This is a genomic window from Cronobacter condimenti 1330 (genome assembly GCF_001277255.1).
GTDB lineage: Bacteria > Pseudomonadota > Gammaproteobacteria > Enterobacterales > Enterobacteriaceae > Cronobacter > Cronobacter condimenti.
Genome location: NZ_CP012264.1, coordinates 3,620,388 through 4,347,991, shown reverse-complemented (window position 1 = coordinate 4,347,991; position 727,604 = coordinate 3,620,388). Strand labels below are relative to the sequence as shown.

The window sequence follows — 727,604 nt, the reverse complement described above, 5'->3', positions numbered from 1 at the left end:
GTTGTGCGAAAGAGGGTTAGCTAGCCCGGGGCGTGGATTCTACTCAACTTTAGCCTGGTGAGAAAGCGCCGGGATCGTTGGTATTAAAAAGAAGATCTTTTATTTAAAGGATCTGTTTTATTGTGATCTCTTATTAGGATCGCCATCTCTTGTGGATAACCAGGATCGCCCATTTGGGATCAAAAGGTTATCCTGGATCGCTTGCTGTGAATGATCGGTGATCCTGGCCAGTATAAGCTGGGGTCAGAAGTGAGGGTTATACACAACTCAAAAAGCGAGCAAGACTTATACCTTGGATAACTACGGGTTGATCCAAGCTTTTAAGCACTTTTATCCACAGTTGAATGGCGATCTTTTCGCCGATCAGAGTAAATTTTTCCAGGATCCGAGCCACACTTCTGCCGGATCCTCGGGAATATCATGATCGAGAATGTTGATCTTAAGCGGTTCACCGACGCGTTTTGCGCCACAGTCGATGAGCAGCGCGTCCATTTTTTCAATCGCACCGCAAAACGTATCGTATTCGCGGCTACCGATGCCGATAGCGCCATAACGAACCTGACTGAGATCGGGACGTTGCGCTGCCAGCGCGTCATATAAAGGCTGTAAGTTGTCCGGCAGATCGCCTGCGCCATGCGTAGAAGTGATCAAGAGCCATATACCAGCCGGCTTAAGATCCTCAAGAAGCGGGCCATGCAGCGTTTCGGTGCTAAAACCGGCGTCTTCCAGCTTTTCAGCCAGGTGTTCCGCCACGTATTCCGCGCCGCCAAGAGTGCTGCCACTGATCAGGGTAATGTCTGTCATGGATGTCCGCCTTGAGTAAACGACGCGTATTGTACGCTGTGCAGGGGCTGGGATCTACCTGTGGATAATACGGGTATTAAAAAATCCCGTTACGGCCGGATAGTACGCATGATCGGGTTTTGCAGGGAGATCAACGTCTCGGTGGATTGAATTTCATCAATTGTTTGGATCTTGTTGATAAGTACCTGTTGCAGCGCATCTATCGATCGGCACATCACCTTAATAAAGATGCTGTAATGCCCGGTGGTGTAATAGGCTTCCGTCACTTCATCCAGGCTTTCCAGTTTCTCCAGCGCGGCCGGGTAATCCTTAGCGCTTTTCAGGATTATCCCGATAAAACAGCACACGTCATAGCCAAGCTGTTTCGGGCTGATATCAATACGTGCGCCGGTAATGATCCCAGCCTGTTTCATTTTCTCTACGCGCACGTGAATGGTGCCCGGGCTCACGCCGAATTGTTTAGCGAGTTCGGCGTAAGCGGTACGCGCATTCGCCATCAGCGCCTCCAGAATGCCGCGGTCCAGATTATCGATCTGATAATTTTCCATACGTTTTCCTTATGAATATTCAGTAATCGTCATTTTTATGCTGCCTATATTATCGAATTAAAAAGCATCTGGCCTTTTTTATTGTTGATTATTGAATATGGTGCCTTTTTTATTGCTTAATCAAAAGCAACAGAGGTACAGGAGCCCTAATAATGAAAACCGCATACATCACACGCCAGCGTCAGATAAGTTTTGTGAAAGCCCATTTTTCCCGCCAGCTTGAGGAAAAACTCGGTCTGCTTGAAGTTCAGGCGCCGATCCTGAGCCGTGTCGGCGACGGGACGCAGGATAACCTTTCTGGCTGTGAGAAAGCGGTGCAGGTCAATGTCAAAACGCTGCCGCAGGCGCAGTTTGAAGTGGTTCATTCACTGGCGAAATGGAAGCGCAAAACGCTCGGTCAGCATGACTTTAGCGCCGGTGAAGGGCTTTATACCCATATGAAAGCGCTGCGCCCGGATGAAGACCGTTTGTCGCCGGTACACTCTGTATATGTCGATCAGTGGGACTGGGAGCGCGTGATGGGCGATGGCGAGCGCCATCTCGGCACGCTCAGACAGACGGTAGAAAGCATCTGGTCGGCGATTAAAGCCACCGAGCTTGCCGCCGCGGAGCGCTTCGGGCTAACGCCGTTCCTGCCGCAAACTATTCATTTCGTTCATAGCGAAACCTTGCAACACCGCTTCCCGTCGCTGGATGCGAAAGGACGCGAGCGTGCTATTGCAAAAGAGCTTGGCGCGGTCTTCCTGATAGGTATCGGTGGTAAGCTCGCCGATGGCAAACGCCACGACGTGCGCGCACCGGATTATGATGACTGGACAACGCCGACCGAGGGTGGTTTCGCCGGGCTCAACGGTGACATCCTGGTCTGGAACCCGCTGCTGGAAGACGCGTTTGAGATCTCCTCAATGGGGATCCGCGTGGATGCCGAGGCGCTTAAACGCCAGCTGGCGCTGACTGGCGATCAGGACAGACTTGCGCTGGAGTGGCACCAGGCGTTGCTTAGCGGAGAGATGCCGCAGACTATCGGCGGTGGGATTGGGCAGTCGCGCCTCACCATGCTACTGCTACAGCTGCCGCATATCGGGCAGGTGCAGTGCGGTGTCTGGCCGGAACAGGTGCAGTCTGCCGTGGCCGAACTGCTGTAAGTCATCGCCGTAAGCGCCGCACCAGTCGACTGCGCACCCCGGTATCAAAGCGCCAGATATGATCAAAAATGCGCATGATGCCGGGCTTGCCGTGAGCCGACATCGCCACCGCGTGAAAACGGTGCTGATGAATGCGCTGCAACTCCTTTACCTTGCCGATTACCTCATCCGGCAACCGCTGGGCGATAAAATCGGAGATAACTACCGCGTCGGCGTCGAACCACTCGCCGCCCTGTAGCTTTTCTGCGATCGCGCGAAAACAGCTCGCCAGATCGGTGCCGCCGCGAAAGCGCTGGCTCAGAAAGCGAATCGCCTGATCGATACCGTCATGCCCGCAAAGTTCGTAGCGCACCACTTCGCTGGAAAACAGCATAATGAAACAGCGCCGGTTATCGGCAAGCGCGATACGCATCAGCGCCAGACAAAATGCTTTGGCGCACTGTTCATTAAAGCCGCCCATCGAGCCAGACGTATCCACACAGACGATAAACGGCCCGCGGGGCTGCTCATCATAATCCTGGCGCGTCACCGGGCGCTGCATGACTTTTTCGCGCCAGGCGTCGCCCTGTAGCCGATAGGTCAGCAGTTGTTTTTCCACCAGCCGTCGGTAGAACTCATATTCCAGCTCGGTAATGCCAAGCGTCGCCAGTTCTGGCGGCAGCAGGCGTAAGATATCGTCACTACGTTGTAAGCCGTCGACCTGTTCGGGCACCGAGGCGGGTTCACGCACCAGGGTACGGAAGGTTTCGAGCGGCGCTTCTTTTTTGGGAACCGATTTTGCTTCCCGGGAACGCCCTAGCTGTTCGGCGAGCTGAAGCAATTCCGGCTGGTCTGCCAGAAAATCGCCGTATTTCACAATAAGCTGGTAGTCGCCGCGTCGGAGCTTGCCGTCGCTCATATCCCACAGCCGCCCCGCCGAGTCTTCATTCTCTACCAGTGTCTGCTCAAGCTGGCCGGACAGCGTCATGCGCTCTTGTACTTCGCTCAGTAATTGTTCGCGCTCTTCTTCCAGCAGTTGCTGGTTAAAGGAGGTCGCCTGTACGACAAGACTCAGCCGCCAGCGCTGCAAAAAAAGCGTGTGCAGGGCCGGTGTGAAATGGGGGTTATCAGCGATGAGTCGCTCGGCCTGATCGGCAAACGGCGAGCCGAGGCGGCGCAACAGCGCGCTGATTTGCGGCAGTTGCACAATAAACTGGCTGGTGGAGAGAAGCTGGCTTTTCTGATAGCCGATCACCTCTTCTTCCAGCTCTCGCGGCACGCGCGTATCTTTCAGACGGGCTTTGAGTTGTTCGCGCCAGCGGGGAATATCCTGCGTTAGTGCGTGCTTCAGTCTGGGAAACTTTTCGAAAAATACCGCCAGTTGCGGCGAAGCCAGCAGCGCAATCACGATCTCTTCTATCAACTCGCCTTCGCTGATAGCCAGAATGAGATTCAGTGAATCCGCTGTCAGCATTGGCGCGCCTGTTTGATCTGCTCGCCCACATCCTGAAGGCTGGCCTCAATGCGCCCTAACCAGTCGCTTTCGACAAACAGACACTTTTGTTGCTCGTTGAAGCGCGTGTGCTGTTGATGCCACGTATTATCTAAATCTTCCAGCTGTTGCTTGATCTCATCAGGCAGGCCGCTCGTCGATGCGGCACCCGGCAACGCCAGACGCGTACCCTGCAAACTGACGTCGCGCAACACCAGATGCTGACTGGCATCCACCTCCAGATTCAGCGCCTGGGCAAAGCCGATGCCATTGAGCTTTCCGCGGATCTCGCCGCCCTTTTGCAGCCACGTCTCCAGCGCCTCTCTGGCGAACGTCACATGAATGACCTCAATATCATGCAGCTTAAGCGGCTTTTGCAGCAGCAGCGTCAGGGTCGGCTCCGTCAGGCTGGCGGGCAGCTGATATTGCGGGCGACGGCTGAACATGCCGCTCTGCTTCTCAAGACGCAGCGCGGTTTTATCACTTTGCTGCTGTTCAAGCTGCATTCGCCGCTGGGTGATAGCGCCAAGACGGTTAAGCATCGCGTACTGGCCCCAGGCGTGAGAGGTCATCAGCAGTTCTAACTGCTGTTGCATCAGCGACATGGCGCTCGCGTCATGCCACAAACAATCTTTCAGCAGGATCAGATCGATGGGCGCCACCGCGTCGCGTCCACTGAAAAAAGCGCTCGCCTGAAGCAGGCGGATCGCTTTCTTCCAACGCCGGTCAGAAACATATGGCGCGTTCGCCAGGGCGTCGAGCTGCTGGCGCAGCGTGAAAATCAGCTCAAATACCGGGTCCGGCAGCTTCACATTGCCGATGCCCGTCTGCCACTGCCGATACTCTTCATCGCTGACCTGCAGTGCTGGCGGCACGGGGTTTTCATTTTCATCCTGCTGGCTCACAAGCATAGCGCGGAAGCTGTTTTTCTCCTGCACGCGGTCGAGCCACAGACGGATCAGCATACGGTCATAGAGTGCTTCAAGACTGCTGTCCGCTTCGGGCAATTCGTTCGACGCCGTAACCAGCAGACGCATAGGAATTTTTTCTTCATGTGCGCCGTTGCGAAAGCGCCGTTCATTAATGGCAGTCAGGAGGGTGTTGAGTATCGCCGGACCCGCTTTCCAGATCTCATCCAGAAACACGATTTCCGCTTCCGGGAGATAGCCTGCGGTCAGGCGCTCATAGCGGCCTTCATCTTTTAGCGCCTGAATGGAAAGCGGCCCAAACACCTCTTCCGGCGTGGAGAAGCGCGTCATCAGGTATTCAAAGGCCCGCGCATGCTGGAACGCAAATTTCAGCCGTCGTGCGATAAGGCTTTTGGCGATCCCCGGCGGGCCGAGCAAAAAGACACTCTCGCCGCTCAGCGCCGCCAGCAGACACATACGGATGGCGTGACTGCGTTCAAACAGCCCTTTTTCCAGCGCTGCGCTGAGCCGTGAAATTCTTTCCGCCAATAAATTGGGTTGAGCCATAATAGTTACTCTGCATTCTGACTACGCCGCCTGGTCTCTGGTGCGAGTATAGACGTTTCATATTCATGCTGATAATGGATTGATGCCATTATCTATTTGGCTTGATTTGGGTAAAGACTCGGTGATTGAGGGGTACGATTTTTAAATGAATCGTGCATACTGTGCGCTTTTTGTGGGCCAAGGGACTAAGCGCACACGGGATTTCAACGAAGACTAGTCTATGAGCACTGAGAATAAACAATCGTTGCCAGCCATTACGCTTGCAGCTATCGGGGTGGTGTATGGCGATATCGGCACCAGTCCGCTTTATACATTACGAGAGTGTCTTTCCGGGCAATTTGGTTTTGGCGTGGAGCGGGACGCCGTTTTCGGTTTCCTTTCTTTAATTTTTTGGCTGTTGGTTTTTGTTGTTTCTTTTAAATATCTGACTTTCGTTATGCGTGCAGATAACGCTGGCGAAGGCGGTATTCTGACGCTGATGTCGCTCGCGGGTCGCAATACCTCGGCGCGTATGACGTCAGTGCTGGTGATCCTGGGTCTCATTGGCGGTAGCTTCTTTTATGGCGAAGTCGTCATTACCCCGGCGATTTCGGTGATGTCGGCGATAGAGGGGCTTGAAATCGCCGCACCTTCGCTGGATCCGTATATTGTTCCGCTATCGATTATCGTCCTGACGCTGCTGTTTGTTATTCAGAAACACGGCACCGGCATGGTAGGGAAGCTCTTCGCGCCGATTATGTTGGTCTGGTTTTTGATTCTGGCGGTACTGGGCGCGCGCGGCATTATGAACAACCCGGAAGTGCTACAGGCGCTGAACCCGGTTTGGGCGGTACATTTCTTCCTTGAATATAAAGCCATCTCGTTTGCCGCGCTTGGGGCTGTTGTGCTCTCGATTACGGGTGTTGAAGCGCTGTATGCCGATATGGGGCACTTCGGGAAGTTGCCGATTCGTCTGGCGTGGTTCTCCGTGGTGCTGCCGTCGCTGGTGCTGAATTATTTCGGGCAGGGCGCGCTGCTGCTGAAAACGCCGGAGGCGATTAAAAACCCGTTCTTCCTGCTGGCACCGGACTGGGCGTTGATTCCCATGCTGATCCTGGCGACGCTCGCGACGGTCATCGCCTCGCAGGCAGTGATTTCGGGCGTTTTCTCCCTGACGCGTCAGGCCGTTCGTCTGGGGTATCTCTCGCCGATGCGCATCATTCATACCTCTGAAATGGAGTCGGGCCAGATCTACATTCCGGTGGTGAACTGGATGCTCTATTTCGCGGTGGTGATTGTCATCGTGAGCTTTGAGCATTCCAGTAATCTCGCAGCAGCTTACGGCATCGCGGTGACGGGGACGATGGTGTTGACCTCGATTCTCTTCAGCACTGCGGCGCGTAAAAACTGGCACTGGAATCGCATTCTGGTGGGCCTGATGGTCGTGGCGTTTCTGTGCGTCGATGTGCCGTTGTTCTCGGCGAACCTGGAGAAACTCTTCTCCGGCGGCTGGCTGCCGTTGAGCCTGGGCCTGGTGATGTTCATTATCATGACCACCTGGAAAAGCGAGCGTTTCCGTCTTTTGCGCCGGATGCACGAGCATGGCAATTCGCTGGATGCGATGATTACTTCTCTTGAGAAATCACCGCCGGTACGTGTGCCGGGCACAGCGGTATATATGTCCCGCGCGCTAAACGTTATTCCGTTTGCGTTGCTGCATAACCTCAAACACAACAAGGTGCTCCATGAGCGCGTTATTCTGCTGACGCTGCGTACCGAAGATGCGCCTTACGTCCATAACGTAAAACGCGTTCAGCTCGAACAGCTTTCGCCGACATTCTGGCGCGTAGTGGCAAGCTACGGCTGGCGCGAAACGCCAAACGTCGAAGAAGTGTTTCACCGCTGCGGGCTTGAAGGCTTAAGTTGTCGGATGATGGAAACCTCTTTCTTTATGTCCCATGAGTCGCTCATCATCGGCGATAAACGGCCCTGGTATTTACGCCTGCGCGGCAAGCTATTCCTGTTGTTGCAGCGCAACGCGCTCCGGGCGCCGGATCAGTTTGAGATCCCACCTAACCGCGTCATTGAGCTGGGCACACAGGTTGAGATTTAATCCTTAAGTGAAACGCCTTCCGACTACCGGAAGGCGTTTTTCATTGGTTCCGGGGCATGAGTTTTTGCCTTAAGCGAAACGTTTCGATGGCGATCACAGTTTCGCAACGTGATGTTTGTTTATTGTTCTTTCTCCTGGATACACTCTCCATCAGCGAAACGTTTCGCTGATGGAGCATAAAATGAAAAAAGGCACCGTTCTTCATTCCGGCATTTCCTCTGTCATCTCGCGTCTTGGCCATACCGACACGGTTGTGGTGTGCGACGCCGGGCTGCCAATCCCGTCAACCACTCAACGTATCGATCTTGCGCTCACCCAGGGTGTGCCGGGGTTCTTACAAATTGTGGATGTCGTGACACGTGAAATGCAGGTCGAAGCGGCGATCCTTGCAGAAGAGATTAAACAGCATAATCCGACGCTCCACGAAACGTTGCTCGGTCAGATCGAGCAGCTGCAGCAACACCAGGGAAATACCATCACTGTTCACTATGTGACACATGAACAGTTCAAACAAAAAACCGCAGACAGTCAGGCGGTCATTCGCAGCGGGGAATGTTCCCCGTATGCGAATATCATTCTCTGCGCTGGCGTCACATTCTGAGGCCAACATGGAACCCTTACTCCAGCTCAAAGGCATTGATAAATCCTTCCCCGGCGTCAAGGCGCTCTCGGGCGCGACGCTGAACGTTTATGCCGGACGCGTGATGGCGCTGGTGGGCGAAAACGGTGCCGGTAAATCCACGCTGATGAAAGTACTGACCGGCATTTATACCCGCGACGCCGGGTCACTGGTCTGGCTCGGTCAGGAGACCGCATTCAGCGGCCCGAAAGCCTCGCAGGAAGCCGGCATCGGTATCATTCATCAGGAACTGAACCTGATCCCCCAGCTTTCCATTGCGGAAAACATCTTTCTGGGCCGCGAGTTTGTCAGCCGTTTCGGCAAAATCGACTGGAAAAAGATGTACGCCGAGGCGGACAAACTGCTGGCGAAGCTTAATCTGCGCTTTAACAGCCGTCGGCTGGTGGGCGATCTGTCGATTGGCGATCAGCAAATGGTGGAGATAGCCAAAGTCCTGAGCTTTGAATCGCGGGTCATCATTATGGATGAACCGACCGACGCGCTGACGGATACCGAGACAGATTCTCTTTTCCGCGCCATTCGCGAACTGAAAGCGCAGGGGTGCGGCATCGTCTATATCTCTCATCGCATGAAAGAGATTTTTGAGATCTGCGATGACGTGACGGTGATGCGTGACGGCCAGTTTATCGCCGAGCGTGAGGTCAGCTCGCTGACGGAAGAGACGCTTATCGAAATGATGGTCGGCCGTAAGCTTGAAGATCAGTATCCGCATCTCGACAAAGCGTCAGGTGAAGTTCGCCTCAAGGTCGATAATCTTAGCGGGCCGGGCGTTGACGGCGTGAGCTTTACGCTGCGTCAGGGCGAAATTCTGGGTGTGTCCGGGCTAATGGGCGCCGGGCGTACCGAACTGATGAAAGTATTGTACGGCGCGCTGCCCCGTAGTGGCGGCAGCGTTACGCTGGATAACCGCGACGTGGTGACGCGCTCGCCGCAGGACGGCCTGGCGAATGGCATCGTCTATATCTCCGAAGACCGTAAACGTGACGGCCTGGTGCTCGGCATGTCGGTGAAAGAGAACATGTCGCTGACCGCGCTGCGTTATTTCAGTCGCGCCGGCGGCAGCCTGAAACATCACGATGAGCAGCAGGCAGTGGGCGATTTTATTCGTCTCTTCAATGTTAAAACGCCTTCTATGGATCAGGCTATTGGCCTGCTTTCCGGCGGTAACCAGCAGAAAGTGGCGATTGCCCGCGGATTAATGACTCGCCCTAAAGTGCTCATTCTTGATGAGCCAACCCGTGGCGTTGACGTTGGCGCGAAAAAAGAGATTTATCAGCTCATTAACCAGTTCAAAGCCGAAGGGCTGAGCATCATTCTGGTCTCGTCAGAGATGCCGGAAGTGCTGGGGATGAGCGATCGCATCATGGTGATGCATGAAGGGCATCTCGGCGGTGAATTCACACGCGAGCAGGCCACCCAGGAACTGCTGATGGCGGCGGCTGTCGGCAAGCTCAATCGCGTGACCCAGGAGTAAAAGACGTATGACTACCCAGACCGTTGCGACTCGTCGCTTTTTTACAAAAGCGTGGCTGATGGAGCAAAAGTCGCTGATAGCCCTGCTGGTGCTGATTGCGATTGTCTCCACTCTGAGCCCCAATTTCTTTACCGTTAATAACCTGCTTAATATTCTCCAGCAGACCTCGGTGAACGCCATTATGGCGGTGGGGATGACGCTGGTGATTTTAACCTCCGGGATCGATCTGTCCGTCGGTTCCTTGCTGGCGCTCACCGGGGCGGTCGCCGCCTCGCTCGTCGGTATTGAGGTCAACGCGCTGGTGGCGGTAGCGGCCGCCCTCGCGCTTGGTGCCGCTATCGGTGCGGTGACCGGCGCGATTGTCGCGAAAGGCCGCGTCCAGGCGTTTATCGCAACGCTGGTCATGATGCTGCTGCTGCGCGGTGTGACGCTTGAATACACCAACGGTAGTCCTGTCAGTACCGGTTTTAACGATAACGGCGATCTCTTTGGCTGGTTCGGCATTGGCCGACCGCTGGGCATCCCGACGCCTGTATGGATTATGGCGCTGGTGTTCCTGGTGACCTGGTATGTGCTGCACCACACGCGTCTGGGCCGCTATATTTATGCACTGGGCGGTAACGAAGCGGCGACACGCCTTTCAGGTATCAGCGTTAACAAAATCAAAATTATCGTTTATTCGCTGTCGGGCCTGCTGGCCTCACTGGCGGGTGTGATTGAAGTAGCGCGTCTTTCCTCCGCTCAGCCGCTGGCAGGCGTGGGTTATGAACTGGATGCTATCGCCGCGGTAGTGCTTGGCGGTACCAGTCTTGCAGGTGGTAAAGGTCGCATTGTTGGGACGCTGATCGGCGCGCTGATCCTCGGTTTCCTGAATAATAGTCTGAATCTTTTAGGTGTTTCTCCCTATTACCAGATGATCGTCAAAGCAGTGGTCATTTTGCTGGCGGTACTGGTGGATAACAAAAAGCAGTAACTCATTACTCAACAGGACATCTGATTATGAATATGAAAAAGCTGGCTACACTGGTTTCCGCCGTGGCGTTAAGCGCGACCGTCAGCGCGAACGCAATGGCGAAAGACACTATCGCTCTGGTCGTTTCAACGCTGAACAACCCGTTCTTTGTGTCGCTGAAAGATGGCGCGCAGAAAGAAGCGGAAAAACTGGGTTACGAGCTGGTTGTACTGGATTCCCAGAACAACCCGGCAAAAGAGCTGGCGAACGTGCAGGACCTGACCGTTCGCGGCGCCAAACTGGTGCTGATTAACCCAACCGATTCCGATGCGGTAGGTAACGCCGTGAAGATGGCAAACCAGGCGAAAATTCCGGTGATCACGCTGGACCGTATGGCAGCGAAGGGCGAGGTGGTCAGCCATATCGCTTCTGACAACATCGCAGGCGGCAAAATTGCCGGTGACTACATCGCTAAGAAAGCAGGCGATGGCGCGAAAGTTATTGAGCTGCAGGGTATCGCAGGGACTTCCGCAGCGCGTGAGCGTGGCGAAGGCTTTAAACAAGCGGTGGATTCTCACAAGCTGAACGTCCTGGCCAGCCAACCGGCAGATTTCGACCGCACCAAAGGTCTTAACGTCATGCAGAACCTGCTGACCGCACATCCTGATGTAAAAGCTGTTTTCGCACAGAACGACGAAATGGCGCTGGGCGCTCTGCGCGCGCTGCAAACAGCCGGTAAAACCGACGTTATGGTTGTGGGCTTCGACGGCACTGCGGACGGCGTTAAAGCCGTTCAGGATGGTAAAATGAGCGCGACCGTGGCGCAGCAGCCTGAGCAAATCGGCGTTATTGGCGTCCAGACTGCAGATAAAGTACTGAAAGGCGAGAAAGTTCGCGCCCGTATCCCGGTCGACCTGAAGCTGGTTATCGAATAAAAACCATACATAAAGAAAAGCAGGGCAATGCGCCACAGGATGTGGCGCCTTTATAGGGATCTCATCATGAAAAGCGCTGGCAATCTCGTCGTCCTCGGCAGCATCAATGCCGATCATATCCTTAACCTCGAAGCCTTCCCCGCACCGGGCGAGACCGTCACTGGCCGCCAGTATCAGGTCGCGTTTGGCGGAAAAGGCGCAAACCAGGCCGTCGCGGCCGGGCGCAGCGGCGCGGATATCGCGTTTATCGCCTGCGTGGGCGAGGATGATATCGGCGAGCGTATCCGCCAGCAGCTGTCCCGCGATAATATCGATGTTACGCCTGTCAGCGCAGTGGCTGGCGAATCGACCGGCGTGGCGCTTATCTTCGTCAATGGTGAAGGCGAGAACGTCATCGGCATTCATGCAGGTGCAAACGCGGCGCTAACGTCGGCGCGCGTTGAACAGCAGCGCGAGCGCATCGCGAATGCTCGCGCATTATTAATGCAGCTGGAGTCGCCCGTTGAAAGCGTGCTGACGGCGGCGCGTATCGCACGTGAGCATCAGACGACCGTTATTCTTAACCCGGCGCCTGCTCGTGCGCTCTCTGATGAGTTGCTGGCGCTGGTGGATATTATTACGCCGAATGAAACCGAGGCAGAAAAGCTGACCGGCGTGAAAGTCACGAGTGATGACAGCGCCGCGCAGGCGGCCGCCGTACTGCACCAGAAAGGCATTGAAACAGTCATCATTACGCTCGGCAGCCGTGGCGTCTGGTTGAGCGTTAAAGGCGAAGGGCAACGCGTGCCAGGCTTTAGCGTGAAGGCTGTCGACACTATCGCCGCAGGCGACACATTTAATGGCGCGCTGGTTACCGCGCTGCTGGAGGGCACGCCGATGCTCAAGGCTATCCGCTTCGCTCATGCCGCTGCTGCGATTGCAGTAACGCGCCCTGGTGCGCAACCTTCCGTCCCGTGGCGCGATGAGATCGACGCCTTTATACAACAGCAGGGGTAGGCCATCGTGGCGACAATGAAAGATGTCGCCCGCCTTGCGGGTGTCTCCACCTCAACTGTCTCGCACGTTATTAACAAAGACCGCTTTGTGAGCGAGGCGATCCGTGCGCGGGTGGAAGAGGCCATCAGAACACTGAATTATGCGCCGTCCGCGCTGGCGCGCAGCCTGAAACTGAATCAAACCCGCACAATCGGCATGCTGATCACCGCAAGCTCTAACCCTTTTTACTCTGAACTGGTGCGCGGCGTGGAGCGAAGCTGCTTCGAGCGCGGCTACAGCCTGGTGTTATGCAACACCGAAGGCGACGAACAGCGAATGAACCGCAATCTGGAGACGCTGCTGCAAAAACGCGTCGACGGGTTGCTGCTGCTCTGCACAGAGACACATCAGCCTTCCCCCGCCATTATGACGCGCTACCCGGCGATCCCGACTGTCATGATGGACTGGTCGCCCTTCGACGGCGACAGTGATGTGATTCAGGATAACTCGCTGCTGGGCGGCGATATTGCGACAACGCATCTGATCGACAAAGGCTATACGCGTATCGCCTGTGTGACCGGGCCACTGGACAAAACACCGGCACGCCAGCGTCTGGAAGGATATCGCACTGCGATGCGGCGTGCGGGTTTGCCAGTCCCGGAAGGCTACGAGGTGACCGGTGATTTTGAATTCGCAGGCGGCCTGCGTGCGATGCAGTCGCTACTGGATCTGCCCGAACCGCCGCAGGCGGTTTTTATGGGTAACGATGCGATGGCGGTCGGCGCTTATCAGGCGCTCTACCAGGCCGGGCTGCGCATCCCACAGGATATTGCGCTGGTGGGTTACGACGATATCGAGCTTGCCAGTTACATGACGCCGCCGCTGACGACCATTCATCAGCCCAAAGACGAACTGGGCGAACTGGCTATCGACGTGTTGATTCATCGCATGGCGCAGCCGGAACTCCAGCAACAACGTCTGCAGTTGACGCCAGTCCTTATGGCACGCGGCTCCGCTTAAGCCTGGTGACGCTCTTTAATAAGATTCCGCCCATCTTTAGGGCGCAGCAGCATAAAGACCAGCGACGACACCACGGTGATGACACCCATTGTGATAAAGGTGTAGTGGAACTGTTCCACGGTATTGGCGTTATCAAACCCTTCATAGAAGCGCAGCACCGCCGCACTGACCGCAACCCCGAGGCTTATCGATAATTGCTGTGTGACCGCCAGCATACTGTTGCCGCCGCTGGCGCTTTCGTCGGTGAGATCGGCAAGCGTGATGGTATTCATCGCGGTGAACTGTGTAGACATCGCGAGACCTAACACGAAAAGCGGCAAGATAAGCAACCATACCTGGTTATCTGCCGACTGCAGCGAGAATTGCGCAATCATCAGCCCGATAAACACGGTGACGCCGACCAGCGTCTTGCGATAACCAAACCAGCGCAACACCTGAGTGACGCCCGATTTCGCAATGATCGAACCTACCGCCGTTGGCGCCATCATGCAGCCGGCGATAAATGCAGGGTAGCCAAAACCAACCTGAAGCATCAGCGGCATCAGAAAAGGCACGCAGCCGGTACCAAGACGAGACGCAATATTCCCGGCGATGCCGACGGAAAAGGTGCGTGTATTAAAGAGAGAAAGTGAAATCAGCGGCGCGCTGTGTCGGCGGGCGTGCAGAATGTAGACCATCATCAGTAATAAGCCGCCGACAATAACGCTGAGTGCTATCCACGTTGCAACGATCCGTTCGCCGAAAAGCTCCATGCCGCTTGAAAAAAGCACCAGACTCAGACCAAACAGAAAGAAACCCGGCATATCGAAACGTCGACGCGGCGTGGTGAAGTTCGGCATGTATTTACGGGCATACAGCAGACCGGCGAGACCAATAGGAATGTTAATCAGGAAGATCCAGTGCCAACTCGCCCAGGTGACCAGCACGCCACCAAGCAGAGGGCCGAGAATCGGGCCGACCAGGCCTGGCATGGTGACGAAGTTCAACACCGGCAAAAGTTCGCTGCGCGGATAAGCGCGCAGAAGCGCAAGGCGCGCGACCGGCATCATCATGGCACCGCCGATACCCTGAATGATACGAAAGAGGACGAGCTCGCCAAGCGAACTGGATGCGGCACAGGCGAGTGAACCTAACGTAAAGAGGGTGACGGCAGTCATAAAGACGCGACGGGTACCGAAACGATCTGCCAGCCAGCCACTGACCGGTATTAACATCGCGACCGTCAGGGTGTAACTAATAATGGCGGATTGCATCGCCAGCGGTGAACGGTTGAGGCTTTGCGCGATGGCTGGCAACGCGGTGTTAAGAATGGTCGCATCCAGTGCCTGCATAAAAAAGGCCATGGCCGCTATCCACGGCAGGCCCGCCATACTGCGCGCTTTTTTAGTCATGCGGATCCTGTTGTTATTTTTCTTGCGATGCGGGTGCGTGTAATAGCGCCTGGCAGGCGCGGTACGCCTCTTCGCTCCTGGATGCCAGGATGGCGTCCGCAATCGCCTGATGAAAGTCGAGCTTGATAACCTGATTGTGTGTTATCGACGTGAAATAATTGTAATAGATGGAGCGGAACAGACTGGCGAAAGCGCTCATGAAAGGGTTTCCGCTCATTTCGTAAATCTGCTCGTGATAGGCCATATCGACGTCTATCCAGCGCTCGCGGTTAAAAGAAGCCTGCAACGCGTGCATTTCTTCCAGCGTGGTTTTCAGTTGCTGCTTCTGTACATCAGTGCCATTAAGCGCAGCCAGCGCGCACGCCTGAGGTTCAAGACTATGGCGCATGACAAGGAAATGGTTCACTACCGTCGGGAATGCCTCAATACCCATCCACCAGGTCAGCAATTCTTTATCAAGGAAGTTCCACTGGCTTTGCGGTAGTACTCGTGTACCGATGCGCGGGCGGGGCAGAACCAGCCCTTTCGCTGTAAGCGTTTTAACGGCTTCTCTTACTGCCGTGCGGCTGACGCCGAACTCTTCTCCCAGCTCCATTTCGCCTGGTAAAATCTCGCCTGGCTTCACGTCTCCTTTAAGGATGCGTTGTGCCAGTTTTTCGGCAAGCACATAAGAAAGGTTCTTTTGGGCGGCCTGTTGATGCGCCAGTAACGACATAATGGCATTTCCTTTAGCTATACATCGCGGGGTAGTATGCCACTGCAAGCCCTGATCTGATGCAAAAAACGGCAAATAACAGGCTATCTGGCGGTTTTATGCCATAAATGGTGAAAAAAAACGCGCTTGGAAACTTTTTTCAAATTTCCTCTTGTCAGATTCTGATTACTCCCTATAATGCGCCTCCACTGACACGGCACAACGGCAAACGAGCCGGCCCGTCAGGCAGACGAAAGCGAAAATAAACGCTTGACTCTGCAGGAGGAAAGCGTAATATACGCCACCTCGCGACAGCAGGCTGTAAGCCGCGTCGCACCGCTCTTTAACAATTTATCAGACAATCTGTGTGGGCACTCGGGGCACTGATATCTTAACGTCTTCGGACGATAAATGAATATCAAGTCTCAAGTGAACAACAGTTAATTCATTACGAACTAACAGTTTAATTGTTTGAGCATCAAACTTTAATTGAAGAGTTTGATCATGGCTCAGATTGAACGCTGGCGGCAGGCCTAACACATGCAAGTCGAGCGGTAACAGGGAGAAGCTTGCTTCTCTGCTGACGAGCGGCGGACGGGTGAGTAATGTCTGGGAAACTGCCTGATGGAGGGGGATAACTACTGGAAACGGTAGCTAATACCGCATAACGTCGCAAGACCAAAGTGGGGGACCTTCGGGCCTCATGCCATCAGATGTGCCCAGATGGGATTAGCTAGTAGGTGGGGTAAAGGCTCACCTAGGCGACGATCCCTAGCTGGTCTGAGAGGATGACCAGCCACACTGGAACTGAGACACGGTCCAGACTCCTACGGGAGGCAGCAGTGGGGAATATTGCACAATGGGCGCAAGCCTGATGCAGCCATGCCGCGTGTATGAAGAAGGCCTTCGGGTTGTAAAGTACTTTCAGCGAGGAGGAAGGGAGTGAGTTTAATACGCTCATTCATTGACGTTACTCGCAGAAGAAGCACCGGCTAACTCCGTGCCAGCAGCCGCGGTAATACGGAGGGTGCAAGCGTTAATCGGAATTACTGGGCGTAAAGCGCACGCAGGCGGTTTGTTAAGTCAGATGTGAAATCCCCGGGCTCAACCTGGGAACTGCATTTGAAACTGGCAAGCTTGAGTCTCGTAGAGGGGGGTAGAATTCCAGGTGTAGCGGTGAAATGCGTAGAGATCTGGAGGAATACCGGTGGCGAAGGCGGCCCCCTGGACGAAGACTGACGCTCAGGTGCGAAAGCGTGGGGAGCAAACAGGATTAGATACCCTGGTAGTCCACGCCGTAAACGATGTCGACTTGGAGGTTGTGCCCTTGAGGCGTGGCTTCCGGAGCTAACGCGTTAAGTCGACCGCCTGGGGAGTACGGCCGCAAGGTTAAAACTCAAATGAATTGACGGGGGCCCGCACAAGCGGTGGAGCATGTGGTTTAATTCGATGCAACGCGAAGAACCTTACCTGGTCTTGACATCCAGAGAATCCTGCAGAGATGCGGGAGTGCCTTCGGGAACTCTGAGACAGGTGCTGCATGGCTGTCGTCAGCTCGTGTTGTGAAATGTTGGGTTAAGTCCCGCAACGAGCGCAACCCTTATCCTTTGTTGCCAGCGGTTCGGCCGGGAACTCAAAGGAGACTGCCGGTGATAAACCGGAGGAAGGTGGGGATGACGTCAAGTCATCATGGCCCTTACGACCAGGGCTACACACGTGCTACAATGGCGCATACAAAGAGAAGCGACCTCGCGAGAGCAAGCGGACCTCATAAAGTGCGTCGTAGTCCGGATTGGAGTCTGCAACTCGACTCCATGAAGTCGGAATCGCTAGTAATCGTGGATCAGAATGCCACGGTGAATACGTTCCCGGGCCTTGTACACACCGCCCGTCACACCATGGGAGTGGGTTGCAAAAGAAGTAGGTAGCTTAACCTTCGGGAGGGCGCTTACCACTTTGTGATTCATGACTGGGGTGAAGTCGTAACAAGGTAACCGTAGGGGAACCTGCGGTTGGATCACCTCCTTACCTGTAAAGATACAACCTCGTAGTGCTCACACAGATTGTCTGATAGAAAGTAAAGAAGCAGGGTTGTCTGCGAAAGCGAAGTCCCTTTCGTCTAGAGGCCCAGGACACCGCCCTTTCACGGCGGTAACAGGGGTTCGAATCCCCTAAGGGACGCCACCTGCTGGTAATGAGTGAAAGGCGTTACCGATTAATATCTCAAAACTGACCTGCGGGTCATGTTTGAGATATTTGCTCTTTAACAATCCGGAACAAGCTGAAAATTGAAACAGACATGCTGTTGCATTCTTCCGTAATCAGGAATGCGCGGTGTGTCAGAGTCTCTCAAACTCGCAGCACGAAGACTTCTTCGGGTTGTGAGGTTAAGCGAACAAGCGTACACGGTGGATGCCCTGGCAGTCAGAGGCGATGAAGGACGTGCTAATCTGCGAAAAGCGCCGGTAAGGTGATATGAACCGTTATAGCCGGCGATGTCCGAATGGGGAAACCCAGTGCAATTCGTTGCACTATCTCAGCATGAATACATAGTGCTGTGAGGCGAACCGGGGGAACTGAAACATCTAAGTACCCCGAGGAAAAGAAATCAACCGAGATTCCCCCAGTAGCGGCGAGCGAACGGGGAACAGCCCAGAGCCTGAATCAGCTTGTGTGTCAGTGGAACGGTCTGGAAAGGCCGGCGATACAGGGTGACAGCCCCGTACACGAAGGCACACAGGTTGTGAGCTCGATGAGTAGGGCGGGACACGTGATATCCTGTCTGAAGATGGGGGGACCATCCTCCAAGGCTAAATACTCCTGACTGACCGATAGTGAACCAGTACCGTGAGGGAAAGGCGAAAAGAACCCCGGCGAGGGGAGTGAAACAGAACCTGAAACCGTGTACGTACAAGCAGTGGGAGCCTTCGTAAGAGGGTGACTGCGTACCTTTTGTATAATGGGTCAGCGACTTATATTCTGTAGCAAGGTTAACCGTATAGGGGAGCCGAAGGGAAACCGAGTCTTAACCGGGCGTTAAGTTGCAGGGTATAGACCCGAAACCCGGTGATCTAGCCATGGGCAGGTTGAAGGTTGGGTAACACTAACTGGAGGACCGAACCGACTAATGTTGAAAAATTAGCGGATGACCTGTGGCTGGGGGTGAAAGGCCAATCAAACCGGGAGATAGCTGGTTCTCCCCGAAAGCTATTTAGGTAGCGCCTCGTGAACTCATCTTCGGGGGTAGAGCACTGTTTCGGCTAGGGGGCCATCCCGGCTTACCAACCCGATGCAAACTGCGAATACCGAAGAATGTTATCACGGGAGACACACGGCGGGTGCTAACGTCCGTCGTGAAGAGGGAAACAACCCAGACCGCCAGCTAAGGTCCCAAAGTCATGGTTAAGTGGGAAACGATGTGGGAAGGCCCAGACAGCCAGGATGTTGGCTTAGAAGCAGCCATCATTTAAAGAAAGCGTAATAGCTCACTGGTCGAGTCGGCCTGCGCGGAAGATGTAACGGGGCTAAACCATGCACCGAAGCTGCGGCAGCGACACTTATGTGTTGTTGGGTAGGGGAGCGTTCTGTAAGCCTGCGAAGGTGTGCTGTGAGGCATGCTGGAGGTATCAGAAGTGCGAATGCTGACATAAGTAACGATAAAGCGGGTGAAAAGCCCGCTCGCCGGAAGACCAAGGGTTCCTGTCCAACGTTAATCGGGGCAGGGTGAGTCGACCCCTAAGGCGAGGCCGAAAGGCGTAGTCGATGGGAAACAGGTTAATATTCCTGTACTTGGTGTTACTGCGAAGGGGGGACGGAGAAGGCTATGTTGGCCGGGCGACGGTTGTCCCGGTTTAAGCGTGTAGGTGTGTGTTCCAGGTAAATCCGGTTCACTTTAACACTGAGGCGTGATGACGAGGCACTACGGTGCTGAAGTAACAAATGCCCTGCTTCCAGGAAAAGCCTCTAAGCATCAGGTAACACGAAATCGTACCCCAAACCGACACAGGTGGTCAGGTAGAGAATACCAAGGCGCTTGAGAGAACTCGGGTGAAGGAACTAGGCAAAATGGTGCCGTAACTTCGGGAGAAGGCACGCTGACATGTAGGTGAAGCCCCTGCGGGTGGAGCTGAAGTCAGTCGAAGATACCAGCTGGCTGCAACTGTTTATTAAAAACACAGCACTGTGCAAACACGAAAGTGGACGTATACGGTGTGACGCCTGCCCGGTGCCGGAAGGTTAATTGATGGGGTTATCGCAAGAGAAGCTCCTGATCGAAGCCCCGGTAAACGGCGGCCGTAACTATAACGGTCCTAAGGTAGCGAAATTCCTTGTCGGGTAAGTTCCGACCTGCACGAATGGCGTAATGATGGCCAGGCTGTCTCCACCCGAGACTCAGTGAAATTGAACTCGCTGTGAAGATGCAGTGTACCCGCGGCAAGACGGAAAGACCCCGTGAACCTTTACTACAGCTTGACACTGAACATTGAGCCTTGATGTGTAGGATAGGTGGGAGGCTTTGAAGCGTGGACGCCAGTCTGCGTGGAGCCAACCTTGAAATACCACCCTTTAATGTTTGATGTTCTAACCTGGCGCCGTGATCCGGCGTGGGGACAGTGTCTGGTGGGTAGTTTGACTGGGGCGGTCTCCTCCCAAAGTGTAACGGAGGAGCACGAAGGTCAGCTAATCCTGGTCGGACATCAGGAGGTTAGTGCAATGGCATAAGCTGGCTTGACTGCGAGAGTGACGGCTCGAGCAGGTGCGAAAGCAGGTCATAGTGATCCGGTGGTTCTGTATGGAAGGGCCATCGCTCAACGGATAAAAGGTACTCCGGGGATAACAGGCTGATACCGCCCAAGAGTTCATATCGACGGCGGTGTTTGGCACCTCGATGTCGGCTCATCACATCCTGGGGCTGAAGTAGGTCCCAAGGGTATGGCTGTTCGCCATTTAAAGTGGTACGCGAGCTGGGTTTAGAACGTCGTGAGACAGTTCGGTCCCTATCTGCCGTGGGCGCTGGAGAATTGAGGGGGGCTGCTCCCAGTACGAGAGGACCGGAGTGGACGCATCACTGGTGTTCGGGTTGTCATGCCAATGGCACTGCCCGGTAGCTAAATGCGGAAGAGATAAGTGCTGAAAGCATCTAAGCACGAAACTTGCCCCGAGATGAGTTCTCCCTGAGACTATAAGTCTCCTGAAGGAACGTTGAAGACGACGACGTTGATAGGCCGGGTGTGTAAGCGCAGCGATGCGTTGAGCTAACCGGTACTAATGAACCGTGAGGCTTAACCTTACAACGCCAAAGAAGTCTGGCGTGTTGAGAGACAATTCAGCTTGTGACGGATAAAATCCTGTGGCCGGAAGGCGGCAGGAAACAGAATTTGCCTGGCGGCTGTAGCGCGGTGGTCCCACCTGACCCCATGCCGAACTCAGAAGTGAAACGCCGTAGCGCCGATGGTAGTGTGGGGTCTCCCCATGCGAGAGTAGGGAACTGCCAGGCATCAAATAAAGAACCCCTCAGCACTGCTGAGGGGTTTTTGCTTTTTGCGCCCGGGGCACGCACGGCCCGCGGGGCGTCATTACCTTCCGGCTCCTGTCATCACAGCCGCTTCACACGGTTTCCGCTCACTTCCACCGTGCTTAGCGGGCCGAAAGCGTCACCGGTGGCTCGAGCTTTATTCCCGTGATGTTTGTCGCCCCGTAAACCACCGCCCAGCAGCCAACACCCTTACTTCTGCCAGAAAACAACCCTTGTCATTGCTGTCCGGCCAGCCAGCTTGCTATAAACGCGGCAATCTGCGACGGTGCGTTAATATTGAGTACCGGTACGCCGACAGACAGCAGCGGGACATCACTGGCAACGGCAATCACGTCCGCATCTGGTGCTAATTCAGCGACATCCCGTCCCGTGCCCTGCCGGAACAGCAGGATCTTCGTTATCGTCTCGTGCTTAAACCCTTCTACAAGGATCAAATCCAGCTGCGAGCTGTCCATCCGACTTGCCAGATAATGCAAATCAGGCTCTGCCTCTTCCGGGGTTTCGGTCATCAATGCCCAGCGTTTAGCACTGGCGACCAGGGTTTGCGCTGCCCCCGCTTTACGCAGCACATAGCTGTCTTTACCGGGCGTATCTACGTCCATATCGTGATGAGTATGTTTTATAAGCCCAGGCCGAATGCCTCTTTCAATCAGGAGCGGTATCAGCGCTTTCAGCAGCGTCGTTTTGCCCGTCCCGCTCCACGCGGCGATACCCAGTAACGGAACCATTATTTCTCCTGCCAGCGTTCAAGTTCGTCGAGTGTATTTACGTTCGCGAAAGCGGTTTTATCAGGAATGACCACCTCCTTCCCATTGACTTCACGCAGAAAAACCATCACACGACGTTCTCCGCGCGCCAGATAACCGGCGAGCGGCACTTGCGCCGAGCGATGCATCAGCGCAATAGCAGGGTGGTCTCGCTCGCCATCGTTAACCCACACGGCAGGCGCATTCCCTTTAGCGGTCCAGAGCTGTTGAGCGAGCTCTTCAGGAATATGCGGCGTGTCGCAAGGGCAAAAAAGATACCACTCACTCTCAAGATTTTGCATGACAGAAAGCATACCCGCGAGCGGCCCTGGAAAATCCGGCAACGTATCGGTGATAACCGGATAACTGCAGGCGCCATAAGCGTCCAGATCCCGGTTCGCACTGACGGCGACGCGCTCTACCTGTGTGGCAAGGCGATCCGCCACATGACGCCACAGCGCTTTGCCGTTGAGCAACATCAGCCCTTTGTTCTGCCCGCCCATTCGCGTTGCCCGACCGCCTGCCAGCACCACGCCGGTAATCGCGCTAAGCTTATCCACGAATATCACCTCTTTTCATACGGTTTTGTCCCTGCTAACGTGTCAGCCAGATAAAAGGAGCCCATGATGAAATGTAAACGCCTTAATGAAGTTATCGAGCTGCTTCAGCCCGCCTGGGAGAAAGAGCCGGATCTCAACTTGCTTGAATTTCTGCAAAAACTCGCCGCTGAATCTGGTTTTACCGGCGAACTGTCCGATCTTACCGATGATATCCTGATTTATCAGTTAAAAATGCGCGATGCCGATAAAGACGCGGTGATCCCGGGCATTCAGAAAGACTACGAAGATGATTTTAAAACGGCGCTTCTGCGCGCCCGAGGCGTGATTAAAGAGTAAAAGCTTGTAAGAGACGCCCTCGCTTTCGCTGCGAAATGATATCCTGAAGCATTGCTTGTGTTTGCGGATATCGGGATGACAGATAACGCTTTTACTTTCCAGACGCTACAGCCAGACGCCATCATGGATGCTTTGTTTGAACACGGCATTCGTGTGGATTCTGGCTTAACCGCGCTCAATAGTTTTGAAAACCGCGTTTATCTTTTTCAGGATGAAGATCGTAAGCGTTTTGTTGTGAAGTTTTACCGCCCGCACCGCTGGAGCGCCGATCAAATTCGCGAAGAGCATCATTTCGCGCTTGAGCTGGAAGCCGATGAAGTGCCGGTTGCAGCGCCGTTACGTCTGCATGGCGATACGCTGCTGACGCATAACGGCTTTATGTTTGCGGTCTTTCCTGGTCTTGGTGGTCGTCAGTATGAAACCGATAACCTCGATCAAATGGAATGGGTCGGACGTTATCTGGGCCGTATTCATCAGACCGGCAAACAGCATCTCTTCTCACATCGGCCAACGATCGGCATAAACGAATATCTGCTTGAGCCCCGTGCGGTATACGAAACCAGTACGCTTATCCCTGCCTCGCTCAAAGCTGCCTTTTTGCAGGCGACCGATGCCCTTACGCACGTCGTCACCGCTCGCTGGCAGCCTGGCTATGATGCGCTGCGCCTGCATGGCGACTGCCACCCTGGCAATATCCTCTGGCGCGATGGCCCGCTCTTTGTTGATCTCGACGATGCCCGCAATGGCCCGGCCATTCAGGATCTCTGGATGCTGTTAAATGGCGATATCGCTGAACAGCGCATGCAGCTCGAAACCATTCTTGAAGCCTACGAAGAATTCACTACGTTTAATCTCAAAGAACTTGAGCTGATAGAACCGCTTCGCGCAATGCGGCAGGTTTATTACCTCGCATGGCTTATTCGCCGCTGGGAAGACCCTGCGTTTCCTCGCAACTTCCCGTGGCTTGCCGAAGAAGATTTCTGGCGCCGTCAGACGGCGACTTTTAACGAGCAAATTCGGGCGCTCAACGAGCCCCCTTTACACTTAACGCCAATGTATTGATCAGTAATATTCAGGAGAGAGTAAATGATGAAGAAGATTTGGCTGGCGCTGGCCGGTATGGTGATGGCATTCAGCGTATCTGCTGCCGATTACGCTGACGGAAAGCAATATAACACGCTGGAAAAGCCGGTCGCTGGCGCGCCGCAGGTCATGGAGTTCTTCTCCTTTTACTGCCCGCACTGCTATCAGTTTGAAGAAGTGCTGCATGTTTCTGACAGCGTGAAGAAAAAGCTCCCAGCTGGCACCAAAATGACCAAATACCACGTTGAGTTTCTGGGCCCGTTGGGTAAAGACCTGACGCAGGCATGGGCAGTCGCGATGGCGATGGGGATTGAAGATAAAATTACGACCCCGATGTTTGAAGCAGTGCAGAAAACGCAGACCGTACAAACCCCGGCGGATATCCGTAAAGTTTTCATTGATGCTGGCGTGAAGCCGGAAGAATATGACGCCGCCTGGAACAGCTTTGTGGTGAAATCTCTGGTCGCCCAGCAAGAAAAAGCCGCAGCGGATGTGGGCCTTCAGGGTGTGCCTGCCATGTACGTCAACGGTAAATACCAGCTTAACCCACAAGGCATGGATACCAGCAATATGGACGCCTTTGTCCAGCAATATGCCGATACCGTAAACTACCTGCTTAGCAAAAAGTAATTGTCGCTTAAAATGAAAAAGCCGGTCACTGACCGGCTTTTTTATATGCTTGAAAAAGCGATTCAAGCTCATCGTCTTTCTCGTTCCATAATCCGTTCAGCCACTGCTGAAAGCGACGCTTAAAGTTTTTATCATTCACATAATCGCCGTGCAGTGATGCTTCCAGCGGCAATAAATGAATACGCACCACAATATGCGTTAACTTGCCGCTCAACATATCGTAAAACGGCGTGCGGTTATTTTCCGGGTAACAGAGCGTGACGTTTAACATTTTATCGAACTGTTTTCCCAAAACATTCAATGCCATTGCAATACCTGCCGCTTTCGGCGGAAGTAAGTGCCGGAACGGCGAGAGTAGCTGGCGCTGTTTCTCTTCGGTAAAACGCGATCCCTCAACGAAATTCACAATCGTGCTAGGGTGATAGCGGAATTTCTCGCAGGAGCGGCGTGTGGTTTCTACATCTTTACCGCGTCGTTCCGGGTGACGTAACAGATAACTGCGGGAATAACGGCGCATAAATGGCATATCCAGCGCCCAGCAGGCGAGCCCAATAAAGGGCACCCAGGCCAGCTGCTGTTTCAAAAAATATTTATTCATCGGAATATGCTTACGAAACAGCACGCACAGCACCACAATATCCGCCCAGCTATGGTGATTGCTGATAAGCAAATACCAGTGTCTTTTATTCAACCCTTCCAGCCCCTGAATATCCCATTTGAGATGCGGGTTCAGATGTAAAAGGTATGCCAGCCCTTCGCACCAGCAATACATCATAAAATTACAAAAGCTGGAAACCGACCGCCAGACAGCAGGAAAAGGCAGTACCAGTTTAATTATTCCGGCAAGGATAATCGGCACGGAGCATGCCACGGTTACCAGAATGGTCAGCACAATGCTCAGCAGCAGCGTTACCGCAGCGAGTAATCTCGACATATTGATTTCATGTGTTCATAAAAATGCCGGGTCGGCAGAGGGCGCAGATTCTAACAGAAAACGTTCTGGCGTGATGAGCCTAAACGTAACGTGCGGTGAATGACCGTCAGGTTTTACAGGTGTAATAAGCGAAACGGCAAAGGCCTTATTTTATATCCACAATAAAACTTTACCGACAAAAAATAATTAGCGGTGATAGAAATTCTATAACCTCCTGATTTCTTAGATTATTTATAGCGCTTCGTTAAATTTTTATCTTGCGTTATTAATAGCTTAGGTTTTTGTGCACAAACTTATCCACAGAGCGCAATGCGAGAGATCGCGCGGATCGGCAAAACTTTCTGACCGATCGGCCCTTTGCGTTTCATATTTTGCGCCAGGCTATGGCATCCTTTATCTATAACTTCATTATCAGGCACGGACATTATGGTTCAGATCCCAGAAAATCCCCTTATCCTCGTCGATGGCTCTTCTTACCTGTATCGCGCATATCACGCGTTTCCGCCGCTGACGAACAGCGCCGGCGAGCCGACAGGCGCGATGTATGGCGTGCTGAATATGTTGCGCAGCCTGATATTACAGTATCAGCCGACCCACGCCGCCGTGGTGTTTGACGCGAAAGGGAAAACCTTCCGTGATGAACTGTTTGAGCATTACAAATCCCACCGCCCGCCAATGCCTGACGATCTGCGTGCGCAGATCGAGCCACTACACGCGATGGTAAAAGCGATGGGGCTGCCCTTGCTGGCGGTTTCTGGTGTAGAGGCAGACGATGTTATCGGCACGCTGGCGAAAGAAGCGGCGGCGGCAGGGCGCGCGGTGCTTATCAGCACTGGCGATAAAGACATGGCGCAGCTCGTTACGCCAGATGTCACGCTTATCAATACGATGACCAACACGGTGCTTGGGCCGGAGGAAGTCTGCGCGAAATATGGCGTGCCGCCAGAGCTGATTATCGACTTCCTGGCGCTGATGGGTGACGCTTCCGATAACATCCCGGGTGTTCCCGGTGTGGGCGAAAAAACCGCGCAGGCGCTGTTGCAGGGCCTTGGCGGGCTGGATGCGCTCTATGCGAACCCAGAGAAAATTGCAGAGCTCTCCTTCCGTGGTGCCAAAACCATGGCAGCGAAGCTTGAGCAGAGCAAAGAGGTCGCTTATCTCTCCTACCAACTGGCAACGATTAAAACCGACGTTGAGCTGGAGCTGAGCCACGATCGTCTTGAAGTCCAGCAGCCACTGGCGGACGAACTGCTGGCGCTCTTCAGGCAGTATGAGTTCAAACGCTGGACGTCCGATCTGGAAGCCGGCAAATGGCTACAGTCACGCGGCAAACCGGCCGCTAAACCAACAGAAACCATTGTCGTTGAGGCGCAGCCGGAAGAAGAAGCCGTCGTGCTCTCGGCAGAGCGTTACGTCACTATCCTTGATGAAGAGACGTTGCAGGCGTGGATCGCGCGCATCAAAAGCGCTCCCGTGGTGGCGGTGGACACTGAAACTGACAGCCTCGACAACCTGACGGCCAACCTCGTCGGGATCTCTTTTGCCACCGAGCCGGGTCTGGCTGCGTATATTCCCGTCGCGCACGACTATCTGGACGCACCGGATCAGCTTTCCCGCGATCGCGTGCTGGAACTGCTCAAACCGCTGCTGGAAGACGAAACGCTGGTGAAAGTAGGGCAAAACCTGAAGTTCGACCGCGGCATTTTACAGAATTACGGCATTGAGCTGCGCGGCATCGTTTTCGATACCATGCTGGAGTCTTACATTCTGGACAGCGTCTCTGGCCGCCACGATATGGATAGCCTCTCCAGCCGCTGGCTGAAACACACTACCATCACGTTTGAGCAGATCGCTGGTAAGGGCAAAAACCAGCTCACGTTTAACCAAATCGATCTTGAGCAAGCCGGGCGGTATGCCGCGGAAGATGCAGACGTGACGCTTCAGTTGCATCTCAAAATGTGGCCAAAGCTGCAACAGCACAAAGGCCCGCTGAATATCTTTGAGCATATCGAAATGCCCCTGGTGCCGGTGCTGTCGCGCATTGAGCGCAACGGCGTGAAAATCGATCCGGCAGTGCTGCATACTCATTCGCAGGAGATTGCGCTGAAGCTTGCCGAGCTTGAGCAGAAGGCGCATGAGATTGCGGGCGAACCGTTTAATCTCTCGTCTACGAAACAGCTGCAAACGATCCTGTTTGAAAAGCAGGGCATTAAGCCGCTGAAGAAAACGCCGGGTGGCGCGCCGTCTACGTCAGAAGAGGTGCTGGAGGAGCTGGCGCTTGACTATCCGCTGCCGAAAGTCATTCTGCAATACCGCGGACTCGCGAAGCTGAAATCGACGTATACCGACAAACTGCCGCTGATGATCAACCCGAAAACGGGCCGTGTGCATACCTCTTATCATCAGGCGGTAACGGCGACAGGGCGTCTGTCCTCAACCGATCCGAACCTGCAAAACATTCCGGTACGTAACGATGAAGGGCGTCGTATTCGCCAGGCGTTTATCGCGCCGGAAGATTACGTGATTGTTTCGGCCGACTACTCGCAGATTGAACTGCGCATCATGGCGCATCTGTCACGCGATAAAGGGCTGCTCAGCGCCTTTGCCGAAGGGAAAGACATTCACCGCGCAACAGCCGCGGAAGTCTTTGGTCTGCCGCTGGAGAGCGTATCAACTGAACAGCGTCGCAGCGCTAAGGCGATAAACTTCGGGCTGATTTACGGCATGAGCGCCTTCGGCCTGTCACGTCAGCTCAATATCCCGCGTAAAGAGTCGCAAAAGTACATGGATCTTTACTTCGAGCGCTATCCTGGCGTGCTGGAATATATGGAGCGCACTCGCAAGCAGGCAAAAGAGCAGGGCTATGTGGAAACGCTGGATGGGCGTCGCCTTTACCTGCCGGATATCAACGCCAGCAATGCGGCGCGTCGCGCAGGTGCTGAACGAGCAGCGATCAACGCCCCGATGCAGGGTACTGCGGCGGATATCATCAAACGTGCCATGATTGCGGTCGACGCCTGGCTTGAGAAAGAGCAGCCGCGCGTGAAAATGATCATGCAGGTACACGATGAACTGGTGTTTGAGGTGCATAAAGATGACGTTGAAGCGGTGTCGCAGAAAATCCATGAATTGATGGAAAACAGCATGCAGCTGGATGTCCCGCTGCTGGTGGAAGTCGGTAGCGGCCCGAACTGGGATCAGGCCCACTAAACCCTGAAAAGGGAGAAAGTGCTTTTGTAACTTAGCAACATAACTAATAGATTTTTGTGATAATCATTAGAAATTGCTATGTAAAGAATGAAAAGAAATTACAAAAAGTGCTTTTTCCCGTCATAAAAAAAGGGTAGAGTTAACGACGTAGGGTACAGAGGTAAGATGTTCTATCTTTCAGACCTTTTACTTCACGTAATCGGATTTGGCTGAATATTTTAGCCGCCCCAGTCAGAAATGACTGGGGCGTTTTTTATTGGGGCTAAAAAAGAGTTTGCATGATGACGCGCGAGCCAGGCCCGCGCCGTGAAGGGTTATTCCTGGGCTGCGTCTTCTTCAGTGGCAGGCGGCAGATCGTTAAACCAGCTGTCCAGCTTAGCGCGCAGTTTGTCCACGCCCGATTTCTTCAGCGATGAAAACGCTTCGACCTGCACGTCGCCATTAAAGGCAATCGCTGCTTCACGCACCATATTCAGTTGCGCTTTGCGCGCACCGCTCGCGAGCTTATCGGATTTGGTCAGCAGTACCAGAACGGGAATAGCGCTGTCCACCGCCCACTCGATCATCTGCTGGTCGAGATCTTTAAGCGGATGACGGATATCCATCAGCACTACCAGGCCTTTCAGACACAGGCGTTTTTCGAGATATTCGCCCAGCGCGCGCTGCCATTTGCGCTTCATCTCTTCCGGCACTTCGGCGTAGCCATAGCCGGGCAGGTCCACCAGACGCTTGCCGTCCGTCACTTCAAACAGGTTAATAAGCTGGGTGCGTCCCGGCGTTTTACTGGTACGCGCCAGGCTCTTTTGGTTAGTGAGCGTATTCAGCGCGCTCGATTTCCCGGCGTTGGAGCGGCCTGCGAAAGCCACTTCGATGCCGGTATCGGCTGGAAGATGGCGAATATCCGGCGCACTGGTCACAAAGTGCGTCTGTTGATAGTTCAACTGAGTCAAAACGGTCGTCTCCGTCAGGATAAGCGTAAGCAATAACCGCGATTATACCTGAACAGGGCTAAAAGGCTGTTGTTCTCTCCGCTGGCTTACAAAACGGCTGCGAAATATGTAAGAGATCCGCCCGTTTAGCTTTGCGATTTCGCCAGGATAAAAACCAAACGATTAAGTTTTAATTAAGTAAAAACAGTAAGTTAACCTTGCAGAAATGTCCGAAAATAGACTTTTGAGGCGTAGAACGGCTTGAGCCCGCCGTTCAGACTGGTAAAGTAAGCCTCACGGACAACGGAGTGTCGCAACGGATAATAACTCAGGACGAGAGGTCAGGAGCGTCAGGGTGACGAAGCACACAGCATACCAGGACGGTAAACGTCGGAGACGTGTTAAAGGATAAGGGAACACGACACGGAGCGTTGTCGGCTGAAGGAAAAACAGGGCGGGTTGTAAGCGCACCAGGACGGTGAATACCGATGACCGGTTAAAAAGTCAGGAAAAAAGGCGACAGGTTTACCTGTCGCCTTTTTTCTTTACTTGCTTTCTGCTAGATTCCGCCGCAATTCTATACTGTTTAAAACGGCCCAAGACGATAAATTATGAAGCAACCCTCATCTTCTGTGCGTGGCAAAGGCCCCGCGAAAGCTCGCCGTAAAACGCGTGAAGAATTAAATCTGGAAGCCCGCGACCGTAAGCGCGATAAAAAGCACCGCGGCCATGCGGCGGGTAGCCGTGCGACGGGCGCGGGCGCGTCTGGAAAATCCTCCGGTCAGTCCAAACAGAAAGACCCGCGCATCGGCAGCAAAAAACCGATTCCGCTTGGCGTGAGCGACACGCAGGACGCCAAACCTCAGAAGCATCAACAACCCCCTAAAAGTGAGAAACCTATGTTGTCACCGCAGGAAGAGCTGGACATGCTGGAGAATGACGAGCGCCTGGACGCGCTGCTGGAGCGGCTGGAAGAAGGGGAAGCCCTGAGTACAGAAGACCAGGCGTGGGTGGATTCCCGTCTCGATCGTATTGATGAGCTAATGCAGCAACTGGGCCTCTCTTACGAGGATGACGAAGAAGAGGAAGAACAGCAGGAAGACATGATGCGCCTGCTCAAGGGCGGCAACTAACCCTTCCGATGGGCCCGACCGTCCTGCTTATACTCCTTCCGATAGTATGTTATCTGGTGTGGTTATTCGTTAAACTACACCGGCTGTCGCGGCGCCAGAAGTGGCTGCGCAGCCGGCTTGTCACCCGCCCGGCGGGTGGGCCAGTTCGCCGAACACGTCGGCGAAATCGTCGGAAGGAGTGAGCATGTCTGAGCAGGTAATCGACTGGGATCTGGCCCTTATCCAGAAATATAACTATTCCGGGCCGCGCTACACCTCGTATCCCACGGCACTTGAGTTTTCTGAGACGTTTGGCGAAGCCGATTTCGGGCGTGCTGTTGCGCGTTATCCTGACCGGCCGCTATCGCTTTACGTGCACATCCCGTTCTGCCATAAGCTGTGCTACTTCTGCGGCTGTAATAAAATCGTCACTCGCCAGCAGCATAAGGCTGACCAGTATCTCGACGTGCTGGAGCAGGAGATAATCCATCGCGCGCCGCTGTTCGCCGGGCGTCGCATCAGCCAGTTGCACTGGGGCGGCGGCACGCCGACCTACCTCAGCAAAGCGCAAATAAGCCGTCTGATGCACCTGCTGCGCACCCATTTTCATTTTAACGACGACGCTGAAATCTCTATCGAAGTCGACCCGCGCGAAATCAAACTCGACGTGCTGGATCATCTCTATGCGGAAGGCTTTCGCCGTCTCAGTATGGGCGTGCAGGATTTCAATAAAGAGGTTCAGCGGTTGGTGAACCGCGAGCAGGATGAAGACTTCATCTTTGCGCTCATCAAACGCGCGCGCGATGTCGGTTTCACCTCAGCCAATATCGATTTGATCTACGGCCTGCCGAAGCAGACACCGGAAAGCTTTGCTTTTACGCTGCAACGTGTGGCGGAACTCAACCCGGACCGCCTGAGCGTCTTTAACTACGCGCACCTGCCGACGCTGTTTGCCGCGCAGCGCAAAATCAAAGAAGCGGATCTGCCTTCCGCGCAGCAGAAACTCGATATCCTGCAACACACCATCCACTCGCTCACGCAGGCGGGGTATCAGTTTATCGGGATGGATCACTTCGCGAAGCCGGACGATGAGCTTGCGATCGCCCAGCGCGAAGGCGTGTTGCATCGCAATTTCCAGGGCTATACCACGCAGGGTGACACCGATTTGCTGGGGCTGGGCGTATCGGCCATCAGCATGATTGGCGATTGTTATGCGCAGAACCAGAAAGAACTTAAGCGTTATTACCAGGCCGTGGACGAGCAGGGCAACGCGCTGTGGCGAGGGCTTGCGCTCACCCGTGACGACTGCATCCGCCGGGACGTCATTAAAGCGCTTATTTGTAATTTCCGGCTCGATTTCGCGGATATTGAAAAGGCGTGGTCGCTCGATTTTGCTGATTATTTCGCAGAAGATCTCCGGCTGCTGGCGCCGCTTGCGAAAGACGGGCTGGTGGCGGTGAACGAGAGCGGCATTACCGTCACGGCGAAAGGGCGTTTGCTGATTCGTAACATCTGCATGTGCTTTGACGTCTACCTGCGCCAGAAGGCGCGGCTACAGCAGTTCTCACGCGTGATATAAAAAAGCGGGCATTCAGCCCGCTTTTTTTAACTAAAGAAGTTCACCAGCGCTGCGCACAGCAGGGCGGCAATGGCCGTCTGGGGCGTATGACCTGCGGCGGCGCCAGCCTGCGCGCTCTGCGTAGCGATATGGATTAATGATTCCAGCATAACAACTCTCCCCCATAACCGCGCCCGATCATACTCAAGCCTGGCGGACAGTAAAGTATAAAATTAGAGCAATTTGTACGCGACAATGCTTTTTTACACAGTCCTGTCTGTTACTCCATACCCAGCTCTTTCAGCTTACGCGTCAGGGTGTTTCTGCCCCAGCCCAACAGGCGCGCGGCTTCCTGTTTATGCCCCTGCGTGTGACGTAGGGCCGTGGTAAGTAACGTGCGCTCCATCTCTGGTTGCGCCTCGGAAAGCAGGTTTTGGTGACCGGAATGCAGCGCCCGGTCAGCCCACTGCGCAAGCTGCGTCGCCCAGCTTTCGGGAAGCGTCTGCGACGGCGCATCCGGCGTGCTGGTTTCAAACAGCTCGGCGGGCAAGTCCTGAATCAACACTTCCTGACCTGCGGCCATCACGGTAAGCCAGCGGCAGGTATTCTCTAGCTGGCGCACGTTGCCAGGCCAGGCCAGACGCGTCAATGCTGCTTCGGTTTCCGGGTGGAGTAGTTTGGCTTCAACACCCAGCTCGCGCGCCGCGACCTGTAAGAAATGGCGGGCGAGGCGTGGAATATCTTCACGGCGCTCACGCAGCGGCGGCAGATGTACGCGGATCACATTCAGGCGGTGGAATAAATCTTCACGAAATTTCCCTTCCTGCACGCGCAGTTCAAGGTTCTGGTGCGTCGCTGCGATAATGCGCACGTCGACTTTTACCGGCGCGTAGCCGCCGACGCGGTAAAACTGGCCATCCGCCAGCACACGCAGCAGGCGGGTCTGGACATCCAGCGGCATATCGCCGATTTCATCGAGAAACAGTGTGCCGCCGTCAGCCTGTTCGAAACGGCCCTGGCGAATCTGGTTAGCCCCGGTGAACGCGCCTTTTTCGTGGCCGAACAGCTCCGATTCGATAAGGTCTTTGGGAATGGCTGCCATATTGAGCGCGATAAAGGGCGCTTTGACACGCGGGCTGTGGCGGTGCAGCGCATGTGCGACGAGTTCTTTACCGGTACCGGATTCGCCGTTAATCAGCACGCTAATGGAAGAGCGTGAGAGGCGCCCGATAATACGAAAGACATCCTGCATCGCTGGCGCTTCGCCGATGATGTCGGTCGTCGGGCCAAAGACCTGCGCGCTGCGCGGCTGCTGCTGCTCCTGATAGTGGCTAATGGCGCGCTCGACCAGCGCCACCGCCTCGTCGATATCAAACGGTTTTGGCAGATAATCAAACGCGCCCTGCTGATAGGCGCTGACCGCAGCGTCGAGATCCGAATGCGCGGTCATAATGATGACCGGAAGCATCGGGTGGCGCTGTTTAATCTGTTTTAGCAGCGTCAGGCCGTCCATACCCGGCATTCGAATATCCGACAGCAGCACGTCCGGGGTTTTCGTGCTCAGCGCGTCCAGCACCTCGTTGCCGCTCTCAAAGGTGGTGCAGCTTAAGCCTGCTCCGGTGAGCGCGCGCTCAAGCACCCAGCGAATGGAGCTATCGTCATCGACGATCCAGACAATCCCTCGTTGCATAATCACCTCTATTTCCGAATAGGCAGGAAGACCGAGAATTCGGTATGGCCTGGCCAGCTGTTAAATTCGATTTTTCCCGAATGCTGATCGATAAGATTCCGGGCGATGGAAAGCCCAAGGCCGGTGCCGCCTTCGCGGCCACTGACCATCGGGTAAAACAGTGTGTCCTGCAGGTGCGCGGGAATACCCGGCCCGTTATCTTCCACATCGATGCGCGCCGCCAGGCGATAACGCACGCCGTGCAGCGTAAGCTGAAACGCGGTGCGGGTGCGCAGGGTAATCTCGCCGCCCTCGTCGCCAAGCGCCTGGAGGGCGTTACGCACGATATTCAGCAGCACTTGTTCTATCTGGTCCGGGTCGTGCGTGAATTCCGGCAGGCTGGGGTCGTAGTCACGCAAAAGCCGGACGTTGTCGGGAAGCTCCATCGACACCAGTTTCACCACGCGTTCCGCCACTTTATGAATACTTTCGGTGACGTGCATACCCGGCTGTTGCGGCCCTAACAGGCGGTCCACCAGGTTACGCAGGCGATCGGCCTGTTCAATGATGACTTTGGTGTACTCCGTCAGCGACGGATCGGGCAGCGCGCGGGTGAGCAGCTGCGCTGCGCCGCGAAGACCACCGAGCGGGTTTTTGATTTCATGCGCCAGGCCGCGCACCAGATCGCGCGCGGCGACTTGCTGGGCATGCTGGAGTTGTTCCTGGCTTAAACGTCGCTGATTATCCATCGGGGCCATTTCCAGCAGGATCAGGCCTTCCGGCAGACGTTGCGCCGTCAGGGAAAGAATATGCGAGCGACCGTCGATCACCAGCGTCACTTCGTTATCGGTAAATCCCTGGCCTGCGTTCAGGCTTTCCTGCATCAGGCTGATATTAAGGGAAAAATAACTCAGCAGCTCCGGTAAAGGCGTGCCGTAAAGCTTACGTGAACTTTGCGCGAGCAACTGCTGCGCCGCCGGGTTGGCGTAATGCACTGCCAGGTCATCGTCGACCAGCAAAATGCTATTGATTAATGCGTTAAGGATCTGCCCAGCATCGGGCAGCGTGCCTGTTGCCATCCAGCAGTCCCCCAGGTTTTGCACCATTTTAGTGCAGTATAGCGTTTTAACGACCAAAAAAGCGTTAAAACCAGTTACGGGTGGTGAAAAAAGCCCATCCGAAGATGGGCTAAAGTTTCCACGGCAACAAAAAAACAGTGACGGATTTCACGCAGTGGCGACAACCTGAAATCCGTGGGCTATCAACTTCAAAAAAAATTAAACGCTGTAGTACAGTTCGAACTCAACCGGGTGCGGCGTCATGCGAACGCGGTCGTTCTCTTCGATACGCAGCGCGATGTAAGCATCAATAGCATCGTCAGTGAACACGCCGCCTGCGGTCAGGAACTCACGGTCCTGATCCAGCGCCTGGAGGGCTTCTTCCAGAGAGCCGGCAACCTGCGGGATCTCTTTCGCTTCTTCCGGCGGCAGGTCATACAGGTTTTTGTCCATCGCTTCGCCCGGGTGGATCTTGTTCTTAATACCGTCAAGACCCGCCATCAGCAGAGCAGCGAAGCACAGGTACGGGTTAGCTGCCGGGTCCGGGAAGCGCACTTCGATACGACGCGCTTTCGGAGACGCAACCACCGGAATACGGATGGACGCGGAGCGGTTACGCGCGGAGTAGGCCAGCATTACCGGCGCTTCGTAGCCCGGCACCAGACGCTTGTAGGAGTTGGTGGTCGGGTTAGACAGGGCGTTGATGGCTTTCGCGTGTTTGATGACGCCGCCGATGTAGTACAGCGCCTGCTCAGACAGACCTGCGTACTTGTCACCAGAGAACAGGTTGGTACCGTTCTTGGACAGGGACATGTGGCAGTGCATACCGGAGCCGTTATCGCCGAACATCGGTTTTGGCATAAAGGTCGCAGTTTTACCGAAACGGTGTGCGACGTTATGCACGACATATTTGTAGATCTGAATTTCGTCCGCTTTTTTGGTCATGGTGTTGAAGCGGGTTGCCACTTCGTTCTGACCGGCGGTGGCGACTTCGTGGTGGTGCGCTTCAACGACCAGACCCATCTCTTCCATGGTCAGACACATGACAGAACGGATGTCCTGAGAAGAATCCACCGGCGGAACCGGGAAGTAACCGCCTTTCACGCCTGGACGGTGGCCTTTGTTGCCGCCTTCGTATTTGGTGGAGGAGTTCCACGCGCCTTCGATGTCGTCAATGGCGACATGAGAACCGGAGATGGAGCTGCCGAAGCGGATATCGTCAAACAGGAAGAATTCAGGTTCCGGCCCGAACAGAACGGTGTCAGCGATGCCGGTGGAGCGCAGGTACTCTTCTGCACGCTTGGCGATAGAACGCGGGTCGCGATCGTAGCCCTGCATGGTACCCGGCTCAAGGATGTCGCAACGAATAATCAGGGTCGGTTCTTCGTAGAACGGGTCAATGACAGCGGTGGAGGCGTCCGGCATCAGCACCATGTCAGATTCATTGATGCCTTTCCAGCCACCGATGGAGGAACCATCGAACATTTTACCTTCTTCGAAGAAGTCGGCGTTCACCTGGTGGGCTGGGATGGTGACGTGCTGTTCTTTACCTTTCGTGTCAGTGAAGCGCAGATCCACAAACTTCACTTCATGTTCATTCAGCATCGTCAGAACGTGTTCAGCGGACATACTTAACTCTCCCGGATTTGTCATTGTCGTCGTGGTAACGAGGTCTTCAGTACTTATTAAAATTGGCGTTGCCGCCCTGAATTCTTTAAAGCGAAATCTGTGCCAACTTTCAAATCCCCCCAAAAAGGCGCTATCATGCGCGTCATAGTGCAAAAGGGCTGCACCACGATGGACAGATTGCACCAATATAGTGCCTGTGTGTAAAAAACAAGCACTGTGTTGGTGCAATTTACGTTTAATAGCCCTTTTACCGCTGCGTGAAAACGATCACAAAGCCTGGCGACAAGACTTGTTTGCGTCAGATGATTGTGATCCTGTTTAGTCCTTCGATTAATACGTGTACAATAACGCGCTATTTCTAATGCCTGAGGCAAAGTTGTGATCGAAAAATTGCGTAACATCGCCATCATTGCGCACGTTGACCATGGTAAAACGACCCTGGTTGACAAGCTGCTGCAGCAATCCGGTACGTTCGACGAACGTGCTGAAACTCAAGAGCGCGTGATGGACTCCAACGATTTGGAGAAAGAGCGTGGGATTACCATCCTCGCGAAAAACACCGCGATCAAATGGAATGATTACCGTATCAACATCGTTGATACCCCTGGGCACGCCGACTTCGGTGGTGAAGTTGAACGTGTCATGTCCATGGTTGATTCCGTGCTGCTGGTGGTTGATGCTTTTGACGGCCCGATGCCGCAGACGCGCTTCGTGACCAAGAAAGCATTTGCCCATGGCCTGAAACCTATCGTGGTTATCAACAAAGTTGACCGTCCGGGCGCGCGTCCTGACTGGGTTGTGGATCAGGTGTTCGACCTGTTCGTGAACCTCGACGCGACCGACGAGCAGCTGGACTTCCCTATCGTTTACGCGTCTGCGCTGAACGGTATCGCGGGTCTGGATCACTCTGACATGGCGGAAGACATGACCCCGCTGTACCAGGCGATTGTTGACCATGTACCGGCACCGGACGTCGATCTCGACGGCCCGCTGCAGATGCAGATCTCCCAGCTCGACTACAACAACTATGTTGGCGTTATCGGCATCGGCCGCATCAAACGCGGTAAAGTGAAGCCGAACCAGCAGGTCACTATCATTGATAGCGAAGGCAAAACGCGTAACGGTAAAGTCGGTAAAGTACTGGGCCACCTCGGTCTGGAGCGTATCGAGACTGATCTGGCGGAAGCAGGCGATATCATTGCTATCACCGGTCTTGGCGAGCTGAACATCTCCGACACCATCTGCGACCCGCAGAACGTCGAAGCGCTGCCGGCGCTGTCTGTTGACGAACCGACCGTTTCTATGTACTTCAACGTCAACACCTCGCCGTTCTGCGGTAAAGAAGGTAAATACGTTACCTCTCGTCAGATCCTTGACCGTCTGAACAAAGAGCTGGTGCACAACGTGGCACTGCGCGTTGAAGAAACCGAAGATGCTGACGCGTTCCGCGTGTCTGGTCGTGGCGAACTGCACCTGTCTGTTCTTATCGAGAACATGCGTCGTGAAGGTTTCGAACTGGCGGTTTCCCGTCCGAAAGTTATCTTCCGTGAAATCGATGGCCGTAAACAAGAGCCGTTCGAAAACGTAACGCTGGACGTCGAAGAGCAGCATCAGGGTTCTGTCATGCAGGCACTGGGCGAGCGTAAAGGCGACCTGAAAAACATGAATCCGGACGGCAAAGGCCGCGTACGTCTCGACTACGTGATCCCAAGCCGTGGCCTGATTGGCTTCCGTTCTGAGTTCATGACCATGACTTCTGGTACGGGTCTGCTGTACTCCACCTTCAGCCACTACGACGATATCCGTCCGGGCGAAGTCGGCCAGCGTAACAACGGCGTGCTGATCTCCAACGGTCAGGGTAAAGCGGTTGCGTTCGCGCTGTTCGGTCTGCAGGATCGCGGCAAGCTGTTCCTGGGTCACGGTGCGGAAGTTTATGAAGGCCAGATCATCGGTATTCATAGCCGTTCTAACGACCTGACGGTGAACTGCCTGACTGGTAAGAAACTGACCAACATGCGTGCGTCCGGTACGGACGAAGCAACGGTTCTGGTTCCGCCTATCAAGATGACCCTGGAGCAGGCGCTCGAGTTCATCGATGACGACGAACTGGTCGAAGTAACCCCGCTGTCCGTACGTATCCGTAAACGTCACCTGACGGAAAACGATCGTAAACGTGCCATGCGCGGTGCGAAAGAAGAGTAATACGGGATATCCGTAAGCCGGGTCAGCGTTCGCGCCGCCCGGCATGACTTAAAAGCCGCTGAAGATTCAGCGGCTTTTTTATTAGAACGAATACCGTAGCCCTAAGCGAATACGGTACTGCTCGCGGTGATAATCATTCCAGCGGTCCAGCCACTGTAGCTCGACATAGGGCAGCCAGTGCTGATCAAGCTTATAGCGAAATCCATGCGTAATTTCCCAGTGGTGATCTTTCCCGTTTTTACTGTGGTAATCATTGACCCGCTGAAAGAAATGCGGCTCGAACGTATAAGCCAGCTTCTCTGTTACTTTAATATTCCAGTAATTAGCAAATTCGTGCGTGTCGTTTTTATCCATCCTGCCGTTAACGTCCGGCGTATCGTAATTATTATGGTTATAGCGATAGCGAACCGTCAGATTAAACCAGGGCGTAAATTTATAATTAGTATCTAAATACGCCGCGCCGCCTGAGCCGTCGATACTGTCATTAATCAGCCCGCCGGGCTGGAACGTCAGGTTTTCCGTTGGTTTAAACAGCGGATACCAGCCTTCGATTTCATTGTAACTGTGCTTGAGCTCATCCCATTTGCCGACGTTATAAGCGTTCGTCGCCATCAGCCCGGCACCGCCATCAAAGTTATAACCCGCGCGCAGGATCACCTCATGTAATTCGGACGCGGTGTTATATGCCTCGCGAGTTTCGACATAGGCACCGGCAAAAGCGCCGCCGGGAACCGATGAAAAAAGCAGTACGGTTGCGATTCTCTTCATAGTATTTCCCTATAACAGATACAGAAAGGCCGCCCCTTCGGCAAACCGAAGGGGAAGAGAGCCCGGGTTGCCGTTATAACGTGACGGCTGAGGCTTTATGGTCGGGGTCAGTATGCGTAACGCCGGCGGCATGTTTTTTCCGCCAGGCAATTTCCTCAATAATAAAAGCGAAACGCTGCTCATTGAGCTTATAAAAAAAGCCCATCGTCACGGCGGCAATGATCGCAAGCCCGCATGGCCAGAGAAAAATAAGCTGACGTAACCCGTCGAGCGTCGCCGGGGTTTGCAGCGCGTTCGGCACATAGCCAATTTCCGTGAGCATAATGCCTGGCAGAAACCCTGCCAGTGCCGCAGAAATCTTACGGGAGAAGGTGTAGCCGGTATAAACCGAGCCTTCAGCGCGAATGCCGGTTTTCCACTCGCCATAGTCGACGGTATCCGGTACCAGCGCCCAGTTGAGACTGTTGACGAACGCGGTGCCGAAAAACGCCATGCAGGAGAAGAGGACAAAACTCAGGGAGGTGGTTCCCCAGACGTAATTGAAAATATCGCCTGCGGCCCAGAGCGTAAGGCCGCCAAGGTAGACCTGTTTCTTGCCAAAGCGCTTCACCGCGCCCGGGACCATAAACACGCCAACCAGAATGCAGCCCATACTGAAAAAGCCCATCCACGACAGCAAATGCAGATCGTTAAGTACGTACTGTGTGTAATAGACCTGGATGGCGAGTTTGATATTAAACGCCGCCAGCGTGCAAAGATTAGCGATGCAGAGCACCAGCAGCGGCGGGTTCTGGAAAATCGCGCAAAACGACTTCAGCATCCCTGGCTTATGCCCGGCCGGGATGACTTCCACATAGCGCTCGCGCACGCCGCGGTAGCAGCACCACATACTGATAAGCCCGACGCAGGCGAAAATCAGCGCTGCCGTCAGATACCCGAGTGAGGGACGAGACGCAAACAGGGACTGAATCGGCATAAAGCCCACCGTACAGAGCAGCAGCCCGAGCGTAGCACCGCCCTGACGCCACGCCGCCAGATGTGCGCGCTCCTGCGGATTTTTGGTTATAGCCGGCACCATCGCGCCATAGGCGCAGTTCATCAGGCTATAAAACAGCCCAAAGAGCATAAACAGCACCGTGGCGAGCGCGGTTTTCAGCGTCAGCGGCAGATCGTTGGCGACAAACTGCGCCGTCGCTACCAGCGCCACCGGGAACGAGGCGAACAGAATAAAGGGGCGGAATTTGCCGCGCGGACCGGGCGCGCGTCGTGAATCCACCAGCACGCCGGTCAGCATATCGGTCAGCGCCGTGAAAAACTTCGCCACCAGAAAAATCACGCCGCCATAAAAGGCAGGCAGGTGCAACTCATCGGTATAAAACTTCAGAAGATACAGCGTCCCGATACACAGCATCAGGTTGGAGCCGAAATCGCCCATTCCATAGGACAACTTTTCCCGCAGGCTCAGCCGGAGCGTCAGCGGATCCTGAGTAGTGAATGCCGTCATAGCCGATCCTCAAAGCGAGGGCCCACGCCGGGCGGCGCGGGCACCCTCGTGGTTACGCGCCAGGCGAAAACGCCCGCTTCCGGTTTTCCAGTTCATCCACAATCCGCACGTACATCTTCTCGTTAAGGTTGTAGAAGCAGCCCATCGCGACGATCGTGACCACCGCCAGCACGCACGGCCAGATAAAGATAAGCTCGCGCAGGCCTTCTATCGTGGTGGCCGACTGCGCCACATTGGGCACATAACCAATCTGCGTCAGCATCAGGCCAGGGAAAAACCCGGCCAGCGCCTGGGAGACTTTACGAAAGAAGGTAAAGCCGGTGTAAACCGTGCCCTCTGAACGCACGCCGGTGCGCCATTCGCCATATTCCACGGTGTCGGACACCAGCGCCCAGTTAAGGCTATTCACAAATGCGGAGCCGAAAAACGCGAGGCAGGAGAACGCCACAAAGCTCACGGAACCGTTGCCGAACGCATAGTTGAGCACGTCGCCTACCGCCCAGATCAGCAGCCCGCCGATATAAACCTTCTTCTTGCCAAAACGGCGCACCGCGCCCGGCATCAGGAATACACCGATAAAAATGCAACCCATGCTGAAGAAGCCCATATACGAGAGCAAAATCGGATCGTTAAGCACGTACTGGGTGTAATAAACCTGAATGGCGAGCTTGACGTTGAACGCGCCGAGCGTACAGAGATTGGCGATGCACAGCACAAACAGCGGGCGGTTACCGGCGATAGCGCGAAACGACTGCAACAGACCCGGTTTTTGGGCCGGGCTGGCGGCGCCGGTCTCGACATAACGTTCACGCGTCCCCGCATAGCACCACCACATAAACAGCAGGCCAAAGAGCGAGAACAGCGTCGCGGCGAAAATGTAGCTAAGCTGCGGATTGTTATCGATAAGGTTCATTACCGGGACAAAGCCCACCGTACAGAGCAATAAGCCGAGCGTGGCACCGCCCTGGCGCCATGCGGCAAGCGAGGCGCGTTCGTCGGGGTTTTTGGTGATCGCAGGCACCATCGCGCCATACGAACAGTTCATCATGCTAAAGAACAGCCCGTAGAGCATGAACAGCACTGTTGCCATCACGGCCTTGCCGGTTATCTCAAACGGCGTTCCCACAAAGTTCGCGATAGCGAGCAGTGTTACCGGAAAGGCCGCGTACAGCACAAACGGCCTGAATTTGCCCTTAGGCCCGATCCGACGCCGCGAGTCGAGCATAATGCCGGTGCCCATATCGGTGAACGCGGTAAAAAACTTAGCGACAAGAAAGATAATGCCGCCGTAAGTGCCTGGCAGCCCCAGCACGTCGGTATAAAATTTCAGTAAATACAGCGTGCCGATATCCAGCAGGATATTGGAGCCTAAATCGCCCATGCCATAGGCGACTTTCTCTTTAAACGGCAAACGCAGGGTGGCCGGATCGCCGCCCGGCTGGGAAGTGGTGTGACTCATCACGGTTCTCCTTGCGCCCGCAGGAAACCCTGCGGGCGAGCCTCATCAGATATGACGCAGCGAGCTAAACAGCGACGCCCAGTCGCTGTGCGCCCGGTAGAACACCGGCGGTTTGCCGAGCGGCGCTTCAACGGTCACCTCACCGCCTGCGCACGTCTCGCCAGTCCAGACGTTCACCCAGTTATCTTCCGGTAGCCAGAGCGTCCAGTCGCGGCGCCCTTCTTCATAGACCGGGGCGACCAGCAGATCGCGGCCAAACAGATACTGGTATTTAAGGGTGTACGCCCGCGCTTCGTGTTCGTAATGCAGGAACAGCGGGCGCATGACCGGCAGGCCAGTCCTGGCGTTTTGTTCCACCGCCTGTTTGATGTAAGGCTTGAGCGTCGTGAATATCGTTGTCATGCGGGCAAAATGCGCGATCGTCTCGCGATCGGCATCGAACTGCCAGTTATCACCCGGACGATTGCCTTCATGGGTGCGCATCATCGGTGTAAAAGCGCTGAAATCGCACCAGCGCAGCAGCAGCTCTTTACTGCGCTTCATCTCAAAAAGGGTGGTATAGCCGCCGATATCGCTGTGGTGCAGCCCGTGGCCGGACATTGCAAGCGACAGCGCCGCCGGGATAACAGAAGCCAGGCCGTCGTCGAGACTCCAGTCGACGTTCTGATCGCCTGCCCACATCATCGTTGAGTATTTCTGGCTGCCGGTATAACCGGCGCGCATAAAGAAGAGGATCTCGCCGAGCTTGCCGGTCTCCTGGAGCGCCTCGTAGTTACATTTTGCCCACAGCGCAGGCCAGGCGTTATGCATAATTTCTGCACTGACGCCGTTATGCAGATGCGTGTCAGTCGGCAGGTATTCGCCAAAATCTGCCATCCAGCCGCCGCAGCCGAGTTCAATCAGGTTCTTTTTGATGACCTCTTTGTACCAGTCGTAAGCCTCCGGGTTTGTCAGGTCGATGACGCCGGCGTAGAACTCGCCGAATTCAACGTGATAATCCTGGCCCTGGGCGTCTTTAGTCAGATAGCCCCGCCGCGCCGCCGCCTCGCACAAATCACGATCGCTTGCGACATAGGGATTGATATAAGAAAGGAACTGCACGCCTTCGCGCTTCCATTGCGCAATACGTGTATCCAGTTGCGGATAACGCTCGCTGTTCCATTTCCAGTTCCACATCACGCGCTTGCCAAATGAGGTCATACGGATGCCGGACCAGTCCTGCGCCCAGATGCCGTTTACTTTGACGCCGCCCTGGCGCATCACGTCGAGCTTCTGCTGGCACACCTCTGTGCCGCCCTGAATACCCAGCGTTACGCCGTCATAGACCCAGTCCGGCAGCGCGGGCTGGCGGCCCAGTAGCGCGGTGAGTTTTTCCAGCAGAATGATATAAGTGGGCGCGCATTCGATGCGGAGCGTCGCGTTATCTTCCCAGAATGCCAGCTCGTGATAATCCGGCGCGCTGAAGTCGAAATTCATGTAGCAACTGTTATCGACGTGGCAGTAATACTTCTGGGTGCTGACAAAGGTCGGCTGCGGGAAGAACGTCCAGTAATAGTCGCCACCCGCGTTCTCTTTGCAGTCGGCAAGCCAGGTGACATGGCTCTGCTTGTTGCGGCCCACACCTTGTTCGCTGGTCCACAGCGGAAACGGCTTACCGCGCAGGTCGAAGTAAGAAAATTGCTCGCCGCAGCCGTAGATATGATCTTCCGGGTTTGCCGCCAGCCGCAGCCAGAGACGGTTATGCCGCGCAGCGTCGTTGCGAAGCGTCAGCGTCAGCCGCCCCTTATCGTCGGCACTGACATCAAGCGTGGCGCTGACCGCGTCGCCGCGCGTAAAGCGGATAGCCCAGCCGTCAGGCTGGTCGCTGACGGTCGCGTGCGTCAGGGCGATTTTTTCATCGAGCCGGTCTTTGATGCTGAAATTACCGCGGAACATCTCGATATCCGCCACGCCTGCGCCCGCCCACAGGCAGGGCGCGTCCGGAGTGTGACGCAGGATCAAACGGTTTTCATACGTCAGCGAGAAGCCGTGGTCGATGCGGGTGAGATGAATGTTTTGTAGGGTACGCATAAAGCCTCCATCACCGTGATTATTATTTGGCGTTGATGTCCAGCAGCCCGGCGGCGACCGCAGGCGCTAAGCCTGGCGCAAGCGGCAGGCGAGGAATGACCAGGCAGTGCAACAGGTGATAGATATCCTGTTTGCCGTCCCAGACTTTGGTGGTGACCTGATTGTTCTCATCCAGCTCCTGCCACCAGGAACCGTTTTCGTAATCCATCAGGTACTGGATGCAGTAGTCCCACCATTTTTGATACCAGGCTTCGTACTGCGCGTCGTGCGTCACGGTGTAGAGCGCATAGGCTGTACCCATCGCTTCCACAATCGGCCAGCGTACCCGCTCGCGAACGATAGGCGTGCCGTCCCAGCCCACCGAATAGACAAAGCCATCTGCGCCATCCGGCGCCCATGCATCGCGGATCGTGGCGTGGAACAGGCCTTTGGCGTCTTCAAGCAGCCATTCCGGGGCCGCCTCGCCACGTGCTTCCAGCGCGGCGCGCAGATGCAGCATCAGGCGCGCCCACTCAATCCAGTGGCCCGGCGTGCCGCCATAGGCGCGGAACCGGTGCGCGGGGTTTTCTTTGTTGTAATCGCGAATCGGGTTCCAGCGGGTATCGAAATGCTCGTTAACGCGATAATCGCCTTTGCGGGCGACATCATGAATGATGACCGAGGCGATGCGCAGCGCGCGCTCCAGCCATTTACGGTCCTGCGTTACGTCATAGACGATGAGAAATGCCTCAACAGCATGCATATTGGCGTTGCCGCCCCGGTAGTTTTCCGTCTCGGTGAAGGCTTCGTCCCATGACTCCAGGCACATCTGTTCCGCTTCGCTCCAGAAATACTTCTCGATAATGGCGATGGCGTCGTTAAGCAGCGGACGCGCGGCCGGGTGCCCGGTCGTCACGGCGCTGGCGGCGCCCAGTAGCACGAAGAAATGCTGATACCCTTGCTTGGAGGCATCCATGACGCCGTTATCGTTAACGCAGGCGTACCAGCCGCCATGCTGTTTATCGCGAAGCGGCCCGTTCAGGGCATTAATGCCGTGCTCCACCAGCGCATAGGCGCCCGGGCGCCCCATTGAGGCGGCGACGGCGTAAACGTGCAGCATGCGGGCAGTTATCCATAAATGCGTGCCCATCTCTTCTTTCACCTGACCGTTGTTGCCAAGCCAGCCAAACCCGGTGGGCACGGCCGCATGGCGGCCAAAGGCGAAAATGCGGTCGGTTTCCTGTTCAAGCCAGCGGTGATGGCTCAGCGTGTTAAACCATTTCATTGTCTGTTCTCCTTTCAGCGACGAGCCATCATGTCGTCAACCACTTCTCCTAAAAGACGCAGCTTCGGCAGCGCCACGTCGCGCAACATTAGTTCGTTATCTGGCAGCCCGATAACCGACGACCAGACGGCGCGGCCTGCGAGAAAACCACTGGCCCCCGCGCTCATCGCGATCCGCACAGCGCGCGGAAAGAGCTTTTCATCGACGCCCGAAGAGAGGATCACCCACGGCATATTGATCTGATCGTTGAGCCTCTGTGAGGCGCTCAGCAGCGCTTTTGCCTCCCCGCGACCGCACAGCGGCATTTCGACTTTGTAAAGATCGGCACCGCTGTCGCCCAGCTCTTTCGCGGCGTCGACAATCGCCTGTTCGCGGTCGAAGGTGTCGCCACGACGCGGCGGGCGCACCACCGGCTCGATAATGCTCAGCAGGCCCTGCGCGTGGCATTTCTCATTGAAGGCTTTCACCATCGCGAGACGCTGCATGGGATCTTCATCGCTGCGCCAGAGCACCAGCAGCTTGAGCGCTTTACCGCCGTGCTGGCGTACCGCCTTTGCATCGATAGCGTCATCCAGCGTCACGCTGTCGACGGGAATACCGTTGCCGGGAATAAACTGGTCGGCCGCGACGATCATCGCGCAGCTGTCGGCAATGGCATGCTGTTCAACCACTTGCGGGTAGCAAAACTGCCGGTCCACCAGAATGGCGGACGCGTAAGGAGAAAGTATGCGCGCCGCGTTGACCTTAAAATCGGTCAGCACGGAATCTGCCACAGGCGGCGTTGTACCCGCGGCAGCGAACATCAGGCGCATCGCTTCGCGCTGATCCACCGCCAGCATGGCGAATCCGCCCGACGGGCGGGCAATCTCTTTCAGGGAATACTGTTCCATAGACGTTTCCTTAAGGGTGAAGGTCAAAGCGTGGCCTGACGCGGGGTGAGCCCGGCGCTGACGCGAACCTGTTCTAAAATGGCGGACCAGTCCTGACGACCGCGTCCGCTGGCGCGCGCCTGGCTGTAAACCTCGCGCGATGCGGCGCCGAGCGGCATCGGCACGTGCAGCTGATTCGCCACATCCAGCGCGATGCCTAAATCTTTATGGGCAAGGTCAATCATGAAAGCGGGCGACAAATCGCCTTTGAGCACTTTGTTTGGCCATGAGGTGGTGAAATGGCCTTTGCCTGCTGGCGTGCCGCTCATCACCTGAAGCGCCACGTCAAATGAGAGGCCGAGCGCCTCGCACAGCACGGCGGCTTCGGCAGAGAGCGCATTGAGCGCGATGCTCATGTAGTTATTGATAAGCTTGACGCGAATACCCATGCCCGGCCCGCCCGCGCGGATAAGCTCTGAGCCCATCGCCATCAGTACCGGTTCGGCGCGTGTCACCTGTTCCGGCGTTCCGCCCGCCAGCAGTAAGAGCGTTCCCGATTTCGCGTGATCCGAGGTGCGGCCTACCGGCACATCCATCATGCTGAAGCCGTGTGCGGCGAGATCGTTAATCAGGCTGTCGGTCTGCAACGGGTGAATAGTGGACATATCTATCACCAGCGCCTCGCGGGTGAGCGTCTGGCACACGCCGTTTTCACCGAGCAGCACCTCACGCACCAGAGAGCCGTTCGGCAGCATGGTAATAACAAACTCTGCCTGTGCGGCAGCGGCCTGCGGCGTCGGGCAGGCCAGGGCGCCCTGGGCGGCGAGTGTGTCCACCGCCTGTTTATTCACATCGCAAACCTGCAATCGGTGCCCGTGGCGCAGCAGGTTCGCCGCCATCGGCGCGCCCATCTGCCCCAGTCCGATAAATGCAATTGTCGCCATAACATGCTCCTGTGAGAGTAAAATCGTGGTGTCAGTTTGGTCATATATGATGGATTGTTTCTGTCTGTTTATGAGCGTATTTGTAATTTAAAGTCAAAAAATTGACAGCTATCACTTTTTTACGATCCGGGAAAATTAAAATGCCGTTATGGTGAATGACGGGCGTTGGCCCGTTTTTAGCGCAAACAGAGAGGAAGCTATGGTTCGCATCGCGTGTGTGGGTATCGCCGTACAGGATCGTATTTATTCGCTGGAAGCCCTGCCGCACGAGGGTGGGAAATATGTGGCGCAGCAGTACCGGGAGGTAGGTGGCGGCCCGGCGGCCACGGCGGCGGTCGCTGCCGCGCGGCTTGGGGCGCAGGTGGATTTCATCGGGCGCACAGGCGATGACGCTACGGGCAGACAACTGCTGGCGGAACTGAACATGCTGGGCGTGAACACTGCCCTGTCTCGACAGGTGGCGGGCGGGCGCTCTTCGCAGTCGGCGATTCTGGTGGATGCCGCAGGCGAGCGGGTGATTGTGAACTATCCAAGCCCGGATCTCCCGGATAACGCCGACTGGCTGGAGACGATTGATTTTAGCCGCTACGACGCTGTACTGGCAGATGTTCGCTGGCACGATGGCGCGACGCGCGCCTTAACTCTGGCGCGCCAGGCGGGCGTGATGACGCTACTGGATGCTGATGTGACCCCGCAGGATATCCGATCGCTGGTGGCGTTAAGCGATCATGCGGCGTTTTCTGCGCCAGGCCTTACCCGTATCGCGCCCGGCAAAGGCCCGGAAGAAGGGCTGAAATGCGCAAAAATGCTCACAAATGGTCATGTCTATGTGACGGTAGGTAAAGCGGGCTGTCTGTGGCTTGAAGGCGAGACGCTGTGCCACCAGCCGGGCTTCACCGTGGAAGCCGTTGATACCACCGGCGCGGGCGATGTTTTTCACGGCGCGCTGGCGGTTATGCTGGCGCAGGGCCAGACGCCGCAAGAGGCAGTACGCTTCGCCAGCGCTGTTGCCGCGCTGAAATGTACTCGTCCCGGCGGACGTGCCGGCATCCCTGACTGTGATCAAACCCGCTCTTTTCTGTCACTTTTTGTATAAAATGCCCGGCGAGTAATGATTTTAAGGGGATCGTTCATGAGCCTTACCGGAATGACGGGCAATCCGCGTCACGATCAGCTGATTGGGCTTATCGCTGAGCGGGGGTATATGAATATCGATGAACTGTCGCAACTGCTGGAGGTTTCCACCCAGACGGTGCGGCGCGATATTCGCAAGCTAAGCGAACAGGGATTGATTACCCGACATCACGGCGGTGCCGGGCGCGCGTCGAGCGTGGTGAATACCGCCTTTGAACAGCGTGAAATCTCTATGACAGAAGAGAAACTCGCCATCGCGCAGGCCATTGCCGATTACGTGCCGGACGGCTCGACGCTGTTTATTACTATCGGTACAACGGTGGAGCAAATCGCCCGCGCGCTGCTCCATCACCAACATTTGCGGATCATCACCAACAGCCTGCGCGTGGCGCATATTCTCTACAAAAACAGCCGTTTTGAAGTTATGGTGCCCGGCGGCACGTTACGGGCGCACAATGGCGGCATTATCGGCCCGGGGGCGACGGCGTTTGTAGAAGGGTTTCGTGCGGATTATCTGATAACCAGTGTCGGTGCTATCGAGAGCGATGGCGAGTTGCTGGAGTTTGACGTGAACGAGGCGAACGTGGTGAAAGCCATGATGGCCCACTCGCGGCATATCTTACTGGCGGCCGATCATACGAAATACCACGCTTCGGCAGCAGTCAGTATTGGCAACCTTTCGCAGGCCACCGCGCTGTTTACCGACAAACAGCCAGGGGCGTCGCTGAACACCCTTTTAAAAGCCCACCAGGTTGAGCTGGTGCAGGCGGAATTGCCGAACGGCGACGACGAAAACGACCGTTAATTTTCAGTGCCCGCGCGCGGGGAATGCAAAACCCGCACGCTGGCGCATAGTCAAAGTTCCCCTTTCTCGCTACAGTTAACTTTCCATGGCCCGAAAGGAGAGTGAGTCATGCTCTATATCTTTGATTTAGGTAATGTCATTGTAGATATCGACTTTAACCGCGTGCTGGGCGTCTGGAGTGATTTCAGCCGCGTGCCACTGGCGAATCTGCGGCAGAATTTCTCCATGGGCGAGCCGTTTCATCAGCACGAGCGCGGCGAGCTAAGCGATGAGGATTTCGCGAAGGCGTTATGTGAAGAGATGGCCCTGCCGCTGAGCTACGAGCAATTCGCAGCGGGCTGGCAGGCCGTTTTTGTCGGGCTGCGCCCGGAAGTTATCACCATCATGCAGCAGTTGCGCGAGCAGGGGCATCGTGTGGTGGTGCTCTCCAATACCAACCGCCTCCATACGACGTACTGGCCGGAACAGTATCCGGAAGTAGGGGCCGCCGCCGATGCTATCTATCTTTCGCAGGAGATGGGCATGCGCAAGCCGGAGCCGGAAATCTACCAAAAAGTACTGGAACAGGAAGGCTTCAGCGCCCGCGACGCCGTCTTCTTCGACGATAATGAAGCGAATATCGATGGCGCGCGCAAAGCGGGCATTACCAGCGTGCTGGTCACCGATCGCAAAACCGTGCCTAACTATTTCTCGAACCCTGCATGTTAAGATCCGTTCATCAAAAAGCGGCCCGCCGAACCGGGCCGCTCATCGCCTGGCTCAAGCTGCTATGGGCCAGAATCGATGAAGACAATATGACGACGCTCGCCGGTAATCTGGCGTATGTGTCGCTGCTTTCTCTTGTGCCCTTTGTGGCCGTTATTTTCGCACTGTTCGCGGCATTCCCGATGTTTTCCGATGTCAGCCTTCAGCTGCGCCATTTCGTCTTCGCCAACTTTATGCCTGCCACGGGCGATATTATTCAGCGCTATATCGAACAGTTCGTGGCTAACTCCAGCAAGATGACGGCAGTAGGGGCGCTGGGGCTGATTGTTACCTCATTGCTGTTGATGTACGCCATCGACAGCGCGCTCAATGCCATCTGGCGCAGCACCCGTAAGCGCCCGAAAGTGTATTCTTTCGCGGTCTACTGGATGATCCTGACCCTCGGCCCGTTACTGGCGGGTGCCAGTCTGGTGATTAGTTCATATTTACTGTCGCTGCGCTGGGCGAGCGGCTTTACGACGATGATTGACGAGGTGCTGCGTATTTTTCCGCTGTTGTTGTCGTGGCTCTCCTTCTGGCTGCTTTACAGCGTGGTGCCGACAACGCGCGTGTCGGGCCGCGACGCGCTTATTGGCTCGCTGGTCGCCGCGCTCTTGTTTGAGCTTGGCAAAAAAGGCTTTGCGCTTTACATCACCATGTTCCCTTCTTATCAGCTTATTTACGGCGTACTGGCGGTGATCCCCATCTTGTTTGTCTGGGTCTACTGGACCTGGTGCATAGTCTTGCTTGGGGCGGAAATTACTGTCACTCTCGGGGATTACCGCCAATTACGACAAGCCGCCAGAGAAGAAGCTGAACCAGTATGATTGCATTAATTCAACGCGTGACCCACGCCAGCGTGCGCGTGGGCGAAGAAGTCACGGGTGAAATCGGACCGGGACTTTTAGTGCTGTTAGGTGTTGAAAAAGACGACGACGAGCAGAAAGCGAACCGACTGTGTGAACGCGTGTTGGGTTATCGCATCTTCAGCGACGAGCAGGGAAAAATGAACCTGAATGTCCAGCAGGCAGGCGGCAGCGTGCTTGTGGTATCGCAATTTACGCTGCCTGCGGATACTGAAAAAGGCCTGCGCCCGAGCTTTTCGCGCGGCGCGCCGCCGTCGCAGGCCGAAGCCCTTTACGACTATTTCGTCAGCCGTTGCCGTGAAACGGGCATAACCACCGAAACGGGACGTTTCGCCGCCGATATGCAGGTCTCGCTGACCAATGACGGCCCCGTGACTTTCTGGTTGCAGATATGAATCAGATGCCCTCATGGCCGCGGACAACTAGAGAGAGTACCGCTATGTATCACCTTCGTGTACCCGAAACAGAAGAAGAACTTGAGCGCTACTACCAGTTTCGCTGGGAGATGCTGCGTAAACCGCTGCATCAGCCGAAAGGCTCCGAGCGGGACGCTTATGATGCGATGGCCCACCATCAAATGGTGGTGGATGAAGAGGGCAACCCGGTTGCAATCGGGCGGCTGTATATCAATGCCGATAACGAAGGCTCGATCCGCTTTATGGCGGTCGACCCGGCGGTGCAGGAGAAAGGCCTCGGCACGCTGGTGGCGATGACGCTGGAGTCGGTCGCGCGCCAGGAAGGCGTCAAGCGCGTGGTCTGTAGTGCGCGTGAAGACGCGGTGGAATTTTTCGCTAAACTCGGTTTTGTGAACGAAGGCGAAATAACCACACCGCAAACCACGCCGCTGCGCCACTTTTTGATGATTAAACCGATAGCCTCGCTGGATGACATTCTGCACCGTGCCGACTGGTGTGCGCAGCTCCAGCAGGCGTGGTATCAGCATATTCCGCTCAGCGAAAAGATGGGCGTGCGCATTCTGCAATATACCGGGCAGAAATTTATCACCACGATGCCGGAGACCGGCAACCAGAACCCACACCATACGCTGTTCGCCGGCAGCCTGTTTTCACTGGCAACGCTGACGGGCTGGGGGCTTATCTGGCTGATGCTGCGTGAGCGTCACCTCGGTGGCACGATTATTCTGGCCGATGCGCATATCCGCTACAGCCGACCGATTACCGGCAAACCAGGCGCCGTCGCCGATTTAGGCTCGTTGAGTGGCGATCTGGACCGCCTGGCGCGGGGCCGTAAAGCGCGTGTGCAGCTTCAGGTGGAATTATCGGGTGACGAGACGCCTGGCGCGATATTTGAAGGGATTTATATTGTGCTGCCCGCAACGCCATTCGGACCGCTGGAAGCGGGCGGTAATGAAGAAGAATAGGGTGAGCGCGGGGTTGTGCCAGCACACGTGCGTGGTTTGAAGGGGCGCGCTTACTTGTTGCCCTGAAACGCCGCGTGGGACCCCGCCACATGTCTTACTCCCTCTCCCTTTGAGAGAGGGCTGGGGGGAGGGGAGTGGCGGGGGCGCGGCGCTTATCACTGAGCGTTACGCGCCCGGTACAACGCCGTTTTGCATGGTTTGCTGCACCTGCTGGCCGTTTGCACCGGTCACCTGAAACTGTCCGTTTACGCTCGGGCGCAGCGGCGCATCCGCCGCCAGGCTACCGCTCGCGGTGAGTTGAATATTTCCGTCACCTTCCATCGACACTTTTGGCCATCCCCACTGATGCAACACGTTGACCGGGACGGCCCGGCCATTCAGGCTCAGCGTGGTCATCCGCTGCGGCAACTGTGAAATGGTCGCGGTGGCCTGCAACATACCCTGTCCTGCAAACGCGCTCAGTTCGCTCACCGCGATAGTGGATGGATTCGCGTTCAGCGTCAGCGACGGGCGGCGTACGTCGACGCGGTTAAATGTCGCCGCGGCGGCATTCAGCGTGGCGTTGCCGTCCCAGATCCCCCATTCGCCGTTGCGCGCCAGCGCAAGGTTATTCCCCCACGCATCGAGCGCGGTAAGCTGGAACGGCCACTGTGGATCGATATCGATAATCAGATTGCGGCTGGCGGAAAACTTTTTCACCGTCACGCTTTGCAGCCAGGCGGGCAGTTTTTCCTGCCAGCGCTGTTTCCAGTCGGCGGGCAGGGTGTATTCCAGCCCCGCCAGCGCCAGTTCGTCCAGCGTCAGCGCACTACCGGCCCGTTGCCAGGTGCCGGATGTGCGTACCATACCGCCTTCCCAGCGTGAGCTGAACTGGCGTAGCGCCACGCCCTGCGCTGACAGATCGGCATTTACGATAGGGTCGAGGAAATGCAGCGAGCCATAAACCACCTCGCTGGCGTTCATGGATAATCGCCCGTCATCGCTCTGCCAGCTGCCGTTAGCGAGCGTCAGGTTACGCAGGCTGATATCCAGATCGGTTGCCGCCCAGCCCGGCCCTTCCAGGCGCGCGTCGGTCACCTCCACGCGCCCAAGCGCCAGCGATGGCAGCGTCGCGAGCGGCTTGAGCAGATCGCTCACCGATTTATCGGTTTGCAGGCGGATTTCACTTAAGCGCAGGTTATCAACTATCCAGCCACCGTTTGCGAGCCGCCGGGCGTTGCCAGTGAGCGCGCCGCGGGCGATATCGGCACCGAGATTGGTGATGGTCACCGCATCGTTATTAATGTCGCCCTGCACCAGCACATTGCTGGCGGGCATACCGTTTAAGGTCAGGGAGCCGGCGCTCAGCGCAATATCCGCCTTGCTGCCTAAGATTTTGCCGGCCTGCGGCCACCATGGGCTAATACCGCCGTTCACGCGCTGCGCGCTTAAATCCCAGCCTGTTTTCGGGCTGTTAAATGCCATGTCGCTCAGTTGAAGCCTGTCAGCGCGAAACGGCAGCGGCGCGGTGGAGGGCGATAAATTAAGGGTGCCTTTGTAGAGCAAAATGGTGTCGACGTGCATCGGGTCGGTAAGCTGGCGGCTGCTCAGCCCAATATCAACTTTTTGCGCTACCAGCGTGGCGGGCTGGCCGCGACGCCCGAACGTGACGTTTTTCAGCACCAGATGCGAAGGCGCGGAAAAGCTGTGGTCCATTTCATCAAAGATAATGTGATAGCCGCTGTGCTGGTTCACCCAGCCGGTTATCCAGCCTGCGCCCCAGCGCGTTTGCAGCAGGATATACAGGGCGGTAAGGATCAGCAGAACGGCAACGATCAGCGCAATGATGAGCTTTCCGAGAAATTTCATTGTCTTCCATCCTGTGTGCTTCCGATGAGGGATTTATGCACTATTCAGGCGAATTGCTCAAGGCGGGGATTGTCAACGGAGGTGTCAGCGATGGCGGCATGACGCCGCCATCGACAGGTGCGATCAGTCTTGAGCCTGTTTTTCCGGCGGGAAAATCAGATTCAGCACAATGGCGGTAATCCCCCCGGCGGCGATGCCAGAAGAGAGCAGGTTTTTCACCCAGTCCGGTGCGAACTGCAGGATGAGTGGCTGCTGCGAGACGCCCAGCCCGGCTGCCAGCGACAGCGCGATAATCATGATGGCGCGGCGGTTTAACGGCTCGCGGGAGACGATACGCACGCCGGAGGCCGCGATAGTGCCAAACATCACAATGGTCGCGCCGCCCAGTACCGGCTCAGGAATGTGCTGAACGAAGCCGCTGACTGCCGGGAAGAGGCCGAGCACAATCAGCATCAGCGCCACAACGAAACCTACATAGCGGCTGGCGACGCCGGTGAGCTGGATAACGCCGTTATTTTGCCCGAAGCAGGAGTTCGGGAAGGTGTTGAATACGGCGGAGACAAACGAGTTCAGGCCGTTTGCCAGAACGCCGCCCTTAAGGCGCTTCATATACAGCGGACCGGAAACCGGCTGTTCGGAGACGTCAGACGTCGCGGTGATATCGCCGATGGTTTCCAGCGAGGTGATCATGAAGACCAGCATCAGCGGCAGCAGCAGGTTCCAGTCGATGCCAAGCCCGTAATGCAGCGGCGTTGGGACCATAATCAGCGCGCTTTGTGCAGGCGCGGCGCTCTGCGGCAGCATATCCATTGCCCAGGCGAGCAGATAACCCACCGCCATGGCGATAACCAGCGAGGCGACGCGCAGGTAGGGGTTGCGCTGGCGATTGAGGAGAATAATCACCGCCAGCACCGCGCCCGCGAGCAGCAGGTTTTTCGGTGCGCCGAAGGTGTGGTCACTCATCGCCGCATAGCCGCCGCCGATAGACGTTAACCCCACCTGAATCAGCGACAAGCCGATAATCATCACCACGACGCCTGAGACCAGCGGCGTGATAATGCGGCGCGCCAGGTGCAGCACGCGGGAAATTACCATTTCGGTGCAGCTTGCCAGCATCAATGTGCCGAACAGCGCCGCCATCATCGTCGGCACATCCGCGCCGCCGTTTTTCAGCGCGGTACCGCCCATAATTAATGGCGCGACGAAGTTAAAGCTGGTGCCCTGAATCGATAAAAGCCCTGAGCCGACCGGCCCCCACGCTTTGATTTGAATAATCGATGCCACCCCAGAGGCGAACAGCGACATACTGATAATGTGCTGGGTATCCTGTGCCGGTAATCCGAGCGCCTGACAGATGAGCAGCGCGGGCGTGATCACCGCAACAAACATCGCCAGCAGATGCTGGCAGGCGGCAAACAGCGTTTGCGGCAGCGGCGGCCGGTCTTCGAGACGATAAATCAACTCACTGTTATGCGCGCGAGCAATCGGTTGCGCATTTTCAGACTCAACGGCGTTAACGGACATCGACGGCATTCCCCTGATGGAAAAGCGGAGATTTTATCGGACTGTTTGGTAAAAGCAAACGTTTGCCATTCATGGCGTGATTATTTTTATGGCAACGCAGGGCGGTGCCCGGCATCAAAAACAGAAAACGCGGCGGGAAGGACAACTAAGCAAGCGAAGCAGTGAAGTGCCCACTCCAGGTGGGCAGCGGGTTTAGATTTTATTCATCTCAATGGTGAGCGTTCCCTGCACAGCGCCAGCGCCAGGGGTGCCGTCCATCAATTTGACGATTTGCAGACCAATAGTTTGCGGCGGCTCCGTCGCGGGCAGCGTGCTCTGGTTGACCGTCATTAACGTGTCGTTGTTGTCATACAAACCAATGGCGACGCCTTGTGCGGCGCCTTCACCTTCTGCCGTGTTTCTTATGGCATTACCGCGGCTGGTATCCGCATCGCTGTAAAAGCGGAATTCGATCTTGCCGTCGTTTTTCGCTTTCTCGCAGTCGGCATCGCCATCGACACGCAGATGAATACGGTGTGGATTCGCTGCGGTTTGCGTCTCCTGGGTGTCCATGAGTGCCAGATCCGCATCAAGGCTAATCGTGTTTTCACTTAAATAGAGTTTGCACTGCCCTGCTGGCGCGTTGATTTGACCGGTGATATGGAGCGTCGCCGGCGTGTCTGCCGCCAGGACAGCCGTACCTGACAGGGTTGACAGCAGAACGGCCATAAGACTGGATTTGATAAACAGACGTTTCATTATCATTCCTTATCTAGTTGATATTAAGAATAAAATAACGTAAGGCCATCGCGAAAAGCCCATCCGGAGATGGGCGTGAGAAGTTACATATGAACGACTTCGATTGTGACGCTGCTCTGGATCTTGCCGGTCGTCGCGGTCTGGCCTTTTAGCTCAACGGGCTGGAGACCAATCGTAATAGAGGCGCTGTTTTCACCTGCATCCAGCGGTAACAACTCGGCCAGGCTAAGCGGTTTGCCCGTCTGATCGAAAATGCCGACGCCAACGCCAGTGGCTGCGTCTTCCCCCTGATACGTATTCGCCAGAACGGTACCATCGCTGCTATCCGGGGTACCGACGAATTTAATCGCCAGGCGGCCTTCATCCATTTGCTGCTCGCAGCTGTTGGCGTTGGCCTTGCCATCTACCGCAATCGTGACCGGTGCGGCGTTGGTGGCGCTATCTCCCTGATCGGCAAGACTTGAACCATCCGTATTCAAATTCACCGCGCTGGCGGTCGGCAGTGAAACTACGCAGCTGTTATAGACTTCCGGCGTCATTAGCTGGCCTGTAATAGACAGTGACGCGGAGGTGTCATTAGACGTTGCGGCATGAGCGGCGGAAGCAATCAAAAGCGCATAAGCGCCTACAGCAAAAAGCTGTTTTTTAAGCATATATTTTTACTCGAATAATCTATTTCGACGATGGCGAGTTAACGCAATTACAGCGTTACGAGTTCAAACGTCACGCTGCTTTGAATATCGCCGGGTGTGACGGTTTTGCCATTAAGCTTAACCATACCGACGCTAATCAATGTGTGGCCAGAAAAGCCCGCCTTTGACATATCAATAAAGCTATTAATTTTTTGCGTGGTGTCAGGGTCGGTAAATAAATTAATACCTACCCCCTGGGCGGCAGAATCACCGGCCATTGTATTCGCCAGCGTGTCATTTTCTGCGTCACCAGGAATACCGATGACTTTGATACCCAGATGCCCGTTGGCAATAAGTACACCACATGTATTATCGAAATTATAAATATTCCTGGATTTTACTGATATCAGTAACGGTGTTACATACCAGCTGTTGTATTCCCCCTGTTTAGGTAATGTGTTTGCCGTGTTGGTGAAAGCCATACTGTCCTTGCTCAGTTCAATATGGCAGATATCTTGTGGCACATTGACCAGTTGACCATGGATATTTAAATTGACCGGTGTGTCATTGGCGGTTGCGGCCCCTGCAAGGAAACTGCAAAATAAACCGCAACAGGCCATGATTGTCGTATTGCTTTTCATATTCCATCCTTATCAGATACAGCATTAAGCGTAATATCCTCAGAGGTAAGCGCGCCCCTGGAAGGGCGCGAAATATTACAAGCGAACAACCTCTACCGTCAGGTTACTTTGGATCTGTCCGCCTGCTGGGGATTGTCCATCGAGTTTCACCATTTGCAGATCGATTTCCATATTCCCCATGCTACCCGTATTCGTCAGTGGTAGCTGGCTGTTAACAGGAACCGATTTATTATCATGGAAAAGCTCTACGCCAATCCCCTGCGCAGCATTTTCATCAGACAGTGTATTACCCAGCGTCTGCCCGTTCGCGCTATCGGGAATACCTGTAAATTTCAGCGCGATTTGATGATTATTGATACGTTGCGTGCAGGTACTTTCAGGATTATCGCCCCTGACATAAATCAGAACCGGTGTAGCCTGAGCGCCATTATATACGCCCTCCGGCATCATCTTATCGAGCCGCGTATCCAGATTTATGCTGGTCATATTGCCAAAATCGATATGACAGTCGTCATTTTGCGAATCGGTGACCGCACCTGTAATTTGTAGAGTCGCAGCGGTATCGGTTGCTGCTGTGGCGTTGTGAGAAACTGCTGCCGCAAGCAGACCACACCAGAATATTGCCGAGAATTTAGTCTTCATATGCGTGTCTCTGCTACATATTTATAAAAGCTAAAATCAGAGATGAGCAACTTCAACCGTCAGGTTACTCTGGACATTCCCTACCGTGACGGTTTGTCCTTTTAACTTAACCATGGCCATGCCAATTATAGCGCTGCCACTATTAACGTTAGTTGTGGCATTAATCACGCTATTCAGCGGGATATATTTTCCCTGAATGTTAAAAATCCCGACACCGACGCCTGTTGCCGCATTGTCACCGGTTGATGTATTTGCAAGCGCGGTGCCTTCGCCATTATCAGCAGGTCCAGTCAATTTGAAGCCAACCTTACCCTCGATAATATCTCGTGAGCAATCGTCGACAGGGGATAATGATGGATTAATCGGATCAACGGATAATGTCACGCTGGAGATTATTTTGGCGTCTTCGCCCTGCAGGGGAATATCGTTAGCGACTTTAACGTCAGTTACACTGCTTCGTGAAAGTGAAACCGCACATCCTGAAGCCGCAGGATTTTCTTTTAAGCTCCCTTGTACGGTGAGTGAACGGCTGGTATCAGATAGCACAGATGCTGCATGTGCAGTACTCAGGAACATACATGTTGAAACTGCTATACCTGTAATAATATGCTTCATTTCAATGTCCTTTTTGTGAATATTAAAGCGCCCTGAACGAGCGCTTTAACGTTTTTGGTATTACAAACGAACAGCCTCGATAGTCAGCTGGCTTTGCACCATGCCGCCATTCGTAGACTTGTTTTTCAACTTCACTAATGCCAGACCAATTCCCGCGTTGCCAAGGGTGCCTTGATTTGATACCTGAACAGGAATCGTGCTGTTCAATGGGATCGGCTCCCCTTGCGGGGAATAAATACCGACACCAACGTTAACGGCACCAGTGGCTAATGTATTGGCAAGAACGGTATTTTCTACACTGTCGCCAATACCGGTTAACCGCAGAGCAAGCTGGTCCTGTGCGAGGCGTTGCGAGCATTGATCGCCTGGTTGTGCAGAGACAATCACACCAACCTGTTTAATTTGCTGCGTAGCGAGTTTATCGCCTTGCTGCGGGATATTTTTATCTGCCGTCAGGGCGACGCTATTTACAGAAAGTGAAATATTGCAATTCATTTTTACAGGTTGCAGATTAAGCATGCCGTGAACCTGCATTACTCCACTGATGTCTGTTGGCTGAATTTCAGCGCAGGCCATTCCTGAAACTAACGAGATAGCGGCAGCCAGGCTGCCAATGATTTTCTTCATTGTTTATTCCTTTTAATTTATTAAGCGTTGATACCTGTAACCGTGGTGCTTAATAACGCTGAGGATTTATTTTTAAATATGAGCGACTTCAATCGTGAGCGCGGCGGCGACCAGACCAGCGGTTGGTGTCTGATTTTTCAGCTTTACCAGACCTACGCTGATTTCGCCAATACCGGCTTCACCGCCCGAATCGAGAAGATTCACAACGCTATTTAACGGAACGGGTTCGCCTTCGGTATCGTAAATACCGACGCCTACGCCTTGTGCACCGCCGGTCGCTTGTGTGTTAGCGAGGACGGTATTTTCCACGCTGTCACCGACGCCTGTGACTTTAAACGCAATGTGACCGTCAGCAAGCTCCTGTGTGCAGGCATCATAAGGTGCTACCGTCGGTGCAAGCGATCTGATCACCAGATTAACGGATGATGCATTCACGGCTTTATCACCCTGCGACGGCATATCCGCCAGGTTGCTGTTTAAGGCGACGCTTCCTTTATCAAGCGTGACCGTACAACCAGCGATTTGCGGAGTCTCGTGAAGATTGCCTTTCACGGTCAGGTTCGCGCTAATATCGTTAGAGTCAGTGGAGGCGTGTGCCGCACCCAGCATTAAAAAGGTCGACGCTGCGACGCAAAATAACGCTTTTTTCATTGCATGTCCTTATGGATTATTTATCTCAATACCAGCAATAAATCCTGGTGTTGAATAACCGAATAACGATGCCTGCAATTGCAGCCACCGTTATCTCAATTCAATGAAGAAAAAGCCCATCCTGTGATGGGCTTTGGAATTACATACGTTCGATCTGTACGGTCAGTGAGCCGAGCAGGCTACCTGCGACAGGCGTTTGTCCGTCCAGTTTCACCATCTGCAGCTTGAATTTGTCTGCCTGGGAAGCCAGCAGCGTATCGCTATTGATTTTCACCGGTGCGTTAGCTTCATCAAAAATACCAATACCAACGCCAGTTGCCGCGCCAGCAGTTACATCGCTGTTCGCCAGGGAGGTGCCAGCAGCATTATCCGCAACACCGACAAATTTATAAGCGATGTGATTTTCTTCGACCAGATTCGCGCAGCCTTCGCCAGTGACGCTGACAGTGACTTCATTAGCATGGGTCGCGGTTTGGTTCTGACCAACCAGGTTGGTGATATCGTCTTCCAGATTTACCGTGGTAGAACCCAGTTGAACTGCGCAGGATGCCGACGGTGCAGTGACGGTACCGGTGATATTCAGCGTTGCAGACGTGTCGTTACCTGCGGCCTGTGCGGAGCCCATTGCGAAAAGTGCGGAAACGGCGAAGCCAATCAGTGTTTTTTTCATAATAAATATCCTTTTTTATTTCCATGAATGTATAAAATAAGCGAAGCATATTCACTCGATTGAGAAAATCCTGCTTCCGTATTTCTTTTTATAAATAATTAATTCGCATTGTTATTTGTGTTTTAACCTGGCCGCCAGAAATTTTGGCGTTAGTTTTTGCATAACGTAATGCAAGTGGCAAAGGAAACGTATTCTGTTGTGTAGGCAGGAGAATATTTAAAGGTTCATCAGGTGACATTACGCTACCGTTATAAAGCATTTCTATTCCGACGCCTTGTGCTGCATTCTCCTCCGCCACGTTTTTAAAGATGGTTTTGGTTGTTGCATCCGTTACACCTTCAACATTAATGCTCGCCTTTTGTGTATTAATACAATTTAAATTTACGCTAACCGGGTACGTCGCTTCTTTACCGCCTTGCGCCAGCTTACCGGCATCGATAGGAGGCAGCGTGATTTGCGGGCTGGTAATCTGGATCGCGCAATGGGCTTGTGCGGCAATAATTCTCATCGTCAGGCTGACAACCAGCGAATTGTCCGCCAGCGTCAGTAACGATGGAATACGGAAATCCATATTCCCTGAGGGCGTAACTGCGCCAGTCTTAATTACTTCCAGGCGCAGAGAAATGTCATCCGTACTGACAGTTTTATCGCTAAGGTCGATACCTGAGGCGGTAAAAGGGAATGCCCACTCTCTTTTTCCTGCACCTGGTTTAGCGTAAATGGCGGTGATCCTGACCCCCAGACCGTTGACGGTCGTGGCATAAATATTCTTTCCACTCTGGGCGCCTGGAATGCGGCCTGCCAGTTTTTTACGAATGGCATCAAGGCATTGCATATTAATATTTTTATGCACGCCCGAAAGCAAAGAGAGCGGCGCCTCTTTTTTATATAAAACGGTGCCGCTTGCCGCACTGCTGGTCGTCAACGGTAGCTGCACCGCAACCGGCACATTCAGATTCACATGGTCGCCTGCGGTATTCAGCTTGCACTCATCGGCTTTGGCGGTGTGCAACGTGCTTACCAACATGGCCGCGGCCATTACACCAGACAAAGAATAACGTGAGCTCCGTTTCATCAGTGACACTCCGTCGTCACCAGCACAATAGGTGCTTTGCCTTTTGGCGGTAGGTTAAAGGGGGCCTTACAATATTGATGGTCGCCCCATGAAACAGTAAGCACGCCACTATCTGGCGCGGCGTTCAGGTAAACCTGACCACCATCGCCCAGATAGAAGGCATCATCCTGACCTTCAATTTTGACGCGTGCGCCAAAGGGCGGATTTGTGCCGTTATAGGTTACCGTCGCCACCGCTTTACGTCCGGTGATGGGTTTAAATTCAGCCATCACCACGGCATCTTTTGTCGGCACGACTTCCGCTGATGTACTTACAAAATCGAGCGATTTGTCGGCGTTGCGCGTATCAATTTCCAGCTGGTTACGACGGTAAGCCTGAACATCAGGCATCAGTGCGTAACCACGACTGTCGGTAATAACATTCTGGCCACTGCTAAGCGGGAGATCGGCAGCACCTGGTGCTGCGATAAGCGCCATGCTGTTGCTGGTAAAACGTCCGGCAGTAATGCCATGACGATGTGCTATCACACTGCCGGAGGCATTCCATGACAGATAATTATTTCTGTCAGCGTTATAGGTAACGCTGGCATCGCCGTAACGGCCCTGATAATCCACGCCCACCGACGCAGTTTGCGTATCGCTCTGCTGATGCTGTGATGCTTCCGTAAGCTGAGCGTTCCAGTTGAGATCGCTGTTATCGCCAAAACGTCCCGACAGCCCGAGTTGGTTAGACATATCGCCCTGCAGGCTGCTGGTCGCCGTATAGTTAGCGGTCGGTTGCAACGTGGGATAAGCTTCGCTGAAGGGCACTGAGAGCGTCATTGAAAGCTGTTTATCCCACTCTGGCGCGTCGCTTTCGCGTGACATACTGAACGCCAGAGACAGGCTGAGAAGATGGAACGATCCGCTCCATCCCAGTTGCCAGGAGCGGGAGACGCTGCGATCACCATTTTCCGTTCGTGACAACGTTGCATATAAGCTATGTTCGTCGTTAATGTTTTGATTAAGCGATAAGTTATATTCCCGGCGTTTACGTTCACCTGGCATTATCGCTTCGTTGTCCGCCCAGTCCTGAAAGGAAGAGTAATCGTCATAGTAATAACGGTTATCCAGCCGGATTTGAGTATCTCCATCAGCCAGCGTGTTGCGATAGGTCAGGCGTACCATTTTTCCGTCCGCAATCTTTTGATTGCTGTGCTGGCCTTCACTTTTCGTCACATCAATCGCGATGCCGCCAAAACGCTTCATATCGAAACCGATCCCAGCATTAAAAGCTTTAAAACGCTCGTGATACTGAGCGCCTCCGTAAAGCGTGGTATTTAATGGGAGGCCCCAGGCCAGTGTGGCCTGTAGCAGCCGCGGATCGTGTTCTCCGTTAGTCGGGCCGGTCATTTTGTAACGCCCCATCACCAGGCTGTATTTCACTTGTTTGGCTCGCAGCAACTGCGGCACGCTTGAATACGCGACCGTCGTATGGGTTTCTGATCCATCCGCTTCTTTAACGGTCACGTCCAGCTTGCCGCCGTCGGAGACGGAAGACAGATCGTTAATGACGAAAGGCCCTGGCGGTACAGAGCGCTGGTAAACGATGCTGCCATGATCGCGTACGGTGACCTGCGCGTTGCTTTTGGCGATACCGCGAATCACGGGAGCGAAACCATCCATTTGATCGGGCAACATATCGGTGTCGGATGAAAGCTGTACGCCACGTAATACCAGGCTATCGAAAATATCGCCCGGCGTACTGGCGTCACCCAGGGTCAGTTCGCCTTTAAGCGCGCGCACGGCAGTCTCCAGATAATTGGAAACACTTTTCCAGCCTTCATCCTTACTGAGCGTTGAGTTATTACGATAACGCCAGCGCCCAATATTGATGCCATTGGTCAGATTGGCGAAAACCGAATCCTGTGTCCCTGCGCTTCGGGTAATATATTGCTGGCCTGATAATTGATAAGTGTTCACAAAGGCCGGAATACCATCATCCCATTCCTCTTCAGGCACACCCATAACTGTTTCATCAAGTAATACTGTCTGCGGAATATTTATGCTGAGCTTTAACTGAGAAAAATCGAAATCAACTTTCATTCCGGGCACTTGCTCTTCAGCAGACGCACAGGCTTTCGTGGCCTCGTTATCTTTCGCTTTAGCATCTATTTTGCTCATATCCACACCCAGCTTTTTATAGGCTTCGAACGAGAGGCACGGCATTAACCGTTTCTCTTTGTCTAATTCGAACCTTATGCTGCTGACCATGACCGCTTTGCCATTAACATCGATATGTACCCGATACGTCCCTGGAGGCTGATACCCCTGGCTTAACAGGGATGTGTCAGTAATAGCAGACTGACCATTTACTGCCTGAAGTAACCCTGGATCAAAATACTCGCCAGCAAATACACTGCGGCAAATAATCGCAGAACTCACAATAGAGGCGATGAGTTTAACTTTCGCGCCGCACATAACATCTCAACTCATTAGTCAAGATGCTGAGAATATGTTTTCGTCGTGCCACCAAAGTCATTAATTGCTTCCCACTGAACCTCAGCGCCGCTTTGCGGTGTATGTTTCAGGGTGTAGCTCTTTTTACCAAATGGAGGGATAACAGTATTATTGTCAATAACGGATACCTTAATTAACTCTTTATCGATATCAATTTTGCTCAATACCAGGTTAAAAGGTGAGTTATTATTTACAGTTATCGTATTACCTGCGCGTGTCCACTGGGCATTTTTAATCGCCTCGCCTGCATCGCCTTTCAGTCCTGCCGGGCGGAAGAAGAATTTAATACGGTTGTTAATGGCCAGCACCATACGATTCTGCACTTGCGATTCTTCATCGTTAAGCCCGGGTACGCCTTTAACATCCAGCCACAGTAATGTTTCTTTGTCCGTTGGTAAGCCATGACCGAGATACATGACACGAATAACGTTATCGCTCTTAGGTGCCAGGCGGAAAAGCGGCGGCGTAACAACAAAAGGCAAGTTTTGTTTTGCTGTACTATTTCCTGAATCCAGCCATGTTTGAATTAGATAGGCGCGGTCTTCATCACTATGCACCGTCACAGACGCATCGCCATCCGCCTCATTATAAACAACACGATCGGCATTCAACGTAAGGGCGCTGCTGGCAATGCCTGACCATAACGCGACAGGCAACAGCGCTGTCAGCAACAGTTTTTTCATTCGATTAATCCATTAATAGTGTTTTGAAAGTTAAGCCCGCCAAATCATTTGGGGGTGAGTTAAATCCTGGCGTTTTATAAACGAACCATTTCAACCGTCAGGTTGGCTTGCACATTCCCCGCCCGTGAATCTCGATCGGCACGTTTTGCCATCGCTAAATGGAAAGGAAAATGGCGATGATAAATATCTTCGTAAACCTGCTCTACGCCAGTATTTGGCGTAATAATCGATCCCTGCGCGTCGTAAATATTTACGGCTATGCCTTCTGCGGCACCTTCACCCGTGAAGCTATTCGCCAGCGCCTGGCCAGACTCATCCGTAGCGCCAATAAACTTCACGCCATAGTTATCCTGAGCACAGCCTTCGCCTGAAAAATTAACGAAATATGTGTCTTGTGTTTTCACCTCCTGGCTTGATGAACCGATATAAGGCAGCATGTTAAGAGCTGCCTGCCCTAACTCTGCTACAGTATGATCAAGTGCCAGTGTGCATGTCGCTGGCGTCCCGTTTAAGGCCCCGGTGATGTTAAGTGTTGCGGCGTTATCTTCAGCAAACGCACTTCCGCTAATTAATATGCAACTCATAAATGCAATTAATGTACTTTTGTTCATCATGTTATCTCACTTATGCTATTCATACTTATGGGTATTTATTCTTTATGCAGTAAACACCTGTGCTCGAGGAGCAATAAAATAACCATGATAGTGCTGACTTACCTTGAGCGGGGCGCTGATGTTAATGCGCTGACAATAAACTGACAACATCTAATAAAATAATTCGCTTATAATAGACATCAATTCCATTGCGCATTGTTATGCAAATTGTGCGGGTTGATATCGACTTCAATTGATTCCGGTTTAAACATTTATGAAATCTATGAAATGTTCAAATACTCTTTATACCATTCAATGCGTGAATGTATTTTGAGGTTTATTTTAAGATATTTGCGGGTTAAATGTTTTGCGAGGTTAAGGATGCGAAATTACTTTAATATAACTGGCATGGCTCATGGCGGGGTCTAAAATAATAAAACAGGTGAAAATTAAGAATTCATTTATAGTCTTTTTTACTGTTTTTGAATGATGCAGCGGGCGCATCTACGCTGCCTGCTAAGCATTAGAATATTTTTCTGTTTCCGGCATCCAGCGTTCAATCAATGCCGCGGCCTGCTCCGTATAGCGCTCATGGATATGTCGTGCAATGCGCTGCACCTCAGGAATTAACGCCTGGTCGCGTAACAGATCGGCTACCCGGAATTCAGCATTGCCGGTCTGGCGGGTACCCAGAAGTTCGCCAGGGCCACGGATTTCCAAATCTTTCTGGGCGATAACAAACCCGTCGTTGCTGTCGCGCAACACCTGTAGCCGCTTTTGTGCTGTAGCAGACAGAGGCGATTTGTAGAGCAGTACGCAATGCGATGCCACCGCGCCGCGGCCAACGCGACCACGCAACTGATGAAGCTGCGCCAGGCCCAGACGTTCCGGATTTTCAATAATCATCAAGCTGGCGTTCGGTACGTCAACACCGACTTCAATCACAGTCGTCGCCACGAGAAGATGAATTTCACCGCACTTAAACGCTTGCATCACTGCCTGTTTTTCAGTCGGTTTCATCCGTCCATGAACCAGCCCGACGTTAAGTTCCGTCAATGTGGCTTTTAGCTCTTCCCATGTCGCTTCCGCTGCCTGGGCTTCCAGCAGTTCAGACTCTTCTATCAGCGTACAAACCCAGTATGCCTGGCGTCCTTCTTCAAGACAGGCACTGCGCACGCGCTCAATAATATCGCTGCGACGGGTATCCGGAATAGCAACTGTCGTGACCGGCGTACGGCCAGGCGGCAGTTCGTCAATCACCGAAGTATCAAGATCAGCATAAGCTGTCATGGCGAGCGTTCGGGGAATCGGCGTGGCGGTCATAATCAATTGATGGGGATGAAAGCCTTGCTGCTGCCCCTTCTCCCAGAGCGCCAGACGCTGATGTACGCCAAAGCGATGCTGCTCATCAATAATGACCAGCGCGAGGCCGTTAAACTGCACCTGCTCCTGAAAAATGGCGTGCGTGCCGACGACCATCGAGACTTGTCCGCTGGCAATCGCTTCCTGCTGCGCCAGGCGCGCTTTGCCTTTTTGTTTGCCGGCGAGCCAGCCTACTTCGATACCCAGCGGAGCAAACCAGTTGCGGAAATTACTGGCGTGCTGCTCTGCCAGTAGTTCTGTTGGCGCCATGAGCGCTACCTGTTTCCCGTTTGCGATAGCACGCAGCGCGGCCAGGGCCGCCACCAGCGTTTTACCGGAGCCAACATCGCCCTGCACCAGACGCATCATAGGCACATCCAGCGCCATATCGTGCTCGATTTCCGCCACCACACGCGCCTGTGCACCAGTAGGTTTGAAGGGCAGGGCCGCAAGCAGCGCTTGTTTTAGCTCATCGCGCGCATCAAGCGACTGCGCATGATACCGCTGTGCGCCGGCACGCAGCGCCAGCATACTCAGGTTATGAGCCAGTAACTCTTCCAGGATCAAACGACGCTGTGCAGGATGTTGACCGCTTTCCAGGTCTTCCAGCTTCATATCCGGCGGTGGACGATGCAGCGTGCGTATCGCCTCCGGCAGGCTCATCAACCCTTGGGACAGCTCCGGAGGCAGCAGCTCGGCGATGGCGCAGGTATCCAGCAGTTCAAGCGCCTGGTCGGTCAGCTTGCGTAGCGTTGCCTGGCGAATGCCTTCGGTCGTAGGGTAAACGGGCGTGAGCGTGTCCTGCATTTCTGGCGTGCTTAAATCACCCTGAATACGGTACTCAGGATGGATCATTTCCGCGCCGTATTTACCGCGTTTCGCTTCGCCATATGCCAGCACACGTCGACCGGACGCCAGGCTGTTTTTCATCGCGGCGTTGAAGTTGAAAAAGCGCATCGTCAGGATGCCAGTGCCGTCGCTTATCTGACAGGTCATCATGCGACGCCCGCCAAAAGTAATATTGCAGTTCAGCACTTCACCTTCCACCGTGGCGTAAACGCCAGGCAGAAGATCGTTGATGGGATAAAGATGGGTGCGGTCTTCATAGCGCAGAGGAAAATGCAGCAGCAGATCCTGTACGGTGTGCAGACCGATTTTTGCGAGCTTCGCGCTCTGGCTGGCGCCCACGCCAGTGAGTGAGCTTAGCGGTACGGCATCCAGCAGACGGCCGCGCATCGCTTATCCCGCAGCCTGCATTGTGGCCCACCAGGACGGCGGCGCATCTATCTCACCGTGCTCATTCACGCGGGGATAGGGCAGGCCTTTTCGCTTCGCCACATTCGCGAGCACCGGGTAACCGCCTTCAAACAGCAGACGTTGCTGCTCCGTTTCCGGAAGAGTGCTGTCAGCGCGCTGATACATGCCCGCGTTTTGCCGCTGGCGCTGCGCTTCATACAGGATTAATGCAGAGGCGACTGACACGTTGAGCGACTGCACCATTCCGATCATCGGAACAATGATGTCCTGATCGGCAAGGTCTAACGCTTCTTGAGTGATACCGGTTTTTTCCTGGCCCATGAGAATGCAGGTCGGTCGCGTATAGTCTACTTCACGAAAATCGACCGCTTTCTCAGAAAGATGCGTCGCAAGGACTTGCATGCCGCGCGCTTTGAGATGGCTCACTGCATCGCTAATGGTGCGATGTGTTTTCACTTCCACCCAGCTGTTACTGCCCGCGGCGGAAGACGCCATCGTGCGCATGCGATTACCCGGCCAGACGGCATGAACTTCGTGGACGCCCACCGCGTCGGCAGTTCGAATAATCGCCGACACGTTATGAGGCTTATGAACCTGCTCCATGCAGACCGTCAGATCAGGCTGACGCCGGGCCAGCATCTCGCAGATACGCGCGTAACGCTGAGAATTCATAAAGTTAGTTTCTGTTACGAGTGACTTTAATCACGTCCGGCATCACGCGGATTTTACGCATGATATTCGCAAGATGAACGCGATCGCGCGCCGTGAGACGAATAAAGGCGCTGTAAACGCGACCATCTTTCTCTTCGGTATTCAGGCTCTGAATATTTGAACCGGCAGTATTGATTGCCGCAGTAAGGTTCGCCAGCGCGCCCTGGTGGTTAAACATATCCACTTTGATTTCGGTGATGAACTCTTGCTCGGTTTCTTTATCCCATTCTACCGCCATAAACTTCTCGGGTTCCTTCTGATAACCGCGAATGTTTCGGCAGGATTCGTGATGGATAACGAGACCTTTGCCAGGGCTGACGTGCGCGACGATAGGATCGCCGGGAATAGGACGGCAGCATTTGGCGAAAGTAATCAATACGCCATCGGCGCCCTTTATGGGCAGATGGCTGTGGCCAGTGGCTGGTACGCTCGGCTGATTGCTGGTTGCCGCTTCACCCTGCAACAGGTTTTTAGCGACCACAACACTCATGGCGTTGCCGAGGCCAATTTCTGCCAGTAAATCGTCAAGCGTGGCGAGCTTCATACGCTCCAGCTCACGCTGGATATGGTCCGGCGGGATTTCCGCAAGCTTGCGGCTGCCGCCCAGCGCATGATTCAACAGACGACGACCAAGGCTGACAGAGTCATCACGTTTGAGGTTTTTCAACATCTGACGAATTTTGGCGCGAGCCTTGGAGCTCACGACAAAGTTCAGCCAGGCCGCATTCGGACGCGCACCCGGCGCGGTAATGATTTCTACCGTCTGGCCGCTGGAGAGCGACTGTGACAACGGATAAGGCTGGCGGTCAACGCGTGCACCAACACAGGCGTGGCCGATATCCGTATGCACTGCATAAGCGAAATCGACTGGAGTCGCGCCTGCCGGCAATTCGACAATTCGGCCTTCCGGGGTGAAAACGTAAATCTCATCCGGGAAAAGATCGGATTTCACGCTCTCGATAAATTCAAACGAGCTTCCCGCGCTCTGCTGCAACTCCAGCAGGCTTTGCATCCAGCGCTGGGCGCGGATCTGGGCGGTAGTGCTACTTTCGCCGTGCTCTTTATAAGCCCAGTGCGCCGCGACACCCATTTCCGCCATCTGGTCCATATCTTCGGTGCGGATCTGCACTTCAACCGGCACGCCATGTGGGCCGATCATAGAGGTATGGAGCGACTGATAGCCGTTCGCCTTAGGAATGGCGATGTAATCCTTCATGCGGCCAGGACGCGGCTTGTATAGACTGTGCATCTGGCCCAGCACGCGATAACAGGTATCGACATCCCTCACGATCACACGAAAGGCGTAGATATCCATGATGGAGTGAAAACGCTGCTCTTTAAGCACCATCTTGCAATAGATAGAGTACAGATGTTTTTCGCGACCGCTGACGCGGCATGGAATGCCTGCTTCCTGCAAACGCCCGTCAATCTCAGAAAGAATCTTCTGAATCATCTCCTTACGGTTTCCTCGTGCCGCCTTAACGACCTCTTTAATGACACGGTAACGGTTAGGATAGAGCGCTTCGAAACCCAGCTCCTCAAGTTCGGTTTTCAGGTGATGAATACCGAGACGATGCGCCAGTGGGCTATAGATTTCGAGAGTTTCGCGGGCAATGCGACGGCGTTTATCCGGGCGAAGCGAGCCCAGCGTGCGCATATTGTGGGTGCGGTCGGCGAGTTTGATCAGAATGACGCGGATATCCTGCACCATCGCCATGATCATTTTGCGAAAGTTTTCGGCCTGCGCCTCTTTCTTATCGCGGAATTTCAGCTTATCAAGCTTAGAAACGCCTTCCACCAGCTCGGCAACGCTTTTGCCAAAAAGCTGTTCCATATCCTGGTAGGTGGCAGGAGTATCTTCAATCACATCATGCAGTAGCGCGGCCATCAACGTTTCATAGTCGAGCTTCATCTCGGCCAGAATACAGGCTACAGCTACTGGATGTGTGATATAGGGTTCGCCACTTGAACGTGTCTGTCCCTCGTGAGCATCACGTGCAACGAGATAAGCCTGCTGCAGACGCTTAATTTGGTCCGCAGGCAGGTATTGTTGAATCAGTTGATTCAGGCTTTCAAACAGATACAAGGGCTACCCGCACAAGTAATTAACGACGACCTTCAGCGATAGCGGTAACGGCCTGCAGTTCTGCGGCTTCCTGCTCCTGCTGCTCCTGGCGCTCACGCACGTCGAGGATCTGGTTGTTGATCAGACCTTCTTCGATTTCACGCAGCGCAATAACGGTGGTCTTATCGTTTTCTTCCGGTACCAGCGGATCTTTGCCGCCTACCTGCATCTGACGAGCGCGACGCGCGGCGACCAGTACCAGGTCAAAACGGTTACCAATTTTCTCTACAGCGTCCTGAACAGTTACGCGTGCCATATTTAAAAAGCTCCACAGGTGAAGAAATGACTGGGCATAATACTGAAACTACGCTCAGTCTGCCAATAGTTTGGTGATTAAAGCGTCATGTCGCTGCTTCTGGCGGCTCATACGCAGACGTTCGGCGCGCAGGATGATTTTTAAGTCGGCCAGCGCAGTATCAAAATCATCATTCACGATAAGGTAATCGTACTCGGCATAATGGCTCATTTCTGCCACAGCTTGCGCCATACGTTTTGCAATCACCTCTTCGCTATCCTGACCACGGCCTCGCAGGCGGCGATTCAGTTCTTCTTTAGACGGCGGCAGGATAAAAATACTGCGCGCTTGCGGCATCTTTTCACGGATCTGTCGTGCGCCCTGCCAGTCAATATCCAGGAAAATATCTACGCCCGTTGACAGTACTTGCTCAATCGCGGCGCGCGACGTGCCGTAATAGTTACCAAACACTTCCGCGTGCTCAAGAAACGCGTCTTCGGCAATCATCGCCCTAAATTGGTCATGATTAACAAAATAGTAGTGTTCGCCATGCACTTCGCCGGGACGCGGGTTCCGGGTGGTATGCGATACCGAAACCTGTGAATCATAGAGCGGTTGCGTCTTCAAAAAAGCTTGAATAAGACTGGATTTACCCGCGCCACTCGGAGCGGAAACAATATAAAGCGTGCCTTGAGCCATGGATTTTTACGTCTGTTGATATGCGAAAAGAGGTGCGTATACCGCCTTATTATACACGTCGCGCTACGCTGGCGCAGTCTTTGTCGCAGGGTTAACGGCCATTTGCGTTACTTTGCGAGACATTATCCAGAAAAGTTGTCTCTTTTATGTAATAGGGCGGAAAGCCTAGAAAACGCCTCGTAAAACGCAACATTCGGGTTCGCCTGTAAAAAATATGCGTATTACCGTCTCGCTGAGAATGCGAAGGAGATGAACGTGCGCATAACGATTTTACTATTACTGATCGGCTTAACGTGTGAAAGCGCAAGTGCGGCTTGCCCTGGCTGGACGCCCACACAGGCGCGACAAGAGGTCGCTGCGCTGCAAAATCAGCTGGCGCGCTGGGATGACGCTTATTGGTTGCATGGCGAGAACAAGGTGAGCGATGCGGTCTATGACGGCATGCGTCAAAGGCTAAAAACGTGGCAAGCCTGCTTTGCGCTACCCGCCGTGAGCGACGCCCCCTTATCCATAGCCGCGGGCCGAACGCCTCATCCGGTCGCCCACACTGGCGTACAAAAGTTTAAAGATGCCGCCGCGGTATCGCAGTGGATGCAAGGAAAAACCGATCTTTGGGTACAGCCAAAAGTCGATGGTATCGCGGTTTCTCTGGTTTATCGCAAGGGCGAGCTAAGCCAGGTCATTAGCCGGGGCGACGGGTTACGAGGCGAAGACTGGACTGCGCGCGCGCGTCATATTCCGGCCATTCCTCAGCAGGTGAACGGTGAGCTTGCTGACAGCGTATTGCAGGGCGAGCTTTTTTTACGCCGGGACGGGCATCGTCAGCAGCAGGACGGTGGGCTCAACGCGCGTGCTCGCGTCGCGGGGGCGATGATGCGCAATACCGAGTCTTCGGTGCTTAATAATCTGGATATTTTTATCTGGGCGTGGCCGGATGGGCCTAAGGCGATGAGTTTACGTTTGTCGGCGCTTGCGGAAAGCGGGTTTCCGTTAGCGCAAGCCTGGAGCAAGCCAGTGAGTTCTGTGGCGGACGTCGCGCGCTTACGTGAGCGGTGGTTCAGCGAGGCGCTTCCTTTTGGTACCGATGGTGTGGTCGTTCGCGAGGGCAATGAGCCGCCCGGGAGAAGCTGGCGTCCAGGCGAAGGTACGTGGGTGGCCGCCTGGAAATATCCACCCGCGAAGCAGGTCACCGAGGTCAAAGCATTGCGTTTCGCCGTCGGCCGTACCGGAAAAATCAGCGTAGTCGCGCTGCTGGAGCCCGTTACGCTGGATGACAAGCAGGTCGCGAAAGTTAGCGTAGGGTCATTAGCACGCTGGCAAAGGCTGGATCTTGCTGAAGGCGATCAGGTAGAAGTGAGTCTTGCAGGACAGGGCATTCCACGGCTTGATGCTATTGTCTGGCGGCCTGTGGAGCGTAACAAGCCCGAGCCACCTTCCGCGCATTTCGATGCGTTAAGTTGTCTCTATGTATCAAGCGGATGTGAGGCGCAATTTATTTCTCGTCTGGTCTGGTTGAGTGGAGAACCTGTATTAGATATCAAGGGTGTGGGCGAGGCGACATGGCGTCAGTTATCGCGCAGCCACCACTTTGAACATCTCTTTTCCTGGCTTTCGCTTAATGTCGATGCATTGAAGCAAACACCGGGGTTGAGTCCTCGACGCGCGATGCGGCTCTGGCACCAGTTCAATCTTACGCGTCAGCAATCTTTTAAGCGTTGGATTAAGGCGTTAGGGCTGTCCTTACCGGCTCGGGCGTGGCAAGCGCTGGCTGATGGCTCATGGCAGCAAATGCAGGCACGTGATGAACTGAGTTGGCAAACGCTGCCGGGGATAGGCGCAGAACGTGCACGCCAGCTGGTCAGTTACGTGCACCACCCTAAAATTGCTGCACTGGCGCGGTGGCTGGCGGAACAGAAAATAGAAGGGTTTACGCTGCCATGACCAGTCCGGTGAGGTAAGGGGAACTATGGTGGCGATGCTGGCCTGCCTCTGACAGCAGGCGTCATCATATAAAATTTTTAATACATCCCAGAACGGTAATGAAATACCGGTAGGCCGAGCCGAAAACGCAGCGCCAGCAGACGTGCCGTAAAACCGAACAGTAACGTTGCTATCACCACAATATCATGACTGAAGACATAATGTTCCAGCGCGATATAAAGCACAGCGGAGGCGAAAGAAATACCTGCGTAGAGTTCTTTCTGAAAGACAAGAGGAATGCGTTTGCAAAACATATCCCGCAGTACACCGCCAAAGACGCCGGTCACAACAGCGGCTATCGACGCGATAATCGGGCCTTCACCCATATCCAGTGCGATTTGCGCACCGATAATAGAAAAGACGACAAGTCCCAGCGCATCCAAAATCAGAAACAGTCGTCGCAAATGCGGCATAACGGGGGCGGCAAACGTCGTGATGACTGCGGCGACGGCAACGATGACAACATATTCCGGATGCTTGACCCAGCCTAACGGGTAATGGCCAAGCAGAATATCTCTTACGGAGCCGCCGCCCAGTGCTGTTGCCGTCGCGATAATAATGACTCCGAAGGTATCCATGCGACGGCGTCCGGCTGCCAGCGCGCCCGTCATCGCCTCGGCAGTAATACCAATTAAATAAAGTACATGAAGTAACATCGCTCCCCCTTAATCAAACCGCAAAGGGTAGCGATTCACTTGTAAGGTCACGATTGAGATTTTCTAAGGCGAGAGGTTTCGGATTAGTTTTTTTAAAGCGAAACAGAAGGGGGGAAATGATTACGCTCGGTGAAACGCCAATGCCGATCAGGATAGCTATAGAAAAGGGCCCAAACGGGCCCCGCAGAGATTATTCAATGTTCTGAATCTGCTCACGCATCTGCTCAATTAACACCTTAAGCTCAATGGCTGAGTTGGTCACTTCCGCATTAATTGACTTTGAGGCCAGAGTGTTCGATTCGCGGTTAAATTCTTGCATCATGAAGTCCAGTCGGCGGCCTACCGCTTCTTTTTTCTTCAGGATGTTATAGGTTTCTTTAACGTGCGCTTCCAGACGGTCGAGCTCTTCGGCGACATCAATGCGTTGCGCCATCATAACCAGTTCCTGTTCCAGCCGATTATTCTCAAGCTGAACCTGCGCTTCTTCGAGTTTGGATACCAGACGCTCGCGCTGCCACTGAAGAATTTCCGGCATATGCATCCGTACTTTGGTGACTTCTGCGCTAACACCTTCCAGACGTTGCTCGATAAGCGCTTTCAGCGCCTGACCTTCAGTTTCACGCGCGATAATAAAGTCGTCGAGCGCGCCATCCAGCGCAGCAAGGATCTCGGCGGTGATGGCGTCGAGATCTTGCTCTTGTGCGGCCATGACACCAGGCCAGCGCAATATATCGACGGGGTTAATTTCGCCTTCGTCGCTTTGCAGTTTTACCCAGTTAGCAGCGGAAACCAGCTGTTTCGCCAGTTTTTCGTTGAGGATAAGCTCACCCTGTGCACTGGCATCAGGTTCAAAACGCAGGCTACACTCGATTTTGCCGCGTGTAAGACGGGTACGGATGCGCTCGCGCACCACGGGTTCAAGGCTGCGGAACTGCTCCGGCAGACGGAAATAGGTTTCCAGGTAGCGCTGGTTTACTGAACGAAGCTCCCAGGTGGCGCTGCCCCAGTCACCCTTAATTTCTCGCCGGGCGTAGGCGGTCATACTGCGGATCATAGAAGTACCCGTTTTCTGATGTGAATGTGGGGATTATAGCTACCGCAGGTCTGACAGGATAGGAATAAGCGCTTTCAGCCCGTATAATGCGCAGCCACATTCGTTAACAAGCCGGAGATATGCCCATGCGTCCAGCAGGCCGTAGCGCATCAGAAGTGCGCCCAGTTACCCTGACTCGTCATTACACTAAACACGCAGAAGGCTCCGTGCTGGTTGAGTTCGGCGACACCAAAGTACTTTGTACGGCATCTATTGAAGAAGGCGTGCCGCGTTTCCTGAAAGGTCAGGGACAAGGCTGGATCACCGCCGAATATGGCATGTTGCCACGCTCCACACATACCCGTAACGCCCGTGAGGCCGCAAAAGGCAAGCAGGGCGGTCGTACGCTTGAGATTCAGCGTCTGATTGCCCGCTCGCTGCGTGCGGCAGTTGATCTCAAAGCGCTGGGCGAATTCACCATTACCCTGGATTGCGACGTCATTCAGGCCGACGGTGGTACCCGCACCGCGTCAATTACCGGCGCTTGCGTCGCGCTGGCTGATGCCCTGAACGCACTGGTCGCTGCAGGCAAACTGAAAACCAATCCAATGAAAGGCATGGTAGCTGCGGTCTCGGTTGGTATCGTTAATGGCGAAGCGGTATGCGATCTGGAATATGTTGAAGATTCCGCTGCTGAAACTGACATGAACGTTGTGATGACCGAAGACGGCCGCATGATTGAAGTTCAGGGTACAGCGGAAGGCGAGCCCTTCACCCACGAAGAGTTGCTCGACTTGCTGGCCCTGGCCCGCGGGGGGATCGAGTCGATCATCGCGTCGCAGAAGGCGGCGTTAGCAAACTGATTTTTAAGGCGACTGAAGAGTCGCCTTTTTTATGCCTGCAATATGCTATTTGAGGAGCAAAGCCATGAAACCGTATCAGCGCCAGTTTATTGAATTCGCCCTTAACAAACAGGTTCTTAAATTTGGTGAATTCACGCTGAAATCCGGGCGTCAGAGCCCTTACTTCTTTAACGCTGGTTTATTTAATACCGGGCGCGATCTGGCATTGCTGGGCCGGTTCTATGCCGAGGCGCTGATAGATTCCGGCATCGATTTCGATGTGCTGTTCGGCCCGGCTTATAAAGGCATCCCCATCGCCACCACAACAGCGGTCGCGCTGGCAGAACACCATGAACGCGATGTCCCGTACTGCTTTAACCGCAAAGAGGCTAAAGACCATGGCGAAGGCGGTAGCCTCGTCGGCAGCCCGCTTCAGGGCCGCGTCATGCTGGTGGACGATGTTATCACCGCAGGCACTGCGATTCGCGAATCTATGGAAATCATCCAGGCGAATGGTGCAACGCTTGCAGGCGTCATGATTTCGCTCGATCGACAGGAACGCGGACGCGGCGAGCTTTCCGCCATTCAGGAAGTGGAGCGTGATTACGGCTGTCAGGTGATTGCGATTATCTCGCTCAATGAACTGATCGCGTATCTGTCAGAGAAGCCGGAAATGGCAAACCATCTGGCCGCGGTAGAGGCTTATCGCCAGCAATACGGCGTCTGAGCTTATAAAAAAGGCCGGAGAGCCGGCCTTTATTTTTTCTGTTCACGAGCGTTACTGCAGCTGTGCGGCCAGTAAAGGCCAGCGGGCTTCGAAATCGGCCGTTGGGCTGTAGCGGAATTCACTGCGAACAAAGCGCGACAGCATCCCTTCGCAAAACGCCAGCAGCTGGCTTGCCAGTAACGCTTCGTCCGTCGCGTACCCTTCGCCTTCACGCATTTTCCTTTCGCGCAATACCTGGCGCAGCTGGGCTTCAATGCGTTCAAACAGCTGGTTAATACGTCCCTGCAAACGATCCTGCTCAAACATTAACGCGTGGCCGGTCAGGATACGCGTAAGCCCTGGGTTACGTTCACCGAAACCAAGAATCAGCTGCACGATCAGGCGCAGACGGTTCAGCGTCTCTTTTTCATCTTTCAAAATCAGATTAATGCGGGTGATTAGGCTGTCTTCAATAAATTCAATCAGGCTGTCGAACATGCGGGTTTTGCTGGGGAAGTGGCGATAAAGCGCCGCTTCGGAAACACCAACGGAGGCAGCGAGTTTCGCTGTCGTAATACGCTGGCTCCCATCGCTGGATTCAAGCATCTGCGCCAGAGACTGAAGTATTTCTTCGCGACGATTCCTTTTCGCGGTTTGTTTTTCTGCCATGTTCTAAAATACCCCTGAAAAATAAACACTTGCCAGGCGAGCATCCACAAAGCGTCCGCAGGCCCTCGCCTGCGGCAATTTTTTCGCTTTATTTTACTTAAGGAATGCGCGTGTACGCGGGCGGGTTTATTTACGCCCGGAATGACCGAAACCGCCTTCGCCGCGATCGGTAGCGGTAAACTCTTCCACCAGATTAAATTCAGCCTGTACCACCGGGACAAACACCATTTGCGCGATACGCTCGCCGGGTTCAATCGTGAAGCTCTGCTGGCCGCGGTTCCAGACGGAAACCATCAACTGGCCCTGATAGTCGGAATCAATCAGCCCAACAAGGTTGCCCAGCACAACGCCATGTTTATGTCCAAGCCCCGAGCGCGGCAGGATAACTGCGGCAAGCGACGGATCGGCGATATGAATCGCAAGGCCAGTTGGCAGGAGTGTGGTCGCACCCGGCGCCAGTTCAACGGACTCGTCCAGGCAGGCACGTAAATCAAGGCCTGCTGAGCCAGAGGTAGCATACGTCGGCAGCGGGAATTGCTCGCCCACGCGCGGGTCCAGAATCTTAACGTCGATTTTTTTCATCATAACGGGTAACAATCTCGTCCAGTAAACGTTGGCCAAGGAGCGCCTTCCGCTCGAGCGGTAAGACTTTATCTCCCTCCTGCCAGAAAAGATGCAAAGCGTTGGTATCACTATTAAAGCCGTGACCGGCTTGCGACACGTCGTTGGCGCAAATCAGATCAAGGTTTTTACGCAGGCGTTTTTGCCGCGCATATTCTTCCACATTATTTGTTTCGGCAGCAAACCCGACAACATAAGGGCGATTTTCCTGGAGTGCCGCGACGCCGGCGACAATATCCGGATTTTTCACCATTTTTAGTGTCAGCTCATCGCCCTGTTTTTTAATTTTTTCGCCAGAAATCGTCTCGGCCCGGTAATCGGCAACCGCCGCACAACCGATGAAAATCTGCTGTTGAGGCGCGCGCTGCTGAACAGCCGCTTCCATTTCCAGGGCGCTTTCGACGTCGATTCTTTCGACGCCTGCAGGCGTTGGTAAGGCGACTGGCCCTGCAATTAGGGTAACGCGAGCGCCGCGCGCGCTGGCGGCCGCTGCAATCGCAAACCCCATTTTGCCGGAGCTGTCATTAGTGATGTAACGCACCGGATCCAGACGCTCCCGGGTCGGGCCCGCGGTAATCATGATGTTGAGATGTTGCAGATCGTTGACAGGCGCGAAATGGTTAACGGCGAGTTCGACAATCTCAAGCGGATCGAGCATACGACCAGGGCCGACATCGCCGCACGCCTGGCTGCCGCTATCCGGTCCCCAGATAAGCAGGCCACGCGAGGCGAGCAATTCGATATTATGCTGTGTCGCACCGTTACGATACATCTGCTGGTTCATGGCGGGCACGACGGCGACGGGGGACGGCGTAGCAAGACAAATTGTCGTTACAAGATCGTTCGCCATCCCTGCCGCGACGCGCGCGATGAGATCCGCCGTGGCAGGCGCAAGAATGACCAAATCGGCCCATTTTCCCAGTTCAATATGGCCCATCGCGGCTTCGGCGGCTGGGTCGAGCAGGCTGTCTGACACGGGGTAGCCGGAAACGGCCTGCAGGCTCAGCGGCGTAATAAACGCTTTTGCCGCCTCGGTCATCGCGACGCGGACTTCCGCGCCGCGCTCGCGCAGACGACGCACCAGTTCTGGTGTTTTATACGCTGCTATCCCGCCGCTTACACCTAAAACAATTTTTTTGCCGGCAAGCCCCATTGTCTTCTCTTCCTGTCGCTTTCTGGAAAGCGGGGATTTTATCACAATCCAAAAAACTGCGTGGCGGTATGAATTTTAAACTTTGCGAGACGTCGCGCAGGGATAAAACCCCGTGGTCGCCAGCTGTTTACCGGAGACGGATAATATCAGGGCGATACAGGGCAGGGATAATTATGACGAAAATGGACAACGGGCCACGAGAAAAGCTGATGCGCTACGGTGCCGCAGATTTAAGTGATGAAGAGCTGCTGGCGATTTTTCTGCGCACCGGGGCGCCGGGCATTGACGTACTCACGCTGTCAAAACGGCTATTGCTGCATTTCGGCTCGCTTTATGGGCTGCTGTCGGCGGATATTACGCCGTTTCGGAAAATTGGCGGCGTGGGCGTTGCGAAATATGTGCAGCTTAAAGCTATCGGAGAACTGGCACGGCGCTACTATTGCTCGCGCCCAGGCGAAGAGACTGCGCTGTTAAGCCCGGCCGCCACGCGCGAATTTTTGCAAAGCCAGCTTGCCGGGCAAGAGCGAGAAGTATTTCTGGTGATTTTCATGGATAGTCAAAACCGTATTATCCGGCAAAATACCTTGTTCACTGGCACGCTAAGCCATGTCGAAGTGCACCCGCGTGAAATCGTGCGCGAGGCGGTGCGCCTAAACGCAGCCGGGATTATCCTTGCGCACAACCATCCTTCGGGGCGCGCCGAGCCAAGCCGGGCGGATAAAATGGTGACCGAGCGTATCGTGAAAAGTTGTCAGTTAGTCGATATCCGGGTACTTGACCATCTGGTCATTGGGCGTGGAGAATACGTTTCTTTCGCCGAACGTGGGTGGATATAAGCCAGACGTGGCGATCCTTAGCGATCTTTATCTGTTCGGGACTTGAGCAGACGGTCCCGGCAGCGTATACTACGCCACCTTTGAGAATCTCGGGTTTGGCATGTGGGCCTGGCAATGCGAGTTCCATTGAACCGCCAGACTGGGCCATCAGGCCTGACGAGGCTGCCAATACCCTATACGAAGCTCGAGCTAATTTGATTTTTGGAGAATAGACATGTCCCGAGTCTGCCAAGTTACTGGCAAGCGTCCGGTGACCGGTAACAACCGTTCCCACGCACTGAACGCGACTAAACGCCGTTTTCTGCCGAACCTGCACTCTCACCGTTTCTGGGTTGAGAGCGAAAAGCGTTTCGTTACTCTGCGCGTATCTGCTAAAGGTATGCGTGTAATTGATAAAAAAGGCATCGATGTAGTTCTTTCTGAACTGCGTGCCCGTGGCGAAAAGTACTAAGTACTTAGAGGAAATAAATCATGGCTAAAGGTATTCGCGAGAAAATCAAGCTGGTTTCTTCTGCTGGTACTGGTCACTTCTATACCACCACGAAGAACAAACGTACTAAGCCGGAAAAACTGGAACTTAAGAAATTCGATCCGGTTGTCCGTCAGCACGTTCTCTACAAAGAAGCTAAAATCAAATAAGATTTTCGTGAACTTTGTACAAAAACCCCGCTTCGGCGGGGTTTTTTGTTTTCTGCTTCGCCCCCATATCTTCATTGCTTTTCATTAACTCACGCGAGAGACGCCATGCCTGAATTACCTGAGGTAGAAACCAGCCGTCGCGGGATAGAACCGCATCTGGTTGGCGAAACCATACTGCACGCTGTTGTGCGCAATAGCCGACTGCGTTGGCCGGTTTCTGATGAAATCCATGCGTTAAGTGATAAACCCATTCTCAGCGTGCAGCGTCGCGCCAAATATCTGCTGCTGGAGCTACCGGACGGCTGGATAATCATCCATCTCGGTATGTCTGGCAGTTTGCGTATCCTGCCGGAAGAGCGCCCGGCCGAGAAGCATGACCATGTCGACCTGGTGATGAGCAATGGCAAAGTGTTGCGCTATACCGATCCGCGCCGCTTCGGCGCGTGGCTGTGGACGCGCGAGCTGGAAGGCCATAACGTGCTGGCGCATCTCGGGCCGGAGCCGCTTAGTGACGCGTTTAACGGCGATTATTTGCATGACAAATGCGTGAAGAAGAAAGTCGCTATCAAACCCTGGCTGATGGATAACAAGCTGGTGGTCGGAGTCGGCAACATATACGCCAGCGAGTCGCTTTTTGCTGCCGGGATCCACCCCGATCGGCTGGCGTCGTCGTTGTCGAAAAAAGAGTGTGAGTTACTGGCGCAGGCGATCAAGGCGGTACTGTTACGATCGATTGAGCAGGGCGGCACTACGCTGCGCGATTTTCTGCAAAGCGACGGGAAGCCCGGCTATTTTGCTCAACAGTTACAGGTATATGGTCGTGAAGGTGAGCCGTGTCGCGTCTGCGGCACGCCGATTCAGGCAGGGAAACATGCTCAGCGCCGCACCTACTGGTGTCGACGCTGCCAGAAGTGATTAGCGCAGCTTTTCCAGCAACGCCTGGTGGACGTGCGCAGGCAGGAAGTGGGAAACATCGCCCTGGTGGCGAGCCACTTCCTTTACCAGGCTTGACGAGATAAATGACCACTCTTTAGACGGCATCAAAAACACGCTTTCGAGCGTTGGCATCAGATGTCGATTCATATGCGCGAGCTGCATTTCATACTCGAAATCGCCCGCCGTACGCAGCCCACGAACCAGTACGTTCGCCTGCTGGGACTGCGCAAAATTCGCCATCAGATCGCTAAAACCGGTGATGCTCACATTTGGCAGATGCGCTGCCGCCTGCTGTGCCAGGGCCACGCGCTCTTCCAGCGAAAACATCGTTTTTTTATGTGGGCTGGCGGCTACCGCCAGAACCAGTTCGTCAAACATACGGGCCGCACGGGTAATGATATCGAGATGACCGTTAGTGATCGGGTCGAAAGTACCAGGGTAAATCGCGCGAGTGGTCATAGCGTTACTTTTCCGTATAGCCGCGGTTTAACGCCCACAGCTCGGTGTATTTGTTGAAGGTGTACTGCGCGTTAACGACCGCCAGCAGCCAGCCTTGTCGGCCATCCAGCACCCCTGCGCGCAGTATGAGCGTCTTACAGAACGCGGCGAGCGTATGCCCGAAAATCCCCGCCACCGACACCTTTTTGCCTTTCTGATGACGCTCCTGCGCCCAGGCGGTGGCGTAGCTTAACTGCTTGCGCTGAAAACCCGCGAAATCACGGCAGGTTAAATGCAGTAAATCGCCCTGCAGAGGGACTACACGAGCCCCCGGCGCGTCGAGAGATTCGTGCACCTGATTATCATTATAGCGATAGCGCTCGCGCGCATAGAGGCGGGTGACGCGATCCGGATACCAGCCGCTGTGACGCATAAAGCGGCCCAGAAACAGATTACGGCGGGCGATGCTGTAAACGGCCTGCGGATCGGGGCTTTCCAGCACCTGACGAATCGCCTGCGCCAGTTCTGGCGTGACACGCTCGTCGGTATCGATCATCAAAATATAATCGCCTGTCGCCTGTTGCTGCGCCCGCTGGCGCTGGATGCCGTAGCCTTGCCAGTGGCTGTCAGTGAACACTTTGGCGCCTGCGGCGGTCGCGATGGCGACGGTTTCATCGCTGCTGCCGGAATCCAGCAGTACGATTTCATCGGCCCACGTGACGGAGGCGAGGCAATCCGGTAACAGCGCCGCGGCGTTTTTAGCAATCATCACCACGGACAGACGCGCGCCCATCAGTGACTCCGCTGCGGAAGGTAAGGCTGCAACAGCTGCAAGAGGCGCTGCAGTGCGCCCTGGTTCTGGTGCAGCACTTCGACCGCATGGCGGCCATACCAGAGACGATAATCTTCGTCGGTCAGCAGCGTTGCTATCTCTTTGACCAGCGAATCGGCGTCGGTGACGGTGATAAGCCCGTCAGCTTCCTGCAATTTGGCGCAGATATCTTTGAAGTTAAATGTATGCGGTCCCATCAGCACCGGAATGGCGTGGGCGGCAGGCTCCAGCGGATTGTGGCCGCCGCGCTCGACAAGGCTTCCCCCGACAAACGCGAGATCGGCGATGCCGTACAGCAGCATCAGCTCGCCCATGGTGTCCCCAATGACTACCTGGGTGCTGCCGGACGGGATTTCGCCGGTGCTGCGCAGCGTAAAGCTAAAGCCTGCTTTCTGCACCATCTCGCGCGCGTCTTTAAAACGCTCAGGGTGGCGCGGCACCAGGATCAGCAATAAATCGGGGAACGTCTCCAGCAACTGACGGTGCGCCTGCAAAATAATGGTTTCTTCGCCGTCATGGGTGCTGGTCGCAATCCAGACCTGACGGCGCGGCGCCCACTGACGACGCAACGTAATAGCGCGGGCGGCAAGCTCTGGCGTCACAGAGATATCGAATTTCAGGCTGCCGGTCACAGCCAGCTGGTTGCGCTTAAGGCCAAGCGCGGTAAAGCGGCTGGCGTCTTCGTCATTTTGGGCCGCAATCAGCGTGATTTTTGCCAGCAGGCGGCGCATAAACCCGCCAAGTTTTTGATAACCTTTGGCTGAACGCTCCGAAAGGCGCGCGTTAGCAATGACCAGCGGAATTTTGCGCTGATGCAGCGCGGAAATCATGTTCGGCCATAGCTCGGTTTCCATCACAATAACCAGCTTCGGACGCACAGTTTCCAGAAAACGGTGCATGGCGCAGGGCAAATCGTAAGGCAGATAGACATGATGCACATCTTTGCCGAACGCTGACTGAACGCGCTCAGAGCCTGTCGGTGTCATCGTGGTGACGGTAATCGGCAGCGAAGGATAACGGTGACGCAGTGCGCGTACCAGCGGAATAGCAGCCAGGGTTTCGCCCACTGACACCGAGTGCAGGAGGATACCGTCCGGCAACACTTTGCCCTGACAAAAGCCATAGCGCTCCCCCCATCGTTTGCGATAGGCAGGGGCTTTACGGCTGCGGAGTAAAAGCCGCACCCAGACAAAAGGCTGTATCAGGTAGAGCAGAGCGGTATACAACGATTCCAAGCTAATATCCGTTATTTTCTTTATCGGCGGGCAAATTCTAAGCATTTCACCAGGGTAAAGCTATTGTTTTGGCGCCAACAGGAGAGTTTTGCCTGCCTGAAGTATACCGCTAAGCGAGAAGAGGAAGAAGCGGGCGGCGGCCATCGCCCGCGGCGTCAGGGTGTCCGGGTAAAATCCCTGTATGTGGGGTTACCTGTAACATTCAGATGCCGAGTCATACATTCCAAAAGTAGCGAACAGCGCAGGCGACATTATCGCGCCTGCAAACGCTTTCTTAGCCCATGATCTTTTTCAGGCGGAAATAGCGGCGACCCAGGCGCCAGCGCAAGCGCAATGTGCAAGCATTTTTCCAGATTGAGCGCCATATACCGCGATCAAAGAATTCTTTAACAATAATTCGTTTTTTCTCTTCATCTTTAATACGGTCGAAGGTGTGAATAATGCCCAAACCTTCTTTAGCTATTTGCCAGCGGCAGGCTGGGATCCCTTTCACTTTTTCTGCGTAACGCTGGTTGATAGCCTCCAGCATTTCAAGGATTTTCATGTAATGGCGAGCAGAGCGCATCAAAGTATCGTCGTTGTCAGGTTTATGCGAGACGGACTCTGAATGAATATAATAATCATAAAACTGCTCACTATTATATTGCACGCGTTCTGCAGCGAGCAGAATTTCAGTCGTCCAGGGGATATCCTGATGGCGAAGACCGGGTTCGAAATGAAAAGCGTGGTGCTGGATAAATTCCCGACGATAGATATTAAGCCAGGTAACATGGAGGAATTTTCGTGAATCTAACGCCTGCTTTAGCCAGACATGCCCAGGTAGTACGTCTGTTGAAGAGAGTCGGTCTGACGGGAAAATCGCATGCACATCTTTTCGGTTTTCGTATACGTAGCGGCCATTGCACGTGGCAACGTCTAAGTTTCCCTTCTCCGCCATATCCAGAAGTGTGCGGTACATGCCGGGATAAATTTTGTCATCAATATCCGGAAAGGCTAAATATTTTCCTTTCGCAATGGCCAGGCCGCTATTACGCGCTATGGATACACCTTGATTTGTTTGCTGGATGAGCTCAACTGACGGCAGTTTATCTTTCCAGCTATCAATTACCGCCATGCTGTTATCAGTCGAACCATCATTTACCAGAATCAGTTCATAACTTTCTAACTGCTGTTGCTCAATGCTTTCAAAAAATTGATCAAGGAATTTTTCACCGTTATACACGGCAACGACGATGCTAAGTAAAGGAGACTGACTCATAAATAATTCGCTTTCCTTTCTGGAGGATAAACGCGCACTACATGCTGCGTAACTGACGATACTGCTGGCAAATGGCTTTGACGCCGAATTTTTCCAACGCTTTTGCTTCAATCAACGGGGGATTATGATAAATAGTTTGCATGGTTTGAGCCAATGACTCACTGTTCAGGTCCGCCAGGCCTACAGCCAGCGTACCGGTCAGGATTTCGCTAACCCCACCTGGACAATGTGTACTTGCCACAGGGGTATTAAGCAATAAGGCTTCAACGACTACATTACCAAAGCCCTCGCTATCTGAACTAAGCACGAGCATTTTCGCCTGTTTGATCCAGGGGTAAGGGTTAGATTGAAAACCTTTGAAATAAACCCTATTCCCTACACCTTCAGAATGGGCGAGCTGACGCAACTTCTCTTCCTGAGTGGATGTCCCCTGACCGAGCAGGACCAGAGGCGCCTCAATGCCGCTTTGTGCATACGCCTTGATCAAGCGATCGTGACGCTTGGCTGGATGAAAGCGTCCGACGTGAATAATATAATTCTCGTCAGCCATTTCGCAGGGCGCGTCAGCCTCTTTTTTCAATTGGTTGATATCAAAAGGGTTATAGATCGTTTTGAGTTGCGCGGGCTTCAACGAAAATTGTTCTACAAGATCTTTGCCTACGGCCTTTGAGACAGTAACAACATTTCGCCCTTGATAGACCCTCTTAATTTTCTGCTGCTTGAGCCAGCGGTCGAACCCCGTCCGATGCCCCAGGTAAGAGGTTGAAAAAACGCCATGTAGGCAGAACCACACATTATGTTTTTTTAATGCCCGGCAGCGAGAAACAATCCGATCTGTTTTATGCAAATTAGAAAGCACGAGATCAAAACGGCCATCTCTTTCTGCCTTAATGACAGCCGCATCTAATTGTCGTGCCCGGCGGTTAAGCTCTGTTAATTTACGCCAGGGTTTACGGCAATGATCGGCTATAACCTGATAATCCAGACCTGGCGGAAGGGGGTATTCGCACACATTACGTAATGAAAAAAGCGATACCTCGTCTCCATCGTTTAAAAAATGCTCCGCCAAGGTTAATACAACCTTCTCGGCTCCGCCGCCGGGCAGGCCATCAATAACAAAGAGGATACGCATCGTTATTTCACCAACGTTTGATAAAGAGAAAGCAATTGCGCAGATAATGTTTTGTTAGTGAAAGGCATTATTTGAATGCGGGCATTAGCACTTTCGGAAGACCCCAGCGCCCGTGCTGGTAAAGCCATTATGGCGTCCTGAAGTGAAAGCACATCCAGCGCATCGCATACATAGCCATTCTTTCCTTGCTGAATAAATTCTGCGCCACCACACCCATGGGTGGTGATCACGGGAAGACCACAAGCCATGGCTTCCAAAACCACATTAGGAAAAGGGTCGTAAAGCGTGGGGAGGAGTAACCCGTCTGCCATTTGATAAAACGGCAACGTTTCTTGCTGCATACCAAAGAAGTGCACTCGATCGGCGCAATTAAGGCTTTGAGCCAGCAATTCATAACGTTTTTGATCTTTATCTTTACCGACAACCATAAGATGGCATGGCGTTGGCGCAATTGCTCTGATGGCTGCGTCCAGTCCTTTACGTTCAAAGCCCGAACCAATATAAACAAAGCATGTTTTTTCAACCGGTAATCGCCATTGTTCCCTTAACCGGATAAATAATTCAGCATCAGGCGGCGTAAAGTGCTGGTTATCAACGGCGTTATAGATGACATGGATTTTATCGGACGGAACACCAAAATCTTCTATGATCTCTTTTTTCACCATCTCTGCATTGCAAATTACAGCCCGTAGAGCTTCATGGTGATACATCTCTCTTTCCGCATGCATAACATAACGGTGGTAGCGATCGGCAAAAAGGAGCTGTTTTCTCCAGCCCGAAAGAAGGCGAGACCGTTGTAGTAGCCAGCGACGATGAACGCCATCGCCAGCGCGGTACACATCACAACCAGCGATGCGCTCATGGCTTTGTACCAAATCGAAGTGTTCACGTTGCCATATGTCGCGTGCTGCCAGAGCGAACCCATGCTCACGACTAATACGCCCCCATTTTCTGGGGTTACAAATATGGATACGCCAATCAGCTTTTATCGGCCCCAGCCATTCACGAGCAATTACATTGAGTTCAAGTTCGCTGCTATCTAGTGCTTCCAGCGCGCGGGAGATGAACCGTTCGGCACCACCATCAGGGCGATATTTTTGCCTTACTAACGCGAGTCGAAAAGTGCTCATGCCAGTAACCTTTTGGCTGCAGCTATTACATCATCTACCGGGATCATATCCAGGTAGCGTTTATCCGTTTTGGTATCAATATCATCCGGATCTGGCAGCGGGCCATAATCCCCAGCCCAGATAACCTCTCCTTTCGCCTGCCATGGACGCCAGAAAGTCAGTTTTGATGGCCCGAACAGCGCGACAAGCGGCGTACCGAGCGCGGCGGCCATATGCATCGGTACTGAGTCGACGCCAATAAAAAGCTGTGCATGATCGATGACCGCGGCGAGTTGCCGTAAGGTTAGTTTTCCTGCCAGCGACATTACCTGTGCGTCAGGGCATCCGCTCATGATGGTCTCGATCATTTTCTTCTCTTTAGCATCGGGACCGGCCGTTAGCACCACGTTATGCCCTTCAGCAGAAAGCGCATTGATTGCTTCGCTGAAATTTTCTTCCCGCCAGCATTTGTAAAACCAGCGCGATGTCGGCTGGATAACAATATAGTTTTCCTTATTCTGCGCTAACAGCGACTGCGCTATTTGCCAGTCTTGCTCCGTATAGCTCATTCGTGCGGCGACATTGTGCGGATAGTCGCCAAACGCACTCAGAATGGAGAGATTCTGCTCAACGGTGTGCTGCGTATTATGGCTCTGAGTGGAAACAAGATCAGTATGGCAATATTTCCACAAAGGATGCTGCCGCTTGGGGAAGGCAAAGCCAACTCGTCTTTTGGCCCCGGTAAGGCGCGTGCAAATGGAGCTTCGCCATTGATCCGCGAGGTTAAGCACCAGGTCATAATGCTGTTGGCGTAAGGTGCGAATCAAAGTCAGTTCTAGCTTAATGTGCTTAAGCGTTCCCTGTTTTTTCCACGTACGATCTATACCGAAAATCTGATGAACATCGGGATTAGCAGAAAGCATGTCTCGAGTTTCTTCATAAAGAAGCACATCGACCTGCGCGGCTGGGAACTCCTGTTTGAGAGCCTGAATCAATGGCGTGGTCAGTAACATATCACCATGGTGGCGCAGTTTGATAACCAGTATCCTCGCCGGAGTTGCGGGTTCAGAGACATGGGATTCAGGCTTCATAAGGTAGTCTTCATTAGATTACAAGTGGGTGATTCTAGGTTATTAGACTAATTGAGAGAAGCGTTGTATTGCTCTACCATGGCGCCACGCAACCAGTCTGAGGACATCATTATGCATAAACCTGCATTTCTTATCACCATCGATACCGAGGGAGATAACCTCTGGCAAAAGCATGACAGCATCACTACAGAGAATGCGAAATATCTTCCTCGCTTCCAGCAGCTGTGTGAAAAGTATGGCTTCAAACCGGTGTATCTGACCAATTATGAAATGGCTATAGACCCTTTCTATATTGAATTTGCGAAAGATGTGCTTATGCGTAATACCGCTGAGATCGGAATGCACCTTCACGCATGGAATAGTCCGCCTGCGGCACCCTTAACCGACGATGACTGGCGTTATAAGCCGTATCTTATTGAGTATTCAGACGAGGTAATGCGTGAAAAAATCGCTTATATGACTCGCATTCTTGAAGATACATTCCAGACTAAAATGGTCAGCCACCGTGCTGGACGTTGGGCATTTGATGAGCGTTACGCCCGCTTATTGCTAGAATACGGTTATCAAGTAGATTGTTCCGTCACGCCAAATGTGAACTGGAAAACGGCAAAAGGCGCTCCGCAAGGGGCAGGTGGTACGGACTACCGTAACTTTCCACAGCGCGCCTATTTTATTGATGAGAATGACATCCGCCGCGAAGGCACCTCATCTTTACTTGAAGTGCCGATGAGTATTCAGTTTAAACATTCTGCCTTAATGAATGGTATTAAGCAGGGTTATGATCGCTTGCGAGGGAAGGTTCGCAGCCCGTCAGTGCATTGGTTACGTCCTATGGGCGGGAATAACAAGGCAATGCAGAAGGTTGTTGAGCAGTCTCTGGCACAAGGCGCGGATTATGTCGAGTACATGCTTCATTCATCAGAATATATGCCCGCCGGAAGCCCCACCTTTAAAAACGAGCATGATATAGATCGTTTGTATGAAGACCTGGAGGCTTTTTTTGCCTGGCTGTCACCACAGGTAGAAGGTATGACGCTGGCTGAATATTATCAGCATAAGACCCAGGTAAAATAGGTTATTACCGATGAGCTATAAAGCATGAATCTTATTAAAAAATTCACGCGGAAAAAAAACGCGTTTTTCCGCTTAATCAAATTCAATTTGATCAATCTGCGCTACCGTAAAAAACCTCCACGTAAAGTTTTGGTGCCGGAAAGCATAAAAAAAATTTTACTACTGAGGCTGGATGATAAAATCGGCGATATGGTGGTTGCGACAGGGTGTGCTAAAGCACTCGCCAATCATGGTTATCAGGTTTCCATCCTCACAGGTCCATGCTGTAAACAGATCCTGACCGGGGCAGACTATCTACACAATATTTACCTCTACCGACCACGGATGCCGTTAGATGAAATAAAAAATGCCCAATTTGATGCTGTTATTGATTTCGACGATGTCGTGAGTTACGAACGTTTCAATTTACTTGCGAATCTGGGTACAAAGAATGTAATCGGTTTTAACAAAGACAGTTACAAATTATTTGACTATTCCATTCGTTTTTTTGATGCAAACAAGCATATTACCGAACGCTATAAGGCTGTCCTTTCACTCTTTAATATCAATCATGATAACTATGACTATCATATTCCGGTTGATCAACAGGAATATGATAAACTGCGATTAATACTATGTGATAAGCCTACCGATACTCGCTATGTCGCAATTAACCCGTTTACAGGTTCAGAGGACAAAGACTTTAGTCGCGCGCAGGTAATAGGTCTTATTTCGGCGTTGCATGAGCAAGCTTTTCCGGTAACGATTATCATGATCGGACAAAGCGAAAAGATTGCCAGCCTGGCTCTGGAAAATGTTATTTCCCTGGAAAATAGTACAATCAGTTCGGCGGTCGCGATTGTCCGTTATTGTGATTTAATTATTACGCCCGATACCTCGATTGTACATATTGCTCGCGCCTTAGATAAGCCACTGCTTGCGGTCTATAATAAACGGAAGCTCAAAGATACAGGTTTGCCAGGCTATAAAATTTGGGCTCCTCATTATGCTAAAGCGCAACAGATTATTTGTGATACGGATTATATATCTGATATGCCAATAGATGCCTTGTTGCCATTGATAAAAGGTCAACTTGGTCATTCATAAAAAAAGCCCTTACGGGCTTTTTTTATGTTATGCAGTTGCGGCTGACGGGCGACTAAGAATAAGGCCTAACGGAAGCCAGAATAGCATCCAGGATTCACGCGGATTGTTAATAATGAACATTCCTTGCGACGCCATGAAGATCAGTGCAAAAATAAAGATGGCGACATCATAACGATCATGTCGATGGAACTTTTTCAGGGCTAACCAGAGACCAGAGGCAATTACGGCCAGGAACAGCGCTAAACCAACAATACCACCTTTCAGAAGGGCACCGAAATAAATACTATGCGTTGTAGAGATATGCTGGCCATTGTAATTGGTGAAAGTAAGTTGGTATTCATAACCTCGCCCTAACCAGAAATGATTGGTCAGTTCACGAAGTGTTTCGTGCCAAATGCTAAGTCTCAGTCCGCTTTGTTCTCCAACCACTTCGAATCGTCCCAACAGCATTTCACCTACTGGCGTAAAAGAACAAACGGCAGCCAGGATTAAGACTACAATGCCACAAAGCATAACGTTTCGGCGTGTTAATATAGTCCGATGCAGCGTGAGGATAAAAGCAATAGCCAGCGCCATGATAGGGCCACGGCTTTGTGTGAATAACATCATAATCAACATGATGATGATGGGAATATAATAAATATGCTTTTTCGTCTCTTTTAGAAGCATGCAAGCGATTAATATTCCGATGCCGCAATAGCCTGCAAGATCGATAACATTTTGTGGACCGGGGTTATCTGGTGATACCAGACGACTCTTCATCACCAGCGAATAATCGGTAATTAATGTATAGATAGAAAGGAGAGTAATACCGGCTACCAGGCTTATAAGCACAAAGTGACGACTTTTCGCGTCTTCAAGAAGCGTGGTCAGAATCAGCAAATAGACAATAATATACGTTCCATGCGTTAACACAGAGCGTGCAGCCTCCAGTGTACCTCCCCATATATTAGCGATAGCATAATAGATGATCATTAATGCTGTCAGAAAAAGGGTGAGGTGCTTTTCTTTGCAGTGTTCTGCCATCTTTTGACGGTTTGCCGCGCTAAAAAGAGATAAAATAAACAGGCCAAATGAGATGTGGAAAAGGTTTGTCGCTCTGGTCGATACGCAAAAGATAGCGCTAAAAAACAGAAATAACGGGAACACGAAAGCATAGGCTTTTCGCGATTTTTCACTTAATGCCAAAATACTCATCAAACGCAACCTTTTTAAAAATTGTATCTGGAACAGCACTTTCCGAAGAGAGATTTACCACATCAACATTATTTTCTTTCATCACCTTTGCTGCATGCGCAAAAGAAGGCATCACAATGTTGTCTACCTTTTTTTCAAGATAGGACGGTAACTTACTGTCTGAAGTTTCGTAAAAACGGGGTTGGTTAAAATTATTCATATCGAGGCCAGCAATAAATAATTTTTTGAACCCAAGATAATAAAGGATTTGAATAGCCCAATAAGCTACCGTACCTGCATCAAATATACCATTACGGATATCTGCGCTAAAGCCGATATCCTGGCGATTATCACAGAAATATATCCCTGTAGTTTGCTGATACTGCTTTCTCTTTTCTGTATCTGCAATCCGTGGCTGATAGATTTTGTAACAGGCATCTTCAATTAAAGCTAAACGACACTGTAGATTTTCCTTATGTCTGTCAAGTATTTTAGCGATACCATGCATTGTGGTAAACAACAGAATATTCGAATCTGAAATTACAGACTGGATAATATCCTGCCGACGGTCGTAAAATTCCATATCGACTATGACATATAGCGAAAAATTTACTTTTCCCGACAGAAAATAGGCCCCATTCACACCCATTACAGGGATGTCTTTATTTAACTTATTGAAATCTATCGATTTTACAGAGGGTCCGGTTGCGGTAAGCAAAACAGAACCGCTGGCACTGTTTTGAAGGGCGCTAAGATCAACAAGAGGAACATCGTTCCCTTTGTAGCTTAACTGATTGATCTCTCCAGTTTTCGCACGGCTAATTCGCGTATAAGGCCATAAATTTTCGTTATGTCTGAATGTACGAGGATGTGTATATCGATAGATTTGTTTAAAAAGTGAGCCCATTAATCTGGCACCTGTGTCCTGAGCAAGCTGAAAACCCTTTCTGCGGAAATATTTTCGGTCGTGTTTCCGCTTTCGGGTAAAACCGTAAACTGGTTTTTCCCGTAGCCGCCAATAAGCCCCGGATCGGTCGGGCCATAGAGCGTGAAATTAGGGCGGTCGAGCGCGGCCGTCAAATGGCTAAGCCCGGTATCGACCGATACCACAAACCGCGCACCAGCCAGCTGATGGGCGACCTGTTCAAGCGTCAGACGCGGCAGCACCTGAACATAATCGACGCCTTCGGCCAGCCGTTTCGCGCGCGCTTCTTCATGGGGCGCGCCCCACGGCAGACGGATCTGCAAGCCGGTCTCGCCCATCAGCGCGATAAGCGCGCGCCAGTGGGTTTCCGGCCAGTGTTTATCATCGCGCGTGGTGGCGTGCAGAAACACGACATAACGCCCCGCATCGTCGGCGGGCTGATGCAAAAAATGCTGAGCGATAGCGTAATCACCCTGTCCGGCAGGTTTCGTATAACCCAGGCTTTTCGCAAACAGTTCACGGGTACGCTCGACGGCATGCTGCGCTTTTGCGATATGGTGACGGCGATGGTAGAAGAGGCTTGCGAGCGGTTCGCGCGCGGTCTGCCAGTCCATACCGTGCTTCATGCCACGCGCCAGACGCGTCACGAGCGCTGCACTTTTCAACAGCCCCTGCGCGTCGATCACTGCGTCGTAATGCACCGCCCGCAGCGCGTCGCGAAAGGCGTGGCGCTCGGCTTTCACCGGCGCGGAAAACCACGCCTTGCGCCAGCGACGCAGCGCGACAGGCAGTACGCGATCGACGCCCGGATGCCACGAAGGGATCTGGGCGAAGCCTTCTTCCACCACCCAGTCAAAGCGAATATCCGGCATCGCCTGCATGGCGTCGGTTAACGCTGGCAGGGTGTGGAGCACATCACCCATCGAGGAGGTTTTCACAACAAGCACCCGCATCCGTTACGCGTCCTCGTTCAGCAGTAGTTCGTTGAGCGTTTCCAGCACGCGCGCGGGCGTAATGTCGATAAGGCTCTGGTGATAACCTTCAGCGGCGTCGCCTTTACGCACTTTATGATAGCCGGTGATAAGACGAATCACTTTCGCCTTATGCGACAGCGGCGGTGTGAAATCCGGGCTGCTTGGGCCGTAAAGCGCCACCAGTGGGCGGTCAAGTGCGGCGGCCACGTGCATCAGGCCGGAATCATTTGTGACGACGGCTTTACAGGCGGCAAGCAATACCACTGCCTGTTCGAGCTGGGTTTCACCCGCGAGATTACGGCACCACGCCTGTTGTTCTACATTCAGCGACGCCAGAATCTCATTGCCCGCTTCGTGATCTTTCGCCGAGCCAAACAGCGCCACCTGATAGCCTTCGTCGATCAGCTGCTTCGCCAGCTCCGCGTAATGATAATGCGGCCAGCGTTTGGCGGGGCCAAACTCGGCGCCAGGGCAGAAGCCGATTATCGGACGCTCAGCAGAGAGTGCGAACTGGGCACAGGTGTGACTTTTTTCAGCATCGGTCACCAGCAACTGCGGCCAGAGCAACGGCTGCGGCAAATCTTTCGCCGACTGCATCACGCCGTTATCGTACGCCAGCGCGACATAGCGCTCGACCATCAGCGGCCAGGCTTGTTTATCCAGCACACGAATATCATTCAGCAAACCGTAGCGCATTTCGCCGCGCCAGCCGGTGCGGTGTGGAATATTGGCGAAAAACGGCACCAGCGCGGATTTAAAGGAGTTAGGCAGCACATAGGCGCGATCGTAGCGGCGCTCGCGCAGGCGATGCCCGAGGCGGCGACGTTCGCCAAGCCCCAGCGCGCCGTGGCCGAGCGGCATGGCAATCGCCTCGTTCACTTCCGGCATGCGGGACAACAACGGACGGCACCACGCAGGCGCCATCACGTCGATGACTGCCTGCGGATAACGGGCCCGGAGCGTGCGATAGAGACTTTGCGACATCATCATGTCGCCCACCCATGACGGGCCGATAATCAGGATTTTCATAGGATCGCTGCGGTTACGCGTCGCGGTTCAGCCAGGCCATATATTCCGTCACGCCTTCGGCAACGGTTTTAAACGGCTTGTCGTAGCCCGCCGCGCGCAGATTAGTGAGATCCGCCTGCGTGAACGCCTGATAACGGCCTTTGAGTTTTTCCGGGAACGGAATGTATTCAAGGCTGCCTTTTTTATGGAAGGCCAGCGCCGCATCCGCTACCGCCTGGAACGACTCCGCACGACCGGTGCCGCAGTTGAAAATACCGGAGACGCCGTTCTGCCAGAACCACAGGTTCACTGCGGCCACATCGCCCACGTAGATAAAATCGCGTTTGAAATTATCGCTGCCTTCGAACAGTTTCGGGCTTTCGCCGTTGTTCAACTGGGTGTTGAGGTGGAACGCGACGCTCGCCATGCTGCCTTTGTGACCTTCACGCGGCCCGTAGACGTTGAAATAGCGAAAGCCGGTGATTTGCGAATTTGCTTCCGGCAGGATCTGGCGGACATATTCGTCGAACAGGAACTTAGAGTAACCGTAGACGTTCAGCGGCTTCTCATATTCACGGGATTCAATGAAGTCAGAAGTGCGCCCGCCATAGGTGGCGGCAGAAGAGGCGTACAGGAACGGGATTTCACGCTCAAGACAATAGTGCAGCAGCTCTTTGGAGTACTGATAGTTGTTTTCCATCATGTACTTGCCGTCCCACTCGGTGGTGGAAGAGCAGGCGCCCTCATGGAACACCGCCTCAATCTCACCGAACTCTTCGCCGGACATGATCTGTACCTGGAAATCTTCTTTATCCATGTAATCAGCGATGTTCAGATCCACCAGGTTAACGAACTTGGTGCCGTCCTTGAGGTTATCCACCACCAGGATATCGGTATAGCCGATGTCGTTCAGAGCCTTAACAATGTTGCTGCCGATAAAACCCGCGCCGCCGGTAACGATAATCATAAGCCTGTCCTTCAGAATGTGAGCCGGGAAAAATCTCCGGCGTGAATAGTGTTAATCATACCATCACATTGGTTGACCTACAGCCATTGCCCATCTCAGCCGCGGCAAGTTTGCCCGTCTCGCGTGATTTATGCTGCAAAACACACAATCGATGCTTCGTCATCTCGTCTCAATCCATAGCTTTGGGTAATAATATGTGCCGAACTGGCTCATGTCTGGAGAATTGCAATGCGAGGGGATTTTTACCAACAGCTTTCCGCCGATTTAGATACCGCGCGCGCAGAAGGCTTGTTTAAGGAAGAACGGATCATCACCTCCGCCCAGCAGGCGGATATCCAGGTGGCAGACGGTAGCCACGTGATCAACTTCTGCGCCAACAACTATCTGGGGCTGGCGAACCACCCGGCGCTTATCGCGGCGGCGAAGGAGGGCATGGATACACACGGCTTCGGTATGGCTTCAGTGCGTTTTATCTGCGGCACCCAGGACAGCCACAAGCAGCTTGAAAACAAACTGGCGGCATTCCTCGGTATGGAAGACGCCATTCTTTACTCTTCCTGCTTCGACGCCAACGGCGGCCTGTTTGAGACGCTGCTCGGCGCTGAAGATGCGATTATCTCCGACGCGCTCAACCACGCTTCTATCATCGATGGCGTGCGTCTGTGTAAAGCAAAACGCTTCCGTTACGCCAATAACGATATGACGGAACTGGAGACGCGCCTGAAAGAAGCGCGTGAAGCCGGGGCGCGCCATATTCTTATCGCGACCGACGGCGTGTTCTCGATGGACGGCGTGATAGCCAACCTGAAAGGCGTGTGCGATCTGGCGGATAAATATGACGCGCTGGTCATGGTGGACGACTCCCACGCGGTGGGCTTTGTGGGTGAAAACGGGCGTGGCACGCATGAATACTGCGATGTCATGGGCCGCGTCGACATTATCACCGGGACACTCGGTAAAGCGCTCGGCGGCGCGTCCGGCGGTTATACCGCGGCGCGCAAAGAAGTCGTGGAATGGCTGCGTCAGCGCTCGCGTCCGTACCTGTTCTCCAACTCGCTGGCGCCCGCCATTGTCTCTGCGTCCATCAAAGTGCTGGAGATGCTGGAATCCGGCGCGGAACTGCGCGAGCGCCTGTGGTCCAACGCGCGCCTGTTCCGCGAGAAAATGACGGCGGCGGGCTTTACGCTGGCAGGCGCCGATCACGCCATTATCCCGGTCATGCTGGGTGAAGCGGTGGTGGCGCAGAACTTTGCGCGCGAACTGCAAAAAGAGGGCATTTACGTCACCGGTTTCTTCTACCCGGTGGTGCCAAAAGGCCAGGCGCGTATTCGCACCCAGATGTCGGCGGCGCATACCCCTGAACAAATTGAACGTGCAGTCGATGCATTTACCCGCATCGGTAAACAGTTAGGCGTGATTGCCTGAGGGCGTGGAATGAAAGCATTATCAAAACTGAAACCGGCAGAAGGCATCTGGATGACCGACGTGCCGGAACCGGAAGTCGGCCATAACGATCTGCTGATTAAAATTCGTAAAACCGCGATTTGCGGTACTGACGTGCATATCTATAACTGGGACGACTGGTCGCAAAAAACTATCCCTGTGCCGATGGTAGTCGGACATGAGTATGTCGGCGAAGTGGTTGGCATCGGTCAGGAAGTTAAAGGGTTTAAAATTGGCGATCGCGTAAGTGGTGAAGGCCATATCACGTGCGGCCACTGCCGTAACTGTCGCGGCGGGCGCACGCACCTGTGTCGCAACACCGTGGGCGTCGGCGTCAACCGTCCGGGCTGTTTTGCGGAATATCTGGTGATCCCGGCGTTTAACGCCTTCAAAATCCCGGATAACATTTCAGACGATCTGGCCTCGATTTTTGACCCGTTCGGCAATGCGGTACATACGGCGCTGTCGTTTGATTTGGTTGGCGAAGATGTGCTGGTGTCCGGCGCAGGTCCGATTGGCATCATGGCGGCGGCAGTAGCAAAACACGTTGGCGCGCGTAACGTGGTTATCACGGACGTCAACGAGTTCCGTCTTGAGCTCGCGCGCAAAATGGGCGTCACCCGCGCGGTCAACGTTGCGACCGAAAGTCTGCAGGACGTGATGAACGAACTGGGCATGACTGAAGGTTTCGACGTGGGGCTGGAAATGTCTGGCGCGCCGCCGGCGTTTCGCACCATGCTCGATACCATGAACCACGGCGGTCGTATCGCGATGCTCGGTATTCCGCCGTCGGATATGTCTATCGACTGGAACAAAGTCATTTTTAAAGGGCTTTTCATCAAAGGCATTTATGGCCGTGAGATGTTTGAAACCTGGTACAAGATGGCGGCGCTTATCCAGTCTGGTCTCGACCTGTCGCCCATTATTACCCACCGCTTCACCATTGATGACTTCCAGAAAGGCTTTGACGCGATGCGTTCTGGCCAGTCCGGCAAAGTGATTCTGAGCTGGGATTAACAGCGGATAGCGGCGCCTGTTCACACGGGCGTCGCTACTTCTTCAGGTGGTTTGACTTTATAAAACCGACTTGCTAACGTCTGCCCAAATTTTAATTCCGCCTCTTTTTTACGCCCAGTATCGTGCCGATAATTGGCTCCCTTTTATTAAAGGGAGTGAAAGAATGTTTTGTCTGGTGATAAGGGTGTCGTCAGGAAAGATTTAAAACACTGTCTGGGTTGTCATGTCTATTTTGCTGGAACAAAAGTCTACGAAATACGGCTTTCGTATTTCGAGCACTTTACCGTTGGTTATTTCACTGTTAATCATTATTTACGCTAATCTTTTGAATGATAAATATAGTACGGTAATAAATCGGGTAATTATTTTTTCTTTATTCCTCTTTGTGATCAAACTCATTGCAAACAAAGGGTTCAGGAACCTGCTGGCAGTGCTTTTTTTAGTGCCAGTCGCAGCGGATGTTACTTTACAGCTTTACGCATGGAACAATTTTAATTCAGCATTCAGTTATGGATTTGCCTTAAGTGTCCTGAATACCACGCCGGATGAAGCAAGGTCGATGCTGGGCCTTTACTGGCGCGATGGCCTTTTATTTTTGGCGCTTTCCGTCTTGTTTGTTTTTACAGTAAATACCGGCGCATGGCCGATACCGCCGCGATTCAGGCGCTGGCCTCTTATCCTGCTCGTACTCACGCTGGTGGGGTTATTTACCCAGGCCTGGCTGCATCAGATACGTAAAAGTAATGTAGAAAGCCTGACACAGCGTTTTATGCAATCAACACCGGTCAGTACCGCTAAAGTATTTATGCAGGCTGCGCAGGATAACGCGGTTATCGCAAGCGTTGGCAATACGATCCCTGATTATAAAATCGCCGTGGCAGATACGGGAATTGATAACTATGTGTTGATTGTGGGCGAATCGGCACGGGCGAAAAATATGGGCATTTACGGTTATAGCCGCGATACCACGCCAGCGCTGAATGCCCGTAAAAATGAACTACTGCTGTTTCGCAATGCGGTAGCGCCTGCACCGGTTACCATCATGGCGGTGCCGATGGCCCTGACAGCAGATACGGTCACCGCACGTGACCCCCGTAAATATGGCGATAACGTGATTAATATCGCGAACAAGGCGGGTTATGACACCGCCTGGTTCAGTCACCAGGGGAAAGGGGGCGCACATAACAATATCATTACCGCTATCGCGCTTAACGCGCACCAGAGCGTGTGGGTGCCGGATGGCTATGACGATGCGCTGCTACCATTACTGCATGAGGCTTTAAAAAAGCCCGGCAAGAAGCTTATCGTCTTACATCTTTATGGTAGCCACGAGCCAGCCTGTGGGCGCTTTCCGGCAGATCAAGCGCTGCTTCGTAGCGGTAACAGCGCTGACGATTGCTATGATAATTCCGTGCGCTTTACCGATACGGTAATGAATCAGATCTTTCACGCGCTCGACGGCAGCCGCTCTTCCATGCTTTATTTTTCCGATCATGCGCTGGTGCGCGACTCCTCACGTGCCGTGGTTTATTCACACGGTGGTGCAAAACCCCCACGAGAGGCGCTCCAGATACCGATGTTCATCTGGTATGCGCAACAAGTTGCGGCTAAGGATAAGTTAACAGGCAATTACGATCGGCTCTGGTCAACGGATGATGTGAATACGCTGGCTGAATTGTGGTTAGGTATTCACCGTGATGGTGAGGCGGTCAGGTCGGTATCCTCCTGGCTGGGGCAGTACGATAAGCCTGTCTCCATTATGGATACGACGGGGACCGTGTATGAATGGCACACTATTCAGTAGAGCGGTAACGGTGAGGAGCATTCCCACCTGAAGGCTCTTCACGTAAAAATAATGAGAAAGGCGATTGGTATTACATCTTATACAATCGCTTTTTTTATTATTTTGGGTAATTCATCAATACCTGCGCCACGACCATCTTATCGCTTTCATTAGCCCTGTTGTTGCTTAGTTACTAAGCAATTTTGCCGTTGCATTGTAGGCACCGTCATTCCCCGTCGCCTTCCACGAACCCCGCCGCCGCTTCAGGTTGTTACCCTCTTTGCCTGAATCCGTACATGGAGGTCTATAGACTTTCGCCACATTTGCGCACTTTTTCTTCAGCGTTTTTGTTAGCCTTGACTATATTGCTTGTTTAGGCTTGGTTTAATGTTGTGACTCATTATGCTTAAACTTACCGTTTGCGTTCTGACCTGCAACTCCGCGCGTCTGCTGCGCGAAGTTTTACCGCCATTAATTATTATCGCTGATGAAATGATCGTGCTGGATTCGGGCAGCCACGACGAGACGCTGGCAATTTGTCAGGAATATGGCATTACGCCGCATTTCCGCCCGTATTCCATGCACGGGCAGCAGATGAACCATGCAATAAGCCTCGCGTCGAATGACTGGGTGCTGTGTATGGACAGTGATGAAATTCTCGATTCCGAAACCGTAGATTTTATTCTGACGCTTAAGGCGGGCGAAACGCCGAATCCTAATCAGGCCTGGCGCATTTCTCGCTACTGGCATGTGCTCGGCGAGCCGGTACGCACCATTTATCCTGTTTCGTCACCTGATTTTCCTGTCCGGCTTTTTAACCGCCGCGCCGCACGATTTAACGATCGACCTGTGGATGACAAAGTGGAAGGTGAACTGACAACGGTGAAAATTCCCGGTTATGTTCGCCATGATACGTTTTTCTCGCTGCATGAGGTTTTCAGCAAGTTAAACAGTTACACCACAAGGCTCGTGAAATATAAAACTGTGCGACCTTCGCTGCTACGAGGCGTCATCAGCGCGATCGGTGCATTTTTCAAATGGTATCTGTTTAGCGGTGCCTGGCGGAAGGGACGGGTAGGTCTGGTGACGGGGCTTTATGCCACGTTTTACAGCTTCCTCAAATATTTTAAAGCCTGGTATGCGCACGGTGAGAAAAAAACGTTGCCGTTAAAAAAACATCGAACGCAACGCTCTCACGCTAAATAAAAAAACCAGCCTGGCGGCTGGTTTTTTCATTATGAACGTTTACTCCATCCCTGCCATTGATGGCGGAAATAGCTGACGACCGGGCTCGCGCTGACACTTTCGCTGATAACGGCAAAGAAGCGGTCGGCATAGACCGGCTCCGGCTGCTGCTTCGGTTTACACAGCTTCACGCCACGGAACGGATTGCGCGGCGCAGCAGGTTTTATCTGAGACGGCGCGTTATTCGGGGTAGAAGTATCGGTCTGCGGTTCGTTCAGAAGGTCGCTGGCGCGCACCAGCGTGATATCCGGCGGCAGATTATAGAGCGCCTGCTTAAGCACGCGTACAGTTGTCGGATGCGGGTGACCAATCGCGATTGCTGAGCCGTTGCGGCGCGCCAGTGCGACCGCACGGTTGAACTGAACGCGAATATCCGCCTCGTTCTGCGTGTCGTCCAGGAAAACCTTACGCTTAATCACTTTCACACCGGTACCGGCCGCTGCGCGCATCGCCTGGCTATTGCCGATAGTCATGCTGTCGAGAAAATAGAGATTGTAATGCGCGAGCGCGGCCATAACTTTTTGCATGCCGGGAAGGCTTGATGTCATGGCGCTGCCCATATGGTTATTCATACCAATAGCGTATGGAACGTTGTTAACGGCTTCGCGAATAATACGTGCGATTTCCTCGCTGCTCATGTCCGGGCGCAGCGTATCTTTCTCAAGCGGCTGTTTACTGAGCGGGGCCATGGGCAAATGAATAAGCACTTCATGCCCCAGGTTATGGGCTTTCGTCGCCATTTCATGAGCATGTGGCGCGTTAGGCAGAACGGCGACAGACACTTCAGCAGGCATTGCCAGCACCTGGTTTTCCGTCTGGGGGCGGTAGCCGAAATCATCAATGACGATAGCAAGTTTGCCGGCGAAGGCGGGAGCGGCGAGTGCCAGCGAACCGGCGAGAGCAAAAACAAGACGACGCAAACAAAGCAAAACTTATCTTCCCAACCACGGTTGTGGATTGACCGCCTGACCCTGGCGGCGAATTTCAAAATACAGTGAAGGTCGGCCTTGTCCGCCGCTATTACCTACCAGCGCAATGGCCTGACCGGCACGGACCTGCGCACCGACATTCACCAGCGCACTCTGGTTGTAACCGTAAAGGCTCATATCACCCTTACCATGTTCAACCACAACCACCAGGCCGTAACCCTGCAGCCAGTCGGCAAGGATTACACGCCCATCGGCAATGGCTTTCACTTCAGTGCCTTCGCTGGCACCGATAACGATGCCCTTCCAACGTAGTTCACCTTGTAGCTGTTCGCCATAACGATGCAGCAGCGGGCCACGAACTGGCCAGAACGCCTGACCGTTTGGCGACCCCAGACCGCCGGTGCGCGCCATTAGTGAGCGCTCACTTTCTGAAGGTTTATAAGTTGTGCCTTTGCGCGAGGCCTCTTTCTGGCGGGAACGTACTTGCTCGGCTTCACGCGCCTCGCGTTCGGCGCGGGCTTTTGCGGCGGCTTCCGCGCGGGCGATGCGATCGCGCAGGCGTGATTCATTAGCGCGCAGTTCACTTAACTGTTGCTGACCCTCCTGGATGGAGGACTCAAGCGAGCCGAGGGTCTTTTTCCGTTCGTTGCGGGCCTGTTCCAGTTTGACCTGCTGCGCCTGCTGCTCATAAAGCAGGGTTTGCTGCTGGGTCTGCTTCTCTTCAAGCTCAGCTTTTTGGGTAGCGACTTCTTCGCGCGTTTGCTTGAGTTGAGCAATAGTTTCCTGACGCGCTTCGTTGAGGTAACCGAAATAAGCCTGTAAGCGCTGACCGCGCTGGCTCTCTTCGCCACTCAGAATCAACTGTAGCCCGCTGTGCTGTCCCTGACGAAAAGCGGCATCCAGTTGGGCTGCCAGATTACGTTCCTGGGCGGCTTTCTGTTTCTCAAGCTTCGCGATGGAGTCGTTCATCTGGGCTATCTGGCGATTGAGATCCGCAAGCGTATTCTGGGTTTCGCGCAGCTTGCGGCTGGCGGCGGCGATCGCCTGTTCCTGCGTTTTTAACTGGGCGAGCAATTTTGCGCGCTGCTGCTGTTGCTGGCGCACAGCGCGCTCTTTAGCGGCAATATCATCCTGAATGGATTTGAGCTGGTCGCGGTCATCCGCGTGGGCGGAAAGCGGGCATAACAATACGCCAGCGCTGAGCGCGCTGGCGTAGAGCAGGGGCTTGAGTGAGAACCGAAACGGCCTGTTGCCCCATGTTATTGAAAAAATCGCCTTTCCCCTCATGGGGAGGGATTATTCCACGATGAACAGCGGCTTGCCAGTCATCTCTTGCGGGATTTCCATCCCCATCAGCGTCAGCAGGGTTGGGGCGATGTCAGAGAGCTTACCGCCATTCACTGCTTTAACCTTTTTATCGCCGACGTAAATCAGCGGTACGGGCAGGTTAGTGTGCGCGGTATGCGCCTGACCGGTCGCCGGATCGCGCATTTGCTCGGCGTTGCCATGGTCTGCGGTAATGAGCATCTGGCCGCCTGCGGCTTCCACCGCACGGGTTACCTGCGCGAGGCAGTGATCCAGCGCTTCCACGGCCGCAACAGCCGCGTCAAAGACGCCGGTATGGCCGACCATATCGCCATTCGGGTAGTTACAGATAATGGCGTCATATTTACCACTGTTGATAGCGCCGACGAGTTTCTCGGTCAGCTCGGCGGAACTCATTTCCGGCTGGAGATCATAGGTCGCGACTTTCGGTGAGTTAATCAGAATGCGGTCTTCACCGGGGAACGGCTCTTCCACGCCACCGTTAAAGAAGAAAGTCACATGCGCGTATTTTTCGGTTTCGGAGATGCGCAACTGGGTTTTGTCATGTTTCGCCATCCATTCACCAAACGTATTCACCAGCGAGGCTGGCGGATACGCGCAGGCCGTACGGATATCAGCAGCATATTCAGTGAGCATCACGAAATCGGCGAAGTTCACGATTTTTTTACGGTTAAAACCGTCAAAATCACGGTTTACGAAAGCGCGCGTAATTTGACGAGCGCGGTCAGCGCGGAAGTTCATGAAAATTAGCGCGTCGCCATCTTCCATGGCCGCTGGCGCTTCACCATCAGCACGAATAACGGTGGCTTTAACAAACTCGTCATTCTCATTGCGCGCATAGGCGGCTTCAAGACCTGCTACTGCGCTCGCGGCCTCATATTCGCCTTTCGCCAGCGTTAATAAATCGTAGGCCTGCTCGACACGATCCCAGCGATTATCGCGGTCCATGGCGAAATAACGCCCAATAATGGATGCCACCCGACCTTTGCCCAGTTCGGCGAATTTTGCGGCGAATTTTTCTAACGACGCTTTGGCGCTACGCGGCGGTGTATCGCGACCGTCCAGGAAAGCATGCAGGTAAATTTTCTCCGCGCCGCGGGCGGCTGCCAGCTCGACCATAGCGAGAATGTGATCTTCATGGCTGTGTACGCCGCCCGGCGACACCAGACCCATGATATGTACCGCTTTCCCGCCAGCCACGGCTTTATCTACCGCAGCGCTCAGTACAGGGTTTGCGAAGAAAGTGCGTTCTTTGATTTCTACATCCAGACGGGTGAGATCCTGATACACGATACGACCTGCGCCCAGGTTTACGTGGCCCACTTCGGAATTGCCCATCTGGCGGTCGGGCAGGCCGACTTCCAGTCCGGAAGCATCAATCAATGTGTGGGGCCGTTGGGCCCACAGGTTATCCATCACAGGCGTTTTGGCGGCGAAAATAGCGTTATCCTGGCGGTCTTCACGATAGCCGTAGCCATCCAGAATCACTAATACCACAGGTTTTTTAGTAAGCGACATTGCAGAACCTCATGCGTCAAAGACAGAAAATTGGCGTAACTTTACTACACCGCTTGAGCGCAAATAGCCGCAGAAGATCAAAGAACAGGCCGGGTGGTGTAAGCGCAACGGCGCATTTCATCCTTTTTTTCGTAACGTGCCGCAGAAAATGCACAACCTTCCTTGTACTGGCTGTAATTGACACAACGCGCAGGTATACTCCTCACCTGGTTTTTTTACTGAGTCGGGAGTTTGACCCCCCCATGCAAGAAATTATGCAATTCGTTGGCCGCCACCCCATACTTAGTATCGCGTGGATTGCGTTACTCGCGGCGGTGATTTACACCACTTTCAAGGGCCTGACCTCCAAAGTGAAGGTCATTACCCGTGGTGAAGCAACGCGTCTTATCAACAAAGAAGATGCCGTAGTTGTGGATATTCGCCAGCGTGACGACTTCCGTAAAGGGCATATCGCCAGCGCTATCAACGTGCTGCCTGCTGACATTAAAGCCAACAACGTCGGCGAGCTGGACAAGCATAAGGCGAAGCCAGTTATTGTTGTTGACGGCAATGGCCTGTCCGCGCAGGAATCAGCAACGCTGCTGGATAAAGCCGGTTTTGAGCAGGTGTATGTGCTTAAAGAAGGCGTCGCCGGCTGGAGTGGTGAGAACCTGCCGCTGGTACGTGGTAAATAATTTTCATAAAGAGGTAACGACATGGCTAATATCGAAATGTATACCAAAGCAACCTGCCCGTATTGCCATCGTGCGAAGGCCCTGCTGAACAGCAAAGGCGCCGCTTTCCTCGAACTGCCCATTGATGGCGATGCCGCCAAACGGGAAGAGATGATTCAGCGTAGTGGCCGCACCACGGTGCCGCAGATCTTTATTGACGGTCAGCACATTGGCGGCTGCGACGACCTGCATGCACTGGATGCGCGCGGCGGACTCGATCCTCTGCTGCGCTAGTGCGCTTAGCCGTGAAGGCATTTTTAAGGACATTTAATAAAAAGGGTTTTCGCTCATGTCAGAACAAAACAACACTGAAATGAATTTTCAGCTTCTGCGCATTTACACCAAAGATATTTCTTTCGAAGCACCGAATGCGCCGCATGTGTTTCAGAAAGATTGGCAGCCAGAAGTGAAGCTGGACCTGGATACGGCTTCCAGCCAGCTTGCTGACGATGTCTATGAAGTGGTATTGCGCGTGACGGTTACTGCGTCGCTGGGCGAAGAGACCGCTTTCCTTTGCGAAGTGCAGCAGGCAGGCATTTTCAATATTTCCGGTATTGAAGGCACCCAGATGGCGCACTGCCTCGGCGCTTACTGCCCGAACAGCCTGTTCCCGTATGCTCGCGAATGCATTACCAACCTGGTTTCCCGCGGCACTTTCCCGCAGTTGAACCTTGCGCCGGTTAACTTTGACGCGCTGTTCATGAACTATCTGCAACAGCAGACCGCTGAAGGTGCGCCAAACCATCAGGATGCCTGATGAACACCATTAATGCGTCAATGACAGTCATCGGTGCCGGCTCTTACGGCACCGCTCTTGCCATCACTCTGGCGAGAAACGGCCATCACGTCGTACTGTGGGGGCATGATCCCGCGCATATCGCGACGTTGCAGGCCGACCGCTGCAATGCGGCTTTTCTACCCGATGTTCCTTTCCCTGAAACGCTTCATCTTGAAAGTGATTTAGCTGCTGCGCTTGCCGCCAGCCGCAACATTTTGGTTGTGGTGCCAAGCCATGTGTTTGGTCAGGTATTGCGTCAGATTAAGCCGCTGATGCGCGCTGATGCGCGCGTTGTCTGGGCGACCAAAGGCCTGGAGGCAGAAACCGGCAGATTACTGCAGGATGTGGCGCGTGAAGCGTTAGGCGACGAAATACCGCTTGCGGTTATCTCTGGCCCGACGTTCGCCAAAGAACTGGCCGCCGGTTTGCCGACGGCGATTTCGCTTGCGGCAACGGACGAGGCGTTTGCCAACGATCTCCAGCAACTGTTGCACTGTGGCAAAAGTTTTCGCGTCTACAGCAACCCCGATTTTATCGGCGTCCAGCTCGGTGGTGCCGTGAAAAACGTCATTGCCATCGGTGCGGGGATGTCTGACGGCATCGGTTTCGGCGCGAATGCCCGTACTGCGCTCATTACGCGCGGCCTTGCAGAAATGTCTCGTCTTGGTGCGGCGCTTGGCGCAGATCCAACGACCTTCATGGGGATGGCGGGTCTTGGCGATCTGGTACTGACCTGTACCGATAACCAGTCGCGTAATCGCCGTTTTGGCATGATGCTTGGTCAGGACATGGACGTGCAGAGCGCGCAGGAGAAAATCGGTCAGGTGGTGGAAGGCTATCGCAACACCAAAGAGGTGCGCGAGCTGGCAGCACGTGTTGGCGTAGAAATGCCAATAACCGAGGAAATTTATCAGGTACTCTATTGCGGAAAAAATGCTCGCGAGGCAGCATTAACGCTGCTGGGTCGTACCCGCAAGGATGAGCGAAGCAGCCAGTAAGGAAGCGCGACCATAATGAGTAATGCGTGCCGACAAACCGTTTTGTCGGCCGCTATTTGTTAGTCTGGAGAAAGCAATGCCGTGTGAAGAACTGGATCTGGTGTGGAAGAATATTAAAGCCGAAGCCCGTCAGCTCGCTGATTGTGAGCCGATGCTGGCCAGTTTTTACCATGCGACATTGCTTAAGCACGAGAACCTGGGCAGCGCATTGAGCTATATGCTGGCCAACAAACTGGCATCTCCTATCATGCCTGCTATCGCCATTCGTGAAGTCGTCGAAGAGGCGTATAAAGCCGACCCGGAAATGATCGCTTCTGCCGCCTGCGACATTCAGGCTGTGCGCACGCGCGACCCGGCGGTGGATAAATACTCGACGCCACTGCTTTACCTTAAAGGCTTTCATGCGCTACAGGCCCACCGTATCGGGCACTGGCTATGGCAGCAGGGACGCCAGGCGCTGGCAATTTTTCTGCAAAATCAGGTATCTGTTTCTTTTCAGGTTGATATTCATCCGGCGGCAACCATTGGGCGCGGGATCATGCTCGATCATGCGACCGGCATTGTGATCGGTGAAACGGCGGTGGTGGAAGACGACGTCTCGATTCTGCAATCGGTCACGCTTGGCGGTACCGGTAAAACCAGCGGCGATCGCCACCCGAAAATCCGTGAGGGCGTATTGATTGGCGCGGGTGCGAAAATCCTCGGCAATATTGAAGTCGGGCGCGGTGCGAAAATCGGCGCAGGCTCCGTGGTGCTTCAACCTGTACCGCCTCATACGACAGCGGCAGGTGTACCGGCGCGTATCGTCGGCAAGCCGGAGAGTGATAAACCCTCAATGGATATGGATCAGCATTTCAACGGCATTAACCACGGGTTTGAATACGGCGATGGTATCTGAGCCTGACCGCTTCGCATTAAAAAGCCGCGCAGTGCGCGGCTTTGTTGTTTTTGACGCTTGCCGCTTAACTGCGCAGCACGGCACCAGGGTAGCCAAGCTGTCGCCAGGCTTCATACACCACGACGGAGACCGCGTTGGACAGATTCATGCTGCGGCTGTCCGGCATCATGGGGATGCGGATTTTCTGCTCTGGTGGCAGCGCATCCAGAATGGATGCCGGCAGCCCGCGTGTTTCGGGGCCGAACATTAAATAATCGCCATCCTGATAGCTGACTGCGCTGTGCGCGGGGGTCCCCTTCGTTGTTAGCGCGAATAAGCGCTGCGGGCTCACCGCCTCCAGGAACGCAGCATAGTCGTGGTAGCGCATCACGGCGGTGAATTCGTGGTAATCCAGCCCGGCGCGGCGCAGGCGCTTATCATCCCAGGTAAAACCCATCGGCTCAATAATATGCAACCGAAAGCCGGTATTGGCGCACAGGCGAATGATATTACCGGTGTTGGGCGGGATTTCAGGTTCAAACAGGACGATATTCAGCATACGGCTCCCCTTTTGCAGAGGCGCGCAGAATAGCAGAATTGCCAGGGGGTAAAAACTGCATGTGTCAGGCGAGGGTAAGAAAAATGACGTCCTCCCACGCGGGGAGGACTGATTCAGGAGCGATGATAAAGCGGCAGCCAGATAGTCAGACGCAGGCCGCCAAGCGGGCTATCGTCAGCCTTTACCCAGCCGCGATGCTGTTGTACGGCGGTTTCTACGATAGCGAGACCAAGCCCGGTCCCGCCGGATTCGCGGTCGCGCGCCTCGTCAGTGCGATAGAACGGCCGGAAGATCTGCTCACGGTCGGTCTGGCTGACGCCTGGACCGTCATCATCGACATTAATCGTGATCCCTTCTTTATCCACCGCGAAACTTACGGAAATTTTGCTGTGAGAGTAGCGCAGCGCGTTACGCACTATATTCTCAAGCGCGCTTTCCAGCGCATTCGGGTTGCCGTAAAGCAGCCACGGGCCCGGCGGATAAGCCACTTCAAAAGATTTACCCATCTGTTCGGCTTCGAACGCGGCGTTATCAAGCACCTCGCCCCAGAGCTGATTCGCCTTCATGGTTTCGCTCACCAGCGCGTTTTTCTGCTGATTGCGTGACATCACCAGAAGGTCGTTAATCATGCTGTCGAGACGGTGAGCTTCGGTTTCGATGCGCTCCAGCTCTTTGCTTTCACCGCTGCGGCGACGTAACAGGGCGGTGCCGAGCTGCAGACGTGTCAGCGGCGTGCGCAGTTCATGAGAGATGTCAGACAACAGCCGTTGCTGCGTCGTCATCATGCGCTCCAGCGCCGTTACCATCTGGTTAAAACTCGCGCCTGCGGCGATAAATTCCTGCGGTCCGGCTTCCAGTTCCGGGTGCTGGCGCAGGTTGCCCTGTGCCACTTCATCGGCGGCGTTTTTCAGCTTACGCGCTGGTCGCGCCAGGCTCCATGCGAGCCACAGCAGCAGCGGCGAACTCACCAGCATCGTCACGATCAGCAGTAATAAGGGGCGGTCAAAAAGAAGGTTAATAAAATCTGACTGTGAATTGCTTGCCGGGCGGATCAGGTAAAGCTGGTAATTATCTTCACCGTCACGCACGGAAAACGGCCCCACCAGCTCCACGCGACCATATTTTTTCTTTTGCGGATGATCAGAGTTATCGGACTGGCCGATAAAATTGCGGATGATCTGCATCTCGTTGCGTTCCGCGCCGATGACGCGACCTTCGCTCGTGACAATCACCAGCCGCTGTCCAGGTGGTGCCCATTTATCAATGGCGCGAAACAGCCGTCGCCACCACATCAAATCATTGGGCGGGTCGCTTGCCAGCTCAGCCTCGACATGCTGTTCGATCATAATGCCCTGACGCTGCTCGCTCTCCAGGAGTTCCGTCATTTGACGGCTGTCGAGCTTGGGCAGCATCAGTACCAGCATTAACACCAGCGCCAGCGTGAGCCAGAAAATGGCGAAGATGCGGGCGGTAAGGCTGCCTATCATGAAGCGGAAACCATCAGATAGCCGCGTCCGCGTAGGGTTTTAAACCACGGATGACCGTCTTTGCGCTCCGGTAATTTACGACGCAGGTTGGAAATATGCATATCGATCGCGCGATCGAACGGCGTGAGTCGTTTGCCGAGAACTTCCTGGCTTAAGTGCTCGCGCGACACCACCTGACCCAGATGTTGCGCCAGCAAATAAAGCAGGGTGAATTCGGTGCCGGTTAGCTCCAGGGTCTGACCGTCAAAGCTTGCTTCCTGGCGGCCGGGATTGAGGCTCAGTGCGTCCACTTCAAGCGTAGGAGAGCCGCTGTCGCTGTTCTGCTGCTGTTCGCTCCAGTGCGAGCGACGAAGAATCGCGCGAATACGGGCGACCAGTTCGCGGTCGTTAAAGGGTTTCGGCAGATAATCGTCCGCGCCCAGCTCAAGGCCGAGTACGCGATCCAGTTCGCTGCCGCGCGCGGTCAACATAATAACGGGTGTCTGGTGTGTCTGGCGAAGCTCTTTCAAAGTATCGATGCCGTTCTTCTTTGGCATCATCACGTCGAGCAAAAGCAGGTCGATGCTGTCGTCCAGGAGGTCAAGCGCCTGTTCGCCATCATGGGCAACGAGGACATTAAACCCTTCCATGTCGAGCAATTCCTTTAACAGGGAAGTCAGCTCGCGGTCATCATCAACTAACAGGATTTTATTCATTTTCAGTACCTCCGAGGCAGAAATTACGTCATCAAGGCGCGCTAATCCATGACTTTACGTTGTTTTACACCCCCTGACGCATGTTTGCAGCCCGAATCGTAGACTGGATTTCGTTGAACCGCAGCACATAAGTTTCCAGGAGTCAGTGATGCGCAAAGTTACCGCCGCCGTCATGGCCTCAACGCTGGCTGTCGGTGCGTTAACCAGCCAGGCGGCACAGGTCCCCACGGACGAAAGCTGGCATCCGGCGGAAATGCTGACGCAACGCAGCGGTGTGCAAAGCCATATGTTTGACGGCATCAACTTAACAGAGCATCAGCGCCAGCAAATGCGCGATTTGATGCAGCGAGCGCGGCATGAGCAGCCTCCTGTTAATGTTAGTGAAATGGAGACCATGCACAGGCTGGTCACCGCAGAAAATTTTGACGAAAACGCAGTGCGCGCTCAGGCAGAAAAAATGGCCCAGGAGCAAGTGGCCCGCCAGGTTGAAATGGCGAAAGTGCGAAATCAAATGTATCGCCTGTTAACGCCCGAGCAGCAAGCGGTTTTAAACGAGAAACATCAGCAACGCATGGAACAATTTCGTGAGGTTGCGCAAATGCAGCGCCAGTCTGCGCTGCCGCTCTTTAGTAGCAGTACCCGTAGTAACCAGTAACAACCCTGTTTTCCTTGCCATAGACACCATCCCTGTCTTCCCCCTCATGATGAGGGGGTTTTTTTTGGCTTTTTCACCGCGCCACGGCTTTTCAGGCCTGCATACGCCATGCGAATTTCATCAAAATCCTGCTGACGGTTGGTTATACTGGCAACATGTCTTTGCAGGAGTCGTTATGAATCATGACTATGCCCGTCTGGTGAACCGGGCGGCCCTCGCCGCGACGCTGGTTGCGACACTTTTGCTGATCATTAAGATATTCGCCTGGTGGTATACCGGGTCAGTCAGCATTCTTGCCGCCCTCGTCGACTCGCTGGTGGATATCGCCGCGTCCCTCACCAATTTATTGGTAGTACGTTATTCGCTTCAACCTGCCGATAAAGAACATACCTTTGGTCACGGGAAGGCCGAGTCGCTGGCGGCACTCGCGCAAAGCATGTTTATTTCCGGCTCAGCGCTGTTTCTTTTTCTTACCGGCATTCAGCATCTGGTTGAGCCAGAGCCGATGCGCGCGCCGCTGGTCGGGATTATCGTGACGATGGCGGCGCTGGTAACCACATTGATGCTGGTCACGTTTCAGCGCTGGGTGGTGCGTAAAACCCGCAGCCAGGCCGTGCGGGCAGATATGCTTCATTATCAGTCTGATGTTATGATGAACAGCGCTATTCTGGTGGCGCTGGCCCTCGCCTGGTATGGCCTGCATCGCGCCGACGCGCTATTCGCGCTCGGGATTGGCGTCTGGATTTTATACAGTGCGTTACGGATGGGCTATGAAGCGGTACAGGCGTTGCTTGACCGGGCCCTGCCCGATGAAGAGCGTCAGGCGATAGTCGATATTCTTGCCGCCTGGCCGGGCGTTCGGGGCGCGCACGACCTTCGCACGCGGCAGTCAGGGCCGACCCGCTTTATCCAGCTTCATCTCGAAATGGAAGACAATTTACCGCTCGTTCAGGCGCATATTATCGCTGAACAGGTGGAGCAGGCGATCTTGTCCCGCTTCCCGGGGTCGGACGTCATCATTCATCAGGATCCATGCTCAGTCGTCCCGCAGTTTCAGCAGGGGCAATTTGAGCGTTAGGCATTCGTTGTTAAGGCATGATCCGGGCAGGCATTTTTTGTACATATCACCCCCATGCGGGCTGACCTGAATCAATTCAGCAGGAAGCTGTTGATATACTATTTGCAGCAATAGTCGATCACCTGACGCAGTGGCGCAGGCGGTTTCCGGCGAAAGTATTCCTTTTGCATTCTACGTTCAGAGGTAGTCATGATTAAGAAAATCGGTGTGTTGACGAGTGGCGGTGATGCGCCTGGCATGAACGCCGCCATCCGTGGCGTGGTCCGCGCGGCGTTGACGGAAGGTCTGGAAGTGTTCGGTGTTTACGACGGCTATCTTGGCCTGTACGAAGACCGCATGATCCAGCTCGACCGTTACAGCGTTTCCGACATGATCAACCGTGGCGGCACCTTCCTCGGTTCCGCGCGCTTCCCGGAATTCCGTGAAGAACATGTCCGCGCCGTGGCTATCGAGAACATGAAAAAACGCGGCCTCGACGCGCTGGTGGTCATCGGCGGCGACGGCTCTTACATGGGTGCCAAACGCCTGACCGAAATGGGCTTCCCATGCATCGGTCTGCCGGGCACTATCGATAACGACGTGGCGGGCACCGATTACACGATCGGTTACTTTACTGCGCTGCATACCGTGGTCGAGGCAATTGACCGTCTGCGCGATACCTCCTCCTCACACCAGCGTATTTCTATCGTTGAAGTCATGGGCCGTTACTGCGGCGATCTGACGCTGGCTGCAGCCATTGCGGGCGGTTGCGAATTTATCGTTCTGCCGGAAGTTGAATTCAACCGCGAAGATCTGGTGTCGGAAATCAAAGCTGGCATCGCGAAAGGTAAAAAACACGCTATCGTTGCGATCACCGAACACATCTGCGACATCGACGAGCTGGCGAAATACATCGAAACCGAAACCAAGCGCGAAACCCGCGCGACTGTGCTCGGTCACATCCAGCGCGGCGGTTCGCCGGTGCCTTATGACCGTATTCTCGCCTCCCGTATGGGCGCTTACGCTATTGAACTGCTGCTGCAGGGCTACGGCGGTCGTTGTGTCGGCATTCAGAATGAAAAAATGGTGCATCACGACATCATTGACGCTATTGAAAACCTGAAGCGTCCGTTCAAAGGCGACTGGCTGGACTGCGCGAAAAAGCTCTACTAAGCCTCTCCTTCTGCGCCCGGTCTGCAAACGCGACCGGGCGTTTCTTTGGTTCTCTATATTCCCCACAGTTATAGCCAATTTTTTTTTATTCTTTAATCCCTGCCACGCTTTCTGGCACGCTGCTTTTATCAGAATTCATATCAGACCTTTTTGAGAGAGCATGCGATGAAAAAGTGGGGCGTGGGCATTACGTTACTGTTAGCTTCAGCAAGTGTACTGGCAAAGGACGTTCAGCTACTGAACGTGTCTTACGATCCAACACGCGAATTCTATGAGCAATACAACAAAGCTTTTAGCGCCCACTGGAAAAAAGAAACCGGCGACAATGTCGTTATTCGTCAGTCTCATGGTGGCTCTGGTAAACAGGCGACTTCCGTCATTAATGGCATTAAAGCGGATGTCGTAACGCTGGCGCTGGCCTACGATGTTGACGCGATAGCCGAGCGTGGCCGCATCGACAAAAACTGGATCAAACGCCTGCCGGACAACTCTGCACCTTATACTTCCACCATCGTGTTCCTGGTTCGCAAGGGCAACCCAAAGCAAATTAAAGACTGGAATGACCTGGTAAAACCGGGCGTGTCGGTTATTACTCCGAACCCGAAAAGCTCCGGCGGCGCGCGCTGGAACTATCTGGCGGCGTGGGGTTACGCGCTGCATCACAACAATGGCGATCAGGAGAAAGCGCAGGAATTCGTCAAGGCGCTCTATAAAAACGTGGAAGTGCTCGATTCCGGCGCACGCGGCGCGACCAACACCTTTGTTGAACGCGGTATCGGCGATGTGCTGATCGCCTGGGAAAACGAAGCGCTGCTGGCAGCTAACGAGCTTGGCAAAGACAAATTCGAAATCGTGACGCCGAGCGAATCCATTCTCGCGGAGCCAACGGTGTCTGTTGTCGATAAAGTCGCGCAGGAGAAAGGCACGCAGGCTGTCGCTGACGCCTACCTGAAGTATCTCTACTCGCCGGAAGGCCAGGAGATTGCGGCGAAAAACTTCTATCGCCCGCGCGATGCGCAGGTTGCGGCGAAATACCAGACGACCTTCCCGACACTGAAACTCTTCACCATTGACGACGAGTTCGGTGGCTGGACCAAAGCGCAGCAGACGCACTTTGCCAACGGCGGCACGTTTGATCAGATAAGCCAGCGTTAAATACCCTGGCCACAAGGATGTGGCCCACCTTTACCACGCAATATCTCCCCGTGACGGCCTGTTTTACGCTACGCTTTGCGTTCATACGATAAAAAGGGCGAAGCATGAAGCGAACGCTGTTCGTCATCGTTGCGCTTATCGCAGTGCTGGCGCTGGCTGCGCTGGTGGCGTGGCGTTATTTCACACCCGACGACCCTAATGTCCTAAGACGCCTTGTGACGCAGCAGTGTCTGCCCGGCGAGCGCGCCCGTAAAAACCCCGCGCCCTGCGCTCAGGTCAACCTTGCGGTGGGTTACGCCGTGCTAAAAGACATCAACGGTCCGCTGCAATACCTGCTGATGCCGCTCTGGAAAATCAACGGTATTGAAAGCCCGTTGCTGCTGGCCGACAAAACCCCCAATTTCTTCTGGCAAGGCTGGCAGGCGCGCCGCTGGATGAGTGAAAAACGCGGTTCGGCGGTGCCAGACAGCGCCGTGTCTCTCACCATCAACTCGACGCTTGGCCGCACGCAAAACCATTTACACATTCACATCTCCTGCCTGCGTCCGGATGTTCGCACGCAACTGGATGCAGCGATGAGCGCTATCGGCAGCCGCTGGCAGCCGTTTCCGGGCGGCTTGCGCGGTCATGACTATCTGGCGCGGCGCATGACGGGCGAAGAGCTGTCGCGTCGCTCGCCGTTTCTGATGCTCGCGCAGGAGGTGCCGGAGGCGCGAGACCATATGGGCCGCTATTCACTGGCGCTGGCCCAGCTTAAAGATGGCGCATTTGTTCTGCTCGCGACCCGCCGCAATCTGCTGCAACTGAACGTGGCGCACAGCGAAGAGCTTCAGGATCACGACTGCGCGATCCTTCACGACGGCACCCCATAACATTTACTAAACGCCAGGTGCGCCGTAGACTTGCTGAAAATTTCATCAGGAGACAGGTATGTCCGTGTGGCTTGCGCATCCGCTTTTCTTACCTTCCCTTATTATTCTGCTGACCATCGTGCTCTGGGCGACGTCGTTGCTGCCGGAATTTATCACTGCGCTGCTTTTTTTCGCCGTGGCGATGATAGCCAAAATCGCGCCGCCGGAAGTGTTATTCGGCGGCTTCGCGTCATCGGCCTTCTGGCTGGTGTTCAGCGGGTTCGTGCTGGGCGTGGCGATTCGTAAAACCGGGCTGGCAGACCGTGCGGGTCGGGCGCTGTCGGCACGGTTAACCGGCGCGTGGTGGCAGATGGTCGCAAGCGTCGTGCTGCTCAGCTACGCGCTGGCGTTCGTCATGCCGTCCAATATGGGGCGTATCGCGCTGCTGATGCCCGTTGTGGCGGCGATGGCCAAACGCGCAGGGATAGAAGAAAACACCCGCGGCTGGTACGGCCTGGCGCTGGCGGTGGGTTTTGGCACGTTCCAGCTTTCCGCCACCATTCTGCCCGCCAACGTGCCGAATCTGGTGATGAGCGGGGCGGCGGAAGGCTCTTTCGGCATTCATTTAAATTACCTGCCGTATCTGCTGTTACATACGCCGGTTTTGGGATTGCTTAAGGGCGCGGTGCTCATAGCGCTTATCTGCTGGCTGTTCCCGGGCCAATCCCAACGGCCGCGCGAGCTGCCCCCGACGGCCCCGATGAGCCGCCAGGAAAAGCGCCTCGGCTGGCTGCTGCTGGTCGTGCTGGTGCTGTGGGTGACAGAGAGCTGGCACGGCATCGGGCCTGCGTGGACAGGGCTTGCGGCAGCGGTCATCACCTTACTGCCGCGCGTCGGGTTCATCACCGGAGATGAGTTCGCAAGCGGCGTTAATATGCGCACCTGTATTTATGTGGCGGGTATTCTGGGGCTGGCTACCACCGTTACCCATACCGGTATTGGCGGTGCGGTGGGCGAGGCGCTAATGCAAGTCATGCCGCTCGATCCGGCGCGCCCTTTTACGAGCTTTGCTGCGCTCACCGGTATTACTACCGCCCTGAACTTTATTATGACCGCCAACGGCGTACCGGCGCTCTATACCACGCTTGCGGAAAGCTTTTCACGCAGCACCGGGTTTCCGCTGATCTCAACCATTATGATCCAGGTGCTGGGGTATTCCACGCCGCTCTTGCCGTATCAGGCCTCACCGATTGTGGTGGCGATGGCGCTCGGCAACGTGCCGGCGCGCGCGGGGATGAAGCTCTGTCTGGCGCTGGCGATAGTCACGTTTCTGGTGCTGTTGCCGCTGGATTACGGTTGGTTCAGGGTGCTGGGTAAACTCTGAGGCAACACGACGCGGAGAAGAGAATGGCGACAATGCATTTTGCGGTCTGGTATTCCACAGCCAGCAACGCGCAGGCGCTGCGCGAGGCGCTACCTGCGCCCGATTGCGGGCGTCACTTTTTACAGGATTTTGGGTTTGCGCCAGGCAGCGCCGAAGACGCCATCGCGCTCTGGTACGGGGCTGCGCCGGGCGAAATGGGGTCTATCTACCCGCATAACCCGGCGCTGGATCCGCAGTGTGCTTTTTTAACCCGTGCGGCGGCGGAACTGTTGTGCGAGCGCGGCGTCAGCGAAATCAGCTTTCTGTACGCGCTGCCCGATGTGGATTACTACGGCGAGAGGGAATCCTCGCCGCTGCTCGTTTTTCTCGGCAATATTCTGTGTTGCCCGCCGCCGGGGTTTCAGCTGCCGCGGTAGGTGGAATAACCGTACTGGCTCAGCAGCAGCGGTACATGGTAGTGCTCGTCGGTGTTATCGATGTGAAACACGACCGGCACTTCCGGGAAGAAGCTGGATTGCTTGTGAGCGGCGAAATAGTCACCGGTTTCAAAAATCACGCGGTAGTCGCCCACCGCCGCTGGCGCGTCCGGCCACAGCGCTTTAATACGGCCATCTTTATCCGTCGTTGCCTGGTTCAGCGGCTGCCACGCACTGCCCTGTTTTTTCTCAAGCTTCACCACCACGCCCGGCGCGGGTTTGCCCGTCTGCTCGTTAAGTACATGGACGCTCAGTACATTCGCCGGCGCGGCGAGCGCCAGCCCAGGCAGTGCGAAAAGGGTGGCGGCAGCCAGCGTTTGAAAACGGTTCATCGTCATTCCTCCTTAAGTGGTTGTGAGGCTATCCTGCCAGCCGCGCGGGCGAAAAAGCCTGACGCGAAGATGACAGTTTTGTCATCCTGCGTTTCGCCGCTGGGCAGCGCCCGCGTTCTTTGCGAGACTGTCGCCATGAAACTGCTGCTGATTGAAGACAACGACAAAACCCGCGCGTGGCTTGAAAAAGGGCTGCGAGAGGCGGGGCTGGTCGTCGATACCGTCGCCGACGGGCGTGACGGTCTGCATCTGGCGCTGGAGCACGACTACGCGCTGATCATTCTCGACATCATGTTGCCAGGCCTCGATGGCTGGCAGGTGCTGCGCGCGTTACGCACAGCAAAAGCCACGCCGGTGCTCTGCCTCACGGCAAGAGATGCGGTGAGCGATCGCGTCAAAGGCCTGGAGCTTGGCGCGGATGATTATCTGGTAAAGCCGTTCTCCTTCGCCGAACTGCTGGCGCGGGTGCGCGCGCAATTGCGTCGTCACGCGCCCGCCGCCGCGACGCTTCAGGTGGCCGATCTTACGCTCGACACCGCGCGGCACGCCGCAAGCCGGGGCGGCGAGCGCATCGCCTTAACCCGTCAGGAATTCACCTTACTCTGGCTGCTGGCGAGCCGCGCAGGGGAGATCCTGCCGCGCACACTGATTGCCAGCGAAGTCTGGGGTATTAATTTCGACAGTGAAACCAACGTCGTAGATGTCGCCATCCGTCGCCTGCGCAAGAAAATCGACGATCCGTTCCCGCTTAAACTGATTGAGACAGTGCGCGGCATGGGGTATCGCCTTAACGCGCCGGAGGAGGGCAATGCGTAGTCCGTCGTTAACGCTGCGCCTGACACTCATCTTTACGCTGCTGGTGGCGTTCGCCTGCGGCGTAACCGGCGTGTCGCTTTATCGTTCGCTTAGCGCAGAGCTTATCTGGCGTGACGATCAAACGTTACTCAACCGCGCCTCGCAGTTGCGACAACTGCTGATGGACGGTGCCGAGCCACGCCAGCTGCCGCTCTATTTCAACCGCATGCTGGATACCCGTCAGGATCTGCTGCGCATCCGGCGCGTCGATGGCGATACGCTGGTGAACATCAACCAGGCAGGCGTGACGCTACCTGCGCTTGCTCCCGTCGCGCAAGGCCAGCGCGTGAATGAACAGGCGCTGCATCGCTGGCAGCAACCGGATGGCGTGTTTGTCAGCGCGCTGGCCCTGACAGCAACTGATAAAAATGGCCCGCTGATTGTCACCGTGGCGCGCGTGGCGCAGGAGCGTGCGCAAATGCTGGCGACATATCGTCGGGAAAGCCTGATGGTCTGCCTGCTGGCGACCCTTGCCGCCGCCCTGTTAAGCCCGTGGCTTATCCGCCGTGGGCTGCGCGCGATTACTCGTCTTAGTGAGGACACGGCACGCACTGGCAGCGAGTCGCTGCAACAGCCGCTCAGCCTGGAAACCCTGCCGCGGGAACTGCTACCGCTCGGTGAGGCGTTAAACACCATGCGTCGTCGGCTGGCGGAGGATTTCGAGCGGCTGACACGCTTTGCCGACGATCTCGCCCATGAACTGCGCACGCCAGTGAACATTCTGCTGGGGCAAAATCAGGTTGCGCTGCAACGCCCGCGCAGCGTACAGGAGTATCAAAATCTGCTCGCCGGGAATATCGAAGAGCTGGAGCAGATGACGCGGCTCATTGAAAACATTCTGTTTCTCGCCCGCGCCGATCATCAAAACATCGCGGTGAACCGTGAGACGCTGTCGCTTGAGCCGTTTATCCATCAGTTGACCGATTTCCTGGAGCCGCTGGCGGAAGAGCGCGAAATCACCTTCAGCGTGCAGGCGAGCGGCGCCCTCGATGCCGACCGGCTGCTCCTCCAGCGCGCACTCACTAACCTTCTGACCAACGCGCTGCGCCACGCGCCCGCAGGCAGTGAGGTGCGGATTATTGCGGCTCAGGAGGCAGAGGACATGGTGCTAAGCGTGGCTAATCGGGGCGCGCCGATAGCCGAGGCGGAGAAACTCTTTCTACGGTTCTGGCGCGGCGACAATGCGCGCCATACGCCCGGTACCGGGCTTGGGCTGGCGCTCACGCAGGCTATCGTACGGCTGCATGGCGGCGAAACGGCGGTGGAGCATACGGCGGGCTGGAACCGCTTTATGCTGCGGTTCCCGGTGGCGTAAGGCGAATCAGGAGAGTTTCAGCGCGGCCATCATGCCGATAATATTGGTAACCGAGTGCAGCACGATCGGCGCCAGTAAACTGCCGGTGTGAATACGTACCTGGCAGAGAATGATCGAAAAGATAAACAGCCAGACGAAGGTAGTGGGCATCTGGTATTGCGCATGGCCTATCGCGAAAAACAGCGAAGTGGCGACCATCGCGATCGTCTGCCCCGTTTTCCCCCAGCCAATGCCTGCGTTAAGCAAAAAGCCACGGCAGATAACTTCTTCGACTACCGGTGCCAGCAGGCAAATACACATAGCCGTCAGCGCAAGACTAAAAGACGACATCTCGTTCAGCGTCGCGCTCCACGGTTCCTGCCTGCCGAACAAGCCGTGGATCATCGAGAGCGCCAGCAGCGCCACGCCGGGTAGCGCCAGCGACCGGACGCTCAGCTTCCCCGCAGGCAGCAGGCCATAGTGTTTTTGGTACGTGCGCCAGCAGAGCAGCGCGAATGGCAACCAGAAGATAAAATAGATCAGCGGCGTTGCGAACCCGGCGCGGTAAATGCTCCCATAGCCCGGCAAAAGAGAGACTACGACCGGCAGCGTAAACCATGCCACCCCGACGGAAATGCAGAGCAGGGTATGTTGAAACCGGTCGGCGGGTACGTTCATTGTTAACGTCCTTGTGGCAAAGGGAGTTGAGCGGGCCGTTCCCGCCGCAGCGGATTATACCTGGCCTTGCCACGCCGATAAGCTTTTTTGTGCAACCCGTTTTGTTCAGGCATTCCCGGTTTGGTGCCCGTGACGGCCACACTCAACCCATCAGAATCCGATAACTTTAGGATGCGCTCATCACGCGCGTGAATAAAAACATTCTCGCCAATCATCCAGGGCGCTTTAACGGCAAGGACGATGCCTGGCTCACCCCTGGTGAGGTTTTCAGCCAGCGTTTTCTTAACGCGCAGACATTATGGAAACACTATCGCGCCCGGCTTTGTGAAGCTGATGCCACGGGGATCAATGAGGGCGCCTGTGCGTCAGCGGGGTAGTTAGGTTTGTACCGCGCCAGTGTTTTTCATGCGGCGACATCGGCTTGCGTCGCGCTAACGCGTCAGCCGTTCAGGCGCGCCAGGCCGGCCTTCGCGGGCGCATAATCGCCGCATTGCTGATAACAGGCCGCGGCATCGGGCGTCATGCCGGAGATTTCCAGGATCACGCCGATGTTATACCAGGCCTTAAAGCTGGTGACGCCCGTTTTGCTGCTTTCGGGTTGTCGTGTGCAGTGTAAAAACGTATCTACCGCTGCCTGTAGCTGACCGTTATTCATTAAAATCAGCGCTTTGAGGAACATAAAATCGGCAGAAGAGTACCAGCGCTCATAGTCGATAATCGCCATTGCGGCGGCATAATCGCCCTGGTTAATGAGCGCGTAGCCCAGCGTTTCCACCAGTTCTTCCACATACTCCAGTGCCACGTTAGGTTCATAACCCAGCGCCGTGCGAAACGCGGCGATCGCGGCCGGGTAGTCGCGCCTGAGAAAGTGACTTTTGCCAAGCTGAAACCAGAGATAAGGGTCGTCCGGCTGCTTGCGGATCGCGTGCTCCAGAAGCCGGATATTGCGGGCAATTTTATCGGTTTCCTGTAAGACCGCTTTTTTATAACCGATGTGGTCGAGCGTCAGCGGCACCAGGAACCGCTCGCCCGCCGGCGCGCCTTCGCGCGGCGTGATTTGCTCATGGATAACGCCGTGGTAGTGATAACGCGCCTTCGGGAAGAGGCGCGATACCCGCTCGCGAAGGGTCGTGACGCTTTCGCCTTCGTCGATATAGTTAATTCGCTCGATCCGCCCGACGCCTTCCGGATGCGCTGCCACCAGCGCCTGCAACGCTGCCATATCCACGGACGCGATCGCTTCGTCCGCGTCAATTACCAGCACCCAGTCGTGGCGCGCGTACTGCAACGAGGCGTTGCGGGCCGCTGCGAAATCCTCCACCCAGGCAAAATCATGAACGTTGTCGGTAAAGCGGCGCGCGATGGCTTTGGTGTCATCCTGCGAGCCAGTATCGACGATGACGATATCGTCAAAGTGCGCCGCCACGGTGGCAAGCGTCGCGGCAAGATGCTTCGCCTCGTTTTTCACGATCATGCAGATGGAAATCATAGTGTCAGGCTCGGGCATTCTGGTCGGCTTAAGAGAAATTGACGATACCAGAGGTATCGGCGGGGGGCGGTAATTTTTTAGCGTTCGCTGCCGGCTTGCCAGCGCCGTCTATTATTAACTGTTCGTAATAAAAAAAGCCGCGCGACTCGTCGCGGCAACTCTCTTTCTGCTTTGACAATACTGGAGGCCTGGCATGAGCACCCACGGCGATGAAACGAATAACGGGCATCAACGCGATGCAGGCGGCCCACCGCCGCAATATGTAGCGCTGACGCTGTCAGTTAACGGTGAAGCCCGGCAGCTGGAGGTGGATACCCGCACCACGCTGCTGGACGCGCTACGTGAAAACCTGGCCCTGACCGGCACGAAAAAAGGTTGCGACCACGGGCAGTGCGGAGCCTGCACGGTGCTTGTCGACGGGCGGCGCGTTAACGCCTGCCTGACGCTTGCGGTGATGCATCAGAACGCAGAGATAACCACCATCGAGGGCCTGGGCACGCCGGAGAACCTGCACCCGATGCAGGCCGCGTTTGTGGCGCACGACGGCTTTCAGTGCGGCTACTGTACGCCGGGGCAAATCTGCTCTTCGGTGGCCATGCTCAAAGAGCTCGAAGAAGGCATTCCAAGTCACGTGACGCACGATCTGGTTTCGCCGCCAGAGATGACTGCGGATGAAATCCGCGAGCGGATGAGCGGCAATATCTGCCGTTGCGGGGCCTATTCCAACATCCTTGCCGCGATCGAAGATGTCGCCGGGAGGGATCCCTCATGAAGGCTTTCACTTACGAGCGCGCTGCGACGCCTGCAGACGCGGCGGCCAGCGCCCTGCGAACGCCAGGGGCGAAATTCATCGCAGGCGGCACCAACCTGCTTGATCTCATGAAACTGGAGATAGAAACGCCGGTGCATCTCATTGATGTGAACGGCCTGGCGCTGGATAACATTGTGCCGACCGACGAGGGCGGCCTGCGGATAGGGGCGCTGGTGCGTAATACCGATCTGGCGGCGGACCCGCATGTGCGGCGCGATTACGCGGTGCTCTCCCGCGCGTTGCTGGCCGGGGCTTCCGGGCAGTTGCGTAACCGGGCGACAACGGCCGGGAATCTGCTTCAGCGCACCCGCTGTCCTTACTTTTACGATACCAATCAGCCCTGCAATAAACGTAAACCGGGCAGCGGCTGCGCGGCCATGCAAGGCTACAGCCGCCAGCTCGCCGTCGTCGGCGCAAGCGATGCCTGCATCGCCACGCACCCGAGCGACATGGCCGTTGCCATGCGTCTGCTGGACGCCGTGGTAGAAACCGTTAGCCCGGACGGCAGCGAGCGGCGCATTCCGGTCGCCGGGTTTTACCGTGAGCCTGGCGACACGCCGCATCTGGAAACCGTGCTGGCACCCGGCGAATTGATTACCGCCGTGACCCTGCCGCCGCCTGTGGGGGGAACGCATATCTACCGCAAAGTGCGCGATCGTGCTTCTTACGCATTTGCGCTGGTGTCCGTGGCGGCGATTGTGCAGCCAGACGGCACCGGTCGCGTTGCGGTCGGCGGCGTGGCGCATAAACCGTGGCGGCTTGACGCAGCCGACGCGCAGGTGCCGCACGGCGCGCAGGCGGTCTGTGACGCGCTCTTCGCCAGCGCGAACCCGACCCCGGAAAATGCATTCAAGCTGGTACTGGCGAAGCGCACCATCGCCTCGGTACTGACGCAAGCGAGGGCAGGCTGATGAAATTCGACAAACCGGCAACCGATAACCCCATCGACAAAATGAACGTGGTGGGACGGCCGCGCGATCGTATCGACGGCCCGCTGAAAACCTCCGGCCAGGCGACCTACGCCTACGAATGGCATGATGAAGCGCCGAACGCGGCCTACGGGCACGTGGTAGGTTCCGCCATCGCTAAAGGGCGCATCACCGCGATGGATATTCAGGCGGCGCAACAGTCGCCTGGCGTGCTCGCCGTGGTCACCGCACAAAACGCCGGCCCGCTTGGCAAAGGCGACATGAACGCCGCTACGCTTCTGGGTGGCCCGGACATTGAGCACTATCACCAGGCTATCGCGCTGGTGGTGGCGGAGACTTTCGAGCAGGCGCGGGCCGCCGCCGGGCTGATTACGGTGACGTATGAAGAGGCACCGGGGAAATACGATCTCGCGAAAGAAAAACCGTCTGTGACGACGCCGCCTGAGGATACGCCGGATAAGGTCGTCGGCGATTTTAGCCAGGCGTTTAACACCGCCGACGTGCAGTTTGACGCCACGTATACCACGCCAGACCAGAGCCACATGGCGATGGAGCCGCACGCCTCAATGGCCGCCTGGGACGGCGATAAACTGACGCTCTGGACCTCCAGCCAGATGATTAACTGGTGGCATAACGATCTTGCGAAAACGCTCAACATACCGCCGGAAAACATCCGCGTGCGCTCGCCGTTTATCGGCGGCGGCTTTGGCAGCAAACTGTTTTTGCGAAGCGACGCTCTGCTGGCGGCGCTGGGTGCCCGCGCCGCGAAGCGGCCCGTCAAAGTGATGCTGCCGCGCCCGTTTATTCCTAATAACACCACGCACCGCCCCGCGACCATCCAGCGCGTGCGTTTTGGTGCGCGTAAAGACGGCACCCTTACCGCTATCGCGCATGAAAGCTGGTCCGGCAACCTGCCGGGCGGGCCGACGGAGACCGCGACCAACCAGACTGAGTTGCTGTACGCCGGTGCGAACCGTCATACCGGACTGCGGCTCGCAGAGCTGGATCTGCCCGAGGGCAACTCCATGCGCGCGCCTGGTGAAGCGCCAGGGATGATGGTGCTGGAAATCGCCGTTGATGAGATGGCGGAGAAACTCGGCATGGATCCGGTAGCGTTTCGCATTAAGAACGACACCCAGGTCGACCCGGCGCACCCGGAGCGCTTCTTCTCGCGCCGCCAGCTGGTGGCGTGCCTGCGCAGAGGGGCCGCCGAGTTCGGCTGGCAGCAGCGCAACCCCAAACCGGCGCAGGTGCGCGAGGGCGACTGGCTTATCGGGCTTGGCATGGCGGCAGGGTTTCGTAATAACCTGGTGACGCCGTCCGGCGCGCGCGTGCATCTGGATGCGCAGGGCCATGTCACCGTCGAAACGGACATGACCGACATCGGTACCGGCAGCTATACCATCATCGGGCAGACCGCCGCTGAAATGATGGGCGTGCTGCTGGAGAACGTGACCGTGCGCCTCGGGGATTCCGACTACCCGGTTTCGTCTGGCTCTGGCGGGCAGTGGGGCGCCAACAGCTCAACGGCGGGCGTTTATGCCGCCTGCGTAAAATTGCGTGAAGCCGTCGCAAACAAGCTGGGTTTTGACCCGGAAACCGCAGAATTTTTCGACGGTAAAGTTCAGGGCGGCGGGCGTGTCGTCGCCCTCTCTGATGCGGCCGCCGGTGGCACGCTTACCGTGGAAGACACCATGGAATATGGCGCGCTCGATAAGGAGTTTCAGCAGTCCACCTTCGCCGGGCATTTTGTTGAAGTGGCGGTAGAGGCGAACACCGGCGAAGTGCGCGTGCGCCGTATGCTGGCGGTCTGCGCGGCCGGGCGCATTCTCAACCCGAAAACGGCGCGCAGCCAGGTGATTGGTGCAATGACGATGGGGCTCGGCGGGGCGCTGATGGAAGAGCTGTTTGTCGATACGCGGCGCGGATTCTTCGTCAACCACGACATGGCACTTTATGAAGTGCCAGTCCACGCGGATATCCCGACACAGGACGTGATTTTCCTGGAAGATACCGACCCGGTGTCGTCGCCGATGAAAGCCAAAGGCGTAGGGGAGCTCGGCCTGTGCGGCGTCAGCGCCGCGATTGCGAATGCGATTTATAACGCCACTGGCGTACGGGTGCGGGAATACCCCATCACGCTCGATAAACTGCTTGAAGGGCTGCCTGAGCTTGCCTCGTAAGGAACGCGACGGCTGGCGGCCACGCGCTGCCAGCCGAACCGCAATGCAGTCTGAAAGAAGGATGAGAAAACGTGCTGCAACAATCTCTGCTCACCGAACAGACGCGGCCTGAAGCGGCGTTTTTAACTGACGACAACGCCACGATTTTGCGCTTTGCGGCACAGGCGCTCGGCGCAGGTATGGCGGCGGCGCTGGTCACGCTGGTAGCGATCCGCGGCGGGTCGTCACGCGCGCTCGGCGCGCATATGGCCGTGCGCGAGGATGGCGCATGGTGCGGCTTTGTCTCCGGCGGCTGCGTGGAATCCGCGGCGGCGTATGAGGCGCTGGAAGCAATCGCCTGCGGTGAAGACCGCCGCGTGGCCTACGGCGAAGGCTCGCCCTATTTCGATATTGTGTTGCCCTGCGGCGGCGGCATTACGCTCAGCATTCATCCGTTACGGTCGCGCACGCCGCTGCTGGCGGTACTGAATGCGCTGGCGCAGCGTAAACCCGCCGGGCTTCGTTATGAGCCGCACACCCAGATGTTGCAAAGCGTGTTGCCCGGCGGGGAAACCGGCTGGCGCGACGACGGGTTTGAGACGCGCTACCAGCCCTGCGCGCGGGTCATTATTTTTGGCCGCTCCGTTGAGGCCGAGGCGACGGCGAATGTGGCGCGCGCAGCGGGGTATGACGTGCATCTTTGTGACGGCGTTAACCCAGGCGGCGAGGCAGCGCTTATCGACGCTGATACCGCCGTCATTATGCTTTACCACGATCTCGATCGGGAACTGCCGGTCCTGCAGGCGGCGCTTGCCGCGGCGCCGTTTTATATCGGCGCGCTGGGCAGCCAGCGTACGCACGCCAGGCGTATGACGGCGCTGCGCGAACGCGGCTGGAGCGAGGGTGACATCGCCCGGATCAAAGCGCCGATCGGCATCTTCCCGAAAGCGCGCGATGCGCAGTCGCTCGCGCTCTCTATTCTTGCGGACGTCGCCGCGACCCGGCTGAACCCGGCTCGCGAGGGGGCGGAATAATGCCTGCGCCGAACCAGCCGGTCATCATTATTCTCGCTGCCGGAAAAGGCGAACGGTTTCGCGCGGGCGGCGGGGCAACCCATAAGCTTGATGCACCGCTGAACGGCAAATCTGTGCTTCAGCATGTGCTTGACGCGGCTGAGGCCTCCGGTCTGCGCTGGCATCTCGTACGGCCTGCGGGCGGTACTGGCGGTATGGGGGAGTCTATCGCGATGGGCGTAAGCGCGACGCCCGACGCCAATGGCTGGCTGATTCTGCCTGGTGATTTACCGTTTATTACGGCGCCGACGCTAAGACAGGTGGCGCAGGCGTTAAGCGCGAAACCGGTTGTGGTGCCGCACTACCACGAACGGCAGGGGCATCCGGTCGGGTTCTGTCGCGGATATTTCGAGGCGCTTGCGACACTGTCAGGCGACGAGGGAGCAAAAGCGATTGTGTACGCAGCACGGCAATGCGGGGCGGTAATTGACCTGCCGGTTGATGACATCGGCGTGGTGAAGGACGTGGATCACCCGGCGGATTTAACGACGGCCGAAGAAACCCGCCACCAGGGCAGACAGACGTACTGACCTGTTTACGGCATCAGTAACGTCTGCAGGCGTTTATTTGTCAGGCTGCCAGTGCATTTAAAGCCTCCAGCGTTTGCGGCGAAAGCGTTAATTCCGCCGCCTTGCTGTTTTCATGGAAATGCGCCACCGATGAAGTGCCCGGAATTAACAACATATTCTCCGAGCGATGTAATAACCAGGCGAGCGCGACCTGCATCGGCGTGGCGGATAATTGCGCCGCGATGGTTTCAAGTGTGGATGACTGGAGCGGTGAGAAACCGCCTAACGGGAAAAACGGGACATAAGCGATCCCGGCGTCTGCCAGTTCATCAATTAACGCCTCATCGCCCCGGTGAACAATGTTATACATATTCTGCACGCAGCTTATCGGAGTGATTTCCTGCGCCTGCGCGACCTGTTTTCGTGTCACATTGCTTAAGCCGATATGCTTAATCAGCCCTTGCTCTTTTAATTTCACCAGTGCGGTGAGCGGCGCTTCAATCGACCCTTCCGCCGGGCCATGCACATCAAACATCACGCGAAAATTCACGACATCCAGCACGTCGAGCTTCAGATTTCGCAAATTATCGTGTACCGCCTGAGTTAATTCCTCAGCCGAATACGCGGCGTTCCAGGCGCCGTCATTGCCGCGCATAGCGCCTACTTTTGTCACAATCGTCAGGTCGTCACGGTAAGGATATAGCGCTTCGCAAATCAGTTGATTCGTAATATGTGGCCCGTAAAAATCACTGGTATCAATATGGTTAACACCCGCGTCCACCGCGGCGCGTAATACGCTGAGTGCTGCGTTTTTATCTTTCGGTGGGCCAAATACGCCGGGGCCAGCCAGTTGCATTGCGCCGTAACCAAACCGTTTTACTTCACGGTTGCCGAGTTTATACGTACCGCTTTTTTCAATACTGTTCATAACGACCTGCTTGCTGTATAGGAGTGGAGGAAGTATTAGTATATGAAGCATCCTTCAGTTTAAGAATTCGCATTCTATGAAGACCACCACAGCACCGCTGAGCCCGCGTAAAACCCCGATCCAGAGCCGTTCTGTCGCGACGGTAGAGGCGCTCCATACGGCAACCATTCAGGTTTTAGTGGCTGAAGGGCTGAGCCGCTGCACGACGACGCGCGTCGCCAGCCGGGCGGGGATGTCAGTCGGCAGCCTCTATCAGTATTACCCTAACCGTGAGGCGCTTCTTATTGGTGTACTGGAATTACACTTAACCAAAATCGCCGACGCGCTCGAAGCCGCCTGTTTATCTGTGCGCGGCAAGCCTGTTGCGGAGATGGCCGCGGCCATGGTGCAGGCTTTTCTTAGCCTGAAATTAGCTAATCCTGACGAATCAAAAGCGCTTTATAGCTTTGCAGCGGAGCGCGACGGCGCGCGCCTGATGGGCGTAATTTATAAGCGGATGGTTAACGATATCGCGCAAACACTCGTAACCGCCCCGGATAACACGTTCCCTGACCCGGTATTTACCGCGCATCTTGCGCTCGGCGTAATTACCGGCCCAACGAAGTCCTTTCTTGAAGGGTTTATTCCGGCGGATTATACCGGGCAATTCCAGACGCATTTATCCCGACTGTTGGCGGGATATTTGAAGGGGGAGTAAAAGCATCAATGCCAAAGAAAACGCAGGCGGCTATTTTATCTGCGACTGACAAAAAGGTGTGATGTCACGACAGATGACTTATGAACGCAGGCTGCCTGATTCTTTTTAGTCACGCTTATTATTCTCACCGTCAGGATCTATAGCGGATTAATAAATCCTATGTTTTCTGCCGCTTTTTGTCTTTATTTACTCATTTATATGAGGATTTATTCACCGGCGACTAGCATTGCCATTCTGAAGATCAAACCGATACGTTATCCGCAGAGGTATAGCGGGAAGGCGGTGCAGGGAAGGAAGACATGCGGGTAAAAGCTTTAAAGAGGCATGCTTGTAAACCTGAAAGGCATTTTGGCGGAAGATCACAGGAGTCGAACCTGCCCGGGACCGCTGGCGGCCCCAACTGGATTTGAAGTCCAGCCGCCTCACCGGAGACGACGATCTTCCGCGCCTGCATTGCTACATGGAGGCCGGCGCATTATAGGCGCGTTTCAGACGCTTACCAATACCCCCATCACACTCTTTTTTCGCCCGTCTGACGCGCATTATCCGGTTTTGCTTAAGTATTTTTCGGCTGTTACCGGTCACAAAATTTATTCACTCGTTGCATCAGCAAGTTAACGCGATCACAGAAATTAAGAATCATAAAGAAATTACCAGAAAACAGAATTCCTGATGCTCCTGAACGGCGCTAAAACCCTAAGTGAAATTTCGCGTATCGCTATAAGGACGGCCCAATGAGTGAGCAAACGCTTTCCGTAAAGGAGAAGATAGGCTACGGCATGGGAGATGCCGCGAGCCATATCGTTTTTGATAACGTCATGCTTTATATGATGTTTTTCTACACTGATATTTTTGGCATTCCGGCCGGTTTCGTCGGCACGATGTTTCTGCTGGCCCGCGCGCTTGATGCTATCTCCGATCCCGCGATGGGGCTGATTGCCGACCGCACTCGCAGCCGCTGGGGCAAATTCCGCCCCTGGGTCTTGCTCGGCGCGCTGCCGTTCGGTGTGGTTTGCGTTTTTGCCTACAGCACACCTGACTTAAGCCTCACGGGCAAAATGATTTACGCCGCCGTGACCTACACGCTGTTAACGTTAATGTATACGGTCGTGAATATCCCTTACTGCGCGCTGGGCGGCGTGATAACGAACGATCCGCAGCAGCGTATCTCCCTGCAATCCTGGCGCTTCGTGCTGGCGACAGCGGGCGGCATGCTCTCTACCGTCCTGATGATGCCGCTGGTGAATTATTTTGGCGGCGAGAATAAAGCGTTCGGCTTTCAGGCAGGCATTGCAGTGCTCGCCGCCGTGGCGTTTTTAATGCTCGCCTTCTGCTTTTTTACCACTAAAGAGCGTGTCGAGGCCCCGCCAGGCACTTCCACCATGCGCGAAGATCTACGCGACATCCTGCAAAACGACCAGTGGCGCGTCGTGGGCGTGCTGACGCTTCTCAACATCCTCGCGGTCTGCGTGCGCGGCGGCGCGATGATGTACTACGTCACCTGGATAATGGGCGATGCGGCGCTGTTTTCCTGGTTCCTCGGGCTTTACTGCGTTGGCAACCTGTTCGGCAGCGCGCTCGCTAAACCGCTGACCGACTGGAAATGCAAAGTGAGTGTCTTCTGGTGGACCAACGCGGCGCTGGCAGTGCTGAGCGTTGCCATGTTCTTTGTGCCGATGAGCGCCACGGTGGTGATGTTTACGTTCATCTTTGTGATTGGCGTCCTGCACCAGCTCGTCACGCCGATCCAGTGGGTAATGATGTCTGACACCGTCGATTACGGCGAATGGCGCAACGGTAAACGCCTGACGGGCATCAGTTTCGCGGGTACGCTGTTTGTGCTGAAGCTTGGCCTGGCGCTCGGTGGCGCGCTGATAGGCTGGCTGTTAGCGGGCGGTGGTTATAACGCCGCGGCGCATGTCCAGAACAGTGCCACGCTCACTATCATCGTTGCGCTCTTCACACTGGCGCCGGGCCTCTGCTACATGCTGAGCGCCTTCATCGCGAAGCGTTACTACACGCTGAATACGCCGTTTTTGAAAAACATCCTGGCGGAGCTGGCGCAGGGTGCGCGCAATAACCAAAAGGAGTTTGACACCCTTACGGTCAGCAACGCATTCCACGAGTCAAAGGGGTAATGAATGAAAATCAGTGACGGAAACTGGCTGATCCAGCCCGGTTTAAGCCTGCTGCATCCCATCCAGGTGTTTGATGTTGAACAACGTGATGGCGAAATGATTGTCTACGCTGCCCCGCGCGATGTGCGCGAACGCGCCGGACAGCTTGATATCCCGCTCTTCACCCTGCGCTTTTTCTCACCGCAGGAGGGCATCGTCGGCGTTCGTATCGAACATTTTCAGGGCGTGCCGGACCACGGCCCGCATTACCCGCTCAACGTGCTGGAAAATGTACCGGTCGACACCACCAATACGGAAACCTATGCCGAGCTTAAAAGCGGTAGCCTCAGCGTGCGGGTGACTAAAGGCGAAAACTGGGCGCTCGATTTTCTGCGAGACGGCAAGCGCATTACCGGCAGCCAGGTGAAGAACAACGGCTATGTGCAGGATGGCGGCACGGGCAACAGCTACATGTTCGAGCGGCTGGATCTGGGCGTGGGTGAAACGGTATATGGCCTTGGCGAGCGTTTTACTGCGTTCGTGAAAAACGGCCAGTCGGTGGAAACCTGGAACCGCGACGGCGGGACCAGCACCGAACAGGCCTATAAAAATATTCCGTTTTATCTGACCAATCGTGGTTATGGCGTGCTGGTTAATCACCCCGAATGCGTCTCTTTTGAAGTGGGCTCTGAGAAAGTCTCGAAAGTGCAGTTCAGCGTGGCAGGTGAGTACCTGGAATATTTCGTCATCGACGGCCCGACGCCGAAAGCGGTGCTTGACCGCTATACCTGCTTCACGGGGCGGCCTGCGCTGCCGCCTGCGTGGTCATTCGGACTATGGCTCACCACGTCCTTTACGACAAACTATGACGAAGAGACGGTGAATCGGTTTATCGACGGCATGGCGGAGCGCGAATTGCCGCTGCACGTTTTTCACTTCGATTGCTTCTGGATGAAGGCTTTTCAGTGGTGTGATTTTGAATGGGACCCGGCCACCTTTCCGGACCCGGAAGGTATGCTCAACCGCCTGAAAGCGCGCGGCCTGAAAATCTGCGTCTGGATTAACCCCTATATTGGGCAGAAATCGCCGCTGTTCCGGGAGGGCATGGAAAAAGGCTACCTGCTGAAGCGTCCCAACGGCGCGGTATGGCAGTGGGATAAATGGCAGCCAGGGCAGGGCATTGTGGACTTCACAAACCCGGCGGCGAGCGAATGGTATGCAGGCCATCTGAAACGGCTGGTTGGGATGGGCGTCGACTGCTTCAAAACCGATTTCGGCGAACGTATCCCAACCGATGTCGTGTGGCATGACGGCGCCGACCCGCAAAAAATGCACAACCACTATGCCTTTATTTATAACGAGCTGGTCTGGAACGTGCTTAAAGAGACGGTGGGGGAAGAAGAGGCCGTCCTGTTTGCCCGCTCGGCCTCGGTGGGCGCGCAGCAGTTCCCGGTGCACTGGGGCGGCGATTGCTACGCGAATTATGAATCGATGGCGGAAAGCCTGCGTGGCGGGCTCTCTATCGGGCTTTCTGGCTTTGGGTTCTGGAGCCATGACATTGGCGGTTTTGAAAATACCGCGCCGGCGCATGTCTATAAACGCTGGTGCGCGTTTGGGCTGCTTTCCAGCCACAGCCGTCTGCACGGCAGTAAATCGTACCGCGTACCGTGGGCGTATGACGACGAAGCCTGTGACGTGGTGCGCCACTTTACACAACTGAAGTGCCGCCTGATGCCTTATCTCTACCGCCAGTCAGCACTGGCGCATGAGTGCGGCACGCCGGTGATGCGCGCCATGGTGCTGGAGTTTCCGGACGATCCAGCCTGCGATTATCTTGACCGTCAGTATATGCTCGGTGACGCAGTACTGGTCGCGCCGGTCTTTAGTGAGGCCGGCGACGTAGCGTTTTACTTGCCGGAAGGACGCTGGACGCACCTGTGGCACAACGATGAACTTCCCGGCAGTCGCTGGCATAAGCAGCGTCACGATTTTCTGAGCCTGCCGGTGTATGTGCGCGATAATACCTTGCTGGCGCTCGGCAACAACGATCAGAAACCTGATTATGCCTGGCATCAAGGCACTGCGTTCCAGCTGTTCCAGCTGGCAGATGGCAAAGCGGCGCGCTGCGAGGTGCCTGCGGCCGATGGCAACACGACGTTTACGCTGTGCGTGACGCGTGAGGGCAACCGGCTGACGGTTGAAGGGAACGGCAACGCCACGGACTGGACGCTGTGCCTGCGTAATATTCAGGAAATCTCAAGTGTTGAAGGCGGCAGTTGTGCGGGCAGTGAAGGAGGAATGGTCGTGACGCCTGAGAACGGCGCTCGTTCACTGCGCATTATGCTGTAGGCAATAAAAACGCCGCCCACGGGCGGCGTTTAGCCTGAGGTAACGCCTGGGCGTTACTGGCCCGCTTCCTGCCAGGCAAGTTCAATCTCTTCAGCCAGGATTTTCACGCCCGCTTCGATTTTATCCAGCGCCGGCACGTAGTTCATACGCATACACTGGTGCGTGTGCGGCCACGGCTTATCAAGCCCGGGGAAGAAGAAATCGCCAGGCACCATCAATACGCCGCGCTTTTTCAGGCGCTGATACAGCAGCTCAGTAGTGATTGGCAGGTCTTTAAACCACAGCCACAGGAAAATCGCGCCCTCGGGTTTATGAATCAGGCAGCGTTCAGGTGAAAGATAACGGCGGATGACGGCAATCGTCTCCTGCACGCGCTGCTGATAGAAAGGCTTGATCACGTCCTGCGACAGGCGCAGGAGGTCGTTGCGTTTGATCATCTCGCACGCCATTGCAGGCCCAATGCCGCCAGGCGCCAGGCTGATAATGCCGTTCATATTGCTGATGGCGGAGATAATCTTCTCATTGCCAATGATAATGCCGCAGCGGCTGCCCGGCAGCCCGAGCTTAGAAAGGCTCATGCACAGGATGATGTTCGGGTTCCACAGCGGGCGCGCCTCGCTGAAAATAATGCCCGGGAACGGCAGGCCGTAGGCGTTATCAATCACCAGTGGAATGTTGTGTTGGTTCGCCAGCGCATCGAGCTTAATCAGCTCTTCATCGGTAATCACGTTACCTGTTGGGTTGGTCGGGCGCGACACACAAATCATGCCGGTTTCCGGGCCGATATGCAGATGCTCGAAATCAACGTGATATTTAAACTGGCCTTCCGGCAGCAATTCGATATTCGGGCGCGCGGAGACGAAAAGATCTTCTTCCAGGCCGGAATCGGCATAGCCGATGTATTCCGGCGCGAGCGGGAACAGCACCTTTTTCGAGGTCCCGTCCGCCTGACGGCCCGCAAACAGGTTAAACAAGTAGAAAAACGCGCTCTGACTGCCATTTGTCAGTGCAATATTCTGTGGTTCAACATCCCAGCCAAACGCATCTCTTAACATCCCCGCCAGGGCCACCAGCAGCTCACTTTTCCCGCGCGGACCGTCATAATTACAAAGCGCATCAGTGACTTTGCCGCTTTCCAGCATTGAGGCCAGCAGCGCCTGAAAATATTCATTCATCGCCGGGATTTGCGCGGGGTTTCCGCCGCCCAGCATGATAGCGCCAGGGGTGCGTAAACCGTCGTTGAGATCCTCCATGAGGCGCGTAATGCCTGCATGGCGGGTAAATTTGTCGCCGAAAAGTGAAAACGTCATAGCGGTCAGTCTGTCGCATTCTTTTAAAAAGAGGCTAACCATAGCGCTACAACATGCATGGTGCAAATCGGCGGAGAGCGCCTTTTCTGATGCAAAATGTTTCGATGTTAATACACAGCAGGATTTAATGCTGAATAACGAGGCGGCGCGGGGAAAAGTCGCGCCGCCTGAAGATTACTGCTGGCCTGCCCAGACGATCATCACCACATCCTCGCCTTGCTCGCGAACAAAACCGTAGCCCTCTTTTAACGAGAGCGTCGTTTGTTTACCGCCGCCAATGGCTGGGTGACGCGCGCGGAACTGCCCGAGTTTCTGCCAGTGTGCTACTGTCGCAGCGCGTTTGCCGCCGAGATCCTGCCAGTTCATGTCGGATCGCGTGCCTTGCAGCGGATCGGAGCCGCCTGGCCCGGCAGGCCGCTCGCTCTCATCACCATAGAAAATCTGCACCGCGCCAGGGGCAAGTAATAACAGCTCTGCCGCACGCGGCCCGCCTTCACGGAATAACCGTGTGTCATGGGATGAGAGATAACTCAGCACGTTGAATCCCTGAAGTTTATCAGCCATTTGCTGCCAGGTGGGGCCGATATACGCCAGACAATCAGCAGCTTTAGCCGCTTGCTCCTGATAATCAAAGTTAATCATCGCGTCGAATCCGTGGCGATAATAGTCGCTCTGCATCACGCCATGTCCCCAGGATTCGCCGGTCATCCAGAACGGTGCGTCATCGATTTTCTTCGTGGGGTTTTTCGCTTTCCACTGTGCGAGGGCGGCACTGGCTTCGTTCTTTAGCTGCTGCCACGCTGCCTGCTCGACATGTTTAGCCGTATCGACGCGAAAACCGTCGATGCCGTAATCGCGCACCCACTGGCTGAGCCAGCGCGTCAGGTAATCACGCGGCGTGGCGCCATCAATAGCTTGAGCTGCGGTGTCGGGTTTGTGCTGATAAAAGTGCGGCAGGCCGGACGCCTGCGTGGATTCGGTTTTTAGATCCGGTAAAAAGGCGAGCGACATGGTCAGATCGTCAAAGCCCGGGCTGTCGTAATCACCGATATCCGTGCGTATCCAGGTTTTCCCCCACCACTTATCCCAGGCGGCTTTGTCGCTGAAATTGATGTAATCATTAAAACTGTGCCAGGTCTGACCGGGGCCGGGTCGCCAGTCAGTCCAGCGCTCGCCGAGCGTCTTTTTCAGCTCGTCGCCTTTCAGGTAGAGCGCGCCGAACTGAAACTCCTGCATATCGGCAAGTGTGGCGTAGCCTGCATGGTTCATGATGACATCGAATAATACGCGAATGCCGCGGCGATGCGCCTCATCCACTAACTGGCGTAAATCCTCCGGCGTGCCCATGTTGGCGTCGAGTTTTGTCCAGTCCTGCGGGTAGTAACCATGATAAGCATAATGCGGGAAGTCGCCTTTGGTGCCGCCGCCAACCCAGCCGTGAATTTGCTCCAGCGGCGAGCTTATCCATAACGCATTAACGCCAAGCGTTTGCAGGTAATCCAGTTTGCTGGTAAGCCCCTTGAGATCGCCGCCGTGGAAGGTACCTATCTCCTGCATGCCGTCTTTATGGCGGCCATAACTATTGTCGTTTGCCGGGTCGCCGTTTACGAAACGATCGGTCAGGACGAAATACACCGTGGCGTTGTGCCAGTTGAACGCGGCTTCAGAAGGCGCTTTTGCGCGCTCCAGCAGCAGAAGCCCGTTACTGCCAGGTGCAGGCGTCAGGGTGATTTGCCCCTGCGTCACGGTGGCGGTATTACCGCTGTAAAAATCGCGGACCTGGCTGCCTTCCGGGAAAGTCTCTTTCACATTAATGGTAAGCGGTTTGCCGTCCCACTTCGGACACTGACGTGCAACGTCCGCCACCGCTTTTTGTGTATCCTGTTCGACGCTCAGCATCAGGGTCGGCGTGCCGGAGCGGGTATCGATCTGCACCTGATAATTGCCGCTGCGAAACCGTCGCCACTGGGGAGCCGGGTCTGTACACGGTTTGAGGGAGAGCATCTGATTGAGTTTTACCGGCTCAGCGGGCTGCCAGCAGGCGTTATCGAGCATCAGGCGTAGCGGGTGCGCGCCTTTCTCAAGCGTCCCCTGGCTGACGAACACGCCGGGCGCCTGTTCTTTAAAATCGGGCAGGCCAGGGGAGGACCATTGCGCGAGTGCAAAACCCGGCAGGAGTACGAGGGCGAGAGGGGAGAGGTTCATTAACTGCATCCTGTGCGATTTTTGTTCAGTGTCGCACGAGAGAGTAGGTAAAGCCTCATCCTTAAGCGGCAGTGAAAGGGGAGGAAACGGGAGGATGAGCCGTGCCGTTTTACGGCGAGCATAAATTGCTAAAAATTCCACTTTTTAATATTGATTTTCAGTAAGTTATATTTCAGCGAAACGGCGTGAATTCAGAATAGACTTATTTCTTTTGATGATCCAAAACAGTATTTTTGATACGATTTAAGATTCCTTTCTTAAATTTAATTAAATAATAGGGTGTTGGAATGCTGAAATCCGACCAGGAGACCTGATGATATCGACTTCAATTCGACGATTAGGGGCGGCGCTGTGTATGTTAGCCACCCTGGCATTTTCGGGAGAAGTGCTGGCAACACAGCACACGACGAAAAAGAGCCACACAGTCCATCTTAATAAGACAAGCGGTAAAAAACTGGCAAGCAGTAAAAAAGAGTATTCTCGCAATAGTGTAATAAGTGGTTCACTGCCTGATTTGCGAAAATACCCTTCCGGAACACCAAGGAAAAAAGCGTTTCTCCGGACCGTCATGCCTTACATTACCAGCCAGAATGCGGCGATTTCGGCTGAGCGTAACTGGCTTATTTCAAAGCAGTACGACGCCAGATGGTCGCCGTCTGAGCGCGCGCGCCTGAAAGATATCGCGAAGCGTTATAAGGTGAAATGGAACGGCAATACACGCCGCGTACCGTGGAATACACTGCTTGAGCGCGTAGATATTATTCCGGCCAGCATGGTCGCGACGATGGCGGCGGCAGAAAGCGGTTGGGGCACGTCGAAACTGGCGCGCAATAATAACAACCTGTTTGGCATGAAATGCGCCAGCAGGCGTTGTAATAATGAGCCAGGTAAAGTGAAAGGGTATTCTCACTTTAATTCTGTTAAAGAGTCCGTTAATGCTTATGCGGTGAATCTGAATACGCATCCGGCTTATGCGTCTTTCCGTAAATCACGCCTGCAGCTGCGTAAAGCGGACCAGGAAGTGACCGCCAGCAATATGATCCATAAGCTGAAAGGGTATTCCACGCGAGGTAAAAGCTATAACAATTATTTGTTTGCCATGTATCAGGATAATCAGCACCTGCTGGCAACCAACTAATTAGCCGCACTCCTGGCTCAGAGGCAAAAAACGTCTTCTTCGGAAGACGTTTTTTATTGTGATGCCCTTTGGCATTATCGCCATCACACGGGCAATCTCGTCTTTCGTCATAAGCCGTGCTTAACCTTTAGCCTGCCCTTTACACAACCACTTCGCTGAACCGCTCGCGATAATCCTTCGGCGTGGTGTCGTACTCTTTTTTAAATACCGAGTAGAAATATTGCAGCGACGGATAGCCGCACATTTGCGAAATTTCGTTAATGCTCAGTGACGTTGAAATCAGCAGGCTGCGCGCTTTTTCCAGCTTCTCAGCATGGATCACCGCGTGTATGGTTTCGCCGACCTCTTCTTTAAAGCGTTTTTCCAGGTTGGAGCGAGAAATACCGACGGCATCCAGCACCTGCTCGACTTTAATGCCTTTACAGGCATGGTTGCGGATGTAGTGCATTGCCTGAATTACGGCAGGATCGTGCAGCGAACGGTAATCGGTCGAGCGTCGTTCGACGACCCGCGCAGGGGGGACCAGCACGCGCTGGAGCGGCAGATTTTCGTTATCCAGAAGGCGATGCAGCAATTTTGCGGCCTGATAACCCATTTGCCGCGTGCCCTGCGCCACGGAAGAGAGGGCGACGCGGGAGAGATAACGGGTCAGTTCTTCGTTATCAATGCCGATCACACACAGTTTCTCCGGTACCGGAATATGGAGGTGTTCGCATACCTGTAGAAGATGACGCGCCCGCGCATCGGTAACCGCAATAATGCCGGTCTGAGGCGGCAGCGTCTGAAGCCAGTCAGAAAGCCGGTTCTGCGCGTGCTGCCAGTTTTCCGGCGCGGTTTCCAGCCCCTGATAAATGACGCCGCGATATTTTTCGCGGGCTACCAGCTCGCTGAACGCATGTTCCCGTTCGGCGGCCCAGCGTTTGCCGGTTGAAGAGGGCAGGCCATAAAAGGCGAAACGGTGCACCCCTTTCTCTTTGAGGTGTAAAAATGCGCTTTCGACCAGCGCGTAGTTGTCGGTCGCGATATAGTGCACAGGCGGATAATGTTCCGGACGGTGATAAGAGCCGCCAACGCCGACAATCGGTACCTGGACATCTTTCAGAAGCTGCTCTATCTCCGGATCGTCAAAATCGGCAATAACCCCGTCGCCCAGCCATTCTTTGATGTTCTCAATGCGGGTGCGGAAATCCTCTTCCATGAAGATATCCCACTCCGACTGAGACGCCTGCAAATACTCGCCAACCCCTTCGACCACCTGGCGGTCATAAGCTTTATTGGCGTTAAACAGCAGCGTAATGCGATGACGCTTTTCAAACATAGTGTCGGTATCCGGCCTTGAACTTGTTGTTTGAATAACACATATCCCGCGAGGCAGGACAACCGCTAACCGGCAATGTGATCCATTGCAGGTTATGGTTATACGCGCCTGCGCGTCGCGGAATCCATCCAGACCGCCAGCAGCAAAATGGCGCCTTTGACGATGTATTGCCAGAAAGTGGGCACGTCCATCATGCTCATGCCGTTATCAAGCGACGCCATGATAAACGCCCCCATCACCGCGCCTGCTACGCTCCCGACGCCGCCTGCAAGGCTGGTACCGCCAATAACGCAAGCGGCGATGGCGTCCAGCTCGGCAATATTCCCTGCCGAGGGCGAGCCTGCGCCGAGACGTGAACTCAGAATGAGGCCTGCAATGGCCACCATAAGACCGTTTATTGCAAATACCGCCAGTTTGGTGCGCTCTACGTTAATTCCCGAAAGCCTTGCAGCGTCGAGATTCCCGCCGATGGCGTAAATGCGGCGGCCAAAAGCGGTATGCAGCGCCATAAACATGCCCGCCAGCAGCAGGAACGTCAGGATAAGCACTGGCGTAGGGACGCCGCGATAATCATTCAGCAGCCAGATAGCCCCAAGCACAATGATGGCGGTCAGCGCCTGTTTACTGATGATCGTGGTCGATGCGGTGGATGTGAGCCCAAGCGCCTGACGGCGCATACGTCCGCGCCATTGCCAGAAGATAAAGAGTGCAAGAGCCACGGCCCCGATACCAAAACCGACGCCGCCCGGCAGGTAACTCTGTCCAATTTGCGACATTGCCGGGCTGGTCGGTGAAACGGTTGTACCGTTCGTGATGCCTATCAACACGCCGCGAAAAGCCAGCATGCCCGCAAGCGTAACGATAAATGAGGGTACTTTCCGGTAGGCCACCCACCAGCCATTCCAGGCGCCCAACAGCAGGCCGAGCAGCAGCGTCACGACAATCGTCAGCGGCAGCGGCCAGCCCAGCCAGACGTCGAAAATGGCCGCTGCGCCGCCCAGCAATCCCATCATTGAGCCGACGGAGAGATCGATTTCTGCCGAAATAATCACGAAGACCATGCCAACCGCCAGGATGCCGGTAATGGCGGTCTGACGCAGCAGGTTAGAGATGTTGCGGGCGCTCAAGTACGCGCCGTCAGTCATCAGAGTGAAAAACAGCATGATGGCCACAATGGCGGCAATCATCACGAATACCTGAAAATTGATTTTATTCAGGGCGCTGAATGAGGCTGGCGAAGAGGCTGACGGCGCGGCCAGCTTGATTTCAGACGGGTTGCTTTTCGACATGGCGATCGCTCCTCAGGGCGGCTTCCATCACCTGTTCCTGCGTCAGGTTATGGTTTATCAGGTTGGCTTTCAGGCGGCCTTCATGCATTACCAGCACCCGGTCGCTCAGGCCGAGCACTTCCGGGAGTTCCGATGAAATAACGATGACGGCGATACCTTGCTGTACCAGTTGGTGAATGAGCTTGTAGATTTCATATTTCGCGCCGATATCAATGCCGCGAGTCGGCTCATCCAGAATGAGAATGCGGGGATTCAGCAACAGGCAGCGTGCAAGGATCGCTTTTTGTTGATTGCCACCACTGAGGCGGCCAATCGCCAGCATCGGTGAGGCGGTTTTCACTTTGAGGCGCTGGAGTGAATCGAGAATGCACTGCTGCTCAGCGGCCGCATCCAGCGCGCTGAGCGGCCCGCTGAACTGATCCAGCGCTGCAAGCGTGATGTTTTGCCCCACCGCCATCACGGGCACGATGCCATCTTTTTTCCGATCTTCCGGCACCATGGCAATGCCGTGGGCGATGGCCTGCTGGCAGTGACGAATGGTTACCGGCGCGCCGTCGATAAAGACATTGCCTTGCCAGCGCCCAGGCCAGACGCCAAACAAACATTGCATTGCCTCGGTGCGCCCAGCGCCCACTAACCCGGCGATACCGAGAATTTCACCCCGCCGCAGCGTAAAAGACAACGAGCTGACACGCTGGATATGCCGATTGACCGGGTGCCAGGCCGTCAGGTTCTCGACGCGCAGGATCTCTTCGCCGGGGCTATGAGGTTCGCTGGGATAGAGCGCTGTCAGTTCACGGCCAACCATCATGGCGATGATCTCTTCTTCGCTCATCTGCGCCGCAGGCCGCGTACTGATGGGCTTACCATCGCGAATGACGCAAATCGTGTCTGATATCGCTTTGACTTCATTGAGCTTGTGAGAAATATAAATGCAGGCGATGCCGTGCTGTTGCAGGTCACGAATGATATCCAGCAGCAGCGCGGTTTCCTGCTCGGTGAGTGACGCGGTAGGTTCATCCAGCACCAACAGGCGCACCTGTTTATTGAGCGCTTTGGCAATCTCCACCAGTTGCTGTTGCCCAAGCCCGAGATCGCCCGTGCGGGTATGCGGTGAAACGAACAGACTCACCTGCGCCAGCAATTTTTCGCACCGTAGCGTCATCGCGTCATAATCCAGCACGCCGTGACGCGTGATTTCTGCGCCTAAAAAGATGTTTTCCAGCACAGTCAGGTTTTTTACGAGCGCCAGCTCCTGGTGAATAATCGCGATGCCTTTGCGTTCAGTATCGCGAATATGCGTCGGTGTCAGCGGCTCGCCGGCAAACGTGATTTCACCCTCATAACTGCCCCAGGGATAGATTCCACACAGCACTTTCATTAGCGTTGATTTGCCAGAGCCGTTTTCACCGCACAGCGACATCACTTGGCCTGGCGCCAGCGCAAGCGACACGTTATCGACCGCTTTGACGGCGCCAAAGGCTTTAGTGATGTTTTTCATTTCGAGTAAATAAGGCATAAGGATTCCGCCTGCACTGGTCGAAAAGCAGCACTGGCGTTCGCGTTATCCCGCGAACGCCGCAAAATTACAGATCGCTCTTTTTATGGAAGCCGTCTTTTATGACGGTGGATTCAATGTTGGATTTATCCACTTTGATGGGGGTTAACAGGCGTGAGGGGACATCTTTAAGCCCGTTATTGAGGGTGGCATCGGATTTTGGCTGCTTGTCGTTGCCAAGCTCCACCGCAACTTCCGCTGCCGTATTCGCAAGTTGGGTAATAGGTTTATAGACCGTCATGGTTTGTGTGCCAGCCATGATGCGCTTAATACCGGCGAGGTCGGCGTCCTGACCCGAAATCGCTACCTTACTGGCAAGGCCTTGCGCGCTCAGCGCCTGAATAGCACCGCCTGCGGTCGCGTCGTTCGAGGCGACGACAGCATCGATTTTGTTATTATTAGCGGTCAGTGCGTTTTCCATAATTTTCAGCGCGTTTTCGGGTAGCCAACCATCGACCCACTGATCGCCCACAACTTTTATTTTTCCACTGTCGATAAAGGGCTTCAGCACTTTCATTTGCCCATCGCGAAACAGACGCGCATTATTATCAACGGGCGAGCCTCCCATCAGGAAATAATTTCCCTGTGGCACGTTGTCTACCAGGCTCTGTGCCTGAATTTCGCCGACCTTTTCATTGTCAAAAGAAATATAAAAATCGATATCAGCGTTATTAATCATACGGTCATACGCCAGTACTTTAATTCCTTCGCGTTTTGCCTCGGCAATAACATTACTTAATACCTGGCCGTTGTAGGGAATAATGACCAATACATCCACGCCGCGGTTGATCATGTTTTCAATTTGCGACATTTGCGTCTCTTCATTGCCATTAGCGGACTGGACAAAGACTTTAGCGCCCAGTGATTCTGCTTTGCTGACGAAGATGTCGCGATCTTTCTGCCAGCGCTCAAGACGCAGGTCGTCAATCGCCATGCCGATTTTCACGTCTTTTGCGATGCCGCTGAAGCTGGTTAACACCAGCGACGCGCACAGGGTAAGAATAAGCTGCTTTATTTTCATGATTTTTATACCTGTTCCAGTGTTACGAATGGGCTTAATTCATCGGGGACGAAACGGACATTCATACTTACGGACGCAGGAATTTTTAGCGCGGAAAGGCCAGGGATCAATTACAGATTTTAATCTTTGGGTTACGTTTTTTTGTTTATTTCTGATTTTATGACGTCGATCGGATTTCAAATGTTAAATCTAAATGTTTCACAAGCAAAATGGAATTTATCCCGCAATGCAATATTGTGTAGCGCTAAGCGCTTTTTTGCGAGCCAGCGCACATTTGTGCATTCTCTTAATCGCAGTGTGAAATAACGTAATTGAGCAACGGCAAAGGAAATTCCAGGATTAATTTATTCTCGCTGGAACAGCCCTGATTACGGAGTCAATTATGCCGACTTATTTCGACCAACTTGAACGTGTGCGTTATGAAGGCCCGAAAACCACCAATCCCCTGGCATTCCGCCATTACAATCCTGACGAGTTGGTTGCCGGCAAACGGATGGAAGATCATCTGCGTTTCGCCGCTTGCTACTGGCACACCTTCTGCTGGAACGGTTCGGATATGTTTGGCGTGGGCGCGTTTGAACGGCCGTGGCAGCAGGCGGGCGACGCGCTTAGCCTTGCGAAACGCAAAGCCGATGTAGCGTTTGAGTTTTTTCATAAGCTCAATGTGCCTTACTACTGCTTTCACGATGTTGACGTGTCGCCGGAAGGCGCGTCCCTGAAAGAGTACCTGAACAATTTCGCCCAGATGGTCGAGGTGCTGGCGCAAAAACAACAGGAGAGCGGGGTGAAGCTGCTATGGGGCACCGCCAACTGTTTCACCCATCCGCGCTACGGCGCAGGCGCTGCCACGAATCCTGACCCGGAAGTGTTCTCATGGGCGGCGACGCAGGTGGTCAACGCCATGAACGCGACACACCAGCTAGGCGGCGAAAACTACGTGCTGTGGGGCGGCCGTGAGGGTTACGAAACGCTGCTCAATACCGACCTGCGCCAGGAGCGGGAACAGCTGGGCCGCTTTATGCAAATGGTGGTCGAGCATAAGCATAAAACCGGCTTTCGCGGCACGCTGCTTATTGAGCCAAAGCCGCAGGAGCCAACTAAACACCAGTACGATTATGACGCCTCGACGGTGTATGGCTTTCTGAAACAGTTTGGGCTAGAAAAAGAGATTAAGCTCAATATTGAGGCTAACCACGCCACGCTTGCCGGGCACTCTTTCCACCACGAAATTGCCAGCGCAATCGCGCTCGGTATTTTTGGCTCGGTGGATGCGAACCGCGGCGATCCGCAGCTTGGCTGGGATACTGACCAGTTCCCGAACAGCGTCGAAGAGAATGCGCTGGTGATGTATGAAATCCTCAAAGCGGGCGGTTTTACTACCGGCGGCCTGAATTTCGACGCCAAAGTACGGCGCCAGAGCACCGATAAATATGATCTCTTTTATGGGCATATCGGGGCGATGGATACGATGGCGCTGTCGCTGAAAGTGGCGGCGAAAATGCTGGAAGAAGGCGAGCTGGATAAACGCGTCGCTCGCCGCTATGCGGGCTGGAACGGCGAACTGGGCCAGCAAATCCTGAAAGGCCAGATGACGCTTGCCGAGCTGGCGCAGTATGCAGAAGAGCATAATCTTGCGCCACAGCATCAGAGTGGGCATCAGGAAATGCTGGAAAATCTGGTCAATTATTATCTCTTTGATAAATAATCGAAACGCGTCGCGCCGCCCCAGAGCGGCGCGCTGGCTCAGGAGCGGCGGCTATGTATATAGGGATAGACCTCGGCACATCCGGGGTGAAAGTCATTCTGCTGGATGATCAGGGAATGCTGGTGACCTCGCAAAGCGAGGCGTTGCAGGTTTCTCGTCCACACCCGTTATGGTCAGAGCAAGATCCCGAAAGCTGGTGGCATGCGACGGACCGCGCAATACGAGCGCTGGGCCAGCAACATAGCCTGCGCGAGGTAAAAGCGATCGGCTTAAGCGGGCAAATGCACGGCGCGACATTGCTCGATAAACATCAGCAGGTGTTGCGTCCGGCCATTTTATGGAATGACGGGCGCAGCGCACAGGAGTGCGCGCTCCTTGAAGAGGCAGTTGCCGATTCTCGCGTTATTACGGGCAATCTGATGATGCCAGGCTTCACCGCGCCCAAATTGCTGTGGGTCGAGCGCCATGAGCCAGAAATATTCAACCGGCTCGATAAAGTGTTGCTGCCGAAGGATTACTTACGGCTGCGTATGACAGGCGATTTTGCGAGCGACATGTCTGACGCGGCAGGTACGATGTGGCTCGACGTGGCGCAACGTGACTGGAGCGAGACGATGCTTGCGGGCTGCCATCTGGAGCGCGCGCAGATGCCTGCGCTTTTTGAAGGTAGCGAGATAACCGGCCAGTTAAAAACGGAGGTTGCGCAGGCATGGGGTATGAATACGGTGCCGGTTGTCGCAGGCGGTGGGGATAACGCTGCGGGCGCGGTCGGCGTCGGGCTCGCGGATCCCGGCCAGGCGATGTTATCGCTTGGCACCTCCGGCGTGTACTTCGCAGTGAGTGACGGATTTCGTTCAAAGCCCGAACGCGCAGTTCATAGCTTTTGTCATGCCTTACCGGCGCGCTGGCATTTGATGTCGGTGATGCTGAGTGCGGCGTCATGTCTTGACTGGGCCGCCAGACTGACCGGTATGGAAAACGTGCCAGCGCTGCTGAACGCAGCACAGCACGCGCGTGCGGACGTAAGCCCCGTCTGGTTTTTGCCTTATCTTTCCGGCGAACGCACGCCACACAATAATCCGCTGGCGAAAGGCGTGTTCTTTGGCCTGACGCATGAGCACGGCCCCGCTGAGCTGGCGCGTGCGGTGCTTGAGGGCGTAGGTTATGCGCTGGCCGATGGCATGGATATAGTGCATGAATGTGGCATCACGCCGCAAAGCGTTACGCTCATCGGCGGTGGCGCGCGCAGTGCGTGGTGGCGGCAAATGCTGGCGGATATCAGCGGGATGCCGCTGGATTACCGTACCGGCGGCGATGTTGGTCCGGCGCTCGGCGCGGCGCGGCTTGCGCAAATCGCGCTCGCCCCTGAGCGTCCGTTGTGCGAGCTGCTCCCTCCCTTGCCACTGGAACAACAACATCAGCCGGATGCGGCGCGCTATCAACGCTACGGCGAACAGCGCGAAACTTTCCGCCAACTCTACCGTCAACTGTTGCCGCTGATGTCCTGAACAACGCCGGGCGGGCAGAAAAACGCGTCCTGATACGCCCGGTTTTTGTCCTTTTCTGGTCTGCCCGATAGCAGCCGCGCCTGTGAGAATAGGGGGCACTCTCCCGCACACAGGTGTCCTGAAATGACGCGTACCGCCCTGCTGAATATTGATACTCAACAATCCTTCTTTCATCGTCCCTACTGGCGTGAAGATGACTTTCCGGCTTTCAGTGACGCCATGAATAAACTTATCGACGGTTGTGAGGCGCGCAATGTGCCGGTGGTCGACATCTTGCACGTGGATGACGATGCGCTGTTTACGCTGGATTCCGGCTTTGTTACGCCGATGCCCTTTTTACGCCACCGCGCCGCTGCCACTTTCCACAAACATGTCCATAACGCCTTTACCGATACGGGGCTGGATTTATGGCTGCGCCAAAGAGATATTAACCACCTGATTATCTGCGGTATCCGTACCGAACAGTGCTGCGAAACCACAACGCGTGTCGCCTCTGACCTGGGCTATCGGGTGACGTTTGTCAGCGAAGCGACGCTCACCTTCCCAATGACGTGGAAAGGGATAACGCTGGATGTGGAGACGCTGCGTCACCGCACCGAAACGGTGCTGGCGGGGCGTTTTGCAACGATTAGCAGCGTGGTGCAATGTCTGGAGTCTTTGGAATGACCATTCCTGTCTGGTTTGTGGTGCTGCCTGGCGTCATGGCGCTCGATTTAACCGGCCCGGCGGAGACGCTGGCGCTGGCGGGTCAGGCATTCAGCCTCAATTATATCGGGCCTGATGAGCGCATCGTCATGTCGACGGGGCTTCAGGTCGCCGGTATCGCACCATTGCCAGAAACCCTGCCACCCCACAGTTTGCTCGTCCTGCCGGGCGTGTCAGATTCCAGCCGCTGGTTTGATACGCCGCAGGCGCTCGCCGCGCGTAACTGGCTGATGCGCCTGCAACCCCAAATCCATAGCCGACAGCTTACCCTGATTTGTGTCTGTTCCGGGGCGCTGCTGGCGGCGCGGGCCGGGCTGCTGCACGGGGTAGAATGCACCACGCATCACGATGTACTGGCCCGGCTGAAAACGGCCGCGCCAGGCGCACTGGTCCGCGATAACCGTATTTTTGTAGAAGATCGCGGTATCTGGACCAGCGCGGGCATCACTTCCGGTATCGATTTAAGTTTGCACCTGATCCATCGTCTCAGCGGGCCGCGTGCAGCGCTTGATGTGGCGCGCGAGATGGTCGTGTGGTTTCGCCGCTCCGGCGACGACCCGCAGCTGTCGCCCTGGCTGCGCTACCGTAATCATTTACATCCCGCCGTGCATCGTGCCCAGGATTTACTGGCTTCTCACCCGCAGGGCGCATGGAGCCTGGTGGAGATTGCCGGACGGGTGCATGTCAGCCCACGACATCTCTCGCGGCTGTTCAGGGAACATTTAGGCATTAGCGTGCGCGACTATCTGGAGCAACTGCGCGTGGCGTTTGCGAGCCAGTGTTTATTGCAGGGGCAGGGGACAGAACAGGCGGCGCTGGCCGCCGGGTTCTCGTCCGCCCGGCAGTTCCAGCGCGCCCGCGCGCGTGCCGTTAACTGACGAGCCGACGGCGGTCAACGCGCTGCAACAGCGCGGAAAGCAGCACACTGCCCGCCAGCGTGGCGCCAAAAATCCACACGATATCCAGCGCAGGCCACGTGGTGATGTCGAAATGGCGGGTGCGCAGAAAGTGAATGATCAATGCATGAAAGCCGTAAATTCCGAGCGAATAACGCGCAATAAACGCAAGCGGCGCCAGCGGGCGGTTGAGCGTATTTTTTGCGAGCACCAGCAGGCTTAATGCGGCGATTAACACCAGCGGGCCGCAGTAGAGATAAAATGTGTCGGCAAAGTTGCCGTGGCTTTCCAGCGCCTGATGCGTCCCGCTTGCGATAGATACGGTACTTACCGCAAGCAGCACAGCCGCCAGCAGGGTCACCGGACGCTGCTGCGTCTCCATCATGCCGATAGCCCGTCCCATCAGTCCATACAGCACGTAATAGAACGTGTCGCCATTGATATACAAATTTACCGGTAACCACTGCACGCCATCAAACTTTTGCGCCACCGTGTTTGGGTTGGCGATAACGCCAAGCAGTACAACCAGTGCCAGCGCCGTTCGGCCATCAATGCGTTTTACGCTAATCAGCGGCGAAAGCAGGTAAATGACCACGATCGCAAAGAAAAACCATAAATGGTAGAAGACAGGCTTTTGTAACAATAGCTTAAGCGAAAGGTTTGCATCGATAGGCGTCAGCAACGCGATATACGCGAGCGCTACTGCGCTATAAAACACGAGGCAGAGCGCGATACGCAGAAAATGCCGTTGCCCGGCGCTGCGTTCGCCGAAGAACAGATACCCTGAAATCATAAAAAACAGCGGCACGCTGACGCGTGAAGCGGCGTTCAGCAGGTTGGCGAAATCCCAGCTAAGCGCACTGACGACAGTAGGGTTAGTAATATACCAGGTGGTAGTGTGGATCATGATGACCATCAGGCAGGCAATTGCGCGCAGGTTATCTATCCAGTGAATTTTTTGCTGCATCAGTTCCTCTGTACCATCTTTAATTATCAGCAGTGTGACTGCCTGATTCTGGATTCTGCACCACGGAACAGTCTGAGTTTGACGGCTGACTATTGTCAGCCAGGGGGCGGTTTCGCAGAATGCACGCCCTTTGTCCGCTGCGGTAACTCGCGCTTTGGTTGTCATTTTAACATGGAGATAACACATCATGACGAGGCTGTTGCCCCGCACGCTTTGGCTGGTTCTTTTTACGGGGGCGCTTGCCGGTTGCAGTCATGAGGACGCGCATCCGCAGCATGCGCAAAAAGGCCGCGTCAGCGCGCCGCACTCGCTTGAGATGGAGCAACTTTGCAAAGATAAAGCGGCCCGCCGCTACAATACCGCCGCGCAGAAAATCACGGTGATGGGCTTTGAGGCGTTTCAGGGAAGCTATGAAATGCGGGGTTATACGGCGCGTGAAGAGGGCTTTACCTGTTCCTTCGACGCGGATGGTCAATTTTTACACCTTTCGATGCGTTAATGGCGCAACCACGCGTCAACAGCCTGGTTTTGGACGTGGATTGAGGCTGTATATCTGGCGGTCAACGGGTATACTGACCGCTTCCAAATAAACCCACTCGTATCGCGTGCGAAATCATATGCAAAAGTTTGATACCAGGACCTTTCAGGGCCTGATCCTGACCTTACAGGATTACTGGGCTCGTCAGGGCTGCACCATCGTTCAACCTCTGGACATGGAAGTCGGCGCTGGCACCTCCCACCCGATGACCTGCCTGCGGGCGCTGGGCCCGGAGCCTATCGCGGCCGCTTACGTTCAGCCTTCTCGCCGCCCGACCGATGGCCGCTACGGCGAAAACCCTAACCGTTTACAGCACTACTACCAGTTCCAGGTGATCATCAAGCCGTCACCGGACAATATTCAGGAGCTGTACCTGGGGTCGCTTAAAGAGCTGGGTATGGATCCGACCATTCATGATATTCGCTTCGTAGAAGATAACTGGGAAAACCCGACGCTTGGTGCCTGGGGTCTTGGCTGGGAAGTGTGGCTGAACGGTATGGAAGTGACGCAGTTCACTTACTTCCAGCAGGTCGGCGGCCTGGAGTGTAAACCGGTCACCGGCGAAATCACCTACGGTCTTGAGCGTCTCGCGATGTACATCCAGGGCGTAGACAGCGTTTACGACCTCGTGTGGAGTGACGGCCCGCTCGGCAAAACCACTTACGGCGACGTGTTCCATCAGAACGAAGTGGAGCAATCCACCTATAACTTCGAATACGCTGACGTCGATTTCCTCTTCACCTGCTTTGAGCAGTACGAGAAAGAAGCTCAACAGCTGCTGGCGCTGGAAAACCCGCTGCCGCTGCCTGCTTATGAACGTATTCTGAAAGCCGCCCACAGCTTCAACCTGCTGGACGCGCGTAAGGCCATCTCGGTGACCGAACGCCAGCGCTACATTCTGCGTATCCGCACGCTGACCAAAGCCGTGGCCGAAGCCTACTACGCCTCCCGTGAGGCGCTGGGCTTCCCGATGTGCAACAGAAATAAATAAGAGGCTGCCATGTCTGAGAAAACGTTCCTGGTGGAGATTGGCACTGAAGAGCTGCCACCAAAAGCCCTGCGCAGCCTGGCGGAATCCTTCGCTGCGAACTTTACCGCTGAACTGGACGCTGCGGGCCTGACCCACGGCGTGGTGAGCTGGTTTGCGGCGCCGCGCCGTCTGGCGCTGAAAGTGGCGAGCCTTGCGGCTTCCCAGCCAGATCGTGAAGTTGAAAAACGCGGCCCGGCGGTCTCTGCGGCGTTTGACGCGCAAGGCAACCCGAGCAAAGCGGCCGAAGGTTGGGCGCGCGGCTGCGGTATTACCGTCGATCAGGCTGAGCGTCTGGTGACGGATAAAGGCGAATGGCTGATGTATCGCGCCCATGTGAAAGGCGAAAGCGCACAAGCGCTGCTGCCGAACATGGTGAGCACCGCGCTTTCTAAACTGCCTATCCCGAAACTGATGCGTTGGGGCGCGTCCGAGGTGCAGTTTGTGCGCCCGGTGCACACCGTGACGCTGCTGCTGGGCGATGAAGTCATCCCGGCGACAATCCTCGGCATTCAGTCCGATCGCGTGATCCGCGGCCACCGCTTTATGGGCGAGCCGGAATTCACCATCGATAACGCCGATCAATATCCGCAAATTCTGCTGGAGCGTGGCAAAGTCATCGCGGATTACAACGCCCGTAAAGCCAAAATCCAGCAAGATGCCGAAGCGGCCGCAGCCAAAATCGGCGGCAATGCTGATCTTAGCGACAGCCTGCTGGAAGAAGTCACCGCGCTGGTGGAATGGCCTGTGGTACTGACCGCGAAATTCGAAGAGAAATTTCTGGCGGTGCCGGCGGAAGCGCTGGTCTACACCATGAAAGGCGACCAGAAATATTTCCCGGTCTACGGTGCTGACGGCAAGCTGCTGCCGAACTTTATTTTCGTGGCGAACATCGAGTCCAAAGATCCGTACCAGATTATCTCCGGTAACGAAAAAGTGGTGCGCCCGCGTCTGGCCGATGCTGAATTCTTCTTCAATACCGACCGTAAAAAGCGTCTTGAAGATAACCTGCCGCGTCTTGAAACCGTCCTGTTCCAGCAACAGCTTGGTACGCTTCGTGATAAAACCGACCGTATTCAGGCGCTCTCCGGCTGGATTGCCAGCCAGATTGGCGCGGACGTAAATCACGCGACGCGTGCGGGCCTGCTGTCCAAGTGCGACCTGATGACCAATATGGTGTTTGAATTCACCGACACCCAGGGCGTGATGGGGATGCACTACGCGCGTCACGACGGCGAAGCCGAAGACGTGGCCGTTGCGCTGAACGAGCAATACATGCCGCGCTTCGCGGGCGATGCGTTGCCTTCAAGCCTGGTGGCCTGCGCGGTGGCCATTGCCGATAAGATGGATACCCTGGCCGGGATTTTCGGCATCGGTCAGCATCCGAAAGGTGATAAAGACCCGTTCGCACTGCGCCGCGCCGCACTCGGTGCACTGCGTATCATAGTTGAGAAGCACCTGCCGCTGGATCTGCAGACGCTGACCGAAGAAGCCGTGCGCCTCTATGGCAGCAAGCTGACCAACGCGAAAGTGGTGGATGATGTTGTCGACTTCATGCTCGGCCGTTTCCGCGCCTGGTATCAGGACGAAGGCTACAGCGTCGACACCATCCAGGCCGTACTGGCGAACCGTCCGACCCGCCCGGCTGATTTTGATGCCCGCATGAAGGCGGTCTCGCACTTCCGCACCCTGGATGAAGCGGCGGCGCTGGCGGCAGCGAACAAGCGTGTTTCCAACATTCTTGCTAAAGCGACCGAGCCGCTGAACGACCAGGTTCAGGCATCGCTTTTGAAAGAAGATCCGGAAATCCGTCTCGCGCTTCAGGTTTCTGTGATGCGCGATAAGCTGCAACCGCTGTTTGCAGAAGGCCGCTATCAGGAGGCGCTGGTTGAGCTGGCGCAGCTGCGTGAGCCGGTGGATGAATTCTTTGAGAAAGTGATGGTTAACGCAGATGATGCGCAGGTGCGTATTAATCGCCTGACGCTGCTTGCTAAATTACGTGAGCTGTTCCTGCAGGTTGCGGATATTTCGCTGCTCCAGTAACGTGTTCCAGTAATAATAAAAAACCCGCCGCTGGCGGGTTTTTTATTTCGGTATTCGCCGCGATATATTCCTATTTTATGAACGGGAAATACGGGCAACCTTGTTTACGCACCTGAGAAGTAACCTTTGGACAGGGAAACGATCCCGCACCCAGGCCAGCAGGCCGGGCGTGTCTGCACGCGCCTGAATCGAATTAACCAAAAGCAACGCCCCCGCAGATGCGGGGGCGTTTTTGTTTGCGAAAAAAAGCGTGCCGACGACGGGTTATTCCATTAGCTGTTTACTGAGCATGGGATTTGCCTGGATAAGGCGCATCAGCTTCAGTTCGGCGCTGGAGGGTTTCACGCGTCGGGATTCCCACTCCTGCACCATTGAGACACTAACGCCCATTACGCGTGCCAGATCGTCCGTTTTCAGGCCCGTCCTTTTGCGTAATAGTTCAAATTCTGAAAACACATTCGATTTCTGTGCAGCCGTAACTGTCTCGCAGACATCTTTTTTAAATACAATTTGTTCGAGGCTGCTGAGCAACTCAAACATAGGGTCTTTAGATTCCATTTTGGACTCCTAAATCACACAGCGGGATCGTGAACATCTAAGAAGCTTCTTAATCATAGTTCGGAAAAAACAACGCGCGGGGAGGGAAGGGGCGGATTTTTCGCCAGCGGCTCCGTAAGCCCTGAAACACCCGGTTCGTTGGTGAAAAATAGCGCTATAACTGACTGATATTCAGATTGTTCTTAGCTGGCGTATAATTTTGTAAAGGCGCCTCCGGCGCTCCTTTGCTGCCAGCCGCGATCGCGCGTATGCCAGGCCTCCTTGCCCGGCATAAGCGGTTACGCTGCTTTTTCGATCAACATCAGCAACTGACCGGCCTGTACCTGGTGCCCCTGCTGACGCTGCAACGTACGGATAGTCCCCGTCACTGGCGAAGTCACCGGAATCTCCATTTTCATCGATTCCAGAATTCCGATGATTTGCCCTTCGCTGACTTGCTCGCCAGGCTGCACCAGCCACTGCCAGACGCTGCCTGCGACCTGGCTTTCCACGCCGCAGCAGTGCTCCGGTATCGCCTCAACGATATCCTCCTGCTCCGCCAGCGCGCTGTCGAACGTGAACTGACCGTCAGCGCGCCAGCGTGCAAGTTCTTCATCAAATGCCTGCTGGCGCTTGTGCTGGAACGCCCCGATGCTCGCTGACTCCTGCTCCAGCATGTGCTGATAATCGCGCAGGCTGAATTCACCCTCTTCGACACGAAGCGGGTAGTCGCCCCAGGGGAAGCGTTCACGGATCTCCGCCAGCGCTTCATGGGTTACAGGATAAAAGCGGATCTGATCGAAAAAGCGCAGCAGCCAGGGCTGCGTGAAATCGCGGGTTTTGCGGTCGCGGTTCCACATTTGCAGCGTGCGGCCCACAAACTGATAGCCGCCCGGCCCCTCCATTCCATACACGCACAAATATGCGCCGCCAATACCCACTGAGTTTTCGGCAGTCCATGTGCGCGCCGGATTATATTTGGTGGTTACCAGGCGATGGCGCGGGTCAAGCGGCGTGGCGACCGGCGCGCCGAGGTAGACATCGCCAAGCCCCATGACTAAGTAAGCGGCGTTAAACACGGTCTCTTTGACCTGTTCCACGCTCTCAAGCCCATTGATGCGGCGAATAAATTCAATATTGCTCGGGCACCACGGCGCGCCGGGGCGCACGGACTGGGTATAGCGGGAAATGGCCTCCCGGCACGCCGCGTCATCCCAGGAGAGCGGCAGCCAGACGGTGCGTGACGGCACACGAGCGTCACGCAGATCGCCAAGACCGAGATCGGCCTCGATCAGCGTTTTTAGCAGGATCGCACGCGGACAGATCGTCGGGTCGAAGTGGATCTGTAACGAGCGGATCCCGGGCGTCATTTCAAGCCGACCAGGCTGCGGCTGGCGCTCCAGCTGCTGCATTAATGCATGTACACGAAACCGCAGGGCAATATCGAGTTTTTGCTCGCCATATTCCACCAGTAAAAAGCGATCGCCTGCGGCGCGCACGGTCATCGCGGGCATTCCGTCGCGCGCCGCATCCTGCCAGAGAACAGGCGAAGGCAGCGTCTGCGCCTGTTCGGGCGCGAACGCGGTGGGGGCGGTGGTGTCGGCGTTCTCCAGCGTGACCGGCACAAACGTCAGCGTATCGCCCGCTTTTAGCTGGCCGAGCTTCCAGAGATCGGCGTCAATGACTGTCGCCGGGCAGACAAAACCGCCGAGGGACGGGCCGTCCGGACCGAGAATAACCGGCATATCGCCGGTGAAATCCACGGTGCCGAAGGCGTAAGCGTTATCGTGAATATTCGACGGGTGCATGCCCGCTTCGCCGCCATCCGGACGCGCCCAGGCGGGTTTCGGCCCGATGAGACGGATGCCGGTACGGCTGGAGTTGTAATGCACCTGCCAGCGCGCGGCGAAAAAGGCCTCTATATCCGCTGGCGTGAAAAATTCCGGCGCGCCATGAGGGCCGTAAATGACGCGCAGCTGCCAGTGCGAGCCGAGCGTTGGATAGGCGTCTTTTGCAAGCGTCGCAGGCGGGCAGCGGGCAGGTGCGGCCAGATGCAGGACGTCGCCGGTGCGCAGCGCGCGCCCCGCGTGCCCGCCGAATTTGCCGAGCGTAAAGGTGCTGCGACTGCCGAGATAGCGCGGGCAATCCAGTCCGCCTGCCAGCAGGAGATAGCTGCGGCATCCCGCGCCGTGAATATCACCAAGGCGCAGCGTTTGCCCGGCCTCAATGGCCACGACTTCGCCCATCGGGAGCGGCAGGCCATCAAGCTCCGCCTCGATCGCCGCGCCGGTCAGCACCACCGAACAGGCGCGGTTAACGCGAAGGGTCGGCCCGCGCAGCGTGATTTCTAGCCCTGCGGCGTCCTGCGGGTTGCCGAGCAGTTCATTGCCGAGCGCAAACGCGAGCCTGTCGCATGGACCGGATGGCGGCACGCCCACATGCCAGTAGCCGGTGCGGCCTGGCAGATCCTGAATGGTAGTCAGCGTGCCGCCCGCGAGCACGTCCAGCGTCGCGGGCTGCCAGCTGACCTGACCGAGTGTTGCGGTGACCACCTCGCCGTTTTGCACCTCCGGCAGCCGCAGCAAGTGGCGCAGCCAGCCGAGATTCGTTTCAATGCCGTAGAGTCGGCTCTCGTCGAGCGTCTGGCGCAGCGCTTTCAGCGCCTGGTCGCGTGTGTCGGCATGGACAATCACTTTCGCGAGCATCGGATCGTAAAACGCAGACACCTCACACCCTGCCGATATCCAGCTATCGACGCGCAGCGTTGCGCCCGCAACTTTCTCTGGAAATACCGCTTCGCTCAGCAGCCCGGCCACCGGCTGGAAATTTTTCGCCGGATCTTCGGCATAAAGGCGGACCTGAATCGCGTGGCCGTGCGGCGATGTGCGCAGCGTCTCCAGCGGCGGGAGCGCGCCTGCGCCAAGCGCTATCATCCAGCGCACAATGTCCACGCCGTACACCATCTCAGTGACGCCATGCTCTACCTGTAAACGCGTGTTCACTTCCAGAAACCAGAACTGCTGCGCCTGGTCGTCATAGACATACTCCACGGTGCCTGCGCTGCGGTAATTTACCGCCTGACACAGCCGCACAGCGGTCGCCTGGAGCGCGGCGCGCGTGGCATCTGAAAGACGCGGCGCGGGCGTTTCTTCAATGACCTTCTGGTTGCGGCGCTGGGCGGAGCAGTCACGCTCGCCAAGGGCTATCACCTGGCCTTCGCCATCGCCAAAAACCTGTACTTCGATATGACGCGCGCGCGCGATAAATTTCTCTAAAAAGACGCCATCGTCGGCGAAATTATTCCCTGCAAGACGTTTAACGCGGGTAAACGCCTCGCTGAGCGCCTGTGCGTCGTCGCAGCGCTGCATTCCGATGCCGCCGCCGCCCGCCGTGCTTTTCAGCATGACCGGATAGCCAATGTCGCGTGCGGCGTCGAGCGCTGCATCAAGCGAGTGCAACAGGCCGCTGCCGGGCAGCAACGGCACGTTATTTTGCTGCGCCAGCTCGCGGGCGCGGTGTTTCAGGCCAAAGGCCGCCATCTGTTCAGGCGTGGGGCCCAGAAATACCACACCTTCGCTGGCGCAGCGCGCCACGAAGCTCGCGTTTTCACTGAGAAAGCCATAGCCCGGGTGTACCGCGTCCGCGCCGCATTCGCGCATGATCGCAAACAGCTTGTCCTGGTTTAGGTAAGTGTCGCGCACGTTGCCGTCGCCGAGCGGGAAGGCGAGGTCTGCGAGGCGCACATGCTCGGCGTGTTTATCGGCTTCGGCATAGACCGCAACGGCGGTGATGCCCATCTGTTTCAGCGTACGGATGATGCGCACCGCGATGGCGCCGCGGTTGGCGATTAGAATTCGGGTAAACATAACCGGATCTCCGGCGGGCAGGTCGTCCTGCGTGGTTTTCGCGCTGTGGCGCGGGTCGTCCCGCAGCGCCAGAATTACCAGACGGCGACGTCAATCGGCGTTGGGTTATAGCCATTACAGGGGTTATTGAGCTGCGGGCAGTTGGAGATCAGCACCAGAATGTTCATTCTGGCGACCAGCTCCACATATTTGCCCGGCGCCGAAATGCCGTCGGCAAACGTCAGCCCGCCGTCGCGCGTTACCGGCACGTTCATGAAAAAGTTGACGTTATGGGTGATATCGCGACGCGTCAGGCCATATTCGGGGTGCTGCGCGACGGCCAGCATCCAGGAGTCGCGACAGGCGTGCATGTGGCGTTTTTCAAGGTCATAGCGCACGGTGTTGCTTTCGCATGAGCACGCGCCGCCGAGCGTGTCGTGGCGTCCGCAGGTATCGGCGACAATCTCAAGCATAGGGCGGTCGTCACTGGAGCGCAGCACGCTGCCGGTCGTCAGAAATACGTTACGCTGGCCACGGAGCGTATCGGTCACGCTGTAGCGTTCTGCGGTGTTGTCGGCGTTAAAGAACAGCGTGTCGGCGGCCTGGTTGCCTTCAAGATCGGTAATGCGCAGCGTTTCGCCCTCGCGCAGCCGCCAGATCCAGTAATCGCCGGCATCAATGGTGGCGCGATGGACCGCCGCCTGTGGGTTACGGGTGCTTTCAGTCAGCATCGTCACACTCCTTCGCTGAGATAGTAGAGGTGGTTATTGCGCAGGCCGCGCTGGTTCTCCGCGCGCGCAAGGCAGCTTGCCGGCAACGGCTGGCGTGTGCCGTCGACCGTCAGGCCGAGCGGCGCGGTGGGGTAGGTGGTGGACTCGCTGAGTGGGTGAGGGCAGGTGTGCAGCACGACAAGCGTATCCATCGCGAAACGCAGCCGGACGCTGGCTCCCGGCAATCCTTGCGCGGTGAGTGCAAGCGCGCCGTCATCGCCGGTTTCCACCCGGGCGAAAAAGTTAACGTTGGCAGCCATGTCACGCTTGCCGAGCCCATATTTAGCAAGCTCGGTTAAAAAGCTGTCGACCCCGTTCTGGTGGCGTTCGTTGTGAGCATGCTGGTAGCGGCGCACGCCGAATTGCTGCTCGGTAAGCGCGGCGTTGCCGCTGCCGCAGACCGTCTCATGCCAGCCGAAGGTGTCTTGCTCAATACCGCAGAAAATCCGCCCCATGTCGGAATAGAGGCAGTGGCCTTCCGTCAGGCGAAACGTATGCTGGCATTTCAGCGTATCTGGCGCGTTATAGCGCTCAAGAGGGTTTTCCGGGTTATAGAACAGCGCCGCCGCGTTAACGCCGCCCGCGATGTCGGTCAGCGTCAGAGCGGTGCCGCGGCGCATTACCAGCGACCAGTGGCTACCGGCGGGCAGCCGGGTTTCATATACAGTTTCCATAGCGTCTCCTTGGGTTAACCTTCGCTGATCAAAGCCAGCGGGCGTTGTGTAGGATCAGATCCGGGAAAGGGGCGCACGACCGAATGACGTGGCCTGACTTTGCCTGCGGGCGCTCTGTCCAGCGGAATGTCGTAGGTGATGCACGCGCCAAACGCGTCCGGTGCCTGTGGATCGTGGCGCACCTTGTCAAACACCCACAGGCGCGAGCCAAGCGAAAACCCTTCTTTAAGATCGTGCGTAATCATGAAAATGGTCAGGCGATGGCGCTCCCACAGCTCGCTGATAAGCAGATGCATTTCGCTGCGAATACCCGGGTCGAGCGCGCCGAACGGCTCGTCGAGCAGCAAAATGCGCGGCTGTTTCATCAGCGCCTGGGCCAGCGCCAGGCGCTGCTGCATCCCACCTGAAAGCTGATGGGGGTATTTATCCTGCGCCGCGAGCAGCCCCACCTGCTCCAGCATCGCGCGGGCGCGCTCACGGATAGCGGTGCGCTTGCGGCCCCAGACGCGCCCGAGCAGTCGCGCTTCATGAAATTCATCGGCCAGCATGACGTTGCCAATTACCGTCAGGTGCGGAAACACCGAGTAGCGCTGAAACACCACGCCGCGCTGAGCGTCTGGCTCCTGCGCCAGCGGCTGGCCATCCAGCAACAGTTGTCCTTTGCTGGGGGCTTCGGTGCCGAGCAGCATTTTCAGGAAGGTGGTTTTGCCGCAGCCGGACGCGCCGACGACCGAGACAAATTCGCCTTCTTCCACCGTGACGTTCAGCCGTTCCAGCACCACCTGATTGCCATAGTGTTTTTCAAGATTTTTCAGTTCGAGCAATGGCATAGCGGCTCCTTACCGGGCGTGATACCAGGGAAAACAACGGCGATTGAGCATGCGAAGGGCGAGGTCCAGCAAAAAGGCGAGCAGCGTTATCCAGGCGACATAAGGCAGGATGACGTCCATCGCCATATAGCGACGCATCAGGAAGATGCGGTAGCCCAGCCCTTCGGTGGCGGCGATGGCTTCCGCCGCGATAAGAAACAGCCAGGCGGCCCCGAGCGACAGACGTAGCGCGTCAAGCAGGCGCGGCAGCAACTGCGGCAGGATGACGCGCCAGAGGATCTGCGCGCTGTGTCCGCCAAGCGTCTGGGCTTTCACCAGTTGCTCCTGCGGTATCGTCATCGCCTGGAGTTGCAGGTCACGGGCGATAAACGGTGTGATGCCAATGACAATCAGCACTACTTTAGAGAGTTCGCCAAGCCCGAAGCAGATAAACAGAATCGGCAGAATGGCGAGCGGCGGGATCAGCGCCACAATCGTGAGCAGCGGCGAGACGACTGCCCTCACCGAGGGCAGTGCGCCGCAAAACAGGCCGAGCAGCAGCGCCAGCGTGCCGCTTATCAGGGTGCCGGTAAGCAGACGCGCCAGGCTTGCGGCGGTGTCGGCCCAGAGCAGGTATTCGCCGGTGCGCGGGCTTGGCGTAAACGCCATGCGGTCAATAGCGGCGAACATCGCGTCAAAGCCCGGCAGCAGTTTGTCGGCGCTGTTAGCAGCAAGACGCGCATCGGAGGCGATGAGATAAAAGAGGATCAGCGCCAGTAGCGGTAGCGCGCCCAGCATGACGCGGCTCATTGGCTGCGGCTGGAAGTTAATCATTTTGCGCATGGGCGCCTCCGTGATCAGAGCTTATTGTCGGCGGCGAGACGGACAAACTCGTCGCTGAAATGCAGCTTGAGATTGGTTTCATCACCCCAGTTGCCAGCAGGCGTAGTGACGCCGACCACATCCGCGGCGGGGGCCGCGTCGCCCAGCAGACCGTGCGCGAAGGAGAACTCCGCGACTTTCTGCATAGTGGCTTTAAGCTGCGGGCTGGTGGTGAACGCCAGCGCCTGCTGCGGCGTGACAAAAAGGTGCGTCGCCGCAAGCTGGGCGTCGAAACCGGCGAGTGTGGTGCCAGCCGCTTCGCCCATGTGTGTGCGGGCGGTTTTGGCGCTGGCGCTATCCCCCTGCATGGTGTTCAGCGTTTCAAACCAGGCGCCGACCAGCGCTTTGCCAAGTTCCGGGTGCGCTTTCAGCGTCGCGCTGTTAACCACCAGCAGATCAAGAATTTCGCCGGGAATTTGCGCCGAGGTGAAAAGGGTTTTCGAGCCGGGCTGCTTTTGCGCCTCCGCCAGCAGCGGGTTCCAGGTAACGATGGTTTTCACATCTGGCGTGCTGTAAGCGGCGACCAGATCGGCGTCGGCGGTATTGACGACCTTAATGTCTCTTTCGCTAAGCCCGGCGGTTTCGAGCGCGCGCGCCAGCAGATAATGGGACACAGAAAGCTCCACCAGATTCACCGACTGGCCTTTCAGCGCCGCGATGCTGGCTGCGGATTTAGAGAGGATGCCGTCGTTGCCGTTGGAGTAATCACCGACGATAAGCGCGGTGCTTTCCACGCCGCCCGCCGCCGGAATGGTGAGCGCGTCCATATTGGTCATGGTGCAGCCGTCAAAGCCGCCTGCGGTATATTGATTCACCGACTCGATATAGTCGTTTACCTGCACAAACTGGATATCAATGTTGTACTTGTCGGCCCATTTTTTGACGATGCCGTTTTGTTGGGCGTAGTCCCAGGGCATCCAGCCTGCGTAGACAGACCAGCAGAGCTTAAAGGCGGGTTTCGCCGCGCAGGCGGACACGCTAAAAAGCGCGAGCGCGGCGAGCAAAAGGGCTTTCTGGCAGGCGTTAAGCATGGTGGTTCCTCTGACGTTGCGTTGATAAATGGCAGGAGGACGGCGCGTGGTGTCGCTTATCCTCCCGGGCTTTTATCCCGCCGTGTAACCGCCAGAGGGCGGTCGATCACTCTCGGACCAGCGTCTTGCGACCGGAACCCTAGTGATCCATTGCAAATTGTCTGGCGACACCGATTGTCGGTGGTCACCCCTGCATCAGAGATATAGCAAGGCCCATGCCAGAACAGTGTTTTTCTTTAATGTTTTGTTTTTACGTTGATTTTTGATGGTGAGGTTTTTACCGGAATGCGCGATGCGCGAAAAAGGCGCCCCGCCAGGGCGCGCTGCACCGTCGTGGCGCATGGCGCGCAACCGTCGCGATAGGGTTTGTGAAAGCGGGTGTTCATGCCTTTTCTGAAAAGGATCGAATCACGTTCTGGTACGCAGGCGAGGCGCCGTAAAATGCATCCCGGCGGCCCTTTTTTACGTCAGGCGCGCGGCCTTCTGCATAATCGCTTATGTGGCGCAATAAAGGGTATCCTGCGCGGCGCGTCTGAACTATCCTTGTGGGCGTTGAAGCACACTGGCAGTGGTGTGCGCCTTGATGAGTGAAAGGAGCAAAAAAATGGCGACAGGTAAGTCCTGCTCTCGCTGGTTCGCGCCGCTGGCGGCGTTGTTAATGGTATTCAGCCTGAGCGGGTGTTTTGATAAAGAGGGCGACCAGCGTAAAGCGTTCGTCGATTTCCTGCAAAACACGGTAATGCGTAGCGGCGAACGTCTGCCGACGCTGACTGCCGATCAGAAAAAACAGTTCGGTCCGTTTGTGTCCGACTATGCCATCCTTTATAGCTACTCTTCGCAGGTGAACCAGGCGATGGACGCAGCCATCCGCCCGGTAGTGGATAGCGTAAACAGCATTCGCGTGCCGCAGGATTACATGAACCAGCGCGAAGCGCTGCGTCAGGCAAACGGCTCGCTCGGCGTGATGAGCCAGCAATTGCAGAACGCGAAAATGCAGGCCGACAGCTCTCGCTCTTCGCTGAAACAGGCCGATGACCTGAAACCGGTGTTTGATAAGGCTTATGAAAAGGTTGTAACCGGCCCGGCTAACGCCCTGCAACCGCTCATCCCGGCGGCGCAGACCTTCACACAGCAGCTGGTGCAGGTTGGCGATTTCATCGCTCAGCAAGGCACGCAGGTCGGTTTTACCGCAAACGGCATTCAGTTCCCGACCTCGCAGCAGGCCAGCCAGTATAACACGCTGATTGGACCGCTTGCCGGCCAGCATCAGGCCTTCATCGAAGCCTACACCGCCGCGACCAACGCGATGCAGTGAAAAAAAACGGCTCTTACGAGCCGTTTTTTTATTTCTTCACCACCTGCGGATTCACACAGTTCTGCGATACGTCGCCGTTAAGCGCGTTGATAAGGTTATCGACGGCGCAGGCGGCCATGTTGTAGCGCGTCTCATGCGTGGCGGAGCCGATATGCGGCAGCGCGACCACGTTTTTCAGCGAGAGCAGCGGCGAATCCTTAGGCAGCGGCTCCTGTTCAAACACATCCAGACCCGCGGCGTGGATCTCACCACTCTGCAGCGCGCTGATTAATGCGTTTTCGTCCACCACCGGCCCGCGGCCCGCGTTGATGAAAATGGCGGATTTTTTCATTTTGCGGAACTGTTCTGCGCCAATCATATGATGCGTCTCATCGGTGAGCGGCAGGATCACGCAGACAAAATCTGACTCTGCCAGCAGCGTATCGATATCGCAGTAGCGCGCGTTAAAACGTTCTTCGGCTTCGCTGTGGTGACGGCGCGCATTGTAGAGAATCGGCATGTTAAAGCCGAAATGCGCACGCTGCGCCAGCGCCAGGCCAATACGGCCCATGCCGATGATGCCAAGTGTTTTATGGTGCACGTCAATGCCGAACCAGTCCGGGCCAATGCTGCCCGTCCATTCGCCCGCTTTCACGCGATCGGCCACTTCCAGCGCGCGACGCGCGGTAGTGAGCACCAATGTCATGAGCGTATCGGCGACGGTTTCGGTGAGCACGGTGGGGGTGTGCATCAGCGCTATCTGTTTAGCGTTTAGCGCGTCGACGTCGAAATTGTCATACCCCACGGAAACCGTCGAGGTGGCGCGCAGCGCTGGCATTTTCTCAAGCAGCGCGGCGTCCACTTTTTCGCTGGAACCCAGCAGTCCCTGCGCCTGGCTAAACGCCTGCGCATGTGCCGCCACGGTCTGCGGGCTCAGGTCTGACACGCGAGTCACGCTGAAATGGCTCTCCAGGCGGGCAAGCAAATCATCGGGCAGGGATTTATAGAGAATGACGGACGGCTTCATGCAGGTCTCCAGCGTTGTACAAAAAAGAAAGAATAGACAAGCGGACGGCATTACGCCGCCCGCTGCGTGTTACGCGTGGCGCCCCACCGGCAGCGCCTGGCTGGCGGTCGGTTTGACAATTAAAGTGAGCCACACGGAGACGAAAAGCGCCACCCCCATAAAAATGTACGAGGCGGACGGGTTGCCGGTCGCGCCGTTGAGATAACCCACGACCCACGAGCCCACGAAGGAACCGAGCGCGCCCATGCTGTTGATAAGCGCCATTGCGCCGCCTGCCACATTCTTCGGCAGCATCTCCGGGATAATCGCGAAGAACGGGCCGTACGGGGCATACATCGCGGCACCCGCAATCACCAGGAGCGCATAAGAGGCCCAGAAGTGGTTTGCGCCAAGCGCCCAGGAGCCGATAAACGCCAGCCCGCCTATCAGCAGCAGCGGCCAGACGAAGAGTTTACGGTTCTGCATTTTATCGGAGGCCCAGGAGACGATAATCATCGCGATAGTCGCGGCCAGGTAAGGTACGGCAGAGAGCCAGCCCACTTCGACCATACCCATGTTTTCGCTGCCGCTGCGAATGATGGACGGTAGCCACAGCACGAAACCGTACACCCCGATGCTCCACGCAAAATATTGCGCGCACAGCAGAATGACATTGCGTGAGCGAAAGGCTTCGCCGTAGTTGCGCACCGCTTTAATGCCTTCCTGCTCTTTATCGAGTTGCGCCTGTAACGCCGCTTTCTCGTCATCCGCGAGCCATTTGACCTGGGTGGGTTTGTCTTTTACCAGCATCCACCAGCAGAAGGCCCAAATCACTGCCGGAACCCCTTCGATGATAAACATTTCACGCCAGCCGAAGGCCTGGATCAGATAGCCGGAGACGACCGACATCCACAGCACGGTGACCGGGTTACCAAGGATGAGGAACGTGTTGGCGCGCGAGCGTTCTGACTTCGTAAACCAGTTGCTGATGTAAATCAGCATGGCGGGCATGACGGCGGCCTCTACGACCCCAAGAATAAAGCGGATTGCCGCGAGCATGGGGATGTTGCTGACGATGCCGGTCAGCGACGCGCAGCCGCCCCACAGGATCAGGCAGATGAAAATGAGCTTACGCACGCTACGGCGCTCGGCATAGATGGCGCCAGGGATCTGGAAGAAGAAGTAGCCCAGAAAGAACAGGGCGCCGAGCAGCGACGAGATGCCTTTGGTGATGCCGAGATCGTCATTGATGCCCGCCGCCGAGGCAAAGCTAAAGTTTGCGCGGTCGAGGTACGCCAGGCTGTACGTGATAAACACGATTGGCATGATGTACAACCAGCGTTTTGGAGCGTTAGTCGGACTTTTCATCGTATGCCCTCTATGGTTGAGGTGGAGGCGTCTCGTCGGTGTAGGGGACGACGGAAGCTATTGATACTGTTTATTTTGTCGGGTGAGGCGTTTTTGCCCTCACTCCGGCCCTCTCCCAAAGAGGCGAGGGGGAAATCGTTTATTGCAAAAACCTATCTGCAACTACCGGGTGTTCTCCCTCTCCCTTTCAGGGAGAGGGCTTGAGTGAATTACTCACCAAGCTGCGCGCGGGTTGGTAACCCTTCGCTGTCACCCTGCACCTGAATGGCCAGTGCGCCAATCTTATTGCCGCGGGTTGCGGCCTGATGCAGCGTTTTGCCTTCCAGCAGCGCGCTGATTACGCCTACCGCAAAGCCGTCGCCCGCGCCCACCGTATCGACTACGTTGTCTACTTTTACAGCCTCGACGGTGCCCTGTTCGCCGCTGGCGGTTTGATACCAGGCGCCATCTGCGCCGGTTTTGATCACCACCGCTTTCACGCCGCGTGACAGATAGAAATCCGCGATACCTTCCGGGTGCTGCTGTCCGGTCAGAATGTGGCCCTCTTTGAGGCCCGGCAGTACCCAGTCGGCCAGCGTGGCGAGGTGATTCAGCTTCTCGACCATTTCCGCCTCGCTCTTCCACAGCACCGGGCGCAGATTCGGATCAAACGAGATAGTTTTGCCCTGCGTTTTCATGGCGCGCGCCGCATGATCCAGCAATTCATAAGATGAGCCGGAAAGCGCCGCTGCGACGCCGCTCAGGTGCAGATGACGCGCGCTGTAAAACAGCGGTGCGTTAAAATCTTCACCGCTCAGATGGCTGGCGGCAGAACCTTTGCGGAAATACTCCACGCTGGGATCGGTTCCATCTGTCACTTTCGATTTCAGCTGAAACCCGGTCGGGAACCGGTCATCGATCGTCACGCCGCGGGTGGAAATGCCTTCTTTTTCCAGCTGGCTTAATACAAAGCGGCCAAACGAATCATTACCGACGCGGCTGACCCAGCTCACGTTCAATCCCAGGCGTGCAAGGCCGGTGGCGACGTTTAGCTCCGCGCCCGCCACACGTTTGAAAAAGTGCTCAACCTGCGCAAGATCGCCAGGTTCTGTCGCGACGAACATTGCCATCGCTTCGCCAATCGTGATGACATCCAGCGGCTGTTCCATATTCACTCCTCTCGCAGCAGGTTGACGTAATGACGGGTCACGGCGGTTAAGTCGCGCCCTTCCAGCGGAAACTCAATCCCGCGCGGCGCGTCTGACGGCAGCATTTCCAGCAATGTGCGCCAGCGCGCGTCAGCGTCATCGAGCGCAATGGCGCGGTAATGGTAATGATGCGCCGTCGCGGCCTTCACATGGATATAGCTCACACCTGCGCGGAGCGCGCGGGCGGCGTCTTCTGGCACATCATCCACCCACAGCCAGTTGGCCATGTCGAATGTCAGACGGATCGGCAGATTGAGCGTTTTGCTGGCGGCGAGGAAACGGCGCATGGGTTCAAGGCGGCCGCACGCGGTTTGATCGTTTTCCACGACCAGCGCGACGTCAGAGAGCGCCAGCAACCCGGCGAGTGGTTCTGCCTGATGAGCATGACTAAAATGCCCGAGCGAGAGTTTGAGCCAGCGGGCATTGAGTTCATGGGCTTCCGCCAGCAGCGCAGGCAGGCGCGCGTTGATTTTGCCATCGTGCTCAAACAGCGGCTCCGGGGCTGAATAACAGGCGGTGAGCTGATGATGGGCAATCGCCTGCGCCAGCGCGGGCAGGGTGTCCAGTTCGGCGGGATCAAGCAGTTCACGGCGGATCTCCACGCCGTCAGCCCCCGCTTCGGCGATGATCGGCAGGACGGATCGCTGGCCGCCCAGCGCCTTGATTTTGTCGTTACCGTAAGCGGCGGTGACGACGATAATTTCTCTCTCCATTAACTTCTCCGGAGTGGTTACATCTACATAACATAGTTATTACGCTAGATGGAACCGGTTCCAAAGAGAAGTCCAGGAAGGTGAATTTATGATCGGGGTCACGAACCGTCGTTCAGCGCGCCGTGGAGCCGCGCACGATAAGTTCGCCTGAGAAAACCTGCTCGCGCACCGTCTGCGCTTGTCCCTCGATGCGCTTCACGACCTGCTCCAGCGCCGCGTAACCAATTTGCCAGGTCGGTTGTTTGAGCGTGGTGATCCCGACACCCGCAAGCTCCGCCCACTCCAGCTCGTCAAAGCCGAGCAGGCCAATATCTGCGCCCCAGTTAAGCCCAATGCGTTTGAGCGACCGCGCCACCTGTAGCGTCAGCGCGCCGTTGGCGGAAATCACGGCTTTACGCATCCCGCGGTAGCGCGTGTGGAAATGGCGCAGCGTGTTGTCGAGATGGTCAGCCTCATGCAGCGGCGTTTCGGCGTTTTCCGCGATAACGCCCGGATAACGGGCCGCGGCGGCGCGAAAGGCGGTGAGGCGCTCGCGGCGGGTGTTCACGGTACCCAGCGGCTCGCTTAAAAAGAGCAGCGCTTCAAAGCCTTGTTCTATCAGGTGCTCGGTGGCGGTGGTCGCCGCCTGGGTGTTATCAAGCCCCACGACATCGCATGCGAAATCGGAAATTTTACGGTCGATAAGCACCATCGGCAGCGCCGACTGCTGAAGCCGGTTTAGCCCCTCTTCGCGCATTCCCACCGCGTTGACGACAATGCCTTCCACCTGATAACTGCGCAGCAAATCCAGGTAATGCAGCTCCTGATCCAGTTCGTTATTCGTGTTACAGACCAGGGGCGTAAAGCCTTTTTCCCGGCAGGCGGCTTCGATGCCGCTCAGGACATTCACTGAGTAGGGGTTGGTGATGTCGGCGATGATAAGGCCGATAAGCCGGGTACGACCACGCTTCAGGCCGCGCGCCATCTGGTTTGGCCGGTAATCGAGTTGCGTGATGGCCTGCTCAATGCGTGCCAGCAGAGCCTCGGAAAGCAAATGCTTTTCGCCGTTCAGGTAGCGCGAGACGCTGGTTTTACCGGTTTTCGCGGCGCGGGCGACGTCACTAATGGTCGGGCGGGACGCTTTTGGGGTCATGAGACTTCCTTCTCGGGCTAAAACGCCGGTGGGGCAGGTAACGGTTTTTATTATTAGATGATTTGTATCGCCGCCGTAAAGCGGGCGTTGGTCTGGCGCGCATTATCCCTGCTCATGTCATGGTTGGCATCATGATTTTGTAGCGGTGTTTTTAATTATGTTATAACGTATCAATTAGTAACCAACGCCGACACAGGAGAGTGAATACAATGAAGAAGTTAGCCTTATTACTGGGAATGGGGCTTCTGCTTACGGGCACCCAAAGCTTCGCGCACGGCCATCACCACGGTAAGCCGTTGACAGAAACGGAACGTAAAGCCAGCGAAGGGGTGTTTGACGATAAAGACGTAAAAGACCGCGCGCTGAGCGACTGGGACGGCGTCTGGCAGTCGCTGAACCCGTATCTGCTGAACGGCGATTTAGATTCGGTGCTGGCGAAAAAAGCGCAAGCGGGCGACAAAACCGTCGAGGAATATCGGGCGTATTACAAAAAGGGATATGCCACGGATGTTGAAATGATCGGTATTGAAAATAACGTGATGGAGTTTCACGTGGGTGAGACCGTGAGCAGCTGCGAATATAAATATAACGGCTATAAGATCCTGCATTACACCTCGGGTAAGAAAGGCGTTCGTTATCTCTTTGAATGCACCGATAGCGCGTCAAAAGCGCCGAAATTCGTGCAATTTAGCGATCACACCATCGCGCCGCGCGCGTCTGCGCATTTTCATCTCTACATGGGCAATACGTCACAGGAGGCATTGTTAAAAGAGATGGATAACTGGCCGACGTATTATCCGTATCAGTTAAGCAAAGCGCAGATTGTCGATGAGATGCTGCACCACTAAATCCTGAAGTGGCCTCATCGGGCGCCACCCGATGAGGCACTGGCCCGTTACTGTAACGGGCTGAGGGTGATTTCCACGCGACGGTTCTGCGCTTTACCCTCTTCGGTGCTGTTGCTGGCAATCGGGTTTGCCGGGCCCATACCGCCGGTGCGGATGCGGTTGGCGGCGACGCCCTGGGTGATGAGCGCGCTGGCGACACTGTCTGCACGCTGTTGCGACAGTTTCATGTTCAGCGCCTGACCGCCGGTGCTGTCGGTGTAGCCCACCACATTCACTGCGGTTTTCGGATACTCTTTCAGTACCATCGCCACGCCTGTCAGGGTATTCGCGCCCGCCGGTTTCAGGTTCGCCTGATTACTGTCGAAGGTCACATTATTGGGCATATTCAGGATGATGTTATCGCCGCTGCGGGTCACGCTGACGCCGGTGCCCTGCGTTTTTTCGCGCAGTTTCGCTTCCTGTACGTCCATGTAGTAACCCACGCCGCCGCCAAGCGCGGCACCTGCCGCCGCGCCAATCAGTGCGCCTTTGCCGCGATCTTTTTTCGATGAAGAGAGCGCGCCGACGCCTGCGCCGACCAGCGATCCGAGACCTGCGCCGATACCGGATTTACCCGCCTCACGTTCGCCGGTGTAAGGGTTAGTGGTGCAGCCCGAAATAACCAGTGCGCCGCTGACAATCGCGGCCACTAACATGATGCGTTTTTTCATCGCATATCCTTATTCAATTTAATTCTGGTTCGCCTGGAGTGGCGGAGGTTGATTATGCCGGGGGAATATGATGAAAATTCCGGGAAGTGTTCCGATTTTCTCATGAATAACGAATCGAGCGGCGACAAAGTAACCATACTCACGCCGCCTCATCTGCAAACGCCAGTCAGGAGCCCGTTTTGGCTAACCCATCTGCTGTAAAACGCATCGTCACCGCCGCCCACTGGGGACCTATGGTTGTTGAGACCGACGGTGAAACTGTTTTCTCCTCCGGGGGCGCGCTGCCGACGCGTCACCCCAACTCCCTGCAAACTGCCGTGCCGGATCAGGTGCACAGCAAGGCGCGCGTGCGCTACCCGATGGCGCGTAAAGGATTTCTCGCCTCGCCGGACAGCCCGCAGGGCGTGCGCGGCCAGGATGAGTTTGTGCGTATCAGCTGGGACGAGGCACTGCGTCTGATTGACCAGCAGCACCGGCGCATCCGTGAAAGCTACGGCCCGTCGTCGATTTTCGCGGGCTCTTACGGCTGGCGCTCCAACGGCGTGCTGCATAAAGCCGCGACGCTGCTGCAACGCTACATGAGCCTTGCGGGCGGCTATACCGGCCATCTGGGGGATTACTCCACCGGCGCGGCACAGGTGATCATGCCTTACGTGGTTGGGGGCAACGAGGTCTATCAACAGCAAACCAGCTGGCCGCTGGTGCTGGAGCACAGCGATGTGGTGGTACTGTGGAGCGCCAACCCGCTTAACACGTTGAAAATCGCCTGGAACGCCTCTGACGAACAGGGCATCGGCTATTTTGAGCAATTAAAAGAGAGCGGTAAAACGCTCATCTGCATCAACCCGATGCGCCCGGAAACCGCCGATTTCTTTGGCGAACGGATGAGATGGATTGCTCCGCACATGGGCACCGACGTGGCGCTGATGCTCGGTATCGCCCATACGCTTGTGGAAAACGGCTGGCAGGATTCGGCGTTTCTTGACGCCTGCACGCATGGTTACGCGCAGTTTGCGGCATACCTGACGGGCGAGCGCGACGGCACGCCGAAAGACGCCGAGTGGGCGGCGGCGATTTGCGGCGTGGATGCGACGACTATCCGCGAGCTGGCAGCGCTTTTCAGCCAGCACCGCACCATGCTGATGGCGGGCTGGGGCATGCAGCGTCAGCAGTATGGCGAGCAGAAACACTGGATGCTGGTGACGCTCGCGGCCATGCTTGGCCAGATTGGCCTGCCGGGCGGCGGCTTTGGGCTATCGTATCACTTCGCCAACGGCGGTAATCCGACGCGCCGCGCTGCGGTGCTGGCCTCAATGCAGGGCTCGGTTGAAGGCGGCATTGACGCGGTGGATAAAATTCCGGTCGCACGCATTGTCGAGGCGCTGGAAAATCCCGGCTGCGAGTATCCGCACAACGGTCAGTCGCGCGTTTTCCCGGATATTCGCTTTATCTGGTGGGCGGGCGGCGCGAACTTTACGCACCATCAGGAGACGCATCGCCTGATTCAGGCGTGGCAGAAGCCGGAACTGGTGGTGATTTCCGAATGCTTCTGGACCGCGGCGGCGAAGCATGCCGATATCGTGCTGCCCGTGACCACCTCTTTTGAGCGCAACGACATGACCATGACCGGCGACTACAGCAACCAGCATATGGTGCCGATGAAGCAGGTGGTGGTGCCGCAATACGAAGCACGTAACGATTTTGATATTTTCGCCGAGCTTAGCGAGCGCTGGGAAACCGGCGGGCGGGCGCGCTTTACCGAAGGCAAAAGCGAGCTGGAATGGCTGGAAACTTTTTATAACATCGCCCGCGAGCGCGGTGCAGCGCAGCAGGTGACGCTGCCGGATTTCGCCGATTTCTGGGCGGCGAACGCTATTCTGGAGATGCCGGAAAACCCGAAAAATGCCGAATTTGTTCGCTTTGGCGCGTTTCGTGCCGATCCGGCGGCCAATCCGCTCAGTACGCCAAGCGGGAAAATTGAGATCTATTCCGAACGCATCGCACGCTTCGGGTACGCCGATTGCCCGCCGCACCCGACCTGGCTTGAACCAGACGAGTGGCATGGCAACGCGCAGCCCGATGAACTGCAACTGCTCTCGTCCCATCCGGCGCACCGTCTGCACAGTCAGCTTAACTATTCGGCGCTGCGTGAGCGTTACGCGGTTGCCGGACGCGAGCCGGTGACGCTGCATCCTGACGATGCGCGCGAGCGGGGCATCAATGATGGCGATCTGGTGCGTATATGGAACGACCGCGGCCAGGTGCTGGCGGGCGCAGTGGTGACTGATGGGATTAAGCCTGGCGTTATCTGTCTGCATCAGGGCGCGTGGCCTGATTTCGACTGGAGCCGCGAAGGGCTTTGCAAAAATGGCGCGGTCAACGTGCTGACGCGCGATATTCCAACCTCGCGGCTCGGCAACGGCTGCGCGGCTAACTCGTCGCTGGTTCGCCTTGAAAAATACGAAGGGCCTGCGCCAGACGTGACGGCGTTTAATCCGCCTGCCAGCGCATAATCCACGTCGGGTGGCGGGTCTCTGCCTGCCACGCGCTTTCCTCAATACGAAATCCCCGGGCGTGATAGAAATGCACCGCCCGGGTGTTTTTCTGATAGACCTCAAGACTCAGGGTGTCGTACTGCGACTGCACATGCGTAATCAGCGCCGTGCCGATGCCTTTTCCTGCACAGGCGGGCGCCACGAACAGCGCGCCGATAAATTTCTCCTCCATCACGCTGATAAACCCGCGCAGCGTGTGACCCTCTTCTTCCACCCACGTACAGGCGCCGGGCAGATAGACGTCGCGTACCACCGGCAGGCTGGCGCGCCAGTACTCAGGGCGGATGAACGGATGCCCGGCGGTGGTGCTGTTAAGCCACAGCGCCAGCACGCGTTCCCGATCGGCAGGCTGCTGCGCGCGGATCACGAGCGCTGCTCCGGGTGAAACGCGCAGCCGGCGAGATGATCGTTCACCAGCCCGCAGGCCTGCATGAAGGCGTAACAAATGGTTGGACCAACGAACTTAAAGCCACGCTTTTTCAGCGCCTTCGAGAGCGCCTGGGCTTCAGGCGTGGTGACCGGCACCCCGGCAAGCGTGGCGGGCGAGTTCACCCTCGGCGTGCCGCCGACGAACGACCAGACAAACGCCGAGAAGTCTTCTCCCTGGGCCTGCATCGCAAGGTACGCCCGCGCGTTGGCGATTATCGCCTCGATTTTTCCGCGGTGGCGGATAATGCCGGGGTCCAGAACCAGCGCATCGACCGTTTCCGGGCGCATTCGGGCGACGGCGTTTGGGTCAAAATGATGGAAACAGCGGCGGTAGTGCTCGCGTTTTTTCAGGACGGTTATCCATGACAACCCCGCCTGCTGGCCTTCAAGGCAGATCATCTCAAACAATTTTTGGTTATCTTTTTGAGGCTTGCCCCACTCTTCATCGTGGTAGGCGAGATAAAGCGGATCCTGAGTGACCCAACCGCAACGTTCCATCCTGCATTCCCTCATTGTAATAGACACCATAGCGATATTCCGAAGCGGCTTGACGTAGCGAATAAAGAGACAATAGTTAATGCAGGGTTACTCGCAAATCCGCTTATAACGCAAATAAAAACGGCCGGACCCGGCTCTCTTCTGGAGTCGCTTGATGATGATAATAATCTCTGGACGCCATGCGTTTCGACGCGCGGCGGTGTTTTTGTGGTCTCTGGTTTTTACGCAGTCGGCACACGCCTGGCAACAGGAATATATCGCTGTTGACCCGCAAAGCAACACGTCTGAACGCTATACGTGGGACAGCGATCGCACACCGAGTTATGAAGAAATTCTGGCCGAACGGGTGGCGCAAACGCAGCGAAACGATGCTGCCATGATTGCCATACCAGGAGGGCTGAACCTGTCATTGCCGCTGCCGGTCGTCGCGCGCCCGGTGGCAGGCTTGCGGCGCGAGGTCAATGGCCCCGCCTGGCAGGAGCCCCCGGTGAGCGGGGACGACGCCTACTGGCACGCGAGCGTCGGCTCGCTCGGCTGGCGGCTGGATTCCCGCATCGGCGCGTTTCGCCCGTGGGCGCAGGTGAGCTATAACCAGCAACACGGCGATCCGCTCTGGAATATGCAACCGCTGCTGCCAACCAGTCAGTATGGCTCATGGATGGACGTATCGTTTGGTGCCGATATGCCCATTAACAAACATGTCGCGGCCTGGGCGTCGTTCTCCCAGGCGGAAGGGCGGCTTAGCGAAAACGACGCGCAAATGTACAACCTCGGGCTGAGCGCGACGTTTTAGGGCGGGACTTTCCCGCCCGTTCAAGGCCATCCATGCCTTTTTTCATGCCGTTCATTCCGCGCCAGCGGCATCTCATGCCGTTTTCCCCCGGAAAAGTAGGGGTTTCGCTATCGTTGCTGGTAGTGAAGCTTTCTTCTTTTCTTTGGGATAACAACCATGATTACCTCCATTCAACAGCGTACCCGGTGGCTCACTCTGGTGGGCACCATTGTTACCCAGTTCGCGCTGGGATCGGTTTATACCTGGAGTCTGTTTAACGGCGCGCTCTCGCAGAAGCTCGACGAGCCGGTAAGCCAGGTGGCGTTCTCCTTCGGGCTATTGAGCCTGGGGCTGGCGCTATCGTCCTCAGTGGCCGGTAAGTTGCAGGAGCGTTTTGGCGTGAAACGCGTCACTATCGCCTCCGGCGTGCTGCTGGGACTGGGCCTGGTATTAACGGCGCACGCCAGTAACCTCATGATGCTCTGGCTGAGTGCCGGCGTGCTGGTGGGGCTTGCGGACGGCGCGGGTTATCTGTTGACGCTCTCTAACTGCGTGAAATGGTTCCCGGAACGCAAAGGGCTTATCTCCGCGTTTTCCATCGGCTCGTATGGCCTCGGCAGCCTGGGCTTTAAGTTCATCGACAGCCATCTGCTGACGTCTGTCGGGCTGGAACATACGTTTATTATCTGGGGCGCAGTGGTGATGGTGATGATAATCGGCGGTGCGCTGCTGATGAAAGACGCGCCGAATCAACCTGCGCGCACCGGCAACGATGCCCGTGAAGGCGACTACAGCCTCGCTGAGTCGATGCGTAAACCGCAATACTGGATGCTGGCGCTGATGTTCTTAACCGCCTGCATGAGCGGACTGTATGTGATTGGCGTGGCAAAAGATATCGCGCAGGGCATGGTACGCCTCGACGCCGCTACCGCCGCCAACGCCGTGACCGTGATTTCTGTAGCCAACCTGGCGGGGCGTCTGGTGCTCGGGATCCTCTCTGACAAAATGCCGCGTATTCGCGTGATTACACTGGGCCAGGTGGTCTCGCTGGTCGGTATGGCGGCGCTGCTTTTCGCCCCGCTTAACGAGGTCACGTTCTTTGCCGCCATCGCCTGTGTCGCGTTTAACTTCGGCGGCACGATCACGGTGTACCCGTCCCTGGTCAGTGACTTCTTCGGGCTGAACAATCTTGCGAAAAACTACGGTGTGATTTACCTCGGCTTTGGTATCGGCAGCATCTTTGGCTCGATTATCGCCTCGTTGTTCGGCGGCTTTTACGTCACCTTCTGCGTTATCTTCGCGCTGTTGATTGTGTCGCTTGCGATCTCCACCACGATTCGCCAGCCGCGCCGCGAAACGTGGGAACACGCCCGCGCCTGATCCTTCCTGCGCCGTTGCATTCTGCGGCGGCGCGGTTTCCCCGATTGTTCTCACTTTCTCCCCAGTTCGCCCAGACGTTCTATGCTTATTAGCTGTGATTGCCAACACAAAGGAGAATAAGATGTCCTTAGAGAAAGTGGTTTATCGCGCAAAAGCGAAAGCAACGGGCGGCCGTGATGGCCGGGCGACTTCTGATGACGGCGTGCTGGACGTAAAACTGGGCGTGCCGAAAGAAATGGGCGGCCAGGGCGGTGAAGTGACCAACCCGGAACAGCTCTTTGCGGCGGGCTACTCAGCCTGCTTCCTGGGCGCGCTGAAACATGTCGCGTCGCAGGAGAAAAAGAAAGTGCCGCAGGAGGCATTTATCGAAGGTCAGGTGGGGATTGGCCCATTGCCGACCGGCTTCGGGATTGAAGCGCAGCTGGATATTCATTTGCCGGGCATGGACCGTGCAGAAGCCGAAGAACTGGTGCAGAAAGCACATATCGTCTGCCCTTACTCTAACGCCACGCGCGGCAATATCGACGTGAAGCTGAACGTGATTACTGAGTAATCATTTCCTGCTGTAAAATGCGGTTCCGGCCTCAATTTTTTGTAAAGGCGGCCGGAACCGCTCTATTAGCCCGCACTTTTTTAAACTCCTGTGGTCTACTACTCCGCGTCTGAGTTAAGAATCTCCTGATTCCCTCGCGTCTATTACGTACATCTTCTTTTTCATTTTTTGGGTAAAGGGCTTTCGCAGCGTTTTGCCTGGGCGGCTTGCATGAAATACATCCTTTCGATGACGCAGCAGAAACTGAGTTTTCTGTTGGCGGTATACATCGGTCTGTTTTTTAACTGCGCGGTGCTATACCGCCGTTTTGACGGTTATGCGCAGGATCTTACCTGGGTTAATGCGGTATCGATGGTCGTCGAACTGGTTGCTACCGTGCTGGTAACCTTCTTCCTGTTGCGCGTGCTGTCGCTGTTAGGGCGACGCGTCTGGCGCGTGCTGACAACCCTGGTTGTGCTGTTCTCCGCAGCGGCCAGCTATTACATGACGTTTTTGAACGTCGTGATTGGCTACGGGATTATCGCCTCGGTCATGACGACCGATATCGACCTGTCTAAAGAAGTTGTCGGCTGGCAGTTTATCGTCTGGATGGTGCTGGTGTGCATCGTGCCGCTGACGCTTATCTGGGGCAACCGCTGCCGCGACACATTACTGCGCCAGTTGCGCACCCGCGATCAGCGTGTGAAAAGCGCGGCGGTAGTGATCGTAGCGGGCCTGCTGGTCTGGGCGCCGATTCGTCTGCTCGATTTGCAGCAGAAAAACGAAGAGCGCACGTCGGGCGTTGATATGCCGAGCTACGGCGGCGTGGTGGCGAACTCGTATTTGCCATCGAACTGGCTTTCCGCGCTGGGGTTGTACGCCTGGGCGCAGGTGGATGAATCAAGCGATAATAAATCGCTGCTCAACCCGGCTAAAAAGTTTACCTGGCAGGCACCGCAGGGCATTGATGATACCTATGTGGTGTTTATCATCGGCGAAACCACGCGCTGGGATCATATGGGCATGCTCGGCTATGACCGCGATACGACGCCGAAACTCGCGCAGGAGAAAAACCTGGCCGCATTCCGCGGCGAATCGTGCGATACCGCCACTAAACTTTCACTGCGCTGCATGTTTGTGCGTGAAGGCGGCGCGGAAGATAACCCGCAGCGGACTTTGAAAGAGCAGAACGTTTTTGCGGTGCTCAAGCAACTGGGCTTTAGCTCGGATCTGTATGCGATGCAGAGCGAGATGTGGTTCTACAGCAACACGATGGCGGACAACATCGCCTACCGTGAGCAAATTGGCGCCGAGCCGCGCAACCGCGGCAAGCAGGTGGATGATATGTTGCTGGTCGAGGAGATGAAAAACTCGCTGACCAACCACGAAAAGGGTAAGCACTTAATCATTCTGCACACGAAAGGCTCACACTATAACTATGTGCAGCGCTACCCTCGCAGCTTTGCGCGCTGGCAGCCGGAGTGCATGGGTGTCGATTCAAGCTGTAGCCGTCAGGAACTGATCAACGCGTATGACAACTCGGTGTTGTATGTCGACAGCTTTATCTCGGATGTGATTGACCAGGTGCGTAACAAGAAAGCGATTGTGTTTTACGCCGCCGATCACGGCGAGTCGATCAATGAGCGAGAGCATCTGCACGGCACGCCGCGCAATATTGCGCCGCCGGAGCAGTTCCGCGTACCGATGATGGTCTGGATGTCTGACGGCTATCTGGCAGACCCGCAGCACGCACAGGCGTTCGCACAGCTCAAGCTGGAGGCGCAGCAGAAGCGTCCGCATCGCCACGTGGAATTGTTCGACACCATTATGGGTTGCCTCGGTTATCAGTCGCCGGACGGCGGTATCAACCAGAACAACAACTGGTGCCATGTTCCTTCTGCCGCAAAATAGCCATATCGCTGGCTTTTCAGGCGATCGAGCGGCTTTTTTAACGTAAGGGATTGACGAGAATTAGGGTGCGCAGTAATATGCGCCCCGCATTCGGTGATTGGCGCAGCCTGGTAGCGCACTTCGTTCGGGACGAAGGGGTCGGAGGTTCGAATCCTCTATCACCGACCAAATTTAAAAAGCCTGCTCAATGAGCAGGCTTTTTGCTTTCCGTCGTTTGCCCTTAAGGCTGCACCTGCGCCATCAGTGCTTTCAGCTCGTCGATACGCGCCTTATTCATATTGATCTCGCACTGGGTGGATATGACCCAATAATTGGGTGTTTTTTCACTGATCTGGGAACTGGCTACCCTGCAAAACAGGGCCTTATGTTTTTCCCAGGTCATCTGATCGTTTTTCAGCGCATTGGCCGTATCTTCAACGATTTGTGAATCTTCATCCCCGTAATCCGCATTTGCCTCCAGCCAGTCTTCCGACTGCACCCGCTTCAGCGCCGCCTCCAGCGTTTGTTGCAGCGCCTGCTCCGTTTGCTGACGCTGCTTCTCAAGACATCGCGTTCCGGCGGCATAATCCGCACTCTTCGCACACATCTCTGCGGCCTCTCCATAAATGATGGACGAGGCAGCAACGCAGGTGATTGGCAGCAACAGAAATGGCAGAAAAAAACTCAGCTTATAACCCATTGATATATTGCAACCTTTTTAAGTTTCTTCCGTGTGAGTTCATCTGTGCGCGATCTGTTTTCAGATATAAACGCACCGATTTCAGATCGTCGAGTAAAATCAACCGGGCAAATTCACCTGCTGACTCACATCCCTGATATAGGCTATCGATGTATATATCTTTTAATCTGACACGTATCTTTTCCCAGCTTATGGCAGACATCATTCTCGCTTTGCGTCCATTAAAGATCCTTTTCGCCTCGGAAATATAAAACTGGATAGCAATTTCAAACAGTCTTATCTGTTGCTGGTGCGTAATCTCACCGAAAAGCGGCCATACACTTTCACGAAACTGACAGCATCTCGTCCTTTCAGAAAAGCGGCTTTGGAGGCAAGGATAGCTTTGTATTCTTCTATCCCTGCTTGTCTGAGCGTTGCAAAAATTTCACCTGAGCTTCGATTCCCCATATCGTAGCCACGCCCAAGCGTAACGCCAGAGGCAGCAGAATTCGGCCAGTGTAAGATGCGTGAGAACCAGGGATAAGGATGCGGGCGAAATGGGTCTGTGGCTGTAATATAATCCGCGCCTTCATTGTCAAAAGTAAATTGCCCTTCCCGCACCTGTAACGGCCCGGAACTTACCATTGGTTGCCATAGAGGTTGTCTGGCATTTTTTAATGCCTCAAGGAACCATTGATCCATGGGTTGTATCAGGCCTGACGGAGACAGCGTCAATAAACGCTGATACCAGATAATGGCTTCATGAGTTTCGTTGTTACATCGTCCATCTGCTTTTAGCGTTCGTCCTGTAGCAGCCTGATAGCCAGCCTCCATCATCATTACTTGTAGTGCTTTAACATCATCAGCGTAATTCACACCGCAGATGCCTACTGATGATTGCAACCGCAGCACCCGCGGTTCATGATAATTCCTTTTCATACATCCCTTTACCTTTAGTCAGTTCTTTGGCGCTTCTTTTTTGTGTCGGTCGCGGAAGGCGTTTTTTACGTGCTTCAGCCATGACGCATTCCAGAAACACGCGCTGAAAATCGTATAAAGGGATATCGTGTAAAACAGTTATGAGGCTGCGATTATTAGTTTTCACCCCCACATTCAGAATCGGCTCCAGGCAATATCTGTCGGACGCTAACGCGCCGCTTAATTCGCCCGTCTTATTTAGCTTCGATTTTCTCGTGGGAACGCAATTCTGTGACATATTTCATTGAAAATAGTTATGAAACGCGCCGCATACTTTCCCCTCTGCTTATATATTGGCTTAGCATTTTTTGCTGTATGCCTTACCAATTGCGCCATAAACCGTTCATAAGTTCGCCAGAAGACAAGAAATTTTTCATTAACGGGATAAAACATAAGCGCTGGATGTTACAAAATATCAAGAGGATTATTCTGCGGGTGGGGGCGTAGCATAAATTTCCGTGCTGAAAACATGCCCATGAGGTTTTTTTAATCTTTGTTTGCCGTTTCTCACCCCGGTTGTAAATCCCGGATAGCTGTATTGACGTTTTCCTATTCTGTTGACAGATTGTAGGGCGTGAGGGTCATTTTACGGACAATCTGTACTGCAACTCAGTCTCCCTTGCGAAAGGAATCCCCAGCCCCACACTTACCGATCGGACCGGGCAAAAAATAAAAAAGGTCTGACGGATAACACAACACCTATCACATTGGAGCAGAAGAATGAGTATTTCCTTGAAGAAGTCAGGGATGCTGAAGTTTGGTCTGAGCCTGGTGGCTATGACCGTCGCAGCAGGCGTACAGGCCAAAACCCTGGTTTACTGTTCAGAAGGCTCGCCTGAAGGCTTTAACCCGCAGTTGTTCACCTCTGGCACCACGTATGACGCAAGCTCTGTGCCTATCTATAACCGTCTGGTTGAATTTAAAATCGGCACCACTGAAATTATTCCAGGTCTCGCCGAAAAATGGGACGTCAGTGAAGATGGCAAAACGTATACCTTCCACCTGCGCAAAGGCGTGAAGTGGCAGGACAATAAAGAATTTAAACCGACGCGCGAATTTAACGCCGATGACGTCGTGTTCTCCTTTGACCGCCAGAAAAACGCGCAGAACCCGTACCATAAAGTTTCTGGCGGCAGCTATGAATATTTCGAAGGCATGGGCCTGCCGACGCTGATTAGCGAAGTGAAAAAAGTGGACGAGCATACCGTCCAGTTCGTGCTGACGCGTCCGGAAGCGCCATTCCTGGCGGATATGGCGATGGACTTCGCGTCTATTCTCTCTAAAGAGTACGCCGACAACATGCTCAAAGCGGGCACCCCGGAAAAAGTCGACCTGAACCCGATCGGCACCGGCCCGTTCCAGATGCTGCAATACCAGAAAGATTCCCGCATTCTGTACAAAGCGTTCCCGGGCTTCTGGGGCACCAAGCCGAAGATTGACCGTCTGGTCTTCTCCATCACGCCGGATGCCTCTGTGCGTTACGCCAAGCTTCAGAAAAACGAGTGCCAGGTGATGCCGTACCCGAACCCGGCAGACATCGCGCGCATGAAGCAGGATAAAAGCATCAACCTGATGGAGCAGGCAGGCCTGAACGTGGGCTACCTCTCTTTCAACACCGAGAAAAAGCCGTTTGACGACGTAAAAGTACGCCAGGCGCTGACCTACGCGGTGAACAAAGAGGCCATCATCAAAGCGGTTTACCAGGGCGCTGGCGTTGCCGCGAAAAACCTGATCCCGCCGACCATGTGGGGCTACAACGACGACGTTAAGGATTACACCTATGACGTTGAGAAAGCCAAAGCACTGCTGAAAGAAGCCGGTCAGGATAAAGGCTTTACCGTTGAGCTGTGGGCGATGCCGGTACAGCGTCCGTATAACCCGAACGCACGCCGTATGGCAGAGATGATCCAGTCTGACTGGGCGAAAATCGGTGTTCAGGCCAAAATCGTCACCTACGAGTGGGGCGAATACCTCAAGCGCGCCAAAGCGGGCGAACACCAGGCTGTAATGATGGGCTGGACCGGCGACAATGGGGATCCGGATAACTTCTTCGCGACCCTGTTCAGCTGCGACGCGGCGAAAGATGGCTCAAACTACTCTCGCTGGTGCTACAAGCCGTTTGAAGATCTGATTCAGCCGGCGCGCGCAACCGATGACCACAACAAACGTATCGAGCTGTACAAACAGGCTCAGGTCGTCATGCACGATCAGGCGCCTGCGCTTATTGTTGCGCACTCCACCGTGTATGAGCCGGTACGTAAAGAAGTCAAAGGCTACGTGGTTGATCCGCTTGGCAAACACCACTTCGAAAACGTCTCCGTTGAATAATAAGTAGGGTATCCTCCCTCTCCCTGTGGGAGAGGCCCGGGGTGAGGGCGGTGTATCGCTGCCTTCACCCTTACCCTCTCCCGCCAGGAGAGGGAATTTACATTTGTGAGCAATACAGACCACAGCCCCCTGGTTGTGCGTCACTACAGAGAATCCGGGTTATGTTGCAGTTCATCCTCCGACGTCTGGGGCTTGTTATCCCGACGTTTATCGGTATCACCCTTCTCACTTTTGCCTTCGTTCATATGATCCCCGGCGACCCGGTGATGATCATGGCGGGCGAACGTGGTATTTCCCCTGAGCGTCACGCGCAGCTACTGGCCGAACTCGGCCTCGATAAACCCCTGTGGGAGCAATATTTCCACTATGTCTGGGGCGTACTGCATGGCGATTTAGGGATGTCGCTGAAAAGCCGTCTCCCGGTCTGGGACGAGTTCGTGCCACGCTTCCAGGCGACGCTTGAACTGGGCGTCTGCGCGATGATTTTCGCCATTGCTGTCGGTATCCCGGTGGGCGTGCTGGCTGCCGTTAAGCGCGGTTCTATCTTCGATCACACCGCGGTGGGCCTGGCGCTGACTGGCTACTCCATGCCGATTTTCTGGTGGGGCATGATGCTCATCATGCTGGTCTCGGTGCAGTTAAACCTGACGCCCGTGTCGGGGCGCGTCAGCGACATGGTTTTCCTTGATGACACCAATCCGCTGACTGGCTTTATGCTGATAGACACCGCCATCTGGGGCGAAGAAGGCAACTTTATCGACGCGCTCGCGCATATGATCCTGCCTGCCGTGGTGCTTGGCACCATTCCGCTGGCGGTAATTGTGCGTATGACCCGTTCGGCAATGCTTGAAGTGCTCGGCGAGGATTACATCCGCACCGCGCGCGCCAAGGGCCTCACTCGCATGCGCGTTATTATCGTTCACGCGCTGCGTAACGCCATGCTGCCGGTCGTGACGGTGATTGGTCTCCAGGTCGGGACCATGCTTGCGGGCGCTATCCTGACGGAAACCATCTTCTCCTGGCCGGGCCTCGGTCGCTGGCTTATCGACGCGTTGCAACGCCGCGACTATCCGGTCGTACAGGGCGGCGTGCTGCTGGTGGCGACGATGATTATTCTCGTCAACCTGCTGGTCGATCTGCTCTACGGCGTGGTGAACCCGCGTATTCGTCATAAGAAATAAGGGGCCATCATGACGCAAATGACTGAAAACAAAGTGGTGGCCGCACCGGTGCCGATGACGCCGATGCAGGAATTCTGGCACTACTTCAAACGTAATAAAGGCGCAGTAGTCGGGCTGGTGTATGTCGTCATCATGATCCTGATTGCCGTCTTCGCTAACTTTATCGCGCCGCATAACCCGGCGGAGCAGTTCCGCGATGCGCTGCTGGCGCCGCCGGTCTGGCAGGATGGCGGCACCTGGGCGCATATGCTTGGTACCGATGACGTAGGCCGCGATGTGATGTCCCGCCTGATGTACGGCGCGCGCCTCTCACTGCTGGTCGGCTGTCTGGTGGTGGTGCTGTCGCTGGTGATGGGGATTGTGCTTGGCCTGGTGGCGGGCTATTTCGGCGGTGTCGTCGATTCCATCATCATGCGTATTGTCGACATCATGCTGGCGCTGCCAAGCCTGCTGCTGGCGCTGGTGCTGGTGGCGATTTTCGGCCCGTCTATCGTTAACGCGTCGCTGGCGCTCACCTTCGTGGCGTTGCCGCACTACGTGCGTTTAACCCGTGCGGCGGTGCTGGTAGAAGTGAACCGCGATTACGTGACCGCCTCTCGTGTGGCGGGCGCGGGTGCCATGCGCCAGATGTTCGTGAACATTTTCCCTAACTGCCTCGCGCCGCTGATTGTTCAGGCGTCGCTGGGTTTCTCGAATGCCATTCTCGATATGGCCGCACTGGGCTTTCTCGGCATGGGTGCGCAGCCGCCAACACCGGAGTGGGGCACCATGCTCTCTGACGTGTTGCAGTTCGCGCAAAGTGCCTGGTGGGTCGTGACCTTCCCGGGTCTCGCTATCCTGCTGACGGTGCTGGCATTTAACCTGATGGGTGACGGCCTGCGTGACGCGCTCGACCCCAAACTCAAGCAGTAAAGAGGCACGAGATGGCGTTACTGAATGTAGATAAATTATCGGTGCACTTCGGCGACGAAGGCACCCCGTTCCGCGCGGTAGACCGTGTGAGCTACAGCGTAAACCAGGGCGAAGTGGTTGGTATCGTGGGCGAATCAGGCTCCGGTAAATCGGTCAGCTCGCTCGCTATCATGGGCCTGATTGATTTCCCGGGCCGGGTCATGGCGGACAAACTGGAGTTCAACGGCCAGGATTTACAGCGTATTTCAGAAAAAGATCGCCGTAATCTGGTCGGCGCCGAAGTGGCGATGATTTTCCAGGATCCGATGACCAGTCTGAACCCCTGCTATACCGTGGGTTTCCAGATTATGGAAGCTATCAAAGTGCACCAGGGCGGCAATAAAAAGACCCGCCGCCAGCGCGCTATTGACCTGCTCAACCAGGTCGGTATTCCCGATCCGGCTTCACGTCTGGACGTTTACCCGCACCAGCTGTCGGGCGGGATGAGCCAGCGCGTCATGATTGCGATGGCGATAGCCTGTCGTCCGAAGCTGCTTATCGCCGATGAACCGACGACCGCGCTGGATGTGACTATCCAGGCGCAGATCATCGAACTGCTGCTGGAGCTTCAGCAAAAAGAGAACATGGCGCTGATCCTCATCACCCATGATCTCGCGCTGGTGGCTGAAGCGGCGCACAAAATCATCGTGATGTACGCAGGCCAGGTGGTGGAAACCGGCGAAGCGCGGGATATCTTCCGTGCGCCGCGCCACCCGTATACCCAGGCGCTGCTGCGCGCCCTGCCGGAGTTTGCGCAGGATAAAGCGCGTCTGGCGTCGCTGCCGGGCGTGGTGCCAGGCAAATATGACCGTCCGTTGGGCTGCCTGCTTAACCCGCGCTGCCCGTACGCGACTGAACGCTGCCGCGCAGAAGAACCGGCATTAAATCTGGTGGACAACGGTCGCCAGTCGAAATGCCACTATCCCCTCGATGATGCCGGGAGGCCAACCAATTATGAGCACGCATGAGGCCACCACGCAGCAACCGCTGTTGCAGGCTATCGACCTGAAAAAACACTACCCGGTGAAGAAGGGGCTTTTCGCCCCGGAACGCCTGGTAAAAGCGCTCGACGGCGTCTCGTTTACGCTTGAGCGTGGCAAAACGCTCGCCGTCGTGGGCGAATCCGGCTGTGGTAAATCCACACTGGGCCGCCTGCTCACCATGATAGAAACGCCTACCGGCGGTGAGCTTTACTACCAGGGCCAGGATCTGCTCAAGCACGATCCGCAGGCGCAAAAACTGCGCCGCCAGAAAATCCAGATAGTCTTCCAGAACCCGTATGGTTCACTGAACCCGCGTAAAAAAGTGGGGCAGATTCTGGAAGAGCCACTGCTGATTAACAGCTCGCTTAGCAAAGAAGCACGCCGTGAGAAAGCGCTGGCGATGATGGCGAAAGTGGGGCTTAAGACCGAGCATTACGACCGTTATCCGCATATGTTCTCCGGCGGTCAGCGTCAGCGTATTGCCATCGCGCGCGGGCTGATGCTTGATCCGGACGTGGTTATCGCCGACGAACCGGTCTCGGCGCTCGACGTGTCCGTGCGTGCGCAGGTGCTGAACCTGATGATGGATTTGCAGCAGGATCTGGGTCTCTCCTACGTGTTTATCTCGCACGATTTGTCGGTAGTGGAGCATATCGCCGATGAAGTGATGGTGATGTATCTGGGCCGCTGCGTGGAGAAGGGTACGAAAGACCAGATTTTCTCAAACCCGCGTCATCCGTACACGCAGGCGCTGCTCTCAGCAACGCCGCGCCTGAACCCGGACGACCGCCGCGAGCGTATTAAGCTCACCGGCGAGCTGCCAAGCCCGCTGAACCCGCCGCCGGGGTGCGCGTTCAGCGCCCGCTGCCGTCGCCGTTTCGGACCGTGTACGCAGATCCAGCCGCAGTTAAAAGAATATAACGGCCAGCTGGTCGCCTGTTTCGCGGTCGATCAGGACGAAACCGGCGAGCCGCGTATCCCTTAACCGGTGCGTGAAACGAAAACCAAAGCCGACGCTGCGCGTCGGCTTTTTTTATGGGCGCTGTTATGGCGTAAGGGAGAGGCGCTGCGCGGCTTTCCCCTACGGCGTCAGGTGAACATTCATACAGGGCGGGCAGTCTGTTCACCCGCCAATAAAAAAGCCGACGGTTTACGTCGGCTTTTTAGCGAATGGCGTTACGGTTATTGCGGGTAAGGCACCCAGTCGCCGCCGCTTAACCGCACCCACGGTTTGCCCTGGTACTGCACCACTACGGCGTTGGCGTTCTCAGATACCGGCGCGCTCTGTGGCAGATTGCTGGTCAGCCCCTGCCAGTCCACGCTGTCGGCGACAAAATTCTTCCCGTCCAGCATTCGCACAACCAGTTCCGAAATGGCGAGGAAACTGCTCGGCTGGTCGATATCGATAGCCGGGCCCTGATGCGGCGCCTTCATGCCGATAAACTTAATGCCGACCGGCACATGGGTAATCGACGGGCTTGGGATATCACGAAGGCCGGAGACCTGCATTTTATCGCCCTGCAACGCAGCACCGTGTTCCGGTACCACCACGACCATGACTTTACGGTTCTCTTTTTCAAGCTGTGTCAGGAACGCGTCCAGCTCGTCAAACAGCTTCTGCGCGCGCGCTTTGTAATCGGCGGTTTTGCTGTTGCCCGGATAGTGGTTACCGTCGTGCAGCGGCAGCAGGTTAAAGAACGTGGCGCTGCGATCGCCGCTGCCCTCGCTCTTCACGGTCTGCTGCCAGCGGTTCAACACGGCCGTGTCGTCAAACACCGGCGAGCCGTCAAACGACAGCAGATTCACCGGCAACCCTGACTGATCCATCAGCGGCTCCTGCATATTGCCGTTCTCACGCACTTCTTTCAGGAAGTTACCGAACACGCCGTTATGGTCCAGCATCAGGTGGCGTTTAAAGCCGAGCTTCGCCAGGTTATCGAACAGATAGCACTGCTCACCGGCGGGCTGATACAGATTTTTATGCGACGGCTGACCGCAGCTTGCACGCAGCAGGCGGATTGCCGCCGGGCCGCTGTACGAGGTGCCGGAGTTAAAATTCTTAAACACAATGTCGAAATGCGACCACAGTGGGTGCGACATCAGGCCTGTGGCCTCGACATCTGGCCACGCGAGTGAACAGATATTAATAACCAGCAGATCAAACGGCTGCGCATCGGCGGGCAGGCTTGCCGGGAACGTGGTCTGCCGTTTGGACTCGCTGGTATAGAAGCTGTTCAGCCAGTCGTTAACGCTCTGCGTGCTGGCAGGCGCGGTTTGCAGCGGAATATCGCCCGCCACCACGGTACCTGCAGCATTCGCGACCGTCGGTGCGGCACCGCCGCCGGTTGTCGTGACTGTGGCAGGTGCGCTGTTCCCCGCAGGCCACAGCGAAACGACCGGGCCGGTTACGGTCAGTACGTTAAGCCAGACCATTATCGCCACTACAAATACGGTTACGCGCACCCACTGGGAGAGGAACATCCAGGCGACCAGCAGCACAAAAGCGGCGCCGATCATCTGCCAGTTAATAAAGCGCGTCACCAGGTCCAGCACGTAGTCGGTACTAAAGCCCGCGACCTGCGAGCCCTGGCTCATAATGCTTTGCGGGCCCGGCAGCCACGTATCGTGCCAGAACAGACCGATACCGACAGGGATAGCCACCCAGTGGCGCAGCCGGTGCAGGCGCAGGTTCGGTATCGGGAACAACAGGAAGGCCATAAACACCAGGTTGGCGAGCGGATGGAAATTCAAATAGCCCGTCCAGAGCAGGCCGAATTTCAGCAAAAAATAGTAGTTCCAGCCGGAAAGGCCGCGCCAGTTTTGCCAGCCCGAGCGGGCAAGGGGAGCGGAGTGAACGTGATTAGTCATGTTTTAAGTTTGCCTTGACGGTAGAGCGGCGGCGCAACGTACCAGCGGGTTTAACAAATCGGGGGCGAAACAGCAGCGGACGCAGCGTTTTCATCATACGGCGTTTTCCCACGCAAAGCGCATACCCCAGAGGGATAAAGACCAGCGCGCAAATCACGATGAGCTGAAGAATATCGGTAATCGACATCATACGGCGCGCTCCTCGTTTAGCAGCGTAACGGGCGTCGGTGTGTGGCGCGTGGGCGTTTTCGGTGCGTCGGCAAGCAGGGCGGCGGTCTGGCTCGCCTGCTGGCGGGTCATCTCCAGCGGCGCGGCCCACTGTTCCGGGCGCAGGGTATTCATCTGCACAATTTCAGCGGCAATCTGGTTATCCTCATGCCAGACCATACGGTTAGAGAACAACTCGCTTATTGGCAGCGGAAAAATATGGCTCAGTGCGGTATCAAGATCGGTGATGCGGCAGAACGAGAGAAACAGCACCAGCCGGTTCTCGCCAAGCGTCACAATATCGCCCATACGGCCCGGGCGGCAGAGCGTCAGCGCCTGCTCCACGCGAATACCCGGCACCGGGCGCAGCGCGATCAGAATGCCTTTGTTGTCCTGCGGAATAAGCACATTGCTCATCAGCGCGCCGACGGCATTGCAGAACACATCCCACGGCTGATAGCCGCGCATTTTCAGCGGCTGCATCGCCTCCAGCAGCGTATTCACATCTTCCGGCACAAAGCGGGTGAATTCCTGATTCTGCACGCTTTCAATTAATGTCAGGCAACGCGACAGCGGGGCGTTCCACGGAATAACCATGTTCGCGCCGCAGCCCAGCAGAAGCCGCTCGTCGGTGGCGCGCACGCTGGCTTTGTTTTCGCGCACAATAATTTTCAGCGCACTCCCGCGCTGACGGCGCAGCGCGTGTACGTGGCGCGCCAGCCCTTCAATCTGACCATTTTGCGTTAGCGAGAAAATAATGGTCGCGGCCTGCGCCTGACGCGCCTCGTTAAACAGCGTGTCGTTGCTCTCAAAGAGCGTCCAGTTCTCGGAAAGCGGCGGTGCGCCTTCGAGTACCGCGATATGGCTCAGCACGCGGCGCTCGTCGCTGCGCGCCTGTAACGACACTTCCTGGCGCGGCACCAGCGCCAGACGGTTGTTCATGGTCGTCACCCGAAGTTGCTGACGGGCACTGACGCCTTTATCGTTAAACCAGAAGGCCACATCGTATAGCCAGGCGTCGCCCTGATAGCGCAGCGTCGCGAGACCGGAAAGCTGCTGGTATTCGCTCATTAGCATTGAGGTTTGCTGATCGGCCTGCGCGCCAGAATTAATTATAAGAAAAGTACAATGCTGTTCTTGCGCCCAGCTTTGGCTTTTTCTTATCCAGGCTTTAATATGTGCGGGCGAAACACCTTGCCAGGCGTTTTCCGCACATAGCAGCACAATAAAATAGTTTTCAGGTTCAAGACTACAAAGCAGATCGCGGTGCAGGTGATGTAAAGCGTCCTGACGGTTCGGCAGGGTAAACAAGCGTACTTCATCCGGCCCTTCCGGTGTGGAAGGTAATGGCGCAATAATCGTTTCTGGTGCGGCGTCCATCGTAATGATGGCGACTTTCGCCTGTGGCGTTTGCGCCAGAAGGGTTTGATTCACGAGCGTAATGGCATCGCTATAGCGGTCGCAGTTTATCCATCCCGTTCCGCCAGCCGATATATGACGCAGCTCATCCCATAGCGAATCAATGCCAATTGAAAAAACAAGAGCCATGGCGCCCTCAATATATAAAGAGTATGACTGTCAGTTTACTAGCGAAAGCCAAGAAATAAACCTAACATTGAAATTAAAGAACATGATCATTAGCATGCAAACCGGGATTGCGCGGGTTCTCTGTTATCGTTTGCTGGCTTTAGTGAAATTGCTCTAAGGAAAAATAGAATATATGCCTGAGAATGATGCTAAGGCCGCACGCCAGCCCGATCGTGGCTATACCTTCCAGAATGATTTTGAAGCACTCAGCCGGGTGTTTTCACTTCCAGACCTCGACTACACCGATATTTCTCAACGCGAAAAACTCGCGACCGCGATTGCGCGCTGGCCGTTATTAGCGGAATTAGCGCGTCGTGATTCAGGAGCGCACAAAGGATGACCGTTCTGGCATTACAGGGCGTGCGGGGCGGCGTGGGCACCACGTCATTAACGGCGGCGCTCGGTTGGGCGCTGCATCAGCTGGGCGAGTCGGTGCTGGTGATTGACGCCTCGCCGGATAACCTGCTGCGCCTTGCGTTTAATATCGATTTCGACCACGCCGACGGCTGGGCGCGCGCGCTGCTGGACGATAAACCCTGGCAGTCTACCGCCTGGCGTTACGCGCCGGGGCTCGACGTACTGCCGTATGGCGCGCTGCGCCAGGCCGAGTGGGAAAACGCGGGCGCACTGGCCGCCCCGCTCAGCGCGTTTGCCCGGCATCTTGAGGCGCTCAAGGCGAGCGGTCACTGGCGCTGGGTGCTTATCGATCTGCCGTGCGGTTTTGATGACGTCACCCGCCGCCTGTTGCAGGCTGCCGATCGTACGCTTTGCGTGGTGCAGCCCGACGCGAACTGTCATGCGCGTCTGCACCAGCAAGCGCTGCCGAACGGTTGCGATGTGCTGGCGAATTTCCGCCTGATTTCAAGCCAGGTACAAAACGACATCTGGCAGCTCTGGCTACAGACGCAGCATAATCTGGTACCGCTTGCCATTCATCGCGACGAGGCGATGATGGAAAGTTTCGCCGCCAAACAGCCGGTGGGCGAATATCGCCCTGACTCGCTGGTGGCGGAAGAGATAATTACGCTGGCGAACTGGTGTCTGCTGCATTACGGGAGTGAAGGGGCATGATAAGCATCTCCGCCCTGCTGCTCGCGCCACCGGTTCGCGCGCGGCTGCGCGAGCGTTATTACACCTATCGTCGCAACGGCGCGCCGCCTTTCAGCGCGGCACTCGGTTGCGCGTGGCTGACGCTCGCCTGGCTGCTGCTGCCGCTGGAAAACCCGCGCTGGCAGGCGATTCGCGCCCAGCACGCGCTGCTCTTCCCGCATATCAATCCTGATCGTTCGCGTCCGCTGGATGTCGTGCGCTATCTGTTACAAGGGCTGTGGCTGTTGACGCTGCGGCCCTGGCGTGCCGTTAACGCGCCGCGCTGGCGACCCGTCTCAAAGCTTCAGGTCTGGCGCGAGCGGTTTAATGTCTGGCTTGAAACGCTCCCGCAGCGCTTTAGCGATGAAACTGACCACCTTAACGAGCAAAAAGAGCTGGGACATATCAACGCACGCCTGCGGCGCGTTGTGCTGGGTGTGGTGGTGTTCTTCTCACTGGTGCTGGCTATCCTGTGCGTGACGCAGCCGTTTAACCCGCTGTCGCAGTTCATTTTCCTGATCTTGCTGTGGGGCGTGGCGCTGCTGGTGCGGCGTCTGCCGGGCCGTTTCTCGGCGCTGATGCTGATTGTGCTGTCGCTGACCGTCTCCTGTCGCTACATCTGGTGGCGCTACACCTCCACACTTAACTGGAACGATCCGGTGAGTCTGGTGTGTGGCCTGGTTTTGCTGGTGGCGGAAACCTACGCGTGGGTGGTGCTGGTACTCGGCTACTTCCAGGTTATCTGGCCGCTGAACCGCCAGCCGGTGCCGCTGCCCAAAGATCTCAACACCTGGCCTTCTGTAGATATTTTCGTGCCGACCTATAACGAAGATCTCCACGTGGTGAAGAACACGATTTACGCCTCGCTCGGCATTGACTGGCCGAAAGACAAGCTCACCATCTGGATACTGGATGACGGCGGTCGCGAGGAGTTCCGCCTTTTTGCGGAGTCGGTCGGCGTGCAGTATGTCGCCCGAACGACCCATGAACACGCCAAAGCGGGCAACATCAACAACGCGCTGAAGCTCGCGAAAGGCGATTTTGTCTCGATTTTTGACTGCGACCACGTACCGACGCGCTCGTTCCTGCAATTAACGCTGGGCTGGTTCCTGAAAGACAAAAAGCTCGCGATGATGCAGACGCCGCACCACTTCTTCTCACCGGACCCGTTTGAGCGCAACCTGGGACGTTTTCGTAAAACGCCGAACGAAGGGACGCTGTTCTACGGGCTGGTGCAGGACGGTAACGACATGTGGGACGCCACCTTTTTCTGCGGCTCGTGTGCGGTGATCCGCCGCGGCCCGCTGGATGAAATCGGCGGTATTGCGGTAGAAACCGTCACCGAAGACGCCCATACCTCGCTGCGCCTGCACCGGCGCGGTTACACCTCCGCCTATATGCGTATTCCGCAGGCGGCGGGGCTTGCGACGGAAAGTCTCTCGGCCCATATCGGCCAGCGTATTCGCTGGGCGCGTGGGATGGTGCAGATCTTCCGTCTTGATAACCCGCTGTTTGGCAAAGGGCTGAAGCTCGGACAACGGCTCTGTTACGTCAACGCGATGCTGCACTTCCTCTCCGGCGTGCCGCGGCTTATCTTCCTGACCGCGCCGCTGGCATTCCTGCTGCTGCATGCCTATATCATCTACGCCCCGGCGTTGATGATTGCGCTGTTTGTTTTGCCGCATATGGCGCACGCAAGCCTGACTAACTCCAAAATCCAGGGCAAGTATCGCCATTCGTTCTGGAGTGAAATCTACGAAACGGTGCTCGCCTGGTATATTACGCGGCCTACGATGGTGGCGCTCTTCAACCCCCACAAGGGCAAGTTTAACGTCACCGCGAAAGGTGGCCTGGTGGAAGAAGAGTATGTCGACTGGGTTATTTCGCGTCCGTACCTGATGCTGGTGCTGATTAACCTCTTTGGCGTGCTGGTCGGCATCTGGCGCTATTTCTACGGCCCGGCCAACGAGATGCTCACTGTGATAGTCAGTATCGTGTGGGTTTTCTATAACCTGATTATCCTCGGCGGCGCGGTGGCAGTGTCGGTGGAAAGCAAACAGGTGCGCCGCGCGCATCGCGTGGAAATGGTGATGCCGGCGGCGATCGCCCGCGAAGACGGCCATCTTTTCTCGTGTACGGTGCAGGATTACTCCGACGGCGGCCTGGGCATTAAAATCCACGGCGGCGCGCAGTTGTTGCAAGGGCAGAAGGTGAATCTGCTGATGAAACGCGGCGCGCAGGAATATGTCTTCCCGGCGAAAGTCGTGCGCGTCTTTGGTGATGAAGTGGGCCTGAACCTCGACGGGCTGACCACGCGTCAGCATATCGATTTTGTACAATGTACCTTCGCGCGCGCCGATACCTGGGCGCTCTGGCAGGACAGCTTCCCGGAAGACAAACCGCTGGAAAGCATGCTCGATATCCTCAAGCTCGGCTTCCGGGGATATCGCCACCTGGCGGAATTCGCGCCAGCGTCATTAAAAATTGTCTTTCGCACCCTTACCACGCTGGTTTCCTGGATAGTGTCGTTTATCCCCCGTCGTCCGGAGCGGACGTCGCTGGGGGAGCGTGCGCTCCCGGTTATGGCTCAACAATGATGAATATGCGATGAAAAGAAAACTCTCCTGGATGTGCGCGGCAGCAGTAGGAATGAGCCTGTTGCCTGTAGCGTACGGCGCGCCTGAAGCCACCACCAATCCAAACGCCACCGCCGCGCCGACGGTGCCGGTGGTCGCTCCCGCCACGCAAGGCGTCATGACCGCGACGCCTGCGCGTAGCGAAGCGTTAACGCCAGCCACACCGCCGGTTGCCGGCAACGAGCCTGCGCCCGCCACAGAAGGGGCGGTACTGGGCCAGGTGATGCCAGGCGTTCAGGGGGCCGGAGCGCCGGTCGTTCAGGATGGCGCGCCTGCGCGCGACGTCACGCTCAGTTTCGCCACCATCGCGCCGCCGCCGGGCAGTATGGTGCTTAAAGGCACCAGTCCGGACGGTTTTGTTGAGTTCGGTATGCGCAGCGACGAAGTTATCTCCAAAGCGACCCTGAACCTGACTTACACCCCGTCGCCATCACTGCTGCCGGTGCAGTCGCAGCTGAAGGTTTATCTTAACGATGAGTTGATGGACGTGCTGCCGGTCACCAAAGAACAGCTCGGCAAGAAAACCACCGCACAGGTGCCTATCGACCCGCTCTACGTCAGCGATTTCAACCGAGTGCGTCTGGAGTTTGTCGGCCATTATCGCGACGTGTGTGAAAACCAGGCCAGCAACACGCTATGGATGGATATCGGGCGCAGCAGTGCGCTGAACCTCACCTTCCAGACGCTGCAACTGCAAAATGACCTGTCGCACTTCCCGGTGCCGTTCTTTGACCCACGTGATAACCGTCCGCTGGAGCTGCCGATGGTCTTTGCCGCGTCGCCGGATCTCGTCACCCAGCAGGCGGCGAGCATTGTGTCGTCCTGGTTTGGCTCACGCTCCGGCTGGCGCGGTCAGCACTTCCCCGTGATGTATAACACCTTGCCGACGCGCCATGCGGTGGTGTTCGCCACCAACGATAAACGCCCGGACTTCCTGCGCGACCTGCCGCCTGCCAAAGGCCCGATGGTGCGCATGATGAGCCATCCGCAAAACCCGTGGGTGAAACTGCTGGTGATTGAAGGGCGCGACGATAACGATCTGTTGCAGGCCGCTAAAGGCATCGCCCAGGGCAGTCTGCTGTTCCGCGGCGACAGCGTCGAGGTGGGCGAGGTGAAACCGCTGCTGGCGCGCCAGCCTTACGACGCGCCAAACTGGGTACGCACCGACCGCGCGGTAACGTTCGGTGAGCTGAAAAACTATGAAGAACAGCTACAGGCGACTGGCCTTGAACCGAACCCGATTAACCTGACGCTCAACCTGCCGCCGGATCTCTATCTGCTGCGCAGCAACGGCATCGATATGCGCCTGAATTATCGTTATACGGCGCCTGCCACGCGCGATAACTCGCGTATGGATATCAGCCTGAACAACCAGTTCCTGCAATCCTTCAACCTGGTGCCGAAAGATGAAACCAACCGCCTGCTGCTGCGCCTGCCGCTGCTGCAAGGGCTGCTGGATGGCAAGAGCGAAGTGACCTTGCCGACGCTGCGTCTGGGTGCGGCGAACCAGCTGCGTTTCGACTTCGAATACATGAACCCGCTGCCGGGCGGCTCGCTGGAAAACTGCGTCACCTTCCAGACGGTGCCGAACCGCGTGGTGGTCGGCGATGACTCCACCCTGGATTTCTCGAATTACCATCACTTTATCGCGATGCCGGACCTGCGCTCTTTCGCCAATGCCGGTTTCCCGTACAGCCGCATGGCGGATCTCTCCGACACGCTTATCGTGATGCCGAAACAGCCTAATCCGGCGCAGCTCACCGCGCTGCTGAGCACCACCGGCACCATCGGCGCGCAGACCGGTTTCCCGGCGGTGAATCTGACTATCACCGACGATGGCAGCAAGATGAAGGATAAAGACGCTGACATTCTGGTGATCGGCGCGCTGCCGGACTCGCTGAAAGACGAAAAACGTGTCGACATGCTGGTTCAGGCCACCGAAAGCTGGGTGAAAACGCCGACGCGTGAGGTGACACTCACTGATACCGACGCCCGCGACCGCCAGCCGCAGGCACAAACCGCAGTGCGCTCTTCCGGGCCGGTGGCCGCGATTGTGGGCTTCCAGTCGCCGTATCACGATCAGCGCAGTGTGGTGGCGCTGCTTGCAGACAGCCCGCGCGGCTATGAATTGCTGAATGACGCGCTGAACGACAGCGGCAAACGCGCCGCGATGTATGGCTCGGTCGTTATCGTGCGTGAATCGGGCGTCAATAGCCTGCGCGTGGGCGATGTCTATTACGTCGGGCATCTGCCGTGGTTTGAGCGTATCTGGTATGCGCTGGCCAACCACCCGATCCTGCTTGCGATATTCGCTGCCATTAGCGTGGTGTTGCTGGCGTGGGTGCTGTGGCGTCTGCTGCGGATCCTGAGCCGTCGCCGTCTTGATCCGGGTAAACATGAGTAACGCGTTATGAAAAATCTGTGCAGGTGGCTGGCGGCGGGGGTGTTGCTGGTCACGGTTTCAGCGCATGCCGCCTGTAGCTGGCCCGACTGGGATCGTTTCAAAGGCGGCTACATCAGTGAAGAAGGGCGCGTGATTGACCCAAGCGATCCGCGCAAAATCACCACGTCTGAAGGGCAGAGCTACGCGCTGTTCTTCGCCCTCGCGGCTAACGACCGCGAGGCGTTCGACAAAATCCTGCTTTGGACGGAGAACAATCTCGCCAACGGATCGCTGAAAACCATGCTGCCTGCCTGGCTGTGGGGCATGAAAGGGCCGGACGACTGGACGGCGCTTGATACCAACTCCGCCTCGGATGCCGATTTATGGATAACCTGGAGTCTGCTGGAAGCAGGGCGGCTGTGGAAAGAGCCGCGCTACACCGAAACCGGCAAAGCGCTGCTCGATCGTATCGCTAAAGAAGAAGTGGTGAACGTGCCGTCCCTGGGCGACATGCTGCTGCCGGGGAAAGTCGGCTTTGCCGAACCGACGCTCTGGCGCTTTAACCCAAGTTATCTGCCACCGCAACTGGCGCGCTATTTTACGCGCTACGGCAAACCGTGGACGACGATTCGCGACACTAACCTGCGTCTGTTATTAGAAACCGCGCCGCGCGGCTTCTCGCCGGACTGGGTGAGCTATGACGCCAAAAAAGGCTGGCTGCTTAATCCCCCGAAGCCGCAAAAACCGCTTATCAGTAGCTACGATGCGATTCGCGTTTATTTGTGGGTCGGCATGATGAACCCGGCAGATGAGCAGCAGGCACCGCTGCTTAAGCAGCTTAACGCAATGGAAACCGCAACCCAGAAAACGGGCCTGCCGCCGGAAAAAGTGCGCGTGATCGACGGCAAAACGCAGGGCAACGGGCCAGTCGGTTTCTCTGCCGCACTTCTGCCGTTCCTGCAAAACCGTGACACGCAGGCCTTGCAGCGTCAGCGCGTAGCGGATAACTACCCGCAGCAGGACGCTTATTACAGCTATGTATTAACCCTGTTTGGCCAGGGATGGGATGAACACCGTTTTCGCTTCACCGTCGACGGTGAGCTGCAACCCGCCTGGGGAGAGTCATGCACAAGTTCGCGTTAAGTATCACCGCACTGGCGCTCGGCGTCGCCCTTTCCGGGCAGGTGCAGGCACAACCGGACATCAGGCAGCAGTTGCTTGAACAGGTGCGGCTTGGCGAATCCGCGAAGCGTGACGATCTGGTGCGCCAGTCGCTCTACCGTCTGGAGCTGATGAGTCCGGACGACCCGGAGGTTATCGCCGCGCGGATGCGCTATCTGCTGCGCCAGGGGGATAACGCAGGCGCACAGCAGCAGTTTGCTCGTCTTGGCAAACTTGCGCCGCAGTCGGGCGCGTATCAGCAGGCGCGCATTACGCTTGCGCTCTCCTCGCCAGAAGGACGCCAGCAACTCCAGCAGGCGCGTTTGCTCGGCACCACCGGGCATACTCAGGACGCGCTCGCGGCGTACCAGAAACTTTTTAACGGCGCGCCGCCCGATGGCGATCTGGCCGTTGAATACTGGGCGCTGGTGGCAAAAGATCCGGCGCGTCGCGATGAGGCGATTCGCCAGATGCAGGCGCTGAACGACCGCGCGCCGGGCAATGACCAGCTGCGCACTCAGCTTGCGCTGCAACTCTTTTCGGCGAATCGTCAGCAGGAAGGCTTCAGCGTGCTGGAGCAGATGGCGAAATCGGGCGGCGGACGCGAAACGGCGGCAGATCTCTGGTATCAACAAATTCAGGGAATGCCCGCAAGCGACGCAAGCGTCGCCGCGCTGGAGCGTTTCTTACAGGTCTTTAGCAGCGGCGAGACGGCCGATAAAGCCAAAAGTCTGCTTGCCGATCAGCAAACGAAACTCGCCGACCCGGCGTACCGCGCCAGAATGCAGGGCATTGCCAGTGTTGAAGAGGGCAAGGGCGCGAACGCGGTGGCGGATCTGAGCCGCGCGTTAACCGCGAACCCGAACGACAGCGAGGCGCTGGGCGCACTGGCGCAGGCGTATTCCCAGCAGGGGAATCGCGCGCGCGCCGTACCGCTGCTGGAACAGGCGCTGAAACAGGATCCGAACAGCCCCAACAGCGGGCGCTGGCAAAGCCTGTTGCAGGTCAACCGCTACTGGTTGTTGATAGAGCAGGGCGACGCGGCGCTGAAAGCCAACAATCTGGCGCAGGCGCAGCAGAAATACCAGCAGGCCGCGGCGGTAGACAATACCGACAGCTACGCGGTGCTCGGGCTTGGTGATGTCGCGGTGGCGCGTAAAGACGATGCCCAGGCCGCGCGTTACTATCGTCAGGCGCTGCGAATGGACAACACCAACAGCAACGCCATTCGCGGGCTGGCGAATCTTTACCGCCGCCAGTCAACCGCACAGGCGGAGGCCTTTATCGCCACGCTCACGGCGAGCCAGCGGCGCAGTATTGAAGATATCGAACGCAGTCTCGCCAGCGAGCGGCTGGAACAACAGGCGGGCGCGCTGGAAAGCCAGGGGCGCTTCGCTGAGGCAGCCGCCGTACAGCGCCAGCGACTGGCGCTTGATCCGGAAAGCGTCTGGATAACCTACCGGCTGGCAAGCGATCTGGTCTCTGCCGGACAGCGCCGTGACGCCGATATCGTGATGGGACAACTGGCGCTGCGTAAACCCGGCGATCCGGAGCAGGCATATGCCTACGGGCTCTATCTTTCCGGCACCGATCGCGATCGCGCCGCGCTGACGCACCTCAACACGGTGCCACGCGACAAATGGACGCCGAATATTCTTGAGCTGGCGCAGCGGCTGCAAACCAATGAACTGATGGAAACCGCTAACCGTCTGCGTGACAGCGGTCAGGAGGCGCAGGCGGTGGCGCTGTTGCGCCAGCAGCCGGCCTCAGACCGTATCGATTTAACGCTGGCGGACTGGGCGCAGCAGCGTGGCGATAACGCCGCGGCGCGTGCGCAGTACCAGACGGTGCTGGCCCGCACGCCAGGCAGTGAAGACGCGCGGCTTGGGCTGACCGAAGTGCTGATTGCCGACGGTAATCAGGCGGCGGCGCGCGAGCAGCTCGCCGCGCTGGAGACCCCGGCGGCAGGCGCGGCACCGCGCTCGCCGGGTACGCAGCGGCGCATCGCGAATGCGCAGGCCGCGCTTGGCGACACGGCACGCGCGCAGCAGACATTCGCCACGCTGGCCGCCCAGGCGAAAACACAGCCGCCTTCGCAGGAAAACGCGCTGGTGCTGCGCGACGCGGCGCGCCTTCAGCGCCAGAACGGTCAGCCGCAGCAGGCGCTTGCAACGTACCGCGATGCGATGGTTGCTGCCGCCATCACACCGACTACGCCCCGTGAGAACGACGCGTTCACACGGTTAACCCGCAATAACGCGGGCGACGACTGGCTTAAGCGCAGCGTACGCGGCGACGCGGCGGATCTGTATCGCCAGCAGGATTTGAACGTCACCCTCCAGCACAATAACTGGGGCTCCAGCGGGACGCCTGGATACTCTGATCTGAAAGCAAACACCACGATGTTGCAGGTGGATACGCCGCTGAGCGATGGCCGCCTGCTCCTGCGCACCGACGTGGTGAATATGAATCCGGGCAGCTTTAGCGACAGTCTTTATAAAGAAACGTTTGGCACCTGTGCTACAACCTTCTGCTCCGGTAATACGAAACAGCGCGCCTCCGGCGTGAGCCTTGCGGCGGGCTGGCGAAACGACACCTGGGATATGGATATCGGCACCACGCCGATGGGCTTTGACGTCGTCGATGTGGTCGGTAGCCTGAGCTACAGCAGCGATCTTGGGCCGGTTGGCTACACGGTAAACGCCCATCGTCGGCCTATTTCCAGCTCCGTGCTGGCGTTTGCCGGACAGCGCGACGCGCCGTCCAACACCGGCATTACCTGGGGCGGCGTTCGTGCCACCGGCGGCGGGGCGAGCGTCAGTTACGATCGTGGCGAGGCGCACGGCGTCTGGGCAAGCCTGAACGCCGATCAGCTCACCGGTAAAAACGTCGCCGATAACTGGCGCGTACGCTGGATGAGCGGCTACTACTACAAGCTGATTAACGAAAATAATCAGCGCCTCACCATTGGGCTCAACAATATGGTGTGGCACTATGACAAGGATTTAAGTGGTTATTCTTTAGGCCAGGGCGGCTACTACAGCCCGCAGGAGTATGTCTCTTTCGCGGTGCCGGTCGCCTGGCGGATGCGCACGGAAAACTGGTCCTGGGAGCTTGGCGCGTCCGGCTCCTGGTCACATACCCGCACGCAGGCGCAGCGCCGTTATCCGCTACGGGGGCTTATCCCGGCGCCGGTGGAAAACCCTGCGAATCCGGCGTTGAGCCGTTACACGGATAAGGACGAACCGGGAGACGGCGACAGCAGCGCAGGCTGGGGGTATACGGCCAACGCGCTGATTGAACGGCGCATTACCTCCAACTGGTCGGTGGGGGCAGCAATCGATATTCAGCAGGCGAAGGATTACACGCCGAGCAATTTCGCGCTGTTTATCCGCTACTCACAGGCTGGCTGGCAGGGTGACATGGATATACCGCCGCGCACACTTACGCCTTACGCCGACTGGTAATAAGATTACTGCGCGTTCGGCCCGGCCACGCGGTTAAATTCCACAACAATGCAGTATACTTCCGCCCGCAATGATAATTATGAGTGATTATCATGCGGGCAGTGGCATCAGTGGAGAATCAAGTTGCGAGTCAGTCGTTCCCTAACGATTAAACAGATGGCAATGGTTTCGGCCGTTTCCGTCTTTTTTCTTTTTATATTCAGCGTCGTTTTGCTGTTTCATTTTGTGCAGTCTCACCGCTACCACACCGCCATGCAGATGGAGAGCATCGCTCGTTCGGTGCGCCAGCCGCTTTCCGCCGCTATCCTGAAAGCCAATATTCCGGAGGCGGAGGCTATCCTTCGCGATATCAAACCTGCAGGCGTGATTAGCCGCGCCGACGTGGTGTTGCCTAATCAGTTCCAGGCGTTGCGCATGCGCTTTATGCCTGAACGGCCCATTCCGGTGACGCTGGCGCGCGTGTTTGAACTGCCGGTGCAAATTACGTTGCCGCTCTATTCGCTGGAGCGGCCCGCCAACCCGCAGCCGCTCGCTTATCTGGTGCTCCAGGCGGATTCGTGGCGCATGTACCGCTTTATCATTAATGCTATTTCGACGCTGCTGACCACGTTTTTGCTGTTGGCGCTTATCCTCTCTGTGGCGATTACCTGGTGTATTAACCGGCTGATCCTCCATCCGCTGCGGGACATTACCCGCACGCTGAATAATCTCGACCCGCATGAGCTGGCGCATCATCAGCTCGCTATTCCGCGTCTGCATCAGGATGATGAAATCGGCATGCTGGTGCGCACTTATAACCGCAACCAGCAGGCGCTGGCGCGGCAGTTCGACGAGGCGCGGACCAGCGCTACGCGTTTCCCGCTGACCGGCCTGCCGAATCAGGCGTTGCTGACGGCGCTGCTTGAACAGACTGTCGCCAGCGGCGGGGCAACTGCGCTGCTGTATGTCGCCTGTGAACCGCTGCGCGACGTTGAGGCGTCGCAGCGCGACACGCTTGCGCTGGCGCGCGTGGATAAACTGCGCTCTGTGCTTACGCCGCGCATGATGCTGGCGCAAATCAGTCAGGACGATTTCGCGATAATCGCCCACGGCGTGAAAACGCCGGAACATGCGGTCACGCTGACGCAACAGTTACTGGCCGCGCTCGACGAGCCGCTTGAGCCGCGTTCCGGCGCGCCAACCGCCGCCGCCAGCATCGGAGTTGCGATGTTCGATGGCCGCCAGAATGCCTCGACGCTTTACCAGAGCGCGATTTCTGCCGCGCTTGAAGCGCGCCGTAAAGGCATTAATCAGGTGGCGTTCTTCGGCGAAAATGCGCCTTCGTCACCGGAAAACGCGATGCATCATGCGCTTGCGCGTCGGCAGTATGCCGTCTGGCTGCAACCGCAGGTGGATATGCGCAGTGGGCAGATCGTTGGCGCCGAAGCGCTGCTGCGCGAGCGACAGCCTGACGGCGACTGGACGCTGCCTGACGGGTTTATCGATAACATCGAATCCAGCGGGCTTATCGTCACGGTGGGCGACTGGGTGCTGGAAGAGGCGTGTCAAATCCTGGCGCGCTGGCAGGCGCACGGCATTACGCTGCCGCTTTCCGTGAATGTGTCGTCCTTGCAGCTGTTAAACCACGATCTGGTGCAGACCATGCTGCAACGACTGGAGCGTTACGCCATTTCACCCGGCACGCTGGTTCTGGAGATGACCGAAAGCCAGCGCATTGACGACACGGCGGCGGCTATTGCCATTCTGCGTCCGCTGCGCGAGGCGGGTGTCCGCATCGCGCTGGACGATTTCGGTATGGGCTATTCCAGCCTGAGCCAGTTGCAGAAGATGAAAGCGCTACCGGTAGACGGCCTGAAAATCGACAAGAGCTTTATCGATCATCTGCCGGACGATGACAGCGTGGTCTCGGCGATTATCGCAATGGCGAATAATCTGCGCCTGACGCTGGTGGCGGAAGGCGTGCAGAATGAGGCGCAGCGCGACTGGCTGTTAGGCGCGGGCGTCACGACCGGGCAGGGCTATCTTTTCGGCAAGGCGGCCACACCAGCCGCTTTTGAAGACCAGTGGCTCGCCACACTGTAAGGCCGCTGCAAACGGTGTAAAGGGGTGAGAGCTGACGCGTTTCAGCTCATAAAATTTAACATTTATGTTTCTTATTTGATGCTCTGATATTTCTGGCATGTTTTACGGGTGTTACTTTTAGCGCTACAGGCGGGCATTTCACACACCAATCCTGTGGTTATTACCTTCAAGGACACCCCTATGAAACTCTCTCTTTTCAAAAGCCTTTATTTTCAGGTGCTGACCGCGATAGCTATCGGGATATTGCTCGGTCACTTCTACCCGGAGCTGGGCGCGCAGATGAAGCCGCTCGGCGACGCCTTTGTGAAGCTGATTAAAATGATTATCGCGCCGGTGATTTTCTGTACCGTTGTGACAGGCATCGCGGGTATGGAAAGCATGAAGGCGGTGGGGCGCACGGGCGCGGTCGCGCTACTCTATTTTGAAATCGTCAGTACTATCGCTTTGCTTATCGGCCTGGTTATCGTCAACGTCGTACAGCCCGGCGCCGGGATGAATGTTGACCCGGCAACGCTCGATGCCAAAGCCGTTGCCGTTTACGCCGAACAGGCGCAGCAGCAGGGCATTGTCGCCTTCCTGATGGATGTCATTCCTTCAAGCGTTATCGGCGCGTTCGCCAGCGGTAATATTTTGCAGGTGCTGCTGTTCGCCGTACTGTTCGGCTTCGCGCTGCACCGTCTGGGCCGCAACGGCCAGCTGATTTTCAACGTCATTGAAAGTTTCTCGCAGGTCATCTTCGGCATCATCAACATGATCATGCGTCTTGCGCCCATCGGCGCGTTCGGTGCTATGGCGTTTACCATCGGTAAATATGGCGTCGGCACGCTGGTACAGCTCGGCCAGCTGATTATCTGTTTCTATATCACCTGTATTCTGTTTGTGGTGGTGGTGCTTGGCAGTATTGCGCGTGCGACCGGTTTCAATATCTTTAAATTTATCCGCTACATCCGTGAAGAGCTGTTGATCGTGCTCGGCACCTCGTCCTCGGAATCCGCGCTGCCGCGTATGCTCGATAAAATGGAAAAACTGGGCTGCCGCAAATCGGTGGTGGGGCTGGTTATCCCGACGGGCTATTCGTTTAACCTTGATGGCACCTCGATCTACCTGACGATGGCGGCGGTGTTTATCGCCCAGGCGACCAATAGCCATATGGATATTTTCCATCAGATAACGCTGCTGGTTGTGCTATTGCTTTCATCGAAAGGTGCTGCTGGCGTAACGGGCAGCGGATTTATCGTGCTGGCGGCGACCATTTCCGCAGTGGGCCATCTGCCAGTGGCGGGGCTGGCGCTGATCCTCGGTATCGACCGTTTTATGTCAGAAGCGCGCGCGTTAACCAATCTGGTGGGCAACGGCGTGGCGACGATTGTCGTGGCGAAATGGGTTAAAGAACTCGATGAAAAACAGCTGCGTGATACCCTGAATAACAAGAATTCTTCTGCAAAAACGCCGCAAATCTCCTCCTAATCTCACTGTTTAGCCCGTCGCTGCTTGCTCTGGCGACGGGTGCCTGCGCATAATTAGCTTTTATTTCACTCTATTGCGCGACATTTCCGCATTTTTGCGGTCTAACGAAAAGTTTAAGCGCTATCTTTGGCGGCGGGCCACAGCAGCTCTTGTCGCCATTTGACTGTTTTTAACCAGGAATGTTGATCAGGGGTATACATGCAGGGCACAAGAATTCGACTTATCGCTGGCGGCTTATTAATGGCGGCCGCCAGCCTCGTGCAGGCAGAACCGCTCCAGCCCGACCCGGCCTGGCAACAGGGCACGCTGAGCAATGGCTTTCAGTGGCAAATTCTCTCCACACCGCAGCGCCCAAGCGATCGCATCGAAGTTCGCCTGACCGTGAATACGGGCGCGCTTGCTGAAAATACCCAACAAAGCGGATATACCCGTTTTCTGCCACGTCTGGCGCTGACCCAGAGCGGCAGCCTCCAGGCGGTGCAGGCGCGCTCGCTCTGGCAGCAGAGCATCGATCCAAAGCGACCGATGCCGCCTGTGATGGTCTCTTACGATTACACGCTATTTAATTTAAGCCTGCCGAATAACCGAAGCGATCTGCTGAAAGAAGCGCTGACCTATCTTTCCGATACCGCGGGCCGCGTCGCGATTACGCCTGAAAGCATCACTAAAGCGCTGCAAACCCAGGATATGGTCGCTACCTGGCCGGACACGCAGGACAGCTGGTGGCGCTATCGCCTGAAAGGCTCCACGTTACTGGGGCACGATCCCTCCGTTGACCTCAAACAACCGGTCGATGCGGCGCAACTGAAAGCCTATTACGAGAAATGGTACACGCCGGACGCGATGACGCTTATCGTGGTGGGTAATATTGACAGCCGCGCGGTGGCCGAACAAATCAACAAGGCTTTCGGCGATCTGAAAGGCAAACGCGAGACGCCAGCGCCGGTGCCTACGTTATCGCCGCTGCGCCGCGACCCGGTCGCCCTTATGACTGACGGCGTGCGCCAGGATCGTCTTTCAATTATGTGGGATAACCCGTGGCAGCCGATCCGCGAATCTGCGGCGCTCCAGCGCTACTGGCGCGCCGATCTGGCGCGCGAGGCGCTGTTCTGGCATGTGCAGCAAAACCTCAGCAAAAACAACATCAAGGATATCGGCATTGGCTTTGACTGCCGCGTGCTGTTCCAGCGTGCCCAGTGCGCGATTAACCTTGAATCACCGAACGATAAGCTCGACAACAACCTGGCGCTGATCGCTCGTGAGCTGTCGAACGTGCGCGCAAATGGCCTGTCAGTAGATGAATTCAACGCCCTGATCGCCCAGAAAAAACTGGAGTTGCAGAAGCTGTTCGCGACCTATGCACGCACCGACACGGATGTGCTCATCAACCAGCGGATGCGCTCGCTGCAAAATCAGGTGGTGGATATCGCGCCGGAGCAGTACCAGAATCTGCGCCAGAGCTTCCTCAATAACCTGACGGCCGCGGAGCTGAATCAGGATTTACGCCAGCAGTTGTCGCAAGAAATGGCGTTGATCCTGCTGCAACCGAAGGGCGAAGAAGAGTACAGCATGAAGGCGCTCAAAGAGACATGGGACCGCATCATGACGCCCGTGACGGCACCGCCGGCCCAGGAGGACGCGCGTTCGGATGTGACAGACATTCCGCCAGCCCGTTAATTCGCGCTAAGCCTGAAAAACCCGATGCGCGGCCGTCGGGTTTTTTTATGGGTGCCTATAAAAAAGCCCGGCACGCGGGCCGGGCTGATTTATTGTGCGTCCGTTACTGCGGCATCGCCTCGCGCGGGATGATAGCGCCGCGGTACTGAATGACGGTGCTTGCAGTCAGATGGCCGCGTTTCGCCGCGTCTTCAGCACTGCCGCCGGTCAGGCGCACCGCCAGATAACCAGCGCTGAAGGAATCACCCGCCGCTGTGGTGTCGACGACTTTTTCTTTCGGCAGTTTCACCGCCGGGACGTCGCACAGCGGCTCGCCCTGTACGGCGACCAGGCAGGAATCAGCGCCGCGCTTAATCACCACTTCACGCACGCCTGCCGCCTGGGTCCGCGCGATCACCTCATCGACCGGTTTCTCGCCCCACAGCGCGTCTTCATCATCCAGCGTCAGGAAGGCGATATCGGTGCAGGCAAGCATCTGCTGATAGACCTGCTGCGTCTCTTCACGGCTCGCCCACAGACGCGGACGGTAGTTATTATCGAAAATCACCTTGCCGCCGTTGGCGCGACAGGTTTTCAACAGACCCAGCAATTTTTCGCGGCTCTGCGGACTTAAGATGGCGAGGCTGATACCGCTCAGGTAGAGATAATCGAACTGCGCCAGCTGGGCGCAAATAGCGTCGGCCTCGTCGCTTTCCAGCCAGAAGCGGGCTGCGGCCTCGTTGCGCCAGTACCAGAAGGTGCGCTCACCGCGTTCGTCGGTTTCGATGTAATACAGCCCCGGCAGGCGGTTATCCATGCGCTGGGTAAGAGCGGTGTTCACGTTTTCGGCCTGCCAGGCGTCGAGCATCTGCTGGCTGAAGCTGTCTTTACCAAGCGCGGTGACGTAGTGCACCGAGAGCGCCTGCGGGTTCACCTGCCGGGCGATATAGACCGAGGTATTAAGCGTGTCGCCGCCAAAGCCGCGGTTAACCTGCGAGCCTTTTTCCGACAGTTCAATCATGCATTCGCCAATCACGGCAATCTTTTGCTCTGACATTGTGATTCACCTGAAAACGAGAAGATGGGCGTTAGTGTGTGCCGCCGCGATCGCGCAGTCAAACGTTTTAAAACGGTGTTCCAGTATTTTTTGAGCTGAACCAATATTCCTGAAGAAAAGCGTTATGACTTATTAACGTACGGGTCGGACAACTGTGCATAAAGTTCTCAACCGTACCGCCGATAATTCCTGGACGAGTCCCGGTAAGCCATCTCATAACAGGACCATTTACCATGAATTTAAAACAGGTCACTCACCGACTGGCGCTGCCGTCAGCGAGTGTCGAAAGCCTGCACGAGCGGCGCTACTGGCTGCAGTGTGAGCGAACCTATACCTATCAGCCGATTTACAGAACCGACGGCCGGTTGCTGGCGGTGGAGCTGTTGACGATTGTCACGCACCCGAGCGAACCGACGCGCCGCATCGCGCCGGACCGCTATTTCGCCGGGCTGCCGGTACGCTATCGGGTAGAGGTGATTGAAGAACAGCTCCAGGTGCTGTCATCGCGTGCACCGTTTTTCACGGAAAATAACGTGCTGGCATCGGTCAATGTCGACGGCCCGACGCTGATGGCGATGCGCGACATGCCGCAAATTCTGGCGATGACGGAAAAACTGCCGTGGGTACGTTTTGAGCTGGTTGAGCATATCAGTCTGCCGCAAAACTCGACGTTTGCGAGCTTCTGCGAGTTCGGCCCGCTGTGGCTTGACGACTTCGGTACAGGGATGGCGAATTTCTCGGCGCTGAGCGAAGTGCGTTATGACTACATTAAAGTGGCGCGCGATCTGTTCATCATGCTGCGTCAGAGTGATGAAGGCCGCAACCTGTTCACGATGTTGCTGCAACTGATGAACCGCTACTGCGAAGGCGTGATTGTCGAAGGCGTGGAAACGCTGGAAGAGTGGCAAGATGTACAACAGTCGCCTGCCCTGGCCGCGCAAGGGTATTTTCTCTCGCGCCCTGTGCCATTCGAAACGCTGGAAAAGGTAATACTCAGACTTGCCTGATGAGCTTTGCGCTGTCGTCAACTATCTTTAGTGGAGACAGACATCATCAGGACGAGGTGTGAGGATGACGAAAACAACCAAAATAATCAGCGTGGTAGCAGGGGTTTTCTTGTTGCTGGTCGTGATCGCAATCATCGTTATTGCGACGTTTGACTGGAATCGGCTTAAGCCGACCATCAACCAGAAGGTCTCCACGGAGCTAAACCGCCCCTTCGCCATACGCGGCGATCTGGGGGTGGTATGGGAGCGAAACAGAAACGAGCCTGGCTGGCGAAGCTTCGTGCCGTGGCCGCACGTGCACGCTGAGGACGTCGTGCTCGGCAACCCACCTGATATCCCGCAGGTCACCATGATTCACCTGCCGCGCGTAGAGGCGACGCTTGCCCCGCTGGCGCTGCTGACCAAAACCGTTTATCTCCCGTGGATCAAATTTCAGAAGCCGGACGCGCAGCTGATCCGTCTGTCGGAAAAAACCAATAACTGGACGTTCGACATGAAGCAGAGCGAGGGCGATGAGGCACAGCAGCCCTCCGCCTGGTCGTTCCGGCTCGATAATATTCTCTTCGATCAGGGCCGCCTGCGGGTGGACGATAAAGTGAGCCGCGCCGATGTGGAAATCCTCATCGATCCGCTCGGCAAGCCGTTGCCCTTTAATGAAGTGACCGGAGAGAAAAACAAAAAGGATGGCGACCAGGTTGGCGATTATGTTTTCGGCCTGAAGGCGCGCGGCACGTATAACGACCAGCCGCTGCGCGGCAGCGGAAAAATCGGCGGCATGTTGGCGCTGAAAAGCGAAGGCACGCCGTTCCCGGTGCAGGCCGATCTGCGCTCGGGCGACACCCGCGTGGCGTTTGTTGGCACCGTGAACGATCCCATGAACATGGGCGGCGTCGATCTACAGCTCAAATTCGCGGGCAACTCGCTGGGCGATCTTTATGAACTGACAGGCGTGTTGCTGCCTGATACGCCGCCGTTTGAGACTGACGGGCGTCTTGTTGCGAAAATTAACAGTGAAAAAGGCTCGGTGTATGACTACCGCGGCTTTAACGGGCGGATTGGCGAGAGCGATATTCACGGCTCGCTGACCTACAGCCAGCGCAAACCGCGTCCGAAGCTGGAGGGCGATTTGGAATCCCGCCAGCTGCGCCTCGCCGATCTCGGCCCGCTGATCGGCGTTGATTCGGGCGCCGGGGCTGAGAAAAGCAAAAAATCTGAGCAGCGTAAAGGCGAAAAACCCGCACAGCCGGGCGATAAAGTGCTGCCGCACGATACCTTCGAAACCGATAAATGGAACGTGATGGATGCCGATGTGCGCTTTAAAGGCCGCCGCATTGAGCACAGCACGCGCCTGCCGATTAGCAATCTCACCACGCACATTGTGCTCGCCAATGGCGATTTACACCTGAAGCCGCTCAAGTTTGGCATGGCGGGCGGAACGATTGACGCCAATATTCATCTCGATGGCGATAAACAGCCGATGCAGGGCGCAGCGGAGATTCAGGCGCGTCGGTTGAAGCTTAAAGAGTTGATGCCGAACGTGGAGCTGATGCAGCGCACGCTTGGTGAGCTTAACGGTGATGCGAAACTGCGCGGGACGGGGAATTCGGTCGCTTCGCTGCTCGGTACCAGCGACGGCAACCTGAAAATTCTGATGAATGACGGGCTTATCAGCCGCAACCTGATGGAGATCCTGGGGCTGAACGTGGGGAACTTTATTGTTGGGCAGATATTCGGTGATGACGAAGTGCGGGTGAACTGCGCGGCGGCGAACCTGAACCTCACCGATGGTGTGGCGCGCCCGGAAATCTTCGCGTTTGATACCGAAAACGCGCTCATCAATATTACCGGCACCACGAATTTCGCCAACGAGCGGCTGGATTTAACCATTAACCCGGAAAGCAAAGGGGTGCGTATCGTGACGCTGCGTTCGCCGCTTTACGTGCGCGGCACCTTTAACGAGCCGGATTACGGCGTGAAGCCGGGGCCGCTTATCGCCCGCGGTGCGGTTGCGGCAGCGCTCGCAACGCTCGTAACGCCTGCCGCCGCACTGCTGGCGCTCATTTCGCCGTCCGAAGGCAGCGAAAACCAGTGCAGCGCGATTCTGGGGCAGATGAAAAAATGATGCATCTCAACGTATTCGTACCCTGCGGCTGCGTTTAGCATGGCATTCAATCATAAACCGTCAGGCTTATTCTTCTTTCACCCGCGTTACCGACGCGGGATCACGAAGGTGGGATGAACGTAACAAACAAAAAAGGCTGCCCGCAGGCAGCCTTTTTCTTTACGTGCAGCCCATCACAGCGACTGGTGGCGCGTCTCGTTAGTGGCGATAAGCGCGATTAATGTTAACGCCGCCATCGCCGCCAGATATATTCCCACGTAAAGCAGCCCGTAATTCGCCTGCAACCAGGTCGCGATATAAGGTGCAACCGATGCACCAAGGATCGATGACACGTTATAGGAGAACGATGCGCCGGTGTAGCGCACTTCAGTCGGGAACAGCTCCGGCAGCAACGCGCCCATCGGGCCAAACGTCAGGCCCATCAGGCTCAGACCAATCAGCAGATACGCCATTACCATCGTCTGGCTGCCGGACCCCAGCAGCGGCGGGAACACAAACAGTGCGAACAACAGAATCAGCGTCGTTATTGTGATCATGCTCTTACGACGCCCGAAGCGGTCCGCCAGCAGGCCCGCGACCGGCACCATCACGCCAAAGCCAATCACCGCCATCATCAGCATCCACAGCACGTCGTTACGCGGAAAGCCAAGCCCGCCCTGCGCCGTTGGCGTGGTGCTGAAGGTCATGGAATAGACCGTCATGATATAAAACAGCGTATAGGTGGCGAGCATAATGAACGTGCCGAGAATGGTCACGCGCATATGTTTCGTCAGCAGCGTGCCGAGCGGCACTTTCACCTGTTTCTTCGCTTTGGCGATTTTGGCGAACACCGGCGTTTCGTGCAGCGATACGCGCACATACAGGCCAATCAGCACCAGGACCGCAGAGAAGATAAACGGCACGCGCCAGCCCCAGCTCATAAACTGCTCGTCGGTCAGAAGCCAGGAGAGCAGCAGGAAGGTGCCATTGGCGAAGAAGAAGCCGATGGGCGCGCCGAGTTGCGGGAAGGAGCCATACAGCGCACGTTTATGCGCAGGCGCATTCTCGGTCGCGAGCAGCGCCGCCCCGCCCCATTCACCGCCAAGGCCCAGCCCTTGCCCGAAGCGTGCCAGCGCCAGCAGCAGCGGCGCCATAATGCCGATGGACGCATAGCCTGGCAGCAGGCCTATCAGAACCGTCGAAATGCCCATCGTCAGCAGCGACGCGACGAGTGTCACCTTGCGGCCCACGCGATCGCCGAAATGGCCAAATACCGCAGAGCCGATAGGGCGCGCCACGAAGGCGATAGCAAATGTCGCGAGCGACTGTAGCGTGGCAGCCGTCGGATCGCCCTGCGGGAAGAAAATGTGCGGAAACACAATGACCGCCGCGGTGGCGTAAATATAGAAATCAAAAAACTCAATGGCGGTGCCAATGAGCGAGGCGATGACGACCTTACTGCGCGAGTTAACGGGCGCGGCGTCATGTTCATTGTCGATGCTGGTGGCGATAGATGCTTGCATAGAATTTTCTTATTTTATTACCGTCGAAACCCCATATTAGCCACAGCAAAAACGACATTTCAATTCAGCGCAGCCCGCAGAGCTGCGCAAAAAACAGGCAAAAAGCGGATAGTTTTAGCACCAGCAAATTCTCTTCTATGAAATGCTTCACAGAATTTAATATTCAGTCGATAAAACTGGTTTTAGGTTAAATAAAAGTTACACCCTGGATTTTTATGCTAAAAGCGCGGCGGCGGGCTGAAAAACGTCCATTTTCCAGCCCGCAAAGGCGGGGTTAAGCGGGGTTTATGCCGGGCATTTCCGGGTCGTCTTTGTATTGCGCAGTGGCAATCCAGGCGGAGCAGAACAGCGTCAGGCGTGCGAAGAAATAGAAGAACGCCATCAGCCCCAGTACGGAGCCGAACGCCGCGCCGGAGGGCGATTTCACCAGTGCCGGCAGGGTATACGTCATAATGATTTTAATGACCTCAAAACCAATGGCCGCAATCACCGTGCCGCGCAGCAGCGCTTTCCTGCGCGGACGATGACGCGGCAGGCGCCAGAAGATCCAGAAGAAAAGCAGATAGTTGGCGCAGAACGAGACCGCAAGCCCAATGGTGTGCCACACCGGTTTCAGCCAGCCGATGGCGTCCAGATGCAGGAGGCGAATAATCGTCTCCTGCGCGGAGCCTGCCACCGACGTAATCGACATGGTTATCGCAAGCGCCACCAGCAGGCCAATCAGCGAGATGAAATCGCGAAAATACTTGAGCCAGAACTTCTCTTTCTCATCACTCGCGCCACGTTCCCAGTCGTCACGAAACTGGGCGCGTATCGCTTCACGCAGATATCCCATCCAGTTCACACCTGAATAGAGCGCTACGGCGAAACCGACAATCCCGACCGTGGTGCGCTGCTCCACGGCGGCGTTAATACTGCTGCTCAGCGTTTTCGCAAGCGTCGGATCGCTCACGCTTTGCAGGATTTTATTGAAGATATCCTGTAGCAGCGTGGGGTGCGAGGCCAGTACAAACCCCGCCACAGCGAACGACAACATCAGCACCGGGATCATCGATAAAAATGAAAAATAGGTGATGGCGGCCCCAAACTGATTGCCCATGCGTTCGTTAAAGCGCTCAAAAGCGCGAATGAGGTGGGCGACCGCCGGGCGGCGTTCCACCTGTTTCACTTTCTGTTTTACCGTACCAATGACACCTTCGGCGGGTTTGTCATCGGTTTTTTTCTCTTCCGGGCGGGTATCCAGCTGCGGGACGGGCTGGTACTTCAGATCTTCGGTCGGGCGTTTTGCAGGCTGCTCCGGCGTGGTCATCAGCGTTGATTCCTTTTATTTTTTACAACTTGCTTCCAAGTATAGCCCGCTGCTAGTCAACGTAACTTTTCATCACCGACGCCAGCCATTCCATAAACAGGTGTACGCGGCGAGAGAGATGTCGGCGGTGCGGATAGATGAGCGATACCGGCATCGGCAACGCGCGATATTGCGGCAGGACTTCCACCAGCTTGCCGCTGCGCAGCGCCTCGCGTACGCCGATACGCGGCACCTGAATAATGCCGAGCCCGGCAAAGCAGGCGGCCTGATAGGTTTCAGTGCTGTTTACCGTCAGGACGCCGCCGGTTTGTATCCACTCACTTACGCCATCACGCCCGACTTCAAAGCCCGCAGGCCGCGTGCCAAGCGTGTGCGTGTAATGCACCAGCGCGTGAGAGGCGAGATCTTCAAGCGTCTGCGGGCAGCCGAAGCGTGCCAGATAATCCGGGCTTGCGCAGTTGACCTGGCTGAGCTTACCGAGCGGACGCGCCACCAGGCCGGACTCTTTAAGCTGACCGACGCGCACGACGCAGTCAAAGCCTTCGCGTACCACGTCTACCAGCCGGTCACAGCTGCTCAGCTCAAGCGCAATACCGGGGTAATGATGGAGAAACTCGGGCAGGCGGGGGATCACCACGTTTTGCGCCACCTCGACCGGCATATCGACCCGCAGACGCCCGCTGACGCTTGCCGGATCGTGCAGAAACAGGCCGTCAAGCTCGTCGAGATTGGCGAGCAGATCGCGGGCGCGTTCGTAGTAGATTTGGCCGTCCTGCGTCAGATGTACCCGCCGCGTGGTGCGGTGCAGCAGTCGGGTGCCGAGCGCGTTCTCCAGCGCCTGTACCTGCCGCGACACGCTGCCTTTCGGCAGGCTCAGGGTTTCGGCGGCGCGCGTAAAACTCTCCAGCTCCGCCACGCGTACGAATAATCGCATTGCGTGAATTTTATCCATCGGTTGTGCTCATTGTTGTTATGAATGGGACAGTAAAGCGTATTTTTCACTATTTATCATTTTTGTAGCAGCTAATAAGCTCTTTCTCAACAACCACCCTGACCCTGACGAGGTATTTATGACGCAACGTATCGCAATCATCACCGGCGGCAGCCGTGGACTCGGTAAAAATGCAGCGCTGAAGCTTGCAGAGCGTGGAATTGGTGTTTTGCTGACGTATCAAAGCCGGCGCGAAGACGCCGAAGCCGTGGTGCGTGAAATTGAACAAAAAGGCGTGAAAGCTGCGGCACTGGCGCTAAACGTCGCCGATAGTTCAACATTCGGAGATTTTGTCGCGCAGGTAAAAGTGCAGCTACAACAAACCTGGCAGCGCGATAGTTTTGATTATTTAATCAACAATGCCGGTATCGGGATTTACGCCCCGTTTGCTGAGTTCAGCGAAGCGCAGTTTGATGAGTTAGTGAACATTCACTTCAAGGGACCGTTTTTCCTGACCCAGCAGCTGCTGGCGCTGATAAATGACGGCGGACGCATCCTGAATGTCTCCAGCGGGCTGACACGTTTTGCACTGCCGGGCTACTCCGCGTATGCCTCCATGAAAGGCGCGATGGAGGTATTAACCCGCTATCAGGCAAAAGAGTTGGGTCGTCGGAATATTGCAGTGAACATCATTGCGCCGGGCGCCATCGAAACCGATTTTGGCGGCGGGCAGGTGCGTGATAACGATGAGTTAAACCGCTTCATCGCGTCGCAGACGGCGTTAGGGCGTGTGGGCCTGCCGGATGATATTGGCGCAGCAATCGCGGCGATTATCAGCGACGAGCTGGGCTGGATGAACGCGCAGCGGATTGAGGTCTCTGGCGGGATGTTTCTGTAAGCCACAGCGTGCCCGACGCCACAGACATCGGGCACGTTTGCAGGGAATTACTCTTTCTGGAAGTGCGTCACGCGAACGCGGTATGGCTTCTGTTTCTTGTCGAGCGTACCGCTGATCCCCACCAGTTCATCCGGGCTGACATCTTTACCCTGAAAAACGGCATGAGGGATCATGACGTCCATATCTCCGCCTTTATCGCGGAACTGGTAAACATCATTGCCTTTTTTCTTAATCAGATAGCCACGCAACGTCACGGAAGCGCCGTCGTGCATCTCTTTTGCCTGTTTTACGTCTATCGAACGGGCATCGGTGATGCCGCGATAGCCCTCTTTTAGCTGATGCGGCGGCGGCGGCGCTTCATCATTTTTAAAACCGCCTTTCTCTTCGGCCATGGCAGGCAGAGCTAACAACGCGGACAGCGTTGCAATAATCACTGTTTTTTTCATACGTCTCCCTGTGTTGTTTCAGGTGAATGTCCTTTAAGCCTGGCACATGGAAGCAAAAACGTCTTTGCGTGAGCGCCGTCAGTGAGCCGGCAAACGAGGGCGCGCTATGCTGCCCCGTCCTGGGTATAGTCACGCGCCATCAGGCCGAACAGCCAGTCGTCATGCCAGCGTCCGCCAAGAAAATAGCTTTCACGAAGCGTGCCCTCCTGGATAAAACCTGCTTTCTCCAGCGTTTTCTTTGACGCGATATTGCCGCCGGTGACAGTCGCGACAAGGCGGCGCAGCCCGCAACCCGTAAAGGCGAGATCGCAGATGGCGCGTAGTGACTCATACCCGTAACCACGGCCCTGAAAGGCGCGGCTCAGCAGAAAGCCGACTTCCGCAATGTCATCGCCGTGCATAACAAACCCGGTCACGCCAACGGGCTGGCCGCTGTGCTTTTCCTGAATAAGCAGGCAGAGCCAGTGGGCGTTTGCGGGCGTCCAGGGCGGCAGACGTGAGGCAAAATCCTGCATTCGCTGCGCGTCGGGGCGTGGATCCGTCACAAAACGCATCACTTCGTCGTCACGTTGCAGGCTTAAAAAGAAAGGCCAGTCGTCCGGCGTGACAGGCCGGTAAGTCAGCCTGGCGGAAGCGAACGTCAAGAGGGCCGGGTTAAAGGGCGTGTCGGGTGGCATAGCGTCTCCATCAATAGCGTGTGGCCCCTCAGTCTTGCCAGAAATGCGCGTGGCTGTCATTCGGCGCGTCCATTTCTTGCTAATTCAGGCAGGGAATGGCGATTTTTCACGCAAAAGCCGTGTTATCACTTTTTTTCCGGCCATTTTCAGATATGTTGTTTCACTGCCTGTTAGCGCAGACAAAAAGTTCAGAAATAACAATATACTTAAGTTAAATTTTCCCCGCTTTACCCGCGTGTAGTCCAGGGTGTTAAGCGTGAAAAGGATGCAAAATGGCCCGCTCCACACAGCCTTTGGTAAGAGAAACATTTGAAACTGCGCTTACGGTAATTCGCCAGGCGTCAGTCGAAATTCTAATTTTGCTTGGCGTTAAGGTTTCAGAAGGCAAAGATCCCCAGTGGTTTTTGCACCAGCTCGATCAGGCGCGTCTGAATCTCGGCAACTGGGCGACCGTCGCCCGACGGCTGAACCTGAATGACGCCGACATGTCTCAGTTCACGTTGCAGCTGCGTCATTTACAGCAACTGGTGCCGCAATATGAAAGCGGGCAGGACGTCACGGAGAACCAGCTTCTCGCCGCGCTGCGTTTCGTCACCTGTCTTGAAAAAGTACGTCATCAGCAGCCGAAACTCGGCTATTCCACCGAGATGGATGTGAATAAAGCGCAGATGCAGCCCGATGCACTGCGCCAGCTGCGCGCGCTCGATCTGACGCTACGCGGCATGGTGCGTGAGGCGTGGCCCGATGAACAGCAACGCGTCAATCAGCTCAAAGAGCTGTGCGGCGGCGATAAAGTGCGCCGCTGGCTGAAAATGGGGGATAAGGGCGATGTCCTGAGCGGCATGTTATTCAGCGAGCTGGCGATGCTGGTGGTTGATAAAAAGCTCTTTGCCCGCCATTACGACAAACTCTTCCAGGGCGCGACATCGCTGACGCTGTTTGTGGAACCGCGTAAAACCCTGCAAACGCTGCTGGACGACATTCGTGAAATTCGCAACGTCGCCGCGCTCGGTAAGCCGCTTACCGGCGCCCAGGAAGTGATGCTGGACAACTACTTCAATGCCATCAGCGCACCGCTGCACAAAGCCTGCGGCGAAGGGCGTACGCGGGTGAATCCGGCTTCGCTGATGAAAGCGGATGACACGCAACTGAACGCGTTTATCGACCACGCGGCGAAGAAAAACAGCGTCGTGGGCGGCGATATTTTCGAAGTGCGCGACGCGATTGAAAGCCCGAGCCGGCGTCAGGATGGCAAAAAACAGGAGACGCGTCAGCTGGTGATGGGCGCAGTCTGGGGCGCGGTGGGCCTGGGCGTTATCGCGCTGGTGGTCGGCGCGCTGTTTATCGCGAACGATTCGCTGCATCCACCTGCTGCTGAACGTGAGGCCACGGCTCCCGTTGCCACGGCGGTGGCTGCTGAACCCGAAAACAGCGACGACAGCCCGCGTCATCGGCTCAGCAACATGGGCATTACGTGGGACCCGGAAAACCTGCGTGCGGCGATCGACCGCAATGATGCGCTGGTGACGCGGCTTTTCCTTCAGGCCGGGATGAACTGGAAAGTCGCCTGGACGGAGCAGGCGCTTGCTCAGGACCATGAAGAGACGCTCGATGTCCTGCTGCGCTATCGCCTCCAGATGGAGGAGAAAAAGCCGTGCCGACGCATGATAACGACGTTAAGTCATGCCATGGCGCAGGGCGAAAAGATGACCTCTATGCGTAAGCAATATTTACAGGCGTTTTGTACCGTACCGGTGGTCGTGCAGCGCCAGAAATATGAGCTGGAGCAGGCGCAGTTGCGCGAGCAGGCAAATCCTGGCGAAGAGACGAAAAAATGGGTGAAGATCCGCGAGGCGATTTACCAGGCGATTCGCTAACAGTGTTGCCAGCGGCGAGACAGTAAAAAGGGGAAGCGTAGGCTTCCCCTTCTTTTTGCGCGAAAAGTCGACCCGCGATTAACGCATGGTGACAAACTCTTCTGCGGCGGTCGGGTGGATAGCGACCGTGTTGTCGAAGTCTTTTTTGGTCGCGCCCATCTTCAGCGCCACCGCGAAGCCCTGCAACATTTCGTCCATGCCGAAACCGATGCCGTGGATGCCGACGATTTTCTCCTCCGGCCCGACGCACACCAGCTTCATGCGGCACGGCTGACGGTGTGAAGTGACGGCGGTGTACATCGCGGTAAAGGACGATTTATACACTTTCACCTGCGCATCGCCATATTGCTCGCGCGCCTGCGGCTCGGTGAGCCCGACGGTGCCGATAGGCGGGTGGCTGAACACCACGGTCGGAATGTTGCTGTAGTCCAGATGCTCTTCCGGCTTGTTGTTAAACAGGCGCTCGGAAAGACGACGGCCTGCCGCAACCGCAACTGGCGTCAGTTCGACCGCGCCGGTGTTATCACCCACGGCATAAATGCCAGGTACGCTGGTATTCTGGTATTTATCGACGATGATATAGCCTTTTTCATTAGTCTTTACGCCCGTTGCCGTCAGGTTGAAATTGTCGGTTTCCGGCTCACGGCCAATCGCCCAAATCAGCGCATCGACCATTTCTGAACGGCCATCTTCCAGCGTCAGCGTCAGGCTGCCGTCGCTGTTTTTCACCACGGCGGTCGGCGTCGCATGGGTATGCAACTGCGGGCCTTCGGCCTGCATCACTTCTAGCAGCGTTTCAGACAGCATTGGGTCAAAGGTGCGCAGTGGCGCGTGTTTACGCACAAACAGATGCGTTTGTGCGCCCAGCGCATTAATGACGCCTGCCAGTTCTACCGCGATATAACCCGCGCCTACTACCGCCACGCGTTTCGGCAGCGCGGGCAGTGCGAAGAAGCCGTCGGAGTCGATACCATATTCCGCGCCAGGAATAGCCGGATGGCCTGGACGACCGCCGGTCGCGATCAGAATGTGATCGGCGGTGATCCGCTCGCCGTTCACTTCCACGGTATGTGCATCAACAAAACGCGCGAAGCCGTGAATGACATCCACATTGTTTTTGCCAAGTACGTTGTCGTAAGAGGTGTGGATACGGTCGATATAGGCGGTGCGGCTCGCCACCAGCTTCTGCCAGTCGAAATGGTTGACGGTGGTGTCAAAGCCGTAGTCCGGGCCGTAGAGATGGATAGCTTCAGCGATTTGCGCGGCGTGCCACATGACTTTTTTCGGTACGCAGCCAACGTTGACGCAGGTGCCGCCCAGCGCTTTGGCTTCAATCAGGGCGCATTTCTGGCCGTACATAGCGGCGCGGTTGACAGAAGCGATACCGCCACTGCCGCCGCCGATGGCGAGGTAGTCGTAGTGTCTGGTCATGGCTGTTACCTTTTAATGATTCGAATTAACGCGATTGTAGTCCTGACGGAAAAGGGTTCCACCTATGGCTGCAATTACTCCGGCACAACCCACTTCAGCGTCGTGTGGCCGGTGCCTGCGGGCACCAGCGCCTGATGTAGCCACGGCAGTAGATTCGCCATTTGCTGTTCGAGCTTCCACGGCGGGTTGATAACAATCATGCCCGAGGCGGTCATGCCGCGCTGATCGCTGTCCGGACGTACTGCCAGTTCGATTTGCAGAATACGTCGAATGCCAGTGGATTCGAGGTCATTCATCATACGCTTGATTTGGTTACGTAAAACCACCGGGTACCAGAGCGCGTAAACGCCGGTCGCAAAACGCTTATAGCCTTCATTAATGCCCTGAACCACCGCCTGGTAGTCCGTTTTGATTTCGTAAGGCGGGTCTATCAGGATAAGGCCGCGACGCGACGCTGGCGGCAGTTTGGATTTCAGTTGCTGATAACCGTCAGCACGCTCAACGCGGGCGCGTTCATCTTTCTGAAATTCACCGCGCAGCAGCGGGAAATCGCTCGGGTGCAGCTCGGTGAGTTGCAGGCTGTCCTGCGGGCGCAGCAGCTGACGGGCAATCAGCGGCGAGCCGGGGTAATAACGTAACTGACCGCTGCGGTTGAAATGCGAGATTGCGTTGATGTACGGCTCAAGCTCCGTCGGCAGGTCGTCGCGCTGCCAGATACGCGCGATCCCTTCGAGATATTCACCCGTGCGCTCGGCATGTTCGCCGCTCAGCTGATAGCGACCGGCGCCCGCGTGGGTATCCAGATACAGGAACGGTTTTTCCTTCTCTTTGAGCGACTCAATGATCAGGCTCTGGACGGTATGTTTGAGGACGTCGGCGTGGTTGCCGGCGTGGAAGCTGTGGCGGTAACTGAGCATGCGGGATGGGTTTCCAAAAGGCGTAAATGAACATCGATTTTGAACAGTATACCGGAAAGTGACCGCTTACGGGATGTGCTGTCGCTGCGGGTAAAGCCCAGCGCCAGGCATTGAAATTAACTACACTAAACCCCATGCTACAAGACATTGTCGCTGCAAGATGCGCTTAAACCAACACTAATCAGGACGCGCTTATGACCAATCCATTATTGACGCCTTTTGAACTACCGCCCTTTTCCTCCATTAAACCCGAGCACGTGGTGCCAGCGGTGACGAAAGCGCTGGAAGATTGCCGCGCGCAGGTGGAGGCGGTAGTCAGCCGCGGCGCGCCTTACAGCTGGGAATCACTTTGCCAGCCGCTTGCGGAGACCGACGACAAACTGGGCCGCATTTTCTCCCCGGTAAGCCACCTGAACTCTGTGAAAAACAGCCCGGAGCTTCGCGAAGCCTATGAGCAGACGCTGCCGCTGCTCTCTGAATACAGCACCTGGGTGGGCCAGAACGAAGGACTTTACCAGGCGTATCGCGATTTACGCGACGGCGACAACTACGCCAAACTCGACACCGCCCAGAAAAAAGCGGTCGATAACGCGCTGCGCGATTTTGAGCTTTCTGGCATCGGTTTGCCGAAAGACAAACAGAAACGTTACGGCGAAATCGCGGCGCGTCTTTCCGAACTCGGCTCGCTTTACAGCAACAACGTGCTGGACGCGACGCAGGGCTGGACGAAGCTCGTGACCGATGAATCTGAGCTTTCGGGCATGCCGGAAAGCGCGCTGGCGGCGGCCAAAGCCATGGCCGAAGCCAAAGAGCAGCAGGGTTTTCTGCTGACGCTGGATATTCCAAGCTATCTGCCGGTGATGACTTACTGCGATAACCAGGCGCTTCGCGAAGAGATGTATCGCGCCTACAGCACCCGCGCCTCTGACCAGGGGCCGAACGCCGGCAAATGGGACAACACGCCGGTGATGGAAGAGATCCTGGCGCTGCGTCATGAGCTTGCGCAACTGTTGGGCTTTGACAGCTACGCCGAAAAATCCCTCGCCACTAAAATGGCCGAAAACCCGCAGCAGGTGCTGGATTTCTTAACCGATCTGGCCAAACGCGCTCGCCCGCAGGGTGAAAAAGAGCTCGCCCAGCTGCGCGCCTTTGCCAAAGAACATTTCAGCGTCGACGAGCTGCAACCGTGGGATATCGCGTATTACAGCGAAAAACAGAAGCAGCATCTCTACAGCATCAGCGATGAGCAGCTGCGCCCCTATTTCCCGGAAAACAAAGCCGTTAACGGCCTGTTTGAAGTGGTTAAGCGCATTTACGGCATCAGCGCCAAAGAGCGTAAAGATATCGACGTCTGGCATCCGGACGTGCGCTTCTTTGAGCTGTATGACGAGAGCGGCGAACTGCGTGGCAGCTTCTACCTTGACCTCTACGCGCGCGAAAACAAGCGTGGCGGGGCGTGGATGGATGACTGCGTCGGCCAGATGCGTAAAGCAGACGGCGAGCTGCAAAAACCGGTGGCGTACCTCACCTGTAACTTTAACCGCCCGGTAAGCGGCAAACCGGCGCTGTTCACGCATGACGAAGTGATCACGCTGTTCCATGAATTTGGTCACGGTCTGCACCACATGCTGACCCGCATCGAAACCCCAGGGGTCGCGGGCATCAGCGGTGTGCCGTGGGATGCCGTCGAGCTGCCGAGCCAGTTCATGGAAAACTGGTGCTGGGAGCCGGAGGCGCTGGCGTTTATCTCCGGTCATTTCGAAACCGGCGAGCCGCTGCCGCAGGCGCTGCTCGACAAAATGCTGGCGGCGAAAAACTACCAGGCGGCGATGTTTATCCTGCGCCAGCTGGAGTTCGGCCTGTTCGATTTCCGTCTGCATGCGCAGTTCAGCCCGGAGCAGGGCGCGAAGGTGCTGGAAACGCTGGCGGAGATTAAAAAACAGGTGGCTGTGGTGCCCGGCCCGGCCTGGGGCCGCTTCCCGCATGCCTTCAGCCATATTTTCGCTGGCGGCTACGCGGCGGGCTACTACAGCTATTTGTGGGCTGACGTGCTGGCCGCAGACGCGTATTCCCGCTTTGAAGAAGAAGGTATTTTCAACCGCGACACCGGTCAGGCGTTCCTCGATAACATTCTGACGCGCGGCGGTTCTGAAGAGCCGATGGAGCTGTTTAAACGCTTCCGCGGCCGTGAACCGCAGCTCGACGCGATGCTGGAACATTACGGCATCCAGGGCTGACTTTACGCGTGAACATTTGTCTGATTGATGAAACAGGCGCCGGAGACGGCGCCTTATCTGTTCTGGCGGCCCGCTGGGGGCTGGCGCACGACCCGGATAACCTGATGGCGCTGGTGATGACGTCGCACCATCTTGAGCTGCGCAAGCGCGACGAGCCAAAACTTGGCGGGATATTCGTCGATTTTGTCGAGGGCGCCATGGCGCACCGCCGTAAATTCGGCGGCGGACGCGGCGAAGCGGTAGCGAAAGCGGTGGGCGTTAAGGGCAGTTATCTGCCGCAGGTGGTCGACGCGACGGCGGGGCTTGGGCGCGATGCGTTCGTGCTGGCATCGGTAGGTTGCCATGTGCGGATGCTGGAGCGTAACCCGGTTGTCGCGGCGCTTTTGGATGACGGCCTGGCGCGCGGTTATCAGGATGCGGAGATAGGTCCGTGGCTGCGTGACCGGTTACAGCTGATCCATGCCTCCAGCCTCACAGCACTGGATGAGATTACGCCGCGCCCGGAGGTGGTGTACCTCGACCCGATGTTTCCGCACAAGCAGAAGAGCGCGCTGGTGAAAAAGGAGATGCGGGTGTTTCAGTCGCTGGTGGGGCCGGATCTTGATGCTGACGGACTGCTGGCGCCCGCCCGTAGACTCGCGACAAAGCGTGTGGTGGTGAAACGCCCCGATTACGCGCCGCCGCTCGGCGATGTCGCCACGCCAAACGCCGTCATTACCAAAGGCCACCGCTTCGATATTTACGCCGGTACGCCGGAATAACCCGCTAACCCGATTAAAATGCCCGGCGGCGCTGGCGCCTGCCGGGCCTACAACGATAATGCTTTAACGAACTTCTCCGGCGGGCGCGCGTCGCGCACCCACCGCGACGATTACGCTTCTTCGTCGTCGCGCAGCGGGACGATCAACATATCGATATGAACGGTGTTGATAAGCTGGCGAGCGGAAGACATCAGCTTGCTCCAGAAATCCTGGTGATGGCCGCACACCACTAAATCCACATCATATTTTTTAATCGCATCGACCAGCACCTGGCCCAGATCGCCGCTACCGCTCAGGGTTTCGGTAATCGGATAGCCCGCATTGGTGGAAAGCTCGGTCAGCGCATGGTGAGTCTCTTCGGAGATGCGCTTTTGCATGTCGCCCAGGTTAACGTCAATTAACCCGGTGTAGAGGTCGGAATAATTCACATCGACATGAATCAGAGAAATTTTCGCGTTGTAGGGACGCGCCATGGATACCGCTTTATCTACCAGTACCTTGCTTTCAGGGGACAGATCGACCGCGATGAGAATATGTTTATAAGCCATAGTGTTACTCCTTCCATAAGATGTCGATGACCAGTGGACTGGATGACGCGTTGCTACCTGCGGCGCCATCCCCGTGCCCGCGTCCTGCGTACCACAATCGCGGGAACTCATTCCAGCGTAAAGACTTAGCGCTAAAGCTAATTTTACCTTATAGCGCCCTGGTACATCCGTCAATGCGCCGGGGTCGCATACATTCAAGCGAAAAATAGGTCCGCAAGCGTTGATAAGGATTAACGATGTGGTAAAAAAATTAGCGGATCTCCTACACTATTAAAAAAGCCGTTCGGGTGAATAAATGTGAACCCGGTCGACTTTCACGCATGCACGCTTTCACAGAACAGTCTTTCAGGTATTGGAGAGCCATTGCTTTCCAGGCGAGTCGTCGGGGGGAAGGTATGATCAGCACCGTCGCGCTGTTTTGGTCCTTATTCTTGGTTTGCGTTATTAATATGGCGCGTTATTTCTCATCGTTACGCGCGCTTTTAGTGGTGCTCAGAGGATGCGATCCACTGCTTTATCAATATGTGGATGGCGGCGGCTTTTTTACGGCACATGGTCAACCCAGCAAACAGATTCGCCTTGTCTGGTATATTTACTGGCAACGTTATCTCGATCATCATGACGACGAATTTATTCGCCGCTGCGAACGCGTGCGCCGCCAGTTTATTCTCACCAGTTCATTATGCGGGTTAGTCATTATTAGCCTGATAGGGCTGATGATTTGGCATTAAAAAAGCGGGTCAGTTACCTGACCCGCTTTTTTTACGCTCGTGCAAACGCGTTTACACGAAACGTAACGCTATCCAGTACAACACACCTGACAGCACGATTGACGCAGGCAGGGTGAAAACCCACGCCATCAGAATGCTGGTAACGGTTTTACGTTGCAAACCGCCGCCATCGACGAGCATCGTGCCCGCGACGGAAGAGGAGAGCACGTGCGTCGTGGAAACCGGCATACCGGTGTAGCTTGCAATACCGATAGAGACCGCCGCGGTCATCTGCGCTGACATGCCCTGCGCATAGGTCATGCCTTTCTTGCCGATTTTCTCGCCGATGGTGGTCGCCACGCGACGCCAGCCGATCATGGTGCCGACGCCCAGCGCCAGTGCTACCGCCATGATTATCCAGACTGGAGCATACTCAATAGTGCTGAGCATATCCGCCTTCAGGTTTTTCAGCAGACGCTGGTCGTCAGCGCTGGTCTCTTTCAGCTTCGCCACTTTATCGGTGGTGTCAGAGATGCAGAGCATAATGCGGCGCAGATGGCTGCGCTGATCAACGCTCAGCTTGTCGTAGCTGTCGATGTTATTAAGCATCGTTTTCGCGCGATCCAGCGCAAGAATGGCGCGGCTCGCGTCACAGTGAAACTCCTTCGGATTGCCCGTCGGGTTCACCTGATCCGGCGTCGGGATAACCGGGTCAACGCCCGCGACCTGACGCAGTGCGGCCGGATGCTGCTGGAAGTACGTTTCGACGTTATTGATAGCGTCGCGGGTGCGGGTGATGTCGTAGCCGGAGGCATTCATATTCACCACAAAACCGGCGGGCGCTACGCCAATCAGCACCAGCATGATAAGGCCGATGCCTTTCTGGCCGTCGTTCGCGCCGTGAGAGAAACTCACGCCAATGGCGGAGAGGATCAGCGCAATGCGGGTCCAGAAAGGCGGCTTTTTCTTGCCATCTTTCTTTTCACGCTCCGCAGGTGTCAGATGAATACGGGCGCGTTTTTTGGTGCTGCTCCAGTAGCGACGCAGCAAAAACACTAGCCCGCCTGCGAACACCAGACCGACTATCGGCGACACAATGAGGGAGCCGAAAATGTTCAGCACTTTCGGGATATTCAGCGCATCTACTACCGATGTGCCCGTCATCAGGGCGTTGGTCAGGCCAATCCCGATGATAGCGCCAATCAGCGTATGGGAGCTGGATGCTGGCAGACCGAGATACCAGGTGCCGAGGTTCCAGATGATAGCGGCCAGCAGCATGGAGAAAACCATCGCCAGGCCATGTGCGGAGCCTACGTTGAGCAACAGATCAGTCGGCAGCATATGCACAATCGCATAAGCCACGCTTAAGCCGCCAAGCAGAACACCGAGGAAGTTAAAGAGAGCCGCCATGGCCACCGCAAGTTGCGATCGCATAGCGCGTGTGTAGATAACGGTTGCGACTGCGTTTGCCGTATCATGGAAACCATTAATGGCTTCATAAAACAGTACAAATCCCAGAGCAAGCAATAGTAACAGGCCAGTGTGTAAATCCAGCCCGGCAAACAAATGTAGCATAGGACGTTACGCCATTTTGAGGACATGAACGCGGCGCATTATCTAAGACAACGGCGGCATGGGCAAAGTGAAATATAGACTTTTTTTAATTGTTGTCACCGAAGTGTCAATTTCACCTAAGAGATTATCTTTTAAATTCAATTTATTAGAATTTGTAACAGGGTTTTGTCTGGTGCGACCAGAGAGGAAACTTTACAATTCGCGGCCTTAACGGCAATGAGGAAGGGTTGTGGAACAGTTTGATGCCATCATCGTAGGGGCGGGCGCGGCAGGTTTATTCTGCGCAGCGCTGGCAGGACAGGCAGGGCGCCGGGTGTTAGTGCTGGATAACGGCAAAAAACCGGGGCGTAAAATCCTGATGTCCGGCGGCGGACGCTGCAATTTCACCAACCTTTACGTTGAGCCTGCCGCTTACCTCAGTGCCAACCCGCACTTTTGTAAATCGGCGCTGGCGCGCTACACCCAGTGGGATTTTATCGATCTGGTGGGCAAGCACGGCATCGCCTGGCATGAGAAAACCCTCGGGCAGCTTTTCTGCGATGAGTCAGCCGAGCAGATAGTCACGATGCTGATGGCGGAGTGTGAAAAAGGCGGCGTCACTGTGCGGCTACGCAGCGAAGTGCTGGCGATCGCGCGTGACGAGCATGGCTATACCCTGACGCTGAACGGCGCGGCGGTACAGACGCCAAAGCTCGTCATTGCCAGCGGCGGTCTGTCGATGCCAGGCCTTGGCGCGACGCCGTTCGGTTATAAAGTGGCGGAACAGTTCGGGCTGAACGTCTTGCCGACCCGCGCCGGGCTGGTGCCGTTTACGCTGCACAAACCGCTCCTTGAGCAGATCCAGACGCTTTCCGGCGTCGCGGTGCCTGCCGTTGTCACCGCTGATAACGGTACGGTCTTTCGCGAAAGCATTCTTTTTACCCACCGCGGGCTTTCCGGCCCGGCCATTTTGCAGATTTCCAGCTACTGGCAGCCCGGCGAATGGGTGACGGTCAACCTTCTGCCGGATATCGACGCGGGCGCGTTCATTGACGAGCAGCGCGCCGCGCATCCGAACCAAAGCCTGAAAAACACGCTGGCTATGCAACTGCCGAAACGGCTGGTGGAGTGCCTGCAAAGCCTGGGGCAAATCCCGGATGTCACGCTCAAACAGCTCAACAGCCGCCAGCAACAGGAATTGCTGGAGACGTTGCATGGCTGGCGCGTTCAGCCTAACGGCACCGAAGGCTACCGCACCGCGGAAGTCACGCTCGGCGGCGTGGATACGCACGAGCTCTCCTCCCGTACGATGGAGGCGCGTAAAGTGCCGGGGCTCTATTTTATTGGCGAAGTGGTGGACGTGACCGGCTGGCTTGGCGGCTACAACTTCCAGTGGGCATGGAGCTCTGCCTGGGCCTGCGCCCAGGCGCTCGCCGAATAACGCGTTTCAGTACAGGTTCTGTGGCGTAAAAATCCCGTACTGGCGCGGAAAGCGCAGCGTCGTGGAGGCGTAAGATTCGCCCCCCAGTGCATCAAGAAACGTGCTGGCCCACCACTGATTATCATACTGACGCACCTGCGTGAGCAGCGCCGCGTGGCGCTGTTTGCGCTCCGCAAGCGGCATCGCAAGTGCCGAGTGCAACGCCTCGCTCAGCTCATACGCGTCATAGGGATTCACGACCATTGCGCCTTTTAGCTGCTCTGCTGTGCCGGTGCAGTGCGACAAAATGAGCACGCCCGGATCGGCGGCATTCTGCGCCAGCACATACGCTTTGGCACTCAGGCTGACGCCTTCCGACAGCGGTGTAAAAAGGCCCACGCTGGCGCTGGCGTAAATCTCGCCGATGGCGCGCCGGTTTAGCGCGTCGTTATGCAGATAATTCACCGGAAACCAGCAGAGATCGCCAAACGCGCCGTTCACCTCGCTGCAAAAGCGCGCCAGCTGCTGCTCGAGCCGCGGCGAAAAATGCGGGTACTCTTTGGCCGGGTCGCTTATCTGTAGCAGCGTCACGTCGCGCAGGTACTGTGGATGGTTATTCAATAGCGTACGCATGGCGTCGATGCGGTAATGGATGCCGCTGATGTCGTTTATCACATCATCGCTGACGATAAGCTTGCGCGGGTAGCGTTCGCCGTGCGTGCCGGGCAGCGTTGCGCGGCGCGGCGTCGCCACACCGCAGGGAAATACGCCAACGTTAATAATGTGTCCGTTAACCCGAAGCGTGGTCGCGGAAAGCCGCTCCGTGCGGTAATGGCGCATCACGCAGAGCAGAAAATGATTCACGTCGCTGCCGGACTGAAACCCAATCAGATCGTAGAAAAAGAGCGAGCGCATCAGCCAGTCGTGCTCCGGCAGCGTGCGGAACACGTCGCCTGGCGGAAACGGCTGATGTAAAAAGAAACCACATGGATTCAGTAACCCCGCTTCCTTCAGGCAGCGCCCGAGCGGGATCAGGTGATAATCCTGCACCCACACCACGTCATCCGGGCAGATCCCATCAGTTGCTATTTCCGCCACGGCCTCGTTCCAGGCTTTATAGGCACAGAACGCGGTTTTCGGGTGCGTCGCGAGATCGGGCCGGTTATGAAATACCGGCCACAGCGCCTGATGCACATAGCCGTGATAGTAATCGGCGTGTTCCGCAGGCGACATGTTCCAGCGCTGGCGCGTGTAGCCGGCGGTCTCCCGCACCGTGATACGGCGTGGCTCACCGTCAGGGCCGACCGCGCCGCTCCACCCCATCCACAGGCCGCCACGCCTGCGCATAATATCGTGCAGGGCTTCGGCCTGGGCATCGGCGCCGTGTGGTACGCCGCAGCGGCTGGAGATCATAACTAAGCGAGACATGGCTCACCTCTTTTAACGTGATTAATGGTGATGCACGCGTTTTTCCGCGTCAGTGACTTCGCTTTCAAACCGGGCCAGCTCCTGGTGTTTGCAGGCAAGCCACGCGTCGCTGAACGGCGTACCCAGTTGCGCCCGTAGCCAGTCGGCCTCCTGAAAACATGCCAGCGCATCCGGCCAGAAGAGCGGCAGCGCGGGTAACTCTTTCTTCGCCCCGGCCTGCGGCAGCGGCAGCGGGTGATCAAGCCCGTACAGAATGCCTGCCAGCATGACCGCCGCCACGAGATACGGGTTGGCGTCGGCGCTCGCGAGCCGGTATTCGATCCGCTGACCCGCAGCATCGGCGCAGGGCAGACGCAGCGCCGCTGAACGGTCGTTATAGCCCCAGGAGGAAAACAGCGGCTCGTTCAGGTTTTTGCGAAGCCGCCGGAACGCGTTCGCGCCGGGCGCAACCAGCGCGACACTTGCGGGCATCAGCGCCAGCAGGCCGCTCAGACTGCGGCGCATCATGACGTTCGGGCACCCCGCCTCGCTTGCGAAAAGATTGCTGCCCTGCGGGTCGTTCAGGCTTACGTGAAAATGCAGGCCGCTGCCTGCGAGCGAAGCGCGCGGTTTCGCCATAAAGCTGGCGTGGTAGCCCTGTTTTTCCGCCACCTGATGAACCAGCCGCCGGGCCGCCAGTACCTGATCGCACATCGCCACCACGCGCCCGGTATGGCGGAAATTCAGTTCGAACTGGCCGGCGTCGGCCTCGGCCACGATGCCGCACAGCGGCAGGCCCTGCCGGCGCGCCTCGGCATCCATTGCCTCCAGCAGCGCGTTGTCACGATCGGGCATGTCGATATCAAAACAGCGTGATGTCGGCGGCGCGCCGTCTACGGCCTGCAGATAAAATTCCACTTCCGGCGCCATCACCGGGTACAACCCACGGGCGTGAAACCGTGCCAGCAGCCGCTCCAGCACCACGCGCGGCTCAAGCGTGCAGCCTGTGCCGTCGGGGTTTTGCATCGAGAGCAGCACCTGCGCATGATGCTGCGGATCGCTGGCACATGGGCGCAGCGTGCCGCTTATCGGCAGGCAGAGGCGGTCAGGCTCGCTGTGCGCCACCGCCGCGGGCGTCACCTGGCCTTCTGCATCCATGTGGTAAACCGAGAGCGGGAAGTAACAGCCATCGGCGAGCGAAAGCAGGGTTTCTACGCTCAAGCGTTTACCCCGACGGCAGCCGTTCAGATCGTACAGGCAGATGTCGACATACCGGGTGTGCGGGTACTCCCGCAGATAGGCTTGCGCCTCCTGGCGAAAGCGCGACTGAACAGGCTGCGGCGTGCCCGCCAGCATCCAGGTATTGAGCAACGTGGAGAACATAATCGGTTCCTGACCGGAGGAGACAGCATCTGATGCTGCTGTCGGGTTGCGGTGTTTAAACCAGGGAGTCAGTGCAAAGGAAAACATACGTTACGCTTCTTCAGAGCCGCGTGGGCGATGGTCAAAGGCTAGCGTTTTACGTGGCGGGCTGGCGTAAAAATCCCGTAAAAAGAAAGGCCTGGCGCGTAAAAATCGCGTTTATTCCTTGCGGGATGAACGGGTTACGCCAGCGTGCGAAAGTCAAATGAAAGCGGAGTAAAAAACGAATGTAGCGAGAGTTGATACCCTGGTTTATCGCCAGTCGTTAACGTGTCGCCCCGTACGATGAAGCCTCGATGGAACACACTTCAGGCCAGGTAAGGCGTGGCTACACCCAACGATAGTGATTGTGATGCGTTTTTTACTGATGATGTTTTATTTGACCTTTTTGCTCTCCACGCAGGCGTTTAGCGCGGCACTGCCGCCGCTTCGGCATTCCCCGGATGCCAGTGCGCCGGTTGCACACCGCCTCATCCACCCGTCGCGGCGGCCATGGATAAAACGCACGCTGCTGAACCGCTACGCGGGCTGGAAAGGTACCCGCTACCATCTGGGCGGTACGACGCATCGCGGCGTCGATTGTTCAGCGTTAATGCAGCATTTGTTTGCCGAATCGGCGAGCGTCGCGCTGCCGCGCACGACTGGCGAGCAGCTACAGGAAGGCAAAGCGGTACGAAAAGCGGCGCTGCAGCCGGGCGACTTAGTCTTTTTCAACACCGGCCCGCGTCAGCGCCATGTGGGCGTTTACATCGGTGACGACCAGTTTATCCACGCCTCGAAAGAAAAAGGCGTGACCATTTCCAGCCTGAGCAACCGCTACTGGCGCGCCCGTTATCTCGCCGCGCGCCGTGTGGTGTAAGAGCGCTACCCAGGCAACCGGGTTTTTGGACGGCCGGGGCCGAGCAGGACAGCGATTTTGCTGCCGCCGTGGGTGGTTTCCATCCAGATCTTACAGACGCTGGTCAGCGGCACCGAGAGCAACATGCCCACCGGCCCCAGCAGCCATCCCCAGAACAGCAGCGAGAGGAAGACCACCATAGTGGACATGCCGAGGCGATGGCCCATCATGCGCGGTTCGACAATATTCCCGAGGATCATGTGCACGAGCAGGAACAACAGGCCCACCATGCACACCTCATAAACCCCGTTGAACAGTAGCGCCTGAATCATGGGCGGAATGGCGGAAAGCACCGCGCCGATATTGGGAATGTAATTCAACAGGAAACCAAGCACGCCCCACATGAGCGCAAACTGGATGTCGAGCAGCGTCAGGCCGAGCCAGATAATCACGCCCGTCCAGAGACTGATGAGCGTTTTGAGCGCCAGATAGTGGCTGACGCCTTTTAACGCGCGGTGCAGCCCGGCGATATGCAACTGCGGATTTGAGAGCGCGAAACGCAGCTTATAGGGCACATGGCGCACTTCAAAAAGCATGAAAACAACCGTCATCACCAGCAGCACAATGCTCGCCATCGCGCCGGAAAGCTGCGTCATGAGCGTGGTGGCAAAGGTCATCATTTTGTCGGAGTCCATACGCTGCAACATGCGCTCCGGTGACAAATGCAGGTGCATAAACGGCACCATTTCTTGCAAATACAGCACCTTTCGCGTCAGTTCCTTATTGTATTTGGGCATTAACGCGATGAATTCATTAAACGACGCGGCCAGGACGCCAAGCAGTAGCGTCAGGCCAATCAGCATCACAAATACGACAATAGTGATGGCGAGCGGACGACGAAAACCCCGGCGCATAAACCAGGTGACCAGCGGATTGAGGACGATAGCGAAAAACAGCGCCAGCAGCAGCGGCACAATCATCTCAGCGGAGGCGTGGATCCCGGCGAGAATAATCACCAGCGCCGCCAGCTTTTGCAGCATGTGCAGGCCGACTTTTTCTTGTTGTTTAGGACGTTGTGGACCAATCATAGCCAATTCCTTTTATGAGGGCTTTCTTAGTGTAGTGCGCAACCGGCATTGCATTGCAGAGAGGTAGTCTGAAAGCCAGGGGTTTTCGTCGAAGGAAATTTCAGGTTTATACTGACGCTACCGCTGTTGCTGAAAAAGTGAAATGTCATGCCGGATGTCTGCGCCGAACCCGCATTAAGCGGCTTACGGCTGAATTTGAAAATCGTCTCCATCGTTATCTTTAACTTCGCCACCTTTCTGACCATTGGCCTGCCGCTGGCCGTGCTGCCAGGCTATGTCCATGATGTGATGGGGTTTAGCCCCTTCTGGGCAGGGTTGGTTATTAGCCTGCAATACATCGCCACACTGATAAGTCGTCCTCATGCCGGGCGTTACGCCGATGTGTGGGGCCCTAAAACGGTCGTTATTGTCGGGATGTTTGGCTGCCTGCTGAGCGGCGCGAGTTACTTTCTGGCGTGGTGGGGCGGCGGCTGGCCGCTGGTGTCGCTGGCGCTGTTGTGTCTGGGACGCGTGGTGCTGGGCTTTGGCCAGAGCTGCGCAGGCACCGGTTCGACGCTCTGGGGCGTTGGCGTGGTCGGTTCGGCGCATATCGGTAAAGTTATCTCCTGGAACGGCGTCGTCACTTACGGTGCGATGGCCGTTGGGGCGCCGCTCGGCGCGTTGTTCTACCGGCTGGGCGGGTTGCCGCTGGTGGCTGGCGTCATTATGGGCGTCGCGCTGCTTGGCATTGTGTTAGCGCTGCCGCGTCCGGCGGTGAAAGCCAGTAAAGGCAAGCCGCTGCCGTTTCGTGCGGTACTGGGTAAAGTCTGGCCGTTCGGGATGGCGCTGGCGCTCACCACCTCCGGTTTTGGTGTTATTGCCACGTTTATTACGCTCTTCTATCAGGCGAAAGGCTGGGACGGCGCAGCCTTCGCACTCACGCTTTTTAGCGGCGCGTTCGTCGGCACGCGGCTTTTGTTTCCGAATGCGATTAACCGGCTGGGCGGTATTAACGTGACGCTTATCTGCGGCGTGGTGGAAACGATTGGGCTGTTGATGGTTGGGCTGGCGGTCGATCCGTGGATGGCGAAAGCGGGGACGTTCCTCGCGGGCGCAGGCTTTTCGCTGGTGTTCCCGGCGCTTGGCGTGGTGGCCGTGAAAGCCGTACCGCAGAGTAATCAGGGCGCGGCGCTCGCCACCTATACCTTGTTTATGGATTTATCGCTCGGGATAACCGGACCGGCGGCGGGCGTGCTGATGGCCTGGGCGGGCGTGCCGGCGATTTACCTCGCGGCGGCGGGGCTGGTGATGCTTGCCATTTTGCTGAGCGTGCAGTTAAAAAAACGGCCCGCCCCGTAAAGGGGAGGCCGTAGCGGCGTCACGCTTTGCGCGCAGATTACTTCACAACAATCGTGTTAATGATGTTTTCTGCGGTGCTTTGCGCCTGCTGCTGGTTATCCGCCGGCAGCGTGATTTGCATTGTCAGCAGCTGATCATCAACATTGCCGAGCACCACAGAGGAGTAAGCCGTCTGGCCTTTCGCAGAGATGATGGTGTCGAGCTGTTGCATCTTCTGGCCTTTGATTTCAATAGTTTTGTTGGTAACAACCTGTAGCTGCGGGTCACGGGCGCGCTGCTGATCTTCAAGACGCTTCGCCAGTACGTCCAGCGACTCCTGGCTTTTCTGGCCAACAATCACGATAACCGCTTTCTGGCCAGTGGCGTCAGAATAGACGTGCATGTTGTTCGCTTGTGTTCCCACTTTGCCGCTCTGATCGGTCATATCGGCGGGCAGAGAGAAGCTCAGTTTACCGTCCAGCAGGCTGACCGGCTGACCGGCGGCTTCGCTCTGTGAGGCGCCGCCGCTGGCTGGCGCGTTGCTTTCTTTGTTGTCGCAGGCGGCAAGCCCCATTACCAGCAGGCCAATACCGACATATTTCACCAGATTGCGCATTCACTTCTTCCTTTACAAGAAACGGTCATCACGACCCATCCCTGCATCTTAACACAAGAAATTCGGTGTACCTTTACCCGCGCTGCAGCACGCGGAAATCGGATTTATCCGCCAGCTTTTTCAACAGCATATTCAGCAGCACGCCGTACATCGGCAGGAAGAAAATAAGGCTGATGAGCACCTTGAAGGCGTAGTCCACCATCGCGATTTCCATCCAGTGTTCAGCCATGAACGGATCCGGGCTACGCCAGAATGCGATAAAGAAAAATGACAGCGTATCGCTGACGTTACCGAGCAGCAGCGACGCGCCGGGCGCGAGCCACCAGCGCGGGCTCTGACGCAGACGATTAAACACATGCACGTCGAGAATTTGCCCCAGCGCATACGCCATAAAGCTCGCGGTCGCGATGCGCGCGACAAAGAGGTTGAAATGCGTCAGCGCGCCGGCCCCTTGCCAGCTGCCCATGTAAAACAGCGAGGAAATGACGTAGGAGACCAGCAGCGCAGGCACCATCACGGCGAAAATAATCCGTCGGGCCAGTGGCGCGCCGAAAATACGCACAGTCAGATCGGTGGCGAGGAAAATAAACGGAAAGCTAAACGCGCCCCACGTGGTGTGAAAACCAAAAATGGAGACCGGCAGCTGGACCAGATAGTTGCTGGAGGTGATCACCAGCAAATGAAACAACGAAAGCCAGACGAGCGCATGGCGGCGCTGACCAGAAGTAAAGGGCGTCATAATGTGACCTTTTTGTTAGTTGGGGTGAGGGAACCCAGTTCATCTTCATGCTAAGGCAGACGCAGCGCGTTTGCGCAAAAGCCGCCGCATGATACTGCTTTGTTTCGTCAATGCAATGGTTAATTTTAACGCAATCGTTCACATAAGTTGCGTCGTGCAAATCGGGGGGTAAACTAAGGCGGTTTTTTTACTACACCGAGAAAAGCATGACCGATCTGTTCGCCAACCCAGACCACACCCTTGACGCCCTCGGGCTGCGCTGCCCTGAGCCAGTGATGATGGTGCGTAAAACCGTGCGCCATATGCAGTCTGGCGAAACGCTTTTGATCGTGGCCGACGATCCGGCGACCACGCGCGATATTCCTGGCTTCTGCCGGTTTATGGAGCATGAACTTGTGGCCTCGCACACCGACACGGTGCCGTATCGCTACTTGCTGCGTAAGGGATAAAGGTATCGTACCTCAGACGACCACCGAATCCTGCCACCGCGTTTCGTCTTTGCCCTTTTCCTCGCCTCGTTTCGCATCTCATTTCAACGGTTTGTTAGCCTGAGCAGGCTGTGAGATGCGTTATCTTCTTCGCTCACCGCGTTGACATGCCAGAACAGCCAATCGTCGCTGTCATCGCTTAACGATTTATAAAAGTGGCATGGCGGCAGCGCGCCACAACGCAGCTTTCTGAACCTGCGTCACATTCTTTTTAAACCTTCGTTTCAGAGTTGTTGCTTTTGTGAGGCGCTTCACCCCGGCATGGCAAGGCGTCGGCTAATTTATAACCGTCAAATCAAAACACCGTTTTATAACTAGCCTGTCTATACCTTCTGGAGCGACCCGATGAAAAAGCGATTTATGCCGGCGCTTGCCGGTTTTTGCCTGTCCACCGCGTCACTGCTGTTTGCGCCCGCTCTTCACGCGCAAGTGATTAAAGCGGCTGATGTTCACCCCCAGGGATATCCGAACGTCGTCGCCGTGCAAAACATGGGTGAAAAGCTAAAACAACAAACCAATGGCGACCTGGAAATCAAAGTGTTTCCGGGCGGCGTGCTGGGCGATGAGAAGCAGATGATCGAGCAGGCGCAGATGGGCGCTATCGATATCATTCGCGTCTCAATGGCACCCGTCGCGGCCATTTTGCCGGAGATTGAGGTCTTTACGCTGCCGTATGTCTTTCGCGATGAAGACCATATGCACAAGGTCATTGATGGCGATATCGGTAAACAGATTGGCGATAACCTCACCAAAAACCCGAAATCACGGCTGGTCTTTTTAGGCTGGATGGATTCCGGCACCCGCAACTTAATCACTAAAAATCCCGTCATTAAGCCAGAAGATTTACAGGGTATGAAAATCCGCGTGCAGGGCAGTCCTGTCGCGATCGGGACGCTAAAAGCCATGGGCGCGAACGCGGTTGCGATGGGCGTGAGCGAGGTCTACAGCGGTCTGCAAACGGGTGTGATTGACGGCGCGGAAAACAACCCGCCGACCTATATCGCCCATAACTACATGCCGGTTGCGAAAAACTACACCCTGAGCGGCCACTTTATCATCCCCGAAATGCTCCTTTACTCGAAAGTGAAGTGGGACAAACTCAAACCTGAACAACAGCAGAAAATCCTGACGCTTGCCCACGAAGCGCAGATGGAACAACGCGAACTCTGGAACGCCTATAACAAGCAGGCGCTGGACAAAATGAAAGCCGGCGGCGTGCAGTTCCATGAGATTGATAAAGCCTATTTCGTCAAAGCCACGGAACCGGTGCGCGAGCAGTACGGCGCGAAACATCAGGAACTGATGAAAGCGATCGCTGACGTCAAATGATCCCTCGCGCCGGGCTTGTCCCGGCGCCTTATCCTCTGCGGAGTGTTTATGTCCCGATTCTTTGTGGTCTGGATGGATCGCCTGTACCTGCTCTCCATGATGGTGGCCGGGTTTGCGTTGCTGATTATGACGACCGTGATCCCCATTGGCATTTTCTCACGCTATGTGCTCAACCGTGGTGAATCCTGGCCTGAGCCGGTCGCGATTATCTGCATGGTGACGTTTACTTTCATCGGGGCGGCGGTGGGCTACCGCGCAGGCTCGCACATCGCGGTAAATATGCTTACCGATCGCCTGCCTGCCTTCGCACAACGCGTTTGCGCGCGCATTGTTGATCTGCTGATGCTGTTGATTTCGCTGGTGATGTTTTACTACAGCGCTCTGCTATGCATGGAGCTGTGGGAGCAGCCCGTCGCGGAATTCCCGGTAATGACCTCTGGAGAAACCTATCTGCCGCTGCCCATCGGCTCGGCGGTAATGATTCTGTTCGTGATTGAACGGCTGCTGTTTGGTTCTCAGGAGAACCGTCCGGTAGTGCTGATTGGCAACCATAGCTGACGGGGAACACCATGGACGCTTTTATTTTACTTGCCACGCTGGCGGTTTTGCTGGCGCTGGGGATGCCGGTCGCGTTTGCGGTGGGCCTGAGCGCCGTTGTCGGCGCGCTCTGGATTGACCTGCCGCTGGAGGCGTTAATGATCCAGATAACCAGCGGCGTGAATAAATTTACGCTGCTGGCGATCCCGTTTTTTATCCTGGCGGGCGCGATTATGGCCGAAGGCGGCATCGCCCGACGGCTGGTGAACTTCGCCTATCTGTTTGTGGGCTTTATTCGCGGCGGGCTGTCGCTGGTGAATATCGTCGCCTCGACGTTTTTCGGCGCGATTTCCGGCTCATCGGTGGCGGATACCGCCTCTATCGGCAGCGTGATGATCCCGGAGATGGAAAAGAAGGGCTACCCGCGCGAATACGCGGCGGCGGTGACGGCAAGCGGTTCGGTGCAGGCGATCCTTATCCCGCCCAGCCATAACTCGGTCATCTACTCGCTGGCGGCGGGGGGGACGGTGTCGATAGCCACGCTGTTTGTCGCAGGCGTCTTACCTGGGCTGCTGCTGGGGCTAAGCCTGATGACGCTTTGCATTGTTTTTGCGCGGCGTCGCGGCTATCCAAAGGGTGAGCGCATCCCGTTTAAGCAGGCGGTGAAGATTTTTGTCGATGCGCTGTGGGGGCTGATGACGGTAGTCATTATCCTGGGCGGTATTCTGACCGGCGTATTCACCGCCACGGAATCCGCTGCGGTGGCGTGCCTGTGGGCGTTCTTCGTGACGATGTTTATCTATCGTGATTACAAATGGAACGAGCTGCCGAAGCTGATGTTCCGCACCGTGAAAACGGTAACGATTGTGATGATCCTCATCGGCTTTGCGGCAGCATTCGGCGCGGTGATGACTTACATGCAGTTGCCGACGCGCATCACCGAGTTCTTCACGACGCTTTCGGATAACAAATACGTCATTCTGATTTATCTCAATATCATGCTGCTGATTATCGGCACGCTGATGGACATGGCGCCGATCATTTTGATCCTGACGCCGGTACTGCTGCCGGTGACCAACCAGCTTGGCATCGATCCCGTGCATTTCGGGATGATCATGATGGTGAACCTCGGGATCGGGCTGATTACGCCGCCGGTGGGTTCGGTGCTGTTTGTCGCAAGCGCAGTGAGCAAGCAGAATATCGAAAGCGTGGTGCGCGCCATGCTGCCGTTTTATAGCGTGCTGGTGATTGTGCTGTTGATAGTGACCTATATTCCGGCGATTTCGCTCTGGTTGCCGCGCGTGCTGGGGATGATGTAAGAGTGAGCGGGTAAGGCTGCCTTACCCGCTCAACGGATACTCTCGATGGGTTTAGTCCGGTGGGTAAGCGCAACGCCACCCACCGTGTTCCGCTGTCAGCCGCGTTGACGCAACAGCCTTAACGCATTGGCGGTCACCAGCACCGTGGCACCCGTGTCAGCCAGTACGGCCAGCCACAGGCCGGTCAGCCCAAGGAGCGTCGTCACAAGGAAAATCGCTTTCAACCCGAGCGCGATGGCAATGTTCTGGCGAATGTTGCGATGCGTGGCGCGGGCAAGTGCGATCATTCCGGGCAGCGCCATAAGACGGTTATGCGTCAGCGCTGCGTCGGCGGCTTCCAGCGCCACGTCGGTGCCGCTGCCCATCGCAATGCCTATCGTCGCGGCTTTCATTGCCGGGGCGTCATTGATGCCATCACCCACAATCGCCAGCGGCGCGCGCGCATTGAGCGCATTCACTGCCTCGACTTTATCGGCAGGTAGTAGCCCGGCGCGATAATCCATGCCAAGCTCTTTTGCGATAGCCGCTGCCGCGCGCGGGTTATCGCCGGTCAGCATGATGCTTTGAATGCCGAGGGCGCGTAATTTTTCCACCGCGTCGCGCGCGTCGGCACGCTGTGTATCGCGCAGCGCCAGGGTGCCGAGAAGCTGATCGCTTGCGGTCACCACAATGACCGTCTGCCCCTGTGCCTCTTGCTCGCGGATGCGCTGTTGCCACGTTTCCGGTAGGTCAATCGATACTTTATCCGGCGCGCTGATGCGCAGCAGCCGGCCCTGTACCTGCGCCTCGACACCTGCGCCTGCCAGCGTGCGTTGCGCCTCGGCCTTAAGACTCGCCACGCCGCGTTCACGCGCCTCCCGCATCACGGCCTGTGCCAGCGGATGCGTGCTGCCCTGCTCAACGGCCGCGGCGAATGCCAGCAGCGCCTCGGCTTCCAGCCCATCGACCGGGTCGACTGCCGTCACCTGCGGCGTACCGGCGGTCAGCGTCCCGGTTTTATCGAAGGCGATCTGTTCGACGCGCCCGAGCGCTTCCAGCGCCGCGCCGCCTTTGATAAGCGCGCCAAAACGCGTGGCGGCGGCAAGGCCTGAGGTAATCGCTGCGGGCGTCGAAATCACCAGCGCGCAAGGGCAGCCAATCAGCAGCAACGCCAGCGCTTTGTAAACCCACGGCAGCCAGGGTGCAGCAAACAGCAGCGGTGGGATAAGCGCGGTCAGGAGCGCTGCCGCCATAATGGCCGGGGTATACAGGCGGCTGAAGCGATCGATAAAGCGCTCAATTGGCGCGCGCTTCGCCTCAGCCTCTTCAATCAGATGCAGAATACGGTCAATGGCGCTTTCGCCGGGACGCGACGTCACTTCCAGCGAGACCAGACGATCAACGCTGGTGGCGCCCGCCGGGATTTTATCGCCAGGCTGATGTTCAACAGGCAGCGATTCGCCCGTCAGCGCGCTCTCATCAAAACTGGCGGTCGCGGCGAGCAGTTTACCGTCTGCCGGGAGCCGCCCGCCTGCGGCCACTTCAATCACATCACCGGGTTGCAGCGTGCTAATGGCGACAGTTTCCCGCGCGCCGCTACGCAGGCGCACCGCGGTTTCGGGGCGTAGCGCCACCAGCGCGCTCACGCCGCTGCGTGCGCGGTTCGCCGCCCAGCCTTCGAGACGCTCGCCGATTAAATAAAGCAACAGCACCATCGCGGCTTCTTCACTGGCCCCAATGATCAGCGCGCCGGTCGCGGCCACGCTCATTAGTGTTTCAATCGCGAACGGGTTGCCGCTGCGGGTCAGCCGCCATGCCTGACGGACGACCGGAAACAGCCCGACCAGCGTCGTGACGATAAACGCCACGCGGCCCGCAACCGGGTGCGCCTGCTCCAGCGCCCAGCTCAGCGCCATCAAAACCGCGATGACGATAATCGGCAGATTTTCACGCCAGCCTGACGTGGGCTCTGGCGCCGCGGCGTGAGCGTCGCGAAGCGTATAACCGGCACCGCGCACCGCGGCCTCAATGGCTTCGCGTTGCGAAACCGGCGCGTCGACGACCAGTTTTTCGGTCGCGAACAGCACCTGCACGTGGCGCACTTCTGGCACCTGACGCACCGCGTTTTCTACTTTTCGGGCGCAGGCGGCGCAGTCCATGCCCGCTACCTGCCAGCTCAGCGCGCCCTGGGTTTCTGTGACGGGCGGCGGTGTGGCGCAGGCGCCGTCGGTGCAGCAGGACGGTTCACTGGCAATGTCTTTTCGCGGGGCAGGCGTCAGCGTCATTCTGGCGAACTGCGGGGTCGCGCGGGGTTTTTCAGAAGGTTGGCTCATGGCGCCTCCGGCAATGATAATTTTCTCATTACCGGAGCTTACACTCTGGAGTCGACTCCAGAGTCAAGGGAATTATGGGCGGCATTTCACCGCCCCGGTTTTACAGGTACAGCGAGCGGACAATCATAAAGTGGCCCGCAAAATAGCAGGCGGCAGCAATAGCGCTGTCTGCAGTAAAGCGCTTACGGTAGTGGCTGCCGAGCCAGACGATGGCGTTCAACAGCAGCAGCACGGCACCCACGAAGCCTGAGAAACTGGTGTCGGTCGGGCGGAAGAAATAGAGCTCGCCTGCGAGCCAGACCATGACCAGCGTCATGCCGATATAGGTGCAGATGGGCCAGCGCAGGTCACCAAGACGGGTCCAGATAGTCGCGATAAGCGCCACGCCAATGACCAGCAGCACCAGCGGCAGCGGCCAGAAAAACGACAGTGTCATCTGGCTTGCAAACCAGACGGTGTAAAGCAGATGCGACAGGAAGAACGCGCCGAAAGCATAGAGCAACTGCTGGCGCGGCAGTAGCGTCAGCGCGTCGCCTGCGAGGGTCGCCACCAGGCCTGCCAGCACCAGGTAGCCCGTCGGGCTTGCGAGCGGGGCCTGCCAGCCCAGCAGCAGCAGCAACAGCAGCGTTAACGGTTTAAACACCCAGCGTTGCCAGGTCGCGCCGCGGTAAGACGCATCGACATACAGCCAACCGGATAAAAAGACAGCAATAAACGACCAAAGCATGATAAGTCCCTGATTCAGTTATTGTAACGTACGCATAAGGCGCACGGCCCTTCTGTTCAGTCTAGTGGTCAGAGGCGCGGGATGACAACGCCTGGCGCTGCGGGGTATTCTTAAAAAGACCTGAGCCGCCGGAATCCATCATGAGTAAGCCACCGCTTTTTTTCATCATTATCATCGCGTTAATCGTCGCGGCCGCCTCTTTTCGGTTTGTACAACAGCGGCGTGAGAAAACAGAAAATGACGCTGCCCCGGTTACGCAGAAAAGTGTGGTGGTAGCCAGCAAGCGGGAAAAACCGTTAAACGAGCGGCGTTCGCGTCAACAACAGGTAGCGCCGCCTGCGCAAACCGTGCGGTATGAGGCGACCTTTCGCCCACAGGAAGGTGGTGCGCCAATGCGGTTTCGGCTGGATGAGGCTCATTACCACCAGTTGACGGTTGGCGACGAGGGGCAACTGGTGTTTCAGGGCACGCGGTTTCTGGAATTTGTGCCTGCGCCTGTGCGGTAGCGCGGCAAGGCGGGCGCGCTTCGCTTACCCGCCCTGTGTTTGCGCTGGCGTTAGCGAGGCTTCTTCTGCTTTTTCTGCCAGGCAATCATTTCAAACACGCCGAAGATAAAAATGCGGGCCTGTTGAACACGGCTTAACGGTGGCGCTTCTTTCGGTTGCGTTGCGCGTAACAGTGATAATTGCAGAATATGCATGATTATCATGAAAAATAGCGCCACATTAACGAAAATATTCAGCGGGCGCGGAAACGGCTGGATCAGGTTTAACACCAGAAACCCCCACACGCCCAGCATCAGTAAACGGCCCAGATTAATCAGCATTTTGCTCTCCTTGTGATTCGCGCAGATAAAGGCGATACGCCACCTGACCTGCGACTTTTTCCCGGTGTAGCTGCCAGTGATCGGGTACTGGCGGCAGGCCGTTTTCAACTTCGCTTTCAACGTAAATCAACGCCTGCGGTGCCAGCCAGCCGCGCGTTTCCAGCAAGTGTAGTGTTTCTTCCAGCAGCCCTTTGCGAAACGGCGGGTCGACAAACACGATGTCGTGTGGTTCGCCGTTCTGGTTCAGGTAGTTGAGTGTGTTAGTGTTTACTACCTTTGCAGCGCTGGATTTGAGCGTAGCAAGGTTTTTCTGAAGCTGCTGCGCGACGCCGCGTTCCATCTCCAGTAACGTCGCGCCAGCGGCGTAGCGGGAGAGCGCCTCCAGGCCCAGCGCGCCGCTACCGGCAAAGCAATCCAGGCAACGTGCGCCGACCATATAAGGTGCCAGCCAGTTAAATAGGGTTTCGCGCACACGGTCGGTGGTGGGGCGCAGGCCGGGGCTGTCGGGCACCGGCAGCTTTCTGCCGCGCCACTGTCCGCCAATAATGCGGATCTGGCCGCTACCCGAGGAGGTTGGTTTCTTCATTATGCTCACACGCTTTTCAGTCTGGGCTGCTATTCTAGCGGCGCAAACGGGCGGGCGAAACCTCCGTGCGGCGGTATGCCGCCCCGGCGGGAAAGTGGTAGACTAACTTATTCATTCGCAATTTTTTTCAGTACCCTGAGCCAGACGACGGGACTGCGCCATGTATTAACCGCGAGGAGTGCATTCGCCAATGGCAAAAGAGAAGAAACGTGGCTTTTTTTCCTGGCTCGGTTTTGGCCAGAAAGAGCAGGCAGAAACTGAAGCCGAACAACAAAAAGTAACAGAACAACCCGCGGCGACAGAAGAACGCGTTGAGCCTGACTCGCAGACGCAGGCGGCGCAGCCACAGGCTGAAGAGACGACGCCCTCGCAAGAGGACTCTGAAAAGTTTGCCGACGACGTCGTGGCGGTGAGCGAAAGCATCGTTCATGAAGAAGAGGAAAAGGCGCAGCAGGCGACCATCGTTGAAACGCCCGCTCCTGCAATGCCGGAACGGCAGGAACTGCCGGACGCGGTAAAACCGCCTGTTGCTGAAGCCGAAGAATGGCTGCCGGAAGAGGACGCGTCCCGCACGCCGGTCTCTCTTACGCCTGACGTGGCGGTTGACGCACGCCCGGAAGCGCTGCCACATGAAACGATCGTCGAAGAAGACGTTATCGAGGCCGTTGCGGCGGAAGAGGTGGTCGTTCAGGAAGAAAACTCCGTCGAAGAAGCGCCGGTTATTGAAGATGAACCGGTTATTGAAGATGACATTGCGCAAGACGAGACGCTCAGCGAAGACGAACTGACGGCGCAGGCGCTGGCGGCCGATCCGGAAGCGGCGCTGGAAGCTGAGCCGGACGTCGTTCAAGATGACGCCCCGGTGGTAGAGCAGGAAAAGCCGACCAAAGAAGGTTTCTTCGCGCGCCTTAAACGCAGCCTACTGAAAACTAAAGAAAATCTCGGTTCCGGATTTATCAGTCTGTTCCGCGGCAAAAAAATCGACGAGGATCTCTTCGAGGAGCTGGAAGAACAGCTGCTGATTGCCGATGTGGGCGTGGACACCACGCGTAAGATTATCGCGAACCTGACTGAAGGCGCGAGCCGCAAGCAGTTGCGTGACGCGGAAGCGCTCTACGGCCTGTTGAAAGAAGAGATGGGCGAGATCCTCGCGAAAGTGGACGAGCCGCTCAACGTGGAAGGCAAAACGCCTTTCGTTATTCTGATGGTCGGCGTGAACGGTGTGGGTAAAACCACCACTATCGGTAAGCTGGCGCGTCAGTTCGAGCAGCAGGGCAAATCCGTCATGCTGGCGGCAGGCGATACCTTCCGCGCGGCGGCGGTGGAGCAGCTCCAGGTGTGGGGCCAGCGCAATAACATTCCGGTTATCGCGCAGCATACCGGCGCGGATTCCGCCTCTGTGATTTTTGACGCCATCCAGGCGGCGAAAGCGCGTGGCGTGGACGTGCTGATTGCCGATACCGCAGGGCGCTTGCAGAATAAATCGCATCTGATGGAAGAGCTGAAAAAAATCGTCCGTGTGATGAAAAAGCTTGATGAGAACGCGCCGCATGAAGTGATGCTGACCATCGACGCCAGCACCGGCCAGAACGCCGTAAGCCAGGCGAAGCTGTTCCACGAGGCGGTAGGGCTCACCGGGATCACGCTCACCAAGCTTGACGGCACCGCCAAAGGCGGGGTGATTTTCTCGGTAGCCGATCAGTTTGGCATTCCGATTCGCTACATTGGTGTCGGCGAACGTATTGAAGATTTGCGTCCGTTTAACGCGGGCGACTTTATTGAGGCACTTTTTGCCCGAGAGGATTAACCATGATTCGCTTTGAACATGTCAGCAAAGCCTATCTCGGTGGGAGACAAGCGCTGCAGGGGGTGACGTTCCACCTGCGGCCTGGCGAGATGTCATTTCTTACCGGCCACTCCGGCGCCGGTAAGAGTACGCTGCTGAAGCTGATTTGCGGTATCGAACGGCCGAGCGCCGGGAAAATCTGGTTTGGTGGTCATGATATAAGCCGACTGAAAAACCGCGAAGTGCCGTTTCTGCGTCGTCAGATCGGCATGATTTTCCAGGATCACCATCTGCTGATGGACAGAACCGTTTACGATAATGTGGCGATCCCGCTTATCATCGCGGGCGCCAGCGGCGAAGACATTCGCCGTCGCGTATCGGCGGCGCTGGATAAAGTCGGTCTGCTGGACAAAGCGAAAAACTTCCCGATTCAGCTCTCCGGCGGTGAACAGCAGCGCGTGGGCATTGCCCGTGCGGTGGTCAATAAACCTGCTGTGTTGCTGGCGGATGAACCGACGGGCAACCTGGATGACGCCCTCTCGGAAGGCATTCTGCGTCTCTTCGAAGAATTTAACCGCGTCGGGGTGACGGTCTTGATGGCGACGCACGACACTGGGCTTATCTCACGGCGCAGTTACCCGGTGCTCACCCTGAGCGAAGGGCATTTGCATGGAGGCCGTGTCAGTGAATAAACGTGATGCGCTGAATGAAATTCGGCGCTTTAGCAACAAGCTGGATAATTTCCGTAAACAGCGTTCCTCCGGTGAAACAGGACGGCCTGTGCAGAAGCGAAACAAAGGGTCTAACGTCAAAGGCAAATCGCGCCAGGGCGGCATCAACGAACAGGTGCGCTACGCCTGGCAGGGTGCGCTTGCCGATCTAAAAAGCAAACCGCTTGCCACGTTTTTAACCATCATGGTGATTGCTATCTCGCTAACGCTGCCAAGCGTCTGCTACATGGTTTACAAAAACGTCAGCGAGGCGGCGACGCAGTACTATCCGTCGCCGCAGATTACGGTCTATCTCGATAAAACGCTGGATGATAACGCCGCGCAGCAGGTGGTCGGGCAGTTGCAGGCCGAACCGGGTGTGGCGAAAGTGAATTATCTGTCGCGCGACGAGGCGCTGGGCGAGTTTCGCAACTGGTCAGGCTTTGGCGGCGCGCTGGATATGCTCGAAGAAAACCCGTTACCTGCGGTGGTGGTGGTCGAGCCGAAGCTCGATTTCCAGAGCAGCGAGGCGCTGACCACGCTGCGTGACCGTGTGGCGCGTCTCCAGGGCGTGGATGAAGTGCGCATGGATGACAGCTGGTTCGCGCGGCTTTCGGCGCTCACCGGGCTGGTAGGCCGTGTGGCGGCCATGATTGGCGTGTTGATGGTTGCGGCAGTGTTCCTGGTTATCGGCAACAGCGTGCGTCTGAGCATCTTCGCTCGCCGTGACACGATTAACGTGCAAAAACTCATTGGCGCGACGGATGGTTTCATTCTGCGCCCGTTCCTGTACGGCGGCGCGCTGCTCGGTTTTACCGGCGCATTTCTTTCACTGATTCTGTCAGAAATTTTGGTGATGCGCTTATCCGCAGCCGTCACGGACGTGGCGAAGGTGTTCGGAACCACGTTTGAAATCAGCGGGTTATCCTTCGATGAGTGTCTGTTGTTGTTGCTGGTTTGCTCGATGATCGGCTGGGCTGCTGCCTGGCTTGCGACCGTGCAACATTTACGTCACTTTACTCCTGAATAAAAAATATTTGTTATAATCATCCCCTGCTACGAGTTCCCGTCAGCAGGGGATGCGTGCCGATGATTTCCGCTTCTCCTGCCCACGCTTTTTCATAGCAATGTCACATTTTGTGCGTAATTTATTCACAAGCCTACAGGGAACTTGTGGATAAAATCACGGTCTGATAAAAGAGTGGCTGATATTCTCGTTGCTCAAACATACTGGCCCGTTTGTTGCCTGATGGGGACGAACGCCAGTCCGATGTCGATTGAGAGGATTTGAATGACCAAAGAAATGCAAACTTTAGCTTTAGCCCCGGTCGGTAACCTGGAGTCGTATATCCGGGCGGCCAACGCCTGGCCGATGTTATCGGCAGACGAAGAGCGGGCACTGGCTGAAAAGCTGCATTACCAGGGCGATCTGGAAGCAGCGAAAAAGCTGATCCTGTCTCACCTGCGTTTTGTTGTTCATATCGCTCGTAATTATGCGGGCTATGGCCTGCCGCAGGCGGACCTGATTCAGGAAGGCAATATCGGCCTGATGAAAGCGGTGCGTCGCTTTAACCCGGAAGTGGGCGTGCGTCTGGTTTCCTTCGCCGTTCACTGGATCAAAGCGGAAATTCACGAATATGTGCTGCGTAACTGGCGCATCGTGAAAGTCGCGACCACGAAAGCGCAGCGTAAGCTGTTCTTTAACCTGCGTAAAACCAAGCAGCGTCTGGGCTGGTTTAATCAGGACGAAGTCGAAATGGTCGCTCGCGAGCTGGGTGTTTCCAGCAAAGACGTGCGCGAGATGGAGTCGCGTATGGCCGCGCAGGACATGACTTTCGATATGTCTTCTGACGATGACGCAGGCGACAGCCAGCCGATGGCGCCAGTGCTGTACCTTCAGGATAAGTCTTCTAACTTTGCCGATGGCATTGAAGATGATAACTGGGAAGAGCACGCTGCCGACAAACTGACCGATGCCATGCAGGGTCTCGACGAGCGCAGCCAGCAGATCATTCGCGCGCGCTGGCTGGATGAAGACAACAAAAGCACGTTGCAGGAACTGGCCGATCGCTACGGCGTTTCCGCTGAGCGCGTGCGTCAGCTTGAAAAAAACGCGATGAAAAAACTGCGTGCCGCGATAGAAGCGTAAGCCACGTCAGTCTGAAAACACCCCGCCCTCAGCGGGGTGTTTTGCTTTATGCGCGGCGCAAAAGCGTCGGGTATACCGCCTCGATACACGCCAGCAGCGCTTTGAACGCGCCCTCCATTTTTTCTTCCGCCACGCAGGCGAACCCCATCAACAAGCCGCGACGCCGGTTTTCCGTCAGGTAATACCGCGACAGCGGGCGCACCAGAATGTCGCGCTCATTGGCAAGCCGGGCGATAGCGACATCGTCAGCGTCATCCGGCAGGTTCAGCACCAGGTGCAGCCCCGCGTTATCACTAAAATCCGACAGCGCCTGCGGGCCGAGATAACGCGTGATAAGGGTCGTGAGAAACGCCCGACGACGACCGTACAGCAACCGCATGCGCCGGATATGCGCGCTGTAATGTCCGGCTTCGATAAACTCCGCCAGCGCCGCCTGGATAATCGAATGACCGCCGCGATAAAGCTCGGCGTGCGCGGTTTTCATCGCCTGCGCGAGCGCCTGCGGCAACACCACATAACCGATACGCAGACCCGGATAGAGCGTCTTGCTGAAGGTGCCGATGTAGATCACTGGCGGGTCAGCCATCAGCCCTTGTAGCGCCGGAATGGGCTGACCGGAAAAACGAAACTCGCTGTCGTAATCGTCCTCCACAATCCAGCTGCCGGTCTGGCGCGCCAGCGTTAACAGGCGCTGGCGACGCTCCAGGCTCATCACTGCGCCGAGCGGATACTGGTGCGATGGCGTAACGAAAATTAGCCGCGGTGGCGTCTCCTGGCGCGTCGGCGGCACCATGCCTGCTTTATCGACCTGCACCGGCACGATAGAGACGTCGTTCATTTGCAGCACATGGCGGATGCCCCAGTATGACGGCTCCTCCACCCATGCGACATCACCCCGGTCGCACAACATGCGCGCGACCAGATCGATGGCCTGATGAATGCCTTCGGTGATCAACACCTGATCCGCGGTGCAGTGAACCGATCGCGACACCCGCAAATAATCCACCAGTGCGCGTTGTAGCTCGGGCGTGCCGCCCTGACAGCTATACGTGAGGCGCTGCGGCGTCGGACGACGGCTAAGCCGCGCCTGAATCTTACTGAATAACTGGTGCGGAAAGGCGTGAACATCCGGCACGCCGGGAATAAATGCGCCCCATTGTTTCGGGCTGGCGCTGACCTGGCCGAGCAGCGTTGTTCCCCGCGATGAGAAGCGCGCAGACGAGACGCGATCGTGCTCCCCCTGAGCCACCGGCGGCGCAGATAACAGGCTGTCTGGCAGCATTCCGGCGACAAATGTTCCGCTACCGGCGCGCGATGTCACATATCCTTCTGCCAGTAATTGTTCATAAACTGTTAATACAGTGTTACGTGAAAGGCCGAGTTGCTGAGCAAGATCCCGCGAGGCGGGCAGGCGGCTTTGCGCAGGCAGGCTGCCGTCGAGAATGGTCAGGCGCAGCGCGTTATAAAGCCGCTTATGCAGACGCTCGTCACGCTGTTCACCAAGACGAAGCAATAAGAGATCAGACACTAAAGAATGCAATTGGATCCCTCATTTATTCGAAACTGGTACTCGATTATAGGGCCATAGCCTGGGTAAATAAACGTCACTGTTTCAGGTTTGTTGCTAAAAAGTGACGTTTATCAGCAGGAGAATGAGGGTGAAAAATTCAGAATTGAATCAACGTCGTCAGAGCGCCACCCCACGTGGCGTTGGCGTGATGTGCGGCTTTTATGCCGAAAAAGCCGAAAACGCCACCCTGTGGGACGTGGAAGGCAACGAGATTATCGACTTTGCGGCAGGCATCGCGGTGCTAAACACCGGTCATCGTCATCCGCGTATCGTGGAGGCTATCGAAAATCAACTGCGCGCCTTTACCCACACGGCGTACCAGATTGTGCCGTACGAAAGCTATGTATCGCTTGCCGAGCGCATCAATGCGTGCGCGCCCATTAATGGCCCGGCGAAAACCGCGTTCTTCACAACCGGCGCAGAAGCCGTCGAAAACGCGGTGAAAATCGCCCGCGCGTATACCCGTCGCCCAGGGCTGATTACTTTTGGCGGCGGTTTCCATGGCCGCACATTTATGACGATGGCGCTCACCGGCAAGGTCGCGCCGTACAAAATCGGCTTCGGCCCGTTCCCGGGCTCGGTTTTCCATGCCCAGTACCCGAATGCGCTGCACGGCGTGTCGGTGGATGATGCGATGGCGAGCCTGGATCGCATTTTCAAAGCCGATATCGCACCGGATCAGGTGGCGGCGATTGTGCTGGAGCCGGTGCAGGGCGAAGGAGGCTTTAACGTGGCGCCGCCGGCGTTTATGCAGGCGCTGCGTGCGCTGTGTGACGAGCACGGCATTCTCCTGATTGCCGATGAGGTGCAAACCGGCTTTGCGCGCACCGGCAAGCTATTCGCAATGGAGCACTACAGCGTGAAGCCTGACCTGCTGACAATGGCGAAAAGCCTTGCAGGCGGAATGCCGCTCTCCGGCGTTGTTGGTCGCGCAGAGGTGATGGACGCGCCAGCCCCGGGTGGCCTTGGCGGGACGTATGCGGGCAACCCGCTGGCTGTCGCGGCCGCGCACGCGGTGCTGGATGTCATCGATGAAGAACACTTGTGCCAGCGCGCAAACGAGCTGGGCCAGCACCTGAAAGAGGTGCTCAACCAGGCGCGTACGCATTGCCCGGCCATCGCCGAGGTGCGCGGGCAAGGTTCAATGGTGGCGGTGGAGTTTAACGATCCGCACACCGGCAAACCGTCGCCGTCGTTTACCCAGGAAGTGCAGGCCCGCGCCCGCGAAGAGGGGCTGCTGCTGCTGAGCTGCGGCGTTTACGGCAACGTTATCCGCTTCCTTTACCCGTTAACCATCCCGGATGCGCAGTTCAGCAAAGCGCTGGAGATCCTCTCCCGCGCGCTGGGGCGGTAATCAGCCGAAGGGAACGGCGGGTGCAGTGCCACCCACCCGACAAGGCATTGAAGGTCACAGGATTGACCCTGAGGGCGCCCGCCTTATGGCCTGACCGCCGCGCAGCAGCGGGCCATAACGGCGCGTCTTTGGGGCCACCTGCGAAGGAACGCGCTTCGGGAGGCTGACAGACCCGAAGCTTAAATATCTCCCTTGCTAGCACAAGAAAACACCGTGAACACAACCGCTTCCGGTGGTGATAGCCGCCGGATATTTAAGGAAGAACTATGTCTGATAACACCACGCCCGCATCACTGTGGGCTGCCCGAGAGCGGGCCGCGTCATCCCCCAAATCCCTGAGCTTCGTCGAAGGCGTGGCGATGATCGTCGGCACCAATATTGGCGCAGGCGTGCTTTCTATCGCCTATGCCTCCAGCAAAGCGGGCTTCCTGCCGCTACTTTTCTGGCTCGCTGTCGTCGGCGTGCTGACCACCATCACCATGCTCTACGTTGCCGAAGCCACGCTGCGCACCCGCGCGCATTTACAGTTAAGCGGGCTGGCAGGGCGTTACGTCGGACGCCTCGGCGCCTGGCTAATGTTTGCCTCGGTGTGCGTGAACAGCGTCGGCGCGCTCACCGCCTACATGACCGGCAGCGGCAAACTGTTAAGCTCGCTTATCGGCGTGTCGCCAGCGGTAGGCAGCCTGATTTTCTTCATCCCGGCGGCGGGTATTCTCTGGCTTGGGTTAAAGGCCATCGGGCGCGGCGAGAAATTTATCAGTATCGGCATGGTGGTCATGATAGCGGTGCTGGTTGTCGCCACGTTGCTGCATGAATCGACCGAAATGCGCTGGCTGCTGGACGGCGACTGGCGCTATATGGTGCCGGTATTCAATGTCACCGCGTTCTGCTTTGCCGCGCAATATATCGTGCCCGAGATGGCGCGGGGCTTTGTCGACAAGCCGGAGAAATTGCCTAAAGCCATTATTGCCGGGATGGCCATCACGTTTACGCTGCTGGCGCTGGTGCCGCTTTCGGTCATCGCGTTAAGCGGGCTTGAGGGTATCTCTGAAGTCGCGACCATCTCCTGGGGTCGGGCGCTGGGCGAATGGGCTTTCTTCTCCGCCAACATTTTTGCGCTGTGCGCCATGCTCACCTCTTACTGGGGTCTCGGCGGCAGCTTTCTGACCAATATCTTCGACAAATTCCGCCTGGGGGACGACGCACAGCCGCTTAAACGCCTCGGCGTGCTGGCGGTTGTTGCGCTGCCGCCCTTCGCGCTGGCCTACAGTGGCATGGTCTCTTTTGTGAACGCGCTCTACTTTGCGGGCGTTTTCAGCGGCGTGATCCTCTCTGTTATGCCTATCCTTATTTTGCGCGGCGCGCGTCGTCGTGGCGAGATCACGCCCCGCTGGCAATGCAGCTGGAGTACCCATCCGCTGATTCAGACAGTGATCGTGTTGCTCTATGTCGCCAGCGCCATTTATGCGGTGTTGTCCGCCTTCGGTTATCTGCCCGCAGGCTGGTAAAACCCGATAACCCGCCGCGTGTGAGGCGCGGCGGACGTTTTTTCGCCACTCTTCGCCACTATTGACGTGAAAAATAGTGATTCCAAATTCATAAAAATGGGGTATGTTTTTAGCAGAGTATGCTGCTTTTAGCCGGGCGGCAGGGCTTAAAACCATTATTAAATGCTGCGCTAACAAGCGAAGCGGAAATAAAGTAGCGAAAAACAACAACACCACAACTGCAATGACCACAAGAATGGGGAACCTCAGGATGAAAATGAAGGGTAAAGCGTTACTGGCAGGCGCAATTGCGCTGGCGATGAGCAGCATGGCGATGGCGGAAGACATTAAAATTGCCGTGGTAGGCGCCATGTCTGGCCCGGTAGCGCAATACGGCGACCAGGAATTCACCGGTGCCGAGCAGGCGGTTGCTGATATCAACGCCAAAGGCGGTATCAAAGGCAACAAGCTGGTTATCACCAAATATGACGACGCCTGCGACCCGAAACAAGCGGTGGCGGTGGCGAACAAAGTGGTTAACGACGGCGTAAAATATGTCATCGGTCACCTGTGCTCCTCTTCCACGCAGCCGGCGTCTGATATCTATGAAGACGAAGGCATCCTGATGATTACACCTGCCGCAACGGCGCCGGAACTGACCGCGCGCGGTTATCAGCTGATCCTGCGCACCACGGGTCTGGATTCCGACCAGGGCCCGACTGCGGCAAAATACATCCTTGATAAGGTCAAACCGAAGAACATCGCCATCATTCATGACAAACAGCAATACGGTGAAGGTCTGGCGCGTGCGGTGCAGGACGGCCTGAAGAAAGGCGGCGCTAATGTGGTCTTCTTCGACGGTATTACCGCAGGCGAAAAAGATTTCTCCACGCTGGTGGCGCGTCTGAAGAAAGAAAACATCGATTTTGTTTACTACGGTGGTTATCACCCGGAGATGGGGCAGATCCTGCGCCAGGCGCGCGCGGCAGGCCTGAAAACCCAGTTTATGGGCCCGGAAGGCGTGGCGAACGTGTCGCTGTCTAACATCGCGGGCGATGCAGCCGAAGGCATGCTGGTGACCAAGCCGAAGAACTACGATCAGGTACCCGCGAACAAACCGATTGTGGACGCCATCAAAGCGAAGAAACAGGATCCGAGCGGCGCGTTTGTGTGGACCACTTACGCCGCGCTGCAGTCTCTGGCCGCTGGCCTGAACCAGAGCGACGACCCGGCGGCAATCGCCAAATACCTGAAAGCGAATTCGGTAGACACCGTGATGGGGCCGCTCTCCTGGGATTCGAAGGGCGATCTGAAAGGCTTTGAGTTTGGCGTGTTTACCTGGCATGCCAATGGTACGGCGACCGACGCCAAATAATTATTTCCCCGGCGTCTTTCGCACGACAGCAGCGTTGGCTGCACCCTTCAACCCCGGTCACTTACTGATGTAAGCTCCCGGGGATTTCAGGGCTTGCCGCCTTGCTGTAGCACGAAATACTTGGGTAAATAGGCTGTTGCGTCTTTCGCACGACAGCAGCGTTGGCTGCACCCTTCAACCCCGGTCACTTACTGATGTAAGCTCCCGGGGATTTCAGGGCTTGCCGCCTTGCTGTAGCACGAAATACGTGGGTAAAGAGGCTATTGCGTCTTTCGCGCGACAGCGGTGTATGCCGCTGTCGCGTAAGGTGGATAAGCGCAGCGCATCCACCCCTTTATTAACATCACGCCTCTAACCGCTTCACCCAGCCATCCTGCTGCGCGTTAAAGCCCAGCGTCTGCATAAACGCGTTCATCACGTTGTAGTCTTCCACACCGATATCCATCACCCACCAGTCGGTCATCGACGGGTTATCGCGGATCGTCTCTTCAATCAGGTAATGCCCAACGCCGCGACGACGCGTGACTTCCCGTACCCGCAGAGAATCCATGGCGCCTTCGGTGCCGCGCAGCGTCACGCGCACCGCGCCCAGCAGCCGCTCGTTAAAGCGCGCGGCATAAATCCGGTGGTTCTCATCAAGACGCAGCGATTCAGAAGGATATTCCGGCCAGATCTTCGCGAGGTCGATTTTGTCCTGTTCGCTCAGGGTATGCAGACGAAGGATAGTGAGTTTCATAAACAATCATTCCGCCATGGGTGAATAACTGAGTTTACCCGATTTTTTTCAGGTGCTGGGCGTCATGGCAAGATCTATTCAGTAGCTGATTAGTTTTTGTCTCATTAATTAACCAGCGGGAAAGCGCGAGGAATGAAATTTAACCAGCATATAACCCTGAAAGGCAGCGTTTTATCTGGCTTATAATGCCGATATTTTATGCTATTCGCTGCGCTTTTTTTTGTTTATCTCGGCCATATTTCAGAATATTATCTTTTCTTAATAGACTGAAAAATAGATGTTTTAATTATAGTTTCGCTAAAAACCACGCTAACCCTTTAAAGAGACAGGTAAAAATAGCGTTGTCTATTAAAACAGCAGAATATTTTTTAACCATAATAAAACTTATTAGCAACACACATCACGAACGGGGATTTTGAGGATGAACAGCAACGCGCAGGCGAACAACGTGGACGCTACAGGCGCCATGTCCGGGCCGATGGCGCAGTGGGGCGCTAAGGTGTTTCACGGCGGCGCAGTCGCTCTGGTGAAGAAAATAAAATCTCACGGTGTAACGACCGTGTCTGGGCCGCTGAACTGGGATGAAAAAAGCGATCTGAAGGGATTTGAAGTGAGTGGTTTTGAGTGGCATGCCGACGGTGCATCAACCGTTGCGAAAAACGGGCCGTTTGTCGCCTGAAATACAGCATACCCGATGTTCATCCCGCCCGTCGGACGCCGTCCGACAGGTTTTAATAAGGTTACGTTATGTCCGAGCAGTTTCTCTATTTTCTGCAGCAGATGTTTAACGGCGTCACGCTGGGCAGTACTTACGCGCTGATCGCCATCGGCTACACCATGGTCTACGGCATTATCGGCATGATTAACTTCGCCCACGGCGAGGTCTATATGATTGGCAGCTACGTGTCATTCATGATCATCGCCGCCCTCATGATGATGGGTATCGATACCAGCTGGCTGTTGGTCGGCGCGGCATTTATCGGCGCGATTGTTGTCTCCAGCGCCTACGGCTGGAGCATTGAGCGCGTGGCTTATCGTCCTGTACGCAGTTCCAAGCGCCTGATTGCGCTTATCTCCGCCATCGGGATGTCTATTTTCCTGCAAAACTACGTCAGCCTGACGCAGGGCTCGCGCGACGTCGCGCTCCCGAGCCTCTTTAACGGCCAGTGGACCATTGGCAGCAGCGAGAATTTCGCTGCCACCATCACGACAATGCAGTTGGTTATCTGGATTGTGACCTTTATCGCGATGCTCGCGCTGACGCTGTTCATCCGTTATTCCCGGATGGGGCGCGCCTGTCGTGCCTGCGCAGAAGATCTCAAAATGGCGAGCCTGCTTGGCATCAATACCGATCGCGTGATCGCGCTGACCTTTGTCATCGGCGCCGCGATGGCGGCGGTGGCAGGCGTTTTGCTCGGTCAGTTCTACGGCGTTATCAACCCCTACATCGGCTTTATGGCCGGGATGAAAGCGTTCACCGCCGCGGTGCTTGGCGGCATCGGCAGTATTCCGGGTGCAATGATTGGCGGCCTTATTCTGGGCGTCACCGAGGCGCTGACCTCGGCGTATCTCAGCACCGAATATAAAGATGTGGTGTCGTTTGCCCTGTTGATCGGCGTCCTGCTGGTGATGCCGACCGGTATTCTGGGTCGCCCGGAGGTAGAAAAAGTATGAAACCGATGCATGTGTTTGGGGCGCTGCTGGCCGCCGCGATGTTCTTCGTGCTGGCGGGCGTTTTTATGGGCGTTCAGCTTGAACTGAACGGCACCCGCCTGGTCGTCGACACCGCCGACAGCATCCGCTGGGAGTGGATTGCCGTCGGCACCGGCGTGGTCTTTTTATTCCAGCTGCTGCGCCCGTTGTTCCAGAAGGGCCTGAAAAATGTCTCCGGACCGAAGTTTATTCTGCCGGCGATTGATGGTTCGACTGCAAAACAGAAGCTGTTCCTGCTTGGCCTGCTGGTGGTCGCCGTGGCATGGCCGTTTGTGGTTTCACGCGGAACGGTGGATATCGCAACGCTCACCATGATCTACGTGATCCTCGGTCTCGGCCTGAATGTGGTCGTCGGGCTTTCCGGCCTGCTGGTACTCGGCTACGGCGGCTTTTACGCTATCGGCGCGTATACGTTCGCGCTGCTGAATCACTACTACGGGCTCGGCTTCTGGACCTGTCTGCCGCTCGCAGGCCTGGTCGCCGCCGCGGCCGGTTTTCTGCTCGGCTTCCCGGTATTGCGTCTGCGTGGCGACTACCTGGCGATTGTGACGCTCGGCTTTGGCGAAATCGTCCGTATTCTGCTGCTCAACAATACCGAAATCACTGGCGGCCCGAACGGCATCAGTCAGATCCCAAAACCGACTTTCTTTGGCCTGGAGTTCAGCCGTACCGCGCGCGAAGGCGGCTGGGACACCTTCAGTAATTTCTTCGGCATGAAATATGACCCGTCTGATCGCGTCATCTGGCTCTATCTGGTGGCGCTGCTGCTGGTGGTCTTCTCGCTGTTTGTGATTAACCGCCTGTTGCGTATGCCGCTTGGCCGCGCGTGGGAAGCGCTGCGTGAAGATGAAATCGCCTGCCGCTCGCTCGGTCTGAACCCGACGCGTATCAAGCTCACCGCGTTTACCATCAGCGCCGCCTTTGCGGGTTTCGCCGGGACGCTGTTTGCCGCGCGCCAGGGTTTTGTCAGCCCTGAATCGTTCACCTTCGCGGAATCCGCGTTCGTGCTGGCTATTGTGGTGCTGGGTGGGATGGGCTCGCAGTTTGCGGTGATCCTGGCGGCGATTCTGCTGGTGGTGTCGCGCGAACTGATGCGTGACCTGAATGAATACAGCATGCTGGTGCTCGGCGGCCTGATGGTGCTGATGATGATCTGGCGTCCGCAGGGTTTGCTGCCGATGACGCGCCCGCAACTGAAACTGAAAAATGGCGTTAGCAGTAAAGGAGAGCAGGCATGAGTCAGCCTTTATTATCCGTCAGCGGCCTGATGATGCGCTTTGGCGGCCTGCTTGCCGTCAATAATGTCTCTCTTGAGTTGCGCCCGCAGGAAATTGTCTCGCTGATTGGCCCGAACGGGGCCGGTAAAACCACGGTATTTAACTGCCTGACCGGCTTCTATAAGCCGACCGGCGGCACCATTATGCTGCGCGACCAGCATCTTGAAGGGCTGCCTGGCCAGCAGATTGCCCGCATGGGCGTGGTGCGCACGTTCCAGCACGTGCGTCTGTTCCGTGAAATGACGGTGATTGAAAACCTGCTGGTGGCGCAACACCAGCAACTGAAATCCGGGCTCTTTTCCGGCCTGCTGAAAACGCCCGCGTTTCGTCGTGCGCACAGCGAGGCGCTGGATCGCGCCGCTACCTGGCTTGAGCGCATCAACCTCTTACAGCACGCTAACCGCCAGGCGGGCAACCTCGCTTATGGCGATCAGCGTCGCCTGGAGATTGCCCGCTGCATGGTGACGCAGCCGGAGATCCTGATGCTCGATGAGCCTGCCGCGGGCCTTAACCCCAAAGAGACCAAAGAGCTGGATGAACTGATTGTCGAGCTGCGCAACCATCACAACACGACCATTCTGCTGATTGAGCACGACATGAAACTGGTGATGGGCATTTCAGATCGTATTTATGTGGTAAACCAGGGGACGCCGCTTGCCAACGGCACGCCGGAGCAGATCCGCAACAACCCTGATGTTATTCGCGCATACCTGGGTGAGGCATAAGATGGAAAACGTGATGTTGTCTTTTGACAAGGTGAGCGCGCACTACGGCAAAATCCAGGCGCTGCATGAGGTGAGCCTGCACATTAAGCAGGGCGAAATTGTCACCCTTATCGGCGCGAACGGCGCGGGAAAAACGACGCTGCTCGGTACACTGTGCGGCGATCCGCGTGCCTCCACGGGCCGTATCGTCTTTGACGGCAAAGACATTACCGACTGGCAGACGGCGAAAATCATGCGCGAGGCGGTGGCGATTGTGCCGGAAGGCCGTCGCGTGTTCTCCCGCATGACGGTGGAAGAGAATCTGGCGATGGGAGGGTTTTTCGCGGATCGCTCGCAGTTTCAGACACGTATTCAGCGTGTTTACGATCTCTTCCCGCGTCTGCATGAGCGCCGTATCCAGCGCGCCGGTACCATGTCTGGCGGTGAGCAGCAAATGCTGGCGATAGGCCGTGCGCTAATGAGCCAGCCGCGCCTGCTGCTGCTTGATGAACCGTCCCTCGGCCTTGCGCCCATCATCATCCAGCAGATTTTCGACACCATCGAACAGCTGCGCAGCGAAGGGATGACCATTTTCCTCGTGGAGCAAAACGCCAACCAGGCGCTGAAGCTCGCCGATCGTGGTTACGTGCTGGAAAACGGTCACGTGGTGCTATCCGATACCGGTGACGCGCTGCTCGCCAACGAGGCCGTGCGTAGCGCCTATCTGGGCGGCTAGGCACAAGCAGGCTAAAAGCAAAAAGGCAACGCACGTTGCCTTTTTTAGTGTCTGCTCCCTTTCACTGCGGGTGAAGGTACCCGCCATCAGGCTTTTTATTTCCGCCATATAACCGTCACCCTTCCATCATATCCCGACCGACTGACTGTCATTATTCTGTAAATAAAAGGTTATTTTTCTGTCATACGCGCATGTCATGTTAGCTCGCGAGCATAAAACGCGTGATTTCGCGCATCTCAAACGACGCATAATCAGAGAGATAACAGACATGACAGCTTCGTTACGACGTACAGCAATTTGTGTGGCTCTGGGATGGGCGCTGAGCAGCCAGGCGATGGCGGCCACCACCATTCCGTTCTGGCATTCTATGGAAGGCGAACTGGGTAAAGAGGTGAATTCGCTGGCGCAGCGGTTCAACCAGGCTCACCCGGAATACAAAATCGAACCGGTTTATAAAGGTAACTACGAGCAGAGCCTGGCGGCGGGTATTGCGGCTTTCCGCACCGGCAACGCCCCGGCGATTTTGCAGGTCTACGAAGTAGGTACCGCCACCATGATGGCCTCCAAAGCTATCAAACCGGTGTACGAAGTTTTTAACGATGCTGGCATTGAATTCGACGAATCCCGGTTCGTCCCGACGGTCGCTGGTTATTACACCGACGCGAAAAGCGGGCATCTGCTCTCCCAACCGTTTAACAGCTCCACCCCGGTGCTGTACTACAACAAAGATGCCTTCAAAAAAGCGGGCTTAGATCCTGAGCAGCCGCCGAAAACCTGGCAGGACCTCGCCGCGTACACCGCGAAGCTGAAAGCAGCCGGGATGAAATGCGGCTATGCCAGCGGCTGGCAGGGATGGATCCAGATTGAAAACTTCAGCGCCTGGCACGGCCTGCCGGTCGCCACCAAAAATAACGGCTTTGACGGTACCGACGCGGTACTGGAGTTCAACAAGCCGGAGCAGGTGAAGCATATCGCGCTGTTGCAGGATCTGAACAAGAAGGGCGATTTCAGCTACTTCGGGCGCAAGGATGAGTCGACCGAGAAGTTCTATAACGGCGACTGCGCGATCACGACCGCTTCGTCCGGTTCGCTCGCAGACATCCGTCACTACGCCAAATTCAACTACGGTGTGGGCATGATGCCTTACGACGCCGACGTAAAAGGCGCGCCGCAGAACGCCATCATCGGCGGGGCGAGCCTGTGGGTGATGCAGGGCAAGGACAAAGAGATGTACAAAGGCGTCGCGGAATTCCTGAGCTTCCTGGCGCAACCGGAAAACGCTGCCGAATGGCACCAGAAAACCGGCTATCTTCCTATCACCAAAGCCGCCTACGACCTGACCCGCGAGCAGGGTTTCTATGACAAAAACCCGGGCGCCGATATCGCAACGCGCCAGATGCTGAACAAGCCGCCGTTGCCGTTCACCAAAGGGCTGCGTCTGGGCAATATGCCGCAGATCCGCACCGTGGTTGACGAAGAGCTGGAAAGCGTCTGGACCGGCAAGAAAACCCCGCAACAGGCGCTGGATTCCGCCGTTGAGCGTGGAAACCAGCTGTTGCGTCGCTTCGAGCAGTCGACGAAATCGTAACCCCAAGGCCGGCAGGGATAGCCGGTTTGATGTGGCGGGTGCGCTTTGCCTTACCCGCCCTACAGGTAATAGTTCCCAGGCCGGGTAAGGCGAAGCCGCACCCGGCATTTTTCAGGAAAGTGTCCCTCTATGTCATCATCTCGTCCGGTGTTTCGCGCAAGCTGGCTGCCTTATGCGCTGCTGGCACCGCAGTTGATTATCACCGTTGTCTTTTTTATCTGGCCTGCGGGCGAGGCGCTCTGGTACTCGGTACAAAGCGTCGATCCGTTCGGGCTCTCCAGCCAGTTTGTCGGGCTTGCGAACTTCACGCAGCTCTTCCACGACAGCTATTATCTGGATTCCTTCTGGACGACGATCAAATTCAGCACGCTGGTGACGGTAAGCGGCCTTTTGATCTCGCTGTTCTTCGCGGCCCTGGTCGATTACGTGGTGCGCGGTAGCCGCTTTTATCAAACCTTGATGCTGCTGCCTTACGCCGTCGCACCGGCCATTGCCGCCGTACTGTGGATCTTCCTCTTCAACCCGGGGCGCGGGCTTATCACCCACGTGCTGGAGCAGATGGGCTACTACTGGAACCATTCGCAAAACAGCGGACAGGCGATGTTCCTGGTGGTGTTCGCCTCCGTCTGGAAGCAAATCAGCTATAACTTTCTGTTTTTCTTCGCGGCGTTGCAGTCGATTCCGCGCTCTCTGGTTGAGGCGGCCGCTATCGACGGCGCCGGGCCGGTACGTCGGTTCTTTAAGCTGTCGCTGCCGCTTATCGCGCCGGTGAGCTTTTTCCTGCTGGTGGTGAACCTGGTTTACGCCTTCTTCGACACCTTTCCGGTTATTGACGCCGCCACCGCAGGCGGGCCGGTGCAGGCCACCACGACGCTGATTTATAAGATTTACCGCGAAGGGTTCGCCGGGCTGGATCTCTCTACTTCTGCCGCGCAGTCGGTCGTGCTGATGGTGCTGGTTATCATCCTCACGGTGGTGCAGTTCCGCTATGTGGAAAGTAAGGTGCGTTACCAATGATTGAAAACCGCCGCGGGCTGACGATTTTCAGCCATACCATTTTGATCCTCGGCATTGCCGCTATTCTCTTTCCGCTTTACGTGGCGTTTGTGGCGGCGACGCTCGACAACGAGGCCGTGTTTGCCACGCCAATGACGCTGATTCCCGGCACGCACCTGTGGGAAAACCTGAAAAATATTTGGGTGAATGGCGTTGGCGCCAACAGCGCGCCGTTCTGGCTGATGTTGCTGAACAGCTTCATCATGGCGTTTAGCATCACCGTCGGGAAAATCGCGGTGTCGATGCTGTCGGCATTCGCCATTGTCTGGTTCCGCTTTCCGCTGCGTAACCTCTTCTTCTGGATGATTTTTATTACCCTGATGCTGCCGGTCGAAGTGCGCATATTCCCGACGGTAGACGTGATAGCCAACCTGAAGCTGATGGACAGCTACACCGGCCTGACGCTGCCGCTGATGGCCTCTGCTACGGCGACGTTCCTCTTCCGCCAGTTTTTTATGACGCTACCCGATGAGCTGATGGAAGCGGCGCGCATTGATGGCGCTTCGCCGATGCGGTTTTTCCGCGACATCGTGCTGCCGCTTTCTAAAACCAACCTGGCGGCGCTGTTTGTGATCACCTTTATCTACGGCTGGAACCAGTATCTCTGGCCGCTGCTTATCGTCAGTGACCCGGCGCTTGGCACGGCAGTCGCGGGTATCAAGGGCATGATTTCGGTAGGCGAAGGCAGCACGCAGTGGAATCAGGTGATGGCGGCGATGCTGCTGACGCTGATCCCGCCGGTGGTGATTGTTTTAGTAATGCAGCGCGCGTTTGTTCGCGGCTTAGTAGACAGCGAGAAATAAGATGGCAGGTTTAAAACTTCAGGCTGTGACCAAAAGCTGGGATAACGGCAAAACGCAGGTGATCCAGCCGCTGACCGTGGACGTCGCGGATGGCGAATTTATTGTGATGGTCGGCCCGTCGGGCTGCGGCAAATCGACGCTGCTGCGTATGGTGGCGGGGCTTGAGCGTGTGACCAGCGGCGATATCTGGATTGATCGCCAGCGTGTCACAGAGATGGAGCCGAAAGAGCGCGGCATCGCGATGGTATTCCAGAACTATGCGCTCTACCCGCACATGAACGTCGAAGAGAACATGGCCTGGGGCCTGAAAATTCGTGGCATGGGCAAGGCGCATATCGCCGAGCGTGTAAAAGAGGCGGCGCGCATTCTTGAGCTGGATGGCCTGCTACAGCGCCGCCCACGCGAGTTGTCAGGCGGTCAGCGCCAGCGTGTGGCGATGGGCCGCGCCATTGTGCGCGATCCGGCCGTCTTTCTCTTTGATGAACCGCTCTCTAACCTCGACGCCAAGCTGCGCGTGCAGATGCGCCTTGAACTGCAACAGTTGCACCGCCGCCTGCGCACCACCTCGCTGTATGTCACGCACGATCAGGTTGAGGCGATGACGCTTGCCCAGCGCGTAATGGTGATGAACAAAGGCGTAGCGGAGCAGATAGGCACGCCGGTAGAGGTTTACGAAAAACCCGCCAGTCGCTTTGTGGCGAGCTTTATCGGCAGCCCGGCGATGAACCTGCTGGAAGGGCGCGTTAACGGTGAGGGCACCCATTTTGACGTGGCCGACGGGCTTTCCCTGCCGCTGGGACGGCTGCATAAAACGCTCGCCGGGCGCAAGGTGACGCTGGGTATCCGCCCGGAACATATTGCGCTAAGCTCACAGGCCGCAGGCGGCGTGCCGTTGCCGCTCGATACGCTGGAGATGCTGGGCGCGGATAACCTTGCGCATGGCCGCTGGGGCAGCCAGAAAGTAGTGGCGCGCCTGGCGCATCAGGAGCGTCCGCAGCCGGGCAGCCAGCTGTGGCTGCATCTGCCGGAAAATCATCTGCACTTCTTCGATGGTGCAACAGGACAACGACTATGAGCAACTGGCCCTATCCTCCTATCGTCGCCCACCGCGGCGGCGGCAGACTGGCACCGGAAAACACGCTGGCGGCGATCGAGACGGGTGCGCGTCTGGGTCACGCCATGATTGAGTTTGACGTAAAGCTCTCAAAAGATGGTCAGATCTTCTTGCTGCATGACGATACGCTTGAGCGTACCAGCAACGGCTGGGGGGTGGCGGGCGATCTGAACTGGGATGAACTGCTGAAAGTAGACGCAGGCGGCTGGTACAGCGGCGCGTTTAAAGGCGAGAAGCTGGCGCTAATGAGCGAGGTGGCGGAGCGCTGCCGCACGCATCATATGATGGCGAATATCGAAATCAAACCGACGACGGGCGCTGACCGCGAAACCGGGCGCGTGGTGGCGCTGGCCGCGCGCGAACTGTGGCAAGGCATGACCGCGCCGCTCCTGTCGTCGTTTTCCATCGAGGCGCTGGAAGCGGCGCAACAGGCCGTGCCGGAACTGCCGCGCGGGCTGCTGCTGGATGAGTGGCGTGACGACTGGCAGGCGCTGACCACGCAGCTTGGCTGCGTCTCGATTCATCTCAATCATCAGCTTCTGGATCAGGCGCGCGTCGCGCAGCTTAAAGACGCGGGGCTGCACATTCTGGTGTATACGGTGAATTCGCCCCGGCGGGCGCTGGAACTGCTCGCCTGGGGCGTGGACTGCATCTGTACCGATGCGATTGATGAAATCGGGCCAGATTTTCGCGCTTAAGGTGTGACGGCGCCGTTTGCGTTCAGCGTGGCGCCGTTTTGCCGCAGCATATCGCCATTCTGGCGCGGCTGAATCATCTTTGTCTGCGGCTGGCGGTTCAGCGTCGCGCCGTTACTGTTGAGCATGCGCTGTGAACTGCCGCTTTGGCTGTTGAGCATCCCGCCATGCGTGTTTGGCAGTACCTGCTGGGTCTGTGCGTTGAGATTGCCCGTCTGGCCCTGCTGAATACGCTGCGTGTTGGTGTTCATCTGGGTTTGAAGATGTTGCTGTTGCAGGCGGCTTTGCGTCTGGACCTGCTGGTTGAGCATCCCCTTTTGCTGAAGCTGCTGGCCCTGCATTTGCGTCTGCAAACGCTGCTGGCTTGGATTCACGTAACCCGGCTGGTTGGGGTTGTTGATGACGTTAATAGGCTCGGCGAAGGCCGCCAGCGGCAGCGCGGCGGCAATCAGTAAATAGCGTTTCATGGTATTTCCCTCCCCGTATGGAAGATCCTTCAAGTTTACCCCCTTTGTGACACCACGATGATCTTTTAAGAGTTGTGAACCAGACTTATTCCGGGGAGTGTCCCAGACAAGAACCGGAGAAAAATAATGATGATGCAGTGGAAAACCGTACGTCAGACCGCGATAGCGGCGCTGGCGGCAGCGTTTTGCTTATCGGCGGGGGCCGCGCCTGCGCCTGTTGCGGCGCCTGCGCCAGTCTCTTATGGCGTTGAGGAGGATGTGTTTCATCCGGTGCGCGCCGAGCATGGCATGGTGGCCTCGGTGGATGCCGCCGCGACCCAGGTGGGCGTTGATGTGCTAAAGCAGGGCGGTAACGCGGTAGACGCGGCGGTCGCCGTGGGCTTTGCTCTGGCGGTTACGCACCCGCAGGCCGGTAACCTGGGCGGCGGCGGCTTTATGATGCTGCGCACCAAAGATGGCAAGGTCACTGCGATCGATTTCCGCGAAATGGCGCCGGAGAAAGCGACACGCGATATGTTCCTTGATGCGCAGGGCAACGCCGACAGCAAAAAGTCACTGACCTCGCATCTCGCCTCCGGCACGCCGGGGAGCGTCGCGGGCTTCGCGCTGGCGCTGCAAAAATATGGCACGATGCCGCTCGACACTGTTATTCAGCCCGCTATTACCCTTGCGCGCGACGGCTTTACCGTCAACGACGCGCTGGCGACCGATTTAAAAACCTACGGCGTGGAGACACTCCCGAACCACCCGACCAGTAAAGCGATTTTCTGGAAACAGGACGGCAATCCGTACCAGAAAGGCGACAAACTGGTGCAGACGAATCTTGCAAACAGTCTGGCACTTATCGCGAAAGACGGGCCAGATGCCTTCTATAAAGGCGCAATTGCCGACCAAATCGCCGAGGAAATGGCGAAAAACGGCGGGCTTATCACCAAAGCCGATCTGGCGAATTACCGCGCCGTGGAGCGTACGCCGGTAAGCGGCGACTATCGCGGTTATCAGGTGTATTCCATGCCGCCGCCGTCGTCAGGCGGCATCCACATCGTGCAGATCCTGAATATCCTTGAGAATTTCGACCTGCATAAATATGGCTTCGGCAGCGCCGACGCGATGCAAATCATGGCTGAAGCGGAAAAATACGCCTACGCCGACCGCTCGGAATATCTGGGTGACCCCGATTTTGTCAAAGTACCGTGGCAGGCCCTCACCAGCAAAGCTTATGCGAAATCGCTGGCACAGCAGATAGATGTGAATAAAGCGCGTCCGTCGAAAGAGATTAAGCCTGGCAACCTTGCGCCTTATGAGAGCAACCAGACGACGCATTTCTCCGTGGTGGACAAAGACGGCAACGCGGTGGCGGTGACGTACACGCTGAACACCACCTTTGGCACCGGCATTGTGGCGGGGAACACCGGGATCCTGATGAATAATCAGATGGATGATTTCTCTGCGAAGCCGGGAACGCCAAACGTTTATGGTCTGGTGGGCGGCGATGCGAACGCGGTGGGGCCGAAAAAACGGCCATTGTCGTCGATGTCGCCGACGATTGTCGTGAAAGACGGGAAAACCTGGCTTGTGACCGGCAGCCCGGGCGGAAGCCGTATCATCACGACCGTGTTGCAGATGGTGGTGAATTCTATCGATTTCGGGATGAACGTGGCGGAAGCGACCAATGCGCCCCGATTCCATCACCAGTGGTTGCCGGATCAACTAAGGGTGGAGAAGGGCTTTAGCCCGGATACGCTGAAACTGCTGCGTGAGAAAGGGCAAAACGTGGAGGTGAAAGAAGCGATGGGCAGTACACAGAGCATTATGATTGGCCCGGATGGCACGCTTTATGGGGCGTCCGACCCGCGCAGTGTGGATGATTTAACCGCCGGGTATTAACGGGCGTTCGACGTGGCGCCATGCGCAGGGTGGGGAAGGGCGTGAAAGGCCGGTGGCGCTTTGCCTTCCCACCCTGCGGGAGCCGTAGGGGGTAGCGTGCAGGGCGGGTAAGCGTAACGCCTCCGCCGCCCTGGTCAACACACCTGTCGCGGCGGGTTAAACCGGCCTCATCCGCGCCATAAAATACGCATCCACATAATCGCCGTCGCGCAGACCGTAACGCGCGCCGGTGCCTTCCGTCTCAAACCCGAATTTGCGGTACACCGCCAATGCGGGTGCGTTATCAACAAACACCGTCAGTTCAATGCGATCGATACGCAACCAGTTGTCACACAGGTTCACCATTTCACGTATCAACGCCGAGGCCACGCCGCGGTTACGCCACGCCGGATGGACGCTCATGCCAAAGGTCGCCACGTGACTGCGGCGCGGGTTTTGCTCCACCGTTAAAGCCAGGTGGCCTACAACCTTATCGTCAATGCACGCGACCAACTGACGCCGGCCCGGCAGCGGCGCGCCAAGCCGGTCGCGCCACATCGCGAGAGACGGATGCGGGATTTGCAGCGTGTTATGGATGATTTCCGGCAGCGTATGGATAGCGTGCAACGCCTGCGCGTCGTCAGCTTCTGCGTGTCTTATTACTATGTCATTCATGGCGCTCTCCCGCAGTGGTCAGAGATCAAGCAAGCGGACGTGCACGGCTTCCCGCTCCACGAGACCCCCGTTATCGTAATCCTTTCAACATCAATGGTTTTTTCTGGTTGGTCAATTCCCAAATTTTTTTCAAAAAAGGCTGGACACATGCGAATGATAATGATTATTATTGTCATGCGTTCAGGGAGAACCCCCAACGGAATCATCCTGAAAGCACGACATTGCTCACATTGCTTCCAGTATTTCTTAGCCAGCCGGGTGCTGGCTTTTTTTTTGCCTGATGATCTATGGTTAAACCAACGCTTTAACTCGCTATAAGGATCGGGCAATGACGATTAACTGCGCTTTTATTGGCTTTGGCAAAAGCACCACTCGCTACCATCTTCCCTATGTACTAAACCGCAAAGAGAACTTTCACGTCGCGCATATCTTCCGCCGTCATTCCAGACCGGAGCTGGAGAGCCACCCGCGTTATCAACACATCCATTTCACCAGCGATCTTGATGACATTTTTAACGATGATTCGGTAAAGATTGTGGTGATTTGTACCCATGCTGACAGCCATTTCGACTACGCGAAACGCGCGCTGGAGGCGGGCAAAAACGTGCTGGTGGAAAAACCCTTCACGACAAGCGTTGCAGACGCGCGCCTGCTGCTGGATCTTGCCAAAAGCAAAGGCCTGGTGGTCACGCCGTATCAGAACCGCCGCTTCGACTCCTGTTTTCTGACGACGCGTGAAGTGATTGAGAGCGGTAAGCTCGGCGAGATTGTCGAGATCGAAAGCCATTTCGATTATTACCGTCCGGAGGCGGAAACCAAGCCCGGCCTGCCGGAAGACGGCATGTTTTTCGGCCTCGGCGTACATACGATGGATCAGATTATTTCGTTATTTGGCCGCCCGGATCATGTGAGCTATGACATCCGCAGCCTGCGCAACAAAGCCAACCCGGATGATACGTTCGAGGCGCAGCTTTTCTATGGCGATCTGAAAGCCATCGTGAAGACCAGCCATTACGTCAAAATCGATTACCCGAAATTTATCGTCCACGGCAAAAAAGGCTCGTTTATCAAATACGGTATCGACCAGCAGGAGACCAGCCTGAAAGCGGGCGTTATGCCAGGCGAACCGGACTTTGCGGCGGATGAAAGTATCGGGCGGCTGGAGTATGTCAACGAGCGCGGCGAAACGGTGCATGAAGAGATAAAACCGGTGCCGGGCGACTATGGTCGCGTCTATGACGCGTTATATGACACGCTTGTTAACGGCGCGCCAAATTATGTCAGAGAATCTGATGTGCTCACCAATCTTGAGATCCTCGAACGCGGTTTCGAGCAGGCCTCACCTGCCACGGTAACCCTTGCTAAATAAGGGTTACAGACTCCTCTGGACTTGTTCACAAAATTTGAACAGAGGAGTCAATTTTCACCCTCTATGATCGCCGGCGTAACAGGTCCACACTTACCTCCATCAAATCGCTAAGGGGGTACAACATGATTTATTTACGCAAAGCAAACGAACGCGGTCACGCAAATCACGGCTGGCTGGATTCCTGGCATACCTTCTCTTTTGCCAACTATTACGACCCGAATTTCATGGGCTTTTCCGCCCTGCGAGTGATTAACGACGACGTTATCGACGCCGGTCAGGGCTTCGGTACTCACCCGCATAAAGATATGGAAATCCTGACCTATGTGCTGGAAGGCGCTGTGGAACATCAGGACAGCATGGGTAACAAAGAGCAGGTGCCTGCCGGTGAGTTTCAGATAATGAGCGCCGGTACCGGGGTGCGCCACTCGGAATACAACCCGAGCGCCACCGAGCGTTTGCGCCTGTACCAGATCTGGATCATTCCATCTGAAAACGGCATTGAGCCGCGCTACGAACAGCGTCGCTTTGACGCCGCGCAGGGCCGCCAGCTGGTGCTGTCCCCGGATGCTCGCGACGGTTCGCTGAAAGTGCATCAGGATATGGAACTGTCGCGCTGGGCGCTGCTCAATGGCGAAGACGGGCAGTATGCGCCCGCTGAAGGCCGCCGCGTCTGGATTCAGGTCGTGAAAGGCGAAGTGACCATTAACGGCACCCGCGCGACTACCAGTGACGGCCTGGCTATCTGGGACGAAGCAAACCTGGCCATCCACGCCGACAGTGACAGCGAAATCCTGCTGTTCGACCTGCCGCCGGTCTGATAAATCCTTAACCTTACTCGCAACCTTCCTCTAAACAGGGGAAGGTTGTTGCGCGTCCGTGATAAACTGGTTATTACCCATGACCTTATCCCCCCTTCAGGACGATGAAAAAGAGAAGACCGGTACTCCAGGATGTGGCCGATCGCGTCGGCGTAACCAAAATGACCATCAGCCGCTACCTGCGCAACCCCGAGCAGGTATCGCTGGCGCTGCGCAGTAAAATCGCGGCGGCGCTTGATGAGCTTGGCTACATTCCCAACCGCGCGCCGGATATTCTCTCCAACGCGACCAGCCGCGCCATCGGCGTGCTCCTGCCGTCGCTTACCAACCAGGTATTTGCGGAAGTCCTGCGCGGTATTGAAAGCGTCATCGACGCGCACGGTTATCAGACTATGCTCGCCCATTACGGCTATAAGCCGGAGCTGGAAGAAGAGCGTCTGGAGTCGATGCTCTCCTGGAATATCGACGGACTGATTTTAACCGAGCGCAACCATACGCCGCGCACGCTCAAGATGATTGAGGTGGCGGGCATTCCGGTTGTGGAGCTGATGGACAGCGTCTCGCCCTGCCTCGATATTGCCGTCGGGTTTGATAACTTTGATGCCGCCCGCCAGATGACGGCGGAAATTATCGCGCGCGGTCATCGCCACGTGGCGTATCTGGGCGCGCGTCTGGATGAGCGCACTATCATGAAACAGAAAGGCTATGAGCAGGCGATGCTGGACGCAGGCCTTACGCCTTACAGCGTGATGGTTGAGCACTCGTCGTCGTTTTCAACCGGCAGCGAACTGCTGCGCCAGGCGCGTCGGGAGTACCCGCAGCTCGACAGTATTTTCTGCACCAACGACGACCTTGCGATCGGCGCGGCGTTCGAATGTCAGCGCCTGGGCCTGCGCATTCCGGATGATATCGCGATTGCCGGTTTTCACGGGCATGACATCGGGCAGGTGATGGAGCCGCAACTGGCGAGCGTACTCACGCCGCGCGAGCGCATGGGGCGCATCGGCGCAGAGCGCCTGCTGGCGCGCATCCGCGGCGAAAATGTTACCCCTCAGATGCTCGATCTCGGTTTTACGCTCTCGCCCGGTGGCTCGATTTAATCCCACAAATTTGAGCTAGCTCACACTTATTCACACTGGGATCCTGCGGGAATTGCTAATTTTCAGTGTGAGCCAGACAATGTTACCGTTAACAGTTACCCGTAACATTATCCGTAATGCCTTTGCCAGGGGGAGTTCTGCAATGAGCACGACCAATCATGATCATCACATTTATATCCTGATGGGCGTTTCCGGCAGCGGGAAATCCGTTGTTGCCAGCGAAGTCGCGCATCGTCTGAAAGCCGCGTTTCTGGATGGCGATTTCCTGCATCCGCGCCGCAATATTATGAAAATGGCGGCCGGCGATCCGCTCAATGACGACGACCGTACGCCGTGGCTCCAGGCGCTCAACGACGCCGCGTTCGCCATGCAGCGCACCAACAAAGTGTCGCTTATCGTCTGTTCGGCGCTGAAAAAACGCTATCGCGACATTCTGCGCAGCGGCAATCCGAACCTTTCCTTCATCTGGCTGAAAGGCGATTTCGAGGTAATCGAAAACCGCCTGCGCGCGCGCAAAGGGCACTTCTTCAAGCCGCAAATGCTGGTCACCCAGTTCGAAGCGCTGGAGGCCCCGCAGGAAGATGAAAAAGACGTGCTGATTGTGGATATCAACCCGTCGCTCGACGACGTTATCGACAGCACGATTGCGCTTATCAACAAAGGCCAGTAAGTCGTGAATACACTAACCCTCGTTTTAACGGCAGTAGGGTCCGTTTTACTCCTGTTATTTTTAGTGATGAAGGCGCGTATGCACGCCTTTGTGGCGCTGATGGTGGTTTCGATCGGCGCCGGGCTTTTCTCCGGTATGCCGCTCGATAAAATTGCCGCCACGATGGAAAAAGGCATGGGCGGCACGCTCGGCTTTCTGGCGGTCGTCGTGGCGCTGGGGGCGATGTTCGGCAAAATATTGCATGAAACCGGCGCGGTCGATCAGATTGCGGTCAAGATGCTGAAATCGTTCGGCCACAGCCGCGCGCATTACGCCATTGGCCTGGCCGGGCTTATCTGCGCGCTGCCGCTCTTCTTTGAAGTGGCTATCGTGCTGTTGATTAGCGTTGCATTTTCCATGGCGCGCCACACCGGCACTAATCTGGTGAAGCTTGTGATCCCGCTTTTTGCAGGGGTTGCGGCGGCGGCGGCGTTTCTGCTGCCGGGGCCTGCGCCAATGCTGCTCGCCTCGCAGATGCACGCCGATTTTGGCTGGATGATTTTAATCGGTCTGTGCGCAGCCATTCCCGGCATGCTGGTGGCGGGGCCGCTTTTTGGCAACTTCATCAGCCGTCACGTCGAGTTGCAGATCCCTGATGATATCAGCGAGCCGCATCTGGGCGAGGGCAAACTGCCGTCCTTCGGCTTTAGCCTTGCGCTTATCCTGCTGCCGCTGGTGCTTGTCGGCCTGAAAACTATCGCCGCGCGCTTTACCGAGCAGGGCTCGACGCTCTACGAATGGCTGGAGTTTATCGGCCATCCGTTTACCGCCATTCTGGTCGCGTGCCTTGTGGCGATTTACGGGCTGGCGCGCCGTCAGGGGATGGAAAAAGAGAAAGTCATGGCAGTCTGCGGCCAGGCGCTGCAACCGGCGGGCATCATTCTGCTGGTCATTGGCGCAGGCGGCGTGTTTAAACAGGTGCTGGTGGATTCCGGCGTCGGCCCGGCGCTCGGCGAAGCGCTGACTGGCATGGGCCTGCCCATCGCAGTGACGTGCTTTGTGCTGGCGGCGGCGGTGCGCATTATTCAGGGCTCCGCGACGGTTGCCTGTCTTACCGCTGTAGGACTGGTAATGCCGGTTATCGACCAGCTTCACTTCTCCGGCGCGCAGCTCGCGGCGCTGTCCATTTGTATCGCGGGTGGCTCGATTGTGGTGAGCCACGTCAACGACGCCGGGTTCTGGCTGTTCGGTAAGTTTACCGGCGCCACCGAAGGGGAGACCCTGAAAACCTGGACGATGATGGAAACGCTGCTCGGCACCACCGGTGCCATTGTCGGGATGATCGCGTTTACGCTGCTTTCCTGATACGCGTTTTTCGATATTAACCGCCGGTATCTGACCGGCGGTTTTTTTATGGCGTCACAGACAGGTTGTCAGCGCGTGGTATTACCGTAACGCATAAATAAGAATAGCGAGCGTAACGCAGACAGCAGACAGAAATTTCCACGGTTTGCTTTTCTCAACAAAGTATAAAAACACCTGGGTGATCAGCGCGAAAACTAACGCAAGAAAGGCCGTCACGCCGCCATTGGCCGCCCCGGCATCCCGAATAATCATATCTGATGAAATCGCAGGGTCGATTTCGCTCATCCATGCGTATTTATCCACCGTGACAATCAATAACGCGGCGAGGGCTGAGACATAGAGTGCGAATAGCATGACCCGGTAAAACCACGCTCTCTTGTGCATATGCACTCCCTTTGACGTATCCAGTTATTCGCTCTGGTGTCACCGCTGATGCAACATCGATAAAGCGGATAAAAAAGACGCCTAACCCTTCATCCACGCTCGTATGCCGTCCAGGAACATCTGGGTGGCGAGCATGACCAGCACCAGGCCCATCAGGCGCTCCAGCGCATTCACGCCTTTTTCGCCAAGCAGGCGCAGGAACAGCGACGACTGCAACAGGATGACAAACGTGCCGCCCCAGGCGAGCAGCAACGCGATAACCAGATGCCCCATTTGATTCGGGTACTGGTGCGAAAGCAGCATCAGGGTGGCGAGCAGTGTCGGGCCCGCCACCAGCGGAATGGCCAGCGGCACGATAAACGGCTCTTCACCCGCGGGCAGGCCGGTACTGTTGCCTTCCTGACTGGGAAAAATCATTTTGATAGCAATAAGGAAGAGAATAATGCCGCCGGAAATCGAGACGGTTTCCGCGCGCAGGTTCAGGAACGCGAGGATGTTCTCGCCCGCAAATAAGAAGATAAGCATCAGCAGGAGCGCGATAAACAGCTCGCGCACCATAATCGCCCGGCGGCGTTTCGGCTCGGTATGCTTGAGCACCGACATGAAAATCGGCAGGTTGCCCAGCGGATCCATAATCAGGATCAGCAGGACGGCGGCGGAAAATATGTCATTCATGAAAAGAGTCCTGATAACGGTAAACGCGACGCCTGATTAGCTCTGTTTCTGATGTTCAGGCGATCATTGATTAATTTCACTTGCCACTTTAGCTGCATTTTGTATGGTGAAAGTATCTCCGGGGCTCTCCCGACACGCACACAAAGCACATCTCGCAGGAACACGGGTTATGAAAAATGTTGGTTTTATCGGCTGGCGCGGTATGGTCGGCTCTGTACTCATGCAGCGCATGGTGGAAGAGCGCGATTTCGACGCCATTCGTCCTGTCTTTTTCTCTACTTCCCAGCTCGGCCAGCCCGCCCCCGCCTTTGGCGCGCAGGGCGGCGGCACGCTTCAGGACGCTTACGATCTGGAGGCGCTGAAGGCGCTGGACATTATCGTGACCTGCCAGGGCGGCGATTATACCAACGAAATCTATCCAAAGCTCCGTGAAAGCGGCTGGCAGGGGTACTGGATTGATGCGGCCTCGTCGCTGCGCATGAAAGACGACGCCATTATTATCCTCGACCCGGTAAACCAGCATGTGATCACCGAGGGCCTGAACAACGGCGTGAAAACGTTTGTCGGCGGCAACTGTACCGTCAGCCTGATGCTGATGTCGCTTGGCGGCCTGTTTGCTGAAAATCTGGTGGAGTGGGCCTCGGTCGCGACCTACCAGGCGGCGTCCGGCGGCGGCGCGCGGCATATGCGCGAACTGCTGACCCAGATGGGCCTGTTGCAACAGCACGTGGCGACGGAACTGGCCGACCCGGCTTCCGCTATCCTCGATATCGAGCGTAAAGTCACGGCGCTTACCCGCAGCGGTGAATTGCCGGTCGATAATTTCGGCGTACCGCTGGCGGGCGGGCTTATCCCGTGGATCGATAAACAGCTCGATAACGGCCAGAGCCGCGAAGAGTGGAAAGGCCAGGCTGAGACCAACAAAATTCTCGGCACCGCGACCACCATTCCGGTAGACGGTCTGTGCGTGCGTATCGGCGCGCTGCGCTGCCACAGCCAGGCCTTCACGCTGAAGCTGAAAAAAGATGTGTCAGTGCAGACCATCGAATCGCTGCTGGCGGGCCATAACGACTGGGTCAAAGTGATCCCGAACGACCGCGACATTACCGTGCGCGAACTGACGCCTGCGGCCGTCACGGGCACGCTCAGTACGCCGGTCGGACGTCTGCGCAAACTCAACATGGGGCCGGAGTACCTTTCGGCGTTCACGGTTGGTGATCAGCTCCTCTGGGGGGCCGCCGAACCGCTGCGGCGTATGCTACGCCAGCTGGCATAACGATAAAAAAGAGCGCTTCGGCGCTCTTTTTTTTATGTCCGTCACTAAAGAAAAGCCGATTGTTTCATATTTTCTCAGGGATAACAGAATCCCCTGGCTATGCTTAGCATAAGGCGGGGGTCTTCTCGTCATACTTCCAGGTGGAACGGCGCAGCTACAGGAATCCTTCAGGCTCTGCCCGTTCAGGTCATTAAGAGTGTCGCTACCGGACGCGCAGGCGTAAGGCTGGAATGGGGCGGCACCAAATAAACAGGATGATAACCATGTCTGATCGTGTCTCAAGAGACGTGATTAATGCGCTGATTGCGGGCCATTTTTCGGATCCTTTCTCCGTTCTGGGCATGCACACCACCGACGCCGGAATTGAAGTCCGCGCGCTGCTTCCCGACGCCACTGATGTGTGGGTCATTGAACCTAAAACCGGGCGTAAAGTGGGTAAGCTTGAGTGTCTGGATTCTCGTGGTTTCTTCAGCGGCGTGGTGCCGCGTCGTAAAAACCCGTTTCGCTATCAGCTGGCCGTGAACTGGCACGGGCAGCAAAATCTGATTGATGACCCTTACCGCTTCGGGCCGCTTTTGCAGGAGCTGGATGTCTGGCTGCTGTCTGAAGGTACACACCTGCGTCCCTATGAAACGCTCGGCGCGCATCCCGATACGATGGACGGCGTTACCGGCACGCGTTTTTCCGTCTGGGCGCCGAATGCGCAGCGCGTTTCCGTGGTGGGTCAGTTTAACTACTGGGATGGACGCCGCCACCCGATGCGTCTGCGTAAAGAGAGCGGCATCTGGGAGCTGTTCATCCCTGGTGCGCACAACGGTCAGCTCTATAAATACGAGATGATCGACGCAAACGGCCACCTGCGCATGAAATCCGACCCGTATGCGTTTGAGGCGCAAATGCGCCCGGAAACCGCATCGCTTATCTGCGGCCTGCCCGAAAAAGTGGATCCGAACACGGCACGTCAGGACGCTAACCGTTTCGACGCGCCCATTTCTATTTATGAAGTGCATCTCGGCTCCTGGCGACGCCACACGGATAACAATTTCTGGCTGAGTTACCGGGAGCTGGCCGACCAGCTTATCCCTTACGTGAAGTGGATGGGCTTTACCCATATCGAACTCCTGCCGGTAAACGAGCATCCGTTTGACGGTAGCTGGGGTTATCAGCCCACCGGGCTGTATGCGCCGACCCGCCGTTTCGGCACGCGTGAAGAGTTCCGTTATTTCATCAACGCGGCCCATGCGGCTGGGCTGAACGTTATTCTCGACTGGGTGCCGGGGCATTTCCCGTCCGATGATTTCGCACTGGCGAATTTTGACGGCACGGCGCTTTACGAGCACGGCGACCCGCGCGAAGGGTATCACCAGGACTGGAACACGCTGATTTACAACTATGGCCGCCGTGAGGTGAGCAACTTCCTGGTAGGCAACGCACTGTACTGGACGGAGCGTTTTGGCATCGACGCCCTGCGCGTGGACGCCGTCGCCTCCATGATTTATCGCGACTACAGCCGCAAAGAGGGCGAGTGGATCCCGAACCAGTACGGCGGACGTGAAAACCTTGAGGCGATGGAGTTTCTGCGCAACACCAACCGCATCATCGGCGAGCAGGTGAACGGCGCGGTGACGATGGCAGAAGAGTCGACCGATTTTCCCGGCGTCTCCCGTCCATCATCCACGGGCGGGCTGGGCTTCTGGTACAAGTGGAACCTGGGCTGGATGCACGACACGCTCGACTACATGAAGCTTGATCCGGTCTTTCGCCAGTACCATCACCACAAAATGACCTTCGGGATGATTTACAACTACACCGAAAACTTCGTGCTGCCGCTGTCACACGATGAAGTGGTCCATGGCAAAAAATCGATTCTCGACCGCATGCCGGGCGACGCGTGGCAGAAATTTGCCAACCTGCGCGCCTACTACGGCTGGATGTGGGGCTTCCCGGGCAAAAAACTGCTGTTTATGGGCAACGAGTTTGCGCAGGGGCGCGAGTGGAACCACGACGCGAGCCTTGACTGGCATCTGCTGGAAGGCGACGACAACTGGCACCACGGCGTGCAAAGACTGGTGCGCGATCTCAATTCCACTTACCGGCAGCATAAAGCGCTGCACGAACTTGATTTCGATCCTTACGGCTTCGAATGGTTGGTGGTAGAGGATAACCAAAACTCCGTATTTATCTTTACTCGCCGCGATTCGCAGGGGAACGAAATTATCGTCGCCAGCAACTTTACGCCGGTGGTTCGCCACGACTATCGCTTTGGCATTAACCAGCCAGGTGAGTGGCGCGAAATCCTCAATACCGATTCGCAGCACTATCACGGCAGCAATAACGGCAACGGCGGCAAGGTACGCAGTGAGGCTATCCCAAGCCACGGGCGCGATAACTCGCTCGCCCTGACGCTGCCGCCGCTTGCCACTATCTGGCTGGTCAGAGAGGGAGACAATGCAGCTTAACGCAGGCCGTCCTACCCCATCCGGCGCCTGGTTTGATGGCGCAGGCGTGAATTTCACGCTGTTTTCCGCCCATGCGGATAGGGTGGAGCTGTGCGTGTTTGACGACAGCGGCAACGAATTGCGTTACGCACTGCCTGCGCGCAGCGGCGATATCTGGCACGGCTATCTGCCTGGCGCGCGGCCTGGCTTGCGCTACGGCTACCGGGTGCATGGCCCATGGGACCCGGCGCAGGGGCATCGCTTTAATCCGGCCAAACTGCTGCTAGACCCGTGTGCGCGCGGCGTGGAAGGGGATGTGGCGGACGATCCGCGCCTGTATGGCGGCATTGAGACGCCAGACCCTGCCGATAACCGCGACGTGATGCCCAAAGCGGTGGTGATGGACGACTATTACGACTGGGAAGACGACGCATCGCCCGCAACGGCATGGGGCGACACGGTGATTTACGAGGCGCACGTGCGCGGTTTAACGCGCCTGCACCCGGATATCCCGTCTGCGCTGCGTGGCACCTACGCCGCGCTTGGCCACCCGGCGATGATTGCGTATTTCCAGCGGCTCGGCATTACGGCGCTTGAGCTGCAACCCGTCGCGAAATTTTGCAGTGAACCGCGCCTGCAACGTCTGGGGCTTGCGAATTACTGGGGCTATAACCCGCTGGCACTCTGGGCAGTAGAGACGCGCTATGCCTCTACACCCGCGCCGCAGGCGGCGCTTAATGAATTTCGCGATGCGGTGAAAGCGCTGCACAAGGCGGGTATTGAGGTCATTCTCGATATCGTGCTCAACCACAGCGCCGAACTGGATCTGGAAGGACCGACCTTCTCCCTGCGCGGAATTGATAACCGTAGCTATTATTGGATACAGGACCACGGCGATTACCACAACTGGACCGGTTGCGGCAACACGCTGAACCTGAGCCATCCGTCGGTGGTGGAATATGCCATCGGCTGCCTGAAATTCTGGGTTGAGCAGTGTCATGTCGATGGTTTCCGGTTCGATCTGGCAACCGTGATGGGACGCACGCCGGAATTTCGTCAGGATGCGCCGCTCTTTGAGGCGATGCGCCGCGATCCGTCACTCTCGGCGGTAAAACTTATCGTCGAGCCGTGGGATATCGGCCCTGGCGGCTATCAGGTGGGCAACTACCCGCCGCAGTTGGCCGAGTGGAACGACCGATTTCGCGACGATATGCGCCGCTTCTGGCTACGCCGTGAATCGGGTGTCGGCGAGTTCGCCACCCGCTTTGCCGCATCGGCGGATGTGTACCGCCGCAGCGCGCGCGCACCATGGGCGAGCGTTAATCTGGTGACGGCGCACGATGGTTTTACGCTTCGCGATTGCCTGTCGTTTAACGGCAAGCATAACGAAGCCAACGGCGAAGATAACCGCGATGGCGCGTGGGAAAACCATAGCAATAATCATGGGCATGAGGGCCCCGGCGGTGGGGAGGCCATCCAGGCGGCGCGGCGCGCAAGCGTACACGCGTTATTAACGTCGCTGCTGCTCGCGCAGGGGACGCCGATGCTGCTGGCGGGCGATGAACATGGCCACAGCCAGCATGGCAATAACAATGCGTATTGCCAGGATAACGAACTGACCTGGTTTGACTGGTCGCACGCTGACGAGGGGCTTATCGCGTTTACCGCCGCCCTTATCCGCCTGCGCAAGCAAATTCCGGCCTTAACGGCTTCGCAGTGGTGGGAAGAGAACGACGGCAATGTTCGCTGGCTTAACGCCGCGGGCGCGCCGATGCGGCCTGAGGACTGGCACAGCGGCGCACGCCTACTGCAAATCCTCTTGTCCGATCGCTGGCTTGTTACCCTTAACGGCAGCGATGAAATGAACGAAATCGTTTTACCTGAAGGGGAGTGGCGCGCCGTTCCTCCGTTTGCCGGAGAGGATAATCCGGTTGTCATGGCTGTATGGCATAGCCCTGCGCACGGCGTGTGCGTATTCCAGAAGTCATAAACAGGAGTTCGTCATGGTCAGGCTTGAAAAGAAAGATCCGTTGATGCTGGCAAGGCAGTTGCCATTGAAATCCGTGGCGCTGATCCTGGCTGGCGGTCGCGGTACGCGGTTGAAAGATCTGACCGCGACCCGCGCCAAGCCCGCTGTTCATTTCGGCGGTAAGTTCCGCATTATCGACTTCGCACTGTCGAACTGCATTAACTCCGGCATTCGTCGTATCGGGGTTATCACGCAGTACCAGTCCCATACGCTGGTGCAGCATATCCAGCGCGGGTGGTCGTTCTTTAGTGAAGAGATGAACGAGTTTGTCGATCTCCTGCCGGCGCAGCAGCGCGTGCATGGCGAAACCTGGTATCGCGGCACCGCAGATGCCGTGACCCAGAACCTCGATATCATCCGACGCTATAAAGCGGAATATGTGGTCATCCTCGCAGGCGATCATATCTACAAGCAGGACTACTCGCGCATGCTTATCGACCACGTCGAAAAAGGCGCGCGTTGTACGGTGGCCTGCTTGCCGGTGCCGGTTGCCGAGGCCCGCGCGTTCGGTGTCATGGCGGTGGATGAAAACAGCAAAGTTATCGACTTCGTGGAAAAACCCGCGAACCCGCCGTCTATGCCCGGTGACGATACTAAGGCGCTCGCCAGCATGGGCATCTATATTTTTGATGCTGACTATCTTTATGAGTTGCTGGAAGAGGATGACAAAAACGAATCCTCAAGCCACGACTTCGGTAAAGACATTATCCCGAAAGTGACATACAGCGGTGAAGCCTATGCGCATCCGTTCCCGCTCTCGTGCGTACAGTCCGATCCGAACGCGGAGCCGTACTGGCGCGACGTAGGGACGCTGGAGGCGTACTGGAAGGCGAATCTTGATCTCGCCTCGGTGACGCCAGAGCTTGATATGTACGACCAGGACTGGCCTATCCGCACGCATATGGAGTCGCTGCCACCGGCTAAATTTGTGCAGGACCGCTCTGGCAGCCACGGCATGACGCTGAACTCGCTGGTGTCCGGCGGCTGCATTATTTCCGGATCGGTGGTGGTGCAGTCGGTGTTGTTCCCGCGCGTGCGCGTGAACTCGTTTTGCAATATTGATTCTGCAGTGCTGCTGCCTGATGTCTGGGTGGGCCGCTCCTGCCGCCTGCGTCGCTGCATTATCGACCGGGCCTGTGTTATCCCTGAAGGCATGGTGATTGGCGAAAACGCCGAAGAGGATGCTCGCCGTTTCTACCGTTCCGAAGAGGGAATTGTATTGGTGACCCGCGACATGCTGGCGCGTTTGTCAGCGTGAGTCGCACAAGGATTAAGTGCGCACGGATGATGGTTTCCGCGCGTGATGTTTCGCGTTCGGCGCGCCTGTTGCGCTGTGACATTCAACGGGAGAGATAATGCAGGTCTTACATGTATGTTCTGAACTTTTTCCGCTGCTGAAAACCGGTGGACTGGCGGATGTCCTCGGCGCGTTGCCTGCTGCGCAGATTGCCGAAGGTGTGGATACCCGCGTGTTACTGCCGGGCTTCCCCGATCTCCGTCGTGGAGTCGCGGATGCCAAAGTGATCACACGTCGCGACACTTTCGCTGGGCGTATCTCTTTGTTATACGGACATTTTAACGGCGTCGGTATCTATCTTATCGATGCGCCGCATCTCTATGACCGTCCGGGCAGCCCTTATCACGACACTAACCTCTATGCCTATGCCGATAACGTGATTCGCTTCGCCCTGCTGGGCTGGGTGGGCAGCGAAATGGCGGCAGGGCTGGATCCGTTCTGGCGTCCTGACATCGTACACGCGCATGACTGGCACGCGGGCCTGACGCCTGCGTATCTGGCGGCGCGCGGGCGGCCGGCGAAATCGGTGTTTACCGTGCATAACCTCGCCTACAAAGGCATGTTTTATGCCCACCACATGGATGACATCGGATTGCCATGGTCGATGTTTAACATGAATGGACTGGAGTTCAACGGCGAGATCTCGTTCCTTAAGGCCGGGCTTTACTATGCCGATCATATTACGGCCGTCAGCCCGACCTACGCGCGAGAGATAACCGAGCCGCAGTTCTCATACGGGCTGGAAGGGCTGCTCAAACAGCGCCACAGCGAAGGGCGGCTGTCGGGCATTCTGAACGGCGTGGATGAGAATATCTGGAACCCGGCGCACGACCTGCTTCTGGCGTCGCGTTATACCCGCGATACGCTTGAAGAGAAAGCGGAGAACAAACGGCAGCTGCAAATCGCGATGGGCCTGAAGGTGAACGATAAAGCGCCGCTGTTTGCCGTAGTCAGCCGACTGACCAGCCAGAAAGGGCTGGATCTGGTGCTGGAGGCGCTGCCGGGGCTGCTGGAGCAGGGCGGTCAGTTAGCGCTGCTCGGCGCGGGCGATCCGGTCTTGCAGGAGGGCTTCCTCGCTGCCGCCGCCGAACATCCAGGGCAGGTTGGCGTACAAATTGGTTATCACGAGGCGTTCTCGCACCGCATTATGGGTGGCGCGGATGTGATTCTGGTGCCGAGCCGCTTTGAGCCATGCGGGCTGACGCAGCTCTACGGCCTGAAATATGGCACGCTGCCGCTGGTGCGCCGAACGGGCGGGCTTGCCGATACGGTCTCCGACAGTTCGCTTGAAAACCTCGCGGACGGCATCGCCAGCGGTTTTGTGTTTGAAGACAGTAACGCTCTGGCGCTGTTACGGGCTATCCGGCGCGCGTTCGTATTGTGGTCCCGTCCGTCTCTCTGGCGTTTTGTTCAGCGCCAGGCCATGGGGATGGACTTTAGCTGGCAGGTCGCGGCGAAATCTTACCGCGAACTTTATCAACGCTTGTTGTAAAGGAACACGTCGATGAATGAACCCTTTAGCTATGCGTCGCCAACTCTCAGCGTGGAGGCGTTAAAACACTCTATCGCCTATAAGCTGATGTTCACCATCGGTAAAGATCCGGCCATTGCCAACAAACATGAGTGGCTGAACGCCACGCTGTTTGCGGTACGTGACCGCATGGTGGAACGCTGGCTGCGCTCTAACCGTGCGCAACTTTCGCAGGAAGTGCGCCAGGTCTACTATTTGTCGATGGAGTTTCTGATTGGCCGCACGTTGTCTAACGCGCTGCTGTCGCTCGGTATCTACGAAGATGTGCAGGACGCGCTGGAAGGAATGGGCCTGAGTCTGGAAGAGCTCATCGACGAAGAGAACGACCCCGGTCTCGGTAACGGCGGGCTCGGGCGTCTTGCGGCCTGCTTCCTGGATTCCCTGGCAACGCTTGGCCTGCCCGGGCGCGGCTACGGCATCCGCTACGACTACGGCATGTTTAAGCAGAATATTGTCGATGGCCGGCAGAAGGAATCTCCGGATTACTGGCTGGAATATGGCAACCCGTGGGAGTTCCAGCGCCATAACACGCGCTATAAAGTGCGTTTCGGCGGACGCATCCAGCAGGAGGGGAAAAAGACCCGCTGGGTGGAAACCGAAGAGATTATCGCGGTGGCCTCTGATCAAATCATCCCAGGCTATGACACTGATGCCACCAACACGCTGCGGCTCTGGAGCGCGCAGGCGAGTAGCGCAATCAACCTGGGTAAATTTAACCAGGGCGACTACTTCGCGGCAGTGGAAGATAAAAACCACTCCGAAAACGTGTCGCGCGTGCTCTACCCGGATGACTCCACCTATTCCGGGCGTGAACTGCGTCTGCGTCAGGAATACTTCCTGGTTTCTGCGACGGTGCAGGACATTTTAAGCCGCCACTTTATGTTGCATAAAACCTACGCCAATCTGGCGCAGAAGGTGGCGATTCACCTCAACGATACCCACCCGGTGCTGTCGATTCCGGAACTGATGCGTTTGCTTATTGATGAGCATAAGTTCAGTTGGGATGAGGCGTTTGAAGTGACCTGCCAGGTGTTCTCATATACCAACCACACGCTGATGAGCGAGGCGCTGGAAACCTGGCCTGTGGATATGCTTGGCAAGATCCTGCCGCGCCATCTGCAAATCATTTTTGAAATTAACGACTACTTCCTGCGTACCGTTCAGGAGCAGTACCCGAACGATACCGGGCTGTTAAGCCGCGTGTCGATTATCGACGAATCCAGCGGTCGCCGCGTGCGTATGGCGTGGCTTGCGGTCATTATCAGCCACAAGGTCAACGGGGTATCAGAGCTTCACTCCAACCTGATGGTTCAGTCGCTGTTCGCCGACTTCGCGAAGATCTTCCCGATGCGCTTCTTAAACGTCACCAACGGCGTGACGCCGCGCCGCTGGCTGGCGCTCGCGAACCCGGCGCTCTCGGACGTGCTTGATGACAATATCGGCCGGACCTGGCGCACCGATCTTAGCCAGTTGAGTGAGCTTGAGCAGCATATCGACTACCCGACGGTGAACCAGCAGGTGCGCGAGGCGAAGCTTGAGAACAAAAAACGGCTCGCGATTTACATCGCGCAGCACCTGAATGTGGTGGTAAACCCGAAAGCGCTGTTTGATGTGCAAATCAAACGTATCCACGAGTACAAACGTCAGTTGATGAATGTGCTGCATGTGATTACGCGCTACAACCGCATCAAGGCCGATCCAGAGGCCGCATGGGTGCCGAGGGTTAACATTTTCGCCGGTAAAGCCGCCTCGGCCTATTACATGGCGAAGCACATTATTCACCTGATCAACGATGTGGCGAAGGTCATCAACAACGATCCGCAGGTGAAGGATCGGCTGAAGGTGGTGTTTATCCCGAACTACAGCGTAAGTCTGGCGCAGCTCATCATTCCGGCGGCCGATCTCTCCGAGCAAATTTCGCTCGCGGGAACCGAAGCCTCCGGCACCAGTAACATGAAGTTTGCGCTGAACGGCGCGTTAACCATCGGTACGCTGGATGGCGCGAACGTAGAGATGCAGGAGCACGTCGGTGAAGAGAATATCTTTATCTTCGGCAACACGGCTGATGAGGTTGAGGAACTGCGCCGCGCGGGCTATAAACCGCGTGATTTCTACGAGAAAGATGAAGAGCTGCGTGAGGTGTTAACACAAATTGGCACTGGCGTCTTCAGCCCTGACGAGCCGGGACGCTACCGGGATCTGGTGGATTCGCTGATTAACTTCGGCGATCACTATCAGGTGCTGGCGGATTACCGCAGCTACGTGGATTGCCAGGATAAGGTCGATGAACTTTATCTGCAGCCGGAGGTATGGACCACGCGCGCGATGCACAATATCGCCAACATGGGGTACTTCTCGTCTGACCGTACCATTCAGGAGTATGCCGAAAATATCTGGCACATTTCGCCCGTTCGGCTGTAAGATCGCGGGGTTATCAACACAACCAGAGTGGGGACACTCTGGTTTTTTTATGGGTGCGAAGGCAAGGATGACCAGGAAAACGACATGGGTGGGCGCGCTGCTCGTCTCGCTGATAGGGGCGCCATTACTGGCGCAGGTATACAGTGTGGTGGCGGATATCGCGCTTTCCGGCGTGATGCGCACCTTCGCCTCAGCGAACGTCGGTATCGCCGTACTGTTGTTTCTGGAAGGGCTGTCGCTGGCGCTGCTTGGGAAACATCAGGCGACGCGGCGACCCAACGGCGCGCGTGCGTTCTGGGCTGTATTCGGCTGGTATCTGCTGTGTGCGGCGGTATTTAGTACGAAGATGGCGTTTTTGCCCGAGGCATCACGTGGCGCGCTGTTCTTTGTCGGCTGGCTCCCGAGTGCATACATGTGGCTGCTCGCGAAGGAGTATTTCTCTGTATGGCCACTGTGGATCCCTGCGCTGGGACAGGGTGCCTTGCTGGTGGGGTTTTATTACGGCCGGCGGCGCGGCGCGTAAGCGCGCATCAGGCCTGGGACGGCACATCCCGCAGAAGATGCGTGACGCCGGCCTCGCCGACTACGCAGTTACGCCCCGCGCGTTTCGCCTGATAGAGCGCCTCGTCTGCTTTATTTTTCAGGGTTTCTATGTCCGCATTTTCGCCGTCAACCGTGGCGGCACCTGCGCTTATCGTCAGGATCTTATCCGCCATCGGCGTGCCCGGATGCGACAGGCGAGCGTGGTGCACCGCCTCCAGCGCGCGCAGGGCCACCCGTTGTGCGGCGTGCGTGTCCGCGCCCGGCAGAATAATGGCGAACTCTTCGCCGCCGTAACGCGCTACCCGGTCAGTATTGCGTAGCGGCAGATAGCGCAGGATTTCCCCTACCGCCGTTAAACATTCATCCCCCGCCACATGGCCCAGCGTGTCGTTATAGCTTTTGAAATAGTCGACATCGCACATCACTAGCGATACCGGCACGCCGGTACGCCGGGCGCGCTCGATGCACTGCTCCAGGTAGATATCGAACTGACGGCGGTTGGCGAGGCCGGTCAGGCCATCCAGCAGCGCCAGATCCTGAAGAATATGGTTTGAGCGCGTCAGGTCGTCACGCAATACGATGAGTTCTTTCTGGTAGCGCAGGCTTGCGCGGATCTGGCGCAGCACCAGCACACCGAAAATAAGCACCACGCCTAAAAGAATGGCATTGAGCGCAACGGTGGGAATATTGTTGCGCCACCAGGCGTCGCGCAGTCGGGTAATGTCATAGCCTGCGGAAACCACCAGCGGATAGCGCGCAAGCGTTGCGTAACCGAAAATGCGCGGCACGCCGTCGATAGCCGATTTCCAGGCACCGCCACCGGTCGGCGCGATTTTCAGCATGCGCGTAAAAAGCGGGCTGGAAGAAAGCGTACGGTTAATATAGGAATCCGGGAACGGGCGCACGTAAAGCACAGTGCTGTCGATAAACGTGATGCCGAGCGTATCGCTCGGGCCCATTTCGTAATAGCCATAAAACTGGCGGAAATAATCAAGCTTCACGGTCGCCAGCAGCACGCCGCGAAAGCGGCCTTCGCGGTTATCCAGGCGCATCGATACCGGCACCACGAGATCGCCCGTAGAGCGGCTGCGCAGTACATGGCCGATATGAATGCCAGGATCGCTATGCTGGCTGTGCCAGATGAAATATTCGCGGTCAGCATTATTGGCGCGTGCCGGAATGTAACTGCCAGAGGTGGCGAGCCAGTCGCCGTGGGCATCGTACACAAACAGGCCGTGTAACTGCGGGAGCTGGCGCTGCTGTTGAGCGAGCTGGCCGCGCAGGCCGTTCCAGTCGGCGGGGTGCAGAAAAATTTCATCGGAGCGGCGTATCAGTTCATCAAGCGTTAGCTGCACCTGAAGGAACGTATCTTCCGCCTGGCGCGCCAGGGAGATCGACTGGTTACGCGCCTGCCGCTCTGTCTCTTCAACACTATGCTGCCAGGACTGCCACAGCGACCAGCCGCTGATGGCCGCAACCAGCAGCGAAATCAGCAGTAAAAAGGCCAGCATCACGGCATCCGGCGAACGGGACTTTGCCTTGCGCAAGCGGCGCTCTCCTGAAGGCATGGGGATATCCGATAGTAATATGATTGTGTTTATTGTAGCGACAGAAATGCGCGGTAATGCGGGGAACACATAGATAAAAAGACGCGACCGCGCAGAAGAGGGCGCGGTCGCGGAGCGTTAGCGGTCAGGAGGCCAGCGACAGGGTGACGTTCGCCTTTTTACCGACATTTTCGGAAAGCCACTGTGTTACCCGCGACTGTTCTTCAGCATTGAGCCACATGCCGAGTTTCGTACGACGCCAGATGGCATCATCCAGGCGGCGTACCCATTCATGTTCCACCAGGTAGCGAAGCTCTGCTTCGTAGAATTCATGACCGAAGTGTTCACCGAGTGCATTCAAATCGGCGGCATCACCGAGAATCAGTTCGCTGTTGCTGCCGTAGGTGCGGGCATAGTGACGCGCCAGCGTTTCGCTGATGAACGGATAGCGGCGACGCAGCTGCGCGGCGTAATCGTCGCGCTCGCCCTGGAATGCACCACCTGGCAGGACGGCGTTGCGGGTCCACGCCTGGCCGATAGTGGTGTAGTACGGCGTCAGTTTTTCCATCGCATGCTCGGCAAGCTTGCGGTAGGTGGTGAGCTTACCGCCGAAGACCGACAGCAGCGGCGCTTTGCCGTTGTCATCATGAATATCAAGCGTGTAATCGCGGGTGATAGCCTGCGGCGAATCGGATTCGTCATCGCACAGCGGGCGCACGCCGGAGTAAGTCCAGACCACATCTTCACGGCCGAGCTGTTTCTTAAAGTGCGCGTTGTAGACTTTCAGCAGGTAGCCGATCTCTGATTCGTCAATCGCCACTTCTTTCGGATCGCCTTTATATTCGACGTCCGTGGTGCCGATGATGGAGAACTCTTCCATCCACGGAATGACAAACACAATGCGTTTGTCTTCGTTTTGCAGGATGTACGCCTGTTTCTGGTTATGCACGCGCGGCACCACGATATGGCTGCCTTTAATAAGGCGAATACCATAAGGCGATTTCAGCTGCAGGCCGTCGTCGAAGAAGTTTTTTACCCACGGGCCGGTGGCGTTCACTAAACCGCGCGCCTGCCAGGTGTAGGTTTTACCAGTATCGATATCTTCCGCTTCCACAATCCACATGCCGTTTTCACGACGCGCAGAGGTGGCGCGAGTGCGGGTTAAGACTTCGCCGCCTTTCTTCACGACCATCTGGGCGTTAGCGAGCACCAGACGAGCGTCATCGACCCAACAGTCAGAATATTCGAAACCGCGCACGATTTCCGGCTTCAGGACGGAATCCGAACCAAAACGCAAACCGGTTGAGCCTGGCAGGCTGGTGCGTTTGCCTAAGTGATCGTACATAAACAGACCGGTGCGGATCATCCATGCCGGACGCAAATGCGGACGGTGCGGCAAGCGAAAACGCATCGGGAAAGCGATGTGCGGCGCCATTTTCAGCAGCACTTCACGCTCGGCCAGCGCTTCGCTGACCAGGCGGAACTCATAATGCTCCAGATAACGCAGCCCGCCGTGGATCAATTTGGAGCTGGCGGACGAGGTAGCGCATGCCAGATCCTGCGCTTCCAGCATCAGCACAGATAATCCACGCCCTGCGGCGTCTGCCGCGATACCGGCACCGTTGATGCCCCCACCTATCACAATCAGATCTTTGGTTTCCATGCTGCTGCCCTCACGCACTTTCGTTAAAGCTCATAAATGTTCGTTATCGCTCATAATAGCAAACAAACGCGCTTTTGATAACAACAAAAAAACAATTCAGTGTGATGTGAATAACATTATGGCGTTACAGCCGGAGGAAGCCTTACACTTACGTTATTATCGGCAGGACGCGCCGCACGCCGTTTTGTCAGGCTTACGCCCCCTTTTACTTAAGAAAGAGAGCACCATGGATCAGTTTGAATGCATTAATGTCGAAGAAGCGCACCAGAAACTGCAGCAGGGGAGCGCCGTGCTGGTGGATATTCGTGACCCGCAGAGCTATGCACTGGGCCACGCGCCGGGCGCGTTTCATTTAACGAACGCCACGCTGTCGGCCTTTGTGCAGCAAAACGATTTCGAGGTGCCGGTGCTGGTCATGTGTTACCACGGCAATAGCAGCAAGGGCGCGGCGCAGTATCTGATTCATCAGGGCTTCGAGCAGGTCTACAGCGTGGACGGCGGTTTTGACGCCTGGCACCGTCATTTCCCGGCCGAAGTCGCGCACGGCGAGAGTTAAGCATCGGTGTCCGCGTCGTTCGCAGGTATACTGCTTTCCTCGTGTGGGGATACCTTTCTGGACAGAACGACTTGCTATGTTGATGATTACCTCGTTTGACAACCCGCGCCTGGCGCAGGCGTTTGTTGACTATATGGCAACCCAGGGCGTGGTGCTGGAGATCCAGCGGCACGAGACCTGGGATATCTGGCTTGCTGATGAAGCGCAGGCCGAAAGCGTCAAAGCGGAGCTGAGTTATTTTCTCGCGCACCCGAGCGACCCGCGTTATCTCTCCGCCAGCTGGCAGACCGGGCAGCTTAACGCCGGGCTGCGCTACCGCTCGTACCCATTTATGGCGACCGTACGCGCCCACGCAGGCCCGCTCACGCTGGTCATGATGGTGTTGTGTGTCGCGGTCTATCTCGCGATGAGCATCATTGGTTATGCGCAGGTCGCCGTCTGGCTTGCATGGCCTTTCGATGCCTCTCTCAAATTTCAGCTCTGGCGCTATGTCAGTCCGTTGCTGCTACATTTTTCCCTGCTGAGCCTGATCTTCAATCTGCTATGGTGGTGGTATCTCGCCGGCCCGCTGGAGAAAATGACCGGCAGCGGCAAGCTGCTGACCCTGACGCTTGTGACCGCGCTGGTTGGCGGCGTTATCCAGTATCAGGTTGGCGGCCCATGGTTCGGTGGCCTCGGCGGGGTCGTCTACGCACTTGTCGGTTATGTCTGGCTGCGCGGTGAGCGTGAGCCGGAGTGCGGGCTGTACCTGCCGCGCGGCATTTTAGTGTTTATGCTGCTGTGGCTGGCCATTGGCGGGCTGGGGCTGTTTGGCAACAAGACGGCGAATGCCGATCTGGTGGCGGGGATGCTGATTGGCCTGGCAATGGCTATGACGGATACTCTGCATGCGCGAAAACGAAAATAATACGGCAATACGTCAGGAGAAGGGTGTGAAGCAAACACAACGTCACGACGCCATTATTGAACTGGTTAAAAAGCAGGGCTATGTGAGTACCGAGGAGCTGGTGGAGCAGTTCGCCGTCAGCCCGCAAACCATTCGCCGCGATCTCAACGATCTGGCGGAGCAGAACATGATCCTGCGCCACCACGGCGGCGCGGCGCTGCCATCAAGCTCGGTCAATACCTCCTGGCACGACCGTAAAGCGACCCAGACGGCGGAAAAAGAGCGTATCGCGTACAAAGTCGCAAGCCAGATCCCTAATGGCGCGACGCTGTTTATCGATATCGGCACTACGCCCGAGGCGGTGGCGCACGCGCTGTTGAACCATGAGAATCTGCGTATCGTCACCAATAATCTCAACGTCGCGAACACGCTGATGGTGAAAGACGATTTCCGCATTATCCTGGCGGGCGGTGAATTGCGCAGTCGCGATGGCGGCATTATCGGCGAGGCAACGCTCGATTTTATCTCTCAGTTTCGGCTCGATTTCGGGATTCTGGGCATCAGCGGCATCGACAGCGATGGCTCGCTGCTGGAGTTTGACTACCACGAGGTGCGCACCAAGCGTGCAATTATCGAGAATTCGCGGCATGTGATGCTGGTGGTGGATCACTCCAAATTCGGGCGTAACGCGATGGTGAACCTGGGCAGCATCAGCCTGGTTGACGCGGTTTATACCGACATCATGCCGCCCGTCGGCGTGATGCAGGTAATTAACGCCAATAAGGTGCAGTTAGAGTTGTGTTGATTCGCGTGTCCAGCAGGGCGGGTGGCGGGTGCGCTTACCCGCCGTGCATCACTGAATAGTGAATTAAGCGAAGCGTCAGCCACCCGAACCCCGTCAACGGCGGTTACACCCCGTATCCCATCATTTTCAACAACTGCTGAGCATGTTGCACTGCGGCCTGGCGGTGCGCCACGCCAAGCTTCTGATACAGATTACGGATATGCGTTTTAATGGTTGTCGCCGCCACATCAAGCTCGCCGGCTATCTGGTCATTGCTGTAACCAGAATAGATAAGGCCTAACACCTGCCACTCGCGCTGGGTCAGCGGGCTGGTACGGATAAGCTCCGGGACTTCCGGATGATTCAGTAACTTATTAACGAAATTCTCATCAAAATGCGCGAACTTGTGGCGATGATGCTGGTTAATGTCGCGCAAAATACGCTGCGCGCGGTGCTGTTCAATTTCCGGCAAGGTATTGAGTTGCAATAGCTGGCGCAACTGCTGCGCCATCGCCTCGCCTTCAATCACAAAATGGGTGATAAACCCGGTGCGGTTCGCAAGCGCCAGGGCTTCCATCAATACGCGCTGCGCGTCGCTCTTACGTCCGGCGTTCCAGTACAACTGGTTGAGCAACAGCAAATTACGGTTGATATCACTCATCAGGCGCAGGCTTCGGGCGTTTTCGTTCAGCTCTTCCAGCACCATTTCCGCCGGGCCGTAATCGCCAAGCAGGATCTGCGCGCGGGCTATATTACGCCACTGGCTTTGCAGGAAGTGGTTATTAGCGAAGGCCGGTTTCGGCGTCTGGCGCAGCCATGTGGCCGCCGCGGCTTTATCGCCAGTCATCTGCCAGTAAATCACCCGTACTTTATCGGCGTTGGATACCCAGTCGCTGTGGTAATGGCCGTTGCCCAGCAGATTTTCCAGACGGTTAAGATGACTGCGGGCATTGTCGAGATCGCCGCGCGCCAGCGAACACTGCACCAGCAGCGCCAGACACTGTAACTGCTGCTGCGGCTGGTAATTTGCCAGCACCGTCATCCCGGTACGGGCGCAGGTTTCCGCCTCATCAAGGCGTGCCCATGCCCACAGCAACTGCGCGCGAATGCGCAGCAAAAACTCATGCAACGGCAGTTGTTCGAGATGCTGCTCCTGGATCAGGACAAATGCTTTTTCTTGCGTCTCCCACGCGGCCTGTAAAAAGCCCTGCGCGAAGAGAATTTCACTCTGCTGAATCAGGCTCCAGAGCGCGTAATGCCAGACATCGTGACGGCGAGCCATCAGTTCGGTCTGCTGCATCACCGACAGCGACTTCGTTAAATCGCCTTTGCAATGCAGCACTTCGCCGTGGACTGACGTTGCCACAATGCGGCTGTAGAAGTTCGCGAGTGGCAGCGTGTCGAGCGCCACCATCGCCAGTCGTTCGGCTTCTTCCGGGTCACCGTCGTTAATCGCGACTTGCGCACGCAGGGCGTTAAATTCGCCATGCAGCGTCTCGTCCATTTCGCTTTTCATCTCTTGCTCGGCACGCGCCAGCAAGGTGTTCACTTCGCTGTAGCGATGCTGGCTCTGCATGAGCCACGCCTGCAACAACACAAGACGCGGGTTCGCCAGCAGACTCTCCCAGGGCAGCGCTTTTAAAGACTGTTCCAGCAAAGTGAGTTCACTGTGGTTGAACAGCCCCCAGGCGTGGTTGAGTAAAATATCGCGCAGCATATTGGCGTCGCCCGCGGCGAGGGCATGGTGAATCGCCTCGCTTGGAAAACCCTGCGCCATCCAGCTTTCCGCCGCTGCGCGGTGAATATCCGGCAGTTCGGTCGCCAGTTCCCACTGGCAGCGCTGGCGCAGGAAATTTCCAAACAGCGGGTGATAGCTAAACCATTCGCCGGAATCATCCATGCGCTGTAAAAACAGCCCCTGACGCTCGATCTCCTCAAGGCGCATCTGGCCGTTTTCTTCGCCGGTAACGCGCACGATTAATGCGTCGTTCATCGAGCGCAGCAGGGCGCTTTTCAGCAAGAACTGGCGCGTATTGCTATCAACGTTATTGAGCACCTCATCGACCAGATAATCGGAGAGATGGCTCGCGTTAATGCCCGCCAGACGGCGTGCCGACTGATGCACCGCGCCGGTATTTTGGCGGGCGGAGAGGGCGATGAGTTGCAGGGCGGTCGCCCAGCCTGCGACGTCATCGCACAGGCGGCTGCTCTGCGCAGGTTCGATAGGCTGGCTCAGGCGGCAGTCGAAGAACTGACGCGCCTCCTGATGGGTAAACGCCAGTTGCTGGCTGCCGATTTCAAGTAGCTGTTCACGTACGCGCAGGTTGGCGATACCCAGCTGCGGCAGGTTGCGCGAGAGCACGACCAGCGTCAGGTTATCGGGTTGATGGCGCAGGAAGAAACGCATCGCCTCGTGGATAACCGGGTTGGTAATGTGATGGTAATCGTCGATAACCAGATAAAGCGGGCGCGGCCACTCGGCCAGCTCGATAAAAAGCTGGGCGAACAACGACGAGAGGCTGGCGTACTGGCGTTTTTGCGCGATGACTTCGCTGCTGGCGCAGTGCCCGCCGGTTGCCTGTTGAACGGCGGCAATAAGATAACTGGCGAAGCGCTCCTGCTGGTTGTCACCTTCATCCAGTGAATACCATCCCAGTTCGGTTTTACCCGCTGCCCACTGGGAAATCAGCGTGGTTTTGCCATAGCCGGCGGGGCTGGTGATAAGCGCCAGACGGTAGTTGCTAGCGCCGGATAATTTAGCCAGAAGACGTTCACGAACCACTGTGTGTTCAAGACGAACCGGGCGACTTAACTTAGACGGTATCAACATAGGATCACTTCACTGTGCAGGAGGCAAAGAGATGACGATTTTTTTTGCGCTTCGTAATTAATACTAAATTAAGGTCGGACAGAATGGGCACGATTGCAAGTTATGTCCTTTTTCTGGCCGCTTAAAGTTGCACTCTGTCACATTTCCATTTTTTCTGTGAATAATTCCTGGACGTTTGTCTGCGAAGGCCGTTGGCTCTGGCCTGACGAATTTTTTGGATTGTTTTTTTCTTCACCAGCAAGACAGAAAACCTGGCGTAGAGGCTCACCTTTTATCCGGTTTTGTGCGCTAAATCACCCAATAAACCCGGCAAAAAGGAGTGTAAGCGTTATTTTTAGTGAGAAATCGTTTCTCTTGTAACACGGCAAATCGCAGAGGTTGTCCGATGAGCACAGCGCGTTTGTAAACCGGGCGTCTACAAAGCCGAAATCCACCGCATTTTCTTTCGTTTTGCCCGCCCTCCACTAAGGTTTAGTGGCGACGATCACAGTTTTCGCTACTCCCCATTTCTCCTCCCTCGCTAATCCCACGCAGGATGAGGAATTCGCTCTGGGGGCCGGGCAAACTAGCGAAAATTCTCCCTATTTTTGCTACAGGACCTTGATTCACTATGTCACAGCCCACCTTTAATCCGGCCGAGTTTGAGGCTGCCCTGACCCGTCAGTGGCAGCGTTTTGGTGTACAACGCGCGGAACAAATGACGCAGCGCCAGTGGTGGCAGGCGGTCAGTGGCGCGCTCTCGGAAATGCTGGTCGCCATCCCGGCGCAGCCGCCGAAAACGCAGCAGCGCCACGTTAACTACATCTCGATGGAGTTCCTGATTGGACGCCTGACCGGCAATAACCTGCTGAACCTCGGCTGGCATGACGAGGTCAGCCGCATTCTGCAGGGCCACAATATCCATCTGGGCGATCTGCTTGAGCAGGAAATCGACCCGGCGCTGGGTAACGGCGGCCTTGGACGTCTCGCGGCCTGTTTCCTGGATTCGATGGCGACCGTTGGCCAGGGCGCGACCGGCTATGGTCTGAACTACCAGTACGGGTTATTCCGCCAGTCCTTTAACGACGGCAAGCAGATGGAAGCGCCGGACGACTGGCATCGCCGCAACTACCCATGGTTCACGCATAACGAGGCGCTGAATGTGCAGGTAGGTATCGGCGGTAAAGTGGCGAAAGAGGGGCAAACAGCGCGCTGGGTGCCAGGTTTTGTGATTACCGGCGAAGCGTGGGATCTGCCTGTGGTTGGCTATCGTAACAGCGTGGCGCAGCCGCTGCGTCTGTGGCAGGCGACGCACGCACATCCCTTTGATCTGACTAAATTCAACGATGGTGATTTTCTGCGTGCCGAGCAGCAGGGGATCGATGCAGAGAAACTCACGAAAGTCCTCTACCCGAATGACAACCATCAGGCGGGCAAAAAGCTGCGTCTGATGCAGCAATATTTCCAGTGCGCCTGTTCCATTGCCGATATTCTGCGTCGTCATCATCTGGCGGGCCGCAAGCTGGCTGAGCTGCCAGCGTACGAGGTGATTCAGCTTAACGACACCCACCCGACTATCGCTATCCCGGAACTGCTGCGCGTGCTTATCGACGAGCATCAGTTGAGCTGGGACGAGGCCTGGGCTATCACCAGCAACACCTTTGCCTACACCAACCACACGCTGATGCCAGAGGCGCTGGAGTGCTGGGACGAGCGCCTTATCCGCGCGTTGTTGCCGCGTCATATGCAGATTATCAAAGAGATCAACACGCGCTTTAAAAAGCAGGTCGATAAAACCTGGCCTGGCGACGAGGCAGTCTGGGCGAAACTGGCGGTGATGTATAAGGGCCAGGTACGCATGGCGAACCTTTGCGTGGTCAGCGGTTTTGCGGTAAACGGCGTGGCGGCGCTGCATTCCGATTTAGTGGTCAAAGATCTGTTCCCTGAATATCACCAGTTGTGGCCGAACAAATTCCACAATGTGACCAACGGCATCACGCCGCGCCGCTGGATCAAGCAGTGCAACCCGGCGCTGGCCGCGCTTATCGACAACACGCTGAAAAAAGAGTGGGTCAACGATCTCGACGCGCTGGCCGGGCTTGAAAAATATGCTGACGACGCGGCGTTTCGTCAGGCTTACCGCACCATCAAGCAGGAGAATAAACAGCGCCTGGCGACGTATATCCACGCCCGCACCGGGATTGAGATCAACCCGAACGCGCTGTTTGACGTGCAGATCAAACGTCTTCACGAGTACAAACGACAGCACCTCAATCTGCTGCACATTCTGGCACTGTATAAAGAAATTCGTGAAAACCCACAGGCAGACCGCGTACCGCGCGTGTTCCTGTTCGGCGCTAAAGCCGCGCCGGGGTATTACCTCGCGAAAAATATCATCTACGCTATCAACAAAGTGGCGCAGACGGTGAATAACGATCCTACCGTCGGCGATAAGCTGAAAGTGGTCTTCCTGCCGGATTACAACGTCTCGGTTGCCGAGATGATGATCCCGGCGGCGGATATCTCTGAGCAGATTTCTACGGCCGGTAAAGAGGCCTCAGGCACCGGCAATATGAAGCTTGCACTGAACGGCGCGCTGACCGTCGGCACGCTGGATGGCGCGAACGTCGAGATTGCCGAGCAGGTGGGGGCAGAGAATATTTTCATCTTCGGCCACACCGTTGAAGAAGTGAAAGCGCTCAAAGCCAAAGGCTACGACCCGGTGAAATGGCGCAAGAAAGACAAACTGCTGGATGCGGTATTAAAAGAGCTGGAGAAAGGCGTTTATGCCGATGGCGACAAACACGCTTTCGACCAGATGCTGCACAGCATGGACAAGCAAGGTGGCGATCCGTACCTGGTGATGGCGGACTTTTCCGCCTATGTTGAAGCCCAGAAGCAGGTGGATGTGCTCTACCGCGACCAGGAGGCCTGGACCCGCGCGGCTATCCTTAACACCGCGCGCTGCGGCATGTTCAGCTCTGACCGCTCCATCCGGGATTATCAGCAACGTATCTGGCAGGCAAAACGCTAAAGGAGCCGCCATGGAAAGCAAACGCCTTGACTCCTCCGCCCTTGCGGCGGGGATTAGCCCTAACTACATCAATGCGCACGGTAAACCGCAGGCGATTGGCGCTGAGACCAAACGGCGTTTGCTGGAAGCGATGAATTCCGACGCTGCGCCGAAAACCGCTGCAACATCGCCGTTACCTCCGGTGCTGGTGATTGCAAAAAGCCGCCGTATGCAGATAACGCCGCACGGGCGCGGCAATTATCAGTGGTTGCTTACCAGCGAGAAGGGCGAGCAATTTTCCGGCGAGGCGCGCGGGGGCGACGCGCTGGCACTGCCGGCAAAGCTTACCGAGGGGTATCACACGCTGACGCTCACGCGTAACGACAACCGTTGGCAGTGCCGCCTTATTGTCGCGCCGAAGCGCTGTTATGAACCGCAGGCGCTGCGCGCTGGCAAAAAACTCTGGGGCGCGTGCGTGCAGCTTTATACGCTGCGCTCGGAAAATAACTGGGGCATCGGCGATTTTGGCGATCTGAAAGCGATGCTCAATGAGGTTGGCCCGCGCGGCGGCGCGTTTATTGGCTTAAACCCGATCCATGCGCTTTACCCGGCGAATCCGGACAGCGCAAGCCCGTACAGCCCGTCATCTCGCCGCTGGCTGAACGTGATTTATATCGACGTGAACGCGGTGGAGGATTTCCGCTTAAGCGACGAGGCGCAGGCCTGGTGGCAACGTGAGGCCACGCAGAAGAGCGTAAAGGCCGCGCGGGAATCTCAATGGGTGGATTACGCCGCCGTGACCGCGCTGAAACTCACCGCGCTGCGCATGGCCTGGACGCGTTTCTCAACCCGCGGGCCGGATGATGAGGGTGTCGTGGCGTTTCGCGATTTTGTGGCGCGATCGGGCGAAGGGCTTTACTGGCAGGCGGCGTTTGACGCTATTCACGCCTGGCAGGTCCAGGAAGATCCGATGCGCTGGGGCTGGCCGGCCTGGCCGAAGGCGTATCAAAACATTCACAGCCCGGAAGTGCAGGCGTTTTGCAAAAAACGTGCGGATGACGTCGATTTCTACCTCTGGCTGCAATGGCTGGCGTATGAGCAATTCGCCCGCTGCTGGGAAACCAGTCAGGCATACGATATGCCGATCGGGCTTTACCGCGATCTGGCGGTCGGCGTGGCGGAAGGCGGGGCGGAAACCTGGTGTGACCGCGAGCTTTACTGCCTGAAGGCATCCGTTGGTGCGCCGCCGGATATTCTGGGGCCGCTTGGTCAGAACTGGGGGCTGCCGCCGATGGACCCGCACGTGATGCAGGCGCGCGCCTATGAGCCGTTTATCGAACTGCTGCGCGCCAACATGACCCACTGCGGCGCGTTGCGTATCGATCATGTGATGTCGCTGCTGCGCTTGTGGTGGATCCCCTACGGGGAAACGGCGGATAAAGGGGCTTACGTGCAATATCCGGTCGACGATCTGCTGGCGATCCTGGCGCTCGAAAGCCAGCGCCATCGCTGCATGGTGATCGGTGAAGATCTCGGTACGGTACCGGCGGAGATCGTCGGCAAATTGCGCGACAGCGGCGTGTACTCCTATAAAGTGCTCTATTTTGAAAACGAAGGCGGCAGCCGTTTCCGCGCGCCGAAACGCTGGACGGCGCAGGCGATGGCCGTTGCGACCACCCATGACCTGCCGACGCTTCGCGGCTACTGGGAAAGCGGCGACCTGACGCTTGGTAAAACGCTGGGGCTGTATCCTGACGAAGACGTGCTGAAAGGGCTGTATGCCGATCGGGAACGCGCCAAACAGGGACTGCTGGAAAGCCTGCATCAACATGGTTGCCTGCCAAAACGCGCCGGACACCACGCTGCGCGGATGAAAATGGGCGCCACGCTAAACCGCGCATTGCAGCGCTATATCGCTGACAGCAATAGTGCGTTGCTTGGCCTGCAACCAGAAGACTGGCTGGATATGGCGCAGCCGGTCAACATTCCCGGTACCAGCGCGCAGTACAAAAACTGGCGGCGCAAACTCACCGCCGGGCTGGAAGCGATGTTTGCCGATGCATCGCTAAACCGGCTTATCAAAGATCTGGATAAACGTCGGCGCACCGCATCTGCGGTCAAGCGTAAGTAAAGTCTCGCCCCTGCGTTTCGCTTAGCGCGCGCAGGGGCGATTATTTTTTTAGCTACGGATAAAAAGCTTGCTTTGTAGGTGTGGGCGTGCGTTAATGCACTCCTCGGTTTGCGAGACAGACCCGTCGAAAAGCAGTTTAGTAAAGCAGTTCTCATTTCAAGTGTTATCCCGTGATATCCCTTCTTGAGTCTCCTCCATAAGCGCTAAGTAAATTCTGTTATGCAGGCCATGAATGCCGCAAGGCTCAATGATTTTTTTAAGGTGATAACATGTCTGACAAAATGACTGGTTTAGTAAAATGGTTTAACGCGGAAAAAGGTTTCGGCTTCATTACTCCGGACAACGGCAGCAAGGACGTTTTCGTTCACTTCTCCGCTATCCAGAACAACGGCTTCAAAACCCTGGAAGAAGGCCAGAAGGTCTCTTTCTCCGTTGAAAACGGCGCGAAAGGCCCGGCAGCTGCTAACGTAACTGCTATCTAATCGCCCCGCTTGCGCGGTTTCCGACAGCGATGACGGGATAGCCCTGAGCAGTGAAATCGACGCAAAAAAGAACCCGCCTTGTGCGGGTTTTTTTATTCCGAGCATACGCGAAAAAAAAGCCCGCTTAAAGCGGGCTTTTTGTTGGCTTGCGGCACACCGACTTAGTAGTAGGAGTGTTCGCCGCGCTGGTGTTCGGTCAGATCGCGCACGCCTTTGAGTTCCGGGAACTCGTTCAGCAGCTGCTTCTCGATACCCTCTTTCAGGGTCACGTCCACCATCGAACAACCGTTGCAGCCACCGCCAAATTGCAGAATGGCATAACCTTCGTCGGTGATTTCCATCAGCGACACGCGCCCGCCATGGCCTGCAAGCTGCGGGTTGATCTGCGATTGCAGTAAATATTCCACGCGCTCCATCAGCGGCGCGTCATCCGCCACTTTACGCATTTTCGCGTTAGGCGCTTTCAGCGTGAGCTGCGAGCCCAGCTGGTCGGTCACAAAATCGATTTCCGCATCTTCCAGATACGGGGCGCTCAGTTCGTCCACATAAGCGGTGAGCAGGTCGAATTTCAGCGCGGTATCCGTAGCTTCCACAGCATCGGGCGGGCAGTAGGAAACGCCGCATTCAGCATTCGGGGTGCCTGGATTGATAACGAATACGCGGATCTGCGTCCCTTCTTCCTGGCTTGCCAGTAGCTTGGCAAAGTGTGCCTGGGCGGCATCGGAAATACGGATCATAACAATGGCCTAATAGTTGACTATTTTACTTGGTTATAATACGCCCATCATCGAGGCTCTACAAGGTTCGACACAGGCACCATACCTGGACAGTCGCCGCGCCGTTGCGCTTGAGCTGGCGCGCGATCTGAGCAACGGTACTGCCCGTCGTGACGACATCATCCACAATAACGATATGGAGACCCGTCACGGGTAATTCAACCCGAAAGGCGTCTTTCAGGTTGCTGCGCCGCTGCCGGGCGCTGAGCTGCCGCTGAGGCGCAGCGGCTTTAATACGCGCCACTACGCCTGCCGCGTAGCGTATCCCAAGCCAGCGTGACAATGCCATGGCGAGGAGTGCGCTTTGGTTGTAGCCGCGTCGCCAGGCGCGCGCGCGATGCAGAGGGACGCTGATAATAATATCCGCCACGGGCAGCGCGCCCGCGCGTTTCGCGGCCAGCACTTTTAGCAATAACAGACGGGCCAGGGCGGGAGCGAGGGCGGTGCGACCATGGAATTTAAACTGATGCACGAGGCCGCTTACCGGCGGTGCGTAGTCGCTCGCGGCGATAAGCCGCTGCCAGACGGGCGGTTTTTGCAGGCAGCGACCGCAGGGGAGCGTGTCAAGCGCGGCGGGCAACCCGCACTGCGGGCACACCCGCAGCTGTCGCAGCCGCTGACAGCGCGAGCAAATTCCCCAGCCGGGCACCCGCAGTGGCATCCGGCATAGCCAACACATCCCTGGTATTGCTAGCATGACGACCTCCTTGTACATCAATCATGAGAAGAGTAACGGATGAATGACATCTGGTGGCAGACCACGGGCGAAGGAAATTGTCATCTTGTGCTGCTGCACGGGTGGGGGCTGAATGCTGAAGTGTGGCGTTGCATTTCAGAGGAATTAAGCTCGCACTTTACGCTGCATTTGGTCGATCTGCCGGGCTATGGACGTAGCCAGGGGTTTGGCGCGCTGACGCTTGATGAGATGGCGGGCCTGGTGGCGCAACGCGCGCCTGAACATGCCATCTGGCTGGGCTGGAGCCTCGGCGGACTGGTAGCAAGCCAGGTGGCGCTGAATGCACCCTCACGGGTCGACGCGCTGGTTACCGTCGCCTCGTCGCCCTGTTTTCAGGCGCATGATGACTGGCCGGGCATTAAGCCAGAGGTGCTAAGTGGCTTCCAGCGCCAGTTGAGTGAGGATTTTCAGCGTACGGTGGAGCGGTTCCTGGCGCTGCAAACGCTCGGAACCGAGACGGCGCGGCAGGACGCGCGCGTGCTGAAATCGATCGTGCTGGCGCAGCCGATGCCTGGCGCCGAGGTCCTAAACGGCGGGCTGGAGATCCTGAAAACCGCCGATCTGCGCGAGGCACTCGCCGTCTGGCAGGGGCCATTTTTACGCCTGTACGGGCGTCTCGACGGGTTGGTGCCGCGCAATGTCGCCGCGCTCCTCGATGCACGCTGGCCTGCCAGCGAATCACTCATTTTCGAGAAAGCGGCCCACGCGCCGTTCATCTCACATCCGCGTGAATTCTGCGATGCGCTGCTGGCGCTCAAGGCTCGCCTGGCAAATGGCTGAAAGCGCGCCATACTTTAGATGTCATTGTTATCGGGGCGTTTTTCTCTGCGCCCCTTCAAGTCATCTGAGTATGGAGCCAAAAACATGAAACTACGCACGGGTATGTTGTTATCTGTTGTTCTGGGTTCGCTGTCGTTTGGCGCGCTGGCGGCCGAAGAGCTGCAAAAAGATAAAGTGAAAGAGATGAATCTCACCAAAATTGGCACGATCGTCTCTGATCAAGGCACCGCGCCGATGGATGCGAGAGCCGAACTGGTTAAGAAAGCCGATGAAATGGGTGGCAAATATTATGTCATCACCAGCGGCGAGAAGACCGGCAAAGACATTCACGCGACGGCGGATGTTTACAAGTAAGAAAAAAGGCGGGCATAGCGCCCGCCCTCACTGCTAACGCAGCCGCCACACCTCTTTGCGGCAGGCTTTGCCCTGCGGGCAGGCGCGGCAACTGCCGCTCAGACAGCCCGATAATTCCTCTTCCTGACGTTCAGCTTTTCCCATGGCCTCCAGCCGGTTAAGCATCGCATTGACCAGCGGCAAGGGCGCGGCGAGCTGTTCGCTGATACGCTGCGCGTCCATACGCCCTGAGAGCGCCAGTAGATCCCGCACCTGAATCAGCGTCGCCATTAGTGGCATTCCCCGGCAGGGGTGTCGCAGCAGCGGGCCTCACGGCGCGGCGCCAGCAGGCTGACATCTACCCGGCTACGCGCACGGCGCAGCGCGGTGAGCAACACGACATTAAACAGCACCACCGTCAGCATCGCCGTCAGGCTGTAGAGCGGATGTGCCTGGAATGTCGCGGTCTGGTAGAACAGCGTCGCCAGTGAATAGGCGATGTTCAGCCCCCAGAGAATAGAAAAGCCCATCCAGCCGCGGCTCGACTCGCGGGCAATCGCACCCATCACGGAAATGCAGGGAATATAGAGCAGCACAAAGACCAGGTAGCTGTACGCCGCAGCGTTACTGCCAAATTTAGCACTCATGACGCCCATCGCGCCGGTCGCCATCTCGCCATCGCCTTTGCTGGCCTCAATGGGGTTTGCGAGTACGCTCAGGCTGAAGGTGTCTTTCAGGCTCTGCCAGGTCTCAGCCAGCGCGCTGGTCAGCTCGTCGGTGAGACTAAAACTGGCGGCGTCAAACGGCGCCTCGTGGATATCTTCGGCGGTGTAGAGCGTGTTGAGCGTCCCGACTACCACTTCTTTTGCCATCGCACCCGTGAATAAGCCGACAGTCGCCTGCCAGTTGTCCTCCTGCACGCCGATGGGCTTCAGCAGCGGCGTCAACACACGGCTCACGGAAGCCAGCGCGGAGTCGTTGATGTTGTCCACGGGTTTGCCGCTAAACGAGAAGCTATTGAGCGCACCAATGAAAATACTGACGATCACGATGACTTTCCCGGCGCGAAGCACAAACCCTTTCAGACGCTGCCAGGTTTGCAGCAGCAGGCTTTTCAGGTGCGGCACGTGGTACACCGGCAATTCCATTACAAACGGCGTGGCTTCGCCGCGCATGATCGTATATTTCAACATCAGGCCAGTCAGAATGGCCATCACGATACCGAGCAGATAGAGCGAAAAGACCACCAGTGCGCCCTCCTGACCAAAAAAGGCCGCAGCGAAGATCGCAAAAATGGCCAGGCGTGCGCCGCAGGACATAAACGGCGCCATCATGATGGTCATGAGACGTTCGCGCGGGGCGTCCAGCGTGCGTGCGCCCATCACCGCCGGGACATTGCAGCCAAAGCCGACAATCAACGGCACGAATGATTTACCTGGCAGCCCCAGCGCCTGCATCAGACGGTCCATCACAAACGCCGCGCGGGCCATATAGCCGGAATCTTCAAGAAACGACAGGAACAGATACATCATGCCGATTTGCGGCACCAGCGGCAAAACAGTGTTGATGCCACCACCGATCCCCTGCGCGAGGAAAAGCGTCAGCCAGGCCGGGAAATGCAGCGTATAGCCAACCCACTGGAGACCGTGAATGAAAATCGCCACCGAGCCCGCATCGAAGATCGGCTGCAACGCGCCGCCGATGTTAATGGCGAGCAGGAACATTAGGTACATCACGCCGAGAAAGACCGGCAGACCCAGAAACCGATTAAGGATAATGTTATCAATCGCCGCGGTAAGCCGGGCGGGCTCGGCGGTAAGGCTGTTGCTGACGGCGTCGCAAATGGCCGAGATGCTCTGATAGCGCGCGTCGACAATATAAAGCGCCGGGTCATCAAGTTCGGTTTCAAGCTGCGCCAGCGTCTGCGGGAGCCGCGCGGCCCCTGCGCCTGCGATGCTGCGGCTGTAGATATCGCCTTCCAGCATTTGCAGCCCCAGCCAGCGGCGCTGCTGCGCGGACAGGTCGTCCGGCATCGCGGCGGCCAGCGTGTCCGCCGCCGCGGAGAGCGGAGCGGGATAGTGGACGCGTTCCATATCCTGGTTGCGTTGATGGCGGTCCAGCGCCATTTTCAGGCTGTCAATACCGCGCGCCCGCGTGGAAACCAGCGGCACGACCGGGCAGCCGAGGCGGGCCGACAGCGCGTCGATATCAATGCGTATATGTTGCTTTTCGGCGATATCCAGCATGTTCAGCGCCACCACGCAGGGGATGCCAAGTTCCAGCAGTTGCAGCGTCAGGTAGAGGTTGCGCTCAAGGTTAGACGCATCCACCACGTTTATCAGCATGTCCGCCTCGCCGCTGAGAATGTAATGGCAGGCTATCTGCTCATCCAGCGAGGTCTGGGAGGAAATGGTAGTAAGAGAATACGTGCCCGGAAGGTCGACCAGCGTGACCTGATGGTCGGTGGTCGCGAAGCTGCCCTCTTTGCGCTCCACCGTCACGCCCGCCCAGTTGCCCACGCGCTGACGCGCGCCGGTGAGCTGATTAAACAGCGTGGTCTTGCCGGAGTTAGGATTGCCGATTAAGCCGATGGTTAATTTTTTCATTTGCATAAACTCAAGACAAAGAGAGGTCAGCGGGCCGCTTCAACCTGCAACAGCGCCAAATCTTTTTTTCGCAGCACCAGACTTACACGTCGGGTCTCGATATGTACCGGGTCGCCTAATGGCGCGACACGTTTTACCTCAAACGACGAACCCGGCAGCATGCCGAGCGACAATAATTTCTGGCGGTAGGCCGGGCTGATCTCCCGGGCGAAACCGGTTATTTTCCAGCTACTGTTAGGCGTGAATTGCATAAAACCTGCTTATTCCGGATGCGCTCAGCGGCGGAGAACCGTGGCTATACAACGGCCGGGGCCGATTATTGCGCGGGAAAGGATTGTTTATCTGCTTAAGATGGTAATGAGAATGGTTTTTATCTTCAATGCAATATTGACGCGCCGCGACAATTTTTGAGCTTTATTTGTTCTGGCGCAAAAAAACAGGGCAGTGTGCGTTTCGGTAAACGTTCTCCCTTTATTTAATCTTTATTATTCATTGAGTTAAATTTAATGATGGTCGTGTGTTTATTCATTTTCACGGGCGCAGTGTTATTTATTAAGTGGAATTGTTATTTAAATGAAAAATGTAACCGCGAACATATTTGTATTTATTTCCGGGTATGCCGTTTTAATGCGAGTCTTTCTGGGAAACCGCGCGTGAGGCGGTAGTAAAAAGGCGGATGCGCTGGCGCTTACTTACCGTAAAAAAGAAAAAACGGGGACATTACAGCGTAGGGAAGCGGAGCGCCACGCGCCGGTATAAGACAATAAAAAGGCCGGTGTCCCGGCCTTTTTATGTCGCAACGTTTAGCGTTTCTTGCCGAACGCGGCGGCGAGCGCATCACTCATGGCGCTGTTGCCGCTGCCTGCGCTCTCGCGCTGGGGTTTACGGTTCTGCGCCGGGCGGTTCTGCGGTTCGCGGTTATTGCCGCCACCGCGCCGCGCGTTGCCTTCGCCCGGCTGCTCGTCCAGACGCATCGTCAACGCAATGCGCTTACGCTGCAAATCCACTTCCAGCACTTTCACCTTCACGATATCGCCCGCTTTCACCACGGTGTGCGGATCTTCAACGAACTTATCGGACAGCGAGGAAATATGCACCAGGCCATCCTGATGTACGCCGATATCCACAAACGCACCGAAATTAGTCACGTTGGTCACCGCGCCTTCCAGCACCATACCGGGTTGCAGATCGTTCATTGTCTCCACGCCGTCAGCGAACTGAGCCGTTTTGAATTCGGGACGCGGGTCGCGGCCCGGTTTTTCCAGCTCTTTGATGATGTCGGTCACGGTCGGCACGCCGAAACGCTCGTCGGTAAAATCAACCGCCTTCACGTTGCGAAGCGCATTGCTGTTGCCCATGAGATCGCGCAGCGATTGTTCCGTCGCCGCCAGAATACGCTCCACGACCGGGTACGCTTCCGGGTGAACGGTCGAGGCGTCAAGCGGGTTGTCGCCATGGTTAATACGCAGAAAGCCCGCGCACTGCTCGAAGGCTTTCGGCCCCAGGCGGCTCACTTTCAGCAACTGCTGACGGTTACGGAACTGGCCGTTCTCATCGCGCCACGACACAATATTTTGCGCCATCATGCGCGTCAGGCCTGCCACGCGGGTCAGCAGCGGCACTGAGGCGGTGTTCAGGTCAACGCCCACTGCGTTCACGCAGTCTTCCACCACCGCATCCAGCTTACGCGCCAGCTGGCTTTGGCTTACATCATGCTGATACTGGCCCACGCCGATAGATTTCGGGTCGATTTTGACAAGTTCCGCCAGCGGGTCCTGCAAACGACGGGCGATAGAGACCGCACCGCGCAGCGAGACATCGAGATCCGGGAACTCCTGCGCCGCCAGTTCAGAGGCTGAATACACCGACGCGCCCGCCTCGCTGACAATGACCTTCTGTGCGGTCACTTTAGGGAATTGCTTTTGCACATCAAGGAAGAAACGTTCGGTTTCGCGTGATGCGGTGCCGTTGCCGATAGCGACCAGCTCCACGTTATGCTTTTCGCACAGTGCTGCGATAACCACCGCTGCTTTCGCCGCCTGTCCGGTGTGCGGGTAAACGGTATCGGTGGCGACCAGTTTGCCAGTGGCGTCCACCACCGCGACTTTCACGCCGGTACGCAGGCCCGGATCGAGGCCCATCGTGGCGCGCAGGCCCGCAGGTGCGGCCATCAGCAGATCATGCAGGTTGCGAGCAAACACATTGATGGCTTCGTCTTCGGCGCGTTCGCGCACGGTGCTCATCAGCTCGGTTTCCAGATGCATCAATACCTTAATACGCCAGGTCCAGCTCACCACACCTTTACGCCAGCTATCAGCGGGTGCGTTATTCAGGCGCAGCCCCAGATGCGTAGTAATGATCTGCTCGCAGTAGCTCTCACGCGGCGGCTCGTCGAACTGCGGATCGGCGTTGAGCGATAACTGCAATACGCCTTCGTTACGTCCGCGGAACATCGCCAGCGCACGGTGCGAGGGCACGGTGGAAATCGGTTCGTGGTGGGCGAAATAGTCGCGGAATTTCGCGCCTTCTTCCTCTTTGCCTGGCACGACGGCCGAAACCAGATGTGCGTTTTTCCACAGATAGTCACGCACTTTGGCGAGCAGCGCCGCGTCTTCGGCGAAGCGTTCCATCAGGATATAGCGCGCGCCATCAAGCGCCGCTTTGGTGTCAGCCACGCCTTTTTCAGCGTCGATAAATTTCGCTGCTTCCGCTTCTGGCTCGTGGGAGGGGTCATTCCACAGCAGTTCGGCGAGCGGCTCAAGGCCGGCTTCAATGGCTATCTGCCCGCGGGTGCGGCGCTTCGGTTTGTAAGGCAGATAGAGATCTTCAAGCTCGGTTTTGCTCTGGGTGCCAGTGATGGCCGCCTGAAGTTCATCAGTGAGTTTGCCCTGATCGGCAATCGATTTAAGGATAGCCGCGCGGCGCTCTTCCAGTTCGCGCAGGTAACCCAGACGCGTCTCCAGCTGACGCAACTGGGTGTCGTCCAGACCGCCGGTGACCTCCTTACGATAACGTGCAATAAACGGCACGGTGTTCCCTTCATCAAGCAGGCGAATGGCAGCGTCTACCTGTTCGGCTCTGGCCTGAAGCTCACTGGCGATAATACGACTGAGCGAATCATTCATCATGGCAATATCATCTGTTAAGTACAAAAAGTCAGGGCACAGTTATACGGACTGAAGGGTAAAAATGCCAGCCGTAGCCGCGCCCGTGGCGGGTTTCGGAGCTATCCGGTGGGGTTACTTCACATACTCGATAGCGTTGACATACCAGGTGGCCTCGCCGCCCGGCGTCTGTACGGTCGCCACGTCGCCTTCCTCTTTTTTGAGCAGCGCGCGGGCCATGGGGGAGTCTATGGAGATGTAATCTTTACGACCAAAAATCTCGTCATAACCGACGATACGAAAACGTTTTACGTCGCCGTCGTCGTTTTCGACTTCAACCCAGGCGCCGAAAAAGACTTTACCTTCCTGCTGCGGCGAGTAATCGACGATTTTTAAGTGCTCAAGGCATTTGGTGAGATAGCGCACGCGGCGATCGATTTCGCGCAGGCGTTTTTTGTTGTACTGGTAATCGGCGTTTTCGCTGCGATCGCCAAGGCTTGCCGCCCAGGTCACTTTTTTGGTGACTTCAGGCCGCTCCTCGCGCCACAGATAGTCGAGTTCTTTTTTGAGTTTTTCGTAACCTTCGCGGGTAATTAACGGCGTTTTCATCGACTGGCCTTCGCTGACAATTTTAACGTCCGTACCTTAGCGGGCGCGGTTGCGAATGTGAAGCGCCCGCGCCCTGAAAGATAACCGCGCTCACTGGCTGCGGGTAAAAATAGCGATGACCTGATCGAGATGCGCTTTCATTGCGCGGCGGGCTGTGCGCACGTCGCGGGCTTCAATGGCGTCCAGAATCGCGCGATGCTCTTGTTCTGAGCGGTGCGGCATATCGTCCGGCGTGTAGTGGCGTTGCAGCATACGGAACATGCTGCCGTAGCGGTGCCCGAGCAGGTGGCCGATGATAAAGGCGTACGCCGGGTTGCCGCTCGCCTGGGCGATGCGAATATGAAACAGCCGATCGCCGGGATGCGTGTCCGAGCCGGCGCGGTTGTCGCGGCAGTTTTGCTCAAAGGCGGCGCGAATCGCGGCGAGCTCGTCGGGACTTGCGTGGCGAGCCGCCAGCGCCGCCGTTTCCGGCTCGATCAACAGCCGCGTCTGCAACAACGAAAACGGCGGCAGTTCGGCGTTAAAATCGAGATCGATATCCAGTTCGTCGTCGATTTCCGTCCATTGGTTACGCCCGGCCTGCGCCATGACGGGCTCGCGCGGCGCGATGTCCGGCGTGCGGGCTTTAACGATAACCCCATTGCCGACTTTCACATCCACCAGGCCTATCACTTCCAGCGCGATCAGCGCCTCGCGCACCGACGCGCGGCTGACCTGCAACTGCTCCGCCAGGTCGCGCTCCGAAGGCAGACGACTGCCGGGCGGAAATTCATTGTTTTCGATAAGCCGCCGCAGCTGGTCAGCTATCTGCCTGTAAATACGCGGGTTTTCGAGACGAGTAATCGGCATGGTTCACCTTTGCTCACGTCATAGACAGTGATTAAGTGCACAAATATCAGTCAACGCGCTTGAGTATTAGTTATCGCGGTGTAAATAAATAGTTAATCAAAACGCATAAAGCCGAGCGTTTTTGCAACATTCTGGGTTCACGATAGCGGGTTACGCCTGATTTGTCATGCTAAAGGTCAGGCCTTTGACTCCTCTTAATGGCCTGACCATTAGTCCTTTAGACCAGAGGAAAACCATGGATCTTACCGGGAAACGCGTCCTTATCACCGCCGCAGGACAGGGCATTGGTTATAGCAGCGCGCGGCGCTTTGCCGCCGCTGGCGCAGAGGTTATCGCAAGCGATATTAACGTGACGGCGCTTAACGCACTTGAAGGCATAACGCCGCTACAGCTTGATGTCACCGATGCCGCCGCTATTACCGCCGCGGCGCAAACGCTGGGACCGCTTGACGTCCTGTTTAACTGCGCAGGCGTGGTGCACAGCGGCTCGATTCTGGAATGCAGCGAGCAGGAATGGCAGTTTGCGCTGGATCTTAACGTTACCGCCATGTTCCACACCATTCGCGCCTTTTTGCCGGGCATGCTTGAGAAGGGCGGCGGGTCAATCATCAATATGTCGTCCGTGGCCTCCAGCGTAAAAGGCGTGCCGAACCGCTTCGCTTATAGCACCAGCAAGGCCGCGGTGATTGGGCTTACGCGCTCGGTGGCGGCGGATTACGTCGCGCAGGGCGTGCGCTGTAACGCCATCTGCCCCGGCACGGTAGATTCCCCTTCGCTCCGTTCCCGCATCGCCGAGCAGGCGCGCGCGCAGGGACAGACCGAAGAGGCAGTATACGCGGCGTTTGTCGCCCGCCAGCCCGTCGGGCGCATCGGCAAGCCGGAAGAAATCGCCCAGCTTGCGCTCTATCTGGCCTCTGACGCCAGCGCCTATACCACCGGCACCGTGCAAATCATCGACGGCGGCTGGAGTAACTGATTGCCACTCGACCAAAAGCAGGAAACCGCATGAAATTATTACGTTATGGAGAGCCGGGCCGTGAACGTCCGGGTGTGCTGGACCGCGAAGGGCGTATCCGCTGTTTATCGCAACACATCGACGATCTCAGCGGCGCGGCGCTGCTGCCGGAAAGCCTGGCGCGGCTCGGCGAACTGGATCTGGGGAGCCTGCCGGTCGTTGACGGTATGCCGCGTCTCGGCGCGTGCGTGGGTAACATCGGCAAGTTTATCTGCATCGGCCTGAATTACGCCGACCATGCGGCGGAAACCGGCGCGGCGATTCCGGCGGAGCCTGTGGTCTTTGGTAAGTGGACCAGCGCGGTTGTCGGGCCAAATGATGACGTCATCATTCCGCGCGGTTCACAGAAAACAGACTGGGAAGTGGAGCTTGGCGTGGTGATTGGCAAAGGCGGACGCTATATCGATGAGCGTGACGCCCTGAGCCACGTGGCGGGGTACTGCGTCATTAATGATGTCTCCGAGCGTGAATACCAGATAGAACGTGGCGGCACCTGGGATAAAGGCAAAGGCTGCGACACGTTCGGCCCTACCGGCCCGTGGCTGGTCACGCCGGATGAAATTCCCGACCCGCATGCGCTGCGCCTGTGGCTTGAGGTAGACGGCAAGCGCTACCAGGACGGCAGCACCAGCACCATGATTTTTAAAATTCCCCACATTATTAGCTACCTGAGCCGTTTTATGAGCCTGCAACCAGGCGATGTGATCTCCACAGGCACACCGTCGGGCGTTGGCATGGGGCAGAAACCACAGCCGGTTTATCTGCGCGCCGGACAGACAATTCGTCTCGGCATTGAAGGGTTGGGTGAACAGCAGCAGCGCACCGTGGAGGAGACGCCATGACCCGGATCACTGCGTTGCAGGTGGAAGATATTCGCTTTCCGACCTCGCAGCAGCTCGACGGCTCCGACGCGATGAACCCCGACCCGGATTACTCCGCCGCGTACGTCATTCTGAAGACCGATAATCCGGCCCTCGCGGGCCATGGGCTGACGTTCACCATCGGTCGCGGCAATGAGATCTGCTGCGCGGCTATCCGCGCGCTGGAGCATCTCATCGTCGGTGAAACGCTGGAAACCATCGCTGCGGATATGGGCGCGTTCTGGCGACGTTTCACCAGCGACAGCCAGCTGCGCTGGATTGGGCCGGATAAAGGGGCTATTCATCTCGCTACCGGCGCGGTGGTCAACGCGGTGTGGGATCTGTGGGCTAAAGCGGAAGGCAAACCGGTATGGCGGCTGGTGGCGGAGATGACGCCTGAGGAGATTGTGCGCTGTATTGATTTTCGCTACATCACCGACTGTATTACACCCGAGGAAGCGCTGGCCTTGCTGAAAAGCCGCAGCGAGGGTAAAGCGCAGCGCCTTGAAACGCTGCTGGCGCAGGGCTACCCCTGTTACACCACATCGGCGGGCTGGCTTGGGTATGACGATGAAAAGCTGCGTCGTCTCTGTCAGCAGGCCGTGGACGCCGGGTTCTCGCACATCAAACTGAAAGTGGGACGTGATCTGGAGGATGACATCCGCCGCGTGCGCATCGCGCGCGAAACGCTCGGCCCGGACCGGCAACTGATGATCGACGCCAACCAGGTCTGGGATGTCGATGCGGCTATCCCCTGGGTGAAAGCGCTGGCCTTCGCGAAACCCTGGTTTATTGAAGAACCGACAAGCCCGGACGATGTGGAAGGCCATCGTCGTATCCGTGAGGGGGTTGCGCCCGTAAAAGTCGCCACTGGCGAAATGTGCCAGAACCGCATCCTGTTTAAACAGTTCATCATGCGTGGCGCTATCGATGTGGTGCAGATCGACGCCTGCCGTCTGGGGGGCGTTAACGAGGTATTGGCGGTCATGCTGATGGCGGCGAAATATCGCCTGCCGGTTTGTCCGCATGCGGGCGGCGTGGGCCTGTGCGAATACGTCCAACACCTTTCCATGATCGATTATCTCTGCATTGCCGGTACGCACGAAGGGCGCGTTATCGAATATGTCGATCATTTGCATGAGCATTTCCTTCATCCGTGCGACATCCGCAACGCCGCGTATATGCCGCCGCAGGCGCCAGGGTATTCCATTGAGATGCGCCCCACTTCTGTTGAGCAGTACCGGTATCGCGGAGGGGCGGATGGTTCGCATTGATGCCCATCAGCACTACTGGCGCTATCAACCGCAGGATTATCCGTGGATAGACGACGCCATGACGGCGCTTCGGCAGGATTTCGGCCCCGCGCAGTTGCAGCCTTCGCTGACGGCGCAGCGCTTTGATGGCGCAATAGCGGTGCAGGCGCGCCACTGCGAGGCGGAAACCGCATGGCTGCTGGCGCAGTGTGCGCAGGCGCCTGGCGTACGGGGCGTGGTGGGCTGGCTCGATATCACGGCCCCGGACATTGAAGAACAGCTCGCCCGCTGGCGGTTGTTGTTATGCGGGCTGCGCCATCAGGCGCAGGACGAGCCAGACCCGGCCGCCTGGCTTGCGCGCAACGACGTGGCGCAGGGCATGCGCCAGCTACAGCGTCAGGGCTATGCCTGGGATCTGCTGGTGACGCACCGTCATCTGGAGGCCGGCGCGCGCTTCGCCGCTCGCCATGACGAGCACTGGATAGTCCTCGACCATTTCGGCAAACCGGATATCGCACGTGGTGCGGCGCACTGGGCCGAACAGGTAAAACCGCTCGCTGCGCTGCCGCATGTGGTCTGTAAGCTCTCGGGACTGGTGACGGAGGCGCCGGGGTATGCGTGGCGTGATGAACAATTGTGGCCCTTTTTCGACGCGGCGCTGGCGCTTTTCGGCCCCGAACGGCTGATGTTCGGCTCTGACTGGCCGGTCTGTCTGCTGGCGGCGGAGTATGCGCAGGTGTATGCGCTTTGCGATACGGCGTTCGCTTCGCTGAGCAGTAGCGAACGTGCGGCTATCTGGGGTGAAACCGCGTGTCGGGTGTATGGCCTAACGGAGGCGCAGCGTGGATCTGTTTCTGAATAATAAAGTGGTTATCGTGACCGGCGGCGGCTCCGGTATCGGCGCGGCGGTGACGACGCTACTCGCGCAAGAAGGCGCGGTGCCGGTGATTATCACGAATGTGTCGCCCGAACCAGACTTTGTGGCGACGCTTCGCCAGCGTGCGCCGGAAAGCCGGGTCATCATCGCGGATCTGTGCCAGGAAGACGCGTGCCGCGCGGCGGTGGCGCAGGTACTGGATACGTTTGGCCGCCTCGACGGGCTGGTCAATAACGCCGGCGTGAATGACGGCGTCGGGCTGGAAGCGGGGCGCGAGGCGTTTGTCGGCTCGCTTGAGAAGAACCTGATTCATTACTATCTGATGGCGCATCTTTGCCGCGAAGCGCTGGAAACGGCCGCTGGCGCCATCGTCAATATCGCCTCGAAAACAGCGCTCAGCGGGCAGGGCGGCACCAGCGGTTATACCGCGGCGAAAGGGGCGGTGCTGGCGCTGACGCGCGAATGGGCGGTGTCGCTGCGCGAGCGCGGCGTGCGGGTTAACGCCGTGGTGCCTGCCGAAGTCATGACGCCGCAATACGAGCGCTGGATCAACACCTTTCCCGAACCGCAGCAGCAACTCGCCGCAATCGGCGCGCGGATCCCGCTTGGCAAGCGCATGACCACGCCGGAAGAGATAGCGAACACCGTGGTGTTTTTGCTCTCGTCGCGCGCTTCGCACACCACAGGGCAATGGCTCTCCGTGGATGGCGGTTATTTACATCTCGACAGGGCTCTCTCATGAGCGGCGGGCAGGTGCGGCGGATCTGTCAGGCGCTGGATCTGGTCGATTCGCCGGAGAAAATCGCCGAATACCAGCGGCTACACCAGAAAATATGGCCCGGCGTGGCGGCGCACCTGCGCGCCTGCGGCGTTCGGGGAATGGAAATTTACCGGCTTGGTGACCGGCTTTTTATGGTGATGGAGGTGGACGGTGATTTTGACGCTGACCACTTCAGCCAGCAGAGCCTGACTAACCCGGAAATTCAGCGCTGGGAAGCGCTGATGTGGCAGTACCAGAAGCCCACACCGTGGACGCCTGCGGGCGAAAAATGGGTGGTCATGGAGCGCATATTCTCTTTGCAGGAACAATAACACCACACTGTACTCTACCGAGGATATAACCATGCTAGTGAATAAAACGGCGACGCCGGCTCAGGCCCGCGTCGGGGCTGCGCCTGGCCTGCGTCTGGCGCTGATGCTGGTGACGAGCCTCTTTTTTATGTGGGGGTTGTCCTACGGATTACTGGACGTCCTCAATAAACATTTCCAGGAGACGCTGCACGTCTCGAAGGCGCAGTCCGGGCTGTTGCAGGCGGCCTATTTCGGCGCCTATTTTTTGGTGGCGTTACCGGCGGGCTATTTCATGGAAAAGCGCGGCTACAAAGCGGGGATCCTGGTGGGGCTTTGTTTATACGCTTTAGGCGCGCTGCTGTTTGTGCCTGCCGCGGGCGCCAACAGTTTCATGCTGTTCCTCTTTGCGTTGTTCGTTATCGCCTGCGGACTTGGCTGCCTTGAGACCGCCGCGAATCCCTATGCGACGGTGCTTGGCGATCCGCAAGGCGCGGAGCGTCGGCTGAACCTGGCGCAGTCGTTCAATGGCCTTGGGCAATTTATGGGGCCGCTTATCGGCGGCACACTCTTTTTCTCGGCCACCCATAACGCCGACGGCGGCCAGGGCATGGTGAAGATGACTTATGTCGGCATCGCGTTACTGGTGCTGGTTATCGCTTTCCTGTTCCGCCGCACGCCGATGCCGGATATTCGCGAAGCGGAAGAGACGGTCGCCGGACAACCGTCGAAGGGCTTATGGCAGCATCGCCACTTTACCGGCGGCGTGGTGGCGCAATTCTTTTATGTGGCTGCTCAGGTTGGCGTCGGTGCGTTCTTTATTAACTACGCGACCGAGCACTGGCAGGGCGTGACCAGCCAGCACGCGTCGTATTTGCTGTCGGTGGCGATGATTAGCTTTATGGTGGGGCGCTTTTTCAGTACCTGGCTGATGGGGCGCGTACGCGCCGCCACGCTGCTGGTGCTTTATTCACTGGTGAATATTGTGCTGTGCGGGCTGGTTATGATGAGTATCGACGGCGTGTCGGTCGTGGCGCTTATCGCGGTCTTCTTTTTTATGTCGATTATGTTCCCGACCATTTTCGCGCTGGGCGTAAAAAACATGGGGAGCCACACGAAACGCGCCAGTTCGTTTATGATTATGGCTATTGTCGGCGGCGCAATTATGCCGTACTTCATGGGTGCCGTGGCAGATAGCTACAGCACTGCCGTGGCGTACGGGCTGCCTCTGCTGTGCTTTATCGTGGTGTTCTTTTATGGGTTACGCCAGCGTCGCGCTTAAATAACAGTCTCTTAACGACGCGGGCGCAAAGCAATTTGCGCCCGTTTTGTTTTTCCGGCGTGCCGGTTTTGTGATGGAAAGTGAAGATAAGCTGCTGTTAAATATGCTTTGTAACAATTTCGACTAGAATATATACCAGATTTAACTCACCGGCTGACGCACACTTTTTTAGAATGGTGTTACAACTGTTTGAGCCTTTGGGAGTAAACACAATGCAGGAAAATTACAAAATTCTGGTGGTGGACGACGATATGCGCCTGCGCGCGCTGCTTGAGCGTTACCTCACCGAGCAAGGCTTCCAGGTGCGCAGCGTAGCAAACGCCGAACAGATGGACCGCCTGCTGACCCGCGAGTCCTTCCACCTGATGGTGCTTGATCTGATGCTCCCTGGCGAAGACGGGCTTTCTATCTGCCGCCGTCTGCGCAGCCAGAGTAACCCGATGCCCATTATTATGGTCACCGCGAAAGGCGAAGAAGTGGATCGTATTGTGGGGCTGGAAATTGGCGCCGACGATTACATCCCTAAACCGTTTAACCCGCGTGAACTGCTGGCCCGTATCCGCGCCGTTCTGCGCCGTCAGGCCAACGAACTGCCAGGCGCGCCGTCGCAGGAAGAAGCCGTCATCGCTTTTGGTAAATTCAAACTGAACCTCGGCACCCGCGAGATGTTCCGTGAAGATGAACCGATGCCGCTCACCAGCGGTGAATTCGCCGTGTTGAAAGCGCTGGTCAGCCATCCGCGTGAGCCGTTGTCGCGCGATAAGCTCATGAACCTGGCCCGTGGTCGTGAATACTCCGCGATGGAGCGTTCCATCGACGTGCAAATCTCCCGCCTGCGCCGCATGGTGGAAGAAGACCCGGCGCATCCTCGCTATATCCAGACCGTCTGGGGTCTTGGCTACGTTTTTGTGCCGGACGGCGCTAAAGCATGAGGAAGCTGCGCTTCTCGCCGCGTAGTTCTTTCGCCCGCACGCTGCTTCTTATCGTCACCTTGCTGTTCGCAAGCCTGGTGACGACCTACCTGGTGGTGCTTAACTTCGCCATCCTGCCGAGCCTCCAGCAGTTTAATAAAGTCCTGGCCTACGAAGTGCGTATGCTGATGACCGATAAACTCCTGCTGGAGGACGGGACGCAGCTGGTGGTGCCGCCAGCGTTTCGTCGTGAGATCTACCGTGAACTTGGGATTTCACTTTATACCAACGAGGCGGCGGAAGAGGCGGGTTTGCGTTGGGCGCAGCATTACGAATTTTTAAGCCAGCAGATGGCGCAGCAGCTTGGCGGCCCGACGGAAGTGCGTGTCGAGGTGAACAAAAGCTCGCCGGTGGTGTGGCTGAAGACCTGGCTGTCGCCCAATATCTGGGTGCGCGTGCCGCTGACTGAAATTCATCAGGGCGATTTCTCGCCGCTGTTCCGCTATACGCTTGCCATTATGTTGCTGGCAATTGGTGGCGCCTGGTTGTTTATCCGCATCCAGAACCGGCCGCTGGTGGAGCTTGAACACGCCGCATTGCAGGTCGGTAAAGGGATTATCCCGCCGCCGCTTCGTGAATATGGCGCTTCTGAAGTGCGCTCGGTAACACGCGCCTTTAACCATATGGCCGCCGGCGTCAAACAACTGGCCGACGATCGTACGCTACTGATGGCGGGAGTCAGCCACGATTTGCGCACACCGCTGACGCGCATTCGCCTGGCAACAGAAATGATGAGCGAAGGTGACGGCTATCTCGCCGAGTCGATCAATAAAGATATCGAAGAGTGCAACGCCATTATCGAGCAGTTTATCGACTATCTGCGCACCGGACAGGAGATGCCGCTCGAAACGGCAGATCTCAACGCGGTGCTCGGCGAAGTGATCGCCTCGGAAAGCGGCTATGAGCGCGAGATAGAAACGGCCCTGCAAAGCGGCGAGATCCCGCTGCGCATTCATCCGCTTTCTATCAAACGCGCCGTGGCGAATATGGTGGTCAACGCGGCGCGCTACGGCAACGGCTGGATCAAAGTGAGCAGCGGCACCGAGCTTAACCGCGCCTGGTTCCAGGTGGAGGATGATGGGCCGGGCATTGAACCATCTCAGCTAAAACATCTGCTGCAACCGTTCGTGCGCGGCGACAGCGCACGCAGCACGAGTGGCACCGGGCTTGGTCTCGCCATTGTGCAGCGCATCGTGGATAACCATCACGGTTTGCTGGATATCGGTAAGAGCGAGCGTGGCGGGTTACGTATTCGCGCCTGGTTGCCTGTGCCGGTAGGGACGGCGGTTGTGAAAAACAGCTAACGGCATCACACCATAAAAAAACGGCTCCCTGAGGGAGCCGTTTTTCTTAGCGAGTCTTTAGCGCTGCGGACCGGCGCTCACCAGCGCGGCACCAGCAGGAGTATCGGTGTATTTTTCGAAGTTGCTGATAAACAGCTTCGCCAGTTGCCCGGCTTTTTCCTGCCACTGTTCCGGCGAGGCGTAGGTATTGCGCGGGTCGAGAATGCGCTCATCGACGCCAGGCAGGCTGGTTGGGATCGCCAGGTTAAACATCGGCAGCGTGAAGGTTTCCGCGTCATCCAGCGAACCGTTCAGGATGGCGTCGATAATCGCACGCGTGTCCTTAATCGAGATGCGTTTGCCGGTGCCGTTCCAGCCGGTATTGACCAGATACGCTTGCGCGCCCGCCGCCTGCATGCGTTTTACCAGCACTTCGGAATATTGTGTCGGATGCAGCATCAGGAACGCTGCGCCGAAGCATGCCGAAAAGGTTGGCGTCGGCTCGGTCACGCCGCGCTCGGTCCCTGCCAGTTTTGCGGTAAAGCCTGACAGAAAATGGTACTGCGTCTGGCTGGCGGTCAGGCGTGAGACCGGCGGCAGTACGCCGAACGCGTCAGCGGTCAGGAAGATAACTTTCGTAGCGTGGCTCGCTTTCGACACCGGCTTCACGATGTTATCGATGTGATAAATAGGGTACGAAACGCGGGTGTTTTCCGTTTTCGACGCATCGTCGAAGTCGATACTGCCGTCGTCGCGCACGGTGACGTTTTCCAGCAGCGCGTCGCGGCGGATGGCGTGGTAGATATCCGGCTCAGCGTCTTCAGAAAGACGGATCGTTTTGGCGTAGCAGCCGCCTTCAAAGTTAAACACGCCGTCATCATCCCAGCCGTGTTCGTCATCGCCGATAAGACGGCGTTTCGGGTCGGTGGACAGTGTAGTTTTACCGGTGCCGGAGAGGCCGAAGAACACCGCCACATCGCCTTTTTCCCCGACGTTCGCCGAACAGTGCATCGACGCGATGCCTTTCAGCGGCAGCAAGTAGTTCATGATAGAGAACATGCCTTTTTTCATTTCGCCGCCGTACCAGGTGCCGCCAATCAGCTGCATCCGTTCAGTCAGGTTAAAGGCGACAAAGTTCTCGGAATTAAGCCCCTGCGTTTTCCAGTCCGGGTTGGTGCACTTCGCGCCATTCATCACGATGAAATCAGGCTCGAAGCCGTCGAGTTCGTCCTCAGAAGGACGGATGAACATGTTTTTAACGAAATGCGCCTGCCAGGCCACTTCGGTAATAAAACGCACCGACAGGCGGCTGTCCGGGTTGGCGCCACAAAACGCGTCGATGATGAAAAGGCGCTTGCCGGAAAGCTGCTGCGTGACCAGGCCTTTCAGGTGCTGCCAGGTTTCCGGTGTGAGAGGTTTATTATCATTTTTGCCTTTGCCGTTATCGGACCACCACAGCGTATCGCGAGTAGTGTCATCGCGAACGATGTATTTATCCTTCGGCGAACGGCCGGTAAAAATGCCCGTGTCGACGGCGACCGCACCCAGATTCGTTAGTACCCCACGCTCGTAGCCCTCAAGCGACGGATCAAGCTCTTCGCTATACAGCATTTCATAATCGGGGTTATAAACCACCTCCTGGACGTCGTTAATGCCGTAAGCCTTGAGATCCTGCGGGGTTATGCCTGTAACTCGCATTTCACTGCTCCTTAGCCAATTTATACTAACTGAAATTGTAGGGTTGTTCCGGGGACGTTAACCGCGACAGGCTTCATAGATTTACGTTACTGATGGGTCGCCAGGGGCGCCATAGTGGAAAGTTCTGTGAGTCCGGTCACGACGGGATTCAGAGTATGGCAACATTTTATCTGTGAACGCGTTAATTGTTCCGAATATGTTATAAAAGCCACTCGCTAAACCCGCACTTTGTGACTGTAAGCGCTTTCCTGAAGAAAATTATCTGTGCTGTGAAAACCAAAACCGGTGGGCGATCGCACCGGATAATCGTGTTTTTACGACCACGCGCCCGCCGCTGACAGAGAAAGGGACTTTCTTCATACTTCACGCTCACTTCACGAATGCCGAATATCTTCAGCGCGTGAATCGTTTTTTAAAGGATTAAGGTCATGTCTGAACTGCACCCGATGGCGCCTGTAACACGCTGGGGCATTATTGCTATCGCCGCGCTCTGCGGCTTTCTTCTCTTTTTAACCGGCCCGCACAGCCTGTGGAGGATGAGCCCTGGCTCGGCGCTGGTCGTCCATTCGCTTGCGATAGCCTTATGCGTGAGCGTGACGCTTGCGGCGACGCGCCTGCGCGCGCAGCGATTCTGGATAATGACAGGCGCAACCCTGTTGCTGGTGGGCGTGATGTCAGGCTGGATGCGCTGGTCGATAACGGGTGTAGATGAGCTGGATGCCGGCGAGATGATCGCCCAGTGGTATTTCCATCTGGGCGCGATGCTGTTTATGGTGATGCCCTGGCTGCAACATGGCCGCGCGAATGACGAGTCTGCGTCGCGCAAACTGGCGCTGTGGAATAACGGCGTGGCGCTGCTGCTGGCACTGGCGCTGGCGGGCGTGTTCTGGGGCGTACTACTGCTGTGGGCGAAGCTTTTCAGCGCAGTGAATATTCCCTTTTTCGACGTGCTGTTTTTCAGTACGCCACTGTTTGGCTACGTGATGGGGACGGTGTCAGGCGCGGTTTGCCTGCTGCTGTGCCGCAGCCAGACGCGCATTACCGATGCGCTAATCCGCTTTCTCACGCAGGTGGCCTCCGGCTTGCTGCCGCTGGCGGCGCTTATCGCGCTGCTGTTTTTAGTTACGCTGCCGTTCGTCGGGCTGGAAGGACTGGCGGCGCGCACCTCCTGTAATGCGCTGCTGAACACGCTGGCATTGATGCTGCTGATGCTCACGAGCCTGGCCTGCGCGCCCTGGCGCAGCGCGGCTGCGCCGCATAAGGCGTTGCGTCTGCTCAATACCGTTGGGCTTATCGTCACGCCGCTTTTTGCCGGCGTGGCCGCGTGGTCGCTGGGGCTTCGCGTGCAGCAATACGGCTGGACGCCGTCGCGCGTCTACGCCGCGCTGATTACGGCAACCGTATTGTGCTGGGCTATCAGCGCAACGGTGCATGCGGTGCGCCGGATCAAACATGGCGAAACCGCGCGGGACGCGGGCGGCCGGATAGTAATGCTGTTCTCACTCGCGTTACTGGTGTTAAGCCATTCCCCGGTTCTCGACCCATGGCGTATCAGCGTCGAAAGCCAGATGGCGCGCTATCTTAGCGGCGCGCAAGAGGCGGATTATATGAGTCTTTATATGCTTCAGCACGCCGGGCGACGCGGCCAGGCGGCGCTCGTTGAGCTTCGCAATAACGAGAAATTTATGGCGAATAAGGAAAACCGTCAGATGCTTTACAACATGCTGGCGCAGGATTCAGCGGCGCCGGTTGATGACGATGATCTGCGCCACGCCATTACGCTTGCTAAAGGTGCGGAAGCCCCGGACGCCAGCTGGTGGCAATGGGTGCGTAAAGAGAATTCGTATAGCGTGCGCGGTTGTCTATATGAAAAAGGCAGCTGTGTCGTGGCGGCTATTGACCTTAACCGTGACGGAAAAGACGAGGTTTTGCTGTGCAGCAGTGCGGATCGCAGTTGCAGCGTGGCGGCGCGCGACCAGGGCCAGTGGCGTCAGGTGGGCTGGAGTACGCAGGTGCCAGAAACGTTAAGCCGCGAGACGTTCGACAAGGCGCTACGTGATAATCAGATAAAGGGCAGGGCAAAAGCCTGGCAGGATGTGGAAATCGGCGGTGTTAAGATCCCGCTGAGTTATCAGGAATAGCACAACAGTAAAAAACGCCGCCTGGCAGGTGTCGGGCGGCGTCAGTGTTTTAGTGTAACTGCGGGTCTGCCGGTGAAACATTTTTGCGGAGCCCGGCGATATCCATCGCGTCGAAGACGTAGTGGGTGCCGCAATAATCGCAGTGCATATCCACTTCGCCGTCTTCTTCCAGGATCTGTGTGACTTCTTCATCCGGCAGCGTGCGCAACGCGTCGGCGCAGCGTTCGCGCGAGCAGGAGCATTTGAACTCCACCGCCTGCGGATCGTAAAGGGTCACTTCTTCTTCATGGTACAGACGCCACAGCACATCGTTGGCAGGCAGCGTGAACAGCTCTTCTGCCTTGATGGTTTCGGTCAGTGTCGCCAGATGGTTGAAATCTTCTGTCTGGGCATCCTGCGCGGGCAGTACCTGCAGGAGCATACCGCCTGCGGCGGGCTGACCTTCTGATTCGCCGGTACGGATGAACAGGCGAGTCGGCAGCTGTTCAGAACGCATGAAGTAATCTTCCAGGCACGCAGCCAGGGTATCGCCTTCAAGGCCGACGACACCCTGATAGCGCTCGCCTTCTTCCGGCGTAATGGTGATAACCAGATAGCCGTTACCGACCAGCGTTTTCAGGTCCGCGTCAGCCGGGACATCACCCTGCACACGCGCAACGCCGCGCATCTGCTGCTGATTGTTGCCGTTAATGACTGCAAGCGTCATCGGGCCGTCGCCCTGCAACTGAACGGTAATGTCGCCTGCGAATTTCAGCGTTGCGGTCAGCAGGCTGGTGGCGACCAGCAGTTCACCCAGCAGCGCCTTGACTGGCTGCGGGTAATCGTGGTTTTCGAGGATCTGTTTCCAGGTTTCTGAAACCGTCACCAGTTCGCCGCGTACGGCATAATTTTCAAAAAGATAGCGGTGTAATTGGTCGTGTTGAGCCATTATTCTCTCTCCTGGCGTGACGGTTATTCGCTGTCGCCAAATTTAAATTTGATCAGATCGCGGCGCTCTTTTTTATCCGGGCGGCGATCCGGATGCGGCATGGAAAGGGCGTTGAGTTTACGCGCGAGCGTAAGTTTTTCACGCTTTTCGATACTTTCTGCCGTCTCTTCGTACAGCAGTACCGCCTCGCTTGCCGGTCGTCGCTGATCGGTAATACCTTTCACCACCAGCGTGCGTTCATCGTTTCCCTGGCGCAGCGTTAATACTGCGTTCGGTTCGATAATTTTACTGGGTCTGGTCCGTTGCCCGTTGTAGTGCACCTTACCGCCCTCAATCATCTCGCGGGCCAGCGAGCGGGTTTTATAGAAGCGTGCCGCCCAGAGCCATTTGTCCAGACGGACGCCTTCGGTGGATTTCTCTTTCATCACGACTCCTCGGTTTGCAACGAGGGGATCAGCCGCCGGTAATCGCCAAGCGCCGGATGGCGCTCATAGCGCTTCTCCGCAACGCCTGAATCCGGATTGGTGACGCCAAGACAGTAGCGAATACCAAACCGCGCGGCGGCATCGAGAATCGGCTCGCTGTCATCAATAAACAACGTCCGCGACGCATCAAGGCCGGTATGCCGGGCAACGGCCTGCCATAACCGCTGATCCTCTTTTGGATAACCAAATGTGTGGGTGGAAAGTAATAAATCAAGGTGCTGAGCAAGCCCGGTATGCTCAAGCTTTACTGCCAGATTATGCGGGTGCGCGTTGGTCAGCAGGATACGTCGCTTGCCGCAGGCTTTTAGCGCGTCGAGAAACGGCACGGTGTCTTCGCGTATCAGCGCGCGCGGCCCCTGTTCGGTGGTCATGGCGCAAATATCCAGCCCCAGGCGCTCGCTCCAGTAATCCAGACAGTACCAGTTTAGCGTATGCTGCACGGCGTGATATTCGGCATGGATATGGCGATGGGCATCATCCAGCGAGATGCCGCGCTGCTGGCTTAGGGTTTCGGGCACCAGTTTCTGCCAGAAAAAGGAATCGAACGCCAGATCGAGCAGCGTGCCGTCCATGTCCAGCAGAACGGTATCAACCTCCTGCCAGGCGATATCAATAGTCATGGGAACTCCCGCCTGAGGAAAAAAGGGGCGACAGGTTACCATAAACCTGTCGCCGCCGGATTATCAGAACAGGGGGCGAATATCGGCGGAGGGAACCAGCTGCGGGTTAAAGCAATTTTCGTAATAGCGCTGGATTTCTTCGATACGGGTGCGGCTGCGCTGCCAGCGGCGCAGAGCCGCCAGACCGTTATAAAGCGCGCAAACCAGCATCACCAGCATGAGCAGCGATGTGCCGAAATAGCGCCAGAGGCCGGCGCTGTCAGGAATACTGCTGAGCGTGACGTGTTGTGTGCCGTTAGCGTCGGTGCGCAGGCTGGTGACGACGCCTTCGGCATGAAACGGCGTCTGCATCAGCATGCCAGCCAGACGCTGGAACTCTTTCCACTGCTCCTGCGGCGGGAAGTCATACAGCGAGGTCGGCGGTAGCGGCTGATTCACCATATCTTTGCCTTCATCGCTGATAATCATAAATCCGCCCGGCGGTGGGCTATTGAGCGACTGCGCCGCGCGGCTGGTTTCACGTACAAAGAACGGCGCGGTGGAGGCAATCACCAGATTATCGAGCGATTCGGCGCTAACCGGGCGCAACAGAACGTTAATACCGTCAAGCTTGCCTTCACCGGCGCGCTTGACGAGCGAAGGCCAGTCCTTGGTGTTACCCAGATTAACCAGCGCGTTTTTCAGCCTGACACACTCTTCTTCACCGGTGCAAAGCGCTTCGGTTTTCAGCACGATTTCTGCGAAATCATCCAGCAGCACCATGCCCGATTTCTGAATGGCCGACGCCAGTTGCGGGTTGATTTTTGTGTCGCCTTCCTGCGGGTGCAACTGCCGGTTCACCGCGTCAGCAAGCGCCGTGGCTTTAGCGACCGTATCAGATTCCGGCAGCGGCAGTGGACTGGCGTTATTCCAGAGAATTTGCGAGCAGTCGAACGGCATAAACGGGTAGTTCTGACGCGAGGTGTAACGGCCCGGCAGATGAATATTACACATGCCCGTACCGTCAATGCGCAGCGTATCACCAACGCGCAGGCCCGCTTCTTCGAGCTGCGCGACGCTTGTGGCTTCTACCGTCTGGGCGCCTTTAAGCCAGGACAACGTTAACTTAAAAGGCATGTCGAGCGGCACCCAGAGCGTCAGGAGCAGCAATACCAGCAGCGCGCCTGCGCCGATGACGGCGCTGCGTAACCAGTGCTGGAGCGGGAAGTGCTTCACTTCATCATGCAGCGAGAGGAAGCGTCCCTGACGTACTACATGACGATCCATGTAGATATCAATATCCGTTTTCTGGCCTAAATCGTGCGCGATAAAGGGCTGCCAGTGGGCCGGATAGATAAGATCGATAATGCCGAGCGAAATATTATTAAGCTGTTCCTGATTGGTTTCGCCAAACAAGCCCCAGCGCTTCGGTGTGCCACGCAGACAGTGGATCTCACGCAGCGCGGTTTTCGCCGGCGGCGCGTAAAGCCCCCACAGGCCAGCACCGAGCAGTAAAATCGCGCCGCCTGCAAGCCACGGCAGCATCATCAGCGGCGTAACGAGACAGAGAAAGAAGAGCACAAACGCGGCACAGATGAGCAGCGCTTCACGCAGGCCATCCGGGCGGCCGAGCGCATGTTCTTCCTGCGTCTCCTGACGAATATTCAGCAGCTCAATTTGTTCGCTCTCTTCGCCGCGAATGGATGCCAGACCAGATGCCGGGCCTTCCAGCACGTAGCCACGCGCCTCGTGCACATGCTCCTGAATGGAGTGCCCGTTAAGCGAAATGACGAGCGGTAACGTCGCGGTGCGGATGAGTTCAACGCTATTATCGTCCGTGATGTATTGTTCACAGAACGGCGGCAGATGTACTTCTACCGAATCCAGGTAGTAGCGCCATTTGTTCGGATCGTCAGACGACAGGCCATAGCGTGTAATGGCGCGACGAATGCTGAAGACGGTGCTGCTTTGCGGCGTGAGCGTGAGCTTAACCGGCGCTTTGATAGCACCCGTTGGCGTCGGCGAGTCCTGAAAACGCGAGAGCGTCTCCAGATAGCTTTCGATGGCGCTACGCTCTTCACTGCTGAGTTTACGGGTCGTGGCGCCAGCAAAAACCTGGGCGGGTAAACGGGGATGACGGGGGCGAATTTTGCGCTTTATCCACCAGCCTGCAATGACGATGCAGGCCAGCATAGCAGCGACTAAAATCAACAAGGTGCTCATGCTTTCCCCATCAAATCACGGTACTCAATGCAAATGTAAACAAGTATTGCCTATGCAACATTAAGGCAGAACAATGAACAAAAATCGACAGGTATGGGTTCAATTTGAGTGAAATTATTTGAGGCATACCATCGGTAAATCAATGTTAGCAAAGCGAGATACGCGGAAATATCAGCAAATTCTTATTTTAAATTCAACCTCTTGACATAAATGGGTATTTCGGTTTTGTGCGCGTGAGAGGTTGCGGGAATGTAAATAAAAAACGATTCACATTGCCCGAACCGTGCGGTGTGTCGCACAATGAACAGAGATATTGTCATCCGGTGGCCGGTTAACATGAATAAACCCCTACAAAAACCCACTATTTTAAATATCGAAACGGTCGCCCGCTCGCGACTTTTCAGTGTCGAACAGGTAAGTCTGGCCTTCAGTAACGGCGAAAAACGCATCTATGAGCGCATGCGCCCGTCCGAACGTGAAGCCGTCATGATTGTGCCGATTATCGACGACCATCTGGTATTGATTCGTGAATATGCCGTGGGCACGGAATCCTATGAACTGGGATTTTCCAAAGGGCTTATCGATCCGGGTGAAAATATTTACGAGGCCGCCAATCGGGAATTAAAAGAAGAAGTGGGCTTTGGCGCGAATGCGCTAACGTTCCTGCGAAAACTCACCATGGCGCCGTCTTATTTCTCCAGCAAAATGAATATTCTGGTGGCCGAAGATTTGTACCCGGAAACGTTGCAGGGTGATGAGCCTGAGCCGCTGGTTCAGGAGCGCTGGCCACTCGCCCATATGATGGACCTGCTGGAGGATCCGGACTTCAGCGAAGCCCGTAACGTCAGCGCGTTATTCCTGGTCAGAGAGTGGCTGAAGGGGCAGGGACGTTTATAGCGGCCTGATACAGTATTACTTTCATCGCCGTCGGGGCGGGAGAGTACTTATAAAAAAAACGGCAACCTTAGGTTGCCGTTTTGTCTTTTAGAACAGTTCGTGGGTTTCCCCGTTGTCGATAATCGTTGTACCGACTTCATGCACGGCCTGTTGGGTCGGCTGCGTGCCTTCGATGAAATACTCTTCACGACTGTTGCCGCCATTGGCCAGTTGGCCGGTGCTGCGGTCAATATTCACCGTCACGATACCCGGCGGCGGCGTTAACGGCTCTTCCGGCACGCCTTCGAGCGCCGCTTTCATATAAGCATCCCACGCCGGTTGTGCGCTTTTCGCGCCGCCCTCATAGCCAGAGATCTGGTTTTTGATTGCGCCGGAGGCCGTGGTGCGACCCAAATCGCGGCGGTGATCGTCAAAGCCTATCCAGACAGACGTCACCACGCCCGGCCCGTAGCCGGAGAACCAGGCGTCTTTCGAGCTGTTCGTCGTCCCGGTTTTACCGCCGATATCGCGACGCTGAAGATCGCGACCTGCGCGCCAGCCCGTACCTTGCCAGCCCGGCTCGCCGAAAATGTTGCTGTTCAGCGCGCTCTTAATCAAAAATGACAGCGGCGTACTGATGACGTGTGGTGCGTACTGCGGCGCCGGACTTTGCGCGACCAGTTCACGGTTTGCCTGCTCAAGCTGCGGCATCGGCACCGGAGCATTCTGCTGTTCGGCAGAGGTCGCGACGTTTTCCACATCTTTATTTTCCAGTACGTCCGACTTCGGCGTTTCGCCGTAAATCACCGGGATATCACAATCCGGACATGCGATTTTCGGTTTTGCCTCAAACAACGGATCGCCCTGGGCGTTGGTGATTTTGCTGATAAACCACGGATCTACCAGAAAACCGCCGTTCGCCATCACCGCATAGCCACGAACCACCTGCAACGGCGTGAAGGAGGCGGAACCAAGCGCCAGCGATTCTGTATGCACGATATTCTGTGCCGGGAAGCCGAAACGCTGTAAATATTCCGCGGCGTAGTCGACGCCCATCGCGCGCATCGCGCGGACCATCACCACGTTTTTCGACTGCCCCAGCCCCTGACGCAGGCGGATTGGCCCCGCATATTCCGGCGGAGAGTTTTTCGGTCGCCAGTCGGAACCGGCACCCGCATCCCAGCGGGAAATCGGCACGTCGTTCAGAATGCTTGCGAGCGTCAGCCCTTTGTCCATCGCCGCGGTGTACAGGAACGGCTTGATATTCGAGCCTACCTGGCGCAGCGCCTGGGTTGCGCGGTTAAACTTGCTCTGGTTGAAATCGAAACCGCCTACCAGCGCCAGCACCGACCCATCTTTCGGGTTAATGGAGACCAGTGCGGAGTTAACATCCGGCACCTGACCCAGCCACCAGCTGTTGTCATCCACTTTACGAACCCAAATCTGCTGTCCGGCCTGCAGCACGTCAGTGATGCGGCGCGGCGTCGGGCCTTGTGACGTATCTGAACGGTACGGGCGGGCCCAGCGTACACCGTCCATTTTTAACGAGACCGTAGAACTGTCCGCCAGCAGGGCCGTGGCTTCATCCGTGTTCGCTGAAGTGACGACCGCAGGCAGTAGCGGTCCATAGGTCGGCAAGTTTTTCAGCGAATCGGTGATTTTCTTGTCGTCCCACGCCATTTCACCGACACGCCACAGCACGTTAGACGGGCCGCGGTAGCCATGGCGCATATCGTAATCCATGACGTTATCGCGTACGGCTTTCTGCGCCGCCTGCTGAACACGGCGGGTGATCGTGGTGTAGACCTTATAACCGTCCTCATAGGCATTTTCGCCATAACGACTAATCATCTCCTGACGCACCATTTCGGTCAGGTACGGCGCGGAAAAGGCGATTTCCGGCGCGTGATAATTGGCGTTGATCTCTTCGCTGCGAGCGTCGTCATACTGCGACTGGCTGATATAGCCTTCGCTCATCATACGTGACAGCACCACATTACGGCGCGCTGTCGCGCGATCGAGTGAGTAAAGCGGGTTAAATGTCGACGGCGCTTTCGGCAGACCCGCAATGACCGCAATTTCGCTTAAGGAGAGCTGGTCGACCGTTTTGCCGAAATAGACCTGTGCGGCCGCACCCACGCCGTAAGCGCGGTAGCCGAGGTAAATCTTATTCAGGTAAAGCTCAAGGATTTCATCTTTCGTCAGCAGTTGCTCAATACGCACCGCGAGAAAGGCTTCCTTGATTTTACGCATCAGGGTGCGTTCCGGGCTTAAGAAGAAGTTACGCGCCAGCTGTTGCGTAATAGTACTCGCGCCCTGCGAGGCATGACCGGAGAACAGCGCCACGCTTGCGGCGCGGAAAATCCCGATGGGATCAACGCCGTGGTGGTCGTAAAAGCGGCTATCTTCCGTGGCGATAAATGCTTTCACCATTTCAGGCGGGATTTGGTTAAGCGTCAACGGAATACGGCGCTTTTCGCCGTACTGGGCGATCAATTCACCGTCGGCGCTATACACCTGCATAGGGATTTGGAGCCGCACATCTTTTAGCGTGGCGACATCGGGCAACTGCGGCTCAATAAATTTATACAGACCATAAATCGAGCCGGCTCCCAGCAGAATGCAAAAGACTGCAAGGAAGAATAAATACTTTACGAACTTCACCGAGGATTTCCCATTTAGTTTCTGTTGGGCAGTTTATAAACAACCGCGCGGTAGTATAAAGGCAAGCCTGAAGCATTGATATGGCATTTTCATTTTGCGGGACAGGGAGAACGTCACCAGTGATCGGCAAACAATGGCAAATAGGCTTACATATTCAAACAGATAGCGTCACCGCCGTGGCGCTGTCGCGTAAACGAGGCGGCTGGCGGCAGCAGCGCTGGTGGTCACTCCCGCTGGCCGTTCATCGTGACGAAGAACAGCGTCGGCAGGCGTTAATCGAAACGCTGACGCCCTGGCGCGCGCAACTACCGCGCTATCACTCCATTCGGCTTGGGTTTCCGGCGCAGCGGACGTTACAACGGGAGCTTCCCCGTCCGGTCACTGCGCTGTGCGAACCCGAGTGCGAAGCCTGGCTGGGTGCCGTGGCGGCACGTCAACTCTCGCTGCCGCCTGACGCACTTGCCTTTGACTATGCCGAAACGCAGGCTGGAGACGGATATGCCGTGACGGCGGCGCGCGCCACCGAGGTGGCAGAACTGATGACCTGTGCCCGCGCGCTGCGTTTCACGCCAGCCGCGTTAACGCCTGACGCCAGCGCGCTCGCCTGTTTCTTTCCGTTTATCGATGATGCATGCCGGGTCGTCGTGACGCAGGTAGGCGCGCAATGGCTATGGGCAACGCGCGAACGCTGGGGCGCGCTGCCCAATACAGGCGCGGAGGGGCTGGCAGCGCTCGGCGCGCAACTTAACGTACAGGCGCATGAAATCGCGCTCTGCGGTGCACCGCTGCCGGAGGCGGGCGGATGGCTAACATTCGATCCGTGGCAGGCTATCACGTGGCCCTGTCCGCCGACGCCGGATGAGACAGGGCGGTTTGCGGTCGCCATTGGTCTGGCGCTGGGAGCGGCGTAATGAGGCGGCACATTAATCTTCTGCCGTGGCGGCATGTGCGGCGGCGGACGCGGCTCATTCATTGGGGAAGCTTTTTTACTTTCGCCGCGCTCGCCGCCGTGCTTGCAACAGGTTTTGCCCACGGCATTCTTGCGCGCCAGTTACGTGCCTTTGAGCAACGGGCAGAAAAACAGGCGAACGCCATTACCGGCTATAAAACCACATTACGGGAAGCGCGGCGGGCGGCGCAGACATATGAGGCGCTGCGTCTGCGCTGGCAGCGTCGGGAAAGTCATCGCCAGTCGGTCGCCGCGTGGGAGCAACGCCTACAGACGCTCGCCGACACGCTGCCTGATTCGCTCTGGCTGACGGCGCTGCGTTTTCATGACGATCGGCTGGAGCTTACCGGCAACGCGTATGACGCGCAGGCACTGCCAGGTTTTGAAGAAACATTACAGCGGCTGACACCGTTTACCCGGCTCGCGCCTGGCGAGATGCGTCGCGAAAAAGAAGGCTACTGGCGGTTTCACCTTTCGCTGCATAAGGATCCTGGCGATGCGATTACTGATTGATCGCTGGCTCACGGGCCCTGTTTCGCTGCGTGCGGCCTGTGCGGCTGGCTGGGTGATGCTGCTTGCCGGCGTGGCTTACGCGTGGCTTGTGCCGCTCACGGACAATCGTCAACAGCTCAAGGTGCAGCTTCAGCAACAAGCACGAGAGCTACAAACGTTGCGGCGGCAGGTGTCCATGCTGCCAGACCGACAACCTGCAATCGCCGCGCTTAACGCGCAACTTACCCTTAAACCCTTTTCGCCGCTGGCGCTGAACCCCGGCCCGAACGGGCACCTTATCCGCTGGCAGCCAGAGGGAGACAAAGGCGAGCTTGAGCTGGCGCTCACCTGGAATAACGTGCCGGCGATCTTCGCGGCGCTTGCCGAAAGCGACATGCTGGCGAACGGATTTGCGTTAAGTACGGAAGAGGCGCAAACGCTGCGCCTGACGCTGCAGCTGGAGCGGCCTCATGAAAAGTAGCGTGCTGGGCGGTGTGCTTTTTTTGGTCTGTTTACCGACATGGAGCGGGCGCGATCCCTTTGCGCCGCCGCAGGCGCGCTGTCAGCTTCATCAGGCAGATCTCTGGCGTTACGGCGGCAGCGTGAAACAGGGCGAGTCAATACGTGTGCTGCTACAGAAGCCTGAAAAAACGTGGCTGCGGGTAAGTCCTGGCGCGATGCTTGCGACTGGCTGGCAGGTGATAAGGGCTGACACCACAACCGTGACGTTAAAAAATGGCGAAGGGTGCCGCCCTTCGGTTCTGGTATGGACGCTTAAGGACAGACAACATGATAAGGATATTCCCTCCTTTATTATTACTCGTCATGACAGCCGCACGCGCGGCACCGCCGAGTCCCAACATGTCGCTGGTGGCGGATGAAACCCCCGTTGTGCAACTGCTGCAGGCGCTTGCAGAAAGCGAGCACCTGAATCTGGTTGTCGCACCCGGTGTCGAAGGCGTGGTGTCGCTGCATTTGCAGGATGTGCCGTGGCAGCAGGCGTTTCGAATGGTCGCGGAGAGTGCGCGGCTACGTTTTCAGAAAGAGAACAACGTACTGCGCGTTTATCCCGAAACCTGGGAGCAACAAAATCAGGCCCAGCGTGAAGCGTCCCGCCAGCAGCAGGCACGGAATCTGCCGCTCGGCAGTGAAACCGTCACGCTGCGTTATGCCGAGGCGACAGAGCTGGCCGCTGCCCTGGCATCACTTGGCGATAAGCTTATGACACCGCGCGGCAGTGTCACGGTAGATAAGCGCACCAACCGGCTGTTGATCCGCGATACGGCCGCCGCGCTGCGTCAGGTGCAGGAGTGGGTCGCAAAAATGGATATTCCCGTGGGGCAGGTGGAACTGGCGGCGCATATTGTCACTATCAATCAGCAGAGTCTGCGGGAACTGGGTGTCAAATGGAGTACCGCTGATGCAGAAGGTGCCACGAAGCTCTATCACCCGACCACTATTTCCGCCGATCTGGCGGTCGCCAACGCCACCACGCGGCTTGGCTTTAATATCGGACGTATTGACGGGCGGATGCTGGAATTTGAGCTTTCAGCTCTTGAGCAGAAGCAAAAGGTGGAAATTATCGCAAGCCCCCGATTGCTGGCTGCGCATCAGCAGCCAGCCAGCATCAAGCAGGGCAGCGAGATCCCGTATCAGGTATCAAGCGGCGAAAGCGGGGCGACATCCATCGAATTTAAAGAGGCGGTGCTCGGCATGGAAGTGACGCCAACTATCGGTGAGGGCGGACGTATTCGTCTCAAGCTGCGCATCAGCCAGAATATGCCAGGCCAGGTGCTGCAACAGGCCGACGGCGAAGTATTAGCTATTGATAAACAAGAGATAGAAACGCAAGTGGAGGTTAAAGACGGCGAAACGCTGGCGCTCGGCGGAATTTTTCAGCAAAAAAATAAAGCTGGTAATGAACAGGTGCCGTTATTGGGAAATATTCCGCTCTTCGGGAGCCTTTTTCGCCACGACGGTAAAGACAACGAAAAACGCGAACTGGTGGTGTTTATTACGCCGCGAATCATAAGCGGCGCCTGATCCGCACGGGAGTTTTTAGCCATTATCGTCGCCGGATGTTTGACGCCGGGATGGAATTAGCATACAAGGAGTACCGATTTGAGAGTCGGTCGGAGGCGGTGCATCCGTTGTTGTTTTTTCACTCCTGTGCGTCAGACGCGGTGATTTATTCGGTTGCCAAACTACCTTGAGTGTTGAGATAATTTTTGATCTGACTCTCGCACTATCGCTTAAGAGGTTTCAGTTCATTTCCCGCAGCTCAGGGTTATTGCTCGCGGGTTTATCATCAACGACTTGTCTTAGTAGTACCGAAAAAATGGCAGAGAAACGCAATATCTTTCTGGTTGGGCCTATGGGTGCTGGCAAAAGCACTATTGGGCGTCAGTTAGCACAACAGCTCAACATGGAATTTTACGACTCCGACCAGGAGATCGAAAAACGTACCGGAGCTGATGTCGGCTGGGTCTTCGATGTAGAAGGCGAAGAAGGTTTCCGTGATCGCGAAGAAAAAGTCATCAATGAGCTGACGGAAAAACAGGGTATTGTACTGGCGACCGGCGGTGGCTCTGTCAAATCCCGCGAAACCCGCAATCGTCTCTCCGCGCGTGGCGTGGTGGTCTATCTGGAAACCACTATCGAAAAGCAGCTCGCCCGTACACAGCGTGATAAAAAACGCCCGCTGTTACAGGTTGATACGCCGCCGCGTGAAGTGCTTGAAGCGCTCGCTAATGAGCGTAATCCGCTGTACGAAGAAATTGCCGACGTAACGATCCGCACTGATGATCAGAGCGCGAAAGTGGTGGCTAACCAGATTATTCATATGCTGGAAAACAACTGATTCCAGCGAAATCCTTACTCACCTGCGGGTAAAAGCACAGAAGGTTACTGAACGTCATGGAGAGGTTAACGGTTACTCTCGGGGAACGTAGTTACCCTATCACCATCGCAGCCGGATTATTCAACGATCCGGCTTCCTTTTGGCCTTTGCGTGCAGGTGACCAGACGATGTTAGTCACCAATGAAACACTGGCACCGCTGTGGCTGGATAAAGTCCGCTCAGCGCTGGAACAGGCTGGCGTGAAGGTAGACCAGGTGATTTTGCCCGACGGCGAGCAGCATAAAAGCCTCGCCGTGCTGGAAACCGTATTCAGCGCCTTGCTGGAAAAACCGCATGGTCGCGACACGACGCTCATCGCTCTTGGCGGCGGCGTTATCGGCGATCTCACCGGCTTTGCCGCTGCCTGCTACCAGCGCGGCGTACGCTTCATCCAGGTGCCGACCACGTTGCTTTCGCAGGTCGATTCCTCTGTTGGCGGCAAAACAGCCGTTAACCATCCGCTTGGCAAAAACATGATAGGCGCCTTCTGGCAGCCCGCCTCCGTGGTGGTCGATCTCGACTGTCTGAACACCCTGCCTAAGCGCGAGCTCTCTTCCGGGCTCGCCGAAGTTATCAAATACGGCATTATCCTCGACCGAGACTTTTTCCACTGGCTGGAAGAGAATATCGATGCGCTGCTGGCGCTCGATGGCGCGGCCATGGCGTATTGCATTCGTCGTTGCTGCGAGATCAAAGCCGATGTTGTCGCCGCAGATGAACGCGAAAGCGGCATGCGCGCGTTGCTCAATCTGGGCCATACTTTTGGCCACGCCATCGAGGCGGAGATGGGCTACGGCAACTGGCTCCATGGCGAGGCTGTGGCAGCGGGTATGGTGATGGCTGCGCGGGCCGCCCAGCGTCTCGGACAGTTTGAGGCTCAGGATGTCGAGCGCATTATCGCGCTGCTCAAGCGCGCCGGGTTGCCGGTGACGGGGCCTGCTTCTATGGCGCCGCAGGCTTACCTGCCGCACATGATGCGTGATAAAAAAGTTCTGGCTGGCGAGCTGCGCTTAGTGCTGCCGCTGGCTATCGGGAAGAGTGAAGTGCGCGGCGGAGTGCCGCACGATCTGGTATTAAGCGCGATTGCTGATTGTCAGCAGGCGTGAATTAAAAAGTACTGTTCGCCAGCGATGGCGTTTTTACTATCGGGCAATAGTGTGGCGCAGGCCGCAATAAGCCTTCGAGTGGGGTGTTAAATGGATGAATTCAAACCAGAAGACGAGCTGAAACCCGATCCCAGCGATCGTCGTCCTGGTCGTTCTCGTAAATCTGCTGAGTTCGACAACGAACCGCAAATCAACATTGATGACGTTGATGTAGATGCAGAAGAGCGCCGTCCGGCGCGTTCGCGTCGCGCACAGGCGGATGAGACTTACGAAGCGGATGAAGCGCTGGCGGAGGAAGATAGCGTTCAGGAACGTCGTCCGCGCAAGCGTAAAAAAGCGCCCCCGAAAGGGCCCATTTCTCGCCAGCATATGATGATGGCGCTCGGTATCCTGGTGCTGGTGCTGCTGATTATCGGCATCGGTTCTGCCCTGAAAGGCCCGGATGCTAACAAAGCGGATGACGCCCAGGCTCAAAACTCGCAGAAGAATATTGATCTGTCTGGTAACGCAGGTAGCCCGTCCGATCAGGCGAACGGCGCGCAGCCGCAGCCTGGCGACACCTCCGCCGCTAACCAGACAACAGGCAACGCTCCGCAGGATATCTCTCTGCCGCCAGTGTCCTCTACCCCGACGCAGGCGCAAAACCCGTCTGCGCCAGAAGGCCAGCAGCGTGTAGAAGTGCCGGGCGATCTGAATAACGCCCTGACGCAGCAGCAGGGGCAGATTGACAACGCAGTGTCCGGCTCGACGTTGCCGACCGAGCCCGCAACTGTCGCCCCCGTTAACGGTAACGCTGCTGCGCCGCAACAGCCGCGTGAAGCCGCGCAGACCCAGGCTCCCGCGCGCCATAACGCCAGTACCACGCGCCCTGAGCGTAAGCAGATGGTGATTGAGTCTGAGCCGCGTAAAGCGCAGACCACACAGACCAAACCACAGGCACCTGCGAAAACGACCGCGCCGGAGCAGAAACCGGCAAGTGCGCCGAAACGCAGCGAACCGGCAACGGGTACCGCTTCCGCGCCGGTGAAAGCGCCAACGGCAACGGCAACCACCGCGCCGAAGAGCGCCCCTGCGGCCAGCCAGCCTTCTGCGGCGGCCAGCGGCGCGAGCGCCGGTAATGTCGGTGCGTTGAAATCCGCACCGGGCAGCCATTACACGCTTCAGTTGAGCAGTTCTTCGAACTACAACAACCTGAATGCCTGGGCGAAAAAAGAGAGTCTGAAAAACTACGTGGTGTATCAAACCACCCGTAACGGTCAGCCGTGGTATGTGCTGGTAAGCGGCGTTTATGGCTCGAAAGATGAAGCAAAACGCGCCGTCTCTTCGCTGCCGGCAGACGTGCAGGCGAAAAACCCATGGGCTAAGCCGATTCACCAGGTCCAGGCCGATCTGAAGTAATGAGTAAAGCGCAGTATGCTGTTGGAGCGTCCTCTCCACAGCGTGGGAAGGTATGAGTTAATCAGGCAGCATGAAAAAATATCGCGCTTTTCTTAAATGGGCAGGGGGGAAATACCCCCTGCTCGAAGATATTAAACGTCATCTCCCGGAAGGGGAGTGTCTTATCGAGCCCTTCGTCGGCGCGGGATCGGTTTTTCTTAACACCGATTATTCGCGCTATGTTCTGTCAGACATCAACAGCGATCTGATAAGCCTGTACACCACGGTTAAAGATAAAACTGACCACTACGTCAGTGAGGCGCGCCTGCTGTTTACTGCAGAGCATAATCAGGCTGAGGTGTACTATCAGTTGCGCGAAGAGTTCAACCAGAGCCGGGATGAGTTCCGCCGCGCATTGCTCTTTTTGTATCTCAACCGCCACGGTTACAACGGCCTTTGCCGCTACAACCTGCGCGGTGAGTTCAACGTTCCGTTTGGCCGTTACAAAAAACCGTATTTCCCCGAAGCGGAGCTGTACCACTTCGCGGAGCGCGCTCAGAACGCCCTGTTTATCTGCGAATCCTACGATGCCAGCATGGCGCGGGCGCAGCGGGAAAATAGCGCCGTGGTCTATTGCGATCCGCCTTACGCGCCGCTTTCCGCGACGGCGAACTTTACGGCTTATCATACGAACAGCTTTAATCTGGAACAGCAGCGGCATCTGGCAGAACTCGCAGAAGGGCTGCAAAACCTGCAAATCCCGGTGCTGATTTCCAATCACGATACCGAGCTGACCCGCCAGTGGTACCAGCAGGCAACGCTGCATAAGGTGCGGGTACGACGCAGCATCAGCAGCAACGGCGGCACGCGCAGAAAGGTGGACGAACTGCTGGCGCTTTATAAAGCCTGAGCCGGTTCCGCCCGCCATACACACAAGACTTAATGGAGAAGCGGATGAAACAGTATTTGATTGCCCCCTCGATTCTGTCGGCCGATTTTGCCCGGCTGGGTGAAGACACCGCCCGGGTGCTGGCCGCTGGTGCCGATGTCGTCCATTTCGATGTTATGGATAACCATTACGTGCCTAACCTCACCATCGGGCCGATGGTGCTGAAGGCACTGCGTAATTACGGCATTACCGCGCCTGTCGACGTTCACCTGATGGTGAAGCCAGTGGATCGCCTGATCCCGGATTTCGCCGAGGCGGGCGCCAGCATCATTACGTTCCACCCGGAAGCCTCCGAGCATATCGACCGTTCACTGCAGTTGATTAAAGAACATGGTTGTAAAGCGGGCCTGGTGTTCAACCCGGCGACGCCGCTGAGCTATCTCGACTACGTCATGGATAAGCTCGACGTCATTCTGCTGATGTCGGTCAATCCGGGCTTTGGCGGCCAGTCCTTTATTCCACAAACGCTGGAAAAGCTTAAAGAAGTGCGCCAGCGCATTGACGCCTCCGGGCGTGACATCCGTCTTGAAGTCGATGGCGGCGTGAAGGTCAGCAATATCGGCGCTATCGCAGCGGCGGGTGCCGATATGTTCGTGGCAGGCTCCGCGATTTTCAACGAGCCGGATTACCAGAAAGTCATTAACGATATGCGTAGCGAGCTGGCGAAGGTTTCTCATGGATAAATTGCACGCCATCCGCGCTGTCGCGTTCGATCTTGACGGTACGCTGGTCGACAGCGCGCCGGGCCTGACTTATGCCGTGGATAACGCGCTTTATGCGCTGGAACTCCCGACGGCGGGCGACGCGCGCGTCATCACCTGGATTGGCAACGGCGCCGACGTACTGGTTTCGCGTGCACTCACCTGGGCGCGTCAGGAAAAGGCTGCATTGCGCGCTGCTGCCGGCAAACCGGCGGAAACGGACGCGATTCCGGAAGAAGAACAGAACCGTATGATGCGTCGATTGTTCGATCGCTACTACGGTGAGGCCGTTGACGCGGGCAGCGCGTTGTTCCCGGACGTTTTCGAGACGCTTGGCGCGCTGCATCGTCATGGCCTGGCGTTGGGTCTGGTAACCAATAAGCCCACGCCGTTTGTCGCCCCGATGCTGGAATCGCTCGGTATCGCCGATTACTTCAGCATTATTATCGGCGGCGACGACGTGCAGAATAAAAAACCGCACCCGGAACCGCTGCTGAAAGTTATGGATGCGCTGCAGGTGTCGGCACAGGAATTGCTCTTCGTGGGCGATTCGCGCAATGATATTCAGGCGGCACAGGCCGCCGGTTGCGCAAGCGTCGGCCTGACCTATGGCTATAACTACGGTGAAGCGATAACGTTAAGCAACCCGGATTTCGTCTTTGACCATTTCCGCGACTTACTGCCCGCGTTCGGGCTCCCCCACAGTGACAATCAGGAATAGAAAAATGAGTAAGCCCATCGTTTTTAGTGGCGCACAGCCATCCGGAGAACTGACCATCGGTAACTACATGGGTGCGCTGCGTCAGTGGGTTAACATGCAGGACGATTACCACTGCATCTACTGCATCGTGGATCAGCATGCCATCACTGTGCGTCAGGACCCGGCTGCGTTGCGTAAAGCTACGCTCGATACGCTGGCGCTGTATCTCGCCTGCGGCATTGACCCGAAAAAGAGCACCATTTTCGTTCAGTCCCATGTGCCGGAGCACGCGCAACTGGGCTGGGCACTGAACTGCTATACCTATTTCGGCGAGCTCAGCCGCATGACTCAGTTCAAAGATAAATCCGCGCGCTACGCCGAAAACATCAACGCCGGTCTGTTCGATTACCCGGTGCTAATGGCGGCGGATATCCTGCTGTACCAGACCAATCTGGTGCCGGTGGGCGAAGACCAGAAACAGCACCTGGAGCTGAGCCGTGACATCGCGCAGCGCTTCAATGCAATTTACGGCGAGATTTTCCGCGTACCGGAGCCGTTCATCCCGAAATCGGGCGCGCGCGTCATGTCGCTGCTGGAGCCGACTAAAAAGATGTCCAAGTCCGACGATAACCGTAATAACGTTATCGGCCTGCTGGAAGATCCGAAATCCGTTGTGAAGAAGATCAAGCGCGCGGTGACCGACTCCGACGAGCCGCCAGTGGTGCGTTACGACGTGGCGAACAAAGCAGGCGTTTCCAACCTGCTGGATATTCTCTCAGCCGTAACCGGCCAGAGCATTGCGGAGCTTGAACAGCATTTTGAAGGCAAAATGTACGGCCATCTGAAAGGCGAAGTGGCAGACGCCGTTTCCGGCATGTTGACGGAGCTTCAGGAGCGTTATCACCGTTTCCGTAATGACGAAGCCTTCCTGCAAAGCGTGATGAAAGAAGGCGCGGAAAAAGCCCGCGCGCATGCAGGCGAAACGCTGAAGAAAGTGTATGAGGCCATCGGCTTTGTCGCCCAGCCGTAAGGAATAACAAAACCGGGCCAATCCCGGTTTTATTGTGGTACGAAAACCCCCTCTGTGAGGGGGTTTTTTATTTCTGCCGCGGCGTGAATTACTGCTCCGCTGCCGGGCCGCAGCCGCCAATCATTTTCGAAATAGAAATAGCCGGGTGGAGTAAATAGTCGTAACTGCAGGTTTTGTTTTTATTCTCGATATGCCCCGTGCAGGCGGTAAGCGTCGAGATTACCGCAGCCAGCATAGCCAGTTTCATTACGTTTTTCATTGTGCGTCCCTATAAGTGGTATGTCCTAAATTATTGATATGAATATCATTATGATATTCATGGCGCAGACTATACGCGATGTGAGGGAAGGGACGTCAACGTCGGGAAGTGGACTTGCGTTCTGAATAAATCCTGAGCGGGCGCTGTATGTCAGCGCCGCTGGTTGTCGATAGTCAGGGTGACGCGGTTAGCGCGACAGAACAACTCGGAATAGTGCACGGGTTTTTGATGCTGATCGTAGGCAATCTTACTGATGCGGAACAGCGGCTCGCCCAGTTCGCATTTAAGCCACTGCGCTTCAGATTTCGTAGCGGTAAAAATGTCGATGGTCTTTTTATCGCTGACTACCTGCGTGTCGAAGCGCTCCTGAAAAAGCTGATAAGTGGAAGCGCCCGCAGAATAGATCTCGTTAAACGCCGGATAACGCGCCAGCGGGATCCACGAACAGTCGATAAAGAGCGGTTCGCCGTCGAGATACATCACCCGGCGCAGGCGGAAAATGTCGCTGCCACCGGGGATATTCAGACGCTCGCAAAACGGATCGGCGCTAACGCACTCTTGTTCTATCACCTCTTCTTTGGTGGGCTTGCCCTGCGAGACGCCGAAATCGGTAAAACCGCTTACCGTCAGCAAGGCGTTTTCCACTTTTTTACTCTGTACGAACGTCCCCTTACCCTGCCAGCGGATCAGCACGCCGTCTTTCACCAGATCGCTAATCGCTTTACGGATGGTGATGCGGCTAACGTCATAGAGCGCGCACAACTCGCTTTCGGTGGGGATCTGCTGCCCGGCCTGATAGACACCCTGATCGATATCATCAAGCAGACGTTGGCGGACGGTGGCGTAAAGGAGTTGGTGAGAGTAGCGCTCCGTAGCTGGCATGAATCGACCCTGAGATTGTAGAAAACGTGGGGATGATTATAAGAGCGTTTACAGAGGAGGGACAGGGCGTTGGCGTGAGTTGCGTCACGCCAACGCAGGCCTCACCAGGCACCGTGATAACCGAGCGTGCGCGCAGCGCAGCGTGTGCCTTGCTTCATCGCCCCGGCAAGCGACAGCCCGGCGGCGACCGCACACAGAAAACCAGCGATGTAGGAATCCCCGGCGCCCATAGTATCGACCACCTCTACCTGCTCCGGCGGCATACGCCAGAACTGCGTACCGTCCCAGGCGAGGCTGCCGTTCTCGCCAAGCGTCGCGATAGCGATACCCGCGCCGCAGTCCACCACCGTTTGCAGCCTGTCACGAAGCCACGGGCTCTCTTCGTGTGCGGAGGCGAACGCATAGTCGAGATGCTCCGGCAGCGTGTGCCACAGCGGGCTTTCCCACTTGTCGGCAAAATCAAACGACAGCGTTTTCCCGGTAGCGCGCAGCGGCGCAAACGCGGTTTCAGCATGGCCCCAGATGGCCGAATGGATAATATCAAAGCCGGTCAGCCAGCGAAGATCGTCATCGCTGACCGTAAAACCTGCCATCACGCCTTCAGTGTAATCGCCAAGAATACGGTCATTGTCGCGCAGTGCTACCTGCGTCTGCGCGGTAGCGCCTGGCTTCACGTGCAGGTGCGAGATATCAACCCCGTGCTGCGCCAGGTCACGCCGGAGCATCTGCCCGTAGTCATCATCGCCAACCCAGCTCACGCAGGCAGGCTGCATGCCGTAGCGGGTGCTGTACACCGCCACATTAACGGCATTGCCGCCGGAATATGCTTTGCCGAGCTGCGGATAGATATCCACGCAGTTATCACCGACCGTCGCCAGTTTTTTCATATTCCTTTTCCTTACCTATTGGCCCGGCCCGCGTGCAGACCGGGCGGGGGATTAATACTCGACAATGCCACCGTAATAGCGACGGTCGTCCGGGTTGTGGTCTTTGTAGATGGAGAGGTAGTAGCAGAGCCACTCCATCGGCACGAACATCAGGAACGGCGCGAGCCACGGGTGCAGCCCCTGAGAAATCTCTTCATAGTCAATGACAATCACGTTATCGGTCCGTTTACGTACGAAGCGGATCGCGCGCTCGGTCGTGTGACGGCTTTCATCGTTGCCCAGCAGGAAGAGGAACGGCACGCCTGGCTCGACGATTTCCAGCGGGCCGTGGCGGAATTCGCCGCTTTCAATGACCGAACCGTGAGTCCAGGTGAACTCCATTAGCGTTACGATCCCTTCTTTGTAGCCGAGCGGACGCAGCGGGCCGGCAGCAACGGTGTAGATCATGGGCCACTGCGATGCCTGCTCGCCAAGCTGACGGCCTTTCTCTTCCCAGGTGCGAACCAGATGGCCGAGCGCCTGCGGCAGCTTGCGCAGATCGTTTTTGATTTTGCCGGTTTCGGCGTGTGGGGCGAGGCGGGTGATCATCTCCAGTACCACGCTGTAGCAGAGCAGCAGATGAATTTCCCAGATGCAGTCCGCCTCATAGGCGATCACATGTTCTGCGGCATTGACGATCGGGCTGTCTGGCCGTTTGGTGAAGGCAGCGGTCAGCGCGCCGCAGGCGGCACCCAGTTCCAGCGCCTTGATCACTTCTTCCGTTTTGCCGTAGTCAGAGACGCCAATCACCGCGCATTTTGAATCCAGGCGGTGCGGCGTATTGTCGCAGAACTCCCAGCCCGAGAGCGCGTAAACCTGCAGGCTGGAGAAGCGGTCCGCGAGGTGCTTCGCCGTCTGCGCTGCATTCAGCGGCGAGCCACAGGCAACAAAATAGATACGGTCGATGCCGCGCTTAATCATCTCGTCGACGATGGCGTGCACGCGAGGAACATCCTTCGCCAGGATCTTTTCGACCTCCTGAACCATGTTTTCGGTTACCAGAAAATCCACGGTGCTTTTATCGATATTCAGCATGAAACTACTCTCCAGACAGGGTTAAGAAACATGGGCCAGACGGCGGTTACGCTTTTCCCAGAAGGCGTAAGCAGGCAGGCCGGTGGCAATAACAATCAGGGCGCAGATAAGGCCGGGGACGGGGGCCCACACGAAGGTGGAGGCAACCAGAATGAGACTTGAGGCAATCGCGGCGAAGGTCATCAGGCCGAAGGCTGGAGTTCGCCACAGCGGTTTGTAATCCTCACGCTTGCGACACCAGATAATGGAGCCGAAGGTCAGGGTATTTTTAAAGCACATCACCAGCGTGAAGTAGCCAAGCAGGCTGGTCAGGTCGGAAACAAAGATAAAGAAGATGCCGAGCGCGCATTGCAGAATGATGGAAACATCCGGCGTGTTGTATTTCGGATGCACATGGCCGAAGCTTTTGAAAAAGAGCTTATCTTTCGCCATCGCATATTCCAGACGTGGCTGATACATCACGCAGCTGGAAAGCGAGCCGAGGATCACTATCATGGCGGTAATCGCGACAAATACCCCAGCCACGCTGCCGAGCGCCGGAATATAGGTGAGCGCATCGGAGATTGGCGTTTCAGACGCAGCGAGTTTCTCAAACGGCATGAGCCCGGAGATAACAAGCGCCAGCAGCGAATAGAGCACCAGCACCAGCAGGCATGAACCAATCAGCGCCCGCGGCATCGTTTTGCCAGGGTTTTTAATTTCACCCGTCATGTAGCAGATAGAGGCCATGCCGGTATAGGACCAGCTGGTGGCGGAAATCCCGGCCAGCAGCGCCATGATGCCTGCGGTAGCGCTGGTCGCGCTCGCCGTGGCCGGGGCTGCGAAGTTATCGCCCTTAAGCCAGAAAACGCCGATGCCAATCACTATCGCAAAGGGAATGATTTTGGCGATGGTGATAAGCGTCTGGAATGTCGCGCCGCCTTCCACCGAGCGCAAATGCAGCAGCATAAACGCGAGGATCAAACCGGTAGCGACCAGCTTGCCGGTGAAGGGATCGAGCGGCACCAGAAAACTAAAATTGCTGACGATAGCCAGCGCCATGATCGAGAGCGAAGGCGCGTCATTGGCCCAGAAGCTGGCCCAGCCGGAGAGAAACGCCAGTGGACGGCTGCCCGCGTTTTTCAGGTAAACATAATCTGCGCCGTTTTCAGGGTAGGCGGTGGAGAGCTCCGCATATACGCACATCTGCGGGATAACAATTAAACCACCTATCACGAAAGCGAGCACGGTGAGCCACGGCGTGCCTGCTGCCTTCGCCACTTCACCCACCGAAACGAAAATACCGGAACCGACGGTCGTTCCGACGGAAATGGCCAGCACGGCCCAGAAGCCGAGCTTGCGTTGGAGTTCCTGGCCTTCCATATCGTTACCTTTTTAGTTGTAAACAGGGTTGTAGGAGTCAGAGCGCGTCCCCGGATGAAGGCAGCAGGAGGCCGCATGACCCGGCTTACAAGGTCATGAAGAATCAATGGCTGATTTCATAATGAGATGACGCATAATGAATATAACAACACATGATGAATTGTGTTGGCGAGATAGATCACAAAATCGCCGTATGTTAGCGATATGTTATATATTTATAGTTTATCTTTTTGAAAAATAAGGAAATAAAAAAGGCCAGCAAGGCTGGCCTGTGGGGGAGGTTATTTCGAGGAGAACCAGTTGAGCTTATCGCGCAACGCCACAACGCGGCCCACAATAATCAGACTGGGGCTTTCGACGCGTTGCGCCAGCGCGCCAAGTTCGGTTAACGCGCCCGTGACCACGCGTTGTTTTACGCTGGTCCCGTTTTCCACCAGCGCTACCGGCATGTCAGGATCCATGCCATGCGTGATGAGGTTTTCCTGAATCGCGGCGGCCTGATTTAACCCCATGTAAAACACCAGCGTCTGTTTTTCTGCCGCGAGATTGTGCCAGTCAAATTCACCGCCGTTTTTCAGGTGGCCGGTTACAAGGCGCACGCTCTGTGCGTAATCACGGTGGGTAAGTGGCAGGCCTGCGTAGGCGGAACAGCCGGAGGCCGCGGTGATGCCAGGCACGACTGAGAAAGGAATGCCTGCTTCACACAGCGTTTCCAGCTCTTCCCCGCCGCGTCCGAAGATAAACGGATCGCCGCCCTTCAGGCGAACCACGCGTTTACCGCGCTGGGCTTCACGCAACAGGATCTGGTTAATCTCTTCCTGCGGCACACAGTGGTAACCCGCGCGTTTGCCGACAAAAACGCGATCGGCATCGCGACGCACCAGATTCATGATTTCATCTGAAACCAGGCGATCGTAAACCACGATGTCTGCCTGTTGGATCTGCTGCAAGCCTTTAAGCGTCAGCAGACCCGGATCGCCAGGACCTGCGCCCACCAGCACGACTTCACCGCGATCGTCGAGCGGCTCGCTCAGCAGCGTGTCGGTAATACGGGCGACGGCTGGCTTATCGTCATTCGCCAGCGATTGTGCGAGGCGATCGTTGACGAAGAATTTTTCCCAGAAGCGGCGACGTTCGCTCATAGAAGTGAAGGTTTGCTTCACACGCTGGCGTAACTGACCGGCGTAACCGGCCACTTTGCCGAGATGCTGAGGCAACAGCGCTTCAAGCTTTTCACGCAGCAGGCGGGCCAGCACCGGTGAGGTGCCGCCGGAGGAGACCGCCACCATCAGCGGTGAGCGGTCGATAATCGACGGCATAATAAAACTCGCCTGTTTCGGTGCGTCTACCACGTTGCAAAAGATTCGGCGCGCTTCGGCAGCATCACTGACCTGATTGTTCACCGCGTCGTCATCCGTCGCGGCGATCACCAGCCAGCACGCCTCCAGCAGTTGGGCGTCAAATTCGCCTTGTACCAGTGTTAGCATGCCCTGTTCCGCCCAGGCCTCAAACTGAGGGGCGAACGCCAGCGCGTTAACCGTCAGCGTGGCGCCTGCCTCCATTAGCAGTCGTGCTTTGCGCTCTGCGACATCTCCACCGCCTACCAGCAGGCAGGCGCGGTTACGTAACTGACAAAATATCGGCAGGTGATCCACGGCGTATCCTTCTTAACGGGCGGTTTCTGGTGCGGTCTGCGCGGCGGCCTGCGGGCGCTCTGCTTTCGGGGTAGCATACCAGTAACCCAAACCCATGAACACGGCGCCAGAAAGCGTATTGCCAAGGGTTACCCACAAGAGATTATGGCCGATACCACTGAGCGTGAAGGCCTCGTTGTGATGGCCGAACCAGGAAAGTGCAAACAGGGTCATGTTAGCGACCGAGTGCTCGTAGCCGGAGGCGATAAATGCCAGTAAACACCACCAGATAGCGATAAATTTGGCAGCGCCTTCAGTACGAATCGCCATCCAGATTGCAAGGCACACCAGCCAGTTGCACAGCGCGCCTTTAAAGAACAGCACTGTCGCCGGTGCGCTGGTTTTCGCGAGCGCTACGGTGTGTAAAAGGCTGGTATCGACCGGCAGCAGACTGCCGCCGCCCCAGCTGTAGAGCAGGGCGACAAAGACCGAACCAACGAGATTTCCAAGCCAGGTTTGCGGCAAAATGGCCCACATTTGACCGTGGCTGATGGTGCCTGCTTTCACGCCAAGCGTCAGGAACATCGTGTGGCCAGTGAAGAGTTCGGAACCGGCGATGATAACCAGCGTCAGCGCAATGCCGAACGTAGCGCCCATCACCAGCGGACGGATGGCCGGTTCAAGCAGATTGCCGAGTGTGAAAATCAAAATAATCCCGAGCCCGACATACGCGCCCGCCATTGCGGAGCTGACCCAGAAACCCAGAGGATTATTTGCCGAGAGGCGAGCGATGCGGGCAGCATTTGCCGCGCACTTATTGATCGTGTCGGTAAACATAATGGTTATCCTAAAAAGTGAGTGAAAGTAAAAAATTAAGAAACTAAAAAATGTCTGAATGCGGCGCGCCGTTTGTACGCGCTTTTTCGTTGTTGTCCTTAACGGGCGCTTGCGTAATAAGAGCGCCGATGGAAAACGTTTATAAGTGGAGGCTTTGCCTCTCTGCTTTACTGCTTTTTTTGGCGAGTCGCGCAGGCCTGACATCACGGTGGCGGTGCTGCGCTTACCCACCCTTAAGGCCCTGGCCCCTCACCGATTTCCTCTCCCCAGCGGGGAGAGGGTTAAGGTTGGTATTGAATCTTAAAGTAAATTTCCGGTTTGCTTTTCTGCACTCTGCCTTGAAGAAAACCGGGCAGTATTACGCCCTTACCTGTACCTGACCATCCTTCACGCGCGCATCAAAATGTGCGACAGAACGGGTTTCGTCTTCCATACAGGCGCCGTCGCGCAGGCGAAAGCGCTGTTTTTTCAGCGGACTTGCCACCCACAGGTCGCCCTGGTGCTCAGCGATAATGCCGCGAGACAGCACACTTGCTTTAAAAAACGGGTCGATGTTACTGATGGCATACACTTCGTCGTTGGCCCGCGGGCGGAAAATCGCTATCTGATGTTCGCCTATCAGCGCGCAAACGCCTGTTGCCGGGACAATGTCATCAATCTTGCAAATGGTGTTCCACTGGCTCATACGGTTTCCTCCACGAAGGTGACAGGGATACGCTCATAAGGCGTGGCCGGACGATGCTGCTGGCGCTCTGGCACCACCTGCACGTTCGGGTCGCGGCGATCGCTGTTGACGAAGTGTTTGAAGCGCCCCTGCGCCTGCGGGTTGTTGACCGTTTCAGTCCACTCGCAAATCACCGCGTCACGCAGACGGGTCATTTCGGCTTCCAGCTGATCGTTGAGGCCCAGTTTGTCGTCAATAATCACGCGTCTCAGGTAATCGATGCCGCCTTCCATGTTATCCAGCCATGGGGCGGTACGGGTCAGTTTGTCGGCGGTGCGAATGTAGAACATCATGAAGCGATCGAGATAACGCACCAGCGTCTCTTTATCGAGATCCGCTGCCAGCAGATCGGCATGGCGTGGTTTCATCCCGCCGTTACCGCAGACATACAGGTTCCAGCCTTTTTCGGTGGCGATGATGCCGACATCTTTCCCCTGTGCCTCGGCGCATTCACGCGTACAGCCGGATACGCCAAATTTCATTTTGTGCGGAGTGCGGATGCCTTTATAGCGGTTTTCCAGCTCTACGCCGAAACCTACGCTGTCACCGACGCCGTAACGACACCAGGTGCTGCCCACACAGGTTTTCGCCATACGCAACGCTTTGGCGTAAGCGTGGCCGGTTTCGAAGCCTGCGTTAATCAGCTGACGCCAGATTTCCGGCAGGTCGTCTTTCTGCGCGCCGAACAGGCCGATACGCTGGGAGCCGGTAATTTTGGTGTAAAGGTTAAATTCGCGGGCGATACGGCCTACTTCCATCAGCCCTTCCGGTGTGATTTCACCGCCGGCAGAACGCGGGATGACCGAGTAAGTGCCGTCTTTCTGGATGTTCGCCAGGAAGTTGTCGTTGGTATCCTGCAGCGGCGTGTGCTGCGGTTTGAGGATGTACTCATTCCAGCAGGAAGCCAGCAGCGAGCCGACGGTCGGTTTACAGACTTCGCAACCGTAGCCTTTGCCATATTTCGCCAGCAGTTCTTCGAAGGATTTAATGCCTTCAACACGGATCAGGTGATAGAGCTCCTGACGAGAGAACGCGAAGTGTTCACACAGGTTGTTGTTAACTTCGATGCCCTGTTTCGCCAGCTCGGCGTTCAGCACCTGAGTTACCAGCGGGATACAGCCGCCGCAGCCAGTACCGGCTTTGGTCTCTGCTTTCAGCGCCGCAACGGTGTGGCAGCCTTTGTTGATAGCGGCAATCAGCGCGCCTTTGGTAACGTCAAAGCAGGAGCAAATCTGCGCACTGTCCGGCAGTTTATCTACACCGATAGAGGGTTTGCCCTGGCCTGCGTGCGCCGGCAGGATCAGCGAGTCCGGGTTTTCCGGCAGCTCAATGGCGTTCAGCACCAGTTGCAGCAGGTTGCCGTAATCGCTGGTGTCGCCTACCAGTACCGCACCGAGCAGCGTTTTGTTGTCTTCGCTGACGATAAGGCGTTTGTAGGTTTCTTTGCTTTCATCGAGGAACACGTAGCTGCGTGATTTTGGCGTGCGGCCATGCGCGTCGCCGATGCCGCCGACATCCACACCCAGCAGTTTCAGTTTGGCGCTGAGATCCGCGCCTTCAAACAGGTTGCCTGCGTTGCCGAGAATATGGTCGACCGCCACTTGCGCCATTTTGTAGCCCGGTGCGACAAGACCGTACACGCGGCTGTTCCAGCTGGCGCATTCGCCAATGGCGTAAATGTCCGGGTCGGAGGTCTGGCACAGGTCGTTGATGACGATGCCGCCGCGCGGAGCAATCTCGAGATCGCACTGTTTAGCCAGTTTGTCGCGTGGGCGGATACCGGTTGAGAAGACAATGAAGTCAACTTCCAGATCGCTGCCGTCGGCGAAGCGCATGGTTTTACGCGCTTCCACGCCTTGCTGTACGATTTCCTGGGTGTTTTTGCTGGTGTGAACTTTCACGCCCATGCTTTCGATTTTGCGACGCAGCTGTTCGCCGCCCATCTGATCGAGCTGTTCGGCCATCAGCATCGGCGCGAATTCGATAACGTGGGTTTCAACGCCTAAGTTTTTCAGCGCGCCTGCGGCTTCCAGCCCGAGCAGGCCGCCGCCGACGACCGCGCCGCGTTTGCTTCGACGCGCGCAGGCTTCAATCGCGTTCAAATCTTCGATGGTGCGGTAAACGAAGCAGTCCTGGGTTTCGGAGCCTTTAATCGGCGGGATCCACGGGTAAGAACCGGTCGCCATAATCAATTTGTCGTAGAAGACGGTGCGCCCGGCACTGGAGTGGATCACTTTCTCCTGGCGGTTAATGGTGATGGCGCGCTCGCCCACCAGCACTTTTACGCCATGCTTGTCGTAGTAGCCTTCGCGAACCAGCGACAGCTCTTCAGCGGTATGATGAGAGAAATAGGAAGAGAGGTGCACGCGGTCATAGGCGATGCGCGGCTCCTCACAGAAGACGGTGATGTCGAACTGGCCTGGATCGGCTTTATCGAGAAGGTCTTCGATAAAGCGGTGACCAACCATGCCGTTACCGATAATAGCGAGTCTGACTTTGCTCATTTTTGCCTCGATTTCTTTTCTATTACCGCCTACCTTAACGATTCAGCCCCCCCGCTTATTGATGTAAATCAATTACACCTTTATATACCTCTTAATGGGTATATCCTTGATTTTTGTAGGTTTTTATAAGTGCTGGAATTGATTAGAGTTTCGTAAGTGTTCATTTTTTGAGCCGGGATGGCGCGAATTTTCAACAGCGAAATTGATGCTATGAATAAGCAACCGTCATGCTGTTAAAAAGAAAACGGCGAGCCTGGAGCGAGCGGAACGGGAAGAAAGGGAGCAGGGAAGGGAGACGCGAAATGTCCCTTCCCGGCGGGGAAGGGACAAGGCACCGTTAGTGTGCCGCTGCCATTTTCGCGTGCTGGCGATGACGGGTAACAAAGCCCAGCGCGAAGCACATGACAAATACCACTGCGTAGAGGCCGTTTGCGGTAAACAGCGCCGCCTGCGGGCCGTGATTCGCCACAATCGGGCCTGTCACGATAAAGGTCAGCATGGTGCCGACGGTGCCGCAGGTCAGGATGAAGTTCACCAGTTTTGGCGAGGAGACTTTCGTCTGCTGTGAGCCAAGCGTAATGATGGTGGTATAAATCGCGCTGGAGAAGAAACCGAGCGCCAGAATAAACCACGCCATATGTTCCGGCTTACTGGTAATAAAGAAGTACATCAGCACCGTGGCGAGGCCCGCCAGTACGGTCAGGATGCGCTGCAAATCAAAGAAGCGCAGCACGACGCTGAAGACCCACATGCCAATCATGTAAGACATCCAGAAATTACTCACCAGCGTACCGGCGTCGTTCAGGTTCATGCCGAGGCTTTTGGTCGCGTATTCCGGCACCCAGCCGATAAAACCGAGCTGGCCCAGAATGTAGCAAAGTGCCGCCACGGAGAGGAACAACACGCCTACCCCCCATTTTTCTTTCATGACCGGCTGGTTTTCCTGCGCGGCATGTTTGCCAAGGACCGGGAAATCACAACCAAACGTCAGAATGAAAATAGCCACATAGACCAGGCCGATGCAGGCATACACCCAGTACCACTCAATGCTGCGTGCCAGCAGGAAGGCAGCGACCATCGGGAAGATCATCCCGGCCATGCTGAAGAAAGAGTCGGTAAACAGCAGGCGGGAACCGCGCTGGCGTCCTTCATACATATGGGTAATGAGGAAGGTCCCGATCGACATGGTGATGCCGCTGACCAGGCCGAGTACAAACATCGCGGCGGAGAAGAGCGTCAGGCTCTGGCTAAACATCAGCGCGATGACCGCAAGCACCATTAACACAAAGCCAAAACGCAGCTGGGTTTTCAGCGGCACAATCTCCATCAGCCAGGCGTTTAAAAAGATGGAGATCAGGATCCCGGCGTTCAGAAAGGTGAAGGTGTTACTCATGCTGGAAACGGGCAGATGAAAATAGTCTGCGATATTCCCCATCACCATCCCGGTGACGATTACCAACGCGCCAGTAAGGGCGTAGGAAAAGAAGCTGATCCATGTGAGCTTGATACGATTGCTGTTAGTCATGACTGGCCTGTGAATAGAAGTGTAAAGCGCGTTGACGGCGCCGTGAACCTGGGCATTCTAGGCGTTAATGTGATCCAATAAAACATTCATTGATCACAGCTTGTCAAAAACGACATGGTTTGTATGACATCCATCACATTATTGGACACGGCAGATCCGATGAGTGTCCTTTAACGTCACGCAGGTACGTAAAAGCAGGTAAATCTCTGGCACGTCACGCGATCGCTATTTAGAATCGACCCACTCGCTTTTTTCTGCTTCGTAAGGAATTCTTCATGCTCAAATCCACTCTGGCGGCTGTTGCGGCTGTATTTGCTCTTTCTGCCCTTTCTCCTGCTGCTCTGGCGGCAAAAGGCGACCCGCATGTTCTGCTGACAACCTCTGCGGGAAACATTGAGCTGGAGCTGAACAGCCAGAAAGCGCCGGCCACCGTGAAAAACTTCGTTGATTACGTCAATAGCGGTTTTTATAACAACACCATTTTCCACCGCGTGATCCCGGGCTTTATGGTGCAGGGCGGTGGTTTCACCGCGGATATGCAGCAGAAGCCGACCAACGCGCCGGTGAAAAACGAGGCGGATAACGGCCTGCCGAACGCGCGTGGCACCATCGCAATGGCGCGTACCGCCGATAAAGACAGCGCCACCAGCCAGTTCTTTATCAACGTTGCAGACAACGCCTTCCTGAACCACGGCCAGCGCGACTTCGGCTATGCGGTTTTCGGTAAAGTCGTCAAAGGCATGGACGTGGCCGATAAAATCACTCAGGTGCAGACACATGATGTTGGTCCGTACCAGAATGTGCCGTCCAAACCGGTGGTTATCCTCTCCGCAAAAGTCCTGCCGTAATTCTCTTCCCTGCGCGGGCTTCTCGGCCCGCGTCGTTTCGCCTCCCGGCAAACCCGCCCATTGCTGCTTATACTTGTGGCACACGGGGTTACGTTCAGGGGGCAACATGTCCAGAAAACTCACCGACAGACAAAAGTCCCGGATCTGGGACGCGCAGAAGAATCACAACTTTCAGGCCAGCAACCGGCTGGAAGGCATTGAGGTGCCTCTGGTGACCTTATCCCGCGAAGAAGCGCTGGCGCGCATTGAAGAGCTAAGGGGGCACTATGAGCGATAAATTCGGCGATGGACGCGACCCTTACTACTGGTCCGGCAGCGATGTGCTGCGTAACCGGTTGAATATTCACGCCGCGCAGGATCTTCAGCACGCCGAGCGCGAACTGACGTCGCTGCGCGCCGCCACGCTCGAACTCGGGCCTGTGCAACGCGGGCTGCCGCACCTGTGCGCCATTCACCGCCAGCTTTTTCAGGATCTCTACGACTGGGCGGGCGAGTTGCGTGAAGTCGATATCTATCAGGGCGAGACCCGCTTTGCGCATTTCGAATATCTGGAAAAAGAGGGTAATGCGCTGATGCAGGCGCTGGAAGATGAGGATTACCTCATCGGACTGGAGCCAGACGCTTTTACCGCCCGTCTTGCGCATTATTACTGCGAGATTAACGTCCTGCATCCGTTTCGCATCGGCACCGGGCGCGCCCAGCGCGTGTTCTTTGAACAGCTCGCACTTCATGCAGGTTATAGCCTTGACTGGCGGGGTGTTGATGTCGACGCGTGGCGCGCGGCTAATCAGGCCGGAGCGATGGGCGACCTGGCACCGCTTGAGAAAATCTTCGCCAAAGTGGTGAGCGAGGCGCGGGAAAGCGAGTAAACTGGCGCGGTTCTTTTTTCCGGAGCCGCCATGTTACTGCTTATCGACAACTACGATTCTTTCACCTGGAACCTGTTTCAGTATTTCAGCGAGCTGGGCGCAGAGGTGGTAGTCAGGCGCAACGATGAGCTGACGCCTGATGATATCGATGCGCTCGCCCCAGCGCATCTGGTCATCTCTCCCGGCCCCTGTACCCCCAATGAAGCGGGTATTTCACTTGCGGCTATCCGACGCTACGCCGGTCGCCTGCCGATACTCGGCGTCTGCCTCGGGCATCAGGCCATTGGACAAGCCTTCGGCGCAGACGTAGTGCGCGCTACAACCGTCATGCATGGCAAAACCTCGGCGATTCACCACAACGGCACGGGCGTGTTCACCGGGCTGAATAACCCGCTCACCGTTACCCGCTATCATTCGTTGATTATCGATCGCACGACGCTGCCTGCGGCGTTTGACATTACCGCCTGGACGGATGAAGGCGAAATTATGGGCATTCGCCATCGCGACTTGCCGCTTGAAGGTGTGCAGTTTCACCCGGAGAGTATTCTGAGCGAGCAGGGACACCAGCTGCTGGCAAACTTCCTTTCGCGCTGAATTTTTATTGCCTTTTAGTGATTTTTTATTCATATTTTGTGCTTATCTTTTCATGTGCGATGGCACATTTACTGGATGGGCATGAAATGGCAACTGAAAAAACAGCAATTACGCGCGCCACCTTTGATGACGTGATCCTGCCGATTTATGCACCGGCTGAATTTATTCCGGTGAAGGGCAAGGGCAGCCGCGTCTGGGATCAGCAGGGCAAAGAGTATGTCGATTTCGCGGGCGGCATCGCCGTGACCGCGCTCGGCCATTGTCACCCGCGGCTGGTGGACGCGCTGAAAGCGCAGGGCGAAACGCTCTGGCACACCAGTAATGTGTTCACTAACGAACCCGCACTGCGCCTGGGCCGTAAGCTGGTAGACGCCACTTTTGCTGAACGCGTCGTGTTCATGAACTCCGGCACCGAAGCCAACGAAACCGCGTTCAAGCTTGCCCGCCATTACGCCATCACACGTCACAGCCCCTACAAAACCAAAATCATCGCATTCTATAACGCCTTTCACGGACGCTCGCTGTTTACCGTCTCCGTGGGCGGTCAGGCGAAATACTCTGACGGTTTCGGCCCTAAACCCGCCGATATCATCCATGTGCCGTTTAACGATCTCGATGCGGTAAAAGCCGTAATGGATGACCACACCTGCGCGGTTGTGGTTGAGCCTGTGCAGGGTGAAGGCGGCGTGACAGCCGCGACGCCTGATTTCCTGCGTGGTCTGCGTGAGTTGTGTGACCAGCATCAGGCGCTGCTGGTGTTTGACGAAGTGCAGTGCGGTATGGGCCGCAGCGGCAAGCTTTTTGCCTATATGCACTACGGCGTGACGCCGGACATTCTGACCAGCGCCAAAGCGCTGGGCGGCGGGTTCCCGGTCAGCGCGATGCTCACTACGCATGACGTGGCATCGGCGTTTCATGTCGGCTCACACGGCTCTACCTATGGCGGCAACCCGCTGGCCTGTGCGGTGGCGGGTGAGGCGTTTGATATTATTAATACCCCGGAGGTGCTGGATGGCGTGGCGCACAAGCGCGAGCAGTTTGTACAGCATCTTACAAAGATTGGGGAACAATATGGGTTGTTCAGCGATATCCGCGGCATGGGGCTACTGATTGGCGCTGAGCTCTCCCCGGCTTTCCATGGACGCGCCCGTGATTTCCTTTACGCCGCCGCGGCAGAAGGTGTCATGGTACTGAATGCCGGGCCGGACGTGATGCGCTTTGCGCCGTCACTGCTGGTGGAAACCGCGGATATTGATGAAGGCATGCGCCGTTTTGCAGACGCCGTAGCACGCGTGGTGAACAACTAATCAGCGCGGCTGGCTCAGGCGGCGCCTGAGCCAGATGCCGTGATGCGGTCGCTGACGCCACGCCACAGATGAAATGGTATGCATGGTGCGCAGATGGTCAAGGATGCGCAGCAGATGATGTTCCATGACGCTGAGCGGCCCTTCCGGTAATACCTCTTCCCCTTCCAGCACCGACTCATTTTGCGTCTCGCCCGGCGCGTCATATTCCAGCCGCTGCTGACAGCGTTGCAGTGCGATTTCACACGCCTGCAAATAACGCGCCGCCGCCTCTGGCGTGAGTGAGGCCTGCTCGCGGGCAAGCGTCGTGATGGCGTTAACATGCTCGACGATAAACTGGCTGTGCGTCACCCACAGGCGCATATCTTCCAGATAACGGCTGTTAAAGCCTGGCTCCTGCATCGCCTGATTGAGTGAATTATAGAGCGCGTTGTGCGCCTGGTTAACGCGCATGCGCTGCCAGGCGAGCGGCGCGGGTTGCGGATCGTCGCTCAGGATCAGGCGCAGCGCCTCCTGGTCGGCCTCCAGGGCGTCATGCGCATTCTGTCGCAGCAGGCCGCTTTGCCACTGCGGCCAAAGCCAGACCATACCGCCGAAGGCGATAAGGCAACCCGTCAGCGTGTCTATCAGGCGCGCCACGATGTACTGTTCGCCGTTCAGCGTCAGAAGTTGTAGCGAATAGACCGCCGTCACGGTAAAGCCGATCATCGCCCAGCCGTAGTTGCGCCGGATGATGAGATAACTGATGAGCGTCACCAGCAGCATGCCGAGCAGCGTATAGCCCTGTGGCACCTTCAGGTGAAGCGTAATGCCCGCGATAATCAACCCCGCCAGCGTCCCGCCCGCACGATGCAGAATGCGCACGCGCGTCGCGCCATAGCCGTTTTGCGTCACGAACAGAACCGTCATCAGGATCCAGTAGGGTTTTGGCAGCTGAAACACGCTCGCCAGCAGACCGGCCGCCGCCAGCATTACGCCCAGTCGCGCCGAAGTGCGTAGCGCGGCGGATTTGAGCGACAAATAGCTTTTCAGGGCAGGTAACAGCGGCAAACGTCGCTGGCCGCTGTCCATCATGTCGCGGGCATAAAGCGGACGCTGGGTGCGCAGCACGCGTGCGATACGGCTGAAGTGATATTCGCAGAACTGTCCGACGGGGTTATCCGGGTGCTGGCGGGCGATTTTCGCCAGCGCCGCGACCTGTTTATCCATTGAAAAGCGGTGCGAATAGCGGTGATAAAGAATGTCGTCTGAGAGCGTGCGAAGACGCGTGGCCACGGTCTGGGCTGTCCAGCGCAGCACTTCTTCGGCGTGGCTGCGCTCCACCAGTTTTTGTACTTCGCCTGGCTGATGCAGCGAGACCGAAATATGCTCCTGAAGATCGAGCGCCACCTGAAACGAGCGCAGCAGGCGCTTGTAACCGTTCTGCCGGGTAGCTGCCAGCATCTGCAACTGCTGATAACACTGGCTTATCTGATCCACCACTTTTTGCTGATGCACCAGCAGCGGCGGTAGCGCCTGTTCCGGGTCGGTGTGGCGCGTCAGCAGACTGTATTTTGCTTCGCAGTAGTCGGCGAGGCTTTTATAAATCAGGCTTAGCGACTCACGCAGCGGCTGCTCGCGCCACAGCCAGAACCAGAAGCCGTTGAACGCGCCGTACCAGAGCGTGCCAAGGATATAGAGCAGCATCGGCTGCCAGACGGGCATATTCCCGGCGAGACTTAGGGTGAAAATGGCGGCGATGAGCGACGCGGGCAGCAGGCGCGCGTGAAGCGGGCTGATTTCCGCCGTGACGCCAAGCAACAGCGCCAGCATCAGCAAAATAAGCGGCAGCGGCACCGCCTGTAGCAGCAGAAACTGTACCGCAAGACTACTAAGCGCGAAGAGCGAGGCGCCGATGATAAGGCGTTTGAAAAAACGTTTATGCGGGGTGTCGAGACCAGCGATGTTGCAGCAGGCGGGCACCAGTGAGAAGAGTAATCCCTGTTGTAAGTGGCCCAGCATCAACCCGACCGCCACCGGCAGGCTTAAGATCAGTGTTTGCCGCAAAGCGTAATTGATTTCAGGGTGATAGATAAGACGACGCCACATAGGGGAGAAGTATAGAAACAAAAACGGCGTGTTACCGAAGCGACACGCCGTTTTTTTCAGGAACCTTAGCGGGTTCCGTAAACCACGATAGTTTTCCCGTGCGCGGAGATCAGGTTCTGATCTTCAAGCATTTTCAGGATACGGCCCACGGTTTCGCGGGAGCAGCCCACGATCTGACCGATTTCCTGACGGGTGATTTTGATCTGCATGCCGTCCGGATGGGTCATGGCGTCCGGCTGTTTTGCGAGATTCAGCAGCGTCTGCGCGATGCGGCCTGTCACGTCGAGGAACGCCAGGTTACCGACTTTTTCAGAGGTGACCTGCAGACGACGCGCCATCTGTGAGGAGAGACGCATCAGAATATCCGGGTTTACCTGAATCAGCTGACGGAATTTTTTATAAGAGATCTCAGCCACTTCACAGGCAGTTTTAGCGCGAACCCAGGCGCTGCGTTCCTGACCTTCCTCGAACAAACCCAGTTCGCCGATGAAGTCTCCCTGATTCAGGTACGAGAGGATCATCTCCTTGCCCTCTTCATCTTTGATCAACACTGCCACTGAGCCTTTGACGATGTAATACAGCGTCTCCGCTTTTTCACCCTGGTGAATCAGCGTGCTCTTAGATGGATATTTATGAATGTGGCAATGAGACAAGAACCATTCAAGAGTCGGGTCTGTTTGCGGTTTGCCAAGCACCATGCGCGGTTATCCTCTGTTTTAAACTGGCTCCAAAGACAGGGCGCGTAACCCCTGTCTGGCTTTGCAATCATCATCTTCCCGCGTCCAGGGAAGTTGGCTGTCCGTGGACGTCGCAGCCGATAAATTGTCTTCTCCTCTGCATACATGCGTAACATCAATGTATCGCCGCTGCATCCAGACTGTTTTAGCATAGCTTTTATCAGGTGTCTCCTGTTGTCTCGTTTCAGCTTGACGCAGGTCGCCTTCCATTGCCTCTGACGACGCGCCCGCGTAATCTGTCAGGAAAATGAATGCCCTGGAGTGATAATCATGCATGCACGAGTGAAATGGGTGGAAGGCTTAACCTTCCTGGGTGAGTCCGCATCCGGCCACCAGATTCTGATGGACGGCAACTCCGGCGACAAAGCGCCGAGCCCGATGGAAATGGTGCTGATGGCCGCTGGCGGTTGCAGCGCGATTGACGTGGTTTCTATTCTGCAAAAAGGCCGTCACGACGTGACCGATTGTGAAGTGAAGCTGACCTCTGAGCGTCGCGAAGAAGCGCCGCGTCTGTTCACACATATCAATCTGCATTTCGTGGTGACGGGCAAGGCCCTGAAAGAGGCGGCGGTCGCGCGTGCGGTGGATCTGTCGGCGGAGAAATATTGCTCGGTCGCGTTGATGCTCGGTAAAGGCGTAGATATCACGCACTCTTACGAAGTTATCGAAGGGTAATGGCGCGGCGGGCGGCGCTTCGCTGACCCGTTCACACGCTAACTGTCTTTGTAGGCCCGGTAAGCGCAGCGCCACCGGGCATGATCTCAGTCGATCTGCTTGCCTTCCATCAGTCGTTGCACCAGCGGCAACATAATTAACTCCATCGCCAGCCCCATTTTCCCGCCCGGCACCACTAGCGTATTGATGTGGGAAATAAACGAACCCTGCAGCATCGCAAGCAGCCACGGGTAGTCAATATTATCCAGATTACGGAAATGGATGACGACGAAGCTTTCATCAAGCGACGGGATGCCTTTGGCGGCAAACGGGTTGGACGTATCCACTGTCGGCACGCGCTGGAAGTTGATATGCGTACGAGAGAACTGTGGCGTGATGTAGTTGATGTAATCCTCCATCGAACGCACGACAGAGTCCATCACCGCCTCGCGGGAATGGCCGCGCTCGCTGGTATCGCGGATCATCTTTTGTATCCACTCCAGGTTGACGATAGGCACCACGCCCACCAGCAAATCCACATGTTTCGCCACGTCGTTTTGCGGAGTTACCACGCCGCCATGTAGCCCTTCGTAGAACAACACGTCTGTCGGTTCCGGCAGCGGTTGCCACGGCGTAAACGTGCCTGGCACCTGATTCCACGGCACTGCCTCATCGTAGGTGTGCAGGTATTTGCGCGACTGCCCTGTACCGGTCAGGCCGTACTCGACAAAAGTTTGCTCCAGCAGGCCGAAGTCGTTCGCTTCCGGGCCGAAATAGCTAATGTGACGGCCCAGATCGCGCGCTTTACGGATAGCCATGTCCATTTCGGGGCGCGTGTAGCGATGGAAGCTATCGCCTTCGACCTCGGCGGCGCGCAGGTTTAATTGTGCAAAGATTTTACGAAACGCGAGGCTGGTAGTGGTGGTTCCCGCGCCGCTGGAGCCCGTGACAGCGATGACCGGATGTTTGGCAGACATAGCGAGACAACTCCCTGAAGCGGCGGGGCAAGGCTCCGCCTGGCAAGATTAACCGCGAAACTGCGAGCGCGGCATGATATTGACCGTTTCGTGCAGTTCGGACCACACCAGAACGGCTTCGCCGCTTTGCAACTGACGCCGCACATCGGCGACCTTTTGCTCAAGCGAGCGTTCATGTTCACCATAATCGGTGCCTTCGCGCAAGACGAAGGCTTCAATCAGGCGATCCAGCGTCTCAGGGTCGACTTCTTGCCAGGGAATGATCATTTATCGGTCCAGATAAGGGGTTAACCAGTCAGGAATGCGCTGTTCCAGCCACATTTTCGGCTGGCGCAGCGTGCCGCCGACGAAACCCACGTGACCGCCATGTTCCGTCAGCTGATATTCAATATTAGCAGGCAGCGTGGTGATATCGGGGATCACGTGATGATCCATAAACGGGTCATCTTTGGCGTGAATGATAAGCGTCGGACGCGTGATAGCAGTGAGCCGCGGCAGGGCGCTGCACTGGCGATAGTAATCCACTGCGTCGGTAAAACCGTGGATTTTCGACGTGATCAAATCGTCAAAGTCACGCAGGCGTCGCAGGCGTTTAAGCTGGGTCAGATCAACCGGCAGCGTGCCGGGCCAGGCTTTCAGCTTGCGAGTGGCGTTGGCTTTCAACAGATTCAGCAAGTAGAACTGATAGACGCGCGAAAAGCCTTTTTCCATATGGTTGCAGCAGTGTTCCAGCATAAACGGTGCGGAGACAATCACGCCTGCATTCAGCGGAAACGCGGCGTCTATCTCGGCCATCAGGCAACCGAGCATATTGCCGCCGAGCGAATAGCCTACGGCCGCCGTCGGCATGGTGCCGTAGCGCTCATCCAGCCAGCGCAGGAAAAAAGTGCCGTCTTCGGTTTCGCCCGAGTGATAGATACGCCCCAATTTGTTCGGCACGCCGCTACAGCCGCGGAAATGCATCACTACGCCAAGCCAGCCGCGCTGTTTCGCCGCATGAATAAGCCCATGGGCGTATGGGCTGTGCAGGCTGCCTTCCAGTCCGTGGAACACGACCAGACGCGGTTTATGGCGCGCCTGGTCCGGGTTTTCGCTAAAGGCCAGATCGACAAAATCGCCGTCCGGCAGCTCCAGCCGCTGCCAGTGCGGCTCAAACTGCAGGCGACGGCGCAGCACGCGCGGCAGCATGGTTTGCAGGTGTGGATTGCTTACCCCCGGCATCGGCTGAAAATGTGAGGAATCGGTGTTCAGTGCAGGGAGTTCTGCGGGCGTAATGTCGGTCATGGCACACTGTCTTTTATTAGTTCGCTAACTACTATAACGATTGTTATTCATTTTGTTGATGCTTTGGTGCGGATCACTCGGCCAGTAAATTGCGCGAGAACAGATGAATATCGGCATCCGGTTTACGCCGCCAGAGACGGGCCTTACGCGCGCCGGTGGCGATACTCTCGCCCGTTTCTTCAAACATTCCCGACGCTTCAAAACGACGAATCAAGCTTTTGCGCTGGATGGGCTGGCCGAGAATGATCTCCGTCGCCTCCTGAAGCTGGCTTAGGGTAAAGCATTCTGGCAGGCAGTATACCGGCAGCAGGGAATACATTGTCTTCTGGCGCAGGCGGCGCAGCGCCGCCTCGATAATAACCCGGTGATCGAAGGCAAGCTCGGTAGTCTCAAGCGCGTTCACCGGGACCCACTGCGCGTCGCTGACGGAGGCGATATGCGGCGCGCAGTCCACCCAGGCGATAAGCGCAAACCATGCGGTGGTCAGGCTCCAGCCGCGCGGGTCGCGATCGGGGCCGGAAAACGTCTCCAGTTGTTCAAGCCAGGACGGACTTACGCCGGTTTTTGCGGTAAGCAAGCGCCGCGCAGTGTCGTGCGTGGATCCATCGTTCTGCATATCGATAAAGCCGCCCGGCAGCGCCCAGCGCCCTTGCTGCGGATGGCGCGCGCGCTGCACCAGCAAGACGCATAGCGACTGCTCATGCAGCGTAAACAGCACGCTGTCGACCGTGACCAGCGGAGAAGGGAACCGCGCAGGATCATAATTTTCTAAATATTCCGCTTCAGTCGTCATGTGCCGCTCCGTTTAATTGTCTCAGAGACAAGTTTACCAGCCTCGCGGACTACGGCAACACAAACCTTTATTAATTTAATTTTCAATAACATGCTATTTTTTAGCCGCTGCGGCAAAATATCGCTTGCTTAATATTGTCTCATGGACAATATTAAATGTGTCGAAGGGACATTAATTAAATAACCGGGGGCAACAATGATGCAGCCGCAACTGATGGTAGACGGACAAGAGATAGCAACACAGACCGGGCGCTTTCCTGATGGCGCCGTATGGGCGAAAGTGACCGGCGCGCTGCCTCGCGTCGCCTCGCTGCTGCGCATTCGCGCCGCCGCCCTGAAAACGATGGATGACTTTATGGTGCTGGCGCAACTGACCGACGCGGTGCGTCAGCATTGCGATGTCCGCTTCAGCCATCTGGAACTGCCGTGGCTGCCTTACGCCCGTCAGGACAGGCATATGCAACCAGGCGACAGCTTCGCGCTGAAAGTGTTTGCCCGCCTGCTCAATACGCTTGGTTTCGACAAAATCTTGGTGCTGGACCCGCACAGCGAGGCTGCCGCTGCCGCCATCGATAATCTGGTGGCTATCCCGCAGGAGCGCTGCCTGATGCAAAGCCAGACGCTGGTTGCCGCCCTGAAAGCCGGTGAGTTAATGCTGGTGGCGCCGGATGCGGGCGCGCTCAAAAAAATCCATGCTGTGGCGCAGGCTGCCGGCGTAGACGAATTTGCCATTCTGACCAAGCAGCGCAATGTCGCGACCGGCGAGCTGACCGGTTTTCGTCTGGTGGATGGCGATGTGAAAGGCAAGGCGGTGTTGATTGTTGATGACCTGTGTGACGCAGGCGGCACGTTTATCGGCTCCGCCCAGGTGTTGCGCGATGCGGGCGCTCGCAGCGTCAGTCTCTATGTCACGCATGGCGTGTTTTCAAAAGGCGTCGAAAACCTGCTGAATAACGGTATTGACCAGCTTTATACGACCAACTCCTTCGCGCCCGCCGCGCTGGCGCAGGATCGGGTAGAAATTATTGATATCAACAATATTTATAACGCGTAAGGAGAAGGGACATGAAGATGAATCCAATTCTGGCTATTGATGGCTACAAAGTATCGCACCGTGAGCAGTATCCGGCGGGCACCACCAAAGTCTATTCCAACTTTACGCCGCGCAGCGATCGCCATTTCCACTCTCCGGTCGCGGACGGCAAACTGGTGTTCTTCGGCCTGCAGGGGTTCCTGCAGTGGTTCCTGATTGATCTGTTTAATGACGAGTTTTTCGCGCGCCCGGAAGCGGACGTCGTGGAGGAGTATCAGGCCGTGATGGACAGCTATATCGGTAAAGGTGCCGTGAGCGCGGAGCACATTCGCGCGCTGCATCAGCTTGGCTACCTGCCGCTGCACATCAAAGCGCTGGATGAAGGCAGCAAAGTGGCGATGAAAGTGCCCGTACTGACTATCACCAACACGCGCCCGGAATTCTTCTGGCTGGTGAATTACCTGGAAACCGTACTCTCGGCGGAACTCTGGAAGTCATCGACCAATGCCACTATCGCGCATCACTACCGTAAAATCTGTGAGCGCTGGGCGCAGGAAACCTGCACGGACGTAAGCCACCTGGATTTCCAGTGCCACGATTTTTCTTTCCGCGGTATGTCTGGCCTGCAGGACACCGCGCAGGCAGGCTGCGGTCACCTGTTGAGTTTTAAAGGCACCGATAACATTCCTTCCCTGCTTTATGCCCGCGATTACTACACCCAGGGGCAGGAATGCTTTATCGCGGCGTCTATCCCCGCGACCGAGCACAGCGTGATGTGCATGGGCGAAAAAGAGAGCGAAATCGAAACGTTCCGCCGCCTGATTTGCGATCTTTATCCGAACGGTTTTGTCTCGATTGTGTCCGACACCTGGGATTACTGGCGCGTCATTACGGAATATACCCGCGAGCTGAAAACGCAGATTATGGCGCGCGAAGGCCGCGTAGTGTTCCGCCCGGACAGCGGCGACCCGGTGGAGATCCTCTGCGGTACCGGTGCAGATGATGACACCCGTGCAGACCGCACGGCAGAAGAGAAGGGGTCGGTTGAAGTGTTGTGGGAGATTTTCGGCGGCACTATTAACGACAAAGGCTTTAAAGTGCTCGACCCGCATGTAGGGCTGATTTACGGCGATTCTATAACGCTTGACCGCGCCGAAGAGATTTTACGTCGCCTGGCAGCGAAAGGCTTCGCCAGCGCTAACGTGGTGTTTGGCGTCGGCTCCTTCACCTACCAGTACAACACCCGCGACACTTTCGGCTTTGCGATGAAAGCCACCTACGGTGAAGTAAACGGCGTTGGCCGTATGATTTTCAAAGAGCCGAAAACCGACAGTGGCCTGAAACGCTCAGCGCGCGGGCTGCTGCGCGTAGAGCGCGACGCGCAGGACGATTATCAGTTGTTTGATGAACAGACGCTGGAGCAGGAAGCGCAGGGCGAGCTAAAAACCCGGTTCCTGGACGGCAAACTTCACGGGGTGGAGCACCTGGAAACGCTGCGCCAGCGGCTGGCGGCGCAGCGCTAACCATCACCGTCACCGGGCGCTCGCGCCCGGTTAATCGTTTTGCAGCATCGCTTCTAATTGTTCCTGGGCATCCAGCCACGCCATTTCGCACTCTTCCAGCGCCGCTTTGGTCTTCGCCTGTGTTTGCAGACACTCATTCATCTCCGCTTTGCGAGCCGGATCGTAAATGGCGCTGTCGGCGAGTTTCTCTTCGACGCCTGCGAGCGTGGCGTTGAGCTTTTCCATCTCTTTCTCAAGACGCGTGATCTCTTTACGTAGCGGTTGCGTCTGGGTGCGCAGTTCCGCCTCGCGGCGTTTTTGATCTTTGCGCGCCTGCGCGCTGTTGCCGTTGTCTTTCTCGCGGCTGATGTCGTCGCCCTGGCTCTCCTGCTTTTGTACGTCGCTCAGCCACTGCTGGTAATCGTCCAGGTCTCCGTCGAAGGCTTCGACCTTGCCATCGTGAACCAGATAGAGGTCATCGGTGGTGGAACGAATCAGGTGACGGTCGTGCGAGACGACCACCAGCGCGCCTTCGAATTCGATCAGCGCGTCGGTTAGGGCCTGGCGCATGTCGAGATCGAGGTGGTTGGTCGGTTCATCGAGCAGCAGCAGGTTGGGGCGCTGCCAGACGATCAGGGCCAGAACCAGGCGCGCTTTCTCGCCGCCGGAAAAACGCTCGGTGACTTCTGTCACTTTATCGCCCTGAAAGCCGAAGCCGCCAAGGTAGTCGCGCAACTGCTGTTCAGTTTCACGTGGGGCAATGCGCGCCAGATGCTGCAACGGCGATTCATCGGCGCGTAAAAACTCCAGCTGGTGCTGCGCGAAGTAACCAAGCTTAATCCCTTTAGCAAGCCCGATATCTCCGCTCACCGGGGCCAGTTCGCCCGCCAGCAGTTTAATCAGCGTCGATTTCCCCGCGCCATTACGACCGAGCAGACCGATGCGCGAGCCGGGCACCAGGTTGAGTTTGATGGAGTTGAGTATCGTGCGATCGCCATAACCGGCGCTGACTTTTTCCATTTTCAGCAACGGGTTGGGCAGGCTTTCCGGCGCGCGGAAGCTAAAGTGGAACGGGTTGTCCACATGCGCGGGCGCAATCAGTTCCATGCGCTCCAGCATCTTAATGCGGCTCTGCGCCTGCTTCGCCTTAGACGCTTTGGCTTTAAAGCGGTCAATAAAGCTTTGCAGATGCGCGACGCGCTGCTGCTGGCTTTCGTAGGTCGCCTGCTGCTGGGCGAGGCGCGTGGCGCGCTGGCGCTCAAAGGAGCTGTAGTTGCCGGTGTACTCGAACATATTTTGCTGTTCGATATGGATAATTTTATCCACAACCGGATCCAGGAAATCGCGGTCATGCGAGATAAGGATCAGCGTGCCGTTATAGCTCTTTAGCCATTTTTCCAGCCAGATGACCGCGTCGAGATCGAGGTGGTTGGTCGGCTCGTCGAGCAGGAGCAGATCGGAGCGGCAAATCAGGGCCTGCGCGAGGTTCAGACGCATACGCCAGCCGCCCGAGAAATCACTGACCGGACGCGTGAGTTGCTCGTTACTAAAGCCCAGGCCATGCAAGAGGCTCGCGGCGCGCGAACGGATGGTCCAGGCGTCGATGGCGTCGAGCTTGCCGTGCGCGGTGGCGATGGCGTGACCGTCGTTGCGTTCAGTCGCGTCGTGTAGCTCGCGCTCAAAGGCACGGTATTCACGGTCGCCGTCGATGACATATTCCAGCGCAGGTTGCGCGAGCGCAGGCGTTTCCTGATTCACCCAGGCGAGCTGCCAGGTGCCGGGGTAGGTGAAACTGCCGCCATCGGCGCTGATCTCGTTTTTCAGAAGCGACAGCAGCGTGGATTTGCCGCAGCCGTTTTTGCCCACCAGGCCCACTTTCTGGCCTGGGTTAATGGTGGCGGTGGCGTTGTCCAGCAGCACGCGTGTGCCGCGACGAATTTGTAACGAGGAGAAAACAATCATAAGGCGCCGTAGATTCAGACTATGTTAAATTGTCATTATATTCATGTAACGTGATGCTTTGGGCACCGCGTGGGGCCGCCATGGTAGCCCAAATCAGTAACAATGACGACGCCCTGGAGGGGAATGATGTCACAGACAGCGAAAGTTTTGCTGCTGTATGCCCATCCGGAATCTCAGGACTCGGTGGCCAACCGGGTTTTGCTTAAGCCGGCTCTGCAATTACCTAATGTCACGGTGCATGACCTCTATGCCCACTATCCCGATTTCTTTATCGATATCAGCCATGAGCAGGCGTTGCTGCGCGATCACGATGTGATTGTTTTTCAGTTCCCGCTTTATACCTATAGCTGCCCCGCATTGCTGAAAGAGTGGTTTGACCGCGTGTTAAGCCGCGGTTTTGCAAGCGGCGTGGGCGGTACAGAACTTGCCGGAAAATACTGGCGCTGCGTGATTACCACTGGCGAGCCGGAAACGGCCTATCGCCCGGACGGTTTCAACCGTTACGAACTGAGCGACATTCTACGTCCCTTCGAACTGACGGCGGCCATGTGCCGTATGCACTGGATGACGCCGCTGATTATCTACTGGGCGCGGCGTCAGTCGCTTTCTGAGCTAGCGGCGCAAGGCCAGGCGTATGAAAGCTGGCTGACCGCGCCGTTAACGCCGGGGGGCTTTTGATGGAAGGCTCAGACCTGCTGCTGGCAGGCATTCTTTTTCTTTTTGCGGCGGTAGTGGCGGTGCCGATTGCGGCGCGCCTCGGTATCGGCGCGGTGCTGGGGTATCTGCTGGCGGGGATCGCCATCGGACCGTGGGGACTTGGGTTTATCAGCGATGTTGACGAGATCCTGCACTTTTCGGAGCTGGGTGTCGTTTTCCTGATGTTCCTGATAGGCCTTGAGCTGAATCCCTCGAAACTCTGGAAGCTACGGCGCTCTATCTTCGGCATCGGCGCGGCGCAGGTGTTTTTTAGCGCCGTGGTGCTGGCAGGGCTGCTGATGTTGACGGATTTCGCCTGGCAGGCGGCGGTCGTCGGTGGTATCGGCCTTGCGATGTCCTCGACGGCGATGGCGCTGCAACTCATGCGCGATAAGGGCATGAACCATACCGAAGGCGGACAGTTAGGGTTCTCGGTGCTGCTGTTTCAGGATCTTGCCGTGATCCCGGCGCTGGCGATGGTGCCGCTGCTTGCGGGCAATGGCGATGAACACCCGGACTGGCTGAAGATTGGCATGAAAGTGCTGGCTTTCGCCGGGATGCTGATTGGCGGCCGTTATTTACTGCGCCCGGTCTTTCGGTTTATCGCAGGCTCTGGCGTGCGGGAAGTGTTTACCGCCGCCGCGCTGCTTCTGGTGCTCGGTTCTGCATTATTTATGGATTTGCTGGGGCTATCGATGGCGCTCGGCACGTTTATCGCGGGCATTCTCCTTGCAGAAAGCGAGTACCGGCATGAACTGGAAAGCGCCATTGAGCCATTTAAAGGGCTGCTGCTGGGGCTGTTTTTTATCTCGGTTGGCATGGCGTTAAACCTGGGCGTCCTCTATACCCATATTCTGTGGGTGGTGATGAGCGTGCTGGTGCTGGTCAGCGTCAAAATGGCAGTGCTATACGGTCTGGGACGCTTTCAGGGGCTGCGGCGCACCGAGCGGCTACAGTTCGCGGGCGTGTTGAGCCAGGGCGGCGAGTTCGCATTCGTGCTCTTCTCCAGCGCCTCATCGCAGAAACTCTTTCATAACGACCAGATGGCACTGCTGCTGGTGACCGTGACGCTCTCGATGATGACTACGCCGCTGGTGATGAAAGGCATCGACAGGCTGCTGGCGCGACACTTTAACAACGCGCAGGACGAGCATGATGAGAAGCCCTACGTCGAGGATGACAAGCCGCAGGTGATTATCGTCGGCTTCGGGCGTTTCGGACAGGTGATTGGGCGTTTGCTGATGGCCAATAAAATGCGTATCACGGTGCTGGAGCGCGATATCAGTGCGGTCAACCTGATGCGAAAATATGGCTATAAAGTTTATTACGGCGACGCCACGGAGCTTGAGTTGCTGCGTGCCGCCGGGGCGGATTCGGCGCAGTCTATCGTTGTGACGTGCAACGATCCGGAAGACACGATGCGTATTGTGCATCTCTGCCAGCAGCATTTCCCGCAGCTCGAAATTCTGGCGCGGGCGCGTGGCCGCGTTGAGGCGCATGAATTGTTACAGGCAGGCGTGAAACAGTTTTCGCGCGAGACCTTTTCCAGCGCGCTGGAACTGGGGCGCAAAACGCTTATTACGCTTGGTATGCATCCTCATCAGGCGCAGCGTGCGCAACTGCATTTCCGCCGTCTCGATATGCGGATGCTGCGCGAGTTGATGCCGGTACATACCGACAACGCGCAGATTTCTCGTGTACGCGAGGCGCGGCGCGAGCTGGAAGAGATTTTCCATCGCGAGATGCAGCAGGAACGGCGCCAGTTGGATGGCTGGGACGAGTTTGAATAGAAGGTGAGCTATGGCTGTGCGTAAACGTTTTATTGCCGGGGCCGTCTGCCCGAAGTGCCAGGCACAGGATTCCCTCGCCATGTGGCGTGAAAATCAGGTCGATATCGTCGAGTGCGTGAAATGCGGGCACCAGATGCGCGAGGCGGATAAAGAAGTGCGCGAGCAGGTGCGCAAAGATGAGCAAGTCATAGGGATTTTTCATCCTGACTAGCGAGATGCCGCAGGTTTCTTTAAGCTAAAGGGTACACAGGCGTCGATTTGGGCTACAATCGGCGCCAGTCTTTTTTCCTCACTCAGGAGATATCATGAAAGTAGCAAAAGACCTGGTGGTCAGCCTGGCCTATCAGGTACGTACAGAAGACGGTGTATTGGTTGATGAGTCTCCGGTGAGTGCGCCGCTGGACTACCTGCATGGTCACGGCTCCCTGATTTCCGGCCTGGAAACTGCGCTGGAAGGTCACGATGTTGGCGATAAATTCGATGTGAACGTAGGCGCTAACGACGCTTACGGCCAGTACGACGAAAACCTGGTACAGCGTGTACCGAAAGATGTTTTCATGGGCGTTGACGAGCTGCAGGTTGGCATGCGTTTCCTGGCGGAAACCGATCAGGGTCCGGTGCCGGTAGAAATCACCGAAGTGGGCGACGACCACGTGGTGGTTGATGGCAACCACATGCTGGCGGGCCAGAACCTGAACTTCAACGTTGAAGTCGTAGCGATCCGCGAAGCGACCGAAGAAGAACTGGCTCACGGCCATGTTCACGGCGCAAATGGTCATCATCACGATCACGATCATGACCACGATCATGACGGCTGCTGCGGTGGTCATGGCCACAGCCACGATCACGACCACGGTAAAGGTGGTTGCGGTAACGGCGGCTGCGGTTGCCACTAAGTCTCATAAAAAAGGGGCGCTTCGGCGCCCCTTTTCATTACCGGCATTTTGGCTGTCAGTAATGCGGCGGCGGCGTTTCTTCCGCCTGAGACGCAATCATCGACGGCTGCGAAGCCTTGATTTTCTCAACCATAATCTTGAGCTGTTCACGAAGCTTCGCCAGCTCCAGCTCATGCGCGGTGACGGACTGGTTCAGCGCGTCGATGGTTATCTCCTGGAATGCCAGTCGGCTCTCCAGCTCCGCGATTCGGTGTTCAGTCGATTCGTTTTGCATGATGTTTCCCCCTTTGCGTCGCGATTCTACGCAACTTTCCCGGATTCTGCCGGGTTGCTTCAACAGAAAGAAACTTATTTAAACAAATTAAGTCTGAAATAACGCGCGAAACGGAAAAGTGGTTATGTTGATTTCCGCTGTGACGTTTTATAGTACGACTTTCGTTTTTAAGATAACCCTGGGGTGAGAGGCCCCAACCCTGGAGATAATGGATGAAATCACTGTTTAAAGTAACGCTGCTGGCGACCACGATGGCTGTGGCGTTCAATGCTCCCCTGACGTTTGCAGCGCCAGCCGCACAGCAGCAGAACGCTGCTGCCGCTGACAGCAAAGCTGCATTCCAGAACGACGATCAGAAATCGGCTTACGCCCTGGGTGCTTCGCTGGGCCGTTACATGGAAAACTCCCTGAAGGAACAGGAAAAACTGGGTATCAAACTGGATAAAAACCAGCTGATCGCCGGGGTTCAGGATGCGTTTGCTGATAAGAGCAAGCTCTCTGACCAGGAGATCGAACAGACCCTGCAGGCTTTCGAAACCCGCGTAAAAGGTGCCGCTCAGGCGAAAGTTGAGAAAGACGCAACTGAAAACGAAGCGAAAGGCAAAGCCTACCGTGATAAATTCGCTAAAGAGAAAGGCGTGAAAACCTCTTCTACCGGCCTGCTGTATAAAGTCGAGAAAGAAGGTACTGGCGCTGCGCCGAAAGAGAGCGACACCGTAGTGGTTAACTACAAAGGTACGCTGATTGATGGTCAGGAGTTTGATAACTCCTACAAGCGCGGCGAGCCGCTCTCTTTCCGTCTTGACGGTGTGATCCCAGGCTGGACTGAAGGCCTGAAGAACATCAAGAAGGGCGGCAAAATTAAGCTGGTCATCCCACCGGAACTGGCATATGGCAAAAACGGCGTTCCGGGCATTCCGGCTAACTCTACGCTGGTATTTGATGTAGAGCTGCTGGATATCAATCCGGCGGCAAAAGCAGATGCTGCTCCGAAGGCGGCCGCTGGCGATAAAGCGGACGACGCTGCAAAAGTGAAGTAATGCTTCGCAGACCGCCGCCTCAGGGCGGCGGTTTTTTTTATCCGGGCCACGTATAATAAAAGCTGGCTAGTGTTGCGCCCGCTGTATTACTTTAGCGAGTTACGTAACAACTGAATGATGAGTCTGCCCAGACCTTGAGAGACGACAGGCTCGCTGTAAAGGGTGGTATGTTTTCATGTCCAATTCGCTATTAACCAACGAGGCCAGCGAACTCGATCTGCTGGATCAGCGTCCCTTCGAACAGACCGACTTTGATATCCTGCGCTCCTATGAAGCGGTCGTGGACGGGTTAGCGATGCTCATCGGCTCCCATTGTGAAATTGTTCTGCATTCCCTGCAGGATCTGAAATGCTCGGCTATCCGTATTGCGAATGGCGAACACACGGGGCGCAAAATCGGCTCACCGATTACTGACCTGGCGTTACGTATGCTGCACGATATGACCGGCGCGGATAGTAGCGTCTCGAAGTGCTATTTTACCCGTGCGAAAAGCGGCGTGTTGATGAAGTCAGTGACTATCGCCATTCGTAACCGGGAACACCGCGTGATCGGTCTGCTGTGCATCAATATGAATCTGGATGTGCCGTTCTCCCAGATTATGAGCACCTTTGTGCCGCCAGAAACACAGGAAGTGCCTTCATCTGTGAACTTCGCTTCGTCGGTGGAAGACCTTGTCACTCAGACGCTGGAATTTACAATCGAAGAAGTGAATGCCGACCGTAACGTGTCTAACAACGCCAAGAACCGTCAGATTGTCCTTAACCTCTATGAGAAAGGCATTTTTGACATCAAAGACGCGATCAATCAGGTGGCCGATCGGCTCAATATCTCCAAGCACACGGTTTATCTTTATATCCGCCAGTTCAAGAGCGGTGATTTTCAGGGGCAGGAGCGCTGATGCGTTTTGCCTTGATGGTTACAGGGCCGGCGTACGGCACTCAGCAGGCCAGTAGCGCATTACAGTTTGCGAAAGCGCTTCTGGCAGAGGGCCACAGTCTTGAAAGCGTCTTTTTTTATCGTGAAGGGGTCTATAACGCGAATCGGTTCACGTCGCCTGCAAGCGATGAGTTCGATCTGGTACGCGCCTGGCAACAGCTGCATGATGAAAACGGCGTGGCGCTGCATATCTGCGTGGCGGCCGCGCTGCGACGTGGCGTAACAGATGAAAACGAAGCGCGTCAGCAGGGATTGCCGGGTGCAAATCTGCAGCCGGGTTTTGTGATGAGCGGTTTAGGCGCGCTCGCCGAAGCGGCGCTGACCTGTGACAGAGTGGTCGAATTTTAATGAAATCGGTGGCTTTTGTGTTTACCCAGGCGCCACATGGCAGCGCTGCGGGTCGTGAAGGGCTGGATGCATTGCTCGCAATGTCTGCTCTGACAGAAGAGATCGGCGTCTTTTTCATGAGTGACGGCGTTTTTCAGATTCTTTCTGGTCAAGCCCCGCAGGCTATTCTTGCTCGCGACTATATTTCTACATTCAAAGTCCTGCCGCTGTATGATATTGAGCGCTGCTACCTCTGCCGTGAGTCGTTGCAAGAGCGTGGTCTCAGCCGCGATCAGACGTTTGTTATCGATGTCGAAGCGCTGTCTGCGGATGTGTTGCGTGAGCGTCTGAACGATTACGATGTGGTACTGACTTTTTAAGGAACCTCATGCTGTATACGCTTTCTCACTCGCCCTGGCAGTGTGATATCAATGCGTTACTGCGCCTTGTGCGTAGTGGTGATGACCTCCTGCTAATGCAGGATGGGATCCTCGCAGCATTGAATGATAGCCGCTTTGCTGCCGCGCTGCTCGCCACTCCCGCACGGGTTTTCGCATTACAAAACGATGTCGAGGCCAGAGGCGTCAGTGCTCAAATATCAGGCAATATCGAGATGATTAGCTATAATGATTTCGTCAAACTCACAGTAAAACACGCAAGCCAGATGGCCTGGTAAAGCGCTTACGCTGTATATTTCTTGACACCCTATCTACACAGCCCTAAAATTCCGCGTCCTCATATTATATGAGGGCGATTTATTACGTGTTTACGAAGCAAAAGCTATAAAACCAGGAGCTATTTAATGGCAACAGTTAACCAGCTGGTTCGCAAACCTCGCGCTCGCAAAGTTGCTAAGAGCAACGTGCCGGCGCTGGAAGCTTGCCCGCAAAAACGTGGTGTATGTACTCGTGTATATACCACCACTCCGAAAAAACCGAACTCCGCACTGCGTAAAGTATGCCGTGTTCGTCTGACTAACGGTTTTGAAGTGACTTCCTACATCGGTGGTGAAGGTCACAACCTGCAGGAACACTCCGTGATCCTGATCCGTGGCGGTCGTGTTAAAGACCTTCCGGGTGTTCGTTACCACACCGTGCGTGGCGCGCTTGACTGCTCCGGCGTTAAAGACCGTAAGCAGGCTCGCTCCAAGTATGGCGTGAAGCGTCCTAAGGCTTAATGGTTCTCCGTTAAGTAAGGCCAAACGTTTTAACTTTAATGTCAAACTAAACTCGTAGAGTTTTGGACAATCCTGAATTAACAACGGAGTATTTCCATGCCACGTCGTCGCGTCATTGGTCAGCGTAAAATTCTGCCGGATCCGAAGTTCGGATCAGAACTGCTGGCTAAATTTGTAAATATCCTGATGGTAGACGGTAAAAAATCTACTGCAGAATCTATCGTATACAGCGCGCTGGAGACCCTGGCTCAGCGCTCTGGTAAATCTGAACTGGAAGCTTTCGAAGTCGCTCTCGAAAACGTGCGCCCGACTGTAGAAGTTAAGTCTCGCCGCGTTGGTGGTTCTACCTACCAGGTTCCGGTTGAAGTCCGTCCGGTTCGCCGCAATGCTCTGGCAATGCGTTGGATCGTAGAAGCTGCTCGTAAACGCGGTGATAAATCCATGGCTCTGCGCCTGGCGAACGAACTTTCTGATGCTGCTGACAACAAAGGTACTGCAGTTAAGAAACGTGAAGACGTTCACCGTATGGCAGAAGCCAACAAGGCGTTCGCACACTACCGCTGGTAATTTCTGCGGCATGTTAGTCACCAGACGGGCGCTTCAGATAAGCTGCCCGTCCTGGGTAACTTAATTTGAGCGCCTAAAGAAACAAACGAGGAATCAAATGGCTCGTACAACACCCATCGCACGCTATCGTAACATCGGTATCAGTGCGCACATCGACGCCGGTAAGACCACTACTACCGAACGTATTCTGTTCTACACCGGTGTAAACCACAAAATCGGTGAAGTTCATGACGGCGCCGCAACTATGGACTGGATGGAACAGGAGCAGGAGCGTGGTATTACCATTACCTCTGCTGCGACTACCGCATTCTGGTCTGGTATGGCTAAGCAGTATGAACCGCACCGTATCAACATCATCGACACCCCGGGGCACGTTGACTTCACCATCGAAGTAGAACGTTCCATGCGTGTTCTTGACGGTGCGGTAATGGTTTACTGCGCAGTTGGTGGTGTTCAGCCGCAGTCTGAAACCGTATGGCGTCAGGCTAACAAATACAAAGTTCCGCGTATTGCGTTCGTTAACAAAATGGACCGCATGGGCGCGAACTTCCTGAAAGTTGTTGGTCAGATCAAAACCCGTCTGGGCGCGACTCCGGTTCCGCTGCAGCTGGCGATTGGTGCTGAAGAAGGTTTCACCGGTGTTGTTGACCTGGTGAAAATGAAAGCCATCAACTGGAACGATGCAGACCAGGGCGTTACCTTCGAATACGAAGATATCCCGGCTGACATGCAGGAGCTGGCTGACGAATGGCACCAGAACCTGATCGAATCCGCAGCTGAAGCTTCTGAAGAGCTGATGGAAAAATACCTGGGTGGTGAAGAACTGACTGAAGAAGAGATCAAAAAAGCTCTTCGTCAGCGTGTTCTGAACAACGAAATCATCCTGGTAACCTGTGGTTCTGCGTTTAAGAACAAAGGCGTTCAGGCGATGCTGGATGCGGTAATTGATTACCTGCCATCCCCGGTTGACGTACCTGCGATCAACGGCATCCTGGACGACGGTAAAGATACCCCGGCTGAGCGTCACGCAAGCGATGACGAGCCGTTCTCTGCACTGGCGTTCAAAATTGCAACCGACCCGTTTGTGGGTAACCTGACGTTCTTCCGCGTTTACTCTGGCGTGGTTAACTCTGGCGACACCATCCTGAACTCCGTGAAATCTGCACGTGAGCGTTTCGGTCGTATCGTACAGATGCACGCAAACAAACGTGAAGAGATCAAAGAAGTTCGCGCGGGCGATATCGCTGCGGCAATCGGTCTGAAAGACGTGACTACCGGTGACACTCTGTGTAACCCGGATCACCCGATCATTCTGGAGCGTATGGAATTCCCTGAGCCGGTTATCTCCATCGCGGTTGAGCCGAAAACCAAAGCTGACCAGGAAAAAATGGGTCTGGCTCTGGGCCGTCTGGCTAAAGAAGACCCGTCTTTCCGTGTATGGACTGACGAAGAATCTAACCAGACCATCATCGCCGGTATGGGTGAACTGCACCTGGACATCATCGTTGACCGTATGAAACGTGAGTTCAACGTTGAAGCTAACGTGGGTAAACCTCAGGTTGCTTATCGCGAAGCGATTCGCACGAAAGTTACCGATGTTGAAGGTAAACACGCTAAGCAGTCTGGTGGTCGTGGTCAGTACGGTCATGTTGTTATCGACATGTATCCGCTGGAGCCGGGCTCAAATCCGAAGGGTTACGAGTTCATCAACGACATTAAAGGTGGTGTGATTCCTGGCGAATACATCCCTGCCGTTGACAAGGGCATCCAGGAGCAGCTTAAGTCTGGTCCGCTGGCGGGTTATCCGGTAGTTGACATGGGCGTGCGTCTGCACTTCGGTTCTTACCATGACGTTGACTCCTCCGAGCTGGCGTTTAAACTGGCTGCTTCTATCGCCTTTAAAGAAGGCTTTAAGAAAGCAAAACCAGTTCTGCTTGAGCCGATCATGAAGGTTGAAGTAGAAACTCCGGAAGAGAATACCGGTGACGTCATCGGTGACTTGAGCCGTCGTCGCGGTATGCTGCGTGGTCAGGAATCTGAAGTAACTGGCGTTAAGATCCACGCTGAAGTTCCGCTGTCTGAAATGTTTGGATATGCAACTCAGCTGCGTTCTCTGACCAAAGGTCGTGCATCTTATACTATGGAATTCCTGAAGTATGATGATGCGCCGAACAACGTTGCTCAGGCCGTAATCGAAGCCCGTGGTAAATAAGCCGCAGGGTTAAAAACAAAGTCCCGTGCCTCCTCGTTGAGGGGGCACTATAGTAAGGAATATAGCCGTGTCTAAAGAAAAATTTGAACGTACAAAACCGCACGTCAACGTCGGTACTATCGGCCACGTTGACCATGGTAAAACTACCCTGACTGCTGCTATCACTACCGTTCTGGCTAAAACCTACGGTGGTTCTGCCCGCGCCTTCGACCAGATCGATAACGCGCCGGAAGAAAAAGCACGTGGTATCACCATCAACACCTCTCACGTTGAATACGATACCCCGACCCGCCACTACGCGCACGTTGACTGCCCGGGCCACGCCGACTATGTGAAAAACATGATCACCGGTGCTGCTCAGATGGACGGCGCTATCCTGGTTGTTGCTGCGACTGACGGCCCGATGCCGCAGACCCGTGAGCACATCCTGCTGGGTCGTCAGGTAGGCGTTCCGTTCATCATCGTGTTCCTGAACAAATGCGACATGGTTGATGACGAAGAGCTGCTGGAACTGGTTGAGATGGAAGTGCGTGAGCTGCTGTCTCAGTACGACTTCCCGGGCGACGACACTCCGATTGTTCGTGGCTCTGCGCTGAAAGCGCTGGAAGGCGACGCAGAGTGGGAAGCGAAAATCATCGAGCTGGCAGGTCACCTGGATTCCTACATCCCGGAACCGGAGCGCGCGATTGACAAGCCGTTCCTGCTGCCGATCGAAGACGTATTCTCCATCTCCGGTCGTGGTACCGTTGTTACCGGTCGTGTAGAGCGCGGTATCATCAAAGTGGGTGAAGAAGTTGAAATCGTGGGCATCAAAGACACCGCGAAATCCACCTGTACCGGCGTTGAAATGTTCCGCAAACTGCTGGACGAAGGCCGTGCGGGCGAGAACGTAGGTGTTCTGCTGCGTGGTATCAAACGTGAAGAAATCGAACGTGGTCAGGTACTGGCTAAGCCGGGTTCCATCAAGCCGCACACCAAGTTCGAATCTGAAGTGTACATTCTGTCCAAAGACGAAGGCGGCCGTCACACTCCGTTCTTCAAAGGCTACCGTCCGCAGTTCTACTTCCGTACGACTGACGTGACCGGTACCATCGAACTGCCGGAAGGCGTTGAGATGGTAATGCCGGGCGACAACATCAAAATGGTTGTCACCCTGATCCACCCGATTGCGATGGACGACGGTCTGCGTTTCGCAATCCGCGAAGGCGGCCGTACCGTTGGCGCGGGCGTGGTTGCTAAAGTTCTGGGCTAATTGATTCAGAGCTAAAAAGGGCGCTTCGGCGCCCTTTTTGTTTTATAAAGAAAATCAATGCAACTCGTTACCTGTTTATCCTGCCTTTCCTGAAAGCATCTGAAGACTGCTTTTGACTCGTTGTAATCATAACCATTCTCATTTACACTCTGTGCATAAACTGAACGGGAGACATCATGTACGTTTGTTTGTGTAACGGTATCAGCGATAAAAAAATCCGTCAGGCGGTACGCCAGTATCACCCACAGTCCTTTCAGCAGCTTCGCAAATTCATGCCGATCGGTAATCAGTGCGGCAAATGTGTACGTGCTGCCCGCGAAATCATGCAAGACGAATTAATACAAATCCCTGAGTATAAGGAAATCGCCTGAATCCAGATTTTGACTTCCGCGCCAGCCCATCTACGCTTCATGTAGTGGAAGCGGAGGGAAGCAAAATGCAAGGTGATATCAAGATAATAAATTATCTCAATAAATTATTGGGAAACGAGCTTGTCGCAATCAATCAGTACTTTCTCCATGCAAGAATGTTCAAAAACTGGGGCTTGATGCGCCTCAATGATGTTGAATATCACGAGTCAATCGATGAGATGAAACACGCCGATATCTACATTGAACGTATCTTATTCCTCGAAGGCATTCCCAATCTTCAGGACCTTGGAAAATTGCATATCGGTGAAGACGTAGAAGAAATGTTGCGCTCAGATCTTTCCCTTGAGATGGAAGGAGCAAAAGATCTTCGTGAAGCCATTGCTTACGCCGACTCGATTCATGATTACGTCAGCAGAGATATGATGATTAAAATCCTGGCGGATGAAGAGCATCATATTGACTGGCTTGAGACTGAACTGGATTTAATAAGTAAAATCGGTTTGCAGAACTATATACAGTCACAGATAAAAGAGCAGAGCTGACATTCTGCAGGTTCATACCTGAAAGGTAACACTGCTACACATCAACCCTGCTGCTGCCAGAAATGGGCCAAAAGGCAGCGGGGTTTTTTGTTGGTATCTACGCCGATTAAGTAAATACAGGCATAGTGAAGCGACCAAACCAAGTAACGATGCTGCAATAAGCAATAACCCAAGCATTTGCCATCCGTGCCAGGCACCTAGTGCGCTAAAGAACTTTATATCGCCATATCCAAGCCCCTCATAACCGCGAAACCCGCGGTAGGCCCAATAAATAAAACACAGGGCCAGATATCCAGCCATAGCGCCTGCTACAGCGTCCGCCAGATAGTGTGGCTGAACGATAAGATGGTATGACAACCCGAGCCATAAGAGGGGGCAGGTAAAGCGGTCAGGTAGCAGTCCATATCGGACATCTTTCCAGACAAGCCAGCCATTGAGCACTACATACCCGAAGATCCATAACACGTCCATCCACATTGCCTTTGCAGTGTCGGTAATAAAGATTATTAAAATATTTGAGGGCGTGAGCAGGATGAATAGCTTGTTTCGCATGTTGCGTATGGCATTCCAAAGAAAACCCATCTCACAGTTATGTTGTCCCGAAAAATGCGAGGTGGCACGAGATAATGTTTAATTTCTAAACAGTGCTTGCGTCATCGCCAGATTTACGTATAATGCGCGGGCTTGTCATTAATGACGGCTGGTTCGATATGAACCCTGATAGCGCAATTCGGCTATCAAACAATGCTCCCAATCGGGGAGCTACGTAAGAACGATTACACTCTCCCATCAATCGTAATGGGTTCGAGGAGTAATCATTTTCGTCTATAAAATAATTGGAGCTCTGGTCTCATGCAGAACCAAAGAATCCGTATCCGCCTGAAAGCGTTTGATCATCGTCTGATCGATCAATCAACCGCGGAAATCGTCGAGACTGCTAAGCGCACTGGTGCGCAAGTCCGTGGTCCGATCCCGCTGCCGACCCGCAAAGAGCGCTTTACCGTTCTGATCTCTCCGCACGTTAACAAAGACGCGCGCGATCAGTACGAAATCCGCACTCACAAGCGTCTGGTTGACATCGTTGAGCCAACCGAGAAAACCGTTGATGCTCTGATGCGTCTGGATCTGGCTGCCGGTGTAGACGTGCAGATCAGCCTGGGTTAATCAGGTCATTGAGCGATTGAGAGGTTGAAACAATGATTGGTTTAGTCGGTAAAAAAGTGGGTATGACCCGCATCTTCACTGAAGAAGGCGTTTCTATCCCAGTAACCGTAATCGAAGTTGAAGCAAACCGCGTTACTCAGGTTAAAGACCTGGCTAACGACGGCTACCGCGCAGTGCAAGTTACCACCGGTGCTAAAAAAGCTAACCGCGTAACCAAGCCGGAAGCGGGTCACTTCGCTAAAGCTGGCGTAGAAGCCGGCCGTGGTCTGTGGGAATTCCGTCTCGCTGATGGCGAAGAATACACCGTAGGTCAGAGCATTAGCGTTGAGCTGTTTGCTGAAGTAAAAAAAGTCGACGTAACTGGTACCTCTAAAGGTAAAGGTTTCGCCGGTACCGTTAAGCGCTGGAACTTCCGTACCCAGGACGCTACTCACGGTAACTCCTTGTCCCACCGCGTTCCGGGTTCTATCGGTCAGAACCAGACTCCGGGCAAAGTGTTTAAAGGCAAGAAAATGGCAGGTCAGCTGGGTAACGAGCGCGTAACCGTTCAGAGCCTGGACGTAGTACGTGTTGACGCTGAGCGCAACCTGCTGCTGGTTAAAGGTGCTGTCCCGGGTGCAACCGGTAGCGACCTGATCGTTAAACCAGCTGTGAAGGCGTGAGGAGATAGCAATGGAATTAGTACTGAAAGACGCGCAGAGCGCGCTGACTGTTTCCGAAACTACCTTCGGTCGTGATTTCAACGAAGCGCTGGTACACCAGGTTGTAGTTGCTTACGCAGCTGGTGCTCGTCAGGGTACTCGTGCTCAGAAGACCCGTGCTGAAGTAACTGGCTCCGGTAAAAAACCGTGGCGCCAGAAAGGTACTGGCCGTGCGCGTTCTGGTTCCATCAAGAGCCCGATTTGGCGCTCTGGTGGCGTGACCTTCGCTGCGCGTCCGCAGGACCACAGTCAAAAAGTTAACAAAAAGATGTACCGCGGCGCGCTGAAAAGCATCCTGTCCGAACTGGTACGTCAGGATCGTCTGATCGTTGTCGAGAAGTTCTCTGTCGAAGCGCCGAAAACCAAGCTGCTCGCACAGAAACTGAAAGACATGGCTCTGGAAGATGTGCTGATCATCACCGGTGAACTGGACGAAAACCTGTTCCTGGCCGCACGTAACCTGCACAAGGTTGACGTACGCGATGCTACAGGTATCGACCCGGTTAGCCTGATCGCCTTCGACAAAGTCGTAATGACTGCTGATGCTGTTAAGCAAGTTGAGGAGATGCTGGCATGATTCGTGAAGAACGTCTGCTGAAGGTGCTGCGCGCACCGCACGTTTCTGAGAAAGCGTCTACTGCGATGGAAAAAACCAACACCATCGTTCTCAAAGTTGCTAAAGACGCGACTAAAGCAGAAATCAAAGCTGCTGTGCAGAAACTGTTTGAAGTCGAAGTCGAAGTCGTTAACACCCTGGTAGTTAAAGGGAAAGTTAAACGTCACGGACAGCGTATCGGTCGTCGTAGCGACTGGAAAAAAGCTTACGTCACCCTGAAAGAAGGCCAGAATCTGGACTTCATCGGCGGCGCTGAGTAAGTCGGAGGAGTAATACAATGGCAGTTGTTAAATGTAAACCGACATCTCCGGGTCGTCGCCACGTAGTTAAAGTGGTTAACCCTGAGCTGCACAAGGGCAAACCTTTTGCTCCGTTGCTGGAAAAAAACAGCAAATCCGGTGGTCGTAACAACAATGGCCGTATCACCACTCGTCACATCGGTGGTGGTCACAAGCAGGCCTACCGTATTGTTGACTTCAAACGCAACAAAGACGGTATCCCGGCAGTTGTTGAACGTCTTGAGTACGATCCGAACCGTTCCGCGAATATCGCGCTGGTTCTGTACAAAGACGGCGAGCGCCGTTACATCCTGGCCCCTAAAGGCCTGAAAGCTGGCGACCAGATTCAGTCTGGCGTTGATGCTGCAATCAAACCAGGTAACACCCTGCCGATGCGCAACATCCCGGTTGGTTCTACTGTTCATAACGTAGAAATGAAACCGGGTAAAGGCGGTCAGCTGGCGCGTTCTGCTGGCACCTATGTTCAGATCGTTGCTCGTGACGGTGCTTATGTCACCCTGCGTCTGCGTTCTGGCGAAATGCGTAAAGTGGAAGCTGACTGCCGCGCAACTCTGGGCGAAGTTGGTAACGCTGAGCATATGCTGCGCGTTCTGGGTAAAGCAGGTGCTGCACGCTGGCGTGGTGTTCGTCCTACCGTTCGCGGTACGGCGATGAACCCGGTAGATCACCCACATGGTGGTGGTGAAGGTCGTAACTTTGGTAAGCACCCGGTAACCCCGTGGGGCGTTCAGACCAAAGGTAAGAAGACCCGCAGCAACAAGCGTACTGATAAATTCATCGTACGTCGCCGTAGCAAATAATTTTAGAGGATAAGCCATGCCACGTTCTCTCAAGAAAGGTCCTTTTATTGACCTGCACTTGCTGAAGAAGGTAGAGAAAGCGGTGGAAAGCGGTGACAAGAAGCCCCTGCGCACTTGGTCCCGTCGTTCAACGATCTTTCCAAACATGATCGGTTTGACCATCGCTGTCCATAATGGTCGTCAGCACGTTCCAGTCTTTGTTTCCGATGAAATGGTCGGTCACAAACTGGGTGAATTCGCACCGACCCGTACTTATCGCGGTCACGCGGCTGATAAAAAAGCCAAGAAGAAATAAGTAGGAGGAAGAGATGGAAACTATCGCTAAACATCGCCATGCTCGTTCTTCTGCTCAGAAGGTTCGCCTGGTGGCTGACCTGATTCGCGGTAAGAAAGTGTCGCAGGCTCTGGATATTCTGACCTACACCAATAAGAAAGCGGCTGTATTGGTTAAGAAAGTCCTGGAATCTGCCATTGCTAACGCTGAACACAACGATGGCGCTGACATTGACGATCTTAAAGTCACGAAAATTTTCGTAGACGAAGGCCCGAGCATGAAACGCATTATGCCGCGTGCGAAAGGTCGTGCAGATCGCATTCTGAAGCGCACCAGCCACATCACTGTGGTTGTGTCCGATCGCTGAGACTCTGGAGACTAGCAATGGGTCAGAAAGTACATCCTAATGGTATTCGCCTGGGTATTGTAAAACCATGGAACTCTACCTGGTTCGCGAACACCAAAGAATTCGCTGACAACCTGGACAGCGACTTTAAAGTTCGTCAGTACCTGAACAAGGAACTGGCTAAAGCGTCTGTATCTCGTATCGTTATCGAGCGTCCGGCTAAAAGCATTCGTGTGACTATTCACACCGCTCGCCCGGGTATCGTTATCGGTAAAAAAGGTGAAGACGTTGAAAAACTGCGTAAGGGCGTAGCGGATATCGCTGGCGTGCCTGCACAGATCAATATCGCCGAAGTTCGTAAACCTGAACTGGACGCAAAACTGGTTGCTGACAGCATCACTTCTCAGCTGGAACGTCGCGTTATGTTCCGTCGTGCTATGAAGCGTGCTGTACAGAACGCCATGCGTCTGGGCGCTAAAGGTATCAAAGTTGAAGTTAGTGGTCGTCTGGGTGGCGCTGAGATCGCACGTACCGAATGGTACCGTGAAGGTCGCGTTCCGCTGCACACTCTGCGCGCTGACATTGACTACAACACCTCCGAAGCGCACACCACTTACGGTGTAATCGGCGTTAAAGTGTGGATCTTCAAAGGTGAGATCCTTGGTGGTATGGCTGCTGTTGAACAACCGGAAAAACCGGCTACTCAACCGAAAAAGCAGCAGCGTAAAGGCCGTAAATAAGGAGCGTCGCTGATGTTACAACCAAAGCGTACAAAATTCCGTAAAGTGCACAAAGGCCGCAACCGTGGTCTGGCGCAGGGTACGGATGTTAGCTTCGGCACTTACGGTCTTAAAGCTGTTGGCCGTGGTCGTCTGACTGCCCGTCAGATCGAAGCAGCACGTCGTGCAATGACCCGTGCAGTTAAGCGTCAGGGTAAGATCTGGATCCGTGTATTCCCGGACAAACCGATCACCGAAAAGCCGCTGGAAGTGCGTATGGGTAAAGGTAAAGGTAACGTAGAGTATTGGGTTGCCTTAATTCAGCCGGGTAAAGTCCTGTACGAAATGGACGGTGTGCCGGAAGAGCTGGCCCGTGAAGCATTCAAGCTGGCAGCAGCGAAACTGCCGATTAAAACCACCTTTGTAACTAAGACGGTGATGTAATGAAAGCAAAAGAGCTGCGTGAGAAGAGTGTTGAAGAGCTGAACACCGAGCTGCTTAACCTGCTGCGCGAGCAGTTCAACCTGCGTATGCAGGCTGCAAGTGGCCAGCTGCAACAGACTCACCTGTTGAAGCAAGTGCGTCGTGATGTCGCACGCGTTAAGACTTTACTGACTGAGAAGGCGGGTGCGTAATGACCGATAAAATCCGTACTCTGCAAGGTCGCGTTGTTAGCGACAAAATGGAGAAATCCATTGTTGTTGCCATCGAGCGTTTTGTGAAACACCCGATCTACGGTAAATTCATTAAGCGTACGACCAAACTGCACGTACATGACGAGAACAACGAATGCGGTATCGGTGACGTGGTTGAAATCCGCGAATGCCGCCCGCTGTCTAAGACTAAGTCTTGGACGCTGGTTCGCGTTGTAGAGAAAGCGATTCTGTAATAGAGTAGCGCTCTCTAACAGAATAAACGGCTCAGCGATGAGCCGTTTATTTTTTCTACCCATATCCTGTGAGCGGTGTTATAATGCCGCGCCCTCGATTATGGGGATTTTTAACGACCTGATATTTAGGTCCCGAAGTAGTAGTTGACATTAGCGGAGCACTGAAATGATCCAAGAACAGACTATGCTGAACGTCGCCGACAACTCCGGCGCGCGTCGCGTAATGTGTATCAAGGTTCTGGGTGGCTCGCACCGTCGCTACGCAGGCGTCGGCGATATCATCAAAATTACCATTAAGGAAGCAATTCCTCGCGGTAAAGTTAAGAAAGGTGATGTGCTGAAGGCGGTAGTGGTGCGCACCAAGAAGGGTGTTCGTCGCCCTGACGGTTCTGTCGTTCGCTTCGATGGCAATGCTTGTGTTCTTCTGAACAACAACAGCGAGCAGCCTATCGGTACGCGTATTTTTGGGCCGGTAACTCGTGAACTTCGTTCTGAGAAGTTTATGAAAATCATCTCTCTGGCACCAGAAGTACTCTAAGGAGCGAATCATGGCAGCTAAAATCCGTCGTGATGACGAAGTTATCGTGTTAACCGGTAAAGATAAAGGTAAGCGCGGTAAAGTTAAGAATGTCCTGTCTTCCGGCAAGATCATTGTTGAAGGTATTAACCTGGTTAAAAAACATCAGAAGCCGGTTCCGGCCCTGAACCAACCGGGTGGCATCGTTGAAAAAGAAGCTGCTATTCAGGTTTCTAACGTTGCAATCTTCAATGCGGCTACCGGCAAGGCTGACCGTGTAGGCTTTAGATTCGAAGAGGGCAAAAAAGTCCGTTTCTTCAAATCTAACAGCGAAACTATCAAGTAATTTGGAGTAGTACGATGGCGAAACTGCATGATTACTACAAAGACGAAGTAGTTAATAAACTGATGACTCAGTTCAACTACAATTCTGTCATGCAAGTCCCTCGGGTCGAGAAGATCACCCTGAACATGGGTGTTGGTGAAGCGATCGCTGACAAGAAACTGCTGGATAACGCAGCAGCTGATCTGGCAGCAATCTCCGGTCAAAAACCGCTGATCACCAAAGCACGCAAATCTGTTGCAGGCTTCAAAATCCGTCAGGGCTATCCGATCGGCTGTAAAGTAACTCTGCGTGGCGAACGCATGTGGGAGTTCTTTGAGCGCCTGATCACTATTGCTGTACCGCGTATCCGTGACTTCCGTGGCTTGTCCGCTAAGTCTTTCGACGGTCGTGGCAATTACAGCATGGGTGTCCGTGAGCAGATCATCTTCCCGGAAATCGACTATGACAAAGTCGATCGCGTTCGTGGTTTGGATATTACCATTACCACTACTGCGAAATCTGATGAAGAAGGCCGTGCTCTGCTGGCTGCCTTTGACTTCCCGTTCCGCAAGTAAGGTAGGGTTACTTCATGGCTAAGCAATCAATGAAAGCACGCGAAGTAAAGCGCGTAGCTTTGGCTGAAAAATACTTCGCTAAACGCGCTGAACTGAAAGCGATCATTTCTGATGTGAACGCTTCCGACGAAGATCGTTGGAACGCTGTTCTGAAGCTGCAGACTCTGCCGCGTGATTCCAGCCCGTCTCGTCAGCGTAACCGCTGCCGTCAAACTGGTCGTCCGCACGCTTTCCTGCGGAAGTTCGGGTTGAGCCGTATCAAGGTCCGTGAAGCCGCTATGCGCGGTGAAATCCCGGGTCTGAAAAAGGCTAGCTGGTAATTGTCACCAATTGAATCACGGGAGTAAAGACAGATGAGCATGCAAGATCCGATCGCGGATATGCTGACCCGTATCCGTAACGGTCAGGCCGCGAACAAAGTTGCGGTCACCATGCCTTCCTCCAAGCTGAAAGTGGCAATCGCCAACGTGCTGAAGGAAGAAGGTTTTATCGAAGATTTTAAAGTTGAAGGCGACACCAAGCCGGAACTGGAATTAACGCTTAAGTATTTCCAGGGTAAAGCTGTTGTAGAAAGCATTCAGCGTGTCAGCCGCCCAGGTCTGCGCATCTATAAGAAAAAAGATGAGCTGCCGAAAGTTATGGCCGGTCTGGGTATCGCGGTTATTTCTACCTCTAAAGGTGTTATGACTGATCGTGCAGCGCGCCAGGCTGGTCTTGGTGGCGAAATTATCTGCTACGTAGCCTAATCGGAGGAAAAAATGTCTCGTGTTGCTAAAGCACCGGTCGTTATTCCTGCCGGCGTTGATGTAAAACTCAACGGTCAGGTTATCACGATCAAAGGTAAAAACGGCGAGCTGACTCGTACTCTCAACGATGCTGTTGAAGTTAATCATGCAGATAATGCTCTGACTTTCGGTCCGCGTGCTGGTTTTGCGGACGGTTGGGCTCAGGCTGGTACCGCGCGTGCCCTGCTGAATTCAATGGTTATCGGTGTTACCGAAGGCTTCACTAAGAAGCTGCAGCTGGTTGGTGTAGGTTATCGTGCAGCGATCAAAGGAAATGTAGTAAACCTGTCTCTGGGTTTCTCTCACCCTGTTGATCATCAGCTGCCAGCGGGTATCACTGCAGAATGTCCGTCTCAGACTGAAATCGTGCTGAAAGGCGCTGATAAACAGCTGATCGGCCAGGTTGCTGCTGACCTGCGCGCCTACCGTCGTCCTGAGCCTTATAAAGGCAAGGGTGTTCGTTACGCCGACGAAGTCGTGCGTACCAAAGAGGCTAAGAAGAAGTAAGGTAACACTATGGATAAGAAATCTGCTCGTATCCGTCGTGCGACCCGCGCACGTCGCAAGCTCAAAGAGCTTGGTGCGACCCGCCTGGTGGTACATCGTACCCCGCGTCATATTTACGCACAGGTAATCGCCCCGAACGGTTCTGAAGTTCTGGTAGCCGCTTCTACTGTAGAAAAAGCTATCGCTGAGCAACTGAAGTACACTGGAAACAAAGACGCCGCGGCTGCAGTTGGTAAAGCTGTTGCTGAGCGCGCGCTGGAAAAAGGCATCAAAGATGTTTCCTTTGACCGCTCTGGTTTCCAATATCATGGTCGTGTCCAGGCACTGGCAGATGCTGCCCGTGAAGCTGGCCTTCAGTTCTAAGGTAGAGGTGTAAGATGGCTCACATCGAAAAACAAGCTGGCGAACTGCAGGAAAAGCTGATCGCGGTAAACCGCGTATCTAAAACCGTTAAAGGTGGTCGTATTTTTAGCTTCACCGCTCTTACTGTAGTTGGTGATGGCAACGGCCGCGTTGGTTTTGGTTACGGTAAAGCACGCGAAGTTCCGGCAGCGATCCAGAAAGCGATGGAAAAAGCCCGTCGCAATATGATTAACGTCGCGCTGAACCACGGCACCCTGCAGCACCCTGTTAAAGGCGCTCACACGGGTTCTCGTGTATTCATGCAGCCGGCTTCCGAAGGTACCGGTATTATTGCCGGTGGTGCAATGCGCGCCGTTCTGGAAGTCGCTGGGGTTCATAACGTTCTGGCTAAAGCCTATGGTTCCACCAACCCGATCAACGTGGTTCGTGCAACTATTGATGGCCTCGCCAACATGAAATCCCCGGAAATGGTCGCTGCCAAGCGTGGTAAATCCGTTGAAGAAATTCTGGGGTAATTGACCATGGCAAAGACTATTAAAATCACTCAAACCCGCAGTGCAATCGGTCGTCTGCCGAAACATAAGGCAACGCTGCTTGGCCTGGGTCTGCGTCGTATTGGCCACACCGTTGAGCGCGAGGATACTCCTGCTGTTCGCGGTATGGTCAACGCGGTTTCCTTCATGGTTAAAGTTGAGGAGTAAGAGATGCGTTTAAATACTCTGTCTCCGGCCGAAGGCTCCAAAAAGGCGGGTAAACGCCTGGGTCGTGGTATCGGTTCTGGCCTCGGTAAAACCGGTGGTCGTGGTCACAAAGGTCAGAAGTCTCGTTCTGGCGGTGGCGTACGTCGCGGTTTCGAGGGCGGTCAGATGCCTCTGTACCGTCGTCTGCCGAAATTCGGTTTCACTTCTCGTAAGGCAATGATTACGGCAGAAGTTCGTCTGTCTGATCTGGCTAAAGTAGAAGGCGACGTAGTAGACCTGAACACACTGAAAGCGGCAAACATTATCGGTATCCAGATCGAATTCGCGAAAGTGATTCTGGCTGGTGAAGTTACTCGTCCGGTAACTGTTCGTGGCTTACGTGTGACTAAAGGCGCTCGTGCTGCTATCGAAGCTGCTGGCGGTAAAATCGAGGAATAAGTAGCAGATGGCTAAACAACCGGGATTAGATTTTCAAAGTGCCAAAGGTGGGCTTGGCGAACTGAAACGCAGACTGCTGTTTGTTATCGGTGCGCTGATTGTGTTCCGAATTGGCTCTTTTATTCCAATCCCTGGTATTGATGCCGCTGTACTTGCCAAACTGCTTGAGCAACAGCGTGGCACCATCATTGAAATGTTTAACATGTTTTCTGGTGGTGCCCTTAGCCGTGCTTCAATCTTCGCTCTGGGTATTATGCCGTATATTTCGGCTTCTATTATTATCCAGTTGCTGACTGTCGTTCATCCGACATTGGCTGAAATGAAGAAAGAAGGGGAGTCTGGTCGTCGTAAGATCAGCCAGTACACCCGTTACGGCACTCTGGTGCTGGCAATATTTCAGTCGATCGGTATTGCTACTGGTCTGCCGAATATGCCTGGTATGCAAGGCCTGGTAATGAATCCGGGCTTTGCATTCTATTTCACCGCTGTTGTTAGCCTGGTTACCGGAACAATGTTCCTTATGTGGCTGGGCGAACAGATTACTGAGCGCGGTATCGGTAACGGTATCTCGATCATAATTTTCGCTGGTATCGTTGCGGGCCTTCCGCCGGCCATTGGCCATACCATCGAGCAAGCGCGGCAAGGCGAACTGCACTTCCTCCTGTTGCTGTTGGTTGCAGTATTAGTATTCGCAGTGACCTTCTTTGTTGTATTTGTTGAGCGTGGTCAACGCCGTATTGTTGTTAACTATGCAAAGCGTCAGCAAGGTCGCCGTGTCTATGCTGCACAGAGCACACATTTACCGCTGAAAGTGAACATGGCTGGGGTTATTCCGGCGATTTTCGCTTCCAGTATTATTCTGTTCCCAGCAACCATTGCGTCATGGTTTGGGGGCGGTACTGGTTGGAACTGGCTGACAACAATTTCGCTGTATTTGCAGCCTGGGCAACCGCTTTATGTGTTACTCTATGCGTCTGCAATCATCTTCTTCTGTTTCTTCTACACGGCGTTGGTCTTCAACCCGCGTGAAACAGCAGATAACCTGAAGAAGTCCGGTGCATTTGTACCAGGAATTCGTCCGGGAGAACAAACGGCGAAGTATATCGATAAAGTAATGACACGTCTGACTTTAGTTGGCGCGTTGTACATTACTTTCATTTGCCTGATCCCGGAGTTCATGCGTGATGCTATGAAAGTACCGTTCTATTTTGGTGGGACGTCGTTACTTATCGTTGTTGTCGTCATCATGGACTTTATGGCTCAAGTGCAAACTCTGATGATGTCTAGTCAGTATGAGTCTGCATTGAAGAAAGCGAACCTCAAAGGCTATGGCCGTTAATGGTCGCTTGAGAAGTTACGGAGAGTAAAAATGAAAGTTCGTGCTTCCGTCAAGAAATTATGCCGTAACTGCAAAATCGTTAAGCGTGATGGCGTCATCCGCGTGATTTGCAGTGCCGAGCCGAAGCATAAACAGCGTCAAGGCTGATTATCTCGCATATTTTTCTTGCAAAGTTGGGTTGAGCTGGCTAGATTAGCCAGCCAATCTTTTGTATGTCTATGCGTTTCCATTTGAGTATCCTGAAAACGGGCTTTTCAGCATGGGACGCATAATCAATATTGTAGGAGTGCATAGTGGCCCGTATAGCAGGCATTAACATTCCTGATCATAAGCATGCCGTAATCGCATTAACCTCGATCTACGGTATCGGTAAAACCCGTTCTAAAGCTATTCTTGCTGCAGTGGGTTTCGCTGAAGATGTTAAGATCAGTGAGCTGTCTGAAGAACAAATCGACACGCTGCGTGACGAAGTTGCCAAATTTGTCGTTGAAGGTGATCTGCGCCGTGAAGTGAGTATGAGCATCAAGCGCCTGATGGATCTTGGTTGCTATCGCGGTTTGCGTCATCGTCGTGGTCTCCCGGTTCGCGGTCAGCGTACCAAGACCAACGCACGTACCCGTAAGGGTCCGCGCAAACCGATCAAGAAATAATCGGGGTGATTGAATAATGGCAAAGGCACCAGTTCGTGCACGTAAGCGTGTAAGAAAACAAGTCTCTGACGGCGTGGCTCATATCCATGCTTCTTTCAACAACACCATCGTTACTATTACTGATCGTCAAGGTAACGCTCTGGGTTGGGCAACTGCCGGTGGTTCCGGTTTCCGTGGTTCTCGCAAATCCACTCCGTTCGCAGCTCAGGTTGCAGCAGAGCGTTGCGCAGAAGCCGTGAAAGAATACGGTATCAAGAACCTGGAAGTTATGGTTAAGGGACCGGGTCCGGGCCGCGAATCTACTATTCGTGCTCTGAACGCCGCTGGTTTCCGCATCACTAATATTACTGATGTGACTCCGATCCCTCACAACGGTTGTCGTCCGCCGAAAAAACGTCGCGTATAACGCCCGTTTTTAGGAATGTTGGAGAAAGAAAATGGCAAGATATTTGGGTCCTAAGCTCAAGCTGAGCCGTCGCGAGGGCACAGACCTGTTCCTTAAGTCTGGCGTTCGCGCGATCGATACCAAGTGTAAAATTGAACAAGCTCCTGGCCAGCACGGCGCACGTAAACCGCGTCTGTCTGACTATGGTGTGCAGTTGCGTGAAAAGCAAAAAGTCCGCCGTATCTACGGTGTGCTGGAGCGTCAGTTCCGTAACTACTACAAAGAAGCCGCGCGTCTGAAAGGCAACACCGGTGAAAACCTGTTGGCTCTGCTGGAAGGTCGTCTGGACAACGTTGTATACCGTATGGGCTTTGGTGCCACTCGTGCTGAAGCACGTCAGTTGGTTAGCCATAAAGCCATTATGGTAAACGGTCGTGTTGTTAACATCGCTTCTTACCAGGTTGGTCCGAACGACGTAGTTAGCGTTCGTGAGAAAGCGAAAAAGCAGTCTCGCGTGAAAGCCGCTCTGGAGCTGGCTGAGCAGCGTGAAAAGCCAACCTGGCTGGAAGTTGATGCTGGCAAGATGGAAGGTACCTTCAAGCGTAAGCCTGAGCGCACCGATCTGTCTGCGGACATTAACGAACACCTGATCGTCGAGCTTTACTCCAAGTAAAGCTTAGTACCAAAGAGAGGACACAATGCAGGGTTCTGTGACAGAGTTTCTAAAACCGCGCCTGGTAGATATCGAGCAAGTGAGTTCGACGCACGCCAAGGTGACCCTTGAGCCTTTAGAGCGTGGCTTTGGCCATACTCTGGGTAACGCACTGCGCCGTATTCTGCTTTCATCGATGCCGGGTTGCGCGGTGACCGAGGTTGAGATTGATGGTGTACTGCACGAGTACAGCACCAAAGAAGGCGTTCAGGAAGATATCCTGGAAATCCTGCTCAACCTGAAAGGGCTGGCGGTAAGAGTTCAGGGTAAAGATGAAGTTGTACTTACTCTGAATAAATCTGGCATTGGCCCTGTAACCGCAGCCGACATCACCCATGATGGTGATGTCGAAATCGTCAAGCCGCAGCACGTGATCTGCCACCTGACCGATGAAAACGCATCTATTAGCATGCGTATCAAAGTTCAGCGCGGTCGTGGTTATGTGCCGGCGTCTGCCCGAATTCATTCGGAAGAAGATGAGCGCCCAATCGGCCGTCTGCTGGTCGACGCTTGCTACAGCCCTGTAGAACGTATTGCCTACAATGTTGAAGCAGCGCGTGTAGAACAGCGTACCGACCTGGACAAGCTGGTCATCGAAATGGAAACCAACGGCACAATCGATCCTGAAGAGGCGATTCGTCGTGCGGCAACCATCCTGGCAGAACAACTTGAAGCTTTCGTTGACTTACGTGATGTTCGTCAGCCAGAAGTTAAAGAAGAGAAACCAGAATTCGATCCGATCCTGCTGCGCCCTGTTGACGATCTGGAATTGACTGTCCGCTCTGCTAACTGCCTTAAGGCAGAAGCTATCCACTACATCGGTGATCTGGTACAACGTACCGAGGTTGAGTTGCTGAAAACGCCGAACCTTGGTAAGAAATCTCTTACTGAGATTAAAGATGTGCTGGCTTCCCGTGGTCTGTCTCTGGGCATGCGCCTGGAAAACTGGCCGCCGGCAAGCATTGCAGATGAGTAACCGGATCACAGGTTAAGGTTTTACTGAGAAGGATAAGGTCATGCGCCATCGTAAGAGTGGTCGTCAACTGAACCGCAACAGCAGCCATCGCCAGGCAATGTTCCGCAACATGGCCGGCTCCCTGGTTCGTCATGAAATCATCAAGACGACCCTGCCGAAAGCGAAAGAGCTGCGTCGCGTAGTTGAGCCGCTGATTACTCTTGCCAAGACCGACAGCGTAGCTAATCGTCGTCTGGCATTCGCCCGTACTCGTGATAACGAGATCGTGGCAAAACTGTTTAATGAGCTGGGCCCGCGTTTCGCGAGCCGTGCCGGTGGTTACACTCGCATTCTGAAGTGTGGCTTCCGTGCTGGTGACAACGCTCCGATGGCTTACATCGAGCTGGTTGATCGCGCCGAGCCGCAAGCAGAAGCAGCTGCAGAGTAATTTGCAGTGTATTGAAAAAACCCGCCTCGGCGGGTTTTTTTATATCTGTCGTTCTCTTCCTCTATCGCCTATCCTTCTCTTCTGTTCATTCTCTCATTCTTTCAGGGAGGTCATAATGTGGCTAATGGATCAGTGGGCTGAACGCCATATTCTTGAGGCCCAGGAAAGAGGTGAATTCAACAATCTCCCGGGTACAGGCAAGCCATTAATTCTGGATGATGATTCTCATCTCAGTCCTGAGCTTCGTGTAGGTTATAGGTTGTTAAAAAATGCAGGTTTTCTTCCGCCTGAACTTGAAGCTCGTAAAGAGGCTTTAATGTTGTATGACCTTCTACAAGGAATCAATGAACAGCACCCGGACTATCAACATGTTTCTAAACGGCTGTTACTACTTGAGCTGAAGCTGAAACAAGCTGGGCTTAGTACTGCATTTATACACGGTAATTACTCTAACAATGTTTCCCATAAATTGGAGAAATAATATGTATCGGATTGGAGAACTTGCTCGCCTCGCGGGCGTTACACCTGACACTGTGCGTTATTACGAGAAACAACATATGATGGAGCATGAGATTCGTACCGAAGGCGGTTTCCGGCTCTATACCGATAATGATCTACGTCGTCTGAGGTTCATCCGCCATGCCCGGCAGCTCGGCTTTACGCTTGAAGCTATCCGAGAACTGTTATCCATTCGAATCGATCCTGAGCATCACACCTGTCAGGAATCGAAAAGTATTGTTCAGGCTCGCCTGCATGAAGTAGACAGCCGTATTCAGGAATTGCAAAACATGCGTGTTTCTCTGCAAAAACTGAACGACGCCTGTTGTGGGACAGCACATAGCAGCGTTTACTGTTCAATCCTTGAGACCCTGGAACAAGGCGCGAATGGTGAAACTGAGCGGCATTGATCTTTTTTATTTACGCACCTACACTTGCGACGAATAAACACAGGAGCATTTATGAGTCATTACAAACATACGAAAGGGCAAATTCAGGATAACGCCATCGAAGCCCTGCTACATGATCCATTATTTAGACAACGTATTGAAAAGAATCAGAAAGGGAAAGGAAGTTATCAGCGTAAAACAAAGCATGGGAAACGGGGGAACTGGGAGGCCAGTGGTCAACAAGCGAATCGCTTCTTTACCACTGGCCTTTTGGTTTTAAGAAGCGTTATTGGTGACGGTTTTGCTCTTTCAGCAAATCACGAATTTCAGTAAGCAGTACCTGCTCTTTGCTCGGCCCCGGCGCTTCCTTCGGTTTTTTCTGATGCAATTTATTAATCACCTTAATAGCCAGAAAAATAGCGAAAGCCACAATGATAAAGTCGAATACATTCTGGATAAAAATACCATAATGCATAACGACAGCAGGTGTATCCCCAACGGCCGGGCGTAGAGTCAGAGCAAACTGTTTAAAATCGATTCCTCCAATGAGTAAACCCAGCGGCGGCATGATGATATCCGCAACCAGTGAAGAGACGATCTTACCAAACGCAGCACCGATGATGACACCTACTGCCAGATCCACTACGTTTCCGCGCATAGCGAATTCACGAAACTCTTTAAAAAAACTCATTTTCAACTCCCCGGATACCAAAGCCTAACTAAGTCTAACAAAGGAATAGTGATTTTCCATTCTCATGATTCTTGAAAATATCTTTTTGTCCTTGAAGATCATGCGGATATAACAGGGGGGATAACAAAGGCGGCAGAGCCGCCCGGTGATTATAAAAAGAAGGGGCTTGGCTGAAACAGGCGCTCGACATCCGTGACATACTTTTTATCGGTCAGGAACATAATCACATGGTCGCCCTGCTCAATACGTAAATTATCATTGGCGATCATTACGTCATTCCCGCGGACTACGGCACCAATAATCGTGCCTGGCGGCAGCTTAATATCATCAATGACGCGTCCAACCACTCGCGATGTGGTTTCGTCCCCATGTGCAACGGCTTCGATAGCTTCTGCCACTCCACGGCGCAGCGATGAAACGCTGACTATATCCGCTTTGCGGACATGGCCGAGTAGTGCAGAAATAGTCGCTTGCTGCGGTGAGATAGCAATATCAATGACACTTCCTTGCACCAGGTCCACATACGCGCGACGTTGAATCAGCACCATCACCTTTTTGGCGCCCATGCGTTTGGCGAGCATAGCAGACATAATGTTGGCTTCGTCATCGTTAGTCACAGCGATAAACAGATCCACTTGATCGATATGCTCTTCTGCCAGCAGTTCCTGATCCGAGGCATCGCCATAAAAAACAATCGTATTTTGCAGTTTCTCGGCGAGTTCAGCAGCGCGTTGCTGGTCGCGCTCAATAAGCTTAACGCTGTAGTCTTTTTCGAGTCGACGAGCGAGGCCGGCACCGATGTTACCGCCACCAACAAGCATAATGCGCTTATAGGGCTTTTCGAGACGCTGAAGCTCACTCATCACAGCACGAATATGCTGTGAGGCGGCAATGAAGAAAACTTCATCGCCCGCTTCGACAATCGTCGAACCCTGCGGGCGAATGGGCCTGTCATGGCGAAAAATTGCTGCCACACGAGTATCAATGTGTGGCATGTGTTCACGCATCGTTGAAAGCGCATTTCCTACTAATGGGCCGCCATAATATGCTTTCACTACCGCAAGGCTGACTTTACCTTCCGCAAAGTTTACGACCTGAAGCGCGCCTGGATATTCAATCAGACGATAGATATTGTCTATTACCAGTTGCTCTGGGGCGATGAGGTGATCGATGGGCACCGCCTCTGGTGTGAATAGACGTTCGGCATCGCGAACATAATCCGGAGCGCGAATGCGTGCGATACGGTTTGGCGTATTGAAAAGAGAATAGGCCACCTGACAGGCTATCATATTCGTTTCATCAGAACTGGTGACCGCGACAAGCATGTCAGCGTCGTCTGCGCCCGCTTCGCGCAAGACGCGCGGATGAGAGCCGTGTCCCTGCACAACACGCAAATCAAACTTATCCTGAAGTATGCGCAAGCGATCGCTGTTGGTATCGACAACCGTAATATCGTTGTTTTCGCCCACCAGGTTTTCTGCCAGCGTACCGCCGACCTGACCGGCGCCCAGAATGATTATCTTCATCGTTTTGCTTTACCCATCCGGGGCCGCTGCTGCGGGCCCGATCACTTTTTGATTAGCTTAGCGTAAAAGAAGCCATCACCTTCAATCGCGCCAGGGAGATTTTGTATACCGGGCGTTTGCGCCGAACCAGTGCCATCAAGTTGCGCATCGGGTGTCCTCCTGAGAAACGCTCGAATCTGTTCGCTGTTTTCTTCAGGTAATACGGAGCAGGTGGCGTAAAGCAGCGTACCGCCCGGCTTAAGGTGTTGCCAGATAGCGTCGAGAATTTCAGACTGCAGTTGCGCAAGCTCCGTGATATCAGAATCACGGCGCAGCCATTTTATATCGGGGTGGCGACGAATAACGCCCGTCGCGGAACAAGGCGCGTCTAACAGGATCCTGTCGAATTGCGTATCGCCACACCATGTCGCCGGAGCGCGCCCATCCCCTACCTTCACTTCTGCCTGCATTTTCAGGCGCTTTAAGTTTTCATAGACGCGAGTGATGCGTTGAGCATCAACATCAACGGCCATGACTTTAGCTTGCGGTGCAGCTTCGAGAATGTGCGTCGTTTTGCCGCCTGGTGCAGCGCACAGATCAAGGATTGTCTCGCCATTTCGCGGCCCAAGCAGCTCAACGCAACCCTGCGCCGAAGCATCCTGAACCGTAACCCAGCCCTGGTCGAAGCCCGGAAGCGCAGCCACGGGTGCCGGTGTATCGAGGCGTACGGCGTCCGGATAGCGCAGATGGGTATGGCCTGTCATACCATTTTCTTCAAGTAGCGTGATCCATTCATCACGAGAATGATATTGGCGATTAACACGCAGCCACATTGGCGGTCGTTCGTTATTGGCCTCAGCTATCGCCTGCCATTGTTGAGGATAAGCCGCCTGTAGACGCCGTAACAACCACAAGGGGTGCAGATAACGGGCCTCCTGACCGGCAAATTCTTCAACCAACGCTTCCTGTTGTCGCTGAAACTGACGCAATACGCCGTTAATCAGTCCCTTAAATTGCATACGCTTGATAGCCACCGCGCCTTCTACCGTTTCCGCCAGAGCCGCATGCGGGGGAATACGTGTATATAGCAGCTGGTACAAACCGACCATAATGAGATAATGAATTGTGCGCTGTTTACCCGTCATCGGGCGAGCCATCAGCTTATTAATAAGCCATTCGAGCTGCGAAAGGGTGCGCAAAGCACCGAAGCAAAGCTCCTGCAACAGGGCTTTGTCTTTATCGGATACTTTATGCTGAAGCGGCGGCAGAACCGTACTCAGCGACTGGCCTTTTTCGACGACCTGTTCGATAGCCTGTGCCGCCAGGCTGCGGAGATTAATGGATTTTTTCATAACCACGGGCAGGGTAACCTGCATCTGAAATAAAAAGGCCCGGAAAACCGGGCTGCTTATGTCGCACTCAGGCGAGAATATTGCCGGGTGTAAACCACTCACGGCGAGAGTTCAACAGATCCTGTGCCGTCATTGCTTTTTTACCGGCTGGCTGGAGCATTTCCAGGTTCAGCATGCCTTCGGCGGTCGCTATCTGGATGCCTTGCTTACTGGCATCAAGAACAGTACCCGGCGCGGCATCGCTCTGGTTAGTCATGACGGACGCTTTCCAGACTTTGACGGGCTGATCGTCAATCATGAAATAGCTGACGGGCCAGGGATTAAAAGCGCGGATACAACGCTCAAGCTGCGCGGCGGATAACGACCAGTCGAGGCGAGCCTCTTCTTTACTCAGTTTCTCTGCATAGGTCGCCTGGGCATCATCCTGTTTTTCCGGAGCGATATTGCCGTTGGCGAGATCGCGAAGCGTCTCAAGCAGACCTTGTGGCCCCAACCGTGCGAGTTTGTCATACAGCGAGGCGCTGGTATCTTCTGATGTAATGGGACACGCGAGCTTACGCAGCATATCGCCAGTATCAAGTCCCTTGTCCATTTGCATGATAGTCACACCGGTCTCGGCATCGCCAGCCCATAATGAACGCTGGATTGGCGCCGCACCCCGCCAGTGAGGCAGTAGGGACCCATGCACATTGATACAGCCCAGGCGAGGCATCGCGAGCACGGCTTCAGGAAGGATCAAGCCATAAGCGACTACGACCATTACATCTGCGTTTAGCCCAGCCACAAGCGCCTGGTTTTCAGCAGGGCGCAGTGACTTCGGCTGAAAAACAGGAATACCGTTTTCTTGCGCCAGTATTTTCACCGGTCCTGGCATTAACTTTTTGCCACGACCTGCCGGGCGGTCTGGCTGAGTAAATACGCCGACAACCTGATGAGAGGAAGATAACAACGCCTCAAGATGACGCGCTGCGAAATCCGGCGTACCGGCAAAAATAATGCGAAGTGACTCGGACACGTTATTCCCTGTCTTTATTTAACCTGCGGCTTTTGCCTTCATGCGATCCAGTTTTTCAACTTTTTGACGAATACGTTGGCGCTTCATCGGCGACAGATAATCGATAAAGAGTTTGCCGACCAGATGATCCATTTCGTGTTGGATACAAATTGCCAGCAGGCCATCTGCTTCCAGCTCAAAAGATTTACCGTCGCGGTTGAGCGCGCGAATTTTCACTTTTTCGGCGCGCGGCACAAAAGCGCGTTGCTCCGGAATTGAAAGGCAACCTTCTTCAATACCGGTTTCGCCAGACTGCTCCAGCAGCTCCGGGTTGATCAGTACCAATCTTTCATCGCGGTTCTCAGAAACATCGATAACGATAATTCGCTGATGAATATCTACCTGCGTCGCAGCAAGACCTATACCTTCTTCGGCATACATCGTATCGAACATATCATCAACGATACGCTGAATATCTGCATTAACTTCTTTAACCGGTTCAGCGACGATGCGAAGCCGCTCGTCCGGAATATGTAATACCTGCAAAACTGACATAAATTTCCAGAGCTGTATTCAAGAGTTGAAAGGATCTTACCCTCTATTCTAGACAAATCCCCCTTTGATTGACAGCATCAGCAACGAATCACAGGGATTAGAGAACGGCGTTTGGCGAGGGATAGCGCAATGTCACCAACGGAGATTTGGTTACGCCTGATGGCGGTTTATAGCCTGAGTGGCGAAGTCATGGTAAGAGCTTTTCAGCGGCTGCAAAATGCGAGTGAGGATCCTGCCGAGGCGCTGCGCCTTGCTGGGTTAAACGCAAACCAGCGCAGGCTGTTCTTTGACTATCCTTTTACAGCGCTCGAGACGGTGTTGCGCTGGCTTGAAATGCCAGACCACCATTTACTTACTGCGCTCTCTCCTGCATATCCCATTTCGCTGAGGGCTATCGATTGGTTTCCCGGCGCGTTGTTGGTGGCGGGCGATATAACAACGCTTGCCAGAGCACAACTGGCGGTCGTCGGTAGCCGTCATCATTCCTGGTACGGCGAACAATGGGGCAGTAAGCTTTGTTATGCCCTGGCCGAAAGTGGCCTGACCTTAACCAGCGGGCTCGCGCTTGGTATTGATGCCATTGCGCACCGCAGCGCGTTACAGGCACAAGGCAAAACAATAGCCGTGTTAGGTAATGGACTGGCGCAGATTTACCCGGCGCGCCATCGACAACTGGCACAAGAGATCGTTGAGCATGGCGGTGCGCTTGTGACAGAGTTTCCATTCGAGGCACAGCCGCGCCCGGCTAATTTCCCCAGACGCAACCGCATTATCAGTGGATTAAGTTTCGGTGTGCTGGTGGTTGAAGCGGCATTGCGCAGCGGCTCGCTGGTTACCGCCCGGTGTGCGCTGGAGCAGGGGCGTGAGGTTTTCGCTCTGCCGGGGCCGGTTGGTAATCCCGGATGTGAAGGGCCGCACAGGCTTATTCAAGAAGGCGCTATCGCCGTTACGCATCCTCAGGACATCATCGATTATTTACAAAATGAGCTGCCATGGCTCAACACTGCGAATTATTCACCGGATCAAGAGGAAGGTGCATTGCCATTTCCTGAGCTGTTGGCTAACGTAGGAGATGAGGTTACACCTGTTGACGTCGTCGCTGAACGTGCCGGCCAACCTGTGCCATTGACGGTAGCCCAGCTACTCGAACTGGAGTTAGCAGGATGGATCGCAGCTGTACCCGGCGGCTATGTCCGAGTGAGGAGGGCAGGCCATGTTCGACGTACTAATGTATTTGTTTGAAACCTATATCCATAACGAAGCGGAAATGCGCGTTGATCAGGATAAGCTGACGCGGGACCTGACGGATGCGGGTTTTGATCAGGAAGATATCTTTAATGCGCTGTTATGGCTGGAAAAGCTGGCGGATTATCAGGACGGTCTTTCCGCGCCGATGCAACTGGCGTCGGACCCACTCTCAATGCGTATTTTCACCGCAGAGGAGTGCCAGCGGCTGGACGCCAGCTGTCGGGGGTTCCTGCTGTTTCTGGAACAAATTCAGGTGCTGAATCTCGAAACTCGTGAAATGGTTATTGAGCGCGTCATGGCGCTGGATACGGCCGAGTTTGATTTAGAAGATTTAAAGTGGGTCATTCTGATGGTGCTTTTCAACATTCCCGGATGTGAAAATGCCTATCAGCAAATGGAAGAACTGCTCTTTGAAGTGAATGACGGTATGCTGCACTGATATTTTCAGCGCAGTGGTGAATTATGGCAAGGTCAGCACTCTTTTCTGTGCCCAAACACGAGCCCTGCCCAAAATGCGGGGCTGAACTCATTATTCGTTCCGGGAAGCACGGGCCTTTCCTGGGATGTTCGCATTATCCTGAATGTGATTACGTCCGGCCATTAAAAGGCCTGGTGGATGGACATGTTGTTAAAGAGCTTGAAGGCCAGCATTGCCCGGCATGCGGCGCGACGCTTGTGCTTCGTCAGGGACGTTTCGGTATGTTTATCGGCTGTAGTCATTACCCTGAATGCGAACACACTGAACAAATCGATAAACCCGATGAAACCGCACTGTCTTGCCCGCAGTGTAGCGCAGGCCATCTCATTCAGCGCCGTTCGCGCTTTGGCAAAACGTTCTATTCCTGCGATCGCTACCCGGAGTGCCAGTTTGTCATTAATTTCAAACCAGTAGCCGGTGAATGCCCGGAATGTCACTATCCCCTCCTTATTGAGAAGAAAACCGCGCAAGGTGTGAAACGCTTTTGTGCCAGTAAACAATGTGGAAAGCCGGTAACGGCGGAATAAGCCTGTGAAGAATAACCAACCTGCAGACGCGATATCGCAAGTTGTCGACGTCCTTAAAAATGAACATGTCATCGCTTACCCGACAGAAGCTGTCTTTGGAGTTGGATGCGATCCAGATAGCGAAACTGCCGTAAACCGTTTGCTCGAACTCAAGCAGCGGCCTGTAGAGAAAGGGTTAATCCTGATCGCAGCAAATTTTGAACAACTCAAACCTTATATAGATGATGCTGCGCTTACATCTCAGCAGCGCGAAGCCGTCTTTGCATGCTGGCCTGGACCCGTAACATTTGTCTTTCCCGCGAAGCCATCAACGCCGCGCTGGTTAACAGGCCGTTTCGACTCGCTGGCGGTACGTGTGACGAACCACCCGCTGGTTATTGCATTGTGTGAAGCGTTTGGTAAGCCGCTGGTATCGACGAGTGCTAACCTTTCGGGACTAGAACCATGCCGTACGGCGCAGGAAGTGCTGGCACAATTCGGTGATGATTTCCCGGTGCTGCATGGACCAACCGGCGGGCGTCAGAACCCTTCTGAGATCCGGGATGCGCTAACGGGTGAACTTTTCCGACAAGGGTAACGAATGGAAACCTATGCCGTTTTTGGTAATCCAGTTTCGCACAGCAAATCGCCTTTCATTCATCAACAGTTTGCTGCGCAACTACGCATTTCATATCCGTATGGACGCGTGCTGGCGCCGCTCGATAATTTCGTTACGACACTGGAAAACTTCTTTGACGCTGGCGGGAAGGGAGCCAATGTCACGGTGCCATTTAAAGAGCAGGCCTTTGCACGCGCGGATGCGCTGACAGAAAGAGCGGCGCTTGCGGGTGCCGTCAACACGATAAAGCGGCTGGAGGATGGTCGTTTACTTGGTGACAACACGGATGGGATCGGGTTGTTAAGCGATCTTGAACGGCTCGCGATGATCAAACCGCGCGACCGGATCCTCTTAATAGGCGCAGGCGGTGCGGCCAGAGGCGTATTGTTACCGCTTCTCTCGCTGGATTGCGCAGTCACTATCACCAACCGCACGTTTGCCCGGGCGCAGGAGTTGGCGGCGCTGTTCAGCCACACGGGCAGCGTCAATGCCGTCGCGCTGCAGGATCTGGTTGGGCATCACTTCGATCTCATCATTAATGCGACGTCTGGTGGGATCAATGGTGAGATCCCGGCGCTGCCAGTTTCGCTAATTAACGCGGAAACCGGGTGCTATGACATGTTTTATCAGAAAGAGCTAACGCCGTTTCTTTCATGGTGTCATACACAGGGTGCAACACAACTGGCGGATGGGTTAGGAATGCTGGTGGCACAAGCTGCACACGCCGTGCTGCTCTGGCATGACGTACTACCAGAAGTCGCCCCAGTCATTGAGACGCTCAAGCGGGAGCTAGGGCAATGAATCAGGCGATTCAGTTTCCGGACAGAGAGCACTGGGACGAGACGCAACAAGCCATCTGTTTTCCGGCATTGGTTAATGGACTGGTGTTAACTTGCGCGATCCCCCGTACAGTGCTGGTGGCCCGCTTTTCAGGGGACACCCCTGAGCAATGGCTACATGCGTTCCGTAAGAACCGATGGGATGTAGAAGAAGATGCTGAGCAACTGATCGCTGCTCAGCAAGAGGACACTCAGGGCTGGATCTGGCTCTCCTGAGTTAGATACTCATCTTTCCATTTAACATAGTTGTTTGCTGAATAGCGCAGCCCTTCCAGCTCAGTATCTTTCAGCGGTCGAATCTGCTTTACCGGGCTACCGAGATAAAGGTAGCCACTTTCAAGGCGTTTATTCTGCGGTACCAGACTCCCGGCACCTATCATCACATCATCTTCTATAGTGGCACCGTCGAGTACTATGGAGCCCATGCCAACCAGTACTCGGTTACCAATCGTGCAACCATGCAGCATGACCTTATGGCCAACGGTAACGTCTTCACCAATGACTAACGGATTACCATCGGGGTTATAGGACGATTTATGAGTGACATGCAGTACGCTGCCATCCTGAATATTGGTTCGAGCGCCAATAGAAACTGAGTTAACGTCACCCCGGATAACGACGAGGGGCCAAATTCCCACATCGTCCGCCATTCTTACATCGCCAACCACGACGCTTGAGCTATCAACCATGACTCGCTGACCTATGTGGGGAAAGGTATTTTTATAAGGTCTGAATACAGAAGACATAAATAGCCTCGGTTTCTTATTAATCGTATGAAGACTTTGGTTGGATTTAGGACGTAGTGCAAGCGCAAATGCGTGCATTCATTGAGCAGATCGTATGGGATCACAGCAATAAGAATGAAAAAACAGCAGTTGAAAGAAAAGATCGAAAAAAGGGTTGTGCTGAAAACTAAGATCCCTATAATGCGCCTCCATCGAGACGGAACGTGAAGCACTTCACGAAATAGCCGAAGCGATGAGAGAAAAACCTGAAATTAATGGTTGACTCTGAAAGAGGAAAGCGTAATATACGCCACCTCGCGACAGCAGGCTGTAAGCCGCGTCGCGCCGCTCTTTAACAATTTATCAGACAATCTGTGTGGGCACTCGGGGCACTGATATCTTAACGTCTTCGGACGATAAATGAATATCAAGTCTCAAGTGAACAACAGTTAATTCATTACGAACTAACAGTTTAATTCTTTGAGCATCAAACTTTAATTGAAGAGTTTGATCATGGCTCAGATTGAACGCTGGCGGCAGGCCTAACACATGCAAGTCGAGCGGTAGCACAGAGAGCTTGCTCTCGGGTGACGAGCGGCGGACGGGTGAGTAATGTCTGGGAAACTGCCTGATGGAGGGGGATAACTACTGGAAACGGTAGCTAATACCGCATAACGTCGCAAGACCAAAGTGGGGGACCTTCGGGCCTCATGCCATCAGATGTGCCCAGATGGGATTAGCTAGTAGGTGGGGTAAAGGCTCACCTAGGCGACGATCCCTAGCTGGTCTGAGAGGATGACCAGCCACACTGGAACTGAGACACGGTCCAGACTCCTACGGGAGGCAGCAGTGGGGAATATTGCACAATGGGCGCAAGCCTGATGCAGCCATGCCGCGTGTATGAAGAAGGCCTTCGGGTTGTAAAGTACTTTCAGCGAGGAGGAAGGGAGTGAGTTTAATACGCTCATTCATTGACGTTACTCGCAGAAGAAGCACCGGCTAACTCCGTGCCAGCAGCCGCGGTAATACGGAGGGTGCAAGCGTTAATCGGAATTACTGGGCGTAAAGCGCACGCAGGCGGTTTGTTAAGTCAGATGTGAAATCCCCGGGCTCAACCTGGGAACTGCATTTGAAACTGGCAAGCTTGAGTCTCGTAGAGGGGGGTAGAATTCCAGGTGTAGCGGTGAAATGCGTAGAGATCTGGAGGAATACCGGTGGCGAAGGCGGCCCCCTGGACGAAGACTGACGCTCAGGTGCGAAAGCGTGGGGAGCAAACAGGATTAGATACCCTGGTAGTCCACGCCGTAAACGATGTCGACTTGGAGGTTGTGCCCTTGAGGCGTGGCTTCCGGAGCTAACGCGTTAAGTCGACCGCCTGGGGAGTACGGCCGCAAGGTTAAAACTCAAATGAATTGACGGGGGCCCGCACAAGCGGTGGAGCATGTGGTTTAATTCGATGCAACGCGAAGAACCTTACCTGGTCTTGACATCCAGAGAATCCTGCAGAGATGCGGGAGTGCCTTCGGGAACTCTGAGACAGGTGCTGCATGGCTGTCGTCAGCTCGTGTTGTGAAATGTTGGGTTAAGTCCCGCAACGAGCGCAACCCTTATCCTTTGTTGCCAGCGGTTCGGCCGGGAACTCAAAGGAGACTGCCGGTGATAAACCGGAGGAAGGTGGGGATGACGTCAAGTCATCATGGCCCTTACGACCAGGGCTACACACGTGCTACAATGGCGCATACAAAGAGAAGCGACCTCGCGAGAGCAAGCGGACCTCATAAAGTGCGTCGTAGTCCGGATTGGAGTCTGCAACTCGACTCCATGAAGTCGGAATCGCTAGTAATCGTGGATCAGAATGCCACGGTGAATACGTTCCCGGGCCTTGTACACACCGCCCGTCACACCATGGGAGTGGGTTGCAAAAGAAGTAGGTAGCTTAACCTTCGGGAGGGCGCTTACCACTTTGTGATTCATGACTGGGGTGAAGTCGTAACAAGGTAACCGTAGGGGAACCTGCGGTTGGATCACCTCCTTACCTGTAAAGATACAACCTCGTAGTGCTCACACAGATTGTCTGATAGAAAGTAAAGAAGCAGGGTTGTCTGCGAAAGCGAAGTCCCTTTCGTCTAGAGGCCCAGGACACCGCCCTTTCACGGCGGTAACAGGGGTTCGAATCCCCTAAGGGACGCCACCTGCTGGTAATGAGTGAAAGGCGTTACCGATTAATATCTCAAAACTGACCTGCGGGTCATGTTTGAGATATTTGCTCTTTAACAATCCGGAACAAGCTGAAAATTGAAACAGACATGCTGTTGCATTCTTCCGTAATCAGGAATGCGCGGTGTGTCAGAGTCTCTCAAACTCGCAGCACGAAGACTTCTTCGGGTTGTGAGGTTAAGCGAACAAGCGTACACGGTGGATGCCCTGGCAGTCAGAGGCGATGAAGGACGTGCTAATCTGCGAAAAGCGCCGGTAAGGTGATATGAACCGTTATAGCCGGCGATGTCCGAATGGGGAAACCCAGTGCAATTCGTTGCACTATCTCAGCATGAATACATAGTGCTGTGAAGCGAACCGGGGGAACTGAAACATCTAAGTACCCCGAGGAAAAGAAATCAACCGAGATTCCCCCAGTAGCGGCGAGCGAACGGGGAACAGCCCAGAGCCTGAATCAGCTTGTGTGTCAGTGGAACGGTCTGGAAAGGCCGGCGATACAGGGTGACAGCCCCGTACACGAAGGCACACAGGTTGTGAGCTCGATGAGTAGGGCGGGACACGTGATATCCTGTCTGAAGATGGGGGGACCATCCTCCAAGGCTAAATACTCCTGACTGACCGATAGTGAACCAGTACCGTGAGGGAAAGGCGAAAAGAACCCCGGCGAGGGGAGTGAAACAGAACCTGAAACCGTGTACGTACAAGCAGTGGGAGCCTTCGTAAGAGGGTGACTGCGTACCTTTTGTATAATGGGTCAGCGACTTATATTCTGTAGCAAGGTTAACCGTATAGGGGAGCCGAAGGGAAACCGAGTCTTAATTGGGCGTTAAGTTGCAGGGTATAGACCCGAAACCCGGTGATCTAGCCATGGGCAGGTTGAAGGTTGGGTAACACTAACTGGAGGACCGAACCGACTAATGTTGAAAAATTAGCGGATGACCTGTGGCTGGGGGTGAAAGGCCAATCAAACCGGGAGATAGCTGGTTCTCCCCGAAAGCTATTTAGGTAGCGCCTCGTGAACTCATCTTCGGGGGTAGAGCACTGTTTCGGCTAGGGGGCCATCCCGGCTTACCAACCCGATGCAAACTGCGAATACCGAAGAATGTTATCACGGGAGACACACGGCGGGTGCTAACGTCCGTCGTGAAGAGGGAAACAACCCAGACCGCCAGCTAAGGTCCCAAAGTCATGGTTAAGTGGGAAACGATGTGGGAAGGCCCAGACAGCCAGGATGTTGGCTTAGAAGCAGCCATCATTTAAAGAAAGCGTAATAGCTCACTGGTCGAGTCGGCCTGCGCGGAAGATGTAACGGGGCTAAACCATGCACCGAAGCTGCGGCAGCGACACTTATGTGTTGTTGGGTAGGGGAGCGTTCTGTAAGCCTGTGAAGGTGTGCTGTGAGGCATGCTGGAGGTATCAGAAGTGCGAATGCTGACATAAGTAACGATAAAGCGGGTGAAAAGCCCGCTCGCCGGAAGACCAAGGGTTCCTGTCCAACGTTAATCGGGGCAGGGTGAGTCGACCCCTAAGGCGAGGCCGAAAGGCGTAGTCGATGGGAAACAGGTTAATATTCCTGTACTTGGTGTTACTGCGAAGGGGGGACGGAGAAGGCTATGTTAGCCGGGCGACGGTTGTCCCGGTTTAAGCGTGTAGGTGTGTGTTCCAGGTAAATCCGGTTCACTTTAACACTGAGGCGTGATGACGAGGCACTACGGTGCTGAAGTAACAAATGCCCTGCTTCCAGGAAAAGCCTCTAAGCATCAGGTAACACGAAATCGTACCCCAAACCGACACAGGTGGTCAGGTAGAGAATACCAAGGCGCTTGAGAGAACTCGGGTGAAGGAACTAGGCAAAATGGTGCCGTAACTTCGGGAGAAGGCACGCTGACATGTAGGTGAAGCCCCTGCGGGTGGAGCTGAAGTCAGTCGAAGATACCAGCTGGCTGCAACTGTTTATTAAAAACACAGCACTGTGCAAACACGAAAGTGGACGTATACGGTGTGACGCCTGCCCGGTGCCGGAAGGTTAATTGATGGGGTTATCGCAAGAGAAGCTCCTGATCGAAGCCCCGGTAAACGGCGGCCGTAACTATAACGGTCCTAAGGTAGCGAAATTCCTTGTCGGGTAAGTTCCGACCTGCACGAATGGCGTAATGATGGCCAGGCTGTCTCCACCCGAGACTCAGTGAAATTGAACTCGCTGTGAAGATGCAGTGTACCCGCGGCAAGACGGAAAGACCCCGTGAACCTTTACTACAGCTTGACACTGAACATTGAGCCTTGATGTGTAGGATAGGTGGGAGGCTTTGAAGCGTGGACGCCAGTCTGCGTGGAGCCAACCTTGAAATACCACCCTTTAATGTTTGATGTTCTAACCTGGCGCCGTGATCCGGCGTGGGGACAGTGTCTGGTGGGTAGTTTGACTGGGGCGGTCTCCTCCCAAAGTGTAACGGAGGAGCACGAAGGTCAGCTAATCCTGGTCGGACATCAGGAGGTTAGTGCAATGGCATAAGCTGGCTTGACTGCGAGAGTGACGGCTCGAGCAGGTGCGAAAGCAGGTCATAGTGATCCGGTGGTTCTGTATGGAAGGGCCATCGCTCAACGGATAAAAGGTACTCCGGGGATAACAGGCTGATACCGCCCAAGAGTTCATATCGACGGCGGTGTTTGGCACCTCGATGTCGGCTCATCACATCCTGGGGCTGAAGTAGGTCCCAAGGGTATGGCTGTTCGCCATTTAAAGTGGTACGCGAGCTGGGTTTAGAACGTCGTGAGACAGTTCGGTCCCTATCTGCCGTGGGCGCTGGAGAATTGAGGGGGGCTGCTCCCAGTACGAGAGGACCGGAGTGGACGCATCACTGGTGTTCGGGTTGTCATGCCAATGGCACTGCCCGGTAGCTAAATGCGGAAGAGATAAGTGCTGAAAGCATCTAAGCACGAAACTTGCCCCGAGATGAGTTCTCCCTGAGACTATAAGTCTCCTGAAGGAACGTTGAAGACGACGACGTTGATAGGCCGGGTGTGTAAGCGCAGCGATGCGTTGAGCTAACCGGTACTAATGAACCGTGAGGCTTAACCTTACAACGCCAAAGAAGTCTGGCGTGTTGAGAGACAATTCAGCTTGTGACGGATAAATCCTGTGGCCGGAAGGCGGCGGGAAACAGAATTTGCCTGGCGGCTGTAGCGCGGTGGTCCCACCTGACCCCATGCCGAACTCAGAAGTGAAACGCCGTAGCGCCGATGGTAGTGTGGGGTCTCCCCATGCGAGAGTAGGGAACTGCCAGGCATCAAATAAAGAACCCCTCAGCACTGCTGAGGGGTTTTTGCTTTTTGGGTACGGGCCTGCGGGGCGTCATTACCTTCCGGCTCCTGTCATTACAGCCGCTTCACACGGTTTCCGCTGCTGTTGCTCAGCCAGTATTCCCGCACCTTGTGATCATTCCCATCGCCATTGCCCATGACCTTTCCCCGTGAAACATTTTCACCTTTCATCCTTACGCTCGACATTAATGCTATTCCTGGTTATTGTTGGCTGTCTGGATGTCTAAACGTATAAACGTGTGTTGTGAGGAAAAGGTTATGCCGATTCGGGTGCCTGATGAGTTACCAGCCGTAAGTTTTCTGCGTCAGGAAAATGTCTTTGTGATGACTACATCACGCGCCAGCGTGCAGGAGATCCGCCCCCTGAAGGTGCTGATCCTGAACCTGATGCCAAAGAAAATCGAAACGGAAAATCAGTTCCTGCGTTTGCTTTCCAACTCGCCGCTGCAGGTAGATATTCGTCTGCTGCGCATCGACAGCCGCGAGTCACGCAACACGCCTGCCGAGCATCTCAACAACTTCTACTGTAATTTTGACGACATTAGCGATGAAAATTATGATGGCCTGATTGTCACCGGTGCCCCGCTGGGCCTGGTCGAGTTCAATGATGTGGCGTACTGGCCACAGATTCAGCAGGTTCTTGAGTGGGCGAAAGAGCACGTCACCTCCACACTTTTCGTCTGTTGGGCAGTGCAAGCGGCGCTAAACATTCTCTACGGTATTCCAAAACAGACGCGTCAGGAGAAAATCTCCGGCGTATACGAGCATCACATCACGCAGCCACACGCCCTGCTGACTAAAGGTTTTGACGATTCCTTTCTCGCGCCGCATTCGCGCTATGCGGATTTCCCGGCCGCGCTTATCCGCGACTACACCGATCTCGATATCCTTGCTGAATCGGAAGAGGGCGATGCTTATCTGTTTGCCAGCAAGGATAAGCGCATCGCCTTTGTTACAGGCCATCCGGAATATGACGCCTTAACGCTTGCTGGCGAATATTTTCGTGACGTTGAAGCGGGCCTGTCACCGCGTGTGCCCTATAACTATTTCCCTGGCGACGACCCGACTAAAACGCCACGGGCCACCTGGCGCAGCCATGGCAATCTCCTTTTTACGAACTGGCTCAACTATTACGTCTATCAAATCACGCCATACGATCTGCGTCATATGAACCCGACGCTCGAATAAAATCTCGCAGATCCGCTCCTTAAGCGTTTCAGCACTCCTCATCAGGCACCTTCGGGTGCCTTTTTTGTTTTTGAAATAAGCCTCATTCATATGGATCACTTTATTTTATTTATATTCAATTGGTTATGGTGAATTAAATTCAAAAATGGAAATTGTTTTTGATTTTGGAAATAGATTGAGTAGTCTTAATGATGCTGTACGAAATCTGAACGTAACAGATCGCGTGCGCCTGCTATGGGAATTTTTTGGATCAAAAACCGAGGAGCGCTGCTATGAATCAACAGGCAATTACCACAGAACTGGCTTTCAGCCAGCCTTTTGGCGAGCAGGAACGACAGATCCTGACGCCGGAAGCCGTCGACTTTCTTACTGAACTCGTGGCGCGCTTTACGCCGCAACGCAACGCGCTACTGGCCGCGCGTCAGCAGGTGCAAAAAGATATCGACGACGGCATGCTGCCCGATTTTATTTCGGAAACGGCTTCCATAAGAGATGGCGACTGGAAAATTCGTGGTATTCCTGAGGATCTGCTCGACAGACGTGTCGAGATCACCGGCCCGGTCGAGCGCAAAATGGTGATCAACGCGCTGAATGCGAATGTAAAAGTATTCATGGCAGACTTTGAAGATTCTCTGGCGCCGGCCTGGAATAAAGTGATCGAAGGACAGATCAATTTGCGCGATGCCATCAAAGGCACCATTACCTGGACGAATGAGGCGGGTAAAATCTACCAACTCAAGCCCGATCCAGCTGTTCTGGTTTGCCGCGTTCGCGGTCTGCACCTGCCGGAAAAACACGTTACCTGGCGCGGCGAGCCTGTTCCCGGCAGCCTCTTTGATTTCGCTCTCTATTTCTTCCACAACCATGAAAACCTGTTGGCGAAAGGCAGCGGTCCCTACTTTTATCTGCCTAAAACCCAGTCGTGGCGCGAGGCTACCTGGTGGAGCGAGGTTTTCAGTTATGCCGAAGATCGCTTCAACCTCCCCCGCGGCACTATCAAAGCCACATTGCTTATCGAGACGCTGCCTGCGGTTTTTCAGATGGACGAAATTCTCCATGCGCTGCGCGATCATATCGTCGGGCTCAACTGCGGCCGCTGGGATTACATCTTTAGCTACATCAAAACCCTGAAAAACCATCCCGATCGCGTGCTTCCGGACAGACAGTCGGTCACGATGGATAAACCGTTCCTCAGTGCCTACTCACGGCTGCTCATCAAAACCTGCCACCGCCGCGGCGCGTTCGCGATGGGCGGCATGGCCGCATTTATCCCCAGCAAAGAGAGCGAGCGCAATAACTGGGTGCTCAACAAAGTGAAGGCGGATAAAGAACTCGAAGCCGCGAACGGGCATGACGGCACCTGGATTGCTCATCCGGGCCTGGGCGATACGGTCATGGACGTGTTCAACCGCGCGCTGGGCGAGCGTAAAAATCAGCTACATATGTTGCGGGAAGAGGATGCGCCCATTACCGCCGCGCAGCTGCTGGAGCCGTGCCCCGGTGAGCGTACTGAGGAAGGTATGCGCGCCAATATACGTGTGGCAGTGCAATACATTGAAGCCTGGATTTCCGGCAATGGCTGCGTACCTATTTATGGCCTGATGGAAGACGCCGCGACGGCGGAAATTTCCCGTACCTCCATCTGGCAGTGGATCCATCATCAGAAAACCCTCAGCAACGGCAAACAGGTCACTAAAGATCTGTTCCGCCAGATGCTGGCCGAAGAAATGCGCGTAATTCAGGAAGAGCTTGGCGAGCAACGTTACAGCCATGGCCGTTTTGACGAGGCCGCTCGCCTGATGGAGCAAATCACCACGTCCGATGAATTGATCGACTTCCTGACGCTGCCCGGCTACCGCCTGCTGGCCTGATCCTACACCATAACAAAACGGAGCATCTGCCATGACAACAACACGTACCCAACAAATTCAGCAGTTAGAGCAGGAATGGACACACCCGCGCTGGGAAGGCATTCGCCGTCCGTACAGTGCGCAGGACGTGGTGAAATTACGCGGTTCGGTCAACCCGGAGTGTACGCTGGCGCAGCTCGGTGCCGCCCGGATGTGGCGGCTCCTGCACGGTGAATCCAAAAAAGGCTACGTCAACAGCCTCGGCGCGCTGACGGGCGGGCAGGCTTTGCAGCAGGCGAAGGCTGGCATTGAAGCAGTCTATCTTTCCGGCTGGCAGGTCGCGGCTGATGCAAACCTTGCCGCCAGCATGTACCCGGATCAGTCGCTCTATCCGGCAAACTCGGTACCGGCAGTGGTGGAGCGGATCAACAATACGTTTCGTCGCGCCGATCAGATCCAGTGGGCGGCGGGTATTGAACCTGGCGATCCGCGCTATGTCGATTATTTCCTGCCGATCGTTGCCGATGCCGAAGCAGGCTTTGGCGGTGTGTTAAATGCCTTTGAACTGATGAAATCGATGATCGAAGCGGGCGCGGCGGCGGTGCATTTTGAAGATCAGCTCGCCTCGGTGAAAAAGTGCGGTCATATGGGCGGCAAAGTGCTGGTTCCCACCCAGGAAGCGATCCAAAAACTGGTGGCGGCGCGGCTCGCAGCGGATGTTATGGGCGTCCCGACGCTTCTGATTGCGCGCACTGATGCTGACGCGGCGGATCTCATCACCTCCGACTGCGACCCGTACGACAGCGAATTTATCACCGGTGAGCGCACCAGCGAAGGTTTCTTCCGCACTCGTGCAGGTGTCGAACAGGCCATTAGCCGCGGGCTCGCCTATGCGCCTTATGCAGATCTGGTCTGGTGTGAAACTTCCACGCCGGATCTCGACCAGGCAAGACGCTTCGCTGAGGCCATCCATGCGCGTTTCCCCGGCAAACTGCTGGCGTATAACTGTTCGCCGTCCTTCAACTGGAAGAAAAAGCTGGATGACAGCACCATCGCCTCATTCCAGGAATCGTTGTCAGCGATGGGCTACAAATACCAGTTCATCACGCTCGCCGGTATTCACAGCATGTGGTTCAACATGTTCGACCTGGCCCACGCTTACGCGCAGGGCGAGGGGATGCGGCATTACGTTGAGAAAGTGCAGGAGCCGGAATTCGCTGCGGGTAAAGAGGGGTACACCTTTGTCTCCCACCAGCAGGAGGTGGGCACTGGCTACTTTGACAATGTAACGACCATTATTCAGGGCGGCGTGTCATCCGTGACGGCACTGACCGGCTCGACCGAAGAAGCGCAGTTCTGAGGGGGCCAACCCGCAACGCTGCCTTTTCCCTCTCCCCGCCGGGGAGAGGGCCAGAATAAGGGGGCGACGCGCCGTCGTTCGTCACGATGATCACCGCTTTTTACTTTCGCACACGGAGCCGCCTATGCCGCCGCGTGGACTGGAACTACTCATCGCGCAAACCATCCTGCAAGGGTTTGACGCGCAATATGGCCGCTTTCTGGAAATCACCGCTGGCGCGCAGCATCGCTTTGAGCAGGCCGACTGGCACGCCGTTCAGCAGGCAATGAAAAGCCGCATCCACCTTTACGATCACCATGTCGGGTTAGTGGTAGAGCAATTGCGCTGCATTATGGAAGGCAAAGCCACGGATGCCGGTTTCCTGCTGCGCGTAAAGCGCCACTACACCGATCTGCTTCCTGATTATCCACGCTTCGAAATTGCCGAAAGTTTTTTTAACTCCGTGTATTGTCGTCTCTACGATCACCGTTCGCTGACGCCGGAGCGGCTGTTTATTTTCAGCTCTCAGCCGGAGCGACGCTTTCGAACCATTGCGCGCCCGCTGGCGAAGCGCTTTTTCCCGGAACACGGCTGGCAACCGCTGCTGACCACGTTGCTTGGCGATCTCCCGCTGCGTCTGCCGTGGCAGAATCTGGCGCGCGACGTTGGCTATATCATCGCGCATCTCACAGAAACGCTTGGCCCCGAGCGGCTCGCGCAGGCGCATCTTGAGGTGGCGAACGAGCTCTTTTATCGCAATAAAGCTGCCTGGCTTGTGGGCAAACTCCGACTGCCCGACGCCACGCTGCCATTTCTGTTACCGATCCACCGCAGCGATGAGGGCGAACTGTTTGTCGATACCTGTCTGACGGTCAGTGCCGAAGCCAGCATCGTTTTTGGTTTCGCCCGCTCCTATTTTATGGTTTACGCGCCGCTGCCCGCCGCCCTGGTGGAGTGGCTGCGTGAAATTCTGCCCGGTAAAACCACGGCGGAGCTCTATATGGCGATCGGCTGTCAGAAACATGCCAAAACTGAAAGCTACCGTGAATATTTACACTATCTGCGCCGTGCCGATGAGCAGTTTATCGAGGCGCCGGGCATTCGCGGGATGGTGATGCTGGTCTTCACGCTGCCGGGGTTTGACCGCGTATTCAAAGTCATCAAAGACCGTTTCGCCCCGCAAAAAGAGATGAACGAAGCGCACGTGCGCGCCTGCTATCAGCTGGTTAAAGAGCATGACCGCGTCGGACGCATGGCAGACACCCAGGAGTTCGAGAATTTCGTTATTGAAAAGCGGCATATCAACCCGGCGCTGATGGCGCTCCTGCAACAGGAAGTCGGCCAAAAGCTCACGGACCTGGGAGACGCGCTTTCTATCAGCCATCTGTACATTGAACGGCGAATGGTGCCGCTCAACCTGTGGCTTGAGCAGGCGACGGGCCAGCAGCTGCGCGATGCTATCGAAGAGTACGGCAATGCCATCCGCCAGCTCGCCGCCGCGAATATTTTCCCAGGCGACATGTTGTTTAAAAACTTCGGCGTTACGCGCCACGGACGGGTAGTTTTCTACGATTATGATGAGATCTGCTACATGACCGAGGTGAACTTCCGCGATATTCCGCCGCCGCGCTACCCGGAGGATGAACTTAGCGCCGAACCCTGGTACAGCGTTGCCCCCGGCGATGTCTTTCCGGAAGAGTTTCGCCACTGGCTCTGCGCCGACCCGAAAATCGGCCCGCTCTTTGAGGAGATGCACAGCGATCTGTTCAGCGCCAGCTACTGGCGTGCGCTACAGACGCGCATTCGTGAAGGGCATGTGGAGGATGTGTATGCCTACCGCCGCAGGCAGCGGTTTTGCGTGCGCTGGCAAGGCCAGATCGCCCACCCCGAGCGTGCCGTTTCCGTACCGGGGTGAACGAGGGCTAAAAGACGGGCCGGATGTGCGTGCAGCGGCTCCCGGCCTTTTCAGTTAACGCACATCTGGTAAGCCCGGTAAGGCGTAGCCACGACCCGGCAAACGCCTCTTAACGCGTCCCGCCATATGCCAGCGTCACTTCCTTCGCCGCCCGGATAACCAGCGCCCCCAGTTCAGTCACGCGATCGTCGGTGATACGTGAAATTGGGCCGGAAATCGAAATGGCGGCAAACGCCTCATGATGTTCATCGTAAATGCAGGCAGCTACGCAGCGCAGGCCAAGCGCGTGCTCTTCATCATCGAACGAATAACCACGTTTGCGCGTCTGGGCGAGATCGTCTTTCAGGTGTGCCGGCGCAACCAGCGTCGCGTGCGTATAGGCTTTCAGCCCCTGACGGTGCAACAGCGCGGAAACGTCGTCATCGCTCAACTGCGATAAAAACGCTTTGCCGGCGCCGGAGGCGTGCATTGGCAGCTTGCCGCCAATAGGCGCAGACATGCGCATCAGCTGTGTGCATTGTACCTGGTCGATAATAATCGCCTGATGGTCACTCTTATCCAGTACCGCGAGGTTCACGGTTTCGCCGGAGTCTTCCATCAGCTTACGCAGGATAGGGTGCACAATCGCCAGCAGGTTGCGGCTCTGTAAAAAACTGCTGCCGATAATAAATGCATGCGCGCCGATAGCCCAGTGGCCGAGATCGCCCACCTGACGCACAAAACCGAGCTGCTGCATCGTGGTTAACAAACGGTGCGTTGTGGAGTTCGGCAGTCCGGCCTGTTGCGCCAGTTCGGTCAGCGCCACGCTGCCTTGTGATTCGGCGATCCACTCCAGCAGCTTCAGGCCGCGCGTGAGCGACTGCACCTGGCCCGTCGCCTGCGGCGCGGCGGCGGCAGTGGCGTTACGGGGCTTTTTGCCACGTTTGGCGGGTACGGGAGCGACCATATCGGCCTCCTTTTCTGTATCGTGGAAATCATTTTCGTTTTATTTGGCGATAATGCAACCAGCAGGCAACTCATCGGAGGAGTCAATTATGAACATGTCTCAAGTTGCCGCCGCGTGCCTTTCCCGCCCGATCGCTTTGTGCCAGTATGGTTTGCTGGCTTTTCCGGCCAGGGTTGAGTCGAGTATCAGGAGCCTATGTGAGTAGCAAATTTGAACAGCTGCGCCAGCAATTAGCTGAACGCATTATGGTGCTGGACGGCGGTATGGGCACTATGATCCAGAGCTATCGTCTGGATGAACATGATTTCCGCGGCGAGCGTTTTACCGACTGGCCGTGCGATCTTAAAGGTAATAACGATCTGCTGGTGCTCACAAAGCCAGACATCATCGCGGCTATTCATTACGCCTACTTCGAAGCGGGCGCTGATATTATCGAGACCAACACCTTCAACTCGACCACCATCGCGATGGCGGATTACCAGATGGAATCGTTGTCGGCGGAGATCAACTACGAGGCCGCGAAACTGGCGCGCGCCTGTGCGGATGAATGGACGGCGCGCACGCCGGATAAGCCCCGCTATGTAGCAGGTGTGTTAGGGCCCACTAACCGTACAGCCTCCATTTCTCCTGATGTTAACGACCCGGCTTACCGAAATGTCACCTTTGATCAACTGGTGGATGCCTATCGCGAATCAACTCGCGCGCTCATTGAGGGCGGGTCAGATCTTATTCTCATTGAAACCGTGTTCGACACCCTCAACGCCAAGGCCGCGATTTTCGCCGTGAAGGCTGAATTTGAAGCGCTGGGCGTTGAGCTGCCTGTCATGATTTCCGGCACCATTACCGACGCTTCCGGGCGCACGCTTTCCGGGCAAACCACCGAGGCGTTTTATAACTCGCTGCGCCACGCCGACGCGCTAACCTTTGGCCTGAACTGCGCGCTCGGCCCCGATGAGCTGCGCCAGTACGTGGCGGAGCTGTCACGCATCGCGGAATGCTATGTCACCGCCCACCCTAACGCGGGTCTGCCAAACGCCTTTGGCGAATATGACTTGGACGCTGACGTCATGGCCGCGCAGATCCGCGAGTGGGCGGAGTCGGGCTTCTTAAATATCGTCGGCGGCTGCTGTGGTACCACGCCGGAACATATCGCTGCCATGAGCCGCGCGGTAGAAGGCCTGCCACCACGCCCGCTCCCGGATGTGCCGGTCGCCTGCCGTCTGGCGGGCCTTGAGCCGCTCAATATCGGCGATGAGTCGCTGTTTGTGAATGTCGGCGAGCGCACCAACGTCACCGGTTCTGCCAAATTCAAACGCCTCATCAAAGAAGAGAAATACAGCGAGGCGCTGGATGTCGCGCGTCAGCAGGTCGAAAGCGGCGCACAAATTATCGATATCAACATGGATGAAGGGATGCTCGACGCCGAAGCGGCGATGGTGCGTTTCCTCAACCTGATTGCCGGTGAGCCGGATATCGCCCGCGTGCCGATTATGATTGATTCCTCCAAATGGGAGGTGATCGAAAAAGGCCTGAAGTGTATCCAGGGCAAAGGCATCGTGAACTCCATTTCGATGAAAGAGGGCGTCGAGGCGTTCGTTCATCACGCGAAACTGGTACGCCGCTATGGGGCGGCGGTGGTCGTAATGGCCTTTGACGAAGTGGGCCAGGCCGACACGCGCGAGCGTAAAATCGAGATCTGCCGCCGCGCGTACAACATCCTCACCAAAGACGTCGGTTTCCCACCGGAAGACATTATCTTCGACCCAAACATCTTCGCCGTGGCGACGGGCATCGATGAGCATAACAACTACGCGCAGGACTTCATCGGCGCGTGTGAGGACATCAAACGGGAACTGCCGCACGCGCTTATCTCCGGCGGCGTCTCGAACGTGTCGTTCTCGTTTCGCGGCAACGACCCGGTGCGTGAGGCGATCCACGCGGTATTCCTTTATTACGCCATTCGCAACGGCATGGACATGGGGATCGTTAACGCCGGGCAACTGGCGATTTACGACGATCTCCCGGCGGAGCTGCGTGATGCAGTAGAGGATGTCATCCTCAACCGTCGCGACGATGGCACCGAACGCCTGCTGGCGCTGGCGGAGAAATACCGTGGCAGCAAAAGCGATGCGGCGGCTGATACCCAGCAGGCGGAGTGGCGCTCGTGGGACGTGAAAAAGCGCCTCGAATATTCGCTGGTGAAAGGCATCACCGAATTTATCGAACAGGACACAGAAGAAGCGCGCCAGCAGGCGGAACGTCCTATTCAGGTCATTGAAGGGCCGCTGATGGACGGCATGAACGTGGTCGGCGATCTCTTTGGCGAAGGCAAAATGTTCCTGCCGCAGGTCGTGAAATCGGCACGTGTGATGAAACAGGCGGTCGCGTACCTGGAGCCGTATATTCAGGCGAGTAAAGAGGTCGGGAAGAGTAACGGTAAAATCGTGCTCGCGACCGTAAAAGGCGACGTGCACGACATCGGCAAAAACATCGTCGGCGTGGTGCTGCAATGCAACAACTACGAGATTATCGATCTCGGCGTAATGGTGCCGACCGATAAAATCCTCAAAACCGCCCGCGAAGAGAACGCCGATATTATCGGGCTTTCCGGGCTTATCACGCCGTCGCTCGATGAGATGGTCAACGTGGCGAAAGAGATGGAGCGTCAGGGCTTTACGCTGCCATTGCTTATCGGCGGCGCGACCACGTCAAAAGCGCATACGGCGGTGAAAATTGAGCAGAACTACAGCGGGCCGACGGTTTATGTGCAGAACGCCTCGCGCACCGTTGGCGTGGTTTCATCGCTGTTGTCTGACACGCTGCGCGATGATTTCGTGGCGCGCACCCGTAAAGAGTACGACACCGTGCGCATCCAGCATGCGCGTAAAAAACCGCGTACGCCGCCAGTGACGCTCGCCGCCGCGCGCGAAAACGATCTGGCCTTCGACTGGGAGAGCTATACACCGCCTGTAGCGCACCGGCTGGGCGTGGAAGACGTCGTGGCGAGCATCGACACGCTGCGTAATTACATCGACTGGACGCCGTTCTTTATGACCTGGTCACTGGCCGGGAAATACCCTCGCATTCTGGAAGATGAAGTCGTGGGTGAAGAGGCGCAGCGCCTGTTTAAAGACGCCAACGAGATGCTCGATACCTTAAGCGCCAATAAATCTCTGACACCGCGCGGCGTGGTGGGGCTCTTCCCGGCGAACCGCGTTGGCGATGATATCGAAATCTACCGCGACGAGACGCGCACGCATGTGTTGTCAGTGAGTCATCACTTACGTCAACAGACCGAGAAAGTGGGCTTTGCCAACTACTGTCTGGCGGATTTCGTGGCGCCGAAGTACAGCGGTAAAGCCGATTACCTTGGCGCGTTCGCCGTGACCGGCGGGCTTGAGGAAGATACGCTGGCTGCGGCCTTTGACGCACAGCACGACGATTACAATAAAATCATGGTGAAAGCGGTCGCGGATCGTCTGGCGGAGGCCTTTGCCGAATATCTGCATGAGCGCGTGCGCAAAGTACTGTGGGGCTATGCGCCCTATGAAAATCTCAGCAATGAAGAGCTTATCCGCGAAAATTACCAGGGTATCCGCCCGGCGCCGGGTTACCCCGCGTGTCCGGAGCACACCGAAAAAGCGGCTATCTGGCAATTGCTTGATGTGGAAAACCGCATCGGCATGAAGCTCACCGAATCCTATGCCATGTGGCCTGGCGCGTCGGTATCCGGCTGGTATTTCAGCCACCCGGAGAGCAAATATTTCGCCGTGGCGCAAATCCAGCGTGACCAGGTGGAGGATTACGCGCAGCGCAAAGGCATGAGCGTAAGTGACGTAGAACGGTGGCTGGCGGCGAACCTCGGCTACGACGCCGAGTAGTTTCACCCTCCTGGCCTGGCTTACTCGCCATCTTACGCCTGGGCTGTACTCACTCGGGTGACGTACTACGTGTACGCTCCCCTCGCTGCGTGCAGTCCGTGCGCCACCTGGCTTCGCCGCCGACGGCCAGACGCTTGCCTCTGTACGCCGGTGGGTGCGCTGCGCTTACCCACCCTACACCGGATAAAATTCGCTGGATGGATTGGTAGGGCGGGTAAGGGCAGCGCACCCGCCATAAATCACCCTCCCGCCGACTTCCTCCCATTAACCTCTTATAATGATGACAGACGAGGGCGATAACACGTTGACGCGCCTCGTCTCACGACGCTATGGAACCCTCACTGTAAGGAGAAGCCGTGTTAACGCTGTTACACCTGCTTTCTGCCGTGGCGCTGTTGGTATGGGGCACCCACATTGTGCGTACCGGCGTCATGCGCGTCTTCGGCGCGCGCTTAAGAAGCGTGCTTAGCCGCAGCGTTGAGAAAAAACCGCTCGCCTTCTGCGCCGGTATCGGCGTGACGGCGCTGGTGCAAAGCAGTAACGCGACGACGCTGCTGGTCACCTCGTTCGTGGCGCAGGATCTGGTGGCGCTCACGCCTGCGCTGGTCATTGTGCTTGGCGCTGATGTCGGGACGGCGCTTATGGCGCGCGTGCTGACCTTCGACCTCTCGTGGCTCTCGCCGCTGCTGATTTTTATCGGCGTTATCTTTTTCCTTGGCCGTAAACAGAGCCGCGCCGGACAACTGGGTCGCGTCGCCATTGGGCTTGGGCTGATTCTCCAGGCGCTGGAACTCATAGTCCAGGCCGTCACGCCTATCACCAACGCCTCTGGCGTACAGGTCATTTTCGCTTCGCTTACGGGCGATCTTATGCTCGACGCGCTGATTGGCGCCGTGTTTGCGGTCATCAGCTATTCGAGTCTGGCTGCGGTGTTGCTCACCGCCACGCTCACCGCCACAGACGTTATCTCCTTTGAAGTGGCACTTTGTCTCGTTATCGGCGCGAACTTAGGCTCGGGCCTGCTGGCAATGCTTAATAACGGCACTGCCAGCCCGGCTGCGCGGCGGGTGGCGCTCGGTAGCCTGTTGTTTAAGCTGGTGGGCAGCCTGATGGTACTGCCTTTCGTGCATCTGCTGGCGCAAACGCTGCATACGCTACCCGTGGCGGCATCAGAGCTGGTCATCTATTTCCACGTGTTCTACAACCTTATCCGCTGCCTGGTCATGGTGCCCTTTGCTGGCCTGATGGCGCGGCTTTGCCAGCGCATCATCCCGGACTCGCCAGAAACCGATCTGCGCATGAAGCCCCGCCACCTGGATTCAAGCGCGCTTGATACGCCCGCGCTCGGGCTTGCCAACGCTGCGCGCGAAACGCTGCGCATCGGTGATGTGCTGGAGCAAATGCTGGAGGTATACGGCAAGGTGATGCATGGCGAACCACGGCAGGAGAAGGTGCTGCGGCGTCTTGCTGACGATGTTGATGTGCTCTACACCGCCATCAAACTCTACATGGCGCGAATGCCAAAAGAATACTTGGCGGAGGATGAGGCGAAACGCTGGGCGGAAATCATTGAAATGTCGCTTAACCTTGAACAGGCGGCGGATATCCTTGAGCGCATGGGCAGCGAGGTAGCGGATAAATCGCTGGCCGCGCGCCGCGCGTTTTCGCCAGAAGGCGTGCAAGAGCTGGATACGCTGCTCGCCCAGTTAACTGCCAACCTGAAGCTCAGCCTGTCGGTTTTTTTCGCAGGCGATGCGCCGAGCGCTCGCCGTTTGCGGCGCTATAAGCACCGTTTTCGCATTCTGAACCGCCGCTACGCCCATGCGCATGTGGACAGGCTACATCAGCAAAACGTGCAGAGTATCGAAACCAGTTCGCTACATCTGGGGCTGCTTGGCGACATGAAACGCCTTAACTCGCTCTTTTGCGCTGTGGCCTACAGCATTCTGGAACAGCCGGACGAGGATGAAGAGCGGCTGGAGGAGTAATCTCTGAAAACCAGGCCGAGAAATGGCAACTGAAACGGAACGCAGTAGCGGCAATGTTTATGAGGATCCTGGGCTTAGTGATGCTAAAGAGATACAGCTTAAAGCCCAGCAGGCAATGGCGATAAGCGATATCCGGCAAAGCTGCGGTTTAACGCAGCAGCAAGCGGCGCGTCTGCTTAGGATCACGCAGCCTAAATTATCGCTGCTTCTGCGTGGCCAGTTCCGCGGGATTAGCGAAACCAAAATGCTGACGTGCCTGATGTAATTGGGGCGTGATATCAATATCGTTACCGGAGAATCGCAGCAGGAACGCGCAAAGAGGCGGCTGGTCTGGCAGCCCGCCTGATGGCGTTGGGCTGCGTCAGATGACATCCCGCAATTAACGTCTGCCCCGCACCGGCGTACTGGCGGACCACGAAAATGTCGCCTCGCGGTCAGGCTTATAAGCCTTCGCTTTTTTCTGTTTGCGTACCTCTTTCGCGGCCAGCTCGCGCTGTGCCATGAGTTTGTCGATGTACTCTTTCTTTACGTGATTCGCTTCAGAATTGCTGAGCGGGCGGCCATGGGCGATGCGGGCGCGGTCGAGCAGGGTTTTTAACTCGCGCTGTTCGCTTTCGGTCATCTCTTTTTGGGTCAGTCGGGGCAGGGACATCGTGGCGACTCCTGGAGGTGTGAGCTGCCAGTGTAACGCAACGCCGCAGGCAACACAGTAAATAAGCCCGGTTTTGCCGGGCTTATTTTATCAGGCCTGACGTTTACGCCGAGCCTTTTCCTTCTGGCTGTCTACTGGCTTTGCGGACCAGTAGCCTGCCAGCAGCGAGCCGGAAAGATTATGCCAGACCGAAAACAGCGCGCCGGGCAGCGCGGCGAGCGGCGAAAAGTAGAGTTTACCGAGGGCGGCGGCAAGCCCGGAGTTCTGCATACCGACTTCAATAGCGAGTGTCCGGCAGGTCGATTCATCAAAGCCGAACAGGCGTCCGCCCCAGTAACCGCCGAGCAGCCCGATGCTGTTGTGCAGAATAATCGCCACCATCACCATCAGGCCGACGGACGCGATATGCGACGCTGAGCCGGCTACCACTGCGCTGATAATGGCAAGAATGCAGACCATCGAAAACGCCGGCAGCCAGGGCTCTACGGCCCTCACCAGGCGTGGGAAAAGATGATGCACAATCAGCCCCAGCCCAATGGGGATAACGACGATTTGCAGAATGCTCACCAGCATACCCATCACGTCCACCTGAATATGGGCGTCCACGTAAAGGCGCGTCAGCAGCGGGGTGGCGAACACGCCTACCAGGGTGGAAACCGACGAGATAGTTACCGACAGCGCCACGTCGCCCTTCGAAAGATAAATCATTACGTTGGAGGCCGTTCCGCTCGCGACGCTGCCGACCAGCACCATGCCCGCCGAGAGATCGGGCGGCATATGAAACAACATCGCCAGCAGCCAGGCGGCGAGCGGCATCAGCAGATAATGCAGGAAAATCCCTGCCGCGACGGGTGCCGGGCGTGACAGCACGCGTTTGAAGTCGTCCAGTTTCAGATGAACGCCCATGCCAAACATAATCAGCATTAAAAGCGTACTGACCCACGGGCCGATGGGGGTGAACGTTGTCGGCGTGTAATACGCCATAACCGAGAGCAGCAGCGCCCAGAGCGGGAACAGCCGGGTGAGTGTTGCGAGCATCTTATTTTCCTTGATACCCCGTCGTTTGCGCACAGTGGTCTGTTTCGCCACGCGAAATTCAGGGGGAGAATGTGGTGTTGTGTTGTTATAAAAAGGCCGGGATCGAGCCCGGCCATAGGTATTGTTTATCGCGTGAAGAAACGTTATTCAAACGAATTATGATGAAAAGCCTTCACTCTGGCGCTTTCACCTGGTCCCAGCTCAGCCCAAAGCGTGCCAGATACTTGCGCAGCCGGTCAGCGTCGTTGGGGTTGGCTTTTTTCTGGCGAGAGACGGCGAATAGCGCGCGTCCGGCTTCCGAGAGCGAGGCGCTGCGTCTGCACACGGTTATCACCGCCGCCAGCTGATCCTGGTCGAAGAGGTCAAGCGTCGCCGGGTCAACCGGCAGCGCGGCGGGGGCGGTCAGTGGCTGCCAGCTCGCTTGCAGTCGCACAATTTCTTCTTCGACCAGCGCGTCGGTAATGCGTCCTTGTTCGGCAAGCGTCGCCATACGCGCCACCGAACTCCCGAGTTCGCGGAAGTTTCCCGGCCAGCGCGCCTGCGGCGAACAGGCGAAAGCGAGATAGGCGTCACGGGCAGATTTATCAAAGCGGATCAGCGTTTGCTGCTGCGCGCAGAACCGTTGCAGTTCATATTCCACGTTTGGCGCGATATCTTCGCGGCGCTCGGCGAGGCCCGGCAGCGCGAAGGCCCACATGTTAATGCGCGCATAGAGATCTTCGCGAAAACGCCCTTCAGCGACCCACGTCGCCATATCGCGGTGCGTACCGGCGATAAGCTGAAAATCGCTCTGCACTTCTTTATCTGAGCCAAACGGGAAAAAGGTTTTCTCTTCAATCGCTTTTAACAGCATCGCCTGTTCATCAAGGCCCAGTTCGGCTATCTCATCAAGAAACAGCACGCCGCCGTCCGCCTCGCGCAAAAGACCGGGCCGCGCCTGTTGCGCGCCGGTAAATGCGCCCTTCACATGGCCGAACAGCGTCGACATTGCGTTATCGCCGCGAAGCGTCGCGCAGTTCACCGCGACCAGCCGCCCCTTAACCAGATGCCGCGCCTGGCGCAGCGCAAAAATACGCCTGGCGAGAAAGGATTTGCCTGCGCCGGTTGGGCCGGTCAGCAGGATGGGGGCGGTCGATCGCAGCGCCACGCGCTCGATCTGGTCGATCAGCCGGTTAAAGGTGGCGTTGCGGGTGTCGATGCCAGATTTCAGGAAAGAGACCGACTGCTGTTGCTCACGCTGAAAGCGGCTGGTGAGCGTCGCGTAGCGGCTTAAATCGAGATCGATAACCGATGCCGTTCCGGCGGCTTTTTCTTCTTCTGGCTCTTCGCCACGTCCCGGACTGGTCTGGACGAGCGAGGCGGGCAGGTAGCGCGCCTCGGTCAGCAGGAACCAGCAGATCTGCGCCACGTGCGTGCCGGTGGTGATATGCACCAGATACTCTTCGTGGTCGGTATCAAACGTATAGCGCGTGGCGAAATCCAGCAGCGCGGCGTAGACCTCTTCAAAATCCCACGGATCGTTCATCACCACGGTATGCGTGCGCACGTCGGTGTGGGGCGACACGACGGCGATATCTTCCGCCACCCGCTCTGCGAGCGACGCGTCGCGCGCCTGATGCAGCAGTTCAAAGCGATCGACAGGCAAGCCCGGCTGCTGGCACAGCGCAACAGAGGGCCGCCATTTCGTCCAGCGGTTGGCGCGTTTACCCCGCCGGTCCAGCACCGTACCCAATATGCCAATCACCACGCGACGTTTCTGCATTGTTTATCCTTAAAGATAAATAACGATATTTAAAGATAAATCATAACGCTTTTCAGGCTACCCGTCGCGGCAGGTTAAAAAAATTTAACCTATTAAAATCAAGTAATTAAATAATTATTTTTTCCTTAACTAAAACTGGCACGCTTCTGGCAAAGATTATCTCGTCAGCACACTGGATATGCAGGGGCTAAAGACCCCGCCGGCGCACCGGGAACGGTAATACGTTATCCAGGGGGCGTTCCGCCAGTGACATGACTTGGAAAACTGTCGGTTTATCAGGTTCGACTCCTGAATGTGATTTTCTCCTCCCAGAGAAACGTTATCAGCAGTACCCCGGTGGTCGGGTTGTTAACGACCGCCACACCCTGACGCCGGTAACGGCGCCGGGCGGCAGGCAGAAAAAACCAGAGTAGCGGTTGATTCCCCCTTTCGCTTCGCGCCGTTATTCGCGTCAGCTAAAACAACAAGGAAAAAAAATGAATAACAACGTGACGATTCGTAAAGGCCAGTTAGGTTTACTGGCAAAACAGGGCGACTTTTATCAGGTGCTGGAAGCGGGCGAGCATCGCCTGCCGTGGTTTAACAAACCGGATGTGACCGTGGTCGATATCAGTAGCGGCGACGTGGCGCCGGAGCTTGCCGACTATCTGCGCCGTTTTCAGCCAGACTGGGTGGCGCAGTATTGCCTGACGGTCGATACCGCCGATAACGAAACGGCGGCGCTCTGGCGCAACAATGTGCTGGTGGAAATCATCCCCCCTGGCGCGCGGCGTCTTTTCTGGCGCGACGGTGATAGCCTGCGCGCGGTGCATATGGATACCCAGGACGTACATGTGCCAGCGGATATCATGAATGCGGTGTTGCAGCCGCGTGGCCGCGATGCGGCGGTGAAAGGGCGCGACGCTATCCTTACCGTCAACGTGCCGGCCTGGCACGTCGGCGTGCTGAAAATCGATGGCGTGACCCAGCCGCTGTTGCCGGCAGGCTTAAGCGCCTACTGGAAAATTAACCATCTGGTTGATGCGGAAGTGGTCGATACACGTCTTCAGGCGATGGATGTGGCAGGGCAGGAGATCCTGACGAAAGATAAAGTGAACCTGCGCATTAACCTGGGCGCGAACTGGCGTTATCAGGACGTGTTGCAGGCATACAGCCAGCTCACCAAACCGCTGGAGCATTTGTACCGTGAATTGCAGTTTGCGCTGCGCGAGGCGGTCGGTACCCGCACGCTCGACGAATTGCTGGAAAATAAACAGGTGATCGACGATGTGGTGGGTGCGCAGGTGACCGCACGCATGGCGCCGTTTGGTATTGAAGTGGCATCAACAGGCGTGAAGGACATTGTGCTGCCGGGTGACATGAAAACCATTTTGTCGCGGCTGGTGGAGGCGGAGAAAGCCGCACAGGCGAATGTTATCCGCCGCCGTGAAGAGACCGCCGCGACGCGTTCGCTGTTGAACACCGCGAAAGTCATGGAAAACAATCCGGTCGCGCTGCGACTGAAAGAACTCGAAACCCTGGAGAAAGTGGCGGAACGTATCGATAAGATCTCCGTCTTCGGTGGCCTGGATCAGGTGCTGCAGGGGCTGGTACAGATTAAAGGAGCATAAGCATGAACGAGAACACGTATCAGACACTGGCGCAGGCCAACGGCGCGCCGGTAAAAATGTGGACCCATGGCGTGCCGGTGGAGCCGGAAGCTCGTGAACAGCTAATGAAAACGGCGAAGATGCCTTTTATCTTCAAGCACCTGGCGGTTATGCCCGACGTACATCTGGGTAAAGGCTCAACCATCGGCAGCGTGATCCCGACCAAAGGGGCGATTATCCCGGCGGCAGTGGGCGTGGATATTGGTTGCGGGATGATTGCAGTGCGCACCTCGCTTGTTGCGCGCGATCTGCCTGATAACCTGAGTGGGCTGCGTAGCGCCATCGAGCAGGCGGTGCCGCATGGCCGTACTGTTGGTCACGGTCAGCGTGATAAAGGTGCGTGGAACCGCGCGCCGCAGGAAGTGGATACACACTGGGCGCACCTGGCGCCGCGCTTCAAACGCATCACCGATAAATATCCAAACCTGTTGAAAACCAATAACTATCAGCACCTGGGAACGCTCGGTACGGGTAACCACTTTATTGAGATCTGTCTTGATGAACAGGAGCGCGTGTGGGTGATGTTGCATAGCGGGTCGCGCGGCGTAGGTAACGCCATCGGCACCCATTTCATCGGCCTTGCCCAGAAAGATATGCAGCGCCATATCGCGAACCTGCCGGACCGTGACCTGGCCTATTTTGAAGAGGGAAGTCAGCACTACGGCGATTATATTGAGGCAGTGGAGTGGGCGCAGGATTTCGCCCGGCATAACCGTGAAGTGATGATGACCCGCGTGCTGGCGGCGCTGTCCTCCATTATCACCAAACCGTTCATGACGCAGCAGGAAGCCGTGAACTGCCACCATAACTATGTGCAAAAAGAGACGCACTTTGGTGAAGAGATCCTGGTGACGCGTAAAGGGGCCGTATCAGCGCAGAAAGGGCAGATGGGGATCATTCCGGGGTCGATGGGCGCGAAAAGCTTTATCGTGCGCGGGCTCGGTAACGAAGAGAGCTTTTGCTCCTGTAGCCATGGCGCGGGTCGTACCATGAGCCGAACGGCAGCGAAAAAACGCTTCACGGTGGAAGACCAAATTCGCGCCACGGCGCACGTGGAGTGCCGTAAAGACAGCGATGTGATTGACGAAATTCCGATGGCGTATAAAGACATCGAGGCGGTGATGGCCGCGCAATCGTCGCTCGTGGAAATAGTGCATACGCTGCGTCAGGTCGTGTGCGTAAAAGGATAAAAGTAGGGAAATAGGATGGAGCTCAACGGGGTAGACGCCACCACACGCGAGCGCGTGCGGCAGGTATTAAAAGATGTGGAAGCAAAATATGGCGTGAAAGTGCTTTACGCCTGTGAATCCGGCAGCCGGGGCTGGGGCTTTGCCTCGCCGGATAGCGACTACGACGTGCGCTTTCTCTATGTTCATCCGCGAGAGTGGTACTTGCGGGTGGATGCGCCGCGCGACGTCATCGAACTGCCCATAGACGATACGCTTGATGTCTGCGGCTGGGAGTGGCGCAAGGCGCTCGGGCTGCTTAAGCGGGCGAACCCGACGCTTATCGAGTGGCTCGACTCGCCGATAGTCTATCAGCAGAATGAAACCGCTATCGGCGCGCTGCGCGACCTGGTGCCGCAGTGGTTTTCCGCGGAGCGGGCGCGCTGGCATTATTACTCCATGGCGCGTAAAAACTTCCACAGCTATTTACAGAGCGAGACGGTGCGGCTGAAAAAATATTTCTACGTGCTGCGCCCGTTGCTGGCGGTACGCTGGGTGGAAGCGGGCAAGGGGGCGCCGCCGATGCGTTTCGCTGAACTGCTGGACGCGACGGTAAACGATCCGTTGCTGCGCGCAGAGATAGATGACCTGCTGGCGATCAAGCAGCGCGCGGGCGAGGCGCAGTACGGTATGCCGATGCCCCGGATACACGCCTTCATCGCGGCGGAGTTGGCGCGCGGCGAGACGCCGCCTGAGCTGCCTCTCAGCGAAAAAGGGCAGGCGAGTCTGTTAGATAAGCTGCTGTATGAAACGGTGATGGCCTGACAGTGTCAGGCCATTTTTTGATTTACTCGAAGAGATTCTGGTGCAGCTTTTGGACAACCTGTTCGGCGTCGCTGCCCGGGACCAGGAAGCACAGGTTGTAGCTCGACGCGCCGTAACAAATCATGCGGATGTTAAACGGCTCCAGCACGCCAAACACCTCTTTGCCCACCCCGCAGGCTTTCGACAGGTTGTTGCCAATCAGCGCCACCAGCGCAAGATTTTCTTCTACTTCCACGCGGCACAGTGACGACAGCTCAGTCAGCAGCGCCTGCGTCAGCAACGTGTCCCCGGTCGAGGTCGAGCCGGTGGTGTCGAGCGTCAGCGCCACGCTCACTTCCGAGGTCGTAATCAGATCAACCGAAATATTGTGGCGCGCCAGGATGCTGAACACTTCCGCGAGGAAGCCGCGCGAGTGCAGCATGTTCAGGCTGTGGAGCGTCAGCAGCGTCTGTTTACGGCGCAGCGCCAGCGCGCGGAACAGCGGTGGATTGGTGGTTTTATTGCACACCAGCGTGCCGCCCGCTTTCGGATCTTTACTGGAGCCGACAAACACCGGAATGTCGCTGCGCACGGCTGGGAGAAGCGTCGCCGGGTGCAGTACTTTCGCGCCGAAGGTCGCCATTTCTGCCGCCTCTTCAAAGGCGATTTCATCGATGCGTTTCGCGGCGGGTACAACACGCGGGTCAGTGGTGTAGATACCGGGAACGTCAGTCCAGATATCCACGCGGCGCGCTTTCAGCGCCTCGCCCAGCAGCGCTGCGGTGTAGTCGCTGCCGCCGCGGCCAAGCGTCGTGGTACGGCCTTTGGCCTCGCTACCGATAAACCCTTGTGTGATGATAAGCCCTTGCGCCAGGCGCGGCGCGAGTTGCTGTGCGCAGAGTTCAGCGAGCGCGGTCACATCCGGCTCGGCGCGGCCAAAACGGTCGCTGGTGCGCATCACTTTACGCACGTCAAACCACTGCGCTTGCGCTTGACGCTCGCGCAGGATCTCGACAAACAGCAGGGTAGACATCAGCTCGCCATGGCTGACCAGTTCGTCGGTCAGCGCGGTTGAGGTCGCAAGGGACGCGGCTTCAGACAGCGTGGCGATATTTTCCAGCAGGCGGTCAATCTCTTCACGAATAATCGCAGGATGTTGCAGGCGCTCTAAAATGTCATACTGAATTTTGCGGATGGCATCGAGTTTTACAAAGCGCTCGGTCGCTTCCAGCCCTTCAGAAAGCGCCACCAGCAGGTTAGTGATGCCAGCGGAGGCGGAAAGTACCACCAGGCGGACCTGGCTATCGTCCAGGACGACATCGGCGCTGCGGTTCATGGCGTCGAAATCCGCCACGCTGGTGCCGCCAAATTTAGCGACCACGAAAGAATCTGTCATAACAACCTCTTGTCCGGGAGCCATAGCGCATGGCGTATCAAGTATTCAGCCCTGGAACAAGGAGAGAGCGGTAAGGGGGCGGACGCAGGCGGATAGACCACCACAACAACCACCCAGAAGCGCTCCACCTTGCGAAACGTTCGACTGCTGACGTTTCGGGTGACAGCCCAGGGGATTCAGCCCCTGTAGCCGATAGCGAACGTTGCCAGACGCCGCGCTACCTCGGCGTCGCTCCCCCTCTCGTGCCGTCTGCGGAGTGGCTCCTCAGACACGATACCTGGGCGACGCGCCTCTTCTGGTTTTCCTTCATATTTGAACCTGTGGCGGCGTTGGCTGCACGGCCATACCTGGTCACATACTTTTGTATGTTCCAGGGAATGCCCCGCTTACCGCCTTGCCACAGGTCGAACTAGTCTGGAAAACGTTGGCTCCTGTAAGCCGCTTTGTGGTGCAAAACGACCTGCTGGAGTTTCGTTTTGTTCAGCATGTGCATAAGCGCGCTGAAACCCCATAAAATTTACCGGCCAACAGTGCGCGAAGCGCATCGGGCCGGTACTTATTCATAAATAAAGGTTTGGCCGGGGGATTGTCAACGATACGGTCATGGGGATTTTTCATGTTACGCGGCCTGCCAGGAAAATAACTTATAACAGCTATACTTTCGTCTCGGCGCCGCGATGGTTCGCGTCCGGCCTTATGATAAAAATCATCACAATTTCAGCGACTGGCGCTACAATCGACCGCAGTTACAATTCTCAAATCACAAGAGTATTGCTATGAAAAACATCAATCCGACGCAGACTTCTGCCTGGCAGGCACTACAAACCCACTTCGATGCGATGAAAGATGTCACCATCGCTGAACTCTTCGCCAAAGACGCCGACCGCTTCAGTAAATTCTCCGCGACGTTTAATGATCTGATGCTGGTGGATTACGCCAAAAACCGTATCACCCAGGAAACGCTCGACAAACTGCTGGATCTCGCAAAAGAGACCGATCTGGCAGGTGCCATCAAATCCATGTTCTCCGGTGAGAAGATCAACCGCACGGAAGATCGCGCCGTGCTGCACGTCGCGCTGCGTAACCGTAGCAACACCCCGATCCTGGTCGATGGCAAAGATGTGATGCCAGAAGTGAACGCTGTGCTTGAGAAAATGAAAAAATTCTCTGAGGCGATTATTTCTGGTGAGTGGAAAGGCTACACCGGCAAGCCGATTACTGATGTGGTGAATATCGGCATTGGCGGCTCTGACCTCGGCCCGTTCATGGTGACCGAAGCGCTGCGCCCGTACAAAAACCATCTGAACATGCACTTTGTGTCTAACGTCGATGGTACCCACATCGCTGAAGTGCTGAAAAAGGTTAACCCGGAAAGCACGCTGTTCCTGGTGGCTTCCAAAACGTTCACCACCCAGGAAACCATGACCAACGCGCATAGCGCGCGCGACTGGTTCCTGAAAACCGCCGGTGACGAAAAACACGTCGCGAAGCACTTTGCAGCGCTTTCTACCAACGCGAAAGCGGTCGGCGAGTTCGGCATTGATACCGCCAACATGTTTGAATTCTGGGACTGGGTCGGTGGCCGTTACTCCCTGTGGTCGGCGATCGGTCTGTCCATCATTCTCTCCGTGGGTTATGACAACTTTGTTCAACTGCTCTCCGGCGCCCATGAGATGGACAAACACTTCTCTACCACGCCGCTTGAGAAAAACCTGCCTGTGCTGCTGGCGCTGATTGGCATCTGGTACAACAACTTCTTTGGCGCAGAAACCGAAGCGATTCTGCCGTACGACCAGTACATGCACCGTTTCGCGGCCTACTTCCAGCAGGGCAACATGGAATCCAACGGTAAATACGTTGACCGCAATGGCAACGCCGTGGATTACCAGACCGGCCCAATCATCTGGGGCGAGCCGGGTACCAACGGCCAGCATGCGTTCTATCAGCTGATTCACCAGGGCACTAAGCTTGTGCCGTGCGATTTCATCGCGCCGGCTATCACGCATAACCCGCTGTCGGATCACCACCAGAAGCTGCTGTCTAACTTCTTTGCGCAGACCGAAGCGCTGGCGTTTGGTAAATCCCGCGATGTGGTTGAACAGGAATTCCGCGACCAGGGGAAAGATCCGGCGCAGCTGGAAAACGTGGTGCCGTTTAAAGTGTTTGAAGGCAATCGCCCGACCAACTCCATTCTGCTGCGTGAAATTACGCCGTTCAGCCTGGGCGCGCTGATTGCGCTTTACGAGCACAAAATCTTCACCCAGGGCGCTATCCTGAATATCTTCACCTTTGATCAGTGGGGCGTGGAGCTTGGCAAACAGCTCGCTAACCGCATCCTGCCGGAACTGGGCGATGATAAGGCTATCAACAGCCATGACAGTTCTACCAATGGCTTAATTAATCGCTATAAATCCTGGCGTGCTTAATCCTGAATAACGTCGCAAATAAACATAATGATGCCGGCAATATGCCGGCATTTTTTTCTCAGATAAATCTTGTTGTCCGGCCGATCCCCGCTACTCTTTAATCTTGAGGTTAATCTGAAAATCGCCGCGCCTGGCTTCCGCACGCCTGAATGCTTTCAGATAAACCGGATCACTGCTTTTCATGAATATATTATAACAGCATGAAAAATAAATGATTTATATAAAATTTATTATGTCATCCTGCGCTATTTGTCTAATTATCCTAAAACCCTGTGCCTATTTCCTTGTGTCGTAAACCGACAGGGGTTGTTGTGTATACTCGGAAGCGCCTGAAAAGCTTTTCGGGTAAATCTCCATTCATTCAATGAAGGGAAATTGATATGAAGAAAATCCTTAGTGGCGTTTTCGCCATTGCAGCGCTTGGCGCTGTCTCAGCCCAGGCTGCACCGGTTAGCGTCGGTGAAGCGGCAGGCTCAGCAGCGACCTCTGTGTCGGTTGGCAGCTCCAGCGCCACCGCGTCAAGCACTGTAGGGTCGGTAGTCGGTGTGGCGCTTGCCGCCACCGGCGGCGGCGATGGTTCCAACACCGGGACCACTACCACCACCACCACCAGCACCACCCAGTAAACCCTTCGGGGGCTTTAACCATAACCACACTACGGTGTGGTTATTTTGACTTTTTTTGGGGAAATATCGTGAAGCGACTCGCGATTGTGTTGATGTGCCTGATGATTCAGGCCTGCTCCACCACGACCAGGGAACTAGGCAACTCACTCAGGCAAAGCATTTTCGGCCCGGATGGCGTGCAGCTCACGGATGACGATATCCAGAACATGCCTTACGCCAGCCAGTACATGACGCTGAATAACGGCCCGCAGCTCTTTGTAGTACTCGCGTTTTCTGAAAACGGCCAGCAAAAATGGGTGACGCAGGACCGTGCGACGATCGTGACGCAGCATGGCCGCATCATTAAAACCCTAAGCCTCGCCGACAACCTCATCGACATCAATAATGTCGCCGCCGACCCGCTTGTGCATGCAAATCAAATTATCGACGGCGCCAGCTGGACCCGCACGATGGGCTGGACCGAGCGTCATCAGGTACGTTACGCCACTGCCCGTTCCACCTTTACCTGGGATGGCACCGACACGCTCAAAGTGGGCAGCGACATCACGCCAGTGCGCGTGCTGGATGAAGAAGTGACGACAGACGCGGCCACCTGGCATAACCGCTTCTGGGTGGATAGCGAAGGGCAGATTCGTCAGTCAAAACAATATCTGGGGGCGGGCTATTTTCCGGTCACCACCATTCTGTTGAAGGCAGCGAAATAATGAAAACCACACTTATCGCTTCGCTGATATTTAGCCTCGGCAGCGTTAACGCTTTTGCCGACGGCACGATTACCGTTTATCGGGACCATGCACAGCCGCTTAAAGTTTCCGGCGCGAAACATCTCGCCGATCTGGTTTCTCAACCGCAGTTAGCCGGCAGCTGGTGGCTTGGCGCGGTTATCAGCGAACGTCAGGCAAGCGTTGAGGCGCAGGCGCAGCATCAGGTGCTGCTAAACCGCCTGGCGACACTGGCCGCCGAAGAAGGCGGCGATGACGGCGCCGCGATTAACAGCGTGCGTCAGCAGTTGCAGGCCATGAAAGTGACAGGCCGTCAGAGAGTCATTCTCGATCCGGATCGCGTGCGGGTGCGTCCGCAAAATAATCCGCCGCTTGAGGGCGAGTACACGTTATGGGTCGGCCAGCAGCCTTCCACCGTTACGCTTGTGGGGCTGGTCAGCGCGCCCGGTAAAAAAACGTTTACCCCCGGCAAGCCCGTGACCGACTACCTCGATGAAGTCAGCCGCCTGAGCGGTGCCGAACGCAGCTACGCCTGGCTGATTCAGCCGACTGGCCGCGTGGAAAAGGTACCGGTAGCGTACTGGAATCAGCGCCACGTCGAGCCGATGCCGGGCAGTATTCTGTACGTCGGCTTCGCCGACCATACGTTTACCTCAGCGTATGACGAGCTGAACGCGCAAATCATCTCCTCTCTGACGCATCGGATACCGGATTAATGAAAACACATTACTACTTCAGCCTGCTGGCGCTGGCGGTCGCTTCCGCCTGCCATGCCGAAACGTATCCGGCGCCTGTTGGCCCGTCGCAGTCCGATTTCGGGGGCGTTGGCCTGATGCAGACGCCGACAGCACGTATGGCGCGCGAGGGTGAACTGAGCCTGAACTATCGCGATAACGATCAGTATCGTTACTATTCCGCCTCCATTCAGCTTTTCCCGTGGCTTGAAACGACGCTGCGCTACACCGACGTGCGTACCCGCGCCTATTCCAACGTGGAGTCGTTCTCCGGCAACCAGACGTATAAAGATAAAGCGTTCGATCTCAAACTGCGCTTGTGGGAAGAGGGGTACTGGCTGCCGCAGGTTGCCGTCGGGGCGCGCGATATCGGCGGTACGGGGCTTTTTGACGCCGAATACATCGTGGCTAACAAAGCCTGGGGGCCGTTTGATTTCTCGCTGGGCCTCGGCTGGGGGTACCTCGGCACGAACGCCAACGTGAAAAACCCGTTCTGTCAGTATGACGATAAATTCTGTTACCGCGACCCGAGCTATCAGCGCGCAGGCTCGATTGACGGCAGCACCATGTTCCACGGCCCGGCGGCTATTTTCGGCGGGATTGAATACCAGACGCCGTGGCAGCCGCTGCGCCTGAAGCTGGAATATGAAGGTAACAACTACACCGAAGATTTCGCCGGCAAAATCGACCAGAAGAGCAAATTTAACGTCGGCGCGATTTACCGCGTCGCCGACTGGGCCGATGTGAACCTGAGCTACGAGCGCGGCAACACGGTGATGTTCGGCTTTACGTTGCGTACCAACTTTAACGATCTTCGCCCGTCTTATCGTGACAACCGTCGCCCTGAATATGAGCCGCAGCCGCAGGATCCCGTGTTGCAGCACAGCGTCGTGGCCAATCAGCTGACCTCACTGAAATACAACGCGGGCCTTAACAATCCGCAGATTCAGGTGAAGGGCGATACGCTTTACGTCACCGGCGAACAGTATAAATACCGCGACTCCCGCGAAGGCATTGAGCGCGCCAATCGCATCATCATGAATGATCTGCCAGAAGGCGTGGACCGCATCCGCGTGACCGAAACGCGGCTTAACATGCCGCAGGTCACCACGGAAACTGACGTGGCGAGCCTGAAGCGTCATCTGGAAGGCGAGCCGCTCGGCCATGAAACGCCGCTCGCGCAGCAGCGCATGACGCCTGTCGAGGCGGAGAACCCGGAGCAGGGATGGTATATCGAGAAGTCGCGCTTTAACCTGGCGGTCAATCCGGTGCTGAACCAGTCCATCGGCGGCCCGGAAAACTTCTACATGTATCAGCTCGGCCTGATGGGCACGGCCGATCTCTGGCTCACTGACCACCTGCTGACGACCGGTAGCGTGTTTGTGAACCTGGCGAATAACTACGGCAAATTCAACTACACCAACCCGAAAGATAATTCGCCGCTGCCGCGCGTGCGTACCCGCGTTCGTGAATATGTTGAGAACAACTATTACGTTAACAACATGCAGGCGAACTACTTCCAGCATCTGGGTGGCGATTTCTACGGCCAGATCTACGCAGGTTATCTGGAAACCATGTACGCAGGCGCAGGCGCCGAAGTGTTGTGGCGTCCGGTGGACAGCAACTGGGCGTTTGGCGTTAACGGCAACTACGTGAAGCAGCGTGACTGGACCAGTCCGCAAAACATGATGAAGTTCACCGATTACAGCGTGAAAACGGGTCACCTGACCGCCTACTGGACGCCGCCGTTTGCGCAGGATGTGCTGATCAAAGCGAGCGTTGGTCAGTATCTGGCGGGCGACAAAGGCGGCACGCTGGAGGTGTCGAAGCACTTCGACAGCGGGATTGTGGTGGGTGCTTACGCCACTATTACCAACGTCTCGCCGGAAGAGTATGGCGAAGGGGATTTCACCAAAGGCGTGTACGTCTCCGTGCCGTTTGATCTCTTCACCACCAGCCCGACCCGCAGCCGCGCCGCTATCGGCTGGACGCCGCTCACCCGCGATGGTGGTCAGATGCTGGGTCGTAAGTTTGATCTTTACAGCATGACGAGCGATAAGAGCCTTAACTTCCGTTAAGAGTGCGGCAGGTGTAAGGGGCGGCAGGTGCGCTGCGCTTACCCCTCTTACAGTTGAGATGTCGTGTGGCGGGTAAGCAACAGCGCACCTGCCACACGATGTTACGCTTACAACCGCCGCAACAACCGCGCCGGGTTTCCGGCGTATACCCCTTTCTCGGTGATGGGCTTCGTCACCACGCTGCCTGCGCCAATCACCGCGCCGCTGCAAATCGACTCCGCGAGGATCGTCGCACCGCTGCCAATGGAGACGTTATCACCAATGGTTATCCGTACCCAGTTGTCGCAGTCGGGGTCCGGCTTACCGTCACGGAACATATCGTTGGCGAACATCACCCCGTGACCGATAAAACAATCCTCGCCGATGGTCACAAATTCGCAGATAAACGTATGCGACTGCACCCGCGTGCCGCGTCCTATCCGCGAATGGCGCTGGATCTCCACAAAGGGGCCGATAAAGACTCCGTCGCCCAGCTCGCACTCATACAGGTTGGCGGGGTGATAAATCATCACGTCGCGTCCCACCACGATATCGCTCACGCGCGCCTCGCGCATTTTCGGTATATTCCCGAACATCACGCACGCTCCCGTTCAAGGCGCGCGATAATCTGTGCCAGCGCGGCGCGTGGGCTGGTCAGCAGTTTGGGATGGCTGAAATAACGCTCGGCGCCCGCCATTGAGGCCTGCGCCAGCGCCACACAGCCCGCGCCGCGCGCGAACGCCTGTTCTGCCGCCTCGGCAACGCGCTGGTGAAAGGCGTCCTCATCGCCGCGCTGAAACAGCGCCCAGGCGTCCGGAATAAGCTCTACCCCGAGCGGTGTCGTGGGCGCGAGCGTGGCGCGAAACAGCGCCGCAGTCGGGTGCAGCGTGGTCGGCGCGGCACACAACACCACCACTGGCTGGCCTGCGGTGGTGGCCGCCTGAGCCAGCGCGCGGTCCACCCGCATGATGCCTGGGTCCTGAGCAAGAAAATCGGCAGCGGAGCCGAGCGTGGAGCAGGTGAGCAGCACGACGTCGGCGTCAGTGCGCAGTTGCGCCAGTGCGGCAATGGTCTCTTTTTCGATTTCCGGCGTTACGCCGCCCGCGGCTTGCGCCTGTTCGAGCAGGTGCGGCATTACCTCGTGGGTTAAAGCGTCTTGCGGAAGATTCAGTGCGCGGGCGGCTTCATCAAAAACCGCCACGTTGCTTTGCGCCGTATGCAGGCAGGCTATTTTCATTCTCTTTCCCTGTCGTAAGTAAGCGTTAACGCGACCGTTAACTGTGCGCAGACCCGGCGGGCGCTGCAAAACCTGAACCCATAATATAGACCGCCGTCACGCTTTTCGCGCTGTAACAGCGCGCCAGATGCCCATAAAAAAGGCGGCCCGCAGGCCGCCGAAACAAACATCAAGTCAGGGATACAATGGAACTACAGTGGCAAAAATAATGATGACGAGGGTTAACCTTTCACGCCGCCCGCCGTGAGGCCGCTCACCAGCCAGCGCTGGGCCAGCAGGAAGACCACGGTAATCGGGATGGCAGAGAGCACAGCAGCGGCCGCGAAATCGCCCCACAGGTAGTTTTGCGGGTTGAGATATTGCTGCATACCGACCGCCAGGGTGTAGCTGTCAACATCGCGCAGCAGCAGCGAGGCGACCGGAACTTCCGTGATAGCGCCGATAAACGAGAGAATAAACACGACGGCCAGAATAGGCACTGACAGCGGCAGCAGTACCAGGCGGAATGCCTGCCACGGTGTGGCGCCATCAAGCGCTGCCGCTTCTTCAAGCGACCCGTCGATGGTTTCGAAATAGCCTTTGATAGTCCAGACATGCAGCGCAATCCCGCCGAGATAGGCGAAGATAACCCCCCCGTGGGTATTCAGCCCAATAAACGGAATGTACTGGCCTAAGCGGTCAAACAGCGCATAGAGCGCTACCAGCGACAGCACCGCCGGGAACATCTGAAAAATCAGCATACCTTTCAACAGCGCGCCTTTACCCGGAAAACGCATACGGGCGAAGGCGTAGGCGCAGGTTGTGGAGAGCGTCACGATGCCCGCCGCGGTAATGACCGCGATTTTCACCGAGTTCCACAGCCACAGCAGCACCGGGAACGGCGGCGGCGTCACGCGGCCATCGGCGTGCTCCACGCTGAAACCAAGCGCGAGGCGCCAGTGCTCCCAGGAGATTTGATCCGGGATGAGGCTGCCGGTGGCGAAGTTGCCGGGGCGCAGCGAAATCGCCACGACCATCAGCAGTGGAAACATAATGGCGGCGATAAACGCCAGCAGCAGCAGGTGTGTCACCAGCAGACGCAGCTTCTGGGATTTCGGTTGAACCATAGCCATGTCAGGTCTCCTTAATCAAACTTAATGCGTGTGGCTTTGAGGTTCACGACCGCAAGCGCGCCCACCAGCAGGAAGATAAGCGTAGCGATAGCCGCCGCGAGGCCGAAGTCTTGTCCGCCGCCGCCTTCAAAGGCGATACGCCAGGTGTAGCTCACCAGCAGATCGGTATAGCCCGCAGGCGTTGTCGTGCCGATGCGGTCCGGGCCGCCGTTGGTCAACAGCAGGATCAGCACGAAGTTATTAAAATTAAAGGCGAAGCTTGCGATCATAAGCGGCGTTAGCGGCTTGATGAGCAGCGGGAACGTAATCTTAAAGAAGTTCTGGAACGGGCCTGCGCCATCCATCGCCGAGGCCTCATACAGATCGTCCGGAATCGCCTTCAGCAGGCCCATGCAGAGGATCATCATGTACGGGTAACCAAGCCAGGTATTGACGATGATTATCATGGCGCGCGCGGTGGTGGGGTCAGTAAACCATGCCGGTTTGATGCCAAACAGCGCGCTCAGCATCATGTTGATCTCGCCAAAACTCTGGTTGAACAACCCTTTGAAAATCAAAATTGAAATAAATGACGGCACCGCGTAGGGGAGGATCAGCAGCACGCGATAGATAGCTTTGCCTTTAAGCGATTCCCACTGTACGAGACATGCCAGCACCATGCCGACCGCGACGGTCAGTACCACGGTCAGTAACGCAAACACCACTGTCCAGACGAAGATCGCCATAAACGGTTTCTGAATGCCTTCATCGGCAAAGACGCGCAAGAAGTTACCCCAGCCAATCGACACGGTATAACCTGGGCTGAGCTTTTCATCGCCCCACTGACCCTCGGCATTGATAGCCTGATAAAAGCCGATGTCGTTATTCGGGCGATACTTCACGCCGCTCTGGTTGTTAGTGAGCGTGCCGTCATCGGCGAGCGCGTAAAGCGGGCGCGTGCCGGAGAACTGACGCAGCGAGCTCATGACAAGCTGGCTGGCATCTGGCAGCTCAGCCGTTACCTGGCTCAGTGCCTGGCGATTCTGAGTAATGACGCGCAGTGTGGCGCGTTCGCCTTCCGGCAGGGACGGCGCGGCCGTCAGCTTCAGCGTCTGCTCGCCGCCAAATTTAAACGGTGCGGAGAGGTAGTATTTGCCGCTGGCGCCATCGGTCAGGGCCAGCCGCCACTGTTCACCGGCGGGATAAAGGCCAAAGGTATAGCTGTCGCCCGCCTGATATTTGCGGTCCATCAGCACCTGGCGTGCGCGCTCCTGTGTGAGCTGGTTGGTGCTGCTGTAGTTGGTAAAGGCGATAGCGATGGTGCAGGCCAGCGGAAAGAGCACGAAAAGCCCCATGCCCGCGAGCCCTGGATAGACGTAACGCCACGCATAGGCGCGGCGATTCGCAAAAATATAGAGGCCAGTTGAGCTTAAAATCAGCGTCATGATGGCGAACAGGTATTCCCCCTGTGCGTACATTAAAACAACAAGGTAACCCACCAGTAAGCCCAGCAGACCTATCGCCGACCATTTCAGCGCGTCGCTTTGCCACCAGTGTTTCTTTTTAATGACATCCATGGGGATCTTCCTCAACAACGATGAAAACGTATTTGTGGCCTTGCCACGATGAAACAAGATGTCGTGAGGGGGATGCGCTGCGCTTATCCACCCTACCTATAGCCTACGGTTTGCCTGAACAGGGCGGGTAGGCAAACGCCCAACCCGCCACTTGCCTGGCAATGACTTATTTGGCGATACGGCCCTGGGCGTCTTTCAGCGCCTCGTCAACGGTCTGACGGCCGGTCACCGCGTTAACCACTGCGGTACGTACGGCATACCAGAAGGCGGACATTTGCGGCACGTTAGGCATGATTTCGCCGGTTTTCGCGTTCGCCATTGTTGCTGCGATGCGCGGATCTTTCTCCAGCTTCTCCTGGTAGGATTTGAGCGCGACAGCGCCCAGCGGTTTGTCTTTATTGACCGCTTCCAGACCCTGATCGGTCAGCAGGTAGTTTTCCAGGAACTCTTTCGCCAGTTCTTTGTTCGGGCTGGCGGCGTTAATGCCGGCGCTCAGCACGCCCACGAACGGTTTAGACGGTTTGCCTTTGAAGGTCGGCAACTGGGCGACGCCGTAGTTCACCTTGCTCTTATCGATGTTGGCCCACGCCCACGGACCGTTGATGGTCATCGCGGTGTCGCCTTTGTTGAATGCCGCTTCTGCGATCGAGTAGTCCGTGTCGGCGTTCATGTGTTTGTTCTTGATAAGGTCGACCAGGAAGCTCAGGCCCGCTTTCGCGCCTGCGCTATCCACGCCCACGTTTTTCACGTCATATTTGCCGTTTTCAAATTTAAAGGCGTAACCGCCATCGGCGGCGATAATCGGCCAGGTGAAGTACGGCTCCTGGAGGTTGAACATCAGCGCGCTCTTGCCTTTCGCTTTCAGCTCTTTATCCAGTTTCGGGATCTCTTCCCAGGTTTTCGGCGGGTTCGGCACCAGGTCTTTGTTGTAAATCAGCGAGAGTGATTCCACGGCAACCGGGTAAGCGATAATTTTGCCGTTATAACGCACGGCATCCCAGGTGAACGGGTAGATTTTGTCCTGGAGGGCTTTCTCTGGCGTGATTTCCGCCAGCAGGCCGGACTGCGCGTAACCACCAAAACGATCGTGGGCCCAGAAGATGATATCCGGACCGTCGCCCGTTGCGGCTACCTGCGGGTACTTCTCTTCCAGCTTGTCCGGGTGTTCAACGGTGACTTTAATCCCGGTGTCCTGTTCAAACTTTTTACCCACTTCGGCGAGGCCGTTATAGCCTTTATCACCGTTGATCCAGATAACCAGCTTACCTTCTTCAATTTTGGCCAGAGCAGAGGCAGAAAAGAGCGCCGTCGTCAGCGCTGAGAGGGCGAGGAGGCGTACGCCGCTTTTAATTTTCATAACTCCTATCCTTTTAGTGGTTTGCGCGTGGATGCACGTATTGGCTTTACCTATACCAGTCTGGGCATCTGGCAAGCGCTTCTCATCCTCCTTTCTTCTACGCCCCACCGCCTCGTAGTGTGACCTGAGTTACATAAGTGGAATTTATGTGGCCTGGCGCACAGAAAACCGCTGCGTTTTTTGCCGCTTGCATCACGAAAATCGCCGTAGCCCGCCCGGCCGTCGGGCAGCCGCCAACCCCTCATCCTCCCGTCTCCTCCCCCATAAAAAAGGTGGGGGTGGAGGATGGCCCGGCCGTGCGCAAGGAGCATAGTGCCGACAACGTGGTTTTCCCGCGAGAGGCGGGTGAAGTAAACAAGGGAGAAGGGAATGGCAGGCGTTCAGCTTCGCAACGTAACAAAAGCCTGGGGCGAGGTGGTGGTGTCGAAGGATATCAATCTCGACATTACCGAAGGCGAGTTTGTGGTGTTTGTCGGGCCGTCGGGCTGCGGGAAATCAACGCTGCTGCGTATGATTGCCGGGCTTGAGACTATCACCAGCGGCGATTTGCATATCGGCGGCAAGCGTATGAACGATGTGCCGCCCGCCGAACGCGGCGTGGGGATGGTGTTTCAGTCTTACGCGCTCTATCCGCACCTGTCGGTCGCTGAAAATATGTCCTTTGGCCTGAAGCTTGCTGGAGCCCGTAAAGAGGCGATTAACCAGCGTGTCACGCAAGTGGCAGAAGTGCTGCAACTGGCGCACTTGCTGGATCGTCGGCCGAAAGCGCTCTCCGGTGGCCAGCGCCAGCGCGTGGCGATAGGCCGCACGCTTGTGGCCGAACCGTCCGTTTTCCTGCTTGATGAACCGCTCTCCAACCTGGACGCCGCACTGCGCGTACAGATGCGTATTGAGATCTCCCGTCTTCATAAGCGCCTTAAGCGCACCATGATTTACGTCACTCACGATCAGGTCGAGGCGATGACGCTCGCCGACAAAATCGTGGTGCTGGATGCCGGCCGCGTTGCCCAGGTGGGCAAGCCGCTGGAGCTCTATCACTACCCGGCAGATCGCTTTGTCGCGGGCTTTATCGGCTCGCCAAAAATGAATTTCCTGCCGGTGAAAGTTACCGCCACCGCCATCGATCAGGTGCAGGTGGAGCTGCCGAATCGCCAGCTGGTCTGGCTGCCGGTAGAAAGTGCCCAGGTTCAGGTAGGTGCCAATATGTCTCTTGGCATTCGCCCGGAACACCTCCTGCCGAGCGATATCGCCGACGTTACGCTCGAAGGCGAAGTGCAGGTGGTCGAGCAGTTAGGTCATGAAACTCAGATTCACATCCAAATCCCTGCGCTGCGTCAGAACCTGGTCTACCGCCAGAATGACGTCGTGCTGGTAGAAGAGGGCGCCACATTCGCTATCGGCTTGCCACCGGAGCGTTGCCATCTTTTTCGGGAAGATGGCACCGCCTGTCGTCGGTTGCATAAAGAGCCCGGCGTTTAAGCGCCCCCGATTACAAAGAAAAGCAAAGATCTCAGGAGATAGAATGATGATAACTCTGCGTAAACTCCCTCTGGCTGTGGCCGTCATGGCGGGCATTTTCGCCGCGCAGGCCTCTGCGGTGGACTTCAAAGGTTATGCTCGTTCCGGCATCGGCTGGACGGGTAGCGGTGGCGAACAGCAGTGCTTCCAGGCAACCGGTGCGGGCTCTAAATACCGTCTGGGTAACGAATGTGAAACCTATGCGGAAATTAAATTAGGCCAGGAAGTGTGGAAGGAAAGCGATAAAAGCTTCTACTTTGATTCCAATATTGGCTACAGAACTAATCAATTAAATGACTTTGAAAACACGGATACGCCAGCTGTCCGCGAATTTAACGTTGTTGGTAAAAACCTGATCGATTCGCTGCCGGGCGCCAACATTTGGGCGGGTAAGCGCTTCTATCAGCGTCATGATGTCCATATGATCGACTTCTACTACTGGGATATCTCAGGCCCAGGCGCAGGTATCGAAAATATTGATCTCGGCGTGGGTAAACTTGCTCTGGCTGCAACCCGCTCTTCTGAACAAGGCGGTTCTTCAGGCTTTGCAGATCGTGATGCTAACGGTGTGCGTACTTACAACAACGATGTGCCGAACGATGTGTTTGACGTTCGCTGGTCTGGTATCGAAACCAACCCGAACGGTGCCCTGGAATTAGGGGTTGATTACGGTCATACCAACATTCCTGACGACTACTCTCTGCGTCCGGGCGCTTCCAAAGATGGCTGGATGTTCACCGCTGAACATACCCAGACTATTGGAACTGGCTTTAACAAATTTGTCGTTCAGTACGCAACCGACTCGATGACTTCTCAGGGTAAAGGGCAGGCTCGCGGCGGTGAAGTTGATAATGACGGTAGCCTGATCCGTATTCTTGACCACGGTTCAATCTCCATGGGCGATCGCTGGGACATGATGTATGTCGCGATGTATCAGGATACCGATCGCGATAACAATCGCGGCAACACCTGGTGGACCGTGGGTGTTCGCCCGATGTACAAGTGGACCCCAATCATGAGCACCCTGCTGGAAGTTGGCTACGACAATGTGAAGTCTCAACAGGTTGACGAAACCAACAGTCAGTACAAAATCACCCTGGCGCAACAGTGGCAGGCAGGCGACAGCATCTGGTCTCGCCCGGCTATTCGCGTCTTCGCAACCTACGCCAAGTGGGATGAGAACTGGGGCTATGTCAAAACGTCTGGCGGGTCTACGACCTCTGAAGCCGTTACCTCAGGCAGCTTTACCCAGTTCGGTAACAGCAGCCGCGGCGACAGCGATGAATGGAGCTTCGGTGCCCAGATGGAAATCTGGTGGTAATCACGCGTAGTGGCAGTAAAAGAGGGGCGCAAGCCCCTCTGACCCTCATTGAACAGCACTGATTTTCGGGAAGCGCGCTATTGCCTGGCTACCGTTTCCCTTTCCACCCGAGGTAATAAAAATGAAAAAACGTCTCGTCGCATTATGCTTAAGCGCAGGGCTGCTCGCGGGCGCACCTGCCGTTAGCTTCGCTGATGTGAATATCGTCCCGCAGAATACCTCTGCTGCGCCGTCTATCCCGGCGGGTGAACTGCAACGCCTGACCTGGACACCTGTCGCGCAATCGCAAACCCAGACGACCGATCTCGCCGCCATCGGCCAGACCCTGAACGTGCCGGGCATTACCGGTAAAGTCGCCGCGTATAGCGTGCCGGCGAATATCGGCGAACTGACCGTTACGCTCACAAGCCTCGCCAACAAACAGACCGGTATTTATGCGCCGAACGTGCTGGTGCTCGATCAAAACTTAACGCCCGCCGCGTATTTCCCGAGCAGCTACTTTACTTACCAGGAGCCGGGCGTGGTGTCGGCTGATCGTCTTGAAGGCACCCTCAAACTGACGCCTGCGCTGGGCCAGCAAAAACTCTACCTGCTGGTCTTTACTACGCCGCAAGATTTACAAAAGACCACGACCATGACCAACCCGGCGAAGGCCTATGCCAAAGGGGTGGGTAATGCCGTGCCGGATATCGCTGACCCGGTGGCTCGTCATACGCCTGACGGTACGCTTAAATTGAAAGTGAGCACTAACTCCGCCTCCAGCGTGCTGGTGGGGCCGCTCTTTGGCTCTTCCGGTCAGGCGTCTGTCACGGTAGGTAACACCGCCGCGCCGGCAACGGCCTATTCTGCTCCGGCATCTGCTGCGCCAACCCCCGCCGCGGCGCCTGCGCCTGCCGCGAAAAGCGAACCGGTGCTTAACGACACCGAAGCCTATTTCAATCGCGCCATTAAAGACGCGGTAGCGAAGGGTGATGTCGATAAAGCTCTGAAACTGCTGAATGAAGCCGAGCGTCTGGGCTCTACCACCGCTCGCCAGACCTTTATCAGCAGCGTAAAAGGCAAGGGGTAAACATCTCCCCGCGCTGCTGATGTTTGCAACACCTGGTGCGCATTCGCGCACCTTTTTTCCTGGCGCAGCATGCTGTTCTGTTGCACCCATGTTGCGCTTTTGTTCGTACCCCTTGTTTCCCCCCCCCGTTTTACTGGTTCTGCGTTACAATACGTCCACTTTTGGCCCCGGAGAGTCACGCATGTCCCATCCCGCGCTGAGGCAACTGCGCGCGTTGTCCTTTTTTGACGATATCAGCACGCTTGATGGCGCGCTGCTCGACTGGTTGTTACTTGAAGACTCAATGACCCGCCGTTTTGAAAGCTTCTGCCAGCGTGTGACGGTAGAGATACTGTTTGAAGGGTTCGTCGGGCCCGATGCGCTGGTCGTTGAGCGCGAGTTTTTACCGCACGAGTCGCGCTACTGGCTGCGTGAAATCTTGCTGTGCGGCGATGGGGTCCCGTGGCTGGTGGGACGCACCCTGGTACCGGATTCAACGCTCTGTGGGCCGGAACTGGCGCTGCAACAGCTCGGCACCACCCCGCTCGGCCGCTATCTTTTTACATCCTCCACCCTGACGCGTGATTTTATCCAGCCGGGCCGCTGCGACGAACTCTGGGGACGCCGTTCGCTGCTGCGCCTCTCGGGCAAGCCGCTGTTGCTGACAGAGCTGTTTTTACCGGCGTCACCGTTGTACCAGGAGGAAAGATAATGGCGTGGAGCCTGACGCAGAATAAACTGCTCGCCTATCACCGTTTGATGCGCACCGATAAGCCCATTGGGGCATTACTGCTGCTTTGGCCCACACTGTGGGCGCTCTGGGTGGCGACGCCGGGGCTGCCGCCTTTGTGGATTTTGGCGGTATTTGTGGCGGGCGTCTGGCTGATGCGCGCCGCAGGTTGCGTCGTCAATGATTATGCCGACCGTAAATTTGACGGCCACGTGAAGCGTACGGCGCACCGGCCCTTACCGAGTGGCGCAGTGACCGAAAAAGAAGCGCGCACTCTGTTTATTATCCTTGTGCTGCTGTCGTTTTTGCTGGTGCTGACGCTGAATGTTAAAACGATTCTGCTTTCCGTGGCGGCATTGGCGCTGGCCTGGATGTATCCCTTTATGAAGCGCTATACCCACCTGCCGCAGGTTGTGCTGGGCGCGGCGTTTGGCTGGTCTATCCCAATGGCGTTTTGCGCGGTCAACCAGTCGCTGCCGTTAAGTTGCTGGCTAATGTTTGCGGCGAATATCTGCTGGGCGGTCGCTTACGATACGGAATATGCGATGGTCGATCGCGACGATGATGTAAAAATCGGCGTGAAATCAACGGCAATTCTGTTTGGCCGTTACGATAAAGTGATGATTGGCTTACTGCAGGTTGTTGTACTGGCGCTGCTGGCGACTATTGGCTGGCTGAATGACCTCGGCGCGTTTTTCTACGCCGGTCTGGCAGGCGCAGGTGCGTTATTTATCTGGCAACAAAAGATCATCGCGGGCCGCGATCGCGATGCCTGTTTCCGCGCGTTTTTAAATAATAATTACGTGGGATTGCTGATATTTATTGGTCTGGCGCTAAGTGACATAACGATTTGATAAAAGGGCGGGGAAACTCGCCTTTTTTAATGGTCTTACTGGCGAGGATAACAGGGCGGGTAGCGCTGCGCTTACCCACCCCCGGGCGTTTTGATGTTGGCTCTGGGAGGCACGAAGCGCACCCGTGATAAGCGGTTTCACGTCACGCTTGTGCAGGGCGAGTACGCGAAGCATGTCCGCCGTTCCCTGTCACCCATCACCATACATCCAATAAAAAAGGCGGGGGATCCCCGCCTTTTTTGTCAACGGCCTGGCGTGTTTATTCGCCTGCCTGTGCGGCGGCGCTCTCAATGGTGAGCCTGACATCGGAGGTCATTAACTCTGCGAGCATTTGATAAACCTTCATCGTTTCCGCAGGTTCGGCATCGCCGGTATCGCTGATATAACCTTCATCGCGAAGCGTCAGCACAAGCGTTGAGAACACGGCTTTATCAAAGAACTCCGGTGCGTTAATACCATGCAGAACAGAAAGACGCTGCGCTACGGTACGGCTCTCTTTTTCCAGCGTGCCACGGTTGATAGACGGATTGGCGCTGAGCAGCCAGAAGGTAATGGCGTAGCGTTGCAGCGTTTCGCGAACGCCTGCGGCCAGTAATTGCAGCGTGCGGGAGCGCGCCGGATTTACCTGCAGCCAGACATCATCAGCCAGGACAAGCCCCTGCTGCGCCATCTCGTTAATCAGCGCATCCACTACCGCCGGAACATCTTCTTTTTCCCAGCGCAGGAACAGCTCCGCTTTCAGCATCGGGAACAGCAGTTCGACCTGCTGCTGTACCGCCTCACGGCTGATGCGACGGTGCTGAGTCACGATAGCCGCGATAAGCGAAGGCAGCACCAGCATGTGCATAATGTTGTTACGGTAATAAGTCATCAGCACCGCCTGCTCGCGCGGCAGAATGATGATATCGCCAATGGTGTCCTTCTCGACCTCAAACTTGTTCATCTGCAACGCATGCTCGATGAGTTGCGTTGCCGTTGCGTCCGGCACTGTAGCATCTGAGGCATACGGCACGTTGCGAAGCAGGTTCAGGTAGCATTCCAGCTGTTCAGTCAGCTGTTCGCGGGTTAACGAGCGCTGGCGGGACGCCAGCAGCGCGGTGCAGCAAAGGTTCATGGCGTTGGCCGCGCCCGCGTTATTGATACGCACCATCAACTGGGAGGCAATTTCATTTACCGTTGGGGTGAGCCATGCCGGACGCACCGCTTCTATCGGATCAATAGCGTCGCGCCATTCGGGCACATGCTGATTCAGGAAGGTTATCAACGGCAACGGCTCGCCAAAGTTGACATAACCCTGCCCAAGGTTACGGAGCTTGCTTAACCCACGCAGCATCTGCAGCAGGCTTTCTTTTTCTTTGGTCGCGCCGCGTAACTCTTTCGCGTACGTGCCCACTTCCATCACGTGCTCATAGCCGATGTAAATCGGCACCAGCGTAATCGGGCGAGTGCCGCCGCGCAGCATCGCCTGAATAGTCATGGAGAGCGTGCCGGTCTTCGGGTCAAGCAGGCGACCGGTGCGCGAGCGTCCGCCTTCCACGAAATATTCCACTGAGTAACCGCGGCTGAAGAGCTCGCCCAGATATTCGCGAAACACCGTGGAGTAGAGTTTGTTGCCTTTAAACGTGCGGCGGATAAAAAACGCGCCCAGGCGGCGGAATATCGGCCCGGCAGGCCAGAAGTTCAGGTTAATACCCGCGGCGATATGCGGCGGCACAAGCCCCTGATGATAAAGCACGTAGGACAGCAGCAGATAGTCCATATGGCTGCGGTGGCAGGGCACATAGACAATCTCGTGGCCGTCGTGCGCCAGTTGACGCACCCGCTCAGCGTTATGAACATTGATGCCCTGGTAAAGGCGGTTCCAGGTAAACCCAAGCACGCGGTCGGTAATACGAATCGCCTCGTAGGAGAAATCCGCAGCGATCTCTTCCATCAGCGCAACCGCGTTCTGCTGGGCTTTCTCATGCGAGATTTTCTTCGTGCGCGCTTCATCTTCAACGGCGCGGGCAATCGCTTTAGACGAGAGCAGTTTATTAAAAAGATCCTGGCGCGCCGGGAGACGCGGGCCTACAGCGGCGAGGCGTTGGCGGGCAAAGTGCATGCGCGCCACGCGGGCCAGTTTCTGTGCGATACGCTTATCAGTACCGTGCTCGGTCGCCATACGGCGCAGCGACACCGGCGGGGAGAAACGCACGAAGCTGTCGCGGCCAAGCCACGAGACAGCGAAAAACTTCTGAATGCCGTTCAGCATACGCAGCGGCGGGTTTTCTTCGCCCTTTTCACGACCAGGTGAACGACCAAACATGACGGAGACGGGCACCATCTGGACGTCGAGATCCGGGTTACTGCGGTGCAGGTCCAGGTAATTATGGAACAGCTTGATCGACTCTTCTTTTGGCGTGTAGTACGTGAACACGCGAGGCCCGCCATGGATAAACACATAACGCGGCAGCTCGGTGCCGTCGATAACGAGCGGCTCCAGAGGGTCTGGCAGATCATGCGCCAGGCACTGGGCCCGCAGCGTCAGGAGATCTGCCTTCGAGTTATACGGCAGCACGTACATGATAGGACGTGACGTATCGAGCCCAAGTTCGGGGCAAGGCGCCGCCGGGATGGACTTGCTTTTTACCAGCACGCTTAATGGTAAATTAAGTAATTTGTAGTAAATTCGTGGCCAACCGGACATAAACGATGTAAAGCCTCTGGTTAATAATGCAATTGCGGCGCAAGAATATCAGAAACTCCGTAGAATTTCTGTGGTGCTTCTTTATGGAAGCGCATTAGCATTGACGCCTGAATTTAAAAAAGGTTTCTTGTCATGGCCAATAACACCACGGGATTAACCCGAATTATTAAAGCAGCTGGCTATTCCTGGAAGGGATTACGCGCCGCCTGGAAAAATGAAGCCGCGTTTCGCCAGGAAGGCGTTGCCGTTATTATAGCGATTCTTATCGCCTGCTGGCTGGATGTCGATCCCATCACCCGCGTGCTGCTTATCGGTTCTGCCACGATGGTGATGATCGTCGAGATCCTCAACAGTGCTATCGAAGCGGTGGTCGATCGCATCGGCCCGGAATTCCACGAACTGTCGGGGCGCGCCAAAGACATGGGTTCCGCCGCAGTACTGCTGTCGATTATCCTTGCGCTGGTCGTGTGGGGCACGTTGCTCTGGCAGCATTTGCGATAAGTTTTCCAGAAATCGCTAAAGAAGCGCTTTTTTAACCGGTTATGGTTTTAAAATCGCCTTTAGCTGTATATACTCACAGCATCACTGTATATGCACCCAGGGGGCGGAATGAAAGCATTAACTACCAGGCAACAAGAGGTGTTTGATCTCATTCGGGATCACATCAGCCAGACCGGCATGCCGCCTACGCGTGCGGAGATCGCGCAGCGTCTGGGTTTCCGTTCGCCGAACGCGGCGGAAGAACACCTCAAAGCGCTGGCGCGTAAAGGCGTGCTTGAGATTGTTTCCGGCGCGTCGCGCGGTATTCGTTTGCTGCAGGAAGAAGAAACCGGCCTGCCACTGATTGGCCGTGTTGCGGCGGGTGAGCCGCTGCTGGCACAACAACATATCGAAGGCCACTACCAGGTGGACCCAGGCCTCTTTAAGCCGAACGCGGATTTCCTGCTGCGCGTTAGCGGGATGTCGATGAAAGATATTGGGATCATGGATGGCGACCTGTTAGCCGTTCATAAAACTCAGGATGTTCGCAACGGCCAGGTGGTTGTCGCGCGCATTGATGATGAAGTGACGGTAAAACGCCTGAAAAAGCAGGGGAATGTCGTTGAACTGCTCCCGGAAAATAACGAGTTTAAGCCTATCGTTGTAGACCTGCGCGAGCATAACTTCTCTATCGAAGGCCTGGCGGTCGGCGTTATTCGCAACGGCGAATGGCTCTGACGTTTTCTCCAGCTTTCTGATGTTTCATTACCGTAACTGGCCCGCCCCGGCTACGGTAATGGCTCTCCCGTTTTACTCCTTTTTCACCTTCTGTTGTTCGCGTAACGGCATCGGAACGCCATATGCCTTTCCTGACTTCTACCGATAAAGCCCTCTGGCGCCTTGCGCTGCCAATGATCTTCTCCAATATCACCGTGCCGCTGCTGGGGCTGGTGGACACCGCGGTTATCGGCCATCTCGACAGCCCCGTTTATCTGGGTGGCGTTGCAATCGGCGCTACCGCGACCAGCTTCCTGTTTATGCTGCTGCTCTTTTTGCGTATGAGTACGACGGGCCTGACCGCGCAGGCGTTTGGCGCGCGCGATCCACAAGCGCTGGCCCGCGCGCTGGTGCAGCCAATGGCGCTGGCGCTGACATTCGGTGCGCTCATTATTGTGCTGCGCGAGCCGCTGATTCATCTGGCGCTACATATCACCGGTGGCAGCGAGGCGGTTCTGGCGCAGGCCCGGCAGTTTCTGGAAATACGCTGGCTGAGCGCGCCCGCGTCGCTGGCAAATCTCGTCCTGCTGGGGTGGTTGCTAGGCGTTCAGTACGCCAGAGCGCCGGTTATTTTGCTGGTGGTCGGCAACCTGCTTAATATCGCGCTCGATCTTTGGTTCGTCACAGGGCTTGGCCTGAACGTGCAGGGTGCGGCACTGGCGACTGCAATAGCGGAATACGTAACACTTGTCATTGGGCTAGTCATGGCGTCGCGTGTGATGCGTTTGCGCGGCATTACGTGCGCTATGCTGAAAACCGCCTGGCATGGCGGCGTCGGCAGGCTATTGGCACTGAACCGGGATATCATGCTGCGTTCACTGCTGCTGCAACTCTGTTTTGCGTCAGTCACCGTTTTCGGGGCGCGGCTCGGTAGCGATATCGTTGCGGTGAATGCGCTTCTGATGACACTCCTGACCTTTACCGCTTATGCGCTCGACGGGTTCGCCTATGCCGTCGAAGCCCATGCCGGGCAGGCGTTTGGCGCAAAAAACACTTCTCAGTTGCAGCGCGTCTGGCGTGCGGCTTGTCGGCAGGCAGGTATAGTGGCGCTCGCGTTCGCACTCATTTATGCCGTAGCGGGGCAGTACATCGTGTCGTTGCTGACGTCATTGCCGTCGCTTCAGGCACAGGCGCAGCCTTATCTCTTCTGGCAGGTGATCCTGCCGGTGGTCGGCGTCTGGTGTTATCTGTTAGATGGTATGTTTATCGGCGCGACGCGCGGGGCAGAAATGCGCAACAGTATGGCTGTCGCAGCGCTGGGGTTTGGCGTGACGTTACTGACGCTGCCGCGGCTTGGCAACCACGGGTTATGGCTTGCGCTGACCGTTTTTCTGGCACTGCGTGGGTTATCGCTCGGCTATTTATGGCGGCGCGGTCGCTTGCTGTGTTAGGTCGCGCGGCCCGGCTGACTGTGCTGTTAAACAAAGAAATTGTCGGTTTTAGCGCTTCGTTATGGTTAAAGATTCTGAATATCCCGCCAGGCTTAAAATTGCCGTCTACTATTAACAATACGTTCAGCAAATGATGAAGATGACTCGGGCTGAACCCCCACAGGAAAACCTGTGAGACTGATTCACTACCGAATGTTAAGGAGACGTCTATGAACAGAGATGAAGCTGGCGGTAACTGGAAACAGTTTAAAGGTAAAGTGAAAGAGCAATGGGGTAAATTAACCGACGATGATATGACCATCATCGAAGGGAAACGTGACCAACTGGTTGGTAAAATCCAGGAACGTTACGGTTATGCGAAAGATGAAGCCGACAAGGAAGTGACTGACTGGGAAAGCCGCCACGATTACCGCTGGTAATCCGGCTCTCACCTCAATGGGATTCACCTTCTGAGGCTGCCCTGCCCAACGGTACAAGGATGTACCACCCCTTTATCTTAGCGCCCTTTCTTTTTGTTAACGGGAATGCTGTGATCGTGGCCGCACTGGCCCTGATGACGACATGCTTCCACTTCTGCGCACGCCGCGCAAAGCCCATGTGCTTCAATGACGTTATGGCGCAACGCAAAGCCCATCTTCGCCGCAAGCGCGTGCATGATATCCTCAACGCCTTCCGCTGCCTCTTCTTTTACCACGCCACAACGCCCACATATAAACATCGCAGACGTATGCGCCGGATTATCGAAAAGATGGCACAGCACGTAACTGTTGGTGGACTCCACTTTATGCACAAAGCCCTGTTCCAGTAGAAAATCGAGCGCGCGATAAACGGTTGGCGGTTTCGCCTGCGGCTCTGTCGCGCGTAATAAATCGAGCAGATCGTATGCGCTGATAGCGCCTGGCTGTAGGGTCATCAGGCGCAGCACTTCGAGGCGCTGCGGAGTCAGGCGCACATTACGTTGCTGGCAAAGCTGTTCAGCCTGCGCCAGAACTTCCTGCGAAATCGTCGTATCCATCGGCATCCTCTATGAATCATGTATAAGTCATCACTTTATCATGAACCGGCCAAAACACCGACATTCCTGCTGTGCTATACCTGACGGGAACACGTTTCGGAGGTTTTTATGCAGACACGGCCTGAATGTATTTGTCACTGGCAGGAGATAGAGGGAAAAGATGATGCCGGTTATCCCGACAGCGATGAACGGATGTCCATTGGCGCGCCGCTCGGCAGGCGTACAGGATTGACCCGTCTTGGCATTCATCACGAACGGCTGCCGCCGGGCAGGCGCACCTCGTACCCGCATGCAGAAAGCAGCGAAGAAGAGTTTGTGTATGTGATAGAAGGATTCCCGGATGTCTGGCTCAACGGCGAGCTTTGGCCGTTAACCCCAGGCGACAGCGTTGGTTTTCCGGCGGGGACCGGGCTTTGCCACACGTTTATCAACAACACCGACAATGAGGTGCGGCTGCTGGTCGTGGGCGAGGCCAACAAACCTGAAAATCGCATTTACTACCCGCTTAACGGTCCCTATGCTGCGACCCGCCCGGATCGCTGGATAGATCACCCGCCACAATTTTTTGGCCCGCATGACGGCTTACCTACACGAATTAAGAACCCTAATCTATAAATAAGGAGGGCGTTCACAAAACGAGCCCGGCATTGCCGTTGAGAAAAAGCCTCAACCTCTGGTGTAGTGCGTTCTTCACAACAGAAATCGCCTCTGCCGGGCAACCGACAGAGGGTGTCCTTCATGTTGATAATAAGCGGGTAAACTGTGAAAAATATAATCAAACCTTCAGTGGCAGCCGTCGCCCTTTCTCTGGTGATGGCAAATCAGGCGAGTGCGGCAAATACCTGGGCGCAGGCCCGTAACGATGCAATGGGCGGTACCGGCGTCGCATCGGCCGACTACGGCAGCGGCGCGCTCATCAACCCGGCATTGCTGGCGCGCTCGCAACCGGAAGATGACATCACGGTGATTTTACCGGCGTTGCAGGCGCAAATTAGCGATAAAGACAATCTTGAGGATGAAATCGACCACATCAGCGATCGGGTCGATTATTACAATGATGTGGTGGATAACCTGACGCTCGGCGATGTGCTGGCAAACCCGATTGGGACGCTGCGTCAGTTCCAGGGAGCCGCAGGCGAACTGGGTGACGAATTGCAGTTCTTACGCGGTAAAACAGCCAGCGCGCGTGCGGCGGGCGGTATTGCGGTAAGTATCCCGAATGATGTGCTGGCCGTGGCGTTTGTGGCGAAAGCCTATGCGCATGCGCGTGTCAGCACCCGCGTCGACCAAAGCGATATCGACTACCTGCGCCGTATTCAGAATGACGATTTCTACGCGGGCACTCAGGTGCTTGATGCGGCAGTCAACGGCTCCGACGTGATTACCGATCGCCTGACCTCTACCGCGTTTGGCCGTGCGGCGATTGTGTCCGATTACGGCGTCGCGTTCGCGCATCAGTTCAAGTTCGGAGATGTACCGGTTTCAGTCGGCGTCACGCCGAAGCTGCAAAAAACCTGGCTCTATAACTACACCGCCTCGATTTATAACTACGATAGCGGCGACCTGGACAGCCAGCGCTATCGTAACGACGATACCGGTTTTAACGTTGATGCGGGCGTGGCGGCGGACTTCGGACCTAACTGGACCGTCGGCCTCAGCGGGCAGAACCTGGTATCGCGCGATATCGAGACCAAAGAGGTCAACGGGTATAAAGATACCTATCAGATCTCGCCGCTGGTCACTGCCGGGGTCGCCTGGCATAACGAGCTGGTGACGCTGAGCGCTGATGGCGATCTGACCGAAACCAAAGGCTTTAAGAGCGAAGAAAACTCGCAGTTCGTTGGCGTGGGTGCCGAGGTGCGTCCGCTCAACTGGCTGGCGGTGCGTGCAGGTTATCGCGCTGACGTGAAAGACAATGAAAGCAACATCTTCACGGCCGGTGTTGGCTTCGCGCCATTTAACCGCGTGCACCTCGACCTCACCGGTATCGTTGGTGAAGACGAAACCTGGGGCGCAGGCGCACAGCTGAGCCTGACCTTCTGATGCTTCGCAGGGGCGCAATGCGCCCCTGCCTGAAGTTTGTGCTATAGTAGCGCCCCTTTTTCAGCCCGAACTTCGACTCGTTTAGCCATTATGACGTCCACATCCCGTACCGCTTTCCCCGCCCATCGCTTTTCCATCGCGCCCATGCTCGACTGGACCGATCGCCACTGCCGTTATTTCCTGCGTCAGCTCTCTTCGCAGGTGCTGCTCTACACCGAAATGGTCACCACCGGCGCGATCATTCACGGCAAGGGCGATTACCTGGCTTATAGCGAGGAGGAGCATCCGGTAGCGTTACAGCTTGGCGGGAGCGATCCGGCAGCGCTGGCGCAATGTGCGAAGCTTGCCGAAGCGCGCGGCTATGATGAAATTAACTTAAACGTCGGTTGCCCATCCGATCGCGTCCAGAATGGCCGCTTTGGAGCGTGCCTGATGGGCGAGGCGCAACTGGTCGCTGACGGTATTAAAGCGATGCGCGACGTGGTTTCAATCCCGGTCACGGTGAAAACCCGCATCGGCATTGACGATCAGGACAGCTACGAATTCCTTTGCGATTTCGTCAATACCGTAGCGGAGCAGGGCGGCTGCGATACCTTTATCATTCATGCGCGTAAGGCGTGGCTTTCTGGCTTGAGCCCGAAAGAAAACCGTGAGATCCCGCCGCTTGATTATCCGCGCGTTTATCAGCTCAAGCGGGATTTCCCGCATCTTACGATGTCGATTAACGGCGGAATTAAAACCCTGGAAGACGTAAAAACACATTTAGCCCATATGGATGGCGTAATGGTGGGGCGTGAGGCGTATCAGAATCCGGGCATTCTGGCGTCGGTCGATCGCGAAATTTTCGGTCTTGATACGCCAGATGCCGACCCGGTTGCCGTCGTCCGTGCGATGTATCCCTATATTGAGCGTGAACTGTCGAATGGCACGTATCTGGGCCACGTCACGCGTCATATGCTGGGGCTGTTTCAGGGCATCCCGGGTGCGCGGCAGTGGCGTCGCCACTTAAGCGAAAACGCCCATAAGCCCGGCGCGGATATTAATGTGCTTGAGCAGGCGTTAAAACTGGTCGCTGATAAGCGATGAGCTTCGCCAGTATATGGTCAATTTGACTAACGCCCCGGGGGGAACCTCGGGGCGTTTCTTTTTAAATCAGCGAGTTAATGTTGGCATGGAACTTGTAATAAAGAGCGCAGAAGAACGATTTTTATTAGGAGAACCAACATGTTTGAATTGCTGTTTGTGGTGGCCTTTTTCCTGATGCTGCTCGCAACAGGTGTGTCGCTGCTGGGCATCATTGCTGCGCTAATGGTCGCGACGCTGGTGATGTTCTTCGGCGGGGTTTTTGCGCTGATGATTAAAGTGTTGCCGTGGCTGTTGCTGGCCGTGGCAGTCGTGTGGGTGATCCGTGCCGTGAAAGCCCCGAAAGTGCCAGCGTATCGCCGCACGTCGCGTTACAGCCGGCACCGCCGCTGGCGTTACTGATAAGTTGCGGGGTTGATCACAACCTTGCAACTTTCCGGCGCGCTTTCAGTCGTAAGCCATATTATTTACCTGTTCATTCTGTCACTATGACCGCCGTATTACAGAATTCATCAGCGCTGTACCCTACACCCAGCGCGAACAATAAAAAGAAAGGGCTTCCTGCGGGAAGCCCTAATTCTTTCAGGGAATCAACAAGCTGGAGCCTTGTGTGCTGCGGCTCTCCAGTGTCTTATGCGCATGTGCGGCATCCTGTAGCGCAAACTTCTGACGGTCTGCCACCTCCACTTTGATGACGCCGCTTGCGATAAGCGAGAAGAGTTCATTGCTGGCTTCTTCCAGCTCGGCACGGTTTGTCAGATAGCCGTTGAGCGACGGACGCGTGACGTAGAGCGAGCCCTTCTGGTTAAGAATACCCAGATTCACGCCAGTTACCGGGCCGGAGGCGTTGCCGAAACTCACCATCAGACCGCGACGCTGCAGGCAATCAAGCGAGGATTCCCAGGTCTCTTTACCCACCGAGTCATACACCACCCGCACCTTTTTCCCGCCGGTCAGCTCGCGTACGCGTTCAGGGACGCTCTCTTCGCGGTAATTAATGGTTTGCCAGGCGCCCGCCTGTTGCGCCCGCAGGGCTTTTTCCGCAGAACCGACGGTACCGATAAGCCGTGCACCAAGTGCTTTGGCCCACTGGCAGGCAATCAGCCCCACGCCGCCCGCCGCTGCGTGAAAGAGAAACACTTCCTCGGGTTTGATTTCATAGGTTTTGCGCAGCAGATAAAAGACCGTCAGCCCTTTTAAGAAGCATGCCGCCGCCTGCTCAAAAGAGATAACGTCCGGGAGTACCACGGCTTTGTCTGCCGGAACGTTGTGTACCGAGCTGTAAGCGCCGAGCGCTGACTGGGCATAGACGACGCGATCGCCGGGCTTGATATGCGTCACGCCGCTGCCAACTTTAGTGACGACGCCCGCAGCCTCGGTGCCAAGCCCTGCCGGCAGCGCTGGCGGCGGGTAGAGTCCGCTGCGAATATACGTGTCGATATAATTGATGCCGATGGCTTTGTTTTCCACCTGCACTTCAAGCTCGTCCGGGTCGGCCGGGGTAAACGTCACCGCTTTTAACACTTCTGGTCCGCCATGCTGGCTGAACTCAATACGCGTCGCCATTTGGAACTCCTTGTTAAGTGTCGGGCATGAACGCGGGAGCGCGCAAACTGAGTACAAAACGCCTCAGATCAGATACACTCCTCATTCTCTCTGATGATGATTTTTGGTAACTCCATTCACTATGGCAGGAAATAAACCCTTCAACAAACCTACTGAACCTCGTGACCCGCAGGTCGCCGGGCTGAAAATGCCGCCGCATTCCATGGAGGCGGAACAGTCGGTGTTGGGCGGTTTAATGCTGGATAACGAGCGCTGGGACGATGTAGCCGAGCGCGTCGTGGCCGAGGATTTTTATACCCGCCAGCACCGCATGATCTTCACCGAAATGCATCGCCTGCAGGAGATGGGTAAACCCATCGATCTGATTACGCTTTCCGAATCTCTGGAGCTGCAAGGCCAGCTTGAGAGCGTCGGCGGCTTTGCGTATCTGGCGGAGCTTTCCAAGAACACGCCAAGTGCGGCGAATATCAGCGCCTATGCGGATATCGTGCGCGAGCGCGCGGTAGTGCGCGACATGATTTCTGTCGCCAATGAGATTGCCGACGCCGGTTATGATCCGCAGGGCCGCACCAGCGAGGATCTGCTCGATCTCGCCGAATCGCGCGTGTTCCAGATAGCCGAAAACCGCGCTAATAAAGATGAAGGGCCGAAGAGTATCGATCAGATCCTTGAGGCCACCGTTGCGCGTATTGAAACGCTCTATCAGCAGCCGCACGACGGCGTGACGGGCGTCGACACCGGTTATCAGGATCTCAATAAAAAAACCGCGGGTCTGCAGCGCTCGGATCTGATCATCGTGGCGGCGCGTCCGTCGATGGGTAAAACCACGTTCGCGATGAACCTGTGCGAAAACGCCGCGATGTTGCAGGATAAACCGGTGCTGATTTTCTCACTCGAGATGCCCGGTGAGCAGATCATGATGCGTATGCTGGCGTCGCTTTCGCGTGTAGACCAGACCCGCATTCGTACCGGTCAGCTCGATGACGAGGACTGGGCGCGCATTTCTGGCACCATGGGCATCCTGCTTGAGAAGCGCAATATGTATATTGACGACTCCTCAGGTCTGACGCCGACCGAAGTACGCTCCCGCGCGCGCCGTATTTTCCGCGAACATGGCGGCTTAAGCCTTATCATGATCGACTACCTGCAACTGATGCGCGTACCGTCTCTCTCTGATAACCGTACGCTGGAAATCGCCGAGATTTCACGTTCGTTGAAAGCCCTGGCGAAAGAGTTGCAGGTGCCGGTCGTTGCGCTTTCGCAGCTTAACCGCTCGCTGGAACAGCGCGCCGACAAACGCCCGGTGAACTCGGATCTGCGTGAATCTGGCTCTATCGAGCAGGACGCCGACCTTATCATGTTCATCTATCGTGACGAGGTGTATCACGAGAACAGTGATTTAAAAGGCATCGCGGAGATTATTATCGGTAAACAGCGTAACGGCCCGATAGGCACGGTACGCCTGACGTTTAACGGGCAGTGGTCTCGGTTTGATAACTACGCCGGCCCTCAGTACGACGACGAATAAAATCCCCGTCATCCTTCACGCCGCAGGTGCGTTGACCGCGCTCGCTCACCCCGGTCACTTAGTTCACTAAGCTCCCGGGGATTCACGAGCTTGTCGCCTTCCTGCAACGCGAATGATTTAGGGGATTTACAGTAACCCTTTAAATAAGCAAGGAAAGTCAATGCAAGCGGCAACTGTGGTAGTAAACCGCCGCGCTCTGCGTCACAACCTGCAACGCCTGCGTGAACTGGCGCCCGCCAGCAAACTGGTTGCGGTGGTGAAGGCAAACGCCTATGGACACGGTCTTCTCGAGACCGCCCGCACTCTCCCTGATGCCGATGCGTTCGGCGTAGCGCGCCTTGAAGAGGCGCTGCGCCTGCGCGAAGGCGGCATAACGCAACCTGTTCTGTTGCTGGAAGGCTTTTTTAACGCAAGCGATCTGCCGGTGATTGCTGAACAGCAGCTGCATACCGCGGTGCACAGCGAAGAGCAGCTGGCGGCGCTGGAGCAGGCGACGCTTTCAGCGCCGGTTACCGTCTGGATGAAGCTCGACACCGGCATGCACCGTCTCGGCGTACGCCCTGAAGAAGCTCAGGCGTTTTATGCAAGGCTCGCGGCCTGTAAAAACGTTCACCAGCCGGTGAATGTGGTCAGCCATTTTGCTCGTGCCGATGAACCCGACTGCGGGGCGACTGAGCGCCAGCTCGATATTTTCAACAGCTTCACCCATGATAAACCGGGCAAGCGATCCATTGCGGCTTCTGGCGGCATTCTGTTCTGGCCGCAATCGCATTTCGACTGGGTTCGGCCTGGCATTATTCTCTACGGGGTTTCACCACTGGATACGCATCCGTGGGGGGCCGAGCTTGGCTTTGAACCGGCGATGTCACTGGTCTCAAGCCTGATTGCCGTGCGTGACCATAAAGCGGGTGAACCGGTTGGTTATGGCGGTACCTGGGTGAGCGAGCGTGATACCCGGCTTGGCGTAGTCGCGATGGGCTATGGCGACGGCTATCCGCGCTGTGCGCCAACCGGTACGCCGGTGCGGGTTAATGGCCGCGAGGTGCCCATCGTCGGGCGCGTGGCGATGGATATGATCTGCGTCGATTTAGGCCCCGGCGCGCAGGATAATGCAGGCGACACCGTTACGCTGTGGGGTGACGAATTACCCGTAGAGCGTATTGCGCAGGCGACAGGTGTGAGCGCTTACGAACTTGTTACGCGGTTGACCTCCCGGGTCGCAATGCGTTACCTGGACGAATGAGGTTTATTGGGCGTTTAGATTCTCTGCGCTGAAGGCGGGTGGCCCTTCGCACCCGCCGCGCGTGCCAGACATCAGGCGGGCGTAACGAACGACACATCCCTCTCGATCTGCCGCGTTATCCGGTTTATTGTGGAGAACCACCACACCGTAAACCTGGAGAACCAAGCGTGTTTCAGAATGTTGACGCCTACGCCGGCGACCCCATCCTTTCGCTCATGGAACGCTTTAAAGAAGATCCGCGTGGCGACAAAGTAAACCTGAGTATCGGCCTTTATTACAATGAACAGGGCATCATCCCGCAGCTACAGGCCGTGGCTCAGGCAGAAGCTCGCCTCAATGCGCAGCCGCATGGCGCATCGCTTTATCTCCCGATGGAAGGGCTCAATCCTTACCGCAGTGCGATTGCACCGCTGCTGTTTGGTGCCGATCATCCGGCGCTGACGGCGGGCCGTATCGCCAGCATTCAGACGGTCGGTGGTTCTGGTGCGCTGAAAGTCGGTGCGGATTTCCTTAAACGCTATTTCCCACAGTCTCGTGTCTGGGTCAGCGATCCGACCTGGGAAAACCACGTGGCAATTTTCAGCGGTGCGGGTTTTGACGTCAGTACTTACCCCTGGTTTGATAATGAAACCAACGGGGTGCGTTTCGATGCGTTGCTGGAAACACTCAATACGTTGCCTGCGCGCGATATCGTGCTACTGCACCCGTGCTGTCATAACCCGACCGGCGCAGACCTCACCAATGCACAATGGGACGCCGTGGTCGAGGTGCTTAAAACGCGCGAGCTGATCCCATTTCTTGATATCGCCTACCAGGGCTTTGGCGCAGGAATGGACGAAGATGCCTATGCGATCCGCGCCATTGCCAGCGCCGGGTTACCGGCGCTGGTCAGTAACTCCTTTTCGAAAATTTTCTCGTTATATGGCGAGCGTGTAGGGGGGCTTTCTGTGGTCTGCGATGATGCTCAGGTCGCCTCGCGCGTGCTCGGTCAGTTAAAAGCGACGGTGCGCCGCAACTACTCCAGCCCGCCGAACTTTGGCGCGCAGGTGGTGGCGACCGTCCTTAACGACAACGCGCTAAAAGCGCATTGGCTCGCTGAAGTCGAGGCAATGCGTCGCCGTATTCTGGAGATGCGCCAGGCGCTGGTGGACGTGCTGAAAACCGAAGTGCCGGGGCGTAATTTCGATTATCTGCTTAAGCAGCGTGGTATGTTCAGCTACACCGGCCTTAGCGCCGCGCAGGTTGATCGCCTGCGTGACGAGTTCGGCGTTTATCTGATTAGCAGCGGCCGCATGTGTGTGGCTGGCCTTAACAGCCGCAACGTGCAACAGGTTGCAAAAGCGTTTGCTGCCGTCATGTAATGCTGATGAAAGAGCGCTGCCCCGCAGCGCTTTTTTACTTTTACCGTTGCGTCCATTCCTATTCTCTCATCGCTAAATTGTAACAACGCAAAAACATATTCCTTCGGTTAATGACATTAGCGCTATTAATCTGTCTGTCAGCAATGTTCAGAGTGTCAAATAAAAATAATTTTTATGGACACTATTTTTAATTCTTGTTTACTCCTGGAAGAATTTAACCGTGTTGCTTTCCTAATAATCATCCTCGCAAGAGTAATTTATTTTTATTTTGGAATATGTGTTTTGCATTTATTTACACGTTTTTTTTGCGGTTCAAAACACGCCGTAATATATCTGGCCGCCATTTTTTCATCGCGCTATCGCGTTGGGAAAGGCTTCTTCAATAAGTGCGTGTTAAGGACATTAAGGATATTTATATGAAACAACGGAATAAAGGAAAAACGCGGCGTAATAGCGCGAGATTACAGGTAAAACTGGCTCCGACTTGTTTTGCGACTATGCTGGCGCTCGGCATGATCATGCCGGTTGACGCGGCCGTTATCGCCGATAAAGGTGCAGCGAATCAACCAACGGTACACACGGGTGCGAATGGCACGACCATTGTGGATATTAATAAAGCCAGTGCTGAAGGCGTTTCGCATAACATTTATTCGTCATTCGACGTGGACAAGTCCGGCGTTATTCTCAATAACAGTGGTTCTGCTACCAATACGCAGCTTTCCGGCCAGATTGCCGGTAATGCCAATATGGCTGGCGGCAGTGCAAAAGTGATTTTGAATGAAGTGCGCTCGGCGGATCCAAGCCAGCTACATGGGATGGTGGAAGTCGCCGGGCAGTCCGCGCAGGTGATTATCGCGAACCCATCAGGCATTACCTGCGACGGCTGTGGGTTTATTAATACTAACCGCGCTACGCTCACGACCGGCACCGCGACCTTCGACGGTCAGGGAAACCTTTCTGGCCTTGATGTTAAAAAAGGCCAGGTGGTCATTACCGGTAAAGGGATGGATGCCGCTTCGTCGCAATATGCGGATATTATTGCCCGTTCCGTTAAGGTTAATGCGCAATTAAAAGCTAATGAACTGAATATCACCACCGGTGCTAATCACATCGCGAAAAATGGTCGTGTGACAGCAATAAACAGCGACGGCGAAAAACCAGCGCTGGCATTGGATGTATCATCACTGGGTTCAATGTATGCCAATAAGATCTACATGAAAGGCACCGAGGCGGGCGTTGGGGTGCGTATCGATCATGCTGACTTGACCGCAAACGACATGCTTTCTCTTGATGTTAATGGCAAGGTAGAAAACAACGGCGGCACGCTGAGCGGTAACAATGGCGCGGTGGTTGTCGGCACAAGCGTTGCGAATAACCACGGCCATATCTCGGCGGCCAACGGGCAGGCGGATGTCACCGCGCGTAATGGCACTGTGGATAATAGCGGCGTCATTGATGGTTTGTACGCCAATGCAGACGGCAACACGGTGAATAACCGAAACGGTGTCATTCACGGTAAATCCTCGACCGGCGTTACGGCAGACAAGCTGGACAATACTGACGGTACTCTTCTGAGCGACGGTACGCTGAATATTAGCCGCAGGACGCAGACTTCTTCTTATACCTCAACGGCGCCGGGTCTCATCAACACGCAGGGCATCATTTCGGCGAAAGGCAATACTAATATTGATGCCGCGAATGTGGATAACCGCAACGGCAGCATCACGACCGAAGCCAGCCTGAATATTAAAACCAATACGCTGACTAATGCACAAGGCCATATTGCTGCGGGTAAAGCCGGTGTGGCGAGCTGGAATACGTTCCAGACCAATACGCTGAATAATAATGACGGCGATATCACCGTAAATGGCGATGGAAGCGAATTGCAACTCAGCGCGCTGAAAGGGGACGGAACCGTTAGTAATGCAAACGGAATTATCCGCAGCGCAGGCGATATCTCTTTCAATCAGCATCTTAATAACGCCTCCGGTACGGTCGAAGGCAAAAGCATTAGCCTTTATAACAGCGACTATCGCTCCGATGCCGATAGCCAGCTGAACGCGCAGCAAGATATCACTATCACTGGCGGGGAGTTCCGCAATGCCGGTCATATCCATGCGGGTAATAACATGACGCTGGATCTGAATGCGACGGGACGCAATGCGCGTACCCAAAACGCGGCGAATACGGGCGATATTCAGGTGACAGGCGATCTCGATGTGATGATGAGCAATGGCATTTTCACGAATACTGGTGCAATTCATGCGAATAGTATGAACTGGCAACTCAACGATCTTGAAAATAGCGGGATTATTAATGCTGCACGAACGCTTGATTTAAGCACATCTTATCTTGAGAACCATGCGGGCAGCCGTATCGATGCGGTGGATAGTGCGTCGCTGTATGTAACGACGCTGACTAACGACGCCGGTGCAGTGATCCACGCGGGCCAGGATCTGTCTCTGGATGTGAAAAACTTCAGTAACAGTGGCGATCTCGCGGCGCGGGGCGATCTTAATCTGCGACTGAGCAGCAGCTCGTCTCGCTCCACGTCATCTGCATATAACGACGGCAACATCACCGCCGGTGGCGCGCTAAATGCACAAATGAACCGCGTGAATTTCACTAACTACGGCACGATGAAAGGCGATGACAGTGTCTATGTTAACGCCAGCAGCCTGACGAACCGCGGGCTTATCCAGAGTGCAGGCAACGTTTATCTGAGTGGCTCGAACGGCGTCACAAACTACGAAACGGTTGTCGGTGACACTATCTCTACTTCCGGCAAGCTGAAAAATTACGGCACGATGACCGAAACCCACGGCCAGAATGCAGATACGGGTTCATCAGATAACACACCTGCACCCGCTGATGACACGAATAACACGCCTGCGCCTGATAACAACAGTAATGCCGATAACGGCAGTTCTGCCAATAATGGCGGCTCTACTGCGAATAACGGCGGCTATCCCGATGGTGTCGACAGTGACGGTCAGGGGGCATGGATGAACGGCGTGCATTATCGCGTTGGGGATAAAATTAAAGGCAAAACCATTGTCTCAATTGACGTTACCCCTTACGGCTATGGTTTTGTTACCGCCTGACAGACGTTATTGATGTAAAAGCTAAGCCAGCATTTCTGCCCCGATTTATTCGGGGCATTTTATCGCGTTCACGCTTTTTATAAACGGTAATAACGTTGTCGCAAATAAGCCGCAACGGGATGCCCGGTAACAGGGATGGTTAAGGAATTTATTGTGATGACTCGTCACTCTGGCATATACATTGCGATCCTGTCAGTTCTGACCGGAGTTCATTCTCCGGCTTATGCTGAAGTGATGGCGAATCAGCAGGCATTAAACCAGCAACAGCAGAATGAAGCACGGCACGAAACGCTCGCGACAGAAAGTAAATCCTTACTTTCCTCAACGAAGCCAGAGGTGAAAGAGGGGTTTAATCTGCCAGAGGAACAGCCCTGTTATCCTGTAAGCTCGATTTTGTTTGAGAATAAAAATGCGGTGGCGCACTGGCTGAGCTTTCGTGATATTGAGAAAAGCGTAAAAGGAAAGTGTGTTGGCATTAATGGTATCCGGATGATTCATAAAGTGGTGCAAAACCGCTTGTTAGAACACGGATATATTACGACCCGTGTTCTGGTTCCCGCGCAGGATCTCAAAAGCGGCACGCTGAAATTTCAAATACTGCCAGGTACCATCAGCGATATCGTTTTTAAAAATGACAGCGGTAAATATATTCACGCCATAAATAACTTTCCGCAGACAAAGGGCGATGTACTGGATTTACGCGGTCTCGAACAGGGGCTGGAAAATCTTCAGCGCGTGCCGGGGTCAAATGCCAGTATCAACCTGCTGCCAGGGACGAAGCCGGGTGAAACGCAAATTGAAGTCACGCGTACGCAGCCTAAACACTGGCGGCTTGGCGCCTGGGCGGATGATTCAGGCAGTAAATATACCGGGCGCTACCAGAGTGGGCTGGCGTTTTATCTTGATAACCTGACCTCGCTTAACGATATGTTTTATGCCGCGTATGGGGGAGGCCTGAAAAACGAAGATGGCCGGCGCAGCGATAACGTCTCGGCGTTTTATTCTGTTCCCTGGGGTAACTGGCTGCTCGAACTTTACGGCAGCAAATACCGTTATACCCAGACAATTCATGACGGGCCCTTTAGCTATCTCTACAGCGGTATAGAAAAATACCGCAGCGCGCAAATCAGCCGGGTGATTTACCGCAGCGCCAGCCAGAAAACGACGCTGGCATTAAAAGCGTTTCGTCGTGATTCCACCTATCTGCTTAACGACGTGGAAATCGACGTTCAGCGCCGTAAAACCAGCAACTGGAAACTGTCGCTGGAACATCTGGCATACCTGCCGTTCGGTCAGCTAAAAGCGAGCCTTGGTTACCAGAAAGCGGCGCACTGGTTTCATGAACAGGCGGATGCAGAAGAGGTCGTTGGCAATGCCGATCCGCAGGCGCGCATCATTACGCTTGGCGTTGAGGGCACTCTGCCCTTTAACGTGGGCAAACTGTCGATGAGCTATGAGCCGCATTTTATGTCGCAAACCTCCCCGGATCGCCTGACGCAGCCCGATAAGTTCACTATCGGTAACCGCTGGACCGTACGCGGCTTTGATGGTGAAACGACAATCTATGCCGATAAAGGCTGGTATCTGCGTAACGATATCAATCTGAACCTGCCGCAGTGGGGGATGCAGCCGTATGTGGGGGTGGACTATGGTCAGGTGAAAGGTTCCAAAAATGACTACTGGAGCGGAAAACACATTGCGGGTGCCGCTATCGGCGTTCGTGGGGTGAAAGGCAAGTTCGGTTACGATCTCTTCGCCGGTGCGCCTTTGCTAAAACCTGAAGATATGCATACCAGCCCGTTTACGCTGGGCTTCGCAGTGCAGTGGCAATACTGAACTACGCCTGCCGAATGACTTTTATTGCTGGCGCGCTGTGTAAAATTCACGCAGAACGCCAGCGGAATTTTGCCTTTTGCCGCTCAGTCTGCACACTTAGAGAATCACGTTTTTTATGGGAGCAGACTATGTGGTTTCAAAAAACCCTGACATTAAAGGCCAGGCCTCGGGGTTTTCACCTTATCACTGATGATATTGTCAGCCAGCTTCCGGCGCTTTCGCAGGTGCAGACGGGATTATTGCATCTGTTGCTTCAACATACCTCTGCATCCCTCACGCTGAATGAAAATTGCTCCCCCGCCGTGCGCCACGATATGGAGCGCCATTTTCTTCAGGCTGTGCCTGAAAGCGCGACCTACGAACATGACGACGAAGGGCCGGATGATATGCCCGCACACATTAAGTCTTCTACGCTGGGTGTTTCTTTAATGCTACCGGTCAGGCAGGGGCGTCTGCAGCTCGGTACCTGGCAGGGCATCTGGCTCGGAGAACATCGCAATCATGGCGGCGCGCGCAAGATAGTCGCGACGCTTCAAGGAGATTCTTTATGATAAACCCAGACTTGCTTGATTACTGTATGAAAAAACCGGGTGCTGAGCAGAGCGAGCATCGCGACTGGAAAGCGGCGCAAATCAAAGTAGGTGATGTGCTGTTTGCCATGGTGCATGACGTTAACGGGCGTCCCGCTGTCTCGTTGAAAACGAGCCCGGAACTGGCGGAGCTGCTGCGCCAGGAAAATAAAGACGTTTTCCCCAGCGCGCACCTGAACAAAGCGCACTGGAGCACCGTGTATCTGGATGGGGAATTGCCGGATTCGCAAATTTACTATCTGGTCGACGCGTCGTATCAACAGGCTGTCGGTTTGTTACCGGAACAGAGGCGGCAGCAATTGTCGATTTAAACTTTAGTCAGGTGCCAGAAGTTCGGCGACAGTCGCTGCACTTCTGGACTCCTTTTTTCTTGTTTTCTTATTTATGCGATTCGCTACAGGTTTTTTTTCTCTTTATTAACATTCTAATAAGAATCAACTGTCTATTTTTGTTGAGATATTCATGTCGGGTTTCTGTTATCGATATCTCTTTTCGCAAATAAATAACTTTAAGAATAAGTTCTTTATTCGGATAAGATCGATCTAATATCTGAAAGTTATCTTGTGGCATCTATTTGGGAGGGCGGTCAATTATAATTGCTGGTGGGTTAGTGAGCCACTATATATTCATTAACCCATTATGAGGCTGGAATTATAATTCAAATGTAACATATAAGGACGATCAATGAAAAATAATCAAGGAGCAGCGCAAAAAGAGTTGCGCGCTAAACTGGGGCCAGTCTGCTTCGCTACACTCATGGCGTTGGGTATGGTACAAAATGCCAGCGCGGCAATCACGGCGGATACCAGCGCGGCTCATCAGCCGGGCATCCAAAAGAATAGTAATGGTGCGACTGTCATTGATATTAATAAAGCCAGCAGCCAGGGGGTTTCGCATAATATTTATACCGAATTTAACGTAGATAAAAACGGAGTGGTGCTTAATAACAGCACCACAAATACCAACACGCAGCTGGCAGGTAATATCAGCGGCAACGCCAACCTGGCTGGCAACAGTGCGACAATCATTCTGAACGAAGTGCGTTCTTCAGATCCGAGCCAGTTAAACGGTATGGTTGAAGTCGCAGGCAAGTCTGCACAGGTCATTATTGCTAACCCATCAGGTATTACCTGCGATGGTTGTGGCTTCATTAACACGAATCATGCGACGTTAACCACGGGTACTGCAAATTTCACCGACGGTAAACTTACCGGCTACGATGTTAAAAAAGGCCAGGTGGTTATAACCGGCGCGGGCATGGATGTCGATAACAACGGTAAACCGCAACTGACGGATATCTTTGCGCGTTCAGTGAAAGTGAATGCAAAACTGCAAGCAAACAACCTGAATATTGTCACCGGCGCTAACCGCCTTAAGATGAATGGCGATCTGGATAAATATATCGCAGGCACCGGCGATGCGCCTCAGTTGGCGCTGGATGTCACCTCGCTAGGTTCTATGTACGCCGGTAAAATCAATATGCTGGGCACTGAAGCAGGCGTAGGCGTTCGTCTCGATAACGCTGATATCGTCTCTACTGGCCGTTTATCCCTTTCAACCAACGGTAAACTGGAAAATAACGGTAGCCGCATCGTTTCTATGTCGGAAATGGGCATCAATGCTGACTCGCTGGATAATAGCAACGGTATTATCCATGCAGAGCGCGGTAACCTTAACGTCAATATTTCCCACGATCTCAATAATCACAACGGTAAAATCACCAGCGAGAATATTTATCTCAATGGCGGTCATACCAACAATACGAACGGCCTGATCGATGCAAAGCAGCAGATGAACTTAGGCGGCCAGACGCTGGATAACACGGAAGGTGAGATCCATAGCGGTTCCGATATGTGGGTGTCGTACAATTATAATGAACGCGCCGATCTTTCTGAAAGCGCTATCAACAATGAAAAAGGTGTGATTTCGTCTGGCGGGAACATGACCGTACAGTCATTAAAAATTAATAACCACGCTGGTTTAATTCATTCTGATGGTGCGCTAAGTATCGATGCACATAACCTTGTCAACACTGACAGCGATGCGTTCGTTGCGAATGACAAATGGCAGCACCAATACCAGGCACAGGGCGGGATCTACGCTGGCAACGCCGCTACCTCGCCGTATGCGCACTATGCGCCGTCGCAGTCTGTCATTAACGCGAAAAATCTGAACAATGAAAATGGCCGTATTATTTCCAGTGGCGACCAAACCGCGCTGCAGATTTATGGTTACGACTCACTGAATAATAATAATGGCGTTATCGATTCAGCAGCGTCGCTGGCGGTAAGCTACGCGAATGCTATCAATAACGGCACGGGTAAAATTAATGCCGCTAAAGATTTATCACTGGAATCTGCGGTATTTAATTCTGATGCTGAGGGCAAAATTGCCGCAGGTAATAACGTAAATATCCGCACCTATGAGCATTTCGATAACAAAGGTGAGATCATAGCAAATAATAATTTGAGCCTCGATATGTCCATTGCATATCGTTACCCGTCTGGTGAAAGCCGTAACGAAGGTAACATGTCTGCCGGTAGTGAAATGACACTGCAAACTCAGAGCGGTGACTTTATTAACGCGGGCACGATGGACGCAGATAATGGCTTAACCTGGTATGGTAATAACGTTACTAACCAGGGCCGCATTTCCAGTAAAAATGCGATTAACTTTTATGTGAGCAAACTGACTAACGCGAAAGACGCAACCATTACGGGTGAGTCGGTTGGGGCCACTGGTGAAGTGGATAACCAGGGTACCATCACGCCGGATTTTGTTCCCGCTGGCGGAGGTAATACTCCGGTTCCAAACCCGGATGATAACGGCAGTCATGTGCCTGATAACGGCGGCTACACTCCGATGCCAGAGCCGATGCCAACACCTGATCGCCCGGATTATCATGTACCGGTTACGCAGGACAACGATCATTATACTGCCTACAGCCATCACTAAGATGAGCCACATTAAACCCCGCTCCGGCGGGGTTTTTTTACTTTACCACTCCGCTAAACGATCGGATCGCGATATCGAGTAGCCGCACCGTCAGTGCCTGAATACGTGTGCGCAGGGCGATTTCACTGCTATTGGCATGGATCTGCGCGATCGTTTTCTGCTTATTCAGTAGCGTTATTATATCTTCAGCGTCAATCTTCCCCTGCGCCTGATCAATCAGAGCTTGCGCAACGATCGCCGCACTGGTTCGGATAAACTCTTCGCGATCGTCGAGGCTTTGTTTCAGCAGCGCTGTGAATTCTTCGGGGCCAATATTGCCTGCGCCTTTTTTAAACACAGCCGAACTCAGAAGCGGGTTCACAATATGAAAAAGATGACGCATAGCGTGCTCCTTTACTGGCATGGCGAGGCGGGTCGACTGCATTCGCCCCGTATTGCTTCGAGGTAAGCGAGCTGCGTCTGCTTACGCCAGAGCGCGGCTTGCTGCGCGGTGAAGGGGTGATGTTGTTTGAAAAGGCGCGCGCGATCTTCACGGTATAGTGACTGCAACAGGCGCAGATTATCGGTACGAAGCGGATCGTGGAGGCTTTCAGCATAGGCGAGCGCTTCAGCAAAGCGCAGCCGCAAACGGCTGTCCGCTTCAGACAGTGCATCTGCATGCCAATCACCCGACGGCGCGGTAACGTCGTCAATTAATTGCAAATGCGCGACCATGAGTTCTGTTAACTGTGCATGCGCCCGTGGCTGATAATGGCCAACCAGGCTACAGGCAGAAACCAGAACGGTCAGTAACATCAGCTCCAGGCATTTCTTTGGGAAAAGGCTCAACGTAATTACGTACGGCATCGTGTCTCCGTGCATCTGCAGTCTGTCTTTTGCAAAATTCAGCATCAGTCAGGCACGCGCGCAAATCATCTTTGCTCACGCAGGACGCAAGAAACCCCATTGAGGAAAATTGAGAGGAGAAGATGCGTCGGGCCTGATATGGCCCGACGCGCAGAGCGTTACTGCAAAAGTGGTTTGAGGAAACGAGCGGTATGTGACGCTTCACACTCCGCTACCGTTTCCGGCGTACCGGAAACGAGGATCTCGCCGCCGCCGCTACCGCCTTCCGGGCCGAGATCGACAATCCAGTCGGCGGTTTTGATAACATCAAGGTTATGCTCGATAACCACAATCGTGTTGCCCTGATCTCTTAACTGATGCAATACCGCCAGCAATTGCTGGATATCCGCGAAGTGCAGGCCAGTAGTCGGCTCATCGAGAATATAAAGCGTCTGCCCCGTTCCGCGTTTTGAAAGCTCACGTGCAAGTTTCACACGCTGGGCCTCACCGCCAGAGAGCGTCGTTGCGGACTGACCGAGACGAATGTAAGTCAGACCAACATCCATCAGCGTTTGCAGTTTACGCGCCAGCGCCGGCACCGCATCGAAGAACTCACGCGCTTCTTCGATGGTCATATCCAGTACTTCGTGGATCGTTTTGCCTTTGTACTTAATCTCCAGCGTTTCGCGGTTGTAGCGTTTGCCTTTGCACTGATCGCACGGCACGTAAATATCCGGCAGAAAGTGCATTTCAACCTTAATCACGCCGTCGCCCTGGCACGCTTCGCAACGCCCGCCACGCACGTTAAAACTAAAGCGGCCTGGCGTATAGCCGCGCGAGCGCGCTTCTGGCACGCCGGCAAACAGCTCACGCACGGGCGTAAATACGCCGGTATACGTTGCCGGGTTCGAGCGCGGTGTACGGCCAATGGGGCTCTGGTCAATATCGATAACTTTATCGAAATGCTCCATACCCTGAACGTCACGGTAAGGTGCCGCTTCGGCGATGGTTGCGCCGTTAAGCTGACGTTGGGCGATCGGAAAGAGCGTATCGTTAATCAGCGTTGATTTACCTGAGCCGGATACCCCGGTAACGCAGGTAAACAGGCCCACTGGCAACGTTAGCGTCACGTCTTTCAGGTTGTTGCCGCGCGCCCCGGTCAGCTTCAGCACTTTTTCCGGGTCCGCTTTCACACGCTCTTTCGGCACTTCAATTTTGCGTTTACCGCTCATGAACTGCCCCGTCAGCGACTCCGGGACTGCCATAATGGCGTCAAGTGGGCCTTCCGCCACGACCTGACCGCCGTGTACGCCAGCGCCTGGGCCAATGTCTATCACGTGGTCGGCGGCGCGGATGGCGTCTTCGTCGTGCTCCACCACAATCACGGTGTTACCCAGATTTCGCAGGTGAATAAGCGTGCCAAGCAGGCGTTCGTTATCGCGCTGGTGCAGACCGATGGACGGCTCATCCAGCACATACATCACGCCGACCAGGCCCGCGCCAATCTGGCTTGCCAGACGGATACGTTGCGCTTCGCCGCCGGACAGCGTTTCCGCCGAGCGCGAGAGCGTCAAATAATTCAGGCCGACGTTCACCAGGAATTTCAGGCGATCGCCAATCTCTTTCAATACTTTTTCAGCGATTTTGGCCCGCTGGCCGGAGAGCTTCATGTTATTGAAGAACTCCATCGCATGACCGATGCTCATATCGGAAATCGTTGGCAACGCCGTGTTTTCCACAAACACATGGCGCGCTTCACGTTTCAGACGCGTGCCTTCGCATGTCGCGCAAGGACGGTTGCTGATAAATTTCGCCAGTTCTTCGCGTACTGCGTTGGATTCGGTCTCTTTGTAACGACGTTCCATATTATGCAGCACGCCTTCAAACGGATGACGACGCACGGAGGTATCACCGCGATCGTTCATGTATTTGAATTCGATGGTTTCTTTACCGGAACCAAACAGCACGGCGTGTTGCACTTTCTCGCTAAGCGTATTCCAGGGCGCTTCTACATCGAACTTATAGTGGTCGGCCAGCGAGCGTAGCATCTGAAAGTAATAGAAGTTACGGCGGTCCCAGCCGCGGATGGCACCGCCAGCCAGCGAAAGCTCCGTATTTTGAACTACGCGATCCGGGTCAAAATATTGCTGCACGCCGAGACCGTCACAGGTAGGGCAGGCGCCGGCCGGGTTGTTGAACGAGAACAGGCGCGGCTCAAGCTCACGCATACTGTAGCCGCACACCGGGCAGGCGAAGTTGGCGGAAAACAGCAGCTCTTCGGCTTTCTCATCATCCATATCCGCCACAACGGCGGTGCCGCCGGAGAGCTCCAGGGCAGTTTCAAAGGATTCTGCCAGGCGCTGCGCTAAATCCTCGCGGACTTTAAAGCGGTCCACCACCACTTCAATAGTGTGTTTTTTCTGCAGTTCCAGCTTTGGCGGATCGGATAAATCACACACTTCGCCATCAATGCGCGCGCGGATGTAACCCTGGCTTGCCAGGTTTTCCAGCGTTTTAGTGTGCTCGCCTTTACGCTCTTTAATCACCGGTGCCAGCAGCATCAGACGCTTGCCTTCTGGTAGCGCCAACACGTTATCCACCATCTGGCTTACGGTTTGCGCGGCGAGCGTCACATCGTGATCCGGGCAGCGCGGCTCGCCGACGCGGGCGTAAAGCAGACGCAGATAATCGTGAATTTCAGTAATCGTCCCCACGGTAGAACGGGGGTTATGGGAGGTCGACTTCTGCTCAATGGAGATAGCAGGCGACAACCCTTCGATATGGTCGACGTCAGGCTTTTCCATCAGCGACAGGAACTGGCGCGCGTAAGCGGAAAGCGACTCGACATAACGGCGCTGGCCTTCGGCATAGAGGGTGTCGAAAGCCAGCGAAGACTTGCCGGAACCCGACAGCCCGGTCACGACGATAAGTTTGTCGCGCGGAATGACGAGGTTGATATTTTTGAGATTGTGGGTGCGGGCGCCCCGAACTTCTATCTTATCCATTCACCTTTCCTGGATTTGAACGCTAATGCCTGGGTGTTTGAAGGACAACCGGTGGCCAGAAACGGTTAATTATGACACAATTTAACCTGAATGGATATCCAGTATTTATTTGCAACTGTGTATACTGTGTGAACATTTCCTGAAGCCGTCTCGCAGCTATCAACATTGAAGGCTGACGTGGTAGAATGGAATGTTTACACTATTAAGAAATGTTTTCAGGAGACACGATCATGGCCAGCAGAGGCGTAAACAAGGTGATTCTCGTCGGTAATCTGGGGCAGGACCCGGAAGTACGCTACATGCCGAATGGCGGGGCCGTTGCGAACCTGCGCCTGGCGACGTCCGAATCCTGGCGCGACAAGCAGACCGGCGAGATGAAAGAAGTGACCGAATGGCACAGCGTTGTGCTGTACGGCAAGCTGGCGGAAGTCGCGGGTGAATATCTGCGTAAAGGTTCGCAGATCTACATCGAAGGTCAGTTGCGTACCCGTAAATGGCAGGATCAGAGCGGTCAGGATCGCTATTCGACCGAAGTTGTCGTTAATGTCGGCGGTACCATGCAGATGCTGGGTGGCCGTCAGGGCGGCGGCGCACCGGCCGGTGGCAACATGGGCGGCGGTCAGCAGCAGGGCGGTTGGGGTCAGCCTCAGCAACCTCAGCAGCAGAGTGGCGGCGCGCAGTTCAGCGGCGGCGCACAATCCCGTCCGCAGCAGCAGGCGCCGGCACCGTCTAACGAACCGCCGATGGATTTCGACGACGATATCCCGTTCTGATAACGCGGCGCTCCGTCTGATGTAGGCTGTTTAGCAACATCGGGGATATGTGCCCTTATCGAACCATCAAAAAAGCCCTGCTCCTGCAGGGCTTTTTCTTTATCTGCTTATCCAGATTGATGAAGAGACGCTTGTCGGTCTTCTGTGGTTATTTTTCTGACGCCCCGCTCAGGGGCAGCGCTACGTTGCGGCGGCAAGTCATAAAAATTGTTAGCGAGGCTGATTAATTCTCAGACGTTATCATTTCATGACACTTTTTTGATGAATTAAACAAGCGACAAATGAACGGCATAGCGCTTTTGCGCGGTGAATCGCTAAATCTCGGCCGCCGACTGCCGATATAGCTTTCATGAAGTATTCAGACGCTCTATACGTTCTCGGCAGGGATGCCCCGACTTCAGGTTAGCTCCATGTCAGAAAGAGATCGCGACCAACTCCTTAGCCAGGCGACAGACCAATACTGGCAACATATCATCCCGATCGTCTGGCTGGCGTTGCTGATTCACGTCGGGCTGATTTTTTTGTTTCTTTATACGGGCATCCCGACGCTGGCGATCCTGAATATTTTCAGCGTCATGGTATACATCCAGTGCCTGACTGAAATAGAGCACTACCGGTATCTCTATGTCGGGACGTTAATGAGCCTGGAGATTCTGGCGCATGCCATTGCCACGACGGTCGTGCTGGGATGGGAAAGTAATTTTTATCTGTTTGTGTTTTCGCTGATCCCGATTGTGTCGTTCAGCTTCCAGCAAGTGCCGGTGAGGCGCGCGTTGTTTCTGATGGCCATTGCGGTGCTGGGCACGCTGGGATACGCCTTTCGGCAGCATACGGGAACGGCGTCTGGTTTAAGTCAGACTGTGCTTAATGGCATCGGTATCGGCAACGCCGTTATGGCCATTAGCCTGTTGATGTACACCACACTGCGTTCGGTTGAATTCACGCACACAATGAAGCTCGATTTGTTTAACACGGCCAGCCGGGACAGCCTGACGAACCTGTATACCCGACGCCATTTTATGCATCAGGTCGCGCTACTCGAAAAGCAGTCGGACAGCCATGAGGTATCGCTGCTGCTGCTGGATATCGATCATTTTAAAGCGATTAATGACAGTTGCGGGCACAGCCACGGGGACATGATTTTGCAGCGCTTTGCGCGAGCAATTACCGATAACGTACGCGACAGCGACATCGTCGCACGCTGGGGCGGTGAGGAATTTCTGATATTGATGCCGCAGACATCGTTGCCGGATGCGCGCCGCGTGGCGGAGCGACTGCTGGCGCGTATTCAGGAGTGGGTTGGGCAGACGGATAAACACCCACGTGAAGTGACCGCGACGCTTGCGCTCAGCACGCTGGGCAAAGGTGAGGCGTTTGAAAAGGCGCTTAATCGCGCCGATAAGATGTTATATGCCGGCAAGAAGCAGGGGCGAAACCGGGTCGTCACTGCCGAGTAACTCCCTGATTTATTGATAAGAATGTATAAAAAATAACCCCTGGGTACTCCTTAGTTAGCATTTTCCCATGGGTGACGAAGTGCCATGCTTTGCGACTCCTTCCTGTGCGACGGCGTTTATTGACGTGCGCGCCAGTTGCCGCCCGCAGGTGAATTTCACACAGGGAACGCAAGCGATGACACAGGAAAATAACCCGTTTACCGCCGCCTGGAGCCGTAATGGCAATCTGCTCTGCCACGGCCACTGGATTATTACATTTGAAGGACGCCCCGTGACGCTGCCGCAGAGCTGGCAGGAAAAGGCGATGAACACCTGGGGCATCTATTCGATTATCGACCCCGAAGATGAGACGTTTGCCGACGGGCTGAAAGAAGATGAGTGGATTGTTGAGAACGTCGAGTGGCTGACCGACTGGTTTTTCGATAATGACATTCCGCTTGAAGAGCGCTATTACCGCGCCTTCTGGCGTGCCGTAAATAAAGCAGACTGGCGCTGCACCAGTTGCGCAGGCTGTATGTAGGTGGCGCGATAGAAACAAAAAAGCCCCTGAGACAGGGGCTTAAATGAGAGCAGCAGAGTGAATCAGGTCACTACCATCGGCCATTCCGGCGGCGTGTGGCTCATGACTTCCACCATGACATCTTTCATGTTGTGCCAGATGCCATGAAAGTCGATGCTGACACCAAGTAGCCCGGTGGCGAACACGCAGGAGGCGGCAATACCCAGCCCGCTGCTGATCACCGCCAGCGCCTGGTATTCCGATTTGCGAAACTGAATGTTGAGCGTGCTGGCAAGAAACATCAAAACCGCACCCAGAAGTTGCCAGCGCATCAGTACCATGCTGGCGGTAAGCGTAGCCATGAAACCTGTCCTCAAAACGACCCGCCGCGCGAGTGGCCGGAAAGTGGAAGGCCTGAGCGCGGCATTAAAATTTAACGTGACGGCAAGAATGTAACCTTGCACACTAAGTGTGAACTGTATCACATTTGTTCTTTTATTCGCCAGTCTGCCAGAGCCGTTTCGCTGAAAAAAAATGCAGACTCAGGTAAGGCACTCTGGAGAGACAACGGCGTAGCGTGGAATGAAACGGTGGGAAAACGGGTATCATTTTTTACGGCCGCAAACATTTTTATTGTGACACCAAAAATAGCTGAGCGCATTTTTTCGCCAGCGATGATTAATTTAACTTAAATCGTTTTCTGAAGCGGTTGATGAATTTTTAACACCGGCATCAACACAAATATTTCACTTAAGAAAAATTAAATAGCCGTTGTCTATTTTCCCTACGGCAAATTTTATCTTTCGCGTGAAATATTGACCTGATAACTGGAAAAGGCTATTGCCAATGCCTGCTGATTGATGCAACGTTAACACCTGTTTGCGATGTGTCTCATCAGGCGATAAATGTGACACAGAAAGCAGGGATATGAGGCAATAATGAATTTCAGGGCACGACGTCAGGCGTTGCGAATCTCAGGCATAATCATGGTGGTCTTACTGCCTGTGATGCTTGCGCTTTGGCTTGCCCATCAGCGGGCTGTCAAAGAGACGCGTGCGCATCTGGATACCTTTGCACAGCTGGTACTCAATCGTACCGAGCTGGTGTTAAGCCATGTCGATAAAGCCCGTAACGAAGCCGAAAGATATCAGGGCGAAATATGCTCGCCAGCTCATCAACGCAATATGCTGGATATTTCTCGCGGCCAAATTTATGTCGAAGATTTAATTTACACGCAGGGTGATGAATTATTATGCTCCCCCCTGTTTGACCAGCCTTTTATTCTCTCTCCGGCTAACTATACGCGCGCGCCGGATGTCGCAATATATTATTACCGCGATACACCGTTTTATTCCGGCCATAAAATGATTTATTTACGCAAAGGTAATTACGTTGCGGTGGTTAACCCGCTGTCCTTTAGCGAAATATTATCAAGCGATCTTTCACTGATGTATGGCGTCTATGACACCGCCACGAAAGCGTTTTTTTCTTTAAGTGAAAAAGCTGACGCCACTACGCTTGCGCCGTTAACGCGTTCCCAGCGAAACGACTTTCAAAAGGATGGCCGCTTCTGGTCGATTGTGCAGTCCGGCAAGCGTCCGATCGCGATTGTCGTCTCGACATCTGATACCTGGTTCTGGCAGGCCTGGCGGCGCCAGATGTCTTACCTGTTGCCGCTTGGATTGATCATGGGCGGCTTTCTCGTCTTTATCGGCACCCGCACCCGTAACCGCTTTAACTCGCCATGCCGTCAGCTTCAACGCGCGCTGCAAAAGCGCCTGCTGCGCCTGCACTACCAGCCCATTATGGATATTAAACACGGTATGTGTGTGGGGGCCGAGGCGTTATTGCGCTGGCCGGGGTATAACGGTCAGGTCATGAGTCCGGCGGAGTTTATTCCGCTCGCGGAAAAGGCAGGGATGATCGCGCAGGTGACTGATTATGTGGTAGAAGAGTTATTTAACGACCTGGGGCATTTCCTGGCGACCCATCCGCAAATTTATATCTCTATCAACCTGTCTGCCTCGGATTTCCATTCTTCGCGCCTGATTGCATTAATTGAAAGCAAAAATAGTCAGCACGGCGTGCGGGCACAGCAAATCAAGATTGAAGTGACGGAACGGGGGTTTATTGACGTGCCGCGCACCACGCCGGTTATTCAGGCGTTTCGTCAGTCGGGCTTTGAGATTGCCATTGATGACTTCGGCACGGGATATTCCAATCTTCACAATCTCTATTCGCTGAACGTCGATATTCTGAAAATCGATAAATCGTTTATTGATACGCTCACGACTAACAGTACCAGTCATTTGATTGCGGAGCATATTATCGATATGGCCCAAAGCTTGCGGCTGAAAATCATCGCCGAAGGTGTGGAAACCGCCGAACAGGTAAGCTGGCTGCTCAAACGCGGCGTGCAATATTGTCAGGGCTGGCATTTCTCAAAAGCGCTGCCGCGCCAGGAATTTGTTGCCTGGCTGCAACAGGATGACGCCCGGGCCACGCCGGGCTGGCAGAACTGCGCCATCAATCGTCAGGCGCTCTGACGATAATCGCTCGGCGTGCGGTCGAACTGGCGGCGGAAAATCCGCGAGAAGGTCTGCTGCGACACATATCCATAATCCATCGCAATATCAAAAATCGGCCGCCGGGTCGTGCGCAGCTCCTGCGCCGCCAGCAGCAGACGACGCTTGCGAATATACTCACCGAGCGTCTGATGCATCACGGTGCGAAACATCCGCTGTAAATACCATTTCGAATAGCCCGACTTCTTTGCCACCACGTCAATGTTCAGTGGCTGGTCAATATGCTCATCAATCCATTCCGTTAATGCGTGGATAATTTCCTGATGTGACATAAGCCGTCCTCTTCCTCAGTTATGGGTTAGCCGTTCTTCTGGTCGGCGAGTATAATTCCTCAAGTTAACTTGAGGTAAAGCCCCTGATGGAAAAGAAAGCACCCAGAATCAAATCCCTGCTGACGCCGGGCGAAGTGGCAAAGCGCAGCGGCGTTGCGGTCTCCGCGCTGCATTTTTATGAAACCAAAGGGTTGATCAAAAGCACCCGTAACAGCGGTAACCAGCGGCGCTACCGGCGCGACGTGCTGCGGCAGGTGGCAATTATTAAAATCGCCCAACGCATCGGTATTCCGCTGGCGACCATTGGCGAGGCGATTGGCGTATTGCCGGAAGGTCATAACTTAAGCCCGAAGGCGTGGAAGCAGCTTTCCACTCAGTGGCGCGAAGAGCTGGACCGACGCATCAAAACGCTCACCGCGCTGCGCGACGATCTCGACGGCTGCATCGGCTGCGGCTGCCTGTCGCACCGCGATTGTCCGCTGCGTAACCCCGAAGACCGGCTTGGCGCGCAGGGCAGTGGAGCACGCTTGCTGGAAGACGAATAAACGACGCGTAAACAAATTCTGTGCGCAGGCGATGGATTTTCTATAGTTAATGCAATGAAAAACGAAAGGAAAATGCCATGCTGACGGTCCATCACCTGAATAATTCCCGCTCGCAGCGCATTCTTTTTGCGCTGGAAGAACTTGGTCTTCCGTACGAACTGGTGCGTTATCAGCGCGAGCCCACCATGCTTGCGCCGCCTGCGCTCAAAAAGGTGCATCCGCTCGGCAAATCGCCGGTAGTGGAAGATAAAGGACAGAAAATTATCGAGTCCGGCGCGATTCTGGAATATCTCCAGGAGACGTATGACACCGAGCAGCGCCTGAAGCCGCAAAGCGACGAAGAGAAAATGCAGTACCGCATCTGGCTGCATTATGCCGAAGGCTCTCTGATGCCATTGCTGATGATGAAACTGGTATTCAGCAGCCTTGGTAAAAAACCGGTACCGCTTGGGTTTCGCACAATCGGCAAGGCGCTGGGGCAGGGCATCCAGAAAGCCTGGCTCAATAAGCAACTGGCGACGCATACGCGCTTTATGGAAGATCACCTGACGCTGCATCCGTGGTTCGCCGGGCAGAGCTTTAGCATGGCGGATATCCAGATGAGCTTTCCGGTTATCGCTCTGCTGGCGCGCAGCGATGCTGGCGAGTTCCGCCAGCTGCGCGCATGGCTTAATAATCTACAGGCACGCCCTGCCTGGCAACGCGCGATTGAAAAGGGCGGGCCGCTGGAAATTCCTGGCGGCTAATCCTCCCGGGCCTTCACTGAAGGCCTTATTTTTGCGCATCAACGATATCGTTTGCGCAGCCTGCGCTGAATTATTCATCAGCCAGGATATCTTTTTGGCAAAAGGCGCAAAGTTCAGTTGAAAATCCCCATCCGAAGGCTGGATAATCGTTTGCCTTAAAATTTTGCTGTTTTTTGCGCGTGGAGTTAAACGTTTGCTTTTTGTGGCACCTTCAAAACCACAAACAGAACGCAGGGAGTTAACGTTTGATCCGCAGCGGGTTGTTTGCCACGCGCGAGCTTTAAAAACTCACTTTCAGGGGATGTCTCATTATGTCTACGCCTTCTGCGCGTAATGGCGGTTCACTCGACGCCTTCTTTAAAATTTCCGCACGCGGCAGCAATGTCCGCCAGGAAATTGTCGCGGGTCTCACTACGTTTCTGGCGATGGTTTACTCGGTTATTGTCGTGCCGGGCATGCTCGGCAAAGCGGGCTTTCCACCGGCTGCCGTGTTTGTCGCCACCTGCCTGGTTGCAGGTATTGGCTCTGTCGTGATGGGGCTGTGGGCGAATCTGCCGCTTGCTATCGGCTGCGCCATCTCGCTGACGGCCTTTACCGCGTTTAGTCTGGTGCTAGGCCAGCACATCAGCGTTCCGGTCGCGTTAGGCGCCGTGTTCCTGATGGGGGTGTTGTTCACCGTGATTTCCGCCACCGGTATTCGCAGCTGGATCCTGCGTAACCTGCCGCAGGGCGTCGCGCACGGCACCGGCATCGGCATCGGGCTGTTCCTGCTGCTTATCGCGGCAAACGGCGTAGGGCTGGTCATTAAGAACCCGCTTGATGGTCTGCCTGTCGCGCTCGGCCATTTTGCGAGCTTCCCGGTTATCATGTCGCTGATTGGCCTTGCGGTGATTATCGGCCTTGAAAAACTCAAAGTGCCGGGCGGTATTCTGCTGACTATCATCGGCATTTCAATCGTCGGCCTGATTTTCGACCCGTCGGTGAAATTTACCGGCCTGTTCGCCATGCCGTCGTTGAGTGATGAGAACGGAAATTCGCTGATTGGCAGCCTGGATATTATGGGCGCGCTCGACCCGGTGGTGATCCCAAGCGTGCTGGCGCTGGTGATGACCGCCGTATTTGACGCCACCGGCACTATTCGCGCGGTCGCAGGCCAGGCGAATTTGCTGGATAAAGACGGCCAGATTATCGATGGCGGCAAGGCGCTGACCACCGACTCGCTCTCCAGCGTCTTCTCGGGCCTGGTGGGGGCAGCACCGGCCGCGGTCTATATCGAATCCGCAGCGGGGACCGCGGCGGGCGGCAAAACCGGCCTGACCGCCATCACCGTCGGCGTGCTGTTCCTGCTTATCCTGTTCCTCTCGCCGCTCTCTTATCTGGTTCCGGCCTACGCGACGGCACCGGCACTGATGTATGTCGGTCTGCTGATGCTCAGCAATGTGGCGAAAATCGATTTCGCGGATTTCGTTGACGCAATGGCGGGCCTTATCACCGCCGTATTTATCGTCCTGACCTGCAACATTGTTACCGGCATCATGATAGGTTTCGCATCGCTGGTCATTGGCCGCATCGTCTCCGGCGAGTTCCGCAAGCTCAATATCGGCACCGTCGTTATCGCCATTGCGCTGGTCGCGTTCTACGCGGGCGGCTGGGCAATCTAAACCGTTCTTTAACAAGGCGGGCTACGGCCCGCCTTTTCCTGCCTTCAGGGCACAACCTGATTCCTTTTCCGGCGCGGCAATGTTCTATTATCAGGGGTGAGTCTTTCATCACCGCTAACAAGGAGCCGCACAGACCGCATGGAAATTTTCTTTACCATACTCATCATGACCCTCATGGTATCGCTCTCGGGGGTTGCGACCCGTATGCTGCCATTCCAGATCCCGCTGCCGCTGATGCAGATAGCCATCGGGGCGCTACTCGCCTGGCCGACGTTCGGCCTGCACGTTGACTTCAACCCGGAACTCTTCCTGGTGCTCTTTATTCCGCCGCTGCTGTTTGCCGACGGCTGGAAAACCCCGACCCGCGAATTTCTCGATCATGGGCGTGAAATTATCGGCCTCGCCCTGGCGCTGGTGGTCATCACCGTTGTCGGTATCGGTTTTCTTATCTACTGGCTGGTGCCGGGCATTCCGCTGATCCCGGCATTCGCGCTCGCGGCGGTGCTGTCGCCGACCGATGCCGTGGCGCTTTCGGGCATTGTCGGCGAAGGCCGCATCCCGAAAAAAATCATGGGGATTTTGCAGGGCGAAGCGTTGATGAACGACGCCTCAGGCCTGGTGTCGCTGAAGTTCGCCGTGGCGGTCGCGATGGGGACGATGGTCTTTACCGTCGGCGGCGCGTCGCTGGAGTTTTTAAAAGTTGCGATTGGCGGTCTGCTCGCCGGTATCGCGGTAAGCTGGCTGTATGGCCGTTCGCTGCGCCTGTTAAGCCGCTGGGGCGGTGATGAACCCGCCACGCAGATTGTCCTGCTCTTCCTCCTGCCGTTCGCCTCTTATCTGATTGCCGAACATATCGGTTTCTCCGGCATTCTGGCCGCTGTCGCCGCCGGGATGACCATTACCCGCTCTGGCGTCATGCGCACTGCGCCGCTTGCGATGCGACTTCGCGCCAACAGCGTCTGGTCGATGCTGGAATTCGTGTTTAACGGCATGGTCTTCCTGATGCTCGGCCTGCAGTTGCCAGGCATTATGGAAACGTCGCTTGCCGCCGCCGAACTGGACCCGAACGTAGAAACCTGGATGCTGTTCATGGATATCGTCCTGATCTACGCGGCGTTGATTGGCGTGCGTTTCTTGTGGCTTTGGATCATGAAGCGCTTTAGCCTGCGTTTTCTTAAGAAGAAACCGCTCACCTTTGGCGCGTATTCCACTCGTGAGTTGCTGGTCGCGGCGTTCGCCGGGGTGCGCGGGGCAATTACCCTCGCCGGTGTGCTCTCGATTCCTCTGCTATTGCCAAACGGCTCCCCGTTCCCGGCGCGCTACGAGCTGGTGTTCCTGGCCGCTGGCGTCATTCTCTTCTCGCTGTTTGTCGGGGTGATTTTGCTGCCGATTCTGCTGCAACAGGTTGAAACGCCAGACCACGGCCTTGGGCATAAAGAAGAACGGATGGCGCGCTCGGTGACGGCTGAAGTGGCTATCACGGCGATCCAAAAAATGGAGGAGCGGCTGGCCGCCAATACCGAAGAGAATATTGACGACGAGCTTCTGCGGGAGGTTTCCGCACGCATCATCGGGAATCTGCGCCGCCGCGCCGACGGGCGCAACGATGTGGAAAACAGCGAGCTTGAAGAAAACCTTGAGCGCCGTTTCCGTCTGACCGCGCTGCGTGCCGAACGCGCCGAGCTTTACCATCTGCGCGCCACGCGGCAAATCAGCAACGAGACGCTGCAGAAAATGCTGCACGACATGGACTTGCTTGAAGCGGTGTTGATGGAGCGTAAATAACCGAAACCGCCGGGCCAGCCCGGCGGTTTTTTTACTGGCCCTTGAGCCGTCGTACCAGTTCGAACTCTTTAAAGTTGACCGGCCGCTGCTGCTGCATCGACATATTCCCTGCAATCCCCGTCAGAATAGACATCGCGCCCGCGCGGTGATCGGCGGCGCGTTGCAGCGGATCGTCGCCCGGCTCGCCGAAAAGATCGGCAAGCATCGCGTTGTCACCGCCGCCGTGGCCGCCTTCACCCAGCGTAAAATCCGCTTTCCACGGTGCGGCGAACATCGGGTAAACCGTGATATCGCAGCGATCGAGGCTCCCTTCGGCGTCGCGAAGCCCGCCGCCGTTGACGTAAGAATTCTCCACCAGCTTCATCTCAAGCCGCCCGCGACTGCCGTTAAACACCACGTTTAGCCCTTCCTGCGGCAGATAGGCGTTCAGCGAATAGGTGAGTTGCGTCTGATTCTGGTATTTCACCAGGACTGACAGCGTATCCTCAATGGTAATGCCGTCGCTGAACACGCTTTGATCGCGAAAGTAATTGTCCTCATGTTCGGCATCCAGATAGAGCGCCTTAAGCTGTGCGCTTTCTTCCATCTGCAACGCGAAAGGATCGTCCTTCGATGCCGCGTAACCGTGGGCGCGCGGATAGAACTGCGAGACACCGCGCTTTTCGGCGTTTTCACGACCATAAAAACGCAGCGCCCCTTCGGCGTATACGCGCTCCGGATAGCTGCCAAGCCAGAAGTTCATGAGGTCAAAATGGTGCGTTGATTTATGTACCAGCAGGCCGCCGCTGTTGCGTTTCTCGCGGTGCCAGCGGCGGAAGTAGTCTGCACCGTGTTCGGTATTCAGCAGCCATTCGAAATGTACCGAAAACACCTCGCCGATGGTGCCGTTCATCAGCAATTCGCGCACCTTGCTGTGGTGCGGCGCGTAGCGGTAGTTAAAGGTCACGCGGACCTGGCGGCCTGTTTCTTCAATCGCATCGAGAATACGCAGCGCGCGTGATTCATCAATCGTCATGGGCTTTTCGGTGATGACATCGCAGCCCGCATGCAGCGCACGCACGATATAGTCGTCGTGCGTTCTGTCCATCGTGGTGACGATAATCGTGTCGGGCTGTGTTTCGCGGATCATCTCTTCAAACTGCGTGGCAGCGAAGCAGGGTACGGCCGTCGCACCTGACTTTTCCAGCAGGGTATTGGCATAACGCATGCGGGTCTGGTTGGTGTCGCAGAAGGCGACCATCTGCGCGCTGTCGCGGAAAGTTTTACCGATAGCCTCGATATACATCCCGGCGCGCCCGCCGGTTCCCACCAGGGCATATTTCTTCATAGCGTCCTCTCTGGCCAAAATGGCGTGTGTCATAGATAAAATAAAAACGGCGTTTCATTTTTCTACTGTAGCGCTATCGGTGGGATTGGATATGGCGAAGGGGGAAAAATGTGATCCCCGGCCGCAATGGCCGGGGAGAGGGCTTAGTGTGAGCGGCCCTGTTCGATGCCAAGACCGGTCTGCGAGCGAATAAACTGCGCGCGGAACTGCTCGCGCTCCAGGTTGCCTTCCGGGCTGTTGTCGGTAGCGGAGAAGAGCCAGATCCCGATAAAGGCCACGGCGATAGAGAACAACGCCGGGTACTCATACGGGAACACAGGCGCCGCGTGGCCAAGTACCTGTACCCAGACGGTCGGGCCAAGCAGCATCAGCAACACGGCAGTTAACAGCCCCAGCCAGCCGCCAATCATCGCGCCACGGGTAGTGAGCTTCGACCAGTACATGGAAAGCAGGATAATGGGGAAGTTACAGCTCGCGGCAATCGAGAACGCCAGGCCCACCATGAACGCGATGTTCTGCTTCTCAAACAAAATGCCCAGCAGAATCGCCACGACGCCCAGCACCAGTACGGTGATTTTCGATACCCGCAGCTCTTCGCGCTCGGTCGCGCCTTTACGGAACACGTTGGCGTACAAGTCATGCGATACCGCGGAGGCACCGGCGAGCGTCAGGCCCGCGACCACGGCGAGGATCGTGGCGAAGGCTACGGCGGAGATAAAGCCGAGGAACAGATTGCCGCCTACGGCATCGGCCAGATGTACCGCCGCCATGTTGTTACCGCCAATCAACGCGCCGGCAGCGTCTTTAAACGCCGGGTTCGCGCCAACCAGCATGATGGCGCCAAAACCGATGATAAAGGTCAGGATGTAGAAGTAACCCATAAACCCGGTGGCATAAAAGACGCTCTTACGTGCTTCGCGGGCATCGCTGACCGTAAAGAAGCGCATCAGAATATGCGGCAGGCCAGCCGTGCCAAACATCAGACCGAGGCCGAGCGACAGCGCAGACACCGGATCTTTCACCAGCCCGCCTGGGCTCATAATGGCGCTGCCTTTAGGGTGTACCGCCATCGCTTCAGAGAACAGATTATTGAAGCTAAAGCCGACATGCTTCATCACCATGAAGGCCATAAAACTTGCCCCAAACAGCAGCAGCACCGCTTTGATTATCTGCACCCACGTTGTCGCCAGCATGCCGCCGAAGAGGACATACATCACCATCAGCACGCCCACCAGCACTACGGCGATGTGGTAGTTCAGGCCGAAAAGCAACTGGATCAACTTGCCGGCACCCACCATCTGCGCAATGAGATAGAGCGCGACCACCACCAGCGAGCCGCAGGCGGAAAGCAGGCGAATAGGGCGTTGTTTAAGACGGTAGGACGCGACATCGGCAAAGGTGTAACGCCCGAGGTTGCGCAACCGCTCGGCGATTAAAAATAGGATAATTGGCCACCCTACCAGGAAGCCCAGCGAGTAAATAAGCCCGTCGTAGCCAGAGGTATAGACGAGCGCGGAGATCCCAAGAAAGGAGGCGGCAGACATAAAGTCGCCTGCGATAGCGAGCCCGTTCTGGAAACCGGTAATGTTGCCGCCCGCCGTGTAGTAATCGCTGCGCGAACGGGTGCGTTTAGATGCCCAGTACGTGATGCCAAGCGTCAGCGCCACGAAAATGAGGAACATAATAATAGCCTGCCAGTTGGTCGGCTGGCGCTGCACATCGCCGGTGAGCGCATCGGCCAGGGCGGCAGGAGAAAGGGCGATTAACAGCGGGAAAAGGAGACGTTTCATGAAGGCTGTACCTCTTTCAGCACCGCGTTAGTCAGCCGGTCAAATTCAGTGTTGGCGCGCCAGACATAGACGCCCGTGAGAATAAACGAAATCAGGATCACCCCAATACCGATGGGAATGCCGCGCGTTACGCTACTGCCAGGCGAGAGCGGCGTACCAAGCCAGCCCGGCGCGAAGGCGATAAGCAGGATAAAGCCGACATAGATAATCAACATAATGATCGACAGCGTGAAGGCAAACCGTTGCCGTTTATGAATTAACTCCCTGTAGTGCGCACTGTTCTCTATCTGCTGACAAATATCGTTATTCATCACAGAGTCTCCAGAAGTATCCCCTTTGTCTTTCGCCACCGCGGCACCGGCCGCGCCCGCGCATTCCTGCGCAAGGCGAAATCCTTTGGGGAGGGTTGTTATTATTCCCTCTCCCCAACGGGGAGAGGGTTAGGATGAGGGATAATTATCGAAAACAGGGTTACGACGGCATCGCGATGGACTGCTTCTCTTCGAGCAGTTTTTCCACCACGCCCGGATCGGCGAGCGTTGAGGTATCGCCGAGGTTGCTGGTATCGCCCGCCGCTATCTTGCGCAAGATACGGCGCATAATTTTGCCGGAGCGGGTTTTCGGCAGCGAATCGGTCCAGTGCAGGACGTCTGGCGTCGCCAGCGGACCAATCTCTTTGCGTACCCAGTTGCGTACTTCGCTGTAAAGCTCCGCCGTCGGCTCTTCGCCATGATTGAGCGTCACGTAAGCATAAATCGCCTGGCCTTTAATGCTGTGGGGAATACCCACCACGGCGGCTTCGGCGATTTTCGGGTGTGAGACCAGCGCAGACTCAATTTCGGCGGTGCCGAGGCGGTGACCGGAGACGTTAAGCACGTCATCGACGCGCCCGGTTATCCAGTAATAACCGTCTTCGTCACGTCGCGCGCCGTCGCCGCTGAAATACATGTTTTTAAAGGTCGAGAAATAGGTCTGCTCAAAGCGTTCGTGATCGCCAAAGAGTGTTCGCGCCTGGCCAGGCCAGGAGTCGGTAATGACGAGGTTGCCTTCGGTAGCCTCTTGCTGCGGGTTGCCTTCGTTATCCACCAGCGCAGGCTGCACGCCGAAGAACGGACGCGTGGCGGAACCGGCCTTCAGTTCGGTCGCGCCCGGCAGCGGCGTTATCATGAAGCCGCCGGTTTCGGTTTGCCACCAGGTGTCGATCACCGGGCAGTTTTCATTGCCGATTTTCTTCCAGTACCACTCCCAGGCTTCCGGGTTGATAGGCTCGCCTACCGACCCGAGAATACGCAGCGACGAGCGGTCAGTGCCGTCGATAGCTTTATCGCCTTCCGCCATCAGCGCGCGGATCGCCGTCGGCGCGGTATAGAGAATGTTCACCTTATGCTTATCGACGACCTGCGCCATGCGGTTGGCCGACGGCCAGTTCGGCACGCCTTCAAACATCAGCGTCGTCGCGCCACAGGCGAGCGGCCCATAGAGCAGATAGCTGTGGCCCGTTACCCAGCCCACATCCGCGGTACACCAGTAGATATCGCCCGGATGGTAGTCGAAGGCGTATAAAAACGTCGTCGCGGCATAGACCAGATAACCGCCGGTCGTGTGCAGCACCCCTTTCGGTTTGCCGGTGGACCCGGAGGTATAGAGAATAAACAGGGGATCTTCGGCATTCATCTCGACCGGCTGATGGTGCGCGCTGGCTTTTTCGACCAGTTCGTTCCACCAGAGATCGCGTCCTTCATGCCATTCTGTCGCGCCACCGGTGCGTTTAAATACCACCACATGCTCGACGCTGGTGACGCCCGGATTTTTCAGCGCGTCGTCCACGTTTTTCTTCAGCGGAATGGCGCGACCGGCGCGCACGCCTTCATCGGCGGTAATCACCAGACGCGCGCTGGAATCAATAATGCGCCCCGCCACTGCCTCCGGCGAAAAACCCCCGAAAATGACAGAATGCACCGCGCCAATCCGCGCACAGGCGAGCATGGCGACCGCGGCTTCCGGCACCATGGGCATATAAATAGCCACGACATCGCCTTTCTTAATACCGAGATCGGTAAGGGTATTAGCGAAGCGACAGACGTCGCGATGCAGTTCGCGGTAGGTAATGTGTTTGCTTTGGGTCGCGTCGTCGCCTTCCCAGATGATAGCGGTCTGATCGCCGCGCTCGTTGAGGTGTCGGTCAAGGCAGTTTGCCGCCAGATTCAGCGTACCATCCTCATACCATTTAATTGAGACATTGCCGGGCGAGAAGGAGGTGTTTTTCACCTTTTGATACGGTGTCATCCAGTCAAGGATTTTGCCTTGTTCGCCCCAGAACGCGTCAGGGTCATGCACGGATTGCTGATATTTCGCATCATATTGTTCCGGCGTAATCAGGCATCTTTCCGCGATGGCCGCGGGAATAGGGTGTTTATGGATTTGGCTCATGGCTTTTTTCTCCTTTTAGATGTTAATGATATGTCACGCAAAAGTTAAGAACAGACTTGCGAATAGCTTTGTTTACTTTTTGGGCGGCAGATCACGCATTACCGAAACTGCATGAAAATTCATCAAACGAATCTTTCAAGGAAAATAATTGCCATTAAGTATTATTTGCTGGATCGATTTTATAACTCTTTTAATAACATTAACTTATAATAGATTATCGCGATAAATTAGGGTTATTAAGGCATTTTTCAGTGAATATGCCTGTTCTTTAAGGGTTGCGCAGGATGCCGTGCAAGTGGTACTGATTAAACGCGTTAAAAACCCCACAATATCACCCAACGTTTGTCATACCCCTTTCAGCTTGCGTCGTTCTCATTCGAGCACGCGTGGGAATGGCGCTGTAATTTAGGAAGTAAAGTCGTTATGAAAAACAGTAAAATCAGCCTGGCCTGGCAGATCCTGCTGGCCCTGGTGCTGGGTATTCTTCTGGGCAGTTTTCTCCATTATCAGACGGATAGCCGCGAATGGCTGGTGACCAACCTTCTTTCGCCCGCTGGCGACATTTTTATTCATCTGATTAAAATGATTGTGGTCCCGATCGTTATCTCCACGCTGGTGGTCGGCATCGCGGGCGTAGGCGATGCAAAACAGCTCGGGCGCATCGGCGCGAAAACCATCCTCTATTTTGAAGTGATCACGACGGTCGCTATCGTACTGGGTATCACCCTTGCGAATGTGTTCCAGCCAGGCAGCGGCATTGATATGTCACAACTGGCAGCAGTGGATATTTCAAAATATCAGCACACGACCGAAGAGGTGCAAAACCATGCACACGGTCTGATGGGCACTATTTTGTCGCTGGTACCTACCAACATTTTCGCGTCGATGGCGAAAGGCGAGATGCTGCCTATCATCTTCTTCTCGGTGCTGTTTGGTCTGGGGCTGTCTTCGCTGCCTGCCGCGCATCGCGAACCGCTGGTGACGGTGTTCCGCTCCGTGTCCGAAACCATGTTTAAAGTCACCCATATGGTGATGCGCTATGCACCGGTGGGGGTGTTTGCGCTGATCTCAGTCACGGTGGCGAACTTTGGTTTTGCGTCGCTGTGGCCGCTCGCGAAGCTGGTGATTCTGGTGTATGCGGCGATTCTCTTCTTCGCGCTTGTCGTGCTGGGCGCGGTAGCGCGTATGTGCGGGCTGCGCGTCTGGACGCTGATCCGTATTCTGAAAGATGAACTGATCCTGGCGTACTCCACCGCAAGCTCTGAAAGCGTGCTGCCGCGGATTATCGAGAAAATGGAGGCCTATGGCGCGCCGGCGTCGATCACGAGCTTCGTGGTGCCAACGGGCTATTCCTTTAACCTTGATGGCTCCACGCTTTATCAGAGCATCGCGGCGATTTTTATCGCGCAGCTCTACGGCATTGATCTGTCGCTGGGTCAGGAAATCATTCTGGTACTGACGCTGATGGTGACCTCTAAGGGCATCGCGGGCGTGCCGGGCGTTTCCTTTGTGGTACTGCTGGCGACGCTTGGTAGCGTTGGCATTCCGCTGGAAGGCCTGGCATTTATCGCAGGCGTTGACCGTATCCTCGACATGGCGCGTACCGCGCTGAACGTGGTCGGCAACGCGCTGGCGGTGCTGGTCATCGCCAAGTGGGAGCACAAGTTTGACCGCAAAAAAGCGCAGGCTTACGAGCGCGAAATGCTTGGCCGGTTCGACAGCACCGCCAGGAATTAATGCTTAACGCGTCTCTAAACCCCGCTTCCGGCGGGGTTTTTTATGGCGCGGCACGCTGGCAAGGGCAACGTGCTGGGCCAGCAAAAACGACACAACAGAAGCAACGCGCCGCCGCTGGCCGCGCCACCACCGCCTTATTTCCTTGCTTTATTGTTAACTCATATAACATGCCGTGGTTAATTAAAGTGAAACGTCATAGCGTGACGCAAAATACAACGAAAGAGGCGAACAGCTATCTCAGTAGCGTTATGCCTTTAACGCTTTACCTTTCGGCAAGTAAGCGGCTAATCTCCACTCGTTGGGATTTGAGATTAGCCTTGGGTTAATAAGAATATTGTCCGGGCTTTCTTCTTTCTGTCTCTCACATTAGCTTAAGACAGGAAGCCTTAAGCGCCCGTCGTAAACCATCATGCTCTGAACGAAAAAAATAAAAGTGCGGGTGTAATCTCGTCGAATTTGTTGTATTGAATTGCGTGATGAAAATACCCATGCACTTATAAATCACCAAGGATAAATCCCCGTTCAGCGGATTAATGAAACTCTTAAATAAGAGCAAGGGGATTGGGTGCATTAAGAACTCATCACCGGGCGAGGTAACCCCACCCGGGAGAGCTTCACTTCTCCGTACAGGAAGGCTTAGCCGCCACCGCCTGGTTACCGCGTCTGATGGTAAGCTCGCATAACATACTTCGATTCATTAATGTAAAAATCAAAAGAGTTACGCTGACCACTAATAAACAGGCCAGTAAATAACGCCGTGGCATCATGCCTTTTACTTCTTGCAAATCGATGAGTAAAAGGCAAATCTCAAATTGCCTTAAGTTGAGGGATAGCCTCGGCTTAACAGAACTATTTCTGGGGGCTTCTTTCCCTCACATGAGCGTAAGACAGAAAGCCTTAAGCACTCGCGCATACAATAGTCTTTCTTTTAAAAATGAGATGAAAAGCGCCATATGATTTATATTTCTTTTTTGGCAGTGTTATGGCTATTTAAATCGCACATCTTTACCCGTTAAATAACGCATCACGTTACGTGAAAATATCACGCATTGCGTTAATTTAACCGCGGCACTCGTTTTCTTTCGCGAGTGCCGCGCCGAAAAGCCAGCGTTGTGTATTCTTATGAAGAGAGAGAACGCAGCGGCGATCCGCCTGGCCTGGAAAACTATCGGGAATGATAGTATACCCCGCGCCCATACCCCCTTATCATCTCTCCCTTATGCCTGCCGAAAGGCGACAGCGCGCACGCGCGGCGCCCGGTATGGCTACCGACAACCACAGCCGGAAAATACAGAGAGTCACAGTGGATAACCTCATTACCGCGCCATTAACAGGACAACACGAGACGCCGGTGAATCTGCCGGGGTTAATGCAGGTGCTCAGCAAACACCTTTACTCCACACCGATGGTCGCCATCCGTGAGCTGGTGCAAAACGCGCATGACGCGATTGTCAGACGACGGCTGGAAGAGGGCGCGGCGGAACCGCGTGCGGAGATCCGCGTCACGGGCGACGCGCAACGGCGCACCATCGTTATTCATGATACCGGCTCAGGCCTGACTGAACAGGAGATCCACGATTTCCTGGCAACCGTCGGCGTGGGCTATACCCGCCATTTACGCCAGCAGGATGACGACACCGGGCTTATCGGGATGTTTGGGCTGGGTTTTCTCTCCGCCTTTGTGCTGGCGGAGCGGGTTACCGTGCATACCACGTCCTGGAAAGCGCCGGGCGAAGGCTGGCTTTACGCCTCCGCCAGCGGCGAAACGTATAGCGTTACCGCTGCGACACCACGAGATCCGGGCACGACCGTCACGCTGCACCTCAAAGAGGAGTTTTTATACCTCGCGAATAACAAACTGTTGGGTGATGTGCTGGGCCGCTACTGCATATTAATGAAAGAACCGCTGTTTGTGGGCGAAGAAGACACCGCGGTCAATCATCTGACACCGCCCTGGCGCGTCGCCTCTGAAGATGGCGTGACGCTGCATCCGGCGCTGCGCCAGAAACAGAATATCGAATTTGCGAGCCGCTTTGAGCGCGCCTTTACCCCGCTCTGCACGCTCCTTGTGGAGCCGTCTGGTGACAGCGACGCGGTAGGAATGTTGTGGCTGCAGGACGGCGCCACTTACGGCACCAGCGATAACCGCAACCTGTCGCTATTCCTGCGCGGTATGCTGCTGGACGATCAGGCGCGTGAACTGCTGCCGTCGTGGGCAGGGTTTGTCGGCGGCGTGATTGAGTCCAGTCGCCTTACGCCAACCGCCAGCCGTGAAGATTTACAGCGCGACATGACGTGGTACGCCACCCAGGCGGCGTTGACCGAGGCATTGATCGACGGCCTTGCCGATCTTGCGAAACAGCAGCCCGCCGTCTGGCGTCGTGTGCTGGTGCGCCATAACGAAGCGCTGCTCGGGGCTGCTATCTGTGACGATCGCCTCTTTGATCTGCTCAAGGATGAATTGCTTATTCCCACCTCGCAGGGTGACCTGCCAGCGAAGGCGCTGCGCCAGAACAACACGCTGAACGTGATGCTCAGCGAAGAGGGTGGTTTTGAAGAGATGCTGTTCCGCCTCTCCGGGCGTCCGGTCGCGCTGGGGTACCGTTACGCGGTCGTACCGTTCCTGCGCCGCTGGGCGACACTGTACGGCGCGCGCCTGGTGGAAGTTGGCACCTCGGCGGGTAACGAGCAGCTTTTCGCGCTGCATGACGTCAGCCCGGAAGAAGCGAACTGGTGGAGCGAACAGCTGCGCGATGATGAAGAGTGCGTGATGTCTTCCTTTGAACCGGCCACGCTGCCGCTCGTGATGGTTGTTAACCGCGAGGCCGAGTTAAAAGCGCGGCTGGAGCAGGACGAGGCCGATCGCCGCATGAGCACCGCCGCGCTGATGCTCGCACGCCAGTTCGCCAGCAAAATCGAGCAGCAGGCACCGGTGCGCCTCTACATCAATTTTAACAATCCTGCGGTAAAAGCCTTATCAGAGGCCTGGCAGGCCGGGCGACCCATCGCGCCCGGAGCAACCCAGTTACTAAAAAGCCTCAAAATTATACTTGCTCTGGCAACGGGAGATTCCCGTGAGTACGACTTTCGCCAGGCGCTGGACACATTCAGTTGCATCACTGCGCAACTTATTACCCCTACAAAAGAAGGAAGCGACCAATGAATATCTGGGCATGGTATGAGCAATATCAGCGGGACCTGGAGGAAGCAGGCAAACCCTGGATCACGCAACATGTCGATAGGCTGATCGATTCCGTTGTTGAAGTACAGACCGGTAAAACCGAAGCGTTACTGCCAGAGGCGCGCGCGCTGAAGAAAACGGCAGGTAATCCGTGGGTGGAAGTTATGGTCGGTCACTGGGAGATGCGCCACCGCATCGGTAACCTCGGCGAAGGCGAAAAAGCGCTGGGCGATGTCGTCGCGCTGTTTGAGCGCGCCCACCAGGCCGATGCCGCAGAGTGTCCGCAGTCGATTTGCGTGACCCAGGATCTCAGTGCCTGCTACAGCAATGTTGATGGCCCGGGCTGGGCGGACGAGCGTATCGCTGTCTGTCAGGAGACGCTGTCAAAAATCACGCCGCTGCGCAGCTGCTTCCTTTGTCTTTCTGAAGAGCAGTTCTTTGCGATGGTCGATAAAGGCGATGTTGAACAGGCACTGGCCTTTATCTATCAACAGATGGAAAAACGCCGCGCGGCTGGCGAAGAAGACGTAAACGGCCTGAAGGAAAACGAAGCGCAGGCGCTGACCATGCTTGGCCGTTATGACGAGGCGCTGGCAGTGATTGAAAAGCTGCATGAAGAAGAGATGGAAAACAGCAGCGAGCAGTCACGTCAGGTCCTGATGATGATGAAAGCGGAAGTCCTGGCGCTGATGGGCCGCGACGAAGAGGCCCGCGAATGGCTGATGCCGTGGGACAGACTCACGGCCTACAACCGTATGCGCTGGGTGCGCATCGTCGAGCAACTGGCCCGCGTGAACCCCGCTTATAACAACTGGCAGACCGGCAGCGCGTTGCAACTGATTCTGGAACAGCGCCTGGACGTGCAGGCATGGCGCGAGGCCGTGACGGTCGCGAAAACGCATATCGGCATGGCGCTGGGGCGTGGAGCAACCTGGGTCGCGCGTCGCGCCCTGGCGCAGGCAAAACAGGCCGCCGCGCGTCTGCGTAACCCCCGCGATGAAGACGAAGCGCTGTCGGCACTTGAGCGCCAGATTGCCGCGATGGAAACCGACGTCGAGCTACCGGTGCCGGCTGAATCGCTGATGGCGTGGCTCGAGGCGCGCGGTGAGCAGGAAGGGGTTATCCGCGATCCGGAACAGGAAGCCCAGTGGCTGATGCTGGCTTCAGCACAACGCCCGGACGATGAACAACTGCTGATGCTGGCGGCTTCGGCACTGGAAGCGTGTCAGGCGCACGGCGAGGCTATCGACCTGCTGCTCGGCTGGCAGAAACGCCATCCGCAGGAAGAAGCGTCACCGCTTTTCCATCTGCTCTCGGCCCTTATTAACGCGCGTCGTTACGATGAGATCCTGGCGCTCGCCGGAACCTACACCGACACGCTGGCGCATGTGGCACTGTGGTTTAAAGCGCAGGTGGCGCAGGCGCAGGAAGACTGGGAAAACCTGGAAACCTTAAGCCATGCGCTGAAAGATACGCCACAGGGCCAGCAAAAGATCGCCCCATGGCTGCTGGCAGGCCAGGCGGCCATGCGCCAGAAAGCGTATGACCGCGCTACCACCTATCTGAACAACGCGGTAGAGATGCTGGAAGCGCGTGAAGAGGATCCCAGCAATGTGCTCTGGGATCTGCTGACCGCCGCCAGCGCCAGCGAAGACTGGGCGACGGTACGTCAGGCCAGCGCGCGTCTTGGTATGCAGTTCAGCACGGAGGAAGGCCCTGTTGAGGAACAGTGGGGCACCGTACGCCTGCGCTTTTTTGAGAACCACGACGAGCATTTCTATTTCGCCCAGCGTACCGGCCCGGTAACGGCACGCGTGTTCCAGCCGTCATGGCGTAAAACGCCGCAGCATATGAACGAGTCCGTGGTGTTCGATGCCAATCTGCTCAACACACCGCCGGAAGACGAAAAAGAGCGCGAGAACTTCATTCCGTTGCATAACGTCGTGAAAACGCTGGAGCCGGGCAACTATGCGCCGAGCTGGTTTATCGACGGCGTGGATCCGGGTGAAGAGGCGTTTAACGCCTTCGTCGGCGACGTGCGCGAGCGCGGCGGCGCGGTCTGGGTCCACTGTGAATCGGATTATGAGGTGACAGACAGCGAAAGCGGCGAAACGCTGCCCGGCATCTACTTTATGCTGGCGATGCCGCAGTCCGTTTCTGCGCTGGAAGTGGACGCCATGCTCCGCGAGCTGACGCAGAGCTGGGAGCACCCTATCCACTGGCTCGACGTCGCGCTGACGGGCGGGCTTGATGAAACGCGCCACCGTCAGGTGATGGCGCGCTATCAGCTGTAGTTCTGACCACGGGCGGCGGCAATCGCCGCCCGATTTGGGAATCCTCCGCTGTCTCCCTCACTGCACCCTCTTTACTTTAAGACCAGTCAACCACAGGACTGGCTTTATGACCTCACATCTTCGCGCTTTGCTTTTTGCCGTACTTTCTTTCTCCAGCAGCCACGCGCTGGCGGACGGCCTGGATTCTGTCTTTAACGACACCATTAACTCTGTCACCGAGGCGATTAACGAGGCGTATCACCCGGCCAATCGAGACCGCGATGCGTCTGATAGTCGTGACTATGAGAACGACAATGGGAGCCGTACGCGCTACGACGAACGGCGTCGACGGCTTGAAGCGCGTCACCGGCAGCTTGATGAGCGCCAGCGACGTCTGGATGATGAGCGCCGCCGCCTCGAGGACGAGGAGCAGCGCCTGGAAGAGGACGAGTACCGTTAACGGCCGCTGTCGGCGATTTCCACATGCGTGGCGCGCGGGATAGCTAACAGACGATCGCCGCAGGTCAGCAGCAGATCAATACCGAGCGAACCGGCATGCAGGCTGTCGGCAAGCTGTTCAATAATGCAGTCCGGCAGTTGCGGCGCGATCATCCGCTCTTCCGCGATCCCGGCGCCGGTAAGACGCAACATGCGCCCGCCGCTCAGGCTGCTCACCTGTAAAACCAACGTGGCGCTGTGTTCTGGCCCGATGGCGCTGCCGTGGGCCAGTCTGTCAGGCAGCAGCGGATTAAGCGTTTCATCGGCGATGGCAAACACCGCGTCGTCCGGCGTTTCGGCAATCCGCGTACCGGTATGAAAACGCAGGTTAGAGCGCACAATATCATTCGCAAGGGCAGGGGAAAGCCAGACGGGCGTATCACTGTCGGTCAGCGTGAGCAGCACGCTGGTGGTGGCAACGCTAAGCGGCTGCCAGCCATGGCGAAGCAACTGAAGCGACACGATGACGCCAGGCTCGCTCATCGCCTTCAGCAGGCGGCGAAAGCACTGTTGCGCATCGTGTACGGGTGAATCAAAAGCCGTGTTTAATGTCATGCAGAGTCTCCAGACTGCGGTGCATCGTGGCGGGGAAAAAGCCGACGCCGCCGGATGCTGATTGCGGCACATCCTGACCGCCTAATATGACCCTCATGTTAAACAAACATGACAGCCCGATGAATTGTGGCGGAATAAAAGATGAAGAAGATCGCTCTGCCTTTAACGGAATCATCGATGAGAGATCATAATATTGGGCTTAAGTCAGGTAAGGAAATAGAAGATGCTGTCGCGGAAAATAATGGCAGGGCTCAATGGGGATTATTTTTTAAAAGAAAAGCGCTGGCGATTTTATTTGTTTTTTATTTTTTGTGTTATTTATTTTTAGCGCGTTTTTTATTGTTCTAATATGCTGCTTTAATAATATTCCTAAAAGAAATTGGTGAAAAGTTAAGCAGGGCTTAATAGTTGTGTAGGGTTTATTTATTTCATTGATTTTAAAGGGTATTTACGGGGTGGTGCGGCTGGGTTTCTATTTTACGCCGCTTTTATCTTTTGTCCCGTTCTTTTTTGAGAAGTCCGCCGGGAATAAGCGCTGTACAGCGCTAACATCGCCGCAACAGGAAAGCGTCGCATTTAAAAAAACCAGAGGGAAATCGGGTGAGCACGCTATTTTATTCTGCCCAGAGCTCCGTCCAGTTGGTTGAGGGCTATCAGGGACGTAGCTGGCAGCGGTGGCTGCCAGCCCAGGAAAAATGCGGCCTGGCGAGGCGTCAGCTTTTTTTGACAAACTCAGATTTGAGCTTCATCGGGCCGAAGCCATCGATTTTACAGTCGATGTTGTGATCGCCTTCAACCAGACGGATGTTTTTGACTTTGGTACCGATTTTCAGCATCGACGAACTGCCTTTGACCTTGAGATCCTTAACAATTGTCACGCTGTCTCCGTCGGCCAACAGGTTGCCGTTCGCGTCTTTCACTACCAGCTCGTCACTGTCGGTAGCGGCTTCGCCTTCGCGCCATTCGTGCGCGCACTCAGGGCAGACGTAAAGATTATTATCCAGATAGGTATATTCAGAGCCGCATTGCGGGCAGGCTGGCAGGGACATGGTCTCTCCTCAAAATGAACCGATAGGGCAGCCAAAGCGGGCTGCACAAGAGGCGCTCGCTTATGCGACGCGCACGAAAGGCGGGATTATACCCTAAAACCTTACCTTTTACGGGCCTGTCTGCGGCGCGTACGCACCCTGCATGCGTGTACCCAGGAGAGCGCTAACCATTTTCCACGGAGCGGTAAACATATATCGTGATTTATTGCCAGGCAGTGTTATTCTGGAGCGGTTAATGATGATATGAATTAATAAGCCCCTCCTCTGAAGTCGGAACATTTTTGTCAAATGGCCGATGTGAGGATATATTCTTTCGCTCTGAAAAACCGGCCAGCCTTCTGGTATCGCGGAGCGATTATTTGGTTTCCTGACGAAGATGAAGGTTCAGAAACGTTTCTCATCGTCTCATTTTTATTTTACCACAACGATGGTACGGCATTTTTTAAGCCAGTTTCCCGTCTGAAGTCGTTGTGACGCGCAGGATATTTTCCACACGTAATTATAAAAGCCGCATTGAGCTAATAAAAAGATAAGGCAAAAGGTCATTTAATTTGTGTTAAGGAAAGATTTTTCATGCACACACAGACTGTATTTGAAATGAATCAGGAAGCGGAACGGCTACTTCAACTGGCGCTGCATAATCTTGGTGCCATGAAAAACGTGCCGTTAGCGGTGCAGGACGATCGTGGGAACGTCGCGCGTCATGATGGCGCCACCGTACACCCGCTTCATTTTTCCTTACGGGGGATTGAGGCCCAGCAGGAGATGCTGCAGGCCGAACTGAGAAAGACCACGCATCAGGAGATGGTGCTGGCCATTGTGGGGACGATGAAGGCGGGAAAATCGACCACTATTAACGCGATTGTGGGCAAAGAAGTGATGCCCAATCGCAACCGCCCCATGACGGCGCTGCCGACACTGATTCGACACACCCCGGGCCAGAAAGAGCCGGTGCTGCATTTTACGCACGCCGGGCCTATTGAAACGCTAATGCAGGCGCTGCGTGCGCGTTTGCAGAACGCCTCACGCGAAAACCTCGCGGAGCGCCTGGAGATTGACCGTGACATGGACATTCTGCTGGCGCGTATCCTGAACGGTACCTCGTTTGAAAAACACTATCTCGGCGCGCAGCCGATTTTTCACTGCCTGAAGAGCTTAAACGATCTGGTGCGTCTCTCCGGCGTGCTGGACGTGCCGTTTCCGTTTCGCGCTTACGCAGCCATCGAACACATTCCGGTGATTGAGGTGGAATTTACTCACCTTTCGGGCATGGCGCGCGGGCTGGGGCAGCTCACGCTGCTGGATACCCCGGGGCCGAACGAGGCCGGGCAACCGCACCTGCAAAAAATGTTGCAGGAGCAGATAGCCCGGGCCTCCGCCGTACTGGCCGTGATGGATTACACCCAGCTGAAATCCACCTCCGATGAAGATGTGCGCATGGCGCTTGCGGCGGTAGGCGAATCCGTACCGCTCTATGCGCTGGTCAATAAGTTCGATCAGATGGATCGCAACAGCGATGACGAAGATCAGGTGCGGGCGCTGATTGCCGGTACGCTGATGAAGGGAGCCATCGAGCCTGCGCATATCTTTCCCGTCTCCTCCATGTGGGGGTATCTGGCGAACCGCGCACGCCAGGAGATCGACGCCTACGGCCGCCTGCCGTCTCATGACGAACAACGATGGGTACAGGATTTCGCGGAGGCGGCGCTCGGCCGCCGCTGGCGGAGCGCGGATTTCACCGACGTGACGCACCTGCGCCATGCCGCCGATCTGCTGTGGGAGGATTCCCTTTTCGAAGCGCCCATCCGCGCCATTTTGCACACCGCGCATGCTCACGCCTCGCTCTACGCGCTGCGTTCGGCCTGCACAAAATTAATTCACTATGCGCAATGTACCCGAGACTACCTGGACTTTCGCTGTCAGGGGCTGGATATCGCAAATGACCAACTGGTGGAGAATATCTCTCAAATGAAGAATGACATCGCACAGCTACAACGTTGCCAGGCAGAAGCCAGCAAAGCCATTCAGGAGCACGTCGTTCAGGCGCTGGGGCGCGCGTCAGAGAATATTGCAGGCCACGAGCAAAAGGTGCTGGCGGACATCGCCAGCTATTTCGATACCGGCAAAGTGCCGCCGCTAACGCTCAGCAGTGCGGTGAGCCGCGCGGTTACCTGGGGCAGCGATTTCGATGCGGGCAGCGAGCAGTTGTATCTGGATCAGGAGAGCGACGCCCGAATGCTCCTGCATAAAATTCGCGCCTCGTGCGATCTGATTTTGTTATCGGTCCAGGAGAATCTGACGCGCGATCTGGCGGCGCATTTCAGCGATATGGAGACGACGCTTGGGGATATTCTGCGCAGCGCGCTGGCACCGCTGGAGCAGAGTGTGACTGAAGGACTGCGTCGTACCGGTTTTCGCGCGCACATCACCCTGCCGGTGTTTCAGCGCAGCCAGCTGAATTTCAACGCGCACCAGCTGTTTAACGATGTCATTGAAGAAGAGAGCGTGCCGATCGCCAGCGCACCGCGCAACAGCGGCGTGCGCGGCACTGTGGCGCGCTGGCTCAATAGTAACGATCTGGGCTGGGATGATTGCACGGCGATGCGTTCGCGTTACGTGATAGACCTGCCCCAGTTGAAGCAAGCGCTAAGCCGTTATGTCAGCCGCTTTTGCGCGCAAATCCGTCAGGCAATGAATGCGCAGGTGGATATTTCCGTGACGGCGGGTATGGCAACGTTTTTTGCTGAATTCCAGATGGCGATGGCGGCGATCGAAGCCAACCTGAAGCAGAGTCTGACGGCGCGCCAGCAGAGCGAAGTCTCGCAGAATGCGCTGCGGGAACAACTTCAGCAGTGCGCCCGTACCGCGCGGGATATTAACGAGGATGCGCGAGCGCTGCGTGACGATATTCAGACGCTGTTTTCTGTGGAGCACTGAACACCATGAACGGTTCACCGGGTGAAGGGCCGGGCCGGGATTTACGCGCGCTGCGCGGGCGGCTGATGGTTGACCTGGCCAAAGGAACGGAAGAGGAGCGCCACTGCCGTCCGAATGCGCAGCATCAGGCGGTGCGTGAGCGACTGCAAAAATCGTTGTTGCCTGTGGTGGTGCAAGCCGCAGACGTCACGCAGGAGACGGTGGAACTGACCCTGCTGGAATCGCTGACCCGCCAGGGGCCGCCCGGTCATCTGGCGTTAAGCCTGACGGCACAGGCGCTGATCCGTCGCAGCCAGCGTCTGAACGAGAGAGGCGTGTCGGCGGCGTTCGCGCAGCAGCTTGAGGTCACGGCCGGACAGTATCGGCACAGCGCCGCGCGGCTGGAGTCACAGCTTCGCCAGAGCGATTTGCCGGCAATGGCGCAGCGCCATTTTGGCGAGGTCATGACGCATTGGAAGCGCGGGGCGTTTAATGGCTGGTCGCCCGCCGGGCGGTGTTACGTGGCGCTGGAAGAGTTGCGCTGGGGCGCGTTTGGCGATGCGTTGCGCCTTGGCGAAGCGCAGGCGAAAGACGCGCTGCTGGCCTCGGTCTGTGACGAGGCGGCAAACCGGCTCGCGCAGAGCGTCAATGCCTCGCCGCACACGCGGCATTTCTATCAGCAGTGGATGCACACGCCACCGCAGCCGGGTTTGCTTGCGCATAAAGATATGCTTTGCTGGCTCGGGGCGGAGTATGACAGTGAACGTCAGCCGGTAAGCTGGTCAGTCACGCAGACATGGCAGAGCGTCTCGCTCGGCATGCCGCGTCTGTGTTCTGCGCGACGGCTGGTAAACGCGCTGGTGGAAGAAGTTTTTCTGCTGTAAGCGAGACAAAAAATACCCCGCCTGCGCGGGGTATTTTTTTATCGTTGCATCGTGCGAACACTGTCAGGTTTCTGCGCCGCAGGCACGGCTTTCGCCACGTGCCGGGCGTAAAGCGCGGTAATGATAGGCACAAGGATAGCGGTGACGATAACGCTCGCGGCCACCAGCGCCGTGGCCGATGCCGCAACCGGTTCAAAGGCCGGGTTGATTTGCGCGATGATAACCGGGTTTGCAACCGCAGCGCCCGCTGCTGATGAGGCGGCTACCCCTGCCGTACCGTTGCCGCCGCCGAGGAACTTATCGGCCAGAATCAGCGGAATACCCGTGATGATAATGACCCCCACACCCAGCACGATACCCAGCAGACCGGTATCCATAATGACGCGCAGGTTGATCGTGTTGCCAAGCGCGAAACCGAAGAACGGGATCAGTACTGGCGTCGCTTTGCTGAAAAAGGCACGCAGATCGTGATCGAGGTTACCGAGCGCAAAGCCTATCAGGAACGGCAGTACCGCACCGACAAAATGATGCGGTTCGAAGGAGGCGAGGCCGGCGGACCCCAGGATGACCATCGTCATCAGCGGGCCGGACTCCAGAGACATCAAAACAAACGCGCCGGATTCCTCTTTCGTGCCGTACTGGTTCATCAGGCTAGCGTAAAGGCCGCCATTGGTCATGTCCATGGCGGAAACGATAGCCAGTACGGACAGCCCTGCGAAGAACCCAGTCTGAATGCCGGTGTCCGGAATAAAGGATGCCGCAATCATCGCCACTAACCAGGCCACGGCGATTTTGGTCAATACCAGTGTGCCGGATTTACGCAGTACCGTGCCGGTCGCGCGCAGGTCAATTGAGGCGCCAATACAGAAAAACCAGACGGCGAGAATAGGCACCGTTCCGCTAATCATTCCTTTTGTAAACGAGCCGAAATAATTACCGGTATCTGGCGCCAGCGTATTTAAAATTGCCCCAAGTAACAGCGGGATAAGCATCATCCCTCCCGGGATGCGTTCCATTGTGGCTTTAATCTTCATCATAAACCTCAGCGGTATTATTCAGCCCCTGGCTGAATGAAAGTCAAAAGTGTCCCGCGACAAAAAACATGGTTTTTCATCGTGTTAGTAAGTTTTTCTGTGTAGGGCAGCCGTGAATGAGGTAACGGCGGCTATCATCTTTTTTATGGGTATTGAGATGTGTCTGTGAGTGACTTATCCCGTTATTGAAGTAACTGGTGCTACTATCTCTCTTGTGGAATAATGATTCAATAGAAATGAAACGCTGTTTTGGTTATCTTGATCACATTATTGATTCACGCATTTGATAGCATCAAACTCAGCGAAAATTTATGTAAATTCATTGTTATTTAATTTAGCGTTTTCACGCTTACCTAATATCGGGGGCGACCTTTCCCCCCGCAACGTCACGAGGAGTCAGAATGGACGTTCGTCAAAGCATTCATAGCGATCATGCGAAAACCCTGGATACCGCCGGGCTGCGCAAAGAGTTTTTAATCGAAAAAATTTTTGTGGCTGACGAGTACACCATGACTTACAGCCATATCGACCGCATCATCGTAGGCGGCGTGATGCCGGTAAACCGCACCGTTAGCGTAGGCGGCGAAGTAGGCAAGCAACTGGGTGTGAGCTATTTTCTGGAACGCCGTGAACTGGGCGTTATCAATATCGGCGGGCCGGGGCTCATCACCGTGGATGGCACCCGTTATGAAATGAACAGTCGCGATGGTCTGTATGTGGGCAAAGGCGCGAAAGAAGTCGTGTTTGAAAGCCTCGATACGGCGAACCCGGCACGGTTTTACTATAACTGCGCGCCAGCGCACACCACATTCCCGACCAAACGCGTAACGCCTGCGGACGTGTCGCCGGTGCATCTTGGCGAAGACGTCACCAGCAACCGTCGCACCATTAATAAGTATTTTATTCCGGACGTGCTGGAAACCTGCCAGCTCAGCATGGGGCTTACCGAACTCGCGCCAGGCAACCTGTGGAACACGATGCCGTGCCACACCCATGAGCGGCGCATGGAGGTTTACTTCTACTTCGGGCTGGAAGAGAACAGCTGCGTATTCCACATGATGGGCCAGCCGCAGGAGACGCGTCATATCGTGGTGCAGAATGAACAGGCGGTGATTTCGCCGAGCTGGTCGATTCACTCGGGCGTTGGCACGCGCGCTTATACGTTCATCTGGGGCATGGTGGGTGAAAACCAGGTGTTCGACGACATGGACCACGTCGCCGTGAAAGATCTGCGCTAACCATTTTGTCGGTTCCGCGCCTAAAAAAAGCCTCGTCACTGACGAGGCTTTTTTGTGGTTTACGCGCCGCGTTTGTCTTCGGTGCGTAATTCAAAATCAGAAGCATCATGGCGCTCGTGAAGCTGCTCATTAAGCGGCCCCCACGTGCGATTCACGATACGTCCGCGCTGTACCGCTGGACGTTGTGCCACCTCTTGTGCCCAGCGCTTCACGTTCTGGTATTCATCAACCTGAAGGAATGTGCTCGCCTCATACAACCCACCGATAATCACGTTGCCATACCACGGCCAGATGGCGATATCTGCGATGGAGTATTCGTCGCCCGCGATATAACGATGCTGCGCGAGCTGGCGGTCCAGTACGTCGAGCTGACGCTTGGCTTCCATCGTGAAGCGGTTAATGGCGTATTCGATTTTTTGCGGCGCATAGTGATAAAAATGACCGAAGCCGCCGCCGAGATACGGCGCCGAGCCTTGCAGCCAGAATAACCAGTTCAGCGCTTCGGCGCGTCCGGCGTAGTCTTCCGGCAGGAAATGCCCGAATTTATCCGCGAGATAAAGCAGAATGGCGCCGGATTCAAACACGCGCACCGCCGGGGTGACGGAGTGGTCCAGCAGCGCCGGGATTTTAGAGTTCGGGTTGACGTCCACAAAACCGCTGGAGAATTGATCGCCTTCGCCAATGCGAATCAGGTGCGCGTCATATTCCGCGCCGCTAATACCAAGCGCCAGCAGCTCTTCCAGCAGAATGGTCACTTTCTGGCCATTAGGCGTGCCGAGCGAATAGAGCTGCAACGGGTGTTTGCCAACCGGCAGCGTTTTCTCATGCGTCGGCCCGGCGACAGGGCGGTTAATATTTGCAAAGGCACCGCCAGATTGCGGCTCCCAGGTCCAGACTTCAGGTGGCTGATATTCGTTTTGAGACATAGTGTTATCCCGCGCGATGAGTAAGGAAAGGAGCCGGTTCCCCGGCTCGCGTTTTCGAGTGTAGCAGGCGACAGTGCTCTTCTCTGTTATCCGGTTGTGGCATTACGCGCTCAACAGCCAGCGGCGATGTAATCGCCGTTGGGGCTGACCGGAATCACCGTTAAGAACAGTACGGCGGCGAAGATAAGCAGCGCCAGCCCGCCGACGATCCGCAACAGCGCCGCGATGCGCTGCGCCTCACGCGCTGACACCCCGTGGTCAAACAGCCGCGTGGTGGCGTTTCTCGCATACTGCACGCCGAGCGACAGCGCCATAATCGACAGCGCCGTCCCGAGCGCCATTGTCATCACCGCCGCTATGCCCCAACTCACCATGCCGAGCGCGTTAGCAAACAACATAATCATGATGGCGCCGCTACAGGGCCGCGCGCCGATGGCGATAATGACGCCGAGGCGCGCGCGCCAGTCGCTGCCGGGCGCCGTCTGGCCGACGCCATGGTGACCGCAGCCGCAGTGGTCCGGGTGTGCCTCAATGGGTTTCAACGCATGAATGTTTAAGCGCGGCGCACGCAGGCTTCTTGCGGCACGCAGAATAAGAAACAGCCCGAACGCGCCAATAAGCAGCGCGCTCGCTTTTTCAAGATACCAGCGGCTCTGGCTGAGATCGCCTGACGCCAGGTTGAAACCGACCGCCAGAATAAAAACAAACGCAATGGCGCTGATGCCCTGCATCAGGCTACCCGCAACCGGCACCAGCCGTGCCGCAAAGAGGTTTTCGCGATTGGTGGCAAGCCAGGCGCTGACGATAAATTTGCCGTGTCCCGGCCCGATAGCATGCAGCACGCCGTAAATAAACGCGCCGCTGATAAGCCAGAGGCCGCCGGTGTACTGATGATTATTGAGCTGCAAAAGATAGAGCACCAGATAGCGGTGCAGGGTGATTTGCAGGCTGAACGCCCACTGAAGAAACGCGCTCCAGTGGCTCCAGAGGAAAAAACCGATCCCCAGCGCGCAGAGCGCCAGCAGCAACACGCCTGGGCGTTGCCAGCGGCGATTCAGGATGGCAGTCGACATGCAGTGATTCCGTGAATTAGTATTCAGCAAGTATAACGATGAAAGAGGGCGAAACCAGCAGAGGAGGCGATGTAACGGTTCAGAAAGGGGTAATGTGTGCGGCGAAGGGAAGAAGGTGTTCGATGGAGAGCCCGGAGCCCAAAAAGCAAAAACCCGCCTTTTGGGCGGGTTCTTTAGAATTTAGTGGTGCCCGGACTCGGAATCGAACCAAGGACACGGGGATTTTCAATCCCCTGCTCTACCGACTGAGCTATCCGGGCAACGGGGCGCATTAAACCGTAAAGGCCCGAAGGCGTCAACGGCTTTGTCACAAAAAATCCTTAAATTTGTGCTGACTGGCTGCTTTTCAGGCAAAAACGCCCTGAGGGCGCTTATCAGGTCAGTGCGCCGCCCTGACGGCACTGGGCGAAACGCAAAATATCTTCAGCGAGGCGGCGTGCGGTATCGACATCCGCCTGGCTGCGTTTAACCAGAAGCCGGCTCAGACAGCCCTCCAGCACCAGTTCCATCTGCTCTGCGACCATCGCCGGGTCGTCCACTTCAAGCTGCGTCAGCAGTTCATGGGTGTATTGATACGCGGCGCGCTTTTGGTTATCGGCCAGCTGATGAATCGGGTGCGACGCCTCCGGGTAAAAGGTACAGGCGGCGATAAACAGGCAGCCCGGATAACGGTCCTGGCTAACACAATCCGTCAACGCCTGATAGCGCGCCATCAGCTTCTGCTCGGCGCTCAAGGCGTCGTCATAAATCAACTGCCGACGCCAGGCATCCACGCGCTGGCTCAAATAACGCAGCGCGTCATAAAGCAGCGCTTCGCGATCTGGCCAGTAACGTTGCAGCTCGTCAGCAGGGCACTGCGCGGCTGCGGCCACCATTTCTGGTGTGGTATTGGCAATCCCTTCCTGTTCAAGGACATGCAGGGCCTGCTCCAGAACTTCTTCACGTTGCACGGTCTACTCCTCTCCGTTTAGCCCAACGGTTTCTCCCACCCAAGTGTTGTTTACCGCAGGCGATTGTGCAAATGCGCGGCGAAAGCGGGCGCGTCCATAAAGCCGGTGACGCGCGACTGCGGGAGCTCGTTGCCCTGCGCATCAAAGAAAATAATCGTAGGCAAGCCAAGCACATTCAGGCGTTTTAACAGGGCGATATCTGCTGCGCCGTTGGCGGTTACATCAGCCTGCAACAGCACAGCGCCATTCAGGGCACGCTGAACCGCCGGCGCGCTGAACGTATATTTCTCAAACTCTTTGCAGGCGACACACCAGTCGGCGTAGAGATCAAGCATCACTGGTTTGCCCCTGGCCTGCGCCAGCGCCTGGTCGAGGTCGGCGGTGGTCACGATGCGCTCAAATGCCAGATGCGTCTGCGTATCGCTGGCAGGCGCGCCGAAAGCCCAGTCCTGCAATGGGCGTGCGCAGATAAGCGCTGCGCCGAGCAGGATAATTTGCAGCACGCGCATCCAGGGCTTCACGGCATTCAGGCTTACGATAAACGCCCAGCCAAAGAAGGCGATGCCGAGTGCGCTCCAGAGCCGCAGGCCCCAGGGGTCGCCCAGCACGCGCTCCAGCAGAAACACCGGCAGAGCGAGGATAACAAAGCCGAACGCGGTTTTGACCTGCTCCATCCACGGACCGCTTTTTGGCAGCAGCCGGTTGCCGAACACCGTGACCAGCATCAGCGGCAGGCCCATGCCGAGTGCGTAAAGATAGAGCGTGCCGCCGCCAAGCCACAGATTACCGCTCTGGGCGATGTACAACAGGATGGCGCTGAGCGGCGCGGTGGTGCAGGGCGAGCAGATGAGCCCGGCAATCGCGCCCATCGCAAAGACGCCGCCCGGCGAGCCGCCGCGCTGGCGATTGCTCATTAGCGTCAGACGAGTTTGCAGCGACGCGGGCAGTTGCAGGGTAAAGAGCCCGAACATCGAAAGCGCCAGCAGGGTAAATACAACGGAAAGCGAGATCAGTACCCACGGACTTTGCAGCGCAGCCTGAAATTGCAGACCTGCGGCGGCGACAACCAGCCCGAGCGCGGTATAGGTGAGCGCCATACCCTGAACGTAGACCAGTGCCAGCAGCAGCGCGCGGCCGGTGGAAAGGCGTTTTTCGCCACCCAGCACGATGCCGGAGATAAGTGGGTACATGGGCAGCACGCAAGGCGTAAAGGCGACGCCGATACCGATAAGCAGCGCCCAGAGGGCAGAGAAGGGCAGCGTGGCGGAGGGCGCGTCGCCCCTCACCTCATCTCTCTCCTCGCCAGGGCGCGGGGGCTGGAGGGCGTCAGGTTCCGCACGGGATGCGGCATTTTCCTGGGCGTGAGGTCTCGTGACGCTGCCGGTATCGGCGCGCGGTGCTGACGGGCGCGTGTCCGTTGTCTGCGTTTCATCGTGCGCGATGGCGCTCAGCGGGATGCTGCGGGTTTCCGGCGGATAGCAAAATCCTGCCTCAGCGCAGCCCTGATACGTCACGCTCAGCGTCGCGCCGGACGAGGCCTGCTTCACCGTGACCGGCACAGTGAGCGTGTCGCGATAAATCTCGCTCTTACCGAAAAACTCGTCCTCGTGCGGCTCGCCTGCGGGCAGTGAGGGCGCATCGACGCGGGCATTAGCTGGCGTAATGCGGATTTGCTGGCGATAGAGGTAATAGCCCGGCTTAATCTGCCAGTTCAGCGTCAGTTGGTGTTGCTGCTGCTGAAAATCAAACGCGAAGGCCTGATCTGCAGGCACAAATTGTGAAGCGTTTTGCTGACTGAACAGCCCGGCAGAGGCCTGAGCGCTGCAAAAAAGCAGGATCAGCGTAAGGATGCGTTGAGCCATGAGAGGTAGTCTTCGTCTCCGTGAATGACAGGGATCACAAGCAATTCGGGGGTCTGGTAAGGGTGGTGCGTTTTAAGGCATGTCAGTAGCGCCTGCTGACGTGCGGTATCGCTTTTCAGCACCATCTGTACTTCATACTCCTGCTCCAGTTTCCCTTCCCAGTAGTAGAGCGATGTGGCGCCCGGCAGCAGCGTTACGCAGGCGGCGAGCTGCTCCCCCAGCGCTTTGGCCGCCAGCTCCTGCGCGGTGGCTTCGTCCGGTGCGGTACAGAGTACGACGACCGCGTCTGGCGCGGCGTGAGTCACGGTGTTCTTATCCAGCATAAAGCCCTCCTGCCCGAAATATTCAAACGGGTACTATACAACGGCAGGGGAGCGCGCGTTAGCGACGGAGTGTCAGCGCAGGTTACGACGCAAGAAAAAGGGCGCCGCAGCGCCCCAAACCGCGTTACAACATGACGCTGCCCAGCAGGAAACCGAAGCAGACTGACAAGACGACGCCAAGCGTGCCCGGAATAAAGAATGGGTGGTTAAAGACGAAGCGTCCAATGCGTGTGGTGCCGGTGTCGTCCATCTGAACGGCCGCGACCAGCGTTGGGTAGGTTGGCAGAATAAAAAGCCCGGAGACGGCGGCAAAGGAGGCCACGGCAGTGAGCGGCGATACATTCAGCGCCAGCGCCATCGGCATCAGCGCTTTGGCGGTTGCCGCCTGCGAGTAAAGCAGCGCAGACGCGATAAAGAAAATTAACGCCAGCAGCCACGGATGCCCCTGAATCACACTGCCTGCGGTCTCTTTGATCCAGTCGATATTGGCTGAAACAAACGTATCGCCAAGCCATGCAACGCCCAGAATACAGATGCAGGCGCTCATCCCGGCTTTAAACGTGCTGGAGTTGAGAATGCTGTCTGTCTCCACTCGGCAGAGAAGCGTGATGAGCGTCGCGACGCTCAGCATGATAATAAGAATGGCGCTGGTGGTATTCATCAGCGGTTTCGCGACCAGCCCCAGGCTCGGGCTGTTGATAATGGCGTAGGCCACAACGCAAACGACACCCAACAGGAACAGCCAGACAGAGGATTTGGCGCGCGGTTTGATCTCAATCTGTTTATCGCCGCGCAGTTCAATCAGCCCTTCCGAAAGGCGCTTCTGATAAACCGGGTCGTCAGAGAGCTTTGAGTTAAACAGAACAGAAACCAGAAATGACATCACCAGGACTGCGGCAAGCGTGGAGGGCATCACGATCATCAGCAAATGGATGTAGCTGACGCCGTGGCCTTCCATGACCGAGGACATATACACCACCGCGGCAGAAATCGGCGAGGCAGTAATGGCAATCTGTGCGGCGACTACCGCCGTAGAAAGCGGACGGCAGGGCTTCACGCCTTGCTCTTTCGCCACTTCGGCGATAACCGGCAGCGTCGCCAGGGAGATATTGCCGGTGCCGGCAAAAATGGTCAGAAAATAGGTAACAATCGGCGCCAGAATCGTGATGTATTTCGGGTTCTTGCGCAGCAGCTTTTCCGTCTGGTTGACCAGGAAATCCAGGCCGCCTGCCACCTGCATCGCCGAGATCGCGGCGATGACCGCCATGATGATGGAAATAACGTCAAAAGGAATGTTGCCGGGTTTGACCCCAATGGCGGCGAGAACTAATACCCCTAGCCCACCGGCATACCCTATGCCGATTCCCCCAAGCCTGGCGCCAAGAAAAATGGCCAGTAAGACGATGATAAGTTCGACAACTATCATGATGGCTTCCTTGATGGTTAATTATTGGATAATTAAAAGTTATAATTTGGTATCCATTAAACGAAAAAGGCACGTCCGGAGACGTGCCTTTTCAGTGTACCCCGAAAGGGAATTACTGTTCGCTTTCATCGGTATAGCGTTTGGCTTTGTAAGCCGGGTGCATCAGGTTCTGGACGGAGAAGATGTCGTCCAGCTCCGCTTCCGTGAGCAGACCGCGCTCCAGGACGACTTCTCGCACGCTCTTGCCGGTTTCGGCGCAAATCTTCCCGACGATATCGCCGTTGTGGTGGCCAATAAACGGGTTGAGATAGGTGACGATGCCGATGGAGTTATAGACGTAGCCTTCACACACTTCTTTGTTCGCGGTGATGCCATTGACGCATTTCTCCAGCAGGTTGTAGCACGCGTTGGTCAGGATGTGGATAGACTCGAACATCGCCTGGCCGATAACCGGTTCCATCACGTTCAGCTGCAACTGACCTGCCTCGGATGCCATGGTCACGGTGGTGTCATTGCCGATAACTTTAAAGCAGACCTGGTTGACGACTTCCGGCACCACTGGGTTGACTTTGGCTGGCATGATAGACGAGCCCGCCTGCAGTTCCGGCAGGTTGATTTCGTTTAAGCCGGCGCGTGGACCAGAAGAGAGCAGGCGCAGGTCGTTACAGATTTTGGAGAGTTTTACGGCCAGACGTTTGAGCGAGCTGTGTACCATGACGTAAGCGCCGCAGTCGGAAGTCGCTTCAATCAGGTCTTCCGCCGGAACCACCGGCAGATTGCTTACTTCTGCCAGTTTCTGCACCGCCAGTTGCTGGTAGCCGTCTGGGGTGTTCAGGCGGGTGCCGATGGCGGTCGCGCCGAGGTTGACTTCAAGCAGCAGCTCCGCTGTGCGCAGCAGGTTTTTGGTCTCTTCGTTCAGCAGCACGTTGAACGCGTGGAATTCCTGGCCGAGCGTCATCGGTACGGCGTCCTGAAGCTGGGTGCGGCCCATTTTCAGGATGTTTTCAAATTCTACCGCCTTGCGCTGGAAGCCTTCGCCCAGCTCTTTAATCGCGTCTACCAGCTTCACGATGGAGGCGTAGACCGCGATGCGGAAACCAGTCGGGTAAGCGTCGTTAGTCGACTGGCATTTGTTCACATGATCGTTCGGGTTGAGGAACTGATATTCCCCTTTCTGATGGCCCATCAACTCCAGGCCGATGTTCGCCAGCACTTCGTTGGTGTTCATGTTAACGGAGGTACCCGCGCCGCCCTGATAGACGTCCACCGGGAACTGATCCATGCATTTTCCGTTATTCAACACTTCATCGCAGGCGGCGATAATCGTGTCGGCGACTTTGCGCGGAATGGTCTGCAACTCTTTGTTGGCCAGCGCCGCCGCTTTTTTCACCATCACCATGCCACGAACAAATTCAGGGATGTCACTGATTTTGCTGTTGCTGATGTAAAAGTTTTCAATCGCTCGCAGAGTATGAACACCGTAGTAGGCATCCGCTGGAACTTCCCTGGTACCCAACAAATCTTCTTCGATACGAATGTTGTTTAACATGTGAACCTTCTTACTTAAGCTGACTAAGATTGCACCAAACTCACAGGATATATGTGGTTATGGAGGTAAAATGACCGACATTTATGTCCTTAATCGGTCTGGTGCCCACGATCATATGCTGATGATAGCGAAAAGCCGTAACCTGGATCACTTATTCCCGGGCGCGCCTGACGACAATTATTAAACTGTGAAATGGCTCACCGCTTAAAAATTTCCAGAAAAAATGTCCGTGCAAAGTGATTGAACTTTGACTAAGGCGCCTCCATCTCAGTGTATATGCGTTTGCACATCTATTTCTAAGGCGCCAAAAGGCGCCTGCTTTTTACAGGAGAACCCGGTGCGCTGGATACCCTTTATCGCCTTCTTTCTTTACATCTACATTGAAATTTCCATCTTTATTCAGGTGGCGCATGTTTTCGGCGTTTTTCTGACTTTGCTGCTGGTGATTTTTACTTCGGTTATCGGGATGTCGCTGGTGCGCAACCAGGGGTTTAAAAACCTGATGCTGATGCAGCAGAAAATGGCGGCGGGCGAGAGCCCGGCCACGGAGATGATTAAAAGCGTGTCGCTGATTATTTCCGGTCTGTTGCTGGTGCTGCCGGGCTTCTTCACCGATTTCCTGGGTCTGCTGCTTCTGCTGCCGCCAGTGCAAAAACTCATTACGCTGCGCCTGATGCCGCATCTGCGCTTTAATCGTATGCCGGGTGGCGGTTTTAGCGCCTCGTCACAAGGGGGCAATACCTTTGATGGTGAGTATCAGCGCAAAGACGACGGCCCGAAGCGCCTGGACGACCACGATCGCGATTCGCGATAAAAAATCCAAAAAATTTTTCTTTTCCCCCCTTGAAGGGGGAAAACCCCAACCCCATCTCTCTGGGCACCAGCCGGAAACCCTGATGGGCCGGCTCAATCCCTAACTGATACGGACTTTCTCAAAGGAGAGCTATCAATGAATATTCGTCCATTGCATGATCGCGTGATCGTCAAGCGTAAAGAAATTGAATCTAAATCTGCTGGCGGCATCGTTCTGACCGGCTCTGCCGCGGGTAAATCAACTCGTGGCGAAGTGCTGGCTGTTGGCAATGGCCGCATCCTTGAAAACGGCGAAGTGAAGCCGCTGGATGTGAAAGTCGGCGACATCGTCATTTTTAACGATGGCTATGGTGTGAAAACCGAGAAGCTGGACGATCAGGAAGTGCTGATCATGTCTGAAAGCGACATTCTGGCAATTGTTGAAGCGTAATTCTCACGCACGAACAAACTGAACGTACGAATTTAAGGGAAATAACGATATGGCAGCTAAAGACGTAAAATTCGGTAACGACGCTCGTGTGAAAATGCTGCGCGGCGTAAACGTACTGGCAGACGCAGTGAAAGTCACCCTGGGCCCGAAAGGCCGTAACGTGGTGCTGGATAAATCTTTCGGTGCGCCGACCATCACCAAAGACGGCGTGTCCGTAGCACGTGAAATCGAACTGGAAGACAAGTTCGAAAACATGGGTGCTCAGATGGTGAAAGAAGTTGCCTCTAAAGCGAATGACGCAGCAGGCGACGGCACCACCACGGCAACCGTACTGGCTCAGTCTATCATCACTGAAGGCCTGAAAGCTGTGGCTGCAGGCATGAACCCGATGGATCTGAAACGCGGTATCGATAAAGCGGTTATCGCCGCTGTTGAAGAGCTGAAAGCGCTCTCTGTACCGTGCTCTGACTCCAAAGCTATCGCTCAGGTAGGCACCATCTCCGCGAACTCCGACGAAACCGTAGGCAAACTGATTGCTGAAGCGATGGAGAAAGTGGGTAAAGAAGGCGTTATCACCGTTGAAGAAGGCACCGGTCTGCAGGACGAGCTGGATGTCGTTGAAGGTATGCAGTTCGACCGTGGCTACCTGTCTCCGTACTTCATCAACAAGCCGGAAACTGGCGCTGTTGAACTGGAAAGCCCGTTCATTCTGCTGGCTGACAAAAAAATCTCCAACATCCGCGAAATGCTGCCGGTACTGGAAGCGGTGGCGAAAGCAGGCAAACCGCTGCTGATCATCGCTGAAGACGTTGAAGGCGAAGCGCTGGCGACCCTGGTCGTGAACACCATGCGTGGCATCGTGAAAGTCGCTGCGGTGAAAGCACCGGGCTTCGGCGACCGTCGTAAAGCTATGCTGCAGGATATCGCTATCCTGACCGGTGGTACCGTTATCTCTGAAGAGATCGGTATGGAACTGGAAAAAGCTACCCTGGAAGATCTGGGTCAGGCGAAACGCGTTGTTATCAACAAAGATACCACCACCATCATCGATGGCGTGGGCGACGAATCCGCAATTCAGGGCCGTGTTGGTCAGATCCGTCAGCAGATCGAAGAAGCGACCTCTGACTACGATCGTGAAAAACTGCAGGAGCGCGTAGCAAAACTGGCGGGCGGCGTTGCCGTAATCAAAGTTGGCGCGGCCACTGAAGTTGAAATGAAAGAGAAGAAAGCTCGCGTTGAAGATGCCCTGCACGCAACCCGTGCTGCGGTAGAAGAAGGCGTGGTTGCGGGTGGTGGCGTAGCGCTGGTTCGCGTTGCGGCCAAACTGACCGAGCTGACTGGCCAGAACGAAGACCAGAACGTGGGTATCAAAGTTGCGCTGCGCGCGATGGAAGCTCCGCTGCGTCAGATCGTATCCAACGCCGGTGAAGAGCCGTCTGTGGTTGCTAACAATGTGAAAGCGGGCGACGGTAACTACGGTTACAACGCGGCGACCGAAGAATACGGCAACATGATCGACATGGGTATTCTGGATCCGACCAAAGTTACCCGTTCTGCGCTGCAGTACGCGTCCTCTGTGGCGGGTCTGATGATCACCACCGAGTGCATGGTGACTGACATGCCGAAAAGCGACGCGCCTGACTTAGGTGCTGCTGGCGGTATGGGCGGCATGGGTGGTATGGGCGGCATGATGTAATTGCCCTCCACCTTACATCCCATGATGTAGTGTGTTGAAACCCCGGTCAGAAATGGCCGGGGTTTTTCTTTTGGTCATCTTTTTAGTATAAGGTCTTACCGGGCATACGAAGCCCAGGCTATCAATAGCTATTCATAATGGGGAATAACATGCGCTTGAAAGTTACTACAGGAATGGTTGTCGCCGCGTTGCTGCTGGCGGGATGCAGCAATGGTAATTCGCTCTCTGCTGCAGGCCAGAGCGTGCGTTTTGTTGAAGAGCAGCCAGGCGCCGATTGCCGTTTACTTGGCACCGCCACCGGCGAGCAGAGCAACTGGCTTTCTGGTCAGCACGGCGAAGAGGGCGGTTCTATGCGCGGTGCGGCGACCGATCTGCGTAACAAAGCGGCAGAGATGGGCGGTAACGTCCTTTATGGCGTAAGTAGCCCGACGCAAAACTTGCTTTCAAGCTTCGTTCCCACCTCAAGCCAGATGACCGGCCAGGTGTATAAGTGCCCAAACTGATGGCGTTTTAGTGGCCATTAAGCAAAAAAATGGCGGGTGCGCATCGCATACCCGCCCTGTGTTTTTTAACGTTATCGCTTATCTTCCGCCGGGTGGATCACCCACCGGCCGCTCGTCAAACGCCTCGCTTTAATGCTGACGCAACTGTAAATCCAGCGGCGTTTTGCTCGGTTCGCCGCCAATTTCACGTGCGAGTTTCGGCACCATGTACCCCGAAACCAGCGTCAGCAGCTCTCGCATAATCGCCCGCGCCTCGTCATCGCTCACCATGAAATGCGCCGCGCCCTGCACCTTATCCAGTACGTGCAGGTAATACGGCATCACGCCTGCGTCGAATAACGCATTACTGAGCGTCGCAAGTGTCGGGGCGTTATCGTTCACGCCTCGGAGCAGTACGCTCTGATTAAGCAGCGTCACGCCCGCCGCCCGCAACCGGGCCATACCGGCGCGGAACGCACCGTCAATTTCCTGGGCATGGTTAATATGGTTAACCAGTAACACCTGCAACCGTGTCTGGCCGAGTAACTGGACCAGCTCGTCGGTTATCCGCGCCGGGATCACAATCGGCAGACGGCTATGAATACGCAGCCGTTTAATGTGAGGAATTGCCTCAAGATTCTCGACAAGCCATGCCAGCTCGCGATCTTTCGCCATCAGCGGATCGCCGCCGGAGAAAATAATCTCGTCCAGTTCCGGGTGTGCGGCAATGTAATCCAGCGCCGCCTGCCAGTTACGCTTGTTGCCCTGGTTATCCGCATAGGGAAAATGGCGGCGGAAGCAATAACGGCAGTTCACGGCACAGCCGCCTTTAACTAACAACAGCGCGCGGTTCTGATACTTATGCAACAGGCCGGGGACGACGCTGTTTTGCTCTTCGAGCGGATCGGTGGTAAAACCGGGCGCCGCCACGAACTCCTCGCGCGAGGTCAGCACCTGGCGCAACAGCGGATCGTGAGGGTTGCCTTTCTCCATACGCGCGACGAACGCGCGCGGCACGCGCAGCGCAAATAACCGGCGCGCGTCGCGCCCGGCCAGCAATGCTTCGTCAGCGTCTATATTGAGAAGGTGCAGGAGCTCATCGGGATCGGTGATAACATCGGCAAGTTGCGATAACCAATCTTCTCTGGATGGGGGATTTAGGGTTACAATATGCTCCATTTTGTGGCTTAGCTACCAGTTAACAATTTCAGAGGGCCTTATGGCGACTTATTCTAGCAACGATTTTCGTGCCGGTCTTAAAATCATGATGGACGGCGAACCGTACGCCGTTGAATCCAGCGAATTCGTTAAACCGGGTAAAGGTCAGGCGTTCGCGCGCGTTAAGCTGCGCCGCCTGCTGACAGGTTCCCGCGTTGAGAAAACCTTCAAATCTACCGACTCCGCTGAAGGCGCAGACGTCGTAGATATGAACCTGACTTACCTGTACAACGACGGTGAGTTCTGGCACTTCATGAACAACGAAACCTTCGAACAGCTGGCAGCGGATGCAAAAGCAGTAGGCGATAACGCGAAATGGCTGCTGGATCAGGCTGAGTGCATCGTGACCCTGTGGAACGGCCAGCCAATCTCTGTTACTCCGCCGAACTTCGTAGAACTGGAAATCGTTGATACCGATCCGGGTCTGAAAGGCGACACGGCGGGCACCGGCGGCAAACCAGCTACCCTGTCGACTGGCGCAGTAGTTAAAGTTCCGCTGTTCGTTCAGATCGGCGAAGTCATCAAAGTTGATACTCGCTCTGGTGAATACGTTTCCCGCGTAAAATAATTACAGCTGTTATCTGCGGCGTGGGTTCTCTACGCCGCAAATCTACAGAGAGCATCAATGAAACCGCGATTGTTACGTCCCTTCGTCGTGCTACTACTCTGTTCGCTTGCCTGTGCCTGCAATACGGCGCGCGGCTTTGGCGAAGATATCCGCCACCTCGGCGGTGCGATTGAGCGCGCAGCCAAATAGTTCTCCTACTCCTAAAAACCGTTTCCTTCCGCCGGCTTGTCAGTTTTTGTCTATGCTTAAATGGCTATACACAAATAACTTAGGCAATAAAAGGAAGAGATTATGGTTAAGAAAACAATTGCGGCGCTCTTTTCAGCACTGGTTCTTTCTTCACTGTTGACGGCCTGTAACACCACACGTGGCGTGGGCGAAGATATTCAGGACGGCGGCAACGCGATCTCTGGCGCTGCAACTCGCGCATCGCAGTAATTATGACGACAACGGTACGGCTCCGTGCGGCGTCGTACCGTTATCTGACACACATCTCCGGCAGTGGCACGAACAGTGAAAAGCGGTTATCGGCGCCAAGCTTCATACGAATATTACGCTTATAGGTGTAAACCGTTTTTACGGCGATCCCCATTTTGCGTGCAATCTCTTCATTGCTCATTCCCACGCCCCACCATTCAAGAATCCGCTCCTCACGAAGGGTCAGTAGTGGCGTAATGCTTTTCGGCTCCCCAAACGGCGGGCGTGACATCAATGCCTTACCAATAAGCTGGCTCAAATCACACAGCGGGATGCTTTTATCCACCGTACGCCAGGTGATTTGTTGCGAGCAATAGTCGTCCAGCTTATCTGAGGCGCCGCTTTGCAACAGGATCAGGCGCGTGGTATTGCCACAGGCAGCAAAAATGGATGAAAACTGGTTTACGTGGTGAACATCTCCCATAAATCCGTGAAGATCGGCAATCACCATATTCGGCTGCCACTGGATGAGAAGCTCGCGTGCGCGCAGTAAATGATCGGTTGCCGTTATATGGAACGGCGCGGCGAAATCTTCAGAGTGATTGAGCCAGCTTTCGAGCCCGGTACGGCTGAAGTGACAGCGGTCAACCAGTAAAATTTTATACATGCTCGGATTCATTATGGAGAGAAGGACGCGCCTGCTGAAGCCAGCAGGAAAGTGTCTCATCATAGGAATATTTCTCACTAAATGAACCCGTAATGTACGTGCACAATCGCAGCTATTTCCTGGCTTAACCCACGAGAATCCGCTGGTTTAGGAAAAACACGGTTGCAAAATGCACATCAGGAAGAGATGATCGCGGCGTTTTATTCACCTGGCCTTGCGGGACGACCTGCAAGCGCGTCACGTTGAACGGGGACGGCCCCACAAACCTGGAGCTGAGTATGTCCTGGTTCGTTCTTTTAATTGCCGGTCTTCTGGAAGTGGTCTGGGCTGTAGGCCTGAAATTTACCCACGGTTTTACCCGTCTTGTGCCAAGCGTCATCACCGTCTCGGCGATGATTGTAAGCATTGCACTGCTCTCATGGGCGATGAAAAGCCTGCCAACCGGAACGGCTTACGCTGTCTGGACGGGCATTGGTGCGGTGGGCGCGGCGATAACCGGTATTTTGCTGCTGGGCGAGTCGGCAAGCCCCGCGCGCCTGATAAGCCTTGGGCTCATTGTCGCGGGGATTGTCGGCCTGAAACTAAGCACCCATTAACGGGCGCGCTGATTTACCCAAATCAGTTTTTCCACCGGGAAACCCTGACGAGTAGCTGAATCCAGCAGATCCTCTTTCACTTGCTTACTGATCGTTGGCGTGCGGGAGAGGATCCACAAATAGCTGCGATCCGGCCCGCAGATCAACGCGTGCTGGTAATCCTTATCAAGCGCAATAATGTTGTAGCCGCCGTAGAAAGGACCGAAGAACGACACCTTCAGCGCGGCACGGTGTGTATTGCCTGTGAAATAGGCTTTGCCTTCGCTCTGCTGCCATTTACTGCGGTCAGGGTTAAATCCACGGTTAATAACATTCAAACCGCCATCGCCGCGCAGGCTATAAGTGGCAGTGACCTGCTCCAGGCCGCGTTCAAAGCGATGGTCGAAGCGGGCGATTTCATACCAGGTGCCGAGATAACGGTTCACGTTGAAATCTTCCACCACGGTGACGCCGTGTGGCGGGGTAGGGGTGCTGCAGGCGACAAGAAGCGCTGCGGTGGCAACGGTAGCAATAACAGGGAGTAGTCGAATACGCATGGCGGGATCCTTCTGTTTTTAAAGCTAAGTGTAGATGCGCGTTGTACTTTTGTAATTGCAGCGAGGAGAAATAATCGGAAGGGAAAACGCCGCTTCGGAAAAAGCGGCGTGGGAGCGTTAAAGCGTAAGCACTCCAATCAGGGTGACGACCGTCAGGATAGCGGCAAGACCGTAGAAAACCCATTTCCCGGCGGGAACATGAATTTTCAGATCATGCATGCCGTGATGGATGCGGTGCAGCCCGCACCAGAGCGGCAGCACAATCATCAGGAACAGAAACAGGCGGCCAATCCAGCTGTGGGCGAACGCCAGGATACGCTCATAACTGAACGCGCCTTCCGGCCCTATGCCAAGCGGCAGCAGAATGCCTACCAGCAGCACCATTACCGGCGCGATGATGGCGCACCACATGCCGCCTGCACCGAACAGCCCCCAGAATACCGGCTCGTCGGAACGTTTCGGGTGTTGATCAATCACGGTAACCTCCTTACCAGTACAGGGCGACAAACAGGACGACAACCGTGACGATAACCGTTACGCCCCATAATCCTTTAATGACCGGCTCCGGCCCCATTTTTTCGTCTTTCACCACCACAATGGCGGCTTTAGGCGCAAGTTCAAACCAGGTTTTAGTGTGCAACAGCGCAGCCAGTAATGTGATGACATTGAGTAAAATGACGACAGGGTTTTGCAGGAAACCGACGAAACTGGCCCAGCTTTCCGGGCCATGCTTGAGCGCGAACAGCCCATAAATCAGCACGATGCTGAACCAGACTGCGGGTACTGAAGTGCCTTCACGCAGCATGTAAAAGCGGTAAAACGGCAGCGCTTTCCACCAGCCGGATTCCATCGTTCGTACATAAGGCTTACGTTTCGAGGTCATTATTCGCTCCTTGATCTGGGTTTCAACATGGCGATTAAGAAATCCTTCGAGCTCTCCACTTTGCTCTGCTGGATAGCCGCTGCAGGATCGACATGTTTCGGGCACACTTCTGAGCAGAAGCCGACAAAGGTGCAGGTCCACACACCGTTTTGACTGTTAAGCTGCGGCATCCTCGCCTGCTTGCCGTTATCGCGGCTGTCGAGGTTGTAGCGGTGCGCGAGGGTGATCGCCGCAGGCCCGATAAATTCCGGGTTCAGCCCGAATTGTGGACAGGCGGCGTAGCAGAGCCCGCAGTTAATACAGCCGGAGAACTGGTGGTATTTCGCCATCTGCGCCGGGGTTTGGGTGTTAGGGCCTTGTTCCGGCGTGCGCGTATTGCCAATGACGTAAGGCTTAATCGCTTCCAGGCTTTCGATAAAGTGCGTCATATCCACTACTAAATCGCGCTCGATCGGGAAGTTTGCCAGCGCTTCGACCTTCATGCCTGCAGGGTAGTCACGCAGAAACGTTTTACAAGCGAGTTTCGGTACGCGGTTAACCATCATCCCGCAGGAGCCGCAAATCGCCATGCGGCACGACCAGCGGTAGCTTAAATCCGGCGCCAGGTTGTCTTTGATATAGCCCAGCGCGTCCAGCAGCGACGTTTGTTCGTCCCACGGCACCTCATAAAACGCGCTGTGCGGCGCGCGATCGGTTTCCGGGTTGTAACGCACCACTTCAATCCGCAGGGTTTTCATCTCAGCCATTCGCCGTCTCCTTTTTGTCAGCCGCGTCTGCTTCGGCGCCATATACGCGCTTCGCCGGTGGCAGGGTGGTAATCTTCACGTCGCTGTAATCCAGGCGGGTCGTGCCGTCGGCATCGCGGAAGGCGAGGGTATGACGCAGGAAATTCACGTCGTCGCGCTCGGTGCAGCCTTCATCCAGGCGTTGATGCGCTCCGCGCGATTCTTTACGGGCCATCGCAGAGTGCGCCATACATTCAGCGACATTCAGGCCGTGGCCAAGCTCCATGGTGTAGAGCAACTCGGTATTGAACACGCTGGAGGTGTCGCTGATTCGCACACGCTTGAAACGTTCCTGAAGCTCAGCAAGTTTATCGATCGTTTTTTGCATCAGTTCCGGCGTGCGATAGATACCGCAGCCTTCTTCCATGGAAAGCCCCATTTCGTCGCGAATTTTCGCAAAGCTTTCGTTGCCTTCCTGATTAATAAGCTTATGCAGGCGCGCTTCAACATCCGCTACCTGTGCATTAAGCCGGTTGTCGCTTGCGGTGGTTGCTTCCATCGCGCGCTCCATCGCCTGTTCACCTGCAAGACGGCCAAACACGACGAGTTCGGCAAGCGAGTTTGAACCGAGACGGTTAGCGCCATGCAGGCCCACGGATGAACACTCGCCTACCGCAAACAGGCCCTTGATGCGGGTTTCGCACTGCGTGTTGGTTTCGATGCCGCCCATGGTGTAATGCGCGGTCGGACGCACAGGAATCGGTTCTTTAACCGGGTCAACGCCCACGTAGGCTTTCGAGAGCTCGCAGATAAACGGCAGACGCTCCAGAAGTTTTTTCTCACCGAGATGGCGCAAATCGAGATAAACCACATCGCCGCGTGGCGTAGAAATCGTGTTGCCTTTGCGCCATTCGTGCCAGAACGCCTGAGAAACTTTGTCGCGTGGCCCCAGTTCCATATATTTGTTTTTCGGCTCGCCGAGCGGCGTTTCCGGCCCCATGCCGTAATCCTGCAGATAACGATAGCCGTCTTTATTCACCAGAATGCCGCCTTCGCCGCGACACCCTTCCGTCATCAGAATGCCGGAGCCGGGCAGGCCGGTTGGGTGGTATTGCACAAATTCCATATCGCGCAGCGGAACGCCGTGTGAGAGCGCCATGCCCATACCGTCGCCGGTGACGATGCCGCCGTTAGTGTTGTAGCGATAAACGCGCCCCGCGCCGCCCGTCGCCATGACCACCGCATTAGCACGGATCTGTACAAGCGTGCCTTCCATCATATTCATCGCCACCAGGCCGCGCGCCTGGCCGTCATCCACCAGAATATCGAGGACGAAATGTTCGTCAAAGCGCTGGATTTGCGGGAATTGCAGAGAGGTCTGGAAGAGGGTGTGGAGCATGTGGAAACCGGTTTTGTCGGCGGCAAACCAGGTGCGTTCGATTTTCATGCCGCCAAAGCGGCGAACGTTAACCGACCCGTCAGGACGACGGCTCCACGGGCAACCCCATTGCTCAAGCTGCGTCATTTCGCGCGGGCAGTGGTGAACGAAATAGTCTACGACGTCTTGTTCGCACAGCCAGTCGCCACCAGCGACGGTGTCGTGAAAGTGATACTCAAAACTGTCATGATCCTGCGCGACCGCGGCTGAACCGCCTTCGGCGGCAACGGTATGGCTGCGCATGGGATAGACTTTTGAAATCAGTGCGATTTTAGCGTTGGGATTACGCTCGGCCGCCGCAATGGCTGCCCGCAGTCCCGCGCCGCCAGCACCGATAATGGCAAGATCGGCTTGAAAAGTATGCACGACATTCCTCCGGGTTTAGTTATTCCCACCGCGCGGTAACAAAGGCGAAAACTCGGGGCTGCGCGGGGGTAATGTGTCCCCTGCTCCTTTTTGGGTAGCTGAGTATAACCGCACCCCCAGAGGGGAAATTTGATGTGTTCGATTTTTTGGGGCTGCATGACGGGGTTTATCCCTCGGGTTGATGAGGTGGCTCACAAAACGCAACCTCTGCGCGCCTGACGCCAATAGTGCGCAAAATTTGTCTGCCGGTCGGGATACGAGTAGACTTCGTGCCCTTGTTTGACGACGGAGAAAGCACCATGAGCGAAACGGCCACCTGGCAGCCGAGCGCATCCATCCCCAACCTGTTAAAACGCGCCGCCATCATGGCGGAGATCCGCCGCTTTTTTGCGGACCGCGGCGTTCTGGAGGTGGAAACCCCCTGCATGAGCCAGGCGACGGTAACCGATATCCACTTGTTCCCGTTCGAAACGCGTTTCGTCGGCCCCGGCCATTCCCAGGGAATCAACCTCTATCTCATGACCAGCCCGGAATACCATATGAAACGGCTGCTGGCGGCAGGTTGTGGGCCGGTGTATCAGTTGTGCCGCAGCTTCCGTAATGAAGAGATGGGACGCCACCACAACCCGGAATTCACTATGCTGGAGTGGTACCGCCCGCATTACGATATGTACCGTCTGATGAATGAGGTGGACGATCTATTGCAGCAAGTGCTGGATTGCCAGCCTGCCGAGACCATTTCTTACCAGCAGGCGTTCCAGCGTCATCTGGAGATCGATCCGCTCTCGGCAGATAAAAACCAGCTGCGTGACGTGGCGGCGAAGCTTGATCTCAGCAACATTGCCGATACCGAAGAAGATCGCGATACGCTGCTGCAACTGCTGTTTACCATGGGCGTCGAGCCGCATATCGGTAAAGATCGCCCGGTGTTTGTCTATCATTTCCCGGCAAGCCAGGCGGCGCTCGCGCAAATCAGCACCGAAGATCATCGCGTGGCAGAACGTTTCGAGGTCTATTACAAAGGCATCGAACTGGCGAATGGTTTCCATGAGCTGACAGACGCGCGCGAACAGCAGCAGCGTTTCGAGCAGGATAACCGCAAACGCCAGCAGCGCGGGTTGCCGCAACAGCCGGTCGACTATAATTTGCTGGAAGCGCTCAAGGTGGGCCTGCCGGATTGTTCCGGCGTGGCGCTCGGCGTGGATCGGCTGATTATGCTGGCGCTGGGGGCTGAAAGCCTGGCGGAGGTTATCGCCTTTACGGTCGACCGCGCCTGATGTTGGTGCAGGTGTAATATCGGATAACGGGGGGCGCTCTGTCACCCGGCCGGTGTTGAGCATGCAGGATGGATAAAAGCGTTAAAACATTTTCAGACGGACCTGATCCTTCATGACATAAAAAAGGAGCCTTTCGGCTCCTTTTTCGTTTTTAGCTACATACTACCGGGCGCACGGTTAGTGCGGCCAGCGGAGGTCAATGTCCGCGCGGTGCGTTTCCCGTCGAGGCTCTCCAGGCGCATCTGGAAAGGCGGGAATGGCATTTCGATACCGTGTTCGCGGAAACCCTGCAAAATGAGCTGATGGATTTCGTGTCGCAGCGGCATCCGGTGGCCCATTTCGGCGGCGTGGATGCGTAACTCAAAGAGCTGAATGCCTTGCTGCAAATCCACCAGGAACACTTCCGGCGGCGGGTTATCAATCACATACGTACATTTCTGTGCGGCGCGATAGAGGAGCTGTGTCACTTCTTCACTGTTCGCATCCGACGGCGCAGGCACCGTCAACACCACGCGGGTGACCGAATCGGAAAGCGACCAGTTAATGAACTGTTCGGTGATAAACGCTTTATTCGGCACGATGATCTCTTTGCGGTCCCAGTCACTGATCGTCGTCGCGCGAGTATTAATACGCGTCACGCTGCCGGTTAAATCGCGGATGGTCACGGTGTCGCCGATGCGGATCGGCTTCTCAAAAAGAATAATCAGGCCGGAAATAAAGTTGGCGAAAATCTCCTGTAAACCAAAACCGAGCCCGACGCCGAGCGCTGCGACCAGCCATTGCAGTTTCGACCATTCGATACCGATCATGGAGAAGCCCACCAGGCCGCCAATCAGCATCAGCAAGTATTTGGTGATAGTGGTGATGGCATAGCCGGTGCCCGGCGTTAACTCAAGGTGCTGCAATACCACCAGCTCCAGTAGCGCGGGGAGATTGCGCACCAGCTGTGTGGTCACGATAAATACCAGAATTGCGATCAGCACCGCGCCAAGCGTAATCGGCTCAATGCTCTCCACACCCTGCGCGGTTGAGGTGACATCCCACAGCGAAATATTCTCAAGGAAACCAAACGCCGAGTGAATTTCCGACCACAACACAATGACGGAAAGCAGTGCGATAAGCGTAAGAATAGAGCGCACCAGACGCAGCGACTGTGCGCTTATCGCATCCAGATCGAGTTCAGCGACATCGACCTCGACACTGCCTTCGGTGCTGTGCGCATGGTGCGAGTCTTCTTCACCACGGGCGCGTTGGGCAAGGATCTCCGCGCGGCGTGAACGGGCGCGATCGAAGGCCAGACGACGGCGTTGAATCAGCATCCAGCGGCGAATGATGTAATAAATCACCAGCAACAGGAACCAGATGGCGACAGAGGTTTCCAGACGCGCCAGCAGAGCCTGGGCTGTGGCGAGATAACCCACGGCAGCCGCAAGGATAGCCATCAGCGGCGCGCATATCATGATGTTCCAGAGAAGCCGGTTGACCCAGTTGTCACCGTTGCCTTCATTATCCAGATAGAGTGGGATGCCCGCGCGTTTCAGGCTCAGGGTGACTATCGCCAGCGCGCCGCAGATAAGCACGAAGCAAAGCCGCCCCAGGGAGCCTGAAAATTCGCGGTCGTTGAGATTATCAAAGGTAATCAGCGCCATGATAAGCGGCACGATAAAACCGATGCTCATCAGGTAATAGCGCATCGCGCGGGCGACGCGGTTGCGTGGCCAGCCGAAGTGCGTCGTAAACAGGCCATTCGGGCGCGCAAACGCCGCAGAAATCATTACTACCCACAGCAATGGCACCGTGGCAGTCACGCCGTCGCCGACCGCTACCGCGATAGGGTAGGGCCAGGCTTCGCGAAGGCCATAACCGAGCGTCGCCCACAGTACCGGCAGCGGCGAGGCGACCAGAATCGACCAGAACACCGTGCGCAGCGTGAGCCAGAAGTGATCCTGCGTGACTTTACCGACCCGCGCGCTGGAACGCTCCAGAAATGCCGTAAAATGGCGGCGCGAGCTGATACTAAAGCCTACCAGCAACAGCGCGGCGAAAAGCGGGAGCAGTGTCTCTTTGCTGGTCACCATCATCACCGCGGCTTTACCGAGCTGGCCGAAGGAGTCAAGCGAGATAAGACGGCGTAAATCCTGCACGATATCTACCGGCCAGCTGATGCTGAGCGGGCTGACATCCGAGGTCCAGAATAGATAGCGGTGCGTCGCCTCGTTGACTTCTTTCAGCGCATCTTCAAGCTGGCTGTTGGCGACTTTCAGCTTGGTAAGTTCAAGAATTAACGTGTCGCCGCCCTGCAGCAGCGAATTAAGCAGTTCGCGCTGGGTACGCAGTTGCGCCTCCAGAATGCGGTTCTGTTCCGCTGTTAGCGGTTTGCCATTCGTCTGGCGAAGCTGGCGTAGCTGCGGCTGTTTGTTGAGCTGATCTTCATAGCGCAGGCGATGTACGCGAAGCTGAGCCATTTCGGTATCGAGTTGTTGGAGCTTCGGCATTTCTGGCAGGCGTGAAACTTGCGCCCGCAGCGCCTCGCCAAGCACATTGGACACACCAAGCCACTGCGACTGCTCGCGCAGGGTCGTCAGCGCCTGACGCACCTGCATGGTCTGGCTGGTGGCCTGTCGCTGCTGTGAGGCGACCAAATCCATGCGCTGCGCCTGCTGGTTCAGCGCGCGCGACAGTTCGCGGTTGACGTTGAATTGTTCAACGATAGCAGGCGGCAAGTTTTCACTGTTCTCGGCCAGTAATTCGGTGCTTTCCAGCGCGCGTTCGGCCTCTTGCTGGCGCTGGCTATTAAGCTGATTACGCAGCGCCTGCAGATAGGCGTCGAGCTGTTCGCTCTGCTTTTGCGCGAGTTCTGCGCGCAGACGCGCCAGCTCCTGACGATTGCTGGCAGAAAGCTGCGCAAGTTCCAGCTCGTCAACACGTGCTTTGAGCTGGGCGGATTCTGCCTGCTGGCTAAGAAGTTGCGCGGCGCCAAGCGATGTCGAGCCGGAAGGCGCGCCAGAGCGGCGTTCCATCTCATTAAGCTGACGGCGGGCGTCGGTTTGCTGTTGCGGAAGCTGGCTTAAGGAGTCGGCAATTTCGCGAGCGCGGTCTTGCTCTTGCTGCGCTTCGCGGCTTTTCTCCAATAGCTGACTGCTGACCTGGAGGATCTCCTGATTGAGCGCATCGGTGGTGAGTCCGGTAGGTACCCGACGCGGCTCATCGCGCAGGTTATTCAGTTGCTGGCGAAGCGACTGCGACAGCTTGGGAAAATTATCGATAACCTGCTGATATTGCCTGGCGCGCTCAAGGGACGCTTTGCGTTCCTCAAGCGCGTTTTGCGCGGACTGCAGGGCTTCTATCACTTGCGCCTGATCGGGCTGGTTTTTAGCCGCTTTGGCTTGCTCCAGCTCCTGCGCTATCTGTTTTTCATCAGGCGCTGTTGCGGCGTTCGCGCCAAAGCTCAGGCTCAAGGCCAGCAGCACGTAAAGGATCAGGCGCACGTCATTTTACCTTTGTATTAACGGTCCGGGTCGTTGTCTACCAGAGGATTGGCTTCACGTTCGGCATCCACTTCTTCTCGCGAAATGACAGCAGGTGCGACGTCAGCGGCCACGGCGTCGGCGGCGACTGCCAGCGGTTCGCCAAGGCGTGTTACGGAAAGGCTTTGCAGGTGCTCAACCAGATCCACCTGGCCCGGCGCGAAGAGGTTAATCACCGTCGAGCCCAGCTTGAAGCGGCCCATTTCCTGGCCTTTCAGCAGCGCAATTGCGCCGTCGCTTTCCCCAGCCGGATAGGTCCAGCGCTTGATGATGCCTTCGCGCGGCGGGGTGATAGTGCCAGCCCAGACGGTTTCGATGCTACCGACAATGGTGGCTCCTACCAGAATCTGCGCCATCGGGCCAAATTCGGTATCGAACAGGCAGATCACACGTTCGTTGCGCGCAAACAGGTTCGGCACGTTTTGCGCCGTCAGGTGGTTTACCGAGAAGAGATCGCCCGGTACGTAAATCATCTCGCGCAGGATGCCATTACATGGCATGTGCACGCGGTGGTAGTCGCGCGGTGACAGATACGTGGTGGCGAAGCTGCCGTTACGGAACAGGTCGGCCATCAGGTAGTTACCGGCAAGCAGCGCTTCCAGGGTGTAGTTGTGGCCTTTCGCCTGCAGGATTTTATCGCCTTCGATGCGCCCAAGCTGGCTTATCACGCCGTCGGCAGGCATAACGAGAACATTCGGATCGGTGTTCAGTGGGCGGACTTCATCGCGCAGTGGGCGGACGAAAAATTCGTTGAAGGTGCGATAGCTGGCGGTATCAGGTTTTTGCGCCTCGCTCATGTTGACCTTGTAATATTTCACGAACAGGTCGATGACAAGCTTAGTCAGCCAGCCTGCGCGCTTGCTTGCGCCCCAGCCAGCAAGGCGAGTGAGCCACTGTTTAGGCAGAATATATTGCAGCGAAAGTTTGATTTCGTTTAACAAGGTAGCCTCCAGGCCAGTGTTTCAACGTTCCTGACCCGGCTGGACGCCGGGCCTGTCAGAAAAAGGGGCTGATTCTAACGACGCCAAGCTTAATTGTCAGTCGTCACTTTCAGAAAAGTTTTTACGCGTTTTTACCTGCGCCATGCTTTCCAGAATCCGGTGGTAATTGTCGAAGCGGCTTTCAGCAATCTCGCCGCGCTCCACGGCTTCGCGGATGGCACAGCCAGGGTCATTGCCGTGCTTGCAATCGCGGAATTTGCACAGGCCCAGATAGTCGTGGAACTCGATAAAGCCGTGGGTTATCTGCTCCGGCTCAAGGTGCCACAGGCCGAACTCGCGCACGCCTGGCGAATCGATGACTTCGCCGCCGCCAGGGAAGTGGTACAGGCGCGAGGCGGTAGTGGTGTGCTGGCCAAGCCCGGAGTTGTCGGAAACGTCGTTAACCAGAATCTGATTATCTTTCAGGCCCAGCAGGTTATTCAGCAGGCTCGATTTACCCACGCCCGACTGTCCGGCGAAAATACTCGTGCGATCGATAAGCGCCTGCTCCAGCTCCTTCAGCCCTTCGTCTTTGTAGCTGGACACCAGCAGGACGCGATAGCCGATGCGGCGATAGATATCCATCTGCTCGTTGACGAAGGCGAGGCCTTCTTCATCCAGCAGATCGGTTTTGTTGAGGACCAGTAGCGGTTCAACGTCCAGCGTTTCGCAGGCCACCAGATAACGGTCGATGATGTTCAGCGACAGCTCCGGCAGGATGGCCGAGACGATGATTATCTGATCGATATTCGCGGCGATAGGCTTCACGCCGTCGTAGAAATCCGGGCGCGTCAGGACTGAGGTGCGCTCGTGGACCGCATCGACAATGCCTTTGCCCTGCACATTCTCTTTCGCCGGACGCCAGACGACGCGATCGCCGGTGACCAGCGAACGGATGGTGCGGCGAATGTTACAGCGGTACACCCCGCCGTCAGACGATTCGACGTCGGCATGCTGACCAAAACGACTGATAACGCGGCCGTCGCGGGGCTCACCAAATTGTGAGTCGTCGGGATCGGCTTTCTCCGTAGTCTGTTTGAGCCGGCGCTGATGGTTCGCTGACACGCGGCGCTGCTGACCTTTGGAGAGTTTATTTTTGCTCAATCTTAATGGCTCCTGGTCGCCCCTGGTGGGCAAAACCTCTATGATATCAGCTATTGTAAATGAATTAACTGCCTGTCACCCCAGTGTGACGCGATAACGGATGGAAAATAGCATGAGTGCCAATGAAAACAACCTCATTTGGATCGATCTGGAGATGACCGGGCTCGATCCGCGTCAGGATCGCATCATTGAAATCGCCACCCTGGTGACCGACGCCGATCTGAATATTCTGGCGGAAGGACCGGTTATCGCTGTGCATCAGTCTGACGAGCAACTGGCGCTGATGGATGACTGGAACGTGCGCACCCACACCGCCAGCGGTCTGGTGGATCGCGTTAAAGCGAGCACGATGGGCGAACATGAGGCGGAGCGGGCGACGATTGAATTTCTTAAAGAATGGGTCCCGGCGGGTAAATCGCCAATCTGCGGCAACAGCATCGGCCAGGACCGCCGCTTCCTGTTTAAGTACATGCCGGAGCTGGAGGCGTACTTCCACTACCGTTATCTGGACGTGAGCACGCTGAAAGAACTGGCGCGCCGCTGGAAGCCGGAAGTGCTCGACGGCCTGAAGAAACAGAATACGCATCAGGCGCTGGATGATATCCGCGAATCCGTGGCGGAGCTTGCGTATTACCGCGAACATTTTATTAAATTGTGATGGTGAAGAGGGGCTAAGCCCCTCTTTTGCTGATAATGTACTCACTTTGTCGAATAAAAAAGCAGTCAGATAAAAATCACGAAAAAAAGCGTTTAAGGGGTTGCGGTAGAAATCATTTCTCGTATAATGCGCCTCCCGTAACGACACAGAAATGTGAATTACGCAGAGCGGGAATAGCTCAGTTGGTAGAGCACGACCTTGCCAAGGTCGGGGTCGCGAGTTCGAGTCTCGTTTCCCGCTCCAAAATTTGAAATCGCCGAAAGGCAGCACCACCCAATCAAAGAATTTCGAGTTGCAACAAGGCAGCAACTGAACGAATACTTGGGAGCTTACTTAAGTAAGTGACTAAGGTGAGTGAAGGCAGCTAACGTAGTAGCAACCAGAAAGACGAAGATTAAGCGGGAATAGCTCAGTTGGTAGAGCACGACCTTGCCAAGGTCGGGGTCGCGAGTTCGAGTCTCGTTTCCCGCTCCAAATTTGAAATGCCGAAAGGCAACACCACCCAAGCGGGAATAGCTCAGTTGGTAGAGCACGACCTTGCCAAGGTCGGGGTCGCGAGTTCGAGTCTCGTTTCCCGCTCCAAATCTCCTCGATTGTACAAATTATCCACAGCGACAAGACGCGCTGCGGCTGGTTTTTCACGTTTATCCTGAAACTTTCTGAACAGACTTATCCACAGTTTGTAAAAAGTTATCCTGGCAAAGAAAATGATAACTTTAGTCACATCTTTTATTTAACTAATTGATAAAAAAGAAAAATAATTTATTACCAAATGTTATTTTTGAGCCTTTAAGTGAAATTGGCCCGTTGAATGACAAGACTTTTTTAATTTTATTCACAGCGAAACGCGTCTAGGCGTCGCGCGGCAGCCCTTTCTCAATCACCCTTACCAGTCGTTGTTTCTGCGGCAACTGCACTTCCACCACACAGGCATTACGCTTGTCTATTTGTTGCGCAATCGCCCAGTCAATATGTTCATCAAGAAGTGGTTGCTCACCTTTGCGCTGTTGAAGCGCCGTAAGGTTCGCCTCATCCCAGGGCGCATTACCGAGCGCGACCGCAATATTACGCAGCCAGCGCAGATGGCCAATGCGCCGAATCGCCGAACCTTCTGTCACTTTTAAAAAATGCGCTTCGCTCCAGGCGAACAGCTCAATGAGCTTCGGTGCGTGCAACGCCTGACGTGGACTAAAATCCGTCTCGTCGGTCAGTTGAGAAAAACGATTCCATGGGCAGATCAACTGACAGTCGTCGCAGCCGTAAATGCGGTTACCCATCAGCGGGCGGAATTCTTCAGGGATAGCGCCTTCCAGCTCAATAGTGAGATAGGAGATGCAGCGGCGCGCATCGACCGTGTACGGTTCGACAATCGCACCGGTCGGACAGATAGTCATGCAGGCAACGCAGCGCCCACAGCCTTCTTCCACGGGCTTATCCACCGGCAATGGCAGATCAACCAGCAGTTCGCCGAGAAAGAAAAACGAGCCGGCATCGCGGCTGAGGATGAGAGAATGTTTACCGGTCCAGCCGAGCCCGGCTTTTTCTGCAAGCGGACGTTCAAGAAGGGGCGCAGAGTCAACAAAGGGTCTAAAATTCAGCGACGCGCAATGCTGTTGCAGCGTTTCGCCGAGTTTTTTTAGACGGTTTCTCAAAAGCTTATGGTAATCGCGCCCAAGGGCGTAGCGGCTCACATAACCGAGCGAGGGATCTTTAAGGGTACTGGCAAACGCAGCGTTGGCGGGCAGGTAGTTCATTCGCACGCTGATGACGCGCAGCGTGCCGGGCAGCAGTTCATGCGGGCGCGCGCGGAGCATGCCGTGACGCGCCATCCACTCCATTTCGCCGTGATACTGTTTATCCAGCCACGCCTGTAGCGCGCCTTCGCTGGCGCTGAGATCGGTATCGGTAATACCAACCTGCTGAAAACCCAGCTCGGCACCCCATTGTTTAATTTTTTGCGCTAACTGATTGAGATCGAGGGGTTCAGACATGACGGACCACGGGATGAACAAAAACGGCGCCAGTATACCACACTCCGTATGGCCTGCGGACTGGCTGCGCAATGCGGAAAAGGCGGCGGCGGACAGCTTCGGGCTGACGCTCTTTGAACTGATGCAGCGTGCCGGTGACGCGGCGTTTCAGGTGGCGCGGGCAGCATATCCGAACCGCCAGCGCTGGCTGGTGCTCTGCGGCCATGGTAATAACGGTGGGGACGGCTATGTCGTGGCACGCCTGGCGCAGGCGGCGGGTATCGACGTAACGCTGCTGGCGCTGGAGAGCGATAAGCCGCTGCCGGAAGAGGCGCAGGCCGCGCGTGAAGCCTGGCTTGACGCGGGTGGTGAGATCCATGCCCCGCACACGCCGTTGCCAGAAACCTGCGACCTGATTATTGACGCGTTGCTGGGCACCGGCTTAACCCAGGCGCCACGTGAAGCCGTGGCCGACCTGATAGAACAGACCAACCGGCATCCGGCGCCGGTTATCGCGCTTGATATTCCGTCCGGCTTGCTGGCGCAAACCGGTGGTGCGCCGGGTGCGGTCATTGACGCGGCGCACACGGTGACGTTTATTGCGCTCAAACCGGGGCTACTGACGGGCCGTGCGCGCGATGTGGTTGGACAGTTGCACTATCACGCGCTGGGGCTGGAGGCGTGGCTTGCCGGACAGACGGCACCGTATGCGCGTCTCGACGAGACGCTGCTTTCCCACTGGCTTAAACCGCGCCGTCCCGGTTCTCATAAGGGAGATAATGGCAAGCTGGTCATTATCGGCGGCGATCACGGTACCGCAGGCGCTATCCGTATGACCGGTGAGGCGGCATTGCGCGCAGGCGCAGGGCTGGTGCGAGTACTTACTCGCGTGGAAAACATTGCGCCGCTTATCACCGCGCGACCCGAGTTGATGGTTCATGAGCTAACCAGCGATACGCTGGATGAAAGTCTGACGTGGGCTGATGTGGTCGTCATCGGGCCGGGACTGGGGCAACAGGAGTGGGGCAAAACGGCACTTGAAAAAGTGCGTGGCTGCGACAAACCGATGCTCTGGGATGCGGACGCGTTGAACCTTCTGGCAATCGCGCCTGATAAACGTCACAATCGCATTCTTACGCCGCATCCCGGCGAAGCCGCGCGGTTGCTGAACCGCCGCGTGGCGGAAATTGAGAGTGACCGCTTACTTAGCGCCAGAGAACTGGCACAGCGCTACGGCGGCTGTGTCGTGCTGAAGGGGGCGGGAACAGTGGTGGCAGGCGGCCATGATGAATGCAGCATCATTGATGCGGGCAATCCTGGCATGGGCAGCGGCGGCATGGGCGATGTGCTTTCTGGCATTATCGGCGCGTTGCTGGCGCAGCGGCTTGATCCTTATGATGCAGCCTGCGCGGGCTGTGTAGCCCATGGCGCAGCGGCCGATGCGCTCGCGGCGCGCTACGGCACTCGCGGCATGTTAGCCACCGATCTGTTTTCCACGCTCTATCGTTTTGTTAATCCGGATATAGACAGACCAGAATCATGATGAATCGCGTTATACCTTTACCCGAAGAGCAGGCCACCCTTGATCTTGGCGCACGCCTCGCGCGCGCCTGTACCGGCGCGACGGTTATCCATCTGTACGGTGATTTGGGCGCGGGAAAAACCACGTTCAGTCGGGGGTTCCTGCAGGCGTGCGGTCATCAAGGGAATGTAAAAAGCCCAACCTATACGCTGGTAGAGCCCTATACGCTTGAAAACAGAATGGTCTACCACTTCGATCTCTATCGTCTGGCCGATCCGGAAGAGCTTGAGTTTATGGGTATCCGCGATTACTTCACCGATGACGCGATTTGTCTGGTGGAGTGGCCGCAGCAGGGGGCGGGTGTATTGCCGCCGCCGGATATCGAAATCCATTTGTCATGGCGGGATCAGGGGCGTGAAGCGCAGGTGAAAGCGGTCTCCGCCGCCGGCGACGCGCTGCTGGCGCACCTCGCCTGAACGCAAGGACGACGCAATGATCACACGCATGAAATACTGGGTCACCGCGCTTCTGCTGGCGATATGCGCGCCTGCGTTCGGCGCGACGCTCTCTGACATACAGGTTTCCAATGGCGACGGCCAGGCGCGGATCACGCTGAGTTTTATGGGCGATCCCGAATACGCATACTCGCAGCAGGGTAAGCGCAGCGTCGCGCTGGATATTAAACAAACCGGCGTGATTCAGGGGCTGCCGCTGATGTTCAGCGGTGAAAACCTGGTAAAGAGTATTCGCGCTGGTGAGCCTAAAGACAATCAATCCCTCCGTCTGGTGGTCGATTTAACGAAAGACGGCAAGGCCCGTGCGGTGAAGCAGCAAAAAGGCGCGGGTTATAATGTCGTCTTTACCATTGACGCTGACGAGCCACCGCCACCACCACCACCGCCGCCTGTTGTGGCGCAGCGTGAGCCTGCCGCCGCCCCGGTGCGCCCATCGGAGCCTGCGCGCAACCCGTTTCGCTCGGATAACGATCGCGTTACCAGCGTTGTGGGCAGCAATACCGTCACAAGACCGGGGCGCAGCGTTAGCCGCGCCGCATCTGACCGTGTGATTGTGGCGATCGATGCCGGACACGGCGGGCAGGATCCTGGTGCTATCGGCCCCGGTGGCGTGCGTGAGAAAAATGTCACGATCGCCATTGCCCGTAAGCTGCGTACGCTGTTGAACGATGATCCGATGTTTAAAGGCGTGCTGACTCGCGATGGCGACTATTTTATCTCGGTCATGGGCCGTTCAGACGTCGCGCGCCAGCAGAACGCGAACCTTCTGGTCTCTATCCACGCCGATGCCGCGCCCAACCGCGACGCCACCGGCGCGTCTGTCTGGGTGCTCTCCAACCGCCGCGCCAACAGCGAAATGGCGAGCTGGCTGGAACAGCACGAGAAACAGTCGGAACTGTTGGGCGGCGCGGGCGACGTTCTGGCCAACAGTCAGGCGGATCCGTATCTGAGCCAGGCCGTGCTGGATTTGCAGTTCGGCCATTCGCAGCGCGTCGGGTATGATGTCGCGACCAGTATGCTGGGGCAGTTGCAACGGGTCGGTTCGCTGCATAAACGCCGTCCCGAACACGCAAGTCTTGGCGTGCTGCGCTCACCGGATATTCCGTCTGTGCTGGTGGAAACCGGCTTTATCAGCAATACCGGCGAAGAGCGTTTGCTCGCAAGCGATGACTACCAGCAGCAAATTGCCAACGCGATTTATCAGGGGCTGCGCAATTACTTTATTGCGCATCCGCTCCAGGCCGCGCCAAAGGGTGACAGCGGAACGGGGCAGACCGCCCGCTCCGCTGACAACGCTTCAAGCCAGGTCACTGTGATTCAGTAAGGAGAGTTCATGCCGATTCAGGTTCTGCCGCCGCAGCTTGCGAACCAGATCGCCGCCGGTGAGGTGGTGGAACGTCCTGCGTCGGTCGTCAAAGAGCTGGTGGAAAACAGCCTCGACGCCGGCGCCTCGCGCATTGATATAGATATCGAACGCGGCGGCGCGAAGCTTATCCGCATTCGCGATAATGGCGGCGGTATCAAAAAAGAGGAGCTGGCCCTGGCGCTGGCCCGTCACGCCACCAGCAAAATCGCCTCGCTGGACGATCTGGAAGCTATCATTAGCCTCGGCTTTCGCGGAGAGGCGCTGGCCAGTATCAGTTCCGTATCCCGTTTAACGCTGACATCCCGCACGGCCGAGCAACAAGAGGCGTGGCAGGCTTATGCCGAAGGCCGCGATATGGACGTGACTATCAAACCCGCGGCGCACCCGGTCGGCACCACGCTTGAAGTGCTGGATCTGTTTTACAACACCCCAGCGCGGCGCAAATTTATGCGCACCGAGAAAACCGAATTCACGCATATCGATGAAGTGGTCCGCCGCATTGCGCTGGCGCGCTTTGACGTGACCATTAACCTCAGTCACAACGGCAAAATGATGCGCCAGTACCGCGCAGTCCAGGGCAGTACGCCGCGCGAACGTCGTCTTGGCTCGATTTGCGGCCCGGCGTTCCTGGAGCAGGCGCTGGCGATTGAGTGGCAGCATGGCGATCTGGCGCTGCGCGGCTGGGTCGCGGAGCCGAAAGGTACTACGGCGGCATTAGCTGAAATTCAGTATTGCTATGTGAATGGCCGAATGATGCGTGACCGGTTAATTAATCACGCAATCCGTCAGGCCTGCGAAGATAAGCTCGGTATCGATCAGCAACCCGCGTATGTGCTTTATCTGGAAATTGACCCGCACCAGGTGGATGTCAACGTCCATCCCGCCAAGCATGAAGTACGTTTTCATCAGTCGCGACTGGTGCATGATTTCATCTACCAGGGCGTGGTGAGCGTACTCCAGCAGCAGGCGGCGAACCCCCTGGCGTTGGATGAACCGCGTGAAGACGCCCCGCGCTGGCAGCCCGAAAACCGCGTGGCGGCGGGCAAAAACCACTTTGCCGACCCCGCGCCGCGTGAACGTTCCGTCGCACGCGAAAATGACACACCGCGCTTTAACGCCACCGCGGGTGCATCATCACACGGCAGTGGGCGCAGCAGCGCCAGTCAGGGCGGCTGGCCGCACGCGACACCGGGCTACGAGAAAGAACAGGGCGCGCTTTACCGGCAACTGTTGGAAACGCCCGCCGTAACGCCACCGCCTGAACCACCGGCGCGTAAAGCGTCGCCACCGCCCGCACCTGCGCTTGATGGCCATTCATACAGTTTTGGCCGCGTGCTGACGCTGGTGTCAGAAAATGTGGCGCTGCTTGAACGTGACGGCAAGCTGATGTTGCTGTCGTTGAGCGTGGCGGAGCGTTGCCTCAAACAGGCGCAACTGCTACCGCGTGACGAGGCGCCTTGCGCGCAACCCCTGTTGATTCCGGTTCGTCTGAAAATTTCCGGCGACGAGCGAGGCATTGTGACGCGCGCACACCCACAGCTTCAGCGCTTAGGCATTGAAATCATGCTCGATGCGCAACATGTGACGATTCGTGCAGTGCCTTTACCCTTACGCCAACAAAATTTACAAATCTTGATTCCTGAACTGATAGGCTACCTGGCGCAGCAAACAAACGCTGACGATGCCGCTGTTGCCGGATGGCTTGCCCGCCATCTGGTTATCGCGCAGCCGTGGAGTGTCGCGCAAGCCATCGCGACGCTCACGGAGCTCGAAAGGCTGTGTCCGCAGATGGTGAAGTCGCCGCCAGAGGGTTTATTGCAACTTATCGATTTACAACCGGCGATGAATGCCCTGACACATGAATGACGTAAGCAATACTAGCCTTCCGAAGGCTATTTTTCTGATGGGGCCAACAGCATCCGGCAAAACGGCACTGGCCATTCGCCTGCGCCAGACGCTGCCGGTGGAGTTGATCAGCGTGGATTCGGCGCTGATCTATAAAGGCATGGATATCGGCACTGCGAAGCCTGACGCGCACGAATTGTCGCAGGCACCGCACCGCTTACTGGATATTATCGATCCAGCGCAGGCTTACTCGGCGGCGGATTTCCGCCGCGATGCGCTAAAAGAGATGGCGGACATTGTTGCCGCCGGGCGCATACCGCTGCTGGTGGGTGGTACCATGCTTTACTTCAAGGCGCTGCTGGAAGGACTGTCACCGCTTCCATCGGCCGATCCTGCCGTCAGAGCAGAGATTGAACGACAAGCGGCAGAGCAGGGGTGGGACGCGCTGCATCGCAAGCTTCAGGAGATAGATCCTGTCGCGGCGCAACGAATCCATCCTAACGATCCGCAAAGGCTTTCCCGGGCACTGGAAGTTTTTTTCATTTCGGGTAAAACTTTAACGGAACTGACGCAAACGTCAGGAGAAGCTCTGCCCTATCAGGTGCATCAGTTCGCCATCGCCCCGGCGAGCCGTGAACTGCTCCATCAGCGCATTGAGCAGCGTTTTCACCAGATGTTAGCTTCAGGTTTTGAGGCAGAAGTTCGGGCGCTATTTGCCCGTGGAGATTTGCATACGGACATGCCTTCCGTTCGTTGCGTGGGATATCGCCAGATGTGGTCTTATCTGGCGGGTGAAATCTCATACGACGAAATGGTTTATCGAGGTATTTGCGCCACGAGACAGTTAGCGAAGCGCCAGATGACCTGGCTGCGCGGTTGGGAAGGTGTGCACTGGCTCGACAGTGAGGCGCCTGAGCAAGCGTACAGCGATGTGTTACAGGTTATTGGTGCGAAGCAACAATGAATGTGTACAATTGAATCGTATCGTGCGCGGATTTTTACGCAGTTTTTCAGAGCCCAAGGGTTCAAGAGTATAAACAACAAGCATATAAGGAAAAGATAGAATGGCTAAGGGGCAATCTTTGCAAGATCCGTTCCTCAACGCTTTGCGTCGGGAACGTGTTCCAGTTTCTATTTATTTGGTGAATGGTATTAAGCTGCAAGGTCAGATTGAGTCTTTCGATCAGTTCGTGATCCTGTTGAAAAACACGGTCAGCCAGATGGTGTACAAGCACGCGATCTCGACCGTGGTGCCGTCTCGTCCGGTTTCTCACCATAGCAACAATGCGGGTGGCGGCTCTAATAACTACCATCACAGCAACAATGCACAGTCCTCCTCCGCTACCTCTCAGGATAGCGAAGACGCCGAATAAGGCCGGGCTGTTGCTCCACGTCGGGGGACCAGTTCGTCTGTGTTCCCCGCTGGTATTTTAAGAGGGTTTACGCTTGTTTGACCGTTATGATGCCGGTGAGCAGGCGGTGCTGGTACACATCTATTTTACGCAAGACAAAGATATGGAAGACCTCCAGGAATTTGAATCCCTGGTCTCTTCCGCCGGTGTCGAAGCATTACAGGTGATTACCGGTAGCCGTAAAGCGCCGCACCCAAAGTATTTTGTTGGTGAAGGTAAAGCCGTTGAGATTGCTGATGCAGTCAAAACCACTGGGGCATCTGTTGTCCTTTTTGATCATGCGTTGACCCCGGCTCAGGAACGTAACCTTGAGCGCCTGTGCGAGTGTCGTGTTATCGACCGCACCGGGTTAATTCTGGATATTTTCGCCCAACGTGCACGCACCCATGAAGGGAAGCTGCAGGTTGAGCTGGCGCAGTTGCGCCATTTAGCTACGCGACTGGTGCGCGGCTGGACTCACCTTGAACGCCAAAAAGGCGGTATCGGCCTGCGCGGTCCGGGTGAAACTCAGCTTGAAACCGACCGTCGATTACTGCGTAACCGTATTACTCAGATCCTCTCGCGGCTGGAGCGCGTCGAGAAGCAACGAGAGCAGGGACGTCGGTCGCGCACCAAAGCCGATATTCCTACCGTCTCTCTGGTGGGCTACACCAACGCCGGCAAATCCACCCTGTTTAACCAAATCACTACGGCTGAGGTGTATGCAGCGGATCAGCTCTTCGCCACGCTCGACCCGACTCTGCGTCGTATTGACGTGCAGGATGTTGGCGAAACGGTGCTGGCGGATACCGTTGGGTTTATCCGTCACCTGCCGCATGACCTGGTAGCGGCGTTTAAAGCCACCCTGCAGGAAACGCGTCAGGCGGCGCTGCTGCTTCATGTGATTGATGCGGCGGATGTGCGAATGGCGGAGAACATCGAGGCGGTGAATACCGTGCTCGAAGAAATAGACGCTCACGAGATCTCGACGCTGCTGGTGATGAACAAAGTCGACATGCTGGAAGATTTCGAACCGCGTATCGACAGAAACGATGAGAATTTGCCCATCCGCGTGTGGCTTTCCGCGCAAACGGGGGCGGGCGTACCACTGCTTTTCCAGGCCCTGACAGAACGCCTTTCCGGTGAAATAGTCCAGCGCGCGCTGCGGCTTCCGCCAGAAGCGGGGCGTCTGCGGAGCCGGTTTTACCAGCTTCAGGCAATCGAAAAAGAGTGGATGGAGGAGGACGGTTGCGTCGGGCTGCAAGTTCGTATGCCGATTGTCGACTGGCGTCGCCTCTGTAAACAGGAACCGGCATTGGTTGACTATGTGGTCTAACCGGCTGGCCGAAGCCTGAAAATATTCCCCTTTGGGGGGTACCCGGATGGACTCAGGCGGCGTTATGTCGTCGTGCTTTTTTCACTTAACCATAGAGGAAAAAGCGCCCGGCATAACGCTGCCTGAAGAACGAAAGGTATATCACCGCATAACAAATATGGAGCATAAACATGGCGTGGAATCAGCCCGGTAATAACGGACAGGACCGCGACCCGTGGGGAAGCAGCAAGCCTGGCGGCAACTCTGGGGGAAATAAAGGCGGTCGCGAGCAGGGGCCTCCTGATCTGGATGATATCTTCCGTAAGCTCAGCAAAAAACTGGGCGGAATTGGCGGTGGTAAAGGCGGCGGTTCTTCGCAGGAGCCTCGCGGTCATATCGGTGGTCGCGTCGTGGGCATCGTCGCGGCGGCTGCAGTCATTTTATGGGCTGTCACAGGCTTCTATACCATCAAAGAGGCTGAGCGCGGCGTTGTGACGCGCTTTGGCAAATTTAGCCATCTGGTTGAGCCAGGCCTGAACTGGAAACCGACGTTTATTGATGAAGTGGTGCCGGTCAACGTGGAAGCCGTGCGTGAACTGGCAGCCTCTGGCATCATGCTGACGTCTGACGAAAACGTCGTACGCGTAGAAATGAACGTGCAGTATCGCGTAACCGATCCACGTCGCTATCTCTTTAGCGTCGCTAACGCGGACGACAGTCTGCGTCAGGCCACCGACAGCGCCCTGCGCGGTGTTATCGGCAAATACACCATGGATCGCATTCTGACCGAAGGCCGTACTGTTATCCGTAGCGATACCCAACGAGAACTCGAAGAAACCATTCGTCCGTACAATATGGGCATTACGCTGCTGGATGTGAACTTCCAGGCGGCGCGTCCGCCGGAAGAGGTGAAAGCGGCGTTTGACGACGCGATTGCCGCCCGTGAAAACGAGCAGCAATACATCCGTGAAGCGGAAGCGTACACCAACGAAGTCCAGCCGCGTGCGAATGGCCAGGCACAGCGTATCCTCGAAGAAGCCCGTGCTTACAAAACCCAGACCGTTCTGGAAGCGCAGGGTGAAGTGGCGCGCTTTGCGAAGATCCTGCCGGAATATAAAGCCGCGCCGGAAATCACCCGCGAGCGTCTCTATATCGAAACGATGGAAAAAGTCCTGAGCCACACCCGTAAAGTGCTGGTCAACGATAAAGGCGGCAACCTAATGGTTCTGCCACTCGATCAAATGCTGAAAGGCGGCTCTGCACCTGCCTCGAGCGGTGACAACAATAGCGGCAACCCGCTGCTGCGCCTGCCGCCAGCTTCCGGCAGCGGCAATAGCGGCGCGAGCAACGGCGGGTCCTCTGGCCGTAGCGATATTATGGATCAGCGCCGTGCCAACGCGCAGCGTAACGATTACCAGCGCGAAGGGAGTGAATAACGATGCGTAAGTCAGTCATTGCGGTAATCATCATCGTGCTGGTGGTGCTTTACACCTCGATTTTTGTGGTGAGAGAGGGTGAGCGCGGCATCATCCTGCAATTCAGCAAAGTCGTTCGCGACAACGATAACAAGCCGAAAGTGTATGAGCCTGGCCTGCACTTTAAAATGCCGTTTATCGAGTCAGTGAAGACGCTGGACGCGCGTATCCAGACCATGGATAACCAGGCGGACCGTTTCGTCACTAAAGAGAAGAAAGACCTGATTGTCGATTCTTACATTAAATGGCGCATTAGCGATTTCAGCCGTTACTACCTGGCGACAGGCGGTGGCGATGTCTCTCAGGCTGAAGTGCTGCTTAAACGTAAGTTCTCTGACCGTCTGCGTTCTGAAATCGGCCGTCTCGACGTAAAAGATATCGTTACCGACTCCCGTGGTCGTCTGACGTCTGAAGTGCGCGAGGCGCTGAACTCCGGTTCTGCGGGCACGGAAGATGAAGTCGAAACGCCGGCGGCGGATGACGCTATCGCCTCTGCGGCTAAACGTGTGACGGAAGAGACCAACGGCAAAGTGCCGGTGATCAACCCGAACAGTATGGCGGCGCTCGGAATTGAAGTGGTTGACGTACGAATCAAGCAGATCAACCTGCCGGCGGAAGTGTCTGAGGCTATCTTCAACCGTATGCGCGCTGAGCGTGAAGCGGTTGCCCGTCGTCACCGTTCACAGGGTCAGGAAGAGGCTGAAAAACTGCGCGCGGCAGCGGATTACGAAGTAACCCGCACGCTTGCAGAAGCGGAGCGTCAGGCGCGTATTCTGCGCGGTGAAGGCGATGCCGAAGCGGCGAAACTGTTCGCTGACGCGTTCAACCAGGATCCGGACTTCTACGCTTTCATTCGTAGCCTGCGCGCGTACGAAAGCAGCTTCCAGAGCAATCAGGATGTGATGGTGTTGAGCCCGGACAGCGATTTCTTCCGGTATATGAAATCGCCAGCCAATAGCGCACGCTAACCCATAACCTTTATCAAGAGCCGGTCATTACCGGCTCTTTTTTTATCCAGGTTTACGCACGATGAATACAACGGTTTTGCTGGCGCTTGCGCTGGTGCTAGTGGTTGAAGGGCTTGGCCCACTGCTTTTTCCACGTCTGTGGCGGCGTATGATCGTCTCGATCGCGCAAATGCCAGATAACTTATTACGCCGTTTCGGTGGTGGTCTTGTGGTTGCCGGGTTAGTTGTCTACTACATGTTGAGGAAAACGATTAACTGAATAAAATTCGGGCAAAATCGACGAAATTTGTATACAAAAAGTGCTGAACATCACGAAAGCTGGTGTTAGAATCCTTTTTTAAGCAAACGGTGATTTTGAAAAATGGGTAACAACGTCGTCGTACTGGGCACCCAATGGGGTGACGAAGGTAAAGGGAAGATTGTCGATCTTCTGACTGAACGGGCTAAATATGTTGTGCGCTACCAGGGTGGTCACAACGCCGGCCATACTCTCGTAATCAACGGTGAAAAAACCGTCCTCCATCTTATCCCCTCAGGTATTCTTCGCGATAACGTCACCAGCATCATCGGTAACGGCGTTGTGCTGTCGCCTGCGGCGCTGATGAAAGAGATGAAGGAACTGGAAGACCGCGGTATCCCGGTTCGCGAACGTCTGCTGTTATCCGAAGCCTGCCCGCTTATCCTCGATTATCACGTCGCGCTCGACGTGGCGCGTGAGAAAGCGCGCGGTGCCAAAGCCATCGGCACCACCGGTCGCGGCATCGGGCCGGCCTATGAAGATAAAGTTGCCCGCCGCGGTCTGCGCGTTGGCGATCTCTTCGATAAAACCACTTTTGCTGACAAGCTGAAAGAAGTCATGGAATACCATAACTTCCAGCTGGTGAACTTCTACAAAGTGGAAGCGGTTGACTACCAGAAAGTGCTGGATGACGTAATGGCGATTGCCGACGTGCTGACCAGCATGGTGGTGGACGTTTCCGATCTGCTTGATCAGGCGCGTAAACGCGGCGACTTCATTATGTTTGAAGGCGCACAGGGTACCCTGCTGGATATCGACCACGGTACCTATCCGTATGTGACCTCCTCCAACACCACCGCAGGCGGCGTAGCGACCGGTTCCGGCATTGGCCCGCGTTATGTGGACTACGTGCTCGGCATCATCAAAGCATACTCTACCCGCGTTGGCGCAGGCCCGTTCCCGACCGAACTGTTTGACGACATCGGCGAGTTCCTGTGCAAGAAAGGCAACGAGTTTGGCGCGACCACGGGCCGTCGCCGTCGTACCGGTTGGCTGGACGCGGTTGCGGTGCGCCGTGCCGTGCAGATCAACTCCCTTTCTGGCTTCTGTCTGACCAAGCTTGATGTGCTGGACGGTCTGGAAGAGGTGAAAATCTGCGTCGCTTACCGTATGCCGGATGGCCGTGAAGTCACCACCACCCCGATGGCGGCAGACGACTGGGAAGGTATTGAGCCGATTTATGAAAGCATGCCGGGCTGGAGTGAATCCACATTCGGCGTGAAAGAACGCAGCGGCCTGCCGCAGGCGGCGCTGAACTACATCAAACGTATTGAAGAAGTCACCGGCGTGCCGATCGACATCATCTCTACCGGTCCGGATCGTACCGAAACCATGATCCTGCGCGATCCGTTCGACGCATAAAATGACCACGGGCGCGGCGATCGCGCCCTTTGTTTTCCCGGTTTTTACCCGCCTTTTTCAAATAAATTAGCCGCCTGACATCTGGCTGGTTTATCATCAACACATCGCCCTGTGGGCGAACCGCGTTTTTCCCCCTCCCATATTCTGAGGTTGATGTGCAGTTAACGAGTTTTACCGATTTCGGGCTACGGGCTTTGATCTATATGGCGTCCTTGCCGGAAGGCCGCATGACCAGCATTTCTGAAGTAACTCAGGTATATGGCGTTTCGCGCAATCATATGGTCAAAATTATCAACCAACTGAGTCGTGCGGGCTACGTTACCGCAGTGCGGGGTAAAAACGGCGGGATCCGCCTTGGCAAACCAGCAGCGACCATCCGTATCGGTGATGTCGTGCGCGAGCTGGAGCCCCTGTCTATAGTGAACTGTAGTAGCGCGTTCTGTCACATTACTCCCGCATGTCGCCTGAAACAGGTGCTTGGGGATGCGGTAGGACGCTTTCTTCAGGAACTGGATAACTACACGCTGGCCGATTTAGTGCAGGAAAACCAGCCGCTCTACAAATTATTGCTGGTGGAATGACGCATTCGCGCCACAGATGACAACGGAGGAACCGCCATGTCACATGATCCTTTTCAGGAACGAGAAGCTGAGAAGTACGCCAACCCTATCCCGAGCCGGGAATTTATCCTCGAGCATTTAACAAAACGTGAAAAACCGGCTAACCGTGATGAACTGGCGTCTGAACTCGGTATTGAAGGCGAGGAGCAGCTGGAAGCGCTGCGTCGCCGCCTGCGCGCGATGGAGCGCGACGGTCAGTTAGTCTTTACCCGCCGCCAGTGTTACGCGCTGCCGGAACGCCTTGATCTGCAAAAAGGCACCGTGATCGGCCACCGCGACGGTTACGGCTTCTTACGCGTCGAAGGACGCAAAGACGATCTCTATCTCTCATCCGAACAGATGAAAACCTGCATTCACGGCGATATTGTGCTGGCGCAGCCGCTGGGCTCCGACCGTAAAGGCCGCCGTGAAGCGCGCATTGTTCGCGTACTGGTACCAAAGCAAAGCAACATTGTTGGACGTTATTTCACGGATGCCGGTGTCGGGTTTGTCGTGCCGGACGACAGTCGTCTGAGCTTTGATATTCTCATCCCACCGGAAGAGATTATGGGCGCGCGCATGGGCTATGTGGTCGTGGTCGAACTGACCCAGCGCCCAACCCGCCGCACGAAAGCCATCGGTAAAATTGTTGAAGTGCTGGGCGACAACATGGGGACGGGCATGGCCGTCGATATGGCGCTGCGCACTCATGAAATCCCTTACGTCTGGCCGAAAGCCGTCGAAGAACAGATCGCGCATCTGAAAGAAGAAGTGCCGGAAGAGGCGAAAGTTGGCCGCGTCGATTTGCGCGACCTGCCGCTCGTCACCATTGACGGCGAAGATGCCCGCGACTTTGATGACGCCGTTTTCTGTGAGAAAAAACGCGGCGGCGGCTGGCGCCTGTGGGTCGCGATTGCTGATGTCAGCTACTACGTGCGTCCGCCAACGCCGCTGGATGACGAAGCGCATAAACGCGGCACGTCGGTCTACTTCCCGTCGCAGGTCGTCCCGATGCTGCCGGAAGTGCTTTCCAACGGCCTGTGTTCGCTCAACCCGCAGGTTGACCGTCTTTGTATGGTCTGCGAAATGACCATTTCCTCCAAAGGCCGTCTGACCGGTTATAAATTCTATGAAGCGGTCATGAGCTCGCACGCCCGTCTCACCTACACCAAGGTCTGGCATATTCTGCAGGGCGATGAAGATTTACGGAGCCAGTACCAACCGCTGGTAAAACATCTCGAAGAGTTGCACCTGCTTTATAAAGCGCTGGAAGAAGCACGTACCGAGCGTGGCGGGATCTCGTTTGAGAGCGAAGAGGCGAAGTTTATTTTCAACGCCGAACGCCGTATCGATCGCATCGAACAGACCCAGCGTAACGACGCGCACAAGCTCATCGAAGAATGCATGATCCTTGCGAATATCTCGGCGGCGCGCTTTGTGGAGAAAAACAAAGAGCCTGCGCTGTTCCGTATTCACGATCGCCCTACCAATGAGGCGATCACCTCGTTCCGCTCCGTGCTGGCGGAGCTGGGCCTGGAGCTGCCGGGCGGCAGCAAGCCGGAGCCGCGTGATTACGCTGAATTGCTCAATTCCATTGCCGATCGTCCCGATCACGAAATGCTGCAAACGATGCTGCTGCGCTCGATGAAACAGGCTATCTATGATCCGGAAAACCGCGGACACTTTGGCCTGGCGCTGCAATCCTATGCGCACTTTACCTCGCCTATCCGTCGTTACCCGGATCTCCTGTTGCACCGCGCCATCAAATATTTGCTGGCGAAGCAGGAAGGCCACGAAGGCAACAGCACAGAGAGCGGCGGCTGGCACTACACCATGGAAGAGATGCTGCAACTGGGCCAGCACTGCTCCATGACTGAACGCCGTGCCGATGAAGCTACCCGTGAGGTAGCGGACTGGCTGAAATGCGATTTCATGCAGGATCAGGTCGGACAGACTTTCTCCGGCGTGATTTCCAGCGTGACCGGCTTTGGCTTCTTTGTCCGTCTGACCGATCTCTTTATTGATGGCCTGGTGCATGTGTCATCGCTTGATAACGACTACTACCGTTTCGATCAGGTCGGCCAGCGGCTTATCGGCGAATCCGGCGGGCAGACCTATCGCCTGGGCGATCGCGTTGAAGTGAAAGTCGAAGCGGTGAACATGGACGAGCGCAAAATCGACTTCTCGCTGATCTCCAGCGAGCGCGGGCCGCGCAACGTGGGCAAAACCGCGCGCGAGCGTGAGAAAAGAGGCGGTGGCGGCGGCAAAAACCGCAGCCGTCGTCAGGTCGGCAAGCGCCAGAATTTCGAGCCCAACGACGCCTTCCGTAACGAGAAAGGTCGTGGAAAGGTGAAGAAAGAAAGCGCTGCACGCGCTGAGAAGACCGACAAACCGGCGAAAAGCAGTAAAAAACCGTCGGAGAAAACCCTTAAAATCGCCGCCGCCACCAAAGCGAAGCGTGCAGCGAAGAAAAAGCGCGAAGACTAATCACGGGGCCTGCGCGGCAGGCCTCTCGTTAATACTATTGCTTAACACCGGGCGGGTCGCCGCCCATAACGAGTACCATTCATGAGTGAAATGATTTACGGCATCCACGCGGTGCAGGCCCTGCTGGAGCGCGCGCCTGAGCGCTTTCAGGAAGTGTTTATTCTGAAAGGACGTGAAGACAAACGTCTGCTGCCGCTTATCCATGCTATCGAAGCGCAGGGTGTGCCAGTGCAGGTAGCAAACCGCCAGTGGCTGGATGAAAAAGCCGATGGCGCGGTGCATCAGGGCATTGTGGCGCGTGTGAAGCCGGGGCGTCAGTACGGCGAAAACGATCTGCCGGATCTGCTGGCGGCGCACGATCAGCCGTTTTTACTGATCCTCGACGGCGTGACCGATCCGCATAACCTCGGCGCCTGCCTGCGCAGCGCTGACGCAGCGGGCGTTCACGCGGTGATTGTGCCGAAAGACCGCTCTGCGCAGCTCAACGCGACTGCGAAAAAGGTTGCCTGCGGCGCGGCGGAAAGCGTACCGCTTATCCGCGTGACGAACCTGGCGCGCACCATGCGTCAGCTTCAGGAAGAGAATGTCTGGATCGTCGGCACGGCAGGCGAGGCAGATCACACGCTGTATCAGAGCAAAATGACCGGCCCGCTGGCGCTGGTGATGGGCGCTGAAGGCGAAGGCATGCGCCGTCTGACGCGCGAGCATTGCGATGAACTCATCAGCATTCCAATGGCAGGCAGCGTCTCTTCGCTGAACGTGTCGGTGGCAACCGGCATCTGTCTTTTCGAAGCTGTGCGCCAGCGCAGCTAATCTAAAAACCCTCCCGGTGCGGAGGGTTTTTTATTCGCGCTGCGTTTTCTGGCGCGCCTGCCGATAACCTCATGGCCTGTGTAAAGTTTTATTAAAGCGCCGATAAGGGTACACTCCGCTGCTACTATAAGCGCCACAGGTATTCACCTGTTAAATAATACCTCTAACTGGATTCAGGAGATGAAATCGTGCAGACATTCCACGGACTGATGGCGTTTTGCGCTTACTTCTTTATTGGGTTGGCGATGATCAATTGCTTTATGTTCATCTACACCCGTATTACCTCGCATGATGAGTGGGCGCTTATCAAAGAGAATAACCACGCGGCGGCGATTACGTTCGGCGGCGCGATTCTGGGCTATGTTGTGCCGCTCGCCAGCGCGGCGATCAACTCCGTCAGCATTACGGACTATCTGATTTGGGGGGCGATCGCACTCGTCGTCCAGCTTATAATCTACGGCGGCGTGCGTTTATACATGCCGAAACTGAGCGAAAAAATTATTAACCGCAACGTCGCGGCCGGTATTTTCATGGGCGTGGCGTCGCTGGCGGGCGGTATTCTGAACGCAGCCTGCATGACCTGGTAAAAAGGAACCACAAGGAAGGATATGGCGGCAGTCAGGAAAAAACGCGGAAAGAAAAAACCGCCTCACCCGGTAGCGAACACCTCCGATCTGAAATTCTTTCCGCGCCCGGAGCCGGAAAGAAAAGGGCCGAAAATATTAACCCTCGCCATTATGGGCGGGGCGGCGTTTTTCGGCCTGCGTGCCTGTCAGGATCCGGGTGATAACGATAATGACGGCGACGGCGTTTATTATGCGACGCCCGAAGAGTGCAGCGCTGACGGTAATCCGGTCGATACCTGCAATCACGCCTGGAATACCGCCAAAGAAGAATTTGCAAAAGACATTCCGCCGAAGCTGACCTGGGACGCCTGCAGCACCGCCTATGGCAATAACTGCTATTACGACGGCGTGGCGAAAACCTGGGTGCCGATGATGGCTGGCTTTTTGTTGGCCAGTAACGCGAATAAAAAGCGCGAGCTGGATGACTCCTCTTCGACGTATTACACCTCAAGTACGGGTTATCACTACTATTACACGCGCCCCGTCTGGCAAAACGGTTCCGGCGACTATGTCTGGCGCGGCAGTAAAAGCACGAGCGCGTCCAGCCATAGTCTTGTGACGCGCAGCGCGTCGACGATTTCCCGCGGTGGATTTGGTCACTCCTCCAGTTCGCGCAGTAGCTGGGGAGGATAAATGCTGCGTCACGCTACCCCGGTGCGCCCGGATCTCGCGCGTATCGCCCACGATCATGGCTTTCATTTTCATATTATCGATGACGAAATTTACTGGGATGAGAGCCGTGCCTACCGCTTTACGTTGCGCCAGATTGAAGCGCAGATAGAATCGCCCACCGCCGAGTTGCATGAGATGTGTCTGGACATCGTTGACCGCGCTGTGCGCGATGAATCGATACTGATGCGACTCGCTATCCCTGAACTTTACTGGGATGCTATTGCGCAAAGCTGGCAGGCGCAGGATCCGTCGCTATATGGGCGCATGGATTTTGTCTGGACCGGGCAGGGGCCGGTGAAGTTACTGGAATACAACGCCGATACGCCCACCTCGCTCTATGAATCGGCATACTTCCAGTGGCAGTGGCTGGAGGATGCGCGCCAGCGCGGCGTTATCCCGCGTGATGCCGATCAGTTCAACAGCCTGCAGGAAAAGCTCATCGCCCGCCTCGCGGCTATTGCCACCCCTGATCCGCTCTATTTCAGCTGCTGCCAGGAATCTGAAGAGGATCGTGGCACGGTGCTTTATCTGGAGGATTGCGCGCGGCAGGCCGGGCTCGATACGCGTTTTATCTATATCGAAGATATCGGACTGGGGCTTGGCGGCGTGCTGACGGATCTGGACGATACCGTTATCCGGCAGGCGTTTAAGCTCTATCCGCTGGAATGGATGATGCGCGACGAAAACGGCCCGTTACTCTGTAAACGCGCCGAGCGCTGGTATGAACCGCTCTGGAAAAGCATTCTCAGTAATAAAGGGCTATTGCCGCTACTGTGGGCGCAATTCCCTGACCATCCGAATCTTCTGCCTGCCTGGTTTGGCGAGGATTTTTCACGCGAGCGGCACGACGTGGCGCAGGCGCTTTCTGACTACGCCGGCTATGTGCGCAAACCGCTGTTTTCACGTGAAGGCGGCAACGTCACGCTGTTTGATAACGAGGCGCGCGTACTGGCTCACGAAGAGGGCGACTACGGTCAGGAGCCGGTCATCTGGCAGGCCTTTCAGGCGCTGCCGCGCTTTGGCGACAGTTACACGCTACTCGGCAGCTGGATTGTCGGCGACGAGCCGGCAGGCATTGGCATCCGCGAGGATAACTCGCTTATCACGAAAGACACGTCACGCTTTATCCCGCACTACATTTCAGGCTGATCGTTTTCCGCTTTTGTGAAGCGGACGGGCAGTTTCTTTTCCCTCTCCCTCCATACTTACTGGCGTTGCTACAGGTAAGGAGAGGGAATATGCACTGGCAAACCCACACGGTATTCAATCAGCCCGTTGCGCTTAATAACAGCAATCTTTTTCTTTCCGATACAGCACTGCGCGAGGCGGTGCTGCGCGAAGGCGCGGGCTGGGACGCGGAGTTGCTCGCCAGCATCGGTCAGCAGCTTGGCACGGCGGAGTCACTGGAATTGGGGCGGCTGGCGAACGCCAACCCGCCGGAGCTTCTGCGCTACGACGCGCGTGGCGAACGCCTCGACGATGTGCGCTTTCACCCGGCCTGGCACCTGCTGATGCAAGGGTTGTGCGCCAACCGCGTCCATAATCTACCCTGGCATGAGACAGCGCGCGACGGCGCGCTGGTGGCCCGCACCGCGCGTTTTGTGCTGCACGCGCAGGTGGAGGCGGGCACGCTTTGCCCCATCACCATGACCTTTGCCGCCACGCCGCTGTTGCAGGCGCAGTTGCCAACGCTGTTTGCCGAGTGGCGCGCGCCGCTGATGAGTGACCGCTACGATGCGCATCTGCTGCCCGGCGCCCAGAAGCGCGGGCTGCTTATCGGCATGGGCATGACGGAAAAACAGGGCGGTTCGGATGTGCTCAGCAACACCACGCGCGCGGAGCCGGTGGCGCGCCGCGGTGGCGGAGAAGCTTACCGGCTGGTAGGACACAAATGGTTTTTCTCGGTGCCGCAGAGCGACGCTCATCTGGTGCTGGCGCAGGCGAAAGGCGGGCTTTCCTGCTTTTTCGTGCCGCGCTTTTTGCCGGATGGCCAGCGTAATGCGGTGCGGCTTGAACGTCTGAAAGAGAAACTTGGCAACCGTTCAAACGCCAGCAGCGAGGTGGAGTTTCTCGACGCGCTTGGCTGGTTACTGGGCGAGGAGGGCGAAGGCGTGCGTCAGATCCTGCGCATGGGCGGTATGACGCGCTTTGACTGTGCGCTCGGTAGCCACGGGCTGATGCGCCGGGCGCTGGCGATCGCGCTCTATCACACGCATCAGCGTCAGGCCTTCGGCAAAAACCTCATTGAGCAACCGCTCATGCGCCAGGTGTTAGGGCGTATGGCGCTGCAACTGGAAGCGCAAACCGCGCTGCTGTTTCGCCTGGCCCGTGCCTGGGAGCGGCGGGAATCGCCACATGAGGTGGCTTTCGCTCGCCTGTTTACGCCCGCAGTGAAATATAGCGTGTGCAAACGCGGCATACCGTTTGTGGCGGAGGCGATGGAGGCGCTCGGTGGCATGGGTTATTGCGAAGAGAGCGAGCTGCCGCGCCTCTACAGGGAAATGCCGGTGAACAGCATCTGGGAAGGCTCCGGGAATATTATGTGTCTTGACGTATTGCGCGTGCTGACGCGTCAGCTGGGTGTGATGGAGATGCTTTGCGATGAGTTTGATAGCGTAAGGGGCCAGGACCGACACTTTGATCGCGCCTGGCGACAGCTGGCCGGACAGTTGCGTCGGCCAGATGAAGCCGCCGCACGCGCACTGACCGGACAGCTGTTTTTACTGGCGGCCGGTGCGCAGGCGCTGCGTTCACTGACGCCGCCGCTGGCACAGGCCTGGTGTCGGATGATGCTGGATACCCGTGGCGACAGCCCGTTACCGGAGCCAGTGCTGGCGCAGGTGCTGCTGCGCGCCACGGGTGGGGCGGGCTGATCAGGCCTTCAGGCGGAAAAGGCTAACCAGCTCGTTCAGGTGGTTGCCTTTTTCACGCAGCACCTGTGCTGTCTGCTCGCTGCGCGTGACGCGCTCGGCATTGATATGGGTAGCTTCGCCAATCTGATGCATGGCGATATTGACCTGACCAATCCCGGCGGACTGCTCGTGCGAGGCATGGTTAATCTCTGTCACCAGCTGATTAATCTGCCCGATGCGCGTGATGATGGATTCCATCGCATGGCGCGTCTGTTCAGAGAGCGCATGCCCTTCGCTCACTTTCGCGAGCGTGTCGCTGATGAGCTGTTCAATCTCTTTCACCGCATTGGCGCTGCGCGCCGCCAGCGCACGGACTTCCTGCGCAACGACGGCAAAGCCCTTGCCGTGCTCACCAGCGCGCGCGGCTTCCACCGCGGCGTTCAGCGCCAGGATGTTAGTCTGGAAGGCGATAGACTCAATCACATGAGTGATATCCGCGATGCGCTGAGAGGCGCTGCGGATGTCGTTCATGGTGGTAACCGCGTTGCTGACGGTCGTACCGCCCTGCTGCACAGCGTCAGAGGCTTCTTTCACGAGGCCCTGCGTCTGTTCCATGTTAGCGGCGTTTTGCTGTACGGTGGCGGCCAGTTGTTCCATGCTCGCAGAGGTTTCTTCCACGCTGCTCGCCTGTTTGTTGATCTGCTCGCTGATTTCACCGCTGTCAGAGGCCAGCTCACGGGTACCGTGGCTGATGTCACCTGCGGCGTCACGTACCTGCGTTACGATCTGCTGCAGCCCGTTGCCAATGCCGTTGATGGCCTCAATAAGCTGTCCGACTTCATCCTGACGACGGGTATCGATAGTTTCACGCAGATCGCCTGCGGCATACTGACGCGCAAGGGTAATAACGTTACGCAGCGGTGCGGTAAGCCAGCGGCGAACCGTCCAGACAAATACAGCGGCAAACAACAGGGACACAATCACGCCCGCAACGAGGAACTGGTTACGCATGCTGGTGACGCCGCTGAGCAGTGTCGCTTTATCGACTTCGCCGACGATGGCCCAGTTCCAGCCAGGCAGCTGGGTAAAGCTCAGGTAAGCGGTACGACCGTCGTCTTTTTGCATCTCCAGCGTGCCCTGCGCCTCGGTAAGGACAGGCTTCAGGATGTCTTCCGGCCACGCCGGGCGTTTGCCTTCATCGCTCGGGTGGAAAAGGAACTGGCCGTAGGTTTTGCCAGGCGCGCGGTTAATTACGTAGAAGTGGCCGCTTTCACCCAGGCGACGGCTCAGGATCTTATTGCGCATGACCTGCCAAGAGTTGGTGATATCTACGCCGACAAAAAGGATCGCGATGACCTGGCCGTTAGCGTCTTTTACCGGTTCGTACTGGGTGATGTAGCGTTTGCCGAACAGCAGCGCCAGGCCGCGGTAGGTTTCGCCTTTCATGACCGGCGCGAACGCCGGGCTTGCGGTATCAAGCTGGGTGCCGATAGCGCGGCTGCCGTCTTCTTTACGAAGCGAAGTAGCCACGCGCACAAAGTTATCGCCGCTGCGCACAAACAGCGTTGCGATGGCACCGGTGCGGGTCAGGAAGTCATCAGGCAGTGCATTATTTTCATGCAAAGAGGTTTCACCGCCCTTAAGCATTGGCACACTGATGCCGTTAATGCTCTGCATCTGCGTTTCATCGCGGCTGACAGGCTGCGGAATAAAACTATTAAAAAGTTTGGTAAAGCTCGCTACCTCTTCATTGAGGCTGCTGTCGAACATTTGTGCCATGTCGACCACGCTGGTGGTCTGATTATGCAGATCTTCAAGCGCCAGCGCTTCCAGTTGCTGGCTGGCTTTGTGGCTTAATGCAAATGTGAAAAGTAAAAAGAGCGCCGCAACCGCGACGCCTGTGAGAAATGAGAGCTTAGCGCCCAGTCCCCAGCGTTGAAATGAAAGTGTCATAAGTAAGCCTATATTGCGCGAATATTCCGCACCTTCAACGGCACTTATGCGATAACATTTAGTGGCTATATGTAACGATTTGTTTCAAGTAAATTTGACGTAGATCATTGCAAGGGCAAATAAAAAACAGAATTTAACTAAAGAACGTTCAGCTATAGATAATTGCCTGCACCTGCCAGTTATCAGGGCGATGGTTTTCATGCATCTGAATAATTCGATAATAAGCCGCGCCCTGTTCATCCGCTTTATATGCAATGACTTTCTCAATCTCCTGCGGCGTACCGGAAATATCATTTACCGAGATAACGCCAATTTCATTTAAGCCTGTTACCCGGTCGGCATTCACTTCCTCAGCAGACTGTGCGGAAGTGCTAATCAGACCCGCAGATAACAACAGCGACGTTAAAGCCAGCGATCGTTTCATTGTCAGCTCCCTTATACACTTTTTTCGTCAATGCCGCGCTCCGGTTCCCGGCGCAGTCCGAAAGCTATTGTGCAGGAGGTACGATCAATGCACGCAAAGCAGTGTAAATTTCGCTAAATAAAACGACGGCTTACGCTTACTTTCGGTACAGAATCGCCTGCGCGTGCCAGCGCCCTGGCAGTAGGGTATCGTCGTTGGCTATCACCACGTAATAATCGGCGCCCGCCGCGCCCGCCTGTGCGGCAATATCACGCAGCGCATCATCGGGCGAGCCATACTGCAAAGTAGTGATAGTGCCCATTTTGGTCAGGCCCTGCGTCTGGTAGCGCTGGATTTCCTGCGGACGGTCCAGAACAGGCGGCGCAGGCTGCGGCGTGCCTTGCAGCGTACTGCACGCGGTGAGTGTCGTGACCATCAATAAAGGCATCAGCCATCGCATATGCATTCTCGTTACCTCAGGCATTAATTGTAGAGAGTGTAAGGGAATAAGCCCCGTGAATATCCCGGTTCTGCCGGGTAAGGCGCGCTTTTGACAGGGAAAAAGCGCAAAAGCGTAATCCATCTCTCAACACGACAAATTCCCATGCGCATTGCGCTCAGGTGTGCATCGTGGCATACCAGCCGAAGCGATGTTTTGCAGGAGAGCAGGAGATAAGTATGATCGAAATTTCAACGCGGCAATTTGCCGGTATTGAAGCGCTGTATGCTGCGCCCGCCGACGCGGAAAATCACGCCCTGCCGACAGTGTTGTTTTATCACGGCTTTACCTCATCCAAAACGGTCTACAGCTATTTCGCTGTGGCGCTGGCGCAGGCCGGATTTCGGGTGATTATGCCGGATGCGCCGGATCATGGCGCACGCTTTAGCGGCGACGCGGCGCACCGAATGACGCAGTTTTGGCAGATCCTGCATGCGACTATCACGGAATACCCGGCGCTGCGTGATGCGCTGCGCGAGCAGGGAATAACGGGCGAGAGCGGGCTTGCGATTGGCGGCGCGTCGATGGGAGCGATGACCGCGCTTGGTATTATGACGCATCACCCTGAGGTGCGGGCCGTCGCGGCGTTAATGGGCTCAGGCTATTTCACCTCGCTTTCCCGCACGCTGTTTCCACCGCAGGCTGAAGAGGCACAAGCTATCGCCGCCGCGCTGGCACCGTGGGATGTCGAAGCGCAACTGGCGCGTGTCGCAGACCGCCCGCTTCTGCTCTGGCATGGCGAAGAGGATGATGTCGTGCCCGCCTCGCAAAGCTTTCGTTTAGCGGCCGAACTGCTCGAACAGAAACTGAATGCGCATCTTACCTGCCTCTGGCAGCCAGGCGTGAAACACCGCATTACGCCTGAAGCGCTGGAGGCGACGGTCGCGTTTTTCAGCCGTTATTTTCAGGCCCATCAGGGCGCATAAACCCCAGTTGCGCTTTTTTTTACCAGTAGCCTTGAGTTTGCCAGGCCCCGCAAGTAGAATGACGCGTCAATTTTTCGGCCGCCCATTAACACGTTCCTTGCCTCCCCGGGCCGCGGCTGACCCAGACAGGAGGCTGAATAATCCGTAAGGAGCAATTCGATGCGTCATTACGAAATCGTTTTTATGGTCCATCCTGACCAGAGCGAACAGGTTCCGGGTATGATCGAGCGTTACACTGGTGCTATCACTGGTGCTGAAGGCACGATCCACCGTCTGGAAGACTGGGGCCGCCGTCAGCTGGCTTACCCGATCAACAAACTGCACAAAGCACATTACGTTCTGATGAACGTTGAAGCGCCGCAGGAAGTTATCGATGAGCTGGAAACTAACTTCCGCTTCAACGATGCCGTTATCCGCAGCATGGTTATGCGTACCAAGCACGCCGTAACTGAAGCATCTCCGATGGTTAAAGCGAAAGACGAGCGCCGCGAGCGTCGCGATGATTTCGCTAACGAAACCGCTGATGATGCTGAAGCTGGGGATTCTGAAGAGTAATTCTGATGGCCAACCGCCTGGTGTTGTCCGGCACCGTGTGCAGGGCACCCCTTCGTAAGGTCAGCCCATCAGGAATTCCTCATTGCCAGTTCGTGCTTGAGCATCGTTCTGTGCAGGAGGAGGCCGGTTTCCACCGGCAGGCGTGGTGTCAGATGCCTGTAATAATCAGCGGGCACGAGAACCAGGCCATTACTCACAGTATAACGGTCGGTACGGCAGTTACCGTTCAGGGGTTCATCAGTTGCCACAAGGCAAAGAACGGACTGAGCAAAATGGTACTGCATGCCGAGCAGATTGAATTGATAGATTCTGGAGACTAGCCAAATGGCACGTTATTTCCGTCGTCGCAAGTTCTGCCGTTTCACCGCGGAAGGCGTTCAAGAGATCGACTATAAAGATATCGCTACGCTGAAAAACTACATCACCGAAAGCGGTAAGATTGTCCCGAGCCGTATCACCGGTACCCGTGCAAAATACCAGCGTCAGCTGGCTCGCGCTATCAAACGCGCTCGCTACCTGTCCCTGCTGCCGTACACTGATCGTCATCAGTAATCGGTCACGGTCCATTAATACGACTTTGAGAGGATAAGGTAATGCAAGTTATTCTGCTTGATAAAGTAGCAAACCTGGGCAGCCTGGGCGACCAGGTAAACGTTAAAGCGGGCTACGCTCGTAACTTCCTGGTACCGCAGGGCAAAGCTGTCCCGGCTACCAAGAAAAACGTTGAGTTCTTCGAAGCACGTCGCGCTGAACTGGAAGCCAAACTGGCTGACGTTCTGTCCGCTGCTGAAGCTCGCGCAGAGAAAATCAATGCGCTGGGCACCGTTACCATCGCGTCCAAAGCGGGCGACGAAGGTAAACTGTTCGGTTCCATCGGTACTCGCGACATCGCTGACGCTGTAACTGCAGCTGGCGTTGAAGTGGCTAAGAGCGAAGTTCGTCTGCCGAACGGCGTTCTGCGTACCACTGGCGAACACGAAGTGGACTTCCAGGTTCACAGCGAAGTATTCGCTAAACTGACTGTAAACGTGGTTGCTGAGTAATTTCTTACTCAACCTGCACGTAAAAACGCCGGCCTTGTGCCGGCGTTTTGCTTTTCTGGCCCATGGAAAAGGCTCAGCGCACGCGCAGGAAGCTGCCGTCCGGCTGGCGCGTAAAGAGCACCTGCTGATTGTCGCTGGTATCAATCGTCAGCGCCGTCACCACACCGCTGGCATTCTGCCGCACCTGCACCATTTGTCCCTGCTGAAGATTACTGAGCGGCTTGCCGTTGCCTTCCACTTTCGCCATGGCGTAGACATCTTCCGGCGGCAGGTTATGGTCACGGAACAGTTGCGCCAGCGTTTTGCCTGATTCGACGCGATAGGTGCGCCACTGCTGTTCGATATCGTTATTCTGAAAAGGTTGTACCGGCGCGCTGGAAGAAGGCGCCTGTGCGGGCGCGTCCGGCGTCTCTTCCGGGGCGATCGCCTGCGGCTGCAACGGGGGTTCCGGCGTATGGCTAAATTCAAGCTCTGCGTCGCGGCGCTGCGGAGTATCGGGTTCGTCGGGAGAAGGCCATAAAAAGCACAGTATGATGACTATCGCGCACAGAATAATGCCGCGTCGGTGCGCAGGGGGCAGCGGCTCCATCAGGCGGATATGGTCCGGGGCGTGCCATACCTGCGCCAGCAGCGGTTTAATTCGTCCAGGCATGTCTTCTCCTCATTCACACAAACGCTATCACCGCGCCAGTGTATCATTATAGCGTTCTAACTGTTTGATGCCGGTAGTAAAGCGCGCATTCGTGAGCGCGATGGCATCCCCGACAATACCACCATGCCGGAGGATTATTTTACCCGACGTGGCGCTGCTGTTATGCTGCCCGCTAATTTTCCCATTGAGAAAGGATAACCCATGACAACCCCTTCTTTTGACACCATCGAAGCGCAGGCAAGCTACGGTATTGGCTTACAGGTCGGACAGCAACTGCGTGAGTCAGGCTTACAAGGGCTGCTGCCGGAAGCGCTGGTGGCGGGGCTGCGTGACGCGCTGGAAGGTAATCAGCCTGCCGTTCCCGTTGATGTGGTACACCGCGCACTGCGTGAAATTCATGAACGCGCCGATGCGGTACGCCGTGAACGCCAGCAGGAAATGGCGGTAGAAGGCCAGAAATACCTGGACGAAAACCGTGAGCGCGACGGGGTAAACAGCACCGAATCTGGTCTGCAATTCCGCGTCCTGACTCAGGGTGAAGGCCCGATCCCTTCCCGTAAAGATCGCGTACGCGTGCATTACACCGGCAAACTTATCGACGGCACGGTTTTTGACAGCTCAGTGGCGCGCGGCGAACCGGCGGAATTCCCGGTCAGTGGCGTTATCGCAGGCTGGATCGAAGCGCTGACCCTGATGCCGGTCGGCTCAAAATGGGAACTGACTATCCCGCATAACCTGGCTTATGGCGAGCGCGGCGCTGGTGCGTCTATTCCGCCTTTCAGCACGCTGGTGTTCGAAGTTGAACTGCTGGAAATCCTGTAAAGGTTCCGCTCTCCCCGCTTCGGCGGGGATTTGTTTTCCCCTAAGTGAAATAGCGCGATTTTATTTTGATAATAAGCGTAATGCGGGTATTTTTGTGATGCATTTCGCGAAGTGAAAGTGATTTGCCACCCATTTTAAACATAAAATTAACATTATATTTAAATCTTAGTATTCAACCCTCCGGTTCTTACCTAATATCGATGATGTTTTTGCCAAGAGCATCGTCATTTCGACGCGTAAATAGAGGCCAGCAGAGCCTCAACAACACAGACAGGTACAGGAAATAAACATGTCAGATCAGATCAAAGTGGCTGACGCTGCTGAGGCTCCGGCTGAGCAGTCGCTACGGCGTAATCTCACGAATCGTCATATTCAGTTGATTGCTATCGGCGGCGCTATCGGCACCGGGTTGTTTATGGGTTCCGGCAAAACGATTAGTCTCGCTGGCCCGTCGATCATTTTTGTTTATATGATCATCGGCTTTATGCTGTTTTTCGTGATGCGGGCGATGGGGGAGCTGCTGCTCTCCAATCTTGAATATAAATCCTTCAGCGATTTCGCTGCCGATTTACTGGGCCCGTGGGCCGGGTATTTCACCGGCTGGACATACTGGTTCTGCTGGGTCGTAACCGGCATGGCGGATGTCGTGGCGATCACCGCCTATGCGCAGTTCTGGTTCCCGGGCCTATCTGATTGGGTCGCATCGCTGGCGGTCGTTGTACTGCTGCTCTCGCTTAACCTTGCAACCGTGAAGATGTTCGGCGAAATGGAATTCTGGTTTGCGATGATTAAAATCGTCGCGATCGTCGCGCTCATCGTGGTGGGGCTTGGAATGGTGCTGATGCACTTTAAATCCCCGACCGGCGTTGAAGCCTCTTTCTCACACCTGTGGAATGAAGGCGGCTGGTTCCCGAAAGGACTGAGCGGGTTCTTTGCAGGCTTCCAGATAGCGGTCTTCGCGTTTGTCGGTATTGAACTGGTGGGCACGACTGCGGCCGAAACCAAAGACCCGGAAAAATCGCTGCCGCGCGCGATCAACTCCATTCCCATTCGCATCATCATGTTCTACGTCTTCGCGCTCATCATTATTATGTCCGTGACGCCGTGGAGCTCCGTCGTGCCGACCAAGAGCCCGTTTGTGGAACTTTTTGTGCTGGTTGGCCTGCCGGCCGCTGCGAGCCTGATTAACTTCGTCGTGCTGACATCGGCTGCGTCTTCTGCTAACAGCGGCGTCTTCTCCACCAGCCGTATGCTGTACGGTCTGGCGCAGGACGGCGTGGCGCCGAAGGCGTTCGCAAAGCTCTCTAAACGCGCCGTACCGGCGAAAGGGCTGACGTTCTCCTGCATCTGCCTGCTGGGCGGCGTCGTGATGCTCTACATTAATCCGAACGTCATTACGGCATTCACGATGATCACCACGGTCTCGGCGATCCTCTTTATGTTCGTCTGGACTATCATCCTGTGCTCTTACCTGGTTTACCGTAAGCAGCGCCCGGAACTGCATCAGAAATCTATTTACAAGATGCCGCTGGGGAAAGTGATGTGCTGGGTTTGCATGGCGTTCTTCGTGTTCGTTATTGCGCTATTGACGCTGGAAGATGATACCCGTCAGGCGCTGCTCGTCACGCCGCTGTGGTTTATTGTGCTGGGCGTCTGCTGGTTGTTTATCGGCAAGAAACGACTGGCTAAATTTCGCCAGTAAGCCATAAAAAAGGGCCCGCGTATCGGGCCCAAAAGGTCAAGTTACTGAGGCGCTCGACAGGGCGCCTTTATTTTTCGCCTGCGAGGGCACGCGGGAAAAGATTATTGTTTTCGAGGCTGATGTGGTTCATCAGATCGTCGATCAGCTCATTAATGCCGTTGTACATCGCCCGCCAGGTGGTGCAGGCTTCCGGCGGCGGCGTCACGTTGTTGGTGGTGTGCTTAATAACTTCCAGCAGTTCGCCCGCCTCGTCATGCTCACTTTCCATCACGCTAATCGGGCCCATTGCCTGGCTGCCCATCCCCTGTTTAATCATCGGGAACAGCACACGCTCTTCTTTCATCATGTGGCTGCTTAGCTCTTCATGCAGCATTGTCAGGTATTTGGCGAGGCCCTTCGGTACACCGGGCTTATCAGCATGGACGCGTTCGACTTTGGTGGCCTGCAAAATCAGCTCAGGGAGCTGCTCGCGGTGGCGATCGTGATAGCGCACGATGATGTGATCGATGATTTCAGCGAGCGGCGCGGCTTTCCAGTCTTTCTCTAATGGCATGGCAGCAAGTGTCGCCAGTTCGCTTTCAATCGTGTCTACATCAAGATCCTGGCGTGTCGCGGCGCGCAGCAGCGTCTGTTTGCCGCCACAACAGAAATCCAGGTTGTATTTACGGAACAGGGCGGAAGCGCGGGGGATGGTTAACGCCAGTTCGCCAAGGGGTTGGTCGCGGAAGGCCATAGCAGTACCTCACTCATCATTTGTATAAGATGCATATTAAATGCATCTTTAAGGCGAGGCTATAACCCTTTAGAGGAGGGGGATAAAAGTGAGAGGTGCGTCACAAAAAAATTTTCATAACTAAACTGCTGATAGCTATTAGGAAATTATTGGCAACCGCGCTGCGCCGGGGCGGGCGTATTAAATAACCCGAATGACCTGCCGATAGATACACATCAGATTACACCTGCATTAAGGCCATTCATGTTTAAACGTATAAAAGTCATAACCCTTTTAATCACTGTATTGCTCGTTCTGGGCGCGATGCAGCTTATCGCTGCAGGCGTTTTCATCGCAGCGCTCAATAACGACAAAGACAACTTCAATGTGTCGCAAATCTCCAGCAAGAACGTGGCAGAATTTACCGATGCGTGGATTAGCCTCAACCAGACTCGCGTGACGCTAAACCGCGGCATGTTGCGTCTGCAAAGCAGCATGGCGAGCCAGATCAACGGCGGGCAGCTTGATGAGCTGGTTAAAACCGCTAACGAGCTGCTGGCGGACGCGAAGCAGCATTACGACAAATACTATGCGCTGCCAGAAACGCCGGGCATGGATGAGCATGTAGTGGATCGTCTGGAAGAGCAGTATCGCGTTTACTCCACAACGCTCGCGCAGATGAACAAATTCCTGGGCGAAGGCAAGCTGGAAGAGATGTTCAAACAGAACGCCGAGCAGAAGCAGAATGCGATGCAGGATGTTTATCGCGAATGGCGCGCTGCGCAGGCGAAGCTCTCCAACCAGGGCGTGAAGGATAACGAAAGCGACTATCAGCGTATTCTGTGGATCCTCTCTGTCATTATGGTGATGGTAATCGCCGTGATTATTGTCAGCTGGGTCGCGATGCGCCGCGTGCTCCTGCTGCCGCTGCATGATGTCATTGGTCACATTCGCGCGATCGCCGCAGGGGATCTGACGCAGACTGTCGACGCGCACGGCAACAACGAAATGGCGCTGCTGGCGCGTAACGTGCACGAGATGCAGCAGGCGCTGGCACGCACCGTCAGCACCGTTCGCGACAGCACCGACACCATCTTTACTGGCGCGAGCGAAATCTCCGCAGGCAGCAACGATCTCTCTTCCCGTACCGAGCAGCAGGCCGCGTCACTGGAAGAAACCGCCGCCAGCATGGAAGAGCTTACCGCCACCGTGAAACAGAACGCCGACAACGCCCGTCAGGCAACGCAACTGGCGCGTACCGCGTCGGAAACTGCGCTGAAAGGCGGTGAGGTGGTTGATGGTGTGGTACGTACGATGGATGAAATTGCCTCCAGCTCTAACCAGATTGCGCAAATCACCAATGTGATTGACGGTATCGCGTTCCAGACTAACATCCTCGCGCTCAACGCGGCGGTGGAAGCGGCACGCGCCGGCGAACAGGGCCGCGGCTTCGCGGTAGTGGCCGGTGAAGTCCGTACGCTTGCGAGCCGCAGCGCCCAGGCCGCAAAAGAGATCAAAGCGCTTATCGAAAACTCCGGCAACCGCGTTGATGCGGGCTCGCAGCTGGTACGCGAAGCGGGTGAAACCATGAAAGAAGTGGTTGGTGCGGTGACCCGCGTGACCGATATCATGGGTGAAATCGCCTCGGCGTCCGACGAGCAGAGCCGCGGTATCGACCAGGTGGGCCTTGCAGTTTCCGAGATGGATAAAGTGACGCAGCAGAACGCCGCGCTGGTGGAAGAATCCGCCGCCGCCGCCGCCGCCCTGGAAGATCAGGCTGGCAAACTGAACGAAGCGGTCGCTGTATTCAAACTCAACCGCATCCAGGCACCCCTGGCAAGCGCGACGCTGAAGGCACCGTCCTTCAGCGCGCCAGCGACTGGGGCGAGCCTGAAAGCCGCCCCGGCAGGCGGCGGCAGCGACAACTGGGAAACCTTCTAAGCCTCAGGGCCCGTCATCGACGGGCCTTTTTTTATCGCGCTTCCTGCGGCGCGACCGGCACGATTTTCACCCGCACCGCCATCACCACGCCCAGCGCCAGCAGGGCAATGCCTGTCACGGTCAGGAGTGGCGGCAGGCTCTGGCGCAGCAAAAAGGTATAGAGCAGCCCGGCCAGTGTTTCAAAAACAATAAGCGGCCCCAGGATCACGGTCGGCAACCGCTGGCTCGCGATATTCCAGCATAGCGCGCCAATCCAGGAGCAGCAGAGCGCAATCGCCACCATCAAGGCAATAAACACGCCAGGACGCGGCCCAAAAGGCAGCGCGAAGGCGCTGTTATCCGCCGCAAGCCACCCACATGCCGCGATATACCCGATAAGCGAGACCGGCAGCGTCACCAGCCCCTGCGCGGTCGCCCACATCATCGGATGTTTATCAGGGTTTTCACGCAGCCAGCGCGCGTTACGCAGCGCATACCACGCCCAGCAAATGACCGAAACCACCGCCAGCGCGATACCGCTGGCGTAACGGGCTGGCGTAAAGCCCGGCAGGCCGTGGCGCAGTTCGGCGAAATTAACGCAGAGTAGCCCGCAAAATATCGCCGCCAGCGCCGGAAAGAGTCGTCGCCACGGCAGGTGGCCATCACGTCGACTGTAAAGCAGGTTCGCAAAAACCGGAATGACGACCGGCAGCGTGCCGATAATCATCGTAGAGACGGGTGCTCCGGTACGCTGAATGGCGCTTGCGAGGCAGACGTAATAGATAAGATTGCCCATCATGGTGAGCGCCAGCGCCGTCAGCCAGTCGCGCCGGGTGAGCTGTTTCAACCGCCGCCGTCCGGCCCACGCCAGTGGCAGCGCCAGCAGCCCCAGCGCCAGATACCGCCCCATCGACTGCAATACGGCCGGGTATTCCGGCACTAATAACGGGCCGACGAAAATCAGCCCCCACATCAGTCCTGCCAGTAGGGCATAAAACACGCCTGTTAACATCATCACCACCCACTTCGCTATTCAGCGCATGAGTGTAGCGGCGGGTGAAAACGCGCGTCTTGTACCAGCTTGCTGCGCATCAACTGAGATCGTGCAGATCTTTGCCGTTGGGCGGCCCGAGACGAATATCTGAGAAGACCACGTTCAGCCCGCCGCGCGTTGGCGAACAGCACATCGCGCCCAGAAAATAGCGTTCGGCATCCGGGAACGGGCACAGGCGCAACAGCGGCCAGGTTTCGCCGTCGGTGGAATATTGCAAGCGCAGGCAATGGTTCTGGTGCGTCAGGCGCAGCCAGAAATGGTTCTGCGCTGCGGGAAAAATCCCGGTCGCCCAGTCGGAGCGCTCAAGCGTCAGCACGCTGCCTATCATCGGCTGCGCGTCGTTAAATTCTATGCCCGCCTTTAGCCAGTGCTGTTCATCAATCATCAGCATCACGCCCGCCTGGTCATACAGCGTGGTGAAATCGCCCTCGACACGGACTTCAAACGTAAAATCGCCGGTCACGTCGATGCCAAAGACATGACCGGAATGACGCTGAAAACCATACCAGGTGGTTTGCCAGAAATCGGTTTGGGTATCGGTCGTGACATGCAGCGCGTTAGATTCACGCTGCCAGTGCGCGGGTTCGTTAAGCCAGCGCCAGTTCGCCAGAGTGTCCATGAAAGTTTTCCGTTTCCGAATGTGCCTGAATTATAGCCGGGGACGATGCAAACGGGGGATTAGCGTGCCACCTGTTTCTGGTAGCGGGCAGGGGTAATGCCGTAGCGGCGGGTAAAGGCGCGGGTGAGGTGCGACTGATCCGTCAGCCCTGCGGCGGCGGCGACATCGGCGGCGGGCATACCAGCGGCGAGAAACTGCTTGGCGCGCCACAGCCGCACCGCCATTAGCATCTGATGCGGCGTCACGTGATAGCGGGCTTTGAACCGCCGCTGAAAATGATACGGGCTGAGCGACGCCTCGGCGGCAATCTCCTCAAGCGTCAGCGGCTGCATATAATTTTCATAGAGGTAGTCGCGCACCCGGTCAAAACGATGTGCGCCTTCTGCCGGCGCCTGCGGAGCGTGGCGGGCATAAGGGCGGAATGTGTCGATGATATCCAGCAATAACCCCTGCTGCGCCAGCGCATCGGGGGCTGACCAGAGGGCGGCGATAAGCTCTCCGGTCTGTCGGGCGCGGGCCGGATCGTGACGCTCAACCTCGCCAAACCACCAGTGACGCTCGCCGGTAAGCTGCTCCAGCGTGTCGGGCTCAAGATAGATCATCCGGTAGCGCCAGCCCTGCTGGGTGGCCGCTTCGCCAGTGTGCAGCTCGTCCGGGTTCATGGTGACCAGTGAATTGACCGCCGCCACGTGCTGTGCGCCGCGATAGCGAAAGCGCTCAGCGCCCAGTTCGATGGCGCCGATGCCGAAAGCTTCATGGGTGTGAGGTTCGAAGGCGTAACGGGCGATATGGGCGTGATAAAGCTCAACGCCCGGCAGTGCGGACAACTGTCGGAAGCGGGCGCTGTCGCGTTCGTCGAGGAACTGCTCGGGTACGCCTTGCACGGTGGCTCTCCACTAAAGGTGAAGCCTCATTATAAGAACAACTACGGGCTTAGCCACCGGTATTAACAATTAATTAACTTTGCGGTTATTCGATGCGGGAGAGGTTAGCGTTATCGCAGCCCGCGTTACGGCATTCGCGCTCAATGCTTTTCAGCAACGCAATACGGGCCGCCATTTTCTCATTCGCGCAACCGAGCAGCAGCGTCGAGCCTTCTGCGCATTCGTGATCGCGCACTTTCAGCCATGAGATCTGGGCGTTTTTAACGATCTGTTTCTGCGCCGGAGAAAGCACCGACATGGTGTTTTTATATTGCTGGTTAAGGTCGCGGTCACCCTGAACCATTTCCAGCGCGGCGCAGTAAGTGGTGTCATACGGGCTGCGCGGGTTATCACAGCTCATTGACCATGCGGCGGCGCTGCTCAGCAGTAACGGAAGTGCGAGAAAGTATGCTTTCATGAGGATCCCTGTTTTACGTTTATTGTTTTTGCGCCTTCAGCAGGCGTGCGCATTGTAGCTGGCAGGCCCAGGGAAAGCAGCCTGCCAGATTACGTATGTGCGTTACGTTACGGTTTCAGCGTTGCGCGCAGGCTGGTTTCAAGCGGCGTGGTAGGGCGACCAATCAGTGCGCTGAGCTGGCGGCTGTCGTCAAACAGGCCGCCTTTAGACGCGCCGACGTCAGAGTTCGCCAGCAGTTTCGCAAAGCCTTCCGGCAGACCCGCGCCCGCAAGCGCCGCGGCGAAATCGGCTTCGCTCAGGTTCTGGTAAACCACGTTTTTACCGGTGGTCTGGCTTAAAAGCGCCGTGAGATCATTTAGCGTCCAGGCGTGGTCACCCGCCAGTTCATACACGCGCCCGCCCTGGTTTTCGAGCGTCAGCACTTTGGCGGCGGCATCCGCGTAATCCTGACGGCTTGCGGAAGCGATTTTCCCTTCACCGGCGCTGCCGATAAAGACGCCATGTTCAAGCGCTGGCGGCACGCTCGCCAGATAGTTCTCTGTATACCAGCCGTTACGCAGCAGCACGTAAGGGATGCCGGAATCGGCGAGCATTTTTTCGGTCGCAACGTGTTCATCCGCCAGGGCGAGCGGCGAACGGTCAGCATGCAGGAGGCTGGTGTAGGCAATCAGCGTAACCCCTGCGGCTTTGGCCGCGTCAATCACGTTGCGGTGCTGTGGCGCGCGCTGGCCCACTTCGCTTGAGGAGATGAGCAGCAGTTTTTCCACGCCTTCTAATGCTGCGGTGAGCGCCGCCACGTCGTTGTAGTCGGCGGCGCGTACCTGCACGCCTTTTTCCTGCAGGGCGGTGGCTTTCGCAGGGTTACGGACGATGGCCACGACATCCTTTGCCGCGACGGTGTTCAGAAGGGTGTGGATAACGCGCTGGCCGAGCTGGCCGGTGGCACCAGTAATCGCAATCATGGTCTTTTCCTTTGTCTGTGGTGTGTGTTGTGGCACACTATCACTCAAGCTAACTTTTAGTAAGTACGTACAAAAAGGTAAGTATCCCTATGACCGTTCCTGGCCTGAGTGAAAAGATGCGTGACGGTAATCTGTTTGCCGAAGAATGTCCGTCACGTGAGGTGTTAAAGCATGTGACCAGCCGCTGGGGCGTGCTGATTCTGGTGGCGTTACGCGACGGTACGCATCGCTTTAGCGATTTGCGCCGCAAAATGGGCGGCGTGAGCGAAAAGATGCTGGCGCAGTCGTTACAGGCGCTGGAGCAGGACGGCTTTGTCGATCGCGTGTCATACCCGGTGGTACCGCCGCATGTGGAGTACAGCCTGACGCCGCTTGGCGTGGAGGTGAGCGAGAAAGTGGTGGCGCTGGCAGACTGGATTGAGGTGCATACGCCGCAGGTCATCGCGAACCGCAACGAGCGCGCGGCGTAAAGGCCGGGTGGCGAGTGTGCCTTACCCGGCCGGCTTTCATTATCCAGTCTGGCTTTGAAACCCGCCCTGGACGGGCGTTATTTCGTCAGATCCAACTGATAAACCGCAAAACCGATGTCGTCTTTGCCGACGTTTTTCATCGGATACTGGGCTTTCTCTTTGATAAACGCGGCGGCTTTGTCGGAAGGCGACGTTTCAAAACGAATATCCAGTTTCTGGTGGCTTGCTATCGGCGCCAGTCGCCAGTTGTTATCCGCCGCCGGGTGGATTTCGCCCGCGCGTTTCGTTTCCGCCCCGATCCACGCCGCCAGGACCGCGCGGTTTTCATCCGGCGAGGCGAAGGCGATATGGCTGTCACCGGTGCCTGCGAATTTCCCGCCGTAGGCGCGATAGTTATTGGTCGCGACCAGGAACGTGGCTTTCGGGTCAATCGGCTTGCCGTTAAATGTCAGGTTTTTGATGCGTTCCGCTTTCGTGTTCACGGCCTGGCATTCGCCGTCATATTTCGCAGGCTGCGTTACGTCTATTTGATAATTCACGCCGTCAATGACATCAAAGTTATAGGTGCGGAACCCGTCCCAGTTCAGTAATGACTGTGGTTTCGTGCTGTTGACATCAATCTGGTTAAACTGCCCGGCGGAGCACTCCAGCCACTCTTTCACTTCCGCGCCCGTCGCTTTCACAACCACCAGCGTGTTGGGATAGAGATAGAGGTCGGCGGCGTTGCGAAACGTCAACTGGCCTTTTTCCACCTCGACGAAGCTTGCCGGATCGTTTTTACGTCCCCCTACCTTAAACGGCGCGGCGGCAGAGAGTACCGGCAGTTGCGCCAGATCCGGGTCGCCCTGAATGAAGTGTTCGACATACGCCTTTTGAGCGTTGTTCACCACCTGTACGGTCGGGTCATCCTGTACCAGCGCCAGATAGCTGTACATCGGATCGGCGGATTTCCCGACCGGCTGGCTGACAAATTCGCGTGTGGCGTCGTGATCGGCTTGCAGCACGCTCACCAGGTTTTTATCTTCCGCGACGAGCGATTTCTTCGCCTGCACGTCGTAGACAGGACGCGCTTCGGCTTTGCTTTGTGTGACTTTCCATTTGCCGCTGTCATTGTTCAGCACCAGATCAACGATCCCCAGATGATCGCCCCACATGCCCGGCATCACCGACGGCACGCCGTTGAGCGTACCCTGCGCGATGTCCGCACCTTTGATATTCGCGAAATCTTTACCCGGGAAGACAGCATGCGCGTGGCCGAACAGAATGGCATCAACGCCAGGCACCTGGCTTAAATAGTACACCGAGTTTTCTGCCATGGCTTTGTACGGCTCGGCAGAAAGGCCGGAGTGCGCGACCACCACCACCAGATCGGCCCCTTCCGCGCGCATTTGCGGTACATAGTGACGGGCGGTTTCGGTGATATCGTTGACGGTGACTTTGCCGTTCAGGTTTGCTTTATCCCAGGTCATGATTTGCGGCGGCACAAATCCGATGTAACCGATTTTAAGCGTGTGCGGCTTGCCGTCTTTGTCCTTCACCTGAGTTTCTTTAATCAGGTAAGGCGTGAAGAGCGGTTTCTGGGTTTTCGCGTCGATGATATTGGCGTTAACGTAAGGGAATTTTGCGCCTGAGAGCGCCTTATGCAGGTAGTCGAGGCCGTAGTTAAATTCATGGTTACCGAGGTTGCCGACGGCGTAATCCAGCGTGTTCATCGCTTTATACACCGGATGTACGTCGCCGTCTTTCAGGCCTTTCGCAGCCATGTAATCGCCAAGTGGGCTGCCCTGAATCAGATCGCCATTATCCACCAGCACGCTGTTGGCGGCTTCCTGGCGGGCGGCTTTGATTAAGCTTGCGGTTCGCACCAGGCCAAACTTCTCGGTCGGCGCGTCTTTGTAATAGTCAAAGTCCATCATGTTACTGTGCAGGTCAGTGGTCTCCATAATGCGCAGATCCACTGTGGCGGCGTTCACGCTGGCGGCAACCAGCGTGGCTATCATCGTTGCACTAAACTTAATCATTATGCAGGTCCTTTTTTTCAGAGCGAAGCCACAAAAGTTTATGTATGTATCGTTTGTTGCTTACAAAAATGTGAATCCTGCCAGAAAAAGTGGCAGGGAAACCGGAATCGCTTCACAGATAGCGGAACCCGGCGCAATGCGATATAAAAATCATATCGATAAAACAAGGTGTTAAATCCGCAGCCGGGACGGACTGCGAAACGAGAAAGAGGTGGATGACAATGTTAGAACAGATTTGCCAACTGGCGCGCGACGCAGGCGACGCCATCATGGAAGTCTACGAGGGTCACAAGCCGCTGGAAGCCACCCAAAAGGTTGATGATTCGCCGGTGACGGCGGCGGATATCGCAGCGCACGCGGTGATTGTCGCCGGGCTGAAAGCGCTGACGCCGCAGGTGCCGGTGTTGTCTGAAGAAGATCCGCCTGCCTGGGAGGAGCGCCAGCACTGGCAGCGCTACTGGCTGGTGGATCCGCTTGATGGCACCAAAGAGTTCCTCAAACGCAACGGCGAATTTACGGTGAATATCGCCCTTATCGAAGACGGCAAGCCGGTGCTTGGCGTGGTCTACGCGCCGGTACTGAAGGTGATGTACAGTGCCGCCGAAGGCAAAGCGTGGAAAGAAGAGTGCGGTGTGCGCAAGCAGATTCAGGTACGTGATGTGCGCCCGCCCCGGGTGGTGATAAGCCGCTCTCACGGCAATAACGCGGAACTGAAGGATTATCTACAGCAGCTTGGTGAGCATCAGACCACGTCTATCGGCTCGTCGCTGAAATTCTGTCTGGTGGCGGAAGGTGAAGCGCAGCTCTATCCGCGTTTTGGGCCGACCTGCACGTGGGATACCGCAGCCGGTCACGCCGTAGCGGTCGCCGCCGGGGCGCAGGTTCACGACTGGCAGGGCAAAACGCTGGATTACACGCCCCGTGAATCGTTCCTGAACCCCAGCTTCCGTGTCTCTATTTACTGAGTAACTGCTGCAGCAGGCTAATGACCTGCTGCACTTCTTCCTGCGTCAGGCCGCCGTCTTTCGCGAACTTCACACGCCCGTCTTTATCCAGCACGACAATCGCTGAGCTTTCTGACTCCAGCTGCCAGGCTTTTTGCGCAACCCCATTGCTGTCGACAATAAACTGCGACCAGGGATACTGCTGTTTATTGGTCTCAATGCTGTGACGAACAAACATGCCGGTGCCGGGAATCGCGTCATCGCTGTTGACCACGGTGGTGGTCTGGTAACGGTCATGCGGGAATTTCGCGGCTTTTATTGCTTCAATCAGCCCCGCGTTTTTCTCTTTAGCCGAGGTTCGGCCCGCAATATGTTGCAGCACTCGCACTTTTCCAGGTAACTGCGCGCTGTTCCAGTTTTTGTAGCTAAACTGATCTTTATCCAGCATCAGTTCGCCTTTGTCGTTAATGCCGACCGGTGGGACGCGCTCATTTTCTTTGAAGTTATGTGCCGAGGCCATCAGCGGCAGCAGCAGGCAACTCAGCGCCAGCATTCCGCGCAGGGTCATAGGTGACTCCTTCTTCTTGTCATTTGCAGGTGATCGGACCACTTGGGTCCATTGCTTTTTAGCTTAATTGTTAATTTTCTGTTTTCACGCAACCAGAGTGCCAGTTTGCGGGCGAACGCACAGAACCCGTTAAAAAATGTGGCATTCTCCTGCGCTCTTTAGAGTTTTGAAAAGAAAATTCTGAAAGAGTGTAATAAAAGCGTAAATAAAGTCAGGCAGAGTGGGTGCTCCCGACGTTCTGGTCTATAGTCATCTGGCAACAAATTTTGCGCCTTAATCATGCTGGTCCAAATGTGGAACCGCAGGGCGTAATCTTCAGCAGGAGAGAACAATGAAAATTTTCCAACGTTACAACCCGCTTCAGGTGGCGAAGTACGTGAAGATCCTGTTTCGTGGACGGTTGTATATCAAGGATGTTGGCGCTTTTGAGTTTGATAAAGGCAAAATCCTCGTCCCGAAAGTGAAGGACAAACAACACTACTCCGTGATGTCCGAAGTGAACCGTCAGGTCATGCGTCTCCAGACCGATCTGGCCTGATATCGCGTTGTGCGTATGCAGTAAGACAAACGGCCCCGATGGGGCCGTTAGTGTTTTGAGGCTCAGGCGGCGTTCTGCTCGTCAGGCAATTTAGGGGTCAGCACGCCCGGCTTGTTGTCGATACGCGTCACCAGAAGCTGATCGATGCGGTAATTATCGATATCCACCACTTCAAACTTATACCCGGAGAACTTCACCGAATCGGTACGTTTCGGGATTTTTCGCAGCATAAACATCATAAAGCCGCCGATGGTTTCGTAGTTGCCGGATTGCGGAAACTCGTCGATATCCAGCACGCGCATTACATCATCAATCGGCGTGCCGCCGTCGATAAGCCAGGAGTTTTCGTCGCGTGCGACGATCTGCTCTTCCAGCCCCTGACCGACCAGGTCGCCCATCAGCGTGGTCATCACGTCGTTTAACGTGATAAGGCCCACCACCAGCGCATATTCGTTCATGATAACGGCGAAGTCTTCGCCCGCCGTTTTGAAGCTTTCCAGCGCCTCGGAAAGTGTCAGGGTGTCCGGCACGATAAGCGTGTTGCGGATCTGCACACCGCTGTTGAGCGCAAGACTCTGATTGCCCAGCACCCGGTTCAGCAGTTCTTTGGAATCGACGTAACCGACGATGTGGTCGATATCCTGATTACACACCAGGAATTTCGAGTGCGGGTGATCGGCGATTTTCTGCTTCAGGCTGTGCTCATCTTCATGCAAATCGAACCAGACGATGTTTTCACGTGAGGTCATGGAAGAGGGCACCGTACGTGACTCCAGCTCAAACACGTTTTCAATAAGTTCATGCTCTTGCTTACGCAGTACGCCCGCGAGCGCGCCGGCTTCCACGACTGCGTAAATATCGTCAGAGGTGATGTCGTCTTTGCGCACCATCGGCAATTTGAAAATGCGGAAAATCACGTTCGCCATGCCGTTAAAGAACCATACCAGCGGGCGGAAAATGAACAGACAGAAGCGCATCGGGTTGATGATACGCAAAGCCACGGCTTCAGGCGCAATCATACCGATGCGTTTCGGGGTCAGGTCGGCAAAGAGGATGAACAGACTGGTCACGACCGTAAAGGAAATAATAAAACTGACCTGCTCGGCGATTTCAGGAGAGACGAACCGCACCAGTAGCGAATAGAACGCCGGAGAAAACGCCGCATCGCCGACGATACCGCCAAGAATGGCGACGGCGTTCAGGCCAATCTGCACCACGGTAAAGAACATACCGGGGTTTTCCTGCATTTTCAGCACCCGTTGGGCGTTGATGTTGCCTTCATCGGCCAGCAGCTTGAGTTTGATTTTACGGGAGGCGGCAAGCGAGATCTCGGAAAGCGAGAAAAAGGAGCTTACGCCTATGAGACAAAGTATCAGTAAAATACTGTTTAACATATCTTATCCAGCCATGGCCGGATCCTCGGAAGGGAAGTTGATTATCGTGTGAAAACACTGTGATTGCCTGCCCGTAGAGAAGGAGGCCTGCAAATTCAAAGGGTAGTATAGCGTAAGCCCCAGCGGGGCTGCCAGAGGGTTGCGCAACGCGTGAAGAAAGCGCCCGCCGCAGATAAAAAACCGCGGCGGGGTCACGGCATCAGATTTCGGGTGTGGTTTTGAAACCTACCAGCATCAGCAACAGATTTTCTTTCGTTCCCGCCGGGCTAAAGCTGTAATTATTGCCCTGACGGTCGCCGCCGATATACCACGCGATTTCCGTTTTACCGGCTGCCAGCGCGGCCCGTACGGCTTTATCCACATCAACGTAGCGATAGATCCTCTCTTTATCGAGATAGAGTACGCCATCGGATTTGTAATTACATGCCGGGCGATTATTCCAGTTCACCTGGTGTTCGTCCCACTTTGTATCGGTCGGGTAAAAGAAAATCTGATCGGCGCCTTGCGCGTTTTTTCCGCCATAAATGCGGATTTTATATTTAAACAGCGCCGCATCGGCTTCGGAGTAGCCCGCCGGAAGGGGCGGAATCGCAAATTTCACCAGCGACATCATTTCTGTATTGGCGGTACGCCCGCCGTTGCGCCAGTCATCCTGCACCTGCAACAGGGGTTCATCGCCAAAATTGCGCTGCGGCTCGGCGCTGCTGACCCATGTATCTGCGCTGGCCTTTGTGTAACTGAACGGAATATTGGTGCCGCAGTCCATGTTGTTGTTCATACACTCCTGCGTCATAAATTGCGCCGATTCCACAGGCCAGCCATTCATGAAATCGCCGTGCGCAGTGTAAATGCTGCCCCATTTTTCAGTGCGCGTTTCGCCATCCATAACAGGATCCATCGATAGCGCGATTTTTGCGGTATCCAGCGTGGTGATTTGCGGCAATACCCAGGCGACGTTCATGTTAACTGTCGGGATTTTCACCGGGAATGTCGCCGGACAGGCGCCTTCGTCGCTGGAATAAGTGGCGTTCATCCGCCCACGTACCGGTTTGAGGTTTATGCCATCCCAGCAGTTGGGAAACTGAATGCCGATGTTAAATTGCACCGCATCGCCTTTCTGGCGCAGGCCGCAAACTTCGCCCGCTGTGTTGGTATAGCCTTTGCCATTGCCGCACAGAAATGTGATGCGTCGGTTGGGTGCGCTGCCGTGGTGATCGCCTGCCAGCAGTTCCAGCCCGGGAGGGAAGGGCGTGAGTGGGTACTTATCAACGTTCGTGCTTTGATAGTAGGTTTTCTGATAAGCGGGCTGCACGATTTGTCCATCGGGCAGCTTCATGGTGGGCGCCCACCAGGCGGAGCTGTCCGCTTTATTATTGCAGGTGGTTTCAGGCAGGTTTCGCAGCCGCTCGTAGGCGGAATAGGCGTCGGTATGGGTGTTGCCGAAAAAGTCATGGAGCATGGCATGGTTCGGCATGCCGTACATCATGATGGCGTCATCACCAGCGGTATGGTGATAAGCGCACACCACGTCCGCCTGGGGCCCTGCCCAGGCGGGAAGGGCGCACAGGCCAGTCAAAACAGGGATAAACGCGCGTAACAGTGTCGTCGATTTCATGGTGGTTCTCCGCAGCCAGGTTCGGTTGAGGGATACCATGTTCGTGCCGTTTACCGCCTCTCATCACTTATCAAAAAAGCTGATAAAACGTGGTGTGATAAAAAGTTAGGCCTCGGGCGGCAGACAGACGCCGATGCCGCCGATGCCGCAATAGCCATACGGGTTTTTGTGCAGATACTGCTGGTGTTCGTCTTCGGCGTAATAGAACGGCGTGGCCGGGACGATTTCAGTGGTGATATGGCGATAGTCGCCCGCCGCCTCCATCGCCGCGCGAAAACGCGCCAGGCTCGCCTGTGCGGCGGCCTCCTGTTCCGGCGTCAGCGGATAGATAGCCGAGCGGTATTGCGTGCCGACATCGTTGCCCTGACGCATCCCCTGGGCCGGATCGTGGTTTTCCCAGAATACCTGCAACAGCTGCTCGTAGCTTATTACCTTCGGGTCATACACGATGCGCACTGCTTCGGCGTGGCCGGTCTGGCCGCTACACACTTCACGGTAGGTTGGGTTTGGCGTATAGCCGCCGGTGTAGCCCGCGGCCGTGCTATAAACGCCTGGCAGTGACCAGAACAGGCGTTCGACGCCCCAGAAACAGCCCATGGCAAACATGGCGACTTCCATGCCCTCCGGCACGTTGGTCATTGAGTGGCCCGTCACGGTATGTAACGATGCCACCGGCATCCGGGTGTTGCGCCCCGGTAAAGCTTCTTCCTGGGTAATCATCTGTTTCTTATCAAAAAAACTCATAGCGCCGGCCTCCTGAGAAATGTTGAGCGCGCAAATTTTCGCCTGCGGTTGTCACGAAGCGGCTCTTTGCCCACAATAAACCTTTTAAATGCGACTAAATTAAACATAAGAAATATTTGGCTGATCGTCTTTTTTTCAACTCCATTTACCGGAGTTTTGTCATGCCGCGGAGCGGCGAGAAGTTTCCTTCCAGGGGTGGGAATAAGGGATATTCAGGAGAAAACGTGCCACAAATCCGTAACTTGTGCTGGGCCACGCTGCTGATGGCGAGCGCCTCCACTGCCGCGCCCGTCCGTCTGCAGGTAGAAGGGTTAACCGGTGCGCTGCAAAAAAATGTCCGCGCCCAGCTTTCCACCATTCAGGTTGATGAAGTCACGCCGGACCGCCGCTTTCGCGCCCGCGTCGATGACGCTATCCGCAACGGCCTGAAAGCGCTGGGTTATTATGAACCCACCATCGATTTTGAACTGCGCGAGCCGCCGCCGGGTGGTCGTCGCCAGGTGCTGCTGGCGCACGTTAATCCGGGCGAACCGGTGCGCATTGCCGCAACGGATGTGATCCTGCGCGGTGGGGCGCGCGACGACCGCGCCTATCTGGATCTTTTAAAGAAGCGTCCTGCCATCGGTACGGTGCTGAACCATCACGATTACGACAGCTTCAAAAAAGGCCTTACCAGCGTGGCGCTGCGCCGGGGCTATTTCGACAGCGAATACAAAAAAAGCCAGCTCGGCGTGTCGGTAGAACGCCGCCAGGCCTTCTGGGATATTGATTATGACAGCGGCCCCCGCTATCGCTTTGGCGATGTCACGTTCTCAGGCTCGCAAATTCGCGAAGAGTACCTGCAAAACCTCGTGCCGTTTAAAAAAGGTGATTATTACCAGTCCAGCGATGTGGCGGAGCTGAGCCGTCGTCTCTCCGCGACCGGCTGGTTTAATTCCGTCGTTGTGGCGCCGGAGTTTGAAAAATCCCGCCAGACGAAAGTACTGCCGCTGCGCGGTGTGGTGTCGCCGCGCATTAAAAATACCGTCGAGCTGGGGGCGGGCTATTCCACCGATGTCGGCCCACGCCTGAAAGCAAACTGGCGCAAGCCGTGGATCAACTCCTACGGCCATAGCCTGACCACCTCGACCAGTATCTCAGCACCGGAGCAACAGCTCGACTTCAGCTATAAAATGCCGCTGCTGAAGAACCCGCTTGAGCAATATTATCTGGTGCAGGGCGGCTTTAAGCGTACCGATCTCAACGATACCGAAGCCGATTCCACAACACTTGCCGTGTCACGCTACTGGGATCTCTCCAGCGGCTGGCAGCGCGCGATTAACCTGCGCTGGAGCCTTGATCACTTTACGCAGGCCAATGTCACCCATACCACCATGCTGCTCTACCCCGGCGTGATGTTGAGCCGCACCCGTTCTCGCGGCGGCCTGATGCCGACGTGGGGGGATTCGCAGCGCTATTCCATCGACTATTCCGACACCGCCTGGGGCTCGGACGTCGATTTCGTCGTTCTGCAGGCGCAAAACGTCTGGATACGCACGCTCTATGACCGCCACCGTTTTGTGGCGCGTGGCAACCTGGGCTGGATAGAAACCAACGATTTCGAGCGCGTGCCGCCGGATCTGCGCTTCTTCGCGGGCGGCGACCGCAGCATTCGGGGTTATAAATACAAATCGATTTCGCCAAAAGATGACGATGGCAAGCTGACCGGGGCTTCAAAACTGGCGACCGGCTCGCTGGAATACCAGTACAACGTGACCGGAAAATGGTGGGGCGCGGTGTTTGTGGATTCTGGCGAAGCGGTCAACGACATCAAACAAAGCAATTTCAAAACCGGCGCGGGTGTTGGGGTGCGCTGGCAGTCGCCGGTAGGCCCGATAAAGCTCGATTTCGCGGTGCCGGTGGGCGACAAAGAGGAACATGGTTTGCAGTTTTACATCGGTCTGGGGCCTGAATTATGAGTCGTGTAAGAAAGATCAGCCTCGCCGTACTGGCCGTTGTCGTGCTGCTTATTGCAACCGTAGGGTTTCTGGTGGGCACGACATCAGGTTTGCATCTGCTTTTCAATGCCGCCAACCGCTGGGTGCCTGGGCTTGATATCGGCCACGTCACCGGCGGCTGGCGTGATTTGACGATTAAATCGCTGCGCTACCAGCAGCCTGGCGTTGATGTTAACGCGGGCGAAATTCACCTTTCCGTTAAGCTTGCATGCCTTCGTGACAGCAGCCTGTGCGTGAATGATTTTTCACTGAAAGATATCAACGTGGTGGTGGATACCAAAAAAATGCCGCCTGCCGCGAAAGTGGAAGAAGAAGAGAGCGGGCCGCTCGATCTCTCGACGCCATACCCGGTGGCGCTAAGCCGGGTGGCGCTGCACAACGTGAATATTAAAATCGACGACACGCTAGTGTCAGTGATGGATTTCAGTTCAGGACTCGCCTGGGAGAGCCGCAACCTGACGCTGAAGCCAACGTCATTGCAGGGATTGCTGATTGCCCTGCCTAAGGCGGCGGAAGTCGCGCAGGAAGAAGTGGTGGAGCCGAAGGTCAACAACCCGCAGTCGCAGGAGAAGCCACTTGGCGAGACGCTGCGCGACCTCTTCTCGAAACCGGTGCTGCCGGAAATGGCCGATGTGCATCTGCCGCTCAACCTGACGGTAGAAAATTTTCATGGCGAACAGCTACGGCTGACCGGCGATACCGATATCACCGTGAGCAATCTGCTGGTAAAAATCAGCAGCGTCGATGGGGTAACCAGACTCGACACGCTGGATATTGATTCAAACCAGGGCACCGTGAACGCAACCGGTCGCGCGGAACTGCGCAACAACTGGCCGGTTGATATCACGCTTAACAGTACGCTAAACGTAGAGCCGCTGAAGGGTGAGAAGGTGAAACTCAAAGTGGGCGGCGCGCTGCGTGAGCAACTGGAGTTTGGCGTTAATCTTTCCGGCCCGGTAGATGTGGTGCTGCGTGGGCAGACGAAGCTTGCCGAAGCCGGGCTGCCGCTGAATCTCGATATCACAAGTGAACAGCTTTACTGGCCGCTCACCGGGCCGCGCCAGTATCAGGCTGATGATCTGAAGCTCAAGTTAACCGGCAAGATGACCGACTACGCGCTGTCGTTCCGCACGGCGGTGAAGGGCGATCAGGTGCCGCCTGCCACCATCACGCTTGACGGCAAGGGCAATGAGCAGCAGATCAACATCGATAAGCTTGATGTGGCCGCGCTGGAAGGGCATACCACGCTGACGGCGCTGCTCGACTGGCAGCAGGCCATTAGCTGGCGCGGCGAACTGGCGCTTAAAGGCATTAACACAGCGAAACAGTACCCGGAATGGCCATCAAAGCTGGACGGGCTGATGAAGCTTCGTGGGAGCCTTTACGGCGGCACGTGGCAGCTTGATGTGCCAGAGCTTAAGCTCGCGGGCAACGTTAAGCAGAACAAGGTGAACGTTGAGGGCAAGCTTAAGGGCAACAGCTATCTTCAGTGGACGATCCCCGGCCTGCATCTGGAGCTTGGACGCAACAAAGCCGACGTGAAAGGCGATCTGGGCGTGAAGGACCTGGCGCTTGACGCGACGATTGACGCTCCGGCGCTCGATAACGCGTTGCCGGGGCTCGGCGGGACGGCGAAAGGGCTGGTGAAAATCCGCGGTAACGTGGAGGCACCGGAGCTTAACGCGGATGTCACCGCCCGTAACCTGCGCTGGCAGGCGCTTTCCATCGCCCAGGTGCGCCTGCTCGGCGATATAAAATCGACCGATCAGATAGGTGGCACGCTGAACCTGCGCGTTGAGCGGCTCACGCAGGCGGATCTCAATCTGCGCTTGATCACGCTTGAGGCGAAAGGCAACGAGAAGTCACACCAGATGGCGCTGCGTGTACAGGGCGAGCCGGTTTCCGGCCAGCTTGATCTGCGCGGCAGTTTTGACAGGCAGGCGATGCGCTGGCGCGGCGAGATAGACAACACTCGCTTCGCCACACCGGTCGGCCCATGGACGCTGAACCGCGCACTGACGTTGGATTATCGCGGCCAGGAGCAGAAAATCGCCATCGGCCCGCACTGCTGGCGCAACCCAAACGCCGAACTTTGCGTGCCGCAAACGATCGACGCGGGCGCCAGCGGGCGGGCGCAGGTCAATCTGAACCGCTTTGATCTGGCGATGATTAAACCCTTTATGCCCGAAGAGACGCAGGCGAGCGGGCTCTTTACAGGCAAAGCGGATGTTAGCTGGGATACGACGAAAGAAGGTCTGCCGCAGGGACAAGTACAGCTGGCCGGGCGCGGCGTGCGCGTGACGCAACTGGTCAACGGCAACCCGTTGCTGGTGGCGTTCGACACGCTGAACCTGAACGCAGAGCTTCGTAATAACCGTGCGCGGCTCAACTGGCTGATTCGTCTGGCCAATAACGGCCAGTTTGACGGCGATATTCAGGTGGCGGACCCGCAGGAACGCCGCACACTTTCCGGCAACGTGAATATTCGCAATTTCTCGCTGGCGATAGCCAACCCGGTCTTTTCGCGCGGCGAGAAAGCGGCGGGTATTCTGAGCGCGAATCTGCGCCTTGGCGGCAACGCCCGCCAGCCTCAGCTATTCGGGCAAATGCAGCTTAACGGTGTTGATATCGAAGGCAACTTTATGCCGTTCGACATGCAGCCGAGCCAGCTGGCAATGAATTTCAACGGAATGAGTTCAACACTCCAGGGCGTGGTGCGCACGAAACAGGGCGAAATCGCACTTAACGGCAACGCGGACTGGAGCCAGCTTGATAACTGGCGCGCCCGCGTCGCCGCACGTGGCAGCCGGGTGCGGGTCACCGTGCCGCCGATGGTGCGGCTCGACGTGTCGCCAGATGTGGTGCTGGAAGCCACCCCGAGCCTCATTACGCTTGATGGGCGTGTCGATGTGCCGTGGGCGCGCATTGTGGTGCAAGACCTGCCAGAAAGCGCGGTGGGCGTCTCCAGCGATGAAGTTCTGCTCGATGAAAATCTGAAACCGGAAGAAGCGCAGCGCGCGTCGATCCCAATTAATAGTAATCTTATCGTTCATGTTGGGAACAATGTGCGGATAGCTGCTTTTGGGCTGAAGGCGCGCCTGACTGGCGATCTAAAAGTTGCGCAGGATAAACAGGGGCTGGGCCTGAACGGGCAAATCAATATTCCGGAAGGGCGTTTTCACGCCTACGGTCAGGATCTGCTGGTACGTAAAGGTGAGCTGCTGTTCTCCGGCCCGCCTGACAGACCGCTGCTTAATATCGAGGCGATCCGCAATCCTGAGGCAACCGAGAACGACGTAATTGCCGGCGTCCGTGTGACTGGCGAGACGGATGAGCCGAAAGTTGAGGTCTTCTCTGACCCGGCGATGTCGCAGCAGGAGGCGCTCTCTTATCTCCTGCGTGGGCAGGGTCTGGAGAGTGGTCAGAGCGACAGCGATGCGATGACCTCAATGCTTATTGGTCTGGGGGTTGCACAAAGTGGTCAGGTTGTGGGTAAAATCGGCGAGACGTTTGGCGTAAGCAATCTGGCGCTGGACACCGAAGGGGTAGGGGATTCTTCCCAGGTGGTGGTCAGTGGCTATGTACTGCCGGGTCTCCAGGTGAAATACGGCGTGGGCATTTTTGACTCGCTGGCGACGCTCACGCTAAGGTATCGCCTGATGCCTAAGCTATATCTGGAAGCGGTGTCTGGCGTAGATCAGGCACTTGATGTGCTCTATCAGTTTGAGTTTTAGCAATGCGAATATTTGTCTACGGCAGTTTACGGCGCAAACAAGGTAACAGCCACTGGATGACCAACGCCCAGTGGCTGGGCGATTACGACATCGAAAACTACCAGCTTTTTAGTCTGGGGCACTACCCTGGCGCCGTGCCGGGCGAAGGCTCGGTAGTGGGCGAGGTTTATCGCATCGACGCATCCACCCTGGCGGAACTGGACGCGCTGCGCACCGCGCGCGGCGAGTATAAACGCCAGCTCATTCAGACGCCGTACGGCAGCGCCTGGATGTATGTCTACCAGCGTTCTACCGAAGGGCTTACCCGCATTGAGAGCGGGAACTGGCTCGACAGGTAATCTCTTTATCCTGTGAAAACCACGCTTCGGCGTGGTTTTTTATTGTCTTGAGTTTCATTAAACCTGTTTTTTAATAAACGTTAATTGACGCTTTTATAAGGAGCATGTTGCAAAACATATCAATTGTGTCGTAAATAAATAGATGTCTGGAGGTCCCGATAATAAGGGGGGAGTAAGGCATAGTCATGGCGTTTAAAAATATTTTTTATTTTAATTTCAATGAAGTAACTTCTCGTTTAATTAGTGGATTCATCTCTTCTTTTTTTAGAATTTATATTCCTTGATGTCACCAGTTCTGAAACATAAAATTCTCTCGAACCCACAGGATGGTAAATATAAAGTGCGCCATATATTTATATGGTGAATTTTATATAAGCCAAGTGGATCCTTTTTTAAGGAATTCTTTATTTTACTCAAGGAAAAAACATGAAATTCAGCAAAGTTTCTCTGGCTGCGGCAATGGGCCTGATTCTGGCAACCGGCATGGCTAACGCGAAAGATCAGGGTCACGGTAAAGTTACTTTTACGGGTTCTATCATTGATGCGCCGTGCTCAATTAACCCAGACAGCGTTGATCAGACCGTTAGCATGGGCCAGATTTCTAACGTTGCGCTGAAAGCAAATGGTAACACTGGTACTTCTGTACCGCGTAACTTCGAAATCAAGCTGGAAAACTGCGATGTTTCCACGCTGAAAACCGTGAAAACGACTTTCACTGGCGCAGAAGGTGCAGCTGATGGTTCTCTGGGCATCACCGGTACGGCGAAAGGCGCGAGCCTGATCCTGACCAACGGTGACGGCGAACAAATCAAGCTGGGTGAAGCCTCACAAGCGCATCAGCTGCAGGAAGGCAACAACACCCTGCTGTTCTCTGCTTACCTGCAGGGCGATGGTGCGTCTGCCACTGTAACCCCAGGTGATTTCACTGCTGTTGCTGACTTTACTCTTGCTTATCAGTAATACAGCTTTTTAGGCAGCATACGCCCGCTGCGGCGGGCGTATGATTTTTCGCTTTCAGAGATGGAGCTCATGACAAGACTTACGCATTGTGCGATAGCGTTAACAATGGTGTTAGCGAGCGGAGCCGTGCGGGCATCACTGCAGAATGCCAACCCTGCATCAGAATTTGATCTCGGATTGACAGGGCGGGTCAGTATGCAAGGCGCGATTGTTTCAAAAGCCTGCGATATCGCGATGGAAAGTCGTTATCAGTCCATCAAAATGCCTGACGATACGGTAGGTATTATGAAACGTACCGGGGAAGGAATAACAAAACCCTTTTCCATACATCTGGTTAATTGCACCTTTGATAATGGTGATCCTGACAGTGCGCCGTGGCATTTTTTACAAGTCACGTTCGATGGAGCAAATGATGAAGGGTTATTTGCAGTTACCGGTGAAGCAAAAGGCGTAGCGCTTGAGATTGCCAGTAAAAATGGCGAACAGATATACCCAGGCAAACCCCAATCTTATACAGAAATATCCACGGACGATATTCGACTGGATTACACGTTACGTTTGAAAGCTAATCATGAGGATTTGCGTCCTGGTGGTTATTCTTCAGTAATCAAATACCGCATTGATTATTTTTGAATATTGCTTTTTCCAAATAATTTTTTCAATGAAAGAGATTGCCCGTAAACAGGCAAAAGGGATATGGCCAGACTACATAATAAACAAGCCACCATGTCGAAACTGGTGATGCCATCAGCATTGGCTTTATGCATCTGCGCGTGTTTACGGACTCCCGCGATGGCGGCGGATGATATCCAGTTTAATACTGATGTATTAGACGTAAAAGATAAGCAAAATATCGATCTGAGTCGTTTCTCAAAGCGCGGCTATATTATGCCGGGCACTTACGATTTTAAAATAAAAATAAATCAAAACGAACTGGAAGAACAATCGGTCAATGTGTTTGCTGCCGAAAATGATAAAAGCCAGTCGATAGTTTGTTTTACGCCGGAGCAGGTAAAAAAATTCGGTTTTAAAGAAAAATTTTTGCCGCAGTTTAAAAGCTGGCATAACGGCGAGTGTATAGACGTGACGGCGTTGAACGGTGTGGAAGTCACGCCGGATCTCGGCAGCAACACGCTCACGTTAAACGTGCCGCAGGCATACCTGGAATATACGTCAGACGACTGGGTGCCGCCGTCCATGTGGGATGACGGTATACCGGGTGTGCTGGCGGATTACAACGTCAACGCACAAGCACGTCATAACGAAGGACGTCATGGCGGTGACGATAATTCGGTTTCCGGTAATGGTACGGTCGGTTTTAACGCGGGTCCATGGCGCGCGCGCGCGGACTGGCAAGCCAATTATGATAATCATGATGAGAATAGCGGTGGCCAGAAAAAGTGGACATGGAGCCGCTTTCAGATGTATCGCGCGCTGCCAAAAATGGGCGCGAAGCTGACTGTCGGCGAAGACTACATGAATTCCGACATGTTCGACAGCGTGCGCTTCACCGGGGCAAGTCTGGTGTCGGACGATAATATGCTGCCACCAAACCTGCGTGGTTATGCGCCGCAGGTCACGGGTGTTGCGAAAACTAACGCCAAAGTGACGATTTCGCAGCAGGGCCGCGTAGTTTATGAAACACAGGTCGCGGCGGGGCCGTTTGCGATTCAGGATTTGAATAACTCAGTATCTGGCGCACTGGATGTACGCGTTCAGGAACAGGACGGTTCGGTGCAGGAATATAAGGTGAATACCGCTTCGATCCCTTACCTGACGCGCCCGGGTAGCGTGCGTTACAAAATGTATGCCGGTCGACCAAGCACGTACGATCACAAAAGCGAAGGCAACGGTTTTGGTTCTGGTGAATTTTCCTGGGGGATCAGTAACGGCTGGTCTCTCTATGGTGGTCTGGTGGCGAGCCGTAATTATCTCGCAACGGCGTTGGGTGTAGGTCGTGACCTTATGGCGCTGGGCGCGCTGGCATTCGACATCACTCGTTCCAGCGCGACGCTAAATAATGGCGACGATCGTCATGGTCAGTCTTACCGCGTGAGTTATTCGAAACGGTTCGATGAAACCGGAAGCCAGGTGACGTTCGCAGGCTATCGATTCTCTGAAAAAGACTTTATGAGCTTTAACGATTATCTGAATCACAGCGCAGATAATGGCGATTTTATGCAAAGCAAGGAGATGTATACCGTCACCTTCAACCAGCAGTTTGAAAGTCTGGGGCTGAGCGCGTACCTGAACTATTCGCATCAGACCTACTGGAATAATCCGGCGGAAGATCGCTACAGCCTGTCGCTGTCCCGGTATTTTGACATCGGTAAATGGAAAAACATTAGCGCGTCACTGACGGCGTACCGTAACAAATTTAATGGTGAGAAAGACGATGGAATGTATATGTCGCTTTCTGTACCGATGGGCGATTCCGGCACGCTTGGACTCAACTCGTCATATAGCGCTGATGCCAATAGCCATAACCTGAGCTACTACAACCGTCTCGACAATGGCGACAACTATCGCCTTGCCGCAGGCGGCAGCAATGACGGTGGCAACCTGAGCGGCTATTACGATCATCTGGGCAATTTGGCAGAAGTGAGCGGGAATGTTGACTATCAGCACAGCCAGTACAGCTCGGCAGGTCTGTCGCTTCGCGGCGGCATGACGGCCACGGCCAAAGGCGCGGCGTTGCATCGCACCAATGTGATGGGCGGAACGCGCGTATTGCTGGATACCGGCGATGCGGCGGACATTCCAGTACAGGGCTATGCCGGTGCAACCACGACCAACCATTTTGGTAAAGCCGTGGTGACAGATGTCAGTAATTACAGCAAAAACAGCCTGAGTATTGATATCAACCGACTGCCGGAGAATGCCGAGGCGTCTGCCTCTGTCGTGCAGGCGACGCTGACCGAAGGGGCGATAGGGTATCGTAAATTTAACGTTATTTCCGGGCTTAAGGCGATGGCCATACTTCGTCTGGCAGACGGTACCTTCCCGCCATTTGGTGCCAGCGTGCGTAACGAGGAAAACCAGGAGGTGGGCATCGTCAACGACGATGGCCAGGCGTACCTGAGCGGCCTTAAGCCGGGCCACAAATTACAGGTGAGCTGGAACGGTGAAACGCAATGCGCGGTCACGGTGCCGGAAAATCTGCAAGGAACGAGCGAGAACGGAAATCTGCTACTGCCGTGCCGTTAAGACACGGTGAGAATTGATTAACTAAACCAGGTCTTTGAACATGTTAACGATGAATAAAACGGTTTTCGCTGCCGCGCTAACGCTTACCAGCATAATAGCTTCCCAACAGGCATTTGCGGCAATCGCGCTTGATCGCACCCGCGTGGTCTATAACGGCGATGAGAAATCTATCAGCCTGAGTATCAGCAACGAAAACAAACATTTGCCTTATCTTGCGCAGGCGTGGATTGAAGATGCGCAGGGCAACAAAATTACTGCACCACTGAATGTCCTGCCGCCAGTGCAACGCGTTGAGGCGGGGGCGAAAAGTCAGGTGAAAGTGCAGGCTTCTGCTGCAACAGCCTCTCTGCCACAGGACAGGGAAACCTTGTTCTATTTTAACCTGCGCGAAATTCCGCCGCGCAGCAATAAACCGAACACACTGCAAATTGCATTGCAGACGCGTATCAAATTGTTTTACCGACCTGCTGCCATTGCGCTTGATAAAACCCAGGCAGCGGAAGGCGACTGGGCGGAAAAAATCACCCTGACGCGCCAGGGGGATAAATATTTGGTGAATAATCCGACGCCCTATTTCATGACCATTGTTGAAGGCACGGCAGGTGTAAAAGGGAAACCGGTGAACTTTGAACCGCTCATGGTGGGTCCGAAATCCAGCGCGGCGATTGAAGCATCTGCATCTGCATTTGGCACGAGTCCAGTACTGTCATATGTGAATGATTACGGCGGTCGCCCTCATATTCAATTCAGTTGCAACGGGGCGACTTGCACAGCGAAGTTGCTGAAAGAGAAACGCTAAGCAACAACGTTAAGGAACCGGTATGAAAAGGATAACCACAATATTGACGTTCTGCGCAGCTTTATCAATTCTGCCGCCTGCGGTTGCAGATGAGTCGATAGTCAATGGCGGCGAAATTTACGCTTATGGTGTACTGCGCGAAAATACGTGTCGTCTGGATATGGATTCCGCCTGGCAGGATGTCGATCTCGGCGATACGGCGCGAGCAGACGTCAATATCATTGGCAGAATGGCGAAGCCGGTCACCGTTAAGCTTTATTTGCATGACTGCCCGGAAATTATGACGCGAAGCACCAACATTACGCCGTTGACGCACACAAGAAGTGCACAACAGCCCGGTTATCAGGCGCGCTTTATTGCCCGCGCTGATAACAGTAATCCTGAGCTGATTAGTGTAACTGGCGCATCGGGTATTGGTTTGCGGTTAAAAGACAGTCGAGGACAGACGGTAAAATTATCGCGCGTCAGCGATACCTTGTTGCTTAATCCCGGCCAGGACGAGATGGTTTTTACGCTGATACCGGAACGCACTGCGGCTCCGTTCATCGCCGGGCCGTACCATGCGGTAATTAACTTTAGCCTGATCTACCAATAGGAGCGGGCGAAGAAGATGGTAGCAAAACTCAACATACAGGCGCTTTACCTGATGACCTCGGTGCTATTAGTGGGTCTGAATCCTGCGGCCCAGGCTAATACTGGCTCGCAATATTCAATGAATATTGCGATTGACGGCACGATCATGGCAAACGGCTCTTGCAAATTTAACCAAGGCGGCACCCTGACGGTGGATTTTGGTGAAGTTCGGCTGCAGGGAAGCGCAAATGACACTGTGATTCTGGATGGCACTTACCGCAAGCCCATCGTCAGCGACTTTACATGTAGCGGTGACAGTGCCGGGTTGCTCCAGATGAAGCTCAGCAATACCGGTGGCGGCGAAAAAATCTATAACGGCGTTCAGGTTTTGGATACCGATAAAGGGATAGTCGGCGTTGAACTGCTGGTCAACGGCGTTGCGCAAAGTACGGGAAGTTGGTTCACCGTAAATCAGGACAGTCCGCCATCGCTGGAGGCCCAACTAGTCCAGACCAGCACAACGAACAGCAGCAATGTGGTCAGTGGTGATACGTTCACCGCAGCCGCGACGCTAGTGATGGCTTTTAACTAAGGTTACAGGATATGAAAAGCAAAAAAGCAGTAGCGCTTTCCGCCCTGGGGCTGATGTTACTCGCAATAGTATCGACGGGAAGAGCCGAGCAGACAGGCGACACGATGAATATTACTTTCCAGGGGAAATTTATTATTTCTACCCCCTGTACGGTGTCGAATGACAAAGTGATTGATGTCACTTTTGGCAATATCAGTGTAAATGGTGTCGACGGTAAGGCTAATAGCCAGATCATACCTTACAGTGTTGACTGCCACGGCGCGCCGGATGATTCTCCGCTGGATCTTACCATTAACGGCACCGCAGAAAGCTATGACGATGCGGCGTTAACCACCTCAGCAGATGGCCTTGGGTTGCAAATTCAGGCTAACGGTCAGACGATGAAGCTCAACAAACCGTTCAGTACCACGCTTGGGGCATTGCCTTCGCTGACCCTGACCGCAGTGCCAGTAAAAGACCCGTTAAAGACGTTAACCGAACAGCCTTTTAACGCCACCGCAACGCTGATCGCGCAGTACCAGTGAGGACGACATGAAGAGATCATTTTGTGCACGTGTGCCCCTTTGTGTGCTCAGTTTGGCGCTGCTTGCTGCTATTAACGTTAACGAGGCTCGGGCGCTGGATAACAACCTGCATTTCAGCGGCTCTCTGGTCAGTGAACCCTGCAATCTGGACCCGCAGACCAGTGATATCACCGTAGATTTTAGTTCTGTAGTGGAAAAATACCTGTATCAGAACACCCGCACCCAGGGGATGCCGTTTGTGGTGAACCTGACGGACTGCGATATCAGCCTTGGAAACAAAGTGACGATGACCTTTAAAGGCACCGAAAACAGCGCGCTACCGGGGTTGTTGGCAGTCACGGGGACTGCGAAGGGAATCGCAATTGGTATGGAAACGCCGGAGGGCACGGCGCTGCCATTTAATCAGCCTACGCCGGAATATGCGATAGCCACCGGCAACAACCAAATTACGTTGCAGGCCTATGTGCAGGGCGAGCCAGTAGCAATCGCCCAGAAAACTATTACGCCTGGAGATTTTTCGGCGACGGCGACGTTTGAGCTGGCGTATCCATAATATCGCTCATAGCAGCAGTGATCGTTTATAGACAATATAAAACTTTATTGCCGCGGTTATATTTATTGCCATTATGGATGTTATCTTTATTTTCAATTTCATGCGGTTTTATATGACGCTTGAAAAGTTTTTTTGAGGTGTCTATGTATTTCAAATATATGCTAAAGCCAATCATTAAAATATTTTTGATGGCTGTTCTTTTTTCAATTAATATTCAGGTTTCATGGGCCCAGGTTCGTGGCATACCGCAACTGGATTATGATTATGATCAAAAACCTGCGGCATGTATTACTGAAGGGCAGGAGCAAGTTGACGGAACTAAGGGGCCATTATTGATACCAGGCAACTGTAGCTATAATATGTCCGGCTACGTGCCTAGTGGATACTATTCCTTATATGTTATGGATGGCATAACTCATAGCTTTCGTTCTCTTTATAGTAACTCTGTATATATTGATTCAACAACGAATTTAGGAGCGGCTGATATTGTTTTTTCCATAAGTTCGGCGAAATGGTTACGCACAGACGCCTGGTATTCATTATGCATTGCTATGATAAAGGATGGTGATAGTAGTAAGGGGGTTACTGTTGTATCAACGGCGGGTTATGGTAATTGCGGAGGTCGTCTCCCGCCACCTTCGCCAACGCCGCCAGTCCCAGATACATCCTGTACTATCAATAACAGTAATGCGTTAAGCGTCTCTCTTGGAACGTTAAACCGCGATGAAATCCCTACGGTACCTGACTCAGGTTCAGCCATCAGTAAAACGATTTCAGTCGTCTGTACTGGTGGAGCCCTGACGGCCAAAATGCAACTGAACTATACGCCGGTTTCTATTGGTAGCGGTCAGGCGGTAAAAAGCTCAGCCAATGGTGTTGGGGCAGCGATATTTTACAATAACAAACTGCTTGCACCTACGGACGTTACAGCGGTGAATTTTTTAGAGGGCTCGAATACCCTGACGTTAGGTTTCCAGGCCGTGCGTGATGCTACTGTGGCATTAAAAGATATTCCTACCGGTGCTTTTACAGCGAGTGCGGTATTAGTAATGACTCAGCAGTAATCACTCCCTTTATATACATTAACAGGACGGGATATTTCCCGTCCTGAATGTTGTCATCTATCGTTATGTTGCTACGCTATTTAAAAAAACGGTTCGCGAATAAGATTGTCACTCTGTTCATTCTACTCTGGCTTTGCGGTGGGTTGCTCTGGATGCTACCCAACCACGGTCACGCCGGGTTAGCCCTGCCACAAAACCTTCTCGCCTGGTGCGTATTGGCGCTGATTGCGCTGTGTTGCGCACTATTTTCCCCTCAATGGAAAGTGGCTTGGCCACCTGGCACATACCTAATACTTGCGGGTACTGCGCTGTGGTCACTGCCGTTGTTCTGGTCTCCTCGTGTCGCCTGGCAGTGGAATGCGCTGCCCAAAGTACTGGCACTTTGGGGGCTGGTCGGTATCTGGTTGCTGATGCTGAAATCGACCCGCTGCCACCTGATGCGTCGTGGGTGGCTGTTGATTATGGTGATATCCGCGCTGCTCCAGGTCGGTTTTGGGGTAGTTCAACTCAGCGATATTGCGCATCTGACCGGGGGCCGCCCCTATGGTAGCTTCCAGCAGGTCAACGTGCTGGCCTCGTTTCTGGCAACCGGAATGATCTGTGCCTTGTGGCTATTTCTGGGCGCCCGTGAGCGATTACCTGCATATATATCCGCCATCGCGCTGGTGGTGATTCCGGTCATGCTGGTGCTATTACAAAGCCGTGCGGGAGGACTCGGAGCGGTTTCAGGCGCTCTGGTTCTGTTGCTGGCGGCAGGCAAAAACCGACGTCGTACTGGATATGCGGTACTGCTACTCATGATGGGCGCTGGCGTGGGTGTGCTCACGTTGTACGTCGGGCCGCTGCTGATCTCTGGCTTCATACCTGAGCTGGTGCAAAAGGAGAGCTCTAATGTTCAGCGCTGGTATTTGATCACACTGACATGGCAACTGCTTCTGAATCATCCACTCATCGGCAACGGCTACGGCAGTTTTGAAACACTGTTTGGGCAAATGGTGCAGCAGGTGCCACTGGGTATGGGCAGCGCCACGATCGAGTATCCGCACAATGAGTTTCTCTATACCTGGATGGAAGGTGGGCTGGTCGCTGTAGCAGGTATTGCGCTAATGATTATCGGCATTCTCAGACGGCTGTGGGGAAAAGGTGGTTGTCGCTGGCCAGGCTTTGCTGTGATGCTGCCGCTGGCGTTACATATGAACCTGGAGTATCCCCTTTATCAATCGGTGACGCATGGCATGACGCTGGTGATGCTACTGACCATAACCGGCCCGGCGGCGAGAAAGACCGCTACTCTTTATGGCCGTGTTGAGAAGCCGCTGCGTATCGGCGTGGGCCTGCTGGCATGCAGCGTACTGGCGTTTATGATTTCTGGTGTGGTGACAGAAGTGCAGTTAACCCGTATTGAGCAACAGGGGCTGGTACCTTTTGTACATAATGAGCAGGCTGTGATTGAATCATTAGCCAACTCATACAGTCAGTATGATCGCCTCGATTTTGACCGTCATGTTGCGTTACTGCTTCGCTTTAATATTACGAGGGATGCCGCGTTGCTTACCCGCTTCCGCGCATGGGCAGAACACTATTTAACCGTGCATAACGACCCTGCTGTCTACACAAGTCTGCTTATGATCTATCGTTCGCAAGGCGAACCTCTGGCGCAGTCGTTATGCGTTAAGGCAAAAGCTATGTGGCCTGACGATCCGCGGTTTAATTGCTTTTGACGCTGATGCTGTCGTACGTTGCTAAAAAGCCGTGTGCAACAATTCAAATAAAAACACCGCCCGGAGGCGGTGTTTTTTATTCGCGGCGAATTACTTCTTCGCGCGTTCGAAAGAGGCGCGGATCTCTTCTTTAGCAGCTTCGGCGTTTTCCCAGCCTTCCACTTTAACCCACTTGCCTTTTTCCAGATCTTTGTAGTGTTCAAAGAAGTGCGTGATCTGCGCTTTCAGCAGTTCCGGCAGATCGTTCACGTCTTTGATGTGATCGTACTCTTTAGAGAGTTTGGTGTGCGGTACTGCAACAAGTTTGGCATCTTCGCCAGACTCGTCAGTCATTTTCAGCACGCCAACCGGACGGCAGCGGATAACAGAGCCTGGCTGCAGCGGGTACGGCGTCGGGACCAGCACGTCAACCGGGTCACCGTCCAGAGACAGGGTGTGGTTGATGTAGCCGTAGTTGCACGGATAGAACATCGCGGTGGACATAAAACGGTCAACGAACAGCGCGCCGCTCTCTTTATCCACTTCGTATTTAATCGGATCGGCGTTAGCCGGAATTTCGATAACAACGTAGATGTCTTCCGGCAGATCTTTGCCCGCAGGCACGTTCAGTAAGCTCATGTCTGTTTCCTTAAAAATGTATGGCAAACAAGTGCCCGGTATTATAGCCAACTGCACTGGAAAGTCGTGGACTCTTTTCTTTCGCCCGCGCGCCTGGTGGTGCTTTCAGCGTTTTCCCATAACAATTTTATCCATAAAGCCAGCTGCATCCTCAATAAATTACTGAAACCGTTTACAAAGCGCCTGCCGAGGGTGTTTTTACGCTAAAAATTTTTGCCCGATGCCGCAATGGCGCTTCCCGCGTCGTATCCCGCCTGGCGTGAAATCGCGCGCGTCTTGATTTTTAACTTTTCTGTTACTTTTTTGAATTGTGATGTAACGCATTCAGTTACATCCACGCTTGTCTATAGTTTCGCCACAGGTGGACCTTACCCAACAATAACCCTACGAGGATACCTTTATGTGGAAGCGCTTACTTGTTGTCACAGCAGTTTCGGCAGCCATGTCGTCTATGGCATTCGCTGCCCCGTTAACCGTGGGATTTTCTCAGGTCGGTTCTGAATCGGGCTGGCGCGCGGCGGAAACCAGCGTTGCGAAAAGCGAGGCGCAAAAGCGCGGCATTACGCTAAAAGTCGCCGATGGTCAGCAGAAACAAGAGAACCAGATTAAAGCGGTGCGCTCGTTCATCGCCCAGGGCGTGGATGCGATCTTTATCGCGCCGGTGGTGGCGACCGGTTGGGAGCCGGTGCTGAAAGAGGCGAAAGATGCCGAGATCCCGGTGATGCTGCTGGACCGCTCCATTGATGTGAAAGATAAGTCGCTCTACATGACCACCGTCACCGCAGACAACGTGCTGGAAGGCAAGCTTATCGGCGACTGGCTGGTGAAAACCGCCGCGGGTAAACCGTGTAACGTAGTGGAACTGCAAGGCACGGTCGGCGCCAGCGTGGCCATCGACCGTAAAAAAGGGTTCGCGGAAGCGATTTCTAAGGCGCCGAACATCAAGATCATTCGCTCGCAGTCCGGCGACTTTACCCGTTCTAAAGGTAAGGAAGTCATGGAGAGCTTCATCAAAGCCGAGAACAACGGCAAAAACATCTGCATGGTTTATGCGCATAACGACGATATGGCGATCGGTGCCATTCAGGCTATCAAAGAGGCGGGTCTGAAGCCGGGCAAAGATATCCTGACAGGCTCCATCGACGGCGTGCCGGACATTTTCAAAGCGATGGTAGACGGCGAGGCGAATGCCAGCGTAGAGCTGACCCCGAACATGGCTGGCCCGGCGTTTGACGCGCTGGAGAAATTCAAAAAAGACGGCACCCAGCCTGAGAAGCTGACCATCACCAAATCGGTGTTGTACCTGCCGGATACCGCCAAAGAGATGTTAGAGAAGAAGAAAACGATGGGTTACTGACAGGCCGCGCGTGACAGGCTTCTGGCGAGGGGGCCGTGAGGGATTGCCCCTCACCCCGGCCCTCTCCCTGGAAGGGAAGGGGGAAACCCGCCGCCCCGCGCCACGACACGTAGCAGTGTCCTGGAGCGGCGAAGCAAAGCGCACCCGCTATTCGGGCAACACGGCACGGCAGGCTACAGGAGAGTCCGACAATGCATAACGATAACAACCAGGAAATCCTGCGAACGGAAGGTTTAAGCAAAACCTTTCCCGGCGTGAAGGCCCTCGACCATGTCGATTTCAGCCTGCGCCGCGGAGAAATCATGGCGTTGCTGGGGGAAAACGGCGCCGGGAAATCGACGCTCATCAAGGCCCTTACCGGCGTCTATCAGCCAGATGGCGGCATCATCTGGCTCGGCGGCGAGGCGGTGCGACCGCGTAATACCGCGCACGCCCAACAGCTTGGCATTGGCACCGTATATCAGGAAGTTAACCTGCTGCCTAACATGTCGGTGGCGGATAACCTCTTTATTGGCCGCGAGCCGCGCCGTTTCGGCCTGCTGCGCCGCAAGGAGATGGAGAAACGCGCCACGGCGCTGCTCGGCTCCTACGGCTTTCACCTGGATGTACGCGAGCCGCTAAACCGTTTCTCAGTCGCGATGCAGCAGATCGTCGCTATCTGCCGCGCGATCGATCTTTCAGCGCGCGTCCTGATCCTCGACGAACCCACCGCGAGCCTTGATGCCAAAGAAGTCGAGATGCTCTTTACCCTGATGCGCCAGTTGCGTGACCAGGGCGTCAGTCTCGTGTTTGTCACCCACTTTCTCGATCAGGTCTATGAAGTGACCGATCGCATCACGGTGCTGCGCAACGGTCAGCTCGTCGGCACTAAAGAGACTGCCGAACTGCCGCAAATTGAGCTGGTGAAAATGATGCTCGGGCGCGAGCTTGAGAGCAATGCGCTTAAGCGTGCCGGACGCACGCTGCTTAGCGAAAAACCGGTAGCGGCGTTCCAGAACTACGGCAAAAAAGGCGTTATCGCGCCGTTTTCGCTTGATGTCCGCCCGGGTGAAATTGTCGGCCTCGCGGGCCTGCTCGGCTCCGGGCGCACCGAAACCGCAGAAGTTATTTTCGGTATTCGCCCGGCAGACAGCGGCACCGCCATTGTTAAAGGCAAACCCGCTGCGCTGCGATCGCCGCAGCAGGCATCGCGGCTGGGGATCGGGTTTTGCCCTGAGGACAGGAAAACCGACGGAATCATTGGCGCGGCCTCGGTGCGTGAAAACATCATTCTGGCGCTGCAGGCCCAGCGCGGCTGGTTGCGCCCAATCCCGCGACGCGAACAAGATGAGATTGCTGCTCGCTTTATTCGCCAGCTCGGTATTCGCACGCCCGGCCCGGAACAGCCTATCGAACTGCTCTCCGGCGGCAACCAGCAAAAAGTCTTGCTCTCGCGCTGGCTGCTGACCAAACCGCAGTTTCTCATTCTTGACGAGCCGACACGCGGTATTGATGTGGGCGCGCATGCGGAGATCATCCGACTGATAGAAACCCTGTGTGCCGACGGCCTGGCGCTGCTGGTCATTTCCTCGGAGCTGGAAGAACTGGTGGGCTATGCCGACCGGGTGATTATTCTGCGCGACCGCCAGCAGGTGGCGGAGATCCCGCTTGGGGAACTCTCGGTCGGCGCCATTATGAATGCCATAGCGGCATAAGGAGTAACGCGTGATGCCTCGTTCATTACCGGAAGCGGGTACGCCGAAACGCCGCTTACGCTTTCCGCCCGGCATGCCGCAAATCGCGGCGCTGATGCTGGTGCTGCTGGTGGACGGCCTGGTGGCAGACCACTTTTTCCAGATAATCCTGCAGGACGGACGGCTGTTTGGCAGCCCCATCGACATTCTTAACCGCGCCGCACCTGTGGCGCTCCTTGCTATCGGCATGACGCTGGTGATAGCCACCGGCGGGATCGATCTTTCCGTCGGCGCGGTGATGGCGATAGCGGGCGCGACCGCCGCGACGCTCACCGTGGAAGGACATAGCCTCGCGGTCGTCATTCTGGCATCGCTTGGCGTCGGCGTGCTGGCCGGGCTCTGGAACGGCATTCTGGTCGCCATACTGAAAATTCAGCCCTTTGTGGCAACGTTAATCCTGATGGTCGCCGGGCGCGGCGTGGCGCAGCTCATTACCTCCGGGCAGATAGTGACGTTCAACTCGCCGTCGCTTGCCTGGCTTGGCAGCGGTTCGCTGTTCTTCTTCCCGACGCCGGTCATTATCGCGCTGGTGACGCTGCTGGTGTTCTGGCTCTTTACCCGCAAAACCGCGCTCGGGATGTTCATTGAAGCGGTGGGGATCAACATTCGCGCCGCGAAAAACGCGGGCGTCAGCACCCGGCTTATCGTCATGCTCACGTATATGCTGAGCGGGCTGTGCGCGGCCATTGCGGGGATTATCGTTACGGCAGATATTCGCGGGGCGGATGCTAACAACGCCGGGCTATGGCTTGAGCTGGATGCCATCCTCGCGGTGGTTATTGGCGGCGCTTCATTGATGGGCGGGCGCTTTAATCTGGCGCTGTCGGTCGTCGGCGCGTTGATTATTCAGGGTATGAATACCGGGATTCTGTTGTCCGGCTTCCCGCCGGAACTGAACCAGGTGGTGAAAGCGATTGTGGTGCTCTGCGTGCTTATCGTTCAGTCGCCGCGGTTTATTGGTCTGATTAAAGGAGTGCGCCGCCATGATAAAACGTAACCTGCCGCTGACTATCACGCTTGCGGTGTTTGTGCTCGGCTATCTCTACTGCCTGACGCAGTTTCCGGGGTTCGCCTCCACGCGCGTGATTTGCAATATTCTGACGGACAACGCCTTCCTCGGCATCATCGCGGTCGGCATGACGTTTGTGATCCTCTCTGGCGGGATCGATCTGTCGGTCGGCTCGGTGATCGCCTTCACCGGCGTGTTTCTCGCCAAAGCGATCGGCTTTTGGGGCCTGTCGCCGCTGGTGGCGTTTCCGCTGATCCTGATGATGGGCTGCGCGTTCGGCGCGCTGATGGGCTGGCTTATCGACGCGCTGAAGATCCCTGCGTTTATCATTACGCTTGCGGGGATGTTTTTCCTGCGTGGCGTCAGCTATCTGGTCTCGGAAGAGTCAATTCCAATTGACCACCCGATTTATGACACGCTCTCAAGTCTCGCCTGGAAAATCCCCGGCGGCGGGCGGCTTAGCGCAATGGGGCTGTTGATGCTCGGCGTGGTGGTAATTGGGATTTTCCTGGCGCACCGTACCCGTTTCGGCAATCAGGTTTACGCCATCGGTGGCAGCGCCACCTCTGCCAACCTGATGGGCATCTCGACCCGTAGCGTTACGGTGCGTATCTACATGCTCTCCACCGGGCTTGCGACGCTTGCGGGCATCGTTTTTTCGGTTTACACCTCGGCGGGTTATGCGCTGGCGGGCGTGGGGGTGGAATTAGATGCCATCGCTTCGGTCGTGATCGGCGGCACGCTGCTCTCCGGCGGCGTGGGGACAGTGCTCGGTACGCTGTTTGGCGTGGCTATTCAGGGGCTGATTCAGACCTACATAAACTTTGATGGCACGCTGAGCTCCTGGTGGACCAAAATCGCGATCGGGCTGCTGCTGTTTATTTTTATCGCGCTGCAACGCGGGCTGACAGTGCTCTGGGAAAACCGCCAGAGCGCGGAGGTCACGCGAGTGACGCCGCAGTAAACATTCAGATATAAGATCTTGATCTGACTGAACTGTCTAAACTTTCTCCGGTAATTGCCGATAGTTTTTTCTTCAATGGAACACGCTATCGCGATTACCGGGACCCCACCATGTTGAGAAATCTCTCTATCCGTACTGGGCTGCTGACGTTATTGGCGGTCATGGCTTTTCTCCTTCTGCTCGTGAGCGCCATGGGCATTTATTCACTCACACAAAGTTCTGCGTCCTTACAGCGCATTAACGCGTTGCAGGGCGAAAAAATGATGCGTCTGAACGAAGGGTATACGCTGCTGCTGCGCGCACGTAACGAGGCGGGGCAAGCGGTACGCCTGATGGAAATTGGCATGGTGGATGACGCGGCGGCGTCGATTAAAACGATCGCCAGCGAGCTGGTGCGTGGTCAGCAACTGCTGAAAACTGTGCTGACCAGCGATGTCGAAGATGAACAGGGCGCGCTGTTACTGAGCAAACTTAATCAGAGCTTTAACGCACTGAATGGCCAGGGGCTCGCGCCGATGATGGCGGCGCTTAATAAGCAAAGCCCGGATGATTATTACGATCTGCTGGGCAACGGGCTGATTCCGCTGACGCGGGCGTTTGATGCAGACGTTCAGGCGTTCCAGCGCTGGGGCGAGGCGCGCGGTAGCCGCGAGGTTGAAAGCGTACTGACGCAAAAAGAGGTGATGCTGGCGTTGATTGGCCTGGTGGCGCTCCTGACCGCCGCAGTCATGACGCTGGTCTGGATCGCGCTGCGTCACCTGCTGTTAAAGCCGCTGGCGCAGTCGGTGGAGCAGCTCGAACATGTGGCGGCCGGTGATTTGACCCGCTCGCTGTCGGCAACCAGCAATAACGAGTTGGGACGTCTGGTCAGCGCCATCGAAGCCATGCGCGTGTCGCTCGCGCGGTCGGTACTGCGCGTGCGTGACGCCAGCGCGCAGATAGACACCGGCAGCCGCGAGCTGGCGGCGGGTAACGTCGATCTGGCTCAGCGTACTGAATCGACCGCCACGTCGCTTGAGCAGACGGCGGCGAGCATGGAGCAGATCACCGCGACGGTGAAACAGAACGCCGATAACGCCGGGATGGCGCATCAGCTGGCGAAAGCGGTCTCGGACACTGCCGATCGCGGCAGCGAAATGGTGTGTTATGTAATTGAGAAGATGCGTGATATCTCCGGCAGCTCGAACCGCATTGGCGATATTCTGAGTGTTATTGATGCCATTGCCTTCCAGACCAATATTCTGGCGCTGAATGCGGCGGTGGAAGCCGCGCGCGCGGGTGAGCAGGGGCGCGGTTTTGCGGTAGTGGCAGGCGAAGTGCGCACGCTGGCAAGCCGCAGCGCCGAGGCGGCAAAAGAGATCCGCGCGCTTATCAGTAACTCCCAAACCCAGGTCGGCGAGGGCAGCGAGCTGGCGCAGCAGGCCGGTGAGACGATGGATGAAATCGCCGAAGAAGTGTTGCGAATGACGACGCTGGTGCGCGAGATTGCCGATGCTTCGCTGGAGCAGAGCCGCGGTATTGAACAGGTGAATATCGCCGTCAGCCAGATGGACGAAACCGCCCAGCAGAATGCCGCGCTGGTACAGCAATCTTCTGCCGCGACCCGTTCGCTGGAGGAACAGGCGCAGCAGCTGGTTGAGGCGATGGCTTCCTTCCGGTTGCAAACCGCCCGCTAGAGTTTCTCAACGGGCGGAATGTTGTGCGTTGGTAGGGCAGCGAAGCGCCACCCGACGTTCACTACGCCAATAAAAAAGGCAGCCGAAGCTGCCTTTTTTCATCTTCGCCGACACGCGCGTTTACGCGTCCGGGAATTCGCGGATAAACCGCTCCACGTCATTGACCATCTGCTCGGTGCCGACAAAGAACGGACGACGCTGGTGCAGGCTGTCTGGCTTAATGTCCAGAATGCGCTGTTTGCCGTCGCTCGCTTTGCCGCCTGCCTGTTCGGCCAGGAACGCCATCGGGTTGCATTCGTACAGCAGGCGCAGCTTACCTTCCGGGTGGCTTGCGGTGCTCGGATAGAGGTAGATCCCGCCTTTTAACAGGTTGCGGTGGAAATCCGCTACCAGCGAACCGATATAGCGCGAGGTGTACGGGCGCTGGGTCGCTTTGTCCTCTTCCTGGCAATATTTAATGTACTTTTTCACGCCCGTCGGGAATTTGATGTAGTTCCCTTCGTTAATGGAGTACGTGTTGCCGCTTGCCGGGAAGCGCATACGCTCCTGGCTCAGGCAGAACACGCCGAGTGACGGATCGTAGGTAAACGCGTGCACGCCGCAACCGGTGGTGTAAACCAGCATGGTGGAGGAGCCGTAAACCACGTAACCCGCGGCAACCTGCTGGCTGCCAGGCTGCAGGAAATCTTCCATGGTTACCGGCGTGCCGACCGGCGTAACGCGGCGATAAATAGAGAAAATGGTACCGACAGAGACGTTAACATCAATGTTCGAAGAGCCGTCCAGCGGGTCCATCAGCACAACATATTTCGCATGTTCGCACCCTTCGAAAACGACAATCTCGTCCTCTTCTTCGGAGGCGATGCCCGCCACGATATCGCGGGCCTTAAGGGCAGCTTTCAGCTTTTCATTAGCGAACAGATCGAGTTTCTGCTGCGTCTCACCCTGCACGTTTTCGACGCCGCTGGCACCCAGGATATCGACCAGACCGGCCTTATTGATATCGCGGTGGATGATCTTCGCGCCAAGCTTTATTGCCGACAGCAGCGCCGTCAGTTCCCCGGTGGCGTGAGAAAATTCGTGCTGCTTTTCGACAATAAATTCACCTAACGTTTTCATAACACTTTCCCTGCATCCTGAAGTTGAGTAAAGCGATCGCAACAATCTTAACAAAGATTCAAATTGTAGCGCATAGGTGAATCGCGCCAGCAAAATGCGGATTATCCTGAAATGCATTTATTCGGCCCGCTTCATACAGGTAGAATGTGCCTCAGTTTTAATAAGGACTGTACCTATGCGTATTCATATACTGGGAATTTGCGGCACATTTATGGGCGGCGTGGCAATGCTGGCGCGCTCGCTGGGTCATGAAGTGACGGGCTCGGACGCCAACGTCTATCCGCCGATGAGTACCCTGCTGGAAAAGCAAGGGATCGACTTAATTCAGGGCTATGACGCCTCGCAGCTGGAGCCGCGCCCGGATCTCGTGGTGATCGGCAACGCCATGACGCGCGGCAATCCGTGCGTCGAGGCTGTGCTGGAGCAGGGCATTCCTTATATGTCCGGCCCGCAGTGGCTGCACGATTTCGTCCTGCGCGACCGCTGGGTCGTGGCGGTGGCGGGCACCCACGGTAAAACCACCACGGCAGGCATGGCGACCTGGATTCTGGAAGCCTGCGGCTACAAGCCGGGTTTTGTCATCGGCGGCGTGCCGGGCAATTTTGACGTCTCCGCGCGTCTCGGTGAAAGCCCGTTCTTCGTCATCGAAGCGGACGAATATGACTGCGCGTTCTTTGATAAACGCTCGAAGTTCGTTCACTACGCGCCGCGTACGCTGGTGCTGAACAACCTTGAATTCGACCATGCCGATATCTTTGACGATCTGAAAGCTATCCAGAAGCAATTCCACCACCTTGTGCGCATCGTGCCAGGGCAGGGGAAAATCATCTGGCCTGAAAACGACATTAACCTGAAACAGGTCATGGCGATGGGCTGCTGGAGCGAGCAGGAGCAGATTGGCGAGCAGGGCCGCTGGCAGGCGAAAAAGCTCACCAACGACGCCTCGAAATGGGAAGTCTGGCTGGATGGCGAATGTGTAGGCCAGGTCGAGTGGCAACTGGTGGGCGAGCACAACATGCATAATGGGCTGGCGGCCATCGCTGCGGCGCGCCACGTGGGCGTGACGCCTGCTGATGCCGCGCAGGCGCTCGGTTCATTCGTTAACGCCCGCCGCCGCCTTGAACTGCGTGGCGAAGCCAACGGCGTGACCGTTTATGATGATTTCGCACATCATCCGACCGCTATTCTCGCCACGCTCGCTGCCCTGCGCGGCAAGGTGGGCGGCACCGCGCGCATCATTGCGGTGCTGGAGCCGCGCTCCAACACCATGAAAATGGGCGTCTGCAAAGACGATTTGGCGCCGTCGCTTGGGCGTGCCGACGAAGTCTTCCTGTTCCAGCCGCACCACATTCCGTGGCAGGTGGCGGAAGTGGCGGACGCCTGCATTCAGCCTGCGCACTGGAGCGCCGATATCGACACGCTGGTCGAGATGATTACCAAAACCGCGCAGCCGGGCGATCACATCCTGGTGATGAGTAACGGCGGTTTCGGCGGTATTCATCAGAAGCTCCTGGATGCGCTTTCGAAAAAAGCCGAGCTGGCCTCTGCGCGCTAAGCGTCTTCTCCCATAAAAAAAGCCTCCGCATGCGGAGGCTTTTTTACAGGCCCGCCGTTATTCTGTGGCGATCGGCGTTTCTTCCTGTGTTGTCGGTTTGTCACCCTGGATCTGCGCGATACGTTTTTCAACGTCTGATACCTGCTGGGCGTTATGCAGCAGCGTATAGGTCAGCTCAAAGCGCGTGCTTTCGCCCGGTGCCAGTTGCTTCACGCGTTTTTGTTCGCGCTCGATAGTGACCGGGTAGGCGTAGCTGGTGCCAGGTTCAATACCCGTCACATAGCCCTGTTTCAGCGTGTCGGTGTTTTTCCACATCGTCAGCACAGGCAACTGCGTCAGGTTAAAGCTAATCGCCGCGCCTTTATCGCCCGCTTTGTTCACCACGGCAGCGACACTCTGATGATTTGCGTCACCAAGCGGCGTCAGGTTAAAGACCATTTCGTCAAAGCCTTTCGTCGGTCCGCTGTAAGTGTTCCAGGTTTTCAGGCCGCCTTTGGCGTAGTCGTTAAACGGACTGACTTTCGCCGCCGGTGCGATAAAGCGCGCGCCTTCTTCCAGAATCGGCTGGCCGAAGTTGCTGTGATAGATAATCTGGTAGTCGTGCGGATAATCCGCGTGGTTCGTCAGCACGTCGTTCAGGCTAAAACTGTTGCTGCCCGGCACGTAGCGCAGCTCGGTCATGGTTTGCAGGTCCGCTTTTTTGAACGTGCTCTCTTTCAGCAGCCCACGCACTTTGATTTCATACGGCGCCGTCTCACTCACTTCTACTTCCACGCGTGAGGCAGGCGTATTGCCCGCTTTACCATGCAGCGTGTACAGCTGCCCGTCTGCACGCGTGGGGTGACCGGTCCATTCATAACCGCAACGCACCATCATCTCGTTGAAGCCTTCCAGCCAGCCAAGCCCGTTGCGGCTCTCCAGGTTGATAAAGGCCGGATTGACCACCTCTTTTACCGGCGAATCCCAGCCCATCCGCACGCCAAAGCCGTCAGCATGCAGCAGGTTCATGCCGCGCGTCGGGCTTAAGGCGATAGTCAGGCCATTTTTGCTGGTAATGGTGATGATTTTGCTGCCTTCCTGTTTGCCGCCGTGCAGGACTTTTTGCTCAATGCTGAACGGCGAGCCGGACAGCTTCAGCTTTTCACTGCTGATCTGCCAGTTTCCTTTGTCGACGCCCTGTTCAGCATCGGTCAGCACCCAGGTTTGCGCGCTCGCCTGAGCGCAAATCAGCAGGGCAAGCGGGGTAAACCATACAATTTTGTTCATCTTTTCGTCCTTTTAGCTGAATCGATTTTAGTTGTGCCTGTGAAGCCTGGCGTATCGGGCGAAAAGAAAACGTGATCGCTTTCAACTGTCCAAAAAAAGGCGTTTTAAGCGCATATAGATGTGAGATAGATAGGGTTTTTTAAGAAAATGTAAGTGATAAGACGGTCATTAATGTGAAGTTGAATGCTTTTTGCTTTAACGATTCAGCTAATGAGGGGGTAAACGCAGAAGATAAAGGCGCGTACGGATAGCCGGGTGAAAAAGCATAGCGAAAAGGAATAGATAACAGGAAAACAGCTCAGGCAACGCCTGAGCCGGGAGGAGATTATTCGCCTTCTGCAAGCTCACGCAGATACTGGAAGATCAGGCGTGCGGATTTCGGCGGTTTATTGCCTTCTTTCTCTTTCTTAGCGTTGCGGATGAGCGAACGCAGCTGCTGGCGATCTGCCTGCGGCCACAGATTCAGTACATCCGGCACCGCGTCGTCGCCTTCTTCAATCAGACGGTCACGCAGTTGCTCCAGTTTATGGAACAGCGCCACCTGCTGGTTATGGCGGTTTTTCAGTTTATCCAGCGCCTGGCGGATCGGCTCGTCGTCACGCTGACGCAGCATTTTACCGATAAGCTGCATCTGGCGACGGCGGCCTTCTTTCTTAATACGCTGCGCCAGTTCAATGGCCGCGCGCAGATCTTCATCCAGCGGAATTTTATCCAGCGCGTTTTTCCCAAGATCAACCAGCTCGGCGCCGAGGCGCTTCAGCTCTTCGGCGTCGCGTTTAATCTCACTTTTGCTGACCCAGATAATCTCATCATCATCGTCGTCGTTTTCGTTATCGGGCACTTCATCGAGCCAGTCATCGGGCTGCTTTGTCATCTCAGGCTCCTCAAAAAAAGAGGCTAATACTACCAGTTAAGGCGCGCACTGCGAAATGGTTCTCTGTTAGACTCACAAAATGTGGCTTTGAATTTCACCTTACATTATGGCACTCGCGATGAAAGTAATCACACAAGTTGAAGCGCAGCGCAAAGCGCTGGAACAGGCGGTTTCTCAGGCGCTGGAGCTGGCGTCCGGCAAGTCGGACGGCGCGGAAGTGGCGGTCAGCAAAACGACCGGTATCAGCGTCAGCACCCGCTACGGTGAGGTGGAGAATGTTGAATTTAATAGCGATGGTGCGCTCGGCATCACGGTTTATCATCAAAACCGCAAAGGCAGCGCCTCCTCGACCGATTTAAGCCCGGACGCGATCGCCCGCACCGTACAGGCCGCGCTGGATATTGCCCGTTATACCTCCCCAGACCCGTGCGCGGGTGTGGCGGAAAAAGATCTGCTGGCTTTCGAAGCACCCGATTTAGACCTCTTCCATCCGGCGGAAATCGAGCCAGAGCAGGCTATCGACTATGCCGCACGCGCCGAGCAAGCCTCCCTGAAGGCAGATAAGCGCATCACCAACACGGAAGGCGGCAGTTTTAATAGCCATTACGGTATTAAAGTTTTCGGTAACAGCCACGGCATGCTGCAAAGTTACTGCTCTTCGCGCCACTCGCTCTCCAGTTGTGTTATCGCAGAAGAAAATGGCGATATGGAGCGCGATTACGCCTACACCATTGGCCGCGCGCTGGGCGATCTGGAATCGCCGGAGTGGGTGGGTGAAGAGTGCGCCCGTCGCACGCTGTCGCGCCTTTCCCCGCGCAAGCTGCCGACCATGAAAGCGCCGGTCATTTTCGGGCGCGAAGTGGCAACCGGGCTGTTCGGTCATCTGGTCGGCGCCATCAGCGGCGGCGCAGTCTACCGCAAATCCACCTTCCTGCTCGATTCGCTCGGTAAGCAGATCCTGCCGGAATGGCTGACCATTGAAGAGCATCCGCACCTGCTGAAGGGCCTCGCCTCAACGCCGTTCGACAGCGAAGGCGTGGCGACATCGCGCCGCGACATTATCAAAGACGGCGTGCTGCAACAATGGCTGCTCACCAACTATTCTGCGCGCAAGCTGGGGCTTAAAAGCACCGGTCATGCGGGCGGCATCCATAACTGGCGCATCAAGGGGCGCGGCCTGAGCTTTGAGCAACTGCTGAAAGAGATGGGCACCGGCCTTGTGGTCACCGAGCTGATGGGCCAGGGTGTCAGTGGCATCACCGGCGATTATTCGCGCGGCGCGGCGGGCTTCTGGGTCGAAAATGGCGAAATCCAGTATCCGGTGAGCGAGATCACCATTGCCGGCAACCTCAAAGAGATGTGGCGCAATATGGTTACCATTGGTGACGATATTGAAACACGTAGCAATATTCAGTGTGGTTCAGTACTGCTGCCGGAGATGAAAATCGCCGGCGAGTAAGGCAAGGGCGCCCGTTGCGGCGCCTTTTTTTCGTCATAACAATAAAAAGGTGAGTCAATGCGTAAGCAAGCGTTAGCGATGTTAGCGGTCTCCTCTCTGTTGTTCACCAGCGCCGCGGCGTGGGCGGATCTGGAAGACAACATGGACACCCTGAATGAAAACCTGAAAGTCGTCCAGAAAACCAACGACGCGGCGGAAATGAAAACGGCGCTCACGAAAATGCGTGAAGCTGCGCTGGACGCCAAAAAAGAAACCCCGCCGAAGCTTGAAGATAAACCGGCTGACAGCCCCGAAATGAAAGATTTCCGCCACGGGCTCGACACGCTGGTGGGCCAGATTGACGGCGCGCTGAAGCTTGTTGATGAAGGCAAAATCAAAGAGGCACAGGCCAGCGCCGAAGAATTCAAAACGACCCGTAATACCTACCACAAGAAATACCGCTAAACCCCTTTCTACGCGGCGGTTCGCCGCCGCGTTCCCGCACGCTGCGTAGGCCATAAGCAACGCTTATCAATCGCCGCATTGACGAGTTACCCCACAAGCCCGTTATTTTCTTTTTCTTTCGTCCGCCACGTACGCTGGTGACATTCATCACATTTATGTAGTGGTTTATAACCATTCACGGCCTTTATGTGGAACAGATCACTGCCGCCGTTCTCCTTTCCACTTCGAAGTGGAAAACAACTCGCTACAAACCTTTAACACCCACCGTTACTGTGAACTCAGCGCAATTAACCTGAGATGCAGAGTGAATAACGGAGCGGTAATGAACAACGCCGGATGTCAACACACGGAACGCGCTGCTGCGCTTGCCGAGCGGATGCTTGGCGAAGTCTACGCGCTACTCGACCGCCACCAGATAACGCCTAATGCCGTGCAGCAGCAGATGCTCAGCTCGCACGTAAGGGCGATGGCGCACCGTTCGGTAACGGGTGAGCCGCTGCCGGAGGTCGAAGAGAGCCTTTTCGATGAAATCTCCCCGGCGGCTATGGCGCTCGCGCGCGACATCGTGGCGCAGTTTGGCAATTTGCCTGATGAAGAGGCCTGGCTTTTGTCGGTGCACTTCGAGGTAGCGAAAGAGAATGTTTAACCTTCAGGAGCGAACCATGGCACAGATTACGGTAGTGATTGGCGATCGTCTGGGTAAAGGTCAGAAAGTGGCGGCGGGTGTGGAAAAAGCAGGCGGGCGTGCCGTTGTGGTGCCGGGCGTGGCGGCTGATATGAAGCTTGGCGACGTCATGAAAACCGAAGGCGCGACGTTCGGCATCTCGTTTTGCGGCAGCGGCGGCGCAGGCGCCATTACCGCGCAAACCAAACATGGCTACAAAGCCAAATATGGCATGCGTTCGGTGGAAGAGGGTGTCACCGCCATCAACGAGGGCTGCAACGTGCTGGGCTTCGGTTTTATGGATAAAGAAGAGCTGGGCGAGCGCCTGGTGGAAGCCTGGAAAAAGAAATACGGCGCATAACGTATGAAAGAACAGTACACCACCACGGTGAGGGTGAAAGGCAAAGGCGAGGCGCGCCCGCGAGCATTTGCCGATGCCCTGAATCAAGTACAGGCGGCGGTGATGAAAGCCTCGCCGCACATCTTACTGCGTATTGAGCCACAGGATGTGCAGGTTGTTCATGCGCGGGAAACGGTGCGCAAAGAAGCGTTTCTGTTCTTCTTTTTGCGCCGGGAACGACGGGCTTTCAGCGTGGAGCTGGACGTGACCGTCAACGTGACCGCCATCAATCTCGACAAGGTGGATTTCGTCACGCAACACAGCTGATCGTTACTATAAGGGCAGACGAATGTTCCTGATAATATTAATAAAATCGCTCATTATCGGCGGCCTTGTGGGCGTCGGCGTGGGCGCCGGGGCCGCACGCATGTTTCATGCGCCCACCACGCAGGGGATGGGTGCTTTTCGTACGCTAGGCGAGCTAAACGCCTGCGAAGGCGATCCGGCCTCGCATTTCTCCTTTGGGTTAGGGTTTTTCTTTAACGCCTGGGCCTCGTCCGTTGCGGCGGGCGCTTTCACGCAGGATGTCGATCACCGCATTATTCCCAACTGGGGAGCGGCGGCGCTGATGGTGAAAAACCGCAATCTCGGTGAAACCCTCCACGACCCGAAAAAAATGGCCATCGCCTGTGGGCTTATCGGCATGGTGGTCGTGGCCTTCCTTAATACGACGGCGTCTGCGGTGCCGGAGGCGTTGCAGGTGACGGCCGTCAAAGTGCTGGTGCCTGCCGCCAACCTGCTGGTGAACACCGTCATGCCGGTGATTTTCTGGCTGGCCGCCATCGACGCCGGTAAAAAATCGGGCTTCTGGGCGACGGTCTTTGGCGGTGCGGCGCAACTCATCATGGGCAACGCCGTTCCGGGTCTCGTGCTCGGTATTCTCATCGGAAAAGGCGTTGAAGAGAGCGGCTGGAACCGCGTCACCAAAGTGATGATGGGCGCCATTGTGCTGCTGTTCGTGCTGAGCGCTTTCTTCCGTGGGTTCGATATGAAAATGATGGATGCTTTCCATCTGGCCGTGCCGGACTGGCTCAGTCTTATCCACAACTCGCTGAGCGGCAAATAAGGAGCGCATGATGGAAGAAAATAAAGGTTTCTGGTACGCCGACTGGTCATTCCCGATTTTCGTCGGCCTGCTCTCTGCAGGCGTGTTCGCCGGGACACACATGTACTACCTCTACGGCATCGGCGCCTTTAATGAAGTGGCGTTCGTGGCGATGCTCAAGGCCGGGATCGACACGGGCGTTTACGGCGCTGTCGCGGCATTCGGAGCGAGCTTCCTCTTTGCGCGCATTATCGAAGGCTCGCTGGTAGGCATCCTGGATATTGGCGGTGCTATCCAGACCGGCGTGGGGCTGGGCGTACCGGCGCTGCTACTCGGCGCGGGTTTCGTCTTCCCGGTGGCGAATTTTGCCGCCTCGCTGGTGACCGGGCTGCTGATAGGCCTCGCCATCGGTTACGTCATCATCCTGGCGCGCAAATTCACCATCAACCAGAGCGATTCCACCTACGGCGCAGACGTCATGATGGGCGCAGGCAACGCCTCCGGGCGCTTCCTTGGGCCGCTTATCATCCTGAGCGCGATGGCCGCATCAATTCCTATCGGCATCGGCTCGCTGCTGGGCGCGTTGCTCTTTTACCTCTGGCAGAAGCCCATCACCGGCGGGGCGATTCTCGGCGCGATGATCCTGGGATCGCTGTTCCCGGTCGCGATTGGTTAACCATGCGGGTGCTGCAGCGCCCGCGCTCTAAGGAGACGCTATGTTTGACCTGATTCTGCGTCAGGCGCGGCTGGTGGACGACACGCTTTCGGATATCGCCATCAAAGACGGCAAAATCGCCGCGCTTGGCACGGTCAGCGGCGAGGCGCGTGAAACCCGCGTGCTGAACGGGGAGTACTACGTCAGCCCCGGCTGGATAGACCTGCACGTGCACTGTTATCCCAAATCGCCGCTTTACCACGATGAGCCGGACGCGGTGGGCATCGCGACGGGCGTCACTACCGTTGTGGATGCGGGCAGCACCGGCGCGAATGACATTGACGATTTCCGGGCGCTGACGCGCGGCGTGGTCACGGAGGTGCTGGCACTGCTGAACGTCTCTAAGGTCGGGCTTATCACCCAGAACGAGCTGGCGGATATGGCCAATATCGACGCCGCTGCCGCGCGCGAGGCGATTGCGCGCCATCCCGATTTCATCGTCGGGCTGAAGGCGCGCATGAGCAGCAGCGTCGTGGGTGATAACGGTATTGCGCCGCTTGAGCGCGCGAAAGCTATTCAACAGGAGAACGGCAATTTGCCGTTGATGGTGCATATCGGCAACGGCCCTCCGCCGCTTGATGAGATAGCGGCGCGGCTTTCCGGGGGCGACATCATCACTCACTGCTTCAACGGCAAGCCGAACCGTATCCTGACGCCGCAGGGCGCACTGCGTGCGAGCATCAGCGATGCGCTGCGCCGCGGCGTGCGGCTGGATGTGGGACACGGCAGCGCCAGTTTCAGCTTTGCCGTGGCGCAGCAGGCTATCGCGTTGGGCATTCTGCCGTACACCATTAGCTCTGACATTTACTGTCGCAACCGCATTAATGGCCCGGTGAGAAGCCTCGCGCATGTCATGGCGAAGTTTCTCGCCATCGGGCTGTCGCTGCCGCAGGTGATCGACTGCGTAACGGTGCACGCCGCAACGGTGCTGCGGCTTGCAAACAAAGGGCGTCTGCTGCCGGGCGCGGATGCCGATCTGACGATTTTCGACCTGCGCCGCCAGCCGGTGCGGTTTACCGATGCCGGCGACCAGGGCCTGCAGGGCGAACATTTACTGGTGCCGCTCGCCGCTGTGCGGGCGGGCGTCTGGCATATGACCGAACAAGGGAGCGTGGAACATGCCTTCAGTCTATGAAAAATATGATTTGAAACAGGTGATTAACGCCTCCGGGCGGATGACGATTTTAGGCGTCTCGACGCCGCGCCCGGCTGTTATTGAGGCGGTCACGGAGGGGCTTCATCACTATTTCGAGATAAAAGATCTGGTGAATAAAACCGGCGCTTACATTGCGGCATTACTGGGCGTCGAAGCAGCGACAGTGGTTTCCTGCGCCTCGGCGGGGCTCGCGCAGTCCGTGGCGGCCGTGCTGGTGAAAGAGAGCGACTGGCTGCTGGAAAATCTGCATACCACAGCGATTGAGCAAAACGAGATTGTGCTGGCGAAGGGCCATAACGTGAATTACGGCGCGCCGGTCGGCACGATGGTGGCGATGGGCGGCGGAAGGGTCGTGGAGGCGGGTTACGCCAATGAATGTTCCGCAAGCCAGCTCGCCGCCGCGATTACGCCGCGCACGGCGGCGATCCTCTACGTTAAATCGCACCACTGCGTGCAAAAAAGCATGTTGAGCGTGGAGCAAGCCGCCGCGGTGGCAAAGGATCATCAGTTGCCGCTTATCGTCGATGCCGCCGCCGAAGAGAATTTGCAGGGCTACTACCGCGCGGGCGCAGATCTGGTGATTTACAGCGGCGCGAAGGCTATCGAAGGGCCGACCAGCGGCCTGGTGCTCGGTAAAGCGCAGTATGTTGAGTGGGTGAAACGCCAGGCGAACGGCATCGGACGTGCCATGAAAGTCGGCAAAGAGGGCATCCTCGGCCTGACCTGCGCCATCGAACACTACCTCAGCACGCCCAAAGAGAGCGGCCAGGAGATGGTCGCCAGAATGACCCCGTTTATCGAACAACTCAACACGCTGCCTGGCGTGACGGCCCGAGTGGTCTGGGACAGCGCGGGGCGCGACATTGCTCGCTGCGAAATCACCTTCGACGATGCCACGACCGGCATCCACACCGGCGAGCTGGTCAGCGCGCTGAAGCAGGGCGAATACGCCATCTATTTTCGCGGCTACAAAGCCAATGAAGGCATTATTGAAGCCGATGTACGCAGCGTCAGCGCTGCGCAGCTGGATATTGTTTTTCGCCGCATTCGCGACGTGCTGACCCAGGAGACAACCGCATGAGACTCACCCCGAACTTTTACCGCGATCGCGTGTGTCTGAACGTGCTGGCCGGCTCGAAGGAAAACGCGAGCGCGGTATATGAAGCCGCCGAAGGCCATGTGCTGGTGGGCGTGCTGTCCAAAAATTATCCTGACGTGGTGAGCGCCGTGGCGGACATGCGCGACTATGCGTCGCGTATTGATAACGCGCTGTCGTTAGGGCTTGGCGCAGGTGATCCGAACCAGTCGGCGATGGTCAGCGCCATCGCGCGGGAGTTGCAGCCGCAGCATGTGAATCAGGTCTTTACCGGCGTGGGCGCAAGCCGCGCGCTGCTGGGGCAGGGTGAGACGGTCGTTAATGGTCTCGTGTCGCCTGCCGGCACGCCGGGATGGGTAAAAATCTCAACCGGCCCGCTCAGTCACGCTGCACCCGATGGCATCGTGCCGGTAGAAACCGCCATTGCTTTGCTTAAGGATATGGGAGGGAGCTCGATAAAATATTTCCCGATGGGCGGGCTTGCCTGCCGCGACGAGTATCAGGCGGTGGCGCAAGCCTGCGCGCGGCATGACTTCTGGCTGGAGCCCACCGGCGGCATTGATCTTGATAATTTTGCGGACATTCTGCGCATCGCGCTGGAGGCGGGAGTAAGTAAAGTGATCCCGCATATTTACAGCTCGATTATCGACAGCGCCAGCGGCGAGACGCGCCCTGAGGATGTGCGCCGTCTGCTGACCATCACCCGTGAATGGGTGGGCTAAGCGCGCCGCAGGTTAAGGCTGGAGAATATATTTATCACCGTGATAAATATATTCCCTGATCCTGAGGCCGTCTGCGGGTGCGATGGCGCGCCCGTGTAACGAGAGGAAACCGGTGTGCGATTCCCAAGTCAACGTCTGTCCCAGTTGTTTGATCTCCTGCAAAACGAGGCGCTGCCGCAGGATGAGCTGGCGCGCCGGTTAAACGTCACGACGCGCACCGTGCGCGCAGATATCAGCGCGCTCAATGCATTGCTGTGCCAGCATGGCGTTCAACTGGTGCTTAACCGTGGCTGCGGTTATCAGCTCAATGTTAACGATCCATGTCGCTACCAGGCGTTGCAGGCGAGCCGCCCGAAAGCGCTGCGTATTCCGCGTACCGCGCCTGAACGTGTGCACTATCTGGCGGTGCGTTTCCTGACTGCCGCATTTTCTCTGAAGCTTGAGGATCTGGCGCAGGAATGGTTCGTCAGCCGCGCCACGCTGCAAAACGACATGGCGGAAGTGCGCGATCTGTTTATGCGCTACAACCTGACGCTGGAAACCCGCCCGCGTCACGGCATGAAGCTTTTCGGCAGCGAGATGGCGCTGCGCGCCTGTCTGACGGACCTGCTCTGGCAGCTCGCCCAGCAGGACAGCGCAAACCCTCTTCTGACCGAAGAAGCGCTGAACGTGGGCGTGCAGGAGCGGCTCAGCGACAGCCTGCCTGCGATTTTCGCCCGTTCGCGTCTGCGTTTTACCGACGAGGGCGAGCAGTTTATCCGGCTCTACTGCGCGGTGGCGGTGCGGCGTATCAGCGAGGGCTATCCGCTGCCGGACTTCGTGGTGGATGATGTGGATGAGAACGTGCGTAGCGCGGCGCGCGATATTGCCTCGCTGCTGCAAGCGCTGTGCAGCAAGCCGTTATCCGAGGCGGAAGAGAACTGGCTACGGGTGCATATCGCTGCGCGTCAGGTACAGGAGCTGGAGCCGAGCGCCATCAGCGCCGACGACGCCGAGGCGCTGGCGGGTTACATTCTGCGCTATATCAACACGCACTATAACTACAACCTGCTGACCGATGAGCAGTTGCGCGCCGATCTGCTGACCCATATCCGCACCATGATCACCCGCGTGCGCTACCAGATAAATATTCCTAACCCGCTGCTTGGCAACATTAAGCAGCACTATCCCATGGCCTGGGATATGACGCTCGCGGCGGTCTCCGGCTGGGGAAAATACACGCCTTACACCATCAGCGAAAACGAAGTGGGTTTTCTGGTGCTGCATATCGGCGTAGGGCTGGAGCGCCACTACAACGTTGGTTACCAGCGCAATCCCCGCGTGTTGCTGGTCTGCGATACGGGCAACTCGACGGTACGCATGATCCAGTCAATGTTGTTGCGTAAATACCCGCAGCTGGAAGTCAGTGAAATCGCATCACTTCGCGATTATGAACAGCGTGGCGCGATTGCCGAGGATTTTGTGATTTCCACGGTGCGAGTGCCGGAAAAAGACAAGCCGGTGGTGGTAATGTCGCCATTCCCGACCGATTTCCAGCTGGAGCAGATAGGCAAGCTGGTGCTGGTGGACAGAACCCGTCCCTGGATGCTCGAAAAGTATTTCGACGCCCGGCATTTTCGCGTGGTGGATACGCCGCTGACGCAACAGGCGCTTTTTACGCAACTGTGCGCGGAGCTTGAGCAGGACGGGTATGTGGGCGCTGATTTCCTGCCCTCCGTCGTGGAGCGTGAGGCGATTGTCAGCACCCTGCTTGGCGACGGCATTGCGCTGCCGCACTCGCTGGGGCTGATGGCGCGCAAAACGGTGGTTTATACCGTCCTGGCACCGCAGGGGATTGCCTGGGGCGAGGAGACGGCGCACGTGATTTTCCTGCTCGCCATCAGCAAGCGCGAATATGAAGAGGCGATGACGATTTACGATCTGTTTGTGACGTTTTTGCGTGAACGTGCGGCACAGCGGCTGCAGACATGCCGCGATTTTGCCAGTTTTCACGCGGTGGCGATGGAGAGTCTGACCCGGTTTTAAGCGCAGTGTTCTGAAGCAGGTGGCGTATCGCCACCGGATAACGTCGCCGCTGCGCTCAGCGCAACCGGTGAATGATCTGGTTACTGCTGCCGCGCCAGATAAGCGCAGGATCTTTCAAATCCTGTACGAACTTGCCATCCACCAGCACGTTGATAAGGTTCACTACTTCACGCTGGGCATCGTTAAGCTCGTCAATCTTATAACCCGTCCAGACCCAGATATCTTTACCGGGGCAGTCGGCACGCACGCGTTGCACCAGATGCAGGATGGTCGGTACGTTTTGCGGATGCAGCGGATCGCCGCCGGAAAGCGACAACCCCTGGCGTTTGACACGGGTGTCGTTCAGGTCGTTAATGATGCGGCTTTCTATCTCGTCTGTGAACGGCACACCGGAATTAAGCCGCCAGGTGCTTTTGTTATAGCAGCCCGCGCATTCATGAACGCAGCCTGCCACAAAGAGCGTGCAGCGGGTGCCGGGGCCGTTAACGACATCAACCGGGTAGTATTGGTGATAATTCATTTCGCTTCTCAATTGACGCCATAGCGGTGTTGGCTGCGCGCATTCGCCCCGGTCACTTACTGGAGTAAGCTTCCGGGGACTCGCGCGCTTGCCGCCTTGCTCTGACGCCAATTGCTTTGCGAAACCGCTTCTCAATTGACGCCATAGCGGCGTTGGCGGGTGCGCTTTGCTTACCCGCCGTGACGCACAGTGTTAACCCAACTGGCCGTTGCCGAGGTGCTTCACGCGGCGCTTCACTTCTTCCTGCTTCCCGGCGTTAAACGGACGGGCGTCGGGGCTGCCAAGATAACCGCACACGCGGCGGGTAACGGAAACGCGCGTGGCGTCATGATTGCCGCATTTCGGGCAGGTAAACCCTTTGCTGGTGCATTCAAATTCGCCGGTAAAGCCACATTCGTAACATTCGTCAATCGGCGTATTAGTGCCGTAATACGGCACATGGTGATAGCTGTAATCCCACACGTCTTCCAGCGCCTTGAGGTTATGCTGCAGGTTCGGATATTCGCCGTAACAGATAAAACCACCATTGGCGAGCGGCGGATAAGGCGCCTCAAAATCAATTTTGTCGTAAGGATTCACCTTCTTCTCCACGTCCAGGTGGAAGCTGTTGGTGTAATAGCCTTTATCGGTGACGCCCGGCACTACGCCAAACTCGGCGGTATCAATCCGGCAGAAACGGTCGCACAGGTTTTCGCTCGGCGTGCTGTAGAGGCTAAAACCGTAGCCGGTTTCCGCTTTCCACGTCTCCACCGCCTTGCGCAGACGCTCGACGATAGCGATACCTTTGGCGCGCAGCGCGTCGCTGTCATACACGTGCTGATTGCCGGAAAGGGCGTTAATGGTTTCGTGAATACCGATATACCCGAGCGAAATCGACGCGCGGCCGTTTTTGAAAATCTCTGAAATATCGTCATCGGGTTTCAGGCGCACGCCGCACGCGCCTTCCATATAAAGAATGGGCGCCACGCGCGCTTTCACGCCTTCCAGACGCGCAATACGCGTCATCAGCGCTTTGCGCGCAAGCTTCAGGCGCTCATCCAGTAACGACCAGAATGCGTTTTCATCACCTTTTGCCTCCAGCGCGATACGCGGCAGGTTAAGGCTTATCACGCCGAGGTTATTACGCCCGTCGTGGATCTGCTCGCCATTCTCCTCGTAAATGCCAAGGAAACTGCGGCAACCCATCGGCGTTTTAAACGAGCCGGTGACTTTCACCACCTGGTCGTAGTTGAGGATATCCGGGTACATACGCTTGCTCGCGCACTCCAGCGCCAGCTGTTTGATATCGTAGTTAGGATCGCCAAATTTGTGGTTCAGGCCGTCGCGGATAGCAAACACCAGTTTCGGGAATACGGCCGTTTTATGGTTTTTACCAAGGCCCGCGATGCGGTTGCGTAAAATCGAACTCTGGATAAGGCGCGACTCCCAGCAGGTGCCAAGACCGAACCCGAAGGTGACAAACGGCGTCTGGCCGTTGGCGGTGTGCAGCGTGTTCACTTCATATTCCAGCGACTGGAACGCGTCGTAACACTCTTTTTCGGTACGGGCGCGGGCGTAGCCTTCCGCATCGGCAATCTGCCACTCTTCGGCGACCTGACGATGTTTGTCGTAGCTTGCCGTTACAAAGGGTGCCAGCACTTCATCGATACGGTTGATGGTGGTGCCGCCGTAAATATGGCTCGCCACCTGCGCGATGATCTGCGCGGTCACGGCCGTGGCGGTCGAGATCGATTTTGGCGGCTCAATCTCGGCGTTGCCCATTTTAAAACCCTGCGTCAGCATGCCTTTCAGGTCTATCAGCATGCAGTTGAACATCGGGAAGAAGGGCGAATAGTCGAGGTCGTGATAGTGGATTTCGCCGCGTTCGTGGGCCTGAACAACATCACGCGGCAGCAGATACTGGCGTGCGTAATGACGCGCAACGATGCCCGCCAGCAGGTCGCGCTGTGTCGGGATCACTTTACTGTCTTTATTGGCATTTTCGTTCAGGAGCGCCGAGTTAGTCTGCTCGACGAGACCGCGGATCTCTTTGTTAAGGCGGCCCTGTTTTTCACGCGCGATATCGCGGTCATGGCGATACTCAATATAGGCGCGCGCCAGCTGTTTGTAGTTGCCCGCCATCAGCTGGTTTTCTACCGCCGTCTGGATTTCGTGAATATCCACTTCCCGACGATGCTGCATCTGGTTGCTGACGATTTCCGCGACGGTGGCGCAATAGTCTGCGTCATCGACTCCCGCTGCCTGCGCTGCACGAAGAATCGCTTCGTGAATGCGCGCTGAATTGAAAGGCACTTTGCACCCGTCTCGTTTCACTACATGCGGTGTCATGATCACTCCATATTAAGCACAGGTTATCCACAGAAACTCCGTCGCGCGGCGCGAGGTATATTCATCGAATAAACCATCGGTAACGTCGGAGCTGGCCCGTTTTATCCACAGCTGAGCATAGGTTTCAGTCACGCTGGATTGCTGAAAGATTAGGCTAAAAATACAAGATATTGGGCCGCGGGGGATTTTAATGTCTATATATAGTGATTTGCATCAAACAAGTTTGCGTTTTTATTGATGCAGGACAAAGCAAAGCGGCGAGCGCGCTTACCGTCTGCGCTGACGCCCGCGAAATATTTACGCCGTGAATTTTTCAGTTAAAAAATCAACAAATGCCCGCACGCGCGGTGCCAGCCGGTGGTGCGGGTATTTTACCCAGAGCGGCTGCGGCGCGGGCCAGTGCGCAGTCATCAGCGGCACCAGACGGCCTGCGGCAAGGGGCGGCGCCAGATACCAGTCGGCGAGCGAGACAATGCCCATATCCGCCAGCGCGGCATCGACCAGTACGTCAGGAAACGTGCTGATAAGAAACGCGTGCTGCTCTTCCATCGCCAGTTCGTCAGCCAGCCAGCTTTGCAGTTTGCCGGTGCCGGGATTACGGTGCACCAGGCAGCGGTGATGCAGCAGATCCTGCGGCTGTTCTGGCGTACCAAAACGCGCCAGATAAGCCGGCGAGGCGGCAAGCATCATGCGCATGGGACGAATTTCACGCGTGACGACCCGGCTGTCCTGCACGGTACGCTGGCCGATAGCAACGTCGATCCGCTCGCCAATCAGATTTACGCGGCGCGGATCCATCGCCAGATCCAGCCGCACGCGCGGGTAGCGCGCCTGAAACGCGGGCAGTTCCGGCATCAGCCGGTAGCGGCCAAAGCCCGGGATCACGCTGACGCGCACCAGCCCCTGCGGCTCATCGGCGGGTTTTTCCAGTGCCTGATTGAGCGCGTGCCACAACGGGGCGACCTGGTCGCGCAGCGCTGCGCCTTCTTCCGTTAGCACGACAAAATGGGTGTTGCGCTGAAACAGCACGCGGCCGAGACGTGCCTCAAGCTGGCGCACGCTTTTGCTGATGGCGGCTGGCGTCACGCCGAGAAGGCGCGCAGCGGCGGAAAAACTCTGGCTCTGGGCGGCAGCCAGAAAGGCCGGCAGCAGGCGATGCACATCAGAAGTAAGCGTCATGGTTGATACCTTTGGTTGAAACAGATATGCCCGGAACCGCGCTACAGGTTAACCCTGCATCATGCCAACATTACCTCAACATCATCGTTGAGGAGAGCAGAAATGAAAAAAGTACTGGTACTGGCGGGCCATCGTTATCCGGATAAATCCCGCGTCAACCATGCCGCCATCGAGGCGCTGAAGGCGCTGCCGCAGGTGACGGTGCATGAACTGATGCGTGAATACCCGGATTTTACTATCGACGTGAAGCGCGAGCAGGCATTGCTGCTGTCGCATGATGCAGTGGTGATGCTGTTTCCGTTCTGGTGGTACAGCGCGCCTGCGATTCTGAAAGAGTGGCAGGATCACGTGCTGGAACACGGGTTTGCCTACGGCAGCGGCGGCGACCGCCTGCACGGCAAGCCGCTAATGCTGATGGTCTCGACCGGCGGTAACGCCGCGGCGTATTCTCCGCAGGGTTATAACCGCTACCCGATAGACGAGTTTTGGTTGCCGTTCAATGCAATGGCTAACATGACCGGTATGGTCTGGCAGGAACCGGCGCTTATCCAGGGGACGCATGTACTGAGCGACGCTGACCTGGATGCCGGTATTGCCGGGTGGTTAAGCCGCGTCAACGCGCTCATCGGTTAACGTAGCCCGGCAGCGCGCCGGGCCAGCTTTACGATTGCAGCCAGATGACGGCTTCAAACGGGCGCAGGTTTATTTCGCCAGGCGCCGGGGCGGCATCGGGGTAGTTGCTCATCAGCGTCTGCCACTCGCCGGTGAAGTCGCCCGGCGTGCACCAGTGCGCTTCACGCGAAAGATTCGCCACAACGACCATCTGCTGGCCCTGCCATTCACGGCGATAGCACCACAGGTAAGGGTGCCCGGCGAGCAGATCCTGATAGTCGCCCCAGGTGAAAATCGGGTGTGCTTTGCGAAGCGCAATGAGCTTCTGGTAGGCGTAAAAGACCGAATCCGGATCTTCAAGCGCGCGGGCGGCGTTGATCTCGCGGTAGTTATCGCAAAGGCCGATCCACGGCGTGCCGGTGGTGAATCCGCCGTTGTCGCTGTCATCCCACTGCATCGGTGTGCGGCCGTTGTCACGCGATTTGCTGGCGAGGATCGCAAGCAGCGTTTCAGGGCTTTGACCCTGCGCGCGCCGTTCGGCGAACATGTTGTGGCTCTCCACATCGCGATAGTCAACGATGCGGGTAAAATGCGGGTTGGTCATGCCAAGCTCTTCACCCTGATAGATATAGGGCGTGCCCTGCATACCGTGCAGCACCATCGCGAGCATCTTCGCGGCAGGCACGCGTAACGCGCCTTCATCGCCGAAGCGCGAGACGATGCGCGGCTGATCGTGGTTACACCAGAACAGCGCGTTCCACGCCACGTTATGCATACCCTGCTGCCAGTGGTTAAAAATCGCTTTGAGCGCGACGAAATCAGGCTGCGCCAGCGTCCATTTCTGCCCGTTTGGGTAATCCACTTTCAGGTGATGAAAATTAAACGTCATCGACAGCTCATGGCCTTCCAGCGCGGCGTAGCGCTGGCAGTTTTCAAGCGTTGTCGAGGACATTTCCCCAACGGTCATCAGCCCGCGCGGCACGAACACATCGCGGCTCAGCTCCTGTAAATAGTCGTGAATACGCGGGCCATCGGTGTAAAACCGTCGTCCGTCGCCCCGATCGTCTGCCGGGAAATCCTGATCTTTAGAAATCAGGTTGATCACATCCAGTCGCAGACCGTCGACGCCGCGATCGGCCCAGAATTCGCAGACCTTTTTTACCTCGTCGCGCACCTGCGGGTTTTCCCAGTTGAGATCCGCTTGTTCAGGCGCAAACAGGTGCAAATAGTACTGGCCGCTCTCCGCGTGCCAGCGCCAGGCACTGCCCCCGAATTTCGATCGCCAGTTATTTGGGGCTTCTTCAGGCGTGCCGTCGCGCCAGATGTAGAAATTGCGGTGCGCGCTCTCGCGCGTCAGCGCGTCATGAAACCAGGCGTGCTGGGTCGAGGTATGATTAAACACCATGTCCAGCACCACGCGAATACCGCGGGCGTGCGCCTCGGACACCAGCGTGTCGAACTCATCCAGCGTACCGTAAGCCGGATCGATAGCGGTGTAGTTCGCCACGTCATAGCCATTATCCACCTGCGGCGAGAGATAAAACGGCGTAAGCCAGATGGCATCGATGCCGAGCGTGTGCAGATAATCGAGACGCTGGATGACGCCCGCCAGATCGCCGGTGCCGTTACCGGAGGTATCCTGAAAGCTCTTCGGGTAGATCTGGTAAATGACCCCGTTTTGCCACCAGGGCAAAGTTTTATTCATAACGCCTTCCTGCTGTTGCTGAAGGGGAGCGCCGAAACGCTCCCCGCACCATCCTAAAAGTTAGACGACTAATAACGTTCCCTGACGAGATTTTCGCTTATAGAGGAAGGTCGTCAGGATGAAAGGAACAATGATTGCCACCAGCATCGCCATACCGAACACTTCCCAGTAGTCGGGCTGGATAGAGAGAATGGCAGGCAGACCGCCGACGCCGATACCGTTCGCTACCACGCCGCTTAAGCCGCACAACAGCCCCGCAAGACCCGCGCCCACCATGCCGCACAGCATTGGGAAGCGATATTTCATGTTGATGCCGTACATGGCAGGCTCGGTCACGCCGAGATAGGCCGAAATGGCCGCCGGAACGGAGATTTCACGTTCGTTATGTTTACGGCTGGTCATGATGATGCCCATTACTGCCGAGCCCTGAGCAATGTTCGACAACGCAATGATCGGCCACACCGGCGTACCGCCCATGCTCTGGATCATCTGCATATCAACGGCAAGTGTGGTCTGATGAACGCCGGTGATGACCAGCGGTGCGTAGAGGAAGCCAAACAGCGCGCCGCCGATGGGTGCAAAGGGGCCGGTCATCAGATGACGAACGCCGAACGCCACGCCGTCGCCGATAAGACGCCCGAACGGGCCGATAAGCGCATGCGCCAGAAACACGGCGAGCAGCAGCGAACAGACCGGTACCACAACCAGATAAAGGTAATCCGGCACCAGACGTTTGAGGCGTATTTCAATCATGCCGAGCGCGAGACCGGCCAGCAGCGCCGGGATCACCTGCGCCTGATAGCCAACCTTCGCGATGGTAAAGAGCCCGAAATTCCATACCTCCGGCGTTTGCTGGCCGAGCAGATACGCGTTCATCAATTGTGGCGAGACCAGCGTGACGCCAAGCACGATCCCGAGGATCGGCGTGCCGCCCATTTTTTTCACCGCCGACCAGCAGATCCCAACCGGCAGGTAGAAGAAAATCGCCTCGCCGATAAGCCATAAAAAGTCATAAACGGTGTTGAGCGCGGGGAACATCTGCGCCAGCGTTTTGCCGTCGTGCATCGGCACGTCGCCAATGACGTTACGAAAGCCGAGCACCAGACCGCCGCTAATCAGCGCGGGTAGCAGCGGGAAGAAAATTTCGGCGAAGTGGGAGATAAGTCGCTCATGCCATTTCATGTTCTGGCGCGCGGCCAGTTTCGCCTGATCTTTGCTCGCGGCACTGTGACCGCTGGTCGCGATAAGCGCCTGGTAGTAATCGCCAACGTTGGTGCCAATCACCACCTGAAACTGCCCGGCGTTGGTAAAACAGCCCTTTACCATCGGCAGCTGTTCGATGGCTTTCGGATCGGCATTAGACGGCTGGTTTAGTACAAAGCGCAGGCGGGTAATACAGTGGCTGACGGTCGCGATATTCTCACGGCCGCCCACCAGTTCTATCAGTTTATCGATATCCTGTTGGTTTACTTTGCTCATGATGAAGCCCTGTCGCAGAGGTAGGTATGAGGCGCGGATGGCCTGTGGCGCAGAGTAACGAGTAACGGTGTGGGCGTGAACGGGAACGTTCCCGAAAACAGAGCGCGATCACAATAAACGTGGTGCGGGTGAATTCAGTCAAGATGGGCAGGGATCACGATTTCGCAGGGATCGGCGCGACGGGTAATCTGATCGATAAGCTGTTTTGCCGCGGCGCGACCGGCTTCGCCATACCCCGGATCGACCGCGATCGCTTCAGGATGCAGGAATTTCAGCAGCGGTGTGTTGCCGACGCTTGCCAGCTGAACCGGCTCGCCGCGGTGTTGCTGGAGGTATTTACTGGCGCCGATGGCGAGGGTATCCGTGGCGCAGACCAGGGCGGTGGTCTCATCACGCAGCACGTCAGCGACATGGTCGTAGCCCTGTTTCATTGCAAGTCCTGGCAGCGTATCGCACGGTGTCAACGCATGCTCCTCGCAAAAGGCGAGGTACGCCTCGTGACGGCGCTTGCCGGTTGTGGTATCGCTGTGCGGCACGCCAAGATAGCTGATGTGCCGGTGGCCCTTGTCATAAAGACGCTGCATCAGCAGACGTATCGCACCGTCGTCCTCGTAACAGACCGACGCGAAGCCTGGCACGTCGCGCGCCATTAACACCAGCGACGTCTGCCAGGCAGCGCTCAGCGCCTCGTTGACGCCGGTAAAGCCAAACAAAATCACGCCGTCGATATGGCGGCGGCTCAGCACGCCCAGATGCTCCTGCACCAGCGCCGGAGAAAAACGGCTCTCCAGCATGATAGGATCGTAACCCTGCTCATAAAGCGCTGGCAGCATCGTCTGTACCGCCAGATTTTCCGACAGCGAATCCAGACGCGTCACCATAATCGCCACCACTTTATCGCTCTGTCCACGCATCGCGCGCGCCGAGCGGGAAGGGGAGAAACCGTGCTGGCGCATCACCGCCTCGACCTTTTCACGGGTGCGTTCACTGACGCCGCTCTCATTATTCAGCACGCGCGAGACCGTGGATTTCCCCACGCCGCTTAAGCGTGCAATATCTTTAATCGTGAGACGGTGTTGCATCGTCCATTCCTCTGGCTGGCGGGTGTGAAAGCGATAACGCGTTAAGTTAATGCGCTGTGTTTTACGTGCAATGGGTAAAATCTGGTTTCGCAAAGGGCACCGCACGGCGGCGGTACACGGAAACGGTCGTGACGATAAGCGAAGCGGCAACCCGTATCTTCGCCGATGGCTTTTGGCTTATCAATCATCGCGCTGCGGTTTTGTGCGCGCGGTTTGTCAGGTATACGTGACAGGCGGGAAAATGGCGAGGCTAAACGGCGGGGGCGTTGTCCTGGGTGTCGCTTCGCATCCAGATGCCTTCGCACAGCAGTTGCGCGCAGCCCAGCGCCAGCGCCTGCGGCTCGGCCTCGTGCGACGGGACGCGCGCCATCTGGTCTATCATGCCGACGCAGCAGCGGGCCATATGCAGCGCGTCTATATCACAGCGAAACATGCCTATCGCCTGTTCCTTCGCAATATTACTGGCAATCCAGCTCGCCAGTGCCGCTTTCGTTTGCGTACAGCCTGGCGGCTGAAAAAAACCAATTTCCGTCAGCGCTTTATCTTCGGCAAGGAAATTCAGCAGCTTGAGAAAGCTCTGTTGGACACTTTTCACCAGCGCTTCGCCCTCGACGCGGGTGCGGATGAGCAGCGTTTCGGTAAGCCGCTCCAGGCGCAGGCGGAACTCGCTCACGAGTTCGTCATAGGCCGCCTCTTTGCTTTCAAAATACAGATAGAACGTCGGCTGGCTCAGGCCGCTTGCCTTCACGATGTTGCTGACTTTTGTACTGTGATAACCAAGCCGCGCGAACTCGGCGCAGGCATGTGTTAACAACCGACGCCGGGTGGCTTCTCCTCGTTTCGGCTTCTGGCTTTCCGGATGGTCGGCATGACTTCGCAAATGATCTCTCCTTGAGGCGGCTAAACGCGCCAGCTTACTGTAAGCCCGACGGTAACGGTATCGCGGCGGGGCTTTTCGTCGCGCTTGTCACGCAAACGCGTTATGTTACTATCGAGTAATGTTACTCATCAGTAGTACTTTTTGCGAGCGATAAATGCTGCCGTCGCCGCGCCCCTCATGGAGAATTGCATGAAGCTGCATATCTACGAGCACTGCCCGTTCTGTGTCCGCGCCCTGATGATTTTCGGTCTGAAAAAGCTGCCTTTCGAGGTGTCAGTCATCATGGAAGGCGATGCTGAAACCCCGACCCGCATGGTGGGGCGCAAGGTCGTGCCGATTCTGGAAAAAGAGGACGGCACGTATATGCCAGAGAGCATGGATATCGTGCGCTACGTTGATGGGCTGACCGGGCCGCGGGTGACCGACGCGCCGGTGGATGAACGTATTCAGGCGTGGTGTGAGTCAGTCTCCACCCCGCTCTTTAACCTGGTTATTCCACGCTTTACCGAGGGGGATTTTGCTGAGCTCGCCACGCCGCAAGCCCGCCGCGCCTATACCGAGCGTGAACAAAACGCCTTTGGCGACCTGGATGCGCTACGCGCGCAGACACCTGTGTTGCTGACGCAGGTTAACGCCAAACTCGCTGAGCTGGAGCCGCTGGTAGCCGGACGGCAGGAAATCGACACCACTGATTTCATTCTCTTCCCGTGGCTTCGCTCGCTCACCATTGTCAAAGGCGCGGCGTTCGGCCCGCAGGTGAGCGCGTATATCGAGCGCGTGTCGGCACAGACTCAGGTGGCGCTGCTAAGCGCGCAGGCGAAATAAGACTCACGCGACGGGCTCTGGCGCGCCGCTTCTCTTTGTAAACATAACTTCAGGAGTACAACATGACCGTTCCGGTAGTGGCTATTTTCGTCAGTAAGCCTGGCAAGGAAGAGACGCTGGAGCAACTGTTCCGCGGCGTTATCGAGAAGACGCACGCCGAAGAGGGCTGCATCATTTATCAGCTCAATCGTGACAGTGAAAACCCGCGCCGCTTTGTCTGGACGGAAGAGTGGGAAAGCCGCGATCTGCTGCAAAAACATCTGCAGTCGGCGCACATTATTCATCTCTTTTCTGAGCTGCCGAAATACATCGAAACCTCAGACGTGATGGTGCTGGATAAACTCGCGGGCGGTCAGGCGAAGTAACGCGGCGCTGACGCAAAAAACGGCTTGCCAGGGGCAAGCCGTTTTTTATGGGGCGAATCAGGGGGAAACCGCATCGCTGTTGGCGCTATCGGCGCGCAGCTGCTGGCTGCTCTCCTGCAACGACCGATAGAGGCTGCCGTTGCCGTTCATGATATCGTCGATGCGCCAGTGGCCTTTCTCGTTGATAAGCGCGAAGCTCTGCGTGGTGGCATCCGGCGAGCTGCGGAACGGGCGGAAGGTAATGGTGGCTTTCGCGTGCGTGGCGTCGCTGTGGGTCACGTTGATTTTATCGACGGCGAGATCGTCCCAGTCCTGGCAATAGCAGATGGGATCGTAATCGAGAAAACCGACTTCACCGCCCGCAAGGCGCGTGTCTTCTTCCACCAGGTTAAGCAGGCGATCGGAGAGGATCTGCTGTTCACCCTGGCTTGTAAAATCCACCGGTTCGTTGCCAGCGGAGTAGCTCTGGTAAAGCGATTTCAGAAATTGCGTCGGGGTCTGCGCGGCCCCTTGCGCCAGCGCGCCGGCGGAAAAAAACAGCATAACTAACGCTAAGCGGTGCTTCATTGGGACTGGTCCTCAAACGTCCGTAAACAGGCTTGCGTAGTATGCTGTTTTTTCTTTTTGCCGCCAACAGGCGGTGCGCTTAACCGCCGAAGTTATCCGGGTCCGGGCCCAGGCGTTTACCCTGGTCGAGTTTCGCGATTTCACTCAACTCGTCTTTATCCAGACGGAAATCCCACACGTCGAAGTTTTCCGCGATACGCGATGGAGTCACCGATTTCGGGATAACGACCAGTCCGCAATCGAGGTGCCAGCGGATAACAATCTGCGCCGCGGTTTTGCTGTATTTATCAGCAAGCTCGCGAATAACCTTCTGGTCGAAAACGCCTTCGCCGCCTTGCGCCAGCGGGCTCCAGGATTCCGTCTGGATCTTGTGCGTGGCGTTCCAGGCATGTAGCTGGCGCTGTTGCAGCAGCGGGTGCAGCTCAATCTGGTTAATTACCGGCGTGACGCCCGTTTCATCAATGATGCGTTGCAGGTGCGGCACATTAAAGTTACATACGCCGATGCTTTTAATCAGCCCTTCCTGCTGCAGTTCAATCATGCCTTTCCAGGCCTCGACGTAGCGATCGATAGCCGGCACTGGCCAGTGCATCAAATAGAGGTCAACATAATCGAGTTGCAGCTTTTCAAGACTTTCTTCCAGCGCTTCGCGGGGGCGCTTCTGGTCGTCATTCCAGAGCTTTGTCGTGATAAACAGTTCGTCGCGCGCGATGCCCGCGCTTTTCAGCGCGTCGCCCACGCCTTGTTCGTTTTTATAGGCTGCAGCGGTATCGATGGAACGATAGCCCACCTCCAGCGCCTTATGAATAGCGGTAACCACCTCTTCGTTAGTCGCTTGCCATACGCCGAGGCCGAGCTGGGGCATCAGGTTGCCGTCATGCAGCTTAATTACGCCTGGATTTGCCATATTTCCTCCTTTTGAGCTAACACACCGGGGCAGTTGCCCCGGCGCAAGTCAGGTGAGTTAAGTCTGGTCGAAATAGCCAAAAACGAAAGGTCGCGCGTAAAAAGCTTAACGGGCGGCTTCGTAAATGCGGCGGCTGACATCCAGGGTGATATCCTGATGCTCGCCCAACGCAGTCAGGCCGTGCTCTTCAAGTTTTGCGAGCAGCGCCGGGATGGAACTGCCGTCGAGGCCGTAATCACTCAGGCGGGTCGGCGCGCCCATCGTTTCAAAGAAACGGCGGGTGGCGGCAATCGTCGCGTCGATGCGCTCATCGTCGCTGCCTTGCGTGATATTCCATACGCGCTCTGCGTATTGCAGCAGTTTGGCGCGCTTCTCGTTGCGTTTCTCGTTCCACAGCGCTGGCAGCACCACGGCGAGCGTCTGGGCATGATCCAGACCGTGCATCGCGGTCAGCTCATGGCCGAGCATATGCGTCGCCCAGTCCTGCGGCACGCCTGCGCCAATCAGGCCATTCAGTGCCTGGGTGGCAGCCCACATCAGGTTGGCGCGCACGTCGTAGTTTTCCGGCTCTTTCAGCGCCTTCGGGCCTTCTTCGATAAGCGTCAGCAAAATGCCTTCTGCGAAGCGGTCCTGGATTTTGGCATTCACCGGATACGTGACGTATTGCTCCACGGTGTGCACAAAGGCGTCCACCACGCCATTCGCGACCTGACGCGGCGGCAGAGTGTAGGTATAAACCGGATCGAGAATGGCGAAGCGCGGCTGCACAAACGGCGAATGGAACGCCTGCTTATCACCAGTGGCGCGGCGCGAAACCACCGCGCCTTTGTTGGATTCCGAGCCGGTGGCTGGCAGCGTCAGCACCGAGCCCATCGGGATGGCGCTTGTAATTTCACTGCCGCGGGTTTCAAGGATATGCCATGGATCGCGCGACTGCGGATAGTGCGCTGCCGCGGCGATAAACTTGGTGCCGTCCAGTACGGAACCGCCGCCGACTGCCAGCAAAAACGTCACTTTTTCTTTACGTACCAGTTCTACGGCGTTCATTAACGTTTCATAGGACGGGTTTGGCTCAATGCCGCCGAATTCCAGCACGTCGAGGCCGTTAAGCGCGCTGTAGACCTGATCGAGCACGCCGGTTTTCTTCACGCTGCCGCCACCGTAAGTGACCAGCACGCGGCTGTCCGCCGGGATGAGCGCACGCAGTTCAGCGATAGCGCCCTTGCCAAAAGCGATATGGGTCGGGTTGTGGAGATTGAAATTGTTCATCGAAAACTCCTTGTGGAATAAGCGTCACGCCCTGGCGTGAAGGGATGACCGTTATTGTCGGTGTCGGACGGCGCGGTCTCAATGCTCATTCCTGCCTTTCTCTTGCCCATTTCTCTTTGTCGCTGGAGAAAATGGCGGATTTTACGCACACTAAAGGCCGTATTAAAGGCGACCGGGAGCCGTAAAAGATGAACCGCGATATGGTGTGTCGGAACATTGCCGATGAAATTAGAAGACTGAAAGAAAACGAAAAAGAGCTGGGTTTCCTGCCGCCTGAGGTGCGTCTTTTATACGGTACGACACCCGGCGCGCGTACGCCGGTTATCTACCAGCCCGGCATCATATTTCTCTTTTCCGGCTATAAAACGGGTTATCTCAATAACAAAGTATTCCGCTACGATCCGCGTGAATATCTGCTGCTGACGGTGCCGCTGCCGTTTGAGTGCGAAACCTTCGCCACGCCGCAGGAGCCGCTCGCGGGCATTCGCATTAATATCGATCTGTTGCAGCTTCAGGCGCTGGTGATGGAGATTGGCGAAGACGACCATTTTCGGCCTGCGCCTTGTTCGTGCGGAATTAATTCCGGCGTGCTGACCGATGAAATCCTCTGTGCCGTCGAACGGCTGCTTGAGGTAGTGGAGCACCCGCTGGATGCGCGCATACTCGGTAAACAGCTGGTGCGCGAAATTCTCTACCACGTGCTGAAAGGGCCGGGCGGTGGGGCGTTGCTGGCGCTGGTGAGCCGCCAGACGCATTTCAGCCTGATAAGCCGCGCGCTGCGGCGTATTGAAACGCGCTATGCCGAAACCCTGACGGTGGAGCAACTGGCGGCGGAAGCCAACATGAGCGTGTCAGCGTTTCACCATAATTTTAAAGCGGTGACGAGCACCTCTCCGTTGCAATATCTGAAAACCTGGCGGTTGCAGCAGGCGCGGTTATTGATGCTGCATAACGGCATGAAAGCCAGCGCGGCGGCAATGCAGGTAGGGTATGAGAGCGCGTCGCAGTTTAGTCGGGAGTTCAAACGTTATTTCGGGGTGACACCGGGAGAGGACGCCGCGCGGATGCGCGCAATGGCGTGAGCGGAGCTGGCGCTCCGCCCGAGGTCATTCAGCTTGTTTTTTTCTTCACTACCACCACGATGGCGCCGAGCAGGCCCATGACCAGCAGCGCGATAGGCAGGATCATGAGAAACGTCATGACCTGATCCTCATGGCGTTTAACGAACGGGATCATACTGATGGCATAGCCAAGGCCGGTGACCACGCCTACCCAAATCAGGGCGCTCAGCCAGTTAAAGATTTGGAAGCGGCGGTTAGACAGCCCGGAGATGCCCGCCATCGTCGGCAGCAGCGTGCGCACAAACGCCAGAAAACGCCCGGTCAGCAGCGCCAGCAGCCCGTGACGGTCAAACATGCACGTCGCGCGATGGTGGTATTTCGCCGGCAATTGCGCAAGCCAGCCGCGCACAATACGCGTATTGCCAAGCCATCGCCCCTGTACGTAGCTCAGCCAGCAACCGAGGCTCGCCGCTGAGGTGAGGATCACAAGCGTCGGGACAAAATCCATCACGCCCTGCGCTATCATTGCGCCCGCCAGCAACAACAGGCTGTCGCCCGGCAGAAACGACGCCGGCAGCAAACCGTTTTCTAAAAACAGCGTGGCAAACATCACGCACCAGACAACGCCAACGACATGCGGGTCCGCCAGCGCGGCAAAATCGTGATGCCAGAGCGCAGCGATAATATCCTGGATAACAGCCATGGGAGATCCTGTGGAACAGCGGTAGTGCGTCTATTGTACACTTAAATGCCACCGCGCATCTGCATTACAGGTTCAACAAACCCTCTCTTTTCCTGGGATAATCGCGTTTTTTTTCACTTCAGGCGATTCGGCGAAAGCCTGCGTCCAGATCGGCGATTAAATCTTCGACATTTTCAAGCCCGATATGCAGGCGCACCAGCGTGCCGGTAAAGTCGACGCCGCCCGCCGGGCGGATAGCTGCCAGCTCTTCGGGCTGATTAGCGAGGATCAGGGATTCGTAGCCGCCCCAGGAATACGCCATGCTGAAATGGGTGAAGTTATCCAGATAGTGCGCATACTCAGCGTCGCTCAGGCGCTTATGAAGAATAAAAGAAAAGAGGCCGCTCGCGCCGGTGAAATCACGCTTCCAGAATTCATGGCCTTTACTGCCGGGCAGCGCCGGATGGTTAACGCGCGCCACCTGCGGATGCGCCGCCAGCCACTGCGCCACGTGCAGCGCGCTGTCGTGATGCGCGCGCAGACGTACACCCAGCGTTCGCAGGCCGCGGCTGGTGACATACGCGGTATCGGCATCAACCATCTGGCCCATCAGATAAGCGTTTTCACGGAGCGTGTCCCAGCAGCGCGCATTCGCGACCGCGGTGCCTATCATGGCATCGGAATGCCCGACCAGATATTTGGTGCCTGCCTGAATAGAAATATCCACGCCGAAATCGAGCGCTTTAAACAGAATGCCCGCAGCCCAGGTGTTATCCATCATAATGATGGCGTCCGGCGCGGTGCGGCGTACTGCCGCCACGATGGCCGGCACATCATGGACTTCCATCGTTATCGAACCGGGCGACTCCAGGAACACGACTTTGGTATTAGGCTGGATATGCCGGGCGATATCACCACCCGCGAGCGGATCAAACCAGCTGGTTGTCACGCCGAGTTTAGCGAGGATTTTGGTACAGAAATCCTGCGTCGGCTCGTAGGCGTTTTGGGTCACCAGCACATGGTCGCCCTGTTCAACAAACGCCAGAATGGTATTGGCGACTGCGGCAGCGCCGCACGGGAACAGCGCGCAGCCCGCGCCGCCTTCCAGTTCGCACATCGCTTCCTGCAACGAAAAGTGCGTCAGCGTGCCGCGGCGGCCATAAAACAGTTCGCCCTGCGCGCGCCCCGCGGTGGCCTGTTTTTTCGCCTCGACGCTGTCAAACACCAGCGATGACGCTCGCTGAATCACGCTATTCACCGCCCCCAGGGTGTAACGTTTTGCGCGCCCGGCATGGATAAGCGTCGTCTCGATGTGTTTGTCGGTCATGAAAGTCCCCTGTCTGAACGTCTGGATGTCTAAACTAACGTTATCACGGAAAACAGGCGCCGCCTCGCCTTGTTTTGCATTTGCGGCGAAAGATGAAAAAACGTCATCTGCGTCGCTTTCCTGTCTGAGCGCAAAGAAAAAAAATGTGCGCTGGCGCACCATGTAAATACTAATGAGAACTACTATCAATTCGATGTCATTTTGATATCATTGTGCGCAGTTTTGTGACTTTCGTCCTGGAGATGCAGAGTGGGAAATAATTTGATGCAGACGGATCTTTCCGTCTGGGGCATGTATCAGCATGCCGACATCGTGGTGAAAATCGTCATGATTGGCCTTATCCTGGCGTCCGTCGTGACCTGGGCGATTTTCTTTAGCAAAAGCGTTGAGCTCGCAGGCCACAAGCGCCGCCTGAAACGCGAACAGCAAGAGCTGGCGGGCGCCCGCACGCTGGATGACGCGCGTAACATGGCTGAGCGTTTTGGGGCGAAAAGCCTGAGCGCGCGCCTGATTGATGAAGCGCAGAACGAGCGTGAACTCTCAGCAGGCAGCGATGATAACGAAGGCATTAAAGAGCGCACCGGTTTTCGACTTGAGCGTCGCGTCGCGGCGGCAGGGCGTCACATGGGGCGCGGCAACGGGTATCTCGCTACCATCGGCGCGATTTCGCCGTTTGTGGGCCTGTTCGGCACCGTGTGGGGCATTATGAACAGCTTTATCGGTATCGCCCAGTCGCAGACCACTAACCTTGCGGTCGTCGCGCCGGGGATCGCCGAAGCGCTGCTGGCGACGGCCATTGGTCTTATCGCCGCTATCCCGGCGGTCGTTATCTATAACATCTTCGCACGCGCCATCGGCAGCTACAAAGCGACGCTTGGCGATGTCGCAGCCCAGGTGCTGCTGCTGCAAAGCCGCGATCTGGATCTCGAGGCGAGCTCTCAGGCTCAGCCGGTACGTGCTGCTCAAAAACTGCGTGTAGGTTAATGCCCTATGGCGATGCGTCTTAATGAAAATCTCGATGATAACGGCGAAATGCACGAAATTAACGTCACGCCGTTTATCGACGTGATGCTGGTGCTGCTGATTATCTTTATGGTGGCCGCGCCGCTTGCGACGGTGGACGTCAAGGTGAATCTGCCGGCGTCATCAAGCCAGCCGCAACCGCGCCCGGAAAAACCGGTGTATCTGTCCGTTAAAGCCGACAAAACGATGTTTATCGGTAACGATCCGGTTACGCGGGAAACAATGGTCAACGCGCTCGACGCGCAGACCGGCGGCAAGAAAGACACGACAATTTTCTTCCGCGCGGATAAAACCGTCGACTACGAAACCATGATGAACGTAATGGATACCCTGCATCAGGCGGGCTATCTGAAAATCGGACTGGTAGGCCAGGAAGTCACGAAGGCGAAGTAACGTTTAGCCTTCCTCAAGAAACGCAAAAGCGCGGCCTGGGCCGCGCTTTTTTATTGGCGTCTGCGAGCGGATTAACTCAGGTGCTCGCCGCCGGTTACACCGTGCACTTCGGCGGTGACGTAACTGGATTCCTGGCTTGCCAGGTAGACATAAATCGGCGCGAGTTCGGCAGGCTGGCCGGCGCGTTTAAGCGGCGTCTGCTGGCCAAACTGCGGGATTTTTTCCTGCGGCTGGCCCCCGCAAATCTGCAGCGGTGTCCAGATAGGGCCTGGAGCGACGATATTCACGCGAATCCCTTTCTCTGCTACCTGTTTCGCAAGGCCGCGGCTGTAGTTCAGGATAGCGGCCTTCGTTGAGGCATAATCCAGCAGATGCGGGCTTGGCTGGTAGGCCTGAATAGACGACGTGGTAATGATGCTCGCGCCCGGTTTCAGGTGCGGCAGCGCCTCCTGGGTTATCCAGAAGAGGGCGAACACGTTAGTCGCGTAGGTTTTCTGGAACTGTTCGCTGGTCAAATCGGCAATCTGTTCCACTGCCGTCTGTTTACCGGCTACCAGCGCCAGAATATCAAGCCCGCCCAGCTCATCTATGGCGCGATGCACCAGTTCACGGGCAAATTTCTCATCGGTCAGGTCGCCTGGGATCAGCACCGCTTTACGGCCTGCCTCTTCAATCAGGGCTTTGACCTCTTCGGCGTCCTGCTGCTCGTCTGGCAGATAGTTGAGCACCACATCGGCGCCTTCTCGCGCGTAAGCAATGGCGGCAGCGCGACCGATACCGGAGTCGCCCCCTGTCACCAGTGCCTTACGATCCTGAAGACGGCCGCTCCCTTTATAGGTTTTCTCGCCGCAGTCCGGCACCGGCTCCATTTTGGCCTGAATACCCGGCGCAGGCTGTTTCTGCTTTGGATATTCCCCGGTGAAGTACTGGGAAGTCGGGTCCTGGATCTTGGTCTGGTCGTTAGCCATAGGTTCCTCCTCGTTATCAAAGCGTACTTCTAAGGGTAGTGCCTTATGCTGCGCTGTCGAAAATTATCAGGATTTTCTGTATTTGCGGCGGGGGCGGGTTCTCCTTTCGCCGCGCCTGCTGCAATAATGAAAAGGCGCATTCACTAAGGGATCTGCATGATGAAAACCGAGCGACAGCAGAAAATTATCAGGCTCTTATGGGCGCACGAGGCGCTGACTACCCAGGCGCTGGCGAGCCGTCTTAATGTCAGCCAGGAGACCATCCGCCGCGATTTAGGCGAGCTGCAACGCGACGGGAAAATTCTGCGTAGCCACGGGCGAGCGCGGGCGCTGCGCCGCGATGTGGAAAATCACGACGACCCGTTCCAGGCGCGGGTAAAAAGTCATCATGCGCATAAGATGGATATCGCGCGCAATGCCCTCAACTGGCTCGACGCCGGTATGGTGGTGGCGCTCGACGCCAGCTCGACCTGTTGGTATCTGGCGCGTCAGCTACCGGATGTGCCGCTCACCATTTTCACCAATAGCGTGCGGGTGGGGCAGGAGGTTGCGCGTCGCGAGCAGGTGACGCTTATCAGTACTGGCGGCATTTTGCACCGTCAGGCGGCCTGCTATGAAAACCCCTCATTACCGGCGTTGCTTAAGCACATCGACATCGATCTCTTTATCTTTTCGTGTCAGGGCATTGATGCGCAGGGCGGTATCTGGGATGCGCGCTCCTGGAATGCGGAGTACAAAACGCTGCTGCTGCGCCGCGCGGCGCAATCGTTGTTGTTGATAGACAAGAGCAAACATAATCGTACCGGCGAGGTGCAAATCGGAACGCTGGAACAGGTGACGGAGGTGATAACGCAGGAGGAAAACGGCAGGCAAAAAGCAGGTGCGCTACTGGTCAGTTGACGTAGCGGGCGGTTCCGGAAGCGGCGTGACGGAAGAGGTCTGACACTGACCCTCAGCGAGTTTGCGGCTTAGCATCAGCGTTTCGGCTTCCTGCCTTTTAATCAGTTGATAATTTTCTTCAATAGCGGTCATGATTTGCGCACGCAGCTCGGGGTGTCGCTTCATGAGTTCTTCCAGCACCGCGCCATACACTTCTTCTTTCACCAGCAAGGGATAGATTTCGCGGCGATTGTGCCATTTCAGTTGTACGAGGGCAGCCGGAATCGTCAGCACCGCCCGGGTATAACCCGCAATGGCTTCATTTTTTTCATTAATCAGCGCCTGCAAATTCTGACTTAAGATAAATTTCTGCTCTTCTTGCTTATCTAAAGTGAAATATTGGTGGCTGGAGGTTATATCCGTCACGCCAGTTAATCCTCGAACTTATAAAAAACGGGGGCGTCTTTTTCCTGGGTAATGAGATTAAGCCAAATTTTATTACCCGCTTCATTTACCTGCGCCGTTTTAGTGGCGATCAGTTCAGCCATTTCTTCAGCGCTAATAGCATTATCTTCGACCAGTTTATTCAGGACTTTAGTGTAAGCTTCAATTTTAACCACACTCAGCAGCCGTGCTTTAATATGACGGTCGCGCTCTTCAAGCAGAACGTTGCCGCTCTGGCCTGCCAAAGACTTGCCGCTCAATATGTCCGTTTCATATTCTTCGAGCGTTGGTTTTCCCTGAGTTAAATTTTCGGTATTTTGTTCGTCGGCGGGGTGGTTGTCGGGTATGAGAATACGATAACGCGCCGGCACAAGATTGTCGGGCAACATTGATGTTATTTCCTTTTATATCAGAAGGATAAAGAAATAGGCCGGATAGTTTTCGTTGACAATAACATGCCGTAAAATTAAAATCAAAAAAAACGGAGCCTGCGCATGAACAGTGTTTTTTATTCTGTCATTACCTTGCTGCTGCTTTTAAGCGGCGTGCTTTTTTTTATGAAAGAAAATGAGGTCAATAAACCAGGAAATGCTTCTGGCGTTGACCCGATCCCGCCGCGCAACAAAGAAGAGGGCGAAGACCATTTCTCCGCGCTCCTTAACGCAATTACTCCGTTGTGGTACTGGCGCGTTAATCATGAATATATTGATTTTACTAACGCCACCATTAAAAAAATGACTTTCGAAGAACTCAATGCAACGCCGGGTTTATTTGAGGCACAACGGCGTTGCAGTAATCTTAATTCTGCAGTGTATAAATATTACGACAATTTAAAAAAACGCTGCCTGAACGGTGAGTTAGTAACGTTCTCCGATATCGAAGTGCTGAACCTGCGCCACTGTTTTCATGAATTTAGTCAGGAGGCGTACCCGCAACTGGTGGCGATTGTCTGGCCGGAGTATCAGCGTCCGCAGGTTGATATCACCCAGGTCTGAGCCCCGCCACGTTTTCCTTCGTCTGCGTATTGTTTAACGCCGCTGGTGCATCGGTTGCCAGACGGTAACGCCTGTGCGTTATACTGAACGCCATTCTGCTCTGGCTAATTTTCAGGACACTATGGAACGCTTTATCGAAAACGCAATGTACGCCTCTCGCTGGCTCTGCTCGCGCTGACCGTCAAATTCTTCCAGGAAATCTTCCACGTTCTGCCGAACATTTTATCTATCGCAGAGGCTGATCTTATTCTGCTGTTACTGTCGCTGGTGGATATGACGCTGGTGGGCGGATTGCTGGTTATGGTGATGTTTTCTGGTTATGAGAACTTTGTTTCCCAGCTGGATATTCACGAAGGTAAGGAAAAGCTTAGCTGGCTAGGTAAAATGGATGCCAGCTCGCTGAAAAATAAAGTGGCGGCATCCATCGTCGCTATCTCTTCCATTCATCTGCTGCGCGTTTTTATGGACGCGAAAAACGTGCCCGATAATAAACTGATGTGGTATGTGATAATCCATCTCACTTTCGTGCTTTCCGCGTTTGTGATGGGATACCTGGATAAAATCTCCCGCCAGGGGCATTAATAAAAAAACCACGGCACAGGCCGTGGTTTTTTTAAGTCTGTCTGCGCCTCTTGCAATAAGAAGCATTATTATTTGTCTGACGATGCCTGCCAGAGATTCAGCTCGCCGTCGGCGACATGTTTATCAATCATCTCAAGTTCCTGCGCTGTAAAGTGCGTATTTGCCAGCGCCTGAACGTTCTCTTCAAGCTGCTGCGGACGGCTCGCGCCAATTAACACTGAGGTTACGCGATTATCCTTAAGCAACCAGCTTAGGGCCATCTGTGCCATGCTCTGTCCGCGCTGCGCGGCCATCTCATTGAGCAGTTTCAGGCTATTGAGATTCGCCTCAGACAGCATATTTTCCGTCAGGCCGCGTACTTTTTTCCCTTCGCGCTGCATACGCGAGCCATCAGGAATGCCGTTGAGGTATTTCCCTGTTAACAGCCCCTGGGCGAGCGGCGTAAACGCGATACAGCCGACGCCGTTCTGCTCAAGCGTATCCAGCAGCCCGCTTTTATCCACCCACCGGTTCAGCAGGTTATAGGACGGCTGATGAATGAGCAGTGGGATTTTCCACTCGCGCAGCAGGTGCGCCATGGTTTCGGTGCGCTCTGGCGAATAGGATGAGATCCCGACATAAAGCGCCTTACCGCTCTGTACCGCCTGCGCCAGCGCGGCGGCCGTCTCTTCCATCGGCGTATTTTCATCCACGCGATGCGAATAGAAGATATCGACATAGTCGAGACCAAGACGTTTCAGGCTTTGATCGAGGCTTGCGAGCAGATATTTGCGCGAGCCGCCGCTGCCGTAAGGGCCCGGCCACATGTCGTAACCTGCCTTGGTGGAAATAATCAGTTCATCGCGATAGGGCGCAAAATCCGTTTTCAGCAGACGGCCAAAATTCTCCTCGGCGCTGCCCGGCGGCGGCCCGTAGTTATTCGCCAGATCGAAATGCGTGATGCCGAGATCAAACGCTTTATGCAGCAGTTCGCGCTGCGATTCCAGCGCAGCGACGTGACCGAAGCTGTGCCACAGACCGAGCGAGAGCGCGGGCAGGCGCAGGCCGCTGCGCCCGCAGAAGCGATACTGCATCTGTTCGTAACGGGCAGGATTAGCAAGGTACGGCATAGGGTCTCCTTTCTGTTATTTTCATAATATGAAACGCTGTTTCTATATTAACGTACCCGGCTGTCGTCACAAGCGAAAACGCGGCTTTTCGCTGTCATGGTTTCGTCATCTGGCCGTACATAACCCTATGAAAAGAGCGTGCTTAGCGATGGTCTATACTCAATTTTCACTTTAGGGCTGCCAACCACGGAGGATGAATGGAATACATTCTACATACCAACTTTTTGCGGCTGATGACATCGTTAACGTTCTGGGGAAATGTGTTGCTGGTGCTGGCGGTAACCGTCATCACCTACTGGATCGTCAATAAAATCCTGGCGCTGCTGCATAAGCGCATCGCCCGCTGGGCGGAAGATCACAACAACAGCACCGCGTACAAAGTCTTTCTCGATGTATTGAGAAAGACGCGGCGCGTGTTGATCCTGTTTGTCGCGTTTCTTTTCAGTTTGCAGTTCATCAGCCTGCCTGACCGAATGCATGGCACGATTTCCCACGCCTGGTTCCTGGTGCTGGCGTTGCAAATCGCGCTCTGGTTCGATCAGGCGGTACAGTCGTGGCTGCGCCATTCGCTGATGCGTCCCGGCACGCACCGTAACCCGGTCACGACGATCATTCTGGGGCTGATGATCCGCGCGCTCATCTGGGCGGTGATGCTGCTGTCGATTCTCGCGAACGCCGGCGTCAATATTACTGCTCTGGTAGCAAGCCTCGGCGTGGGGGGTATCGCCATTGCTCTGGCGGTACAAACGGTGTTGAGCGACGTCTTCGCGTCGTTGTCGATTGGCTTCGATAAGCCGTTTGAAATCGGCGACTTTGTGGTGTTTAACGATGTGTCCGGCACCATCGAGCATATCGGGCTGAAGACCACGCGTATCCGCAGCCTGAGCGGTGAGCAAATTGTCTGTGCCAACGCGATTTTGCTGCAACAGACCATCCATAACTACAAACGCATGCAGACCCGCCGCATCGTGTTTTCGTTCGGCGTCTCGCTCGCCACGCCGCCCGAGAAGCTGCGTAAAATCGGCCCGATGGTCAAATCCATTATTGAACAGTATGGCGAAACCCGCTTCGACCGCGCGCATTTCGCTACTTTCGACCAGGACCGCCTGACTTATGAAGTGGTGCATATTATTAATACGGCGGATTACAACAAATATATGGATCTGCAGCAGGAGTTGAATCTGCGCATTATGGAAGGGTTACAGGAACTCGGCGTGCGTCTGGCGCTGCCAAGCCGTGTGATCATTCAGCCTGACGCGCCGGAAGAAAAAGAGGAAGACGGTAAGCCGCAGGAGGGCAATCCGCAGCAAGCCCACCAGGCCTAACGCTGAAGTATGCAGGGTTCGCAACACCCGCCCCGGTTTGTCCGGCGGCGGGTTTTTTATGCCAGCGGTTTTGTAAAACGCACATGCGTGCGGATATAGCCTTCGCGTTCATAAAAGCGGTGCGCGTCGTGGCGTTTTACGCTTGTTGACAGCTCCGTGAGTTCCGCGCCTGCCTCACGGGCGATGGCTTCGGCATGGGCCAGCAGCGCCTTCCCAACGCCGGTGCCGCGCGTGCGCGGCATGACCACCAGCTCCTGGATTTCGCCAATCAGGCGCAAATGGTGCAGATGATATTGCAGATGCAGGGAGATCATCCCGAGCGTGTCGCCCTGTTCACAGGCCAGCAGCAGATGCGTGTCCGGCCGCGCCAGAATGCGCCGGAAACCCTCGCGAAACGCATCGCGATCGAACGTGGCTTGTTTGAGTTCACACAGCAGCGCGTAGACGTGCGCTTCGTCATCTATCGTCGCGGGGCGGATTTCACAGTCAGGCATAACGCGGCTCCTCAGGGTACCCGGCGTAACAGCAACACCAAAGGGGGAGGGTACCAGCGCATTGTTACAGCGTTTACGCGAGGCGTCAGCCTGTCAAAAAGGGGAGGGGATCCGCGCGGCAGGCGCCGCGCGGTCAAACATTACCACCAGGCTTCCCACATGGCGCCGATGTTCAGCGAGTCGAGCTGCGACTCGTCGGTGTTGTTCACGCGCGCGGTGCGTTTGTTGTCCACTTCGCCGCCGGTCACGTAGAAGCGCAGCATCGGGCGGAATTCCGGTCCCATCGCGATGGACATGTTCTGTGAAAGCGTGACTTTCCAGCCGCTGTTGTCGCCGCCTTCTTTGTAATCAACGCTTTGCCAGCCCGCTTCCAGCCAGGTGGAGTGAACGTCGTTCCAGAAATACATTGGGCGCACAATCGCATTGTAGTTACGGCGGTTGTCACGGTCATCCCTGTCGTTATCGTAATCGTGGAATGCCAGCAGATACTCTATCTGCGCCTGCTGGGTGAACTTATGTAACCCTTCAAAGCTCGCGTAAATCGCCGTCAGATCGTCGGTTTTGTTATAGACGCTGTTGTCGGAGTTATCAGAATAGCGTGCGATAAGCTTGTTCACGCCGCTGTCGGTGGTGTGGCTCAGCACCGCACCGCCCTGCCAGGCTTTCAGACGCTCATCGCGATCCACGGCTTTAGAGTCAAAGCCGTAGTTGGCATAAAGCTCAAAATCGAGCGGGCCGATTTTCATGCCGTGAAGTTTTGAGGTGGCAGCGTAGTTGCCTTTATCGCCCGTGCCGGAGCCGCCGGTACAGGTGATACGCGACGGGTTCGCCTCATCTTCCATGACTTCCGGGCTACAGGATTCCACAGCCGCGACGACGGCCAGATCAAGCTGCACGCCGCCGAGATCGAAGTTTTTCACCCCGGCGCCCTGGCCGTCGTGGTTCATCCAGAAGTAGTCGTTAATGCCCTGTTGTGGACGCTGGTGGAAGTCGCGACCGGCCCAGAAATAGGCGTTCGGGTTAGATTCCAGCAGATTGGTCACGCCCGCGTAGGCTTTTTTCAGGTTCACCTCGTCGCCCCAGTGGTCAAACATCACGTTGACATCCCAGATGGCGCCGTTGCCGCCTTTAAAGGCTTTGGAAAGCTGGAATTCGCCGCCGTTACCTTCGTTGCCAAGACGACCAATAGCTGACGCGCCGTTATAAGAGCCATCGACCGCGACATATTTCTGGTCACCGCTCTGGTAATGCGCGCCGTAACGGGCATAACCGGTAAATTTCACGCCGAACGGAATGGCGAGATCCGGCGTCTGTGCCGGGGTTTGCGACTCGGTAATGACATCCGCTTTTTTATTCATGGCGGCGTCGATTTTCGCCTGGCGCTCGGCCAGGGCTTTATCCACCGCTTTGGCCACCATGGCGTCGATTTGTTCCTGCGTATATTCCTGAGCGAGTACGGACATTGGGCACAGCGCGGCGATAACCGCCAGGGTTACTGGAAGTTTTTTTAACGTAGTCATAATTATCTCTTTATCATCACTATTATTAAGACAACAGCTTTCCCTTCTGGCGGGCCAGAATTAATGCGCTATCATCGGGAAGCCTATTTACGTCGTTTCGGGTACAGCGATTTATTACAACCCCGGACGTGCTCCGCGGGAAATAAATGGTTATTTAATGGCGCTGATATAAATGAATCAGCTCTTCAGAAAATTCGCGTGCCAGCAGGGAATTCATTAAATGATCCTGCGCGTGCACCATAATTAACGTCATCGGCTGGCGGCCTTCACCGGCGTCCTGTTCAATGAGCTTTGTCTGCATCTGGTGCGCCTGACGGGCGTAGCCATCGGCTTCGCGCAGCAGGTGTTGCGCCTCAGTGAAGTTGCCTGCGCGTGCGGCATGCAGCGCTTCAAAGCACAGGCTGCGCGATTGCCCCGCATTGACGATGATTTCCATTACCGCTTCTTCCAGTGCCATCATTATTCATTACTCTTTATCAGTTAAAAGGAGATTATTCAGGCGCAGGGCGCCCCGCATTGCGTTATTACCCAATACGTAGTCAGGCGGCTTTATAACGCGCCGTCGTTATTTCACTGGCGCCATCCCTGGCGCGGCGTTAATTATCCGGTTACGGTTTGCGCTGTCGGCACGGCATTACGCGCTTTCAGCTCTTCGGTTTTGATAAGCGAGCGCTCATAGGCGCGCAGGAACGGGAGGTAAATCAGCGCAGACATCGCCATGCAGACCAGGCACATGACGACCGGCGCGAGTGCCCAGTTGGCGGCCCAGGAGGCGCCGATAGGCGCGGGCGTCGTCCAGGGCGTGAGCGACACGACTTGCTCAATAAGGCCCAGGCGCGTCGCCGTCCAGGCGAGCACGGCGTTAACCAGCGGCACGCAGACGAACGGAATGAACATCATCGGGTTCATGATGATGGGCGCGCCGAACAAAATAGGTTCGTTGATGTTAAAGAAGCTCGGCACGATACCCATTTTGCCGATGGTACGCAGGTGGGTTACGCGACTTTTTAGCAGCAGGAACGCCAGCGGCAGGGTACAACCGACGCCGCCAATCAGCAGGTAGTGATCCCAGAAACCCTGCAAATAGGTGTGCGGCAGCGCAGCGCCAGCAGCCAGCGCGGCCTGGTTGGCGGAAAGATTTGCCATCCAGAATGGGTTCATAATGCCGGTGACAATCAGCGAGCCGTGAATACCAGCAAACCAGAAGATTTGACACAGCAGTACAGAGAGCAGCACTGCGGGCAGGGAGTCTGAGGCGGACACCAGCGGCTCCAGCAGATGCATAATAGCTTGCGGCATGATCATGCCGGTTTGCGCTTCAATAAACAGGTTCAGCGGGTGCAGCGTCCCCATCACCGCCATTACCGGGATCAAAATCTCAAAGGAGCGCGCAACGCCGGTCGGCACCTCTTTCGGCAGACGAATAGTCACGTTGTGCTGCTTGAGCCACGCATAGACGCGGGTTGAGTAAATCGCGGTGATAAGCGCCGTGAAAATCCCCTGGCCGGAAAGATACTGCGTGGAGATTTTGCCGTCGGCATACGGGGCCGCCACCAGCAGGAAGGCCATGAAGGCCAGCAGGCCGGACATCACCGGGTCGAGCTGGAACTGACGTCCCAGGCTCGCGCCAATGCCGACCGAGATAAAAAAGGTCATCACGCCCATGCTGAGGTTAAACGGCAGCATCAGTTGCTCACGGTAGGTCTCGGAGAAATCGAGCCAGGCGCGGGCGAAGCCGACCGTGGTATCGCCCGAAAACGGCGGGAAAATAAACACCAGCATAAACGAGCCGATAATCATAAACGGCAGCGCTGCGGTGAAGCCGTCGCGAATGGCGATAACATATTTCTGCTGACCGAGTTTTCCGGCAAGCGGTGTAATCGTCTGTTCAATAACGGCAACCATCGACTGATAGAGAGAACTCATGGGCGAGATCCTGTTTCTAATGCGCCGCTTCGATGAGCGAAAGCGCGTAGTCCAGTACGTTGTCGCCACGCTGCATTCCGTAATCCATCATGTCGATGGCCTGCACAGGAATGCCGTGAGCGGCAGCCTTTTCAGAGAGCATGGGTAACATATACTTCACTTGCGGCCCGAGCAGCACCACCTGATACTTTGGAAACTGCGTATCAAATTCAGCAACGCCCCAGGCATCAATCTGTACGGGAAGATCCCGCTCCCCCGCCGCGTCAACCATCTTCCTCACCAGCAAACTGGTGGACATCCCCGCAGAGCAACACAGCATAATCTTGTACATGGCCTCATCCTTAAATGTAAATACTTATTGCGGAGATGATTGGATAGGATATGGAAACCGATTTCCATTTATAAAAAATGGAACTGTGAGCCCTATCAAGATCTCCGCCAGGCCGGGCGGATTAATTGGATTTACATCACAGCTTTTTGGTCGAAATTCGTAGCACGGACACGAAACGGAAAATCGGTTTCCATGATTTCCGGAAACAGATATACTTCAGCCGGTTATCATCTGAACAATTTTTGATGAAAGTTTGACGCAGAAAGCCAGGTTTCTGTCAGGGGAAAAAGATGTCAACAATCAACGATGTATCGCGTTTAGCCGGGGTGTCGAAAGCCACGGTGTCACGGGTGTTGAGCGGATCGCGCGGCGTGAAGGAAGCCAGCCGTCAGGCGGTACTGAAAGCGGTGGATGAACTCAATTACCGGCCAAATGTGATTGCACAGTCGCTGTTAAGCCAGAGCACCGGCTGCATCGGCGTGATCTGCGCGCAGGATAATATCAACCAGACCACGGGTTACCTGTACGCACTGGAAAAACAGCTCAGTCAGCACCAGAAACATCTGCTGCTGCGCTTTGCCAATAGCAAGCACGAGGTCATGCAGGCGCTCGACGAACTCACCAGCGGACTGTGCGACGATGTGCTGATCATCGGCGCGCGGTTTCCATTAAACATTACCCAGGAAAATGTGATTCTGGTGGACTGCATGGAGAGCGAAAACGCCCCCAGTCTCCAGTACGATCACGCCTTTGCCGTAGAAACTGCGTGTAACTACCTGATTCGCCAAAGCCGTCGCCAGATTGCGCTGATCTATCCGCACGGCAGCGGTTTCGCCGATCAGGTGCTGCTCGGCTATAAGCTGGCGCTGGAGCGCAACTTCCTGCCGTTTAACCGCAATCTGGTGTTTATGGACCCGACCTCATCGTCGGTAGCGCTCCAGGAGTTGCTCAACAACGCGACGACGCTGAACTTCAACGCCCTGCTGGTGGCCGACGATCAGGAGGCGCAGCGGGTCATTCCGCAGCTTCAGGCGTTTAATAAGTCGGTGCCGGACGACATTATGGTCTTTAGCCTCGCGGGGACGCTGCAAATGCCTGGTGTTCCCACCATTCCGGCAATTGAATATTCCATGGATGTGATGGCTGCGCGTATCGTGGGCTGGCTGAATGAGAAAACGCAGGATGTGCTCGGCAGTGGCGTGCTGCGCGGCGATCTCTTCCTGCCGGAAATGCGCAAGCGCTAAAAAATAGCCGCCCGCGGGCGGCTTTTTAATGGGGGCGTTAATGCACAAAGCGCCGCAACTGGCGCGTATGCCAGCGGCCGAGCACGAATACCGTAATAAACGCGCCTGCCAGCGCGCAGAGCATATCCGCCTGCGTATCCCACTCATCGCCCTGCGTGCCGAGAAAATCATCGGCGTCTTTACCGAGCGCCAGCGCCACCCACCATTCAATCAGCTCATAAAACGCGCTGACGGCAAGCGTCACACAACAGACCAGACACGCCAGCATCTTCGCCCCGAGCCGATAGCCGCCTCGCACCAATATCTCCCGCGCCGCCATCGAAATGACCAGCCCCTGTAATACATGTCCGAAGCGATCGTAAGGGTTACGCGCAAGGCCGAACCACTCCTGCACCGTAAAGCCAATCGGCACTCTCGCATACGAATACATTCCGCCGACAATCAACGACACGCAGCCCATAAAGATTAACGCGTAGAGCAGCGGGGTAAGCGGATAGCGTTTCGCGCTGGCCCACAGCACCGGCGCCACAATAAGCACCGGCATGACTTCCATCAGCCATGTCAGCCTGCGCGCGGTGGTCAGCGCGGTCATGACCAGCAGCAATGCCAGAAGTAAAACACCTATGGAGAGGTAGAGCGGGCGGGCCTTATACATCAGCGATCCTTCACAAAGATAAAAGTACGGTGTAGTGGAAGCGCCTGAAAACAACGTGGCTAAAGCGACGTGCGGGCTCCTGACGGACATTTATCTTATTCATTTTAGATGCGTTTCAGCGCCCGGTGATGATTAAAGCCGGCAGGGAAGGGAGCGCGCCAGTCTGTGCGACGTGCGGGTTAAGCCTTAAAGAAAAAACGGGGCCGCATGGCCCCGTGAGTGTTCAGCGTCAGCGCTTAGAACGATTTGTTCAGGCGCAGGCTGAAAGTGTGTGCCTGGTAACGTTCGCCAGCCTGGAGATCATAGCGGGCGTCAACGCTCAGGTCGTTTGCGTTAAACAGCGTGCTGCCGACCGACAGACCCGCCAGATCCTTAACCGGCGCGGCCCCTTTGGTGGTGAACTGCGTTTCACCAATGGTGTCTGCGGCGTAGGTTGCGGTGTTGCTTGTGCGGCGGTTGTCATACTGGTGGATCCAGGAGACTTGCGCGAACGGCGTCAGGCGGCCAAAGCCGGTATCCACGCCTTTTTCAATGCGCGCGCCCAGGTCGCTTGTGACCGACTGCGAGTGCGATGCGCCCACATCCAGCGCCATGCCGTTGCCGCCGCTCTCTTTATACCCATCAACGTGCTGGTAACCATAAGTCAGGCCAGCCATCGGGGTGAGAACCACCGCAGCAGGCAGCGTGAACGGGTAGCCGAATTCGCTTTGCAGCGTCACAGACTGGCCGTTGAACTTGCCGTTGGCCGTACCGGAGAAACCGGTGAAGTCTGCGCGACGCACCGTGTCGTAGTTCTGACGAGTCAGCGCGGCAGACAGGTTCATAAACCACGGGTCGCCCGAGTAGCCAGCGTAACCAATCACGCCATAGTTATTCGCCGTTGATTTGTTGCCGGTCAGGTTGTCTTTACCGTGTACGGAGGTGTTGCTGTAGTTCAGCGCCGCACCCATACGCCAGTCTTCGGCCACGGTACGGTCTGCACCAAACAGCAGGCCGCCGAATTTCGCGCGGTAACCGCTCACTTCACTGGTGCTGTCCTGACGGGTATAACCGCCGTACGGTTGCGCCCAGACGATCCAGTCGCTGTAGCCGTCACCGGTTGACACACCGCTCAGGCCCGCGGTCTGCGGACTGCGGATAGTATCCAGATGGTTACCGACGACACCCATCGCAGTGGACGTCGCCACGCCGCTCGCCGTGCTGACGTTGATGTTTTGGCTGGTAGAAAGACGCTCGCCTACGCGGTTGGCTTCCTTCGTGCCTTCAATCGCCAGTGATGCGTTGTACAGCTCAAGCAGCTGCGGCGCGATGCCGGAGTAACTGGCGAGGCCATTCAGCGACGATGTCGCGTTCGAGGTGGTGGCCCGCTCAGGCCCGGTGACCGGTGCCACAGGTGGTTTCACAACCACAGGCGGTTTCACAACCACAGGTGGTTTGCCCGGCACGGTAGGCGTTCCGGGCACAGGCGGCGTCGGTGCTTTTTCAAGCTGAACGACCAGCGCGCTGTTTGCGTCGTTAACATAGGTCGAGCCCGTTACCAGACCGTTATAGCCCGCTGCCTTGTAAGCCAGTTTGTCCGCGTTATAGTTCGTGCCGTTGCTGTTAGCGTTAATAACGACATAGCGCTGGCCGGGCGCGAACTTATAGGTATTGCCAGAACGGGTAAGCGATATGCTGGAGCCTTGATCCACGGTCGCAGAGCCTGTGACGTTCAGGCGGCCATAGCTGGTATCCTGGGCGATATCGCCGCTCGCGGAGGCCGTGTCACTCACGCCAACGATCAGTGCTGCGCCAGCATTTTGATGGTAATTGCCGGTGATGGCGATCGGGGCGTTAATCTGAAGCTGCGCCGCATCGTTAAGCACAGTGCCGACGGTGGCGGTGCTGTCATCACTTGAGAGGCTGTGCGTGGTGAGGCTGGCAATGTTGATATTATCGTTTAACAGCATTGAGCCGGACCGGAAGATAACGTCATTGTTGCTGGCAATCGTACCGATGCCGTTCGTGCTGGACGACGTTTCGTCATCGCTGACGGTACGCACACCCGTAAGCACGCCCTGCTTATCCGTGCCGCCGATAAATTCCAGTGCCGCGCCATTGTTGGAGGTGATATTGCCTTCAATGATGCCGCTGTTAGTGATAGTCAGCGCGGAGCCGTTAGTACCATTGGTAAAAATCGCATTGCCTTTACCGGTAATGGTGCCGTTGTTGATAATGGCATTGCTGGCAGCATTACTTCCGGTGATATAAACCCCCTGGGCGCTGCCAGTAATGGTGCCGTTGTTAATCAGCGTCGTGGTCGTCTGGGAGTTATAATTTGTTGCATAAAAGCCGTAACTGCCACTGACGGTACCATTGTTAATAATAGTGCTGGCAGCGGTAGAGTTGCTGTTAGCGTTACCGTTGTAAATACCGACTAAATTGCCAGAGATATCACCATTATTAGTCAGCGTATCAATCTGGCCCTGGTTGTACACGCCGACATAATTACTGGCGATTTTTCCATCATTGGTTAACGATTTAATGATACCCGTGTTGGCATTGAAAATGCCTGAGTTATAATAACTGGTGCTAGTGTTGATGTTGCCGATGGTGCCGGTATTATGCAGTGTATTAATCGTGCCGGTATTATAAATTGCGCCGTTATTATAATTATACCCGCTGGAATTGGTGGTCGTGGAGCTAATAACGCCAGCATTTTCCAGCAGATCGATTTTGCCGCTGTTACTCACGCCGGTTCTACCCGTAATCACACCTGACGAAATATTTTTCAGTGTCCCGAGCGTGCCGCTATTAGTAATGCCGCCCTGGTTATAGTTACCGCCATAATTATAAGAGGTGTCAGGGCCTTCAATCGTACCGCTGTTAATTAGCGTGCCTACCTGGCTTGTTTCAGTCAGGTTAACCGCGCTGCCGGAATAATAATTATTACTGGCAGAGGTCATTTTAATGCTGCCAGAGTTATCGATAGTGTCGATCGTACCTTCGTTTTTCAGGCCGTAAGAATAGGTGTTAGTATTTTGGCTGGTGCCTTCAGCGGAAATGACGCCATCGTTATCAAATAACGTGACTGCAACACCCTGCCCAATACTGAGCGCCGAACCGACGCTACTGAGGGCAGAACCGGTATTCGTTACCTGCACCAGATTGTAGGAGGCCGAGAGCTGAACATCAGATTGCTGGCTGGAAATGATATAGTCGTTCGAAACCGCGAAGGCATAAGGTGCCAGCAGTCCCTGAGCAGAGGTTAACGCTACCAGCAGAGTTCCCTGCTGGCTAAACCGTAATTTCTTCATGATGTACCGTGCGATTCCGCGCTTAAGGTTTAGGAAAAAAGCCGTTATGTGTTACGTTCCGATTTGTCTGCTTACATTCCGTTGCGCTACACATAATTGCTTGCAATGAAAACGATAAGCGAGGCTTAACTATTTTCGGCGCCCCCTAAGTGAAACTTTAGCGTTTTGGTTGAATAAAAATCCCGCCGGAAGATAAAAATGGACAAAAAACACCTGCTGTTTACGCGTGCATTATTGATTAGTATGGCTTTATGGTTAGCAGGCTGTACCACTCAACACTTTCGTGAAAATGCGAGCGAGATCGCAAAAAGCAGGGGGTTTATCCGGGAGGATTTCCCGGCGCGCGGAATAACGCTTCGCACCTGGCAGCATATAACGCCACCGGTCACGCATTTACGGGTTTATATCGAAGGAGACGGTTTTGCCTGGGTGAATCGCACGCGCCCGTCCGACGACCCCACGCCACATAATCCCATCGGCCTGAAACTCGCGGCGGCCGATCCTTCCCGTAATCTTCTTTACCTGGCGCGGCCATGCCAGTTTATCGGGCCGCCGTTACCGGCCACCTGTCATGCACATCTCTGGACAGATAAGCGGTTTTCATCAAACGTTATCGAGGCGATGAATGATGCCCTGAATCAGGTGATGCAGCGCTTTCCGCAGGCCAGGATAGAACTGGTGGGCTATTCCGGCGGCGGAAATATTGCTGCGTTGCTGGCGGCGCGGCGTGCGGATGTGGTTTCGCTGCGTACGGTAGCGGGAAATCTCGATGTCGCGTACGTCAATGCGCTTCACCGGGTTTCCGCCATGCCGGAGGCGCAAAGCGCGGCAGACGTGGCAGCGAAACTATCAACCCTGCCGCAAATCCATTTCAGCGGTGCCGATGACAGTACGGTGCCGCCCGCTGTCGCCGCGCGTTTTCAAAAAGCCGTGGGCGAGCGCTGCGCGCAGGTGGACGTGGTGCCGGGGATGGACCATGGTTCTGACTGGGCGGCGCTGTGGCCGCGTTTGCTGGCGACAGCGCCGGTGTGCCGATGAAAGTGCAGGGGGCGGAGGAGACTCAAATCCCCAAAAAGCAATTGACGGCGGATTATCGGCGGGTGCAAACCACGGTCAGTCATCTCCGGTTGATGGCCGATTGCGACCTGCCACGGTTGGAACAGTGCCGTAATGTGCTGGCGCAACTGTTGGTCCGTCAGGGCATCGACACTCACGTCTGAGCTGGTCGTTAATGTCGCAAACACCTCCGACGCAGTTTGACAGTAAGCGTCGACGAATTAATGGCCAGTGGAGACGGGAATGAGACTTACCACACGGCGTTTGCCCGGTTGTTGTGAAGCGCGGTTGCGCACGCCAGGAGGGGGAGCATGAAGATATTGCTGACCGGCGCATCAGGGTTTATTGGCAGCACGTTTTTGCGCCGTTTTGCTGACCGTGCCGATCTCGAACTCTGCGGCGTTGGACGGCGAACGGAAAATGATTTCCCGCCCACGGTGTGTTATCACACGTTGCCGCTGGAGAGGCTTGCGGAACTCGACGTTATGCCGGATGTAGTCATCCATGCCGCAGGCAGAACCTCGCCCTGGGGAACGCCACAGGACTATGAACGCGATAATGTTGAAACGACCCGTCAGGTAATCGACTTTTGCATTCAGCGCGGTTTTCCCCGCTTGATACTGCTCTCTAGCTCAGCGGTCTACTCGCGCTTTGCTCATCAATTCAACGTGCGTGAAAACGCGGAAATCGGACCGCAGTTTACCAGTGAGTATGGCCACAGTAAGTATCGGGCTGAAATGTTAGTGAAGGCCTACCGTGGCGAGAAAACGATTTTTCGTCCCTGCGCGGTGTTCGGTGAGGGGGATCGATTACTGTTTCCGCCATTGCTGAGCGCGGCCAAAAAAGGGCAACTTGTCAGGCTGCGAAACGATGTCACTCCAGCGCAGGCCGATATTATGCCGGTTGGGATGTTGTGTGATTATCTGCTGCGGGCGGCTCGTTACCCACAGTTGAGAAGCTGCTATAACATTTCGGCGGGGCAACCCGTTGAGACGGCTGCATTTTTGGATGATGTGTTGCGACAACTGGATCTGCCGTTGCCGGTAAAAACAGTGCGTCCTGGCACCGCGTTGCGCGTTGCGGGGGCGCTGGAGTGGCTATGGCGCTGGCTTCCTCTGGCGGGTGAACCGCCGATCACCCGTTTTGGTGTCGGGGTGTTTAGTTATGCCGCTACGCTGGATATCACTGCAATGCGCGAGGATTTTGGCGCACCAGACGGCACCCTTTCGCAAAGTGTGCAGGATTTTTTACAACATTATCGGACGATGAACGCATGCTGCTGATTGCTCTCCTCTGGCTGCTTATCCTGCTCTTTAAGCTCTTTTTTGCGCTCAGGGCGGTACGTACAGCAGATCGTAGTTGTCATGGCGAGCTGGAAGCGGTGACGGTGATACAACCGATCCTCAGCGGCGATCCGGCGCTGGAAAGCGTCCTGGCGTCAACTGTTGAGCAGTTGCGCGGCGCGGCATTTTTCTGGCTTATCGATGATGACGATGCAGACGCAGCGCAGGTGACGCAGCGTTTGCAACAGCGCTATCCACAGCAGCACATTACGGTTTTCTCCTTTCCTCAGGCGCCGGAAGGTGTTAATCCCAAGCTGTTTAAGCTGGAGCAGGTGAGGGCGCAGGTGGCCCGCGACGTTATTCTGGTGCTGGACGATGATGCAGTATTGAGTGCGGTGTCATTGCGCCACATGTTGAGTGAACTGACGGATAATTCTCTGGTGACCGCGCTTCCCTGGTATCGTGCGGCGGACAACCTGCCTTCTCGTTTGCTGGCGCAGTTTGTTAACGATAATTCTGCCCTGACCTATTTGCCGTTGTTAACGTTCGCACCACCGCTGACGCTGAATGGGATGTGTTATGCCATCCGCGGTGAAACGCTGGAGCGCGCCGGCGGCTTTGCGCCAGTGCTGCGTCACCTGACGGACGATCTGGCGATGGCGACGCTGCTAACGCGTCATGGTGTACGCATTGTGCAGTCGACTGCGGCGGTGCGTGTGCAGACCAGCGTGGCTGACGGTACACGCTATTTCCGCCAGATGCATCGCTGGTTCCTGTTTGCCACGCTGCTGATGCATGAAAAAAGCGCGGCAGTTAATCTGTCGATTTTTCTACTGCAGGGACTGCACCCGCTGCTGCTTTGGGCGCTGCTGGTTCTGGCGTTCGGTAGTACGGCACACGGCGCTCTGCTGGTAGGCATCGTTGTGATACGCCATCTGGCGCTGCGTGGTCTCCAGCGCGCCGTAGCACCGGAAATTCCCGCGCGTCCGTGGTTGTCACTGTTGTCCGAGTTACTGCAGCCGTTCCATCTGCTGCATGCGCTGGTTAATCGCACCATTTACTGGCGTTCGCGTCGCTACCGTATTTTCAGCAACGATTGTTTTACGTCGCTATGAAAAAACCTGATTTGCAGATTGCGTTTATTACCGGCCGTAGCCGTACGGATAACGCGTCGCTCAGTCCTTTGCAGACGGCATTTATACAGCGGGTTGTCGGCCATCATCAGCCGGTTGCGGTGAATTTTCCGTGGACAGAGCAATCCATGCCGTGGCAGACAACCGGCCTGCTGCGCGCCAGCGTCAATAACGCCCGGGAATATCTTGGTGCGCGACAAGCTGGCTTTGCCCTGCGTTACCAGCCGCAGGCGCTGGAGATGCTGGCGTCAGCAAACCACACGGTACTGCTCTGTGGCAGTTGTGGACTGGAGCTGTTTAATCAGTTGCGCTTACCGCCTGAATGGCTGGCGCGCATCAGTGTTTTTGCTTTTGGTCCGGTTGCACGTCGCCGACCGGACTGCCGTCATTTGCTGGTACAAGGAGAACGGGACTGGATTTCGCGCTTCTGGTTTCGGCACGCGGACAGGCGCATTGCCTGCGGTCATATGAATTATCTTGAACAGCCGCAACTGGCGGCGCTGTGTCGCCAGTTTATTGATGAACCAGGGAGACAGGGAGCGTAGATGCAGCGTTTATTCGATCTGATTCCTGCGGGCGTTACCCGCATTGATTTGATGGCGCCTCCGTTTTCCGGCCATTTACATCCCGTGCTGGCGATGGGACGCGTGCTATCCGAACGTTATCAGGTACGCATTATCAGCACCCGGGGCGTTGCGTCTTCTGTCACTGCGGCGGGGCTGACGGGTCTGTCGCTGCCCGGCGATTACGATACGCCGCTGTTGTCGGTCGTGAATCCGAAATATGCGGTAGGCTCCCATCCGCTGCGGTTGTATCGGCAGTTTCGCCAGGTTGTGGGGTTATTGAAGAGTTTCGGTGATGAAATGGAACAGTTGTGGCTGCGTGAAGGTGCGCCCGATCTGGCGATCGCTGATTTTACACTGCCTGTTGTCGGTGACGTTTGCCGCAGGCTTGACGTTCTGTGGTGGAGCAGTTTGCCGTCACCCTGCGTGCTTGAGACCCCCGATGGCGCGCCTGCGTACTGCGGCGGGTTAATGCCTGCGCAGAACGCGTATCAGCGTTTGTGGCACGCCTTGCAACGAAAAAAAGTGCGACTGTTTAAGCTCGCTGTATTCTGGCTGTTTCGCGACGTTATTCGCCAGACAGGAATCGAAAGCCTGTATCGGCAGGATGGCAGCGAAAGCGCTTACTCGCCGCTACGCATTCTGGCGCTCAGCGAAGAAACATTTGAATTCCCGCGCAGCTGGCCTGCGGCTGTCAGCTTTATCGGTCCGGCACTCTACACGCCGCCAACGCAGTGCGTGGCACCGCCATTCGAAGCCAATAAACGCCATGTGCTGGTGACGCTCGGTACACACCTGGACTGGCATAAAGATGCGGTGATGAATGCGGTTATCGCGCTGGCGAACACCCTGCCTGACTGGGTATTTCATTTCACCGATGGGCATCAGACCGTCGCGGGACAGCAACAACACGACAATGTTTACCGCCTGTCCTGGGTGAATTATGACAACTGGCTGACGCGCTATGATGCGGTCATTCACCACGGTGGTGCCGGGATTATGTGGCATTGCCTGGAGAAGAATATTCCGGCGCTGGTATATCCGGTGGATTATGACCAGTTTGATCATGCAGCACGGCTGGACTGGAGCGAGAAAGGGATCTGGATTAAGGACGGATTAAAAGGACTGGAAATGGCGGGGCCGTTATTAATGGCGCTGGTTTCTTCGGATGTTTCAGGTTCTCGATAATCAATTTAGGCAAAATTATCAATATGATAACTGAATGCCACAAATAAGCTAAAAGCTGTGTTGAATAATGCCGTATTTTTCCCAGGCTTTTACAGGGCCAGGAATTGGGCCTCTTACCTTCGCTCAGCAACACTATGCTCGGCTTACTCATATCATTGAAGCGCTGAGGTTCCTTTTGTCCATCAGCCGCAGTGCGTTATTCACCGTGTTCTCACTCATGGGTTTCCATAGATTGTGATCGCCCGTGAAAATCAGTCATGTTCTCCGTTGATAGTGTGGATCTGCTGCAGTATGTCCAACCCTGAGTAGAGAGTGGCACAAGATGCTCTGTTCGCATTTTTGAGCCACGATGGGAATAATTGACCCCTTCAGTAGGTTTCCGCTCAGGCGGAATGGTCCACAGGGCTTTCTTAACGTCGCCCTCAGGCCACCTGGCAAAGCGTAGTTCACTGGAGCGGATGAAAATAAGCAGGGTAAGTTTAGTTGCCTGTCGGGTGAGAGATTGCCCTCTGTATGCATCGCGTCGTTCAAGAAGCTCTGACATGCGATTTAAGGCGAGGGCAGGGCGGTGCTGGCGTTTCACCGTCGTTAAAGCGCCAGCCATATCCACGGCAGGGTTATAGATGATAATGCCTGACCGGGCAACATAGCGCATGCTTGCAGTGATACGCTGCTGAAGGCGCGCTGCAATCTCATAGATCTCTTTGGCTTCGGCAGCCTTTACTGGAACAAGTAAATCGGGAGTCCTGAGGGGGGAATATCACGTGAGCCGATAAAGGGTTTTATCGAATCAGACTATACCCTCAGTTGTACCCTTGTAAGGGACTTGATGCAGGTTGAAGTGGATTGAGTTAGGTGGAGTTAAGGGATTGTAGAAGTGTTGATTTTTGCGGGCTTAGAATGCAAAAACGGACCTCCGTGGAGGTCCGTTGATATGAATTTGGTGCCCGGACTCGGAATCGAACCAAGGACACGGGGATTTTCAATCCCCTGCTCTACCGACTGAGCTATCCGGGCAACGGGGCGCATTAAACCCGATTCATCTGGCGACGTCAACGAAATTCCTCGAATTCTGCGCTGCCCGCCCATTCCTGCGCCACTTTGTTCGCGAAATCGCCGTTTTGACAGCTTACGCGAAGAAATGCGTCCAGAGCGCTGAAAGGGGCATAGAAATCAGCAGCGCGGGCAGCATATTCACGACCGCAAACATCTTAATACCGCAGATACGCAGGCCCGTCGCCAGCAGTAACAAGCCGCCGGTTGCGGTGAAATCGCCCATCATCGCGGGTGTCGTGAGCGGCAGGATAAACACCGCGCAGGCGGCGAGCGAAAGCTGTATCACCAGCATCGGTACGCAGATGGCCGCCACCGCCGCGCCAAGGGTGGTGGCGAAAATCGTGGCGGTGAAGAAATCGAGAAACGCCTTGGCGATAAGCACGCTGTTATCACCGGTCATGCCTTCACGCATCGCCCCAAAAATGCCGGTGCCGCTTGCGCAAAACAGCACGATAATCGCCACAAAACTTTGTACGACATTATCCTGCGCCGGACGCGCGTTTTTCGCAGGCCGCAGGCGGCGCGCCAGACCATGCAGCCTGTGTACCCCACTGCCGATCCCTTTTTCGAGATAACAGAGCTCGCCAATCAGCGCGCCGAGCAGTGTGGAGAGCACCATCACCGGCAGGTTCACGCATTTCATCACCAGTAAAATACCAATACCGAGCGAGGCGAGGCCAAAAATAGACGGCATTGAACTGCGCAGCCGCTCAGGAAGGCGCTGGCTTAAGGCCGCGCCGAGTAGCCCGCCCAGCAACACCGCCGCTGCATTGATAAAAGGTCCCGTTACCACGTTGTGCTCCTGTTTGAGTTTTTACGTTAAGGCCAGCATAAGCCCGATGCGTAAACGGAGAAAGGATGCCAGTTATTCGCATCCTTATGCGTCACTTATGATTACTTATTTTAACGGTATCTTTTTTATCTTAATAATCAAAACACTAAAAAATAGGCGTGGTTAATATAATGATTAAGCAATCACTTTTATGCCCGTAGCGGCTTGCCCCGCCGGGCGTAAAGTGACATGATTGCGCGACTTTTCTCCACCAGACAGGGTGTGCCGCTATGACCGCGCGTTTGCTAACAGCAGCCGTCATTTCTTCGCGACATTGCACAATGCCGCGCGCCCGTCACGTCTGTCCGCCATACTTCCCTGTGCCCACCATGCGGTGAGGCAACCGTACGCTCACTGCACGACAACAGTAAAATCAGGCGTGCTCTGCTTTTACTGATGTCTCGCGGTCGGAGCTGGTAATCAGTCAGGCCATCATCGTTTCGCCGGGATACTGTCCCGTTGCCGTGCCCGAAGGCGCTTACACCGAAACTCAGGGTTTTTGTGCTTATGAAATCGTTAAAAATTGCCGCAAGCCACGCCGTGGCTCCTCTGCTGTCGACGTCCCGCGCCATCGTGACGCTTGATAACACTGACTTCACCGATGTTGCAGCCGTCGTGCTCTCTGTGGCTGATACCCGCACCGGCATCCTTGCGCTGCTCAAACGCACCGGGTTTAACCTGCCGGTATTTGTTTTCCAGGCAGAAGGCGAAAGCTGCGACGCGCCAGTCAGCGGAACGCTCACAGGGAACGCGCAGGAGTTTCTGGCGCTCGAAACCGCGGCAGTGGCTTATGAAGAGAATTTGCTGCCGCCCTTTTTCGACACGCTGTATCAGTACGTAGAAATGCAAAACAGCACCTTCGCGTGTCCCGGCCACCAGCACGGCGAGTTTTTCAAAAAGCATCCGGCTGGCCGGCAGTTTTACGATTTCTTCGGCGAAAATGTCTTTCGCGCCGATATGTGCAATGCAGACGTCAAACTGGGTGATTTGCTGATTCATGAAGGCTCCGCCAAACACGCGCAGAAGTTCGCGGCGAAAGTGTTTCATGCCGATAAAACCTATTTCGTGCTCAACGGCACGTCGGCGGCGAATAAAGTCGTGACCAACGCGCTGCTGACGCAGGGCGATCTGGTGCTCTTCGATCGCAATAACCATAAATCCAACCATCATGGCGCGCTTATTCAGGCTGGCGCCACGCCCGTTTATCTTGAGGCCGCGCGTAATCCGTTCGGGTTTATCGGCGGCATCGACGAGCGCTGTTTCGATGAGGCGTATCTGCGTGAGCTTATCGCCGAAGTCGCGCCGTCGCGTGCGCGTGAGACGCGCCCCTTCCGTCTGGCGGTCATTCAGCTTGGCACCTACGATGGCACCGTCTATAACGCCCGTCAGGTGGTGGATAAAATCGGCCATCTGTGTGATTACATCCTGTTTGATTCCGCATGGGTCGGCTATGAGCAATTTATACCGATGATGGCCGACTGTTCGCCGCTGCTGCTCGATCTTAACGAAAACGATCCGGGGATTTTTGTCACGCAGTCGGTGCACAAGCAGCAGGCCGGGTTCTCGCAAACCTCGCAGATCCACAAAAAAGATAACCATATTCGTGGTCAGGCGCGCTTTTGCCCGCACAAGCGCCTGAATAACGCGTTTATGCTGCACGCCTCTACAAGCCCGTTTTATCCGCTTTTTGCCGCGCTCGACGTGAATGCCAAAATTCATGAAGGGGAGAGCGGCAAGCGGCTCTGGGCCGACTGCGTGGAGCTTGGGATAGAGGCGCGTAAGGCGATTATTGCCAACTGTCGGATGATCAAACCGTTCATCCCGGACGAGGTGGCAGGCAGGCCGTGGCAGGATCATCCGACCGAGGCGATCGCCCGTGAACGACGTTTTTTCAGCTTTGAGCCAGGTGCCGCGTGGCATGGCTTTGCCGGGTATGCGCGCGAGCAATATTTTGTCGACCCATGCAAGCTGCTGCTGACGACGCCTGGGATCGAGGCGGAAACCGGCGAATACAGCGAATTCGGCATACCGGCGGCTATCCTCGCCAACTACCTGCGTGAAAACGGCATCGTGCCGGAAAAAGCAGATCTTAACTCGATCCTGTTTTTGCTGACGCCCGCTGAGAGCGCAGAGAAGATGGCGCATCTGGTCGCAATGCTGGCGCGTTTTGAGCAGCATATTGAAGACGATACGCCGCTTGCCGATGTATTGCCGACTATCTACCAGAAATACCCGGTGCGCTATAAAGGCTACACGCTGCGTAAGCTGTGCCAGGAGATGCATAACCTGTATGTGAGCTTTGACGTGAAGGCGCTACAGCGCGCGATGTTCCGTAAAGACGCGCTACCGCAGGTCGTGATGAACCCGCAGCAGGCGAATACGGCGTATATCCGCGGCAATGTGGAGCTGGTACGTCTGAGCGAGGCTGAAGGGCGCGTCGCCGCTGAAGGCGCACTGCCTTACCCGCCGGGTGTGTTATGCGTAGTGCCGGGCGAGGTGTGGGGCGGGGCGGCGCTGCGTTATTTCCTGGCGCTGGAAGAGGGCGTTAACCTGTTGCCCGGCTTCTCCCCTGAGTTGCAGGGCGTATATAGCCAGACCGATCCGGACGGTATTAAGCGATTGTACGGGTATATGCTGCGCACCTGAGGCGCGCAAAACGGCGGGGGCGCTACGCTTGCCCGCCGTGCATAAACACAGTCGTCATCGGAAGAATGGATAAGCGAAGCGCCACCCCTCGCTGGGCGGCGCTTCACGGTTACTTGCGACGGTAACTCTTCTGCGCGGTGTTGACCTTGTAGAGATAACGGCGCGACTCGGCGGACGGATGCCGGGTCGTGAGCGTCTCGTAAACATCGCCCGGCGTCATGCGGTTAATGATATTCACCGCCTGGTCTTTGTCGCCGGAGAACACACGCAATACGCTGCCCGCGCCGCCGTTATAAGCGGTGATCACGGCGTAACGACGCGACGTCGGGTTGGCGATACCGCCGAGATAAACATTATCGAGCATCGCCAGATACGCGGTGCCGGTATCAATGTTACTTTGCGGATCAAACAGATAGCTACGGCTTGGTGTGCCCCATTTCCCTTGTGAACGGAAGACATCTTTCCCGGCGCTGTGCTGAACGACCTGCATTAACCCAAGCGCGTCGGCGTGACTTACCGCATACGGGTTGAAGGAGGACTCGGTCTGCATAATCGCGAGGATCAACGCTTCATCCACGCCATATTTGCGCGATGCCTGACGCACCATGCCAATGTATTTATGGGCGCGTTTGTCGAGGTGGTTCGGCACCAGATTAATCGTCACGCTATAGATAATGCGCAGACCGTTGCTGCGGCTCTTAAGGCGCGTTTGCAGCAGGTAATCAGCGAATTTCGAGGCGCGGCCTTCCCAGCGGATCGGCTGCCCGGTGTTATCCACCACCTGGCCGTACAGGAACGGTTCGCGGGAAATTTGAATGTCGTTAACGTCGGAATAGAGATCGATAGAGCCCGGATCGTCGCCCATCAAAAGCGTCGTAATAATCGCCTGACGCAGGCGTGCGGCAGGTTCGGTCCCGGCGATGGTCTCGACAGTAATGGTACCGTCGTCAAAGTTAATGTGGCTGCGTGTCTGATACTGATCGGTGTATTTCACGTAGTCCTTCGGACCCGCGATCAACACTTCGTTAAATCCCCAGATGTTTTCAATGTTATGGGCAAACTGGCCCATCAGAATGTCAAACCCGTTGGTGTCCTTAATCCAGGCCTCGTTATAGGCGTTTTCAGCATTTTTTTTACTGGAACAGGAGATGAGCAACGGCGCAATCAACGCGAGCGCAAATATTTTTTTCATCATTCCGGGCGTGCTGTTGGGTTAAGTGAAAGGGCCAGAGGCCCTTACTGTTGTTCCGGCGGCGTGTAGCCTTCAATGTGCACATTTTTGCCTTCGAACAGGAAGTTCACCATCTCCTGCTCGAGCAGCTTGCGATGCTCCGGGTTCATCATGTTGAGTTTTTTCTCGTTGATAAGCATGGTCTGCGTTTTCTGCCACTGCGCCCAGGCCTCTTTGGAGATTTCGTTATAAATACGCTTACCCAGCTCGCCCGGATAAAGCTGGAAATCCTGGCCTTCGGCGTCGCGCTGAAGGAAGGTACAAAAAATCGTTCTGCTCATCATTAATCCTCATGAATGGCGCGAGCGGGGCGGGGTGCCACCGGTTCAGCGCGCACTTGCTGTAACAGGCGCTCAACGGGGGCGGCAAGGCCCACCGCAGGCGGCTGGGCTAAGTTATACCAGAGACCCGGCGCTTCATCCATGCAGGCAGCCGTCTGCTGCACGCCAAGCCACATCGGCACGATGTCCAGATGGAAATGGCTGAAGGTGTGGCGAAAGGCAGTAAGCTGCGTCAATCCGTCGGCGGAAATACCGCGCGCGTGCAGCCATTCGCGAAGCGCCGTCTCGCTGTCGAACTGCGGAAAACAGTACAGGCCGCCCCACAGCCCCACCGGTGGGCGCTGCTGTAAAAACAGCGTATCGTCATGCTGGAGCAGCAGAAAAAAGCCGGTTTTCTCAGGCAGCGTCTGTTTGGGCTTCTTGCCGGGGTATTTCGCATAGCTTTGGTGCGCAAAGGCTTCGCAGCCAGTGTTAAGCGGGCAGATCTCACATTTTGGTTTCGAGCGGGTGCAAACCATCGCGCCGAGATCCATCATCGCCTGGTTAAAGCGCGCCACGCCCTCTGCGAGGGTCACCGTTTCGCTTATCTTCCACAGGCGGTTTTCCACGTCTTTTTTACCCGGCCAGCCGTCGACTGCATAACAGCGTGCCAGCACGCGCTTCACGTTGCCGTCTAGGATCGGAAAATGTTTGCCAAGCGAGAGCGACAGCACCGCGCCTGCGGTGGAGCGGCCCACGCCCGGAAGGGCCGCCACTTCTTCGAAGGTTTCAGGGAATTTGCCGCCGTGCAGCGTCGCCACCTGCTGCGCCGCTTTATGTAAATTACGGGCGCGGGCATAGTAGCCAAGGCCGGTCCACAGATGCAGCACGTCGTCGAGCGGCGCGTTCGCAAGCGCCGTAACGTCAGGAAAGCGTGCCATAAAGCGTTCAAAATACGGGATAACCGTCGTGACCTGCGTTTGTTGCAACATCACTTCCGAGAGCCATACTTTGTAAGGGGTTTTTTCCTGCTGCCAGGGAAGGGTTTTGCGCCCATATTTGTCGAACCAGTCGAGCACCTGGCGGGAGAACTGCTGTGCCTGCATCATTAACGCGTGGCTTCCGGCTTGTAGAAATCAGGGGCTGTGATTCCAGCACAGGCCCTGCGGGCTGTAAACAGGAACTTTCCTGTGCTTGCATCGGGCAACTATCTTTGGATAATGCCCGTTTCCCGAACCACTACTCAAACAGACTAATCGCCATGAATAACGACGTTATTTCACCGGAATTTGATGAAAACGGCCGCGCGCTGCGCCGGATTCGCAGCTTTGTCCGCCGCCAGGGGCGCCTGACCAAAGGGCAGCAGCACGCGCTGGACCACTACTGGCCGGTGATGGGCGTTGAATATCGCGCAGAGCCGCTCGATTTCGTGACGCTGTTTGGCCGCGACGCGCCGGTGACGCTGGAAATCGGCTTCGGCATGGGCTCGTCGCTGGTGGAAATGGCGAAAACCAATCCGCAGCAGAATTTCTTAGGCATTGAAGTACACTCGCCGGGCGTAGGCGCATGTCTGAGCGCTGCACATGACGAGGGCGTCGAGAACCTGCGCGTGATGTGCCACGACGCGGTGGAAGTGCTGGAGAAAATGATCCCCAACGGTTCGCTGCATATGGTACAGCTGTTCTTCCCGGATCCGTGGCACAAAGCGCGCCACAACAAGCGCCGCATCGTGCAGGCGCCGTTTGCGGAACTGGTGCTGAGCAAATTACAGCCGGGTGGCGTCTTCCATATGGCCACCGACTGGGAACCTTATGCCGAACATATGCTCGAAGTAATGTCGTCAGTGGAAGGTTATGAGAACCTGTCTCCTTCACAGGACTATGTACCGCGCCCGGCTTCACGCCCGGTGACCAAATTTGAACAGCGTGGCCATCGTCTTGGCCACGGCGTATGGGATTTAATGTTCGGGAGAGTAAAATAATGGCGAAGAACCGTAGCCGTCGTCTGCGTAAAAAGATGCACATCGACGAATTCCAGGAGTTGGGCTTTACGGTAACCTGGCGTTTCCCGCAGGGCGCCACGGATGAGCAGATCAACACCACGGTTGATGAACTTATCAACGAAGCGATTGAGCCAAACGGCCTGGCCTTTGGCGGCAGCGGCAACCAGGCCTGGGAAGGTCTGGTGTTCCGCCAGCAGATCGGCAAATGTACCGATGAAGACCGCGAAGTGGTGCGCAAATGGCTCGACGCGCGCGGCATGACCGATGTTCAGGTCAGCGAGCTGGTCGACATCTGGTGGGATTAAGTTAAAAAACGGGTCGGTTCTGCCGACCCGTTCGTCTTTCAGGAGCGAGTATGATGCGTAAAGCGCTACTGGGCCTGTTGCTGGTAACGGCGATGCAGGCCCAGGCGGAATACAAATGCAGCGTCACGCCGCGCGACGACGTGGTGCTTAAGCCCCAGACCGTTCAGGTGGTGGGTGAAAACGGCGATCTGGTGATCGGCCCGGATGGCGCAGTGAAGTTCAACGGTAAGGCCGTGACGCTGTCCGCCGCCCAGCGTCAGCAGGCGCTTGATTATCAGAAAGCGCTGCGTGCCACGTTGCCGTGGGTCGATCAGGGCGCGCTGGCGCGCGTGGAGAAAGGCCGCGTCGCGCTGGATAAAATTATTGCGAAAGAAGTGGGCGAAAACAGCAGCATGCGTGGGCGCCTGACCAAACTCGACGCGCAGCTCAAAACGCAGATGAACCGCATTATCGAGCATCGCGACGACGGGCTGACGTTCCACTACAAAGCCATTGATCAGGTGCGTGCCGACGGCCAGCAGCTGGTGAATCAGGCAATGGGCGGTATTCTGCAGGACAGCATTAATGAAATGGGCGCCAAAGCGGTGCTGAAAGGCGGCGGCAACCCGCTGGAAGGCGTACTGGGAAGCTTAGGCGGCCTGCAAACCGCGATTCAGAACGAATGGAAAAACCAGGAGGCGGATTTCCAGCAGTTCGGCCATCAGGTTTGCACCCGCACCATTCAGCTGGAAGAGCAGCGCCAGGCGCTGGTCGGTAGTTTTAACTGATCGCAGGCGGGGGCGCAGGCTCCCGTTTTTTCACCATTCTTCGCGTTGAGCCTCACTTCTTTGATACATTCCGTTACACAGAATCACAATCGCTTCCTCTTTGTCTTACTTTTTATCACTACGCTCTACGGGTGACTTCATAACACGCGAGGACGCGGATGAAACGGGATCTTTCAGCAGGGAGCCTTATTGCTTTCTTTCTGCTCGCCATTATTACGCTAAATATCGCGGTGCTCTGGACGCAGAATTATCAGGCAGGCAGTGAGCCCGTCAGCGTGTCGGCAGAGAGTTGTGCGCAAACCGCATTTGGCGGCGCCCTGACAGGCTGTGAAGGCGCCATGCTTGCCTTTAACGGCGCGCCAGGCGGTCCGCTACCGGGCGAACCGCCGCTTAATTTCCCCCGCGATGAGCCGCTGGCGGCTGAGGCTGGTCAACCGCTTTTCTCTTCCACACAAATCGCGCTGTACCGCAACGATGATGGTTTCCCCGACGACGCTGATTTTCCTTACGATATGCCTGATGACGATCCCGGGTTTGAGGGATGGGAAGGGTCCTGGTAACCGGCTTGCGCCTTCATGCCAGGGTCAAGTGCCGCGAACGCCGCGCGGATCTCCGCTTCCGGCAGATGCGCGCCGATAAATACCAGCGTGCTGCGCGGCGTTTCATCGCTCGCCCATTCGCGATCCCAGTCGGCGCTGTAAAGACGCTGCACGCCCTGGAACAGCAGGCGGCGCGGTTCGTCTGCAATGTAAAGCATGCCTTTATAGCGCATCAGATTATCGGCGAACTGTAGCAGCAGCCCTTCCATGACGCGCGAAATCGCCTCCAGCGCGACCGGATACTCAAAATTCACCACGATAGATGCGATATCCGTTTGCGTCGGCGCAGCAAAATGAAAACGCGGCGCAGGCTCAACGATGCGCTCTTCCAGCATAAAGCCCTGAGTGTCAAAAATCAGGCTCAGATCCACATCGCCATGCACGACGGGGTGCACCGGCGCGCGGGCGTTAATACGCCGCAGGCGGGCCAGCAGCGCGTCGTCTTCCCCCGCCACATCGGTTTTGGTCAGCAGAATGCGATCGGCATAGCCGATTTGCGACTGCGCCAGTGCGTAACGGTCCATCTGCTGCCCGGCGTGCACCGCATCCACAAGCGTAATCACCCCATCCAGCAGGTAACGCTGGCAGAGCGTATCATGGGAGAAAAAGGTCTGAACGATAGGGCCGGGGTCGGCCATGCCGGTACATTCGATGATAACGCGATCGAATACCGACGCGCCGCTGTCCAGCGCTTCCAGCAGGTCAAGCAGCGTTGATTCCAGCTCTGCTGAGCGGGTACAGCAGATGCAACCGTTGCTGAGTGTTTTCATCTGCGTGGCGCGGCTGCCGAGGATTTCGCTGTCGATGGGCGTTTCGCCGAACTCGTTTTCGATCACCGCAATTTTGTAGCCGTGATCGGCCTCAAGGATGTGGCGCAGCAGCGTGGTTTTTCCGGCGCCGAGAAAGCCGGTTAATAGCGTGACCGCAACGGGTTGCATGTTTACCTCCGGTGATTGTCAGCAGCAGCGCATGCCGCCTTCGCCGCTTCCGCCGTAGCGCGCTTCCTGGCGCTCACGGAAGAACTCGTTGTAGGTCATGTACGGTTTATCCGGGTGATTGGTCTTCATATGCTCAACGTAGTTGTCATAATCCGGAATCCCAATCAGCATTTTGGCCGCCTGACCCAGGTATTTTTTGGCTTGCCCTAAGTTACCAAACATTCTCTCTCCCAGACAGAAAAAGCCCGGTGCGGGCGTGGGCAGTCAATTCTGGTGGGTGCGCGTCGGGGGCTTGCCCTACCGGTAAAAGCGCTAAAGGTAGGGCGGGTAAGCCTGCGCACCCGCCAGCATATTAATGGTGCGAAGAGGTTTTTACGCCGCCTTCTGGCACCGGGACATAAGGTGTCTCTTTAGCAATCGGCTGCGTCGAGCGACGCGCTTTCATCGCGGTACGAACACCATAGAAAATGATGCTATACACCACCACCAGAAACAGAATGCTCAGACCCGCGTTGGTGTAATTGTTAATCACAATATGGTGCATATTGGCGATCTGCTGTTCGGTCAGCTCAGCGCCGCCCGCGGCGATACGCGCTTTATACTCGTTCGCCATGTAGAAAAAGCCTTCCATTTGCGGGTTATCGCTAAAGAGCTTCATCCCGAGCGCCCAGGTGGTGCAGATAAGCAGCCACACCGCAGGCACTACCGTCACCCAGACGTAACGGGCGCGCTTCATCTTCACGAGTACCACGGTCGCGAGCACCAGTGCCACCGCCGCCAGCATCTGGTTAGAGATACCAAAGAGCGGCCACAGGCTCTTCACGCCGCCGAGGGGATCCACTACACCCTGATAGAGCAAATATCCCCACAGGCCAACGCAGCCTGCCGTACCGACAATGCCTGCCACCAGCGAATCGGTCTTCTTCAGGAACGGCACAAAATTGCCCACCAGATCCTGGAACATAAAGCGGCCTGAACGGGTGCCTGCGTCCAACGCCGTCAGAATAAACAGCGCCTCGAACAGAATGCCGAAGTGATACCAGAAGCCCATATCCGCCGCAGGCATGATTTTATGGAATACGTGCGCGATACCGACCGCAAGCGTCGGCGCGCCGCCTGCGCGGTTGAGCACGGAAGGCTCGCCGATGTCTTTGGCGGTCTGCATGATCTGCTCAGGCGTAATCACAAAGCCCCAGGCGCTCACTGTCGCTGCCGCATGGGTCGAGACGTCTTTAAGCTGCGCCAGAATCAGCGGCGCGTTGCCGGTGCCCAGTTCATGCAGGTTCGGCATCGTAATGCCAAGCCCGGCGGGCGGCGTGTTCATTGCGAAATAGAGACCAGGCTCGATGATAGATGCCGCCACCAGCGCCATCACGGCAACGAAGGACTCCATCAACATCGCCCCGTAACCGATAAAACGCGCATCGGTTTCATTGGCCAGCAGCTTCGGCGTAGTGCCGGAGGCAATCAGCGCATGGAAGCCGGAGACCGCGCCGCAGGCGATGGTAATAAACAGGAACGGGAACAGCGCGCCTTTCCACAGCGGCCCGGTGCCATCCACATACGGCGTTACCGCAGGCATCTTCAGTTCCGGGTTCAGAATGACGATGCCTACCGCCAGACCGACAATCACACCGATTTTCAGGAAGGTTGCCAGATAGTCACGCGGTGCGAGGATAAGCCACACCGGCAGGAGCGCTGACACAAACGCATAGCCCACCAGCGCGTAGGTGATCGTGGTGTCTTTGAACGTCAGTGCCGGGCCCCAGTACGGGTCGGCGGCAATGACGCCGCCAAACCAGATGGAGGCCACCAGCAGCACCACGCCTATCACCGAGACTTCGCCCACGCGGCCCGGGCGCAAAAAGCGCATATAAATGCCCATAAACAGCGCGATCGGCACCGTCGAGCAAACGGTAAAGACGCCCCACGGGCTTTCCGCCAGCGCTTTTACGACAATCAGCGCCAGTACCGCGAGGATGATAATCATGATTAAGAAGCAGCCGAACAGCGCGATGGTGCCCGGTACCGGCCCCATCTCCTCTTTGATCATCTCGCCGAGCGAGGCCCCGTTACGGCGCGAGGAGATAAACAGCACCATGAAATCCTGCACTGCCCCCGCCAGCACAACGCCTGCGAGCAGCCACAGCGTGCCGGGCAGATAACCCATCTGCGCCGCCAGTACCGGGCCGACCAGCGGGCCTGCGCCTGCGATGGCCGCAAAATGGTGGCCGAACAGGACATAGCGGTTGGTCGGCACATAGTTCAGGCCGTCGTTATTGATAACGGCGGGCGTCGCGCGCGTTGGGTCGAGTTTCATCACGCGGCTGGCGATGTAAAAGCTGTAGTAGCGGTAAGCCACCAGGTAGACGGAGACGGACGCCACCACAATCCACAAGGCGCTGACGCTCTCGCCGCGGCGTAGCGCCACCACGGCAAGACAAAAGGCCCCGATAACGCCAAGAAGCGCCCAGGGCAGATGTTTCATTACTGTTTTTTTGTCCATAGGAAACCTGCTTTTCAGACAGAGATAAAACCGCCTGCGACCAACATCCCTGACAGCGTGGGCGGCGGGTAACCGGAAAGATCTAAATCGTGCTTAATGATGACAAAACGCGCAGGCTCCCTGGCAAGGGCTTCGACGAGCGGCAACATAGCGCGACGAGCGGTCATATAGCGCAGCGAGCGGTTGCCTGGCGCGTGGCATGGCGCGGGTTTTGTGATGGCAGTCACGCGCGTTAATGGCGTGCGCAAAAGAGGTCGGGCTGGTGCATACCGCGCGGAGTGATAGAGTGCAGGTCGTGGTTTATCAGAACGATAAAACGCTAACAGGCATTTTCAGGAGAGGCGGCAATGATACTGATTACCGGCGGTGCGCGCTGCGGCAAAAGCCGTCACGCGCAGCAGCTTGCCGAGCAGGCCGGATCACACGTGCTTTATATTGCCACGTCGCAGGTGTTTGACGACGAAATGGCGCAGCGCGTGGCGCATCATCAGGCGTCCCGGCCGGCGCACTGGCGCACGCTGGAAACCTGGCGTGATCTGGCGCAGGCGGCAGAAACCGCGCCGGAGCCAGTGGTGTTAATTGAATGCGTCACCACCTGGATAACAAATATCCTTTTTTCGCTGGCAGGCGACGAGCCAGAAGCGTGCTGGGATTACGCCGCGATGGAGGCGGAGATTGCGCGCCACGTCACGGCGCTCATCGCGGCCTGTACGCGCGCGTCGGCGCAGGTGATCATTGTCACCAATGAAGTGGGGATGGGCATTGTGCCGGAAAACCGCCTGGCGCGGCATTTTCGCGATATCGCCGGGCGCGTCAACCAGCAGCTGGCGCAGGCCGCAGATGAGGTCTGGCTGGTCGTTTCAGGGATTGGAGTCAAAATAAAATGATACGTCTGTTTTGCGCGACGCTCGCGTTTATGAGCCGTCTGCCTGTGCCGGAACGCTGGTCGCGAGGGCTTGCGGTCGAACACTATGTGCGCGGCATTATTACGTTCCCGCTGGTGGGGCTCCTGCTTGGCGTGCTGGCGGGGCTCGGGTTGATGGCGCTGCAACCGTGGTGCGGCACGCCGCTTGCGGCCTTTGCCGCGGTGCTGTTGCTCGCCCTGCTCACCGGCGGTTTTCATCTCGACGGCCTCGCGGACACGTGCGACGGCGTGTTTTCCGCAAGAACACGCGAGCGCAAGCTGGAAATCATGCGTGACAGCCGGCTCGGCACGCACGGCGGTCTGGGGCTGATTTTCATCTTGCTCGGCAAAGTGCTGGTGATAAACGAACTGGCGATGCGCGGTCACGCGATGCTTCCGGCGCTGGGGGCTGCCTGCATTGCCGGGCGCGCGGCGGTGGTCTTATTGATGTATCGCCAGCGCTACGCCCGCGATGACGGGCTCGGCAACCTGTTTATCGGCAAAGTGACCGGCCGCCAGAGTGCGGTGACGCTTGGTCTTGGCGCGCTGCTCTGCCTGTTGCTAATCCCGGCAGGTGGCATCCGGGCCTATTTACTCACGCTTGTTGGCATATTCGCCCTGGGGCTGGCGCTTAAGCGCACTCTCGGCGGCCAGACCGGCGACACCCTTGGCGCCGCCATTGAGCTTGGCGAACTCTTTTTCCTGCTGGCGCTACTGTAGTGCCTTTATGCGAGACCCTGCCATGAATGAGCTATCTTCCCTGATTGCCGCGATAGCGCCTCTCGATAGCGCTCGCGCTGAAGCGGCGCAGCGTCATCTCGACGGACTGGTAAAACCCGTCGGCAGTCTTGGGCGTCTGGAGACGCTGGCGGTGCAGCTCGCTGCCATGCCGGGGCTTGGCGGGCGCGTAGAGGTAAAAGAGAAAGCCATCATCGTGATGTGCGCCGATCACGGCGTGCATGACGAGGGGATAACCATTTCTCCGCAAGTCGTCACGGCCCTGCATGCGCAAAATATGCTGCGGCAAAACACTGGCGTGTGCGTGCTGGCGGCGAGCGCGGGCGCGCAGGTGCATGTGATTGATATTGGCATTAACGGTGACCCGCTGCCGGGGATGACCGTCATGAAGCTTGCCCGCGGTTGCGGGAATATCGCGCGTGGCCCGGCAATGACACGTGAGCAGGCGCAGCACCTGCTGCTTGAGAGCGCGCAGTTTACCCGCACGCTTGCCGCGCGGGGCGTGCGGTTGTTTGGTGTGGGCGAACTCGGCATGGGTAACACGACGGCGGCGGCCGCGATGATTAGCGTCATGACAGGGCAGGATCCTCAGGCGGTTGTTGGCCTCGGCGCGAATCTCCCGCAGGCGTCGCTGCCGCATAAAATCGATGTGGTGCGCCGGGCGCTGGCAATCAACCAGCCTGAGGCGAATGATGGGCTGGATGTGCTTGCTAAAGTAGGCGGCTTTGAACTGGTCGGCATGGCGGGTGTGATGCTGGGCGCAGCCGCGTGCGGGCTGCCGGTCGTGCTGGACGGTTTTCTCTCTTACGCCTCGGCGCTCGCAGCCTGTCGGCTCGCGCCCGCGCTGCACGATTATCTTATCGCTTCGCACTTCTCCGCCGAAAAAGGCGCACAGATAGCGCTACAAGCGCTGGGGCTGGAGCCGTTTTTACATATGGAGATGCGGCTTGGTGAAGGCAGCGGCGCGGCACTGGCGATGCCGGTTATCGACGGGGCCTGCGCGATTTATCAGCAGATGGGGCAACTGGCGCAAAGCAATATCGTTCTGCCAGTGAATAAGTAGTCACTTCACAATAACGAGAGCGGCAAAAAAGCGGCATGATTTCAGAATGCAATTGTTCGCTCATACTTAATAATAATACATGATATATCGCCCCGGGTTGTTCGCCATTATTTTGTGATACCCGTATCACTTTCAATCCTGATGAACTAGGCGTGTTATACCTCTTAAACGGTAAGCGCTGACGCCATTTTTACTACCACTAAATTTTGATTTAGTAGCACTTAACGATCTCAGCACAAGAATATAAAATTCTTCAAAATAAAATATCTATTTAATCAATGTATTATAAAATGCTCAGAAACACCCTGCGAAGCTGATACAAAAATTTACGTTAAAAAAAAAACCAGTGATTCGGCTTTTATTGCCATTTGATTGTGCTTAAGTGTCTACTTTTGAACTTGATTAGGCTGGTGATAATATTTTTTTGAACGTCTGTTCGATTTCATTCTATTGTCACAGATAATCCCTATCCAAAACTCATTGAATTTTTTTGAACCCCGCCTCGTGACCTTAACGCTAAAGAATCATTCTTTTACTGACGATAAACAGTTAACAATTTTTATCATTTTGCGTGATGGTGAATGCAATGGCTTTAGTGGCGTCGTTTGGCGAGAAAGTGAATAACCTCAGCGTCGGGAAAAAACTGACGTCGAGTTTTATGATTGTTTTAGTAATTATGTTGCTGATTGCAGGAGCCGGGATTTATGGCTTCAGCCAGGTAGATGAGAACGCCCGTAAGGAAACGCTCACTGTCAGCATCGTAACTGACCTGAATGAAGCGCGTATCAACCGCACGCTGTTTCAGCTCACCGGTGATGAAAAATATGCCGAGCTGAACGCAAAAGCGCTACGACAGGTAGAAGCACAACTGTCGTCGCTGGCGGAATTTGATATGGATACCGAAGGGCGCACCCGGCTTGTCGCCATGCAAACCGATCTTCAGACCTACCTGAAAGCACGCGACAAATACGTTCAGGTTCTGCGTCAGCACAACAAACTGGCGGCCGATCTGCATGAACAGTGGCCGTCGCATTTTATCGATCAGGCTTCTATGTTGAGCGAGCAGACTGATATCAGCCCGCAGGCGGCAATGCTTGCGGCACGTCTTGCTACGAAAGCGCAGCAGGCACAGAGCGCTATTGACACTCTGGTGGCCCGCGGCGATAGCGACTCGCTCGCAAAACTCAACGAGCAACTGAGCGCCATTGACGCGACCGCCGCGTTATTAAGCGCCAACACCCGCGAGGCACCACTCGCCTGGCTGCCTGCGCTTGCCGACCAGACCCGTATGCTGCACAGCAGCGCCGCGCTGTTTGTCTCTGCCGCCGCAGAGCAGCAGACGCAGTCTGCTACCCTCAGCGCTGCTGCGGGTGAGCTGAACCAGACGGTGAGCGAATTCCATGAATTTCGCAAAATGCGCATGGCAAAATCCATCACCCATGTGGAAACCCTGATGCTGAGCGGGACGCTGGCTGGCGTGCTGTTCGGGTTGCTTATCGCCGCGTTTATTACCCGCAATATTACGCGTCCGCTACGTGAGACGCTGGACGTGGCGAACCGCATCGCACAGGGCGACCTGACGGTTACGGTATCTTCAGCGCGTCGCGACGAGCCGGGCCTTTTAATGCAGTCCGTCGGCACCATGAATGACAGCCTGAAGAGCATCATTACCCGTGTGCGTCATGGCGTAGATAACGTCTCGCGGGCGTCGTCAGAGATTGCCGCCGGGAATATCGATCTCTCCTCGCGTACCGAAGAGCAATCCGCCGCGGTGGTACAGACTGCCGCCAGTATGGAAGAGCTCACCTCGACCGTAAAAGAAACCGCCGGTAACGCCCAGCAGGCGAGCATGCTGGCCGCTCAGGCTTCCACCAACGCCGATCGCGGCGGGAAAGTGGTTAACGAGGTGGTCGAGACGATGCGTAACATTCAGGCGAGCTCCGGGAAGATTGCAGACATTATCAGCGTCATCAACGGTATCGCCTTCCAGACCAATATCCTGGCGCTCAACGCCGCCGTGGAAGCCGCACGCGCCGGTGAACAGGGCCGCGGGTTCGCCGTGGTCGCTGGCGAAGTCCGCACCCTGGCAAGCCGCAGCGCTACGGCCGCCAAAGAGATAGGCGCGCTCATCACCGAAGCCAACCAGCGTGTGGAAAACGGCGCGCAGTTAGTGGTGAGCGCCGGCGAGGCGATGGAAGATATTGTCGGCTCGGTCGCGCAGGTGCGTCAGATCATGGATGAGATAGCCCGGGCCTGTACCGAGCAGAGCCGCGGCATCGCCCAGATTGGCCAGGCGATGTCTGAGATGGACACCACCACGCAGCAGAACGCCGCGCTGGTTGAGGAGTCATCTGCAGCCGCCTCGTCACTCGAAGATCAGGCGCGCGAACTTGAACAGATGGTCGCCGTGTTTAACGTCGGCAATGGCGCGACCCATACCCCACCGCCTGTCGCCGCCAGACCGGTGGTCGCAAGCCCAGACCCGGTACTTACCGCCGCACCTGCGCCGAAAAAACTCGCCGTCGCGGGCGCGCAGGGCGAATGGGAACATTTTTAAGCGTTAGCCCAGCCAGTCCTTTACCCCGGTTCGCCGGGGTTTTTTTATTCCTGCACGCCCCGTGAATGCGTCGGGTATTCGCGGCTGGGTTGCTATACTCTTTGGGTTGCAGCGCGCATTGCGCTTACGTTTCCCGGCAACAGGACGTTTCTTTCCATCGGGCCCAGGAGAAATTATGACGGTGCTGTATAACGTGGCGATTGTGTTACTGACGGTCGCTATGATGGAGATACTGGCGACACTGACGCATAAATATGTCATGCACGGTTGGGGATGGGGCTGGCACCTTTCCCACCACACGCCGCGCAAAGGCTGGTTTGAAGTCAATGATCTCTACGCTGTGGTGTTCGCTGGCGTGGCGATTTTGCTTATCGCGCTCGGCGCGGGCGGCCACTGGCCGCTGCAATGGATAGGCGCCGGAATGACGCTCTATGGCGCGCTCTACTTTATTGCGCATGACGGCCTGGTCCACCAGCGCTGGCCGTTTCGTTATGTGCCGCGTCGGGGTTACCTGAAGCGGCTCTACATGGCGCACCGGCTGCACCACGCGGTGCGCGGGCGCGAAGGCTGTGTCTCGTTTGGTTTTCTCTATGCGCCGCCGGTCGCTAAGCTGCAGGCGGTGTTGCGTGAGCGTAACGGTCGTCCTGCGCGTGCGGACGCTGCCAGAGCGTCAACGGACGAGGCGTCGAAGTCGCGCCGCGAGAACTAAGCGCCATCGTGGCGCCTTTGGCCAGCAGGGCCAGCTTTTCGGCTTTGCTGGTGCCCTGACGCGAATCCCACGCGTTGACGCCCGCGCGTTTTACTTTCACCCCAATCTCCCGGTATACGCCGTGCGCGGTGGCGATAGCCCAGGCGCTGCGCAGCGGCAGGCCCGCCAGCCCGGCGCGTGCCGAGGCGTAATACGGCTCCGCTTCGTCCACGAGGCGGGCGGCAAGGCGCGCAATCTGCGAACGATGCTCGCGGGCCGCCAGCGTCTCGCGACTCAGCCCTTCCTGAAACAACCACTCGTCCGGCAGATAACAGCGCCCGATGGCGGCATCCTCGACAATATCCCGCGCAATATTAGTAAGCTGAAACGCGAGGCCCAGATCGCAGGCGCGATCCAGCACCGCCTCATCGCGCACGCCCATGACGCGCGCCATCATCAGGCCCACCACGCCTGCTACGTGATAGCAGTAACGTAGGGTGTCATCAAACGTGCGGTAGCGTTCGTCACGCACGTCCATTGCGAAGCCTTCCAGATGATCGAGAGCAAGCGCAGGCGGGATCTGATGCTGTAACGCGACCTCCTGAAACGCGGCGAAATTCGGCTCCGTCATCGCTTTGCCCGCGTAGGCCTCAAGCGTTAACTCGCGCAGCATATTGATGCGCGCCTGGGGCGTCTCTGTGGCGGCTGACGGCGCGCGAAACCCGAGCACCTGACCGTCGGTCACGTCGTCGCAGTGGCGACACCACGCATAGAGCATCAGCGCGCTGCGCCGCGTCTGCGCATCAAAGAGTTTCGAGGCGGTGGCGAAGCTTTTCGAACCGGCTTCAATGGTTTCGGTGGCGTGCGTCAGCAGCGGTTTATCGCGCATGCGTGTCCTCCAGCATCAACCCGGCGGTGGCTTTTGCTGAGCCGATAACGCCGGGAATGCCCGCGCCGGGGTGTGTACCCGCGCCGACCAGATAGAGGTTGTCGATACGGCTGTCGCGGTTGTGCGGGCGAAACCAGGCGCTTTGCGTGAGGATGGGTTCTACCGAGAACGCCGACCCCTGATACGCGCCGAGCTGGTCGCGGAAATCGAACGGCGTAAACATGCGGTGCGTTACCAGTTGCTCGCGCAGGCCTGGCATATAGTGCTGCTCCAGATAAGCGAATATACGATCGCGCAGGCGCGGGCCTTCGACATCCCAGTTCAGATTAGCGGTGCCAAGATGCGGCACCGGGGCCAGCACGTAATAGCTGCCACAGCCTGGCGGTGCGAGTGACGGGTCGGTCACGCAGGGCGCATGCAGGTAGAGCGAGAAATCCTCTGCCAGCGAGTCGCGCGTGAAGATATCTTCAATCAGCTCTTTGTAGCGCGGCCCGAAACAGACCGTGTGGTGCGCAAGCTGGCTGTGGTGATGATTGAGGCCAAAATAGAGCACAAACAGTGAGTTGCTCATGCGTTTGCGGCGCAGCGACGCTGCCTGTGCCACGCCGCGTGGATGATGGCCGAGCAGATTGTTGTAAGTATGCACCACGTCGGCGTTTGAGGCCACGGCGCGAGCCGGGATGTGGCGTCCATCCGCAAGCGTGACGCCGCAGATCCTATCGCCCTGGGTATCGAGACGTGTGACCTGCGCGTTGAGTTCGATCTCGCCGCCCAGATCGGTAAAGAGTTTCGTCAGCCCGTTAACCAGCGCGCCGGTGCCGCCGCGAGCGAACCAGACGCCCCACTGGCGCTCCAGCGCATGAATAAGCGTATAGATGGACGAGGTCGCAAACGGGTTACCGCCTACCAGCAACGAGTGGAATGAGAAGGCCTGGCGCAGATGCTCGTTTTCGATGTATTTCGACACCATGCCGTAGACGCTGCGCCATGCCTGCAGGCGCGCCAGTTGTGGCCCGGCGCGCAACATATCGCGAAACGATAAAAACGGCACCGCGCCAAGTTTCAGATAGCCTTCTTTAAATACCGCCTGTGAATAGGCGAGGAACCGGCGATAACCTTCGACGTCGCGCGGGTTAAAACGCGCGATCTGCGCCTCCAGGCTTGCCTGATCGTTATCGTAATTAAAGACCTGGCCGTTTTCCCAGCAAAGCCGGTAGAAGGGCGCTACGGGCAGCAGATCGACGTAATCGGCGATATTTTTCCCGGCAAGGGTAAACAACTCCTCGATAGCCGAAGGGTCGGTAATGACGGTGGGACCGGCGTCGAAGGTGAAACCCTGATCTTCGTAAACATAGGCCCGTCCGCCGGGTTTATCGCGCTGCTCGAGCAGCAAAACAGGCGTGCCAGCCGCCTGTAAGCGGATAGCCAGGGCCAGGCCACCAAAGCCGGACCCGATAACAACAGTTTTAGTCATGATGAAACGCTCGCAGCCGGGGTGTTTGCTTAAGCACGGCCTGCAAGGCTTCGCCCACCGGTACCGGGGGTTTGCCTGTCAGCAGCCGCGCCATATCCAATGGGGTCAGTCGTCCGGCGTAAAACCTGGCGATAAGCCCCGCATTTAATCCATAAAAGCGCTGCATGACCTGCCAGCGGCGGTCTGGTTTGCCCGCCAGAAACAGCATGCGGTTCAGCAGCCGGAAAAAGCGCTGACGCCGCCACTGGCGCTGCGCGTAGCCCGCCGTCAGGGCATATAACGCCTGAGCGGTTTCAGGCGGCTTTGCGGCGATACTGTCAGCAAGCGCCGCCGCGTGCGGCAGTGAATAACCGGTCGTGGCATGAAACAGTCCGGCGCGCAGACCGCTGCGCGCTATGCCCTGCGCCTCGCGCCAGAACGCCTGCGGCGCGCCCGTGAGCGTAATCGGCAGATTGCCGTACTCTTCACGCTCAAGCGTTGTAAGCGCCCAGCCGTGTGTGCGGGCGTAGCTGGCGATGTTGTCGCGCGCCCGCGCCGGATCAAGCGTCGCGCTGTCGATATAGTGCGTATCTTCAATCAGCAGCGTGTCGGGCGTGAGCGGCAGCGTATAGACAAACCGGTAGCCGCCTTGCTGCGCCACAGTGGCGTCCATCAGCACAGGTCGCGTCAGGCCGTGGGGCGCCGCGAGCTTCCACTGTTGGCCGAGAAACGCCTGCTGGCCCACCGTCAGGTGCGGGCTTGTCTGCCAGCCGCGGCCATCAAGCACCGCGCGGGCATGCAATGTGCGCCCGTCCGCCAGCGTCACGGTGTCAGGTGTGAGGGCGGCGACAGGCGCGTTACACCAGAGCTTGTCGCCGAGCGTGTGAGTTAAGACTTCGGCAAAACGCCCGGACGTCACGCTGTAATAGCCGCCATCAAGTGTGCGCGTCAGCGCCGGGAAGCGCACCTCATAACCGTCCCAGCGGTGCGCCACCAGTGGCGCAAGCCAGGCGTGTTGCGTGGGCGTGATGTCATCGCCATGAAACGACCAGGTGTGGTTGCCGCCGGGCTGTTCGCCTGCCTCCAGCAGCAGTACTTTCAGCGAAGGGGCGAGCGCGCGCAGACGCAGGGCGATAAGCCCGTTCGCGAGGCCACCGCCTGCGAGAATAAGATCCCATTGTGGCGTCATGATGCTGCCTGCGCGAGAACAGGCCGCCGAGCGCTGAGCGCCTGTTCGGTGATATGCGCCGCGCGCTGAACACCGCCTGCCTGCGTGAGTGCGCGCTGCATTGCAATAAGGCGCGAGCGGCAGCTCTCATCGCTCAGCAATGCCTGAAGCTTTTGCGTGAACGCCCGGCGACCGGCGAAGCGTGAGACGCGCCGCCCGATACCGCAGTGTTCGACCCGCGCTGCGACGCCGGGCTGATCGAACGCCAGCGGGACGACCAGTAACGGTGTGGCGCTGGCGACGGCGTCCATGACCGTATTTAGCCCGCCATGCGTGATAACCGCCTGCGACTGGCTGAGCGCCAGCGGCTGGTCAGTAAACCCGGTCACGCGGGTGGAGCCGCAGGTTTCCAGTTTTGCAACTTGCGTGGCATTCAACCCGCCGCAGTGGGCAATCAGGAGTTCGGCATCGGCCTCGCGGCAGGCTTTCGCGATAGTGCGAAACAGCCCGTAGCGATGGCCCTGCAATGTACCGAGCGAGGCAAAAATGCGCGGGCGCGACGACGGCAACGCCGGTTCGGGCGCAGGGTGTGGTGGTCGCAGCGGGCCGACCGCGTGAAAGCACGCTGGCGGTGCGCTGCGGGGGAAATCAAGCATGCTGAGCGTCTGGCTGATTTGCGCGAGCGGTGAGAGGCAATCATGCAGGCCGTGGCGGGGCGGCAGCCCGAAGCGCTGCGCGTGGTGGGCGATCACCGCGCCATGACGACCCATCAGCCAGTCGTGGATCTGCTGGCTGGTCTGGTAAATTTTGCGCGCGCGTGGCGTGGGCGCGTAGCGAAACGGCATAACCGGCAGCGGCAGGCCGGGTTCGCGGTTGACCGGCAGGGCGCAGGCGACGGAGACAAACGGCAGCCCGAGCGCCTCAGCGACGAGGCCGCCTGCGGCTTCCATTTGATCGACAATCAGGCCATCCACGCCAAGCCGCGACAGCGCGTCGGGCAGTTCCCGGCACAGCATATCGGTAGTGAGTGCCAGATCGTGTATCAGGCTTAAGATGGCCGGACCGCCGGGGTGTGCGGTCAGGCGTAATGTGCGGGCAAGGCTGCCGGGCGGGTGGCTCGCTTCACCCACCGGATAAAAGCCGATGCGCGGATCGTCAAGCAGCGTGCGGGCCTCTGCCTGCTGAATAAAGGTGATGCGGTGCCCGCGCGCGATAAGCGCCTGCGCGAGCGCCTGCATGGCGTGAACGTGGCTGTAGAGCGGTGGCGTGATGACGGCGTAGTGGCTCATGCCTCATCCCCGGTACGAACCAGCCGGGCATCCCGCAGCGCGCTAAGGCTGGCGCTGCCGGTGCAGAAACAGGCGACCCGCAATTGTTCAATCACGACCGCGAAATGCGCAAGGACTGCACTGGTTGAGGTCGTCGCGCTGCCGAGTACCGCCGCCGCCTGACCGACCAGATCCGCGCCCATGCTGATGGCTTTGGCCACGTCAATGCCGTCGCGGATACCGCCAGAAGCAATCAGCGGCATGGAAGGGAGCGCCTCGCGTATCTGGCGCAACGCCTGGGCGGTGGGAATGCCCCAGCCTGCGAAAGCCATCGCCACATTGCGCGCATGGGCGTCTGCGGCGCGCTCGCCTTCTACTGCGGCCCAACTGGTGCCGCCTGCGCCTGCGACATCCAGCATGGTGACGCCCGCTTGTGCAAGCTGGCGCGCCACCGGTACTGAGAGCCCGGCACCGACTTCTTTTACCACTACCGGTACGGACAGCGCGCTGACGACGCGTTCAATGGCCGTTAGCACGCCGCGCCAGTCGCGATCGCCGCCGGTTTGCAGCGCCTCCTGAAGCGGGTTGAGATGAATAATGAGCGCGTCCGCGTCCACCATCCCGACAGCGCGCTTTGCGTAATCAAGCCCCTGCGCGCTGCTAATCTGCGCCGCGCCGAGATTCGCCAGCAATGGGATATCCGGGGCGTATTTTCGCAGTTCGCCGGTCAGCCCCCAGTTGTCCTCGCTTTCCAGCGCAACACGCTGCGAGCCGACGCCCATGGCAAGGCCCAGCGTTTGCGCCGCCTCTGCCAGATGCCGGTTGATATCGCTGGCGCGCCGCGCGCCGCCGGTCATTGAGCTTATCAAGATAGGCGCTTTCATCGGACGGCCAAAAAGGCGGGTGCTGAGGTCGATGGCGTCAAGCGAAAGCTCCGGAAGCGCGCAGTGCTCGAAGCGCCAGTGTTCAAAGCCGGTGCGAATTTTTTGTTTAGCCCGCTCCGGGTGCAGCACGATATCCAGATGATCGTTCTTGCGTTGGCTCAGTTCCTTGTCCTTCATTCATACTCCAGTAACAGTCGCTGTCAGCCGCGAAGACGCGCGCATTCAGCCAAACATGGCCAGCTGTTTATCAAACCAGGCGTACATAAAACGGCGGGTAGACGCGCCGCGCGAACAGGCGCAGGCGAGATGTTCGTCGGCACGCAGAAGATGATCGCGCAGGCGCTGATGCACCGCCTCCGGGCCGAGCATTGCCACCAGCGTGGATTTGCCCGCGTCTTTGTTGATGTCTTTGCCGGTATTGCTTAGGCCGTCTGCCAGATCGTCAAGCAGCTGGAACGCCTGGCCAAGATGGCGTGAGAACTGGCGCAGTTTCTGGCGCACCGAGGTGGACGCGCCGGCGGCAATAGCGGCAATTTGCAGCGTGGCGTCAAACAGCACACTGGTCTTAAGATCGTTGGTCGCGAGAATAGCTTCTGGGCTACGCGCCTGGTTGCCTTCACTGAGGTCACGAAATTGCCCCTGCACCAGACCCTGGAGGCCCACCGCCGTGGAAAGCTCGCTGACCGCCTCGGTTTTGCAGCTATCGGACAGCTGGCTTGCCTGCGCCACCACGCCGAAGGCGCGGCTGAGTAACGCGACGGCGGCGAGGATCGCGACGCTTTCCCCATACTGGCGATGGATAGTAGGCTTGCCGCGGCGCAGCAGGGCGTTATCCATGCACGGGATATCGTCGAGCATCAGCGAGGCGGCGTGTACCATCTCTACCGCGCAAGCGAGATCCATCAGCGCGGGCTGGCTGGCGTCGCAGCCGAGATCGCGCGCAGCGAGAATGAGCAGCAGCGGGCGCACCCGTTTACCGGGCGTAAGCGCGCCTTCGCGCATCGCGGCACAGACCAGATCGCGCTCCTGGCCTGGCGGTAAAAGCTCATCAAGGCGGGCCTGCAGGGCGTCGCGCAGCGCCTGCAATTCGTTTTCCTGCCCTGAAGATTTCACGGCGTTAGCGTTCATGGTTTAGGCCTCTGATGGTGTTCGGGTGCTGTGAAAGGGAAGGCGTTAAAAGCGCAACTGTGCAAGCGTGCTGCCATCAGGCGTGCAACATTCGTCGCAACAGGCGAAATGTGGAATTTTCGGTGTATGAACAACTGATTATCTTCACGGTCATCGTTCCGGGGACTTTATTAAAAAGCGTAGCGCAATCCCGAAAAATTTCTTCGGCGAACTCAGCACGTCACAAAACTTTACATAGAGTTAACACGTTGTACAGCTTTTACGCCAGTAGTGAACGCAGTAATGTCATCACCTGACGCACTTCGTCCGGCGTGAGCGCGCCATCTTTGGCAAAACGAATGCGCCCTTCCTTATCCAGTACTACCACGGCGGAACCGCCTGGTTGCAGGCGCCAGGCGCGCTGTGCGGCACCGTTATCATCAAGCACGAATACCGAGGCCGGGAATGCTTTTTTGGTGCTTTCCAGACTGCGGCGTACAAACATGGCGCTGCCAGGAATGGCATCGTCCGTATTGATGATGGTGGTAGCCTGGAATTTATCAGCGGGCAGACGGGCGGCGGCGATGGCGTCGCTGATGCCTTTATTGAGATCTTTTGCCGACAGCCTGCCCGCGACATGCAGCACCAGCCCGACTTTGCCGGTAAGCCGCGCGCTGTTCCAGTCGCGATAACCGATGTCGCCCTGATTAAGCGTCAGCTCGCCACGCTCCGCCACGCCAACCGGCGCGACCCGTTCACCCTCTTTAAAATTATGGGCGCCGGCAAAAAAGGGCAGCAGGGCGGAGATAAAGAGTAACGGGCGCAGCATGGAATATCCTCGGCAAGGGAAACTGTGGAAAGTGTAGTGGATATTACCCTGTTCGGTTGTCAGAGAAACCCGTTACGGGTCTACGTTAAGCCGTTTCTGGATGGTTGATTTATGAGAGCGGTGACAGTGTTGGTTCTCATAGGCTAAGGACAATAAAAGCCTGATTAAACAGGGAGGAAAAATCATGGCTTATATTGCGAAAACGTCGGGGGCTTACACAGGACAAGTTGTTGGAAATGGTCAGTGTGTGGCTTTTACATAAAAAGCAGCCAATATGCCGCATACAATAGCCTGGCGCAGAGGGCATTAGTCAAAGGCAATAAAAGCCTTGCTCCAGGAACAGTAATCGCGACATTCGATGAAAGTGGACGGTTTGGCAACCATACTGATGGTCGCTCGCAGGCGGCTATATACCTTGGACAGAACGTTCATGGCATGATTGTGCTGGATCAATGGATGGGGCATGGCCTGGACATTAAGCGACTCGCAAAATTATGCGAAAGCGCATAACACCGCTGTTTCTCTGGTGTGTCAGTACCAGGGCACCGCAAAAAAGATCACTTTGAAGGTGCCTGCCAGCGCCAAAAAATGTATGGCCTGGTTCGGGGATACCAAAAATGATTTTTATGCCGGGTGTGAGTAGGGCCGTTGGGAGTAGTTAAAACGATCACATCATTACGGGCGTTTACCCGATGCATATAAGCAGGCTGCTCCTGAATTACCTTTTAATACTCCCTTATGTTGCCCACAACCCAACAGCCAACAAAAAAGCCACCCTTGAGAGGTGGCTTAATTATATGCTTTTAAAGCTAAAATTTGGTGGCCCCTGTTGGGTTTGAACCAACGACCAAGCGATTATGAGTTCCTACAGGAACAACCGAAAATCAATATCTTTCCTTATAAATCATGCGCATAAAGGGCCGTTGTATACCAACTAAGGGCCAGTTTGAGCCATTTCTACCGCCATTTTATCGCCACTATAAAAATTTACTTAATAAGTGCGCAGTTTGAATTAGCGTAGGCGCTGGAGGCATTGTAGCCTAATTCTTGAGCGTAGTTTTTTGAGAAAGCATCAAGCCCTTCGGCTAACTTGTTAATCGTTGATGAGTATAGAGTTTGGTAAACTCGTCCCAAGTAAAAATCATCAGAAATTTGTAAGCCAAAAATATCCCTCAGCACGAGCGGTACATACTTCCGAGTATCTTCTCTATTGATCTTTTCTCCTTTCACCCCTTCAATGAAGATATGCCCATCTCGTTGAAAAATAGTAAGTAATTCATCCATGCGTTCAGCTTCTTTTAATCGTTCTTCATTTGGATAGTTTGCAAGGTATGATAAGCAAATAGCTGCGGTGACTGCATTTGCTCCTGCCAAAGCATAATCTTTTGATGTAGCAGCAAAAGTAGATGTCGATGCTGATAGTAAAAGTAAGGCCAAAATATATTTATTAAGCATTCTGGGGGTCCAAAGTTTCGCTGTTAGCTAAGGGATTGAGTTTTACCGCATCTTCGAGATGATCAGGGGCAAAGTGTGCATATCGCATCGTCATCTTTATGTCGGTATGACCAAGTACCCGCTGTAATACAAGAATATTACCCCCATTCATCATAAAATGACTGGCGAAGGTGTGGCGCAAAACGTGGGTTAACTGACCTGCTGGTAATTCGATGCCTGTCCTTTCCAGTGCAGAACGAAAAGAGCCGTAGCAATCACTAAATAATCGACCTTTTCTTTCATGAGACAAGAACTCATATAGTTCTTTGCTGATGGGAACAGTGCGGTTTTTTCTGCCTTTCGTATTGGTGTATGTGATTTTGTATTTCGCGAGCTGGCTTTTTTTCAGAGTCTCGGCCTCAGACCACCGGGCACCAGTAGCAAGACATATTCTGACCACGCTTTCTAAATCAGGATGCTCATGCCGCTTGCACTCACCGAGCAGTAGGGCGATCTGGTCATGAGTTAGCCATGCCATTTCCATTTCCTCTGTACGGAAAGGACGCATATTTTTCAAAGGATTTTCACCTTTCCACTCCCCGAGGCGATTGAGCTCATTAAACACCGCGCGAAAGTAAGCTAACTCAAGATTAAGCGTGCGTGGCGATACTTCTTTAACTCTATTAGAACGGGCATATTCACCCTTTAGCCTTTTCTCTCTATAGCGGGAAAACATTTGCGCATCGAAATGGCGTGCGAGCGGTTCTCCCATACAATCAAATGCATGATGCATCGCTAACTGACGTTTTAGTCCATCTTTTAAAGTAATGCCATGAGCGCTATACCATGCATCAACAAGTTCTTTTAGAGTTCGTCTGTCTTCTTTTTCCTCCTGCCAAGGGTTTTGTATAGTGTATTGTTCAAAGGCCAATGCCTCGCCTTTAGTAGCGAATTTCTTTCTGATGCGCTTGCCATTTGCCCCGTTTGGATAAAGCTCGCAAATCCAACCGCCAGCGGGATTCTTGCGGACAGTCATCAATTTACCTCGCTATATACACCTATTACACGCCCCAAGGCATTTATGTCATCTATTCCGCACTCAAAAGGAATCTTTCCGCCTGCAACGTATAATTTTCTGCCAGGAAGCTTTGTTAGCTCTCTAATGCTGATGCCACCTTCTATATCGATCAGCCAAAGCCCATCAGAAAGCGATGCCTGTTTATCAATAAAGTGAAGTTTTCCATCGGCCCTGATAGCCATCATTTCTATAAACGGCTTTGTGAAAAAATGAACATCCATTGTGAGTGAACCGTCACTGATGAGTTTTTCTTCACTTAATGTGAATGTTTCGATGACTCTTGTGTCATTAGCAACTGTTGACGTTGTAAACGGTTGTCCCTCTCCAGTAAGTAACCACCGCAGATCGGCCCCTGTTTCAAGCGCGCAGTGTGCCGCAAAGTCGTATGAAATAGCGCCACGGGTATATCTGTTAGAGAGTGAGCTTGAGGCAATGTCAAAGTGGTTAGCTAACTGAATCTTCTGGGAAAATCCGTAAGCCTCGCAGATTCGATCCAGTACGTCGACGTTGCTCCATCCTAAAGAATCTATTCTCATTTCGCTAAAACCTATTTACTAACTCCCAAATGGGAAGTATATTTTGGCTAAACCTACGCAATTGATGGCCCTTTGTTGGTAAACGGTGGCCCTTTAATTGCAAACCTTGGCAAACTGGGAATCATGCAACATGGCTTCTGAAATCGCAATCATCAAAGTGCCCGCGCCTATCGTTACTCTGCAACAGTTTGCAGAGCTTGAGGGGGTGTCATACCGCACTGCTCGCCGATGGACTACCGGAGAAAACCCGCGTTTACCGATTGAACCTCGTGTCATTCGTAAGGGGTGCAAACGAGCTGGCGGTCAGGTTCGCATTTACTACGCGCGCTGGAAGGAGGAGCAAATGCGTAAAGCACTGGGCCATTCCCGTTTTCAACTCGTCGTAGGTGCGTAATTCACTTTATGTGAATTGTAAGGATGCAACATGTTAGATTTTCGCGTTTCCTCACATACACATTTTGATGATGCATGTAGCAAATTTGCAGCATCCCATAATGTCAGGGAATTAGCGGTTAAGGCCGGAATTAAGCCACATACGCTCTATAACAAACTCAACCCCGAGCAACCTCATCAGCTAACGCCTCGTGAGATTTGGGTGCTGACTGATATCACCGAAGACTCGACGCTTGTTGATGGGTTTCTCGCGCAAATTCACTGTCTCCCGTGCGTGCCAGTTAATGAGCTGGCGAAAGAGAAGCTCCAAGTCTATGTGATGAAAGCAATGGGTGAGCTGGGTCAATTAGCGAACGGCGCTGCGTCATCAGAAAGACTGACCTCTACCCGTAAGCACAGCATGATCGACAGCGTTAACGCGGGGATTCGCATGTTATCTCTTACAGCGCTTGCGCTTCAGGCGCGTTTACAAGCTAACCCGGCAATGTCCAGCATGGTTGACACGATGAGTGGTGTTACCGCCACGTTTGGCCTGATGTGAGGTGAAGCATGGAGCCCTCTTTTGCTTCACTGTTAAAAAAACAAAGCCCGTCCATGCATTACGGACATGGCTGGATAGTCGGTAAAAAAGGTCAGCGCTGGCAACCGAGCCGCGATCAGTCGGCATTATTAAACGGCCTGCGCAACAGCGCTAAACCTTCACTGATAAGCCGGATAAAACTTTTTCTGGAGTCGGTATGAACCAAAACACCATATCAACACCAATTAAGCCAGGTGCGAAGCCATTTAATAATGCACGTTGTGAAGAAGCCCGGCCTGAGAAAATGACCGGCATGGAATGTTTTGCACGGTTTCATCATCAGTTAAAGGCGACGCAAAACGGTGCGCTGCGTAATTTCAACAAGCTTGACGATAACTTTAAGTTTGTCGTGATGACGCTGGCTAACCGCATGGAGCCGGGAACATTCAAAAGCGATGAGGTTGGCAAACCGTTTGAATATTTCGACCAGCCCCGCCGGTTAATGCTTATCAGGGCGATGAATGAAATAACGCGATGGGGCGATATCCTGCCGCGCCGTTTCTCACTGCACGAAGCTGTTTTACCCGAATAAATAACCCGTAAAGAAATTATTGGCGTAAACCCGCCAGGCATTTTTTTGCCCAAATTCTGGAGAACGAAAGATGCGAAATATCGAAACACACAAAACAAACATTGGCCCGGATGATGCGGGGCTGGTTTCAATTCTGGCCGAGGCGCGTCTTGAAGAGCGTCGCGGTCGCGCTGATGTAATGGCCTCCCGCCTCGATAACCTTGCCGATCATATTGCTAACGGTCGGCTTTCCAGTACCGAGGCCGCCGAGCTGCTGCGTGATGAAGCGGTAAAGATTGTTAACGAAGCGCAGGAGCTGCATTGATGGCCGATTCAATGGATCTTGTACAGCAGCGTGTCGAGGAAGAACTTGAACGCAATATTCACAAAGCGCGCAGCCGCCAGGCTGCGCCTTCTCGTTTCCTCTGTGAATCATGCAACGGGCCTATCCCTGAAGCGCGTCGCGCAGCTTTGCCGGGTGTTGAGTTTTGTGTGACCTGCCAGGAAATATCAGAGCTAAAGTCCGTGCATTACCGGGGCGGCATATGAGCGCGAACAGCAATAAACCATTGCGTGGCGGGGTGTGACGGTGCCGGAATTTTTGCACGCATGGAACGCGCCACGCGAGGCCATCGCTAGCCCATATCTGACTTATGAACAGGAGCGCCGCCGCGATCGGATGATTGCGGCGCTGCTGCATGTGCGTAACGAGCTGGAAAAACAGCCTGACCTGGTGCGTTATGCGGTGCGCCGCCGCGCCGACGAGCTGGAGCGCGAGCACGATGTTCAGCGAGCCAATGCCTTTCTGGTGAATTTCACCCGGAAGGCATTGCCGCGCCTTGAACTGGTTGCGGCGAAATACCGTATCGATGCCATTTCGCCAGATGTGGCATTGCCGGTTTTTGATGGACGGGATGATGATGTGTCAGCCCGTTACCTGACAACGCGGCTTGTGAACATGACCGCGCGTTATAACCGCCTGGCTGATATGTCGAAAGCTGATATCGATTTGCTTGCCGGCGATATCGCCAATTTTATCGTTGCTGAATTAGGCACCGTTGAAATCCAGGAGGGCAGCGAGTTAAAGGCGCTGCACGCCTCGTACATGTGCGCCGCGCGTATCACCCGCCACTTTAAAAACACCCCGCCGCTGTGGGAGAAAATCACCACAAAATATGTGACTGCCGAAGATGTGGGGCCGGCAGTGCTGCGCATGGCGACCGAAAAATGGTGGACGGGCCGCCTGCGCCGCGTCGCCGCAGAATGGCGCGAGCATCTGCACATCGCGCTCGGTAATGTCAGCAAAAAGCACAGCGCTTATGCCAGCAAAAGCTGTGTAAGTGACTGGCGTGAACAGAAGCGCCGCACTCGCGAATTTCTCAAGGGCATGGAGCTGGAAGATGAAGAAGGCAACCGTATCAACCTTATCGAGAAATATGATGGCTCGGTTGCTAACCCGGCGATCCGTCGTTGCGAGTTAATGACCCGTATTCGCGGCTTCGAAAATATCTGTAATGAACTCGGTTATGTTGGCGAGTTCTACACGCTGACCGCCCCGTCTAAATTCCACGCCACCACAAAGGCCGGATACCGTAACACCAAATGGAACGGCGCAAGCCCGGCTGACACACAGCGCTATTTAACCGGGCTCTGGGCGCGCATTCGCGCGAAGCTGCACCGTGACGATATTCGCATATTCGGCATTCGCGTCGCTGAGCCGCACCACGACGCCACGCCACACTGGCACATGCTGATGTTTATGCTGCCGGAGGATGTCGACCGCGTGCGCGCCATTATTACCCGCTATGCCCGTGAAGAAGACCATCACGAGCTTAAAAGCGAGAAGGCCCACAAGGCCCGCTTTCACGCTGAAGCTATCGACCCGGACAAGGGGAGCGCGACCGGCTATGTGGCGAAATACATCAGCAAAAATATCGACGGTTACGCACTTGATGATGAGCGCGACGATGAGAACGGCGAAATGCTCAGGGAAACCGCGCCGGCGGTTTCAGCCTGGGCCGCACGCTGGCGTATCCGTCAGTTTCAGTTTGTGGGCGGCGCGCCGGTGACGGTTTACCGCGAGCTGCGCCGGATGGCCGATGCTGAAACGGCGAAAGGGCTTAGCGTGGAGTTTGCGCTTGTGCATGATGCCGCTGATGCGGGCGACTGGGCTGCCTACGTTAACGCACAGGGCGGCCCGTTTGTGCGCCGTGATGAGCTTCAGGTGCGCACCTGGTACGAAAGCACGGAAGCGGTTAACGAATACGGCGAAGAGTGTGTGCGTATTCGTGGGGTTTACGACAAAGAAGTCGGCGACTGCACGCCCATTATTACGCGGCTCAAGCAGTGGAAGATTGTTGCTAAACGGCCGCAGGCCGAGGGTTTTGAAGTTAAGGGCGCTCCTGCGCCCTCTCGGAGTTCTGTCAATAACTGTACGAGAAGTGAAAGTGCTCCACCGATTGTGGATTTAACAAAACCTCTGAGTCAGCGTGAACGTCGAGGGCTGACCAGCCGAATCAGGAAGCAAAAGCCAGTAATACGACGAAAATTCATCTACGGAAAGGATGAGCAAAACGAAGCTATAGCGAAAACTATCGACGAGATACATCTGACAACCGGCACCACTATCAGCCGGGGCGAAGCCCTGCACCTGATGGCCGGTGGTAAAAGTTGTTTTGATGGCAAATGGCTACGCGGAACGGCGAAAGGAGAAATATTTTCCGCAGGGTCACCGCATCAGGTTAAAGCTGGGAAAATTCTTAATCGTGTTGCGGCTTTAGCTGAGCTAGCAACGAAAATGTAACCGCTAATATTCATCCATATCATGTACATACAGTGTGTTTGATAGTGATTTTTTCTTCACACTTTTTGCCAATGCATGATACTGTATGTTTATACAGTATCTCGTAGTGGAGGTTGTGTGGATAGAGAGCTAAACAAGCACGTTATGATTGAGCGGGTCGAAATGATTGCCCGTCTAACTGCTGAAGGTACTTGTCAGGAAAGAGATCGTGAAATCGCACTGAATCTAATCGCGGAAATAGCAAGAGGCAACCTAATAAAAAACAATAATTTTTCTGTTGTTTTTTCCGCGCCGCCTGTTGATGAAACCTTTGCAAAGGAGGGCAAAGTGAAAGTAAATATCACGCTGGATAAAGATCAAAAAATCGGCCAGTCTTTAATTGATGCTTTTCAGTGCGAATTGACCAAGCGAATACAGTCTGTTTTCCCGTCAACGCGCGTTATTGTTAAAAAGGGAGCCATGACTGGTGTTGAGCTGATGGGGTTCGATAAAGATTCAGACCGCGAAGCGCTGGATAGCATCCTTCAGGAAGTGTGGGAAGACGAGAGCTGGCGTTAATCCCTGAAAAATGTGTAATCCTCGACCCCATGTTTGATAGCATGGGGTTGTTTTATATGGGGATTACACACAAAGGAAAATCATGGATACCATAATAGCATTTTTATCTCTGACTCTATTTATTGCTTTCATCGTAGGGTTAATCAAGCCGTCGCTGGTTAGGATGCCGAACCGTAAGCGCTCCAGTGCGGTTTATCTCGGTTGCTGTCTGGCTCTTGGTTTTATTGGCTCAATCTTATGGCCGACTGAAAAAAGTCAGTCAGTGGCAAAAACTGATGCACCGGTGATTAAAGCGGAACCGGCTACGCCAACGTTTGATTACGCGGATAAAACTCTCAAAGAGTATCGCAATGAACCAAAAGAAACCCGGCACGATATCGTTAAAGGCTATGTGGGCTTCAAAAATGTACCGGCCAGCTCTACTGATGCCTTTTATGCCTGTATGAGTGAGTACACTTTTACCAAAGATGATGCGTTAAAGCTTGGTGATGTGTTGGGTTGGTGTTTCAACGATTTCGAGAGGGATCCAAAATCGCTTAATAGCAGAATCAATCTAGATGCATTTAAGGATAATTTTAGCGGTTGGGATGGCTCTTATCGCCCGTTAGAAAAATTGATAAAAGCCAGCATGAATAATGACTCCTCCTACAAACACGTTGAAACGGTCTATCATCTTATTTTGAATAAAGATCCGCATGCCGTTGTTAAAACAACGTTCCGCGGCAGTAATGCTTATGGTGGCGTGGTCAAACAGACCATAGCGGCGCGCGTTAACGTGCGAACGGGTGAGGTCGTTTCAATACTCGACAATTAGCAAATATAGTGACAAGTGCCGCCACCACTGAAACTTGCTTTCAGGGATGGCAATGTTGAACAACGAGCTTGGCGAGGCGTTAGTTACCTAGCAGCGATGCTAGACTAAAGGAGATGGTGTGAAAAATACTAATAATATTGTCGCTAAATATCTTGAACTATTCGAGAAAAAACGAACTCCAGATAATAACAGGATTAGTTTAAATTACGAGGATGCTATTAATTACGATATGTATTCGGTTTATATCAAAGATGAGAATGGGGATAATTATCTTTTTGATAGATATGTTGGTGATGAAATAATGGCAAGAAAATGGGATGTTCAGGATGGTTGCTTCTGTATTGACTCAACACTTAACCCTTTGTTGCTTAAGGCTGATTCATTTTCTGGTATTTATTATTATCATGCACATGAATTAGGTTTTAAATCATTAAATGACTTGGGTTTTCTTAAAACATTCAAGTTTAGGCGGTTTGCCGACTCCGTAAACAAAAAATTTAGCCGTGAGAAATATTTATATCGGCAGAGTAAGCAGGAAATAACGGATGTGATGACTGTTTTGTCTTCAGTTGTCCGGATTTATAGGGAACGGCCAAATGATGAACCGTTTAGTGAAGTTATTATATTGAGTGATGTTATTGGGAAATTATGGGTTTATCATGATGACAAGGCAAGGCTCCAAAAAGAGCTTCGCTTATGTCTTGGCTCTCTTGTAGAAAATGGAGATCTGTCAAAAACCCATGCAGGTTATAGGCCTACTGGAAAAGCGATCAATACTTTAGCTAGTTTCAATAAAAGTGAACAGCGTTATCACGAGAATATGCGAACACAACGAATTATGGTGTGGGCTACTGGCTTTGCAGCTTTAGCTGGATTAGGAAGCATGATTGCTGCTTTTATGACGCTGTATAAATGATGGGTATGCAATAATCAATTAACTTACGTAAAAAAGAAAATACCCATCAGCGGAGCGTGCATGTGTCAGGCGAATGGTTTTGCATGCGCTAGGCTTGCCCGTTCTGCCCGTGCTTTACCAGAGCTGGCGCGGCACGGGGCTGGCTGTTGATACAGTTGCATTAAAACTGTATCAAGAAGCGGGCAGGCGAGGCGGGGAGCAGGTCATCATCAATACCAGCGGTTGTATTTGATGTAGAAAAATGAAACGATAATGAACCATAAGAAAGTGAGTATTCCTGAATATTCCTCAATGAAATAAATAAACAAAAAAGCCCCTGCAAGTATAATTGCAATTGGGACCAGGTGGGAATGCGCTGCCCACAAAAAGGTTAATAAGTTCTTCATCTTTTTAGCATTTCATATAAGGCATCACCAATAACTTCTTCGTTATTACCCCCGGATTCGACTTGGTATATTATTTTTGACATTTGTGGTTCAATAAGGAAGTATAGCATTTCTATCTTTTCACGAAAGAGTATCTGGTAATATGCTGCATCTTGGAACTTAAGTTTGTTCGCAGCCAGTGCTGCCACCTCAGCCCTGGAATAGAGGGTCACTACTTTAATAAGCCAGCTGGACATTTCATTTACTTTTTTAATATATGAGTCCTGGAATTTTCCACTGCTTACAATTAATTTGGCAATCGTCAATGAAAGAGCCATTTTGCTCGTGCGTTCAGCTGAGTCATATGCTTTCTCACCGATTTTTTGCTGTATATAAGATACTAATGTGTTGCTTTTCTGGTCTCCGAGACGCTTAAAGGCTTTCTGGAAATAAAGCTCAACCATATCGAGAACAACGTCGTTTCTGTGAAAAATTTCTAACACAGCCCAATATAAACGCTTATCTTCACCCCATTGTTCATGGCATGTGCTTCTGTAGTATTTGTCAGGCATTACACATGAGCCATAGTTAATAATACGCTGGCTGCCAAGCTTAACGTCTTCAACGGTTTGCATGTGAGTGGCATAGACCTCTTTCACAGCTTTAGTTAAAGCAATCGCTAGCCTTTGGTCTGACTGTGCTTTCAATTTGAGATAGTTTTCTGCCATTTCTATGTACCTTGTTGTAACATTTACGGTTAATGATTGATCATGGTCACTAGCAGAGGCAAGGATGAAGATGAAAAAGAGTGGTAAAATACTGATTTATGTTATAGCTGCGATTATTGCTCTTCTAATAATTCCCGAGATTATCTTAAGGAAAGTTCCAACTGATATGCTTGCTCGCCTTGGGGACTTTACAAGTTTAGGCGGTTTATTTAGCCCTTTCCTGACGGCGATAATTTTCATTGGTGTATCGTCAATACTGATCGGGATTCTCAGCGTATATGCAGTGAGTAAATTTTACCGTTATTTAGTACGCATCAAGGGTAAGTAAGCCATATTAAATCGTGATCAACACCACTCAGACAGATGCATGCATTGGATGCATTTGTTTGCACGCGTTGCTGTCAAGCGTGTATGCGGTCTCGTGCGAGTGCTGGCGCCGTTCGGAGTGTAGATGCATCTGCATTAAAACCGACACATGAAGCGTGCAGGCGAGGCGGGGGTAGCATTGCGCGCGGTGGGGTGTGCATGATTTAAAATAACGCGCGCCAGCACCTCGCTGTGAGGCGCTGCGCTGTCGGGGTGGGGGATGAGGCGTGCGTGCTGATGCGGGGCGTGTGGTGCGTCTGAGCGAGTATGCGGCGGGGTGTAAAAAAGCCGCCTTGCGGCGGCCTGTTTTAATCGCTGCTGCCGTCCAGCGAGTAGGCTTTAAAGCGGATCACTTCCATTCCCGCCCAGTTATTCACTTCCCTGATCCGGTCCTGCAACGGGATAAGCTCGTTGCGCACAAACACCTTTGCCACCTTCTCGATATCTCCCAGGCTGCCGACATTCTCGGGCTTGCCGCCCATGAGCTGAAACGGGATGCGGTGCGCATCGAGCATGTCAGACGCGCTCACCTTTTTAATATTAAAAAAGTCATCTTTGGTGGCGACCTCGCTTAACGGCACGATTTTAATCCCGTCCGGTTTGCCGTTCGGCGCGTAGAAAAACAGGTTCTTAAAATTGCCGAGCCCCTTCGAGCTGCGCATCGCATCGCGCATCGCCTCAACGTCGGTGCTGCTCTGCGCCGCGTCGGTCACGTACATGATGTACCCTGCGTGCGCGCCGTTCTGGTAATACTTGCGGCGAAACAGCGTCGCCGACTCATTCAGCCATGCCGAGTTTAGCGCGCTGAGATATTCCGGCATCCCGTAAAGCTCCTGGTTGATATCCGGCTCCAGCAGATGAAACACCGAGCCTGGTTCAAACTGCTGCGGCTGCGAAAAGCCCGGCACCCACCAGTAAACATCCTCCTCCACGCCGCGCCGCGTGTATTTGGCCGGCGAGGCATCCAGCCTGATAACCTTGCCGGTCACGCTTTTTCGCGCCTCAAGAAACGCATTACCGAACACCAGAAAATCCAGCACGAAGCGACTGAAATCCTGCTGTGACAACAGCGGGTGCGGAATAAACGTGCTTGCCAGAATGTTGCGCTTCACGTAAATCGGCGAGCTGTGATGTACGGCGGCGCGCAGGCTTTTTGCCAGGCCGGCGAAGCTGACCGGCGGCTCGTACCATTTGCCGTTACTGATGCACTCGACATAATCGAGAATATCGCGGCGGTCGAGCACCGGCGTCGGCTCGCCAAACGTGAAAGCCTCCATCTTTTGCGCGCCGGCGGTGGTCGTGGCCGCGCGGTTATCGCGCTGGCGGTTTTTACGTTTACTCATCAGTAAAACTCCAGAATTGAGGATGATGCCTGGCCGCTCCCGGCGGTCAGCGGCTCGTTTAACAGGGCGTGCATGGTGGCCCACGCAACATCCGCATGACTCGCTTCCTCGCTGCGGCTCGCCTCATAGGTGGCGCTGCGCCCGCTGCTGGTCATGGTCTTGCGGATTGCCATAAAGGACTGGGTGATATCCGTGGCGCCGGCGTCGTACTCCAGACAGCCCCGGCTGATGGTGTCTTTTGCTTTCAACACCATTGCGGTTTTAACTTCCGGGCTGTAACGGATTTCGCGCGCGGCAGGCCAGAAGGCGCGCACAAGCTGAAACACGCCCTGGCCGATGCCGGTTGCATCGATGCCGATGTACTCGACCTGATATTTTTCAGTGAGCTCGCGGATGGCCTGCGCCTGGGTGGCGAAGTCCATGCCTTTCCACTGGTGGCGCTCCAGAATGCGGAACTTGCCGCCCGAGACAACCGGCGGCGCCAGCACCACGCAGCCGGCAGAATCGCCGGTATGCGAGGGGTCGTAGCCAATCCACACCGGGCGCGAGCCGAACGGACGCGCGGCGAAGGGCGAGAAATCTTCCCACTCCTCCAGGCTGTCGACCATGCAGCGTTGCAACTCCTCGAACGGAAACACCGAGGCTTTGTCGTCGACGAACTCGCACATGAAAAGATTGCGGAAATCCTCGGCGCTGTTTTCCCGCTTCAGCGCGTCCAGGTCGAACAGGTCGCAGCCACCGGCGAGCGCGTCCTCAATGGTGACAATCTGGCGCCACTGACCATCCCCGCACAGCATGCCGCCGGCGAGCGCCGCGTGGCTGATATCGATATCCACGCGCTCGGCTGCTGAGGTACGGCCCTTGTTGAACAGATCGCCAGACCAGAAAGGAAACGCGCCATGCCCGAGGGTGGAGGGCGTCGAGAAATAGGTCGAGCGCAGGTGTTTCTGCGACGCCATGCCCGAGGCGACCTTACGCAGCCGCTGGAAATTCGGGATCCAGAAAATCTCATCGACATACAAATCGCCGTTATGGCTCTGCGCGGTGTTGGAGTTGGTGCCGAGAAAAATCAGCTTGGCGCCGTTGTTGCCGATGACAATCGGGTCGCCAGACAGCTCCACGTCGACAAGGCGCGCAAACTGGATGATGTATTCGCGAAACACATACGCCTGCGTTTTGGAGGCGGATAAAAATATCTGGTTATGGCCGGTTTCCAGCGCGCGCAGCAGCGCCTCGCGGGAAAAGTAGAACGTGGCGCCAATCTGGCGCGATTTAAGAATGTCGCGGATGCGGTGCTCTAATCCGGCCCTGTGCCAGCGCAACTGATAGTCGAAAGACTCCTCGAAAAAAATCTCCCTGAGCTTGTCGATAGCCTCCTCGCTGAAGAAATTCTTTTTCGGCTTGCGGCGGTCGCCCTTGTTGCGGTTCGCCACGTTGGGGTTTAAATCCGCCTCGTTGCCGGTCTGGCCGTAGCGGTTCACCCTGGCGAGGCGCTCCATCTGGCGCGAGAGAAAATCCGCGACTTTAAAGTCGTGCGCGGTCAGCTCGGGCTTTGCATAAAGCTGAATCAGCCGCGCCTCAAGCGTGTTCTCGACGCGCTGAATGGGCGCCGTCTCATCCCATCCGTCGCGCTGCTTCCAGCTCTGTACGGTCGGACGTTTGATTTTCAGCATCTCCGCGATTTGCGGCACGGAAAAGCCCTGCCAGTAGAGCAGCGCCGCCTGTCGTCGCGGGTCGTTTAAAAGCGTGGTGTCGGTGGTGATGGTCATGAAAGCCTCGCCGTAAGTGGTACACGGCAAGGCTACTTAAGCGCGCCCGGCGATTCGCTAAAGCGCTGTTGTGTGGCGGCTTATCCATCCGGGATTGATAGCGAAGGAAGCGCGGCGCCGGGAAACTAACCCCGAACCCGTAACCCCACTTTCAGGACTCCTGACAATGGCAAAAAAAGTCTCAAAATTCTTTCGTATCGGCGTTGAGGGCGACACCTGTGACGGTCGCGTCATCAGCGCCGGCGACATTCAGGAAATGGCCGCGAGCTTTGATCCGCGCGTCTATGGCTGCCGCATCAACCTTGAGCACCTGCGCGGCATCCTGCCCGATGGCGTCTTTAATCGCTATGGCGATGTGGTCGAACTGAAAGCCGAAAAGATTGATGACGATTCCGCGCTTAACGGCAAATGGGCGCTGTTTGCGAAAATCGCCCCGCTCGACAACCTGGTCGACATGGTCGGCAAGGGCCAGAAGGTTTACACCTCAATGGAAATCCAGCCGAACTTTGCCAACAGCGGTAAATGCTATCTGGTCGGCCTGGCCGTGACTGACGATCCGGCAAGCCTCGGCACCGAATACCTCGAATTCTGCCGCACCGCCAAATCCAGTCCCCTTAACCGCTTTAAAGCGAGCCCGGAAAACCTGATTTCCGCCGCCACCCTGGCGGAGCTGGAATTTGAAGACCAGCCCGAGACGGTTTTCACGGCGCTGACCGACAAGGTGAAAGCCATTTTCAGCCGCAAGCAGGCGAACGACGATGCGCGCTTTAAAGACGTGCATGAAGCGGTGACCGCCGTCAGCGAGCACGTGCAGGAAAATCTGAGCGCCACCGAACAGCGCCTCGCCGCGATGGAAAACGCCTTCAGCGCGCTGAAGCAGGACGTGACCAGTCAGACCTCGCAGACCAGCCAGGCGCTCACTGACCTGAAAACCTCGCTCGACAATACCGAGAGCTTTACGCAGCCCCGCCGCACGCAGGCGACCGGCGGCGAAGGCGATTCGCTGTCGACCAACTGCTGACCGGCCGCGCCGGCACGCACACCCGTAAATTCACCTGACAACAGGAAAAACCATGCGCCAGGAAACCCGCTTTAAATTTAATGCTTACCTCTCCCGTATTGCCGAGCTGAACGGTATCGACGTCGGCGACGTGTCGAAAAAATTCAGCGTGCAGCCGTCGGTCACGCAAACCCTGATGGATACCGTGCAGGAGTCCTCGGAGTTTCTGACGAAAATCAACATCGTGCCGGTGAGCGAACTCAAGGGCGAAAAGATTGGCGTCGGCGTTACCGGCTCCATCGCGAGCACGGCAGACACCGCGAATGGCCATGCCCGCGAAACCGGGGATTTCGCCGCGCTGGAGTCCAACAAGTACGAGTGCGACCAGATTAACTTCGACTTCCACCTGCGCTACAAAACTCTCGACCTGTGGGCGCGTTTTCAGGATTTTCAGTTGCGTATCCGCAACGCCATCATCAAGCGCCAGGCGCTCGACTTCATCATGGCCGGCTTTAACGGCGTGAAGCGTGCGCCAACGTCTGACCGTGCTGAAAACCCGATGCTTCAGGATGTGGCGGTGGGCTGGCTTCAGAAGTACCGCAACCAGGCGCCGGCGCGCGTGATGGGTAAGGTCACGGCTGAAAGCGGTGAGGTGGTGTCTGACGTGATCCGCGTCGGCAAGGGCGGCGACTATGAAAACCTCGACGCGCTGGTCATGGATGCCACCAACACGATGATTGCGCCGTGGCACCAGGAAAACCCGGACATGGTGGTTATCTGCGGTCGTCAGCTGCTGGCCGACAAATACTTCCCGCTGGTCAATAAGCAGCAGGATAACAGCGACCTGCTGGCCGCTGACGTCATTGTCAGCCAGAAACGCATCGGCAACCTGCCGGCGGTGCGCGTGCCGTATTTCCCGCCGGATGCGCTGATGATCACCACGCTGGAAAACCTCTCCATCTATTTCATGGATGAGAGCCACCGCCGCGTTATCGAGGAAAACGCGAAGCTCGACCGCGTGGAGAACTACGAGTCGATGAATATCGATTACGTGGTGGAAGACTACGCCGCCGGCTGCCTGGTGGAACATATCAAGGTCGGCACCTTCACCACGGCCGCGCCGGACGTGCAGGCAGCATCGACCCCGGCGCAGGAAGCCACCAATCCGGCGCAGGAAGGCTAAGCCATGACGAGCCCCGCACAGCGTCACATGATGCGGGTCTCGGCCAGTGAAACCGCGCAGCGGCAGGATAAGCCGCTGCGCCATGCCACTGCTTACGAGCAGATGCTGGTTAAGCTGGCCGCCGACCAACGCACCCTTAAACAAATCCATTCCACCGAGCGCAAGGCGGAGAAAAAGCGCGAGCTGCTGCCGTTCTATCTGCCGTGGGTTACCGGCGTACTTGAGCAGGGCAAAGGCGCGCAGGACGACATTCTGATGACGGTCATGCTCTGGCGTCTCGATGCCGGTGACATTGCCGGCGCGCTCGATATCGCCCGCTATGCCCTGCGCTACGGCCTGACCATGCCCGGCCAGCACCGCCGCGCGCCCGCGTACCTCTTTACCGAGGAGGTGGCGCTCGCCGCGATGCGCGCCCATGCCGCCGGCGAGGCGGTCAGCATTGCGCTTCTGACCGATACGCTGGCGCTCACGCAGGCCGCAGACATGCCCGACCAGGTACGCGCGAAGCTGCATAAAATCACCGGCCTTGTGCTGCGCGATGCCGGCGAGCCTGCCGCCGCGCTGGAGCACCTGCGCCGCGCGATGCAGCTCGACGCACAGGCGGGCGTAAAAAAAGAGATTGAGCGCCTCGACCGGGAGCTGCAACCGAAACCCGCCAGGCCGGCGGCAAAGCCCGCCGCGCCCCGTAAAAAGACAACGCGATCCGCGACGCCCGCAAAACGCGGCCGCCCGAGGAAAAACGCCGTTTAACAGAATGCGCCACGCGCCAGGGCGGCACGCCGGTCAATGCGGGTTTTACCCGATCTGCGACCGGCGTCCACCGCCCACCCTGACAGGAGAAAGTAATGATGCGGATTATCAGCGGCGAGGAGCAGCCTGGCGGGCCGGCAGACCTCACGCCGCCCGGTGATGAGCCGGTGATTAAGAACACCCCGTTTTTTCCCGACGTGGAGCCGAAGCGGGTCCGCGAGCTGATGCGCCTTGAACAGACCTTTTCGCCGGCGCGCGTTCGCGAGGCCATCTGTGCCGGCATCGCGGAAACCAACGCTGAGCTGACGGAATACCGCCGCACGCAGCAGGCCGCCGGCTTTAAGCGTCTTGCTGACGTGCCGGCGGATGTGCTGGACGGTGAAAGCGTGCGGATATTCCTGTATCTGCGTGCCGTCAGTGCAATGGCGACCGCCTCGCTTTACGGGCGCTATCGCGGCGCCGACGCCAGCGGTAAAGGGGATAAAAAGGCCGACAGCATCGACAGTACGGTTGATGAACTGTGGCGGGATATGCGCTGGTCAGTGGCCCGCCTTCAGGACAGGCCGCACTGCATCATAGGGCAAATATGAAAACCTTCGCGTTACAGGGCGACACGCTCGATGCGATTTGTGCGCGCCATTACGGGCGCACCGGGGGCGTTGTCGAGACGGTGCTGACTGCCAATCCGGGCCTTGCCGACCTCGGCGCCGTTCTGCCGCACGGCACGGCGGTCGAGCTGCCCGATATCGCGCCGGCGCCCGCCGCTGAGAGCATCAACTTATGGGATTAACCATGGAAAAAATCAGCACCTTTTTAGCCTACTGGCTCTCCGCGCTGCTGGCCTTTTTCGGTGCCATGACACCGCAGGACGTTGCGGCCTATTTCGGCATGTTCGGCGTCGCCGTCACGGTGGCCGTGAACTGGTATTACCGGCGCAAAGAGATGTTGTTCCGCACCGCGCGCAAAGAGGAGGTTATCCGTGAACTCAATCGTTAAACGCTGTGCCGTGGGCGCGGTGCTGGCGCTGGCCGCGCTGCTGCCCGATTACGCGCGTCTGCATACCTCGCCGCAGGGACTCGCGCTGATTGGCGATCTGGAGGGGTGCCGCCTGAAGCCCTACCAGTGCAGCGCCGGCGTCTGGACGTCGGGCATCGGTCACACGGCGGGGGTGGTGCCGAAGCAAGATATCACCGAACGCGAGGCCGCCGTGAACCTGGTCGCCGACGTGCTGAAGGTCGAGAAAGCGCTTGCGGTCTGCGCGCCGGTTGCCATGCCGCCGCCGGTTTATGACGCGGTGGTCAGTTTCGCGTTTAACGTCGGCACCGGCGCGGCCTGCCGGTCAACGCTCATGGGGTTTATCAACGCGAAAAAGTGGGTGCAGGCGTGCGACCAGCTCCCCCGCTGGGTGTATGTCAACGGCGTGCGTAACGCCGGGCTTGAAAACCGCCGCGCCCGTGAGCGGGCGCTGTGCCTGAAAGGAGCACTATGAAAACGCTGATCGTTTTACTTCTGCTAGCGCTCGCCGGTCTGGTCTGGCTGGGGCGGGAAAACAGCACGCTCGCGCGAAGCTTTGAAAAGGCGAACCGCGTGGCCGACGGGCAGAAAACCCAAATCAGTATGCTGAAAAATCAGCTCAACGTGGCCGTCAGCCTGGCGGATAAAAACGAACGGGCGCAGGTAACGCTGCGCGGCCAGCTTGACGCCGCGCGCGAGGCGGCGCAGCGACAGGAACAGACCATCACGAGGTTACTCAATGAAAACGACGAATTTCGCCGCTGGTATCGCACTGGTTTGCCTGACGCTGTGCGCCGGGTGCACCAACGCCCCGCCTGCGCCTCTGCCGGTCACTGTTTACAACGCCTGCCCGAAAGTCAGCCTGTGCCCGATGCCGGGCAGCGACCCGGTCACTAACGGCGATCTGAGTGCGGATATCCGTCGCCTGGAGCGCGCGCTGGAGAGTTGCGCGCTTCAGGTGGAAGCCGTGAAACACTGCCAGGATGAAACTGATGAAAAAGCCCGAGAGCCTGCGAAAAGCCCTGACTGATGCGCTGCCGGTACTGCGTACTAACCCGGATATGCTGCGCCTGTTTATCGACAACGGCCAGATTGCCGCCACGCTCGCCGCCTCGCTGTCGTTTGAAAACCGCTACACGCTGAATGTGGTCGTGACCGATTACACCGGCGATATTAACCTGCTGCTTGTGCCGGTCGCCGCGTGGTTACGGGAAAATCAGCCCGATATCATGACCACGGACGACGGCATGAAAAAAGGTTTCACCTGGTATGCGGATATCAACAACGACAGCAGCGTCGACGTCAGCATCAGCCTGTTAATCAGCGAGCGCACGCTGGTTAAAGAGTCGGACGGCGCGCTGTATGTCTCTGACGTACCGGAGCCGCCACCGCCGGAGCCGGTCACGCGTCCGGCTGAGCTTTATATCAACGGTGAATTGGTGAGTCGCTGGCATGAGTGATTTCAGCCCGTTTGAAAAGCGGCTTTCCGCGCTGATTGCCGCCCTGTCACCGGCGGGCCGGCGGCGGATGGCGCAGGATATCGCAAAGACGCTGCGCACCCGGCAGCAGCAGCGCATTAAGTCGCAGAAAGCCCCGGACGGCAGCGCCTACGCGCCGCGCCGGCTTCAGGCCGCCCGCGCAAAAAAAGGCCGGGTGAAACGCGAAATGTTCGCGAAGCTTCGCACCAGTCGTTTTATGAAAGCCACCGGCAGCAGCGATGCCGCCGTGGTGGAATTTACCGGTAAGGTGCAGCGCATCGCGCGGGTGCATCAGTACGGCCTGAAAGATAAGCCTGGCCGCAACGGCAAGGCGGTTCAGTATCCGGCGCGCCCGTTGCTCGGGTTTGATGAGGGCGACCGGCAGGCGGTCGAGGAACTCATTATTTCAAATTTAAAGGGGGCTCTATAAGAGCCCCCTTTAACGATCTTAATTTCCTTTTACAGCTTTGATTATACTTGCAAGCTGCTCAATTCCATCAAACGTAGACGGGGTTTTTTCATCAGAACCCATGATGTTTGAAAAAATAATGTCTTCAAACTTTGTAAGGGGGTTGATTTTGTCACTTATTATATCTTTAGAGTATTCGGCGTAATTGTGAACGAACTGGCAAAGGTTTTTTCGAAGGTTTATTTGCATAAGTTGTGCGCGAACGGAGTTGAAATTATTTAACACAACTCTAAAGAAATAAATGAGAATTAAGGTTAGTGACAGTAAAGGGATGGATTTTAGTAAGTGACCTAATATATCTCCGGTGCCTACTAAACTGGATAGTAATCGCGCCTCCCAGATTAAAGGGAGGCACAGCAATACTCCCATTAAAAATAACAACCACTTGGTTTTTGCCAGTTCTGTTGACTTTGCTGCGCTTAGGGTTGAAAAGGCATCCTGTAGCCCAATGAAATTGAAGGCATTTTTTTGCTCTTCCAGTTTGCTATTTAGATGATTGACAATTTTTGTTTTTTCATTCATTTCCTCTCGCAGGCCTTTCATTTCATGTGCAAATGCCCTTTGTTCCTCTAAGAAATCATTGTAAGAAGTAGTATTTAGTTCTTGGAGGCATTTTTTTACCGTTAGGGTTGGCTGTTGACATAAGGCATAATGAATTTCTTTTTTGTAAGGCTCTGGGAAGTTATCGATATTATATACGCCGAATCGAAAGAATTTTTCGTTTACACTAAACATTTCATTGAATTGTGAGAACCCTATGCTCATCCGTCTAAAGTTAGCGTTGGAAATATTAAATTCAGCATTAAAACCAAAAAGCAGGGAAAAAACCAATCCTTCATTGATATTTTGATTTCTGTCTGGGTGTAATGCATCTAATAAAGGAGAGTGCAGGTGCTCAATGTTATATGCACAGAATTCATCCCATTTTTTTGCTGTGCTCTTTATGTAATCTAACAATTCAATAATAAGTTTGTTTCTTTCTTCTTCGAATGGTGAATTAGCTTGGGTTTCTGCGATTCGCTCTTTGCAATATGAGGCAGCATTATGAAAATCGTCGGTTTCAAAAAAAATATTATTCATAAGTACATTCGCTCGTAATATGTTGTGCCGTTTACAGAAGAACGGCTTTTGCTGTGAAGTGTGTCAACCTGAACACATCATAAAGCCATGCAAACTCAATTCAATGAAATCTCGCGCTTGCTGCGCAACATGATCCGCACCGGTGTCATCGTCTCGGTGGATACCGACGCGGGGCGCTGTCGCGTGCAGACCGGGAAAAACGTGACCGACTGGTTGCAGTGGCTTACCCACCGCGCCGGGCGTTCGCGCACCTGGTGGGCGCCGTCGGTCAGTGAACAGGTGCTTATCCTCGCCGTGGGTGGCGAGCTCGATACCGCGTTTGTGCTGCCGGGCATTTTCTCTGACGACAACCCGGCGCCGTCGGCCTCCGCTGACGCCGTTCACCTCGCCTTTCCTGACGGGGCGGTCATCGAGTACGAGCCCGCAAGCGGTGCGCTTAAGGTTTCCGGCATTCAGACAGCCAGCATCAGCGCGGCTAAATCCGCAACCGTGACCGTGCCGGTCGTTACCGTCACCGCCTCCACACGTATCACCCTCGACACGCCGGAAGTGGTGTGCACCAACAAACTCATCACCGGCACCCTTGAGGTGCAGAAAGGCGGCAAGATGGAAGGCAATATCCAGCACAGCGGCGGCGCGCTCACCTCCAACGGCGTGCGGGTCGATGAGCACAGTCACGGCGGCATTGAACGCGGCGGAAGCTGGACGGAGGGCACACAATGACGGCCCGCTACAGCGGCATGAGCCGCGACACCGGCATGACGCTCACCGATGCGGCGCACATCAGCCAGAGCATCCGCGACATTCTCACGACGCCGGTCGGCTCGCGCGTGATGCGCCGTGATTACGGCTCGCTGCTGTCGATGCTGCTTGACCAGCCACAAAATCAGGCGCTGCGCCTGCAAATCATGTCGGCGTGCTACATGGCCATCCTGAAGTGGGAGCCGCGCGTGCGCCTGACCGGACTCACTTTTGAAACCCGCTTTAACGGTGAAATGGTGGTCGAAATCAGCGGCCAGCGCACCGACACGGGCGGCGATATTTCCTTAACCATTCCTGTGAGCTGATAACGATGCCGACCATTGACCTGAGCCAGCTACCCGCCCCCGATGTGGTCGAGGAGCTCGATTTTGAAGCCATTCTCGCCGAGCGAAAGGCGACGCTGATTTCCCTGTATCCCGAGGAGGAGCAGGACGCCGTCGCGCGCACGCTGGCGCTGGAATCCGAGCCCGTTGTGAAGCTGCTACAGGAAAATGCTTACCGCGAGGTCATCTGGCGCCAGCGGGTTAACGAGGCGGCGCGCGCCGTGATGCTCGCCTATGCCAGCGGCGGCGATCTGGACGTGAGCGCCGGCAACCTCAACACCGTCCGCCTGACCATCACGCCTGCGGATGAGTCCACGCTCCCGCCAGCGCCTGCCGTGATGGAAAGCGACACCGATTTTCGTCTGCGCGCGCAGCAGGCGTTTGAGGGGTTAAGCGTGGCCGGACCGGTGGGCGCGTATGAATATCACGGACGCAGCGCCGACGGGCGCGTCGCGGATGTGTCAGTGGTAAGCCCGACACCGGCCTGCGTCACCGTGACGGTGCTGTCACGCGATAACGACGGCGTGGCCGATGCCGCCCTGCTGGCCGTGGTTGACCGTGCGCTCAATGCCGAAGATGTGCGCCCGGTGGGCGACCGGGTGACGGTGCAGGCCGCCGAGATTGTGCCGTATACCATTCAGGCCACGCTCTACCTCTTTCCCGGTCCGGAGGCGGAGCCGATCCGCCTGGCGGCCGAGAGCAGGCTTAAAACCTACATCACCACGCAGCACCGGCTCGGGCGGGATATCCGACAGTCGGCAATTTATGCCGCCATTCATGTCGAAGGCGTGCAGCGGGTGGAGCTGGCAGGCCCGGCCGCTGACCTTGTGCTCGGCAAGCATCAGGCGTCGCTGTGCACCGATTACTCGCTGACGGTCGGGGGCTCCGATGAGTGATAACCGCCTGCTGCCGGTGGGCTCCTCGCCGCTGGAGGTGGCTGCCGCGAAAGCGTGCGCGGAAATAACCCGTGTGCCGGTGCCGCTGCGCATCCTGTGGAACCCCGCCACGTGTCCGGTAAGCCTGCTGCCTTATCTCGCCTGGGCGCTGTCGGTTGACCGCTGGGATGAGCGCTGGCCGGAAGCGACGAAACGCAGCGTTATCGCCGCCTCGTTCTACGTGCACAGGCACAAAGGCACCATTAGCGCGCTGCGCCGCGTGGTCGAGCCGCTCGGCTACCTGATTGACGTGCGCGAGTGGTGGCAAGTCAACGAGACGCCCGGCACGTTTCGTCTTGAGGTGGGCGTGCTGGATAACGGTATCACCGAAGAGATGTATCAGGAGCTTGAGCGCCTTATTTCTGATGCCAAACCGGCAAGCCGGCATCTGACCGGCCTCAATATCAGCCTGAGCACTGACGGCGCGGCCTTTGTCGGGGCGGCCAGCTACAGCGGCGACACGCTCACTGTTTACCCCTATCTACCCGAGGAAATCACCGTGGGCGGCACGTTTAACGCCGGCGCGGCGATTCATTTAATTGATAACCTGAGAGTGACGGCATGACCGCAAAATATTTTGCTCTTCTGACCAACCAGGGCGCGGCGCGGCTGGCGAATGCGGCCGCGCTGGGCACGAAACTTAACCTGACACAGCTCGCGGTCGGTGACGGCGGCGGAAGCCTGCCGGTGCCGGATACGGCGCAGACCCGGCTGATTAACGAAAAGCGCCGCGCGCCGCTGAATATTCTGTCGGTCGACCCGGTGAACACGAGCCAGATTATCGCCGAGCAAATCATCCCGGAAAGCGAGGGCGGCTACTGGATTCGTGAAATCGGGCTGTATGACGATGCCGGTGTGCTGATTGCGGTAGCGAACTGCCCGGAAACCTATAAGCCATTACTTACCGAGGGCAGCGGGCGCACGCAGACCATCCGCCTGGTGCTGATTGTCTCGGCGACGGACGCCGTGGCGCTGAAAGTCGACCCCGCTGTCGTGCTGGCGACCCGAAAATATGTCGATGACGGTGTTATTGAGGTAAAGAGCTTTACCGATAAACAGCTCAAGGCGCATGAGGCGAAAGCGAATCCGCACTCTCAATATTTGCTGATTAAAAATGCGCTGAAAGAAATCGCCGACGCCGGCCTCGCCGGTGAAGTGCTCGAAAATCTTGGTCTGAAAGATATTGCAGTGTCGCTCAAATATGGTGCCCCGCTTATCGGTGAACTGGTCGAGTGGCCGCACGAAAAAATGCCCCAGGAGATTTGGCCTGACATGTCTATGGAGTTTATCCCGTACATGGCCCAGTCATTCGATCCTGTGAAATACCCTCTTTTGTCGAAACTGCATCCGAAAAACAAGCTACCGGCTGACATGCGTGCACAGGTTGCGCGTGGCTGGGATAACGGAAGGGGGATTGATACCGGGCGCGTGCTGATGAGTGAACAGGGTGATGCTGTCAGGAACATAACCGGCACCGTCGGCAATGTTCAGTTCCGTACTGGCGGGGAGTCCGGAACTGGTGCTCAATCCGGCGTATTTAAAATGGAAGCGTCGACAGTAGCCGGGAACTCCAGCGCTGGCGTGGACCCTGCACGGGTTGTTGGTATTGATATTTCAAAACAGGTGCCTACCGCAGCAGAAAACCGGGTTAAAAGCGTGGCGTGGAATTTTATTGTGAGAGCTAAGTGATGGCTGAATTATTTGATAAGAATGGCAATGCGACAGAAACAACGACCGTAACTGTTTATGGATTCGACCAGCAAACCGGGGAATATCAGAATACCTATAAAGCCAGAATCCTGGCGGGTACCGGCATTCCTGGTTTTTCTACGATGCAGGCAGTTCCCGAATCAAAAGCCGGTTACACATTAGTCTGGAACGGTAAAGCGTGGCAGGAGCGGGAAGATCATCGCGGCAAAACAGCCTATGAGAAAGCAACCGGCGATGCCGTGATCATTAAAGCGCTTGGTCTGCCGGATGATGAATACACCTTGTGCGAGCCTGCCACACCATACGATAAATGGAACGGCACGGCGTGGGTGACAGATACAGACGCCCGGCACGCCGCCGATGTTGTCGCAGCAGAGCAGCAAAAGTCCACGTTACTTGCCGAAGCGGCCACCGAAATTGAATGGCGGCAGTATGCGGTCAGTAAGGGGATTGCGACGGAGGAGGAGCTTGCCGCGCTTGATAAATGGAATTTATATCGGGTGCGGCTGATGCGCATTGTTACCAGCCAGGCTCCCGAGATTGAATGGCCTGGGCGTCCTTAGATGAACGCTGTGCCGTGACTTTTCACTCGTCACGGCGCATACCTCTTTCAACCCTAATCCATCTGTTACAGGTCCGTCCCGGAATCTTAAACGGCCCAAATTCCCGTTGTGTCAGCCGCCGCCGAACCCTGACAGTTAGCCGCGTGCAGGCGTAAACCAGACAATATCACTCACCCCTAACCCCCACGGAGTTAACCGGATGAGTGATTATCATCACGGCGTGCAGGTCGTCGAAGTCAACGACGGCACGCGCGTCATTTCCACTGTTTCCACGGCGATTATCGGCATGGTCTGTACGGCCAGCGATGCCGATGCCGCCACCTTTCCCCTCAACGTGCCGGTACTGATTACCAACGTGCAGAGCGCTATCGCAAAAGCCGGAAAAAAAGGCACGCTGGCTGCCGCCCTTCAGGCCATCGCTGACCAGGCGAAACCCGTCACCGTTGTGGTGCGCGTGGCTGAAGGCACCGGCGAGAGCGAGGAGGCGCTCGCACAGACCGTTTCGAACATCATCGGCGGCACCGATGAAAACGGCCAGCTCACCGGCATGAAAGCGTTACTGACTGCCGAGGCGGTGACCGGCGTCAAGCCGCGCATTCTCGGCGTGCCGGGCTTCGACACGCTGGACGTGGCGGTCGCGCTCGCGTCTGTCTGTCAGAAGCTGCGCGCGTTCGGCTATGTCAGCGCATGGGGCTGTAAAACTATCTCTGACGTTATCGCCTACCGTAAAAACTTCGGCCAGCGCGAGCTGATGCTTATCTGGCCGGACTTTATCGCCTGGAACACCACAACCAGCGCCAGCGATACCGCCTTCGCCACTGCGCGCGCACTCGGCCTGCGCGCCCGAATCGACCAGGAAACGGGCTGGCATAAAACCCTGTCGAACGTGGCCGTTAACGGCGTGACCGGCATCAGTGCGTCGGTGTTCTGGGATTTGCAGGAGCCCGGCACCGATGCCGACCTGCTGAACCAGGCCGGCCTCACGACGCTGATTCGCAAAGACGGTTTCCGCTTCTGGGGTAACCGCTGCTGTTCAGACGATCCGCTGTTTCTCTTTGAAAATTACACCCGCACCGCGCAGGTGCTCGCCGACACCATCGCCGAGGCGCACATGTGGGCGATGGATAAGCCCATCACCCCGACGCTTATCCGCGACATCGTGGACGGCATCAACGCCAAATTCCGCGAGCTGAAAACTGCCGGCTATATCGTTGACGCGCTGTGCTGGGTGGATGAGTCAGCGAACGACAAAGAAACCCTGAAGGCCGGCAAGCTGATGCTGGATTATGACTACACGCCGGTGCCACCGCTGGACAACCTGACGCTGCGCCAGCGCATCACCGATAAATACCTGGCGAATCTCGTGTCGTCAGCGGCTAACGCTTAAGGAGCAAAAAGCACATGGCACTTCCGCGCAAGCTCAAATACATGAACCTGTTTAACGACGGCCTGAGTTATCTCGGCGTTGTTAAGTCTGTGACCCTGCCAAAGCTGACCCGCAAGCTGGAGAACTATCGCGGCGGCGGCATGAACGGCAGCGCCCCGGTTGATTTCGGCCTCGATGACGATGCGCTCTCGATGGAATGGACGATTGGTGGCTTCCCCGATGAATCTATCTGGTCGCAGTACGGCGCAAGTTCGGTGCCCCTGCGCTTTGCCGGCTCCTGCCAGCGCGACGACACCGGCGAAACGGTGGCCGTCGAGGTGGTGATGCGTGGCCGTCACAAGGAAATCGACAGCGGCGAAAGCAAACAGGGCGAAGACACAGAAACCAAAATCAGCACGCAGTGCACCTATTTCAAGCTCACCATGAACGGCAAAGAGCTCGTTGAAATCGACACCGTGAACATGGTGGAGAAGGTGAACGGCGTCGACCGCCTGGAGCAGCACCGCCGCAATATCGGGCTGGCCTGATGTAACCCGGTCAGCCTCTGCTGGCCGGCTCTTTTAACGTATCTATAAAGCGAGACTGTCATGATTCAATCTAATGAAAACACCGTTACCCTGGTAAACCCGGTTAAACGCGGCGAGCAGGAAATCAGCACCATTACCGTGATTAAACCCAATGCCGGCACGCTGCGCGGCGTGGGGCTGGCCGCGCTGGCAACCTGTGAAGTGGATGCGCTGATTAAGGTGCTGCCGCGCATGACCTACCCGAACCTCACCGAGCAGGAAGTCATCGCGCTTGAGCTGCCCGACCTGATGGCGCTCGCCGGGAAGGTTGTCGGTTTTTTGTCGCCGACTTCGGAAGCCTGACGTTCCCGGAACATTTTTCGACGGACGATCTGATAGCGGATATCGCAGTGATATTCCACTGGCCGCTGTCAGAGCTCTTTTCCCTGAGTCTGTCCGAGCTCATCACATGGCGCGAAAAGGCGCTCCAGCGAAGCGGAAACATGAATGAGTGAAAATGTAAAACTCCAGGTCTTTCTGAAGGCGGTAGACCAGGCGACACGCCCGTTTAAGCACATCGGGACGGCGAGCAAAGCGCTCTCGGGCGAGATTCGCGGCACGCAGAAAACCCTGCGCGAGCTCAACGCGCAGGCCGGGAAAATTGACGGTTTCCGCAAGGCCAGCGCCCAGCTCGCGGTGACCGGACAGTCGCTGGAAAAAGCAAAGGCGGAAGCGGAAGCGCTGGCGACACAGTTCAGGAACACCCAAAAGCCGACGCTGGCGCAGGGCCGGGCGATGGAATCCGCGAAACGCGCGGCGGAGTCGCTCCAGGCCAAATACAACAGCCTGAGCCAGTCGGTTGCGCGCCAGAAAGACGAGCTTGGGAAAGCCGGGATTAATACCCGCAACCTGGCCGCCGGTGAGCAGCGTCTTAAAACCAGTATCAGCGAAACCACGGCGCAGCTTGCCAGGCAGCGCGAGGCGCTGGCCCGCGTCAGTGCACAGCAGGAAAAGCTGAACGCGGTTAAGGCCCGCTACCAGAAAGGCAGGGCGTTTGCCGGCAGTGCCGCCGGCGCTGCTGCCGTGGGGATGGCGACAACCGGCATTGTGGCCGGCTCGGCGCTGATGCGGCCCGGTTATGAGTTTGCGCAGAAAAACTCCGAGCTTCAGGCCGTGCTCGGTGTGGAAAAACAGTCAGCGGAAATGCAGGCGCTGCGCAACCAGGCGCGCCAGCTCGGCGACAACACCGCCGCTTCGGCAGGTGATGCGGCAGCCGCGCAGATTATCATCGCCAAAGCGGGTGGCAATGCGGCGGCTATTCAGGCGGCAACTCCCGTCACGCTGAATATGTCACTCGCCAACCGGCAGACGATGGAGGAAAACGCGCAGTTACTGCTGGGTACTAAAAACGCCTTCCAGTTATCAAATGACAAGGTAGCTCACATTGGCGATGTGCTTTCCGCCACGATGAACAAATCAGCCGCTGATTTTCAGGGGCTAAGCGATGCCATGACCTATCTGGCACCCGTTGCACGTGCTGCCGGAGTAAGCCTCGAAGAAGCCGCAGCAATGACGGGCGTGCTTCACGATAACAACATTACTGGCTCTATGGCCGGTACGGGTAGCTCGGCGGTAGTCACCCGATTACAGACGCCTACCGGTGAGGCTTTCAACGCGCTAAAAGAGCTGGGGATTCAGACCGCTGACAGCAAAGGCAATATGCGGCCTGTCTTTACCATCCTGAAGGAAATCAGCGCGAGCTTTGCCAGCCATAAGCTCGGGAACGCGCAGCAGGGCGAGTACCTTAAAACCATTTTTGGCGAGGAAGCGCTTAAGTCAGCGAATGCGCTTTTGCAGGGTGCGACTTCCGGCAAGCTCGATAAGCTGGCCGCAGCCCTGAAAGCCTCGGATGGCAAGACCGCAGAACTTGTCGGAATTATGCAGGACAACCTCGGCGGCGATTTTAAAGAGTTTCAGTCGGCCTACGAGGCAGTTGGTACAGACCTTTTCGACCAGCAGGAAAGCTCACTGCGCAAACTGGTACAGACCGCGACCCGTTACGTGCTGCGCCTCGATAACTGGATTAAAAACAACAAGGCGCTGGCAGGCACATTAACCATGATTGCCGGCGTGGCGGCTGCCGTGATCGGCGTTGTGGGGGCCATCGGACTGGTTGCATGGCCGGTCATTACCGGGATAAACGCGATCATCGCGGTAGCGGGCAGTCTCGGCACCATCTTTACCGTGGCGGGTAGCGCCATTGCCACGGCTATAGGCGCGCTCACCTGGCCGATTGTGGCGGTGGTGGCGGCCATCGTCGCCGGTGCGTTCCTGATCCGTAAATACTGGCAACCCATCAGCGCCTTTTTCGGCGGCGTGATGGACGGCCTGCGCGCGGCATTCGGGCCGGTGGGCGAGCTGTTCGCACCGTTTAAGCCGGTGTTTACCTGGCTCGGTGAAAAGCTTCAGGCGGTGTGGCAGTGGTTTAAAGACCTTATCGAGCCGGTGCAGTCGAGTAAGGAAACGCTCGACAACTGCCGCAGCGCCGGCGAGCGCTTCGGTAAGGGGCTCGCCGATGCGCTGCTGCTGCCGCTTAAGGCATTCAATAAACTGCGCGAAGGCATTACGTGGGTGCTGGAAAAGCTCGGCGTTGTTAACAAGGAATCCGACGCGCTCGATGCCAAAGCCGAAAAGGCAAATGCGGTCGCCTCGCGTGCAGGCGGTATGAGTGGTGCGGCAGCGGCAAATGTGCCAGCGGGCATGTTCGGTCAGGCACCGGCATACCAGGCTTATCAGCCGGTCAGCGCGGCGGGTGGACGCTCATATATCGACCAGAGCCGCAACCATTACAACATTTCTGTGGCCGGTGGTGCCGGTGCCGGCGGAGCAGATTACGCCCGGCAGATGCGCGAGGAGCTGGATCGCATCGAACGGGAGAAGCGCGCACGCAGCCGCGCCAGTATGGGCCATGACGGTTAAGGAGACTGCGCGATGATGCTTGTGCTCGGGATGTTTGTTTTTATGCGCCAGACGCTGCCTTACCAGAGTATGCAGCGGTCGGTCGATTACCGGTGGCCTTCCAACAGTCGCATAGGCCGGCGGCCTTCTTTTCAGTTTCTCGGTGTGGAGGAGGAGAAAATCACGCTGAACGGCGCGCTTTACCCGGAAATTACCGGCGGCAAGCTGTCGCTGAAGGCGGTCGAGCTGATGGCGGAAGAAGGCAAAGCCTGGCCGCTGATGGACGGCACCGGCGTTATTTACGGGCTGTTTGTGATTAACAGCGTGGAGACGACCGGCACCGAGTTTTTTTCTGACGGCTCGCCGCGAAAAATCGATTTTGTCCTGACGCTGACCCGCGTCGATGATTCACTCGCCGCGCTTTATGGCGACCTGAGCCAGCAGGCGCAGGATCTGGTCGGCAAAGCCGGCGACACCCTGCAGAAAATGAAAACGGTGGCGGGAGGGTTTTTCTGATGCTGTCTGACTTTTACAACGGCGCTGGCGCCGGCATGACGCCGGCCTATATGCTAAGGATTAACACGAAAGATATCACGACGGTTATCAGCGAGCGGCTTCTGAGCCTGACGCTGACCGATAACCGCGGCTTTGAGGCTGACCAGCTCGATATTGAGCTCGACGATGCCGACGGCCAGCTTGAGCTGCCGATCCGGGGCGCGGTGCTGACGCTGTTCATGGGCTGGCAGGGCGAGGCGCTTATCGGGAAAGGCGATTTTACCGTCGATGAAATCGAACACCGGGGCGCGCCGGACACCCTGACCATCCGGGCGCGCAGCGCGGATTTTCGCGGCACGCTTAACTCGCGCCGGGAGGAGTCCTATCACGACACCACGCTCGGCGCCGTGGTGGAAACCATCGCCACCCGCAACAAACTGAAGCCCCGGATAGCGCCTGAGCTGGCGCGCATTCCGGTGTCGCATATCGACCAGGCGCAGGAGAGCGACGCCAAATTTCTGACCCGGCTTGCGGAGCGCAACGGCGCCGAGGTGGCGATTAAAGCCGGCGTATTGATGTTCATTAAAGCCGGTGCCGGCATGACGGCAGGCGGTAAGGCCATTCCGCAAATCACCATCACCCGCAGCGACGGCGACCGCCACCAGTTCGCCATCGCTGACCGTGGTGCCTATACCGGCGTGACAGCGAAGTGGTTGCACACCAAAGACCCGAAGCCCAAAGAGGTCAAGGTAAAACGAAAGCCAAAGGTTAAGCACCTGCGCGCGCTGGAGCATCCGAAAGCCACGAAGAAGAAAAAGGAGAAGAAGGAGCCGGAGGCCAGAGAAGGCGAATATATGGCCGGCGAAGCGGATAACGTGTTTGTACTGACGACTACCTACGCCTCAAAAGCCCAGGCGATGCGTGCGGCCCAGGCAAAGTGGGATAAGTTACAGCGCGGCGTTGCTGAGTTTTCCATCACCCTGGCGCGTGGCCGCGCTGATCTTTACCCGGAAGCGCCGACAAAGGTGAACGGATTTAAACGCATTATTGACGAACAGGACTGGACGATCACAAAGGTAACGCACTCGCTGAATAACAACGGCTTTGTCACTGCGCTGGAACTGGAGGTGAAGCTGTCAGATTTGGAATATGAGGCAGATGCAGATACAGAATAATTTAATTCTTAATGAGTGAAATTTTGGATATCATTTATTCACTTTTTGGGAATCAAGAGGCGTAACATGTTCCATTGTCCAAAATGCCAGCACGCGGCACATGCGCGCACCAGTCGCTATCTCAGCAGTAATACCAAAGAGCGATATCATCAATGCACTAATATAAACTGTAGCTGCACATTTGTTACGATGGAGTCTATAGAGCGCTTTATCGTTACACCCGGAACAGTAATGCCTGCACCACCACATCCTGTTGTGGGTGGTCAACATCCATTATGGCTATGATAAATTACCCGCCGCGCGCGGGTTTTTTTATGCCTTCAGTAAAGAGCCAGTAAAAATCCACCGCCACTTTATCGCCACTCAAAAACATGACAACAAAAAAGCCACCCTTGAGCGGTGGCTTAATTATATGATTTTACTGATAAAATTTGGTGGCCCCTGTTGGGTTTGAACCAACGACCAAGCGATTATGAGTCGCCTGCTCTAACCACTGAGCTAAGGGGCCAAGGCGGTGGATTATAAAGTAACTGGCGGCGCCAATCTAGTCTCGCGGTTGCGGGTGCTGAATTTGTAAGCAGGGATGGCCTGACGCTTTATACTTTACAGATCTGAGAGTTAACAGGGGAAGAACATGATAAGCGATATTATCGAACCGGGGCTGCGCGTGGTTTTTTGTGGAATTAATCCAGGAAAGTCATCGGCACACACTGGCTTTCATTTCGCGCATCCGGGTAATCGCTTCTGGAAAGTTATCCATCTTGCGGGCTTTACCGAGCGGCAGCTGAAGCCCGAAGAGGAGCGGCATCTGCTGGATACGCGCTGCGGCATTACGATGCTGGTGGAACGTCCGACGGTGCAGGCGAGTGAAGTCGAGGCGCAGGAGTTGCACGAAGGCGGGCGTAATTTGGTAAAGAAAATCGAAGATTTCCAGCCGAATGCGCTCGCGGTGCTGGGCAAAAAAGCCTTTGAACAAGCATTCAGCCAGCGCGGCGTAAAATGGGGTAAACAGAAACTGACTATCGGCGAGACGGAAATTTGGGTGCTGCCGAACCCGAGCGGGCTGAATCGCGCGTCGCTCGACAAACTGGTGGAAGCTTACCGGGAGCTGGATGAGGCACTCGTCGCGCGCGGCAGGTAAATAAAAACGGCGCAGAGAATGCTGCGCCGTCAGGAAAGGTGGGGGGCTTAGCCGCCGGCCTGTTCGATGATCAATTTGCCGAGTGATGACTGGATACGGAAGCAGAGCGTTTTAATTTGCGACTGATACATCGTGATGACGATGTCGTTAAGCTCTGGCGTCAGCCCGTCTTTAATCGAGAGGTATTTACCGCTTCTGGCCGTCAGAGCGTCCATTTCCGCCGCGTAGCGGCTGTACGTTTTCGGGCCGTAATGTTTGAGCGCGTCGAGCTCTTTACGGCAGGTCGCCATGCTGTTGGTGCTTTCAGAGGCAGCGGCGAAAGGTTTACTTTCAGGTGCCGGTTGTACTGGCTGCGACTGTGCGGCGACCGGAGCGGGCGCTGGCGCGAGCGGCGTAACCTGGCTTTTTGGCGGCTGGCTGGCGCATCCGGCCAGTAAAACGCATGTCATGAATAACAGCGACTTGTTCATCCCGGGCCCTTGCTGTGTTATCAACACGATGTTTCATTTTTATACGCGAAAATCTTCCAGCAAATTACCCACAATTAATATCTCTGACAAATTATTTTTTCTGATTTATCCACGTTCATCACGGCAATTTATCCTTATATGACAGTTTGTTGACGCAAACAGGTAAAAAGACGATTGGCACTGAAAATTGTATTTGCGAGACCAATAAAAAAGCCCTCCGAAGAGGGCTTTTTAATACGTGTTAACCGCAGGCGATTAATCGTCCAGGAAGCTGCGCAGCACTTCAGAACGGCTCGGGTGACGCAGCTTACGCAACGCCTTCGCTTCGATCTGACGGATACGTTCGCGGGTTACGTCAAACTGTTTACCCACTTCTTCCAGCGTATGGTCGGTGTTCATGTCGATACCGAAACGCATACGCAGTACTTTGGCTTCACGCGCGGTAAGGCCGGCCAGGACGTCGTGCGTGGCGGCACGCAGGCTCTCGGTGGTCGCAGAATCCAGCGGCAGCTCAAGGGTGGTATCCTCGATGAAATCACCCAGATGCGAATCTTCATCGTCGCCAATCGGCGTTTCCATGGAGATAGGCTCTTTAGCGATCTTCAGCACTTTGCGGATTTTGTCTTCCGGCATCAGCATGCGTTCAGCCAGCTCTTCTGGCGTCGGCTCGCGGCCCATCTCCTGCAGCATCTGGCGTGAAATACGGTTGAGCTTGTTGATGGTCTCAATCATATGCACCGGAATACGAATGGTGCGCGCCTGATCTGCGATAGAACGGGTGATAGCCTGACGGATCCACCAGGTCGCATAGGTGGAGAACTTGTAGCCGCGGCGGTATTCGAACTTGTCTACCGCTTTCATCAGACCGATGTTGCCTTCCTGAATCAGATCCAGGAATTGCAGACCACGGTTGGTGTACTTTTTGGCGATAGAAATAACCAGACGCAGGTTCGCTTCAACCATCTCTTTCTTCGCTCGACGGGCTTTCGCTTCGCCGATAGACATGCGACGGTTGATGTCTTTCACCTGTTCGATAGTCAGGCCAGTTTCTTCTTCAATCTGCTGCAGTTTTTGCAGGCCGCGGTGCACATCTTCCGCCACGTCGTGGAGCTTTTCAGACCACGGTTTGTTCATAGCGATGGCCGCATTGAACCAGGTTTCGCTGGTTTCGTTGCCGGTGAAGAGGGTGATGAAGTTCTTCTTCGGCATTTTGCACTGCTCAACGCACAGCTTCATGATGATGCGTTCCTGGGTGCGCACGCGGTCCATCATGGTACGCATGCTGTTTACCAGGTAATCGAACTGTTTCGGCACCAGACGGAACTGTTTGAACACTTCAGAAAGCTTCAGGATCTCTTCCTGAGACGCCGCGTTGCTGCGACCTTTGGCTTTGATAGTGTCGCGGGTCACTTCGTACTGCGTACGCAGTTCGCCAAACTTCTCGCGCGCGAGTTCCGGGTCGATACTGTTGTCGTCGTCGCTGCTGTCGTCGTCAGACTCTTCGTCTTCGTCTTCGTCATCATCCATCTCTTCCTGAGAGAGTTCAGAGCCGACGTGCGTCGCCGTAGGGGCCATATCTTCTTCGGCATTCGGATCGACAAAACCGGTGATCAGATCGGAAAGGCGCGCTTCGCCCGCTTCCACGCGATCGTACTGCTCCAGCAGATAGGTGATCGCTTCCGGGTATTCGGCGACGGAGCACTGAACCTGGTTGATCCCGTCCTCGATGCGTTTAGCGATGTCGATCTCGCCTTCGCGAGTCAGCAGCTCAACGGTACCCATTTCACGCATGTACATGCGAACCGGATCGGTGGTGCGCCCGATTTCAGATTCCACGCTGGATAACACCTGCGCAGCCGCTTCTTCCGCATCTTCGTCGGTGTTATTCGAGTTTTCAGCAAGCAACAGATCGTCGGCGTCCGGTGCTTCTTCCATCACCTGGATGCCCATATCGTTGATCATTTGGATGATGTCTTCGATCTGATCGGAGTCGACGATATCTTCCGGCAGATGGTCATTGACCTCGGCATAGGTCAGATAGCCCTGCTCCTTACCACGGGTGACAAGAAGCTTAAGCTGTGACTGCGGGTTTTGCTCCATAAGACGGTATCCACACTTATTTCATGAGGTTGGTGTCGTAGGCGTTGCCGCCAACAATAACGTGTGCCCGGGATTTCGTGTCTCAATGTGACAAACGACGGCGCGTAATAGCGCCTGAACGCGTTGACAGCGACATGAAATCCTCAGAGCGGTGCGGGCTGTTTTATTATTGCCGCTGCCCGGCAGTGCGGCTCTCGGGTGCACCCGATCGTCAATCGGCAATTAAGCCGCGGAATTTTATTTCTTTGCGCGCGCTTCGGTAATGATGCGCACTTCTTCGCGCTCCGCCGCGCTCAGTCCCTGGGTGCGCGAACGGGCTATCAGTTCTGTTAATCTCAACTCCAGCACCGAATCAAACATATGGTCCAGCGCGTCGGTAAACGTTTTTTCAGCAATATCCTTATCTGCTATATCGTCCCATGTTGAGAGTTTTTCAAGGGTAGCGGCTTCTTTTGTACCGCGATAATGTTCGAGCAACTGCCCGGTGGTCAGACCAGGCTGCGAAAGACAAGTATTGACCAGCTCCGTAAAGAGCTCCAGCCCCGGCAGTTTTGTTTTATCTAACGCCGCCAGAGAGGGCACTAACGGTGCCAGCTCAGGATTCTGAACCAGTAATCCTATCAGTATACGCATGGTTGTGCGCTTTAGCGTCGGCGCGGGCCGCGTTTGCGAATTATCTGCCTGCCGTGTCATCAACCGTTCAAGCTGACTGTCATCCAGAATGCCGAGCTTGTTGCCTAACTCCTGACGCAGGTAGATGCGCAGCGTCTCGCCTGGCACCTGACTGATTAAAGGCAGCGCGAGCGTGCTGAGCTGCGCGCGCCCGTCCGGCGTGCTCAAATCCACCTGCGGTAGCAGGCTATTGAACAGGAACGTCGAGAGCGGCTGAGCCTGCTCCATCCGCGCCTCGAAAGCCGCTTTCCCTTCCTGGCGAACCAGCGTATCCGGATCTTCGCCATCGGGCAGAAACATAAAGCGTAGCTGACGTCCGTCAGTCATGTAAGGCAGCGCGGTTTCCAGCGCACGCCACGCGGCGCTCCTGCCTGCTCTGTCGCCGTCGTAACAGCAAACCACGTTATTCGTGACACGAAAGAGCATCTGAATGTGCTCTGCCGTGGTCGCCGTGCCGAGCGAGGCGACCGCGTAGTTAATGTCGTATTGCGACAGCGCCACGACGTCCATATAGCCTTCAACAACTAACAGGCGCTGCGGATTCGGGTCGCTCTGCTGCACTTCATACAGGCCATACAGCTGGCGGCCCTTATGGAAAATATCGGTTTCCGGGGAGTTTAAGTATTTCGGCAGCGCATCACCTAACACGCGACCACCAAAACCTATCACTCGCCCGCGCTTGTCGCGGATGGGGAACATCACCCGTTCGCGGAAGCGGTCGTAACTGCGGCCCTGATCGTTGGTTACCAGCATGCCCGCGTCGATAAGCGACTTGCGGTTTTCGCTGTTGTTGCCAAAACGCTTAAGGACGTTGTCCCAGCCCGGCGGCGCATAGCCAATGGCGAAGCGCTCAATAACCGATTCGCTCAGCCCGCGTTTTTCCAGATATTGGCGCGCGGGTTCGGCGCTTTGCGCCTGTAACGCCTGACGGTAAAAACCGTTCAGCCCGTCCAGCAATTCGTACAATGTCTGGCGCTGGTGGCGCTCAATTTGCGTCGGCCCGCTGCCCGCTTCGAACGGGACTTCCAGATTGTGCATGGCCGCCAGTTCTTCGACGGTCTCGACGAATTCGAGCTTGTCGTAATTCATCAGGAAGTCGATAGCGTTGCCATGCGCGCCGCAACCGAAGCAGTGATAAAACTGTTTTTCGCCGTTTACGGTGAAAGAGGGGGTTTTTTCATTATGGAAGGGACAGCACGCGTGGTAGTTCTTGCCCTGCTTCTTGAGCTTTACCCGTGCGTCTATCAGGTCGACGATATCGGTGCGAGCCAGCAGATCATTGATAAAGACACGTGGGATTCGTCCAGCCATAAGCCCCGTTTTTATCAGCCCATAAACGAGAATAAGCCGCGCATTCCTTTCGGAAGCACGGCCTCTACAACTACTACTCTGTCTGTTTCAGGGGAGCATATCCCCTGAGGAATTAGTACAGACGAGTACGGCGTGCGTTTTCGCGAGCCAGTTTCTTCGCGTGACGTTTCACTGCGGAAGCTTTGGCGCGTTTACGTTCGGTAGTCGGTTTTTCATAGAATTCACGACGACGAACTTCCGCCAGAACACCCGCTTTCTCGCAGGAACGTTTGAAGCGACGCAGTGCTACGTCGAACGGCTCGTTTTCACGTACTTTAATTACCGGCATGTGCCTCTCACCTTTGATTAATTCGGTTCTGCTGGCATCAGAACGCCAGCTTATTTCAAAATGGTGCGGAATTTTACTGCAACTGCTGCTGCTTTGTAAAGCACCGCCAGGACCAGAAACGCGGTTTTTGTGCGGTCTCTTCCAGGGGCACGCATTATACACTATCTGGTCGCCTGGGTTGAGCAAAGTTTTACATCCGCAGCCGTTGGCCCTACACTGCGCGGCAGGCGAGAGAGGTAAGAAAAACCATGCGTGTACTGGGAATTGAGACATCCTGCGATGAAACCGGCATCGCCATTTATGACGATGAAAACGGGTTATTAGCCAACCAATTGTATAGTCAGGTGAAACTGCATGCCGACTACGGCGGCGTGGTGCCTGAACTGGCCTCGCGCGATCATGTGCGTAAGACCGTGCCGCTGATTCAGGCCGCGATAAAAGAAGCGGGCCTGACGGCACAGGATATCGACGCTGTGGCCTATACCGCAGGGCCAGGTCTTGTGGGCGCGCTGTTAGTCGGCGCGACCGTCGGCCGTGCGCTGGCGTTTGCCTGGAACGTGCCGGCGGTGCCGGTACACCACATGGAAGGCCATCTGCTGGCACCGATGTTAGAAGATAACCCGCCCGCGTTTCCTTTTGTGGCGCTGCTGGTCTCTGGCGGTCATACGCAGCTGATTAGCGTCACCGGCATCGGTGAGTATGAATTACTCGGAGAGTCTATCGACGATGCGGCGGGCGAAGCGTTTGATAAAACCGCTAAGCTTCTGGGGCTTGATTACCCCGGCGGCCCGATGCTGTCGAAAATGGCCGCACAGGGCACCGCGGGGCGCTTTACCTTCCCGCGCCCGATGACCGACCGCCCGGGGCTGGATTTCAGCTTCTCCGGGCTGAAAACCTTCGCGGCGAACACTATTCGCGACAACGGTACCGACGATCAGACCCGAGCTGATATCGCGCGTGCCTTTGAAGACGCGGTGGTGGATACGCTGATGATCAAATGCCGCAGGGCGCTGGATCAGACCGGCTTTAAGCGTCTGGTGATGGCAGGCGGCGTAAGCGCGAACCGCACGTTGCGCGTACGCCTTGCGGAAATGATGCAAAAGCGCGGCGGCGAAGTTTTCTATGCGCGTCCTGAATTTTGCACTGATAACGGCGCGATGATTGCCTATGCGGGGATGGTGCGTCTTAAAGCGAAAGGTGAAGCCGGCCTTGGTGTAACTGTTCGTCCGCGCTGGCCGCTGGCGGAACTGCCTGCCGCGTAACGGCTCAGCAATATGACATCAAGAAAAAAGGAGTGAATGATCACTCCTTTTTTTCTGCCCGTTTTTTGCGAAACCGGCTCCAGATTTTGGTTTCCTGGCCGCGCCATAAGCGCTGAATGTTGTCGTGATGACGCAAGAGAATCAGGCAGGAAAGCATCGCCACCGGGAAGGTAAACTGCGGCTTAAACCACCAGACGTAAAACGGCGCCACCAGTGCGCTTACAATCGCGCCCAACGAAGAATACCCGCTTAACAACACGGTCAAAAGCCAGGTGCCCGCCATCACGCCGGTCAGATCCCAGCCGATAGGGGCGATCGCACCAAACGCGGTTGCCACGCCTTTGCCGCCGCGAAAATGAAAGAAAACCGGCCAGATATGACCAAGACAGGCGGCGATGGCGATAAGGCCCAGCCAGAATGGCGTCACGCCCAGCGCATAGGCGCCCCAGACGGGCAACATGCCTTTCAGCACGTCGAAAATCAGTACCGCTACGGCTGCTCCCTTGCCGCCAATCCGCAGGACGTTGGTCGCTCCGGGGTTGCCGGAACCGCTGTCACGAGGATCGGGGAGACCTGCGATGCGGCAGACCAGAATGGCGCTGGAAATCGAGCCGCAAAGGTACGCGAGGAGGATCATTCCAGGCGCGATTGCACTCATAACGCTGTTCCGTTGTGAAAATGTCGTTGTATTCTCTGCATCTGTGGATAATACGCATATTTTGCCGGAAGTGGTATCCGGCTGGGCTAAAAACAGGCAGGGCCGTGATGGACATAGTATTTATAGAGCAACTTTCGGTAATCACCACTATTGGCGTTTACGACTGGGAACAGACCATCGAGCAGAAACTCGTGTTCGATATCGAAATCGGCTGGGATAACCGCGCGGCGGCGAAAAGCGACGATGTACGCGATTGCCTGAGCTACGCCGATGTCACTCAGGCTGTGCTGGAGCATGTTGGTAAGGGGCGTTTTGCGCTGGTGGAGCGGGTGGCAGAAGAGGTCGCAGAGCTGATTCTGACTCGCTTCAATGCCCCCTGGGTACGCATTAAATTAAGCAAGCCTGGCGCGGTCGCGCAGGCGGCAAATGTCGGCGTAATGATTGAGCGTAGCAATAATCCGAATTAAAACATTTAAATTCATAATGGTTAAACCAAACGCGGGTATACCGGTCATAATGCAGGAACTTTCGCGGCCGTTGCGCTGATGGCCGCGTTTTTTAGCTTTTTTTGGGGTATGAGGGTTTACTGAATGACTGATATGCACTCGCTGCTGGTCGCAGCGATCCTGGGCATTGTTGAAGGACTCACCGAATTCCTGCCGGTATCCAGTACCGGCCATATGATAATCGTCGGTCACCTGCTGGGGTTTGAGGGCGATACCGCCAAAACCTTTGAGGTGGTGATCCAACTGGGGTCAATCCTTGCCGTCGTGGTGATGTTCTGGCGTCGTCTGTTCGGGTTAATTGGCATCCATTTCGGACAACCGCCGCATGAGGGTGTCGGCAAAGGCCGCCTGTCACTTATTCATATCCTGCTCGGTATGGTGCCCGCCGTGGTGCTGGGCCTGCTGTTTCACGATTTCATCAAATCGTTGTTTAACCCGATTAACGTGATGTATGCGCTGGTGGTTGGCGGTGTGCTGCTAATCATTGCGGAAGTGCTGAAGCCGAAAGAGCCGAAAGCGCCGGGTCTGGACGATATGAGCTATCGGCAGGCCTTTTTAATCGGCTGCTTCCAGTGCCTTGCGCTCTGTCCTGGTTTTTCGCGTTCAGGGGCGACTATCTCTGGCGGGATGCTGGTTGGCGTGAGCCGTTATGCGGCCTCGGAGTTTTCCTTCCTGCTGGCGGTACCGATGATGATGGGGGCGACCGCGCTTGATCTCTATAAGAGCATGGGCTTCCTGACAATGGCCGATCTGCCGATGTTCGCAGTAGGCTTTGTCACCGCCTTTATCGTGGCGCTGGTGGCGATCAAAACCTTCCTGCACATCATTAAACGTATTTCGTTTATTCCTTTCGCGATCTACCGTTTCATCGTAGCTGCCGCTGTTTACGCGGTCTTCATGTAAACGTCTTAGCCCTCAGCCGCTGGCTGGGGGCATCTCGCCTCTTTCCAGGCCGCCACCGCGCGGATCCGCCGTTTGGTCAGTTCCTCGCGAATCGCCGGGCCGGTAAAACCTTCGGCCACGACATCTTTTGTCGATACTGCGCGCGCCACGTCCCACGCTTCTCTGAGCAGCCGCGCCTGCGGATAATCTTTGGCTTCAAAACCGGTGCGCCCGCGTACATCCGCTTCGCTGGTAATAGCGATTTGCTCCACGCGCTGCGGCTTGCGCCAGGCGTCTATCGCATCGAACAGGCCCACGATAGTGCGCGGTTTCAGTATCGGGAAGGTATGAATAAGATCGTGATATTCCGCAACCAGCTTTGCTAAATCGCGAATGTCGTTAGGGACGCGCAGCCGCTTGCAGACCTGCTCAACCAGCCGCACGCCCGCCGCGCCGTGACCATGATGGCGTGGCCACAAATGCGGCGGCGTCAGCCCTTTGCCCAAATCATGCACAAGCGCTGCGAAACGCACATCCACCGCCGGGCTTAGCATCGCGGCCATAGAAAGCGTCATCAGCGTATGAATGCCGGTGTCAATTTCCGGGTGCCATTTGGCGGGTGCCGGGACGCCGAACAGCTTGTCCACTTCCGGGAACAGCACGCCCAGCGCGCCGCACTCGCGCAGCATCAGAAAGTAGATTTGTGGGTTACGGGTGGTCAGCGCGTTTTCGGTTTCCTTCCAGACGCGCTCCGCCGTCAGGTGCGAAAGCTCGCCGTTCTCCGCCATGTCGCGCATGAGCGCGAGCGTTTCCGGTGCGATGCGAAAACCGAGATGCGCGTAACGCGCGGCGAAGCGGGCTACGCGCAGCACGCGCAGCGGATCTTCATTAAATGCGGGGGAGACATGCCGCAACAGGCGCAGCTTCAGGTCGTCGCGACCGTGATAAGGGTCGACAAACTCGCCAGCGTCGTCCTGCGCGATGGCGTTGATAGTGAGATCGCGGCGCGCTAAATCTTGCTCCAGCGTGACGTCCGGCGCGGCATAACATGTAAAGCCGGTGTACCCCTGGCCGGATTTACGCTCGGTGCGCGCAAGAGCATATTCCTCGCGGGTCTGCGGGTGCAAAAATACCGGGAAATCTTTTCCTACCTGCTGATACCCAAGCTCAAGCATCTGGGCAGGTGTGGCGCCCACAACCACCCAGTCTCTGTCCTTTACCGGCAACCCTAACAGGGCATCACGCACCGCACCACCAACCAGATAACTCTTCACGCATTCCACTCCGACATCTATTTAGCCGACAGATAATACGTTAAGTGTAGAGGAGATGGTGAGCGAAAAGGGCAGCGGGCGCTGCCCTGAGGGGATTAGTTCATCCAGCGGTCTTTACGTTTACGGCGTGGGATCATATGCGGGAGCAGTAAACCGAGCAGTAAACCGACACCCAGCACGCCGCCGCCATACATAAACCACTGCATGATAATGGTGCGCTGCTTATCATCGATCTGAATATTGGCGGCGTTCACTTTCTTCTGCGCCACGATAAGCTCGTTTTTAAGCTTTTGATTTTCGTCTTTCAGCCCATTGATGATGCTGTCGCTGGCGGCGACTTTCTTCTGCATATCCGCCGTGCGCTGGTTCCACGTGGTATCGATGTTATTAAGCTTATCCGTCAGGGTTTTTACCTGACTTTCCAGCTCCGGCACCCGTGTGCGCAGGCTCGGTTCGCTTTTCAGCTGTTCCAGCGGGATCCACGAGGTGCGACCGCTTGCATCCCGAATCTGTCCATATTTGCCGTTACTTTCCAGCAGTGCGACTTCTTCGCCGGCATTTACTGTGCCGACGAGGCGGTAATTGTCACCAGGGCCACTACGCACCCAGGTGTTGAGTTCATCCGAGACATAGCGTTTTTCGTCGGCAACGGCCTGGGAAGAGACGCTAAGCGCAAGCAAAGAAAAGCAAATCAGACGTAATTTGTGCATCAGTTGGTCGTTATTGTCGTTGAAAGTGGAACGATAGTAGTGGCATCAGTCTGACGATGCAAAGCGTAAACCTGAATGGGAATCTTCCTGGTCAGCCTGTCGCCTGCCACCGCGGCAAATTTTGGTTTTTGATAGCGTCAAAAAGCCTCAAACGTGGCAATTTTTCGCAAAATACTATCTACTGACAGATACCAGGCTATTAAGTTCGCTGGCATTTTCTCCAGTGTGACTCAACCAGAAAGCAGAGACATGGCTCAGGAAATCGAACTCAAATTTATCGTCGACCCGGAACAGATTGACGCGTTGCGCGCTGCGCTAAATGCCCTCGAGGCCGAACACAGCGCCCCGCGACAGCTGCTCAACATTTATTACGAAACGGCGGACAACCAGTTGCGCCGTCACGATATGGGGCTGCGTATTCGCGGCGATAATGGCCGTTATGAAATGACCATGAAGGTGGCTGGCCGCACGACCGGCGGGTTACACCAGCGGCCGGAATATAACATCGAGCTGGATTCGCCCGAGCTTGCGCTGGCGCGCTTCCCGGCAGAGGTCTGGCCGCAGACGCTGTCCCCTGAGACGCTGCAAACGGCGGTCCGCCCGCTGTTCAGCACCGATTTCGCTCGCGAGAAGTGGGTGGTTACTTACGGTGAAAGCCGGATTGAGCTTGCACTTGACCGCGGCGAAGTGAAAGCCGGTGAGCTGGCGGAGCCCATCTGCGAACTGGAACTCGAACTGTTGCATGGCGAGGCCGCCGACGTGCTGAAATTTGCGCGTCAGCTGGTGGCAAAACCGGGTTTGCGTCAGGGGAGTCTCAGTAAAGCGGCGCGCGGCTATCATCTGGCGCAGGGCAATCCAGAACGCCCGCTGCGTCCGCTGACGCTGCTTAAAGTGCCTGCGAAGGCGCAGGTTGAGCAGGGGCTTGAAGCGTCCCTGGAGTGGGCGCTGGATCACTGGCTGTACCATGAAGAGCTATGGCTGCGCGGCAACAGCAAAGCGAAACAGCAGGTATGCGAAGCCATTGCCCTGGTGCGTCATACGCTGGCGCTCTTCGGCGGTATTATTCCGCGAAAAGCGAGTACTCGCTTACGTGATTTGCTCACCCAATGCGAAGCGACGCTTGCAACAGACGCCTCGGCGCAGACGGTCGCTTTCAGCGCCATTCAGGCTTCCGCTCGTCTGGCGCTGACCGAATGGATCCTCTTCCGGGGCTGGCAACCTTTCCTGGATGAAAAAGGCCGTCAGAAAATGGCAGATTCATGGAAACGCTTTGCGGACATCAACCTTTCCCGCCACGCCGCAGAGCTGAAAGCAGCATTTGCTCAGCCGCTTGGCGATCGCTACGTCGATCAACTGCCGCGTCTGGCGCGTGAACTGGACGCGCTGCGTCTGCTGGCGGGCGTCTATGACGACACCGTCGCGCTGTTCTGGCTCGATAACTGGCAGGGGCTGCGCCATGCCATTGAAACCGGCCAGCGCATCGAGATTGAACATTTCCGCAATGAGGCTATCTCGCAGGCGCCGTTCTGGCGGCACAGCGGGAAAGTGTAAACGACCACAGGAAAACCCGCATGACGCCGCTCTCCCTCCCGTTGCAACAGCACTGGCAAGCCGTGGTGGAGCGGCTGCCTTTTGATGCCGCCGCGCTCAGCGATGATGCGCGAGCGGTACTGACCTTCAGCGATTTTGTGCGCGAGGCTGTCAGCGCACACCCCGACTGGCTTGAGGAATTAGACGCCGCGCCACCTGCGGCGGACGAAGGGCGCCAGTATGGCGCCTGGCTCCAGGCGTCGCTGGCGCAAGTAAATGACGAGGCGGCGCTCATGCGCGCGCTGCGTCTCTTCCGCCGTCGCATCATGACGCGCATCGCGTGGTCGCAGGCGCTGGCGCAGACAACCACGGCGCAGACGCTCACGCAGCTCAGCCAGCTTGCGGAAACCTTAATCGTCGCGGCGCGCGACTGGCTTTACGCGGCCTGCTGCCGGGAGTGGGGCACGCCGTGCAACGCGCAGGGTGTCGCGCAACCGCTCATGATCCTCGGGATGGGGAAGCTTGGCGGCGGCGAGCTGAATTTTTCCTCTGATATTGATCTGATTTTTGCCTGGCCTGAAGGCGGATCGACGCAGGGCGGTCGGCGTGAACTGGATAACGCCCAGTTCTTCACGCGCCTTGGCCAGCGGCTGATTAAAGCGCTCGACCAGCCCACTCAGGACGGCTTTGTTTACCGCGTAGACA

688 protein-coding genes, 11 tRNA genes, 6 rRNA genes, 6 pseudogenes and 2 riboswitches (1 of these 713 only partly in view) are annotated in these 727,604 nt (G+C 55.9%); of the genes and pseudogenes, 428 read left to right on the top strand and 283 right to left on the bottom strand.

Features of this window, described 5'->3' with window-relative positions; translation table 11 throughout:
* Window positions 1-363 precede the first annotated feature (363 nt).
* Both mioC and asnC read right to left on the bottom strand, forming a co-directional pair.
* A complete protein-coding gene (mioC, locus tag AFK62_RS19960) occupies window positions 364-804 on the bottom strand; it encodes an FMN-binding protein MioC (RefSeq protein WP_007677751.1) in 441 nt (146 codons plus the stop codon).
* A gap of 89 nt (window positions 805-893) precedes the next feature.
* The gene (asnC, locus tag AFK62_RS19955; protein WP_004386178.1) at window positions 894-1,352 is read right to left on the bottom strand and encodes a transcriptional regulator AsnC; all 459 of its coding nucleotides are present in this window, start codon (window positions 1,350-1,352) and stop codon (window positions 894-896) included.
* Window positions 1,353-1,504: 152 nt separating this feature from the next.
* Between asnC and asnA the strand changes: the two genes are divergently transcribed.
* The gene (gene asnA / locus AFK62_RS19950) at window positions 1,505-2,497 is read left to right on the top strand and encodes an aspartate--ammonia ligase (RefSeq protein ID WP_007677750.1); all 993 of its coding nucleotides are present in this window, start codon (window positions 1,505-1,507) and stop codon (window positions 2,495-2,497) included.
* 1 nt (window position 2,498) lies between these two features.
* Here the strand turns inward: asnA and viaA are convergent, their stop codons facing one another.
* On the bottom strand, window positions 2,499-3,950 hold the full coding sequence (viaA, locus tag AFK62_RS19945; RefSeq protein WP_007677749.1) for an ATPase RavA stimulator ViaA: 1,452 nt from the start codon (window positions 3,948-3,950) through the stop codon (window positions 2,499-2,501).
* Window positions 3,944-5,443 carry an ATPase RavA gene (gene ravA, locus AFK62_RS19940; protein WP_032984720.1) on the bottom strand — a complete coding sequence of 500 codons (1,500 nt, stop codon included), beginning with the start codon at window positions 5,441-5,443 and terminating at the stop codon, window positions 3,944-3,946. The genes viaA and ravA overlap by 7 nt, the downstream gene beginning before the upstream one ends.
* A 220-nt stretch (window positions 5,444-5,663) precedes the next feature.
* Here ravA and kup point away from each other — a divergent pair, with 220 nt between their 5' ends.
* The 7 genes from kup to rbsR all read left to right on the top strand — a co-directional run bounded on the left by kup (window position 5,664) and on the right by rbsR (window position 13,531).
* Window positions 5,664-7,535 (top strand): low affinity potassium transporter Kup, encoded by a 1,872-nt coding sequence (kup, locus tag AFK62_RS19935; RefSeq protein ID WP_007677741.1) that lies wholly within the window; start codon window positions 5,664-5,666, stop codon window positions 7,533-7,535.
* A 181-nt stretch (window positions 7,536-7,716) separates the two neighbouring features.
* On the top strand, window positions 7,717-8,136 hold the full coding sequence (gene rbsD, locus AFK62_RS19930) for a D-ribose pyranase (protein ID WP_007664453.1): 420 nt from the start codon (window positions 7,717-7,719) through the stop codon (window positions 8,134-8,136).
* Between the two features lie 7 nt (window positions 8,137-8,143).
* Window positions 8,144-9,649 (top strand): ribose ABC transporter ATP-binding protein RbsA, encoded by a 1,506-nt coding sequence (rbsA, locus tag AFK62_RS19925; protein WP_007664454.1) that lies wholly within the window; start codon window positions 8,144-8,146, stop codon window positions 9,647-9,649.
* 7 nt (window positions 9,650-9,656) lie between these two features.
* Window positions 9,657-10,622, top strand: coding sequence for a ribose ABC transporter permease (gene rbsC, locus AFK62_RS19920; protein ID WP_007664459.1), 966 nt, complete (start codon window positions 9,657-9,659; stop codon window positions 10,620-10,622).
* A 26-nt stretch (window positions 10,623-10,648) separates the two neighbouring features.
* A complete protein-coding gene (gene rbsB, locus AFK62_RS19915) occupies window positions 10,649-11,536 on the top strand; it encodes a ribose ABC transporter substrate-binding protein RbsB (protein WP_007664460.1) in 888 nt (295 codons plus the stop codon).
* 66 nt (window positions 11,537-11,602) lie between these two features.
* Complete coding sequence (gene rbsK, locus AFK62_RS19910) at window positions 11,603-12,532, top strand: ribokinase (protein WP_007664461.1); 930 nt, start codon at window positions 11,603-11,605, stop codon at window positions 12,530-12,532.
* A gap of 6 nt (window positions 12,533-12,538) precedes the next feature.
* Window positions 12,539-13,531 carry a ribose operon transcriptional repressor RbsR gene (gene rbsR, locus AFK62_RS19905; RefSeq protein WP_085960946.1) on the top strand — a complete coding sequence of 331 codons (993 nt, stop codon included), beginning with the start codon at window positions 12,539-12,541 and terminating at the stop codon, window positions 13,529-13,531.
* On the opposite strand, the gene mdtD is transcribed toward rbsR, so the two are convergent.
* Both mdtD and AFK62_RS19895 read right to left on the bottom strand, forming a co-directional pair.
* A complete protein-coding gene (mdtD, locus tag AFK62_RS19900) occupies window positions 13,528-14,922 on the bottom strand; it encodes a multidrug transporter subunit MdtD (RefSeq protein WP_007664463.1) in 1,395 nt (464 codons plus the stop codon). The two genes, rbsR and mdtD, sit on opposite strands and share 4 nt — an antisense overlap.
* A gap of 13 nt (window positions 14,923-14,935) precedes the next feature.
* On the bottom strand, window positions 14,936-15,637 hold the full coding sequence (locus AFK62_RS19895; protein WP_007664465.1) for a FadR/GntR family transcriptional regulator: 702 nt from the start codon (window positions 15,635-15,637) through the stop codon (window positions 14,936-14,938).
* A 465-nt stretch (window positions 15,638-16,102) separates the two neighbouring features.
* Between AFK62_RS19895 and AFK62_RS19890 the strand changes: the two genes are divergently transcribed.
* The 4 genes from AFK62_RS19890 to rrf (AFK62_RS19875) all read left to right on the top strand — a co-directional run bounded on the left by AFK62_RS19890 (window position 16,103) and on the right by rrf (AFK62_RS19875) (window position 21,113).
* A 16S ribosomal RNA gene (locus AFK62_RS19890) occupies window positions 16,103-17,644 on the top strand.
* A gap of 80 nt (window positions 17,645-17,724) precedes the next feature.
* A tRNA-Glu gene (locus tag AFK62_RS19885) sits at window positions 17,725-17,800 on the top strand.
* Between the two features lie 201 nt (window positions 17,801-18,001).
* A 23S ribosomal RNA gene (locus AFK62_RS19880) occupies window positions 18,002-20,906 on the top strand.
* Window positions 20,907-20,997: 91 nt separating this feature from the next.
* Window positions 20,998-21,113 (top strand): 5S ribosomal RNA (gene rrf / locus AFK62_RS19875).
* The 16S, 23S and 5S rRNA genes sit together here with 1 tRNA gene alongside, the layout of an rRNA operon.
* A gap of 254 nt (window positions 21,114-21,367) precedes the next feature.
* Here the strand turns inward: rrf (AFK62_RS19875) and mobB are convergent.
* Both mobB and mobA read right to left on the bottom strand, forming a co-directional pair.
* On the bottom strand, window positions 21,368-21,880 hold the full coding sequence (gene mobB, locus AFK62_RS19870) for a molybdopterin-guanine dinucleotide biosynthesis protein MobB (RefSeq protein ID WP_007682073.1): 513 nt from the start codon (window positions 21,878-21,880) through the stop codon (window positions 21,368-21,370).
* Window positions 21,880-22,458, bottom strand: a complete 579-nt coding sequence (gene mobA / locus AFK62_RS19865) for a molybdenum cofactor guanylyltransferase MobA (protein WP_053532105.1) — start codon at window positions 22,456-22,458, stop codon at window positions 21,880-21,882. Before mobA ends, mobB begins: the two co-directional genes overlap by 1 nt.
* 66 nt (window positions 22,459-22,524) lie before the next feature.
* On the opposite strand from mobA, the gene AFK62_RS19860 reads away from it, so the two are divergent.
* From AFK62_RS19860 to dsbA, 3 genes are all read left to right on the top strand, one after another.
* Window positions 22,525-22,794 (top strand): YihD family protein, encoded by a 270-nt coding sequence (locus tag AFK62_RS19860; RefSeq protein ID WP_007682069.1) that lies wholly within the window; start codon window positions 22,525-22,527, stop codon window positions 22,792-22,794.
* 75 nt (window positions 22,795-22,869) lie between these two features.
* Complete coding sequence (locus AFK62_RS19855) at window positions 22,870-23,856, top strand: serine/threonine protein kinase (protein WP_032984959.1); 987 nt, start codon at window positions 22,870-22,872, stop codon at window positions 23,854-23,856.
* A 27-nt stretch (window positions 23,857-23,883) separates the two neighbouring features.
* Complete coding sequence (dsbA, locus tag AFK62_RS19850) at window positions 23,884-24,507, top strand: thiol:disulfide interchange protein DsbA (RefSeq protein WP_032984960.1); 624 nt, start codon at window positions 23,884-23,886, stop codon at window positions 24,505-24,507.
* Window positions 24,508-24,532: 25 nt separating this feature from the next.
* Here dsbA and AFK62_RS19845 read toward each other — a convergent pair whose 3' ends face one another.
* Window positions 24,533-25,441, bottom strand: coding sequence for an acyltransferase (locus AFK62_RS19845; protein WP_007682062.1), 909 nt, complete (start codon window positions 25,439-25,441; stop codon window positions 24,533-24,535).
* A gap of 426 nt (window positions 25,442-25,867) precedes the next feature.
* Between AFK62_RS19845 and polA the strand changes: the two genes are divergently transcribed.
* Window positions 25,868-28,651, top strand: coding sequence for a DNA polymerase I (gene polA, locus AFK62_RS19840; protein WP_053532104.1), 2,784 nt, complete (start codon window positions 25,868-25,870; stop codon window positions 28,649-28,651).
* Between the two features lie 165 nt (window positions 28,652-28,816).
* On the top strand, window positions 28,817-28,864 hold the full coding sequence (locus AFK62_RS23150; protein WP_071892919.1) for a spot 42 RNA, inhibition of DNA synthesis: 48 nt from the start codon (window positions 28,817-28,819) through the stop codon (window positions 28,862-28,864).
* Window positions 28,865-28,965: 101 nt separating this feature from the next.
* On the opposite strand, the gene yihA is transcribed toward AFK62_RS23150, so the two are convergent.
* Window positions 28,966-29,601: a ribosome biogenesis GTP-binding protein YihA/YsxC gene (gene yihA, locus AFK62_RS19835; protein WP_007682059.1), complete on the bottom strand. Its 636-nt coding sequence runs from the start codon at window positions 29,599-29,601 to the stop codon at window positions 28,966-28,968.
* Between the two features lie 590 nt (window positions 29,602-30,191).
* Between yihA and yihI the strand changes: the two genes are divergently transcribed.
* Window positions 30,192-30,713: a Der GTPase-activating protein YihI gene (yihI, locus tag AFK62_RS19830; RefSeq protein ID WP_007682058.1), complete on the top strand. Its 522-nt coding sequence runs from the start codon at window positions 30,192-30,194 to the stop codon at window positions 30,711-30,713.
* A gap of 184 nt (window positions 30,714-30,897) precedes the next feature.
* A complete protein-coding gene (hemN, locus tag AFK62_RS19825; RefSeq protein ID WP_007682057.1) occupies window positions 30,898-32,271 on the top strand; it encodes an oxygen-independent coproporphyrinogen III oxidase in 1,374 nt (457 codons plus the stop codon).
* A 26-nt stretch (window positions 32,272-32,297) separates the two neighbouring features.
* On the opposite strand, the gene AFK62_RS22360 is transcribed toward hemN, so the two are convergent.
* The 4 genes from AFK62_RS22360 to glnA form a co-directional block, all read right to left on the bottom strand.
* Complete coding sequence (locus AFK62_RS22360; protein ID WP_007682055.1) at window positions 32,298-32,420, bottom strand: YshB family small membrane protein; 123 nt, start codon at window positions 32,418-32,420, stop codon at window positions 32,298-32,300.
* A gap of 110 nt (window positions 32,421-32,530) precedes the next feature.
* The gene (gene glnG, locus AFK62_RS19820; protein WP_007682053.1) at window positions 32,531-33,940 is read right to left on the bottom strand and encodes a nitrogen regulation protein NR(I); all 1,410 of its coding nucleotides are present in this window, start codon (window positions 33,938-33,940) and stop codon (window positions 32,531-32,533) included.
* Between the two features lie 8 nt (window positions 33,941-33,948).
* Entirely contained in the window at window positions 33,949-34,998 is a 1,050-nt protein-coding gene (gene glnL / locus AFK62_RS19815; protein ID WP_007682052.1) for a nitrogen regulation protein NR(II), read from the bottom strand.
* Between the two features lie 198 nt (window positions 34,999-35,196).
* Window positions 35,197-36,606: a glutamate--ammonia ligase gene (gene glnA / locus AFK62_RS19810; RefSeq protein ID WP_007682051.1), complete on the bottom strand. Its 1,410-nt coding sequence runs from the start codon at window positions 36,604-36,606 to the stop codon at window positions 35,197-35,199.
* Window positions 36,607-36,984: 378 nt separating this feature from the next.
* Between glnA and typA the strand changes: the two genes are divergently transcribed.
* Window positions 36,985-38,808 carry a ribosome-dependent GTPase TypA gene (gene typA, locus AFK62_RS19805; protein WP_007682050.1) on the top strand — a complete coding sequence of 608 codons (1,824 nt, stop codon included), beginning with the start codon at window positions 36,985-36,987 and terminating at the stop codon, window positions 38,806-38,808.
* Between the two features lie 81 nt (window positions 38,809-38,889).
* Here typA and ompL read toward each other — a convergent pair whose 3' ends face one another.
* The 7 genes from ompL to yihU form a co-directional block, all read right to left on the bottom strand.
* Window positions 38,890-39,576 carry a porin OmpL gene (ompL, locus tag AFK62_RS19800; RefSeq protein WP_007682048.1) on the bottom strand — a complete coding sequence of 229 codons (687 nt, stop codon included), beginning with the start codon at window positions 39,574-39,576 and terminating at the stop codon, window positions 38,890-38,892.
* A gap of 73 nt (window positions 39,577-39,649) precedes the next feature.
* On the bottom strand, window positions 39,650-41,080 hold the full coding sequence (locus tag AFK62_RS19795; protein ID WP_007682046.1) for an MFS transporter: 1,431 nt from the start codon (window positions 41,078-41,080) through the stop codon (window positions 39,650-39,652).
* A gap of 52 nt (window positions 41,081-41,132) precedes the next feature.
* Window positions 41,133-42,539: an MFS transporter gene (locus AFK62_RS19790; protein WP_053532102.1), complete on the bottom strand. Its 1,407-nt coding sequence runs from the start codon at window positions 42,537-42,539 to the stop codon at window positions 41,133-41,135.
* 45 nt (window positions 42,540-42,584) lie between these two features.
* Entirely contained in the window at window positions 42,585-44,609 is a 2,025-nt protein-coding gene (locus AFK62_RS19785) for an alpha-glucosidase (protein WP_007682044.1), read from the bottom strand.
* A gap of 22 nt (window positions 44,610-44,631) precedes the next feature.
* Complete coding sequence (gene yihS / locus AFK62_RS19780) at window positions 44,632-45,873, bottom strand: sulfoquinovose isomerase (protein WP_007682043.1); 1,242 nt, start codon at window positions 45,871-45,873, stop codon at window positions 44,632-44,634.
* A 14-nt stretch (window positions 45,874-45,887) separates the two neighbouring features.
* Entirely contained in the window at window positions 45,888-46,763 is an 876-nt protein-coding gene (locus AFK62_RS19775; protein WP_053532101.1) for an aldolase, read from the bottom strand.
* Window positions 46,764-46,786: 23 nt separating this feature from the next.
* Entirely contained in the window at window positions 46,787-47,686 is a 900-nt protein-coding gene (gene yihU / locus AFK62_RS19770; RefSeq protein ID WP_007668047.1) for a sulfolactaldehyde 3-reductase, read from the bottom strand.
* A 199-nt stretch (window positions 47,687-47,885) separates the two neighbouring features.
* On the opposite strand from yihU, the gene AFK62_RS19765 reads away from it, so the two are divergent.
* The 6 genes from AFK62_RS19765 to fabY all read left to right on the top strand — a co-directional run bounded on the left by AFK62_RS19765 (window position 47,886) and on the right by fabY (window position 52,616).
* Entirely contained in the window at window positions 47,886-48,782 is an 897-nt protein-coding gene (locus AFK62_RS19765) for a sugar kinase (protein WP_007668049.1), read from the top strand.
* Between the two features lie 36 nt (window positions 48,783-48,818).
* Window positions 48,819-49,625, top strand: a complete 807-nt coding sequence (locus AFK62_RS19760) for a DeoR/GlpR family DNA-binding transcription regulator (RefSeq protein ID WP_007668052.1) — start codon at window positions 48,819-48,821, stop codon at window positions 49,623-49,625.
* Window positions 49,626-49,733: 108 nt separating this feature from the next.
* Window positions 49,734-50,333, top strand: coding sequence for a glucose-1-phosphatase (yihX, locus tag AFK62_RS19755; protein ID WP_007668056.1), 600 nt, complete (start codon window positions 49,734-49,736; stop codon window positions 50,331-50,333).
* Complete coding sequence (locus AFK62_RS19750; RefSeq protein WP_007668060.1) at window positions 50,327-51,196, top strand: virulence factor BrkB family protein; 870 nt, start codon at window positions 50,327-50,329, stop codon at window positions 51,194-51,196. The genes yihX and AFK62_RS19750 overlap by 7 nt, the downstream gene beginning before the upstream one ends.
* Window positions 51,193-51,630 carry a D-aminoacyl-tRNA deacylase gene (gene dtd, locus AFK62_RS19745; protein WP_007668063.1) on the top strand — a complete coding sequence of 146 codons (438 nt, stop codon included), beginning with the start codon at window positions 51,193-51,195 and terminating at the stop codon, window positions 51,628-51,630. Before AFK62_RS19750 ends, dtd begins: the two co-directional genes overlap by 4 nt.
* Window positions 51,631-51,674: 44 nt before the next feature.
* Entirely contained in the window at window positions 51,675-52,616 is a 942-nt protein-coding gene (gene fabY / locus AFK62_RS19740) for a fatty acid biosynthesis protein FabY (RefSeq protein WP_007668066.1), read from the top strand.
* Between the two features lie 165 nt (window positions 52,617-52,781).
* Here fabY and AFK62_RS19735 read toward each other — a convergent pair whose 3' ends face one another.
* The 19 genes from AFK62_RS19735 to gmk form a co-directional block, all read right to left on the bottom strand.
* Window positions 52,782-54,464: an AsmA family protein gene (locus AFK62_RS19735; protein WP_007668069.1), complete on the bottom strand. Its 1,683-nt coding sequence runs from the start codon at window positions 54,462-54,464 to the stop codon at window positions 52,782-52,784.
* 123 nt (window positions 54,465-54,587) lie between these two features.
* Window positions 54,588-55,988, bottom strand: a complete 1,401-nt coding sequence (locus tag AFK62_RS19730; protein WP_007668073.1) for a nucleobase:cation symporter-2 family protein — start codon at window positions 55,986-55,988, stop codon at window positions 54,588-54,590.
* Window positions 55,989-56,180: 192 nt separating this feature from the next.
* Window positions 56,181-56,726 carry a fimbrial protein gene (locus AFK62_RS19725; protein WP_007668077.1) on the bottom strand — a complete coding sequence of 182 codons (546 nt, stop codon included), beginning with the start codon at window positions 56,724-56,726 and terminating at the stop codon, window positions 56,181-56,183.
* 83 nt (window positions 56,727-56,809) lie between these two features.
* Window positions 56,810-57,379, bottom strand: a complete 570-nt coding sequence (locus AFK62_RS19720; RefSeq protein WP_032984142.1) for a fimbrial protein — start codon at window positions 57,377-57,379, stop codon at window positions 56,810-56,812.
* A gap of 47 nt (window positions 57,380-57,426) precedes the next feature.
* On the bottom strand, window positions 57,427-57,999 hold the full coding sequence (locus AFK62_RS19715) for a fimbrial protein (RefSeq protein WP_053532100.1): 573 nt from the start codon (window positions 57,997-57,999) through the stop codon (window positions 57,427-57,429).
* Window positions 58,000-58,074: 75 nt separating this feature from the next.
* Window positions 58,075-58,641 carry a fimbrial protein gene (locus AFK62_RS19710; RefSeq protein WP_007668082.1) on the bottom strand — a complete coding sequence of 189 codons (567 nt, stop codon included), beginning with the start codon at window positions 58,639-58,641 and terminating at the stop codon, window positions 58,075-58,077.
* Between the two features lie 36 nt (window positions 58,642-58,677).
* Window positions 58,678-59,256, bottom strand: a complete 579-nt coding sequence (locus AFK62_RS19705) for a fimbrial protein (protein ID WP_032984144.1) — start codon at window positions 59,254-59,256, stop codon at window positions 58,678-58,680.
* Window positions 59,257-59,316: 60 nt separating this feature from the next.
* Window positions 59,317-59,883: a fimbrial protein gene (locus AFK62_RS19700; protein ID WP_007668088.1), complete on the bottom strand. Its 567-nt coding sequence runs from the start codon at window positions 59,881-59,883 to the stop codon at window positions 59,317-59,319.
* A gap of 72 nt (window positions 59,884-59,955) precedes the next feature.
* Window positions 59,956-60,534 carry a fimbrial protein gene (locus AFK62_RS19695; protein ID WP_007668090.1) on the bottom strand — a complete coding sequence of 193 codons (579 nt, stop codon included), beginning with the start codon at window positions 60,532-60,534 and terminating at the stop codon, window positions 59,956-59,958.
* A 139-nt stretch (window positions 60,535-60,673) separates the two neighbouring features.
* Window positions 60,674-61,204: a fimbrial protein gene (locus AFK62_RS19690; RefSeq protein ID WP_007668092.1), complete on the bottom strand. Its 531-nt coding sequence runs from the start codon at window positions 61,202-61,204 to the stop codon at window positions 60,674-60,676.
* An 88-nt stretch (window positions 61,205-61,292) separates the two neighbouring features.
* Window positions 61,293-62,279 (bottom strand): fimbrial protein, encoded by a 987-nt coding sequence (locus AFK62_RS19685; RefSeq protein ID WP_053532099.1) that lies wholly within the window; start codon window positions 62,277-62,279, stop codon window positions 61,293-61,295.
* Window positions 62,279-64,738 (bottom strand): fimbria/pilus outer membrane usher protein, encoded by a 2,460-nt coding sequence (locus tag AFK62_RS19680; protein WP_007680943.1) that lies wholly within the window; start codon window positions 64,736-64,738, stop codon window positions 62,279-62,281. Before AFK62_RS19680 ends, AFK62_RS19685 begins: the two co-directional genes overlap by 1 nt.
* 14 nt (window positions 64,739-64,752) lie before the next feature.
* Entirely contained in the window at window positions 64,753-65,460 is a 708-nt protein-coding gene (locus AFK62_RS19675) for a fimbrial biogenesis chaperone (protein WP_007680940.1), read from the bottom strand.
* Window positions 65,461-65,534: 74 nt separating this feature from the next.
* Window positions 65,535-66,074 (bottom strand): fimbrial protein, encoded by a 540-nt coding sequence (locus tag AFK62_RS19670; protein WP_226991952.1) that lies wholly within the window; start codon window positions 66,072-66,074, stop codon window positions 65,535-65,537.
* Window positions 66,075-66,569: 495 nt separating this feature from the next.
* Complete coding sequence (recG, locus tag AFK62_RS19665) at window positions 66,570-68,651, bottom strand: ATP-dependent DNA helicase RecG (protein WP_053532098.1); 2,082 nt, start codon at window positions 68,649-68,651, stop codon at window positions 66,570-66,572.
* A 3-nt stretch (window positions 68,652-68,654) separates the two neighbouring features.
* Complete coding sequence (trmH, locus tag AFK62_RS19660; protein ID WP_007680930.1) at window positions 68,655-69,344, bottom strand: tRNA (guanosine(18)-2'-O)-methyltransferase TrmH; 690 nt, start codon at window positions 69,342-69,344, stop codon at window positions 68,655-68,657.
* A 4-nt stretch (window positions 69,345-69,348) separates the two neighbouring features.
* Window positions 69,349-71,469, bottom strand: coding sequence for a bifunctional GTP diphosphokinase/guanosine-3',5'-bis pyrophosphate 3'-pyrophosphohydrolase (spoT, locus tag AFK62_RS19655; RefSeq protein WP_007680928.1), 2,121 nt, complete (start codon window positions 71,467-71,469; stop codon window positions 69,349-69,351).
* A 19-nt stretch (window positions 71,470-71,488) separates the two neighbouring features.
* Entirely contained in the window at window positions 71,489-71,764 is a 276-nt protein-coding gene (gene rpoZ, locus AFK62_RS19650; protein ID WP_000135058.1) for a DNA-directed RNA polymerase subunit omega, read from the bottom strand.
* Between the two features lie 54 nt (window positions 71,765-71,818).
* Window positions 71,819-72,442, bottom strand: coding sequence for a guanylate kinase (gene gmk / locus AFK62_RS19645; protein WP_007680926.1), 624 nt, complete (start codon window positions 72,440-72,442; stop codon window positions 71,819-71,821).
* Window positions 72,443-72,697: 255 nt separating this feature from the next.
* Here gmk and ligB point away from each other — a divergent pair, with 255 nt between their 5' ends.
* Window positions 72,698-74,383: an NAD-dependent DNA ligase LigB gene (ligB, locus tag AFK62_RS19640; protein ID WP_007680923.1), complete on the top strand. Its 1,686-nt coding sequence runs from the start codon at window positions 72,698-72,700 to the stop codon at window positions 74,381-74,383.
* A 77-nt stretch (window positions 74,384-74,460) separates the two neighbouring features.
* On the opposite strand, the gene AFK62_RS19635 is transcribed toward ligB, so the two are convergent.
* Together AFK62_RS19635 and AFK62_RS19630 are read right to left on the bottom strand one after the other, a co-directional pair.
* Complete coding sequence (locus AFK62_RS19635) at window positions 74,461-75,078, bottom strand: trimeric intracellular cation channel family protein (RefSeq protein WP_007680920.1); 618 nt, start codon at window positions 75,076-75,078, stop codon at window positions 74,461-74,463.
* 190 nt (window positions 75,079-75,268) lie between these two features.
* The gene (locus AFK62_RS19630; protein WP_053532097.1) at window positions 75,269-76,132 is read right to left on the bottom strand and encodes a YicC/YloC family endoribonuclease; all 864 of its coding nucleotides are present in this window, start codon (window positions 76,130-76,132) and stop codon (window positions 75,269-75,271) included.
* Window positions 76,133-76,257: 125 nt separating this feature from the next.
* Here AFK62_RS19630 and rph point away from each other — a divergent pair, with 125 nt between their 5' ends.
* Both rph and pyrE read left to right on the top strand, forming a co-directional pair.
* Window positions 76,258-76,974, top strand: coding sequence for a ribonuclease PH (gene rph, locus AFK62_RS19625; protein WP_053532096.1), 717 nt, complete (start codon window positions 76,258-76,260; stop codon window positions 76,972-76,974).
* Window positions 76,975-77,038: 64 nt separating this feature from the next.
* Complete coding sequence (gene pyrE, locus AFK62_RS19620) at window positions 77,039-77,680, top strand: orotate phosphoribosyltransferase (protein ID WP_007680912.1); 642 nt, start codon at window positions 77,039-77,041, stop codon at window positions 77,678-77,680.
* 51 nt (window positions 77,681-77,731) lie between these two features.
* Here the strand turns inward: pyrE and slmA are convergent, their stop codons facing one another.
* The 3 genes from slmA to coaBC form a co-directional block, all read right to left on the bottom strand.
* Complete coding sequence (slmA, locus tag AFK62_RS19615) at window positions 77,732-78,328, bottom strand: nucleoid occlusion factor SlmA (protein ID WP_007680910.1); 597 nt, start codon at window positions 78,326-78,328, stop codon at window positions 77,732-77,734.
* A gap of 126 nt (window positions 78,329-78,454) precedes the next feature.
* A complete protein-coding gene (gene dut / locus AFK62_RS19610) occupies window positions 78,455-78,913 on the bottom strand; it encodes a dUTP diphosphatase (RefSeq protein ID WP_007680909.1) in 459 nt (152 codons plus the stop codon).
* Window positions 78,891-80,102 carry a bifunctional phosphopantothenoylcysteine decarboxylase/phosphopantothenate--cysteine ligase CoaBC gene (gene coaBC / locus AFK62_RS19605; protein WP_007680907.1) on the bottom strand — a complete coding sequence of 404 codons (1,212 nt, stop codon included), beginning with the start codon at window positions 80,100-80,102 and terminating at the stop codon, window positions 78,891-78,893. Before coaBC ends, dut begins: the two co-directional genes overlap by 23 nt.
* Before the next feature lie 173 nt (window positions 80,103-80,275).
* Here coaBC and radC point away from each other — a divergent pair, with 173 nt between their 5' ends.
* The 4 genes from radC to mutM all read left to right on the top strand — a co-directional run bounded on the left by radC (window position 80,276) and on the right by mutM (window position 82,492).
* Complete coding sequence (gene radC / locus AFK62_RS19600) at window positions 80,276-80,938, top strand: RadC family protein (protein ID WP_007680904.1); 663 nt, start codon at window positions 80,276-80,278, stop codon at window positions 80,936-80,938.
* A 214-nt stretch (window positions 80,939-81,152) separates the two neighbouring features.
* A complete protein-coding gene (gene rpmB / locus AFK62_RS19595; protein ID WP_004388471.1) occupies window positions 81,153-81,389 on the top strand; it encodes a 50S ribosomal protein L28 in 237 nt (78 codons plus the stop codon).
* Between the two features lie 20 nt (window positions 81,390-81,409).
* Entirely contained in the window at window positions 81,410-81,577 is a 168-nt protein-coding gene (rpmG, locus tag AFK62_RS19590; RefSeq protein ID WP_003024094.1) for a 50S ribosomal protein L33, read from the top strand.
* Between the two features lie 105 nt (window positions 81,578-81,682).
* Window positions 81,683-82,492 carry a bifunctional DNA-formamidopyrimidine glycosylase/DNA-(apurinic or apyrimidinic site) lyase gene (gene mutM / locus AFK62_RS19585; RefSeq protein WP_007680900.1) on the top strand — a complete coding sequence of 270 codons (810 nt, stop codon included), beginning with the start codon at window positions 81,683-81,685 and terminating at the stop codon, window positions 82,490-82,492.
* Here the strand turns inward: mutM and coaD are convergent, their stop codons facing one another.
* The 7 genes from coaD to rfaQ all read right to left on the bottom strand — a co-directional run bounded on the left by coaD (window position 82,493) and on the right by rfaQ (window position 89,608).
* Entirely contained in the window at window positions 82,493-82,972 is a 480-nt protein-coding gene (coaD, locus tag AFK62_RS19580) for a pantetheine-phosphate adenylyltransferase (protein ID WP_007680897.1), read from the bottom strand.
* A gap of 4 nt (window positions 82,973-82,976) precedes the next feature.
* Window positions 82,977-83,744, bottom strand: coding sequence for a glycosyltransferase family 2 protein (locus AFK62_RS19575; RefSeq protein WP_007680894.1), 768 nt, complete (start codon window positions 83,742-83,744; stop codon window positions 82,977-82,979).
* On the bottom strand, window positions 83,744-85,018 hold the full coding sequence (gene waaA, locus AFK62_RS19570) for a lipid IV(A) 3-deoxy-D-manno-octulosonic acid transferase (protein WP_007680891.1): 1,275 nt from the start codon (window positions 85,016-85,018) through the stop codon (window positions 83,744-83,746). The genes AFK62_RS19575 and waaA overlap by 1 nt, the downstream gene beginning before the upstream one ends.
* A gap of 274 nt (window positions 85,019-85,292) precedes the next feature.
* Window positions 85,293-86,276: a glycosyltransferase gene (locus AFK62_RS19565; RefSeq protein ID WP_007680889.1), complete on the bottom strand. Its 984-nt coding sequence runs from the start codon at window positions 86,274-86,276 to the stop codon at window positions 85,293-85,295.
* A 37-nt stretch (window positions 86,277-86,313) separates the two neighbouring features.
* The gene (locus AFK62_RS19560) at window positions 86,314-87,408 is read right to left on the bottom strand and encodes a glycosyltransferase (protein WP_007680873.1); all 1,095 of its coding nucleotides are present in this window, start codon (window positions 87,406-87,408) and stop codon (window positions 86,314-86,316) included.
* A 2-nt stretch (window positions 87,409-87,410) separates the two neighbouring features.
* Complete coding sequence (locus AFK62_RS19555; RefSeq protein WP_032984899.1) at window positions 87,411-88,538, bottom strand: glycosyltransferase family 4 protein; 1,128 nt, start codon at window positions 88,536-88,538, stop codon at window positions 87,411-87,413.
* The gene (rfaQ, locus tag AFK62_RS19550) at window positions 88,535-89,608 is read right to left on the bottom strand and encodes a putative lipopolysaccharide heptosyltransferase III (RefSeq protein WP_007680867.1); all 1,074 of its coding nucleotides are present in this window, start codon (window positions 89,606-89,608) and stop codon (window positions 88,535-88,537) included. The genes AFK62_RS19555 and rfaQ overlap by 4 nt, the downstream gene beginning before the upstream one ends.
* 111 nt (window positions 89,609-89,719) lie before the next feature.
* Here rfaQ and AFK62_RS19545 point away from each other — a divergent pair, with 111 nt between their 5' ends.
* The gene (locus tag AFK62_RS19545; protein WP_007680865.1) at window positions 89,720-90,682 is read left to right on the top strand and encodes a polysaccharide deacetylase family protein; all 963 of its coding nucleotides are present in this window, start codon (window positions 89,720-89,722) and stop codon (window positions 90,680-90,682) included.
* A 24-nt stretch (window positions 90,683-90,706) separates the two neighbouring features.
* Window positions 90,707-91,768 carry a glycosyltransferase family 9 protein gene (locus AFK62_RS19540; RefSeq protein WP_053532095.1) on the top strand — a complete coding sequence of 354 codons (1,062 nt, stop codon included), beginning with the start codon at window positions 90,707-90,709 and terminating at the stop codon, window positions 91,766-91,768.
* A gap of 27 nt (window positions 91,769-91,795) precedes the next feature.
* Here the strand turns inward: AFK62_RS19540 and AFK62_RS19535 are convergent, their stop codons facing one another.
* From AFK62_RS19535 to rfaD, 5 genes are read right to left on the bottom strand one after another with little or no spacing between them, the layout of a single operon-like run.
* On the bottom strand, window positions 91,796-92,965 hold the full coding sequence (locus AFK62_RS19535; RefSeq protein ID WP_007680853.1) for an O-antigen ligase family protein: 1,170 nt from the start codon (window positions 92,963-92,965) through the stop codon (window positions 91,796-91,798).
* Window positions 92,943-93,851: a hypothetical protein gene (locus AFK62_RS19530; protein WP_007680851.1), complete on the bottom strand. Its 909-nt coding sequence runs from the start codon at window positions 93,849-93,851 to the stop codon at window positions 92,943-92,945. Before AFK62_RS19530 ends, AFK62_RS19535 begins: the two co-directional genes overlap by 23 nt.
* On the bottom strand, window positions 93,851-94,822 hold the full coding sequence (rfaC, locus tag AFK62_RS19525; protein ID WP_053532094.1) for a lipopolysaccharide heptosyltransferase RfaC: 972 nt from the start codon (window positions 94,820-94,822) through the stop codon (window positions 93,851-93,853). Before rfaC ends, AFK62_RS19530 begins: the two co-directional genes overlap by 1 nt.
* Before the next feature lie 3 nt (window positions 94,823-94,825).
* The gene (gene rfaF, locus AFK62_RS19520) at window positions 94,826-95,872 is read right to left on the bottom strand and encodes an ADP-heptose--LPS heptosyltransferase RfaF (protein ID WP_007680847.1); all 1,047 of its coding nucleotides are present in this window, start codon (window positions 95,870-95,872) and stop codon (window positions 94,826-94,828) included.
* A 13-nt stretch (window positions 95,873-95,885) separates the two neighbouring features.
* Entirely contained in the window at window positions 95,886-96,818 is a 933-nt protein-coding gene (gene rfaD / locus AFK62_RS19515) for an ADP-glyceromanno-heptose 6-epimerase (RefSeq protein WP_007680846.1), read from the bottom strand.
* Window positions 96,819-97,046: 228 nt separating this feature from the next.
* On the opposite strand from rfaD, the gene kbl reads away from it, so the two are divergent.
* The 4 genes from kbl to AFK62_RS19495 all read left to right on the top strand — a co-directional run bounded on the left by kbl (window position 97,047) and on the right by AFK62_RS19495 (window position 102,267).
* Window positions 97,047-98,243 carry a glycine C-acetyltransferase gene (kbl, locus tag AFK62_RS19510; RefSeq protein WP_053532093.1) on the top strand — a complete coding sequence of 399 codons (1,197 nt, stop codon included), beginning with the start codon at window positions 97,047-97,049 and terminating at the stop codon, window positions 98,241-98,243.
* Between the two features lie 9 nt (window positions 98,244-98,252).
* On the top strand, window positions 98,253-99,278 hold the full coding sequence (gene tdh / locus AFK62_RS19505; RefSeq protein ID WP_007680835.1) for an L-threonine 3-dehydrogenase: 1,026 nt from the start codon (window positions 98,253-98,255) through the stop codon (window positions 99,276-99,278).
* Between the two features lie 223 nt (window positions 99,279-99,501).
* Window positions 99,502-101,082: a phosphoethanolamine transferase gene (locus AFK62_RS19500; RefSeq protein ID WP_053532092.1), complete on the top strand. Its 1,581-nt coding sequence runs from the start codon at window positions 99,502-99,504 to the stop codon at window positions 101,080-101,082.
* Window positions 101,083-101,463: 381 nt separating this feature from the next.
* Complete coding sequence (locus tag AFK62_RS19495) at window positions 101,464-102,267, top strand: glycosyltransferase family 2 protein (protein ID WP_007680831.1); 804 nt, start codon at window positions 101,464-101,466, stop codon at window positions 102,265-102,267.
* Window positions 102,268-102,296: 29 nt separating this feature from the next.
* On the opposite strand, the gene AFK62_RS19490 is transcribed toward AFK62_RS19495, so the two are convergent.
* Genes AFK62_RS19490 through gpmM form a run of 3 tightly spaced genes read right to left on the bottom strand, consistent with a single transcriptional unit; the run spans window position 102,297 to window position 106,079 of the window.
* Complete coding sequence (locus AFK62_RS19490; RefSeq protein WP_007680829.1) at window positions 102,297-103,235, bottom strand: divergent polysaccharide deacetylase family protein; 939 nt, start codon at window positions 103,233-103,235, stop codon at window positions 102,297-102,299.
* A 3-nt stretch (window positions 103,236-103,238) separates the two neighbouring features.
* Window positions 103,239-104,522 carry a murein hydrolase activator EnvC gene (envC, locus tag AFK62_RS19485; RefSeq protein WP_053532091.1) on the bottom strand — a complete coding sequence of 428 codons (1,284 nt, stop codon included), beginning with the start codon at window positions 104,520-104,522 and terminating at the stop codon, window positions 103,239-103,241.
* Window positions 104,523-104,531: 9 nt separating this feature from the next.
* Window positions 104,532-106,079 carry a 2,3-bisphosphoglycerate-independent phosphoglycerate mutase gene (gene gpmM, locus AFK62_RS19480; RefSeq protein WP_007680795.1) on the bottom strand — a complete coding sequence of 516 codons (1,548 nt, stop codon included), beginning with the start codon at window positions 106,077-106,079 and terminating at the stop codon, window positions 104,532-104,534.
* 242 nt (window positions 106,080-106,321) lie between these two features.
* Here gpmM and AFK62_RS19475 point away from each other — a divergent pair, with 242 nt between their 5' ends.
* The 5 genes from AFK62_RS19475 (at window position 106,322) to cysE (ending at window position 109,466) form a co-directional block, all read left to right on the top strand.
* Window positions 106,322-106,753 carry a rhodanese-like domain-containing protein gene (locus AFK62_RS19475; protein WP_007680792.1) on the top strand — a complete coding sequence of 144 codons (432 nt, stop codon included), beginning with the start codon at window positions 106,322-106,324 and terminating at the stop codon, window positions 106,751-106,753.
* 21 nt (window positions 106,754-106,774) lie between these two features.
* Window positions 106,775-107,026 (top strand): glutaredoxin 3, encoded by a 252-nt coding sequence (gene grxC, locus AFK62_RS19470; RefSeq protein WP_007680789.1) that lies wholly within the window; start codon window positions 106,775-106,777, stop codon window positions 107,024-107,026.
* A 55-nt stretch (window positions 107,027-107,081) separates the two neighbouring features.
* On the top strand, window positions 107,082-107,549 hold the full coding sequence (secB, locus tag AFK62_RS19465; protein WP_007680787.1) for a protein-export chaperone SecB: 468 nt from the start codon (window positions 107,082-107,084) through the stop codon (window positions 107,547-107,549).
* A complete protein-coding gene (gpsA, locus tag AFK62_RS19460; protein WP_007680784.1) occupies window positions 107,549-108,568 on the top strand; it encodes an NAD(P)H-dependent glycerol-3-phosphate dehydrogenase in 1,020 nt (339 codons plus the stop codon). The genes secB and gpsA overlap by 1 nt, the downstream gene beginning before the upstream one ends.
* Window positions 108,569-108,644: 76 nt before the next feature.
* Window positions 108,645-109,466: a serine O-acetyltransferase gene (cysE, locus tag AFK62_RS19455; RefSeq protein ID WP_007680782.1), complete on the top strand. Its 822-nt coding sequence runs from the start codon at window positions 108,645-108,647 to the stop codon at window positions 109,464-109,466.
* Window positions 109,467-109,530: 64 nt separating this feature from the next.
* Here the strand turns inward: cysE and trmL are convergent, their stop codons facing one another.
* From trmL to cpxR, 3 genes are all read right to left on the bottom strand, one after another.
* Window positions 109,531-110,004: a tRNA (uridine(34)/cytosine(34)/5-carboxymethylaminomethyluridine(34)-2'-O)-methyltransferase TrmL gene (gene trmL, locus AFK62_RS19450; RefSeq protein WP_007680779.1), complete on the bottom strand. Its 474-nt coding sequence runs from the start codon at window positions 110,002-110,004 to the stop codon at window positions 109,531-109,533.
* Between the two features lie 113 nt (window positions 110,005-110,117).
* Window positions 110,118-111,491: an envelope stress sensor histidine kinase CpxA gene (gene cpxA / locus AFK62_RS19445; RefSeq protein WP_053532090.1), complete on the bottom strand. Its 1,374-nt coding sequence runs from the start codon at window positions 111,489-111,491 to the stop codon at window positions 110,118-110,120.
* A complete protein-coding gene (gene cpxR, locus AFK62_RS19440; RefSeq protein ID WP_007680774.1) occupies window positions 111,488-112,186 on the bottom strand; it encodes an envelope stress response regulator transcription factor CpxR in 699 nt (232 codons plus the stop codon). The genes cpxA and cpxR overlap by 4 nt, the downstream gene beginning before the upstream one ends.
* Before the next feature lie 148 nt (window positions 112,187-112,334).
* On the opposite strand from cpxR, the gene cpxP reads away from it, so the two are divergent.
* The 7 genes from cpxP (at window position 112,335) to AFK62_RS19405 (ending at window position 118,877) form a co-directional block, all read left to right on the top strand.
* Entirely contained in the window at window positions 112,335-112,841 is a 507-nt protein-coding gene (cpxP, locus tag AFK62_RS19435) for a cell-envelope stress modulator CpxP (RefSeq protein ID WP_007680771.1), read from the top strand.
* 175 nt (window positions 112,842-113,016) lie between these two features.
* The gene (gene fieF, locus AFK62_RS19430; RefSeq protein ID WP_007680770.1) at window positions 113,017-113,919 is read left to right on the top strand and encodes a CDF family cation-efflux transporter FieF; all 903 of its coding nucleotides are present in this window, start codon (window positions 113,017-113,019) and stop codon (window positions 113,917-113,919) included.
* Window positions 113,920-114,108: 189 nt separating this feature from the next.
* Window positions 114,109-115,071, top strand: coding sequence for a 6-phosphofructokinase (gene pfkA / locus AFK62_RS19425; RefSeq protein WP_007680769.1), 963 nt, complete (start codon window positions 114,109-114,111; stop codon window positions 115,069-115,071).
* 165 nt (window positions 115,072-115,236) lie between these two features.
* Entirely contained in the window at window positions 115,237-116,226 is a 990-nt protein-coding gene (locus tag AFK62_RS19420; RefSeq protein WP_032984896.1) for a sulfate ABC transporter substrate-binding protein, read from the top strand.
* Between the two features lie 104 nt (window positions 116,227-116,330).
* On the top strand, window positions 116,331-117,098 hold the full coding sequence (locus AFK62_RS19415) for a CDP-diacylglycerol diphosphatase (RefSeq protein WP_007680767.1): 768 nt from the start codon (window positions 116,331-116,333) through the stop codon (window positions 117,096-117,098).
* Between the two features lie 58 nt (window positions 117,099-117,156).
* Window positions 117,157-118,461 (top strand): SLC13 family permease, encoded by a 1,305-nt coding sequence (locus AFK62_RS19410; protein ID WP_007680765.1) that lies wholly within the window; start codon window positions 117,157-117,159, stop codon window positions 118,459-118,461.
* A 23-nt stretch (window positions 118,462-118,484) separates the two neighbouring features.
* Entirely contained in the window at window positions 118,485-118,877 is a 393-nt protein-coding gene (locus tag AFK62_RS19405) for a hypothetical protein (RefSeq protein ID WP_007680763.1), read from the top strand.
* On the opposite strand, the gene uraH is transcribed toward AFK62_RS19405, so the two are convergent.
* Window positions 118,862-119,269 (bottom strand): hydroxyisourate hydrolase, encoded by a 408-nt coding sequence (gene uraH / locus AFK62_RS19400; RefSeq protein WP_007680761.1) that lies wholly within the window; start codon window positions 119,267-119,269, stop codon window positions 118,862-118,864. The two genes, AFK62_RS19405 and uraH, sit on opposite strands and share 16 nt — an antisense overlap.
* 135 nt (window positions 119,270-119,404) lie before the next feature.
* Between uraH and hprR the strand changes: the two genes are divergently transcribed.
* Together hprR and AFK62_RS19390 are read left to right on the top strand one after the other, a co-directional pair.
* Entirely contained in the window at window positions 119,405-120,085 is a 681-nt protein-coding gene (hprR, locus tag AFK62_RS19395) for a response regulator transcription factor HprR (protein WP_007680758.1), read from the top strand.
* Window positions 120,078-121,439: a heavy metal sensor histidine kinase gene (locus tag AFK62_RS19390; RefSeq protein ID WP_007680756.1), complete on the top strand. Its 1,362-nt coding sequence runs from the start codon at window positions 120,078-120,080 to the stop codon at window positions 121,437-121,439. Before hprR ends, AFK62_RS19390 begins: the two co-directional genes overlap by 8 nt.
* Before the next feature lie 6 nt (window positions 121,440-121,445).
* Here AFK62_RS19390 and AFK62_RS19385 read toward each other — a convergent pair whose 3' ends face one another.
* The gene (locus AFK62_RS19385; protein WP_007680754.1) at window positions 121,446-122,096 is read right to left on the bottom strand and encodes a CPBP family intramembrane glutamic endopeptidase; all 651 of its coding nucleotides are present in this window, start codon (window positions 122,094-122,096) and stop codon (window positions 121,446-121,448) included.
* 439 nt (window positions 122,097-122,535) lie between these two features.
* The gene (locus AFK62_RS19380; protein WP_007680750.1) at window positions 122,536-123,585 is read right to left on the bottom strand and encodes a glycosyltransferase family 2 protein; all 1,050 of its coding nucleotides are present in this window, start codon (window positions 123,583-123,585) and stop codon (window positions 122,536-122,538) included.
* A 193-nt stretch (window positions 123,586-123,778) separates the two neighbouring features.
* Here AFK62_RS19380 and paoA point away from each other — a divergent pair, with 193 nt between their 5' ends.
* The 5 genes from paoA (at window position 123,779) to AFK62_RS19355 (ending at window position 129,090) form a co-directional block, all read left to right on the top strand.
* Window positions 123,779-124,357 carry an aldehyde dehydrogenase iron-sulfur subunit PaoA gene (gene paoA / locus AFK62_RS19375; RefSeq protein WP_007680745.1) on the top strand — a complete coding sequence of 193 codons (579 nt, stop codon included), beginning with the start codon at window positions 123,779-123,781 and terminating at the stop codon, window positions 124,355-124,357.
* Entirely contained in the window at window positions 124,354-125,307 is a 954-nt protein-coding gene (locus AFK62_RS19370; protein WP_007680742.1) for an FAD binding domain-containing protein, read from the top strand. The genes paoA and AFK62_RS19370 overlap by 4 nt, the downstream gene beginning before the upstream one ends.
* On the top strand, window positions 125,307-127,508 hold the full coding sequence (gene paoC, locus AFK62_RS19365) for an aldehyde oxidoreductase molybdenum-binding subunit PaoC (protein ID WP_007680739.1): 2,202 nt from the start codon (window positions 125,307-125,309) through the stop codon (window positions 127,506-127,508). Before AFK62_RS19370 ends, paoC begins: the two co-directional genes overlap by 1 nt.
* A 71-nt stretch (window positions 127,509-127,579) precedes the next feature.
* Complete coding sequence (locus tag AFK62_RS19360) at window positions 127,580-128,521, top strand: XdhC family protein (RefSeq protein ID WP_007680736.1); 942 nt, start codon at window positions 127,580-127,582, stop codon at window positions 128,519-128,521.
* The gene (locus tag AFK62_RS19355) at window positions 128,521-129,090 is read left to right on the top strand and encodes a nucleotidyltransferase family protein (protein ID WP_007680733.1); all 570 of its coding nucleotides are present in this window, start codon (window positions 128,521-128,523) and stop codon (window positions 129,088-129,090) included. Before AFK62_RS19360 ends, AFK62_RS19355 begins: the two co-directional genes overlap by 1 nt.
* A 40-nt stretch (window positions 129,091-129,130) precedes the next feature.
* On the opposite strand, the gene AFK62_RS19350 is transcribed toward AFK62_RS19355, so the two are convergent.
* Complete coding sequence (locus tag AFK62_RS19350) at window positions 129,131-129,997, bottom strand: aldo/keto reductase family oxidoreductase (protein ID WP_007680731.1); 867 nt, start codon at window positions 129,995-129,997, stop codon at window positions 129,131-129,133.
* 76 nt (window positions 129,998-130,073) lie between these two features.
* On the opposite strand from AFK62_RS19350, the gene AFK62_RS19345 reads away from it, so the two are divergent.
* Complete coding sequence (locus AFK62_RS19345) at window positions 130,074-130,694, top strand: TetR/AcrR family transcriptional regulator (protein ID WP_007680729.1); 621 nt, start codon at window positions 130,074-130,076, stop codon at window positions 130,692-130,694.
* Window positions 130,695-131,043: 349 nt separating this feature from the next.
* On the opposite strand, the gene AFK62_RS19340 is transcribed toward AFK62_RS19345, so the two are convergent.
* A tRNA-Sec gene (locus tag AFK62_RS19340) sits at window positions 131,044-131,138 on the bottom strand.
* Between the two features lie 290 nt (window positions 131,139-131,428).
* Between AFK62_RS19340 and AFK62_RS19335 the strand changes: the two genes are divergently transcribed.
* Both AFK62_RS19335 and yicI read left to right on the top strand, forming a co-directional pair.
* Window positions 131,429-132,832 (top strand): glycoside-pentoside-hexuronide family transporter, encoded by a 1,404-nt coding sequence (locus tag AFK62_RS19335; protein ID WP_007680728.1) that lies wholly within the window; start codon window positions 131,429-131,431, stop codon window positions 132,830-132,832.
* A gap of 3 nt (window positions 132,833-132,835) precedes the next feature.
* Complete coding sequence (gene yicI, locus AFK62_RS19330) at window positions 132,836-135,160, top strand: alpha-xylosidase (protein ID WP_053532089.1); 2,325 nt, start codon at window positions 132,836-132,838, stop codon at window positions 135,158-135,160.
* A gap of 53 nt (window positions 135,161-135,213) precedes the next feature.
* Here yicI and avtA read toward each other — a convergent pair whose 3' ends face one another.
* Window positions 135,214-136,470 carry a valine--pyruvate transaminase gene (gene avtA / locus AFK62_RS19325; RefSeq protein ID WP_032984894.1) on the bottom strand — a complete coding sequence of 419 codons (1,257 nt, stop codon included), beginning with the start codon at window positions 136,468-136,470 and terminating at the stop codon, window positions 135,214-135,216.
* 174 nt (window positions 136,471-136,644) lie between these two features.
* A complete protein-coding gene (locus AFK62_RS19320; protein ID WP_007680717.1) occupies window positions 136,645-138,675 on the bottom strand; it encodes an alpha-amylase in 2,031 nt (676 codons plus the stop codon).
* 313 nt (window positions 138,676-138,988) lie between these two features.
* On the opposite strand from AFK62_RS19320, the gene AFK62_RS19315 reads away from it, so the two are divergent.
* A complete protein-coding gene (locus AFK62_RS19315; protein ID WP_071884412.1) occupies window positions 138,989-139,813 on the top strand; it encodes a protein bax in 825 nt (274 codons plus the stop codon).
* Window positions 139,814-139,952: 139 nt separating this feature from the next.
* Here the strand turns inward: AFK62_RS19315 and xylR are convergent, their stop codons facing one another.
* The 4 genes from xylR to xylF form a co-directional block, all read right to left on the bottom strand.
* On the bottom strand, window positions 139,953-141,131 hold the full coding sequence (gene xylR, locus AFK62_RS19310) for a D-xylose utilization transcriptional activator XylR (RefSeq protein WP_007680713.1): 1,179 nt from the start codon (window positions 141,129-141,131) through the stop codon (window positions 139,953-139,955).
* A 98-nt stretch (window positions 141,132-141,229) separates the two neighbouring features.
* Window positions 141,230-142,420 carry a xylose ABC transporter permease XylH gene (xylH, locus tag AFK62_RS19305; protein WP_007680681.1) on the bottom strand — a complete coding sequence of 397 codons (1,191 nt, stop codon included), beginning with the start codon at window positions 142,418-142,420 and terminating at the stop codon, window positions 141,230-141,232.
* Entirely contained in the window at window positions 142,398-143,939 is a 1,542-nt protein-coding gene (locus AFK62_RS19300; RefSeq protein WP_007680679.1) for a xylose ABC transporter ATP-binding protein, read from the bottom strand. The genes xylH and AFK62_RS19300 overlap by 23 nt, the downstream gene beginning before the upstream one ends.
* Before the next feature lie 67 nt (window positions 143,940-144,006).
* Complete coding sequence (gene xylF / locus AFK62_RS19295; RefSeq protein ID WP_007680677.1) at window positions 144,007-144,999, bottom strand: D-xylose ABC transporter substrate-binding protein; 993 nt, start codon at window positions 144,997-144,999, stop codon at window positions 144,007-144,009.
* A 382-nt stretch (window positions 145,000-145,381) separates the two neighbouring features.
* Between xylF and xylA the strand changes: the two genes are divergently transcribed.
* From xylA to AFK62_RS19275, 4 genes are all read left to right on the top strand, one after another.
* Complete coding sequence (gene xylA, locus AFK62_RS19290; protein WP_007680675.1) at window positions 145,382-146,704, top strand: xylose isomerase; 1,323 nt, start codon at window positions 145,382-145,384, stop codon at window positions 146,702-146,704.
* Window positions 146,705-146,757: 53 nt separating this feature from the next.
* On the top strand, window positions 146,758-148,212 hold the full coding sequence (xylB, locus tag AFK62_RS19285) for a xylulokinase (RefSeq protein WP_007680672.1): 1,455 nt from the start codon (window positions 146,758-146,760) through the stop codon (window positions 148,210-148,212).
* A gap of 123 nt (window positions 148,213-148,335) precedes the next feature.
* Entirely contained in the window at window positions 148,336-148,878 is a 543-nt protein-coding gene (locus AFK62_RS19280; RefSeq protein WP_007680670.1) for an isochorismatase family protein, read from the top strand.
* Window positions 148,875-149,795: a GlxA family transcriptional regulator gene (locus tag AFK62_RS19275; RefSeq protein WP_007680668.1), complete on the top strand. Its 921-nt coding sequence runs from the start codon at window positions 148,875-148,877 to the stop codon at window positions 149,793-149,795. Before AFK62_RS19280 ends, AFK62_RS19275 begins: the two co-directional genes overlap by 4 nt.
* Here the strand turns inward: AFK62_RS19275 and AFK62_RS19270 are convergent.
* Window positions 149,788-150,780, bottom strand: a complete 993-nt coding sequence (locus tag AFK62_RS19270) for an acyltransferase (protein WP_007680666.1) — start codon at window positions 150,778-150,780, stop codon at window positions 149,788-149,790. The genes AFK62_RS19275 and AFK62_RS19270 overlap by 8 nt on opposite strands.
* Window positions 150,781-150,967: 187 nt before the next feature.
* Between AFK62_RS19270 and AFK62_RS19265 the strand changes: the two genes are divergently transcribed.
* From AFK62_RS19265 to glyS, 3 genes are all read left to right on the top strand, one after another.
* Window positions 150,968-151,279: a YsaB family lipoprotein gene (locus AFK62_RS19265; protein WP_007680664.1), complete on the top strand. Its 312-nt coding sequence runs from the start codon at window positions 150,968-150,970 to the stop codon at window positions 151,277-151,279.
* 118 nt (window positions 151,280-151,397) lie between these two features.
* On the top strand, window positions 151,398-152,309 hold the full coding sequence (gene glyQ, locus AFK62_RS19260) for a glycine--tRNA ligase subunit alpha (protein ID WP_004387598.1): 912 nt from the start codon (window positions 151,398-151,400) through the stop codon (window positions 152,307-152,309).
* 9 nt (window positions 152,310-152,318) lie between these two features.
* Complete coding sequence (glyS, locus tag AFK62_RS19255) at window positions 152,319-154,388, top strand: glycine--tRNA ligase subunit beta (protein ID WP_007680659.1); 2,070 nt, start codon at window positions 152,319-152,321, stop codon at window positions 154,386-154,388.
* A gap of 264 nt (window positions 154,389-154,652) precedes the next feature.
* On the opposite strand, the gene AFK62_RS19250 is transcribed toward glyS, so the two are convergent.
* From AFK62_RS19250 to AFK62_RS22945, 8 genes are all read right to left on the bottom strand, one after another.
* The gene (locus AFK62_RS19250; protein ID WP_032984892.1) at window positions 154,653-154,946 is read right to left on the bottom strand and encodes an HTH-type transcriptional regulator; all 294 of its coding nucleotides are present in this window, start codon (window positions 154,944-154,946) and stop codon (window positions 154,653-154,655) included.
* A 278-nt stretch (window positions 154,947-155,224) separates the two neighbouring features.
* Window positions 155,225-158,791, bottom strand: a complete 3,567-nt coding sequence (uca, locus tag AFK62_RS19245) for an urea carboxylase (RefSeq protein WP_053532088.1) — start codon at window positions 158,789-158,791, stop codon at window positions 155,225-155,227.
* A 74-nt stretch (window positions 158,792-158,865) separates the two neighbouring features.
* Complete coding sequence (locus tag AFK62_RS19240; RefSeq protein WP_007680648.1) at window positions 158,866-159,501, bottom strand: urea amidolyase associated protein UAAP2; 636 nt, start codon at window positions 159,499-159,501, stop codon at window positions 158,866-158,868.
* Between the two features lie 2 nt (window positions 159,502-159,503).
* Window positions 159,504-160,214, bottom strand: coding sequence for an urea amidolyase associated protein UAAP1 (locus tag AFK62_RS19235; RefSeq protein WP_007680645.1), 711 nt, complete (start codon window positions 160,212-160,214; stop codon window positions 159,504-159,506).
* A gap of 14 nt (window positions 160,215-160,228) precedes the next feature.
* Window positions 160,229-161,044 carry an ABC transporter ATP-binding protein gene (locus tag AFK62_RS19230; protein ID WP_053532087.1) on the bottom strand — a complete coding sequence of 272 codons (816 nt, stop codon included), beginning with the start codon at window positions 161,042-161,044 and terminating at the stop codon, window positions 160,229-160,231.
* A gap of 9 nt (window positions 161,045-161,053) precedes the next feature.
* A complete protein-coding gene (locus AFK62_RS19225; protein ID WP_007680638.1) occupies window positions 161,054-161,866 on the bottom strand; it encodes an ABC transporter permease in 813 nt (270 codons plus the stop codon).
* Between the two features lie 14 nt (window positions 161,867-161,880).
* Entirely contained in the window at window positions 161,881-162,936 is a 1,056-nt protein-coding gene (locus tag AFK62_RS19220; RefSeq protein ID WP_007680635.1) for a putative urea ABC transporter substrate-binding protein, read from the bottom strand.
* 59 nt (window positions 162,937-162,995) lie between these two features.
* Window positions 162,996-163,090: riboswitch (guanidine-I (ykkC/yxkD leader) on the bottom strand.
* A gap of 41 nt (window positions 163,091-163,131) precedes the next feature.
* Window positions 163,132-163,278: a hypothetical protein gene (locus tag AFK62_RS22945; RefSeq protein WP_161602031.1), complete on the bottom strand. Its 147-nt coding sequence runs from the start codon at window positions 163,276-163,278 to the stop codon at window positions 163,132-163,134.
* Window positions 163,279-163,540: 262 nt separating this feature from the next.
* Between AFK62_RS22945 and AFK62_RS19215 the strand changes: the two genes are divergently transcribed.
* A complete protein-coding gene (locus AFK62_RS19215) occupies window positions 163,541-164,251 on the top strand; it encodes a DUF3053 domain-containing protein (RefSeq protein ID WP_007680626.1) in 711 nt (236 codons plus the stop codon).
* Between the two features lie 28 nt (window positions 164,252-164,279).
* Here the strand turns inward: AFK62_RS19215 and ghrB are convergent, their stop codons facing one another.
* The 5 genes from ghrB to AFK62_RS19190 form a co-directional block, all read right to left on the bottom strand.
* Window positions 164,280-165,257 carry a glyoxylate/hydroxypyruvate reductase GhrB gene (ghrB, locus tag AFK62_RS19210; protein ID WP_007680625.1) on the bottom strand — a complete coding sequence of 326 codons (978 nt, stop codon included), beginning with the start codon at window positions 165,255-165,257 and terminating at the stop codon, window positions 164,280-164,282.
* A 69-nt stretch (window positions 165,258-165,326) separates the two neighbouring features.
* Entirely contained in the window at window positions 165,327-166,604 is a 1,278-nt protein-coding gene (locus tag AFK62_RS19205) for an MFS transporter (protein WP_053532086.1), read from the bottom strand.
* 209 nt (window positions 166,605-166,813) lie between these two features.
* Window positions 166,814-167,752 carry a sugar kinase gene (locus AFK62_RS19200; RefSeq protein ID WP_007680610.1) on the bottom strand — a complete coding sequence of 313 codons (939 nt, stop codon included), beginning with the start codon at window positions 167,750-167,752 and terminating at the stop codon, window positions 166,814-166,816.
* Between the two features lie 2 nt (window positions 167,753-167,754).
* A complete protein-coding gene (locus AFK62_RS19195) occupies window positions 167,755-168,504 on the bottom strand; it encodes a sugar phosphate isomerase/epimerase family protein (RefSeq protein ID WP_007680606.1) in 750 nt (249 codons plus the stop codon).
* A 112-nt stretch (window positions 168,505-168,616) separates the two neighbouring features.
* A complete protein-coding gene (locus AFK62_RS19190) occupies window positions 168,617-169,636 on the bottom strand; it encodes a LacI family DNA-binding transcriptional regulator (protein ID WP_007680589.1) in 1,020 nt (339 codons plus the stop codon).
* Window positions 169,637-169,845: 209 nt separating this feature from the next.
* On the opposite strand from AFK62_RS19190, the gene zinT reads away from it, so the two are divergent.
* The gene (zinT, locus tag AFK62_RS19185) at window positions 169,846-170,484 is read left to right on the top strand and encodes a metal-binding protein ZinT (RefSeq protein WP_007680578.1); all 639 of its coding nucleotides are present in this window, start codon (window positions 169,846-169,848) and stop codon (window positions 170,482-170,484) included.
* Between the two features lie 47 nt (window positions 170,485-170,531).
* Here zinT and AFK62_RS19180 read toward each other — a convergent pair whose 3' ends face one another.
* Complete coding sequence (locus tag AFK62_RS19180) at window positions 170,532-171,194, bottom strand: OmpA family lipoprotein (protein WP_007680574.1); 663 nt, start codon at window positions 171,192-171,194, stop codon at window positions 170,532-170,534.
* Between the two features lie 179 nt (window positions 171,195-171,373).
* On the opposite strand from AFK62_RS19180, the gene AFK62_RS19175 reads away from it, so the two are divergent.
* Window positions 171,374-173,707: a molybdopterin guanine dinucleotide-containing S/N-oxide reductase gene (locus tag AFK62_RS19175; RefSeq protein WP_053532085.1), complete on the top strand. Its 2,334-nt coding sequence runs from the start codon at window positions 171,374-171,376 to the stop codon at window positions 173,705-173,707.
* On the opposite strand, the gene AFK62_RS19170 is transcribed toward AFK62_RS19175, so the two are convergent.
* Together AFK62_RS19170 and AFK62_RS19165 are read right to left on the bottom strand one after the other, a co-directional pair.
* Window positions 173,685-174,116, bottom strand: a complete 432-nt coding sequence (locus AFK62_RS19170) for an N-acetyltransferase (protein ID WP_007680568.1) — start codon at window positions 174,114-174,116, stop codon at window positions 173,685-173,687. The two genes, AFK62_RS19175 and AFK62_RS19170, sit on opposite strands and share 23 nt — an antisense overlap.
* Window positions 174,113-174,676, bottom strand: a complete 564-nt coding sequence (locus AFK62_RS19165) for a DNA-3-methyladenine glycosylase I (RefSeq protein ID WP_007680566.1) — start codon at window positions 174,674-174,676, stop codon at window positions 174,113-174,115. The genes AFK62_RS19170 and AFK62_RS19165 overlap by 4 nt, the downstream gene beginning before the upstream one ends.
* 154 nt (window positions 174,677-174,830) lie before the next feature.
* On the opposite strand from AFK62_RS19165, the gene AFK62_RS19160 reads away from it, so the two are divergent.
* The 5 genes from AFK62_RS19160 (at window position 174,831) to AFK62_RS19140 (ending at window position 179,439) form a co-directional block, all read left to right on the top strand.
* Window positions 174,831-175,469, top strand: coding sequence for a hypothetical protein (locus AFK62_RS19160; protein ID WP_007680564.1), 639 nt, complete (start codon window positions 174,831-174,833; stop codon window positions 175,467-175,469).
* A gap of 156 nt (window positions 175,470-175,625) precedes the next feature.
* Window positions 175,626-176,828, top strand: coding sequence for an L-lactate MFS transporter (locus AFK62_RS19155; RefSeq protein ID WP_007680561.1), 1,203 nt, complete (start codon window positions 175,626-175,628; stop codon window positions 176,826-176,828).
* 121 nt (window positions 176,829-176,949) lie between these two features.
* Complete coding sequence (locus AFK62_RS19150) at window positions 176,950-177,381, top strand: organic hydroperoxide resistance protein (RefSeq protein ID WP_007680559.1); 432 nt, start codon at window positions 176,950-176,952, stop codon at window positions 177,379-177,381.
* A gap of 210 nt (window positions 177,382-177,591) precedes the next feature.
* The gene (gene eptB / locus AFK62_RS19145) at window positions 177,592-179,271 is read left to right on the top strand and encodes a kdo(2)-lipid A phosphoethanolamine 7''-transferase (protein WP_032984888.1); all 1,680 of its coding nucleotides are present in this window, start codon (window positions 177,592-177,594) and stop codon (window positions 179,269-179,271) included.
* A 91-nt stretch (window positions 179,272-179,362) separates the two neighbouring features.
* Window positions 179,363-179,439, top strand: a tRNA-Pro gene (locus AFK62_RS19140).
* A 52-nt stretch (window positions 179,440-179,491) separates the two neighbouring features.
* Here AFK62_RS19140 and AFK62_RS19135 read toward each other — a convergent pair.
* Together AFK62_RS19135 and AFK62_RS21690 are read right to left on the bottom strand one after the other, a co-directional pair.
* Window positions 179,492-179,950: a lysozyme inhibitor LprI family protein gene (locus AFK62_RS19135; protein WP_007680555.1), complete on the bottom strand. Its 459-nt coding sequence runs from the start codon at window positions 179,948-179,950 to the stop codon at window positions 179,492-179,494.
* Window positions 179,940-180,868 (bottom strand): annotated as a pseudogene (locus AFK62_RS21690) (peptidoglycan-binding protein). The gene AFK62_RS19135 and the pseudogene AFK62_RS21690 overlap by 11 nt, the downstream one beginning before the upstream one ends.
* Before the next feature lie 759 nt (window positions 180,869-181,627).
* Between AFK62_RS21690 and dppA the strand changes: the two are divergent.
* From dppA to dppF, 5 genes are all read left to right on the top strand, one after another.
* Window positions 181,628-183,235 (top strand): dipeptide ABC transporter periplasmic-binding protein DppA, encoded by a 1,608-nt coding sequence (gene dppA, locus AFK62_RS19125; protein WP_032984887.1) that lies wholly within the window; start codon window positions 181,628-181,630, stop codon window positions 183,233-183,235.
* Window positions 183,236-183,396: 161 nt separating this feature from the next.
* Window positions 183,397-184,416, top strand: coding sequence for a dipeptide ABC transporter permease DppB (gene dppB / locus AFK62_RS19120; protein ID WP_007680530.1), 1,020 nt, complete (start codon window positions 183,397-183,399; stop codon window positions 184,414-184,416).
* Between the two features lie 9 nt (window positions 184,417-184,425).
* Window positions 184,426-185,328 (top strand): dipeptide ABC transporter permease DppC, encoded by a 903-nt coding sequence (gene dppC / locus AFK62_RS19115; protein ID WP_007680528.1) that lies wholly within the window; start codon window positions 184,426-184,428, stop codon window positions 185,326-185,328.
* 11 nt (window positions 185,329-185,339) lie between these two features.
* Complete coding sequence (gene dppD, locus AFK62_RS19110; protein ID WP_007680526.1) at window positions 185,340-186,335, top strand: dipeptide ABC transporter ATP-binding protein; 996 nt, start codon at window positions 185,340-185,342, stop codon at window positions 186,333-186,335.
* Complete coding sequence (gene dppF / locus AFK62_RS19105) at window positions 186,322-187,335, top strand: dipeptide ABC transporter ATP-binding subunit DppF (protein ID WP_053532084.1); 1,014 nt, start codon at window positions 186,322-186,324, stop codon at window positions 187,333-187,335. The genes dppD and dppF overlap by 14 nt, the downstream gene beginning before the upstream one ends.
* 197 nt (window positions 187,336-187,532) lie before the next feature.
* Here the strand turns inward: dppF and bcsG are convergent, their stop codons facing one another.
* Genes bcsG through bcsE form a run of 3 tightly spaced genes read right to left on the bottom strand, consistent with a single transcriptional unit; the run spans window position 187,533 to window position 190,973 of the window.
* A complete protein-coding gene (bcsG, locus tag AFK62_RS19100; RefSeq protein ID WP_007680520.1) occupies window positions 187,533-189,218 on the bottom strand; it encodes a cellulose biosynthesis protein BcsG in 1,686 nt (561 codons plus the stop codon).
* Window positions 189,211-189,408, bottom strand: coding sequence for a cellulose biosynthesis protein BcsF (bcsF, locus tag AFK62_RS19095; RefSeq protein WP_007680512.1), 198 nt, complete (start codon window positions 189,406-189,408; stop codon window positions 189,211-189,213). Before bcsF ends, bcsG begins: the two co-directional genes overlap by 8 nt.
* The gene (gene bcsE / locus AFK62_RS19090; protein ID WP_007680510.1) at window positions 189,405-190,973 is read right to left on the bottom strand and encodes a cellulose biosynthesis protein BcsE; all 1,569 of its coding nucleotides are present in this window, start codon (window positions 190,971-190,973) and stop codon (window positions 189,405-189,407) included. Before bcsE ends, bcsF begins: the two co-directional genes overlap by 4 nt.
* Window positions 190,974-191,145: 172 nt before the next feature.
* Here bcsE and bcsR point away from each other — a divergent pair, with 172 nt between their 5' ends.
* The 9 genes from bcsR to AFK62_RS19045 all read left to right on the top strand — a co-directional run bounded on the left by bcsR (window position 191,146) and on the right by AFK62_RS19045 (window position 206,974).
* Window positions 191,146-191,352 (top strand): cellulose biosynthesis protein BcsR, encoded by a 207-nt coding sequence (gene bcsR / locus AFK62_RS19085; protein WP_007680508.1) that lies wholly within the window; start codon window positions 191,146-191,148, stop codon window positions 191,350-191,352.
* Window positions 191,349-192,083 carry a cellulose biosynthesis protein BcsQ gene (gene bcsQ / locus AFK62_RS19080; RefSeq protein ID WP_007680506.1) on the top strand — a complete coding sequence of 245 codons (735 nt, stop codon included), beginning with the start codon at window positions 191,349-191,351 and terminating at the stop codon, window positions 192,081-192,083. Before bcsR ends, bcsQ begins: the two co-directional genes overlap by 4 nt.
* Window positions 192,080-194,698 carry a UDP-forming cellulose synthase catalytic subunit gene (gene bcsA / locus AFK62_RS19075; RefSeq protein ID WP_007680503.1) on the top strand — a complete coding sequence of 873 codons (2,619 nt, stop codon included), beginning with the start codon at window positions 192,080-192,082 and terminating at the stop codon, window positions 194,696-194,698. The genes bcsQ and bcsA overlap by 4 nt, the downstream gene beginning before the upstream one ends.
* A gap of 10 nt (window positions 194,699-194,708) precedes the next feature.
* Window positions 194,709-197,141, top strand: a complete 2,433-nt coding sequence (gene bcsB, locus AFK62_RS19070; protein ID WP_007680502.1) for a cellulose biosynthesis cyclic di-GMP-binding regulatory protein BcsB — start codon at window positions 194,709-194,711, stop codon at window positions 197,139-197,141.
* 6 nt (window positions 197,142-197,147) lie between these two features.
* A complete protein-coding gene (bcsZ, locus tag AFK62_RS19065) occupies window positions 197,148-198,263 on the top strand; it encodes a cellulose synthase complex periplasmic endoglucanase BcsZ (RefSeq protein ID WP_007680500.1) in 1,116 nt (371 codons plus the stop codon).
* Complete coding sequence (bcsC, locus tag AFK62_RS19060) at window positions 198,245-201,748, top strand: cellulose synthase complex outer membrane protein BcsC (RefSeq protein ID WP_053532083.1); 3,504 nt, start codon at window positions 198,245-198,247, stop codon at window positions 201,746-201,748. The genes bcsZ and bcsC overlap by 19 nt, the downstream gene beginning before the upstream one ends.
* Window positions 201,749-201,871: 123 nt before the next feature.
* Entirely contained in the window at window positions 201,872-203,830 is a 1,959-nt protein-coding gene (locus tag AFK62_RS19055; protein ID WP_032984819.1) for a sensor domain-containing phosphodiesterase, read from the top strand.
* A 180-nt stretch (window positions 203,831-204,010) separates the two neighbouring features.
* Entirely contained in the window at window positions 204,011-205,297 is a 1,287-nt protein-coding gene (locus tag AFK62_RS19050) for a dicarboxylate/amino acid:cation symporter (RefSeq protein ID WP_007679315.1), read from the top strand.
* A gap of 198 nt (window positions 205,298-205,495) precedes the next feature.
* Window positions 205,496-206,974, top strand: coding sequence for a M16 family metallopeptidase (locus tag AFK62_RS19045; protein ID WP_032984818.1), 1,479 nt, complete (start codon window positions 205,496-205,498; stop codon window positions 206,972-206,974).
* 103 nt (window positions 206,975-207,077) lie between these two features.
* Here the strand turns inward: AFK62_RS19045 and kdgK are convergent, their stop codons facing one another.
* Complete coding sequence (gene kdgK / locus AFK62_RS19040) at window positions 207,078-208,010, bottom strand: 2-dehydro-3-deoxygluconokinase (protein ID WP_007679311.1); 933 nt, start codon at window positions 208,008-208,010, stop codon at window positions 207,078-207,080.
* A gap of 233 nt (window positions 208,011-208,243) precedes the next feature.
* On the opposite strand from kdgK, the gene pdeH reads away from it, so the two are divergent.
* Together pdeH and AFK62_RS19030 are read left to right on the top strand one after the other, a co-directional pair.
* Complete coding sequence (gene pdeH / locus AFK62_RS19035; RefSeq protein ID WP_007679309.1) at window positions 208,244-209,017, top strand: cyclic-guanylate-specific phosphodiesterase; 774 nt, start codon at window positions 208,244-208,246, stop codon at window positions 209,015-209,017.
* 64 nt (window positions 209,018-209,081) lie between these two features.
* Window positions 209,082-211,139, top strand: coding sequence for an AsmA family protein (locus AFK62_RS19030; protein ID WP_007679307.1), 2,058 nt, complete (start codon window positions 209,082-209,084; stop codon window positions 211,137-211,139).
* Between the two features lie 173 nt (window positions 211,140-211,312).
* Here AFK62_RS19030 and AFK62_RS19025 read toward each other — a convergent pair whose 3' ends face one another.
* From AFK62_RS19025 to AFK62_RS19015, 3 genes are all read right to left on the bottom strand, one after another.
* Window positions 211,313-212,641: an MFS transporter gene (locus AFK62_RS19025; protein ID WP_007679306.1), complete on the bottom strand. Its 1,329-nt coding sequence runs from the start codon at window positions 212,639-212,641 to the stop codon at window positions 211,313-211,315.
* 274 nt (window positions 212,642-212,915) lie between these two features.
* Window positions 212,916-213,950: an inner membrane protein YhjD gene (gene yhjD / locus AFK62_RS19020; RefSeq protein WP_007679304.1), complete on the bottom strand. Its 1,035-nt coding sequence runs from the start codon at window positions 213,948-213,950 to the stop codon at window positions 212,916-212,918.
* 52 nt (window positions 213,951-214,002) lie between these two features.
* Window positions 214,003-214,902 (bottom strand): LysR family transcriptional regulator, encoded by a 900-nt coding sequence (locus tag AFK62_RS19015; protein WP_007679300.1) that lies wholly within the window; start codon window positions 214,900-214,902, stop codon window positions 214,003-214,005.
* A gap of 118 nt (window positions 214,903-215,020) precedes the next feature.
* Between AFK62_RS19015 and AFK62_RS19010 the strand changes: the two genes are divergently transcribed.
* Window positions 215,021-215,779, top strand: coding sequence for an SDR family NAD(P)-dependent oxidoreductase (locus AFK62_RS19010; protein WP_007679297.1), 759 nt, complete (start codon window positions 215,021-215,023; stop codon window positions 215,777-215,779).
* Window positions 215,780-215,826: 47 nt separating this feature from the next.
* Here AFK62_RS19010 and AFK62_RS19005 read toward each other — a convergent pair whose 3' ends face one another.
* A complete protein-coding gene (locus AFK62_RS19005) occupies window positions 215,827-216,225 on the bottom strand; it encodes a YdeI family stress tolerance OB fold protein (RefSeq protein ID WP_007679285.1) in 399 nt (132 codons plus the stop codon).
* Between the two features lie 104 nt (window positions 216,226-216,329).
* The gene (locus tag AFK62_RS19000; RefSeq protein WP_007679283.1) at window positions 216,330-216,902 is read right to left on the bottom strand and encodes a GNAT family N-acetyltransferase; all 573 of its coding nucleotides are present in this window, start codon (window positions 216,900-216,902) and stop codon (window positions 216,330-216,332) included.
* A 272-nt stretch (window positions 216,903-217,174) separates the two neighbouring features.
* Between AFK62_RS19000 and AFK62_RS22480 the strand changes: the two genes are divergently transcribed.
* The gene (locus AFK62_RS22480) at window positions 217,175-218,779 is read left to right on the top strand and encodes an STY4199 family HEPN domain-containing protein (RefSeq protein WP_007679279.1); all 1,605 of its coding nucleotides are present in this window, start codon (window positions 217,175-217,177) and stop codon (window positions 218,777-218,779) included.
* 78 nt (window positions 218,780-218,857) lie between these two features.
* Here the strand turns inward: AFK62_RS22480 and gorA are convergent, their stop codons facing one another.
* Together gorA and AFK62_RS18985 are read right to left on the bottom strand one after the other, a co-directional pair.
* Entirely contained in the window at window positions 218,858-220,210 is a 1,353-nt protein-coding gene (gene gorA / locus AFK62_RS18990; RefSeq protein WP_007679277.1) for a glutathione-disulfide reductase, read from the bottom strand.
* 74 nt (window positions 220,211-220,284) lie between these two features.
* On the bottom strand, window positions 220,285-221,127 hold the full coding sequence (locus AFK62_RS18985) for a 23S rRNA (adenine(2030)-N(6))-methyltransferase RlmJ (RefSeq protein WP_007679275.1): 843 nt from the start codon (window positions 221,125-221,127) through the stop codon (window positions 220,285-220,287).
* Window positions 221,128-221,321: 194 nt separating this feature from the next.
* Between AFK62_RS18985 and prlC the strand changes: the two genes are divergently transcribed.
* Window positions 221,322-223,364, top strand: coding sequence for an oligopeptidase A (gene prlC, locus AFK62_RS18980; protein ID WP_007679273.1), 2,043 nt, complete (start codon window positions 221,322-221,324; stop codon window positions 223,362-223,364).
* 8 nt (window positions 223,365-223,372) lie between these two features.
* On the top strand, window positions 223,373-224,125 hold the full coding sequence (gene rsmJ / locus AFK62_RS18975; protein WP_007679269.1) for a 16S rRNA (guanine(1516)-N(2))-methyltransferase RsmJ: 753 nt from the start codon (window positions 223,373-223,375) through the stop codon (window positions 224,123-224,125).
* 110 nt (window positions 224,126-224,235) lie between these two features.
* Here the strand turns inward: rsmJ and uspA are convergent, their stop codons facing one another.
* Window positions 224,236-224,673 carry a universal stress protein UspA gene (gene uspA, locus AFK62_RS18970; protein WP_004388310.1) on the bottom strand — a complete coding sequence of 146 codons (438 nt, stop codon included), beginning with the start codon at window positions 224,671-224,673 and terminating at the stop codon, window positions 224,236-224,238.
* Window positions 224,674-225,068: 395 nt separating this feature from the next.
* On the opposite strand from uspA, the gene uspB reads away from it, so the two are divergent.
* A complete protein-coding gene (uspB, locus tag AFK62_RS18965; RefSeq protein ID WP_007679265.1) occupies window positions 225,069-225,404 on the top strand; it encodes a universal stress protein UspB in 336 nt (111 codons plus the stop codon).
* Between the two features lie 51 nt (window positions 225,405-225,455).
* On the opposite strand, the gene pitA is transcribed toward uspB, so the two are convergent.
* A complete protein-coding gene (gene pitA, locus AFK62_RS18960) occupies window positions 225,456-226,958 on the bottom strand; it encodes an inorganic phosphate transporter PitA (RefSeq protein WP_007679263.1) in 1,503 nt (500 codons plus the stop codon).
* A gap of 229 nt (window positions 226,959-227,187) precedes the next feature.
* On the opposite strand from pitA, the gene AFK62_RS18955 reads away from it, so the two are divergent.
* Entirely contained in the window at window positions 227,188-228,378 is a 1,191-nt protein-coding gene (locus AFK62_RS18955) for a BaiN/RdsA family NAD(P)/FAD-dependent oxidoreductase (RefSeq protein WP_007679261.1), read from the top strand.
* 6 nt (window positions 228,379-228,384) lie between these two features.
* On the opposite strand, the gene AFK62_RS21670 is transcribed toward AFK62_RS18955, so the two are convergent.
* On the bottom strand, window positions 228,385-229,785 hold the full coding sequence (locus AFK62_RS21670) for an alpha,alpha-trehalose-phosphate synthase (UDP-forming) (RefSeq protein ID WP_032984817.1): 1,401 nt from the start codon (window positions 229,783-229,785) through the stop codon (window positions 228,385-228,387).
* A gap of 21 nt (window positions 229,786-229,806) precedes the next feature.
* Entirely contained in the window at window positions 229,807-231,234 is a 1,428-nt protein-coding gene (locus AFK62_RS18945; RefSeq protein WP_007679256.1) for a glutamine synthetase family protein, read from the bottom strand.
* Window positions 231,235-231,538: 304 nt separating this feature from the next.
* Here AFK62_RS18945 and AFK62_RS18940 point away from each other — a divergent pair, with 304 nt between their 5' ends.
* Window positions 231,539-232,045, top strand: coding sequence for an NlpC/P60 family protein (locus tag AFK62_RS18940; protein WP_007679254.1), 507 nt, complete (start codon window positions 231,539-231,541; stop codon window positions 232,043-232,045).
* Between the two features lie 5 nt (window positions 232,046-232,050).
* On the opposite strand, the gene AFK62_RS18935 is transcribed toward AFK62_RS18940, so the two are convergent.
* Window positions 232,051-233,112 carry an AI-2E family transporter gene (locus tag AFK62_RS18935; protein ID WP_007679252.1) on the bottom strand — a complete coding sequence of 354 codons (1,062 nt, stop codon included), beginning with the start codon at window positions 233,110-233,112 and terminating at the stop codon, window positions 232,051-232,053.
* Window positions 233,113-233,259: 147 nt separating this feature from the next.
* Between AFK62_RS18935 and AFK62_RS18930 the strand changes: the two genes are divergently transcribed.
* The gene (locus AFK62_RS18930) at window positions 233,260-234,450 is read left to right on the top strand and encodes an MFS transporter (RefSeq protein WP_007679250.1); all 1,191 of its coding nucleotides are present in this window, start codon (window positions 233,260-233,262) and stop codon (window positions 234,448-234,450) included.
* Between the two features lie 37 nt (window positions 234,451-234,487).
* Here AFK62_RS18930 and AFK62_RS18925 read toward each other — a convergent pair whose 3' ends face one another.
* Both AFK62_RS18925 and AFK62_RS18920 read right to left on the bottom strand, forming a co-directional pair.
* Complete coding sequence (locus tag AFK62_RS18925) at window positions 234,488-235,045, bottom strand: DcrB family lipoprotein (RefSeq protein WP_007679249.1); 558 nt, start codon at window positions 235,043-235,045, stop codon at window positions 234,488-234,490.
* A gap of 73 nt (window positions 235,046-235,118) precedes the next feature.
* Window positions 235,119-235,784 carry a 7-cyano-7-deazaguanine/7-aminomethyl-7-deazaguanine transporter gene (locus tag AFK62_RS18920; RefSeq protein WP_007679248.1) on the bottom strand — a complete coding sequence of 222 codons (666 nt, stop codon included), beginning with the start codon at window positions 235,782-235,784 and terminating at the stop codon, window positions 235,119-235,121.
* A gap of 206 nt (window positions 235,785-235,990) precedes the next feature.
* Between AFK62_RS18920 and tusA the strand changes: the two genes are divergently transcribed.
* From tusA to AFK62_RS18900, 4 genes are all read left to right on the top strand, one after another.
* Complete coding sequence (tusA, locus tag AFK62_RS18915) at window positions 235,991-236,233, top strand: sulfurtransferase TusA (RefSeq protein WP_007679247.1); 243 nt, start codon at window positions 235,991-235,993, stop codon at window positions 236,231-236,233.
* A gap of 384 nt (window positions 236,234-236,617) precedes the next feature.
* Window positions 236,618-237,601, top strand: coding sequence for a TRAP transporter substrate-binding protein (locus tag AFK62_RS18910; protein ID WP_007679246.1), 984 nt, complete (start codon window positions 236,618-236,620; stop codon window positions 237,599-237,601).
* Between the two features lie 48 nt (window positions 237,602-237,649).
* The gene (locus AFK62_RS18905; RefSeq protein WP_007679244.1) at window positions 237,650-238,159 is read left to right on the top strand and encodes a TRAP transporter small permease; all 510 of its coding nucleotides are present in this window, start codon (window positions 237,650-237,652) and stop codon (window positions 238,157-238,159) included.
* An 11-nt stretch (window positions 238,160-238,170) separates the two neighbouring features.
* Window positions 238,171-239,457 (top strand): TRAP transporter large permease, encoded by a 1,287-nt coding sequence (locus AFK62_RS18900; RefSeq protein WP_007679242.1) that lies wholly within the window; start codon window positions 238,171-238,173, stop codon window positions 239,455-239,457.
* A gap of 95 nt (window positions 239,458-239,552) precedes the next feature.
* Here the strand turns inward: AFK62_RS18900 and zntA are convergent, their stop codons facing one another.
* Window positions 239,553-241,769, bottom strand: coding sequence for a Zn(II)/Cd(II)/Pb(II) translocating P-type ATPase ZntA (zntA, locus tag AFK62_RS18895; RefSeq protein ID WP_053532082.1), 2,217 nt, complete (start codon window positions 241,767-241,769; stop codon window positions 239,553-239,555).
* A 100-nt stretch (window positions 241,770-241,869) separates the two neighbouring features.
* The gene (locus AFK62_RS18890; protein WP_007679238.1) at window positions 241,870-242,496 is read right to left on the bottom strand and encodes a lysoplasmalogenase; all 627 of its coding nucleotides are present in this window, start codon (window positions 242,494-242,496) and stop codon (window positions 241,870-241,872) included.
* A gap of 140 nt (window positions 242,497-242,636) precedes the next feature.
* Here AFK62_RS18890 and AFK62_RS18885 point away from each other — a divergent pair, with 140 nt between their 5' ends.
* A complete protein-coding gene (locus AFK62_RS18885; RefSeq protein ID WP_007679233.1) occupies window positions 242,637-243,002 on the top strand; it encodes a DUF2500 domain-containing protein in 366 nt (121 codons plus the stop codon).
* Window positions 243,003-243,052: 50 nt separating this feature from the next.
* On the opposite strand, the gene AFK62_RS18880 is transcribed toward AFK62_RS18885, so the two are convergent.
* Both AFK62_RS18880 and rsmD read right to left on the bottom strand, forming a co-directional pair.
* Window positions 243,053-243,322, bottom strand: a complete 270-nt coding sequence (locus AFK62_RS18880; RefSeq protein WP_007679231.1) for a DUF1145 family protein — start codon at window positions 243,320-243,322, stop codon at window positions 243,053-243,055.
* The gene (gene rsmD, locus AFK62_RS18875) at window positions 243,312-243,908 is read right to left on the bottom strand and encodes a 16S rRNA (guanine(966)-N(2))-methyltransferase (RefSeq protein ID WP_007679229.1); all 597 of its coding nucleotides are present in this window, start codon (window positions 243,906-243,908) and stop codon (window positions 243,312-243,314) included. The genes AFK62_RS18880 and rsmD overlap by 11 nt, the downstream gene beginning before the upstream one ends.
* A 190-nt stretch (window positions 243,909-244,098) precedes the next feature.
* Between rsmD and ftsY the strand changes: the two genes are divergently transcribed.
* From ftsY to rpoH, 4 genes are all read left to right on the top strand, one after another.
* Window positions 244,099-245,715: a signal recognition particle-docking protein FtsY gene (gene ftsY, locus AFK62_RS18870; RefSeq protein WP_053532081.1), complete on the top strand. Its 1,617-nt coding sequence runs from the start codon at window positions 244,099-244,101 to the stop codon at window positions 245,713-245,715.
* Window positions 245,716-245,717: 2 nt separating this feature from the next.
* Window positions 245,718-246,386: a cell division ATP-binding protein FtsE gene (gene ftsE, locus AFK62_RS18865; RefSeq protein WP_007679223.1), complete on the top strand. Its 669-nt coding sequence runs from the start codon at window positions 245,718-245,720 to the stop codon at window positions 246,384-246,386.
* Entirely contained in the window at window positions 246,379-247,434 is a 1,056-nt protein-coding gene (gene ftsX, locus AFK62_RS18860) for a permease-like cell division protein FtsX (RefSeq protein WP_226991944.1), read from the top strand. Before ftsE ends, ftsX begins: the two co-directional genes overlap by 8 nt.
* Window positions 247,435-247,695: 261 nt before the next feature.
* Entirely contained in the window at window positions 247,696-248,553 is an 858-nt protein-coding gene (gene rpoH / locus AFK62_RS18855; RefSeq protein ID WP_007679219.1) for an RNA polymerase sigma factor RpoH, read from the top strand.
* Between the two features lie 46 nt (window positions 248,554-248,599).
* Here the strand turns inward: rpoH and pdxR are convergent, their stop codons facing one another.
* Complete coding sequence (pdxR, locus tag AFK62_RS18850) at window positions 248,600-250,093, bottom strand: MocR-like pyridoxine biosynthesis transcription factor PdxR (RefSeq protein WP_007679216.1); 1,494 nt, start codon at window positions 250,091-250,093, stop codon at window positions 248,600-248,602.
* Window positions 250,094-250,211: 118 nt separating this feature from the next.
* Between pdxR and AFK62_RS18845 the strand changes: the two genes are divergently transcribed.
* The 3 genes from AFK62_RS18845 to AFK62_RS18835 all read left to right on the top strand — a co-directional run bounded on the left by AFK62_RS18845 (window position 250,212) and on the right by AFK62_RS18835 (window position 254,339).
* Window positions 250,212-251,477, top strand: a complete 1,266-nt coding sequence (locus AFK62_RS18845; protein ID WP_007679213.1) for a 4-aminobutyrate--2-oxoglutarate transaminase — start codon at window positions 250,212-250,214, stop codon at window positions 251,475-251,477.
* Between the two features lie 266 nt (window positions 251,478-251,743).
* Window positions 251,744-252,985: an aromatic amino acid transport family protein gene (locus AFK62_RS18840; RefSeq protein ID WP_007679205.1), complete on the top strand. Its 1,242-nt coding sequence runs from the start codon at window positions 251,744-251,746 to the stop codon at window positions 252,983-252,985.
* Between the two features lie 250 nt (window positions 252,986-253,235).
* Window positions 253,236-254,339, top strand: a complete 1,104-nt coding sequence (locus AFK62_RS18835) for a branched-chain amino acid ABC transporter substrate-binding protein (RefSeq protein WP_007679198.1) — start codon at window positions 253,236-253,238, stop codon at window positions 254,337-254,339.
* 343 nt (window positions 254,340-254,682) lie between these two features.
* On the opposite strand, the gene panM is transcribed toward AFK62_RS18835, so the two are convergent.
* Window positions 254,683-255,075, bottom strand: a complete 393-nt coding sequence (gene panM, locus AFK62_RS18830; protein ID WP_007671713.1) for an aspartate 1-decarboxylase autocleavage activator PanM — start codon at window positions 255,073-255,075, stop codon at window positions 254,683-254,685.
* Between the two features lie 523 nt (window positions 255,076-255,598).
* Here panM and AFK62_RS22940 point away from each other — a divergent pair.
* From AFK62_RS22940 to ugpQ, 10 genes and pseudogenes are all read left to right on the top strand, one after another.
* Window positions 255,599-255,754: pseudogene (locus AFK62_RS22940) on the top strand (hypothetical protein); the annotation flags it as partial.
* 68 nt (window positions 255,755-255,822) lie between these two features.
* Window positions 255,823-256,749: a high-affinity branched-chain amino acid ABC transporter permease LivH gene (gene livH, locus AFK62_RS18820; protein ID WP_007671740.1), complete on the top strand. Its 927-nt coding sequence runs from the start codon at window positions 255,823-255,825 to the stop codon at window positions 256,747-256,749.
* Complete coding sequence (locus AFK62_RS18815) at window positions 256,746-258,026, top strand: high-affinity branched-chain amino acid ABC transporter permease LivM (protein ID WP_053532080.1); 1,281 nt, start codon at window positions 256,746-256,748, stop codon at window positions 258,024-258,026. Before livH ends, AFK62_RS18815 begins: the two co-directional genes overlap by 4 nt.
* Complete coding sequence (gene livG / locus AFK62_RS18810) at window positions 258,023-258,790, top strand: high-affinity branched-chain amino acid ABC transporter ATP-binding protein LivG (RefSeq protein ID WP_007671742.1); 768 nt, start codon at window positions 258,023-258,025, stop codon at window positions 258,788-258,790. Before AFK62_RS18815 ends, livG begins: the two co-directional genes overlap by 4 nt.
* A 1-nt stretch (window position 258,791) precedes the next feature.
* Complete coding sequence (gene livF / locus AFK62_RS18805; RefSeq protein ID WP_007671743.1) at window positions 258,792-259,505, top strand: high-affinity branched-chain amino acid ABC transporter ATP-binding protein LivF; 714 nt, start codon at window positions 258,792-258,794, stop codon at window positions 259,503-259,505.
* A gap of 268 nt (window positions 259,506-259,773) precedes the next feature.
* Window positions 259,774-261,093: a sn-glycerol-3-phosphate ABC transporter substrate-binding protein UgpB gene (gene ugpB, locus AFK62_RS18800; protein ID WP_032984368.1), complete on the top strand. Its 1,320-nt coding sequence runs from the start codon at window positions 259,774-259,776 to the stop codon at window positions 261,091-261,093.
* Between the two features lie 129 nt (window positions 261,094-261,222).
* Window positions 261,223-262,110: a sn-glycerol-3-phosphate ABC transporter permease UgpA gene (gene ugpA / locus AFK62_RS18795; protein WP_007671745.1), complete on the top strand. Its 888-nt coding sequence runs from the start codon at window positions 261,223-261,225 to the stop codon at window positions 262,108-262,110.
* On the top strand, window positions 262,107-262,952 hold the full coding sequence (gene ugpE / locus AFK62_RS18790) for a sn-glycerol-3-phosphate ABC transporter permease UgpE (protein ID WP_007671746.1): 846 nt from the start codon (window positions 262,107-262,109) through the stop codon (window positions 262,950-262,952). The genes ugpA and ugpE overlap by 4 nt, the downstream gene beginning before the upstream one ends.
* 1 nt (window position 262,953) lies before the next feature.
* Window positions 262,954-264,027 carry a sn-glycerol-3-phosphate import ATP-binding protein UgpC gene (locus AFK62_RS18785; protein WP_007671747.1) on the top strand — a complete coding sequence of 358 codons (1,074 nt, stop codon included), beginning with the start codon at window positions 262,954-262,956 and terminating at the stop codon, window positions 264,025-264,027.
* On the top strand, window positions 264,024-264,764 hold the full coding sequence (gene ugpQ, locus AFK62_RS18780) for a glycerophosphodiester phosphodiesterase (protein ID WP_007671748.1): 741 nt from the start codon (window positions 264,024-264,026) through the stop codon (window positions 264,762-264,764). Before AFK62_RS18785 ends, ugpQ begins: the two co-directional genes overlap by 4 nt.
* Here the strand turns inward: ugpQ and AFK62_RS18775 are convergent.
* A complete protein-coding gene (locus AFK62_RS18775) occupies window positions 264,761-265,228 on the bottom strand; it encodes a DUF2756 family protein (protein ID WP_007671751.1) in 468 nt (155 codons plus the stop codon). The genes ugpQ and AFK62_RS18775 overlap by 4 nt on opposite strands.
* A 126-nt stretch (window positions 265,229-265,354) precedes the next feature.
* On the opposite strand from AFK62_RS18775, the gene ggt reads away from it, so the two are divergent.
* A complete protein-coding gene (gene ggt, locus AFK62_RS18770; protein ID WP_053532079.1) occupies window positions 265,355-267,115 on the top strand; it encodes a gamma-glutamyltransferase in 1,761 nt (586 codons plus the stop codon).
* Between the two features lie 156 nt (window positions 267,116-267,271).
* Here ggt and yhhY read toward each other — a convergent pair whose 3' ends face one another.
* A complete protein-coding gene (gene yhhY, locus AFK62_RS18765) occupies window positions 267,272-267,769 on the bottom strand; it encodes an N-acetyltransferase (protein WP_007671755.1) in 498 nt (165 codons plus the stop codon).
* 328 nt (window positions 267,770-268,097) lie between these two features.
* On the opposite strand from yhhY, the gene AFK62_RS18760 reads away from it, so the two are divergent.
* The 5 genes from AFK62_RS18760 (at window position 268,098) to gntU (ending at window position 273,070) form a co-directional block, all read left to right on the top strand.
* The gene (locus tag AFK62_RS18760) at window positions 268,098-269,138 is read left to right on the top strand and encodes an oxidoreductase (protein ID WP_007671757.1); all 1,041 of its coding nucleotides are present in this window, start codon (window positions 268,098-268,100) and stop codon (window positions 269,136-269,138) included.
* A gap of 122 nt (window positions 269,139-269,260) precedes the next feature.
* On the top strand, window positions 269,261-269,956 hold the full coding sequence (locus AFK62_RS18755; protein WP_007671759.1) for a pirin family protein: 696 nt from the start codon (window positions 269,261-269,263) through the stop codon (window positions 269,954-269,956).
* A 104-nt stretch (window positions 269,957-270,060) separates the two neighbouring features.
* Window positions 270,061-271,056, top strand: a complete 996-nt coding sequence (gene gntR, locus AFK62_RS18750; RefSeq protein ID WP_007671761.1) for a gluconate operon transcriptional repressor GntR — start codon at window positions 270,061-270,063, stop codon at window positions 271,054-271,056.
* 142 nt (window positions 271,057-271,198) lie between these two features.
* Window positions 271,199-271,726 (top strand): gluconokinase, encoded by a 528-nt coding sequence (gene gntK / locus AFK62_RS18745; RefSeq protein ID WP_007671765.1) that lies wholly within the window; start codon window positions 271,199-271,201, stop codon window positions 271,724-271,726.
* A 3-nt stretch (window positions 271,727-271,729) separates the two neighbouring features.
* Window positions 271,730-273,070, top strand: coding sequence for a gluconate transporter (gene gntU / locus AFK62_RS18740; protein ID WP_032984369.1), 1,341 nt, complete (start codon window positions 271,730-271,732; stop codon window positions 273,068-273,070).
* 81 nt (window positions 273,071-273,151) lie between these two features.
* On the opposite strand, the gene AFK62_RS18735 is transcribed toward gntU, so the two are convergent.
* Together AFK62_RS18735 and AFK62_RS18730 are read right to left on the bottom strand one after the other, a co-directional pair.
* Window positions 273,152-273,454, bottom strand: coding sequence for a hypothetical protein (locus AFK62_RS18735; RefSeq protein WP_007671771.1), 303 nt, complete (start codon window positions 273,452-273,454; stop codon window positions 273,152-273,154).
* Window positions 273,455-273,535: 81 nt separating this feature from the next.
* Entirely contained in the window at window positions 273,536-274,129 is a 594-nt protein-coding gene (locus AFK62_RS18730) for a YhgN family NAAT transporter (RefSeq protein WP_007671774.1), read from the bottom strand.
* Window positions 274,130-274,298: 169 nt separating this feature from the next.
* Here AFK62_RS18730 and asd (AFK62_RS18725) point away from each other — a divergent pair, with 169 nt between their 5' ends.
* The 7 genes from asd (AFK62_RS18725) to AFK62_RS18695 all read left to right on the top strand — a co-directional run bounded on the left by asd (AFK62_RS18725) (window position 274,299) and on the right by AFK62_RS18695 (window position 285,644).
* Window positions 274,299-275,405, top strand: a complete 1,107-nt coding sequence (gene asd, locus AFK62_RS18725) for an aspartate-semialdehyde dehydrogenase (protein ID WP_007671776.1) — start codon at window positions 274,299-274,301, stop codon at window positions 275,403-275,405.
* A 263-nt stretch (window positions 275,406-275,668) separates the two neighbouring features.
* Window positions 275,669-277,864, top strand: coding sequence for a 1,4-alpha-glucan branching enzyme (glgB, locus tag AFK62_RS18720; RefSeq protein WP_053532078.1), 2,196 nt, complete (start codon window positions 275,669-275,671; stop codon window positions 277,862-277,864).
* Complete coding sequence (gene glgX / locus AFK62_RS18715) at window positions 277,854-279,833, top strand: glycogen debranching protein GlgX (RefSeq protein WP_007671780.1); 1,980 nt, start codon at window positions 277,854-277,856, stop codon at window positions 279,831-279,833. The genes glgB and glgX overlap by 11 nt, the downstream gene beginning before the upstream one ends.
* Before the next feature lie 13 nt (window positions 279,834-279,846).
* On the top strand, window positions 279,847-281,130 hold the full coding sequence (gene glgC, locus AFK62_RS18710) for a glucose-1-phosphate adenylyltransferase (protein ID WP_004388020.1): 1,284 nt from the start codon (window positions 279,847-279,849) through the stop codon (window positions 281,128-281,130).
* Window positions 281,131-281,227: 97 nt separating this feature from the next.
* Complete coding sequence (gene glgA / locus AFK62_RS18705; RefSeq protein ID WP_007671783.1) at window positions 281,228-282,661, top strand: glycogen synthase GlgA; 1,434 nt, start codon at window positions 281,228-281,230, stop codon at window positions 282,659-282,661.
* A 12-nt stretch (window positions 282,662-282,673) separates the two neighbouring features.
* Window positions 282,674-285,121, top strand: coding sequence for a glycogen phosphorylase (gene glgP / locus AFK62_RS18700; protein ID WP_007671785.1), 2,448 nt, complete (start codon window positions 282,674-282,676; stop codon window positions 285,119-285,121).
* 67 nt (window positions 285,122-285,188) lie between these two features.
* Window positions 285,189-285,644 carry a hypothetical protein gene (locus AFK62_RS18695; protein WP_053532077.1) on the top strand — a complete coding sequence of 152 codons (456 nt, stop codon included), beginning with the start codon at window positions 285,189-285,191 and terminating at the stop codon, window positions 285,642-285,644.
* Window positions 285,645-285,651: 7 nt separating this feature from the next.
* Here AFK62_RS18695 and AFK62_RS18690 read toward each other — a convergent pair whose 3' ends face one another.
* Window positions 285,652-287,211, bottom strand: coding sequence for a sensor domain-containing diguanylate cyclase (locus AFK62_RS18690; protein WP_007671787.1), 1,560 nt, complete (start codon window positions 287,209-287,211; stop codon window positions 285,652-285,654).
* A gap of 145 nt (window positions 287,212-287,356) precedes the next feature.
* A complete protein-coding gene (glpD, locus tag AFK62_RS18685) occupies window positions 287,357-288,874 on the bottom strand; it encodes a glycerol-3-phosphate dehydrogenase (RefSeq protein ID WP_007671789.1) in 1,518 nt (505 codons plus the stop codon).
* A 226-nt stretch (window positions 288,875-289,100) separates the two neighbouring features.
* Here glpD and glpE point away from each other — a divergent pair, with 226 nt between their 5' ends.
* The 3 genes from glpE to AFK62_RS18670 all read left to right on the top strand — a co-directional run bounded on the left by glpE (window position 289,101) and on the right by AFK62_RS18670 (window position 291,121).
* Window positions 289,101-289,430, top strand: a complete 330-nt coding sequence (gene glpE, locus AFK62_RS18680) for a thiosulfate sulfurtransferase GlpE (protein ID WP_032984384.1) — start codon at window positions 289,101-289,103, stop codon at window positions 289,428-289,430.
* 76 nt (window positions 289,431-289,506) lie between these two features.
* A complete protein-coding gene (gene glpG / locus AFK62_RS18675) occupies window positions 289,507-290,337 on the top strand; it encodes a rhomboid family intramembrane serine protease GlpG (RefSeq protein ID WP_032984370.1) in 831 nt (276 codons plus the stop codon).
* Window positions 290,338-290,362: 25 nt separating this feature from the next.
* Window positions 290,363-291,121: a DeoR/GlpR family transcriptional regulator gene (locus AFK62_RS18670; RefSeq protein ID WP_032984386.1), complete on the top strand. Its 759-nt coding sequence runs from the start codon at window positions 290,363-290,365 to the stop codon at window positions 291,119-291,121.
* Window positions 291,122-291,224: 103 nt separating this feature from the next.
* Here AFK62_RS18670 and malT read toward each other — a convergent pair whose 3' ends face one another.
* Window positions 291,225-293,930 (bottom strand): HTH-type transcriptional regulator MalT, encoded by a 2,706-nt coding sequence (gene malT / locus AFK62_RS18665; protein WP_032984371.1) that lies wholly within the window; start codon window positions 293,928-293,930, stop codon window positions 291,225-291,227.
* A 610-nt stretch (window positions 293,931-294,540) separates the two neighbouring features.
* Here malT and malP point away from each other — a divergent pair.
* From malP to cspE, 3 genes are all read left to right on the top strand, one after another.
* Window positions 294,541-296,943, top strand: a complete 2,403-nt coding sequence (malP, locus tag AFK62_RS18660; protein ID WP_007671820.1) for a maltodextrin phosphorylase — start codon at window positions 294,541-294,543, stop codon at window positions 296,941-296,943.
* Between the two features lie 10 nt (window positions 296,944-296,953).
* Window positions 296,954-299,053, top strand: coding sequence for a 4-alpha-glucanotransferase (gene malQ / locus AFK62_RS18655; RefSeq protein ID WP_007671831.1), 2,100 nt, complete (start codon window positions 296,954-296,956; stop codon window positions 299,051-299,053).
* Between the two features lie 269 nt (window positions 299,054-299,322).
* On the top strand, window positions 299,323-299,535 hold the full coding sequence (cspE, locus tag AFK62_RS18650) for a transcription antiterminator/RNA stability regulator CspE (protein ID WP_007671833.1): 213 nt from the start codon (window positions 299,323-299,325) through the stop codon (window positions 299,533-299,535).
* 161 nt (window positions 299,536-299,696) lie between these two features.
* On the opposite strand, the gene nfuA is transcribed toward cspE, so the two are convergent.
* Entirely contained in the window at window positions 299,697-300,272 is a 576-nt protein-coding gene (nfuA, locus tag AFK62_RS18645) for a Fe-S biogenesis protein NfuA (protein ID WP_007671835.1), read from the bottom strand.
* 58 nt (window positions 300,273-300,330) lie between these two features.
* The gene (gene gntX, locus AFK62_RS18640) at window positions 300,331-301,008 is read right to left on the bottom strand and encodes a DNA utilization protein GntX (RefSeq protein WP_032984372.1); all 678 of its coding nucleotides are present in this window, start codon (window positions 301,006-301,008) and stop codon (window positions 300,331-300,333) included.
* Between the two features lie 39 nt (window positions 301,009-301,047).
* On the opposite strand from gntX, the gene bioH reads away from it, so the two are divergent.
* Window positions 301,048-301,827, top strand: coding sequence for a pimeloyl-ACP methyl ester esterase BioH (gene bioH / locus AFK62_RS18635; RefSeq protein WP_007671840.1), 780 nt, complete (start codon window positions 301,048-301,050; stop codon window positions 301,825-301,827).
* Window positions 301,828-301,911: 84 nt separating this feature from the next.
* On the top strand, window positions 301,912-302,181 hold the full coding sequence (locus AFK62_RS18630; RefSeq protein WP_053532076.1) for a YdgH/BhsA/McbA-like domain containing protein: 270 nt from the start codon (window positions 301,912-301,914) through the stop codon (window positions 302,179-302,181).
* Between the two features lie 33 nt (window positions 302,182-302,214).
* Here AFK62_RS18630 and feoC read toward each other — a convergent pair whose 3' ends face one another.
* From feoC to AFK62_RS18600, 6 genes are all read right to left on the bottom strand, one after another.
* Window positions 302,215-302,451: a [Fe-S]-dependent transcriptional repressor FeoC gene (feoC, locus tag AFK62_RS18625; protein ID WP_007671844.1), complete on the bottom strand. Its 237-nt coding sequence runs from the start codon at window positions 302,449-302,451 to the stop codon at window positions 302,215-302,217.
* The gene (gene feoB / locus AFK62_RS18620; protein WP_053532075.1) at window positions 302,451-304,766 is read right to left on the bottom strand and encodes a Fe(2+) transporter permease subunit FeoB; all 2,316 of its coding nucleotides are present in this window, start codon (window positions 304,764-304,766) and stop codon (window positions 302,451-302,453) included. Before feoB ends, feoC begins: the two co-directional genes overlap by 1 nt.
* 26 nt (window positions 304,767-304,792) lie before the next feature.
* Window positions 304,793-305,017, bottom strand: a complete 225-nt coding sequence (gene feoA / locus AFK62_RS18615; protein ID WP_007671848.1) for a ferrous iron transporter A — start codon at window positions 305,015-305,017, stop codon at window positions 304,793-304,795.
* A 552-nt stretch (window positions 305,018-305,569) separates the two neighbouring features.
* The gene (locus AFK62_RS18610) at window positions 305,570-307,894 is read right to left on the bottom strand and encodes a Tex family protein (protein WP_007671851.1); all 2,325 of its coding nucleotides are present in this window, start codon (window positions 307,892-307,894) and stop codon (window positions 305,570-305,572) included.
* Between the two features lie 111 nt (window positions 307,895-308,005).
* Window positions 308,006-308,479, bottom strand: coding sequence for a transcription elongation factor GreB (gene greB, locus AFK62_RS18605; protein WP_007671866.1), 474 nt, complete (start codon window positions 308,477-308,479; stop codon window positions 308,006-308,008).
* Between the two features lie 90 nt (window positions 308,480-308,569).
* Window positions 308,570-309,328 carry a FadR/GntR family transcriptional regulator gene (locus AFK62_RS18600; RefSeq protein ID WP_007671870.1) on the bottom strand — a complete coding sequence of 253 codons (759 nt, stop codon included), beginning with the start codon at window positions 309,326-309,328 and terminating at the stop codon, window positions 308,570-308,572.
* Between the two features lie 235 nt (window positions 309,329-309,563).
* On the opposite strand from AFK62_RS18600, the gene AFK62_RS18595 reads away from it, so the two are divergent.
* The 9 genes from AFK62_RS18595 to envZ all read left to right on the top strand — a co-directional run bounded on the left by AFK62_RS18595 (window position 309,564) and on the right by envZ (window position 317,958).
* Window positions 309,564-310,304 (top strand): SDR family oxidoreductase, encoded by a 741-nt coding sequence (locus tag AFK62_RS18595; RefSeq protein WP_007671873.1) that lies wholly within the window; start codon window positions 309,564-309,566, stop codon window positions 310,302-310,304.
* A 29-nt stretch (window positions 310,305-310,333) separates the two neighbouring features.
* Window positions 310,334-311,185 carry a fumarylacetoacetate hydrolase family protein gene (locus tag AFK62_RS18590; RefSeq protein WP_053532074.1) on the top strand — a complete coding sequence of 284 codons (852 nt, stop codon included), beginning with the start codon at window positions 310,334-310,336 and terminating at the stop codon, window positions 311,183-311,185.
* Window positions 311,182-312,477 (top strand): L-fuconate dehydratase, encoded by a 1,296-nt coding sequence (locus tag AFK62_RS18585; protein WP_007671894.1) that lies wholly within the window; start codon window positions 311,182-311,184, stop codon window positions 312,475-312,477. The genes AFK62_RS18590 and AFK62_RS18585 overlap by 4 nt, the downstream gene beginning before the upstream one ends.
* Complete coding sequence (locus AFK62_RS18580) at window positions 312,464-313,318, top strand: amidohydrolase family protein (RefSeq protein ID WP_007671895.1); 855 nt, start codon at window positions 312,464-312,466, stop codon at window positions 313,316-313,318. Before AFK62_RS18585 ends, AFK62_RS18580 begins: the two co-directional genes overlap by 14 nt.
* Window positions 313,299-314,075: an L-fucose dehydrogenase gene (locus AFK62_RS18575; RefSeq protein ID WP_007671896.1), complete on the top strand. Its 777-nt coding sequence runs from the start codon at window positions 313,299-313,301 to the stop codon at window positions 314,073-314,075. The genes AFK62_RS18580 and AFK62_RS18575 overlap by 20 nt, the downstream gene beginning before the upstream one ends.
* Complete coding sequence (locus AFK62_RS18570) at window positions 314,072-314,425, top strand: L-rhamnose mutarotase (protein WP_007671897.1); 354 nt, start codon at window positions 314,072-314,074, stop codon at window positions 314,423-314,425. Before AFK62_RS18575 ends, AFK62_RS18570 begins: the two co-directional genes overlap by 4 nt.
* A 31-nt stretch (window positions 314,426-314,456) precedes the next feature.
* A complete protein-coding gene (locus tag AFK62_RS18565) occupies window positions 314,457-315,683 on the top strand; it encodes a sugar MFS transporter (RefSeq protein ID WP_007671898.1) in 1,227 nt (408 codons plus the stop codon).
* Window positions 315,684-315,895: 212 nt separating this feature from the next.
* Window positions 315,896-316,615, top strand: a complete 720-nt coding sequence (gene ompR / locus AFK62_RS18560; protein ID WP_006177890.1) for an osmolarity response regulator transcription factor OmpR — start codon at window positions 315,896-315,898, stop codon at window positions 316,613-316,615.
* On the top strand, window positions 316,612-317,958 hold the full coding sequence (gene envZ / locus AFK62_RS18555) for a two-component system sensor histidine kinase EnvZ (RefSeq protein WP_007671906.1): 1,347 nt from the start codon (window positions 316,612-316,614) through the stop codon (window positions 317,956-317,958). The genes ompR and envZ overlap by 4 nt, the downstream gene beginning before the upstream one ends.
* A gap of 57 nt (window positions 317,959-318,015) precedes the next feature.
* On the opposite strand, the gene pckA is transcribed toward envZ, so the two are convergent.
* On the bottom strand, window positions 318,016-319,635 hold the full coding sequence (pckA, locus tag AFK62_RS18550; RefSeq protein ID WP_007671910.1) for a phosphoenolpyruvate carboxykinase (ATP): 1,620 nt from the start codon (window positions 319,633-319,635) through the stop codon (window positions 318,016-318,018).
* 428 nt (window positions 319,636-320,063) lie between these two features.
* Here pckA and AFK62_RS18545 point away from each other — a divergent pair, with 428 nt between their 5' ends.
* Complete coding sequence (locus AFK62_RS18545; protein WP_007671912.1) at window positions 320,064-321,776, top strand: DUF4153 domain-containing protein; 1,713 nt, start codon at window positions 320,064-320,066, stop codon at window positions 321,774-321,776.
* A 49-nt stretch (window positions 321,777-321,825) separates the two neighbouring features.
* Here AFK62_RS18545 and hslO read toward each other — a convergent pair whose 3' ends face one another.
* The 4 genes from hslO to AFK62_RS18525 all read right to left on the bottom strand — a co-directional run bounded on the left by hslO (window position 321,826) and on the right by AFK62_RS18525 (window position 326,011).
* The gene (gene hslO / locus AFK62_RS18540) at window positions 321,826-322,704 is read right to left on the bottom strand and encodes an Hsp33 family molecular chaperone HslO (protein WP_007671914.1); all 879 of its coding nucleotides are present in this window, start codon (window positions 322,702-322,704) and stop codon (window positions 321,826-321,828) included.
* Window positions 322,705-322,727: 23 nt separating this feature from the next.
* Window positions 322,728-323,129, bottom strand: a complete 402-nt coding sequence (gene hslR, locus AFK62_RS18535; protein WP_007671915.1) for a ribosome-associated heat shock protein Hsp15 — start codon at window positions 323,127-323,129, stop codon at window positions 322,728-322,730.
* A complete protein-coding gene (yrfG, locus tag AFK62_RS18530) occupies window positions 323,129-323,809 on the bottom strand; it encodes a GMP/IMP nucleotidase (RefSeq protein ID WP_007671917.1) in 681 nt (226 codons plus the stop codon). Before yrfG ends, hslR begins: the two co-directional genes overlap by 1 nt.
* Window positions 323,810-323,872: 63 nt before the next feature.
* Complete coding sequence (locus AFK62_RS18525; RefSeq protein ID WP_007671918.1) at window positions 323,873-326,011, bottom strand: intracellular growth attenuator family protein; 2,139 nt, start codon at window positions 326,009-326,011, stop codon at window positions 323,873-323,875.
* Between the two features lie 336 nt (window positions 326,012-326,347).
* Between AFK62_RS18525 and nudE the strand changes: the two genes are divergently transcribed.
* Window positions 326,348-326,908, top strand: coding sequence for an ADP compounds hydrolase NudE (gene nudE, locus AFK62_RS18520; RefSeq protein WP_032984374.1), 561 nt, complete (start codon window positions 326,348-326,350; stop codon window positions 326,906-326,908).
* A gap of 87 nt (window positions 326,909-326,995) precedes the next feature.
* Here nudE and mrcA read toward each other — a convergent pair whose 3' ends face one another.
* On the bottom strand, window positions 326,996-329,551 hold the full coding sequence (gene mrcA / locus AFK62_RS18515) for a peptidoglycan glycosyltransferase/peptidoglycan DD-transpeptidase MrcA (protein WP_007671921.1): 2,556 nt from the start codon (window positions 329,549-329,551) through the stop codon (window positions 326,996-326,998).
* A gap of 119 nt (window positions 329,552-329,670) precedes the next feature.
* Here mrcA and AFK62_RS18510 point away from each other — a divergent pair, with 119 nt between their 5' ends.
* The 12 genes from AFK62_RS18510 to trpS all read left to right on the top strand — a co-directional run bounded on the left by AFK62_RS18510 (window position 329,671) and on the right by trpS (window position 339,754).
* On the top strand, window positions 329,671-330,462 hold the full coding sequence (locus tag AFK62_RS18510; protein ID WP_007671922.1) for a type IV pilus biogenesis protein PilM: 792 nt from the start codon (window positions 329,671-329,673) through the stop codon (window positions 330,460-330,462).
* Window positions 330,462-331,013, top strand: coding sequence for a PilN domain-containing protein (locus AFK62_RS18505; RefSeq protein WP_032984376.1), 552 nt, complete (start codon window positions 330,462-330,464; stop codon window positions 331,011-331,013). Before AFK62_RS18510 ends, AFK62_RS18505 begins: the two co-directional genes overlap by 1 nt.
* A complete protein-coding gene (locus AFK62_RS18500; RefSeq protein WP_053532073.1) occupies window positions 330,997-331,473 on the top strand; it encodes a HofO family protein in 477 nt (158 codons plus the stop codon). Before AFK62_RS18505 ends, AFK62_RS18500 begins: the two co-directional genes overlap by 17 nt.
* Complete coding sequence (locus AFK62_RS18495) at window positions 331,463-331,873, top strand: HofP DNA utilization family protein (RefSeq protein WP_007671925.1); 411 nt, start codon at window positions 331,463-331,465, stop codon at window positions 331,871-331,873. The genes AFK62_RS18500 and AFK62_RS18495 overlap by 11 nt, the downstream gene beginning before the upstream one ends.
* Window positions 331,782-333,035, top strand: coding sequence for a DNA uptake porin HofQ (gene hofQ / locus AFK62_RS18490; RefSeq protein ID WP_071884407.1), 1,254 nt, complete (start codon window positions 331,782-331,784; stop codon window positions 333,033-333,035). The genes AFK62_RS18495 and hofQ overlap by 92 nt, the downstream gene beginning before the upstream one ends.
* Window positions 333,036-333,330: 295 nt before the next feature.
* Window positions 333,331-333,852, top strand: coding sequence for a shikimate kinase AroK (aroK, locus tag AFK62_RS18485; RefSeq protein WP_004386573.1), 522 nt, complete (start codon window positions 333,331-333,333; stop codon window positions 333,850-333,852).
* A gap of 56 nt (window positions 333,853-333,908) precedes the next feature.
* Window positions 333,909-334,997, top strand: coding sequence for a 3-dehydroquinate synthase (gene aroB / locus AFK62_RS18480; protein WP_032984378.1), 1,089 nt, complete (start codon window positions 333,909-333,911; stop codon window positions 334,995-334,997).
* Window positions 334,998-335,087: 90 nt separating this feature from the next.
* Window positions 335,088-336,395, top strand: a complete 1,308-nt coding sequence (damX, locus tag AFK62_RS18475; protein WP_007671929.1) for a cell division protein DamX — start codon at window positions 335,088-335,090, stop codon at window positions 336,393-336,395.
* A 70-nt stretch (window positions 336,396-336,465) separates the two neighbouring features.
* Window positions 336,466-337,284, top strand: a complete 819-nt coding sequence (dam, locus tag AFK62_RS18470) for an adenine-specific DNA-methyltransferase (protein ID WP_007671930.1) — start codon at window positions 336,466-336,468, stop codon at window positions 337,282-337,284.
* 44 nt (window positions 337,285-337,328) lie between these two features.
* The gene (rpe, locus tag AFK62_RS18465; RefSeq protein ID WP_007671932.1) at window positions 337,329-338,006 is read left to right on the top strand and encodes a ribulose-phosphate 3-epimerase; all 678 of its coding nucleotides are present in this window, start codon (window positions 337,329-337,331) and stop codon (window positions 338,004-338,006) included.
* Window positions 337,999-338,745 carry a phosphoglycolate phosphatase gene (gene gph, locus AFK62_RS18460; RefSeq protein WP_007671933.1) on the top strand — a complete coding sequence of 249 codons (747 nt, stop codon included), beginning with the start codon at window positions 337,999-338,001 and terminating at the stop codon, window positions 338,743-338,745. The genes rpe and gph overlap by 8 nt, the downstream gene beginning before the upstream one ends.
* A gap of 4 nt (window positions 338,746-338,749) precedes the next feature.
* A complete protein-coding gene (gene trpS, locus AFK62_RS18455) occupies window positions 338,750-339,754 on the top strand; it encodes a tryptophan--tRNA ligase (RefSeq protein WP_007671935.1) in 1,005 nt (334 codons plus the stop codon).
* Window positions 339,755-339,842: 88 nt separating this feature from the next.
* Here the strand turns inward: trpS and AFK62_RS21650 are convergent, their stop codons facing one another.
* The 10 genes from AFK62_RS21650 to tsgA form a co-directional block, all read right to left on the bottom strand.
* Entirely contained in the window at window positions 339,843-340,013 is a 171-nt protein-coding gene (locus AFK62_RS21650; protein WP_007671937.1) for a YhfL family protein, read from the bottom strand.
* 150 nt (window positions 340,014-340,163) lie between these two features.
* Complete coding sequence (locus AFK62_RS18450; RefSeq protein ID WP_007671939.1) at window positions 340,164-340,895, bottom strand: GntR family transcriptional regulator; 732 nt, start codon at window positions 340,893-340,895, stop codon at window positions 340,164-340,166.
* 101 nt (window positions 340,896-340,996) lie between these two features.
* Window positions 340,997-341,782, bottom strand: coding sequence for a fructoselysine 6-kinase (frlD, locus tag AFK62_RS18445; RefSeq protein ID WP_007671942.1), 786 nt, complete (start codon window positions 341,780-341,782; stop codon window positions 340,997-340,999).
* Window positions 341,783-341,833: 51 nt separating this feature from the next.
* On the bottom strand, window positions 341,834-342,856 hold the full coding sequence (frlB, locus tag AFK62_RS18440; RefSeq protein WP_007671943.1) for a fructoselysine 6-phosphate deglycase: 1,023 nt from the start codon (window positions 342,854-342,856) through the stop codon (window positions 341,834-341,836).
* Between the two features lie 21 nt (window positions 342,857-342,877).
* A complete protein-coding gene (gene frlA / locus AFK62_RS18435; RefSeq protein ID WP_053532072.1) occupies window positions 342,878-344,218 on the bottom strand; it encodes a fructoselysine/psicoselysine transporter FrlA in 1,341 nt (446 codons plus the stop codon).
* Window positions 344,219-344,499: 281 nt separating this feature from the next.
* Window positions 344,500-345,873, bottom strand: coding sequence for a siroheme synthase CysG (gene cysG / locus AFK62_RS18430; protein ID WP_007682341.1), 1,374 nt, complete (start codon window positions 345,871-345,873; stop codon window positions 344,500-344,502).
* A 12-nt stretch (window positions 345,874-345,885) separates the two neighbouring features.
* Window positions 345,886-346,689 carry a nitrite transporter NirC gene (nirC, locus tag AFK62_RS18425; RefSeq protein ID WP_032984990.1) on the bottom strand — a complete coding sequence of 268 codons (804 nt, stop codon included), beginning with the start codon at window positions 346,687-346,689 and terminating at the stop codon, window positions 345,886-345,888.
* A gap of 358 nt (window positions 346,690-347,047) precedes the next feature.
* On the bottom strand, window positions 347,048-347,374 hold the full coding sequence (gene nirD, locus AFK62_RS18420) for a nitrite reductase small subunit NirD (RefSeq protein WP_007682347.1): 327 nt from the start codon (window positions 347,372-347,374) through the stop codon (window positions 347,048-347,050).
* Window positions 347,371-349,917, bottom strand: a complete 2,547-nt coding sequence (gene nirB / locus AFK62_RS18415; RefSeq protein ID WP_007682351.1) for a nitrite reductase large subunit NirB — start codon at window positions 349,915-349,917, stop codon at window positions 347,371-347,373. Before nirB ends, nirD begins: the two co-directional genes overlap by 4 nt.
* 337 nt (window positions 349,918-350,254) lie before the next feature.
* Complete coding sequence (gene tsgA, locus AFK62_RS18410; RefSeq protein WP_007682353.1) at window positions 350,255-351,442, bottom strand: MFS transporter TsgA; 1,188 nt, start codon at window positions 351,440-351,442, stop codon at window positions 350,255-350,257.
* A 275-nt stretch (window positions 351,443-351,717) separates the two neighbouring features.
* Here tsgA and ppiA point away from each other — a divergent pair, with 275 nt between their 5' ends.
* From ppiA to argD, 5 genes are all read left to right on the top strand, one after another.
* Complete coding sequence (gene ppiA, locus AFK62_RS18405) at window positions 351,718-352,290, top strand: peptidylprolyl isomerase A (RefSeq protein WP_007682356.1); 573 nt, start codon at window positions 351,718-351,720, stop codon at window positions 352,288-352,290.
* Between the two features lie 106 nt (window positions 352,291-352,396).
* Window positions 352,397-352,567 (top strand): YhfG family protein, encoded by a 171-nt coding sequence (locus tag AFK62_RS21645; protein ID WP_007682358.1) that lies wholly within the window; start codon window positions 352,397-352,399, stop codon window positions 352,565-352,567.
* Window positions 352,557-353,159 (top strand): putative adenosine monophosphate-protein transferase Fic, encoded by a 603-nt coding sequence (locus AFK62_RS18400; protein WP_007682361.1) that lies wholly within the window; start codon window positions 352,557-352,559, stop codon window positions 353,157-353,159. Before AFK62_RS21645 ends, AFK62_RS18400 begins: the two co-directional genes overlap by 11 nt.
* 30 nt (window positions 353,160-353,189) lie before the next feature.
* Complete coding sequence (gene pabA / locus AFK62_RS18395; protein WP_007682362.1) at window positions 353,190-353,753, top strand: aminodeoxychorismate synthase component 2; 564 nt, start codon at window positions 353,190-353,192, stop codon at window positions 353,751-353,753.
* A gap of 86 nt (window positions 353,754-353,839) precedes the next feature.
* Window positions 353,840-355,060 (top strand): bifunctional acetylornithine/succinyldiaminopimelate transaminase, encoded by a 1,221-nt coding sequence (gene argD, locus AFK62_RS18390; protein ID WP_032984985.1) that lies wholly within the window; start codon window positions 353,840-353,842, stop codon window positions 355,058-355,060.
* Here argD and AFK62_RS18385 read toward each other — a convergent pair whose 3' ends face one another.
* Complete coding sequence (locus AFK62_RS18385) at window positions 355,061-357,145, bottom strand: YccS/YhfK family putative transporter (protein WP_007682368.1); 2,085 nt, start codon at window positions 357,143-357,145, stop codon at window positions 355,061-355,063.
* A gap of 65 nt (window positions 357,146-357,210) precedes the next feature.
* On the bottom strand, window positions 357,211-357,843 hold the full coding sequence (gene crp, locus AFK62_RS18380; RefSeq protein ID WP_000242758.1) for a cAMP-activated global transcriptional regulator CRP: 633 nt from the start codon (window positions 357,841-357,843) through the stop codon (window positions 357,211-357,213).
* Between the two features lie 309 nt (window positions 357,844-358,152).
* Here crp and AFK62_RS18375 point away from each other — a divergent pair, with 309 nt between their 5' ends.
* Complete coding sequence (locus AFK62_RS18375; RefSeq protein WP_007682397.1) at window positions 358,153-358,557, top strand: OsmC family protein; 405 nt, start codon at window positions 358,153-358,155, stop codon at window positions 358,555-358,557.
* 86 nt (window positions 358,558-358,643) lie between these two features.
* On the opposite strand, the gene AFK62_RS18370 is transcribed toward AFK62_RS18375, so the two are convergent.
* The 4 genes from AFK62_RS18370 to AFK62_RS18355 form a co-directional block, all read right to left on the bottom strand.
* Window positions 358,644-359,513, bottom strand: coding sequence for a phosphoribulokinase (locus AFK62_RS18370; RefSeq protein ID WP_007682399.1), 870 nt, complete (start codon window positions 359,511-359,513; stop codon window positions 358,644-358,646).
* 48 nt (window positions 359,514-359,561) lie between these two features.
* Window positions 359,562-359,780 carry a YheU family protein gene (locus tag AFK62_RS18365; RefSeq protein WP_007682402.1) on the bottom strand — a complete coding sequence of 73 codons (219 nt, stop codon included), beginning with the start codon at window positions 359,778-359,780 and terminating at the stop codon, window positions 359,562-359,564.
* Window positions 359,781-360,797, bottom strand: a complete 1,017-nt coding sequence (locus AFK62_RS18360) for a hydrolase (protein ID WP_007682405.1) — start codon at window positions 360,795-360,797, stop codon at window positions 359,781-359,783.
* A gap of 73 nt (window positions 360,798-360,870) precedes the next feature.
* The gene (locus AFK62_RS18355) at window positions 360,871-361,590 is read right to left on the bottom strand and encodes an NUDIX hydrolase (RefSeq protein ID WP_007682408.1); all 720 of its coding nucleotides are present in this window, start codon (window positions 361,588-361,590) and stop codon (window positions 360,871-360,873) included.
* Window positions 361,591-361,785: 195 nt separating this feature from the next.
* On the opposite strand from AFK62_RS18355, the gene prs reads away from it, so the two are divergent.
* Both prs and AFK62_RS18345 read left to right on the top strand, forming a co-directional pair.
* A complete protein-coding gene (prs, locus tag AFK62_RS18350; protein ID WP_007682410.1) occupies window positions 361,786-362,643 on the top strand; it encodes a ribose-phosphate diphosphokinase in 858 nt (285 codons plus the stop codon).
* Between the two features lie 11 nt (window positions 362,644-362,654).
* Window positions 362,655-364,145, top strand: a complete 1,491-nt coding sequence (locus AFK62_RS18345) for a nicotinate phosphoribosyltransferase (protein WP_007682411.1) — start codon at window positions 362,655-362,657, stop codon at window positions 364,143-364,145.
* Between the two features lie 30 nt (window positions 364,146-364,175).
* On the opposite strand, the gene AFK62_RS18340 is transcribed toward AFK62_RS18345, so the two are convergent.
* Window positions 364,176-366,086: an ABC transporter ATP-binding protein gene (locus AFK62_RS18340; RefSeq protein ID WP_007682413.1), complete on the bottom strand. Its 1,911-nt coding sequence runs from the start codon at window positions 366,084-366,086 to the stop codon at window positions 364,176-364,178.
* 123 nt (window positions 366,087-366,209) lie between these two features.
* Here AFK62_RS18340 and kefG point away from each other — a divergent pair, with 123 nt between their 5' ends.
* The 4 genes from kefG to slyD all read left to right on the top strand — a co-directional run bounded on the left by kefG (window position 366,210) and on the right by slyD (window position 369,468).
* Window positions 366,210-366,764, top strand: a complete 555-nt coding sequence (gene kefG / locus AFK62_RS18335) for a glutathione-regulated potassium-efflux system ancillary protein KefG (RefSeq protein ID WP_007682415.1) — start codon at window positions 366,210-366,212, stop codon at window positions 366,762-366,764.
* A complete protein-coding gene (kefB, locus tag AFK62_RS18330) occupies window positions 366,764-368,572 on the top strand; it encodes a glutathione-regulated potassium-efflux system protein KefB (RefSeq protein WP_007682417.1) in 1,809 nt (602 codons plus the stop codon). The genes kefG and kefB overlap by 1 nt, the downstream gene beginning before the upstream one ends.
* Window positions 368,573-368,582: 10 nt before the next feature.
* Complete coding sequence (locus tag AFK62_RS18325; protein WP_007682418.1) at window positions 368,583-368,783, top strand: YheV family putative zinc ribbon protein; 201 nt, start codon at window positions 368,583-368,585, stop codon at window positions 368,781-368,783.
* A gap of 94 nt (window positions 368,784-368,877) precedes the next feature.
* On the top strand, window positions 368,878-369,468 hold the full coding sequence (gene slyD / locus AFK62_RS18320; RefSeq protein WP_007682419.1) for a peptidylprolyl isomerase: 591 nt from the start codon (window positions 368,878-368,880) through the stop codon (window positions 369,466-369,468).
* Between the two features lie 55 nt (window positions 369,469-369,523).
* On the opposite strand, the gene AFK62_RS18315 is transcribed toward slyD, so the two are convergent.
* Complete coding sequence (locus AFK62_RS18315; RefSeq protein WP_007682421.1) at window positions 369,524-369,742, bottom strand: protein SlyX; 219 nt, start codon at window positions 369,740-369,742, stop codon at window positions 369,524-369,526.
* A 212-nt stretch (window positions 369,743-369,954) separates the two neighbouring features.
* On the opposite strand from AFK62_RS18315, the gene fkpA reads away from it, so the two are divergent.
* The 11 genes from fkpA (at window position 369,955) to bfr (ending at window position 378,166) form a co-directional block, all read left to right on the top strand.
* Window positions 369,955-370,782 (top strand): FKBP-type peptidyl-prolyl cis-trans isomerase, encoded by an 828-nt coding sequence (gene fkpA / locus AFK62_RS18310; protein ID WP_007682424.1) that lies wholly within the window; start codon window positions 369,955-369,957, stop codon window positions 370,780-370,782.
* A gap of 175 nt (window positions 370,783-370,957) precedes the next feature.
* Window positions 370,958-371,680: a helix-turn-helix transcriptional regulator gene (locus AFK62_RS18305; RefSeq protein ID WP_007682427.1), complete on the top strand. Its 723-nt coding sequence runs from the start codon at window positions 370,958-370,960 to the stop codon at window positions 371,678-371,680.
* A complete protein-coding gene (gene tusD, locus AFK62_RS18300; RefSeq protein ID WP_007682428.1) occupies window positions 371,680-372,066 on the top strand; it encodes a sulfurtransferase complex subunit TusD in 387 nt (128 codons plus the stop codon). The genes AFK62_RS18305 and tusD overlap by 1 nt, the downstream gene beginning before the upstream one ends.
* A complete protein-coding gene (gene tusC / locus AFK62_RS18295) occupies window positions 372,066-372,425 on the top strand; it encodes a sulfurtransferase complex subunit TusC (RefSeq protein WP_032984987.1) in 360 nt (119 codons plus the stop codon). Before tusD ends, tusC begins: the two co-directional genes overlap by 1 nt.
* Before the next feature lie 8 nt (window positions 372,426-372,433).
* Window positions 372,434-372,721 carry a sulfurtransferase complex subunit TusB gene (tusB, locus tag AFK62_RS18290; RefSeq protein WP_007682431.1) on the top strand — a complete coding sequence of 96 codons (288 nt, stop codon included), beginning with the start codon at window positions 372,434-372,436 and terminating at the stop codon, window positions 372,719-372,721.
* Between the two features lie 126 nt (window positions 372,722-372,847).
* A complete protein-coding gene (gene rpsL / locus AFK62_RS18285) occupies window positions 372,848-373,222 on the top strand; it encodes a 30S ribosomal protein S12 (RefSeq protein ID WP_000246815.1) in 375 nt (124 codons plus the stop codon).
* A gap of 96 nt (window positions 373,223-373,318) precedes the next feature.
* Window positions 373,319-373,789, top strand: coding sequence for a 30S ribosomal protein S7 (rpsG, locus tag AFK62_RS18280; RefSeq protein WP_001138042.1), 471 nt, complete (start codon window positions 373,319-373,321; stop codon window positions 373,787-373,789).
* A 97-nt stretch (window positions 373,790-373,886) separates the two neighbouring features.
* The gene (gene fusA / locus AFK62_RS18275; RefSeq protein ID WP_007682441.1) at window positions 373,887-376,001 is read left to right on the top strand and encodes an elongation factor G; all 2,115 of its coding nucleotides are present in this window, start codon (window positions 373,887-373,889) and stop codon (window positions 375,999-376,001) included.
* Window positions 376,002-376,068: 67 nt separating this feature from the next.
* Window positions 376,069-377,253: an elongation factor Tu gene (gene tuf, locus AFK62_RS18270; RefSeq protein WP_053532071.1), complete on the top strand. Its 1,185-nt coding sequence runs from the start codon at window positions 376,069-376,071 to the stop codon at window positions 377,251-377,253.
* 176 nt (window positions 377,254-377,429) lie between these two features.
* Complete coding sequence (gene bfd, locus AFK62_RS21635; RefSeq protein WP_007681257.1) at window positions 377,430-377,624, top strand: bacterioferritin-associated ferredoxin; 195 nt, start codon at window positions 377,430-377,432, stop codon at window positions 377,622-377,624.
* 65 nt (window positions 377,625-377,689) lie between these two features.
* Window positions 377,690-378,166, top strand: a complete 477-nt coding sequence (bfr, locus tag AFK62_RS18260) for a bacterioferritin (RefSeq protein WP_007681259.1) — start codon at window positions 377,690-377,692, stop codon at window positions 378,164-378,166.
* Between the two features lie 12 nt (window positions 378,167-378,178).
* Here bfr and AFK62_RS18255 read toward each other — a convergent pair whose 3' ends face one another.
* The gene (locus tag AFK62_RS18255) at window positions 378,179-378,637 is read right to left on the bottom strand and encodes a prepilin peptidase (protein ID WP_032984917.1); all 459 of its coding nucleotides are present in this window, start codon (window positions 378,635-378,637) and stop codon (window positions 378,179-378,181) included.
* A 381-nt stretch (window positions 378,638-379,018) separates the two neighbouring features.
* On the opposite strand from AFK62_RS18255, the gene rpsJ reads away from it, so the two are divergent.
* The 31 genes from rpsJ (at window position 379,019) to AFK62_RS21630 (ending at window position 393,894) form a co-directional block, all read left to right on the top strand.
* Window positions 379,019-379,330, top strand: coding sequence for a 30S ribosomal protein S10 (gene rpsJ / locus AFK62_RS18250; protein ID WP_001181005.1), 312 nt, complete (start codon window positions 379,019-379,021; stop codon window positions 379,328-379,330).
* A gap of 32 nt (window positions 379,331-379,362) precedes the next feature.
* Window positions 379,363-379,992 (top strand): 50S ribosomal protein L3, encoded by a 630-nt coding sequence (gene rplC, locus AFK62_RS18245; RefSeq protein ID WP_007681261.1) that lies wholly within the window; start codon window positions 379,363-379,365, stop codon window positions 379,990-379,992.
* Between the two features lie 10 nt (window positions 379,993-380,002).
* Window positions 380,003-380,608: a 50S ribosomal protein L4 gene (gene rplD, locus AFK62_RS18240; protein ID WP_000424395.1), complete on the top strand. Its 606-nt coding sequence runs from the start codon at window positions 380,003-380,005 to the stop codon at window positions 380,606-380,608.
* Window positions 380,605-380,907 carry a 50S ribosomal protein L23 gene (gene rplW, locus AFK62_RS18235; protein ID WP_004388606.1) on the top strand — a complete coding sequence of 101 codons (303 nt, stop codon included), beginning with the start codon at window positions 380,605-380,607 and terminating at the stop codon, window positions 380,905-380,907. Before rplD ends, rplW begins: the two co-directional genes overlap by 4 nt.
* A gap of 17 nt (window positions 380,908-380,924) precedes the next feature.
* On the top strand, window positions 380,925-381,746 hold the full coding sequence (rplB, locus tag AFK62_RS18230; RefSeq protein ID WP_000301864.1) for a 50S ribosomal protein L2: 822 nt from the start codon (window positions 380,925-380,927) through the stop codon (window positions 381,744-381,746).
* A 16-nt stretch (window positions 381,747-381,762) separates the two neighbouring features.
* Window positions 381,763-382,041, top strand: a complete 279-nt coding sequence (gene rpsS, locus AFK62_RS18225; RefSeq protein ID WP_001138115.1) for a 30S ribosomal protein S19 — start codon at window positions 381,763-381,765, stop codon at window positions 382,039-382,041.
* A 13-nt stretch (window positions 382,042-382,054) separates the two neighbouring features.
* Window positions 382,055-382,387, top strand: a complete 333-nt coding sequence (gene rplV / locus AFK62_RS18220; protein WP_000447529.1) for a 50S ribosomal protein L22 — start codon at window positions 382,055-382,057, stop codon at window positions 382,385-382,387.
* A 17-nt stretch (window positions 382,388-382,404) separates the two neighbouring features.
* The gene (gene rpsC, locus AFK62_RS18215) at window positions 382,405-383,106 is read left to right on the top strand and encodes a 30S ribosomal protein S3 (protein ID WP_007681273.1); all 702 of its coding nucleotides are present in this window, start codon (window positions 382,405-382,407) and stop codon (window positions 383,104-383,106) included.
* 12 nt (window positions 383,107-383,118) lie between these two features.
* Window positions 383,119-383,529, top strand: a complete 411-nt coding sequence (rplP, locus tag AFK62_RS18210; protein WP_004388608.1) for a 50S ribosomal protein L16 — start codon at window positions 383,119-383,121, stop codon at window positions 383,527-383,529.
* Window positions 383,529-383,720, top strand: a complete 192-nt coding sequence (rpmC, locus tag AFK62_RS18205) for a 50S ribosomal protein L29 (RefSeq protein WP_004388609.1) — start codon at window positions 383,529-383,531, stop codon at window positions 383,718-383,720. The genes rplP and rpmC overlap by 1 nt, the downstream gene beginning before the upstream one ends.
* On the top strand, window positions 383,720-383,974 hold the full coding sequence (rpsQ, locus tag AFK62_RS18200) for a 30S ribosomal protein S17 (protein ID WP_038354718.1): 255 nt from the start codon (window positions 383,720-383,722) through the stop codon (window positions 383,972-383,974). Before rpmC ends, rpsQ begins: the two co-directional genes overlap by 1 nt.
* A gap of 166 nt (window positions 383,975-384,140) precedes the next feature.
* Entirely contained in the window at window positions 384,141-384,512 is a 372-nt protein-coding gene (gene rplN, locus AFK62_RS18195) for a 50S ribosomal protein L14 (protein WP_004388611.1), read from the top strand.
* A gap of 10 nt (window positions 384,513-384,522) precedes the next feature.
* Window positions 384,523-384,837: a 50S ribosomal protein L24 gene (gene rplX, locus AFK62_RS18190; RefSeq protein ID WP_007670000.1), complete on the top strand. Its 315-nt coding sequence runs from the start codon at window positions 384,523-384,525 to the stop codon at window positions 384,835-384,837.
* 14 nt (window positions 384,838-384,851) lie between these two features.
* A complete protein-coding gene (gene rplE, locus AFK62_RS18185; RefSeq protein ID WP_007670001.1) occupies window positions 384,852-385,391 on the top strand; it encodes a 50S ribosomal protein L5 in 540 nt (179 codons plus the stop codon).
* A gap of 14 nt (window positions 385,392-385,405) precedes the next feature.
* Window positions 385,406-385,711 (top strand): 30S ribosomal protein S14, encoded by a 306-nt coding sequence (gene rpsN, locus AFK62_RS18180; RefSeq protein WP_004388614.1) that lies wholly within the window; start codon window positions 385,406-385,408, stop codon window positions 385,709-385,711.
* Between the two features lie 33 nt (window positions 385,712-385,744).
* Entirely contained in the window at window positions 385,745-386,137 is a 393-nt protein-coding gene (gene rpsH / locus AFK62_RS18175) for a 30S ribosomal protein S8 (RefSeq protein ID WP_007670005.1), read from the top strand.
* A 12-nt stretch (window positions 386,138-386,149) separates the two neighbouring features.
* The gene (gene rplF / locus AFK62_RS18170) at window positions 386,150-386,683 is read left to right on the top strand and encodes a 50S ribosomal protein L6 (RefSeq protein WP_007670019.1); all 534 of its coding nucleotides are present in this window, start codon (window positions 386,150-386,152) and stop codon (window positions 386,681-386,683) included.
* A gap of 9 nt (window positions 386,684-386,692) precedes the next feature.
* The gene (gene rplR / locus AFK62_RS18165) at window positions 386,693-387,046 is read left to right on the top strand and encodes a 50S ribosomal protein L18 (RefSeq protein ID WP_000358956.1); all 354 of its coding nucleotides are present in this window, start codon (window positions 386,693-386,695) and stop codon (window positions 387,044-387,046) included.
* A 14-nt stretch (window positions 387,047-387,060) separates the two neighbouring features.
* Entirely contained in the window at window positions 387,061-387,561 is a 501-nt protein-coding gene (gene rpsE / locus AFK62_RS18160) for a 30S ribosomal protein S5 (protein WP_004388617.1), read from the top strand.
* A 6-nt stretch (window positions 387,562-387,567) separates the two neighbouring features.
* Complete coding sequence (rpmD, locus tag AFK62_RS18155) at window positions 387,568-387,747, top strand: 50S ribosomal protein L30 (RefSeq protein ID WP_001140434.1); 180 nt, start codon at window positions 387,568-387,570, stop codon at window positions 387,745-387,747.
* Window positions 387,748-387,750: 3 nt separating this feature from the next.
* Window positions 387,751-388,185 (top strand): 50S ribosomal protein L15, encoded by a 435-nt coding sequence (rplO, locus tag AFK62_RS18150; RefSeq protein ID WP_004388618.1) that lies wholly within the window; start codon window positions 387,751-387,753, stop codon window positions 388,183-388,185.
* A gap of 7 nt (window positions 388,186-388,192) precedes the next feature.
* Window positions 388,193-389,524 (top strand): preprotein translocase subunit SecY, encoded by a 1,332-nt coding sequence (gene secY, locus AFK62_RS18145; protein ID WP_007670030.1) that lies wholly within the window; start codon window positions 388,193-388,195, stop codon window positions 389,522-389,524.
* A 30-nt stretch (window positions 389,525-389,554) separates the two neighbouring features.
* Window positions 389,555-389,671 carry a 50S ribosomal protein L36 gene (gene rpmJ, locus AFK62_RS18140; protein ID WP_000868187.1) on the top strand — a complete coding sequence of 39 codons (117 nt, stop codon included), beginning with the start codon at window positions 389,555-389,557 and terminating at the stop codon, window positions 389,669-389,671.
* 146 nt (window positions 389,672-389,817) lie between these two features.
* Entirely contained in the window at window positions 389,818-390,174 is a 357-nt protein-coding gene (rpsM, locus tag AFK62_RS18135) for a 30S ribosomal protein S13 (RefSeq protein ID WP_004388620.1), read from the top strand.
* Window positions 390,175-390,190: 16 nt separating this feature from the next.
* Complete coding sequence (gene rpsK / locus AFK62_RS18130) at window positions 390,191-390,580, top strand: 30S ribosomal protein S11 (protein ID WP_004388621.1); 390 nt, start codon at window positions 390,191-390,193, stop codon at window positions 390,578-390,580.
* Between the two features lie 31 nt (window positions 390,581-390,611).
* A complete protein-coding gene (rpsD, locus tag AFK62_RS18125; protein WP_032967342.1) occupies window positions 390,612-391,232 on the top strand; it encodes a 30S ribosomal protein S4 in 621 nt (206 codons plus the stop codon).
* 25 nt (window positions 391,233-391,257) lie between these two features.
* The gene (locus AFK62_RS18120) at window positions 391,258-392,247 is read left to right on the top strand and encodes a DNA-directed RNA polymerase subunit alpha (protein ID WP_004388623.1); all 990 of its coding nucleotides are present in this window, start codon (window positions 391,258-391,260) and stop codon (window positions 392,245-392,247) included.
* Between the two features lie 40 nt (window positions 392,248-392,287).
* Window positions 392,288-392,674, top strand: a complete 387-nt coding sequence (gene rplQ, locus AFK62_RS18115; RefSeq protein ID WP_004388624.1) for a 50S ribosomal protein L17 — start codon at window positions 392,288-392,290, stop codon at window positions 392,672-392,674.
* Between the two features lie 115 nt (window positions 392,675-392,789).
* Complete coding sequence (locus AFK62_RS18110; protein WP_007670043.1) at window positions 392,790-393,155, top strand: DnaJ family domain-containing protein; 366 nt, start codon at window positions 392,790-392,792, stop codon at window positions 393,153-393,155.
* A gap of 1 nt (window position 393,156) precedes the next feature.
* Window positions 393,157-393,582, top strand: coding sequence for a Zn(2+)-responsive transcriptional regulator (gene zntR / locus AFK62_RS18105; protein WP_032984261.1), 426 nt, complete (start codon window positions 393,157-393,159; stop codon window positions 393,580-393,582).
* Between the two features lie 51 nt (window positions 393,583-393,633).
* The gene (locus tag AFK62_RS21630; protein ID WP_071884405.1) at window positions 393,634-393,894 is read left to right on the top strand and encodes an alternative ribosome-rescue factor A; all 261 of its coding nucleotides are present in this window, start codon (window positions 393,634-393,636) and stop codon (window positions 393,892-393,894) included.
* On the opposite strand, the gene mscL is transcribed toward AFK62_RS21630, so the two are convergent.
* The 5 genes from mscL to def all read right to left on the bottom strand — a co-directional run bounded on the left by mscL (window position 393,848) and on the right by def (window position 398,658).
* Entirely contained in the window at window positions 393,848-394,252 is a 405-nt protein-coding gene (gene mscL, locus AFK62_RS18100; protein ID WP_007670055.1) for a large-conductance mechanosensitive channel protein MscL, read from the bottom strand. The two genes, AFK62_RS21630 and mscL, sit on opposite strands and share 47 nt — an antisense overlap.
* A gap of 149 nt (window positions 394,253-394,401) precedes the next feature.
* On the bottom strand, window positions 394,402-395,778 hold the full coding sequence (gene trkA, locus AFK62_RS18095) for a Trk system potassium transporter TrkA (RefSeq protein ID WP_007670057.1): 1,377 nt from the start codon (window positions 395,776-395,778) through the stop codon (window positions 394,402-394,404).
* 41 nt (window positions 395,779-395,819) lie between these two features.
* The gene (gene rsmB / locus AFK62_RS18090) at window positions 395,820-397,109 is read right to left on the bottom strand and encodes a 16S rRNA (cytosine(967)-C(5))-methyltransferase RsmB (protein ID WP_032984266.1); all 1,290 of its coding nucleotides are present in this window, start codon (window positions 397,107-397,109) and stop codon (window positions 395,820-395,822) included.
* A gap of 67 nt (window positions 397,110-397,176) precedes the next feature.
* Window positions 397,177-398,124 carry a methionyl-tRNA formyltransferase gene (gene fmt, locus AFK62_RS18085; protein WP_007670061.1) on the bottom strand — a complete coding sequence of 316 codons (948 nt, stop codon included), beginning with the start codon at window positions 398,122-398,124 and terminating at the stop codon, window positions 397,177-397,179.
* Window positions 398,125-398,142: 18 nt separating this feature from the next.
* Window positions 398,143-398,658 carry a peptide deformylase gene (gene def, locus AFK62_RS18080; protein WP_007670076.1) on the bottom strand — a complete coding sequence of 172 codons (516 nt, stop codon included), beginning with the start codon at window positions 398,656-398,658 and terminating at the stop codon, window positions 398,143-398,145.
* A gap of 129 nt (window positions 398,659-398,787) precedes the next feature.
* On the opposite strand from def, the gene dprA reads away from it, so the two are divergent.
* From dprA to AFK62_RS18050, 6 genes are read left to right on the top strand one after another with little or no spacing between them, the layout of a single operon-like run.
* Window positions 398,788-399,900, top strand: coding sequence for a DNA-protecting protein DprA (gene dprA, locus AFK62_RS18075; protein ID WP_007670079.1), 1,113 nt, complete (start codon window positions 398,788-398,790; stop codon window positions 399,898-399,900).
* Window positions 399,872-400,345 carry a DUF494 family protein Smg gene (smg, locus tag AFK62_RS18070; RefSeq protein ID WP_007670082.1) on the top strand — a complete coding sequence of 158 codons (474 nt, stop codon included), beginning with the start codon at window positions 399,872-399,874 and terminating at the stop codon, window positions 400,343-400,345. The genes dprA and smg overlap by 29 nt, the downstream gene beginning before the upstream one ends.
* A gap of 23 nt (window positions 400,346-400,368) precedes the next feature.
* Window positions 400,369-400,911, top strand: a complete 543-nt coding sequence (locus AFK62_RS21625) for a DNA topoisomerase family protein (protein ID WP_071884404.1) — start codon at window positions 400,369-400,371, stop codon at window positions 400,909-400,911.
* A gap of 4 nt (window positions 400,912-400,915) precedes the next feature.
* Window positions 400,916-401,488 carry an L-threonylcarbamoyladenylate synthase type 1 TsaC gene (gene tsaC, locus AFK62_RS18060; protein WP_032984262.1) on the top strand — a complete coding sequence of 191 codons (573 nt, stop codon included), beginning with the start codon at window positions 400,916-400,918 and terminating at the stop codon, window positions 401,486-401,488.
* A 3-nt stretch (window positions 401,489-401,491) separates the two neighbouring features.
* Complete coding sequence (gene aroE / locus AFK62_RS18055) at window positions 401,492-402,310, top strand: shikimate dehydrogenase (RefSeq protein WP_007670094.1); 819 nt, start codon at window positions 401,492-401,494, stop codon at window positions 402,308-402,310.
* On the top strand, window positions 402,307-402,564 hold the full coding sequence (locus tag AFK62_RS18050; protein ID WP_007670097.1) for a DUF1488 family protein: 258 nt from the start codon (window positions 402,307-402,309) through the stop codon (window positions 402,562-402,564). Before aroE ends, AFK62_RS18050 begins: the two co-directional genes overlap by 4 nt.
* Here AFK62_RS18050 and AFK62_RS18045 read toward each other — a convergent pair.
* On the bottom strand, window positions 402,540-403,094 hold the full coding sequence (locus tag AFK62_RS18045) for a gamma carbonic anhydrase family protein (protein ID WP_032984263.1): 555 nt from the start codon (window positions 403,092-403,094) through the stop codon (window positions 402,540-402,542). The two genes, AFK62_RS18050 and AFK62_RS18045, sit on opposite strands and share 25 nt — an antisense overlap.
* Before the next feature lie 474 nt (window positions 403,095-403,568).
* Between AFK62_RS18045 and AFK62_RS18040 the strand changes: the two genes are divergently transcribed.
* The 8 genes from AFK62_RS18040 to aceK all read left to right on the top strand — a co-directional run bounded on the left by AFK62_RS18040 (window position 403,569) and on the right by aceK (window position 414,903).
* Window positions 403,569-405,108: ribosomal RNA gene (locus AFK62_RS18040) — 16S ribosomal RNA — on the top strand.
* An 80-nt stretch (window positions 405,109-405,188) separates the two neighbouring features.
* Window positions 405,189-405,264 (top strand) — tRNA-Glu (locus AFK62_RS18035).
* Between the two features lie 201 nt (window positions 405,265-405,465).
* Window positions 405,466-408,370 (top strand): 23S ribosomal RNA (locus AFK62_RS18030).
* A 90-nt stretch (window positions 408,371-408,460) separates the two neighbouring features.
* Window positions 408,461-408,576, top strand: a 5S ribosomal RNA gene (gene rrf, locus AFK62_RS18025).
* 293 nt (window positions 408,577-408,869) lie between these two features.
* Window positions 408,870-409,799 (top strand): homoserine O-acetyltransferase MetA, encoded by a 930-nt coding sequence (gene metA / locus AFK62_RS18020; protein WP_007665265.1) that lies wholly within the window; start codon window positions 408,870-408,872, stop codon window positions 409,797-409,799.
* A 272-nt stretch (window positions 409,800-410,071) separates the two neighbouring features.
* Window positions 410,072-411,670 carry a malate synthase A gene (gene aceB, locus AFK62_RS18015; RefSeq protein ID WP_007665264.1) on the top strand — a complete coding sequence of 533 codons (1,599 nt, stop codon included), beginning with the start codon at window positions 410,072-410,074 and terminating at the stop codon, window positions 411,668-411,670.
* Window positions 411,671-411,701: 31 nt separating this feature from the next.
* Entirely contained in the window at window positions 411,702-413,009 is a 1,308-nt protein-coding gene (gene aceA, locus AFK62_RS18010) for an isocitrate lyase (protein ID WP_007665263.1), read from the top strand.
* Window positions 413,010-413,133: 124 nt separating this feature from the next.
* A complete protein-coding gene (aceK, locus tag AFK62_RS18005) occupies window positions 413,134-414,903 on the top strand; it encodes a bifunctional isocitrate dehydrogenase kinase/phosphatase (RefSeq protein ID WP_007665260.1) in 1,770 nt (589 codons plus the stop codon).
* Between the two features lie 109 nt (window positions 414,904-415,012).
* Here the strand turns inward: aceK and iclR are convergent, their stop codons facing one another.
* A complete protein-coding gene (gene iclR / locus AFK62_RS18000) occupies window positions 415,013-415,849 on the bottom strand; it encodes a glyoxylate bypass operon transcriptional repressor IclR (protein WP_007665256.1) in 837 nt (278 codons plus the stop codon).
* 197 nt (window positions 415,850-416,046) lie between these two features.
* Here iclR and metH point away from each other — a divergent pair, with 197 nt between their 5' ends.
* From metH to AFK62_RS17985, 3 genes and pseudogenes are all read left to right on the top strand, one after another.
* On the top strand, window positions 416,047-419,730 hold the full coding sequence (gene metH, locus AFK62_RS17995) for a methionine synthase (RefSeq protein WP_007665251.1): 3,684 nt from the start codon (window positions 416,047-416,049) through the stop codon (window positions 419,728-419,730).
* Between the two features lie 356 nt (window positions 419,731-420,086).
* The gene (locus AFK62_RS17990) at window positions 420,087-421,718 is read left to right on the top strand and encodes a Na/Pi cotransporter family protein (protein WP_007665249.1); all 1,632 of its coding nucleotides are present in this window, start codon (window positions 420,087-420,089) and stop codon (window positions 421,716-421,718) included.
* Between the two features lie 22 nt (window positions 421,719-421,740).
* Window positions 421,741-422,064, top strand: a pseudogene (locus AFK62_RS17985) (helix-turn-helix domain-containing protein).
* A 33-nt stretch (window positions 422,065-422,097) separates the two neighbouring features.
* On the opposite strand, the gene AFK62_RS17980 reads toward AFK62_RS17985, so the two are convergent.
* From AFK62_RS17980 to rtcR, 3 genes are all read right to left on the bottom strand, one after another.
* On the bottom strand, window positions 422,098-422,370 hold the full coding sequence (locus AFK62_RS17980; RefSeq protein WP_053532070.1) for a DUF3811 domain-containing protein: 273 nt from the start codon (window positions 422,368-422,370) through the stop codon (window positions 422,098-422,100).
* Window positions 422,371-422,460: 90 nt separating this feature from the next.
* The gene (gene panS / locus AFK62_RS17975) at window positions 422,461-423,408 is read right to left on the bottom strand and encodes a ketopantoate/pantoate/pantothenate transporter PanS (RefSeq protein WP_007665245.1); all 948 of its coding nucleotides are present in this window, start codon (window positions 423,406-423,408) and stop codon (window positions 422,461-422,463) included.
* A 172-nt stretch (window positions 423,409-423,580) separates the two neighbouring features.
* On the bottom strand, window positions 423,581-425,170 hold the full coding sequence (gene rtcR / locus AFK62_RS17970; RefSeq protein WP_053532069.1) for an RNA repair transcriptional activator RtcR: 1,590 nt from the start codon (window positions 425,168-425,170) through the stop codon (window positions 423,581-423,583).
* A 476-nt stretch (window positions 425,171-425,646) separates the two neighbouring features.
* Here rtcR and AFK62_RS17965 point away from each other — a divergent pair, with 476 nt between their 5' ends.
* From AFK62_RS17965 to AFK62_RS17955, 3 genes are read left to right on the top strand one after another with little or no spacing between them, the layout of a single operon-like run.
* A complete protein-coding gene (locus tag AFK62_RS17965; protein WP_007667627.1) occupies window positions 425,647-426,780 on the top strand; it encodes a slipin family protein in 1,134 nt (377 codons plus the stop codon).
* A 2-nt stretch (window positions 426,781-426,782) separates the two neighbouring features.
* On the top strand, window positions 426,783-428,009 hold the full coding sequence (locus tag AFK62_RS17960) for an RtcB family protein (protein WP_007667626.1): 1,227 nt from the start codon (window positions 426,783-426,785) through the stop codon (window positions 428,007-428,009).
* 15 nt (window positions 428,010-428,024) lie between these two features.
* On the top strand, window positions 428,025-428,810 hold the full coding sequence (locus tag AFK62_RS17955; protein ID WP_007667625.1) for a nucleotidyltransferase domain-containing protein: 786 nt from the start codon (window positions 428,025-428,027) through the stop codon (window positions 428,808-428,810).
* 22 nt (window positions 428,811-428,832) lie between these two features.
* Here AFK62_RS17955 and lysC (AFK62_RS17950) read toward each other — a convergent pair whose 3' ends face one another.
* Complete coding sequence (gene lysC / locus AFK62_RS17950; protein WP_007667624.1) at window positions 428,833-430,185, bottom strand: lysine-sensitive aspartokinase 3; 1,353 nt, start codon at window positions 430,183-430,185, stop codon at window positions 428,833-428,835.
* Between the two features lie 109 nt (window positions 430,186-430,294).
* Window positions 430,295-430,488, bottom strand: a riboswitch (Lysine riboswitch).
* 473 nt (window positions 430,489-430,961) lie between these two features.
* Here lysC (AFK62_RS17950) and pgi point away from each other — a divergent pair.
* The 5 genes from pgi to AFK62_RS17925 all read left to right on the top strand — a co-directional run bounded on the left by pgi (window position 430,962) and on the right by AFK62_RS17925 (window position 436,771).
* A complete protein-coding gene (gene pgi / locus AFK62_RS17945; protein WP_032984120.1) occupies window positions 430,962-432,611 on the top strand; it encodes a glucose-6-phosphate isomerase in 1,650 nt (549 codons plus the stop codon).
* Window positions 432,612-432,991: 380 nt separating this feature from the next.
* On the top strand, window positions 432,992-433,237 hold the full coding sequence (gene yjbE, locus AFK62_RS17940) for an exopolysaccharide production protein YjbE (protein WP_007667616.1): 246 nt from the start codon (window positions 432,992-432,994) through the stop codon (window positions 433,235-433,237).
* Between the two features lie 68 nt (window positions 433,238-433,305).
* Window positions 433,306-433,941 (top strand): YjbF family lipoprotein, encoded by a 636-nt coding sequence (locus AFK62_RS17935; RefSeq protein ID WP_007667614.1) that lies wholly within the window; start codon window positions 433,306-433,308, stop codon window positions 433,939-433,941.
* Window positions 433,941-434,675 (top strand): capsule biosynthesis GfcC D2 domain-containing protein, encoded by a 735-nt coding sequence (locus AFK62_RS17930; RefSeq protein ID WP_007667612.1) that lies wholly within the window; start codon window positions 433,941-433,943, stop codon window positions 434,673-434,675. Before AFK62_RS17935 ends, AFK62_RS17930 begins: the two co-directional genes overlap by 1 nt.
* Window positions 434,675-436,771, top strand: a complete 2,097-nt coding sequence (locus AFK62_RS17925) for a YjbH domain-containing protein (protein WP_053532068.1) — start codon at window positions 434,675-434,677, stop codon at window positions 436,769-436,771. Before AFK62_RS17930 ends, AFK62_RS17925 begins: the two co-directional genes overlap by 1 nt.
* Window positions 436,772-436,878: 107 nt before the next feature.
* On the opposite strand, the gene AFK62_RS17920 is transcribed toward AFK62_RS17925, so the two are convergent.
* The 5 genes from AFK62_RS17920 to malE form a co-directional block, all read right to left on the bottom strand.
* Window positions 436,879-437,325, bottom strand: coding sequence for an acyltransferase (locus AFK62_RS17920; RefSeq protein ID WP_369834749.1), 447 nt, complete (start codon window positions 437,323-437,325; stop codon window positions 436,879-436,881).
* A 20-nt stretch (window positions 437,326-437,345) separates the two neighbouring features.
* A complete protein-coding gene (locus tag AFK62_RS17915; RefSeq protein WP_007667605.1) occupies window positions 437,346-437,987 on the bottom strand; it encodes a hypothetical protein in 642 nt (213 codons plus the stop codon).
* A 221-nt stretch (window positions 437,988-438,208) separates the two neighbouring features.
* Window positions 438,209-439,099, bottom strand: a complete 891-nt coding sequence (gene malG / locus AFK62_RS17910) for a maltose ABC transporter permease MalG (RefSeq protein WP_053532067.1) — start codon at window positions 439,097-439,099, stop codon at window positions 438,209-438,211.
* Between the two features lie 11 nt (window positions 439,100-439,110).
* Window positions 439,111-440,655, bottom strand: coding sequence for a maltose ABC transporter permease MalF (malF, locus tag AFK62_RS17905; protein ID WP_007667591.1), 1,545 nt, complete (start codon window positions 440,653-440,655; stop codon window positions 439,111-439,113).
* A 166-nt stretch (window positions 440,656-440,821) separates the two neighbouring features.
* Window positions 440,822-442,012 (bottom strand): maltose/maltodextrin ABC transporter substrate-binding protein MalE, encoded by a 1,191-nt coding sequence (gene malE / locus AFK62_RS17900; protein ID WP_007667587.1) that lies wholly within the window; start codon window positions 442,010-442,012, stop codon window positions 440,822-440,824.
* A 369-nt stretch (window positions 442,013-442,381) separates the two neighbouring features.
* Here malE and malK point away from each other — a divergent pair, with 369 nt between their 5' ends.
* From malK to ubiA, 5 genes are all read left to right on the top strand, one after another.
* Window positions 442,382-443,491: a maltose/maltodextrin ABC transporter ATP-binding protein MalK gene (malK, locus tag AFK62_RS17895; RefSeq protein WP_007667583.1), complete on the top strand. Its 1,110-nt coding sequence runs from the start codon at window positions 442,382-442,384 to the stop codon at window positions 443,489-443,491.
* A 43-nt stretch (window positions 443,492-443,534) separates the two neighbouring features.
* A complete protein-coding gene (locus AFK62_RS17890; RefSeq protein WP_007667582.1) occupies window positions 443,535-444,851 on the top strand; it encodes a maltoporin in 1,317 nt (438 codons plus the stop codon).
* 121 nt (window positions 444,852-444,972) lie between these two features.
* Complete coding sequence (malM, locus tag AFK62_RS17885) at window positions 444,973-445,920, top strand: maltose operon protein MalM (RefSeq protein ID WP_007667580.1); 948 nt, start codon at window positions 444,973-444,975, stop codon at window positions 445,918-445,920.
* 181 nt (window positions 445,921-446,101) lie between these two features.
* Window positions 446,102-446,611 carry a chorismate lyase gene (ubiC, locus tag AFK62_RS17880; RefSeq protein ID WP_007667577.1) on the top strand — a complete coding sequence of 170 codons (510 nt, stop codon included), beginning with the start codon at window positions 446,102-446,104 and terminating at the stop codon, window positions 446,609-446,611.
* Window positions 446,611-447,483, top strand: a complete 873-nt coding sequence (gene ubiA / locus AFK62_RS17875; RefSeq protein ID WP_007667575.1) for a 4-hydroxybenzoate octaprenyltransferase — start codon at window positions 446,611-446,613, stop codon at window positions 447,481-447,483. The genes ubiC and ubiA overlap by 1 nt, the downstream gene beginning before the upstream one ends.
* Before the next feature lie 259 nt (window positions 447,484-447,742).
* Here the strand turns inward: ubiA and plsB are convergent, their stop codons facing one another.
* Window positions 447,743-450,169 (bottom strand): glycerol-3-phosphate 1-O-acyltransferase PlsB, encoded by a 2,427-nt coding sequence (gene plsB, locus AFK62_RS17870; protein WP_053532066.1) that lies wholly within the window; start codon window positions 450,167-450,169, stop codon window positions 447,743-447,745.
* A gap of 132 nt (window positions 450,170-450,301) precedes the next feature.
* On the opposite strand from plsB, the gene AFK62_RS17865 reads away from it, so the two are divergent.
* The 4 genes from AFK62_RS17865 (at window position 450,302) to AFK62_RS17850 (ending at window position 453,236) form a co-directional block, all read left to right on the top strand.
* Window positions 450,302-450,670, top strand: coding sequence for a diacylglycerol kinase (locus tag AFK62_RS17865; protein ID WP_007667571.1), 369 nt, complete (start codon window positions 450,302-450,304; stop codon window positions 450,668-450,670).
* Between the two features lie 108 nt (window positions 450,671-450,778).
* The gene (gene lexA, locus AFK62_RS17860) at window positions 450,779-451,387 is read left to right on the top strand and encodes a transcriptional repressor LexA (protein ID WP_007667570.1); all 609 of its coding nucleotides are present in this window, start codon (window positions 450,779-450,781) and stop codon (window positions 451,385-451,387) included.
* A 122-nt stretch (window positions 451,388-451,509) separates the two neighbouring features.
* Entirely contained in the window at window positions 451,510-452,817 is a 1,308-nt protein-coding gene (dinF, locus tag AFK62_RS17855) for an MATE family efflux transporter DinF (RefSeq protein WP_007667569.1), read from the top strand.
* A 209-nt stretch (window positions 452,818-453,026) separates the two neighbouring features.
* The gene (locus tag AFK62_RS17850) at window positions 453,027-453,236 is read left to right on the top strand and encodes a CsbD family protein (RefSeq protein ID WP_004388591.1); all 210 of its coding nucleotides are present in this window, start codon (window positions 453,027-453,029) and stop codon (window positions 453,234-453,236) included.
* Between the two features lie 77 nt (window positions 453,237-453,313).
* On the opposite strand, the gene zur is transcribed toward AFK62_RS17850, so the two are convergent.
* Window positions 453,314-453,832 (bottom strand): zinc uptake transcriptional repressor Zur, encoded by a 519-nt coding sequence (gene zur, locus AFK62_RS17845; protein WP_007667564.1) that lies wholly within the window; start codon window positions 453,830-453,832, stop codon window positions 453,314-453,316.
* 108 nt (window positions 453,833-453,940) lie between these two features.
* Between zur and AFK62_RS17840 the strand changes: the two genes are divergently transcribed.
* From AFK62_RS17840 to pspG, 4 genes are all read left to right on the top strand, one after another.
* Window positions 453,941-454,447 carry a cupin domain-containing protein gene (locus AFK62_RS17840; protein WP_007667562.1) on the top strand — a complete coding sequence of 169 codons (507 nt, stop codon included), beginning with the start codon at window positions 453,941-453,943 and terminating at the stop codon, window positions 454,445-454,447.
* 147 nt (window positions 454,448-454,594) lie between these two features.
* Window positions 454,595-455,875 (top strand): conjugal transfer protein TraF, encoded by a 1,281-nt coding sequence (locus AFK62_RS17835; protein ID WP_082363103.1) that lies wholly within the window; start codon window positions 454,595-454,597, stop codon window positions 455,873-455,875.
* A 90-nt stretch (window positions 455,876-455,965) separates the two neighbouring features.
* Window positions 455,966-456,961, top strand: a complete 996-nt coding sequence (gene dusA, locus AFK62_RS17830; protein WP_032984117.1) for a tRNA dihydrouridine(20/20a) synthase DusA — start codon at window positions 455,966-455,968, stop codon at window positions 456,959-456,961.
* Between the two features lie 138 nt (window positions 456,962-457,099).
* Window positions 457,100-457,360, top strand: a complete 261-nt coding sequence (gene pspG / locus AFK62_RS17825; RefSeq protein WP_007667554.1) for an envelope stress response protein PspG — start codon at window positions 457,100-457,102, stop codon at window positions 457,358-457,360.
* A gap of 180 nt (window positions 457,361-457,540) precedes the next feature.
* Here pspG and AFK62_RS17820 read toward each other — a convergent pair whose 3' ends face one another.
* A complete protein-coding gene (locus tag AFK62_RS17820) occupies window positions 457,541-458,524 on the bottom strand; it encodes a quinone oxidoreductase (protein WP_007667547.1) in 984 nt (327 codons plus the stop codon).
* A 121-nt stretch (window positions 458,525-458,645) separates the two neighbouring features.
* Here AFK62_RS17820 and dnaB point away from each other — a divergent pair, with 121 nt between their 5' ends.
* The 8 genes from dnaB to AFK62_RS17780 all read left to right on the top strand — a co-directional run bounded on the left by dnaB (window position 458,646) and on the right by AFK62_RS17780 (window position 471,141).
* Entirely contained in the window at window positions 458,646-460,052 is a 1,407-nt protein-coding gene (gene dnaB / locus AFK62_RS17815; protein WP_007667540.1) for a replicative DNA helicase, read from the top strand.
* 160 nt (window positions 460,053-460,212) lie between these two features.
* Window positions 460,213-461,295, top strand: coding sequence for an alanine racemase (gene alr, locus AFK62_RS17810; RefSeq protein WP_007667537.1), 1,083 nt, complete (start codon window positions 460,213-460,215; stop codon window positions 461,293-461,295).
* 167 nt (window positions 461,296-461,462) lie between these two features.
* The gene (gene tyrB, locus AFK62_RS17805; RefSeq protein ID WP_053532065.1) at window positions 461,463-462,656 is read left to right on the top strand and encodes an aromatic amino acid transaminase; all 1,194 of its coding nucleotides are present in this window, start codon (window positions 461,463-461,465) and stop codon (window positions 462,654-462,656) included.
* A 416-nt stretch (window positions 462,657-463,072) separates the two neighbouring features.
* Window positions 463,073-465,760, top strand: coding sequence for a two-partner secretion domain-containing protein (locus AFK62_RS17800; protein WP_053532064.1), 2,688 nt, complete (start codon window positions 463,073-463,075; stop codon window positions 465,758-465,760).
* Between the two features lie 156 nt (window positions 465,761-465,916).
* Window positions 465,917-467,596 (top strand): ShlB/FhaC/HecB family hemolysin secretion/activation protein, encoded by a 1,680-nt coding sequence (locus tag AFK62_RS17795; protein WP_007675573.1) that lies wholly within the window; start codon window positions 465,917-465,919, stop codon window positions 467,594-467,596.
* Window positions 467,597-467,724: 128 nt separating this feature from the next.
* Window positions 467,725-468,147, top strand: coding sequence for a secondary thiamine-phosphate synthase enzyme YjbQ (locus tag AFK62_RS17790; RefSeq protein ID WP_007675578.1), 423 nt, complete (start codon window positions 467,725-467,727; stop codon window positions 468,145-468,147).
* Window positions 468,144-468,497, top strand: a complete 354-nt coding sequence (locus AFK62_RS17785) for an MmcQ/YjbR family DNA-binding protein (RefSeq protein WP_007675581.1) — start codon at window positions 468,144-468,146, stop codon at window positions 468,495-468,497. Before AFK62_RS17790 ends, AFK62_RS17785 begins: the two co-directional genes overlap by 4 nt.
* Window positions 468,498-468,870: 373 nt before the next feature.
* Complete coding sequence (locus tag AFK62_RS17780; RefSeq protein WP_053532063.1) at window positions 468,871-471,141, top strand: filamentous hemagglutinin N-terminal domain-containing protein; 2,271 nt, start codon at window positions 468,871-468,873, stop codon at window positions 471,139-471,141.
* A 37-nt stretch (window positions 471,142-471,178) separates the two neighbouring features.
* Here AFK62_RS17780 and AFK62_RS17775 read toward each other — a convergent pair whose 3' ends face one another.
* The 3 genes from AFK62_RS17775 to uvrA all read right to left on the bottom strand — a co-directional run bounded on the left by AFK62_RS17775 (window position 471,179) and on the right by uvrA (window position 474,971).
* Entirely contained in the window at window positions 471,179-471,523 is a 345-nt protein-coding gene (locus AFK62_RS17775) for a hypothetical protein (protein WP_007675589.1), read from the bottom strand.
* Window positions 471,524-471,534: 11 nt separating this feature from the next.
* Window positions 471,535-471,936, bottom strand: coding sequence for a hypothetical protein (locus tag AFK62_RS17770; RefSeq protein WP_007675592.1), 402 nt, complete (start codon window positions 471,934-471,936; stop codon window positions 471,535-471,537).
* Between the two features lie 209 nt (window positions 471,937-472,145).
* Window positions 472,146-474,971 carry an excinuclease ABC subunit UvrA gene (gene uvrA / locus AFK62_RS17765; RefSeq protein WP_053532062.1) on the bottom strand — a complete coding sequence of 942 codons (2,826 nt, stop codon included), beginning with the start codon at window positions 474,969-474,971 and terminating at the stop codon, window positions 472,146-472,148.
* 230 nt (window positions 474,972-475,201) lie between these two features.
* Here uvrA and ssb1 point away from each other — a divergent pair, with 230 nt between their 5' ends.
* The 3 genes from ssb1 to AFK62_RS17750 all read left to right on the top strand — a co-directional run bounded on the left by ssb1 (window position 475,202) and on the right by AFK62_RS17750 (window position 477,721).
* Entirely contained in the window at window positions 475,202-475,744 is a 543-nt protein-coding gene (gene ssb1 / locus AFK62_RS17760) for a single-stranded DNA-binding protein SSB1 (protein ID WP_007675594.1), read from the top strand.
* A 410-nt stretch (window positions 475,745-476,154) separates the two neighbouring features.
* Entirely contained in the window at window positions 476,155-477,201 is a 1,047-nt protein-coding gene (locus AFK62_RS17755; RefSeq protein WP_007675596.1) for a GGDEF domain-containing protein, read from the top strand.
* Between the two features lie 175 nt (window positions 477,202-477,376).
* On the top strand, window positions 477,377-477,721 hold the full coding sequence (locus AFK62_RS17750) for a hypothetical protein (protein WP_032984558.1): 345 nt from the start codon (window positions 477,377-477,379) through the stop codon (window positions 477,719-477,721).
* Window positions 477,722-477,783: 62 nt separating this feature from the next.
* Here the strand turns inward: AFK62_RS17750 and AFK62_RS17745 are convergent, their stop codons facing one another.
* Window positions 477,784-478,062 carry a YjcB family protein gene (locus tag AFK62_RS17745; protein ID WP_007675600.1) on the bottom strand — a complete coding sequence of 93 codons (279 nt, stop codon included), beginning with the start codon at window positions 478,060-478,062 and terminating at the stop codon, window positions 477,784-477,786.
* A gap of 576 nt (window positions 478,063-478,638) precedes the next feature.
* Between AFK62_RS17745 and AFK62_RS17740 the strand changes: the two genes are divergently transcribed.
* Entirely contained in the window at window positions 478,639-480,246 is a 1,608-nt protein-coding gene (locus tag AFK62_RS17740) for an EAL domain-containing protein (RefSeq protein ID WP_144420972.1), read from the top strand.
* On the opposite strand, the gene soxS is transcribed toward AFK62_RS17740, so the two are convergent.
* Complete coding sequence (gene soxS / locus AFK62_RS17735) at window positions 480,234-480,557, bottom strand: superoxide response transcriptional regulator SoxS (protein WP_007675612.1); 324 nt, start codon at window positions 480,555-480,557, stop codon at window positions 480,234-480,236. The genes AFK62_RS17740 and soxS overlap by 13 nt on opposite strands.
* 86 nt (window positions 480,558-480,643) lie before the next feature.
* Between soxS and soxR the strand changes: the two genes are divergently transcribed.
* From soxR to AFK62_RS17715, 4 genes are all read left to right on the top strand, one after another.
* Window positions 480,644-481,102 carry a redox-sensitive transcriptional activator SoxR gene (gene soxR, locus AFK62_RS17730; protein ID WP_007675616.1) on the top strand — a complete coding sequence of 153 codons (459 nt, stop codon included), beginning with the start codon at window positions 480,644-480,646 and terminating at the stop codon, window positions 481,100-481,102.
* Between the two features lie 77 nt (window positions 481,103-481,179).
* Window positions 481,180-481,848 carry a glutathione S-transferase family protein gene (locus AFK62_RS17725; RefSeq protein WP_053532060.1) on the top strand — a complete coding sequence of 223 codons (669 nt, stop codon included), beginning with the start codon at window positions 481,180-481,182 and terminating at the stop codon, window positions 481,846-481,848.
* 311 nt (window positions 481,849-482,159) lie between these two features.
* Window positions 482,160-483,509, top strand: coding sequence for a guanine/hypoxanthine transporter GhxP (ghxP, locus tag AFK62_RS17720; protein WP_007675621.1), 1,350 nt, complete (start codon window positions 482,160-482,162; stop codon window positions 483,507-483,509).
* 138 nt (window positions 483,510-483,647) lie between these two features.
* On the top strand, window positions 483,648-485,294 hold the full coding sequence (locus AFK62_RS17715; protein ID WP_053532059.1) for a Na+/H+ antiporter: 1,647 nt from the start codon (window positions 483,648-483,650) through the stop codon (window positions 485,292-485,294).
* Between the two features lie 31 nt (window positions 485,295-485,325).
* Here the strand turns inward: AFK62_RS17715 and AFK62_RS17710 are convergent, their stop codons facing one another.
* The 4 genes from AFK62_RS17710 to acs all read right to left on the bottom strand — a co-directional run bounded on the left by AFK62_RS17710 (window position 485,326) and on the right by acs (window position 490,841).
* Window positions 485,326-486,621: a Gfo/Idh/MocA family protein gene (locus tag AFK62_RS17710; RefSeq protein ID WP_007675625.1), complete on the bottom strand. Its 1,296-nt coding sequence runs from the start codon at window positions 486,619-486,621 to the stop codon at window positions 485,326-485,328.
* A gap of 143 nt (window positions 486,622-486,764) precedes the next feature.
* Window positions 486,765-488,411, bottom strand: coding sequence for a cation/acetate symporter ActP (gene actP / locus AFK62_RS17705; protein ID WP_007675626.1), 1,647 nt, complete (start codon window positions 488,409-488,411; stop codon window positions 486,765-486,767).
* Window positions 488,408-488,722 (bottom strand): DUF485 domain-containing protein, encoded by a 315-nt coding sequence (locus AFK62_RS17700; RefSeq protein ID WP_007675630.1) that lies wholly within the window; start codon window positions 488,720-488,722, stop codon window positions 488,408-488,410. The genes actP and AFK62_RS17700 overlap by 4 nt, the downstream gene beginning before the upstream one ends.
* Window positions 488,723-488,882: 160 nt before the next feature.
* Window positions 488,883-490,841, bottom strand: a complete 1,959-nt coding sequence (acs, locus tag AFK62_RS17695) for an acetate--CoA ligase (RefSeq protein ID WP_007675632.1) — start codon at window positions 490,839-490,841, stop codon at window positions 488,883-488,885.
* A 423-nt stretch (window positions 490,842-491,264) separates the two neighbouring features.
* On the opposite strand from acs, the gene gltP reads away from it, so the two are divergent.
* Together gltP and AFK62_RS22935 are read left to right on the top strand one after the other, a co-directional pair.
* Window positions 491,265-492,578, top strand: coding sequence for a glutamate/aspartate:proton symporter GltP (gene gltP, locus AFK62_RS17690; protein WP_007675635.1), 1,314 nt, complete (start codon window positions 491,265-491,267; stop codon window positions 492,576-492,578).
* Window positions 492,578-492,904 (top strand): hypothetical protein, encoded by a 327-nt coding sequence (locus AFK62_RS22935; RefSeq protein ID WP_032984559.1) that lies wholly within the window; start codon window positions 492,578-492,580, stop codon window positions 492,902-492,904. Before gltP ends, AFK62_RS22935 begins: the two co-directional genes overlap by 1 nt.
* 288 nt (window positions 492,905-493,192) lie before the next feature.
* Here the strand turns inward: AFK62_RS22935 and AFK62_RS21605 are convergent, their stop codons facing one another.
* Window positions 493,193-493,342: a Hok/Gef family protein gene (locus AFK62_RS21605; RefSeq protein WP_407641371.1), complete on the bottom strand. Its 150-nt coding sequence runs from the start codon at window positions 493,340-493,342 to the stop codon at window positions 493,193-493,195.
* A gap of 539 nt (window positions 493,343-493,881) precedes the next feature.
* Here AFK62_RS21605 and AFK62_RS17680 point away from each other — a divergent pair.
* The 3 genes from AFK62_RS17680 (at window position 493,882) to yjdP (ending at window position 498,492) form a co-directional block, all read left to right on the top strand.
* On the top strand, window positions 493,882-495,741 hold the full coding sequence (locus AFK62_RS17680; protein ID WP_007675641.1) for an ATP-binding protein: 1,860 nt from the start codon (window positions 493,882-493,884) through the stop codon (window positions 495,739-495,741).
* Entirely contained in the window at window positions 495,738-498,053 is a 2,316-nt protein-coding gene (locus tag AFK62_RS17675; RefSeq protein WP_007675644.1) for a tetratricopeptide repeat protein, read from the top strand. The genes AFK62_RS17680 and AFK62_RS17675 overlap by 4 nt, the downstream gene beginning before the upstream one ends.
* 106 nt (window positions 498,054-498,159) lie before the next feature.
* Entirely contained in the window at window positions 498,160-498,492 is a 333-nt protein-coding gene (gene yjdP, locus AFK62_RS17670) for a DDRRRQL repeat protein YjdP (protein WP_007675649.1), read from the top strand.
* On the opposite strand, the gene phnH is transcribed toward yjdP, so the two are convergent.
* Complete coding sequence (phnH, locus tag AFK62_RS17665; protein WP_007675653.1) at window positions 498,489-499,085, bottom strand: phosphonate C-P lyase system protein PhnH; 597 nt, start codon at window positions 499,083-499,085, stop codon at window positions 498,489-498,491. The two genes, yjdP and phnH, sit on opposite strands and share 4 nt — an antisense overlap.
* Before the next feature lie 141 nt (window positions 499,086-499,226).
* Here phnH and AFK62_RS22320 point away from each other — a divergent pair, with 141 nt between their 5' ends.
* The gene (locus AFK62_RS22320) at window positions 499,227-499,433 is read left to right on the top strand and encodes a hypothetical protein (protein ID WP_129232792.1); all 207 of its coding nucleotides are present in this window, start codon (window positions 499,227-499,229) and stop codon (window positions 499,431-499,433) included.
* A gap of 365 nt (window positions 499,434-499,798) precedes the next feature.
* Here the strand turns inward: AFK62_RS22320 and AFK62_RS17660 are convergent, their stop codons facing one another.
* On the bottom strand, window positions 499,799-500,134 hold the full coding sequence (locus tag AFK62_RS17660) for a zinc ribbon domain-containing protein YjdM (RefSeq protein WP_007675668.1): 336 nt from the start codon (window positions 500,132-500,134) through the stop codon (window positions 499,799-499,801).
* 573 nt (window positions 500,135-500,707) lie between these two features.
* Here AFK62_RS17660 and crfC point away from each other — a divergent pair.
* Together crfC and AFK62_RS17650 are read left to right on the top strand one after the other, a co-directional pair.
* The gene (gene crfC / locus AFK62_RS17655) at window positions 500,708-503,071 is read left to right on the top strand and encodes a clamp-binding protein CrfC (protein WP_007675669.1); all 2,364 of its coding nucleotides are present in this window, start codon (window positions 500,708-500,710) and stop codon (window positions 503,069-503,071) included.
* Between the two features lie 5 nt (window positions 503,072-503,076).
* On the top strand, window positions 503,077-503,934 hold the full coding sequence (locus AFK62_RS17650) for a diguanylate cyclase regulator RdcB family protein (protein ID WP_007675675.1): 858 nt from the start codon (window positions 503,077-503,079) through the stop codon (window positions 503,932-503,934).
* Window positions 503,935-503,972: 38 nt separating this feature from the next.
* Here the strand turns inward: AFK62_RS17650 and kdgT are convergent, their stop codons facing one another.
* The gene (gene kdgT, locus AFK62_RS17645; protein ID WP_007675679.1) at window positions 503,973-504,968 is read right to left on the bottom strand and encodes a 2-keto-3-deoxygluconate transporter; all 996 of its coding nucleotides are present in this window, start codon (window positions 504,966-504,968) and stop codon (window positions 503,973-503,975) included.
* Between the two features lie 401 nt (window positions 504,969-505,369).
* On the opposite strand from kdgT, the gene kduI reads away from it, so the two are divergent.
* A complete protein-coding gene (gene kduI, locus AFK62_RS17640) occupies window positions 505,370-506,206 on the top strand; it encodes a 5-dehydro-4-deoxy-D-glucuronate isomerase (RefSeq protein WP_007675681.1) in 837 nt (278 codons plus the stop codon).
* Window positions 506,207-506,265: 59 nt separating this feature from the next.
* On the opposite strand, the gene yghU is transcribed toward kduI, so the two are convergent.
* From yghU to aspA, 8 genes are all read right to left on the bottom strand, one after another.
* Entirely contained in the window at window positions 506,266-507,132 is an 867-nt protein-coding gene (gene yghU / locus AFK62_RS17635; RefSeq protein WP_007675683.1) for a glutathione-dependent disulfide-bond oxidoreductase, read from the bottom strand.
* Window positions 507,133-507,242: 110 nt separating this feature from the next.
* A complete protein-coding gene (locus AFK62_RS17630) occupies window positions 507,243-508,205 on the bottom strand; it encodes a nickel/cobalt transporter (protein WP_007675686.1) in 963 nt (320 codons plus the stop codon).
* Window positions 508,206-508,389: 184 nt separating this feature from the next.
* Window positions 508,390-508,465 (bottom strand) — tRNA-Phe (locus AFK62_RS17625).
* A 114-nt stretch (window positions 508,466-508,579) separates the two neighbouring features.
* Window positions 508,580-509,155 (bottom strand): transcriptional regulator, encoded by a 576-nt coding sequence (locus AFK62_RS17620; RefSeq protein ID WP_007678906.1) that lies wholly within the window; start codon window positions 509,153-509,155, stop codon window positions 508,580-508,582.
* A gap of 50 nt (window positions 509,156-509,205) precedes the next feature.
* On the bottom strand, window positions 509,206-511,017 hold the full coding sequence (locus AFK62_RS17615; RefSeq protein WP_007678903.1) for a protein-disulfide reductase DsbD: 1,812 nt from the start codon (window positions 511,015-511,017) through the stop codon (window positions 509,206-509,208).
* Window positions 510,993-511,340: a divalent cation tolerance protein CutA gene (gene cutA, locus AFK62_RS17610; RefSeq protein ID WP_007678902.1), complete on the bottom strand. Its 348-nt coding sequence runs from the start codon at window positions 511,338-511,340 to the stop codon at window positions 510,993-510,995. Before cutA ends, AFK62_RS17615 begins: the two co-directional genes overlap by 25 nt.
* A 124-nt stretch (window positions 511,341-511,464) precedes the next feature.
* The gene (locus AFK62_RS17605; protein ID WP_007678900.1) at window positions 511,465-512,766 is read right to left on the bottom strand and encodes an anaerobic C4-dicarboxylate transporter; all 1,302 of its coding nucleotides are present in this window, start codon (window positions 512,764-512,766) and stop codon (window positions 511,465-511,467) included.
* Between the two features lie 112 nt (window positions 512,767-512,878).
* On the bottom strand, window positions 512,879-514,315 hold the full coding sequence (gene aspA, locus AFK62_RS17600; RefSeq protein ID WP_007678898.1) for an aspartate ammonia-lyase: 1,437 nt from the start codon (window positions 514,313-514,315) through the stop codon (window positions 512,879-512,881).
* A 337-nt stretch (window positions 514,316-514,652) separates the two neighbouring features.
* On the opposite strand from aspA, the gene AFK62_RS17595 reads away from it, so the two are divergent.
* The 4 genes from AFK62_RS17595 (at window position 514,653) to AFK62_RS17580 (ending at window position 517,757) form a co-directional block, all read left to right on the top strand.
* Window positions 514,653-515,129: an FxsA family protein gene (locus AFK62_RS17595; RefSeq protein ID WP_007678894.1), complete on the top strand. Its 477-nt coding sequence runs from the start codon at window positions 514,653-514,655 to the stop codon at window positions 515,127-515,129.
* Between the two features lie 135 nt (window positions 515,130-515,264).
* Window positions 515,265-515,558: a co-chaperone GroES gene (locus AFK62_RS17590; protein WP_004387018.1), complete on the top strand. Its 294-nt coding sequence runs from the start codon at window positions 515,265-515,267 to the stop codon at window positions 515,556-515,558.
* A gap of 49 nt (window positions 515,559-515,607) precedes the next feature.
* Entirely contained in the window at window positions 515,608-517,254 is a 1,647-nt protein-coding gene (gene groL, locus AFK62_RS17585; protein ID WP_007678891.1) for a chaperonin GroEL, read from the top strand.
* Between the two features lie 149 nt (window positions 517,255-517,403).
* Window positions 517,404-517,757, top strand: coding sequence for a DUF4156 domain-containing protein (locus AFK62_RS17580; RefSeq protein ID WP_032984795.1), 354 nt, complete (start codon window positions 517,404-517,406; stop codon window positions 517,755-517,757).
* Window positions 517,758-517,886: 129 nt separating this feature from the next.
* Here the strand turns inward: AFK62_RS17580 and epmB are convergent, their stop codons facing one another.
* Complete coding sequence (epmB, locus tag AFK62_RS17575; protein WP_032984793.1) at window positions 517,887-518,915, bottom strand: EF-P beta-lysylation protein EpmB; 1,029 nt, start codon at window positions 518,913-518,915, stop codon at window positions 517,887-517,889.
* A 40-nt stretch (window positions 518,916-518,955) separates the two neighbouring features.
* Here epmB and efp point away from each other — a divergent pair, with 40 nt between their 5' ends.
* From efp to ecnB, 3 genes are all read left to right on the top strand, one after another.
* Complete coding sequence (gene efp / locus AFK62_RS17570; protein ID WP_004386068.1) at window positions 518,956-519,522, top strand: elongation factor P; 567 nt, start codon at window positions 518,956-518,958, stop codon at window positions 519,520-519,522.
* Between the two features lie 57 nt (window positions 519,523-519,579).
* Window positions 519,580-519,711, top strand: a complete 132-nt coding sequence (locus AFK62_RS21600; protein ID WP_071884402.1) for an entericidin A/B family lipoprotein — start codon at window positions 519,580-519,582, stop codon at window positions 519,709-519,711.
* A 102-nt stretch (window positions 519,712-519,813) separates the two neighbouring features.
* Window positions 519,814-519,960 (top strand): lipoprotein toxin entericidin B, encoded by a 147-nt coding sequence (gene ecnB / locus AFK62_RS17565; protein ID WP_007678873.1) that lies wholly within the window; start codon window positions 519,814-519,816, stop codon window positions 519,958-519,960.
* 40 nt (window positions 519,961-520,000) lie between these two features.
* On the opposite strand, the gene AFK62_RS17560 is transcribed toward ecnB, so the two are convergent.
* Window positions 520,001-520,606 (bottom strand): response regulator transcription factor, encoded by a 606-nt coding sequence (locus AFK62_RS17560; protein ID WP_007678870.1) that lies wholly within the window; start codon window positions 520,604-520,606, stop codon window positions 520,001-520,003.
* Window positions 520,607-520,884: 278 nt separating this feature from the next.
* Between AFK62_RS17560 and sugE the strand changes: the two genes are divergently transcribed.
* A complete protein-coding gene (sugE, locus tag AFK62_RS17555) occupies window positions 520,885-521,202 on the top strand; it encodes a quaternary ammonium compound efflux SMR transporter SugE (RefSeq protein WP_007678868.1) in 318 nt (105 codons plus the stop codon).
* On the opposite strand, the gene AFK62_RS17550 is transcribed toward sugE, so the two are convergent.
* The 5 genes from AFK62_RS17550 to frdA form a co-directional block, all read right to left on the bottom strand.
* Entirely contained in the window at window positions 521,199-521,732 is a 534-nt protein-coding gene (locus AFK62_RS17550; protein WP_032984804.1) for a lipocalin family protein, read from the bottom strand. The two genes, sugE and AFK62_RS17550, sit on opposite strands and share 4 nt — an antisense overlap.
* Window positions 521,733-521,855: 123 nt before the next feature.
* Complete coding sequence (gene frdD, locus AFK62_RS17545; protein ID WP_007678863.1) at window positions 521,856-522,215, bottom strand: fumarate reductase subunit FrdD; 360 nt, start codon at window positions 522,213-522,215, stop codon at window positions 521,856-521,858.
* A 10-nt stretch (window positions 522,216-522,225) separates the two neighbouring features.
* Window positions 522,226-522,621, bottom strand: a complete 396-nt coding sequence (gene frdC, locus AFK62_RS17540) for a fumarate reductase subunit FrdC (RefSeq protein ID WP_007678862.1) — start codon at window positions 522,619-522,621, stop codon at window positions 522,226-522,228.
* Window positions 522,621-523,367: a succinate dehydrogenase/fumarate reductase iron-sulfur subunit gene (locus AFK62_RS17535; RefSeq protein ID WP_007678861.1), complete on the bottom strand. Its 747-nt coding sequence runs from the start codon at window positions 523,365-523,367 to the stop codon at window positions 522,621-522,623. Before AFK62_RS17535 ends, frdC begins: the two co-directional genes overlap by 1 nt.
* Window positions 523,360-525,150, bottom strand: a complete 1,791-nt coding sequence (gene frdA, locus AFK62_RS17530) for a fumarate reductase (quinol) flavoprotein subunit (protein ID WP_007678859.1) — start codon at window positions 525,148-525,150, stop codon at window positions 523,360-523,362. Before frdA ends, AFK62_RS17535 begins: the two co-directional genes overlap by 8 nt.
* Window positions 525,151-525,449: 299 nt before the next feature.
* Between frdA and epmA the strand changes: the two genes are divergently transcribed.
* Window positions 525,450-526,427: an elongation factor P--(R)-beta-lysine ligase gene (gene epmA, locus AFK62_RS17525; protein WP_007678857.1), complete on the top strand. Its 978-nt coding sequence runs from the start codon at window positions 525,450-525,452 to the stop codon at window positions 526,425-526,427.
* Between the two features lie 155 nt (window positions 526,428-526,582).
* Here the strand turns inward: epmA and mscM are convergent, their stop codons facing one another.
* The 3 genes from mscM to rsgA form a co-directional block, all read right to left on the bottom strand.
* Entirely contained in the window at window positions 526,583-529,915 is a 3,333-nt protein-coding gene (gene mscM / locus AFK62_RS17520) for a miniconductance mechanosensitive channel MscM (RefSeq protein ID WP_053532058.1), read from the bottom strand.
* A gap of 17 nt (window positions 529,916-529,932) precedes the next feature.
* Window positions 529,933-530,895 carry an archaetidylserine decarboxylase gene (gene asd / locus AFK62_RS17515; protein WP_007678855.1) on the bottom strand — a complete coding sequence of 321 codons (963 nt, stop codon included), beginning with the start codon at window positions 530,893-530,895 and terminating at the stop codon, window positions 529,933-529,935.
* A gap of 96 nt (window positions 530,896-530,991) precedes the next feature.
* Window positions 530,992-532,038, bottom strand: coding sequence for a small ribosomal subunit biogenesis GTPase RsgA (gene rsgA, locus AFK62_RS17510; RefSeq protein WP_007678854.1), 1,047 nt, complete (start codon window positions 532,036-532,038; stop codon window positions 530,992-530,994).
* Window positions 532,039-532,150: 112 nt separating this feature from the next.
* Here rsgA and orn point away from each other — a divergent pair, with 112 nt between their 5' ends.
* The 4 genes from orn to AFK62_RS17490 all read left to right on the top strand — a co-directional run bounded on the left by orn (window position 532,151) and on the right by AFK62_RS17490 (window position 533,278).
* Window positions 532,151-532,696, top strand: a complete 546-nt coding sequence (orn, locus tag AFK62_RS17505; protein ID WP_007678853.1) for an oligoribonuclease — start codon at window positions 532,151-532,153, stop codon at window positions 532,694-532,696.
* Window positions 532,697-532,863: 167 nt separating this feature from the next.
* A tRNA-Gly gene (locus AFK62_RS17500) sits at window positions 532,864-532,939 on the top strand.
* Between the two features lie 155 nt (window positions 532,940-533,094).
* Window positions 533,095-533,170 (top strand) — tRNA-Gly (locus AFK62_RS17495).
* Between the two features lie 32 nt (window positions 533,171-533,202).
* A tRNA-Gly gene (locus tag AFK62_RS17490) sits at window positions 533,203-533,278 on the top strand.
* 269 nt (window positions 533,279-533,547) lie between these two features.
* On the opposite strand, the gene queG is transcribed toward AFK62_RS17490, so the two are convergent.
* The gene (gene queG / locus AFK62_RS17485; protein WP_007678852.1) at window positions 533,548-534,687 is read right to left on the bottom strand and encodes a tRNA epoxyqueuosine(34) reductase QueG; all 1,140 of its coding nucleotides are present in this window, start codon (window positions 534,685-534,687) and stop codon (window positions 533,548-533,550) included.
* On the opposite strand from queG, the pseudogene nnr reads away from it, so the two are divergent.
* The 18 genes and pseudogenes from nnr (at window position 534,686) to AFK62_RS17395 (ending at window position 554,793) form a co-directional block, all read left to right on the top strand.
* A pseudogene (nnr, locus tag AFK62_RS17480) lies at window positions 534,686-536,252 on the top strand (bifunctional ADP-dependent NAD(P)H-hydrate dehydratase/NAD(P)H-hydrate epimerase). The gene queG and the pseudogene nnr overlap by 2 nt on opposite strands.
* A complete protein-coding gene (tsaE, locus tag AFK62_RS17475; RefSeq protein ID WP_032984792.1) occupies window positions 536,206-536,664 on the top strand; it encodes a tRNA (adenosine(37)-N6)-threonylcarbamoyltransferase complex ATPase subunit type 1 TsaE in 459 nt (152 codons plus the stop codon). Before nnr ends, tsaE begins: the two are co-directional and overlap by 47 nt.
* A 16-nt stretch (window positions 536,665-536,680) precedes the next feature.
* Window positions 536,681-538,027 carry an N-acetylmuramoyl-L-alanine amidase AmiB gene (amiB, locus tag AFK62_RS17470; protein WP_007678849.1) on the top strand — a complete coding sequence of 449 codons (1,347 nt, stop codon included), beginning with the start codon at window positions 536,681-536,683 and terminating at the stop codon, window positions 538,025-538,027.
* 9 nt (window positions 538,028-538,036) lie between these two features.
* On the top strand, window positions 538,037-539,935 hold the full coding sequence (gene mutL / locus AFK62_RS17465) for a DNA mismatch repair endonuclease MutL (protein ID WP_007678848.1): 1,899 nt from the start codon (window positions 538,037-538,039) through the stop codon (window positions 539,933-539,935).
* Entirely contained in the window at window positions 539,928-540,878 is a 951-nt protein-coding gene (gene miaA / locus AFK62_RS17460) for a tRNA (adenosine(37)-N6)-dimethylallyltransferase MiaA (RefSeq protein ID WP_053532057.1), read from the top strand. Before mutL ends, miaA begins: the two co-directional genes overlap by 8 nt.
* A 100-nt stretch (window positions 540,879-540,978) precedes the next feature.
* A complete protein-coding gene (hfq, locus tag AFK62_RS17455; protein WP_007678846.1) occupies window positions 540,979-541,287 on the top strand; it encodes an RNA chaperone Hfq in 309 nt (102 codons plus the stop codon).
* 73 nt (window positions 541,288-541,360) lie between these two features.
* Window positions 541,361-542,641 carry a ribosome rescue GTPase HflX gene (gene hflX, locus AFK62_RS17450; protein ID WP_007678845.1) on the top strand — a complete coding sequence of 427 codons (1,281 nt, stop codon included), beginning with the start codon at window positions 541,361-541,363 and terminating at the stop codon, window positions 542,639-542,641.
* A 170-nt stretch (window positions 542,642-542,811) separates the two neighbouring features.
* Window positions 542,812-544,056, top strand: coding sequence for an FtsH protease activity modulator HflK (hflK, locus tag AFK62_RS17445; protein ID WP_007678840.1), 1,245 nt, complete (start codon window positions 542,812-542,814; stop codon window positions 544,054-544,056).
* 2 nt (window positions 544,057-544,058) lie between these two features.
* A complete protein-coding gene (gene hflC / locus AFK62_RS17440) occupies window positions 544,059-545,063 on the top strand; it encodes a protease modulator HflC (RefSeq protein ID WP_007678838.1) in 1,005 nt (334 codons plus the stop codon).
* Window positions 545,064-545,124: 61 nt separating this feature from the next.
* The gene (locus AFK62_RS17435) at window positions 545,125-545,322 is read left to right on the top strand and encodes a DUF2065 domain-containing protein (protein ID WP_007678835.1); all 198 of its coding nucleotides are present in this window, start codon (window positions 545,125-545,127) and stop codon (window positions 545,320-545,322) included.
* 102 nt (window positions 545,323-545,424) lie between these two features.
* Window positions 545,425-546,723 (top strand): adenylosuccinate synthase, encoded by a 1,299-nt coding sequence (locus AFK62_RS17430; RefSeq protein WP_007678833.1) that lies wholly within the window; start codon window positions 545,425-545,427, stop codon window positions 546,721-546,723.
* Window positions 546,724-546,878: 155 nt separating this feature from the next.
* Entirely contained in the window at window positions 546,879-547,304 is a 426-nt protein-coding gene (nsrR, locus tag AFK62_RS17425; RefSeq protein ID WP_032984791.1) for a nitric oxide-sensing transcriptional repressor NsrR, read from the top strand.
* Window positions 547,305-547,340: 36 nt separating this feature from the next.
* Window positions 547,341-549,809 (top strand): ribonuclease R, encoded by a 2,469-nt coding sequence (gene rnr, locus AFK62_RS17420; RefSeq protein WP_007678830.1) that lies wholly within the window; start codon window positions 547,341-547,343, stop codon window positions 549,807-549,809.
* Window positions 549,810-549,890: 81 nt separating this feature from the next.
* Complete coding sequence (gene rlmB / locus AFK62_RS17415) at window positions 549,891-550,622, top strand: 23S rRNA (guanosine(2251)-2'-O)-methyltransferase RlmB (protein ID WP_007678827.1); 732 nt, start codon at window positions 549,891-549,893, stop codon at window positions 550,620-550,622.
* Window positions 550,623-550,810: 188 nt separating this feature from the next.
* Window positions 550,811-551,209 carry a DUF350 domain-containing protein gene (locus AFK62_RS17410; RefSeq protein ID WP_007678824.1) on the top strand — a complete coding sequence of 133 codons (399 nt, stop codon included), beginning with the start codon at window positions 550,811-550,813 and terminating at the stop codon, window positions 551,207-551,209.
* A gap of 21 nt (window positions 551,210-551,230) precedes the next feature.
* Window positions 551,231-551,881 carry a DUF1190 domain-containing protein gene (locus tag AFK62_RS17405; protein WP_007678822.1) on the top strand — a complete coding sequence of 217 codons (651 nt, stop codon included), beginning with the start codon at window positions 551,231-551,233 and terminating at the stop codon, window positions 551,879-551,881.
* Window positions 551,882-553,069, top strand: a complete 1,188-nt coding sequence (locus AFK62_RS17400) for a glutathionylspermidine synthase family protein (protein WP_007678819.1) — start codon at window positions 551,882-551,884, stop codon at window positions 553,067-553,069. It abuts the gene before it with no gap.
* Between the two features lie 89 nt (window positions 553,070-553,158).
* Window positions 553,159-554,793, top strand: coding sequence for an isovaleryl-CoA dehydrogenase (locus AFK62_RS17395; RefSeq protein ID WP_007678816.1), 1,635 nt, complete (start codon window positions 553,159-553,161; stop codon window positions 554,791-554,793).
* On the opposite strand, the gene AFK62_RS17390 is transcribed toward AFK62_RS17395, so the two are convergent.
* The 3 genes from AFK62_RS17390 to bsmA all read right to left on the bottom strand — a co-directional run bounded on the left by AFK62_RS17390 (window position 554,794) and on the right by bsmA (window position 557,594).
* Window positions 554,794-556,725 (bottom strand): methyl-accepting chemotaxis protein, encoded by a 1,932-nt coding sequence (locus AFK62_RS17390; protein ID WP_007678813.1) that lies wholly within the window; start codon window positions 556,723-556,725, stop codon window positions 554,794-554,796.
* Window positions 556,726-556,873: 148 nt separating this feature from the next.
* Complete coding sequence (locus tag AFK62_RS17385; RefSeq protein ID WP_007678810.1) at window positions 556,874-557,149, bottom strand: YdgH/BhsA/McbA family protein; 276 nt, start codon at window positions 557,147-557,149, stop codon at window positions 556,874-556,876.
* Window positions 557,150-557,285: 136 nt separating this feature from the next.
* Entirely contained in the window at window positions 557,286-557,594 is a 309-nt protein-coding gene (gene bsmA / locus AFK62_RS17380; RefSeq protein WP_032984789.1) for a biofilm peroxide resistance protein BsmA, read from the bottom strand.
* Between the two features lie 212 nt (window positions 557,595-557,806).
* Between bsmA and yjfP the strand changes: the two genes are divergently transcribed.
* The 5 genes from yjfP (at window position 557,807) to rplI (ending at window position 560,151) form a co-directional block, all read left to right on the top strand.
* Window positions 557,807-558,553, top strand: a complete 747-nt coding sequence (gene yjfP, locus AFK62_RS17375; protein ID WP_007678805.1) for an esterase — start codon at window positions 557,807-557,809, stop codon at window positions 558,551-558,553.
* 159 nt (window positions 558,554-558,712) lie between these two features.
* The gene (gene rpsF, locus AFK62_RS17370) at window positions 558,713-559,108 is read left to right on the top strand and encodes a 30S ribosomal protein S6 (protein WP_007678802.1); all 396 of its coding nucleotides are present in this window, start codon (window positions 558,713-558,715) and stop codon (window positions 559,106-559,108) included.
* Between the two features lie 5 nt (window positions 559,109-559,113).
* Window positions 559,114-559,428, top strand: coding sequence for a primosomal replication protein N (gene priB, locus AFK62_RS17365; protein WP_032966206.1), 315 nt, complete (start codon window positions 559,114-559,116; stop codon window positions 559,426-559,428).
* A 4-nt stretch (window positions 559,429-559,432) separates the two neighbouring features.
* Window positions 559,433-559,660 (top strand): 30S ribosomal protein S18, encoded by a 228-nt coding sequence (gene rpsR, locus AFK62_RS17360; protein ID WP_000135199.1) that lies wholly within the window; start codon window positions 559,433-559,435, stop codon window positions 559,658-559,660.
* Window positions 559,661-559,701: 41 nt separating this feature from the next.
* Window positions 559,702-560,151, top strand: a complete 450-nt coding sequence (gene rplI, locus AFK62_RS17355; protein ID WP_007678799.1) for a 50S ribosomal protein L9 — start codon at window positions 559,702-559,704, stop codon at window positions 560,149-560,151.
* Window positions 560,152-560,224: 73 nt separating this feature from the next.
* Here rplI and AFK62_RS17350 read toward each other — a convergent pair whose 3' ends face one another.
* Window positions 560,225-560,803, bottom strand: a complete 579-nt coding sequence (locus tag AFK62_RS17350; RefSeq protein WP_007678797.1) for an OapA family protein — start codon at window positions 560,801-560,803, stop codon at window positions 560,225-560,227.
* Window positions 560,804-561,004: 201 nt separating this feature from the next.
* Between AFK62_RS17350 and fklB the strand changes: the two genes are divergently transcribed.
* Window positions 561,005-561,625 (top strand): FKBP-type peptidyl-prolyl cis-trans isomerase, encoded by a 621-nt coding sequence (gene fklB, locus AFK62_RS17345; protein WP_007709296.1) that lies wholly within the window; start codon window positions 561,005-561,007, stop codon window positions 561,623-561,625.
* A gap of 289 nt (window positions 561,626-561,914) precedes the next feature.
* Window positions 561,915-563,327, top strand: coding sequence for a D-serine/D-alanine/glycine transporter (gene cycA, locus AFK62_RS17340; protein ID WP_007678791.1), 1,413 nt, complete (start codon window positions 561,915-561,917; stop codon window positions 563,325-563,327).
* 67 nt (window positions 563,328-563,394) lie between these two features.
* Here the strand turns inward: cycA and ytfE are convergent, their stop codons facing one another.
* Window positions 563,395-564,060 carry an iron-sulfur cluster repair protein YtfE gene (ytfE, locus tag AFK62_RS17335; protein ID WP_007678788.1) on the bottom strand — a complete coding sequence of 222 codons (666 nt, stop codon included), beginning with the start codon at window positions 564,058-564,060 and terminating at the stop codon, window positions 563,395-563,397.
* A gap of 243 nt (window positions 564,061-564,303) precedes the next feature.
* On the opposite strand from ytfE, the gene AFK62_RS17330 reads away from it, so the two are divergent.
* Entirely contained in the window at window positions 564,304-565,980 is a 1,677-nt protein-coding gene (locus tag AFK62_RS17330; protein WP_007678786.1) for a methyl-accepting chemotaxis protein, read from the top strand.
* 31 nt (window positions 565,981-566,011) lie between these two features.
* Here AFK62_RS17330 and AFK62_RS17325 read toward each other — a convergent pair whose 3' ends face one another.
* From AFK62_RS17325 to AFK62_RS17305, 5 genes are all read right to left on the bottom strand, one after another.
* Window positions 566,012-566,971 (bottom strand): DMT family transporter, encoded by a 960-nt coding sequence (locus tag AFK62_RS17325; RefSeq protein ID WP_032984802.1) that lies wholly within the window; start codon window positions 566,969-566,971, stop codon window positions 566,012-566,014.
* Window positions 566,972-567,050: 79 nt separating this feature from the next.
* Window positions 567,051-567,632, bottom strand: coding sequence for a DUF1349 domain-containing protein (locus tag AFK62_RS17320; RefSeq protein WP_007678783.1), 582 nt, complete (start codon window positions 567,630-567,632; stop codon window positions 567,051-567,053).
* A gap of 59 nt (window positions 567,633-567,691) precedes the next feature.
* Entirely contained in the window at window positions 567,692-568,516 is an 825-nt protein-coding gene (locus AFK62_RS17315) for an AraC family transcriptional regulator (protein ID WP_007678780.1), read from the bottom strand.
* A gap of 85 nt (window positions 568,517-568,601) precedes the next feature.
* Entirely contained in the window at window positions 568,602-568,973 is a 372-nt protein-coding gene (locus AFK62_RS17310) for a lysozyme inhibitor LprI family protein (RefSeq protein ID WP_007678778.1), read from the bottom strand.
* A 107-nt stretch (window positions 568,974-569,080) separates the two neighbouring features.
* Window positions 569,081-569,935, bottom strand: a complete 855-nt coding sequence (locus AFK62_RS17305) for an SDR family oxidoreductase (RefSeq protein ID WP_007678776.1) — start codon at window positions 569,933-569,935, stop codon at window positions 569,081-569,083.
* An 89-nt stretch (window positions 569,936-570,024) separates the two neighbouring features.
* On the opposite strand from AFK62_RS17305, the gene AFK62_RS17300 reads away from it, so the two are divergent.
* The gene (locus AFK62_RS17300; protein ID WP_007678758.1) at window positions 570,025-570,405 is read left to right on the top strand and encodes a winged helix-turn-helix transcriptional regulator; all 381 of its coding nucleotides are present in this window, start codon (window positions 570,025-570,027) and stop codon (window positions 570,403-570,405) included.
* A gap of 77 nt (window positions 570,406-570,482) precedes the next feature.
* On the opposite strand, the gene AFK62_RS17295 is transcribed toward AFK62_RS17300, so the two are convergent.
* Window positions 570,483-572,426: a bifunctional 2',3'-cyclic-nucleotide 2'-phosphodiesterase/3'-nucleotidase gene (locus AFK62_RS17295; RefSeq protein WP_007678756.1), complete on the bottom strand. Its 1,944-nt coding sequence runs from the start codon at window positions 572,424-572,426 to the stop codon at window positions 570,483-570,485.
* A gap of 221 nt (window positions 572,427-572,647) precedes the next feature.
* Here AFK62_RS17295 and cysQ point away from each other — a divergent pair, with 221 nt between their 5' ends.
* The gene (cysQ, locus tag AFK62_RS17290; protein WP_007678753.1) at window positions 572,648-573,391 is read left to right on the top strand and encodes a 3'(2'),5'-bisphosphate nucleotidase CysQ; all 744 of its coding nucleotides are present in this window, start codon (window positions 572,648-572,650) and stop codon (window positions 573,389-573,391) included.
* Here cysQ and AFK62_RS17285 read toward each other — a convergent pair.
* Window positions 573,381-573,938: a YtfJ family protein gene (locus AFK62_RS17285; protein WP_007678739.1), complete on the bottom strand. Its 558-nt coding sequence runs from the start codon at window positions 573,936-573,938 to the stop codon at window positions 573,381-573,383. The two genes, cysQ and AFK62_RS17285, sit on opposite strands and share 11 nt — an antisense overlap.
* 331 nt (window positions 573,939-574,269) lie before the next feature.
* Here AFK62_RS17285 and AFK62_RS17280 point away from each other — a divergent pair, with 331 nt between their 5' ends.
* Window positions 574,270-574,476 (top strand): DUF1107 domain-containing protein, encoded by a 207-nt coding sequence (locus AFK62_RS17280; protein ID WP_007678736.1) that lies wholly within the window; start codon window positions 574,270-574,272, stop codon window positions 574,474-574,476.
* A gap of 62 nt (window positions 574,477-574,538) precedes the next feature.
* On the opposite strand, the gene AFK62_RS17275 is transcribed toward AFK62_RS17280, so the two are convergent.
* The 3 genes from AFK62_RS17275 to msrA all read right to left on the bottom strand — a co-directional run bounded on the left by AFK62_RS17275 (window position 574,539) and on the right by msrA (window position 578,229).
* Window positions 574,539-575,870: a hemolysin family protein gene (locus tag AFK62_RS17275; protein WP_007678734.1), complete on the bottom strand. Its 1,332-nt coding sequence runs from the start codon at window positions 575,868-575,870 to the stop codon at window positions 574,539-574,541.
* Between the two features lie 199 nt (window positions 575,871-576,069).
* Entirely contained in the window at window positions 576,070-577,485 is a 1,416-nt protein-coding gene (locus AFK62_RS17270; protein WP_053532056.1) for a CBM96 family carbohydrate-binding protein, read from the bottom strand.
* Window positions 577,486-577,590: 105 nt separating this feature from the next.
* On the bottom strand, window positions 577,591-578,229 hold the full coding sequence (gene msrA / locus AFK62_RS17265) for a peptide-methionine (S)-S-oxide reductase MsrA (RefSeq protein WP_007678731.1): 639 nt from the start codon (window positions 578,227-578,229) through the stop codon (window positions 577,591-577,593).
* 224 nt (window positions 578,230-578,453) lie between these two features.
* On the opposite strand from msrA, the gene tamA reads away from it, so the two are divergent.
* From tamA to AFK62_RS17200, 13 genes are all read left to right on the top strand, one after another.
* Window positions 578,454-580,187, top strand: coding sequence for an autotransporter assembly complex protein TamA (tamA, locus tag AFK62_RS17260; RefSeq protein ID WP_007678730.1), 1,734 nt, complete (start codon window positions 578,454-578,456; stop codon window positions 580,185-580,187).
* Window positions 580,184-583,960 carry an autotransporter assembly complex protein TamB gene (gene tamB, locus AFK62_RS17255; RefSeq protein WP_007678729.1) on the top strand — a complete coding sequence of 1,259 codons (3,777 nt, stop codon included), beginning with the start codon at window positions 580,184-580,186 and terminating at the stop codon, window positions 583,958-583,960. Before tamA ends, tamB begins: the two co-directional genes overlap by 4 nt.
* Window positions 583,961-583,962: 2 nt before the next feature.
* Window positions 583,963-584,298 (top strand): gamma-glutamylcyclotransferase family protein, encoded by a 336-nt coding sequence (locus AFK62_RS17250; protein ID WP_032984785.1) that lies wholly within the window; start codon window positions 583,963-583,965, stop codon window positions 584,296-584,298.
* A 426-nt stretch (window positions 584,299-584,724) separates the two neighbouring features.
* Window positions 584,725-585,258, top strand: a complete 534-nt coding sequence (locus AFK62_RS17245; RefSeq protein ID WP_007678727.1) for a fimbrial protein — start codon at window positions 584,725-584,727, stop codon at window positions 585,256-585,258.
* Between the two features lie 69 nt (window positions 585,259-585,327).
* Window positions 585,328-585,891 carry a fimbrial protein gene (locus AFK62_RS17240; protein WP_226991940.1) on the top strand — a complete coding sequence of 188 codons (564 nt, stop codon included), beginning with the start codon at window positions 585,328-585,330 and terminating at the stop codon, window positions 585,889-585,891.
* Between the two features lie 63 nt (window positions 585,892-585,954).
* Window positions 585,955-588,465 (top strand): outer membrane usher protein, encoded by a 2,511-nt coding sequence (locus AFK62_RS17235; protein WP_081590353.1) that lies wholly within the window; start codon window positions 585,955-585,957, stop codon window positions 588,463-588,465.
* Window positions 588,466-588,505: 40 nt separating this feature from the next.
* Window positions 588,506-589,264 carry a fimbria/pilus periplasmic chaperone gene (locus tag AFK62_RS17230; protein WP_007678714.1) on the top strand — a complete coding sequence of 253 codons (759 nt, stop codon included), beginning with the start codon at window positions 588,506-588,508 and terminating at the stop codon, window positions 589,262-589,264.
* A gap of 22 nt (window positions 589,265-589,286) precedes the next feature.
* Window positions 589,287-589,859 carry a fimbrial protein gene (locus AFK62_RS17225; RefSeq protein WP_007678711.1) on the top strand — a complete coding sequence of 191 codons (573 nt, stop codon included), beginning with the start codon at window positions 589,287-589,289 and terminating at the stop codon, window positions 589,857-589,859.
* Window positions 589,860-589,874: 15 nt separating this feature from the next.
* Entirely contained in the window at window positions 589,875-590,429 is a 555-nt protein-coding gene (locus AFK62_RS17220) for a fimbrial protein (protein ID WP_007678707.1), read from the top strand.
* Window positions 590,430-590,440: 11 nt separating this feature from the next.
* The gene (locus AFK62_RS17215) at window positions 590,441-590,953 is read left to right on the top strand and encodes a fimbrial protein (RefSeq protein WP_007678704.1); all 513 of its coding nucleotides are present in this window, start codon (window positions 590,441-590,443) and stop codon (window positions 590,951-590,953) included.
* Between the two features lie 43 nt (window positions 590,954-590,996).
* Window positions 590,997-591,506: a fimbrial protein gene (locus tag AFK62_RS17210; protein WP_226991939.1), complete on the top strand. Its 510-nt coding sequence runs from the start codon at window positions 590,997-590,999 to the stop codon at window positions 591,504-591,506.
* Between the two features lie 143 nt (window positions 591,507-591,649).
* Window positions 591,650-592,570 carry a fimbrial protein gene (locus tag AFK62_RS17205; protein WP_007678697.1) on the top strand — a complete coding sequence of 307 codons (921 nt, stop codon included), beginning with the start codon at window positions 591,650-591,652 and terminating at the stop codon, window positions 592,568-592,570.
* A 47-nt stretch (window positions 592,571-592,617) separates the two neighbouring features.
* Complete coding sequence (locus tag AFK62_RS17200) at window positions 592,618-594,291, top strand: PglL family O-oligosaccharyltransferase (protein WP_235509461.1); 1,674 nt, start codon at window positions 592,618-592,620, stop codon at window positions 594,289-594,291.
* A gap of 90 nt (window positions 594,292-594,381) precedes the next feature.
* Here AFK62_RS17200 and ppa read toward each other — a convergent pair whose 3' ends face one another.
* Entirely contained in the window at window positions 594,382-594,909 is a 528-nt protein-coding gene (ppa, locus tag AFK62_RS17195) for an inorganic diphosphatase (protein WP_007678689.1), read from the bottom strand.
* Between the two features lie 400 nt (window positions 594,910-595,309).
* Between ppa and ytfQ the strand changes: the two genes are divergently transcribed.
* The 5 genes from ytfQ to AFK62_RS17170 all read left to right on the top strand — a co-directional run bounded on the left by ytfQ (window position 595,310) and on the right by AFK62_RS17170 (window position 601,648).
* Window positions 595,310-596,266 (top strand): galactofuranose ABC transporter, galactofuranose-binding protein YtfQ, encoded by a 957-nt coding sequence (gene ytfQ / locus AFK62_RS17190; RefSeq protein ID WP_032984784.1) that lies wholly within the window; start codon window positions 595,310-595,312, stop codon window positions 596,264-596,266.
* Between the two features lie 191 nt (window positions 596,267-596,457).
* Entirely contained in the window at window positions 596,458-597,960 is a 1,503-nt protein-coding gene (gene ytfR, locus AFK62_RS17185; protein ID WP_007678676.1) for a galactofuranose ABC transporter, ATP-binding protein YtfR, read from the top strand.
* A 10-nt stretch (window positions 597,961-597,970) separates the two neighbouring features.
* On the top strand, window positions 597,971-598,996 hold the full coding sequence (gene ytfT / locus AFK62_RS17180) for a galactofuranose ABC transporter, ATP-binding protein YtfT (protein WP_193352479.1): 1,026 nt from the start codon (window positions 597,971-597,973) through the stop codon (window positions 598,994-598,996).
* Window positions 598,983-599,972, top strand: coding sequence for a galactofuranose ABC transporter, permease protein YjfF (yjfF, locus tag AFK62_RS17175; RefSeq protein WP_007678670.1), 990 nt, complete (start codon window positions 598,983-598,985; stop codon window positions 599,970-599,972). Before ytfT ends, yjfF begins: the two co-directional genes overlap by 14 nt.
* 110 nt (window positions 599,973-600,082) lie before the next feature.
* The gene (locus AFK62_RS17170; protein WP_007678667.1) at window positions 600,083-601,648 is read left to right on the top strand and encodes a methyl-accepting chemotaxis protein; all 1,566 of its coding nucleotides are present in this window, start codon (window positions 600,083-600,085) and stop codon (window positions 601,646-601,648) included.
* A 120-nt stretch (window positions 601,649-601,768) separates the two neighbouring features.
* Here the strand turns inward: AFK62_RS17170 and fbp are convergent, their stop codons facing one another.
* Entirely contained in the window at window positions 601,769-602,767 is a 999-nt protein-coding gene (gene fbp / locus AFK62_RS17165; RefSeq protein ID WP_007678660.1) for a class 1 fructose-bisphosphatase, read from the bottom strand.
* A 175-nt stretch (window positions 602,768-602,942) separates the two neighbouring features.
* Between fbp and mpl the strand changes: the two genes are divergently transcribed.
* Entirely contained in the window at window positions 602,943-604,322 is a 1,380-nt protein-coding gene (gene mpl, locus AFK62_RS17160; RefSeq protein ID WP_007678657.1) for a UDP-N-acetylmuramate:L-alanyl-gamma-D-glutamyl-meso-diaminopimelate ligase, read from the top strand.
* Window positions 604,323-604,379: 57 nt separating this feature from the next.
* Here mpl and AFK62_RS17155 read toward each other — a convergent pair whose 3' ends face one another.
* Both AFK62_RS17155 and yjgA read right to left on the bottom strand, forming a co-directional pair.
* Window positions 604,380-605,588: an aldose 1-epimerase family protein gene (locus AFK62_RS17155; protein ID WP_007678656.1), complete on the bottom strand. Its 1,209-nt coding sequence runs from the start codon at window positions 605,586-605,588 to the stop codon at window positions 604,380-604,382.
* A gap of 325 nt (window positions 605,589-605,913) precedes the next feature.
* Window positions 605,914-606,462 (bottom strand): ribosome biogenesis factor YjgA, encoded by a 549-nt coding sequence (gene yjgA / locus AFK62_RS17150; RefSeq protein WP_007678653.1) that lies wholly within the window; start codon window positions 606,460-606,462, stop codon window positions 605,914-605,916.
* A gap of 106 nt (window positions 606,463-606,568) precedes the next feature.
* Between yjgA and pmbA the strand changes: the two genes are divergently transcribed.
* From pmbA to AFK62_RS17095, 11 genes are all read left to right on the top strand, one after another.
* Entirely contained in the window at window positions 606,569-607,921 is a 1,353-nt protein-coding gene (pmbA, locus tag AFK62_RS17145; RefSeq protein WP_032984783.1) for a metalloprotease PmbA, read from the top strand.
* Between the two features lie 57 nt (window positions 607,922-607,978).
* Window positions 607,979-608,365 carry a cytochrome b562 gene (gene cybC / locus AFK62_RS17140; protein WP_007678644.1) on the top strand — a complete coding sequence of 129 codons (387 nt, stop codon included), beginning with the start codon at window positions 607,979-607,981 and terminating at the stop codon, window positions 608,363-608,365.
* 322 nt (window positions 608,366-608,687) lie between these two features.
* Window positions 608,688-609,011, top strand: a complete 324-nt coding sequence (locus AFK62_RS17135) for a hypothetical protein (RefSeq protein ID WP_007678643.1) — start codon at window positions 608,688-608,690, stop codon at window positions 609,009-609,011.
* 16 nt (window positions 609,012-609,027) lie between these two features.
* A complete protein-coding gene (locus AFK62_RS17130; protein WP_007678642.1) occupies window positions 609,028-609,390 on the top strand; it encodes an SFCGS family glycine-rich protein in 363 nt (120 codons plus the stop codon).
* A 3-nt stretch (window positions 609,391-609,393) separates the two neighbouring features.
* The gene (locus AFK62_RS17125) at window positions 609,394-609,696 is read left to right on the top strand and encodes a DUF4312 family protein (protein ID WP_007678640.1); all 303 of its coding nucleotides are present in this window, start codon (window positions 609,394-609,396) and stop codon (window positions 609,694-609,696) included.
* A 22-nt stretch (window positions 609,697-609,718) separates the two neighbouring features.
* Window positions 609,719-610,495 (top strand): DUF4311 domain-containing protein, encoded by a 777-nt coding sequence (locus AFK62_RS17120; RefSeq protein WP_007678638.1) that lies wholly within the window; start codon window positions 609,719-609,721, stop codon window positions 610,493-610,495.
* 10 nt (window positions 610,496-610,505) lie between these two features.
* Window positions 610,506-611,150 carry a DUF4310 family protein gene (locus AFK62_RS17115; protein ID WP_007678634.1) on the top strand — a complete coding sequence of 215 codons (645 nt, stop codon included), beginning with the start codon at window positions 610,506-610,508 and terminating at the stop codon, window positions 611,148-611,150.
* A gap of 40 nt (window positions 611,151-611,190) precedes the next feature.
* A complete protein-coding gene (locus AFK62_RS17110) occupies window positions 611,191-612,324 on the top strand; it encodes an amidohydrolase/deacetylase family metallohydrolase (RefSeq protein ID WP_007678632.1) in 1,134 nt (377 codons plus the stop codon).
* Entirely contained in the window at window positions 612,308-613,426 is a 1,119-nt protein-coding gene (locus AFK62_RS17105) for a DgaE family pyridoxal phosphate-dependent ammonia lyase (protein WP_007678629.1), read from the top strand. Before AFK62_RS17110 ends, AFK62_RS17105 begins: the two co-directional genes overlap by 17 nt.
* Window positions 613,423-614,163 (top strand): 2-dehydro-3-deoxy-phosphogluconate aldolase, encoded by a 741-nt coding sequence (gene dagF, locus AFK62_RS17100; protein WP_007678627.1) that lies wholly within the window; start codon window positions 613,423-613,425, stop codon window positions 614,161-614,163. The genes AFK62_RS17105 and dagF overlap by 4 nt, the downstream gene beginning before the upstream one ends.
* 114 nt (window positions 614,164-614,277) lie before the next feature.
* Complete coding sequence (locus AFK62_RS17095; RefSeq protein ID WP_007678625.1) at window positions 614,278-616,188, top strand: BglG family transcription antiterminator; 1,911 nt, start codon at window positions 614,278-614,280, stop codon at window positions 616,186-616,188.
* Between the two features lie 55 nt (window positions 616,189-616,243).
* Here AFK62_RS17095 and nrdG read toward each other — a convergent pair whose 3' ends face one another.
* The 3 genes from nrdG to AFK62_RS17080 all read right to left on the bottom strand — a co-directional run bounded on the left by nrdG (window position 616,244) and on the right by AFK62_RS17080 (window position 620,215).
* The gene (gene nrdG / locus AFK62_RS17090) at window positions 616,244-616,708 is read right to left on the bottom strand and encodes an anaerobic ribonucleoside-triphosphate reductase-activating protein (protein ID WP_007678624.1); all 465 of its coding nucleotides are present in this window, start codon (window positions 616,706-616,708) and stop codon (window positions 616,244-616,246) included.
* Between the two features lie 192 nt (window positions 616,709-616,900).
* The gene (nrdD, locus tag AFK62_RS17085; RefSeq protein ID WP_053532054.1) at window positions 616,901-619,036 is read right to left on the bottom strand and encodes an anaerobic ribonucleoside-triphosphate reductase; all 2,136 of its coding nucleotides are present in this window, start codon (window positions 619,034-619,036) and stop codon (window positions 616,901-616,903) included.
* A 297-nt stretch (window positions 619,037-619,333) separates the two neighbouring features.
* A complete protein-coding gene (locus AFK62_RS17080; protein ID WP_007678622.1) occupies window positions 619,334-620,215 on the bottom strand; it encodes a LysR family transcriptional regulator in 882 nt (293 codons plus the stop codon).
* A 102-nt stretch (window positions 620,216-620,317) separates the two neighbouring features.
* Between AFK62_RS17080 and AFK62_RS17075 the strand changes: the two genes are divergently transcribed.
* Window positions 620,318-620,848, top strand: coding sequence for an NAD(P)H-dependent oxidoreductase (locus tag AFK62_RS17075; protein WP_007678621.1), 531 nt, complete (start codon window positions 620,318-620,320; stop codon window positions 620,846-620,848).
* Window positions 620,849-620,876: 28 nt separating this feature from the next.
* On the opposite strand, the gene treC is transcribed toward AFK62_RS17075, so the two are convergent.
* The 4 genes from treC to AFK62_RS17055 form a co-directional block, all read right to left on the bottom strand.
* The gene (gene treC, locus AFK62_RS17070) at window positions 620,877-622,532 is read right to left on the bottom strand and encodes an alpha,alpha-phosphotrehalase (protein WP_007678620.1); all 1,656 of its coding nucleotides are present in this window, start codon (window positions 622,530-622,532) and stop codon (window positions 620,877-620,879) included.
* Between the two features lie 60 nt (window positions 622,533-622,592).
* Complete coding sequence (gene treB / locus AFK62_RS17065; protein ID WP_053532053.1) at window positions 622,593-624,011, bottom strand: PTS trehalose transporter subunit IIBC; 1,419 nt, start codon at window positions 624,009-624,011, stop codon at window positions 622,593-622,595.
* A 134-nt stretch (window positions 624,012-624,145) separates the two neighbouring features.
* Complete coding sequence (gene treR / locus AFK62_RS17060; RefSeq protein ID WP_032984782.1) at window positions 624,146-625,093, bottom strand: trehalose operon repressor TreR; 948 nt, start codon at window positions 625,091-625,093, stop codon at window positions 624,146-624,148.
* A gap of 250 nt (window positions 625,094-625,343) precedes the next feature.
* Window positions 625,344-625,973: a TetR/AcrR family transcriptional regulator gene (locus tag AFK62_RS17055; protein ID WP_007678616.1), complete on the bottom strand. Its 630-nt coding sequence runs from the start codon at window positions 625,971-625,973 to the stop codon at window positions 625,344-625,346.
* A 189-nt stretch (window positions 625,974-626,162) separates the two neighbouring features.
* On the opposite strand from AFK62_RS17055, the gene grxB reads away from it, so the two are divergent.
* Both grxB and AFK62_RS17045 read left to right on the top strand, forming a co-directional pair.
* Window positions 626,163-626,798, top strand: coding sequence for a glutaredoxin 2 (gene grxB / locus AFK62_RS17050; RefSeq protein ID WP_053532052.1), 636 nt, complete (start codon window positions 626,163-626,165; stop codon window positions 626,796-626,798).
* 62 nt (window positions 626,799-626,860) lie between these two features.
* Window positions 626,861-627,163, top strand: a complete 303-nt coding sequence (locus AFK62_RS17045) for a putative quinol monooxygenase (RefSeq protein ID WP_007678592.1) — start codon at window positions 626,861-626,863, stop codon at window positions 627,161-627,163.
* Between the two features lie 57 nt (window positions 627,164-627,220).
* Here the strand turns inward: AFK62_RS17045 and AFK62_RS17040 are convergent, their stop codons facing one another.
* The 3 genes from AFK62_RS17040 to yqhD form a co-directional block, all read right to left on the bottom strand.
* The gene (locus AFK62_RS17040) at window positions 627,221-627,730 is read right to left on the bottom strand and encodes a DUF3828 domain-containing protein (protein ID WP_007678588.1); all 510 of its coding nucleotides are present in this window, start codon (window positions 627,728-627,730) and stop codon (window positions 627,221-627,223) included.
* A gap of 79 nt (window positions 627,731-627,809) precedes the next feature.
* Window positions 627,810-628,637 (bottom strand): 2,5-didehydrogluconate reductase DkgA, encoded by an 828-nt coding sequence (gene dkgA / locus AFK62_RS17035; RefSeq protein ID WP_007678585.1) that lies wholly within the window; start codon window positions 628,635-628,637, stop codon window positions 627,810-627,812.
* Window positions 628,638-628,742: 105 nt separating this feature from the next.
* Complete coding sequence (yqhD, locus tag AFK62_RS17030; RefSeq protein ID WP_053532051.1) at window positions 628,743-629,906, bottom strand: alcohol dehydrogenase; 1,164 nt, start codon at window positions 629,904-629,906, stop codon at window positions 628,743-628,745.
* Window positions 629,907-629,950: 44 nt separating this feature from the next.
* Here yqhD and AFK62_RS22475 point away from each other — a divergent pair, with 44 nt between their 5' ends.
* The gene (locus tag AFK62_RS22475) at window positions 629,951-630,091 is read left to right on the top strand and encodes a hypothetical protein (RefSeq protein ID WP_085960983.1); all 141 of its coding nucleotides are present in this window, start codon (window positions 629,951-629,953) and stop codon (window positions 630,089-630,091) included.
* Window positions 630,092-630,094: 3 nt separating this feature from the next.
* Complete coding sequence (locus tag AFK62_RS17025) at window positions 630,095-630,988, top strand: AraC family transcriptional regulator (RefSeq protein WP_032984780.1); 894 nt, start codon at window positions 630,095-630,097, stop codon at window positions 630,986-630,988.
* Between the two features lie 28 nt (window positions 630,989-631,016).
* Here AFK62_RS17025 and yghB read toward each other — a convergent pair whose 3' ends face one another.
* A complete protein-coding gene (gene yghB, locus AFK62_RS17020) occupies window positions 631,017-631,670 on the bottom strand; it encodes a DedA family general envelope maintenance protein YghB (protein ID WP_007678576.1) in 654 nt (217 codons plus the stop codon).
* 118 nt (window positions 631,671-631,788) lie between these two features.
* Window positions 631,789-632,976 carry a cystathionine beta-lyase gene (gene metC / locus AFK62_RS17015; protein ID WP_032984800.1) on the bottom strand — a complete coding sequence of 396 codons (1,188 nt, stop codon included), beginning with the start codon at window positions 632,974-632,976 and terminating at the stop codon, window positions 631,789-631,791.
* Between the two features lie 249 nt (window positions 632,977-633,225).
* Between metC and exbB the strand changes: the two genes are divergently transcribed.
* Window positions 633,226-633,960, top strand: a complete 735-nt coding sequence (gene exbB / locus AFK62_RS17010; RefSeq protein ID WP_053532050.1) for a tol-pal system-associated acyl-CoA thioesterase — start codon at window positions 633,226-633,228, stop codon at window positions 633,958-633,960.
* A 6-nt stretch (window positions 633,961-633,966) separates the two neighbouring features.
* Window positions 633,967-634,392 (top strand): TonB system transport protein ExbD, encoded by a 426-nt coding sequence (exbD, locus tag AFK62_RS17005; protein ID WP_007678568.1) that lies wholly within the window; start codon window positions 633,967-633,969, stop codon window positions 634,390-634,392.
* A gap of 71 nt (window positions 634,393-634,463) precedes the next feature.
* Here exbD and AFK62_RS17000 read toward each other — a convergent pair whose 3' ends face one another.
* On the bottom strand, window positions 634,464-635,360 hold the full coding sequence (locus AFK62_RS17000) for an SDR family oxidoreductase (RefSeq protein WP_007678566.1): 897 nt from the start codon (window positions 635,358-635,360) through the stop codon (window positions 634,464-634,466).
* Between the two features lie 159 nt (window positions 635,361-635,519).
* Here AFK62_RS17000 and fucR point away from each other — a divergent pair, with 159 nt between their 5' ends.
* A complete protein-coding gene (gene fucR / locus AFK62_RS16995; protein ID WP_032984797.1) occupies window positions 635,520-636,260 on the top strand; it encodes an L-fucose operon activator in 741 nt (246 codons plus the stop codon).
* Here the strand turns inward: fucR and AFK62_RS16990 are convergent.
* Both AFK62_RS16990 and AFK62_RS16985 read right to left on the bottom strand, forming a co-directional pair.
* Entirely contained in the window at window positions 636,246-636,665 is a 420-nt protein-coding gene (locus tag AFK62_RS16990) for a hypothetical protein (RefSeq protein ID WP_007678560.1), read from the bottom strand. The two genes, fucR and AFK62_RS16990, sit on opposite strands and share 15 nt — an antisense overlap.
* Before the next feature lie 5 nt (window positions 636,666-636,670).
* A complete protein-coding gene (locus AFK62_RS16985; protein WP_007678557.1) occupies window positions 636,671-637,072 on the bottom strand; it encodes a hypothetical protein in 402 nt (133 codons plus the stop codon).
* 105 nt (window positions 637,073-637,177) lie between these two features.
* On the opposite strand from AFK62_RS16985, the gene AFK62_RS16980 reads away from it, so the two are divergent.
* Both AFK62_RS16980 and AFK62_RS16975 read left to right on the top strand, forming a co-directional pair.
* Window positions 637,178-637,678: an ESA_00282 family adhesion-associated protein gene (locus AFK62_RS16980; protein WP_007678554.1), complete on the top strand. Its 501-nt coding sequence runs from the start codon at window positions 637,178-637,180 to the stop codon at window positions 637,676-637,678.
* 121 nt (window positions 637,679-637,799) lie between these two features.
* Window positions 637,800-638,260, top strand: a pseudogene (locus tag AFK62_RS16975) (TIGR00645 family protein).
* Window positions 638,261-638,328: 68 nt separating this feature from the next.
* Here the strand turns inward: AFK62_RS16975 and AFK62_RS16970 are convergent.
* Window positions 638,329-639,369: an aldo/keto reductase gene (locus AFK62_RS16970; RefSeq protein WP_007678963.1), complete on the bottom strand. Its 1,041-nt coding sequence runs from the start codon at window positions 639,367-639,369 to the stop codon at window positions 638,329-638,331.
* 197 nt (window positions 639,370-639,566) lie between these two features.
* On the opposite strand from AFK62_RS16970, the gene AFK62_RS16965 reads away from it, so the two are divergent.
* A complete protein-coding gene (locus tag AFK62_RS16965) occupies window positions 639,567-640,694 on the top strand; it encodes a mechanosensitive ion channel family protein (protein ID WP_007678961.1) in 1,128 nt (375 codons plus the stop codon).
* Between the two features lie 56 nt (window positions 640,695-640,750).
* On the opposite strand, the gene phnO is transcribed toward AFK62_RS16965, so the two are convergent.
* The 5 genes from phnO to AFK62_RS16940 all read right to left on the bottom strand — a co-directional run bounded on the left by phnO (window position 640,751) and on the right by AFK62_RS16940 (window position 644,965).
* A complete protein-coding gene (phnO, locus tag AFK62_RS16960) occupies window positions 640,751-641,188 on the bottom strand; it encodes an aminoalkylphosphonate N-acetyltransferase (RefSeq protein WP_007678959.1) in 438 nt (145 codons plus the stop codon).
* A gap of 140 nt (window positions 641,189-641,328) precedes the next feature.
* Entirely contained in the window at window positions 641,329-642,708 is a 1,380-nt protein-coding gene (locus tag AFK62_RS16955; RefSeq protein WP_007678957.1) for a carbohydrate porin, read from the bottom strand.
* A gap of 154 nt (window positions 642,709-642,862) precedes the next feature.
* A complete protein-coding gene (locus AFK62_RS16950) occupies window positions 642,863-643,168 on the bottom strand; it encodes a PTS lactose/cellobiose transporter subunit IIA (protein ID WP_032984796.1) in 306 nt (101 codons plus the stop codon).
* 140 nt (window positions 643,169-643,308) lie between these two features.
* A complete protein-coding gene (locus AFK62_RS16945; protein WP_007678944.1) occupies window positions 643,309-644,634 on the bottom strand; it encodes a PTS sugar transporter subunit IIC in 1,326 nt (441 codons plus the stop codon).
* A 16-nt stretch (window positions 644,635-644,650) separates the two neighbouring features.
* Window positions 644,651-644,965 carry a PTS sugar transporter subunit IIB gene (locus tag AFK62_RS16940; protein WP_007678942.1) on the bottom strand — a complete coding sequence of 105 codons (315 nt, stop codon included), beginning with the start codon at window positions 644,963-644,965 and terminating at the stop codon, window positions 644,651-644,653.
* A gap of 290 nt (window positions 644,966-645,255) precedes the next feature.
* Between AFK62_RS16940 and AFK62_RS16935 the strand changes: the two genes are divergently transcribed.
* On the top strand, window positions 645,256-646,209 hold the full coding sequence (locus AFK62_RS16935) for a LacI family DNA-binding transcriptional regulator (RefSeq protein ID WP_007678941.1): 954 nt from the start codon (window positions 645,256-645,258) through the stop codon (window positions 646,207-646,209).
* Between the two features lie 37 nt (window positions 646,210-646,246).
* Here AFK62_RS16935 and AFK62_RS16930 read toward each other — a convergent pair whose 3' ends face one another.
* Together AFK62_RS16930 and AFK62_RS16925 are read right to left on the bottom strand one after the other, a co-directional pair.
* Entirely contained in the window at window positions 646,247-646,864 is a 618-nt protein-coding gene (locus tag AFK62_RS16930) for a DUF2238 domain-containing protein (protein ID WP_007678937.1), read from the bottom strand.
* Between the two features lie 236 nt (window positions 646,865-647,100).
* Complete coding sequence (locus AFK62_RS16925) at window positions 647,101-650,160, bottom strand: autotransporter outer membrane beta-barrel domain-containing protein (RefSeq protein ID WP_053532049.1); 3,060 nt, start codon at window positions 650,158-650,160, stop codon at window positions 647,101-647,103.
* A 198-nt stretch (window positions 650,161-650,358) separates the two neighbouring features.
* Here AFK62_RS16925 and AFK62_RS16920 point away from each other — a divergent pair, with 198 nt between their 5' ends.
* From AFK62_RS16920 to AFK62_RS16895, 6 genes are all read left to right on the top strand, one after another.
* Complete coding sequence (locus AFK62_RS16920; RefSeq protein ID WP_053532048.1) at window positions 650,359-651,198, top strand: alpha/beta fold hydrolase; 840 nt, start codon at window positions 650,359-650,361, stop codon at window positions 651,196-651,198.
* Window positions 651,195-651,380: a hypothetical protein gene (locus tag AFK62_RS16915; RefSeq protein ID WP_007678926.1), complete on the top strand. Its 186-nt coding sequence runs from the start codon at window positions 651,195-651,197 to the stop codon at window positions 651,378-651,380. The genes AFK62_RS16920 and AFK62_RS16915 overlap by 4 nt, the downstream gene beginning before the upstream one ends.
* A 147-nt stretch (window positions 651,381-651,527) precedes the next feature.
* Complete coding sequence (locus AFK62_RS16910) at window positions 651,528-652,499, top strand: NAD-dependent epimerase/dehydratase family protein (RefSeq protein ID WP_007678924.1); 972 nt, start codon at window positions 651,528-651,530, stop codon at window positions 652,497-652,499.
* Window positions 652,490-653,614, top strand: coding sequence for a glycosyl transferase (locus AFK62_RS16905; protein ID WP_007678921.1), 1,125 nt, complete (start codon window positions 652,490-652,492; stop codon window positions 653,612-653,614). Before AFK62_RS16910 ends, AFK62_RS16905 begins: the two co-directional genes overlap by 10 nt.
* Entirely contained in the window at window positions 653,611-654,177 is a 567-nt protein-coding gene (locus AFK62_RS16900) for a hypothetical protein (protein ID WP_007678917.1), read from the top strand. Before AFK62_RS16905 ends, AFK62_RS16900 begins: the two co-directional genes overlap by 4 nt.
* On the top strand, window positions 654,178-655,383 hold the full coding sequence (locus tag AFK62_RS16895; protein WP_007678909.1) for a glycosyltransferase family protein: 1,206 nt from the start codon (window positions 654,178-654,180) through the stop codon (window positions 655,381-655,383).
* Window positions 655,384-655,563: 180 nt separating this feature from the next.
* On the opposite strand, the pseudogene AFK62_RS22930 reads toward AFK62_RS16895, so the two are convergent.
* The 3 genes and pseudogenes from AFK62_RS22930 to AFK62_RS16885 all read right to left on the bottom strand — a co-directional run.
* Window positions 655,564-656,163 (bottom strand): annotated as a pseudogene (locus tag AFK62_RS22930) (tyrosine-type recombinase/integrase); the annotation flags it as partial.
* Between the two features lie 161 nt (window positions 656,164-656,324).
* A tRNA-Phe gene (locus tag AFK62_RS16890) sits at window positions 656,325-656,400 on the bottom strand.
* 112 nt (window positions 656,401-656,512) lie between these two features.
* The gene (locus AFK62_RS16885; RefSeq protein ID WP_007674955.1) at window positions 656,513-657,232 is read right to left on the bottom strand and encodes a DUF554 domain-containing protein; all 720 of its coding nucleotides are present in this window, start codon (window positions 657,230-657,232) and stop codon (window positions 656,513-656,515) included.
* 546 nt (window positions 657,233-657,778) lie between these two features.
* Between AFK62_RS16885 and AFK62_RS16880 the strand changes: the two genes are divergently transcribed.
* Complete coding sequence (locus tag AFK62_RS16880) at window positions 657,779-659,917, top strand: ornithine decarboxylase (protein ID WP_007674953.1); 2,139 nt, start codon at window positions 657,779-657,781, stop codon at window positions 659,915-659,917.
* A gap of 109 nt (window positions 659,918-660,026) precedes the next feature.
* Here the strand turns inward: AFK62_RS16880 and mltC are convergent, their stop codons facing one another.
* Genes mltC through mutY form a run of 3 tightly spaced genes read right to left on the bottom strand, consistent with a single transcriptional unit; the run spans window position 660,027 to window position 662,517 of the window.
* A complete protein-coding gene (gene mltC, locus AFK62_RS16875; RefSeq protein ID WP_032984518.1) occupies window positions 660,027-661,109 on the bottom strand; it encodes a membrane-bound lytic murein transglycosylase MltC in 1,083 nt (360 codons plus the stop codon).
* 44 nt (window positions 661,110-661,153) lie between these two features.
* Window positions 661,154-661,429 carry an oxidative damage protection protein gene (locus AFK62_RS16870; protein WP_007674938.1) on the bottom strand — a complete coding sequence of 92 codons (276 nt, stop codon included), beginning with the start codon at window positions 661,427-661,429 and terminating at the stop codon, window positions 661,154-661,156.
* Window positions 661,430-661,431: 2 nt separating this feature from the next.
* Complete coding sequence (mutY, locus tag AFK62_RS16865; RefSeq protein ID WP_053532047.1) at window positions 661,432-662,517, bottom strand: A/G-specific adenine glycosylase; 1,086 nt, start codon at window positions 662,515-662,517, stop codon at window positions 661,432-661,434.
* Window positions 662,518-662,669: 152 nt separating this feature from the next.
* Here mutY and trmB point away from each other — a divergent pair, with 152 nt between their 5' ends.
* The 4 genes from trmB to AFK62_RS16845 all read left to right on the top strand — a co-directional run bounded on the left by trmB (window position 662,670) and on the right by AFK62_RS16845 (window position 665,042).
* A complete protein-coding gene (trmB, locus tag AFK62_RS16860; RefSeq protein ID WP_007674936.1) occupies window positions 662,670-663,389 on the top strand; it encodes a tRNA (guanosine(46)-N7)-methyltransferase TrmB in 720 nt (239 codons plus the stop codon).
* Entirely contained in the window at window positions 663,389-663,715 is a 327-nt protein-coding gene (locus tag AFK62_RS16855; RefSeq protein WP_007674933.1) for a YggL family protein, read from the top strand. The genes trmB and AFK62_RS16855 overlap by 1 nt, the downstream gene beginning before the upstream one ends.
* A 50-nt stretch (window positions 663,716-663,765) precedes the next feature.
* Complete coding sequence (locus tag AFK62_RS16850) at window positions 663,766-664,482, top strand: YggN family protein (protein WP_007674931.1); 717 nt, start codon at window positions 663,766-663,768, stop codon at window positions 664,480-664,482.
* 158 nt (window positions 664,483-664,640) lie between these two features.
* Complete coding sequence (locus tag AFK62_RS16845) at window positions 664,641-665,042, top strand: hypothetical protein (protein ID WP_032984517.1); 402 nt, start codon at window positions 664,641-664,643, stop codon at window positions 665,040-665,042.
* Here AFK62_RS16845 and yjiA read toward each other — a convergent pair.
* The 4 genes from yjiA to AFK62_RS22305 form a co-directional block, all read right to left on the bottom strand.
* Window positions 664,988-666,019 carry a GTPase gene (yjiA, locus tag AFK62_RS16840; RefSeq protein ID WP_007674929.1) on the bottom strand — a complete coding sequence of 344 codons (1,032 nt, stop codon included), beginning with the start codon at window positions 666,017-666,019 and terminating at the stop codon, window positions 664,988-664,990. The genes AFK62_RS16845 and yjiA overlap by 55 nt on opposite strands.
* An 18-nt stretch (window positions 666,020-666,037) precedes the next feature.
* Window positions 666,038-666,241, bottom strand: a complete 204-nt coding sequence (locus AFK62_RS16835) for a YbdD/YjiX family protein (protein ID WP_007674926.1) — start codon at window positions 666,239-666,241, stop codon at window positions 666,038-666,040.
* Window positions 666,242-666,371: 130 nt separating this feature from the next.
* A complete protein-coding gene (locus AFK62_RS16830; RefSeq protein ID WP_053532046.1) occupies window positions 666,372-668,525 on the bottom strand; it encodes a carbon starvation CstA family protein in 2,154 nt (717 codons plus the stop codon).
* Window positions 668,526-668,539: 14 nt separating this feature from the next.
* A complete protein-coding gene (locus AFK62_RS22305; protein WP_129232803.1) occupies window positions 668,540-668,752 on the bottom strand; it encodes a hypothetical protein in 213 nt (70 codons plus the stop codon).
* Between the two features lie 120 nt (window positions 668,753-668,872).
* On the opposite strand from AFK62_RS22305, the gene cobU reads away from it, so the two are divergent.
* The 5 genes from cobU (at window position 668,873) to AFK62_RS21585 (ending at window position 674,496) form a co-directional block, all read left to right on the top strand.
* Entirely contained in the window at window positions 668,873-669,412 is a 540-nt protein-coding gene (cobU, locus tag AFK62_RS16825) for a bifunctional adenosylcobinamide kinase/adenosylcobinamide-phosphate guanylyltransferase (RefSeq protein ID WP_007674909.1), read from the top strand.
* Window positions 669,409-670,149 (top strand): adenosylcobinamide-GDP ribazoletransferase, encoded by a 741-nt coding sequence (gene cobS / locus AFK62_RS16820; protein ID WP_007674907.1) that lies wholly within the window; start codon window positions 669,409-669,411, stop codon window positions 670,147-670,149. The genes cobU and cobS overlap by 4 nt, the downstream gene beginning before the upstream one ends.
* A gap of 22 nt (window positions 670,150-670,171) precedes the next feature.
* Window positions 670,172-671,230 carry a nicotinate-nucleotide--dimethylbenzimidazole phosphoribosyltransferase gene (cobT, locus tag AFK62_RS16815; RefSeq protein WP_053532045.1) on the top strand — a complete coding sequence of 353 codons (1,059 nt, stop codon included), beginning with the start codon at window positions 670,172-670,174 and terminating at the stop codon, window positions 671,228-671,230.
* Window positions 671,231-671,816: 586 nt separating this feature from the next.
* Window positions 671,817-673,787 (top strand): methyl-accepting chemotaxis protein, encoded by a 1,971-nt coding sequence (locus AFK62_RS23020; protein ID WP_007674903.1) that lies wholly within the window; start codon window positions 671,817-671,819, stop codon window positions 673,785-673,787.
* 175 nt (window positions 673,788-673,962) lie between these two features.
* Window positions 673,963-674,496, top strand: a complete 534-nt coding sequence (locus tag AFK62_RS21585) for a sterol desaturase family protein (RefSeq protein ID WP_071884396.1) — start codon at window positions 673,963-673,965, stop codon at window positions 674,494-674,496.
* Here AFK62_RS21585 and crtB read toward each other — a convergent pair.
* The 7 genes from crtB to AFK62_RS16770 all read right to left on the bottom strand — a co-directional run bounded on the left by crtB (window position 674,393) and on the right by AFK62_RS16770 (window position 682,073).
* Window positions 674,393-675,364 carry a 15-cis-phytoene synthase CrtB gene (crtB, locus tag AFK62_RS16800; protein ID WP_007674901.1) on the bottom strand — a complete coding sequence of 324 codons (972 nt, stop codon included), beginning with the start codon at window positions 675,362-675,364 and terminating at the stop codon, window positions 674,393-674,395. The genes AFK62_RS21585 and crtB overlap by 104 nt on opposite strands.
* On the bottom strand, window positions 675,354-676,838 hold the full coding sequence (locus AFK62_RS16795) for a phytoene desaturase (protein WP_053532044.1): 1,485 nt from the start codon (window positions 676,836-676,838) through the stop codon (window positions 675,354-675,356). Before AFK62_RS16795 ends, crtB begins: the two co-directional genes overlap by 11 nt.
* On the bottom strand, window positions 676,831-678,006 hold the full coding sequence (crtY, locus tag AFK62_RS16790) for a lycopene beta-cyclase CrtY (RefSeq protein ID WP_007674890.1): 1,176 nt from the start codon (window positions 678,004-678,006) through the stop codon (window positions 676,831-676,833). Before crtY ends, AFK62_RS16795 begins: the two co-directional genes overlap by 8 nt.
* Window positions 678,003-679,274 (bottom strand): glycosyltransferase, encoded by a 1,272-nt coding sequence (locus AFK62_RS16785; protein ID WP_007674888.1) that lies wholly within the window; start codon window positions 679,272-679,274, stop codon window positions 678,003-678,005. The genes crtY and AFK62_RS16785 overlap by 4 nt, the downstream gene beginning before the upstream one ends.
* Window positions 679,271-680,314, bottom strand: coding sequence for a type 2 isopentenyl-diphosphate Delta-isomerase (gene fni / locus AFK62_RS16780; protein ID WP_007674887.1), 1,044 nt, complete (start codon window positions 680,312-680,314; stop codon window positions 679,271-679,273). Before fni ends, AFK62_RS16785 begins: the two co-directional genes overlap by 4 nt.
* A gap of 45 nt (window positions 680,315-680,359) precedes the next feature.
* A complete protein-coding gene (locus AFK62_RS16775; protein WP_007674885.1) occupies window positions 680,360-681,265 on the bottom strand; it encodes a polyprenyl synthetase family protein in 906 nt (301 codons plus the stop codon).
* Window positions 681,266-681,524: 259 nt separating this feature from the next.
* Entirely contained in the window at window positions 681,525-682,073 is a 549-nt protein-coding gene (locus AFK62_RS16770) for a YtfJ family protein (RefSeq protein ID WP_007674884.1), read from the bottom strand.
* Between the two features lie 243 nt (window positions 682,074-682,316).
* On the opposite strand from AFK62_RS16770, the gene AFK62_RS21930 reads away from it, so the two are divergent.
* Together AFK62_RS21930 and AFK62_RS23015 are read left to right on the top strand one after the other, a co-directional pair.
* Window positions 682,317-682,583 (top strand): BPSL0067 family protein, encoded by a 267-nt coding sequence (locus AFK62_RS21930; protein ID WP_226991913.1) that lies wholly within the window; start codon window positions 682,317-682,319, stop codon window positions 682,581-682,583.
* Entirely contained in the window at window positions 682,537-682,716 is a 180-nt protein-coding gene (locus AFK62_RS23015; RefSeq protein WP_007674883.1) for an STY0301 family protein, read from the top strand. The genes AFK62_RS21930 and AFK62_RS23015 overlap by 47 nt, the downstream gene beginning before the upstream one ends.
* A 174-nt stretch (window positions 682,717-682,890) precedes the next feature.
* On the opposite strand, the gene AFK62_RS22430 is transcribed toward AFK62_RS23015, so the two are convergent.
* The 4 genes from AFK62_RS22430 to AFK62_RS16750 form a co-directional block, all read right to left on the bottom strand.
* A tRNA-OTHER gene (locus tag AFK62_RS22430) sits at window positions 682,891-683,016 on the bottom strand.
* 44 nt (window positions 683,017-683,060) lie between these two features.
* On the bottom strand, window positions 683,061-683,528 hold the full coding sequence (locus AFK62_RS22300; RefSeq protein WP_129232804.1) for a hypothetical protein: 468 nt from the start codon (window positions 683,526-683,528) through the stop codon (window positions 683,061-683,063).
* Complete coding sequence (locus tag AFK62_RS16755) at window positions 683,521-684,543, bottom strand: phage integrase (RefSeq protein WP_007674882.1); 1,023 nt, start codon at window positions 684,541-684,543, stop codon at window positions 683,521-683,523. Before AFK62_RS16755 ends, AFK62_RS22300 begins: the two co-directional genes overlap by 8 nt.
* The gene (locus AFK62_RS16750) at window positions 684,543-685,121 is read right to left on the bottom strand and encodes a phage repressor protein CI (RefSeq protein WP_032984512.1); all 579 of its coding nucleotides are present in this window, start codon (window positions 685,119-685,121) and stop codon (window positions 684,543-684,545) included. Before AFK62_RS16750 ends, AFK62_RS16755 begins: the two co-directional genes overlap by 1 nt.
* A 130-nt stretch (window positions 685,122-685,251) precedes the next feature.
* Between AFK62_RS16750 and AFK62_RS22920 the strand changes: the two genes are divergently transcribed.
* From AFK62_RS22920 to AFK62_RS16705, 10 genes are all read left to right on the top strand, one after another.
* On the top strand, window positions 685,252-685,515 hold the full coding sequence (locus AFK62_RS22920; protein ID WP_032984510.1) for a hypothetical protein: 264 nt from the start codon (window positions 685,252-685,254) through the stop codon (window positions 685,513-685,515).
* A gap of 30 nt (window positions 685,516-685,545) precedes the next feature.
* A complete protein-coding gene (locus tag AFK62_RS16745) occupies window positions 685,546-686,055 on the top strand; it encodes a phage regulatory CII family protein (RefSeq protein ID WP_032984509.1) in 510 nt (169 codons plus the stop codon).
* Window positions 686,056-686,063: 8 nt separating this feature from the next.
* Window positions 686,064-686,255 (top strand): phage filamentation protein Fil family protein, encoded by a 192-nt coding sequence (locus AFK62_RS16740; protein WP_007674880.1) that lies wholly within the window; start codon window positions 686,064-686,066, stop codon window positions 686,253-686,255.
* Window positions 686,252-686,626 (top strand): hypothetical protein, encoded by a 375-nt coding sequence (locus AFK62_RS16735; protein WP_007674879.1) that lies wholly within the window; start codon window positions 686,252-686,254, stop codon window positions 686,624-686,626. The genes AFK62_RS16740 and AFK62_RS16735 overlap by 4 nt, the downstream gene beginning before the upstream one ends.
* A 70-nt stretch (window positions 686,627-686,696) precedes the next feature.
* Window positions 686,697-686,930, top strand: coding sequence for a DUF2732 family protein (locus AFK62_RS16730; protein WP_007674877.1), 234 nt, complete (start codon window positions 686,697-686,699; stop codon window positions 686,928-686,930).
* Window positions 686,930-687,154 carry a TraR/DksA family transcriptional regulator gene (locus AFK62_RS16725; RefSeq protein ID WP_007674876.1) on the top strand — a complete coding sequence of 75 codons (225 nt, stop codon included), beginning with the start codon at window positions 686,930-686,932 and terminating at the stop codon, window positions 687,152-687,154. The genes AFK62_RS16730 and AFK62_RS16725 overlap by 1 nt, the downstream gene beginning before the upstream one ends.
* 34 nt (window positions 687,155-687,188) lie before the next feature.
* The gene (locus tag AFK62_RS16720) at window positions 687,189-689,408 is read left to right on the top strand and encodes a replication endonuclease (protein WP_007674874.1); all 2,220 of its coding nucleotides are present in this window, start codon (window positions 687,189-687,191) and stop codon (window positions 689,406-689,408) included.
* A gap of 117 nt (window positions 689,409-689,525) precedes the next feature.
* Window positions 689,526-689,966: a DinI-like family protein gene (locus AFK62_RS16715; RefSeq protein WP_032984507.1), complete on the top strand. Its 441-nt coding sequence runs from the start codon at window positions 689,526-689,528 to the stop codon at window positions 689,964-689,966.
* 82 nt (window positions 689,967-690,048) lie between these two features.
* A complete protein-coding gene (locus tag AFK62_RS16710; protein WP_053532043.1) occupies window positions 690,049-690,780 on the top strand; it encodes a hypothetical protein in 732 nt (243 codons plus the stop codon).
* 118 nt (window positions 690,781-690,898) lie between these two features.
* Window positions 690,899-691,696, top strand: coding sequence for a hypothetical protein (locus AFK62_RS16705; RefSeq protein WP_032984223.1), 798 nt, complete (start codon window positions 690,899-690,901; stop codon window positions 691,694-691,696).
* Between the two features lie 382 nt (window positions 691,697-692,078).
* Here the strand turns inward: AFK62_RS16705 and AFK62_RS16700 are convergent, their stop codons facing one another.
* Entirely contained in the window at window positions 692,079-692,789 is a 711-nt protein-coding gene (locus tag AFK62_RS16700; RefSeq protein ID WP_032984222.1) for a hypothetical protein, read from the bottom strand.
* Between the two features lie 70 nt (window positions 692,790-692,859).
* Here AFK62_RS16700 and AFK62_RS22295 point away from each other — a divergent pair, with 70 nt between their 5' ends.
* Window positions 692,860-693,117 (top strand): hypothetical protein, encoded by a 258-nt coding sequence (locus tag AFK62_RS22295; protein WP_032984221.1) that lies wholly within the window; start codon window positions 692,860-692,862, stop codon window positions 693,115-693,117.
* 346 nt (window positions 693,118-693,463) lie between these two features.
* On the opposite strand, the gene AFK62_RS16695 is transcribed toward AFK62_RS22295, so the two are convergent.
* Together AFK62_RS16695 and AFK62_RS16690 are read right to left on the bottom strand one after the other, a co-directional pair.
* Entirely contained in the window at window positions 693,464-694,498 is a 1,035-nt protein-coding gene (locus tag AFK62_RS16695) for a phage portal protein (RefSeq protein ID WP_053532042.1), read from the bottom strand.
* Window positions 694,498-696,267 (bottom strand): terminase ATPase subunit family protein, encoded by a 1,770-nt coding sequence (locus AFK62_RS16690; RefSeq protein ID WP_007669498.1) that lies wholly within the window; start codon window positions 696,265-696,267, stop codon window positions 694,498-694,500. Before AFK62_RS16690 ends, AFK62_RS16695 begins: the two co-directional genes overlap by 1 nt.
* A gap of 166 nt (window positions 696,268-696,433) precedes the next feature.
* Here AFK62_RS16690 and AFK62_RS16685 point away from each other — a divergent pair, with 166 nt between their 5' ends.
* From AFK62_RS16685 to AFK62_RS16640, 11 genes are all read left to right on the top strand, one after another.
* Window positions 696,434-697,288, top strand: a complete 855-nt coding sequence (locus tag AFK62_RS16685) for a GPO family capsid scaffolding protein (RefSeq protein ID WP_007669495.1) — start codon at window positions 696,434-696,436, stop codon at window positions 697,286-697,288.
* A 52-nt stretch (window positions 697,289-697,340) separates the two neighbouring features.
* Window positions 697,341-698,450 (top strand): phage major capsid protein, P2 family, encoded by a 1,110-nt coding sequence (locus tag AFK62_RS16680; RefSeq protein WP_007669492.1) that lies wholly within the window; start codon window positions 697,341-697,343, stop codon window positions 698,448-698,450.
* A 3-nt stretch (window positions 698,451-698,453) separates the two neighbouring features.
* The gene (locus AFK62_RS16675; RefSeq protein WP_053532041.1) at window positions 698,454-699,200 is read left to right on the top strand and encodes a phage terminase small subunit; all 747 of its coding nucleotides are present in this window, start codon (window positions 698,454-698,456) and stop codon (window positions 699,198-699,200) included.
* Between the two features lie 95 nt (window positions 699,201-699,295).
* Window positions 699,296-699,790, top strand: coding sequence for a head completion/stabilization protein (locus AFK62_RS16670; RefSeq protein ID WP_007669487.1), 495 nt, complete (start codon window positions 699,296-699,298; stop codon window positions 699,788-699,790).
* Window positions 699,787-699,990: a tail protein X gene (locus AFK62_RS16665; protein ID WP_007669484.1), complete on the top strand. Its 204-nt coding sequence runs from the start codon at window positions 699,787-699,789 to the stop codon at window positions 699,988-699,990. Before AFK62_RS16670 ends, AFK62_RS16665 begins: the two co-directional genes overlap by 4 nt.
* Entirely contained in the window at window positions 699,981-700,196 is a 216-nt protein-coding gene (locus tag AFK62_RS16660; RefSeq protein WP_007669482.1) for an HP1 family phage holin, read from the top strand. The genes AFK62_RS16665 and AFK62_RS16660 overlap by 10 nt, the downstream gene beginning before the upstream one ends.
* Window positions 700,180-700,689 carry a lysozyme gene (locus AFK62_RS16655; protein ID WP_007669480.1) on the top strand — a complete coding sequence of 170 codons (510 nt, stop codon included), beginning with the start codon at window positions 700,180-700,182 and terminating at the stop codon, window positions 700,687-700,689. Before AFK62_RS16660 ends, AFK62_RS16655 begins: the two co-directional genes overlap by 17 nt.
* Window positions 700,686-701,111 (top strand): Rz-like lysis system protein LysB, encoded by a 426-nt coding sequence (gene lysB / locus AFK62_RS16650; protein WP_007669477.1) that lies wholly within the window; start codon window positions 700,686-700,688, stop codon window positions 701,109-701,111. Before AFK62_RS16655 ends, lysB begins: the two co-directional genes overlap by 4 nt.
* Window positions 700,996-701,244, top strand: a complete 249-nt coding sequence (gene lysC, locus AFK62_RS21570; RefSeq protein WP_226991878.1) for an Rz1-like lysis system protein LysC — start codon at window positions 700,996-700,998, stop codon at window positions 701,242-701,244. The genes lysB and lysC (AFK62_RS21570) overlap by 116 nt, the downstream gene beginning before the upstream one ends.
* On the top strand, window positions 701,207-701,674 hold the full coding sequence (locus AFK62_RS16645; RefSeq protein WP_007669472.1) for a phage tail protein: 468 nt from the start codon (window positions 701,207-701,209) through the stop codon (window positions 701,672-701,674). The genes lysC (AFK62_RS21570) and AFK62_RS16645 overlap by 38 nt, the downstream gene beginning before the upstream one ends.
* Window positions 701,667-702,122, top strand: a complete 456-nt coding sequence (locus AFK62_RS16640; RefSeq protein ID WP_007669469.1) for a phage virion morphogenesis protein — start codon at window positions 701,667-701,669, stop codon at window positions 702,120-702,122. Before AFK62_RS16645 ends, AFK62_RS16640 begins: the two co-directional genes overlap by 8 nt.
* Before the next feature lie 18 nt (window positions 702,123-702,140).
* Here AFK62_RS16640 and AFK62_RS16635 read toward each other — a convergent pair whose 3' ends face one another.
* On the bottom strand, window positions 702,141-703,241 hold the full coding sequence (locus AFK62_RS16635; protein WP_007669467.1) for a hypothetical protein: 1,101 nt from the start codon (window positions 703,239-703,241) through the stop codon (window positions 702,141-702,143).
* Between the two features lie 87 nt (window positions 703,242-703,328).
* Between AFK62_RS16635 and AFK62_RS16630 the strand changes: the two genes are divergently transcribed.
* The 14 genes from AFK62_RS16630 to AFK62_RS21560 all read left to right on the top strand — a co-directional run bounded on the left by AFK62_RS16630 (window position 703,329) and on the right by AFK62_RS21560 (window position 714,340).
* Window positions 703,329-703,964, top strand: a complete 636-nt coding sequence (locus AFK62_RS16630; protein ID WP_032984219.1) for a phage baseplate assembly protein V — start codon at window positions 703,329-703,331, stop codon at window positions 703,962-703,964.
* Window positions 703,961-704,308, top strand: a complete 348-nt coding sequence (locus AFK62_RS16625; protein ID WP_007669462.1) for a GPW/gp25 family protein — start codon at window positions 703,961-703,963, stop codon at window positions 704,306-704,308. Before AFK62_RS16630 ends, AFK62_RS16625 begins: the two co-directional genes overlap by 4 nt.
* 5 nt (window positions 704,309-704,313) lie before the next feature.
* The gene (locus AFK62_RS16620) at window positions 704,314-705,222 is read left to right on the top strand and encodes a baseplate assembly protein (RefSeq protein WP_007669459.1); all 909 of its coding nucleotides are present in this window, start codon (window positions 704,314-704,316) and stop codon (window positions 705,220-705,222) included.
* Entirely contained in the window at window positions 705,215-705,826 is a 612-nt protein-coding gene (locus tag AFK62_RS16615; RefSeq protein WP_007669456.1) for a phage tail protein I, read from the top strand. Before AFK62_RS16620 ends, AFK62_RS16615 begins: the two co-directional genes overlap by 8 nt.
* Window positions 705,823-706,950, top strand: coding sequence for a phage tail protein (locus AFK62_RS16610; protein WP_053532040.1), 1,128 nt, complete (start codon window positions 705,823-705,825; stop codon window positions 706,948-706,950). The genes AFK62_RS16615 and AFK62_RS16610 overlap by 4 nt, the downstream gene beginning before the upstream one ends.
* Window positions 706,950-707,534, top strand: a complete 585-nt coding sequence (locus AFK62_RS16605; RefSeq protein WP_007669439.1) for a tail fiber assembly protein — start codon at window positions 706,950-706,952, stop codon at window positions 707,532-707,534. Before AFK62_RS16610 ends, AFK62_RS16605 begins: the two co-directional genes overlap by 1 nt.
* A gap of 199 nt (window positions 707,535-707,733) precedes the next feature.
* Window positions 707,734-708,921 carry a phage tail sheath protein gene (locus AFK62_RS16600; RefSeq protein ID WP_007669436.1) on the top strand — a complete coding sequence of 396 codons (1,188 nt, stop codon included), beginning with the start codon at window positions 707,734-707,736 and terminating at the stop codon, window positions 708,919-708,921.
* A gap of 14 nt (window positions 708,922-708,935) precedes the next feature.
* A complete protein-coding gene (locus AFK62_RS16595; protein WP_007669432.1) occupies window positions 708,936-709,448 on the top strand; it encodes a phage major tail tube protein in 513 nt (170 codons plus the stop codon).
* A 60-nt stretch (window positions 709,449-709,508) separates the two neighbouring features.
* Window positions 709,509-709,790 carry a phage tail assembly protein gene (locus tag AFK62_RS16590; RefSeq protein WP_007669430.1) on the top strand — a complete coding sequence of 94 codons (282 nt, stop codon included), beginning with the start codon at window positions 709,509-709,511 and terminating at the stop codon, window positions 709,788-709,790.
* Complete coding sequence (locus tag AFK62_RS21565; protein ID WP_071884395.1) at window positions 709,787-709,942, top strand: GpE family phage tail protein; 156 nt, start codon at window positions 709,787-709,789, stop codon at window positions 709,940-709,942. The genes AFK62_RS16590 and AFK62_RS21565 overlap by 4 nt, the downstream gene beginning before the upstream one ends.
* Entirely contained in the window at window positions 709,935-712,406 is a 2,472-nt protein-coding gene (locus AFK62_RS16585; protein ID WP_007669427.1) for a phage tail tape measure protein, read from the top strand. The genes AFK62_RS21565 and AFK62_RS16585 overlap by 8 nt, the downstream gene beginning before the upstream one ends.
* Window positions 712,407-712,418: 12 nt before the next feature.
* Window positions 712,419-712,901, top strand: a complete 483-nt coding sequence (locus tag AFK62_RS16580; RefSeq protein ID WP_053532039.1) for a phage tail protein — start codon at window positions 712,419-712,421, stop codon at window positions 712,899-712,901.
* On the top strand, window positions 712,901-714,055 hold the full coding sequence (locus AFK62_RS16575) for a phage late control D family protein (RefSeq protein WP_007669421.1): 1,155 nt from the start codon (window positions 712,901-712,903) through the stop codon (window positions 714,053-714,055). The genes AFK62_RS16580 and AFK62_RS16575 overlap by 1 nt, the downstream gene beginning before the upstream one ends.
* A gap of 66 nt (window positions 714,056-714,121) precedes the next feature.
* Entirely contained in the window at window positions 714,122-714,340 is a 219-nt protein-coding gene (locus tag AFK62_RS21560; RefSeq protein WP_071884394.1) for a DNA-binding transcriptional regulator, read from the top strand.
* Window positions 714,341-714,487: 147 nt separating this feature from the next.
* On the opposite strand, the gene AFK62_RS16570 is transcribed toward AFK62_RS21560, so the two are convergent.
* A tRNA-Ile gene (locus tag AFK62_RS16570) sits at window positions 714,488-714,563 on the bottom strand.
* A 126-nt stretch (window positions 714,564-714,689) separates the two neighbouring features.
* Between AFK62_RS16570 and mug the strand changes: the two genes are divergently transcribed.
* Window positions 714,690-715,196, top strand: coding sequence for a G/U mismatch-specific DNA glycosylase (mug, locus tag AFK62_RS16565; RefSeq protein WP_007669414.1), 507 nt, complete (start codon window positions 714,690-714,692; stop codon window positions 715,194-715,196).
* A 47-nt stretch (window positions 715,197-715,243) separates the two neighbouring features.
* Here mug and AFK62_RS16560 read toward each other — a convergent pair whose 3' ends face one another.
* From AFK62_RS16560 to rpsU, 4 genes are all read right to left on the bottom strand, one after another.
* Window positions 715,244-715,666 (bottom strand): hypothetical protein, encoded by a 423-nt coding sequence (locus tag AFK62_RS16560; protein WP_032984218.1) that lies wholly within the window; start codon window positions 715,664-715,666, stop codon window positions 715,244-715,246.
* Window positions 715,667-715,921: 255 nt separating this feature from the next.
* On the bottom strand, window positions 715,922-717,766 hold the full coding sequence (rpoD, locus tag AFK62_RS16555; RefSeq protein WP_053532038.1) for an RNA polymerase sigma factor RpoD: 1,845 nt from the start codon (window positions 717,764-717,766) through the stop codon (window positions 715,922-715,924).
* 237 nt (window positions 717,767-718,003) lie between these two features.
* Window positions 718,004-719,749, bottom strand: a complete 1,746-nt coding sequence (gene dnaG, locus AFK62_RS16550) for a DNA primase (RefSeq protein WP_007669402.1) — start codon at window positions 719,747-719,749, stop codon at window positions 718,004-718,006.
* Window positions 719,750-719,861: 112 nt separating this feature from the next.
* Entirely contained in the window at window positions 719,862-720,077 is a 216-nt protein-coding gene (gene rpsU, locus AFK62_RS16545) for a 30S ribosomal protein S21 (protein ID WP_001144069.1), read from the bottom strand.
* Window positions 720,078-720,325: 248 nt separating this feature from the next.
* On the opposite strand from rpsU, the gene tsaD reads away from it, so the two are divergent.
* Entirely contained in the window at window positions 720,326-721,339 is a 1,014-nt protein-coding gene (gene tsaD, locus AFK62_RS16540) for a tRNA (adenosine(37)-N6)-threonylcarbamoyltransferase complex transferase subunit TsaD (RefSeq protein WP_007669397.1), read from the top strand.
* Window positions 721,340-721,379: 40 nt separating this feature from the next.
* Here tsaD and plsY read toward each other — a convergent pair whose 3' ends face one another.
* Window positions 721,380-721,997, bottom strand: a complete 618-nt coding sequence (gene plsY, locus AFK62_RS16535; protein WP_007669395.1) for a glycerol-3-phosphate 1-O-acyltransferase PlsY — start codon at window positions 721,995-721,997, stop codon at window positions 721,380-721,382.
* Window positions 721,998-722,104: 107 nt separating this feature from the next.
* On the opposite strand from plsY, the gene folB reads away from it, so the two are divergent.
* Both folB and bacA read left to right on the top strand, forming a co-directional pair.
* Complete coding sequence (folB, locus tag AFK62_RS16530) at window positions 722,105-722,464, top strand: bifunctional dihydroneopterin aldolase/7,8-dihydroneopterin epimerase (RefSeq protein ID WP_007669393.1); 360 nt, start codon at window positions 722,105-722,107, stop codon at window positions 722,462-722,464.
* 123 nt (window positions 722,465-722,587) lie between these two features.
* On the top strand, window positions 722,588-723,406 hold the full coding sequence (gene bacA, locus AFK62_RS16525; RefSeq protein ID WP_007669390.1) for an undecaprenyl-diphosphate phosphatase: 819 nt from the start codon (window positions 722,588-722,590) through the stop codon (window positions 723,404-723,406).
* A 5-nt stretch (window positions 723,407-723,411) separates the two neighbouring features.
* On the opposite strand, the gene AFK62_RS16520 is transcribed toward bacA, so the two are convergent.
* Together AFK62_RS16520 and AFK62_RS16515 are read right to left on the bottom strand one after the other, a co-directional pair.
* Window positions 723,412-724,659: a multifunctional CCA addition/repair protein gene (locus tag AFK62_RS16520; protein WP_007669388.1), complete on the bottom strand. Its 1,248-nt coding sequence runs from the start codon at window positions 724,657-724,659 to the stop codon at window positions 723,412-723,414.
* 95 nt (window positions 724,660-724,754) lie between these two features.
* The gene (locus AFK62_RS16515; RefSeq protein WP_007669385.1) at window positions 724,755-725,369 is read right to left on the bottom strand and encodes a TIGR04211 family SH3 domain-containing protein; all 615 of its coding nucleotides are present in this window, start codon (window positions 725,367-725,369) and stop codon (window positions 724,755-724,757) included.
* A 249-nt stretch (window positions 725,370-725,618) separates the two neighbouring features.
* On the opposite strand from AFK62_RS16515, the gene AFK62_RS16510 reads away from it, so the two are divergent.
* Window positions 725,619-726,920, top strand: coding sequence for a CYTH domain-containing protein (locus tag AFK62_RS16510; RefSeq protein WP_007669381.1), 1,302 nt, complete (start codon window positions 725,619-725,621; stop codon window positions 726,918-726,920).
* Between the two features lie 20 nt (window positions 726,921-726,940).
* Window positions 726,941-727,604 carry the 5' end (the start) of a bifunctional [glutamate--ammonia ligase]-adenylyl-L-tyrosine phosphorylase/[glutamate--ammonia-ligase] adenylyltransferase gene (glnE, locus tag AFK62_RS16505; protein ID WP_007669379.1) on the top strand. Its footprint extends 2,174 nt past the window's final position, so the window shows 664 of its 2,838 coding nt (coding positions 1-664); its start codon is at window positions 726,941-726,943; its stop codon lies off the right edge, out of view.

Excerpts from the sequence above, each read along its gene's own strand:
- secY (WP_007670030.1), top strand. The coding sequence starts at position 388,193 with ATGGCTAAACAACCGGGATTAGATTTTCAAAGTGCCAAAGGTGGGCTT.
- AFK62_RS18835 (WP_007679198.1), top strand. The coding sequence starts at position 253,236 with ATGAAAATGAAGGGTAAAGCGTTACTGGCAGGCGCAATTGCGCTGGCG.
- AFK62_RS17795 (WP_007675573.1), top strand. The coding sequence starts at position 465,917 with ATGACTCGTCACTCTGGCATATACATTGCGATCCTGTCAGTTCTGACC.
- hemN (WP_007682057.1), top strand. The coding sequence starts at position 30,898 with ATGTCTGAGCAGGTAATCGACTGGGATCTGGCCCTTATCCAGAAATAT.
- glpD (WP_007671789.1), bottom strand. The coding sequence starts at position 288,874 with ATGGAAACCAAAGATCTGATTGTGATAGGTGGGGGCATCAACGGTGCC.
- AFK62_RS22945 (WP_161602031.1), bottom strand. The coding sequence starts at position 163,278 with ATGCGCCACGACGGTGCAGCGCGCCCTGGCGGGGCGCCTTTTTCGCGC.
- groL (WP_007678891.1), top strand. The coding sequence starts at position 515,608 with ATGGCAGCTAAAGACGTAAAATTCGGTAACGACGCTCGTGTGAAAATG.
- ggt (WP_053532079.1), top strand. The coding sequence starts at position 265,355 with ATGATGATGCAGTGGAAAACCGTACGTCAGACCGCGATAGCGGCGCTG.
- AFK62_RS18910 (WP_007679246.1), top strand. The coding sequence starts at position 236,618 with ATGAAAAAGCGATTTATGCCGGCGCTTGCCGGTTTTTGCCTGTCCACC.
- treR (WP_032984782.1), bottom strand. The coding sequence starts at position 625,093 with ATGCAACACCGTCTCACGATTAAAGATATTGCACGCTTAAGCGGCGTG.
- AFK62_RS17740 (WP_144420972.1), top strand. The coding sequence starts at position 478,639 with ATGAATTTCAGGGCACGACGTCAGGCGTTGCGAATCTCAGGCATAATC.
- rfaQ (WP_007680867.1), bottom strand. The coding sequence starts at position 89,608 with ATGAAGCCTGAATCCCATGTCTCTGAACCCGCAACTCCGGCGAGGATA.
- argD (WP_032984985.1), top strand. The coding sequence starts at position 353,840 with ATGGCAACTGAAAAAACAGCAATTACGCGCGCCACCTTTGATGACGTG.
- tusD (WP_007682428.1), top strand. The coding sequence starts at position 371,680 with ATGCGTTTTGCCTTGATGGTTACAGGGCCGGCGTACGGCACTCAGCAG.
- AFK62_RS17650 (WP_007675675.1), top strand. The coding sequence starts at position 503,077 with ATGAACGGTTCACCGGGTGAAGGGCCGGGCCGGGATTTACGCGCGCTG.
- AFK62_RS17115 (WP_007678634.1), top strand. The coding sequence starts at position 610,506 with ATGGAAGAAAATAAAGGTTTCTGGTACGCCGACTGGTCATTCCCGATT.
- AFK62_RS18400 (WP_007682361.1), top strand. The coding sequence starts at position 352,557 with ATGAGCGATAAATTCGGCGATGGACGCGACCCTTACTACTGGTCCGGC.
- AFK62_RS17535 (WP_007678861.1), bottom strand. The coding sequence starts at position 523,367 with ATGGCTGAGATGAAAACCCTGCGGATTGAAGTGGTGCGTTACAACCCG.
- livH (WP_007671740.1), top strand. The coding sequence starts at position 255,823 with ATGTCCGAGCAGTTTCTCTATTTTCTGCAGCAGATGTTTAACGGCGTC.
- AFK62_RS19390 (WP_007680756.1), top strand. The coding sequence starts at position 120,078 with ATGCGTAGTCCGTCGTTAACGCTGCGCCTGACACTCATCTTTACGCTG.
- AFK62_RS17580 (WP_032984795.1), top strand. The coding sequence starts at position 517,404 with ATGCGCTTGAAAGTTACTACAGGAATGGTTGTCGCCGCGTTGCTGCTG.
- AFK62_RS17280 (WP_007678736.1), top strand. The coding sequence starts at position 574,270 with ATGAAAATTTTCCAACGTTACAACCCGCTTCAGGTGGCGAAGTACGTG.
- fbp (WP_007678660.1), bottom strand. The coding sequence starts at position 602,767 with ATGAAAACGTTAGGTGAATTTATTGTCGAAAAGCAGCACGAATTTTCT.
- AFK62_RS19265 (WP_007680664.1), top strand. The coding sequence starts at position 150,968 with ATGACGAGGCTGTTGCCCCGCACGCTTTGGCTGGTTCTTTTTACGGGG.
- AFK62_RS18730 (WP_007671774.1), bottom strand. The coding sequence starts at position 274,129 with ATGAATGACATATTTTCCGCCGCCGTCCTGCTGATCCTGATTATGGAT.
- kup (WP_007677741.1), top strand. The coding sequence starts at position 5,664 with ATGAGCACTGAGAATAAACAATCGTTGCCAGCCATTACGCTTGCAGCT.
- AFK62_RS16980 (WP_007678554.1), top strand. The coding sequence starts at position 637,178 with ATGAACAGTGTTTTTTATTCTGTCATTACCTTGCTGCTGCTTTTAAGC.
- tusC (WP_032984987.1), top strand. The coding sequence starts at position 372,066 with ATGAAATCGGTGGCTTTTGTGTTTACCCAGGCGCCACATGGCAGCGCT.
- nfuA (WP_007671835.1), bottom strand. The coding sequence starts at position 300,272 with ATGATCCGTATTTCCGATGCCGCCCAGGCACACTTTGCCAAGCTACTG.
- rplP (WP_004388608.1), top strand. The coding sequence starts at position 383,119 with ATGTTACAACCAAAGCGTACAAAATTCCGTAAAGTGCACAAAGGCCGC.
- envC (WP_053532091.1), bottom strand. The coding sequence starts at position 104,522 with ATGAGGGGAAAGGCGATTTTTTCAATAACATGGGGCAACAGGCCGTTT.
- AFK62_RS16605 (WP_007669439.1), top strand. The coding sequence starts at position 706,950 with ATGGCTGAATTATTTGATAAGAATGGCAATGCGACAGAAACAACGACC.
- AFK62_RS21560 (WP_071884394.1), top strand. The coding sequence starts at position 714,122 with ATGTTCCATTGTCCAAAATGCCAGCACGCGGCACATGCGCGCACCAGT.
- rpsJ (WP_001181005.1), top strand. The coding sequence starts at position 379,019 with ATGCAGAACCAAAGAATCCGTATCCGCCTGAAAGCGTTTGATCATCGT.
- hslR (WP_007671915.1), bottom strand. The coding sequence starts at position 323,129 with ATGAAAGAGAAATCCACCGAAGGCGTCCGTCTGGACAAATGGCTCTGG.
- AFK62_RS17235 (WP_081590353.1), top strand. The coding sequence starts at position 585,955 with ATGGCCAGACTACATAATAAACAAGCCACCATGTCGAAACTGGTGATG.
- ravA (WP_032984720.1), bottom strand. The coding sequence starts at position 5,443 with ATGGCTCAACCCAATTTATTGGCGGAAAGAATTTCACGGCTCAGCGCA.
- AFK62_RS17120 (WP_007678638.1), top strand. The coding sequence starts at position 609,719 with ATGTTCCTGATAATATTAATAAAATCGCTCATTATCGGCGGCCTTGTG.
- mobB (WP_007682073.1), bottom strand. The coding sequence starts at position 21,880 with ATGGTTCCGTTACTGGGTATCGCCGCGTGGAGCGGGACGGGCAAAACG.
- AFK62_RS16690 (WP_007669498.1), bottom strand. The coding sequence starts at position 696,267 with ATGACCATCACCACCGACACCACGCTTTTAAACGACCCGCGACGACAG.
- AFK62_RS17590 (WP_004387018.1), top strand. The coding sequence starts at position 515,265 with ATGAATATTCGTCCATTGCATGATCGCGTGATCGTCAAGCGTAAAGAA.
- AFK62_RS19675 (WP_007680940.1), bottom strand. The coding sequence starts at position 65,460 with ATGAAAAAACTGTTGCTGACAGCGCTGTTGCCTGTCGCGTTATGGTCA.
- nrdG (WP_007678624.1), bottom strand. The coding sequence starts at position 616,708 with ATGAATTATCACCAATACTACCCGGTTGATGTCGTTAACGGCCCCGGC.
- yghB (WP_007678576.1), bottom strand. The coding sequence starts at position 631,670 with ATGGCTGTTATCCAGGATATTATCGCTGCGCTCTGGCATCACGATTTT.
- AFK62_RS17170 (WP_007678667.1), top strand. The coding sequence starts at position 600,083 with ATGTTGAGAAATCTCTCTATCCGTACTGGGCTGCTGACGTTATTGGCG.
- AFK62_RS16950 (WP_032984796.1), bottom strand. The coding sequence starts at position 643,168 with ATGATGGCACTGGAAGAAGCGGTAATGGAAATCATCGTCAATGCGGGG.
- bcsC (WP_053532083.1), top strand. The coding sequence starts at position 198,245 with ATGCACAAGTTCGCGTTAAGTATCACCGCACTGGCGCTCGGCGTCGCC.
- AFK62_RS16615 (WP_007669456.1), top strand. The coding sequence starts at position 705,215 with ATGAGTGATAACCGCCTGCTGCCGGTGGGCTCCTCGCCGCTGGAGGTG.
- cobU (WP_007674909.1), top strand. The coding sequence starts at position 668,873 with ATGATACTGATTACCGGCGGTGCGCGCTGCGGCAAAAGCCGTCACGCG.
- AFK62_RS19385 (WP_007680754.1), bottom strand. The coding sequence starts at position 122,096 with ATGAACGTACCCGCCGACCGGTTTCAACATACCCTGCTCTGCATTTCC.
- kduI (WP_007675681.1), top strand. The coding sequence starts at position 505,370 with ATGGACGTTCGTCAAAGCATTCATAGCGATCATGCGAAAACCCTGGAT.
- rplF (WP_007670019.1), top strand. The coding sequence starts at position 386,150 with ATGTCTCGTGTTGCTAAAGCACCGGTCGTTATTCCTGCCGGCGTTGAT.
- feoB (WP_053532075.1), bottom strand. The coding sequence starts at position 304,766 with ATGAAAAAATTAACCATCGGCTTAATCGGCAATCCTAACTCCGGCAAG.
- glpG (WP_032984370.1), top strand. The coding sequence starts at position 289,507 with ATGTTGATGATTACCTCGTTTGACAACCCGCGCCTGGCGCAGGCGTTT.
- rplW (WP_004388606.1), top strand. The coding sequence starts at position 380,605 with ATGATTCGTGAAGAACGTCTGCTGAAGGTGCTGCGCGCACCGCACGTT.
- AFK62_RS23020 (WP_007674903.1), top strand. The coding sequence starts at position 671,817 with ATGGCTTTAGTGGCGTCGTTTGGCGAGAAAGTGAATAACCTCAGCGTC.
- AFK62_RS17960 (WP_007667626.1), top strand. The coding sequence starts at position 426,783 with ATGAACGAGAACACGTATCAGACACTGGCGCAGGCCAACGGCGCGCCG.
- trmB (WP_007674936.1), top strand. The coding sequence starts at position 662,670 with ATGAATAACGACGTTATTTCACCGGAATTTGATGAAAACGGCCGCGCG.
- mioC (WP_007677751.1), bottom strand. The coding sequence starts at position 804 with ATGACAGACATTACCCTGATCAGTGGCAGCACTCTTGGCGGCGCGGAA.
- priB (WP_032966206.1), top strand. The coding sequence starts at position 559,114 with ATGGCCAACCGCCTGGTGTTGTCCGGCACCGTGTGCAGGGCACCCCTT.
- queG (WP_007678852.1), bottom strand. The coding sequence starts at position 534,687 with ATGTCTGAACCCCTCGATCTCAATCAGTTAGCGCAAAAAATTAAACAA.
- AFK62_RS17040 (WP_007678588.1), bottom strand. The coding sequence starts at position 627,730 with ATGAAGCACCGCTTAGCGTTAGTTATGCTGTTTTTTTCCGCCGGCGCG.
- AFK62_RS16670 (WP_007669487.1), top strand. The coding sequence starts at position 699,296 with ATGATGCGGATTATCAGCGGCGAGGAGCAGCCTGGCGGGCCGGCAGAC.
- AFK62_RS18325 (WP_007682418.1), top strand. The coding sequence starts at position 368,583 with ATGGCTGTGCGTAAACGTTTTATTGCCGGGGCCGTCTGCCCGAAGTGC.
- AFK62_RS18630 (WP_053532076.1), top strand. The coding sequence starts at position 301,912 with ATGAAACTACGCACGGGTATGTTGTTATCTGTTGTTCTGGGTTCGCTG.
- rsmB (WP_032984266.1), bottom strand. The coding sequence starts at position 397,109 with ATGAAAAAATCCATTAATCTCCGCAGCCTGGCGGCACAGGCTATCGAA.
- malG (WP_053532067.1), bottom strand. The coding sequence starts at position 439,099 with ATGGCTATGGTTCAACCGAAATCCCAGAAGCTGCGTCTGCTGGTGACA.
- AFK62_RS19370 (WP_007680742.1), top strand. The coding sequence starts at position 124,354 with ATGAAGGCTTTCACTTACGAGCGCGCTGCGACGCCTGCAGACGCGGCG.
- yihU (WP_007668047.1), bottom strand. The coding sequence starts at position 47,686 with ATGGCGACAATTGCATTTATCGGACTGGGGCAGATGGGCGCGCCGATG.
- yjdP (WP_007675649.1), top strand. The coding sequence starts at position 498,160 with ATGACCTCACATCTTCGCGCTTTGCTTTTTGCCGTACTTTCTTTCTCC.
- AFK62_RS19475 (WP_007680792.1), top strand. The coding sequence starts at position 106,322 with ATGCAAGAAATTATGCAATTCGTTGGCCGCCACCCCATACTTAGTATC.
- AFK62_RS17305 (WP_007678776.1), bottom strand. The coding sequence starts at position 569,935 with ATGATTGCGATTACTGGTGCCACCGGCCAGCTCGGCCAGCGCGTTATC.
- yjfF (WP_007678670.1), top strand. The coding sequence starts at position 598,983 with ATGATAAAACGTAACCTGCCGCTGACTATCACGCTTGCGGTGTTTGTG.
- AFK62_RS19895 (WP_007664465.1), bottom strand. The coding sequence starts at position 15,637 with ATGTCGTTACTGGCGCATCAACAGGCCGCCCAAAAGAACCTTTCTTAT.
- mutY (WP_053532047.1), bottom strand. The coding sequence starts at position 662,517 with ATGATGCAGGCACAGCAGTTCTCCCGCCAGGTGCTCGACTGGTTCGAC.
- AFK62_RS17075 (WP_007678621.1), top strand. The coding sequence starts at position 620,318 with ATGAAAAAAGTACTGGTACTGGCGGGCCATCGTTATCCGGATAAATCC.
- yghU (WP_007675683.1), bottom strand. The coding sequence starts at position 507,132 with ATGTCTCAAAACGAATATCAGCCACCTGAAGTCTGGACCTGGGAGCCG.
- msrA (WP_007678731.1), bottom strand. The coding sequence starts at position 578,229 with ATGAGTTTTTTTGATAAGAAACAGATGATTACCCAGGAAGAAGCTTTA.
- AFK62_RS18500 (WP_053532073.1), top strand. The coding sequence starts at position 330,997 with ATGCGATTACTGATTGATCGCTGGCTCACGGGCCCTGTTTCGCTGCGT.
- AFK62_RS16930 (WP_007678937.1), bottom strand. The coding sequence starts at position 646,864 with ATGTATAAGGCCCGCCCGCTCTACCTCTCCATAGGTGTTTTACTTCTG.
- AFK62_RS18775 (WP_007671751.1), bottom strand. The coding sequence starts at position 265,228 with ATGAAACGCTATTTACTGATTGCCGCCGCGCTGCCGCTGGCGGCCTTC.
- gltP (WP_007675635.1), top strand. The coding sequence starts at position 491,265 with ATGAAAAACAGTAAAATCAGCCTGGCCTGGCAGATCCTGCTGGCCCTG.
- AFK62_RS17350 (WP_007678797.1), bottom strand. The coding sequence starts at position 560,803 with ATGCCTGGACGAATTAAACCGCTGCTGGCGCAGGTATGGCACGCCCCG.
- AFK62_RS19215 (WP_007680626.1), top strand. The coding sequence starts at position 163,541 with ATGGCGACAGGTAAGTCCTGCTCTCGCTGGTTCGCGCCGCTGGCGGCG.
- AFK62_RS16580 (WP_053532039.1), top strand. The coding sequence starts at position 712,419 with ATGATGCTTGTGCTCGGGATGTTTGTTTTTATGCGCCAGACGCTGCCT.
- pmbA (WP_032984783.1), top strand. The coding sequence starts at position 606,569 with ATGGCACTCGCGATGAAAGTAATCACACAAGTTGAAGCGCAGCGCAAA.
- cysQ (WP_007678753.1), top strand. The coding sequence starts at position 572,648 with ATGTTAGAACAGATTTGCCAACTGGCGCGCGACGCAGGCGACGCCATC.
- AFK62_RS17700 (WP_007675630.1), bottom strand. The coding sequence starts at position 488,722 with ATGAATAACGATATTTGTCAGCAGATAGAGAACAGTGCGCACTACAGG.
- AFK62_RS19050 (WP_007679315.1), top strand. The coding sequence starts at position 204,011 with ATGAAACTCTCTCTTTTCAAAAGCCTTTATTTTCAGGTGCTGACCGCG.
- uca (WP_053532088.1), bottom strand. The coding sequence starts at position 158,791 with ATGTTTACCCGAATTCTAATCGCCAACCGCGGCGCCATCGCGGTGCGC.
- AFK62_RS18365 (WP_007682402.1), bottom strand. The coding sequence starts at position 359,780 with ATGATCATTCCCTGGCAAGAAGTCGACCCTGAGACGCTGGATCGCCTG.
- AFK62_RS17395 (WP_007678816.1), top strand. The coding sequence starts at position 553,159 with ATGCACTGGCAAACCCACACGGTATTCAATCAGCCCGTTGCGCTTAAT.
- AFK62_RS16735 (WP_007674879.1), top strand. The coding sequence starts at position 686,252 with ATGAACCAAAACACCATATCAACACCAATTAAGCCAGGTGCGAAGCCA.
- rpsH (WP_007670005.1), top strand. The coding sequence starts at position 385,745 with ATGAGCATGCAAGATCCGATCGCGGATATGCTGACCCGTATCCGTAAC.
- rplD (WP_000424395.1), top strand. The coding sequence starts at position 380,003 with ATGGAATTAGTACTGAAAGACGCGCAGAGCGCGCTGACTGTTTCCGAA.
- AFK62_RS17725 (WP_053532060.1), top strand. The coding sequence starts at position 481,180 with ATGCTGACGGTCCATCACCTGAATAATTCCCGCTCGCAGCGCATTCTT.
- AFK62_RS17285 (WP_007678739.1), bottom strand. The coding sequence starts at position 573,938 with ATGACCCTGCGCGGAATGCTGGCGCTGAGTTGCCTGCTGCTGCCGCTG.
- AFK62_RS17200 (WP_235509461.1), top strand. The coding sequence starts at position 592,618 with ATGTTGTCATCTATCGTTATGTTGCTACGCTATTTAAAAAAACGGTTC.
- rpmG (WP_003024094.1), top strand. The coding sequence starts at position 81,410 with ATGGCTAAAGGTATTCGCGAGAAAATCAAGCTGGTTTCTTCTGCTGGT.
- rpmJ (WP_000868187.1), top strand. The coding sequence starts at position 389,555 with ATGAAAGTTCGTGCTTCCGTCAAGAAATTATGCCGTAACTGCAAAATC.
- bioH (WP_007671840.1), top strand. The coding sequence starts at position 301,048 with ATGAATGACATCTGGTGGCAGACCACGGGCGAAGGAAATTGTCATCTT.
- ppa (WP_007678689.1), bottom strand. The coding sequence starts at position 594,909 with ATGAGCTTACTGAACGTGCCTGCGGGCAAAGATCTGCCGGAAGACATC.
- AFK62_RS16770 (WP_007674884.1), bottom strand. The coding sequence starts at position 682,073 with ATGCTGCGCCCGTTACTCTTTATCTCCGCCCTGCTGCCCTTTTTTGCC.
- AFK62_RS17320 (WP_007678783.1), bottom strand. The coding sequence starts at position 567,632 with ATGGACACTCTGGCGAACTGGCGCTGGCTTAACGAACCCGCGCACTGG.
- AFK62_RS18600 (WP_007671870.1), bottom strand. The coding sequence starts at position 309,328 with ATGCCGATTACTCGTCTCGAAAACCCGCGTATTTACAGGCAGATAGCT.
- AFK62_RS18920 (WP_007679248.1), bottom strand. The coding sequence starts at position 235,784 with ATGACGCCCTTTACTTCTGGTCAGCGCCGCCATGCGCTCGTCTGGCTT.
- amiB (WP_007678849.1), top strand. The coding sequence starts at position 536,681 with ATGATCACACGCATGAAATACTGGGTCACCGCGCTTCTGCTGGCGATA.
- frdC (WP_007678862.1), bottom strand. The coding sequence starts at position 522,621 with ATGACCTCGAAACGTAAGCCTTATGTACGAACGATGGAATCCGGCTGG.
- AFK62_RS16745 (WP_032984509.1), top strand. The coding sequence starts at position 685,546 with ATGTTAGATTTTCGCGTTTCCTCACATACACATTTTGATGATGCATGT.
- AFK62_RS19845 (WP_007682062.1), bottom strand. The coding sequence starts at position 25,441 with ATGTCGAGATTACTCGCTGCGGTAACGCTGCTGCTGAGCATTGTGCTG.
- AFK62_RS16695 (WP_053532042.1), bottom strand. The coding sequence starts at position 694,498 with ATGAGTAAACGTAAAAACCGCCAGCGCGATAACCGCGCGGCCACGACC.
- AFK62_RS19030 (WP_007679307.1), top strand. The coding sequence starts at position 209,082 with ATGACGAAAACAACCAAAATAATCAGCGTGGTAGCAGGGGTTTTCTTG.
- AFK62_RS16965 (WP_007678961.1), top strand. The coding sequence starts at position 639,567 with ATGGAATACATTCTACATACCAACTTTTTGCGGCTGATGACATCGTTA.
- yjiA (WP_007674929.1), bottom strand. The coding sequence starts at position 666,019 with ATGCAACCCGTTGCGGTCACGCTATTAACCGGCTTTCTCGGCGCCGGA.
- AFK62_RS17220 (WP_007678707.1), top strand. The coding sequence starts at position 589,875 with ATGGTAGCAAAACTCAACATACAGGCGCTTTACCTGATGACCTCGGTG.
- dagF (WP_007678627.1), top strand. The coding sequence starts at position 613,423 with ATGAGACTCACCCCGAACTTTTACCGCGATCGCGTGTGTCTGAACGTG.
- AFK62_RS19410 (WP_007680765.1), top strand. The coding sequence starts at position 117,157 with ATGTCCGTGTGGCTTGCGCATCCGCTTTTCTTACCTTCCCTTATTATT.
- rpsE (WP_004388617.1), top strand. The coding sequence starts at position 387,061 with ATGGCTCACATCGAAAAACAAGCTGGCGAACTGCAGGAAAAGCTGATC.
- AFK62_RS16955 (WP_007678957.1), bottom strand. The coding sequence starts at position 642,708 with ATGACTACGTTAAAAAAACTTCCAGTAACCCTGGCGGTTATCGCCGCG.
- zinT (WP_007680578.1), top strand. The coding sequence starts at position 169,846 with ATGAAGAAGTTAGCCTTATTACTGGGAATGGGGCTTCTGCTTACGGGC.
- actP (WP_007675626.1), bottom strand. The coding sequence starts at position 488,411 with ATGAAACGTCTCCTTTTCCCGCTGTTAATCGCCCTTTCTCCTGCCGCC.
- rplN (WP_004388611.1), top strand. The coding sequence starts at position 384,141 with ATGATCCAAGAACAGACTATGCTGAACGTCGCCGACAACTCCGGCGCG.
- cobS (WP_007674907.1), top strand. The coding sequence starts at position 669,409 with ATGATACGTCTGTTTTGCGCGACGCTCGCGTTTATGAGCCGTCTGCCT.
- AFK62_RS16970 (WP_007678963.1), bottom strand. The coding sequence starts at position 639,369 with ATGCCGTACCTTGCTAATCCTGCCCGTTACGAACAGATGCAGTATCGC.
- AFK62_RS19350 (WP_007680731.1), bottom strand. The coding sequence starts at position 129,997 with ATGAACAGTATTGAAAAAAGCGGTACGTATAAACTCGGCAACCGTGAA.
- ghrB (WP_007680625.1), bottom strand. The coding sequence starts at position 165,257 with ATGAAGCCGTCCGTCATTCTCTATAAATCCCTGCCCGATGATTTGCTT.
- glnA (WP_007682051.1), bottom strand. The coding sequence starts at position 36,606 with ATGTCCGCTGAACACGTTCTGACGATGCTGAATGAACATGAAGTGAAG.
- pgi (WP_032984120.1), top strand. The coding sequence starts at position 430,962 with ATGAAAAACATCAATCCGACGCAGACTTCTGCCTGGCAGGCACTACAA.
- AFK62_RS19500 (WP_053532092.1), top strand. The coding sequence starts at position 99,502 with ATGTCTATTTTGCTGGAACAAAAGTCTACGAAATACGGCTTTCGTATT.
- AFK62_RS16740 (WP_007674880.1), top strand. The coding sequence starts at position 686,064 with ATGGAGCCCTCTTTTGCTTCACTGTTAAAAAAACAAAGCCCGTCCATG.
- AFK62_RS17230 (WP_007678714.1), top strand. The coding sequence starts at position 588,506 with ATGTTAACGATGAATAAAACGGTTTTCGCTGCCGCGCTAACGCTTACC.
- AFK62_RS17430 (WP_007678833.1), top strand. The coding sequence starts at position 545,425 with ATGGGTAACAACGTCGTCGTACTGGGCACCCAATGGGGTGACGAAGGT.
- frlA (WP_053532072.1), bottom strand. The coding sequence starts at position 344,218 with ATGGAAGGCCAGGAACTCCAACGCAAGCTCGGCTTCTGGGCCGTGCTG.
- cspE (WP_007671833.1), top strand. The coding sequence starts at position 299,323 with ATGTCTGACAAAATGACTGGTTTAGTAAAATGGTTTAACGCGGAAAAA.
- AFK62_RS21600 (WP_071884402.1), top strand. The coding sequence starts at position 519,580 with ATGAAACCGCGATTGTTACGTCCCTTCGTCGTGCTACTACTCTGTTCG.
- AFK62_RS16630 (WP_032984219.1), top strand. The coding sequence starts at position 703,329 with ATGCAAACTCAATTCAATGAAATCTCGCGCTTGCTGCGCAACATGATC.
- rpsU (WP_001144069.1), bottom strand. The coding sequence starts at position 720,077 with ATGCCGGTAATTAAAGTACGTGAAAACGAGCCGTTCGACGTAGCACTG.
- bcsZ (WP_007680500.1), top strand. The coding sequence starts at position 197,148 with ATGAAAAATCTGTGCAGGTGGCTGGCGGCGGGGGTGTTGCTGGTCACG.
- grxC (WP_007680789.1), top strand. The coding sequence starts at position 106,775 with ATGGCTAATATCGAAATGTATACCAAAGCAACCTGCCCGTATTGCCAT.
- prs (WP_007682410.1), top strand. The coding sequence starts at position 361,786 with ATGATGCAGCCGCAACTGATGGTAGACGGACAAGAGATAGCAACACAG.
- AFK62_RS18345 (WP_007682411.1), top strand. The coding sequence starts at position 362,655 with ATGAAGATGAATCCAATTCTGGCTATTGATGGCTACAAAGTATCGCAC.
- AFK62_RS18305 (WP_007682427.1), top strand. The coding sequence starts at position 370,958 with ATGTCCAATTCGCTATTAACCAACGAGGCCAGCGAACTCGATCTGCTG.
- AFK62_RS19190 (WP_007680589.1), bottom strand. The coding sequence starts at position 169,636 with ATGACCCCAAAAGCGTCCCGCCCGACCATTAGTGACGTCGCCCGCGCC.
- AFK62_RS19270 (WP_007680666.1), bottom strand. The coding sequence starts at position 150,780 with ATGCAGCAAAAAATTCACTGGATAGATAACCTGCGCGCAATTGCCTGC.
- AFK62_RS16725 (WP_007674876.1), top strand. The coding sequence starts at position 686,930 with ATGGCCGATTCAATGGATCTTGTACAGCAGCGTGTCGAGGAAGAACTT.
- bcsE (WP_007680510.1), bottom strand. The coding sequence starts at position 190,973 with ATGGCTCTTGTTTTTTCAATTGGCATTGATTCGCTATGGGATGAGCTG.
- trmL (WP_007680779.1), bottom strand. The coding sequence starts at position 110,004 with ATGCTGAATATCGTCCTGTTTGAACCTGAAATCCCGCCCAACACCGGT.
- ubiA (WP_007667575.1), top strand. The coding sequence starts at position 446,611 with ATGGCGTGGAGCCTGACGCAGAATAAACTGCTCGCCTATCACCGTTTG.
- yrfG (WP_007671917.1), bottom strand. The coding sequence starts at position 323,809 with ATGACTATTGATATCGCCTGGCAGGAGGTTGATACCGTTCTGCTGGAC.
- paoA (WP_007680745.1), top strand. The coding sequence starts at position 123,779 with ATGAGCACCCACGGCGATGAAACGAATAACGGGCATCAACGCGATGCA.
- xylF (WP_007680677.1), bottom strand. The coding sequence starts at position 144,999 with ATGAAAATAAAGCAGCTTATTCTTACCCTGTGCGCGTCGCTGGTGTTA.
- AFK62_RS18785 (WP_007671747.1), top strand. The coding sequence starts at position 262,954 with ATGGCAGGTTTAAAACTTCAGGCTGTGACCAAAAGCTGGGATAACGGC.
- AFK62_RS17630 (WP_007675686.1), bottom strand. The coding sequence starts at position 508,205 with ATGTCGACTGCCATCCTGAATCGCCGCTGGCAACGCCCAGGCGTGTTG.
- yhjD (WP_007679304.1), bottom strand. The coding sequence starts at position 213,950 with ATGACCACGCCGGAGCAGCCTGCAAAACGCCCGACCGAAGATCTGAAG.
- ecnB (WP_007678873.1), top strand. The coding sequence starts at position 519,814 with ATGGTTAAGAAAACAATTGCGGCGCTCTTTTCAGCACTGGTTCTTTCT.
- dkgA (WP_007678585.1), bottom strand. The coding sequence starts at position 628,637 with ATGGCAAATCCAGGCGTAATTAAGCTGCATGACGGCAACCTGATGCCC.
- AFK62_RS16610 (WP_053532040.1), top strand. The coding sequence starts at position 705,823 with ATGACCGCAAAATATTTTGCTCTTCTGACCAACCAGGGCGCGGCGCGG.
- kdgK (WP_007679311.1), bottom strand. The coding sequence starts at position 208,010 with ATGTCAGAGCAAAAGATTGCCGTGATTGGCGAATGCATGATTGAACTG.
- crtB (WP_007674901.1), bottom strand. The coding sequence starts at position 675,364 with ATGCGCGATAAACCGCTGCTGACGCACGCCACCGAAACCATTGAAGCC.
- AFK62_RS17790 (WP_007675578.1), top strand. The coding sequence starts at position 467,725 with ATGTGGTTTCAAAAAACCCTGACATTAAAGGCCAGGCCTCGGGGTTTT.
- fieF (WP_007680770.1), top strand. The coding sequence starts at position 113,017 with ATGAATCATGACTATGCCCGTCTGGTGAACCGGGCGGCCCTCGCCGCG.
- aceA (WP_007665263.1), top strand. The coding sequence starts at position 411,702 with ATGACAACAACACGTACCCAACAAATTCAGCAGTTAGAGCAGGAATGG.
- AFK62_RS18925 (WP_007679249.1), bottom strand. The coding sequence starts at position 235,045 with ATGCGCAATCTGGTGAAATATGTCGGTATTGGCCTGCTGGTAATGGGG.
- AFK62_RS18370 (WP_007682399.1), bottom strand. The coding sequence starts at position 359,513 with ATGTCTGCCAAACATCCGGTCATCGCTGTCACGGGCTCCAGCGGCGCG.
- rplV (WP_000447529.1), top strand. The coding sequence starts at position 382,055 with ATGGAAACTATCGCTAAACATCGCCATGCTCGTTCTTCTGCTCAGAAG.
- AFK62_RS18945 (WP_007679256.1), bottom strand. The coding sequence starts at position 231,234 with ATGTTTTCCTTTGCACTGACTCCCTGGTTTAAACACCGCAACCCGACA.
- AFK62_RS19630 (WP_053532097.1), bottom strand. The coding sequence starts at position 76,132 with ATGATCCGCAGTATGACCGCCTACGCCCGGCGAGAAATTAAGGGTGAC.
- rpsF (WP_007678802.1), top strand. The coding sequence starts at position 558,713 with ATGCGTCATTACGAAATCGTTTTTATGGTCCATCCTGACCAGAGCGAA.
- AFK62_RS18255 (WP_032984917.1), bottom strand. The coding sequence starts at position 378,637 with ATGGACGTGTTATGGATCTTCGGGTATGTAGTGCTCAATGGCTGGCTT.
- pitA (WP_007679263.1), bottom strand. The coding sequence starts at position 226,958 with ATGCTACATTTGTTTGCCGGGCTGGATTTACACACTGGCCTGTTACTA.
- malP (WP_007671820.1), top strand. The coding sequence starts at position 294,541 with ATGTCACAGCCCACCTTTAATCCGGCCGAGTTTGAGGCTGCCCTGACC.
- AFK62_RS19495 (WP_007680831.1), top strand. The coding sequence starts at position 101,464 with ATGCTTAAACTTACCGTTTGCGTTCTGACCTGCAACTCCGCGCGTCTG.
- AFK62_RS21625 (WP_071884404.1), top strand. The coding sequence starts at position 400,369 with ATGGCAAGGTCAGCACTCTTTTCTGTGCCCAAACACGAGCCCTGCCCA.
- prlC (WP_007679273.1), top strand. The coding sequence starts at position 221,322 with ATGACCAATCCATTATTGACGCCTTTTGAACTACCGCCCTTTTCCTCC.
- AFK62_RS17800 (WP_053532064.1), top strand. The coding sequence starts at position 463,073 with ATGAAACAACGGAATAAAGGAAAAACGCGGCGTAATAGCGCGAGATTA.
- mpl (WP_007678657.1), top strand. The coding sequence starts at position 602,943 with ATGCGTATTCATATACTGGGAATTTGCGGCACATTTATGGGCGGCGTG.
- asd (WP_007671776.1), top strand. The coding sequence starts at position 274,299 with ATGAAAAATGTTGGTTTTATCGGCTGGCGCGGTATGGTCGGCTCTGTA.
- trpS (WP_007671935.1), top strand. The coding sequence starts at position 338,750 with ATGAGTAAGCCCATCGTTTTTAGTGGCGCACAGCCATCCGGAGAACTG.
- paoC (WP_007680739.1), top strand. The coding sequence starts at position 125,307 with ATGAAATTCGACAAACCGGCAACCGATAACCCCATCGACAAAATGAAC.
- AFK62_RS22295 (WP_032984221.1), top strand. The coding sequence starts at position 692,860 with ATGAAAAAGAGTGGTAAAATACTGATTTATGTTATAGCTGCGATTATT.
- kefB (WP_007682417.1), top strand. The coding sequence starts at position 366,764 with ATGGAAGGCTCAGACCTGCTGCTGGCAGGCATTCTTTTTCTTTTTGCG.
- AFK62_RS19785 (WP_007682044.1), bottom strand. The coding sequence starts at position 44,609 with ATGCGTACCCTACAAAACATTCATCTCACCCGCATCGACCACGGCTTC.
- bfr (WP_007681259.1), top strand. The coding sequence starts at position 377,690 with ATGCAAGGTGATATCAAGATAATAAATTATCTCAATAAATTATTGGGA.
- AFK62_RS16985 (WP_007678557.1), bottom strand. The coding sequence starts at position 637,072 with ATGTTGCCCGACAATCTTGTGCCGGCGCGTTATCGTATTCTCATACCC.
- yihS (WP_007682043.1), bottom strand. The coding sequence starts at position 45,873 with ATGAAATGGTTTAACACGCTGAGCCATCACCGCTGGCTTGAACAGGAA.
- soxR (WP_007675616.1), top strand. The coding sequence starts at position 480,644 with ATGGAAAAGAAAGCACCCAGAATCAAATCCCTGCTGACGCCGGGCGAA.
- AFK62_RS17920 (WP_369834749.1), bottom strand. The coding sequence starts at position 437,325 with ATGCGCGAGGCGCGCGTGAGCGATATCGTGGTGGGACGCGACGTGATG.
- AFK62_RS19775 (WP_053532101.1), bottom strand. The coding sequence starts at position 46,763 with ATGGAACAGTATTCCCTGAAAGAGATTGCCCGCCCGTCGGGCGGATTC.
- glgA (WP_007671783.1), top strand. The coding sequence starts at position 281,228 with ATGCAGGTCTTACATGTATGTTCTGAACTTTTTCCGCTGCTGAAAACC.
- frlB (WP_007671943.1), bottom strand. The coding sequence starts at position 342,856 with ATGCTGAATATCGATAAAAGCACCGTGGATTTTCTGGTAACCGAAAAC.
- def (WP_007670076.1), bottom strand. The coding sequence starts at position 398,658 with ATGTCAGTTTTGCAGGTATTACATATTCCGGACGAGCGGCTTCGCATC.
- rpsK (WP_004388621.1), top strand. The coding sequence starts at position 390,191 with ATGGCAAAGGCACCAGTTCGTGCACGTAAGCGTGTAAGAAAACAAGTC.
- AFK62_RS18880 (WP_007679231.1), bottom strand. The coding sequence starts at position 243,322 with ATGCTGATTAATCTGGGCCGTTTACTGATGCTGGGCGTGTGGGGGTTT.
- ssb1 (WP_007675594.1), top strand. The coding sequence starts at position 475,202 with ATGGCCAGCAGAGGCGTAAACAAGGTGATTCTCGTCGGTAATCTGGGG.
- AFK62_RS19135 (WP_007680555.1), bottom strand. The coding sequence starts at position 179,950 with ATGGGTTATAAGCTGAGTTTTTTTCTGCCATTTCTGTTGCTGCCAATC.
- rplO (WP_004388618.1), top strand. The coding sequence starts at position 387,751 with ATGCGTTTAAATACTCTGTCTCCGGCCGAAGGCTCCAAAAAGGCGGGT.
- slyD (WP_007682419.1), top strand. The coding sequence starts at position 368,878 with ATGAAAGTAGCAAAAGACCTGGTGGTCAGCCTGGCCTATCAGGTACGT.
- rpsD (WP_032967342.1), top strand. The coding sequence starts at position 390,612 with ATGGCAAGATATTTGGGTCCTAAGCTCAAGCTGAGCCGTCGCGAGGGC.
- ppiA (WP_007682356.1), top strand. The coding sequence starts at position 351,718 with ATGCTCAAATCCACTCTGGCGGCTGTTGCGGCTGTATTTGCTCTTTCT.
- panS (WP_007665245.1), bottom strand. The coding sequence starts at position 423,408 with ATGCTCGCAACACTCACCCGGCTGTTCCCGCTCTGGGCGCTGCTGCTC.
- AFK62_RS17405 (WP_007678822.1), top strand. The coding sequence starts at position 551,231 with ATGGCGGCAGTCAGGAAAAAACGCGGAAAGAAAAAACCGCCTCACCCG.
- AFK62_RS17710 (WP_007675625.1), bottom strand. The coding sequence starts at position 486,621 with ATGAAGAAATATGCCCTGGTGGGAACCGGCGGGCGCGCCGGGATGTAT.
- rplR (WP_000358956.1), top strand. The coding sequence starts at position 386,693 with ATGGATAAGAAATCTGCTCGTATCCGTCGTGCGACCCGCGCACGTCGC.
- AFK62_RS18355 (WP_007682408.1), bottom strand. The coding sequence starts at position 361,590 with ATGACGACTGAAGCGGAATATTTAGAAAATTATGATCCTGCGCGGTTC.
- AFK62_RS16730 (WP_007674877.1), top strand. The coding sequence starts at position 686,697 with ATGCGAAATATCGAAACACACAAAACAAACATTGGCCCGGATGATGCG.
- AFK62_RS17330 (WP_007678786.1), top strand. The coding sequence starts at position 564,304 with ATGTTTAAACGTATAAAAGTCATAACCCTTTTAATCACTGTATTGCTC.
- treC (WP_007678620.1), bottom strand. The coding sequence starts at position 622,532 with ATGAATAAAACTTTGCCCTGGTGGCAAAACGGGGTCATTTACCAGATC.
- AFK62_RS19530 (WP_007680851.1), bottom strand. The coding sequence starts at position 93,851 with ATGGGCTCACTTTTTAAACAAATCTATCGATATACACATCCTCGTACA.
- AFK62_RS19705 (WP_032984144.1), bottom strand. The coding sequence starts at position 59,256 with ATGAAGCATATTATTACAGGTATAGCAGTTTCAACATGTATGTTCCTG.
- dnaG (WP_007669402.1), bottom strand. The coding sequence starts at position 719,749 with ATGGCTGGACGAATCCCACGTGTCTTTATCAATGATCTGCTGGCTCGC.
- asnC (WP_004386178.1), bottom strand. The coding sequence starts at position 1,352 with ATGGAAAATTATCAGATCGATAATCTGGACCGCGGCATTCTGGAGGCG.
- xylH (WP_007680681.1), bottom strand. The coding sequence starts at position 142,420 with ATGTCGAAAAGCAACCCGTCTGAAATCAAGCTGGCCGCGCCGTCAGCC.
- AFK62_RS16900 (WP_007678917.1), top strand. The coding sequence starts at position 653,611 with ATGAAAAAACCTGATTTGCAGATTGCGTTTATTACCGGCCGTAGCCGT.
- nirC (WP_032984990.1), bottom strand. The coding sequence starts at position 346,689 with ATGTTTACCGACACGATCAATAAGTGCGCGGCAAATGCTGCCCGCATC.
- tsaD (WP_007669397.1), top strand. The coding sequence starts at position 720,326 with ATGCGTGTACTGGGAATTGAGACATCCTGCGATGAAACCGGCATCGCC.
- fabY (WP_007668066.1), top strand. The coding sequence starts at position 51,675 with ATGTATCACCTTCGTGTACCCGAAACAGAAGAAGAACTTGAGCGCTAC.
- AFK62_RS22480 (WP_007679279.1), top strand. The coding sequence starts at position 217,175 with ATGGCCCGCTCCACACAGCCTTTGGTAAGAGAAACATTTGAAACTGCG.
- rbsA (WP_007664454.1), top strand. The coding sequence starts at position 8,144 with ATGGAACCCTTACTCCAGCTCAAAGGCATTGATAAATCCTTCCCCGGC.
- mltC (WP_032984518.1), bottom strand. The coding sequence starts at position 661,109 with ATGAAAAAAATATTTGCGCTCGCGTTGATTGCGCCGTTGCTCATCTCC.
- AFK62_RS18375 (WP_007682397.1), top strand. The coding sequence starts at position 358,153 with ATGCATGCACGAGTGAAATGGGTGGAAGGCTTAACCTTCCTGGGTGAG.
- cycA (WP_007678791.1), top strand. The coding sequence starts at position 561,915 with ATGTCAGATCAGATCAAAGTGGCTGACGCTGCTGAGGCTCCGGCTGAG.
- AFK62_RS19335 (WP_007680728.1), top strand. The coding sequence starts at position 131,429 with ATGAGTGAGCAAACGCTTTCCGTAAAGGAGAAGATAGGCTACGGCATG.
- rbsK (WP_007664461.1), top strand. The coding sequence starts at position 11,603 with ATGAAAAGCGCTGGCAATCTCGTCGTCCTCGGCAGCATCAATGCCGAT.
- AFK62_RS16895 (WP_007678909.1), top strand. The coding sequence starts at position 654,178 with ATGCAGCGTTTATTCGATCTGATTCCTGCGGGCGTTACCCGCATTGAT.
- phnH (WP_007675653.1), bottom strand. The coding sequence starts at position 499,085 with ATGACATTAAACACGGCTTTTGATTCACCCGTACACGATGCGCAACAG.
- rpsL (WP_000246815.1), top strand. The coding sequence starts at position 372,848 with ATGGCAACAGTTAACCAGCTGGTTCGCAAACCTCGCGCTCGCAAAGTT.
- rplC (WP_007681261.1), top strand. The coding sequence starts at position 379,363 with ATGATTGGTTTAGTCGGTAAAAAAGTGGGTATGACCCGCATCTTCACT.
- rsmD (WP_007679229.1), bottom strand. The coding sequence starts at position 243,908 with ATGAAGAAACCAACCTCCTCGGGTAGCGGCCAGATCCGCATTATTGGC.
- AFK62_RS17755 (WP_007675596.1), top strand. The coding sequence starts at position 476,155 with ATGTCAGAAAGAGATCGCGACCAACTCCTTAGCCAGGCGACAGACCAA.
- AFK62_RS19160 (WP_007680564.1), top strand. The coding sequence starts at position 174,831 with ATGATGATAATAATCTCTGGACGCCATGCGTTTCGACGCGCGGCGGTG.
- AFK62_RS18340 (WP_007682413.1), bottom strand. The coding sequence starts at position 366,086 with ATGATTGTTTTCTCCTCGTTACAAATTCGTCGCGGCACACGCGTGCTG.
- tsaE (WP_032984792.1), top strand. The coding sequence starts at position 536,206 with ATGATGAATCGCGTTATACCTTTACCCGAAGAGCAGGCCACCCTTGAT.
- AFK62_RS17780 (WP_053532063.1), top strand. The coding sequence starts at position 468,871 with ATGAAAAATAATCAAGGAGCAGCGCAAAAAGAGTTGCGCGCTAAACTG.
- rpsS (WP_001138115.1), top strand. The coding sequence starts at position 381,763 with ATGCCACGTTCTCTCAAGAAAGGTCCTTTTATTGACCTGCACTTGCTG.
- AFK62_RS18495 (WP_007671925.1), top strand. The coding sequence starts at position 331,463 with ATGAAAAGTAGCGTGCTGGGCGGTGTGCTTTTTTTGGTCTGTTTACCG.
- AFK62_RS22360 (WP_007682055.1), bottom strand. The coding sequence starts at position 32,420 with ATGCTGGAATCATTAATCCATATCGCTACGCAGAGCGCGCAGGCTGGC.
- AFK62_RS19860 (WP_007682069.1), top strand. The coding sequence starts at position 22,525 with ATGAAATGTAAACGCCTTAATGAAGTTATCGAGCTGCTTCAGCCCGCC.
- secB (WP_007680787.1), top strand. The coding sequence starts at position 107,082 with ATGTCAGAACAAAACAACACTGAAATGAATTTTCAGCTTCTGCGCATT.
- AFK62_RS19535 (WP_007680853.1), bottom strand. The coding sequence starts at position 92,965 with ATGAGTATTTTGGCATTAAGTGAAAAATCGCGAAAAGCCTATGCTTTC.
- slmA (WP_007680910.1), bottom strand. The coding sequence starts at position 78,328 with ATGGCAGAAAAACAAACCGCGAAAAGGAATCGTCGCGAAGAAATACTT.
- AFK62_RS17295 (WP_007678756.1), bottom strand. The coding sequence starts at position 572,426 with ATGATTAAGTTTAGTGCAACGATGATAGCCACGCTGGTTGCCGCCAGC.
- AFK62_RS19750 (WP_007668060.1), top strand. The coding sequence starts at position 50,327 with ATGTTAAGATCCGTTCATCAAAAAGCGGCCCGCCGAACCGGGCCGCTC.
- AFK62_RS17560 (WP_007678870.1), bottom strand. The coding sequence starts at position 520,606 with ATGTATAAAATTTTACTGGTTGACCGCTGTCACTTCAGCCGTACCGGG.
- AFK62_RS17205 (WP_007678697.1), top strand. The coding sequence starts at position 591,650 with ATGTATTTCAAATATATGCTAAAGCCAATCATTAAAATATTTTTGATG.
- AFK62_RS17925 (WP_053532068.1), top strand. The coding sequence starts at position 434,675 with ATGAAAACACATTACTACTTCAGCCTGCTGGCGCTGGCGGTCGCTTCC.
- bcsF (WP_007680512.1), bottom strand. The coding sequence starts at position 189,408 with ATGATGTCGATTACCGATATTCTTCAGCTCATCGTGATTTGCGCGCTG.
- rpsQ (WP_038354718.1), top strand. The coding sequence starts at position 383,720 with ATGACCGATAAAATCCGTACTCTGCAAGGTCGCGTTGTTAGCGACAAA.
- AFK62_RS16915 (WP_007678926.1), top strand. The coding sequence starts at position 651,195 with ATGAAAGTGCAGGGGGCGGAGGAGACTCAAATCCCCAAAAAGCAATTG.
- rplX (WP_007670000.1), top strand. The coding sequence starts at position 384,523 with ATGGCAGCTAAAATCCGTCGTGATGACGAAGTTATCGTGTTAACCGGT.
- AFK62_RS16590 (WP_007669430.1), top strand. The coding sequence starts at position 709,509 with ATGATTCAATCTAATGAAAACACCGTTACCCTGGTAAACCCGGTTAAA.
- hofQ (WP_071884407.1), top strand. The coding sequence starts at position 331,782 with ATGATAAGGATATTCCCTCCTTTATTATTACTCGTCATGACAGCCGCA.
- gntK (WP_007671765.1), top strand. The coding sequence starts at position 271,199 with ATGAGCACGACCAATCATGATCATCACATTTATATCCTGATGGGCGTT.
- glpE (WP_032984384.1), top strand. The coding sequence starts at position 289,101 with ATGGATCAGTTTGAATGCATTAATGTCGAAGAAGCGCACCAGAAACTG.
- AFK62_RS19730 (WP_007668073.1), bottom strand. The coding sequence starts at position 55,988 with ATGTCCGTTAACGCCGTTGAGTCTGAAAATGCGCAACCGATTGCTCGC.
- AFK62_RS17675 (WP_007675644.1), top strand. The coding sequence starts at position 495,738 with ATGAATATCTGGGCATGGTATGAGCAATATCAGCGGGACCTGGAGGAA.
- fucR (WP_032984797.1), top strand. The coding sequence starts at position 635,520 with ATGAAAACCGAGCGACAGCAGAAAATTATCAGGCTCTTATGGGCGCAC.
- AFK62_RS16925 (WP_053532049.1), bottom strand. The coding sequence starts at position 650,160 with ATGAAGAAATTACGGTTTAGCCAGCAGGGAACTCTGCTGGTAGCGTTA.
- damX (WP_007671929.1), top strand. The coding sequence starts at position 335,088 with ATGGATGAATTCAAACCAGAAGACGAGCTGAAACCCGATCCCAGCGAT.
- AFK62_RS19695 (WP_007668090.1), bottom strand. The coding sequence starts at position 60,534 with ATGAAAAAAGCGTTATTTTGCGTCGCAGCGTCGACCTTTTTAATGCTG.
- epmA (WP_007678857.1), top strand. The coding sequence starts at position 525,450 with ATGAGCGAAACGGCCACCTGGCAGCCGAGCGCATCCATCCCCAACCTG.
- AFK62_RS17745 (WP_007675600.1), bottom strand. The coding sequence starts at position 478,062 with ATGGCTACGCTTACCGCCAGCATGGTACTGATGCGCTGGCAACTTCTG.
- pabA (WP_007682362.1), top strand. The coding sequence starts at position 353,190 with ATGTTACTGCTTATCGACAACTACGATTCTTTCACCTGGAACCTGTTT.
- plsB (WP_053532066.1), bottom strand. The coding sequence starts at position 450,169 with ATGTCCGGTTGGCCACGAATTTACTACAAATTACTTAATTTACCATTA.
- glgX (WP_007671780.1), top strand. The coding sequence starts at position 277,854 with ATGCAGCTTAACGCAGGCCGTCCTACCCCATCCGGCGCCTGGTTTGAT.
- AFK62_RS17915 (WP_007667605.1), bottom strand. The coding sequence starts at position 437,987 with ATGAAAATAGCCTGCCTGCATACGGCGCAAAGCAACGTGGCGGTTTTT.
- AFK62_RS16515 (WP_007669385.1), bottom strand. The coding sequence starts at position 725,369 with ATGCACAAATTACGTCTGATTTGCTTTTCTTTGCTTGCGCTTAGCGTC.
- AFK62_RS16795 (WP_053532044.1), bottom strand. The coding sequence starts at position 676,838 with ATGACTAAAACTGTTGTTATCGGGTCCGGCTTTGGTGGCCTGGCCCTG.
- AFK62_RS19155 (WP_007680561.1), top strand. The coding sequence starts at position 175,626 with ATGATTACCTCCATTCAACAGCGTACCCGGTGGCTCACTCTGGTGGGC.
- livF (WP_007671743.1), top strand. The coding sequence starts at position 258,792 with ATGGAAAACGTGATGTTGTCTTTTGACAAGGTGAGCGCGCACTACGGC.
- AFK62_RS19320 (WP_007680717.1), bottom strand. The coding sequence starts at position 138,675 with ATGAACCTCTCCCCTCTCGCCCTCGTACTCCTGCCGGGTTTTGCACTC.
- yjbE (WP_007667616.1), top strand. The coding sequence starts at position 432,992 with ATGAAGAAAATCCTTAGTGGCGTTTTCGCCATTGCAGCGCTTGGCGCT.
- radC (WP_007680904.1), top strand. The coding sequence starts at position 80,276 with ATGACGAAAATGGACAACGGGCCACGAGAAAAGCTGATGCGCTACGGT.
- lysC (WP_007667624.1), bottom strand. The coding sequence starts at position 430,185 with ATGACAGATTCTTTCGTGGTCGCTAAATTTGGCGGCACCAGCGTGGCG.
- rpsR (WP_000135199.1), top strand. The coding sequence starts at position 559,433 with ATGGCACGTTATTTCCGTCGTCGCAAGTTCTGCCGTTTCACCGCGGAA.
- rtcR (WP_053532069.1), bottom strand. The coding sequence starts at position 425,170 with ATGCAGAAACGTCGCGTGGTGATTGGCATATTGGGTACGGTGCTGGAC.
- avtA (WP_032984894.1), bottom strand. The coding sequence starts at position 136,470 with ATGACGTTTTCACTTTTCGGCGACAAATTTACCCGCCATGCAGGCATT.
- AFK62_RS18120 (WP_004388623.1), top strand. The coding sequence starts at position 391,258 with ATGCAGGGTTCTGTGACAGAGTTTCTAAAACCGCGCCTGGTAGATATC.
- folB (WP_007669393.1), top strand. The coding sequence starts at position 722,105 with ATGGACATAGTATTTATAGAGCAACTTTCGGTAATCACCACTATTGGC.
- pyrE (WP_007680912.1), top strand. The coding sequence starts at position 77,039 with ATGAAACCGTATCAGCGCCAGTTTATTGAATTCGCCCTTAACAAACAG.
- mutM (WP_007680900.1), top strand. The coding sequence starts at position 81,683 with ATGCCTGAATTACCTGAGGTAGAAACCAGCCGTCGCGGGATAGAACCG.
- AFK62_RS16785 (WP_007674888.1), bottom strand. The coding sequence starts at position 679,274 with ATGAGCCACTACGCCGTCATCACGCCACCGCTCTACAGCCACGTTCAC.
- yihI (WP_007682058.1), top strand. The coding sequence starts at position 30,192 with ATGAAGCAACCCTCATCTTCTGTGCGTGGCAAAGGCCCCGCGAAAGCT.
- yihX (WP_007668056.1), top strand. The coding sequence starts at position 49,734 with ATGCTCTATATCTTTGATTTAGGTAATGTCATTGTAGATATCGACTTT.
- ubiC (WP_007667577.1), top strand. The coding sequence starts at position 446,102 with ATGTCCCATCCCGCGCTGAGGCAACTGCGCGCGTTGTCCTTTTTTGAC.
- ytfQ (WP_032984784.1), top strand. The coding sequence starts at position 595,310 with ATGTGGAAGCGCTTACTTGTTGTCACAGCAGTTTCGGCAGCCATGTCG.
- AFK62_RS19565 (WP_007680889.1), bottom strand. The coding sequence starts at position 86,276 with ATGAGTCAGTCTCCTTTACTTAGCATCGTCGTTGCCGTGTATAACGGT.
- AFK62_RS17770 (WP_007675592.1), bottom strand. The coding sequence starts at position 471,936 with ATGTTACTGACCGTTCTGGTTTCTGCCTGTAGCCTGGTTGGCCATTAT.
- gph (WP_007671933.1), top strand. The coding sequence starts at position 337,999 with ATGGATAAATTGCACGCCATCCGCGCTGTCGCGTTCGATCTTGACGGT.
- AFK62_RS19150 (WP_007680559.1), top strand. The coding sequence starts at position 176,950 with ATGTCCTTAGAGAAAGTGGTTTATCGCGCAAAAGCGAAAGCAACGGGC.
- AFK62_RS18595 (WP_007671873.1), top strand. The coding sequence starts at position 309,564 with ATGGATCTTACCGGGAAACGCGTCCTTATCACCGCCGCAGGACAGGGC.
- rplQ (WP_004388624.1), top strand. The coding sequence starts at position 392,288 with ATGCGCCATCGTAAGAGTGGTCGTCAACTGAACCGCAACAGCAGCCAT.
- AFK62_RS17045 (WP_007678592.1), top strand. The coding sequence starts at position 626,861 with ATGACCGTTCCGGTAGTGGCTATTTTCGTCAGTAAGCCTGGCAAGGAA.
- rbsD (WP_007664453.1), top strand. The coding sequence starts at position 7,717 with ATGAAAAAAGGCACCGTTCTTCATTCCGGCATTTCCTCTGTCATCTCG.
- AFK62_RS17850 (WP_004388591.1), top strand. The coding sequence starts at position 453,027 with ATGAACAGAGATGAAGCTGGCGGTAACTGGAAACAGTTTAAAGGTAAA.
- cpxA (WP_053532090.1), bottom strand. The coding sequence starts at position 111,491 with ATGATAGGCAGCCTTACCGCCCGCATCTTCGCCATTTTCTGGCTCACG.
- AFK62_RS19635 (WP_007680920.1), bottom strand. The coding sequence starts at position 75,078 with ATGTTACTTCATGTACTTTATTTAATTGGTATTACTGCCGAGGCGATG.
- AFK62_RS19405 (WP_007680763.1), top strand. The coding sequence starts at position 118,485 with ATGGCGACAATGCATTTTGCGGTCTGGTATTCCACAGCCAGCAACGCG.
- zntR (WP_032984261.1), top strand. The coding sequence starts at position 393,157 with ATGTATCGGATTGGAGAACTTGCTCGCCTCGCGGGCGTTACACCTGAC.
- AFK62_RS19165 (WP_007680566.1), bottom strand. The coding sequence starts at position 174,676 with ATGGAACGTTGCGGTTGGGTCACTCAGGATCCGCTTTATCTCGCCTAC.
- dtd (WP_007668063.1), top strand. The coding sequence starts at position 51,193 with ATGATTGCATTAATTCAACGCGTGACCCACGCCAGCGTGCGCGTGGGC.
- exbD (WP_007678568.1), top strand. The coding sequence starts at position 633,967 with ATGGCGATGCGTCTTAATGAAAATCTCGATGATAACGGCGAAATGCAC.
- rfaC (WP_053532094.1), bottom strand. The coding sequence starts at position 94,822 with ATGCGGGTGCTTGTTGTGAAAACCTCCTCGATGGGTGATGTGCTCCAC.
- fklB (WP_007709296.1), top strand. The coding sequence starts at position 561,005 with ATGACAACCCCTTCTTTTGACACCATCGAAGCGCAGGCAAGCTACGGT.
- AFK62_RS17325 (WP_032984802.1), bottom strand. The coding sequence starts at position 566,971 with ATGTTAACAGGCGTGTTTTATGCCCTACTGGCAGGACTGATGTGGGGG.
- AFK62_RS21650 (WP_007671937.1), bottom strand. The coding sequence starts at position 340,013 with ATGAAAAACGTAATGAAACTGGCTATGCTGGCTGCGGTAATCTCGACG.
- zur (WP_007667564.1), bottom strand. The coding sequence starts at position 453,832 with ATGGATACGACGATTTCGCAGGAAGTTCTGGCGCAGGCTGAACAGCTT.
- AFK62_RS19235 (WP_007680645.1), bottom strand. The coding sequence starts at position 160,214 with ATGGAAACTGTATATGAAACCCGGCTGCCCGCCGGTAGCCACTGGTCG.
- malT (WP_032984371.1), bottom strand. The coding sequence starts at position 293,930 with ATGTTGATACCGTCTAAGTTAAGTCGCCCGGTTCGTCTTGAACACACA.
- AFK62_RS17225 (WP_007678711.1), top strand. The coding sequence starts at position 589,287 with ATGAAAAGGATAACCACAATATTGACGTTCTGCGCAGCTTTATCAATT.
- nudE (WP_032984374.1), top strand. The coding sequence starts at position 326,348 with ATGAATAAACCCCTACAAAAACCCACTATTTTAAATATCGAAACGGTC.
- AFK62_RS18315 (WP_007682421.1), bottom strand. The coding sequence starts at position 369,742 with ATGCAAAACGAATCGACTGAACACCGAATCGCGGAGCTGGAGAGCCGA.
- mdtD (WP_007664463.1), bottom strand. The coding sequence starts at position 14,922 with ATGACTAAAAAAGCGCGCAGTATGGCGGGCCTGCCGTGGATAGCGGCC.
- asnA (WP_007677750.1), top strand. The coding sequence starts at position 1,505 with ATGAAAACCGCATACATCACACGCCAGCGTCAGATAAGTTTTGTGAAA.
- dinF (WP_007667569.1), top strand. The coding sequence starts at position 451,510 with ATGCCTTTCCTGACTTCTACCGATAAAGCCCTCTGGCGCCTTGCGCTG.
- AFK62_RS19380 (WP_007680750.1), bottom strand. The coding sequence starts at position 123,585 with ATGATTTCCATCTGCATGATCGTGAAAAACGAGGCGAAGCATCTTGCC.
- AFK62_RS19790 (WP_053532102.1), bottom strand. The coding sequence starts at position 42,539 with ATGAGTCACACCACTTCCCAGCCGGGCGGCGATCCGGCCACCCTGCGT.
- dppB (WP_007680530.1), top strand. The coding sequence starts at position 183,397 with ATGTTGCAGTTCATCCTCCGACGTCTGGGGCTTGTTATCCCGACGTTT.
- kefG (WP_007682415.1), top strand. The coding sequence starts at position 366,210 with ATGATGTCACAGACAGCGAAAGTTTTGCTGCTGTATGCCCATCCGGAA.
- ghxP (WP_007675621.1), top strand. The coding sequence starts at position 482,160 with ATGTCTACGCCTTCTGCGCGTAATGGCGGTTCACTCGACGCCTTCTTT.
- plsY (WP_007669395.1), bottom strand. The coding sequence starts at position 721,997 with ATGAGTGCAATCGCGCCTGGAATGATCCTCCTCGCGTACCTTTGCGGC.
- AFK62_RS17715 (WP_053532059.1), top strand. The coding sequence starts at position 483,648 with ATGGAAATTTTCTTTACCATACTCATCATGACCCTCATGGTATCGCTC.
- AFK62_RS16685 (WP_007669495.1), top strand. The coding sequence starts at position 696,434 with ATGGCAAAAAAAGTCTCAAAATTCTTTCGTATCGGCGTTGAGGGCGAC.
- AFK62_RS16660 (WP_007669482.1), top strand. The coding sequence starts at position 699,981 with ATGGGATTAACCATGGAAAAAATCAGCACCTTTTTAGCCTACTGGCTC.
- AFK62_RS16710 (WP_053532043.1), top strand. The coding sequence starts at position 690,049 with ATGGATACCATAATAGCATTTTTATCTCTGACTCTATTTATTGCTTTC.
- AFK62_RS21630 (WP_071884405.1), top strand. The coding sequence starts at position 393,634 with ATGAGTCATTACAAACATACGAAAGGGCAAATTCAGGATAACGCCATC.
- cpxP (WP_007680771.1), top strand. The coding sequence starts at position 112,335 with ATGCGCAAAGTTACCGCCGCCGTCATGGCCTCAACGCTGGCTGTCGGT.
- AFK62_RS18045 (WP_032984263.1), bottom strand. The coding sequence starts at position 403,094 with ATGTCTTCTGTATTCAGACCTTATAAAAATACCTTTCCCCACATAGGT.
- AFK62_RS16700 (WP_032984222.1), bottom strand. The coding sequence starts at position 692,789 with ATGGCAGAAAACTATCTCAAATTGAAAGCACAGTCAGACCAAAGGCTA.
- envZ (WP_007671906.1), top strand. The coding sequence starts at position 316,612 with ATGAGGAAGCTGCGCTTCTCGCCGCGTAGTTCTTTCGCCCGCACGCTG.
- AFK62_RS19015 (WP_007679300.1), bottom strand. The coding sequence starts at position 214,902 with ATGGATAAAATTCACGCAATGCGATTATTCGTACGCGTGGCGGAGCTG.
- AFK62_RS16755 (WP_007674882.1), bottom strand. The coding sequence starts at position 684,543 with ATGACTGTCCGCAAGAATCCCGCTGGCGGTTGGATTTGCGAGCTTTAT.
- rpsC (WP_007681273.1), top strand. The coding sequence starts at position 382,405 with ATGGGTCAGAAAGTACATCCTAATGGTATTCGCCTGGGTATTGTAAAA.
- dnaB (WP_007667540.1), top strand. The coding sequence starts at position 458,646 with ATGGCAGGAAATAAACCCTTCAACAAACCTACTGAACCTCGTGACCCG.
- AFK62_RS17000 (WP_007678566.1), bottom strand. The coding sequence starts at position 635,360 with ATGGCTAACGACCAGACCAAGATCCAGGACCCGACTTCCCAGTACTTC.
- AFK62_RS19345 (WP_007680729.1), top strand. The coding sequence starts at position 130,074 with ATGAAGACCACCACAGCACCGCTGAGCCCGCGTAAAACCCCGATCCAG.
- AFK62_RS19670 (WP_226991952.1), bottom strand. The coding sequence starts at position 66,074 with ATGATGAACAAAAGTACATTAATTGCATTTATGAGTTGCATATTAATT.
- cysE (WP_007680782.1), top strand. The coding sequence starts at position 108,645 with ATGCCGTGTGAAGAACTGGATCTGGTGTGGAAGAATATTAAAGCCGAA.
- mug (WP_007669414.1), top strand. The coding sequence starts at position 714,690 with ATGATAAGCGATATTATCGAACCGGGGCTGCGCGTGGTTTTTTGTGGA.
- lysB (WP_007669477.1), top strand. The coding sequence starts at position 700,686 with ATGAAAACGCTGATCGTTTTACTTCTGCTAGCGCTCGCCGGTCTGGTC.
- AFK62_RS18565 (WP_007671898.1), top strand. The coding sequence starts at position 314,457 with ATGCTAGTGAATAAAACGGCGACGCCGGCTCAGGCCCGCGTCGGGGCT.
- AFK62_RS19250 (WP_032984892.1), bottom strand. The coding sequence starts at position 154,946 with ATGGAATCTAAAGACCCTATGTTTGAGTTGCTCAGCAGCCTCGAACAA.
- AFK62_RS17890 (WP_007667582.1), top strand. The coding sequence starts at position 443,535 with ATGATGATAACTCTGCGTAAACTCCCTCTGGCTGTGGCCGTCATGGCG.
- uspA (WP_004388310.1), bottom strand. The coding sequence starts at position 224,673 with ATGGCTTATAAACATATTCTCATCGCGGTCGATCTGTCCCCTGAAAGC.
- AFK62_RS16645 (WP_007669472.1), top strand. The coding sequence starts at position 701,207 with ATGAAAAAGCCCGAGAGCCTGCGAAAAGCCCTGACTGATGCGCTGCCG.
- AFK62_RS16945 (WP_007678944.1), bottom strand. The coding sequence starts at position 644,634 with ATGAGTTCTCTCTATCAGTCGATGGTTGCCGTTATTGAACAGACGATT.
- cpxR (WP_007680774.1), bottom strand. The coding sequence starts at position 112,186 with ATGAATAAAATCCTGTTAGTTGATGATGACCGCGAGCTGACTTCCCTG.
- recG (WP_053532098.1), bottom strand. The coding sequence starts at position 68,651 with ATGCGCGGCCGTCTGCTGGATGCCGTACCGCTAAGCTCACTCACTGGC.
- AFK62_RS17275 (WP_007678734.1), bottom strand. The coding sequence starts at position 575,870 with ATGTTAAACAGTATTTTACTGATACTTTGTCTCATAGGCGTAAGCTCC.
- viaA (WP_007677749.1), bottom strand. The coding sequence starts at position 3,950 with ATGCTGACAGCGGATTCACTGAATCTCATTCTGGCTATCAGCGAAGGC.
- metC (WP_032984800.1), bottom strand. The coding sequence starts at position 632,976 with ATGACCGACAAACACATCGAGACGACGCTTATCCATGCCGGGCGCGCA.
- treB (WP_053532053.1), bottom strand. The coding sequence starts at position 624,011 with ATGAGCAAAGTAAACCAACAGGATATCGATAAACTGATAGAACTGGTG.
- gmk (WP_007680926.1), bottom strand. The coding sequence starts at position 72,442 with ATGGCTCAAGGCACGCTTTATATTGTTTCCGCTCCGAGTGGCGCGGGT.
- rpmD (WP_001140434.1), top strand. The coding sequence starts at position 387,568 with ATGGCAAAGACTATTAAAATCACTCAAACCCGCAGTGCAATCGGTCGT.
- AFK62_RS18940 (WP_007679254.1), top strand. The coding sequence starts at position 231,539 with ATGCGTTTTTTACTGATGATGTTTTATTTGACCTTTTTGCTCTCCACG.
- miaA (WP_053532057.1), top strand. The coding sequence starts at position 539,928 with ATGAATGACGTAAGCAATACTAGCCTTCCGAAGGCTATTTTTCTGATG.
- AFK62_RS17105 (WP_007678629.1), top strand. The coding sequence starts at position 612,308 with ATGCCTTCAGTCTATGAAAAATATGATTTGAAACAGGTGATTAACGCC.
- AFK62_RS16775 (WP_007674885.1), bottom strand. The coding sequence starts at position 681,265 with ATGAACGCTAACGCCGTGAAATCTTCAGGGCAGGAAAACGAATTGCAG.
- polA (WP_053532104.1), top strand. The coding sequence starts at position 25,868 with ATGGTTCAGATCCCAGAAAATCCCCTTATCCTCGTCGATGGCTCTTCT.
- AFK62_RS17615 (WP_007678903.1), bottom strand. The coding sequence starts at position 511,017 with ATGGCTCAACGCATCCTTACGCTGATCCTGCTTTTTTGCAGCGCTCAG.
- AFK62_RS19560 (WP_007680873.1), bottom strand. The coding sequence starts at position 87,408 with ATGCGTATCCTCTTTGTTATTGATGGCCTGCCCGGCGGCGGAGCCGAG.
- AFK62_RS19280 (WP_007680670.1), top strand. The coding sequence starts at position 148,336 with ATGACGCGTACCGCCCTGCTGAATATTGATACTCAACAATCCTTCTTT.
- AFK62_RS16600 (WP_007669436.1), top strand. The coding sequence starts at position 707,734 with ATGAGTGATTATCATCACGGCGTGCAGGTCGTCGAAGTCAACGACGGC.
- AFK62_RS19540 (WP_053532095.1), top strand. The coding sequence starts at position 90,707 with ATGAATCTTATTAAAAAATTCACGCGGAAAAAAAACGCGTTTTTCCGC.
- yqhD (WP_053532051.1), bottom strand. The coding sequence starts at position 629,906 with ATGAACAATTTCAATCTCCACAACCCGACCCATATCGCTTTTGGCAAG.
- nirB (WP_007682351.1), bottom strand. The coding sequence starts at position 349,917 with ATGAGCAAAGTCAGACTCGCTATTATCGGTAACGGCATGGTTGGTCAC.
- rpe (WP_007671932.1), top strand. The coding sequence starts at position 337,329 with ATGAAACAGTATTTGATTGCCCCCTCGATTCTGTCGGCCGATTTTGCC.
- AFK62_RS16595 (WP_007669432.1), top strand. The coding sequence starts at position 708,936 with ATGGCACTTCCGCGCAAGCTCAAATACATGAACCTGTTTAACGACGGC.
- AFK62_RS18110 (WP_007670043.1), top strand. The coding sequence starts at position 392,790 with ATGTGGCTAATGGATCAGTGGGCTGAACGCCATATTCTTGAGGCCCAG.
- AFK62_RS19300 (WP_007680679.1), bottom strand. The coding sequence starts at position 143,939 with ATGCCTTATTTACTCGAAATGAAAAACATCACTAAAGCCTTTGGCGCC.
- rpmB (WP_004388471.1), top strand. The coding sequence starts at position 81,153 with ATGTCCCGAGTCTGCCAAGTTACTGGCAAGCGTCCGGTGACCGGTAAC.
- rplE (WP_007670001.1), top strand. The coding sequence starts at position 384,852 with ATGGCGAAACTGCATGATTACTACAAAGACGAAGTAGTTAATAAACTG.
- bsmA (WP_032984789.1), bottom strand. The coding sequence starts at position 557,594 with ATGCATATGCGATGGCTGATGCCTTTATTGATGGTCACGACACTCACC.
- AFK62_RS16675 (WP_053532041.1), top strand. The coding sequence starts at position 698,454 with ATGACGAGCCCCGCACAGCGTCACATGATGCGGGTCTCGGCCAGTGAA.
- AFK62_RS17240 (WP_226991940.1), top strand. The coding sequence starts at position 585,328 with ATGACAAGACTTACGCATTGTGCGATAGCGTTAACAATGGTGTTAGCG.
- AFK62_RS18385 (WP_007682368.1), bottom strand. The coding sequence starts at position 357,145 with ATGTGGCGTCGTCTTATCTATCACCCTGAAATCAATTACGCTTTGCGG.
- AFK62_RS16620 (WP_007669459.1), top strand. The coding sequence starts at position 704,314 with ATGCCGACCATTGACCTGAGCCAGCTACCCGCCCCCGATGTGGTCGAG.
- rpsN (WP_004388614.1), top strand. The coding sequence starts at position 385,406 with ATGGCTAAGCAATCAATGAAAGCACGCGAAGTAAAGCGCGTAGCTTTG.
- malF (WP_007667591.1), bottom strand. The coding sequence starts at position 440,655 with ATGGATGTCATTAAAAAGAAACACTGGTGGCAAAGCGACGCGCTGAAA.
- AFK62_RS19230 (WP_053532087.1), bottom strand. The coding sequence starts at position 161,044 with ATGCCATTGCTCGAACTGAAAAATCTTGAAAAACACTATGGCAATCAG.
- AFK62_RS17130 (WP_007678642.1), top strand. The coding sequence starts at position 609,028 with ATGGCACAGATTACGGTAGTGATTGGCGATCGTCTGGGTAAAGGTCAG.
- ugpB (WP_032984368.1), top strand. The coding sequence starts at position 259,774 with ATGACAGCTTCGTTACGACGTACAGCAATTTGTGTGGCTCTGGGATGG.
- AFK62_RS22300 (WP_129232804.1), bottom strand. The coding sequence starts at position 683,528 with ATGCTTAATAAATATATTTTGGCCTTACTTTTACTATCAGCATCGACA.
- AFK62_RS16855 (WP_007674933.1), top strand. The coding sequence starts at position 663,389 with ATGGCGAAGAACCGTAGCCGTCGTCTGCGTAAAAAGATGCACATCGAC.
- AFK62_RS21605 (WP_407641371.1), bottom strand. The coding sequence starts at position 493,342 with ATGCCACGGCGTTATTTACTGGCCTGTTTATTAGTGGTCAGCGTAACT.
- gpsA (WP_007680784.1), top strand. The coding sequence starts at position 107,549 with ATGAACACCATTAATGCGTCAATGACAGTCATCGGTGCCGGCTCTTAC.
- mutL (WP_007678848.1), top strand. The coding sequence starts at position 538,037 with ATGCCGATTCAGGTTCTGCCGCCGCAGCTTGCGAACCAGATCGCCGCC.
- AFK62_RS17390 (WP_007678813.1), bottom strand. The coding sequence starts at position 556,725 with ATGACACTTTCATTTCAACGCTGGGGACTGGGCGCTAAGCTCTCATTT.
- trmH (WP_007680930.1), bottom strand. The coding sequence starts at position 69,344 with ATGAATTCTCAGCGTTACGCGCGTATCTGCGAGATGCTGGCCCGGCGT.
- AFK62_RS19315 (WP_071884412.1), top strand. The coding sequence starts at position 138,989 with ATGATATCGACTTCAATTCGACGATTAGGGGCGGCGCTGTGTATGTTA.
- kdgT (WP_007675679.1), bottom strand. The coding sequence starts at position 504,968 with ATGAAGATTAAAGCCACAATGGAACGCATCCCGGGAGGGATGATGCTT.
- tdh (WP_007680835.1), top strand. The coding sequence starts at position 98,253 with ATGAAAGCATTATCAAAACTGAAACCGGCAGAAGGCATCTGGATGACC.
- aroB (WP_032984378.1), top strand. The coding sequence starts at position 333,909 with ATGGAGAGGTTAACGGTTACTCTCGGGGAACGTAGTTACCCTATCACC.
- AFK62_RS23015 (WP_007674883.1), top strand. The coding sequence starts at position 682,537 with ATGGCCTGGACATTAAGCGACTCGCAAAATTATGCGAAAGCGCATAAC.
- pdeH (WP_007679309.1), top strand. The coding sequence starts at position 208,244 with ATGAATTTAAAACAGGTCACTCACCGACTGGCGCTGCCGTCAGCGAGT.
- glgB (WP_053532078.1), top strand. The coding sequence starts at position 275,669 with ATGTCTGATCGTGTCTCAAGAGACGTGATTAATGCGCTGATTGCGGGC.
- xylA (WP_007680675.1), top strand. The coding sequence starts at position 145,382 with ATGCCGACTTATTTCGACCAACTTGAACGTGTGCGTTATGAAGGCCCG.
- AFK62_RS21645 (WP_007682358.1), top strand. The coding sequence starts at position 352,397 with ATGTCCAGAAAACTCACCGACAGACAAAAGTCCCGGATCTGGGACGCG.
- bacA (WP_007669390.1), top strand. The coding sequence starts at position 722,588 with ATGACTGATATGCACTCGCTGCTGGTCGCAGCGATCCTGGGCATTGTT.
- tusB (WP_007682431.1), top strand. The coding sequence starts at position 372,434 with ATGCTGTATACGCTTTCTCACTCGCCCTGGCAGTGTGATATCAATGCG.
- yjgA (WP_007678653.1), bottom strand. The coding sequence starts at position 606,462 with ATGACAAAGCAGCCCGATGACTGGCTCGATGAAGTGCCCGATAACGAA.
- rpoD (WP_053532038.1), bottom strand. The coding sequence starts at position 717,766 with ATGGAGCAAAACCCGCAGTCACAGCTTAAGCTTCTTGTCACCCGTGGT.
- rnr (WP_007678830.1), top strand. The coding sequence starts at position 547,341 with ATGTCACATGATCCTTTTCAGGAACGAGAAGCTGAGAAGTACGCCAAC.
- bcsR (WP_007680508.1), top strand. The coding sequence starts at position 191,146 with ATGCCTGAGAATGATGCTAAGGCCGCACGCCAGCCCGATCGTGGCTAT.
- AFK62_RS19205 (WP_053532086.1), bottom strand. The coding sequence starts at position 166,604 with ATGAAAAGTCCGACTAACGCTCCAAAACGCTGGTTGTACATCATGCCA.
- AFK62_RS17270 (WP_053532056.1), bottom strand. The coding sequence starts at position 577,485 with ATGAAATCGACGACACTGTTACGCGCGTTTATCCCTGTTTTGACTGGC.
- ugpQ (WP_007671748.1), top strand. The coding sequence starts at position 264,024 with ATGAGCAACTGGCCCTATCCTCCTATCGTCGCCCACCGCGGCGGCGGC.
- AFK62_RS17155 (WP_007678656.1), bottom strand. The coding sequence starts at position 605,588 with ATGAACAAAATTGTATGGTTTACCCCGCTTGCCCTGCTGATTTGCGCT.
- AFK62_RS18505 (WP_032984376.1), top strand. The coding sequence starts at position 330,462 with ATGAGGCGGCACATTAATCTTCTGCCGTGGCGGCATGTGCGGCGGCGG.
- AFK62_RS17245 (WP_007678727.1), top strand. The coding sequence starts at position 584,725 with ATGAAATTCAGCAAAGTTTCTCTGGCTGCGGCAATGGGCCTGATTCTG.
- rbsB (WP_007664460.1), top strand. The coding sequence starts at position 10,649 with ATGAATATGAAAAAGCTGGCTACACTGGTTTCCGCCGTGGCGTTAAGC.
- rph (WP_053532096.1), top strand. The coding sequence starts at position 76,258 with ATGCGTCCAGCAGGCCGTAGCGCATCAGAAGTGCGCCCAGTTACCCTG.
- AFK62_RS19715 (WP_053532100.1), bottom strand. The coding sequence starts at position 57,999 with ATGAAAAGCAATACGACAATCATGGCCTGTTGCGGTTTATTTTGCAGT.
- ytfR (WP_007678676.1), top strand. The coding sequence starts at position 596,458 with ATGCATAACGATAACAACCAGGAAATCCTGCGAACGGAAGGTTTAAGC.
- AFK62_RS16625 (WP_007669462.1), top strand. The coding sequence starts at position 703,961 with ATGACGGCCCGCTACAGCGGCATGAGCCGCGACACCGGCATGACGCTC.
- AFK62_RS16870 (WP_007674938.1), bottom strand. The coding sequence starts at position 661,429 with ATGAGCAGAACGATTTTTTGTACCTTCCTTCAGCGCGACGCCGAAGGC.
- metA (WP_007665265.1), top strand. The coding sequence starts at position 408,870 with ATGCCGATTCGGGTGCCTGATGAGTTACCAGCCGTAAGTTTTCTGCGT.
- AFK62_RS17955 (WP_007667625.1), top strand. The coding sequence starts at position 428,025 with ATGGAGCTCAACGGGGTAGACGCCACCACACGCGAGCGCGTGCGGCAG.
- ftsY (WP_053532081.1), top strand. The coding sequence starts at position 244,099 with ATGGCAAAAGAGAAGAAACGTGGCTTTTTTTCCTGGCTCGGTTTTGGC.
- hprR (WP_007680758.1), top strand. The coding sequence starts at position 119,405 with ATGAAACTGCTGCTGATTGAAGACAACGACAAAACCCGCGCGTGGCTT.
- gorA (WP_007679277.1), bottom strand. The coding sequence starts at position 220,210 with ATGACCAGACACTACGACTACCTCGCCATCGGCGGCGGCAGTGGCGGT.
- AFK62_RS16575 (WP_007669421.1), top strand. The coding sequence starts at position 712,901 with ATGCTGTCTGACTTTTACAACGGCGCTGGCGCCGGCATGACGCCGGCC.
- rpsG (WP_001138042.1), top strand. The coding sequence starts at position 373,319 with ATGCCACGTCGTCGCGTCATTGGTCAGCGTAAAATTCTGCCGGATCCG.
- tusA (WP_007679247.1), top strand. The coding sequence starts at position 235,991 with ATGACCGATCTGTTCGCCAACCCAGACCACACCCTTGACGCCCTCGGG.
- glnG (WP_007682053.1), bottom strand. The coding sequence starts at position 33,940 with ATGCAACGAGGGATTGTCTGGATCGTCGATGACGATAGCTCCATTCGC.
- eptB (WP_032984888.1), top strand. The coding sequence starts at position 177,592 with ATGAAATACATCCTTTCGATGACGCAGCAGAAACTGAGTTTTCTGTTG.
- trkA (WP_007670057.1), bottom strand. The coding sequence starts at position 395,778 with ATGAAGATAATCATTCTGGGCGCCGGTCAGGTCGGCGGTACGCTGGCA.
- feoC (WP_007671844.1), bottom strand. The coding sequence starts at position 302,451 with ATGGCGACGCTGATTCAGGTGCGGGATCTACTGGCGCTCTCAGGGCGT.
- alr (WP_007667537.1), top strand. The coding sequence starts at position 460,213 with ATGCAAGCGGCAACTGTGGTAGTAAACCGCCGCGCTCTGCGTCACAAC.
- AFK62_RS18840 (WP_007679205.1), top strand. The coding sequence starts at position 251,744 with ATGTCTGATAACACCACGCCCGCATCACTGTGGGCTGCCCGAGAGCGG.
- AFK62_RS17300 (WP_007678758.1), top strand. The coding sequence starts at position 570,025 with ATGACCGTTCCTGGCCTGAGTGAAAAGATGCGTGACGGTAATCTGTTT.
- AFK62_RS18905 (WP_007679244.1), top strand. The coding sequence starts at position 237,650 with ATGTCCCGATTCTTTGTGGTCTGGATGGATCGCCTGTACCTGCTCTCC.
- ompR (WP_006177890.1), top strand. The coding sequence starts at position 315,896 with ATGCAGGAAAATTACAAAATTCTGGTGGTGGACGACGATATGCGCCTG.
- rfaD (WP_007680846.1), bottom strand. The coding sequence starts at position 96,818 with ATGATTATCGTTACCGGCGGCGCGGGTTTTATCGGCAGCAACATTGTT.
- AFK62_RS17660 (WP_007675668.1), bottom strand. The coding sequence starts at position 500,134 with ATGTCCCTGCCAGCCTGCCCGCAATGCGGCTCTGAATATACCTATCTG.
- dsbA (WP_032984960.1), top strand. The coding sequence starts at position 23,884 with ATGAAGAAGATTTGGCTGGCGCTGGCCGGTATGGTGATGGCATTCAGC.
- AFK62_RS21585 (WP_071884396.1), top strand. The coding sequence starts at position 673,963 with ATGACGGTGCTGTATAACGTGGCGATTGTGTTACTGACGGTCGCTATG.
- uspB (WP_007679265.1), top strand. The coding sequence starts at position 225,069 with ATGATCAGCACCGTCGCGCTGTTTTGGTCCTTATTCTTGGTTTGCGTT.
- AFK62_RS18570 (WP_007671897.1), top strand. The coding sequence starts at position 314,072 with ATGAGCGGCGGGCAGGTGCGGCGGATCTGTCAGGCGCTGGATCTGGTC.
- AFK62_RS18900 (WP_007679242.1), top strand. The coding sequence starts at position 238,171 with ATGGACGCTTTTATTTTACTTGCCACGCTGGCGGTTTTGCTGGCGCTG.
- AFK62_RS22320 (WP_129232792.1), top strand. The coding sequence starts at position 499,227 with ATGAAGAAGATCGCTCTGCCTTTAACGGAATCATCGATGAGAGATCAT.
- AFK62_RS17400 (WP_007678819.1), top strand. The coding sequence starts at position 551,882 with ATGCTGCGTCACGCTACCCCGGTGCGCCCGGATCTCGCGCGTATCGCC.
- yicI (WP_053532089.1), top strand. The coding sequence starts at position 132,836 with ATGAAAATCAGTGACGGAAACTGGCTGATCCAGCCCGGTTTAAGCCTG.
- malE (WP_007667587.1), bottom strand. The coding sequence starts at position 442,012 with ATGAAAATTAAAAGCGGCGTACGCCTCCTCGCCCTCTCAGCGCTGACG.
- AFK62_RS18360 (WP_007682405.1), bottom strand. The coding sequence starts at position 360,797 with ATGACCGACATTACGCCCGCAGAACTCCCTGCACTGAACACCGATTCC.
- AFK62_RS17775 (WP_007675589.1), bottom strand. The coding sequence starts at position 471,523 with ATGCGTCATCTTTTTCATATTGTGAACCCGCTTCTGAGTTCGGCTGTG.
- AFK62_RS19855 (WP_032984959.1), top strand. The coding sequence starts at position 22,870 with ATGACAGATAACGCTTTTACTTTCCAGACGCTACAGCCAGACGCCATC.
- AFK62_RS17785 (WP_007675581.1), top strand. The coding sequence starts at position 468,144 with ATGATAAACCCAGACTTGCTTGATTACTGTATGAAAAAACCGGGTGCT.
- greB (WP_007671866.1), bottom strand. The coding sequence starts at position 308,479 with ATGAAAACGCCGTTAATTACCCGCGAAGGTTACGAAAAACTCAAAAAA.
- epmB (WP_032984793.1), bottom strand. The coding sequence starts at position 518,915 with ATGGAGCATATTGTAACCCTAAATCCCCCATCCAGAGAAGATTGGTTA.
- AFK62_RS16845 (WP_032984517.1), top strand. The coding sequence starts at position 664,641 with ATGAAACGGGATCTTTCAGCAGGGAGCCTTATTGCTTTCTTTCTGCTC.
- AFK62_RS18815 (WP_053532080.1), top strand. The coding sequence starts at position 256,746 with ATGAAACCGATGCATGTGTTTGGGGCGCTGCTGGCCGCCGCGATGTTC.
- AFK62_RS17840 (WP_007667562.1), top strand. The coding sequence starts at position 453,941 with ATGCAGACACGGCCTGAATGTATTTGTCACTGGCAGGAGATAGAGGGA.
- AFK62_RS19685 (WP_053532099.1), bottom strand. The coding sequence starts at position 62,279 with ATGAAACGGAGCTCACGTTATTCTTTGTCTGGTGTAATGGCCGCGGCC.
- AFK62_RS16750 (WP_032984512.1), bottom strand. The coding sequence starts at position 685,121 with ATGAGAATAGATTCTTTAGGATGGAGCAACGTCGACGTACTGGATCGA.
- ftsE (WP_007679223.1), top strand. The coding sequence starts at position 245,718 with ATGATTCGCTTTGAACATGTCAGCAAAGCCTATCTCGGTGGGAGACAA.
- AFK62_RS21670 (WP_032984817.1), bottom strand. The coding sequence starts at position 229,785 with ATGTCTCGCTTAGTTATGATCTCCAGCCGCTGCGGCGTACCACACGGC.
- AFK62_RS18585 (WP_007671894.1), top strand. The coding sequence starts at position 311,182 with ATGACCCGGATCACTGCGTTGCAGGTGGAAGATATTCGCTTTCCGACC.
- hflK (WP_007678840.1), top strand. The coding sequence starts at position 542,812 with ATGGCGTGGAATCAGCCCGGTAATAACGGACAGGACCGCGACCCGTGG.
- AFK62_RS17135 (WP_007678643.1), top strand. The coding sequence starts at position 608,688 with ATGAACAACGCCGGATGTCAACACACGGAACGCGCTGCTGCGCTTGCC.
- hfq (WP_007678846.1), top strand. The coding sequence starts at position 540,979 with ATGGCTAAGGGGCAATCTTTGCAAGATCCGTTCCTCAACGCTTTGCGT.
- AFK62_RS16910 (WP_007678924.1), top strand. The coding sequence starts at position 651,528 with ATGAAGATATTGCTGACCGGCGCATCAGGGTTTATTGGCAGCACGTTT.
- AFK62_RS19690 (WP_007668092.1), bottom strand. The coding sequence starts at position 61,204 with ATGAAAAAAACACTGATTGGCTTCGCCGTTTCCGCACTTTTCGCAATG.
- AFK62_RS17750 (WP_032984558.1), top strand. The coding sequence starts at position 477,377 with ATGACACAGGAAAATAACCCGTTTACCGCCGCCTGGAGCCGTAATGGC.
- AFK62_RS18735 (WP_007671771.1), bottom strand. The coding sequence starts at position 273,454 with ATGCACAAGAGAGCGTGGTTTTACCGGGTCATGCTATTCGCACTCTAT.
- AFK62_RS16665 (WP_007669484.1), top strand. The coding sequence starts at position 699,787 with ATGAAAACCTTCGCGTTACAGGGCGACACGCTCGATGCGATTTGTGCG.
- AFK62_RS16905 (WP_007678921.1), top strand. The coding sequence starts at position 652,490 with ATGCTGCTGATTGCTCTCCTCTGGCTGCTTATCCTGCTCTTTAAGCTC.
- livG (WP_007671742.1), top strand. The coding sequence starts at position 258,023 with ATGAGTCAGCCTTTATTATCCGTCAGCGGCCTGATGATGCGCTTTGGC.
- aceK (WP_007665260.1), top strand. The coding sequence starts at position 413,134 with ATGCCGCCGCGTGGACTGGAACTACTCATCGCGCAAACCATCCTGCAA.
- yhhY (WP_007671755.1), bottom strand. The coding sequence starts at position 267,769 with ATGAATGACATAGTAATAAGACACGCAGAAGCTGACGACGCGCAGGCG.
- fusA (WP_007682441.1), top strand. The coding sequence starts at position 373,887 with ATGGCTCGTACAACACCCATCGCACGCTATCGTAACATCGGTATCAGT.
- AFK62_RS17865 (WP_007667571.1), top strand. The coding sequence starts at position 450,302 with ATGGCCAATAACACCACGGGATTAACCCGAATTATTAAAGCAGCTGGC.
- AFK62_RS19240 (WP_007680648.1), bottom strand. The coding sequence starts at position 159,501 with ATGCTGACTGAAAGCACCCGTAACCCACAGGCGGCGGTCCATCGCGCC.
- aceB (WP_007665264.1), top strand. The coding sequence starts at position 410,072 with ATGAATCAACAGGCAATTACCACAGAACTGGCTTTCAGCCAGCCTTTT.
- lexA (WP_007667570.1), top strand. The coding sequence starts at position 450,779 with ATGAAAGCATTAACTACCAGGCAACAAGAGGTGTTTGATCTCATTCGG.
- AFK62_RS17605 (WP_007678900.1), bottom strand. The coding sequence starts at position 512,766 with ATGATAGTTGTCGAACTTATCATCGTCTTACTGGCCATTTTTCTTGGC.
- cutA (WP_007678902.1), bottom strand. The coding sequence starts at position 511,340 with ATGCTGGATAAGAACACCGTGACTCACGCCGCGCCAGACGCGGTCGTC.
- AFK62_RS19710 (WP_007668082.1), bottom strand. The coding sequence starts at position 58,641 with ATGAAGACTAAATTCTCGGCAATATTCTGGTGTGGTCTGCTTGCGGCA.
- xylR (WP_007680713.1), bottom strand. The coding sequence starts at position 141,131 with ATGTTTGAAAAGCGTCATCGCATTACGCTGCTGTTTAACGCCAATAAA.
- AFK62_RS19275 (WP_007680668.1), top strand. The coding sequence starts at position 148,875 with ATGACCATTCCTGTCTGGTTTGTGGTGCTGCCTGGCGTCATGGCGCTC.
- aroK (WP_004386573.1), top strand. The coding sequence starts at position 333,331 with ATGGCAGAGAAACGCAATATCTTTCTGGTTGGGCCTATGGGTGCTGGC.
- AFK62_RS19555 (WP_032984899.1), bottom strand. The coding sequence starts at position 88,538 with ATGAGCACTTTTCGACTCGCGTTAGTAAGGCAAAAATATCGCCCTGAT.
- malQ (WP_007671831.1), top strand. The coding sequence starts at position 296,954 with ATGGAAAGCAAACGCCTTGACTCCTCCGCCCTTGCGGCGGGGATTAGC.
- ompL (WP_007682048.1), bottom strand. The coding sequence starts at position 39,576 with ATGAAGAGAATCGCAACCGTACTGCTTTTTTCATCGGTTCCCGGCGGC.
- AFK62_RS18890 (WP_007679238.1), bottom strand. The coding sequence starts at position 242,496 with ATGCTTTGGTCGTTTATTGCTGTCTTTTTATCCGGTTGGCTGTATGTC.
- gpmM (WP_007680795.1), bottom strand. The coding sequence starts at position 106,079 with ATGTCGCTTACTAAAAAACCTGTGGTATTAGTGATTCTGGATGGCTAC.
- ugpA (WP_007671745.1), top strand. The coding sequence starts at position 261,223 with ATGTCATCATCTCGTCCGGTGTTTCGCGCAAGCTGGCTGCCTTATGCG.
- dppC (WP_007680528.1), top strand. The coding sequence starts at position 184,426 with ATGACGCAAATGACTGAAAACAAAGTGGTGGCCGCACCGGTGCCGATG.
- AFK62_RS18590 (WP_053532074.1), top strand. The coding sequence starts at position 310,334 with ATGAAATTATTACGTTATGGAGAGCCGGGCCGTGAACGTCCGGGTGTG.
- dppD (WP_007680526.1), top strand. The coding sequence starts at position 185,340 with ATGGCGTTACTGAATGTAGATAAATTATCGGTGCACTTCGGCGACGAA.
- AFK62_RS16880 (WP_007674953.1), top strand. The coding sequence starts at position 657,779 with ATGAAATCGTTAAAAATTGCCGCAAGCCACGCCGTGGCTCCTCTGCTG.
- dusA (WP_032984117.1), top strand. The coding sequence starts at position 455,966 with ATGACGTCCACATCCCGTACCGCTTTCCCCGCCCATCGCTTTTCCATC.
- AFK62_RS16635 (WP_007669467.1), bottom strand. The coding sequence starts at position 703,241 with ATGAATAATATTTTTTTTGAAACCGACGATTTTCATAATGCTGCCTCA.
- AFK62_RS19735 (WP_007668069.1), bottom strand. The coding sequence starts at position 54,464 with ATGAAATTTCTCGGAAAGCTCATCATTGCGCTGATCGTTGCCGTTCTG.
- AFK62_RS17435 (WP_007678835.1), top strand. The coding sequence starts at position 545,125 with ATGAATACAACGGTTTTGCTGGCGCTTGCGCTGGTGCTAGTGGTTGAA.
- AFK62_RS19045 (WP_032984818.1), top strand. The coding sequence starts at position 205,496 with ATGCAGGGCACAAGAATTCGACTTATCGCTGGCGGCTTATTAATGGCG.
- phnO (WP_007678959.1), bottom strand. The coding sequence starts at position 641,188 with ATGCCTGACTGTGAAATCCGCCCCGCGACGATAGATGACGAAGCGCAC.
- malM (WP_007667580.1), top strand. The coding sequence starts at position 444,973 with ATGAAAAAACGTCTCGTCGCATTATGCTTAAGCGCAGGGCTGCTCGCG.
- AFK62_RS17080 (WP_007678622.1), bottom strand. The coding sequence starts at position 620,215 with ATGACGCTTACTTCTGATGTGCATCGCCTGCTGCCGGCCTTTCTGGCT.
- dut (WP_007680909.1), bottom strand. The coding sequence starts at position 78,913 with ATGATGAAAAAAATCGACGTTAAGATTCTGGACCCGCGCGTGGGCGAG.
- fkpA (WP_007682424.1), top strand. The coding sequence starts at position 369,955 with ATGAAATCACTGTTTAAAGTAACGCTGCTGGCGACCACGATGGCTGTG.
- hslO (WP_007671914.1), bottom strand. The coding sequence starts at position 322,704 with ATGGCTCAACACGACCAATTACACCGCTATCTTTTTGAAAATTATGCC.
- cybC (WP_007678644.1), top strand. The coding sequence starts at position 607,979 with ATGCGTAAGCAAGCGTTAGCGATGTTAGCGGTCTCCTCTCTGTTGTTC.
- glnL (WP_007682052.1), bottom strand. The coding sequence starts at position 34,998 with ATGGCAACAGGCACGCTGCCCGATGCTGGGCAGATCCTTAACGCATTA.
- aspA (WP_007678898.1), bottom strand. The coding sequence starts at position 514,315 with ATGTTAAACAACATTCGTATCGAAGAAGATTTGTTGGGTACCAGGGAA.
- AFK62_RS17215 (WP_007678704.1), top strand. The coding sequence starts at position 590,441 with ATGAAAAGCAAAAAAGCAGTAGCGCTTTCCGCCCTGGGGCTGATGTTA.
- dam (WP_007671930.1), top strand. The coding sequence starts at position 336,466 with ATGAAAAAATATCGCGCTTTTCTTAAATGGGCAGGGGGGAAATACCCC.
- kbl (WP_053532093.1), top strand. The coding sequence starts at position 97,047 with ATGCGAGGGGATTTTTACCAACAGCTTTCCGCCGATTTAGATACCGCG.
- AFK62_RS18760 (WP_007671757.1), top strand. The coding sequence starts at position 268,098 with ATGACGATTAACTGCGCTTTTATTGGCTTTGGCAAAAGCACCACTCGC.
- rpoH (WP_007679219.1), top strand. The coding sequence starts at position 247,696 with ATGACCAAAGAAATGCAAACTTTAGCTTTAGCCCCGGTCGGTAACCTG.
- AFK62_RS22935 (WP_032984559.1), top strand. The coding sequence starts at position 492,578 with ATGCTTAACGCGTCTCTAAACCCCGCTTCCGGCGGGGTTTTTTATGGC.
- AFK62_RS17125 (WP_007678640.1), top strand. The coding sequence starts at position 609,394 with ATGAAAGAACAGTACACCACCACGGTGAGGGTGAAAGGCAAAGGCGAG.
- AFK62_RS22475 (WP_085960983.1), top strand. The coding sequence starts at position 629,951 with ATGACCGTTATTGTCGGTGTCGGACGGCGCGGTCTCAATGCTCATTCC.
- AFK62_RS16510 (WP_007669381.1), top strand. The coding sequence starts at position 725,619 with ATGGCTCAGGAAATCGAACTCAAATTTATCGTCGACCCGGAACAGATT.
- AFK62_RS16850 (WP_007674931.1), top strand. The coding sequence starts at position 663,766 with ATGATGCGTAAAGCGCTACTGGGCCTGTTGCTGGTAACGGCGATGCAG.
- aroE (WP_007670094.1), top strand. The coding sequence starts at position 401,492 with ATGGAAACCTATGCCGTTTTTGGTAATCCAGTTTCGCACAGCAAATCG.
- crfC (WP_007675669.1), top strand. The coding sequence starts at position 500,708 with ATGCACACACAGACTGTATTTGAAATGAATCAGGAAGCGGAACGGCTA.
- AFK62_RS18930 (WP_007679250.1), top strand. The coding sequence starts at position 233,260 with ATGCCGGATGTCTGCGCCGAACCCGCATTAAGCGGCTTACGGCTGAAT.
- AFK62_RS16935 (WP_007678941.1), top strand. The coding sequence starts at position 645,256 with ATGTCAACAATCAACGATGTATCGCGTTTAGCCGGGGTGTCGAAAGCC.
- efp (WP_004386068.1), top strand. The coding sequence starts at position 518,956 with ATGGCGACTTATTCTAGCAACGATTTTCGTGCCGGTCTTAAAATCATG.
- dppA (WP_032984887.1), top strand. The coding sequence starts at position 181,628 with ATGAGTATTTCCTTGAAGAAGTCAGGGATGCTGAAGTTTGGTCTGAGC.
- AFK62_RS18935 (WP_007679252.1), bottom strand. The coding sequence starts at position 233,112 with ATGATTGGTCCACAACGTCCTAAACAACAAGAAAAAGTCGGCCTGCAC.
- bcsG (WP_007680520.1), bottom strand. The coding sequence starts at position 189,218 with ATGACTAATCACGTTCACTCCGCTCCCCTTGCCCGCTCGGGCTGGCAA.
- AFK62_RS16940 (WP_007678942.1), bottom strand. The coding sequence starts at position 644,965 with ATGTACAAGATTATGCTGTGTTGCTCTGCGGGGATGTCCACCAGTTTG.
- dppF (WP_053532084.1), top strand. The coding sequence starts at position 186,322 with ATGAGCACGCATGAGGCCACCACGCAGCAACCGCTGTTGCAGGCTATC.
- AFK62_RS16680 (WP_007669492.1), top strand. The coding sequence starts at position 697,341 with ATGCGCCAGGAAACCCGCTTTAAATTTAATGCTTACCTCTCCCGTATT.
- AFK62_RS22920 (WP_032984510.1), top strand. The coding sequence starts at position 685,252 with ATGGCTTCTGAAATCGCAATCATCAAAGTGCCCGCGCCTATCGTTACT.
- AFK62_RS19000 (WP_007679283.1), bottom strand. The coding sequence starts at position 216,902 with ATGCCACCCGACACGCCCTTTAACCCGGCCCTCTTGACGTTCGCTTCC.
- tamB (WP_007678729.1), top strand. The coding sequence starts at position 580,184 with ATGAGTCGTGTAAGAAAGATCAGCCTCGCCGTACTGGCCGTTGTCGTG.
- uraH (WP_007680761.1), bottom strand. The coding sequence starts at position 119,269 with ATGAACCGTTTTCAAACGCTGGCTGCCGCCACCCTTTTCGCACTGCCT.
- glyS (WP_007680659.1), top strand. The coding sequence starts at position 152,319 with ATGTCTGAGAAAACGTTCCTGGTGGAGATTGGCACTGAAGAGCTGCCA.
- AFK62_RS19720 (WP_032984142.1), bottom strand. The coding sequence starts at position 57,379 with ATGCTTAAAAAACAGCTTTTTGCTGTAGGCGCTTATGCGCTTTTGATT.
- AFK62_RS19200 (WP_007680610.1), bottom strand. The coding sequence starts at position 167,752 with ATGGAACAGCCGCTGGATGTCATCACGATTGGCGAAGCGATGGCAATG.
- coaD (WP_007680897.1), bottom strand. The coding sequence starts at position 82,972 with ATGACCACTCGCGCGATTTACCCTGGTACTTTCGACCCGATCACTAAC.
- bcsQ (WP_007680506.1), top strand. The coding sequence starts at position 191,349 with ATGACCGTTCTGGCATTACAGGGCGTGCGGGGCGGCGTGGGCACCACG.
- AFK62_RS19765 (WP_007668049.1), top strand. The coding sequence starts at position 47,886 with ATGGTTCGCATCGCGTGTGTGGGTATCGCCGTACAGGATCGTATTTAT.
- cobT (WP_053532045.1), top strand. The coding sequence starts at position 670,172 with ATGAATGAGCTATCTTCCCTGATTGCCGCGATAGCGCCTCTCGATAGC.
- fni (WP_007674887.1), bottom strand. The coding sequence starts at position 680,314 with ATGAAGGACAAGGAACTGAGCCAACGCAAGAACGATCATCTGGATATC.
- rpoZ (WP_000135058.1), bottom strand. The coding sequence starts at position 71,764 with ATGGCACGCGTAACTGTTCAGGACGCTGTAGAGAAAATTGGTAACCGT.
- nrdD (WP_053532054.1), bottom strand. The coding sequence starts at position 619,036 with ATGACACCGCATGTAGTGAAACGAGACGGGTGCAAAGTGCCTTTCAAT.
- smg (WP_007670082.1), top strand. The coding sequence starts at position 399,872 with ATGTTCGACGTACTAATGTATTTGTTTGAAACCTATATCCATAACGAA.
- AFK62_RS17820 (WP_007667547.1), bottom strand. The coding sequence starts at position 458,524 with ATGGCGACGCGTATTGAGTTCAGCCAGCATGGCGGACCAGAAGTGTTA.
- acs (WP_007675632.1), bottom strand. The coding sequence starts at position 490,841 with ATGAGCCAAATCCATAAACACCCTATTCCCGCGGCCATCGCGGAAAGA.
- dprA (WP_007670079.1), top strand. The coding sequence starts at position 398,788 with ATGTCACCAACGGAGATTTGGTTACGCCTGATGGCGGTTTATAGCCTG.
- rpmC (WP_004388609.1), top strand. The coding sequence starts at position 383,529 with ATGAAAGCAAAAGAGCTGCGTGAGAAGAGTGTTGAAGAGCTGAACACC.
- panM (WP_007671713.1), bottom strand. The coding sequence starts at position 255,075 with ATGAAACTCACTATCCTTCGTCTGCATACCCTGAGCGAACAGGACAAA.
- AFK62_RS19355 (WP_007680733.1), top strand. The coding sequence starts at position 128,521 with ATGCCTGCGCCGAACCAGCCGGTCATCATTATTCTCGCTGCCGGAAAA.
- frlD (WP_007671942.1), bottom strand. The coding sequence starts at position 341,782 with ATGAAAAAACTGGCGACGGTCGGTGATAACTGCGTGGATATCTATCCG.
- AFK62_RS17310 (WP_007678778.1), bottom strand. The coding sequence starts at position 568,973 with ATGAAAGCATACTTTCTCGCACTTCCGTTACTGCTGAGCAGCGCCGCC.
- glyQ (WP_004387598.1), top strand. The coding sequence starts at position 151,398 with ATGCAAAAGTTTGATACCAGGACCTTTCAGGGCCTGATCCTGACCTTA.
- AFK62_RS19725 (WP_007668077.1), bottom strand. The coding sequence starts at position 56,726 with ATGAAACGTCTGTTTATCAAATCCAGTCTTATGGCCGTTCTGCTGTCA.
- AFK62_RS17385 (WP_007678810.1), bottom strand. The coding sequence starts at position 557,149 with ATGAAACGATCGCTGGCTTTAACGTCGCTGTTGTTATCTGCGGGTCTG.
- rplB (WP_000301864.1), top strand. The coding sequence starts at position 380,925 with ATGGCAGTTGTTAAATGTAAACCGACATCTCCGGGTCGTCGCCACGTA.
- iclR (WP_007665256.1), bottom strand. The coding sequence starts at position 415,849 with ATGGTCGCTCCCGTACCCGCCAAACGTGGCAAAAAGCCCCGTAACGCC.
- rfaF (WP_007680847.1), bottom strand. The coding sequence starts at position 95,872 with ATGAAAATCCTGATTATCGGCCCGTCATGGGTGGGCGACATGATGATG.
- AFK62_RS17930 (WP_007667612.1), top strand. The coding sequence starts at position 433,941 with ATGAAAACCACACTTATCGCTTCGCTGATATTTAGCCTCGGCAGCGTT.
- AFK62_RS19220 (WP_007680635.1), bottom strand. The coding sequence starts at position 162,936 with ATGCTTAACGCCTGCCAGAAAGCCCTTTTGCTCGCCGCGCTCGCGCTT.
- AFK62_RS19575 (WP_007680894.1), bottom strand. The coding sequence starts at position 83,744 with ATGGGCGCGCGTCTGTCCGTGGTGATGATTGCTAAAAACGCCGCGGCG.
- AFK62_RS19025 (WP_007679306.1), bottom strand. The coding sequence starts at position 212,641 with ATGCAAGCATCTATCGCCACCAGCATCGACAATGAACATGACGCCGCG.
- AFK62_RS19010 (WP_007679297.1), top strand. The coding sequence starts at position 215,021 with ATGACGCAACGTATCGCAATCATCACCGGCGGCAGCCGTGGACTCGGT.
- AFK62_RS16640 (WP_007669469.1), top strand. The coding sequence starts at position 701,667 with ATGAGTGATTTCAGCCCGTTTGAAAAGCGGCTTTCCGCGCTGATTGCC.
- AFK62_RS17965 (WP_007667627.1), top strand. The coding sequence starts at position 425,647 with ATGAATAACAACGTGACGATTCGTAAAGGCCAGTTAGGTTTACTGGCA.
- rbsC (WP_007664459.1), top strand. The coding sequence starts at position 9,657 with ATGACTACCCAGACCGTTGCGACTCGTCGCTTTTTTACAAAAGCGTGG.
- AFK62_RS19180 (WP_007680574.1), bottom strand. The coding sequence starts at position 171,194 with ATGAAAAAACGCATCATGTTAGTGGCCGCGATTGTCAGCGGCGCACTG.
- feoA (WP_007671848.1), bottom strand. The coding sequence starts at position 305,017 with ATGCAATTCACGCCTAACAGTAGCTGGAAAATAACCGGTTTCGCCCGG.
- AFK62_RS19680 (WP_007680943.1), bottom strand. The coding sequence starts at position 64,738 with ATGTGCGGCGCGAAAGTTAAACTCATCGCCTCTATTGTGAGTTCTGCG.
- crp (WP_000242758.1), bottom strand. The coding sequence starts at position 357,843 with ATGGTGCTTGGCAAACCGCAAACAGACCCGACTCTTGAATGGTTCTTG.
- glgP (WP_007671785.1), top strand. The coding sequence starts at position 282,674 with ATGAATGAACCCTTTAGCTATGCGTCGCCAACTCTCAGCGTGGAGGCG.
- glgC (WP_004388020.1), top strand. The coding sequence starts at position 279,847 with ATGGTCAGGCTTGAAAAGAAAGATCCGTTGATGCTGGCAAGGCAGTTG.
- AFK62_RS16560 (WP_032984218.1), bottom strand. The coding sequence starts at position 715,666 with ATGAACAAGTCGCTGTTATTCATGACATGCGTTTTACTGGCCGGATGC.
- AFK62_RS17025 (WP_032984780.1), top strand. The coding sequence starts at position 630,095 with ATGAACCGCGATATGGTGTGTCGGAACATTGCCGATGAAATTAGAAGA.
- AFK62_RS19420 (WP_032984896.1), top strand. The coding sequence starts at position 115,237 with ATGAAAAAGTGGGGCGTGGGCATTACGTTACTGTTAGCTTCAGCAAGT.
- AFK62_RS19795 (WP_007682046.1), bottom strand. The coding sequence starts at position 41,080 with ATGACGGCATTCACTACTCAGGATCCGCTGACGCTCCGGCTGAGCCTG.
- mscL (WP_007670055.1), bottom strand. The coding sequence starts at position 394,252 with ATGAGTTTTTTTAAAGAGTTTCGTGAATTCGCTATGCGCGGAAACGTA.
- pspG (WP_007667554.1), top strand. The coding sequence starts at position 457,100 with ATGTTTGAATTGCTGTTTGTGGTGGCCTTTTTCCTGATGCTGCTCGCA.
- crtY (WP_007674890.1), bottom strand. The coding sequence starts at position 678,006 with ATGACGCCACAATGGGATCTTATTCTCGCAGGCGGTGGCCTCGCGAAC.
- gntX (WP_032984372.1), bottom strand. The coding sequence starts at position 301,008 with ATGCTAGCAATACCAGGGATGTGTTGGCTATGCCGGATGCCACTGCGG.
- AFK62_RS18985 (WP_007679275.1), bottom strand. The coding sequence starts at position 221,127 with ATGCTCAGTTACCGCCACAGCTTCCACGCCGGCAACCACGCCGACGTC.
- hflC (WP_007678838.1), top strand. The coding sequence starts at position 544,059 with ATGCGTAAGTCAGTCATTGCGGTAATCATCATCGTGCTGGTGGTGCTT.
- AFK62_RS18885 (WP_007679233.1), top strand. The coding sequence starts at position 242,637 with ATGAGTAAGCCACCGCTTTTTTTCATCATTATCATCGCGTTAATCGTC.
- nirD (WP_007682347.1), bottom strand. The coding sequence starts at position 347,374 with ATGAGCCAGTGGAACACCATTTGCAAGATTGATGACATTGTCCCGGCA.
- bcsA (WP_007680503.1), top strand. The coding sequence starts at position 192,080 with ATGATAAGCATCTCCGCCCTGCTGCTCGCGCCACCGGTTCGCGCGCGG.
- uvrA (WP_053532062.1), bottom strand. The coding sequence starts at position 474,971 with ATGGATAAGATAGAAGTTCGGGGCGCCCGCACCCACAATCTCAAAAAT.
- AFK62_RS19760 (WP_007668052.1), top strand. The coding sequence starts at position 48,819 with ATGAGCCTTACCGGAATGACGGGCAATCCGCGTCACGATCAGCTGATT.
- pfkA (WP_007680769.1), top strand. The coding sequence starts at position 114,109 with ATGATTAAGAAAATCGGTGTGTTGACGAGTGGCGGTGATGCGCCTGGC.
- orn (WP_007678853.1), top strand. The coding sequence starts at position 532,151 with ATGAGTGCCAATGAAAACAACCTCATTTGGATCGATCTGGAGATGACC.
- AFK62_RS19545 (WP_007680865.1), top strand. The coding sequence starts at position 89,720 with ATGCATAAACCTGCATTTCTTATCACCATCGATACCGAGGGAGATAAC.
- ytfE (WP_007678788.1), bottom strand. The coding sequence starts at position 564,060 with ATGGCCTTCCGCGACCAACCCCTTGGCGAACTGGCGTTAACCATCCCC.
- AFK62_RS19195 (WP_007680606.1), bottom strand. The coding sequence starts at position 168,504 with ATGGAGAGAGAAATTATCGTCGTCACCGCCGCTTACGGTAACGACAAA.
- AFK62_RS18050 (WP_007670097.1), top strand. The coding sequence starts at position 402,307 with ATGAATCAGGCGATTCAGTTTCCGGACAGAGAGCACTGGGACGAGACG.
- grxB (WP_053532052.1), top strand. The coding sequence starts at position 626,163 with ATGAAGCTGCATATCTACGAGCACTGCCCGTTCTGTGTCCGCGCCCTG.
- AFK62_RS17110 (WP_007678632.1), top strand. The coding sequence starts at position 611,191 with ATGTTTGACCTGATTCTGCGTCAGGCGCGGCTGGTGGACGACACGCTT.
- rplI (WP_007678799.1), top strand. The coding sequence starts at position 559,702 with ATGCAAGTTATTCTGCTTGATAAAGTAGCAAACCTGGGCAGCCTGGGC.
- AFK62_RS16830 (WP_053532046.1), bottom strand. The coding sequence starts at position 668,525 with ATGGACAAAAAAACAGTAATGAAACATCTGCCCTGGGCGCTTCTTGGC.
- AFK62_RS19415 (WP_007680767.1), top strand. The coding sequence starts at position 116,331 with ATGAAGCGAACGCTGTTCGTCATCGTTGCGCTTATCGCAGTGCTGGCG.
- AFK62_RS18580 (WP_007671895.1), top strand. The coding sequence starts at position 312,464 with ATGGTTCGCATTGATGCCCATCAGCACTACTGGCGCTATCAACCGCAG.
- coaBC (WP_007680907.1), bottom strand. The coding sequence starts at position 80,102 with ATGGGGCTTGCCGGCAAAAAAATTGTTTTAGGTGTAAGCGGCGGGATA.
- AFK62_RS19005 (WP_007679285.1), bottom strand. The coding sequence starts at position 216,225 with ATGAAAAAAACAGTGATTATTGCAACGCTGTCCGCGTTGTTAGCTCTG.
- AFK62_RS18545 (WP_007671912.1), top strand. The coding sequence starts at position 320,064 with ATGTCTGAACTGCACCCGATGGCGCCTGTAACACGCTGGGGCATTATT.
- AFK62_RS19225 (WP_007680638.1), bottom strand. The coding sequence starts at position 161,866 with ATGCGCAAAATGATTAACTTCCAGCCGCAGCCAATGAGCCGCGTCATG.
- ugpE (WP_007671746.1), top strand. The coding sequence starts at position 262,107 with ATGATTGAAAACCGCCGCGGGCTGACGATTTTCAGCCATACCATTTTG.
- AFK62_RS18525 (WP_007671918.1), bottom strand. The coding sequence starts at position 326,011 with ATGAGCACCTTGTTGATTTTAGTCGCTGCTATGCTGGCCTGCATCGTC.
- AFK62_RS18450 (WP_007671939.1), bottom strand. The coding sequence starts at position 340,895 with ATGCCAGCTACGGAGCGCTACTCTCACCAACTCCTTTACGCCACCGTC.
- pckA (WP_007671910.1), bottom strand. The coding sequence starts at position 319,635 with ATGCGAGTTACAGGCATAACCCCGCAGGATCTCAAGGCTTACGGCATT.
- AFK62_RS16585 (WP_007669427.1), top strand. The coding sequence starts at position 709,935 with ATGAGTGAAAATGTAAAACTCCAGGTCTTTCTGAAGGCGGTAGACCAG.
- malK (WP_007667583.1), top strand. The coding sequence starts at position 442,382 with ATGGCAGGCGTTCAGCTTCGCAACGTAACAAAAGCCTGGGGCGAGGTG.
- xylB (WP_007680672.1), top strand. The coding sequence starts at position 146,758 with ATGTATATAGGGATAGACCTCGGCACATCCGGGGTGAAAGTCATTCTG.
- tsgA (WP_007682353.1), bottom strand. The coding sequence starts at position 351,442 with ATGACTAACAGCAATCGTATCAAGCTCACATGGATCAGCTTCTTTTCC.
- bcsB (WP_007680502.1), top strand. The coding sequence starts at position 194,709 with ATGAAAAGAAAACTCTCCTGGATGTGCGCGGCAGCAGTAGGAATGAGC.
- AFK62_RS16835 (WP_007674926.1), bottom strand. The coding sequence starts at position 666,241 with ATGTTTGGTAACTTAGGGCAAGCCAAAAAATACCTGGGTCAGGCGGCC.
- zntA (WP_053532082.1), bottom strand. The coding sequence starts at position 241,769 with ATGAGCCAACCTTCTGAAAAACCCCGCGCGACCCCGCAGTTCGCCAGA.
- soxS (WP_007675612.1), bottom strand. The coding sequence starts at position 480,557 with ATGTCACATCAGGAAATTATCCACGCATTAACGGAATGGATTGATGAG.
- AFK62_RS18610 (WP_007671851.1), bottom strand. The coding sequence starts at position 307,894 with ATGATGAATGATTCGCTCAGTCGTATTATCGCCAGTGAGCTTCAGGCC.
- AFK62_RS17250 (WP_032984785.1), top strand. The coding sequence starts at position 583,963 with ATGCGAATATTTGTCTACGGCAGTTTACGGCGCAAACAAGGTAACAGC.
- rlmB (WP_007678827.1), top strand. The coding sequence starts at position 549,891 with ATGAGTGAAATGATTTACGGCATCCACGCGGTGCAGGCCCTGCTGGAG.
- gntR (WP_007671761.1), top strand. The coding sequence starts at position 270,061 with ATGAAAAAGAGAAGACCGGTACTCCAGGATGTGGCCGATCGCGTCGGC.
- AFK62_RS18755 (WP_007671759.1), top strand. The coding sequence starts at position 269,261 with ATGATTTATTTACGCAAAGCAAACGAACGCGGTCACGCAAATCACGGC.
- bfd (WP_007681257.1), top strand. The coding sequence starts at position 377,430 with ATGTACGTTTGTTTGTGTAACGGTATCAGCGATAAAAAAATCCGTCAG.
- sugE (WP_007678868.1), top strand. The coding sequence starts at position 520,885 with ATGTCCTGGTTCGTTCTTTTAATTGCCGGTCTTCTGGAAGTGGTCTGG.
- AFK62_RS18695 (WP_053532077.1), top strand. The coding sequence starts at position 285,189 with ATGACCAGGAAAACGACATGGGTGGGCGCGCTGCTCGTCTCGCTGATA.
- AFK62_RS17980 (WP_053532070.1), bottom strand. The coding sequence starts at position 422,370 with ATGTCCCTGCCCCGACTGACCCAAAAAGAGATGACCGAAAGCGAACAG.
- AFK62_RS16920 (WP_053532048.1), top strand. The coding sequence starts at position 650,359 with ATGGACAAAAAACACCTGCTGTTTACGCGTGCATTATTGATTAGTATG.
- yjfP (WP_007678805.1), top strand. The coding sequence starts at position 557,807 with ATGATCGAAATTTCAACGCGGCAATTTGCCGGTATTGAAGCGCTGTAT.
- AFK62_RS19700 (WP_007668088.1), bottom strand. The coding sequence starts at position 59,883 with ATGAAGAAAATCATTGGCAGCCTGGCTGCCGCTATCTCGTTAGTTTCA.